The organism is Xanthomonas rydalmerensis (assembly GCF_033170385.1).
GTDB classification, from domain to species: Bacteria; Pseudomonadota; Gammaproteobacteria; order Xanthomonadales; family Xanthomonadaceae; genus Xanthomonas_A; species Xanthomonas_A rydalmerensis.
In genome coordinates, this window is the sequence record NZ_CP126170.1 from 1,785,629 (window position 1) to 2,704,929 (window position 919,301).

Annotated in this window: 776 protein-coding genes, 12 tRNA genes, 1 other RNA gene, 1 pseudogene and 1 riboswitch (2 of these 791 running past the window's edge); of the genes and pseudogenes, 482 read left to right on the forward strand and 308 right to left on the reverse strand. The window is 68.3% G+C overall.

The features are described from left to right. Positions 1-466, reverse strand: partial view of an AraC family transcriptional regulator gene (locus QN245_RS07360; protein ID WP_425612920.1) — the 5' portion only. Its footprint begins 419 nt before the window's first position; only the first 466 of its 885 coding nucleotides appear in the window; its start codon is at positions 464-466; its stop codon lies beyond the left edge, outside the window. Positions 467-607: 141 nt separating this feature from the next. Here QN245_RS07360 and QN245_RS07365 point away from each other — a divergent pair, with 141 nt between their 5' ends. The 5 genes from QN245_RS07365 (at position 608) to QN245_RS07385 (ending at position 7,084) form a co-directional block, all read left to right on the forward strand. Then, positions 608-1,057 carry a MarR family winged helix-turn-helix transcriptional regulator gene (locus QN245_RS07365; protein WP_160965704.1) on the forward strand — a complete coding sequence of 150 codons (450 nt, stop codon included), beginning with the start codon at positions 608-610 and terminating at the stop codon, positions 1,055-1,057. 10 nt (positions 1,058-1,067) lie between these two features. Beyond that, on the forward strand, positions 1,068-2,555 hold the full coding sequence (locus QN245_RS07370; protein WP_317844959.1) for an efflux transporter outer membrane subunit: 1,488 nt from the start codon (positions 1,068-1,070) through the stop codon (positions 2,553-2,555). 10 nt (positions 2,556-2,565) lie between these two features. Next, positions 2,566-3,747: an HlyD/EmrA/EmrK family protein gene (locus QN245_RS07375; protein ID WP_160965708.1), complete on the forward strand. Its 1,182-nt coding sequence runs from the start codon at positions 2,566-2,568 to the stop codon at positions 3,745-3,747. Positions 3,748-3,755: 8 nt separating this feature from the next. Continuing rightward, a complete protein-coding gene (locus QN245_RS07380; RefSeq protein WP_160965710.1) occupies positions 3,756-5,333 on the forward strand; it encodes a DHA2 family efflux MFS transporter permease subunit in 1,578 nt (525 codons plus the stop codon). Positions 5,334-5,551: 218 nt separating this feature from the next. Continuing rightward, complete coding sequence (locus QN245_RS07385) at positions 5,552-7,084, forward strand: GDSL-type esterase/lipase family protein (RefSeq protein ID WP_317844960.1); 1,533 nt, start codon at positions 5,552-5,554, stop codon at positions 7,082-7,084. 181 nt (positions 7,085-7,265) lie between these two features. On the opposite strand, the gene QN245_RS07390 is transcribed toward QN245_RS07385, so the two are convergent. Further along, positions 7,266-7,613, reverse strand: coding sequence for a helix-turn-helix domain-containing protein (locus tag QN245_RS07390; protein ID WP_160965714.1), 348 nt, complete (start codon positions 7,611-7,613; stop codon positions 7,266-7,268). Positions 7,614-7,864: 251 nt separating this feature from the next. On the opposite strand from QN245_RS07390, the gene QN245_RS07395 reads away from it, so the two are divergent. After that, positions 7,865-8,062, forward strand: a complete 198-nt coding sequence (locus QN245_RS07395; RefSeq protein WP_048491806.1) for a hypothetical protein — start codon at positions 7,865-7,867, stop codon at positions 8,060-8,062. Between the two features lie 74 nt (positions 8,063-8,136). Here the strand turns inward: QN245_RS07395 and QN245_RS07400 are convergent. Beyond that, positions 8,137-8,221 (reverse strand) — tRNA-Leu (locus QN245_RS07400). Positions 8,222-8,316: 95 nt separating this feature from the next. After that, positions 8,317-8,772 carry a VirK family protein gene (locus tag QN245_RS07405; protein WP_160965716.1) on the reverse strand — a complete coding sequence of 152 codons (456 nt, stop codon included), beginning with the start codon at positions 8,770-8,772 and terminating at the stop codon, positions 8,317-8,319. Between the two features lie 353 nt (positions 8,773-9,125). Here QN245_RS07405 and QN245_RS07410 point away from each other — a divergent pair. The 5 genes from QN245_RS07410 (at position 9,126) to QN245_RS07430 (ending at position 16,988) form a co-directional block, all read left to right on the forward strand. After that, positions 9,126-9,210 (forward strand) — tRNA-Leu (locus QN245_RS07410). 140 nt (positions 9,211-9,350) lie between these two features. Beyond that, positions 9,351-11,777, forward strand: a complete 2,427-nt coding sequence (gene rnr, locus QN245_RS07415; RefSeq protein ID WP_317844961.1) for a ribonuclease R — start codon at positions 9,351-9,353, stop codon at positions 11,775-11,777. A gap of 66 nt (positions 11,778-11,843) precedes the next feature. Continuing rightward, positions 11,844-12,314, forward strand: coding sequence for a GFA family protein (locus QN245_RS07420; protein WP_317844962.1), 471 nt, complete (start codon positions 11,844-11,846; stop codon positions 12,312-12,314). 316 nt (positions 12,315-12,630) lie between these two features. Beyond that, entirely contained in the window at positions 12,631-13,377 is a 747-nt protein-coding gene (gene rlmB / locus QN245_RS07425) for a 23S rRNA (guanosine(2251)-2'-O)-methyltransferase RlmB (RefSeq protein ID WP_184447488.1), read from the forward strand. Positions 13,378-13,970: 593 nt separating this feature from the next. Continuing rightward, positions 13,971-16,988, forward strand: a complete 3,018-nt coding sequence (locus QN245_RS07430) for a ligand-binding sensor domain-containing diguanylate cyclase (RefSeq protein WP_425612921.1) — start codon at positions 13,971-13,973, stop codon at positions 16,986-16,988. A 67-nt stretch (positions 16,989-17,055) separates the two neighbouring features. Here the strand turns inward: QN245_RS07430 and QN245_RS07435 are convergent, their stop codons facing one another. The 7 genes from QN245_RS07435 to QN245_RS07465 all read right to left on the reverse strand — a co-directional run bounded on the left by QN245_RS07435 (position 17,056) and on the right by QN245_RS07465 (position 22,345). After that, entirely contained in the window at positions 17,056-17,484 is a 429-nt protein-coding gene (locus QN245_RS07435; RefSeq protein WP_317844963.1) for a hypothetical protein, read from the reverse strand. A 158-nt stretch (positions 17,485-17,642) separates the two neighbouring features. Then, a complete protein-coding gene (locus QN245_RS07440) occupies positions 17,643-17,948 on the reverse strand; it encodes a low molecular weight protein tyrosine phosphatase family protein (protein ID WP_184447490.1) in 306 nt (101 codons plus the stop codon). Positions 17,949-18,056: 108 nt separating this feature from the next. Next, positions 18,057-18,710, reverse strand: coding sequence for a ribonuclease T (gene rnt / locus QN245_RS07445; RefSeq protein ID WP_160965730.1), 654 nt, complete (start codon positions 18,708-18,710; stop codon positions 18,057-18,059). Positions 18,711-18,751: 41 nt separating this feature from the next. Further along, entirely contained in the window at positions 18,752-19,498 is a 747-nt protein-coding gene (locus tag QN245_RS07450) for an HvfC family RiPP maturation protein (protein WP_184447491.1), read from the reverse strand. Beyond that, a complete protein-coding gene (locus QN245_RS07455) occupies positions 19,495-20,340 on the reverse strand; it encodes an HvfB family MNIO-type RiPP peptide maturase (RefSeq protein ID WP_160965734.1) in 846 nt (281 codons plus the stop codon). Before QN245_RS07455 ends, QN245_RS07450 begins: the two co-directional genes overlap by 4 nt. After that, positions 20,327-20,722: an HvfA family oxazolone/thioamide-modified RiPP metallophore gene (locus QN245_RS07460; RefSeq protein WP_160965736.1), complete on the reverse strand. Its 396-nt coding sequence runs from the start codon at positions 20,720-20,722 to the stop codon at positions 20,327-20,329. The genes QN245_RS07455 and QN245_RS07460 overlap by 14 nt, the downstream gene beginning before the upstream one ends. A 153-nt stretch (positions 20,723-20,875) precedes the next feature. Then, the gene (locus tag QN245_RS07465) at positions 20,876-22,345 is read right to left on the reverse strand and encodes an efflux transporter outer membrane subunit (RefSeq protein ID WP_317844964.1); all 1,470 of its coding nucleotides are present in this window, start codon (positions 22,343-22,345) and stop codon (positions 20,876-20,878) included. Between the two features lie 86 nt (positions 22,346-22,431). On the opposite strand from QN245_RS07465, the gene QN245_RS07470 reads away from it, so the two are divergent. From QN245_RS07470 to QN245_RS07485, 4 genes are all read left to right on the forward strand, one after another. Then, positions 22,432-23,049 (forward strand): TetR/AcrR family transcriptional regulator, encoded by a 618-nt coding sequence (locus QN245_RS07470; protein WP_317844965.1) that lies wholly within the window; start codon positions 22,432-22,434, stop codon positions 23,047-23,049. 77 nt (positions 23,050-23,126) lie between these two features. Then, positions 23,127-24,236, forward strand: coding sequence for an efflux RND transporter periplasmic adaptor subunit (locus QN245_RS07475; RefSeq protein ID WP_317844966.1), 1,110 nt, complete (start codon positions 23,127-23,129; stop codon positions 24,234-24,236). After that, complete coding sequence (locus tag QN245_RS07480; RefSeq protein WP_317844967.1) at positions 24,233-27,304, forward strand: efflux RND transporter permease subunit; 3,072 nt, start codon at positions 24,233-24,235, stop codon at positions 27,302-27,304. Before QN245_RS07475 ends, QN245_RS07480 begins: the two co-directional genes overlap by 4 nt. Before the next feature lie 35 nt (positions 27,305-27,339). Next, positions 27,340-28,146, forward strand: coding sequence for an oxidoreductase (locus QN245_RS07485; RefSeq protein WP_317844968.1), 807 nt, complete (start codon positions 27,340-27,342; stop codon positions 28,144-28,146). A gap of 261 nt (positions 28,147-28,407) precedes the next feature. On the opposite strand, the gene phoU is transcribed toward QN245_RS07485, so the two are convergent. From phoU to pstS (QN245_RS07515), 6 genes are all read right to left on the reverse strand, one after another. Continuing rightward, the gene (gene phoU, locus QN245_RS07490; RefSeq protein WP_160945842.1) at positions 28,408-29,118 is read right to left on the reverse strand and encodes a phosphate signaling complex protein PhoU; all 711 of its coding nucleotides are present in this window, start codon (positions 29,116-29,118) and stop codon (positions 28,408-28,410) included. 130 nt (positions 29,119-29,248) lie between these two features. Then, on the reverse strand, positions 29,249-30,076 hold the full coding sequence (gene pstB / locus QN245_RS07495) for a phosphate ABC transporter ATP-binding protein PstB (protein ID WP_160965748.1): 828 nt from the start codon (positions 30,074-30,076) through the stop codon (positions 29,249-29,251). 19 nt (positions 30,077-30,095) lie between these two features. Next, on the reverse strand, positions 30,096-30,962 hold the full coding sequence (gene pstA / locus QN245_RS07500; protein ID WP_160965750.1) for a phosphate ABC transporter permease PstA: 867 nt from the start codon (positions 30,960-30,962) through the stop codon (positions 30,096-30,098). 1 nt (position 30,963) lies between these two features. Further along, the gene (gene pstC, locus QN245_RS07505) at positions 30,964-31,938 is read right to left on the reverse strand and encodes a phosphate ABC transporter permease subunit PstC (protein WP_167087804.1); all 975 of its coding nucleotides are present in this window, start codon (positions 31,936-31,938) and stop codon (positions 30,964-30,966) included. 238 nt (positions 31,939-32,176) lie between these two features. Next, positions 32,177-33,274, reverse strand: a complete 1,098-nt coding sequence (gene pstS / locus QN245_RS07510) for a phosphate ABC transporter substrate-binding protein PstS (RefSeq protein ID WP_184447499.1) — start codon at positions 33,272-33,274, stop codon at positions 32,177-32,179. A gap of 282 nt (positions 33,275-33,556) precedes the next feature. After that, positions 33,557-34,570: a phosphate ABC transporter substrate-binding protein PstS gene (pstS, locus tag QN245_RS07515; RefSeq protein ID WP_184447500.1), complete on the reverse strand. Its 1,014-nt coding sequence runs from the start codon at positions 34,568-34,570 to the stop codon at positions 33,557-33,559. Between the two features lie 258 nt (positions 34,571-34,828). Between pstS (QN245_RS07515) and QN245_RS07520 the strand changes: the two genes are divergently transcribed. The 4 genes from QN245_RS07520 (at position 34,829) to QN245_RS07535 (ending at position 38,969) form a co-directional block, all read left to right on the forward strand. Next, positions 34,829-36,079 carry a porin gene (locus QN245_RS07520; protein WP_160965758.1) on the forward strand — a complete coding sequence of 417 codons (1,251 nt, stop codon included), beginning with the start codon at positions 34,829-34,831 and terminating at the stop codon, positions 36,077-36,079. A gap of 195 nt (positions 36,080-36,274) precedes the next feature. Continuing rightward, positions 36,275-36,592, forward strand: coding sequence for a hypothetical protein (locus tag QN245_RS07525; RefSeq protein ID WP_184447501.1), 318 nt, complete (start codon positions 36,275-36,277; stop codon positions 36,590-36,592). Between the two features lie 102 nt (positions 36,593-36,694). Beyond that, positions 36,695-37,384 (forward strand): carbonic anhydrase, encoded by a 690-nt coding sequence (locus QN245_RS07530; RefSeq protein ID WP_184447502.1) that lies wholly within the window; start codon positions 36,695-36,697, stop codon positions 37,382-37,384. Between the two features lie 10 nt (positions 37,385-37,394). Further along, positions 37,395-38,969, forward strand: a complete 1,575-nt coding sequence (locus QN245_RS07535; RefSeq protein WP_425612922.1) for a SulP family inorganic anion transporter — start codon at positions 37,395-37,397, stop codon at positions 38,967-38,969. A gap of 389 nt (positions 38,970-39,358) precedes the next feature. On the opposite strand, the gene nth is transcribed toward QN245_RS07535, so the two are convergent. The 3 genes from nth to QN245_RS07550 are packed head-to-tail and all read right to left on the reverse strand — an operon-like array spanning position 39,359 to position 41,225. Next, positions 39,359-40,036: an endonuclease III gene (gene nth / locus QN245_RS07540; protein ID WP_160965763.1), complete on the reverse strand. Its 678-nt coding sequence runs from the start codon at positions 40,034-40,036 to the stop codon at positions 39,359-39,361. Continuing rightward, a complete protein-coding gene (locus QN245_RS07545) occupies positions 40,033-40,431 on the reverse strand; it encodes a hypothetical protein (protein WP_317844969.1) in 399 nt (132 codons plus the stop codon). Before QN245_RS07545 ends, nth begins: the two co-directional genes overlap by 4 nt. Before the next feature lie 11 nt (positions 40,432-40,442). After that, a complete protein-coding gene (locus QN245_RS07550; RefSeq protein WP_317844970.1) occupies positions 40,443-41,225 on the reverse strand; it encodes an enoyl-CoA hydratase/isomerase family protein in 783 nt (260 codons plus the stop codon). Positions 41,226-41,385: 160 nt separating this feature from the next. Between QN245_RS07550 and QN245_RS07555 the strand changes: the two genes are divergently transcribed. The 4 genes from QN245_RS07555 (at position 41,386) to QN245_RS07570 (ending at position 44,872) form a co-directional block, all read left to right on the forward strand. Beyond that, a complete protein-coding gene (locus QN245_RS07555; protein WP_160965769.1) occupies positions 41,386-42,087 on the forward strand; it encodes an FKBP-type peptidyl-prolyl cis-trans isomerase N-terminal domain-containing protein in 702 nt (233 codons plus the stop codon). A 113-nt stretch (positions 42,088-42,200) separates the two neighbouring features. Further along, positions 42,201-43,001: an NUDIX hydrolase gene (locus QN245_RS07560; protein ID WP_160965771.1), complete on the forward strand. Its 801-nt coding sequence runs from the start codon at positions 42,201-42,203 to the stop codon at positions 42,999-43,001. Further along, entirely contained in the window at positions 42,998-43,879 is an 882-nt protein-coding gene (locus tag QN245_RS07565; protein WP_317844971.1) for a sulfurtransferase, read from the forward strand. Before QN245_RS07560 ends, QN245_RS07565 begins: the two co-directional genes overlap by 4 nt. An 87-nt stretch (positions 43,880-43,966) precedes the next feature. Next, entirely contained in the window at positions 43,967-44,872 is a 906-nt protein-coding gene (locus QN245_RS07570) for a DUF1684 domain-containing protein (RefSeq protein WP_425612948.1), read from the forward strand. A gap of 83 nt (positions 44,873-44,955) precedes the next feature. Here the strand turns inward: QN245_RS07570 and QN245_RS07575 are convergent, their stop codons facing one another. Continuing rightward, positions 44,956-45,546: an N-acetylmuramoyl-L-alanine amidase gene (locus QN245_RS07575; RefSeq protein ID WP_317844973.1), complete on the reverse strand. Its 591-nt coding sequence runs from the start codon at positions 45,544-45,546 to the stop codon at positions 44,956-44,958. A gap of 22 nt (positions 45,547-45,568) precedes the next feature. Here QN245_RS07575 and QN245_RS07580 point away from each other — a divergent pair, with 22 nt between their 5' ends. The 4 genes from QN245_RS07580 (at position 45,569) to QN245_RS07595 (ending at position 48,886) form a co-directional block, all read left to right on the forward strand. Beyond that, positions 45,569-46,060 carry an MOSC domain-containing protein gene (locus QN245_RS07580; RefSeq protein WP_184447508.1) on the forward strand — a complete coding sequence of 164 codons (492 nt, stop codon included), beginning with the start codon at positions 45,569-45,571 and terminating at the stop codon, positions 46,058-46,060. Then, complete coding sequence (locus QN245_RS07585) at positions 46,057-46,584, forward strand: alpha/beta fold hydrolase (protein ID WP_160965781.1); 528 nt, start codon at positions 46,057-46,059, stop codon at positions 46,582-46,584. The genes QN245_RS07580 and QN245_RS07585 overlap by 4 nt, the downstream gene beginning before the upstream one ends. Then, positions 46,581-47,102: a GNAT family N-acetyltransferase gene (locus tag QN245_RS07590; RefSeq protein ID WP_317844974.1), complete on the forward strand. Its 522-nt coding sequence runs from the start codon at positions 46,581-46,583 to the stop codon at positions 47,100-47,102. The genes QN245_RS07585 and QN245_RS07590 overlap by 4 nt, the downstream gene beginning before the upstream one ends. Positions 47,103-47,272: 170 nt before the next feature. Continuing rightward, positions 47,273-48,886 (forward strand): ABC-F family ATP-binding cassette domain-containing protein, encoded by a 1,614-nt coding sequence (locus QN245_RS07595; RefSeq protein WP_160965785.1) that lies wholly within the window; start codon positions 47,273-47,275, stop codon positions 48,884-48,886. A 191-nt stretch (positions 48,887-49,077) separates the two neighbouring features. Here QN245_RS07595 and QN245_RS07600 read toward each other — a convergent pair whose 3' ends face one another. Continuing rightward, a complete protein-coding gene (locus QN245_RS07600) occupies positions 49,078-49,908 on the reverse strand; it encodes an oxidoreductase (RefSeq protein ID WP_184447510.1) in 831 nt (276 codons plus the stop codon). 89 nt (positions 49,909-49,997) lie between these two features. On the opposite strand from QN245_RS07600, the gene QN245_RS07605 reads away from it, so the two are divergent. Continuing rightward, positions 49,998-50,927 (forward strand): AraC family transcriptional regulator, encoded by a 930-nt coding sequence (locus QN245_RS07605; RefSeq protein ID WP_317844975.1) that lies wholly within the window; start codon positions 49,998-50,000, stop codon positions 50,925-50,927. Positions 50,928-51,256: 329 nt separating this feature from the next. Continuing rightward, positions 51,257-53,431: a bifunctional 23S rRNA (guanine(2069)-N(7))-methyltransferase RlmK/23S rRNA (guanine(2445)-N(2))-methyltransferase RlmL gene (rlmKL, locus tag QN245_RS07610; RefSeq protein ID WP_317844976.1), complete on the forward strand. Its 2,175-nt coding sequence runs from the start codon at positions 51,257-51,259 to the stop codon at positions 53,429-53,431. Between the two features lie 223 nt (positions 53,432-53,654). Here rlmKL and QN245_RS07615 read toward each other — a convergent pair whose 3' ends face one another. The 7 genes from QN245_RS07615 to aptA all read right to left on the reverse strand — a co-directional run bounded on the left by QN245_RS07615 (position 53,655) and on the right by aptA (position 64,614). Further along, complete coding sequence (locus QN245_RS07615; protein WP_317844977.1) at positions 53,655-54,698, reverse strand: response regulator; 1,044 nt, start codon at positions 54,696-54,698, stop codon at positions 53,655-53,657. Positions 54,699-54,720: 22 nt separating this feature from the next. Beyond that, positions 54,721-58,797, reverse strand: coding sequence for a CHASE domain-containing hybrid sensor histidine kinase/response regulator (locus QN245_RS07620; protein WP_317844978.1), 4,077 nt, complete (start codon positions 58,795-58,797; stop codon positions 54,721-54,723). 298 nt (positions 58,798-59,095) lie between these two features. Then, the gene (locus tag QN245_RS07625; RefSeq protein ID WP_425612923.1) at positions 59,096-60,397 is read right to left on the reverse strand and encodes a DUF445 domain-containing protein; all 1,302 of its coding nucleotides are present in this window, start codon (positions 60,395-60,397) and stop codon (positions 59,096-59,098) included. 91 nt (positions 60,398-60,488) lie between these two features. Further along, on the reverse strand, positions 60,489-61,334 hold the full coding sequence (locus tag QN245_RS07630; protein WP_184447515.1) for a ParB N-terminal domain-containing protein: 846 nt from the start codon (positions 61,332-61,334) through the stop codon (positions 60,489-60,491). A 156-nt stretch (positions 61,335-61,490) separates the two neighbouring features. Further along, entirely contained in the window at positions 61,491-61,805 is a 315-nt protein-coding gene (locus QN245_RS07635; RefSeq protein WP_160965799.1) for an EthD family reductase, read from the reverse strand. 240 nt (positions 61,806-62,045) lie between these two features. Continuing rightward, positions 62,046-63,158: an alanine dehydrogenase gene (ald, locus tag QN245_RS07640; RefSeq protein ID WP_184646428.1), complete on the reverse strand. Its 1,113-nt coding sequence runs from the start codon at positions 63,156-63,158 to the stop codon at positions 62,046-62,048. A gap of 67 nt (positions 63,159-63,225) precedes the next feature. After that, positions 63,226-64,614 (reverse strand): omega-aminotransferase AptA, encoded by a 1,389-nt coding sequence (gene aptA / locus QN245_RS07645; RefSeq protein ID WP_425612924.1) that lies wholly within the window; start codon positions 64,612-64,614, stop codon positions 63,226-63,228. A gap of 188 nt (positions 64,615-64,802) precedes the next feature. On the opposite strand from aptA, the gene QN245_RS07650 reads away from it, so the two are divergent. Next, positions 64,803-65,351, forward strand: coding sequence for a cupin domain-containing protein (locus QN245_RS07650; RefSeq protein WP_317844979.1), 549 nt, complete (start codon positions 64,803-64,805; stop codon positions 65,349-65,351). 70 nt (positions 65,352-65,421) lie between these two features. Then, on the forward strand, positions 65,422-66,924 hold the full coding sequence (locus QN245_RS07655) for an aldehyde dehydrogenase (protein ID WP_160965805.1): 1,503 nt from the start codon (positions 65,422-65,424) through the stop codon (positions 66,922-66,924). Between the two features lie 180 nt (positions 66,925-67,104). On the opposite strand, the gene QN245_RS07660 is transcribed toward QN245_RS07655, so the two are convergent. Then, positions 67,105-67,602: a DUF1203 domain-containing protein gene (locus QN245_RS07660; protein WP_160965807.1), complete on the reverse strand. Its 498-nt coding sequence runs from the start codon at positions 67,600-67,602 to the stop codon at positions 67,105-67,107. Positions 67,603-67,840: 238 nt separating this feature from the next. After that, a complete protein-coding gene (locus QN245_RS07665; protein WP_160965809.1) occupies positions 67,841-68,431 on the reverse strand; it encodes a hypothetical protein in 591 nt (196 codons plus the stop codon). A gap of 301 nt (positions 68,432-68,732) precedes the next feature. Between QN245_RS07665 and QN245_RS07670 the strand changes: the two genes are divergently transcribed. From QN245_RS07670 to QN245_RS07695, 6 genes are all read left to right on the forward strand, one after another. Continuing rightward, positions 68,733-70,415: an OFA family MFS transporter gene (locus tag QN245_RS07670; RefSeq protein ID WP_317844980.1), complete on the forward strand. Its 1,683-nt coding sequence runs from the start codon at positions 68,733-68,735 to the stop codon at positions 70,413-70,415. Positions 70,416-70,424: 9 nt separating this feature from the next. Then, positions 70,425-71,270 (forward strand): formate dehydrogenase accessory sulfurtransferase FdhD, encoded by an 846-nt coding sequence (fdhD, locus tag QN245_RS07675; RefSeq protein ID WP_425612949.1) that lies wholly within the window; start codon positions 70,425-70,427, stop codon positions 71,268-71,270. Next, complete coding sequence (locus tag QN245_RS07680) at positions 71,267-73,615, forward strand: FdhF/YdeP family oxidoreductase (RefSeq protein WP_317844982.1); 2,349 nt, start codon at positions 71,267-71,269, stop codon at positions 73,613-73,615. The genes fdhD and QN245_RS07680 overlap by 4 nt, the downstream gene beginning before the upstream one ends. Continuing rightward, positions 73,605-73,853, forward strand: coding sequence for a hypothetical protein (locus QN245_RS07685; RefSeq protein ID WP_184447524.1), 249 nt, complete (start codon positions 73,605-73,607; stop codon positions 73,851-73,853). Before QN245_RS07680 ends, QN245_RS07685 begins: the two co-directional genes overlap by 11 nt. Positions 73,854-74,523: 670 nt before the next feature. Then, positions 74,524-78,156, forward strand: coding sequence for a beta strand repeat-containing protein (locus QN245_RS07690; RefSeq protein ID WP_317844983.1), 3,633 nt, complete (start codon positions 74,524-74,526; stop codon positions 78,154-78,156). A gap of 370 nt (positions 78,157-78,526) precedes the next feature. After that, the gene (locus tag QN245_RS07695) at positions 78,527-79,807 is read left to right on the forward strand and encodes an MFS transporter (RefSeq protein WP_317844984.1); all 1,281 of its coding nucleotides are present in this window, start codon (positions 78,527-78,529) and stop codon (positions 79,805-79,807) included. Here QN245_RS07695 and QN245_RS07700 read toward each other — a convergent pair. From QN245_RS07700 to QN245_RS07710, 3 genes are all read right to left on the reverse strand, one after another. Next, entirely contained in the window at positions 79,788-81,125 is a 1,338-nt protein-coding gene (locus tag QN245_RS07700; RefSeq protein WP_317844985.1) for a diguanylate cyclase, read from the reverse strand. The two genes, QN245_RS07695 and QN245_RS07700, sit on opposite strands and share 20 nt — an antisense overlap. 89 nt (positions 81,126-81,214) lie before the next feature. After that, complete coding sequence (locus QN245_RS07705; protein ID WP_317844986.1) at positions 81,215-82,489, reverse strand: NAD(P)/FAD-dependent oxidoreductase; 1,275 nt, start codon at positions 82,487-82,489, stop codon at positions 81,215-81,217. 145 nt (positions 82,490-82,634) lie between these two features. Then, a complete protein-coding gene (locus QN245_RS07710; protein ID WP_317844987.1) occupies positions 82,635-84,014 on the reverse strand; it encodes a glutamine synthetase family protein in 1,380 nt (459 codons plus the stop codon). 266 nt (positions 84,015-84,280) lie between these two features. Between QN245_RS07710 and QN245_RS07715 the strand changes: the two genes are divergently transcribed. From QN245_RS07715 to QN245_RS07770, 12 genes are all read left to right on the forward strand, one after another. Next, the gene (locus tag QN245_RS07715; protein ID WP_160965827.1) at positions 84,281-85,036 is read left to right on the forward strand and encodes a gamma-glutamyl-gamma-aminobutyrate hydrolase family protein; all 756 of its coding nucleotides are present in this window, start codon (positions 84,281-84,283) and stop codon (positions 85,034-85,036) included. 5 nt (positions 85,037-85,041) lie between these two features. Then, entirely contained in the window at positions 85,042-86,424 is a 1,383-nt protein-coding gene (locus QN245_RS07720; RefSeq protein WP_160965829.1) for a glutamine synthetase family protein, read from the forward strand. Between the two features lie 918 nt (positions 86,425-87,342). Then, positions 87,343-88,707 carry an aspartate aminotransferase family protein gene (locus QN245_RS07725; protein WP_160965831.1) on the forward strand — a complete coding sequence of 455 codons (1,365 nt, stop codon included), beginning with the start codon at positions 87,343-87,345 and terminating at the stop codon, positions 88,705-88,707. A gap of 91 nt (positions 88,708-88,798) precedes the next feature. Next, the gene (locus QN245_RS07730; RefSeq protein WP_184447530.1) at positions 88,799-89,920 is read left to right on the forward strand and encodes a polyamine ABC transporter substrate-binding protein; all 1,122 of its coding nucleotides are present in this window, start codon (positions 88,799-88,801) and stop codon (positions 89,918-89,920) included. A 421-nt stretch (positions 89,921-90,341) separates the two neighbouring features. Continuing rightward, positions 90,342-91,313 carry an IS110 family RNA-guided transposase gene (locus QN245_RS07735; protein ID WP_317843720.1) on the forward strand — a complete coding sequence of 324 codons (972 nt, stop codon included), beginning with the start codon at positions 90,342-90,344 and terminating at the stop codon, positions 91,311-91,313. 400 nt (positions 91,314-91,713) lie between these two features. After that, positions 91,714-92,967: an HlyD family secretion protein gene (locus tag QN245_RS07740; RefSeq protein ID WP_317844988.1), complete on the forward strand. Its 1,254-nt coding sequence runs from the start codon at positions 91,714-91,716 to the stop codon at positions 92,965-92,967. Continuing rightward, entirely contained in the window at positions 92,964-94,541 is a 1,578-nt protein-coding gene (locus QN245_RS07745; protein WP_317844989.1) for an MDR family MFS transporter, read from the forward strand. The genes QN245_RS07740 and QN245_RS07745 overlap by 4 nt, the downstream gene beginning before the upstream one ends. A gap of 7 nt (positions 94,542-94,548) precedes the next feature. Then, positions 94,549-96,057, forward strand: a complete 1,509-nt coding sequence (locus tag QN245_RS07750; RefSeq protein WP_160965839.1) for an efflux transporter outer membrane subunit — start codon at positions 94,549-94,551, stop codon at positions 96,055-96,057. Positions 96,058-96,193: 136 nt separating this feature from the next. Then, complete coding sequence (locus tag QN245_RS07755; RefSeq protein ID WP_017912269.1) at positions 96,194-97,336, forward strand: ABC transporter ATP-binding protein; 1,143 nt, start codon at positions 96,194-96,196, stop codon at positions 97,334-97,336. Between the two features lie 83 nt (positions 97,337-97,419). Beyond that, on the forward strand, positions 97,420-98,295 hold the full coding sequence (locus tag QN245_RS07760) for an ABC transporter permease subunit (RefSeq protein ID WP_425612950.1): 876 nt from the start codon (positions 97,420-97,422) through the stop codon (positions 98,293-98,295). Beyond that, positions 98,292-99,143: an ABC transporter permease subunit gene (locus QN245_RS07765; protein ID WP_160965843.1), complete on the forward strand. Its 852-nt coding sequence runs from the start codon at positions 98,292-98,294 to the stop codon at positions 99,141-99,143. The genes QN245_RS07760 and QN245_RS07765 overlap by 4 nt, the downstream gene beginning before the upstream one ends. Before the next feature lie 191 nt (positions 99,144-99,334). Next, on the forward strand, positions 99,335-100,699 hold the full coding sequence (locus QN245_RS07770; RefSeq protein WP_317844991.1) for an NAD-dependent succinate-semialdehyde dehydrogenase: 1,365 nt from the start codon (positions 99,335-99,337) through the stop codon (positions 100,697-100,699). 143 nt (positions 100,700-100,842) lie between these two features. Here the strand turns inward: QN245_RS07770 and QN245_RS07775 are convergent, their stop codons facing one another. From QN245_RS07775 to QN245_RS07815, 9 genes are all read right to left on the reverse strand, one after another. After that, entirely contained in the window at positions 100,843-101,838 is a 996-nt protein-coding gene (locus QN245_RS07775) for a magnesium and cobalt transport protein CorA (protein WP_160965899.1), read from the reverse strand. Positions 101,839-101,888: 50 nt separating this feature from the next. Next, complete coding sequence (locus QN245_RS07780) at positions 101,889-103,136, reverse strand: lipoprotein N-acyltransferase Lnb domain-containing protein (RefSeq protein WP_317845328.1); 1,248 nt, start codon at positions 103,134-103,136, stop codon at positions 101,889-101,891. A gap of 44 nt (positions 103,137-103,180) precedes the next feature. Then, positions 103,181-104,062, reverse strand: coding sequence for a CorC family transporter (locus QN245_RS07785; RefSeq protein WP_160965847.1), 882 nt, complete (start codon positions 104,060-104,062; stop codon positions 103,181-103,183). A 111-nt stretch (positions 104,063-104,173) separates the two neighbouring features. Beyond that, positions 104,174-104,788: a hypothetical protein gene (locus tag QN245_RS07790; protein WP_317844992.1), complete on the reverse strand. Its 615-nt coding sequence runs from the start codon at positions 104,786-104,788 to the stop codon at positions 104,174-104,176. A 169-nt stretch (positions 104,789-104,957) separates the two neighbouring features. Then, positions 104,958-105,443, reverse strand: a complete 486-nt coding sequence (gene ybeY, locus QN245_RS07795) for an rRNA maturation RNase YbeY (protein ID WP_017908182.1) — start codon at positions 105,441-105,443, stop codon at positions 104,958-104,960. Between the two features lie 182 nt (positions 105,444-105,625). Next, entirely contained in the window at positions 105,626-106,192 is a 567-nt protein-coding gene (locus tag QN245_RS07800) for a hypothetical protein (RefSeq protein ID WP_317844993.1), read from the reverse strand. Further along, the gene (locus tag QN245_RS07805) at positions 106,189-107,175 is read right to left on the reverse strand and encodes a PhoH family protein (RefSeq protein ID WP_184646462.1); all 987 of its coding nucleotides are present in this window, start codon (positions 107,173-107,175) and stop codon (positions 106,189-106,191) included. Before QN245_RS07805 ends, QN245_RS07800 begins: the two co-directional genes overlap by 4 nt. Positions 107,176-107,540: 365 nt before the next feature. Continuing rightward, positions 107,541-107,972 (reverse strand): ACT domain-containing protein, encoded by a 432-nt coding sequence (locus QN245_RS07810; protein WP_317844994.1) that lies wholly within the window; start codon positions 107,970-107,972, stop codon positions 107,541-107,543. Continuing rightward, positions 107,969-108,466: an OsmC family protein gene (locus QN245_RS07815; protein ID WP_317844995.1), complete on the reverse strand. Its 498-nt coding sequence runs from the start codon at positions 108,464-108,466 to the stop codon at positions 107,969-107,971. The genes QN245_RS07810 and QN245_RS07815 overlap by 4 nt, the downstream gene beginning before the upstream one ends. Before the next feature lie 71 nt (positions 108,467-108,537). Here QN245_RS07815 and QN245_RS07820 point away from each other — a divergent pair, with 71 nt between their 5' ends. Next, the gene (locus QN245_RS07820) at positions 108,538-109,203 is read left to right on the forward strand and encodes an ArsR/SmtB family transcription factor (protein ID WP_317844996.1); all 666 of its coding nucleotides are present in this window, start codon (positions 108,538-108,540) and stop codon (positions 109,201-109,203) included. Between the two features lie 17 nt (positions 109,204-109,220). On the opposite strand, the gene miaB is transcribed toward QN245_RS07820, so the two are convergent. The 3 genes from miaB to QN245_RS07835 form a co-directional block, all read right to left on the reverse strand. Next, complete coding sequence (gene miaB, locus QN245_RS07825) at positions 109,221-110,687, reverse strand: tRNA (N6-isopentenyl adenosine(37)-C2)-methylthiotransferase MiaB (protein ID WP_317844997.1); 1,467 nt, start codon at positions 110,685-110,687, stop codon at positions 109,221-109,223. 154 nt (positions 110,688-110,841) lie between these two features. Continuing rightward, the gene (locus QN245_RS07830) at positions 110,842-111,879 is read right to left on the reverse strand and encodes a DUF4344 domain-containing metallopeptidase (protein ID WP_317844998.1); all 1,038 of its coding nucleotides are present in this window, start codon (positions 111,877-111,879) and stop codon (positions 110,842-110,844) included. A 108-nt stretch (positions 111,880-111,987) separates the two neighbouring features. Further along, complete coding sequence (locus QN245_RS07835) at positions 111,988-112,602, reverse strand: glutathione S-transferase family protein (protein ID WP_317844999.1); 615 nt, start codon at positions 112,600-112,602, stop codon at positions 111,988-111,990. A gap of 76 nt (positions 112,603-112,678) precedes the next feature. Here QN245_RS07835 and QN245_RS07840 point away from each other — a divergent pair, with 76 nt between their 5' ends. From QN245_RS07840 to QN245_RS07870, 7 genes are all read left to right on the forward strand, one after another. Then, complete coding sequence (locus QN245_RS07840; protein WP_317845000.1) at positions 112,679-113,653, forward strand: helix-turn-helix transcriptional regulator; 975 nt, start codon at positions 112,679-112,681, stop codon at positions 113,651-113,653. 99 nt (positions 113,654-113,752) lie between these two features. Beyond that, entirely contained in the window at positions 113,753-114,709 is a 957-nt protein-coding gene (locus QN245_RS07845) for a lytic transglycosylase domain-containing protein (protein WP_317845001.1), read from the forward strand. Between the two features lie 146 nt (positions 114,710-114,855). Continuing rightward, complete coding sequence (gene petA, locus QN245_RS07850; RefSeq protein WP_160965873.1) at positions 114,856-115,485, forward strand: ubiquinol-cytochrome c reductase iron-sulfur subunit; 630 nt, start codon at positions 114,856-114,858, stop codon at positions 115,483-115,485. 3 nt (positions 115,486-115,488) lie between these two features. Next, complete coding sequence (locus QN245_RS07855; protein WP_317845002.1) at positions 115,489-116,751, forward strand: cytochrome b; 1,263 nt, start codon at positions 115,489-115,491, stop codon at positions 116,749-116,751. Next, entirely contained in the window at positions 116,744-117,490 is a 747-nt protein-coding gene (locus tag QN245_RS07860) for a cytochrome c1 (protein ID WP_317845003.1), read from the forward strand. Before QN245_RS07855 ends, QN245_RS07860 begins: the two co-directional genes overlap by 8 nt. A 170-nt stretch (positions 117,491-117,660) precedes the next feature. Next, positions 117,661-118,296 carry a glutathione S-transferase N-terminal domain-containing protein gene (locus QN245_RS07865; protein ID WP_010342124.1) on the forward strand — a complete coding sequence of 212 codons (636 nt, stop codon included), beginning with the start codon at positions 117,661-117,663 and terminating at the stop codon, positions 118,294-118,296. A 73-nt stretch (positions 118,297-118,369) separates the two neighbouring features. Beyond that, complete coding sequence (locus tag QN245_RS07870) at positions 118,370-118,801, forward strand: ClpXP protease specificity-enhancing factor (protein WP_017908205.1); 432 nt, start codon at positions 118,370-118,372, stop codon at positions 118,799-118,801. Between the two features lie 317 nt (positions 118,802-119,118). Here QN245_RS07870 and QN245_RS07875 read toward each other — a convergent pair whose 3' ends face one another. From QN245_RS07875 to QN245_RS07890, 4 genes are all read right to left on the reverse strand, one after another. Beyond that, complete coding sequence (locus QN245_RS07875) at positions 119,119-119,463, reverse strand: DUF3301 domain-containing protein (protein WP_184447549.1); 345 nt, start codon at positions 119,461-119,463, stop codon at positions 119,119-119,121. A gap of 272 nt (positions 119,464-119,735) precedes the next feature. Beyond that, positions 119,736-120,881, reverse strand: a complete 1,146-nt coding sequence (locus QN245_RS07880) for a DUF2272 domain-containing protein (protein ID WP_317845004.1) — start codon at positions 120,879-120,881, stop codon at positions 119,736-119,738. A gap of 304 nt (positions 120,882-121,185) precedes the next feature. Then, the gene (nadC, locus tag QN245_RS07885) at positions 121,186-122,064 is read right to left on the reverse strand and encodes a carboxylating nicotinate-nucleotide diphosphorylase (protein WP_317845005.1); all 879 of its coding nucleotides are present in this window, start codon (positions 122,062-122,064) and stop codon (positions 121,186-121,188) included. Further along, positions 122,061-122,330, reverse strand: coding sequence for a Trm112 family protein (locus QN245_RS07890; protein WP_010342118.1), 270 nt, complete (start codon positions 122,328-122,330; stop codon positions 122,061-122,063). The genes nadC and QN245_RS07890 overlap by 4 nt, the downstream gene beginning before the upstream one ends. 58 nt (positions 122,331-122,388) lie before the next feature. Here QN245_RS07890 and purE point away from each other — a divergent pair, with 58 nt between their 5' ends. Together purE and QN245_RS07900 are read left to right on the forward strand one after the other, a co-directional pair. Further along, on the forward strand, positions 122,389-122,892 hold the full coding sequence (gene purE / locus QN245_RS07895) for a 5-(carboxyamino)imidazole ribonucleotide mutase (protein ID WP_160957090.1): 504 nt from the start codon (positions 122,389-122,391) through the stop codon (positions 122,890-122,892). After that, a complete protein-coding gene (locus QN245_RS07900) occupies positions 122,889-124,037 on the forward strand; it encodes a 5-(carboxyamino)imidazole ribonucleotide synthase (RefSeq protein WP_184447552.1) in 1,149 nt (382 codons plus the stop codon). Before purE ends, QN245_RS07900 begins: the two co-directional genes overlap by 4 nt. A gap of 94 nt (positions 124,038-124,131) precedes the next feature. Here the strand turns inward: QN245_RS07900 and QN245_RS07905 are convergent, their stop codons facing one another. Beyond that, positions 124,132-124,710: a superoxide dismutase gene (locus tag QN245_RS07905; protein WP_184447553.1), complete on the reverse strand. Its 579-nt coding sequence runs from the start codon at positions 124,708-124,710 to the stop codon at positions 124,132-124,134. Between the two features lie 125 nt (positions 124,711-124,835). Between QN245_RS07905 and grxD the strand changes: the two genes are divergently transcribed. From grxD to ppnN, 5 genes are all read left to right on the forward strand, one after another. Next, positions 124,836-125,156 carry a Grx4 family monothiol glutaredoxin gene (gene grxD / locus QN245_RS07910; RefSeq protein ID WP_048489897.1) on the forward strand — a complete coding sequence of 107 codons (321 nt, stop codon included), beginning with the start codon at positions 124,836-124,838 and terminating at the stop codon, positions 125,154-125,156. Next, positions 125,153-125,893 (forward strand): SDR family NAD(P)-dependent oxidoreductase, encoded by a 741-nt coding sequence (locus QN245_RS07915; RefSeq protein ID WP_184447554.1) that lies wholly within the window; start codon positions 125,153-125,155, stop codon positions 125,891-125,893. Before grxD ends, QN245_RS07915 begins: the two co-directional genes overlap by 4 nt. Next, positions 125,890-126,489, forward strand: a complete 600-nt coding sequence (locus QN245_RS07920) for a MarC family protein (protein ID WP_160967296.1) — start codon at positions 125,890-125,892, stop codon at positions 126,487-126,489. The genes QN245_RS07915 and QN245_RS07920 overlap by 4 nt, the downstream gene beginning before the upstream one ends. Positions 126,490-126,885: 396 nt before the next feature. After that, positions 126,886-130,107, forward strand: coding sequence for a TonB-dependent receptor (locus QN245_RS07925; protein WP_160967298.1), 3,222 nt, complete (start codon positions 126,886-126,888; stop codon positions 130,105-130,107). A 113-nt stretch (positions 130,108-130,220) separates the two neighbouring features. Then, positions 130,221-131,609, forward strand: a complete 1,389-nt coding sequence (gene ppnN / locus QN245_RS07930) for a nucleotide 5'-monophosphate nucleosidase PpnN (RefSeq protein ID WP_184447555.1) — start codon at positions 130,221-130,223, stop codon at positions 131,607-131,609. Here ppnN and QN245_RS07935 read toward each other — a convergent pair. Continuing rightward, positions 131,599-132,636: a sensor histidine kinase gene (locus tag QN245_RS07935; protein WP_160967300.1), complete on the reverse strand. Its 1,038-nt coding sequence runs from the start codon at positions 132,634-132,636 to the stop codon at positions 131,599-131,601. The genes ppnN and QN245_RS07935 overlap by 11 nt on opposite strands. Positions 132,637-132,863: 227 nt before the next feature. Between QN245_RS07935 and QN245_RS07940 the strand changes: the two genes are divergently transcribed. The 7 genes and pseudogenes from QN245_RS07940 (at position 132,864) to QN245_RS07970 (ending at position 139,753) form a co-directional block, all read left to right on the forward strand. Beyond that, on the forward strand, positions 132,864-133,358 hold the full coding sequence (locus QN245_RS07940; protein WP_255421638.1) for a GspH/FimT family pseudopilin: 495 nt from the start codon (positions 132,864-132,866) through the stop codon (positions 133,356-133,358). Between the two features lie 25 nt (positions 133,359-133,383). Then, positions 133,384-133,860: a type IV pilus modification protein PilV gene (gene pilV / locus QN245_RS07945; RefSeq protein WP_160967302.1), complete on the forward strand. Its 477-nt coding sequence runs from the start codon at positions 133,384-133,386 to the stop codon at positions 133,858-133,860. Then, positions 133,857-134,825 (forward strand): PilW family protein, encoded by a 969-nt coding sequence (locus QN245_RS07950; RefSeq protein WP_317845006.1) that lies wholly within the window; start codon positions 133,857-133,859, stop codon positions 134,823-134,825. The genes pilV and QN245_RS07950 overlap by 4 nt, the downstream gene beginning before the upstream one ends. Continuing rightward, entirely contained in the window at positions 134,822-135,400 is a 579-nt protein-coding gene (locus tag QN245_RS07955) for a pilus assembly PilX family protein (RefSeq protein ID WP_317845007.1), read from the forward strand. The genes QN245_RS07950 and QN245_RS07955 overlap by 4 nt, the downstream gene beginning before the upstream one ends. Positions 135,401-135,411: 11 nt before the next feature. Then, a pseudogene (locus QN245_RS07960) lies at positions 135,412-139,165 on the forward strand (pilus assembly protein). Beyond that, the gene (locus tag QN245_RS07965) at positions 139,165-139,587 is read left to right on the forward strand and encodes a type IV pilin protein (RefSeq protein WP_160967305.1); all 423 of its coding nucleotides are present in this window, start codon (positions 139,165-139,167) and stop codon (positions 139,585-139,587) included. The pseudogene QN245_RS07960 and the gene QN245_RS07965 overlap by 1 nt, the downstream one beginning before the upstream one ends. An 89-nt stretch (positions 139,588-139,676) precedes the next feature. Continuing rightward, positions 139,677-139,753 (forward strand) — tRNA-Asn (locus QN245_RS07970). Between the two features lie 44 nt (positions 139,754-139,797). Here the strand turns inward: QN245_RS07970 and QN245_RS07975 are convergent. Then, positions 139,798-140,334, reverse strand: a complete 537-nt coding sequence (locus QN245_RS07975) for a GspH/FimT family pseudopilin (RefSeq protein ID WP_317845009.1) — start codon at positions 140,332-140,334, stop codon at positions 139,798-139,800. Between the two features lie 147 nt (positions 140,335-140,481). On the opposite strand from QN245_RS07975, the gene uvrB reads away from it, so the two are divergent. The 4 genes from uvrB (at position 140,482) to QN245_RS07995 (ending at position 145,183) form a co-directional block, all read left to right on the forward strand. After that, positions 140,482-142,512: an excinuclease ABC subunit UvrB gene (gene uvrB / locus QN245_RS07980; RefSeq protein WP_160967307.1), complete on the forward strand. Its 2,031-nt coding sequence runs from the start codon at positions 140,482-140,484 to the stop codon at positions 142,510-142,512. Positions 142,513-142,607: 95 nt separating this feature from the next. Next, a tRNA-Val gene (locus QN245_RS07985) sits at positions 142,608-142,682 on the forward strand. 365 nt (positions 142,683-143,047) lie between these two features. Further along, entirely contained in the window at positions 143,048-143,257 is a 210-nt protein-coding gene (locus QN245_RS07990) for a hypothetical protein (protein ID WP_425612925.1), read from the forward strand. Positions 143,258-143,548: 291 nt separating this feature from the next. Further along, complete coding sequence (locus QN245_RS07995; protein WP_425612926.1) at positions 143,549-145,183, forward strand: type IV secretory system conjugative DNA transfer family protein; 1,635 nt, start codon at positions 143,549-143,551, stop codon at positions 145,181-145,183. A 186-nt stretch (positions 145,184-145,369) separates the two neighbouring features. Here QN245_RS07995 and QN245_RS08000 read toward each other — a convergent pair whose 3' ends face one another. After that, positions 145,370-145,507, reverse strand: coding sequence for a hypothetical protein (locus tag QN245_RS08000; RefSeq protein ID WP_160967310.1), 138 nt, complete (start codon positions 145,505-145,507; stop codon positions 145,370-145,372). 77 nt (positions 145,508-145,584) lie between these two features. Between QN245_RS08000 and QN245_RS08005 the strand changes: the two genes are divergently transcribed. The 13 genes from QN245_RS08005 (at position 145,585) to QN245_RS08065 (ending at position 158,881) form a co-directional block, all read left to right on the forward strand. Beyond that, positions 145,585-146,007: a hypothetical protein gene (locus QN245_RS08005; RefSeq protein ID WP_017916128.1), complete on the forward strand. Its 423-nt coding sequence runs from the start codon at positions 145,585-145,587 to the stop codon at positions 146,005-146,007. Between the two features lie 61 nt (positions 146,008-146,068). Further along, positions 146,069-147,082 carry a VirB8 family type IV secretion system protein gene (locus tag QN245_RS08010; protein WP_184447560.1) on the forward strand — a complete coding sequence of 338 codons (1,014 nt, stop codon included), beginning with the start codon at positions 146,069-146,071 and terminating at the stop codon, positions 147,080-147,082. Then, positions 147,079-147,840, forward strand: coding sequence for a TrbG/VirB9 family P-type conjugative transfer protein (locus QN245_RS08015; RefSeq protein ID WP_043084564.1), 762 nt, complete (start codon positions 147,079-147,081; stop codon positions 147,838-147,840). The genes QN245_RS08010 and QN245_RS08015 overlap by 4 nt, the downstream gene beginning before the upstream one ends. Then, positions 147,837-149,015: a TraB/TrbI/VirB10 family type IV secretion system protein gene (locus QN245_RS08020; protein ID WP_184447561.1), complete on the forward strand. Its 1,179-nt coding sequence runs from the start codon at positions 147,837-147,839 to the stop codon at positions 149,013-149,015. The genes QN245_RS08015 and QN245_RS08020 overlap by 4 nt, the downstream gene beginning before the upstream one ends. A gap of 19 nt (positions 149,016-149,034) precedes the next feature. Continuing rightward, the gene (gene virB11, locus QN245_RS08025) at positions 149,035-150,078 is read left to right on the forward strand and encodes a P-type DNA transfer ATPase VirB11 (RefSeq protein ID WP_317845010.1); all 1,044 of its coding nucleotides are present in this window, start codon (positions 149,035-149,037) and stop codon (positions 150,076-150,078) included. 134 nt (positions 150,079-150,212) lie between these two features. After that, positions 150,213-151,097: a lytic transglycosylase domain-containing protein gene (locus tag QN245_RS08030; RefSeq protein ID WP_425612927.1), complete on the forward strand. Its 885-nt coding sequence runs from the start codon at positions 150,213-150,215 to the stop codon at positions 151,095-151,097. A gap of 73 nt (positions 151,098-151,170) precedes the next feature. Further along, a complete protein-coding gene (locus QN245_RS08035; RefSeq protein ID WP_184447564.1) occupies positions 151,171-151,566 on the forward strand; it encodes a TrbC/VirB2 family protein in 396 nt (131 codons plus the stop codon). Next, positions 151,559-151,870, forward strand: coding sequence for a VirB3 family type IV secretion system protein (locus QN245_RS08040; protein WP_184447565.1), 312 nt, complete (start codon positions 151,559-151,561; stop codon positions 151,868-151,870). Before QN245_RS08035 ends, QN245_RS08040 begins: the two co-directional genes overlap by 8 nt. A 168-nt stretch (positions 151,871-152,038) precedes the next feature. Further along, positions 152,039-154,510 carry a VirB4 family type IV secretion/conjugal transfer ATPase gene (locus QN245_RS08045; protein ID WP_184447566.1) on the forward strand — a complete coding sequence of 824 codons (2,472 nt, stop codon included), beginning with the start codon at positions 152,039-152,041 and terminating at the stop codon, positions 154,508-154,510. A 69-nt stretch (positions 154,511-154,579) separates the two neighbouring features. Further along, positions 154,580-155,356 (forward strand): hypothetical protein, encoded by a 777-nt coding sequence (locus QN245_RS08050; RefSeq protein WP_255421598.1) that lies wholly within the window; start codon positions 154,580-154,582, stop codon positions 155,354-155,356. 78 nt (positions 155,357-155,434) lie between these two features. Further along, positions 155,435-156,544 carry a TrbL/VirB6 family protein gene (locus QN245_RS08055; protein WP_317845011.1) on the forward strand — a complete coding sequence of 370 codons (1,110 nt, stop codon included), beginning with the start codon at positions 155,435-155,437 and terminating at the stop codon, positions 156,542-156,544. 60 nt (positions 156,545-156,604) lie between these two features. Next, positions 156,605-157,039 carry a DUF4189 domain-containing protein gene (locus QN245_RS08060; RefSeq protein WP_317845329.1) on the forward strand — a complete coding sequence of 145 codons (435 nt, stop codon included), beginning with the start codon at positions 156,605-156,607 and terminating at the stop codon, positions 157,037-157,039. 231 nt (positions 157,040-157,270) lie between these two features. Continuing rightward, a complete protein-coding gene (locus QN245_RS08065; protein WP_317845012.1) occupies positions 157,271-158,881 on the forward strand; it encodes an alpha-glucosidase in 1,611 nt (536 codons plus the stop codon). A 987-nt stretch (positions 158,882-159,868) separates the two neighbouring features. Here the strand turns inward: QN245_RS08065 and QN245_RS08070 are convergent. Together QN245_RS08070 and QN245_RS08075 are read right to left on the reverse strand one after the other, a co-directional pair. After that, positions 159,869-162,619: a TonB-dependent receptor gene (locus QN245_RS08070; RefSeq protein ID WP_317845013.1), complete on the reverse strand. Its 2,751-nt coding sequence runs from the start codon at positions 162,617-162,619 to the stop codon at positions 159,869-159,871. A 499-nt stretch (positions 162,620-163,118) separates the two neighbouring features. Next, complete coding sequence (locus tag QN245_RS08075; protein ID WP_317845014.1) at positions 163,119-165,227, reverse strand: glycoside hydrolase family 97 protein; 2,109 nt, start codon at positions 165,225-165,227, stop codon at positions 163,119-163,121. 240 nt (positions 165,228-165,467) lie between these two features. Here QN245_RS08075 and QN245_RS08080 point away from each other — a divergent pair, with 240 nt between their 5' ends. Genes QN245_RS08080 through QN245_RS08090 form a run of 3 tightly spaced genes read left to right on the forward strand, consistent with a single transcriptional unit; the run spans position 165,468 to position 170,832 of the window. Beyond that, positions 165,468-167,669 carry a glucosidase family protein gene (locus QN245_RS08080; RefSeq protein WP_317845015.1) on the forward strand — a complete coding sequence of 734 codons (2,202 nt, stop codon included), beginning with the start codon at positions 165,468-165,470 and terminating at the stop codon, positions 167,667-167,669. Next, the gene (locus QN245_RS08085) at positions 167,666-169,150 is read left to right on the forward strand and encodes an MFS transporter (RefSeq protein WP_317845016.1); all 1,485 of its coding nucleotides are present in this window, start codon (positions 167,666-167,668) and stop codon (positions 169,148-169,150) included. Before QN245_RS08080 ends, QN245_RS08085 begins: the two co-directional genes overlap by 4 nt. Positions 169,151-169,158: 8 nt before the next feature. Continuing rightward, positions 169,159-170,832: an alpha-amylase family glycosyl hydrolase gene (locus QN245_RS08090; protein WP_184448076.1), complete on the forward strand. Its 1,674-nt coding sequence runs from the start codon at positions 169,159-169,161 to the stop codon at positions 170,830-170,832. Between the two features lie 95 nt (positions 170,833-170,927). Here QN245_RS08090 and QN245_RS08095 read toward each other — a convergent pair whose 3' ends face one another. Together QN245_RS08095 and QN245_RS08100 are read right to left on the reverse strand one after the other, a co-directional pair. Then, entirely contained in the window at positions 170,928-173,504 is a 2,577-nt protein-coding gene (locus QN245_RS08095; RefSeq protein WP_317845017.1) for a hypothetical protein, read from the reverse strand. A 617-nt stretch (positions 173,505-174,121) separates the two neighbouring features. Beyond that, entirely contained in the window at positions 174,122-175,189 is a 1,068-nt protein-coding gene (locus QN245_RS08100) for a LacI family DNA-binding transcriptional regulator (RefSeq protein ID WP_317845018.1), read from the reverse strand. Positions 175,190-175,517: 328 nt separating this feature from the next. On the opposite strand from QN245_RS08100, the gene thrS reads away from it, so the two are divergent. The 22 genes from thrS (at position 175,518) to QN245_RS08210 (ending at position 198,743) form a co-directional block, all read left to right on the forward strand. Further along, a complete protein-coding gene (thrS, locus tag QN245_RS08105) occupies positions 175,518-177,422 on the forward strand; it encodes a threonine--tRNA ligase (RefSeq protein WP_017911219.1) in 1,905 nt (634 codons plus the stop codon). Positions 177,423-177,470: 48 nt separating this feature from the next. Continuing rightward, complete coding sequence (infC, locus tag QN245_RS08110) at positions 177,471-178,010, forward strand: translation initiation factor IF-3 (protein WP_081613216.1); 540 nt, start codon at positions 177,471-177,473, stop codon at positions 178,008-178,010. A gap of 375 nt (positions 178,011-178,385) precedes the next feature. Continuing rightward, positions 178,386-178,583, forward strand: a complete 198-nt coding sequence (rpmI, locus tag QN245_RS08115; RefSeq protein WP_010342861.1) for a 50S ribosomal protein L35 — start codon at positions 178,386-178,388, stop codon at positions 178,581-178,583. A gap of 10 nt (positions 178,584-178,593) precedes the next feature. Then, a complete protein-coding gene (gene rplT / locus QN245_RS08120) occupies positions 178,594-178,953 on the forward strand; it encodes a 50S ribosomal protein L20 (RefSeq protein WP_010342859.1) in 360 nt (119 codons plus the stop codon). 202 nt (positions 178,954-179,155) lie between these two features. Beyond that, complete coding sequence (pheS, locus tag QN245_RS08125) at positions 179,156-180,151, forward strand: phenylalanine--tRNA ligase subunit alpha (RefSeq protein ID WP_160967335.1); 996 nt, start codon at positions 179,156-179,158, stop codon at positions 180,149-180,151. 119 nt (positions 180,152-180,270) lie between these two features. Next, positions 180,271-182,649 (forward strand): phenylalanine--tRNA ligase subunit beta, encoded by a 2,379-nt coding sequence (gene pheT / locus QN245_RS08130; RefSeq protein WP_317845019.1) that lies wholly within the window; start codon positions 180,271-180,273, stop codon positions 182,647-182,649. Positions 182,650-182,672: 23 nt separating this feature from the next. Then, positions 182,673-182,972 (forward strand): integration host factor subunit alpha, encoded by a 300-nt coding sequence (locus QN245_RS08135; RefSeq protein WP_003466661.1) that lies wholly within the window; start codon positions 182,673-182,675, stop codon positions 182,970-182,972. Further along, a complete protein-coding gene (locus tag QN245_RS08140; RefSeq protein WP_009597860.1) occupies positions 182,953-183,309 on the forward strand; it encodes a MerR family transcriptional regulator in 357 nt (118 codons plus the stop codon). Before QN245_RS08135 ends, QN245_RS08140 begins: the two co-directional genes overlap by 20 nt. A gap of 104 nt (positions 183,310-183,413) precedes the next feature. Further along, a tRNA-Pro gene (locus QN245_RS08145) sits at positions 183,414-183,490 on the forward strand. A 581-nt stretch (positions 183,491-184,071) separates the two neighbouring features. Continuing rightward, positions 184,072-184,764 (forward strand): polysaccharide biosynthesis/export family protein, encoded by a 693-nt coding sequence (locus QN245_RS08150; RefSeq protein ID WP_048489932.1) that lies wholly within the window; start codon positions 184,072-184,074, stop codon positions 184,762-184,764. Continuing rightward, complete coding sequence (locus QN245_RS08155; protein ID WP_317845330.1) at positions 184,746-186,197, forward strand: GumC family protein; 1,452 nt, start codon at positions 184,746-184,748, stop codon at positions 186,195-186,197. Before QN245_RS08150 ends, QN245_RS08155 begins: the two co-directional genes overlap by 19 nt. A gap of 309 nt (positions 186,198-186,506) precedes the next feature. Further along, the gene (locus QN245_RS08160; RefSeq protein ID WP_160967341.1) at positions 186,507-187,967 is read left to right on the forward strand and encodes an undecaprenyl-phosphate glucose phosphotransferase; all 1,461 of its coding nucleotides are present in this window, start codon (positions 186,507-186,509) and stop codon (positions 187,965-187,967) included. 178 nt (positions 187,968-188,145) lie between these two features. Next, entirely contained in the window at positions 188,146-189,423 is a 1,278-nt protein-coding gene (locus tag QN245_RS08165) for a polysaccharide biosynthesis protein GumE (RefSeq protein ID WP_184646516.1), read from the forward strand. Then, positions 189,420-190,517 (forward strand): acyltransferase family protein, encoded by a 1,098-nt coding sequence (locus tag QN245_RS08170; RefSeq protein WP_317845020.1) that lies wholly within the window; start codon positions 189,420-189,422, stop codon positions 190,515-190,517. The genes QN245_RS08165 and QN245_RS08170 overlap by 4 nt, the downstream gene beginning before the upstream one ends. A 43-nt stretch (positions 190,518-190,560) precedes the next feature. Beyond that, a complete protein-coding gene (locus tag QN245_RS08175; protein ID WP_317845021.1) occupies positions 190,561-191,694 on the forward strand; it encodes a glycosyltransferase family 4 protein in 1,134 nt (377 codons plus the stop codon). Continuing rightward, on the forward strand, positions 191,691-192,740 hold the full coding sequence (locus QN245_RS08180; protein WP_184646521.1) for a glycosyltransferase: 1,050 nt from the start codon (positions 191,691-191,693) through the stop codon (positions 192,738-192,740). The genes QN245_RS08175 and QN245_RS08180 overlap by 4 nt, the downstream gene beginning before the upstream one ends. After that, positions 192,737-194,239 carry a lipopolysaccharide biosynthesis protein gene (locus QN245_RS08185; protein ID WP_184646522.1) on the forward strand — a complete coding sequence of 501 codons (1,503 nt, stop codon included), beginning with the start codon at positions 192,737-192,739 and terminating at the stop codon, positions 194,237-194,239. Before QN245_RS08180 ends, QN245_RS08185 begins: the two co-directional genes overlap by 4 nt. Positions 194,240-194,291: 52 nt before the next feature. Continuing rightward, the gene (locus QN245_RS08190) at positions 194,292-195,479 is read left to right on the forward strand and encodes a glycosyltransferase (RefSeq protein WP_160967352.1); all 1,188 of its coding nucleotides are present in this window, start codon (positions 194,292-194,294) and stop codon (positions 195,477-195,479) included. 52 nt (positions 195,480-195,531) lie between these two features. After that, on the forward strand, positions 195,532-196,323 hold the full coding sequence (locus tag QN245_RS08195; RefSeq protein ID WP_160967354.1) for a polysaccharide pyruvyl transferase family protein: 792 nt from the start codon (positions 195,532-195,534) through the stop codon (positions 196,321-196,323). Further along, on the forward strand, positions 196,310-197,098 hold the full coding sequence (locus QN245_RS08200; protein ID WP_160967356.1) for a WecB/TagA/CpsF family glycosyltransferase: 789 nt from the start codon (positions 196,310-196,312) through the stop codon (positions 197,096-197,098). The genes QN245_RS08195 and QN245_RS08200 overlap by 14 nt, the downstream gene beginning before the upstream one ends. Positions 197,099-197,172: 74 nt before the next feature. After that, positions 197,173-197,643, forward strand: coding sequence for a cupin domain-containing protein (locus QN245_RS08205; RefSeq protein WP_160967358.1), 471 nt, complete (start codon positions 197,173-197,175; stop codon positions 197,641-197,643). Positions 197,644-197,720: 77 nt separating this feature from the next. After that, positions 197,721-198,743 (forward strand): TraB/GumN family protein, encoded by a 1,023-nt coding sequence (locus QN245_RS08210; RefSeq protein ID WP_317845022.1) that lies wholly within the window; start codon positions 197,721-197,723, stop codon positions 198,741-198,743. 132 nt (positions 198,744-198,875) lie between these two features. On the opposite strand, the gene dxs is transcribed toward QN245_RS08210, so the two are convergent. From dxs to QN245_RS08250, 8 genes are all read right to left on the reverse strand, one after another. Then, positions 198,876-200,789: a 1-deoxy-D-xylulose-5-phosphate synthase gene (dxs, locus tag QN245_RS08215; protein WP_317845023.1), complete on the reverse strand. Its 1,914-nt coding sequence runs from the start codon at positions 200,787-200,789 to the stop codon at positions 198,876-198,878. Between the two features lie 144 nt (positions 200,790-200,933). Then, positions 200,934-201,593, reverse strand: coding sequence for an HNH endonuclease (locus tag QN245_RS08220; RefSeq protein ID WP_202394680.1), 660 nt, complete (start codon positions 201,591-201,593; stop codon positions 200,934-200,936). Between the two features lie 114 nt (positions 201,594-201,707). Next, positions 201,708-203,492: an acyl-CoA dehydrogenase C-terminal domain-containing protein gene (locus QN245_RS08225; protein ID WP_317845024.1), complete on the reverse strand. Its 1,785-nt coding sequence runs from the start codon at positions 203,490-203,492 to the stop codon at positions 201,708-201,710. A 104-nt stretch (positions 203,493-203,596) separates the two neighbouring features. Continuing rightward, entirely contained in the window at positions 203,597-204,244 is a 648-nt protein-coding gene (locus QN245_RS08230; protein WP_167087785.1) for a response regulator, read from the reverse strand. An 88-nt stretch (positions 204,245-204,332) separates the two neighbouring features. Continuing rightward, positions 204,333-205,052, reverse strand: a complete 720-nt coding sequence (locus QN245_RS08235; protein ID WP_317845025.1) for a sensor histidine kinase — start codon at positions 205,050-205,052, stop codon at positions 204,333-204,335. Beyond that, a complete protein-coding gene (locus tag QN245_RS08240) occupies positions 205,049-208,285 on the reverse strand; it encodes a protein kinase domain-containing protein (protein ID WP_317845026.1) in 3,237 nt (1,078 codons plus the stop codon). The genes QN245_RS08235 and QN245_RS08240 overlap by 4 nt, the downstream gene beginning before the upstream one ends. Further along, positions 208,282-209,127, reverse strand: a complete 846-nt coding sequence (locus tag QN245_RS08245) for an FHA domain-containing protein (RefSeq protein WP_317845027.1) — start codon at positions 209,125-209,127, stop codon at positions 208,282-208,284. The genes QN245_RS08240 and QN245_RS08245 overlap by 4 nt, the downstream gene beginning before the upstream one ends. A 46-nt stretch (positions 209,128-209,173) precedes the next feature. Then, on the reverse strand, positions 209,174-210,010 hold the full coding sequence (locus tag QN245_RS08250; RefSeq protein ID WP_317845028.1) for a DUF6689 family protein: 837 nt from the start codon (positions 210,008-210,010) through the stop codon (positions 209,174-209,176). Between the two features lie 232 nt (positions 210,011-210,242). Here QN245_RS08250 and QN245_RS08255 point away from each other — a divergent pair, with 232 nt between their 5' ends. Next, entirely contained in the window at positions 210,243-211,646 is a 1,404-nt protein-coding gene (locus tag QN245_RS08255) for a S8 family serine peptidase (RefSeq protein ID WP_184447594.1), read from the forward strand. Between the two features lie 474 nt (positions 211,647-212,120). Here QN245_RS08255 and QN245_RS08260 read toward each other — a convergent pair whose 3' ends face one another. From QN245_RS08260 to QN245_RS08280, 5 genes are all read right to left on the reverse strand, one after another. Further along, the gene (locus QN245_RS08260; RefSeq protein WP_184646546.1) at positions 212,121-213,119 is read right to left on the reverse strand and encodes an HlyD family secretion protein; all 999 of its coding nucleotides are present in this window, start codon (positions 213,117-213,119) and stop codon (positions 212,121-212,123) included. A gap of 8 nt (positions 213,120-213,127) precedes the next feature. After that, a complete protein-coding gene (locus tag QN245_RS08265) occupies positions 213,128-213,334 on the reverse strand; it encodes a DUF1656 domain-containing protein (protein WP_017916033.1) in 207 nt (68 codons plus the stop codon). Then, positions 213,318-215,492, reverse strand: a complete 2,175-nt coding sequence (locus tag QN245_RS08270) for an FUSC family protein (RefSeq protein ID WP_317845029.1) — start codon at positions 215,490-215,492, stop codon at positions 213,318-213,320. The genes QN245_RS08265 and QN245_RS08270 overlap by 17 nt, the downstream gene beginning before the upstream one ends. After that, positions 215,489-215,986 (reverse strand): MarR family winged helix-turn-helix transcriptional regulator, encoded by a 498-nt coding sequence (locus QN245_RS08275; RefSeq protein WP_160967384.1) that lies wholly within the window; start codon positions 215,984-215,986, stop codon positions 215,489-215,491. Before QN245_RS08275 ends, QN245_RS08270 begins: the two co-directional genes overlap by 4 nt. 306 nt (positions 215,987-216,292) lie before the next feature. Continuing rightward, complete coding sequence (locus QN245_RS08280) at positions 216,293-216,769, reverse strand: LEA/WHy family protein (protein ID WP_184447597.1); 477 nt, start codon at positions 216,767-216,769, stop codon at positions 216,293-216,295. An 842-nt stretch (positions 216,770-217,611) separates the two neighbouring features. Here QN245_RS08280 and QN245_RS08285 point away from each other — a divergent pair. The 3 genes from QN245_RS08285 (at position 217,612) to QN245_RS08295 (ending at position 218,941) form a co-directional block, all read left to right on the forward strand. Then, positions 217,612-217,687, forward strand: a tRNA-Phe gene (locus tag QN245_RS08285). A gap of 333 nt (positions 217,688-218,020) precedes the next feature. Then, complete coding sequence (locus QN245_RS08290; RefSeq protein WP_160967387.1) at positions 218,021-218,299, forward strand: hypothetical protein; 279 nt, start codon at positions 218,021-218,023, stop codon at positions 218,297-218,299. A gap of 96 nt (positions 218,300-218,395) precedes the next feature. Continuing rightward, positions 218,396-218,941 (forward strand): lipocalin family protein, encoded by a 546-nt coding sequence (locus tag QN245_RS08295; protein ID WP_184447658.1) that lies wholly within the window; start codon positions 218,396-218,398, stop codon positions 218,939-218,941. 242 nt (positions 218,942-219,183) lie between these two features. Here QN245_RS08295 and QN245_RS08300 read toward each other — a convergent pair whose 3' ends face one another. Genes QN245_RS08300 through queG form a run of 3 tightly spaced genes read right to left on the reverse strand, consistent with a single transcriptional unit; the run spans position 219,184 to position 222,093 of the window. Beyond that, a complete protein-coding gene (locus tag QN245_RS08300; protein WP_184646554.1) occupies positions 219,184-219,570 on the reverse strand; it encodes a hypothetical protein in 387 nt (128 codons plus the stop codon). Between the two features lie 28 nt (positions 219,571-219,598). Continuing rightward, positions 219,599-220,939, reverse strand: a complete 1,341-nt coding sequence (gene xseA, locus QN245_RS08305; RefSeq protein WP_317845030.1) for an exodeoxyribonuclease VII large subunit — start codon at positions 220,937-220,939, stop codon at positions 219,599-219,601. A gap of 26 nt (positions 220,940-220,965) precedes the next feature. Further along, positions 220,966-222,093, reverse strand: a complete 1,128-nt coding sequence (gene queG / locus QN245_RS08310; RefSeq protein WP_317845031.1) for a tRNA epoxyqueuosine(34) reductase QueG — start codon at positions 222,091-222,093, stop codon at positions 220,966-220,968. A 23-nt stretch (positions 222,094-222,116) separates the two neighbouring features. Between queG and QN245_RS08315 the strand changes: the two genes are divergently transcribed. The 6 genes from QN245_RS08315 to QN245_RS08340 all read left to right on the forward strand — a co-directional run bounded on the left by QN245_RS08315 (position 222,117) and on the right by QN245_RS08340 (position 229,676). Further along, entirely contained in the window at positions 222,117-223,604 is a 1,488-nt protein-coding gene (locus QN245_RS08315; RefSeq protein WP_317845032.1) for an NAD(P)H-hydrate dehydratase, read from the forward strand. After that, complete coding sequence (tsaE, locus tag QN245_RS08320) at positions 223,601-224,083, forward strand: tRNA (adenosine(37)-N6)-threonylcarbamoyltransferase complex ATPase subunit type 1 TsaE (RefSeq protein WP_317845033.1); 483 nt, start codon at positions 223,601-223,603, stop codon at positions 224,081-224,083. The genes QN245_RS08315 and tsaE overlap by 4 nt, the downstream gene beginning before the upstream one ends. Positions 224,084-224,163: 80 nt before the next feature. Beyond that, positions 224,164-225,741: an N-acetylmuramoyl-L-alanine amidase gene (locus QN245_RS08325; RefSeq protein ID WP_317845034.1), complete on the forward strand. Its 1,578-nt coding sequence runs from the start codon at positions 224,164-224,166 to the stop codon at positions 225,739-225,741. A 134-nt stretch (positions 225,742-225,875) separates the two neighbouring features. Next, a complete protein-coding gene (mutL, locus tag QN245_RS08330) occupies positions 225,876-227,753 on the forward strand; it encodes a DNA mismatch repair endonuclease MutL (protein WP_160967403.1) in 1,878 nt (625 codons plus the stop codon). Next, complete coding sequence (locus QN245_RS08335; RefSeq protein WP_317845331.1) at positions 227,753-228,682, forward strand: DUF1684 domain-containing protein; 930 nt, start codon at positions 227,753-227,755, stop codon at positions 228,680-228,682. Before mutL ends, QN245_RS08335 begins: the two co-directional genes overlap by 1 nt. A 13-nt stretch (positions 228,683-228,695) precedes the next feature. Next, positions 228,696-229,676: a TraB/GumN family protein gene (locus tag QN245_RS08340; RefSeq protein ID WP_317845035.1), complete on the forward strand. Its 981-nt coding sequence runs from the start codon at positions 228,696-228,698 to the stop codon at positions 229,674-229,676. A 441-nt stretch (positions 229,677-230,117) separates the two neighbouring features. On the opposite strand, the gene phaR is transcribed toward QN245_RS08340, so the two are convergent. The 3 genes from phaR to gluQRS all read right to left on the reverse strand — a co-directional run bounded on the left by phaR (position 230,118) and on the right by gluQRS (position 232,572). Further along, positions 230,118-230,636, reverse strand: coding sequence for a polyhydroxyalkanoate synthesis repressor PhaR (phaR, locus tag QN245_RS08345; RefSeq protein ID WP_184447667.1), 519 nt, complete (start codon positions 230,634-230,636; stop codon positions 230,118-230,120). A 207-nt stretch (positions 230,637-230,843) separates the two neighbouring features. After that, positions 230,844-231,584: a beta-ketoacyl-ACP reductase gene (gene phbB, locus QN245_RS08350; protein WP_160967408.1), complete on the reverse strand. Its 741-nt coding sequence runs from the start codon at positions 231,582-231,584 to the stop codon at positions 230,844-230,846. A gap of 67 nt (positions 231,585-231,651) precedes the next feature. Further along, positions 231,652-232,572: a tRNA glutamyl-Q(34) synthetase GluQRS gene (gene gluQRS, locus QN245_RS08355; RefSeq protein WP_317845036.1), complete on the reverse strand. Its 921-nt coding sequence runs from the start codon at positions 232,570-232,572 to the stop codon at positions 231,652-231,654. A gap of 103 nt (positions 232,573-232,675) precedes the next feature. Between gluQRS and htpX the strand changes: the two genes are divergently transcribed. Beyond that, complete coding sequence (gene htpX, locus QN245_RS08360) at positions 232,676-233,560, forward strand: protease HtpX (RefSeq protein WP_317845037.1); 885 nt, start codon at positions 232,676-232,678, stop codon at positions 233,558-233,560. Positions 233,561-233,648: 88 nt separating this feature from the next. Here htpX and QN245_RS08365 read toward each other — a convergent pair whose 3' ends face one another. From QN245_RS08365 to QN245_RS08375, 3 genes are all read right to left on the reverse strand, one after another. Beyond that, entirely contained in the window at positions 233,649-235,721 is a 2,073-nt protein-coding gene (locus QN245_RS08365) for a GGDEF/EAL domain-containing response regulator (protein WP_160967413.1), read from the reverse strand. A 249-nt stretch (positions 235,722-235,970) separates the two neighbouring features. Further along, positions 235,971-237,167, reverse strand: coding sequence for a BaiN/RdsA family NAD(P)/FAD-dependent oxidoreductase (locus tag QN245_RS08370; protein WP_317845038.1), 1,197 nt, complete (start codon positions 237,165-237,167; stop codon positions 235,971-235,973). Next, complete coding sequence (locus QN245_RS08375) at positions 237,164-237,709, reverse strand: YaeQ family protein (protein WP_160971085.1); 546 nt, start codon at positions 237,707-237,709, stop codon at positions 237,164-237,166. The genes QN245_RS08370 and QN245_RS08375 overlap by 4 nt, the downstream gene beginning before the upstream one ends. A 484-nt stretch (positions 237,710-238,193) precedes the next feature. On the opposite strand from QN245_RS08375, the gene QN245_RS08380 reads away from it, so the two are divergent. Beyond that, the gene (locus QN245_RS08380; protein WP_184646570.1) at positions 238,194-238,403 is read left to right on the forward strand and encodes a cold-shock protein; all 210 of its coding nucleotides are present in this window, start codon (positions 238,194-238,196) and stop codon (positions 238,401-238,403) included. Between the two features lie 203 nt (positions 238,404-238,606). Beyond that, complete coding sequence (locus QN245_RS08385; RefSeq protein WP_184646572.1) at positions 238,607-239,299, forward strand: glutathione S-transferase family protein; 693 nt, start codon at positions 238,607-238,609, stop codon at positions 239,297-239,299. 33 nt (positions 239,300-239,332) lie between these two features. Here QN245_RS08385 and QN245_RS08390 read toward each other — a convergent pair whose 3' ends face one another. Further along, positions 239,333-240,226, reverse strand: a complete 894-nt coding sequence (locus tag QN245_RS08390) for an alpha/beta hydrolase (RefSeq protein WP_317845039.1) — start codon at positions 240,224-240,226, stop codon at positions 239,333-239,335. 275 nt (positions 240,227-240,501) lie between these two features. On the opposite strand from QN245_RS08390, the gene QN245_RS08395 reads away from it, so the two are divergent. The 4 genes from QN245_RS08395 (at position 240,502) to QN245_RS08410 (ending at position 247,205) form a co-directional block, all read left to right on the forward strand. Next, positions 240,502-242,073 carry a protein adenylyltransferase SelO gene (locus QN245_RS08395; protein ID WP_317845040.1) on the forward strand — a complete coding sequence of 524 codons (1,572 nt, stop codon included), beginning with the start codon at positions 240,502-240,504 and terminating at the stop codon, positions 242,071-242,073. Positions 242,074-242,328: 255 nt separating this feature from the next. Next, positions 242,329-243,486, forward strand: coding sequence for an efflux RND transporter periplasmic adaptor subunit (locus QN245_RS08400; RefSeq protein ID WP_317845041.1), 1,158 nt, complete (start codon positions 242,329-242,331; stop codon positions 243,484-243,486). A gap of 5 nt (positions 243,487-243,491) precedes the next feature. Then, positions 243,492-246,617 carry an efflux RND transporter permease subunit gene (locus QN245_RS08405; RefSeq protein ID WP_160970733.1) on the forward strand — a complete coding sequence of 1,042 codons (3,126 nt, stop codon included), beginning with the start codon at positions 243,492-243,494 and terminating at the stop codon, positions 246,615-246,617. Between the two features lie 48 nt (positions 246,618-246,665). After that, positions 246,666-247,205 (forward strand): adenine phosphoribosyltransferase, encoded by a 540-nt coding sequence (locus QN245_RS08410; protein WP_160970731.1) that lies wholly within the window; start codon positions 246,666-246,668, stop codon positions 247,203-247,205. Between the two features lie 57 nt (positions 247,206-247,262). On the opposite strand, the gene QN245_RS08415 is transcribed toward QN245_RS08410, so the two are convergent. The 3 genes from QN245_RS08415 to QN245_RS08425 form a co-directional block, all read right to left on the reverse strand. Further along, a complete protein-coding gene (locus QN245_RS08415) occupies positions 247,263-247,772 on the reverse strand; it encodes a DUF6985 domain-containing protein (RefSeq protein WP_317845042.1) in 510 nt (169 codons plus the stop codon). A gap of 14 nt (positions 247,773-247,786) precedes the next feature. Then, the gene (gene dbpA / locus QN245_RS08420) at positions 247,787-249,163 is read right to left on the reverse strand and encodes an ATP-dependent RNA helicase DbpA (protein ID WP_317845043.1); all 1,377 of its coding nucleotides are present in this window, start codon (positions 249,161-249,163) and stop codon (positions 247,787-247,789) included. A 235-nt stretch (positions 249,164-249,398) separates the two neighbouring features. Next, on the reverse strand, positions 249,399-250,088 hold the full coding sequence (locus QN245_RS08425; protein ID WP_317845044.1) for an alpha/beta fold hydrolase: 690 nt from the start codon (positions 250,086-250,088) through the stop codon (positions 249,399-249,401). Between the two features lie 433 nt (positions 250,089-250,521). On the opposite strand from QN245_RS08425, the gene QN245_RS08430 reads away from it, so the two are divergent. Beyond that, positions 250,522-252,411: an ATP-binding cassette domain-containing protein gene (locus QN245_RS08430; protein WP_160970725.1), complete on the forward strand. Its 1,890-nt coding sequence runs from the start codon at positions 250,522-250,524 to the stop codon at positions 252,409-252,411. Positions 252,412-252,505: 94 nt separating this feature from the next. On the opposite strand, the gene QN245_RS08435 is transcribed toward QN245_RS08430, so the two are convergent. Both QN245_RS08435 and QN245_RS08440 read right to left on the reverse strand, forming a co-directional pair. Next, on the reverse strand, positions 252,506-252,967 hold the full coding sequence (locus QN245_RS08435) for a barstar family protein (RefSeq protein ID WP_160970724.1): 462 nt from the start codon (positions 252,965-252,967) through the stop codon (positions 252,506-252,508). Beyond that, the gene (locus tag QN245_RS08440) at positions 252,964-253,431 is read right to left on the reverse strand and encodes a guanyl-specific ribonuclease (protein WP_184447675.1); all 468 of its coding nucleotides are present in this window, start codon (positions 253,429-253,431) and stop codon (positions 252,964-252,966) included. The genes QN245_RS08435 and QN245_RS08440 overlap by 4 nt, the downstream gene beginning before the upstream one ends. A 295-nt stretch (positions 253,432-253,726) precedes the next feature. On the opposite strand from QN245_RS08440, the gene QN245_RS08445 reads away from it, so the two are divergent. Next, positions 253,727-254,338: a superoxide dismutase gene (locus QN245_RS08445; RefSeq protein ID WP_317845045.1), complete on the forward strand. Its 612-nt coding sequence runs from the start codon at positions 253,727-253,729 to the stop codon at positions 254,336-254,338. A 434-nt stretch (positions 254,339-254,772) separates the two neighbouring features. On the opposite strand, the gene QN245_RS08450 is transcribed toward QN245_RS08445, so the two are convergent. The 3 genes from QN245_RS08450 to QN245_RS08460 form a co-directional block, all read right to left on the reverse strand. After that, positions 254,773-255,660 carry an endonuclease/exonuclease/phosphatase family protein gene (locus QN245_RS08450; RefSeq protein WP_317845046.1) on the reverse strand — a complete coding sequence of 296 codons (888 nt, stop codon included), beginning with the start codon at positions 255,658-255,660 and terminating at the stop codon, positions 254,773-254,775. A 148-nt stretch (positions 255,661-255,808) separates the two neighbouring features. Further along, positions 255,809-258,058, reverse strand: coding sequence for a beta-glucosidase family protein (locus QN245_RS08455; protein WP_317845047.1), 2,250 nt, complete (start codon positions 258,056-258,058; stop codon positions 255,809-255,811). Between the two features lie 76 nt (positions 258,059-258,134). Further along, positions 258,135-259,907 carry a M14 family metallopeptidase gene (locus QN245_RS08460; RefSeq protein ID WP_317845048.1) on the reverse strand — a complete coding sequence of 591 codons (1,773 nt, stop codon included), beginning with the start codon at positions 259,905-259,907 and terminating at the stop codon, positions 258,135-258,137. 424 nt (positions 259,908-260,331) lie between these two features. Between QN245_RS08460 and QN245_RS08465 the strand changes: the two genes are divergently transcribed. Then, entirely contained in the window at positions 260,332-261,888 is a 1,557-nt protein-coding gene (locus tag QN245_RS08465) for a POT-type proton-dependent oligopeptide transporter (RefSeq protein ID WP_167087777.1), read from the forward strand. A gap of 8 nt (positions 261,889-261,896) precedes the next feature. Next, positions 261,897-262,532: a rhomboid family intramembrane serine protease gene (locus tag QN245_RS08470; RefSeq protein WP_160970718.1), complete on the forward strand. Its 636-nt coding sequence runs from the start codon at positions 261,897-261,899 to the stop codon at positions 262,530-262,532. A 148-nt stretch (positions 262,533-262,680) separates the two neighbouring features. On the opposite strand, the gene QN245_RS08475 is transcribed toward QN245_RS08470, so the two are convergent. Continuing rightward, positions 262,681-262,887: a hypothetical protein gene (locus QN245_RS08475; RefSeq protein WP_160970717.1), complete on the reverse strand. Its 207-nt coding sequence runs from the start codon at positions 262,885-262,887 to the stop codon at positions 262,681-262,683. A 215-nt stretch (positions 262,888-263,102) separates the two neighbouring features. Between QN245_RS08475 and QN245_RS08480 the strand changes: the two genes are divergently transcribed. The 3 genes from QN245_RS08480 to QN245_RS08490 all read left to right on the forward strand — a co-directional run bounded on the left by QN245_RS08480 (position 263,103) and on the right by QN245_RS08490 (position 264,980). After that, positions 263,103-263,387 carry a GNAT family N-acetyltransferase gene (locus QN245_RS08480; RefSeq protein WP_317845049.1) on the forward strand — a complete coding sequence of 95 codons (285 nt, stop codon included), beginning with the start codon at positions 263,103-263,105 and terminating at the stop codon, positions 263,385-263,387. Between the two features lie 103 nt (positions 263,388-263,490). After that, entirely contained in the window at positions 263,491-264,324 is an 834-nt protein-coding gene (locus QN245_RS08485) for a DUF3298 and DUF4163 domain-containing protein (RefSeq protein ID WP_317845332.1), read from the forward strand. Between the two features lie 137 nt (positions 264,325-264,461). Then, on the forward strand, positions 264,462-264,980 hold the full coding sequence (locus QN245_RS08490) for a MarR family winged helix-turn-helix transcriptional regulator (RefSeq protein WP_160970714.1): 519 nt from the start codon (positions 264,462-264,464) through the stop codon (positions 264,978-264,980). Positions 264,981-265,007: 27 nt separating this feature from the next. On the opposite strand, the gene QN245_RS08495 is transcribed toward QN245_RS08490, so the two are convergent. Continuing rightward, the gene (locus QN245_RS08495; protein WP_317845050.1) at positions 265,008-265,790 is read right to left on the reverse strand and encodes a hypothetical protein; all 783 of its coding nucleotides are present in this window, start codon (positions 265,788-265,790) and stop codon (positions 265,008-265,010) included. Continuing rightward, complete coding sequence (locus QN245_RS08500; RefSeq protein ID WP_160970710.1) at positions 265,787-266,320, reverse strand: RNA polymerase sigma factor; 534 nt, start codon at positions 266,318-266,320, stop codon at positions 265,787-265,789. The genes QN245_RS08495 and QN245_RS08500 overlap by 4 nt, the downstream gene beginning before the upstream one ends. Before the next feature lie 83 nt (positions 266,321-266,403). Between QN245_RS08500 and QN245_RS08505 the strand changes: the two genes are divergently transcribed. Beyond that, positions 266,404-267,705 (forward strand): S8 family serine peptidase, encoded by a 1,302-nt coding sequence (locus tag QN245_RS08505; protein ID WP_317845051.1) that lies wholly within the window; start codon positions 266,404-266,406, stop codon positions 267,703-267,705. Positions 267,706-267,809: 104 nt separating this feature from the next. After that, the gene (locus tag QN245_RS08510; protein ID WP_317845052.1) at positions 267,810-268,595 is read left to right on the forward strand and encodes a hypothetical protein; all 786 of its coding nucleotides are present in this window, start codon (positions 267,810-267,812) and stop codon (positions 268,593-268,595) included. A 180-nt stretch (positions 268,596-268,775) separates the two neighbouring features. On the opposite strand, the gene QN245_RS08515 is transcribed toward QN245_RS08510, so the two are convergent. Further along, positions 268,776-270,962, reverse strand: coding sequence for a M3 family metallopeptidase (locus QN245_RS08515; RefSeq protein WP_317845053.1), 2,187 nt, complete (start codon positions 270,960-270,962; stop codon positions 268,776-268,778). Between the two features lie 332 nt (positions 270,963-271,294). On the opposite strand from QN245_RS08515, the gene QN245_RS08520 reads away from it, so the two are divergent. Continuing rightward, positions 271,295-271,786, forward strand: a complete 492-nt coding sequence (locus QN245_RS08520; protein WP_317845054.1) for a glutathione peroxidase — start codon at positions 271,295-271,297, stop codon at positions 271,784-271,786. A 197-nt stretch (positions 271,787-271,983) separates the two neighbouring features. Here the strand turns inward: QN245_RS08520 and QN245_RS08525 are convergent, their stop codons facing one another. The 3 genes from QN245_RS08525 to QN245_RS08535 form a co-directional block, all read right to left on the reverse strand. Then, positions 271,984-272,763 (reverse strand): ferredoxin--NADP reductase, encoded by a 780-nt coding sequence (locus tag QN245_RS08525; RefSeq protein ID WP_317845055.1) that lies wholly within the window; start codon positions 272,761-272,763, stop codon positions 271,984-271,986. Between the two features lie 103 nt (positions 272,764-272,866). Beyond that, positions 272,867-273,265, reverse strand: a complete 399-nt coding sequence (locus tag QN245_RS08530) for a hypothetical protein (RefSeq protein WP_184447686.1) — start codon at positions 273,263-273,265, stop codon at positions 272,867-272,869. A gap of 25 nt (positions 273,266-273,290) precedes the next feature. Further along, a complete protein-coding gene (locus tag QN245_RS08535) occupies positions 273,291-275,174 on the reverse strand; it encodes an ABC transporter ATP-binding protein (RefSeq protein WP_317845056.1) in 1,884 nt (627 codons plus the stop codon). 149 nt (positions 275,175-275,323) lie between these two features. On the opposite strand from QN245_RS08535, the gene QN245_RS08540 reads away from it, so the two are divergent. After that, entirely contained in the window at positions 275,324-275,584 is a 261-nt protein-coding gene (locus QN245_RS08540; RefSeq protein WP_160969458.1) for a hypothetical protein, read from the forward strand. Between the two features lie 412 nt (positions 275,585-275,996). Here QN245_RS08540 and QN245_RS08545 read toward each other — a convergent pair whose 3' ends face one another. The 3 genes from QN245_RS08545 to QN245_RS08555 form a co-directional block, all read right to left on the reverse strand. Further along, positions 275,997-276,899, reverse strand: coding sequence for a dimethylarginine dimethylaminohydrolase family protein (locus QN245_RS08545; RefSeq protein ID WP_317845057.1), 903 nt, complete (start codon positions 276,897-276,899; stop codon positions 275,997-275,999). A gap of 304 nt (positions 276,900-277,203) precedes the next feature. Further along, positions 277,204-277,644: a carboxymuconolactone decarboxylase family protein gene (locus tag QN245_RS08550; RefSeq protein ID WP_317845058.1), complete on the reverse strand. Its 441-nt coding sequence runs from the start codon at positions 277,642-277,644 to the stop codon at positions 277,204-277,206. Between the two features lie 84 nt (positions 277,645-277,728). Beyond that, on the reverse strand, positions 277,729-278,601 hold the full coding sequence (locus QN245_RS08555; protein WP_317845059.1) for an RNA polymerase sigma-70 factor: 873 nt from the start codon (positions 278,599-278,601) through the stop codon (positions 277,729-277,731). Positions 278,602-278,702: 101 nt separating this feature from the next. Between QN245_RS08555 and QN245_RS08560 the strand changes: the two genes are divergently transcribed. The 4 genes from QN245_RS08560 (at position 278,703) to QN245_RS08575 (ending at position 283,799) form a co-directional block, all read left to right on the forward strand. Further along, positions 278,703-280,223 carry a fumarate hydratase gene (locus QN245_RS08560; protein ID WP_267111461.1) on the forward strand — a complete coding sequence of 507 codons (1,521 nt, stop codon included), beginning with the start codon at positions 278,703-278,705 and terminating at the stop codon, positions 280,221-280,223. 110 nt (positions 280,224-280,333) lie between these two features. Beyond that, positions 280,334-280,969: a glutathione S-transferase family protein gene (locus QN245_RS08565; protein WP_317845060.1), complete on the forward strand. Its 636-nt coding sequence runs from the start codon at positions 280,334-280,336 to the stop codon at positions 280,967-280,969. 336 nt (positions 280,970-281,305) lie between these two features. Continuing rightward, positions 281,306-281,710 (forward strand): DUF2946 family protein, encoded by a 405-nt coding sequence (locus QN245_RS08570; RefSeq protein WP_317845061.1) that lies wholly within the window; start codon positions 281,306-281,308, stop codon positions 281,708-281,710. Between the two features lie 34 nt (positions 281,711-281,744). Further along, positions 281,745-283,799, forward strand: coding sequence for a TonB-dependent copper receptor (locus QN245_RS08575; RefSeq protein ID WP_317845062.1), 2,055 nt, complete (start codon positions 281,745-281,747; stop codon positions 283,797-283,799). A 258-nt stretch (positions 283,800-284,057) separates the two neighbouring features. On the opposite strand, the gene QN245_RS08580 is transcribed toward QN245_RS08575, so the two are convergent. Both QN245_RS08580 and QN245_RS08585 read right to left on the reverse strand, forming a co-directional pair. Next, positions 284,058-285,209, reverse strand: a complete 1,152-nt coding sequence (locus QN245_RS08580) for a phospholipase A (RefSeq protein WP_160969448.1) — start codon at positions 285,207-285,209, stop codon at positions 284,058-284,060. A 142-nt stretch (positions 285,210-285,351) separates the two neighbouring features. Continuing rightward, the gene (locus tag QN245_RS08585) at positions 285,352-285,837 is read right to left on the reverse strand and encodes a DUF456 domain-containing protein (RefSeq protein WP_160969447.1); all 486 of its coding nucleotides are present in this window, start codon (positions 285,835-285,837) and stop codon (positions 285,352-285,354) included. A gap of 238 nt (positions 285,838-286,075) precedes the next feature. On the opposite strand from QN245_RS08585, the gene QN245_RS08590 reads away from it, so the two are divergent. After that, the gene (locus QN245_RS08590; RefSeq protein WP_184447695.1) at positions 286,076-286,294 is read left to right on the forward strand and encodes a cold-shock protein; all 219 of its coding nucleotides are present in this window, start codon (positions 286,076-286,078) and stop codon (positions 286,292-286,294) included. Between the two features lie 75 nt (positions 286,295-286,369). On the opposite strand, the gene QN245_RS08595 is transcribed toward QN245_RS08590, so the two are convergent. Then, positions 286,370-286,852 (reverse strand): glycine zipper 2TM domain-containing protein, encoded by a 483-nt coding sequence (locus QN245_RS08595; RefSeq protein WP_184646621.1) that lies wholly within the window; start codon positions 286,850-286,852, stop codon positions 286,370-286,372. A 343-nt stretch (positions 286,853-287,195) separates the two neighbouring features. Next, positions 287,196-287,624, reverse strand: a complete 429-nt coding sequence (locus QN245_RS08600; RefSeq protein ID WP_317845063.1) for a hypothetical protein — start codon at positions 287,622-287,624, stop codon at positions 287,196-287,198. Positions 287,625-287,771: 147 nt separating this feature from the next. Between QN245_RS08600 and QN245_RS08605 the strand changes: the two genes are divergently transcribed. Then, entirely contained in the window at positions 287,772-288,584 is an 813-nt protein-coding gene (locus QN245_RS08605; protein WP_160969441.1) for a tRNA threonylcarbamoyladenosine dehydratase, read from the forward strand. A gap of 6 nt (positions 288,585-288,590) precedes the next feature. On the opposite strand, the gene QN245_RS08610 is transcribed toward QN245_RS08605, so the two are convergent. The 3 genes from QN245_RS08610 to QN245_RS08620 form a co-directional block, all read right to left on the reverse strand. Then, positions 288,591-289,997 (reverse strand): putative bifunctional diguanylate cyclase/phosphodiesterase, encoded by a 1,407-nt coding sequence (locus tag QN245_RS08610; protein WP_184447698.1) that lies wholly within the window; start codon positions 289,995-289,997, stop codon positions 288,591-288,593. Between the two features lie 471 nt (positions 289,998-290,468). After that, positions 290,469-291,263: a TatD family hydrolase gene (locus QN245_RS08615; protein WP_317845064.1), complete on the reverse strand. Its 795-nt coding sequence runs from the start codon at positions 291,261-291,263 to the stop codon at positions 290,469-290,471. 5 nt (positions 291,264-291,268) lie between these two features. Beyond that, complete coding sequence (locus QN245_RS08620; RefSeq protein ID WP_317845065.1) at positions 291,269-291,505, reverse strand: DUF6116 family protein; 237 nt, start codon at positions 291,503-291,505, stop codon at positions 291,269-291,271. 173 nt (positions 291,506-291,678) lie between these two features. On the opposite strand from QN245_RS08620, the gene QN245_RS08625 reads away from it, so the two are divergent. The 6 genes from QN245_RS08625 to QN245_RS08650 all read left to right on the forward strand — a co-directional run bounded on the left by QN245_RS08625 (position 291,679) and on the right by QN245_RS08650 (position 297,412). Further along, complete coding sequence (locus QN245_RS08625) at positions 291,679-292,494, forward strand: glycine zipper 2TM domain-containing protein (protein ID WP_160969435.1); 816 nt, start codon at positions 291,679-291,681, stop codon at positions 292,492-292,494. A 112-nt stretch (positions 292,495-292,606) separates the two neighbouring features. After that, positions 292,607-293,770: an acyl-CoA dehydrogenase family protein gene (locus tag QN245_RS08630; protein ID WP_425612928.1), complete on the forward strand. Its 1,164-nt coding sequence runs from the start codon at positions 292,607-292,609 to the stop codon at positions 293,768-293,770. Between the two features lie 48 nt (positions 293,771-293,818). Next, positions 293,819-294,358 carry a GNAT family N-acetyltransferase gene (locus QN245_RS08635; protein ID WP_184646632.1) on the forward strand — a complete coding sequence of 180 codons (540 nt, stop codon included), beginning with the start codon at positions 293,819-293,821 and terminating at the stop codon, positions 294,356-294,358. A 101-nt stretch (positions 294,359-294,459) separates the two neighbouring features. Next, positions 294,460-295,137: a glutathione S-transferase family protein gene (locus QN245_RS08640; protein ID WP_317845067.1), complete on the forward strand. Its 678-nt coding sequence runs from the start codon at positions 294,460-294,462 to the stop codon at positions 295,135-295,137. A gap of 52 nt (positions 295,138-295,189) precedes the next feature. Next, entirely contained in the window at positions 295,190-295,744 is a 555-nt protein-coding gene (locus tag QN245_RS08645) for an NADPH-dependent FMN reductase (RefSeq protein WP_317845068.1), read from the forward strand. A 249-nt stretch (positions 295,745-295,993) separates the two neighbouring features. Then, the gene (locus tag QN245_RS08650) at positions 295,994-297,412 is read left to right on the forward strand and encodes a replicative DNA helicase (protein WP_048491354.1); all 1,419 of its coding nucleotides are present in this window, start codon (positions 295,994-295,996) and stop codon (positions 297,410-297,412) included. Between the two features lie 81 nt (positions 297,413-297,493). Here the strand turns inward: QN245_RS08650 and QN245_RS08655 are convergent, their stop codons facing one another. Further along, a complete protein-coding gene (locus QN245_RS08655) occupies positions 297,494-297,988 on the reverse strand; it encodes a hypothetical protein (protein ID WP_167087769.1) in 495 nt (164 codons plus the stop codon). A gap of 513 nt (positions 297,989-298,501) precedes the next feature. Between QN245_RS08655 and QN245_RS08660 the strand changes: the two genes are divergently transcribed. The 3 genes from QN245_RS08660 to QN245_RS08670 all read left to right on the forward strand — a co-directional run bounded on the left by QN245_RS08660 (position 298,502) and on the right by QN245_RS08670 (position 302,278). Continuing rightward, positions 298,502-299,923 (forward strand): cryptochrome/photolyase family protein, encoded by a 1,422-nt coding sequence (locus tag QN245_RS08660; RefSeq protein WP_317845069.1) that lies wholly within the window; start codon positions 298,502-298,504, stop codon positions 299,921-299,923. Positions 299,924-300,023: 100 nt separating this feature from the next. Then, a complete protein-coding gene (locus tag QN245_RS08665; protein ID WP_317845070.1) occupies positions 300,024-301,478 on the forward strand; it encodes a WS/DGAT/MGAT family O-acyltransferase in 1,455 nt (484 codons plus the stop codon). Between the two features lie 95 nt (positions 301,479-301,573). Beyond that, the gene (locus QN245_RS08670; RefSeq protein ID WP_160969419.1) at positions 301,574-302,278 is read left to right on the forward strand and encodes a YiaD family glycine zipper/OmpA-like lipoprotein; all 705 of its coding nucleotides are present in this window, start codon (positions 301,574-301,576) and stop codon (positions 302,276-302,278) included. Positions 302,279-302,368: 90 nt separating this feature from the next. On the opposite strand, the gene QN245_RS08675 is transcribed toward QN245_RS08670, so the two are convergent. Then, the gene (locus QN245_RS08675; RefSeq protein ID WP_160969417.1) at positions 302,369-303,466 is read right to left on the reverse strand and encodes a LysR family transcriptional regulator; all 1,098 of its coding nucleotides are present in this window, start codon (positions 303,464-303,466) and stop codon (positions 302,369-302,371) included. Positions 303,467-303,592: 126 nt separating this feature from the next. Between QN245_RS08675 and QN245_RS08680 the strand changes: the two genes are divergently transcribed. The 6 genes from QN245_RS08680 to QN245_RS08705 all read left to right on the forward strand — a co-directional run bounded on the left by QN245_RS08680 (position 303,593) and on the right by QN245_RS08705 (position 311,325). After that, positions 303,593-303,817 (forward strand): hypothetical protein, encoded by a 225-nt coding sequence (locus QN245_RS08680; protein ID WP_317845071.1) that lies wholly within the window; start codon positions 303,593-303,595, stop codon positions 303,815-303,817. Then, a complete protein-coding gene (locus tag QN245_RS08685; RefSeq protein WP_317845072.1) occupies positions 303,814-304,587 on the forward strand; it encodes an SDR family NAD(P)-dependent oxidoreductase in 774 nt (257 codons plus the stop codon). The genes QN245_RS08680 and QN245_RS08685 overlap by 4 nt, the downstream gene beginning before the upstream one ends. Beyond that, positions 304,584-305,789, forward strand: a complete 1,206-nt coding sequence (locus QN245_RS08690) for an efflux RND transporter periplasmic adaptor subunit (protein ID WP_160969413.1) — start codon at positions 304,584-304,586, stop codon at positions 305,787-305,789. Before QN245_RS08685 ends, QN245_RS08690 begins: the two co-directional genes overlap by 4 nt. 140 nt (positions 305,790-305,929) lie before the next feature. Then, the gene (locus QN245_RS08695; RefSeq protein WP_160969411.1) at positions 305,930-309,100 is read left to right on the forward strand and encodes an efflux RND transporter permease subunit; all 3,171 of its coding nucleotides are present in this window, start codon (positions 305,930-305,932) and stop codon (positions 309,098-309,100) included. A gap of 36 nt (positions 309,101-309,136) precedes the next feature. Then, positions 309,137-309,871: an SDR family oxidoreductase gene (locus tag QN245_RS08700; protein WP_317845073.1), complete on the forward strand. Its 735-nt coding sequence runs from the start codon at positions 309,137-309,139 to the stop codon at positions 309,869-309,871. Continuing rightward, a complete protein-coding gene (locus QN245_RS08705) occupies positions 309,865-311,325 on the forward strand; it encodes an efflux transporter outer membrane subunit (protein WP_317845074.1) in 1,461 nt (486 codons plus the stop codon). The genes QN245_RS08700 and QN245_RS08705 overlap by 7 nt, the downstream gene beginning before the upstream one ends. 279 nt (positions 311,326-311,604) lie before the next feature. Here the strand turns inward: QN245_RS08705 and QN245_RS08710 are convergent, their stop codons facing one another. The 5 genes from QN245_RS08710 to QN245_RS08730 all read right to left on the reverse strand — a co-directional run bounded on the left by QN245_RS08710 (position 311,605) and on the right by QN245_RS08730 (position 317,387). Further along, positions 311,605-312,597, reverse strand: a complete 993-nt coding sequence (locus QN245_RS08710; RefSeq protein ID WP_160969405.1) for a GGDEF domain-containing protein — start codon at positions 312,595-312,597, stop codon at positions 311,605-311,607. 499 nt (positions 312,598-313,096) lie between these two features. Then, positions 313,097-313,270 carry a hypothetical protein gene (locus QN245_RS08715; protein WP_167087764.1) on the reverse strand — a complete coding sequence of 58 codons (174 nt, stop codon included), beginning with the start codon at positions 313,268-313,270 and terminating at the stop codon, positions 313,097-313,099. Between the two features lie 543 nt (positions 313,271-313,813). Then, complete coding sequence (locus QN245_RS08720; RefSeq protein WP_317845333.1) at positions 313,814-314,197, reverse strand: VOC family protein; 384 nt, start codon at positions 314,195-314,197, stop codon at positions 313,814-313,816. A gap of 446 nt (positions 314,198-314,643) precedes the next feature. After that, a complete protein-coding gene (locus tag QN245_RS08725) occupies positions 314,644-315,537 on the reverse strand; it encodes an SDR family oxidoreductase (protein ID WP_317845075.1) in 894 nt (297 codons plus the stop codon). Beyond that, complete coding sequence (locus QN245_RS08730) at positions 315,534-317,387, reverse strand: glycoside hydrolase family 15 protein (RefSeq protein ID WP_317845076.1); 1,854 nt, start codon at positions 317,385-317,387, stop codon at positions 315,534-315,536. Before QN245_RS08730 ends, QN245_RS08725 begins: the two co-directional genes overlap by 4 nt. Before the next feature lie 219 nt (positions 317,388-317,606). On the opposite strand from QN245_RS08730, the gene QN245_RS08735 reads away from it, so the two are divergent. Genes QN245_RS08735 through QN245_RS08745 form a run of 3 tightly spaced genes read left to right on the forward strand, consistent with a single transcriptional unit; the run spans position 317,607 to position 321,325 of the window. Next, on the forward strand, positions 317,607-318,965 hold the full coding sequence (locus QN245_RS08735) for an alpha/beta hydrolase (RefSeq protein WP_317845077.1): 1,359 nt from the start codon (positions 317,607-317,609) through the stop codon (positions 318,963-318,965). Beyond that, positions 318,962-320,485, forward strand: coding sequence for a GMC family oxidoreductase (locus QN245_RS08740; RefSeq protein ID WP_317845078.1), 1,524 nt, complete (start codon positions 318,962-318,964; stop codon positions 320,483-320,485). The genes QN245_RS08735 and QN245_RS08740 overlap by 4 nt, the downstream gene beginning before the upstream one ends. A gap of 36 nt (positions 320,486-320,521) precedes the next feature. Continuing rightward, a complete protein-coding gene (locus QN245_RS08745; protein WP_317845079.1) occupies positions 320,522-321,325 on the forward strand; it encodes an SDR family NAD(P)-dependent oxidoreductase in 804 nt (267 codons plus the stop codon). 213 nt (positions 321,326-321,538) lie between these two features. On the opposite strand, the gene QN245_RS08750 is transcribed toward QN245_RS08745, so the two are convergent. Further along, a complete protein-coding gene (locus QN245_RS08750; protein ID WP_221236219.1) occupies positions 321,539-322,048 on the reverse strand; it encodes an SHOCT domain-containing protein in 510 nt (169 codons plus the stop codon). Between the two features lie 229 nt (positions 322,049-322,277). Next, positions 322,278-322,629: a transfer-messenger RNA gene (ssrA, locus tag QN245_RS08755) on the reverse strand. Positions 322,630-323,190: 561 nt separating this feature from the next. On the opposite strand from ssrA, the gene QN245_RS08760 reads away from it, so the two are divergent. Then, on the forward strand, positions 323,191-325,440 hold the full coding sequence (locus tag QN245_RS08760; RefSeq protein ID WP_317845334.1) for a S8 family peptidase: 2,250 nt from the start codon (positions 323,191-323,193) through the stop codon (positions 325,438-325,440). Positions 325,441-325,728: 288 nt separating this feature from the next. Here QN245_RS08760 and smpB read toward each other — a convergent pair whose 3' ends face one another. Continuing rightward, on the reverse strand, positions 325,729-326,232 hold the full coding sequence (gene smpB, locus QN245_RS08765) for an SsrA-binding protein SmpB (protein ID WP_160970445.1): 504 nt from the start codon (positions 326,230-326,232) through the stop codon (positions 325,729-325,731). Between the two features lie 59 nt (positions 326,233-326,291). On the opposite strand from smpB, the gene QN245_RS08770 reads away from it, so the two are divergent. Further along, a complete protein-coding gene (locus tag QN245_RS08770; protein WP_160970447.1) occupies positions 326,292-326,723 on the forward strand; it encodes a type II toxin-antitoxin system RatA family toxin in 432 nt (143 codons plus the stop codon). A gap of 5 nt (positions 326,724-326,728) precedes the next feature. After that, a complete protein-coding gene (locus tag QN245_RS08775; protein WP_184447716.1) occupies positions 326,729-326,983 on the forward strand; it encodes an RnfH family protein in 255 nt (84 codons plus the stop codon). Between the two features lie 27 nt (positions 326,984-327,010). Here the strand turns inward: QN245_RS08775 and QN245_RS08780 are convergent, their stop codons facing one another. Continuing rightward, positions 327,011-327,409 (reverse strand): outer membrane protein assembly factor BamE, encoded by a 399-nt coding sequence (locus QN245_RS08780; RefSeq protein ID WP_160970451.1) that lies wholly within the window; start codon positions 327,407-327,409, stop codon positions 327,011-327,013. A gap of 103 nt (positions 327,410-327,512) precedes the next feature. Between QN245_RS08780 and fur the strand changes: the two genes are divergently transcribed. Then, on the forward strand, positions 327,513-327,935 hold the full coding sequence (fur, locus tag QN245_RS08785; RefSeq protein ID WP_160970453.1) for a ferric iron uptake transcriptional regulator: 423 nt from the start codon (positions 327,513-327,515) through the stop codon (positions 327,933-327,935). 565 nt (positions 327,936-328,500) lie between these two features. Here the strand turns inward: fur and recN are convergent. Further along, positions 328,501-330,162 (reverse strand): DNA repair protein RecN, encoded by a 1,662-nt coding sequence (gene recN / locus QN245_RS08790; protein ID WP_317845080.1) that lies wholly within the window; start codon positions 330,160-330,162, stop codon positions 328,501-328,503. A gap of 111 nt (positions 330,163-330,273) precedes the next feature. Here recN and hrcA point away from each other — a divergent pair, with 111 nt between their 5' ends. The 7 genes from hrcA to QN245_RS08825 all read left to right on the forward strand — a co-directional run bounded on the left by hrcA (position 330,274) and on the right by QN245_RS08825 (position 339,035). Next, complete coding sequence (gene hrcA, locus QN245_RS08795; RefSeq protein WP_317845081.1) at positions 330,274-331,332, forward strand: heat-inducible transcriptional repressor HrcA; 1,059 nt, start codon at positions 330,274-330,276, stop codon at positions 331,330-331,332. 166 nt (positions 331,333-331,498) lie between these two features. Further along, positions 331,499-332,020, forward strand: a complete 522-nt coding sequence (grpE, locus tag QN245_RS08800) for a nucleotide exchange factor GrpE (RefSeq protein ID WP_160970459.1) — start codon at positions 331,499-331,501, stop codon at positions 332,018-332,020. A gap of 144 nt (positions 332,021-332,164) precedes the next feature. Continuing rightward, entirely contained in the window at positions 332,165-334,090 is a 1,926-nt protein-coding gene (dnaK, locus tag QN245_RS08805) for a molecular chaperone DnaK (RefSeq protein ID WP_160956964.1), read from the forward strand. 160 nt (positions 334,091-334,250) lie between these two features. Next, on the forward strand, positions 334,251-335,384 hold the full coding sequence (dnaJ, locus tag QN245_RS08810; RefSeq protein ID WP_184447719.1) for a molecular chaperone DnaJ: 1,134 nt from the start codon (positions 334,251-334,253) through the stop codon (positions 335,382-335,384). Positions 335,385-335,796: 412 nt separating this feature from the next. Beyond that, complete coding sequence (locus tag QN245_RS08815) at positions 335,797-336,768, forward strand: IS110 family RNA-guided transposase (protein ID WP_317845082.1); 972 nt, start codon at positions 335,797-335,799, stop codon at positions 336,766-336,768. A 237-nt stretch (positions 336,769-337,005) separates the two neighbouring features. Continuing rightward, a complete protein-coding gene (pdxY, locus tag QN245_RS08820; protein WP_184447720.1) occupies positions 337,006-337,926 on the forward strand; it encodes a pyridoxal kinase in 921 nt (306 codons plus the stop codon). Then, a complete protein-coding gene (locus tag QN245_RS08825) occupies positions 337,923-339,035 on the forward strand; it encodes a prephenate dehydrogenase (protein ID WP_160970465.1) in 1,113 nt (370 codons plus the stop codon). Before pdxY ends, QN245_RS08825 begins: the two co-directional genes overlap by 4 nt. Before the next feature lie 335 nt (positions 339,036-339,370). On the opposite strand, the gene QN245_RS08830 is transcribed toward QN245_RS08825, so the two are convergent. The 5 genes from QN245_RS08830 to QN245_RS08850 form a co-directional block, all read right to left on the reverse strand. After that, positions 339,371-339,583 carry a hypothetical protein gene (locus tag QN245_RS08830; protein ID WP_010344257.1) on the reverse strand — a complete coding sequence of 71 codons (213 nt, stop codon included), beginning with the start codon at positions 339,581-339,583 and terminating at the stop codon, positions 339,371-339,373. Positions 339,584-339,701: 118 nt separating this feature from the next. After that, a complete protein-coding gene (locus QN245_RS08835) occupies positions 339,702-341,468 on the reverse strand; it encodes an ABC transporter transmembrane domain-containing protein (RefSeq protein ID WP_160970467.1) in 1,767 nt (588 codons plus the stop codon). Further along, a complete protein-coding gene (locus QN245_RS08840) occupies positions 341,465-342,058 on the reverse strand; it encodes an IMPACT family protein (RefSeq protein ID WP_053069767.1) in 594 nt (197 codons plus the stop codon). Before QN245_RS08840 ends, QN245_RS08835 begins: the two co-directional genes overlap by 4 nt. Positions 342,059-342,118: 60 nt before the next feature. Then, positions 342,119-343,276 carry a hypothetical protein gene (locus QN245_RS08845; protein ID WP_317845083.1) on the reverse strand — a complete coding sequence of 386 codons (1,158 nt, stop codon included), beginning with the start codon at positions 343,274-343,276 and terminating at the stop codon, positions 342,119-342,121. After that, positions 343,273-343,827 carry an RNA polymerase sigma factor gene (locus QN245_RS08850; RefSeq protein ID WP_048491386.1) on the reverse strand — a complete coding sequence of 185 codons (555 nt, stop codon included), beginning with the start codon at positions 343,825-343,827 and terminating at the stop codon, positions 343,273-343,275. Before QN245_RS08850 ends, QN245_RS08845 begins: the two co-directional genes overlap by 4 nt. 216 nt (positions 343,828-344,043) lie before the next feature. Between QN245_RS08850 and QN245_RS08855 the strand changes: the two genes are divergently transcribed. Further along, positions 344,044-346,929 carry a bifunctional diguanylate cyclase/phosphodiesterase gene (locus QN245_RS08855; protein ID WP_317845084.1) on the forward strand — a complete coding sequence of 962 codons (2,886 nt, stop codon included), beginning with the start codon at positions 344,044-344,046 and terminating at the stop codon, positions 346,927-346,929. Positions 346,930-347,582: 653 nt separating this feature from the next. Here QN245_RS08855 and QN245_RS08860 read toward each other — a convergent pair. From QN245_RS08860 to QN245_RS08900, 9 genes are all read right to left on the reverse strand, one after another. After that, positions 347,583-348,176, reverse strand: a complete 594-nt coding sequence (locus QN245_RS08860) for an LOG family protein (RefSeq protein ID WP_184447725.1) — start codon at positions 348,174-348,176, stop codon at positions 347,583-347,585. Between the two features lie 217 nt (positions 348,177-348,393). Further along, a complete protein-coding gene (gene lpdA / locus QN245_RS08865) occupies positions 348,394-349,851 on the reverse strand; it encodes a dihydrolipoyl dehydrogenase (protein ID WP_184646674.1) in 1,458 nt (485 codons plus the stop codon). A 111-nt stretch (positions 349,852-349,962) separates the two neighbouring features. Next, positions 349,963-351,177, reverse strand: a complete 1,215-nt coding sequence (sucB, locus tag QN245_RS08870; protein WP_184646676.1) for a dihydrolipoyllysine-residue succinyltransferase — start codon at positions 351,175-351,177, stop codon at positions 349,963-349,965. Positions 351,178-351,222: 45 nt separating this feature from the next. Then, entirely contained in the window at positions 351,223-354,048 is a 2,826-nt protein-coding gene (locus QN245_RS08875; protein WP_160970481.1) for a 2-oxoglutarate dehydrogenase E1 component, read from the reverse strand. Positions 354,049-354,230: 182 nt separating this feature from the next. Then, positions 354,231-355,130: a GNAT family N-acetyltransferase gene (locus QN245_RS08880; RefSeq protein ID WP_317845085.1), complete on the reverse strand. Its 900-nt coding sequence runs from the start codon at positions 355,128-355,130 to the stop codon at positions 354,231-354,233. A gap of 7 nt (positions 355,131-355,137) precedes the next feature. After that, positions 355,138-356,379: a ribosomal protein uL16 3-hydroxylase gene (locus QN245_RS08885; protein WP_317845086.1), complete on the reverse strand. Its 1,242-nt coding sequence runs from the start codon at positions 356,377-356,379 to the stop codon at positions 355,138-355,140. 285 nt (positions 356,380-356,664) lie between these two features. Continuing rightward, positions 356,665-357,270 (reverse strand): DUF3060 domain-containing protein, encoded by a 606-nt coding sequence (locus QN245_RS08890; RefSeq protein WP_317845087.1) that lies wholly within the window; start codon positions 357,268-357,270, stop codon positions 356,665-356,667. A 122-nt stretch (positions 357,271-357,392) separates the two neighbouring features. Further along, on the reverse strand, positions 357,393-358,760 hold the full coding sequence (purB, locus tag QN245_RS08895) for an adenylosuccinate lyase (RefSeq protein WP_317845088.1): 1,368 nt from the start codon (positions 358,758-358,760) through the stop codon (positions 357,393-357,395). 37 nt (positions 358,761-358,797) lie between these two features. Continuing rightward, complete coding sequence (locus QN245_RS08900; protein ID WP_317845089.1) at positions 358,798-360,117, reverse strand: hemolysin family protein; 1,320 nt, start codon at positions 360,115-360,117, stop codon at positions 358,798-358,800. A 398-nt stretch (positions 360,118-360,515) separates the two neighbouring features. On the opposite strand from QN245_RS08900, the gene QN245_RS08905 reads away from it, so the two are divergent. Both QN245_RS08905 and QN245_RS08910 read left to right on the forward strand, forming a co-directional pair. Continuing rightward, on the forward strand, positions 360,516-361,526 hold the full coding sequence (locus QN245_RS08905) for a YiiG family protein (RefSeq protein ID WP_317845090.1): 1,011 nt from the start codon (positions 360,516-360,518) through the stop codon (positions 361,524-361,526). 379 nt (positions 361,527-361,905) lie between these two features. Beyond that, positions 361,906-363,339, forward strand: a complete 1,434-nt coding sequence (locus QN245_RS08910; RefSeq protein ID WP_184646688.1) for a class II fumarate hydratase — start codon at positions 361,906-361,908, stop codon at positions 363,337-363,339. 264 nt (positions 363,340-363,603) lie between these two features. Here the strand turns inward: QN245_RS08910 and QN245_RS08915 are convergent, their stop codons facing one another. Both QN245_RS08915 and QN245_RS08920 read right to left on the reverse strand, forming a co-directional pair. Next, positions 363,604-364,044 carry a hypothetical protein gene (locus tag QN245_RS08915; protein ID WP_317845091.1) on the reverse strand — a complete coding sequence of 147 codons (441 nt, stop codon included), beginning with the start codon at positions 364,042-364,044 and terminating at the stop codon, positions 363,604-363,606. A 79-nt stretch (positions 364,045-364,123) separates the two neighbouring features. Next, on the reverse strand, positions 364,124-365,491 hold the full coding sequence (locus QN245_RS08920) for an aminotransferase-like domain-containing protein (protein ID WP_317845092.1): 1,368 nt from the start codon (positions 365,489-365,491) through the stop codon (positions 364,124-364,126). Positions 365,492-365,652: 161 nt separating this feature from the next. Here QN245_RS08920 and QN245_RS08925 point away from each other — a divergent pair, with 161 nt between their 5' ends. Then, complete coding sequence (locus QN245_RS08925) at positions 365,653-366,516, forward strand: DMT family transporter (protein ID WP_184646692.1); 864 nt, start codon at positions 365,653-365,655, stop codon at positions 366,514-366,516. 99 nt (positions 366,517-366,615) lie between these two features. On the opposite strand, the gene QN245_RS08930 is transcribed toward QN245_RS08925, so the two are convergent. From QN245_RS08930 to QN245_RS08955, 6 genes are read right to left on the reverse strand one after another with little or no spacing between them, the layout of a single operon-like run. Further along, complete coding sequence (locus QN245_RS08930) at positions 366,616-367,170, reverse strand: DUF2884 family protein (protein ID WP_160967941.1); 555 nt, start codon at positions 367,168-367,170, stop codon at positions 366,616-366,618. Positions 367,171-367,212: 42 nt separating this feature from the next. Then, positions 367,213-368,037 carry a GIN domain-containing protein gene (locus tag QN245_RS08935; protein ID WP_167087758.1) on the reverse strand — a complete coding sequence of 275 codons (825 nt, stop codon included), beginning with the start codon at positions 368,035-368,037 and terminating at the stop codon, positions 367,213-367,215. A gap of 43 nt (positions 368,038-368,080) precedes the next feature. Further along, positions 368,081-369,073, reverse strand: a complete 993-nt coding sequence (locus QN245_RS08940; protein ID WP_167087756.1) for an ABC transporter permease — start codon at positions 369,071-369,073, stop codon at positions 368,081-368,083. After that, complete coding sequence (locus QN245_RS08945; protein ID WP_184447738.1) at positions 369,070-369,951, reverse strand: ABC transporter ATP-binding protein; 882 nt, start codon at positions 369,949-369,951, stop codon at positions 369,070-369,072. Before QN245_RS08945 ends, QN245_RS08940 begins: the two co-directional genes overlap by 4 nt. Then, positions 369,948-370,310 (reverse strand): GntR family transcriptional regulator, encoded by a 363-nt coding sequence (locus QN245_RS08950; RefSeq protein WP_160963726.1) that lies wholly within the window; start codon positions 370,308-370,310, stop codon positions 369,948-369,950. Before QN245_RS08950 ends, QN245_RS08945 begins: the two co-directional genes overlap by 4 nt. Before the next feature lie 2 nt (positions 370,311-370,312). Further along, entirely contained in the window at positions 370,313-370,555 is a 243-nt protein-coding gene (locus tag QN245_RS08955; RefSeq protein ID WP_160967933.1) for a hypothetical protein, read from the reverse strand. Between the two features lie 128 nt (positions 370,556-370,683). Here QN245_RS08955 and QN245_RS08960 point away from each other — a divergent pair, with 128 nt between their 5' ends. From QN245_RS08960 to QN245_RS08990, 7 genes are all read left to right on the forward strand, one after another. Beyond that, positions 370,684-371,250 carry a glutathione peroxidase gene (locus QN245_RS08960; protein WP_048492503.1) on the forward strand — a complete coding sequence of 189 codons (567 nt, stop codon included), beginning with the start codon at positions 370,684-370,686 and terminating at the stop codon, positions 371,248-371,250. Positions 371,251-371,350: 100 nt separating this feature from the next. Next, positions 371,351-372,301 carry an FKBP-type peptidyl-prolyl cis-trans isomerase gene (locus QN245_RS08965; protein WP_160967931.1) on the forward strand — a complete coding sequence of 317 codons (951 nt, stop codon included), beginning with the start codon at positions 371,351-371,353 and terminating at the stop codon, positions 372,299-372,301. Positions 372,302-372,316: 15 nt separating this feature from the next. Continuing rightward, positions 372,317-373,663 (forward strand): UDP-glucose dehydrogenase family protein, encoded by a 1,347-nt coding sequence (locus tag QN245_RS08970; protein ID WP_317845093.1) that lies wholly within the window; start codon positions 372,317-372,319, stop codon positions 373,661-373,663. Next, entirely contained in the window at positions 373,653-373,889 is a 237-nt protein-coding gene (locus QN245_RS08975) for a SlyX family protein (protein WP_017908102.1), read from the forward strand. Before QN245_RS08970 ends, QN245_RS08975 begins: the two co-directional genes overlap by 11 nt. A gap of 27 nt (positions 373,890-373,916) precedes the next feature. Next, complete coding sequence (locus tag QN245_RS08980; RefSeq protein WP_317845094.1) at positions 373,917-374,627, forward strand: DUF2058 domain-containing protein; 711 nt, start codon at positions 373,917-373,919, stop codon at positions 374,625-374,627. A gap of 17 nt (positions 374,628-374,644) precedes the next feature. Further along, a complete protein-coding gene (locus QN245_RS08985; protein ID WP_317845095.1) occupies positions 374,645-376,774 on the forward strand; it encodes an acyltransferase family protein in 2,130 nt (709 codons plus the stop codon). 145 nt (positions 376,775-376,919) lie between these two features. Further along, a complete protein-coding gene (locus QN245_RS08990; protein WP_184448086.1) occupies positions 376,920-377,672 on the forward strand; it encodes a transporter in 753 nt (250 codons plus the stop codon). 543 nt (positions 377,673-378,215) lie between these two features. Here QN245_RS08990 and QN245_RS08995 read toward each other — a convergent pair. From QN245_RS08995 to QN245_RS09010, 4 genes are all read right to left on the reverse strand, one after another. Next, positions 378,216-379,127 carry an NAD-dependent epimerase/dehydratase family protein gene (locus QN245_RS08995; RefSeq protein ID WP_317845096.1) on the reverse strand — a complete coding sequence of 304 codons (912 nt, stop codon included), beginning with the start codon at positions 379,125-379,127 and terminating at the stop codon, positions 378,216-378,218. Between the two features lie 77 nt (positions 379,128-379,204). Beyond that, positions 379,205-381,967: a methionine synthase gene (metH, locus tag QN245_RS09000; RefSeq protein ID WP_317845097.1), complete on the reverse strand. Its 2,763-nt coding sequence runs from the start codon at positions 381,965-381,967 to the stop codon at positions 379,205-379,207. Between the two features lie 103 nt (positions 381,968-382,070). Further along, complete coding sequence (locus tag QN245_RS09005) at positions 382,071-383,213, reverse strand: homocysteine S-methyltransferase family protein (protein WP_317845098.1); 1,143 nt, start codon at positions 383,211-383,213, stop codon at positions 382,071-382,073. Then, positions 383,210-384,199, reverse strand: coding sequence for an ArsR/SmtB family transcription factor (locus QN245_RS09010; protein ID WP_184447746.1), 990 nt, complete (start codon positions 384,197-384,199; stop codon positions 383,210-383,212). The genes QN245_RS09005 and QN245_RS09010 overlap by 4 nt, the downstream gene beginning before the upstream one ends. 126 nt (positions 384,200-384,325) lie before the next feature. Here QN245_RS09010 and QN245_RS09015 point away from each other — a divergent pair, with 126 nt between their 5' ends. Continuing rightward, on the forward strand, positions 384,326-385,474 hold the full coding sequence (locus tag QN245_RS09015) for an acyl-CoA dehydrogenase family protein (RefSeq protein WP_160967917.1): 1,149 nt from the start codon (positions 384,326-384,328) through the stop codon (positions 385,472-385,474). Between the two features lie 464 nt (positions 385,475-385,938). Here QN245_RS09015 and QN245_RS09020 read toward each other — a convergent pair whose 3' ends face one another. The 3 genes from QN245_RS09020 to QN245_RS09030 are packed head-to-tail and all read right to left on the reverse strand — an operon-like array spanning position 385,939 to position 391,058. Continuing rightward, positions 385,939-389,112: a multidrug efflux RND transporter permease subunit gene (locus QN245_RS09020; protein WP_184447748.1), complete on the reverse strand. Its 3,174-nt coding sequence runs from the start codon at positions 389,110-389,112 to the stop codon at positions 385,939-385,941. 12 nt (positions 389,113-389,124) lie between these two features. Continuing rightward, positions 389,125-390,408, reverse strand: a complete 1,284-nt coding sequence (locus QN245_RS09025) for an efflux RND transporter periplasmic adaptor subunit (protein WP_317845099.1) — start codon at positions 390,406-390,408, stop codon at positions 389,125-389,127. Continuing rightward, positions 390,405-391,058, reverse strand: a complete 654-nt coding sequence (locus QN245_RS09030; RefSeq protein WP_317845100.1) for a TetR/AcrR family transcriptional regulator — start codon at positions 391,056-391,058, stop codon at positions 390,405-390,407. The genes QN245_RS09025 and QN245_RS09030 overlap by 4 nt, the downstream gene beginning before the upstream one ends. A gap of 241 nt (positions 391,059-391,299) precedes the next feature. Here QN245_RS09030 and QN245_RS09035 point away from each other — a divergent pair, with 241 nt between their 5' ends. From QN245_RS09035 to QN245_RS09055, 5 genes are all read left to right on the forward strand, one after another. Then, positions 391,300-396,432 (forward strand): NAD-glutamate dehydrogenase, encoded by a 5,133-nt coding sequence (locus QN245_RS09035; RefSeq protein ID WP_317845101.1) that lies wholly within the window; start codon positions 391,300-391,302, stop codon positions 396,430-396,432. 370 nt (positions 396,433-396,802) lie between these two features. Continuing rightward, entirely contained in the window at positions 396,803-397,573 is a 771-nt protein-coding gene (locus QN245_RS09040; protein ID WP_184646711.1) for an NAD kinase, read from the forward strand. Positions 397,574-397,706: 133 nt separating this feature from the next. Then, positions 397,707-398,672 (forward strand): 5'-nucleotidase, encoded by a 966-nt coding sequence (locus QN245_RS09045; protein ID WP_184646713.1) that lies wholly within the window; start codon positions 397,707-397,709, stop codon positions 398,670-398,672. Continuing rightward, positions 398,669-399,481: a fused MFS/spermidine synthase gene (locus tag QN245_RS09050; RefSeq protein WP_317845102.1), complete on the forward strand. Its 813-nt coding sequence runs from the start codon at positions 398,669-398,671 to the stop codon at positions 399,479-399,481. The genes QN245_RS09045 and QN245_RS09050 overlap by 4 nt, the downstream gene beginning before the upstream one ends. Positions 399,482-399,960: 479 nt before the next feature. After that, positions 399,961-400,893, forward strand: coding sequence for a YncE family protein (locus QN245_RS09055; RefSeq protein ID WP_317845103.1), 933 nt, complete (start codon positions 399,961-399,963; stop codon positions 400,891-400,893). A gap of 397 nt (positions 400,894-401,290) precedes the next feature. On the opposite strand, the gene QN245_RS09060 is transcribed toward QN245_RS09055, so the two are convergent. From QN245_RS09060 to can, 8 genes are all read right to left on the reverse strand, one after another. Further along, the gene (locus QN245_RS09060; protein WP_160967901.1) at positions 401,291-401,827 is read right to left on the reverse strand and encodes a DUF2939 domain-containing protein; all 537 of its coding nucleotides are present in this window, start codon (positions 401,825-401,827) and stop codon (positions 401,291-401,293) included. Positions 401,828-401,937: 110 nt separating this feature from the next. Beyond that, positions 401,938-402,624 (reverse strand): DUF2461 domain-containing protein, encoded by a 687-nt coding sequence (locus QN245_RS09065; RefSeq protein ID WP_017914978.1) that lies wholly within the window; start codon positions 402,622-402,624, stop codon positions 401,938-401,940. Beyond that, positions 402,621-404,060, reverse strand: coding sequence for an exodeoxyribonuclease I (sbcB, locus tag QN245_RS09070; protein ID WP_317845104.1), 1,440 nt, complete (start codon positions 404,058-404,060; stop codon positions 402,621-402,623). Before sbcB ends, QN245_RS09065 begins: the two co-directional genes overlap by 4 nt. 148 nt (positions 404,061-404,208) lie before the next feature. Further along, the gene (locus QN245_RS09075; RefSeq protein WP_317845105.1) at positions 404,209-405,573 is read right to left on the reverse strand and encodes an FAD-dependent oxidoreductase; all 1,365 of its coding nucleotides are present in this window, start codon (positions 405,571-405,573) and stop codon (positions 404,209-404,211) included. A gap of 46 nt (positions 405,574-405,619) precedes the next feature. Continuing rightward, complete coding sequence (kynU, locus tag QN245_RS09080) at positions 405,620-406,891, reverse strand: kynureninase (RefSeq protein ID WP_184648101.1); 1,272 nt, start codon at positions 406,889-406,891, stop codon at positions 405,620-405,622. Between the two features lie 123 nt (positions 406,892-407,014). Continuing rightward, on the reverse strand, positions 407,015-409,156 hold the full coding sequence (locus QN245_RS09085) for an FUSC family protein (RefSeq protein WP_317845106.1): 2,142 nt from the start codon (positions 409,154-409,156) through the stop codon (positions 407,015-407,017). Between the two features lie 31 nt (positions 409,157-409,187). After that, entirely contained in the window at positions 409,188-409,712 is a 525-nt protein-coding gene (locus QN245_RS09090) for a 3-hydroxyanthranilate 3,4-dioxygenase (RefSeq protein ID WP_317845107.1), read from the reverse strand. A gap of 39 nt (positions 409,713-409,751) precedes the next feature. Next, entirely contained in the window at positions 409,752-410,414 is a 663-nt protein-coding gene (gene can / locus QN245_RS09095; protein ID WP_160967890.1) for a carbonate dehydratase, read from the reverse strand. 180 nt (positions 410,415-410,594) lie between these two features. Between can and QN245_RS09100 the strand changes: the two genes are divergently transcribed. From QN245_RS09100 to QN245_RS09140, 9 genes are all read left to right on the forward strand, one after another. Beyond that, a complete protein-coding gene (locus QN245_RS09100; RefSeq protein ID WP_184447762.1) occupies positions 410,595-411,134 on the forward strand; it encodes a glycoside hydrolase family 108 protein in 540 nt (179 codons plus the stop codon). 70 nt (positions 411,135-411,204) lie between these two features. After that, a complete protein-coding gene (locus tag QN245_RS09105; RefSeq protein WP_173003349.1) occupies positions 411,205-411,783 on the forward strand; it encodes a DUF2589 domain-containing protein in 579 nt (192 codons plus the stop codon). A 12-nt stretch (positions 411,784-411,795) separates the two neighbouring features. Continuing rightward, complete coding sequence (locus QN245_RS09110) at positions 411,796-412,428, forward strand: DUF2589 domain-containing protein (RefSeq protein WP_184447763.1); 633 nt, start codon at positions 411,796-411,798, stop codon at positions 412,426-412,428. Positions 412,429-412,474: 46 nt separating this feature from the next. Next, positions 412,475-412,735, forward strand: a complete 261-nt coding sequence (locus QN245_RS09115; RefSeq protein WP_048492013.1) for a hypothetical protein — start codon at positions 412,475-412,477, stop codon at positions 412,733-412,735. Beyond that, on the forward strand, positions 412,735-413,193 hold the full coding sequence (locus QN245_RS09120) for a hypothetical protein (protein WP_184447764.1): 459 nt from the start codon (positions 412,735-412,737) through the stop codon (positions 413,191-413,193). The genes QN245_RS09115 and QN245_RS09120 overlap by 1 nt, the downstream gene beginning before the upstream one ends. Continuing rightward, the gene (locus tag QN245_RS09125) at positions 413,186-413,374 is read left to right on the forward strand and encodes a hypothetical protein (protein ID WP_160967882.1); all 189 of its coding nucleotides are present in this window, start codon (positions 413,186-413,188) and stop codon (positions 413,372-413,374) included. Before QN245_RS09120 ends, QN245_RS09125 begins: the two co-directional genes overlap by 8 nt. Before the next feature lie 42 nt (positions 413,375-413,416). Continuing rightward, positions 413,417-414,199 (forward strand): hypothetical protein, encoded by a 783-nt coding sequence (locus QN245_RS09130; RefSeq protein WP_317845108.1) that lies wholly within the window; start codon positions 413,417-413,419, stop codon positions 414,197-414,199. A 171-nt stretch (positions 414,200-414,370) separates the two neighbouring features. Next, complete coding sequence (locus tag QN245_RS09135; RefSeq protein WP_425612951.1) at positions 414,371-415,294, forward strand: hypothetical protein; 924 nt, start codon at positions 414,371-414,373, stop codon at positions 415,292-415,294. A gap of 322 nt (positions 415,295-415,616) precedes the next feature. Beyond that, the gene (locus QN245_RS09140; RefSeq protein ID WP_160967876.1) at positions 415,617-416,327 is read left to right on the forward strand and encodes a response regulator; all 711 of its coding nucleotides are present in this window, start codon (positions 415,617-415,619) and stop codon (positions 416,325-416,327) included. A gap of 160 nt (positions 416,328-416,487) precedes the next feature. Here the strand turns inward: QN245_RS09140 and QN245_RS09145 are convergent, their stop codons facing one another. From QN245_RS09145 to asnS, 4 genes are read right to left on the reverse strand one after another with little or no spacing between them, the layout of a single operon-like run. Further along, positions 416,488-417,108: an FMN-binding negative transcriptional regulator gene (locus QN245_RS09145; RefSeq protein ID WP_317845109.1), complete on the reverse strand. Its 621-nt coding sequence runs from the start codon at positions 417,106-417,108 to the stop codon at positions 416,488-416,490. A gap of 7 nt (positions 417,109-417,115) precedes the next feature. After that, on the reverse strand, positions 417,116-417,430 hold the full coding sequence (locus QN245_RS09150) for a hypothetical protein (RefSeq protein WP_317845110.1): 315 nt from the start codon (positions 417,428-417,430) through the stop codon (positions 417,116-417,118). Next, positions 417,427-417,732, reverse strand: a complete 306-nt coding sequence (locus QN245_RS09155; protein WP_317845111.1) for a hypothetical protein — start codon at positions 417,730-417,732, stop codon at positions 417,427-417,429. Before QN245_RS09155 ends, QN245_RS09150 begins: the two co-directional genes overlap by 4 nt. Before the next feature lie 22 nt (positions 417,733-417,754). Beyond that, entirely contained in the window at positions 417,755-419,149 is a 1,395-nt protein-coding gene (gene asnS, locus QN245_RS09160) for an asparagine--tRNA ligase (protein WP_184648087.1), read from the reverse strand. A gap of 137 nt (positions 419,150-419,286) precedes the next feature. Here asnS and QN245_RS09165 point away from each other — a divergent pair, with 137 nt between their 5' ends. The 7 genes from QN245_RS09165 (at position 419,287) to zipA (ending at position 426,571) form a co-directional block, all read left to right on the forward strand. Next, positions 419,287-419,634 carry a HesB/IscA family protein gene (locus QN245_RS09165; RefSeq protein ID WP_160967868.1) on the forward strand — a complete coding sequence of 116 codons (348 nt, stop codon included), beginning with the start codon at positions 419,287-419,289 and terminating at the stop codon, positions 419,632-419,634. A 65-nt stretch (positions 419,635-419,699) separates the two neighbouring features. Then, positions 419,700-420,245 (forward strand): CbrC family protein, encoded by a 546-nt coding sequence (locus QN245_RS09170; RefSeq protein ID WP_317845112.1) that lies wholly within the window; start codon positions 419,700-419,702, stop codon positions 420,243-420,245. 320 nt (positions 420,246-420,565) lie between these two features. Beyond that, positions 420,566-421,000: a 30S ribosomal protein S6 gene (rpsF, locus tag QN245_RS09175; RefSeq protein WP_160960247.1), complete on the forward strand. Its 435-nt coding sequence runs from the start codon at positions 420,566-420,568 to the stop codon at positions 420,998-421,000. A gap of 11 nt (positions 421,001-421,011) precedes the next feature. Then, entirely contained in the window at positions 421,012-421,242 is a 231-nt protein-coding gene (gene rpsR / locus QN245_RS09180) for a 30S ribosomal protein S18 (RefSeq protein WP_002804494.1), read from the forward strand. 194 nt (positions 421,243-421,436) lie between these two features. Further along, a complete protein-coding gene (gene rplI, locus QN245_RS09185) occupies positions 421,437-421,886 on the forward strand; it encodes a 50S ribosomal protein L9 (protein WP_010342531.1) in 450 nt (149 codons plus the stop codon). A gap of 329 nt (positions 421,887-422,215) precedes the next feature. Continuing rightward, the gene (gene smc, locus QN245_RS09190) at positions 422,216-425,719 is read left to right on the forward strand and encodes a chromosome segregation protein SMC (RefSeq protein WP_317845113.1); all 3,504 of its coding nucleotides are present in this window, start codon (positions 422,216-422,218) and stop codon (positions 425,717-425,719) included. A 114-nt stretch (positions 425,720-425,833) separates the two neighbouring features. Further along, the gene (gene zipA / locus QN245_RS09195; protein WP_317845114.1) at positions 425,834-426,571 is read left to right on the forward strand and encodes a cell division protein ZipA; all 738 of its coding nucleotides are present in this window, start codon (positions 425,834-425,836) and stop codon (positions 426,569-426,571) included. Positions 426,572-426,879: 308 nt separating this feature from the next. On the opposite strand, the gene QN245_RS09200 is transcribed toward zipA, so the two are convergent. Continuing rightward, positions 426,880-428,010 (reverse strand): pyridoxal phosphate-dependent aminotransferase, encoded by a 1,131-nt coding sequence (locus QN245_RS09200; RefSeq protein WP_317845115.1) that lies wholly within the window; start codon positions 428,008-428,010, stop codon positions 426,880-426,882. Between the two features lie 683 nt (positions 428,011-428,693). Here QN245_RS09200 and ligA point away from each other — a divergent pair. The 7 genes from ligA (at position 428,694) to QN245_RS09235 (ending at position 440,431) form a co-directional block, all read left to right on the forward strand. Further along, the gene (gene ligA, locus QN245_RS09205; RefSeq protein ID WP_317845116.1) at positions 428,694-431,210 is read left to right on the forward strand and encodes an NAD-dependent DNA ligase LigA; all 2,517 of its coding nucleotides are present in this window, start codon (positions 428,694-428,696) and stop codon (positions 431,208-431,210) included. Beyond that, entirely contained in the window at positions 431,207-431,692 is a 486-nt protein-coding gene (locus QN245_RS09210; RefSeq protein ID WP_317845117.1) for a GNAT family N-acetyltransferase, read from the forward strand. Before ligA ends, QN245_RS09210 begins: the two co-directional genes overlap by 4 nt. Further along, complete coding sequence (gene epmA, locus QN245_RS09215) at positions 431,692-432,642, forward strand: EF-P lysine aminoacylase EpmA (RefSeq protein ID WP_317845118.1); 951 nt, start codon at positions 431,692-431,694, stop codon at positions 432,640-432,642. The genes QN245_RS09210 and epmA overlap by 1 nt, the downstream gene beginning before the upstream one ends. 136 nt (positions 432,643-432,778) lie before the next feature. After that, positions 432,779-433,486, forward strand: a complete 708-nt coding sequence (locus QN245_RS09220; protein WP_167087747.1) for a DUF3011 domain-containing protein — start codon at positions 432,779-432,781, stop codon at positions 433,484-433,486. A gap of 66 nt (positions 433,487-433,552) precedes the next feature. After that, complete coding sequence (mtnA, locus tag QN245_RS09225; protein ID WP_317845119.1) at positions 433,553-434,617, forward strand: S-methyl-5-thioribose-1-phosphate isomerase; 1,065 nt, start codon at positions 433,553-433,555, stop codon at positions 434,615-434,617. Positions 434,618-434,828: 211 nt separating this feature from the next. Then, on the forward strand, positions 434,829-437,645 hold the full coding sequence (gene gyrA, locus QN245_RS09230) for a DNA gyrase subunit A (protein WP_317845120.1): 2,817 nt from the start codon (positions 434,829-434,831) through the stop codon (positions 437,643-437,645). A 356-nt stretch (positions 437,646-438,001) separates the two neighbouring features. Continuing rightward, positions 438,002-440,431, forward strand: coding sequence for a membrane-bound PQQ-dependent dehydrogenase, glucose/quinate/shikimate family (locus tag QN245_RS09235; protein WP_317845121.1), 2,430 nt, complete (start codon positions 438,002-438,004; stop codon positions 440,429-440,431). A gap of 323 nt (positions 440,432-440,754) precedes the next feature. Here QN245_RS09235 and QN245_RS09240 read toward each other — a convergent pair whose 3' ends face one another. Continuing rightward, positions 440,755-441,609, reverse strand: coding sequence for a tetratricopeptide repeat protein (locus QN245_RS09240; RefSeq protein ID WP_317845122.1), 855 nt, complete (start codon positions 441,607-441,609; stop codon positions 440,755-440,757). A 158-nt stretch (positions 441,610-441,767) separates the two neighbouring features. On the opposite strand from QN245_RS09240, the gene QN245_RS09245 reads away from it, so the two are divergent. The 3 genes from QN245_RS09245 to QN245_RS09255 all read left to right on the forward strand — a co-directional run bounded on the left by QN245_RS09245 (position 441,768) and on the right by QN245_RS09255 (position 443,686). Beyond that, positions 441,768-442,184 carry a hypothetical protein gene (locus QN245_RS09245; protein WP_184447779.1) on the forward strand — a complete coding sequence of 139 codons (417 nt, stop codon included), beginning with the start codon at positions 441,768-441,770 and terminating at the stop codon, positions 442,182-442,184. 161 nt (positions 442,185-442,345) lie between these two features. Next, on the forward strand, positions 442,346-443,044 hold the full coding sequence (locus QN245_RS09250; protein WP_184447780.1) for an SGNH/GDSL hydrolase family protein: 699 nt from the start codon (positions 442,346-442,348) through the stop codon (positions 443,042-443,044). Between the two features lie 162 nt (positions 443,045-443,206). Then, positions 443,207-443,686, forward strand: a complete 480-nt coding sequence (locus QN245_RS09255) for a GNAT family N-acetyltransferase (RefSeq protein ID WP_317845123.1) — start codon at positions 443,207-443,209, stop codon at positions 443,684-443,686. Positions 443,687-443,745: 59 nt separating this feature from the next. On the opposite strand, the gene QN245_RS09260 is transcribed toward QN245_RS09255, so the two are convergent. The 8 genes from QN245_RS09260 to hutI form a co-directional block, all read right to left on the reverse strand. Further along, positions 443,746-444,372 carry a TetR/AcrR family transcriptional regulator gene (locus tag QN245_RS09260; RefSeq protein ID WP_160967842.1) on the reverse strand — a complete coding sequence of 209 codons (627 nt, stop codon included), beginning with the start codon at positions 444,370-444,372 and terminating at the stop codon, positions 443,746-443,748. Further along, positions 444,372-444,629 carry an acyl-CoA-binding protein gene (locus QN245_RS09265; protein ID WP_010342548.1) on the reverse strand — a complete coding sequence of 86 codons (258 nt, stop codon included), beginning with the start codon at positions 444,627-444,629 and terminating at the stop codon, positions 444,372-444,374. Before QN245_RS09265 ends, QN245_RS09260 begins: the two co-directional genes overlap by 1 nt. A 105-nt stretch (positions 444,630-444,734) precedes the next feature. After that, positions 444,735-445,556 (reverse strand): hypothetical protein, encoded by an 822-nt coding sequence (locus QN245_RS09270; RefSeq protein ID WP_317845124.1) that lies wholly within the window; start codon positions 445,554-445,556, stop codon positions 444,735-444,737. A 145-nt stretch (positions 445,557-445,701) separates the two neighbouring features. Beyond that, positions 445,702-447,138 (reverse strand): serine hydrolase domain-containing protein, encoded by a 1,437-nt coding sequence (locus QN245_RS09275; protein WP_317845125.1) that lies wholly within the window; start codon positions 447,136-447,138, stop codon positions 445,702-445,704. Between the two features lie 189 nt (positions 447,139-447,327). Continuing rightward, on the reverse strand, positions 447,328-448,995 hold the full coding sequence (gene hutU / locus QN245_RS09280) for a urocanate hydratase (RefSeq protein WP_317845126.1): 1,668 nt from the start codon (positions 448,993-448,995) through the stop codon (positions 447,328-447,330). A 50-nt stretch (positions 448,996-449,045) separates the two neighbouring features. After that, positions 449,046-449,909, reverse strand: a complete 864-nt coding sequence (hutG, locus tag QN245_RS09285; RefSeq protein ID WP_317845127.1) for an N-formylglutamate deformylase — start codon at positions 449,907-449,909, stop codon at positions 449,046-449,048. A 107-nt stretch (positions 449,910-450,016) separates the two neighbouring features. Beyond that, positions 450,017-451,555, reverse strand: a complete 1,539-nt coding sequence (gene hutH / locus QN245_RS09290; protein WP_317845128.1) for a histidine ammonia-lyase — start codon at positions 451,553-451,555, stop codon at positions 450,017-450,019. Continuing rightward, on the reverse strand, positions 451,552-452,754 hold the full coding sequence (gene hutI, locus QN245_RS09295) for an imidazolonepropionase (protein ID WP_317845335.1): 1,203 nt from the start codon (positions 452,752-452,754) through the stop codon (positions 451,552-451,554). The genes hutH and hutI overlap by 4 nt, the downstream gene beginning before the upstream one ends. Positions 452,755-452,817: 63 nt before the next feature. On the opposite strand from hutI, the gene QN245_RS09300 reads away from it, so the two are divergent. From QN245_RS09300 to QN245_RS09310, 3 genes are all read left to right on the forward strand, one after another. Then, a complete protein-coding gene (locus tag QN245_RS09300) occupies positions 452,818-454,215 on the forward strand; it encodes a formimidoylglutamate deiminase (RefSeq protein ID WP_317845129.1) in 1,398 nt (465 codons plus the stop codon). Between the two features lie 49 nt (positions 454,216-454,264). Next, complete coding sequence (hutC, locus tag QN245_RS09305; RefSeq protein WP_317845130.1) at positions 454,265-454,996, forward strand: histidine utilization transcriptional repressor HutC; 732 nt, start codon at positions 454,265-454,267, stop codon at positions 454,994-454,996. Positions 454,997-455,172: 176 nt separating this feature from the next. After that, positions 455,173-457,161 (forward strand): SDR family oxidoreductase, encoded by a 1,989-nt coding sequence (locus QN245_RS09310; RefSeq protein WP_317845131.1) that lies wholly within the window; start codon positions 455,173-455,175, stop codon positions 457,159-457,161. A 298-nt stretch (positions 457,162-457,459) separates the two neighbouring features. On the opposite strand, the gene QN245_RS09315 is transcribed toward QN245_RS09310, so the two are convergent. The 3 genes from QN245_RS09315 to QN245_RS09325 form a co-directional block, all read right to left on the reverse strand. Then, positions 457,460-458,461 (reverse strand): restriction endonuclease, encoded by a 1,002-nt coding sequence (locus tag QN245_RS09315; protein WP_317845132.1) that lies wholly within the window; start codon positions 458,459-458,461, stop codon positions 457,460-457,462. Between the two features lie 199 nt (positions 458,462-458,660). Beyond that, positions 458,661-459,311 (reverse strand): phasin family protein, encoded by a 651-nt coding sequence (locus QN245_RS09320; protein ID WP_160970980.1) that lies wholly within the window; start codon positions 459,309-459,311, stop codon positions 458,661-458,663. Positions 459,312-459,438: 127 nt separating this feature from the next. Then, positions 459,439-460,704: a patatin-like phospholipase family protein gene (locus tag QN245_RS09325; protein ID WP_184648006.1), complete on the reverse strand. Its 1,266-nt coding sequence runs from the start codon at positions 460,702-460,704 to the stop codon at positions 459,439-459,441. An 87-nt stretch (positions 460,705-460,791) separates the two neighbouring features. On the opposite strand from QN245_RS09325, the gene QN245_RS09330 reads away from it, so the two are divergent. After that, complete coding sequence (locus QN245_RS09330) at positions 460,792-461,511, forward strand: DUF8198 family protein (protein WP_317845133.1); 720 nt, start codon at positions 460,792-460,794, stop codon at positions 461,509-461,511. Between the two features lie 202 nt (positions 461,512-461,713). On the opposite strand, the gene QN245_RS09335 is transcribed toward QN245_RS09330, so the two are convergent. Next, positions 461,714-461,989 (reverse strand): polyhydroxyalkanoic acid system family protein, encoded by a 276-nt coding sequence (locus QN245_RS09335; protein ID WP_184648002.1) that lies wholly within the window; start codon positions 461,987-461,989, stop codon positions 461,714-461,716. A gap of 116 nt (positions 461,990-462,105) precedes the next feature. On the opposite strand from QN245_RS09335, the gene QN245_RS09340 reads away from it, so the two are divergent. Further along, the gene (locus QN245_RS09340) at positions 462,106-462,906 is read left to right on the forward strand and encodes an FHA domain-containing protein (protein WP_160970985.1); all 801 of its coding nucleotides are present in this window, start codon (positions 462,106-462,108) and stop codon (positions 462,904-462,906) included. Here QN245_RS09340 and msrQ read toward each other — a convergent pair. After that, the gene (gene msrQ, locus QN245_RS09345; protein WP_184648000.1) at positions 462,875-463,504 is read right to left on the reverse strand and encodes a protein-methionine-sulfoxide reductase heme-binding subunit MsrQ; all 630 of its coding nucleotides are present in this window, start codon (positions 463,502-463,504) and stop codon (positions 462,875-462,877) included. The two genes, QN245_RS09340 and msrQ, sit on opposite strands and share 32 nt — an antisense overlap. 105 nt (positions 463,505-463,609) lie before the next feature. Next, complete coding sequence (gene msrP / locus QN245_RS09350; protein ID WP_317845134.1) at positions 463,610-464,578, reverse strand: protein-methionine-sulfoxide reductase catalytic subunit MsrP; 969 nt, start codon at positions 464,576-464,578, stop codon at positions 463,610-463,612. Positions 464,579-464,732: 154 nt separating this feature from the next. On the opposite strand from msrP, the gene serC reads away from it, so the two are divergent. The 3 genes from serC (at position 464,733) to aroA (ending at position 468,925) form a co-directional block, all read left to right on the forward strand. After that, positions 464,733-465,818, forward strand: coding sequence for a 3-phosphoserine/phosphohydroxythreonine transaminase (gene serC, locus QN245_RS09355; RefSeq protein ID WP_184647996.1), 1,086 nt, complete (start codon positions 464,733-464,735; stop codon positions 465,816-465,818). Positions 465,819-465,896: 78 nt separating this feature from the next. Then, entirely contained in the window at positions 465,897-467,045 is a 1,149-nt protein-coding gene (gene pheA / locus QN245_RS09360; protein ID WP_160970989.1) for a prephenate dehydratase, read from the forward strand. Positions 467,046-467,608: 563 nt separating this feature from the next. Further along, positions 467,609-468,925, forward strand: coding sequence for a 3-phosphoshikimate 1-carboxyvinyltransferase (gene aroA, locus QN245_RS09365; protein ID WP_317845135.1), 1,317 nt, complete (start codon positions 467,609-467,611; stop codon positions 468,923-468,925). Between the two features lie 208 nt (positions 468,926-469,133). On the opposite strand, the gene QN245_RS09370 is transcribed toward aroA, so the two are convergent. From QN245_RS09370 to QN245_RS09385, 4 genes are all read right to left on the reverse strand, one after another. Next, positions 469,134-471,941 carry a S9 family peptidase gene (locus QN245_RS09370; protein ID WP_317845136.1) on the reverse strand — a complete coding sequence of 936 codons (2,808 nt, stop codon included), beginning with the start codon at positions 471,939-471,941 and terminating at the stop codon, positions 469,134-469,136. Position 471,942: 1 nt separating this feature from the next. Continuing rightward, positions 471,943-472,275: a thioredoxin gene (gene trxA, locus QN245_RS09375; RefSeq protein WP_160970992.1), complete on the reverse strand. Its 333-nt coding sequence runs from the start codon at positions 472,273-472,275 to the stop codon at positions 471,943-471,945. 46 nt (positions 472,276-472,321) lie between these two features. Next, positions 472,322-474,091, reverse strand: coding sequence for an ABC transporter ATP-binding protein/permease (locus QN245_RS09380; RefSeq protein ID WP_317845137.1), 1,770 nt, complete (start codon positions 474,089-474,091; stop codon positions 472,322-472,324). Positions 474,092-474,176: 85 nt separating this feature from the next. Then, on the reverse strand, positions 474,177-476,573 hold the full coding sequence (locus QN245_RS09385) for a TonB-dependent siderophore receptor (protein WP_317845138.1): 2,397 nt from the start codon (positions 476,571-476,573) through the stop codon (positions 474,177-474,179). 451 nt (positions 476,574-477,024) lie between these two features. Between QN245_RS09385 and QN245_RS09390 the strand changes: the two genes are divergently transcribed. Continuing rightward, positions 477,025-478,479, forward strand: a complete 1,455-nt coding sequence (locus QN245_RS09390) for an aminotransferase-like domain-containing protein (protein WP_317845139.1) — start codon at positions 477,025-477,027, stop codon at positions 478,477-478,479. Between the two features lie 415 nt (positions 478,480-478,894). Here QN245_RS09390 and QN245_RS09395 read toward each other — a convergent pair whose 3' ends face one another. Next, a complete protein-coding gene (locus QN245_RS09395) occupies positions 478,895-479,149 on the reverse strand; it encodes a hypothetical protein (protein WP_317845140.1) in 255 nt (84 codons plus the stop codon). 105 nt (positions 479,150-479,254) lie between these two features. Continuing rightward, entirely contained in the window at positions 479,255-479,917 is a 663-nt protein-coding gene (locus QN245_RS09400) for an energy transducer TonB (protein WP_317845141.1), read from the reverse strand. 131 nt (positions 479,918-480,048) lie between these two features. On the opposite strand from QN245_RS09400, the gene serS reads away from it, so the two are divergent. From serS to QN245_RS09415, 3 genes are all read left to right on the forward strand, one after another. Continuing rightward, positions 480,049-481,329, forward strand: a complete 1,281-nt coding sequence (gene serS, locus QN245_RS09405; protein ID WP_317845142.1) for a serine--tRNA ligase — start codon at positions 480,049-480,051, stop codon at positions 481,327-481,329. 384 nt (positions 481,330-481,713) lie between these two features. Then, on the forward strand, positions 481,714-482,703 hold the full coding sequence (locus QN245_RS09410; RefSeq protein ID WP_184447803.1) for a LysR family transcriptional regulator: 990 nt from the start codon (positions 481,714-481,716) through the stop codon (positions 482,701-482,703). A gap of 212 nt (positions 482,704-482,915) precedes the next feature. After that, positions 482,916-483,005 (forward strand) — tRNA-Ser (locus QN245_RS09415). 111 nt (positions 483,006-483,116) lie between these two features. Here the strand turns inward: QN245_RS09415 and QN245_RS09420 are convergent. Further along, entirely contained in the window at positions 483,117-484,037 is a 921-nt protein-coding gene (locus QN245_RS09420; RefSeq protein ID WP_184447838.1) for an AraC family transcriptional regulator, read from the reverse strand. Between the two features lie 114 nt (positions 484,038-484,151). Here QN245_RS09420 and QN245_RS09425 point away from each other — a divergent pair, with 114 nt between their 5' ends. The 5 genes from QN245_RS09425 (at position 484,152) to QN245_RS09445 (ending at position 488,266) form a co-directional block, all read left to right on the forward strand. Further along, positions 484,152-484,865, forward strand: coding sequence for a DUF2306 domain-containing protein (locus QN245_RS09425; RefSeq protein ID WP_317845143.1), 714 nt, complete (start codon positions 484,152-484,154; stop codon positions 484,863-484,865). Positions 484,866-485,256: 391 nt separating this feature from the next. Beyond that, the gene (locus QN245_RS09430) at positions 485,257-485,820 is read left to right on the forward strand and encodes a hypothetical protein (RefSeq protein ID WP_317845144.1); all 564 of its coding nucleotides are present in this window, start codon (positions 485,257-485,259) and stop codon (positions 485,818-485,820) included. Continuing rightward, the gene (locus QN245_RS09435; RefSeq protein ID WP_317845145.1) at positions 485,817-486,392 is read left to right on the forward strand and encodes a hypothetical protein; all 576 of its coding nucleotides are present in this window, start codon (positions 485,817-485,819) and stop codon (positions 486,390-486,392) included. The genes QN245_RS09430 and QN245_RS09435 overlap by 4 nt, the downstream gene beginning before the upstream one ends. Next, entirely contained in the window at positions 486,379-486,972 is a 594-nt protein-coding gene (locus QN245_RS09440; protein ID WP_317845146.1) for a hypothetical protein, read from the forward strand. Before QN245_RS09435 ends, QN245_RS09440 begins: the two co-directional genes overlap by 14 nt. Continuing rightward, the gene (locus tag QN245_RS09445) at positions 486,965-488,266 is read left to right on the forward strand and encodes a hypothetical protein (RefSeq protein WP_317845147.1); all 1,302 of its coding nucleotides are present in this window, start codon (positions 486,965-486,967) and stop codon (positions 488,264-488,266) included. The genes QN245_RS09440 and QN245_RS09445 overlap by 8 nt, the downstream gene beginning before the upstream one ends. A 394-nt stretch (positions 488,267-488,660) precedes the next feature. Here QN245_RS09445 and QN245_RS09450 read toward each other — a convergent pair whose 3' ends face one another. Beyond that, positions 488,661-489,239 (reverse strand): DUF3617 domain-containing protein, encoded by a 579-nt coding sequence (locus QN245_RS09450; protein ID WP_202394984.1) that lies wholly within the window; start codon positions 489,237-489,239, stop codon positions 488,661-488,663. Positions 489,240-489,566: 327 nt separating this feature from the next. On the opposite strand from QN245_RS09450, the gene QN245_RS09455 reads away from it, so the two are divergent. Further along, entirely contained in the window at positions 489,567-490,754 is a 1,188-nt protein-coding gene (locus tag QN245_RS09455; RefSeq protein WP_317845148.1) for a DUF2252 family protein, read from the forward strand. A 48-nt stretch (positions 490,755-490,802) separates the two neighbouring features. On the opposite strand, the gene QN245_RS09460 is transcribed toward QN245_RS09455, so the two are convergent. Further along, positions 490,803-491,261 carry a GNAT family N-acetyltransferase gene (locus QN245_RS09460; protein WP_425612929.1) on the reverse strand — a complete coding sequence of 153 codons (459 nt, stop codon included), beginning with the start codon at positions 491,259-491,261 and terminating at the stop codon, positions 490,803-490,805. 468 nt (positions 491,262-491,729) lie between these two features. Between QN245_RS09460 and QN245_RS09465 the strand changes: the two genes are divergently transcribed. Further along, positions 491,730-492,377, forward strand: a complete 648-nt coding sequence (locus tag QN245_RS09465; RefSeq protein WP_160947835.1) for a response regulator — start codon at positions 491,730-491,732, stop codon at positions 492,375-492,377. Between the two features lie 661 nt (positions 492,378-493,038). On the opposite strand, the gene QN245_RS09470 is transcribed toward QN245_RS09465, so the two are convergent. Next, positions 493,039-496,557, reverse strand: coding sequence for an Rne/Rng family ribonuclease (locus QN245_RS09470; protein ID WP_317845149.1), 3,519 nt, complete (start codon positions 496,555-496,557; stop codon positions 493,039-493,041). A gap of 394 nt (positions 496,558-496,951) precedes the next feature. Here QN245_RS09470 and QN245_RS09475 point away from each other — a divergent pair, with 394 nt between their 5' ends. Further along, positions 496,952-497,941, forward strand: coding sequence for an RluA family pseudouridine synthase (locus QN245_RS09475; RefSeq protein ID WP_048490262.1), 990 nt, complete (start codon positions 496,952-496,954; stop codon positions 497,939-497,941). Positions 497,942-497,986: 45 nt separating this feature from the next. On the opposite strand, the gene QN245_RS09480 is transcribed toward QN245_RS09475, so the two are convergent. From QN245_RS09480 to QN245_RS09495, 4 genes are all read right to left on the reverse strand, one after another. After that, on the reverse strand, positions 497,987-499,804 hold the full coding sequence (locus QN245_RS09480) for a DUF3300 domain-containing protein (RefSeq protein WP_184447845.1): 1,818 nt from the start codon (positions 499,802-499,804) through the stop codon (positions 497,987-497,989). A 126-nt stretch (positions 499,805-499,930) separates the two neighbouring features. Continuing rightward, positions 499,931-500,752, reverse strand: a complete 822-nt coding sequence (zupT, locus tag QN245_RS09485) for a zinc transporter ZupT (protein ID WP_184447846.1) — start codon at positions 500,750-500,752, stop codon at positions 499,931-499,933. A gap of 85 nt (positions 500,753-500,837) precedes the next feature. Beyond that, on the reverse strand, positions 500,838-501,275 hold the full coding sequence (locus QN245_RS09490; RefSeq protein ID WP_184447847.1) for an energy transducer TonB: 438 nt from the start codon (positions 501,273-501,275) through the stop codon (positions 500,838-500,840). A gap of 5 nt (positions 501,276-501,280) precedes the next feature. Beyond that, the gene (locus QN245_RS09495) at positions 501,281-501,622 is read right to left on the reverse strand and encodes a 4a-hydroxytetrahydrobiopterin dehydratase (protein ID WP_184447848.1); all 342 of its coding nucleotides are present in this window, start codon (positions 501,620-501,622) and stop codon (positions 501,281-501,283) included. Between the two features lie 85 nt (positions 501,623-501,707). On the opposite strand from QN245_RS09495, the gene QN245_RS09500 reads away from it, so the two are divergent. Then, positions 501,708-502,304, forward strand: a complete 597-nt coding sequence (locus QN245_RS09500) for an NfuA family Fe-S biogenesis protein (protein WP_184447849.1) — start codon at positions 501,708-501,710, stop codon at positions 502,302-502,304. Between the two features lie 13 nt (positions 502,305-502,317). Continuing rightward, entirely contained in the window at positions 502,318-504,036 is a 1,719-nt protein-coding gene (locus QN245_RS09505; protein WP_184447850.1) for a transmembrane repetitive protein, read from the forward strand. Between the two features lie 242 nt (positions 504,037-504,278). Here QN245_RS09505 and QN245_RS09510 read toward each other — a convergent pair whose 3' ends face one another. Beyond that, a complete protein-coding gene (locus QN245_RS09510; protein WP_019800789.1) occupies positions 504,279-504,740 on the reverse strand; it encodes a c-type cytochrome in 462 nt (153 codons plus the stop codon). A 7-nt stretch (positions 504,741-504,747) separates the two neighbouring features. Next, entirely contained in the window at positions 504,748-505,131 is a 384-nt protein-coding gene (locus tag QN245_RS09515; protein WP_026143839.1) for a c-type cytochrome, read from the reverse strand. A 194-nt stretch (positions 505,132-505,325) separates the two neighbouring features. Here QN245_RS09515 and QN245_RS09520 point away from each other — a divergent pair, with 194 nt between their 5' ends. Genes QN245_RS09520 through QN245_RS09530 form a run of 3 tightly spaced genes read left to right on the forward strand, consistent with a single transcriptional unit; the run spans position 505,326 to position 513,024 of the window. Then, positions 505,326-506,444, forward strand: a complete 1,119-nt coding sequence (locus QN245_RS09520; RefSeq protein ID WP_184447851.1) for an efflux RND transporter periplasmic adaptor subunit — start codon at positions 505,326-505,328, stop codon at positions 506,442-506,444. Further along, a complete protein-coding gene (locus QN245_RS09525; RefSeq protein WP_184447852.1) occupies positions 506,444-509,950 on the forward strand; it encodes an efflux RND transporter permease subunit in 3,507 nt (1,168 codons plus the stop codon). The genes QN245_RS09520 and QN245_RS09525 overlap by 1 nt, the downstream gene beginning before the upstream one ends. Beyond that, positions 509,947-513,024, forward strand: a complete 3,078-nt coding sequence (locus tag QN245_RS09530; protein ID WP_184447853.1) for an efflux RND transporter permease subunit — start codon at positions 509,947-509,949, stop codon at positions 513,022-513,024. Before QN245_RS09525 ends, QN245_RS09530 begins: the two co-directional genes overlap by 4 nt. A gap of 107 nt (positions 513,025-513,131) precedes the next feature. Here the strand turns inward: QN245_RS09530 and QN245_RS09535 are convergent, their stop codons facing one another. From QN245_RS09535 to ykgO, 5 genes are all read right to left on the reverse strand, one after another. Continuing rightward, positions 513,132-514,424, reverse strand: coding sequence for a TraB/GumN family protein (locus QN245_RS09535; RefSeq protein ID WP_425612930.1), 1,293 nt, complete (start codon positions 514,422-514,424; stop codon positions 513,132-513,134). A 144-nt stretch (positions 514,425-514,568) separates the two neighbouring features. Further along, positions 514,569-515,453, reverse strand: a complete 885-nt coding sequence (locus tag QN245_RS09540; protein ID WP_160969924.1) for a carbon-nitrogen hydrolase — start codon at positions 515,451-515,453, stop codon at positions 514,569-514,571. Positions 515,454-515,599: 146 nt separating this feature from the next. Beyond that, entirely contained in the window at positions 515,600-516,637 is a 1,038-nt protein-coding gene (locus QN245_RS09545; protein ID WP_184447855.1) for an agmatine deiminase family protein, read from the reverse strand. 169 nt (positions 516,638-516,806) lie between these two features. Continuing rightward, positions 516,807-517,136: a hypothetical protein gene (locus QN245_RS09550; protein ID WP_184447856.1), complete on the reverse strand. Its 330-nt coding sequence runs from the start codon at positions 517,134-517,136 to the stop codon at positions 516,807-516,809. Positions 517,137-517,263: 127 nt separating this feature from the next. Next, the gene (ykgO, locus tag QN245_RS09555; protein WP_010342887.1) at positions 517,264-517,389 is read right to left on the reverse strand and encodes a type B 50S ribosomal protein L36; all 126 of its coding nucleotides are present in this window, start codon (positions 517,387-517,389) and stop codon (positions 517,264-517,266) included. Positions 517,390-517,561: 172 nt separating this feature from the next. On the opposite strand from ykgO, the gene cmk reads away from it, so the two are divergent. From cmk to galU, 8 genes are all read left to right on the forward strand, one after another. Then, positions 517,562-518,233, forward strand: coding sequence for a (d)CMP kinase (gene cmk, locus QN245_RS09560; protein WP_017913728.1), 672 nt, complete (start codon positions 517,562-517,564; stop codon positions 518,231-518,233). A 232-nt stretch (positions 518,234-518,465) separates the two neighbouring features. Then, positions 518,466-520,145, forward strand: a complete 1,680-nt coding sequence (gene rpsA / locus QN245_RS09565; RefSeq protein WP_010342889.1) for a 30S ribosomal protein S1 — start codon at positions 518,466-518,468, stop codon at positions 520,143-520,145. A 79-nt stretch (positions 520,146-520,224) separates the two neighbouring features. Continuing rightward, positions 520,225-520,530: an integration host factor subunit beta gene (locus tag QN245_RS09570; protein ID WP_010342890.1), complete on the forward strand. Its 306-nt coding sequence runs from the start codon at positions 520,225-520,227 to the stop codon at positions 520,528-520,530. 73 nt (positions 520,531-520,603) lie between these two features. After that, positions 520,604-520,900 (forward strand): LapA family protein, encoded by a 297-nt coding sequence (locus QN245_RS09575; RefSeq protein WP_317845150.1) that lies wholly within the window; start codon positions 520,604-520,606, stop codon positions 520,898-520,900. A 6-nt stretch (positions 520,901-520,906) separates the two neighbouring features. Further along, positions 520,907-522,085 carry a lipopolysaccharide assembly protein LapB gene (gene lapB, locus QN245_RS09580; RefSeq protein ID WP_160947820.1) on the forward strand — a complete coding sequence of 393 codons (1,179 nt, stop codon included), beginning with the start codon at positions 520,907-520,909 and terminating at the stop codon, positions 522,083-522,085. Beyond that, entirely contained in the window at positions 522,085-523,074 is a 990-nt protein-coding gene (locus QN245_RS09585) for an MraY family glycosyltransferase (protein WP_317845151.1), read from the forward strand. Before lapB ends, QN245_RS09585 begins: the two co-directional genes overlap by 1 nt. Continuing rightward, a complete protein-coding gene (locus QN245_RS09590; protein ID WP_160969914.1) occupies positions 523,074-524,984 on the forward strand; it encodes a polysaccharide biosynthesis protein in 1,911 nt (636 codons plus the stop codon). Before QN245_RS09585 ends, QN245_RS09590 begins: the two co-directional genes overlap by 1 nt. Then, positions 524,984-525,865 (forward strand): UTP--glucose-1-phosphate uridylyltransferase GalU, encoded by an 882-nt coding sequence (galU, locus tag QN245_RS09595; protein WP_160960088.1) that lies wholly within the window; start codon positions 524,984-524,986, stop codon positions 525,863-525,865. Before QN245_RS09590 ends, galU begins: the two co-directional genes overlap by 1 nt. Positions 525,866-526,216: 351 nt before the next feature. Here galU and QN245_RS09600 read toward each other — a convergent pair whose 3' ends face one another. From QN245_RS09600 to QN245_RS09610, 3 genes are all read right to left on the reverse strand, one after another. Beyond that, positions 526,217-527,422 carry an acetyl-CoA C-acyltransferase gene (locus tag QN245_RS09600; RefSeq protein ID WP_017913732.1) on the reverse strand — a complete coding sequence of 402 codons (1,206 nt, stop codon included), beginning with the start codon at positions 527,420-527,422 and terminating at the stop codon, positions 526,217-526,219. A gap of 165 nt (positions 527,423-527,587) precedes the next feature. Beyond that, a complete protein-coding gene (locus QN245_RS09605) occupies positions 527,588-529,960 on the reverse strand; it encodes a 3-hydroxyacyl-CoA dehydrogenase/enoyl-CoA hydratase family protein (RefSeq protein WP_184647513.1) in 2,373 nt (790 codons plus the stop codon). A gap of 34 nt (positions 529,961-529,994) precedes the next feature. After that, on the reverse strand, positions 529,995-530,627 hold the full coding sequence (locus QN245_RS09610) for a TetR/AcrR family transcriptional regulator (RefSeq protein ID WP_184447861.1): 633 nt from the start codon (positions 530,625-530,627) through the stop codon (positions 529,995-529,997). Between the two features lie 214 nt (positions 530,628-530,841). Between QN245_RS09610 and ndk the strand changes: the two genes are divergently transcribed. From ndk to QN245_RS09665, 11 genes are all read left to right on the forward strand, one after another. Beyond that, complete coding sequence (gene ndk / locus QN245_RS09615; protein ID WP_002812972.1) at positions 530,842-531,267, forward strand: nucleoside-diphosphate kinase; 426 nt, start codon at positions 530,842-530,844, stop codon at positions 531,265-531,267. Between the two features lie 11 nt (positions 531,268-531,278). Further along, on the forward strand, positions 531,279-532,484 hold the full coding sequence (gene rlmN, locus QN245_RS09620; protein ID WP_010342900.1) for a dual-specificity RNA methyltransferase RlmN: 1,206 nt from the start codon (positions 531,279-531,281) through the stop codon (positions 532,482-532,484). Between the two features lie 13 nt (positions 532,485-532,497). After that, the gene (gene pilW / locus QN245_RS09625; protein WP_317845337.1) at positions 532,498-533,289 is read left to right on the forward strand and encodes a type IV pilus biogenesis/stability protein PilW; all 792 of its coding nucleotides are present in this window, start codon (positions 532,498-532,500) and stop codon (positions 533,287-533,289) included. Next, complete coding sequence (locus QN245_RS09630) at positions 533,286-534,158, forward strand: helix-turn-helix domain-containing protein (RefSeq protein ID WP_317845152.1); 873 nt, start codon at positions 533,286-533,288, stop codon at positions 534,156-534,158. The genes pilW and QN245_RS09630 overlap by 4 nt, the downstream gene beginning before the upstream one ends. 64 nt (positions 534,159-534,222) lie before the next feature. Beyond that, entirely contained in the window at positions 534,223-534,861 is a 639-nt protein-coding gene (locus QN245_RS09635) for a YfgM family protein (protein WP_317845338.1), read from the forward strand. After that, complete coding sequence (bamB, locus tag QN245_RS09640) at positions 534,861-536,216, forward strand: outer membrane protein assembly factor BamB (RefSeq protein WP_160969904.1); 1,356 nt, start codon at positions 534,861-534,863, stop codon at positions 536,214-536,216. The genes QN245_RS09635 and bamB overlap by 1 nt, the downstream gene beginning before the upstream one ends. A gap of 18 nt (positions 536,217-536,234) precedes the next feature. After that, positions 536,235-537,632, forward strand: coding sequence for a ribosome biogenesis GTPase Der (gene der / locus QN245_RS09645; RefSeq protein WP_160969902.1), 1,398 nt, complete (start codon positions 536,235-536,237; stop codon positions 537,630-537,632). 6 nt (positions 537,633-537,638) lie between these two features. After that, positions 537,639-538,244 carry a molybdenum cofactor guanylyltransferase gene (mobA, locus tag QN245_RS09650; RefSeq protein WP_317845153.1) on the forward strand — a complete coding sequence of 202 codons (606 nt, stop codon included), beginning with the start codon at positions 537,639-537,641 and terminating at the stop codon, positions 538,242-538,244. Beyond that, positions 538,241-539,458 carry a molybdopterin molybdotransferase MoeA gene (locus QN245_RS09655; RefSeq protein WP_317845154.1) on the forward strand — a complete coding sequence of 406 codons (1,218 nt, stop codon included), beginning with the start codon at positions 538,241-538,243 and terminating at the stop codon, positions 539,456-539,458. The genes mobA and QN245_RS09655 overlap by 4 nt, the downstream gene beginning before the upstream one ends. A gap of 51 nt (positions 539,459-539,509) precedes the next feature. After that, the gene (moeB, locus tag QN245_RS09660) at positions 539,510-540,646 is read left to right on the forward strand and encodes a molybdopterin-synthase adenylyltransferase MoeB (RefSeq protein WP_317845155.1); all 1,137 of its coding nucleotides are present in this window, start codon (positions 539,510-539,512) and stop codon (positions 540,644-540,646) included. 1,022 nt (positions 540,647-541,668) lie between these two features. Continuing rightward, the gene (locus QN245_RS09665) at positions 541,669-543,516 is read left to right on the forward strand and encodes a monovalent cation:proton antiporter-2 (CPA2) family protein (protein ID WP_317845156.1); all 1,848 of its coding nucleotides are present in this window, start codon (positions 541,669-541,671) and stop codon (positions 543,514-543,516) included. Positions 543,517-543,924: 408 nt separating this feature from the next. Here QN245_RS09665 and QN245_RS09670 read toward each other — a convergent pair whose 3' ends face one another. Continuing rightward, positions 543,925-544,698, reverse strand: coding sequence for an alpha/beta hydrolase (locus QN245_RS09670; protein ID WP_317845157.1), 774 nt, complete (start codon positions 544,696-544,698; stop codon positions 543,925-543,927). A gap of 2 nt (positions 544,699-544,700) precedes the next feature. Then, a complete protein-coding gene (locus QN245_RS09675) occupies positions 544,701-544,997 on the reverse strand; it encodes a DUF1244 domain-containing protein (RefSeq protein WP_017913743.1) in 297 nt (98 codons plus the stop codon). A gap of 51 nt (positions 544,998-545,048) precedes the next feature. Here QN245_RS09675 and folD point away from each other — a divergent pair, with 51 nt between their 5' ends. The 3 genes from folD to guaA all read left to right on the forward strand — a co-directional run bounded on the left by folD (position 545,049) and on the right by guaA (position 549,369). Then, positions 545,049-545,960, forward strand: coding sequence for a bifunctional methylenetetrahydrofolate dehydrogenase/methenyltetrahydrofolate cyclohydrolase FolD (gene folD, locus QN245_RS09680; protein WP_167087728.1), 912 nt, complete (start codon positions 545,049-545,051; stop codon positions 545,958-545,960). Positions 545,961-546,218: 258 nt separating this feature from the next. Beyond that, positions 546,219-547,676: an IMP dehydrogenase gene (guaB, locus tag QN245_RS09685; protein WP_160963519.1), complete on the forward strand. Its 1,458-nt coding sequence runs from the start codon at positions 546,219-546,221 to the stop codon at positions 547,674-547,676. Positions 547,677-547,803: 127 nt separating this feature from the next. Then, the gene (guaA, locus tag QN245_RS09690; protein WP_184447869.1) at positions 547,804-549,369 is read left to right on the forward strand and encodes a glutamine-hydrolyzing GMP synthase; all 1,566 of its coding nucleotides are present in this window, start codon (positions 547,804-547,806) and stop codon (positions 549,367-549,369) included. An 81-nt stretch (positions 549,370-549,450) separates the two neighbouring features. Here guaA and QN245_RS09695 read toward each other — a convergent pair whose 3' ends face one another. Beyond that, a complete protein-coding gene (locus QN245_RS09695) occupies positions 549,451-549,684 on the reverse strand; it encodes a hypothetical protein (RefSeq protein ID WP_317845158.1) in 234 nt (77 codons plus the stop codon). Between QN245_RS09695 and QN245_RS09700 the strand changes: the two genes are divergently transcribed. The 4 genes from QN245_RS09700 (at position 549,671) to QN245_RS09715 (ending at position 555,056) form a co-directional block, all read left to right on the forward strand. Next, a complete protein-coding gene (locus QN245_RS09700) occupies positions 549,671-550,927 on the forward strand; it encodes a tyrosine-type recombinase/integrase (RefSeq protein WP_267083367.1) in 1,257 nt (418 codons plus the stop codon). The genes QN245_RS09695 and QN245_RS09700 overlap by 14 nt on opposite strands. 58 nt (positions 550,928-550,985) lie before the next feature. Then, positions 550,986-551,261, forward strand: coding sequence for a hypothetical protein (locus tag QN245_RS09705; RefSeq protein ID WP_317845159.1), 276 nt, complete (start codon positions 550,986-550,988; stop codon positions 551,259-551,261). Between the two features lie 4 nt (positions 551,262-551,265). Further along, a complete protein-coding gene (locus tag QN245_RS09710) occupies positions 551,266-551,790 on the forward strand; it encodes a helix-turn-helix transcriptional regulator (RefSeq protein ID WP_317845160.1) in 525 nt (174 codons plus the stop codon). A gap of 74 nt (positions 551,791-551,864) precedes the next feature. Continuing rightward, a complete protein-coding gene (locus QN245_RS09715) occupies positions 551,865-555,056 on the forward strand; it encodes a tetratricopeptide repeat protein (protein WP_317845161.1) in 3,192 nt (1,063 codons plus the stop codon). Between the two features lie 46 nt (positions 555,057-555,102). On the opposite strand, the gene QN245_RS09720 is transcribed toward QN245_RS09715, so the two are convergent. The 3 genes from QN245_RS09720 to QN245_RS09730 all read right to left on the reverse strand — a co-directional run bounded on the left by QN245_RS09720 (position 555,103) and on the right by QN245_RS09730 (position 559,783). Further along, positions 555,103-555,510 (reverse strand): helix-turn-helix transcriptional regulator, encoded by a 408-nt coding sequence (locus QN245_RS09720; RefSeq protein ID WP_152246768.1) that lies wholly within the window; start codon positions 555,508-555,510, stop codon positions 555,103-555,105. Between the two features lie 108 nt (positions 555,511-555,618). Next, the gene (locus QN245_RS09725) at positions 555,619-559,023 is read right to left on the reverse strand and encodes a DEAD/DEAH box helicase (protein WP_152246766.1); all 3,405 of its coding nucleotides are present in this window, start codon (positions 559,021-559,023) and stop codon (positions 555,619-555,621) included. Continuing rightward, positions 559,010-559,783 carry a Hachiman antiphage defense system protein HamA gene (locus tag QN245_RS09730; protein WP_317845162.1) on the reverse strand — a complete coding sequence of 258 codons (774 nt, stop codon included), beginning with the start codon at positions 559,781-559,783 and terminating at the stop codon, positions 559,010-559,012. Before QN245_RS09730 ends, QN245_RS09725 begins: the two co-directional genes overlap by 14 nt. A 194-nt stretch (positions 559,784-559,977) precedes the next feature. On the opposite strand from QN245_RS09730, the gene QN245_RS21510 reads away from it, so the two are divergent. Further along, positions 559,978-560,079 carry a DUF2958 domain-containing protein gene (locus QN245_RS21510; RefSeq protein WP_425612952.1) on the forward strand — a complete coding sequence of 34 codons (102 nt, stop codon included), beginning with the start codon at positions 559,978-559,980 and terminating at the stop codon, positions 560,077-560,079. Between the two features lie 126 nt (positions 560,080-560,205). On the opposite strand, the gene QN245_RS09740 is transcribed toward QN245_RS21510, so the two are convergent. Next, complete coding sequence (locus QN245_RS09740) at positions 560,206-561,132, reverse strand: hypothetical protein (protein ID WP_317845163.1); 927 nt, start codon at positions 561,130-561,132, stop codon at positions 560,206-560,208. A gap of 567 nt (positions 561,133-561,699) precedes the next feature. On the opposite strand from QN245_RS09740, the gene QN245_RS09745 reads away from it, so the two are divergent. The 3 genes from QN245_RS09745 to QN245_RS09755 all read left to right on the forward strand — a co-directional run bounded on the left by QN245_RS09745 (position 561,700) and on the right by QN245_RS09755 (position 563,890). Then, a complete protein-coding gene (locus QN245_RS09745) occupies positions 561,700-562,095 on the forward strand; it encodes an ATPase (RefSeq protein WP_317845164.1) in 396 nt (131 codons plus the stop codon). A gap of 337 nt (positions 562,096-562,432) precedes the next feature. Then, positions 562,433-562,942 carry a RadC family protein gene (gene radC / locus QN245_RS09750; protein WP_317845339.1) on the forward strand — a complete coding sequence of 170 codons (510 nt, stop codon included), beginning with the start codon at positions 562,433-562,435 and terminating at the stop codon, positions 562,940-562,942. A gap of 132 nt (positions 562,943-563,074) precedes the next feature. Beyond that, the gene (locus QN245_RS09755) at positions 563,075-563,890 is read left to right on the forward strand and encodes an alpha/beta hydrolase (RefSeq protein ID WP_317845165.1); all 816 of its coding nucleotides are present in this window, start codon (positions 563,075-563,077) and stop codon (positions 563,888-563,890) included. A 205-nt stretch (positions 563,891-564,095) separates the two neighbouring features. On the opposite strand, the gene QN245_RS09760 is transcribed toward QN245_RS09755, so the two are convergent. Beyond that, on the reverse strand, positions 564,096-564,890 hold the full coding sequence (locus QN245_RS09760) for a hypothetical protein (protein WP_317845166.1): 795 nt from the start codon (positions 564,888-564,890) through the stop codon (positions 564,096-564,098). Positions 564,891-565,586: 696 nt separating this feature from the next. Here QN245_RS09760 and QN245_RS09765 point away from each other — a divergent pair. The 11 genes from QN245_RS09765 (at position 565,587) to QN245_RS09815 (ending at position 577,337) form a co-directional block, all read left to right on the forward strand. Next, the gene (locus tag QN245_RS09765; protein ID WP_317845167.1) at positions 565,587-566,414 is read left to right on the forward strand and encodes a DUF932 domain-containing protein; all 828 of its coding nucleotides are present in this window, start codon (positions 565,587-565,589) and stop codon (positions 566,412-566,414) included. A gap of 71 nt (positions 566,415-566,485) precedes the next feature. Continuing rightward, a complete protein-coding gene (locus QN245_RS09770; RefSeq protein WP_317845168.1) occupies positions 566,486-568,552 on the forward strand; it encodes a ParB/RepB/Spo0J family partition protein in 2,067 nt (688 codons plus the stop codon). 59 nt (positions 568,553-568,611) lie between these two features. Beyond that, positions 568,612-568,827: a hypothetical protein gene (locus QN245_RS09775; RefSeq protein WP_317845169.1), complete on the forward strand. Its 216-nt coding sequence runs from the start codon at positions 568,612-568,614 to the stop codon at positions 568,825-568,827. 810 nt (positions 568,828-569,637) lie between these two features. Next, a complete protein-coding gene (locus QN245_RS09780; protein ID WP_317845170.1) occupies positions 569,638-569,952 on the forward strand; it encodes a DUF736 domain-containing protein in 315 nt (104 codons plus the stop codon). A gap of 463 nt (positions 569,953-570,415) precedes the next feature. Next, positions 570,416-570,721 (forward strand): helix-turn-helix domain-containing protein, encoded by a 306-nt coding sequence (locus QN245_RS09785; RefSeq protein ID WP_428987065.1) that lies wholly within the window; start codon positions 570,416-570,418, stop codon positions 570,719-570,721. An 89-nt stretch (positions 570,722-570,810) separates the two neighbouring features. Continuing rightward, positions 570,811-571,584, forward strand: a complete 774-nt coding sequence (locus tag QN245_RS09790) for a replication initiator protein A (protein ID WP_317845341.1) — start codon at positions 570,811-570,813, stop codon at positions 571,582-571,584. Positions 571,585-571,822: 238 nt separating this feature from the next. Beyond that, a complete protein-coding gene (parA, locus tag QN245_RS09795; RefSeq protein WP_317845171.1) occupies positions 571,823-572,461 on the forward strand; it encodes a ParA family partition ATPase in 639 nt (212 codons plus the stop codon). After that, positions 572,458-572,730, forward strand: a complete 273-nt coding sequence (locus QN245_RS09800) for a chromosome partitioning protein ParB (RefSeq protein ID WP_317845172.1) — start codon at positions 572,458-572,460, stop codon at positions 572,728-572,730. Before parA ends, QN245_RS09800 begins: the two co-directional genes overlap by 4 nt. Then, positions 572,727-573,350, forward strand: a complete 624-nt coding sequence (locus tag QN245_RS09805; protein WP_317845173.1) for a S26 family signal peptidase — start codon at positions 572,727-572,729, stop codon at positions 573,348-573,350. The genes QN245_RS09800 and QN245_RS09805 overlap by 4 nt, the downstream gene beginning before the upstream one ends. Positions 573,351-573,786: 436 nt before the next feature. Further along, a complete protein-coding gene (locus QN245_RS09810) occupies positions 573,787-575,781 on the forward strand; it encodes a relaxase/mobilization nuclease domain-containing protein (RefSeq protein ID WP_317845174.1) in 1,995 nt (664 codons plus the stop codon). Positions 575,782-576,404: 623 nt separating this feature from the next. Beyond that, positions 576,405-577,337: a LysR substrate-binding domain-containing protein gene (locus QN245_RS09815; protein WP_317845175.1), complete on the forward strand. Its 933-nt coding sequence runs from the start codon at positions 576,405-576,407 to the stop codon at positions 577,335-577,337. On the opposite strand, the gene QN245_RS09820 is transcribed toward QN245_RS09815, so the two are convergent. The 8 genes from QN245_RS09820 to QN245_RS09855 form a co-directional block, all read right to left on the reverse strand. Next, positions 577,315-578,055, reverse strand: coding sequence for an AP2/ERF family transcription factor (locus QN245_RS09820; protein WP_317845176.1), 741 nt, complete (start codon positions 578,053-578,055; stop codon positions 577,315-577,317). The genes QN245_RS09815 and QN245_RS09820 overlap by 23 nt on opposite strands. Positions 578,056-578,200: 145 nt before the next feature. Then, on the reverse strand, positions 578,201-578,755 hold the full coding sequence (locus QN245_RS09825; protein WP_317845177.1) for a hypothetical protein: 555 nt from the start codon (positions 578,753-578,755) through the stop codon (positions 578,201-578,203). Between the two features lie 28 nt (positions 578,756-578,783). Continuing rightward, positions 578,784-579,236 (reverse strand): tetratricopeptide repeat protein, encoded by a 453-nt coding sequence (locus tag QN245_RS09830; protein ID WP_317845178.1) that lies wholly within the window; start codon positions 579,234-579,236, stop codon positions 578,784-578,786. Next, positions 579,223-579,672, reverse strand: a complete 450-nt coding sequence (locus QN245_RS09835; protein ID WP_317845179.1) for a tetratricopeptide repeat protein — start codon at positions 579,670-579,672, stop codon at positions 579,223-579,225. The genes QN245_RS09830 and QN245_RS09835 overlap by 14 nt, the downstream gene beginning before the upstream one ends. A gap of 31 nt (positions 579,673-579,703) precedes the next feature. Continuing rightward, on the reverse strand, positions 579,704-580,135 hold the full coding sequence (locus QN245_RS09840) for a tetratricopeptide repeat protein (protein WP_317845180.1): 432 nt from the start codon (positions 580,133-580,135) through the stop codon (positions 579,704-579,706). Positions 580,136-580,147: 12 nt separating this feature from the next. Next, positions 580,148-581,761, reverse strand: a complete 1,614-nt coding sequence (locus tag QN245_RS09845) for a PAAR-like domain-containing protein (RefSeq protein ID WP_317845181.1) — start codon at positions 581,759-581,761, stop codon at positions 580,148-580,150. Continuing rightward, the gene (locus QN245_RS09850) at positions 581,754-582,872 is read right to left on the reverse strand and encodes a DUF2169 family type VI secretion system accessory protein (protein WP_317845182.1); all 1,119 of its coding nucleotides are present in this window, start codon (positions 582,870-582,872) and stop codon (positions 581,754-581,756) included. The genes QN245_RS09845 and QN245_RS09850 overlap by 8 nt, the downstream gene beginning before the upstream one ends. Positions 582,873-582,888: 16 nt before the next feature. Then, a complete protein-coding gene (locus QN245_RS09855; RefSeq protein WP_317845183.1) occupies positions 582,889-585,240 on the reverse strand; it encodes a type VI secretion system Vgr family protein in 2,352 nt (783 codons plus the stop codon). Positions 585,241-585,357: 117 nt separating this feature from the next. Here QN245_RS09855 and QN245_RS09860 point away from each other — a divergent pair, with 117 nt between their 5' ends. The 18 genes from QN245_RS09860 to QN245_RS09945 all read left to right on the forward strand — a co-directional run bounded on the left by QN245_RS09860 (position 585,358) and on the right by QN245_RS09945 (position 602,744). After that, positions 585,358-586,368 (forward strand): LysR family transcriptional regulator, encoded by a 1,011-nt coding sequence (locus QN245_RS09860; protein WP_317845184.1) that lies wholly within the window; start codon positions 585,358-585,360, stop codon positions 586,366-586,368. Between the two features lie 157 nt (positions 586,369-586,525). Continuing rightward, a complete protein-coding gene (locus QN245_RS09865) occupies positions 586,526-587,419 on the forward strand; it encodes an NAD(P)-dependent oxidoreductase (protein WP_317845185.1) in 894 nt (297 codons plus the stop codon). A 45-nt stretch (positions 587,420-587,464) separates the two neighbouring features. Next, positions 587,465-588,412 carry a Bug family tripartite tricarboxylate transporter substrate binding protein gene (locus QN245_RS09870; RefSeq protein WP_317845186.1) on the forward strand — a complete coding sequence of 316 codons (948 nt, stop codon included), beginning with the start codon at positions 587,465-587,467 and terminating at the stop codon, positions 588,410-588,412. 196 nt (positions 588,413-588,608) lie between these two features. Further along, a complete protein-coding gene (locus tag QN245_RS09875; protein ID WP_317845187.1) occupies positions 588,609-589,547 on the forward strand; it encodes a hypothetical protein in 939 nt (312 codons plus the stop codon). A 259-nt stretch (positions 589,548-589,806) separates the two neighbouring features. Then, positions 589,807-590,040: an EexN family lipoprotein gene (locus tag QN245_RS09880; RefSeq protein ID WP_317845188.1), complete on the forward strand. Its 234-nt coding sequence runs from the start codon at positions 589,807-589,809 to the stop codon at positions 590,038-590,040. Between the two features lie 228 nt (positions 590,041-590,268). Beyond that, complete coding sequence (locus QN245_RS09885) at positions 590,269-592,266, forward strand: conjugal transfer protein TraG (RefSeq protein ID WP_317845189.1); 1,998 nt, start codon at positions 590,269-590,271, stop codon at positions 592,264-592,266. Continuing rightward, entirely contained in the window at positions 592,263-592,727 is a 465-nt protein-coding gene (locus tag QN245_RS09890) for a CopG family transcriptional regulator (RefSeq protein WP_317845190.1), read from the forward strand. The genes QN245_RS09885 and QN245_RS09890 overlap by 4 nt, the downstream gene beginning before the upstream one ends. A gap of 50 nt (positions 592,728-592,777) precedes the next feature. Next, positions 592,778-593,752, forward strand: a complete 975-nt coding sequence (gene trbB / locus QN245_RS09895) for a P-type conjugative transfer ATPase TrbB (RefSeq protein WP_425612953.1) — start codon at positions 592,778-592,780, stop codon at positions 593,750-593,752. Continuing rightward, positions 593,749-594,132, forward strand: coding sequence for a TrbC/VirB2 family type IV secretion system protein (locus QN245_RS09900; protein WP_317845191.1), 384 nt, complete (start codon positions 593,749-593,751; stop codon positions 594,130-594,132). The genes trbB and QN245_RS09900 overlap by 4 nt, the downstream gene beginning before the upstream one ends. Then, a complete protein-coding gene (locus QN245_RS09905) occupies positions 594,129-594,425 on the forward strand; it encodes a VirB3 family type IV secretion system protein (RefSeq protein WP_317845192.1) in 297 nt (98 codons plus the stop codon). Before QN245_RS09900 ends, QN245_RS09905 begins: the two co-directional genes overlap by 4 nt. A gap of 8 nt (positions 594,426-594,433) precedes the next feature. After that, a complete protein-coding gene (gene trbE / locus QN245_RS09910; protein WP_317845343.1) occupies positions 594,434-596,893 on the forward strand; it encodes a conjugal transfer protein TrbE in 2,460 nt (819 codons plus the stop codon). Between the two features lie 12 nt (positions 596,894-596,905). Continuing rightward, entirely contained in the window at positions 596,906-597,661 is a 756-nt protein-coding gene (gene trbJ / locus QN245_RS09915) for a P-type conjugative transfer protein TrbJ (RefSeq protein WP_317845193.1), read from the forward strand. Positions 597,662-597,675: 14 nt separating this feature from the next. After that, positions 597,676-597,981 (forward strand): EexN family lipoprotein, encoded by a 306-nt coding sequence (locus QN245_RS09920; RefSeq protein WP_317845194.1) that lies wholly within the window; start codon positions 597,676-597,678, stop codon positions 597,979-597,981. Then, positions 597,974-599,368, forward strand: coding sequence for a P-type conjugative transfer protein TrbL (trbL, locus tag QN245_RS09925; RefSeq protein WP_317845195.1), 1,395 nt, complete (start codon positions 597,974-597,976; stop codon positions 599,366-599,368). Before QN245_RS09920 ends, trbL begins: the two co-directional genes overlap by 8 nt. A gap of 26 nt (positions 599,369-599,394) precedes the next feature. After that, positions 599,395-600,099 (forward strand): conjugal transfer protein TrbF, encoded by a 705-nt coding sequence (gene trbF / locus QN245_RS09930; protein WP_317845344.1) that lies wholly within the window; start codon positions 599,395-599,397, stop codon positions 600,097-600,099. Next, on the forward strand, positions 600,096-601,124 hold the full coding sequence (trbG, locus tag QN245_RS09935) for a P-type conjugative transfer protein TrbG (RefSeq protein ID WP_317845196.1): 1,029 nt from the start codon (positions 600,096-600,098) through the stop codon (positions 601,122-601,124). Before trbF ends, trbG begins: the two co-directional genes overlap by 4 nt. A 1-nt stretch (position 601,125) precedes the next feature. After that, positions 601,126-602,448, forward strand: a complete 1,323-nt coding sequence (locus QN245_RS09940; RefSeq protein WP_317845197.1) for a TraB/TrbI/VirB10 family type IV secretion system protein — start codon at positions 601,126-601,128, stop codon at positions 602,446-602,448. Positions 602,449-602,585: 137 nt separating this feature from the next. After that, complete coding sequence (locus QN245_RS09945) at positions 602,586-602,744, forward strand: DUF2274 domain-containing protein (protein WP_425612954.1); 159 nt, start codon at positions 602,586-602,588, stop codon at positions 602,742-602,744. 100 nt (positions 602,745-602,844) lie between these two features. Here QN245_RS09945 and QN245_RS09950 read toward each other — a convergent pair whose 3' ends face one another. Further along, on the reverse strand, positions 602,845-604,122 hold the full coding sequence (locus QN245_RS09950; protein WP_317845198.1) for a S1 family peptidase: 1,278 nt from the start codon (positions 604,120-604,122) through the stop codon (positions 602,845-602,847). A 298-nt stretch (positions 604,123-604,420) separates the two neighbouring features. Then, complete coding sequence (locus QN245_RS09955) at positions 604,421-605,038, reverse strand: hypothetical protein (protein ID WP_317845199.1); 618 nt, start codon at positions 605,036-605,038, stop codon at positions 604,421-604,423. 409 nt (positions 605,039-605,447) lie between these two features. Between QN245_RS09955 and QN245_RS09960 the strand changes: the two genes are divergently transcribed. From QN245_RS09960 to QN245_RS09970, 3 genes are all read left to right on the forward strand, one after another. Continuing rightward, positions 605,448-609,611, forward strand: a complete 4,164-nt coding sequence (locus tag QN245_RS09960; RefSeq protein ID WP_317845200.1) for an RHS repeat-associated core domain-containing protein — start codon at positions 605,448-605,450, stop codon at positions 609,609-609,611. A gap of 8 nt (positions 609,612-609,619) precedes the next feature. After that, entirely contained in the window at positions 609,620-609,916 is a 297-nt protein-coding gene (locus QN245_RS09965) for a hypothetical protein (protein ID WP_317845201.1), read from the forward strand. 229 nt (positions 609,917-610,145) lie between these two features. After that, a complete protein-coding gene (locus QN245_RS09970) occupies positions 610,146-610,469 on the forward strand; it encodes a hypothetical protein (protein WP_317845202.1) in 324 nt (107 codons plus the stop codon). Positions 610,470-610,623: 154 nt separating this feature from the next. On the opposite strand, the gene QN245_RS09975 is transcribed toward QN245_RS09970, so the two are convergent. Further along, positions 610,624-610,953, reverse strand: a complete 330-nt coding sequence (locus QN245_RS09975; RefSeq protein WP_317845203.1) for a hypothetical protein — start codon at positions 610,951-610,953, stop codon at positions 610,624-610,626. A gap of 283 nt (positions 610,954-611,236) precedes the next feature. Here QN245_RS09975 and QN245_RS09980 point away from each other — a divergent pair, with 283 nt between their 5' ends. Further along, positions 611,237-611,668 carry a hypothetical protein gene (locus tag QN245_RS09980; RefSeq protein WP_317845204.1) on the forward strand — a complete coding sequence of 144 codons (432 nt, stop codon included), beginning with the start codon at positions 611,237-611,239 and terminating at the stop codon, positions 611,666-611,668. On the opposite strand, the gene QN245_RS09985 is transcribed toward QN245_RS09980, so the two are convergent. Next, the gene (locus QN245_RS09985) at positions 611,652-613,163 is read right to left on the reverse strand and encodes an MASE1 domain-containing protein (protein WP_317845205.1); all 1,512 of its coding nucleotides are present in this window, start codon (positions 613,161-613,163) and stop codon (positions 611,652-611,654) included. The genes QN245_RS09980 and QN245_RS09985 overlap by 17 nt on opposite strands. Before the next feature lie 382 nt (positions 613,164-613,545). Between QN245_RS09985 and QN245_RS09990 the strand changes: the two genes are divergently transcribed. The 7 genes from QN245_RS09990 to QN245_RS10020 all read left to right on the forward strand — a co-directional run bounded on the left by QN245_RS09990 (position 613,546) and on the right by QN245_RS10020 (position 622,438). Next, on the forward strand, positions 613,546-614,541 hold the full coding sequence (locus QN245_RS09990; protein WP_271451581.1) for a restriction endonuclease: 996 nt from the start codon (positions 613,546-613,548) through the stop codon (positions 614,539-614,541). Then, on the forward strand, positions 614,538-615,626 hold the full coding sequence (locus QN245_RS09995; RefSeq protein WP_317845206.1) for an ABC-three component system protein: 1,089 nt from the start codon (positions 614,538-614,540) through the stop codon (positions 615,624-615,626). The genes QN245_RS09990 and QN245_RS09995 overlap by 4 nt, the downstream gene beginning before the upstream one ends. Then, positions 615,623-616,117, forward strand: coding sequence for an ABC-three component system middle component 2 (locus QN245_RS10000; RefSeq protein WP_317845207.1), 495 nt, complete (start codon positions 615,623-615,625; stop codon positions 616,115-616,117). Before QN245_RS09995 ends, QN245_RS10000 begins: the two co-directional genes overlap by 4 nt. Beyond that, positions 616,114-617,994: an AAA family ATPase gene (locus tag QN245_RS10005; protein WP_317845208.1), complete on the forward strand. Its 1,881-nt coding sequence runs from the start codon at positions 616,114-616,116 to the stop codon at positions 617,992-617,994. The genes QN245_RS10000 and QN245_RS10005 overlap by 4 nt, the downstream gene beginning before the upstream one ends. 225 nt (positions 617,995-618,219) lie before the next feature. Then, positions 618,220-619,839 (forward strand): VPA1262 family N-terminal domain-containing protein, encoded by a 1,620-nt coding sequence (locus QN245_RS10010; protein WP_317845209.1) that lies wholly within the window; start codon positions 618,220-618,222, stop codon positions 619,837-619,839. A 155-nt stretch (positions 619,840-619,994) separates the two neighbouring features. Further along, entirely contained in the window at positions 619,995-620,462 is a 468-nt protein-coding gene (locus tag QN245_RS10015) for a hypothetical protein (RefSeq protein ID WP_317845210.1), read from the forward strand. Positions 620,463-620,464: 2 nt separating this feature from the next. Next, the gene (locus QN245_RS10020; RefSeq protein WP_317845211.1) at positions 620,465-622,438 is read left to right on the forward strand and encodes a hypothetical protein; all 1,974 of its coding nucleotides are present in this window, start codon (positions 620,465-620,467) and stop codon (positions 622,436-622,438) included. A 912-nt stretch (positions 622,439-623,350) separates the two neighbouring features. Here QN245_RS10020 and QN245_RS10025 read toward each other — a convergent pair. Beyond that, complete coding sequence (locus QN245_RS10025; RefSeq protein WP_184647531.1) at positions 623,351-623,785, reverse strand: winged helix-turn-helix transcriptional regulator; 435 nt, start codon at positions 623,783-623,785, stop codon at positions 623,351-623,353. 109 nt (positions 623,786-623,894) lie between these two features. Here QN245_RS10025 and QN245_RS10030 point away from each other — a divergent pair, with 109 nt between their 5' ends. Genes QN245_RS10030 through QN245_RS10040 form a run of 3 tightly spaced genes read left to right on the forward strand, consistent with a single transcriptional unit; the run spans position 623,895 to position 625,825 of the window. Next, positions 623,895-624,512, forward strand: a complete 618-nt coding sequence (locus tag QN245_RS10030) for an FMN-dependent NADH-azoreductase (protein ID WP_317845212.1) — start codon at positions 623,895-623,897, stop codon at positions 624,510-624,512. Positions 624,513-624,516: 4 nt separating this feature from the next. Further along, entirely contained in the window at positions 624,517-625,170 is a 654-nt protein-coding gene (locus QN245_RS10035; protein WP_317845213.1) for an NAD(P)-dependent oxidoreductase, read from the forward strand. Between the two features lie 16 nt (positions 625,171-625,186). Then, positions 625,187-625,825, forward strand: coding sequence for a DsbA family oxidoreductase (locus tag QN245_RS10040; RefSeq protein WP_317845214.1), 639 nt, complete (start codon positions 625,187-625,189; stop codon positions 625,823-625,825). A 106-nt stretch (positions 625,826-625,931) separates the two neighbouring features. On the opposite strand, the gene QN245_RS10045 is transcribed toward QN245_RS10040, so the two are convergent. Then, entirely contained in the window at positions 625,932-626,762 is an 831-nt protein-coding gene (locus QN245_RS10045) for an MBL fold metallo-hydrolase (RefSeq protein WP_317845215.1), read from the reverse strand. A gap of 55 nt (positions 626,763-626,817) precedes the next feature. Next, entirely contained in the window at positions 626,818-627,462 is a 645-nt protein-coding gene (locus QN245_RS10050; RefSeq protein WP_317845216.1) for a DsbA family protein, read from the reverse strand. A gap of 100 nt (positions 627,463-627,562) precedes the next feature. On the opposite strand from QN245_RS10050, the gene QN245_RS10055 reads away from it, so the two are divergent. Then, the gene (locus tag QN245_RS10055) at positions 627,563-628,468 is read left to right on the forward strand and encodes a LysR family transcriptional regulator (protein WP_160970752.1); all 906 of its coding nucleotides are present in this window, start codon (positions 627,563-627,565) and stop codon (positions 628,466-628,468) included. A 249-nt stretch (positions 628,469-628,717) separates the two neighbouring features. Here QN245_RS10055 and QN245_RS10060 read toward each other — a convergent pair whose 3' ends face one another. Together QN245_RS10060 and QN245_RS10065 are read right to left on the reverse strand one after the other, a co-directional pair. Next, positions 628,718-631,153 carry a YbcC family protein gene (locus tag QN245_RS10060; protein ID WP_317845217.1) on the reverse strand — a complete coding sequence of 812 codons (2,436 nt, stop codon included), beginning with the start codon at positions 631,151-631,153 and terminating at the stop codon, positions 628,718-628,720. A 23-nt stretch (positions 631,154-631,176) separates the two neighbouring features. Beyond that, positions 631,177-632,748, reverse strand: a complete 1,572-nt coding sequence (locus QN245_RS10065) for a proton-conducting transporter transmembrane domain-containing protein (RefSeq protein ID WP_317845218.1) — start codon at positions 632,746-632,748, stop codon at positions 631,177-631,179. 107 nt (positions 632,749-632,855) lie between these two features. Here QN245_RS10065 and QN245_RS10070 point away from each other — a divergent pair, with 107 nt between their 5' ends. Beyond that, positions 632,856-633,746 carry a LysR family transcriptional regulator gene (locus QN245_RS10070; RefSeq protein ID WP_160970758.1) on the forward strand — a complete coding sequence of 297 codons (891 nt, stop codon included), beginning with the start codon at positions 632,856-632,858 and terminating at the stop codon, positions 633,744-633,746. 281 nt (positions 633,747-634,027) lie between these two features. Here QN245_RS10070 and QN245_RS10075 read toward each other — a convergent pair whose 3' ends face one another. Next, complete coding sequence (locus tag QN245_RS10075; RefSeq protein ID WP_317845219.1) at positions 634,028-634,804, reverse strand: class I SAM-dependent methyltransferase; 777 nt, start codon at positions 634,802-634,804, stop codon at positions 634,028-634,030. 114 nt (positions 634,805-634,918) lie between these two features. On the opposite strand from QN245_RS10075, the gene QN245_RS10080 reads away from it, so the two are divergent. Then, on the forward strand, positions 634,919-635,806 hold the full coding sequence (locus QN245_RS10080) for a LysR family transcriptional regulator (RefSeq protein ID WP_317845220.1): 888 nt from the start codon (positions 634,919-634,921) through the stop codon (positions 635,804-635,806). Positions 635,807-636,060: 254 nt separating this feature from the next. After that, positions 636,061-636,480, forward strand: a complete 420-nt coding sequence (locus QN245_RS10085; protein ID WP_317845346.1) for a hypothetical protein — start codon at positions 636,061-636,063, stop codon at positions 636,478-636,480. Here QN245_RS10085 and QN245_RS10090 read toward each other — a convergent pair. Then, the gene (locus QN245_RS10090; protein WP_317845221.1) at positions 636,402-637,979 is read right to left on the reverse strand and encodes an MASE1 domain-containing protein; all 1,578 of its coding nucleotides are present in this window, start codon (positions 637,977-637,979) and stop codon (positions 636,402-636,404) included. The two genes, QN245_RS10085 and QN245_RS10090, sit on opposite strands and share 79 nt — an antisense overlap. A 542-nt stretch (positions 637,980-638,521) precedes the next feature. Between QN245_RS10090 and QN245_RS10095 the strand changes: the two genes are divergently transcribed. Next, positions 638,522-640,036, forward strand: coding sequence for an ATPase domain-containing protein (locus QN245_RS10095; protein ID WP_160970764.1), 1,515 nt, complete (start codon positions 638,522-638,524; stop codon positions 640,034-640,036). Next, positions 640,033-641,742: an ATP-binding protein gene (locus tag QN245_RS10100; RefSeq protein ID WP_160970766.1), complete on the forward strand. Its 1,710-nt coding sequence runs from the start codon at positions 640,033-640,035 to the stop codon at positions 641,740-641,742. Before QN245_RS10095 ends, QN245_RS10100 begins: the two co-directional genes overlap by 4 nt. 56 nt (positions 641,743-641,798) lie before the next feature. Here the strand turns inward: QN245_RS10100 and QN245_RS10105 are convergent, their stop codons facing one another. After that, positions 641,799-643,070 (reverse strand): Nramp family divalent metal transporter, encoded by a 1,272-nt coding sequence (locus QN245_RS10105; protein ID WP_317845347.1) that lies wholly within the window; start codon positions 643,068-643,070, stop codon positions 641,799-641,801. 228 nt (positions 643,071-643,298) lie between these two features. Here QN245_RS10105 and mntR point away from each other — a divergent pair, with 228 nt between their 5' ends. The 3 genes from mntR (at position 643,299) to orn (ending at position 644,933) form a co-directional block, all read left to right on the forward strand. Further along, positions 643,299-643,763 carry a manganese-binding transcriptional regulator MntR gene (gene mntR / locus QN245_RS10110; RefSeq protein ID WP_160967965.1) on the forward strand — a complete coding sequence of 155 codons (465 nt, stop codon included), beginning with the start codon at positions 643,299-643,301 and terminating at the stop codon, positions 643,761-643,763. Further along, positions 643,760-644,260 (forward strand): tRNA adenosine(34) deaminase TadA, encoded by a 501-nt coding sequence (tadA, locus tag QN245_RS10115; RefSeq protein WP_317845222.1) that lies wholly within the window; start codon positions 643,760-643,762, stop codon positions 644,258-644,260. The genes mntR and tadA overlap by 4 nt, the downstream gene beginning before the upstream one ends. 100 nt (positions 644,261-644,360) lie before the next feature. Beyond that, positions 644,361-644,933 (forward strand): oligoribonuclease, encoded by a 573-nt coding sequence (gene orn / locus QN245_RS10120; protein ID WP_160967969.1) that lies wholly within the window; start codon positions 644,361-644,363, stop codon positions 644,931-644,933. A gap of 96 nt (positions 644,934-645,029) precedes the next feature. On the opposite strand, the gene QN245_RS10125 is transcribed toward orn, so the two are convergent. Together QN245_RS10125 and ppsA are read right to left on the reverse strand one after the other, a co-directional pair. Next, on the reverse strand, positions 645,030-645,980 hold the full coding sequence (locus tag QN245_RS10125) for a mechanosensitive ion channel family protein (protein ID WP_317845348.1): 951 nt from the start codon (positions 645,978-645,980) through the stop codon (positions 645,030-645,032). A gap of 5 nt (positions 645,981-645,985) precedes the next feature. Next, positions 645,986-648,361 (reverse strand): phosphoenolpyruvate synthase, encoded by a 2,376-nt coding sequence (ppsA, locus tag QN245_RS10130; RefSeq protein WP_160967973.1) that lies wholly within the window; start codon positions 648,359-648,361, stop codon positions 645,986-645,988. A gap of 145 nt (positions 648,362-648,506) precedes the next feature. Here ppsA and ppsR point away from each other — a divergent pair, with 145 nt between their 5' ends. From ppsR to QN245_RS10145, 3 genes are all read left to right on the forward strand, one after another. Further along, positions 648,507-649,328, forward strand: coding sequence for a posphoenolpyruvate synthetase regulatory kinase/phosphorylase PpsR (gene ppsR / locus QN245_RS10135; protein WP_184447884.1), 822 nt, complete (start codon positions 648,507-648,509; stop codon positions 649,326-649,328). Positions 649,329-649,453: 125 nt separating this feature from the next. Then, a complete protein-coding gene (locus tag QN245_RS10140) occupies positions 649,454-649,951 on the forward strand; it encodes a DUF1249 domain-containing protein (RefSeq protein ID WP_160967977.1) in 498 nt (165 codons plus the stop codon). 77 nt (positions 649,952-650,028) lie between these two features. Next, entirely contained in the window at positions 650,029-650,517 is a 489-nt protein-coding gene (locus QN245_RS10145; protein WP_317845223.1) for an NUDIX hydrolase, read from the forward strand. Between the two features lie 772 nt (positions 650,518-651,289). On the opposite strand, the gene QN245_RS10150 is transcribed toward QN245_RS10145, so the two are convergent. After that, on the reverse strand, positions 651,290-652,048 hold the full coding sequence (locus QN245_RS10150) for a 3-hydroxybutyrate dehydrogenase (protein WP_317845224.1): 759 nt from the start codon (positions 652,046-652,048) through the stop codon (positions 651,290-651,292). A gap of 142 nt (positions 652,049-652,190) precedes the next feature. On the opposite strand from QN245_RS10150, the gene QN245_RS10155 reads away from it, so the two are divergent. The 5 genes from QN245_RS10155 (at position 652,191) to QN245_RS10175 (ending at position 655,778) form a co-directional block, all read left to right on the forward strand. Further along, a complete protein-coding gene (locus QN245_RS10155) occupies positions 652,191-652,805 on the forward strand; it encodes a CDP-alcohol phosphatidyltransferase family protein (RefSeq protein ID WP_160968077.1) in 615 nt (204 codons plus the stop codon). A 45-nt stretch (positions 652,806-652,850) separates the two neighbouring features. Beyond that, positions 652,851-653,972: a class III poly(R)-hydroxyalkanoic acid synthase subunit PhaE gene (gene phaE, locus QN245_RS10160; RefSeq protein ID WP_317845225.1), complete on the forward strand. Its 1,122-nt coding sequence runs from the start codon at positions 652,851-652,853 to the stop codon at positions 653,970-653,972. Further along, positions 653,969-655,045 carry a class III poly(R)-hydroxyalkanoic acid synthase subunit PhaC gene (locus QN245_RS10165; RefSeq protein WP_317845226.1) on the forward strand — a complete coding sequence of 359 codons (1,077 nt, stop codon included), beginning with the start codon at positions 653,969-653,971 and terminating at the stop codon, positions 655,043-655,045. The genes phaE and QN245_RS10165 overlap by 4 nt, the downstream gene beginning before the upstream one ends. Before the next feature lie 80 nt (positions 655,046-655,125). Further along, entirely contained in the window at positions 655,126-655,326 is a 201-nt protein-coding gene (locus QN245_RS10170; protein WP_026144177.1) for a PspC domain-containing protein, read from the forward strand. Then, on the forward strand, positions 655,323-655,778 hold the full coding sequence (locus QN245_RS10175) for a hypothetical protein (RefSeq protein ID WP_184647680.1): 456 nt from the start codon (positions 655,323-655,325) through the stop codon (positions 655,776-655,778). Before QN245_RS10170 ends, QN245_RS10175 begins: the two co-directional genes overlap by 4 nt. Positions 655,779-655,928: 150 nt before the next feature. Here the strand turns inward: QN245_RS10175 and QN245_RS10180 are convergent, their stop codons facing one another. Further along, on the reverse strand, positions 655,929-657,140 hold the full coding sequence (locus tag QN245_RS10180; protein ID WP_317845227.1) for an NAD(P)/FAD-dependent oxidoreductase: 1,212 nt from the start codon (positions 657,138-657,140) through the stop codon (positions 655,929-655,931). A gap of 177 nt (positions 657,141-657,317) precedes the next feature. Here QN245_RS10180 and QN245_RS10185 point away from each other — a divergent pair, with 177 nt between their 5' ends. From QN245_RS10185 to QN245_RS10195, 3 genes are all read left to right on the forward strand, one after another. Next, positions 657,318-657,533 carry a hypothetical protein gene (locus tag QN245_RS10185; RefSeq protein ID WP_010342968.1) on the forward strand — a complete coding sequence of 72 codons (216 nt, stop codon included), beginning with the start codon at positions 657,318-657,320 and terminating at the stop codon, positions 657,531-657,533. Between the two features lie 144 nt (positions 657,534-657,677). Further along, positions 657,678-659,243: a hybrid sensor histidine kinase/response regulator gene (locus QN245_RS10190; protein ID WP_237475364.1), complete on the forward strand. Its 1,566-nt coding sequence runs from the start codon at positions 657,678-657,680 to the stop codon at positions 659,241-659,243. A gap of 95 nt (positions 659,244-659,338) precedes the next feature. Further along, the gene (locus QN245_RS10195) at positions 659,339-661,705 is read left to right on the forward strand and encodes a Tex family protein (RefSeq protein WP_317845228.1); all 2,367 of its coding nucleotides are present in this window, start codon (positions 659,339-659,341) and stop codon (positions 661,703-661,705) included. Positions 661,706-661,798: 93 nt separating this feature from the next. Here QN245_RS10195 and QN245_RS10200 read toward each other — a convergent pair whose 3' ends face one another. From QN245_RS10200 to QN245_RS10210, 3 genes are all read right to left on the reverse strand, one after another. Next, positions 661,799-665,599: a PAS domain-containing protein gene (locus QN245_RS10200; protein WP_317845229.1), complete on the reverse strand. Its 3,801-nt coding sequence runs from the start codon at positions 665,597-665,599 to the stop codon at positions 661,799-661,801. Positions 665,600-665,758: 159 nt separating this feature from the next. Next, a complete protein-coding gene (locus tag QN245_RS10205) occupies positions 665,759-666,139 on the reverse strand; it encodes a response regulator (RefSeq protein ID WP_160967995.1) in 381 nt (126 codons plus the stop codon). 162 nt (positions 666,140-666,301) lie between these two features. Next, a tRNA-Leu gene (locus QN245_RS10210) sits at positions 666,302-666,388 on the reverse strand. Between the two features lie 441 nt (positions 666,389-666,829). Between QN245_RS10210 and QN245_RS10215 the strand changes: the two genes are divergently transcribed. From QN245_RS10215 to QN245_RS10230, 4 genes are all read left to right on the forward strand, one after another. Then, a tRNA-Ala gene (locus tag QN245_RS10215) sits at positions 666,830-666,905 on the forward strand. A 46-nt stretch (positions 666,906-666,951) separates the two neighbouring features. Next, positions 666,952-667,027, forward strand: a tRNA-Glu gene (locus QN245_RS10220). A 113-nt stretch (positions 667,028-667,140) separates the two neighbouring features. After that, positions 667,141-667,216: transfer RNA gene (locus QN245_RS10225), tRNA-Ala, on the forward strand. Positions 667,217-667,260: 44 nt separating this feature from the next. Further along, positions 667,261-667,336, forward strand: a tRNA-Glu gene (locus QN245_RS10230). A 387-nt stretch (positions 667,337-667,723) separates the two neighbouring features. Here the strand turns inward: QN245_RS10230 and QN245_RS10235 are convergent. The 5 genes from QN245_RS10235 to QN245_RS10255 are packed head-to-tail and all read right to left on the reverse strand — an operon-like array spanning position 667,724 to position 676,134. Next, positions 667,724-669,589 carry an esterase/lipase family protein gene (locus QN245_RS10235; RefSeq protein ID WP_425612931.1) on the reverse strand — a complete coding sequence of 622 codons (1,866 nt, stop codon included), beginning with the start codon at positions 669,587-669,589 and terminating at the stop codon, positions 667,724-667,726. Further along, complete coding sequence (locus QN245_RS10240) at positions 669,586-672,654, reverse strand: efflux RND transporter permease subunit (protein ID WP_317845231.1); 3,069 nt, start codon at positions 672,652-672,654, stop codon at positions 669,586-669,588. Before QN245_RS10240 ends, QN245_RS10235 begins: the two co-directional genes overlap by 4 nt. Then, positions 672,651-673,769, reverse strand: coding sequence for an efflux RND transporter periplasmic adaptor subunit (locus QN245_RS10245; protein ID WP_317845232.1), 1,119 nt, complete (start codon positions 673,767-673,769; stop codon positions 672,651-672,653). The genes QN245_RS10240 and QN245_RS10245 overlap by 4 nt, the downstream gene beginning before the upstream one ends. A 23-nt stretch (positions 673,770-673,792) precedes the next feature. After that, entirely contained in the window at positions 673,793-674,611 is an 819-nt protein-coding gene (locus QN245_RS10250; protein WP_317845233.1) for a MipA/OmpV family protein, read from the reverse strand. Between the two features lie 26 nt (positions 674,612-674,637). After that, on the reverse strand, positions 674,638-676,134 hold the full coding sequence (locus tag QN245_RS10255; RefSeq protein WP_425612932.1) for an efflux transporter outer membrane subunit: 1,497 nt from the start codon (positions 676,132-676,134) through the stop codon (positions 674,638-674,640). A gap of 73 nt (positions 676,135-676,207) precedes the next feature. On the opposite strand from QN245_RS10255, the gene QN245_RS10260 reads away from it, so the two are divergent. Genes QN245_RS10260 through QN245_RS10270 form a run of 3 tightly spaced genes read left to right on the forward strand, consistent with a single transcriptional unit; the run spans position 676,208 to position 678,416 of the window. Continuing rightward, positions 676,208-676,897, forward strand: a complete 690-nt coding sequence (locus QN245_RS10260) for a response regulator (protein WP_160968007.1) — start codon at positions 676,208-676,210, stop codon at positions 676,895-676,897. After that, positions 676,894-678,144: a sensor histidine kinase gene (locus QN245_RS10265; protein ID WP_317845235.1), complete on the forward strand. Its 1,251-nt coding sequence runs from the start codon at positions 676,894-676,896 to the stop codon at positions 678,142-678,144. Before QN245_RS10260 ends, QN245_RS10265 begins: the two co-directional genes overlap by 4 nt. 56 nt (positions 678,145-678,200) lie before the next feature. Then, positions 678,201-678,416 carry a hypothetical protein gene (locus tag QN245_RS10270; protein ID WP_160968009.1) on the forward strand — a complete coding sequence of 72 codons (216 nt, stop codon included), beginning with the start codon at positions 678,201-678,203 and terminating at the stop codon, positions 678,414-678,416. Positions 678,417-678,876: 460 nt separating this feature from the next. Here the strand turns inward: QN245_RS10270 and QN245_RS10275 are convergent, their stop codons facing one another. Then, entirely contained in the window at positions 678,877-680,031 is a 1,155-nt protein-coding gene (locus QN245_RS10275) for an epoxide hydrolase family protein (protein ID WP_317845236.1), read from the reverse strand. A gap of 312 nt (positions 680,032-680,343) precedes the next feature. Between QN245_RS10275 and QN245_RS10280 the strand changes: the two genes are divergently transcribed. Further along, positions 680,344-680,985 carry a TetR/AcrR family transcriptional regulator gene (locus QN245_RS10280; RefSeq protein ID WP_317845349.1) on the forward strand — a complete coding sequence of 214 codons (642 nt, stop codon included), beginning with the start codon at positions 680,344-680,346 and terminating at the stop codon, positions 680,983-680,985. A gap of 150 nt (positions 680,986-681,135) precedes the next feature. On the opposite strand, the gene QN245_RS10285 is transcribed toward QN245_RS10280, so the two are convergent. Further along, on the reverse strand, positions 681,136-682,353 hold the full coding sequence (locus QN245_RS10285; protein WP_317845237.1) for an FAD-dependent monooxygenase: 1,218 nt from the start codon (positions 682,351-682,353) through the stop codon (positions 681,136-681,138). 137 nt (positions 682,354-682,490) lie between these two features. On the opposite strand from QN245_RS10285, the gene QN245_RS10290 reads away from it, so the two are divergent. Further along, positions 682,491-683,402 (forward strand): LysR family transcriptional regulator, encoded by a 912-nt coding sequence (locus QN245_RS10290; protein WP_317845238.1) that lies wholly within the window; start codon positions 682,491-682,493, stop codon positions 683,400-683,402. A 148-nt stretch (positions 683,403-683,550) separates the two neighbouring features. Here QN245_RS10290 and QN245_RS10295 read toward each other — a convergent pair whose 3' ends face one another. The 7 genes from QN245_RS10295 to QN245_RS10325 form a co-directional block, all read right to left on the reverse strand. Continuing rightward, on the reverse strand, positions 683,551-683,985 hold the full coding sequence (locus QN245_RS10295; protein WP_184447917.1) for a hypothetical protein: 435 nt from the start codon (positions 683,983-683,985) through the stop codon (positions 683,551-683,553). A gap of 162 nt (positions 683,986-684,147) precedes the next feature. Next, positions 684,148-684,936, reverse strand: coding sequence for a hypothetical protein (locus tag QN245_RS10300; RefSeq protein ID WP_317845239.1), 789 nt, complete (start codon positions 684,934-684,936; stop codon positions 684,148-684,150). Positions 684,937-684,966: 30 nt separating this feature from the next. Further along, positions 684,967-685,617 carry a DUF3299 domain-containing protein gene (locus QN245_RS10305; protein WP_317845240.1) on the reverse strand — a complete coding sequence of 217 codons (651 nt, stop codon included), beginning with the start codon at positions 685,615-685,617 and terminating at the stop codon, positions 684,967-684,969. Further along, positions 685,604-686,200: a DUF3299 domain-containing protein gene (locus tag QN245_RS10310; RefSeq protein WP_317845241.1), complete on the reverse strand. Its 597-nt coding sequence runs from the start codon at positions 686,198-686,200 to the stop codon at positions 685,604-685,606. The genes QN245_RS10305 and QN245_RS10310 overlap by 14 nt, the downstream gene beginning before the upstream one ends. Positions 686,201-686,202: 2 nt before the next feature. After that, entirely contained in the window at positions 686,203-687,462 is a 1,260-nt protein-coding gene (locus QN245_RS10315) for an ABC transporter permease (RefSeq protein ID WP_317845242.1), read from the reverse strand. Beyond that, positions 687,459-688,172 carry an ABC transporter ATP-binding protein gene (locus tag QN245_RS10320; RefSeq protein ID WP_317845243.1) on the reverse strand — a complete coding sequence of 238 codons (714 nt, stop codon included), beginning with the start codon at positions 688,170-688,172 and terminating at the stop codon, positions 687,459-687,461. Before QN245_RS10320 ends, QN245_RS10315 begins: the two co-directional genes overlap by 4 nt. Next, positions 688,169-688,678 (reverse strand): ZrgA family zinc uptake protein, encoded by a 510-nt coding sequence (locus tag QN245_RS10325; protein ID WP_317845244.1) that lies wholly within the window; start codon positions 688,676-688,678, stop codon positions 688,169-688,171. The genes QN245_RS10320 and QN245_RS10325 overlap by 4 nt, the downstream gene beginning before the upstream one ends. A 188-nt stretch (positions 688,679-688,866) precedes the next feature. Here QN245_RS10325 and QN245_RS10330 point away from each other — a divergent pair, with 188 nt between their 5' ends. The 3 genes from QN245_RS10330 (at position 688,867) to QN245_RS10340 (ending at position 691,309) form a co-directional block, all read left to right on the forward strand. Continuing rightward, positions 688,867-689,097, forward strand: a complete 231-nt coding sequence (locus QN245_RS10330) for a hypothetical protein (RefSeq protein ID WP_317845245.1) — start codon at positions 688,867-688,869, stop codon at positions 689,095-689,097. Between the two features lie 382 nt (positions 689,098-689,479). Then, positions 689,480-690,760, forward strand: a complete 1,281-nt coding sequence (locus QN245_RS10335; protein ID WP_317845246.1) for a phospholipase D-like domain-containing protein — start codon at positions 689,480-689,482, stop codon at positions 690,758-690,760. Positions 690,761-691,027: 267 nt separating this feature from the next. Continuing rightward, entirely contained in the window at positions 691,028-691,309 is a 282-nt protein-coding gene (locus tag QN245_RS10340) for a hypothetical protein (protein WP_184447922.1), read from the forward strand. Between the two features lie 102 nt (positions 691,310-691,411). Here the strand turns inward: QN245_RS10340 and QN245_RS10345 are convergent, their stop codons facing one another. From QN245_RS10345 to QN245_RS10355, 3 genes are all read right to left on the reverse strand, one after another. Further along, positions 691,412-691,852 (reverse strand): hypothetical protein, encoded by a 441-nt coding sequence (locus QN245_RS10345; RefSeq protein ID WP_317845247.1) that lies wholly within the window; start codon positions 691,850-691,852, stop codon positions 691,412-691,414. A gap of 142 nt (positions 691,853-691,994) precedes the next feature. Further along, entirely contained in the window at positions 691,995-693,722 is a 1,728-nt protein-coding gene (locus tag QN245_RS10350; protein WP_317845248.1) for an ABC transporter ATP-binding protein, read from the reverse strand. A 99-nt stretch (positions 693,723-693,821) separates the two neighbouring features. After that, entirely contained in the window at positions 693,822-694,883 is a 1,062-nt protein-coding gene (locus tag QN245_RS10355) for a phosphoenolpyruvate carboxykinase (ATP) (RefSeq protein WP_317845249.1), read from the reverse strand. Positions 694,884-695,068: 185 nt separating this feature from the next. Here QN245_RS10355 and QN245_RS10360 point away from each other — a divergent pair, with 185 nt between their 5' ends. Continuing rightward, positions 695,069-696,577 (forward strand): B12-binding domain-containing radical SAM protein, encoded by a 1,509-nt coding sequence (locus tag QN245_RS10360; protein WP_160968043.1) that lies wholly within the window; start codon positions 695,069-695,071, stop codon positions 696,575-696,577. Next, complete coding sequence (locus QN245_RS10365; protein ID WP_317845250.1) at positions 696,574-697,857, forward strand: nucleotidyltransferase family protein; 1,284 nt, start codon at positions 696,574-696,576, stop codon at positions 697,855-697,857. Before QN245_RS10360 ends, QN245_RS10365 begins: the two co-directional genes overlap by 4 nt. Positions 697,858-698,011: 154 nt before the next feature. On the opposite strand, the gene QN245_RS10370 is transcribed toward QN245_RS10365, so the two are convergent. The 15 genes from QN245_RS10370 to QN245_RS10440 all read right to left on the reverse strand — a co-directional run bounded on the left by QN245_RS10370 (position 698,012) and on the right by QN245_RS10440 (position 713,019). Continuing rightward, positions 698,012-699,148 (reverse strand): glycosyltransferase family 4 protein, encoded by a 1,137-nt coding sequence (locus tag QN245_RS10370; RefSeq protein WP_317845251.1) that lies wholly within the window; start codon positions 699,146-699,148, stop codon positions 698,012-698,014. Then, complete coding sequence (locus QN245_RS10375; protein WP_160968049.1) at positions 699,145-700,293, reverse strand: glycosyltransferase family 4 protein; 1,149 nt, start codon at positions 700,291-700,293, stop codon at positions 699,145-699,147. Before QN245_RS10375 ends, QN245_RS10370 begins: the two co-directional genes overlap by 4 nt. A 2-nt stretch (positions 700,294-700,295) precedes the next feature. Further along, complete coding sequence (locus tag QN245_RS10380) at positions 700,296-701,834, reverse strand: B12-binding domain-containing radical SAM protein (protein ID WP_317845252.1); 1,539 nt, start codon at positions 701,832-701,834, stop codon at positions 700,296-700,298. Beyond that, complete coding sequence (locus tag QN245_RS10385; RefSeq protein ID WP_184647618.1) at positions 701,831-702,526, reverse strand: class I SAM-dependent methyltransferase; 696 nt, start codon at positions 702,524-702,526, stop codon at positions 701,831-701,833. Before QN245_RS10385 ends, QN245_RS10380 begins: the two co-directional genes overlap by 4 nt. Further along, complete coding sequence (locus QN245_RS10390) at positions 702,523-703,755, reverse strand: amidohydrolase family protein (protein WP_317845253.1); 1,233 nt, start codon at positions 703,753-703,755, stop codon at positions 702,523-702,525. The genes QN245_RS10385 and QN245_RS10390 overlap by 4 nt, the downstream gene beginning before the upstream one ends. A gap of 2 nt (positions 703,756-703,757) precedes the next feature. Further along, a complete protein-coding gene (locus QN245_RS10395) occupies positions 703,758-704,606 on the reverse strand; it encodes a class I SAM-dependent methyltransferase (RefSeq protein ID WP_317845254.1) in 849 nt (282 codons plus the stop codon). Positions 704,607-704,714: 108 nt separating this feature from the next. Next, the gene (locus QN245_RS10400) at positions 704,715-705,554 is read right to left on the reverse strand and encodes a Wzz/FepE/Etk N-terminal domain-containing protein (RefSeq protein ID WP_317845255.1); all 840 of its coding nucleotides are present in this window, start codon (positions 705,552-705,554) and stop codon (positions 704,715-704,717) included. 11 nt (positions 705,555-705,565) lie between these two features. Beyond that, on the reverse strand, positions 705,566-706,732 hold the full coding sequence (locus tag QN245_RS10405) for a hypothetical protein (protein WP_317845256.1): 1,167 nt from the start codon (positions 706,730-706,732) through the stop codon (positions 705,566-705,568). Next, positions 706,729-707,670 carry a glycosyltransferase family 2 protein gene (locus QN245_RS10410; RefSeq protein WP_160968063.1) on the reverse strand — a complete coding sequence of 314 codons (942 nt, stop codon included), beginning with the start codon at positions 707,668-707,670 and terminating at the stop codon, positions 706,729-706,731. The genes QN245_RS10405 and QN245_RS10410 overlap by 4 nt, the downstream gene beginning before the upstream one ends. Continuing rightward, on the reverse strand, positions 707,670-708,923 hold the full coding sequence (locus QN245_RS10415) for an O-antigen translocase (RefSeq protein WP_317845257.1): 1,254 nt from the start codon (positions 708,921-708,923) through the stop codon (positions 707,670-707,672). Before QN245_RS10415 ends, QN245_RS10410 begins: the two co-directional genes overlap by 1 nt. Beyond that, positions 708,920-710,050, reverse strand: a complete 1,131-nt coding sequence (locus QN245_RS10420; RefSeq protein ID WP_317845258.1) for a DegT/DnrJ/EryC1/StrS family aminotransferase — start codon at positions 710,048-710,050, stop codon at positions 708,920-708,922. The genes QN245_RS10415 and QN245_RS10420 overlap by 4 nt, the downstream gene beginning before the upstream one ends. Further along, a complete protein-coding gene (locus QN245_RS10425; protein ID WP_184447936.1) occupies positions 710,047-710,982 on the reverse strand; it encodes a GNAT family N-acetyltransferase in 936 nt (311 codons plus the stop codon). Before QN245_RS10425 ends, QN245_RS10420 begins: the two co-directional genes overlap by 4 nt. Next, positions 710,969-711,928, reverse strand: a complete 960-nt coding sequence (locus tag QN245_RS10430) for a glycoside hydrolase family protein (RefSeq protein ID WP_317845259.1) — start codon at positions 711,926-711,928, stop codon at positions 710,969-710,971. The genes QN245_RS10425 and QN245_RS10430 overlap by 14 nt, the downstream gene beginning before the upstream one ends. Before the next feature lie 5 nt (positions 711,929-711,933). Then, complete coding sequence (locus QN245_RS10435; protein ID WP_317845260.1) at positions 711,934-712,599, reverse strand: acetyltransferase; 666 nt, start codon at positions 712,597-712,599, stop codon at positions 711,934-711,936. Between the two features lie 3 nt (positions 712,600-712,602). Then, a complete protein-coding gene (locus tag QN245_RS10440; RefSeq protein ID WP_160968075.1) occupies positions 712,603-713,019 on the reverse strand; it encodes a sugar 3,4-ketoisomerase in 417 nt (138 codons plus the stop codon). Positions 713,020-713,297: 278 nt separating this feature from the next. On the opposite strand from QN245_RS10440, the gene QN245_RS10445 reads away from it, so the two are divergent. From QN245_RS10445 to QN245_RS10510, 14 genes are all read left to right on the forward strand, one after another. Beyond that, positions 713,298-713,810: a cytochrome b gene (locus QN245_RS10445; RefSeq protein WP_317845350.1), complete on the forward strand. Its 513-nt coding sequence runs from the start codon at positions 713,298-713,300 to the stop codon at positions 713,808-713,810. 67 nt (positions 713,811-713,877) lie between these two features. Then, a complete protein-coding gene (locus tag QN245_RS10450) occupies positions 713,878-715,242 on the forward strand; it encodes a cytochrome C (RefSeq protein ID WP_317845261.1) in 1,365 nt (454 codons plus the stop codon). A 23-nt stretch (positions 715,243-715,265) separates the two neighbouring features. Next, entirely contained in the window at positions 715,266-715,661 is a 396-nt protein-coding gene (locus QN245_RS10455) for a c-type cytochrome (protein WP_184447940.1), read from the forward strand. 249 nt (positions 715,662-715,910) lie between these two features. After that, positions 715,911-716,585 (forward strand): hypothetical protein, encoded by a 675-nt coding sequence (locus QN245_RS10460; RefSeq protein ID WP_317845262.1) that lies wholly within the window; start codon positions 715,911-715,913, stop codon positions 716,583-716,585. A gap of 63 nt (positions 716,586-716,648) precedes the next feature. Then, complete coding sequence (locus QN245_RS10465) at positions 716,649-717,230, forward strand: RNA polymerase sigma factor (protein ID WP_017913785.1); 582 nt, start codon at positions 716,649-716,651, stop codon at positions 717,228-717,230. Continuing rightward, complete coding sequence (locus tag QN245_RS10470; protein WP_317845263.1) at positions 717,230-717,871, forward strand: zf-HC2 domain-containing protein; 642 nt, start codon at positions 717,230-717,232, stop codon at positions 717,869-717,871. Before QN245_RS10465 ends, QN245_RS10470 begins: the two co-directional genes overlap by 1 nt. Next, entirely contained in the window at positions 717,868-719,193 is a 1,326-nt protein-coding gene (locus QN245_RS10475) for a S8 family serine peptidase (RefSeq protein WP_317845264.1), read from the forward strand. The genes QN245_RS10470 and QN245_RS10475 overlap by 4 nt, the downstream gene beginning before the upstream one ends. 10 nt (positions 719,194-719,203) lie before the next feature. After that, the gene (locus QN245_RS10480; protein WP_317845265.1) at positions 719,204-720,010 is read left to right on the forward strand and encodes a heme ABC transporter permease; all 807 of its coding nucleotides are present in this window, start codon (positions 719,204-719,206) and stop codon (positions 720,008-720,010) included. Beyond that, a complete protein-coding gene (ccmD, locus tag QN245_RS10485; protein ID WP_317845266.1) occupies positions 720,007-720,219 on the forward strand; it encodes a heme exporter protein CcmD in 213 nt (70 codons plus the stop codon). The genes QN245_RS10480 and ccmD overlap by 4 nt, the downstream gene beginning before the upstream one ends. Continuing rightward, a complete protein-coding gene (gene ccmE, locus QN245_RS10490) occupies positions 720,203-720,682 on the forward strand; it encodes a cytochrome c maturation protein CcmE (RefSeq protein WP_317845267.1) in 480 nt (159 codons plus the stop codon). Before ccmD ends, ccmE begins: the two co-directional genes overlap by 17 nt. A gap of 37 nt (positions 720,683-720,719) precedes the next feature. Further along, complete coding sequence (locus QN245_RS10495) at positions 720,720-722,690, forward strand: heme lyase CcmF/NrfE family subunit (RefSeq protein WP_317845268.1); 1,971 nt, start codon at positions 720,720-720,722, stop codon at positions 722,688-722,690. Further along, on the forward strand, positions 722,687-723,229 hold the full coding sequence (locus QN245_RS10500) for a DsbE family thiol:disulfide interchange protein (protein ID WP_184447945.1): 543 nt from the start codon (positions 722,687-722,689) through the stop codon (positions 723,227-723,229). Before QN245_RS10495 ends, QN245_RS10500 begins: the two co-directional genes overlap by 4 nt. Further along, positions 723,226-723,702, forward strand: coding sequence for a cytochrome c-type biogenesis protein (locus QN245_RS10505; RefSeq protein ID WP_317845269.1), 477 nt, complete (start codon positions 723,226-723,228; stop codon positions 723,700-723,702). Before QN245_RS10500 ends, QN245_RS10505 begins: the two co-directional genes overlap by 4 nt. Then, a complete protein-coding gene (locus QN245_RS10510) occupies positions 723,699-724,349 on the forward strand; it encodes a tetratricopeptide repeat protein (RefSeq protein ID WP_317845270.1) in 651 nt (216 codons plus the stop codon). The genes QN245_RS10505 and QN245_RS10510 overlap by 4 nt, the downstream gene beginning before the upstream one ends. A gap of 55 nt (positions 724,350-724,404) precedes the next feature. On the opposite strand, the gene QN245_RS10515 is transcribed toward QN245_RS10510, so the two are convergent. Beyond that, a complete protein-coding gene (locus tag QN245_RS10515) occupies positions 724,405-724,860 on the reverse strand; it encodes a hypothetical protein (protein ID WP_317845271.1) in 456 nt (151 codons plus the stop codon). 460 nt (positions 724,861-725,320) lie between these two features. Between QN245_RS10515 and QN245_RS10520 the strand changes: the two genes are divergently transcribed. The 3 genes from QN245_RS10520 to QN245_RS10530 are packed head-to-tail and all read left to right on the forward strand — an operon-like array spanning position 725,321 to position 727,601. Further along, positions 725,321-725,659: a DUF3649 domain-containing protein gene (locus QN245_RS10520; protein WP_317845272.1), complete on the forward strand. Its 339-nt coding sequence runs from the start codon at positions 725,321-725,323 to the stop codon at positions 725,657-725,659. Continuing rightward, positions 725,656-727,272 carry a PepSY-associated TM helix domain-containing protein gene (locus QN245_RS10525; protein ID WP_317845273.1) on the forward strand — a complete coding sequence of 539 codons (1,617 nt, stop codon included), beginning with the start codon at positions 725,656-725,658 and terminating at the stop codon, positions 727,270-727,272. The genes QN245_RS10520 and QN245_RS10525 overlap by 4 nt, the downstream gene beginning before the upstream one ends. Continuing rightward, complete coding sequence (locus QN245_RS10530) at positions 727,269-727,601, forward strand: DUF3325 domain-containing protein (protein WP_184647656.1); 333 nt, start codon at positions 727,269-727,271, stop codon at positions 727,599-727,601. The genes QN245_RS10525 and QN245_RS10530 overlap by 4 nt, the downstream gene beginning before the upstream one ends. A gap of 14 nt (positions 727,602-727,615) precedes the next feature. Here the strand turns inward: QN245_RS10530 and crcB are convergent, their stop codons facing one another. Together crcB and QN245_RS10540 are read right to left on the reverse strand one after the other, a co-directional pair. After that, positions 727,616-728,035 carry a fluoride efflux transporter CrcB gene (gene crcB, locus QN245_RS10535; protein WP_160967452.1) on the reverse strand — a complete coding sequence of 140 codons (420 nt, stop codon included), beginning with the start codon at positions 728,033-728,035 and terminating at the stop codon, positions 727,616-727,618. Between the two features lie 110 nt (positions 728,036-728,145). Beyond that, a riboswitch (Fluoride riboswitch) is annotated at positions 728,146-728,215 on the reverse strand. 1 nt (position 728,216) lies between these two features. Then, on the reverse strand, positions 728,217-729,590 hold the full coding sequence (locus tag QN245_RS10540; protein ID WP_317845274.1) for a replication-associated recombination protein A: 1,374 nt from the start codon (positions 729,588-729,590) through the stop codon (positions 728,217-728,219). 139 nt (positions 729,591-729,729) lie between these two features. On the opposite strand from QN245_RS10540, the gene dmeF reads away from it, so the two are divergent. Further along, entirely contained in the window at positions 729,730-730,815 is a 1,086-nt protein-coding gene (gene dmeF / locus QN245_RS10545; RefSeq protein ID WP_317845275.1) for a CDF family Co(II)/Ni(II) efflux transporter DmeF, read from the forward strand. A 46-nt stretch (positions 730,816-730,861) separates the two neighbouring features. On the opposite strand, the gene lolA is transcribed toward dmeF, so the two are convergent. The 3 genes from lolA to QN245_RS10560 all read right to left on the reverse strand — a co-directional run bounded on the left by lolA (position 730,862) and on the right by QN245_RS10560 (position 735,932). Beyond that, a complete protein-coding gene (gene lolA / locus QN245_RS10550) occupies positions 730,862-731,488 on the reverse strand; it encodes an outer membrane lipoprotein periplasmic chaperone LolA (RefSeq protein WP_160967457.1) in 627 nt (208 codons plus the stop codon). An 86-nt stretch (positions 731,489-731,574) separates the two neighbouring features. Continuing rightward, the gene (locus QN245_RS10555; protein WP_425612933.1) at positions 731,575-733,575 is read right to left on the reverse strand and encodes a DUF3857 domain-containing transglutaminase family protein; all 2,001 of its coding nucleotides are present in this window, start codon (positions 733,573-733,575) and stop codon (positions 731,575-731,577) included. Then, positions 733,575-735,932 (reverse strand): DNA translocase FtsK, encoded by a 2,358-nt coding sequence (locus QN245_RS10560; RefSeq protein WP_160967459.1) that lies wholly within the window; start codon positions 735,930-735,932, stop codon positions 733,575-733,577. Before QN245_RS10560 ends, QN245_RS10555 begins: the two co-directional genes overlap by 1 nt. Before the next feature lie 288 nt (positions 735,933-736,220). Here QN245_RS10560 and trxB point away from each other — a divergent pair, with 288 nt between their 5' ends. The 4 genes from trxB (at position 736,221) to infA (ending at position 739,499) form a co-directional block, all read left to right on the forward strand. Further along, positions 736,221-737,189 carry a thioredoxin-disulfide reductase gene (trxB, locus tag QN245_RS10565; protein ID WP_317843137.1) on the forward strand — a complete coding sequence of 323 codons (969 nt, stop codon included), beginning with the start codon at positions 736,221-736,223 and terminating at the stop codon, positions 737,187-737,189. Between the two features lie 114 nt (positions 737,190-737,303). After that, entirely contained in the window at positions 737,304-738,428 is a 1,125-nt protein-coding gene (locus tag QN245_RS10570) for a GNAT family N-acetyltransferase (RefSeq protein ID WP_317843138.1), read from the forward strand. A 22-nt stretch (positions 738,429-738,450) separates the two neighbouring features. Further along, positions 738,451-739,188, forward strand: a complete 738-nt coding sequence (aat, locus tag QN245_RS10575) for a leucyl/phenylalanyl-tRNA--protein transferase (protein ID WP_317843139.1) — start codon at positions 738,451-738,453, stop codon at positions 739,186-739,188. A gap of 92 nt (positions 739,189-739,280) precedes the next feature. Then, positions 739,281-739,499, forward strand: a complete 219-nt coding sequence (gene infA / locus QN245_RS10580) for a translation initiation factor IF-1 (RefSeq protein ID WP_004425677.1) — start codon at positions 739,281-739,283, stop codon at positions 739,497-739,499. A 125-nt stretch (positions 739,500-739,624) separates the two neighbouring features. Here the strand turns inward: infA and clpA are convergent, their stop codons facing one another. Both clpA and clpS read right to left on the reverse strand, forming a co-directional pair. Continuing rightward, complete coding sequence (gene clpA / locus QN245_RS10585) at positions 739,625-741,907, reverse strand: ATP-dependent Clp protease ATP-binding subunit ClpA (RefSeq protein ID WP_317843140.1); 2,283 nt, start codon at positions 741,905-741,907, stop codon at positions 739,625-739,627. A 123-nt stretch (positions 741,908-742,030) separates the two neighbouring features. Then, positions 742,031-742,351, reverse strand: coding sequence for an ATP-dependent Clp protease adapter ClpS (gene clpS / locus QN245_RS10590; RefSeq protein WP_019796528.1), 321 nt, complete (start codon positions 742,349-742,351; stop codon positions 742,031-742,033). Positions 742,352-742,427: 76 nt separating this feature from the next. Here clpS and QN245_RS10595 point away from each other — a divergent pair, with 76 nt between their 5' ends. The 6 genes from QN245_RS10595 to QN245_RS10620 all read left to right on the forward strand — a co-directional run bounded on the left by QN245_RS10595 (position 742,428) and on the right by QN245_RS10620 (position 746,924). Next, positions 742,428-742,931, forward strand: coding sequence for a hypothetical protein (locus QN245_RS10595; RefSeq protein ID WP_184447957.1), 504 nt, complete (start codon positions 742,428-742,430; stop codon positions 742,929-742,931). After that, positions 742,931-743,389, forward strand: a complete 459-nt coding sequence (locus QN245_RS10600; RefSeq protein ID WP_317843141.1) for an NUDIX hydrolase — start codon at positions 742,931-742,933, stop codon at positions 743,387-743,389. The genes QN245_RS10595 and QN245_RS10600 overlap by 1 nt, the downstream gene beginning before the upstream one ends. Further along, a complete protein-coding gene (gene mnmA, locus QN245_RS10605; protein ID WP_317843142.1) occupies positions 743,386-744,528 on the forward strand; it encodes a tRNA 2-thiouridine(34) synthase MnmA in 1,143 nt (380 codons plus the stop codon). The genes QN245_RS10600 and mnmA overlap by 4 nt, the downstream gene beginning before the upstream one ends. After that, the gene (gene hflD / locus QN245_RS10610; RefSeq protein ID WP_317843143.1) at positions 744,525-745,139 is read left to right on the forward strand and encodes a high frequency lysogenization protein HflD; all 615 of its coding nucleotides are present in this window, start codon (positions 744,525-744,527) and stop codon (positions 745,137-745,139) included. The genes mnmA and hflD overlap by 4 nt, the downstream gene beginning before the upstream one ends. Positions 745,140-745,302: 163 nt before the next feature. After that, positions 745,303-746,493 carry a methyl-accepting chemotaxis protein gene (locus QN245_RS10615; RefSeq protein ID WP_160960851.1) on the forward strand — a complete coding sequence of 397 codons (1,191 nt, stop codon included), beginning with the start codon at positions 745,303-745,305 and terminating at the stop codon, positions 746,491-746,493. A 131-nt stretch (positions 746,494-746,624) separates the two neighbouring features. Beyond that, positions 746,625-746,924, forward strand: coding sequence for a hypothetical protein (locus QN245_RS10620; protein ID WP_317843144.1), 300 nt, complete (start codon positions 746,625-746,627; stop codon positions 746,922-746,924). Positions 746,925-747,650: 726 nt separating this feature from the next. On the opposite strand, the gene QN245_RS10625 is transcribed toward QN245_RS10620, so the two are convergent. The 3 genes from QN245_RS10625 to QN245_RS10635 form a co-directional block, all read right to left on the reverse strand. Beyond that, positions 747,651-748,970 carry an ABC transporter ATP-binding protein gene (locus QN245_RS10625; protein WP_184447960.1) on the reverse strand — a complete coding sequence of 440 codons (1,320 nt, stop codon included), beginning with the start codon at positions 748,968-748,970 and terminating at the stop codon, positions 747,651-747,653. Between the two features lie 16 nt (positions 748,971-748,986). Further along, positions 748,987-750,744: an ABC transporter permease gene (locus QN245_RS10630; protein ID WP_317843145.1), complete on the reverse strand. Its 1,758-nt coding sequence runs from the start codon at positions 750,742-750,744 to the stop codon at positions 748,987-748,989. Between the two features lie 523 nt (positions 750,745-751,267). Next, the gene (locus tag QN245_RS10635; RefSeq protein WP_160967481.1) at positions 751,268-754,057 is read right to left on the reverse strand and encodes a sensor domain-containing protein; all 2,790 of its coding nucleotides are present in this window, start codon (positions 754,055-754,057) and stop codon (positions 751,268-751,270) included. Between the two features lie 163 nt (positions 754,058-754,220). On the opposite strand from QN245_RS10635, the gene QN245_RS10640 reads away from it, so the two are divergent. Continuing rightward, entirely contained in the window at positions 754,221-756,323 is a 2,103-nt protein-coding gene (locus QN245_RS10640; protein WP_255421628.1) for a PAS domain-containing sensor histidine kinase, read from the forward strand. A gap of 4 nt (positions 756,324-756,327) precedes the next feature. Further along, on the forward strand, positions 756,328-758,052 hold the full coding sequence (locus QN245_RS10645; RefSeq protein ID WP_160960862.1) for an EAL domain-containing protein: 1,725 nt from the start codon (positions 756,328-756,330) through the stop codon (positions 758,050-758,052). A gap of 141 nt (positions 758,053-758,193) precedes the next feature. Here QN245_RS10645 and QN245_RS10650 read toward each other — a convergent pair whose 3' ends face one another. The 4 genes from QN245_RS10650 to flgA all read right to left on the reverse strand — a co-directional run bounded on the left by QN245_RS10650 (position 758,194) and on the right by flgA (position 760,865). Beyond that, positions 758,194-759,411, reverse strand: coding sequence for an ATP-binding protein (locus QN245_RS10650; RefSeq protein WP_160967483.1), 1,218 nt, complete (start codon positions 759,409-759,411; stop codon positions 758,194-758,196). A gap of 84 nt (positions 759,412-759,495) precedes the next feature. Continuing rightward, positions 759,496-759,834: a flagellar protein FlgN gene (locus tag QN245_RS10655; RefSeq protein ID WP_167087820.1), complete on the reverse strand. Its 339-nt coding sequence runs from the start codon at positions 759,832-759,834 to the stop codon at positions 759,496-759,498. A gap of 2 nt (positions 759,835-759,836) precedes the next feature. Beyond that, positions 759,837-760,154 (reverse strand): flagellar biosynthesis anti-sigma factor FlgM, encoded by a 318-nt coding sequence (flgM, locus tag QN245_RS10660; RefSeq protein WP_160967582.1) that lies wholly within the window; start codon positions 760,152-760,154, stop codon positions 759,837-759,839. A 66-nt stretch (positions 760,155-760,220) separates the two neighbouring features. Then, positions 760,221-760,865, reverse strand: coding sequence for a flagellar basal body P-ring formation chaperone FlgA (gene flgA, locus QN245_RS10665; RefSeq protein WP_317845351.1), 645 nt, complete (start codon positions 760,863-760,865; stop codon positions 760,221-760,223). A gap of 113 nt (positions 760,866-760,978) precedes the next feature. Here flgA and QN245_RS10670 point away from each other — a divergent pair, with 113 nt between their 5' ends. The 63 genes from QN245_RS10670 to QN245_RS10980 all read left to right on the forward strand — a co-directional run bounded on the left by QN245_RS10670 (position 760,979) and on the right by QN245_RS10980 (position 827,448). Further along, a complete protein-coding gene (locus tag QN245_RS10670) occupies positions 760,979-761,926 on the forward strand; it encodes a chemotaxis protein (RefSeq protein WP_160967489.1) in 948 nt (315 codons plus the stop codon). Between the two features lie 159 nt (positions 761,927-762,085). Then, positions 762,086-762,484: a flagellar basal body rod protein FlgB gene (flgB, locus tag QN245_RS10675; RefSeq protein WP_160967491.1), complete on the forward strand. Its 399-nt coding sequence runs from the start codon at positions 762,086-762,088 to the stop codon at positions 762,482-762,484. 2 nt (positions 762,485-762,486) lie between these two features. After that, positions 762,487-762,894 (forward strand): flagellar basal body rod protein FlgC, encoded by a 408-nt coding sequence (gene flgC / locus QN245_RS10680; protein ID WP_160967493.1) that lies wholly within the window; start codon positions 762,487-762,489, stop codon positions 762,892-762,894. A gap of 41 nt (positions 762,895-762,935) precedes the next feature. Then, positions 762,936-763,613: a flagellar hook capping FlgD N-terminal domain-containing protein gene (locus QN245_RS10685; protein WP_317843146.1), complete on the forward strand. Its 678-nt coding sequence runs from the start codon at positions 762,936-762,938 to the stop codon at positions 763,611-763,613. 30 nt (positions 763,614-763,643) lie between these two features. After that, positions 763,644-764,867, forward strand: coding sequence for a flagellar hook protein FlgE (gene flgE, locus QN245_RS10690; RefSeq protein WP_160967497.1), 1,224 nt, complete (start codon positions 763,644-763,646; stop codon positions 764,865-764,867). A gap of 148 nt (positions 764,868-765,015) precedes the next feature. Further along, positions 765,016-765,771, forward strand: coding sequence for a flagellar basal body rod protein FlgF (locus QN245_RS10695; RefSeq protein WP_160967499.1), 756 nt, complete (start codon positions 765,016-765,018; stop codon positions 765,769-765,771). Positions 765,772-765,873: 102 nt separating this feature from the next. Then, positions 765,874-766,659 carry a flagellar basal-body rod protein FlgG gene (gene flgG, locus QN245_RS10700; RefSeq protein ID WP_160967501.1) on the forward strand — a complete coding sequence of 262 codons (786 nt, stop codon included), beginning with the start codon at positions 765,874-765,876 and terminating at the stop codon, positions 766,657-766,659. 23 nt (positions 766,660-766,682) lie between these two features. Further along, positions 766,683-767,384, forward strand: a complete 702-nt coding sequence (gene flgH / locus QN245_RS10705; RefSeq protein WP_160947189.1) for a flagellar basal body L-ring protein FlgH — start codon at positions 766,683-766,685, stop codon at positions 767,382-767,384. An 8-nt stretch (positions 767,385-767,392) separates the two neighbouring features. Next, positions 767,393-768,511 (forward strand): flagellar basal body P-ring protein FlgI, encoded by a 1,119-nt coding sequence (locus QN245_RS10710; protein WP_160967505.1) that lies wholly within the window; start codon positions 767,393-767,395, stop codon positions 768,509-768,511. 1 nt (position 768,512) lies between these two features. Beyond that, positions 768,513-769,721 carry a flagellar assembly peptidoglycan hydrolase FlgJ gene (gene flgJ / locus QN245_RS10715; protein WP_160967507.1) on the forward strand — a complete coding sequence of 403 codons (1,209 nt, stop codon included), beginning with the start codon at positions 768,513-768,515 and terminating at the stop codon, positions 769,719-769,721. An 11-nt stretch (positions 769,722-769,732) separates the two neighbouring features. Next, positions 769,733-771,607 carry a flagellar hook-associated protein FlgK gene (gene flgK, locus QN245_RS10720; RefSeq protein ID WP_317843147.1) on the forward strand — a complete coding sequence of 625 codons (1,875 nt, stop codon included), beginning with the start codon at positions 769,733-769,735 and terminating at the stop codon, positions 771,605-771,607. Beyond that, the gene (flgL, locus tag QN245_RS10725) at positions 771,604-772,809 is read left to right on the forward strand and encodes a flagellar hook-associated protein FlgL (protein WP_317843148.1); all 1,206 of its coding nucleotides are present in this window, start codon (positions 771,604-771,606) and stop codon (positions 772,807-772,809) included. The genes flgK and flgL overlap by 4 nt, the downstream gene beginning before the upstream one ends. A gap of 336 nt (positions 772,810-773,145) precedes the next feature. Continuing rightward, a complete protein-coding gene (locus QN245_RS10730) occupies positions 773,146-774,333 on the forward strand; it encodes a flagellin (protein ID WP_160967513.1) in 1,188 nt (395 codons plus the stop codon). A gap of 717 nt (positions 774,334-775,050) precedes the next feature. After that, on the forward strand, positions 775,051-776,238 hold the full coding sequence (locus QN245_RS10735; RefSeq protein ID WP_160967514.1) for a flagellin: 1,188 nt from the start codon (positions 775,051-775,053) through the stop codon (positions 776,236-776,238). A 196-nt stretch (positions 776,239-776,434) separates the two neighbouring features. Continuing rightward, positions 776,435-777,760: a flagellar filament capping protein FliD gene (gene fliD, locus QN245_RS10740; protein WP_425612955.1), complete on the forward strand. Its 1,326-nt coding sequence runs from the start codon at positions 776,435-776,437 to the stop codon at positions 777,758-777,760. A gap of 149 nt (positions 777,761-777,909) precedes the next feature. Continuing rightward, complete coding sequence (gene fliS, locus QN245_RS10745) at positions 777,910-778,329, forward strand: flagellar export chaperone FliS (RefSeq protein WP_010341674.1); 420 nt, start codon at positions 777,910-777,912, stop codon at positions 778,327-778,329. Further along, a complete protein-coding gene (locus QN245_RS10750; protein WP_160967518.1) occupies positions 778,326-778,625 on the forward strand; it encodes a hypothetical protein in 300 nt (99 codons plus the stop codon). The genes fliS and QN245_RS10750 overlap by 4 nt, the downstream gene beginning before the upstream one ends. Then, entirely contained in the window at positions 778,622-779,200 is a 579-nt protein-coding gene (locus tag QN245_RS10755) for a PilZ domain-containing protein (RefSeq protein WP_160967520.1), read from the forward strand. The genes QN245_RS10750 and QN245_RS10755 overlap by 4 nt, the downstream gene beginning before the upstream one ends. Before the next feature lie 90 nt (positions 779,201-779,290). Continuing rightward, positions 779,291-779,923 carry a response regulator gene (locus QN245_RS10760; RefSeq protein ID WP_160967522.1) on the forward strand — a complete coding sequence of 211 codons (633 nt, stop codon included), beginning with the start codon at positions 779,291-779,293 and terminating at the stop codon, positions 779,921-779,923. Between the two features lie 268 nt (positions 779,924-780,191). Further along, complete coding sequence (rpoN, locus tag QN245_RS10765; protein WP_184447965.1) at positions 780,192-781,595, forward strand: RNA polymerase factor sigma-54; 1,404 nt, start codon at positions 780,192-780,194, stop codon at positions 781,593-781,595. 15 nt (positions 781,596-781,610) lie between these two features. Next, positions 781,611-781,994, forward strand: coding sequence for a response regulator (locus tag QN245_RS10770; RefSeq protein ID WP_048489825.1), 384 nt, complete (start codon positions 781,611-781,613; stop codon positions 781,992-781,994). Beyond that, a complete protein-coding gene (locus QN245_RS10775; protein ID WP_160967526.1) occupies positions 781,991-783,478 on the forward strand; it encodes a sigma-54 dependent transcriptional regulator in 1,488 nt (495 codons plus the stop codon). The genes QN245_RS10770 and QN245_RS10775 overlap by 4 nt, the downstream gene beginning before the upstream one ends. Before the next feature lie 291 nt (positions 783,479-783,769). Further along, positions 783,770-784,948 carry a DegT/DnrJ/EryC1/StrS family aminotransferase gene (locus QN245_RS10780; protein ID WP_184447966.1) on the forward strand — a complete coding sequence of 393 codons (1,179 nt, stop codon included), beginning with the start codon at positions 783,770-783,772 and terminating at the stop codon, positions 784,946-784,948. After that, on the forward strand, positions 784,945-785,169 hold the full coding sequence (locus tag QN245_RS10785) for an acyl carrier protein (RefSeq protein WP_019801391.1): 225 nt from the start codon (positions 784,945-784,947) through the stop codon (positions 785,167-785,169). The genes QN245_RS10780 and QN245_RS10785 overlap by 4 nt, the downstream gene beginning before the upstream one ends. A 1-nt stretch (position 785,170) precedes the next feature. Beyond that, positions 785,171-786,211 (forward strand): ketoacyl-ACP synthase III, encoded by a 1,041-nt coding sequence (locus QN245_RS10790; protein WP_160967530.1) that lies wholly within the window; start codon positions 785,171-785,173, stop codon positions 786,209-786,211. 2 nt (positions 786,212-786,213) lie between these two features. Beyond that, on the forward strand, positions 786,214-786,975 hold the full coding sequence (locus QN245_RS10795) for an SDR family NAD(P)-dependent oxidoreductase (protein ID WP_317843150.1): 762 nt from the start codon (positions 786,214-786,216) through the stop codon (positions 786,973-786,975). A 14-nt stretch (positions 786,976-786,989) separates the two neighbouring features. Continuing rightward, positions 786,990-787,751: an SDR family NAD(P)-dependent oxidoreductase gene (locus QN245_RS10800; protein WP_317843151.1), complete on the forward strand. Its 762-nt coding sequence runs from the start codon at positions 786,990-786,992 to the stop codon at positions 787,749-787,751. Then, positions 787,748-788,395 carry an acetyltransferase gene (locus QN245_RS10805; RefSeq protein ID WP_317843152.1) on the forward strand — a complete coding sequence of 216 codons (648 nt, stop codon included), beginning with the start codon at positions 787,748-787,750 and terminating at the stop codon, positions 788,393-788,395. The genes QN245_RS10800 and QN245_RS10805 overlap by 4 nt, the downstream gene beginning before the upstream one ends. Before the next feature lie 25 nt (positions 788,396-788,420). Then, a complete protein-coding gene (locus tag QN245_RS10810) occupies positions 788,421-789,560 on the forward strand; it encodes an aromatic ring-hydroxylating oxygenase subunit alpha (protein WP_317843153.1) in 1,140 nt (379 codons plus the stop codon). After that, entirely contained in the window at positions 789,557-790,174 is a 618-nt protein-coding gene (locus tag QN245_RS10815; RefSeq protein ID WP_317843154.1) for an LbetaH domain-containing protein, read from the forward strand. Before QN245_RS10810 ends, QN245_RS10815 begins: the two co-directional genes overlap by 4 nt. A 282-nt stretch (positions 790,175-790,456) precedes the next feature. Further along, positions 790,457-791,590, forward strand: coding sequence for an FkbM family methyltransferase (locus tag QN245_RS10820; protein ID WP_317843155.1), 1,134 nt, complete (start codon positions 790,457-790,459; stop codon positions 791,588-791,590). A 204-nt stretch (positions 791,591-791,794) separates the two neighbouring features. Then, complete coding sequence (locus QN245_RS10825; RefSeq protein WP_317845352.1) at positions 791,795-795,316, forward strand: glycosyltransferase; 3,522 nt, start codon at positions 791,795-791,797, stop codon at positions 795,314-795,316. Between the two features lie 254 nt (positions 795,317-795,570). Beyond that, on the forward strand, positions 795,571-795,933 hold the full coding sequence (gene fliE, locus QN245_RS10830) for a flagellar hook-basal body complex protein FliE (RefSeq protein WP_019797186.1): 363 nt from the start codon (positions 795,571-795,573) through the stop codon (positions 795,931-795,933). 12 nt (positions 795,934-795,945) lie between these two features. Then, complete coding sequence (gene fliF / locus QN245_RS10835) at positions 795,946-797,667, forward strand: flagellar basal-body MS-ring/collar protein FliF (protein WP_184447973.1); 1,722 nt, start codon at positions 795,946-795,948, stop codon at positions 797,665-797,667. A gap of 10 nt (positions 797,668-797,677) precedes the next feature. After that, complete coding sequence (gene fliG / locus QN245_RS10840; RefSeq protein ID WP_160958722.1) at positions 797,678-798,667, forward strand: flagellar motor switch protein FliG; 990 nt, start codon at positions 797,678-797,680, stop codon at positions 798,665-798,667. After that, the gene (locus QN245_RS10845; protein WP_184447974.1) at positions 798,664-799,287 is read left to right on the forward strand and encodes a FliH/SctL family protein; all 624 of its coding nucleotides are present in this window, start codon (positions 798,664-798,666) and stop codon (positions 799,285-799,287) included. The genes fliG and QN245_RS10845 overlap by 4 nt, the downstream gene beginning before the upstream one ends. After that, on the forward strand, positions 799,284-800,660 hold the full coding sequence (locus QN245_RS10850) for a FliI/YscN family ATPase (RefSeq protein WP_160967549.1): 1,377 nt from the start codon (positions 799,284-799,286) through the stop codon (positions 800,658-800,660). Before QN245_RS10845 ends, QN245_RS10850 begins: the two co-directional genes overlap by 4 nt. A gap of 3 nt (positions 800,661-800,663) precedes the next feature. Beyond that, positions 800,664-801,125, forward strand: a complete 462-nt coding sequence (gene fliJ, locus QN245_RS10855; RefSeq protein WP_167087715.1) for a flagellar export protein FliJ — start codon at positions 800,664-800,666, stop codon at positions 801,123-801,125. After that, positions 801,122-802,447: a flagellar hook-length control protein FliK gene (locus QN245_RS10860; protein ID WP_317843156.1), complete on the forward strand. Its 1,326-nt coding sequence runs from the start codon at positions 801,122-801,124 to the stop codon at positions 802,445-802,447. The genes fliJ and QN245_RS10860 overlap by 4 nt, the downstream gene beginning before the upstream one ends. A gap of 248 nt (positions 802,448-802,695) precedes the next feature. Further along, positions 802,696-803,214, forward strand: a complete 519-nt coding sequence (locus QN245_RS10865) for a flagellar basal body-associated FliL family protein (protein ID WP_160967555.1) — start codon at positions 802,696-802,698, stop codon at positions 803,212-803,214. Positions 803,215-803,226: 12 nt separating this feature from the next. Further along, positions 803,227-804,234 (forward strand): flagellar motor switch protein FliM, encoded by a 1,008-nt coding sequence (fliM, locus tag QN245_RS10870; protein WP_160967557.1) that lies wholly within the window; start codon positions 803,227-803,229, stop codon positions 804,232-804,234. Next, complete coding sequence (gene fliN / locus QN245_RS10875) at positions 804,231-804,569, forward strand: flagellar motor switch protein FliN (protein ID WP_160967559.1); 339 nt, start codon at positions 804,231-804,233, stop codon at positions 804,567-804,569. Before fliM ends, fliN begins: the two co-directional genes overlap by 4 nt. Then, on the forward strand, positions 804,566-804,982 hold the full coding sequence (gene fliO / locus QN245_RS10880; RefSeq protein ID WP_184447976.1) for a flagellar biosynthetic protein FliO: 417 nt from the start codon (positions 804,566-804,568) through the stop codon (positions 804,980-804,982). Before fliN ends, fliO begins: the two co-directional genes overlap by 4 nt. Before the next feature lie 2 nt (positions 804,983-804,984). Further along, positions 804,985-805,815: a flagellar type III secretion system pore protein FliP gene (fliP, locus tag QN245_RS10885; protein ID WP_160967586.1), complete on the forward strand. Its 831-nt coding sequence runs from the start codon at positions 804,985-804,987 to the stop codon at positions 805,813-805,815. 4 nt (positions 805,816-805,819) lie between these two features. Continuing rightward, positions 805,820-806,089, forward strand: a complete 270-nt coding sequence (locus QN245_RS10890) for a flagellar biosynthetic protein FliQ (RefSeq protein ID WP_010343869.1) — start codon at positions 805,820-805,822, stop codon at positions 806,087-806,089. Positions 806,090-806,119: 30 nt separating this feature from the next. Next, complete coding sequence (locus tag QN245_RS10895) at positions 806,120-806,920, forward strand: hypothetical protein (protein ID WP_317843157.1); 801 nt, start codon at positions 806,120-806,122, stop codon at positions 806,918-806,920. A gap of 22 nt (positions 806,921-806,942) precedes the next feature. Next, positions 806,943-807,734, forward strand: coding sequence for a flagellar biosynthetic protein FliR (gene fliR, locus QN245_RS10900; protein WP_317843158.1), 792 nt, complete (start codon positions 806,943-806,945; stop codon positions 807,732-807,734). Between the two features lie 235 nt (positions 807,735-807,969). Next, the gene (locus tag QN245_RS10905) at positions 807,970-810,870 is read left to right on the forward strand and encodes a diguanylate cyclase (protein ID WP_317843159.1); all 2,901 of its coding nucleotides are present in this window, start codon (positions 807,970-807,972) and stop codon (positions 810,868-810,870) included. 102 nt (positions 810,871-810,972) lie between these two features. Continuing rightward, entirely contained in the window at positions 810,973-812,103 is a 1,131-nt protein-coding gene (gene flhB / locus QN245_RS10910; RefSeq protein WP_184447979.1) for a flagellar biosynthesis protein FlhB, read from the forward strand. A 17-nt stretch (positions 812,104-812,120) separates the two neighbouring features. Continuing rightward, a complete protein-coding gene (flhA, locus tag QN245_RS10915; protein WP_184448123.1) occupies positions 812,121-814,181 on the forward strand; it encodes a flagellar biosynthesis protein FlhA in 2,061 nt (686 codons plus the stop codon). 176 nt (positions 814,182-814,357) lie between these two features. Next, complete coding sequence (gene flhF / locus QN245_RS10920; RefSeq protein WP_317843160.1) at positions 814,358-815,989, forward strand: flagellar biosynthesis GTPase FlhF; 1,632 nt, start codon at positions 814,358-814,360, stop codon at positions 815,987-815,989. After that, the gene (locus QN245_RS10925; protein ID WP_317843161.1) at positions 815,976-816,860 is read left to right on the forward strand and encodes a MinD/ParA family ATP-binding protein; all 885 of its coding nucleotides are present in this window, start codon (positions 815,976-815,978) and stop codon (positions 816,858-816,860) included. Before flhF ends, QN245_RS10925 begins: the two co-directional genes overlap by 14 nt. After that, complete coding sequence (locus QN245_RS10930; protein ID WP_160967573.1) at positions 816,857-817,606, forward strand: RNA polymerase sigma factor FliA; 750 nt, start codon at positions 816,857-816,859, stop codon at positions 817,604-817,606. Before QN245_RS10925 ends, QN245_RS10930 begins: the two co-directional genes overlap by 4 nt. Before the next feature lie 19 nt (positions 817,607-817,625). After that, positions 817,626-818,018 carry a chemotaxis response regulator CheY gene (gene cheY, locus QN245_RS10935; protein WP_010341542.1) on the forward strand — a complete coding sequence of 131 codons (393 nt, stop codon included), beginning with the start codon at positions 817,626-817,628 and terminating at the stop codon, positions 818,016-818,018. Further along, positions 818,019-818,627 carry a protein phosphatase CheZ gene (locus QN245_RS10940; protein WP_160967575.1) on the forward strand — a complete coding sequence of 203 codons (609 nt, stop codon included), beginning with the start codon at positions 818,019-818,021 and terminating at the stop codon, positions 818,625-818,627. A 4-nt stretch (positions 818,628-818,631) separates the two neighbouring features. Then, a complete protein-coding gene (locus QN245_RS10945; RefSeq protein WP_184447981.1) occupies positions 818,632-820,383 on the forward strand; it encodes a chemotaxis protein CheA in 1,752 nt (583 codons plus the stop codon). 418 nt (positions 820,384-820,801) lie between these two features. Beyond that, a complete protein-coding gene (locus tag QN245_RS10950; RefSeq protein ID WP_160958704.1) occupies positions 820,802-821,542 on the forward strand; it encodes a flagellar motor protein in 741 nt (246 codons plus the stop codon). A 7-nt stretch (positions 821,543-821,549) separates the two neighbouring features. Beyond that, positions 821,550-822,497 carry a flagellar motor protein MotD gene (motD, locus tag QN245_RS10955; RefSeq protein ID WP_160967812.1) on the forward strand — a complete coding sequence of 316 codons (948 nt, stop codon included), beginning with the start codon at positions 821,550-821,552 and terminating at the stop codon, positions 822,495-822,497. Continuing rightward, on the forward strand, positions 822,497-823,279 hold the full coding sequence (locus QN245_RS10960) for a ParA family protein (protein WP_167087706.1): 783 nt from the start codon (positions 822,497-822,499) through the stop codon (positions 823,277-823,279). Before motD ends, QN245_RS10960 begins: the two co-directional genes overlap by 1 nt. Beyond that, on the forward strand, positions 823,276-824,634 hold the full coding sequence (locus tag QN245_RS10965) for a chemotaxis protein CheW (protein WP_317843162.1): 1,359 nt from the start codon (positions 823,276-823,278) through the stop codon (positions 824,632-824,634). Before QN245_RS10960 ends, QN245_RS10965 begins: the two co-directional genes overlap by 4 nt. A 108-nt stretch (positions 824,635-824,742) precedes the next feature. Further along, positions 824,743-825,051: an STAS domain-containing protein gene (locus tag QN245_RS10970; RefSeq protein WP_160967807.1), complete on the forward strand. Its 309-nt coding sequence runs from the start codon at positions 824,743-824,745 to the stop codon at positions 825,049-825,051. Then, entirely contained in the window at positions 825,048-825,413 is a 366-nt protein-coding gene (locus QN245_RS10975; RefSeq protein ID WP_010341778.1) for a response regulator, read from the forward strand. The genes QN245_RS10970 and QN245_RS10975 overlap by 4 nt, the downstream gene beginning before the upstream one ends. Before the next feature lie 31 nt (positions 825,414-825,444). Continuing rightward, entirely contained in the window at positions 825,445-827,448 is a 2,004-nt protein-coding gene (locus QN245_RS10980; protein WP_160967805.1) for a chemotaxis protein CheA, read from the forward strand. Positions 827,449-827,526: 78 nt separating this feature from the next. Here the strand turns inward: QN245_RS10980 and QN245_RS10985 are convergent, their stop codons facing one another. Beyond that, positions 827,527-827,964 (reverse strand): hypothetical protein, encoded by a 438-nt coding sequence (locus tag QN245_RS10985; protein WP_317843163.1) that lies wholly within the window; start codon positions 827,962-827,964, stop codon positions 827,527-827,529. Positions 827,965-827,993: 29 nt separating this feature from the next. Between QN245_RS10985 and QN245_RS10990 the strand changes: the two genes are divergently transcribed. The 22 genes from QN245_RS10990 (at position 827,994) to QN245_RS11095 (ending at position 868,363) form a co-directional block, all read left to right on the forward strand. Continuing rightward, the gene (locus QN245_RS10990) at positions 827,994-828,545 is read left to right on the forward strand and encodes a hypothetical protein (protein ID WP_160967801.1); all 552 of its coding nucleotides are present in this window, start codon (positions 827,994-827,996) and stop codon (positions 828,543-828,545) included. A 57-nt stretch (positions 828,546-828,602) separates the two neighbouring features. Next, the gene (locus tag QN245_RS10995; RefSeq protein WP_184447986.1) at positions 828,603-830,855 is read left to right on the forward strand and encodes a methyl-accepting chemotaxis protein; all 2,253 of its coding nucleotides are present in this window, start codon (positions 828,603-828,605) and stop codon (positions 830,853-830,855) included. A 133-nt stretch (positions 830,856-830,988) separates the two neighbouring features. Further along, positions 830,989-833,262, forward strand: coding sequence for a methyl-accepting chemotaxis protein (locus tag QN245_RS11000; RefSeq protein WP_317843164.1), 2,274 nt, complete (start codon positions 830,989-830,991; stop codon positions 833,260-833,262). Positions 833,263-833,720: 458 nt separating this feature from the next. Further along, positions 833,721-835,973, forward strand: a complete 2,253-nt coding sequence (locus tag QN245_RS11005) for a methyl-accepting chemotaxis protein (RefSeq protein ID WP_317843165.1) — start codon at positions 833,721-833,723, stop codon at positions 835,971-835,973. A 350-nt stretch (positions 835,974-836,323) separates the two neighbouring features. Then, the gene (locus QN245_RS11010; RefSeq protein ID WP_317843166.1) at positions 836,324-838,972 is read left to right on the forward strand and encodes a methyl-accepting chemotaxis protein; all 2,649 of its coding nucleotides are present in this window, start codon (positions 836,324-836,326) and stop codon (positions 838,970-838,972) included. 236 nt (positions 838,973-839,208) lie between these two features. Further along, positions 839,209-839,970 carry a transporter gene (locus QN245_RS11015; RefSeq protein WP_184447990.1) on the forward strand — a complete coding sequence of 254 codons (762 nt, stop codon included), beginning with the start codon at positions 839,209-839,211 and terminating at the stop codon, positions 839,968-839,970. Positions 839,971-839,983: 13 nt separating this feature from the next. Next, a complete protein-coding gene (locus QN245_RS11020) occupies positions 839,984-842,359 on the forward strand; it encodes a methyl-accepting chemotaxis protein (RefSeq protein WP_317843167.1) in 2,376 nt (791 codons plus the stop codon). Positions 842,360-842,597: 238 nt separating this feature from the next. Then, positions 842,598-844,847, forward strand: a complete 2,250-nt coding sequence (locus QN245_RS11025; protein WP_317843168.1) for a methyl-accepting chemotaxis protein — start codon at positions 842,598-842,600, stop codon at positions 844,845-844,847. A 330-nt stretch (positions 844,848-845,177) separates the two neighbouring features. Further along, positions 845,178-847,436, forward strand: coding sequence for a methyl-accepting chemotaxis protein (locus tag QN245_RS11030; protein ID WP_160967787.1), 2,259 nt, complete (start codon positions 845,178-845,180; stop codon positions 847,434-847,436). A gap of 679 nt (positions 847,437-848,115) precedes the next feature. Further along, the gene (locus tag QN245_RS11035; protein ID WP_317843169.1) at positions 848,116-850,611 is read left to right on the forward strand and encodes a methyl-accepting chemotaxis protein; all 2,496 of its coding nucleotides are present in this window, start codon (positions 848,116-848,118) and stop codon (positions 850,609-850,611) included. 284 nt (positions 850,612-850,895) lie between these two features. After that, the gene (locus tag QN245_RS11040) at positions 850,896-851,399 is read left to right on the forward strand and encodes a hypothetical protein (protein WP_317843170.1); all 504 of its coding nucleotides are present in this window, start codon (positions 850,896-850,898) and stop codon (positions 851,397-851,399) included. Continuing rightward, complete coding sequence (locus tag QN245_RS11045) at positions 851,396-853,603, forward strand: methyl-accepting chemotaxis protein (RefSeq protein WP_317843171.1); 2,208 nt, start codon at positions 851,396-851,398, stop codon at positions 853,601-853,603. Before QN245_RS11040 ends, QN245_RS11045 begins: the two co-directional genes overlap by 4 nt. Before the next feature lie 60 nt (positions 853,604-853,663). Beyond that, on the forward strand, positions 853,664-854,446 hold the full coding sequence (locus tag QN245_RS11050; RefSeq protein ID WP_184448125.1) for a flagellar brake protein: 783 nt from the start codon (positions 853,664-853,666) through the stop codon (positions 854,444-854,446). Between the two features lie 121 nt (positions 854,447-854,567). Beyond that, a complete protein-coding gene (locus QN245_RS11055) occupies positions 854,568-855,062 on the forward strand; it encodes a chemotaxis protein CheW (protein ID WP_019796102.1) in 495 nt (164 codons plus the stop codon). A gap of 175 nt (positions 855,063-855,237) precedes the next feature. Next, the gene (locus QN245_RS11060) at positions 855,238-855,618 is read left to right on the forward strand and encodes a hypothetical protein (RefSeq protein ID WP_026143867.1); all 381 of its coding nucleotides are present in this window, start codon (positions 855,238-855,240) and stop codon (positions 855,616-855,618) included. 100 nt (positions 855,619-855,718) lie between these two features. Further along, positions 855,719-858,103, forward strand: a complete 2,385-nt coding sequence (locus QN245_RS11065; RefSeq protein WP_317843172.1) for a methyl-accepting chemotaxis protein — start codon at positions 855,719-855,721, stop codon at positions 858,101-858,103. A gap of 166 nt (positions 858,104-858,269) precedes the next feature. Beyond that, entirely contained in the window at positions 858,270-860,495 is a 2,226-nt protein-coding gene (locus QN245_RS11070; protein WP_317843173.1) for a methyl-accepting chemotaxis protein, read from the forward strand. A 389-nt stretch (positions 860,496-860,884) separates the two neighbouring features. Then, positions 860,885-863,128, forward strand: a complete 2,244-nt coding sequence (locus QN245_RS11075) for a methyl-accepting chemotaxis protein (protein WP_317843174.1) — start codon at positions 860,885-860,887, stop codon at positions 863,126-863,128. Positions 863,129-863,225: 97 nt separating this feature from the next. Beyond that, positions 863,226-864,092 (forward strand): CheR family methyltransferase, encoded by an 867-nt coding sequence (locus QN245_RS11080; RefSeq protein ID WP_160967778.1) that lies wholly within the window; start codon positions 863,226-863,228, stop codon positions 864,090-864,092. Beyond that, positions 864,089-864,691 (forward strand): chemoreceptor glutamine deamidase CheD, encoded by a 603-nt coding sequence (cheD, locus tag QN245_RS11085; protein ID WP_160958665.1) that lies wholly within the window; start codon positions 864,089-864,091, stop codon positions 864,689-864,691. Before QN245_RS11080 ends, cheD begins: the two co-directional genes overlap by 4 nt. After that, the gene (locus QN245_RS11090; protein ID WP_184447997.1) at positions 864,688-865,761 is read left to right on the forward strand and encodes a protein-glutamate methylesterase/protein-glutamine glutaminase; all 1,074 of its coding nucleotides are present in this window, start codon (positions 864,688-864,690) and stop codon (positions 865,759-865,761) included. The genes cheD and QN245_RS11090 overlap by 4 nt, the downstream gene beginning before the upstream one ends. A gap of 4 nt (positions 865,762-865,765) precedes the next feature. After that, complete coding sequence (locus QN245_RS11095; protein WP_317843175.1) at positions 865,766-868,363, forward strand: sensor domain-containing protein; 2,598 nt, start codon at positions 865,766-865,768, stop codon at positions 868,361-868,363. 135 nt (positions 868,364-868,498) lie between these two features. Here the strand turns inward: QN245_RS11095 and acnB are convergent, their stop codons facing one another. From acnB to QN245_RS11110, 3 genes are read right to left on the reverse strand one after another with little or no spacing between them, the layout of a single operon-like run. Further along, positions 868,499-871,090, reverse strand: a complete 2,592-nt coding sequence (gene acnB / locus QN245_RS11100) for a bifunctional aconitate hydratase 2/2-methylisocitrate dehydratase (protein WP_317843176.1) — start codon at positions 871,088-871,090, stop codon at positions 868,499-868,501. A gap of 52 nt (positions 871,091-871,142) precedes the next feature. After that, positions 871,143-871,550 carry a type II toxin-antitoxin system VapC family toxin gene (locus QN245_RS11105; RefSeq protein WP_019798091.1) on the reverse strand — a complete coding sequence of 136 codons (408 nt, stop codon included), beginning with the start codon at positions 871,548-871,550 and terminating at the stop codon, positions 871,143-871,145. Beyond that, positions 871,547-871,810: an AbrB/MazE/SpoVT family DNA-binding domain-containing protein gene (locus QN245_RS11110; RefSeq protein ID WP_010343322.1), complete on the reverse strand. Its 264-nt coding sequence runs from the start codon at positions 871,808-871,810 to the stop codon at positions 871,547-871,549. The genes QN245_RS11105 and QN245_RS11110 overlap by 4 nt, the downstream gene beginning before the upstream one ends. A 149-nt stretch (positions 871,811-871,959) precedes the next feature. Between QN245_RS11110 and acnA the strand changes: the two genes are divergently transcribed. The 3 genes from acnA to QN245_RS11125 all read left to right on the forward strand — a co-directional run bounded on the left by acnA (position 871,960) and on the right by QN245_RS11125 (position 877,956). Next, on the forward strand, positions 871,960-874,719 hold the full coding sequence (acnA, locus tag QN245_RS11115; protein WP_317843177.1) for an aconitate hydratase AcnA: 2,760 nt from the start codon (positions 871,960-871,962) through the stop codon (positions 874,717-874,719). Positions 874,720-875,251: 532 nt separating this feature from the next. Beyond that, on the forward strand, positions 875,252-876,937 hold the full coding sequence (gene rpfB / locus QN245_RS11120) for a fatty acyl-CoA ligase RpfB (protein WP_317843178.1): 1,686 nt from the start codon (positions 875,252-875,254) through the stop codon (positions 876,935-876,937). A 149-nt stretch (positions 876,938-877,086) separates the two neighbouring features. Beyond that, positions 877,087-877,956, forward strand: coding sequence for a crotonase/enoyl-CoA hydratase family protein (locus tag QN245_RS11125; RefSeq protein WP_317843179.1), 870 nt, complete (start codon positions 877,087-877,089; stop codon positions 877,954-877,956). 59 nt (positions 877,957-878,015) lie between these two features. On the opposite strand, the gene QN245_RS11130 is transcribed toward QN245_RS11125, so the two are convergent. From QN245_RS11130 to QN245_RS11210, 17 genes are all read right to left on the reverse strand, one after another. Then, positions 878,016-880,196: an ATP-binding protein gene (locus tag QN245_RS11130; RefSeq protein WP_317843180.1), complete on the reverse strand. Its 2,181-nt coding sequence runs from the start codon at positions 880,194-880,196 to the stop codon at positions 878,016-878,018. 1 nt (position 880,197) lies between these two features. After that, on the reverse strand, positions 880,198-881,334 hold the full coding sequence (gene rpfG, locus QN245_RS11135) for a cyclic di-GMP phosphodiesterase response regulator RpfG (protein ID WP_043086876.1): 1,137 nt from the start codon (positions 881,332-881,334) through the stop codon (positions 880,198-880,200). 140 nt (positions 881,335-881,474) lie between these two features. Then, the gene (lysS, locus tag QN245_RS11140; RefSeq protein ID WP_160967763.1) at positions 881,475-882,992 is read right to left on the reverse strand and encodes a lysine--tRNA ligase; all 1,518 of its coding nucleotides are present in this window, start codon (positions 882,990-882,992) and stop codon (positions 881,475-881,477) included. Positions 882,993-883,086: 94 nt separating this feature from the next. Then, positions 883,087-884,212, reverse strand: a protein-coding gene (prfB, locus tag QN245_RS11145) for a peptide chain release factor 2 (RefSeq protein WP_160967761.1) whose coding sequence is annotated in 2 segments (ribosomal slippage) — positions 883,087-884,136 and positions 884,138-884,212 — 1,125 coding nt in all. Because the reading frame shifts where the segments join, the coding sequence is not laid out codon by codon here. A 69-nt stretch (positions 884,213-884,281) separates the two neighbouring features. After that, positions 884,282-885,178 carry a LytTR family DNA-binding domain-containing protein gene (locus tag QN245_RS11150; protein WP_317843181.1) on the reverse strand — a complete coding sequence of 299 codons (897 nt, stop codon included), beginning with the start codon at positions 885,176-885,178 and terminating at the stop codon, positions 884,282-884,284. 561 nt (positions 885,179-885,739) lie between these two features. Beyond that, on the reverse strand, positions 885,740-887,473 hold the full coding sequence (gene recJ, locus QN245_RS11155) for a single-stranded-DNA-specific exonuclease RecJ (RefSeq protein WP_317843182.1): 1,734 nt from the start codon (positions 887,471-887,473) through the stop codon (positions 885,740-885,742). Continuing rightward, positions 887,470-888,390, reverse strand: a complete 921-nt coding sequence (locus QN245_RS11160; RefSeq protein ID WP_317843183.1) for a phosphoglycerate mutase — start codon at positions 888,388-888,390, stop codon at positions 887,470-887,472. Before QN245_RS11160 ends, recJ begins: the two co-directional genes overlap by 4 nt. Positions 888,391-888,394: 4 nt before the next feature. Next, positions 888,395-888,859: a transcription elongation factor GreA gene (greA, locus tag QN245_RS11165; RefSeq protein WP_026143501.1), complete on the reverse strand. Its 465-nt coding sequence runs from the start codon at positions 888,857-888,859 to the stop codon at positions 888,395-888,397. 8 nt (positions 888,860-888,867) lie between these two features. Continuing rightward, entirely contained in the window at positions 888,868-892,110 is a 3,243-nt protein-coding gene (gene carB / locus QN245_RS11170; RefSeq protein ID WP_317843184.1) for a carbamoyl-phosphate synthase large subunit, read from the reverse strand. 8 nt (positions 892,111-892,118) lie between these two features. Continuing rightward, positions 892,119-892,562, reverse strand: a complete 444-nt coding sequence (locus QN245_RS11175; RefSeq protein WP_317843185.1) for a DUF6973 domain-containing protein — start codon at positions 892,560-892,562, stop codon at positions 892,119-892,121. After that, a complete protein-coding gene (gene carA / locus QN245_RS11180; RefSeq protein WP_317843186.1) occupies positions 892,562-893,686 on the reverse strand; it encodes a glutamine-hydrolyzing carbamoyl-phosphate synthase small subunit in 1,125 nt (374 codons plus the stop codon). The genes QN245_RS11175 and carA overlap by 1 nt, the downstream gene beginning before the upstream one ends. Before the next feature lie 162 nt (positions 893,687-893,848). Beyond that, complete coding sequence (gene dapB, locus QN245_RS11185) at positions 893,849-894,565, reverse strand: 4-hydroxy-tetrahydrodipicolinate reductase (protein WP_317843187.1); 717 nt, start codon at positions 894,563-894,565, stop codon at positions 893,849-893,851. A 287-nt stretch (positions 894,566-894,852) separates the two neighbouring features. Further along, positions 894,853-895,566 carry an MOSC domain-containing protein gene (locus tag QN245_RS11190; protein WP_317843188.1) on the reverse strand — a complete coding sequence of 238 codons (714 nt, stop codon included), beginning with the start codon at positions 895,564-895,566 and terminating at the stop codon, positions 894,853-894,855. Positions 895,567-895,586: 20 nt separating this feature from the next. Next, positions 895,587-896,795 (reverse strand): aminotransferase-like domain-containing protein, encoded by a 1,209-nt coding sequence (locus tag QN245_RS11195; RefSeq protein ID WP_317843189.1) that lies wholly within the window; start codon positions 896,793-896,795, stop codon positions 895,587-895,589. Between the two features lie 73 nt (positions 896,796-896,868). Further along, positions 896,869-897,123, reverse strand: a complete 255-nt coding sequence (locus tag QN245_RS11200; protein WP_317843190.1) for a DUF6587 family protein — start codon at positions 897,121-897,123, stop codon at positions 896,869-896,871. A 1-nt stretch (position 897,124) separates the two neighbouring features. Beyond that, a complete protein-coding gene (gene feoB / locus QN245_RS11205; RefSeq protein WP_317843191.1) occupies positions 897,125-898,984 on the reverse strand; it encodes a ferrous iron transporter B in 1,860 nt (619 codons plus the stop codon). After that, complete coding sequence (locus QN245_RS11210) at positions 898,981-899,232, reverse strand: FeoA family protein (protein WP_184448016.1); 252 nt, start codon at positions 899,230-899,232, stop codon at positions 898,981-898,983. The genes feoB and QN245_RS11210 overlap by 4 nt, the downstream gene beginning before the upstream one ends. A gap of 124 nt (positions 899,233-899,356) precedes the next feature. On the opposite strand from QN245_RS11210, the gene QN245_RS11215 reads away from it, so the two are divergent. From QN245_RS11215 to QN245_RS11240, 6 genes are all read left to right on the forward strand, one after another. Then, positions 899,357-900,145 (forward strand): enoyl-CoA hydratase-related protein, encoded by a 789-nt coding sequence (locus QN245_RS11215; RefSeq protein WP_317843192.1) that lies wholly within the window; start codon positions 899,357-899,359, stop codon positions 900,143-900,145. Continuing rightward, complete coding sequence (locus tag QN245_RS11220; RefSeq protein ID WP_317843193.1) at positions 900,142-900,546, forward strand: VOC family protein; 405 nt, start codon at positions 900,142-900,144, stop codon at positions 900,544-900,546. Before QN245_RS11215 ends, QN245_RS11220 begins: the two co-directional genes overlap by 4 nt. A gap of 144 nt (positions 900,547-900,690) precedes the next feature. Further along, positions 900,691-901,587 (forward strand): hydroxymethylglutaryl-CoA lyase, encoded by an 897-nt coding sequence (locus tag QN245_RS11225; RefSeq protein WP_317843194.1) that lies wholly within the window; start codon positions 900,691-900,693, stop codon positions 901,585-901,587. Between the two features lie 112 nt (positions 901,588-901,699). Then, the gene (locus QN245_RS11230; RefSeq protein WP_317843195.1) at positions 901,700-902,470 is read left to right on the forward strand and encodes an SDR family oxidoreductase; all 771 of its coding nucleotides are present in this window, start codon (positions 901,700-901,702) and stop codon (positions 902,468-902,470) included. A gap of 109 nt (positions 902,471-902,579) precedes the next feature. After that, on the forward strand, positions 902,580-903,146 hold the full coding sequence (yeiP, locus tag QN245_RS11235) for an elongation factor P-like protein YeiP (RefSeq protein ID WP_317843196.1): 567 nt from the start codon (positions 902,580-902,582) through the stop codon (positions 903,144-903,146). Positions 903,147-903,150: 4 nt separating this feature from the next. After that, positions 903,151-903,582: a hypothetical protein gene (locus QN245_RS11240; RefSeq protein WP_317843197.1), complete on the forward strand. Its 432-nt coding sequence runs from the start codon at positions 903,151-903,153 to the stop codon at positions 903,580-903,582. 442 nt (positions 903,583-904,024) lie between these two features. Here the strand turns inward: QN245_RS11240 and QN245_RS11245 are convergent, their stop codons facing one another. The 3 genes from QN245_RS11245 to QN245_RS11255 form a co-directional block, all read right to left on the reverse strand. Continuing rightward, positions 904,025-905,947, reverse strand: coding sequence for an Lnb N-terminal periplasmic domain-containing protein (locus QN245_RS11245; protein ID WP_486684761.1), 1,923 nt, complete (start codon positions 905,945-905,947; stop codon positions 904,025-904,027). Then, positions 905,944-906,261 (reverse strand): DUF2388 domain-containing protein, encoded by a 318-nt coding sequence (locus QN245_RS11250; RefSeq protein WP_160971071.1) that lies wholly within the window; start codon positions 906,259-906,261, stop codon positions 905,944-905,946. The genes QN245_RS11245 and QN245_RS11250 overlap by 4 nt, the downstream gene beginning before the upstream one ends. 116 nt (positions 906,262-906,377) lie before the next feature. Then, positions 906,378-907,766 carry an FAD-binding oxidoreductase gene (locus tag QN245_RS11255; protein WP_317843198.1) on the reverse strand — a complete coding sequence of 463 codons (1,389 nt, stop codon included), beginning with the start codon at positions 907,764-907,766 and terminating at the stop codon, positions 906,378-906,380. Positions 907,767-908,026: 260 nt separating this feature from the next. Here QN245_RS11255 and serA point away from each other — a divergent pair, with 260 nt between their 5' ends. Continuing rightward, positions 908,027-909,268 carry a phosphoglycerate dehydrogenase gene (gene serA, locus QN245_RS11260; protein WP_167087637.1) on the forward strand — a complete coding sequence of 414 codons (1,242 nt, stop codon included), beginning with the start codon at positions 908,027-908,029 and terminating at the stop codon, positions 909,266-909,268. Between the two features lie 371 nt (positions 909,269-909,639). Here serA and QN245_RS11265 read toward each other — a convergent pair whose 3' ends face one another. After that, complete coding sequence (locus QN245_RS11265; RefSeq protein WP_317843199.1) at positions 909,640-910,221, reverse strand: NUDIX hydrolase; 582 nt, start codon at positions 910,219-910,221, stop codon at positions 909,640-909,642. Positions 910,222-910,390: 169 nt separating this feature from the next. On the opposite strand from QN245_RS11265, the gene QN245_RS11270 reads away from it, so the two are divergent. The 6 genes from QN245_RS11270 (at position 910,391) to QN245_RS11295 (ending at position 916,771) form a co-directional block, all read left to right on the forward strand. Continuing rightward, complete coding sequence (locus QN245_RS11270; protein WP_317843200.1) at positions 910,391-911,863, forward strand: amino acid permease; 1,473 nt, start codon at positions 910,391-910,393, stop codon at positions 911,861-911,863. 83 nt (positions 911,864-911,946) lie between these two features. Continuing rightward, positions 911,947-913,383: an amino acid permease gene (locus QN245_RS11275; protein WP_317843201.1), complete on the forward strand. Its 1,437-nt coding sequence runs from the start codon at positions 911,947-911,949 to the stop codon at positions 913,381-913,383. Positions 913,384-913,654: 271 nt separating this feature from the next. Beyond that, positions 913,655-914,296: a methylthioribulose 1-phosphate dehydratase gene (locus QN245_RS11280; protein WP_317843202.1), complete on the forward strand. Its 642-nt coding sequence runs from the start codon at positions 913,655-913,657 to the stop codon at positions 914,294-914,296. Between the two features lie 94 nt (positions 914,297-914,390). After that, positions 914,391-914,957, forward strand: coding sequence for a 1,2-dihydroxy-3-keto-5-methylthiopentene dioxygenase (locus tag QN245_RS11285; protein ID WP_317843203.1), 567 nt, complete (start codon positions 914,391-914,393; stop codon positions 914,955-914,957). A gap of 3 nt (positions 914,958-914,960) precedes the next feature. After that, entirely contained in the window at positions 914,961-915,659 is a 699-nt protein-coding gene (mtnC, locus tag QN245_RS11290; RefSeq protein ID WP_317843204.1) for an acireductone synthase, read from the forward strand. A gap of 8 nt (positions 915,660-915,667) precedes the next feature. After that, positions 915,668-916,771 (forward strand): C13 family peptidase, encoded by a 1,104-nt coding sequence (locus QN245_RS11295; protein WP_317843205.1) that lies wholly within the window; start codon positions 915,668-915,670, stop codon positions 916,769-916,771. A gap of 562 nt (positions 916,772-917,333) precedes the next feature. On the opposite strand, the gene QN245_RS11300 is transcribed toward QN245_RS11295, so the two are convergent. After that, positions 917,334-918,926: a calcineurin-like phosphoesterase C-terminal domain-containing protein gene (locus QN245_RS11300; protein WP_184647155.1), complete on the reverse strand. Its 1,593-nt coding sequence runs from the start codon at positions 918,924-918,926 to the stop codon at positions 917,334-917,336. Between the two features lie 68 nt (positions 918,927-918,994). After that, positions 918,995-919,301: the 3' portion of a bifunctional phosphoribosyl-AMP cyclohydrolase/phosphoribosyl-ATP diphosphatase HisIE gene (gene hisIE, locus QN245_RS11305; RefSeq protein ID WP_184647157.1), read on the reverse strand. It continues 317 nt past the right edge of the window; the window shows 307 of its 624 coding nt (coding positions 318-624); its start codon lies beyond the right edge, outside the window; it ends in the stop codon at positions 918,995-918,997.

Genomic DNA, 919,301 nt, shown 5'->3' on the forward strand with positions numbered 1-919,301 from the left:
GGCGCTGCTGCTCGGCTTCCAGTTCCAGCGGCACGCCCCACTGGGTCATCCGCCGCAGCAGCTCCCGGAACAGGCCGTTCATGCCGATCACGCAGGTCCGCGGCGGCAGGTCGGCGCAGACGTCGGGGCGGATCAGCACCAGGTAGCTGCGCACCCGCCCGGACACCTGCACGGTGTGCAGTTCCTGCGGCGGCATCCAACCGGCGCAGCCCGGCGGCAACGACCACTGGCCGTGCGCGGTGCGGGTGCCCAGCACGCCGTCCTCCACGTAGATCAGCTGCCCGCGCACGTGGCGATGCCAGTCCACCTCGCGCCGCAGCGACACCGGCGAATGCGCCATGAACGCCAGCGCGGGCGGGCCATCGGCTCGTTCGAACCACTCCATGGCGCGCGGGTCCAGGGCGCTGTCGGAGCCGGCAGTAGCGGGGGTGGGGGTGGAGTGGGATGGCTCGATTTCGATATCCATTGTCCGGATTGTAATACCGAGCCATGGCCGTGCGCCGCTACAGTGCGTTCGCCGTCAGCGTTCCTCCGCTGCAACGCAGCATCTACTTTCCTTAGGGATATTTTCTTGACATATATTTCTAAATGAAAATAATAGGCGCCCATGAACTGCGCTCCCTCCCTGCCTGGCCCGCCGTCGTTCGGCCTGCTGCTGCGCCAGGTGCGTGACGGCCTGATGCGCCGTCTCGACCAGGCCATGGCCGGGCTGGAGCCGGACCTGGGCTTCAGCCACTACATCGGCATGAAAGCCCTGGCCCACATGGCGCCGTGCACCGCCAACGAACTGGCCCAGGCCATCGACCAGAACCCCAGCGCGGTGACGCGCCTGCTGGACAAGCTGGAAGACCTGGGCTGGGTACGCCGCGAGGCGCACGCGCAGGACCGCCGCGCGCTGCGGCTGGTGCTCACCGACGAAGGCCAGGCGTTGTGGCAGCAGCTCAAGCGCCGCGGCGACGACGCCATCGCCGACGCCTTGCGCGATCTGTCCGCCGAAGAGCGCGAGCACCTGTTTTCGTTGTTGGCCCGCGTCCGCGATTCCCTCAATTCGCCCTGAACCCGCCCACATGACTCTGTCTCCTTCTCTCTCCCGCCTGCGCCCGTTCGCGGTCGCGGCCCTCACCCTGGCACTGGCCGCCTGCGCCAGCAGCCGCGGCCTGGAACCGCAGGGGCGCCGGCTCGATGCCGATCGCCAACTGCACATCGGCAAGACCCTGGCCGCCGACGCCCTGGCGCCGGCGCCGTGGCCGCAGCAGGACTGGTGGAAGGCGCTGGGCGACCCGCAGCTCGACGCCCTGATCGCCGAGGCCCTGCAGGGCACGCCCAGCCTGGACGCGGCCGATGCGCGGCTGCGCCTGGCGCAGGCGCAGGCCGGCGCCGCCGATGCCGACCGCGGTGCCAAGCTGTCGCTGTCGGCCGGCTACACCGGCCTGCAACTGCCCAAGGGCCTGGCCGGCGACGAGATCGGCGGCAAGTACCTCCACAACGAACAGGCGCTGCTGGATTTCAGCTATGGCTTCGACCTGTGGGGCGGCAAGCGCGCGGCCTGGGAAGCGGCGGTGGACCAGGCGCATGCGGCCGAGGTCGACGCGCAGGCCGCGCGCCTGGACCTGTCGGCCGGCGTCGCCCGCGCCTACGCACAGCTGGGGTATGCCTGGCATCTGTACGACCTGGCCGGCGCCGAACTGGCGCGCTCGGAGAACAGCCTGAAGCTGGTGCGGCAGCGCCGCGATGCCGGTATCGACAACAACCTGCAACTGCGCCAGGCCGAAGCGCGGGTGCCGGCGGCGCGGCAGCAGCAGGCGGCGGCGCAGCAGCAGATCGACGAAGCGCGCACCGCGCTGGCCGCCTTGCTCGGCCGCGGCCCGGACCGCGGGCTGCAGATCGAGCGGCCGCGCCTGCTCGATCCGCAGGCCGCGCGGGTGCCCTCGGTGCTGCCCAGCGACCTGCTCGGCCGCCGGCCCGACGTGGTCGCCGCGCGCTGGCGGGTGGAAGCCGCCTCGCAGGGCATCCATGCAGCCAAGGCGCAGTTCTATCCCAGCATCAATCTGACCCTGCTGGGCGGCGTCGCCGCCACCAACCCGGGCGACCTGTTCAAGAGTTCGTCGGTGCTGGGCCTGCTCAGCCCGGGCGTGAGCCTGCCGCTGTTCGACAGCGGGCGGCTGCGCAGCCAGTTGGCCGAGCGCGATGCGCAGTACGACCTGGCGGTGGCCAACTACAACCAGACGTTGGTGGCGGCGTTGCGCGAGGTGGCCGATCAGGTCAACGCGGCGCGTTCGCTGGCCGAGCAGGTGCAGCAGCAGACGCAGGCGCTGGAGACCGCGCAGGCCGCCTTCGACCTGTCGCAGCAGCGCTACCGCGCCGGCATCGGCAACTACCTGGACGTGCTCAGCGCGCAGCAGCAGTTGCTGGACGCGCAGCAGCGCCTGGCCTCGCTGCAATCCAACCAGATCCTGGTCTCGGTGCGCCTGAATCAGGCGCTGGGCGGCGGCTACGACGCCACCTCCGCCGCCGACGCGCCGAGCTCTTCTTCTTCCGCACCTTCGCATTCCTGAGATCGCTGCAATGAATCAGACAACGACCCCCGCTTCCCCCGCTCCCGCCACCAGCCGGCGCGGCAAGCTGCTGCGCGGCCTGGCCGTGGTAGTGGTGCTGGTGCTGATCGCGCTGGCGATCTGGTACTTCCTGGTCGGCCGCTGGCACGAGGACACCGACGACGCCTACGTGCAGGGCAACCTGGTGCAGATCACCCCGATGGTGGCCGGCACCGTGGTGCGCATCGACGCCGACGACGGCATGCGCGTGGAGCGCGGCCAGCCGCTGGTCAAGCTCGACCCGGCCGACACCGAGGTCGCGCTGCAGCAGGCCGAGGCCAATCTGGCGCGCACCGTGCGCCAGGTGCGCGGTCTGTACCGCTCGGTCGAGGGCGCCCAGGCCGAACTGTCCGCGCAGCAGGTGACCCTGCAGCGTGCCCGCGCCGACGTGGCTCGCCGCGCCAGCCTGGTCGCCACCGGTGCGATCTCCGCCGAAGAGCTGGCGCATGCCCGCGATCAGCTGGCCGCTGCCGAGGCCGCGGTCAGCGGGTCGCGCGAGAGCCTGGCGCGCAACCGCGCGCTGATCGACGAAAACGGCGTGGCCGACCAGCCCGACGTGCAGGGTGCCGCCGCGCAGGTGCGCCAGGCCTTCCTCAACAACGCCCGCAGCGCCATCGTCGCGCCGGTGTCCGGCTATGTGGCGCGGCGCTCGGTGCAGGTCGGCCAGCGCGTGCAGCCCGGCACCGCGCTGATGGCGGTGGTGCCGCTGAACCAGGTGTGGGTGGACGCCAACTTCAAGGAAACCCAGCTCAAGCACATGCGCCTGGGCCAGCCGGTGGAGCTGGAGTCGGATCTGTATGGCGGCGCGGTGAGCTACCGCGGCACCGTGCAGAGCCTGGGCATCGGCACCGGCAGCGCGTTCTCGCTGCTGCCGGCGCAGAACGCCAGCGGCAACTGGATCAAGATCGTGCAGCGCGTGCCGGTGCGCATCGCCATCGACGCCAAGCAGTTGGAGCAGCACCCGCTGCGCATCGGCCTGTCGATGAAGGTCAACGTCAACCTGCATGATCAGAACGGCTCGGTGCTGCCGAGCAAGCCGGCCAGCGGCGTGCTGCTGGATACCGACGTCTATGCCCAGCAACTGCAGCAGGCCGATGCGGCCGTGAAGCAGATCATCCACGCCAACCTGCCCGACGCCGCCAAGGCGAACTGAGCCCGGCCATGTCCAACCAAGCAGCCGCTCCCGCCGCGCCCGGGGTTCCGGGCGCACCGGCCGCCGCGTTTCGTCCGCCCAGTGTGGCGTTGTGCACGGTGGGCCTGGCGATGGCCTCGTTCATGCAGGTGCTCGACACCACCATCGCCAACGTCTCGCTGCCCACCATCGCCGGCAACCTCGGCGCCAGTTCGCAGCAGGCGACCTGGGTCATCACCTCGTTCGCGGTCAGCAACGCCATCGCGCTGCCGCTGACCGGCTTCCTCAGCCGCCGCTTCGGCGAGACCAAGCTGTTCGTGTGGGCCACGCTGGCCTTCACCGCGGCCTCGCTGCTGTGCGGCCTGGCCCAGAGCATGGGCATGCTGGTGGTGTCGCGCGCGCTGCAGGGCTTCGTCTGCGGCCCGATGTACCCGATCACCCAGAGCCTGCTGGTGTCGATCTACCCGCGCGAGAAACGCGGCCAGGCGCTGGCCTTGCTGGCGATGATCACCGTGGTCGCGCCCATCGCCGGGCCGATCCTCGGCGGCTGGATCACCGACAACTACAGCTGGGAATGGATCTTCCTGATCAACGTACCGCTGGGCATCATCGCCGCGACCGTGGTCGGCTCGCAGTTGCGCGATCGCCCCGAGCCGACCGAACGCCCGCGCATGGACTACGTCGGCCTGATCACCCTGATCATCGGCGTCGGCTGCCTGCAGGTGGTGCTGGACTTGGGCAACGACGAAGACTGGTTCAATTCGACCAAGATCATCGTGCTGGCCGCGATCTCGGCGGTGGCGCTGGCGGTGTTCCTGATCTGGGAACTGACCGACAAGGATCCGATCGTCGACCTGCGCCTGTTCCGCCACCGCAACTTCCGCGCCGGCACCATGGCGCTGATCGTGGCCTACGCCGCGTTCTTCAGCGTGTCGCTGCTGATCCCGCAGTGGCTGCAGCGCGACATGGGCTATACCGCGATCTGGGCCGGCCTGGCCACCGCGCCGATCGGCATCCTGCCGGTGATCATGACCCCGTTCGTCGGCAAGTACGCCTCGCGCTTCGACCTGCGGATGCTGGCCAGCATCGCCTTCATCTTCATGGCCGCCACCAGCTTCATGCGCTCGGACTTCAACCTGCAGGTGGATTTCCCGCACGTGGCCGGGGTGCAGTTGCTGATGGGCGTGGGCGTGGCGCTGTTCTTCATGCCGGTGCTGCAGATCCTGCTGTCGGACCTGGACGGGCGCGAGATCGCCGCCGGTTCCGGCCTGGCCACGTTCCTGCGTACGTTGGGCGGCAGCTTCGCCGCCTCGCTGACCACCTACCTGTGGGCCAAGCGCACGCAGCTGCACCATGCGCACCTGACCGAGCACATCTCCACCTACACGCCGGGCATGCAGGAACAGGTGCAGATGATGGGCAACGGCAGCCTGCAGAGCGGCGCGGCCTTTCTCAACAACACCATCAACCACCAGGCCTCGCAGATGGGCTTCAACGACATCTTCTACCTGCTGGGCTGGACCTTCCTCGGGATCATCTTCTTCCTGTGGCTGGCCAAGCCGCCGTTCGGCGGCGGCGGTGGCGCGGCGGCGGCCGGCGGCCACTGAGTCCGGAGTTCGGCCGGCGCGGGCTGCAGACAGTCCGCGCCGGTGATGCGATCGCGTCGCGTGCGTCCCATTGCACGCTGGCGTAGCGCCCGGCATGCCGTGCCAACGCTGCCGGCACGGCATGCGTGCCCGGCGTCGCGCTCCTGCGCGGGGCACTTGCCGCTGCTGCGGCCCGCACACCAGAATGCGGCTCTTCGCAGGCTTCGGCAGCCCCGCACATGCAGCGCTTTCTCCGCGCCCTCGGCGCCCGCTTCGCCGTATCGCTCCCGCGTGCGGCCGTCCTCTCGCTGCTCTGTCTCGCTGCGCACCCGGGCAGCGTCCAGGCCGCGCCGCCGCCCGTGCCCTCGTCGGTTCCGGTGACCCCGGCCGATCGCCTGCAGGAAGCCTGGTGGGCCGAGCGCCACCAGCAGGTGCTGGCGCAGGTGCGCGCGCATCCGGATGCACCGCTGCTGCTGATCGGCGATTCGATCACCCAGAACTACGAGAAGGCGCAGGCGCCGGACCAGGACTTCCAGTCGACCTGGCAGACCTTCTACGGCAGCCGTGGCGCACTCAACCTCGGCTTCAGCGGCGACGCCACCGAACACGTGCTGTGGCGACTGCAGCACGGCGAAGTCGACGGCCTGCGGCCCAAGGTCGCGGTTCTGCTGATCGGCACCAACAACACCGGCCGCGACGGGCACAGCGCCGCGGACACGGTGCGCGGCATCGATGCGGTGGTGGCCACGCTGGAGCAGCGCCTGCCACGCACGCGCATCCTGTTGCTGGGCCTGCTGCCCAGCGCGCTGTCGGCGCAGAAGAGCGCGCGCGATGCCGAGGTCAACCGCGCGCTGGCGGTGCGCTACGGCGACCATCCGCGCGTGGCCTATCTGGACATCGGCACGGTGTTCCAGCGCGCCGACGGCACGCTGGAGCAGGGCCTGTTCTACGATCCGCGGCAGCGTCCGGGGAGCGGTGCGCTGCACCCGGACACGCGCGGGCAGCGGCGCATGGCCGAAGCCATCGAGCCGACCCTGGCACGGCTGCTCGACGAAGCGCCGCGGGTGCCGCTGGACGCGATGACCGACGTCGATACCGCGCGCATCCCGGTGCCCTGGCTGGAGCAGGATTCCTACGACTGGTACGGCCGCCACCATGCCGCGCTGGACGCGGCGCGACCGCTGCGGCCGCAGGTGGTGATGCTCGGCGATTCGATCACCCATTTCTGGGCTGGCGCGCCGCAGGCGATCCGGGTGAACGGGCCGCAGGCCTGGCAGCGCACCTTCGGCGATGCGCGGGTGCTGAATCTGGGCTTCGGCTGGGACCGCACCCAGAACGTGCTGTGGCGGCTGCGCCAGGGTGAGGTCGACGGTCTGGCGCCGCGCTGGGTGGTGATCAACCTCGGCACCAACAATCTCGCCGGCACCGAACATGCGCGCACCAATACGCCGCAGGAGACCGCCGACGGCGTGGCGGCGGTGGTCGCCGACATCCGGCGGCGCCTGCCGCGCAGCCGGATCGTGCTGATGGGGATCTTCCCGCGCGGCTTCGCCGCCGATGCGCCGCAGCGTGCGCCGATCCTGGAGACCAACCGCCTGCTGGCCGCGCGCTTTGGTCGCGACCCGCAGGTGCGCTGGCTCGACATCGGCGCGCGCTTCCTGCAGCCGGACGGCACGCTGCCGGCGGCGCTGATGCCTGACGGCACCCATCCCAGCGAAGCGGGCTACGCGATCTGGGGCGAGGCGCTGCGCAAGCTCGGCGTCGGTGGCTGAGGGAGCTTCGAGCAACGCGCTTTGCCGCGGCTCAGCGGGACGTGGCGTTGTCCTCGTAGGAGCGGCTTCAGCCGCGACGAGGCGTTACCGATAACGCCCTGTCGCGGCTGAAGCCGCTCCTACGAATGGCATTCCTTGGTTACTGGCGATGCCCGAAAGCCGCAACCGCCGCCAGCGCGACTCAACCGCTGTTGGGCTTGAGCAGTTGCAGCACGGCTTCGCGGTGGCCCGGCGGCGCGTTGCGATAGCGTGCCAATAGCGCACGCTCCTGCGCATCCTGGGCCAGCAAGGGATAGTCGGAGGGCAGGTCCTGCACGCGCTTGCCCGGGCCCACGCCGCACACCAGTTCGTCGAGCGAGCGATTCAACACGTTGCGCAGCGTCGGCAGCAGGCGAAAGCTCGGCGTTTCGCGGTCGTTCTCCCAGGCCGACACCGACGACTTGGTCACGTCCAGCGCGAAGCCCAACTGTTCCTGGGTGAGCCCAGCGGCTTTTCTGGCTTCGCGCAAACGGTCGCCGAAGCTATTCATCGCGGTGGGCCTCGGGGGACAGCGGGCCTACCAAGATATGGAGCATCCGTCGGCTTGTCGTACAGCCACGCTTGACTCCAATTGTTCGGAGATTCAATACTTGTGCGGTGTGGAATGTACGGACGCGCGAGGATGCGCATGCAGGACATGGACGTTGTGGACACGAGGGTGTCGGCGCCGCGGTGCGCCGCCGCCCCGCGCTTGCCGATCGCGGCACGCCGCGGCGCCTGCCGGTGCGTGGAGGAGGGCGCATGGCCACCTACGAGGTGAGACTCCGGCGCATCGCGCAACTGGAGCCGTCCTTGCAGGTGCTGGTGCATGCCGCCAATGCCTACCTGGCCGCGCGTGCGGCCGAACGCCACAACCCGGGCTACCGTGCCTACAAGGTGGCGGTGTGGGTGAAGGGCGTGCGCGTGGACATCGGTCCGTTGCGTCCGCCGCAGCGCTGAGCGTCGCGGCCTGCGCGCAGCCAACAAAAAACCCGCCGAAGCGGGTTTTGAGATCTTTCTCGACCTGTCGGTCGTGGTGCCCAGGAGAGGACTCGAACCTCCACGGTTTTACCCGCTAGTACCTGAAACTAGTGCGTCTACCAATTCCGCCACCTGGGCAACTCAGAACGAGAATTGTGCGTGTGGAGGCGGATGCTGTCAAGCGTTTTGCGACAGTGGCGTTGCACCGCTGTCGCGTGCGATCGATCGCGACCTCAGTAGCCCACGTTGAAGCGCAGGCCCTGGTTGATCGCGCAGCGATAGCCGAGGGTGCTGCCGGTCTGCTGGTAGCTGGGCAGGGCGAACACGAACATGGTGAAGTCCACGGTGTTGTCCGGATGCACCTGGTAGCGCAGGAACTGCTGGATCGGCTTGCCGTCGCGGCCGACGGTGACGTGGTCGTCGGCGAAGGACAGGGTGCCGTCGGCGGTGACGCGATAGGCGCCGATGCGCAGGCCGCCGCGGGTCTGGCTGGGCGTGGCGCCGCCGGAGGTGGGCGTGCACTGGCTGAGGTCGATCGCCACGGCGACCGAGGCGCCGCTGTCCAGGGCGCGCTGGATCTGGGTGAGCGAGCCGAGCGTGGCATCGTCGGCGCCGGCAGTGGCGGCGGAAGCGCTGCTGGCGCTGGCGAACAGGGCGGCGGCGAGCAGGGAGGCGGACAGGCTGTGCATGGGGGAGGCTCCGGAGCGTGGGGGAGGGCGACGGATTGCCGGATGCAAACTAGCGAGGCGCCGATCCGGGTCAACCGACAAAATCGCGAACTTCCGGCGCCGTCACGGCGCATCTTCGAAGCCGGTCGGTTTGTGACCGCGTTGTGGCGGAATCGGCATTGCGCATGCGGTTTTCCGCCGAATTCGCGGGACGCCGAAGCGTGCGCACGTGCACAGCTGCGCAGCAGCCGGTGTTTGCGTGGCGCCGCCGCATCCAGCGGTCGGATCGCGTCATCGATGCCATCGATCGCGACCCGGTGCGAAATAGGCGTTGACAAGGTCGCGGCGGCACCGCAGAATTCGCGGCCTTCAGCGCCCAGGTGGCGGAATTGGTAGACGCACTAGTTTCAGGTACTAGCGGGTAAAACCGTGGAGGTTCGAGTCCTCTCCTGGGCACCACAGGCAACATCGCGAGAGCGCTGAACTCTCGCACCGACCGGCCCGCTGACGCGGGCTTCGTCGTTTCTGGGGCGTGCATTCGCCGCCGGCGCGCGACCCGGTTCGGGTGGGGGCCACCCGCATGGGAGTACCATGCACGGATGACAACTCGCAAAAGCAAGTCCGGCAAGCCCGGCAAATCCGCGTCCAGCGACGCGCCCACCCCCGATACGCCGAAGAAATCGCGTCTGCCCGCCTGGATGCCCAGCTTCCTGCGCCGCGGCCCCAAGCCGCCGCTGCAACCGCTGCACCCGCCATTGCCACCGCCGGCGGCCGCACCCGATGCCGCCGCCCCGATCCAGGACCCCTATGCCGCACGCGAGGCGGAGCGCTATGCGCAGCCGATCGCCAGTCGCGAGGCGATCCTGCAATTGCTCGAACGCTGCGATGGCCCGCAGACCCTGGACGAACTGGCCGACCAGCTCGGCCTGACCGAGCCGACGCGCAAGGAAGCGCTGAGCAAGCGCCTGGGCGCGATGCTGCGCGAAGCACAACTGGTGCAGAACCGCCGCGGCGGCTACGCGCCGCTGCAGCAGACCAACCTGATCCCCGGCGTGGTGATCGCCAATCCGGACGGCTTCGGCTTCCTGCGTCCTGACGAAGGCGGCGACGATCTGTTCCTGCCGCCGTACGAGATGCGCAAGGTGCTGCATGGCGACCGTGCGCTGGCCAACGTCACCGGCATCGACCGCCGCGGCCGCCGCGAGGGCAGCATCGCGCGCGTGCTCGAGCGCGGCCTGACCCGCCTGATCGGCCGCTTCAGCCTGGAAGCCGGCATCGCCTTCGTGGTGCCGGACGACAAGCGCATCCAGCGCAACGTGCAGATCCCCACCGACGCCGTCGGCGAGGCCCGCGACGGGCAACTGGTGGTGTGCGAACTCACCTCTGCGCCGGACGCGCGGCGCCCGCCGATCGGCAAGATCATCGCGGTGCTTGGCGACAAGCTGACCCCGTCGCTGCTGGTGGAAGCGGCGATCCACGGCCACGAGCTGCCCTACGAATTCCCGCAGGCCGTGCTGGACGAAGCCGCGGCGGTGCCGCTGACGGTGGAGCCGGCCGCGACCAAGGGCCGCGTGGACCTGCGGCAGACGCCGCTGGTGACCATCGACGGTGCCGACGCCAAGGACTTCGACGACGCCGTGTTCTGCGAGCCCAACGCCGACGGTTTCCGCCTGGTGGTGGCGATCGCCGACGTGTCGCATTACGTGCGTCCGGGTACGCCGCTGGATACCGAGGCGGTCAAGCGTGCGACTTCGGTGTACTTCCCGGGCTTCGTGGTGCCGATGCTGCCGGAGACGCTGTCCAACGGTATCTGCTCGCTCAACCCCAAGGTCGACCGCATGTGCTTCGTCTGCGACATGCAGATCGATCGCCAGGGCGAGGTGGCCGGCGCACGCTTCTACGAGGCGGTGATGAACTCGCATGCGCGGCTCACCTACGAGCAGGTGTGGCAGGCGGTGGGCGAGAAAGACGCGCAGGTGCGCAAGGACGTGGCGGCGGTGCTGCCGCAGCTGGAGCGGCTGCATCAGCTGTACCAGATCCTGGCCAAGGCACGTGCGCGCCGCGGCGCGATCGAGTTCGAGACTGCCGAAGTGCGTTTCGTGCTCGACAACACCGGCGAAGTGACCCAGGCCGGCATGCTGGTGCGCAACGACGCGCACAAGCTGATCGAGGAATGCATGATCGCCGCCAACGTGGCCGCGGCGCGCTACTTGCTGGAAACGCACATTCCGGCGCCGTTCCGCGTGCACGAGCGCCCGCCGGAATCCAAGTACGCCGACCTGCTGGAGTTCCTCAAGGAATTCAAGCTGAGCCTGCCGGCGTGGAGCAAGGTGGTGCCGGGCGACTACACCAAGCTGCTGAAGAAGGTACGCGAGCGCCCGGACGCGGCGCTGCTGGAGTCGGTGCTGCTGCGCAGCCAGAGCATGGCGGTGTACTCGCCCGACAACGCCGGCCACTTCGGCCTGGCGCTGGAGGCCTACGCGCACTTCACCTCGCCGATCCGCCGTTATCCGGACCTGCTGGTGCACCGCGCGATCAAGTACGCGCTGACCCGCGGCGCGCCGGACAAGTACCTGTACGCGCCGCGCGAGATGGCGGCATTGGCGCTGCAGTGCTCCGAGCGCGAGCGCCGCGCCGACGAGGCCGAGCGCGAGGTCGACGAGCGCTACCGCGCCGCGTGGATGGAGAAGCACGTCGGCGGGCAGTTCGATGGCGTGGTCAGCGGCGTGACCAGCTTCGGCCTGTTCGTCGAGTTGGACCAGTCCAAGGTCAACGGCCTGATCCACGTGACCCAGTTGCCGCAGGACTATTACCAGTTCGACGCGACCCGCAAGACCCTGACTGGCGAGCGCCGCGGGCGCGAGTTCCGCTTGGGCGACCGCGTGCGCATCGTGGTGCTGAAGGCGAGCATGGAAGAGCGCAAGATCGACTTCCGGCTGGTCGAGGAAGGTTCATCGGCACACGAGGACTTGCCGCCGCCGCCGCCCCGCGGGCAGCCGGCCAAGCGCAAGAAAAAGAAGTACTGACGGCGTGCGTCGCGGCGGTCGTGGCGACCGCCGCTGCACCGCCCCGCGTGCACGGGAGGAGCGGCGATGGAGCAGGAGCAGTACAGCGGCGGGTGCCAGTGCGGCGCGGTACGTTTCCGCGTCCGTGGACAGCTGCACGACGCCTCGATCTGCCACTGCAGGATGTGCCAGAAGGCGTTCGGTGCCTACTACGCGCCGCTGGTCTCCACCCGCGGTGCGGAACTGATCTGGACCCGCGGCGCGCCAAAGCGTTTCGCTTCGTCGAACCTGGTGCAGCGCGGCTTCTGCGCCGATTGCGGCACGCCGCTCACCTACGAAGCGCCGGATGGCACCGCGGTGGCCGCAGGTGCCTTCGATCGGCCGGAGGCCCTGCCGCCGACCATCCAGTTCGGCATCGAAGCGAAGCTGCCGTTCGTGGACGCGCTGCATCGACTGCCGGCGACCCGCACCGAGGGCGATCTGGCGGCCGCGCCGTTCCTGGCCGATGTCGTGTCGCGCCAGCATCCGGACCACGACACCGAGCGCTGGCCGGGCTGAGCCGCTATCGGCGGCGCTGGTGATCCTGCGTTCTAGAACCATCGATCGCGAAAGACGGGAGGGCAGGAGGTTCAGGCCGCCTGCAGTCGGGACTGAAGTCCCTCCCACAAGGCTGCGCCGCGTCCGGCGCTGCGTCGGTAGTCTTGCCGCCGCGATATGCATGCCTGCGGCATTGCGGCATTGCGGGAAGCGGGACATCGCTGGCAAGCCGCTTCTGCCAATCCCCAATCCCCAATCCCCAATCCCGGCCCCCAGGTGTGACGCCAGCGGCCACAACCCCTACCATGCCCGCTTTCCTTTCGCGTAGTCCCGCCTCATGAGCAAGCAGAACCAGTGGATCGTCGGCGTCAACGCCGTGGCCTCGTCGATCGAGAACGACGCGGACAACGTGCGCGAGGTGCTGGTGGAGGCGGGCAGCAAGAACCCGCGCCTGCAGGAGATCGAGGAGAACGCGCGGCGCAAGGGCATCGACGTGCGGCGGGTGAACACCCAGGCGCTGGACGGCGTCGGCGGCTCGGTGCGGCACCAGGGCGTGGCCGCGCGCTACGCCGCGGCGCGCACCTGGGCCGAGAGCGAACTGGAAGGCCTGGTCAGCGCCGCCGAGGGCCGCGCACTGCTGCTGGTGCTGGACGGCGTACAGGACCCGCACAACCTCGGCGCCTGCCTGCGCAGCGCCGCGGCGGCCGGGGTGACCGCGGTGGTGATTCCCAAGGACAAGTCGGCGCCGGTCAACGCCACCGTGCGCAAGACCTCGGCCGGCGCCGCCGACCGCCTGCCGATCGTGGCGGTGACCAACCTGGCGCGCTGCCTGCGCGAGCTGCAGAAGCAGGGCGTGTGGATCTACGGCCTGGCCGGCGAGGCCGAGACCTCGCTGTACGCGCAGGACCTGCGTGGCAATGTGGCACTGGTGTTGGGTGGCGAGTCCGATGGCCTGCGCCGGCTGACCCGCGAGCACTGCGACGGCCTGGTGCGCATCCCGATGCCGGGCGAGATCGAGAGCCTCAACGTCTCGGTCGCCGCGGGCGTGACCCTGTTCGAGGCGGTCCGTCAGCGCATGGGCTGAGCGCGGCGCCGCCGCGGCCAGCCTACGACGCCACTGGCGCTCCCTCATCGGGAGCAAAGCCCCTCTCCCGCCGGGAGAGGGGTTGGAGTGAGGGTACGGGGCGAAGCCCTCGTGTATCAGGCCGACGCAAGGCTTCGCCCGTACCCTCATCCGCCCCCTGCGGGGGCACCTTCTCCCGGCGGGAGAAGGGAGCGCGGGGCGCCAGGAGCCCGAAGCCCCTCTCCCGCCGGGAGAGGGGTTGGGGTGAGGGTACGGGGCGAAGCCCTCGCGTATCAGGCCGACGCAAGGCTTCGCCCGTACCCTCATCCGCCCCTTCGGGGCACCTTCTCCCGGTGGGAGAAGGGGGCGCGCGATCGAGCCTCGTCGGCGCTACCCTCGCGCAAGCCACCGGCTTAACCGCCACGCAATCTTCACGCGTCCTTTTTCCTGTGTCTGCTACCGCCTCCACCCGCAGCGCCGCTTTTTTGCCTACCATGGGCGCTCGTCCCGTGTTCCGCTCCGGTAATGAGTCTGTGTCGCCCCCGTCCTTTTGACTCTGGCACCCCGCGCCAGGGTCCTGTCGCGCCCCGCCTGCGTCGGATCGGGTCGGCACAATGAACGTTGCCAGGGGGAGGGGGAACGCGGCGCTCGCACGCGACCGCGGGTGCGTTTGGGCGCGCGCATGGTCGGTGCTGCTGGTCCTGCTGCTGGCGCTGGGCGTGGCCTGGCGCGCCGTCGCCGCCGACGGCGCGGCGAATGGGGTGCCGCCGCTACGCGACTACGCGATCGATTCCTGGACTTCGCGCAACGGCTTGCCGCACAACTCCCTGCGCGATCTGGCGCAGACCCCGGACGGCCGCCTGTGGTTCGCCACCTGGGAAGGGCTGGTGCGCTACAACGGCCTGGACTTCACCGTCATCGACCGCAGTACCCGCCCGGGCCTGCCCGACAACGGCGTGGGCTCGCTGTATGTGGACCGTGCCGGCGCGCTGTGGCTCAGCGATTCGCGCGGCAATCTCGGCCGCCACGATGCGGCCGGCCACTGGCGCTTCTGGCGGCAGCCGCCGGGCTGGCCGCATGCGCTGATCCACGCCATGACCCAGGACCGCGATGGCCGCATGTGGCTGCTGTTCGAGGGTAACGGTCTGGGCTGCCTGTGGCCGGACGGTCGCTTCGATTACCAACCGGCGCCGCGCGATCTGCCGTTGGCGGCGAGCTTTCCGCAGCTTGCCGCCGACGATCAGGGGCGGCTCTGGATCGGCAGTCTCGACGGCCTGCTGTACCGCGACCCGCAGGGCGTGCTGCGGCGCGCGCCGGCCGCCTTCGGTCTGCCGCCGGGGCTGGCCTGGCCGTATCGCGCGCCGGACGGCTCGCTGTGGCTGGTGGCCGGCGAGAACCTGTACCGGCTGCAGGGCGAGCGCGCGGTGCTGGTGCAGCACCTGCCGGGCTATGGGCATTTCACCTCGATGCTGCGCGACCGCGACGGCGCGATCTGGCTGGGCACCGAGAACCAGGGGTTGCTGCGGATCAGCGCGCATGGCATCGAGCGCATGCTGCCGGGCGACGTGCTGCCCAACGGGCGCATCGTCAGCCTGCTGCAGGATGCCGAGGGCAGCATCTGGATCGGCGCCAACGGCGGCCTGTTCCGCCTGCGCGAGACGCTGTTCGCCGGCTACACGCGCCGCGACGGGCTCAGCGGCGACTACGTGCGCGCGTTGCTGGAGACCCCGGATGGCGCGCTATGGATCGGCAGTGCCGCCGGCCTGGACCGGATGGCGCCGGACGGACGGATCGCCCCGGTCGCGCTGCGCGACGCGCCATCGGTGCTGAGCCTGGCGCGCGGCCTCGACGGCGACCTGTGGATGGGCACCTATGCCGACGGCGTGTACCGCCTGCGCGACGGCCGCGTCGTGCGCCACTACGGAACGCGTGAGGGATTGCCCAACGGGCAGGTGCGTGCGCTCAGCATCGATGCGGCCGGCACGGTCTGGGTCGCCACGCGCAGCGGGGTGATGCGCATCGACGGCGACCGGCTGTCCGCGCCGGACGTGCCCGGCCTGCCGCACGGCCTGATCACGGCCCTGGCCAGCGTCGACGGGGCGCTGTGGATCGGCTCGGTCGAAGGCGTGTCGGTGCTGCGCGACGGCCGGGTGCGGCAGTTGGCGCTGGAGCCGCTGGGCGGCGCGCGCACCGTGTTCGGATTCCAGATGCTGGGCCGCGACATGTGGATCTCCACCGACCGCGGCCTGCACCGCGACCGCGACGGCCAGTTGGCGCGCGTCGGACTGGAGCAGGGCATGCCAGTGGATGCGGTGTTCCAACTGGTCCGCGATCGCCTCGGCAACGTCTGGATCAGCAGCAACCGCGGCGTGCTGCGCACCACGGTGGCGGCGTTGAACGCAGTCGCCGACGGCCGCCAGGCACGATTGCAGGTGAACCGCTACGACGAGATCGACGGCATGTCCAACGCCCAGGGCAACGGCAGTTCCGGGCCGTCGATGATCCTGCGCCACGACGGCACGGTGTGGCTGGTCACTGCCGGTGGCGTCAGCACGGTCGATCCGCGACGCCTTGCCCGCTTCCGCGATCGCGTGCCGCCGCCGGCGGCGATCGAGAGCGTGCTGCTGGATGGTCAGCCCTTTCCCTGGCAGAACAAGACGGAGCTGCCTGGTGCCAAGCGCATCAGCGTGTCCTATGTCGGCCTGAGCTATCTGCTGCCCGAGCGCATCCGCTACCGCACCCGGCTCGACGGCCTGGACAGCGGTTGGATCGACCGCGGCAACCAGCGCAGCGTGGAGTTCATCGGCCTGCCGCCGGGCGACTACACCCTGCATGTGGCCGCGGCGCACCCGGACGGCGCCTGGAGCACCCGCGAGGCCGTGTGGCATTTCAGCGTGGCGCCGCTGTGGTGGCAGCGGCACAGCGTGCAGGCGGCGGCCGTGGTGCTGCTGGTGCTGACGCTGGTGCTGCTGTACCGCTACATGATCGCGCGCTACAAGCGTCGCGCGCTGCGCCTGGAACGGCTGGTGGAGCGGCGCACCAGCGCGCTGCGGCTGCAGACCGAGCGCCTGCTGCAGGCCGATGCCGAGAAGAGCCAGTTGCTGGCGGAACTGCAGCGCCAGGCCACCGCCTTCGAGCGCCTGGCGCACGAGGATGCGCTGACCGGCCTGCCGAACCGGCGTCACTTCGACGAGGTGCTGGTGCACAGCATGCAGCGTGCGCAACGCAGCGGCGCGCCGCTGTGCCTGCTGGTGATGGACATCGACCGCTTCAAGCAGATCAACGACGGCTATTCGCATGCCACCGGCGATGCGGTGTTGCGCGAGGTCGGGCAGCTGCTGCTGAGCGCCTGCCGCGCCTCCGACCTGCCGGCGCGCCTGGGCGGCGAAGAGTTCGCGGTGCTGCTCGGCGACACGCCGCTGGCCGATGCCGAGCGCCTGGCCACGCGCCTGCGCGACCTGTTCCATGCGCGCCTGCAGTGGGCGCCCGAAGCGCCCGCGCTGCGCGTCACCTTCAGCGGTGGCCTGGTCGCGCTACGCCCGGACGAGACGCCGAGCCAGTGGCTGGAACGCGCCGATGGGGCCCTGTACCGCGCCAAGGGCATGGGGCGCGATCGGGTGTGCGTGGGCTGAGCACGCGTCCGGGCATGCGGCTGGGCGCTGTCGTTCTACTTTGTAGCGTGCATCGCAGGCGCGCGGTTCAGCCTGTGGCGTGGTGGTCCAGCATCTCCAGCGCCATCTGCGCTGCCTCGCGGGTGTCTGGCTGTTCCGACCGCAACGACAGGGCCAGCCCCTCGCGCAAGGTCGGATCCGCAAAGGCGGCGGCCAACTGCGTGACCCAGTAGCGGCTACCGTCAGGTAGCGCCGGATCGTCCAGCGCCTCCCGGATCGCGGCGATGGCGTCTGCGCGGTCGCAGGCGAGGAACACGTCCTCGACCAGCGGGTAGACGCCCCAGCCATCGCCGTGGCCGAAGGAGCGCAGGAACAGCGGCAACGCGGCGCGCTCGGGAGCGGTGAGAAACAGCCGTCTCGCCGCGTCGTAGGCGTCGATCAGCTGCTGGGTGAGCTGGTCGTCGTCGGGCATCGGTTGATGCGCGCGCAGGAAGGACAGGGCGTCGGTCGTTTTCACTGGGTGGATCGTTCGCGGGGCACGTCCGCCATGATGCGCCTTGTCTTGTGGAAGCACAGGGTCTTTGTACGCGCACGCATCGCTGATGCCGATGCGCGGACGCGCTGGATGCCGGCGAGCGAGCGCAGGATCAGCGCGCAGGCAGGTGGCGCGATACCTTACGCGGTCAGCAGCTGCACCAGCGCCGGATCCATGTGGGCGAAGTCGTCGGGGATGTCCAGGCAGACGATGCGTGCGCGGCCGAGGTGGCGCTTGAACCGGCGCGACAGTTTGGCGCGGTGCGGCGGTTCCATGACGAAGACGATGTTCGCCCACTCCAGCAATTCCGGGGTGACCGGGGTGTCCGCGTCGTGGTCGACGCCGGCCGAGGCGGTCTCCACGCCGGGCCAGGTGGCGAACACCTGTTCCGCGGTGGGGCTGCGCAGCCGATTGCGGCTGCAGACGAATAGCACGTTGCGGGTCATGCGGCGCACTGCCGGCGTGCGTGCGGCGTTATCACCAGCCGTTCGGGCGCAATGTCGCCGGGCCAACACGACGGCGTCGCGCGTGTGCCGTGCAAGGCGCGCCGCGGCTCATGGCGCTGCGGCGACCGGCGGGGCCGGCCAGGCATTGGCGATCTTGCAGAACAGGCGCGCGGTCTGCTCGGTGTCGTAGACCGCGCTGTGCGCGTCGGCGGCGTTCCAGTCGAAACCGGCGGCCTGCACCGCGCGCGCCAGCACGGTCTGGCCGTAGGCGATTCCGGCCAGGGTGACGGTGTCGAACACGCTGAAAGGGTGGAACGGATTGCGCTTGTGGCCGCAGCGGGCGACCGTGGCATTGAGGAAGTTGAGGTCGAAATGGGCGTTGTGGCCGACCAGGATGGCGCGCTGGCAACCGTACTTCTTCACTGCCGCGCGCACCGGCGCGAACACGTGGTCCAGCGCCTCGCGTTCGGGCTTGGCGAAGCGGAACGGATGGTCCAGGACGATGCCGGTGACCTCCAGCGACTTGGGATCGATCAGGGTGCCGGGCGCCGGCACCACGTGCGCGCTGGCGGTGACGCCGGGATACAGCTGGCCGAAATCGTCCATCTCGATCGGCACCACCGCGATCTCCAGCAGCGCGTGCTTGTTCCAGTCAAAACCGCCGGTTTCCACGTCCACCACCACCGGCAGATAGCCGCGGAAACGCCGCGACATCGGGGTGATGACCAGGGGTTGCGAGGGGCTGTCGACCGAATCGTTCATCCGCCAAGGTTAGCAGAGCGCGGCCGCCGGCCGCCGCGGCGTCATCCCGGCAGGCGCGTGCCGAGCACGCTGCCCTGCGCGCGCAGCCGTTCCAGCAGCGCCGCACCCTCGTGCAGCAGGGCATCTGGTGCCAGGCCGTGGGTGGTGGCCAGGTCGAGCAGCAGCGCTCGTCCGCTGCGCGTGCCGGGCTGCAGCGCCGCCAGCACGGCGTAGGCCAGCGGCGCCAGTTCGGCGAAGCGCACCTGCCCGTCGGCCTCGCGCCGCGCCAGCAGGCAGGTCGGCTGCGCCGGCGCCGCGTCCGGCTGCCAGGCCGGGCCGATGCGCTGCACCGGCCAGCGGTAGCGCAGCAGGCGCAGCCAGGGCGACAGCAGCGGGATGCCGTCGAGCAGGTCGCCGTGCGGATCGTGCGGCGGCAGCGCGGCATCGTCGATCTGCACCTGCAGTTCCACGGTTTCGTAGTGCGCCAGTTCGGCCAGCCACGGACGCTGCGGATCGGGCGCGCGCTGCTCCAGGAACGCCACCAGTTCGCCGCCCAGGCGCGGGAACAGCGGCGTGCGGGCGCGGTGCTCGGCGCAGAACGCGCGTAGCAGTGCCGTCCAGTCGGTGTCGCCGAGGGTGGCGCGCAGCACCGGGAACTGGCCGCCCAGCAAGTGCGCCAGGTTGTCGAAGAACAGGGCGCGGTACACCGCCAGGCGCTGCGGTGGGATGTCGGCCGGCGGCGGGTATCGCTGCGGATCGCGCAAATGCCGGGTCAGGGCGAACTGCTGCGCGTGCAGGGTCTCGCTCATGCGCTGGGCGCCTGCGCCTGCGCGCTGCGGATGCGCTGCACTTCGTCCAGCAGTTCTCCCAGCGGCGGGAACTGGCCGTCGCGCTCGAGCACGGTCGGACGCACGCCGTGCAGGCGATAGGCGGCGGCGAGCAGGGTCCACACCGGATCGGTCACCGGCGCGGCGTGGGTATCGATCTTCAGGCCGCTGGCGGCGTCGTCGCGGTGACCGGCGACGTGGTACGAGGCGATGCGTGCGCTGGGCATGGCGGCGAGAAAGGCCAGCGCGTCGTCGCCGTGGTTGCTGGCGTTGACGTGCACGTTGTTGACGTCCAGCAGCAGGTCGCAGTCGGCCTCGTCCAGCACCGCGGCCACGAAGGCGGCTTCGCTCATCGCCTGGCCGGGCGCGGCGTAGTAGGAGACGTTCTCCACCGCGATGCGCCGGCCAAGCGCGTCCTGCACCTGGGCGATGCGTGCGCCGACATGGCGCACCGCTTCGTCGGTGAACGGCAGCGGCAGCAGTTCGTAGAGTTGGCCGTCGTCGGCGCTGTAGCTGAGGTGTTCGCTGTACAACGCGACCCGGTGCCGGTCGAGGAAGTGCCGGGTCTGCAGCAGCAGGGTGGTGTCCAGCGCGGCCACGCCACCGAGCGACAGCGACAGGCCGTGGCAGCTGAGCGGATGCCGCGCGCTCAGCGTCTGCAGCAGTTCCCCGGGACGGCCGCCGACGCCGATCCAGTTGTCCGGCGCGCATTCGAGGAAATCGAACGCATCGGTTGGTGCTTGCAGCAGTTCCGGCAGCAAGCCGCGACGCAGCCCGAGGCCGGCGCTGGCCGCAGCAAGGGGGCTCGGTTCAGAGGCTGCCACCGCATTTGCCCTCGCCGCACTTGCCTTCGGCCATGGCCTTGTCGTCGTGCTTGGCCTGGGGCGTGGCGGCGCCAGCGGCCGCCTCGGGCTTGGCCGGCGTCGCCGCCGGGGCGTGCGCGCCGCAACTGCCGTCGCCGGCCTTGGCGCCGCAGCCGCCTTCGCTGGCCTTGGCCGGATCGGCGGCCTGCCTGGCCTGCGCCGGTGGCGCGGGCGTTGCCGGCGCGGTCGCCTCGGTGCTTTGCGGCGGGGTGACGGCAGCCTGCGCGCCGAGCGCATAGCCCTGGGCGAGATCGGTCATGGCCAGGGCGGAGGCGGACAGGCCGATGCCGCCGAGCAGGACCGCACCGGCGAGGGCAGGGGACGGGCGGGGCGATCTGGACATGGGCAGGCTCCTGGCGATGGGATGACACCAGCCGCGGCGGCCGGCGCTGGGCCAAGCCTACCCGCTGCGGCTCGCCCGCGGCAAAGCGCATTGCACATGCGGTCGCTGCGCCGCGCACGCTGTCCGTGCTGGCGCGCGCGGCGCAGTCGCGCCTCAGCGTGCTGCAGTCGCTGCAGGTGGGACGGAGGGCACGGGCTGCCAGCCGCCTCCCAGTGCCCTGAACGCCGCCACGGCGGCATGCGCCGCGTCGGCCTGCGCTTGGGCTCTCGCGTCCGATGCCTGCAGCAGCGTCGCGTCGGCCTGCAGCACCTCGATCAGGCTCGCGGTCCCGTGCTGATACGCCGCGAACGAGGATTGCCTGGCACGGGACAGCGCAGCTTCGCCTTGCGTCAACCTCGCGCTCTGTTCGCCGCGGTTGAGCACGGCAGACAAGGCGTTCTCGACGTCCTCGGTCGCGCGCAAAACGGCCTGGCGGTAGGCGGCCAGCGCTTCCGCATCCTGCCCCTTGGCGAGCGCGATCTGCGCGTTGATGCGGCCGAAGTCGAACAGCCGCCAGCGCAGGCCCAACACGGCCGACGCCTGGTTCGCGCCGCCGTCGAACAGATGGCCGGCGGAAATCGCCGTGGCGCTTCCCAGCAGGCCGCTGAGCGAAAACGTGGGGTAGTACGCCGCGATCGCCGCACCGATGCGCGCATTGCTCGCCGCGAGCCGGCGTTCGGCCACGATCAGGTCCGGGCGTCGCTGCAGCAGATCGGCGGGCGAGCCCATGTCGGCGATCCGTGGCGGCGAGGGAATCGGCGCGAGCGCGCTGAGTTCGCCGCGATGCGTTCCCGGCGGAACGGCCAGCATCACATCCAGTGCGTTCATGGCGGCTTCGAGGCCGGTCTGCAGCGCGGGAACGGTCGCTTGCACGCCTGCCAGCGCGCCTTCCGCTTGCCGGAGCTGGTAATCGGCGGCCAGTCCCTTGTCGTACAGGCGCTGCACTTTCGCCACCAGGTCGCGCTGGATCTGTACCTGTCGCTCGGCGATCGCCAGGCGGGTCTGCAAGCCACGGATGGCGATGTAGAGGTCCGCGGTCTGCGCCGCCACGGCCAGCCGCGTTGCCGCGGCACCGGCATGCGTGGCCTGGTAATCGGCCAGCGCCGCCTCGCGGCCGCGGCGCAGGCCGCCGAACAGGTCGATCTCCCAGCTTGCGCCAAGGTTGGCCTCCTCCGCATTGCCCCAGCGATCGAAACCCGGCGTGGCCGCAAGGACCTGACCGAGTGGGGTCTGGACCGATTGATAGGCACGCGCGGCCGAGCCGCTGATCTGCGCCGACGGCAGCAACGTCGCCGTGGTGGCACCCAGCGCGGCGCGTGCCTGGGCAACACGGGCCGCGGCCTGGGCCATGTCGAGGTTCTGGTCGATCGCCAGCCCGACGAAGTGGGTCAGCAAGGGATCGTCGAAGCCCTGCCACCACGTCGCCAGATCGGCAGCCGGCGCGCCATCGCCGCGGTCCGTTGCCGCCTTGCCCAGGTAGCGAGCAGGCATCGGCGCATCGGGTCGGTGATAGTCCGGGCCGACAGCGCAACCTGCCAGCACGCTGGCGCAGAGGAGCGGGGCGAGAGAGCGGCGGGGCAGCATGCGGGGCCTTGGGCTTGGTAGGGCGTGACCATATTATGAAACGGTCACTCGTTGTCAAGCTGGAGCGGCTTACGTAAGCTTCGAAAATGAGCAAAGCACATACGTCTGCGCCGCAACTGCGGGGACCTTCGGACCATGACGTCCGCGATCAGATCGTCGAGGCGGCGACCGACTATTTCGGCCGTTACGGTTACGGCAAGACCACCGTGTCCGAGCTGGCCAAGGCGATCGGGTTTTCCAAGGCCTACATCTACAAGTTCTTCGATTCCAAGCAGGCGATCGGCGAGGTCATCTGCTCCAATCGTCTGAGCGCGATCATGGTGGCGGTCGACGCCGCCGTCGCCGATGTTCCCGCGGCGGCGGAGCGTCTGCGCCGGATGTTCAAGGCGCTGGCGGAAGCCGGCAGCCACCTGTTCTTCCAGGAGCGCAAGCTCTACGACCTCGCCGCCACCTCCGCCAGCGAGTCGTGGCCGGCGGTCGGCGCCTACGAGGCCCATCTGAAGGCGCTGGTGCTGCAGATCGTGCGCGATGGCCGCGACGCGGGGGAATTCGAACGCAAGACCCCGCTGGACGAGGCCGTCAACGCCATCTATCTGGTCATGCGCCCATACGTCAATCCGCTGTTGCTGCAGCACAACCTGGACAACGTCGCGGATGCGACGACGCAGTTGTCCAGCCTGATCCTGCGGAGCCTGGCGCCTTAGTGAGCCTCTATGACTATTGACTAATTTGGTCACAAGTAAAAGAATGGGGGCGCCAGTTCTTCCTCAGAAGGGTTCCCATGCGTCGGCGCCGGTTCGCTTTACCTGTCGTCTGTCTGTTCCCGCTTGTCCTGACCGCATGCGGTAACGATCACTCCGCCGATCCGCGCACCGAGGCGCCGCATGTCCGGGTCGCGGTGGTGCGCGCGGCCGCGGCGTCCTCGCAGTCGTTCTCCGGCGTGGTGGCGGCGCGAATCCAGAGCGACCTGGGGTTCCGCGTGCCCGGCAAGGTGCTGGAACGCCTGGTCGATACCGGACAGAACGTCAGGCGTGGGCAGCCGCTGATGCGCATGGATCCGGTCGATCTCGGCCTGCAGGCACGTGCACAGCAGGAGGCGGTGGCGGCAGCGAAAGCGCGCGCCGGGCAGACGGCCGAGGACGAGGCGCGTTATCGCGACCTGGTCGCCGAGGGCGCCGTTTCCGCCTCCGCCTACGCGCAGATCAAGGCCGCCGCCGACGCGGCACAGGCGCAGCTGAAGGCCGCCGAGGCGCAGGCCGACGTCGCCAGGAACGCGTCCGCTTACGCGCTGCTGCTGGCCGATGCGGATGGCGTGGTGGTCGAGACGCTCGCCGAGCCCGGCCAGGTGGTCAGTGCCGGGCAACCGGTCGTGCGTCTGGCGCGGGCGGGCCAGCGCGAAGCCCTCGTGCATCTGCCCGAGACGTTGCGGCCGACCCTCGGGTCGATCGCGCAGGCGACCCTGTACGGCGGCGACCGGCAGGCGGCAGTACCGGCGACCCTGCGCCAGCTGTCGGATGCATCGGATCCAGCGACGCGGACGTACGAAGCCCGCTACGTGCTCGGCGGAGCGCTCGCCCAGGCGCCGCTCGGGGCCACGGTCACCGTGCACCTCGCCGGCCGCGACGATGCCTCGCAGGCCCTGCAGGTGCCGATCGGCGCGTTGTTCGACGCCGGCAAGGGGCCGGGTGTCTGGGCGATCGAGGGCACGCCGGCAAGGACGGCCTGGCGACCCGTGCAGGTCCTCGGCGTGGCGGACGACACCGTGCAGGTGGCGGGCAAGCTCAGGGCCGGCGATCGGGTGGTGGCGCTGGGCGCGCATCTCCTGCATGCCAGCGAGATCGTCAGGCCGATCGAGCAGGCCACGGCGGTCGCGGTCGGAGCGCGTCCATGAGCGAGGGGCGTTTCAACCTTTCCGCGCTCGCGGTCCGCGAGCGCTCGATCACCCTGTTCCTGATCTTCCTGATTTCCGTGGCGGGGATCGTCGCGTTTCTCCATCTCGGGCGCGCGGAAGACCCGCCGTTCACGATCAAGCAGATGACGGTCGTCACCGCCTGGCCGGGCGCGACCGCGCAGGAGATGCAGGACCAGGTCGCCGAGCCGCTGGAAAAGCGCCTGCAGGAACTGCGCTGGTACGACCGGGCGGAAACCTATACGCGTCCGGGATTGGCGGTCACGATGCTGTCGCTGCTCGACAGAACGCCGCCGTCGCAAGTCCAGGAGCAGTTCTACCAGGCGCGCAAGAAGCTGGGGGACGAGGCCGGGAAGTTGCCGGCCGGGGTCATCGGGCCGATGCTCAACGACGAGTATGCGGACGTGACCTTCGCGTTGTTCGCGCTCAAGGCCAAGGGCGAACCGCAGCGCCTGCTGGTGCGCGATGCCGAGGCGCTGCGCCAGCAGTTGCTGCACGTGCCCGGGGTGAAGAAGGTCAACATCATCGGCGAGCAGCCCGAGCGCATCTTCGTGTCGTTCTCGCACGACCGCCTGGCGACGCTGGGGGTCACGCCGCAGGAGATCTTCGCTGCGCTGAACGGCCAGAACGCGTTGACGCCGGCCGGTTCCATCGAGACCCAGGGGCCGCAGGTGGTGGTTCGCCTCGACGGTGCGCTCGACACGCTGGACAAGATCCGCCGCACGCCCATCGTGGCGCAGGGCCGCACATTGAAGCTGTCGGACGTGGCGACGGTCGAGCGTGGCTACGAAGATCCGGCCACTTTCCTGGTGCGCAACAACGGTGAGCCGGCGCTGTTGCTGGGCGTGGTGATGCGCGACGACTGGAACGGGCTCGATCTGGGCAAGGTGCTGGAAGCGGAGGTCGGCCGCATCAATGCGGCACTGCCGCTGGGCATGCGCCTGGACAAGGTGACCGATCAGGCGGTGAACATCCGCGCGGCGGTCGACGAGTTCATGGTCAAGTTCTTCGTCGCGCTGCTGGTGGTGATGGTGGTGTGCTTCCTCAGCATGGGTTGGCGCGTCGGCGTCGTGGTCGCGGCAGCGGTGCCGCTGACCCTGGCGGCGGTGTTCGTCATCATGGCGGCCACCGGCAAGAACTTCGACCGCATCACGCTCGGCTCGTTGATCCTGGCGCTGGGCCTGCTGGTCGACGATGCCATCATCGCCATCGAAATGATGGTGGTGAAGATGGAGGAGGGCTACAGCCGCATCAAGGCCTCCGCCTACGCCTGGAGCCACACGGCCGCGCCCATGCTGTCCGGCACGCTGGTCACCGCCATCGGCTTCATGCCCAACGGGTTCGCGCGCTCCACCGCGGGCGAATACACCGGCAACATGTTCTGGATCGTCGGCATCGCGCTGATCGTGTCCTGGGTGGTGGCGGTGGCATTCACTCCCTACCTCGGCGTGAAGCTGCTGCCGGAGATCCAGAAGATCGAGGGCGGGCATGCCGCCATCTACGACACCCCTCGCTACAACCGTTTCCGCCAGGTGCTCGGCCGCGTCATTGCCCGCAAGTGGCTGGTAGCCGGCGCGGTGCTTGGAACGTTCGTGCTGGCGGTGGTCGGCATGGGCCTGGTCAAGAAACAGTTCTTCCCGACCTCCGACCGGCCGGAAGTGCTGGTCGAAGTGCAGATGCCGTACGGCACATCCATCGCGCAGACCAGCGCCGCGACGGCGAAGGTCGAAGCGTGGCTGGCGCGACAGAAGGAAGCCAGGGTCGTGACGGCCTACATCGGCCAGGGCGCCCCGCGGTTCTTCCTGGCGATGGCGCCGGAACTGCCCGATCCCTCGTTCGCCAAGGTCGTGGCGCTGGCCGGCGACGACAAGGAACGGGAAGCCCTCAAGGTCAGGCTGCGCCGCGCCGTGGCCGACGGCTTGGTGCCCGAAGCGCGGGTGCGCGTCACCCAGATCGTGTTCGGCCCACCGTCGCCGTTTCCGGTGGCCTATCGGGTGATGGGACCCGACCCGGACACGCTGCGTGCGATCGCGCATCGCGTCGAAGGCGTGATGCGCGCCAGTCCGATGCTGCGCACGGTCAACACCGATTGGGGCACGCGCGTGCCGACCCTGCACTTCACGCTCGATCAGGAGCGCCTGCAGGCGATCGGCCTGACCTCCAATTCGGTCGCCGTGCAACTGCAGTTCCTGCTCAGCGGAGTGCCGTTGACGGAGGTGCGCGAGGATATCCGGTCGGTGCAGGTGGTCGGCCGTGCGGCGGGCGACATCCGCCTGGATCCTGCGAAGATCGGCGGCTTCACCCTGGTCGGTTCGGCAGGGCAACGCATCCCGCTGTCGCAGGTGGGCCAGGTCGAGGTGCGGATGGAGGATCCAATCCTGCGCCGCCGCGACCGCACCCCGGCCATCACCGTGCGTGGCGACATCGCCGACGGGCTGCAACCCCCGGACGTGTCCACCGCGGTCCTGAAACAGTTGCAGCCGATCGTCGCGGCGCTTCCGTCCGGGTATCGGGTCGAACAGGCCGGCTCCATCGAGGAATCGGCCAAGGCCACGACGGCGATGCTGCCGTTGTTCCCGATCATGATTGCGCTGACCCTGCTCATCATCATTCTGCAGGTGCGCTCGATCGCGGCCATGGTCATGGTGTTCGCCACCAGCCCGCTGGGCTTGATCGGCGTGGTGCCGACCTTGCTGCTGTTCCAGCAGCCGTTCGGCATCAACGCGCTGGTCGGGCTGATCGCGCTGTCGGGCATTCTGATGCGCAACACCTTGATCCTGATCGGGCAGATCCATCACAACGAACGCGACGGCTTGAGTCCGTTCGATGCCGTGGTCGAGGCCACCGTGCAGCGCGCGCGGCCGGTGATCCTGACGGCACTGGCGGCGGTGCTGGCCTTCATCCCGCTGACCCATTCCGTGTTCTGGGGGACGCTGGCCTACACCCTGATCGGCGGCACGCTGGCCGGCACGGTGCTGACGCTGGTGTTCCTGCCGGCCATGTACGCCATCTGGTTCAAGATCAAGCCAGCGCCTGTGCAACAGCGCTGACCGTCGCCCTCTATCGCCACAGGAAAGGAACTGCCATGTCGAATTCCACGGTCGTTGTCGTGACCGGCGTTTCATCGGGCATCGGGCGCGCCGCCGCCCTGGCCTTCGCCGAGCGGGGGTGCCGTGTGTTCGGCACCGTCCGCGATGTCGAAAAAGCACAGGCGTTGCCGGGCATTGCGTTGGTGGAAATGGATGTGCGCGACGACGCCTCCGTGCAACGGGCGATCGGCAACGTCGTCGCGCAAGCCGGCACGATCGACGTGCTGGTCAACAGTGCCGGCGTGACCTTGATCGGTGCGCTGGAGGAAACATCGGTGGTCGAGGCCCAGGCCGTGTTCGAGACCAACCTGTTCGGCCTGTTGCGCACGATCCAGGCGGTGCTGCCGCACATGCGCGAGCGGCGGTCCGGCCGGATCGTCAACGTCAGCTCGGTGCTGGGCTTTCTGCCCGCGCCCTACATGGCGGTCTATGCGGCCTCCAAGCATGCGGTGGAGGGGTTGTCCGAAACCCTGGATCACGAAGTTCGCCGCTTCGGCGTCCGTGTGTCCTTGGTCGAGCCGTCCTTCACCAGGACCAACCTGGAGCTCAACAGCCCCCAGGCCGTGGCCAGCATCCCGGCCTACGGCGAGGAACGTGCGACGGTGTCGAAGGCCATCCGGCAAAAGGTGCAGGACGCGCCGGCGCCGGACGGCGTCGTCGACGCGATTCTCGACGCCGCCCTGGGCACATGGAAGATGCGCCACACGCCCCGCGGCGAGGCTGCGCTTCTGGCCAAGCTGCGCCGCTTCCTGCCCGCAGGTCCGCTCGGGAAAGGGCTCAGGCGGACCTTCGGGCTGCGCTGACGCGTCCATCGCGCCTGCAGCAGGCGGCGCGGCTGGCGCAAACGCGGGCCGGCGGCAGACGGCCGCCATTCGCGATGCCGTCGATCGCTGTCACGTCCAGAGGCGAGCCGCCCGCGTGCGTAGCGGCAGGACGGAGGCGCCATGCGCCACGGCCGTGCCATGGCCTCATGCCATGCTGCAATGAAAAAGCTCCGCGACGCGCACGGAGCCGGGGAAAGGCGAGGGCGGCGACCGGCGTGCGGCCGGTCCGCCCGCGACGCTTCAGATGCCGCTGGTGGAACTGGTTTCGTCGCGCTTGTCGCGCGGCGGCAGCGGCTGGTCGCCGTGCACCAGGAACCACACGTTCTCGGCGATGTTGGTGGCGTGGTCGCCGATCCGCTCCAGGTTCTTGGCCATGAACAGCAGGTGCGTGCACGGGGTGATATTGCGCGGATCTTCCATCATGTAGGTCAGCAGCTCGCGGAACAGCGCGGTGTACTGCGCATCGAGCTGCGCGTCGCCCTGGCGCACCAGCAGCGCGGCGTCGGCGTCGTTGTGCTGGTAGGCGGCCAGCGCCGCGCGCACCTGTTCGGCGGCGAGCTTGCCGAGCTGGCGCAGGCCTAGGGTCTGCGGCATCGGCGGCGACATGTTCAGCGCGATCGAGCGCTTGGCGACGTTGGCGGCGTAGTCGCCGATGCGTTCGACGTCGGCGGGAATGCGCAGGCCGGCCAGGATCTCGCGCAGGTCGCGCGCCATCGGCCCGCGCAGCGCCAGGCGCATCACGTCATGGCTGATGGAGTGCTCGAGCGCGTCGATCGCTTCGTCGTTGACGACGATGCGCAGCGCGGCGTTGTCGTCGCGGCGTTCGACCACGTCCAGCGCCGCTTCCAACTGCGCCACCGCGGTTTCGCCCATGCGCACGATCTCGGCGGCGAGGCGATGCTGTTCTTCGTCGTAGCTCTTCACGATGTGCTCGTTGGGCTGAGTGTTCATGTCGTAGGTCCAATAGGTGCGTTGGTGTCGCCGCGGCCATGCCTGGCGCTGCGGTGCTGGCGTCGCCGGACGCCCGCCCGGAGGGCGGCGGGCGCGGCCGCTGCGACGAGGCAGCGGCGGCCGCGGCGGCTCAGCCGAAACGGCCGGTGATGTAGTCTTCGGTCTGCTGCTTGTTCGGCTGCGAGAAGATGATCTCGGTGCGGTCGTGCTCGATCAGGTCGCCCAGGTACATGAAGGCGGTGTAGTCGGACACGCGCGCGGCCTGCTGCATGTTGTGGGTGACGATGACGATGGTGTAGTCGGTCTTCAGTTCTTCCACCAGCTGCTCGATGCGGCTGGTCGAGATCGGGTCCAGCGCCGAGGTCGGCTCGTCGAGCAGCAGCACGTCCGGACGCAGCGCCACCGCGCGGGCGATGCACAGGCGCTGCTGCTGGCCGCCGGACAGGCCCAGCGCGCTCTGCCCGAGCTTGTCCTTGACCTCGTCCCACAACGCACCCTGGCGCAGCGCGTGCTCGACGCGGTTGGCCATGTCCGCCTTGGACAGCTTCTCGTGGTGGCGGATGCCGTAGGCGACGTTCTCGAAGATGGTCATCGGGAACGGCACCGGCTTCTGGAACACCATGCCGACCTTGCTGCGCAGGCGGTTCATCGGGTACTTCGGCGACAGGATGTTCTCGCCGTCCAGCATCACTTCGCCGCGTGCCTCCAGCTTCGGGTACAGCGCATAGATGCGGTTGAAGATGCGCAGCAGGGTGGACTTGCCGCAGCCGGACGGGCCGATCAGCGCGGTGACGCGCTTCTCCGGCACTTCCAGGTTGATGCTCTTCAGCGCGTGGTACTTGTCGTAGTAGAAGTCCAGGCCGCGCGCGGCGATCTTGACCGGCGACGGCGCCAGTGCGGTGTGCCCGTGGGGCATGGCGATGCGATGCATCGGTGCGGCGTTGTGGTGATCGTTCATGGCCGGGTCCATAGGAGGCTCAATCGTTGGATGTCTTGTAGCGCCGCAGAATGCCGCGGGCGCCGAGGCTGACCAGCAGCACGAACACGGTCAGCACCAGGGCGCCCGACCAGGCCAATTGCTGCCAGGTGGGGTAGGGGCTGCCGGCGAAGGAGTTCATCACCACCGGGACGCTCGCCATCGGCTGCATGATGTTGTTGTTCCAGTACTGGTTGCCGAACGCGGTGAACAGCAGCGGCGCGGTCTCGCCGCTGATGCGCGCCAGCGCCAGCAGCACGCCGGTGACGATGCCGGCCGAAGCGCTGCGGTACAGCACCTGGATGGTCACCTTCCATTGCGGAATGCCCAAGGACAGGGCCGCTTCGCGCATCTGCGCCGGCACCAGACGCAGCATCTCGTCGGTGGTGCGCACCACCACCGGCAGCACGATGAAGGCCAGCGACAGCGCACCGGCCATGGCCGAGAAGCGCCCGCCGGTCTGCATCACGTACAGCGTATACACGAACAGGCCGAGCACGATAGACGGCGCCGAGAGCAGGATGTCGTTGACGAAGCGCACCACCTGGCCGGTCTTGCGCGCGTTGCCGTATTCGGCCAGCCAGGTGCCGGCGGCCACGCCCAGCGGGGTGCCGATCAGCAACGCCAGGCCGCACATCACCGCGCTGCCGAAGAACGCGTTGGCCAGGCCGCCTTCTTCGCCCGGCGGCGGGGTCATGCGGGTGAACAGGTCCACGTTGATGCCGGAGATGCCCTTGGCCAGCAGCGTCCACAGGATCCAGCCCAGGAACACCAGCCCGAACAGCGCGGTGAGGCAGGACAGCAGCAGCGCGAACACGTTGATCACGCGGCGGCGGTTGTACAGGCGGTGGGCGACGTCGGCGGCCATCTCAGTTGCCCTCCTTGCGCGACAGTTGCGCCAGCATCAGGCGGGCGATCGCCAGCACGATGAAGGTCACGATGAACAGCACGAAGCCCAGCAGCAGCAGCGCCGAGCGGTAGGTCTCGGTGGCTTCGCCGAAGTCGTTGGCGATCAGCGCGGCGATGGTGGTGCCCGGCTCCAGCAGCGAGGGCGACAGCCGCACCGTGTTGCCGACCACGAACGCCACCGCCATGGTCTCGCCGAGCGCGCGGCCCAGGCCCAGGAAGATGCCGCCGATCACCGCCGAGCGGGTGTAGGGCAGCACGATGTCCCAGCTCACTTCCCACTTGGTCGAGCCTAGCGCGTAGGCCGATTCCTTCAGCCGCGTCGGCACGGTCAGGAACACCTCGCGCATCACCGAGGAGATGAACGGGATCACCATGATCGCCAGCACGAAACCGGCGGTGAGCAGGCCGATGCCCAGCGGCGGCCCCTGGAACATCGGGCCGATCAGCGGCAGCGTGCCGAGGTGGTCGTTGAGCCACGGCGTGCCGTACTCGGTCATCACCGGGACCAGCACGAACAGGCCCCACATGCCGTAGATGATCGACGGGATGCCGGCCAGCAGTTCGATCGCGGTGCCGATCGGGCCGCGCAGCCAGCGTGGCGACACCTCGGTGAGGAAGAAGGCAATGCCGTAGCTCACCGGCACCGCGATCAGCATCGCGATCAGGGCGGTGACCAGGGTGCCGTAGATCGGCGCCAGCGCGCCGTATTTGTTCTCGACCGGATTCCATTCGCTGGAATAGAAGAAGCTCAGGCCCTGCATCTGCAGGGCGTGGCGGCCGCCCCACAGCATCGACAGCGCCGCGCTGGCCAGGGCGACGAGGACGAACACGACGGTGGCGGTGAGGATCCAGCGGAACAGACGGTCGGCACGGGCGTCGCGCAGGTCGCGTCCGCGGGGCGCAGTGATCGCTTCGGGAATGACGGTGGCGTTCATGGGCTCGGTATGTGTCGGAGCGCGCGGCGGCGAGATCCGATCGTGGCCGCGGCGGGGGTGGCCGCGCGCGGTGGGTGGTTGCGTCGCTCCCGCACAGGCGGGAACCCGAAAGTCCGAAGTACGTGATGCCGAGACGGCGACCGGCGCTGCACGATGCAGCGCCGGTGCCGGCGCGCGCGCGACGCCTCACGCGTCGGCGCGCGTGCTTCCACCGGCGAGGGCGGAAGCGCTGTCGCGCTTACTTGAACTCCTTGGCCCAGTACGCCTCGATCTGCTGCACCAGCTCCGGCGGCAGTGGCACGTAGTGCAGGGCGTCGGCCTGCGGCTGGCCCTTCTCGAAGGCCCACTTGAAGAACGCCAGGGTCGCCTTGCTGCGCGCCGGGTCCTTGGCCTGCTTGTGCATCAGCATGAAGTTGGTGGCGGTGATCGGCCACGCCTGCGCGCCCGCGGCGTTGGTGATGACCAGGTTGAAGTCCTTGGCGTTGGCCCAGTCGGCCGACGCGGCGGCCGCGGCGAAGCTCTCGGCATTGGGCTGCACCCAGTTGCCGGCGGCGTTCTGCATCGACGCGTACGGCATCTTGTTCTGCAGCGCGTAGGCCAGTTCGACGTAGCCGATCGAGCCCTTGATCTGCTGCACGTACGAGGCCACGCCTTCGTTGCCCTTGCCGCCGACGCCGCCCGGCCACTGCACCGAGGTGCCTTCGCCGACCTTGCCCTTCCACTCCGGGCTGACCTTGGACAGGTAGTTGGTGAAGTTGAAGCTGGTGCCCGAGCCGTCGGAGCGGTGCACCAGGTTGATCTTGGTGTCGGGCAGGGTCACGCCCGGGTTCAGCGCGGTGAGCGCCGGGTCGTTCCACTTGCTGATCTTGCCCAGGAAGATGTCGGCCAGCACCGGGCCGGTCAGCCGCAGCTTGCCCGCGTCCATGCCGTCCAGGTTGACCACCGGCACCACCCCCCCAATCGCCGAGGGGAACTGGCCAAGGCCGGCCGCGGCCAGTTCGGCGCTGTCCAGCGGCTTGTCGGAGGAGCCGAAATCGACCGTGCCGGCCTTGATCTGGGCGATGCCGCCGCCGGAGCCGATCGACTGGTAGTTGATCTTGTTGCCGGTGGCCGCGTTGTAGTCGGCCGACCACTTGGAGATCAGCGGGTAGATGAAGGAGGCACCGGCGCCGGAGATCTCCGCCGCGGTCTTGGCGCCGGCGGCCGGGGCGGCAGCGGGCGTCCCGCCTGCCGTATCGGCGGCACCCTGCTTGTCGCCGTTGCCGGGCTGGCAGGCGGTGACGGCGAAGGCCAGGGCGAGGGACAGGACGGCAATGCGCGCCGGCTGCAGTTTCATGAGGGTCACTCCGTAGCGAAGAGCACCGGGACATCCGGCGGATGCTCGCTATGAAATGATATTTTTGTTACAGCCAGATGACTTGCGGATTGGTTGCGGACGCCATCACGGGATGCGCCAGGCACGCCGTCCCGCAAGGCCGTGGCAGGGCGGGGGATGCGCGCCAATGGCTGGCGGTTGCGCGTCCGCGTTACCGGACAAAAAAAGACGCGGACCCTGCGGTCCGCGCCTTCGGGGTATCGCCGTGCCGGCGCGCGAGTGCCGGATGGGCGAGACGCCGGCTTACTTCATGTTCTGCGCCCAGTAGGCTTCGATCTGCTTGACCAGCGGCTCCGGCAGCGGCACGTAGTCCAGCGCCTTGGCCTGCGGCTGGCCCTGCTCGAACGACCACTTGAAGAAGTCCAGCGCGGCCTTCGACGACGCCGGCTTCTTGGCCTTCTTGTACATGATGGCCCAGGTGGTGGCGGTGATCGGCCACGCGTCCTGGCCCGGCGCGTTGGTCATGATCAGGTTGAAGTCCTTGGCCGACTTCCAGTCCGCGGTGGCGGCGGCAGCGGAGAAGGTCTTGTCGTCCGGCATCACGAAACGGCCGGCGGCGTTCTTCATGCCGGCGTAGTTGAGCTTGTTCTGCAGCGCGTAGGCGTACTCGACGTAGCCGATGCCGCCGCGGATCTGCTTGACGTAGGCGGCCACGCCTTCGTTGCCCTTGCCGCCGATGCCGGCCGGCCACTGCACGGCGGTGCCTTCACCGACCTTGCTCTTCCACTCCGGGCTGACCTTGGACAGGTAGTTGGTGAAGTTGAAGCTGGTGCCCGAACCGTCGGAGCGGTGCACGATGGTGATCTTCAGGTCGGGCAGGGCCAGGCCCGGGTTCAGCGCGGCGATCGCCGGGTCGTTCCACTTGCTGATCTTGCCGAGGAAGATGTTGGCCAGCACGGTGCCGTCGAGCTTCATCGCGCCCGGGGCCACGCCCGCCACGTTGAACACCGGCACGATGCCGCCGATCACGACCGGAAACTGGCCCAGGCCGAACTTTTCCAGCTCCGCGCCGCTCAGCGGCTTGTCGGAGGCGCCGAAATCGACCGTGGCCGCCTGGATCTGCGCGATGCCGCCGCCGGAGCCGATCGACTGGTAGTTGACGCGGTTGCCGCTTTTCTCGGCATAGGCAGCCGACCACTTCGACAGCACCGGGTAGACGAAGCTGGAGCCTGCGCCGGTGACATCGGTGGCTTGCGCCGCGAGCGAAAACGTAGCGACCGCGGCGGCTGCCAGCAGTCGGAGCTTGAGGGAACGCATCGGGAGAACTCCTGAAATAGGTGGTATCCGGCACCCCTGGCCGGCATCGGCTGCATTCCAAGACTTTTTCATGAACGTCTGAAGAAAATCAGATGTCATTCCGGTGACAGCCTTCCCGGCAAGGGGTGCCTTCGTTCAGACATGAGGTTGACTCAAAACCGTCATGTCTTTGACGGAATCTTTACAAATGGTCGGGCCATCGCACTGGGGCCGCACCGCACCCATACCACCCTGCCACCACCCATCGGAGACATCCTAATGCGTTCCCATCTTCTCGCCACGGCGATCCTCGCCAGCCTCGGCCTCGCGTCGGCGCCGCAGGCGTTCGCGGCGAAGGCCAAGGCCAGCAGCAACCCACCCGCCGTCAGCGCTGCCCAGCTGCAGCAGCTGCAGGCCCAGATCGAAGCGCTGCAGACCCAGGTCCAGCAGCTGCAGGCGCAGTCCGAAGCCCTGCAGGCGCAGTCCGACGCGCAGTCGGAAGTGAATGTCGTGCAGGCCCAGGCGACCGAAACGGCGCAGGCCAGCGCCGCCAAGGTCGACAAGCTCGCCAAGCTGGTCAACGACAACAAGATCGGCGGTCGCATGTTCTTCGACCTGACCAACATCGACCGCACCAGCGGCGGCGCCAAGACCGCCGCCAGCGGCACCGGTCTGGACGTCAAGCGCTTCTACCTGACCGTCGACCACAGCTTCAACGAGATCTGGTCGGCCAACCTGACCACCGACTTCCAGTACAGCTCGGCGCTGTCCAACACCCAGCTGTTCGTCAAGAAGGCCTACGTGCAGGGCAAGTTCGACGACGCCTTCGCGCTGCGCATCGGTGCCGCCGACATGCCGTGGGTGCCGTTCGTCGAGAAGTTCTACGGCTACCGCTACGTCGAGAACACCCTGACCGATCGCCTGAAGTACGCCAACTCCTCCGACTGGGGCCTGCACGCCTTCGGCGACCTGGGCTCGCAGGTCAACTACGCGATGTCGGTGGTCAACGGCGCCGGCTACAAGAACCCGACCCGCGGCAAGGGCATGGACGTGGAAGGCCGCGTGGCCTACATGCCGATGCAGAACCTGGCCATCGCCGTCGGCGCCTACTCGGGCAAGCTGGGCAAGGAAACCGACATCCTCGACGCGCAGCACGACTACACCCGCGCCGACGCGATGGTCGCCTACGCCGATTCCAACTTCCGTCTGGGCGGCGAGTACTTCCAGGCCAAGAACCTCAACAACGTGCTGACCCCGGCCACCGACAAGTCCAGCGGCTGGTCGGTGTGGGGTAGCGTGGCGCTGACCGACGGCGGCATCAACGCCTTCGCCCGCTACGACAAGACCGACCTGAGCAAGACCCTCGACCCGACCCTGGCCGACAAGTACTGGAACGTCGGCGTCGAGTTCCCGGTGCTGAAGAACCTGAAGCTGGCCACCGTGTACAAGTACACGCACCAGGACAACAACTCCAAGAAGACCGACGTGGAAACCAAGGAATTCGGCGTCTGGGGCGACCTGTCGTTCTGATTCGCGGATTCCCGCAGGTTGTACGAAAGGCGGCGCATTGCGCCGCCTTTCTTTTTTGCGGCGTGATCGCCGATGCCTGCACGATGGGCCCGTGCCGGGGTGCCTTTCACGGTTTGCGTCGACCGCCGTGGACGATGCGGTGAATTGTGCGGCGCAGCACTTGTCATCGACGACGCGCCTTCCTACTGTCGAACCATGCTCGCCCGCCTGTCCATGTTGATGTTGACCGCGTTGCTGGCGCTGTCCGCGCTCCGTGCAGGATCGGTCGTGGCGGCGGTGCCGGCGGCGCTGTGTGCGAGCGCCTGCGCCGGCGATGTCGACGCTGACCTCGATGGGGTGCCGCCCGAGCTGGACGCGCCAGCCGCCGATACCGATCCACACGACGCACCGCTTGCGGTCGCGCCGGCGTTGTTTCCGCCGACCCTCCTGATCCGGCCGATCTTGCCGGCGCCATCGGCAGCGCCTGGCCGCAGCTATCGCCGTCCCGCGCTGCGTCCTCCCTCTCCAGCCTGACGCCTGCATCGCCGCTGGCGATGCCGATCCTTCTCTGCTGTTTGCGTCTGCGTCGTGCCAAGTGCGGCACGGCCTCTCTCCCCCTGTGCCTGGAGATCCCCCATGCAACGTCTGCTCGACGGTTTTCGCCATTTCCGCAACGAGGTCTATCCCCGTCAACGCGGGCTGTTCCGGCAACTCGCCGCCGGCCAGACCCCGCACACGCTGTTCATCACCTGCGCCGATTCGCGGGTGATGCCGGAACTGATGTTCGCCGCGCAGCCCGGCGAGCTGTTCGTCTACCGCAACATCGGCAATGTGGTGCCGCCATACTCGCAGCACGTCAGCGGCGTGGTCGCGGCGATCGAGTACGCGGTGGCGGTGCTGCAGGTCGAGCACATCGTGATCTGCGGCCATACCGATTGCGGCGCGATGAAGGCCGTGCTCAATCCCGCATCCCTGCAGGACGTGCCGACCGTGGCGGCCTGGCTCAAGCACACCGACAGCGCGCGCCAGGTCGCCGCGCAGCACGGCCATGCCGCCCATGCCGAGGATGCGCTGCACTGCCTGACCGAGGAGAACGTCGTGTCGCAGCTGGACCACCTGCGCACGCAGCCGGTGGTGGCGGCGCGGCTGGCGCGCGGCGCCCTGCGTATCCACGGCTGGATCTACGACATCGGCCATGGCGAGATCCGCGCCTTCGACGCGGAGCAGGGGCGGTTCCTGCCGCTGCTGCCGGAAGCGGGCCGGCGCCCGCCCGATGCCACGCCGCCGCCGCGGCTGGCCCCGGTCCTGCGCAACGTCGCCGTCTGAGGAGCCGCCTATGCAAACGATGACAGAGCACGCTCCGGCCGGCGCTTCCGCGCTGGCCCGTTACCTGCGCGGCGGCGCCTTCGGTCGCGACCTGCTGGCCTCGGTGGTGGTCTTCCTGGTCGCCTTACCGCTGTGCATGGGCATCGCGATCGCGTCGGGCATGCCGCCGGCCGCCGGCCTGATCACCGGCATCGTCGGCGGCCTGGTGGTCGGGCTGATCGCCGGCTCGCCGTTGCAGGTCAGCGGTCCGGCCGCAGGCTTGGCGGTGCTGGTATTCGAGTTGGTGCGCACGCACGGGGTGGCGGCGCTGGGGCCGGTGATCCTGCTGGCCGGTGCGATCCAGCTGGTGGCCGGGTTGTGCCGCGCCGGCGTGTGGTTCCGCATGACCTCGCCGGCGGTGGTCGCCGGCATGCTCTCGGGCATCGGCATCCTGATCGTCGCCTCGCAATCGCACGTGCTGCTGGATGCGGCGCCGAAGGCGCGCGGCCTGGAGAACTTCGCCGCCTTGCCGGCGGCGCTGTGGCGCGCGCTGGATGCAGGCGTCGGCCGCGTCGCCTTGCTGATCGGTCTGGGCACCATCGCGATCATGCTGGCGTGGGAGCGGCTGCGCCCGCAGCGCTTGCGCTTCGTCCCCGGCGCCTTGTTGGCGGTGGTGGCGATGACCGCGCTGGTGCAAGCGCAGGGGCTGGATGTACGCAAGGTCGACGTGCCGGCTAACCTGCTCTCGGCGATCCGGGTGCCGAGCCTGGACGACATGCTCGGCGTGCTCGATGCCACGCTGCTGCTGTCGGCGCTCACCTTCGCCTTCATCGCCAGCGCCGAGACGCTGTTGTCGGCGGCGGCGGTGGACCGCATGCATCAGGGACCGCGAACCCAGTACGACCGCGAACTGGCCGCGCAGGGCGTGGGCAACATGCTGTGCGGTTTGCTCGGCGCGTTGCCGATGACCGGCGTGATCGTGCGCAGCGCGGCCAACGTGCAGGCCGGCGCGGCCACCCGCGTCTCCACCATGCTGCACGCGGGCTGGTTGCTGGTGTTCGCGCTGCTGCTGCCGTGGCTGCTGCGGATGACGCCGGTGGCGTGCCTGGCCGGCATCCTGGTCTACACCGGGCTGAAGATGGTCAAGCTGGGGCAGGTGCGCGACCTGGCCGCGTACGGCCGCGGCACCGCTGCGATCTACCTGGCGACGACCTTCGCCATCGTCGCCACCGACCTGCTGACCGGCGTGCTGATCGGTTTTGCGTTGTCGCTGCTGCGCCTGGCGCTGCAGCAGTCGCGGCTGACGGTGGGAGTGCATGCGCACGAAGACGCCGGCGGCACGGATGCCGGTACTGGTCCTGGCAAGTTGCGCCTGTCGCTGGAGGGGTCGGCCACCTTCCTGCGCGTGCCGACCATGGCGCGGACCCTGGAGCGGCTGCCGCCGAACACCGAGTTGCATCTGGACGTGGCGCGGCTGCGCCACGTCGACCACGCGTGCCTGGAACTGCTGCGCGACTGGAGCCGCAACGCCGCGGCGCGCGGCTGCGCCCTGGTGGTGGACTGGAAGGAACTGGACCGGCGCGTGGAAGGGCAGCGTGCGGCGTAGTGGATGTCGTGGCCGGCAGTGTTCCGGTTGGCCATTCGAAATGCTGCAGGCGCGCTTTTCAACCGCGACGGACGTAGGTGGATAGTGTTTGCTGCGGACATTGTCGCGGCTGAAGCCGCTCCTACAAGTGCTGCATCCAGCGAGCGTTCCAGGTGGAGTTGTAGGGGCGGTTTCAACCGCGACGAGCGCAGCGATAGGTTCACGGTGTCGGCTGCTGTCGGGGCTGAAGCTCCTCCCACAACATCAGGTTTCGGCTCGCGGAACGCTATTGTAGGAGCGACTTCAGTCGCGACGAGCGCAGCGGCGGACGTCGCGTGGCGTACACGTTGCCGGCGCCGACATTGCCGGGCGCTGCACCGGCCAATGCTCAAGACACTGATGCAGCCCACTCAACCCGGCGTCTTGTCCTTGTACCGGCATAGGTCGCGGATCGCGCACTGCGGGCAGTCGGGCTTGCGTGCCTTGCACACGTAGCGGCCGTGCAGGATCAGCCAGTGATGCGCGTCGTGCAGGAACTGCGCGGGTACGCGTTTGAGCAGGGCATCCTCCACCGCACGCACGTCCTTGCCTGGGGCCAGCCCGGTGCGGTTGGCGACGCGGAAGATGTGCGTATCCACCGCCATCGTCGGTTCGCCGAAGGCGGTGTTGAGCACCACGTTGGCGGTCTTGCGGCCGACCCCGGGCAGCGCTTCCAGCGCGGCGCGCGAATGCGGCACCTCGCCGCCGTGCTGCTCGACCAGGATGCGGCAGGTGGCGATGACGTTCTTGGCCTTGGCGTTGAACAGGCCGATGGTGGAGATGTAGCGCTTCAGCCCGTCCTCGCCCAGCGCCAGGATCGCCGCCGGCGTGTTCGCCACCGGATACAGGCGGCGGGTGGCCTTGTTGACGCCGACATCGGTGGCCTGCGCGGAGAGGATCACCGCGATCAGCAGTTCGAACGGCGTGGTGTACTCGAGCTCGGTGGTCGGGCTGGGGTTGAGTTCGGACAGACGCGAGAACAGTTCGTGGATCTCGTCCTTGCTCAGCAGGCGTCCGCGCCGTGCAGGCGCGCCGGCGGTCGCGCTCATCGGCCGCCTCGCTGCGCGGCCTTGGCCTTGGCGCGGGCCAGGATCGCCGCGGCCGCCGCGGGCAGGGCCGGCGCGCTCGGTGCGGCCGTGGTTGCGGCCGAGGTCGAGGCAACCGGTATGGTTGCCGCACGCCGTGCCTGGCGCGCGTTGGCAAGGCGTTCCAGCCGCGCAGTGCGCGCCCGGTAGCGCGCGCGCGCGGCCCACGCCTCGCGCAGGCGCTGCTGCGCGGCGAGCACCTGCGCGCGCAGATGCGGATGCGCCGGGTCCAAGCCATCGTCGCCGGGGTCGGTGCCGCGGTACTCCATCAGGCCGCCGTCGATCGCGGCATCCAGATCGTCGTCCAGGATCCAGCGCAGCAACTGCAGCGGCGTGGCGGGAGCGGGGGCGTGCGACATCGTGCGCGGGCTCAGCGGTTGCGGAACTGCGGCGGGCGCCGCTCCAGGAAGGCGCGGGTGCCCTCGCGCATGTCCTCGCTGGAGAACAGCAAACCGAACTGTGCGGTCTCGTACTCCAGCCCCTGTTCGATCGCGCTTTCGCCGCCGATCTGGATCGCGTCGAGGATGCCGCGCAACGCCAGCGGTGCGGACTCGGCCAGTTGCTGCGCCAACTGCAGCGTGGTCGCACGCAGGTCGTCGGCCGTCACCACCCGGTTGACCAGGCCCAGCTGCAGCGCGCGCGTCGCGTCGATCGGCGCGCCGAGCAGGCACAGTTCCAGCGCCGCGGCGCGGCCGACCAGCCGCAGCAGGCGCTGCGTGCCGCCGAAGCCGGGAATCAGCCCGAGGTTGATCTCCGGCTGGCCCAGGCGCGCGCCCTCGGCGGCGACGCGCAGGTGGCAGGCCATCGCCAGTTCCAGCCCGCCGCCGAGGGCGAAACCGTTGACCATCGCCAGCACCGGCTTGGGCATGCGCTCGATCCGGCGCATCAGGCGCTGGCCGAGCTGCGAGAAATCGCGGCCCTGCACCGGTGTCAGTTCGTTCATTTCGGCGATGTCGGCGCCGGCCACGAAGGCCTTCTCGCCGGCGCCGGTCAGCACCACCACGCGGATCTGCGGGTCGTCCGCGGCCTCGGCGAAGGCCGTCTCCAGTGCCTGCAAAACCTGGCGATTCAAGGCGTTGAGCTTGTCGGCTCGATTCACGGTGAGGATGCGGATCGCACCCTGGGTATCGGCGAGGACCGGCGTGCCGGACATGTGCATTCCTGGTTGTTAAAAAAAAGTAATGGGAACTCTGGGCGGGCCGCGCCAGTCAGAGCAGCGTCGTCGGTAGCGGTTACGCGCCGCGGCGGCTATCCTAACGCGTCATCTCAGGCGGCACGGGCCGCCCTGTGCCACCACCCTGGAGAATTGTTTGATGAAGTTGCGTTCTATTGCGGTCGCTGTCGCGGCCCTCGCCCTGAGCGGCAATGCGTTCGCCCAGGACACCTCGTCCGAGAAGGGCAAGCTGAGCTATTACTTCGGCTACGACTACGGCAACAACCTTGCCGAACTCACCGGCCGCGGCGAGCAGCTCGATATCAATGCGGTGGTGAAGGGCTTGCAGGACGCCTACGCCAAGAAGCAGCCGGCGGTCAGCGCCGACCAGCTGAAGCCGGCGGTGGAAGCGTTCCAGAAGCGCGAGCAGGCCCGCGCCCAGCAGGCCAAGGCCGACTACGAGAAGGCCGCTGCCGAGAACAAGACCAAGAGCGACCAGTTCATGGCCCAGAACAAGGCCAAGGCTGGCGTGCAGACGCTGCCCAGCGGTGTGCAGTACCGCGTGATCGAGGCCGGCAAGGGCGCCAAGCCGACCCAGGCCAGCACGGTGCAGCTGGAAGTGGCTGGTCCGTATCCGTTCGGCCAGCGTCCGGCGCAGGCGCGTCCGGCGCAGCAGATTCCGTCGATCAAGGTCAGCGAAGTCGAGATGCAGGCCATGCGCGACACGCTGCTGCAGATGCCGGCCGGCTCCAAGTGGGAAGTGACCCTGCCGCCGGACAAGGCCTACGGTGCCGACCCGCGTACGCCGTTCCCGCCGAACGTGGCGGTGCAGTTCGAGATCAAGCTGGTCAGCGTCAAGTAAGCACGCTGTTTCAGTGCACGACGATTGCGCCGGCAGCGATGCCGGCGCAATTTTTTTTGGCAGGCAACGACGGCGCCGACGAATCGCGCTAGGCTGGCAAGGTGTCGAATCCGATGGATCCCGTTCCGCATGCCCCGCTCACGCCTTGCATCGGTATCTGCCGTCTCGATGCGCAGGGCTATTGCGTGGGCTGCCTGCGCAGCGGCGACGAAATCGCAGGCTGGCGCGGCATGAGCGACGCCGAACGCCGCCGCTACATGGACGAGGTGCTGCCGGGCCGCGGCTGGTCGCCGTCGCCGGCGCAGCGTCTGGCCGAACGCGCGCATCTGCTGCGCGCGCTGCACCCATTGCAGCAGCCGCCAGCGGGGCCGGGCTGGAACCACCACGAATTGCAGGACCTGCTGCCGGACGGCGCGCCGGTGGAAGCGGCGGTGCTGGCCGGCCTGGTGCCGCGCGCCGATGGCACCCATGTGCTGTTGACCCGGCGCACCGACAGCCTGCGTCACCACGGCGGCCAGGTCAGTTTCCCCGGCGGCCGCATCGAGGCGAGCGACGCCGATGCGGTGGCCGCGGCGCTGCGCGAGAGCGAGGAAGAGATCGCGCTGGCGGCGACGCAGGCCGAGCCGTTGGGTTACCTGGATCCGTTCGTCACCATCAGCGGCTTCCGGGTGATGCCGGTGGTCGCGGCGATCGATCCGCGCTTCGTGCCGCAGCCGCATCCGGGCGAGGTGGCGGAGGTGTTCGAAGTGCCGCTGGCCTACCTGATGGCGCCGGACAACCTGCGCAGCATCGAGACCGATTACCGCGGACGCCCGCGGGTCGTGCTGGAGTACGGCTGGCCCGGCCAGCGGATCTGGGGCGCGACCGCGGCGATCCTGCTCAACCTGCGCCGCCGATTGGAGCAAACCGCATGACCGCAACGTCCCCCGCATGGCACACCCTGGTCGAGGCGCCGACGCTGGCGGCGGCGCTGGACGATCCCGATCTGCGCCTGGTCGACGCGCGCTTCGCGCCAGCCGCGCTGCTCGATCCGAGCGCCGCCGCGGCGGCACGTGCGGCGTACGCGCAGTCGCACCTGCCCGGCGCGGTCTACGCCGATCTCAACGCCGATCTGTCCGATCTTGGCCGTCCCGGCCTGGGCCGGCACCCGCTGCCGGACGCCGCCGCGTTCGCGCGCACCCTGGGTCAATGGGGTATCGGCCCGCAGCACCAGGTGGTGGTGTACGACGCCGGCGACGGCAGCATGGCTGCCGCCCGCTTGTGGTGGATGTTGGGACTGCTCGGCCATCGCCGTGTCGCGGTGCTCGACGGCGGCCTGGCCGAATGGCGCCGGCTGGGCCTGCCGGAAACCGACGCGGTCACCGCGCCGTCGCCGCTGCCGCCGTATCCGCAGGCCTTCGATGCGGCGCGCATCGTCTCTGCCGAGGAGGTCGCTGCACGCTTGCACGAGGCGCCGGGCTGGTTGTTCGATGCGCGCCCCGGCGAACGCTTCCGCGGCGAGGTAGAGCCGATCGACCCGCTGCCCGGGCACGTGCCGGGCGCGCTCAACCGGCCGCTGGCGCAGAACCTGCGCGACGGTCGCCTGCGCCCGGCGCAGGAACTGCGCGCGGAGTTGCAGCCGCTGCTGCAGGGCCGCGATCCGCGCGAGGTGGTGCTGATGTGCGGCTCGGGCGTCACCGCCTGCCATCTGCTGTTGGCGCTGGAACACGCCGGCCTGCACGGCGCGCGCGTCTATGCCGGCTCCTGGAGCGGCTGGATCGCCGATCCGGCGCGGCCGCGCGCCATCGGCTAGGGCCGGCGTCGGCGCATACGGAACGCATGCACGATGACACGCGACCGGGGCGGCACCATGCGTTGGCGTGAGGCCTGCGGGCTGGCGATGCTGTTGGGCCTGGCCGCCTGCGGCGACCGACGCGCGGCGGACGATGGCGCCGATGCCTCGCCGCGCGCGCAATCGGCCACGCACTATCGCGAATCTGTGCAGCGAGGCCGCGCGCAGCGCCTGGCGACGCTGCGCGCACCGTCGGGCTGGTTGAGTTTCACCGGCTCCGGCCGCCTGCATAGCGGCCTGCACCGGGTCGGCAGCGCACCCGACAACGACGTGCAGTTGCCGGCCGGTCCGGCGCATCTGGGCGTGCTGCAGGTGGATCTGCAGGACGGCGTGCATTTCCAGCCCGCGGCGGACGCGACGGTGCAGGTGAACGGCCAGCCGTTCGCTGGTGGCCGCCTGGAGACCGACGCGGCGCACGACACCCAGACCCGCTTGATGCTGGGTGCGCAGGAGTTCTACGTGGTGCGCACCGGCAACCTGTTCGGCTGGCGCTTCCGCGATCCGCAAGCGCCGGCGCGCGAACGCTTCCCCGGCATCGACTACTTCCCGATCGATCCGCAGTGGCGGGTGGTGGCCGACTGGCATCCGGTGCCGGCGCCGCAGGCGATGGTGCTGCTCACCTCGATCGGAACGCCGCAGCCGCTGGCGTTGGTCGGCAGCGCAGAATTCGTTCTGCAGGGGCGGCGCTACCGCCTGCAGGTGCTGCGCGACGGCGCCAGCCAGCGCCTGTTCCTGCCGTTCTCCGATCGCACCAGCGGCCGCGAGAGCTATGGCGGCGCTCGTTATCTGTTCGTGCCGACGCCGCAGGGCGACCGCATCGTGCTGGACTTCAATCTGGCGCAGAACCCGCCATGCGCGTTCACCTCGCACGTGGTGTGTCCGCTGGCGCCGGTCGGCAATCGCCTGGACGTGGCGGTGACCGCCGGCGAGAAGAACTACGTCGGCGCGCGCTGAGCGCGCGTGGAAAATCGCGTAGGAGCGGCTTCAGCCGCGACCGGACCGTTCCCGGTGAAGTCCGGTCGCGGCTGAAGCCGCTCCTACGCTGGGGCGCGATCAACGGGTGGCGCATACGGCGCCAGCGCCACCGCCTCCAGCACCTGCGGCCACGGGAAGCGGGGTCCCGGATCGAGCTTGCGCTGTACCTGCCGCGTCGGATCGTCGCTGGCCGGTTCCAGGCTGCGGTCCAGTGCTTCGTGTCCGGCGATGTGGCGCAGTTTCGGCAGTTCAGTACGCAACTGCTGCAACAGCCGGATCAGCGCCTGGATCTGCGCCGGAGCGTAGTCCTCGGTCATCGCCTGGTGGCGCGAATCCAGCCACAGCGGATAGCGCCCGCGGTTGACCAGTTCGATGCCCAGCGACTGTTGGTTGTAGCCGCGCACGTGGTGTGCGATCCGCTGCAGCGGCACGTAGCGGTGCACGCTGCCGTCGCGATCGATGTAGAAATGGCCGCTGTTGCCGGTGCCCGATGGATACAGCACGCGTTCGCCGTACAGGCGCGCGCTGGCCAGGTCCGGCAGTTCGGTGCAGTGGATCACCGCCAGCGTGATGCTGTCCGGCGCACGCTCCTCCAGCAGTCCGACGTAGGGCAGGGGCGCATCGTGGATCGGCAACGGCGAGGTGGGCGGCATGCGCGGATGCTAGCATTCGCCGATGACCCTGAATTCCGAAAGCCCGCTGGCGACCCTGCTGGCCACACTGCCGCGCGCCGGACGCGTGGAATGGATCGGCCTGCGCCCGGCGCGCGACGTGCCGATGCACGAAGTCGACGCCGCTGCGGCGCAGACCGAGGGCGGCCTGCACGGCGACCGCTACGCCGGCCGCAACGGCAAGCGCGGCGTGACCCTGATCCAGGCCGAACACCTGCCGGCGATCGCCGCGCTGGCCGGCCATGCGACAGTGGCGCCGGCCACCCTGCGACGCAACGTGGTGGTCTCCGGCATTCCGCTGATCGCCCTGAAGGGGCGCCGTTTCCGGATCGGCGAGGTCGAGCTGGAAGGCATCGCGCCGTGCGATCCGTGCTCGCGCATGGAGCAGGCGCTGGGGCCGGGCGGCTATAACGCCATGCGCGGCCACGGCGGACTGTGCGCGCGTATCGTGCACGGCGGCACGCTGCGGCTGGGCGATGCGGTGGTGGCGCTGTGAGCCGCGGCCACTGCATCCTCTCGCACGGCTTCGAGAGCGGGCCGGACGCGATCAAGGTGACCGCATTGGCCGAGGTGGCCGAACGCCTGGGCTGGAGCCACTCGCGCCCGGACTACACCGACCTGGACGCGCGCCGCGACATCAGCCCGCTCGGCGACGTGCCGACGCGGCTGCAGCGCCTGCTGGAACTGGCGCAGGCCGCGGCGCAGCGCGGACCGGTCGTTCTGGCCGGTTCCAGTCTCGGCGCCTACATCGCCGCGCAGGTGTCGCTGCACGTGCCGGTGCGCGGCCTGTTCCTGATGGTGCCGCCGACGCGGATGGGCCACATGCCGGCGCTGGATGCGGCAGCGGTGCCGATCTCGGTGGTGCACGCCTGGCGCGACGAACTGATTCCCGCCGGCGAGGTGATCGCCTGGGCGCAGGCGCGCGCCGCGCGGCTGCTGCTGGTCGACGACACGCACCGCCTGGGCGAGCACGTGGCGACCTCGGCGCAGGCCTTCGCCGAACTGCTGGAGCGCCTGTGAGCGCACCCGATGCGCTGCTGCTGCGCGCCGAGCGGCCGGCCGACGCGGCGGCGATCGAGGCGCTGACCCTGGTCGCCTTCTTCCGCGTCGCAGACAGCCGCCACGACGAGCAGGCCATCATCGAACGGCTGCGCGCGGACGGCGCGCTGACCCTGTCGCTGGTGATCGAGCACGACGGTTACGTCGTCGGCCACGTCGCGGTGTCGCCAGTGAGCCTGTCCGACGGCAGCCGCGGCTGGTACGGCCTGGGGCCGCTGTCGGTGGGACCAGGCCACCAACGTCAGGGCCTGGGCACGCGGCTGGTGCGCGAGGCGCTGGCGCAGTTGCAGGCGCTGGGCGCGGCAGGCTGCGTGGTGCTGGGCGACCCGGCGTACTACGCACGTTTCGGTTTCAGCCCGGAACCCGGGCTGACCCTGCCGGGTGCGCCGCTGGATGCCTTCCAGGCGCTGGCCTTCGGCGAGCGCCTGCCGCCGATGGCCGAGGTGGCCTACCACCCGGCATTTCTGTCCGCTGCCTGAGCCAGCGCGGCGCGCCGTGGCCCTTCGGGCGCGCGGTGCGCTAGCATCGTCCCGCGTCCCACCCATCGAGGAACTCCGCCGATGCGCCATTGATGCCGCCGTCTTCGCGACGGCCTTCGTCCTTCCTGCCGATCTCTCGGCGGGCACGACCGGCATCCATGGAGGTTCCCATGACGCATCCGCTGCTTGCGCTGGACAGCGCGACCCATGTTCTGCCCGACGGCAGGATCCTGTTTTCCGATCTGCACTTTGCGCTCGATGCGCGGCGCACCGGCCTGGTCGGCCGCAACGGCGTCGGCAAGAGCGTGTTCGCGCGCCTGCTCGCCGGCGAACTGACCCCCAGCGCCGGACGCTGCGTGCGCCACGGCCGCCTGCATTACGTGCCGCAGCAGATTGCGCCGGCGCCGCACGCCACCGTCGCCGACCTGGCCGGCGTGGGCGCTGCGTTGCGGGCGCTGGCACGGATCGAGGCCGGCAGCGCCGACGTGGCGGATTTCGACGCGCTCGGCGAGCGTTGGGACATCGCCCAGCGCCTGCAGGCGCAGCTGCACGCGCACGACCTGGGCGCGCTGGAGCCGCAACGCTTGGCCAGCACGCTCAGCGGCGGCGAGACGATGCGGGTGGCGCTGATCGGCGCCTGGCTGGCCGATGCCGATGCGCTGATCCTGGACGAGCCGACGCTGCACCTGGACGCGGCGCAGCGCCAGCGCCTGCGCGAGGCGCTGCAGCGCTGGCCGGGCGGCCTGCTGGTGATCAGCCACGATGCGTTGCTGCTGCAGGACATGCAGCGCACGCTGGAACTGTCGCCTGGCGGGCTGCGCGACTACGGCGGCGACTACGCGTTCTACCTGCAGTGCCGGGCGCGCGAGCGCGACGCCGCGCAGGCCGAACTGGCGCAGCACAAGCTGCAGCACGCGCGCGACAGCGTCGCCTGGCAGGCGCAGCACGATCGACAGCAGCGCCGCAGCGCACGTGGCCGGCAGCAGGCCGGCACGGCCAACCAGGCGCCGATCCTGCTCGGCCGGCAGAAGCAGCGCAGCCAGGACAGCGCCGGCAAGCGCGTGCGCGACCACCAGGCCACGCAGGCGCGCAGCCTGGCGCGGATCGCCGAGGCCGCGCGTCAGGTGCAGCCCGATGCGCCGGTGGCGCTGTTCGCGCCGCCGCCGGCCGATGCGGCCAGCCGCCGCCTGGTCGAGCTGCAGGCGCTGCGACTGCCGTTCGCGCCGGCGACACGGCAGCCGCTGGACCTGGTGGTGCAGGGCAGGGCACGGATCGGCGTGGTGGGAGCGAACGGCAGCGGCAAGTCGACCCTGCTGCGCGCGCTGGCCGGGCAGGTGGCGGCGCTGTCCGGCAGTTGCCGGGTGCGCGCCGCCAGCGCCTATCTGGACCAGTCGTTGATGCTGCTGGACCCGGCCGCCACCGCGCTGGCACAGGTGCAGGCCGCGGCACCCGGCATCGCGCTCGCCGAGCTGCGCACGCGGCTGGCCCTGCTCGGCCTGGACGCGCAGCGCATCGGCGTGGCCTGCGGCCAGCTCAGCGGCGGCGAACGGCTGAAGACCGCGCTGGCGTGCGCCTTCTACCGCACGCCGCCGGCCGAGTTGTTGTTGCTGGACGAGCCGGACAACCACCTGGACCGCGAGGCTCGCGACGCGCTGCGCGCCGTGCTGTTGCAGTATCCCGGCGCGCTGCTGGTGGTGTCGCACGATGCGGACTTCCTGGACACGCTGCGCCTGCAACAGCGCCTGCAGGCCGATTCCGAGGCGTGGCGGCTGACGCCGTGGTGAGTGGATGCGGCGGCGTCGCCGCGCTGGCGGCGTACTCGTGTCGTCCGGCGGCCTGGCGGTTGTGCGGCGTGCGGGAACGGGGGTGGACGGCCAATGCGCCCGCGCGTCGTGGCTCCCTGCAGCGCTGCTGCCTGCACCGTGGGGCGATGGTGGCGAGGTTGCGCCTCGCCAGGCGCTCCGTCGGTGCTCGCTCAGGCATCGGTGGCACGGCTCACTGCCTCCCATGCGGCGATATCCGCCTTCAGGCGGTCGAGCTTGTCGCGCACCAGGGCCAGCGCGTCGCTACCCAGCAGCAGGTGCGCGGGCGGCGCAGGCGCGTCGATCAGCGCCAGCATGGCCTGCGCGGCCTTGGCCGGGTCGCCGAGCTGGCGGCCGCTCTTGGCCTGGCGGGCGTCGCGGATCGGATCGAACAGCGCATCGTAGTCGGCGATGCTGCGCGGCGTCCTGACCATCGAGCGGCCCGCCCAGTCGGTGCGGAACGACCCCGGCGCCACCGCCGTCACGTGGATGCCCAGCGCGGCGACCTCCTGTCCCAATGCCTCGGAAATGCCCTCCAGCGCGAACTTGCTGCCGCAGTAGTAGGCGATGCCGGGCATGGTGATGAAGCCCCCCATCGAGGTGATGTTGACGATGTGCCCGCGGCGCCGCTGGCGCATGGAGGGCAGCACCGCCTGCATCATCGCCACGGCGCCGACCACGTTGACCTCGAGTTGGCGACGCAGGGCGTCCAGCGGCGACTCCTCCAGGATTCCCTCGTGGCCGTAGCCGGCATTGTTGACCAGCACGTCCAGCGGCCCGACCGTGGCTTCGATCTCGGCGACGATGCCGGGAATGGCGTCGACGTCGGTGACGTCCAGCACACGGGCGAGCGCCGCCGCGCCCAGCGCCTCGACCTCCTGCCGCGCCTGCGCGCTGCGCACGGTGCCGACGACGCGATGTCCGGCCGCCAGCGCCGCCTGGGCCAGCGCGCGGCCGAAGCCGCTGCTGGCGCCGGTGATGAGCAAGGTTTTCTGCGGCGCCATGGCACGCTCCTGAGGGGATGAGCGGCGAATGATGCGATGATCGACGCGCCGGTCCGATGCCGCGATCTCTGCAATTCTTGCCTGTTTCTATGACTGCCGTCGCCAGTACCGTGGAATTGCTGCGTGCCCTGGCGCCGCAGGAGGGCTACAACCTGACCGCATTGCCGGATGTGCGGGTGCTGCGTTCGGACCGGCCGTTGACCGACACGCCGGTGCTGTACGACCCGGGCATCGTCATCGTCTGCCAGGGCGCCAAGCGCGGCCATTTCGGCGAATCGGTGTTCGTCTACGACGAGCAGCACTATCTGTCCGTCGCCGTCCCGGTGCCCTTCACCATGCAGTCCGACGGCAGCGCGGAGCGGCCGTTGCTGGCGCTGTACCTGCATCTGGATTTCCCGCTTGCGGCGGGGCTGCTGGTCGAGCTCGACCAGATCGGTCCGGTGCCGGAGGCGCAGGCGCCGGCGAGCATGGTGTCCAGTCCGATGGACGACACCTTGCGGCAGATCGTGCAGCGCCTGCTGCAGGTGCTGAGCCGTCCGCTGGACGCGGCGATCCTCGGCCGCGCCCTCGTGCGCGAGCTGTACTTCCGCGTGCTGACGGGCCCGCAAGGCCACGGGCTGCGCGCGGCGCTGGCGCAACAGGGCCACTTCGGCCGCATCGGTCGCGCCCTGCGGCGCATCCACCGTGACCACGCCCAACGGCTCGACGTCGCGCAGCTGGCGCGCGAGGCCGGGATGAGTACGCCCTCGTTCCATGCGCATTTCAAGGCGGTGACCCAGGTCGCGCCGATGCAGTATCTGAAATCGATCCGCCTGCACCAGGCACGCCTGCTGATGGCACGCGAGGGCATGACCGCCGCGGCCGCCGGCCACGCGGTGGGCTATGAGAGCGCATCGCAGTTCACCCGCGAGTTCAAACGTCTGTTCGGCCGGCCGCCGATGGCGGAGGCACGGCGCCTGCGCGCCGATTTCGCGGTACCGCCGGCCATGCCCGGCGCAGGATTCGTCGCCTCGCATTGAGCGATGCGGCGCGCGCCAAGGCTGCAGTGTCCGTGGCGCCGCCGGCACACCTGCCACGGCGCGGGTCGGTCGCGGCGTGAGCGGCAACGGGCGACGTCGCTGTACCAGGCGCGCGAGGCCCGTGACGGTCGCGGCGCGCATGACGCCAGGGCGTTGCGCGCCTGGCAGGGGCGCACAGGCCCTGTGGTATTCTGCGCGCCGTTGCGGTGCGGCGCGTTCGCGTGCTCACCCCCGATCCGCGGCCGCGGCAACGCCGGATCCGGCGCTGCGATGCGCCACGCGCGCGGTGTCCGCCGTGCCTCCCTCCCGTCTGTCCTGGTCCGCCTTCCGTGAAATTCTTCGTCTCCTGTGCCAAGGGCCTGGAATACCTGCTCGTCGATGAGCTGCTCGCGCTCGGCGCGGCGCAGGCCACCGCCACCGTCGCCGGGGTCAATGCCGAAGGCACCCTGCAGGACGCGCAGCGCGCGGTGCTGTGGTCGCGCCTGGCCAGCCGCGTGCTGTGGCCGCTGCAGTCCTTCGATTGCCCCGACGAGGCGGCGTTGTACGCCGGCGTGGCCGCGCTGCCGTGGCGCAACCATCTGGCGCCGCAGCACACCCTGGCGGTGGACGCGCATGTGTCCGGCACCGGCATCACCCACGCGCGCTTCGCGGCGCAGCGGGTCAAGGATGCGGTGGTGGACACGCTGCGCGGCGAGGGCCTGGAGCGGCCGTCGGTGGACGTGGAGCACCCGGACCTGCGCCTGAACCTGTCGCTGCGCAAGGGCCGCGCCACGCTGTCGGTGGACCTGGGCGGCGGCTCGCTGCATCGGCGCGGCTGGCGCCAGGCGCAGAACGAGGCGCCGCTGAAGGAGAACCTGGCCGCGGCGGTGCTGCTGCGCGGGCAGTGGCCGGCGCTGTACGCGCAGGGCGGTGGCCTGCTGGATCCGATGTGCGGCAGCGGTACGCTGCTGATCGAAGGCGCGCTGATGGCCGCCGATGTCGCACCGGGCCTGCTGCGTGGCGAACTGGCGGCGCAGCAGCGCGGCGACGCCGATGCGGACGCCGCGCCGAGCCGCTGGCTGGGGTTCGATGTGGCGGCCTGGCGCGGGTTGTTGGCCGAGGCGCGGCAGCGCGCCCAGGTGGGTCGTGCCGCGTTGCGGCCGGTGCTGTACGGCAGCGACATCGATCCGCATGCGCTGCGCGCGGCGCGCGAGAACGCGCTGGCGGCCGGCGTGGTCGAGGCGATCGCCTTCGCCGTGCACGACGTCGTCGCGTTGCCTGCGCCGGCGCAGGCACTGGGTACGGTGGTGTGCAACCCGCCCTACGACGAGCGCCTGGCCGCCGACGCGGCGCTGTACCGGCGCCTGGGCGATGCGCTCAAGCGCGCGGTGCCGCAGTGGCGCGCCAGCCTGCTGTGCGGCAGCGACGAACTGGCCTATGCCACCGGCCTGCGCGCGGCCAAGAAGTACCAGATGTTCAACGGCGCGCTGGAATGCCCGCTGATCGTCTGCGACCCGATCGCGATCGCGCCGCGGGCCGGTGCTAGCGAAGAACCGCGTGCGCTCAGCGATGGTGCGCAGATGGTCGCCAACCGCCTGCGCAAGAACCTGCGCAAGTTCAAGACCTGGCGCACGCGCGAGCGGATCAGTTGCTACCGCGCCTACGATGCCGACCTGCCCGAGTACGCGGCGGCGATCGACGTGTACCAGGAGGACGGCGGCCAGGCGCGCACTTTCCTGCACGTGCAGGAGTACGCGGCGCCGGACAGCATTCCCGATGTGGACGTGCGCCGCCGCCGTAACGAACTGCTGGCGGCCGTGCGCGAGGTGTTCGCGGTGCCGGCCGAACAGGTGGCGCTGAAGACCCGCGAGCGCGGCAAGGGCGGCAGCAAGTACGGCCGCTTCGAACAGCGCGGCGAGTTCCTGGTGGTGCGCGAGCACGACGCGCTGCTGCGGGTGAACCTGTTCGACTACCTGGATACCGGACTGTTCCTCGACCACCGTCCGCTGCGCGGGGTGATGGCGCAGCAGGCGCGCGGCAAGCGCTTCCTCAACCTGTTCTGCTACACCGGCGTGGCCAGCGTGCAGGCGGCGGTAGCCGGCGCCGATTCCACCACCAGCGTGGATCTGTCCGGCACCTACCTGCAGTGGTGCGCAGACAACCTGGCGTTCAACGGCAAGGGCGGCGCCCAGCACCGGTTGGTGCAGGCCGACGCGCTGAGCTGGCTGGAAGCGGAGAAGAACCGCTACGACGTGATCTTCTGCGACCCGCCGACCTTCTCCAACTCCGCGCGCGCCGAGGATTTCGACATCCAGCGCGAGCATGTGCGGCTGTTGCGCGCGGCGGTGGCGCGGCTGATGCCCGAAGGCGTGCTGTACTTCTCCAACAATTTCCGCCGCTTCAAGCTGGACGAGAACGCGCTGGCCGAGTTCGCGGTGTGCGAGGAGATCAGCGCGCAGACCATCGACGCCGATTTCGAGCGCAACCCGCGCATCCACCGCGCCTGGCGCTTGCAGCGGCGCTGAGCGCGCGGCGCCGCGTCTGTTTTTGTGGGAGCGGCTTCAGCGCGATGGCGTTACCGGTAACGCCCGTCGCGGAGCGTAGTGCGCTGTTCCTTCTCCATCCGGGAGAAGGTGCCCCGAAGGGGCGGATGAGGGTACGGGCGAAGCCTCGTGTCCTCCATCTCTGCGAGTCGCTTCGCGCCGTACCCTCACCCCAACCCCTCTCCCGGGGGGAGAGGGGCTTATATCAGCTGCCGTGGTGCCGCAGCGTGGCCTGCGCCTTGCCGCGTTGCGGCAGGTCTTCCTCCGCCTCGCGCTCGCTCCAGTAGTGCTGGATCTGCAGGATCTGCGGCAGGATCGCCTCGAACAACTGCACCAGGCGCGGCTCGAACTGGCTGCCTGCCTTTTCGCGGAACAGCTCCATCGCCTGTTCCAGCGGCCACGCGTCCTTGTACGGGCGCGGCGAGGTGAGGGCATCGAACACGTCGGCCAGCGCCACGATGCGTGCCGATTCGGGAATCTGCGTGCCGGAGACGCCGGCCGGGTAGCCGCCGCCGTCCCAGTGCTCGTGGTGGTACAGCGAGACCTCGGCGGCGAGGCGGAACAGCGGCGCGCTGCTGCGGCTGAGGATGTCGTAGCCGATCCGCGGGTGCCGCTTCATCACCTGCCACTCGGCGGCGTCCAGCGGACCGGGCTTCTTCAGCACCGCATCGGGAATGCCGATCTTGCCGGTGTCGTGCATCGGCGCGGCCTGTTCCAGCAGATCGGCGTCCTCGCGCGTCCAGCCGGCGGCCAGCGCCAGCGCACGGGCGTAGGCGGCCATGCGCCAGATGTGGGTGCCGGTGTCCGAGTCGCTGTAGTGGCCGGCCATGCCCAGCATCTCGATCGCGTCGCGGTGGCTGTCAGCCAGAATGGTGGCGCTGACCAGCGACAGGTGGGTGCGCACCCGCGCGCGCAGGATGCTCGGCGAGTAGGGCTTGGTGATGTAGTCCACGCCACCGGCGTCGAACCCGATGCTCTCGTCGGTGGCCTTGTCCTTGCCGGTGACGAAGATGATCGGGATCGCCGCGCTGCGCGCATCTTCCTTGAGGGTGCGGGCGAGGGTGTAGCCGTCGACGTCGGGCAGGTCGACGTCCAGCAGGATCAGCGCCGGGCGGTGCTTGGCCACCCCGCGCAGGGCTTCGGCACCGTTCTTGGCGAACACCAGCGCGTAGTCCTCGCGCAGAAGCTGCCGGATCAGCGCCAGGTTGCTGGGTTCGTCGTCGACACACAGGATGCACGGTTGGGTCATGGTGATCTCTCGTTACGCGCGCTCAGTCGTGTGCATTGGCCAGCCATCGCCTGATTCTGGCCTCGGCCTCGCGGAAGGAAAAATTCTCCAGCAACTGCTGCAGCTCGGCGGCCTGCGCCGCCGGCAGGACGGGCGCCAGTTGCCGCAGCGTGTGGTCGATGCGGTCCGGATCGTCGCTGTCCAGCGCCTGCAACACCTGGTACCAGGACGCCTGCAGCGTCGCCGGGTCCACCTTTGCGTCGGATGCTGGCGCAGGTGCCGTCGCGACCGGGATGGTATCGGCGAAGCGCAGCACTTCTGCAGCGGTGTCGGCCATCGCTGCGGCCAACGCGGCGATCTCCGCCTCGGCCTGCGTCGGCGCCGTGCCCAACCGCTCTTCGAGTGCGGCGCTGGCGACGCTCAACGCAGGCAACGCCAGCGATCCGGCCGAACCGCGCAACTTGTGTACCAGCGAGAGGGCGTCGGCCGGCCGCTGCGCCTCCAGCAGGGTGCGCACGCTCGCCGCCGGATCGGGATACTCCTGCAACAGCTTCAGCAGATAGCGCCGATACGGATCGCGCTCGCCCCACAGCCGCTGCGCCTGGACGGTATCGAGCAATGCCGGCTCGCTGGCCGGCCATTCGTCCGCCGGCAGCGCGGACGGTGGCGGCGCAAGCGGCAGTAGCGGCAGCGGGGTCAGGTTCGGCGGCAGGAACCGGCGGATGATCGCGATCAGTTCGTCGACCTGGAACGGTTTGGCGATGAAGCCGTTCATGCCGCTGGACAGCGCCATCTCTTGTTGCTGGCGGTAGGCGCCGGCGGTGAGGGCGATCACCGGCACGGCGGCCAGGGCCGGATCGGCGCGCAGTTGCCGGGTGGCTTCGTAGCCGTCCATGGTCGGCATCTGCACGTCCATCAGCACCACGTGGAAGCGGCCGGGATCGCGGCGTAGCCGCTGCAACGCCTGTGCGCCGTCCTGCGCCAGATCGACCAGTGCGCCTTCGCCTTCGAGGATGCGCTGCGCGACCTCGCGGTTGATGTCGCTGTCGTCGACCACCAGCAAGCGCGCCCCGGCCAGGCGCACGATGCCGTCGCCGGTCTGCGGCGCGGGCATCTCGCCGTTGCGGCGCGCCAGCAGCATGGCGATGGTGCGCTGCAGGGCCGAGGCGGTGACCGGCTTGGTCATCACCGCATCCACGTCGGCGACGCCAGGCTGCTGCTCCTGGATCATGCGCCGCTCGTAGGCGGTGACCATGACGATGATCGGCTGCCGGTCCGGCGCCGATTGCGCGCGGATGCGCTGGGCCACGCTCAGCCCGTCCAGGTCCGGCATGCGCCAGTCCAGCAGGATCACGTCGAACTCGGCGCGTTCCGGCGCGGCGGCGGCCAGTGCGGCGGTGCCGCTGGACACCGCTTCCACCTGCCAGCCGAAGCCGTTGGCGATGTCGGTCAGGCTGCGTCGTACCAGGTCGTGGTCGTCGGCGATCAGCACCCGCCGCGCCTGCGCCGGTTCGGCATCGGCGGCCGGCGCCGGCGTCACCGCGAACGGAATGACGAAGTAGAAATCGCTGCCCTGGCCGGGTGCGCTCTGGACTTCCAGTTGCCCGCCCATCAGCTCCACCAGGCGCCGGCTGATGGTCAGGCCCAGGCCGCTGCCGCCGTAGCGGCGGCTGGTGGAGGTATCGGCCTGCAGGAACGGCGAGAAGATCAGGCTCTGCTTCTCGCGCGGGATGCCGATACCGGTGTCGCGCACCGAGAACAGTAGCTTGAGCTTGCCGGGTTCGGCACCGGGGAAGGCGCGGACCGACAACGCCACCTCGCCCTGTTCGGTGAACTTGATGGCGTTGCCCACCAGGTTGATCAGCACCTGGTTCAGGCGCAGCGCATCGCCGCGCAGCCAGCGGCAGCCCGGCGGCAGTGGCTCGACGATCATCTCCACCGGCTTGGCGCTGGTCGCCGAGGTCATCAGTGCGGCGATGTTCTCCAGCAACTCGTTGAGATCGAACGGCGCCGATTCCAGGTCGATGCGCCCGGACTCGATCTTGGAGAAGTCGAGGATGTCGTTGATGATCTCCAGCAGGTTGCGCGCGGACAGCTCGATCTTCTGGATCATGTCCTGCGCCGCCTGCGACAGGGCGCTGTGCCGCAATAGGTACAGCATGCCCAGGATCGCGTTCATCGGCGTGCGGATTTCGTGGCTCATGTTGGCCAGGAAGTCGCTCTTGGACTGGTTGGCGCTCTCGGCCGCGTCGATGGCCAGCCGCAACTCGCGCTCGCGGCGTTTCTGCTCGGTGAGATCGACCGCGATGCCGAGGTAGCCGATCACCCGGTCGTCGTCGTCGCGCAGCGTGCTCAGGGTGAGCAGCACCGGGAAGGCATGGCCGTCCTTGCTCAGGTAAGTCCACTCGCGGGTATCGCTGCGTCCCAGCGTGGACAGCGCCGCCACCGATTCGAACGAGGGCTGCACCGGCATGCCCGATTGCGCCGCCATGCGCTCGGCGCGCGCGCTCAGTTGTTCCGCGTCCAGGAACAGGCCGGTGGCCTTGCGCCCGATCATTTCGTGCGCGGCGTAGCCGAGCAGGGTTTCGGCGGCAGGGTTGAACAAGGTGATGACGCCGTCCGGGTCGGTGGCGACGATCGCGTAGCCGGCGTTGGTCAGGATCGCGCGCTGCAGCGCCGAATAGGTGACCAGTTCGGTGGTGCGTTCGGCCACCTGTTGCTCCAGCGTGGCGTTCAGCTCCAGCACCCTTGCCTGCGCGCGCACTTGCTCGGTGACGTCGTGCAGCAGGTGCGAATGCCCGATGATGTCGCCACCGGTCCCGACGATCGGCGAAACGCTGGCCAGCACGCTGACCGTGTGACCGTCGCGATGACGCAGTTCGCGCACTCCGTCCCCGCTGTCGGCCGGATCGCGGATCCGCGCGCCGAGCAACTGCTGCAGCGGCTGGCCGATGGCCTGCTCCGGGGTGTAGCCGAAGATGCGCGTCGCCGCAGGGTTCCAGTGGGTTATCTGGCCCTGCAGGTCTTCGGCAACGATCGCCTCGCTGGTGCCGGCGACCAGGGCTGCCAGTTGGCTCTGCTCGCTCAAGATCAGGTCGCGGCGGCGCCGGCTGGTCAAGAAGACATAGAGCAGGGAGGCGAGCAGGAGCGCGATGCCCGCGGTCAGCACGCCTGCCAGCAGCGGCGAGGGCTGGTCGAGCGAGCGCACGAAGCCGGGCGTGGCCTGTGCGCCGAGTCGCCACTGCCGCCCATAGACCTGCACGCTGCGCTCGGCGGCGGGGGCGTCGGCCGCGGGCGCAGGGGCGGCATCACGATAGAACGGCTGTGTCGGCGTCTGGCTGTCGGCCAGGCTCAGGCGCACGGCGTTGCTGTGATCGTCGGAGGAGGCCAGCACCTCGGCGATGCTCAATGGCGCGTAGGCCCAGCCGGTGGTGGCCTGCCAGCGTTGTTCCGGGGTCTGCAGCGGCAGGCCTTCGCGGTACAGCGGCAACAGCAGCAGGAAGCCGCCCTTGCCCTTGCCCGGCGTCTGCACCAGTTGCACCGGCGCGGTGATCGTGGGAACGCCCGAGCGCGCGGCGGCGATCGCTGCCGCGCGCCGCCTCGGCTCCGACGCGATGTCGAAGCCCTCCGCGGCGTTGTTGGACCGCGTCGGCTGGATGTAGACGATGACGAAGCGGTCGCCGGTGTGCGGAGCCAGTTCGCCGATCCGCAGCGACGGCGCGCCGTCGGCATGCACCTGCTGCAGGAATGCGGCCTCGTCGGCACGCGCCACCCGTTGCACGTAGCCGAAACCGCGCACGCCGGGAAACTCCCGCAGGTAGTCGCGCGAAGCGCTGTAGCGGGCGAAGCGATCGCGCGAGATGCGCTCGCCGCCGGCCGCGATCACCGCGCCGCGCGCGCCGCGCAGGCCATGCTCGTACACGTCCAGGCGTTGCCGCAGATCGCTGGTCACATGCGTGACCAGTTGCTGGAACCGCGCCTGCGCCTGGGCGCGGTTGCGTTGTTGCACGCCGTGCGCGATCAGCAGCGCGGCAAGCAACCCGATGGCCAGCACGGCCAGGGCGGCGAGCCGCGCCGGTCGCGCAGGACCGGCGACGGGTGTCCAGCGTTTTTTCGACATGCTCCCCTTCCTTTGGCGAACGCGCATTCGGCACGCGCATCGGCTTTCCCCCGACCGATTGCGGAATGGCGTTCACAGTGGTGGCGAACGTTCCGCGGGCCGTGCCCCAACGCTAGCGCGGGTGCTGCGGTCACGCCAGCCCTGGCGACGAAAGAGCCTCGGCGTGTCTACACCTTGCTGCGTGGATGGCACGGTGTGTCGCGGGCGAGCGGTCCGCGGCACGCTGTGTCTGCCTCGCATCGCGTGTCGGCGCGTGGTCGACCGCGCAAGCGTGGCATTGCATCCTCGCCATCCACGCTCAGCCAAGCAATGTGACGGCAGCGTGCAGCGCCAGGCCGATCAGCCCGCCGACCAGGGTGCCGTTGAAGCGGATGTACTGCAGGTCGCGGCCCACGCTCAGTTCCAGTTGCTCGACCAGGTGGCGTTCGTCCCAACCCTTCACGGTCTGTGCGATGTGCTCGGTGACGCCGCTGCGCAGGCGCTGGGTCAGCCGCTCGGCGCCGCCGAGCAGATGCTGGTTGAGCGCTTCGCGCAGGGCCGGATCCTGCGCCAGCGACTGGCCGAGCGCACCGAGGGCGCGCTGCAGGTGCTGCACCAGCGCGCCATCCTGACGCGACAGGTCCTCGCGCAGCGCGCTGTGGATCTGGTCCCACAGACCCTGCACGTACTCCTGCACGCCGGGGTGTTCGATCAGCCGCTGCTTCATCGCCTGCACCTTGGCGGCGGTGGCCGGGTCGCCACGCAGTTGCTGCACATAGCCGCCCAGCCAGCGCTCGTAGTCCTGGCGCAGCGGATGCTGCGGCTGCGACAGCACGTCCTGCAGTTCCTCCAGCAGCGCGTGCGCCAGGCGCTCGGCGAGGGTGTCGGCGATGCCCTCGACCGGCTTCACCCATTCCACGGTGCCCACCAGCTTGGGCCACTCGCGACGCGCGTACTTGACGATCATCGCCGACACCCGCTGCTTGACCGCGGCATCGTCCAGGTGCCGGCCGAGCCGGGTCAGCGCTTCGTCCAGCAGCGCCTGGTGGCGGCCATCGGCGGTCAGCAGGCCGAGCAGCTCGCCGGCGGTGGCGGCCGCATCCCAGTCGCGCAGTCGCGCCACCACGAAGCCATGGATGCGGCGCCGCACCGCGGCCTCGTCCAGCAGGTCCAACGCCTGCAGCGCCCAGCCGCGGGCGAGATCGGCCAGCCGTGCCGACTGCGCCGGTTCGGCCAGCCACTGGCCCAGCCGCGCCGCGGGATCGAAGGCGTTGAGCTTGGCCAGCAGCGCGCCCGGTTCCAGGAACTGGTCGCGCACGAACACCGCCAGGCTGTCGGCGATGCGCGCCTTGCTGTGCGGGATGATCGCGGTGTGCGGAATCGGCAGGCCCAGCGGATGCCGGAACAGCGCCACCACCGCGAACCAGTCGGCCAGCGCGCCGACCGTGGCCGCTTCGCAGAACGCGCCGACCCAGGCCCACACGCCGTGCAGGCCCATGGCATGGCTGAGCAGGAAGCCGCCGAGCATCGCCAGCAGCAACAGCGCGGCCAGCAGTTTCATCCGCCGCAGCTGCGCGCGGCGCGGATCGGGGGGCAGGGTGAGGTTGGGAGACGCGCTCATGCGGGCGAGTCTACGCAGTGCGCGGTGAGCGCGGCTGCATGGCCGCGACAACCCCGGCGGTAGACCGGGGCGCCGACGGCCTGCGTGTGGATCAGTCCGGCAACTGCGCGCGCAGCGCCGCCACTTCCTCGCGCAGCGCCTGGTTCTCGGCTTCGAGATCGGCCACGCGCTGGCGCAGCGCCAGCGTCGCGTCGCCATCGGCATCCGCTGCCGGGACGGGGGCCGTGTCATCGGACGTGGCCGGCGGCGCCTGCTTCGGCTTGCGCTTGGACTCGCGGGCGCGCTTGGCGGCCTGCTTCAGTTCGTCCTTGCCGGCCATGGCCGCGGCGCGCTGCTCCTCCTCGGGCAGGCTGGCCACCGCCGCGGCGGCATTGATCGAGATCGCGCCGGACTTGACCGCTTCCACCACCTCGGCGGCGGCCTGCTTCTGGATCTTCTCGATCTGCACCACCTGGCTGTTGCTGAGCCGCGCCACGCGCGCCAGCTCGGCGCGGCTCAGCGGCGCCGGCGCGTCGGCCCAAGGCGGCGTGTCGGCATCGTTCGCGGCGTCAGTGGTGACATCCTGGTCGGCGGCGTCGGCAGCCGGTGTGTCCGCGGCGGCCGCAGCGGCGCGTCGCTCGGCGAGGATCTCGCGCTTGCGCAGCGCCAGCACGCCGCGCTGGAAATCGGAGACGCTGCGCCGGCCCAGGTGCTGGTCGATCATCCACAGGTGCACGTCCTGCAGCGACTGGAAGCGGGTGTTCTGCACGGTCTGGAACGGCAGGCCGTGCTTCTGGCAGATGCCGTAGCGGTTGTGTCCGTCGACCAGGATGTCGCCCCACAGCACCAGCGCATCGCGGCAGCCCTCGGCCAGCAGGCTGCGTTCCAGGGCGGCGTACTCGTCGGCGGTCAGCGGATCGATGTAGGCCTTGAGGTCTTCTTTGACAACGATGTTCATCAACGGGGCGGCACGGTGTGGCAGTGGGGGCGGCATTGTAGAGGGCCGGGATTGGGGATTGGCGGATTCGGGATTCGCAAATGCGCGAATCTGCGTGCTGTTGCCAATCCCCAACCCCCAATCCCCAATGCCCAATCTCGGCTCGCGCCGCGAGCCTCACCCCACCACCACCTCGCTGATCTGCATCACCGGCGTCAGGTCGGTGTAGTTGGCGATGTCGGCCAGGATCTCCTCCGCGTGCGGGCCGAAGCCGGCCTGGAACGCCTCCACCGAATCGCTGAAGATATGGCACATGCCGACATAGGTCGGATCGCTGCCGGGGGTGCCGCCGGACAGGCCCTTGTCGACCGTGTAGCCGCGGCAGGCCGCGCCCATGCGCGCCTGCACCAGCGGCATGTGCGTGTCGCGGTAGTAGGCATGGTCGAAGCGGGCGCCTGGCGTGTACGGGTACATCACGCTGACCTTGATCATGGAGCGTCTCCTGTGGCGGCGGTAGCCCCCGGCCGGATGCCGGGGTGGCGCAAGGCTACACCCGGCTCCGGCTGCATGTGTTGCGATGCGGCGGGCGTTGGGCCGGGAATGGGGAATGGCGAATGGCAACAGCAAGAGCAAGAGCAAGCGATGCGGCTGACTGATTGCCAAATGCGCGCGCTGCGGTGCTTTTTCGATTCCCTATTTCTGATTCTCCATTCCCGGCCTCACAGGCAACCGTCAGCCCAGCGCGTCCAGCGGCCGCACGAAGTCCTGGCCCAGCGCCTGCGCCACCGCACGGTGGGTGAGTTTGCCGGCGTGCACGTTGAGGCCGTTGCGCAGGTCCTGGTCGTCGCGCAGCGCCTGCAGGCCGTGTTCGGCCAGCAGCAGCACGAACGGCAGGGTGGCGTTGGTCAGGGCGAAGGTGGAGGTGCGGGCCACGCCGCCGGGCATGTTGGCCACGCAGTAATGGACGATGCCGTCGACCTCGTAGGTCGGCTGCTGATGCGTGGTCGCGTGGCTGGTCTCGAAGCAGCCGCCCTGGTCGATGGCCACGTCCACCAGCACCGAGCCGGGCCGCAGCAGCGCCAATTGTTCGCGCGACACCAACTTGGGCGCGGCCGCGCCGGGGATCAGCACCGCGCCGATCACCAGGTCGGTGTGCGGCAGGCACTGCTCGATCGCATCGCGGGTGGAGTACAGCGTGGTCAGCTGCTGGCCGTAGAGTTCGTCCAGGTACTTGAGCCGCTCCAGCGAGCGATCCAGCACGGTCACGCGCGCGTGCAGGCCCATCGCCATGCGTGCGGCGTTGATGCCGACTACGCCGCCCCCGATCACCAGCACCTGCGCCGGCGCGACCCCGGGCACGCCGCCGAGCAGCACGCCGGAGCCGCCCTGCGCCTTCTCCAGCGCATGCGCGCCGGCCTGGATCGCCATGCGCCCGGCGACCTCGCTCATCGGCGCCAGCAACGGCAGGCCGCCGTGGCCGTCGGTGACGGTCTCGTAGGCGATGGCGGTGCAGCCGGAGCGCTGCAGTGCCGCGGCCTGCTGCGGATCCGGCGCCAAGTGCAGATAGGTGAACAGCAATTGCCCGGGGCGCAGCAGCGCGCATTCCTCGGGCTGCGGTTCCTTGACCTTGACGATCATCTCGGCCTGCGCGAACACGCTGGCCGCATCCTCGGCGATGCGCGCGCCGGCGCGTTCGTAGTCGGCATCGGTCAGGCCGATGGCCTGGCCGCCGCCGCGCTGCACCAGCACCTGATGGCCGTGCAGCACCAGCTCGCGGACCCCGGACGGGGTCAGCCCGATCCGGTACTCGTGGTTCTTGATCTCTTTCGGAACGCCGACCAGCATGAGCGGTTCTCCAGGCAGACGCGGCGCGTGGGGAGCGCAGGCGGTGGGTTGGTGGGTGAGGGTGGGGTCAGGGCGTGCTGCGGATCATGTCCGCCAGCACCGCGAACATGCGCTCGATGTGGGTAGGCTCGACGATCAGCGGCGGCGACAGTGCGATGGTGTCGCCGGTGACGCGGATCAGCAGGTCGCCCTCGTGGAAGCAGCGCTCGAAGATCTCGTAGGCGCGCGCCCCGGGCGCGCCCTTGCGCGGCGCCAGTTCGATCGCGCCGATCAGGCCGAAGTTGCGGATGTCGATGACGTGCGGCAGATCGCGCAGCGCGTGGATCGCTTCCTCCCACACCGGGCCCAGTTCGATCGCCTTGTCGAACAGTTGCTCCTCGGCATAGGTGTCCAGCGTCGCCAGCGCCGCGGCGCAGGCCAGCGGATGGCCGGAGTAGGTGTAGCCGTGGAACAGGTCGATGGCGTTGGCCGGGCCGTGCGCGAACGCTTCGTGGATGGCGTGGGACACGAACACCGCGCCCATCGGCACGCAGCCGTTGGTCAGCCCCTTGGCGGTGGTGATCATGTCCGGGGTCACCCCGAAGCGCTGCGCTGCGAAGGCGTGGCCGACGCGGCCGTAGCCGGTGATGACCTCGTCGAAGATCAGCACGATGCCGTGCTTGTCGCACAGTTCGCGGATGCGTTGCAGGTAGCCGTGCGGCGGCAGCACCACGCCGGCCGAGCCGGAGATCGGCTCGATGATCACCGCGGCGATGGTGGATGCATCGTGCAGCGTCACCAGCCGCTCCAGGTCCTCGGCCAGTTCCGCGCCATGCGTCGGCAGACCGCGCGAGAATGCGTTGCGCTCCAGATCGAGCGTGTGTCGCAGATGGTCCACGCCGGGCAGCAGCGGACCGAACGCCTTGCGATTGTTCGGCAGGCCACCCACCGAGATGCCGCCGAAGCCGACCCCGTGGTAGCCCTTCTCGCGGCCGATGAAGCGGGTGCGCTGGCCCTCGCCACGGGCGCGGTGGTAGGCCAGTGCGATCTTCAGCGCGGTGTCCACCGACTCGGAGCCGGAGTTGGTGTAGAACACGTGGTCCAGGCCCGGTGGCGACAGTTCCACCAGTCGTTCGGCGAGCACGAACGGCAACGGCGAACCCATCTGGAAGGTGGGGGCGAAATCCAGCGTGGCGACCTGCCGCGCCACCGCCTCGACGATGCGCGGCCGCGCGTGACCGGCGTTGCAGCACCACAGCCCGGCGGTGCCGTCGAGGATCTGGCGCCCGTCCACGCTGCGGTAGTGCATGCCCTCGGCCGAGGCCAGCAGCCGCGGCCGTGCCTTGAACTGGCGGTTGGCGGTGAACGGCATCCAGAACGCCTCCAGCGTGTCCGGCTCGCGGGTGGCCTGCGCGGCGTAGTGGTCGGACAGCGCCTGGGGCGAGAGGGGCGGCTGAGGGCGCATCGCAGGCTCCACGCGAGGGATGTTGAAAAAACTTTACACCATGCCGGCGCGCCCGGTGTGACTCGGCGTGTCGCCGTTCGCGCGATTGCTGCAGGCGTTTCCCGGTTGCGCCGCAACACGGGCGCGGCGCGCGAAATTGACCGCCTGGGACGGCTGTGTAAAGTATCCGGCAACACCGCCACTGGCGATTCCCATTCGCGATGGATATCGGCGCCCGCCTGCACCGGGTTCGCACCGCCCACGGCCTGAGCCAGCGCGAGCTGGCCAAGCGGGTGGGCGTGACCAACAGCACCATCTCGTTGATCGAGCAGAACAAGGTCAGCCCGTCGGTCAGTTCGCTGAAGAAGGTGCTGGACGGCATCCCGATCTCGCTGGCCGAATTCTTCACCCTGGACCTGGACGCCGGCGCGGCCGATGCACCGTTCTACCGCGCCGACGAATTGCCCGACGTCGGCAGCGACGGCATCCACTACTACCTGGTCGGCCGGCATCGCCCGCAGCGGCAGATGTGCATCCTGCGCGAGGTGATGCCGCCCGGCAGCGACACCGGCAGTGCGATGCTGGTGCACGACGGCGAAGAGGGCGGGGTGGTGGTGGTCGGCGAAGTGGAGATCACCGTCGGCAGCCAGGTGCGGGTGCTGCGCGCCGGCGAAGGCTACTATTTCGAGAGCCGGGTGCCGCACCGGTTCCGCAACGTCGGCAGCGAGACCGCGGTGCTGGTCAGCGCCAATACGCCGGCCACGTTCTGAGCCGCATGCGCACCGCGCCGCCGCTGGCCGTCGCGTTCTTCCGATCCTTCCTTCGCAGCAGGAGTTCCCGATGACCGCACCCCGCACCCGCGACGCCTGGCAGGCGATGGCCGACACGCTGCGTCCGCGGACCCAGGCCTTCATCGACGGCCGCTATGTGGATGCCGCCAGCGGCAAGACCTTCGACTGCATCAGCCCGATCGATGGCCGCCTGCTCGGCCGCGTCGCCGAGGGCGAGGCCGAGGACATCGACCGCGCGGTCGCCGCGGCACGGCGCAGCTTCGAGGCCGGGCACTGGTCGCAGGCCAAGCCGGCGCAGCGCAAGAAGACCCTGCTGGCGCTGGCCCAGTTGGTCGAACGCCACGCCGACGAACTGGCCTTGCTGGAGTCGCTGGACATGGGCAAGCCGGTGCGCGATGCGCGCCGGGTCGACCTGGCGGCGACGGTGCGCTGCCTGTCCTGGACCGCCGAGGCGGTGGACAAGCTGTACGGCGAAGTGGCGCCGACCGGGCAGGACGAACTGGGCTTGATCACCCGCGAGCCGCTGGGCGTGGTCGGCGCGATCGTGCCGTGGAATTTCCCGTTGCTGATGGCGGCGTGGAAGATCGCGCCGGCGCTGGCCGCGGGCAACTCGGTGGTGCTCAAACCGTCGGAAAAATCGCCGTTGAGCGCGCTGCGCCTGGCCGAGCTGGTGGCCGAAGCCGGCATACCCGACGGCGTGTTCAACGTGGTGCCGGGCTTCGGCAAGGGCGCTGGCGAGCCGCTGGCGCTGCACATGGACGTGGACGGGCTGGTGTTCACCGGCTCCACCGCGGTCGGTCGGCGCCTGCTGCAGTGCGCCGGGCTGTCGAACATGAAGCGCGCCTACATGGAATGCGGCGGCAAGAGCCCGAACCTGGTGTTCGCCGATGCGCCGGACCTGGAGCAGGCGGCGCAGGCGGCGGCCGCGGCGATCTTCTACAACCAGGGCGAAGTCTGCACCGCGGCCTCGCGTCTGCTGGTGGAGCGCTCGATCAAGGACAACTTCGTCGAGCGCGTGGTCGCCGCCGGCCGCGCGCTGCAGCCGCGGCATCCGTTCGACGACGACGCGGCCATGGGCGCGTTGGTGGACGAGACCCAGACCCACCGCGTGCTCGACTACATCGCCCGCGGCAACGCCGAAGGCGCGCGCCTGCTGCTCGGTGGCAAGCGCGTGGAGGTGGTGCCCGGCGGCTGCTACGTGGAGCCGACCATCTTCGACGAAGTCGGCCACGAACACACCATCGCCCGCGAGGAGATCTTCGGCCCGGTGCTGTCGGTGATCGCCTTCGACGACGAGGCGCACGCCCTGCGCATGGCCAACGACAGCGACTACGGCCTGGCGGCGGGCGTGTGGACCCGCGACATCGGCCGCGCGCACCGCGTGGCGCGCAAGCTGCGCGCCGGCAGCGTGTGGGTGAACTACTGGGACGGCGGCGACATGACCGCCCCGTTCGGCGGCTACAAGCAATCGGGCAACGGCCGCGACAAGTCGCTGCATGCCTTCGACAAGTACACGGAGATGAAGGCGACCTGGATCAATCTGGGTGGTTAGCGGAGATTGGGGAGTCGGGATTGGGGATTGGTCAAAAGCGCAGCTGCGGGCGCGGATGTCGTAGGAGCGGCTTCAGCCGCGACAGGCGTTTCTGGTAACGCCATCGCGGCTGAAGCCGCTCCTACAACGACGGCGGTGTTCCCGAAACGACAGCGGTGCTCCAGGTCGCAGTACAGCCAATCATCCCCAATCCCGACTCCCCAATCCCGGCTCCCGCTCCACCCGGCACGCAAAACAGCCTTGCCGCGCATGATGCAGGTGCAGGTAGCGCACCTGCGGGTCGGCGAAGGCGCAGGCGATCGCGGTGGCGATGCGTTCGCCCGGTTGCACGTCGGCGGTGATCAGCATGTCGCGGGCATCGTAGCCGCGCAGCGAGATCAGGCGGCGGACGATGGCATCGGGCACCTCGCCCGGCGCCGGTGCGGCGGTGACGACATGGCGGCGCACGTAGATCGGGCCGGCGGCGCGGTACGGCGTCTGCGCGGGTTGATGCAGATAGTGCAGCAACAGCAGTTCCTCGCCGGGCCGTGCGTCCTCCAGGCTGATCCTGCAGGGATAACCCAGCGCGCTGTCGGCGTGGAGCCGTTGCGCGTGGCGCTCCTGCAGTTGGGCGTCGTCGAGGTCGAACAGGGCGGCGAACGGCGCGGCCGGCAGGCCGACACAACGGAAGCTGGACATGGGCGCTCCAGGAGCGGATTGGAGCGCGCAGCGTGCCGGTCACCGCGACGGCGTGCTGGCCGCATTCGGACGCGGCATTCGTGCGGCGCCGGGACCGGCGCGTGACACAGCATCGGGGCAAGCCGCATGCACGGAGGGCGATGACGCGCCACCGTGGCGGTGCGTCGCCGCTTCGGTACTTGGACAGGCCGCGCGTGTCGATAACGACGGCGCGGCCTGCCGATGGCGCGTTCCCGCCTCAGCGCGGGACGTAGTCGGCGAAGCCGACCGGATGCTTCGGATCGGCCGACTGCACCTTGTCGCCGTCCTTGACCAGCGCCTCGGCGTCGGGCGTGGGATTGGGGTTCATTTCCCAGCGCTGCTGGATGCGCTTGTGGAACAGCCACTGCTTGCGCTGCGGGTCGTAGCGGAAGGTGATGAAGTCGGTCCAGTGCTGGCCGCAGGACACCCCGTTCTGCACGGTGAAGTAGCGGCCCTTGGCGGCGAACGGATCCTCGTCGGGATCGAACGGATCGCACTGGCCGCCCTGGTCGCGCTTGAGGATCACATGGTCGTTGCGCGCCGCCAGCCGGTAGTGGCCGTCTGCCAGTTGCACGAAGATCAGCAGCGGTCGTGCCGGGGCCGGATCGCGCTGCGCTTCGCCGCGCTGCTGCAACGCGACCAGGTAGTCGGCACGGCCGTCGCCATCGAGATCGGCCTGCAACTGCGCCAGCGGCTGGTAGCCGGACGGCACCTGACGCAGCACATCGGTGGGCAGTGCGGCGGCGTGGGCGAGGTGGCTGGCGAGCAGCAGGCTGGCGGCGAGGCCGAAGCGGTAGGGAAGGGGCATGGGACGATTTCGCAGGCAAGGGGGCGCAAGCCTAACCGACCGGGCAGGCTCCGGCGGAATCGCGCATTGGCCGGCGTCGCGTGCGCTGGCGGATCGGCGGGGGCCGCGCCCGGCGGTCGTGCGCCGCACAAGGATTGGCGAGCCGCACACTTCCGGCCGATGGCGCGGCACCACTGCGCGTTTTGTACTACGCTCGGCGCGTGCGGTCGCGCGTCGGCGGGCCGTTCGCAGGCGGCATCGTGCAGAGGCCGCCGGCACGTCATCCGCACCCAGGGCGCCGACGCATCCGAGGGGACACCAGATGAACGACTTGCACCGCGTTGCCGGTTCCGCGCCGACCGATCGTGCCGGCCTGCTCTCGAAGGAACGCATCGTTGCCGGGCCGGGCTTCAACCGCTGGCTGGTGCCGCCTGCGGCATTGGCGATCCACCTGTGCATCGGCATGGCCTATGGCTTCAGCGTGTTCTGGCTGCCGCTGTCCAAGGCGCTGGGCATCACTGAGGCGGTGGCCTGCCCGGCCGACATGGGCTTCCTGGCGCGCATCGTCTCGGCCAGCTGCGACTGGAAGATCAGCGAACTGCAGTGGATGTACACGCTGTTCTTCGTGTTGCTGGGTTGCTCGGCGGCGCTGTGGGGCGGCTGGCTGGAACGCGCCGGCCCGCGCAAGGCCGGCGTGGTCGCGGCGCTGTGCTGGTGTGGCGGGCTGGTGATCTCGGCGCTGGGCATCCACCTGCACCAGATCTGGCTGCTGTGGCTGGGCTCGGGCGTGATCGGCGGCATCGGCCTGGGGCTGGGCTACATCTCGCCGGTGTCCACGCTGATCAAATGGTTCCCGGACCGTCGCGGCATGGCCACCGGCATGGCGATCATGGGCTTCGGCGGCGGCGCGATGATCGGCAGCCCGCTGGCCGACGCGCTGATGCGGCATTTCGCCGGCCCCGGCTCGGTGGGGGTGAAGGAAACCTTCCTGGTCATGGCTGGCCTGTACTTCGTGTTCATGATGGCCGGCGCGTTCGGTTACCGGGTGCCCCCCAGCGGCTGGACCCCGGCCGGCTGGAGCGCGCCGACCGCCAGCGCCAACGCCATGATCACCGCGAACCACGTGCACGTGCGCAAGGTCTGGGGCATCCCGCAGTTCTGGCTGCTGTGGGGCGTGCTGTGCCTGAACGTGTCGGCCGGCATCGGCGTGATCGGCATGGCCTCGCCGATGCTGCAGGAGGTGTTCGGCGGCCGCCTGATCGGCGTGAACGCCGGCTTCGCCAGCCTCGATCCCACGCAACTGGCGGCCATTGCCGCCATCGCCGCCGGCTTCACCGGCCTGCTCAGCCTGTTCAACATCGGCGGGCGCTTCTTCTGGGCCAGCATGTCCGACAAGCTCGGCCGCAAGCACACCTACTCGCTGTTCTTCGTGCTCGGCATCGCCCTGTACGCGGCGGCGCCGTGGGCCGGCAAGCTCGGCGGCACTGCGCTGTTCGTGGGCATCTTCTGCGTGATCGTGTCGATGTACGGCGGCGGCTTCGCCACCATCCCCGCGTACCTGGCCGACCTGTTCGGCACGCAGATGGTCGGCGCCATCCACGGCCGCCTGCTGACCGCCTGGGCCACCGCCGGCATCCTCGGCCCGGTGGTGGTCGGCTACATGCGTGAGTACCAGTTGGGCATGGGCGTGCCGCCCTCACAGGTGTACAACACCACCATGTACATCCTGGCGGGGATGCTGGTGCTGGGCCTGATCTGCAACCTGCTGGTACGGCCGGTGGCGGCCAGGCACTTCATGACCCCGGAGGAGCTGGCCGCGGAGAAGCTGCTGGCCCACGAGCGGGTCGGCCGCAGCGGGCAGGCGTCGCCGGATGCGGCGCAGCTGGCGGTGGTCGGCCGCGGCGGCAATCCGCTGCTGCTGGCGCTGGCCTGGCTGGCGGTCGGGCTGCCGATGCTGTGGGGCATCTGGGTCACCCTGCAGAAAGCGTTCGTGCTGTTCCACTGAATCCGGAGAATCGCGATGTATTCGGGTGCGTCATCCAGGCCAGGTGCGGTCGCGCGCGGCGTGCACCGCCATCGCGACGGGCGCACGACCATCGCCCAGGACCTGGTGGCGGCCGAGGTGCCGGTGGCGTTCGCCTACAACGACACGCCGTTCGTGGTGATGATGGCCACGCCGGAAGACCTGGAGGATTTCGCGCTGGGCTTCTCGCTCAGCGAGGGCATCGTCGAGACGCCGGCGCAGTTGCGCATCGAGGCGGTGGAGACCTATCTGGAGGGCGTGTCGCTGCGCCTGCGGATCCCGCCGGCGCAGGCCGCGGCGTTGCAGGCGCGGCGCCGCAACCTTGATGGGCGCAGCGGCTGCGGGGTGTGCGGCAGCGAGTCGCTGGAGGCGGTGCTGCGCACGCCGCGGCCGGTGCCGGCCGGCGCGCCCATCGTGGCCGCGGCGCTGGCCCGCGCCTTGCGTGCCTTGCGTGCGCGGCAGACCCTCAACGCGCTGACCGGCGCCACCCATGCCGCCGCCTGGGCCGATGCGCAGGGCGACCTGCAACTGATCCGCGAAGACGTCGGCCGCCATAACGCGCTGGACAAGCTGATCGGCGCCTTGGTCGGCGCCGGTCTCGATCCCGGCGCCGGCTTTGCCGTGGTGACCAGCCGCGCCAGCTACGAGATGGCGCTGAAGGCCACCCAGGCCGGCATCCCGCTGCTGGCCGCCATTTCCGCACCCACCGCGCTGGCCGTCGCGCTCGCCGACAGCGCCGGCCTGACCCTGATCGGCTTCGCCCGCGATCACGATTACGTCGTCTACAGCCATCCGCAGCGCCTAGCGCAGACCGAACCCGCCGGAGAGCCCGCATGAGCAAGAAGACCATCCAGCCGTACACGCAACCGGCCGGCGGTTGGGGCGCGCTGCGCGCCGTGGCCAAGCACCTGATGGAGCAGGACGTGGCGGTGCAGGGGGCCAAGACCCTGCTGCACGCCAACCAGCCCGACGGCTTCGACTGTCCCGGCTGCGCCTGGCCCGACCGCGACCACACCTCCACGTTCGAGTTCTGCGAGAACGGCGCCAAGGCGGTGGCCGCCGAATCCACCGCACGCCGCGCCACGCCGGAGCTGTTCGCCCAGCACAGCGTCGCGCAACTGGCGCGCTACAGCGACTACTGGCTGGAAGGGCAGGGCCGGCTGACCCAGCCGCTGCGCTACGACGCCGACACCGATCACTACGTGCCGATCGACTGGGATGCGGCGTTCGCGCTGATCGCCCAGCACCTCAATGGCTTGGCCTCGCCGGACGAGGCGATCTTCTACACCTCCGGCCGCACCAGCAACGAAGCCGCGTTCCTGTACCAGCTGTTCGTGCGCGAGTTCGGCACCAACAACTTCCCGGACTGCTCCAACATGTGCCACGAGCCGTCCGGCACTGCGCTCAAGGCGCAGATCGGGGTCGGCAAGGGCACCGTCTCGCTGCAGGATTTCGAACTGGCCGATGCGATCTTCATCTTCGGCCAGAACCCGGGCACCAACCATCCGCGCATGCTCGGCGAACTGCGCCAGGCGGCCAAGCGTGGCGCGGCGATCGTCTCGTTCAACCCGTTGCGCGAACGCGGCCTGGAGAAATTCGCCGATCCGCAGGACAAGCTGGAGATGCTGCACAACGGCTCCACGCGCATCTCCTCGGACTATTTCCAGCTGAAGATCGGCGGCGACCTGGCCGCGGTCAAGGGCATCATCAAGCATGTGCTGGAGCGCGATGCCGAGGCGGCCAGTGGCGGCCAGCCGCGGCTGCTGGACATGGAGTTCATCGACCGCCACACCGCCGGCTTCGAGGCCTTCGCCGCCGAGGTCGCGGCCGAGCCGTGGGACACCATCGTCGAGGAATCCGGGCTGAGCGAGCCCGCACTGCGCAAGGCCGGCGAGATCTACCTCAAGGCCGAGCGGCTGATCGCCTGCTGGGGCATGGGCATCACCCAGCACAAGCATTCGGTGGCGACCATCCAGATGATCGCCAACCTGCTGCTGCTGCGCGGCCACCTCGGCCGCCCCGGCGCCGGCCTGTGCCCGGTACGTGGCCACAGCAATGTGCAGGGCGACCGCACCATGATGATCTACGAGCAGCCGCCACAGGCGTTCCTGGACCGGCTGCAGAAGGTGTTCGGCTTCGCCCCGCCGCGCGCGCCCGGCTACGACACGGTCGGTGCGATCGAGGCGATGGCCGACGGCCGCGCCAAGGTGTTCTTCGCCATGGGCGGCAATTTCGCCACCGCCACGCCCGATACCGATGCCACCCATCGCGCGCTGCGCCGTTGCCAATTGACCGTTCACGTCACCACCAAGCTCAACCGCAGCCACCTGGTGCACGGGCGCGACGCGCTGATCCTGCCGTGCCTGGGCCGCACCGAGATCGACATCCAGGAGGGCGGACCGCAGCACGTCAGCGTCGAGGATTCGATGAGCATGGTGCACCTGTCCGGCGGCATCAATCCGCCGGCCTCGCCGCAGTTGCTGTCCGAGCCGGCGATCGTGGCGGGCCTCGCCGAGGCCACGCTCGGTGCGCGCAGCACGATACGCTGGCGCTGGCTGGTGGCCGACTACGATCGCATCCGCGACCTGATCGCGCAGATGTTCGACGACTTCGCCGACTTCAACGCGCGGGTGCGGGTGCCGGGCGGCTTTCGCCTGTCCAATGGCGCGCGCGATCGCGTGTGGGACACGCCCGAGGGCCGCGCGGTGTTCAAGCCGCATGCGGTGCCCACCGACAACCCGATCCACCGCGCACGCCGGGAGCATCCGGGCGAGTTGGTGTTCACCCTGGCCACCACGCGCTCGCACGACCAGTACAACACCACCATCTACGGCCTGGACGACCGCTACCGCGGCGTGTTCGGCGAGCGCCGGGTGCTGTTCATCAACGCCGCCGACATCGCCGACCTGGGCATGCAGGCGGGCGACTGGGTGGACCTGCACAGCCTGTGCGAGGACGGCGTGCCGCGCCAGGCCAAGCGCTTCATGCTGGTCGAGTACAACATCCCGCGCGGCTGCCTGGCCGCCTACTACCCGGAGACCAATGCGCTGGTGCCCTTGTCCAGCTTCGCCGACGAGGCGCGCACGCCCACCTCCAAGTCGATTCCGGTGGTGGTCACCGCACATCTGGCCGACGCCGCCGCGGCCGCCCCACGCGACATCGGTGTGGCGCTTGTCCGCTGATCCGCTGCTGACCGCGCGCCTGCTGCCCTTGCTGGCCGAGGCGCCGGAGGGCATGGCCCTGGCCCGGGTGTGCAAGCGGCTGGACGTGCGCATGAGCGTGTTGTTGCGCACCCTGGCCTGGCTGGGCGATGCCGAACTCGCCGGGCAGGCGGGGCCGGGCTGGGTGCGGGTGGAACGGGCGGGCGAGCGCGAGCTAGCGGTGCTGACTGCCGCAGGTCGCGCACAACTGCCGCATTGAGCACGAAGCGGCAGCTACTTCAGATACCTCCCAATACCTGCACGCTGCGACGTCGGCTTCGCCGCGGGCGTGCTGCAGTCCGCTCCCGACCGGGTGGCCGGCTTTGGATATCGACATTGGTACGTGTGCACTGCCGGCATATCTGCAGCGGGCGGTCATCGCACCATCTGGAAAAGCGCGTTGCGCTTGCGCGCCTCCAGCTCCGTCGCTCCGGCAACGAGTAGGTCGCCCTTTTTGTGTTAACGGAAGCACGCGGAAATTGATAATCAATTCTCGTCGCGTGGAAATATAATTTTAATACTTTCCCGTGGTAAGTGATCCAGTCGCGATTTAGTGCGTTTGGCGCGCGGAAGTCTTTCCCTGTCTCAATCCGTGAGAATTCCGGATCCGACGCTGCAGGTTGTTTCCACGAAGTGGGCCGGCGCAGCCGATCGAACATGCGGCCAGGCCAAGATCCGGATTCTGCCAGGCGGCGGCGTGGCTTTGCGGTTACGACGCACGCCCATTTCGTGGAAATGCGGCAGGTACCTCGCCAGGCGTCTCTGGCGGTGGCCATGCCCATTGACCGTCGCAGCCGGAGTGGATGCGATGCAGCAGCGTTTTCCGTTGCAGGTCGCGGATTCGTCCTGGGAAAACATCCTGTTTTTCATGCCCATAAGAGGATGATGCGATGATCACTGGAAAGATTTTGGCGTTGCGCACATGTGCCAATAATATGGCCGATCACTGTGGCTTGATCTGGCCGATATCGGGTTATGTGGAATGCAAATACTGGAAACCGTCCAGATTGCACGAGAACGGCCTGACGGGCCTGTTGTGGGGAAGAGGGGACTGGGCACATCTGAGTGCGCATGCCGATGCCCACTGGGTCGTCTGTGAAGTCGACGCCGGCGACGCGCTGCAGTTGCCAGAGGAGGGGATGATCAAGTTCCCGCGTGCGGCCGTGCTGCTTGTCGGGAATCGGAACGAGGCGCTGGACTATATTGCGCACAACATCCAGTTCTATGAGATGGCAAGTCAGGCAGCGGTGTCCGCCGAATCGCCGGACGTGCCGAGCCCAGGGGTGGCGCTGTCTGCACGGGCGACCCAGGCAACCCAGGGAACCCAGCCCAACTGGCCCACCCCGCCGCCCTTTGCAACACCGGTCGCCCCGGTTGCGGCGGTCATCGCGGCGAATCCTGGTGCATCGCGCCACGACGCCGTCGCAAGGAAGACCGAAACAGGTGTCTATGGCAGTACGCTCACCGGCTCCGACCAAAGCCGGCTGATCGCTGGCTACGGCAGTACCGAAACCGCCGGCGACCACAGCGATCTGATCGCCGGCTATGGCAGCACCGGAACCGCGGGATCCGACAGTTCCATCCTTGCCGGATACGGCAGCACCCAGACCGCCGCCGTCAGGAGCACGCTCATTGCGGGCTATGGCAGTACCCAGACGGCGCAGGAAGGCAGCCGCCTGACGTCCGGTTATGGCAGTACCGCGACCACGGGTGCCGACAGCGCCGTGATCTCCGGCTACGGCAGTACGCAGACCTCGGGTAGCGACAGTTCGCTGACGGCCGGTTACGGCAGCACGCAGACTGCACAGCAAGGCAGCGACATTACCGCCGGCTATGGCAGCACCGGCACTGCTGGCGCGGACAGCACGTTGATCGCCGGCTACGGCAGCACTCAGACCGCCGGTAGCGACAGCTCGCTGACGGCCGGTTACGGCAGCACGCAGACCGCGCGGCAGGGCAGCGACGTCACTGCCGGCTATGGCAGCACGGGCACCGCTGGCGCGGACAGCACGTTGATCGCCGGCTACGGCAGCACCCAAACTGCTGGCAGCGACAGCTCGCTGACGGCCGGTTACGGCAGCACGCAGACGGCGCAGCAAGACAGTTCGCTCACCACCGGCTACGGCAGCACCTCCACGGCGGGTCACGACAGCACGCTGATCGCGGGCTACGGCAGCACGCAGACCGCAGGCGGCGACAGTTCGCTGACGGCCGGTTACGGCAGCACCCAGACCGCGCGCCAGGGCAGTGACGTCACCGCTGGCTACGGCAGTACCGGCACCGCAGGCGCCGACAGTTCGTTGATTGCCGGCTATGGCAGCACGCAGACCGCAGGCAGCGACAGCTCGCTGACGGCCGGTTATGGCAGCACCCAGACCGCGCGGCAGGGTAGCGACGTGACCGCGGGCTATGGAAGTACCGGCACCGCAGGTGCCGACAGTTCGCTGATCGCGGGCTATGGCAGCACGCAGACCGCCGGCAGCGACAGCTCGTTGACGGCCGGTTACGGCAGCACCCAGACCGCTCGGCAGGGTAGCGACGTGACCGCCGGCTACGGCAGCACCGGCACCGCGGGCGCCGACAGTTCGTTGATTGCCGGCTATGGCAGCACGCAGACCGCAGGCAGCGACAGTTCGCTGACGGCCGGTTACGGCAGCACGCAAACGGCGCGGCAGGGCAGCGACGTGACCGCCGGCTACGGCAGCACCGGCACCGCGGGCGCGGACAGCGCGCTGATCGCCGGCTATGGCAGCACGCAGACCGCCGGCAGCGACAGTTCGCTGACGGCGGGTTACGGCAGCACGCAAACGGCGCGGCATGGCAGCGACGTGACCGCCGGCTATGGAAGTACTGGCACCGCTGGCGCGGACAGCACGCTGATCGCCGGCTATGGCAGCACGCAGACCGCCGGCAGCGACAGTTCGCTGACGGCGGGTTACGGCAGCACCCAGACCGCTCGGCAGGGCAGCGACGTGACCGCCGGCTATGGCAGTACTGGCACCGCGGGTGCGGATAGCACGCTCATTGCCGGCTATGGCAGCACGCAGACCGCAGGCAGCGACAGCTCGCTGACGGCCGGTTATGGCAGCACGCAGACAGCGCGGCAGGGCAGCGACGTCACCGCCGGCTACGGCAGTACCGGCACTGCAGGTGCGGACAGCACGCTGATCGCCGGCTATGGCAGCACGCAGACCGCCGGCAGCGACAGCTCGTTGACGGCCGGTTACGGCAGCACGCAAACGGCGCGGCATGGCAGCGATATCACTGCCGGCTATGGAAGTACCGGCACTGCCGGCGCCGACAGTTCGCTGATCGCCGGCTACGGCAGCACCCAGACCGCGGGCTACAACAGTAGCCTGACCACGGGCTACGGCAGCACCCAGACCGCTCGGGAGAGCAGTTCCCTCACCGCCGGCTACGGCAGCACCTCGACGGCGGGCTACGACAGCACGTTGACCGCGGGCTATGGCAGCACGCAAACCGCCGGCTACAACAGTACGCTGACCGCGGGCTATGGCAGCAACTCGACCGCCGGCCACGACAGTTCGTTGATTGCCGGTTATGGCAGTACCCAAACTGCCGGCTATGAGAGCACGTTGACCGCGGGATACGGCAGTTCGCTGACCGCGCAGCAGAATAGTTCGCTGACCGCCGGCTACGGGAGTACCGAGATCGCCGGCTACGCTAGCACGCTGATCGCCGGCTACGGCAGTTCCCAGACCGCCGGGTACGAGAGCACCCTGACCGCCGGCTACGGCAGTACCCAGATGGCCGAACACAGCAGTTCGCTGACGGCGGGCTACGGCAGCACCGGCATCGCCGGGCAGGACAGCTCGCTGATCGCCGGCTACGGCAGCAGCCTGACCAGTGGCGTGCGCAGCTTCCTGACGGCGGGCTACGGCAGCAACTTGATCGCCAGCTACGGTAGCTCGCTGATCGCCGGCCATGACTGTATCCAGATCGCCGGCCACAAGAGCATGCTGATCGCAGGCAAAGGCAGCTCTCAGACGGCGGGGTCTCGCAGCACCCTGATTGCCGGTGCCGAAAGCGTGCAGACCGCTGGCGACCGCAGCAAGCTGATCGCCGGTGCCGACAGTACCCAAACCGCCGGCGATCGCAGCAAATTGTTGGCCGGACGCAACAGCCATCTCACCGCCGGCGACAGGAGCAAGCTCACCGCCGGGGACGACAGCACGCTGATGGCCGGCGACCGCAGCAAGCTGACTGCTGGCAAGAACAGCGTCTTGACCGCCGGCGCTCGCAGCAGGCTCATCGGCAGTCTGGGTTCGACGCTGACCGGCGGGGAGAATTCGACGCTCATTTTCCGCTGCTGGGACGGCGAGCGCTACACCAACCTCGTGGTCACGACCGGCGAGCAAGGCGTGGAAGCCGATATGCCGTATCAGGTCGACGAGCAAGGCAACCTCGTCGGAAGGGCCGATGCCGCCGAGGTGCTGGAGCTGGTGCCGTGCGTGCCCTCGGACCGTGATCCAGATGCCTTAAAGGACGCGCGCGACGCCTGAGGTGCGAGGTGACGGCGCAGGTCGTGGTCGCAACGGGACTCTGGATGCGTTCGAAGCCGCCCGGTTGCGTGCGTAGTTCGATTGCCTAGTTTTCCGGCCGCTCCCGGATGTGCTCGTGCGAGGCGCGCACGGGCACATCCGTGGTCGATCGTCGCGGTGTGGTGGGTGTCGTGCGACACGCTTTTGCGTTGTGCCCTTCGCCGGTTGCAACCGTTGCGGCCGTCGTCCGCTTCCGGACAGCTGATGTCACTTGCGGCATGGTGCACGAGGGATTCCAGGCGGCGGCAGCGCGGCACGGAACGGCTGCGCCACGCTGCGAAAGGGAGGGCGATCTGCCAGAATCGGCCGGTTGCCCGTCGATACCGCCTCCATGACCGCTGCCGCGTCCGCCGTTCCGCCCGTAAACTCGCCGCGTCGCGTGCTGCTGGCCAGCCTGGTCGGCACCACCATCGAGTTCTTCGACTTCTACATCTACGCCACCGCTGCGGTGTTGGTGTTCCCCAAGCTGTTCTTCCCCAAGGGCGACGCCGATGCGGCGCAGCTGCAGTCGCTGGCGACCTTTGCGGTGGCCTTCATCGCGCGGCCGTTGGGATCGGCGCTGTTCGGTCATTTCGGCGACCGCATCGGCCGCAAGGCCACCCTGGTGGCGGCGCTGCTGACCATGGGCCTGTCCACCGTGCTGATCGGCCTGTTGCCCGGCTACGACCGGATCGGCCTGTGGGCGCCGGCCTTGCTGGTGCTGTGTCGCTTCGGCCAGGGTCTGGGCCTGGGCGGGGAGTGGGGCGGGGCGGTGCTGCTGGCCACCGAGAACGCGCCGCCGGGCAAGCGCGCCTGGTACGGGATGTTCCCGCAGCTGGGCGCGCCGCTGGGCTTCCTGCTGTGTTCGGGCATCTTCCTGCTGCTGGGCGCGGTGCTGGATGATGCGCAGTTCCTGCGCTGGGGCTGGCGCATCCCGTTCGTCGCCAGCGCCCTGTTGGTGATCACCGGGCTGTGGGTGCGCCTGCGCATCCACGAGACCCCGGACTTCCAGCGCGCGCTGGACCGCAACGAGCGCGTGCGCCTGCCGATGCAGACGGTGCTGTCGCAGCACGCGGGCGCGACGGTGCTGGGCACGTTCGCGGTGCTGGCGACCTTCGTGCTGTTCTACCTGATGACGGTGTTCGCGCTGGGCTACGGCACCACCACGCTGCACTACAGCCGCGAGCAGTTCCTGCTGCTGCAGATGGTCGGCATCCTGTTCTTCGCCGCCGGCATCCCGTTGTCGGCGTGGTACGGCGACCGCCGCGGCACGCGTCCGGCGATGCTCGTGGCCAGCGTGGCCATCATCGCGTTCGGGCTGCTGTTCGCGCCGCTGTTCCAGGCCGGGCAGCCCTGGCAGGTGCTGGCCTTCCTGGCGCTCGGGTTCTTCTTCATGGGCCTGACCTATGGCCCCTGCGGCACCCTGCTGGCCGAACTGTATCCGGTGCCGGTGCGCTACACCGGCGCCTCGCTGGCGTTCAACCTTGCCGGCATCGTCGGCGCGGCGCCGGCGCCGTATGTCGCGGTGTGGCTGGCCACGCACTACGGCCTGCCGTGGGTGGGCTACTACCTCAGCGCGGCGGCGCTGCTGACCGTGCTGGCACTGCTGGCGATCAGGCGGCCGCGTCGCTGAGCGCCGGCTCCGCCGGCGGCGCGTGTTCGACCCGGTTGCGGCCGCCGGCCTTGGCCAGGTACAGGTACTTGTCGGCCTCGGTCAGCAGGGGATGCAGGGTCTGGCGTTGTGCGCCGCTGCTGCTGACGCCGATGCTGATGGTGAGGCGCAGGATCTGCGCGCCCAGCGGGATCTTGAGGTCGGCGATGCGCGCGCGCAGGGTTTCGAAGTAGTCGGCCGCCGCGGTGGCGTCCAGGCCCGGCACCAGCATGCAGAATTCCTCGCCGCCGAAGCGCGCCACCATGTCCTGCGGGCGCGCGTGCGCGGCCAGGGCTGCGGCGACCCCGCGTAGCGCTTCGTCGCCGGCCTCGTGGCCGAACGTGTCGTTGATGTGCTTGAAGTGGTCGATGTCGAGCATCGCCACGGCGACCGGCTCCTGCCGCGCCAGCCACTTCGCCAGCACGCGCTGGCTCTGTTCGAGGAAATGCCGGCGGTTGGGCAGGCTGGTGAGGAAGTCGCGCGTCGCCAGGTCCTGCAGGGTCCCGATCAGTTCCAGCTGGTCCACGTTCTGCGAGACCCGGCAGAAGAATTCCTCGCGCGAAAAGGGCTTGCGCAGGAAGTCGTTGGCGCCGTTCTTGAGGAAGCGCGGCACCAGCGACGGGTCGTTGTTGCCGGACAGGCCGATCACCGCCAGCATGTCGCGTGCGCGCAACGCACGCAGCCTGCGGGTGAATTCCACGCCTTCCATGCCCGGCATCTCCTGGTCCACCACCGCCAGACGGATCGACGGGTTGGCCTCGATCGCGCGCAGCCCGGCGGCGCCGTCGGCGGCCTCGACCACGCGGTAGCCGTACATCGACAGCAAGCAGGCGGCATAGGCGCGCGCCGACGGCGAGTCGTCCACCACCAGCGCGGTGATGGACCGGTTGCGCGCCAGCCGCTGCACCAGCCAGGCCAGGTAGTCGATGCTGTCCGGTGCGTTCTTCAGCACGAAGTCGATGATCTGCTGGGTCAGGATGCGCTTGCGCAGGCTTTCGTCGTAGACGCCGCTGACCACCACCGTCGGCAGTCCGCGTGCGACGAAGAAATCCACCACCGTGTCGCGGTCGCCGTCGGCCAGCACCAGTCCGGTCAGCGCCAGGAACCAGGGGCCGCCGTCATCCAGGGCGGCGGCAGCCTCGGCCAGGGTGGAGACCACGACCACCGGCAGTTCGACCCGTTGCTCGATCGCCGCGCGCAGCAGGTCGGTGAAGGTGCGCGAGTTTTCCACCAGCAGGATGCGCTGCTGTGCAGGGCTGCCGTCGGGGGCGATCGGGGAGATCGGCAGCGGGTGCGACATGCGTGCCTCGCGGGCGGCAATCCAGGGGTGGAACCCCGGTTAGCGGCCGCGCGCGCGCGAACTTGAGGGCGGCGCAGTCGCGCCGGCGGTCACCACAGCGCGTCGCGCAGCTTGTACCAGGACATCGCCGCCACCAGCAGCGGCGTGCGCAGCAGGCGGCCGCCAGGGAAGGGGGCGTGCGGGATCCGCGCGAACACGTCCAGCCGCTGCGCCTGCCCGGCGATCGCCGCGGCGATGACCGCGCCGGCTAGGCCGGTGGCGGCCACGCCATGGCCTGAGAATCCCTGGGCGAAGTACACGTTCGGGGTCAGCCGGCCCCAGTGCGGGGCGCGGTTGCGGGTGATGTCGACGTAGCCACCCCAGACCGACGCCATCTCGACCTGGCGCAATTGCGGGAACACCCGCCGCATGCGCCGGGTCATCACCCCGCGCAGGCCCGGCGGCGGCAGCGACGAATAGCTGGCACGGCCGCCGAACAGCAGCCGATGGTCGCGGCTGAGGCGGAAGTAGTCCAGCGCCCAGTTGACGTCGGCCACCGCCATGTCGTTGCCGATCAGCTCGCGCGCCAGCGCCTCGCCCAGCGGCGCGCTGGCGCCGATGTAGGTGCCCACCGGCATGATCCGTGATTCCAGTTCCGGGGCGATGCCGCGCAGCCAGGCGTTGCCGGCGAGGATGGCGAATTCGCCTTCGACCTCGCCGTGCGCGCTGCGCAGGATCGGTCGCGCCCCGCGCACCAGTTGCGTGACCGGGGTCTGCTCGTAGATGCGTACGCCGGCGGCCAGCGCCGCCCGCGCCAGGCCGCGCGCGTACTCCAGCGGATGCAGGTGGCCGCTGGCCGCGTCGTACATCGCTCCCAGGTAGCGCGGGCTGCGCAGCTGCGACTGCAACTGCGCGCGGTCCCACCATTGCAGCGGATAGCCGTAGCGCTGCGCCATCTCGATGATGCCGGCGCGCAGCGCGCGCTCCTGGCGCGGCTTGATCGCCACGTGCGCGTGGCCGTCCCGCCAGTCGCAGGCGATGCCGTGGCGGGCGATGCGGGTGCGCAGCAGCTGCATGCCGTCGCGGGAGAAATCGAACAGCCGCCGCGCATCGTCCTGGCCGACCAGGGCTTCCAGGGTGTGCTGCTCGCAGCCGTAGCCGACGATGGCCTGCCCGCCGTTGCGCCCGGACGCGCCCCAGCCGACCCGCTGCGCCTCCAGCACCGCCACCCGATACCCGGCCTCGGCCAGGGCCAGCGCCGCACTCAGCCCGGTGTAGCCCGCGCCAAGGATGCACACGTCGGCGCGCACCTGCCCGCGCAGCGGTTCCTGCGCCGGGAACGGCGCGGCGCTTTGGGTATACCAGTTGCGGGAGTGGGAGGGCATGCGAATGGGGATTCGGGATTGGGAATTAGAGATTGGGAATTAGAGATTGGGAGTCGCGCTGCTGGGAACTGGGTTCATCGGACCAGAAGAGGGCCGTCGTGCTGCCGTTACGAATCCCCAATCCCGAATGCCCAATCCCCGCACCTCACACCGTCCGCAGATACCAGCGATAGTCCACATCGCTGACCTGCGCCTGGAAATCCAGCAGCTCGCGGCGCTTCTGCTGGCCGTAGATATGCCGGAAGCGTGTGCCGAAATGGGTGGCGGCGAAGTCGCTGCCCAGGAAGCGGGCGATTGCGCCGCGCCAGTCCGGTTCGCGTGCGGCGTGTTGCGCGTAGGCGTTGCCCTGGGTCGGCGGGCCCGGATCGAGGCCCTGCGCCAGGCCGTGTTCGATGCCGGCCAGCACCGCCGCGGCGACCAGGTAGGGATTGGCGTCGGCGCCGGCGATGCGGTGTTCGATGCGGGTGTTGGCCGGGTCGCTGTGCGGCACCCGCATCGCCACGGTGCGGTTGTTGAAGCCCCAACTGTCGTTGAGCGGAACGAAGGCATTGGCGACGAAACGCCGGTAGCTGTTGGCGTGCGGCGCGAACAGCAGCAGGCAGTCCTCGGCGCTGCGCTGCAAACCGCCGATGGCATGGCGCAGCGGCGCGGCCGGCGCCTGCGGGGTGCAGGCGAACACGTTGTGGCCGGCGTCGTCGAGCAGGCTCACGTGCACATGCAGGCCGCTACCGGACTGCGCGGCGAACGGTTTGGCCATGAAGCTGGCGAGCAGCCCCTGCTGCTGCGCGATCGCCTTGATCGCGCGCTTGAGCAGCACCGCATCGTCGCAGGCGGCCAGCGCATCGGCGCGATGCTTGAGGTTGATCTCGAACTGGCCGGGCGCGTACTCGGCCACCGCGGTGTCGGCCGGAATGCCCTGCGCGCGGCAGGCCTGCGCGACCGCATCGGTGAAGCCGCGCTGGTCGTCCAGTTCCTGCATGTAATAGACCTGGGTGCTGTCGTTGCGCAGCCCGCTGTGGGCGTGCAGCGGCGGCTGCGGGCGGCCGTGCGCGTCGGCGTGCGGGTCGAACAGGTAGAACTCCAGTTCCACCGCGATCACCGGGGTCAGCCCGCGCGCCTGCAGGCGCGCCAGCACCTGCGCCAGCACCTGGCGCGGGGCGAAGTCGAGCGCGCCGCCGGCGCCGTCCTGCATCGCCAGCAGCAGTTGCGCCGAGGGCACCGGCGCCCACGGCACCGGTCGCAGGCTGCCCGGTACCGGGAAGCACAGCCGGTCCTCGTCGCCGATGTCGTAGCCCAGCCCGGTTTCCTCGACGGTGTTGCCGGTGATATCGGTGGCGATCAGCGACATCGGCAGGCACACGCCGTCGCGGTAGACCTTGTCCAGCGCGTCGCGGGCGATGCGCTTGCCGCGCAGCAGGCCGTTGCAGTCCGGCAGCAACAGGTCGATCTGCTCGCAGCCGGCGATGCGCTGCAGGGTCTGGGCGTCGTCCGGGGGCAGCAGCGGGGCATCGTGCATGCGGGTCATCGCGGCGGACTGCGGGAGTGCTTCGAGCTTAGCAGAGCGCCATGGCGTCAAGAATACTCAACAGGTGCCCGGCGCGATGTGCCGGCGTTCGATCAAGCGGTTGCGCGGCGGTTGCGCGGTTTTGCCGAGTTGCAGGCGCAATGCACGCATTGCACAGGTCCGGCAATCGCTGCGTGCGCGCGCTCTGTGTTGCGTTCCGCAGTGCGTCGTGTTGTAAAAATAAAACGCCCGCGGTAAGTTGCGGCGACGCCGCACGAGTTCTTCGCATGGCCGTATCGCCCCTGGTCGGCGTGCCGACCGACCGCAAGCTCATCGGCCACCATCCGTTCCTGGCGGCAGGCGAAAAGTATCTGCGCGCCGCCGTCGATGGAGCCGGGGTGACCCCGGTGTTGCTGCCGTCGCTGCAGCCGCCGGTGGACGCCCGCGCCTGGCTGACGCGCCTCGACGGCCTGCTGCTGACCGGCGCGGTCAGCAACATCGAGCCGCATCACTACAGCGACGAGCCGAGCTGGCTCGGCAACATTCACGACCCGGCGCGCGACGCCAACACCCTGGACCTGATTCCGCAGGCGATTTCGCTGGGCCTGCCGATCCTGGCGATCTGCCGCGGCTTCCAGGAAGTCAACGTCGCCCTCGGCGGCACGCTGCATCAGAAGGTGCATGCGCAGCCGGGGTTGTCCGATCACCGCGAGGATCCGCAGGCGTCGCTGGAGGCCCAGTACGCGCCGGCGCACGAGGTGACGCTGAGCCACGGCGGCTGGCTGGAGGAGATCGCCGGCCGCGACCGGGTGCGGGTCAACTCGCTGCACGGGCAGGGCGTGGCCCGGCTCGGCGGCGACCTGATCGTCGAGGCGCTGGCGCCGGACGGGCTGATCGAGGCCTTTCGCGGCATCGGCCCCGGCTTCCTGCTGGGCGTGCAATGGCATCCGGAGTGGCGGGTGCTGGACGACGCGTTCTATCTCGGCATCTTCCAATCCTTCGGCGACGCCTGTCGCCACTATGCGGCCACCCGCAGGCACTGATTCCCATGGCCAGTCGACCCCGATCGCGCAAGCACACCCCGGAACAGCAGGAAAGCTCGCTGCGGCGCTGGCTCAAGGAACGCCACATCACCGAGGTCGAGTGCCTGGTGCCGGACATCACCGGCAACGCCCGCGGCAAGATCATTCCCGCCGCCAAGTTCTCGCACGACTACGGCACGCGCCTGCCCGAGGGCATCTTCGCCACCACCGTCACCGGCGACTACCCGGACGACTACTACGACCTGACCTCGCCCTCGGATTCGGACATGCAACTGCGCCCGGACCCGGACACGGTGCGGATGGTGCCGTGGGCCGCCGACCCCACCGCGCAGGTGATCCACGATTGCTACACCAAGGAAGGCCAGCCGCACGAACTGGCGCCGCGCAACGTGCTGCGCGGGGTGCTGGCGGCGTATGCGGCGATCGGCTACAAGCCGGTGGTGGCGCCGGAGCTGGAGTTCTTCCTGGTGCAGAAGAACACCGACCCGGACTTCCCGTTGCTGCCGCCGGCCGGTCGCTCGGGCCGTCCGGAGACGGCGCGGCAGTCGTACTCGATCGACGCGGTCAACGAGTTCGACCCGATCCTGGACCTGATGTACGACTATTGCGACGCGATGGAACTGGACGTGGACACGCTGATCCACGAATCCGGCGCGGCGCAGCTGGAGGTCAACTTCACCCACGACGACGCGTTGTCGCGCGCCGACCAGGTGTTCCTGTTCAAGCGCACCATGCGCGAGGCGGCGCTGCGCCACGGCGTCTACGCGACCTTCCTGGCCAAGCCGATGGAGAACGAGCCGGGCAGCGCGATGCACATCCATCAGAGCCTGGTGGACAAGCACGGCAAGAACGTCTTCAGCGGCCGCCGCGCCGGCGAGTACAGCCGCACCTTTGCGCATTACTTGGCCGGCCTGCAGAAGTACGTGCCGATGGCAATGGCGGTGCTGGCGCCGAACGTCAATTCCTACCGCCGGCTGATGTTCGGCGAGGTGTCGCCGAGCAACGTGCTGTGGGGCTTCGACAACCGCACCTGCGGCCTGCGCGTGCCGATCGACACGATCGAGAACATGCGCGTGGAGAGCCGCTTCGCCGGTTCCGACGCCAACCCGTACTTGGCGATGGCGGCGACGCTGGCCTGTGGCCTGCTGGGCATCCGCGAGAAGCTGGAGCCGACCGCGCCGATCAGCGGCAACGGCAAGGAGTTGGGCTATCAGTTGCCGCGCTCGCTGGGCGAGGCGCTGGACGAGTTGGAGCGGTGTGCGCCGTTGCAGGAGTTGCTGGGGCCGCGCTTCGTGCGGGCGTACATTTCGGTCAAGCGCAAGGAGTACGAGACGTTCTTCCGGGTGATCAGTTCGTGGGAGCGGGAGTTTTTGTTGTTGAACGTGTGAGCTGCTTGCGGACGCTCTGGTTGGGCTGCTTCAGGCTTGTTCGTACTCATCGTCGGTGCTTCGGCTTCGGCTTCGGCTCGGCTTCGGCTTACGCTTCCGCTGTTGCTTCGGCTGTTGTCTTTGGCTTTTGATTTACCGGGTTCCCTTCCGAAGCGGCGAACCAGACGGGAAAAACCCGAAGGGCGGCGCACAGGGACGTGCGCCGTCCGCGGCAGGGGCAGGATGCCCCTTCCGCGGATCCCGTCTGGTTCGCGGACCCGGAGCGCGCAGCGCGGAGGGCGCGTAGGCAGGGCGCGCTTTCTTTTGGTTACCTTTTCTTTGCGCGAGCAAAGAAAAGTAACTCGCCCGCAAGGGCGAAAGCCTTTGCTGTTGCTTCAGGCTTGAGTGTCGGATGAGAAAGACTGTAGGAGCGGCTTTAGCCGCGACCAACGTAATTGGTCATACCTGTCGCGGCTGAAGCCGCTCCTACAATCCAGCGGCGCCGCCGCATCAGCTAGAGCAAGAGCAAAGCTTTCGCCTGGCGGCGAGTCACTTTTCTTTGCTTGTGCAAAGAAAAGTAACCAAAAGAAGCGCTTTACCACAGCCGAAGGCTGGTCAAGCACACCCTGCCTCGCGCCCTCCGCGCTAACGCGCTCCGGGTCCGCGTCCACCCCGGGGATTCGCGGAAGGGGCATCCTGCCCCTGCCGCGAACGGCGCACGTCCCTGTGCGCCGCCCCTTCGGGGTTTTTCCCCGGGCCGGCCGCCGCTTCGGAAGGGAACCCGGTAAGGCAAGGGCAACAGCGAGAGCAACGGCAACAACAAGAGCGCCAGCAACAGCAAGAGCAACGGCAACAACAAGTGCACCAACAACAGCAACAGCAACAGCAACAGCAAAGCTTGGTCGCGGCGGCGGCCTTGGCACCGACATTGGAGTGGACATGGACCGGATCGACACGCGTGCGCTGCAGGACCTGGATGCCGCGCACCACCTGCACCCGTTCAACGACAACGCCGCCCTGGCGCAGAAAGGCACCCGCATCCTCACCCGCGGCGACGGCGCCTACGTCTGGGATGCCGACGGCAATCAATTGCTCGACGCCTTCGCCGGCCTGTGGTGCGTCAACGTCGGCTACGGGCGGAAGGAACTCGGTCAGGCCGCCGCGCGGCAGATGGAGCAGCTGGCGTACTACAACAGCTTCTTCCAGTGCACCACCGAACCCACCATCCGCCTGGCCGCCAAGCTCGCCGAGCTGGCACCGGGCGACCTCGACCATGCCTTCTTCACCAACTCCGGCTCCGAGGCCAACGACACCATCCTGCGCCTGGTGCGGCACTTCTGGGCAGTGCAGGACCAGCCGCAGAAAACCATCTTCATCGGCCGCCACGACGGCTACCACGGCACCACCATGGCCGGCGCCAGCCTCGGCGGGATGAAGGGCATGCATCGCCAGGGGGGCCTGCCGATCCCGGATATCCACCACATCGATCCGCCCTACGGGTTCGGCGACGGCGGCGACATGGATCCGGACGAGTACGGGCTGCTGGCCGCGCGGCGGCTGGAAGACAAGATCCTGGAACTGGGGCCGGAGCGGGTGGCCGCGTTCATCGGCGAACCGATCATGGGCGCGATCGGCGTGTACATCCCGCCGCGCAGCTATTGGCCGGAGATCGAGCGCATCTGCCGCCGCTACGACGTGCTGCTGGTCGCTGACGAGGTGATCTGCGGCTTCGGCCGGACCGGCGAATGGTTCGGGTCGCAGCACTTCGGCTTCCAGCCGGACGTGATGACCATCGCCAAGGGCATCACCTCCGGCTACATCCCGCTCGGCGCGGCGATGTTCGGCACGCGCGTGGCCACGGTGCTGAAGGAGCAGGGCGGCGAGTTGGCGCACGGCTGCACCTATTCCGGCCACCCGGTGTGCGCGGCGGTGGCGCTGGAGAACCTGCGCCTGCTGCAGGACGAGGGCATCGTCGCACGCGCGCGCAGCGAGATCGCGCCGTACCTGGCGCAGCGCTGGGCCGAGCTGGGCGAGCATCGGCTGGTCGGCGAGGCGCGCATCGTCGGCATGATCGGTGCGCTGGAACTGGTGCCGGACAAGCCACGCCGGCACTACTTCCCCGAGCGCGGCAAGGTCGGCGCGCTGTGCCGCGACAAAGCGCTGCGCCGCGGCCTGATCCTGCGCGCCACCAACGACGCGATGCTGCTGTCGCCGCCGTTGATCCTCAGCCGCGCCCAGGTCGACGAACTGTTCGACAAGGCCTGGCTTGCGCTGGAGGATACGGCGCAGGCCCTGGGCAAATAGCCCGGCGCTGGGTAGTCTGGAACGTCGACCCCGGATCCGGCTCGCCTCGCCGATCCTCCCCCTCTTGCCCATGGACCTGCGGAGACCTGCCATGACCTTGCGACTGCTCACTCTTTCCCTGGCCACGGCGCTGCTCGCCGGCTGCGGCGGCTCCGGCAGCGATGCGGACAAGGCGGGGCAGGGCGAGGCGAAGGTGCTCAACGTGTACAACTACTCGGACTACATCGCCGAGAACACGATTCCCGACTTCGAAAAGCAGACCGGCATCAAGGTCACCTACGACGTCTTCGACAGCGACGAGATGGTGGAGACCAAGCTGCTGGCCGGCGGCAGCGGCTACGACGTGGTGGTGCCGACGCTGAACTTCTTCGGCCGGCAGATCCAGGCCGGCGTGTTCCTGCCGCTGGACAAGAGTAAGATCCCCAACCTGGGCAATCTCGACCCGCAGATCATGCAGCGCATCGCGCAGCAGGATCCGGGCAACAAGTACGGCGTGCCGTACATGGTCGGCACCACCGGCATCGGCTACAACGTGGACAAGGTCAAGGCCGCGTTCGGCAGCACCGACATCGCCAACAGCTGGGACCTGGTGTTCAAGCCCGAGAACCTGTCCAAGCTCAAGGACTGCGGCGTGACCCTGCTGGACACGCCCTCGGACCTGATCCCGATCGCGCTGCACTACCTGGGCGAGGATCCGCACAGCACCGATCCCGCCAAGATCGAGCAGGCCGCGGCGCTGATCAAGCGCATCCGCCCGTACGTGCAGAACTTCCACTCCTCGCAGTACGTGACCTCGCTGGCCAACGGCAGCACCTGCCTGGCGGTGGGCTGGTCCGGCGACATCATCCAGGCGCGCGACCGCGCCGAAGAAGCCAAGAACGGCGTGCACGTGGCCTATTCGATCCCCAAGGAAGGCGCACCGCAATGGTTCGACATGCTGGCCATCCCCAAGGACGCCAAGCATCCGGAGAACGCCTACGCGTTCATCAACTACCTGCTGACGCCGAAGGTGGCCGCGGCCAACACCGACTTCATCCATTACGCCAACCCGGTGCCGCAGGCGACCCCGCTGGTGGACGCGGCGATCCGCAACGACCCCACCATCTATCCGCCGCCGGACGTGGCCGCGAAGATGTTCACCTATTCGATCAACCCGCCCGAGGTGGACAAGCTGTACACCCGCCTGTGGACGGAGATCAAGACCGGCCGCTGAGCCGCTGGCGTTCGCGGTCCGGGTAACGCTTTGCGGTTTGACCCGGACAGCTATCGCACTGCGCTTGCCCAAGCGACCAGGGTGAGGGTAAGAGGCTGTTGTGGGAGGGACATCAGTCCCGACGCCATGCCGCCCGGGACATCTGGCGTCTTCGCTCGTCGCGGCTGAAGCCGCTCCTTGTATCTGGACCTGGCGCCCCTAAACAGGCGTCATGTCTTCCGACTGATCATCGGAGGAGGTGTGGGAAGTCCAGTCGCTCCTGAAGCTTAGAGCTTGCATCGTAGATCGGCTCCCCTCTCCACATGCTGGCCCTTGGGTGTCCGAACGGTATCCAGAGTCCGCCCCCGGCGTGAACTCGCATCGACAAGGCAGGACCGGGCACAGCGCCGATCATGACCCTGACACGATGGAGGAATCGCGTATGTCTCCCGTCATCGGCATCGACGTCGCCAAGCGCAGTTTCGATGTGGCCAGCGAGCTGACCAATGGCAAGCACCGTACCAAGGCCAAGTTGTCCAACGATGCCAAGGGCTTCCAGGCCCTGCAGGCATGGCTGCAGACCCATGCGCAGCCCGATAGCTGGATCGCCATGGAGGCCACTGGCACCTACCACCAGGCACTGGCCGAGTTCCTCCACGCACGAGGCTATCGGGTGTGCGTGCTCAACCCGGCGCAGACGGCCGCGTATGCACGCAGCCAGCTCAGCCGGGTCAAGACCGATCGCAGCGATGCCAAGCTGATCGCCAGCTATGCCCTGCGTCACCGCGAGCAGTTACGCCGTTGGCACCCTGATCCGCCGGCGCTCAAGCAACTCAAGGCACTGGTGCGCCGGCGCCAGGACTTGCAACAGATGCTGCAGATGGAGCGCAACCGGCTGGACGTCGCTCCGGCCCAGGTGAAGGACTCGATCCAGGTCCATCTGGCCGATCTGCAACATCACATCGCCCAGATCGAGCAGGCCATCGATGACCATATCGACCAGGATCCGACCTTGCGGGGGCAGCGCGAGTTACTGGTGAGCATCCAGGGCATCGCCGACACCAGTGCGGCCTTGATGCTGGCCGAGCTTGGCGATGTGAGGCGCTTTGCCGATGCCTCGGCGGTGACCGCCTTCGCCGGCCTGAATCCGTGCCTGCAGGAGTCGGGCGACCGCAAAGGCCATGTCTGCATCTCGCGCACCGGCTCGCCCCGCCTGCGCGCGGGCCTGTTCATGCCGGCCCTGGTGGCCATGACCCACAACCCGGTCATCCGGGCGCTGAAACAGCGGCTAAGCGAACGCGGCAAAGCCGGCAAGCAGATCGTGTGCGCCGCTATGCGCAAGCTCCTGCACCTCGCCTATGGCGTCCTCAAATCGGGCACCGCGTTCGACCCGAAAAGGAGCCTTGCCTGCTAGGGGGTAAGACGGTATCTACAAGGTTTGCTGGCGCACGCAGGTACCGCGCCGGCGGGCTCTCCCGGTTGAGATCGGACAGGCAGGAACCGCTCCCGTAGAAGCGGCTTCAGTCGCGACGGGCCTTCCCGATAGCGCCTCGTCGCGCGGCTGAAGGGCGCCCCGAAGCATCGGTCCCCCATCGGGATGAGAGACCGGGACATCGCTCCCTCGACGCGAGCGACCGGGTCTGGCGCTGACCAAGCGTCCGCAATCGCGTAGACGCCGCAGGGCCATCGCCACGCGATGCTCACATACTCTGTACTCGCCGGTACAAATAATGCGCCGGCCGGCGTACGCTACCGTTTGGTGGTGTCGCCGTCCCGACCCGGCGACGTTCTTCCTCTCCCCAGGAATCAGCGACTTGAGCAACCACGACCCAGACTCCTCGCAGGCGCCGCGGCAGGCCGCCGCGCACGACGCCCACGCCGACCAGGGCCAGGCCGGCAAGCGCCGGGACGACGCGGGCGGCGACGACGCCGGCAAGGCCGACACTCCGTCGCCGCTCAAGAACCCGAAGGTCAAATGGACCCTGCTGCTGATCGGCCTGGTGGTGGTGATCGGCCTGGTGGTGTGGCTGATCTACTACCTCACCACCGGCCGCTACCTGCAGGAGACCAACAACGCCTATCTGCAGGCCGACACGGTTGCGGTGGCGCCGCGGGTCAACGGCTACGTGACCGCGGTGTACGTGCGCGACAACCAGACCGTCGCCGCCGGGCAGCCGCTGCTGGAGATCGACCCGCGCACCTACCGCGCCACCCTGGAGCAGGCGCAGGCCGCCATTGCGGTACGCCAGGCGAACATCGCCGCCGCCGAGGCCGGGCTGCAGGCGCAGCGCGCCAGCTTGCTGCAGGCACGCACCCAGGTGACCGCGGCCGCGGCCAGCCTGCGCTTCGCCCAGGGTGAGGCCAAGCGCTTCGGGCCGTTGGCCGCCTCCGGTGCCGACACTCACGAACACTACGAAAGCATCCTGCACGACCGCGACCGTGCGCAGGCGCAGTTCGATGCGGCCAAGGCCCAGGTGGTCGCCGCCGAGAGCCAGGTGCAGGGCACCAGTGCCCAGCTCGACCAGGCGCGCGCCGCGCTGGTGCAGGCGCAGGCCGATGCCGACCAGGCGCAGGTGGCGGTGGAGGACACCCGCCTGACCGCGCGCATCGCCGGGCGCATCGGCGACAAGACCGTGCAGGTCGGCCAGTTCGTCGCCGCCGGCACCCGGCTGATGAGCGTGGTGCCGGTGGAGGCGCTGTACCTGAGCGCCAATTTCAAGGAAACCCAGGTCGGGCTGATGCGGCCCGGGCAGCCGGCGCGGATCGAGGTCGATGCGCTGTCGGGCGTGGAACTGGACGGCGTGGTCGAGAGCATCGCGCCGGGCACCGGCTCGCAGTTCGCGCTGCTGCCGCCGGAGAACGCCACCGGCAACTTCACCAAGGTGGTGCAGCGGGTACCGGTGCGGATCCGGCTCAAGGCCGGCGCGGAAGCGCGCAAGGTGCTGGTGCCGGGCATGTCGGTCACCGTGACCGTCGATACGCGCGGCGCCAAGGACGCCAAGGAGCGCGTGAAGCAGGAAGACGCGCAGGGCCAGGATGCGGTCGCCCCGCGCGGGCGCAACCCGTGAGCGAAGCGGCCGCGGCGGCTGGCGCGCAGGCGCCGCGCAAGGCCGACAGCGGCGCCTGGCTGGCGGTCGCGGCCGGCACCATCGGTTCGTTCATGGCGACGCTGGACATCTCCATCGTCAACGCCGCGCTGCCGACCATCCAGGGCGAGGTCGGCGCCAGCGGCACCGAGGGGACCTGGATCTCGACCTCCTACCTGGTCGCCGAGATCGTGATGATCCCGCTGACCGGCTGGTTCGTGCGCACCCTGGGGCTGCGCAATTTCCTGCTGATCTGCGCGCTGCTGTTCACCTTCTTCTCGGTGGTGTGCGGGCTGTCCAACAGCCTGACCATGATGATCCTCGGCCGCGTCGGCCAGGGCTTCGCCGGCGGCGCTTTGATCCCCACCGCGCTGACCATCGTCGCCACGCGCCTGCCGCCAGCGCAGCAGACCCTGGGCACGGCGCTGTTCGGCATGACCGTGATCCTGGGTCCGGTGATCGGGCCGCTGCTGGGCGGCTGGCTCACCGAGAACGTCAGCTGGCATTACGCGTTCTTCCTCAACGTGCCGGTCTGCGCTGGCCTGGTGGCGCTGCTGCTGCTCGGCCTGCCGCACGAGCGCATGTACCTGCGCGGGCTGCTGGATGCCGACTGGCTCGGCATCTTCGGCCTGGCCGCGGGGCTGGGCGCGTTGACCGTGGTGCTGGAAGAAGGCCAGCGCGAGCGCTGGTTCGAATCCACCGAGATCGTGCTGCTGAGCGTGGTCTCGCTGGTCGGCTTCATCGCCCTGGTGGCCTCGCAGTTTTTCAGCCGGCAGCCGGTGATCCGCCTGTCGATCCTGCTGCAGCGCAGTTTCGGCGCGGTGTTCGTGATGGTGATGGCAGTGGGCATGATCCTGTTCGGGGTCATGTACATGATCCCGCAGTTCCTGGCGGTGATCTCCGGCTACAACACCGAGCAGTCCGGCTACGTGGTGCTGCTGTCGGGCATTCCCACGGTGTTGCTGATGCCGATGATGCCCAAGTTGCTGACCACGGTGGACGTGCGCGTGCTGGTGCTCGGCGGGCTGACCTGCTTCGCTACGGCCTGTTTCGTCAACATGCACCTGACCGCCGAGTCGGTCGGCATGCACTTCGTCGCCGGGCAGCTGTTGCAGGGCTGCGGGCTGGCGCTGGCGATGATGTCGCTGAACCAGGCGGCGATCTCCTCAGTGCCGCCGGACCTGGCAGGCGACGCCTCGGGCCTGTTCAATGCCGCGCGCAACATGGGTGGCTCGATCGGCCTGGCGCTGATCTCCACCTTCCAGGAGCGGCGCATGGTGTTCCATACGCAGATGCTCGGCAGCGGCACCACCGCCAACTCTCCATTGGCGCAGGACTACCTGCACGGCATCAGCGCGCAACTGCAATCGGTCTCCGGTGCTGGTGCGGCGATGCAGTCGCTGGCGCAACTGGCGCGGCTGGTGCAGCAGCAGGCGCTGGTGATGACCTACAACGACCTGTTCTGGATCTTCGGGGTGATCGTGGTCTGCACGATCCCGCTGGCGTTCCTGCTCAAGCCGCTGCCCAAGGGCGGCGCTCCGCTCGCGATGCATTGAGGATTCCATGGCCCAGCGTTTCTCCCGCGTTCTTGTCGCCGCCGCGCTGCCGTCGCTGCTGTCGGCCTGCATGCTCGGCCCGGACTATGTGAAGCCGCCGCCGGTGGCCGAGGCGGCGCTGGCACAGCCTCGGCTGCATCGCGCCGATGCCACGGCCGCCGCCGCCGGGGTGGTGCCGGCACCGCCGCCGCAGCGTTGGTGGGAAACCCTGCACGACCCGCAGTTGAACACGCTGGTCGAGCAGGCCCTGCAGCACAGCCCGAACCTGCGGGTGGCACAGGCGCGCCTGCGCGCCTCGCGCGCGCTGGTGGACCAGCGCCACGCCGAGCAGTTGCCCAGCGTCGGCGCCAACGCGGCCTATCTCAACGCGCACGCGCCGGATGCGCTGACCGACCGCCTGGGCAGCATCGCCGCCGGCACCGGCCAGCCGGTGGAGATCGATCCGCGCGCACAGCTCTACAGCGTCGGCATCGATGCCAGTTGGGAACTGGATTTCTTCGGCCGCCGCCGTCGCGCCAGCGAGGGCGCACTGGCCGATGCCCAGGCCGACGAGGCCGACCTCGCCGATACCCAGGTGCAGATCGCCGCCGAAGTGGGGCAGGCCTACCTGGGCTACCGCAGCACCCGTGCGCGCATGGCCGTGGCCCAGCGTAATCTGGAGGCCGCCCGGCGGACCCTGCAACTGACCCGCCAGCGCCGCGAGCGCGGCGCCGATGCCGACCTGCAGGTGGAACGCGCGCAGGCCCAACTGCAGCAGCAGGAAGCGGTGCTGCCGGACCTGCAGGCCCAGGCGCAGGTGGCGCTGGACCAACTGGCGCTGATGATCGGCCGCGAGCCCGGGGCGCTCGACGCCGAACTGGCCGCCGACCGCCCGTTGCCGACGCTGCCGGCCAGCGTGCCGGTGGACGATGCCGGTGCGCTGATCCGGCGGCGCCCGGACGTGCGCCGTGCCGAGCGCCAGCTGGCCGCCTCGTCGGCGAAGATCGGCGAAGCGCTGACCGCGTATTTCCCGCAGGTCACGTTGCTGGGCAACATCGGCATGGCCGCGACCTCGCCGGGCGATCTCGGCCGCGACGCGGTCAACAGCGTGGTGGCGCCGTTCCTGCGCTGGTCGATCTTCGACTTCGGCGGCACCCGCGCCAAGGTCGAGCAGGCCCGTGCCGGCAATGCCGCGCGGCTGGCCGCCTACGAGGGCACGGTGCTGGCCGCGCTGCAGGATGCCAACGGCGCGCTGGCGCGGTTCGGCGCCGCGCGCCAGCAGGCGCTGGCGGCGGACAAGGCCGCGGCCTCGGCGGATCGTTCCGCCGCGTTGCTGCAGCAGCGCTATGCCGCCGGCGCCTCGTCGCTGATCGATGCGCTGGACGTGCAGCGCCAGCAAGCCTCCGCGCAGGACAGCGCGCTGCAGGCGCACACCCAGGTGCTGCTGCGCTACGTCGCGTTGCAGAAGAGTCTGGGCCTGGGTTGGGCGGCACCGGAGGCTCCGTCGTCCGCGCCAGCGCCAGCCACGGCGCGCTGAGCGCGCGCTGCTTTTACGAATCCCCAATCCCGACTCCCGAATCCCGCGCCGTCACAGCTACACTGCGGTTCACCGCGCCGCGGTCGCCACTGCATCGGCGCTCCGCACGACGGCGTGTTTCACGGGGAAATCACCAATGGCGTTGAGCGAAGCGAGAACCGACCATCTGCCGGCGCCGCCGCCGGCCAAGGGGGCCGGTTATGTGTCCATCGCCGGCCTGCGCAAGGAGTTCGACGGGTTCGTCGCGCTGGACGACATCGATCTGGACATCGGCCAGGGCGAGATCTTCGCGCTGCTCGGCGGCTCCGGCAGCGGCAAGTCGACGCTGCTGCGCTGCCTGGGCGGGTTCGAGCAGCCCAGCCGCGGCCGCATCGTGCTCGACGGCCAGCCGCTGGATGGGCTGCCGCCGTACCAGCGGCCGCTCAACATGATGTTCCAGTCCTATGCGCTGTTCCCGCACATGAGCGTGGAGCAGAACATCGCCTTCGGGCTGAAGCAGGACGGGTTGTCGCGCAGCGCCATCGCCAGCCGCGTCGGCGAGATGCTGGAGCTGGTGCGGCTGGGCACGCTCGGCAAGCGCAAGCCGCACCAGCTCTCCGGCGGCCAGCAGCAGCGCGTGGCGCTGGCGCGCTCGTTGGCCAAGCGGCCGAAATTGCTGCTGCTGGACGAACCGATGGGCGCGCTGGACAAGAAGCTGCGCTCGCAGATGCAACTGGAGCTGGTGTCCATCATCGAGACCTCGGGGGTGACCTGCGTGATGGTCACCCACGACCAGGAGGAGGCGATGACCATGGCCACGCGCATCGCGCTGATGGAGCAGGGGCGCATCCGTCAGGTCGGTACGCCGGGCGACATCTACGAATCGCCGAACAGCCGTTTCGTTGCCGAGTTCATCGGCTCGGTGAACATGTTCGAGGGCCGCATCGGCGAAGACCACCCCGACCACGTGACCGTGCTCTGCCCGCAGTTCCCGGTGCCCATCTACATCAGCCACGGCATCACCGGCGTGGAAGGGCAGGAGGTGGCGTTCGCGGTGCGTCCGGAAAAGGTCTGGATCACCAAGGGCGAACCCGAGCAGACCTACAACAAGGCGCGCGGCACCATCGAGGACATCGCCTATTTCGGTAGCCACTCGATCTTCCACGTGCGCCTGCCCAGCGGTATCCGCGTGCAATCCAACTTCGCCAACCAGAAGCGCTGGGACAGCGAAGGCATGACCTGGGGCGACACGGTGTGGGTGTCGTGGGACGACAACGACGGCGTGGTGCTGACCGCATGAGCGCGCCCGTCGTGCCGGTGCCGCCCGACTCGACACTGCGGCTGCGCCTGCAGCAGCGCTTGCGCCTGCGCTCCCTGCCGGTGATGCGCTGGCTGGTGATCGCCGCGCCGTACCTGTGGCTGCTGCTGTTCTTCGCGATCCCGTTCCTGATCGTGCTGCGCATTTCCTTCGCCGAACAGGCGATCCGCAGCCCGCCGTACAGCGAGCTGCTGCAGGTCCGCGACGGCGTGCTGACGCTGAAGCTGACCCTGCAGAACTACCTGGCGCTGCTGCGCGACCACCAATACATCGAGGCCTACTGGGGCTCGATCAAGATCGCCGGCATCTCCACCGTGCTGACCCTGCTGATCGGCTACCCGATGGCCTACGCGATCGCACGGCTGTCGCCGTCGGCGCGCAACATCGCGATGATGCTGGTGGTGCTGCCGTCGTGGACCTCGTTCCTGATCCGCGTCTATGCCTGGATCGGCATCCTCGACAGCAACGGCGTGCTCAACCGGGCGTTGCTGGCGCTGGGCCTGATCGATGCGCCGCTGCACATCCTGTACACCCCGGTCGCGGCCTACATCGGCATCGTCTACTGCTACCTGCCGTTCATGGTGCTGCCGCTGTACGCGACCCTGGTCAAGCTCGACCAGCGCCTGCTCGAGGCCGCCTACGATCTCGGCGCGCCGCCGTGGAAGGCATTCCTGACCGTGACCCTGCCGTTGTCGCGGCCGGGCATCGTCGCCGGCTGCATGCTGGTGATGATCCCGGCGGTGGGCGAGTTCGTGATCCCGGAGATGCTCGGCGGTCCGGACACGCTGATGATCGGCCGGGTGCTGTGGGGCGAGTTCTTCAACAACCGCGACTGGCCGACCGCCTCGGCGGTGGCGATCGCGATGCTGGCGTTGCTGATGGTGCCGATCCTGATCTTCAACCGCTACCAGCAGCGCCAGCTCGAAGGCGGGCAGGCATGAGCGGCGCGCGCGGCGGCATGGGCACGGTGCTGCGCTGGACGGTGCTGGGCGCCGGCTTCGCCTTCCTGTACCTGCCGATCCTGCTGTTGATGGTGTATTCGTTCAACGCCTCCAAGCTGGCGACGGTGTGGGCCGGCTTCTCCACCAAGTGGTACGGCGAGTTGCTGCGCGACCGGCAGATCCTGCAGGCGGCGTGGATCAGCCTGAAGGTGGCGTTCTGGACCGCCACCGCGTCGATGGTGCTCGGCACGCTGGCGGCGATGGCGATGACCCGCTTCCGCCGCTTTCCCAGCAAGAGCCTGTTCGGCGCGCTGGTGACCGCGCCGCTGGTGATGCCCGAGGTGATCATCGGCCTGTCGATCATGATGATGCTGGTGTCGATGGGCGGCGTGCTCGGCATCCCGCCCAAGGGGGTGATGGCGATCTGGGCCGCGCACGTCACCTTCACCCTGTCCTTCGTCACCGTGGTGGTGTCCTCGCGCCTGCAGGAGCTGGACCGCTCGCTGGAAGAGGCGGCGATGGACCTCGGCGCCAACCGGCTCAAGGTGTTCTTCCTGATCACCGTGCCGATCATCGCGCCGGCGCTGGTGTCGGGTTGGCTGCTGGCGTTCACCCTGTCGCTGGACGACGTGGTGATCGCCAACTTCGTCGCCGGCCCGGATTCGACCACGCTGCCGATGACCGTGTTCTCCTCGGTGCGCATGGGCTTGAAGCCCAAGATCAACGCGCTGGCCACGCTGATGGTGCTGGCGGTGTCGATCGCCGCCGTCGTCGGCTGGTGGTTGATGGCGCGCAACGAGAAGCGGCGTCAGCGCGATATCCAGCTGGCTCAGCAGCAAGCCGGCTAAGGTGTTGCGTTGCTCCGCGTAGGAGCGGCTTCAGCCGCGACTGGGCATTGCCGGTAACGGCCCCGTCGCGGCTAAAGCCGCTCCTACGGGCCTTGCGGAACACTGTGAGCCATCGCACTCGGCATGATCGCCACGCCGCCGCAACTTCCGCCGCGCTAGGCTGACCGGACATTTTCCGAGGAGTCCGCGCGATGCCTTACGACACCGTCAACCCGGCCAACGGCCAGGTCGAATACAGTCTCGAGCTGATGGATGCCGCTGCCGTCGAGCAGCGCCTGGCCGCCGCGGCGCAGGCGTTCCCGGGCTGGGCGGCGACGCCGCTGGAGCAGCGCGGCGCGCTGGTGCGCAAGGTCGGTGCGCAGTTGCGCGACCAGCGCGACGCGATCCAGCGGGTGATGACCGCGGAAATGGGCAAGCTGCGCAAGGAAGCCCTGGCCGAACTCGACAAGTGCGCCGCGGCCTGCGACTACTACGCCGAGCACGCGGCCGAGTACCTGCGCGAGCAGGCGGTGGCCACCGATGCGCAGCGCAGCTATGTGCGCTACGAACCGCTGGGCTGCGTGCTGGCGGTGATGCCGTGGAACTTCCCGATCTGGCAGGTGTTCCGCTTCCTGGCGCCGGCGCTGATGGCCGGCAACGTCGCCCTGCTCAAGCACGCCAGCAACGTGCCGCGCTGCGCCGACGCGATCGCCAAGGTGCTGGCCGACGCCGGCCTGCCGACCGGCGTGTTCGACGTGCTGCACATCGACAACGACCAGGCCGCCGAGGTGCTGCGCGATGCACGGGTGGCCGCGGTCACCCTGACCGGCAGCGAGCGCGCCGGCCGCTCCATCGCCGCCAACGCCGGTGGGCAGCTGAAGAAGTGCGTGATGGAACTGGGCGGCAGCGACGCCTTCGTGGTGCTGGACGACGCCGATCTAGACGCTACCGTGGCCGCGGCGGTGAAGTCGCGCTTCGACAACGCCGGGCAGACCTGCATCGCCGCCAAGCGCTTCGTGGTGGTGGAGGCGATCGCCGACGAATTCGTGCGTCGCTTCGTGGCCGCCGCCGCCGAGCGTCGCCTCGGCGATCCGCAGGACGAGGCGACCACGCTGGCGCCGATGGCGCGCCAGGACCTGCGCGACGAACTGCACAAGCAGGTGCAGGCCAGCATCGCCAAGGGGGCCAAGCCGCTGCTCGGTTGCGAGCCCGAGCGCGGCAGTCACGCAGGCTATCCGGCGTCGATCCTCGACCACGTGGCGCCGGGCATGCCGGCCTACGACGAAGAACTGTTCGGCCCGGTCGCGGCGATCCTGCGCGTGGCCGACGAAGCCGAAGCCGCACGCGTGGCCAACGACACCACGTTCGGCCTCGGCGGCAGCGTGTGGACCGGCGACCGCGCCCGCGGCGAACGCGTGGCCTGTCAACTCGAGTGCGGCGCCGCCTTCGTCAACGCCATCGTCAAGAGCGACGTACGCCTCCCGTTCGGCGGCATCAAGCGCTCCGGCTTCGGCCGCGAACTGGCCGAGCATGGCATCCACGAGTTCATGAACATCAAGACGGTGTATGTGGCTTGAGGGTGGGGATTCGGGAGTGGGGATTGGGGATTCGCAACAGCGGATCCCCTCTGCTGATGCAGCCCGTGCAACCCAGGCTTTAAACCATCAGGCGCAGCGCACCGCTTCAACGAATCCCCAATCCCGACTCCCCAATCCCGGCCTCACAGCCACCTTGCCCGCTTGAACGCCACATACAGCGCCACGCACACCGCGGCGACGCCGCCGACCATCAGCGGGTAGGCCCAGGGCCATTCCAGTTCCGGCATCTGCTTGAAGTTCATGCCGTACCAGCTGGTGATCAGGGTCGGGGCGGCGAGCAGGGCGGCCCAGGCGCCGAGGCGCTTGACCGTCTCGCCCTGGGCCAGGGTGACCAGCGACAGGTTCACGCTCAGCGCGGTGCCCAGCATCTCGCGCAGGGTGTCGATGGCGTCGTTGGTGCGCACCGCATGGTCGAGCACGTCGCGCACGTACAGCCTTACTTCCTCGGCGATCAGCGGGCCGGGGTGGCGCTTGAGGTGCGCCAGCACGTCCTGCAGCGGCGCCACGCCCAGGCGCATCTGGTTGAGTTCGCGCTTGAGTTCGTACAGGCGGATCGCGGTGTCGCGCCGATAGGCCTCGGCGAAGATGTCCGTCTCCAGGCGTTCCAGGCTCTGCCGGAAGTCGTCGAGGATCGGCTGGTAGTTGTCGACGATGTAGTCCAGCACCGCGTACAGCGCATACGACGGCCCCAGTTTCATCAGCGAGGCCTCGCGTTCCAGCCGCTCGCGCACCGGCGCGTAGGGCAGCGAGGCGCCATGGCGCACGGTCAGCAGGAAGCGCTCGCCGAGGAAGGCGTGGGTCTCGCCGTAGACGATGCGCGCGTCGATCACCTGCGCGGTGTGCACCGCCAGGAACAGCGAATTGCCGAAGGCCTCGACCTTGGGCCGCTGGTGCGCCTTGCGGGTGTCCTCGATCGCCAGTTCGTGCAGCTGGAACTCTTCCTTGAGCTGCTGCAACACGGCGTCGCCGGGCTCGTACATGCCGACCCATACGAAGCCGTCGTCATGCCCGGCCAGCACATCGCTGATCTGCTCCAGGGCGATGTCGTGGCGGCGGCCGTGGCCGTCGTAGTGCACGCAGTTGATGACGCAGGCGGGATTGGCGGTGGCGGAGGCCATGGCGGGATCGGGTTCGGCGGAGACGCGCGTGGCGAGGTGGCGCGACGGTATCAGGGCTGCGGGCGAGGGCGGGTGAGCGCCCAGGCCAGCGCCGCGTGCACCGGCAGCAGCAGTGCGATCCACTGCAGGTTGAACTGCGGCTGCAGCATCGACAGCCAGTGGATCAGCAGCGCGGCGCCGGCCAGCACCACCACCAGCCACAGCAGCACGTCGAACCAGCGCCCGGGGCGGCGCCCGCGCAGCAGCGCCACGCCGCCGACCAGCAGCGGCAGGCACAGCGGATCCAGCAGCAGCAGGTTGCGGTTGCCCCAGGCGGCGCGATGCTCGCTGAAGCCCCACAGGTACAGCAGGACCGCACCGCCCAGCGCGCACAGCAGCCAGAACGGCAGCGCCAGCGCGGCCAGCCAGCGTGGGCGGCGGCCCAGCGCCAGCACACCGGCCGCCGCGGCCAGCCCGACCAGCAGCCACGGCCACCAGTGCCGCAGCTGTTCCGGCGGTTCCGGCGGCAGCCGTTGCGGCAGCAACTGCTGGCGCGCCTGCACCAGCGGGCGGCCGGCGCTGTTGTGAACCTCGTTCAGGCTCTCGGCCAGGCGCATCGGCACGAAGGCTTCTTCCCAGCGCGACAGCGGCTTGTCGGCGTACGGGCCCAGGCCCAGGTCGAAGCCGAGCCACATCCACGGCGCCGGCGAGGCCAGGCGCACCGATTCGCTGCGGTAGGTGTTGCCGCGCGAGCGGCCCGACAGTTGCGCATGCAGCGCCCCGCCCATGGCCCGGTCCAGCGCGTCGCGGACCATCGTGGCGCAGTTGGCGGTGTAGTAGTCGTAGCGGTAGCGGGCATTCTCCGGACGTGCGCGCCAGGCCAGCGCCTGCTCGAGCGCGCGTGCCTGCGCCGGCGCCAGGTCCAGCCACTGGATGTCCACGCCGCGTCCGGCCTCGCGGTACTGCTGCAGATCCTCCTGCAGCGGCAGCGCGACCAGGTAGTAGCGCATGTCGCCGGCGGCGAAGCGGCCGACGAAGCCCGGTTCGCTGGGGTCGAAGAACCCGAAGTTGTACGAGGTGGCCTGGCCCGTGCGCGGATCCAGCACCACGATGGCGTCGTGGCCGAAGCGCTCGAAGAACACTTCGCCGGGCTGCATCGTGGCCACGCCGATGCGCGGCGCCGGGTCGCTGGCATCGGCCGCGGCGGGCGCAGCCGCAACGGGCGCCGCGGGCGTCGGTGCGGCCAGCGGCGGCGGTGACGCCGGATCCGCGGACGTGGTCTGCGCGAAGGCCAGCCCGGCCCACAGGGCCAGCAGCATTCCCAGCCAGCAGGCCGCGCGTCTGCGCGGCACGGCGTGCGTGCTCAAGCGCCGTCCTGCGCAGGCGGCGGCAGGATGGTCACGTGGAAGGCCTGCACCCGGCGCGCGTCGGCCCGCGCCACACGGAATGCGAACCGCCCCAGGGTCAGTTCCTCGCCGGTCTCGGGCAGGTGGCCGATCGCCTCGGTGACCAGCCCGCCGACGGTGTCGTAGTCGTCGTCCGGGAAGTCGGCGCCGAAGCGTTCGTTGAAATCCTCGATCGGGGTCAGCGCATCCACCACGTACTGGCCGTCGGCCTGCGCGGCGATCAGCGACGCCTCGTCCTCGGCGTCGTCGTGCTCGTCGTCGATGTCGCCGACGATCTGCTCCAGCACGTCCTCGATGGTCACCAGCCCGGCCACGCCGCCGTACTCGTCGACCACGATCGCCATGTGGTTGCGCGAGAGCCGGAACTCCTTGAGCAGCACGTTGAGCTTCTTCGACTCGGGAATCAGCACCGCCGGGCGCAGCAGTTCGCGCACCGTGCCCGGACCGTCATCGGCGACCACGCCGCGCAGCAGGTCCTTGGCCAGCAGGATGCCGAGGATGTCGTCCTTGTTCTCGCCGTGCACCGGGAAGCGCGAATGGCCGGATTCGACCACCTGCTTCATCAGGTCGAGGAAACGCGCCTCCACCGGCAGCGAGACCATCTGCGCGCGCGAGATCATCACATCGCCGACGGTGAGTTCGGAGACCGACAGCGCGCCCTCCATCATGCGCAGCGTGTCGGCGGCGATCAGGCCATCGTGCTGCGCGTCGCGCAGCACCTCGACCAGATCGTCGCGGGTGTGCGGATCGCCGGAGAACACCGAGGTCAGGCGTTCCAGCCAGCCGCGACGTTTTTCGTGGGATTCGGGGGAGGAGCTACTCGGTCCGTCTTCTGACATGTTCTGTGGGTAGGCGCCCGGTCGAACGGGCGGTAACCCCAAGTCTAGCAGGGCGGTCGCGACAGCATCGCGACGCCGGCGGCGGGCCATCGGCGGCGCGCCGGCCCGGGTTCAGCCGCCGGGGGGCGGAGTATGCAGCGCGTCGGGTGCCGGTGCCGCGCCCGGTTCCTCGGGCAGGTCCAGGCTGTAGCTGCAGCCGGCCAGGGTCTTGCCGGGGTGCGATTTCACCGTGGACACGCTGAGGATGATCGACTCGATCATCGGCTCGCCGGTCTTGGGGTCGTGGACGTCGCGGCTGAGCACCTCGCGGCCGAACATGGCCTTCTCCGGGGTGTCCACCGCCGCTTCCAGGTTCAGGCGCTTGGCCAGCGGCCGCGGGTCGGGCAGGTCCAGGATCGCCATCACGCTGGAGCCGGAGAAGGCGATGCGCTCGCTGCTGTAGCCGAACACCTGGATCGGCCGGGTCAGCGCGTACTCGGTCATGAACAGGTTGGACTGCGGCAGCGGTCGCCAGCCGTGCGCCACCGCCTTCAGCGGATCGGCCAGCAGCGGCGCCAGCGCACTGAAGTCGGCCACGTGCTGGCGGCATTCCAGCAGCGCCGGCAGGTCGATGGCCGGATCGGCGGCCGTGGTGGCGGCAGGCGCTGCCGCCGGCGGCAAGGCAGGCGCGGCGACCGCTGGAGCGGCGCAGGCGAGCGCGAGCAGGACGAGCGAGGGACGGATCAACGCACGGAACCTCGAAGGAAAACGGGGCGGCGATCGCCGCGCGGCCACGTTACCGCCGGCGCCTGCGCTTGACCAGCGTGGGAGAGGTGGGCGACACACCGAGCCCCTCTCCCCCCGGGAGAGGGGTTGGGGTGAGGGTCGGTCGCGGCAGAGAGCGCGGGATATCGGATCAACGCTCGCCGGCGTAGGGGTCGGACACGCCGAGGTCGGCGAGGATCTCGCGCTCCAGTTGCTCCATCGCCTCGGCTTCCTTGTCGTCCTCGTGGTCCCAGCCGAGCAGGTGCAGCACGCCGTGCACGGTCAGGTGCGCGTAATGCGCGTTCAGCGGCTTGTCCTGTTCGGCGGCTTCGCGCGCCACCACCGGTGCGCAGATCACCAGATCGCCGAGCAGCGGCAGCTTGACGCCCTTCGGCAGCCCCTCCGGCAGTTCCGCCGGGAAGCTGAGCACATTGGTGGCGTAGTCCTTGCCGCGGTAGTGCTGGTTGAGGGCGCGGCCTTCGCGGTCGTCGACCAGGCGGATCGCCAGATCGGCCTCGCGGATGCGGCCCTTCAGCGCCGCGGCGACCCATTTGCGAAAGCTCGGCGCCGCCGGCAGCCCGGCACGGGGCAGGGCGTAGCTGACGCCGACATCGAGGCGGACGGGACCTTTGGTCATGGCGGAACGGCCGGGTGCAGCGGTGGGGGCCACAGTATCGCGCTAACGCGCGCTCAGGGCGACGCCCCGTCGCCTGCTTCGTAGGCGATCTCGATCACTGTCGTGTGGTCGATGCCGGCGTCCGCTGCGCAGTTCCGGTCATGCACGCCTTGTCCTGGAGCGGCAGACGCGCCACTACAGACTCAGGTGACGCATTCGACCAGGAACAGCACGGGCTTTTTTTCGGCGTCTATGCGGTACGCCACGCTGCCCATCGGGCCTTGCTGGCATTGCGGATTGTCGTGCCGGATCTCCACCGTGGCGGCGAAGCGCCCCGAAGCAGAGAGCCATACGGCGGCCTGGCCGCGTTCGAGCAGGCGGCCGACCAGGTAGAGGCTGTCCGCTGGCACCTTGGCGTAGGCCAGCGCGTTGCAGCCGAAGCGATCGCGTGTCACGCCGGCGGTTTCGGCCGCATCGAGCAGCGCTTGCGCGCGGGTGCCGGCGATCCAGGCCAGGCGTTGCGCTTCGTCGCCGCGCGGTGCGGTCGGCGAGGTACGGGAAATTGCCGCAGCGCGCTCGAGGACGTCGCGCGGCAGGCCGATGCTGGCCGCGTCCTGCACGATCGACAGGCAGGGCGGGGTCAGCGATTGCGCCAGGGCGATGCGCTGCGGTGCCGGGTTCTGCGCGCGCGGCGGGTCCGACGAATGGCCGCTGGCGCCACCGGCCACGCCGAGCAGCGCTGCCAGCAGGCCGGGCCAGGGCCGGATCATGCGGCGGGTCCGGTGGCGCGGTCGACGACGTCGCGCTTCTCGTAGGCGTTGACGATGCGCGCCACCAGCGGATGCCGGACCACGTCGCGTGCCTCGAAGAAGGTGAAGCTGACCCCGTCCACCTCGTGCAGCACCTCGATGGCGTCGCGCAGGCCGGACTTGACGTGCTTGGGCAGGTCGATCTGGGTCAGGTCGCCGGTGACCACCGCGGTGCTGCCGAAGCCGAGCCGGGTCAGGAACATCTTCATCTGCTCGATGGTGGTGTTCTGCGCCTCGTCCAGGATCACGTAGGCGTCGTTGAGGGTGCGTCCGCGCATGTACGCCAGCGGCGCGATCTCGATGACGTTCTTTTCCAGCAGCTTGACCACCTTCTCCACGCCCAGCATCTCGTACAGCGCGTCGTACAGCGGGCGCAGGTAGGGATCGACCTTCTGGCTGAGGTCGCCGGGCAAAAAGCCCAGCTTCTCGCCGGCCTCCACCGCCGGGCGCACCAGGATCAGGCGCTGCACCCGCGATTCGTTCAGCGCTTCCACCGCGCTGGCCACGGCCAGGAAGGTCTTGCCGGTGCCGGCCGGGCCGATGCCGAAGTTGATGTCGTGGGTGGCGATCTGGTGCAGGTACTTGGCCTGGTTGGCGCCGCGGCCGCGCACGGTGCCGCGCCTGACCTTGATCGCCACTTCTTGCGGCTGGTATGCGCGCTGCGCCACCTGGTCGACGTTGGACTGATTGAGCCGCAGGTGGATTTCCTGGTCGTCGAAGGTGACGTGGTCGGCCTCGACATACAGCGCCTGCAGCAGCCGCTCGGCCGCCGCCACCGCCTGCTCCGGTCCGGTCACCCGGTACACGTTGCCGCGGTTGGAGATCTCCACGCCCAGGCGCAGTTCGATCTGCCGCAGGTGCGCGTCGAACGGGCCGGCCAGGTTGGCCAGGCGCTCGGTGTCGGCGGGATCCAGGGTGAAGTCGCGTTGCGCAGGGGTGGTCATGGCGGGCGCACACCGCCAGCGGCGGTGTCGAAGAAACGAGGGGCGCAAAGGGTAGCGCGCAGCGCGTAGCCGGGCCAGTGAAGGACGCGGGCGGCGGCCCCGTGGTGCGCAGGCCGCCGCGGTGGAGGTGCGCCGGGCGGATCGGCGCGCGCAGGCGCGGCGCCACCGCCGCGATCCTCGCGCCGCGGCGATGGCAACGTTGTCCACAATGGATGTGGATCGATTGTCCAAAAGCCTGTGGACAACCGCGCGAATACCTCGCTGCGCAAGGCCCCGGCCTGTGCTGGCGAAAAAATCGCACCGATCCGCCCGGCAACGCCTGCATGACGGCGGCGCTGGTCCCGCGGAATCGGTTGCGGCGCGTCTTATCGACGATCGCCAGCGTCGGTGTCGCCTTCGCAGCGCGCCTCGCGGGCCTGCATCCATGCGTCCGCAATCGCGCATGCACCGGCGGGGTCGTCCACGACCAGGATCAGTTGCCCGTGGTGGTCGCTGTACTGCACGGTGATGTTGATGCCGGCGGCGCCGAGCATGCCGGTCAGCAGGCCGAGCTGCCCCGGCGTTTCCTGGTCCAGGCGCAGGCTCACCACCGGGTGTTCGGCGGCCACGTGGAAACCGTGCGCGCGCAGGGTCTCGCTTGCCGGTGCGGCGGCGTCGAACAGGAAGTGCGCGACCGCGCGTCCGTCCACGCGCCACACGCCACCGCCTTCGATGCTGATGCCGGCCGCGCCGAGTGCCTGGGCCATGGCGGACAGGGCGCCGGGGCGGTCTTCGAGGCGGATTTCGACGTCCTTCATCGGCCTGCCTCCGGCGAACTGTCCAGGCACACGATCGTCGCTTCGCAACGCACCGGCATGGCGCAGCTGTTGGCGACGAAGCACTGCGCGTGGGCCTGCGCGTGCAAGGCCTGCGCGCGGCGCGCATCGCCGTCCGCCGCGATGGTCACCCGTGGCGCCAGTGCCACCTCGCGAAAGCGTCCGCCCTGGCCTGGGCGAAGCGCCAGCCAGCCCTGGGCCTGGTCCTCGTAGGCGAGCACCCGGATGCCGGCGTGCGCGCACAGGGCCAGGTAGGTGAGCATGTGGCAGGCGGCGAGCGCGCCCACCAGCAGATCCTCGGGGTTGTGCAGCGTCGGGTCGCCGCGGAAGCGCGGGTCGGCGCTGCCGGCCAGCGCCGCTTTGCCGGGAACCTGCAGCGTGTAGTCGCGACCGTAGCCGCTGTAGTCGACGGTGCCGTTGCCGCGGTTGCCGGTCCAGTGCAACTGCGATGCGTAGTGGTGGAGCGTGTCGGTCATGCGCCTGCCTCGTGTGGAGAGCGGGCACGGTAGGCGCCGGCGCGGCGCCATGCTTCGTCTAGAATCGAAGCATGAGCGAAGACACCCTGCTTGCGCGCGCCGCCTTCCTGCTCGGTGATGCGGCGCGTAGCCGCATGCTGGCGGCGTTGATGAGCGGGCAGGCGCGCACCGCCAGCGAACTGGCGCTGGACGGTGAGGTCGCGCCATCGACCGCCAGCCGGCATCTGGCGCAACTGGTCGATGCCGGCTTGATCGAGGTGGCGCAACAGGGTCGGCACCGCTATTTCCGCTTGGCCGGCGCGCAGGTCGCGGCGGCGGTCGAGGCGATGATGGGGCTGGCGCCGCCAACGATGACGCGGCGGGTCGGCCCAGCGGATCCCGCCTTGCGCCGGGCGCGGGTGTGCTACGACCACCTCGCCGGCGAACTGGCGATCGCCTGGCGCCAGCAGATGGAAGCGCGCGGGCACCTGCTGTGCAGCGACGGCATGGCCCTGAGCGCGTCCGGCGCGGACTGGTGCGCGGCGATCGGCATCGACGTCGTGGTGCTGCGTGCGTCGCGCCGGCCGTTGTGTCGGCCGTGCCTGGACTGGAGCGAGCGCCGCGACCACGTCGCCGGTGCGCTGGGCAGCGCCGTGCTCAAGTACCTCTTCGACACCGGCCTGGCCCGGCGCGTGCCGGATTCGCGGGTGGTGCAGATCGGCGCGCGCGGCGAGGCGTTCCTCAGCGCGCTCGACTAGGGCGTGCCCGCCGCCGCTCAGGCCGCGGCGTCGTCCTCGGCCAGATGCAGGCGGCCGCGCAGCGAATTGCTCAGCGCTTCGGTGATCGTCACCTCGACGAACTGGCCGACCAGGCGCGGGTGGCCGGGGAAGTTCACCGAGCGCATGTTCTCGGTCTTGCCGGTCAGCTCGGCCGGGTTCTTCTTCGACGGCCCTTCCACCAGCACGGTCTGCACGCTGCCGACCATGTTTTGCGAGATCTGCTGCGCATGCGCATTGATGTGCGCCTGCAGCCGCGCCAGCCGCGCATGTTTGACCGCCTCGGGGGTGTCGTCTTCCAGGTCGGCGGCGGGCGTGCCCGGGCGCCGCGAGTAGATGAAGGAGAAGCTCTGGTCGAAGCCCACGTCCTCGATCAACTTCATGGTCTTCTCGAAGTCGGCGTCGGTCTCGCCGGGGAAGCCGACGATGAAGTCCGAGCTGATCGAGATGTCCGGGCGCACCGCGCGCAGCTTGCGGATCTTCTGCTTGAACTCCAGCGCGGTGTAGCCGCGCTTCATCGCGCTGAGGATGCGGTCGCTGCCGGCCTGCACCGGCAGGTGCAGGTAGTTGGCCAGCTGCGGCACGTCGCGGTAGGCCTCCACCAGCGAGTCGCTGAACTCCAGCGGATGCGAGGTGGTGAAGCGGATGCGGCCGATGCCCTCGATCTGCGCGATGCTGCGGATCAGCAGGCCCAGGTCGGCGACCTGCGCTTCCTCGCCGGCCTCGGCGTCGGCGTAGGGACCGCGGTAGGCGTTGACGTTCTGGCCGAGCAGGTTGATCTCGCGCACGCCCTGCGCCGCCAGTTGCGCCACTTCCACCAGCACGTCCTCGAACGGCCGGCTGATCTCCTCGCCGCGGGTGTAGGGCACCACGCAGAACGAGCAGTACTTGGAGCAGCCTTCCATGATCGACACGAAGGCCGACGGGCCTTCGGCGCGCGGCTCCGGCAGGCGGTCGAACTTCTCGACTTCGGGGAAGCTGATGTCCACCTGCGACTTGCCCGATGCGCGCCGCGCGCGGATCAGTTCCGGCAGCCGGTGCAGGGTCTGCGGGCCGAACACCAGGTCCACGTAGGGCGCGCGCTTGACGATGGCCTCGCCTTCCTGCGACGCCACGCAGCCGCCGACGCCGATGATCACCGGCTTGCCGCCGGCCTTCAGCGCCTTCCAGCGACCGAGCTGGCTGAACACCTTCTCCTGCGCCTTCTCGCGGATCGAGCAGGTGTTGACCAGGACCACGTCCGCTTCTTCCGGGTTGTCGGTCAGCTCCAGGCCCTCGGACGCGGCGAGCACGTCGGCCATCTTGGCCGAGTCGTACTCGTTCATCTGGCAACCGTGGGTCTTGATGTACAGCTTGCCGCGCACCACGGTCGGTGGTGCCGGCCGTGCGCTCGGCAGCGGCAGCAGGGCGGGGACGTCCGCGGCGGCGGTCGCGGTCGGCGAAACAGGGGCGGGCGTCCCGGGCATGGCGCTTATTCCAGACGGGTTGCGGGCGGGCAGCCGGCGACGGCTGCGGTGAGCCACATAGTGTATCGGGAACCGCGCCAGGACGTTGCGCGGTGGCCAGTCCGGCACGGAAGGCGCAGACGGCCGGCGTTGTCGCCGGCCGCCCGGGTGCGGCTCAGCGCACGTAGGGGGATTCGGCGTTCTCTTCCTGCTTGCGCTTGGCTTCGTCGTAGCGCCGCTGCGCCTCTTCGCCGCTCATCCGGTACTTGGGTGCGAGATGCGGCAGCAGCAACTTGGCCCAGGCGGTAGTGATGCGTTCGCTTTCGGTCTGGCAGCGCAGGGCACGGTCCTCGGGCAGCATGCCGCTGGTGACCAGGCGCAGGTATTTGGCCGGGTCGTGCCCGTACAGCATGCACATCAGGTTGTAGAAGCGTTGCTGACCGAGCGAATGCTCGTCGGCGAAGTCGGCCGCGCCGTACTGTTCCTTGGTGTTCAGCATGAAGAACAGACCGGCCAGGCGCAGGTTCTCAGCCAGAATGCTCGGCGACTCGTTGGGGGCCATGAACATCAGCATGAGCGATGAGGCCAACTGATCGGCAGCATCCTCTTCACGGCCGGTGCTGGGCAGCTTCAGCATGTCGATCAGCGCGTGGCCGAATTCGTGCAGCATGATGAAGCGTGCGTTGGCGAGCAGGAAGCGTGCGCTGAAGTTTTGATCCTGGTTCTGTTCGCCGAGGCCGGCGCCGACCTTGACCAGCATGTCCACCATTTCATAGCACATCACCAATTCGTGCTTGGCGGGCGAGTAAAAGGCATTGATCTGGCCGCATTCGGCCGCGATCAGATGCAGCGGCCCCGGCAGCATCAGCATCCCGTCCATCGCGTTGATCTCGGGCAGGCGATGCAGGATGTCGATGTCGACGGCGAAGTCGTGCGCCTCCTTCAGGTCGGGATTCTTCGGCGCGACATACTCGTAGGTGAACTTGACCCCTTCCGCGGCCACTGCATCCGCGGCCGGCGCCGGCGGAGCCCCGGCGGCCTTGTCGGCCTCGGCGGCCTCGGCCTGCTTGGGGTCGGCTGGCTTGGCCGCGGTTGCCGCCACCGGCGCTGCCGCCGTCGGGGCGGCCTGTTGCGCCTTCCAGGTGCTGTATCCCCAGGCGCCGCTGACCGCCAGCAACGCGAACAGCAGAATTGCGATCAAGATCTTTTGCATGGCGATGTCTTCCTTGGCGTCGATGGCGAGTCCGTGCGCGGAGCACACGCAACGCGAATGGTACGGTGCAGACTCTCTGCAGGAAAGCTGCGGCGTCGCTGGCAGGGCTCAGGCGGCGGCGTCCACCGCCAGCGCGCGCTGTACCGCCGGCCGCGCCGCCATGCGTTCCGCGTAGGCGCGGGTCGGCGCCGGCGGATCGAGCAGGCCGAACCCCAGCATCCAGCCCAGTGCGCTGCCCCACAGCACGTCGGCGGCGCTGCAGCGGTCGCCGAGCAGGTAGTCGCCGCGCGCCAGTTGCGCGTCCACCACCGCCAGTACGGTGTCGCAGTCGGCATACGGCGACATCGCCCGCGGCGGCGGGGCGCGCTTGAGCACGCGATCGACCAGTGCCGGTTCGAAGCAGGCGCCGTAGAACGCCAGCCAGCGCAGGTAGGGGCCGCGCAGCGGGTCGCCGATCGGCGGCGCCAAGCCGGCCTCGGGATACAGGTCGGCCAGGTAGGGGTAGATCGCGCCCTGTTCGGTGACCACCGCGCCGGCATGCACGATGGCCGGCACCTTGCCCATCGGGTTGATCGCCAGGTACTCCGGCGCCAGTTGCCCCTGCCGATCGAAGTCGATGCGCTCGATGGCGTAGTCGGCGCCCAGCTCCTCGAGCAGGATCAGCACGCCGCGCGAGCGTGAATGCGGGTTGTGGAACAGGGTGACGTGGCGGTCGGCGGTCATGGGCGGCTCCTGGGTGGTCGGTGCGGGCAGCCTAGACCCCATTGCGGACAGCTTCTGTCCGCAATAGCGTGCATGGATGTCATCGCCCGCCGCCCGCCTGTTGCGCCTCATCGCCCTGCTGCAGACCCGCCGGCTGTGGTCCGGCGCCGAGCTGGCGGCGCGGCTGGGGGTGGACCGGCGCAGCCTGCGCCGCGACGTGGAGCGGCTGCGCGCGCTGGGCTATGCGGTGGAGGCGGCGGCCGGCGTCGGCGGCGGCTACCGGCTCGCGGCGGGCGCGCAGATGCTGCCGTTGCTGTTCGAGGAGGACGAAGCGGTGGCGGTCGCGGTGGCGCTGCGCGCCGCCTGCGCCAGCATGGCCGGCCTCGAGGACACCGCGGTGCGGGTGCTGGCCAAGCTCGAACCGCTGCTGCCGGCGAGGGTGCGGCAGCGCGCCAAGGCCCTGCAGGGAGCGACCCTGGCGCTGGGCCAGGACCCCCTGCGGCCGGACACGCGGGTGCTGATCGGTGTCGCCAGCGCCTGCCGCGATCGGCGCCTGCTCGGCTTCGCCTACCGCGACCACGGCGGCCGCGCCAGCCAGCGCCTGGTGGAGCCGTTGCGCCTGGTCAATGCCGGCCGCCGCTGGTACCTGCTGGCCTGGGACCGCGACCGTGCCGACTGGCGTACCTTCCGCGCCGAGCGCATCGTGCCGCCCTTGCAGCTCGGCGCGGCGGTGGCGTTGCGCCTGCCGCCGCAGGAACCGGCCGCCATGGTCGATGCGGCGATCCGCTACAGCCCGCAGGCGCTGGGCTTCGCCCTCAGCGTACGGCTGCGTGGCAGCGCCGCCGAGTTGGGCGCGCGCATTCCGCTGTGGTGCGGCACCCTGCAGGACGAGGCCGACGGCCACTGTCGGCTGTCGCTGCTGGCCGACGCGATACCGTGGCTGGCAGCGCAGTTGCTGACCCTCGGCGTGCCGTTCGCCGGGCTGGAGGCTACGCCCGAGGTGCGTGCGGCGCTGCGTGAGGCGCTGAACGCGTTGCTGGAGCAGGTGCCGGAGTCGGTTCCGGTGGGATAGGTGCTACGGCCAGGGAGGGCACACTGACCGCTCGGCCGCGTCGCGGCCTCGAGCGGCCTGGACTTGGCAAGCGCCAGGGAAGTTGGGACACTCGCCGCCATGAAGGGGAAGCTGTGGCTCCTGGGGCTGGGACTCGCCACGTTGACGGCTGCGCCGGCCAGCGCCGGCACCCTGTACAAGTGCACCGGCGGCGACGGCGTGCCCAGCTACGGCAGCAAGCGCGTGTCCGGCGCCAACTGCAGCGTGATCGGCCGCTACACCCCTGACCGCCGCGCCGCGCGTACCGCCCCGGCGCCAGCGCCGGCCAGGGCCAGCACCGAGCGGCCGCCCAGCCGCGGCGTCATCGCCAACGCCGGCACCGTGGCGCCGGCCACCCTGATCAGCGCGCCGGTCACGGCCCCCACATCTGTCACTGCCAATGCCATGCCCAATCGCGTGGCGCCGGTGCCGCCCAGCAGCAGCGGTACGCCACGGCGCCTGGTCAGTGGCCAGCTGTACTCGTACATGAAGGACGGCGTGCGCCACTACACCAGTGCGCGCCCGACCCAGGTCGCCAATCTCGGCGCGGTGCGCACGATCCGCTACAGCTTCATGGAGACCTGCTACGCCTGCGCCAACCCGGGGGTGAACTTCGGTGCGGTGCGGCTGAACACCACCGCCTACCAGAGCGAGATCGCCGCCGCCGCGCGCGAATATGGGGTCGACGAGGCGGTGGTGCGCGCCATCATCCATGCCGAGTCCGCCTACAACCCGATGGCGCTCAGTCGTGCCGGCGCGCAGGGGCTGATGCAGTTGATGCCGCCCACCGCACGCCGCTTCGGCGTCAGCGATTCGTATGATGCAGCGCAAAATATTCGCGGCGGCGTGCAGTACCTAGCGTGGCTGCTGAAGCGCTTCAACGGCAACCTCAGCCTGGCCGCGGCCGGCTACAACGCCGGCGAGGGTGCCGTAGACAAACACGGCGGCGTGCCGCCGTACAGCGAGACCCAACGCTACGTGCAACGGGTGGGCGTGCTCGCCGAGCGCTACCGCGGCGTGCTGGCGACCGCGCATTGAGTCGTCGCCGCGGCCCGGCAGGAGGCGTTGCGCGTCCATTGTCGGCGCGTTAAGGGTTCCGCTACACTGCAGTGGATTCAGTGCGGCTCGACCCCCACCGAGCTGCTGGCAGCCTCACGCTACCCAATCACAGATCGGAGTGCCGGATGGCCAACGATGGGGTCAACGATTCTGTAAACGTAGGACGCCGCCGCTTTCTCACCGCCACCACGTCCGTCGTGGGCGCGGTCGGTGCGGGGTTCGTCGCGGTTCCTTTCATCAAGTCCTGGAATCCGAGCGCAAAGGCCAAGTTGGCCGGCGCGCCGGTCACCGCCGACATCAGCGCCCTGCAGGAAGGCCAGCGCCTGATCCTGGAGTGGCGCGGCCAGCCGATCTGGATCGTCAAGCGCTCCAAGGCGATGCTCGACGCGTTGCCGTCGCTGGACGGCCGGCTCAAGGATCCGGAGTCCACCAACAAGGACCAGCAGCCGGACTACGTGCTGAAGAATCCGGAGTACCGCTCGATCAAGCCCGACGTCTCGGTGCTGGTCGGCCTGTGCACCCATCTGGGCTGCTCGCCGGAAATGGTCGCCGAGATTCGCCCCGAACCCTACGACGCCGATTGGAAGGGCGGTTACTTCTGCCCTTGCCACAAGTCGCGCTTCGACATGTCCGGCCGCGTGTTCCAGGGCGTGCCGGCGCCGATCAACCTGCTGGTGCCGCCGCACCATTATCAGGACGACAACACCCTGGTGATCGGCGTCGACCCGGCCGGGTCCGCGAAGGGAGGGGCGTAAGTCATGGCCGACAACATCCTCACCCGCACCGCGGGCAACGTGTTCGACTGGGTCAACGAGCGCGCCCCTGGGCTGATGCCGTTCTACCGCAAGCACGTCACCGAGTACTACGCGCCGAAGAACTTCAACCTTTGGTACTACTTCGGCTCGTTGGCGATGGTGGTGCTGGTCAACCAGATCGTCACCGGCATCTTCCTGACGATGCACTACAAGACCAGCGCGGCCGAGGCGTTCAACTCGGTCGAGTACATCATGCGCGACGTCGAGTGGGGCTGGCTGATCCGCTACATGCACTCCACCGGCGCCTCGCTGTTCTTCATCGTGGTGTACCTGCACATGTTCCGCGGGCTGATGTACGGCAGCTACAAGAAGCCGCGCGAGCTGGTGTGGATCCTGGGCATGCTGATCTACCTGGTGCTGATGGCCGAAGCCTTCATGGGCTACGTGCTGCCCTGGGGGCAGATGTCGTTCTGGGGCGCGAAGGTGATCATCTCGCTGTTCGGTGCCATCCCGGTGATCGGCAACGGCCTGACCGAGTGGATCATGGGCGATTACCTGCCGTCCGACGCCACCCTCAACCGCTTCTTCGCCCTGCATGTGATCGCCCTGCCGCTGGTGCTGCTGCTGCTGGTGGTGCTGCACCTGGGCGCGCTGCACGAGGTCGGCTCCAACAATCCCGAAGGCGTGGAGATCAAGAAAGGGCCCAAGGGCAATCGCTGGAGCCCGAACAAGCCGGCCGACGGCATCCCGTTCCATCCGTACTACACGGTCAAGGATCTGGTCGGCGTCGGCTTCCTGCTGATGATCGGTGCCTTCATCATCTTCTTCGTGCCCGGCTTCGGCGGCCTGTTCCTGGAGCACGACAACTTCACCGAGGCCAACCGCCTGGTGACACCGGAGCACATCAAGCCGGTCTGGTACTACACCCCTTACTACGCGATGTTGCGGGTGGTGCCGAACAAGCTCGGTGGCGTGCTGGTGATGTTCTCGGCGATCGCGATCCTGTTCCTGGTGCCCTGGCTGGACCGCGCCAAGGTCAAGTCGATCCGCTACCGCGGCTGGATCTCGCGGGTGATGCTGGGAATCCTGGTGGTGTGCTTCGTCTGGCTCGGCGTGATCGGTTCCGGCCCCGGTACCGAGATCATCGAGACCTATATCGGCCGCGTGCTGACCGTGCTGTATTTCGCCTTCTTCCTGACGATGCCGATATGGACCTCGCTGGATCGAACCAAGCCGGTGCCGGAGCGGGTGAGCAGCCATGACTAAGCGCCTGATCGCTGTGCTCGCCGGCGTCGCCTCGGCGCTGCTGCTGTCCGCCTCGGCCATGGCCGCCGAGGGCGCCGCCACCCTGCAGGCCGGCAACGACCTGGGCGACCGCGCCTCGCTGCAGCGTGGCGCCAAGCTGTTCATGAACTACTGTTCCGGCTGCCACTCGCTGAAGTACCTGCGCTACCAGCGCATGGCCGAGGATCTGGGCCTGAGCGAGGACGAGGTGATGCACAACCTCAACTTCACCGGCGCCAAGATCGGCGAACACATCGAGACGGCGATGCCGCACGATGCGGCGACCAAGTGGTTCGGCAAGGCGCCGCCGGACCTGAGCCTGATCGCCCGCGTGCGCGGCACCGACTGGGTCTACACCTACCTCAAGTCGTTCTATCTCGACCAGTCGCGGCCGCTGGGCTGGAACAACAAGCTGTTCGCCAATGCCTCCATGCCCAATCCCTTGTGGGATCTGCAGGGTCTGCAGCAGCCGGTCTACGGCAAGGCCGAGCAGCCGGGCGTGGACAAGCCGGTGGAGCGGCTGCAGCTGGCGACACCGGGCAAGCAGAGCCCGGTCGAGTTCGACCAGACGGTGCGCGACATCAGCAATTTCCTCGAATACGCCGGCGAGCCGGCGGCGTTGAAGCGGCAGAGCCTGGGCGTGTGGGTGGTGCTGTTCCTGGCGCTGCTGACCTTCCTGGCCTATCTGCTGAAGAAGGAATACTGGAAGGACGTGCATTGAGCGGCGGCCGTCTCGGCCGCATCCCGGCTGCACCGTTGCTGAGCCGATCCCCTGTTCATCCTATTGGCTTTTGTGAGCGAGGGTTGCACACTCAGGGGCCGTGACGACCGTCCGCAATGTGCGGGCGGCGTCGATGCGGCCGGCGGATTCCGGCCGTCGGAGAGCCTTGAATGGCGGCGAGTTTGCGCATGCGAAATACCTTGACGTTGTTTTCCTCCACGGATGATGTCCTGTGCCACCGCGTCCGCCTGGTGCTCGCGGCCAAGGGCGTGACCTACGATTTCGTGGCGGTGGATCCGCAGAATCCGCCGGAAGACCTGATCGACCTGAATCCCTACCACTCGGTGCCGACCCTGGTGGAGCGCGAGCTGGTGCTGTACGCCGCCTCGGTGGTCAGCGAGTACCTGGACGAGCGCTATCCGCATCCGCCGCTGATGCCGGTGGACCCGCTTTCGCGCGCGCGCCTGCGCCTGGCGATGCTGCGCATCGAGCACGACTGGGTGCCGCAGGTGCAGGCGATCCAGCTCGGCAACAAGGCCCAGGCCGAAGCCGGGCGCAAGCGCCTGAAGGAACTGCTGACCGCGTCGGTGCCGCTGTTCAAGGCCAGCAAGTTCTTCCTCAATCCGGAGATGAGCCTGGCCGATTGCGCGATGGCGCCGATCATCTGGCGCCTGCAGGCGCTGGACATCCCGCTGCCGAAGGACGGCAAGGCGATCGAGGATTACGGCAATCGCATCTTCCGCAATCCGGGATTCATCCGCAGCCTGACCGACCAGGAAAAGAAACTGCGCGACCTGCCGGCATGATGCTGTCCGCCGCGCCGTCCCCGCTGACTTCCGAGCTGTACCGGCGTTGCGTGCCGGCACGTAGAATGGGCGCATGAGCGACGACACTTCCCGCATGACCAGCCATCGCCCGTACCTGCTGCGGGCGCTGGTGGAATGGATCAACGACAACGGCATGACCCCGCACATCCTGGTGGATGCGGGACTGCCCGGCGTCCAGGTGCCGCCGAGCGCGGTCAAGGACGGGCGGGTGGTACTGAACATCGCCGAGCGCGCGGTGGTGCGGTTGCAGATCGACAACGACGGGGTCAGCTTCACCGCCCGCTTCGGGGGCGTCAGCTACCCGGTGCAGGTGCCGATGTCCGCGGTGCTGGCGGTCTATGCGCGCGAAACCGGGCAGGGCATGGCGCTGCCGGACGACATCCACGGCGCCAGCGAACCGCCGGGCGACGACACTCCGCCACCGCCGCGGCCGGGCGGTTCCGACGACGCCGGCAAGCGTCCGCGTCTGCGCGTGGTCAAGTAAGCAGTGGATGTGCGGCCCCGGTGGCCGCGCGCTGGCCCCGCGAGCTGGTGTTTTTCAGTGTGCGAGCATCGCACGCACCGCGTTCCGTCGTAGGAGCGGCTTCAGCCGCGACGGGCGTTACTGGTAAAGCCGATCGCGGCTGAAGCCGCTCCTACAACAGGCGGGGCGAATCCCTGCGAATGCCCGCTGGACGCGCCGGTGTCGAGGATCGAGGACGGTCGCCGTCCATTCCAGGTGGCACGCGAAGCGGTGTTGACCCACCTTTGCTGCCGCCCAAGAGGCCGCACGCCATCGGTGCGCAGTCGTGATAACTCGGCTCAGTCGCGCTGCGCGCGCGCTTCCTGCAGGCTGCTCACGCTGGCCACCGACGGCCCGCTGAAGGCGATCAGCTGGTCGCCGAGCAGCACCAGACGCCCGCTGTGGCGGTCGGTGCCGTCGTAGGAATAGTCGAAACGGAAGCTGCGCTCGAAGCCGAGCCAGCCGTTGGGCAGACGCCGCAGGCGCAGGCCGGTGCCGTGCACGCTCTGGTCCAGCCACTGCACGTCGGCGGCCTTGCAGGCATTGCGGCCGAGGATTTCGGCGCGTTCGGCGGCGGCGCGCGCGGCGTTCCAGAACGCGAACACCGCGGCGCCGGCGATCATCAGCAGGATCAGGCTGGGCATGGCGCCACTGTAGCGAGGCGGCGGTAGGCGGGCAATCTTGGGGCGGGGATTGGGGATTGGGGATTGGGGATTGGCGGGCCTGTCCGCGGCTGACGGGGCGATGCTGCGCGTTCGCGTACCTTCAGGTGCCTGCGGGTAGTGCCGAGTTAGAGGCCTAGTCGTCACCATCACCCTGAGCGCCCGCCGCTTGCGCAATGCCTCGATTGCCCAAGGGATACGCTCGCTGGTTGGTTTTTTAGAGATGCCCCCGCGTCGCAATGGACGAACACGTTTCAGCCTTGCGGCTGTGGCTGTGGCTGTGGCTGCGGTTCGGTCTTGGGCGCTTCTTTGTTGGAGGGTACGCCGGGTTGTGGCGGAGCGGGCACCGCGGCGGGTGCGGGCGGAGTCGGCGTGGTCGGGGCGTTATGCGGTGCTGGCGGCACGGCAAGCGGGCCGGGTGCCCCGCTCGCTGGCGTCGCGGTCGGCGTCGCGATCGGTGCGGACGCTGGCATGGTGGGCGCGGTCGGTAGCAGCATCTGCGCCTGGGGTTGCAGCTTCAGCAGGGCCGACCAGTCCTGGCGGTTGAAGTCGCACAGTTCCTCGTGGCCGGGCGTGCATTCGAGCGCGGCGCCTTCGTCGTTCTGGTCCTGCGCCAGCGGCGCATCCAGTTGTAGGCGCCCGCTGCGATCCAGCTTGAGCTTGCGCATGGTTACCGCGTTGAACACGTTGCCGCCGATCAGATACAGGGTCTGGTCGCCGCCGACATTGGCCGCGACCACGATGTCGCAATGCGATTCCCACGGCAGCGGGCGGCCGCGCGCCAGCGCCTCGCGCAGGCCGGCAGCGCCGACCGGCTGCCGGCGGCCGCGCAGGAAACACAGCAGGTCGCCGGGCGCGGGTTTTTCCTGCTGCGGGTCGGCAAGGCGATAGGGCAGGCCGTCGGCGCCGGCCTGGTAAGCGGCGCGGATGTAGTCGATATGGCGGATCGAGGTGTGGAAGCCGGCCACGCCAGCGCGCACCATCACGTAGGACACGAAGGCCGCCGACCACGGGTTGTCGACGATGAAGGCGCGGCAGTCGTTCTCGCGGTAGCGCGACCCGTCCAGCTGCTGGCAGCTCTCGGCGCCGTCGAAGCGGCCCATCGCGCCCAGCGTGCCGCTGTCGCGCCAGTACGTGGCGACGCGCTGCCAGGCTTCGATGCCATCGTCGGCAAGGTCGGCGCGCTCTGCCTCGGTGACGCGCAGGCCGGCCAGGCGGCCGTCGCGATCGATGAACGGGCGCCACCACAGCCGGTGTTCGTTGCAGGCGGTGCGCACGATCGCCACTGCCGCCGGAGTCAGGCCGAAGCGCGGCGGCAGATCGCAGACTTCCGCGGCCGCGGCGCGGCCGGCGGGAAACAGGGCGGCGACACACAGCAGCGCGAACCAGGGGCGGAACATCGGCGAACTCGGCGGGGAGGGGAAAGCGTGCAGCGTCGCAGAGCGGCGTTGGCGAGGCCGTGAAGTGTAGGGCGTGTCGTGCGATGTAGGCAGGTCGCACCGTGCTGGCTGACGCGTTCGCTGGCGATCAGGCGCTTTGCAGCTTGCCCTGGCGCGTGGCGTGACTCATCCAGCGAGGGCTGAAGCGATCAATCTCGGGACCGAGGCATGCGTGCAGACATGCACGCTTGAGAGAATGTGTCCGCGTTCGCCGCGGGCGAGGCTTTCGCCACAGCGGTCGCCTCGCCACGTGCAGGTCTTGCCGCTACCGCGGGGGCGGGCCGAGTTTCAGCGATAGATCCACCGCCTGCACGTGTTTGGTCAGGGCGCCGATGGAGATGCAGTCGACGCCGTCGGCGGCGATCGCGCGCACCGCGTCCAGGTCCACGCCGCCGGAGACTTCCAGCGGGATCGCGCGGTGGAACGGTGCGGCTGCGGCGATCGCCACCGCGTCGCGGCGCTGCTCCGCGGTGAAGTCGTCGATCAGGATGCGGTCGCAGCCGGCCTCTAGCGCCTCGCGCAGTTGCTCCAGGGTTTCCACCTCGACCACCAGCGGCAGTGTCGGCCACTGCGCGCGCGCGGCGGCCACCGCGGCGGGCAGCGAGCCGGCGGCGTGGATGTGGTTTTCCTTGAGCATCACCGTGTCGTACAGGCCGATGCGATGGTTGCTGCCGCCGCCGCAACGCACCGCGTACTTCTGCGCCAGGCGCAGGCCGGGCAGGGTCTTGCGCGTATCCAGGATGCGCGCGCCGGTGCCGGCGACTGCAGCCACGTAGGCGGCGGTGGCGGTAGCGGTGGCCGAGAGGGTCTGCAGGAAGTTCAACGAGGCGCGCTCGGCGCTGACCAGGGCGCGACTGCGCCCGTGCAGCAGGGCGAGCACGGTGCCGGCGGCCACGCGCTGGCCTTCGGCCACCTGCCAGTCGATCCGTACCTGCGGATCCAGCGCCTGGTGGCAGGCGTCGAACCAGGGGCGGCCGGCGATCACCGCGTCCTGCTTGCACAGCAGGTAGGCGCTATCTGCGCGGTCGGGCAGCAGCGCGGCGGTGACGTCGCCGCTGCCGAGGTCCTCGGCCAGTGCGCGCGCCACGTCGGCGGCGATCAGCTCCGCTGCAGGCGCCTGCGGCGGCGCCGGGTCGCGGCTCATTTGGCCGGGAAGTCGGCGAGTTGGGCGGTGCCGATGGCTTCCTCGGCCAGCAGCACCGGAATGCCGTCGTCGACGCGGAACACCTGCTTGCGGTCGCGGGTGATCAGGGCTTCGCGCAGCGGTTGCGCCTGCGCACTGCCATCGGCGCGCTGCACGCCGCCGGCGGCGATGGCGCGATTCAACGCCTCCAGGCCGCGCGCCTCCAGCAGCGCCAGCGGTTGGCGGGTGTCGGGCGAGCAGAGCAGGTCGAGCAGTTTGCGGTCCATCCGGTCTTCGTCTTGCGTGGAAGACGGCTAGAATACGTCTTTAAGGCAGGGGACGGCCATGACCTCCAAGCAAACCGCGCCGCTCGTCGGCATCGTGATGGGTTCCCGCTCCGATTGGGAGACCATGCAGCATGCGGCGCAGAAACTCGATGCGCTGGGTGTGCCCTATGAAGTGAAGGTGGTGTCGGCGCACCGCACCCCGGACGTGCTGTTCGCCTATGCCGAGCAAGCGGCCGCGCGCGGCCTGCGCGCGATCGTGGCCGGTGCCGGCGGCGCCGCGCACCTGCCGGGCATGCTGGCGGCCAAGACCGCGGTGCCGGTGCTGGGCGTGCCGGTGCAGTCCAAGGCGCTCAACGGCATGGACTCGCTGCTGTCGATCGTGCAGATGCCGGCCGGCATCCCGGTAGCCACGTTCGCGATCGGCGTCGCCGGCGCGGCCAACGCTGCGCTGTTCGCCGCGGCGATGCTGGCTCACGACCACGCCGAGATCGGCGCCGCGCTGGGCGAGTTCCGCCAGCGACAGACCGACGAGGTGATGGCCAAGGACGATCCGCGCCAATGACCACCGTCGGCATTCTGGGGGCGGGGCAGTTGGCGCGCATGCTGGCGGTGGCCGGCGTGCCGCTGGGCCTGCGCTTCGCGCTGCTGGATCCGGCGGCCGATGCCTGCGCCGGGCAGGTGGCGCCGCTGCGGGTCGGCGACTATGCCGACCAGGCCGCGTTGGCGGCGTTCGCGGACGCGGTCGACGTGGCGACCTTCGATTTCGAGAACGTGCCGGCGGACAGCGCCGCGGCCCTGGCCGGACAGGTGCCGGTGTTCCCGAGCCCGGATGCGCTGGCGGTGGCGCAGGACCGCCTGGCCGAGAAGACCCTGTTCCGCGAGCTCGGCATTCCGGTGCCGGCATTCGCCGCGATCGACACCCGCGCCGATCTGGACGCGGCGCTGGCGCAGGTCGGTACGCCGTGCATCCTCAAGACCCGCCGGCTCGGTTACGACGGCAAGGGCCAGTTCCGCATCGCCTCCGCCGCCGACGCCGATGCGGCCTGGGCGGCGCTGGGCGCGCAGGCGGCCAGCGTGGGCCTGATCGCCGAGGCGTTCGTGCCGTTCCAGCGCGAGGTCAGCGTGGTGGCGGTGCGCAGCCGCGACGGCGAATTCCGCACCTGGCCGCTCACCGAGAACTGGCATGTGCACGGTGTGCTCTCGGCCAGCCTGGCCCCGGCGCAGGCCGATGCCGCGCTGGAGCAGGCGGCGGTGGCGCATGCGCGTGCCCTGGCCGAGCGCCTGCAGTACGTGGGCGTGTTCGCGCTGGAACTGTTCTGCCGCGACGGCGAGCTGCTGGCCAACGAGATGGCCCCGCGCGTGCACAACTCCGGCCACTGGACCATCGAAGGCGCGGAAACCTCGCAGTTCGAGAACCACTTGCGCGCGGTGCTGGGGCTGCCGCTCGGTTCCACGCGCATGCGCGGCCACGCCTGCATGCTCAACTGGATCGGCACGATGCCCGATGCCGCAGCGGTGCTTGCGCAGCCCGGCGGACACTGGCACGACTACGGCAAGGAACCGCGCGATGGCCGCAAGGTCGGGCACGCCACCTTGCGCGAGGACACGCCCGAGGCGCTGGCCCACGCACTGCAGGCGGTAGGCGAGCAGCTGCAGCGCCAAGCCCAAGTCGCCCCGGTGATCGCCGCCCTGCGCGGCCAGCGCTGAATCAGGCGCCAGGTCCAGGCCTCGCCTGGGCCAGCAATCGGCGGCCACGGCCGCCGCTCCTGCGACTCCCCAATCCCGACTCCCCACTCCCGGCTCAACGCAAATTGGACGCCGCGAACTCCCAGTTCACCAGCTTCCAGAACGCCTGCAGATAGCGTGCGCGGTCGCCAGGGTAGTCGGTGTAGTAGGCGTGTTCCCAGACATCGCAGGCCAGCAGCGGTGTGTCGTCGCCGGTCAGCGGGGTGCCGGCGTTGGCCGTGCTGACGACCGCCAGACTGGCGTCCGGACGCTGCACCAGCCAGACCCAGCCGGAGCCGAACACGGCCAGTGCCATGCGCTCGAACTCGGCCTTGAACCGGGCCACGTCGCCGAAGCTCTTGGCCAGGCGTTCACCGAGCGCACCGCCGGGTTCGCCGCCGCCGCGCGGGCGCAGGCCGCGCCAGTAGAACTCGTGGTTCCAGACTTCGGCCGCCTCCTGGAACAGCCGGCCCTGCGCGCGCCGCAGCAGGTCCGGCAGCGCCAGCTCGGCCAGGTCGCTGCCGGCCAGTCGCGCATTGAGCCGCTCCACCAGGGCGCGCTGATGCTGGCCGTGGTGCTGTTCCACCGCGGCAGCGGACAGGTGCGGGGCCAGCGCCGCAGCGGCGTAGGGCAGGGGAGCGAGTTCGATGGGCATGGATCCTCTGGCGGTTTCGGGCGCGCGTCGCGGTACTGCCGCGCGCAGGGCTTACACTATGCGGCTACGCGAGAGTCTAGCCGACCGCCAAGGTCGTTCTTTCGCCCCAGCAGGAGAGAACCCGCATGCAGGTGATGGAGCGCATCCAGGCCGACGTCGAACGCCATCCCATCGTGTTGTTCATGAAGGGCACGCCGCAGTACCCGATGTGCGGCTTTTCCAGCCGCGCGTTGCAGGCGCTGCTGGCCGCAGGTGCCGACCGCCTGCACACCGTCAACGTGCTCGACGAGCCGGAGATCCGGGCCAACCTGCCGCGCTACTCGAACTGGCCGACGTACCCGCAGTTGTTCATCCACGGCGAGCTGATCGGCGGCTGCGACATCACCATGGAACTGTTCGAGTCCGGCGAACTGCAGCGCATCGTGACCGAGGCCTACCAGTCGTGAGCGCGCCTGCGTCGCCGCAGGCCGGCGCGCTGGCGCAGCGGGTGATCCTGGTCAGCGGTGCCGCCGGCGGGCTCGGCAGCGCCGCGGCGCTGGCCTGCGCCCAGGCAGGGGCCACGGTGGTCCTGCTGGGGCACAAGCCGGCGCGCTTGAACCGGGTCTACGACGCGATCGCCGCGGTCGGCGCCGCGCCGCTGCTGTATCCGCTGGACATGCTCGGCGCCACTCCCCCGGACTACGCCACCTTGGCCGAGCGCCTGCAGGGCGAACTCGGCCGCCTGGACGGGCTGCTGCACTGCGCCGCCGACTTCGCCGGGCTGACTCCGTTCGAGCATGCCGATCCGGCCCAGTTCGCGCGCGCCCTCCACGTCAACCTGACCGCCGCGGCCTGGCTGACCCAGGCTTGCCTGCCGTTGCTGCGGCAGGCCGAGGATGCCGCGATCGTGTTCGCGGTGGACGATCCGGAGCGGGTCGGCCAGGCCTACTGGGGTGGCTACGGCGCGGCCCAGCATGGCCGCCGCGGCCTGTTGGCGAGCCTGCACGGTGAACTGGCCGCCTCGCGCGTGCGCGTGGCCGGCCTGCAGCCGGGGCCGATGCGCACCGCCTTGCGCGCCCGCGCCTATACCCATCAAGAAGACCTCGATGCGGTCGACCCGGCGCGCTACGCCGGCGCCTGCGTCGAGCTGTTGTCGCCCGCCGGCGCCGCGCACCGCGGCGCGATCTGGAATCCCCTGGCATGACCATTCTGTCGGCAGCGCTGCTGCTGTTCCTGATCCTCGACCCGCTGGGCAATATCCCGGTGTTCCTCAGCGTGCTCAAGCCGCTGCCGGCGCGGCGCCAGCGCGTCGTGCTGGCACGCGAACTGCTGATCGCGCTGGGCGTGCTGATGGGCTTCCTGTGGGGCGGCAAATACGCGCTGGAAGTGATGCATCTGCGCCAGGAGTCGGTGGCCATCGCCGGCGGCATCGTGCTGTTCCTGATCGGCATCCGCATGATCTTCCCGCGCCCGGAAGGGCTGATGGGCGAGATCCCCGACGGCGAGCCCTTCATCGTGCCGCTGGCCATCCCGCTGGTGGCCGGTCCCTCCGGCATGGCCGCGGTGATGCTGATGGGCAGCAACGAGCCGACCCGGCTGGGCGAGTGGAGCCTGGCGCTGATCCTGGCCTGGCTGGGGACCTCGGCGCTGCTGTTCTCCGGCACGCTGCTGTACAAGCTGCTCGGCATGCGCGTGCTGACCGCGGTCGAGCGGCTGATGGGCATGCTGCTGGTGGCGATCTCGGTGCAGATGTTCCTGGACGGGCTCAGCGCCTATCTGAAGCTGCCGGTCGCCGGCTGAGGCCGCCCGCGGCCGAGCGGTGAGCGCCGTGGGGACGGCGCGGTCCCGGCAAATGTTTCGCCGCATCACGCTGCGCCGCTCGCCGGCCAGCGTGTGAGGTCATGGGAGGGCATCCGGTCGATCGCCGCCACATCCCGGCCGTGATCCTGTCTCCTCCTTGTCGCCAAAAGCGGCCAGGACTGGGATCCAGGTCCTGTGATGTCCGCTTGTGCCGGATTGTCACGATTTGGCAACAAATTGGCCCTATGGTGTTAAACTCATGTTAACCCTTGCGGGGAATCGGCAAGGGTGACCAGCCCCCATTCCGCGGCCGTGCGCCCTTACTCGCACGGCACTGCCATGCGCATTTCGTCAAACTCCATCGAGGCTATTGCAATGATTCAACCCCGTCTGCGGATGTCCAAGCTCACTCTGGGCCTCGTTGCGGCGCTGGCCGCTGCGCCGGTGTTCGCCCAGAGCACCTCCGCCGGTGTCGGCGGTGTGGTGACCCATGGTGGCCAGCCGGTCGCTGGCGCCGAGGTGACCATCACCCACGTCGAGTCGGGTACGGTCAGCCGCGCCACCACCGATGCCGCCGGTCGCTACAACGCGCGCGGCCTGCGCGTCGGCGGTCCGTACAGCATCACCATCACCAAGTCGGGCGACGGCACCAAGACCGAAGACGGCGTGTACCTGAGCGTCAACCAGAACGCCACCATCAACGCCGACCTGACCGGCGACATGGCCGCGCCGACCACGCTGGAGACGGTCAATGCCGTCGCCATCGCCGGCGGCTCGGAAGTGTTCAGCGCCACCAAGATGGGCTCGGGCACCAACGTCGGCCGCGAGCAGATCGAAGCGCTGCCGTCGATCAACGGCAACATCCAGGACTACATGCGCCTGGATCCGCGCGTGGCCTTCGTCGATCGCGCCTCGGGCACGATCAGCGCCGGCGGCCTGAACCCGCGCTACAACTCGATCAACATCGACGGCGTCTCGGCCAGCGACACCTTCGGCCTGGAAGGCAACAACATGACCACCCGGCGCCAGCCGGTGTCGATGGAGGCCATCGAAGCCATCGACGTCAACCTGTCCAACTACGACGTCAGCATCGCCAGCGCCGCCGGCGCCACCGTCAACGCGGTGACCAAGTCCGGTACCAACGAGTTCCACGGTTCGGTGTACGGCAGCTATCGCGACGGCGACTGGTTCGGCGACAACCCGGACGGCAGCAAGTTCAACGGCTTCACCAAGGAAAAGACCTACGGCGCGACCTTCGGCGGCCCGATCGTCAAGGACAAGCTGTTCTTCTTCGCCAACTACGAGAAGTTCCAGCAGGACGCGCCGGGCCTCGACCTGGGCAGCACCGCGCTGGGCAAGGCCAACGCAAAGTACGGCATGGCCGACGTGACCCGCGCCCAGCAGATCGCCCAGAACTACGGCTTCGACGCCGGTACCCTGGACAGCGACGGCAACACCGACCTGAAGGAATACGCGCTCAAGCTCGACTGGAACATCAGCGACAACCACCGCGCCAGCTTCCGCTACAGCAAGCTCGACCAGAGCAAGCTGCGCATCAACGGCGCCGGCAGCTCCAGCCAGGCCTCGCTGAGCTCGTACTGGTACCAGCACGAGAAGTCGGTCGAGAGCTACGTCGGCCAGCTGTTCAGCGACTGGTCCGAGAACTTCTCCACCGAGTTCAAGGTGTCCTACCGCGACTACTCCGCGATCCGCGTGGTGCCGACCAACGCGCCGAGCATCGCCGTGTACTTCGACGGTTCGGTCGCCAACCCGACCGGCGACGTGCTGTACCTGGGCACCGAGACCAACTCGCAGGGCAACATCCTCACCACCAAGACCTGGAACTACTACGGTGCGGGCACGCTGACCCTGGACAACCACAACCTGAAGTTCGGCGTCGACTACAGCACCAACGACATCTACAACCTGTACGGCCGCAACACCTGGGGCGTGTACACCTTCTTCGGCCTGGACAACTTCGCCAGCGGCCGCTGGAGCTCGTACCAGCTCAACCAGGAGCGTAGCCCGGGTTCGATCGCGGCCGACTACAAGAACAGCAACCTCGGCCTGTTCGTGCAAGACACCTGGTACGTCAACAACAACCTGACCCTGACCCTGGGCCTGCGCGGCGATCGTGCGAAGGTGAGCCCGGATCCGACCTACAACGCGGCGGCGCAGGCCTACTTCGGCTACGACAACAGCAAGGTCTTCAACGGCGACTTCCTGATCCAGCCGCGCGTCGGCTTCAACTACACCTTCGACACCGACCGTCCGACCCAGTTGCGCGGTGGCGTGGGCCTGTTCCAGGGCGATGCGCCGCAGGTGTGGATCGGCAACAGCTACTCCAACACCGGCTTCAACTACAACGCCTACAGCTATACCGCCTACAACCCGGCGCTGCCGTTCAGCCCGAACAAGGACACCCAGCCGGTACCGAACGCCCCGGGTTCGGCGACCCAGGGCGTGAGCTTCGTCGGCAATGACTTCAAGCTGCCGTCGCTGTACAAGGCCAACCTGGCCCTGGATCACGAACTGCCGTGGTACGGCATCGTGGCCTCGGCCGAGCTGCTGGTGACCAAGGTCAAGGACGGCCTGTACTACAAGAGCCTGAACATCGGTCGCGTCAATGGCCAGGGCCAGGATCCGAGTGCGGCCTACTATGGTCCGGACGGCCGTGCGCTGTACTGGAACCCGGCCCGTACCGGCCGTCCGTGGGCGACCGGCGACAACCGCTACAACCGCAACCAGGCGTATAGCGACGTCTACCTGATCGACAACACCGACAAGGGCAAGACCCAGCAGTTCACCGTGTCGCTGTCCAAGCCGTTCAGCGAAGGCGGCGACTGGTCCTGGACCCTGGGCTACACCTACACCCACGCCACCGAAGTCGGCTCGCTGACCAGCTCCACCGCCAGCTCGGGCTGGGGCTACCAGTACGCCTTCAACGCCAACTCGGAAACCGAGAACACCTCGCGCTACGAGATCAAGGACCGCATCTCCGGTTCGCTGGACTGGAAGCACATGTTCTTCGGCGACTACGAGACCCGCGTGGGCCTGGTCTACGAAGGCCGCAGCGGCCGTCCGTACAGCTACGTGTTCAACGGCGACGCCAACGGCGACGGTCGTTCGACCAACGACCTGTTCTACGTGCCGAAGGGCCCGGGCGATGTGCTGTTCGGCACGCTGAGCAGCACCGGTGCGTTCACCGCCAACCCGGCGCTGCAGCAGCAGTTCTTCGACTGGCTGGCCAAGAACCCGCAGCTGGCCAAGTACGCCGGCAGCTACGCCCCGGCCAACGGCTTCCGTTCCGGCTGGATCAACACCTTCGACGTGCGCATCACCCAGCAGCTGCCCGGCTTCTTCAAGGGTCACAAGTCCGAGGTCTGGCTGGACATCCAGAACGTGGGCAACCTGCTGAACAAGAAGTGGGGCCGGATCTACGACTACGGCTTCTACGCCGACGCCCGCGTCGCCAACCTGCAGGGCATCTATCAGGGCAAGTACGTGTACAACACCCTGTACACCGACCAGCCGACGGCCGCCAACGCCGACGCCGATGGTTTCAACACCGGCGTGTCGCAGTGGTCGCTGCAGTTGGGCTTCCGCTATCAGTTCTGATCGCGGCGCAGGCTAGCTGAAGCGTTGGGAACGGCCGGGGCGACCCGGCCGTTTTCTTTTTGTGGGGGCTGACGTTAAAGTCGCCGGCTGACGACACCGACAAGACATCCGATATGACGACCAGCAATACGGCCGCGCGCGCGCTGCCGGTAGTGGATGCGCGGATCTACCCGCGCGGCGGCCTGGACATCCTCTCGCGCGTGGAAGTGGCGCGCCTGCGCGATGCCTCCAGCGGCGGCCTGCACGAACTGCTGCGGCGCTGCGCGTTGGCGGTGCTGACCAGCGGCAGCGCGTCCGACGACCCGCGCGCGGCGCGCGACCTGTATCCCGACTTCGACATCCAGGTGGTGCAGCGCGACCGCGGTGTGCGCATCGATCTGCTCAACGCGCCGGCGATGGCCTTCGTCGACGGCGAGATCATCAACGGCGTGGCCGAGCTGCTGTTCGCCGTGGTCCGCGACCTGGCCTACATGGCCATCGAGCTCGGCCCGGAATCGACCACCGATCTGCAGTCCAGCGAAGGCATCACCAACGCGGTGTTCGGCCAGTTGCGCAACGCGCGCATCCTGCAGCCGAACGATCCCAAGCTGGTGGTGTGCTGGGGCGGCCATTCGATCTCGCGCGACGAGTACCTGTACACCAAGCAGGTCGGCTACGAGCTGGGGTTGCGCGGGTTGGACATCTGCACCGGCTGCGGCCCGGGTGCGATGAAGGGGCCGATGAAGGGCGCCACCATCGCCCACGCCAAGCAGCGCAAGCACGACAACCGCTACATCGGCGTGACCGAGCCGGGCATCATCGCCGCCGAGTCGCCGAACCCGATCGTCAACCACCTGGTGATCATGCCGGACATCGAGAAGCGCCTGGAGGCCTTCGTCCGCATCGGTCACGGCATCATCGTGTTCCCCGGTGGCGTCGGTACCGCCGAAGAGATTCTGTACCTGCTCGGTATCCTGCTGCGCGAGGAGAACCGCGACCTGCCGTTCCCGCTGATCCTCACCGGCCCGACCATCGCCGCGCCGTATTTCGAGCAGATCGATCGCTTCCTGCGCCTGACCCTGGGCGAAGTGGCGACCTCGCGCTACGAGATCGTGGTCGGCGATCCGGTGGCGGTGGCGCGCAAGATGGCCGCCGGCATCCAGCAGGTGCGCACGCACCGCAAGGAGCAGAGGGACGCGTTCTACTTCAACTGGTCGGTGGACATCCCGCTGGAATATCAGCGTCCGTTCGAGCCGACTCACGAGGCGATGGCCGCGCTGGATCTGCACCATGGCCGTCCGCCGCACGCATTGGCCGCTGACCTGCGTCGCGCCTTCTCCGGCATCGTCGCCGGCAACGTCAAGGAAGACGGCATGCGCCGCATCGAGCAGCATGGCCCGTTCGAGATCCATGGCGATGCGGACATGATGCAGGCGCTGGACGAACTGCTGCGCGCCTTCGTCGAACAGCGTCGCATGAAGATCTCCGGCGAGTACCGGCCCTGCTACCGGGTCATGGCCTGAGCCCGATCCGGATCGTCGCGACGAACCAGGCGCCATCGCTGGCGGTGTGCAGCGAGGCGCCTTCCATGCTTTCCAGGCGCGTGCGCAGGGCCGACAGGCCGACGCGGTGACCGCGACCGATGTGCGGCGACAGGCCGCCTGCAGGCACTGCGTTGCGCACCCGGATCTCCAGGGCGCCGTCGCGTTCGCCGATGGCGATGCCGATCTCGCCGCCCTCGGCAGTGCATTCGATGCCGTGATGCACGGCGTTCTCCAGCAGCGGTTGCAACGACAGCCGCGGAATCCGCACCGGTACCGACATCTCGGGTAAATCCCACTGCACGCGCAGGCGCGGCCCGAAGCGGATCGCCTCGATGTCCAGGTAACGCCTGGCCAGGTCGATCTCGTCCTGCAGGTCGACCAGGTCCGGCGCCGCCAGCGCGGCGCGAAACAGGTCCGACAGGTCCATCAGCAGCTGTTCCACCTGCTGCGGTTGCCGGTGCACCAGCATCACCGCGGTGTTGAGCGTGTTGAACAGGAAGTGCGGCTGCACGCGCGCGGTCAGCGCGTCGATCTCGGCCTGCTTGGCGCGTTCGACCAGTTGCTTGATGCGCACATGGTTGTGCAGCGCGGCCATGCCGAGCAGGCCAATCAGCAGGGCGATGCCGGACAACTGCAGCGACAATGCCAGCCATGCGCGGCTGGAGAGCTGCCAGTAGTCGCCGAAGGCATACAGGATCACCCCGCTGATCAGCCAGGTCAGTGCCTGCATCAGGCCCAACGTGGCCACGGTGATGGACAGGAAGCCGCCTCCGGCCAGCGCCCGGCGCAACAGCAGCAGGCTGGCCAGGGTCAGCAGCGCGACCCACTGGATGCCCAGCGATGCCAGCCCGAAGTAGACCCAGCGGCTTCCGGCCATGCCCGCACCCGGGACCGGGGTCAGGGCCAGGATGGCGGCGATGCATTCGCCGGCCATCACGATCCAGATCAGGGTCGAGGGTTGCTTGAGGACCTGCAGCTGGTCGTTGGAATAGGCGGAGGCGGGCATCGGGGCGGAAGGCGGTGGGGCAGGGCCGAGGTGCATCATGCCGGCTGACGCCGCGCCGCGCACGGTCCGTCCACTCCCCCATATCCGCCATCCGTCGGCAACGGCTGGCGCGTGGGCGGTCCGGCCGCTAGCGTGGCCGGCGGGAGAATCTGGGGAAGACTATGGCGGTTCCTTGCGAGCGTGGCCTTGCCGAGCGGACGCAACGTGGCTTCACGCTGGTGGAGCTGATGGTCACCGTGGCGGTGCTGGCCATCATCATGGCGCTGGCAGTGCCCAGCTTCACCGGCCTGATCCGCAGCAACCGCCTGACCAGCGCCGCCAACGAGCTGATCGCCGCGGTGCAGTTGACGCGCTCGGAAGCGGTGCGCCTGAACGGTGGTGTCAGCCTCTGCCGTAGCGACGACGGTGCCACCTGCGCCAGCGGCGGCAACTGGACCCGTTACCTGACCGTGGCCCGCGACGGCACCGTGCTGCGCAGCACGACCCTGCGCACCGGCCTGGTCGTCACCAGTAGCACCCTGGATGCCCTCGGCGACAAGCTGACCTTCGGTGCCGACGGCATTGCGCGCAACAGCAGCGGTACGCCAGTGACAGGCGGCATCGTGGTCTGCATGGCGGTTACCAACCCTTCCAACAATGTCCGGAGCGTCAAGCTGATGGGCGGCAGCCGCGCCCAGGTCACATCGACATCCGACGGCGGCAGCTGTACCACCACCGGCTGAGCCGGTTCCGGCAAGCGGAGACACCATGAAGCGGTTCCAGAGCGGCAGACACATGGCAGGCGTCACCCTCATCGAGGTGATGATCTCGGTGTTGATCCTGGGAGTGGGGATGCTGGGCGTGGCGGCGATGCAGACCACGGCGCTGCGCAACAACCAGAGCGCGCTGCAGCGCAGCCAGATCGTCATGCAGACCTACACGATCCTCGATGCGATGCGCGCCAACCGCAGCGCGGCGATGCTCGGGGCCTACAACACCGGCAGCATGCTGTGCACGGCGCCGGCGGCGGGCGATCTGGTGGCGACCGACAAGTCGGTCTGGCTCAACGGCTTGAAGGATGCGATTGGCGGCGACAAGACGACGACCTGCGGTTCCATCGCCTGCAACGACGGCAATTGCACGATCACCGTGCAATGGGACGACAGCCGCGGAATGAACTCCAGTGCTAACGGCAACATCAGCGGCAGCGCGACCCAGACCCTGAGCACGACGGCCCAACTGTGAACATACGTATCGCGCTTACGCCGCCGCGGCGCCAATCCGGCTTCAACCTGATCGAGCTGATGATTTCGATGCTGCTCGGCCTGCTGGTGGTCGGTGCGGCGATCGGCATCTTCCTGTCCAACCGCCAGACCTATGCGGCGACCGAGGGCCTGAGCCGGATCCAGGAGTCGGCGCGGACCGGCTTCGAGATGATGGCCCAGGACATCCGCGAGGCCGGCGGCAATCCCTGCGATTCCGGATTGCCGGTGGCGAACGTGCTGAACAATCCGACGGCGAGCTGGTGGACGAACTGGTCGCTGCCGCTGACCGGCTACGAGAACAGCAACCCGTCCAACCTCACCGTCACGTCGGGTACCGACGCGATCCAGATCCTCTCCGCCGGTACCGGCGGTGCGACCGTGACGGCGCACAACCCCGCGAACCAGACGCTGACGCTCAACGCGGCAGCGCCGGATCTGCACAGCAACGCGATCATGCTGCTGTGCGACCGTCAGCAACTGGCTGTGCTGCAGGTGAACAGCGTTTCCGGCACCACCGCCAATTACTCCAGTGGTGGGCTCAACGCCTGCACGCGGCTCGGGCGCCTGCCGGGCGTGTGTGTCGCTGGTTCGAACAATTACCAATACGAGATCAACTCCATCCTGACCGAAGTGCGGGCCGTACGCTGGTATGTGGCCGCCAGTAGCGGCGGGGCGGGGGGGACGTCCCTGTATCAGGAAGTAATCGCGCCAGGCGGCACGAGTCAGAAGAACGAAATCGCCGATGGCGTCACCGGCCTGCAGTTCAATTATCTGTCGATCGGTCAGGCCGCATATCAGCCTGCCAACGTGGTCACCAACTGGGCCAATGTGATCGCGGTGAAGATCGACATGACCGTCAGCGCCAATACGGCAGCCGGTACAAACCAGCAGCCGGCGACACGGACCTTCAGCACGATCGTGAGCATCAGGAACCGGAACCCGTGAACACGTCGCCATCGCCCCGCCGGCAGGCCGGCATTTCGCTCATCGTCGTCCTGCTGCTGTTGCTGGTGATGACGCTGCTGGGACTCGCCGTCCTGCGCGGCACGCTGCTGCAGGAGCGCATGTCTTCCAACATGTACGACCGCAGCCTGGGATTCCAGGCCGCCGAAAGCGCCTTGCGCGATGCGGAGAAGGTCATTCAGACCGCCGCTGCGGCCGGCAATACCGTCGGCTTCAACTGCTCGTCAGGCACCACCGTATGTCCGGCCGTGCCCAGTAACACGTATACCGGCAATGCCTCCAGCGGCTGTGCGCTGGGCACCCAGGAGTGCTGGGTGAACGGCACGGTGGCGCCGAAGGGCCAGGCAGTGCCGGCCCAGTACTACATCCAGTATCTGGGCCAGCGCACCAGCGAGGATCAGTTGGGCCTGGGGTCGAGCATCAACCAGAACCAGTATGGCGGTACCGGCGGCACGTCGCTTGAAAAATACTATCGGGTGATCGCGCGTAGCGGCGATCCGTCCGCGTCCAATGGCCGCGCCATTGTCGTGCTGCAGACCAACGTCACCGTCAAGTAATGGAGCCCTCTATGACCAGTCGAGCGAAGAAGACGACATACCGGGACTGGCTCCTTGCCGTGGTGGCAGGCCTGTTCATCGGTACCGTGGGTGGGGCAGGTGCGGATGTGGATGTCTCGCAGTCGCCGCTGTATGTCGGTAGCGATGTGCCGGGCAATCTGGCCTTTGTGCCGTCGGTGGAATTTCCGACGGTCATCAGCAAGGCGAATCTGTCCGATACTTATTCGGTGACGAGCAGGTTCGTCGGCTATTTCGACTCCGAGAAGTGCTACAGATACCACTACAGCGACACCGAGAGCGACCGCTACTTCTACCCGGTCAGCCTGCTCGGTAACAATCCGAGCAGCTATGCCTGTACCGGTGCGGGCGTCTGGGCGGGCAACTTCCTCAACTGGGCCGCGACCCAGACCATCGATCCGTTCCGCTCGGCGCTGACCGGCGGCTATCGTTCGCGCGACACGGCGAGCGAGACGTTGCTGGAAAAGGCGGTCGCCGATCGCCCAGCGACCAGCAATTTTCCGCGTCGTTCGATCAGCAACAATGCCACGCTGATCGCGGGGGGGGGCGGGTGCGCAGTGGCAGAATTTCAATATGCGCATCGACGGGCTGGGCAACCAGATGTTCTTTGCCAACGGAAGCCTGGTCGATCCCTCCTCGAATCAGCAAATCGCCTACGATCCGAGCAAGCATGCCCTGAATGGCAGCTTTCTCAAGCCGGACGGTTCTCCGTGTAACACGCTTTTCAACATAGGCTGTGTGCGCGACACCACCTTGACCTTTCAGGTCTCGGTGCGGGTCAAAGTGTGCGATGCCAGCTTGGGCGCGGGGTACCTTGAAGACAACTGCGTTGCCTATCCGAGCGGCTATTACAAGCCTGAGGGCTTGATCCAGCAGTATGCCAAGCGGATCCGTTACAGCGTCTTCGGCTACAAGAACACGGATGATCCTTCCGTGGACAGCGGTGTCTTGCGTGCCAACCAGAAATTCGTAGGCCCCTATACCTACAATCCCGACCAGGGAACGCTCGCGAATACGGCGCGAGAGTGGGATCCGCAGACGGGTGTCATCTACCAGAATCCCGATGCCTCCGACGCCGCAGCGACAACGTCGGCAATCGGCGGAACAGACCCCCGGTATCAGGTCGTCAACAGCGGCGTCATCAATTATCTGAACAAGTTCGGTCAACTCAATACCGGCAAGAACGTCAAGTCGTACGACGATGTCAGTGAGCTCTATTACGCCGCAATCCGCTATTTCAAGCACCAGGGCAATATCGCGGCCTACTCTTCGTTGAGTGGGAACGCGCAGCAGCGATACCAGCAAACCGATGGTTTCCCGGTCATCACCCAATGGAACGATCCGATTTCTTATCGCTGCCAGATCAATGTGATCTTGGGAATCGGCGACACCAATACGCATTTGGACAAGAATCTGCCAGGCAACACCACCAACTTGAGTGGCGAGCCGGCCACGCCGCCGGAAGTGACCCGCGATACCTCGGTCAGCGTCATCGACCGCATGACGCAGATCTGGCGCAAGGAAGGCAAGTCTGCCTCCGACGCCGCCTCCAGCGCGGTCACGCCGCAGTTCAATAGCGACAAGAACTCCGCCTACATCGCGGCGCTCGCCTACGACGCGCATACCAAGGATCTGCGCCCGGACAACGCCAGCGACGGTCTGGCCGGCAAACAGACCCTGTCCACACACTGGGTCGACGTGGTGGAGTATGGCGATTACAAGTCGCCGAACACTAACCAATATTGGCTGACCACGAAGTACGGCGGTTTCCGTGTGCCGGAAGGCTACGATCCGGAGACCAATATCAGCGCCTTGGCGGACTCCACCTGGTGGGACGGCAGCTCCTACGTCAATGGCAATACCAATTACAAGAAGCCGGACAATTACTACCTCGCCGCCGACGCGGAAAAGATGGTGGCCAGCCTGCGCCAGGCGTTCGAGCGCATCCTGGAGGAGATGAAGGGGTCCGCGGCGTCCCTCGCCAGTAACACGACCAAGCTGGAGGCTGGGGCGCGGACGTACCAGTCGGTGTTCTACAGCGGTACCTGGCGTGGTGATGTGGTGGCGTACGACGTCAACCAGACCACCGGCGCGCTGACGCAGGCGTGGAGCGCGAGCGCGCAGTTCCCGGCATGGGATACCCGGACAATCAAGTTCGTCAACTCGAACGGGAATCTGGACAACTTCGCCTATGGCAAGCTCTCCGGAACGCCGTTGTCGTCCGCAACGCAGAACCAGATTAACTATCTGCGTGGCGATCGCTCGCAGGAGAAGGCCAACGGTGGCGTCTTGCGTACCCGTACGGGCATCCTGGGCGACATCGTCAATTCGCAGCCGGTCTATGTGGGAGCGCCCAATCCGCGTCTTTACACGACGGCGACGTTCAACGGCGCCAGCACGTATGCCTCCTTCGCCGCGGCCAAGTCCACACGCGCGCCGATGATCTATGTCGGTGCCAATGACGGCATGCTGCATGGGTTCGATGCCAGCACCGGCGCGGAGAAGTTCGCCTTCGTGCCGAAAGCGGCGATGACAGGACTGCTCGACTACACCGATCCGAACTACCAGCACCGGTATTACGTGGATGGCGAACTCACCGTGTCGGACGTCTACTCCGGGAGCGGCTGGCGCTCGGTGCTGATCGGCACTATGGGGCGTGGCGGCAAGGGTATGTTCGCGCTGGATGTCACTGACCCCAACAACATCACGCTGCTGTGGGACAAGACCTCCACCACCACCGACCTCGTCGGGCTGGGGAACAATCTCGGCAAGCCGATCATCGGGCAGCTCGCCAACGGGCAGTGGTACGCGATGCTCGGCAATGGCCCCAACAGCAGCGGCGATTCAGCGGATCTCATCTTGGTGAACGCCATCACTGGCGCGTCGAGCCGCATCCAGACGGGGGCGAGTGGCAACAATGGCCTGTCCGCTGTATTGGCCTGGTCGTCCAACAACGATTTCATCGTCGATCGCCTGTATGCCGGGGATCTCAACGGGAATGTCTGGCGATTCAACATGACCGGCACGAGCGGTACCGCGAGCAGGCTGTTCTCCGCCAGCTATGGGGCGAAGGCGCAGCCGATCACCGCGGCGCCCACGGCGGCGAAGGACCCGGCGACGGGCTTGACCTGGGTGTTCTTCGGCACCGGCAAGTATCTTTCCAGCGGCGATATCGGCAACAAGGACGTCCAGTCCTGGTACGGCCTGATCGACCGCGGCAGCACCATTCCTTCCAATCGCACCACCCTGAACAAGGTCAACATCCTGCAGGAAGGCACCGTCAACGGCTTTGCCGTGCGCGTGATCGAGGACAAGCCCAGCGCCGGACAGGACGGCTGGTACATGGACTTGCTGTCGCCTCCCGGCACGCCGCAGGGCGAGCGCATGGTGGTGTCCAACTTCTTCCAGGGCACTGCGCTGATCGGCACCACGCGTATTCCGGATTCGGGCGATGTGTGCAGCCCCAGCGGCAAGGGTTTCGTGATGGCGATCAACCCCTTCACCGGCGGCCGTCTGTCGCAATCCTTCTTCGACCTGGATGGCAGTGGCGGATCCAGCACCGGCGATACACTCAATGGCACCCCCGTCTCCGGCATCGGCCTGAACAGCAGTCCCAATAGTCCGATCTTCATCGGCAACCAGATGCAGATCGCGTTGGACAACGCGAGTACGACCACGCTCGGTACCAATAGCAGCGCGCTCAGCATGAAGCGCGTGTCCTGGCGCGAACTCCTGAGGAACAATTGATGCGATCACTCACTTTCACGGCCCGTCGTCAGCGCGGTTTCACCCTGATCGAACTGATGATCGTGGTCGCGATCGTAGGCGTTCTGGCGGCGATCGCCTTCGCCAGCTATCAATCCTACGTCATCAAATCGCGTCGCTCGGCCGCGTCCGTCTGTCTGCAGCAGGGCGTGCAGCTCATCGAGCGGTACTACACGACCAACATGTCGTACGCCAATGTGCCGCTGCCGACGTGCCCGAGCGATGCGGTGCAGTTCTATGATCTGTCGTTCAGCGTTGCGCCCACTGCGAATGCATTCAAGCTGACGGCGACGCCTCGCGCGGACAGCCCTCAGGCAAAGGACACCCAGTGCGGCGCGCTCAGCATCGACCAGAAGGGGACGCGGACGACGTCCACCGGCGCTGGCGAGGGCACCTGCTGGTGATGCTGGGCGGATAGGGCGCAGCTGCAACCAGCGAGGCGCGCGGTCACCCCTTGCGGTCGGCATGAGGCCTCTATACAATGCGCCTCCCCGCCCGAATAGCTCAGCCGGTTAGAGCACTTGACTGTTAATCAGGGGGTCGTTGGTTCGAGTCCAACTTCGGGCGCCAAATCCGCAAAGGCCGCGAGCAATCGCGGCCTTTGCTTTTGCGTGTCAGTCCGGCGTCCGGCAGGGCATCGGTTCCGTCGTTTTCCGGGTGCGGATGCGTCCGGTGTTGTTCACTACCACCGCGGCGCGTAGCTGCCCCCGCTCGCAGATGCTGACGGTCAGGTTGCTGCCGGCGCTGCGGCCATCGGGCAGGAAGCGGATCGAGGGCCGGCCGCGGTTGGAGCGCAGGACCAGGGTGCCGGTGCCTGGTGCGCTGCCTTCGCTGAGGATGCTGTCCGGCGCGATGGGCTGGCCTTGCCGTTCCGGGTCGCGGAACACCAGCCAGCCCTGGCTCCAGTCGCTGTCGCTGCGGCAACTGCCGTCTCCGTTGGACGGGCAGGCGCTGACCGGGACGCCTGAGCTGATGGCGCTGCTGCGCGCCAGGGCGAGGTGTGCGCTCAGTTGGTGCGTGGCGGCCGTCAAGCGCTGGTTTGCCAGCATTTCCCGGAATGCTGGCAGGCCGATGCCGGCGACCAGGCAGATCACCACCATCACGATCATCGCCTCGAGCAATGTGTAGCCTTTGACCGCAGCGTTGCGCATGTCCGTCGTCTCCCGGTGCGAGGTCGCCAGTCTCGCGGCGGGGCGGCAGGGCTTGAATGAGGGGGTTGTGCGTTCCCATGTAGGAAATCTCCCCGGCGCGGGGTCGGCCGACGCTGTCGCCCGCGCTTTCCACCTTGAGGCTTGCGCATGTCCGACCGTTTCCAACTCGTATCGCCGTATTCGCCGGCCGGCGACCAGCCGCAGGCGATCGAGAAGCTGGTGGCCGGCTTCGAGGCCGGCCTGGCCAAGCAGACCCTGCTTGGCGTGACCGGGTCGGGCAAGACCTACACCATCGCCAACGTGGTCCAGGCGATCCAGAAGCCGACCCTGGTCATGGCGCCGAACAAGACCCTGGCGGCGCAGCTGTACGGCGAGTTCAAGGCGTTCTTCCCCAACAACGCGGTCGAGTACTTCGTCAGCTACTACGACTACTACCAGCCCGAGGCCTACGTGCCGTCTTCGGACACCTTCATCGAGAAGGACAGTTCGATCAACGAGCACATCGAGCAGATGCGCCTGGCCGCGACCAAGACCCTGCTGTCGCGGCGCGATGCGCTGGTGGTGGCCACGGTCTCGGCGATCTATGGCCTGGGCGCGCCGGAGGACTACCTGTCGCTGCGGCTGATCCTGTCGATCGGCGAGCACGTCGAGCAGCGCCAGTTGATCCGCCACCTGACCGATCTGCAGTACACCCGCAACGAGTACGAGCTGCACCGCGGCAGCTTCCGCGTGCGCGGCGAGGTCATCGACGTGTTCCCGGCCGAATCCGACAGCGAAGCCTTGCGCATCGAGCTGTTCGACGGCGACGTGGAGCAGCTGACCCTGTTCGATCCGCTGACCGGCGAGACCCTGCGCAAGCTGCAGCGCTACACGATCTACCCGAAGACCCACTACGCCACCACCCGCGAGCGCACCCTCAGTGCGGTGGATACGATCAAGCTGGAGCTGAAGGACCGGCTCGAGCAGCTGTACGCGCAGAACAAGCTGGTCGAGGCGCAGCGGCTGGCGCAGCGCACCCAGTTCGACCTGGAAATGATGGCCGAAGTCGGCTTCTGCAACGGCATCGAGAACTACTCGCGGCATCTCACCGGCAAGGCGCCGGGCGAGCCGCCGCCGACCCTGTTCGACTACCTCCCGGCCGACGCGTTGCTGGTGGTGGACGAGTCGCACGTCACCGTGCCGCAGATCGGCGCGATGTACAAAGGCGACCGCTCGCGCAAGGAAACCCTGGTGGAGTTCGGTTTCCGCCTGCCGTCCGCGCTGGACAACCGGCCGCTGCGCTTCGAGGAATGGGAGGCGCGCTCGCCGCGCAGCATCTACGTGTCGGCCACGCCCGGTCCGTACGAGTTGCGCGAGTCGGCCGGCGAGATCACCGAACTGGTGGTGCGCCCAACCGGCCTGATCGATCCTGAGGTGGAGATCCGGCCAGTCGGGACCCAGGTCGACGACCTGCTGTCGGAGATCAACCTGCGCGTGGCCGATGGCGACCGCGTGCTGGTCACCACGCTGACCAAGCGGATGGCTGAGAACCTCACCGAGTACCTGGGCGAGCACGGTGTGAAGGTGCGCTACCTGCACTCGGACATCGATACGGTCGAGCGCGTGGAAATCATCCGCGACCTGCGCCTTGGCAAGTTCGACGTGCTGGTCGGCATCAACCTGCTGCGCGAGGGGCTGGACATGCCCGAGGTCTCGCTGGTCGCGATCCTCGATGCCGACAAGGAAGGCTTCCTGCGCTCCACTGGCTCGCTGATCCAGACCATCGGCCGCGCCGCGCGCAACCTGCGCGGCAAGGCCATCCTGTATGCGGACAAGATGACGCGCTCGATGCAGGCCGCGATCGACGAGACCGGGCGCCGCCGCGAGAAGCAGGTGGAGTACAACCTGGAACATGGGATCACCCCGAAGTCGGTGGCGCGTCCGATCGTGGACATCCTGGAGGGCGCACGCGAAGACGCGTCCGAGGCCAAGTCGGGCAAGGGCAAAGGCAAGGGCAAGGCGCGCCGGATTGCGGAAGAGCCGGCCGATTACCGGACGCTGGCGCCAGCGGAGATCGCCGCCCGGCTCAAGGCGCTGGAGCAGGAGATGTACCAGCACGCACGCGATCTGGAGTTCGAGGACGCGGCGCGGGTGCGCGACCAGATCAAGAAGCTGCGCGATGCCAGCCTGGTCGGCTAGGTGGGCCGCAGTGGCCGATATGGGGGCGGGTATTGTTCTTGTCCGCCAGGTGGGCTAAGATTCGCGCCCCTGCAGCGGTGCGCCGCGGCAGAGAAGGGCGGTTAGCTCAGCGGTAGAGCACTACCTTGACATGGTAGGGGTCACAGGTTCGAACCCTGTACCGCCCACCACTTGAAACCCAAGCAGCACTGCGGTTTCAGTGGATACTTCATCACCTTGCACATCCATAATTGACCCCACACTGACCCCAGTGTCACGCAGTCGGGCAATTCGTGCGCGAGGTGTCCCGTAAGGGCAGGTCACAGGTTCGAACCCTGTATCGCCACCACGACGCGAAGAAGCGGACGTGGACACGATGAAGCCGGCGAAAGCCGGCTTTTTTGTGCCTGCACTGCGGCCGCCGGGTAGCGCCCGCGGGGTAGCGCTGGTCGCATGGCCACGCTTGCTTTAGCATCCAAGCGAACGATCAGGCGAGGAGGCCAGGCGCATGGTGGAATACCATCATACGGTGCAAGTCAAAGGACGCTACCAACTCGTGGCGTTGACCCGGGAGCCGGAGTACAGCCCGGCCAACGTGGTGGGCTATGCGGTTACCACCGACGGCGGCGCGCGCGTGGATCCGCACGACATGTCCTGGGACGAGGCGCGGGTCTTCCTGGATACCCTGGTCGAGCGCGATCGGGACGCGGTCAGCGCGGAAAAGAAGCCGTCGCGGAACAAGCCGAGCACGCGGCAGCGTCGCTGAGGCGCGGTGTGCGCGTCGAGGTAGGGGCGCAGCGCGCTGGACGCTCGGGCAGGATGTGCCAACGCCATGGGCGTGGCCATGGCGCCATCGGGGGCATGGCAGTTGCGGTGGGGACGCCTGTCCGGCTGTGCGCCGTTGCCCGCAGGCGCCGCATCCGCATCCATCTCGCCGCACAGACTGCCTACGCAGGTCGTCTCAAAGTGCGTAACTCGCTCTAGAATATTCGCCAGGATGGATCAGGGAGGATAGGGCTTGTCGAATCGTAAACTCGTTGCGGCGGCGCTCGTCGTCGTGCTCACGGCCGTCTGCGGCTATTTCCTGTCCGGCTACCTGGTCCTGCTGCTGCTGAAGCTGGACACGCGGATGTTCGGGCTCGGCACCTACTACCAGTACGTCCACGCCATCGGCTTGCCGGAGGTGGCTCCCTACGTCGGCAAGATCAAATGGGCGGGCTACCTCGGTTTCGGCTTGCCCGGCCTGCTGGCCCTGCTGATCCTGGTGCTGATGTTCAAGCCGCCCAAGCGCAGCCTGCATGGCGACGCGCGCTTCGCCGGCGCCGCCGACCTGTCCAAGCATGGGCTGTTCAAGACCAGCGGCGACGGCATCGTGGTCGGCAAGTTCCGCGGCAAGCTGGTGCGCCTCAGCGGTCAGCAGTTCGTGATTCTGGCCGCCCCGACCCGCTCGGGCAAGGGCGTCGGCGTGGTCATTCCGAACCTGCTCGAGTACCAGGAATCGGTGGTGGTGCTGGACATCAAGCAGGAGAACTTCGATCTGACCAGCGGCTGGCGCGCCAGCCAGGGCCAGGAGGTGTTCCTGTTCAATCCCTTTGCCGAGGACCGCCGCACCCATCGCTGGAATCCGCTCAGCTATGTCTCCGACGATCCGGCGTTCCGCGTCTCGGACCTGATGAGCATCGCCGCCATGCTGTACCCGGACGGCTCCGACGATCAGAAGTTCTGGGTCAGCCAGGCGCGCAACGCGTTCATGGCGTTCTCGCTGTACCTGTTCGAGAACTGGGACGACGAGCGCAATATCGGCTTTCCCGGCGGTCTCGGCACGCCGACGCTGGGCGCGATCTACCGCCTGTCTTCCGGCGACGGCACCGACCTGAAGAAGTATCTGAAGTCGCTGTCGGAGCGGCGCTTCCTCAGCGGCAATGCCAAGTCGGCGTTCTCCAATATGCTGTCGCAGGCGGACGAGACCTTCGCCTCGATCATGGGCACGCTGAAGGAGCCGCTCAATGCCTGGATCAACCCGGTGCTGGATGCGGCCACCAGCGACAACGACTTCCTGCTGACCGACCTGCGCAAGAAGAAGATGACCATCTACATCGGCATCCAGCCCAACAAGCTGGCCGAAAGTCGCCTGATCATCAACCTGTTCTTCAGCCAGATCATCAACCTCAACACCAAGGAGCTGCCCAAGAGCAATCCTGAGTTGAAGTACCAGTGCCTGCTGTTGATGGACGAGTTCACCGCGATCGGCAAAGTCGACATCATCGCCTCGGCAGTGTCATATATGGCCGGTTACAATGTTCGCCTTCTGCCGATCATCCAGAGCATGGCGCAGCTCGATGCCACCTATGGCAAAGACGTCTCGCGGACCATCATCACGAATCATGCACTGCAGATTCTTTACGCTCCGCGCGAGCAGCAGGACGCCAACGACTACTCCGAGATGCTCGGCTACACCACCTTCCGTAAGAAGAACGTCACGCGCGGCAAGGACGTGACCCGGAGCGTGTCGGAGGAGAAGCGGGCGCTGATGCTGCCGCAGGAGTTGAAGGCGATGGGGAACGATCAGGAAGTGTTCTTGTACGAGGGCATTCCACATCCGGTGAAGTGCGACAAGATCAAGTATTACAAGGACCGCCACTTCACCGCACGGCTGCTTCCGAAAGTCGATATCCCGACGCTCTCGATCTGAAAGTGTGACAAGAAACACCTATTTTTTGGGCATATTTATCAGTTGAACGTTTTTTTGCCAAATGCTTGACGTGAGCATGCCCCTGCGGCACATTCTCGCGAGTATGGCGGCGCGTTGGTAACAGAAACAGGAACAGGGGCGTGGGCCGAACAGGCGCACGTAAGGGGTGACATGGAAGGTTTGCTGTCAAATTCCGTTTTCTTCGGCGCTGGTCGCGCGGCCTCGGGAGTCCTCCGTTGCCCGCAGCAGGTCTGTGCCCGCGCCGTTCCCGGCGCCTTCCTTCTCGCGATGCGCGCGTGGCGTCGTCGCGTCGAACTTCGCCATCCAGTAGCGGGCCGCCTGTGCGCCGTCCGCTCTCAATACGTTTCCGCAATTCAGAGGCTCGCGTGAAAAGAACGCATATGTTTCGGCTCATCGCTACGTTGAGTGCCGTCGCGCTGTTGAGCGCCTGCGCAACCAGGCCGGCACCCGACTTCCGCGGCAAGTGGAAGCCGGTCAATCGTTTCTCCGAGTCGACCATGGAGATCCCGCTGTACTCGTCGTACGTGTACCAGGCGATCCCGATGGACGGCACGCTGAAGACGATGCTCGAGCGCTGGGCCAAGGACTCGAACATGCAGCTGTCCTACGGCATCCAGTCCGATTACACGCTGTACGCACCGGTCGCCAAGATCAACACCACCAGCATCCAGCAGGCGGTCGCCGAACTGAGCGTGGTCTATGCGCAGGAAGGGCTGAGCGTGACCGCCGCGGGCAATCGCATCCTGGTGCAGCCGTCGTCGTCGCTGAGCGGTGCGCCGGCGGCCAGCGGCAGCGCGAAGTGACCTCACCGCGGGCATACGCGCTGTACGCCCGCAGCCACATTACGAAACCTGGTGAAGTCTGATGTTCGGTAAAAAGCCGGTCGAAAGCGAAAACGTCAACAAAGCGGTAGCGAAGGCGGTCAACTACGAAATCAGCATTGCTGATCTGGCGCGCCGCAGCGAGCGCCGTGCGTGGTGGGTCGCGTTTGGCGCCATCATCATGTGCCTGCTGCTCGGCGGCGGGTATTACTACATGCTGCCGTTGAAGGAGAAAGTGCCGTACCTGGTGATGGCGGATGCGTACACCGGCAATTCCACGATCTCGGTCCTGCGCAACAGCGGCGATGTGCAGAGCGTCACCAGCAGCGAAGCACTGGCCAGGAGCAATGTGGCGCGCTTCATCACTGCACGTGAGTCCTACGACTCGGAGATGATGGGGCTCAACGACTGGAATACGGTGTTCTCGATGGCGCCGCGGAATACCGCGGTGGGCGCCGAGTACTTCAATCTGCATGCGCCCAACAATCCGTCGGCGCCGTACTACACCTACGGCAAGGCACGCTCGATTCGGGTCAAGATTCTGAGCATCTCGCTGCTCGGTGGCAGCGGCAAGCCCTATACCGGTGCGAATGTGCGCTTCCAGCGCAGCATCTACGACAAGAAGACCGGGCAGTCCACGCTTCTGGACAACAAGTTCGCCATCATGGGCTTCCGTTACAACAGCAACCTGGCCATGGAAGACGAACTGCGGGTGCAGAATCCGCTGGGGTTCCAGGTGACCGATTACCGTGTCGACAACGACTACTCGGCCATGCCGGTGCCTCCGTCGTCCGCCGTGCAGACGCCTGCCGCCGGCGCGGTTCAGCAGCCGGCGGCTGCTCAGCAGATGCCGGGAGCGGCGGGACAAGTGCCTGTGCAGCAGATGCCGGGCCAGCCGATGGCACCGGGCGCTGGCGGCACGATGCCGGTTCCGCAACAGGAGCCGATGGCCAACCCGACCAGCGCACCTGTCTACCCCGGGGCGCAGCCCGCTACTGCGCCTCCTGCACCCAACGTTGCACCTCAGCACAATGGTAATGGAGCGAACGTTCGATGAGTTTCCTGACGAAAACCGGTGCGGCGCATATTGCGTTGCTGGCTCTGGGCCTGTTCGCGCCGATCGCGTCGGCCCAGGTGGTCCAGCAGTACGAGTACGAGCCTGACAAGATCTATCAGGTACGTACCGGCTTGGGCATCACCACCCAGATCGAACTGAGTCCGAACGAGAAGATCCTCGATTACAGCACCGGTTTCACCAGTGGCTGGGAGCTCAGCCGTCGCGAGAACGTCTTCTATCTGAAGCCGAAGAACGTCGACGTCGACACCAACATGATGATCCGCACCGCCACCCATTCCTACATCCTGGAATTGAAGGTGGTGGCGACGGACTGGCAGCGGCTGGAGCAGGCCAAGCAGGCCGGCGTGCAGTACAAGGTGACCTTCACCTATCCGAAGGACACCAGCTTTGCCGCCGCGAGCGACGAAGTGAAGGATGAGTCGCAGCTCGACACCCGTTTGACCAAGGATCGTCATTACTACTTCGACTACGACTACTCCACGCGTTCCAAGCAAATGTGGATCGTGCCGAGCAGCGTCTACGACGATGGCAAGTTCACCTACATCAAAATGGATCTGACGCGTTTCCCCACTGGCAACTTCCCGGCCGTGTTCGGTCGCGAGAAGGAAAGCGATGAGGATTTCCTGGTCAACACCACAGTCGAGGGCAACACCCTGATTGTCCACGGGACCTATCCCTTCCTGGTCATCCGCCACGGCAAGAATGTTGTCGGCTTGCGTAGGAACAAGCAAAAGTGAACTCGAATCTACCCCCGTCTGACGAAAATTACGGCCGCGACAACGGTCAGCCGCGTTCCCCGCATGCGGACGATGCGCCGCGCGAGAATCCTTATTTCGCTCGCCAGCAGCAGACTGCCGATCCGGATCTGGACGCCAATGAGCCGGTGTTGCGGTCCAGCGACCTGAAGAAGCTCAATCGCAAGGCGCTGGTGTTCCTGGCCGGTATCGCTGCGCTGCTGATCCTGGCGATCTTCTGGCTGGTGAGCGGCAGCAGCACGCCCGAACCCGCGCCGAAGCCGCGCCAGGAGGCGGTGGTGGCGCCTGCGTTGCCGCAGACCGCCGCGCCGCCGCCGGTGCAGCCGGCCGAGCCGGTGCAACTGGCCGAGCAGCCGAACCTGCCGCCGTTGCCGCCGATGCCCACCGATCCCGACGCGCAGATGCAGTCGGCGCCGCGACAGGAGCGTGGGCCGTCCTTGCTGGAGCGGCGCATGGCCGGCCTGCAACAGGACGCCGGCGGCCAGGGCCTTGGTGGCATGCTACCGGGCCAGGAGCAGGGCGGCGCGCCGATCCAGCAGGAGCAGGAAACCTCCGCCAAGCCGATCGCCAACCCGGACGGTCTGCTGGTGCGTGGCACCTATATCCGCTGTGTGCTGGAGACCCGGATCATCACCGACTTCCCGGGCTTCACTTCCTGCATCATCACCGAGCCGGTCTACTCCATCAACGGCCGCCGTCTGCTGCTGCCGAAGGGATCGAAGATCCTCGGCCAGTACGGTTCCGCGGAACCGACCGGCCCGCGCATGCAGGTGGTCTGGGATCGCATCACCACCCCGACCGGCATCGATGTGACGCTAGTCGGTCCTGGCGTCGACAATCTCGGCAGTTCCGGCCATCCGGGTCAGTACAGTGCACACTGGGCGAGCCGGATTTCGTCCGCGCTGATGATCAGCATGCTCAGCGACGCCTTCAAGTGGGCGGCGGCCGAGCACGGCCCGAAGACCACGACCACCGGCATCAACTCCGGCGTGGTCACCGAGCAGCCGTTCGAGAGCAACACGGCGCAGTCCATCCAGCGTCTGGCCGACCAGGCACTGGATCGCCGGCGCCCCGCCACCGTGACCATCAACCAGGGCACCATCGTGAACGTCTACGTGGCCAAGGACGTCGACTTCACGGCCGTGTTGCCGCGTTGACCGAGAACGAGACAGCGACGTGACCTTCGACGACTCTCCGACCGCGCAGATCTCCACGGATTTCCTGGATTACCAGTACTCGGTGCTGGGCATCCTGGATTACCTGAACTCGCCGGAAGTGACGGAAATCTGCATCAACCGTCCCGGCGAGCTGTACCTGGAGACGCTGCGCGGCTGGCAGCGGATGGACATTCCGTCGCTGACCTTCGACCGCGCGCGGCAGTTCTGCACGGCGGTGGTCAACGAGAGCAATACCGGTCAACGCATCACCGACGCCGATCCGGTGGTGTCGTTGACCTTTCCCACCGGGCAGCGCGCGCAGTTCGTGATTCCGCCGGCTTGCGACGCCGGCAAGGTGTCGATCACCATCCGGCTGCCGTCCAAGCACACCAAGACGCTGGAGCAGTACAAGGAAGACGGCTTCTTCCAGGAGATCCTGGAGGTGCAGTCGGGGCTCAGCGAGCAGGATCGCGAACTGCTCGAGCTGCGTCGGCAGCGCGATTACGCCGAATTCTTCAAGAAGGCGGTGCTGTTCAAGAAGAACGTCGTCGTCGCCGGCGCCACCGGCAGCGGCAAGACCACCTTCATGAAGTCGCTGGTCAATCACATCCCGCACGAAGAGCGGCTGGTGACGATCGAAGATGCGCGCGAGCTCTTCATCAGTCAGCCCAATTCCGTGCATTTGCTCTATTCGAAAGGTGGACAAAGCACGAGCAACGTCACCGCGAAGAGCTGCATGGAAGCATGCCTGCGCATGAAGCCCGACCGCATCATCCTGGCCGAGTTGCGCGGCGACGAGTCGTTCTACTTCATCCGCAACTGCGCCTCCGGTCATCCGGGTTCCATCACCAGTTGCCATGCTGGCAGCATCGGGCAGACCTGGGACCAGCTGGCGTTGATGGTCAAGGCGTCGTCCGAGGGCTCGGGCCTGGAGTTCGCCGTCATCAAACGGTTGCTGATGATGACCATCGACATCGTTGTCCATATCAAATCGCATGCGGGCCGGCGCTATATCACCGGTATCGATTTCGATCCGGAGCGCATGCATTCGGGTGGAGGGTGAATATGTTCATTGAAGTGATAAGGCGAAACCACGCCGATTGACTTTGAATTTTTCTTCCAACACGATTGATTTGCGACATCTGCGGCGTTCCGGACGAGTTGCCGGGAAGTCGATGCATAAGGAGTAACCACGGCATGTTGCCAGGCATGGAACTACTGAGCTGTCCCGAAATGGCAGTTCCGGCTGAAGTCATGCAGCACGTTGTGCGCGTGGAGTCGTCGCACAATCCGTTCGCGATCGGTGTGGTCGGCGGACGCCTGGTGCGCCAGCCGCAGAACCTGCCCGAAGCCGTCGCCACCGCGCGGATGCTGGAAGAGAAGGGCTACAATTTTTCCCTCGGCCTGGGGCAGGTCAATCGCTACAACCTGATCAAGTACGGTCTGGATAGCTACGAAAAGGCGTTCAAGACCTGTCCGAATCTGCAGGCCGCGTCCAAGATCCTGGCCGAGTGCTACAGTCGCTCCGGTGGCAACTGGGGCAAGTCGTTCAGTTGCTACTACTCCGGCAACTTCGAGACCGGATATCGGCACGGCTACGTGCAGAAGGTCTATGCGTCGATCAACCAGGGCAGGGCGCTCGCCGTGTCCACCGCAGGCGCGATCCCGGTCATCCCGGCAGGGAACGTGCGCCGCGTGGTCACCGACTCGGCGAAGGCGGCCGCGGTGCGCGAAGTCGATTCAATCGTGTCGCGGCGTATCGACGCCGCGGCGGGTCAGCTCGCCAGCGGCCTCGCTGCGCAAAGCCAGTTGTCGGTGCGTCCCCAGGCTGCCGTTGCGGCGCCGGCGCAGCAGGCAGCCGGCGCAGTGGCGGCATCGCCTTCACAGCCGACCGCGGCAGACTCCGATCTCTATGTGATACGACCTACAGGCGCCGGCAAAGGAGTGGCGGTTCCTGCAGGTGGCGGAGCGCCCCCAGCTCCGCACGTTGCCGCACACGCGCCCCAGGCCGTGGCGGGAGCGGCCGTTCCTGGCACAAGTACGCCGCCGCCGACGTCTGGCGACGGGGCCTTCGTATTCTAGCCAGATGCAGTAGCGCGGCCATGCAAGTGGCTTTTTGATCACCCCCTGTTTTCCAGTCAAGGAGATACTCACGATGTTCAAGAACAATCAACTGAAGTCGAACGCCAAGGTCGTCGGTACGGCGGCGCTGCAGGCGGCGGTGTTCACCGTGGCCCTGCTCGCGTCCAGCTTCGCAATGGCGCAGGACTATGCCGGTGCGGACCAGAAGGTGTGCGGCTTCCTCGGCAAGACCAACAACATCCTGAACATGGCGTCGGTCGTCGTGGTGACCATCGCGGTTGTCTTCGCCGGCTACCAGATCGCGTTCGCGCACAAGCGCGTTGCGGAAGTGGCGCCCGTGCTGCTCGGCGGCGTGTTGATCGGCGCGGCCGGTCAGTTGGCCAAGATGCTGATCGGCGACACCGGTCAGAGCGAGTGCAAGGCCACTGCGGCCATTCAGATGATCCAGCACGTACTGCACTATGCATAAGAACGTACTTTTCCGGGGCTGCACCCGGCCTGCGATGTTTTTCGGGGTGCCGTACATCCCGTTCTTCATCGGCGCGGGCGGCGGCTTCCTGATGGGTATCTATTTCAACATGTGGCTGCTGGCGCTCATTCCGGTCATCGTCTTCGTCATGCAGCAGATGACCAAGCGGGACGAGATGATCTTCCGCATGCTCGGGTTGCGCTGGATGATGAGGATGCGCGTGCGCAACCTGCAGCGCTATTCCGGCATGTGGGTGTTCTCGCCGAATGAGTACAGGAAAGACGTGCCGGGCGCCAAGCGCTAGCTTGGAACCGGGCACCGGGTCTCGACCCCATGCACGACACCTCTGTCGTGCATGGGGTTGTTCGGTTTTTCGTGTCGGCGCGCGTTGCAGGTGCGAGCGCAGTCGGCGGTTCCCGGGGCATACGCGCCGGGCCTTGGCAAGACGAAACGGATTCTGAGTTATTCCCTTATGTTCATCCCGGATACTTCAATCAGCGAGTTCATCTCCATCTCCACGCATGTGGCGCCGTCCGTGCTGAAGACGACGGGAGGAGATTTCATGCTGATCTGGCACTTGGGCGGGCTTCCGTTCGTGGGCCGCGAAGAGTGGGAGATCGAACACCGGCACAACACCTTCAATCGCATGTTGCAGACGCTGCGCGCGCCGGATTTCGCCAACGTGGCGTTCTGGGTGCACGACGTGCGTCGCCGCCGCCGCATCAAGAACGCCGGCAAGTTCAAGCAGGCGTTCAACCAGGAGCTGTCGGACCAATACTACGGCACCTTGTCCTCGCAGAAGATCATGCAGAACGAGCTGTACATGACCATGATCTATCGCCCTGTGGTCACGGGTAAGCGTCTCATGGACAAGTCGTCGAACATTGCGCAGTTGCAGTCCGAGCAGGACCAGGCGATCGCCAAGGTGCTCGAGCTTGCCGGCAACGTCGAAGCCGTGCTGAAGGACTACTCGCCCTACCGGCTGAGCATGTATGAGGCCAGCAATGGTGTGGTGTTTTCCGAGGCCCTGGAGTTCTTCGGCTATCTGATCAACCGCATCGACGAGCCGGTGCCGGTGCTGCAGGCGCCGGTACCCGCCTATCTGCCGGTCAGCAAGCACATGTTCGCCAACAAGACCGGCGACTTCGTGATCAAGACTCCGGAGGGCGTCAATCATTTCGGTGCCATTCTGAACATCAAGGAATACACCGACGCGACCTATCCCGGCATTCTCAATGGCTTGAAGTATCTCGACTTCGAGTACGTGGTGACCCACTCCTTCAGTCCGATGGGCCGGCACGACGCGCTGAAGGTGCTCGATCGCACCAAGGGCATGATGGTGTCCTCGGGCGACAAGGCCGTCAGCCAGATCCACGAACTCGACCTGGCGATGGATCAACTCTCGTCGGGCAATTTCGTCTTGGGCGAGTATCACTTCACCATCGCGGTCTACGCCGAGACGCAGGAAAAGCTCGCGCAGCAGGTGGCCACCACGCGCGCCGAGCTGTCCAACGCCGGTTTCGTCTCGACCAAGGAGGATCTTGCGGTCGCGTCCTCCTTCTATGCCCAGCTGCCAGGCAACTGGCGCTACCGCACGCGCATCGCCAGTGTCAGCTCGCTGAACTTCCTCGGCCTGTCGCCGCTGCACAACTTCGCCCAGGGCAAGCGCGAGAACAATCCGTGGGGCGAGTGCGTCACCACGTTGCAGACCACCAACGGCCAGCCGTACTACTTCAATTTCCACGCCACGCATCCGGCGGAGAACTCGCTGGGCGAGAAGGCCATCGCCAATACCATGGTGATCGGCAAGTCGGGTACCGGTAAAACCGCGTTGATCAACTTCCTGCTCAGCCAGGTGCAGAAGTTCGATCCGATCCCGACCATCTTCTTCTTCGACAAGGATCGCGGTGCCGAGATCTTCGTGCGCGCCTGCGGCGGCAATTATCTGGCGCTGGAGAACGGCAAGCCCACCGGCTTCAACCCGTTCCAGTGCGAGCGCACCGAGGCGAACGTGCAGTTCCTGGCCGACCTGATCAAGGTCCTGGCCGGCAAGCTCGAGTACACCTCGCGCGAGGAGGAAGACATCTTCCGCGGCGTGGAAGGCATGCTGGATACGCCGATGCATCTGCGCAGCATGACCAACTTCCGCAAAAGCCTGCCCAACATGGGCGACGACGGCCTCTACGCGCGCATGCGCAAGTGGACCGCCGGCAACTCGCACGGCTGGGTGTTCGACAACCCGGTCGATACGATCGATCTGGAAAAGGCCAGCATCATCGGCTTCGATTACACCGACGTCATCGACAACCCGGAAGTGCGCGTTCCGGTCATCAACTACCTGCTGCATCGGCTGGAGGCCCTGATCGACGGCCGGCCGTTGATCTATGTGATGGACGAGTTCTGGAAGATTCTTGACGGCAAGGGCGGCCTGAAGGAATTCGCCAAGAACAAGCAGAAGACCATCCGTAAGCAGAATGGCCTGGGCATCTTCGCCACCCAGAGCCCGGAGGATGCGCTCGCCAGCGATATCTCCGCGGCGCTGGTCGAACAGACCGCAACCATGATCCTGCTGCCCAATCCCAACGCCAGCAAGGAAGACTACATGGACGGCCTCAAGCTCACCGACGCCGAGTACCAGGTCGTGGTCAGCCTGGACGAGCGCTCGCGCTGCTTCCTGGTCAAGCAGGGGCATGGGTCATCGGTGTGCCAGCTCAATCTGCGCGGCATGGACGATGCGCTGTCGGTCATTTCGGCGTCGACCGACAATATCGAAATCATGCACCAGGTGCTGGAGCGCAAGGCCAAGGAGCACGGTGTCGCGCCGGACGACCTGACGCCCGAACAATGGTTGAGCGAATTCTATGCACGGCGCAAGGGGTCCGGGAAATCGGGCCCAGCGAGGTCGGTGTCTTCGGATAATCGCGGGGCAGCGGCGGTCACCTGACTGCTTCGCCCAGGTTACGCATGGGAATGTTTCTACAAGATCTGTGTTGAGGTGTTTATGGACAAGACGATGAAATTCTCCAATCGCGTTCGTGTCGTTGGTGTAGTTGCGCTGCTCATGCTGTTGCCGGCAACTGCTTTTGCGCAGTGGAAAGTGATCGACAATAAACAGATTGACGAGAACAAAACCAATACAAAGACGCTGGATGAGAAGCTGGACAAGATCCGCGGGGACAACGAGGTCGGCAAGGCCGAAAAGGAAAAGTCCAGCGGCGACGAGGTCGAGAAGCCGAAGGAGAAGCTGGTCAAGGTCGACGACAATTACGGCGTCTCCGACTGCGCGGCCAAGACCTCGGGAACGCCCGTGTCGCAGGAACAGCAGCAGACTTGCGAATTGATCCAGCGCACGCGCAATTCGCAGTTCAACTACATGGTGGCAATGTACGACATCACCGAGAAGCGATTGCAGCGCCTGCGCGACCTGGAACAGCAGCGTGCGAAGATCGACACGAACCAGATCGGCTTGCTGGAAGACAACACGAACAAGCTGATCGCGCTGCGGGCGCTGATGGACATCGATCGCCAGCAGACCGAAGCGGCGATGTTCGCCTACGAGAAGCGCTTGTCTTACCTGACCCAGGTGCAGTCCGCCGGTGCCTGGGCCGCAATGAACGGCAAGAAGCCGCCGTCGGCCACGACGACGGGCGGCGGCGGTTTGTTCGAAGGGTTCTCGGGGTTGAGCGATTTCGCAAGCAAGCTGGTCGGTGGCGCGGTGATGGGCGGAGCCTTGCAACTCGCCAAGTCAAAGCGGCCTGATGGCCTCAAGCAATTGAGCATCGAAGATTAACCACGCTGCCCGATTCATTGAACGGAATCGATCAGCAAAAAGCAGCTCAGCGATGAGCGTCTGCGTTACGGAGCGGTCATGGGATTTCTCGATAGTTTCAGCAACTACGCGTTTTTTACGCTCATCAACAACTTTCTGCGCGATGAGATCGACTATTTCCAATGGTCGCTGCTGATCCGCATGTCATGGTGGGTCACCGTGACCGCGATGAGCGCGTTGACGCTGTGGATCCTGTTGAAGGGCTATCGAGTCGCGACAGGGCAGTCGCGCGAATCTGCCATGGAACTGGTGGTGACCTCGCTGCGCGCCGCGCTGATCATCGGCGTGGCGATGAGCATGGTGTCCGCTGCCAGGCCGGGAGCGACGAACGGTGACGCGGCGATGGACGGACTCTACTGGAGGCTGACCGACGGGCTCAGCAGTGCGATCGTGAAGACGGTGACCGGCAGCTCCGAGAGTCCGTACGCCGCGATCGATAAGAATCTCGCGCTGATGCAGGTGGCCATGACCAGCATCGATCAGATCAATACCGCCGGCGACGCCGAGCGGGAAAAGGAGAAGGATCGCGCGCGGCTTTTCACGGGTCTAGGCATGGCCGGGCCTGGCGTTGTCGGTGGCTCCCTGTTGCTGCTGAACAAGCTGGCCATGGCGCTGTTCATCGGCTTTGGGCCCTTGTTCATCCTGTGCCTGCTATTTGATGTCACCAAGTCCCTGTTCCAGAAGTGGCTGATGTACGGAATCGGTACGGTCTTCTCGCTGGCGGTCCTGAGCTTCACCGTTGGTCTTGCGACGAAGGTCATTGCGGCAGTAGGTGCGGGTTTTCTCGCCACGTGGGCGGCGTCCAACGGAACAGGCGAAGGCGTGAGCAGCATGGCGTTACAACAGGGAGGAATCGGCTTGGTCTTAAGCACGCTGATCATCACGGCACCGCCGATGGCGGCTGCGTTCTTCCAGGGCACGCTGGGCCAGTTCTCGCCGTACTCGGGACTTGGTGCGGTCGGCAAGGATCCGGCGTCTGGCCAGCCTTATGCGCCGCAGTCGCCTGGTCGTGATTCTTCCTATCGAGGCGGTGACTTCAATGCGCCCAGTTCTGTTACGCAAAATCATGCGTTGAGGCAGCCTAGCTTCTCCTCTGATGCCAGTGGCCAGACGGGGACTGGCAGATATAGACCTCAGGACATCGGTTAATCAAGTTTGGAGGTTGCTGTGAAAGCCATCCTATTTCTATCTTGCTTGTTACTCAGCCCGATGGCATTTGCGCAAACGGCTTGTCCATCCGGCGTGGCGCCTGGTAGCGCTCAGTGTGGCCCAAGTTCTGGGGGGGCTGACGCTCCTGCGCGTCCAACCGGAGAGTGGATTAAAACGTGGGGGGCGATCGCGACTGCGTCAAGCGGAGACATCGGAAGCAGTACCGGTAGATTTTCCGAAGAGGATGCTGAGGCTGGCGCGCTGAAAAGATGTGCTGATCTCGGCAATTCGGATTGCAAGGTTGCCTTCACTTATAAGAACCAATGCGTAGCCGTCGTCCAAGGCCCCGACGGCTCCGGGGTGGGGAAAATAGTAAGTGGTATCAGTGTTGAAGCAGCTACGAAAGAAGCATTACGTCGGTGTAAGGAGGCTTCCGGCTCTGAATGTGTCGTTAGAGGCACGGATTGCTCAGATGCGAAATTTAAAAAATATTGATATGCAGTAAACTTCGATTGTTTTTGGTTTTCTTGAATTCTAGATTGTTGCTTGTGTGCGGAATTTAAGGCGCTAGCAGCTCACTAGGGCCGCCGGCACATATGCATTCTCATGTGCGCTTGGCGTGAATACGTATGCATCCACGTCTGAACATGAAGCATCAACGCTACTCTAGCGCAGCGTTTCGCGTGCCCGTCGCACGCGCGATCTCTGCCCGAAGGGGGGCGTTGCATGTCTCAGGCTCCATGGTGGCGCGGTGCCGTCATCTATCAGATCTACCCGCGTAGCTTCCTCGACGCCAACGGCGACGGTATCGGCGACCTGCCGGGCATCGTGCGCAAGCTGGATTACATCGCGGCATTGGGCGTGGATGCGATCTGGATCTCGCCGTTCTTCAAATCGCCGATGGCCGATTTCGGCTACGACATCGCCGATTACCGCGAGGTCGATCCGCTGTTCGGCACGATGGCCGACTTCGATGCACTGCTGGCCAAGGCGCATGCGCTGGGCCTGAAGGTGATGATCGACCAGGTGCTCAGCCATACCTCGGTGGAGCACGACTGGTTCAAGGAGAGCCGGCAGAGCCGCGACAATCCAAAGGCCGATTGGTACGTGTGGGCCGATGCGCGCGAGGATGGGACGCCGCCGAACAACTGGCTGTCGATCTTCGGTGGTGTGGCGTGGCAGTGGGAGCCGCGCCGCGGTCAGTACTATCTGCACAACTTCCTGGCCTCGCAGCCCGACCTGAACTTCCACAATCCGCAGGTGCAGCAGGCGACGCTGGACAACGTGGAGTTCTGGCTGGCGCGCGGCGTGGACGGCTTCCGGCTGGATGCGATCAATTTCTGCTTCCACGATCCGCAGCTGCGCGACAATCCGCCCAAGCCGCCGGAAAAGCGGGTCGGCCGCGGCTTCAGCCCGGACAATCCCTACGCCTTCCAATACCACTACTACAACAACACGCAGGCGGAGAATCTCCCGTTCCTGCAGAAGCTGCGCAGTCTGCTCGACCGCTATCCGGAGACAGTGAGTCTGGGCGAGATCTCGTCGGAAGATTCGCTGGCGACCACGGCCGAGTACACCCGGGCCGGTCACCTGCACATGGGCTACAGCTTCGAACTGCTGACCGACGATTTCAGTGCCGCCTACATCCGCGAGACGGTGTCGCGCCTGGAAGCGGCAATGACCGAAGGCTGGCCGTGTTGGGCGATTTCCAATCACGACGTGCAACGTGCGGTGACGCGTTGGGGGCAGGGCACCGAGACTCCGGCCTTCGCGCGCCTGCTGATCGCGATGCTGTGCTCGCTGCGTGGCTCGGTCTGCGTCTACCAGGGCGAAGAGTTGGGCCTGGGCGAGGCGGAGGTGCCGTTCGAGGCGTTGCAGGATCCCTATGGCATCGCGTTCTGGCCGAACTTCAAGGGCCGCGATGGATGCCGGACGCCCCTGCCGTGGGATGACGGCGAGCAGGCCGGCTTCAGCACCGGGACGCCCTGGTTGCCGATCGCGCCAGCGCATCGCGCACAGTCGGTTGCGGCCCAGGAGGCCGATCCACAGTCGGTCCTGCGTGCGATCCGCGAGTTCCTGGCATGGCGCAAGCACCATTCGGCGCTGCGCGAGGGCGACATCGTGTTTCACGAGACGGCTGAGCCCGTGCTGATGTTCGAGCGTCGCCACGCCGCGCAAACCCTGCTGCTGGCGTTCAATCTGTCTGCAGAAGCCGTCGACGTGGCGGTGCCGCAGGGCGCCTGGGAGGTGCTGGAAGTACCGGGCGTGGCGCCTGGCGCGGTCGGCGAGCGTCTGCGTTTGCCCGGCTATGCGATGGTGTGTCTGCAGGGCGCGTGAGCGCGGGTCGGTAGTTGCTGGCTAGGGAGGTGCCGCATCGCCGGTGATCGGCTGCGGCACTGCAAACGATGTTTATCTGCGAAGAGACAGTCCGGTGTGTGCATCGCGTCGCGGATAGGGCCTCATGCGTGCCGAGGCAGCCTTGGCGCTCGATTGAACGACACTGGTCGATTCGGAATTCCAGTGTCTGTAGGCATGTTGCGGTGATCGCGCCGTTTTCGCAGCCGGTGCGTGCGGTCGTCAGCGCTCGCGTCGTCGCCGAGCCGACAATGGCGCGGTCCTGGCGCACCAAGGTCAGCGCAGAGGCTTGCCTTGGTGTTCCACACGACAGACCGCCGCCCTCCCGATCCCGCCGGCTACGCGGCTACGAATCCGCCGTCATCGCTGCGTTGGTGGAGTCGCGGCAAGATCGCCACGTCTGCGTGCCCAGCTTTGTGACCTGAAACGCGGATTTTTCCGGCGCCGACACCAGCTCTTGGTTTGCGGTCTCCCGGCTGAGACCCGTCGTTGACGATGGGGTGCTGACCTGGATCAGTTGCCGCAGCATCGAGTCGGCGAGGATGCATCGTCTGTGGTGTGGTCAGCCGGTCGGTTCGGAATTCAGCATTGAATGTCCATGCATGACGCTTGCTCGCATGCTGGAGGATTGGCCTATGCTTTCCCGAGATACAGCGTTTCCAGCGACGCGAGCCATTTCGTGCTCTCGCGCCTTTCTGTTGGGGACCTCGTTGACGAGGCGAGATTTCTATCAGTTACCGCACGATTGCCTAGTATGGGTCTTCTCGCAGGCGAGAAGGTCGGTGTCCCTCCGCTAACCGCTCGGCTTGATCACGATCGACAAAAACGCTGCCGCCCCGCGCGATCCTGATCTCATCGTGTTGCCTCCCGGCACTCCGCAGCATTCGACACAAACACAAGCCATAGTCGTCCAACGAAAACGCCCGCCGGGTGCGCCGGCGGGCGTCGTCTGCAGCCTTTACGCGGGACTCAGAACTTGTAGTTCACGCCCAGCATGTAGGTGCGTCCCCATTCAACGTATTCCAGCGGGCGATCCTTGGTGCCGGCATACGTGCGGTAGGGCGAGTTGGTCAGGTTGCTGGCCTGCAACAGCAGGCTCAGCCCGGCCAGGGTGCTGCCGTCGGCGAAGGTATAGCTGACTTGCGCGTCGGTGACGTTCTCGCCGACAACGTAGCGCAGCGTGCGGTTGCCGTTGAAGTTGCCGATCTCGCCGATGAAGTCCGAGCGGCGCCGCTGGCTGACACGCGCCTCGAAGCCGTTGTGCTCGTAATACGCGGTGAGGTTGTAGACGCGCTTGGACAGGCCCGGCAGGTCGATCGGCGCCGAGCCAACGCTGGAGGCGCTCTCGGGATCGACGATCTTGATATCGCTGTCGTTGAAGGTGGCGCTGGCTTGCACGCCGAAGCCGCGCAGGCTGTCGCTGAGCATGTCCAGCGGCAGCGAGGCGGTCAGCTCCAGGCCGCGCAAGGTGCCGCCCTTGCCGTTCTGCGGCGAGGAGAAGGTGCCGGTGGTCTGCACCGGTACGGTCATCCCCGGCGGGGGCACATAGCTGGCGAGCAGGGCGGAAAAGTCGTAATCGTCGCGCGACTGCGTGTAGATGTAGCTCTTCAGGTCCTTGTAGAACACCGCGGCGGCCACATAGGCCTTCTCGCCGAAGTACTTCTCGTACGACAGGTCCAGCGCGTTGGCACGCCACGGATCGAGCAGGGGATTGCCGCCGCTGCCGCCGGGCTTGCCGGTGGACGTATCCACGCCGAAGTCCAGGCCGGCGCGCATCTGGTCCACGCGCGGCCGCGCCACCTGCTTGGCCGCGGCGAAGCGCAGGGTCTGCTGGTGCGGGAACAGGAAGGCCAGGTTGAGGCTCGGCAGCCAGTCGTTGTAGGTCTTGCCGGCATCGATCGGCAGCACGTTCTGGCCGGCGGGACGGGATTGGTCGAAGTAGCTGGACTGCGAGCTCTGGTCGGCGTGCTGCAACTGCACGCCGATGTTGCCGCGCACGCCGACCTCGCCGATGTCGGTGTTGATGTTGGCGCGCAGCCAGGCCGTGGTGATCTTCTCCTGCACGGTCCAGGACTTGGGGATCAGATAGTCCAGGTTGGTGACCGGGTTGAAGCTCATGTAGCGCGAGACCGCCGCCGGGACGTTCCAGGCCGGGATGGTGCCGATGCCGGCGAAGCCAAGGTTGACCGGGTCGTACTGCAGGTCGCTGGCGATGTTGGTGTTGCCCTGCGCGCCGAGCAGGATGTTGCCTTCGGCCTGGGTCTTCTGCTTGCGCCGGTCGGCGTAGTTGACGCCCACGTCGATGTCGGAGAACCAGGTCAGCGCCTGCGGTGCCGGTAGTGTCGCCGCCAGGCGGCCACCCTTCAGGCGGTCCTCGACCTCCGGGACCTTGCCGTAGCCGGAGCCGTAGATGGTGTTGGTCAGGAACAGGCTGTTCGGGTCGGAGTAGTCGCGGCCGGGCGTGATCTGCGAGAAGCCATTGGGCTTGACCACGAGGCCGACGGTGTCCAACTGCGGCATCGGCACCAGCTGCAGGTTGTTTTCCAGGTTCAGCTCTTTACGCGTCGCCTTGGAGTAGTTGAGGTCGGCCATCAGGCGCACGCTGCCGAGGTTGAACTCGTTGTTCCAGCCGAACGCGTCGATCTTGTCCTTGCGCTTGTTGTACATGCCGCGCACCAGCGGATACACGCCGCTGGCGGTGCCGCCGGTGAAGCTGCCGCTGGCGTCGACCTGCGGATTGCTGATCAGCAGGCCGGGCGTATAGCCGCCATTGAAGTTGCTGAGATTGACCTCGAACTGATTGGCGGTGTCGATCTGCTCGGCTTCGGTATGGAACGCGTCGAAGGTGCTGGTCCAACTGCTGGACGGACGGAACTGCACGGTCGCCATCACGCCGTCGCGCTTGTTGTTGCCGGTGCGGCGCAGCGCCTTGATGCCGTCGGAGAAGTAGGTGCCCGGGGCCAAGCCGGGACGGCTGCCGCTGTCGGTGTTCTGCGTCGTCCACGGCTCATACAGGCCGACCTGGTTCTCCTGGATCGGCATGTCGCTGTGGGCATAGCCGATCGACACGCCCAGGGTGTTGTCCAGGAACTGGTCGATGTAGCTGGCGCTGAAGCGATTGCCGAAGGCGTCGACGTCGGCGGCCTTGCCGAGCGAGCTCTTCTGCAGGCGGCCGCTGATCGCGATCACCCGGTCCGGGAAGCTCAGCGGGCGCACGGTCTGCATGTCGATGGTGCCGGACAGGCCCTGGCCGACCAGGCCGGCATCGGGCGTCTTGTACACGGTCACGCCGTTGACCAGTTCCGAGGGGTACTGGTCGAACTCGACGCTGCGGTTGTCGCCGGTGCTGACCACTTCGCGGCCGTTGAGCAGGGTGGTGGCGAAGTCGGGTGACAGGCCACGCACGCTGATCACCTGGGCACGGCCGGCGACGCGCTGTGCGGCCAGGCCGGGCAGGCGGCCGAGCGACTCGGCGATGCTCACGTCCGGCAGCTTGCCGATGTCCTCGGCCGAGATCGCCTCGACGATGGACGTCGAGTCCTGCTTGATCGCGATGGCGTTCTCGATGCCGCGGCGGATGCCGGTCACCTGGACCTTGTCCAGTTCGGTCACCGGATTGTTGGGCGTGGCGGCGGTGGTATCGGACTGTGCGGCGGCCAGCATCGGCGTCATCGCGACGGCCAGCGCCAGCGTCAGCGCGTTGCGCTTGTGGTTCAACATTTTCCCCTCCCAGGCAATGTTGTCTTGCGAATGTCTGAACCGGCGAGGCGGCCGGATGTGCGTGTCGCGCAGCCGCAGGGCGGTGTCGCGATTGCGCTGTATGGTAGACACGCGGCTTCGTCGCGAACGTCCGCTGCATACGTATTCACTGGCCTGCATCGCATTGGAAGCGCTTTCAGGATCGCGATGTCGTGCGCTTGGCGCTAAGCCGGTGCCGTTGGGTACGTGCATTGCGCTCTGCAGCCGATGTCGACTGTCGTGGATGCTCGGGTGCCGTGAGGCAGGGGATGTAGCGGTTGCGTGAACGCGTGGACCTATCCGGCCATGCAGCTGATAGCACGGCAGATCCTGGCCAACGCCGCGTGCAGCGGCGCTGTCCTTTCGTGCGCACTTGCGCGACGCCTGGCGCACGAGGAAGGGGCCAGGCAAGAGGGCCAAGCAAAGAGCGCAGTCGCCGCCGATGTACCGCTGGCGGCACTGCATCCGCCAAGATGACCCGCTAGCGCTGCGCAGCCGCGCCGGCAGATGCAGGCGCCGGATCCAGCGGGACGAAACGGATCGCCTGGCCGCCGCCGGGCGCCAGCTTCAGCTGCAACTGGTCGCGGCTGGTGACCTCGCGCTGTTCGCGGACGAAGTCGAAGGGATTGTGCTGGTAGTCGGCGGCATCGCCGTCGCGGTAGATCTCGGCGCGGTAGCGCACGCCCGGTTCGAGAAAGCCCAGCGCGATCGGCAGCACGCGACCGTGTTCGTCGGTGATGCTGCCGAGGAACCAGTCGCGGCTGTGGCGGTCCTTGCGCACGATGGTCACGTAATCGCCGATCTCGCCGTCGAGCACGCGACTGTCGTCCCAGTCCACTGCCACGTCCTCGATGAAGCGGAAGGCGTCGCGGTGCTGCAGGTAGTGTTCGGGCAGGTCGGCCGCCATCTGGATCGGGCTGTACAGGGTCACATACAGTGCCAGCTGCCGTGCCAGCGTGCTCGGAATCGCGCGTCCGCCGCGGCCCTTCAGGCTGAGGATGCCGGGCGTGTAGTCCATCGGCCCGGCCAGCATGCGCGTGAACACCAGATCGACCTCGTGCTCCGGTGGATTCGGCGGCTCGCCCCAGGCGTTGTACTCCATGCCACGTGCGCCTTCGCGCGAGAGCCAGTTCGGGTAGGTGCGGCGCAGGCCGGTGTCCTTGATCGGCTCGTGGGCATTGACCGACAGATGGCGCTTGGCCGCCTCCTGCACCACCTTGAGATGGTGGCGGGCCATGAACTGGCCATCGTGCCATTCGCGCCACAGCGGGCCGCCGGCCGGATTGCGCCGGTCCACCTGGCCATCGTCGCAGACGTAGCCGGTCTTGAAGGTGTCCACGCCCAACCGGGCGTACAGGTTCAGCGCCGCATCGAGCTGGTCTTCGTAGTGCTCCACCGCGCAACCGGTCTCGTGGTGGCCGATCAGGTGCACGCCCTTCTTCGCCGCGTAGGCGCTGAGCGCGGCGATGTCGAAGTCCGCGGTGGCGCGGGTGAAGTCGAAGTCGTATCCATTGCCGACCCAGTTGCCGTCCCAACCGGGGTTCCAGCCTTCGACCAGCACGCCACGGAAGCCGTGCGCCGCGGCGAAGTCGATGTAGCGGCGGGTATTGGCGGTGGTGGCGGCATGCTTGGGGCCGCGCGCCCAGGTTTCCTGGTTCAAGTGCATCGACCACCACACGCCGATGTACTTGGCCGGGTGCACCCAGCTCACGTCGCCCAGTGCGTTGGGTTCGTTGAGGTTGAGGATCAGGTTGGAATCGACCAGGCCGCCGGCGGTGTCGCTGATCTGCAGCGTGCGCCACGGCGTGTCGAAGGGCAGGCGTCGGCGGACCTTCCAGCCCTCCGCCGACGGCGAGAGTTGCGCATGCAGGCGCTGGCCTTCGCCGCGGCGCAGCCACATGCCGGCGTAGTCGACTAGGGCCGCCTCGTGGATGGCCAGGTGCAGGCCGTCCTGGCTGCGCAGGGTGAACGGCGTGTGCGCCAGCGGCACTTCGCGCAGCGGCGTGCGCCTGTACAGGTATTCGTAGTGAATGGGAGCGCCGGCGGGAATCCACCAGGCCGTCGCGTCGGGGACGATATCGAACTCGGTGAGCTCCTCGTCGATCACCGCCTCCTGCATCCCCGCCTGCTGCGGAAAGCTGTAGCGGAAGCCGAGCCCGTCGTCGTAGACGCGGAACACCACCGCGAAGCGGCGCTGGCGGCCGCCGCGCTCGCCCAGGTCCACGCGCAGCTCGTTGTAGTGATTGCGTACGTAGCGGCGCTCGCCCCAGGGCTGTTCCCAGGTTTCGTCGACGCTGCGGCTGCGCTGGTCCAGCAACGCCAGGTCGCGATCCAGGCTGCCATCGCGCAACTGGAAGCCGAGCCGCGATTCGCCGATCACCGGCTCGCCCAGGCGCTGCACGCGATAGCTGGGGCGGCCGTCGTCCAGTTGCACGGACACGCGCAGGATCTTGTCCGGCGAATCGATGCTGGCCACGGTCTGCGGTGCGGCCTGCAGTCCAGGGGCGATGCACAGCAGCAGCGTCGCCAGCCACGATGGCAGGCGCTGCGTCGGGCGCAGGCGCAATGAGGCGTGAAGCGGCAGCGGCATATCCCCTCCCAAGGCGACCGTGGCACCGCAACGACTATAGCGAGGCGGTTCCTTGCAGCCGGAGGCCGTGGCGATGAATACGTATGCAACTACACGCGCCGCGGTGCTGCCCGTCTACCATGTCCGCAGCGCCCCGCGATGCGGAGGCGGCGACCGCAGCGCCGGCATGCCGGCCTGCGCTTCCACCATGCAGGCAAAGAGGGAGGGAGGTCGATCGGTGCGAGCCGGTCTGCCGCTTCGATGCTGAAGATGATCTGCTTGGCCGCCACCTTGGGTGCTGCGGCGTCGGCGTCTGCTGGACAGACGTCATTGCAATGGCGCGGTCAGACCGCGCAGGCCGAGGCCACCGCCGACGGCGGCTTCGTGCTGCACGCGGCGCAGGGCACGCGCACGCTGTCGTTGCAGCCGCTGCGCAGCGAGACCGACAGCCTGTTGTTCGATGCGCTGTTCGCGTTGGCGCAGCAGGAACTGCGCGACGACCAGGTCCAGGCGATCCGTGACCCGGCGTTCGATCACGGCAAACCGTTGCCGTGCGATTGCTACCAGACCGGCGAGCGCTGGCCCTACGTGTGGACCCGCGATGTCAGCTATGCCGCCGACCTGGCCCTGGCGCGGCTGGATCCCGAGCGCACGCGGCGCTCGCTGCACTTCAAGCTGTCGCCGATGCGCGGCGCCGATGTGCTGCCGGGGCTGTTCGTGGCGCAGGACACCGGCTCCGGCGGCAGCTGGCCGGTGAGCAGCGACCGCGTGGTGTGGTTTCTGGCCGCGCGTCACTTGCTGGACGAACCGGGTTTCGCCGCCGACACCCGTGCCGCGCTCACCGCCACGCTGGCGCAGGACCGCGCGTTCGCGTTCGACCCGCACATCGGCCTGTACCGCGGCGAGACCTCGTTCCTGGACTGGCGCGAGCAGACCTATCCGGCCTGGACCCGCGAGGACGTCGGCTTCATCGCCAGCTCCTTCGCGCTGTCGACCAACGTGCTGCACTATCAGGCGCTGCGTCTGGGCGAGCGCCTGGCCCGGGAGCAGGACGACACGCAGGCGGCCGCGCGCTATGCCGGCTGGGCCGATGCGCTGCGCCAGGCGATCGCGCAGCGCTTCTGGCGCGAGGACCGCGGCACCTACGTCAGCTACATCGGCACTGCCGAGCATCCGGTGCGCTACGAAAGCTACGATCTGCTGGGCCTGTCGCTGGCGGTGCTGGCCGACGTGCTGCCGGCCGAGCGCGCACGCCAGGCACTGGCCCGCTATCCCGCGGTGGAGGCGGGCAGCCCGGTGGTGTGGCCGCAGCAGCGCGAGGTGCCGATCTACCACAATCGGGCGATCTGGCCGTTCGTCAGCGCCTATGCGCTGCGCGCGGCGCGGCATACCGACGACAGCGCGCGCATCGATCTGGAAGTGCGCTCGCTGCTGCGCGGCGCCGCGCTCGCCGGCTCGAACATGGAGAACTACGAATTCCTGAGCCAGGCCGCGCATGTCGACGACGGTCCACTCAGCGGCCCGGTGGTCAATTCGCCGCGGCAGCTGTGGTCGGTGGCGGGCTACCTGGCGATGGTGATCGAGGGCGTGTTCGGCCTCGAGGACGATGGTCGCGTGCTGCCCAAGCTGCCGACCAGCCTGGTGCCGCTGCTGTTCGGCGAGCGTCAGGAGATCGCATTGCAGCTAAAGGACCGACGCATCGTGCTGCGGAGGCCGCGGCAGCTGCAAGGCGACCTGCTGGTCGCCGGCGAGACCCGCACCCAGGACGGTGTGACCACCGTCGACCTGGTCGCGCGCCGCAGCGGCAGCGCGCCATTGCAAATGCTCACGGCCGCGGACGCCTTCGCGCCGCTGGCGCCGTCGGCACCGCAGGTGCGGCGCGAGGCGCAGGGCTGGCGTGTGCAGGCGGCCGCGGACACGGTGCTGTACGTCGATGGGCAGGCGCGACCCGGCAGCGCCGACGGCGTGCTTTTGCCGCTGGCCGAGCGCGTGCAATGCCTGAGCCTGACCCGGCAGAGCGCGCGTTGGGAGTCGTTGCATAGCCCTACCGTCTGCGTCGGCGACGTGGCGCGCGTGGAGGGCGCCGATGACTGGGTCTGGACGGTGCCGCACGATGGCGCGTACCGGCTGAGCCTGCGCTACGTCAATGCGCATGGCCCGATCAACACCGGTGTCACCGCGGCTGTCAAGCGCCTGCAGGTGCAGTGCGGAGCGGCGTCGCCGCAATCGCAGCCGCTGGTGATGCCGCACAGCGTCGGCGAGCAGACCTCCACGGCGGCGGTGTTCGCGCTGCAGGCCGGGCAACGCTGCGTCGCGCGCTTGCTGCCGGCGCAGAACATGAGCGCGCTGCAGCACTTCGCGCGCTACACCGGCGGCCAGGGCGGCGCCGATGGCGTGGTCAATGCCGCCGATGTCGCCGCGCTGCTGATCGCGCCGGCCGGCCCGATCGAGGAGCGCCCATGAGCGCCGTGTCACGCGCCAAGCCGGCGCTGTCGTTCTGGCAGATCTGGAACATGTGCTTCGGTTTCCTGGGCATCCAGTTCGGCTTCGCGTTGCAGAACGCCAATGCCAGCCGCATCTTCCAGACCCTGGGCGCGGACATGGAGCAGGTGCCGGGGCTGTGGATCGCTGCGCCGCTGACCGGCCTGATCGTGCAGCCCATCGTCGGCTACCTGTCCGATCGCACCTGGAACCGTTTCGGGCGGCGCCGGCCGTATTTCATGGTCGGTGCGCTGCTCACCACGCTGGCGTTGCTGGTGATGCCGAACTCGCCAGCGCTGTGGGTGGCGGCCGGGACGCTGTGGGTGCTGGACGCCTCGATCAACATCTCGATGGAGCCGTTCCGCGCCTTCGTCGGCGACCAGTTGCCGGCGCGCCAGCGCGCCAGCGGCTACGCCATGCAGAGCTTCTTCATCGGCGTCGGTGCGGTGGTGGCGAGCATGCTGCCGTGGTTGCTGGCGCACTGGGGGGTGAGCAACACCGCGGGCCCCGGCGAGGTGCCGGCGACGGTGCGCTACGCGTTCTATCTCGGCGGCGCGGTGCTGTTCCTGTCGATCGGCTGGACCGTACTGCGCACCCGCGAATATCCGCCCGAGGATCTGCACGGTTTCGACGACGCCACGCCGGCCGCCACGGCGACGCAGCCGCGCTACGCCGATGTCGCCGCGACGCTGTGGTGCGCCGCGGGCATCGCCGGGGCGGCGGCGATCGCCTTCAGTGGCGGCGACCGCATGCTGTACGTGCTGGCCGGGCTGTGCCTCGGCTACGGCGTGCTGCAGGGCGTGGCGCCGCGCCTGCGCCGCGGGCACATGCTGGCCGCGATCGTCTGCGACCTGCAGACCATGCCGCAGGCGATGCGGCGCCTGGCCTGGGTGCAGTTCTTCTCGTGGTTCGCGCTGTTCGCGATGTGGATCTACACCACCGCCGCGGTCACCCAGACCCACTACGGCACCCACGATGCGACCTCGGCCGCGTACAACGAGGGGGCAAACTGGGTCGGTGTGCTGTTCGCCGCCTACAACGGCTTCGCCGCCCTGGCGGCGATCGCGATCCCGCTGCTGGTGCGTGCCTGCGGGCTGCGCGTGAGCCACCTGCTCAACCTGTGCCTGGGCGCGGCCGGCCTGCTGTCGTTCCTGTGGATCCGCGACCCGCAGTGGCTGCTGCTGTCGATGGTCGGGGTCGGCTTCGCCTGGGCCTCGATCCTGTCGCTGCCGTATGCGCTGCTGTCGGACAGCGTGCCGGCGGCGAAGATGGGCGTGTACATGGGCATCTTCAATTTCTTCATCGTGATCCCGCAGTTGGTCGCGGTCAGCGTGCTGGGCTTCGTGCTCACGCACTGGCTCGATGGCCGGCCGCTGTACGCGTTGGCGATCGGCGGCGGCAGCCTGCTGGTGGCGGCGCTGTGCGTGCTGTGGGTGCCGTCGGATTCGGGAGCGAACGCATGATCGATCGGATGTCGTTGTTGGCGCTGGCCCTGCTGGGTGCCTGCGCTGGGTCGGCGCAGGCGCAGGCGCCGGCGCAGGAGGAGTTCTACGGCACGCTGGAGCCGTTCGCCAGCGAGGCGGTGTACTTCGTGGTCACCGACCGCTTCGTCAACGGCGACCCGGGCAACGATCATCGCGACCAGGGCGGCGCGCACCGCACCTTCGACATCCCGATCCCGGCGCCGCCGGGCGAGAGCGACAACATCGGCTACCTCGGCGGCGACTTCAAGGGCGTGGTCGACAACGCCGGCTACATCCGCGACCTGGGCTTCGGCGCGGTGTGGATCACCCCCATCGTCGACAACCCGGACGAGGCCTTCACCGGCGGCAAGCCGATCACCTGGGGCAGCTCGCTGAGCGACCGCGGCAAGACCGGCTACCACGGCTACTGGGGTGTGAACTTCTACAAGCTCGACGAGCATCTGCCGAGCCCGGGGCTGGATTTCGCCGGCTTTACCCAGGCCATGCACGCGCAGCAACTGAAGGTGGTGCTGGACATCGTCGGCAATCACGGCTCGCCGGCCTGGACCATGCCCAAGCGGCAGCCGATGTTCGGCCAGGTGTTCGACCGCGACGGCAAACTCATCGCCGACCACCAGAACCTGCCGCCGTCCAAGCTGGACCCGGCGCACAACCCGCTGCACGCGTTCTACAACACCGGCGGCAACCTGGCGCAGTTGTCCGATTTCAACGAGCGCAATCCGGCGGTGATGGAGTATCTGGTCGGCGCTTACTCGCAGTGGCTGGGGCAGGGCGCCGACGCGTTCCGCATCGACACGATCGGCTGGATGCCGGACAGCTTCTGGCACGAGTTCGTGCGCCGCATCCGCGCGCAGCGCCCGGGCATGTTCATGTTCGGCGAGGACTTCGACTACAACGCGCACAAGATCGCCGGCCACACCTGGGCCAGTAATGCGGGCGTCAGCGTGCTGGATTTCCCGCTCAAGCAGGCGCTGGCGGCGACGTTCGGCCACGCCCAGCGCGGCTACGAAACGCTGCAGCCGGCGCTGTATCTGGAGCGTGGCCCGTACGCCAATCCGTACGAGTTGATGACCTTTTACGACAACCACGACATGGCGCGGCTGGATGCCAGCGACGCCGGCTTCATCGACGCGCACAACTGGCTGTTCACCGCGCGCGGCATCCCGGTGATCTACTACGGCTCGGAGACCGGCTTCATGCGCGGCCGCGCCGAGCACGCCGGCAACCGCAACTACTTCGGTCAGGCGCGGGTGAACGCCGCGCCATCCAGCCCGATCTTCGCGCCGTTGCGACGCATCGCCACGCTGCGCCAGCGCAGCCCCGCGCTGCAGCGCGGCCTGCAGCTCAACCTGCAGTTATCCGGCGACGAGGCGGTGTTCTACCGGGTGTTCCAGCACGCGGGCAGCACCCAGACCGCACTGGTGCTGCTGAACAAGAGCGACGCGCCACGCACGCTGGAGGTGCGCCGCTACCTGCAGCCCGGCACCTGGCACGACGGCTTCGACGGCAGCGCCAGCGAGGTGACCGATGCGCTGCGCGCCGAGGTGCCGGCGCATGGCGTGCGCGTGTTCCTGTCCGATGCGCCGATCGTGCGCCCGGACCTGCGCGCGCGGCTGCGCTGGCTGATGGCGGCCAAGGACGGCGTGGAGCCGGGACAATGATTGCCGGTTTTTGTGCGGTTCCTTGACCCGTCTTGAATCGCTTGATGCCTTTCCCTTGGAAGATGGCTGTTCCGCGAATGCGATCCGTCAGTGCTTCAGGGCTCGATGTGTTGTGGTTGCACGGTAGTCCCCGTCGAGCCTGAAACCAGCTCCTGCGAGGCTTCGGACGGACTCGCAGGCGTGTAGTTGCACGTGCTTGGAACGCTTCCTGCGCTGTTGGTCATCGTGACGACCGAGAACGGAGCCGAAGCGTTGGATTGGTTGAAAGAGACGAGATCCACGCCAGGAACGAAATCGCCGGGAGCGTTCAATACCCAGAGATTGGAACTTGTCGGATGCTGGCGGAAACAGTGAGCGACGGTATCGCCGTGCACGACCAGCATCGGCTTGCCGATCGATCCTGCCACCGACGCCAGATTGGCGCAAATTCCCTTGTAGGGTTGCCGCCCCGTGCTGTCGGTCAGGCCGCAGGTCCAATCGACGATAGTGCCTCCGCTGCTGTTGACGTTCGTGTACGGATCGACATGGAAGGTCACCACCAGGGCGTTGAGGCCTGGATTGGACGCCATGGCTGCGCCAGCGTTGGTGATCGCGGTCAAGGTCTCCGCTTCGCGCGTCGATGCTTCTGCATTGCGAGCGGCGGCATTGGTTGCCGTGCTCGGTACGTACCCGTTGTAGGATCCGACGATGTTCAGGCCAAGGTAGAGCACGCCGTTGGAGACCCAGGTCTGGGCCAAGGCAGGCTGACCGACATTCAGGCCGTCGGTGGCGTAGCGCGGCGCGTCGAGGGACACGTTGCCGGCGAAGATGCTCCGGACCTTCGCAAACTCCTTCAACGGATCAAGCCGGGACCTTGGGGTGCGCTCCGTGTTGCAGTCGGTCCAGTCGTTGTCGCCAGGCATGAACACGAGCTGCTGATTGACGCCCCACCACGATTGCACGGTCGCGGAACGGAAGGAATCGCTGCAGGAGTCGTAGGGATTGGTTCCCGTCCCATCATACGGGCGCCCGGCGTCCCCCACGTGCAGAATGAATGGCACGTTGGCGCTGCTGCTCAATCCGGGCAGGATTGTCGAGCTGAGCAGCGTCGCGTCGGAGTCGCTGTAGGGCATGTCGCCGTAGACGGCGAACAGGACCCCGCGCACCGTGTCGGCGACATTGGTGCCGATCGCGCCGATCGGGCCGGTTGCCGACATGCCGGTGGTCGATTGCGTGGCCCACGTGGGCTTCGTTCCGTCCACCGAAACCAAAGCCTTGGCGCCGGCCGTCACGTCGTTGAACAGGAGATAGAGGTTGCCGTGATAGAACACCGGTGCGATTAAATCGGCCGTCGAATATTCGCTCCAATAGAAGCCATCGAACGGAACGTTCGCCGGATCGTCGGACACCATGAATGCGACATTGCCTGTGGTCTTGGCGTACGTGACGAACAGCTTGCCAAAGGCGGCAGTCATGCCCACCGGCTGGCTCTTGGCCGAATACTGGCAGACGTTAGTGACCCGCTGGGTTGACTGTAACGAGGCGACGCATACCTTGTTCGACTTTACATAACCGGCATACAGCACGCCGTCCAATACAGCGACCCCCGGGCTGGCGTCAAGGGTAATGGCGTCATACGATGTCACATTGAAAGTGGCACCGTCAGTCGAGCTCGCCACCATGAGACGGCGCGGGCCGGTAGTGGATGAGTAAGCCACATAGAGCGTGCCGTTGTTGACCGCCACTGCCGGCGTATCACCGATACTGACTTGCGACAGGCAATTGGGGGTGGCGTACGTCAGCCCCCGATTGGTGGATTGCGCCAGGCATAGCTGGTTGGACGACGCTGCGTACAGCGCATAGACAACGCCTTGGAAGTTGGTAACGACCGGTGCCGTTCCAGTTGCCGGGCTGAGTCCGCCGAGGCTGCGGACCGTTGGCGTCGTCCCGCGTTCGCTCAACGTCGCAACGGCCACACCTGAACCACTTGAGGTCTGGTAGAGCATCTGCAGCGTTGCCGGCCCTCGGCACAGGATCGAGTGAAGGCGGCCGGTCGTGGGGCTGAAACTTGCTCCGACGATGCTCTCGCCATCGATGCATTGCCCCTTGTATTTCCCGGGATCCCAGTCGCCCCAGGTGGCGCTGCCCATCGAACTGTTGTTGTCCATCTGCCGCACCGTGGTGATACCCGAGGTATCGGTGCCGGTCGCGCCTTGGACGCAGGCAATGCCGTGGGCGACGCGGGGGCTGGCCGTGCTCTGGCTGATCCCGACGCCGTACTGATCGAGGCCGCATTCGACCTTGGTGTAGCCCGGAGCCCAATCGCCATGACGCGCATAGCCGCGCTTGTCCGGGCCGCTCTTTGTGGTGACGTAGGCCCTGAGCGAACTGACGGATCCCGGTTGAGAGTAGGGCGCGCACAACGCAAGGTTGCCGTTGCCGGTGTCGGTAAATTCGCTCACCCCCAGCAAGGCTTCGGTAACGCCGCAAGTGGCCTTGTAGTAGCCGTAATCCCAGTCTTGAGTGATCCCGCGATTGCTGGAGGTGTTTAGGTAGGTGATGGTCGGAGGCGTATCGGCTTGAGCGACAGCCCCTTGCAACGCGACTGCGGTGGCGAACGAGACGCGGCACAGGGCATATCCCAATGCGCGCATGCGCGATCCGCTCTTGAAGAGCCTGGTGGCAAAAGTCATTTTCATTCCCCCTGAAATGGAATTGCACATCCGAGCGGAGCATCCGAGCAGATGGACTGTATAGCGCGGACCGGCGGGCCTGCCGTAGACAGCGGGGCGGCACAGTCGATGGCGATGGCCGAGGTGTTGACGAGCGGCGACAACAGGCCGTGCACGGATGAGTTCCGTACCGGGGCGGTGAAGCAGATGATCGCGTGCGGCTTCGGCGTTGTGGACGTCGCCTTTCGCATCGGTGCCCCCCACACACGCTGTACGGCTGGGTGCAGGCAGCGAAGAAAGGCGGCGGCCGGCGCCTGCGCCGAGCGACTCGGCCGAGATCCGTCGGCTCCAGGCCTAGCTGCAGCGGGTGACCGAGGAGCACGACATCCTGCAGTCCCGTCTCTGGCGCGACGGGTTCGACGGCAGTGCTCTCTAGGTCGCCGATGTCCTTCGCGCCGAGGTGCCGGAGCACGGCGTGTGCGTGTTCCTGTCCGATGCGCCGATCGTGCGCCCGGACCTGCGCGCGCGGCTGCGCTGGCTGATGGCGGCCAAGGGCGGGGTCGCGCCGACGCCGTGAACGCAGCGTCGCTGATCGACGTCAGCGCGCCACCCGCCCGCGCGTCAGCGCCCAGCAGGGCTCAGTTGCGCAGCAGCGAGGAACCGCGCAGCGCCAGCGTCACCGGCAGGGTGCGGCTGCTCACCGGCTGCCCGGCGATCTGCGCCAGCAAGGTGTCCACCAGCACCGCACCGGCCAGCTTGGTGTCCTGCTGCACCGTCGACAGCGCCGGATCGACGCTGGCGGCGACAGGAATGTCGTCGAAGCCGGCCAGGGCCACGTCCTCGGGCACGCGCAGGCCGTGCTCGCGCAAGGCTTTCAGCGCGCCGATCGCGATCAGGTCGCTGGCGGCGAACAGCGCATCGAAGCGCTCGCCGCGCCCCAGCAGGGCCAGGGCGGCGGCGTAGCCGGATTGCTCGGTAGTGATCGCATCGACCTGCAGTGCCGGCGTGGCCTCGGCGCCGGCCGCGTGCAGCGCCTGCAGATGGCCGCGGTAGCGCTCCAGGAACTCGGGGTAATGGTTGGAGGCGTCGCCGAGGAAGGCGACCCGGCGGCGGCCCTGCGCCAGCAGGTGCGCGGTGATGTCGTGCCCGCCCTGGAAGTTGTCGCTGCCGATCGACACCCCGGGTTGCCCGGGCAGCACCGCGCCCCAGCGCACGAAATGGGTGCCCTGGTCGACCAGATGCTGCAGCCGTTGCTGCGCCTGCAGGTAGTCGCCGTAGCCGAGCAGGATCAGCCCGTCGGCCTTCTGGCTGTCGCCGTAGTCGGCCCGCCAGTTGTCCGACAACTGCTGGAACGACACCAGCAGGTCGTAGCCATGGCGGGCGCAGGCGCGGGTGATCGAGCCCAGCATCGAGTGGAAGAACGGGTTGATCAGCGAGTCGTCGGTGGTCGGATCTTCGAAGAACAGCAGCGCCAGGGTGCCGGCATTGCGCAGGCGCAGGCTGGAGGCGTGCTTGTCGACCTTGTAGTTCAGCTCGCGCGCGATCGCCAGGATCTTGCGCCGGGTCTGCTCGTTGACCGCCGGGCTGCCGCGCAGTGCGCGCGAGACCGTGGGTTGCGATACGCCTGCCAGGTAGGCGATGTCCAGCGATGTGGCCTTGCCTTTGATGATGGCGCGTCCGTTGCGGAGAAAACGTGGTCGAAGCATGCCATGGCGCCTGCTGCAGCTCTTGCTGCGCTGCAGCGAGAAGGGTGGTGGCGTCCTTTCTTCGCGGGCCTCAGGCGGTTGCCAAAAGGTATCGTTTTGAAAAAGAGTGGTTTACCATCGTCCCAATCACCTGATCTGGACCTGGGTGGCCCGCGGCGACGCCGGCCGAGCGTGCGACATGAGCACTACCACCGCCCTCGCTTGAGTTCCCGCCCAAGGCTGTCCGAGCAGGCGCCCTTGTGGCGCCTTCTTTCTGTCCCGCGCCCTGCCTCGACTGCCACCACGGTGGCGTGGACGCCGTCCCCCGTTTCCCTTTTCGCCGACTCCCATGATCACGATTACGCTCCCCGACGGCAGCCGCCGCGAATTCGAACATCCCGTCAGCCCCATGGACGTGGCCCAGTCCATCGGCCCCGGCCTGGCCAAGGCCACCATCGCCGGTCAGGTCGACGGCCGCCTGGTCGACGCCTGCGACCTCATCGACCATGACGCCAGCCTGCGCCTGATTACCGCCAAGGACGCCGAGGGCGTGGAGATCATCCGCCACTCCTGCGCGCACCTGGTCGGTCACGCGGTCAAGCAGCTGTATCCCGAGGTCAAGATGGTGATCGGCCCGGTCATCGCCGAGGGCTTCTACTACGACATCTATAGCGAGCGCCCGTTCACCCCCGAGGACATGGCGGCGATCGAGAAGCGCATGCAGGAACTGATCGCGCAGGACTACGATGTGATCAAGAAGGTCACTCCGCGCGCCGAGGTGATCGAGCTGTTCAAGCAGCGCGGCGAGGACTACAAGCTGCGCCTGATCGAGGACATGCCCGACGACGTCACCGCGATGGGCCTGTACTACCACCAGGAATACGTGGACATGTGCCGCGGCCCGCACGTGCCGAACACGCGCTTCCTCAAAGCCTTCAAGCTGACCCGCATCTCCGGCGCCTACTGGCGCGGCGACGCCAAGAACGAGCAGCTGCAGCGCATCTACGGCACCGCCTGGGCCGACAAGAAGCAACTCGAGGCCTACATCCTGCGCATGGAGGAAGCCGACAAGCGCGACCACCGCAAGATCGGCAAGCAGCAGGACCTGTTCCACCTGCAGGAAGAGGGCCCGGGCCTGGTGTTCTGGCACCCGAAGGGCTGGTCGATCTGGCAGGTGGTCGAGCAGTACATGCGCAAGGTCTACCGCGACAGCGGCTACGGCGAGGTGCGTTGCCCGCAGATCCTGGACGTGTCGCTGTGGCAGAAGTCCGGCCACTGGGACAACTACCAGGACAACATGTTCTTCACCGAATCGGAGAAGCGCACCTACGCGGTCAAGCCGATGAACTGTCCGGGCCACGTGCAGGTGTTCAACCAGGGCCTGCACAGCTACCGCGACCTGCCGATCCGCTACGGCGAGTTCGGCGCCTGCCATCGCAACGAGCCGTCCGGCGCGCTGCACGGCATCCTGCGCGTGCGCGGTTTCACCCAGGACGACGGCCACATCTTCTGCACCGAGCAGCAGATCGAGGCCGAGGTCACCGCCTTCCACCAGCAGGCGCTGAAGGTGTACGGCGACTTCGGCTTCGACGACATCCAGATCAAGATCGCCTTGCGCCCGGAAAAGCGCCTCGGCGACGACGCCACCTGGGACAAGGCCGAGGCCGCGCTGCGCGCCGCGCTCGGCGCCTGCGGGGTGGAGTGGCAGGAACTGCCGGGCGAGGGCGCCTTCTACGGCCCGAAGATCGAGTACCACCTGAAGGACGCGATCGGCCGCACCTGGCAGCTCGGCACCATGCAGGTGGATTTCATGATGCCCGGCCGCCTCGGCGCCGAGTACGTGGACGAGCACAGCCAGAAGAAGCATCCGGTCATGCTGCACCGGGCCATCGTCGGCTCGATGGAGCGGTTCATCGGCATCCTGATCGAGCACCATGCCGGCATGTTCCCGGCCTGGCTGGCGCCGGTGCAGGCCGTGGTCATGAACATCACCGACGCGCAGGCAGACTATGTAGACAACGTGCGGAAACTCCTTGCAAATCAAGGCTTCCGCATCGAGGCCGATTTGCGGAACGAAAAAATCGGTTATAAGATTCGCGAACACACGCTGCAGCGGGTGCCGTACCTGTTGGTCGCAGGTGACCGCGAGACGGAAAACGGCGCGATTGCGGTCCGTACGCGATCGGGGGAGGATCTGGGCACCATGTCGGTCGCCGCCTTCGCCGAACGGCTGCGCGCCGAGCAGTTGGCGTGACACCACCCTGGCGCGGACGGAGCCTCCGTCCGCACCAGTCCGATTCCCCTGGGAGATTGCAACATCAGTACCCCTGACAACAAACAGAACCGCAAGAACCAAGAGATCCGCGTGCCGCGCGTGCGCGTGATCGGCGCGGACGGCGAGATGGTCGGCGTGTTGACCCGCGACGAAGCGCTGGCGCTGGCCGAAGAGGACGGACTCGACCTGGTCGAGATCCAGCCGCAGGCCGATCCGCCGGTCTGCAAGATCATGGACTTCGGCAAGTTCAAGTTCGAGCAGCAGAAAAAGGCCAACGAAGCCAAGAAGAAGACCAAGCAGGTCGAGATCAAGGAAATCAAGTTCCGTCCGGTCACGGACGAAGGCGATTACCAGATCAAGCTGCGCAACATGCGCCGCTTCATCGAGGAAGGCGACAAGGTCAAGGTCAACATCCGCTTCCGCGGTCGCGAGATGAGCCATCAGGAGCTCGGCCGCGAAATGGCCGCGCGGATCGAGGCCGATCTGGGCGAAGACATCGTCATCGAATCGCGTCCGCGCCTGGAAGGCCGGCAGATGGTGATGATGATCGCGCCGAAGAAGCGCTGACGCAGGCCAGGATCGCGCGCCCCGCCCAACGCGGGCGCGCGACCAACCGGGCGCCCACGGCGCCCACTGGCATCGTAATCCCGGCGTTTTTGCCCCGACGCAGGCTGCGTGGTTGCGTCGTGCGCGCCGTTTCCGATGCTCCATTCCCGGAATCCCGGCGTGCCAGTGCGCGCCACCCAAACTGCATGATTTGCAAGGCATTCCAAGCCCTGGCATAATGCGCGGCCCAGTTCATCGGGTTTGCCGCTCGCGCGGCAATAGGACCCGCCCGGATCCTCAGTGGATCAAGGGCTTACAAGCAGGTAAGGGCACGGACGGAAAGTGTGGCGCAGCCACCGCCCTGACCAGTGACAAAACACCATCAAGGACATTGCAATGCCCAAGATCAAGACCAACCGGGCGGCGGCCAAGCGTTTCCGCAAGACCGCCTCCGGCAAGTACAAGGCCGGCCACGCCAACCGTAGCCACATCCTCACCAAGAAAGCGACCAAGCGGAAGCGCAACCTGCGGCAGACGAACCACGTCCGTGCCGAGGACGCAGGCCGTCTTGACCGTATGCTTCCCTACCTCTGAGGACTGAACCATGGCTCGAGTCAAGCGTGGCGTCCAGGCGCGCCGCCGTCACAAGAAAGTTCTGAACCTCGCCAAGGGCTATTACAACGCCCGTCGCAAGGTCTTCCGCGTCGCCAAGCAGGCGGTGATCAAGGCGCAGCAGTACGCCTACATCGGCCGCAAGCAGAAGAAGCGCAATTTCCGTTCGCTGTGGATCACCCGCATCAATGCGGCGGCCCGCATCAACGGCATGAGCTACAGCCGTTTCATGAACGGCCTGCTCAAGGCTGGCATCACCCTCGACCGCAAGGTGCTGGCGGACATCGCCGTGCACGACGCGCAGGGCTTTGCCGCCCTGGCGGAGAAGGCGAAGGGCGCGCTGGCGGCATAAGTGCGAGTCCCCGCAGAAACCCGCACGTCCATGTGCGGGTGTTCGGCGGGAGCAATCGCAGTCATGCAGGGGAAGGGCGCAAGTCCTTCCCCTTTTGCGTTTTTGGGCGTCCCGGCGACGGGGCGCCTGCCGGGTAGGGAGGTTCCGCATCGGCGGGACACGGTGACCACGGGTTCGGCCGGAGCAGTGAGGCGCGAGTGCAATGAGTGAGATCGATTCCCTGAGCGGGCAGGCGCTGGCGGACATCGCCGCGGCGCAGAGTCCGGAGGCGCTGGAGCAACTGCGGGTCGCGCTGCTCGGCAAGAGCGGCAGCATCACCGCCCAGCTCAAGCAGCTCGGCGCGCTGGCGCCGGAGCAGCGCAAGCTGGCCGGCGAGGCGATCAATCGCGCGCGCGACACGGTATCCGCCGCGCTGGCCGAGCGCCGCGCGCTGCTGGAAACCGCGGCCCTGGACGCACGCCTGGCCGCCGAGCGCATCGACGTGACCCTGCCGGGCCGGCGCGGCGAACGCGGCGGGCTGCATCCGGTCACCCGCACCCTGGAGCGCATCACCGAGATCTTCGCGCGGCTGGGCTACGAACTGTCCGACGGCCCCGAGATCGAGGACGACTGGCACAACTTCGAGGCGCTGAACTTCCCGCCGCACCACCCGGCGCGGGCGATGCACGACACCTTCTATTTCGGCGATGGCCGCCTGCTGCGCACCCATACCTCGGGCGTGCAGGTGCGCTACATGGGTGAGCATGCGCCGCCGCTGCGCATGATCGCCGCCGGCAAGGTCTACCGCAGCGACAGCGACCAGACCCATTCGCCGATGTTCCACCAGGTCGAAGGCCTGCTGGTCGACGAGCACGCGACCTTCGCCGACCTTAAGGGCACCCTGGCCGAGTTCGTGCGCGCGTTCTTCGAGCGCGATTTCCAGATGCGCTTCCGTCCCAGCTACTTCCCCTTCGTCGAACCCGGCGCCGAGGTCGACATCGCCTGGCAGCAGCCCGACGGCAGCACCCGCTGGCTGGAGGTGCTCGGCTGCGGCATGGTGCACCCGAACGTGCTGCGCAACGTCGGCATCGACCCGGAGCGCTACACCGGCTTCGCCTTCGGCATGGGCGTGGAGCGCTTCGCGATGCTGCGCTACGGCGTCAACGACCTGCGCGCCTTCTTCGAGAACGACGTGCGGTTCCTGCGGCAGTTCGCTTGAGGGCGGGGATTCGGGATTCGGGAGTGGGGATTCGCGAAAGCGGGTCCACGCGGCTTCCGGATCTCGCTTGACCCGCTCTTACGAATCCCCACTCCCGAATCCCCAATCCCGGCTCCCCAATGAAATTCAGCGAAAACTGGCTGCGTAGCCACGTTCCGACCCAGGCCACGCGCGAGCAGCTTGTGGCCACCCTGACCGCGATCGGCCTGGAGGTCGAGGAGGTCGTGTCGCTCGGCGACGGCCTGCAGCAGGTGGTGGTGGCGCGGATCGTCGAGGCCGCGCCGCATCCCGAAGCCGACCGGCTGCAGGTGTGCCGGGTCGATGCCGGGCAGGGCGAGCTGCTGCAGATCGTCTGCGGCGCGCCCAATGCGCGCGCCGGACTGGTTGCGCCGTTGGCGCTGGTCGGCGCCCAGGTCGGCGGCATCGCGATCAAGCCTGCCAAGCTGCGCGGGGTCGAATCCAACGGCATGCTCTGCTCGGCCAAGGAACTATGCCTGGACAGCGACGCGTCGGGCCTGTTCGAACTGCCCGACGATGCGCCGATCGGCCAGGCGCTGACCGAGTATCTGGGCCTGCCCGACGCCAGCATCGAGATCAAGCTCACCCCCAACCGTGCCGACTGCTTCGGCGTGCGCGGCATCGCCTACGACGTGGCCGCGGCCTGCGGCAGCGACGTGCTGCCGCTGGTGGTGGCGCCGGCCGCGGTGAGCAGCGAGCGCACGCTGCCGGTCGCGCTGGCGGCGGGCGCCGACGCGCCGCGTTACTGCGGCCGCGTGGTCGAGGACCTGGATGCGGCGGCGAAGACGCCGCTGTGGATGGCCGAGCGCCTGCGCCGCAGCGGCGTGCGTCCGGTCTCGCTGCTGGTGGACATCACCCAGTACGTGATGCTGGAACTGGGCCAGCCGATGCATGCGTTCGACCTGGACACGTTGCAGGGCCCGGTCGGTGTGCGTCACGCGCGCGCCGGCGAGACCCTGACCTTGCTCGATGGCCGCGAGGCCGCGCTGGATCCGGGGTTCCTGCTGGTCACCGATGCCGATCGGCCGGTGGCGCTGGCTGGGTTGATGGGCGGCCAGGCCACCCGTGTCACCGAGACCACCCGGCACGTGTTCCTGGAGGCCGCGCATTTCGCCCCGGCGGCGATCATGGGCCGCGGCCGCAAGCTCGGCCTGCACACCGATGCCGGTCACCGTTTCGAGCGCGGCGTGGACCCGGCATTGCCGCGGCAGGCGCTGGAGTTGGCCACGCGGTTGGTGCTGGAACTGGCCGGCGGACGTGCCGGCCCGGTGGTCGAGGCCGAGTTGCCGGAGTTCCTGCCGACGCCAGCGCCGATCGCGCTGCGCCGCGCGCGCATCCTGCGCGTGCTCGGCATCGAGATCGCCGATGCCGACGTGGAGCGCATCCTGCGCGCGCTGGGCATGGACGTGGCCGCTTCGGCCGATGGCTGGCAGGTCACCGCGCCGAGCCGTCGCTTCGACATCGCGCTGGAAGAGGACCTGATCGAGGAACTGGCGCGCATCCACGGCTACGACCGCCTGCCGACCACCTTGCCCGGCGGCGCCACCCGCATCGCCATGGATAGCGAGATCCAACTGGACGAGCGCAGCGTGCGCCGCCAGTTGCTGGCGCGCGATCTGCTCGAAACCATCAACTACGCCTTCGTCGATGCCGTGCTGCTGGATCAGTGGGGCCTGCACGACGGGCGCGTGGCCCTGGCCAATCCGCTCAGCGCCGAGCTGGCGGTGATGCGCCCGTCGCTGTTGCCGGGGCTGGTCGCCGCGCTGGGCCGCAACGTCGCGCGCCAGGCCGGGCGCGTGCGCCTGTTCGAGCTGGGCAAGGTGTTCGCCGCGACGGCGGAGGCCGGCACGGCGCCGACCGAGACCCAGCGCGTGGCGGCGGCCGTGTGCGGCGATGCCGACGCCCTGCAGTGGGGCCTGCCGGCACGCAAGGTGGATTTCCACGACCTCAAGGGCGACCTGGACGCATTGGCCGCGGCCTCCGGCGCGCGCCTGGACTACCGTGCGTCGACGCCCCCGTTCGCGCACCCGACCCGTTCGGCCGACGTCTATCGCGACGAGACCCGGATCGGCTGGATCGGCCAGTTACACCCGCGGCTGCTGCAGGCGATGCAGATCGACGTGGACGTGCTGGCGTTCGAGCTGGACCTGGCGCCGCTGGCCGCGCGCGCCCTGCCGCGCGCCGCCGAGCTGTCGCGGTTCCCGTCGGTGCGTCGCGATCTGGCCTTCGTGGTGCCGGACGCGGTGAGCTGGGCGGCGCTGGCGCGCAGCGTGCGTGCGGCGGTGGGGCCCTTGCTGCGCGAGGTGGTGCTGTTCGACCGCTACGTCGGCGCGGGGGTCGAGGCTGGTTGCAAGAGTCTCGCTATGGGCTTGATTTTGCAGGACAACACGCGCACTCTGACAGACCGCGACGTGGAGGCGGTGGTCGCCGATGCCGTGGCCGCGCTGGCGCGCGAACACGACGCGCGGATGCGTGGTTGAGACGTACAGGGGATAGCAGGGCAATGGCGTTGACCAAAGCGGAAATGGCCGAGCGGTTGTTCGACGAAGTCGGGCTGAACAAGCGCGAGGCCAAGGAATTCGTCGATGCGTTCTTCGACGTGCTGCGCGATGCGCTCGAGCAGGGGCGGCAGGTGAAGTTGTCCGGTTTCGGCAACTTCGACCTGCGCCGCAAGAACCAACGGCCCGGCCGCAATCCCAAGACCGGCGAAGAGATCCCGATTTCGGCGCGGACGGTGGTGACCTTCCGTCCTGGACAGAAGCTCAAGGAGCGAGTGGAGGCTTATGCTGGACCCGGGCAGTAACCGCGAACTTCCGCCGATTCCGGCCAAGCGCTACTTCACCATCGGTGAGGTCAGCGAGCTGTGCGACGTCAAGCCGCACGTGCTGCGCTACTGGGAAACCGAATTCCCCAGCCTGGAACCGGTCAAGCGGCGCGGCAACCGACGCTACTACCAGCGCCACGACGTGCTGATGGTGCGGCAGATCCGCAGCCTGCTGTACGAACAGGGCTACACCATCGGCGGTGCGCGGCTGCGCCTGGAAGGCGAGGGTGCCCGCCAGGAATCGGCGCTGAGCAACCAGATCATCAAGCAGGTGCGGCAGGAGCTGGAAGAAGTCCTGCAGTTGCTGCGGCGGTGAGGTGGCGCGGCGCTCGCTGACGCTAGGAATGGCCGCCGCAAACCCGCTATAATCGCCAACTCGCCGCAAGGCGGGTCCGCCATGACGGCGGAGACGCAACACACCGGGGTATAGCGCAGCCTGGTAGCGCACTAGTCTGGGGGACTAGTGGTCGTCGGTTCGAATCCGGCTACCCCGACCATCTTTCGAAGGCCCATGTCCATGACATGGGCCTTTTTGTTTTGGTCGCGAGGAAGGCTGGGGCTGGCTGGAGAGCTGATCGGGATGCGGCGTTTGGACGCCCGGCGCGCATGCCGGTTGCGTGTCGGGGTCGCCACACGTGGCGATCTGTAACGCCGCGAGGGGCGGCGAGCACGTCGCCGTAGACAAAAAGCGCCGGAGTGCGCCGTTCCAGCGCCGCGCCGTCGCCCAGCCGGAACGGAAAGCCCCGTCAGAACTGGGAGCAATGCAGCGTCAATGCATTGACATTGGTCACGTTAACACCGCGTCGATGGAACGTTCACGGGCCCTTGCCAGGCTGAATCGCCGGACATGTAGTTGAACCTTGCTGTTACTGCGTCAAAAAAATGTCGGGTAACGCCTTGGTGACGGCAGATGCCTGTGCCATAGTGCGTTGCAACACGAAGCTTCGCTGTTGGCCAGGGCCGTTCGTCCCAGGCAGGAATTGACACCGTGATCATTCTCCGGCCGGGAGGGAACCCTGGCCGGCTGGACGAGTGCGGCGCTTCGAAAACCATTCGACAGAGGGCATCAGCATCGCGCATGGGTAAACTCTCCGTGACCTTCCATTGGGCGCTGGCCCTTTTCTGCCTGGCGCTGCTGTCGGCATGCAACAGCGGGCCGGCGATGCGTTCGGACCTGCCGCCGGGCGATCCGCTTGCCGCGTCCATGGGCAAGCCGGAATACCTGCTCGGCCCGGGCGACCTGCTCACGGTCAAGGTGTTCCAGGTCGACGATCTGGAGCGCCAGGTGCGGGTCGACAACGAGGGCCGCATCTCGCTGCCGCTGATCGGCGACGTCAAGGCCGCCGGCTCCAGCGTCAATGCGCTGCAGAAGGAGATCGCCGACCGCTACCGCAACGGTTATCTGCAGAACCCGCAGGTGTCGGTGCTGGTGGACGAGTTCACCGGCAACCGGGTCACGGTCACCGGTGCGGTCAGCGAGCCGGGCATCTATCCCATCCAGGGCTCCGCGCTGACCCTGCAGCAGGCGCTGTCGCTGGGCAAGGGCGTCAGCGACGTGGCCAGCCGCGGCAACGTGGTGGTGTTCCGTACCGTCGGCGGGCAGAAGATGCTGGCCCGTTTCGATCTGCGCGATATCCAGAAGGGCGCGGCACCGGATCCGGCGATCTACGGCGGCGACATCGTGGTGGTGTACCGCTCCGATGCGCTGGTGTTGCTGCGTACCGTGGTGCAACTGACCCCGTTCGTGATGGTCTGGAGGGCCTACCGATGAGCGCCTCCACCTTGCCTCCCGCCTCCGCGTCGCGTCCGCGCCCGGTGGCCGCGCCGCTGAGCCCGGCCGACATCGGCCTGCTGGATTACTGGAATGCGCTGTACCGCCAGCGTTGGCTGATCGTCGGCATCACCGCGGCGGTGGTGCTGCTGGCGCTGCTGGTGATGTTGCTGATGACGCCCAAGTACCGTGCCACCAGCGTGCTGCAGATCGAGCGCGAATCGCTCAACGTCGCCAACGTCGCCAACCTGATGCCGGTGGAATCGCCGCAGGACCGCGACTTCTACCAGACCCAGTACGAACTGCTCGGCAGCCGTTCGCTGGCGCGGCAGGTGATCCGCGAGGCCAAGCTGACCCAGGCGCCGGCGTTCAAGCCGCTGGTCGACGAAGCCCTGGAGAAGCTGCAGGACAACGGCGACGGGCGTGCGCCGACGCCGCAGGCGCGGGCCGCCGCGGCCGAGAATGCGCTGGTTGGACCAGTGCTGGATGCCTTGACCATCGAGCCGGTCCGCGACTCACGCCTGGTGCGGATCAATTTCGATTCGCCCGATCGCGTGCTGGCCACGCGCGTGGCCAACACCTACGCCAAGATGTTCATCGCCTCGACCCAGGAACGCCGGCTGCAGGCGTCCTCGTTCGCGGCGCGCTACCTGTCCGAGCGCCTGGCGCAACTGCGCGACAAGGTCGAGGAGTCGGAGAAGAACGCGGTCGACTATTCCAGCCAGGAACAGATCGTGTCGATGGGCGAGGACAAGCCGTCGCTGCCGACGCAGAACATGAGCGAGCTGAATGTGCGCCTGGCCGCGGCGCAGGACGCGCGGATCAAGGCCGAGGCGGCTTGGCGCCAGGCCGGCATCGGCGACGGCATGGGCCTGCCGCAGGTGGTCAGCAACCCGTTGATCCAGAGCCTGCGTACCGAACAGGCCAAGCTGACCGCCGACTACCAGCAGAAGCTGGCCACGTTCCAGCCCGGCTATCCGGAAATGCAGCGCCTGCAGAACCAGATCGCCGAGACCAAGCGGCAGATCGCCGACGAGATCGCCAACATCCGCGGTGCGCTGAAGAACGACTACGAAGCGGCGCGGCAGCAGGAGACGCTGCTCGCCGACCGCATCGCCGCACTGAAGAACGACGAACTTGACCTGCAGACCCGCAGCATCCGCTACACCATGCTGCGCCGCGAGGCCGACACCAACCGCCAGCTCTACGACGCGCTGCTGCAGCGCTACAAGGAGATCGGCGTGGTCGGCAACGTGGGCACCAACAACATTTCCATCGTCGACCGCGCCGATGTGCCGGGCAAGCCGAGTTCGCCGAAGAAGCTGCTCGGCCTGGCGCTGGCCTTCGTGTTCGGTCTGTTCCTGGCGTTGGCGGTGGCGCTGGTGCGCTACTTCATCCGCGAGGCCGAAGCCGCGGCGGCGGCTTCGGCGTGATGTCGCAGCGCGATGGCGCGCCGCACCGCGCATGGCGCGAGCGCGTGCCGCAACGCACACATCGGCATCGGTTCGACGCACAGTCTTCAGTGAGGTGATACGTGGTTCAGCTAGGCAATGAGGTGCTCCATTATTTTCCAGCGCGGTTGTACGAAGACGTTCTTCTGTTGAAGTAGTCACGGGCTGCCGTGGACCTGGGGTCGGCGAGGGAGGCGCCGCAGCGGTCCATAGGCAGGCGAAATCGAGGCCCGGCGGCGTCGCATGTTCCCCCGCATGCCGATCGACCGGGTTTGGATAGGAATCCCGATCATGCTTTTGGCAGACCTGAGTAGCGCCACCTATACGACCTCCTCGCCGCGCATGCTGTCCAAGTACGCGGCCGCGGCAGACATCCTGCTGCGCGTCTCCGACCTGACCGTCATGGTCGGCGGCGCCTTGCTGACCCATCGGTTGCTGTTCGGCACCTGGATGCCGGAACCGGCGTACCGGGTGGCGATCGGCACCACCCTGCTGTACGCAGTGATCTGCTTCGCGCTGTTCCCGCTGTACCGCAGTTGGCGCGGGCGCGGCCTGCTGCGCGAAATGATGGTGTTGAGCCTGGCCTGCGGTGGCGTGTTCGCGCTGTTCGCGGTGCACGCCTTCGTCGTGCAGTTCGGCCAGCAGGTCTCGCGGCTGTGGATCGGCACCTGGTTCGTCACCAGCCTGGCGACGCTGCTGCTCTCGCGCACGGTGGTGCGCGGCGTGCTCAACCGGCTGCGCTCCGAAGGTGTGGACGTGCAGCGGGTGGTGGTGGTCGGCCTGCGCCATCCGGTGGTGAAGATCCACAACTACCTGAGCCGCAATCCCTGGGTCGGCATGCAGGTGATGGGCTACTTCAGCAGCGACTACGACCTGTCGGTGGCCGACCATCCGCAGAAGCTGCAGTGCCTGGGCGAAGGCACCGCGGACGCGCTGATCGACTACCTCGACGACCACCAGGTCGAGCAGGTGTGGATCTCGCTGCCGCTGGGCGAACGCGACCACATCAAACAACTGCTGCAGCGCATGGACCGCTATCCGATCCAGGTCCGGCTGATCCCCGACCTGTTCGACTTCGGCATGCTCAACCAGTCCGGCGACCAGATCGGCAACGTGCCGGTGATCAACCTGCGCCAGGGCGGCGTGGACCGCAACACCTACTTCGTGGTCGCCAAGGCGCTGCAGGACAAGCTGGTGGCCCTGGCCGCGCTGGCCGTGTTGTGGCCACTGATGCTGGCGATCGCGGTGGGCGTGAAGCTGAGCTCGCCGGGCCCGGTGTTCTTCCGCCAGCGCCGCCACGGCCTGGGCGGGCGCGAGTTCTACATGTACAAGTTCCGCTCCATGCGCGTGCAGCAGGAGCCCAGCGAGGTGGTGGTGCAGGCCACGCGCGGCGACAGCCGGGTGACCCGCTTCGGTGCGTTCCTGCGCCGGACCAGCCTGGACGAGCTGCCGCAACTGTTCAACGTCCTGGGCGGCAGCATGTCGGTGGTGGGGCCGCGTCCGCATGCCGCGCAGCACAACACCCACTACGAAAAGCTGATCCACCACTACATGCAGCGGCACTACGTGAAGCCGGGCATCACCGGCTGGGCGCAGGTCAACGGCTTCCGCGGCGAGACGCCGGAGCTGCGCACGATGAAGAAGCGCATCCAGTACGACCTCGACTACATCCGCCGTTGGTCGTTGTGGCTGGACACGCGGATCATCGTGCTGACCGCGTTCAAGGTGCTCGGGCAGAAGACCGCCTACTGATGCGCCCGATGCGTCTTCTTCCCGCCGACCGTGAGCAGCGCCGGCGTCGCCGCCGCGTCGCTGTCGTTTCTGTCCCGCTTGCGCCGAATGACGTCGCGCGCGGCACCCGTGTGCCGCGCCTGGCGGCGGCGCGCTGCCGCGTTGGCGCGCGATGCATCGCCACCGCAGGGAGCTGCGCATGCTGAGCGCATCGGACATGCCGCTGCGCGAGCAGCGCCGCAACCTGCTGATCGAGCTGGTGTTGCTGTTCGCCATCGGCTACAACTTCGTGCTGGCGGTGATCAACGCCAAGGTGTTCCGGGTCAGCCCGGCGATGACCTATGCGGTGGAACTGGCGGTCTATGCCGCCTGCTTCCTGCTCGGCCTGCGCGCGCTGGATCGCAAGCGCCTGGCGATGGTGTTCACCGGCATCGCCCTGTTGGCGCTGCTGATGCTGGTGCGCCTGTTCCTGGCGTGGTCGCTGGATCCGAAATTCTTCCGCGATGCGCTGATCCCGTTCGCCTTCCTGCTGCTCGGCGCCGCCTATACCGGCTCGCTGCCGCGCATGTTCGTGCGCATGGCGCTGCTGGTGTCGCTGGTGGCGGTGTTCGAACTGGCGCTGCCCAAGGTCTACGGCGACGTGGTCAATCCCAAGAGCTATTTCGTCAATGCACGCGGCGCCAGCGCGTCGAGCTTCTGGAACCAGGACAGCAACCTGTTCGTCAGCGCGACGCGACCGGGTGCGCGCAACTTCCTGCCGTCGTCGAACCTGCCGCGCGCCTCCTCGGTGTTCATCGAGCCGGTGACGATGGGCAACTTCATCATCTTCTTCACCGCCATCCTGCTGACCTTCTGGCGCTGGATGCGGCCGTTCGCGGTCGTCGCCTCGGTGGCGATGATCGGCTTCCTGATCGTGGCCTCGGACGGACGCCTGGCCGCCGGCACCTGCGTGATGATGGCGCTGCTGAGTCCGTTGCTGCTGCGCATGGATCAGCGCCTGGGCTTCCTGATCTTCTTCGCGGTGATGGGCGGTGCATGGCTGCTGGTGTGGGCCTCGGGCATCCAGAGCTATGAGGACACCACGCTGGGGCGGGTGTTCTTCACCGTCGATTCGATCCGCAGGATGAGCGCCGATGCGTGGATGGGGCTGGACGTGGACCAGCCGTACCGCTACTTCGACAGCGGCATCGCCTACTTCATCTCCTCGCAGTCGGTGCTGCTGGTGCTGGCGTTCCTGCTGGCCTATTCGTTCGCGATGCTGATGCGCACCATCGAAGGGCAGTTGTTCAAGAACCTGCTGATCTTCGCGTTCTCGCTGAGTCTGCTGGTCTCCAACGGCTACTTCTCGATCAAGACCGCGGCGCTGTGGTGGTTCGTGTGCGGCTGCCTGTGGCAGATGGCGCCGCAGTTGCGCGATGCGTCCGCGGTGCCGCCGCGGCCGGCACCGGTCCCGCGGATTCCGGCGGTGCCGGCATGAGCGCGCCCGCCACGGCCGTCTCCGCGTCGGTGCCGGCGCAGGCGCGCAGCGCACGCGCGAGCGTGCCGCGCGACATGCGCATCGACGCGGCCAAGGCGATTGCGATCCTGCTGGTGGTGTTCGGCCATGCCAAGGGCATTCCGCACGCCTACGTGATCCTGGCCTACAGCTTCCACGTGCCGATGTTCTTCCTGTTGTCGGGCTGGGTCGGTGAGGCCTTCGGCAATCGCCCACTGACCCTGGCCACGGTCGGCAAGCTGGCGCGCAGCCTGTTGCTGCCGTATGTGGCGTTCTTCTTTGTCGCCTACGCGTACTGGACGCTGACCCGGCATATCGGCAGCAAGGCGCAGCTGTGGGGCGACCGGCCGTGGTGGGAGCCGCTGCTGGGCCTGGTCAGCGGCATCGGCCCCAAGCTCTACGTGATGCCGGCGCTGTGGTTCCTGCCGGCGCTGTTCGTGACCACGCTGGCGTATCTGGCGCTGCGGCGGACGCTGTCGGTGCAGGCCCTGGCCGGGCTGTCGCTGCCGCTGGCCTGGGGCTGGGCCTGCTGGTTCCCAGGGCAGGACATGCGCCTGCCGTTCTCCCTGGACGTGCTGCCGGTGGCGCTGTGTTTCTTCGCGATCGGCGCGCTCGCCGCGACGCGCGCGCACTGGTGGCCGGCACGGCCGGCCGGCAATGCGCTGGCGGCGGTGCTGCTGGGCGCGGCCTGGTTCGCGATCGCCTGGTACAACGGCCGCGTGGACGTGAACCTGCTCAAGTTCGGCGATTCGCCGCTGGGCTTCCTCGCCGCCAGCCTGCTCGGCAGCGCCATGGCCTTGTGCGTGGCCGGCCTGGTGCAGCGCTGGGCCTGGCTGCAGTGGATCGGACGCAATACCTTGCTGATCCTGTGCACGCACACCTTGTTGTTCTCGGTGATGGCCGGCGTCGCCGCTCGCACCGGCCTGGTTCGCGGCGATGCCTGGGGACCGGCCTGGGCGGTGTCGGTGAGCGTGCTGGCGGTGCTGGCCAGCGTGCCGATCCGCGTGGTGCTGGTGCGGGTCGCGCCGTGGATGATCGGCGTGCGGCGCAGCGCGGTCGCAGGAGCGACGGCATGACGGCGGCGCTGCGAACCGCGTACAGGCGCGACGGAGGCCGGGCATGAAGGTGGTGCATGTGGTGCGCCAGTTCCATCCCTCGGTGGGCGGCATGGAGGAGGTGGTGATGAACATCGCGCGCCGCCATCTGCAGCAGGGACGCGACCAGGTCGAGGTGGTGAGCCTGGACCGGGTGTTCACCGATCCGCAGCAGCGCCTGGCGCCGCGCGATAGTCATCAGGGCGTGCCGATCGTGCGCCTGCCATACCGCGGCTCCTCGCGCTACCCGCTGGCGCCGTCGGTGCTGGCGGCGGTGCGCGGCGCGGATCTGCTGCACGTGCATGGCATCGATTTCTTCTACGACTTCCTGGCCCTGACCCGGCCGCTGCACCGTGTGCCGATGATCGTTTCCACCCATGGCGGTTTCTTCCATACCACCTACGCCTCGCGCCTGAAGATGCTCTGGTTCAAGACCCTCACCCGCGCCTCGGCGCTCGCCTATGCGCGGGTGGTGGCGACCAGCGAGAACGACGGCCAACTGTTCTCGCAGGTGGTCGCGCCGCGGCGGCTGCGGGTGATCGAGAACGGCGTGGACGTGGACAAGTTCGCCGGGCAGGGCAGCGCCGCGCCTGGTCGCACGCTGATCTACTTCGGGCGCTGGTCGGTCAACAAGGGCCTGTTGGAGACCCTGGACCTGGTGCGTGCGCTGGCCGCACAGGACCCAGCCTGGCAGTTGATCGTGGCCGGGCGCGAATACGACTTCAGCGTGGCCGACCTGCAGCAGGCCATCGCCGAGCGCGGCCTGCAGCAGCGGGTGCGCCTGCAGGTGGCGCCGACCCAGGCGCAGTTGGCGCAGTTGCTCGGCAGCGCGCAGTACTTCGTGTGCCTGTCGCGGCACGAGGGCTTTGGCCTGGCAGCGGTGGAGGCGATGAGTGCCGGGCTGTTGCCGATCCTCAGCGACATCCCGCCGTTCGCGCGTCTGCAACGCGAGTCGGGGCAGGGCGTGCTGGTCGACCCCGCCGATGTGCAGGCCGCCGCGGCCACGGTGCGTGCCTTTGCCAGCGGCGCCGATGCGGCCTTCGCCGCGCAGCGCGAAGCGGCGATGGCCTATGCGCATCGCTACGACTGGGACCGCGTGGTCGGCGCCTATCTGGACGAGTACCGCCTGGCGCTGGGCGGAGCGGAGGGCGGCCGATGAGCGGCGAGAGTCAGCGCCACGGCGCGTCGCAGCAGGCTGCGCCGGCGGTGACCGTGCTGCTGTCCACCGAACGCCCGACCGCGACCACCAATCCCTACCTGACCCAGCTCTACGCGGCGCTGCCGCCGCAGGTGCAACTGCGTTTCTTCTCGATGCGTGCGGCACTGCTGTCGCGCTACGACGTGCTGCACCTGCACTGGCCGGAGTACCTGCTGCGGCATCGCACCGCGCTCGGCACGCTGGCCAAGCAGGTCTGCGTGGCCCTGTTGCTGTTGCGCCTGCGCATGGCCGGGGTGCCGATTGTGCGCACCCTGCACAACGTCGCGCCGCACGAGGACAAGGGCTGGCGCGAACGCCTGCTGCTGCGCTGGATCGACCGCCAGACCGCACGCTGGATCCGCATCAACGCGACCACGCCCACGCGCGCGCCGGCCACCGACACCATCCTGCACGGCCACTACCGCGACTGGTACGCGCCGCTGCCGCAACCGCCGCGGGTCCCCGGGCGTCTGCTGCATTTCGGGCTGTTGCGCCCGTACAAGGGCGTGGAAACGCTGATCGCCACGCTGCGTGCGCTGCCCGATCCACAACTCAGCCTGCGCATCGCCGGCAATCCGATCGACGCACAGATCCGCGACGTGGTCGAGCGCGCCTGCGCCGAGGATCCGCGGATCAGCGCACGCCTGCAGTACGTGGAAGACGCGGTGCTGGCGCAGGAAATCGGCGAAGCCGAACTGGTGGTGCTGCCGTACCGGCAGATGCACAACTCCGGCACCCTGCTGCTGGCACTGTCGCTGGCGCGCCCGGTGCTGGCGCCGTGGAGCGAGGCCAATGCCGCCATCGCCGAGGAGGTCGGTGCGCAGTGGGTGCAGCTGTACCAGGGCGAGCTGGACGCGACGCAGCTGGCGCAGGCCCTGGCGCAGGCGCAGCAGCTGCCGGCCGAGGCCGTGCCGGACCTGTCGCGGCGCGACTGGAACGGGATCGGTCTGCAGCACTACCGCAGTTATCTGCAGGCGTTGACCGCGCGCCGCGGGGAGCACGCATGAGCGGCACCGAGACCCCACGGCCGGCGGCGCCGCAACCCGGGCTGGGCGCGCGCGCGGCCGGCGGTGCGGCGGTGACCATGGCCGGGCAGCTGGCCAAGATGGTGGTGCAGTTCGGCGGCATCATTCTGTTGGCGCGGCTGCTGACGCCCTACGACTACGGCCTGATGGCGATGGTGACGGCGATCGTCGGCATGGCCGAGATCCTGCGCGATTTCGGCCTGTCCTCGGCGGCGATCCAGGCCAAGCACGTCAGCCGCGAGCAGCGCGACAACCTGTTCTGGATCAACAGCGGCATCGGCCTGGTGCTGGCGATCGTGGTGTTCCTGTCCTCGGCGTGGATCGCGCACTTCTACCGCGAGCCGGCCTTGCTCGGCATTTCCCAGGCGTTGGCGGTGACCTTCCTGCTCAATGGCATGACCACGCAGTACCGCGCGCACCTGAGCCGTGCGCTGCGCTTCGGCCAGGTCTCGCTGAGCGATGTCGGCGCGCAGGTGCTGGGCCTGCTGGCCGGCGTCGGCGTGGCGCTGGCCGGCTACGGCTACTGGGCGCTGGTCTGGCAGCAGGTGGTGCAGGCGCTGGTCAACCTGCTGATCGCCGGCGCCTGCGCGCGCTGGCTGCCGCGCGGCTATCGGCGCGACGCGCCGATGCGCACCTTCCTGAGCTTCGGCTGGAACCTGATGGCGGCGCAGTTGCTCGGCTATGCCAGCCGCAACGTCGGCCAGGTGATCATCGGCCACCGCATCGGCGCCGAGGCACTGGGCCTGTACAACCGCGCGTTCCAGCTGCTGATGATGCCGCTGAACCAGATCAACGCGCCGGCCACCTCGGTGGCGCTGCCGGTGCTGTCGCAGCTGCAGGACGATCCGCCGCGCTTCGGCAACTTCCTGCTGCGCGGGCAGACGGTGATGGTGCACCTGATCGTGGCGCTGTTTTCCTTCGCCTGTGCGCTGGCGATGCCGCTGATCGTGCTGGTGCTGGGCGAACAGTGGCGGCCGGCGGTGCCGCTGTTCCAGGTGCTGACCCTCGGCGGCATCTTCCAGACCGCCTCCTACGCCACTTACTGGGTGTTCCTGGCGCTGGGCCTGATGCGCCAACAGCTGGTGTACTCGGTGGTGGGGCGGGTGATGCTGATCGCCTGCATCTTCGCCGGCTCGCTGTGGGGCGTGATGGGTGTGACCGTGGGCTACACGCTGGGCTTGCTGGTGATGTGGCCGCTGTCGGTGATCTGGATCGCGCGGATCGCGCCGCAGATCCCGGCCTGGGAACTGTTCAACAACGCCTTGCGCGCGGTGCTTGGTTACGGCGTGTGCGGCGTCGCCGCCTACTTCGCCGCGCAGCAGTGGGGCGGCGCGTCGTTGTGGCTGCAACTCATCGTGGGCGCGGCGGCCATGGCGATCGCGTGCCTGCTGGTGTTCGCGCTGTGGCCGGCGTTCCGCCGCGACGTGCTGGCGATCCTGCAGATGCGCACGCTGCTGCGCCAGGCGCGGAGCACGCGATGAGCGCAGGCCTGCCGCCTCTTTCTTTTCCTTCCTCCCGCCTAGGAGCGAGCGCATGAGCGATTCTTCCGCAGCGGCGCTGCCCGCGTCGGCGCCGAGCGCAGCCGCCACCGGCCGCCCGCCGTGCTACCTGGTGCTGTCGGCGCACGACTACCGCACGCCGCGCCGCGCCAACATCCACTTCATCGCCGATGAGCTGGCCAAGCGCGGCACCACGCGCTTCTTCTCGCTGCGCTACAGCCTGCTGTCGCGGCTCAAGGGCGACCTGCGCCTGCCGCTGGACGCCAGCGCCAACCAGGTGGTTCGCCACAACGGCGTGGACTGCTACCTGTGGCGCGCGCCGCTGCATCCGTTCAACACCCGGCGGCGCTGGCTGCGGCCGCTGGAAGACCTGATGTTCAAGCTGTACGCGGCGCGCGCGCCGGCCACGCTGCTGCGCTGGATGCGCGAGGCCGACGTGATCGTGTTCGAGAGCGGCATCGCAGTGGCCTTCATCGCGCTGGCGGCGCGGATCAACCCGACCGCACGCAAGGTGTACCGCGCCTCCGACGGCTTGAGCACGATCAACGTCGCCGACTACATCGAGCGCGAGTTCGACCGCATGGCGCCGAGCCTGGACGTGATCGCCCTGGTGTCGCCGGCGATGGCCGAGGAGGTCGCCAGCCGCCACAACGTGTACCACGTCGGCCACGGCGTGGACCACGACCTGCACACGCTCGGCGACCCGTCGCCGTACGGCGAGGGCATCCATGCGGTGGCGGTGGGCTCGATGCTGTTCGACCCGGCGTTCTTCGTGGCCGCCAGCCGCGCCTTCCCGCAGGTCACCTTCCACGTCATCGGCTCGGGCATGGACCGCGCGCCCGGCTATGGCGACAACGTGGTGGTGTACGGCGAAATGAAGCATGCCGAGACCATTCGCTACATCAAGCACGCGCGCTTCGGCATCGCGCCTTACGCCTCCGAGCAGGTCCCGGCGTATCTGGCCGACAGTTCGATGAAGCTGCTGCAGTACGACTTTTTCGGCCTGCCGGCGGTGTGCCCGCATGCCGTCGTCGGCCGCTATCCGTCGCGCTTCGGCTACACCCCGGGCGACGAGGCATCCATCGTCGCCGCGATCGGGCAGGCGCTGCAGGCGCCGCACGTGCGCCATCGCCAGTGCCTGAGCTGGTCCGACACCACCGACCGGGTGCTGGATCCGGCCGCCTATCCGGAGACACGTCTGTTCGCCGACGGCGCGGTCTGAGCATACGCCGTCGGCGTGTTCGCCGTATCCCCCGCGCAACCAAGGAGGACCGATGTCCGCATTGCAAAAATGGATCGATTACGAAGAGCGCCGGGCGCTGTTCTGGTGGAAGCCGAAGAACGGCGAGATCAACGTCGGCGATCACCTGTCCAAGATCATCGTCTCCAACGTGCTCGGCCAGCGCGACCGCACCTTGCTGGACAAGCGCGACAAGCGCCAGCGGCTGATCGCGATCGGCTCGGTGCTGCATTTCGCCCGCGACGGCGACACCGTGTGGGGCAGCGGCGTCAACGGCAAGATCCCTGCCGACCGCCACAGCTTCCGTCAGCTCGACGTGCGCGCCGTGCGCGGACCCAAGACCCGCGCATTCCTGCGCGAGCGCGGCCTGCAGGTGCCGGAGGTGTATGGCGACCCGGGCTTGCTGATGCCGCTGTTCTTCCCGCGCGAGGCGTTGGCACCGGCGCCGGCACGGCGGCCGTTCCTGGTGGTACCGCACTTCAACGAACCGCTGGACAAGTACGTCGGCTACAAGGATCACCTGGTGTTGCCGAACCGCCAGCCGGCCGCGTTCGTGCGGCAACTGCTCGGCGCCGATCTGGTCGTGTCCAGTTCCTTGCACGGGCTGATCCTGGCCGAAGCCTATGGCGTGCCCTCGGTATACCTGGACTGGGGCAACGGCGAGGACCGTTTCAAGTACGACGACTACTACGCGGGCACCGGCCGCAGTCGCTGGCACGCCGGACACACGGTGGAGGAATGCGTGGCGCTGGGCGGCAATACCGTGTTCGACCTGGCGGCGGTGCAGCGCGGCCTGCTGGAGAGTTTTCCGCATGACCTCTGGTGAGCGCGCGACGGGCGAGGTGCTCGCGCTGGGCGGCTATCCGATCCTGCGCAGCACCGAAGCCGATTTCGTCGCCACCCTGCTGCAGGCGCTGGCACGCGGCGAGCGCCGCCAGGTGTTTTTCGCCAATACCAACTTCGTGGTGCAGTGCCAGGCCCTGCGCGAGCGTCTGGCCGCGCCGGGCGTGTGCATCGTCAACGACGGCATCGGCATGGACCTGGGCGCGCTGCTGGTGCACGGCCGCCGCTTCGCCGGCAACCTCAACGGCACCGACCTGATTCCGGCGCTGTGCCGGAAGAGCGCGCGTCCGCTGCGCTTCTTCCTGCTCGGCGGCCGTCCCGGCGTGGCCGAGGCCGCGGCGCAGACCTTGCGGCAGACGCTGGGACAGCAGGTGGTCGGTACCTGCGACGGCTACGCCGAGTTCGCCGCGGCCGGCAAAGACCTCGCCGCGCGCATCAACGCCAGCGGCGCCGACGTGCTGCTGGTGGCCTTCGGCAATCCGCTGCAGGAGCGCTGGCTGCTGCAGCAGGCCGGCCGGCTGCAGGTGCCGTTGGCGTTCGGCGTGGGCGCGCTGCTGGACTTCCTGTCCGGTACCGCCCGGCGTGCGCCGGCCTGGGTGCGCCGGCTGCGCCTGGAATGGATCTACCGCCTGCTGCGCGAACCGCGGCGCCTGCTCAAGCGCTACAGCTGGGATCTGCTGGTGTTCTTCGCGCTGTGCCTGCGCCGTGGCCGGCGGCTGGCAGCAGCGCCCGCCCGCGACTCGCTGCCGCAGGCATGAACGGGCGCGCATCGGCCGCGCAGATCGCAGCGCCTGACATGCGCGGGGCCGCGCGGCAGGATTAGACTGGAGGCATGTCCAGTGCCGCCGCCTTCCGAATCGCCGCCCTGGTGCGCGACCTGTCGCTGCTGCCGCACCCGGAAGGCGGGCGCTATGCGCGCGTGCATACCTCGGCGGTAATGGTGCAGCACGCGCAGACGCTGCGCCCGGCCTGTACCGCGATCCGCTTCCTGCTGGAGCAGGGCGAGGTCAGCCGCTGGCACCGCATCGATGCCGACGAGACCTGGCAGTGGGAAGAGGGCGGGGCGCTGGAGCTGTTCGGCTTCGACCCGCACCACGGCTTGCAGCGCTACCGCCTGGATGCCAGCGAGCGCGGCGGCATGCCCTCGGTGGTGATTGCGGCCGGCACCTGGCAGGCGGCGCGTCCGCTGGCCGACTATTGCCTGGTGCGCTGCGTGGTGGCGCCGGGCTTTCTCTGGGAGCGCTTCGAATTGCTGGAAGACAGCGACCCGCTGGCCGCGCATCTGCCCAGACTGGACGGGTAGTCATGCCTCCGCGGCTGGGGTGGAGCAGGGCACGCGGACTGCACGCGACGACCAGACAAGAACGCGTTGCGCGCCGGTTGCGGGCGCTGCTGTGCCTGGTGGCCGCGCTGCTGGTGCCGGTCGGTGTGCCCGCGGCGCAGGCGCAGACTGCGGCATCGGCACCGTCGTCAGCGCCAACCAGTCCACCGGTGGTCGACCTGGACGCGGTGCTGGTGAGCGGGCGCCAGCCCGGACCCGGACTGTGGCAGGTCCGCCGCGGCGACCACGTGCTGTGGATCCTCGGCACGGTCTCGCCCCTGCCCAGGCGCATGCAGTGGGAATCGGGCGAGGTGGAGCGGGTGATCGCCCAATCGCAACAGGTGATCGGGGCACCGACCCTCACCCTGGACTCTGGCCTGGGCATGTTCCGCAGCCTGTTGCTGCTGCCGTCCTTGCTCAAGGCGCGGCGCAACCCCGACGACCGCACCCTGCAACAGGTGCTGCCGCCCGACCTCTATGCACGCTGGCTGCCGTTGAAGGCGCGTTACCTGGGCCGCGACAACGGCGTGGAACGCTGGCGTCCAGTGTTTGCCGCGCAGGAACTGTACGAGGCGGCGATGCGCACATCCGGCCTGAGCCTGGGCAGCGTCGTGCAACCGGTGATCGAGCGTGCGGCCAAGCGCGCCAAGGTGCCGATCGTGCCGGTGGTCGTGGAGGTCCAGGTGCCCGACGCCAAGCGCGCGCTGCAGGAATTCCGGGCAACGACCTTGAACGACAGCACCTGCTTCGCGCGCACCCTGCAGGTCATCGATCGCGACCTGGCGACGATGCGCCAGCGCGCCAACGCCTGGTCCGAAGGCGATCTGGAGACGCTGACCACGTTGCCCGCCAACGATCAGTACCGGGTCTGCCTCGATGCGGTCGGCGAAGCGGCGATCGCGCGCAAGCTGGGCCTGGGCGATGTGCGCAAGCGGGCCCAGGCGGCCTGGTTGCAGGCGGCCGAGCGGGCGCTGACGCAGAACCGCTCCAGTTTCGCGGCGTTGCCGATGCAGACCCTGCAGGACCCTGGCGGGCCGCTGGACCGGCTGCGTGCCCGCGGTGACGAGGTGATCGCGCCTTAGGGCGTGCGCTGGGGGCCGTGTCCCACGCGGAGCGGCCTCTGTGCGCGTCCGGAATGTAGATGCACGCGCGGTGGCGCAAGCCATCAGGCACGGCACGCGCTGAGGCCGTGCCGTACCCGCCGACCGCGGCGGTCAGCCCGCCGCAGTGCGCGGTGCGCTGGCGCTGGTGGCCAGTTGCGGCCAGCGCTTCAGCACTGCGGCGCGGATGCCGGCGGCGTCGATGCCGGCTTCGGCCAGCAGTTGCTCGCGGCTGGCGTGGTGCTGGAACGCGTCGGGCAGGCCCAGGTGCAGCACCGGGCGCAGCACGCCTTCGGCGTTGAACAGCTCGGCCACGCCGGAGCCGGCGCCGCCGGCCACCACGTTGTCCTCGATGGTCACGAAGCCCTCGTGGCTCTGCGCAAGTTCCAGCAGCAAGGCGCGGTCCAGCGGCTTGACGAAGCGCATGTTGACCACGCTCAGGCCGAGTTCGCGGCCGACCTGTTCGGCCGCCGCCAGGGTCGCGCCGAACGCCAGCAGCGCCACCGTGTGGCCCTGCGCGCGCACTTGCGCCTTACCGATCGGCAAGGGTTCCAGCGTGGTTCCGGGGGCGATCCCGGGGCCGGTGCCGCGCGGGTAGCGCACCGCGGCCGGGCCGGCATGGCGCAGGCCGGTGCTGAGCAGTTGCCGGCACTCGGCTTCGTCGGCCGGCGCCATCACCACCAGGTGCGGCACGCAGCGCAGGAAACTCAGGTCCAGGTTGCCGGCATGGGTGGCGCCGTCCGGGCCGACCACGCCGCCGCGGTCGATCGCGAACAGCACGTCGAGCTGCTGCACCGCCACGTCGTGCACCAGTTGGTCGTAGCCGCGCTGCAGGAAGGTGGAGTAGATCGCCACGACGGGCTTGGCGCCGTGCACGGCCATGCCCGCGGCCAGGGTCACCGCGTGCTGCTCGGCGATGGCCACGTCGAAGTAGCGCTGCGGGTACTCCTTGCTGAAGCGCACCAGGCCCGAGCCTTCGCGCATCGCCGGGGTGATCGCCAGCAGCGCCGGCTCGGCCGCGGCCATGTCGCAGATCCAGTCGCCGAACACGTCGGTGTAGGTCGGGGCCTTGGCGCCCGGCTTGGCCACCAGGCCCTTGCTGGGATCGAACGGGCCGACTGCGTGATAGCCGATCTGGTCGCCCTCGGCCAGTTCGTAGCCCTTGCCCTTGGTGGTGATGACGTGCAGCAGCTGCGGACCCTTGAGGGTCTTGAGCGTCTTCAGCGCGCCGAGCAGCGCCGGCAGGTCGTGGCCGTCGATCGGGCCGGTGTAGTGGAAGCCCATTTCCTCGAACAGCGTGGACGGCACGAACATGCCCTTCCAGTGCTCTTCCCAGCGCCGCACGAAGCGCGCGGTGGGGTTGCTCTTCTTGTCGCCGAGGATCTTCTTGCCGCCCTCGCGGATGGCGTTGAGGGTCTTGCTGCCGCTCATCCGCCCCAGCATCTTGGTGACCCCGCCGACCGCCTCGGAGATCGACATGCGGTTGTCGTTGAGGATCACCAGCAGGTTCGGTTCCGGGTCCATGCCGCCGGCGTGGTTCAGCGCCTCATAGGCCATGCCGGCGGTCATCGCGCCGTCGCCGATCACCGCCACCACCTTGCGCTCGTCGCCCATGCGCTGCAGCGCCACCGCCATGCCTAGCGCAGCCGAGATCGAGGTGGAGGAATGGCCGACACCGAAGGTGTCGTACTCGCTTTCCTCGCGCTTGGGGAACGGCGCCACGCCGTCGGCCTGCTTGACCGTGTGGATGCGGTCGCGGCGCCCGGTGAGGATCTTGTGCGGATAGGTCTGGTGGCCGACATCCCACACCAGTTGGTCGACCGGCGTGTCGTACAGGTAATGCAGGGCGACGGTGAGTTCGATCACGCCCAGCCCGGCGCCGAAATGGCCGCCGCTCTTGCCGACGCACTCGATCAGAAAGGCACGCAGTTCCTCGGCGATGGCCGGCAGCTCCGATTCATCGAAGCGGCGCAGTTCGGCGGGGACCTGGATGCGCGAGAGGCGCGGATAGCGGGTGGAGTCGATCATCGGGATGGAGGTTCAGCGGACCTGTCATTTTCCTCTCCATTCCGGGCACACGCAATCAACCCGTTCAGTCGCGGGCGCGCGCATGGCCTGTTTCGGCACGGGTGCGGCAATCCGTCGCAGCCCCATGAGGGCGATGTGATGCGGCTAGCGCGACAGCTTCGAGCGCTTCGGCAACTGCGCCTTCAGGAACGACATCTGGTCGGCCAGGATGTTGCGGTTGGACAGGATCAGGTGCTCGATCCAGCTCGGCCGGTATGGCACCGCCAGCAGCGGCATCGACGCCTGCTGCGGGGTGCGGTTGCCCTTGCGCGAATTGCAGTGGAAGCACGCGGTGACCACGTTCTCCCAGATGTCGCGGCCGCCCTTGGACACCGGCAGCACGTGATCGCGGGTCAGCTGCGGGCGGCTGAACTGCTGGCCGCAGTACAGGCACAGCTGCGCATCGCGGGCGAACAGCGCGGTATTGGTCAGGGTCGGGGTGGGGTCGAGCGCACGCGCATGCGCGTGGCCGCGCGCGGCGATGATCGGGTGCAACTCCAGCACGCTGCGCTCGCCACTGGCGCGGCTGATGCCGCCATGGATGTGCAGGCACGGCTCGCCGAGGGTCCAGGCGACCGCGCCGCGCGCGTACAGGCAGGCGGCGTCCTGCCAGTTGATCCAGTCCAGCACGCGGCCGTGCGCGTCCAGCGACAGCAGCCGGACCGAAGGCAGGTGGGAAGGGGACGCCGCAGGCGACGGGACCGCGACCGAAGTGCCGCAGGCCCCGGTATCGATCAGACCAAGCGTTGTTGTGTCTGTCTCCATCGGGAAAACAGCTTATACCCGATTGGTGACGGTTTGTGTATCGGCCCGCGGCGGGCCGTGCCGCCCCGGCACGGCGTGCCTGCCGGGGCGGGGTTTGGACTCGGACGCGCGGTCTCAGAACTGTGCGTCGGCCAGCGCCATCAGCGGCTCGGCGCCGCTGTCGATGGCCGCGGCGTGGGTCAGCGTGCGCGGCAGCAGGCGGGCGTAGTAGAAGCGGGCGGTCTCGCGCTTGGACTGCTTGAACGCCTCGCCGTGCGCCGAGGCCTCGGCCGCGGCGACGCTGCGCGCCCACCAGTAGGCCAGCACCACGTAGCCGGAATAGAACACGTAGTCGTAGCTGGCCGCGCCCAGTTCCTCGGGGTTGCCGGCGGCGCGCTGCAGGATGCGCTTGGTCAGCGCCGCCCACTCGGCGGCCTTCTCGCGCAGCGGCGTGACGAATTCGGCCACCGCCGGGTTGTCGGCGTGCTCGGTCAGGAAGGCCTCGATCTGCGCCAGGAACAGCTTCAGTCCCGCGCCCTGGCTGGACGCGGTCTTGCGGCCGATCAGGTCCAGCGCCTGGATGCCGGTGGTGCCTTCGTAGAGGGTGGTGATGCGTGCGTCGCGGGCCAACTGCTCCATGCCGTGTTCGTGGATGTAGCCGTGGCCGCCGAAGCACTGCAGCGCGTGGTAGGTGTTCTCCACCGCCCACTCGGTCTGGCAGGCCTTGGAGATCGGGGTGAGGAAGCTGACCAGCACGTCGGCCTGCTCGCGTTCGGCCGGATCCTGCGCGCTGTGCGCGATGTCGATCAGGGTCGCGGCGTGCAGCGCCAGCAGGCGGCTGCCTTCGGTCAGCGCCTTCACCGTCAGCAGCATGCGCCGCACGTCCGGATGCACCAGGATCGGGTCGGCCGGCTTCTCCGGCAGCTTGGCGCCGCTCAACGAACGCGACTGCAGGCGCTCGCGGGCGTAGTGCAGCGCGTTCTGGTAGGCGCGCTCGGACAGGCCGATGCCCTGCAGACCGACGCCGAGGCGCGCGGTGTTCATCATGGTGAACATGGCCTGCAGGCCCTTGTGCGGCTGCCCGACCAGATAGCCCTGGGCGCCGTCGAAGTTCATCACGCAGGTGGCCGAGCCGTGGATGCCCATCTTGTGCTCCAGCGAGCCGCAGCGCAGCGCGTTGCGCTCGCCGACGCTGCCGTCGCGGGCGACCTTGAACTTCGGCACCACCAGCAGCGAGATGCCCTTGGCGCCGGCCGGCGCGTCCGGCAGCCGCGCCAGCACCAGGTGCACGATGTTGTCGGTGAAGTCGTGCTCGCCGGCGGTGATGAAGATCTTGGTGCCGCTGACCGACCAACTGCCGTCGGCGTTGGGTTCGGCGCGGGTCTTGAGCAGGCCCAGGTCGGTGCCGCAGTGCGGCTCGGTCAGGCACATGGTGCCGGTCCAGCGGCCGTCCACCAGCGGCTTCAGGAACACCTCCTGCTGCCAGGCCTCGCCGTGCTGCTTGAGAGCCTCGACCGCGCCGTGCGACAGCAGCGGGAAGTTGCCCCAGGCCAGGTTGGCGGCGTTGACCATTTCGTTGAGCGGCACGCCCAGGGTGTGCGGCAGGCCCTGGCCGCCGAACTCGGCGGCGGCGGTCAGCCCGGTCCAGCCGCCCTCGGCGAACTGCCGGTAGGCCTCGCGGAAGCCGGGCGCGGTGGTCACCGCGCCGGTGGCCTTGTCCAGGGTGCAGCCGTGCTCGTCGCCGACCCGGTTCAGCGGCGCCAGCACGGTGCCGGTGAAGCGCGCCGCTTCCTCCAGCACCGCATCGATCAGTTCGGCATTGGCCTCGGCATGGCCGAGGCGGGCGAACAGCGCCTCCACCTGCAGCACGTCGTGCAGCGCGAAGCGGAGATCGGTCAACGGGGCTTGATAGGTGCTCATGCGATCGCTCGTGACGAGGGCCGCGGTGCGGCCGAGGTCCCCAGGATACTATGGCGTATGGAGTAAGCGTAGCCGGCTCCGAACGAACCGCCGCGCGGCGCCGTTCAGTCGAGCAGGCCGTGGCGGACCGCGTAGCGCACCAGTTCGGCGGTATTGCGCATGCCCAGCTTGTTGAGCACGCGGAAGCGGTGGTTCTCGGCGGTCTTGACGCTGATCTGCAGCACCCGCGCGATCTCCTTGGTGGTGCGGCCTTCCACGATCAGGTGGAACACCTCGCGTTCGCGTGCGGTCAGGCTGCGGTAGGGATCGGGCGGCAGCGCTTGCGGCTGCTGCATCTGTGTCACCAGCGCCTGCGCGGCCTGCGGCGAGAAGTGGCCGCGGCCGGCGTGCAGGTTGCGCACCGCGGCGATCAGGTCGGCGCTGGCGCTGTCCTTGAGCAGGTAGCCGGAGGCGCCGGCGCGCACGGCGTGCAGCACGTATTCGTGTTCCTCATGCATGGTCAGCACCAGGATCCGCGCCAGCGGCACGGTCTCGCACAATCGTCGGACCACGTCGATGCCGTTGAGCCGCGGCATCGAGATGTCCACGATCGCCACGTCCGGGCTGGTCGCCTCGGCCTTGGCCAGCGCCTCGATGCCGTCGGCAGCCTGCGCCACCACCTGGATGCCGTCGATCGCGTCGAGCACGGCGACCAGGCTTTCGCGCACCAGGGTGTGGTCGTCGGCGATGAGGACCCGGATCGGCGCGCTCATGCCGGTCCGCTCCAATCGCGCTGACAGGCGGGATCTCGCGGCGTGTGCAGCGCCGCGCGGGTGTCGGGGCGGGGCAGGGCGATCACGTTCAATCGGCCTCCAGCGGCACCCGGATCTGCACGCAGCAGCCCTCGCCTGGGGACGACTGCAGGCGCAGGCTGCCGCCGCTCAGGCGCAGGCGTTCGCGCAAGCCGCTCAGGCCGCTGCCGCCGGCGGTCAGCGCCTGCTGCGGGTCGCAGCCGCGGCCGTCGTCCAGCACCTGCAGATGCGCCCAGCCCTCGCGCGCGACCAGTCGCAGCAGCACCGACTGCGCCCCGGCGTGCTTGAGCGCATTGGTCAGTGCCTCCTGTGCGCTGCGGAACAGCAGGGTCTGCAGCGCTTCGTCCAGCGCCGGCAGCGGGCCGATCTCGACCGTGACCGGGGTGGCACCGGCGGCGGACTGGCTGCGGCCCAGCCAGCCCAAGGCCGCCTCCAGCCCCAGGTCGTCGAGAATCGGTGGGCGCAGCAAGCGCGACATCTGCCGGGTGTCTTCCAGCGCCTGCGTGCACAGATGGATGGCCTCCTCCAGCGGCGCGCGCAGCGCAGCGTCGGCTGTGCCGAGCGCCGCACCCAACTGCGCCAGCCGGTGCTTGAGCACGGTGAGGTTCTGGCCGACGCCGTCGTGCAGTTCGCGCGCCAGGCGCCGGCGCTCGTCCTCCTGGACCTTGACCACGGCGCGGCCGAGCCGGCGGAACTCGCGCTCGTTGGCTTCCAGGCGCTGCAGCAGCAGGCGGTAGCGTTCGGCGGCGGTGGCAGTGGCGTCGCTCATGGCGTGCTCCGTGCGCTTGCGACATCGGCACCGCTGGCGGCCTGCGCCGCGGCGCGGCGGGCGCGTTGCGCGGCGGCGTGGTCGCCGAGCGCGTCCAGGCGCTGCGCGGCCTGCGTGTGCAGGGCGGCGGCGAACAGCGGGCTGCCGCGCAGCAGCAGGGTCTGCGCCTGCGCGTAGCGCGCCGCGACCTGGTCGGCAGCGCCGTAGCGCAGCGCCTGCTGCAGATAGCGCAGGCGCAGCCCGGCGTTGCCCAGGCGTGCGACATCGGCCGCCAGCGCGGCCAGGGTGGGTTCGTCGTGCGCCGCCTGCACCCGCACCTGCAGTTGCAGCAGGCGGGTGCCGCTGGCGCGCGCCAGTGCCTCGGCCTGGCGCAGCGCAGCGGCGGCCGCGGCGTCGTCGCCGTCGCGTTCGGCCAGTTGCGCCTGCAGCAGCGCCGCACCGGCGCGCTGTTCGCTGGACACCGAGGCGGCGGCCTGGCGCTGCACCTGCTGCAGCGCCAGCCGCGCCTGCGCCGGGTCGTCCAGCGCCAGCCACAGTTGCGCGCGCAGCAGGGCGATGTCGGTCTGGCCGCGCTGGTCGCGGCTCTGCTGGAACAGCCGCTGCGCCTGGTCCAGTTCGGTCAGCGCCACGTCGCGCTGGCCCTGCCAGAACGCCAGTTCGGCCAGGTTGCGCCGGCTCACCGCCACCTCCTCGAGCATCTGGTGGCGCTCGGCCTCGCGCAGCGCCTGGGTCAGCAGGGTCTGCGCCTGCGCCCACTGGCCGCGCGCGGTGGCCAGCAGGCCGAGGTTCTGCGCGGTGCGCACCCGGCCGGTGGCGTCGTTGAGATCGGCATAGGCGCGCGCGGCCTGTTCCCAGAACGCCTGCGCGCTGTCCAGGTCGCCCAACTGGAAATGCGCGAAGCCGATGTTGTTGAGCGTCTCGGCCACGCCGTGCGCATCGCCGAGCGCGCGCCAGGCGGTCAGCGCGCCGCGGAACGCCTGCAGCGCCTGCGGGTAGTCGCCGCGCTCTTCGGCCAGCAGACCGAGTTCGTTGGCGGCGGCGGCCTGGCCGTCGCGGTCGCCCAGTTCGACGTACAGCGCCTGCGCCTGGCGCAGCTGCTGTTCGGCCTCGGCGAAGGCACCGCCGATGCTGAGCGTGCCGGCCAGGTTGCGCAGGCTGGTGGCGACGCCACGGCGATTGCCGACCTGGCGACGCAGCTCCACGGCGCGCAGGTACTGCGCCTGCGCCTGCTGGGCCAGGCCGAGCCGACCGTAGCCCACGCCCAGTGCGTTCACCGTTTCCGCCTCGCCATAGAGGTCGCGTCCGCGGCGGAACAACAACTGTGCGCGCAGCAGGTCGTCGTCCACCGCGGTGGCGGCGTTGCCGCTGAGGATCGCCAGCTTGCCCAGCGCCAGCCATAGCCGCGGATCGTCGGGATCGCGCTGCGACAACGCGCGCAGACGATCGCGCGCCGCGTCCAGATGGCCGGCCTGCGCCTGGACCCGCGCGAACTGCAGTTGCACCACGCTGTCGTCGGGCCTGGCCGTGGCCAGCGCCTGCCAGGTGCGGTCGGCGGCGGCGAGATCGTCTTCCGCTTCCAGGCGCAGCGCCTCCAGCATCGCCAGGGTGCGCGGCCGCGCCGGCGCCGTGGGCGCGCGCGCGCTCAAGGCTTCGCGCGCTTTCTGTTCTTCGCCGATGGCCTGCGCCGCGACCACCTCGGCCAGGCGCAACGGCGCGGACTGCGGCGCCTGCGCGCTGGCCTCGGCGAACTGCTGCAGCGCCTGTGCGCTGTCGTCGCGTTGCTGCGCCGCCAGGCCGCGCGCATATGCCTGCAGCGCGGCGGGCGCCGGCAGGTCGTCGGGCAGGGTGGTGCCCTCGGCGAGCAGCGTCCTGGACGCGACCGGCAACCACGCCGCGTAGGCCGCGGCCGGATCGGCGGCGACCGGTCCGTCGAGGCGTTGCGCCGCGCCGCTGGCCGGATGCAGCAGCGCCTGCAGGCGCCAGCCGGCACCCTGGCGTTGCAGGCTCGGCTGCAGCACGCGTTGCGCGGAGGCGAGCCGGCGCAGCGCCGCCACGTCCAGCGGCGCCTGGCCGGTGGGGTCGTACTGGCGCAGCGCCTGCCGGGTGCGCGCGTCGTCGACCACGGTCAGCGTTTCGCCGAGGCTGCCGCGCAGCCACGCACCGAGCGCCAGGCGCTGTTCGGCGTTGCCCGGGTCCCCGGCCAGCGGCAAGACCAGCAGGCGCGGCAGCGGTTGCACGGCGACCACCGGCGGCGGGGCGCTGGCGCTTTGCGCCTGCCATTGCCAGGCGCCGGCACCGAGCAGGGCGGCGCCGGCCAGGGTCGCGGCCAAGCCAATGGCGAGGCGGCGCCAGCGCCGGCGATCGCGCGGCAGTTGCCGGCGCTCGATCGCCACGATGACTTCGCCAGCGTGCTGCAAGCGGTCGCGCGGCTGCGGGCGCAGCAGCCGCTGCAGCAGCCGCACCAGCCAGCCCGGCACGTCCGCGCGCAGCCGGTCCACCCGCGGCGGCTCGCGCAGCATGCGTTGGGCCAGGGTCTCGGACAGGGTGCCGCCGGCGAACGGCACCTGCCCGGCGAGCATTTCGTACAGGATCAGGCCCAAGGCGTAGAGGTCGCTGCGCGGGTCGAGCGCGTCGCCGCGCGCCTGTTCGGGCGACAGGTAGGCGGGCGTGCCGATGACGTTGCCCAGGGTCGCGCCCAGACCGCTGCTGGCCATCGAGCAGGCCACGCCGAAGTCGCTGATCAGCGCATCGCCGCCGCGTTGCAGCAGGATGTTGGCCGGCTTGAGGTCGCGGTGCACGACGCCGCGCGCATGCGCCGCCTGCAGGCCGCGGGCGATGTCGCCGGCGATGCGCAACGCGGTGTCGACGTCCAGCCGTTCCTCGCGCTGCAGCCGCGCTTCCAGCGACTCGCCCTCCACGTAGTCCATGCTGATCAGCCAGCGCCCGGCGTGTTCGGCCAGGTCGTGGATCCGCACCACGTGCGGACTGGATACCAGCCGCGCCAGCAGCAGTTCCTGGCGGAAGCGGGCGAAGGCCTGCGGCCGCTGCGCCAGTTCCGGGCGCAGCAGCTTGACCGCGACGTCGATGCCCAGCGCCTGGTCGTGGGCCAGGTACACCAGACCCATGCCGCCGATGCCGAGCAGGCGCTCGATGCGGAAGCGGCCGGCCAGCACGTCCCCCGGCGTCAGGCTTTCCTGCGCGTACAGGCCGGTGGCGGTGGCGGCGTCGCTCATGCCGGCTCCGGCTCCGCGCCGGTCTCGCGCAGCGCCTGGCGCGCGGCGATCCAGAGCGCGGCGCGCTCGCAGAAGGCTTCGAGCAATTGCATGTCCAGCGCACCGATGGCACTTCCGGCGCGGCGGCTGTCGGCGTAGATCGCGCCGAGCACGCGCGCGCCGTCGCGCAGCGGCAGGCACAGCACCGTGCGCAGGCCGGCGGCGCAGACCGAGGCGCGCTCGGCCAGCCACGGCACGCCGCCGACGTCGTGGGCCACGGTGGCCTGGCCGTGGCGCAGGGCGCGTTGCAGGGCACCCTCGCTGCCGGCGAGCCCGCGCTGCAGCGGCAGCGGCCCGGTGCCGTGGCTGGCCGCGATGCGCTGGCCGTGCGCCTCGGCCAGGACCAGCAGGCCGCGTTCGGCCTGGGACAGTTCGACTACCGCGTCCAGGCTGGCGCCGAGCAGATCGTCGAGTCCGCCGATCTGGGCGAGCCCCTGGGTGAGCGCGGTGGCGCGATCGCAGCGGGCGCGCTGGCGGCGTTCGGCCAGTTCCGCATCGGCCGGGCTGAGCGGGGCGAACTCGGCGTAGATGTCGCCAAAGCGCAGCCAGGTCGCGGTCTCCAGCGCGATCGGCGCGGCCACGCGCACGCCATCGCGGAAGCTGCCGTTCTTGCTGCCCAGGTCGTGCAACTGCCAGTGGCCGTCGGCCTGCGGCTGCAGCCGGGCGTGCCAGCGCGACACCGAGGGATGTTCCAGTGCCAGCGCGTTGTCCGCCGCGCGGCCGATCGCCAGCGTCTGCCCGGCGGCGAGCAGCAGCGTCGGCGCCGGCGCGTCGGGCAGGTAGGCGGTCAGGCGCGCGGGCATCGCGGGGTGTCCTCGATCGCGGTGCGGGTGACCGGTCCAGCAGTGCTCAAGGCGCGTAGAGACGTTGGTAGTCGATGGAGAAGCGCAGCGTCGCCGCGCCGGCCAGCAGTTCGCCGGCGGGGTTGCCTTCGCTCATGCCGGCATTCCAGGTCTGCGCGATGCCGTGGCCGGCGCGCGCCGACACCTGCTCGCGGAACCCGTCCAGCGCCACCGTGGCGGTGGTGTAGTCGGCATTGGCCAGAGCGCTCTGCACGCTGCTCAGCATGGCTGCCAGCGGCGCCGCCTCGCTGGCCGGCAGCTGCGCCACCAAGGCCTGCAGGCGGCCCAGCTTGGCGGACACCACGGTGGCGGTCGGGCGCAGGTCGTGGATCACGATGAACTGTGAGAAGCCGCCGGTGGTGCCGCGGGCACGGACGCTGCCGGGCGCGATGTCGTCGGTGATGTCGCGGAAATCGCCGCCTTCCGGGGCCTTGAACAGACGCAGGTTGCTGTCGGCGGTGTAGGCCAGCGCGTGCGTGTGCAGTTCCACATGCACGAGCCGCCGGAACGCCAGGCCGCCGCTCGGCGGCGGCGTCACCGTGACCAGCAGCGGCAACTGCGATGGCACCTGGCTGGCTTGCGTGCTGGGCAGTCGCGGCAGCAGCGCCGCGACCTGGGCCGGGGTCAGCAGTTGCGCGCTCAGGCCCAGGCTGCCTGGGTTGAGGTCGCTGGCGTCGTCGAATTCCAGCGTCAGCTCCGCCAGCGGATACGGCCCGGCGCCGATCGTCGCCGTCGCCACGTTGCCGCTCACGTCGACCTGCACCGGCAGCGGTTGTGCGGCGAGCCCGCTGGACGCCGCCATGGCGCAGAACAGCAGGCAAACCCTTGCGAACATCATGTGCATCTGAAACCCCCTGTTGCATGTGCCGGCACCGCGCACCGCACCCCGCGTTTCGCCCGACGACGCGGCGAGGCAGCGGCCTACGATCCGATCATACCCATCCGTACGGGCGATGCACGCGGCCCTGGGTGTTTTCACCCACGTCCGCTAGGGGCGATCCCGGATAGGCGTCGCTGCGCCGCCGCGTCAGGCTGCAGTCACCCGCCCGTCCCGGGCCACCAACCGGAGATCCCAGATGCCCATCCGTCGTCCCGCACTCGCCATCGGCATTTGCGCCGTTCTCGCCAGCGGTATCTTCGCTGGTGGCAAGGCCGAAGCCGCCGCGCATCTGGACAGCCTGCTGGAGTCCAAGCTGGCCAGCACGCCGCTGACCGACGAGCTGCAGATCGTCATCACCTACAAGCAGTCCAAGCCGGTCTCGGCGGCGCAGCTGACCGTGTTGCACGACCTGGGCATCACCCGCGGCGTCAGCATGCAGACCCTGCCGATCGCCGGTGCGCTGGCCACGCCCGAAGAGATCCTGGCGCTGGCCGAGCGCGACGACGTCGCCTCGATCTACTACAACGCGCCGCTGCGCTACTTCAACCAGGACGCGCGCCAGGCCACCGGGGTCGACCGCGCGCAGAGCAATCCGGGCGACTTCGGCCGCACCGTGCCGTACACCGGCCGCGGTGTCGGCGTGCTGATCAACGACTCGGGCATCGACGCCACCCACCGCGACCTGGCCTATGGCGACCGTGTGGTGCAGAACGTGCTGGCCAACACCAACCTGCACAATCTGAATTCGATGCTGCCGGTCACCTACCTGGAAGGCGTGCCGAACACCGACGCCGGCTCCGGCCACGGCACCCACTGCGCCGGCACGGTCGGCGGCAATGGCGCGCAGTCCGGCGGCAAGTACCGCGGCGTGGCGACCGGCGCCAGCCTGGTCGGCTACGGCTCCAGTGGCGTGCTGCTGATCCTGGACGCGGTCGGCGGCCTGGACTACGCGGCGGCGCACCAGAACAGCTTCAAGGATCCGATCCGCGTCGTCAGCAACTCCTGGGGCACGTCCGGCAAGTTCGATCCGGCCGATCCGGTCAACGTCGCCACCTACGAGCTGTACAAGCGCGGCATCGTCAGCGTGTTCGCCGCCGGCAACGACGGCCCGAAGGAGGACACCCACAATCCGTACGCGCAGGCGCCGTGGGTGATCTCGGTCGCCGCCGGCAACGTCGACGGTACGCTGGCCGACTTCTCCTCGCGCGGCAAGGCCGGCGAGCGCGATACCTTCACCACCGCCGATGGCAAGAGCTGGACCCACATCAACGAACCCAGCATCACCGCGCCGGGCGTGGACATCATCTCCACCCGCGCCTCCACCGGCTTGTTGCCGCCGCTGGCCGCGCAGACGGACGCCAAGCTGATCGCGCCGGCGCAGCTGCCGTTCTACACCACCATGAGCGGCACCTCGATGGCCACCCCGCATGTGGCCGGTGTGGTGGCGCTGGTGCTGGAGGCCAATCCGAACCTGACCCCGGACCAGGTCAAGGACCTGATCGAGCGCACCGCCACGCCGATGGCGGGACGTGCTTCCTGGGAAGTGGGCGCCGGCTATCTCAACGCCTACTCGGCGTTGCGCGAAGCCAGCAAGAAGTGACCGTCTCGGGCGGACGCCCAACGTCCGCCCGAGACACCGCAAGCGCAGTCGACCGCCGTGTCGACGCTTGCGATGCAGTCAGGACCTCCTCGCGGTTGCCTTCGATCACGCTGTCGCCGTTCGGCAGCGTGGTCGGCAGCCTCCGCGATCCCCCGTGCTGGGGCGTGCGGGGTTCCACCGCTCCCCGGAATGGCGTCCGGGAATCGGAAGGGCCCCGCACGTCCCGCATTCTTTTTTGCAGCATGGCGTGGACTGCGTCGGACCGGCGCGCCGCTGCCGGATGCTGTTGTTGCCGCATGTCGATCCCCGCTGCCTGGGACGCGTCCTGTTTCCGCTGCGGTCGTGGCGTTCATTGGATCGAGTGGCGTGTCCTACCGCGCGAGGGACGTTACCGGCAACGCCCGTTGCGGCTGAAGTCGCTGCCAGGCGTCACGTAAGCCTTGCCCGATTACCAGAAGCTCCGCGGGCGCCGCATCAGTCCTGCCGCGGATGCACGCTCACCGTCGCGGTCATGCCGGCCGCGAGCAGGGTGCCCTGCGGCACGCTGGCTGGATCGATGCGGATGCGCACCGGCACGCGCTGTGCCAGGCGGATCCAGTTGAAGGTGGGGCTGACGTCGGCCAGCAGCGAGGTACCGGTCGGGTTGTCGCTGTCGGCGATGCCGCGGGCGATGCCCTCGACCTGGCCGTGCAGCAACAGGCCGCCGCTCATCAACCGGATGTCGGCACGGTCGCCGACATGCACGCGCGGCAGCTTGGTTTCCTCGAAGTAGCCGTAGACCCACATCGCATCGTCGCGCACCAGCGCCAGACGGGCGCCACCGGCCTGGGCGTAATCGCCCACGCGCACCTCCAGATTGGTGATGTAGCCGTCGGCGGTGGCACGGACCTGGGTGCGCTGCAGATCCAGCTCGGCCAGATCGAGCGCGGCCTGCGCTTGTTCCACCGATGCCACCGCCTGCGCCTGCGCCGCGGTGGCCTGGCCGCGCAGCGCCGCGCTGCGATGCACGTCGGCCTGGGCCGAACGCGCGGTGGCTTCGGCGTCCGAGCGCGCCTCGGCGGAGATCACCGCGGCGGCGCGTGCGCGCCGTTCGGCCTGGGCGCGGCGCATCTGGAACTCCGCCTCGCTGGCCGCCTGAGTGGCGGCCGCCGCCGACAGGCTGGCGCCGGCCGCACGCGCCTGCGCCTGCGCGACCGCGAGGTTGGCGCGGGCCTTTTCCAGGGCCAGCTCATAGCGCTTGCGGTCCACGCTGAACAACAGGTCGCCACGCTTGACGTGCTGGTTGTCGCGCACCGCCACCGCATCCACCAGGCCGGAGACGTCGGGTGCGATGCGTACGACTTCTGCGCGCACGCGGCCGTCGCGGGTCCAGGGCGAGAGCATGTAGTGGCGCCACAGCGCATGCGCCAGCAGGGCGGCGACCAGCACCACGATGGCGGTCAGGGCGAAACGGATCAGGGCAGGGGTCTTCATGGCGGGACTCACGGCAAAAGGAGCAGGCCGAGCGCGGCGAACGCGCCGACGTAGATGGCCAGACGGAACAGGGAGGGATGCCAGGCGTAGCGGTACAGGCCGGCGCGACCGGCGACCGCGTCCAGCGCCCAGGCCACCAGCAGCAGGGCCAGGCCCAGCACCAGCAGACCGGGCACGTACACTCCGGCGATCGAGAGTTCAGCGGGCAGCAGCATCGTCGGCTCCTGGCGTGGCGGTGGTCGGCGCCGGCGTGTCGGCCAGCGCGGCGAGAACGGAATCGGCGTCGAGCAGCGCGCCGCGCAGCAGCAACAGATGTTCGCGGGTGGCCTTCCAGCGCAGCGGGACCGCGCCTTCCACCTGGCTGGCGGTCAGCGCGGCCTCCACCCGCTGCAGCGCCTGGCGGTGCCGCTGCGGGCCGGGGTCGAGATACAGATCCGCCAATGCCTGCACCGCGGCATCCACCTCGGCGGCCAGCGCCGGCGGCAGCGTGCCTTCGGCCGCGTCACGGCGCAGCTCGACCAGGGTGCGTCCGGTTTCGTGCACCGACAGCGCCCAGCCCAGCAGGTCGCGCAGTTCGTCGCTGCCGGGCGGGGTGTGCGCGACGATCTGCTGGAACAGGTCGCGGTTGACGCTCTCCAGGCGCAGCGCCAGCCCCGACAGCGGCGCACGCGCAGCCAGCGTGGTCTGCCGCCGCAACCGCTCGAGCAGGCGCCGGCGCTGCCAGCGCGTGCCGATCACCGGCGGCACGAACACGAAGGTCGCGCTCACCGCCAGCGTCCCCAGCAGCAAGGGCACCACACTGTTGAAGGTGGCCGCAGCGTTGAAGCTGGGCGTGGGCTGGACCGCCAGGATCGACACGAAGGCGAGGTTGGCGCCGGTGGCGAAGCCGTACAACGCCGGTTTCGAGGCCAGGTACAGGGTCACCAGCAGGAACGGCAAGGTGCCTGCGATGAACAGACCGTAGCCGTCCATCTGCGGCAGCACCAGAAGCTGGCAGATCACGCCCAGCGCGATGCCGAACACGAAGCCGTTGAACAGCGAGCGCGCGGCAGCCGGGGCATTGGCGCTGGACGACAGGATCGCGCTCAGCGCCACCGCCTGGAACACCGCGGTGGCACCGCTGATCCAGCCGGCCTGGATCCACAGCCAGCACATCGTCGCCACCAATAGCGCGCTGCGCAGCGCAGTCAGTGCGGCGGCGGCGTAGTCGTTGCCGCGCAGGAACACCGCGGTGTCGCCGCCGCCGTCCTGCGGCGTGCGCCACTGCTGCGGCGCGACCAGGGTCGCTTCGGTGGCGACGTAGTCGTGCAGGTCGGCGAAGAAGCGCCGCAGCAGAGACACGCCGGTGTCGAACGCCTCGTGCTGCGGGACGGCCAGCGGCGCACGCGCCTCGGCCGCACGCGTCGCCAGCGCATCGCGGCATGCGGCCAGCTTGCGCGCCGTGGCGGCCGCACCCTCGCGCCCGCCACGGTCGCTGAGCGCGGCCTTGAGCGGCCGGTACAGGCCGATCAGCGCCTCGGCCACGTCCGCGCCGCCGCTGCGCAGCAGCCGGTTGATGTAGTGGTGTAGCGCCTGGAAGCTGGTCGACACCGCCATGAAGCGCTGGTTGAGCAGGCGCAGGCGGCCGCTGCGGGCCCGCGCCTCCGGATCCTCGAACACCACCGAACTGCGCAGGTCCTCGATGGTCACCGCGTCGCGCACGAAGCGCAGGTGCGCCTGCTCCATCGCCTCGCGCGGCAGCTGCCCACCAGTGGCGTCGCGGACGAAGTCCAGGAAGCCGTCGGAGGCGCGGCGCACGGTGTCGCGCAGGGTCTGGCGCAACCGGCTGGGGAACACCGCGTCGCTGACGATGCCGGTCACCAGCAGGCCCAGCACCACTTCGGTGACCCGCGCCACCACCAGGTTGAACACGTTCTGCGGCTGGTTCACCGCCGGCAGCGCGATCAGCGCCACCGTGTAACCGGACAGCACGAAGGCATAGGCCTTGAAGTTGCGGTACAGCAGCGCGCCGCCGGTGCAGGCGCCGATCCACAGCGACAGCACCAGCACGAACAGCACCGGCTCCTGCGGGAACAGCGCCACCATCGTCAGCGCCGCGACGCTGCCGATCAGCGTGCCCAGTATCCGGTAGAAGCCCTTGGCGAAGACCATGCCGGTCTGCCGGTGCATCACCACCACCACGGTGATCATCGCGGTCATCGGCGAGGCCAGGTCCAGGCGCAGCGCGATCCAGCCGGCCAGATAGATCGACAGCAGCGTGCGCAGCACGAACAGCCAGGCATCGCCTTCGCCGCGCAGCGCGTCGGCCAGGACGGTGCGCAGGCCCGGCGCGGGCTCGGCTGCAGCGGCGACGTTGGACTGCGGCGCGCTCATGCGGCGTCCTCGACCCCGCGCAGCAGGGTCTTCAGCAGCGCCTGCAACTGCGCCAGCGCCGCTGGATCCAGATGCCGCACATAGGTGTCGAGCTGGGCGCACAGGTCGGGGATCAGCGCTTCGATCAGGCGCTCGCCGGCCTCGGTCAGGCGCAGCAGCAGCATGCGCCGGTCCTGGGCGCTGGGCATGCGCTGGATCAGGCCCTTGTCAACCAGTTGGGTCGTCAGGCGGGTGATGTTGGCCGACTTTTCGCCGGCCGCGTCGCCGAGCTGGGACGGGTTCAAGGTCCCGTCCGGGCTGGCGTCGATCATCATCAGCACGTTGTATTCGGCATAGCTCAGCCCGTAGGGCCGCAACACCTCGTTGCTCTGGTCCAGGCTCAGCTTGTGCAGCAGCTTGATCAGCCGCAGCACCAGCGCGGCTTCTCGGGGGAAGTGCGGATGCTTGCGGGCGGTCACATCCAGGCGCTGCTCGGTGGCGGCGAAGCGGCTCATGCTTGGCTCGACATTTCGTACATGTGTAAATAATACATTTGTGTATTAATTTTACAGTAATGCTGGCTGAACGCGGCAGGTGGCAGCGGGTCGAACGCCTTGGTAGACGGTCATGTAGAGAGGCGAGCGCACGCGCGGCCATGCGCCAAGGCGCCGCGGGTTACCGTCAGCATCGCGAAGAGCGGGTTGAGGAAGCGCCTGAGTCCGGTGAAGCGCAGGTCGACGCGCAGACGCGTCCTGCGCCCGGAGTCCGGGACGTTGCGTTCGAGAAAGCGGAGCGGGTGGCGCGTCAGCGCCGTCGCATGGTCAGCGCAGCACGCCGTCCAGGCCAGGCGCCGGCGAGAGCATGTTGCGGGTGTCGATGTCGAAGCTGCGCTGCTTCTTGTCTTCCGGCGTCGCGGCGATGCTGCCCTTCAGCGTGTACTCCAGGCTGCGGCGGCCGGCGAGGGCGTCGGCGACGGCGATGCGCGCGCTCGAGCTGGGCTTCAGCGCGACGCTCACCACGTCCGCCGTTTCCGGGCCGATCGAGATCCCAGGCGCAGCCTGCAGGCTGCCGGCGGCTTCGCCCCCCACGCCCAGATCCAGGCGCAAGGTGTCGTAGCGCATCGGGATGCTGCTGTAGTTCTGCAGGCGCAGTTCCACCTTCCAACTGCCGTCCATGTTGACCGTCAGCTGCTGCACGCTGGCGGCCGGGTCGGACACACGCCGCACGATGCCGTCGCTGCAGGCGCCGAGCAATGCGGTGCACAACACGAGCAAGCCGAGGCGGAGCGGGTGACGCATGGGCGGATCCCAGGGTAGGTAGACCGGCGAAGACTACACCACACCCCTGTCTAACGTTGTGGCGCGGTGCTGGCGGATCCCGCTACGCGGCGTCGACGCCTGGCGCCGCGGGAGGGCGGTTGGCGCGCTATGGCTGGCGATATCCAATGGGCGTTTTCGCGACCAAATGGATGAAGACACATCACCCATGGCCATCCTCATGTCGCGCTCTCGCCAAAGGCATCAGGCCGTGGCGATGTGCCGGCGCGTGCCGGCGCCGATTGGCTGATCTAGGGACGTGCGAGCGTGCCGGTTCGTCACCTCTCGTTCCTTGTCTCAAGCACCGGTGCGGCGGGTGCAGCGCAGCAGCGGCTGGAGCTGGAGGTGGAGCGGCTGGCCTGCAGCGCGTCTAGCCGTGTCTGCTGAGGCTGGATCCGGTGTGCCTGTTGCCGCGCCAACGCGGTCGGTGCGCTCGGCTCAGCGTGGCCGGCGCGGTTCGGCTTTCGTCAGGCGTTTCGTCAGGCGGCCAGCATCAGCCGTCGCTGTTCCAGTCATCCAATAGGTCCCGGTGAGCCAGTTGGCCTGTATGTGGCTGAATTTGTTCAGGGCGTGGTGCGGTCCCCATTGCTGTTCGATTTTCGGGCAGTGTCCACGGCAATCCGGCCGGCGGCCATCTCCAGGCGTCCCTGCCGTGCGCCGGCCGGATGCCGAGGACGCGTCCAGCATCGCGCCATCCCCGGGTCGGACGCCGTCGGCGCACCCCGCAGCGATCGGTAGGAAAATTCTGCAACATTGCGCTTGCCCAATTCCGATCGCCTCGCTATGATGCGCGTCCTCGCACCGGTCCTGCCGCGTTGCGCAGTGGCCGAGTAGCTCAGTTGGTAGAGCAGGGGATTGAAAATCCCCGTGTCGGCGGTTCGATTCCGTCCTCGGCCACCACTCTTTCAGGGCTTGCAGCAATGCAAGCCCTTTTCTTTTGCCGCAAGGTTTTGCGGCGTTTGTCCGGCTTTTGCGGCTTGTTGTTGTTCCGGTGGTCCCGGTAGCCGGAGTTGCCGCGGCGTCGCCATCCGGACTCTGTGCCGCATCCGTGCGCTATGCAGACTTCCGCATGCGCCCGCGGCTTTTGACGGCTGCCTACACCGAGCGCATGTGAAGAAGGCGTGTCCAATTCTGTAGACAAATACGCCCCTTTCACGGTTTTCCGGGATATTTCGCTCAATCAATGGCGCCGCCTGTCGTAATCATAGGCATGGGCAATCAGGGGACCTGCCAATGACCAGCGGATTCGGACGGATATGTGGCGGCGTCGTGCTGCTGTGGGCCATGGCGGGCACCGCGATGGCGGCCCCCGCCGACCAGGCGGAGCACGCGGGCGAGCAGGGCGGTCCCGGTGCCGATGCGCCTTACATCGAGCAGGTCGGCTCCGAGTGCGTGATGGTCAACACCTATCTGCAGCGACGCGACGGGGTGGTCGAGCGCGTGGTGCTGCGCGAGCCGGTGCAATGCGCCAGCCAGCCGGACCAGCGCTCCATGGCCGACCTGAGCAACTGACCGGCCGTGCCATGATTGCCGGCGTTCCGCGCCGCGCTTTACATCGCTGCGCAGCTCCTGCATAAGCTGCTGCTTCCCGTCCATCGGAACCTGCGCATGCGCTTCTCGCCGATCGCGCTGCTGTTGCTGGCGTGCCTGTTGTGCCTCGCACCGCCGCTGCGCGCCGCGCAGCCGGTGACCTCGGTCGCCGAGTTCGATCTCGGTCGTTATGCCGGGCAGTGGCACGAGATCGCGCACCTGCCGGTCTCCTTCCAGAAGAAGTGCGTCGGCGACGTCACCGCAGCCTACGTGTTGCGCGACGATGGCCAGATCGGCGTGCGCAACGCCTGTCGCACTGCCAGCGGCGACAGGCTGGCGGCCGAAGGCGTGGCAAGGCGGGTGGAGGGGCATCCCGGGCGGTTGCAGGTGCGCTTTGCGCCGGACTGGCTGGGCTGGGTACCGTTCGTGTGGGCCGACTACTGGGTGATCGCGCTGGATCCGGATTATCAGTGGGCGTTGATCGGCGAACCTGGGCGCAAGTACCTGTGGGTGCTGTCGCGCTCGCCGCGCATGTCGCGCACGGTGTTCGAAGGGATCAAGGCCAAGGCGCTGGCGATGGGGTATGACCTCGATCCGCTGCTGGTGGTCGCGCCGCTGGATTGACGGTGCTGGCGCCGGTCGCCTCGCCACGCGGCCTCATGTGCCGAATGTCTCGTGTGTCGTCTCGGTAGGTGTTGTGCGCCGCGGGCTTGGCAAACGGGCCGGCATGCCTGCGCGCTTCGCCTTGCCGCGATGCGATGACATGCGCCAGCGACGAACTGCCGCTTGTGTCTCACGCGCAGCGCGTGTCGGACGGTTGCATTCGCGTGGCGAGGAGCCGCACTGCGCGCATCGCGTGATCCGCGCTAGCTGGGAAACGCCGTCAGCGCCGCGTCCAGCAGCGCCGCGCTGTCGCCGTCGCGCAGGGTCTGCAGTGCGCTGCGACCGTCGGCGAGGCGTACCTCCCGCAGCCATTGCGACAGCGTCGCCAGGTCGCTGCCGCAGCCGTTCCAGGCCACGCAGATGGTTTCGCCGACATTGTGCAGGTCGGCGTGGTTCAGGTGCTCCAGGGTTCCGTCGTGCGCAAGCCAGGCGAGCGCGCGTTGCGCATCCTCCGGCGCGCCATAGGCGGCGCCGTCGATCAGCGACAGCAGGTCATTGCTGTCGGCGCGGCGCGCGGCCCGGCGCCGTTCGGCGCGGCGCATGCCCTGCAGGATCGCCTTGATCCTTTCTTCGTGGAGGTTGCCGGTCATGGGCGGCAAGGGCGATGGGGCGAAGGGATCACTCCGTGCGCTCGGCACGCAGGTGCAATTCGCCGTCGGCCAGGCGTGCGCGCAGGCGATCGCCGGGCGCGACCTGGGCCGCCGAGCGCACCACGCTGCCGTCGTCGGCGCGGCTCAGGATGCTGTAGCCGCGCGCCACCGTGGCCAGCGGGCTGACCGTCTCCAGTGCACGGGCCAACGCCCGCAGGCGCTGCGCATCGGCCTGCAGCTGCCGCGCCATCGCCGCCTGCGGGCGCCGGCCCAGCGCAAGCAGGCGCACGCGCAGCATCGCCAGCCGCCGCTGCGGTTGGGAGGCGCGCAGCACTGCGGCGGCATGGCGCAACTGCGCATGGCGGCGTTCCTGCTGTTGCCGCCAGACTGTCTTCAGCCGTCGTCCGAGCTCGTGCTGGCGGCGCTGCAGCAATTGCAGGCGCGCTTGCGGACTCTGCGCCTGCAGGCGCAGCAGGGCGCGGTCGGCGCGTTGCTGCGCTTGCCGCAGCCGGTGCTGCTGCCAGCGCAGCAGCGCGGCATGCTGGGCACGCAGGCGCGCACTAAGATCGCGCTGGTCGGGGGCCAGCAATTCGGCGGCGACCGACGGCGTCGGCGCACGCAGGTCGGCGGCGAAATCGGCCAGGGTCACGTCGGTTTCGTGGCCGACCGCCGACACCACCGGGGTGATGGCCGCGGCGATGGTGCGTGCCAGGTGTTCGTCGTTGAACGCCCACAGGTCCTCCAGCGAACCGCCGCCGCGGGTCAGCAGGATCGCGTCGTAGCGGCCGCTGGCGTCGGCCTGGCGCAGCAATGCGGCGATCTGCGCCGCTGCGCTGTCGCCCTGGACCAGGCTCGGCAGAATGTCCACCTGCAGCAGCGGCATGCGCCGGCCGAGCACGCTCAGCACGTCGCGCACTGCGGCGCCGCTGGGCGAGGTGATGACCGCCAGGCGGCGCATGAACCCGGGCAGGGCGCGCTTGCGCTCGCTGGCGAACAGGCCCTCGGCGGCGAGCCGGGCCTTGAGGTCCTCGAACGCGCGGCGCAATGCGCCTTCGCCGGCCTCCTCCAGGTGGTCCAGCACCAACTGGTAGTCGCCGCGCGCTTCGTACAGGGTCAGGCGCCCGCGCGCGAGCACGCGCAGGCCTTCGCGTGGCACGAACCGCAGCCACTGGCTCTTGGGCTTGAACATGGCGCAACGCACCTGTGCGCGCGCGTCCTTCAGGGTGAAGTACAGATGGCCGGACGAGGGACGGGTGACGTTGCCCAGTTCGCCTTCCACCCAGGCCACTGAGAACGTGCTCTCCAGCAGGTCGCGGGCCAGCGTGTTGAGCTGGCTGGGGCTGAGGATCTGGTCGGCGCGATCGGGCATGCGGGCAGTGCAGGGCGTACGGGCGCCTATCCTCGCACGTTCGCTTTCGGCATCGGCGCTGCCGGCGCTGCCGCCACACGGGTCGGCGCCTGCGCATGCTGCGCCAGCGCCCATTGCACGTGCTCGCGCACCAGCGGCGAGGGATGCTGCGCGCGCGCGCCGAGCGCGGCCAGCACCTGCGGCGTGGTCGGGGCGTTGCCCAGCGCCACCGCCAGATTGCGCAGCCAGCGTTCGTGGCCGCTGCGGCGGATCGCGCTGCCTTCGGTGCGGCGCAGGAATTCGTCTTCCTCCCAGGCGAATAACTGCGCCAGCGTGGCCTTGTCCAGATCGTTGCGGGCGCGGAAGTCCGGCTCGTCGCTGCGCTTGGCGAACTTGTTCCAGGGGCAGATCAGCTGGCAGTCGTCGCAGCCGAAGATACGGTTGCCGATCGCTGGACGCAGGTCTTCGGGGATTGCGCCGTCGTGCTCGATGGTCAGGTAGGCGATGCAGCGGCGGGCATCGAGCCGATACGGCGCGACGATCGCCTGGGTCGGGCAGACGTCGATGCAGCGCGTGCAGGTGCCGCAGTGCGCGGTGGCCGGCGGATCGATCGGCAGCGGCAGATCGACGTAGATCTCGCCGAGGAAGAACCAGGAGCCGCCGTTGCGGTCGATCAGGCAGGTGTGCTTGCCGATCCAGCCGAGGCCGGCGTCGCGCGCCAGGGCGCGTTCGAGCACCGGTGCCGAATCGACGAACACGCGGTGGCCGAACGGGCCGATCTCGTCCTGGATGCGCTCGGCCAGCTTCTGCAGGCGGTTGCGCATCAGCTTGTGATAATCGCGGCCCAGCGCATAGCGCGCGACGTAGGCGCGCTCGCCGTCGCGCAGCGTGTCCCAGGCCGAATCGTCGTCGTTTCGGCCGTAGTCCAGGCCCACCGAGATTACCCGCAGCGTGCCGGGAATGAGTTCGGCCGGGCGCGCGCGCTTGTCGCCGTGCTGGGCCATCCAGTGCATCGTGCCGTACAGGCCCTGCGCCAGCCAGTCGCGCAGATGCGCCTCGTCCTGCTGCAGTTCGATCCCGGCGATGCCGCAGCGCTGGAAGCCGAACGTGCGCGCCAACGCGCGGATGCGCGCGGCCGCAGCGTGGGGGTCGGCGATGTCGAGGCGGGCGGACATCGCGCAAGTATAGAATCCCGTGCATGTACGACTGCTTCGATCTCTACGCCACCGAGGCCGCACGCCGCATCGATGCGCAGGCCACCGCGCTGCTCGGCGGCGACGGCTACACGCTGATGCAGCGCGCCGGCCAGGCCGCCTGGCAGACGCTGCTGCAGCGCTGGCCACAGGCGCAGCGCATCCTGGTGGCCTGCGGTAGCGGCAACAACGGCGGCGATGGTTACGTGCTGGCCCGGCTGGCGCATCGCGCCGGGCGCCAGGTGCGCGTGCTGCAGTTGCCCGGGCGCGGTCCGCAATCGCCGCTGGCGCAGCGCGCCTGCACCGACTACATCGGCGTCGGCGGACGCATCGAGGAGTTCGACGCAGCGCTGGCGCCGGCCGATGTGGTGGTCGATGCGCTGCTCGGCATCGGCCTCAATCGCGCACCGGACGCCGAACTGGCCGCGCTGCTCGGCGCGCTGGGCGGGCTCGGCGCGCCGGTGCTGGCGCTGGACGTGCCCAGCGGCGTGGACGCCGAGTCCGGCAGCGTGCCCGGTGCGGTGTTGCCGGCGACGCTGACGCTGCAGTTCATCGTGGCCCACGCCGGCTTGCATACCGGCGCGGCCTTGAACCATGTCGGCGAGCGGGCGCTGGCGACGCTGGAGGTGCCACCGGCCGCGTTCGCCGGCTGCGCGCCGCGCGCGCAGGCCTGGGCCGTTGGCGCCTTGCGCAGCCGTCTGGCGCCGCGTCGGCAGGACAGCCACAAGGGCGATTCCGGCCATGTGCTGTGCGTCGGCGGCAACCTCGGCAGCGGTGGGGCGGTGATGCTCAGCGCCGAATCGGCGCTGCGCAGTGGGGCCGGCCTGGTCAGCGTGGCGACCCGCGGCGTGCACGTGGCGCCGTTGCTGGCGCGCTGTCCGGAGGCGATGGTGCATGCGGTCGACGAGGCGGCGTCGTTGGCGCCGTTGCTGGGCAAGGCCAGCGTGGTCGCACTCGGCCCCGGGCTGGGCCAGGACGCCTGGGCGCAGGCGCTGTGGCAGGCGGTGCTGGCCGACGAGGACTGCGCACTGGTGGTGGATGCCGACGCATTGAATCTGCTGGCGCAGGCGCCACGTGCCGTGCCGCAGGCGGTGCTGACCCCGCATCCGGGCGAGGCCGGGCGCCTGCTCGGTATCGCCACCGCCGAGGTGCAACGCGATCGCTTCGCCGCTGCCGCGGCGTTGGCCGAGCGCTATCAGGCCGCGGTGGTGCTGAAAGGCGCCGGCAGCCTGGTTGCCGCGCCCGGGCAAACGCCACGGGTGATCGCCGCCGGCAATCCGGGCATGGCGGTCGGCGGCATGGGCGATCTGTTGACCGGGGTGATCGCGGCGCTGCGCGCGCAAGGCCTGCCGGCATTCGAAGCGGCCAGCGTCGGCGCCCTGCTGCATGCCGGCGCCGGCGACCATGCCGCTGCCGCGGGCCAGCGCGGGCTGCTGCCCACCGACCTGTTGCCGGCGTTGCGGCGCCTGTCCAATCCGGAATCCGAACCATGAGCATCACCTTGTTCCTGCCCGACAGCGAGGCCACCGAACGCCTCGGCCGCGCGCTGGCCGCGACCCGCCCGGCGCAGGCCTCCGTGCATCTGCACGGGGATTTGGGCGCCGGCAAATCGACCCTGGCGCGGGCGCTGCTGCGCGCGCTCGGCGTGCAGGGGGCGATCCGCAGCCCCACCTACACCCTGGTGGAGCGCTACCCGTTGGCCGACGGCGAGGCCTGGCACCTGGATCTGTACCGCATCGGCGCGGCCGGCGAACTGGATTTCCTGGGGCTGGACGAGGGCGGGGCCACGCTGTGGCTGGTGGAATGGCCCGAGCGCGGTGGGGACGTGCTGGCGCCGGCCGACCTGGACGTGCGCCTGGCGGTGCGCGATCACGGGCGCAGCGTCGCCCTGCAGGCGCGTACCGATGCGGGCGCCGCGTGGCTGGCGCGGGTGGCCGAGGAGGCCGACTTGCAAGGACTTTTTGCCGGCTGACGCTAGAAAGTGAAGGCAGGTTATGGATTATTAAGGGAAAACCGCTTGCCTTTGGCTCCCAGCGATGTTTGAATCGCGTTATGCGCCCGGGGACCCGTCTTTTCACCAGTCTTGCCGCTGCCGCAGGCTGGTGCCTGGCGGTGCAGACGGCGTTTGCCGGGCAGGTACAGTCGGTCTCGCTCGACAACGGTGCCACCGGCACCCGCGCCGAGATCCGCCTGCAGGGCAGTGGCGGCTTCAGCACGCTGTCGCTGGCCAATCCGAATCGCCTCGTGGTCGATCTTCCCGATTCCTCCGCCGCCAAGGGCCTGAAGCTGCCGGCCGGCGGCGGCGTGGTCAGCGCGGTGCGCACCGGACACCCGGTGCCGGGCACCTTGCGCATCGTGTTCGACCTGAGCAGCTCGGTGGTGGCGTTCAAGCCGCAGATGCAGACCATCGGCGGCAGTTCGGTGCTGGTGATCGAGTGGCCGGGCGAGGCGCCGTCGGGTCGTGCGGTGGCTGGCGACGCGCCGGCAGCCGCGACCCCGGTACCGCAGGCCGCGCCGCCCGTTCCGGCGCCGAAGCCCGCAGTGGATGCGCGCGCCGAAGCGGCACGCGCGACTGCGGCGCTGACCTCGTCGGTGGTGCAGCGTGCCAATCAGCCCGCACCGACGCCGGTCCCGCCGCCCGTGGCGCCCGCGCCCGCACCGACCGTCGTCGCCTCTGCGCCGAGCGTTGCTGCGGCGGTGCCCGGCCGTCCCGTGCCCGGCGTGGTGCCGGCGCCCGCGACGGTCGCGCCGCCGGCGAACGATCCTTCCGAGCGTGACGACGCGGACGACGACGCAGCGGTTGCCGCTGCCGCCGAAGCACGGCCGGTGATGCCGAGCGCGGCATCGCGGGTGAAGATGGCGCCGGGCATGCGCCCGCTGATCGTGGCGATCGATCCCGGCCATGGCGGCCAGGATCCAGGCGCGAGCGGCCCGAGCGGCAAGCACGAGAAGGACGTGACCCTGGCGATCGGACGCGAACTGGCGCGTCAGATCAACGCCACGCCGGGCATGAAGGCCTACATGACCCGCACCACCGACGTGTTCATTCCCTTGCCGATGCGCGCGCAGAAGGCGCGCGCGGCCAAGGCCGACATCTTCATCTCGATCCACGCCGACGCCGCGGAAAACCGCAGCGCGACCGGTTCCTCGGTGTACGTGCTGTCGACCAAGGGCGCGTCCTCGCAGCGCGCGCGCTGGCTGGCGGACAAGGAAAACGCCGCCGACCTGATCGGCGGCGTGCGCCTGCAGAAGACCGACAGCACCCTGGCCAACGTGTTGCTGGACCTGGCCCAGAGCGGGCACATGAAGGCCTCCGAAGACGCGGCCGGCCATGTGCTGGGCGGGCTGAAGCGGATCGGCAACAACCACAAGCCCGAGATCGAGCGCGCCAACTTCGCGGTGCTGCGCACCTCGGACATGCCGGCGATGCTGGTCGAGACCGCCTTCATCTCCAACCCGGACGAAGAGCGCCGGCTGACCGATCCGGCCTACCAGCGCCGCATCGCCGGCGCGGTGCTCGACGGCGTCAGCACCTTCTTCACCCGGCAGCCGCCGCCGGGCACGCTGTTCGCCGCGCGTGCGCAGGCCGAGGCGGAAGCGGCCAGCACCGTGGCCGGCGGCAGCCGCTGAGGCGCTATCATTAACGGCTGATCCTCGATGACGGCGTCCGCGCCGCGAGCCGTGCCGATGTTCTTTTCCTGCTGTCGTTTTCGTCCTGTCGCCAACACCGGTGCGCGCCTGCGCGTGCATGGAGCGACGGCGGCATGAGCATTCGTCAGTTGCCCGAGATCCTGATCAACCAGATCGCCGCTGGCGAAGTGGTCGAGCGTCCGGCCTCGGTGGTCAAGGAATTGGTGGAGAACGCGCTGGACGCCGGCGCGCACCGCGTCGACATCGATCTGGAAGAAGGCGGCGTGCGCCTGATCCGCATCCGCGACGATGGTGGCGGCATTGCGCCCGAGGAACTGCCGCTGGCGATATCGCGACATGCCACCAGCAAGATCGCCTCGCTGGACGACCTGGAATCGGTGGGCACGCTCGGCTTCCGCGGCGAAGCGCTGCCGTCGATCGCTTCGGTTAGCCGCTTCACCCTGGCTTCGCGCCGTGCCGGCGACGAACACGGCGCGGCCCTGCAGGTCGAGGGCGGCAAGGTCGGCGAGGTGCAGCCGCGCGCGCTGCCGCCGGGTACCCTGGTCGAGGTCCGCGAGCTGTTCTACAACGTGCCGGCGCGGCGCAAGTTCCTGCGCGCCGAGCGCACCGAACTGGGCCACATCGAGGAGTGGCTGCGTTCGCTGGCGCTGGCGCGCCCGGACGTGGAACTGCGCGTGTCGCACAACGGCAAGCCGTCGCGGCGCTACAAGCCCGGCGATCTGTACTCGGATGCGCGCCTGGGCGAGACCCTGGGCGAGGACTTCGCGCGGCAGGCGCTGCGCGTGGACCACAGCGGCGCCGGCCTGCGTCTGCACGGCTGGATTGCGCAGCCGCATTACTCGCGCGCCAGTGCCGACCAGCAATACCTCTACGTCAACGGCCGCTCGGTGCGCGATCGCAGCGTCGCCCACGCGGTGAAGATGGCCTACGGCGATGTGCTGTTCCATGGCCGCCAGCCGGCCTATGTGCTGTTCCTGGAGCTGGAGCCGTCGCGGGTCGACGTCAACGTGCATCCGGCCAAGCACGAGGTGCGCTTCCGCGATGCGCGGCTGATCCACGATTTCGTTTACCGCACGTTGCAGGACGCGCTGGCGCAGACCCGTGCCGGCAGCCTGCCCGGCGCGATCGGTGCCGAAACGGCGCCGGCGCCTGCCGCGGGCGCTGCGGCCTGGGCACCCGCAGGCGCGCCGAACGGCGGCAGTGGGGCGGGCGGTGGCGGACAGGGCTACGGCTACGGTGCGCAGTGGCGCCCGGCACAATCGCCGCTGGGCTTGCGCGTGGAGGAGGCGCCAGCGGCGTATGCGGCGCTGTACGCGCCTGCCGCAGAGGCGGGAAGTGCCACCGGCCTGCCGCGGCAGACCCAGGACCCGGCCGGCGGCCTGCCACCGACGTCCGCCGACAGTGGCGTGCCACCGCTCGGCTACGCCATTGCGCAGTTGCACGGCATCTACATCCTGGCCGAGAACGCCGACGGCCTGATCGTGGTGGACATGCACGCCGCGCACGAACGCATCGGCTACGAGCGCCTGAAGACCGCGCACGACGGCATCGGCCTGCACGCGCAGCCGCTGCTGGTGCCGATCACCCTGGCGGTCGGCGAACGCGATGCCGACACCGCCGAGCGCGAGGCGGAGACGCTGGCCGCGCTCGGTTTCGAGATCACCCGCAGCGGCCCGCAATCGCTGCACGTGCGCAGCATCCCGGCCTTGCTGGCGCAGGCCGAGCCGGAGGCCTTGCTGCGCGACGTGCTCACCGACCTGCGCGAACACGGCCACAGCGGCCGCGTCGCCGGCGCGCGCGACGCGCTGCTGTCGACCATGGCCTGCCACGGCGCGGTGCGCGCCAACCGGCGCCTCACCGTGCCGGAAATGAACGCCTTGCTGCGCGACATGGAAGCCACCGAGCGCTCCGGACAGTGCAATCATGGGCGTCCGACCTGGGCGCGGTTCACCCTGGGCGAGATCGATCGTTGGTTCTTGCGGGGGCGATGATGCGCAAGCGGGTGTGGACGACGGCGTTGCTGGCGGCGATCGTCGCCTTGGGGGGCTGCGGCAAACAGGCGCCGGCACCGGCCGCGCCGAAGGCGATGGACGCGCGCTTCGTGGCCGACGAACAGGCCTGGCGTGCGCAGCGCCAGCGCGAGCTGCAGGCGCCGGATGGCTGGACCAGCCTGGTCGGCCTGCACTGGCTGGAATTGAAAGAGCACTACATCGGCAGCGGCGCGGACAGCGGCATCCGCCTGGCGGTGGGGCCGGCTCGGATGGCGCTGGTGTCGCAGGTGCAGCGCGAGGTCTACCTGACCCCCGAGCGTGGCGCCGCGCTCAGCGTCGCCGGTACGCCGGTGCAGGGGCGCATCCGCCTGTACAGCGACCATGACCCGCAGCCGACGGTGATCGACTTCGACGACGGCAAGGGCAAGCTCAGCCTGATCGAACGCGGCGGCCGCTATGCGCTGCGGGTCAAGCACGCCGACGCGCCGACCCGGCGCAGTTTCACCGGCGTGGCGTCCTGGCCGCTGGCCGAATCCTGGCGCGTGCACGGGCGCTTCGTGCCCAATCCGCCGGGCACGACCCTGCCCATCGTCGACATCATCGGCGTCACCACGCCATCGCCCAATCCCGGCGCGCTGGAGTTCGAGCGCGGCGGCAAGCGCTTCCGCCTGCAGGCGATCGGCGAGCCGGACGGGAAACTGTTCGTGGTGTTCGCCGACCGCACCAGCGGCCACGGCAGCTACCCGGCCGGACGCTTCCTGGACGTGGACGCACCGGCGGCCGACGGCAGCGTGGTGCTGGATTTCAACCGCGCCTACGATCCGCCGTGCGCGTTCACCCCGTTCGCCACCTGTCCGCTGCCGCCGCCGGAGAACCGCCTCGACCTGGCGGTGGATGCCGGCGAGAAGACCTACGCCGCCACCCATTGAACCGAGGATGCCGATGACCCCGTTCCCGCGCCTGTTGCGCCGCCTGCTGCTGGGCCTGTCGCTGTGCCTGGCGCTACCGGCCTTGGCCCGCACGCCGCCGCCGGTGGCGGCGACGCCCGTCGCACCGGTCGCCGCTGCGCCCGCCGTGGCGCCGCCCACGCCGCTGTTGTGGAAGGTCAGCGGCCCGCGCGGCACGCTGTACCTGCTGGGCTCGTTCCACATGCTCAAGGCCGACGACTACCCGCTGGCGCGCGAGGTCGATGCGGCCTATGCGGCGTCGCCGCGGCTGCTGTTCGAACTGTCGCCGAAGGACGTGGACGCGCCGCAACTGGGTGCGCAGATGCTGCAGGCGGCGCAGCGCCATGACGGCAAGCGCCTGCAGGACGACCTGGACCCGGCCACCTGGGAGCGGCTGCGCCGCTATGCCGCCGGCCACGGCCTGCCGCTGGCGCAGATGAGCGGCTTCGAGCCGTGGTTCGTCGGCCTCAGCATCAGCATCGCCGACATGAAGGCGCAGGGCCTGCAGGCCGATGCAGGGCTGGACCGCCACTTCATGACCCTGGCCCTGCAGGACGGCAAGACCGCCGAGGGCCTGGAGACCGCGCAGGCGCAGATCGACCTGCTCGACGGCATGGACCCGGTGGAGCAGAAGCAGATGCTGACCGAGGCGCTGGACGATGCCGAGCAGGGCGCGGCGCAGACCCTGCGCCTGCACGACGCCTGGCGCCGCGGCGACGAGCGCCAGCTGTGGCAGGAGATCGGCGCGCAGATGAAACGCGACTACCCGCGGCTGTACCAGCGCATCGACGTGGAGCGCAACCAGGCCTGGCTGCCGCGGCTGGAGCAACGCCTGAAGGATGGCGGCGGCGACACCATGGTGGTGGTCGGCGCGCTGCACCTGCTGGGGCCGGACGGCGTGGTCGATGGCCTGCGCGCGCGCGGCTACAAGGTCGAGCGGATCTGCGCGAGCTGCAAGCCGGCGCGGTCGCGCTGAAGCAAGTCTGCGAGGCTTCGCCCGACCCTCATCCGCCCCTTCGGGGCACCTTCTCCCGGTGGGAGAAGGGAGAGAGGCTAAAGCCCCTCTCCCGTCGGGAGAGGGGTTGGGGTGAGGGTAGGGCGCGAAGCGCCGCGCTGAAGCAAGTCTGCGCGGCTTCGCCCGACCCTCATCCGCCCCTTCGGGCACCTTCTCCCGGTGGGAGAAGGGAGAGAAGCTAAAACCCCTCTCCCGTCGGGAGAGGGGTTGGGGTGAGGGCGGGGCGCGAAGCGCTGCGCTGAAGCAAGTCTGCGAGGCTTCGCCCGACCCTCATCCGCCCCTTCGGGGCACCTTCTCCCGGTGGGAGAAGGGAGAGGCTAAAGCCCCTCTCCCGCCGGGAGAGGGGTTGGGGTGAGGGTAGGGCGCGCAGCGCCCCGCCGAAGCTCGCCCCGCGCGCAGGGCTCAGCGCGGACGCGACTTCGGCGCAGCGCCGGCCGGCGGCTCGCCGGGCTTGCCGGTGCCCGTGCCGGCGGCGGGGCGGCCGAAGCCGGCGCCGAGGTTGCGCTGGAACTCCTGCCACAGCTCCAGGTTGCGCTCGGTGAGCTGGTTCATCATGGTCCACGGGGTCTGACCCAGCAGATTGCCCATCTGCTGGCGGAACTGCTGCTGCTGGTCGAGAAACACCTGCATGCTGCGCTCCAGGTAGTTGCCCATGAAGCCCTGCAGCGAGTCGCCATAGAAGCGGATGATCTGGCTGAGCAACTGCGTGGACAGCATCGGCTCGCCGTCCTGTTCCTGGTCGGCGATGATCTGCAGCAGGACCGCGCGGCTGAGGTCTTCGCCGGTCTTGGCGTCGCGGACTTCGAATTCCTCGCCGTCGATGATCAGCTGGCGAACGTCTTCGATGGTGATGTAACTGGAGATCTCGGTGTCGTAGAGGCGGCGATTGGGATACTTCTTGATGATGCGAATCTCAGCCATGAAGCGATCGCTCTGTGACGGTAGGCGCGCAGCATGGCGCAGCGCAGCAGGGCTTGCAACCGCCGTTACTCCCTGAACACGCGGGTGCAGCATAGAAATCATGCTGCGCAGCATTCGCGGAGCGGCCAAGGGCCGCCACGCTGCGCTTCGCGCCGGTTGGGGTAGCGTTACCTCGCGCGAAAGCCGCCGACTGAGCGATTCAGTCGATCACCAACCCATGTGGTGGCCGCCGTTGATGTCCAGGTTGGAACCGGTGATCCATGCGGCTTCCTCGGCGACCAGGAACGCCACGGCGTAGGCGATCTCCTCCGGCTTGCCGAGACGCCCGGTGGGGATCTCGGCGGCGATCTTGGCGCGCACTTCCTCCGGCACCGCCATCACCATGTCGGTGGCGACGTAGCCGGGCGAGACCGTGTTGACGGTGATGCCGTAGCTGGCGTTTTCGCGTGCCAGCGAAATGGTGAAGCCGTGCATGCCGGCCTTGGCGGCGGCGTAGTTGGCCTGGCCGTACTGGCCCTTGAGGCCGTTGATCGAGCTGATCTGGATGACCCGGCCCCAGCGCTGCTGGCGCATGCCCTCGATCACCGGTCGGGTGACGTTGAACACCGAGTTGAGGTTGGTGTTGATGACTTCGTGCCATTGCTCGGCGGTCATCTTGTGGAAGGTGGTGTCGCGGGTGATGCCGGCGTTGTTGACCAGGATCTCGACCGGGCCGAGCTGGCGTTCGACCTCATGCACCAGGGCCTGCGCGTGCTCGGGCGAGGCGACGTCGCCGGGGACGATGGCGACGTCATGGCCGCGCTCGCGCATGCGCTGCTGCCAGGCCAGGGCCTTGGCCTGGTCGCGGTAGTTGCTGGCCACGCGGTGGCCCTGCGCGGCCAACCGCTCGCAGATCGCGGTTCCGATGCCGCCGGTGCCGCCGGTGACCAGCGCAACGCGTGATGTCATGGATGTCGCTCCGGATAGAGAGGGAAAGGGAAGAGCGGCCGTGCTGCGGCCGAAGGTGCGATTCTAGTCAGCCTTGATGTCGCTGGGGATGTCGCTGCTGACCGGCGGCATCGTCCACGCTCCGGTCCTGCGCCGGCAGTCCGGCCGGATCGAAGGCCCGCAGCGCCGCGGCCAGCAGCGCCGGCACCGAACCGGCGCCTGCCAATGCCGCGGGCGGCTGGCCCAGCGTGGCCCAGGCCAGGCGCAGCGCCGGCAGCGGGTCGGCATCGTCGAGCGGCAGCGCCGCGTGCGACTTGGACAGCTTGCGGCCGTCGGCGTCGAGCAGCAGCGGCAGGTGCAGGTAGCGCGGCGTCGGCAGGCCCAGCGCACGCTGCAGCAGGATCTGCCGCGGCGTGGACTCCAGCAGGTCGGCGCCGCGCACCACGTCGGTGATGCCTTGTGCGGCATCGTCGACCACCACCGCCAACTGGTAGGCCCAGCAGCCGTCGGCACGCAGCAGCACCACATCGCCGACCTCGGCATGGACGTCCTGGCTCAGCCGGCCGCGCACGCCGTCGTCGAAGGCGACCACGCTGGCCACGCCGGGCGGCACGCGCAGGCGGATGGCCGGCTGCGCGCGCGGCGCGGTGGCGACGCAGGCATGGTGCACGCCACCTTGCGCCGCCAGCGCGCTACGGCTGCAACTGCAGGGAAAGGCGAGGCCTGCCTGCAGCAGCCGCTGCAGCGCGTCGCGGTAGACCGGGTCGCGCTCGCTCTGCCGCAGCACCAGTCCGTCGGCCTCCAGGCCGCAGGCGCGCAGGCTGGCCAGTTGCCGCTCGGCGGCGCCGGGCACGCTGCGCGGGCGGTCCACGTCCTCGATGCGCAGCAGCCATTGGCCGCCGGCGTGGCGGGCAAGCAGCCAGCTGCCGAAGGCGGCAAGCAGCGAACCCAGGTGCAGCGGGCCGGTGGGCGAGGGCGCGAAGCGGCCGCGATAGGGAGGCGGGGACATGGGCAAGCTGAATCCTCGGTCAGGTACGCGCTTGAATTCAAGCGGCCGACACCGCAGATTCGAGCCAATCCTTCCATTTAATCTATGCGGAGCCCACGCTCACATGTTCAATCGTATCGCCCTGTTCCTCATCACCAACCTGGCGGTGCTGGTGCTGGCCGGCATTGTCATGTCCGTGTTCGGGGTCAATCCCAACCAGATGGGCGGCCTGCTGGTGATGGCCGCGATCTTCGGCTTCGGCGGCTCGCTGGTGTCGCTGCTGCTGTCCAAGTTCATGGCCAAGCGCGCCACCGGTGCGCAGGTGATCACCGAGCCGCGCAACCACACCGAGCGCTGGTTGCTGCAGACCGTGCAGCGCCAGGCGCAGGCGGCCGGCATCGGCATGCCCGAAGTGGCCGTGTACGACGGCCCCGAGATCAACGCCTTCGCCACCGGCGCCAACCGCAACAACGCATTGGTCGCGGTCTCCACCGGCCTGCTGCAGAACATGACCGAGGACGAGGCCGAGGCGGTGCTGGGCCATGAGATCAGCCACATCGCCAACGGCGACATGGTGACCATGGCGCTGCTGCAGGGCGTGCTCAACACCTTCGTGATCGTGCTGGCGCGCGTGGTCGGCGGCGTGATCGACAGCTACCTGTCGGGCAACCGCGACGGCCGCCGCGGCCTGGCCTACTTCGCGATCGTGATGGTGCTGGAACTGGTGTTCGGCCTGTTCGCGACGATGATCGCGATGTGGTTCTCGCGCTACCGCGAGTTCCGTGCCGACGCCGGCGGCGCCCGCCTGGCCGGCCGCGCCAAGATGATCGCGGCGCTGCAGCGACTGGAACTCAACCATGGGCAGAGCACCTTGCCGTCGCAGGTGCAGGCGTTCGGCATCGCCGGCGGCCTGGGCCAGGGTCTACGCAAGTTGTTCATGAGCCACCCGCCGCTGTCCGAGCGCATCGCCACCCTGCGCGCCTCGCACGTCAACGCGACAGTGAGCTGAGCCACCGCGGGATCGACACGCCGACCGGCGAAGCGCAGGCTTCGCCGGTCGGCGCTTTTGCGAATCCCCAATCCCGAATCTCCGCCCCTCAGGCAAAATCGAACGTCATCCCCGGCGTGGCCAGGCCCACGAACTCGCCCTGCACGTAGTCGACGCCGGCGCTGAACAACAGGCTCATCGAGGTCGCGTCCGAGACGAACTCGGCGATGGTGCGGATGCTCGCCGACTGCGCGCGTGCGGTGATCTCGCGGATCTTGTCCTGGTGTTCGCGGGTCTGCGTCAGGTCCTGGGTGAAGCCGCGGTCCAGCTTCAGGAACGAGGGCTGGAAGTGCGCCAGCAGCTGGAACGAGTCCAGGCCGGAGCCGAACTGTTCCAGCCCGACCTTGCAGCCCAGGGTGGTGGCGTCGGCCAGGAACTGCTGCGCGTTGCGCAGGTGGGTGAACACCTTGGCCTCCGGCGTCTGCAGCCACAGGCGATCGCCGGGCACGCCGTGCGCGGCCAGTTCGCGCCGGATCAGATCGACCATCTGCGTGTCGGCGAAGGCCTCCGGGCTGACCTTGACCAGCAGGCTGGTGGCGTGGCCGGCGCGCTGGCGTTCGCCGATCACCGCGATCGCGCGGGCGACCACCCAGCGGTCGATCTCGGCGGTCAGGCCGTGCTCGGCGGCGATGCCGAGGAAGGTCGACGGGCCGATCAGCTCGTCGTTGCGCTCCAGGCGCAGGTAAGCCTCGTACAGTTCGTGCGGCTCGCCCTGCAGGTTCAGCACCGGCTGGTAGTGCAGCAGGAAGCCGTCGCCCGCCAGGGCCTCGCGCAGGTGCTGGACCCAGCGCTGCACGCGCTCCTCCTCGAGGCGGTCGGCCGCGCCGGGGTCGAAGATCTTGCAGGCATTGCCGCCGAGTTCGACGGTCGCCTGCACGTTCTCGCTGGCGCGCGCCAGGACCTGGCCGACGCTGGCGATCTTCTCGCCGATCTGCACGCCGCCGATGCTGACGGTGACCGTGGCCGAGCGCTCGCCGACGCTGAACACGTGGCTGGCGTAGGCCTGCAGCAGGCGTTCGGCCAGCGCCGCGGTGCGCGCGTAGTCGCCTTCCAGCAGCAGCGCGAAGTTGTGCTCGCCGAAGCGCGCGGCCTGTACGTCGCCGTCGATGGCGGCGGCCAGGTGCTGGGCCAGCGCCGCGACCAGCGCGTCGGCCGAATCCAGGCCGATGTCGGCCAGTAGCCGCGCGTAGTGGTCCGGCTCGACCAGCAGGAAGCCGTACTGGCCCTCGCCGCGGCCGACCTGGGCCACCGCGGTTTCCAGCGCCAGCATGAAGGTCGGGCGGTTGAGCAGGCCGGTGACCTGGTCGCGCTGGCGCAGGTCCTCGACCTCGCGCGCCAGTTCCGGGTCGAACTCTTCGCGGCGGCGGAACACCACCTGCACGCAGGCTTCGCCCTCGTAGCTGGCGGTGGCGAACTCCATCGTCGCCGGAAAGCTGTCGCCTTCCAGGGTGCGTGCGTCCACCTGATACTGCGCCGGCGGCGGCTCGCCCTTGCTTAGCGACTTCAGCAGTTGCTTGAAGCCTTCCACGTGTTGCGGGGCGACCATGTCCAGCAGCGACACGCCTTCGACGTCGTCGAACGACGCGAACCCGAACATCTCCAGGTAGGCGTCGTTGGCGCGGATGTGCATGCCTTCGTGGATGTAGGCGATCGGGTCGCGCGAGGAGGCGATCAGCGCATCGCAGCGGCGTTCGGTCTCGCGCATCTGCGCCTCGATCCGGCGCAGCCCGCGTCGTGCCTGCAGGTCGGCCCAGGTGGTGCGGACCACCGCGAGCAGATGTTCGGGGCGCTGCCGCAGCGCGATCGCGCGCGCGCCGCCGGCCACGGCCTCCAGCCATTCCTGTTCGTCGATGCGTTCGGCCAGTACGATGACCGGGATGTCCTTGCCGCTGGCCGCGACCCGCTGCAGTACCTGCGGCAGGGGGATCGACTGGGCCTGCGCGCTGAGCACCAGGTCGATCGGCTGCGCGGCCAGCGTCGCCGACAACTCCTCGGCGTGCTGCGGCCGCGACGGGCGCACGGCGATGCCGCTGTTGCGCAGGCTGCTGACGATCGCCTCGGCGTCTTCGCCGCTGTCGTCGACGATCATCAGGCGGAGGGTGATGTCTTTGCCTGTGTGCATGAAGCCTCCCGGAGACGGGGTTTAATACACGATGGCCGCTGCGGCGTCCATGAATGAGGGGCGGGGATTCGAGATTCGGGAGTGGGGATTCGAGGTGAAGCGGAGATTTGGGATTCGGGATTGGGGATTCGTCAAGACAAACTCCGCCCGGGTTGGGTTGGTCGGCCTGGGCTGGCTCGCGTATCTACAGCCGTGATGAGCCCGCCTTGGCGAATCCCCAATCCCCAATCCCCAATCCCGGCGGCAGGGTCACGCCGCCAAGCCAGCCGCATGGCCCGAGGCCCAGGCCCACTGGAAGTTGTAGCCGCCCAGCCAGCCGGTGACGTCGAGTACTTCGCCGACGAAGTACAGGCCGGGCACGCGCCGCGATTCCATGGTCGAGGACGACACCTGGTCGGTGTCCACGCCGCCCAGGGTGACTTCGGCGGTGCGGTAGCCTTCGGTGCCGCTGGCCACCAGCGGCCAGGCGCCGAGTAGCTCGGCGGCCGCGCGCAACTGCGGTTCGTCCAGCTGGCGCACCGGCTTGTCCGGCAGCCAGACCTCGCACAGGCGTTGCGCGAACCGGCGCGGCAGCGCCTCGCCCAGCACCGTGCGCAGCTCGGCGGCACCGCGCAGGCGTTTCTGGTCGCGCAGCCAGGTCGCCGCGTCCTGCCCCGGCAGCAGGTCCAGGCGCAGGTCGTCGCCCGGCTGCCAGTACGAGGAGATCTGCAGGATCGCCGGGCCGCTGACACCGCGGTGGGTGATCAGCATGAAGTTGCGGAAGCGCGCGCCGTTGCAACTGGCCTCCACCGGCAAGGCGAGGCCGGACAGGTCGTGCAGGCGTTCCTGGTGCTTGCCGCTCAGGGTCAGCGGGACCAGCCCGGCACGGGTCGGCAGCACCGCGTGGCCGAACTGCCGCGCCAGTTCGTAGCCGAAGCCGCTGGCGCCGAGGCTGGGAATCGACAGGCCGCCGGTGGCCACCACCAGCGACGTCGCATGCACCGGGCCATCGTCGGTGTCCAGGCGGAAGCCCTCGCTGCCGCGTTCCACCGCGCGCACGCTGCAACCGGTGCGCACCGTTACCCCGGCCGCGGCGCACTCGTCCACCAGCATGCGCACGATCTGCTTGGAGGAGACGTCGCAGAACAGCTGCCCCAGTTCCTTCTCGTGGTAGGCGATGGCGTGGCGTTCGACCAGGTCGATGAAGTCGGCGGGGCGGTAGCGGGCCAGCGCCGACTTGCAGAAGTGCGGATTGGCGGACAGGAAGTTGCCCGGCCCGGTGCCGGTATTGGTGAAGTTGCAGCGGCCGCCGCCGGACATCAGGATCTTCTTGCCGACCTTGTTGGCATGGTCGATCACCCGCACCCGGCGTCCGCGCTGGCCGGCGACGATCGCGCACATCAGCCCGGCGGCGCCGGCACCGATCACCACGACGTCGGTCTGGATGGGGGCGTTCCCGGCGCTCATGCCGCGGCTTTGCGCACCGAGGGAGTGAAGGCGAAGCTGCCGCTGTCGCCCAGCCACTGCACTTCGCCGTCCTGGATCATCACGTCGAACCGCATGCTGCGCTGGATCAGCTCGGCCGCCGCGGCGACGGCGTCGGCCGGCAGGTCGATCACCTGCACCTGCTTGAGCTTGGCCAGGGCGGAGGCATTCTTGTCCCACCAGATGTCCGCGGCGCGGCCGCCGTAGTTGGCCACCACCACCGAGCGCGCCCGGCCGCAGGCCTTGCGCACCCGCGACTCGTCGGGCTGGCCGACCTCGATCCATTGCTCGATCGCGCCGGTGTAGTCCATCCGCCACAGGTCGGGCTCGTCGTCGCTGCTCAGGCCCTTGCCGAACAGCAGGCGCTCCTCGGCGAACAGGGCGAAGGTCAGCAGGCGCGCCATCAGCCGCTGGTCGGTCTCGGACGGGTGTTGCGCCAGGGTCAGGGAATGGGCGGCGTAGTAGCCGCGGTCCATGTCGGAAATCTGCAGCTCCGCCTTGCGGAGGGTGGCGGTGAGGGCCATGCGGCTACCGGGATCGAGGGCGCAATAGGATACGGTGTGCGGCGGCGCCGGGCCCGGAACGTGCGTGGGACATGGGGATCGGTGCCGGCCGCCTTGGCTGGGGCGGGCGAGGGGCCGCAGGCTGATGTGGACGCATGCGCCATGGCCTCGGGCTCGGTCGCCGTTGCCAGGTACGCGGGCGGATTTGCGCAATTTCCACGGGCCGGCAGGGGGTTCGGCCGCGCTGGCGCTAACTTTAGGGTTGGGTTCAGCTTCCTTGTGGTGGATCCCGGTTTGTCTACACAAACATGTCGCTTTTTGAGCGCTACCCGCGTATGGTGACCCCACTGTGTTTGCTAGAGTCACCGTGAATCGTGGCTTGGTGCAGTAGATCTCGCGATCCACTTCATCGTTCCGCTCGCTTTACTAACGCCTGCAACTCAGTCTCGGCCTCGATTTCCGATGGCTGCGATTTCTTCAATTCAATGTTTCAGGAGTTAGCAAAATGACTGACCGTCAGAACGGCACCGTGAAGTGGTTCAACGATGCCAAGGGCTTCGGCTTCATCACCCCGGAAAGCGGCCCGGACCTGTTCGTGCATTTCCGCGCGATCCAGGGCACCGGCTTCAAGTCGCTGCAGGAAGGCCAGAAGGTGACCTTCGTCGCCGTGCAGGGCCAGAAGGGTATGCAGGCTGACCAGGTGCAGGCCGTCTAAGGACGCCCGCCACCGCAAGGTTGCCAGACGCCGGAAGCGCAAGCTTCCGGCGTTTTTGTTTGGGCGATCGTTTTTCGGGCATCGCGCGCGCTGCGGCGGCGGCGCTGCGGCCGGGTCGCCAGGCGCAGCGACGGGCCCTGCATGCGCGGCTTCACACCCGCATCCGGCTACCATGGCGGCCCCCGAGCTCCGGAGCCGTCGCCATGATCACCGTGCATCACCTCAACCAGTCCAGGTCGCAGCGCGTGTTGTGGTTGCTGGAGGAACTGGCGCTGCCGTACCAGGTGATCAAGTACCAGCGTGATCCCAAGACCATGCTGGCGCCGCCGGAACTGCGCGCGATCCATCCGCTGGGCAAGTCGCCGGTGCTGGTGGACGACGGTCACGTCCTGGCCGAGTCCGGGGCGATCCTCGACTATCTGGTGGACCGCTACGACACCGGCAGCACGCTGTCGCCGGCGCCGCAGCCGCTGGATTCGCCCGAGCGCCTGCGCTACCGCTACTGGATGCACTACGCCGAGGGCTCGGCGATGCCGCCGCTGCTGATGAGCCTGGTGTTCGGGCGGATCCGCTCGGCGAAGATGCCGTTCTTCGCGCGGCCGATCGCCAAGGCCATCGTCGACAAGGCGATGCAGGGCTTCGTCGGGCCGCAGGTGCGCCTTCACCTGGACTGGATGGAGCGCGAGCTGGCCGAGACTGGCTGGTTCGCCGGCGACCGCTTTACCGCGGCGGACGTGCAGATGAGCTTCCCGGTGCAGGCCGCGGCCGCGCGCATCGGCCTGCAGACGCATCCGAACCTGGCCGGGTTCGTGCAGCGGATCGAGCAGCGCCCGGCCTATCTGCGCGCGCTGCAGCAGGGCGGCCCGTTCGAGCTGCTCGGTAGCGCGGACGGCTGAACCCGGTTCGCGCCGCTCGCGGTGCCGGCCGGATCAGGGGCCGGCGGGACGCGCCGGGCAGGCGCGCACGAAGGCGATGCTGTCGGCCATGACCGGCAGCGCCGGGTCGTCCTTGCGCAGCGCCAGCACCAGACGCATGTGGCCGACGCCGGGATAGGTCTTCAATTCGGCCGGCACCCCGACGCGCTGCAGCGCGGCCTGCAGCGACTGGCTGTTGTGCGGTTCCACCACCGTGTCGGCGTCGCCGTGCAGCAGCAGCGCCGGCGGCTCGTCGCCGTCGACGAAGTTCACCGGCTGCGAGCGCCGCTGCTGTGCCGGGTCCTGGCCGAACATGCCGATCAGGTCCGGGTCGGTCAGCGGCAGGAAGTCGTAGGGGCCGGCCAGTCCGACCAGGCCGCACAACTGCCGCGGCGACAGGCCCTGCGCCTGCAGCCAGTGGCCGTCGGTGGTCAGCAGCGCGGCGATGTGCGCGCCGGCGGAGTGGCCCATCAGCACCAGCCGTTGCGGGTCGCCGCCATACTCGGCGGCATGGCGCTGGCTCCAGGCCACGGCGGTGGCGGCGTCGCGCATGAACCCATCCAGGGTCACCTGCGGATACTTGCGGTAGTCCGGCACGATCGCGACCACGCCGTGCCGCGCCAGCGCTTCGCCGGCCCAGCGGTAGTTCTGGCGGTTGCCGGTCTTCCAGGTGCCGCCGTGGAAGAACACCACCACCGGCGCGTGTTGCACCCCGGCCGGGCGGTACACGTCCAGCGCCAGGCCGTGCGCCGCGTCGTAGACGATCCCGCGCTGCTCGCTGAGGCCATGGCGCGAGGAACCGGCGTTGAGGCCGCCGAAGAACAGGCTGCTGCAGGCAGAGACCAGCAGCGAGGACAGGGCGATCAGGGCGTTGCGGGGCCAGCGGGGCGGAGACGGACGGTCGGACATGGGCGATCCCGGAGAGGAGCGCGGAGCATGCCGGATGCCCATGTCGGTGGCGAGTGGAGGTGGGGCGGGGATTGGGGATTCGGGAGTGGGGATTGGCAAGAGCGTGGGCTTGCGGTGCCTGCGTCGGCGCCGTGGAGCTTTTGCGGCGCCGTACCCTCACCCCAACCCCTCTCCCGGCGGGAGAGGGGCTTTGCAGGCCCGCGCGGCGACAGGCCTGCACCGTGTGCTCACCTCGCGGCCTTTCCAATCCAGGTTGTGCCTTCTACGCTGTGCTCATGACTTCCTTGCGTTTCGACAATCGCTTCGTCGCCGAACTGCCTGGCGATCCGGAAACCGGTCCGCGGCGCCGCGAGGTGCTGGGGGCGCTGTGGTCGCCGGTCGAGCCGACCCCGGTGGTGGCGCCTCAGCTGCTGGCGTATTCGCCGGAGGTGGCGACCTTGCTCGGGCTGTCCGAGCAGGAGGTGCGGTCGCCGGAGTTCGCCGCGGTGTTCGCCGGCAACGCGCGCTATCCGGGCATGCAGCCCTATGCGGCGAACTACGGCGGCCACCAGTTCGGGCATTGGGCCGGGCAACTCGGCGACGGCCGCGCGATCTCCCTGGGCGAGGCCCTGGGCGTGGACGGGCGGCGCTGGGAACTGCAGCTCAAGGGTGCCGGGCCCACACCGTATTCGCGTGGCGCCGATGGCCGCGCGGTGCTGCGCTCCTCGATCCGCGAGTTCCTGTGCAGCGAGGCCATGCATCACCTGGGCGTGCCGACCACCCGCGCGCTGAGCCTGGTCGGCACCGGCGAGACGGTGGTGCGCGACATGTTCTACGACGGCCATCCGCGCGCCGAACCGGGCGCGGTGGTGTGCCGGGTGGCGCCGTCGTTCGTGCGCTTCGGCAGTTTCGAATTGCCGGCCGCACGCGGCGACACCGCCTTGCTGCGGCGCCTGGCCGACCTGGTGATCGCGCGCGACTTCCCGCACCTGCAGGGTGCCGCTGGCGCGCGCGACGCGGCCTGGTTCGCCGAGATCTGCGCGCGCACCGCGCGCATGGTCGCGCACTGGATGCGCGTCGGCTTCGTGCACGGGGTGATGAACACCGACAACATGTCGATCCTGGGGCTGACCATCGACTATGGCCCCTATGGCTGGGTCGACGACTACGACCCGGACTGGACACCCAACACCACCGATGCGCAGGGCCGTCGCTACCGCTTCGGCACCCAGCCGCAGGTCGCGTACTGGAACCTGGGGCGGCTGGCGCAGGCGCTGGCACCGCTGTTCGACGACGTCGCGCCGCTGCACGACGGCCTGGAGCGGTTCCGCGCCGAGTATGCGCAGGCCGAGCGCGACAACATCGCCGCCAAGCTCGGCCTGGCGACCTGCGCCGACGACGATGTGGCGCTGATGCGCGATGGGCTGGACCTGCTGCAGCAGGGCGAGGTCGACATGACCCTGTGGTTCCGCGGGCTGAGTGCGTTGCCGCTGCAGCCGTGGACGCCGGCGCAGGCCCTGGCGGCGCAGGCCGAGGCCTTCTACGACCCGGCCCGGCTGGCGACGCAGGCGCCGGCGTTCGAGGCCTGGCTGGCGCGCTACGCGCAGCGCCTGCAGCAGGATCCGTTGCCCGCCGCCGCCCGCGTCGCACGGATGCGTGCGGCCAATCCGCGCTACGTGCTGCGCAACTACCTGGCGCAGCAGGCGATCGACCGCGCCGAGCAGGGCGACACCGGCGGCATCGACGAACTGCTGGAGGTGATGCGCCATCCCTACGACGAACAGCCCGGGCGCGAGGCCTTCGCGGCGAAGCGGCCGGACTGGGCGCGGAGCCGGGCCGGCTGTTCGATGCTGTCCTGCAGTTCCTGAGCAGGGCCGGCGCGTGCGCTCAGGCTGTCGGTCCGGGCGCTGATGGCGCGGTCCGGCGCGCGATTCGGGCGAGGCGTGAGGTTTTCCAGCGTGCGGGGCTCGTAACCGCGCCCCCGTCGCCCGCCGGCGTACGCCCGGCCCGCGCCTGATGCCCGCCTTGCGCCGTGACGGCGAAGGGGTGAGGGCACCTTCATCAGCGCCTTCTTGTCTTTGATAAATTAGACGCTCCCCTTCGTCGTCCCCAGGATCAAGCGCATGCCCGCGCCTCTCGTCCAGCGCCGCCGCGCGCTGCCGTTGCTGCTGACCGTCGTCGTGCTCGCGTTCGCCGGCTGCAAGGGCGGGGGCAGCGCCCAGACACCGGCGCCGAAAACGGTGGAGGTGCTGACCCTGCAGCCGCAAAGCGTGCCGCTGAGCGTTGAACTGGCCGGGCGCACGGTGGCCTCGGAAGAATCGGAGGTGCGGCCGCAGGTCAGCGGCATCCTGCGCCAGCGCCTGTTCGAAGAGGGCGCCACGGTGCGGGCCGGGCAGCCGTTGTTCCAGATCGAGCCGACCCTGTACCAGGCCGCGGCCAACCAGGCACAGGCCAATCTGGCCACCGCCGAGGCCACGCTCGCCGCCGCCACGCTGCGCGCCGAGCGCTACCGCACGCTGGGCAAGACCCGGCTGGCCGCGCAGCAGGACGTGGACGATGCGCAGGCTGCCTACAAGCAGGCGCTGGCCAGCCGCGACGCGCAACGCGCGGCGCTGGACACCGCACGCACGCAACTGCGCTTCGCCACGGTCGTGGCGCCGATCGGCGGGCGCATCGGCCGCGCGCGGGTGACCCCGGGCGCACTGGTCACCGCCAACCAGACCGACGCCATCGCCAAGATCCAGCAGCTGGATCCGATGAACGTGGACATCACCCAGTCCGGCAACCAGTTCCTGGCGCTGCGCCGGGCGATCGCCGCCGGTGGCGTGCAGCCGGCCAGCACGCAGGTGCGGCTGACCCTGTCCGACGGCACCGCGTACCCGTTGCCGGGCACGCTGGAGTTCGCCGACCTCGACGTGGAGGAAACCACCGGTGCGGTGACCCTGCGCGCGCGTTTCCCCAATCCGGATGCGCAACTGCTGCCGGGCATGTACGTGCGCGCGCTGGTGGGGCAAGGCGTGCGCCAGCAGGCGCTGCTGGTGCCGCAGGCAGCGGTGGACCGCACCCCGCGTGGCGAAGCCGTCGCCTGGGTGGTGGGTGCCGACAACGTGGTGCGCCAACGCGAGTTCACCACGCTGCGCGCGGTGGGCGATCGCTGGCTGGTCGGCGATGGCCTGAAGCCCGGCGAACGGGTGGTGGTGGCGGGCCGGCAAGGCCTCAGCGACGGTGCCAAGGTGACGGTGAAGGCCGCCGCCGCCGCGCCTGCCGCCGGCCAGGGCTGAGCCGCATGCTGCCGCGTTTCTTCATCCACCGCCCGATCTTCGCCTGGGTCCTGGCCATCTGCATCATGGCCGCTGGCGCCATCGCCGTGTTCACCCTGCCGATCGAGCAGTACCCGGACATCGCGCCGCCCTCGGTCAATGTCACCGCCACCTACAACGGCGCCTCGGCGCAGACCGTGGAGGACAGCGTCACCCAGGTGATCGAACAGCAGATCAAGGGCATCGACCACCTGCTGTACTTCTCCTCGACCAGTTCTTCGTCCGGACAGGCACGGATCAGCATCACCTTCGACCAGGCGGCCAATCCCGACATCGCCCAGGTGCAGGTGCAGAACGCGGTCAACCAGGCGCTCAACCGGCTGCCGCAGGAAGTGCAGCAGCAGGGCGTGACCGTGGCCAAGTCGCAGGGCGACAGCCTGATGGCGGTGGCGATCTACGACCGCACCGACCGCATGGACAACGTCGACATCTCCGACTACCTGGTCAGCACCCTGCAGGACCCGATCAGCCGCATCAACGGCGTTGGCGAGATCAACGTGTTCGGCGCGCAGTACGCGATGCGGGTGTGGCTGGACCCGCACAAGCTCAACGCCTACCAACTCATGCCCGGCGACGTGCGCAGCGCGATCCTGGCGCAGAACACCCAGGTGACCGCCGGCGAGCTCGGCGCGCTGCCCACCGGCGCCGAGCAGGAACTCAACGCCACGGTCACCGCGCAGTCGCGGCTGCAAACGCCCGAGCAGTTCCGGCAGATCATCCTGGCCACGCGCGCGGACGGCTCCAGCGTGCGCCTGGGCGATGTGGCGCGGGTGGAGATCGGCGCGGAGAACTACCAGAACAACGCCACGCTCAATGGCCACCCGGCGTCCGGCTTCTCGGTGACGCTGTCCGCCGGCGCCAATGCGATCGCCACCTCCGACGCGATCCACGCCACCATCGAACGGCTCAAGCCGACCTTCCCGCCGGGCCTGGACGTGGCCTATCCGCGCGACAGCACGCCGTTCGTGCGCATCTCCATCGAGAACGTGGTGCACACCCTGGCCGAGGCCATCGTGCTGGTGGTGGTGGTGATGTTCCTGTTCCTGCAGAACGCCCGCGCCACGCTGATCCCGGCGATCACCGTGCCGGTGGTGCTGCTGGGCACCTTCGGCATCCTCGCCGCGGCCGGCTTCACCATCAACACGCTGACCCTGTTCGCGATGGTGCTGGCGATCGGCCTGCTGGTGGACGACGCCATCGTGGTGGTGGAGAACGTCGAGCGGATCATGCACGAGGAACACCTGCCGCCGCGCGAGGCCACCGAGCGCTCGATGGGCGAGATCACCGGCGCGCTGATCGGCATCACCGTGGTGCTGGGCGCGGTGTTCCTGCCGATGGCGTTCTTCGGCGGCTCCACCGGCATCATCTACCGGCAGTTCTCGATCACCATCGCCTCGGCGATGGCGCTGTCGGCGCTGGTCGCGCTGACCCTGACCCCGGCGCTGTGCGCGACCCTGCTCAAGCCGGTGGAGCAGGAGCGCAAGCTCGGCCGCTTCTTCCAATGGTTCAACCGCAGCGTCGAGCGCGGCCAGCAGGCCTACCAGCGCCGCCTCGGCAGCGTGCTGCAGCGGCCGCGGCGCTGGATGGCGCTGTATGCGCTGGTGGTGCTGGCGATGGTCGTGCTGTACATGCGCATGCCCACCGGCTTCCTGCCGGTGGAGGACCAGGGCCAGGTGCAGATCCAGTTCACCACCCCGGAAGGCACGCCGCTGGCCAAGACCCAGGCCCTGGGCAAGCGCATCAGCGACTACTTCATGACCCACGAGAAGGCCAATCTCACCGCGATCTTCATGGTGGTGGGGCGCAACAACGCCGGCACCGGGCAGAACGCCGGCCAGGCCTTCGTGGCGCTCAGACCCTGGGGCGAGCGCAACCGCGACAACACCGCGCAGGCCATCATCGACCGCGCCAACGCGCATTTCCGCGGCGTCGGCGACGCCAAGATCAGTGTGCTGTCGCCGCCGGCGGTGCGCGGCCTGGGCCAATCCAGCGGCTTCGAACTGTGGATCCGCGACAGCGACGGCGCCGGCCGCGCAGCGCTGCTGAAGGCGCAGCAGCAGGTGCTCAAGGCCGCCGGCGACGATCCGCAGCTGACCGCGGTGCGGCTCAACGGCCTGGGCGACAAGGCGCAGCTGCAGGTGGACATCGACCATGCCCAGGCCAGCGCGCTGGGCCTGGCGCAGAGCGACATCAATACGACCCTGGCCACTGCGTGGGGCGGCAGCTACGTCAACGACTTCATCGACCGCGGCCGGGTCAAGCGCGTGTACGTGCAGGGCGACGCGCCGTACCGCGCGCTGCCGGAGGACATCGCGCAGTGGTACGTGCGCGGCAGCGGCGGGCAGATGGCGCCGTTCGCCAGTTTCGCCAGCACCCACTGGACCCGCGGCCCGCAGCTGCAGCAGCGCTTCAATGGCCTGCCGGCGTCGCAGATCCAGGGCGGCGCGGCGGCCGGCAGCAGTTCCGGCGAGGCGATGCAGCGCATGCAGGCGCTGGTGGCCAAGCAGGAGGGCTTCGATCTGCAGTGGAGCGGGCTGTCCTATCAGGAGCAGTTGTCCAGCAACCAGACGCTGTGGCTGTACACCGCCTCGATCCTGTTCATTTTCCTGTGCCTGGCGGCGCTGTACGAGAGCTGGTCGATCCCGGTGGCGGTGTTGCTGGTGATTCCGCTGGGCGTGGTCGGCACGGTGCTGGCGACCACGCTGGCCGGCTTCGTCAACGACATCTATTTCCAGGTCGGCCTGCTGACCACGATCGGCCTGTCGGCGAAGAACGCGATCCTGATCGTCGAATTCGCCGAGGCGCGACAGCGTGCCGGGCGGCCGTTGCTGGAGGCGACGCTGGAAGGCGCGCGGCTGCGCCTGCGGCCGATCGTGATGACCTCGCTGGCGTTCGTGGCCGGCGTGCTGCCGCTGGCGCTGTCCACCGGCGCCGGCGCCTCCAGCCGCCGCGAGATCGGCGTGTGCGTGATCGGCGGCATGGTCACCGGCACCGTGCTGGCGGTGTTGCTGGTGCCGTTGTTCTTCGTGCTGGTGCGGCGCGCGCTGCGGCGCAGCCCGGCGGATGCGGCAACGGCAGCGCACAGCGGGTAGGATGTCGCGCCCCCCATCGATCGTCCCGGCCTGCCGGGACGCGTGACCATGACCGACGCCGTTGCCGATTCCCCGACCTGGGCCACTTTGATTCGCGATGTGCCGGACTTTCCCAAGCCCGGCATCCTGTTCAAGGACATCACCCCGCTGCTAGCCGACGGGCCTGATTTCGCCTCCGCCCTGGATGCGTTGGCCCAGCCCTGGCGCGGCACTCCGCTGGACGCGGTGCTGGGCATCGAGGCCCGCGGCTTCATCCTCGGCGCGCCGCTGGCGCACGAACTGCGCACCGGTTTCGTGCCGGTGCGCAAGCCCGGCAAGCTGCCGGCACAGACCCTGGCCCAGGACTACGGCCTGGAGTACGGCCGCGACCGCATCGAGATCCATGCCGATGCGCTACGGCCGGGCATGCGCGTGCTGCTGGTCGACGACGTGCTGGCCACCGGCGGCACGCTGCTGGCGGCCCTGGCCCTGGCGCAGCGGATGGGCGCCGAGGTGGTGGCGGCGACGGTGCTGGTGGAACTCGGCGAACTCGGTGCGCGGGCGCGCTGGCCCGCGGACATTCCGCTCACCGCGCCGTTGCGCTACTGAGGCAGATGCCGCGCACGGGCGCGGCCTAGATCGGGCGCGTCTGCGGCGGCAACCGGCTCAATGGGGGTAGATCACGTCCTCCAGCGCCGAGTCGGCATACGCGTCGGCGTGGCTCAGGTGGCCATCGAACGGACCGATCTTGCAGATCCGGCCGGCGTCGGTGAATACCAGTTGCAGCCCGTGTTCGGCTTCCCAGTCGCAGTTGCACTCCAGGCTGATGCGCAGGCGGCCGTCGCGATAGCGGCTGACGTAGGCCTCGCCGCCGAACTGCACGTGTCGCCACACTTGCGACGGGTCGTCGATGCGCGGGCAGGGTGTGCCGTATTGCTGGTGCAGGGCATGCATGCGCCGGTAATAGGCGAACACATGCGGCGTCGCCGCGTCGAGCACGGCCTGGTCGATGCGCAGGAATGCGGCGACGGCGGCGGCGAAGTCGGCCGGCGCCGGATCCTCCGCGTAGTCCTCGAACACGAAGCTGCACGCGTCCTGCATCCACGGCACCGATACCGCTGCGCTCCAGGCGGTGCCGTCTTCGTCCTGCTCCAGCGACGCGAGGACGGTCTGCAATTCCGTCGATGCGTTCATAGCTTGGCGACGCGGAACCGGCGGCCCTTGATCTTGCCGGCCTGCAGCTGCGCCAGCGCCTTGCCGGCATGGGCACGGGCAATGGCGACGTAGGAGCGGGTGGCGTAGATCGCGATCTTGCCGATCGCCGCGCCGGACAGCCCGGCATCGCCGGTCAGCGCGCCGAGGATGTCGCCGGGACGCAGCTTGTCGGTCTTGCCGCCGTCGATGCGCAGGGTGACCATCGCCGCCTGCGGCAACTGCGCCGGCCGCGCGGTGGCCAGCGGTGCGCGCGACCAGCGCAGCGGCTGGCCCTGTTCGGTTTCCAGCGCCTGCGCGCGCGCGGTCTCGCGCGGCGCCACCAGGCTCAGGGCCAGGCCATGCTTGCCGGCGCGCGCGGTGCGGCCGATGCGGTGGCGGTAGGTCTCGCTGTCGGTCGGCAGTTCGTAGTTGATCACCGCCGCCAGGTCTTCCACGTCCAGCCCGCGCGCGGCCACGTCGCTGGCCACCAGCACGTTGCAGCTGCGGTTGACGAAGCGCACCAGCACCTCGTCGCGGTCGCGCTGCTCCATGTCGCCATGCAGCGCGAGTGCGGAGAAGCCGAACTGCTGCAGCGACCCGGCGACTTCGTCGACCTCCTTGCGGGTGTTGCAGAACACCACGCTGGACTCGGGAGTGAAGCGCAGCAGCAGGCCGGCCACCGCCTTCTGCCGGTAGGTGGGGTCGATCTCGAAGAACTGCTGGTCGATTTCCGGCGCGCTGTCGGCGCCTTCGATGGTGATTTCCGCCGGTTCCTTAAGCAGGTCGCGCGCCAATGCGCGGATTTCCTCCGGGAAGGTGGCCGAGAACAGCAGGCTCTGCCGGTGCTTGTCGCACCGGCTGGCGATTTCGCGGATCGGCTCCTCGAAACCCATGTCGAGCATGCGGTCGGCCTCGTCCAGCACCAGCGTGCGCACCCCGCCCAGGTGCAGCGCCCGCTTGCGCGCCAGCTCTTGGATGCGGCCGGGCGTGCCGACCACCACCTGCGGGTCGTGCGCCTCCAGCGAGGCCAACTGCGGGCCCAGCGGCATGCCGCCGGTCAGCACCACCAGCTTCATGTTGGGGATGCCGGTGGCCAGCTTGCGCAGCTGCTTGCCGACCTGGTCGGCCAGTTCGCGGGTCGGGCACAGCACCAGCGCCTGCGCGCGGCTCAGCGCCGGATCCAGCTTGTGCAGCAGGCCCAGGCCGAACGCCGCGGTCTTGCCGCTGCCGGTGGGCGCCTGCACGATGACGTCCTGGCCGGCCAGGATCGGCGGCAGGCTCTGCGCCTGCACCGGGGTCATGCTCGTGTAACCGAGCGCATCGATGCCGGGCGCGAGCGCGGGAGAAAGGGAGAGAGAGGCGAAATCGTTCATGCGGCATTTTAGCCGGTTGACGGCGGGGATTCGGGAGTGGGGATTGGTGAGGGGGGGATTCGGGATTCGGGATTCGGGAGTGGGTGGGCCGGCGTGCCCTGAGCGTCGCGTGGTGCGCGTCGTGCGTCGTCGTGACGGCTTCAGCTGCGGCGGGCTTGCCTCTGGAGCACTGGTAGGTTTCGTTCGGAACAGATGAGAACGGCCGCTGCAGCGGATTCGGGACGTGAATGCCTGCTCAGGTCAGTGCCGCGAACCAGTCGGCGATGGCGCATGCGCTGGCGGCCGGGGCGGTCTGCAGCAACAAGTGCGGGCCAGGCAGCTCGATGCAGCGGGCGCCGGGAATGCCGACGAGGATCGTGTTGCCCGCTGCGCGATGCATCAGCCGATCGTGGCGGGCGCGCAGGTACAGGGTCGGCACGGCGACGTCGGCGAGGCGGGCGCTGACGTCCACGCGCAGGGCGCTCGCCGCGCGGTCGCGCAGCACCGCCGGGGCGATCCCGCGCAAGGTGCGTGTCAGTTGCGTCTCCAGCGCCGGCGTCGCCCAGCGCCCGAGCAGCCACCAGCGCAATGCGGCCGTGGGCAGGCGATGCGCCGGTGCGAAGCGTGTCAGCGACGCGAACGGCGCCAGTGCCGGGACCGGATTGCGCGCGAAGGTGGTGGACAGGACCAGGCCGGCCAACCCGGCCGGGCGTTGCGCCGCGAGCGACAGGGCGATAGGACCGGAGAACGACTCGCCGAGCAGAACGAAGCGCTGCTGTGGCAGCGACTGCCGTGCCAGTTGCTCCAGTTCCGCGTACGACGCTGGTCGGTCGCTTGGGTATGCCACCACTGTGACCTGCGCAAAGTAACGCCGGGCTTCGGCGACGAAGGCGGGCAGCAGTGCGCTGGTGCCGTCCAGACCAGGCAGGATGACGAGCGCGGTCATGATCGGGGCGGGATTCGGTGGGTGGCCACGGCGTGGAGGCGATGATAGGAGGGCACGGCGGATAAACGGCGGCGTCCAGGCGCGAGGTGGACGCAGTCTAGCGGTGCGACGCGTCCTTCTACGCCGTTTTCGGCGCCAGACCGAGGGCGGCCCCGTTGTGCAGGAAGACGCGATCGTCGGTCTCGGCGATCCTGGCCTCTGCGCCGGCCCTCGGCCGCGGATCTGCCGGCCCGTCGTCCAGGTGCAGCAAGAGCCGACGCAAGTGGGGTTCGGAGGGTGGAGGGCGAGTGGCAGGCGTCGTCGGGGGTGCCGGCACCGAACTGCGCCTCGAGTCGTTCCACGGCGATGCGCATGGTGCGGCAGCGTTGGCCGCAGCACAGGTCCGGCGCGGCGTTCGGGTTCGGCGAGGGGCGCATCCACGTACAATGGCGCAATGCCTCTTATCACTCTGCAGAACCTCGACTACAGCGTCGGCGGCCCCTTGTTGCTGGAAAAGACCGACCTGTCGATCGAGCCGGGCGAGCGGATCGCCCTGATCGGCCGCAACGGCGCCGGCAAATCCACCTTGATGAAACTGATCGCCGGCGAGCTCAAGCCCGACGACGGCGAAGTTCGCGTGCAGCAGGGCGTGCGCATCGCCCGGCTCGAGCAGGAGGTGCCGCATGGCGCCGCCGGCAGCGTGTTCGACGTGGTCGCCGACGGCCTGGGCGAGCTTGGCCATTGGCTGGCCGAGTTCCATCGGCTCAGCCATGCCGCCGAGTTCGACGGCGATGCGCTGGGCGCGGTGCAGTCCAAGATCGATGGCGCCAATGGCTGGGCGCTGGACCAACGGGTCAACGAGACTCTGACCCGCCTGGAGCTGGACGGCGATGCCGAGTTCGCGCGGCTGTCCGGCGGCATGAAGCGCCGGGTGCTGCTGGCGCGGGCGCTGGTGTCGGCGCCGGACCTGCTGTTGCTGGACGAACCGACCAACCACCTCGACATCGAGGCCATCGACTGGCTGGAAGGCTTCCTCAAGGGCTGGAACGGCAGCGTCGTGTTCGTGACCCACGACCGGCGTTTCCTGCGTGCCCTGGCCACCCGCATCGTCGAGATCGACCGCGGCCAGGTCAGCAGCTGGCCGGGCGACTGGGCCAACTACGAGCGCCGCCGCGAGGAGCGGCTCAACGCGCAGGCGCAGGAAAACGCGCGCTTCGACAAGCTGCTGGCGCAGGAAGAAGTGTGGATCCGCCAGGGCATCAAGGCGCGGCGTACCCGCGACGAGGGCCGGGTACGGCGGCTGGAAGCGATGCGTCGCGAGCGCACCCAGCGCCGCGAACTCGGCGGCAACGTGCGCATGGAAGCGGCGCAGGGCGAGTCCTCCGGCAAGAAGGTGATCGAGGCCAAGGACCTGAGCTTCGCCTTCGGCGCGCGCAGCATGGTGCGCGATTTTTCCACCACCATCCTGCGCGGCGACCGCATCGGCCTGATCGGCCCCAACGGCAGCGGCAAAACCACGCTGCTGAAGCTGTTGCTGGGCGAACTGACCCCGGACCAGGGCGAAGTGCGCGCCGGCACCAATCTGCAGGTGGCGTACTTCGACCAGTACCGCGCCACCCTGCGCGAGGACTGGAGCGCGATCGAGAACGTGGCCGAGGGCCGCGACTTCATCGAGGTCAACGGCAAGCGCAAGCACGTGCATGCCTACCTGCAGGATTTCCTGTTCACCCCGGAGCGCGCGCGTGCGCCGATCACCCGTCTGTCCGGCGGCGAGCGCAACCGCCTGCTGCTGGCGCGGCTGTTCGCGCAGCCGTCCAACCTGCTGGTGATGGACGAACCGACCAACGACCTGGACGTGGAAACCCTGGAGCTGCTGGAAGAACTGCTCGGCGACTACAGCGGCACCTTGTTGCTGGTCAGCCACGACCGCGATTTCATCGACAACGTGGTGACCTCGACCATGGTCATGGAAGGCGATGGCCGCATCGGCGAGTACGTCGGTGGCTACAGCGACTGGGTGCGCCAGCGCCCGGCGGCCCCGGCCAGTGCCATGGCAGTCGCCAAGGCCTCGGCCACCGCGGCGGCGACCACGCCGGTGGCGGCCGCCGCGGCGCCCGCGCCGGCCAAGCGCAAGCTCAGCTACAAGGACGCGCGCGAACTGGAGCAGTTGCCGGCGCGGATCGAAGCGCTGGAACAGCAGGTCGCGGCACTGACCGAGGCGATGACGGACGCGGCGTTCTATCAGCGCGACGCGGCGGCGGTGAATGCGCACACGCAGGCCTTGAGCCAGGCGCAGGCGGACCTGGATGCGGCGTATGCGCGCTGGAGCGAGTTGGACGCCTGAAAAGCCGGGGCCCGGGACCGGGGACCCGGGGCACGAAAAAACAAGGGCAGATCAAGGAGCGCAATTATTCCCGTCGCACGCGCAGGGAACATTGCTACGCCGGATCGCGCTCTTCCGGGTCCCCGGTCCCGGGTCCCGGGTCCCGGCTTCCGCCCACGAACGCGACGAAGCTGACGCCGTCCTGGGCCCACTCGCGGGCGACGTCGTCGAGGATCTCCAGCAGCACGTCGAAGGCCGGCTGCGCCACCGCCTGCAACTGCCCGGCATCCTCCAGCAGCAGCGCATAACCGCGGGGGGAGGGCAGCCAGGACAGGTCGCGCAGGCCATCGGTGAGCGCGTCCCAGTTGCGGCCGAAGCCGGGTGGGAAGTCCAATTGCGCGGCCAACCGCATCAGCAGCATGGCCTTGCCGGTGCAACCGTCCAGGTCGATCCGGCACAGCCGCAGGCCGGCGTCGCGGGCCAGGGCGGCGACGCTGTCCAGGTCGCGGTTGGCGACGCGATACACGCCGGAGGCAGCCGGCTCGGCCAGGTTCAGCGCGAACGGGAAGCCGCTCATGGCGTCGGCCCCGCACCGCCGACCTGGAAGCTGCGGAAACTGTCGTAGTGGTCGTCGCTGTAATACCAGACCTGCGGCGGCGTGCCGCCGGTGACGATGCGGCGCGCGCCGCGATGCGACAGGCCGGGGGTATCGACGGTGTACTCGCGGTAATAGCCGCGCGGTTGCGCCGGCAACCGGTTCTCGCGGTTGCCGAACACGCTGCCATCCTGGCGATGCGGGAACGGGCCGCCACGCAGGATCAGCGCCACCGTGGCGTGCGCTTCGGGCGGCAGAAACGCCGGCAGTTCCGGCGATGCCGCGTCGGCGGGCGTGGAGTTGCCGGGTGCGGTGTATGGGGTCTTTGCGGCGGCGTCGAGCGAGGGCGCGAATTGCGGGTGCGGCGGATGCTGCAGCCCGCGGATGCCCCACAGCCCGCCGACCAGCAACACGATGGCGGCGATCAACAGCACGGGCTTGCGCATGGACTCTCCTGCAGGAACGGCAGCGGCGCGCGGCATGGCGCCATCGCGCACAGTATGGGCCGGCCTGCCTGTTCCCGCTCTAAACGCCGCCGGTCACGCCTGTGACGCGTGCGATTCACATCCGACTAACCGGGGCGTGGGGCATGGTAGGCGCCGATTCGTAAGGCCGGCCGGCACCGCCGCCGCGGGATGGGACGATGTTTCCCCAGCCGCGCCCTTGGTAAGGTCGCCGACCGTCCCTACCATTGCTCACGCAACGCTCGTCCTTTCGACGGCGAAAGTCCAGGAGAACCGCATGGCCTACACCCTCCCCAAGTTGCCCTACGCCTACGACGCGCTGGAACCGCACATCGATGCGCAGACGATGGAGATCCATCACACCAAGCATCACCAGACCTACATCAACAACGTCAACGCCGCGCTGGAAGGCACCGAGTACGCCGATCTGCCGATCGAGGCGCTGGCGTCCAAGCTGAAGTCGCTGCCGGAGAACCTGCAGGGTCCGGTGCGCAACAACGGCGGCGGCCATGCCAACCACTCGCTGTTCTGGACGGTGATGGCGCCCAATGCCGGCGGCACCCCGAGCGGCGACGTGGGCAAGGCGATCGACAGCGAACTGGGCGGCTTCGACAAGTTCAAGGAAGCCTTCACCAAGGCCGCGCTGACCCGCTTCGGCAGCGGCTGGGCCTGGCTGAGCGTCACCCCCGACAAGAAGCTGGTGGTCGAGAGCACCGCCAACCAGGACAGCCCGCTGTTCGAGGGCAACACCCCGATCCTGGGCCTGGACGTGTGGGAACACGCCTACTACCTGAAGTACCAGAACCGCCGTCCGGACTACATCGGCGCGTTCTTCAACGTGGTCGACTGGAAGGAAGTGGAGCGCCGCTACCACGCCGCGATCGGCTGATCGCGCGCCAGCATCGCGACATGAAGAAGGCCGGGTTCGCCCGGCCTTTTTTGTGTGTGTCAGACAGAAGCGCTGTAGTGCGAGCGGGGCGTGGCAGCGAGGTGCGGAGAGGCAGGTTGGCACGTGCCTTCGCGCGCGTGAGCAGCGTGCTTCGGCAGCGATGGCGGTCTGTGCCGCATCGGCCACCGCTTGCGCCGCTGCGTCGCCAGGGCACCTCGAACAACCTAGGGACGCACCTGTAGGAGCGGCTTCAGCCGCGATGGGCGTTACCGGGAATGCCCGTCGCGGCTGAAGCCGCTCCTACAACAGATGCGGTGATGCGTGACGAAGGCAGGGCATCAGCGGTGCACGATCGTTGCGTGCAATGGCACACCGCCGGTCCATCCCCACGCGCCGTATCGCACGGCGTGCGACCTCGCCCAGCTGGCCGTCCGCTACGGCGCCGGTTGCAGCGATGTCGGCATCGGGTCCAGCGGCTGCAGTGTCATCAGCAGGCCACGCGTGCCGGCTGCGGGCAGGTTCGGCGCCGGCGCGAACAGGCGTGCGCCGCGCAGCGGGCGGAAGTGGCCGCGTTCGAAGAACACGTGGTCGGCCGCCGCCGTCGTGGCGGGTGCCCGCACGTCGATCCGGTTGCGTGGCGACTCGCCGCGCACGCTGCCGTCCTCGAAGCGCACCGCCAGCGGCGCCAGTTCGGGCGCGCGCGCTGCGGCGAAGAAGCCGCCCGCCAGCAGCGAAGGCACGCCCTCGGCGGTGGCATCGATCCATGCCATCAGATCCTCGGCCTGTTCGCGGCGGCTGGCGCTGCCGTCGCGCGCGGCGTGCAGTCGAGTGAAGTACAGGTTCACCGGCTGCCCGTGCAGGTCCACCCGCACCAGGCCGGCCACGCTGTAGTCCTCCAGCGGATGCAGCAAGGTCTCGGCTTCCTCCAGCACCGGCAGGCGGGTCAGCAGCGCGTTGCCGCGGCGTTGCGGTCGGCTCGGCGGATCGGGGCTGATGAAGTGGCAGTGGTAGCCCAGGCGCGCGGCCAGCCATTGCGCCTGGTTCGGCATCTCCGGCGTCTGCAGCACTTCCTGCAGGGCGATGGCGTCGGGGTGCAGCCGCTGCAGGGCCACCACGATGCGCTCGCGGCGTGCGGGCCAGTCGTCGCCCTCCTGCGCCTGGCGTGGATCGACGGCGAGCGTGAGGGTGACCACGGTAAGGGGGCTGTCCGGCGCTGCCTGGACCGTCGGCACCGCGTCGGTCATGGCCTGCGCCTGTGCCAATGCCGCCACGGCCAGCAACAGCCAGCCGGTGCGATGCCATCGGAAGACGCGGGGATTCATGTGGCGATGCTACGGCGCAGGGTCTCAGGGTTGCGTATACAGCCGGCGGCGCTGCGGCGTCCGCCACACAATCGATGCCGCGCAGCTGACAATCGCGAACATCGCCCCGCCTCCGGCGCGCGGAGGCGGGGGGACGCGGCGCGAAAGCTCAGTGCTGCAGCACGCCGTCCTTCAGGTGCAGCGGCGCGCGCGCTTCCACCTGCGTCGCCGAACGGCCCAGCAGCAGCTCGTAGTCGCCGGCGGCGATGTGCCAGTGGCGCTTCTTCGGATCGAAGTCGGCCAGGGTCTTGGGCTCGGCGACGATGCTGACGTGGCGGCTCTCGCCCGGCTTGAGCATCACCTTGTCCCAGCCGACCAGGCGGATCGGGGTGTGGTGGCCCTGCGGCAGGCGCAGGTACAGCTGCGGCACGTCGGCGCCTTCGCGATCGCCGGTGTTGCGCACATCGAAACTGGCGACGACGTGGCTACCGTTGGCCTGCACCTTGAAGTTCGAGTAAGCGAACGTGGTGTAGGACAGGCCATAGCCGAACGGATACACCGGCTCCAGGCCGCGCGCGGCGAACCAGCGGTAGCCGACGTTGGCGCCTTCGATGTTGTAGTCGACGTTGCTCCCCGGCGGTTGCGCCGGCTTGAAGCCCAGGCCGGGAATCGACGGCCGCGGCAGTTGCGACACGTCGCGCAGCCAGGTCACCGGCAGGCGGCCGGACGGATTGACCTCGCCCAGCAGCAGCCGCGCCAGACCTTCACCGCCGCGGATGCCCGGGTACCAGGCCTCCAGCACCGCCGGCACCTGCTGCAGCCACGGCATCGCCACCGGGCCGTTGGTCTCCAGCACCACCGCCGTCTTCGGGTTGGCCTTGACCACTGCCGCGATCAGTGCGTCCTGCTTGTCGGGCAGGGCGATGTCCGGCAGGTCCACCGATTCGGCCGACCATTGCGTGGCGAACACGATCGCCACCTCGGCCTCGCGCGCCAGCTTGGCCGCGGCCGCGGGGTCGTCGCCGCTGGCGTAGTCGATCTGCGCATCCGGCAGCGCCTTGCGCAGCGCCTGCAGCGGCGAGGACGGATGGAACATCACCGGTCCCGGCCAGGTGGTCGGGGCGATCCCCGGCACCGCGTTGCCGCCGTTGACGGTGACCCCGACCATCGAGGAACCGCCGCCGCCGATCACACCCTTGTCGGCATGCCCGCCGATCACCGCGATGCGGCGCAGGTTGCGCGACAGCGGCAGCAGCTTGCCCTCGTTGCGCAACAGCACCGTGCCTTCCTCGACCACGCGCTGCGCGGCCAGGCCGCCGGCGGCATCGTCGATCGGCTGGTGCTGCGGCGGGTTGTCGAAACTGCCGGTGGCGATGAAGGCGCGCAGGATGCGCTTGACCATGTCGTCCAGGCGCGCCTGCGGCACGGTGCCGGCGGCCACCGCCATGCGCAGCGGCTGGTCGAAGTACACCGCCTTGTCGAACACTTCGCCGGCCGACTGCTGGTCCAGGCCGGCCAACGCCGCCTTGGAGCCGCTGTGCACGCCGCCCCAGTCGGACATCACGTAGCCGGGGAACTTCCACTCCTGCTTCAGCACCTGGTTGAGCAGGTAGTCGTGCTCGCAGCCGTACACGCCGTTGATGCGGTTGTACGAACACATCACCGAGCCGGGCTGGCCGATCTTCAGCGCCAGCTCGAAGGCCAGCAGGTCCGATTCGTGCATGGCCTGTTCGCCGATGTCGGCGCTGTGGGTGTTGCGCCCGGTCTCCAGGTCGTTCATCGCGAAGTGCTTCATGGTCGAGACCACGTGCTGGCTCTGCACGCCGCGGATCGATTCGCCGACCAGCACGCCGGCCAGCAGCGGATCCTCGCCGGCGTACTCGAAGTTGCGGCCGTTGCGCGGGTCGCGCTGCAGGTTGACGCTGCCGGCCAGCAGCACGTTGAAGCCCTGCTGCCAGGCCTCGCGGCCCATGGTGGCGCCGCCGGCGAAGGCCAGCGCGCGGTTCCAGGTGGCGGCGGTGGCGGGGCCGGAGGGCATCGCGGTGGCGTGGTCGCCGGGGCGGATGTTGCCGGGGTTGGTCACGCCGACGCCGGCATCGGCCAGCTGCTGCGCGGGGATGCCCAGGCGCTCGACCGCCGGCACGTAGCCGGCCGAGCCGATCGCGCCGGGTGGCCGCGGGCCGCCGTCCTTGCCCAGCCCGAAGTAGCTGTGCAGCATCTGGAACTTCTCGTCCGGCGTCATCGCCTGCACCAGCAGCGCGGCGCGCCGGTCCGGCGACAGGCTGCGGTCGTTCCAGGGACGCTGCGCAGCAGCGGCGTTCGGCGTGGACGCCGTGCCCACGGCCGTCGCCGGCGGCGCGGCGGAGGCGGGCGCGGTCAGCGCGAGGGTCAGGCAAAGGGATCCTGTAAACGTTTTCATATCGGGGCGAACAGCCTCACTAGCAGATAAAGGGAAGGCGCATCGGGGGGAGTTGGGGGGAGGGCGGAACCGCGCGTCAGGACGGTGCTTCGTCGCTGCGCATGACCGGGTACAGGCGGTAGCGCTCGTCCCAGGAGTTGTGGCGGCGGTAGAAGAACTCCAGCCGCGCTTGCGGGTCCTTGGCGAAGGCCGCGTCGTGTTCGAGCTTGTCCTCGAACTCGGCCTTGAGCGCCGGGTCGCTGGCCAGCATCTGCCGCGCCACGTCCTCGGCGACGTAGTCCTCCATGTATTCGGCGCGCTCGAACGCGCTGTTGAACTCGCCCCATTGCAGCAGCGAGTCCGGCGCCTGCGGTTCCAGCAGCGCTATCAGCAGCCGCGCCTTGGGCTGGGCGATCGGCACGAACAGCGCGCCGGCGCAGACGGCGCGGGTCTCGGGTTTCCAGGCGCCGGTGACGCTGAGCCGCTGGTGGCCTTCGGACGAGCGCGCGGCGAAGCTGGCGTCGTCGGCGCGGAAGGTCTGCACCGGCAGGGTGGCGTCGTGGTCCAGCGTGCGGAAGGCAATGCCGTGCTGGCGCAGCTTGGCACCGACCAGGGCGGCCTGCGCCGCCGGCACCAGGTAGCCGGCGCGCGGCGCGGCGACTTCGACGCTGGGCACGATCTGGTCGCGCAGCGGCACGCGCCATATCTGCGGGGTGCGCTCGTCGTAGCGGGTCATCAGCGCGCCGGAGACCGGCGAGGGCGTGCGCGTATAGGCGTAGCCGCGGAAGTCCACCAGGTGCGAGGCGTCGGTGGTGCGGTAGTCCAGCGCCACGGTCTTCCCTTCCAGGGCTTGCGCGCGCACGTCGGCGGCCAGTGCGTCGGCGCGCCACTGCGCACCGTGCCGCGCCACCTGCTGCAGTACCGAGACGATGGTGTTGCGGGTGATGCGCACGCGTTCGGGGTAGCGCTTCCACGAATGCGTCTCCACCAGCATGCCGAAGCGGTTGCGCAACTGGAAATAGCCATGCGAAAAGCGCGGTGTCGGCACGCCGTCCTCGAAGCCGGAGGTCGGGTCGTCGTTGACCACGAACGAGGGGTAGTAGGGCAGCGGCAGCGAGCCCTGCCGCTTCAGGTCGGCGAGCACGCCGTCGCGCAGGCGCAGGCCGTCGCCACGCAGCGCGGTGTCGCCGGCGTGCAGCGGTTCCACCTGAATCGACACGTCGTGCTCGAACTGCGCGCCGTCGGTGACGTGCAGGTCCACGTACAGCAGCGGATCCCATTGCTCGACCAGGCGCAGCATCGCCTGCATCTCCGGCGCATCGGCCTTGACGTAGTCGCGGTTGAGGTTGAGGTTCTGCGCGGTGGTGCGCCAGCCCATCTGCTCCGGGCCGCGCTGGTTGGGCCGGTTCCAGGCGCCGAAGCGCTCGTGTCCGTCGACGTTGAACACCGGCACGAACAGCCACACCTGCTTGTCCAGCGCGCCGCGCGCGGCCTGGCCGTCGAGCAGCTGGCGCAGCGCGAGGAAGCCGGCGTCCTTGCCGTCGATCTCGCCGGCATGGATGCCGCCCTGGATCAGCACCACCGGCAGCTTGCGCGCCTGTGCGGCGGCGGGATCGAATGCGCCGGAGGTGGACACCGCCAACGCCTTCATCGGCCGGCCTTCCGGCGTGGTGCCGAAGTCGAAGCAGCGCACCGCGTGCGGATAGCGCTGCGCGAACGCATCGCACAGCGCGATGGTTTCGGCGTAGCGGCCGGTGCGCGCGAACCCGCTGCGCTCGGCCTCGGTGGACAGGCCCGCCTCGCTGGCCAGCGATGGCATGCTGCACAGCAGCATCGGCAACAGCAGGGTGGCCAGCCAGGCTCGGATCATCTCGGCACCGTGTCGGAACAGACCCCCATGATGCGGGCAGCGCGCCGATTGCGAAAGCACCCTGGGGCGTGTCACCCATTCCCGAGCATGCCGCGCCGCGATTGCACGTGCCTGTGGCAAGGAAGAGCGAGGAAATGGACGTGCGTCCACGCCCGAGCGATGACGCGGCCACGGGCGCGCGCAAGCGCGGCCCTTCGGGTTGGGCCTGGCAGGCGCGCGGCCGGCGCCGCGCGGCTTGACCTGACGGCCAGTCAGGCGCTGCGCCACGCAACGCCGGCAGCGCGCCTGCCAGACCCAACGCGGCATACTCGGGAATGGGTGACACGCCCTGGCGGTTCGATTCGCCGGAACGTTGGGGTAACCTTCTGAAAATTTTGCCTGGACGAGGGCCCGTGAGCAGCCAAGCCACCACGAGACACGCCGCATGAGCGCGGCGCAAGAGCGCGCCACCGCGCGCATGCCGCGGCAGATTCCGTACATCATCGGCAACGAGGCCTGCGAGCGCTTCAGCTTCTACGGGATGCGCAACATCCTGGTGCAGTTCCTGATCACCTCGCTGCTGCTGCAGGAAGTGACCGCGCCCGGCCGCGAGGCCGAGGCCAAGCACATCATGCACAGCTTCATGATCGGCGTGTACTTCTTCCCGCTGCTCGGCGGCTGGCTGGCCGATCGCTTCTTCGGCAAGTACAGCACCATCCTCTGGTTCAGCCTGATCTACTGCGTGGGACACCTGTGCCTGGCGCTGTTCGAAGGCCATCGCAACGGCTTCTTCCTCGGCCTGGGCCTGATCGCGCTGGGCGCGGGCGGGATCAAGCCGCTGGTGGCCTCGTTCATGGGCGACCAGTTCGACCAGGGCAACAAGCACCTGGCCAAGGTGGTGTTCGACGCCTTCTACTGGATCATCAACTTCGGCTCGCTGTTCGCCTCGCTGCTGATCCCGCTGGCGCTGAAGAACCTGGGCCCGGCGTGGGCGTTCGGCATCCCCGGCATCCTGATGCTGGTGGCGACCCTGGTGTTCTGGGCCGGGCGCCACCGCTACGTGCGCGTGCCGCTGCCGCCCAAGGATCCGCACGGTTTCGCCCAGGTGGTGCGCACCGCGCTGCTGCGGCAAGCGCCGGGGCAGGGGCGTCCCGGACTGGCCCTGGCAGGCGTGGCGGTGCTGCTGGCGCTGGGCACCTTCGCGCTGGTGCCGACGCTGGGCCTGGTGATCTGCCTGTGCCTGGCGCTGGTGCTGCTGCTGGCCGGCATTGGCGGCGGCACCTGGTGGCAACTGGAGCGCGCCCGCGCGGTGCATCCGGACGCCGCGGTGGACGGTGTGCGCGCAGTGCTGCGGGTGCTGGTGGTGTTCGCGCTGGTCACCCCGTTCTTTTCGTTGTTCGACCAGAAGGCCTCGACCTGGGTGCTGCAGGGCCAGCAGATGCAGATGCCGGCGTGGTTCAGCGCCTCGCAGATGCAGGCGCTGAATCCGGCGCTGGTGATGCTGCTGATCCCGTTCAACAACCTGGTGCTGTACCCGCTGCTGCGCCGGCGCGGTTACGAGCCGACCGCACTGCGGCGGATGACCGCCGGCATCGCCTTCAGCGGCCTGGCCTGGATCGTGGTCGGCAGCCTGCAGGTGATGATGGATGGCGGCGACGCCTTGTCCATCGCCTGGCAGATCCTGCCGTATGCGCTGCTGACCTTCGGCGAAGTGCTGGTCTCGGCGACCGGCCTGGAGTTCGCCTACAGCCAGGCGCCGCAGTCGATGAAGGGCGTGGTGATGAGTTTCTGGAACCTCACCACCACCGTCGGCAACCTGTGGGTGCTGCTGTCCAACGCGGCGGTGCGCAATGACCGCGTCACCGCGCACATCGGCAGCACCGGGCTCAGCGAGACCGCGTTCCTGATGTTCTTCTTCGCCGCCTTCGCGTTCGTCGCCGCACTGCTGTTCGGGCTGTACGCGCGCCGCTACCGCATGGTCGACCACTACCGCCCCGCCTGAGACCCCGCATGCCCTCCGTCACCCCCGTCAACCTGATCCTGATCGTCCTTACCGTGCTGGTGTCGTGGGCGGCGTTCAACAACCGCCGGCTGCTCGACCGGCTGATCCTGTGGCCGCCGGCGGTCGATCGCCACAAGCAGTACGACCGGCTGGTGACCTACGGCTTCATCCACGCCGATTTCCCGCACCTGCTGTTCAACATGGTCACGCTGTACTTCTTCGGCGGCCCGATCGAGGTGCTGATGGAGCGGCTGACCGGCAACATGCTGGTGTATCCGCTGTTCTACCTGTCCGCGCTGGTGGTCTCGATCCTGCCGAGCTACCTGAAGAACCAGAAGAACCCCAACTACATGAGCCTGGGCGCGTCCGGTGCGGTGTCGGCGGTACTGTTCGCCTTCATCCTGATGGCGCCGTGGACCGGGATCTTCTTCTTCTTCATCCCGATTCCGATCCCCGCCATCCTGTATGCCGTGTTCTACGTCGGCTACAGCATCTGGATGGACCGCCGCGGTGGCGACAACGTCAACCACAGCGCGCACCTGGCCGGCGCGGCGTTCGGCGTCATGTTCCTGCTGATCATGGAACCGTCGGTGCTGCAGCATTTCCTCGGTGAGCTGGCGAACCCGCGCTTCGGGCGGGGGTGATACGCGGCGCGGCGGTGCCTGCACGGCGGTGCGCGATCGGCACCTTTCGGATGCGGTGCATCAGGTGGACGCAGGGCGTCAGTGCGCCCGTGGACCACCGTATCGCGGACAGGCTGGCTGCGGCGGCGCGTGCGGCCGCCGTCGCCGCTCAGCGGGTCTGCTGGCCGCGCAGCTGCACCTTGGCGCTGCCGATAGCCGCGTTCTCGTAGGTGACCTTGAGGCGCTGGTAGACCTCGTCGTCGAGCTGCTGGAACTCGCCGCCATGATGGTCGCCGCTGACCGACAGTTGGAACAGCCCTTCCAGCAGGGAGGCGTTGTGGTCGCCCTGGTTGTATTTGTTCTCGTTCTCGCTCATGCGCGTGGCTCCCTGTTGGATCGCTGCGTGATGGGAGGTGCAACTCCCATGCCAGGTTTTCGTCCTGTCCTGGCGGTATCGGCCGCGCGCGGCACGACTTGAGCGGCGTCCGGGTGACGCGCCGCGTCGGCGGCGTGACGCGGTGAGGCACGTGTTTCACATGGCCGCGGCGAGCCGCAGCGGACACTGCGCGCTCCGCGACACAGCCAGCCCTCATGTCCGAACCCACCGTCCCGATCGCGCACGATCCGCAGCAGCGGCGCTTCACCCTGGAGGTCGACGGCCACCGCGCCGAACTCGACTACGTGCTGGAGCAGGGGCGCATGGTCATCACCCACACCGGGGTGCCGACGCCCATCGGCGGGCGCGGCCTGGCGGCGCAGCTGGTCACCGCCGCGCTGGACCACGCGCAGGCGCAAGGCTGGAAGGTGGTGCCGGCGTGTTCGTACGCGGCGGTGTTCATCCAGCGGCATCCGCAGTACGCCGCGCTGCTCGCCTGAGCGCGCAGCATCGCAACGGCGCGATAATGCGCGCCAATCCACAGATATCGCAGGAACAGGGGCAGTCGACGTGAGCAGGGCAGAGACGATGGGCAACGGGCGGATGGCATGGACGGCACTGGCGGTCGCGGCGGCGCTGGCACTGGCCGGCTGCAAACGCGAGGAACCGACCGCCGCACCGGCACCCGCCGCGGCACCGGCACAAAGCGAGGCTGCCGCGCCCGCGGCGCCGGAGCCGGCGCAGGCCACGCCACCGGAACTGAAGGACATCGTCGAACACAGCCCAAGCTATGTGGTCGGGATCACCTTCCCGCCGTCGATCAACCGTTATCCGGGATTGGCCGACGCGGCCAACCGCTATGCGCAGAGCGCGCGCAGCGAGCTGATGGAAGCGATCGACGGCCTCGGCAACGATCGCCCGCGCGCGCCCTACGAACTGTCGCTGCAGTTCGAGATGCTGCTGGAGCGCCCGGACCTGGTCGCACTGAGTGCCGACGGCAGCCGCTATACCGGCGGTGCCCACGGCGAACCGCTGGTGGCGCGCTGGGTGTGGCTGCCGCAGCAGCAGCGCATGCTCACCGCCGAGACGCTGATTCCGGATGCGACGCACTGGAAGCAGGTGGCCGACTATGTCGCCGCGCAGCTGCGCCAGGCGGTGCAGACACGGGTCAATGCCGAGCAGGTGCCGCCGGAGGATCAGGACGAGCAGGTGCGTAGCGCCAGCAAGATGATCGCCGAGGGCACCGAGCCGCAGCCCGGCAATTTCAGCCAGTTCCAGCCGCTGGTCGACGCAGCGGGCAAGATCACCGCCTTGCGCTTCGTGTTCCCGCCGTACCAGGTGGGGCCGTATGCCGATGGCACGCAGACCGTGGACGTGCCGGCCAGCGTGCTGCGCGAGCTGGTGGCGCCGGAGTACGCGCCGCTGTTCGCCGCCTGAGAGGTCGCCACCGCGCCGGCGCACGACGGCGCGTGGCGCATGGCGTGCACAGCGCGCCAGAACGCAACGCATGCCCTCGTCGTGGCGGGGCGCAATGGGTAGCATTGACCGCTTCCCCCACTTGCAATCGATTTCTCATGGGCAGTTTTGATCAGACCGAGCGGCGCGTGGCGCACACCTGCGCGCGCTATCCGGCCTTTCCGCGCGAGCCTGCCGTCCTGGTCCGGCTGGTCAAGCATCTGTACAAGCGCGTGCATGCCAATGCCAGCGGGATGCTCAAGGAATACGGCATCAGTCCGCCGGAATACGAGATCCTGATGATGCTGTACGGCACGCCCGAGCAGCGCATCACGCCCACCGAGGTGGCCGAGGCCGCCAGCGAGAAGCCGGCCAACATCACCCGTCTCACCGACAGCCTGTGCAGCAAGGGACTGCTGTCGCGCACCGCCAGTCCCGACGATAGGCGCAAGGTTGCATTGACCCTGCAGCCGGACGGCATCGCCCTGATCGAGCGGCTGCTGCCGGACGTCTGCGCGTTCCTGGACACGGAGACGGCGGCGCTGGATGCCGGCGAGCAGCAGCAGTTGGAGATGCTGCTGAAGAAGATGCTGGCCGGCATCGATGGCCTCGACGCCGCAGCCGAGCCGATGACCTAGGCCGCGCTGCCTGCGGGGCAGGGCCGCCTAGCGCCAGCCGCGCGCCCGCGCGCGCTGTTCGGCGTCGGCATCCAGCGCCTCGCCGACGATGCGCGCATCCACCGCTTGCAGCACCGCGGCCGGCATCGGGCTGGCCGCCATGCGCATGCCGCTGCCATCGTGACTTTCGCTGGCGGGCACCAGCAACTCCACCCGCCATGCGCCATCGCGCTGGCAGGCCAGGCCGGCGCTGGCGCTCGGCAGGGCGAAGGTGCGGCAGTAATGGCCGTCGCGATCGCGGAAGCTCAGGCCGATGCGAACGCCGCCCTGGGGTTGGCCGGACAGCTGCTGCGCCAGTGCCTGCGCCAGCACGCCCTCGGCGACGCCCCCCTGTGTTGCGGCGACGGTCGGGCGCGGCGCAGCGCCCTGCGGCAATTGCCGCTGCGCGATCCACAGCCCCAGCAGCAGCGCCGCCGCCAACGCCGCCGGCAGCGCCCAGCGGCGGCGTGCACGCGGCCGCAGTGGCGTCGGCCGGCTCGCATGCGCCGTCGCCTGGACGGGCGGGGGAGATGACGCAGCGACAGCAGCGTCCTGGTCGGGCGCTTCGGCCGGTCGCGCGCGCGCGGCGGCGAGCAGGCGCTCTGGCACCTCCTCGTCCAGCACCGGCGCGAAGCCGGCAAGCAACCGCGCCTGCAGGCTGCGCAGCCGCTGCAGGGCCTGCGCCAGTTGCGGGTCGGTGCGTAGCGCCGCTTCCACCTGGGCGGCCTGCGCCGCATCCAGTTCGCCGTCGGCGTAGGCCTGCAGGGTGAGTGCATCGATCGTGCTGTTCATGCGGTCGCCTCCAGTGACGCTTGCAGGGCTTCGCGACCGCGCGCGAGCCGGCTGGTGAGTGTGCCGAGCGGAATCTCCAGCACCGCCGCGGCGTCCTTGTAGGACAGGCCTTCGATCAGCACCAGCGCGATCGCCAGGCGTTGTTCCTCGGGCAGGCCGGCCATCGCCGCCTGCACCGCCATCCAGTCCTGCTGCCGCTCCAGCGGCGTGTCGCCGACGTGTTCGCCCTCGGCGGCATCGACGAACACCTGTCGCCGTCGCCGCTGCGCCCGTACCTCGTCGATCCAGGCGTGGCGAATGATGCCGTACAGCCAGTACTGCAGCGGCGTCTCCGGCCGCCATTGTTCGGCGCGGCGCAGTGCGCGTTCGATCGCGATCTGCAGCAGGTCGTCGGCATCCTCGCGATGGCCGGCGACGGCACGCGCGAAGCGCCGCAGTTGCGGCAGCAGGGTACAGATGCCGTCGCCGACGGCGGCCGTGGGATCGGCGTGCATGTGGGGGATACGTTCGGCGGAGGCGTTTTCTTCCATGGGCGCGGCGCGGCGTTCACGGCATGTCGGAATGGCTGGATTAGTGTGGCACGCCAACAGGGGCGGGCGACGGAGCGGGGGGCATGGCGACGGGCAGGCGAATGCGCTGGATGGCGGCGGCCTTGCTGGCGGTGGCGACACCGGCATTGGCGCAGCTGGCGCTGCCATCGGCGGGCGGGCTGGTGCAGGACGTCACCCAGGGCGTGCACAGCGGCATGGATCGGTTGGGACAGTCGATGCAGGACGCGCGTGGCGATCTCGAACGGCTGCGCCTGAAACGCCTGCAGGCGCTGCTGCGCAGCGATCCGCGTGGGTTGGAGCGCGACGAGGGCGGCGCCGTGGTGATGCGCGGGCAGGTGGTGGCGCTGGAGCCGGACCCAGCCGCGTTGCAGGCGGCGCAGGCGGCCGGCTTCGCCGTGTTGGAGCAGCGCAGCTTCGGCGAATTCGGCCTACGCTTGGTGGTGCTGCAGGTGCCGTCGGGCCTGTCCACGCGCCGCGCGTTGCAGCAATTACGCGAGCGCGATCCGCAGGGTCAGTACGACTACAACCACGTCTACAGCGGATCGGCCGCGACGCCACCAGCACCAGCACCTGCCAGCGCGCCCGCGGCACCGGCAGCCGCAAGCGCTGCGGCGGGCGGATTCGTGGTCGGCCTGATCGATAGCGGCGTGGACGCGTCGCATCCGGCGCTGGCCGGCGTGCAGGTGCAGACCTGGGGCTGCGGCGGGCAGGTGCGCGCGCAGCCGCACGGCACGGCGGTCGCCTCGCTGCTGGCCGGCCGCGCGGTGGCGCACGGGCCGTTCGCGCGCACGCTGTATGCGGCCGATATCTACTGCGGGCAGGCCGACGGCGGCACCGTGGTGGAGTTGGTCGGCGCGTTGGCGTGGATGGCGCAGCAGCAGATGCCGGTGATCAATATCAGCCTGATCGGCGGCCCCAACCGCGCCTTGCAGCTCGCCGTGCAGCGCATGCTCGCGCGCGGCCATGTGCTGGTCGCAGCGGTGGGCAACGACGGCCCGGCGGCACCGCCGCTGTATCCGGCCGCTTATCCCGGAGTGATTGGCGTCACCGCGGTGGATGCGCGTGCGCGGGTGTTGCCGGAGGCCGGGCGAGGACCGCAGGTGGCCTTCGCCGCGATCGGCGAATTGATCGCCGCGGCGCCGCAGGGCCGTTGGCAGACGCAGCGCGGCACGTCGTTCGCCGCGCCGCTGGTAGCGCGGCTGGCGGCGCAGGCGTTGCCGCAGCCGGATCCACAGGCGGCCGCGCAGGTGCGTACACAGTTGCAGGCGCAGGCGCGCGATCTCGGTGCGCTTGGCGCCGATCCGGTATACGGCGCCGGGCTGCTCGGCGCGGACCTGCCGCTGCAGCGCGCGCCGGGCGGCTGAACGCATTCTGTCTGCGCCCATCCCGGCCGGGATGTTCTGCGCCGTTCGACACGTAGGACCAGATGAGAGCCGCAGATGGCCTGCGGCGTCATGAGGAGAACGCGATGAACGGCAAGACTCTGTTGGCGAGCGCGGTGCTGGTGGCGACGGTGGCGCTGACCCCGGGCGTGGCCGGCGCGCAGGTGCTGGGCGGTGCGGGCAGCGTGGGCGGCGCCGTCAACGGCACGCTGGGCGGCCTGGGGGGCGGCAGCCTCGGCGGCAACGGAATGGGGGCAGGCCGCCTGGACGCCGGGGTTCCGCTGGATCGGGCGCGCAGCGGCATCGAGCAACAGTCGCAGCGTACGCGGATGGCGGCACAGCGGGCGGCGGCGCGTGGCACGGCCACGGCGGACAGCGCCGCGCAGAGCGTGGGCATCGCGGTGAACGAGGGCCGGACGCTGGCCGGCAACGCTGCCGCCAGCGGCAATGCGGCGGCACGGAATACGGCCGGTAGCGCGATGGGCCAGGCCAATGCTGCGCTCGGCGCGGCGAGCAGCGCGGTCAATCCCGCTGCGACGTTGTCCACGGCTGGCAATGCCGCTGGTGCAGTCGATGGCATGGCCGGTCACGGTGCGGGCGCGGCGAATGCGGCCGGCAATGGCGGTAGCAACGGTGCCGCCAGCGGTGCTGGTCTGCCCACGGTGCCGGCGTTGTCCGGCAGCGGCAATGCCACTGGCGCGGCCAGCGGCAGCGCGTCTCATGGCGCAGGCACGCGTGGCGGGTCGGTGTCGGGCCAGGCGGGTGCGGGCGGCCAGGGCGGTGCGCAGGCCGGCACCGGTCAGGCGCAGGGACAGGCCGGCGGCGCGGCCTCGTTGGGCGTTAGCGTCGATGCCTCCGGCAACGGCCAGTAGCCGCTTGCGGACTGCACGCGGCGCACTGCGTGTCTCCGCTGAAATAGCAGGCTGAAAAACACGACGCCCGGCTGAGCCGGGCGTCGTGCGTGTTGCGTCATGCGGTTGATCGCGGTGTCTTCCGCCGCGAGGTCGTCGCGAGGTGGCGGCACGGCCGCGTGGTCCATGCCGCGATGCGCCTCAGCGTGCGCTCGGCGTCGCCGCCGGCGTGGCGTTGAGGCCGCGCTTCTCCAGCAAGGGTTCGATCTGCGGTGCGTGCCCGGCGAAGTCCTGGAACAACTGCATCGCATCGACGCTGCCGCCGCGCGAGAGCAGTGTCTTGCGGAAGCGGTCGCCGTTGGCGCGGCTCAGCCCGCCGTGCTGCTTGAACCACTGCTGGGTGTTGGCATCCAGCACCTCGGACCAGATGTAGGCGTAGTAGCCGGCCGCGTAGCCGCCCATGATGTGGCTGAAATACGGCGTGCGGTACCGCGGCGGCACCGGCGCATAGGCGATGCCGTCGGCGGCCAGCGCCTTGGCCTCGAAATCCATCACGCCCGATGCCGGGGGCACCTGGCCAGCGCTGAGCTGGTGCCAGCGCTGGTCCAGCATCGCCGCACCCAGGTACTCGGTGGTGGCGAAGCCCTGGTTGAACTTGGCGGTGGCCACCACCTTGTCCAGCAGCACCTGCGGCATCGGCGCGCCGCTCTGGTAGTGCTTGGCGTAGTGCTTGAGGATGGCCGGATCGTCGGCCCACATCTCGTTGACCTGCGAGGGAAACTCGACGAAGTCGCGCGGCACGCTGGTGCCGGAGAAGTACGGGTACTTCACGTTCGAGAACATGCCGTGCAGCGCATGGCCGAACTCGTGGAACGCGGTGGTGACTTCGTCCCAGGTCAGCAGGGTCGGCTGGCCGGCCGGCGGCTTGGGGATGTTGAGGTGGTTGGCGACCACCGGCTTGTCGCCGGTCAGCGCCGACTGCGACACGTAGGAGCTCATCCAGGCACCGCCACGCTTGGACTCGCGTGCGTACATGTCGGCGATGAAGATCGCCAACTGGCTGCCGTCGGCGTCGAACACGTCGTAGACCAGCACGTCGTCGCGGTAGGTGGGCAGGTCGGTGCGCTGCTTGAAGGTCAGCCCGTACTCCTGGTTGGCGGCGTAGAACACGCCATTTTCCAGCACGTTCTTCAGTTCGAAGTAGGGCTTGAGCTGGGCCTCGTCGAAGTCGTACTTGGCCTGGCGCACCTTCTCGGTGTAGTAGGCCCAGTCCCAGGCTTCGAGCTTGAAGCTGGGCTTGCCGGCGGCCTTCTGCTCCTGGTCGATCATCGCCTGCAGGTCGGCGGCCTCGCGCTTGGCGTTGGCCACCGCGGCCGGGGCCAGCTTGCCGAGCATGGCGTTGACCGCTTCGGGGGTCTTGGCGGTCTGGGTTTCCAGCGAGTAGGCGGCGTGGTTCGGGTACCCGAGCAGCTTGGCGCGGTCGGCGCGCAGGGTCATGATCCGCGACACCAGCGCGGTGTTGTCGTAGGGGCCGCCGTGGCTGCCGCGCGACACCGAGGCTTCGTAGATCTTCTGCCGCAGCGCGCGGTCCTTGAGCTGGGCCAGCGGCGGCTGGCCGGTGGTGTTGAGCAGGGCGATCACGTACTTGCCGTCGAGCTTGCGCGCCTTGGCCGCTTCGGCGGCCGCGGCGATCTGCGCATCGGACAGGCCGTCGAGCTGCTTGACGTCGTCCACCACGACCGCGGCGGCGTTCACTTCGGCCAGCACGTTCTGGCTGAACTTGGTGCCCAGTTCGGCCAGCTCGGCGTTCATCGCCTTGAGCTTGGTCTTGTCGGCGTCGTTGAGCTTGGCGCCGTCGCGGACGAAGTCGCTGTGGTACTTCTCGATCAGGCGCACGCCCTCCGCGTCCAGGCCGAGCTGGTTGCGGGTGTCGTACAGGGTCTGGATGCGCGCGAACAGCTTGGGGTTGAGCGCGATCGCGTCGCGGTGCGCGGCCAGCTTGCCGGCGTACTCGGCCTGCAACTGCTTGCGGGTGTCGTTGGTGTCGGCACCGACCAGGTTGAAGAACACGGTGGTGGCGCGGTCCAGGACTTGCCCGCTCTTCTCCATCGCCACGATGGTGTTGTCGAAGGTCGGCTTGGCCTGTTGGTCGGCGATGGCCTGGATTTCCTTCAACTGCTGCGCCATGCCGGCGTCGAACGCGGGGGCGAAATCGCTGTCCTTGATCTTGTCGAACTGCGGGTAGTGCAGCGGCAGCGGGCTTTCGGCGAAGAACGGGTTGGCCTGCGTGGCCGCCGTGGCGGCGGTGGGCGTGGTGGCCGGAGCGGCGTAGGCAGGCATGGCGAGTCCGAGCGTGGCGGCGAGGGCAAGGGCGAGGCGAGAGGTCATCAAGCGGTATCCGCAATCATGGTGATCGGGCAGGCTACCCCAGGCAAGCAGGCGTGGCCCGTGACGAAAGCCATGGGAGCGCTGCAGCATCGACGCTTGTTTCTCAGGGCTTTGCGGCATTTGGCGTGAACCTTGATGCAGTGCGCTCTCATGCGCGGCTGCGCCGTGAAGGCGGTTGCATGGGTGGTGCGCCGGCAGTGTGTTGCCTTGTCCGCGCGAGCGCCTGCGATGCTGGCTTATGCGTGGGGTCCGGCCTGCTGGCGACGCGTGCGGGCACCGCGTAGCATCGCGTCGAACCAGCGCCGCAGCGGCGCGCCGCAGCACGAGGAATCATGGACACGCCGACCACCGCCTACGCCTTCACCGCGACCACGCTGGACGGGCAGGCGCAGCCGCTCGCCGAGTACACCGGCAAGGTGCTGCTGATCGTCAATGTCGCCTCCAAGTGCGGCTTCACGCCGCAGTACGCCGGGCTGCAGGCGCTGTGGCAGCGCTATCGCGAGCGCGGACTGGTGGTGCTGGGCTTTCCCTGCGACCAGTTCGGCCATCAGGAACCGGGCGATGCCGCGGAGATCCGCCAGTTCTGTTCGCTCAGCTACGACGTCGATTTCCCGATGTTCGCCAAGGTGCAGGTCAACGGCGACGGCGCGCATCCGCTGTGGCGCTGGCTCAAGCAGCAGAAATCCGGGCTGCTCGGCATCGCCGCGATCAAGTGGAATTTCAGCAAGTTCCTGATCGGCCGCGACGGCCAGGTGCTGGCGCGCTATGCGCCGACCGACAAGCCGGAAGCGCTGGCGGCCGATATCGAGCGGGCGCTGGGCTGACGATTCGACCGCAAACGCCCGGCGTGGTCCCGAATGCCGGGGTGGTTGCCTTGCCCACACACGATTTCGCCACTATTGCGCTTTGACCTGCCGCCATGTCGCTTATGCCGGTAGGAGCGGCTTCAGCCGCGATGCGCTTTACCGGTAAAGCCTGTCGCGGCTAAAGCCGCTCCTACGACGGGAGACGCGCAGCGCCGTTACTTCTCGACGAACGCGCGCTCGAACACGTAGTGGCCCGGCGAGCCGATGCGCGGCGAGGCGATGAAGCCGCGGGCGTCCAGGGTGTGGCGCAGGTCGGCCAGCATCTGCGGGCTGCCGCAGATCATCGCGCGGTCGTGTTCCGGGTTCAGCGGCGGCAGGCCGAGGGTGCGCTGCATCTCGCCGCTCTCGAGCAACTCGGTGAGGCGGCCACGGTTGCGGAAGTCCTCGCGGGTCACCGCCGGGTAGTACAGCAGCTTCTCGCGGATGGTCTCGCCGAGGAACTCGTGCTGCGGCAGTTCCTTCTCGAAGTAGTCGCGGTAGGCCAGATCCTTCTCGAAGCGCACGCCGTGGGTGAGGATCACCTTGTCGAAGCGCTCGTAGGTTTCCGGGTCCTTGATCACCGACAGCCACGGCGCCAGGCCGGTGCCGGTGCCCAGCAGGTACAAATGGCGGCCGGGGTGCAGGTCGCTGATCAGCAGGGTGCCGGTGGGCTTCTTGCCGACCAGCACCGAATCGCCCGGCTTGATGTGCTGCAGGCGCGAGGTCAGCGGGCCGTCCGGCACCTTGATGCTGAAGAACTCCAGTTGCTCTTCCCAGTTGGCGCTGGCGATGGAGTAGGCGCGCAGCAGCGGCCGCGTCTCCGTCTCCAGGCCGATCATCACGAACTGGCCGTTGTCGAAGCGGAAGCCGTCGTTGCGGGTGGTGGTGAAGCTGAAGTAGTCCTCGGTCCAGTGGCGGACATCGAGCACCGTTTCGGGGCCAAAAGCGGAAGACATGCCGTTGATCGTGATGGGGAAGGAACGGCGGCCATTCTACCCCATGCCGGCTCAAATGAGATCAAATCTCATTTGAGGCCCGGTACCGATCACGCGATCCGGCTCACTTCTCGAACGAGACCTCGTAGGAAAGGTATAGCGGCGCCTGCGGCGGTGCCAGCAGCGGGCGCTGGCGTAGGAAACGTTCCAGGCACAGGGCCAGCGGGGTGGTGCCGTTGCGCCAGCTGGCGCCGACGCTGCCGTCGGCCTGCACCTGCACCACCACGGTGAACGGCGAGGTGTCCGGACGCGGCGTGGCGCAACTTGCCACGCCCTCGTCCAGCGCCGCGCGCTGCAGGGTCTGCAGGCGTTCCTGCATGGCTGCCGGCAGGCGGGCCTCGTCGCGGTCGGCCAGGGCCTTGGCCGCGGCGTAGTCGGAAGGCGCCGGCGTGTCCGCGGCGGGAGCGGCGAGTGCCGGGACGGCGAGGGCGACGGCGAACAGGCAGGACAGGGTGCGGAGCATGGCGGTGTCGGAAGGGGCGGACAGGCTAACGATACCCAGCGGCCTGCAGTTCGAACAGTTCCGCGTAGCGGCCGCCCTGCGCCATCAGTTCGTCGTGGGTGCCGCTGGCCTCGATCCGGCCATCGGCCAGGACCAGGATGCGGTCGGCCATGCGCACGCTGGAGAAGCGGTGCGAGATCAGTACCGCGGTGCGGTTGTCGGACAGCTCCTTGAAGCGCTGGAACACCTCGAACTCGCTGCGCGCATCCAGTGCGGCGGTCGGCTCGTCGAGGATCATCACCTGCGCGTCGCGCATGTAGGCGCGGGCGATGGCGATCTTCTGCCACTGCCCGCCCGACAGGTCCACGCCGGTCTTGAAGCGGCGCCCGATCACCTGCGCGTAGCCCTGCGGCAGGCCGTCGATCAGCTCGGCGGCCATGGCCCGCTGCGCGGCGGCGCGGATCCGCGCCGCGTCGTCCAGTGCCTCGACCTGGCCGACGCCGATGTTCTCGCCGGCGCTGAAGTGGTAGCGCACGAAATCCTGGAAGATCACCCCCAGGTTGGCGCGCAGGTCGTCCAGGTCGTAGTCGCGCAGGTCGCGCCCGTCGAGCAGGATGCGGCCCTCGTCCGGGTCGTACAGCCGCGCCAGCAGCTTGACCAGGGTGGTCTTGCCGGCGCCGTTCTCGCCGACCAGGGCCAGCACCTCGCCGGCGCGCAGCGCGAAATCCAGGTGCCGCACCGCCCACTGCTCGGCGTCCGGGTAGCGAAAGCCGACGTTCTCGAACACGAAGCCCTGCACGATCGGCCGCGGTACCGGCACCGCGCCCGGACGGCTGCGGATCTCCGGGACGATGCGGAAGAACGAATACAGGTCGTCCAGGTACAGCGCCTGCCCGGCCACCTGCGAAAAGCCGATCAGCAGCCCTTCCAGCAACTGCCGCAGGCGCAGAAAGCTGCCGGCCAGGAAGGTCAGGTCGCCGATGCTGAAATCGCCGCGCACGGTGCGCCAGGCGATGTAGCCATAGGCGCCGTAGTAGCCCAGCGTGCCCAGCGCCGCCAGCACGGTGCCCCACAGCATGCGCTTGCGCGCCAGCGCGCGGTTGGCCTGGAAATAGCGGTCGGCCAGGGCCCGGTAGCGGGTGATCAGGAAGTTGTGCAGGTTGAAGATCTTCACTTCCTTGGCGGTCTCGACGCTGGCGCCGAGCTGGCGCAGGTAGTCGAGTTGGCGGCGTTCGGCCGTCCACTGGAAGTTGAGCGAGTAGCCCAGCGCGTTGAAGTGCGCCTCGCCGATGAAGGCCGGCACCAGCGCCACCGCCAGCAGGGCGATGAGCCACGGCGCGTACACCAGCAGGCCGACCGCGAAGCTGGCCACGGTGATCGCATCCTGCACCTGGCCGAACAACTGGCTCATCAGGTTCATGCGGCCCATGGTCTGGCGCCGCGCGCGGTCCAGCCGGTCCTGTTGTTCCGGGTCCTCGAAATCCTCCAGGTCCAACTGGGCAGCGTGCTCCATCAACTGCACGCTGGTGGTGTTGTTGAACAGCTCCGACAGCAGCGTGTCGGCATAGCTGACCAACCGCCCGAGCAGGTCCGAGGCGATCGCCAGCGCCAGTTCCAGGCCCAGCAGTTCCAGCAGCCGGTTCAGGCGGCCGCTGGCCAGGGCCTGGCCCAGCGAGTCGAACCCGGGCGATTGCCCGACCAGGTGGATGGCCTCGTCGATGATCAGCTTGCCCACGTACAGCGAGGCCACCGGCAGCAGCGCCCGGATCACGCGCAGGCCGATGCTGCTGAGGGTCAGCCAGCGGCTGGTCTGCCAGATCTGGCGCAGGAACGGCGGCAGGTTGCGCATCGCGTCGAAGCGCTCGCGCAGGCTCGGGCCGGTGGCGGGCGCGGTGCGGGCGCCGCCATGGGAAGGGGAGGTGGATGCCATCGGCGCATTGTGCCGGGGGCGGGCGTGCGCGGGGAGTGTGGACTGAGCCGGGGCGGAGGCTGCACCGGCGCTGACGCCGGTGGCTGGCGCGCGATGTCTGAAGACGAGGAGTGGCTTAGCATCGTGGATGTCCAGCCAAGGCCGTTGCCATGTCCGATCCTGCCGCGCCTGCATTTGCCCGCCTGCGTGCGCACATGCCGTCGTGGCGCGAACTGCTGGGCTGCACGATTTTCGCCTTGGTGGCCACCGCGCTGCTGCTGTGGGGCAACGCCGCCGTGTTGGTGTTGACGCTGTCGTATGTGGCTTTCGCGATCGGCTACAGCCTGTTTCGCTTGTTCGGCGGGCGCGGCGGCATCGATCTCGAACAGTTGTGGCGCGATGTGCTCGATGCGGTACTCGGTCTGTGCTGATGCGGTGTTGGTGGAAGCAGGTCTGTCCGGCGCGACGGCCGGGTCATGCGTCGGCCCGTACCCTCACCCCAACCCCTCTCCCGGTGGGAGAGGGGCTAGCGCTTCCCTTCTCCCTGCGGGAGAAGGTGCCCCGAAGGGGCGGATGAGGGTACGGGCGAAGCCTCGAAATGCTTGCTGCCGCCAGGCGCTCCGTGGCGGCCGTACCCTCACCCCAACCCCTCTCCCGGTGGGAGAGGGGCTAGCGCTTCCCTTCTCCCTGCGGGAGACGGTGCCCCGCAGGGGCGGATGAGGGTACGGGCGAAGCTTCGAATACTTGCTGCCGCCAGGAGTTCCATGGCGGTCGTACCCTCACCCCAATCCCTCTCCCGGTGGGAGAGGGGCTGATTCTGCGTCTCACGGGAGCATCTTTGGCTTATTCGTCCAGCCGCAGCGTCAGGCATTTGGCGGCGCCGCCGGCCTTGAGGAATTCGTCCAGCGGGGTCTGCACCACGCGGTAGCCGATCGCGGCCAGCGCGGCGCATAGCGTGGGCGAGGCGCGGTTGAGCAGCAGGGTGTCGTCCAGGTCCACCGCGTTGCAGGCGAAGGCGAGGGCGTCGGCCTCGCCGACGGCGATGCGCCGCGAGGCCGGGATGTGCTGGGCGATCGCCTGCTGCGCGTCGGCATCGAACGCGGCCGGGTAGTACAGCAGGTAGCCGTCGCGCAGCGGGCAGAAGCAGGTGTCCAGGTGATAGAAGCGCGCGTCGACCAGGCGCAGCGGCACGACTTCGATGTCCAGCAGGTCGGTCAGTTCGTGCGCGGCGGCCAGGTCGCTGCGGTGGCCGTGGCCCATCCACAGCCGGCGTGCGCCGCGGTCCAGCAGTGCGTCGCCGGCGCCTTCGAAATACACCTGCTCCGGCAGTTCGCGGATGCGCAGCCCGGCCTGGCGACACCAGGCGGTGAACAAGGCTTCCTCGCCACGGCGTTCGGCGTGGCGGAAGCGGCTGGGCACGAAGCGGTCGCCAAGCACCAGGCCGGCGTTGGCGCTGAACACCATGTCCGGCAGCCCCGGGGCGGCGGCGATGCAGTCGACGCGCGCTCCTGCCGCCTCGGCGGCGGCCACCAGCGCGTTCCACTGCGCCTGCGCCCGCTCGCGGCTGGCGGCGTGGACGTTGCCTTCCATCCAGGGGTTGATCACGTAGTCCACCGCGAAGTGCTGCGGCGCGCACATCAGCAGGCGGTGGCCATGGCCGGCGGCGCTGCGGAACTGCGGCTCGGGGGAGGCGAGGGCCATGTCGGTCTCGTCGGCCAGGCCGCCAGCAAGGACGTTCTCGATCATGCGCGCACTCCGCGTCGGGGATGCGCGCCACGCTAGCGACGCCGTGTTGCGAGGACATGTCGGTGGACTGGTGGCGGGATTGGGGATTCGGGATTCGGGATTGGGGATTCGTGCAAGCAGAACCGCGCGCGCTGCGGGCCTGCTGGCGTTAGCGTGCGTGGTCGTGGTCCAGCGGCGAGCAACCGGGAGTTTTGAAACGCCACGCATCCTTGCCGACTACGCGATCCTGCCCCCGATTCCCGATTCCCGATTCCCCAATCCCCAATCCCCAATCCCCAATCCCCAATCCCGGCGCGCAGCGCCTTTACGGCAGCGCCGGCTGCAGACCCACGCCCAGCCGGTTCCAGGCGTTGATCACCGCCACGGCCATGGTCAGGGCGCTGATCCCGGCCGGATCGAACTGCGCCACCAGCGCGTCGTAGACGGCCTGCGGCGGCGCGCCGGCGGGCAGCGTGGTCAGCGTTTCGGCCCAGTCCAGCGCGGCGCGCTCGCGTGCGTCGAAGAAGCGACTGTCGCGCCAGGCGGCGAGGGTATCGAGCTTGCGTGGCTCGGTGCCGGCCTTGCGCAGGGCGGTGGCATGCATGTCGATGCAGTAGGCGCAGCCGTTGAGCTGGGAGACGCGCAGGAACACCAGTTCGGCGAGGGCGCTGCCAAGCACGCCATCGTGCACGTGCTGGCTGGCGGTCAGCAGGGCACGGAACGCTTCGGGTTCGTGGCGGGTGTAGTCGATGCGGTGGAAGTGCATGGTGGGTCGCTCATGGCGGACACCGTGGCCGCCTTCCCCTCCAGGACGCGGCTGCGCGCGCCGATGTGACAGCGCCGCCGCAGGTCAGTCGCGGCCGGCTGCAGGCGGCGCCGGCAGCTTGTCCGGGTTCATCAGGGTCAGCACCTCGGCGATGCGCTCGCCGTCGATGACCAGCAGCGTCGCCGAATGCAGCCGCGGCCCCAGGAAGCGCAGGATCGCCGGTTCGCCGTTGACCGTGCCGATCCGCGTCTGCAGGCCCAGGTCGCGCCGCGCCAGCGCCCAGTACAGCCGGCCGATGCGCTCGGCGCCGTGCAAAGGGCGCAGGCTGGCGGTGACCTTGCCGCCGCCGTCGGAGCGCAACTGGGCGTCGGCATGCAGCAAGGCGGCGATGGCGGCGCGGTCGCCGCGCTGCGAGGCGTGCAGGAAGCGCTCCAGCAACTGGCGGTGGCGCTCGGGGGTGACCGCGAAGCGCGCCTGGCCCTGGCCGAGCCGCTCGCGCGCCCGGTGCACCAGTTGCCGGCAGCCGGCCTCGCTGCGTTCCAGGGCGCGGCCGATCTGCGCGTAGTCGTAGTCGAACGCCTCCTTCAGCAGGAACGCCGCGCGCTCGTGCGGACCGAGCCGCTCCAACAATGCCAGGAACGCCACCGACACCTGCTCGGCGCGGTCATGGCGCTCGGCCGGGTCGGCGTCGTCGGCGATCTCCAGCGGCTCGGGCAGCCACGGGCCGACGTAGTGGACGCGGGCGCTGCGCGCCGCGCGCAGGCGGTCCAGGCCGAGCCGGGTGGTGGCGGTCACCAGCCAGGCTTCGGGGTCGCGGATCGCGCCACGGTCGCTGGCCTGCCAGCGCAGCCAGGCGTCCTGCACGGTGTCCTCGGCGTCGGCGCGGCTGCCGAGCAGGCGGTAGGCCAGGCCGAACAGCCTGGCGCGGTGGGATTCGAAGGTCGGATCGTGGGTCATGACGACCAGGACGGAACAGGGCGTGCCGGCGTGACACCGGGCGGGGCCGCCACTTTGCCCTAAAATGGGCGGGTTTCCCCCCGCCAGCCGCAGAGCCAGCCGTGACCTCGATCAAGCAGGAAGACCTCATCCAGTCCGTCGCCGACGCGCTGCAGTACATCAGCTACTACCACCCGGTCGACTACATCAAGAATCTCTCCGCGGCCTACGAGCGCGAGCAGTCGCCGGCGGCCAAGGACGCCATCGCGCAGATCCTGATCAACTCGCGGATGTGCGCCGAGGGCCACCGGCCGATCTGCCAGGACACCGGCATCGTCACCGTGTTCCTCGAGATCGGCATGAACGTGCGCTGGGACGACGCCACCATGGGCGTGGAGGACATGGTCAACGAGGGCGTGCGCCGCGCCTACAACCATCCGGACAACAAGCTGCGCGCCTCGGTGCTGGCCGACCCGGCCGGCAAGCGCCAAAACACCAAGGACAACACCCCGGCGGTGGTCAACGTGAAGGTTGTCCCCGGCGACACCGTCGACGTCATCGTCGCGGCCAAGGGCGGCGGCTCGGAGGCCAAGAGCAAGTTCGCCATGCTCAACCCGTCCGATTCCATCGTCGACTGGGTGCTCAAGACCGTGCCGACCATGGGCGCTGGCTGGTGCCCGCCGGGCATGCTCGGCATCGGCATCGGCGGCACCGCCGAGAAGGCGATGCTGCTGGCCAAGGAAGCGCTGATGGAGCCGATCGACATCGTCGATCTGCAGGCCCGCGGCGCGTCCAACCGTGCCGAGGAGCTGCGCCTGGAGTTGTATGAGAAGGTCAACGCGCTGGGCATCGGCGCGCAGGGCCTGGGCGGCCTGACCACGGTGCTGGACATCAAGGTCAAGGACTACCCGACCCACGCCGCCAACCTGCCGGTGGCGCTGATCCCCAACTGCGCTGCCACCCGCCATGCGCATTTCACCCTGGACGGCAGCGGCGCGGTGATGCTGGATCCGCCGTCTCTGGAAGACTGGCCCAAGCTGACCTACAACCCGACCAACGCGCGCCGGGTGAACCTGGACACCATCACTCGCGAGGAAGTGGCCAGCTTCAAGCCGGGCGAGACGATCCTGCTCAACGGCAAGCTGCTGACCGGCCGCGACGCCGCGCACAAGCGCATGATCGACATGCTCAACCGCGGCGAGACGCTGCCGGTGGACTTCACCAACCGCTTCATCTACTACGTCGGCCCGGTCGATCCGGTGCGCGACGAAGTGGTCGGCCCGGCCGGCCCCACCACCGCCACGCGCATGGACAAGTTCACCCGGCAGATGCTGGAGCAGACCGGCCTGCTGGGCATGGTCGGCAAGTCCGAGCGCGGCGATGCGGCGATCGCCGCGATCCGCGACAACAAGGCGGTGTACCTGATGGCGGTCGGCGGCTCGGCCTACCTGGTGTCCAAGGCGATCAAGGCCAGCAAGGTGCTGGCCTTCGAAGACCTGGGCATGGAGGCGATCTACGAGTTCGAGGTCAAGGACATGCCGGTGACCGTGGCGGTCGACTCGAGCGGCGAGTCGGTGCACAAGACCGGCCCGCGCGAGTGGCAGGCGCGTATCGGCAAGATCCCGGTGGTGGTCGAGGCCTGATCGGCCGCACCGCGGAACGCCGGCGAGGACGCCGGCGTTCCGCGTGGCGCTGGCGGTGCGCCGGCGTCGCGGCAATAATCGGCGCTGGTTCCGCCTCCGGGGAAAGCGTCGTGTCCATCGTGCTTTACGGCTCGCCCAGTACCGCCTCGTTCGTCGTGCACTGGTTGCTGATCGAACTGCAGGTCGATTTCGAACTGCGCATGCTCGATTTCGAGCGCCAGGAGCAGAAACGCCCCGAGTACCTGGCGATCAATCCGCAGGGGCGGGTACCGACCCTGTTGCTGGACGGGCAGGTGCTGACCGAGTCGGTCGCCATCGCCATGCACCTGGCCGACCTCTATCCGCACGCCGGCCTGGCGCCGCCCCCCGGCACCCCCGAGCGCGCGGCCTACTATCGCTGGATGCTGTTCGGCGCCTATACCCTGATGCCGGCCTACCGCGACTGGTTCTATCCCGACGAACCGGCCGGCGCCGACAACGCCGAGCGCGTGCGCGCCAGCGCCCGCGCATTCCTGGAAAAAGCCTGGGACGAGGTGGCCACGCACCTGGAGCAGGGCGGCCCCTACCTGCTGGGCGAGCACTGCAGCGCCGCCGACTTCGTGCTGGTCATGCTGATGCGCTGGTCGCGCAACATGCCACGGCCCACCGACAGCTGGCCGGCGCTGAAGGCCATGGCCGAGCGGATGAAGGCGCGCCCGGCGTTCCACGAGACCTATCGGCGGGAAGGCATTACCGACTGGATGTGAGCAGGGTGCGGGTGCGCTGATCGGAAGCGACGGCGGCTGCATTGCCTGGCGTCGGCTATCGGGTTTTTCCGGCAGTTTTCTGCGGCAACGAAACAGCACTCGCGGAAGCTGCGCAAGCGGTTTCGTCTTGCGCTCTATATTGGAGTCGAACCAACGACTGGAGTCGAACCAACGACGCGCGGATCAACAGGCACTGCGCTGACCGCTCGCGTGGTTTGCCGTCCCCATCCTGCGTCACGTTGTCGCACCCGGCACCGCGGTCGGCTCGCTGTCGGTGCTGCCGCCTAGAATGACGCGGTGTCCGCCCTCCGTGCTCCCGCCCGACTGCGCCGCCTGATGCGTTGGCCTGCCTTGCTGGCCGCGCTGTTGCTGGTGGTCGCGCCGGTGGCCAGCCGGTTGCTGGAGGCCGCAAGCCTGCCGGTGCCGATGTGCACCTCGGCCGGATTGCAGGCCGCCGCGGACGTGCTGCCGCAGCACGCTGCCGTCCACGCCGGTCATGACGACGCGTCGGGCGCGCAGCGCGACCATGGCCCGGCGCATGCCGCCTGCGACTACTGCGTGCTCGCCGCGCGGCTGCTGCCGTGGCTGGCGATCGTCCTGCTGCTGGCCGCGTCGCTGCCGGCGCCGAGGGCCACCACGCTGCTGCGCCATCGTGTCCATGCCGCCGTGCGCTGGCGCGCGCACGGCGCACGCGGGCCGCCAGTTGTTCTCCAGAACGCTCTCCTGTTTCCGGTGCGCTAGGCGCGCCGGCGCCGTTCTTTTCTGGAGTTCCCTCATGCCTCAGTTCCTGCCGTCGCCCGCGCGGGCGGCGTTGTCGTGCTGCATCCTCGCGAGCCTGTTTCCCGCCGCCGGCCACGCCGAGACGCCCGATGCCACCACCCTCGACCGGATGCAGGTGACCGCCACCGCGCCGGTCGCGCCGCTGACCTGGACGGTCGATCCGAAACTGCCGCGGCAGCCGGTGCCGGCCAGCGATGGCGCCGACTATCTGAAGACCGTGCCGGGCTTCGCCGCGATCCGCAACGGTGGCACCAACGGCGATCCGGTGCTGCGCGGCATGTTCGGCTCGCGGCTCAACGTGCTCAGCAACGACGGCACCCTGGTCGGGGCCTGCCCGGCGCGGATGGACAACGCCTTGTCCTACATCGCCCCGGAAACCTTCGACCGGCTCACCATCGTCAAGGGCCCGCAGACCGTGCGCTGGGGACCCGGCGCCTCCGCCGGCACCGTGCGTTTCGAGCGCGACACGCCGCATTACGCGGCGCCGACGCTGGAAGGCGAGGCCAGCGCGCTGGTCGGCTCCTGGAACCGCAACGACCAGACCCTCGACCTGCGCGGCGGCAACCGCAGCGGCTACGCCCGCGTGGACGCCAACCGCTCCGAGTCCGGCGACTACCGCGATGGCGATGACGCGGTGGTGCCGTCGCGCTGGCGCAAGTGGAATGCCGATGCCGCGGTCGGCTGGACCCCGGATCCGGACACCGTGCTGGAACTCTCCGCCGGCACCGGTGACGGTCTGGCCCGCTACGCGGGGCGCAGCATGGACGGCGTCCAGTTCCGCCGCCGAAGCTATGCCGCGCGCTTCGAGCGCACCGATCTGCCCGGCGCCTGGGAAGCGCTGCGCGGCAATGCCTATGTCAACGACGCCGACCACGTCATGGACAACTACACGCTGCGCCGGCCCAACCCGCAGTCGGCGATGCCGATGCCGATGGCCTCCAACGTGGACCGGCGCACCAGCGGCGGGCGCGTGGAATCGGAGTGGCGCTGGGAGCAGATCGTGGTCCAGGCCGGCGTCGATACCCAGCAAAGCCGCCACCGCGACCGCAGCGCCAGCGGCGAGGGCGTGTACCGGAGCCTGCCGTGGCGCACCGACGCGCGGTTCGACAACCTCGGCGCCTTTACCGAAGCCACCTTCGGTGCCGGCACGGCGCAGCGCTGGATCGCCGGCCTGCGCCTAGACCGCGCGCAGGTCGAGGACACCCGCCGCAGCGTCGGCATGATGGGCATGCCCAATCCCACCGCCGGGCAGACGCGCAGCGAAGACCTGGGCAGCGGCTTCCTGCGCGTGGAACGCAACCTCTCGGCCGACACCGTCTGGTATGCCGGCTTCGGCCGCAGCGCGCGCATGCCCGACTACTGGGAACTGTTCTCGGCCGACATGGGCCCGATGGGCACGGCCAATGCGTTCGCCGGGCTGCGCCCCGAGCGCACCACCCAGCTCGACCTCGGCCTGCAGTACCGCGGCGCGTCCGTGCAGAGCTGGGTCTCCGCCTATGCCGGGCGGGTGCAGGACTTCATCCTGTTCACCTACGCCGACGGCGGCATGATGGGCACTACCACCCGTGTCGACAACGTCGATGCGCGCATTGCCGGCGCCGAGGCGGGAGTGGACTGGCAGCCGCGGCAGGGTCTGACCCTCGGCGGCACGCTGGCCTATGCCTGGGGCGAGAACCGCAGCGACGGCACGCCGTTGCCGCAGATGCCGCCGCTGGAATCGCGGCTACGGCTGGAGTGGGAAGGGCAGCGCTGGTCGGCTGGGGCGCTGCTGCGCGCGGTCGCGCGGCAGGGACGGGTGGCGCTGGACCAGGGCAACGTGGTCGGCCGCGACCTCGGCCGCAGTGCCGGCTTCGCCACGCTGGGGCTGAGCGGTGGCTACCGGGTGAGCGCGGCGTTGCGGCTGAGCGCCGGCATCGACAACGTGTTCGACCGGCGCTACAGCGAACATCTCAACCTCGCCGGCAGCGCCGACTTCGGCTTTCCGGCCGATCCGGTGCGCATTGCCGAACCGGGCCGCAACCTGTGGTTGAAGGGCAACTACCGGTTCTGAGCGATCGGCGATCGGCGATCGGTGGGCGCGGTCGCATGGCGACTGCGCCGCCATCGGGGTAGGGCGCTGATGTGCGCCCAGGCACAACGCATGCAGCTCTCATCGAGGCGGCGCCGCATACGAAAAACTTCAACGCTGCCTGCGTCCGTCGTGACTGCAGCAATCCAGACGTCCGCGGGTCGCGCGCGGAATGCGCGACCAGCACACGCGACGCCCGCCAGTCGGGCGCCGCGCGTGCCGCTCAGGCGTGGCGTTGGCTCAGAACCATTCCAGCAGCGAGATACCGACGCCGACGTAGGTGGCGCGGTGGTTGTAGTCGATCATGCTCTCGCCGTAGCCGTCGAACACCTGCACATGGCCGCGCAGCAGGTTGCTGATCGGGAAGCCCCAGTCCAGCTGCACCGCGCCGTGCGAACGGTCGCCGCCGCGCAGCGAGTGCCGCGCCATCAGCGCCACTTCGTGGCCGTTGCGGTTGTAGATCAGGGTCGCGTCGCCACGGCCCATGTAGTCCTCGATGTCCGGGTTGTTGTCCTGCTTGCGGCTCTCCGGGATGCGGTACCAGGGGCGCAGCACCAGCGCCCAGTTGTCGCGGTCCAGGCCGATGTTGAGCATCGCCCGGTTCCAACTGCGTGACAGCGGATCGCTGCGGCCGTTGGACTGGTGGGTCAGCTGGATGCCGGTCATCCGTCCCTTCCAGCCGAACAGGCTGTAGTTGTTGCGGAACACCAGCATCAGTTCCGGCTCGTAGTTGGTCTCGCGGAACGGGCGCGACTGCTCCGAGTTGTAGACCTGCCAGCGCGAGCTCTGGGTGTAGGCACCCCACAGGTCGCCGTTGTCACCGAAGATGTTCTCCACGATCTTGGTCTTGAAGCTCAGCTGGAACTTCGCCTCCACGCTGTCCAGCGGTTCGGCGGTGGTCACCGTGTTGACCGGGTTCGGCGAGGACGGCAGCTCGTTCTTCTTGCTGGTCCAGAACGCCGGCAGCAGGTATACCGGCTTGTAGGCGCGCAGCTGGAAGGTGCCCAGCTTGGAGTCCTTGGCCAGTTCCCAGCGGCTATCCAGCAGCGAACCCTTGCCGGCATTGGCGATGGTGCTGTCGTAGCGGTCCTGCTTGAAGATCGCGGCGGCGCGCTGGCGGGTGCGCTCGGCGACGCCGGCATCCTCCGGCACGCTGGCGTCCAGTTGCTGCTTCTGGCGTTCGCTGGCGACCTGCGCGGCGGCATCGGCCGCCTGCGGGTCGGCGGTCCGGCGCGACAGCGCCTGGTCGTAGCAGGCCAGGCGGGCGGCGTCGCTGGAGATGGCCACGCAGGCTTCCGGCGAGGCGGGAGTGGGCAGGACTTCCTGCGCATGTGCAAGCGGCACGGCCGCGATCGACAGCAGTAACAGGGGGCGGACCTGGCGGTGGGACATGCGGTTCTCGCTGCAACGGGCGGCGCGGGCGGGTGGTGCGCTGCCGGGGTGAATGGCCGGCAGCGAAAATACAGGAAGTGACGACAACAGGGTCATCACGCGTTCATGCTGTCGCCGCGACGCCGTCTTCAGGCCGGCGTCTTCAGAGCAGCCAGGCCACCGCGAACACCGCGAGCATCGCCAGCGCCAGGCCGAGTTTGGCGGCGGTGCCCAGCACGATCCCCAGCCAGGTGCCGACGCCGACCCGGGTCGCCTGGCGCAGTTCGCGGCCGTGCCAGTACTCCCCGGCCAGGGCGCCGACGAAGGGGCCGACGAACAGCCCGATCGGCATGAAGAACATGCCGGCGATCCCGCCCAGCACCGATCCCCACAGCGCCTTGCGACTGGCGCCGACGCGCTGCGCGCCGAACGCAGTGGCCAGCAGGTCGACCAGCAGCGACAGCGCGGTGAGCACGCCCAGCACGGTCAGCGTCGGCCAGCCGAGGCGTTGGAAGCCATCGGCCCAGGCCGCCAGCAGCATCCCGGCGAACATCAGCGGCGTGCCGGGCAGGGCCGGCAGCAGCACCCCCGCCAGCCCGACCAGCACCAGCAGCCCGGCGCACAGGTAATAGATGAACGCAGGGTCCACGTGGCTCACCGCGGGGGAGATTTGGGGGTTGACAGATGGGGTCTTTTTGCTGATTGCATTTTCATTTTGACCGGGGTAAGTTGCAGCCGCTGCGTTTGCAAAGGTCACCGTGAATCGTGGCCTGATGCGGTAGATCCATCGATCCGCTACATCGTTATACCTCGCTTCCTCCTTGCAACCAGCCGCCGCCCCCACGGCGTACCCACCCCTGAGACGAGTTCCAAGGAGTAAGTCCATCATGAACGGCACTGGCAATCGCGAAAACGGCACCGTGAAGTGGTTCAACGATGCCAAGGGTTTCGGTTTCATCAGCCGCGAAAACGGCGAGGACGTGTTCGTGCACTTCCGGGCCATCCAGACCCAGGGCTTCAAGAGCCTGAAGGAAGGCCAGAAGGTCAGCTTCACCGTGGTGCAGGGCCAGAAGGGCCTGCAGGCCGACGCGGTGCAGCCCATCTGAGGATTGCCGCGCGATGTGGCGCGCAGCAAAAAGGCCCGCATTGCGGGCCTTTTTGCGTTTTCAGGGGATATCGGATCAGCGCGGCACGACGCGCCCGTTGACCACGCGCACGTAGGTGTTCTCGCGCACCCCGGCCAGGTCGCGCTGGTTGACCACGATCACCCGGCCATCGTCCATCTGCACGTGCACGTCGTAGGTGTCGCTGGTGACGTTCTTCTGGATCTCGTTGCCGGCGAGCGCGCCGGCTGCCGCGCCGGCCACGGCGGACACGTTCTGGTTGCCCTTGCTGCCGCCGGTGTGGTCGGAAATCTCGTGGCCGGCGACCGCGCCGACGATGCCGCCCAGAATCGCGCCGGTCGCCGATGGCGCCGTGCGCCCGGACGCCACGGTGTCGATGCGGGTGACGATGCCGCAGTCGGCGCAGCGCGTCTGGGTGTAACCACCGCGCGCCGGCTGGCTGTAGCCGCCGCCGTACCCGCCGCCATAGCCGGGGGACGTGGCGCAGCCTGCCAGCGCCAGGGTCGCCACGGCAGCGGTGGCCATCAATTGGATCTTCATGGGTGCTCTCCTCAAACAGTGATGGAGCGCGGCGGCAGCGCCGCGTTCGCACGCATCCTGTCCACCCCTGCGTGAATGCAACGCCAACCCTGGCGGGTGCCGTTCAGCCTCGCGGCGGCTGGCGTCAGCGCCAATTCATCCACACGCACGGGTGTGGATCAGCACAAAAACCGGCCCGCAGGCACCGAGAGGGGTAACGGCGGGACAGCCTGAGCATCTGCCGGCGGATGATGGGAACAGCACGATGCCACGTCGCCAGCAAGGCACACCGGGTTTTATCGACACGGGCCACGCCACTTCGGCGAAACCCGCATGACCGGTCGGTGCCGATCCCGCCGGAGCCTCAGCGGAAATCGCGATGGCAGGCGTCGCAGCGTTCGTCGATCTGCTGGCGTGCCTGCGCCAGCGCGGCGCAGTCGGCCGGCGGTTGTGCCAGCGCCGCGTCCACGCCGGTGCGTAGCGCATCGGCGTGCTCGCGAAAGCGGCTGTCGTCGGCCAGGTCGGGGAATGCCGTGTCCAGCTCGTCGCCGAGCAGGCGCAACGTGCGCAGCCGCGCCTGCGGCCCCGCGCCGCTGCATTGTCGATGCGCGGTGTCGCGTTCGAGCAGCGCCAGTTGCTTGCCCATGACCTGCATCAGGCTGCGCGGGAACGGATCCTGCCGCGCCTGCACCGCACGCAGTGCCATCACCGTCAGCACCAGGCCGAGCAGCAGCCCGGCCAGCAACACGAACAGATAGCGGGACGCGGAGGCGGGCGGAGGCGGCTTGGCCATGGCGGCATGCGCGGCGGGAAAGGAATCCCGATGGTACGCCTGCCGTCGCCTGCGCAGCCCAGCGGCGCAATCCCGAATCCCGAATCCCCAATCCCCAATCCCCAATCCCCAATCCCGGCCCCACCGGCAATCCCCTAAAATGGGCGCATGAACGAACAATGGCGCGAGCGCTTCGCCGGCATCGACCGGCTCTACGGGCAAGGCACGATCGAGCGGCTGGCGCACTGCCGGGTGGCGGTGGTGGGCATGGGCGGGGTCGGCTCGTGGGTCGTCGAGGCCTTGGCGCGCTCGGCGGTCGGGCATCTGACCCTGATCGACGCCGACGACATCTGTGTGTCCAACACCAACCGGCAGCTGCCGGCGCTGGCCGGGCAGTACGGACGCAACAAGGCGGTGGCGATGGCCGAGCGCTGCGTAGCGATCAATCCGCAGATCGAGGCGCTCGCGGTCGAAGCGTTCCTGACGCCGACCAACATCGCCGAACTGCTCGATGCCGGCTTCGACCTGGTGATCGACGCCTGCGACAGCTTCCGGGTCAAGGTCGAGACCATCGCCTGGTGCCGGCGGCGCAAGCTGCCGCTGCTGACGGTGGGCTCGGCCGGCGGACGCACCGATCCGACCCTGGTGCGGATCCGCGACGTGTCGCGCACCGAGCACGACGCGATGCTGGCGCTGATCCGCAAGAAGCTGCGCAGCGAATTCAACTTCCCCAAGAACCCGCAGCGCTACTTCGGCGTGCCGGCGGTGTACTCGCTGGAGAACGTGCGCTATCCGCAGGCCGACGGCAGCGTCTGCGGACTGCGCCCAGTGTTGGGTCCGGATGCCGCCTTGAACCTGGACTGCGGCGCCGGGCTGGGCGCCGCCACGCACATCACCGGGGCCTTCGCCTTCGCCGCGGTCGGCAAGGCGCTGGAGATGCTGTTGAAGCGCGCCGCGGCGCGCGAGGCGGCGGCCGCCTGACGCCTGCTAGGTCGGCGCCGTCGCGCCGGTCGCCAGGTTGCGCTCGGTGGCCGCCTGCAGGACGGCCAGCCGTTCCAGGTCCTGCGCCGGCTGCGGCCGGCCGAACAGGAAGCCCTGGAAGTGCCGGCAGCCCATCGCCGAGAGCATCTCGCACTGCTGCGCCTCCTCGATGCCTTCGGCGAGCGCGACCATGCCCATCACCTCGGAGATCTCCACGATCTTGGCCAGCAGGCGCCGCGAGGACTCGTCGGCCTTGGCGTCGTTGACGAACTGCCGGTCGATCTTGAGTTTGGTGACCGGCAAGGTCCGGAGCATCGCCAGCGACGAGAAGCCGGTGCCGAAGTCATCCAGCGCCCAGCCGATGCCGAATGCCTTGAGTTCGTGCATCTTGGTGCGCACTCCGGCGGTGTCCACGTACAGCGCCGACTCGGTCAGTTCGAATTCCAGCGATGCCGGCGCCACGCCCTCGCTGCTGATCACCTGCTTCACCGAGGCCACGAAGTTGGGATCGAGCAACTGCACCGGGCTGACGTTCACCGCCACCACCAGCGCATGCAGGTCCGGCTCCTGCGACCAGCGCCGCAGCGTGCGGCAGACCTGACGCAGCACTTCCAGCCCCACTTCGCGGATCAACTGGCTCTCTTCGGCCAGCGGGATGAACTTGTCCGGGGTCAGCAACCTGCCGCTGGGATGGCGCCAGCGCACCAGCGCCTCGGCGCCGAGCATGCGGCCGTTCGCGTTGACCTGCGGCTGGTACAGCACCTCGATCTCGCCGTTGCCGACCGCACGCGACAGTTCCCGCTCCAGCGAAATGCGCGCGTTCACGTCGTTGCGGTAGATGTGCAGGATCGCCGCCAGCAGGCCGGCGGCGCAGGCAAGGTTGGAGATCGCGCCGAGCCGGCGCATCCCCAGCGGCGGCGAGGACGCCGGCGCCAGCCAGTCCAGTTCGCCCGAGCCGAACGCGACGAAGGCGCCCAGGCAGGCCATCGGGAACACCAGTGCGCGGTAGCGGCGGCTGCGGTCGAACACGAACAGCGCGCCGGCCGCCAACGGCAGGAAGAAGGTGTGCACCGAGCGCGGCACCGTGCCGATCGGCGCGTCGATGATCGAGATCACCAGTACCACGACGAAGATGCCGTGCGCCACCAGCGACAGCGAGGCCTCGTCGCAATGGCGGCGACGGCCGAGCGCGAGCAGCCCGACCGCAGTCAGTCCGACGAAGGCGAATGCCAGTTCTGGCCGCCCGTAGTACAGGTAGCACACGGTCCAGAAGGTGCCGAGTGTGGTGCACGAGACCCCGGCCAGGGTCAGGGTGCTGCGCATCTTGCGGCTGCGATTGCTGTCGCGGAACTTCAGAGAGACCCAGCTTTCGCCGTTGGAGGCGTGTTTTTCCGAATTCGCGACGCTTTTCATCGTCGCAGCGCCCGCCTATGCGCCGTCGTTGCTCGCACCGGAACGTCGGCGAAGCACGCGATCGCACACGTGCGCGGCGCGCTGTGGAGAAGCGGGTAGGGGATGCGGCTTGCCGGTTGTTTCACGCCAGGAGGATCCGATCTGCCAGAACGCGTGCCATCGAGCCGGCCGCCGAGCCTTTGCTGAGAGCGAACGGGTTCACACTCCGGTGCCTGGCGGACAAAAGATCCGCTCGCCGTTTCAGCGCGGTGCACAGTAGCAGAAGCAAGCGTGCCGAAACGCTATCGAAAGGCGACGTTCCGGCTGCTCAGTTCACAGTTTCGTGCGAAAGGTGCGCGGCAAGCGGATTTTCAGTGCGCTGGTGCGTCATGCGAGGGCGTTGGCCGCTCCGCGCGGTCCGCGATGGTGGTGGTTGCGGACGGCGGCGACACCGTGGCAAGGGCCGTCGACTGTCTGCGAGACAGTCCTGCGTCAGGCCGGATCGGTCGCGCCAGCGAGCGTGTCGGGCAAGCCGAACAGGCGTCGTGCATTGGCCGTGGTCTGTGCGGCGATGGAGGCGGCAGGTGCGTCGCGCAACTCGGCGATGGTGTCCAGCACCGTGCGCAGCCGCGCCGGTTCGTTGCGCTGGCCGCGGATCGACGCATCGGGCTGGTCCGGCGCATCGGTTTCCAGTAGCACCTGTTGCAACGGCACCACGGCCGCCAGCCGGCGCAGGCGCTGCGCGCGTTCGTAGGTGACCGGCCCGCCGAGGCCGATCAGGAAATCCAGCGATTGCAACTGCGCGGCCTGTTCGGCGCTGCCGGCGAAACTGTGCACCACGCCACGCAGGCGCCCGACCTGGCGGATCGCCAGGATCACCGCGTCCACCGCGCGCCTGGCGTGCACGATCACCGGCAGGTCGAACGCGCGCGCCAGCTGCAGTTGGCCGACGAAGTAACGCTGCTGCTCGGCTTCGTCCAATCCTTCGACGAAGAAGTCCAGGCCGCACTCGCCGATGGCGCAGGGACGCTCGCGTTCGATCCACTCGCCGAGCAACGGCAGGTGCTCGGGACGATGCTGGTCCAGAAACAGCGGATGCATGCCATACGCGGGATACAGGCCGGGGGCGGCCGCGCAGACCGCGCGCAGCTTGGGCCAGGACGCCGCGGTCACCGCCGGCACCACCTGCGCCCGCACGCCCGCCGCCTGCGCGCGTGCGATCACCGCGGCGCGGTCCGGGTCGAACTCCTCCGCATCCAGGTGGCAGTGGCTGTCGATCAGTTGCATGGCGCTCAGCGGCGCACGCGCTGCGCGGTGGAGGTCAGCGGTTCGGTGGCCGGCACCGGCGTGCGGGTCTTCCAGTTGGCCAGCAGCAGGGTGCCCAGGCCGAACACGATCTCGTCGATGAAGGGCACCGGATCGGGCAGCAGCACGCTCAGTACGAACAGGCCGGCGGTGATCTTGAACAGCGTCGGGTAGCGCAATTTGCCCGCCCAGCGCAGCAGCGGATAGACGATGGGATTGGGCATGGCACGTTCTCCGGGGCAGCGGTGGAAACGCTAACAGCCTCGATATGGCGACGTTCCGGCGGTGTTACCAGCCGCGGCGCCGGCGTATTGCTGAATAGGGAGCGGATTGGTTCAGCTTCCGCATGGTAATCACAGCACCGTAGACAACGCGGTCAGCCCGCAGGAGAGCACATATGAAAAGCACTACGACAACCGTTCTGGTCGCGGCTGGCGCCTTGCTGGTCGGCGGCGTGGCCACTGCGGCCTTCATGAACAATCGCGACAAACCCGTGGACGTCGCCAACAGCGACGTGCGCCCAGCCCTGGACAATACGCGCGGCGACAGCGCGCTGGACAACAGCGTCGGCGGCAAGCTGGAGTACGCCGACGTGGTGCGGGTCGACCCGATCACCCAGAAGCAGCAGCGCTACGCCGAGGTGATCGGCACCGAGCCGCTGCGCGAGACCTCCACCACCACGACGCCGCGCCAGGTGTGCAACGACGTGGTGGTGCAGGAGCGCTTGCCCGAGCGCGACGGCAACGTCGGCGGCACCGTGGTCGGCGCGCTGGTCGGCGGCCTGCTCGGCAACCAGGTCGGCCACGGCAATGGCCGCAAGGCCGCCACCGCGGCCGGCGCGGTGGCCGGCGGCTTCATCGGCAACCGCATCGACCAGAATCACGTCGGCGGCCGCGTGGTCGACCGCACCGAGCGCCAGTGCCACACAGAGAACAGCACGGCGCAGTCCTCGACCATCACCGGCTACAACGTGACCTACCGCAACGACGACGGCACCACCGGCACCATGCGCATGGACAGCAAGCCGGGCAACCGCATCGCCATGGGTTCGCAGGACGTGGTCAAGGGCTACGACGTGACCTACCGCTACGACGGCCAGGAAAAGACCGTGCGCATGGACGACCGCCCGAACAGCGACCGCCTGCCGGTGCTGGACGGCCGCCTGGTCACCCAGACCGCCTCGGCCGGCGACACCGCCGTCAGCCAGCGCTGAGTCGCAGTTTGGATGCACCCCCGAAGGCCGGCGCTTGCGCCGGCCTTCGTCTATCTGGAGGCGGTGGCGCGGGCGGGGCCGATACAATGCGGTTTTCGCCGTGGACACCGCCATGCCCCTGCCTTGCGACGATCTGTTCGACGTAGCCGCGCTGCTCAGCGAGGAGGAGCGTGCGATCCAGCAGGCGGTGGCGCGCTTCGTCGATGCCAAGGTGCTGCCGGTGATCGGCGATGCGTTCGACCAGGCGCGGTTCCCGCGCGAACTGGTGCCGGAACTGGCGGAGCTGGGACTGCTCGGCGCCAGCCTGCCGGTCGGGCAGGGCGGCGGCGGCCTCAACGCGGTCTGCTACGGCCTGATCTGCCAGGAACTGGAGCGCGGCGACAGCGGCCTGCGCAGCTTCGTCAGCGTGCAATCCTCGCTGTGCATGTATCCGATCCACGCCTACGGCAGCGAGGCGCAACGCCAGCGCTGGCTGCCGGCGATGGCCGCCGGCACCGCGATCGGCTGCTTCGGCCTGACCGAGTCCCAGGGCGGCTCCGACCCGGCGGCGATGCAGACCCGCGCGGTGCGCGACGGCGACGGCTGGCGCCTGAGCGGCAGCAAGATGTGGATCACCAACGGCAGCATCGCCGACGTGGCGATCGTGTGGGCGCAGACCGAGGACGGCATCCAGGGCTTCCTGGTCGAGGCCGGCACGCCGGGCTTCGGCACCCAGGACATCGCGCACAAGATGAGCCTGCGCGCCTCGGTGACCTCGGCGCTGTTCTTCGATGAGGTGCGCCTGCCCGACAGCCAGCGCCTGCCTGGGGTGCGCGGGCTGAAAGGACCGCTGGGCTGCCTGACCCAGGCCCGCTACGGCATCAGCTGGGGCGCGATCGGCGCGGCCATCGCCTGCCTGCGCGAGGCGCTGGCCTACGCCGGCGAGCGCATGCTGTTCGGGCGGCCGCTGGCGGCGACCCAGAGCGCGCAGATCAAGCTCGCCGACATGGCGCGGCGCATCGCCACCGCGCAGTTGCTGGCGCTGCAACTGGGCCGGCTCAAGGATGCCGGCACGCTGCAGCCGGCGCAGGTGTCGCTGGCCAAGTGGAACAACGTGCGCATGGCCCTGGACATCGCCCGCGAGTGCCGCGACCTGCTCGGCGGCGCCGGCATCACCACCGACTACGGCGCGATCCGGCATGCCCTGAACCTGGAATCGGTGATCACCTACGAGGGCACCGAGACCGTGCACCAACTGGTGGTCGGCCGCGAACTGACCGGCATCAATGCGTTTTGAACCCATGGCCCGCGCGCGGCGCGGGCCCGTTTTGCAGGAGAACCGACGATGAGTGTCTTCGATGTGCGCGTGGAAACCGAGCGCCTGTTGCTGCGTCCGCCGACCGCCGAGGATTTCGCGGCGTTCTGCGCATTTTCCGCCGATGCGCAGACCATGCATCACCTCGGCGGCGTGCAGGCGCCGTCGGTCGTCTGGCGCGGCCTGGCGACGATGGTCGGCAGCTGGCAGTTGCAGGGCTTTGCGATGTTCTCGGTGATCGAGAAGCGCAGCGGGCAGTGGATCGGCCGGGTCGGTCCCTGGCAGCCGCACGGCTGGCCGGGCACGGAGGTCGGTTGGGGCATCGCGCGTGCGTACTGGGGCCATGGCTATGCGCCGGAGGCGGCCGCGGCGTCGATCGACTGGGCGTTCGCGCAGTTGGGCTGGAGCGAGGTGATCCATGTGATCGCACCGGACAACGCCAACTCCAAGGCGGTGGCGAGCAAGCTCGGTTCGCAGTATCTGCGTCCCGGGCAATTGCCGGAGCCGCTGCCGCAGGAGCCGATCGAGGTTTGGGGCCAGTCGCGCGCGCAATGGCAGGCGCGGCGCTGACCCGCGGCCGCGGCGGAGCGTCGTCCGGGGGCCGAGGCCCCGCTCTTGCGAATCCCCATTCCCGACTCCCCAATCCCGATCCCGCAAGCAAGGAGCGGCACATGGCATCCGAACGTTTCCCCCTGACCGTGTACGGCATGGCGCTGTCCGGCAATTGCTACAAGGTGCGGCTGTTGCTGGAACAGCTCGGCTGCGCCTACCGTTGGGTGGAGATCGACAGCGCCAACGGCCAGACCCGCACCCCGGCGTTCCTGGCGAAGAATCCCAACGGCAAGGTGCCGCTGCTGGAGCGCGAGGACGGGCGCGTGCTGGCCGAATCCAATGCCATCCTGTGCTGGCTGGCCGAGGGCACCGCGTATCTGCCCGCCGATTCCTGGCAGCGCGCGCAGGCGCTGAGCTGGCTGTTCTTCGAGCAGTACAGCCATGAACCCTACGTGGCGGTGGCGCGCTTCGTCTGCGGCTGGACGCCGCCCGACTCGCCGCGCCGCGCGGAGTTGCCGCGCCTGCGCGAGGGCGCGATGCGGGCGCTGGCGGTGATGGAGCAGCATCTGCAGACGCAGGCCTGGTTCACCGGCCCGGCCTACGGCATCGCCGACATCGCGCTGTTCGCCTACACCCACTGCGCCGGCGATGCCGGGATCGCGCTGGCGCACTATCCGGCGCTGTGCGACTGGCTGCAGCGGGTGCGCGCGACGCCGGGTTTCGTGGCGCTGCCGGAGTTGCCGGACGACGTGCGCGCGCGTCTGGCGCTGAGCGGAACGCAGGCGGCGTTCACCTGACTGCCGCGCGCTGGCGGCTAGCCTGCAGGTCCATTCGGTCAGGAGCAACGCCATGAGCCAGTACCGCATCGCCGTCTTCGTCGGCAGCCTGCGCAAGGAATCGTTCAACCGGCGCCTGGCGCACGCGCTGGAGCAACTTGCCGGCGACCGTGCCAGTTTCGAGTACGTCGAGATCGGCGACCTGCCGCTGTACAACCAGGACCACGACCACGACTACCCGGCGCAGGGCCGGCGCCTGAAGACGCAGGTCAGCAACGCCGACGCGGTGCTGTTCGTGACACCGGAATACAACCGCTCCATCCCCGGCGTGCTCAAGAACGCCATCGACCTGGGCTCGCGTCCGTATGGCGAGAGCGCCTTCGCCGGCAAGCCGGCGGCGGTGTGCGGGACCTCGCCGGGGGCGATCGGCACGGCCATGGCGCAGCAGCACCTGCGCAACGTGCTGGCCTATCTGGACATGCCGGTGTTGGGCCAGCCGGAGATCTTTCTGCAGTTCAAGGAAGGCCTGATCGCCGAGGACGGCACGATCGACGACGAGCGCACGCGCAAATTCCTCGCCGGCTTCGTCGACAAATTCGTCGCCTGGATCGACGAACTGCAGGCCTGAGCGCTGCCGCGGCATGTGCCGTCGGTGGCGCACGGGCAGGGCGGGGCGAGCCTTGTGCGGCGGGGCATCGGCGAGGTTCTCAACCGCTTGTCCCCAGACTTGTCCCCAGCCCTGGCGCGCGGCGGCGACGCTCGCGGCGCCACCCTGGGGACACGCCCTAGCCGCAGCCGGGCGCGGCGACTAAAATCGGCGCCCGGGCCGCGGTGAGGCCGCGCCCGGCGCCCGCGCCCCACAGAGAAGACCCAGCCTATGTCCGCCCGTCCCGGCTACCGCGGCGATCGCAAGAGCGAACGCAGCGAACGCAGCGAGCCGCGTCTCGACCAGTTGCGCGTGCCGCCGCACTCGACCGAGGCCGAACAGGCCGTGCTCGGCGGCCTGATGCTGGCGCCGGATGCCTATGACCGGGTCAACGATCAGCTCACCGACAACGATTTCTATCGGCGCGATCACCAACTGATCTATCGCGCGATCCGCGAGCTGGCCGAGAAGGGACGCCCGTTCGACGCGGTGACCCTGGGTGAATGGTTCGAATCGCAAGGCAAGCTGGAGATGGTTGGCGACGGCGCCTACCTGATCGAACTGGCCAGCACCACGCCCTCGGCGGCCAACATCGTCGCCTATGCGGAAATCGTCCGCGACAAGGCGGTGCTGCGGCAGTTGATCGAGGTCGGCACCACCATCGTCAACGACGGCTTCCAGCCGGAAGGGCGCGAGAGTTCGGAACTGCTGGCGTCGGCGGAAAAGGCCGTGTTCCAGATCGCCGAGGCCGGCGCGCGCGGACGCAGCGACTTCGTGGCGATGCCCGGCGCGTTGAAGGACGCGTTCGAGGAACTGCGCAACCGCTTCGAGAACGGCGGCAACATCACCGGCCTGCCGACCGGCTACAACGACTTCGACGCGATGACCGCCGGCCTGCAGCCGACCGACCTGATCATCCTCGCCGCACGTCCGGCGATGGGCAAGACCACCTTCGCGCTGAACATCGCCGAGTACGCGGCGATCAAGTCGAAGAAGGCGGTGGCGGTGTTCTCGATGGAAATGTCCGCCTCGCAGCTGGCGATGCGCCTGATTTCCTCCAACGGCCGCATCAATGCGCAGCGCCTGCGTACCGGCCAGCTCGAGGACGAGGACTGGGCACGGGTCACCGGCGCGATCAAGATGCTCAAGGAGACCAAGATCTTCATCGACGACACGCCGGGCGTGTCGCCGGAAGTGCTGCGTTCCAAAGCGCGTCGGCTCAAGCGCGAGCACGACCTGGGCCTGATCGTGATCGACTACCTGCAGCTGATGTCGGTGCCGGGCAACAGCGAGAACCGCGCGACTGAGATTTCGGAGATCTCGCGTTCGCTCAAGGGCCTGGCCAAGGAGCTGGGGGTGCCGGTGATCGCGCTGTCGCAGCTCAACCGCTCGCTGGAAACGCGCACCGACAAGCGCCCGGTGATGGCCGACCTGCGCGAATCGGGCGCGATCGAGCAGGACGCGGACATGATCGTGTTCATCTACCGCGACGACTACTACAACAAGGAAAATTCGCCGGACAAGGGCCTGGCCGAAATCATCATCGGCAAGCACCGCGGCGGCCCGACCGGGTCGTGCAAGCTCAAGTTCTTCGGCGAATACACCCGCTTCGACAATCTCGCCCACGATTCGGTGGGTGCGTTCGAGTAAGCCCGCGCGCCGCACGCACTCCACCTGACAGCGCGGCGCCCGCAACGTTCCGGGCGCCGGCTCGGTGGCGTGACGCGACGATCAGTAGGGAATCTCGATCTCGGCGTTGCTGGTGGCGTCGTAGGTGTTGGCGCCGTACTCGGCGTGGTGGGTGCAGACCACGGTGATCTTGCGGTAGATCCCGTAGACGAAGTTGGACGTGAAGTGCACGTCCACCAGTGCACCGTTGCCTTCCTCGTCGTAATCGGTGGTGTAGCCGTTGCCGAACGGGTCGTAGGCGTTGCAGCGCACGTTGATGTAGCGGGCGTCGACGCGATCGTTGTTGGCGTTGGCGAAGCGCGAGTAGGCGCGGATCTTCAGGCGCTTGCCGCCGGCGGGGCGGTTGTCGGACTCGTAGCCCTGGTTCTGGATCACGCCCTGCAGCGTGTAGACCGGCGTGCTGCCGCCGCCGCTGCCCGGCGGTTGGTAGCCGCAGGAGCCCGGGCCTTCCTCGATCTCGGTACTGCAGGCCATCGCCAGCGGGGCGGCGAGGCTCAGTGCCAGGGTGAGGGCGGCTTTTGCGATGCGCTTGTCCATGGGTGTTGCTCTCCTGAGGTCATTGCGGATGTCGGCGATGGGCATGGCCGTGCTGCGCCGTTCGCTGCCCGCAGCGCGTCCGCGGCCCTGGCGATGCAGGGCCGGGCGCGCGGGCGGTTCGGGGCGCACGCAACCGCGCTCACCGGTCGTGGTGGCCGTGAGGTCGCAGAGGCGATGGCGGATGTTCCCCGTGCGCGCGAAATGGCCGTGGCCATGTCGTGCGCGGTGCAGCGAAAGCACGGATGACGTCCTTCCCCGAACGTCATCCGACAGTAGCGGTCGCGGCGCCGCTTCGACATGACGGCGCCCGCCTCGGCGTTATAGCAGGGCAGGCGAGGCGCACGAGCGCGGCGTGTGGCGATGTCTACGAAATCCTGTCAGTGCGCACTCGCCGGGCCAGCACCGGCACCGCCACCGGCAGCGTCCAAGCGCGTGTGGTTCGCGTCGCGGCATGCTCACCTGGCCGCTGCACGCGATTCGTATCATGGCGCGTCCTTCGCTGCGTCCCCTCGCATGAGCTACGCCATCGTCTGGTTCCGGCGCGATCTGCGCCTGCACGATCAACCCGCCTTGCAGGCTGCGCTGGATGCCGGGCACACGCCGGTGCCGGTGTATCTTCACAGCCCGGAGGACGAGGGTGCCTGGGCCGCAGGCGCGGCCTCGCGTCGCTGGCTGCAGCGCTCGCTGGCGGCACTGGACGCGCAACTGCGCGAATGCGGTTCGCGCCTGATCCTGCGCCAGGGCCCGGCCGAAACCGCATTGCGCCAGGTGATCGCTGAGTGCGGCGCCGTAGCGGTGTACTGGAACCGCCGCTACGAGCCGGCCACGCAGCCGCGCGATGCGCGGCTCAAGCGCGAATTGCGCGAGCAGGGCCTGGAGGTGCACAGCCACAACAGCGCGTTGCTGTTCGAACCCTGGCAACTGGCGACGCAGCAGGGCGGCCCGTACAAGGTGTTCACCCCGTTCTGGCGCAGCGCCTTGAGCCATTGGCAGGTGCCGGCACTGCAGCCTGCGCCGAAGACGTTGCCGCCGCTGCCCGCGGAGCTGGAGAGTCTGCCGCTTGAGCGGCTCGGCCTGGCGCCGGCACTGGACTGGGATCGCGGCTTCTGGGAAGTCTGGCAGCCGGGCGAGGCGGGCGCGCACGAGGCGCTGGACGTGTTCGTCGATGGCGCGCTGCGCGACTACCTCGCCGGCCGCGACCGCCCCGACCAGGTCGGTACCTCGCGGTTGTCGCCGCATCTGCATTTCGGCGAGATCGCGCCGTGGCGCATCGTTGCGACGCTGGAACAGCAGCGCCGCGCCGCCACCGCCGCGGCGATCGACGGCTACATCCGCCAGCTCGGCTGGCGCGACTTCGCCCATCATTTGCTGCACCACTTTCCCGAGACGCCCGAGCGCAATCTCAATCCGCGCTTCGATCGCTTCCGCTGGGCGAAGCCGGATGCGGCGAAACTGCACGCGTGGCAGCGCGGACGCACCGGCGTGCCGATCGTCGATGCCGGCCTGCGCGAGTTGTGGCACACCGGCTGGATGCACAACCGCGTGCGCATGATCGTCGCCAGCTACCTGTGCAAGCACCTGCGCGTGCATTGGTCCGAGGGCGCGCGCTGGTTCTGGGACACCCTGGTCGATGCCGACCTGGCCAACAACACCCTGGGCTGGCAGTGGGTGGCCGGCACCGGCGCCGATGCCGCGCCGTATTTCCGGGTGTTCAATCCGGTGACGCAGGCGCAGAAGTTCGATCCGAAGGGCGAGTACATCGCGCGCTGGGTGCCGGAGCTGGCGGCGCTGCCGTTGGCCGACCGCTTCGCGCCCTGGCAGGCGCCGCAGCGGCTGGCGCACGCTGCGCCGCAGTATCCGCGGCAGCCGATCGTGGACCTGGCGGCCGGCCGCGATGCGGCATTGGCCGCCTACCGCGAGACCGCCGCCGGCTGAAGTGCTGCGTTGCACTGGCGGAGCGCACGTGCAGCGCGAGGCGCGCGATTGACGCCCTTCGCCGGCGCATGATTCACTCCGGGCTCGGACAGGAGCCCGCATGGCCACCAGCTCAGCTCGCCGCAAGCCGCAGCGCGAACCGATGTCGCGCGTGGACACCGCCTGGTTGCGGATGGACCGGCCGACCAACCCGATGATGATCACCGGCGTGCTGATGTTCGACGAGCCGCTGACCTTGCCTGCGCTCAAGCAACTGGTGCGCAAGCGCTTCCTGGCCTTCCCGCGGTTCCTGCAGAAGCCGGTGGAAACCGCCACCGGCGCCTACTGGCAGCGCGACGACGATTTCGACCTGGACTGGCACGTGCGCCTGTCGGCCTTGCCCGGGCGCGGCCAGAAGAAGGCACTGGAGCGCTTCGCCGGGCAGATGGCGTCCACGCCCTTGGACAAGACCAAGCCGCTGTGGCAGTTCCACCTGATCGAACGCTACGAAGGCGGCTCGGCGCTGGTGGCGCGCATCCACCACAGCTATGCCGATGGCATCGCCCTGGTGCAGGTGCTGCTGTCGCTGACCGATACCCAGCGCATCCCGGAGCCGTCGGCGCAGCTCGAGCGCGCCTGGCTCAAGGACGACGGCAAGGAAGTGGTGCGTCGCGTCGGCGCGGTCGACCGCTATCTCAAGCTCGGCGGGCGCATGCTCGACAAGGGCCGGGCCATGGCGCAGGACCCGAACCTGCCGCAGATGCTGGCCCGCGAAGGCGGACTGATCGGCCGCGAGCTGGTCAATGCCTTGCTGCTGGCCGACGATCCGCCGACGCTGCTGCGCGGGCGCCTGGGCGTCAGCAAGCGCGTGGCCTGGGCCGAGCCGCTGGACCTGGACGAGGTCAAGGCGGTCGGCCGCGCCTGCGACTGCACGGTCAACGACGTGCTGATGGCGACCATGGCCGGCGCCCTGCGCGATTACATGCTCGAACGCGGCGAACGCCTGGACGGGGTGACCCTGCGCGCCACCGTGCCGGTCAACCTGCGGCCGCTGGAGCACGCACGCAAGCTCGGCAACCACTTCGGCCTGGTGTTCCTGGACCTGCCGGTGGGCGAGGCCAATCCGGTGCGGCGCCTGCAGTGCGTGGCCGCGTCGATGCAGCAGCTCAAGCAGTCGCGCCAGGCGATGGTGGTGTTCGGCCTGCTGGCGGCGGTGGGCATGGCGCCGGCGGCGCTGCAGTCGGCGGCGCTGGACCTGTTCAGCCGCAAGGCCACCACCGTGGCGACCAACGTGCCGGGCCCGCAGCAGCCGCTGTACCTGGCCGGCAGCCGCGTGCGCGAGATGATGTTCTGGGTGCCGCAGACCGGTTCGATCGGCGTCGGCGTATCGATCATGAGCTACAACCACCGCGTGCATTTCGGCCTGATCGGCGATGCGCGGCTGATTCCCGATCCGGACGCGGTGATGCGCCGGGTCGGTGCCGAATTCGAGAAGCTGCTGTATCTGGCGCTGATGGGCGATTGGGAGCAACCGCTGCGCGCGGCCGACGCCGAAGCCCTGCTGCCGTCTTCCTGAACCGGGCGCATCGCGCGCCGGGCTGCGTTCATCCGCGCCTCGCGTACCGCTGTTTATCCTGCGGCCACGTCAAACCAGGTTCGGGAGAGAACACGATGAAAACGACCGCCCTTCGCGGCATGTCTGTGGCCCTGGCCAGTGCGCTGGTGCTGTCCGCCTGCGCCACCGGCGGCTCCTACGTGCAGCGCGACCAGTACGGCAATCCCACCGAGCAGCAGAACCGCACCGGCCGCGGCGCGCTGATCGGCACCGCGGTCGGCGTCGCCGCCGGCCTGCTCAGCGGCAGCAGCGCCACCGAGCGCCGCCAGCACGCGATGATCGGCGCCGGCATCGGCGCGCTCAGCGGCGCGGCGATCGGCAACTACCAGGATCGGCAGGAGCGCGCGCTGCGCGAGCGCACCGCCAACACCGGCATCGACGTGCGCCGCGACGGCGACAACATTACCCTCAACCTGCCCGACGGCATCACCTTCGACTTCAACCAGTCCACGCTCAAGCCGCAGTTCTATTCGGCGCTCAACGGCGTGGCCCAGACCCTGGGCGAATACAACCAGACCATGATCGAAGTGGTCGGGCATACCGACAGCATCGGCAGCGATGCGGTCAACCAGCGCCTGTCCGAACAGCGCGCGTCCTCGGTCGCCGCCTATCTGACCGCGCAGGGCGTGCAGCCCGAGCGTATCCAGACGCTGGGCGCCGGCAAGAAGTATCCGATCGCCGACAACAGCACCGAGGCCGGCCGCGCGCAGAACCGCCGCGTGGAAATCCGCGTGGTCCCGCTGCGCTCCTCCGCCGGCTGACCGATCCGGCGACGGCAACAACGAACGGGCCGCATTGCGGCCCGTTCGCGTTTCTGCGCTGCTGCTGTGACGCGTCGCGCGCGGCGCGGCTCAGACCAGCGCCGCGTCCTCTTCGTCCTCGGCTTCCGTCTCCAGTGCCGCGTCCGTCGGCACCGGTGCGGCGGCCACGCGCGGCAGGCTGGGCAGCGACTGCGTGTTCATCGCCACGCCGCTGCACAGGGTGAACTCGGCGCCGTCCTCGGCCTGCTGCGTGGCCAGCTTGGCCGGGCACTGCGCCATCATGTAGCTGACGTCGAAGTTGAGCTTGTCGACCAGGAAGTCGACGAAGGCGCGCACCTTCGGCGAGAGCATGCGCCCGCCCGGGAACACCGCGTTGAAGTCCAGGTCCGGCCCGACCCAGCCGCCGAGCACGCGCCGCGCCTTGCCGGCCTCGATCAACGGCTTGATCGTCGCATCGCTGGCCAGCACCAGGCCTTCGCCGCAGACCAGCCCGCCGATCAGCGCGGCCGAATCGTTGGCCAGCAGGATCGGCTGGACCAGGAACTCGCCGCTCTGCTTGCCGTTGCGCAGCGGCCAGCACAGTCGGTTGCCACCGCCGCGGCCGGTGCTCAGCGCCAGCGTGCGGTGGTGCTGCAGGTCGTCCGGATGCAGCGGTTCGCCATGGCGTTCGATGTAGTAGGGGCTGGCGAAGACCTGGGTGCGGAAGGTGGCGAGCTTGCGCGCGACCATGGTCGAATCCGGCAGCGTGCCCATGTGCAGGGCCACGTCCACGCCTTCGGCGATCGGGTCGACCTTGTCGCTGGTCATGATCATTTCCAGCCGCACTTCCGGGTGCTGGCGGTGGAACTCGCCCAGGATCGGCGCCACCCAGGAGATGCCGGCCGAGTAGGGCACGCTGAAACGCAGCCAGCCGCGCGGGCCGGCCTGCAGTTGGCCCACCGCGCTCTCGGCTTCCTCCAGTTCGCGGGCGATGCGCTGGCAATGCTCGTGGTAGACCGCGCCGGCCTCGGTCAGCCCGAGCCGGCGCGTGGTCCGGTGCAGCAGGCGCGCGCCCAGCCGCGCCTCCAGGTCCTGCACCTTGCGGCTGACGGTGGTCTTGGGCAGGCCGAGGGCATTGGCCGCGGCGATGAAGCTGCCTTGCTCGACCACCTTGACGAAGATCAGGGTGTCGTTCAGATCGTGGCTCATGACGGTTCCTTGAGGTGGAGACGATTGGACCGGTAGCGGGACGATTATTCCCCTTAATTCGGACTAATCAAGTGCGGCTTTGGCGCCTAATTTGTCCGCATTCGCCATCACCGACGGTCTTTGCCCATGTCGATGCGCACCCTGTTCCAGTTTTTCGCCTGCCCCGATCGCCAGCCGCGGCGCCGTTCCGCGCCGGCGGCGCCGGCGCAATCCCTTTACCCGAAAGCGTTTCGCGAGTTCACCCCGCCACCGCGGCGGCAGGGCGGCAGCAGTCTGCGCCTGGGTACGTCCGGCACCGACCGTCTGGGTCGAATCGCGATTGTCCCGTCCGCGGGAGGAAAAGTCCCGTGAGCGGGATGTTGGCCCCCGAGGTCCTGGTCCTCGGCGGCAGCGGCACGGTCGGCCAGGGTGTGGTACGGGCGCTGCTGGAGGCGGGCAGCCCGGTGCTGGCAGTGGCGCGCGACCGCGCCCGCCTGGCCGAACTGCGCGATCGCCACCGCGACGAACCCGGTCTGGACGTGCTGTGCGGCTCGGTCGGCACCGATGCCGCCGCCGCGGCCTTGGTGGCCGAGATCGCACAGCGGCCGCGGCCGCTGGCCGCGGTGGTCGCCGCCCTGGGCAGTCCGCTGCGGCCGGGGCGTCTGCTGGAGCGGCCGCTGGGTGCGCTGCGCCGGCGCCTGGATGCCGACCTGCTGCCGCATCTGGCTGCGGCCCGGCATCTGCTGCCGTTGCTGGCGCAGCACGAGCGCGGCGCCCGCTATGTACTGCTGGGCAGCCCCTGCGCGCTGCGCGCCTGGTCCGGGCATGGCGACAGTTCGGTGGCGGCGGCGGCGATCCGCATGCTCGCCCAGGTGCTGCACGAGGAAGCCAAGCCGCTGGGCGTGCACGTGCACCTGCTGTCGCTGTCCGAGCCGGTGTGCCGCAGCGACGACGCCATCGGCGAGTGCCCGGACTGGTTCACCACCCTCGGCGTTGGCCGCGCCGTGGTTCACCTGCTCGCCGATCCGCAGCGACCGGACCGCGCCCTGGTCGAGATCGACCGCCGCCACGTCGCCCGTCCACGCAGCGCCCTGCTCAACGCCTTGCCGTTTTCCTTCTCCACCCACGAGGTCTCTCCATGAATCCGATTCCGATGCCGTCGCGCCTGCTGCCTGGCGCCTTGCGCCCGCTGGCGGTGGCGCTGCTGGTCGCCACGCTCGCCGCCTGTGGCGGCAAGGCCAACGAACAGGGCGCGCCGCCGCCGCCGAGCGTGGGCGTGGCGCCCGCACTGCAGAAGCAGATCAGTCAGTGGGACGAGTTCAGCGGCCGCGTCGAGGCGGTCGAGCACGTCGACCTGCGCCCGCGCGTGTCCGGCTACATCGACAAGGTCAACTACGTCGAAGGGCAGGAGGTGAAGAAGGGCGACGTGCTGTTCACCATCGATGCGCGCAGCTACCGTGCCGAACTGGCCCGCGCCGAGGCCGACCTGGCGCGCGCACGCACCCAGGCCAAGCTCAGCGCCAGCGAGGCCGCGCGTGCCAAGACCCTGTCCGAACAGCAGGCCATCTCCACCGAGAGCTGGGAACAGAAGCGCGCCGCCGCCGAGCAGGCGCAGGCCGACGTGCTGGCCGCGCAGGCGGCGGTGGACACCGCGCGTTTGAACCTGGAATGGACCCAGGTACGTGCGCCGATCGCCGGCCGCGCCGGCCGCGCCATGGTCACCGCCGGCAACCTGGTCAGCGCCGGCGACAGCGCCAGCGTGCTGACCACGCTGGTGTCGCTGGACAAGGTGCACGTGTACTTCGACGCCGACGAAGGCACCTTCCTGCGCTATGCGCAGATGGCGCGCGACGGCCAGCGTCCGAGCGAACGCGACGGCAGCCTGCCGGTGCAGGTCGGCCTGGTCGGCGAGGACGGCTATCCGCACGCCGGCAAGGTCGATTTCCTCGACAACCAGTTGGTACGCAGCACCGGCACCATCCACGTGCGCGCGTTGCTGGACAACGCCGATCGCCGCTTCACTCCCGGCCTGTTCGCGCGGGTGCGGCTGCTCGGCAGCGGCCGCTTCGATGCGGTGCTGATCGACGACCGCGCGGTGCTCACCGACCAGGACCGCAAGTACGTGTACGTGGTCGACAAGGACGGCAAGGCGCAGCGGCGCGACGTGCAGCTCGGCCGCAGCGCCGAGGGCCTGCGCATCGTGACCAAGGGGCTGGCCGCCGGCGACAAGGTCATCGTCGACGGCGTGCAGAAGGTGTTCATGCCCGGCATGCCGGTGCAGGCCAAGCCGATCGCGCAGACCACGTCGCCGGCCGCACCGCGCCAGGCCGTCGCCCTCGACTGAGTCGCGGGCGCCGACGCAGCACCGGCCGGGTCGTTACGTATCGGCCCCGCCCGCCGGGCCTGTGATGGCCCGGCACCGCCACCGGCATGCCTGCGTCCGCGCCCAGTCCCCCGTTTCACCCGTTTCCAGGACCACCACCCATGGACTTTTCCAGATTCTTCATCGACCGGCCGATCTTCGCCGCCGTGCTGTCGATCGTCATCTTCGCCGCGGGCCTGATCGCCATCCCGCTGCTGCCCATCGGCGAATACCCGGACGTGGTGCCGCCCTCGGTGGTGGTACGCACGGTGTATCCGGGCGCCAACCCCAAGGTCATCGCCGAGACCGTCGCCACGCCGCTGGAGGAAGCGATCAACGGCGTGGAGAACATGATGTACATCAAGTCGGTCGCCGGCTCCGACGGCGTGCTGCAGATGACCGTGACCTTCCGCCCGGGCACCGATCCGGACGATGCCGCGGTCAAGGTGCAGAACCGCGTGGCGCAGGCGCAGGCGCGCCTGCCCGAGGACGTGCGCCGGCAGGGGGTGACCACGCAGAAGCAGTCGCCCACCTTCCTGATGGTGGTGCACCTGACCTCGCCCAAGGGCAAGTACGACACGCTGTACCTGCGCAACTACGCACGCCTGCACGTCAAGGATGCGCTGGCGCGGATCCAGGGCGTGGGCGATGCGCAGGTGTTCGGCGGTGGCGACTATGCGATGCGCGCCTGGCTGGACCCGGAGCGGGTGGCCGCGCGCGGGCTCACCGCCAGCGACGTGGTCGCGGCGATGCGCGAGCAGAACGTGCAGGTCTCGGCCGGCCAGCTCGGCGCCGAGCCGATGCCGGAGAGCAAGTTCCTGACCCTGATCAACGCACAGGGCCGCCTGCGCACCGAACAGGAGTTCGGCGACATCGTGCTCAAGGTCGGTGCGGACGGCCAGACCGTGCGCCTGTCCGACGTCGCGCGCCTGCAGCTGGGCGCCGGCGACTACACCTTGCGCGCGCAGCTGGACGGCAAGAACGCGGTCGGCATCGGCATCTTCCAGGCGCCGGGCGCCAATGCGCTGCAGATCCGCGACCAGGTCATCGCCAAGATGGACGAGCTGACCAAGCAGTTCCCCGACGACGTGAAGTACGAGGCGGTGTACGACACCACCATCTTCGTGCGCGACTCGATCAGCGCGGTGGTGCACACCCTGCTGGAGGCGGTGCTGCTGGTGGTGCTGGTGGTGATCCTGTTCCTGCAGACCTGGCGCGCCTCGATCATTCCGCTGATCGCGGTGCCGGTGTCGGTGGTCGGCACCTTTGCCGCGCTGTACCTGCTGGGCTTCTCGATCAACACGCTGACCCTGTTCGGGCTGGTGCTGGCGATCGGCATCGTGGTCGACGATGCGATCGTGGTGGTGGAGAACGTGGAGCGCAACATCGAGGAGGGGCTGACCCCGCTGGCGGCGGCGCACCAGGCCATGCGCGAGGTGTCCGGGCCGATCATCGCGATCGCGCTGGTGCTGTGCGCGGTGTTCGTGCCGATGGCGTTCCTGTCCGGGGTGACCGGGCAGTTCTACAAGCAGTTCGCGGTGACCATCGCCATCTCCACGGTGATCTCGGCGATCAACTCGCTGACCCTGTCGCCGGCGCTGGCCGCGCGCCTGCTGCAAGCCCATGACGCGCCCAAGGACCGCCTGTCGCGCGGCATGGAGCGGCTGTTCGGCGGCTGGCTGTTCCGCCCCTTCAACCGTTTCTTCAACCGCAGCTCCGACCGCTACCAGGGCGCGGTGTCGCGCATCCTCGGCCGCCGCGGCGCGGTGTTCGCGGTGTACGTGGCGCTGCTGCTGGTCACGGGGCTGATGTTCAAGGCGGTGCCGGGCGGCTTCATCCCGACCCAGGACAAGATGTACCTGATCGCCGGCGTCAAGCTGCCGGAAGGCGCCTCGATCGAGCGCACCGACGCGATGCTGCGCAAGGTCGCCACCATCGCCATGCAGACCGATGGCGTGGCCCATGCGATCTCGTTCCCCGGCCTCAACGCGCTGCAGTTCACCAATACGCCCAACACCGGCGTGGTGTTCCTGCCGCTGAAGCCGTTCGCCGAGCGCCACCGCAGCGCGCTGGAGATCAATGCCGAGATCAACCAGCGCATCTCGCAGCTGGGCGAGGGCATGTCGTTCGCCTTCATGCCGCCGCCGATCCTCGGCCTGGGCAACGGCAACGGCTACCAGCTGTTCATCGAGGACCGCGCCAACCTCGGCTACGGCGCGCTGCAGAACGCGGTCAGCGCCATGCAGGGCGCGGTGGCGCAGACCCCGGGCATGAGCTTCCCGATCGGCACCTACCAGGCCAACGTGCCGCAGCTCGATGCCGAGGTCGACCGGGTCAAGGCCAAGGCCCAGGGCGTGGCCCTGACCGATCTGTTCGACACCTTGCAGACCTACCTGGGCTCGACCTACGTCAACGACTTCAACCAGTTCGGCCGCACCTGGCAGGTGATCGCCCAGGCCGATGCGCCGTTCCGCGAGAGCGTGGAGGACATCGCCCGGCTGCGCACCCGCAATGCCCAGGGCGAGATGGTGCCGATCGGCTCGATGGTGACGATCAAGCAGACCTACGGCCCGGATCCGGTGCTGCGCTACAACGGCTATCCGGCCGCCGACCTGGCCGGCGAAGCGGATGCGCGATCGCTGTCCTCGGCCGAGGCGATGGCCAAGATCACCCAGATCGCCAAGCAGGTGCTGCCCAACGGCATGGAGATCGAGTGGACCGACCTGAGCTACCAGCAGGCCACCCAGGGCAATGCGGCGCTGGTGGTGTTTCCACTGGCGGTGCTGCTGGCGTTCCTGGTGCTGGCCGCGCTGTACGAGAGCTGGACGCTGCCGCTGGCGGTGATCCTGATCGTACCGATGACGCTGCTGTCGGCGCTGTTCGGGGTGTGGCTGAGCGGCGGCGACAACAACGTGTTCGTGCAGGTCGGTCTGGTGGTGCTGATGGGCCTGGCGTGCAAGAACGCGATCCTGATCGTCGAGTTCGCCCGCGAACTGGAACTGCAGGGCAAGGGCATCGTCGAGTCGGCGCTGCAGGCCTGCCGCCTGCGCCTGCGTCCGATCGTGATGACCTCCATCGCCTTCATCGCCGGCACGGTGCCGCTGGTGTTCTCGCATGGTGCGGGTGCGGAAGTGCGCTCTGCCACCGGCATCACCGTGTTCGCCGGCATGCTGGGCGTGACCCTGTTCGGTCTGTTCCTCACCCCCGTGTTCTATGTCGCCCTGCGCAAGCTGGCCGGGCGGCCGCTGGTCTCGCATGCGCCGGCCCACGCCGACGCGCCGGCGCACGGCTGATTCCTACCTTTCCTTACCCTACTCAGGAGTTTCGCAATGAACGCAGCACACAAGATCGCCCTGGTCACCGGCGCCACCCGCGGCATCGGCCTGCACACCGTGCGGCAACTGGCCGAAGCCGGCGTGCACACCCTGCTGGCCGGGCGCGACGCCACCCGCGCCAGCGCCGCGGCCCTGGAACTGCAGGGCGAAGGCCTGCCGGTCGAACCGCTGACCCTGGACGTCACCGACGCCGCCAGCATCGCCGCCGCGGTGGAGACGGTGCGCGCACGCTATGGGCGGCTGGACATCCTGGTCAACAACGCCGGCATCCTGCGCGACGACCTGCGCCTGAGCGTGTCGCAGCAGCCCCTGGAGACCTGGCGCGAGACCTTCGACACCAACCTGTTCGGCCTGATCGCGGTCACCCAGGCGTTCCTGCCGCTGCTGCGCGAAGCGCCGGCCGCGCGCATCGTCAACGTTTCCAGCGTGCTCGGCTCGCTCGCGCTGCACAGCCAGCCGGGCTCGCCGATCTACGACTTCAAGGTGCCGGCCTACAACGTCTCCAAGAGCGCCGTGAATGCCTGGACCATCCAGTTGGCCTACGAACTGCGCGAGACCCCGATCAAGGTCAACACCATCCACCCCGGCTACGTGAAGACCGACATGAACTCGGGCGAGGGCGAGCTGGAAGTGGCCGACGGCGCGCGCAGCAGCGTGATGATGGCGCTGCTCGACGCCGACGGCCCGACCGGCAGCTACACCCATGTCGGACAGGTGCTGCCATGGTGATCCGTCCCGTATTGGGCGCGCTGGCGCTGGCGCTGCTCAGCGCCTGCGCCAGCGTCGGCCCCAATTACCGCGCACCGGCGCAGCCGCCGGTGACGCTGCAGGGCGCGGCGTCGCCGGTGTTCGCGACCGACTCGCCGGTTGCGTCCTGGTGGGCGCAGTTCGACGATCCGGTGCTGGAACAACTGGTGCACGACGGCCTGGTCGCCAACCTGGACCTGCGCATCGCCCTGGCGCGCGTGCACGAGGCGCGCGCGGTCTTCGCTGAGCAGCGCCTGGACCAGGCGCCGCACGTCACCGCCGGCGGCGACTACACCCGTGGCAAGGCGCCGGACGCGGACGCCGGCGGCGCGCGCGTGCTGACCGAGAGCTACCGGCTCGGCTTCGATGCCGGCTGGGAGCTGGACCTGTTCGGGCGCCAGCGCCGTGCCAGCGAAGCGGCACGCGCGAACCTGGAGGCCGAACAGGCCGGCTTGGCCGATGCCCAGGTCACCGTGGCCGCGGAGGTGGCACGCAACTACTTCGCCCTGCGTGGTGCGCAGAAGCGCATCGCACTGGCGCGCACCACGCTGGACAACCTGCGCGATACCCAGCGCCTGACCGAGACCCGTTGGCGGCTGGGCGCGGGCAGCGAACTGGACGTGCAGAGCAGCCGCGCACGGCTGAAGGCGATCGAGGCCGATATTCCGCTGCTGGAAGTCGACGCCGCGCAGGCGAGGCACCGGCTGGCGGTGCTGCTGGGCAAGCCGCCGGGCACGCTCGACGCACTGCTGGCGCCGCAGTCGACCCCGGCCTATGCGCGGGCCTTGCCGTTGGGCGACACCACGCAGTTGCTGCGCCGGCGTCCCGATGTGCGCATCGCCGAACGCAACCTGGCGGCGGCGACCGCGCGGGTCGGCGTGGCCACCGCCGACCTGTTCCCGCGGATCAGCCTGTCCGGCTTCGTCGGCTTCCTGTCCGGCGACGCCGGCGCCTTGTTGCACGGTCGCAGCAAGGCCTGGTCGCTGACCCCGTCGATCCAGTGGGCGGCGTTCGACTTAGGCAGCGTGCGGGCACGCCTGCGCGCGAGCGAGGCGCAGGCCGATGGCGCCGCCGCCGACTACGAGAAGGCCGTGCTCGGTGCGCTGGAAGACACCGAGAACGCCTTGACCGCCTATGCGCATGAACAGGCGCGGCTGGCGATCGTGGCCGAACAGACGCAGGCGGCGCAGCGTGCAGCGGCGCTGGCGCAGATCCGTTACCGCGAAGGCTCGGAGGATTTCCTGACCCTGCTCGATGCGCAGCGCACGCAATTGACCGCCGAGGCCACCCTGGCCGACGCCGAAGCGGCGGTGAACATCGGCGTGGTGCGGGTGTACAAGGCGCTCGGCGGCTGGGGCCAGGATGCGGGCACGGACGCGGGCAGCAAGGATGTCGCAACCACGGCCGTGGCGGCATCTGCGGTGCGGTCGCGCTGAGCAGGGCGCCGCAAGCCGCGGTGCGGGCCGACCGCCCGTACCGCCGCGCCCGTCGCCTGGCGGGGCAGCCTTGGTTACCCGCGTTCGCCACCATCAAGCCGCATGCAGGGCTGCGGCGTCAGCCGCGACGGGCGTTGCCGAGGAAACTCGTCGCGGCTGAGCGGCTCCCACAGGATGCTTCTTGCCTTATTCAGAGCCGCCCTGGTGACGGCTGCCGAACCGAAGGCCAGTCGGGCGACGCGGCGGATCGCGTCGCGTCTGCCGGCGGCTGCCGGCCGCTCAGTCCTGCGCCACGTCCTCGGCGATCACGTAGCGGTCGCGTCCGCTGTTCTTGGCCTGGTACAGCGCGGTGTCGGCGCGCGAAAACCAGTCGTGCCACTGCACCTCGTCGCAGAGCATCGCCGCGCCCAGCGACACGGTGATCGTGCCGTTGGGACCGCGCAGCGCCGTGCGCGCGGCATCGTGCAGACGCCTTGCGAAAGCGGACAGTTCGGTTGCGGACTGCAGTCGCGCCACCACCACGAACTCCTCGCCGCCGAACCGGAACACCTCGTCCGGCGCGCGCACCTGCGCGCGCAGCAGCGCGGCCAGCTCCGTCAGCACCCGATCGCCCTCGGCATGGCCATAGAGGTCGTTGACCTCCTTGAAGTGATCGATGTCGAGCACGATCAGCCCATGCCGGCGGGTCGCCCGGCGCGGATCGGCTACCCGTTGCGACAGGCTGCGCTCGAGCATGCGCCGGTTCGGCAGGCCGGTGAGCGAGTCGTGCGACGCCAGTTGCTCCAGTTGCACGCGATCGCCTTCCACGCGCAACGCCAGCATGTAGCCCAGCCCGGTGATCAGCAAAGACACCGCCAGCAGCGAGAAGAAATGCTCGGCGCCCAGCGTGCTCGGCGTGACCACAAGCAGCACCGCGATCAGGGTGGCGTTGCAGGCCAAGGCGACATGGCGCGTCACCACGAAGAAGTTGCTCATCATCACCAGGTACAGCCACGGCACCGCGGCATGGCGCAGTGCATGGCAGGCCAGGGCGCTGCCGAGCAGCCAGCTCAGCGACAGCAAGGGATCCATGCGGCCGTCGCCGCGGTGCAGCGCCAGCCAGGTCGCCAGCGTGGCCAGGCCGGCCAGCGCCGCGCCGGCCAGTGCGGTCCACGGCGCACCGATCGCCATCTGGTAGATGGCGAACAGCAGCAGCACGCCTGCCGTGGACGGGCCGAGCGCCTTGATGATGCCGAGCCGGAAGTGCCGGCGCAGGGTCAAGCCCGCGCTCACGGACAAGAACTCCGGAACGGCACACGGTCATTGCGGACGAGCTGGCGAGGGCGGGCGACGAACATGGCGACGGCAGGATGGCGAAGAGGCGTTCCGGTGTCATCTGCAATTTCCATGCCTGGAACTCTTTTGTGGTCGATATCCCGAAGCTGACCGAGCGCACCGGGATTGCCGGCACGTAGGGCGCCACGACGCCGTCGCATTGGCGCAGGGATCGGAGTCGCACCTTTCTCCCTGCGCCACGCGCCGGAGGTTGCATGCGGCGAGTCGGGCAGAGCCGATGCGAGGACGCTCGCGCCTGACCCTTCTCCGGGGGGGGAAAGTGGGGCGCAGCGCCGGATGAGGGGACGGGTGAAGCAGGGCGCCAGCCAAACAAGCCCAAGCCGTACGGTGGCCGCGTGGGACGACGCTGCGCGCAGCGCCGACCTGACGGGCTATGTCTGCGCCGCTAACGTCACCGGCGTGATGGGATGAGCAGATGCGCCGGCCAGAGGTACGGCTACGCTTCGCTGCCGTCGATGACCTTCAGCCCCTTCTGGCTCAGTGCCAGATCGCCGTCCTCGCCCTGAGCCGCATAGTTCTCGCGCACCGCCCAAGTGGCGTCTGCTTCGCTGACCGGCTTGGTGGCGTGGATGTCCTGCAGGATGCGCAGTTGTTCCTGGGTCAATGGCATGGCGGAGGTCCGAGTCGTGGAGGGTATCCCCACCGTACAGACCAGCGGTGACGGGTATGTCGGCGCCTCGTCGCGATGTCCAGATCGCCCAACGTCCGTGTCACGCGATCATGGCAACGTCGAGATCGACAAGCACCGCCTCATCGCACGGCCACGACGCCGCCGACATCATTTCGCAACGCGTCGAGGACGCCGGCGTAACGGTCGTCCACGCATGATGCGCATACCAGCTGTGCGGCCGGGGCGATGCCTGGGGCTGCTTCAAGGATGCAGGCATCCGCGGCTGGACCACATTCTTCGCGCATCGGCAGGTCTCCGCCTGCCGGTGCGTTCGCGTGTCCGTGTAGTGCTTTGGCAGTGCACGACACGTTGCCGCCCTGCACGCCGCTACGTTGTCATCGCAGATCGGCTGCCCGCGGCGGCACCGGCCAAGCCCGCTGCCGCTGACCCGTTGTCGCTGACTTTTGCGACAGTACCTCGGAGCCAACCGTCTGCGAGTCGATCTGCGCGGAGCGATCGGCCCGAATTCACGACGCTGCGGATCTAGGTCGCCAGTGGATTGAGGACGGCCTCGATGCGGTGCCCATCCGGGTCGACGACGAACGCGGCGTAGTAGGCGTCCCCATAGTCGGGGCGCAGGCCGGGCGCGCCATTGTCGCGACCGCCGGCCTGCAGTGCGGCGCGGTGGAATGCGTCCACCTGCAACTGCGTTGCCGCCGCGAACGCCAGATGGAAGCCGGGCCCTGGCGCCGTGGCGGCTTCGTGCAGTTTCAGGCAGAACAGATCGTCGGCGCCCTCGGTGATGCCATACCCGATCGCGGTCTCGTCTTCGAACACGCGGAGGTAGCCCAACGGCCGCAGCACGGCATCGTAGAACGCGCCTGCCACGGCAAGATCGCGGACGCCAAACGAGACATGATGGAGCATCCGGCTACCTGCAAGAAGAATGGCGACTGTCGGCACGCCGGCGGGGTGCGATGGCACGCAGCGCACCGGAGAGCAACGGGTTCGCTGCTGGCCGGTCCGCCCGGCGCCGTTCGGCAGGCGGCGGTTGGAATGGACGGCAGCTGTCCAGATGCATGGACGATTTTTCCCAAGCGCCTGGACGCCGATTATGAGCTTCGCCCGGCAGTATTGCCGATTGTGTCGCATGCCCCCGGGGAGCGCTCGCTGCGGAGTGCAGGGAGCGCAGCAGCATGGAGTGCGTCAAGACGTCGACATGCAGCGTCATTGCGTGGAGCATTGCAGAGGCACACGCACCGTTGACGTCGCCCGCCCGCAGCGACACAAATGAGACATGAAGTGGCGGCCATGCAAGCAAATGCGCGCCTCGGCGCGCACCTGCCTGGATCGTGCACCTGTCCCGCTACGCGTCAGGCAACGCCTGCGCCACCCGTCGCGCCGAACACTTCGCCGGTCAGGTAGCTGCCTTCCTGGCTGGCAAGCAGCACATACAGCGGCGCGATTTCCACCGGCTGGCCCGGACGCTTGAAGTGCGTCTTCGAACCGAACTGGGTGACCGCGTCCATCGGTTGACCGCCGGAGGACTGCAGCGCGGTCCAGAACGGGCCCGGGGCCACCACGTTCGCCCTCACGCCCTTGTCGCTCAACTGCGCCGCCAGCGCCTTGGTGTAGGCGACGATGCCGGCCTTGGTGGTCGCGTAGTCGAGCAGGATCGCTGAGGGATCGTAGGCCTGGATGGACGCGGTGGTGATCACCGCGGCGCCCGGCGGGAGGTGGGGGACCGCGGCGCGGCAGATCCAGTGCATCGCGTAGAGATTGGTCTTCAGCGTCTTGTCGAAATCCTCGTCGCTGACGTCCCCAATTTCTTCCCGATACTGCTGCCGGCCCGCGTTGATCACCAGGATGTCCAGGCCGCCCAGGCCGGCCACGGCTTTCTCGACGAGCTCCGCGCACCATTGCCGATCGGTGATGTCGCCGGGCAGACTGATCGCCTTGCGTCCTTCGGCCTCGATGAGGGCGATCACCTCCTGTGCGTCCGACGTTTCCTCGTCCAGGAAGGAGATCGCCACATCGGCGCCTTCGCGCGCGAACGCGATGGCCGCGGCGCGGCCGATGCCGCTGTCGCCGCCGGTGACCAGGGCGCGGCGGCCGGTCAGCTTGCCCGCGCCGCGATAGCTCGTCTCGCCGTGGTCGGGAACCGGGTCCATGTCCGAGGCCTTCCCCGGAACCGGCTGCGGCTGCCGCGGAAACGGCGGCTTGGGATATTGTTCGCGCGGGTCCTGCATCTTCAGTCGATCGTTCATCGTGTCTTCCTCTTCTTGGCGTGTGGACGGAGTTTTACCGGGTTAGTTGTCGTGTTCTCGATGGTCGACATCGCCATGATCTGGGCGAGATGGCTCAGTCCTTGCGGAAAGTTCCCCAGGAAAGCGCCACTGTGCGGATCGACCATCTCGCTCAACAGGCCGTTGCAGCGATCGAGCGCGGCATTGAGTTGGGCCAGCCGTTTCCTGGCCTTGGCTTTCTGTCCCAGGCGGGCATAGGCTTCGGCGATCCAGTAGGAGCAGGCGACGAAGCAACCTTCTTCCTGCGGCATGCCGGAGTAGCGGTAATGGAACGCGCCGGCCCCCAGCGCGCGGTCGATCGCGTCGAGCGTGGCCAACAAGCGATCCTTGCCGTCGAAACGGAAGCGCGCGGCCAACGCCACCGACGCATCCAGCTTGTCGCTGCCCGGATACATCACGAACGCCTGCTGCGCGTCCGACCAGCAGTGGACTTCGATCCAGGTCTTGATCCTGTCGCGCTCCCGTTCCCAGCGATCGCGACACGTGGTCGGCAGTTGGCCCTGGTCGGCCAATTCCACGGCTCTGGCCAGCGCCTGCCAGCAACTCACCTTGGACATGGTGTAGTGCTGCAACTCGGGCAATTCCCAGATCCCCGAGTCGGCCTTGCGCCAGTGATCGGCGCATTGGTCGGCAAGGCGCGACAGCAGTTCGGCGCTGGACGCGTCCAAGATGTTGCCGCGACTCACGAAGCAATAGGCGGTCTCGAAGATGTCGCCGTAGATGCCGTGCTGGTGTTGCCCGCCGGCGAGATTGCCCTTCACCACCGGCACCGTGTTGCGGTAGCCGGCGGCCTCCAGTTCGGTGACGTCGGGAACCAAGCCGCCGTCCAGGGTGAACACGACTTTCGGGCCGTGCTTTCGCAGTTGCCGGATCAGCCAGGTGAACGCCGCCTTCGATTCCGCTTCCAGGCCCGCGGCCAGAAACGCCTGGATGGTGTAGCCGGCATCGCGAACCCAGGCGTAGCGATAGTCGAAGTTCTTGTCGCCGCCGATCCGTTCCGGCAGCGACGTCGTCGCGGCCGCGGCGATGGCACCCGAGGGCGAGTACAGCAGCAACTTGAGCGCAAGCGCGCTGCGCACGAAAAAGTCCCGGCCGTCGCGGGGGAAGGTCACGTTCTTCGCCCACGCTCGCCATTCCTTGTCGGTCAGATCGATGCGGCTGTCGATTTCCTCGATGGTGGGAGCGACCAGCGGCTCGTCTTCGCCGACGACCAGGGCGATCGTCGCGCGTTGCCCCTTCGCCACGGTGATGTCGCCGCGCGCGCCGTGGTCCGACCACGCGCACCTCAGCCTGTCGTCATGGATCATGACGCCGAGCAGGCGGTCGACATGGAACACCGTGTGCGGGCCGATCGCCGCGCAGTAGGGGCTGGCGTTCTGCGCCCGCAAGCTGAACTTCAACTCCAGGCGGAAGCGCATTTTCCCGCGCTGGCACTCGATCCGCCGTGCAAGTTCGCACCACGGCAGGCGCCCCGCATGCCCGCTGTTGAGCGACTCGGTCAGCGTGGCCTGTCCGGATGCGGTGGTGAACGTGGTGACCAGGACATTGCTGTCTTGCCGATAGTGTCGCTCGGTGCTGAACGGCTGGTCCGGGGCGAGGACGAAGTAGCCGCCTTCCTCGGCGTCCACCAGCCGGTCGAACAGTGGCGCACTGTCCATGTTGGGGGCGCACCACCAATCGATGGAGCCGTCCGCGCCGGTCAGCGCGACCGAACGTCCTTCTCCAAGCGCGCCGTACTGCTCGATGGGCAACACGCCATCGGTGCGGTCGGCGCTGTCGGTCGCGCGGCGTCGCCGGGCTGTGCTGGGCACGCGCTCAGTCCCTGCGCCGACACGCGCAGTGACAGCGCTGGCGCGTCGTCGATTCCAGGCTGACGTGTCGATGGAACATGGAGAAGGCGCGAAGGGGAGGGCAGCCCGACGGTAGAGGCCTGTGTGCCGACACGCGGTGAAGACGGCATGCGCTTGCTGGCCTGCACGTGGCGTGGACGAGTGCTGGTCCATCGTGCGTGACCGTCATCGAGGTGCGCCATGGGTAAGCCGGTCCTGTACTTCCTGCACGCCCTCGGCTCGAGCGGTCGTGAGTGGTCTTCGGTGATCGAGATTCTGCAAACGCGCTTCGACTGCATCGCATTGGATATTCCCGGCTTCGGCAATGCGCCGGCGTTGCAACGCTCCGATGTGGAGGCGCTGGTCGATTGGTTCGCAGGCGAGGTTGCGCGGGATGCGCCCCACTGCTGGTATGTCGTGGGCCACAGCATGGGCGGGAAGATCGCCACCCTGGCCGCCGCACGCGCACGCGACGGCATGGCAGGCCTCGCGGGCCTGGCCGGGGTCGTCCTGGTGGCCGCATCGCCGCCCGCGCCCGAGCCGATGGACGAATCCCGGCGACAGACCATGTTGTCCTGGTTCGACGCCGCTGGTCCCACACGGCAACAGGCCGAGCAGTTCATCGACGACAATTGCGCGGCGCCATTGCCGACACCGCCGCGCAATGGTGCCGTCGACGATGTCCTGCGCAGCACCGCGCGCGCATGGAACGCCTGGCTCACGCATGGCAGTCGCGAGGATTGCGCCGCGCAAGCCGGCTGCATCGCGGTGCCCGCCCTGGTCGTGGCCGGTAGCGAGGATGGCGATCTCGACGAGGCGGCGCAACGCCGCTGGAACCTGCCGCATTATCGCGACGCCCACCTCACCGTGGTGGCGCAAGCGGCGCACTTGATTCCCTACGAGCGACCGCAGGCGCTCGCGGACTTGATCGCCGCGCATGTCGACGGCACCGCGGCACGCCGTCTGCCCGACGACTTCGTGGCGTTGCTCAACGCGGAGCGTGTCGCGCCACAGATCAGGAAAACGCTGCTGCATCGCCACGCCGGGCCATCCAGTGCGGAAGCAGGGGTGTTGAGCGAGCGGCAGTCGACCACACTGGCCGCGGTGGTCCAGCGCGTCCTCGACGGTGCGGGCGACGCCAAGGACATCGCGCGCCGCATCGACGTCGATCTCGCGAACGCGGTGGGAGACGGGTGGCGGTTCGCCGACCTTCCGCCCGATCGTCTCGCCTGGCCGCTGGGGCTCGATGCGCTGGACGCGCTGACGGGCGGGTTCGCCGCCTTGCAGGCACAGGAGCAGGATCGCTGGCTGCACGCCATCGCCCTGCGCGACGCGGGCGATTGTGCCGATTGTGGATGGAGCGCGGCGCAGCTTGCCTCCTGGTTCGAAGACGTGCGCGCCGAAACGGTGCGGATCTGGACTAGCCTTCCGGTCACCATGGTGGCGTTGGGCTACGACGGCTTCGCCGTGGGCGGATTGGGCGCGGGCAGCCCTGGCTATCAGGAGACGGCCGCCGACCGGCGCGAGGCCTGGCAGCTGCGGCCCAAGGCGCAACCATGAGCGGCGCATCGCCTGCCGCGGTGGATGCCGTGGTGGTCGGCAGCGGCGCCGGCGGCGGTCCGCTCGCCGCGCGATTGGCCCAGGCCGGCGTCTCGGTGGTGGTGCTGGAGGCCGGCGCCGCATTTGGTCCGGACGCGCACCGCGCGGACGAGCTGGCGACGGATATCTACTGGATGGAAGAGCGCCTCAGCGGCGGGCGGACGCCGACGGCGTTCGGCCCGAACAATTCCGGCGCCGGGCTGGGCGGATCGACGCTGCACTGGGGTGCGTTCTGTCCGCGCCCGGACCCGCGCGACCTGCAACTGCGGACGCAGACCGGCCAGGGCGAAGACTGGCCGATCCCGCACCGGGAACTGCAGTCCTACATCGAGCGCGTCGAACGCTTCATCGGCGTGTCCGGGCCGGCCGTCTATCCGTGGGATGGCGAGCGCTGCTATGCCTTTCCGCCCGCCCAGCGCAACGCCCCGGCCGAGGCGATGGAGCGCGGCTGCCGTGCCCTCGGCCTCACCGCCGCCGATGCACCGGCGGCGCTGGTCACCCGTACGCACCAACAGCCGCACTGGGGCACGCGGGTCGCCTGCAACAATTGCGGTGCCTGCCATCAGGGCTGCAGCAACGGCGCCAAGGTCAGCGTCGACACGACCTGGTTGCCGCTGGCACGGGCGCATGGCGCCGATCTGCGCACCGATTGCCGCGTGGTCGGGATCGAGCGCGACGGCCGTGGTGCGGTCAGCGGCGTGGTCTACCGGCAGGGCGAACGTGAGCTGCGCCAGCGTTGCGCGGCCTTGTTCCTGTGCGCAGGCGGCGTGGAAACCCCGCGCTTGCTGCTGAACCTGGGACTGGCCAACTCCAGCGGCCAGGTCGGGCGCAATTTCATGGCGCATGTCGCTACCCAGGTCTGGGGCACGTTCGACATGGACATGCGCATGAACCGCGGCTACCCGTCGTCGCTGATGAGCGAGGACATGCTGCGCCCCGCGCATGCCGGCTTCGCCGGGGGCTATCTGATCCAGAGCCTGGGCGTGCAGCCGGTGACGCTCGCCAACACGCTGGCGCGCGGCGCCGGACGCTGGGGCGCCGCGCTGGCGCGGACCATGACGCGCTACAACCGCCTGGCCGGCATCGGCATCAATGGCGAATGCCTGCCGCAGGACGCCAATCGCCTGACGCTCGCCGACGAGCGCGACGCCTTCGGCCTGCGCAAGGCGCGGGTCGACTTCAGCTATGGTCCCAACGAACAGGCGCTCGATGCCCACGCCAGGCGCACGCTGCAGGCGATCTGGGAGGCGGCCGGCGCCGAGGACATCTTCGCCGCCGCGCGCTCGGCGCACACGCTCGGCACCTGCCGGATGGGCCGCGATCCCGCGCAGGCCGTGGTCGATCCGGATGGCCGTTCGTTCGACATCGACAATCTCTACGTCTGCGACAACTCGGTGTTCCCCAGTGCGCTGGCGGCCAATCCGGGCTTGACCCAGATGGCGCTCGGCCTGCGCACGGCGGAGCGGTTTCTCGCGCACTAGGCGCTTGCTTCCCCTTTATCCAACGAGGAAATCGACATGGACCTTGGAATCAACCAGCGCATCGCCCTGATCAGCGGCGCCGACTCGGGCATGGGCAAGGAAACCGCGCGGCAGCTATTGCAGGCCGGCGTCCGCGTGGCCATCACCGACCGTGCCGACGGCACGCTCGATGAGGCCCTATCCGAACTGTCGAGCCTGGGCGAGGTGATCGCCGTGGCAGGCGATGTGACGCGCGCAAACGAGGTGGCGGACATCTGGGCGCAGGTCCGGGCGCAGTTGGGCGACCCGGATATCTACGTCAACGCGGCCGGCGTCACCGGCGCGACCGGCGACTTCCTGGACGTGAGCGATGCGGGGTGGCTCGAAACGCTGGACATCAACCTGATGGGCGCGGTGCGGATGTGTCGCGAAGCGATTCCCGCGATGCGCCGAAACGGCTGGGGGCGCATCGTCCTGTTCGCGTCCGAGGACGCCGTGCAGCCTTACGTGGACGAGCTGGCCTATTGCGCTTCGAAGGCCGGGATCCTGAGCCTCGCCAAGGGCCTGTCCAAGGCCTATGGCGGCGACAAGGTGCTGGTCAATACGGTGTCGCCCGCGTTCATCCATACCCCGATGACCGACGCGATGATGCACAAGCGCGCGAAGGAGAAGGGGGTGACCTTCGATGAAGCGGTGTCCTCGTTCCTGGACGAGGAACGCCCCGGCATGGTCCTCAAGCGGCGCGGTCGGCCGGAAGAGGTGGCGGCGGCGGTCGCGTTCCTCTGCTCCGAGCGTGCCAGCTTCATCAATGGTGCCGGCATCCGGGTCGATTCGGGGTCTGTGCAGACCATCGCGGGCTGAGTCGGAACTGACATCGGGACGGCGGCGATGCTCCTGTGCGTTGCGCAGGAGCCGATGGTCGACGCTAAAGGTGTTTTCGGCTGCTGCTCCAAATGCTGTCGGTTCCCACGCCAGCAAGCGTGATGGGGTACGGCGCGTTTGGTTCTCTGGCAACGTGACGGTCGTCAGGGCCGTTTACGAAGAACAACTGCGTGAGTGCTGCTTTCGACGCGGCTAGCGCGACAACAGCTTGGCTTTCTGCGCCTGGAACTCGGCATCGGTGAGCAGACCTTTCTTCCGTAGGTCGTCGAGCTTCAGCAGTTCGGTGTATAGATCAAGCTGCGCGCCGAATGCGTGCGGAGCGTCGCCGGTTGCGGCCGGCGATTTCGCGCTCGCATTTATCTCGATTTGCATGTCGGCTCGCGGCTGCAACCCGACGGTCTCATCGGAACCTTGCGGAACTAGACGGAACTGATACTCGACGTACGGCCACTGGCCAGGTCCGCTCGCGTCCACCGCTTCCATTGCCACCGGTACCGCCTGCATGTTCTTGGCGGAGGCGAACGCGTTAGCGGCGAGAAGCGCTTTGCGCTTGGTCGTCGCAGCGCTCGCGAAGATGCCGGCGTGGTTCTTGACCGTCACCATCCACACGCCGGGTGACACCTGCGCAAACTCTGGTTCACCGGCCTGCGCGGTGCCGGCCAGTGCCATCCATAGCATGGACACGAAAAGAATGCGTTTCATGGTTCTTCCTCAGCGAGTGGCCGCGGCACCTGGTAACGCTGCTGGGCCGTTGGCGTCCCCGCTCATCATGGCATGCGACCGCGTGACCGACCGAGCCAAGGTTGGCGAACGCGGCGCTTTGCGCAGGGTCCATCCCGCGTGTCGCCGGCCAGCATCAGGCACAAAAAAAGCCGGAAACCTCGATGCGATCGGGATTCCAGCTTTGTTTGCACGTCCATGGACGTTTGGATGGTGGAGGTGGGCGGAATCGAACCGCCGTCCGAAGGCACTCCATCCCCGGCACTACATGCTTAGCTCATCGTTGGATCTCGCCCCGGAACAGCACGATGTGCGAAGCGCATCCCGGGACCAGCCTGCTTGATTTAGCCAATGGCTGACAGGCAGCCACCACCGGCGATTCCGTGATAATGACCCTACGTCGCGAGCACGGACACAAGCGATTTCGGGGCTAGGCCTTAAGCGGCCAGTGCGTAGTTGTCGTCGTTGGCAACTATAAGTTTGCGGCTGGATTTACGAGGAAAGCTGCCCCCTCGGCATGCGCCAAGCGATTTTGCAACCCCCGTCGAAACCAGTGCACCCCCGGGGACAACGTCAAACGCTGACCTGCACAGTGTAGGGATCGGGGAGGCCAGTCACAAGTCTTGAGACAGGCCACGCTTAAGCTGGCTTCACTCCGGTGCTGCCCCTGCGGCGCCGCGGTTCCCCCAGCATGGAGCAGCGCTATGGCAAGCAGACAGCCGCGTGGCCGCAGCAGCGGGCGCGCGCGGAAAGCACCGGTCACGTCCTCCGCGTCCACGCCCGGCAAGGCGCCGGTCAAGGCATCGGCAAAATCCGCCGCCAAGCCGACAGCAACGCCGCGCAAGACGACAGCGGGCAGTGCCCGTGCTGCCAAGGCGGCGAAGACGCCGGCACCGGCAGCCACATCGACGAAGGCAACTGCATCGGCACGTGCCGATGCACTGCGCAGGTCCAACGTCACGACTCCCGGCGCGAGCGGACGCGCTACCGCGACATCCGCCGCCACGGCACCGGCCGGCACCGCACCGCGGCCCAAGGCCACGGGCGAAGGCTCGCTGGCGCAAGGGCGCGCACGTACGGTCGTCTACATCCATGGCATCGGCAACAAGCCGCCGGCCGAGGTGTTGCGCTGCCAGTGGGACCGCGCCCTGTTCGGCCGCGCGATGGGCGAGCGCACGCGCATGGCCTACTGGGTCAATCGCGAGCGCTATCCGTCGCCGGAACCGGGCGATTGTCAGGATCAGGACCGCGGCCCGGTGTTGAACCAGGCCGAGCAGCGCGTGCTCAGCGCGCTCGGCGTGGTGCCGCAATTGGCCGATCTGCGCCAGCTCGCCGACACGTTGGCCGCCAGCGACGCCGAGCGCGCAAGGCTGCAGCAACTGCTGGACGAGGTGGAGACGGCCGCGCCGGCACCGGCTGCGGCGGCCGCCGAGGTGCATGCGCAGGGCGTGATCGACGTGGTCAACCGCGCGCTGCTCAAGCTGATCTCCGCGGCGCTGCTGCAGGACGTGCACGACTTCTTCTTCGTGCCGGCGCGGCACACGCAGATGCGCGAGAGCCTGCTGCAGCGCATCCGCGCCGGCGGCGGCCCGTTCGTGGTGATCGCGCACAGCCAGGGCTCGCTGATCGCCTACGACGTGCTGCGCGAGTTGCAGCCGCAGGACTGCGAGGTCTCCCTGCTGCTCACGCTCGGCTCGCCACTAGGGCTGCCGGTGGTGCGCAGCATGTTCAAGGAGTGGACCGGTACGCCGAAGCTGCCGTTTCCGCCCTGCGTGGCGCGCTGGGTCAACGTCGCCGAGCGGCGCGACCCGGTGGCGCTGGACGACGATCTGAGCGACGACATCGCCGATGCCGGCGGGCGCTTCCAGAACATCGCCGGGTCGAAGATCAACCCGGATTGGCAGCACAACCCGCATTCGGCCGCCGGCTACCTGTCCATCCCCGACGTGCGGGCCGAGGTGCGGCGCGCGGTGGGCGTGGGCTTCGATCAGCCGATCGCGCATCCGGTACTGATAAAGGACCTGTCCGACCAGTTGGAGGCGCGCGCGCCGGACTATCGTCACGAGGTGCTGATCGAACTTGAGAAGCTGTCCGATGCCGGCGATCCGGCGCAGCGCAAGCATGACCTGATCGCCGCATTGCGTACGCTCGCCCAGGCGTCCACCGGCCTGCACGACGAGGCGCTGGATGCGCAGATCGAACTGGAGGACACCATGCAGCGCTACGTGTCGGCGCGGCTGACCCGGTTCGAGATCGAAAGCCTGCGCGAGCGCTATCGCGACCTCAACCTCAAGCGCCTGTGGCGCGATGCCGGCAAGCGCGCGCTGATCTACCAGTCGCGCAGCACGATCCAGGTGGACGCGGCGCAGGTGGCCTATCGCGCGCTCGGCGCCGGCATCGGCTGGGCGGTGCTGGACAGCGGCATCGCCGCGGCGCATCCGCACTTCCACAGCGCCGGTCAGCCGTCGACCGTGCTTGCCCAGTGGGACTGCACCCAGCGCGGGCGCCCGCGTGCGTTGCGTCCGGGCGAGGCCGGCTTCGACACGCTCGACGGCAACGGTCACGGCACGCACGTGGCCGGCATCATCGCCGGGCAATGCGCCGCGCCGTTGCCGGGCGTGCCGACCTCAGCGCCGCTGCAGTTCGCCGGCATGGCGCCGCTGGCGCGGCTGTACGGGCTGAAGGTGCTGGACGACGACGGCAATGGCCGCGATTCCTGGATCATCAAGGGCGTGCAGCAGGTGGCCGAGCTCAACGAGCGTGCCGGGGGACTGGTGGTGCACGGGGTCAACCTGAGCCTGGGCGGCTACTTCGACGCCGAGAGCTACGGCTGCGGCTTCACCCCGCTGTGCAACGAATTGCGCCGTCTCTGGCGGCAGGGCGTGGTGGTGGTGATCGCGGCCGGCAACGATGGCCTGGCCTGGCTGATGCAGGGCGATGGCGAGGCCTATCCGCTGAACCTGGACCTGAGCATCGGCGACCCGGCCAACCTGGAGGAATCGCTGGCGGTGGGCTCGGTGCACAAGAGCAGCCCGCACAGCTACGGCATTTCGTATTTTTCGTCGCGCGGCCCCACGGCCGATGGCCGCTACAAGCCCGACCTGGTCGCGCCGGGCGAAAAGATCCTGTCGGCGCACCATGGTTATGTGGTCGAGGATCCAGGCACCTGGATGGTGGAAATGAGTGGCACCAGCATGGCCGCGGCGCATGTCTCGGGGCTGATCGCCGCGTTCCTGTCGGTGCGCCGCGAGTTCATCGGCACCCCGGACCGGGTCAAGCAACTGACGCTGGCGCAGTGCCTGGACCTGCAGCGCGATCGCTACATGCAGGGCGCCGGCCTGCCCAGCTTGATGCGGATGCTTGGCGGGACGTGAGTGGGGGGCGGGGATTGGGGATTGGGGATTCGGGAATGGGGATTCGCAACGACGGCTCCCCGGTTGCTTGCCCGTCTGCGGGTGTCGGCTTTAGCCGCCAGACGCTGAGATTGGAGTTAGAAGGTTCGGGATTTGGAATTCGCAACGGCGATTCCCTGTGCAGCGCGGCCTGCCGTGTGGGAGCGGCTTCAGCCGCGGCGCGATGCGGCTGGGGTTGGTGATTCGGGATTGGCGGGCAGGGCGCCCGCCGTTGCGAATCCCCAATCCCCAATCCCCAATCCCGGCCCCTCAGGCATTCTTGTTGTGCCGGCGCATGATCCGCTGCTTGTCGCGAGCCCAGTCGCGGTCCTTGGCCGCGTTGCGCTTGTCGTGGTCCTGCTTGCCCTTGGCCAGCGCGATCTCGAGCTTGATCTTGTTCTTGCTCCAGTACATCGCGGTGGGTACGAGGGTGTAGCCGTCGCGTTCGACACGGCCGATCAGCTTGTCGATCTCGTTCCGGTGCAGCAGCAGCTTGCGCGTGCGCCGGTCGTCGGCGACCACGTGGGTGGAGGCCTGGATCAACGGGGTGATCTGCGCGCCGAACAGGAACAGCTCGCCCTGGCGCACGAACGCATAGCTCTCGCCGATGTTGGCGCGGCCTGCGCGGATCGACTTCACCTCCCAGCCTTGCAGGGCCAGGCCCGCCTCGTAGCGGTCCTCCAGGTGGTACTCGTGGCGCGCGCGCTTGTTCAGGGCGATGGTCTTGTTGGCCGCCGCGCCGTTTGCTTTATCCTTGACGGGTTTCTTGCTCATCTTGCTATTGTCTCCGATTCGGGGCCTCCCGAACGTCTTGGTCCCACTTCCCGTCCCGAATGCCTATCATCCGCCGCAGCGCTCTGGTCGAACACGCCGCAACGCGCATGTTCGATCTGGTCAACGACGTCGCCGCCTATCCGCGCCGGTTCGCCTGGTGCGACGCGGCCCATATTCTCGAGCAGAGCGACCGCTTCCTGGTGGCGCGGCTGGACCTGGGGCTGGGCTCGTTCCGCACCTGGTTCACCACCGAAAACAGCCTTGAGCGCCCGGATCGCATCGATATGCAGCTGCGCGACGGTCCGTTCAAGCGCCTGCAGGGGCAGTGGACCTTCCAGGGCTTCAACGAGCACGCCAGCAAGGTCAGCCTGATGCTCGACTTCGAGCCCGCCTCGCGCCTGCTGGGGCCCGCGCTGGCGCTGGGTTTCCAGAGCCTGGCCGACCGCATGGTCAACGACTTCGTGCGCGTGGCCGACCGGGAACAGGCCTAGCCGCCATGCAGGTCGAGGTGGTGCTGGCCTGGCCGGAGCGCTTCGTGTCGCAGCGGCTGGAGCTGCCGGAGGGCGCGACGGTGGCCGATGCGCTGGCCGCTGCCGCGATGCCCGAGGCGACGCCGGGCATGCCGTGCGCGGTCTATGGCGAAGTCGCCGCACCGACGCGGCTGCTGCAGGACGGCGACCGGGTGGAACTGCTCAGGCCGTTGCTGATCGACCCCAAGGACGCCAGGCGGCGCCGCGCCAAGCCGCGCTGAGCGGCGGGGCGCGACGCGGCCGCCGGGTCATTCGCCGCGGCGCTGCTTCTTCTTGTCCTTGGCCAGGTTGCGGCCGAACTGGCGCACGCTGTTCTTGGCCAGCTCTTCGTCCTGATCCGGGAAGTAGTCGCCTTCCCAGCGGGTGACCATGTCGTTGTCGAAGAACACGACGAAGTTCTTGATCTCGGTATGGCCCACGCGATCGACACGCTCGGTGGAGGTGTAGTCCCAGCGCTGCGCGTGGAACGGATCCGGGATCGAGGGGCTGCCCAGCAGCGCGCTGACTTGCTGCTTGCTTTGTCCGACCTTGAGCTGGTCCACGGCCGACGGCTTGATCAGGTTGCCCTGGTAGATGGGCTGCTTGTAAATGATGCCGCAGCCAGCGGTGGACAGGGCAACAGCGGCGACCAGCAGGAGATTGCGCATCGGGGACAGGGCTGAATGAAATCGTGTCGATGATACACTCCCAGGGACCGCCGCGACCCATTCCCAGGCAGCTGGCGATAAACCAGCTATGAACGGAGACGCCATGGAATCCCACGATCTGCGCAAAGTCGGCCTGAAGGTCACGCATCCGCGGATGCGCATCCTCGAGCTGCTGGAGCAGAAATCGGCGCGGCACCACATGACCGCCGAGGAGATCTATCGGCAGTTGCTGGACCACGGCGACGAGATCGGCCTGGCCACGGTGTACCGGGTGCTGACCCAGTTCGAGGCGGCCGGCTTGGTGCTCAAGCACAACTTCGAGGGCGGCCAGGCGGTGTACGAACTGGACCGCGGTGGCCACCACGACCACATGGTGGACGTGGATACCGGCAAGATCATCGAGTTCGAAAGCGCGGAAATCGAGGAATTGCAGCGCAAGATCGCCGCCGATCACGGCTACGAGCTGGAAGAGCATTCTCTGGTGCTGTACGTGCGCAGCAAGCGGCCGAGCGGCAGGAAGGGGTAAGTGTTGGCGCCGGTGAAGTCGGCCGGTGTTGTCCTTTCCTGTGCTGGCGATGCGCGAGGCTTCGCCGACGTACCCTCACCCCAACCCCTCTCCCGGTGGGAGAGGGGCTAGCGCCTGTTCCCTTCTCCCACCGGGAGACACTGCCCCGAAGGGACGGATGAGGGTCCGGGTGTAGCCGCGTGGATCACGTCGGCGGGTCGCTCCGCGCCGGACCTTCACCCCAACGCTCTCCCGGCGGGAGAGGGGCTAGCGGCTGTTCCCTTCTCCCACCGGGAGAAGGTGCCCCGAAGGGGCGGATGAGGGTCCGGGTGTAGCCGCGTGGATCACGTCGGCGGGTCGCTCCGCCCCTAACCCTCACCAACCCCTCTCCCGGCGGGAGAGGGGCTTCAGCTTCCTGTGCTTAACTTCCGTCGCGGCTGGTGCGGGCCAGGGCGCCGGCCCTTGCGAATTCGCACAGGTGCCTAACGCCAGAGCTTAGCCAACCTGTGATCGGGCGTCGGCCGCCTGTATCGAGCAGGGCGGTACGCGCAAGGGTCGGCGCACCCTGGACCCGGCGACCGGCCAGTCAGCCCGCGCTGAGCAGCAGCCGCTTGGCGGCCGCGCGAGCTTCCTTGCTGACCTCGACACCGCCCAGCATCCGTGCCAGTTCTTCTTCGCGCTGGCGCGGCGCCAGCAGTTCCACCGAGCTCTGGGTCATGCCTTCGACCGGTGCCTTGCTGACCCGGTAGTGGGCGTGGCCTTGCGCGGCGACCTGCGGCAGGTGGGTCACGCACAGCACCTGGCGCTGCTCGCCGAGCGCGCGCAGCTTCTTGCCGACGATGTCGGCGACGGCGCCGCCGATGCCCGAGTCCACTTCGTCGAAAACCATGGTCGGGACGGCGTCCAGGCCCAGCGCGGCGACCTCGATCGCCAGCGAGATGCGCGACAGTTCGCCGCCGGAGGCGACCTTGCGCAGGGCGCGCGGCGGCTGCCCGGCATTGGCGGCGACCAGGAACTCGACCCGCTCGGCGCCGGCCGGGTCCGGCCGTTCGGTGTCGTGCGGTTCGAGCTGGATCAGGAAGCGGCCGCCGCCCATGCCCAGTTCACCGATCAGGGCGGTGGTGTCGTGCGACAGCGCCTGTGCGCTGCGGTCGCGGGTGGCGGTCAGGGCGGCCGCGGCGTCGCGCCAGGCCTGGGTGGCCTGGGCGATCTCGGCATCGAGCACGTCCAGCCGCTCGCCGGCGCCACGCAGGCTCTCCACTTCGGCGAGCAGGGCGTCGCGGTGGTCGGCCAGCGCGTCCACGCCGATCCGGTGCTTGCGCGCCAGGTCGTGCAGGCGGCCGAGCTTGCGTTCCATTTCATCGAACTGCGCCGGGTCGGCGTCCAGGTCGTCGCGGACCCGGTCGATCAGCGCCAGCGCCTCCTCCAACTGGATGCCGGCGCTGTCGATCAGCGCCTGCACTTCGGCCAGGCGCGGGTCGTACTCGCCGACCTTGCCGAGTTCGTGGCGGGTCTGCTGCAACAGGTCCAGCACGGCCGGCGCCTCGTCGCCGTTGAGCCGCTGCGCCGCCCCCTCGCAGGCGCCGATCAGCGCGGCGGCGTGGGCCTGGCGACGGTGGTTGGCATCCAGGGCGGCGATCGCCGCCGGGTCCAGGTCCTCGCGCTGCAGTTCGGCCAGCTGGTGCTGCAGGAAACCGATGCGGTCGCTGACATCGCCCTGCGCCAGCAAGGTCTCGCGCTCGCTGAGCAGGCCCTGCCAGCGGGCGGCGGCGGCGCGCACCGCGGCGCGCTCGGCGTCGTTGCGGGCGTAGGCGTCGAGCAGGCCGAGCTGGCTGCCGCGCGAGAGCAGGGCCTGGTGTTCGTGCTGGCCATGGATCTCGACCAGGTGGCCAGCCAGCTCCGCCAGTTGCGACAGGGTCACTGGACGCCCGTTGATCCAGGCGCGGGAGCCGCCATCGGCGCGGATCACCCGGCGCAGTTGGCAGTGCTCCTCGTCGTCGAGTTCGTTCTCGCGCAGCCAGGCGCGAGCGGGGGCGGGGGCGACGAACTCGGCCGACAACTCGGCGCGGTCGGCGCCGTGGCGGACCACGCCGCTGTCGGCGCGCAGCCCGGACAGGAAGCCGAGCGCGTCCACCATCAGCGACTTGCCGGCGCCGGTTTCGCCGGACACCACGGTCATGCCTGGGCCGAATTCCAGTTCGGTGCCGCGTACGACGGCGAAATCCTTGATCGAGAGATGTCTGAGCATGGGGTCTGCTTCCGGGGCCGCGCAACGCTAGCATGCGCGGGTAGGTGGGCCAATGACTTGCCAAGCCGGCGTGCAGCCATTATCTAAGGGCCAGTCTCACGGGTTGATTCCATGCGCGCTTCCCCGGTCCATTCCAGCCTCGATCCGCGTGCCCGGCAGCTGCTGCGGACGCTGATCTCGCGCTATATCCGCGACGGCGAGCCGGTCGGCTCGCAGACCCTGGCCCGGCACGCCGGCCTGGACGTGAGTCCGGCGACGATCCGCAACATCCTCGCCGACCTGGAGGACGCCGGCCTGCTCAGCTCGCCGCACACCTCGGCCGGGCGCGTGCCCACCGCCACCGGCTACCGGGTGTTCGTCGACAGCCTGGTGCAGATGCGCCCGCCGGCCGAAGGCGAGGTGGCGCGGCTGCGCGCGGAGATGGCCAATGCCGCCGGCACCCAGGCGCTGCTGGGCAGTGCCTCGGAACTGCTGTCGGCGATGACCCACTTCGTCGGCGTGGTGAGTGCGCCCAAGCGCGAGCAGTTCGCCTTCCGGCACATCGACTTTGTGCCGCTGGACGCGCGGCGGGTGCTGGCGATCCTGGTGTTCGCCGACAACGAGGTGCAGAACCGGGTCATCGAGCCGCGCAAGGCCTACGAGCCGGCCGAGCTGGAGCAGGTGGCCAATTATCTGAACCACCATTTCGCCGGGCGCGCGCTGGCCGACATCCGCGCCAGCCTGCTGCGCGACCTGCGCCATGCGCGCGACGAGATGGAGCAGTTGCTGGCGCACAGCGTCGAGCTGGCCGAGCAGGCGCTGGCGCCGGCCGGCGACGACATGGTGCTGGCTGGGCAGACCAAGCTGATGGGCGTGCAGGACCTGTCGGACCTGGAGCGGCTGCGCGAACTGTTCGAGGTCTTCGCCAGCAAGCGCGAGATCCTGCAGCTGCTCGAACGCACCATCCGCGCACCCGGCGTGCGCATCTTCATCGGCGAGGAGACCGGCATGGTGCCGCTGGAGAGCGTGTCGCTGGTGACCGCCCCGTACATGGCCGGCGGCCAGGTGCTGGGCGTGCTCGGCGTGATCGGCCCCAAGCGCATGGACTACGACCGGGTCATCCCCCTGGTCCAGACCGCCGCCGACGTCCTCGGCGCCCGCCTGGACCCGTCCCCGCCCGGCGACCGCTGAGCCAGCGCTGGCAAAAGCGCCGCCGCTCATCCGTCAGCAGGCCATCCAGCCGCGCTCGGGCGAATCCCCAATCCCGAATCCCCACTCCCGGCCTCACTTGAATCCGCCGGCACCGCCCACATAGGTGGTCCGGTAAGGCGGGACGCACCCCGCCAGGGACCCGGACATGACGCAAGAACACCCCGAATTCGATTCCGAACACCTGACCGAGGCGCAGCAGCCCTCGACCGATCCGCTGCAGGCGGAAGTGGAGACGCTGCGCAGTGAGCTGGCCCTGGTCAAGGCCGACGTCCTGCGCGAGCGGGCCGACCTGGAGAACCAGCGCAAGCGCATCGCCCGCGACGTGGAGCAGGCGCGCAAGTTCGCCAACGAGCGCCTGCTCGGCGACCTGTTGCCGGTGTTCGACAGTCTGGATGCGGGCCTGACCGCCGCCGGCAGCGAGCCCAGCCCGCTGCGCGACGGCCTGGAGCTGACCTACAAGCAGCTGCTCAAGGTCGCCGCCGACAACGGCCTGACCCTGCTCGACCCGACCGGCGAGCCGTTCAACCCGGAGCATCACCAGGCGATCAGCCAGGCCGAGGCCGAGGGCGTCGCCCCGGGCCACGTGATCCAGGTGTTCCAGAAGGGCTACCTGCTCAACGACCGCCTGCTGCGGCCCGCCCTGGTGGTGGTGGCCAAGCACGACTGAGTTCGCGGCCGCCCGCGCCTGAACCCGGTGCGGCGGCAGTGGAACGCTAATTTGCGGCGATGGCTTGAATGACTGGCGGCCATCCCTATATCCGAACCAGATCCCGGCACTGGCCGGCTACACGACCTTTCAGGAGTCATTGCAATGGGCAAGATCATCGGCATCGACCTGGGCACGACCAACTCGTGCGTGGCGATCATGGACGGCGGCAAGGCCCGCGTCATCGAGAATTCCGAGGGTGACCGCACCACGCCTTCGATCGTCGCCTACACCAAGGACGGCGAAGTGTTGGTGGGCGCCTCGGCCAAGCGCCAGGCCGTCACCAACCCCAAGAACACCTTCTATGCAGTCAAGCGCCTGATCGGCCGCAAGTTCACCGACGCCGAGGTGCAGAAGGACATCGGCCTGGTCCCGTACGGCATCGTCCAGCACGACAACGGCGACGCCTGGGTGGCCACCGCCGACGGCCGCAAGCTGGCCTCGCAGGAAATCTCCGCGCAGGTGCTGGAGAAGATGAAGAAGACCGCCGAGGCGTTCCTGGGCGAGACCGTCACCGAGGCGGTCATCACCGTGCCGGCGTACTTCAACGACAGCCAGCGCCAGGCGACCAAGGACGCCGGCCGCATCGCCGGCCTGGACGTCAAGCGCATCATCAACGAGCCGACCGCCGCGGCGCTGGCCTACGGCCTGGACAAGGGCCAGGGCGGCGACCGCAAGATCGCGGTGTACGACCTGGGCGGCGGCACCTTCGACGTGTCGATCATCGAGATCGCCAACGTCGACGGCGAGAAGCAGTTCGAAGTGCTGGCCACCAACGGCGACACCTTCCTGGGCGGCGAAGACTTCGACAAACGCGTCATCGACTACCTGGTGGAAGAGTTCAACAAGGATCAGGGCATCGACCTGCGCAAGGATCCGCTGGCGCTGCAGCGCCTGAAGGACGCCGCCGAGCGCGCCAAGATCGAGCTGTCGTCCTCGCAGCAGACCGAAGTCAACCTGCCGTACGTCACCGCCGACGCGTCGGGCCCGAAGCACCTCAACATCAAGCTGACCCGGGCCAAGCTCGAGGCGCTGGTGGAGGACCTGGTCAAGCGCACCATCGACCCGTGCCGCACCGCGCTGAACGACGCCGGCCTGCGCGCCAGCGACATCACCGAGGTGATCCTGGTCGGTGGGCAGACCCGCATGCCGAAGGTGCAGCAGGCGGTGGCCGAGTTCTTCGGCAAGGAGCCGCGCAAGGACGTCAACCCCGACGAGGCCGTGGCGCTGGGCGCCGCGATCCAGGGCGGCGTGCTGGCCGGCGACGTCAAGGACGTGCTGCTGCTCGACGTGACCCCGCTGAGCCTGGGCATCGAGACCCTGGGCGGCGTGTTCACCAAGATCATCGAGAAGAACACCACCATCCCGACCAAGGCCTCGCAGGTGTTCTCCACCGCCGAGGACAACCAGTCGGCGGTGACCGTGCACGTGCTGCAGGGCGAGCGCGAACAGGCCCGCTACAACAAGTCGCTGGCCAAGTTCGACCTGTCCGGCATCGAGCCGGCGCCGCGCGGCCTGCCGCAGGTGGAGGTGTCCTTCGACATCGACGCCAACGGCATCCTGCACGTGTCGGCCAAGGACAAGAAGACCAACAAGGAACAGAAGGTCGAGATCAAGGCCGGTTCCGGTCTGTCGGACGACGAGATCCAGCGGATGGTCGCCGACGCGGAAGCCAACCGCGAGGAAGACAAGAAGTTCCACGAGCTGGTGCAGGCGCGCAACCAGGCCGACGGCCTGATCCACGCCACCCGCAGCGCGATCACCGAGCACGGCAGCAAGGTCGGCGGCGACGTGATCGGCAAGGTCGAGTCGGCGCTGGCGGACCTGGAAACCGCGATGAAGGGCGACGACAAGGGCCAGATCGAGGCCAAGACCAAGGCGCTGGAAGAGGCCGGTCAGTCGCTGTACGCGGCCGCGGCGGCGGGCGAGCAGCAGCCGGGCGGCAACGCCGGCGGCGCGCATGCGTCCTCGGCCCAGTCCGACGACGTGGTCGACGCCGAGTTCACCGAGGTCAAGGACGACAAGAAGTAAGGCCGGGATCGGGGATTGGGGATTGGGGATGCGCAAGGCGTCGCCTTGCGGTCTCCGCTCCCGTTCCCTGTCCATGCAGTGCTTGCAGAAGCGGAAGAGCCGAGGCTCTCCGCTTTTGCGTTGAACGAATCCCGACTCCCGAATCTCGAATCCCCGCCCCATGAGCAAACGCGACTATTACGAAGTGCTGGGTGTGGCCCGCACCGCCAGCGACGACGAGCTGAAGAAGGCCTATCGCCGTTGCGCGATGAAGTTCCACCCGGACCGCAATCCCGGCGACCACGCCGCCGAGGCCGCGTTCAAGGAATGCAAGGAAGCCTATGAGGTGCTGTCCGATGGCAACCGCCGGCGCATGTACGACGCGCACGGCCACGCCGCGTTCGAGCACGGCATGGGCGGGATGGGCGGCGGCCCTGGCGGCCCGGACATGGGCGACATCTTCGGCGACATCTTCGGCAACATCTTCGGTGGCGCCGGTGGTGGTGGCGGGCGTGCGCCGCGGCGTGGCGCCGACATCGGCTACGTGCTGGAGCTGGACCTGGAAGAAGCGGTGGCCGGCATCGAGCGCCGCATCGAGATTCCGACCCTGAGCGAATGCGAGCACTGCCACGGCAGCGGCTCGGAGGACGGCAAGGTCGAGACCTGCGTGACCTGCCACGGGCGCGGCCAGGTCCGCATCCAGCGCGGCATCTTCGCCATGCAGCAGACCTGCCCGCATTGTGCCGGCCGCGGCCAGACCGTGCAGAACCCGTGCGGCGTGTGCCATGGCGCAGGGCGCGTGGAAGAGACCAAGGTGCTGTCGGTGAAGATCCCCGCCGGCGTCGACAACGGCGACCGCATCCGCCTGTCGGGCGAGGGCGAAGCCGGCCCGGCCGGCACTCCGCCAGGCGATCTGTACGTGGAAGTGCGGGTGCGTGAGCATCCGATCTTCCAGCGCGACGGCGACGATCTGCACTGCGAAGTGCCGATCCGCATCTCGCAGGCGGCCCTGGGCGACACCGTGCGCGTGGCCACCCTCGGCGGCGAGGCGGAGATCCGCATTCCGGCCGAGACCCAGACCGGCAAGCTGTTCCGCCTGCGCGGCAAGGGCGTGCGTTCGGTGCGCAGCCGCAGCGAAGGCGACCTGTACTGCCGGGTGGTGGTGGAGACGCCGGTCAACCTCACCGCCGACCAGCGCAAGCTGCTGGAGCAGTTCGAGGCCACCTTCACCGGCGAGGATGCGCGCAAGCATTCGCCCAAGTCGGCGACCTTCATCGATGGGGTGAAGGGGTTCTGGGATCGGATGACGTCGTAAGGCTGGGATTCGGGATTGGTGATTCGGGATTCGGGATGGCCAGCCTGCGGCTATTGAAAGCCGGGGTCTTGGATGTTCCCGGTGTTGTTCCGCGTCGCAGTGTTTTTTTGTGGAAGGGGCTTCAGCCCCGATGCGTTATCGCCAAAGCGTCGCGGCTGAAGCTGCTCCTTGTATCTGGACCTGTCGCCCCTAAACAGGCGTCATGTCTTCCGACTGATCATCGGAGGAGGTGTGGGAAGTCCAGTCGCTCCTGAAGCTTCGAGCTTGCATCGTAGATCGGCTCCCCTCTCCACATGCTGGCCCTTGGGTGTCCGAACGGTATCCAGAGTCCGCCCCCGGCGTGAACTCGCATCGACAAGGCAGGACCGGGCACAGCGCCGATCATGACCCTGACACGATGGAGGAATCGCGTATGTCTCCCGTCATCGGCATCGACGTCGCCAAACGCAGTTTCGATGTGGCCAGCGAGCTGACCAATGGCAAGCACCGTACCAAGGCCAAGTTGTCCAACGATGCCAAGGGCTTCCAGGCCCTGCAGGCATGGCTGCAGACGCATGCGCAGCCCGATAGCTGGATCGCCATGGAGGCCACTGGCACCTACCACCAGGCACTGGCCGAGTTCCTCCACGCACGAGGCTATCGGGTGTGCGTGCTCAACCCGGCGCAGACGGCCGCGTACGCACGCAGCCAGCTCAGCCGGGTCAAGACCGATCGCAGCGATGCCAAGCTGATCGCCAGCTATGCCCTGCGTCACCGCGAGCAGTTACGCCGTTGGCACCCTGATCCGCCGGCGCTCAAGCAGCTCAAGGCACTGGTGCGCCGGCGCCAGGACTTGCAACAGATGCTGCAGATGGAGCGCAACCGGCTGGACGTCGCTCCGGCCCAGGTGAAGGACTCGATCCAGGTCCATCTGGCCGATCTGCAACATCACATCGCCCAGATCGAGCAGGCCATCGATGACCATATCGACCAGGATCCGACCTTGCGGGGGCAGCGCGAGTTACTGGTGAGCATCCAGGGCATCGCCGACACCAGTGCGGCCTTGATGCTGGCCGAGCTTGGCGATGTGAGGCGCTTTGCCGATGCCTCGGCGGTGACCGCCTTCGCCGGCCTGAATCCGTGCCTGCAGGAGTCGGGCGACCGCAAAGGCCATGTCTGCATCTCGCGCACCGGCTCGCCCCACCTGCGCGCGGGCCTGTTCATGCCGGCCCTGGTGGCCATGACCCACAACCCGGTCATCCGGGCGCTGAAACAGCGGCTAAGCGAACGCGGCAAAGCCGGCAAGCAGATCGTGTGCGCCGCCATGCGCAAGCTCCTGCACCTCGCCTATGGCGTCCTCAAATCGGGCACCGCGTTCGACCCGAAAAGGGGCCTTGCCTGCTAGGGGGTAAGACGGTATCTACGCTGGAATGTTCTGCTCGCTGAGCAGAGCGGAAATGGAAACTTTAGATTCCGGATGCGTGGGCTTTTTCCCGCATCCTGGCCCCCGTTGTAGAAGCGGCTTCAGCCGCGACGCTTTCTCGTCGGAGCGTCGCAGCTGAGGCCGTTGTTGCTGAAAGCCTCGCAACGCCACGGATGCGCGCGCCGCTGGGCGTCATTGCGCCGGCGCTACACTACGGCGATGAACACTCCCGCCGACAGTTCCGCCGCCAGTCATCTCATCCATGGTCGCCGCCAGCGACCCGACGGGCCGGTGCCGGTCGACGTCATTTCCGTGCAGTCGCAACTCGTCTACGGCCACGCCGGCAACAGCGCGGCAGTGCCGCCGTTGCGCGCGCTGGGCCTGCGCGTGGCGGAGATTCCGACCACGCTGCTGAGCAATGCGCCGTTCTACGCGACCTTGCGCGGCAAGGTGCTGCCGTCGGACTGGTTCGCCGACCTGCTGCTCGGCGCCAGCGAACGCGGCCTGCCGCAACGCGCGCGCATGCTGGTGTCCGGCTACTTCGGCAGCGTCGGCAATGGCGCCGCCTTCGCCGACTGGCTCGACGCCACGCTGCCGCAGTGCCCGACGCTGCGCTACTGCCTGGACCCGGTGATCGGCGATACGCATACCGGTCCCTACGTGGAACCGGGACTGGAAGCGATCTTCGCCGAGCGCCTGTTGCCGCGTGCGTGGCTGGTGACGCCGAATGCATTCGAACTCGGCCGCCTGACCGGCATGCCGGCGCTGGCCCAGGACGAGGCGATCGCCGCGGCGCGCGTGTTGCTGGCGCGCGGCCCGCAGTGGGTGCTCGCCCACAGCGTCGGCGGCGATGCCGGGCAACTGGTGACGCTGGCGGTGAGCCGCGAGGCGGTCTATCGCTGGTGCTCGCCGCTGCTGCCGGTGGACGTGGCCGGCACCGGCGATGTGCTGATGGCGCTGCTGGTGGCGTTCCTGCTGCGCGGCGACAGTTTCGAAGCGGCGATCGGCCGCGCCATCGCCGGCGTGCATGCGGCGCTGGAGGCGACCCTGGCCGCGGATGTGGAAGAACTGGACGTGCTGGCAGCGGCGCCGGCCGCGCTGGCGACGCCGCTGCGCTTCGTCGCCGAGCGCCTGGCGTGAGTCTGCGCCCGGTCGTCGGCATCGTCGGCAGTGCCGGCGCCTATGGCCGCTGGCTAAGCCGCTTCTTCCGCGAGCGCATGCAGTTGGAGGTGATCGGCCACGACCCGGCAGACCCGCAGTCGCTGGCGCCGGAGGCGCTGCTGCAACAGGCGCAGGTGCTGATCTTCTCCGCCCCGATCCGGCACACGCCGGCGCTGATCGGCGAGTACGTGCAGCGCGCCGGCGGCCGCGAACGCGGCCAGCTGTGGCTGGACGTCACCTCGGTCAAGGCCGCGCCGGTGGCGGCGATGCTGGCCTCGCAGGCGGAAGTGGCCGGGCTGCATCCGATGACGGCGCCGCCGAAGTCGCCCACGCTCAAGGGCCGCGTGCTGGTCGTCTGCGAGGCGCGGGTGGCGCAGTGGCAGCCCTGGCTGCAGCGCATGTGCACGGCGCTGGAAGGCGAGTGCGTGCGCACCACGCCCGAGCACCACGACCGGGTGATGGCGCTGGTGCAGGCGATGGTCCATGCCACGCACCTGGCCCAGGCCGGCGTGCTGCGCGAGCATGCGCCAGCGTTGGGGCCGTTGCAGGCCTTGCTGCCATACCGCTCGGCCTCGTTCGAACTGGACACCGCGATCATCGCGCGCATCCTGGCCCTGAATCCTGCCATCTACGAAGACATTCAGTTCGGCAATCCGCATGTCGGTAGCGTGCTCGATGGACTGATCGCGCAGCTGTCGCGGCTGCGCGACCAGGTCGGCCGCGGCGACGATGCGGCACGTGCGCAGTTCCGCGCGGAGTTCCTCGACGCCAACCGCCAGGCGCTGGGTGAGGCGGCGATCGCCCAGGGCAACTACAGCTACGAGCGGGTGGGATACCTGCTGGCCGATCTGACCGAGCAGATGACGCTCAGCGTGTATCTGCCCGAGGACCGCGCCGGCTCGCTGCGCGCGCTGTTGCACGTGTTCGAACGCCATGGCGTCAACCTGGCCTCGATCCATTCTTCGCGCACGCAGGCGGGCGAACTGCATTTCCGGCTCGGCTTCGATCCGGGCAGCGACGCTGCGGCAGTGCGTGCCGCTGCGGCGGAAATCGATGCCAGCGGGATTGGGCGGGTGCTGGTGGGTTGAGTTGCGCGGTGATTGTCGATTGCGCGATTTCTCGGGTTCATGGTCGCGGCTGAAGCCGCTCCTACAAGGACCCAACGACCTCTACGCTGCCGTAGGAGCGGCTTCAGCCGCGACCGTGCAGCCTGAACCACGTGGGATCACCCGACGGACGACCCCACCCCGAAATCCATCCACAGCGCATGTGGATGGTCACGGCGCAAACGTGTGGATAACTGTCGGCGCGCCTTGCGTAGCGGGCCTGTCAAGTCACCTGGCGAAAAAATGACCAGCGCATCGCCAGCGCCCCGAACGCCAGAGGCGATGACGGGGCGCGACCACAGCGCGAGGCCGTAACGCTAGACTGCAGTCAAGGTCAGTTCGCCGCCGGTGGTGACGAACTGCTGGCCGCGGCGGATCAGCTTGCGGCCATCGGCCAATTCGTAGCGCAGTCCGCTGTCGGCGTGCGGGTCGTGCTGCGCCTGCTGCTGGCGCGGCGCATCGTCCTGGAACTCAGTGATCAGATAGGCCTCGCCGTCGGGACCGAGGGCAGGCAATTGGCGAAAGGACATCGGGAGCCTCCTGTCGAACGCTGCATCGAATGCGGGACGCTGCAGCGGTGGCCGCGACACGCGCGGACCGCAGCAGACGCGGCTCGACCGTAGTCCCGCCGCCGTTAGCGCGGCGTGCTCAGTCGATGAACTGCAGGCGAGCGAGTTCCGCGTATAGCCCGTCCTGCGCCAGCAGCTCGGCGTGGGTGCCCTGGGCGACGATGCGGCCGTGATCCATCACCACGATGCGGTCGGCCTTGAGCACGGTGGCCAGGCGGTGCGCGATCACCAGGGTGGTGCGTCCGGCCATCAGCCGCTCCAGCGCATGCTGCACGGCATTTTCGCTCTGCGCGTCCAGGGCGCTGGTGGCTTCGTCCAGCAGCAGGATCGGCGCGTCCTTGAGCAGGGCGCGGGCGATGGCGATGCGCTGCTGCTGGCCGCCGGACAGGCGTGCGCCGCGCTCGCCCAGTTCGCTGGCGTAGCCGTCGGGCAACTGTCGCAGGAACGCATCGGCTTCGGCCGCGCGCGCCGCGGCCTCGACCTCGGCCTCGCTGGCCTCGAGCCGGCCGTAGCGGATGTTGTCGGCGGCGCTGGCGGCGAACAGGGTCGGGTGCTGCGGCACCAGCCCGATCGCCTCGCGCAGCTGCGATGGATCCAATGTGCGCAGGTCGCGGCCGTCCACCTGCACGCTGCCCGATTGCGGATCGTGGAAGCGCATCAGCAGCGCCAGCACCGTGCTCTTGCCGGCGCCGGAGGGGCCGACCAGCGCCACGCTCTCGCCGGGTCGCACGTGCAGATCGAAGCCGTCCAGCGCCGGGTGGTCTGGGCGCTGCGGATAGCGGAAGCTGACGTTGTCGAAGCGCACCTCGCCGCGCAGCGGCTGCGGCAGCGCAAGCGGCTGCGCCGGCGCGACGATTTCGGGGCGTTCCTGAAACAGTTCGGCGATGCGGCCCATGCCGCCGGCCGCGCGCTGCAGGTCGTTCCAGACTTCGGCCAGCGAGGCGACCGAGCCGCCGCCGAACATGGCGTACAGCACGAACTGGCCGAGCGCGCCGGCGCTGAGTTCGCCGGCGGCCACTTCGTGCGCGCCCGACCACAGCACCAGCACGATGGCGCCGAAGATCAGCACGATCGCGGCGGCGGTGATCACTGCCTGCGCGCCGACCCGGCGCCGCGCCACCGCCACGGTCTGCGCCAGCGCCTCGCCGAAGCGGCCGCGTTCGTACCTTTCGCGCGCATACGCCTGCACCGTGCGCACCGCGCCCAGGGTCTCGGCGGCCAGGGTGTTGGCGTCGGCGACGCGGTCCTGGCTGGCGCGCGAGATCTTCTGCAGCCGCCGCGCGCCGAGCACGATCGGCAGGACCGCCAGCGGGATGCCGAGCAGGGTATAGGCGGCCAGATGCGGGCTGGTGACGCACAGCATCACCACGCTGCCGATCGCCGTGACCGTGCTGCGCAACGCCACCGACATGGTGCTGCCGATCACCCCGCGCAGCAGTTCGCTGTCGGCGGACAGGCGCGAGACCAGTTCGCCGCTGCGGTTGCGGTCGTGGAAGCCGGCATGCAGGCCGATCAGATGCGTGTACAGGCGTTCGCGCAGATCGGCGACCACCTTCTCGCCGAGCAGCGACACGAAGTAGAAGCGCGTGGCGGTGGCCACCGCCAGCACCAGCGCGACCGCGAACAGCAGGGCGAAGGATTGATTGATGCGGCTGCTGTCGCTGAAGCCGTGGTCGATCATCTGTCGCACCGCCACCGGCAGGCTCAGCGTGGCGCTGGAGGAGATCGCCAGCGCCACCAGCCAGGCGACGAGCAGGCCGCGCCGACGACGCACGAACGGCCACAGGGTGCGCAGGCTGCCGAGTCTGCGCAGCGACTTGGCCTGGTCGGCCGACGGGGTGTTCATGCGGGGGCGGGTTCCGAACAGCGGACACGATTGCGAGTGGCGTCGCGCAGGCGGGTTTTCAAGGCGTCCACGCGATCGCTGGGCAGGCGCAGGCGCAGTTCGGCGCCGCCGGCATCGAAGCGTTCATCGAGTTTCTCCGCGGCGCAGGCGCTGAGCGCGGCATGCACCGCGCCCAGGTCGTCGAAGCCGCAGTGTAGGGTGAGCAGGCTCAAGGCCAGCAGCGGTTGCCGCGGCGCCAGCCGCAGGCATTCTGCGGCGCTGCCGCCGTAGGCGCGGACCAGGCCGCCGGCGCCGAGCTTGATGCCGCCGTACCAGCGTGTGACCACCACCACCACGCGGTCGAAGCCCTGACCGTCGATCGCCGCCAGGATCGGGCGGCCGGCGGTGCCGGCGGGCTCGCCGTCGTCGCTGGAGCGGTACTCGTCGCCATGGCGGTAGGCCCAGCAATTGTGGGTGGCGTCGGCCACCGTCACCTGTTGCAGGAACGCCAGGGCCGCACCGGCGTCGGCGATCGGTGCGGCGTGGGCCAGGAAGCGGCTGTGCTTGATCTCCACGCTGTGGCTGACGGGGTGCGGGAGCGTATCGGGCATCGGCGGCATTGTAGACGAGACGCGACGCCGGCCTGCTGCGCAAGCGCCGCACCACGCCGCTCAGTCGTGCAACAGCGTGCGCAGGTCGGCGGGCACCGCGCGCTGCGGGTGTGTGCGCTGGAAGCGCAGCAGGCTGGCACGGGCGGCGTCCAGTTCGCCGCTGTCGCGGCGCTCGCGGATCCGCTGCAGCCAGCGGCGTGGCGACAGCTGCGCGTCTGCCTCCACTGCCACCTCCACTGTGGCTGCGGCGGGCAGGGGCTGCGGCAACGCGGCAGCGGGCGCAGCAGGCGACGTCGATGGGCGCAGCGAGAGGGCATCTGACGATTCGGCCGCACTGGCCTGCGGGCGCGCGGAGTTCGCCAGCTTGGCCTGGCGGGCGTTGTCGCTGGGTGCGCTGCGGGCCAAGCTGTCCTGCGCCATTGTCGCGCGCGCCGGTGCGCGCAAGGTCTTCGCGGCAGGGACGGCTTGCTGTTCGGTAGCCGGTTCCGGAGACGACTCGCTGCTGTCGGCTGCGATTGCCGGCGGCGGTGGGGCCGGGGCCGGCGGCGCCGCGGGCGTCACCACGGCCGCTGGTGCGGGAGGCGTCATGCTCTGCGCGGGCGTCGGCTTGTGCGCCTGCGCCTGCGGTGCACGCTCCGGCAGTGGTGCGGCAGGTGCCTCCGTGGCCATACGCACCGAGGCCGCAGGGGCGGGCGCTGCTGTCTCGGAGGCCGCCGGCGCGTCGGTGGCCGGCGCCTGCTGCTCTGAGGAAGGTGCCGGCGATGCGACGGGCGCAGGCCTGGCGTCGGTGGCGGGAGCGGCTGCCGGGGCAGGCGCAGGCACCGCTGCCGGTGCGGGTGCCGGCACGGAGGACGCAGGCGGGCGCCCGCGCCAGGCGATGCCCGCCACCAGCACCAGCGAGGCAGCCAGGCCGAGCCAGGTCGGCCAGCGCGAGCGCGCTGCGGCGCGCGGCGCGGGGGGCGGCGCTGTGGGGAGAGAGGTCGTTGCCGGCGCTGGTGCCGGTATCGGCGTGGGCGTCGCCGCGGCGGTCTGCGCCCGAGCCCTTTCCGCAGCGCTGCTGGGATATTCCGCGATCTCGTTGGCACCCGGCGCGACCGCCGCGCGCGCGGCGGCCAGGATCGCCGCATCCAGCGCCGGCGGCGGCAGCGCCTGCCGGCCCAGGCGCAAGTGTTCGGCGAGCGCGCGCTCTTCCGGGGTCAGCGGTTCGTCGGCACTCATCCGCCCAACCTCGCGCGCAGTTTGTCCATCGCATAACGCAGCCGCGACTTGACCGTCTCGCGGCCGACACCGGTGATCTGCCCGATCTCGTCCAGGCTCAATTCCTGCTCCAGGCGCAGCAGCAGCACGTCGCGTTGCTCCTCGGGAAGCGCATCCAGGGCCAGTTGCAGTTGGCGCCGTTGTTCGAAGGCCGACAATTGCCGCTCCGGGGTGTCGGGGTCCTGCACGCGGGCCGTGCGCAGGTCGGCGTCGGCCGGTGCCGGCGGACGATGCCTAGCCGCGCGCCAATGGTCGCCGAGCCGATTGTGGGCGATGCGCAGCAGCCAAGTGGTGAACGCGGCCTGCGGCTGCCAGTCCAGGCGTGCGGCGATCACCCGCTGCCACACGTCCTGGAACAGTTCTTCGGCCAGCGCACGGTCGCGCAGCTGCCGCAGCAGGTATTGGTACAGGCGGCCGCGGTGACGCAGGTACAAGGTCTCGAACGCACGCGCGTCGCCGGCCGCGTAGGCCAGCATCAGGGCTTCGTCGCTCGCTTCGACCGGGGCGTCCACGGCGGCAAGCCTAAGCGTTCCCCGGGCCGGCGCATAGTCGGGAGGCGGGAGCCGCAACGCGGGCGGCGATGGCGGAAGTTCGGGCAACATCTGTAGACAAACGCCCATCTCGCCACTTCGGGGTCGAGCGGGCGTCGATCGGCGCATGCAACGGGTATGCTGATGTGAAGGGCGAGCGTGGAGCAGTTCCGGGGGGCCCTGCAGGAGTTGTCGTCGATGCTGTTCAATTCGTCCACCACCGTCCGTGAAGACCCCTCTGGCGGCCATGCTCCCGCCCGCACGGCGCAGGCCTTGTGCGGCCTGCTGCCGCCGGGCAGCGCCGTGGCGATCGGCTGCGGCGACGGCGTGGTCGGCCGCCTGCACGGGGCCAGCGCGGATGCGCCGGGGTGGTTGCAGGCGCTGGTCGCGGAGGCGCTGGCCGATACCGCGCCGCTGCCGTCGACGGTGCCGGCCGTGCTGCACGTGCATCGCACCGCCGAGGGCGCCTGCGTGGCCATCGGCGCGGAACTGGCGCACCCCCTGGATGAGGCGCAACGCACGGCCTGGTGCGATGCCGCGGTCGCCTTCGGCCTGAATCTGCTCGACACCGAGCGCATGCGCGCGCGCATCGAGGGCCTGGAAAAATCCAAGCAGCTGCAGCAGGCGCTGTACGAGATCGCCGACCTGGCCGGCGCCGATCTGGAGATGAGCCAGATGCTGCAGCGCGTGCACGCCGTGCTGGAATCGCTGATGTATGCGGAGAACTGCTACATCGTCGAGTACGACGAAGACCAGCAGAGCATGCGCTTCCTGTACTTCTCCGACCGCCACGACGACTTCGTCGCCGATCCGGAGCAGACCTACTTCCTGCGCGACATGCCGTACAGCCTCACCTTCGCCCTGCTGCGCCACGGCCGCGCGGTGCGCGGGCCGTCGGAACAGGTGCGCGAACGCCTGCAGTTGGGCGACAACATCGGCCACGGTCCGGAGAGCCGCGACTGGCTCGGCGTGCCGATGCTGCGCGAAGGCCGCGTGTGCGGCGCCATCGTGGTGCAGAACTACGACTACGCGTTGCGCTACACCGATGCCGACCGCGCGCTGCTGGCCTACGTGGCGCAGCACGTGCAGACCGCAATGGACCGGCGCCACGCGCAGGTGCAGCTGGAGCGGCGGGTGGACCTGCGCACACAGGAACTGCAGCGGGCCAACTGCGACCTGCAGGACGAGATCCAGGAGCGCAAGCGCGCCGAGATGTTGCAGTTGGCGCTGTTCCGCATCGCCGAGCTGGCGATCCGGTCGGAGAGCCTGCAGCAGTTCTACACCGAGGTGCATGCCATCATCGGTGGGCTGATCGACGCACGCAATCTGTACATCGCCCTGCTGTCCGACGACGACACCATGCTGGAGTTCGTGTATTCGGTGGACGAGTTCACCCCGTACCGGCCGCAACGGCGCCGCGGCCGCGGCCTGACCGAATACGTTATGCGGGTGCGGCGCCCGCAACTGCTCGAACTGTCCGACATCGATGCCTTGCTGGCGCAGGGCGAGGTGCAGGAATACGGCCAGCGTCCCTACAGCTGGCTGGGCGCGCCGCTGTTCGACGAGGGCGAGGTGATCGGCGCGATCGTGGTGCAGAGCTACGTCGCCAAGGTGCGCTTCACCGAGCACGACCAGCGCCTGCTGACCTTCGTCGCGCACAACGTCGGCAGCGGCCTGGCGCGGCAGCGCGCGCAGGAGCGGTTGCGGCTGGCGCATGCGGAGCTGGAGCAGCGCGTGGACGAGCGCACCCGCGAACTGGCCGAGGTCAACGAGCAGTTGCTGGCGCAGATCGCCGAACGCTGGCGCGCCGAGCAGCGCCTGACCCATCAGGCGCTGCACGATGCGCTGACCGGCTTGCCGAACCGCTCGCATCTGCTGGACCGGCTCAGCGAGGCGATCTCGCGTGCCCGCGGCGGCGGCAGGACCTTTGCCGTGCTGTTCCTGGACCTGGACCGGTTCAAGCTGGTCAACGACAGCATCGGCCACGCTGCCGGCGACGAGATGCTGGTGCAGGTGGCCAAGCGCATCGTGTCCACGATCCGCGGCCAGGACGTGGTGGCGCGCCTGGGCGGCGACGAGTTCGCGGTGCTGACGCCCTGCGAGCACGGCCTGGATGGTGCGCGCGAGCTGGCGCGACGCCTGCTGCACGTGCTCGGCCAACCGATGTGGGTGGCCGGCCGCGAACTGTTTCCGTCCGGCAGCCTGGGCATCGCCGCCTGGCATCCGCGCTACCACAACGGCGAGGAGATGCTGCGCGATGCGGACGCGGCCATGTACCGGGCCAAGGCGCAGAGCCAGGACCGCTGCGTGGTGTTCGACGAGGCCATGCGCGAGGCGGCGCTGCGCAGCCTCGACCTGGAGGCGGACCTGCGTCGTGCGATCAACAACCGCGACTTCGAGCCGTTCTACCAGCCGATCGTGCGCCTGCACGATGGCGAGGTGATCGGCCACGAAGCCCTGTTGCGCTGGCGTCACGAGAGCCGCGGGCTGCTGGTGCCGAGCCAGTTCATCGACCTGGGCGAGGAGAGCGGCCTGATCGAGCAGGTGGACTGGCTGCTGTACGCGCAGGTGATCCGGCGCCTGGCGCAGAGCGAGGGCGGCTACGTTTCGGTCAACGTCTCGCCGCGGCACTTCCGCTCGCCGGATTTCACCGAGCGGCTGTTCGGGCTGATCGACACCGCCGGCGCCGATCCGCGTCGCCTGCGCGTGGAAATCACCGAGGTGGCGCTGCTCGACGACGCGCCACGCACCCTGACCATCCTGCAGGCCTTGCGCGAGCGCGGCGTGCTGGCGCAGCTGGACGACTTCGGTACCGGCTTCTCGGCGCTGTCGTACCTGCACCGCTTCCCGATCTCGGTGCTGAAGATCGACCAGAGCTTCGTCGCCGGCCTGCAGGACGAGGGGAGCACCGGCAGCCACGCACTGGTGCGCGGCATTCTCGCCCTGGCCAGCACGCTGGGCATCGAGACGGTGGGCGAGGGCATCGAGACCGAACAACAACTGGCGACCCTGCGCGAACTGGGCTGCGATTATGGGCAGGGCTATCTGCTCGGGCGCCCGGCCGCCGCGCCGCAACAGCTCTGAGGCGATCGCATGCGGAGCGCGTCGCCATGCGCGTGGTGTTCGCTGTCGGCACGCGCGCATTGGCCGCAGCTCGCTGTATTGCGGCGCGTTTGTTCGATTCGCGCCTCCGTCATCCCGGACGCTGGAGTGAACGACGGTTTCGCCATCGCCGCTTGTCGCGTAGGAGCGGCTTCAGCCGCGACGGGCGTTCCCGGTAAAGCCCGGTCGCGGCTGAAGCCGCTCCTACAGGGCGCTTCCTGTCGTCATGTGAGGTGCCTTAAGCGCGACACCGAGGGCCCTGCGCTCGCCGCCGACACGCTGCCTTGGGTTTCAATGCAACGCGTTGCGGTGCTTTTCGTCGAGCCGCGCCGCGCCACGGGAGTAGTGTGAGGCGCCGGAATCTATAACGCGTCGCCACGCGCCAGTCGCTAACCGCTGATCCGATGCTCTCAACGCAGCGCGTTCCGGCGCTTTTCGTCGATCCGCGCCGCAGGAGCAGCGAGGCGCCGGAATCCATCACGCGTCGCCACGCGCCAAGTGCTTAACCGCTGATCGGCTGCTCTTAGCGCAGCGCTTTCCGGCGTTTTTCGTCGATCCGCGCCGCAGGAGCAGTGAGACGCCAGAATCCGTCACGCGTCGCCACGCGCCAAGTGCTTACCGCTGATTGGCTGCTCTTAGCGCAGCGCGTTGCGGCGCTTTTCGTCAATCCATTTCGACGCCTGCGCAGGCGTGTACTCCCGCATCCAGCCCAGCATCGTCTCGATGTCGCTGCCGTACCACAGGTCGGCGCGCTGGTCCGGGTGCAGGAAGCGCTCCTCGACCATGCGATCGATCATGCCGATCAGCGGCGCGTAGAACCCTTCCACGTCGAGGAAGGCACAGGGCTTGTTGCCGATGCCGAGCTGGCGCCAGGTCAGCATCTCGAAGATCTCTTCCATGGTGCCGAAGCCGCCGGGCAGGGCGACGAAGGCGTCGGACAGATCGAACATGCGCGACTTGCGTTCGTGCATCGAGCCGACGATCTCCAGCTCGGTGAGGCCGCGGTGCGCCACTTCCCAGTCGGCCAGTTGCTTGGGAATCACGCCGGTGACCTCGCCGCCGGCGGCGAGCACCGCATTGGCCACGGTGCCCATCAGGCCGACATTGCCGCCGCCATAGACCAGGCGCAGCCCCTGCTCGGCGATGCGCGTGCCCAGCGCGGTGGCGCGTTCGACGTAGGCGGGCTTGTTGCCGGCATTGGAGCCGCAGTAGACGCAGATGCTTTTCATGGGATTGGAGAGTCGGGATTGGGGATTCGTAAAAGCGGTGGGTTTGTCGGGGCGCTGATGCTGCCGGAGCGGGCGCGGGTCATCGCTTGATCGCTTCACGCGTGAGGCGATCCGCAAAGCACAACGCCGGGCATGTGCCCGGCGTTGCGCGGCTGCCGGGCGGGGCAGGAGAGGGGCGCTGTTGCGAATCCCCACTCCCAAATCCCCAATCCCAGCCTCAATTGGCCTTATGGATCGCCCGCTTGCTCACCGCCATGGCCGCGTCGTGGATCGCTTCGGACAGGGTGGGGTGGGCGTGGCAGATGCGCGCCAGGTCGTCGGCCGAGCCGTTGAACTCCATGGTCAGCACGCCTTCGTGGACCAGTTCGGAGACGCCGACGCCGACCAGGTGCATGCCCAGGACGCGGTCGGTCTCGGCGTGGGCGATGACCTTGACGAAGCCCGCCGGCTCGCCCATCGCCACCGCACGGCCGATCGCCGCGAACGGGAAGCTGCCGGCCTTGTACGGCACGCCCTCGGCCTTGAGCTGCTGCTCGGTCTTGCCGACCCAGGCGATTTCCGGCTCGGTGTAGATGACCCACGGAATGGTGTCGAAGTTGACGTGGCCGGGCAGGCCGGCGATCAGTTCGGCGACCGCGATGCCTTCCTCGAAGCCCTTATGCGCCAGCATCGGCCCGCGCACGCAGTCGCCGATCGCCCACACGCCGTCGACGCCGGTGTGGCAGTGCGCATCGACCTCGATCTGGCCACGCTCGTTGACCTTGACGCCGGTGCCGTCGGCCAGCAGACCCTTGGTGGCGGCGCGGCGGCCCACGGCTACCAGCAGTTTGTCCACGGTCAGGGTCTTCTCGCCTTCGCCATCGGCGTAGGTGACGACCACTTCCTGCTTCTTGCCCTTGCCGGTGATCTCGGTCTTGGAGACCTTGGCGCCGAGCTTGATGTCCAGGCCCTGCTTCTTGAATTCCTTCAGCGCGGTCTTGGCCACTTCGGCATCGGCCAGGGCCAGGAAGTCCGGCAGCGCCTCGAGGATGGTGACCTCGGCGCCCAGGCGCTTCCACACGCTGCCCAGTTCCAGGCCGATCACGCCAGCGCCGATCACGGCCAGGCGCTTGGGCACCTCGGTGAAGTCCAGCGCGCCGACGTTGTCGACGATGGTCTCGCCGTCGAACTTGGCGAACGGCAGTTCGATCGAATCCGAACCGGCGGCCAGGATCACGTTGGTGCCCTTCAGCTCGACTTCGCTACCGTCGTGCTGCTTGACCTTGACCACGTTGCCCGGCTGCCCCGCGTTTGCTTGGAGCTCGCCGAAGCCGTAGTACGGGGTGATCTTGTTCGCCTTGAACAGCATCGCGATGCCGCCGGTGAACTGCTTGACGATCTTGTCCTTGCGGCCGACCATCGCCGCGACGTCGATCTTGGCATCCTTGAAGCTGATGCCGTGCTCGCCGAACAGGTGGCCCATGTTCCAGAACTGGCGCGAGGAATCCAGCAGCGCCTTGGACGGGATGCAGCCCACGCGCAGGCAGGTACCGCCCAGCGCCGGCTTGCCATCCTTGCCCAGCGCCGCGTCGATGCACGCGGTCTTCAGGCCCAGCTGGGCGGCACGGATGGCCGCGTGATAGCCGGCAGGACCGGCACCGATGACGACGACGTCGAATTGTTCTTGTTCGCTCATTCTTCGCTCACGAGATTAGGAATTGGGGATTGGGGATTCGCAAGAGCGGGCACCGGGGAACGGGAGCGCTTGCGCCAATCCCGAATCCCCAATCCCCAATCCCGGCTTTCATCACAGACCGAACAGCATCCGGCCCGGGTTTTCCAGCTGGTTCTTGATGTCGACCAGGAACTGCACCGAGTCCTTGCCGTCGATGATGCGGTGGTCGTAGGACAGCGCCAGGTACATCATCGGCGCGATCACGACCTGGCCGTTCTCGGCGATCGGACGCTCCTTGATCGCGTGCATGCCCAGGATCGCGCTCTGCGGCGGGTTGATGATCGGGGTCGACAGCAGCGAGCCGAAGGTGCCGCCGTTGGTCACGGTGAAGGTGCCGCCCTGCAGTTCTTCCAGGCTCAGCTTGCCGTCGCGCGCCTTCTTGGCGTAGTCGGCGATGCCCTGTTCGATGTCGGCGAAGGACTGCCGCTCGACGTTGCGCAGCACCGGCGTGACCAGGCCCTTGTCGGTGGACACGGCGATGGAGATGTCGCTGTAGCCGTGATAGATGATGTCGTCGCCGTCGATCGAGGCGTTGACCAGCGGGAAGCGCTGCAGCGCGTTGGCCGCGGCCTTGACGAAGAAGCTCATGAAGCCGAGCTTGATGCCGTGGGCCTTCTGGAACTCGTCCTGCAGTTCCTTGCGCGCGGCCGAGACCTTGGCCAGGTTGACCTCGTTGAAGGTGGTCAGCATCGCGGTCGAGTTCTTCGACTGCATCAGGCGTTCGGCGATGCGCTTGCGCACGCGGGTCATCGGCACGCGCTCTTCCGGACGTGCGCCGCTGGCCTTGCCGGCACCGCCGTTCTTGGCGTAGTTGAGGATGTCTTCCTTGGTCACCGCGCCGCGGCGGCCGGTGCCTTCGACCTGCGACGGATCCACGCCCTCGGTGATGGCGCTGAAACGCGCGCCCGGCGGCAGGCTGGAGACGTCGCCAGCGGCCTTCGGCGCGTCGGCCTTGGCGGCCTTCGGCGCTTCCGCGGCCGCCGCCTTGGGCGCCTCGGCCTTCGGCGCCTCGGCGACCTTGGCTTCGGCCGGAGCCGCAGCGGCGGTGGCGCCTTCCTCGATGATCGCCAGCAACTGCGAACTGGTCACGGTGGCGCCGGCTTCGAACTTGATCTCCTTCAGCACGCCATCGACGGGCGAGGGCACTTCCAGCACGACCTTGTCGGTCTCCAGATCCACCAGGTTCTCGTCGCGCTTGACCGCGTCGCCGGCCTTCTTGTGCCAGCTGGCGATGGTGGCGTCGGATACGGATTCGGGCAGTACCGGAACTTTGACTTCGGTGGCCATTGCAGGGGGCGTCCTAGTGGTGTCTTTTTTGAATGTGAAAGGAGGTTATTCAGCGACTTGGTCGTTGAACGGATTCAATAGCGCATCGGCGACCAGCTTCAGCTGCTCTTCCACGTGCTCGGCGAAATGGCCGGCGGCGGGAGACGGCGAACGGGCACGGCCGGCGTAGTGCAGGCTCTGTCCGTCGGCCAGGCAGGCCTGCAGGTGGTGCTTGATCTGGTACCAGGCGCCCTGGTTCTGCGGCTCTTCCTGGCACCAGACCAGGTCGGTGGCATTGCCGTAGCGCTTCAGTTCGGCCGACAGCAGCTCGCGCGGGAACGGGTACAGCTGCTCCACGCGCAGGATGGCGACGTCGTCCTGGCCGCGCTTGGTCTGGTCCTCGAGCAGGTCGTAGTAGACCTTGCCCGAGCAGGCGACCACGCGCTTGACCTTCTTCGGGTCGGCCTTGGCGTCCGGGATCAGGTGCTGGAACTCGCCGTCGGCCAGTTCTTCCAGGGTCGACACCGCCAGCTTGTGGCGCAGCAGCGACTTGGGCGTCATCACCACCAGCGGCTTGCGCGTGGACATGCGCATCTGCCGGCGGATCATGTGGAACGCCTGCGCCGGGGTGGTCGGCACGCAGACCAGCATGTTCTCCAGCGCGCACAGCTGCAGGAAGCGCTCCAGACGCGCGGAGCTGTGCTCCGGGCCCTGGCCTTCGTAGCCGTGCGGCAGGAACAGGGCCAGACCGGTGATGCGGCCCCACTTGGCTTCGCCGGCGGCGATGAACTGGTCGATCACCACCTGCGCGCCGTTGGCGAAGTCGCCGAACTGCGCTTCCCAGATGCACAGCGCATTGGGATCGGTGGTGGAGTAGCCGTACTCGAAGCCCATCACCGCTTCCTCGCTGAGCAGCGAGTCGATCACGGTGGCGTCTTCCGGGTTCTCCACCAGCTGGCGCAGCGGCAGGTAGTAGCTGTCGGTCTTCTGGTCGTGCAGGATCGCGTGGCGGTGGAAGAACGTGCCGCGGCCCGCGTCCTGGCCGACCAGGCGCAGCTTGTGGCCTTCGCCGAGCAGGGTGGCGTAGGCCAGGTTCTCGGCGAAGCCCCAGTCGCCCGGCAGTTCGCCGGCGGCCATCTTCACCCGGTCTTCGTAGATCTTGGCCACGCGCGGGTGCAGCTCGACGCCGCCCGGGATGGTGGTGATGAGCTTGGCCAGCTGGTCCAGGGTCTTGCGCTTGACCGTGGTGTCGACCTTGTCCGTCAGCTTGCCCGACAGGTACTTGGACCAATCGATGGCGAATTCGTCCGGCTTGCGGGTCGCCAGCTCGGTGGTGTATTCGCCCGAGTCGAGCTTGTTGCGGTAGCTGTCGACCAGCGCCTGGGCCTCGCCGGCTTGCAGCACGCCCTCGCTTTCCAGCTGGGCGGCGTACAGCTCGCGGGTGGTCTTGTGCTTGCGGATGGTCTGGTACATCACCGGCTGGGTGGCCGCCGGCTCGTCGGCCTCGTTGTGGCCCCAGCGGCGGTAGCAGACCAGGTCGATGACCACGTCCTTGTTGAACTGCTGGCGGAAGTCGTAGGCCAGGTTGGCCACGAACGCCACCGCGTCCGGATCGTCGCCGTTCACATGGAACACCGGCGCGCCGATCATCTTCGCCACGTCGGTGCAGTACAGCGTGGAGCGGGCGTCGTCACGGGCGCTGGTGGTGAAGCCGATCTGGTTGTTGACCACGATGTGCACGGTGCCGCCGACCGCGAAGCCGCGCGCCTGCGACATTTGGAACAGCTCCATGACCACGCCCTGGCCGGCGAACGCGGCATCGCCGTGGATGATCACCGGCAGCACCGACTTGCGCGCGGCGTCGCCGTAGCGCTCCTGGCGCGAACGCACGCTGCCGACCACGACCGGATCGACGATTTCAAGGTGCGAGGGGTTGAACGCCAGCGCCAGGTGCACCGACTTGCCGTCGGCCACCGCCACGTCGGCGGAGAAGCCCATGTGGTACTTCACGTCGCCGGTGTGGGCGCGGTCGTCGTGGGCGTGCTCGAACTTGCCTTCGAACTCGTCGAACAGCTTGCGCGGGTTCTTGCCCAGGGTGTTGACCAGCACGTTGAGGCGGCCGCGGTGGGCCATGCCGACCACGATGTCCTTGACCGCGTCGTTGCCGGCGCGCTGCACCAGCACGTCCATCATCGGGATCAGCGAGTCGCCGCCTTCCAGCGAGAAGCGCTTCTGGCCGACGTACTTGGTGTGCAGGTAGCGCTCCAGGCCCTCGGCGGCGGTGATCCGCTCCAGGGTGCGACGGCGGCTGGCGGCGTCGCCGGCGATGTTGCCGCCCGCGTTCTCCAGGCGCTGGTAGATCCACTGGCGCTGTTCGAACTCGGAGATGTGCATGAACTCGCTGCCGATCGACCCGGTGTAGGTCGCCTTCAGCCGCGACAGCAGATCGCGCAGTTTCATCCGCGGCTGGCCGCCGAGGCCGCCGGTGCTGAACTCGCTGCCCAGATCGCTTTCCGACAGGCTGTGGAACGGCAGGCCCAGGTCCGGCGGGTTCACCGGCGGGGTCAGGCCCAGCGGATCCAGGCGCGCGCCGAGGTGGCCGCGCGAACGGTAGGCGGTGATCAGGCGGCCGACATGGCGCTCGCGCTCGTCGCCGCTCGGGCCGGTGCCGCTGTTGGCGGCCTGGCGCGCGGCGCTGGCGATGTGGGCGATGACCGCAGAGTGGGGGACGTCACCAGCATCGCGGCCCTGGAAGCCGTCGAAGTAGGTTTTCCACTTGGGATCGATGCTGTCGGGAGAGACCAGATACTGTTCGTACAGGTCTTCGATATAGGCGGCATTGCCGCCGGCGAGTTGCGATGACTGCGCAAACTGCTTGAGTAGATTGTCCACGATGGTGGGGTCGGGTCGCTTTGTTGGAGTGGCTTGCGGTAGGAACCGGCGGACGCGTGGGCCGCGCGGGCGTAATCAAGCGCAAAAATTATACCCCCATGAACCAGCCGGGGTGTGCATTCGGCGTGGTCAAAGGCCGATCCCGGTTCATCCGCGGCGCGCGTGGCGGCGCCGGTCCGGTCTCACCAACCCAGGGCGCGCAGTTCGCTGCAGGGGCGCGCACGCTCCCAGACCCGTTCGAAGGCGGTGCGCAACTGCCGCGCGCGGCCACCGCCGAGCAGGTCGGTCTCGCCGTCGTAACGGTGACCGAGACCACGGAAGTAGTAGCCGCCGCCCTCGTTCACCAGAGAGGCGCTGGCGTCGCTGCGGTCCACCGGATCGCTGACCTCGCGGAACTGGAACACGCTGGGCAAGCGCTGTGCCAGGGCCAGCAGGGGCGCGCCGGCGCGCTGCGGCGCGGCCGCGTCGTGCAGCAGTATCCACACTTGCTTGGCGTGCGCGGCGACCGCGAAGCGCCGCACCTGCTCCAGCACCCGGGCATCGTCGAACAGACCCGGATCCAGCGCGCGGCTATGGATCAGCACCTGGCGGCGGGCCTGCGCCAGCACCGCGATGCTGGCGGCGATCGCCATCGCCGCGTCCTCCACCGCCACGGCGCCGTCGAAGCGCCGGCGCAGCGGCACGGCCTCCGCGGCGGCGGCCATGCCGCCCGGCGGCGGCAGGAAGCCGTGGCGGGCGCAGAACGCCAGGGCGGCAGCGGGCGCATGCAGCTCCAGTTGCGGCCAGCGCCGGCGTTGCGCTTCCTCGATCAGGCCGCGCAGCAGCGCGCTGCCGACGCCGCGCCCGCGCCAGTCCGGCCGCACGGTCAGGGCGGCGATCCGCCGATCCGCGCCGAGCCGGGCCGCGCCCACCGCCTGTCCGTCGTCGCTGCGCGCGACCAGGTGGTCGCCCAGCGTGTCCAGCGCCGCCGCGGCGGCGTCGGCCGGGTCCGCGGCGGTGCCGGCCGCGGCACGCAGCGCGCGCAGTTCGGCGCCGTCGTGGACGGGATCCAGCGCAGCGATGCGGAAACCGGGGCCGGGCATGGTCGGATCAGACCGGGTCGGCGTCCGCGTCGGTCGCGTCCTCGGCCTCCAGCGGCTGGTAGAAGCCGCCTTCGATCAGCTCCAGCAGGGCCTGCTTGCCGGCCGCCGACAGCGCCGCGTAGTCCGTGCCGTCGATGTGCTCGGCCGAGGCCAGGCGCTTGGCGTCCTTGACCGGCAGCGCGAACTCCTGGCCGCTGCAGAACAGCATGGCGCCGCGGCTGGTCCGCCGCCAGGCCGGCCGCGCCCAGGGATGCCGCTGCAGGACCAGGCCCTGTTCCAGCGCGGTGGCGATCTCCTCCGCCGGGGGCAGGCCGGCCGGCGGCAGGATCTCGCCGGCGGCGCGGTAGGTGGTGATGAAGCGGCCGAACCAGGCACCGAGCTTGTCCGGGTCGTTCATGCGCAGCGCGTTCAGCGCCTCGACCACGCGGCCCATCGCCGCCGCGTCGATCTCGTAGGGGTCGGCCGGCGCCTGCAGGTCTTCGTCGTGGTAGCGCAGCGCCTCGTCGGCGCCGTCGATCAGGGTGTCCAGGTAATCGGCGATCAGCTCGGCCGAGGACGGCGCGCGCATGCCCACCGAGAAGGTCAGGCAAGCGTCCTCGGCGACGCCGTGGTGCGGCACCAGCGGCGGCAGGTACAGCATGTCGCCCGGCCCCAGCACCCAGTCGTGGGTCGGGTCGAACTGGCGCAGCAGCTTCAGCTCCACGTCGTCGCGGAAGTCGGTCGGCGGCGCCGGCCGGCCCAGCGCGACGCTGGCGTCGATCTGCCAGCGGCGATGGCCGTGGGCCTGCAGCAGGAACACGTCGTAGTGGTCCACGTGCGCGCCGACCGAGCCGCCGCGCGCGGCGAAGCTGACCATCACGTCGTCCACCCGCCAGCGCGGCAGGAAGCGGAACTGCTCGAGCAGGGCGCGGATGTCCGGGTCCCACTTGTCCACGTCCTGCACCAGCAGGGTCCAGTCGTGGTCGGGCATGCCGGGAAACTCCTGCTCCTGGAACGGGCCGCTGCGCACGCGCCAGCGATCGTTGGCGCGGTCGTGCTCGATCAGCCGCGACAGCGCCGCCTCCTCACAGGCCAGGCCGGCCAGGTCGCCCGGCTCGATCGGCGAGACGAAGCCGGGGAAGGCATTGCGGATCAGCAGCGGGCGCTTGTGCCAGTAGTCGCGCAGGAAGGTCGCGGCGGGCATGCCCAGCGGTTGCCCGGGGCGGGCGTGGAGTTCGAAGGCGGGAGCGGCGGTCTTGCGGGCAGCCATGGGCGATGGGTCCTTGCAACGCGGAAGGTAAAGGGCGGCGCGCAGCGGCGCCGGCCGACCCGGCCATTGTCCGCCGGTTTGGCGCGTGGGGCCATCGCGCTGGCCTTCGTGTACGCCGCTGCGCACGGATAAGGGACCGTTGGCCGCCCTGGCCGTGTGCCGCGACCGCGCGTCGCAGGTGACCACGTGCGCGCGGCCCATGGGCGGCGCTAGGTGCAACGGGGCTTGGGAGTCGCGGCGGCGCCCCGTTGGGCGCAGGCAGCGGGTAGCGCAGCGCCGGGCGCGCTACTGGCTGAGGATGCGGTTGTCGCGGCCGCCGTCGTCGACCTGAGCAGTGCCGCTGCGCTGGACGATGGCGTTGTCGTTGCCCTGCAGGACGATGGTGTCGATCTCGCTGGCCTGCAGCTGGTTCTGGTCGCCGGACACTTCGAGGGTGGCGATGCGCGCCATCTGCAGCCGGCCATGGCGGCCGAACAGCGCGACCTGCCCGGCGTCGCCGCGCATCGCCACCTGGGCGTTGTCGCCGAGGACGCGCAGGGTGTCGGCCCGCTCGATCTGCAGATTGCCGTTACGGCCGAACAGGCTGACCGTGGCGCAGTGGCCGTGCAGCACCAGGGTGGCGTCGCGGCCGACGATGTTCAGGTCGCGTCCGTCGCAATCGATGTCGCCGCTGGCCGAGGCGGCCATGCGGATCGGCGCCTCGGCGTCGCGCTCGTCGCCGTCGGCGATGTCGCCGGCCGACGGTGCCGCCGCGATCGGCGGCGGCGCGGCCTGCATGACCACGGTGCGCGTGGCGGCGGTGTGCGCGCCATCGCCGGCCGGCGGGCGCGGCGCCTGGGCGCAGCCGACCAGGGCCAGCAGCGGCAGCACAAACAACGGGTTGCGTTTCATCGTGGGGCTCTGCTGTGAGCCACCAGCATGCCGCTGGCCGATTAACCCAGGATGGACGGGCCGCGGCTAGGGCGTGTCATCAACCCGAAGGGGCGCGATTGCGCGGGGATTGGTGACACGCCCTAGATGCCGCGCGCCAGCCGCTCGGCCAGGCCGACGTAGCCGCCCGGGGTCAGGTCGCGCAGGCGCTGCTTGGCGTCCTCGGGCAGCTCCAGGGTCTCGACGAAGGCGCGCATCGAGGCGGCGGTGATGCCCTGGCCGCGGGTCAGCGCCTTGAGCTGCTCGTAGGGGTTGGGCAGGCCGTGGCGGCGCATCACCGTCTGCACGGCTTCGGCCAGCACTTCCCAGGCGGCATCCAGGTCGGCATCCAGGCGCTCCGGGTTCACGGTCAGCTTGCCCAGGCCCTTGGCCAGCGAGTCCAGTGCCACCTGGGTGTGGCCGAAGGCGGTGCCGAGCGCGCGCAGCACGGTGGAGTCGGTGAGGTCGCGCTGCCAGCGGCTGATCGGCAGCTTGGCCGAGAAGTGCTCGAACAGGGCGTTGGCGATGCCGAAGTTGCCTTCGGCGTTCTCGAAGTCGATCGGGTTGACCTTGTGCGGCATGGTCGAGGAGCCGACTTCGCCTTCCTTGAGCTTCTGCTTGAAGTAGCCCAGCGAGATGTAGCCCCAGATGTCGCGCGCCAGGTCGATCAGCACGGTGTTGGCGCGGCGGGTGGCGTCGCCCAGTTCGGCGACGTTGTCGTGCGGCTCGATCTGGGTGGTGTAGGGGTTGAACACCAGGCCCAGGCTTTCCACGAAGCGCTGGGCGAAGCCCGGCCAGTCGACGTCGGGGTAACTGGCGACGTGGGCGTTGTAGTTGCCCACTGCGCCGTTGATCTTGCCGGTGAGCTCAACCGCGGCGATCTGCCGACGTTGGCGCTCGAGGCGCGCGACGACGTTGGCGATCTCCTTGCCCAGGGTGGTGGGCGAGGCGGTCTGGCCGTGGGTGCGCGACAGCATCGGCTGCGCGGCCTGCGCATGCGCGAGGCCGCGGAGCGTGGCGATCACCGCGTCCAGGGTCGGCAGCAGCACCTCGCGCCGGGCCTGCTCCAGCATCAGTCCGTAGCTGAGGTTGTTGATGTCCTCGCTGGTGCAGGCGAAATGCACGAACTCCAGGGCCGGGCCGAGTTCGGCGTCGTCCTTGAGCTGCTCCTTGATGAAGTACTCCACCGCCTTGACGTCGTGGTTGGTGGTGCGCTCGATCTGCTTGACCCGCGCCGCGTGTTCCACGCCGAAGCCGTCGGCCAGCGCGCGCAGGCGCTGCGCCGCCGCCGGCGAGAACGCGGCCAGCTCGCCGATGCCCGACTCGGCACCCAGCGCCAGCAGCCATTCGATCTCCACCTTCACCCGTGCCCTGATCAGGCCGTATTCGGAGAAGATCGGCCGCATGGCGTCGACCTTGCCGGCATAGCGGCCATCGAGCGGGGACAGGGCGAGCAGGGCGGAATCGGACATGGCGGGGGCGTGGGGTGGTGTCGGCGGGGGCGCCATTCTACGTCGGCACGGCCTCGGCCGGCGCCAGGCGCACGGTCACCGCCTGGATGCGATGCCCGGCCATGCGCTTGACCGTGAACAGGTGCCCGTCGATCTGCAGTTGCTCGCCTTCCTCGGGCAGGCGCTGCAACTGGTGCACGATCAGTCCGCCGACCGAGTTGAGGTGCTCCGGCGCGCGCAGGTCGCGGCCGAGCAGGCGCTCGAGGCGGAAGATCGAGGTCGAGCCAGCGACCAGCACGCTGCCGTCGGCGCCGCGGGTCGGTGCGTCCTTGACCACGTGCGGGTGTTCGTCCTCGATGTCGCCGACCACCACTTCCAGCAGGTCTTCCAGGGTGAAGTAGCCGAGGATGCGGCCGTGCTCGTCCACGCACAGCGCCATGTGCGTGGCGCCGGTACGGAAGCGCTCCAGTACCAGCGGCACCGGCGTCTCCAGCGCGATCAGGTTGGCCGGGCGCAGCAGCGGGCGCAGGTCGTCGCTGCGGCGGCCGCCGGCGATCTCCACCAGCAGGTCCTTCATGTGCAGGATGCCGAGCACCTGCTCGCCGTCGCGGTCGAACCACGGGTAGCGGCTGTAGCGGCTCTCGGCGAACTCGGCCATCACCGCGTCCAGCGCCATGCCCTCGCGGAACCCGCGCAGATGGTCGCGTGCGCGCATCAGATCGCCGGCCACCAGTTCCGGCAGTTCCAGCGCGTGGCTCATCAGGGTCAGTTCGTGATCGGGCGCGCCGCCGGCGGGTTGCTGGCGGCCGACGATCAGCTTCAGTTCCTCGCGCGAGTAGCGGTGCGAGGCATGCTCGACCTCGCCCCAGCCCATCGCCTTCAACAGCGTGTTGGCACTGGTGTTGAGCAGCCAGATCGCCGGATACATCGCCCAGTAGAACAGGTACAGCGGCGCGGCGGTCCACAGCGACATGCGCTCCGGGCGGCGGATCGCCATCGACTTGGGGGCCAGTTCGCCGAGCACGATGTGCAGGAACGAGATGACGCTGAAGGCGATGATGAAGGCGCTAAGGCGTGCCGCCTCCTCGCTGAGCCCCAGCAGGTCGAACAGCGGCTGCAGCAGGTGCGCGAAGGCCGGTTCGCCGACCCAGCCCAGGCCCAGCGAGGACAGGGTGATGCCGAGCTGGCAGGCCGACAGGTAGGCGTCGAGGTGGCCGTGCACATTGAGCAGCAGGCGGCCGCGCCAGCCGTGGTGCTCGGCCAGCCCCACGGCCTGGGTGTGGCGCAGCTTGACCAGGGCGAACTCGGCGGCGACAAAGAAACCGTTGAGCAGCACCAGCAGCATCGCCAGCGCCAGCAGCAGGAGATTGCCGATCATGTGCGTTCCCCGGCGCGCGCCGCTGGCGCGTCATGGCGCCGGGCGGAAGGGGTGGAAACGGCGGGGTGCGTGGCCCGGCGCAGCGTGCGCCGGCATCTACAGTCTGAATCGTCGCCCATGGCGGCGTGCGCGTTCCATCGGTGATACGTCGCCGCAGTCTAGCCGATGCGTTGCGTCGTTGCCGCCGGCGCGCGCCGTCTCGCGTATTCCGTCACATGCCAGCGCTGCAACATGCGCCGTGGATCAGCGCGCGGAGTCGCTGTTGCGAATCCCCAATCCCGAATCGCCGGCCTTTCAGCAGCCGAATGGCTGATCATCCCGGCCTCCAACCATCACGCCACCACAATCTTTTCGTTTGCTAAACTTTCTGTAACCGTTTTCAACATCAACATTCCCCCATGAAATCTTCTTTGCGTCTGGCGGCGCTGGCCGCCGCTGTGTCCGTTTTCCTGACCGCCTGCGGCGGCAAGCCCTCGGCCACGCCGACTGCGTCCGATGCCGGTGCTGGTGCCGATGCCAGCCACGCATCCTCCGACGCTGCCGCCAGCGACGCGGACCAGGCGCTGACCAGCAAGCTCAATGCCTACATCGAATGCTTCAACAAGGTCGATGGCCGCATCCACGAAGGTGCGCAGCAGTACATACGCTGGATGGCCGACCCCAAGGCCGGCCCCACCGGCAAGGAAACCAGCGTGTACGGGCCCGCCCCGATCGACGAGTACGCGATGAAGCTGTGCGACGCGCCGATGACCCAGGCGATCGCGGCCAAGCCGGCGTTGCCGGCGCTGGATGCGGCAGCGAAGCGCTATCTGGCCGCCTTGAAGACGTTGCAGCCGCTGGCCAACCAGGCCCGCGACTACTACGACCGCGAGGACTACCAGGACGACCAGTTCGCCAAGGGCAAGCAGATGCATGCGCCGCTGATGGCCGCGCTGTCCGAATTCCACGAGGCCAGCGAGGCCTTCAGCCACGAACTGGAGGCGCAGAACGACGCCGCCCAGCGCGAGCAGTTGAAGGCGATGGAAAAGGCCGAGGGCCGCACCCGCGACTTCTATCGGCTGTCGATGATGCTCGAGGCCAAGGACATCGTCGGCCTGATGCAGGACGACGATTTCGACACCGCCAAGGCCACGGCGTTGGTGGCGGGCTTCAACAGCCTGTCCGACGAGGCGCATGCCAAGGTCGCCAACCAGGAGCCGGGCAAGTCCGACTGGAGCGGTTTCGAGACCGCCGCGGAGAACTTCCGCAAGGAATCCAAGGCGCGCATCAAGCGGGTGGCGGAAAAGATCCCGTACAGCGCATTCGAGCAGCGCTCGCTGGACAACCCGATCGTCGCGCCGGAAGGCTCGCCGGCACGCTTGATGAAGAGCTACAACGACCTGGTGTTCCAGAGCAACCGCCAGCGCTGAGCGCGCGGGCCGGCGGCGCAAGGCCGCCGGTCCCGCCGGTGCCGTCGCCAGGGCGGCCCCGGCATGCCGGAGTCCCGTCCTTCGCCGACGGTGCGCACGGTTCGCGCCGTCCGCATCACGACAGCGCGCTCGCGGAACGTGCCTGCGTCGCGCCGTTGCCAGGCTCCGCAAAGTCGATCCTGGACCACATCCGCCTATGGCGGGCTGCCGCGCTTCTCGCGCCTCCAGACATTCCTAACATCCGCCGGCGCACACTGGCTGACGCCGGGCGCTGCGCCACGGATAATGCGCGCGCCAGCCGCAGTCCCGCCAGCCTGCCTCCCCGGACGTCCGACGACGGCGCCGATGGATTCCTTTTTGCAGATGCGGAGATTGCGCAATGAGTGACAAATTCAGGGTCGAACACGACAGCATGGGCGAACTGCAGGTGCCCGCCGATGCCTTGTGGGGGGCGCAGACCCAGCGTGCGGTACAGAACTTTCCGGTGTCCGGGCAGCCGATGCCGCGCGGCTTCATCCGCGCGCTGGGCCTGATCAAGGCCGCCGCGGCCGGCGTCAACGCCGACCTGGACTTGTTGCCAAAGGCCGTCGCCAAGGCGATCCAGGCCGCGGCGCTGGAGGTGGCCGACGGCCGCCACGACGCGCACTTCCCGATCGACATCTACCAGACCGGATCGGGCACTTCGTCGAACATGAACGCCAACGAGGTCATTGCCACGCTGGCCAACCGCGCCGCCAAGGGCGAGGGCAAGCACGGCAGCAAGGCACTGCCGACGGTGCATCCCAACGACCACGTCAACCTCGGCCAGAGTTCCAACGACGTGGTACCGACCGCGATCCGCGTCGCCGCGCTGCTGGCCGCGCGCGAGCACCTGCTGCCGTCGCTCAAGCACCTGCGCAAGACGATCGACAAGCGCGCCAAGCAGCTGCAGGGCGTGGTCAAGACCGGGCGCACCCACCTGATGGACGCGATGCCGCTGACCTTCGGCCAGGAGTTCGGCGCCTGGTCGGCGCAACTGGTGTCGGCGCAGGCGCGCATCGACGACAGCCTCAAGCGCCTGCGCCGGCTGCCGCTGGGCGGCACCGCGATCGGCACCGGCATCAACGCCGATCCGCGCTTCGGCGGCAAGGTCGCCAAGGCGTTGTCGGCGCTGACCGACTTCACCTTCGAGAGCGCCGAGAACAAATTCGAGGGCCTGGCCGCGCAGGACGACGCGGTGGAACTGTCCGGGCAACTCAATGCGCTGGCGGTGGCGCTGATCAAGATCGCCAACGACCTTCGCTGGATGAACGCCGGGCCGCTGGCCGGCCTCGGCGAGATCGAACTGCCGGCGTTGCAGCCGGGCAGTTCGATCATGCCGGGCAAGGTCAATCCGGTGATTCCCGAGGCCACGGTGATGGCCTGCGCGCAGGTCATCGGCCACCACACCGCGATCACCGTGGCCGGGCAGACCGGCAATTTCCAGTTGAACGTGACCCTGCCGCTGATCGCGGCCAACCTGCTGGAGTCGATCCAGTTGCTGGGCAACGTATCGGTGCTGCTGGCCGATTCGGCGATCGCCGGGCTCAAGGTGCGCGAGGAGCGCGTGCGCGAGGCGCTGGACCGCAACCCGATCCTGGTCACCGCGCTGAACCCGATCATCGGCTACGAGAAGGCCGCGGCGATCGCCAAGCGCGCCTACAAGGAGAACCGTCCCGTGCTGGAGGTGGCCAAGGAGGACAGCGGCCTCGGCGAGGACGAACTGCGCCGGCTGCTGGACCCCGCCGCATTGACCGAAGGCGGCATCCACGCCGGCGCTGGCGGCGGCGGCTGAGGCGCGCTGACGCTACAAGCAGGAAGGCCTGGCACGGCGTTATGGTCGTGCCAGGTGCAGTGGACGCTCGCACGGTGAAAGCAGTCGGGACTGAAGTCCCTCCCACATCGCGCCCGGACACCGCTCCGCCAACCCTCGTAGGAGCGGCTTCAGCCGCGATGGGCTTTACCGTGAAGGCCAATCGCGGCTAAAGCCGCTCCTACAGGGGCGCCTCCAATTCTTCTTGAGGCTCCCTCGTCCCGGGATTGCCGGCGCCGGCAGCCCTCAGCGGCGCTCGGCCTGCAGGTTGCCGAAGCTGTCGCGGTACGGCTGCAGTGATGGAATGTCGCGCAGCACGGCCGCCTGCGCGGCGGTGATTTCCGGGGTCGGCGCGAAGCCGACCGAGCGCATGTTCGGATCCGGTGCCGCCGTCTCCAGGGTGCGCTGGCGCTGCATCTGCAGGTGCATGAACAACTGCTGCAGTTCGGTGCGCTGCGCGGGCGGCAACGGCAGCTCGATGTCGTCGATGCGCAGGCTGCCATCGGGGCCGATGGTGGCATTGGCGGCCGGGGCGCGGCGCAGCATTACGTTCATGCTGTCCACCGCCACCCGCGGCTTGCTGCGCTCGGCGCGCGAGGAGGTGCTCTCGCCGCCGCGTCCGCCGCAGGCGGCGAGCAGCAGGCACAACGACAGCAGCGAGAACCAGGCGAACAGCGTCTTCTTCATGGAGGCGGTGCAGTGGGGGAGTGCGGGCATTCTAGAACGTGCGGCGGCTTCGGTCGTGGCGAGGCGTGCCGGACGCGCGCTAGCGGCGCGGGTTCGGAGCGGACTGCATGGCGCGCGCGAGCACGCCGAACATCCGTTCGTCGGTGGATTGCGCGACGTTGAAGCGGAGAAAATCGCCCGCGCTCAGCGACTGGCTGAAGGCATTGCCCGGCGCCAGTACCACGCCCTCCTGCAGGCAGGCGCGCGCGATCGCCGAGGCCTCCATGCCCGCGGGCAGCCTGCACCAAAGGAACAGGCCGGCCTGCGGGATCAGCCAGGGCCGGATGCCGAGGTCCTGCAACCGCGCCACGGTCCTGGCCATCTGCTCCGCCAGGCGCCGCCGCAAGTTCTCCAGATGCCGGCGGTAGCCGCTGTCGGTCAGGGCGATCAGCACGGCGTCGGCCGCCAGCCGGCCGCCCCCGAAGCTGGTGGCGATCTTCAGGTCGGCGAGGCTTTCGATCCAGTCGCCACGCGCGGCGATGTAGCCGCAGCGCAGCGATGCCGAGACCGTCTTGGAAAAGCTGCCGACCTGGATCACCCGCGCCAGGCCGTCGAAGGCCGCCAGCCGCGGGGCGGGACTGGTCTCGAAGTCGGCGAAGATGTCGTCCTCGACGATCACCAGGTCCGAGCCCTCGGCCAGGAGCAGCAGCCGGTGCGCCGTCGCCGCGGAAAGGGTCGCGCCGGTGGGGTTGTGGATCCCCGAATTGGTGATGTACAGCCGCGGCGCGTGCGCTTTCAGCGCCGCTTCGAAGTGCGCCACGTCCGGTCCGTGCGGCGTATAGGGCACGCCCACGACCTGCACGCGATGCGCCTTGAGCAAGGCATGGAAATTGAAATAGCAGGGGTCGTCGACCAGCACCGTGTCGCCGGGCGAGAGCAGGAAGCGACCGATCAGGTCGATCGCATGCGTGCCCGATTCGGCGAGCAGGATCTGTTCGGGCGGGGCCTGCACGCCGTTGCCCGCCAACCTTCGCGACAGGAACTGGCGCAAGCCGGGGTGGCCCAGGGGCGTGGCGTACTCGGTCAGTTCCAGCGTGTCGGCGCGCGCCAGCGTGCGCAGCGCGCGGCGCATGCCCGCGGCGTACAGCCACGTCGGCGGCAGCCAGCCGCAGCCGGGCTTGAGCACGCGCGCATCCGCTTCCAGCGACTGCCGCGACACCCATAGCGGATCGATCTGCCTGTCGAGCTTCGGGCCGAGTTGCGCCAACGCCAGCGGGGCCACCGGCCCGGCCACATAGAAGCCCGACCCCGGTCGCGCCACGATCGCGCCTTCGGCTGCCAGCCGCTCGTAGGCTTCCACCACCGTCGACACCGACACGCGCAGCGCGCGCGCCTGCGTGCGTACGGAGGGCAGGCGCGCTCCCGGCAGGCTGGTGCGGTTGGCGATGCGGGCGCGGATATCGGTCATCACCGCATCGATGCGCGTGCCGGCTGCTACGGGTCTGTCCACTGTCGTCGGCTGTATTGGGTCTTGAGGCATAACAGTACTGCGAAACCGTATTGGATCGTACCTGGCCGGATCGGTCCCGCGTGGCGTCTACTGCAACGGCGATGCCGAAGGAGACGCGCATGGAAAAAACCACCGGTGGCTGGATCAATGGATGTATCGGCGTGATGATTTTTGCGGGGTCGTTGCCCGCGACCCGCGTCGCGGTCGCCGATTTCTCCCCCGTGTTCCTGACCTGCGCCCGCGCCAGCATTGCCGCCGCGCTCGGGCTGGCGCTCCTGCTCGGGTTTCGGCAACCGCGTCCGCGCCGCGCCGAGCTGCCCGCCTTGGCGATGACGGCGCTGGGGGTCGTGGTCGGGTTTCCGCTGCTGACCGCGCTGGCGCTGCAGCACGTCACTTCGGCGCATTCCATCGTGTTCGTGGGCCTGCTGCCGTTGTGCACGGCCGTCTTCGCCGTGTTGCGGGCCGGCGAACGCCCGCGTCCGCCGTTCTGGGTGTTCTCGCTGGCCGGTGCCTGCAGCGTCGTCGGCTATGCGGCGATCGGCGGGATCGACGCCTCATTACAGGGCGACCTGCTGATGCTGGCCGCGGTGGTGCTGTGCGGGCTGGGCTACGCGGAGGGCGCGCGCCTGTCGCGCACGCTGGGCGGATGGCAGGTCATCTGTTGGGCGCTGGTGCTGTCGCTGCCGCTGATGGTGTCCCTGGCCCTGCTGACGCAGCCCGCGTCGTTCGGCGCTGTGCATATGCCTGCATGGCTCGGCCTGGGTTATGTCTCGTTGTTCAGCATGTTGATCGGCTTCGTGTTCTGGTACCGCGGCCTGGCGCAAGGCGGCATCGCGGCGGTCGGGCAACTGCAGTTGTTCCAGCCCTTCATCGGCTTGGGCCTGGCCGCGCTGCTGCTCCACGAAACGGTGAGCTGGACGATGCTGGCGGTGACCCTGGTCGCCATGGTCTGCGTGGCGGGCGCGAAACGATACGCCCGCTGAGACCACGACCCGCCCGGCAGGCGTTGGGCGACTGCCGGGCGGAGCGCGGACACAGCGGGCGGTCGTGGACGATCGTCGCGGCAGCGCGGCTGCCGCCGGTTACGCGGCCGAGTGCCTGCAGTCGTTGACGTCGCTGTCGTCGAGGGTGGAGTAGGGACGGAACGCCGGCACCTTCTGCATCAGCGCATCCTGCGCGGCGCGCAGCGCGGCCACCTGATCGCAGATCTTCAGCGCCGCCTGCTTGATCTTGTCGGCCTGCGCTTCGACATGCTCGCCGATGTGCTCGGTGTTGCCGCTGAGCACGCCACTGATGGCATCGCCGGCCGCTTTCACGCCGAGCGCGGCGCCGGCCTTGCCGACTTCCACGCCCTGCTTGCCCACCGCTTCGATCTGGCCGCGGTAGGCCAGCAACAGGCGCTGCTGCTCGGCATCCAGGGCCACCGGCTTGCCGTCGATCAACAACTTGCCGTCGCGGGTGATGGTGGCCGGGGGCTGGCCATCGGCCTTCAGGGTGAGGTCGCCGTTGAGGAAGGTCAGGCTTTGCGCGCCGCCGTGATCGACCACGACGCGGTCGTTCGACGAGCGCTCGCAGGCGCTGAGCGAGAGCAGGACGGCCAGGGCGACGCCGGCCAGGGGCAGGGAACGGTACTGCATGGGCGTGTCCTCGTGCGGAAGGGAGAAAAGCGGAGTGGAGGATCAGCGCGGCTTGGGCAGGTTGACGCTGCCGCGCACGCCACGGTGGGTGACGTCGCCGCTGCCGACCTTCTGCACGCTCAGGTTGCCGCCGACGTTGCCCACGTCCAGGTCGCCGGAGCCCACGGTCTGCACCGCGACGCTGCCGCCGACATCGCGCAGTTGCACGTCGCCGGAACCGAGGCTGTCGACCTGCACGCTGCCGCGCACGCCGTGCACGGTCAGGTCGCCGGAGCCGACCGTGCCGACCTTGACGTCGCCGCCGACCTGGTCGGCCTTGACGTCGCCCGAGCCCAGCGTCGGCAGCGCCACGCTGCCGACATTGCGCAGTTCGATGTCGCCGGAGCCGACCGTGGCGCTGACCGCGCCGCGGATGCCCTGCGCATGCAGGTCGCCGGACCCGATCTTGGCGTCGAGCGAGGCCACGCCGCTGATCTCGGCATCGCCCGAGCCCAGTTGCAGTTGCACCGGCAGGTTGGCCGGAATGCTGCCGGCCACGTTGAGGTAGGCGTAACGGTTGCCGACGCTGATGCCGTGGATCTTGCCCTCGTGCTTCAGCGTCACCACCAGGGTGTCGCCGTCGTGGCGCTGGCGCAGGGTCAGCTCCTTGAGCATGTCCGCGTCGGAAGCGCAGGCGCGGCCGCGCAAGGTGGAGTCGCCGGCGCTGGCGCCGCTGAGCTTGAGGTCGTTCTGCTGCACGTCCAGCAGGACCGTCTTGACGCCGGCCAGGTCCAGCTTCAGTTCGCGCGGTTCGGAATACTTGCAGTCGTCGGCCATGGCGACGGCCGGCAGCGACAGCAGCGCACACAGGATGAGGGTCTTGCGCATCGGAACACTCCTTGCGGAAAAGGGTAGGGAGACGGAAGCGCGATCAGGCTTCGTCGCGCCAGCGGCGCACGTAGATCGCGGCGACGATGAAGGCCACGCCGACGGCGGCGCCGATCCACATGTCGGGGTCGCGGAACAGCACCCAGCTGTCGCCGAGATGGATCGCATTGACCAGATCCTGCGGACCGCTGATGTGGGTCTCGGCCACCTGCTCGTTCAGCACCGGACCCCAGCTGCCCGGCAGCACGCTGAGCAGGCCGCGGTAGACCACGGTGTACCAGATCAGGTTGTGGTTGACGTTCAGCATCGGAAGGATGCCCATCATGCTGGCGGTCACGCAGCCCAGGATCGGGATCAGCACCGCCCACAGGAACGGCTTGCTGCGCGCCCAGGCCGAGCACAGCATCAGCCAGCCGATCGCCGGCAGCGACCACATCACCTGCACCGGCAGTGCGGCCAGGACCATGCCGATGATGCGCAGCGGGTGCGATTCGGTGAAGACCGCGGTGCTCTGCGGGATGCCGTTGACCGACAGGGTCAGGGCGGTGACCACCCACAGCGCCAGGCCGATCAGCAGGCCGATGCCGATCGCCAGCAGCGGCGCCAGCAGCAGCGCCCAGGCGGCCTTGGACAGCACGGTGCCGGTATCCGACAGCGGCAGCGACTTCCAGAACAGCACGCTGCGGTCGCGGCGGTCGTCGTACAGCGCGCCCAGCGCGTAGAAGAACACCACGAAGCCGACCACGATGCAGGCCAGGATCACGCCGGCGAGCATGGTGCCGTCGCCGACCGCGCCGATGATCTGGTGTGCGTTCTGCGCCTGGCCGTCCCACTGCACGTCGTTCAGCCGCGAGCCGCCGCCGTGGTTGCGGCCGGCGATGCTGCCGATGATCGACAGCACCGTGTACAGCGCGGCGACGATGCCGCCGGTGATGACCGGGGCCCACAGGAAACCGCCGCGGTGTTCCCAGAACTCGCGCTTGAGCAGCCACGTGAACGTGGACACGGGAGAGATCGATTTGGCGGGAGCGTTCATGCGTAGGTGCCCTTCATGATGGCGACGAACAGGTCGGCCAGGCCGGGGGTGCGGGTTTCGCCGAGCGCGGCCAGCTGCGCCTGCGGCACGCCGTCGTACAGGAACACCGACTTGCCGAACGGCAGGCCGCGTTCGTCGATCGGCTGCAGCGCGCGCGCCGCCTCGATGCGCTCGGCCGGCACCAGCAGTTCGGTGTAGCGGGTGGCCATGTGCTCCATGTCGGCGCTGAGCACGATGCGGCCGTCGCGGATGAACAGCACGTCGGTGAGGATGTGCTCGATCTCCTCCACCTGGTGGGTGGTGATGATGATGGTCTTCTGCTCGTCGAAGTAGTCTTCCAGCAAGCGCTGGTAGAACTCCTTGCGGTACAGGATGTCCAGGCCCAGGGTCGGCTCGTCCAGCACCAGCAGGCGCGCGTCGATCGCCATCACCAGGGCCAGGTGCAGCTGCACGATCATGCCCTTGGACATCTCGCGCACCCGCAGCTTGGGCGAGAGCTTGGTGTTGGCCAGGAAGCGCTCGCACTTGGCGCGATCGAAGCGCGGATGCACGCCGGCGACGAAGTCGATCGCCTCGCTCACCCGCATCCAGCGCGGCAGCACCGCCACGTCGGCGATGAAGCACACCTCGTTCATCAGCGCATCGCGCTGCTTGCGCGGGTCCATGCCCAGCACGCGCAGCTCGCCGTCCACCGCGGTCAGGCCCAACACCGCCTTCAGTGCGGTGGTCTTGCCGGCACCGTTGGGGCCGATCAGGCCGACGATGCGGCCGGGCGCGATGGTGAAGGACGCGTCGGCCAGCGCCGGCTTGTGGTTGTAGGTCTTGCGCAACCCCTGCGCATAGACGACGGATTCGGATGCGGCGACAGCGGCAGTCATGGTGTTTTCCCCGGTGGCAACAAGTCTTGCAGTGTCAGGCCCAGGCGCTGGATGCGTTCCAGCACCAGAGGCCACTCTTCGTTGAGGAAGCGATCGCGCTCGCTGCCGCGCAGCTTCTGCGCTGCTTCCTCGGTCATGAACATGCCCAGCCCGCGGCGCTTCTCGACCAGGGCCTCGTCGGCCAGTTCCTGGTAGGCGCGCGAGACGGTGATCGGATTGAGCTGGTATTCGGCGGCCACCTGGCGCACCGAGGGCAGGGCGTCGCCGGGCTTGAGGATGCCGTCGAGCATCATCGCGATGACCCGCTCCTTCAGTTGACGATAGATCGGAGCGCCGTCGCTCCATTGAATGTCGCTCATGGTCAGCTCCGTGGGCGCAGGGTGCGCGCGAAGGAGAAATAAGGCACGGACAGCGAGGCCCGCAGTCGCCGCACCGCCGGGACGGTAGAGGGTGCGGCGCCGGCGGCGCTGTCGTCGTGCGGCGTGCTGGCGCCATAATCCAGCGGCCGTCCCTGGTGGCGTTGGGCGCCGATCCAGCTCGCGCAGAGCAGGGTGCCGACGATGACCAGGGCCGGAAGACTGCGCTGGAGGTGTTTGAGATTCATCGTGGGACCTGCTCTGGGTGAGTGGTGTTGTATTTAACTATAACACCGTTACACAGCATGTCAACACGCTGCAGACCCAACTTCCGACCTGGTCGTGCGCGACTTCCTTTTCTTCCCAACGGTGCCCCATGAAACTTTCCAAGCGTCTGTTTTTCCTTGCGATCCTGGCCGCTGCCGGCACCGTCGGCAGTGCCTGGGCGGGCTCCCTGCTGGACCGGGACTACCGTCCGCTGGCCGGCAAGGACAAGGTGAACCTGAACAAGACCTACGGCGGCAAGGTGCTGCTGGTGGTCAACACCGCCAGCAAGTGCGGCTATACCCCGCAGTACGACGGCCTGGAGAAGCTGCAGCAGCAGTACGCGGCACAGGGCTTCAGCGTGCTCGGCTTCCCGTCCAACGACTTCAAGGGCCAGGAGCCCGGATCGGAGAAGCAGATCCAGGAATTCTGCACGCTCACCTACGGGGTCAAGTTCCCGATGTTCGAGAAGGTGCATGTGATCGGCGACGATGCGACGCCGCTGTACAAGCAATTGACCCAGGCCACCGGCGTGGCGCCGGGCTGGAATTTCCACAAGTATCTGATCGCGCGGGACGGGCGCGTGGTCGCGCAATTTCCGAGCAAGGTCACGCCGGACGATCCGGCCTTGCGCAGTGCCATCGAACGCGAACTGAAAGCGCAGCCGGCGTCGCACTGAAAGCGGGTCAACATCTCGGCCGCACATGCGACAATGCCGGCCTCTGTCTGCGCCATCGCGGCGCGTCCAGTTCACAGTTCACTTCCAGGGAAAGTAGCGAATGAAGATGGGAATGCGCGGCGCCGTGGCGTCGCTGGTGGTGGGGATGATGCTGGCCGCCGGCCAAGCGTCCGCGCAGGCGCCGGCTGCCGGCAACGCGGCGGCGACGCTGGGCAGCGAGAAGCAGAAGGTCAGCTACGCGATCGGCATGGATGTGGCGCGTTCGTTCGAGCCCATCGCCCAGGACATCGACGTGAACGCACTGCAGCGCGCGATCGAGAACGCCTTCAAGGGTGGCAAGCCGCTGCTGTCCGACGAGCAGACCCAGGCCACCGATACCGCGCTGCGCACGCAGTTGGCCGCGCGTAACGGTCAGCCGGTGCCGGGCATGGCGCCGGGCGCGCAGCCGCCGCCGGTGTCCAAGGAAAACGTCGGCCTGATGCTGGGCGACCGTGCGGTCGGCCCGTCGCTGGCGCGGATCCAGAACGACATCGACCTGCCGACGCTGATGGGCGCGGTGCGCACCGTGTTCGCCAAGGGCCAGACCGCGATGACCCAGGAGCAGGCGATGGCCACGCTGCAGGCGTTCGGCGCGTCCAAGCAGGCCGCCGTGGCGACCAAGAACAAGCAGGAGGGCAACGCCTTCCTGGCGCAGAACAAGAACCAGAAGGGCGTGATCACCACGCCGTCGGGCCTGCAGTACATGGTGCTGCGCGAAGGCAGCGGCGCGCGGCCCACGCCCACCAGCAAGGTGCGGGTGAACTACGAAGGCAAGCTGCTCGACGGCACCGTTTTCGACAGCTCCTACAAGAACGGCCAGCCGGCCGAGTTCGCGCTGAACCAGGTCGTGCCGGGCTGGAGCGAGGGCGTGGCGCTGATGCCGGTGGGCTCCAAGTACCGCTTCTGGATTCCGTCCAACCTGGGCTACGGCCCGCAGGGAACGCCGGGCGGCCCGATCGGCCCGGATGCGATGCTGACCTTCGACGTGGAACTTTTGAACATCCTTCAATAACCGAAAGGAGATTACATGCGCGTAGCGATATTCGGCACCGGCTATGTCGGGCTCGTCACCGGAACCTGTCTGGCCGAAGTCGGCCACCATGTGGTGTGCGTAGACATCGACCAGGCCAAGGTGGATGGGCTCAACAAGGGCGTGGTCCCGATTTACGAGCCTGGCCTCTCGCCGATGGTCAAGGCCAATCACGCCGCACGGAGGCTGTTCTTCACCACCGATGCGGCCAGCGCCATCGCGCATGGGGATATCGTGTTCATCGCCGTCGGTACGCCGCCGGACGAGGACGGTAGCGCAGATCTGCAGTACGTCCTGGCGGTGGCCCGCACCATCGGCCAGCACATCCAGGGGCCGACCGTCGTGGTCAACAAGTCGACGGTGCCGGTCGGTACCGCCGACAAGGTGCACGCGGCGATCGCCGCCGAGCTGGAAGCGCGCGGCGAGGCGATCGAGTTCGACGTGGTCTCCAACCCGGAGTTCCTGAAGGAAGGCGACGCGGTCGCCGACTGCATGCGGCCGGACCGCATCGTCATCGGCAGCAGCAAGCCCGGCTCGGCCGCGCGCCTGCGTCGCCTGTACGCGCCGTTCAACCGCAACCACGACCGCATCGTGGAAATGGACGTGCGTTCGGCCGAACTGACCAAGTACGCGGCCAACGCGATGCTGGCGACCAAGATCAGTTTCATGAACGAGATCGCCAACATCGCCGAGCGCGTCGGTGCCGACGTGGAGAAGGTGCGCCAGGGCATCGGCTCGGATCCGCGCATCGGCTGGCACTTCATCTACCCGGGTGCCGGCTACGGTGGCTCGTGCTTCCCCAAGGACGTGCAGGCACTGGCGCGCACCGCGCAGCAGTATGGCCACGCGCCGAGGCTGCTGGATGCGGTGGAAGCGGTCAACGAGGCGCAGAAGGGCCACCTGTACGAACTGATCCAGCGCCACTACGGCGCGGCGCAACCGCTCAAGGGCAAGACCTTCGCGGTGTGGGGCCTGGCGTTCAAGCCCAACACCGACGACATGCGCGCGGCCTCCAGCCGCCGCCTGCTGGCGCAACTGTGGGAAGCGGGCGCGACGGTCCGCGCCTACGATCCAGAGGCGACCGACGAAGCCAAGCGCATTTTCGGCGAGCGCGCCGACCTGCACTTCTGCAGCGATGCCTTCGAAGCGCTGGAAGGCGCCGATGCGCTGGCGGTGGTCACCGAGTGGAAGCAGTTCCGCAGCCCGGACTTCACCCGCATGAAGGAACTGATCGGCGATGCGGTGGTGTTCGACGGCCGCAATCTCTACGATCCGCAGGAAATCGAGAGCTTCGGCCTGGCGTATTACGGCATCGGCCGGGGACGTTCGATCCATGCAGCATGATTTTTCCACCCAGGATCGGTTGCTGGAGAACCGCCTGATCGAGCTGGAAACGCGCCTCTCCTTCCAGGAGCAGGCGCTGTCGGAAATGAGCGATGCCCTGGCCGAAGCGCGTATCGAAAGCCAGCGCAACGCCGAGTTGCTGCGTCACCTGCTCGAAGATCTGGGCAAGGTGCGCAGCACGCTCTACGCCGATCCGGCCGACGAACCGCCGCCGCCGCATTACTGATCCCCCGAACCGATCGATTCCGACCCGATGAGCGATACCCTCCGCGAGCAGTTGCTGGGCCTGGGCTTCAAGCCCGCGCCGAAACCCGAACGCAAAGCCCCGCCTGCTTCCGCGCCGCGGCCGCAGGGACGGCCGGGCCAGCGCCCGGCACCGGCCGGGGCGCGCGGCGAGCGCGCTCCCGGCGGCGCGCCCAACGCCGGCAAGCCCGGCGGCGGGCGCGGCCGTCCGCACGGGAACGGCCCTGGGAAGGGCCAGGGCCATGGCAAACCGCATGGGGCGGGCGGCCAAGCGGCGCGGCCGCCGCGCAGCCGCGAGGACATCGACCTGGCCAAGGCCTACGCGATCCGCGCCCAGCGCGAGAAGGACGAGCGGATCGAGGCCGAGCGGCAGAAGCAGGAAGAGGCGCGGCTGCGCCGCGAGGCGCGGGCCAAGCTCGACGAACTGCTCAAGGGCCAGGCGCTCAACCACGCCGAGGCCGACATCGCCCGCCATTTCCCCTATGGCGGCAAGATCAAGCGCATCTACGTCACCGCCGACCAGCTCAAGGCGCTCAACGCCGGCGAGCTGGGCGTGCTGCAGCAGAACGGCCGCTACCTGCTGGTGACCGCGGCCCTGCTGGACCAGGCCGAAGCGATCTTCCCGGCGGCGGTGGCGCTGCGGGTCGACCCGAACGCGACCGCGGAAGAAGACCCCTACGCCGATCCCAAGTACCAGATCCCCGACGATCTGGTCTGGTAAGCGTGGCGCTGCCAGGGATGGGCACGCGGGCCGCCGGGCGCGGCCACACGCCGCCGCACGCGCAGACCGGTGGCGGCTATCTGCCGTACGTGGATGGGCTGCGCGCGATCGCGGTGCTGGCGGTGATTGCCTACCACCTCGATCCGGCGTGGCTGCCGGGCGGGTTCACCGGCGTGGACATGTTCTTCGTGATCTCCGGCTTCGTGGTCAGCGCGTCGCTGCAGCGCCTGCCGGCGGCCGGACAGCTGGGCGTGTTCGCGCAGTTCTACGCGCGGCGCATGCGCCGCATCGCGCCAGCGCTGGTGGCGTGCCTGCTGCTCACCGGCCTGGCCAGCGGCCTGTTCATTCCCGAGTCCTGGCTCAGCGAGACCAGCGCCAAGACCGGACGCATGGCCTTTGTCGGCCTCAGCAACTGGGTGCTGGCCGCGACCGGCAACGATTATTTCTCGCCCAAGGCCGAATTCAATCCGTACACGCATACCTGGTCGCTGGGCGTGGAGGAGCAGTTCTATCTGCTGTTCCCGCTGCTGTTCCTGGCCTGGAACCGCGGCGGCCGCGGCCGGATAGCGTCGACGCTACTGGTGGCGTTGGCCTCGGCCGCGTCGCTGGCGTTCGCCTGGCGGCATAGCCGCGACGCAGGCGATGCGGCGGCCGCGTTCTACCTGACCACCGCGCGGTTCTGGCAACTCGGCAGTGGCGTGCTGCTGTACCAGGTATTGACGCTGCGCGGACGCTTCGAGGCCGGCACGCAGGTGCCGCCACCGGGCGCGTTGAGCTGGCGTTCGCCGCTGTTGGCGGTGGCGCTGGCGGCGATCGCGGTCGGCCTGTGGCGCGCGCGTCCCGGCCATTCGCCGTGGCCGGACGGGCTGTGGCCGGTGCTGGGCACGCTTGGCCTGCTGGCGCTGCTGCATGGCGGCCCGGCCGGCTGGACCCGCCGCGCGCTGGCACACCGCGTGCCGGTGGCGATCGGCCGCGTGTCGTACTCGCTGTATCTGTGGCATTGGCCGGTGTTCGTGCTGTTCCGCTGGACCGTCGGCCTGGACTCGGTGTCGACCAAGGCGGTGGCGTTGCTGCTGGTGGCGGTGCTGGCGCTGGCCTCGTACCGCTGGGTGGAGCTGCCCTGGCGGCATGGCCGCATCGGCCACGCGCGTACGCCGGCGCGGACCATCGTCGCCGGGTTGGCGCTGGTGTTGCTCGCCGCCGGCACCCATGCGCTGCTGCAGGACACCCAGCGCTATTACGGGCTGAGCACGGTCAGCCGGCATCCGCTGGACTGGTACGCCTATGCCAAGGGCCTGCGCCGGGAATTCCCGCAATGCACGCTGCAGACCCGCCAGGTGCCGGTGCAGGTGGGCAGCGCCAAGCTGTTCGAGCGCGGCGCGTGCACGCGGCACAACCGTGATGGCGGCCAGTTGTTCGTCGCCGGCGATTCGCATGCGCTGGCCTACAACGAATTGCTGCGGCGTTTCGCGCTGCAGAGCGGGGTGCCGGTGCGCCTGTACGGCGTCGGCGGTTGCCCGATCGTCGGATTGCAGGCCTGGCAGGCCAGCAATCCCGGCTGCCAGGCCTACGAGCGCAGCACCCTGGCCGACGTCGCCGCGCACGCGCGCGGCGGCGATGTGCTGTTCCTGCCCGCCCTGCGCGTGCTGCGCCTGGCCGACCAGGATCGCCTGTTCGACGAGACGGCGGTGATGGCCGAGCAGGAGGGCGCCGCGGCGCAGGCGGCACGCAGCGCTGGCGAAGCGGCCGCGGTGGCGCTGTTGCAGCCGCTGGCGCAGCGCGGCGTGCGCATCGTCTTCGAAGCGCCCAAGCCGGTGCTGCGCGCGCCGCCGTATCGCTGCTCGGACTGGTTCAACCGCGGCAATCCGATCTGCGCGCATGGCATCCCGATTCCGCGCGCGACCATGCAGCGCTACCGGGCGCCGGTGCTGCAGAGCCTGCAGCGCATCGCCGCGCAGCTGCCGCATGCCTCGGTGTGGGATCCGCTGCCGCTGCTGTGCGATGCGCAGCAATGCACCGGATTCCGCGAAGGCCGCCCGTTGTTCTTCGATGCCGATCACCTCAGCGGCTATGGCAACCGGGTGTTGCTGCCGGGCTTCACCGCGCACTTCACTGCGATCCAGGCAAACTCGCCGCCGGCGCCTTGAGGCGCAGCCCTCCGCCTCCCGCATCGCAAGGAGTTCGCGCATGCCTGTTCTACGTTTGGTCGCGCCGCAGCTATCGCCGCCGGTGCCGTCGTCCATCGCCACCCGCCATTGCCGCCGGCCGCCATTGCGCCGTGGTGGCGATGCAATGCTGCGCGGGGCGCTGCTGCTGGCCGCCACTGCCGGCAGCGCCGGCGTGGCCTGCGCCGAGGATGCGCCGGCGTTCGATCGGCCCGGCATCGGTTTCGCACCGACCACGCTGCAGCGTGGCCAGGCGGCCTGGGAGCAGGCGTTCTTCGACGGCAGCTACGACCGTGACGGCGATGTGCGCAGCACCGAATACGTCGCCAACAGCCGGCTGCGGATCGGCCTGAGCGCGCGCACCGAGCTGCAGTTGGCGATCGATAGCCAGGTCTGGCAACGCGTGCGCGGCGGCGGCCAGGACCGGCGCGGGCACAGCGGCGGCGACGCCAGCATCGGCCTGAAGCAGGCGCTGCCCAGCGCCCGCGACGGCTTCAGCTGGTCGCTGCTCGGCAGCGCCAGCCTGCCGGTCGGGCGCGCACCGTACGGCGATGCCGGCCATCGCTACGACCTGGGCGTGAGCGCTGGCTGGGACCTGCCGGAGGGGCGCAGCCTGGCGCTGTACGGCAACGTCAGCGACAGCGAGGACGGCTCCGGCTGGAGCGTCTCGCCGAGCTATACCTTCTATGCCGGCGACACGCTGAGCGCCTACGTCGAGGCCGGCATCGGCGGCGGCGAGGACGAGATGCGCGCGCTCGGCAGCGGCGTCACCTGGCTGTTCGCCAAGCGCGTGCAACTGGATGTGTCGGTCCTGCGCGGTCTGTCGTCGCAGACCCCGGACTGGCAGGGCGGCCTCGGCATTTCCGTGTTGCTGCGCTGAGCCCGAAGCCCCTCTCCCGTCGGGAGAGGGATTGGGGTGAGGGTCGGCGCGAAGCGGCTCGTGGTGTTTGGGTTGACGTGGCTGTGCCCGTACCCTCATCCGCCCCTTCGGGGCACCTTCTCCCGAGGGGAGAAGGGAACAGCGGCAGTACGCGTGCCCCTCTCCCGTCGGGAGAGGGGGTGGGGTGAGGATCGGCGCGACGCGTCTCGTGGTGTTTGGGGTGACGCGGCTATGCCCGTACCCTCATCCGCCCCTTCGGGGCACCTTCTCCCGAGGGGAGAAGGGAACAGCGGCAGTACATGTGCCCCTCTCCCGTCGGGAGAGGGGTTGGGGTGAGGGTCGGCGCAAAGCGGCTCGTGGTGTTTGGGTTGACGTGGCTGTGCCCGTACTCTCATCCGCCCCTTCGGGGCACCTTCTCCCGAGGGGAGAAGGGAACAGCGGCAGTACGTGTGCCCCTCTCCCCTTGGGAGTGGGGTGAGGGTCGGCGCGAAGCGGCTCGTGGAGCCGGAGTGCGCGAGATTCTTGCCGCTACCGCCCGCATGCTTACTCGCGCGCGGCCTCGCCATCGCCGGGCGGCAGGACCTCCGGGACGTGCTGGTCGTACTGCGCCAGCACCTCCTCGAAACCGTAGCGCGGTCGCCAATCCAGCGCCTGCATCGCGTGCTGTGCCGAGTAGACGCGGTCGATCCGTTTCGGCAATGCCCAGCCACGTTGCGCGAACGCCGCCACCAGGGCAGGGGTGCGTCGTCGCAGGACGGTCGCTGCCGCGCTATGCAGGTCGGCGCAATCCTCGCGCAGGAACGGCGTGTCCCCGGAAATCACGAACATCGCGGCCGCCGGCCCGGCATGCCGCAATGCCGCGGCATGGGCCTCGGCGACGTCGCGCGCGTCGATGCCACGATGCAGGCGGAACGCGGCCATCACGTTGACCGGCTCCGGGAAGCAGCGCGACATGCGCAGGATGCGCACGCTCGGCCCGCCTTGGTCGGCCGCTTCGCGCAGCACCGCCTCGGCCTCCAGCTTGGTGTGGTGGTAGATGGTCTGCGGCTGCGGTGTCAGCGTTTCGTCGACCCAGCCGGCGCTGCCATCGGGCGTGGCGGCGCTGCCGTACAACGCGGTGGTGCTGGTGAACACGATGCGGCGCACGCCGGCTGCAGCCGCGGCATCCAGGACGCGGCGCGTACCGTCGACATTGACCTGGCGAAAGCGCGCCGCCGGTACATGCGTGACGTGCGGGGCATGCAGCGCGGCGGTGTGGATCACCGCGTCGGCGCCCTGCATTGCGCGCGCCAGCAGCGCGGCGTCGTCGAGGTCGCCGACCCAGTCGGCGGTGGAGCAGGGCGTGCGGTCGAAGCCACTGACGCGGTGCTCGCGCGCGAGCCGGATGTGGATCGCGCGGCCGACCCGGCCGGCGCTGCCGGTGACCAGGATCTTCAGCGGGGATGAGGTGGGCATCGGCATGGGCGGTGGGCGGGAAGGGCGTGCGTGATGGCGAAGCAGGCGATGCGGGGCGCACCTGCGACGGCCCGGGCTTACTCCGGATCGTAGTCCAGGTTCGAGGCCAGCCAACGCTCGGCCTGCTGCAGCGAGACGCCCTTGCGCTTTGCGTAGTCGGCGAGCTGGTCCTTGCCGAGCCGGCCGACCACGAAGTATTGGCTCTGCGGGTGGCTGAAGTAGTAGCCGGACACCGCGGCGGTCGGCAGCATCGCGAAGCTCTCGGTCAGCGACATGCTGGCGTTGCGCCCGGCGTCGAGCAGCGCGAACAGGGTCTGCTTCTCGCTGTGGTCGGGGCAAGCCGGATAGCCGGGCGCGGGGCGGATGCCGCGGTAGCGCTCGGCGATCAGCGCCTCGTTGTCCAGCGCCTCGTCGCCGACGTAGCCCCAGAATTCGGTGCGCACGCGCTGGTGCAGGCGCTCGGCCAGCGCCTCGGCCAGGCGATCGGCCAGGGCCTTGAGCAGGATCGCGTTGTAGTCGTCGTGCGCCGCCTCGAAGCGCGCCACGTGCGGCTCGATGCCGATGCCGGCGGTGACCGCGAACGCACCGATCCAGTCCTGCTTGCCGCTGTCGCGCGGGGCGATGAAGTCGGCCAGGCAGAAGTCCGGGCGCTCGGCGGGTTTGTCGACCTGTTGGCGCAAGAAGTGCAGGGAATGGGGAATGGAGAATCGGGAATGGCCGAGCGGAGCAGTCGCGTCCGACGATTCCCCATTCTCGTCTCCCGATTCCCGGTCCGTCAGGACCACAACGTCATCGCCCACCGACTGCGCCGGCCATAGCCCGAACACGGCCTTGGCGGTCAGCCATTTCTCTTCGACGATCCGCTGCAGCATCGCCCGCGCGTCCTGGTACAGCTCGCTGGCCTGCTGGCCGACGATCTCGTCGGTGAGGATCGCCGGGAACTTGCCGGCCAGTTCCCAGGCCTGGAAGAACGGGGTCCAGTCGATGAGCGGGACCAGGTCGTCCAGCGGGTAGTCGTCGAACACATGCAGGCCGGGCTGGCGCGGCGCCGGCGGGGTGTAGGTGTCCCAGCCGCCGTCGAAGCGCTGCCCGCGCGCGTGCGCGAGCGAGACCAGGCGCTTGGCGTCGCCGCGGTTCTTGTGGCGCTGGCGGATCTCGGCGTAGTCGGCGTCGTTGGCGGCGACGAAGGCCGCGCGCAGTTCGCGCGAGATCAGCGACTGCGCCACGCCGACCGCACGCGAGGCGTCCTTGACCCACACCGTCGGCGCCGCATAGTGCGGGTCGATCTTCAGCGCGGTGTGCGCGCGCGAGGTGGTGGCGCCGCCGATCAGCAGCGGCATCGAAAAGCCCTGGCGCTGCATCTCGCGGGCGACGTGGGTCATCTCTTCCAGCGACGGGGTGATCAGCCCGGATAGGCCGATGATGTCGGCGTTCTCGGCGCGGGCGCGGTCGAGGATGGTCTGGGTCGGCACCATCACCCCCAGGTCGATCACGTCGAAGTTGTTGCAGGCCAGGACCACGCCGACGATGTTCTTGCCGATGTCGTGCACGTCGCCCTTGACCGTGGCCATGATGATCTTGCCGTTGGACTTGCCGGTGTCGCCGCTGCGCAGCTTCTCCGCCTCGATGTACGGCAGCAGATAGGCCACCGCCTTCTTCATCACCCGCGCCGATTTCACCACCTGCGGCAGGAACATCTTGCCGGCGCCGAACAGGTCGCCGACCACGTTCATGCCGTCCATCAGCGGGCCTTCGATCACGTCCAGCGGGCGCGTGGACTGTTGCCGCGCCTCTTCGGTATCCACCTCGACGAACTCGTCGATGCCATGCACCAGCGCATGGCTCAATCGCTCGCGCACCGTCTTCTCGCGCCACGCCAGCTTCTCGCGATTCCCGATTCCCGATTCCCGATTCCCGGCTTTCTTGTAGCGCTCGGCGATCTCCAGCAGGCGTTCGGTGGCATCGCGGCGGCGGTTGAGGATCACGTCCTCCACGCGCTCGCGTAGTTCCGGGTCCAGTTCGTCGTAGATCGGCATGCCGCCGGCGTTGACGATGCCCATGTCCATGCCGGCGGCGATGGCGTGGTACAGGAACACCGAATGGATCGCCTGGCGCACGGTCTCGTTGCCGCGGAACGAGAACGACACGTTGGACACGCCGCCGGAGACGTGGCAGTGCGGCAGGGTGCGCTTGATCTCGCGGGTCGCCTCGATGAAGTCGACCGCGTAGTTGTCGTGTTCCTCGATGCCGGTGGCCACGGCGAAGATGTTCGGATCGAAGATGATGTCTTCCGGCGGGAACCCGACCTGCTCGGTGAGGATGCGGTAGGCGCGGGTGCAGATCTCCACCTTGCGCGCGCAGGTGTCGGCCTGGCCGACCTCGTCGAAGGCCATCACCACCGCCGCGGCGCCGTAGCGCAGCACCTTGCGCGCGTGTTCGACGAACGGCGCCTCGCCTTCCTTGAGCGAGATCGAGTTGACCACGCTCTTGCCCTGCAGGCACTTCAGCCCGGCCTCGATCACGCTCCACTTGGAGGAGTCGACCATCACCGGGATGCGCGCGATGTCCGGCTCGGACATGATCAGGTTGAGAAAGCGCACCATCGCCTTCTCCGAGTCGATCAGGCCCTCGTCCATGTTGACGTCGAGGATCTGCGCGCCGTTGGCGACCTGCTGGCGCGCCACTTCCACCGCTTCCTCGTAGCGCTCCTCCTTGATCAGCTTGCGGAACTGCGCGCTGCCGGTGACGTTGGTGCGTTCGCCGACGTTGACGAACAGCAGGTCCGGGGTCAGCAGCAACGGCTCCAGGCCGGACAGGCGGGTGTAGCGGGCGGAGGACATGGTCAGCGTTCCGGAAACAGGGAGGTGCAGGCGTGCGCGCAGGCGGCACCGTGCCCGCGCAGGAGTGCGCGGGCGGGGACGGCGGGCATGCGCGCGGCGGACATCAGGCGGCCTGCGCCGTGGTCGCCAGCGGCACGCGCGGCGGCAGTCCGCGCACCGCCTCGGCGATGGCGCGGATGTGCGCCGGGGTGGTGCCGCAGCAGCCGCCGACCAGGTTCAGCAGCCCGGACTCGGCGAACTCGCGCAGCGTCGCCGCCATTTCCTCGGGCGTCTCGTCGTATTCGCCGAAGGCGTTGGGCAGGCCGGCGTTGGGATGCGCGCTGACGTAGCCGTCGGCGATCCGCGCCAGGGTCTCCACGTGCGGGCGCAGGTCCTTGGCGCCGAGCGCGCAGTTCAGCCCCACCGACAGTGGCCGCCCGTGCGCGACCGAGGCATAGAACGCTTCGGCGGTCTGCCCGGACAGGGTGCGGCCGGAGGCATCGGTGATGGTGCCGGAGATCATCACCGGCAGGCGCCCGCCGCGCGCGTCGAACACCTCTTCGATCGCATACAGCGCAGCCTTGGCGTTGAGCGTGTCGAAGATGGTCTCGACCATCAGCGTGTCGGCGCCGCCGTCGATCAGGCCGTCGATCGCGTCGCGGTAGGTGGCGCGCAATTCGTCGAAGCTGGTGTTGCGGAAGCCGGGATCGTTGACGTCCGGGCTGATCGAGGCGGTGCGGCTGGTCGGGCCGAGCACGCCGATCACGAACCGCGGCTTGTCCGGCGTCAGTTGCTCGACCGCGTCGCAGCAGGCGCGTGCGACCTGCGTGCCGGCCTTGTTGAGTTCGTAGACCAGGTGTTCCAGGTGGTAGTCGGCCTGGCTGATCGCGGTGGCGTTGAAGGTGTTGGTCTCCAGCAGGTCGGCGCCGGCGTCGAGGTAGGCGCGGTGGATCTCGGCGATCACCTCCGGGCGGGTCAGCAACAGCAGGTCGTTGTTGCCCTTCAGGTCGTGGCCCTGCGGCGCGTGGTCGCAACCGGGGCCGTGCACGTGCCCGGCCTGCGCGTCGTAGCCCTCGGCGAAGCGCTCGCCGCGGTAGTCGGCCTCCTGCAGCCCGTGACGCTGGATCATCGTGCCCATCGCCCCATCGATGATCAGGATGCGCTCGGACAAGGCCTGCAGCAGTTTCTGCGTGCGCTCCGGGTTTAGCCAGGGCAGGCCCGGGATTGGGGATTGGCGATTGGGGATTGGTGGAAAAGCGCCGGTCATGCTTCAGCTCCTGCTTTGGCTTTTGCCTTATCCAATCCCGAATCCCCACTCCCGAATCCCGGCTTCCCAGCAATCAACGAAATCACTTCGAAGTGCGGCGGGCGCTTCTCGCGGGTCACGGTTTCCAGGCTGGAGACCTCGAGCCCGGCCTTGCCGACGAACTTGCGCAGTTCCTTGGCGGCGAAGCCGAGGTTGACGTGGCCGTAGGCCTGCACCGCGGCCTTGTGTTCGTGGCGCGCCAGGCTGCACAGCAGCAGGCGGCCGCCCGGGCGCAGCACCCGCGCCGATTCGCACACCGCCTGTGCCGGCTTGGTGGCGTAGGTCAGCGCGTGCATCATCACCACCAGGTCGAAGCTGGCATCGGCGAAGGGCAGGGCGTGCATGTCGCCCTCGCGCACTTCCACATTGCCGAGCCGGCGCAGGCGCTCGCTGGCCGCGGCCACCACTCGCGCGCTGGTGTCGATGCAGACGTAGCGGCGCGCGTGCGGCGCCACCAGTTCGGCCAGCACGCCGTCGCCGGAGGCGATGTCGAGCACGTCGCCGGTCTCCAGCAACGGCAGGGCGGTGCGCGCCAGCGCTTCCCAGGTGCGGCCGGGGGAATAGTGGCGTTCCATGTCGCCGGCCACCGAGTCGGCCCAGTTCTGGTCGGCGGCGCGGTTGGCCAGCACCGCCGCCACGCGCTCGGCGTCCTGGCGCAGCAGCGGATCGTCGCTGCCGGTGCTCAGCGCCAGCCACAGCGCGCGCTGGGCCGGGTCCAGCAGGGTCTCGTCGAAGCGATAATAGGCCGACACGCCGGCGCGGCGGTCGCGCACCAGTCCGGCCTCCTTGAGCTTGGCCAGGTGGGTCGAGACCCGCGGCTGTGCCAGGCGGGTGATGGCCGACAGCTCGGCCACGGTCAGCTCCTCCTGCTCCAGCAGCGCCAGCAGGCGCACGCGGGTGGCGTCGGCGAAGACCTTCAGCCGGGACGACCAGTCCTCCAGATCCATAAATATCTTCCTATCGCGATATAGAGATATTTTGGTACGCGCGGCGGTTGCGGTCAAGTTGCACACGCCGGCGTATGGTCTGCACGGCTACAATGTCCGGACCAATATGCCCGGGAGGGGTTCGACGTGGATTTCAGCTTTACCGAAGAGCAATTGATGATCCAGGACGTGGCGCGGCGCATCGCCCAGGAGCGGATCGCTCCCAGTGCCGAGCACCACGACCGTACCGGCGAATTCCCGTTGGAGAACATCCGCCTGCTGGGCGAGAACGGGCTGATGGGCATCGAGGTGCCGGACGAGTACGGCGGCGCCGGCATGGACCCGATCGCCTATGTGCTGGCCATGGTCGAGATCGCCGCTGGCGATGCGGCGCATTCGACCATCATGTCGGTCAATAACTCGCTGTTCTGCGCCGGCATCCTCAAGAACGGCAACGAGGAACAGAAGCAGAAGTACGTGCGTGCCATCGCCGAGGGCCGCGAGATCGGCGCCTTTGCGTTGACCGAGCCGCAGTCCGGCTCCGACGCCACCGCGATGCGGTGCCGCGCGGTGCGCCAGGACGACGGCAGCTTCCTCATCAATGGCAAGAAGAGCTGGATCACCTCCGGCCCGGTCGCCAAGTACATCGTGCTGTTCGCGATGAGCGAGCCAGACAAGGGCGCGCGGGGCATCACCGCCTTCGTGGTCGACACCGACAAGCCCGGCTTCCATCGCGGCAAGACCGAGCCCAAGCTGGGCATCCGCGCCTCGGCCACCTGCGAGATCGAGTTCCAGGACTACGTGGCCAGCGCCGACGAGGTGCTGGGCACGCCGGGCGAAGGCTTCAAGATCGCGATGAGCGTGCTCGACGCCGGCCGCATCGGCATCGCCTCGCAGGCGATCGGCTTGGCCCGCGCCGCTTACGAGGCCACGCTGGAGTACGTGAAGGAGCGCAAGGCGTTCGGCTCGCCGATCGGCGCGTTCCAGATGACCCAGGCCAAGATCGCCGACATGAAGTGCAAGCTGGACGCGGCGCTACTGCTGACCTTGCGCGCGGCCTGGCTGAAGGGGCAGGGTCAGCGCTTCACCACCGAGGCCTCGGTAGCCAAGCTCACCGCCTCCGAGGCGGCGATGTGGATCACCCACCAGGCGGTGCAGATCCACGGCGGCATGGGCTACTCCAAGGAGATGCCGCTGGAGCGCTACTTCCGCGATGCGAAGATCACCGAGATCTACGAGGGCACCAGTGAGATCCAGCGCTTGGTGATCGCCCGCAACGAGACCGGGCTGCGGTGAGGCCGGGATTTGGGAGTCGGGATTGGGGATTGGCCGGTTCCCGAATCGGTTGAAGATCTAGGGGAAAGCGGCCGCAGGGCCGCTTTTTCTTTGGGTGGGAAAAGAAATGAGCGGGTTCTGCTGCAGCGCGTCGGGACTGAAATCCCTAAGGTCGGGATTGGGGAGTCGGGACTTGGGATTGGCCGGTTCCCGGATCGGTTGAGGGTTCAGTAGATGCGGCCGCTTGGTTGCCTTTGTGTGGAAAAGGAATGAGTGGCGTCTGGCTGCAAGGCGTCGGGACTGAAGTCCCTCCCACAAGGAACCCTCAACATTGCGTCGGGTTCTGGGCCGCGCTTCCCGACCAGGTTCCCAGACAATAAAAAAGCGGCCTTGCGGCCGCTTTTTGTTTGTTTCTGCAGGGAGGATCAGGACCGAGCGGGATCCGACTGACGAATCCCAACTCCCGAATCCCCAATCCCAGCGCTTCAGCGATCCGGCTGATGCCGCGCCAGACCCTGCTCCTGCATCTGCGTGAACTCCTTCGACGGCTCGTCCAGCTTGTCGCCGAGCATGCGCCGCACCATCACGAAGAACAGCGGGATGAACAGCACGCCCAGCACGGTGGCGAACAGCATGCCGCCGATCACGCCGGTACCGATGGCGTGGCGGGCGTTGGCGCCTGCGCCGGTGGAGATCGCCATCGGCAGCACGCCGAGGATGAACGCGAACGAGGTCATCAGGATCGGGCGGAAGCGCAGGTGCGCCGCCTCGGCCGCGGCCTCGCGCAGGGTCTTGCCCATCGCCCGCTGCTCCACCGCGAACTCGACGATCAGGATCGCGTTCTTGGCGGCCAGGCCGATCACCGTGATCAGGCCGATCTTGAAGTAGATGTCGTTGGGCAGGCCGCGCAGCAGCGAGAACGCCACCGCGCCGAGCACGCCGATCGGCACCACCAGCAGCACCGACACCGGGATCGACCAGCTTTCGTACAGCGCCGCCAGGCACAGGAACACCACCACGATCGACAGCACCAGCAGCAGCGTGGCGGTGTTGCCGGCGATGATTTCCTGGTACGACATGCCGCTCCAGTCGAAGCCGAAGCCCGGCGGCAGGTCGTTGTTGACGATGTCCTCCATCGCGCTCATCGCCTGGCCGGAACTGCCGCCCGGCGCCGGGTTGCCGACGATGTTGATCGCCGAGTAGCCGTTGTAGCGGCTCAGCGACGGCGAGCTGTAGATCCAGTCCGAGCTCACCACCGTGCTCAACGGGATCATCTGCGGCAGGCCGCTGCTGTCGGTGGCGGTGTTGCTGGGCACGTAGAAGTTGCGCAGCGACTCCGGACCGGTGCGGAACGGCGCATCCGCCTGCATGTTGACGCGCTTGATGCGGCCCTCGTAGAAGAAGTCGTTGACGTACACCGGCGCCAGCATCAGCTGGATCGACTGGTAGATGTCGCTGACCGACAGGCCCATCGACTGCGCCTGCACGCGGTCCACCTTCAACTGCAGCTGCGGCGCGTTCTCCAGGCCGTTCGGGCGGACCCCGGCCAGGGTGTCCTGGCGCTGCGCGGCCTTGCCGAGCACGATGTTGCGCGCCTGCAGCAGGGCTTCCTCGCCCTGGCCGCTGCGGTCCTGCAGCCACATGTCGAAGCCGCCGAACTGGCCCAGGCCGTTCACCGTGGGCAGGTTGACCACGAAGATCTGCGCGTCCTTGATCCCGTAGAACATCCCGTTCAACTGCTGGATCAGGTCGCCGGCGGCGATGTCGCGCTCGTCCCAGGGCTTGAGCCGGATGAAGCCCATGCCCACGTTCTCGCCGCGGCCTAGGAAGCTGAAGCCGGCCACCTGCAGCATGCCTTCGACCGCCTTCTGCTGCTGCAGCACGCCGCGCATCTGCGCGAACACCTCGTTGGTGCGGGTCTTGGTCGCGCCCGGCGGCAACTGCACGATCGCCAGCGCGAAGCCCTGGTCCTCTTCCGGCAGGAAGCTGCCTGGCATGCGCGTGTACAGGAACCCGCACAGCACCAGCAGCAGGGCGAACACCGCCATCCAGCGCGGCGCGCGGCGGATGGTGTTGCCGACCGCGCCGACGTAGCGGTGCGAGAGCTTGTCGTAGTACTTGTTGAAGGTGCGGTAGACCCAGTTCGGGTTGTCGTTGTGGGTGGGCTTGAGGAACGCCGCGCACAGCGCCGGGGTGAAGCTCAGCGCCAGGAACGCCGAGAACGCCATCGACATGGCGATGGTGATCGCGAACTGCTTGTAGATCGCGCCGGCGGCGCCGGGCTGCATCGACGAGGGGATGAACACCGCCGCCAGTACCACGGTGATCGCCACCACCGCGCCGGTGATCTGGGTCATGGCCTTGTGCGTGGCCGCCTTCGGCGCCAGGTGCTCCTCGGACATGATGCGTTCGACGTTCTCGATCACCACGATCGCGTCGTCGACCACGATGCCGATCGCCAGCACCATCGCGAACAGGGTCAGCTGGTTGATGGTGAAGCCGATCGCCCACATGCCCAGGAAGGTGCCCAGCAACGCCACCGGGATGACCAGGGTGGGGATGATGGTGGCGCGGAAGTTCTGCAGGAACACCAGCATCACCAGGAACACCAGCACGATCGCCTCGGCCAGGGTCTTGACCACTTCCTCGATCGAGATCTTGACGAAGGTGGTGCTCTCGTACGGCGTGAACCAGGTGACGCCCTGCGGGAAGCTGGGCTGCAGCTCGTCCATCTTGGCCTTGACCGCCGCGGACACGTTCAGCGCATTGGCGCCCGGCAGCAGCTGGATCGCGAAGGCGCCGGTCGGCTTGCCGTTGTACTGGGTGTCGAAGCCGAAGTTGGTCGGGCCGAACGCGACCCGGGCCACGTCCTTCAGCCGCACCACGGTGCCGTTGCCGTCGGCGCGCAGGATGATGTTCTCGAACTGCTCGGGCGAGGTGAAGCGGCCCTCGGCGCTGACCGTGGCGGTGAACGACTGGCCCTGCGGCGCCGGATCCGAGCCCAGCGAACCGGCAGCGAACTGCACGTTCTGGGCGCGGATCGCGGTGTACACGTCGTTGGCGGACATGTGGTAACCCTGCAGCTTCTCAGGGTTGAGCCAGATGTCCATGGCGTACTCGGCACCGAACTGCTGGGTGCTGCCGACGCCGGGCACGCGCGAGATCTGCTCCAGCACGCGCGAACCGACGATGTCGTTGAGCGCGTCGCGGTCGATCGACGGGTTGTCCGAACGCAGCGCGATCACGCTGAGGAAGCCGGCGTTGGCCTTGGCCACCACCACGCCCTGTGCGGTCACTTCCGAGGGCAGGCGCGGCGTGGCCAGCGACACCTTGTTCTGCACCTGCACCTGGGCGATGTCCGCGTCGGTGCCGGTCTCGAAGGTCAGGGTGATGGTGGCGGTGCCGCTGGAGGACGACGACGAGCTGAAGTACAGCAGGTGGTCGATGCCGGTCAGCTGCTGCTCGATCACCTGGGTGACCGAGCGTTCGGTGGTGCTGGCGCTGGCGCCGGGATAGGTGGCGGTGACGGTGACCTGGGGCGGGGCGATCGAGGGATACGACTCGACGCCGAGATTGAGGATGGCGATCACGCCGCTGAGCGAGATCAGGATCGCCACCACCCAGGCGAAGACCGGGTGTTCGATGAAGAACTTAGGCATGGGGGGAGTCCGTTACTGCTTCGGCTGGTCGGAATGCGAGGCGGCGTCCGGCGTGTCGCCGTGCGCTGCGCCCTGCGCCGGGGCGGCGCCCTTGGCCGGCGCCGCGGCGCCTTGCGCGCCCTGGCCGGGAGCCGCGCCGGCACCCGGGCCCTGGCCCTGGGCGGCGGCGTTCGGATCCCACGGCTTGGCCACGGCCGGTGCGCCTTCCTTGACCTTGGGCAGGCCGCTGACCACGACCTGGTCGCCGCTCTGCAGGCCTCCGCTGACGATCCACTTGTCGCCCTGCTGGCCGACCGTGGTCAGATCCTTGCGTACCACCTTGCTGTCCTTGCCGACGACCATGGCATAGGCGCCCTTGGCGTCGCGCAGCACCGCGGCCTGCGGGATCAGGTACACGTCCTTGCGCTGGCCCAGGTTGGCCGAGAAGCTGACGAAGGCGCCGGGCAGCAGCACCCGGTCCGGATTCGGCAGCAGGGCGCGCAGCGTCACCGAGCCGGTGCTCGGGTCGACCGCGGCGCCGGAGAAGTCCAGGGTGCCGGCATGCGCGTAGCTGCTGCCGTCGCCGAGCTTGATCTGCACGGTCGACTTGTCCTCGGCGTTGAGGGCGACGTTGCCCTGGGTCTGCGCCTGGCGCAGCTGCGCCAGTTCGTCGGAACTCATCGAGAAGTTGACGTACAGCGGGTCCAACTGGTCGATCGTGGTCAGCAGGGTGCTGTCGCCCTGGCCGACCAGCGCACCCTCGGTGACCTGCTGCTTGCCGGCGCGGCCGGCGATCGGCGCGGTGACGGTGGCATAGCCGAGGTTGATGCGCGCGGTTTCGACCGCCGCACGGGCCTGCTGCACCGACGCGGCGGAGCTGCGCTCGGTGGCCTCGGCGTTGTCCAGGTCGGACTTGGACACGTAGGCCTGCGGCGCCAGGCTGCGCGCGCGGGCGGCGGCGGCCTTGGCGTTGGCGTAGGTGGCTTCGGCGGCGGCCAGCTGGCCCTGCGCCGAGGCCAGGGTCGCACGCAGCGGCGCCGGGTCGATCTGGAACAGCGGCTGGCCGTCCTTGACGTCGGTGCCTTCGGTGTACAGACGCTTTTCCAGCACGCCGGGCACGCGGGCGCGCACATCGGCGCTGCGGAATGCGGACAGGCGGCCGACCAGCTCGCGTTCGAGCGGCACGGTCTGCGGCTGCGCCTGCAACACGCCCACTTCCGGCGGCGGCATGGCCTGCTGCTGATCCTGTTTCTTGCAGGACGCCAGCACCACCACGACGGCGCAGGCCAGGGCGAGAGAACGCAACGGGGAGGTCATCGGGTGGTACTCCGGTCTGGTTTTGTAGAAGGAAGGGAAGGGGCGGCGGCGAACGCGCGCAAAAAGCCGTCCACGGCGAACTCGGCCCAGGCGCGCTGCGCGGCGGCGTCGCCGCGATGCGCGCTGTGGAAGCGCTGACGCTCGAAATCCATGCCGACGATCATGCTCAACAGCAGCTCGGCCATGAAGTGCGGATCGTCATGCCGGAGCTGGCCGCGGGCGATGGCACCGCGCAGGCGCTCGCTCAGGCGCTGCATCAGCGCGCCGGCGCTGTCGCGGAACATGGCGCGGGCTTCTTCGGGGAAATGCCGCGACTCGGCGGCGATCAGCTGGCAACTCTGCAGCACGCGCGGTTCCGACAACTGTTCCAGGTATTCGCAGGCGAAGCGCAGCAGGCCGCCGCGCAGGTCATCCTGTACCGGCTCCAGGTGCGCGGTGGCCAGGTCCAGGTGGTCCTGCAGCGCCCGCCGCAGCAAGGCCTGCTTGCTGCGGTAGCGGCTGTACAGGGTCTGCTTGGAGCAGCCGGCGCGTGCCGCCACCGCGTCCATGCTCAGGCCCATGCCTTCCTCGGCCAGCAATTCGCGCACGGCGACGTACACGCGCTGGTCGCGCGCCTGGCGCTGTGCGGCGGAGGCGAGGGGGATGCTCATTGATTGTGGACTATACCGTCCAGTTTAGAATTAGAACAGCCTTGACACCGGGGCGTTCTTGCTGACAGCAGCATGGCCGACAAAGCATGGTGACCGCCGCGTGACGAAGATGTTGTAGACACTTTGCGCGATCTGGCGCGTGGTCTCTGGCGCACCGTCGGTTTGCGATGCAGCAAGGTAGTTGAACGAGGCACCGGTACAATTCCGGCTTTCCCATCGAGCATCGTTGCTGCTCTCCGTCATGAAACCCAAACACGCCGCTTCCCGTTCCACCTCTTCGGCCGCTGCCAGCACCTCCGCGACCGCGTCCGCCGCCAAGTCGGCCAAGGCACCTGCGAAGTCGCCTGCCAAGGCCAAGACCCCGGCCAAGCCGGCTGTCCCGCGCAAGGCCGCGCCGCCGGCCAAGCCGGCCGTGACCGTTCCGGCCACCGCCAAGGTGATCGACGCCGCGCCGGTCGCCAGCGGTTTCAGCCTGGCGCCGGTGTTCGCGGCGCTGCGCAAGCGCTACCCGGCCGCACGCCAGGAGCAGGCGCAGACCTTCGCCGAGGAGTTCTACAAGCGCATGGAGGAGGACGAGTTCCCCCACCACAGCGCGCAGGAGTGGGCGGCATTGGCCGCGTCGATGCTGGAATTCGCGCGCAAGCGCAAGCCGGGCACGGTCAACGTGCGGGTGTTCAACCCGAACCTGAAGGACGACGGCTGGGAGTCGTCGCACACCGTGCTGCAGATCGTCAACGACGACATGCCGTTCCTGGTCGATTCGGTGAGCATGGCGCTGGCGGAACTGGGCATCGGCGTGCACGTGCTGGGCCACCCGGTGCTGCGCATGCAGCGCGACAAGGGCGGCACGCTGGAGAGCGTGGGCGAGGGCAAGGCGGAATCGCTGATGGCGCTGGAGATCGACCGCCAGCCGCCGGAGGACATGGCCAAGGTGGAAGCGGCGATCCGGCGCATCCTCGGCGAGGTGCGCAACATCGTGCGCGACTGGGGCAGCATGCGCGAGAAGATGCTGGCGTTGGCCGACGACCTGACCACGCGGCGCCTGCCGGTGGACGACAAGGGCCGGCGCGAGGCGCAGGAGTTCCTGCGCTGGGCCGCGGCCGACCACTTCACCTTCTTCGGCTACCGCGAGTACCGCGTGGAGAAGCAGAGCGGCGAAGACGTGCTGGCGCCGCTGGAAGACAGCGGCCTGGGCCTGCTGCGCGGGCAGGACAAGTCGCCGGCGCGGCCGGTGCGCACGCTGGCCGCACACGGCCTCAGCGAGTCCGGTACCAAGGAAGCGCTGATCCTGACCAAGACCAATGCGCGCTCGCGGGTGCACCGCAGCGGCTACATGGACTACATCGGCGTGCTGGAGTTCGACGCCAAGGGCCGCATCATCGCCGAGCAGCGCTTCCTCGGCCTGTTCACCTCCAGCGCCTACAACCGCCGCCCGTGGGAGATCCCGCTGGTGCGCGAGCGCTTCGACTCGGTCATGCGCAAGTCCGAGCTGACCCCGAGCAGCCACAGCGGCAAGGCGTTGCGCCACATCCTGGAGACGCTGCCGCGCGAGGAGCTGTTCCAGTCCAACGAGGAAGAGCTGTACCGCACGGCGATGGGCATCCTCGGCCTGCAGGAGCGGGTGCGCAGCCGCCTGTTCCTGCGCCGCGACAAGTACGGCCGCTTCATTTCCGCGCTGGTGTACATCCCGCGCGAGCGCTTCAACACCGACGTGCGCCTGCGCATCGAGGCGTTGCTGAAGGACGCGCTGCACGGCGAATACATCGATTCCAGCGTGGTGCTGGGCGAATCGCCGCTGGCGCAGCTGCACCTGATCGTGCGGCCGAAGCCGGGCGAGGCGCTGGAGTTCGACACCAGCGAGCTGGAGTCGCGTCTGGCGCACCTGCTGCGCAACTGGCACGACGACCTGCGCGAAGCGCTGGTGGCCAGCTGCGGCGAGCGCGATGGCCTGCGCCTGGCCGCCGGCTACGGCCGCGCGCTACCGGCCGGCTACATCGAGGAGTCGACCGCGCAGATCGCCGCGCGCGACGTGGAGCGCCTGGCCGCGTTGCGTGGTCCGGAAGACCTGCACCTGAGCCTGCAGGCGTTGCGCCGCGACGGCGCCGACAGCCTGCGCCTGAAGCTGTACCGCCAGCACGACGACCTGCCGCTGTCCGACGTGCTGCCGATGATGGAGAACCTGGGTCTGCGGGTGATCTCCGAGCGCCCGTACCGGCTGGTGGTCGACGGCACCGCGCTGTCGATCCAGGATTTCGAGGTCGAGCCGCTGGCCGGCAGCATCGACGTGGAAGCCGCCGACGCGCCGCTGTGCGAGGCGTTCGTGCGGATCTGGCGCGGCGATGCCGAGAACGACGGCTTCAACCGCCTGATCGTCGGCGCCAGCCTGAGCTGGCGCCAGGTCGCGGTGCTGCGCGGCTACTGCAAGTACCTGCTGCAGACCGGCGTGCCGTTCTCGCAGGCGTACGTGGAAGAGACCTGCAACCGCTATCCGCTGCTGGCACGTCTGCTGGTGGAACTGTTCGAGGCGCGCTTCGATCCGGCCACCGGCAACGAGAGCAAGGCGCAGATCGCCGAGGGCCAGGCCGCGCTGTCCGCGCAGCTGCGCCTGCTGGCCAACGGCGACGATGCCGCGCTGAAGGCGCTGCAGCCGGTGATCGACGCGCGCAGCGGCAGCCGCACCGCGCAGCTGGAGGCGGTCTCGGCCGCGCTGCTGAAGCTGTTCGACCAGGTGGCGAGCCTGGACGAGGACCGCATCCTGCGCAGCTTCAAGGGCGTGATCGAGGCGACCCTGCGCACCAGCCACTACCAGCGCGCCGCCGACGGCGGGCTGGGCCACTGCATCAGCTTCAAGCTGGATTCGGCCAAGGTACCGGACCTGCCCAAGCCGCGTCCGTACCGCGAAATCTTCGTGTACGGCCCGCGCGTGGAAGGCGTGCACCTGCGCTTCGGCGCGGTGGCGCGCGGCGGCCTGCGCTGGTCCGACCGGCGCGAGGACTTCCGCACCGAGGTGCTTGGCCTGGTCAAGGCGCAGATGGTCAAGAACACGGTGATCGTGCCGGTCGGCGCCAAGGGCGGCTTCTTCTGCAAGCGCCCGCCGGTCGGTGGTGACCGCGATGCGGTGCTGGCCGAAGGCATCGCCTGCTACAAGCTGTTCATCCAGGGCCTGCTGGACATCACCGACAACATCGTCGGCGGCAAGATCGTGCCGCCGCCGCAGGTGGTGCGCCACGACCAGGACGACCCGTACCTGGTGGTCGCCGCCGACAAGGGCACGGCCACCTTCTCCGACATCGCCAATGGTCTGGCGCTGGACCACGGCTTCTGGCTGGGCGATGCGTTCGCCTCCGGCGGCTCGGTCGGCTACGACCACAAGGGCATGGGCATCACCGCGCGCGGCGCCTGGGAGTCGGTCAAGCGCCACTTCCGTGCGCTGGGCCGCGACTGCCAGAGCGAGGACTTCACCTGCGTGGGCATCGGCGACATGTCCGGTGACGTGTTCGGCAACGGCATGCTGTTGTCGCGCCACATCCGCCTGCTCGCCGCGTTCGACCACCGCCACATCTTCCTCGACCCGAACCCTGACGCGGCGACGTCCTTCGCCGAGCGCGAGCGCCTGTTCAAGCTGCCGCGCTCCAGCTGGGCCGACTACGACGCCAAGCTGATCAGCGCCGGCGGCGGCATCTACCCGCGCACGCTCAAGTCGATCGAGATCAGTGCGCCGGTGCGCGAGGCGCTGGGCCTGGAGCCGGGCGTCAAGCAGCTCTCGCCGAACGACCTGATGAACGCCATCCTCAAGGCGCCGGTGGACCTGTTCTGGAACGGCGGCATCGGCACCTACGTCAAGGCCGCCAGCGAGACCCATGGCGACGTCGGCGACCGCGCCAACAACGGCCTGCGCGTCAACGGTGGCGAACTGCGTTGCAAGGTCGTGGGCGAGGGCGGCAATCTCGGCCTGACCCAGCTCGGCCGCATCGAGGCCGCGCAGGTCGGCGTGCTGCTCAACACCGACTTCATCGACAACTCGGCTGGCGTGGATACGTCCGACCACGAGGTCAACATCAAGATCCTGCTCAACGACGTGGTGCAGGCCAAGAAGCTGACCCTGGACGCGCGCAACAAGCTGCTGGCGTCGATGACCGACGAAGTCGCCGAGTTGGTGCTGTGGGACAACATCCGCCAGAACCAGGCGCTGAGCCTGATGGAGCGGATGAGCGTCACCCGCCTGGGTTCCAAGCAGCACTTCATCCGCACTCTGGAAGCGCAGGGCCTGCTCGACCGGCAGATCGAATACCTGCCCTCGGACGCGGAGATCTCCGCGCGCAAGGCGCGTGGCCAGGGCCTGACCCGGCCGGAACTGGCGGTGCTGCTGTCCTATTCCAAGCTGGTGGCGTTCCAGCAATTGCTCGAATCGGACATTCCCGAGGACCCGTACCTGTCCAAGGAACTGCAGCGCTACTTCCCGCAGCCGCTGCAGAAGAAGTACGCCGACGCGATGGAGCGGCACCGCCTCAAGCGCGAGATCATCGCCACCGCGGTCACCAACACCACCATCAATCGCATGGGCGCCACCTTCCTGATGCGCATGCAGGAAGACACCGGCCGCAGCATCGCCGAGGTCGCCAAGGCCTACACCATCAGCCGCGAGACGCTGGATGCGCGTGCGTTGTGGACGCAGATCGATGCGCTGGACGGCAAGGTGCCCGAGTCGGTGCAGATCGACGCGCTGGAGGTGATCTGGACGCTGCAGCGCGCCTTCGTGCGCTGGCTGCTGTTCCGTCCGGGCCCGATGCCGGGCATCACCGCGGCGGTGGAGCGCTACTACGAGCCGTTCAACGACATCCGCGTCGCCTCCGGCGTGCTGCCCGATTCGCAGCGTCCGCGCTACGAAGCGCTGGTGCAGGAGTGGCAGGACAAGGGCCTGCCGCCGGCGCTCGCCCAACAGCTGTCGGAACTGCGCTTCCTGGAGCCGGCGTTCGACATCATCGAGATGGCGCGCACCCGCAAGCTCAAGCCGGTGGAGGTGTCGAAGGTGCACTTCCGCCTGGGCGAGGCGCTGCAGCTGCCGTGGCTGTTCGAGCAGATCGACGCGCTGGAGGTCAACGGCCGCTGGCATGCGGTGGCCCGCGGCGTGCTGCGCGACGAGTTGGCCAAGCACCACGGCGTGCTGGCCGGCCAGGCGCTGAGCCTGCCGGGTGGCACCGCCGAGGCCAAGGTGCAGCATTGGCTGCAGCGCGACGACAGCAGCCTGCGCTTCACCCTGAGCATGCTGCAGGAACTGGCCGCGCAGAAGACGCTGGACTACCCGACGGTGTCGGTGGCGGTACAGCGGCTCGGCCAGCTGGCGGCGCACGGGGTGACGGCACACGGGGTGTAGCCCCGTGGTCAGGCCCGCTGCGCGGGCCTGACCCAACCGTTTGCGCCGCAAACGGTTGGCGCCGCACGGCGGCCTTGCCTATCCCCCGCGGCTTCGCCGCGCCCCCCTTAACAGAAGGGGGGCTCTCCTCCATTGCCGAGATTGGGAAGTCGGGATTGGGGATTCGCCAAGCGGATCCCCATCGCTCGACGCGACCGCCCGCTTCTACCAATCCCGAATCCCGAATCCCGAATCCCGGCCTTTATCGGTGTTTGCCGCGTTCGCAGCCCGGCCTCCGATGCGACAGCCCGCTTCTGCGAATCCCCAATCCCGATTCCCGAATCCCGGCTTTCATGACCGGGCAGGTATGATCGGCGCCATGAATGCGCCCATGCCGTCCTCGCCCCGCATCTGCTTCCTCGCCAGCGTCACGCCGGAATCCCAGCGTGCGCGCGAACAACTGGTCACGCGCTACGGCGATTGCGAGCCCGCCGACGCCGATGTGCTGTGCGCGCTCGGCGGCGACGGCTTCATGCTGCAGACCCTGCATCGCCACGGAAGCCTGGGCAAGCCGGTGTTCGGCATGAAGCTGGGCACGGTCGGCTTCCTGATGAACCAGTTTCGCGACGACGATCTGGTCGCGCGTTTGGCCCTGGCCGAGCCGGCCAAGCTACGGCCGCTGGAAATGCTGGCGCAGACCGAATCCGGCGCCACCACCGGCTCGCTGGCCTACAACGAGGTCTCGTTGCTGCGGCAGACCCGCCAGGCCGCGCACGTGAGCATCGATCTCAATGGCCAGACCCGGGTCGATGAACTGATCTGCGACGGCGTGCTGGTGTCCACCCCGGCCGGCAGTACCGCCTACAACTCTTCCGCGCACGGACCGATCCTGCCGTTGGGCTCGCACACCCTGGCGCTGACCCCGATCGCGCCGTACCGGCCGCGGCGCTGGCGCGGCGCGATCCTCAAGGCCGACATCGAGGTGCGCTTCCGCGTATTGGACCCGTACAAGCGCCCGGTCAGCGTCACCGCCGACTCGCACGAGACCCGCGACGTGGTCGAAGTCACCATCCGCGAATCCCGCGACCGCCTGGTCACTTTGCTGTTCGACCCGGAACACAATCTGGAGGAGCGGATCCTGAGCGAGCAATTCATGGTGTAGGGGCGGGGATTCGGGAGTCGGGATTGGGGATTCGCAACAGCGCATCCGCTTTGCTTCCGGTCTCCAGTCCACGTTCCGACTCCTTTGCCCGCTTTTGCCAATCCCCAATCCCCACTGCCGAATCCCTGCTCTCATGTCCGACAACTCCCCCCGTCTGCTCACCGTCGCGGTCACCTCGCGCGCCCTGTTCGATCTGGAAGAGGGCCATGCCCTGTTCGAGCGGGACGGCGTGGAGGCGTACAGCGCGTACCAGCGCGAGCGCGAGGACGATGTGCTGGCGCCTGGGGTCGCGTTCCCGGTGGTGCGCAAGCTGCTGGCGCTGAACCAGGGCACGCCGCCGGAGACGCCGCCGGTGGAGGTGATCCTGCTGTCGCGCAATTCCGCCGACACCGGGCTGCGCATCTTTAATTCGATCCAGCACTACGGCCTGGGCATCGTCCGCGCCACCTTCACCTCTGGCGAGGCGACCTGGCCCTACGTCAAGCCGTTCGGTACCGACCTGTTCCTCTCGGCCAACCCGGAGTCGGTGCGCCGCGCGCTCAGCCACGGCATCGCCGCGGCGACCATCCTGCCCAAGCCGCCCGGCGAGCACGCGCAGGAGGCGGCCGCGGCGGCAGGCGCGATCGATGCCGATCGTCTGTCCACGCAGTTGCGCATCGCCTTCGACGGCGATGCGGTGATCTTCGGCGACGAGGGCGAGCGTTTCTCGCGCGAGCAGGGCGTGGAGGCGTTCGGCCGCTACGAGCGCGAGAACGCGCGCCAGCCGCTGACCGGCGGCCCGTTCCGCAATTTCCTGTCGGCGCTGCACGCGCTGCAGTCAGCGTTCCCGGCCGGCGAGGCCTCGCCGATCCGCACCGCGCTGGTCACCGCGCGCTCGGCGCCCGCGCACGAGCGGGTGATCCGCACCCTGCGCGAATGGGGGGTGCGCCTGGACGAGGCGCTGTTCCTCGGCGGCCGTCACAAGGGGCCGTTCCTGCAGGCCTTCGGCGCGGACATCTTCTTCGACGATTCGCAGCACAACATCGACAGCGCCGCCCGCGAGCGTGTCGCCGCCGGGCATGTGCCGCACGGGGTCGCCAACGACATCGCCAAGTCGTGAGCGCGGCGCCCGGCGGCGGCCGCTGGGCTGCGCTGCGCCGCCTGCTGCGGCCAGCCGTGGACGCGCGCGCCGATCTGCGTCCCGGACGACCCTACGTGCGCCATGGCTGGCGCTATACCAGCCTGCAGTTCAAGGGCGAGGTGACGCAGAGCCGCATGTACACCTGGTGGCCGGACGTGCTGCAGGTGGGCTACACCCGCAGCATGCTGGCCGCGCTGCTGTTGCGTCCGGACCCGCAGCGGATCGGCATCGTCGGCCTTGGCGGCGGCTCGCAGGCCAAGTTCTGCTACCGGCACTTGCCGCAGGCGCGGATCGAGGCGATCGAGGCCGATGCCGACGTGCTGGCCTTGCGCGCCGCCTTCCGCATTCCGGACGACGACGCGCGCTTCGAGGCGGTGCACGGCGACGGCGCGCGGCTGCTGCCGCAGCGGCGCGACCGCTACGACCTGCTGCTGCTCGACGCTTACGATGCCGACGGCATCCCGGCGGCGCTGCTCAGCCGCGGCTTCTACGAGGACTGCCATGCGGCGCTGGCGCCGGGCGGGGTGCTGGCGGTGAACCTGTACGACACCGACACCCGCCGCCACCTGGCGCATCTGCGCGCGCTATTCGGCGGCCGCGTGCTGCGCCTGGACGAGCCGAGCATGGACAACCACGTGGTGTTCGCCTGGACCGGCGCGCTGCCGGCGCTGGAGGCGCACGCGGCGCTGGCGCGCCTGCCGTGGTCGGCGCGCTGGCAATTGCGCACGCCGTTTCATCGCTTGCAGCAAGCGATGGCGGGCAGGACCGGGGCCGGCGCTCAGCGCTAGGCAGGATCTGGCTTCGCAGGGGCACTGTGTCCTTCGAGTTGCGATGTGCAGGCGCGATGCTCTGCGCGCCTTCACCAGTGGCCTTTCTGGCGGCCACCGGCTGCTCACCCGAAGCGCGGACTGGCGCGTGCCGGTACGGGTCGGAGCGCGCACTGGCACGATGCGCACGGCGGTGCGCAGTCGCTGCAGCGTGAATGGTGGTTGCGGGGTGCGCGAGGTGAGCATCTCCGATGTGGCGCTCGCGAGGACATCCTTGCCTGGCGCCTGCAGCGCCCGGTCCGCGGCACCTGTCTGGACGCTGCCCGCCATCGCTGGCAAACACGTCCCGCTCAGCTGCGATTTGCGAAAATCCTGCCGTCTTTGATGGAAGAGTTCTCGCATCGATGCGTCCGCGACAAGGTTCAGCTGCGTCCCTGCCTGCGCACACGAGCGCACATCCCCAGGCTGCCACGATTCTGTGGCGGACCACGGTTCCCGGCGTGGCCGCCCATCGACTCTGGGTGGATGACCAGGCCGGGCATGTGCTGGTCGCGGATGGATGGGGCGTCAGCTTCGGTGCGCTGCGGGTTCGCGCGCTGGCCATGGCGACGGGGGCCGAACTTGCGTCGGTCGCCCTCGGCAACCAGGCACGGGCGTTCGCCAGAGACGCCGAGGGCAGCGTGCTGGTGGCCACCGATACCAAGCTGTTCCGGCTCGATGCCGGCACGCTGCGCGTAGTGGAGAAATGGACCTCGCGCATTCCGCGTTACACCGATCGCCTGCTGCCGCTGGGCGGCCACGTGCATGCGGCGAATGCGCGCTCCGCACAACTCAGCGCCATCGCGCTGCCGGATGGCAGCGTACGGCGCAGGGCGCTGGCGGACGAATTGCAGCTGCACGCGACGCCCGACGCGAAGCTCCTGGCGGTGGCGGCCGAGGGCAGCCTCTGGCTGGCGGAGCCGGGCCTGCCGCAGCCGCCCAAGCGCAACGCGCAGACGCCGCCGACCTGCCAATCGGCGATGGATGGACAGGGCCGTCTCTGGCTCTCGCTCGGACCCGGCCGGATCGTCGAGGGCAATCGGGTGTTCTGGGCAGCGCCGACCGCGACCGCCGGCTTTATGGACCCGCCATACACGTCGGTGACGGAGATCGACCTCGGCATGGACTTCTGGAACATCGCGGTCACCCGGGATGGCAGCATGCTCTCGGTGGCCGCAACGACGGCGACAACCGACGAGTCGCCGCGCCATGTGCAGACCAGCGTTGCCTCCTTTCGTACCGACGATGGCGGCCGGCACCGGTGGGTGCAGGCGCCGCCGGAGTTCGAGATCGTATCGATGTGCCCTGACGCAGGATGCGCGTTCGCCACCCGCAACCTGTGGCGCAGTGCCGGCGATCCGGAACTGTCCGAGTTGATCTGCCTGCAGCTGTAGCGCTTCCGCGCGCGCCGAGTCGTGTGGGCGGGGACCTCAGCGAGCCTCTTGCAAACGCGCTTGTCGGTGGCTCAGCGGACCACCTCGTCGCGCTTGTAGGAGCGGTTTCAGCCGCGACGGGCGTTACTGATGCCCTGCGTCGCCGCTGATTCATGAGAAGTGATGCTGCGGCTGATGGTCCAACGCTGCGTCGCGTCACGTTAAGTGAGCGGATCGAGATCGCTAGAGTGCCTAGTGTGGGAGGGACTTCAGTCCCGACTGCAGGCTGCCCGATGAAACATTGGCGCTTCGCCCGTCGCGACTGAAGTCGCTCCTACAAGAGCAACGCGCATGCGTGGCGGCTCGAGGTGGCCTCAAGTCTCCGGCCGCGCCCATTTGCCGCCAACCGCCGCATCGCCTACAACGGCAGCAGGATATTGCTGAGCTTCCACTGCAGGCCGTCGCGCGTGAATACGAAGGGTACCGCGGTGCCGTCGGCGGTGTGCACGGTGGCAACGAAGCGCGTGGTCGATTCGAAGCGGTGCTCGGCCTGGCGCAGCGGTTGCGGCGGGCGCGGCGCGGCGTAGGTGTCGCCGCCGACGGTGTCGCCGCTGGCGCGTTTCCACAATGCATCGCCCTGCATCAGCGCACCGATGCCGGCCGGGGTGACCATCGCGTCCACGCTCATCCCGCCGAGGCCACCGGCCAGCGACAGCAGCGCGCCACCGAACAGGCTGGACTGCAGGTCCGGCCCGGCGCGGCGCACCAGCGCATCGTCCACCTGCGCCTTGAGGTTGACCCGCAGGGTGGGGAAGTCGACGTAGCGTTCCAACGCGGCGGCATCGCGCTCGCGCAGTGCCTGGTCGATACCGCGGATGGCCAGGTACGGCCCGGCGGCGACATAGCCGCCGAGGGCGAGCAGGGCGAGGAACAGCAAGGCCAGCCATTTCTTCATCGTGTGCCTCGTTGCGCGTGTGGGCGTTATGCAGGAGCGGCTTCCGCCGCGACGCGTGACCAGTAATGCCTGTCGCGGCTGAAGCCGCTCCTGCAGCGAGCGTTGCCTCCCTAGAATTCCAGATCCAGCGCCGCGCACAGATAGTCCACGAATGGACCCAGCGTCTGCAGGTCGGCGGCGATTTGCGTACGCAGCCGCGGGCCTGTCATGGTCGCGTCGTCGAGCTGGCGCCAGAACACCCAGTTCTTGTGCTTGAGGTCGTCGATGCATTCGAAGTCGGCCGGGAAACCGCGCGGTGGCCGCACCAGCATCTCGCTTTCCTCGAAGTCGAAGCGGCGGCGCAGCGCTGGCGCATGCGCGGCGGCCTTCCAGCTGCCGGGATTGTCGAAGATGAACTGGCGCACCTTGCGCTGCGTGTCCGGCTCCGGATGCCACAGCCCGGCGCCGACGAAGCTCTCGCCCGGCTGCAGGTGGATGTAGAAGGAGGGCGCCGGCACCTGCTTGCGCCGCTCATGGAACAGGCGCGCGCCCTGCCAGGTCTTGTACGGCGACTTGTCGTGGGAGAAGCGCGCGTCGCGATGGATGCGGAACAGCGAACCGCCGACACCGCGCGGATCGGCGCGGAAGTGCTCGCTGACCTGGGCCAGGTCCGGCTGCAGGTCGGTGATCAGGCGCAGAAACGGCTGGCGCACGTGTTCTTCGTACTTGTGCCGGTTGTCGTTGAACCAGGCCTTGTCGTTGTGCCGCGCCAGGGCACGCAGGAACTTGAAGCTGGCGTCGCTGAAATAGCTGGTCATAGGCTGCGTTGCAGGTCGTGGCCCCAGGCGGCCAACTGGTCGAGCAGGGCTTGCTTGGTAGCATCCTGCGGGTGAGCCAGGCGTAAACCGGCCAGCTCCGCGTAGAAGCCGTCGAAGCTCAGTTCGGACAGGCCGCTGTCCTGCTGCAGGCGCTGCCGCCGGTAGTCGTCCCAGCGCGCCTGCTCGACGATGGACAGGCTTTCCGGCCAGTTGCGCGCGCGGTAGCGGAACAGCAGTTCGGGCAGGCGCGGATCGCGGAACTGGCCTTCCAGTGCGGCCAGCTGCGCCGGCGGGGTGGCGCGGACCTGTGCCATTGCGCGCTTGTCGCCATCGGGGAGGAAGCCGTCGTACAGCGAGGCATCGACATCGGCCGGCACCGCGGCGCGCTCGTTGGCGAACACGCGCCGCACCTTCTCCGCCAGCGCCGGGCCGGCCTCGCGCAGGCGCGCGGCCTTGGCCAGGAGGTGCGCCGGGTCCAGTCGCAGCCGGGCGAAATCCGCCTCGCGCAGGTGCGCCCAGGCGACCAGTGCCGGCGCCTTGTTCAGATGCACTTCCTTGAGCGGGATGCGCTGTTCGCCTTCGGGCAGATCGGCCTGCGGCGTGTACAGGCGGTCGGCGATCTGTTCCGGCGAATAGCGCAGCAGCGGCTCGATGTCGCCTTCCAGGTCGAACACCAGCACGCGGCCGTCGATGCGCGGATGCCGCGCCAGCGGCAGCACCGGCGCCGCACACAGGCGCGCGGCCGGATAGCGCATCGACACGTGCAGCACCGGCTGCATCGCCACCGCGTCGAGCAGGCCGCCGCAGAAGCGCTTGTCGCGCAGCTTCAGCGCGTACTCCCACAGCCGCGGCTGGCTGCGGCGGAAGTGCCGGGCCATGCCGATGGTGGCGTACACGTCGGACAGCGCCTCGTGCGCATCGCCGTCGCGCACGCCATTGGCCAGTGCCAGTTGCTCCAGCTTGAACGAGGTGGCGCCGTCCTCGCGCTGCGGCCAGACGATGCCCTCCGGGCGCAGCGCGTGCATCAGCCGCAGCATGTCCAGCAGGTCCCAGCGCGAGTTGCCGTTGCGCCACTCGCGTTCGTAGGGATCGTGGAAATTGCGGAACAGGCCGTGGCGCACGAACTCGTCGTCGAAGCGCAGCGAGTTGTAGCCCAGCGTGCAGGTCTGCGGCCGTGCCATCTGCTCGGCGATGCGCGCGAACGCCTCGGCTTCGCTGACGCCCTCGCGCGATGCCTGCTGCGGGGTGATGCCGGTGATCAGGGTGGCGACCGGCGAGGGCAGCAGGTCGTCGGCCGGCTTGACGAAGAAACTGATCGGCTCCTCGATCACGTTGAGTTCGGCATCGGTGCGCACCGCGGCGAACTGCGCGATGCGCGTGCGCCGTGGATCGGCGCCGAAGGTTTCCAGGTCGTAGAAGAGGAAGCTGTCTGGCATGAAGAGTCGAATGGTCCGGGCAAGGCAGGCGAGGCGCGGAGCGCGGCAGTGCTTGTGTAGGAGCGGCTTCAGCCGCGACGGGCGTTACCGGGAATGTCCGCCGCGGCGCTCCTAGGGAAGATAGGACATCCGGATAGGGTACGCCGGTTCAATGCGCCCCCTCCAGCGGTGCCAGCCGCGCGTGCACGATGCGCTCCAGCCGGTTCCAGTCGATCCGCGACAGATCGCTGTGGCCCTGCGTGGCCTGGACCAGGATGTCGCGCTGCACCTCGCTGCGTTCCAGCGCCTGCGCGTACGGCGTGCGCAGGAAGGTGACCATGGTGTAGTGCGGCACGAAGCGGGTGGGATGCCGTGCCTGCAGGGCCTGGCCGAGTTCGCGCTGCAGCAGGAAACCCGCGTCGCCGACGCGGTCGCGCATTTCCACGTAGTTCTCCAGCGCCATCTGCTGAATCGCGCCGGCGTTGGGCTTGCGCTCGGCCTCGAAGGCGGCGTAGGCGCGCGCCAGGTCCGGCTCGCGCTGCAGGTGCGCGGCCAGCGCCGCGCAATCCTCGAACGCGCAGTTCATGCCTTGCCCGTGGAACGGCACCATCGCGTGCGCGGCGTCGCCCAGCAGCACCGCGCGGCCGTCCAGGTGCCAGCGCTCCAGGCGCAGCGTGCCGAGCAGGCCCGGCGGATGCTGTTCCCAGTGCTCGGCCAGTTGCGGCATCAGCGGCAGTGCGTCGGCGAAATCGCGCGCGAACAGCGTCAGCGCCTCCTCGCCGCTGCGCACGGTGGCGAAGCTCGGCTCGCCCTTGTTGGGCAGGAACAGGGTGACGGTGAAGGTGCCTTCATCGTTGGGCAGGGCGATGCACATGTAATGCCCGCGCGGCCAGATGTGCAGCGCGTTGGGTTCGATGCGGAAGCCGCCGCTGGCGCTGGGCGGGATTTCCAGTTCCTTGTACGAGTGATCGAGGAACTCGATGTGCTCGGCCATCGGCGCCTTGCGCTGCATCGCCGCGCGCAGCGCCGAGCCGGCGCCGTCGGCGCCGATCATGCTGTCGAAGCGGATGTCGTGCGGCTGGTCGTCGCGGTCGTCGATGAAGCGTGCGTAGCCGGCGTCGAAATCCACCGTGTGCAGGCGCCGGTAGAAGTGGATGCGCGCGCCGGCCTGTTCGGCCAGTTGCAGCAGGGTGATGTTGAGATCGTTGCGGTGCACCGACCAGATCACCTCGCTGTCGTCGCGGCCGTAGCGCTGCAATTGCTGCTGGCCGTCGGCGAAATGCACCATGCGCCCGCGCATCATCACCGCCTTGGCCATCACCGCGGCATCGGCGCCGGCCTGGCGCAGCACGTGCAGGCCGCGTTCGGCCAGGGCCAGGTTGATCGAGCGGCCGCGCTCGTAATCGTGCACGCGCGGGTCGCCGCGGCGTTCGTAGACGGTGACCTGCCAGCCCTGGCGCGAGAGCAGGATGGCGAGCAGGGAGCCGGCCAGGCCGGCGCCGATCAGGGTGATGCTGCGGGGGGATGCGTTCAATGCGGTGTCCGGAAAGCGCGGCAGGCCGCCGCGCGAAAAAGGCGGCTCAGACGCCGGCCCAGGTTTCCACTTCCTCGACGAAGCGGTAGACGTCGCGGTAGCGGTTGTACAACGGCACCGGGCTGATCCGGATCACGTCCGGTTCGCGCCAGTCGCCGAGCACGCCGACCGATTGCAGGTACTCGAACAGGGCACGGCCGCGCTCGCGGCCGCCGGCCACGCGCAGCGACAGCTGGCAGCCGCGCTGTGCCGGGTCGGACGGGGTGATGATCTGCAGGGTGTCGGCCAGGCGGGCGCGGATCAGCGTCTCCAGGTAGCCGGTGAGCTGCTGCGACTTCTGCCGCAGCGCGTCCAGCCCGGCGCGCTCGAACAGGTCCAGCGAGGCGCGCAGCGGCGCCATGCTCAGGATCGGCGGATTGCTCAGCTGCCAGCCGTCGGCGCCGGGCGCGGCGACGAACTCGGGCGCCATGCGGAAGCGGGTGCGCTTGTCGTGGCCCCACCAGCCGGCGAAGCGCGGGGTGTCGCCGTGGCCGTGGCGCTCGTGCACGAAGGCGCCGGCGACCGCGCCGGGGCCGGCGTTGAGGTATTTGTAGTGGCACCACACCGCGAAGTCCGGGGCGGCATCGTGCAGGTGCAGCGGCACATTGCCGATGGCATGGGCCAGGTCGAAACCGACCGCGGCGCCGGCCGCACGCGCCAGCTGCGCCACCGCAGCCAGGTCGAACGCCTGGCCGGTGCGGTACTGCACGCCCGGCCACAGCACCAGCGCCAGGCGCGGGCCATGCTCGCCGATGGCGCGCTCGATCGCCGCCAGCGACACGGTGCCGTCGGCGCCGTCGGGCTGCACTTCGATCAGGTCGGTGGCCGGGTCGAAGCCGTGGAAGCGGATCTGCGAGGCGACCGCGTGCTGGTCGGAGGGGAACGCGCCGGCCTCGATCAGGATCGCCGGGCGCTCGCGGGTGGGCCGGTAGAAGCTGACCATGAGCAGGTGCAGGTTCACTGTCAGCGTGTTCATCGCCACCACTTCATGCGGATGCGCGCCGACCAGCCGTGCCAGCGGCGCAGCCAGCAGTTCGTGGTAGGTCATCCACTGGGTGTCGCCGTTGAAATGGCCTTCCACCGCCAGCGACGACCACTTGTCCAGCACCTCCTGCACCGCGGCGCGCGCGCCGCGCGGCTGCAGGCCCAGCGAGTTGCCGACGAAATAGGCCTGGTCGGCGCCCTGGTGCTGCGGGAACAGGAACTCCTGGCGCAGGGCCCGCAGCGGATCGGCGGCGTCGAGGGCGATGGCGTGCTGGCGGGACAGGATCTCGTTCATCGGCTTGGGTTCCTGGAAGCAGGGCGAGAGTCTAGAGGGTGTGGGACGACGTGAGGTAGCTAACCGGCGGCGTGGCGCTTGGGGCGCTGCGGACGTTGCTGGCGCCGTTGGTACGACGCACCTTCACCCGCTGCGCTGCGCGCCCACCGGCGGCGGATCCTTCGATGCCGCCGCGGCCGGCAGCAGCGCACCGCGAACCAGGTGGGTGAGAGTGCCGATGCTGTCGGCGACGCGGTCGCTGGTGTCGGCCAGCGCGGCCAGCGCGCCGCCGTCGCTGCCGTCCTGCTGCGCAGCCAGCGCCTCGGCCAGGCGCCGCTCGTCCGTGCGCAGGCTGGCCTGCGGCGGCGCCGTGCCGGTGCGCAGGCTCTCGGCCAGTTCGGTCAGTGCGGCGTGCGCCTGCTGCCGGAACTGCGGCAGTTCCGGCAGCGGCGGCAACGGCGGCGCATCGCGCAGCACCGCCTCCAGCGCCAACGAGGCGCGGATCAGCCGGTTGCCGTTGGCCAGCACCGATTCGGCCAGGGTCAGTTCGCGCAGGTTGCGTTTGCGCCGTGGCTCGCCGCGCAGGCGTTCGATCGAGGCCTGGGCATTGGTGCGGGCGGTGCGCGAGGCCGCGCGGGTGTCCGGCAGCGCCTGCAGGCGCCCCTCCAGCACCGCGTCGAGATGGTCGCGGTAGGCGAGCAGCAACTGCGCCAGGATGGCGCGGATGTGCTTGCGTTCCCAGGTCGGCCACAGCGCGTAGGCCGCCAGCGCCAGCGCGCTGCCGAGCACGGTGGCCTGGATGCGCTCGCCGATCGCCTCGCCCGGCGCCATGCCTTCGAACGACAGCAACAGCACCAGCATGCCGGTCAGGCAGGCCACGCCGAGCCCGTAGTTGACCTGGGTGAGCAGGCGGAAGCCCAGGCAGAACACCGTCAGCAACAGCAGCCGCACCACCGCCCCGTCCATCACGAAATGCGCCAGCACGGTGGCCAGCAGCAGCCCGGCGAAGGTGCCGGCCACGCGCAGCGCGCCGAAGCTGAGGGTGCCGCCGAAATCCGGCTTGAGCACGATCGCGGTGGTCATCGGGATCCAGTAGCCGTGCGGGATCGCCTGCCAGCGGGCGAACAGCACCGCCAGGGCCAGGCATACCCCACAGCGCAGCGCGTGGCGGAACGCCACCGACGACAGGTTCAGGTTCGCCCGCAATGTCTGCAGCGGCGCCAGCGGGCGCAGCGCCGGCGGCAGCCGCGCTTCGGCCAGTTCGGCCTGGATCTCGCCGCGGCTGCTGGCCCAGCGGCCATTGCGCACCAGCGCGCGCAGCTGGCCGCCCAGGCCTTGCGCGCGGGCCACGGCGATGCGCAGCAGGCGCCGTTCGCGGGTGTCCTCGGCCTGCGCCTGCACCTGCGCCAGGGCCTCGACCAGATCGTCGAAGCCGGTCATCGAGTCGTTGGCGGCGTCGGGGTCTTCGGCGCTGTCCAGCGCATGCGCCAGCTGGTCCAGCACCACCGCGCTGCGTTCGAGCACGCGTTCGATCGGCAGCCGCGCGGGCGACGCTGTGTCCAGGCGCCCGTGCAGATCGGCCAGGGTCAGCAGCTCCAGCCGCGCGCGTTCGCACAACTCGGCGATGACCCGGAACGCCTGCACTGCACGCCCGCGCGAACGGTGTTCGCCGTGCAGCATCACCATCGCCTCGAGCACCGCTTCGGTGGCCGGCGGCGCCGCGGTCGCGCTCGGCCGCTGGCGGGCGAGGCCGGCCAGTTGCCGCATCAGGTCGGCCAGGGCGAAGCGCTCCGGGCGGTAGCGCTGCAGCGGCCAGGCCGCCAGCGCCATCAGCATCTGCAGCACGCCGCCGGCGAAGATCAGCGCGGCCACGCCCACGCTCTGCGCAGGCGGCAGTCCTACGTCGGCGCTGACCACCAGCAGGATCATGCTGGTCAGCCCGACCCGCGCCGCCACCGGACCCAGCGCCACCAGCAGGCCGCCGCCCAGGCCGAGCAGCAGCGCGCACAGCGCCAGTGCGACCGTGTGCGCGCCGATCAGCATGCCCAGCAACGCGGCCACGCCCGCCGCCAGCGCGGCCATCAGCATGCGCTGCATCCGCGCCCGGTACGGGCCGGGCTGGTCGGAGAACATGGTGTTGAGCGCGCCGGTGGACACCGCCAGGCCCAGTTCGGCATGGCCGGCGGCCACGCCCAGCGCCAGCGGCGCGACCACCGCGGCGGTGTTGCGCAGGGCCACGCGCACCGGCACGTCGCGCGGCTTGAGCGCGATCAGGCCGCGCAGCATCGCGATGGGGAACGGCGCGGGCGCAGGGCGGTCACGGCGCGGCGGCAGCGGCCGGCAGCGGATGCACGTGGCCGCAGGCGGCGCAGGTGCGCAGCGATTCGGACGCGTAGAAGCGCGCGAACACCGGCGGGAAGTCGGTCTCGATGTTCTGCAGCGGGAAGTAGGCTTCGTACAGCAGGTGGTTGCAGCGCTCGCAGTACCAGAGCAGGCCGTCCTGTTCGTGCGGCAGGCGTCGCCGCTCGATCACCAGGCCCACCGACTCCGGTCCGCGTTGCGGGGAGTGCGGCACCTTCGGCGGCAGCAGGAAGGTCTCGCCGGCGCGGATCGAGATCTCGCGCACCGCGCCGTCCTCCTGGATCTTCAGCACCATCTCGCCTTCGAGCTGGTAGAACCACTCCGGGCCTTCGTCGTAGTGGTAGTCGCTGCGCGCGTTCGGCCCGCCGACCACCATCACGATGAAGTCGCCGGCATGCATGCACTTGTTGCCGACCGGCGGCTTCAGCAGGTGCCGGTGGGCGTCGATCCAGGCGTGCAGGTTCAACGGGGCAGGGAGCATGGGGATCCTCGCGGGCGATGACGGAACGGCGCGCGCCGCTCAGCGGTCCTCGCGGTCCTGGCTGATGCGCGCCAGGGCGGCATCGTAGCGCGGCACCAGGTCGTCGATGCGACCGAGTTCCATGCCCAGGTCGTGCACGCGGCCGTCGCGCAGGCTGTAGACCCAGCCGTGTACGGTCAGTTCCTGGCCGCGCGCCCAGGCGTCGAGCACGATCGAGGTGCGGCTGACGTTGACCACCTGCTCGAGCACGTTGAGTTCGCACAGCCGCGCGTGCTGCACGTTGAGCGCGCCGGCCTGCTGCAGGCAGTGCTCGTGCTTCTCGGCCACGTCGGTGACGTGGCGGATCCAGTTGTCGACCAGGCCCAGCCGCGCGCGGGTCAGGCCGGCATGCACGCCGCCGCAACCGTAGTGGCCGACCACCAGGATGTGCCGCACCTTCAGCACCTCGACCGCGAACTGGATCACCGACAGGCAGTTGAGGTCGGTATGCACCACCACGTTGGCGATGTTGCGGTGGACGAACACCTCGCCCGGCGCCATGTCGATGATCTGGTTCGCCGGCACCCGCGAGTCGGAACAGCCGATCCACAGGTACTCCGGGGTCTGCTGCTTGGACAGGCGGCTGAAGAACTCCGGATCCTCGCGGTTGATGCGTTCGGACCAGGAGCGGTTGTTGTCCAGGAGTTGCGCGATTTTGCTCATAGCGTCGCATTATTCCAGAAGCCTGGGTCCGGCGCGCAGCTGGCGCATACGCCGACGCGCATGAGGGCCGCGGCGCCTCAGTGCGCAGGCGTCGCCGGATCGGGCTTTTGCCGATCCCGTTGGCGCGGCCCGCTGCGCAGACTTCCTCCACGCCCACACCGGGCATCAGCGGAGGATCCCATGGCCGACTTCAACGCATTCTTTCCGACCCTGCTCAAGCACGAGGGCGGCTTCGTCAACGATCCGGTGGACCCGGGCGGCGCCACCAACAAGGGCATCACCCTGGCGACCTTCCGCGTGTACGCCAAGAGCCTGCTGCAACTGGAACCGACCCTGGACAACCTGCGCGCACTCACCGACGCGCAGGCCGGGGTGATCTACAAGACCTGCTACTGGAATGCGGTGCACGGTGACGAGATCGCGCTGCAGCCGCTGGCCAACATCCTGTTCGACTTCCAGGTCAATGCCGGCAACAACGCCATCAAGCTGCTGCAGCGCGTGCTCAATGCGCAGACTCCGACGCTGAAGCTGCCGGAGGACGGCAAGTTGGGCCCGGCCACCCTGGCGGCGCTGCTGGCGGCCGACCAGCGCGATCTGTACGCACGCTACAAGCAGGGCCGGCGCGACTACTACCAACGGCTGGTCGCGGCCAGGCCGCCGCTGGCCAAGTTTCTCAAGGGCTGGCTGGCGCGCACCGATTCCTTCCCCGACCTGAGCTGAGCGCGCACACGGCGTACGACGCCGATCCGCCGCCGTCGCCGACGGCAGCCTTCTTTCCCCAGGAGCGACCATGGCTGGACCGACCGCATTGAACGACCTGATCGAAGCGCTGGCCGGCGCCGTGATCGAGGCGCAGGACCGCATCGAGCAGCACCAGATGGCCAACCTCGGCGACTACTTCGACGAGTTCCACCGGCCCAAGAGCGTGATCATCCGCCTGCCGTCGCAGCACCCGCAGGCCGCCGAAGGCGACGAGGACTACTACCGCGCGCCGCTGCTGCCGCTGGTCTCGACCAACGTGCTGCGGATCAAGGACGTGGAGATCAGCTTCGATGCGCAGCTCGGCGACCTCGGCGGCCTGCAATCCGCCGACGGCTTCTTCGCGCCGGAGTCGCCCGGCCCGCGCGGTGCCTGGCAGGCCAAGCGCACCGCCACCCGTTCCAGCGTGCGCGTGGATACCAGCGCCAGCGCGCGGAGCCAGCGCCAGAGTGCCGTCCACGTCGTGTTGCGCGTGGAGGGGACCGAACCGACTGACGGAGCGGCCAGATTGCTCAACCATCTGGCGCAGACGCAGGGCGTGTTCAAGACGGTCATGGCCGACAAGCCGGACGTCGCGGGCACGGACGATGTAACCAATCCCACCAACTAAGGAGTCACTGCAATGGCTGACGAACTCGTCAATATGTCAAGTCAATTCAAGGGTCTGCCGATGGGCGACCTGATCGGCGGCCCGCTGGATGCGGCCTGCGACGCGCAGGTCAAACTGGCCCGCGCCACCGCCGATTTCATCCGCGTCATCGGCTTCTTGCCGCCGGACACCCCCGACCCGAAGAATCCGCAGGCGACCGGCGCCACCCGTACCGCCAGCTTCCGCTTCAAGCGGCCGGTCGACGACCCGGACAAGGCCGGTGGCATCGCCGAGGAGGACGTCGAACTGGAAGTGCCGCTGCTGGCCATCGTCAACGTGCCCAGCCTGAGCATCCAGACCGTGGACATCACCTTCGACATGGAAGTGAAGTCGTCCTTTTCCTCCAAGGAAAAGACCGATGCCTCGGCGTCGCTGTCGGCGGACGTGGAATACGGCTTCGGCCTGTTCAAGGCCAAGGTGCACATCCAGGGCTCGGTCTCCACCAGCAAGGAGAACACGCGCAGCTCGGACAACTCGGCCAAGTACCACGTCTCGGTGCATGCCGCGGACAAGGGGCCGCCGGAAGGCCTGGCGCGGGTGCTGGACATCCTGCAGACCTCGGTGGCGCCGCGCAAGATCGGCAAGCCGATCGCGGTCAACCCGTAATCCCATAGCGGTCCGTTGAACCATCTCGTCGGGGGACTCGTCAACGATGTTCGACCTTACTGAAGTCAAGTTCGTCAAGCGGGTCGTGGTCGGTAGCGACAACCCGACGCAGATGCAATCGCCCGAGCAGATCGAGGCGGCGCGGGCCTTGCTCAACCGCTGCCTGAGCGATTCGCCGAAGGGCGCGATCATCGGCACCGAGAAGAATTTCGCCGTGCTGCAGATCGGCGAGCACCAGGTGGTGATGCAGTGGCTGTGCTACCACGTGGGCTTTCCGCGCAAGCCCGGCTGGTTGAAGGACGACTGATGGCCAGGCTGCGCTGCGAGTTCGACCTGTTCCTGCAGGGGCTGTCGGCGGCCTTGCTGGATGCGCAGCGGCGTTGCCGCGCGCGTCACGCACAGGCATTGCGCGCCTGCTTCGGCGCAGGCGAGACGCTGCAGGTGGAAACGGACGCGGCCGAGCCGCCGTCGCTGCAGATCCCGTTGTGGGAACTGCGCGCCTGGCAGTTGCCGCAGATCGGCGAGTTGGCCCTGGCCTTCGACGTCGAACTGGACGTGGTGGACGTGCCGGACGAGGCGCCGCGTCTGCTGCTGCAGGTGCAGCCGCGCCGGCCGCGCCGGCCCGGCCACCGCTTGCAGGTCCTGTTCCGCGGCACCCACACCCCGGTCGGCGAGGTGCTGTTCGACGGTCAGCGGCTGAAGCTGTGGCACCTGTCCGACGCGCCCGCCCCGCACGATCCCGCCCAGGAGAGCGCACATGCGTAGACACGGCTTCATCCTGTCCCGGCACGACACCGACCTGTGGTGCCGAGAACTGCACATCGACCTGCGCTCGCTGGCCCGCGCGCAGCGGCTGCGCCGGCGTCGACGCCGGGCGCTGTGGCTGCTTGCCGTACTGTTTCTCGTGGCGGCCGTCCTGGCGCTGATCCGGTTCGGTCTGTCCTGACCGCACCCTTCGTTTTTCCTTCATATCCAACAGGAGAGTCGCATGCGTATCCGTTCGCGTGGTGTTGCGCGTTTCCCGCTCTGGCTGGGGCTGTGCCTGGCCCTGCCGTCCGCCGTCGTTGCCGCGCCGCAGGCGTCTGCGCCTGCCGCGCCGGTCGCAGCGGCCAGTGCCGAGGCGCTGCCGCCCGGCGAATGGAACGGCACCCTGGCGACGGACGCGCAGCGGCTGGCCTCGGTGCGCCTGGTCCAGCGGGACGGCAAGGCCCGGTTGATGTTCGGCTCGCCGCTGAACTGCGCGCTGCTGGTCAAGCCGCAAGCGGACGGCAGCTTCGCGCTGGAGTCGATCAATGGCGGTGCCTACTGCGACAAGCTGATGGGCAAGCCGCTGCGCGTGCAACGCAGCGGCGACGACCTGCGGCTCAATGTCGGCGGCACGGACCTGCCGGTCGTGCTGCATACCGATCCGGGCCAGCCCAGCCCGCTGCAGGGCGCATGGCGCGGGTTGATTCGTCCCGATTACGGTAATGGGGCAGTTACCGTGCAGCTGAGCGTCGCCGCGACGCCGCAGGCGCCGGGCAACGCCACGGTACAGTTGCGCTACGGCGCGCCGCGCGAGTGCAGGGTGCAGGGACGCTACCTCGACACGCGCGAGGGAGCAGCGCTGTACGCGCTGGACATGAACGATCAGGGCACCTGCGCGCGCCTGGGCGACGGCCAGCTGACGCTGCGCGCGAGGCCGGACGGCAAGCTCGAACTGCAGACCGTGGACCGCGCCGGGACGCGCCGGGAAAACGCATTGCTGGAGCGTGCGCCCGCCAACCCGTAATCCGCCGCACGCAGGCGCCGGCCACCGCTTCCGTCCAGGAGTGTTGCGATGAACGTCTGGATCAAGACGCTGGCCGGCGCCCTGTGGCGTCGGCTGCGCGCGGCACGCAACGCCGTGCCGCGCCTGCCGCCGCCGGGCATCCTGCCGCAGTTGCGTGCGGAGTGCGAAGCGATGGCCCGCTACGCGCTGGAGCATGGCATGGCGGTGCCGCCGGAGCTGATTGCGCGGCTGTCCATGCTGTTATGCGCCGCTTCGTCGGACGGCGAGGCGGGCGACATCGAGCAGCGCGCGCACGAACTGGCGGTGACCCATCGGCGGTTGGCGCAACTGATCCGCCCGGCGACCCCGCAGGCGGTATTCCTGCTCGACGCCGAGCGGCGCCGTCCGCACTGGGCGACCTTGCTCGGTCCGCTGCCGCTGGTGCGCGCGCTGACCGCCACCTCGCTGTTGTTCCTGTTCGCGGTGGTGGCATCGGCGCTGTCCAGCAAGGTCAGCGCTGACAACGTGCGCCTGGGGTTCCTGGATTCCTCGGGCAGCGTGCTGCTGTGGAACGCGCTGTTCCTGCTGTTCTGCGCCGGCCTGGGCGCCTCGTTCTCCTCGCTGTTCCAGGTGCACCGCTACGTCGCCGACGCCAGCTACGACCCCAAGTACGACGCCTCCTACGGCGCACGCATGATCCTGGGCCTGATCGCCGGCCTGATCCTGGTCGAGGTGCTGCCGCCGGACCTGTTCGAAAGCGGTGGCATGCGCAGCTTCGGCAAGCCGACCCTGGCGATGCTCGGCGGCTTTTCCGCCACCGCGGTGTATCGCCTGCTGCAGCGCCTGGTCGACGCCATGGAAACGCTCGTGCGCGGCGACACCTCCGCGCAGGCGCAGGCGTCGCTGGAAGTGCAGCGCGCCAGCAACGACACCGAGCGCATGCGCTGGCAGGGCGAGCTGGCCGCGCAGTTGATGGCCTTGCAGCAGTCGATCGAGGCCGGCACGCCGCCGGCCGCGATCCAGCAGCGGCTCGCCGAGTTCGCCCGCGCCATGCTGCAGGTGGAGGCCGCCCGGTTGCCACCACCACCACCGCCGCCAACCGCTGCTGCGGAATGAGCATGCCGGCGTATCGCCGGCGTCCCACCATCGTTCGTCGGCGCAGGACTTCGTTCTGCGTCACAGCGTGTGCGCCCTAGCACGGGATTCTGTCTACAAACCGAGACTAATGCGGCAATCCGCACAAGTTCAGCCGTCGCCGCCATCCATATCAGCCTGAAGCCGATGGCCGCCATGGCCCAGCGTGACAAGCTGAGGACGTAACGCAAGCGCAGGTTCCGCGCTGTCGCATCGGTTGAAAAAAGGGGCGCGTCGCACTGCAGCGGACGCGGGTTGCCGCGCGGTCGCGCGTTGGGAGTTCCATTACCAACACAGGTAGAGAATGAACACACGTATCGTGATTGCCGCCGAACGCAGCATCGTGCTGGAGGGCATGGTGGCCCTGTTGGACAATACGCCGGACATCGACGTGGTCGGCCACGCGGTCGACGGACTGGAGTGCGTGCAACTGGTGACCCGGCAGCAGCCGGACGTCGTGCTGATGGATGTGATGCTGCCGGGACTCAACGGCATCGAGGCCACCCGTCGGCTGCTGCAGCGCAGCCCGCGCAGCAAGGCCATCTGCATTGCCGCCTCCGATGCCGCAGTCAACGTACGCGCGGCCATCGACGCCGGCGCCAAGGGCTACCTGGCGCGCAACAGCACCTTCCACGAATTGCTGCGCGCGATCCAGCAGGTCGGCAACGATCAGCTGTACATCAGCCCGCAGCTGTCGCAGTCGCTGGTCAGCGAGTATCGCTGCCCGCCCGGTGACGCGGTTTCCGCCTATACGCTGCTGACCTCGCGCGAACGCGAGATCGTGCAGTTGCTGTCCGAGGGATTGTCGACCAAGGAGATCGCCGCACGCCTGCACATCAGCGTCAAGACCATCGGCACCCATCGCGAACACATCATGCTCAAGCTGGGCATGCAGAGCATCGCGCAATTGACCCGGTACGCGATCCGCGAAGGCCTGTCGCCGCTGGACGGCGGCCGCGCCAGCGCGCACCGCGCCGATCGCGACCGGCAAGGGCCGGCCAGCCGTTGCGGCTGAGTAGCGCGCGCGTCAGGACGGTGCGGCCGCCAGGCGGCGCGCCCGGCGCTCGCGATCTTCATGCATCACGCATGCATTGCGGTCGCTGCTGCGCGCCATCGGCCCGGCCTGACCGCTCTGCGTTCGGTCGTGTTCGCCACGCTGGATCGCGGCCGCGCGTTCAGTCCTGGCGTCGCGCGCTCATCAGTGCCGCAATGCCTTGCGCGCCGGCGTCGGCCTGGGCCTGCAACGCCTCGCGCACCGCGGCCTGGTTCGCCGGCGGATGGTTCTGGCTGAGCTTGAACTTCAGCTCGACCCGCTCGACCTCCAGGCGGAAGCCGATGATGCCGCGCAACTGGAGCCGGTGCGCGTCGATGTCCGGTTCGTAGCGCCAGTCGCTACCCAACGCGCGCTCGTGGCGTTCGCTCAGCCGCGCCACCACGTCGGCCAGCATCGCCTCGTCGTCGCTGGGCTGCAGGTGACCATGCAGGTGCGCCGTGGCGTAGTTCCAGGTCGGCACCCGCGCCATCGCGTCCTTGTCCGGATACCAGCCCGGCGAGACGTAGGCATGCGGGCCGTGCACGATCATCAAGGCCGGCCCGGCGTGCCGGGCCTGCGGGTTGGCCCGCGACCAATGGCCTTCGACCAGGATGCGCGCGCCGTCGCGCCGGTACAGCACCGGCAACGGTGTGGCGCAGGGCAGGCCGTCGGCGACGGTGACCAGGGTGGCGAACGGGTGGTGCGCGATCAGCGCGTCCAGCGCGCCCAGGTCGTGTTCGGCGAAGGCGGGCGGAACGTGCATCGCCAGGTCAGGCGCGCGCGCCCAGGCTCTGGGTCATGCGTCCGCGAAGGCCGGCGTCGTCGTCGGCCTGCGGCGGCGACACCTCGCCCAACGAGAAGCCGCGCGCCCGCGCATCGTCTTCGTCGAGACCATCGAAAGCGACGAACTCGGCGTCGAACAGCGCCGCGCGGGCGGTGTCCTCGCTGTCGTAGCTGAGCGTATTGCCGTCGCTGTCCAGCACCTCGGCGGTACCGGCGTCGCGCACGCGCAGGCGCGCCCACACCAGCAGGCGGCCGAGACTGGCCAGGTACCACTGATCGTGGGAGGGAGAATCTGAAGTCATGGAATCACCAGGGAAAGCAGCCAGAGCAGGGCGGCCATGCCCAGGCCGAGGAAGATGGTCATCAGCGACAGCCAGGCCGGCGTCGCCAGCCCGGAGAGCCCGCGGTCGCCCAGCGGGCGGTAGCGCCGCGTCAGCAGCCAGCCGAGCGCGACCGGCTTGAGGAAGGCGCCCGGCCCGAACGCCGCCACCAGCGGCGGATGGCGGTCGCGGATGTGCACCAGGGTCAGCGGCCAGAAGATCAGGAACGCGCTGGCCCCGGCGATCGCCACGCCGACGAAGCACAGCGCGAAGAACAGGATCATGGCGCGCGCTCCCCTGGCCGGCTCAGAACTCGGCGCTGCCCGGCGCGCGCGGGTAGGGGATGGCGTCGCGGATGTTGCTCAGCCCGCATACGTACACCACCAGGCGCTCGAAGCCCAGGCCGAAGCCGGCGTGCGGCACCGTGCCGTAGCGGCGGAAGTCGCGGTACCAGCCGTAGTGCTGCGGATCCAGGCCGAACTGCTGCATGCGCGCGTCGAGCACGTCCAGGCGTTCCTCGCGCTGGCTGCCGCCGATGATCTCGCCGATGCCGGGGGCCAGCACGTCCATCGCCGCCACGGTCTTGCCGTCGTCGTTCAGGCGCATGTAGAAGGCCTTGATGTGCTCGGGGTAGTTGGTCACCACCACCGGGCGCCCGACGTGCTGCTCGGTCAGCCAGCGCTCGTGTTCGGTCTGCAGGTCCAGGCCCCATTCCACCGGGAACTCGAACTTCTGCCCGGACTTCTGCAGCAGGCCGATCGCGTCGCCGTACTCGATGCGCTCGAACGGCGAGTTGATGAAGGTCTCCAGCTTGCTGATCGCGGTCTTGTCGACGCGCTCGGCGATGAACGCCAGGTCGTCGGCACGCTCTTCCAGCACCGCACGGAACAGGTACTTCAGGAAGTCCTCGGCGACCCGCGCGTCCTCGGCCAGGTCGGCGAAGGCGATCTCCGGCTCGATCATCCAGAACTCGGCCAGGTGGCGGGTGGTGTGGCTGTTCTCGGCGCGGAAGGTGGGGCCGAAGGTGTAGACCTTGCTCAGCGCCAGGCAGTAGGCCTCGACGTTGAGCTGGCCGGATACGGTCAGGAAGGTCTCCTTGCCGAAGAAGTCGCGGCCGAAGTCGACCTGGCCCTGCGCGTCGCGCGGCAGGTTGGCCATGTCCAGCGTGGAAACGCGGAACATCTGCCCGGCGCCTTCGGCGTCGGAGGTGGTGATGATCGGCGTGCTGATCCAGTTGTAGCCGTTGAGGTGGAAGTAGCGGTGCACCGCCTGCGCCAGGCAGTTGCGGATGCGCGTCACCGCGCCGAACAGGTTGGTGCGCGGGCGCAGGTGCGCGACCTCGCGCAGGAACTCCGGCGACATCGGCTTGGGCTGGATCGGGTAGGTCAGCGGGTCCTCGACCCAGCCGACCACTTCGACGGAACTGGCCTGGATCTCGAACGACTGGCCCTTGCCCTGCGACTTCACCAGCACGCCCTTGGCGATCAGCGAGCAGCTGCCGGTGAGCCGCTTGACCTCGTCGAAGTTGGGCAGCGCGTCGGTCGCCACCACCTGGATCGGGGCGAAGCAGGAGCCGTCGCTCACATTGATGAAAGCCAGTCCGGCAGATCCGCGCAGCGTGCGCACCCATCCCCGCACCGTGACTTCGCCGCCTTCCGGGATCTTCCCGGCCAGCGCATGTGCAACGCTCACCACCGTCATGACTTGAATCCTCGCCGCAGCGACTCGATATGGAAGGGGCAAGTGTACTGGCTGGAGCGCAGCGCTTGCGAGGCGTGGCGGCGATCGGCCGCCGTCCTCCCTATAATGTCCGCTCGCAGTTGTCCGGAGTCGTCGCCATGGCCGTCCATCTCACCCCCGTCGCCCATGCCCGCGTGCAGCGCTTCGTCGCACAGACGCCTGGCGCCCTGGGATTGCGCTTCGGCGTCGAGCGCACCGGCTGTTCCGGCTGGGGCCATGTCACCGACCTGGCGCGCGAGGCGCGTCCGGACGACGCGGTGTTCGAGCAGGACGGCGTGCGCATCTACGTCGATGCCACCAGCCTGCCGCTGGTGGACGGCACCGAGATCGACTTCGGCAAGCAGGGCCTTGGCGAGACCTTCGTGTTCCGCAACCCGAATGCCACCGCCGAATGCGGCTGCGGCGAGAGCTTCACCACCGACGCCGCGCACGCCGACGCGCCCTGAGCGTCGCCGCGCCGGCCAAGCGGCCTCCTCCGCGGAGGACGTAGGGCAGGGCGGTATCGGTTCGCATGCAACTGCCTCAGTTCCTCCATCATCCCAACGCCTACGCGCTGTGCTTCGCGCAGGAAGACGGCGTCTGCGATTGCTGCGGCGAAACCCGTGCCTGGCGCTACCAGGGGCCGTTCTACTGTGCCGGCGACGCCCCGCAGTTCCTGTGTCCCTGGTGCATCGCCGACGGTCGCGCCGCGGCTCGCTTCGAGGGCGAGTTCAACGACTGGGCGGAGATCGAGGGCGTCTCGCCCGACCCGGACGACGCGCCGCCGGCCATCGATGCCGCGCTGCTGCAGGCGATCTGCACCCGCACGCCGGGGTATTCGGCCTGGCAGCAGCCGGTGTGGCTGAGCCATTGCGACCAGCCCTGCGCCTTCCTTGGCTACGCCGGGGGCGATGACCTCGCGCCGATCCTGGACGAGGTCATGCCCGACATCGTCGAGGTCACCCCGCGCGATGCGGACTGGCTGCTGGCGCGGCTGTCCCGCGATGGCACGCTGGTCGGCTGCCTGTTCCGTTGCCTGCAGTGCGGCCAGCATCGCCTGCATGTCGATACGGGGTGAGTTCGAAGGCCGGGACCCGGGGCCCGGGACCGGGGACCCGGAAGAGCGGTCTGGATCTCTTCTTCGTGCAGGTGGGTTGAGACATCTCGCCACGAGAGGCCGGGCGGCCTTGCTTTCCGGGTCCCGGGTCCCGGGCCCCGGGTCCCGGCTTCGTTAAGCCAGGACATTCATTCCGCCTCCGTTTCGACAGCTTGTCCGTGGCGGCACTTCTACGCCATAATGTGCGGCTTCCTGCCTTCCCGGCGGGAGTCCTTGCCCCACCGCCGTCACCATCGCGGGGGGCTGTCCGGCCGCAAGGCCACATCCGAAAGGTAAACACCATGAGTCGTCATTACGAAATCGTGTTCCTGGTCCACCCGGATCAGAGCGAGCAGGTCCCGGCCATGATCGAGCGCTACAAGTCGCTGGTCGAGAACGGCAAGGGCACCATCCACCGTCTGGAAGACTGGGGCCGCCGCCAGCTGGCGTACCCGATCCAGAACCTGGTGAAGGCCCACTACGTCATGCTGAACATCGAAGTGGACCAGGCCGTGCTGAGCGAGCTGGTCGAGAGCTTCCGCTTCAACGACGCGGTGCTGCGCCACCTGGTGATCAAGCGCGACGGTCCGGACACCGAGCAGTCGCTGATCATGAAGAGCAAGGACGAGAAGGCCGACAAGCCCGAGCGCGGTGAGCGCCGTCGTCGCGACGACGAAGAGGGCGATGCGCCCGCCGCCGCCACCGAAACCGACGGCGACGCCGCCGAAGCCGCCTAAGGAGCACGCTCATGTCCAAGTTCTTCCGTCGTCGCAAGTTCTGCAAGTTCACCGCCGAAGGCGTCAAAGAGATCGACTACAAGGATCTCAACACCCTGCGCCAGTACCTCACCGAGAACGGCAAGATCGTGCCGAGCCGCGTGACCGGCACCAAGTCCAAGTACCAGCGTCAGCTGGCCACGGCGGTCAAGCGCGCGCGTTTCCTGGCGCTGATCCCGTACACGGACAACCACGACGTTTGATTCCGGGTTTCCCGGAACGCAACACGGCCCGCACCTCCCAGTGCGGGCATTCAACCGAAGTCTGGCGATCGAAGAGTGCGGTGCCGATCGGGTGCAAATCCCGATTCCCGAATCCCCAATCCCGGCTTCTCCTATTCGGACAGCACCCGTTGCGGCGGCCGCGTGCCGACGCTAACGAATAACGGAGCAAGACCATGCAACTGATTCTTCTGCAGAAAGTGACCAACCTGGGCGGCCTCGGCGACAAGGTCGACGTCAAGCCGGGCTACGGCCGCAACTACCTGGTGCCGCAGGGCAAGGCCGTGCCGGCCACCGCCGCCAACATCGCCGAGTTCGAAGCCAAGCGCGCCGAGTACGAAGCCAAGGCCAAGTCGATCCACGACGACGCCGAAGCCCGTGCCGCCAAGCTGGAAGGCGCCAGCGTGACCGTCAAGGCCAACGCGTCCACCGAAGGCAAGCTGTACGGCTCGGTCGGCCCGCGCGACATCGCCGAAGCCTTCACCGCCGCCGGCATGCCGCTGGAGAAGGGCGAAGTGGTGCTGGGCGAAGGCGCGTTCCGCAACATCGGCGAGTACGAGGTGCTGGTGCGCCTGCACGCCGACGTGGAAACCACGGTCAAGGTCGTGGTCGAAGCCGACGCCTGATCGCGTCGTCATCGCTGTACCGACACGGGCACCGCAAGGTGCCCGTGTCGTTTGTGCCGACCTGCGCCGCCGTCGGCGGGTCGTGTGGCCCTGGCTGGCACGGCTGGCGGGGACCGGTCGCCTGCATGTGCGATCGCCGTCGCATCGGCGCCACCCGGCGCAGGCCGCCCCGGTGCCGCGCAGGGGCCGCTATACTCAGCGACTCGTGTCCGATGTCGACCCGGTGGTGTAGCCGCATCAATGGGTTGGAAGCAGGACCTCACCTGGATCTTCATTAGCGGCAGCGCAGCTCGGAATGCCGGCGGCGCCTGCCATGGATTGCCCGCACCATGCGCCTGTCGACCATCAAGCTGTCCGGCTTCAAGTCCTTCGTCGATCCGACCACGCTGCACCTGCCGACCAACATGACCGGCATCGTCGGTCCGAACGGCTGCGGCAAGTCGAACATCATCGACGCGGTGCGCTGGGTGATGGGCGAAAGTTCGGCCAGCCGCCTGCGCGGCGATTCGCTGACCGACGTGATCTTCTCCGGTTCCTCGGCGCGCAAGCCGGTGTCGCAGGCCACGGTCGAGCTGATCTTCGACAACTCCGACCACACCATCTCCGGCGAGTACGCCTCCTTCAACGAGATCTCGGTCAAGCGCCAGGTCAGCCGCGACGGCAGCAGCAGCTACTACCTCAACGGCACCAAGTGCCGGCGCCGCGACATCACCGACCTGTTCCTGGGCACGGGCCTGGGCCCGCGCAGCTACTCGATCATCGAGCAGGGCATGATCAGCCAGATCATCGAGGCGCGCCCGGAGGACCTGCGCGTGTACCTGGAGGAGGCGGCCGGCATCTCCAAGTACAAGGAGCGGCGCAAGGAGACCGAGACCCGCATCCGCCACACCCGCGAGAACCTGGAGCGGCTGGGCGACCTGCGCGAGGAGATCGGCAAGCAGCTCGAGCACCTCAAGCGCCAGGCGCGCCAGGCCGAGCAGTACCAGGCGCTGCAGGAAGAACGGCGGATCAAGGACGCGCAGTGGAAGGCGCTGGAATACCGCGGCCTGGACGGGCGCCTGCAGGGCCTGCGCGAGGCGCTGGGCCAGGAAGAGACACGCCTGCAGCAACTGATCGCCGAGCAGCGCGATGCCGAGGCGCGCATCGAGACCGGCCGCGTGCGCCGCGAGGAAGCCGCCGAGGCGCTGAGCACCGCGCAGGCCGAGGTCTACAGGGTCGGCAGCACCCTGGCCCGGATCGAACAGCAGATCCAGCACCAGCGCGATCTGTCGCAGCGCCTGCACAAGGCGCGCGACGAGGCGCAACTGGCGCTGGCCGAGCTCGGCCAGCACATCGGCACCGACGAGGCCAAGCTGGCGCTGTTGCGCGAATCGGTGGACGTGGCCGGCCCGCAGCTGGAGCAACTGCAGGAAGACAACGAATACAAGCAGGAAGCGCTGCGCGAGGCCGAGGCACGCCTGGCCGACTGGCAGCAGCGCTGGGAATCGCATCAGCGCAACACCGCCGAAGCCTCGCGCGCCGGCGAGGTGGAGCGCACCCGCGTCGATTACCTGGACCGGCAGTCGCTGGAGGCCGAGCGCCGCCGCGAGGCGCTGCTGGCCGAGCGCGCCGGGCTGGACCTGGACGCGCTGGCCGAGGCGTTCGCGCAGCTGGAACTGCAGCACGAGACCCAGCGCGCCGCGCTGGATGGCCTGAACGAGCAGGTCGAGGCGCGCAAGCAGGCCGTGGCGGCGCTGCAGGACCAGCAGCGCACCGCCCAGGCCGAGCTGGCCGACGTGCGCAAGCAGGCGCAGTCCGCGCGCGGCCGGCTGTCGTCGCTGGAAACCCTGCAGCAGGCCGCGCTCGGCCAAGAGCAGGGCGCGGCGGTGGCCTGGCTGCAGGCGCGCGGGCTGGATTCGGTGGCGCGCGTCGGCGAGCGGCTCAGCGTGGAGAGCGGCTGGGAGAATGCGGTCGAAGGCGCGCTCGGGCAGTTGATCGAAGGCGTGCTGGTGGAGGCGCCGGAAACCCTGGTCGACGCCCTGGGCGAACTCGGCGAAGGCCGCATCGCCCTGGTCAGCGGCGCCGAGGCGGCCGAGACCTTCGCGCCGACCTCGCTCGCGGCCAAGGTGCAAGGTCCGATCGCGATCCGCCGGCTGCTGGCGCGGCTGCATGCCGCCGAGGATTTGAGCGCGGCGCGGGCGTTGCTGCCGCAGCTGGGCGTGGGCGATTCCATCGTCACCCGCGACGGCGCGCGCCTGGGTCAGGGCTGGCTGCGGGTGTCGCGCTCCGGCGCGGCCAAGCAGGGCGCGCTGCTGCGCGAGCGCGAGATCCAGAGCCTGCGTGGCCAGATCGAGACGCTGCAGGAGCGCGAGGCCGACCTCGAACACCGCCTGGGCGAGCTGCGCGCGCAACTGCTGGCCGGCGAGCAGCAGCGCGAGGACGCGCAGCGCCAGTTGTACCAGGCGCACCGCAGCGCCTCCGAACTGGCCGGACAGTTGCAGAGCCAGCAAGGCAAGGTCGACGCCGCGCGCACCCGCATCGAGCGTATCGAGCTGGAGGTCGCGCAGCTGCTGGAAACCCTGGACAGCAGCCGCGAGCAGGCGCGCGAGGCGCGCTCCAAGCTGGAGGACGCGGTCACCAGCATGGGCGACCTGGAGTCGGTGCGGCATGCGCTGGAAAGCGAGCGCCGTCAGCTCACCGAGGCGCGCGACCTGGCCCGCGACGCCGCGCGGCGGGTGCGCGAGGCCTCGCACGCGCTGGCCCTGACCCTGGAGTCGCAGCGCACCCAGATCGCTTCGCTGAGCCAGGCGCTGGAGCGCATGGGCAACCAGCGCGGGCAGCTGGACGCGCGTCTGGGCGAACTCAGCGCGCAGTTGAACGAGGGCGATTCGCCGGTGCTGGCCCTGGAGGCCGAGCACCAGGCCGCGCTGAGCGAGCGCGTGCGCACCGATCGCGCGCTCGGCGAGGCGCGCGCGCTGCTCGACGGCATCGACAACGAACTGCGCGCGCTGGAGCAGACCCGCCAGCAGCGCGACGAACAGGCGCTGGCGCAGCGCGAGCGCATCGCCCAGCGCCGGCTCGACCAGCAGGCGCTGGTGCTCAGCGCCGAGCAGCTGTCGGCGGCGGTGGTCAAGGCCGGCTTCGTGCTGGAGGACGTCATCAATGGCCTGCCCGAGCAGGCCGACCCGGCCGAGTGGGAGCAGGCGGTGCAGCAGATCGATGGACGCATGCGCCGGCTGGAACCGGTCAACCTGGCGGCGATCAGCGAGTACGGCGAGGCCGCGCAGCGCGCCGAGTACCTGGAAGCGCAGGACGTCGACCTGAACACCGCGCTGGAAACCCTGGAGGACGCCATCCGCAAGATCGATCGCGAGACCCGCGGCCGCTTCAAGGACACCTTCGACCGGGTCAATTCCGGCGTGCAGGCGCTGTATCCGCGTCTGTTCGGCGGCGGCCATGCCTACCTCGAGCTGACCGGCGAGGACCTGCTGGACACCGGCGTGGCGATCATGGCGCGGCCCCCGGGCAAGCGCGTGTCCAGCATCTCGCTGCTGTCCGGCGGCGAGAAGGCGATGACCGCGGTGGCGCTGGTGTTCGCGATCTTCCAGCTCAACCCGGCGCCGTTCTGTCTGCTCGACGAGGTGGACGCGCCGCTGGACGAAGCCAACGTCGGCCGCCTGGCGGCGATGGTCAAGGAAATGAGCGAGAAGGTGCAGTTCCTGTTCGTCAGCCACAACAAGGCGACGATGGAGGCGGCGCATCAGCTCAGCGGCGTCACCATGCGCGAACCCGGCGTCAGCCGCCTGGTCAGCGTGGACCTCGAGGAGGCCGCGCGTTTGGCGGGCGCGGCCTGACGTGCCATGCTAAAGGACGTGATGCGCGCCGAGGCGTTGTCCCTGTACTGGCAGACGTCGTGCGCACCAAGCAGTTGTTTTCTCCCTGTGTACCCTTGCCGGAGTAACCCCTGAATGTCCGACATGGCAATGCTACGCATCGGCATCCTTGCCGCCGGCTTGCTGTTGATTGCGGCGATCTTCCTGTTCGGCCGCCCGAAGAAACCGAGCCAGGGCCGGCGCGTGGAGTCGGCCGATCCGGCCGCGCCGCGCCGCGAACCCTCGCTGGGCGACGCCGCCCCGGCTGTCGGCGATGACGCGCTGACCGCGAATGGTGGGGATGGCGAAGCCCGCCAGCCCGACCTGGGCCTGCCCGCGGCGGAGTCGCCCGGCGCCGACCTCGGCAAGCGGCCGAGCCAGGATTTCGACAAGATCGTCTCGCTGTACGTCGCCGCCCGCGCCGGGCAGGTGTTGCGCGGCGAGGACATCGTGGTGGCCGCGGAGAAGACCGGCCTGACCTTCGGCCACATGAACGTGTTCCACCGCCTGGTGGAAGGGCATCCCGAGCGCGGCCCGATCTTCAGCATGGCCAGCATCATGAAGCCGGGCAGCTTCGACATGGCGCACATCCGCGAGATGGAGACCCCGGCGATCGCCTTCTTCCTGACCCTGCCGGCGCCGCTGACCGCGCTCGACGCCTGGGAGAAGATGCTGCCGACCGTGCAGCGCATGGGCGAGTTGCTCGATGGCGTGGTCCTGGACGACAGCCGCAACGCCCTGGGCCGCCAGCGCATCGCCCACATCCGCGACGACCTGCGCGCCTACGACCGCCAGCACCAGGCGCCGCCGTTGACGAAAGCCCCGCGCTGGTGAGCGCCGCGCCGTTGGCGCGGCGCAGGGATTGGGGAGTTGGGATTGGGGATTCGCTTAAGGGCTGGGATTGGGGAGTTGGGATTGGGGGTTCGCAAAGCGGGTCCCGAGTGCTGATCGCCCGGCGCGCTCTTCCCTTCTCCCTTCGGGAGAAGGTGCCCCGAAGGGGCGGATGAGGGTACGGCCGCCGCCGACGCCAGAAACACGTGGTCTTGGCTCTCGCTAATCTCCAATCCCCATTCCCGCAGCCCGAATCCCGAATCCCAGCCTTTAAGCGAATCCCCAATCCCGAATCCCCAATCCCAGGCGCGCTATTTGCGCGCCTTAACAAACGCCTCCCGAAACCGCAGCATCTCCGCTTCGCTGCCCACGGTGACGCGCACCAGCTTCGGCCAGATCGGCCAGCTGCGGCCGACGATCACGCCTTGCCTGGCCATCGCCGCGGCGAAGGCGGCGCCGTCGCGCTTGACGTCGACCATGAAGCAGTTGGCCTGCGACGGCAGGCACTTGTAGCCCTTGCTCTGCAGCCAGGCGATGGTCTCGTTGCGGATGCGCGCGTTCTCGGCGCGGCGGGTCGGCACCAGTTGCAGGTCCTGCAGGCTGGCGATGCCAGCGGCCAGGGCGGGCACCGAGACCGGATTCTGGCCGAACGCGGCCAGCTTGGTCTGCAGCCCTGGCGCGGCGACCGCCAGGCCCAGGCGCAGCCCGGCCATGCCATACAGCTTGGAAAAGGTGCGCAGCACCAGCAGGTCCTGGCGCTGGCCGATCAGATCGATCACCGACGGCTCTTCGCTGTAGTGCAGGTAGGCCTCGTCGACCAGCAGCACGCTGGAGGCGGGCTTGTTGGCCAGCAGCCATTCGATGTCGGCGCGCTTGGTGATCGAACCGGTCGGGTTGTTGGGATTGCACAGATAGATCAGGCCGGCGTTCGGATCGGCGCTGGCCATGGCCTTGACGTCGTGCGCACCGTCGGCGCGCAGCGGCACCCGCCGCACCGGTGCGCCATGCGCGGCGGCGACATCGGCCACCGCTTCGAACGTTGGATCGGCCACCACCACACCGGCGCGCGATGAAGTGAAGGCGCGCGCGGCGCGGGCCAGCGGCTCGCTGGAGCCGGGATAGACGGCCACGTGGTCGGCCGGCAGGCGCTGCTCGCCGACGAAGGCGGCGATCAGTGCGTCCGACAGCTCGAACAGGTAGCGGCCGCTACGCGGCAGGATCGCCTGCGCCGCCGCCAGCGCCGCAGGCGCAGGACCCAGCGGGCATTCGTTGAAGTTCAGGTACACGGTGCCGGCCGCCGGTGCCACACCAGGTGTCGCGGCTGCGGCGGCGGCTGCCTTGCGCCGTGCCGCCTCCGCGACGGGCGCCAGACCAACGGCGCCGAGCGCCAGGCCGGAGGTGGCCAGAGACAGGAAGGAACGGCGCGAGACCGGTAGCGACACGTGGCTCTCCAGAGCGGGCGGGGGAGGTCACGTTAACGAGGTGTTAATGGCGGGGCAAGGGAGCGAGGGGCGGGGATTCGGGATTTGGGATGGCTTGAGGTCGGGATTGGGAATTGGGGATTGGCAAAAGCGGGGCACTAACGCTGATCGGCAGCGCGTTTCCTTCTCCCGTCGGGAGAAGGTGCCCCGAAGGGGCGGATGAGGGTCCGGGCGAAGCCTCGCGTTGCCAGATCGGTGCGGGCGCTGCGCGCTCCGTACCCTCACCCCAACCCCTCTCCCGGGGAGAGAGGGGCTTTGGCCTCTCCCTTCTCCCGTCGGGAGAAGGTGCCCCAAGGGACGGATGAGGGTCCGGGCGAAGCCTCGCGTTGCCAGATCGGTGCGGGCGCTGCGCGCTCCGTACCCTCACCCCAACCCCTCTCCCGGGGGGGGGGGGGGGAGGGGCTTTGGCCTCTCCCTTCTCCCGTCGGGAGAAGGTGCCCCGCAGGGGCGGATGAGGGTGCGGGCGAAGCCTCGCGTTGCCAGATCGGCGCGGGTACTGCGTTGCTTCGTACCCTCAGCCCAACCCCTTCCGGAAAGAGAGGGGCTCATCTACGTCGGCTTTTGCGAATCCCCAATCCCCAATCCCCAATCCCAGCCTTCAAGCTACTATCGCCCCCTCTCCGTTACCCGCATTTCCGCTGCGCATGACCGCAACTCCCGATCCCCAGCAGCGTGCCGCCGAGTTGCGCCAGCGCATCGACGACGCCAACCACCGCTACTACGTGCTCGACGACGCCGCGATCCCCGATGCCGAGTACGACGCGCTGATGCGCGAGCTGGAAGCGCTGGAAGCCGCGCACCCTGAGCTGGCCAGCGCGGACTCGCCGACACGCAAGGTCGGTGCGCGGCCGGACGGTGGCTTCCCGGAGGTGCGCCACGCGATCCCGATGCTGTCGTTGGCCAATGCCTTCGAAACCCCGGGCGTGGCCGAGGACGCCGACGACCGCACGCGCTTCGCCGAAGTCGCCGATTTCGAGCGCCGCATCGAGCGCGAACTGGAACTGGCCGCGCCGGTGTTCTCGGTCGAGCCGAAGCTCGACGGCCTGGCGATCAGCCTGCGCTACGAGGATGGCGTGTTCGTGCAGGGTGCCACCCGCGGCGACGGCAGCACCGGCGAGGACGTCACCGCCAACCTGCGCCAGGTGCGCTCGGTACCGCTGAAGTTGCGCGACCTCGGCACGCCGCCGCCAGCGGTGCTGGAGGTGCGCGGCGAGATCTACATGCCGCGCGCCGCGTTCGCCGCGTGGAATGCGCAGGCGCTGGAGCGCAACGAGAAGCTGTTGGCCAATCCGCGCAATGGCGCGGCGGGGTCGCTGCGTCAGCTCGATCCGGCGGTCACCCGACGCCGGCCGCTGGCGTTCTTCGCCTACTCGGTGGGCGAGGTGCGTGGCCTGGAGCTGCCCGAAACCCATTCGCAGACGCTGCAACTGCTGCGCGACTACGGCTTCCCGGTGGCGCCGGAGGCGGACACCGCCACCGGCTTCGATGGCCTGATCGCCTATTTCCGCCGCATCGGCGCCGCCCGCGACAGCCTGCCGTACGACATCGACGGCGTGGTCTACAAGCTCGACGACTACGACCAGCAACAGGCGATGGGCTTCGTCTCGCGCGCACCGCGCTGGGCGCTGGCGCACAAGTTCCCGGCGCAGGAACAATCCACCGTGCTGCGCGCGATCGAGGTGCAGATCGGCCGCACCGGCGCGGTCACCCCGGTGGCGCGGCTGGAGCCGGTGCAGGTCGCCGGCGTCACCGTCACCAATGCCACCTTGCACAACGCCGACCAGATCGCGCGGCTGGACGTGCGCGAGGGCGATACGGTGATCGTGCGCCGTGCCGGCGACGTGATCCCGGAAGTGGTGCGGGTGATCGAGGAGCGGCGTCCGCCCGGCACCGTGCCGTGGACGATGCCGGCAGCGTGCCCGGTGTGCGGCTCGGAACTGGTCAAGGAAGAGGACGCGGTGGCCTGGCGCTGCAGCGGCGGCTTGGCCTGCGCCGCGCAGCGCAAGGAAGCCTTGCGGCACTTCGCCTCGCGCCGCGCGCTGGACATCGAAGGCCTGGGCGAGCGCCAGGCCGACGCGCTGGTCGAGTTCGGCTTCGTGCAGTCGCTGGCCGATCTGTACGCGCTGAGCGTGGAGGACCTGGTGCGGATGAAGGCCGCGCTGGACGCGGCCACCGCCGCCGATCTGCTGCAGGCGCTGGAGGACAGCAAGGGCGCACTGGCGCTGGACGCGGCCGGCCGCGCGGCGCTGGAGGACGAGGCCACACCGTGGCGACGCGCCGACTTCCTGCGCACGCACCTGGCGGTGGATCTGAGCGGCAAGCTGGCGACGAAATGGGCCGAGAACCTAGTGGCCGGCATCGACGCCAGCCGCACCACGACCCTGCCGCGCTTCCTGTTCGCGCTGGGCATTCCGCACCTGGGCGAGACCACGGCCAAGGCGCTGGCCTACTGGCTGGGCTCGCTGGCGTTCGTGCGCAGCACCCCGGCGGTGCTGCTGCAGGCGCTGCCGGACATCGGCGGCGAGGTGGCGCGCTCGATCGCGACGTTCTTCGAGCAGCCCGGCAACGCCGCGGTGGTCGATGCCTTGATCGCGGCCGGCATCGGCTTCTCCGACGAGGGCAAGCCGCCGGCGGAACTGCGCGAGCGCCTGGACCTGGCGCACCTGCTCGGCACGCTGCCGGTGGACAAGCTCGGCGGCAAGAGCGCGCAGCGGCTGGCCGCCACCTACGGCACCCTGGATGCCCTGTTGCGCGCCAACGAAAGCGGCTGGACCGGGGCCGGCCTGTCCACGGCCGGCGCCGCCAACCTGGCCGCGTACCTGGCCGACCCGGCGCAGAAGCAGGCCTTGCTGGAGGCCGAGGCGGCGATGCAGCGCCTGCTCGACGCCGCACCGGCACAGACGCAACGCCGCGCCGGCCCACTGGACGGGCAGACCGTGGTGCTGACCGGCACGTTGACCGCGCTGACCCGCGACGAGGCCAAGGCGCAACTGGAGGCGCTGGGCGCCAAGGTCGCCGGCAGCGTGTCGAAGAAGACCGCGTTCGTGGTCGCCGGCGAGGCCGCCGGCTCCAAGCTCGACAAGGCGCAGGAACTGGGTGTGGCGGTGTGGGACGAGGCGCAGCTGCTGGCGTTCCTGCAATCGCCGGGGCAGGGCGCATGAGTGCGCTCGGCACGGCGCAGGAGGAACTGCGCTGGCGCACCGCCGGCGTGGCCGACCAGCCGGCCTTGCTGGCGATGCTGCAGGCGTTCTACGCCGAGGACGGCATCGCCTTCGATACAGAGCGGGTGACGCGCGGCCTGCAGGCGCTGCTCACGCAGCCGGCGCTGGGCGAGGCGCTGCTGTGGCTGGCGCCGGACGGCACGGTGGTCGGCTATGCGTTGATCACCGCTTGTTTCAGCGTCGAACTGGGCGGGCGCTATCTGCTGCTCGACGAGTTGTACCTGGGCCCGGCCGCGCGCGGCCGTGGCTGGGGCCGGCGCGCGGTGGCGCTGGTCGAGGCGCGCGCCCGCGCGCTGGGCGCGGACGTGCTGCGGATGGAGGTCAACCACCACAACGCCGCCGCCAAGCGCCTGTACCTGGGCCTGGGCTACCGCGACGACGCGCGCGACCAACTGAGCCGCCGGCTCGACGCGGCGCACTGATGGACCTGCTGTCCGCGCTGCAGTTGCGCGCCCGGCTCAATGCCGCCATCCGCGGCTTCTTCGCCGCGCGCGGCGTGCTGGAAGTGGAGACGCCGATGCTGTCGGCGGCCGGCAACACCGAGCCGAACATCGACAGCTTCCAGACCCGCTTCAGCGGCCACGTCGATGCCGGTCCGGCGTTGCGCTGGCTGCGCACCTCGCCCGAGTACCCGCTGAAGCGGCTGCTCGCCGCCGGCATCGGCGACTGCTACGAACTGGGGCGGGTGTTCCGCAACGGCGAGGCCGGCGGCCGCCACAATCCCGAGTTCACCATGCTCGAGTGGTACCGGGTGGGCTGGGATCACCGGCAGCTGATCGACGAAACCGTGGAGCTGGTGCGCACGGCGCTGGCCCTGGTCGGGCGCAGCGCCACGCTGCAGGTGCTCAGCTACCGCGACCTGTTCCTGCAGGGGCTGGAGCTGGATCCGTTCACTGCGCCCCTGGAGGCGCTGCAGCAGCCATTGCGCGATATCCGCATCGACGCCGACGGCCTTGGCCGCGACGACTGGCTGGACCTGCTGATGACCCACCGCCTGCAGCCGGCGTTCCCGGCCGATCGCCTCACCGTGGTTCACGACTGGCCGGCCAGCCAGTGCGCGCTGGCGCGCATCCGCGACGGCGATCCGCCGGTGGCCGAGCGCTTCGAGCTGTACCTGGGCGGCTACGAGCTGGCCAACGGTTACCACGAGCTCAACGATGCCGGCGAGCAGCGCCGCCGCTTCCTGCGCGACCATGCGCTGCGCCAGGCGCGCGGTGCGGTGCTGCCGCCGCTGGACGAACGCCTGCTGCAGGCGCTGCCGGCGTTGCCCGATTGCGCGGGCGTGGCGGTCGGCGTGGACCGGTTGCTGATGGCGATGCGCGGCACCGCGCAGATCGGCGACGTGCTCGCCTACGATTTCGCGCATGCCTGAACCGGTCTTCATGAACGGCTTCGATACGTTGTTGCGCTGTCCACATCGATGATGGTTTGATCGGGCACGGCATGCGCTCACGGCGCGCCAGCAGGTCTTCGTTGTTCAGGTTCTAGGCATAGGGGCAGAGCCAAGCATGAAGTGGGCGTACGGGCTCGGTGGCTGGTGTTGGCTGGGATTGGCGGCAAGCGTGTGGCCGATGCCGTCGCCGGCGCAGAACGCCGATGCGTACGACGCCGCGGTGGTGCGCTGCGAATCGCGCGACATGACCTGGGTGCATTGCCCGATGCCCACCGAGCAGGGCGTGCAACTGGTGCGACAACTGTCCGACAACGACTGCATCCGCGGCAGCGAGTGGGGCTCCGACGCCACCGGCGTGTGGGTGACCCTGGGGTGCCGCGCCGAATTCCGTCCAAATCCGGGGGAGACGCCGCGCAGCGCCATGCGCCGCGTGTTGCGTTGCGAGTCCGACGGGCGCCTGGAGAGCTGCCCGGTGATGCTGCGTGGGGCGCCGGTGCGCCTGATGCGGCAGCTGTCGTCGGTGCCGTGTCGCGAGGAGCGCAGCTGGGGCGTGCGCCGCAACGAGATCTGGGTCGCGCGCGGCTGTCGCGGCGAGTTCGAGATCGGCGCCGCCGACGGCTCCGGCTTCCCCGCCGGTCCGCGGCCGGTGCTGTGCGAATCCAAGGGCAAGGCGCGGCGCCGCTGCGGGGTCAGCGTGCAGGACCGTGTCGAACTGCGTCGGCAACTGTCCGGCGCCGCCTGCGTGCAGGACGACAGCTGGGGCTGGGACCGCGACGGCATCTGGGTCGACAAGGGCTGCCGCGCCGAGTTCAGCGTCAATTGATCGCGCTGGCGCTGCGGCGCCGCGCTCGGTCCTCAATCCGCAATCGCCGGCGTTTACAATGGCGCGATGAACGCCGCCCTCGATATCGATTACGCCCGCTACGACCATATCCGCCCGATCCTGTGGACCGGCGATGCGCTGGAACTGCTGGACCAGCGCAAGCTGCCGTTCGCGGTGGAACACGTGCGCTGCAGTGACAGCGACCAAGTGGCCGCGGCGATCCACGCCCTGGCCGTGCGCGGCGCGCCCGCGATCGGCATCGCCGCCGGCTGGGGCACGGTGCTGGCGGCGCGCGAGGTGCAGGCCGAGAACGGTGCCGAGGCGCTGCTGAAACTGGAGCCAGCCCTGCAGCGGCTCAATGCCGCGCGGCCGACCGCGGTCAACCTGGCCTGGGCGCTGGCGCGCATGCGCAGCGTGCTGGGCGCAGCCGGCAGCGACTGGCGCTTGGTGCTGGAGCGCGAAGCGCAGGCGATCGCCGAAGAGGATCTGGCCGCCAACCGGCACATGGGCGCGCTCGGCGCCGGCCTGATCGCCGCCGGCAGCGGCGTGCTGACCCACTGCAACACCGGTTCGCTGGCCACTGCCGGCTTCGGCACCGCACTGGGCGTGATCCGCGCCGGCGTCGCCCAGCAACGCATCGCCAAGGTGTTCGCCGGCGAGACCCGGCCGTGGCTGCAGGGAGCGCGGCTGACCGTGTGGGAACTGCAGCAGGACGGCATCGACGCGACCCTGATCGCCGATTCGGCGGCTTCGCACCTGATGAAGACCGGAGCGGTGCAGTGGGTGATCGTCGGCGCCGACCGCATCTGCGCCAACGGCGACACCGCCAACAAGATCGGCACCTACCAACTGGCGATCGCCGCGCGCCACCACGGCGTCAAGTTCATGGTGGTGGCGCCGTCGTCCACCGTGGACATGGACACCGCCGAAGGCGCGCAGATCGAGATCGAGCAGCGCGACCCGGGCGAACTGTTCGGCGTCGGCGGCACCCGCACCGTGGCCGACGGCATCGCCGCCTGGAACCCGGTGTTCGACGTGACACCGGCCGCGCTGATCGATGCCATCGTCACCGAGCGCGGGGTGATCGAGCAGCCGGACCCGGCGCGCATGCGCGCGGCCTTCGGCGGCTGACGTCGGGAGCAGCGCCACAGCGCCCGGCAAACGCGGCCGATGGCGCGCAAGTGCTTGTTCGGGCCGGCAAAAACCGGGCAATCGGGCGCCCGTCATGCTAGAATCCGGCGGTTCGATCGACCGCCGTGCGCCCTAGGCGTGCGGCCGCGGCGGGCCTGCCTGTCGCGGGCCGGCGTCGTGGTCGATCCGCCACCAGACTTACGGAACCCGAATGGCAGAATCCGCCAAGGAAATCATCCAGGTCAACCTGGAAGACGAGATGCGCAAGAGCTACCTCGATTACGCCATGAGCGTGATCGTGGGGCGTGCCCTCCCGGATGCGCGCGACGGCCTCAAGCCGGTGCATCGCCGCGTGTTGTTCGCGATGAACGAGTTGGGCGCGCACAGCAACAAGCCCTACTACAAGTCGGCGCGTATCGTCGGCGACGTCATCGGTAAGTACCACCCGCACGGCGATCAGTCGGTGTACGACACCCTGGTGCGCATGGCGCAGCCGTTCTCGCTGCGCTACCTGATGGTGGACGGGCAGGGTAACTTCGGTTCGGTCGACGGCGACTCCGCCGCGGCGATGCGTTACACCGAGGCGCGCATGTCGCGGCTCGCGCACGAGATGATGGCCGACATCGACAAGGAAACCGTCGATTTCCAGCCCAACTACGACGAGAAGGAACAGGAGCCGTCGGTGATGCCGACGCGCTTCCCGAGCCTGCTGGTCAACGGCTCGGCCGGCATCGCGGTGGGCATGGCCACCAACATCCCGCCGCACAACCTGACCGAGTCGATCAATGCCTGCCTGGCACTGATCGACAATCCGCAGATCGACGTCGACGGGTTGATGGAGCACATCCCCGGCCCGGATTTCCCGACCGCCGGCATCATCAATGGCACCACCGGCATCGTCGCCGGCTACCGCACCGGCCGCGGCCGTGTGCGCATGCGTGCCAAGGCCGAGATCGAGATCCAGGACAACGGCCGCGAAGCGATCGTGGTCACCGAGATCCCGTACCAGGTCAACAAGGCGCGGCTGATCGAGAAGATCGCCGAGCTGGTCAAGGAAAAGAAGCTCGAAGGCATCAGCGAGCTGCGCGACGAGTCCGACAAGGACGGCATGCGCATCTACATCGAGGTCAAGCGCGGCGAAGCCGCCGACGTGGTGCTGAACAACCTGTACCAGCAGACCCAGATGGAGTCGGTGTTCGGCATCAACATGGTGGCGCTGGTCGACGGCCGCCCGCAGTTGATGAACCTCAAGCAGATGCTGGAGGCGTTCGTCCGCCACCGCCGCGAAGTGGTCACCCGCCGCACCATCTTCGAACTGCGCAAGGCGCGCGCCCGCGCGCACATCCTGGAAGGCCTGACCGTCGCGCTCGCCAACATCGACGAGATGATCGAGCTGATCAAGACCTCGGCGAACCCGAACGAAGCGCGCGAGCGCATGCTGGCCAAGACCTGGCAACCGGGCCTGGTCGGCGCGCTGCTCGGCGCGGCCGGCGCCGAGGCCTCGCGTCCGGAAGACCTGCCCAGCGGTGTCGGCCTGGTCAACGGCGGCTACCAGCTGACCGAGGTGCAGGCCACGCAGATCCTGGAAATGCGCCTGCACCGCCTGACCGGCCTGGAGCAGGAGCGCCTGACCGAGGAATACAAGCAACTGCTGGAGGCGATCGCGGGGCTGATCCGCATCCTGGAAAACCCGGACGTGCTGTTGCAGGTGATCCGCGAAGAGCTGGTCAACATCCGCGAGGAATACGGCGATGCGCGCCGTACCGAGATCCGCCACAGCGAGGAAGATCTGGACATCCTCGACCTGATCGCGCCGGAGGACGTGGTGGTGACCCTGTCGCATGCCGGCTACGCCAAGCGCCAGCCGGTCAGCGCCTACCGCGCGCAGCGTCGCGGCGGCCGCGGCCGCAGCGCGGCGGCGACCAAGGAAGAGGATTTCATCGACCAGCTGTGGCTGGTCAACACCCATGACACGCTGCTGACCTTCACCAGCAGCGGCAAGGTGTTCTGGCTGCCGGTGCACCAGTTGCCCGAAGCCGGACCGAACGCGCGCGGCCGTCCGATCGTCAACTGGATTCCGCTGGAGAACGGCGAGCGCGTGCAGGCGGTGTTGCCGGTGCGCGAGTACGCCGAAGGCCGCTACGTGTTCTTCGCCACCCGCAACGGCATGGTCAAGAAGACCCCACTGAGCGAGTTCGCGTTCCAGCGCAAGATCGGCAAGATCGCGATCAACCTGGACGAGGGCGACGCGCTGGTCGGCGTGGCGCTCACCGACGGCGAGCGCGACGTGCTGCTGTTCGCCTCCAACGGCAAGACCGTGCGTTTCTCCGAGCGGCCCAAGGACGACGAGGCCGATGATGCGGTCATCGACGAGGCCGGTGCCGACGAGGTCGCTGCGGCCGACGACGAGGCGGCGGGCGAGGAGGGCGACGAGACCCGTGGCGCGCGGCGCAAGAGCCGCGGCGGGGTCAAGCCGACCGGGCGCAGCAGCCGCGGCGTGCGCGGCATCCGCCTGGCCAAGAGCGAGTACGTGGTCAGCCTGATCGTGGCCGAGCCGGCCGTGGGCCAGGACGAGGATGCCGAGGATGTCGACGCCGCGGCGGACACCGAGGTCGATGCCGAGGCGCGCAATGGCGACGAGGCCGATGCCTACATCCTCACCGCGACCGAGAACGGCTACGGCAAGCGCACCCCGCTGGTCGAGTATCCGCGCAAGGGCCGTGGCACCCAGGGCGTGATCGGCATCCAGACCAGCGAGCGCAACGGCAAGCTGGTCGGCGCGGTGCTGCTGAGCACCCGCGACGAAGTGCTGTTGATCTCCGACGGCGGCACGCTGGTGCGGACCCGCGCCTCGGAAATTTCCCGCGTCGGCCGCAACACCCAGGGCGTGACCCTGATCCGCCTGTCCAAGGGCGAGAAGCTGCAGGCTGTCGAACGCCTGGATGGCTCGCTGGTCGAGGAAGACGTGCTGCCGGGCGAGGACGGCGTCGCCGAAGGCGCTGGCGAGGCGGCACCGCCGCAGGAGTGATCCGCGCCTGAGCGAACGACGACGCCGGCCTCGTGCCGGCGTCGTCGTTTTGGGGGTCGGTCAGCCAGATGCGGGCGAAGTGCTGCGAGTCCATGCAAGCGACGCCATGACCGCCGCCTGTGCGTCCGTTACGACACCGAATGCGCCCATGCCGGCAGGCAGTGGTCGCCTTCGACGGCACATGCCGCGTGACGCCCAGGTCGTCGCGGGGTCACGAAGACCGCAACGTTGCGTGTCAGTGTGTGTCGTCGAGAAACGCATCACGTTCACTGGCTGCTTGGGATAAGGATGCGCGGCGCACATGCGCCGCTGCCACGGCGGATGTTCCGCGTGGCCGTGTCCTGCAAGGAGTGGCAATGAATGCATTCGAACAAACGCAGCGTCGTGGCGGCTGGCCGCTGCGCCTGCTCGGCGGTGCCTGCGCGCTGATCGGCGTGGTGCTGGCGGCCGGTGGCGCCTGGCTGCTGGCGCTGGGCGGTTCCTGGTACTACCTGGTCGCCGGCGTCGGCCTGGCGATCTCCGGCATGCAGCTGTGGCGCGCGCGGCGCAATGGCGCGCTGTGGTTTGCCGCGACCTTCGTGCTGTCGCTGCTGTGGGCGGCATGGGAGTCGGGCGCCGATTACTGGCGCTGGGTGCCGCGCATGGGCCTGATGGTATTCCTGGCGTTGCTGCTGGCGCTGCTGCTGCCGCGGCTGGACCGGCCGTTCTCGCGCGCGCTGTCGCGCACGCTCGCCGCGGTGCTGGCGCTGGTGTTCGTCGGCGCGTTCGCGCTGGCGTTCCTGCCGTACGGGGTGACCGAGGCCGATGGCGCATTGGCGCATGCGGCCGGCATGGCCGCGGCGCTCAGGACCCCGCGTGCCGGCGTACAGCCGGCCGATGCGCCCGCCGATGCCGACTGGGCCGCCTACGGCCGCGACAACGCCGGCAGCCGCTATACGCCACTGCACCAGATCACGCCCGGCAACGTGGCGCAGTTGCGCACCGCCTGGACCTTCCGCACCGGCGACCTGCCGGACAAGCGCTGGGGCGCGGAGACCACGCCGCTGAAGATCGGCGACAGCCTGTACCTGTGCAGCGCACGCAACCAGCTGATCGCGCTGGATGCGCGCAGCGGCCGCGAACGCTGGCGCTACGATCCCAAGGTGGCCGACAAGGCGATCCCGTACACCGCCGCCTGCCGCGGCGTCAGCTACTACGCGGTGCCCGACGCCGAGGCCTCGACATCGACCGCGTGCCGCCATCGCATCATCGAAGGCACCCTGGACGGGCGCCTGATCGCCGTCGATGCCGCCGACGGCAAGCCGTGCGAGGACTTCGGCCAGCATGGCCAGGTCGACATCACCGTCGGCATGGGCTCCACGCCGCCCGGCTATGTCTCGATCAATTCGCCGCCGACCATCGTGCGCGGCGTGGTCGTCACCGGCCACCAGGTGCTGGACGGACAGAAGCGCTACGAACCCTCCGGCGTGATCCAGGGTTTCGACGCGGTGACCGGCGCGCTGCGCTGGGCCTGGGACATGACCCATCCGGACTGGACCGGTGCGCCACCGCCGGGGCAGACCTGGACCCGCGGCACCCCGAACATGTGGACCAGCGCCGCCGGCGACGAACAGCTCGGCTACGTGTACCTGCCGATGGGCAACTCCTCGGCCGACTACTGGAGCAGTTCGCGGACCCCGCAAGAGGATCGCTACGCGACCTCGCTGGTCGCGCTGGACGTCACCACCGGCAAGCCGGTGTGGAATTTCCAGACCACCCACATCGACGTGTGGGACTACGACCTGGGCTCGCAACCGACCCTGCTGGATTTCCCGCACGACGGCACGACCGTGCCGGCGGTGCTGCTGCCGAGCAAGCAGGGCGAGCTGTACGTGCTCGACCGGCGCACCGGCAAACCGCTGGTCGGAGTCGAGGAACGTCCGGTCCCGGGCGGCGGCGTAGAGCCGCAGCGCCGCGCCAAGACCCAGCCGTTCTCGCTGTACCACTCGCTGCGCAAGCGCGACCTGACCGAGCGCGACATGTGGGGCATGACCCCGATCGATCAGCTGGTGTGCCGCATCCAGTTCCGCAGCGCCAGCTACAAGGGCATCTACACGCCGCCCGAGGCTGATCGTCATTCGATCGAGTACCCAGGCTACAACGGCGGCTCGGACTGGGGCAGCGTGGCGGTGGATCCGCAGCGCGGGGTGATCGTCGCCAACTACAACGACATGCCCAACTACAACCGCCTGGTACCGCGGGCCAAGGCCGACAAGCTGGGCTGGGCGCCGCGCGACCAGGTGCGCGGCGACAGCGGCGGCGCGGAGGGCGCAGGCGATCCGCAGGCGGGCACGCCGTATGCGATCAACGTCAACGCCGGCTGGCGCCTGCCGTTCACCGGGCTGCTGTGCAAGCAGCCGCCCTACGGTGGCATCCGCGCGATCGACCTGGCCAGCGGCAAGACCCTGTGGGACCGTCCGTTCGGCAGTGCGCGGGGCAACGGCCCGTTCGGCATCCACTCCGGCTTGCCGATCGAGATCGGCACGCCCAACAACGGCGGTGCCGTGGTCAGCGCCAGCGGCCTGATCTTCATCGCCGCGGCCACCGACGACATGATCCGCGCGATCGACCTGGCCAGCGGCAAGACCCTGTGGCAGGCCAAGCTGCCGGCCGGCGGCCAGGCCACGCCGATGGTGTACGCGGTCGACGGCCGCGAGTACCTGGTCATCGTCGCCGCCGGCCACCACTTCATGGAGACCAAGCGTGGCGACTACGTGATCGCCTACGCGCTGCCGGCAGCGCCGTGATGATCGCCACCGCTGCGAGGTCGCGATGCGGCTTCGCAGCGGAGGGACGTGGCGGACGCGGGGCGGGCGTATTCGGACGCCCAGCATGCCGCGCAGCGAGCAGCGTTGCGTCGCGATTCGTCCGCGCGAGGCATGTGCGATTCGCAACCTGCAGGTAGGAGCGGCTTCAGCCGCGACAGGTTCTCCTAGGAAAGCCTGTCGCGGCTGAAGCCGCTCCTACGAGACACGACCGTGCCGGCGACGCATCGCGATCGCAGAGGTAGGCGTGGCAACTGACGTGTTTGCCCACGCCCATGTCACGCCTGCCAAGCGCAGGGCGGCGCTTACTCCAACTGGTCGCGCGCAAACGCCGCATCCAGCGCTTCCATCGCATCGCGCGGCTTGAGTTTGGCCGCCTTCTCGAACGCCGCGGCCGCGGCGTCCTCGCGCTTGTCGCCGTACAGCAACAGCAGCACGTTGGCGTGTTCGACGTGGGCGATCGGTGCGTCCGGCACCAGCTCCAGCGCCTGCTGGATGTGCTGTTCGGCGGTGGCGGCCTTGGCTCCGTAGGTCAGGCCGCCGATCATCGCCCCGACCTTGCCGATGATCTCGGCGTGGTACAGGGCCAGCGCCATGTGCGCCTCGGCATGCTTGGGTTCCAGTTCCAGCGCCGCTTCCAGCGACGCGCGCACCTTGCTGGCGATGCCCTGCTTGAGCGCCTTGACGATGCTCAGTCCCTGGCTGTACCGGCCCAGCGCGAAGGCGTGGCGGTAGTGGCTGTTGGCTTCGTCCGGCAGCGCGGCGATCGCCGCTTCGGCCAGCGTCGCGGCCTGTTGCAACCGCTGCAATTGCTCTTTTTCGTCGTCGACCAGATAGCCGGCGTGGATGCCGATCGCCTTGACCGCGACCGAGGCGCCGAACACGCCCAACGCCTTGCCCGCCTCGTAGGCCTGCTGGAACTGCCCGTGGTGGAAGGCCCGCCAGGCCTCGATCAGCGCCGCCGACAGCGACTGCGCGTCGCGGCCCTTGCCGGCCTTGCCGGCCGCGTCCAGCAGCGCCTGCGCGCGCGCCGGGTCCGGGTAGGGTTCGCAGTCGCCGGCGTGCAGCTTGGGCCAGGCCTTCTTCAACGCATCGCCGGCGTAGGCGTAGGCCTTGGCGTCGTACGGAAACGGCGCCCACGCGCCCGATGTTGCTGCCATGCGAATCTCCCTGTCTGCGCCGGCCACGGCGTCCGCGCCGAGCATGGCGCTGCGGCGGGCGCGTGGCAAGGGCGGTGGCGGATAGTGTGTTTGCTCAAGCCGCCGGCGCCAGCATGGCGCACATCGGGGCCACTGCCGGCCCAGTTGGAGATCGTGCGATGGCGACCAAGAAGCGTTCCACCTCCGCGCTGCGGCCGGACCGGCTGAACCCGCGGCACCTGTGGCTGGCCGGGCTGGGCGTGGTCGCGCTGACCCGCAAGCGCGCGCTGGCCGCCGCGGCCGATGCCGCGCAGGGCGCGGCGACCCTGAAGGCGCTGGCCACGCAACTGGCCGACGAGGCCGAGAGCAGCGTGCGCGAGGGCGCCGCCGCGTTGCGCGGCCAGGTGCAGCCGTTGAGCGCCGAGGTCGAGGCGCGCCTGCAGCCGGTGCTGGTCAAGCTGGGGTTGCAGGCCGCGCCGCACGCTACCTCGCGCAAACGTGCGGCCGCGCCCAAACCCGCCAAGCCTGCCGCCAAAAAGCGCGTGGCCGCGCGGCGGTCGCGAAGCGCCAGCAAGCGCAGCGCAGGGGCGCGATAGCCCGAGCACGGGCGTCGCCGGAATGGTGTCAGCGTGACTGCCGCCGTGTTGCAGCGGCATACGCGGCGCTTTGCATGGGGATCTTGCCTTAGGCCGTTGCATGCGATTCGGGGGATCGGTTGCACGCTCGCCAAAACAGTTCTCATTGATCACAATAAGGAATGAAAACGATTCTGTTGCTGAGCTGCCTGGTGGCCGCTCCTTTCGTCGCCCATGCCGCCACCTCGGCGGATAGCGGGACGTGTCTTGGCGCCGTCAAGCACGAACTCAGACTGGCCTGGCCGCAGAATCACACGATCAATATCGTGACCTTCGGGCACAGCGTGCCAGCTGGATACTTCGTCGTCCCGGCGGTGCACAGCAAGGATGCGTATCCGCAACGTATCGCCGATGCGTTGGAGCAGCTTTACCCAACGGCGGTCATCAACGTGATCACCTCGGCGGTGGGGGGCGAGAATTCCAGTCAGGGGCTAAGCCGGTTCGTCGCAGAGGGCCTGGGACATCTGCCGAGAGTGATCACGATCGATTATGGGCTCAACGATCGCAATTTGACTGTCGCGCAGTCGCGCTCCAACCTCGCCGCGATGATCCGTGAGGCACGTGCGGCGAATGCATGCGTGGTGCTGATGACGCCGAGTATTGATCTGAAGGGCGATCCGCCGGCGGCCAAGTCGACCTTGCTCGAACAGGTCGACATGATCCGCAAGCTCGCGAAGACAGAAGGTGTCTCGTTGGTCGATTCCTACGCGGCCTTTGCGGCCTACCAGGGGAATCGGCAAGACCTGATGGCGCAGTCGAATCATCCGAATGCAAAGGGGCATCAGCTCATCGCCGATAAGGTGGTCGAGCTGTTGAAGTAGTTTTCGTCGAGCCGGCGCTGCAACCGCAACGCTGCAGGAGACCTGCGCTCAGTTGCGCTGGGCGTCCATCAGCATGACTCGGTGTGCGCGTCCGGATGCGCGCAGGGCCGGCTGCGCTCGGGCATACTCGCCGGCCACGACCCGATCCGAGACGCCCACAGCATGCAGATCCGGCCAGCAACGCTCGACGATGCCGAGGCGATGGTCGCCGTGCAGAACGCGATCTTCGCGGCCGGGCTGCGCAAGGCGCCGACCGACCCGGCGACGGTGCGCGCGACCTACCTGCAGCATCCCGATCGCCTGCAGTGCGTACTGGCCGAAGACGCCGAGGGACGCGTCCTCGGTTTCCAGTCGCTGCGGATCGCGCGGCCCGGCAATGCCTACGACGTCGCCGAGGGCTGGGGCATCATCGGCACCCACGTCGATCCGCGTGGCGCCCGCCGCGGCGTCGGCAGTGCGCTGTTCCGCGCCACCTGCGCGGCGGCGCGTGGCGCCGGGCTGACCCGCATCGACGCCAGCATCGCTGCCGACAACGCGCTCGGCCAGGCGTACTACGAGGCCATCGGCTTTCGCACCTATCGCACGCCGCCGGGTTTGGTGTACAAGGTCTACCAGCTCGACGGCGACATCGCTAACGGCTGATCGTCGTCGCGCCCCCGCGCCCCCGCGCCCCCGCGCGCTGAGGCGCTGGGCGGGGTGCCTCAATCCAGATAGGCGTCCATCAGCGCGGCCAGGTGCGCGCGTTCGGCCTCGCGCAGGAACGGCGCGATCAGCCGCATCACCTGCACGATGCCGTGGCGGATCGCCACTTGCTCGTCCTTTTCGCCGCGTGCGGCCGCGTAGTTGAGCCAGAACGTGGCCACCACCAGCGCGTTGGTGGCCACGCCCGCCAGTTCCTGGGCGCTGGCGCGCATCGCCCCGGTCTGCGCCAACCCCTGGAACACCGCCTGCACGCTGGCGTCGGCGCGGCGCAGGATGCGCGCGAAGCGCAGGCGCAGGCGCCGGCTGCGGCTGAGGATCTCGACCAGATCGCGGTACAGGAAGCGGTAGTCCCAGATGCACTCGAACACCAGGTGCAACTGCAGCCAGATGTCCTCCAGCCCGGGCAGGCGCGCACTCGGCAGCGCCAGCGCCGCGTCCATGCGCTCCTCATAGCGCGCGAACAGGTGCTCGATGATGTCGTCCTTGTTGCGGAAGTGGTAGTACAGGTTGCCGGGGCTGATCTCCAGCTCGTCGGCGATGTGGTTGGTGGTGACGTGCGGCTCGCCCTGCGCGTTGAACATCGCAAGGGCGGTCTCGAGGATGCGCCGCCGGGTGTCGCGGGCCATCAGGCCAGCAGCTTCTTCACCAGGTCCACGTACTTCTTCTGCGCGTCGGCCTGCGGCATGCCCTTGAGCTTGGCCCAGGCCTCGTACTTGGCGGTGCCGACGAAGTCGAAGAAGCCGGGCTTGGCGCCGCTCACGTCGCCCTCCGAGCCTTGCTTGTACAGCGCGTAGAGCCGCAACAGGGTGTCGTTGTCGGGACGCTCCGCGCGTTGCTTGATGTCCTGGACCGCTTTCTCGAAGGCTGCCTTGCTGTCCGCCATGATCCCGCTCCGCCCTGACCGGCAGGCATCACAGCACGGGCGACCGGCCGGGTCAACGCGGTCCGTGGCCGTCCGCGCCTGCGGCGGCCGGCGCGGACGCTGGGGTCACAGCATCGACAATGCGTCGAGCTGCCGGGTGTCGGCGATGCGTTCGTGCGCGTGCGCGGCCTGTTCGTGCGCCGCCTGTGCCTGCCGCGCCAGCGAGGCCTTGGCCGCGATCGAGCGGATCGCATCGGTCACTTCGGCCAGCGGCACCTGGCTGCCGAGCCGCTGGAAGGTGTCGCGACTGTTGTAGCCGGAGCCGTCGCGCAGGTACTGCTCGTACATGGTCAGCAGTTCGGTGCAGGCCGCGGTCAGGGTTTCCATGTTGTTGCGGGCCAGGGCGTGGCCGACCTGGTCGAGGTTGTGCAGGCAGTCGGACAGCCAGTGCAGGTCGTAGCGCGCGCTGGCCGGCTCCGGCCCGTTGTGGCCGCGGCTGTAGGCGCTGTAGCGGCGGATGCTGCGCGCCACGCGGGCGACGTGGGCAAGCAGGGTGCCGACCTCGTCGGCGATGTCGATTTGCGCCAGGGCGATGGTCGACGGCGGCGCAGCCGGCACCGGCGCTGGCGCCGCCTTCGGCGCTGCCGTGGCAGGTGCGGCAGTGGCGGACGCGGCCGCCGTGGGCGCCGCCGCCGCGGGCGCCGCCTCGTATTCGAGGGTCGCGCGCAGGCGCTCGTGGTCCTGGCGCAATGTTTCCAGTTCCTGCGCGCTGGCGGCGGCCTGCGCCTTCAGCTGGCTCAGCGCCGCCTGATACCGCGCGATGGCCTCCTTCGCAGTCGCGTCGCGTCGATAGGCATGCCCCAGACGCTGGAACAAGCCATGCGCGAACGCTGTGGCAACGGCAGCCCACAGCGCCACGGCAGGAGTGAGGTAGATCAGGATGCCCATGCAGGCTCCTTGAAACGATGCATCCCTTGTCGGCGTGTTTCCGCCGAACTTGAGGGTCTATCGTTCGAGGGGTGACGCAGTTCCGGTTTGAGGTGACAGCCACCGTCCGACGCCCCGGACAGGTAGCGCGTGGGCTGTCGCGACGCTAGGGAGCGGGCTTGGACAGCGCCTTCGACTTGGCGTACAGCGCCTTGGCGATCTCCGCATCGCCCAGTGCTGCGTGACATTCGGCCAGGCTGTCCCAGACGTTGGCCGAGTCCGGAAACAGCACGGTGTTGAGGGTGAATACCTTCAGCGCCCTGGCAGCGCCGAGGCTCTCGCGGATGGCGTAGCCGCTGGCGTTGATCGCGCGCTCCTGTTCGCTGGCAGGGACGCCGTTGCCGTCGTGCAGCCACGCGCGCATGGCATCCGTCGCGCCGGCGCCATCGTCCAGCGCATAGGCGATCAAGCGCTCGGAGAGCAGCGCATGCGGGAATTCCTTCGGGGCGGCCTGCGCCATCGTGCTGTCCACCAGCGTGCTGGACCAGACATTGCGGGCGCTGCCGTTGGTGAAATACACGAAGATCCAGTAGCCATTGCGCAGGCTGCCTTTGTAGGCCAGCCGCGCCCGCACGCGGGTGCCGCCATCGTGGCCGACCTGGGTGTAGCCATCGCTGCGGGTGGTATCCCAACCGGTGGAGAAGAAATTGCTGCCGCCGCCGGCCAGCGTCTGCGGCTGCCACAGTCGTTCCAGCGTCGCCGTCGGCACCAGCCTGCCGGTGGCCAGTGCCTGCAGGAAGCTGTTCATGTCGCCGACGCTGGTCTGCAGATCGGCGTGGCCCCAGCCGTAGTTCGGCCAGGGGTCTTCATCGGCCGGCTGCAGCGCGCCGTCCTTGCCGAGATACGGCACCGCCGCGCGATCCGGCGGGACGCTGGCCCGGCCCCACGACGTACTGCGCATCTGTAGCGGCCGCAGGATGCGTTCGCGCGCGATGGCGGGGTAGGGCTTGCGGTAGTGCGCTTCCAGCAGGGCGGTCAGCACCAGGTAGTTGGCCTGGGTGTACTGCACCCGGCTGCCGGTGGCGAACTGCATCGGTGCCGCGCCGGCCACCTTCAGTGCGGCGGCAAGGTCGGGTGCCACGCCGGGGTAGCCCTTGCTCACCCAGCGGTTGTCCACGCGGTCGTAGTACTCGGCGATGCCGGAACTGTGATTGAGGAAATCGCGGACGTGGATCGTCTGCCACGCGGCCGGCAGCTGCGGAACGTAGCGGCTGGCTGGGGCATCCAGATCCACCTTGCCCTGATCCACCAACTGCATCACCAGCGTACTGGTCAACAGCTTGGCCATCGACTGCGCGGTGAAGATGGAATCGACGGTGGCCGGCGCGTGGCTGGCCGGATCGCGTTCGCCACTGGCGCCCTGGTAGAGCACCCGACCGTTGTGCGCGACCAGCACCGCCTGGCCGGCAATACCATAGCGTTCGCGGTTGACCTGCAGTTGCGCGTCCAGTCGCGCGGCAAGGGTGTCCGCGCTATCCCGAGCCGAGGCAGGCATGCTGCCGAGCAAGGTGCAGAGCAGCGTGGCAGCAAGGGCGCGAACCATCGCGGTGATCCATCAGTGGCGATGGCGCATCATGGGTGCCCTGGAAAACAGGGTCAAGCGTCGCGAGGCGCGCCTTGCTCGACTGCGGATCGCAGGCATGCACCTTTGCCTATCGGGCCGGGCGCACCTTGGCGCGACAGAATGCAGGCGGATGCCGGCCAGTGGCCAGCACCCCTCGTCGGCACCCGATCAACCCAGAATACCCGGCAGATCCAGTTCCTTCTCCTTCGCGCAGTCCATCGCGATCGGGTAGCCCGCATCGGCATGCCGCATCACCCCCGTGGCCGGGTCGTTCCACAACACCCGGGCGATGCGCCTGGCCGCGGCCTCGGTGCCGTCGCAGACGATGACCATGCCGGCGTGCTGCGAGAAGCCCATGCCGACGCCGCCGCCGTGGTGCAGCGACACCCAGGTGGCGCCGCTGGCGGTGTTGAGCAGGGCGTTGAGCAGCGGCCAGTCGGAGACCGCGTCCGAGCCGTCGGCCATGGCTTCGGTCTCGCGGTTCGGCGAGGCGACGCTGCCGCTGTCCAGATGGTCGCGGCCGATCACCACCGGCGCCTTCAGTTCGCCCTTGGCGACCATCTCGTTGAACGCCAGTCCCAGGCGGTCGCGGTCGCCCAGGCCGACCCAGCAGATGCGCGCCGGCAGGCCCTGGAACTTGATCTTCTCGGCGGCCATGTCCAGCCAGCGGTGCAGGTGCGGGTTGTCCGGGATCAGTTCCTTGACCTTGGCGTCGGTCCTGGCGATGTCCTCCGGGTCGCCGCTCAGCGCGGCCCAGCGGAACGGGCCGACGCCGCGGCAGAACAGAGGGCGGATGTAGGCGGGGACGAAGCCGGGGAAATCGAATGCATCGGTGACGCCTTCTTCCAGCGCCATCTGCCGCAGATTGTTGCCGTAGTCCACGGTCGGCACACCCAGCGCGTGGAAGGCGAGCATGGCGCGGATGTGGTTGGCCATCGAGTCGCGCGCGGCGGCCTCCACTTCCTTGGGCGCGCTCGCGCGCTTTTCGTCCCACTGCTCGACGCTCCAGCCCTGCGGCAGGTAGCCGTTGACCGGGTCGTGCGCGGAGGTCTGATCCGTCAGCAGGTCCGGCTTGACGCCACGGACCAGCAGTTCATCCAGCACGTCGGCGACATTGCCGAGCAGGCCGACCGACAGCGGCTTCTTTGCCGTGCACGATTCGCCGATCAGGCGCAGCGCCTCGTCCAGATTATCGGTCCAGGTGTCCAGGTAGCCGGTGCGCAGGCGCATCTCGATGCTGCTCTTGCGGCACTCCACCGCCAGGCACGAGGCGCCGGCCATCACCGCGGCCAGCGGCTGCGCGCCGCCCATGCCGCCGAGGCCGCCGGTGAACAGCCACTTCCCGGACAGGTCGCCGCCGTAGTGCTGCCGGCCCATTTCCACGAAGGTTTCGTAGGTGCCCTGGACGATGCCCTGCGCGCCGATGTAGATCCAGCTGCCGGCGGTCATCTGGCCGTACATGGCCAGGCCCTTTTTATCCAGCTCGTTGAAGTGGTCCCAGTTGGCCCAGCGCGGCACCAGGTTGGAGTTGGCGATCAGCACCCGCGGCGCGTCGGCATGGGTGCGGAACACGCCGACCGGCTTGCCCGACTGCACCAGCAGGGTCTGGTCGTCGTCCAGGCGCTTGAGCGTTTCCACGATCGCGTCGAAGGATTCCCAGTCGCGCGCCGCGCGGCCGATGCCGCCGTACACCACCAGTTCCTGCGGGCGCTCGGCCACGTCCGGGTGCAGGTTGTTCATCAGCATGCGCAGCGGCGCTTCGGTCAGCCAGCTCTTGGCGGTGAGCGTGCTGCCGGTGGGGGCGTGGATGCGGCGGGTGGCGTCGAGGCGGGTCATGCGGGAATCCTCAGGTGGATGCGCGGAAGGCGGAACGCGGTGCGCGCGCGTCAGTTGGCGACGCGGCCGGATGCGGCGGGGCTGCGGGCGAAGGCGAGGCAGGCCTGCAGCACCTGCTGCAGCACCGCGCGCAGCGGCGCGGCGTGGTCGGGTTGCCAGGGTGACGGCCAGGTGCTGGGGTCGACCGTGTCCGGCTCGTGCATGTAGCCGCGGCAGGCCAGTTCCATCTGGATCGCGTGCACGCCGTCGGCCGGCGCGCCGTGGTGGCGGGTGCTCCAGCCACCCTTGAAGCGGCCGTTGCGCACATGGCTGAAGCCGCTATCGGCGCAGACGCGCTCCACCGCATCGGTCAGCTCCGCCGCGCAACTGCTATCCACCGCACCGGAGGCGCCGGCACTGCCGATGTTGAACTGCGGCAGCTCGCCGTCGAACAGGTGCGGAATGCGCGAGCGGATCGAATGCGCGTCGTACACCACGATCGCCGGGTGCCGGGCGCGCAGGCGCGCGATCTCCGCATCCAGCGCGGCGTGGTAGGGCGCGAACCAGCGCGTGCGGCGCGCGTCGATCTCGGTCGCATCCGGCTCGGCGCCGGGCCGGTACAGCGGTTGCGCGTCGAAGGTGGTCAGCGGGCACAGCCCGGTGGTGTTCTGGCCGGGATACAGCGACACCCCGGCCGGGTCGCGGTTGACGTCGATCACCGAGCGCGAGATCGCGGTGCGCACGGTGGTCGCGCCGAGTGTCTTGGCGAAGTCGTACAGCAGGTGCACCCACCAGTCGGCATCGCGCTGCGCCAGCCATGGCGAGACGAAACGCTCGGCCAGCGCCTCCGGCAACTCGGTGCCGGTATGCGGGAAGCTGACGATCAGCGGCGCATCGCCGCGGTGCACGGTGAGCCAGTCGGGCAGGGATGTCATACGGCCTCGCGGGTTGTGCTGTTCTGTAGGAGCGGCTTTAGCCGCGACAGGGCATTGCCGGGAAAGCCCGGTCGCGGCTAAAGCCGCTCCTACAAGGGGTCGTCGGATTAGACGCTGACCTCGGGCAACGGCATCCCCACCGCCGCGGCCAGCGCGCCGTCGCGCACCAGCGCGGTGGCGGCCAGCATGTCCGGGTGGAAATAGCGGTCGTCCTGCAGCGCCGGCACGCGGGCGCGCAGCAGCGCGCGTGCCGCTTCCAGGGCGGCGCTGGAGCGCAGCGGCGCGTGGAAGTCGCAGCCCTGCGCGGCCGCCAGCAATTCGATACCGACCACGTTGGCCGCGTTCTCGGCCATCGCCAGCAGGCGCCGCGCGCCGTGCGCGGCCATCGACACGTGGTCTTCCTGGTTGGCCGAGGTCGGGATCGAGTCGACGCTGGCCGGATAGGCGCGCTGCTTGTTCTCCGAGACCAGCGCCGCGGCGGTCACCTGCGGGATCATGAAGCCGGAGTTGAGGCCGGGCTTGGGCGTCAGGAACGCCGGCAGCCCGGACAGCGCCGGGTCCACCAGCATGGCGACGCGGCGCTCGCTGATCGAGCCGATCTCGCACACCGCCAGCGCCAGCATGTCGGCGGCGAAGGCCACCGGCTCAGCGTGGAAGTTGCCACCGGACAGCGCCTCGCCGGTATCGCTGAACACCAGCGGGTTGTCGGAGACGCCGTTGGCCTCGGTGGCCAGGGTGGTGGCGGCCTGGCGCATCACGTCCAGCGCCGCGCCCATCACCTGCGGTTGGCAGCGCAGGCAGTACGGGTCCTGCACGCGCACGTCGTTGTCGCGGTGCGAATCGCGGATCGCCGAGTCGTGCATCAATTCACGCAGCGCGGCGGCGGTGGCGATCTGCCCGGGCTGGCCGCGCAGCGCATGGATGCGCGGATCGAACGGGGTGTCCGAGCCTTTCGCGGCCTCGGTGGACAGCGCGCCGGCGACCAGCGCGGCATGGAACACGCGCTCGATCTCGAACAGCCCCGCCAGCGCATAGGCGGTGGAGAACTGGGTGCCGTTGAGCAGTGCCAGGCCCTCCTTGGCGCCGAGCGTCAGCGGCTGCAGCCCGGCCTGGGCCAGCGCCTGCGCCGCCGGCAGGCGCGCGTCGCCGACGAAGGCCTCGCCGACGCCGAGCATCACCGTGGCCAGGTGCGCCAGCGGCGCCAGGTCGCCGGAGGCGCCGACCGAGCCCTGGCACGGCACCACCGGGATCACCTCGTGGTGCAGCAGCGCCTCCAGCAGCGCCAGCGTCTGCGGCTGCACGCCGGAGGCGCCCTGGGCCAGGCTGGCCAGCTTCAGCGCCATCATCAGCCGCACCACCGGCACCGGCATCGGCGCGCCGACCCCGGCCGCGTGCGACAGCACGATGTTGCGCTGCAGGGCCTGCAGGTCCTCGCGCTCGATGCGCACGCTGGCCAGCTTGCCGAAACCGGTGTTGATGCCGTACACCGGCGCGCCGGTGGCGACGATCGCCTCCACGGTGCGCGCGCTGCGCAGCACTGCGTCGGCGCAGGCCGGGTCCAGGCGTACGCTGGCGCCGCGGTACACGGCGCGCCACTGCGCCAGGCTCACCGCGCCGGGGCGCAGCAGGATCTCGTCGTCGCTCATTGTCCTCTCCATATACGCGCATGCAGTGGGTTGAAGCCCATGCGATAGACCAATTCGGCCGGTTCGGCGATGTCCCAGATCGCCAGGTCGCAGGCCAGCCCGGCGCGCAGCCGGCCGACCTGGTCCTGGCGCCCGAGCGCGCGCGCCGCCTCGCGGGTGAAGCCGGCGATGCACTCGGCTACGGTCAGCCGGAACAGCGTCGCCGCCAGGTTCATCGCCAGCAGCGGACTGGTCAGCGGCGAGGTGCCGGGGTTGCAGTCGGTGGCCAGCGCGCGCGGCACGCCCGCGGCGCGCAGCGCGGCGATCGGCGGCAGCTGGGTGTCGCGGGTGAAATAGAACGCGCCCGGCAGCAGCACCGCGACAGTGCCGGCGGCAGCCATCGCGGCGACGCCTGCGTCGTCCAGGTATTCGACATGGTCGGCCGAGCGCGCGCCGTAGCGTGCGGCCAGCGCCGCGCCGCCCTGGTTGGACAGTTGCTCGGCATGGATCTTCAGCGCCAGGCCGTGGCGCTGCGCGGCCTGGAAGACCTGCTCGGTCTGCGCCGGGGTGAACGCCAGATGCTCGCAGAACACGTCCACCGCCTCGGCCAGGCCCTGCGCGGCGACGGCCGGTATCATGCTGTCGCAGACCTCGTCGATGTAGGCCTGCGCCTCGGCCCCGGGCGGCACGGCGTGCGCGCCGAGGAAGGTCGGCGACACTGCCACGGGGCGGAGTTCGCCCAGGCGCCGCGCCACGCGCAGCAGGCGCAGTTCGTCCTCCAGGGTCAGGCCGTAGCCGGACTTGATCTCCACCGTGGTCACGCCTTCGGCCAGCAGCGCGTCGAGCCGCGGCAGGCTGGCGGCGAGCAGGGCGTCCTCGTCGGCGGCACGGGTGGCGCGCACCGTGGAGACGATGCCGCCGCCGGCGCGGGCGATGTCGGCGTAGCTGGCGCCGAGCAATCGCTGCTCGAACTCGCCGGCGCGGTTGCCGGCATAGACCAGATGGGTGTGGCAGTCGATCAGGCCGGGGCCGATCCAGCGCCCGCCGCAATCGATGCTGCGTTGTGCCGACAGCGGGCCGGGCAATTGCGCGGCGGCGCCGGCGTAGACGATGCGCCCGTCGCGGCAGGCCACCACGCCGTCGTGGACCAGCCCCACTCCGCCGTCCTCGGCGTCCAGCGTCATCAGGTGCGCGTTGTGCCAGAGCGTGTCGCAGGGCATGGTCACGGGCGGGCTCGTCGTTTATTTTGTATATACAATATTGCGGTCGATGGAGGGTGTCCAGTGCAGACCCAGGCGCAACAGCAGGCCAGTGGCAATGCGGGATCGGGCGAATTCTGGTGCGCGCACGCGCTGCTGCCGCAGGGCTGGGCGCGCGACGTGCGCATTGGCGTGCGCGGTGGTCGCATCGCCACGGTGGAGCGCGGCGTGCCCGCGGCCACGGGCGATCGGCGCCTGGACATCGTGGTGCCCGGGCTGGGCAATCTGCACAGCCACGCCTTCCAGCGTGGCATGGCTGGGCTCACCGAGATCGGCGGGCGCAGCGGCGACAGCTTCTGGAGCTGGCGCGAACTGATGTACCGCTTCCTGCAGCGGCTGAGCCCCGACGATCTGCAGGCCATCGCCGAGCAGGCCTACGTGGAGATGCTCGAGGCCGGCTTCACCAGGGTCGGCGAGTTCCATTACGTGCATCACGCCGCCGACGGCCGGCCCTATGCCGACCGTGCCGAGATGGCGCAGCGCCTGGCCGCGGCGGCGCAGACCAGCGGCATCGGCCTGACCCTGCTGCCGGTGTTCTACGCGCATGCCGACTTCGGCGGCGCCGCGCCGAACCCGGCGCAGCAGCGCCTGCTGCACGACGTCGACGGTTTCGCCGCGCTGCTGGACGGCAGCCGCCGTGCCCTGCAGGGGCTGGACGACGCGGTGCTGGGCCTGGCCCCGCACAGCCTGCGCGCGGTCACCCCAGACGAACTGGCGACCCTGCTGCCGCTGTGCGATGGCCCGGTGCACATCCATATCGCCGAACAGACCCGCGAGGTCGACGCCTGCCTGGCCTGGAGCGGGCAACGGCCGGTGCAATGGCTGCTGGCGCACGCGCCGGTGGATGCGCGCTGGTGCCTGGTCCACGCCACCCATGTCGACGCCGCCGAAGTGCAGGGCATCGCCGCCAGCGGCGCCGTGGTCGGACTGTGCCCGATCACCGAGGCCAACCTCGGCGACGGCCTGTTTCCGATGCCGGCGTTCCTGCGCGCCGGCGGCCGCTTCGGCGTCGGCTCCGATTCCAACGTGCTGATCGATGCGGCCGAGGAACTGCGCCTGCTCGAATACGGTCAGCGCCTGAGCCTGCGCGGGCGCAACGTACTGACCGGCGACACCGCGCTGTCCAGTGGTCGCCTGCTGTTCCAGTCCGCGGCGCAGGGCGCGGCGCAGGCGCTCGGCGTGGCCCAGGGCCTGTGCGAGGGCGCGCCGGCCGATCTGGTCGAACTGGACGCCGCGCATCCGGCCTTGCAGGCGCGCCATGGCGATGCCTGGCTGGACAGCTGGCTGTTCGCCGCGCGCGGCGGCGCGGTGCGTTCGGTCTGGCGCCACGGCCGCGCGCTGGTACGCGAAGGCCGCCACCTGCAGCGCGAGGGCGTGGCCGCCCGCTATGCGCGCGCGCTGACCCGGCTGCTGGACGCATGAGCCGCGGCACCCGCGCGCTGTGTGCTGTCTGCCGCGGCACGGACCGCCGATGACGCCGGCTGCACCGATCCTGCCGCTCAGCCAGCGCATCCGCCGCGACATCGAGGCGCATATCCGCAGCGGTGAGTGGCCGCCCGGCCATCGCATTCCGTTCGAACACGAGTTGATGGCGCAGTACGGCTGCTCGCGGATGACCGTCAACAAGGTGCTGGCGCTGCTCGCCGACGCCGGCATGATCGAACGCCGGCGCCGCGCCGGTTCGTTCGTGGCGCGGCCGCATCCGCACATGGAGCAGGTCGCGCTGGAGATCCCGGACATCCCGGTCGAGGTCGCCGCGCGTGGTCATGCCTACCGCTTCGAATTGCTGGAGCGGCAGCAGCGCGCACCGCGCGCGGCGCTGCCACAGGAAGCCGAGGTCGCCGCCGGGGGCAGCCTGCTGGCGCTGCAGTGCCTGCACTACGCCGATGGTCGTCCGTTCGCGTTGGAGGAACGGGTGATCAATCCGGTGGCGGTGCCCGAGGCCTTGCAGATGGACTTCGCGGTCACCGTGCCCGGCAGTTGGCTGCTGCAGCATGTGCCGTGGACGCGCGCCGAACACCGCATCAGCGCGGTCGGCGCCAGTGCCGCGCAGGCGGCGCGCCTGCAGGTGCCGGCCGGCACGGCCTGCCTGTTGATCGACCGCCGCACCTGGCGCGGCGAGCAGGCGGTGACCTTCGTGCGCCAGGTGTTCCTCGGCGACACCTACGACCTGGTCGCGCGGTTTTCGCCCGGCGCGCGCTGAAGCCGGCGCACTGCACACGAGCGTCGCCACATAGGCGCACTGCGATGCTGTGATGCAGCACGGCGCGCACGCACTCACCATACTCCAGCGTGCGTTTGTCCTGTCCGCCGCACTCTGGCAAGTTAGCGCCGGGGCTGGGCGAGGGGCCGTGGCCGCGGAACGAGGGATGGTTCGGCATGACGTATTTCGTGACAGGCGCCACCGGTTTCATCGGCCGCTATCTGATGGCCAACCTGATGCGGCGCAAGGGCACCGTGCATGTCCTGCTGCGCAAGGAGTCGCAGCGCAAGTTCGATACGCTGGTCCGCGAGCAGGGGTGGGATCCCAAGCGCCTGGTGGTACTGCACGGCGACGTCGGCGCCGACTGCTGCGGGCTGGACGCGGCGCAGCGCAAGGCGCTGCACGGCAAGGTCAAGCATTTCTTCCACCTGGCCGCGCTGTACGACCTCACCGCCAAGGCCGAGGAACAGCGCGTCGCCAACCTCGACGGCACCCGCAACGCGCTGGAACTGGCCGCGCAAATTGGCGCCGGCATCTTCCACCACACCAGTTCGATCGCGGTGGCCGGGCTGTACCCGGGCATCTTCCGCGAGGACATGTTCGAGGAAGCCGAGGGGCTGGACGATCCCTACCTGCGCACCAAGCACGATGCCGAGGCGCTGGTGCGCGCCGAGACCCGGATCAAGTGGCGCATTTACCGCCCGGCGATGGTGGTCGGCGATTCGCGCACCGGCGCCATCGACAAGATCGACGGACCGTACTACTTCTTTCCGCTGATCAAGAAGCTGCGCCAACTGCTGCCGCCGTGGGCGCCGATGCTGGGCATCGAGGGCGGGCGGATCAACCTGGTGCCGGTGGACTTCGTCGCCGACGCGATGGACCACATCGCGCACAAGTCCAAGCTCGACGGCCATACCTTCCACCTCACCGACCCCGAGCCGCTGCGCGTGGGCGAGGTGCTCAACGTGTTCTGCCGCGCCGGCCACGCGCCGGAGATGACCTTGCGGGTGGACGCGCGCATGTTCGCGTTCGTGCCCTCGAGCATCCGCGCCGCGGTCGGCAGCCTGCCGCCGATCCGCCGCTTCACCGGCATGCTGCTGCGCGATTTCCGCATCCCGCGCGAGGTGCTGAAGTTCATCACCTATCCCACGCGCTTCGACAGCCGCGAGACCGAGCGCGCGCTGAAGGGCAGCGGCATCGCCGTGCCGCGGCTGGAAGACTACGCCTGGCGCCTGTGGGACCACTGGGAGCGGCACCTGGACCCGGATCTGTTCGTCGACCGCTCGCTCAAGGGCAAGGTCCGCGGCAAGGTGGTGCTGATCACCGGCGGCTCCTCGGGCATCGGCCTGGCTACCGCGCAGCGGGTGGCCGAGGCCGGCGCCATCACCGTCATCGTGGCCCGCGGCGAGCAGGAACTGCATGCCGCGCGCGATGCGATGAACGCCAAGGGCGGCAAGGTCTTCGCCTATACCGCCGACCTGTCCGACCTGTCCGACTGCGACCGCCTGCTCAAGACCGTGCTGGAGGCGCACGGCCATGTCGATGTGCTGATCAACAACGCCGGCCGCTCGATCCGCCGCTCGATCGAACTGAGCTACGACCGCTTCCACGATTTCGAGCGGACCATGCAACTGAACTACTTCGGCAGCCTGCGTCTGATCATGGGCGTGCTGCCGGGCATGACCGCGCGGCGCAAGGGCCACATCATCAACGTCAGCTCGATCGGCGTGCTGGCCAACTCGCCGCGCTTCTCCGCCTACGTCGCCTCCAAGGCCGCGCTGGACGCCTGGAGCCGCTGCGCGCAGGGCGAGCTGTCGGGCAAGGGCATCAGCTTCACCACGGTCAACATGCCGCTGGTGAAGACGCCGATGATCGCCCCGACCAAGATGTACGACAGCGTGCCGACCCTGAGCGTGGACGAGGCCGCCGACCTGATGGTCAAGGCGATCATCGAACGCCCCAGCCGCGTGGCCACGCGCCTGGGCATCTTCGCCGCCCTGGTCAACGCGGTGGCGCCGAAGGCCTACGAGGTGGTGATGAACACCGCCTTCGAACTATTCCCCGACTCGGCCGCGGCCAAGGGCGACCGCAAGGCGCTACGCGAGGCCAAGCCCAGCCAGGAGCAGATCGCGTTTGCTGCGCTGATGCGGGGCGTCCATTGGTAGTGGGGCGGGGATTGGGGAGTTGGGATTGGGGATTCGCAAAAGCGGGTTCCCGATATCGGATCCGCGTTCGCGTGGGCTGAGGTCTCGTTGTCGTTCCGCTGGGACGCAGCGGGGCGTGCAGCGGCCAGCGCAGGCGCTGCCTCAGAACTAGGCGACCTAGGGCAAATGGCAATGACCGCGCCGACGCGGCGTCTGCGTGATTGAGCCCTGATTGGAATGCAGGACTTCGCAACAGCCCACCCGTCGCAGCGCCGCCGCCTTTACCAATCCCCAATCCCGATTCCCCAATCCCGGCTCATCAGAACGTCCTACATTGCCGCCAGCGCACCGGCTCGGCGTGGCCGGGGCGCGGGTTGAGTTGGATGCGGACGGTGCGCAGGCTCGGGTAGCGCTCCACTTCGCGGCAGATGCGCGGCCACACCTGGGCGTCGTCGCCGCTGCGGTCGACCACCAGGGTCATCTGCGTCTGCCAGATGCCGCGGATCACGCCCGGGGTGCCGGCCAGGGTCTTGGAAAGCGCCTGGCGGTGGCGCTGTTCGGTGGCGGGGTCGGGTTCGGCCAGGTTGCCGGTGTCGTCGAGTGCTGGTTGCGGCGCGGCGAGGGCGCTGTTCGTTGGCGCGGCGGTGGCCTGCGTGGGGGCTGCCGGTGCGGCGGGCGCCGGCGGTGGCACAGGTGCGGCCACGGAAGCTGGCGGCTCCGCGGGTTGCTGCAGGGCCAGGGCACCGACGCCGGTCACCACGCCCAGCGCGAGCGAGGCCAGGCCGGCGATGGCGATGTGGCGCTGCGCGCGGCGGCGGCTGGCGCCGATCACGCCGTCTTCCAGTTCGCTGGGCAGGTAGGGCTTGAGCATCGGCCAGATGCGCCGGCCGTCGAGGATTTCCACCGCCTGTTTCTCGGCCGCGGCGATGCCGTCGCGCTGCACCTTGCCCTCGGTGATCAGGATGCCGCCCTGCGCGCCCATCAGCCGCGCTGCCGCACCCAGTTCGTTGACCGCGGCCGAGCCGATCCGGTAAGCCCGTCCGTGCTTGCACGACAGCAGCCAACGCGCGTCGCCGCGGGTCATCACGAAGTCGCTTTGCGGTTCCTGGCTGGCGTGCTCGTCGACGGCGGCGTCCTGCAGGTCGCGCTGCTCGCGCATCGCGCGCCGCACCATGTAGGAGAAATCGCGCCAGTGCAGCCCGGCCAGCGCGTGCAGCCCGGCCATGGTCTCGTTTTCGCGGCGCCGCACCAGCCACAGGTAGAGGCTGGCCGCCAGCCATGCCGCGACCGCCAAGATCGCTGCCGCTATCCAGGAAAACATGCTTGCACCCGCACACGCGCCGTAAAGAAGTCAGTGTATCGCCAGCGTGTCACGGCGCCGGCAAGGCGACAGCGGTGGAGGCGGACAGAAAAGACCCGCCAGTCCGAAGCCGAGAGGGGAGGGGAGCAAACGGTCTTCTGATGGACTGGCGGGTCCGTTTCGATTGTCTGGAAAAACGTGCTGCTTTGCAACAATCCGGTTACTCGGCCGGGGTCGGCGCCACATTGCGCTTGCGGCTGGCGCGCTTGGGCGCGGTGGCGCTCTTGGCGGGCGCGACCTTGGCGACCACCGGGCCGGCGCGTCGACGTGCCGGTGCCGCGCGCTTGGCGGCGCCGGGCTGCGCCGCGGCGGTCTTCTTGGTGGCCTTCTTCGCTGCCGGCGCCTTGCCCGATGCCTGCGGCGCACGGCCGCCGCGCAGATGACGCAGCTCGCCGTTGAGCGCATCCACGCGGTCGATCAGCGCGCCCAGGTCCTCGCGGCTGGGCACTTCCAGGCGGCGCAGGGCGCGCTGCACGCGATCCTCGAACACCTTCTCCAGGCGGTCCCAGGTGTCGGCGGCGCGCTCGCGGGCCTGGCCGACCCGGTTCTCCACCGCATCGCGCACCGCGTCGACGCCGCCACCGGCCAGCTTGCGCGTGCTCTGCTCCAGGTTCAGCCCTTCCTTCACCAGGGTCTCGAACAGCTTGCCGCCTTCGGCCTGGGCGCGGCCGAACGCGCCGACGCCGGCCAGCCAGACCTGCTGCGCCGATTCGCCCAGGCGCTTGGACAGCTTCTCCGCCTGCGCCTGCAGGGTGTCGTCGGCAGGGGCGGTGCTGCGCTTCTTGCGGGCGGATTTCTTCAGAGTGGCCATGACGGTGCGGTTCCTTCGGCGAATGAGTGGCGGAGGTCGAGACTCGGGAGGTTGACTAGAGTAATCACACCAGCGTGCGCGTGGGGTGCGCGGAACGCGATGCCGACGTCGGCAGGCGCGGCGTTGGCTACGCCCCCGGCGAACGGCGGGTACCGCGCGTGGCACGCCGGTTGGCGATGACCTGGTCGACGTCGTCCAGCGCCCGGCGCAGCCGCGCGGTGGTCTCGGTCATGCGCCGCGGCTGCACGTCCACGCCATCGAGGAAGGTGCGCTTGCGGTCGTTGAGGATCGGATGGCGCAGCGCGATGCCGTGCGCGGCCAGCAGCGGCTCCAGCGTCTGCGCATTGCGGCGCAGGTCGGAGAGGGTGTTGCGGTAGGCGAGCTGGCACACGCGGTGGCGCGCGGCATAGCTGAATAGATTGGTGAAGAACAGTTCGCCGTTGTCGGCGTTGGGCTCGAACACCAACTGGTCCACCTGCGGGTACTGCCGCGCGTACTTCTCCAGCCCCACCTGCATCCGCGATTGCAGCAGGGTGCGGAAGGTCTGCGACAGCACCGCCGGCAGGCCGCCGGCGAGCAGCCGCGCGCGGTCGACGTGGCCGTTGCGGCGCGGCGCGTGGGTGGCGTCGTAGGGCACCAGCGGGTTGATCCCGATCATCAGGTCGATGCCGCGCTCCAGCAGGGTGGAGGCATGCATGGTGCGGCGCAGCGCGCCGTCCACGTAATGGCGGCCGTCGATCTGCACCGGCGGGTACAGCCCCGGCAATGCCGCGCTGGCCTGGATCGCCAACGAGATCGGCACGTGGTCCATGCCCGGCTCGCCGAAGCGCACTGTGCCGCCGCTGTCCAGATCCACCGCGACAACGAACAGGTTGGCGTCGAGGTCGCGGAAATCGTTGCTGCGGCCGCGACGGCTGAACACGTCCTGCAGGAAGCGCTCGACCCCGGCATTGTCGAACAGGCCGCTGGGCACCAGCCCGCCGAAGCGGGTGATCAGGTCCGACCAGCGGGTCTTGCGCGGCTCGGTGAGCAGGTCGTGCCACCAGCCGTAGGCGAGCCCTGGCAGGGTCGCGGCCCTGCGCAGGTATTCGTAGACGTTGGGCCGCAGGAAATCTTCCGGGCGGAACCGCGCATCGTCGCTGTTGCCGGTGACGAAGATCCGGCAGATCTCGGCGCTGCTGATCCGGTTGGCCAGACCGGCGGTCAGGAACGCACCGGAGCTGACGCCCACGTAGCAATCCAGTCGGGTCAGGTCCAGTCCGTCCAGCGCTTCGTCCAGGGCGCGCAGCGCGCCGAGGCCGTACATGCCGCCGATCGGGCCGCCGCCGGCGATGGCCAGGCCGATGCGGCCGTTGGAGTGGGGACGGGGCGAGGCGCTGTGGAGGGAAAGCATGCGCGGTCCGCTGGAGGCAGTGGCGCGAGTGTAGCCGAGCACGGTGACGCTTGCGGTCGTGCCGGGCTGCGACCATCATCGGCGCCCATGGCGCGCAGCACTCCCGTCCTGGAACGACTCGGCCGCCGTCTGGCGTGGCACCAGGCGCTGCACGATCCCGCGCGCGAACCGCGCAACACGCTGCGCTGGCTGCAGGAGCTGCGGCGTTGGCAGTCGCAGCGGCTGGAGCACAGCTTCGAGCATTTCCTGGAGGATCCGCAGCGCCGTCCGGCGGCGATGTTCTTCCTCACCGACGTCTATGGCGACCGCGACTTCAGCCGCCGCGACGCCGACATCGTCAAGGTGTTGCCGATGATGCAGCGGCTGATGCCGGCGTCGCTGCTGGACACGGTCGCCGACGGCATCGAACTGGGCGCGCTGACCCACGCCCTGGATCTGCGCATGGCCGAGGCGCTGCAGTCCCTGGCGCCGCGGCGCAAGCGCCTGGACGAAGCGTTGTATGCCGAGGCCTATCGGCAGGCCGGACTGCCGCGGCTGCGCCAGCGCCAGATCGATCTGATCGCCCGCGTCGGCCTGGGTCTGGCCAAGGCGGTGCATACGCCGGGCGTGCGCATGCTGCTGCGCTTCGCCCGCGGCCCGGCCAAGGCGGCGGGGCTGTCGGAACTGCAGGGGTTTCTGGAACGCGGCTTCGACGCGTTTTCCACCCTGGGCGATGCCGAGGGGTTCATCGGCGATATCGAGAGCACCGAGCGTGCTGTCTCGCGGCGGTTGTTCGCGGGCGATCCGGATCCGTTTGCGTTGGAGTGACTGCGGCCGGTCGGACCCTCACCCCAACCCCTCTCCCGGCGGGAGAGGGGCTTTAGCCGTTCCTTCTCCCACCGGGAGAAGGTGGCCCGCAGGGCCGGATGAGGGTACGTGCGCAGCCTCGCATTGCCAGAGTAGTGCAGGCGCTTCGCGCGCCGGACCCTCACCCCAACCCCTCTCCCGGGGGGAGAGGGGCTCGATCCACTTAGCCCAGCTTCTCCGACAGCACGCGACGGATCTCGCTTTCCACCGTGCCCTTCATCGCCGAGAGCAGGAAGCCCAGTTCGGCGGTGACGTGCACCTGCTTGGGCAGCAGTTCGATGCGTCCGTCCACGCCCGAGCGCGAGAACAACAAGGAATCGCCATCCCAGTGCGATTCCAGGTCGAAGCGCTCGGCCAGTTTCTTGGCGGCGGTCTCGATGGCCTTGCGGGCCTGCGCGGGGGTCTTGCTGTGGTCGTGGCGGATGTCGATGCTGGACATGCTGGCTCCTGTGCGGGCGGGCGCCCGCGTGAACGATCAGGCATTGTGCGTATGCGCGGTGCATTGTCCAGCACGCGCGCTTCTGCGCGCGCAGGCAACCTGCTAGGCTGCCCGCCGTGCACGATCTGCAAGTCCATTTCAGCAACCGCCAACATCCCGACCGGCCCCTGCGCGCGGGCGTGCATCGCATCGTGCGCCTGGCCTCCGGCCAGGTCAGCGTGGTCGACGACACTCAGGGCGCACTGCTGCTGGCGCAGTTCTGCCTGGACCGGCGCGGCCTGTGGCTGCAGGTCGCCAACGGCAGCCGCGGCATCCACGTCAACGGCCGCCCGGTGCGGCGCATGGCCCTGCTGCGCGCCGGCGACGCGGTCTACGCCGACGGCGTGGAAATGGTGGTGCAGGGCAAGTGCGAGCCGTTGCAGCGCCTGCCCGAGGTCAGCGAGGCCGAGCACGACGATCCGCGCCTGGTGCTGCGCGGCGTCGGCGGTCCGCACCACGGCCGCAGTTTTACCGTGGACCGGGTACGCAGCATCGGCCGCCTGCGCGAGTGCGACATCCGCATCGACGATCCGGCCTGCGCCGAGCAGCACGCGCGCCTGGAGCGGCACGGCGAGCGGGTGCTGCTGCGCGGCTTCGGCGATGCGCAGACCCAGGTCAATGGCGTCACCGTGCGCAGCTGCTGGCTGCAGCCTGGCGATCAGGTGGTGTTCGATGCCCAGCACCGGTTCGTGCTGGAAGTCCCGCAGGTGGTCGGCGCCGAGCCGCTGCGCGACGACCCGGCATTGGCGGCATTGGCGCTGACGCCGGCGGCGGTGGCGCCGCGCCCGGCCACCGCGCGGCGCTGGCCGTGGTTGTTGCTCAGCGCCTTGCTGCTGGCCGCCGCACTCAGCGGCCTGCTGTGGTTCGGCGCGCGCTGAGCGCCCGCCAGCCGCGCCAGCCCAGCAGTACCGCCAGGATCGCCGCGTACAGCAGCGGTTCGCGGATATCGGACTTCACCAGCCACCAGAAGTGCAGCACGGCGAGCACGCCGATCGCATAGATCGCCTTGTGCAGCTTGCCCCAGTTGCGCTTGAGCCGGCGCATCCAGCCCTGGGTGGAGGTGATGGCCAGCGGCACCAGCAGCAACCAGGCGAGGAAGCCGACGGTGATATACGGGCGTTTGACGATCTCCTCGAAGATCTGCGTCCAGTAACCGCGCAGGTCCAGCCCCAGGTAGGCCGCCAGATGCACGGTCGCGTAGAAGAACGCATACAGCCCGAGCATGCGCCGGAAGCGCAGCAGCACCGATTGCCCGGTCAACTGCCGCAGCGGCGTGATCGCCAGGGTCAGCAGCACCAGTCGCAGCGCCCACAGCCCGGTGCGGTGCTCGACCTCGGCCACCGGATCGGCGCCGAGCGCGTCGCTGCCGGCCTGCCATACCTGCCAGAACTGCCAGCCCAGGTACACCATCGGCGCCAGCGCCAACGCATGCACCACCGCCTTGGCGGCGATCAACGAAGCGGAGGTCTTAGCCATGCAGTCTCAAACCAATGCGCACCAACGATGCCAGGGAGGACGAGCAAACCCGCCGCGCGCAGCGACCGCTCCACGAATCCCCACTCCCGAATCCCCAATCCCGGCTCAATACCATTTCTTCAGATCCATCCCCGCATACAGCGACGCCACCTGGTCGGCATAGCCGTTGAACGGGCGGGTGGGGATGCGCTCGGCGAACAGCTTGCTGGCCTTGCCGGCGATGCGGCGTTCGGTCTTCTGGCTCCAGCGCGGGTGGTCCACCGCCGGATTGACGTTGGAGAAGAAGCCGTACTCGGACGGCTGCAGTTCGTGCCAGGCGGTTTCCGGCATGCGCTCGACGAAGCGGATCTCGACGATCGACTTGATGCTCTTGAAGCCGTACTTCCACGGCACCACCAGCCGCAGCGGCGCGCCGTTCTGCTGCGGCAGCGGCTTGCCGTACAGGCCGGTGGCGAGCAGGGTCAGCGGATGCATGGCCTCGTCGATGCGCAGGCCTTCCTTGTACGGCCAGTCGATCGAGCTGTAGCGGATGCCGGGCATCTGCTGCGGATCGGCCAGGGTGGTGAAGGCGACGTACTTGGCCTTGGAGGTCGGCGCGAAGCGCTTCAGTACATCGCCCAGCGGCACGCCCAGCCACGGGATTACCATCGACCAGCCTTCCACGCAGCGCAGGCGGTAGATGCGCTCCTCGGGCGTGTGGCCCTTGAGCAGGTCGTCCAGGGACAGCGTGCCGGGCTTCTCGCATTCGCCGGACACCTTCACCGACCACGGCGAGGTGCGCAGGGTCTTGGCCGCCTTCGACGGATCGGTCTTGTCGGTGCCGAACTCGTAGAAGTTGTTGTAGCTGGTCACGTCCTCGTAGCGGGTCAGCTCCTCGTTGGTACGGAACCCGCTGCGCGCCTGCTCCGGGGTCACCACGGTCTTCGGCGGGGCCGGCGGCTCGGCATCGGCGCAACCGACCAGGCCGGCCATCGGGGTCATCGCCAGGATCTGCAGCAGGCGCCGCCGGTCGCGGTAGACCGCCTCGTCGGTGATCTCGCAGCTGGGGACGGTGAGGGCATCGCGCAACGACATGGCGGACTCCTGGAGCGAAGGGGGCGAGCAGTGGCGGGGACTTCAACACAGACTACGCATGCGCAGGGCGAATGGATGCAAATGCAACCTAAATTGCCCGGGCCGCAAGCTGTTGCGCTGCGGCATACTAGGGGTCCTGTCCGATAGGTGCCCCATGACGCGCGCGTTCAATTTCAGTGCCGGCCCCGCTGCCTTGCCGGAATCGGTCCTGCGCCAGGCGCAGGCGGAGATGTTGGAGTGGAACGGCGTCGGTGCCTCGATCGTGGAGCTGAGCCACCGCGGCGCCGAGTTCATGGAGGTGGCGGCGCAGGCCGACGCCGACCTGCGCCGGCTGATCGGCATTCCCGACGACTACGCCGTGCTGTTCCTGGCCGGTGGCGCCACCACCCAGCAGGCGCTGCTGGCGCTGAACTTCACCGCGCCCGGGCAGACCGTGGACTACGTGGTGACTGGACACTGGGGCAAGACCGCGATCAAGCAGGTCGGGCCCTACGTCGACGTGCACGTGGCCGCCAGCAGCGAGGCCGACGGCTTCCGCGACATCCCGCCGCGTGCCGCCTGGCAGTTGCGCGACGATGCGGCCTACGTGCACATCACCGCCAACGAGACCATCCACGGCGTGGAGTTCCGCGACACGCCGGATGTCGGCGCTGTGCCGCTGTTCGCCGATTTCAGCTCCAGCATCGCCTCCGAGCCGATCGACGTGTCCAAGTACGCGCTGATCTACGCCGGCGCGCAGAAGAATCTCGGCCCGGTCGGCGTCACCGTGGTCATCATCCGCCGCGACCTGCTCGAACGCGCCGGCCAGCCGCGCGCGGACATCTTCGACTACCGCTCGCACGTGGCGCGCGACTCCATGCTCAACACGCCGCCGACCTGGAACTGGTACCTGGCCGGGCTGGTGTTCAAGTGGATGCTGGCCGAGGGCGGGGTGCAGGCGTTCGCCGAGCGCAACCAGGCCAAGTCGGCGCTGGTGTATTCGGCGATCGACGCCTCCGGCGGTTTCTACCGCAACGAGGTCGCGGCGGCGGTGCGTTCGCGGATGAACATCCCGTTCTTCCTGCCGGACGAGACCCTCACCGCGCGCTTCGTCGCCGAATCCAAGGCGGCCGGTCTGCTGGCGTTGAAGGGGCACAAGGCGGTCGGCGGCATCCGTGCGTCGCTGTACAACGCCATGCCCCTGGCCGGCGCGCAGGCGCTGGTGGCGTTCATGCGCGACTTCCAGCAGCGCCACGGCTGAGTCGCCGATTTTTGTAGGAGCGGCTTCAGCCGCGACCGGATCGCTCGGCGATCCGGACCACCGAGGAACCCCTGATCCATGGCCGCAAAGCCGAAGCAATCCCCCGCCGCCGACCCGAAATCGTCCAAGTCGGCCAAGCCCGCCGCCACGCCGGCCCTGGCCGACGTCCGCGCCAAGATCGACGAGATCGACCGCACCATCCAGGCGTTGATCGCCGAGCGCGCGCAGTTCGCGCACCAGGTCGGCAAGGCCAAGGGCAAGCTCGCCGCGGCGGTGGACTATTACCGCCCCGAGCGCGAGGCGCAGGTGCTGCGCATGGTGGTGGACCGCAACCAGGGCCCGCTCAGCGACGAAGTGCTGGTGCACGTGTTCCGCGAGATCATGTCCGCGTGCCTGGCGCAGCAGGAACCGCTGAAGATCGGCTACCTGGGGCCAGAAGGCACCTTCAGCCAGCAGGCGGTGCTCAAGCACTTCGGCCGCTCCGCGGTGGGCCTGCCGATGGCCACCATCGAGGAAGTGTTTCAGGAAGTGGAAAGCGGCAATGCCGACTTCGGCGTGGTGCCGGTGGAGAACTCGGGGCAGGGCACGATCCAGGTCACCCTGGACATGTTCCTGACCTCCAACCTGAAGATCTGCGGCGAGACCGAGCTGCGCGTGCACCAGTTCCTGCTCTCGCGCAGCGGGCGGCTGGACGCGATCGAGCGGATCTACGCGCATCCGCAGTCGTTCGCGCAGACCGCCGGCTGGCTGCGCGCGAACCTGCCGAAGGTGGAGAAGATTCCGGTCTCCAGCAACGCCGAGGGCGCGCGCCGCGCGCGCAACGCCGACGATGCGGCGGCAATCGGCGGGGAGAGCGCGGCGCATGTGTATGCGCTGAAGAAGGTGATCATGAAGTCGATCGAGGATGACGCGGACAACACCACGCGCTTCCTGGTGATCGGGCGGCAGATCTTCCCGCCGTCGGGGCACGATCGTACGTCGGTGCTGGTGTTCATCCACGACAAGCCGGGTGCGCTGTTCGATGTGCTCAGTCCGTTCGCGCGGCATGGGATCAGCATGAATCGGATCGAGTCGCGGCCGTCGCATCAGGCGAAGTGGGAGTACGGGTTCTTCATCGATCTGGCGGGGCATGTGGAGGATGAGGCGATGAAGTCGGCGTTGGCGGAGTTGAAGGCGCATTCGGCGCAGATCAAGGTGTTGGGGTCGTATCCGGTGGCGGTGCCTTGAGGTGGTTGCGCTGTTGCTTCGGCTCTGATCGCGGCAGGGCGCTTTGATGACGAAAAGAGGTGCGCCTGTGTAGGAGCGGCTTCAGCCGCGACCAGGCGTTCTTCGGGATGATTTCTTCTTCAAAGGCAACAGCAAAGGCAACAGCAACAGCTTTCGCGCTTTGCGCGAGTCACTTTTCTTTGCTTGTGCAAAGAAGCGCTTTACAGCAGCCGGAGGCTGATCAAAGTAACCAAAAGAAAGCACACCCCTAACGGGCTGCCCCGCGCTTCGCGCGGGGTCCGCGGCCACGGCGGGACATCGGAAGGCACATCCATGTGCCTTCCGAAAACGACGCGCATCCTGCGCGTCGCCCCTCACGGGGTTTTACCCGCCGTGTCCGCCAGCCCTCACGGGGGCCCAACAGCAAAAGCAGAGAAGCAACAGCAACAACAGCAACAACAGCAACAGCAGCAACAGCAGCAACAGCAGCAACAGCAACAGCAACAGCCGTAGTAACAGCGGTGGCGGTGATTGTCTTGGGCTGCGGTGGTGTGGACCTTCGGGTGGTTGGACTTTCAGGAACGATGATGAGCAACGAGCAAGGCTGGATCGCAACGCGTGGCACTGCGCTGCAGGGCACGCTGACGGTGCCGGGGGACAAGTCGGTGTCGCACCGGGCGGTGATGTTCGCGGCGTTGGCCGATGGCACGTCGCGGATCGAGGGGTTCCTCGAGGGCGAGGACACGCGTTCGACCGCGGCGATCTTTGCGCGGCTCGGGGTGCGGATCGAGACGCCGTCGCCGTCGCAGCGCGTCGTACTTGGGGTGGGCGTGGATGGGCTGCAGGCGCCGCAGGGCGAGCTGGATTGCGGCAACGCCGGCACCGGCATGCGCCTGCTCGCCGGGCTGCTCGCGGCGCAGCCGTTCGATAGCGTGCTGGTCGGCGATGCATCGCTGTCCAAGCGGCCGATGCGCCGGGTCACCGAGCCGCTGGCGCTGATGGGCGCGCGCATCGACACCGAGGCCAACGGGGTGCCGCCGCTGCGCATCCATGGCGGCCAGCCGCTGCGCGGCATCGAGTTCGTCTCGCCGGTGGCCAGTGCCCAGGTCAAGTCGGCGGTGCTGCTGGCCGGGCTGTACGCCGAGGGCGTCACCTCGGTGCAGGAACCGCATCCCACCCGCGACTACACCGAGCGCATGCTGTCCGCGTTCGGCGTGGAGATCGACTTCGCGCCGGGCCAGGCGCGCCTGCGCGGCGGCCAGCGCCTGCGCGCCACCGACATCGCGGTGCCGGCGGACTTCTCCTCGGCGGCGTTCTTCATCGTCGCCGCCAGCGTCATCCCCGGCTCGGACATCATCCTGAAGGCGGTCGGACTCAATCCGCGCCGGACCGGTCTGCTGGCCGCGCTGCGGCTGATGGGAGCGGACATCGTCGAGCACAACCACAGCGAGCACGGCGGCGAGCCGGTCGCCGACCTGCGCGTGCGCTACGCGCCGCTGCGCGGTGCGACGATTCCCGAGACCGTCGTACCGGACATGATCGACGAATTCCCCGCGCTGTTCGTGGCCGCGGCCGCGGCGCAGGGACAGACCGTGGTCAGCGGTGCGGCGGAGCTGCGGGTCAAGGAATCGGACCGCCTGGCGGCGATGGCGACCGGGTTGCGCCGCCTGGGCATCGTCGTCGACGAAACCGCGGACGGCGCCACCATCCACGGCGGCACCCTGGGCGCCGGCATCATCGAAAGCCACGGCGACCATCGCATCGCCATGGCCTTCGCCATCGCCGGACAGTTGGCGCAGGGCGAGGTGCGGATCGAGGACGTGGCGAACGTGGCGACGTCGTTCCCCGGCTTCGACGCACTGGCGCGCGGCGCCGGATTCGGATTGCGCGCTGCCGGTTGAGGACTGACTGCGGCCTGCCGAGCGCAGGCCGCAGTGCACGCCTCGATCATCGATCGCCAGGTGCGCGATCCATCTGGCGGAGCGTCCGTGCCGAGCGCGTCACCGGCCTTGGCGGGCGTGATCGGGGCAAGGCGCTGGAGCCTCGCGTGCGCGATCCCGGCCACCCGCCGCGACGCAGGGCGCGGCGAGGTGGCGAAGACCGCGCCGATTACGCGACCTGGCGTGCGGAGTGCTGTGCCAGCAGCAGCGAATGGCCCGGATAGTCCGCTTCCGACCAGGCTTCCGCGCGTCCTCCCAGGTGGCGGCTCAGGAAGTCCTCGCACAGCGCGTTGAACGACATGCGGTTGGCCTCCCGCACGAAGCCATGGCCCTCGTCCGTGTAGAGCGCGTAGGTCACCGCGATGCCGCTCTGCCGCAGCGCGGCCACCATCTGCTCGGATTCGGCCTGCTTCACGCGCGGGTCGTTGGCGCCCTGGGCGATGAGCAGCGGCGTGCGGATCTGCGCGGCGCGGTGCAGCGGCGAGCGCGCACGCAACTGCGCACGGCCTGCGTCGGTGCCCGGGTCGCCCAGCGCACGGTGCTGGCGCACGCGGTCCGCTTCCCAGTAGGCGGGAATGGAGGCCAGCAGCGTCTCCAGGTTGGAGGGCCCCACCACGTCGATGCCGCAGGCATAGCGCGTCGGATCCCGCGTGAGCGCCGACAGCACGGCGTAGCCGCCATAGCTGGCGCCGAAGATGGCCAAGCGCTGCGGATCGGCGATCCCACGCTGCAGCGCCCAGGCCATGGCGTCGTCCAGGTCTTCGTCCATCTTGCGGCCCCATTCGCCGTCTGCCGCGTTGACGAAGCGCTTGCCGAATCCGGTCGAGCCGCGGAAGTTGACGCTCAGTACCGCGTAGCCGCGGTTGGCCAGCCACTGGTGCATGGGGTTGAAGCCGAAGGCGTCGCGCGACCACGGGCCGCCGTGCACCAACAGCACCAGCGGCAGCGGATTGGCGGCGCGCAGATCGCCCGCGTCGGCCTCCACGGGCACGGTGAGGTAGGACACCAGCGGCAGCCCGTCGCGCGCGGGGATGACCACCGGCTGCATCCGTGCCAGCGGCGCCCAGGTCAGCCGGGGCCGCAGGTCCATCAGGTGCTGCAACGTGCGCGCCTGGCGGTCGTACAGCCACGTCGACGAGGGGCGCGTGTCCGACGACAGGGCGACGATCCAGCGCTGGTCGTCCTCGGTGCGTGCGGTCATGCGCCATTCGCCGTTGCCGGCGGCATCGTCGAGGGTTTCGATGTCGCGCAATAGAGCTTCGTCCAGCATGTGCAGCTTGAAGCGCTCGTAGGTGACCCCGTAGGCCAGGGGGCGGTGGCTGGCGGCATCGGTGAGCATGCCGCCGATGTCCGCGCGCGGGTCCTCGGCCAGCACGCTGACGGTGCCGCTGTCCCAATCGATCGCGACCAGCGCGGCGGTGTCGCGCCCGCGGCTGTCGTAGGCATACAGGGTGTGGCCCTGCTCGTCGAAGTGCGAGGGCCCCGAGCTGCGCGCGTCTTCGGCGGAGAACACCTGCCAGGGCTGCCAGTGTCCGGCGGCATCGCGCCGGAGCCATTCGCTGCCGCCATCGCGGGTGTTGCGTACGGCCAGCTTGCGCTCGTAGCGCGCATCCAGCACGAAGCCGGCGAAGCCCGGGTTCTCTTCCAGGCACTGCAGCTCACCGCTGCGCAGATTCAGTAAATGCACGTCGAAGAAACGCGCGTCGCGCGCGTTCGACACGATCGCGATCTCGTCGCGCCGCTGTCGGCTGATGCTCTGCACGCCGGTGCGCACGCCCGGCGCGGCGGGCGTGAGGGCGCGCAGGGTGCCGTCGGCGAGATCGGCGCCGAACAGTTGGAAGTTCTCGTCGCCGTCGCGGTCCTGCGAGAACAGCAGCATGCCGGGGACGTAGGTCCAGTCGAAGGCCTGGATGCCCCGCCGCGCGTCGTGGGTGATCTGCCGCGCCTCTTGCGGGCTGGCGCTGGGCGCCGCCCAGATGTTCATCACGCCATCGCCGTCGGCCAGCCAGGCCAGCCACTGGCCGTCCGGGCTGATGCTCATGGCCGCCCGCGCCGGGTTGGCGAACAGGTGCTTGCGCGGGATGAGCGCGGCGGGCGCGGAGCCGTCGGCGGCATGCAGGATGTTCTGCAGCGCCAGCGCTGCCTGGCGCCATTGCTTGGCGTACTGGTTCCTCTGGTACCTGTAGAAGGCCCTCAGCCGCTTGGCTTTCTCGGGATGCTTCTGCTCCAGTAGAAGGAAGACATTGGTGTATTCGGTGTCCCCCGGCTCGCGGCTGGCCTTATCTTCCTCATGCAGGGCTCCCAGCACCTGCGTCATGTCGTCGTCGTCCGCCTTGCTCCAGGAGTAGGCGGCCATGCCCGCCGCGATCCGTGCGCTCATCCAGCCGCGCAGCGTGTCGGACACGGCACTGCGGGACTGCATCGGGTCCCAGGCGGCGGCTTCGATGCACGATCCCACGGCCGCGGCGACCGACCCGGGCTCCTGGACATTGGTCTGCTCGACCGCAGCGCGGCGGGCTTTGCGCCAGCGGGCGCCGTCGACGTCCTGGCCCTCCAGGCGTGCAGCATGCAGCGCGGCAACGCCTTCCAGCGCCTCGGCCAGGCCTGCGGCCGCTTCCAGGCCGTGCAGACCGTGGGTCTTGCCCTTCAACAGCTCCAGCAGGGTACGGCTGCCCACCGTATCCATCGGCATGCCGGGCGGAATGCCCTGCAGCAGGTGGATGCCCCATGCCACGCCGAGGGTCGAATTGCCGGCGACCATGGAGTCGATTGCCAGGGCGAGCCACTTCGGCAGGCCGAAGTCCGCCTCCCAGCGGTCGAGGTCGTCGCTCTGCAGCAGGCTGCCGACGACGCTGCCGACCTCGCCGTTCCAGTAAAGAGGCCGGTGCTCCCAGCGGCCCGCGTGTTCCAGGCCGTACAGCTGGTCGATCACTTGCTGACGCAGCTGCGGGTCGCCGTGGTATGCGTGCATGCTCATGTCAGGCCTCCAGGCATTCGTCGATGACCTGGGCGATCCGCGTCTTGGAGACCAGGCCCACCAGGCGGGCCTTTTCCTTGCCGTCCATGAACAGGATCATGGTGGGCAGGCCGCGCACCTGGAACTGCTGCGCAGTGTCCTTGTTCTCGTCCGCGTTGATCTTGCAGATGCGGGCTTCGCCCGCGTATTCCTCGGCGATGTCGTCCACGATGGGCAGCAACTGCTTGCAGGGAGCGCACCATTCGGCCCAGAAGTCCACCAGGACCGGGCCGGAGGATTGGAGGACCTGTTCTGCGAAGGTCGCGTCGGTGAGTGAGATGAGCTTGGAGGGCATGGTTCGGCCTCTGTCAGTGGTCGGAAAGGGGGGGGAGTAGGGGGATTCAGGCGGGTACCGGAGGGGGACTGAAGCCGTGGCCGTCGCCATCGTGCGTGTGGCCGTCCTCGCCTCCGCCTTGGCTGCGTTGCGGCGTCATGTCCAGCACGTGGTCGTGATAGGCGGCCAGCGATTCGCGGTGCGCCACGCTGATCAGGGTGCTGTCCGGCAGCGCGTGCACCAGCGCCTGGTAGAGCGCGCGCTCGGTGTCGGGGTCCAGCGCGCTGGTCGCCTCGTCCAGGAACAGGTAGTCGGGCCGGTGCAGCAGCGCACGGCAGATCGCCAGCCGTTGCTGTTCGCCGCCGGAGAGCGTCTGCTGCCAGCGGTCGCTGTCGTGCAGCCGTCCGGCCAGCGTCGACAAGCGGACCTCATGCAACACGTCCTGCACGCGCCCGTCGTCGAAGTCCTCGGGTTGCCCGGGATAGCACAGCGCCGCCTTGAGCGTGCCCTGCGGGATGTAGCTGCGCTGGGGCAGGAACATCAGCCGGCCATCCCGGGGCTTGTCGATCTCGCCCTCGCCGTAGGGCCAGATGCCGGCCACGGCGCGCAGCAGCGTGCTCTTGCCGGCACCGGAGGCGCCGCGCAGCAGCCAGCGTTCGCCACGGCGCATCCGCAGCGCGGGAATGGTGGTTAGCGGCGCGCCATCGGGCCTGTGCAGGGCCAGGCCGTGCGTGGCGATGGCGGACTCGGGCGTCTGCGAGACGTGGATGCCCGCAGGCTGTGCGTGGACATCCTGCAAGGCGCCCAGCAGGTCGCGCAGTCGGTTGCCGAGTGCCCACCACTCGGTGAAGGTGACGTAGGCCTGGCTGAAGAAGGCCAGGCTGCTGCTGACGGCGCTGAAAGCGCCGCCCACGCGCGTCACGTCGCCCATCGTGATGGCGCCGGAGAGGTAGCGCGGCATCGCCGCCGCCGTCGGCAGGAGATGGGAGGAGAAGGTGTTGCTGTAGGTTTCGCGCGCCAGCATCAGTTTGGCGTTGCGCGCGATGATGTCCCGCCAGTTGGCGCGCACCTGTTCGAATGCGTCGTCCAGGCGCTTGTGCTCCTGCGCGCCGCCATCGTAGAAGGCGATCTGCTCGGCGTTCTCGCGCAACTGCATGCCGCGGTAGCGGAAGTTGGCCTCGACGGTCTGGCGGAGATTGAACAGATGGATCAGCGGCCGCCCGGTGAGGTGCGACACCAGCAGCATGCCGGCCGAGTATGCATACACCAGATAGACCATGTACCCCGGAATCGCAAAATCGATGCCCCACAGCGTGAAGTGCAGCGTGCCGGACAGGTTCCACAGGACGACGGTGAAGGAGATGGCCGACACCAGCACATGGATCGGATCCAGGAACAGCTGCAGCGTCAGTTCGATGAAGCGCGCCACGTCCTGCGAGATGCGCTGGTCCGCGTTGTCCAGGCGCCCGTCGCGCTCGATGGCGTAGTACGCGCGCCGGCGGGTCCACGCGCGCAGCAGCCAGCGGGTCATGGCGGTACGCCATTCGTATTGCTGCAGTTGCGTGATCGCGAACAGGAGCACCATCGCCAGCAGCATGGTGAGCATGCCGGCGATCCAGGACAGTCCCAGGCTGTGCCAGATGTCGTCCCATTGCCGCTTCACCAGCGCATCCACCACCTGGCCCTGGAGCTGGTTGCTCCAGACCGCCAGATAGATGCTGGTGAACATCAGCGTCAGCCTGATCGCCAGCAGGATCCAGCCGCGCCAGCTTTCCCGCGACGTCCAATAGGGCAGGATCAGCTCGCGCAAAGGGGGGCGGTGGTAGGGGGCGTTCATGGGCGTCGGAAACCTGGGATGGGCGCAAGCGCAAGCCTTGGGTTGCATGGCGCGCGGATGCCCCGCGCGCCATGCGGCCGGATCCTCAGAGCTTGCGCTCGTAGGTCAGCGTGTAGGTACGCTTGTCGTAGATGGGCACGTATATGTTGGTCGTGGAGTAGCCGTAGAGCGTGCGGTTGGCCAGGTTCTTCGCACCAAACCGCAGCGACCACTTTGGCCGGGTATAGGCGATGCCGGCATCGATGCGGGCGCCGCCCGGCGAGCGCGGGTCGGTTTCCCTGACTCCCAGAATGGACTCGCTCCAGCCGCTGATACCGAAGGCCAGGCTCAGGTCGCGCAGCCGTTCGGACTGGAAGTCGTAGGTGCTCCAGAGGCTCGCCTGGTTGCGCGGCTGCCCGCCCGGGCGCAGGGTCGGGTCGAACAGGCTTTCCACCTTCACGTAGGAGTAGTTGAAGATGAGGTTGAGCCCGGGCATGAGTGTTCCCGACGCTTCCAGTTCCGCGCCGCGGGAGCGTTGGCCGTCGATCAGGTCGTTGCAGTTGCGCGGGCGGTTGCGCTGCAGCAGGTTGAGCTGATCGATCTGGAAGACGGAGGCCGTCCAGGAAAAGGTGTTGTCCGCGTTGCTGCTCTTGACGCCCAGTTCCTTGCTTTTCGACTGGGTGGGCGGGGTCGACGTCGAATCGGTGCCGCAGACCACCAGATCCGAAAACAGCGGCGAAAAGCCTTCGGCATAGCTGGCGTAGAGGGAGGTGTTCGAACTCAGGTTGTAGATCAGGCCGGCATTGACGGTGTTCTTGCTGAGCGACTGCTTGTTCGACACCAACACCGCACCAGGCGCGGGCGGCACCGGATACACGATGATCGTTCCCTGGCCGATGTCGATGCTCGAATGACGCAGGCCTGCCACCAGGGTCCACTTGTCCCATCTCACGGTGTCCTGCAGGTACAGGCCGCGCTGGCTTTGCGCTTGGGCGGCGCCGAAGGCGCGGTTGCCATCGTTGCTTTGGAGCACGGGGAACAGGGGCTGCGTGGGCGCGTCGAACCGATTGGTCACGCGAGGGCCAGAGTACTGGGTGTAATCATTGTCGAAGTGACTGTGGTTGACGCCCGCCACCAGGCGCTGCTCCAGCGGACCGGTGTTGAACGTGTAGCTCAGGTAATGGTCGCCGCTGGTGGTGGTCTGGTTCGTGCGGTTGACGGTACCGCTGTAGCTCAGCAACAGGGGGACCGTGCTGACCGGAAACTGCGCCGTCCACAACGACAGATCCAGGTCGGTGCTGGTGCGCTGCATGCGGCTGGTGAACTGCAGCGCGTCGGTGAAGGAATGCTGCAGGGTGTAGAACGCCGAGCGCGTATCGGTATCGACGCCATCGTCGCGGTTGCCGGGCCGTGTAGGGGGCGGAGGTTCGATGGAGCCGCGGAGCGCCACGGTGTACCGGTCCGGCGGCACGTGGGACCGGTCGGCCGAGACGCCGGCGATGAAATCGGTGTCCGCGTTCTTCCAGCGGATTTCGCCCAATCCGTAGTCCTGCGTCCGTCCGTCATAGCCCCCGGCGCTGCCGCTGGCGCGCGTCGACGAAGCGATCACGCGGTAGCTGAGCTCCTTGCTGTCGTTGAGGGCGCCGGCCAGGTCGACGGTGCCGGTGCGTTCGGCGTGGCTGCCGTAGCTGAGCGTCACGTCGCGGATGGGGTCGGTCGTCGGCTTCTTGGTGACGATGTTCAGGGTGCCCCCCAGGGCGTTGGCGCCGGCGAGCAGTGCCTGCGGTCCTTTCAGCACCTCGACGCGTTCCACGCCGGCGATGTTGGTCTTGACGGAGTTGGGATCGCTCAAGCCATTGGACAGTGTGCTGCTGGCCGTGCCGAAGCCGCGGATGTTGAACGCGCTGGCGCCCTGCGCGCCGGGGCGCACGATCACGCCGGCCACGTTCCGCAGCGCGTCCTCCACTGTGGCCGTCTGCTGGGTCTCGAACACCTTGGCCGTCAGCACCGTGACCGACTGCGGCACGTCGCGCAGGTCGGCGTCGCCGCGTGTCGCGGTGGAGGAACGTGAGGCGCGGAAGCCGGTTTCGGCTTCGTCGCGCTTGGCGGTGACCACGACCGAATCCAGTTGCTGCACGAACACGCGGATCGAGCCGTCGGGGGCCGATGCCATGGTCAGGCCAGTGCCAGAGACCGCGGCCTGCACCGCCCCCTGCGCGGTCGTCTGGGAGGAGATGGCAGGGGCACGGATGTCCTGCACGTCCGACGCCTGGAATTGGATGCGCGTTCCGCCGATCCGCTCGATCGCCTGCAGGGTGGCCGACAGCGGGCCGGCCGGGATGGAAAAGTTCAGGATTTCCGGAGCGGCCTGCTTGGTTGGCGCCGCCGGGCTGTCCTGCGGCTGGGCATGCGCGGCGCCCGACAGCGCGAGCGTGAGGGCGGCGTAGAGCGCGGTCGAACGGAACAATGCCGGGCGGAGCGTCAGAGACTGGATGGGAAACACGGCGGAATCCTCTGCGGTGGCGTGGTATGCGGAATCACGATCGACGGACGCGATTCATGGTCCATGGGTGCAATTCAGCTGTTCCATACACTTTTCATGCGATCTACCTCGGGCGATCCCCTGCCGTGCGTGGCCTGCTGGAAAGCGCTTCAGCCCGAGCATGCTACGTTAAAAGTGTTTGGTACAGTTGAAATTCACGTCGTGTCACACGCGTGTAGGGTATGGGATGTAGCAGTCCGGCCGCCTGCGCCGCATTGCACCGCGCTGGGGCGCGTTAAGGGCTTGGAGGCGTGAGGGACGGCAGGTCTGCGCCCCGGGGTGGTGCGGCCTGCGCACCGCTGCGGCGCAACATGACGCCGCGCAACTGTCTGCATCAATTCGTCGTATGCGCCGGCCAGTGCTGCCGACGGACTATCATCCTGGGCTCTTCGCTTCCCCATTGCTCCCGCCCATGCCAGCCTCTCCTCCCCCGAAGACCGGCGCCAAACGCACGCGGAAGGCGGCCCCGCCCGCTACCCGCGCCAGTGGTCCGCTCATCGACCGGATCTTCGACGACGTCAGGAGCCGGATCGAGCAGCAGTCGCTGGAGATCGGCGAGCGCCTGCCGTCGGTCCGGGCGATGGCCGCCAGCATGGCCATCAGCAACGAGACCGTGCTGCGTGCCTACGACAAGCTCACGGCGGCGGGTTATCTGGAAGCGCGCCGCGGATCGGGTTTCTACGTATCGCCCCGCGCCCGTCAGGCAGGTGCGCTGGCGCAGCCGGATCAATGGAGCGGGCCATCGACGGGGGTCAACTGGGGCCACCTGCTGCATGCGGAAGGACCGCATGACGGCTCGGCGCTCGGTACGCTGCCCGCCGAATGGGGTGGGAGCGACCTGCTATCCGAGGCCCTGCGGGCCGTGGCGGCGCGGCCGCGCAAGAGTCTGTTCGATTATTCCGACGTCCGGGGTTGGCTGCCCTTGCGGGAGGCGCTGGGTGCCAGGTTACGCATGGCCGGGATCGCTGCCGCCGCCGATCAGATCGTGACCACGGCCGGCGCCGCCGATGCCCTGGACCTGATCGTCTCGATGTACCTCCACCCGACCCAGTACGTGTTGGTGGAGGAGCCGGGGCCGTTCATCCATACGCAGCGGCTCCTGGCCAGCGGCCTCTGGCTCCTGCACGTGCCCCGCCTGGACGACGGCCCCGATCTGGAGCAGTTCGTGCAACTGTGCGAGAAGTATCGGCCCAAGGCGTTCTTCTGCAGTTCGGTGCTCCAGAATCCGACCTGCACCAGCATGTCGCCGCGCAAGGCCCATCAGTTGCTCAAGCTCGCCGAGCAGCACGATGTGTGGATCGTGGACGACGACTCCCATGGCGACCTGCTCCCGCGCGGCCAGCAGGGATCGGTCACGCGCCTGGCGGCCCTCGACCACTTCGAGCGCGTCATCCACATCGGCAGCTTCTCGAAGACCCTGGCGCCGGGCCTGCGGTCGGGGTTCCTGGCGGCCAGCGGCCAGCGCCTGGAGCACATGCTGTTGAAGCGATCGGTCTGCTCCATCCATTCCTCGCTGCTCACCGACCAGATCGTGCACCACGTACTCACCGAGGGCGGCTACGAGCCGCACTGCGAGAAGCTGCGCAGGAAGCTGGCCGCCAGCGGCAAGGCGCTGCTGGCCAAGGTCCGGGCCCGCGGTTGGCAGGCCAGGGACACCGGGGCGGGCATGTACCTGTGGACGTCGTTCGGCGAAGACGTCGATGCCCGGGCGGTCGCGGACGTGCTGCGCGCGGACGGCATGATGCTTGCCACCGAAAACGTGTTCAAGAGCGATGGCGCCTACCGGCACGTGCGCCTCAACGTCGCGCGTACCGACGACGCGATGCTCGATCGGATCGCCGCCGCCGTCGCCAGGGTCGTCGGATAGCCGCGGCCGGACGCGGTGTTCTGATGGCAGGCGTGCGGACGCCTGGCGGTCTGTCTTGCCCGATCGGGCAGGTCCTGCCAACCGGTGGCGATGGACCCACGGCAATGCGCCGCTGGATACGAACGCGCGGCGGCATCACCCATCAAACTGGACGCGGGCACTCGCGGGAGCCACCGTGACCATCGCATCGCATGCCTCGGCCATCGCCAGACATCCATCCGGTGCGAGACAGGGTGCGGATCGAGGATGTGGCGAGCGTGGCGACGTCGTTTCCGGGCTTTGACGCACTGGGGCGCGGCGCTGGACTCGGGGGTGCGCGCGCAAGCGGCTGTGTTACAGCGGCCGCGTGCAGGCTTGGCGAGTGTTTTCCACTTGGATGCTTGAGACCGGATTTTGAATCCGGTGTCGGAAGACTTCAGTGCACCGGCGGCTGCGACCGCGGCGGATCGTTGGCCGGCGTCATGGGCGTGGCGCGGGGGCTTCTGCCATCGTCGTCGCGATCCACCGCCAGCCACCAACCGGCCACCGCCAGGGCCAGTGCGATCACGATCATCCAGGCCCAGGGCGACCCATGATCGGCCCGCGCATGCGGTTCCCGGCGTGCAGACGACGGGCGGGCGGGGCGCTTCCAGGCGTCCAGCGGCTGTGTCGGCTTGTACGGGGTGGGCATGGCGGCAACTCCGGTGCCGTAGGTCGGGTCCAGTGTCGCCCAGGACCCGCCTCAGGGGTGTCACCCCCATGTGAACGCCGCCCGCGCGTCCGGGCGGCGATTCAGTTACGGCCCCGGCTTGAAGTCGAACGGGATCTCGATGCTGGCGGGTACCGCACGGCCGTTCTGCTGCGCCGGGCGGAACTTCCAGCGGCGCACGGTTTCCATCGCCGCGCGGTCCAGGTCGCGCGAGCCGCTGCGGCGGAGCAGGGCCACGCCGGCGGGCGCGCCGCTGGCATCCACATCGACCCGCACCACCACGGTGCCGGCATCGCCACGGCGCAGCGCGGCTGGGGGGTAGCGCGGTGGCGGGGTCTGTCCCTCCAATGGCACCGGGCGGTCGCCTGGCGCCAGCGCGACCGCGGCTCCGTTGCTGCCGGCAGCCGCGTCGGCGCCCGCGGCCGGAACCGGCGCGGCGGTGGTCGGCGGCGGGGTCGGGGCGGTCTCCACCAGCTTGGGCGTCTCATCGGCCGGCACCGGCTTGGCCTGCGGCATGCTGCTGGCGGCGCTGCCGGCCGGCAGCGGCTCGGGCAGCGGCTTCACCTGCTCGGTCTCCTGCTGCACCTGCGCCGGCTGCGGCTTGTAGAAATCGTTGTCCTTGCGTCCGACCAGCCATACCACCAGGAACAGCAACAGGCCGACGGCGAAGGCGATGCCGACGATCGCGAGCAGGCGCCGCGGCAGATGCAGCACGATGCCGGACTTGGAAGACGAGGGCGACGTGGACATGGGACTCACCGTAGGGAACCGCTCGATTCTGGCATAGCCGCGGTGAATCGCGCGCCGCCGCGGGAGCAAGTCGGCAAAACCGCGACGGACAGGCGATAATCCCGGGTTCGTTCCCCTGGCACCCCGCGCCCATGCTCGATCCCGCTCTGCTTCGCCAACAGCCCGCCGACCTCGCCGAGCGCCTGCGCACCAGCCGCGGCTATGCGCTGGACGTGGCCGTCCTGGAGGCCCTGGAGGCCGACCGCAAGCGCATCCAGGTGCGGACCCAGGAGCTGCAGAGCCTGCGCAACAGCCGTTCCAAGGCGATCGGACAGGCCAAGGCCAAGGGCGAGGACGTGAGCGCGCTGATGGCCGAAGTGGCCGGTTTCGGCGACGAGCTGAAGGCCTCCGAGCAGCGCCTGGACGAGATCCGTGCGCAACTGGAGACGCTGGCGCTGGAGATTCCCAACCTGCCGCAGGCCGACGTACCCGCCGGCAAGGACGAGGCCGACAACGTCGAACTGCAGCGCTGGGGCACGCCGCGCAGCTTCGATTTCGAGGTCAAGGACCATGTCGAACTCGGCGCGCGCCATGGCTGGCTGGACGGCGAGTCGGCGGCCAAGCTGTCGGGCGCGCGCTTCACCGTGCTGCGTGGGCCGATCGCGCGCCTGCACCGCGCCCTGGCGCAGTTCATGCTGGACCTGCACACCGGCCCGCACGCCTATCAGGAAACCAACGTGCCGGTGATCGTCAACGCCGACAGCCTGTACGGTACCGGCCAGTTGCCGAAGTTCGAGGAAGACATGTTCGCCACCGCGCTGGGCGAACAGAAGCGCTACCTGATCTCCACCTCGGAGATCTCGCTGACCAACCTGGTGCGCGACGAGATCGTCGAGGCCGAGCGCCTGCCGCTGCGCATGACCGCGCACTCGCTGTGCTTCCGCTCCGAGGCCGGCAGCGGCGGCCGCGACACCCGCGGCATGATCCGCCAGCACCAGTTCGAGAAGGTGGAACTGGTCAGCGTGTGCCGCCCGGAGGACAGCGCCGCCGAACACGAGCGCATGACCCGCTGCGCCGAAGTGGTGCTGGAGACGCTCGGCCTGCCGTACCGCAAGATGCTGCTGTGCACCGGCGACATGGGCTTCTCCGCCAGCAAGACCTACGACCTGGAAGTCTGGCTGCCGTCGCAGCAGACCTATCGCGAGATTTCTTCCTGCTCCAACTGCGGCGACTTCCAGGCGCGTCGCATGCAGGCGCGCTGGCGCAACCCGGCGACCGGCAAGCCCGAACTGCTGCACACGCTCAACGGCTCGGGCACCGCGGTCGGCCGCGCCATGATCGCGGTGATGGAGAACTATCAGAACGCCGACGGCTCGATCACCGTGCCCGACGCGCTGCGCCCGTACATGGGTGGGGCCGAGCGGATCGGTTGATCGACCGGGCCCGGGGCATCCACCTCGGGCGCGCCTCGCGTCGCCGTTGCTGCGGCGACGCCCTCCTGTCCGTCACTGTGCTCACGCAAATTGTCCTGATGCGGGCAATGCCCCGCCTTGCGCCACAAGTGGGTCTTCGACCCGGACGGGGCAGGGCGTTTGCATGCATTGCCCACTGCCGCACCCGCCGCAAACGGCGTTCCGCGTGCGCCGAACTCCCGTCCCCGTCACTTCGCGCTAGCCCGGCCGGGGTTACCCTGCGTGCGTTCACATCCGTGCCTGAGCCACCGCGCGAGCGCGACCGGCGTCCCTGCAGCGCGAATCGTTGTAGGAGTAGAATGAACCGGATCCGATTGTCCCCATCGTTCTAAATATCGAAAGAACATGCACGACCTCAACGATCTGTACTACTTCGCCATGGTGGTCGACCACGGCGGCTTCGCCGCCGCCGAGCGCGCCCTGGGCATCCCCAAGTCGCGCCTGAGCCGCCGCATCAGCCAGTTGGAGAGCGACCTGGGCGTGCGCCTGCTGCAACGCTCCACGCGCCGCTTCGCCGTCACCGACCTGGGCATGAGCGTGCACCGCCACGCCCAGACCATGCTGGCCGAGGCGCAGGCCGCGCGCGAAGTGGTCGACCGGCTCAGCGCCGAGCCGCGCGGACTGGTGCGGGTCAGCGTGCCGGTGTCGCTGGCGCAGATGCAGCTGCCCAAGTTGCTGCCGATGTTCCTGGACCAGTACCCCAAGGTGCGGCTGCAGTTGAACATCAGCAACCGCCGCGTCGACATCATCAACGAAGGCTACGACGTCGCCCTGCGCGTGCGCTCGCGCCTGGACGACGACGGCAGCCTGGTGATGCGCAGCTTCGGCCAGGTGCAGGAACTGCTGGTCGCCAGCCCCAAGTACCTTGACCGCGCCGGCCGCCCCAAGGACCCCGAGGAACTGGCCTCGCACGTCACCCTCAGCATCAGCGAGGACGAAGCCCGGCAGCGCTGGGAACTGCATGGCCCGGCCGGCGAAGTGCGCCGCGTCGACCTGCAGCCGCGCGTGGCCGGCTTCGACTTCCCGCTGCTGCAGTCCATGGTCAAGGATGGCTTCGGCATCACCCTGTTGCCTGAGACCGTCTGCGCCGAAGCTGTGCGCAACGGCGAACTGGAAGTGGTGCTGCCGGAATGGTCGCTGCCGCAGGGCATCTGCCACGCCGTGTTCGCCTCGCGCCGCGGCCTGCTGCCGGCGGTGCGCGTGTTCATCGACTTCCTCGCCGAACACCTGCCGCGCCAGATCGAGGCCTCGCGCCTGGACTGCGGCGGCGACTGCCCCGAACGCACCAAGGCCCGGCACTCGACCCTGGGCGCCATGGCGGTCGAGGCGGGTTGATCAAGACGCCGGCCGAGTACGTCGGTCGAGCAAAACCGCCGCGGGCGTGCGAAAATGCGCGCCCGTGCCGGTGGTTCTGGGTTCGGGTGCATCGGGTGTCGTCAGCGGCACCGATCGCTTCAGGCGGGGCAGGCACTACAACGTCGCGCTGCTGCGGCGTTGGGCTTCAAGCGGCTGCGACGTTCTTCCGCAGCACCGCCGCGTTCGCAAACGGAGAGATGGCCGAGCGGTTTAAGGCACCGGTCTTGAAAACCGGCGAAGGGTCAAACCTTCCGTGGGTTCGAATCCCACTCTCTCCGCCACGCTGGCGGGCAAGGCGTGATGGCATATGTGGAGCCCGAGGGCGGGCCGCCTGCGTTGATCTAGCGGGGCGGGACCTCTGTAGCGTTTACGTCCTGGAGGCATCAATAAAGTCACGGCGTGGCCGGCACCGATTGCGCGCGATACTGGCTGGGCGACGCATCGAAGCTGCGCTTGAATGCAACCGTGAACGCGCTTTCAGACGAATAACCGACGGAAATGCCGATCGCGCCGACGGACAGCGTGGAGGTCAGCAGGCGATGAGACGCCAGGGCCATGCGCCACCGGGTCAGATAATCCATCGGCGTCTCGCCGGTGACGCGCTCGAAATGGGCGGCGAAGCTGGAGCGCGACATGCGTGCGGCAGCAGCCAATTCTGCGACCGTCCACCGATGGCTGACGTTTGCGTGCATGGCCGTCAGGGCACGATTGAGCGCGGGCACGCCGAGCGCGGCCAGCCACCCCACCTGCTGCTGGCCTGTCTCCAGATGTGCGCGCAAGGCCTCGATCAAGAGCGCCTGCGCAAGGTGTCCAGCAAGCAGATCGCTGCCTGGCCGAGGTTCGCGCAGTTCGACGATGAGGCGTCGTACGCTGGCTTGAAGCGCCGCCTTGTGGTCTTGGGACCGAATGTGGACCACCGGCGGTACGGCTGAAAGGATGGCCGCAGCATGTTGGCCACGCAACGAAAAGAAACCTCCGATGCCTCGACACACCCCACCGCCGTTGATTTCAGCAACGTGGCCCGGCGGCACCTGTGTCAGGAATGCGATGGCGTCTTGCCACGTCACGGGGGTGCCGGCATACAGCTGCATGGCGGCTCCTCCTTCCACAAGAATCACATCCCCCGGTTCCAGGGCAATCGAAGAGCCGGCGTCCTGCATCGCGAGCCTGCATTCCCCCGAATCGATGGCAAAACAGCGGATACCCTCGGCTGGTGGAAAACGCAGTCCCCAATCGCTTCCTGCGTCCAATCCGCGAAATCCATACGAGTTGAGCTGCACGAGGCCGAGGATGTCGGAAAGCGGGTCGGTCATGTCTGGACGATAGCGACAGATGTTTCGACGATCTAGCATGGGCTCGGCTGCGCGGCAACGGTAGTGTTGCACCTGAAGGACGTGGCAGACACGCCGCGGCTTGAAGTCCGGCCGATGGCCGCATTTGTCTCCCCGGGAAGCAGCATGATGAATTCGACGTATCGGTCGCAGGCAGGCGCGACAGCGAAATCCAGGCGGTCGAGCTACGCATGGGGAGTGCTCGCTGTGTTGAGCGGCGCGGTAGCCCTGGTGTCTTATCGCTATCTGTTCGACCGAGGTCCCGTGCCGCCTGGGGTCGCAGCCAACCGGCACGTGCATCCGTGGTTGATCGTGCACGCGACCAGCGCCGCGACGGCGCTGCTCTGTGGGCCCTTCCAGTTCGTTCGCCGTCTTCGTCTGCGTCACCCAGGGTGGCATCGGGCGACCGGACGCGTTTATGTCGCGGGCTGCATGGTCGGAGGCATCTCCGCCCTGTTTCTCGCCGCCGGGATATCCACCGGGCCTGTCGCTGGCGCGGGGTTTGGTGCGCTTGGCATCGCTTGGATGGCGACAACGGCCATCGCGTTACGCAAGGTCCTGACAGGTCGTCTGGCTGAGCATCGGCAATGGATGATGCGCTCTTTCGCCTTGACCCTGTCTGCGGTGACGCTGCGTCTTTACCTGCCTTTCTCGACGTTTATCTTGGGCATCGAATTTGTCTTGGCCTATCGGGCGATTGCCTGGTTATGCTGGCTACCGAATCTTCTGGTGGCCGAGTGGCTGATTAAAGCTCCCCGGCCGGTCCTCGGGCGAGACGACGTCAGTTCCGATTTCAAGCGCTCAACATAGGCATCTGATGCGAGAGGGATCGGTCAATCGGCGTCGCGCAAGCCAATGGTACGTTTCCCCCTTGACGCATTGACGGGCGCGGGTCATGACGTAGTCAGAAGGCGGCGCGGCGGAAACGGCCGATACCGTGGTTAAGAGCCTCGGCGTTAATCGTAAGGTTGACGTGTTTTTGCAGGTGTATGTTGTTGCGCGATAAGCGCCCCCGTCCTTCTCCTCGTCATTCGCAAGTAGGGCCTGCAAGCAGGATCTACGGTTCGGCCGGAATGCCATGTTTTCTTCATTCAGTTCCAGGTTGCATGGCGTCGCAACCCGGTGATACCGTCCGGCCGAGCTTCCAAAAGGACTCCCCGGGTTGGCGAGCAAAGCGTCTCTAGGACAGTGGCGGACACGGATGCTGGCCGGGATCGGTGGCATTGCCGCGATCGTGGTGGGATGGGGCATCGGTTTGTTCGAGGCCAAGGAGGTGCCGGTGCCGCCCGCGCTGCAGGCCGGGAAGGATGTTGCCGCCGGCGAGTGGTCGCTGCGCTTCGACCACGTGGAGACCAGTGACCGGCTGCCGAATGGCGAGGTGGTGTCGCGCGACGGTCGCAAGGCGATCGTGCTGTATCTGCAGGCGACCAATCGCACCACGCAGACCAGCGGCTCGGTGGTGCAGGCGGTGGCGTTGAAGACGCCGCCGCGCGGGGCCGATGCGCGGCCGACGGCGTATCTGTTGCGCGATCGCACGGCGACCACCGAATTGCAGCCGGGCCTGCCGGAGCAGGTCGCCTTGGTCTGGACCTATCCGGCGAAGGAGCACTCGGCCGCGCGTGTGCGCTTCGACGTCACCGCCAGGACCTTCAAGGCCTTCGACAATCTCTATGCGCAGCCGCTGTGGACCGATTCGCATCCGGTCGGGGTCGTGGAGTTGCCGGTTGGTGTGTCGCGTGCCGGCGCACAGGCGGGTGAACCGTGAAGCGGCTGACCGCTATCGCGATCCTGCTGCTGGGCTTCGTGCTGCTTGCAGGCATGCGCTGGACGATGCCGCGCTACGAGCGCATCACCGGCCCGATTCCGGTATCCGGAGCGCCTGGCAGTTGGGTGCAGACCGACAATCTGGCCGTGAACGCCGGGACGCCGCAGCTCGCGCGCGCGATCCGTTTCAAGGCGGCGGGCGCGGTGCAGCAACGCGACACCGGCGGCGTGTGGCTGGTGGTGCCGGTGCGGTCGAAGGTCGTGCGTGCCACGGCGCGCGTGTACGGCCGGGTCTGGGCGACGCCCGACGGCCGTCGTTACCGCGCCAGTGGCCGCGCGGAGATGGGCGATGCTGTGCTGTCGTCGATCAAGGCGCTGCAGCCCGGGCTGGAACGCAAGGATGTGCTGGTCTTCGAGTTGCCGTCTGCGCTTGCCAGGGCAGGCGGCACGCTGGTGCTGTCGGAAGACCGCGACCCGCAACTGACGGCCGAGGCGCAGGTGCGCTATCCGCCAATCCCCGCCGGGTCTCCGGTGGACGTGCTCGATCTGGATGCGCTGCATGCACGCCTCTGACCGCGACGTGGCCCCCGCCGTTTCCGAACGCCGCATGCGCTGGCTCGCGCTGGCGGCGCTGGTGTTGCTGGTGCCGTGCACGATGGTCGCGACCGGCTGGCGCGACGTGCGGGAGCTGCTGCATGCGCGCGAATGGCAACCGGTCGATGTGGCGATGGCGCAGACCGTGGACTACGACGGTGCCGCCGTTCGGCTCGCGTCGGTCGACGTGCTGCCGTTCGAGGCGGGCCTGCCCGCCGATCGCACGTTCGTGCGCACGCGGCTGACGCTGGTGCCGGGTGCCTCCGGTGCGCAGTGGAGCGATTGCACGCTCAAGCTGGTCGACGGCAGCGGCCATTCCTGGTCCGCGATCGACACCGTGCCGGACCTGTTGCAGCGTGCCCTGGCCAAGCCGGGCGAACCGCCCGGCGTCGCCTGCGATGGGCTGGCCGTGTCTACGGCCAAGCCGGGCGTGCCGTTGGCGGTCGACGGCTACTACTTGGTGCCGCGTGCGGCGGCCGCGCAACTGCAACTCACCGTGAGCACGCGCGGCGGTCGCCCGCACTATCTGCGTTTCGCGCGGGAGCACGCCCATGACTGAGTTGGCGCTGCGCGGTGGGCCGCTGGGGCTGATCGGCGACACGCTGCGGCTGTGGGTCCGCTACCTGCCGCAATTGCTCGCCGTGGCGCTGGCCGGCGTGTTGCTCAACGAACTGCTGCTGCAGGCCGCGGTGTGGATCGGCTACCAGAACCGGCTGGCCGGTCTGCTGTCGCTGACGCTGGTGGTGCTGGTCAAGCTGGTGATCTTCGTGCTGCTGTTCGAAACGCTGCGCCCGGCGTTGCCGGGGATCGCAAGTGCGGCGGCCGAACAGGCCGATGCGACGGCCGCAGAGGAAGAGGGCAGGGCACGCTGGCGTCGCCTGTCGGCGATCGTTTCGCAGGCGCTGGTGCCGTTCTTCGCCTACTACGCCGCCTGGGGTTTCCTCGGTGAGACGATTCGTGCCTACGGGCGCGAAGGGTTGGGTCAGTTCAACCCGTTCGACCCGACCTACCGCGGTTCATTGTTCGAGGTGTCGGGCGGCTGGTGGCTGGTGGCGTCGGTGGCGCTGCTGTGGCTGATCCGGCGCGGCGCGAAACAACAGAAGCAGCGCAGCCCGCATCCGGCGTGGAATGTGCTGATCGTGCTGTGCGAGGCAGGCTGGACCTTCGTCGGCATGTACGTGCTCACCGAATGGAAGGGCGGGGTGTTCCGCTGGCTGGCGCATCTGCGCATCGCCGATCTCGGCCAGCAGCTGTGGCAAGGCATCAGCCATCCGATCGGCGTCGCGCATGCCGCGCTGCCGGGCGCGGTGGAGCAGGCGCCGCCGGGCGTGGCGGACACCCTGGTGGTGATCTTCTTCTCGGCCTTGTTGCCGGTGGTCTGGCTGGCGCTGGCCGCGCTGATCTACCGCTACGACGTGCACAACGCCGCATTGAATGCGCCCGCCAAGTGGTCGAGCAAGGTCGACGGCACGCTGGGGCTGTGGCGGAAACTGCCGACCTGGTTGCGCGACTTCATCGGCCATTTCTGGGCGGGCACCGTCTCGCGCTATCGCGCCGCGGCCAACAGCGTGCAACTGGCCGGTGCCACCGGGTTGTCCGCGCTTGTCACCTTGATCGTGCTCTATCGCGCCCTGGACTGGGCCTCGGCCTGGGCCTGGATGGGCCTGACCCGCCTGATCGGCCCGCATCCGCAGGTGGTGTGGCAGGCGATCGCCAATCAGCTGTCGGTGGTGCTGGGTACGCCCAGCGATCCCGGCGACGGGATCGTGCCGCAGACGCTGAAGATCTGCCTGCTCGCGGCGACGCTCGAGCGTGCCTTCCGTGCCGGTCGAAGCTGGCGGGCGTTGAAGTAGCCCGGAGTGTTGCGCGCCGTTGCGCAGCGGCGCGGATCTGGCGCATGTCTGGCTTCGGCGCGAATGACGGTGCGTTAGTCGGTTCATCCCAGTAGCGTCGATGCACGGTCAGGTCGGCATCGGAAGCTGGCGGCGCGTGGCTGGCACTCGCCACCGCGTGTGGCGTGGGAGACAGCATGTGGGACCAGGCTTTACTGCGCTCACGTGTCCCGTGACCGGAGCGGACGGCGGCAACGTAGGACAATGAACGCTCAGGCGGCCAGGGCCTCGCACTCGAGCGAGCGTTGTACCGTAGCCAGTAAAAAGCGCCGCGATGGCGAACCATCGCGGCGCTGCAACACAAGGCAGAAACTCAGAGCGGGTGCCTCGGAACGCCCCGAGGGAACAGGCTGGCTCAGCCGGCAGCCGGCGCCTTGGTATCGCCCGCCTTGATGTCGCCCGGCTGGCATTCGCCCAGGCGCTTGCCGTCGAGCTTCATGTGCGTCTTCATCGACATACCTCCCGGCAGGCCGGTGATCGTGGAATGCGATTCGGAGGCCATCTCGGTGGCACTGAAGGTCCCGGTGCTGGTGCCCGCGACCTTGATGTCGCCCATCGTGCAGTGCATCTTCGCGTCGATCTTGCCGTCCTTCATGCTGAAGCTGTCGTACACGCAGTTCTTCTGCATCGGCGAGGCGCTGCCGAAGAGGCTGGCGGGATCGTTGATCTGCTCGGCGGTGAGGCACACCTTGGCGGTGCTCGGCGGCACCTTCGGCATCTGCGGCATGTTGCCGGAGCCGCCGCTGGTCTCGCTGCTCACCTGCTCGATCCGCATCTCCCACTGGCCGGGCTGCAGCTTGGCCGCCTGCACCTTGGCCACGTCGGCGACCGAGGCGTTGGACATGGCGACGTTGTCGCCGTTCTTGTCGCCGCCCTTGCTACAGGCGGCGAGCAGCACACACACAGCAACCGTTGCCGGCATGGTCAGACGCATGAACTTCTCCCTAAGTTATGTGAGGTGCGCGGAGCATAGCCGGGGGCGTGATTAAGATCACGTCGACGTCGGAGACCGCCCTGACCATGCAGCAGGCGTCGCGAGGGTGAGGGGCTATCGCTGAGGGCGCGCTCAGTGGCCTGGAAGACAGCCGGACATATCGCGCAGTCGTTCAAGCCGCCCGCATCCGGGTTCAGGCCGTACGATCCCGGCCACCGCCGAGCGCATGCCGATGTGTCCGACGTGCACGGCCCATTCCATGCGGCTCTGCTAGCGTCTGCGCCGCCGCACGTGTCCCCACGCCATCCGCTTCAGGTCCCACCTTCGATGCCCAGTCTCGCCGAACGCCCTGTCATCCTCGAACGCAAGCGCACCTTGAAGATGGCGCGCTCCGCACACGCCTACGTGCGCGGCAATACCGCCCGATTCTACGAATGGCTGGCAGCGTCGCCGGCGGCGCGGCGTGTGCCGATGGGGCCGGCGATCTGGATCTGCGGCGACTGCCACCTCGGCAACCTGGGGCCGGTCGCCGATGGCGAGGGGCGCGTCGAGATCCAGATCCGCGATCTCGACCAGGGCGTGATCGGCAATCCCGCGCACGACCTCATCCGCCTGGGCCTGTCGCTGGCCACCGCGGCACGCGGTTCGGACCTGCCCGGCGTCACCACCGCGCGGATGATGGAGGCGATGATCGACGGTTATTGCGCGGCCATCGAGGATCCGACGCGCGATCACCCCGGTGCCGAACCTGAGACCGTGCGCAGCATCCGGCGCGAGGCCTTCGGCCGGCGCTGGCGCCACCTGGCCAAGGAGCGTCTGCAGGCGGTGGAGCCGCACATTCCGCTGGGCGAGAAGTTCTGGGCGTTGGCACCGGAAGAACGCGAGGCACTGGAGCGGCTGTTCGCCGATCCGGCGGTGGCGCGGATGGTGCTGTCGCTGAAGGGAAAGCCCAAGGACCGCGAGGTGCGTCTGGTCGATGCGGCGTACTGGATGAAGGGCTGCAGTTCGCTGGGCCTGTTGCGCTATGCGGCGATCGTCGCCTTGAAGACCGGCAAGGGCCACTGGTCCTACGCGTTGGTCGATCTGAAGGAGGCGATCGCACCGATCGCGCCGGCAGCGCCCGATGCACGGATGCCGGCGGATAACGCCGAGCGCGTGACCGCCGCGGCGCGCGCGCTGTCGCCGTACCTGGGCAGCAGGATGTTGCCGGTGCATCTGCTGGGCCGCTCGCTGTTCATTCGCGAACTCTCGCCGCGCGACCTGAAGCTGGAGGTTGACCAGTTCAATCACGTCGAGGCGATGCGCTCGGCGCGCTATCTCGCCTTCGTCGTCGGCAAGGCGCATGCGCGGCAGATGAAGCCCAAAATGCGCGCCGCGTGGCTGCACCTGCTGGACGCCGACCGGCGCAAGGCGATCGACACGCCGTCGTGGCTGTGGGAGAGCGTGGTCGCGCTCGCCGGGCTTCACGAGGCCGGCTATCTCGAACATTGCCGCCGCTACGCACTGGCCGCATGACGGCAGTTTCGTGAGGTGCGGCCGACTGGCGTCGCGTCGCGATCCGCTTCAGTCGCGCGCGTTGTCCAGGTTCAACGCCATGTCCCAACGATCCAGGCCCGGGCCGTAGCCGTTCGCGACCACGCGGTCGACGCTGAAGCCGAAGCGCGCGTAGAACGCCTGGGTGTGCTGGCTGGTGTCCAGTTCGATCCGCGCCACGCCGGTGCTGCGCCGGCAGGCGTCGAGCCGGGCCTCGGTCAGCGCGCGGCCCAGGCCCTGGCGGTGCAGGCGGCGCTCGACCATCCCCCAGCCGAAGCTGGCGACACGGCCATCTGCACTCAGCGCGTGGCCGCCGCAGGCCACGATCGTGCCCGCGCGGACGATGACCAGATAATGCCAGGCACCGGTGTCGTGCTGCAGGAAGTGCTCGAAGGCGGCGCGTTCGCTGCGATCGAAGAACTGCGGGACGTTGCTGTCGAACAGCGCCATGCAGGCGGCTTGGTCCTGCGCGGCATACGGACGGATCATGTTCACCCGGTCAGTGTGCCGCAGGCGGTCGGTCAAGTCGTGGTTGTGTCGAGTGCGCGCGCCCTGCATCGGCCATTCCCGAAGTGCATGTCGGAAAATTTCGCCGGGCCTGTCCGGGATCCGCAGCGCGGTGGTGTCCGGAAGCGGAAAGGGTGAGGGTCAGATAATTCTGACGTGAGATCAGGATTGTCCTGATAACGCTTTCCCCGCCGCGGCAGCATACTGGCCTCGGCCTGACGCAGGGACCGTCGCGCGCCTTACGAGGAAAGCGCTGGCAGGTCACTCGACCCTGCGTGCCGAGCCTTGAGTAAGCTCGGCAGGGTTTTGATGACGACAACATGACGTTTCGCGAGGTGCAGATGAGCACACCGTGAAGCGTCTTCGTTTGTCTACAAATTCGTATTGCCCTGAATAATTCACGCAGATAGTCTGGATGGTGCGGTATCCGCTGCGTTGGGGTTATACGAGATGGCCATCAGGGTTTTTCTGGTCGATGATCACGCTCTTGTCCGCACGGGCATGAAGCTGATCCTGTCGAATCAAACGGATATCGAAATCGTCGGCGAAGCCGACAGCGGCGAAACCGCGCTCCCGCAGATCCGGCAGTTGAAGCCGGACATCGTCCTGTGCGATCTGCACATGCCCGGCGTCAGCGGGCTGGAAGTCACCGAGCGCATCGTCAAGGGCGACCACGGCACCAAGGTCATCATCGTCTCGGTGCTGGAAGACGGCCCGCTGCCCAAGCGCCTGCTGGAAGCCGGTGCGTCCGGCTACGTCGGCAAGGCCGGCGACGCGCAGGAATTGCTGCGCGCGGTCCGCGACGTGGCGATGGGCAAGCGCTACCTCGGCGCCAACATCGCGCAGAACCTGGCGCTGGCCAATCTGGAAGGCGGCGGTTCGCCGTTCGATGCGCTGTCGCCGCGCGAACTGGAAGTGGCCTTGCTGCTGACCCGCGGCCTGCGCCAGGAAGACATCGCCAAGCGCCTGAGCCTCAGCGCCAAGACCGTCAACACGCACAAGGCGCGGTTGTTCGAGAAGGTCGGCATCCAGGACAACATCGCCCTGGCGCGCCTGGCCACGCAATACGGCTTGCTGGATCCGACGCATCCGCTGTAATCGGCGGCGCCTGTCGAAGTGACACGAGAGCGGCCTTCGGGCCGCTCTTGCGTTGTGCGGGCGCGAAGGAAGATCCGTTCGCGGTGTCGATCGACTGCAATCGCCGTCGGCCTCGCGCACGCCGCACACAGCCTCGCGACAGTAGCGGTCGCAATGGCTGAGTGCCTTCGCGTGGCAGCGCTCGACGCAGGTGTGGCGGCGAAGCAGCACGGCACTCTGTGCGGGCGCAGCGCCCATCACGGCAATCTTTGGCGAAGCGCGCGTGCGTGCTCCCAAGGAAGCGCGCGCGCATGTGTGTCGTGTCTGCAGGACACCTCCAGTCGCCTGCTTTCGCCACGGGCTATGTACGCCGCGCACCGCGTGTTCTTGTAGGAGTTGCTTCAGCCGCGACAGGCGACCGGTAATGCTCTGTCGCGGCTAATCCCGCAAAGGGGAAGAGCCGCACCTACGAGGTGATCGAGTGTCGTTGCTGCCGCAAAAGCGTGTTTTGGAGGTGACGTGAAGCTGCTGCTTCGGCGGTGCAGCGCAACTGGATCGCGCTGACTATTCGCGCATGCGGGCATATCGCCTTGAGCCGCTGCGCTGTTTGCGCTGCAGCGCGCCCATAAAAAAAAGCGGCCCGAAGGCCGCTTCTTTCATGCTGCAACGGGAAAAGCGTGGATCAGCTGCGATCCTTGTGCTCGTCGCCGTCCGCCTTGTCCGCGGCATGCGGCGCATGCGCTGCGGATTGCGCGGCAGTGGCGGCGCGTTCCTTCTTCGCCGCCTCGTCTGCAGACACGACCTGCGCCTGGGCAGCCGGGGCGGCAACGGACGTTGCGGTGTCGTCGCTTGCCGGCGTGGCCGATACGCTCTCGGTCGACGCTGCGGCCGCTGCTGCACCACCGTACGGAGCCTGCGCCGGTGCATCGGCGAAGGCGTCGAGCAGAGTGGTCTGCACCGGGACGTAAGCCGGCTTGGCCGGGGCAGCCTCTTCGGCACGCGGCTCCACGGAAGCGGTGGGCGCGGCGGTGACGGCCGGCGCTGCGCTCGGCGGAACGACGGCAGCTTCCGCCGGCGCGGTGACGCCCGCCGGATCCTCGACCGTGGTCGTGGTATCCGCGGCGTCCGGCTCCGCGACCGGCGCCTTGGCGGCGGTGGCGGTCGGTTGCTCGACGGCAGTGGTGACTGCCTGCGGTTGCTGCGTGGTCGGGGCGACGGCAGGCGTGGCGCGTTCGGCCGGTGCCGCGGCGCGGTCGGTGGTCACAGTCTCCTGTGCGACCGGCGTGGTCTCGGCGACCGGCGCCGGTGCTGCCGGTGCCGCCACCACCGTGTTGGCATGGGCGACGGCCGCATCGCTGACGCCCTGAGCCGCAGCGGCTGGCGCGGGCGATGCGATCACGGTGTCGGCAGGCGCGGACGGCTGCATCGGTGCGGTGGCTGGCGCAGGCACGGGGTCGACGGTGATCGGCGCGGGGGCCTGGGCTGCGTCGCTGGCCGGTGCCGCTGCACTGACGGCAGCCGGACGCTCACGGCGCTCGCGCTTTTCCTGCGGCTCGCGCTTTTCCTGCACGGGCGGCTTGGGTGCGGGTGCGTCGGTGGCACCGTCGTCGTCGAAGTCGAACTCCGGCTGGCTGCGGCTCGGCGCCGGCGCGCTTTCGCCGTCGCTGTCGCCGGCATCCAGATCGGCATCATCCAGCCCGGCGGTATCGCCGGCGGCACCGGCTTCGCCATTGCCACGACGACGACGACGTCCACCGCGACGGCCGCGACGACGGCGGCCACCGGCGTCGCCGGTGCCGTCCTCGCCCTCGGCGCCTTCGCCGGCGGGCACAGCCTGCGCGGTTTCCGCGGCGCTTTCGCGTTCATCGATGCCGGCTGCTGCGGCGGCAGGCGCCTGTTGCACCGGTGCGGCGGCGGCTTCGACAACCACTGCCGGCTCCTGGGACGCGGCGCTCGCGCCACCGGCGACCGCAGCGGCGGCCAGGGTGGTGGCGTCCTGCATCGGCGTCACGGGTGCGGTGGCGACGGGCGCGGCCTGCTGCTTGGCCACGGCCTCGTCGGCGCGCGGCTGACGCGGCGGCTTGTCGCCCTGCACGGCGGCCTGTGCCGGATCCTGCTGCGGCTTCGGCTGGCGCGGCGGGTTCTGCGGCTGCTGTTGCTTCGGCGGCTTGGGCGTTTGCGGCTGCTGTTGCGGCTTGGCCTGCTGCGCGGCCTGCTCGTTGCGCGGTGCCTTGGGCTGCTGGTTCTGCTGCGCGGCCGGCGCAGTGGCGCCATTGCCGTTGCCGTTGCGGCGTTCGTCGCGGCGCGCATTGCCGCCGTTGCCGTTGCCGCGGGCGGCATTGCCGCCCTGGCCGCCGTTGCGGCGCGCGTTGCGGTCGTTGCGATCGCCACGGTCGTTGCGGTTACGGTTGCCGTCCTGCGGGCGTTGGCGCTGTGCCGGCTCGGCGGCGGCCGGGGCGGCGGCCGGGTTGTCGCCGGCGCCGAAGATGCGCTTCAGCCAGCCGACCACGCCGGTGGCCGGCGGTGCGACCGGGGTCGGCGCGACGACCGGCGCCGGTGCCGGCGCGGCCACCGGTTCCTCGGCCGGTTCGCGCACCGGGGCCGGCTGCGAGTGCTTCACATTGGTCACCGCAGGCGCCGGAATGTTCAACTGCGCCTTGGTCAGCGCATGCACCGGCAGCTTGCGCGGGGTGCCGCGCTGGTAGCTGGGCTTGGTGCTTTCCTCGCCCAGTTCGTTCTCGCGCAGGCGGGTCACTTCGTAGTGCGGGGTGTGCATCTGCTCGTCGGCGACGATGACGATCGGCGCGTCGTGGCGCTTCTCGATCTCGCTGAGCGCGCGGCGCTTCTCGTTGAGCAGGTAGTTGGCGATCTCCACCGGGGCCTGCACCAGCACCTGTCCGGTGTTCTCCTTCATCGCGTGCTCTTCGGCGACGCGGATGATCGACAGCGACAGCGACTCGACGCTGCGCATGCGGCCGTGGCCATCGCAGCGCGGGCAGACGATCTGGCTGGACTCGCCCAGCGACGGACGCAGGCGCTGGCGGCTCATCTCCAGCAGGCCGAAGCGCGAGATACGGCCGATCTGCACCCGCGCGCGGTCGTACTTGAGCGCGTTCTGCAGGCGGTTCTCGACCTCGCGCTGGTGCTTGTTGGAGGCCATGTCGATGAAGTCGATCACCACCAGGCCGCCGAGGTCGCGCAGGCGCAACTGGCGCGCGACCTCTTCGGCCGCCTCCAGGTTGGTCTGGAACGCGGTGTCCTCGATGTCGCTGCCCTTGGTGGCGCGCGAGGAGTTGACGTCCACCGCGGTCAGCGCCTCGGTCTGGTCGACCACGATCGAGCCGCCGGACGGCAGGCGCACACTGCGCTCGTAGGCGGCCTCGATCTGCGACTCGATCTGGAAGCGATTGAACAGCGGGATGTCGTCGGTGTAGTGCTTGAGCTTGCGCAGGCTCTGCGGCATCACCTGCTGCATGAACTCCTGGGCGTCGCCGTACATCTCGGCGGTGTCGACCAGGATCTCGCCGATGTCGGCGCGCAGGTAGTCGCGCAGGGCGCGGATGATCAGCCGCGATTCCTGGTAGATCAGGAACGGCGCCGGCTTGGCCAGGGCGGCCTCGGCGATCGACTTCCACACCTGCAGCAGGTAGTCCAGGTCCCACTGCAGTTCTTCGGCATCGCGGCCGACGCCGGCGGTGCGGATGATCACGCCCATGTCGTCGGGGATGTTCAGCTTGTCCAGCGCTTCCTTCAGCGCGGCGCGGTCTTCGCCCTCGATCCGGCGCGAGACGCCGCCGGCGGTGGGCGAGTTCGGCATCAGCACCATGTAGCGGCCGGCCAGGGAGATGAACGTGGTCAGGGCAGCGCCCTTGTTGCCGCGCTCTTCCTTGTCCACCTGGACCACGACTTCCTGGCCCTCGCGCAGCAGTTCGCGGATCGTCGCCTTGTTGTGGTCGACGCCGGCCTGGAAGTAATCGCGGGAGATTTCCTTCAGCGGCAGGAAGCCGTGACGCTCGCCGCCGTATTCGACGAAGGCCGCTTCCAGCGAGGGCTCGAGCCGGGTGATGCGGCCCTTGTAGATGTTGGACTTCTTCTGTTCCTTGGACGGCTGCTCGATGTCGATGTCGTACAGGGTCTGGCCGTCCACGATGGCCACACGCAGTTCTTCTGCCTGCGTGGCGTTGATCAGCATTCGCTTCATTGTTGCGTTCCTCGCGCTGCTACCGCGCGGAACGCCATGGGGTTTCGCTTCTGGTCACGCTTCGTCGCCCATCGCGCAGGCGCGGGGTGGGCGTCTTGGGTTTCCAGCGCTACGACACCACGGCGAGCCGCGGGAGCGCTTCTTGCTTTTAGGTGGTTCAGGACCGGCGGCGACTCCAGCCAGGCTGGGCGCCGCACGGGGCATGTTCAGCGCGGACGCTTGCGGCATCCGGCGATGGCCGGGTAGGCCGGTGAGCCGCTAACATGGCCGCCCCGGGGGCGGTGGTCGCGCACTGTGCCGGAATCGTCGTAAGCCGGGCTTCTGGCCCTCAACTAACTTCCAACGAAATCAAACCCTTATCTCGCCCCCCGAGTGTAACAGAATAAACTGCCTGATGACTTCCCCCCCGATCCCTCCAAAGCCGCGCGATGTCGCGACCAGCGCGGTGCGCATTCTCAAGGTCCCGGAAGACAGGGCCGGACAGCGCGTAGACAATTTCCTGCTCGGCCAGCTCAAGGGCGCGCCGCGCAGCCTGATCTACAAGCTGATGCGCAGCGGCCAGGTCCGGGTCAACGGCGGCCGCACCAAGGCCGAGCGCAAGCTCGAGGCCGGCGACGAAGTGCGCATCCCGCCGGTGCGGCTGGCCGAGGAGGGCGAGAAGAGCGCGCCGCCGGATGCGTTCATGGCCCGGCTGGAGGCGGCCATCGTCTACGAGGACGCGCGGCTGCTGGCGCTGAACAAGCCGTCGGGCGTCGCCAGCCACGGCGGCAGCGGGATCAGTTTCGGCGCCATCGAGACGCTGCGTGCGCTGCGTCCCAATCAGTCGCTGGAACTGGTGCACCGGCTCGACCGCGACACCTCCGGGCTGCTGATCGTGGCCAAGAAGCGCTCGGCGCTGACCGAGCTGCAGGCGCTGATGCGCGAGGACGACCGGGTCCAGGGGCGGGGCATCAGCAAGCGCTACCTGACCCTGCTGGTCGGACGCATGCCCGACGGCACCATGAGCGTGGACGCGCCGCTGCACATCGGCCTGCGCCAGGGCGGCGAGCGCCACGTGCAGGTGAACGCGGCGGGCAAGCCGTCGCTGAGCCATTTCCGGGTGCTGGAACGGCGCGGCGGGCATTCCTATTGCGAGGTGCGGATCGAGACCGGCCGCACCCACCAGATCCGCGTGCATGCGCAGCACCTGGGACATCCGGTCGCCGGCGACGACAAGTACGGCGATCCGGCGGTCAACAAGCGCCTGCGCGAGCAGATTGGGCTCAAACGCCTGTTCCTGCATGCCGCCTCGCTGGAGTTCAGCCTGGACGACGGCAAGACGCCTTATCTATTGAATGCGCCACTGGCCGACGAACTGGCCGAGGCGCTGAACCGCCTCGGCTGAGGCAGGCGCGCCGGGAGCGGCATCGCTGCCGCTCCCGGGTTGGGCTCAGCTTTCGTGATGGTCGTGGTCGTGGCGCCCGTCGTGGTGGGCGGGGGTCGGGCGCTGTGCCGGGTGCGACTCGGCTGGACGCGGCGCCGGCATGCGCGGCGGTGGCGAGAACCGGGCGACGCGCTGCTCCTGGCGTGGTTCCGGCATCGGTGCGCGCATCGCCTCGCGCGGCATCTCCGGCGCCCGCGCTTCGCGTTCGGGCGCCGGCGCATGCCAGGCCTGGGCGCGCGGGGCGTCGGCCGGCATCGCCTGGCGCGGCGGCTGCGTGCGTGCCATCTCGCGGGCGAAGCCGGAGGGCTGCATGCCCGGGTCGCCGTGCCGCGACGGTTCGGCGACGCGCGCTTCCGGCATGCCGCCACGATTGGCGACGGCCTCGTGCGGCACCGGCGTGGGCGTCAGCGCCTGCGGCACCGGGCGGCCATGGAACTGCGGGACCGGCATCGACGGAGCCGCGCGCGGTGCGTTCGGCTGGGCCATCGCCACGGTATGTGGCGGTGCCGCAGCGCGCTGGGCGAAGCCGGGCAGCAGCCGCGGATCGCGCGCGGCGGCCATGGCCGCTGGCGTGCCCGGGCTCGGCAGGCGCTGCACCGGCGGCGGCATCGCCGCGACCGGGCGGCCGGCCTGCAGCATCTGGTGGGTGAAGTGCGGCATGCTCTGCGGCATCGCGCCCGGCTGGGCGCGGGTCGGCCCGAACGCCGCGGCCGGCATGCGTGCGCCCATCGCCGCGGCGGTCATTGCGGCACCTGGAGCATGCGTGGCGGCGAAGGCCTGCTGACCGCCCGGCCCACCCATCGGTGCGGCCGGCGGCGGCGCGCCGCGGTAGTCGTTGTGCACGTAGCTGCGGTTGTCGTAGTGGTTGTTGATGATGGTGGTGCGCGGCGCGTACACGCTGTTGCGGTAGACCACGTAGTTCGGCGCCGATGGCGGCGCGTTCCAGTTCACCCCCCAGTTGTTCCAGCCCCAGCTGTGCCACGGCGGTGCCGGTTCCAGCCAGCCGAACACGCTGTGGTGGTGATGTTCGAGCGCGTCGCCGACCAGCACGCCGACGCCGAAGGAGATGATGCCGGCGGTGACCAGGTCGCCGGTGTCGTAGTAGGGGCGCGGCGGGCGGTAGCGGTACTCGCGGTAGACGTTGACCGGTGCGCCGTAGACCACGTCGGGGTCGTAGCGCGGCACGTAGACCACGTCCGGCTGCGCCGGCTCGATCACGATGGTGCGGGTCGGCGGTGGTACCGCGTCGGCATAGGCCGGCGCCGGTTCGACCACCGTGCGCTGCACCACCTGCACGCGCTGTTGCGGGGTGCTGCGCAGGTGGCCCTGCGCCTGCGCACGCTGGCGCATCACCTGCACCGCGTCCAGCACCTGGTTGGGGTCGTGGGCGTAGGCATCGCCCAGCGAGCGGGTCCAGTCGCCGTTGCCGGCCAGTTGGTCGACCACGTCGGGGAAGGCGGTCAGCGCCTTGACGCTGGGGTCCCAAGGCTGCGCCGCGGCCGCCTGCAGGCGGTCGGTGGCGGACAGGGTGCGGTTGTTGCGCAGCCAGTCCTGCGCGGATACCACCTGATCCGGATACACCGAGGCGGCGAGGGTCTGCGCCAGCAGCTTGTCCGGGAACAGCGCGATCGGCGCCACCAGTTGATACAGCTGGTCGGCGGTGGGCGGTACGTAGGGGGCGGGCGCGGGGGCCGCGGCGGGGGCGGGCGCATCGGCCTGGGTCGCGGGGGATGGCGTTTCTTGTCGCTGACAGGCGCCCAGCGCCACCACGCTCAGCGCGGTGAACAGGGCCAGCCTGGCCGGGGGTAGGGGACGGAACTCCATGCGACACCTCATCGAGCGGGGCGAAGGTGGCCGCAGCATGCGCCGCCTTGGGTGTCTGCGACCTTTCTGCGCAGCGTCGCCGCGCGGGCCAGCGAGCGCGCGTTCAGGCGGCGCCCACGGGCACGCTCAGACCGGCGCGGACAGGCGGAACAGCACCAGGCTGAGCGCCAGCGTGGCCATGCCCGCGACCAGGCCGTACACCGTCTCGTGCCCCTGCGCGTAGCGCTTGGCCGCCGGCAGCAATTCGTCCAGGGCCAGGAACACCATCACCCCGGCGATCAGCCCGAACACCGCGCCGAACACCGCATCGGACAGGAAGCGCGCCAGCGCGACGTAGCCGATCAGCGCGCCGATCGGCTCGGCCAGGCCGGACAGCAGGCTGGCGCCGAAGGCATAGGACTTGCGCCCGGTGGCGTAATGCACCGGCACCGCGATGGCGATGCCCTCGGGGATGTTGTGCACGGCGATGGCGAAGGCCAGCGGCATGCCGACCGCCGGGCTTTCCAGCGTCGCGAAGAAGGTGGCCAGGCCCTCGGGGAAGTTGTGCGCGGTGATCGCCACCGCGGTGAGCAGGCCGACACGCTTGACGTAGGCACGGTTGTCGTCGCGGAACAGTGGATCGCGGCTGTTGAGGCTTTCGTGCGGATTGGGTACCAGCCGGTCGATGGTCACGATCAGCACCATGCCGGCCAGGAACGCCAGGGTGGCGTAGGCTTGGCCCAGGCGCGGATCGAAGGCCTCGCTGAAGGCGGCGATCGACTTGCCGAGGATCTCGGTCAGCGACACGTACACCATCGCGCCGGCGGAGAATGCCAGGCCGAAGGCGAGCAGGCGCGGATTGGGCCCCTTGCTGAACAACACCAGCACGCTGCCCAGGCCGGTGGCCAAGCCGGCGGCGAGGGTCACGCCGAGCGCGACCAGGACATTGTGCAGCGGGATATCCAGCATGCGCCGGCGGCTCCTAGGAAGAGGCGTCGATCAAACCCGGCGCGGTGCGGGTGTCGCGTGAAGGCGCGCCGCGCGCGCCCATGGTTCAGCCAGCCTTGTGCGCCTGGGCGTCCAGCGCGAAGCAACGGTCCGGGCGCGGCTGCGGCGGATTGAAATTGACCGGCACCTGGATGGTCCACGGCACCGCCTGGCCGTTGCGGGTGGCGGGCTTGAAGGTCCAGCCGCGCACGGCCTCCTGCGCCGAGGCGTCCAGCTTGGCCTGGCCGCTGCCGGCAACCACGTCCACCTCGGTCGGCTTGCCCTGCACGCCGACCACCACCTTCAGCACCACCTTGCCGCCAACACCGGCGCAGGCCACGTCGATCGGATAGTCCGGCGGCGGCGTCTTCACCGCGGCGACCTCGGTCGGCGGCTGCGCCACGGTGTGTTGCTGCGATTGCTGGGATTGGCCGCAGGCGCTGAGCAGCACGGCGCTCAGGCAGGCCAGGGGGAGCAGACGGCGGGCGGTAGCGGTGGCGGTCATCGGGTTCATTCCGGAAGAGCGGACGCCTTGGCGGCGCAGATGAAGTCGTTCTCGCTGAGGCCACCGACATCGTGGGTGGAATAGCGCACCACCACGCGGTCGTAGTGCACGCCCAGGTCGGGGTGGTGGTCCTCGCGGTGCGCGATCCAGGCCAGCGCGTTGACGAAGGCCAGGGTGCGGTAATAGTCGGGGAAGCGGAAGGTGCGGCTGATCGCGGTGCCGTTCTCCACCACGTCCCAGCCGGGCACCTGCGGCAGCAGTTCGGCCAGGCGCGCCTGGGTCAGTTTGTATTCGCCGCCCTTGCAGGGCGAGCAATGGGCCTGGACGAGCGGGATCAGGTCGTTCATGGTGGTCTCTGCGGTGGAACGGACAGGGCCGGTCAACATACCGCCCGCGACGAGCGCAGGGCGTGGAAGGGTCTAGAATACCCGCATGATCCAGATCTCAGACAACGCACAGGCCCATTTCCGCAAGTTGCTCGAACGCGAGGCCGTGCCCGGCATGGGCGTACGCCTGAGCGCGGTCGATGCCGGCACCCCGCGCGCCGATGCGCGGCTGGAGTTCGCCGAGCCGGCGGACCTGGCCGGCGACGAATGGGCGATCGATTGCGCCGGCTTCACCCTGTACGTGGCAGCCGACAGCGTCGGCTGGCTCGACGGCGCGGAAATCGACTACGTCACCCAGGGCACCGGCCAGCAACTCACCATCAAGGCGCCGAAGATCAAGGGCGAAGCCCCGGGCGAGGCGGCCTCGCTGGTGGAACGGGTGCGCTGGGTGGTGGAAAACGAGGTCAATCCGCAGCTGGCCCAGCATGGCGGCCGCGTGGCGGTGCAGGAAGTGTCCGCCGATGGCGTGGTGCTGCTGCGCTTCGGCGGCGGCTGCCACGGCTGCGGCATGGCCGACGTGACCTTGAAGCAGGGCATCGAGAAGACCCTGATGGGCCGCGTGCCGGGCGTGACCGCGGTGCGCGACGCCACCGACCACGACACCGGCAGCGCCCCCTACATTCCGCGCGATTCGGCCGCCTGACTTTCCACTGCCGGTGACGCGCGCCACCGACATCCTCGATGCGCTGTTGGCGCGCACGCCGCGCAAGCTGCTGCGCGATCGCCGCACCGGCCTGCCGTACGCGTGGGCGCACTGGATCGCGGCGCAACCGGTCGTGCCTCGGCCGTTTGCAGCCCCCGAGCTGATCGCGGCGATGCCGCCGGCCTCGCCGCCTGCGACCCTGCGCCTGCCGGCCTTGCCGCTGTGGCAGGCGTTCCGCCGCCTGTGGTGGCAGCACTGGGATCCGGCGCCCTACGACCAGCGCTGGTGGCGGCGCCTGGCCGTCCTGCTGAGCTTGTTGCTGCACCTGCTGTTCGCGGTGTTTTTGCTGTGGGTGGCGTTCGTGCGCTGGCTGCCGCCGCGCGCCGACGCGGACGCCGCCGGGCGCGTACAGGTGGAATTCGTCGGCCGCGGCACGCCCGCCGAACGCGGTGGCGGTGCGCCGGCCGAGGCGGCCGCCGCTGCAACGGCGGCGGCGCCGACCCCGCGTGCGCAGCACGCCGCGACCGCGCGCTCGCGCCCGACGCCGCCGGCTGCTGCAGCGCCCGCACCGGCCGCGGCGCCGACTCCGGTTCCCGCTCCAGCTCCCGTTCCGCCGGTGCCCACGCAGACCACGGCCAGTGCGCCGCCACCGCCGGCGGAGCAGCCGCTGCAGGTGACCGAGACCCCGACGCCCACCCGCGACTTCGTGCTGCCGCCACCGCCGAGCGTGCGCGTGCCGGTGCCGACACCGCGCGCGGTGGTGCCGCCGGACGTGCAGGTGCCGGTACGCGAGGTCGAGGTGGTCACCGACGTGCCGACCGTGGCCCAGCTGCGCCCGCGCGACATCGCGGTGCCGCGCCCAGTCGCACCGCAGGTGCAGGTGCGCGAACGCGAGGTGCCGGCACCGCTGCCGCAGGTGCAGGTTCCGGCGCCGCAGCTGCGCACGCCCGAGCCCACGCCGGTGCCGCGCAGCGCCGAGGTACCGCAGGTGCGTCAGATCGAAGTGCCAACGCCGAGCACCGCTACCGCGAGCGCGCCCATGCCAGCACCGGCGACCGCTCCGGACGCAGCGCCGGCCAGCGCGCCGACAGCGCAGCAGGCGCCGGTCGCAGCAGCCGGTGCCGCCGCCAGTGCGCCCGCCAAGCCGACCGCGCCCGCGGCCGGCACCGCGCCGCCCGGGAGCCAGGCCGCGGCCCCGGGAAGCGGCCCGGCCCCGGTCGCTCGCGATGGTGGCTGGGCCACGCCGCAGCGTGGCGACGACTGGGGCGCGGCTGCGCGCAACCGCTCCGGCGATGCCGGTGCCGGCGCCAGCAAGGGCGGCGGCTTGTTCAATGCCGACGGCAGCGTGCGCCTGGCCGATGGCCGCGGCAACGACCAGACCCCTGCGCGCAGCGCGCCCGGGTCCGAGACCGACAGCTGGACCCGCGAGCGCATCGAAAAGGCCGGGGAGTGGCTCAAGCGTCCGCCGTACGACTACACGCCGACCTCGTTCGACAAGTACTGGCTGCCGAACGCGACCCTGCTGGAGGAGTGGGTGCGGCGCGGCATCAAGTCGGTGAAGATCCCGATTCCGGGCACCACCAGCAGCATTTCCTGCGTGATCTCGATCCTGCAGGTGGGTGGTGGCTGCGGCATCACCGATCCCAATCTCAACGAGCAGCCGGCCGGCGCGCGGCCGCCACCGAACGTGCCGTTCAAGCGCGAACTGCAAGAGGACAACGGCAGCCGCTGAGCGCGGCGATGACTGGATCGGGACGGGTTCGTTGTCGCTGTGCGATGCGGGATGCGCCGGGACGGCGTGCGCCATGCCTGGCTGCACACCGGTCATGCCGATCGCGATGGGGAGTCGGCCTATGCCGAGCGAGACGTCGACATCGGCGCGTAGAACACCGCATCCACCACGCTGCTGATGTCCGGGATCGCCCGAGCGTCCGGCACGTCATGCGACGTGCGGGATGCCTGGCGATGGTCGGCTCAGTTCACGCCGTGCAGGTCGCGCAACTGGCTGCTGCGCGAGCCGAAGTAGGCGGCCAGGTCGGCGATGTCCTGGTCGCTCAGCTGCGCCGCCTGCGGGCTCATCAGCGGATGCGTGCGGGTGCCGCCGCGATAGGCCTGCAGTGCGTGCGCGAGATAGTCGCCGTACTGGCCGCCCAGCTTGGGGTAGGTCGGGTCGATCGGCGCGTTGCCGTCGGCGCCATGGCAGTCGATGCAGCTCTGCCCGGTGGCCTTGCCTTTGGCGTGGGCCAGCTTGTCGCCGGCCTCGATGCGCCCGCCGGGCAGGCCGGCGGAGGAGCCGGAACCGTGCTCGCCGCTGGCGTGGCCGGGATCGCCGGCGGATTTGCTGGTGGATTCCACCTGCGATTGCGAACAGGCCCCCAGGCACAGGGCGGCAAGCAGGACGAGGGCGGGACGCAAGGCGTGCGCGGCGTTCGGCATGGGAGGCCTACTTGAGGGTGGACAGGAAAGCGGCGATGTCGGCGATCTCCTGGTCGGAGAAGCTTTCCGCCTGGGCCTGCATGGTCGGATGCTTGCGCTTGCCGAGCCGGTATTCGGTCAGCGCCTGGGTCAGGTACTGCGCCGACTGCCCGCCGATCTTGGGGATGCGGTAGCTGGGGTAGGCGTTCTTGTAGCCGGTGACGCCGTGGCAGCCCTGACAGGTGTAGGTGAGCACCCGACCATTGGCGGCATTGCCCTGCACGGGCGCGGGTGCCGCGGCTGCGGCTGCGGGAGCGGCGGGCGCCGGCGCGGTCTGCGCCATGGCCGGGGCGGCCCCAACGGAAACGAGTACGGCCAGAGCAAAACAAGCGGCTAGCGGCTGCGTGCGCATGGTTTCGTGGTCCGGAGGACGGATTGGGGTTCCGGCGTGGGGGAACACGGAACGGCCCGAGTATAGCCTCACCTTTCGCGGCTCCGAAACTGGCCGTGGCGAGGGACCCGTGACCTTTGGGGCATTCGGCATGGTGTCGATTGGTGATCTACTTATCTACAACACCATTCACGCCATCCACCGGGGATACGACGATGACGCGACCGCTCACGCGCCGCACTGCCAGTTGCGCTGCCGCGCTGTTGGTCACCACCACGCTGCTGCTCAGCGCCTGCAAACCGGCCGCCGAAGCCAAGGCCAAGGCCGCCGACAGCGAGAAGGCGCCGGAGGCGGTGCCGGTGGAGGTGGCCGTGGCCAGCCGCCGCGCGGTGGCGGCCAGCTACAGCGGCACTGCGGCGCTGGAAGCCCGCGCCGAATCGCAGGTGGTGGCCAAGACCTCCGGCGTGGCCCTGGCGGTGCTGGCCGAGGAGGGCCAGCAGGTGCGCGCCGGGCAGCCGCTGGTGCGGCTGGACCCGGACCGTGCGCGGCTGGCGCTGGCGCAGAGCGAGGCGCAGTTGCGCAAGCTGGAGAACAACTACCGGCGCTCGCAGCAGTTGGTGGGCCAGCAACTGGTCAGCGCCGCCGACGTCGACCAGATCAAGTACGACCTGGCTAACGTGCGCGCACAACACCAGTTGGCGTCGCTGGAACTTTCATACGCGACGGTGACGGCGCCGATCTCCGGGGTGATCGCCTCGCGCTCGATCAAGACCGGCAACTTCGTGCAGATCAACACGCCGATCTTCCGCATCGTCGACGATTCGCGCCTGGAGGCCACGCTCAACGTGCCCGAGCGCGAACTGGCCACGCTCAAGACCGGGCAGCCGGTGACCCTGCTGGCCGATGCGCTGCCGGGCAAGCAGTTCCGCGGCCGGGTCGACCGCATCGCGCCGGTGGTGGATGCCGGCAGCGGTACCTTCCGCGTGGTCTGCGCCTTCGACGAGGGCGCGCAGGCGCTGCAGCCGGGCATGTTCGGGCGCATCCGCATCGATTACGACCAGCGCGCCGATGCGCTAGTGGTGCCGCGGCTGGCGTTGCTCGACGATGGTGAGCCGGCGGTGTTCCGCGTGGTCGCCGGCAAGGTCGCGCGGGTGCCGGTGATGCTGGGCTATGCCGAAGGGCCGTGGGTGGAGATCCGCCAGGGCCTGCAGCCCGGCGACCAGGTGGTCACCGCCGGCAAGGTCGCGCTGCGCGACGGCAGCCGCGTGCAGGTGATCGCGCCGCAGCGCGAGGTCGCCGACGCCGCGCCGGCCACCGCCGCCGGAGCGCGCTGATGCACGGCGCCGATCCCGACGCGCACGCGCCGCCTGCGCCCGCCGCTGCGCACGGCGGCGGCCTGGTGGAATTCGCCACCCGCCGCCGCGTGACCATCGCGATGATCACCCTGACCATGCTGCTGTTCGGCGCGATCGCGCTGCACGGGCTCAAGGTGAACCTGCTGCCGGACCTGAGCTATCCGACCCTGACCGTGCGCACCGAATACGCCGGCGCCGCGCCGTCGGAGATCGAGACGCTGGTGACCGAGCCGGTGGAGGAAGCGGTCGGCGTGGTCAAGAACCTGCGCAAGCTCAAGTCGGTGTCGCGCACCGGGCAGAGCGACGTGGTGCTGGAGTTCGCCTGGGGCACCAACATGGACCAGGCCAGCCTGGAGGTGCGCGACAAGATGGAGGCGCTGTCGCTGCCGCTGGAGGCCAAGGCGCCGGTGCTGCTGCGCTTCAATCCGTCCACCCAGCCGATCATGCGCCTGGTGCTGTCGAGCAAGACCGCCGCGCACAGCGACGCCGAGGCGGTGCGCGCGCTGACCCAGTTGCGCCGCTACGCCGACGAGGATCTGAAGAAGAAGCTGGAGCCGGTGGCGGGCGTGGCCGCGGTCAAGGTCGGCGGCGGCCTGGAGGACGAGATCCAGGTGGATATCGACCAGCAGCGGCTGGCGCAGCTCAACATGCCGATCGACACGGTGATCGCGCGGCTCAAGGACGAGAACGTCAATCTCTCCGGCGGGCGCCTGGAGCAGGGCACGCAGCGCTACCTGGTGCGCACGGTCAATCAGTTCGCCGACCTGGACGAGATCCGCAACCTGTTGCTCACCACCCAGGGCGCCGGCGGCAACGCGGCGGACGCGGCCTTGCAGCAGATGTATGCGATCGCCGCCTCCACCGGTTCGGAAGCCGCGATCGCGGCCGCGTCGGCAGCGCAGAGCGCGACGTCCAGCACGACCACCATAGTCGCCGGCGGCATGCCGATCCGGCTCAAGGACGTGGCGCAGGTGCGGCAGGGCTACAAGGAGCGCGAGGCGATCATCCGCCTGGGCGGCAAGGAAGCGGTGGAACTGGCCATCTACAAGGAAGGCGACGCCAACACCGTGTCCACCGCCGCGGCGCTGCGCAAGCGCCTGGAACAGCTGCAGGCGCAGATCCCGGCCGACGCCGAGTTGACCACGTTGGAAGACCAGTCGCGCTTCATCGAGCACGCCATCGGCGACGTAAAGAAGGATGCGGTGATCGGCGGCCTGCTGGCGATCCTGATCATCTTCCTGTTCCTGCGCGACGGCTGGAGCACGTTCGTGATCGGCCTGTCGCTGCCGGTGTCGATCGTGACCACGTTCTTCTTCATGGGCCAGCTCGGGCTGAGCCTCAACGTGATGTCGTTGGGCGGGCTGGCGCTGGCCACCGGCCTGGTGGTGGACGACTCGATCGTGGTGCTGGAAAGCATCGCCAAGGCGCGCGAGCGCGGCCTGAGCGTGCTCGATGCGGCGATCGTCGGCACCCGCGAGGTCGGCATGGCGGTGGTCGCCTCGACCCTGACCACGATCGCGGTGTTCCTGCCGCTGGTGTTCGTGGAAGGCGTGGCCGGGCAACTGTTCCGCGACCAGGCGCTGACCGTGGCGATCGCCATTGCGATCTCGCTGGTGGTGTCCATGACCCTGATCCCGATGCTCAGTTCGCTGAAGGGCCGCCCGCCGCTGGCGTTCCCGGTGGAGCCGGCGGCGCCGCGCTGGCAGCCGCAGCGCGGCTGGCTGAAGCCGCTGGCCTGGAGCCGCCGCGGTGCCGGTGCGGCGGTGCGCGGCGTGTGCTTCGGCGTGGCCTGGTCGTGCGTGCGGCTGTGGCGCGGCGCGATGGCGGTGGTCGCGCCGGTGATGCGCAAGGCCAGCGACCTGGCGATGGCGCCGTACGCGCTGGCCGAGCGCGGCTACCTGCGGCTGTTGCCGGGCGCGCTGGCGCGTCCGGGTTGGGTGCTGGGGCTGGCGGCGCTGGCCTTCGCCGCGACGCTGGCGGTGGCGCCGCTGCTGGGCGCCGACCTGATCCCGCAGCTGGCGCAGGACCGCTTCGAGATGACCGTGAAACTGCCGGCCGGTACGCCGTTGCGGCAGACCGACGCGCTGGTGCGCGAACTGCAGGAGGTCCACGGCAAGGATGCGGGCGTGCAGGCGCTGTACGGGGTCAGCGGCAGCGGCACCCGGCTCGACGCAAGCCCCACCGAGAGCGGCGAGAACATCGGCAAGCTGACCATCGCCATGGCCGGCGGCGGCAGTGCGCAGTTCGAGGCGCAGCAGAGCGAGCGCATGCGCGCGACGATGCGTAACCACCCGGGCGTGCAGGTCGGTTTCAGCCGGCCCGAGCTGTTCAGTTTCTCCACGCCGCTGGAGATCGAACTGCGCGGCCAGGATCTGCAGACCATCCAGCACGCCGGGCAGAAACTGGCGGCGCTGCTGCGCGGCAACGGCCATTTCGCCGACGTCAAATCCACGGTGGAGGAGGGCTTCCCGGAGATCCAGATCCGCTTCGACCAGGAGCGCGCCGGCGCGCTGGGCCTGACCACGCGGCAGATCGCCGACGTGGTGGTGAAGAAGGTGCGCGGCGACGTCGCCACCCGCTACAGCTTCCGCGACCGCAAGATCGACGTGCTGGTGCGCGCGCAGCAGAGCGACCGCTCCAGCGTCGACAGCATCCGCCGGCTGATCGTCAATCCGGGCAGCAGCCGGCCGGTGACCCTGGACGCGGTCGCCGACGTCGTCGCCACCACCGGGCCCAGCGAAATCCACCGCGCCGACCAGATCCGCGTGGCGATCGTCTCGGCCAACCTGCGCGACATCGACCTGGGCGGCGCGGTACGCGAAGTCGGCGCGATGGTGGCGCGCGATCCGCTCGGCGCCGGCGTCGGCATGCACATCGGCGGGCAGGGCGAGGAACTGGCGCAATCGGCGCGCTCGCTGCTGTTCGCGTTCGGCCTGGCGGTGTTCCTGGTGTACCTGGTGATGGCCTCGCAGTTCGAGTCGCTGCTGCATCCGTTCGTCATCCTGTTCACCATCCCGCTGGCGCTGGTCGGCGCGGTGCTGGCGCTGCTGCTGACCGGCAAGCCGGTGTCGGTGGTGGTGTTCATCGGCTTGATCCTGCTGGTGGGCCTGGTGACCAAGAACGCGATCATCCTGATCGACAAGGTCAACCAGTTGCGCGAGGAGGGCGTGGCCAAGCGCGCCGCGCTGATCGAAGGGGCGCGCTCGCGACTGCGGCCGATCGTGATGACCACGCTGTGCACATTGTTCGGCTTCCTGCCGCTGGCGATCGCCAGTGGCGAGGGCGCCGAGGTGCGCGCGCCGATGGCGATCACCGTGATCGGCGGGCTGCTGGTGTCGACGCTGTTGACCCTGCTGGTGATCCCGGTGGTCTACGACCGCCTGGATCGCCGCGCCGACGCGTACTACGCCGAGCGCGGACGGCGCGCGCGGCAGCGCGAGCACGGCGAGCAGCGCTTGCAGGACGGTGAGGGCGCACCGGCATGAGCGTCGCCGAGTTCAGCATCCGCCGTCCGGTCACCACCATCATGTGCTTCGTGTCGTTGGTGGTGGTCGGGCTGATCGCGGCCTTCCGCCTGCCGCTGGAGGCCTTGCCGGACATCTCCGCGCCGTTCCTGTTCGTGCAGCTGCCGTACACCGGCTCGACCCCGGACGAGGTCGAGCGCAACCTGGTGCGGCCGACCGAGGAAGCGCTGGCGACGATGACCGGGATCAAGCGCATGCGCTCGACCGCCACCGCCGACGGCGCCAACATTTTCATCGAGTTCTCCGACTGGGACCGCGACATCGCCATCGCCGCTTCCGACGCGCGCGAGCGCATCGACGCGATCCGCGCCGATCTGCCGGCGGACCTGCGGCGCTACAACGTGTTCAAGTGGTCCAGCAGCGACCAGCCGGTGCTCAAGGTGCGCCTGGCCGGCGCGGCCGACCTGACCGGCGCCTACGACATGCTCGATCGCGAGTTCAAGCGCCGCCTGGAACGCATTCCCGGCGTGGCCAAGGTGTCGGTGTCCGGCGCGCCGCCGAACGAGGTCGAGATCGCCATCGCCCCGGACCGGCTCAGCGCGCACAACCTCAGCCTCAACCAGCTCAGCGAGCGCCTGGGCAAGCTCAACTTCTCGCTGTCGGCCGGGCAGATCGACGACAACGGCCAGCGCCTGCGGGTGCAGCCGATCGGCGAACTGCGCGACCTGCAGGAACTGCGCGATCTGGTCATCGACAGCAAGGGCCTGCGCCTGGGCGACATCGCCGAGGTGCGGCTCAAGCCGACCCGGATGAGCTACGGCCGGCGCCTGGACGGACGCCCGGCGGTGGGCCTGGACGTGTTCAAGGAGCGCAGCGCCAACCTAGTCGAGGTCTCGCGCGCGGTGTTGGCCGAGGTCGAGCAGATCCGCAAGCAGCCGGCGCTGAGCGACGTGCAGATCAAGGTCATCGACAACCAGGGCAAGGCGGTGACCTCGTCGCTGGCGGAACTGGCCGAAGCCGGCGCGGTGGGCCTGCTGCTGTCGGTGACGGTGCTGTTCTTCTTCCTGCGCCACTGGCCGTCGACGCTGATGGTGACCCTGGCGATCCCGATCTGCTTCGCCATCACCCTGGGCTTCATGTACTTCGCCGGGGTCACCCTCAACATCCTGACCATGATGGGCCTGCTGCTGGCCGTCGGCATGCTGGTGGACAACGCCGTGGTGGTGGTGGAGAGCATCTACCAGGAGCGCGAGCGCATGCCCGACCAGCCGCAGCGCGCCTCCATCGTCGGCACCCGCAACGTTGCCATCGCGCTGTCGGCCGGCACCCTGTGCCACTGCATCGTGTTCGTACCGAACCTGTTCGGCGAGACCAACAACATCAGCATCTTCATGTCGCAGATCGCCATCACCATCTCGGTGTCGCTGCTGGCGTCGTGGCTGGTGGCGGTGAGCCTGATCCCGATGCTGTCGGCGCGCATGCGCACCCCGGCGCTGGTGCATTCCCCGCACGGACTGATCCCGCGCCTGCAGCGCCGCTACGCGCGGGTGCTGGCCTGGTCGCTGGCGCACCGCGGCTGGAGCGTGAGCGCGATCGTGCTGATCAGCGCGCTGAGCGTGATCCCGATGATGCAGACCAAGAAGGACATGTTCGGCGGCGACGGCGGCGAGCAGGTCTTCATCGGCTACCAATGGAAGGGCGCCTACACGCGCGAACAGATGGCCGAGGAAGTGACCCGGCTCGAACGCTTCATCGATGCGCGCCGCGCGCAATACCACGTGACCCAGGTGTATTCCTGGTTCAGCGAGGAGGAGGGCAGCAGCACCACGCTGACCGTGGACCTGAAGCAGGTCCGCGACCTGCCGGCGCTGATGGAACGCATCCGCAAGGAACTGCCGCGCTCGGCGCGGGTGGATTTCCACGTCGGCAACAGCAACGGCGGCGATGGCGGCAACGGCGGCGGGCAGACCGTGCAGGTGCAACTGGTCGGCGATTCCACCGAGGCGCTGCGCGCGCTGGCCGACGACGTGGTGCCGGTGCTGGCGCGGCGCAAGGAACTGCGCGACGTGCGCGTGGACAGCGGCGACCGCAGCACCGAACTGGCCGTGCGGGTGGACCGCGAGCGTGCCGCCGCGTTCGGCTTCAGCGCCGAGCAGGTTGCCAGCTTCGTCGGCCTGGCGCTGCGTGGCGCCTCCTTGCGCGAGTTCCGCCACGGCGACAACGAGGTGCCGGTGTGGGTGCGCTTCGCCGGCGCCGAGCAAACCTCGCCGGAGGATCTGGACAGCTTCAACGTGCGCACCCAGGACGGGCGCAGCGTGCCGCTGCTGAGCCTGGTCGAGACGCAACCGCGCGCGGCCGCGACCCAGATCGCCCGCACCAACCGCCAGACCACGCTGACCATCACCGCCAATCTCGGCGCCAAGGTCACCGCGCCGGAAGCAAAGCAGGCGATCGAGGACACGCTCAAGGCGGTCAGCTTCCCGGTCGGCTACCGCTACAGCTTCGACGGTGCGGACGGTCAGGACGACGACCAGGCCAGCCAGCAGATGCTGTTCAACTTGCTGATCGCGCTGCTGATGATCTACGTGGTGATGGCCGCGGTGTTCGAATCGCTGCTGTTCCCGGCGGCGATCATGAGCGGCGTGCTGTTCTCGGTGTTCGGCGTGTTCTGGCTGTTCTGGATCACCGGCACCAGCTTCGGGATCATGGCCTTCATCGGCATCCTGGTGCTGATGGGCGTGGTGGTGAACAACGGCATCGTGATGATCGAGCACATCAACAATCTGCGCCGGCGCGGCCTCGGCCGCACCGAGGCGCTGATCGAAGGCTCGCGCGAGCGCCTGCGGCCGATCATGATGACCATGGGCACGGCGATCCTGGCGATGGTGCCGATCTCGCTGACCACCACGCAGATGTTCGGCGACGGTCCGGCCTACTACCCGATGGCCCGCGCCATCGCTGGCGGCCTGGCGTTCTCGACCGTGGTCAGCCTGCTGTTTCTGCCGACCATCTACGCGATGCTCGACGATCTCAGCAATGGCGCGGCGGGCTTGGTGCAGCGCGCGCGTGGTGTCGCCGCACCGCAAGCCGCATGAGCTTTTCGTAGGAGCTTTTCGTAGGAGCGGCTTCAGCCGCGACAGGCGTCCCAGGGAAGGCCCGTCGCGTCTGAAGCCGCTCCTACGAGGTCAATGCTTCGGCTGGTTTAACCCGCCAGCTTGCCGAAGATGCGGAAGCCGGCCAGCCACACGCCGAGCATGCTGCCCAGGTTGGTCAGCAGGAAGGTCAGCACCACGCGCGAGACGCGGTTGCGATACCAACCGCGCAGGTTCTGCGCATCGTCGCGCAGCGCCAGGAAGTCGCCATAGGCCGGCTTGCGCATGTGCACTTCGACCAGGGCGCTGAACGCACCGGCCGGCACGCCGGGGCGGAACGGCTTCAGCGGCGCGGCGATGGCGCCGGCGATCACGCTCAGCGGATGGCCGCCGGCCAGGATGCAACCCAGCCCGGCCAGACCGCCGGTGAACAACACCCACTGCAGCAACAGGTCGGTGCCCAGGGCGAAGCCGCCATGCCAGTAGCCCCAGGCCACGCCGCCCAGCACCAGCGCGGTCAGGGTCAGGGTGATCCACGGCACCTTCTTCTTGGTTTGCACCTCTTCCAGCGCCTTGCGCAGCGTCGCGGGATCGTCCTGGTCGCCCTGCAGGTGCCGCGCCAGGCCGGCCAGGTGGCCCGCACCGACCACCGCCAGTACCTCGCGCACGCCGGCACCGGTGGAGCCGTCCAGTGGCTCGGCGTTGCCGGCCAGCGGCAGCGCGCGCTGTTGCGCCTGTTCCTCGCGCAGACGCGTGGCCATGTAGCGGTCGCGCTCGGCGATGATGGTGTCGTACAGCGCCGGGCTTTCGCTGGCGAAGTCGCCGAAGCTGGCCTCGAGCATGTCGCCCTGCTTGAGCTTCTCGATCTCCGCCTCGCCGACCTCGTCGGAGGCGAACAGGCCGCCGAGCAGGCCGCTGGCCAGCTTCAGCTTGCCGAAGAAGCCGAGCCGGCTGGAGGCGCGCTTGAAGGTCAGGCCGACTTCGCGATCGACCAGGTACACCGGCAACTGCCGTTCGCGCGCCAGCAGCACCGCGCGCTTGAGCTCGGCGCCGGGCTCGATGCCCAGTTGCTCGGCCAGGCGCCGCTGGTAGGCGGCCAGCGCCAGGTTGGCGGCGAACAGGGCCACGCGGCCTTTGCGGATCACCTGCACCAGGTCCAGCTTGGTCAGTGCGTCCGGATCGGTCAGTGCCTGCAGGCGCTGCGGGTCCAGTTCCACCGCCACCGCGTCGAAACGGCCGCTGCCGATCGCCCGTTCCACGGCGGCGACGCTGGCCAGGGACACGTGCGCGGTGCCGAGCAGGGTGTAGCGGATGCCGTCGCGTTCGACGATGCGGTACGGCTGGCCGTCGAACAGCGCGTCGTCGCCGTCGGCCTGGGAAAGTTCGTTCATTCCATCACTCATCGGAGGGCGCCTCGGCAGCGCCGGGGCTCAGCAGGCAGGGGGGTGAGGGCATTGGCCGCGACCGGCATGGGCGCCTGCGGCCGGGGCGCGCTGCGCCGCAGGGAGCGGCGCCGCACAGGCGAAGACCCGGCACGGCGCTGCGGGTCAGTCGATGTAGCGCTTCAGCAGGTCGCCGTAGGCATCGATGCGGCGGTCGCGCAGGAACGGCCAGATTCGCCGAACGTGCTCGCTGCGCTGCAGGTCCACGTCGCAGACCAGCACGGTCGGCTCGCCACCGGCCTCGGCGATGAACTCGCCCTGCGGGCCGAGCACGTGGCTGTTGCCCCAGAACTGGATGCCCGACGCGCCCAGCGGCGAGGGCTCGTGGCCGACCCGGTTGCAGCTCAGTACCGGCACGCCATTGGCCACCGCATGGCCGCGATGGCTGAGGATCCAGGCATCGCGCTGGCGTTCCTGTTCGGCCTGTTCGTCGTTGGGATCCCAGCCGATCGCAGTCGGATACAGCAGCAGTTCGGCGCCGGCCAGCGCCATCAGTCGCGCCGCTTCCGGGTACCACTGGTCCCAGCACACCAGCACGCCGAGGCGGCCGACCGAGGTCTGGATCGGGGTGAAGCCCAGATCGCCCGGGGTGAAGTAGAACTTCTCGTAGAAGCCCGGATCGTCGGGGATGTGCATCTTGCGGTACTTGCCCAGCAGGCTGCCGTCCTTTTCGAACACCACCGCCGTGTTGTGGTACAGCCCGGCGGCGCGGCGCTCGAACAGCGAGCCGACCAGAACCACACCGTGGCGCTTGGCCAGGGCGCCCAGGCGCTCGGTGCTGGGGCCGGGAATCGGCTCGGCCAGGTCGAATTCGTCCACCGACTCGTGCTGGCAGAAGTACGCGCCGTTGTGCAGTTCCTGCAGCAGCACCAACTGCGCGCCCTGCGCGGCGGCCTCGGCCACACGCGATTCGATCGCTGCCAGGTTCGCCGCGGCGTCGCCGTGGTTGCGCTCCTGGATCAGCGCGACGGAAAGAGTGGTTCGGGTCATTGCGGAATCAAGGTTCGCGGTAAACCGGCATGGTAGCGCGGATGGCCGCGCGGCAGGTTCCAGGGAGATGAATCCCGCGCTGCGCGTGGCGGCGGCGCGGGTGGTGTGGTCGGCGCTGCGCCGGCGTGCGGCGCAGGCGCGGCGGCTCAGTCCGCCAGCAATCCGGCCGGCAGCTGCATGGTGATGCAGTGCAGGCTGCCGTTCTGCCAGATCAGCGCGCGGCAGGGGATCGGCACGATCTCGTGCTGCGGGAAGGCCTGCGCCATTACCGCCTGCGCCTGCGCATCGGACGCGTCGCCGTAGGCCGGCATCAGCACCGCACCGTTGACGATCAGGAAATTGGCATAGGACGCGGCCAGGCGCCGGCCATCGTCGATCACCGGTTGCGCCCACGGCAGCGGAAACAACCGATAAGGCACGCCGTCGGCGGTACGCAATGCGGCCAGTTCGGCGCCCATCGCCTGCAGCTCGGCGTAGTGCGAATCGCCGGCGTCGTCGCAGGCCTGGTAAACGATCGCGTCGGGGCTGGCGAAGCGGGCGAGGGTGTCGATGTGCGCGTCGGTGTCGTCGCCTTCCAGATAGCCGTGATCCAGCCACAGCACGCGCTGCTGCGCCAGCCAGTCGGCCAGGTCGTGGCTGAGCGATTCGCGGCTGCGCTGCGGATGCCGCTCGTGCAGGCACTGCCAGGTGGTCAGCAGGGTGCCGGCACCGTCGCAGTCGATGGCGCCGCCTTCCAGGGCGAAATCGATGCGGCGCACGTCGCTGTCGGCGAACAGGCCTTGCTCGGCCAGCACGCCCACCAACTGGTCGTCGCGGCTGGCCTGGAACTTGCCGCCCCAGCCGGTGAAGCGGAAATCCAGCAACTGGAAGCCGCCGCCGGCGCGCGCCAGGGTGATCGGGCCGGAATCGCGCAGCCAGGTGTCGTCGTACTCGGCCTCGACGAAGCGCACCCGCTGCATGTCCACACGCGCCGAGCGCAGCCGCGCCTCGGCATAGATCTGCAGGTCGGCGTCGGCCACGCAGATCAGCACCCGCTGGAAGCGCACGATCGCCGCGACCAGGGCGATGTAGGTCTCCTCGACCTCGGCCAGGCGCTCGGCCCAGTCGGTGCCGGCATGCGGCCAGGCGATAAGGATGGCGGACTGCGGTTCCCATTCTGCGGGAAGGCGAAGGCGATCAGTCATTGCGACCAGTACTCAGGTTGTGCCTGGCGTCGCGCCAGGGTGTGTGTCGTTCATATCCCTGCACTGGCGGGCGCAGGTGCGTTGCGCAGGACCACGGGACGGGACGGTCGCCAGCGGCAGCGCCGGGGTGTTCGGCCAGGCGCACGCGCAACCGGGCGCAGGACCGACGTCAGCGGATCGCCGGCTTCGGTCCGATCTCGTTGGCGTCGGCCTTGTTGGCGACCACGTCCACCACCTTCTGCTTCTCGAAGTAGACGGTAAAGGCCGGATAGACCCAGCGGTTGATGGTCGGCCATTGCCGCTTCTGGCCGCCACGCGGCTCCAGCTTCTGCTGCGGGGCGCCGTAGCGCGCCTGCACCTGGGCCATGCTCAGGCCGCGGGTCGGCAGCGCCGCCGCGGGTTCTTCCTTGACCCGCTCGACCAGCAGGGTCTCGGCGTGGGCGCCGCCGGCCAGGCCCAACACGGCCAGCAGCGGCAGGACGGACAGACGATGCTTCATCACGTGTACTCCCCAGAGGACGAGCGTCGATTACAGCAAACTTCGGCAACAAAAAACCGCCCGAAGGCGGCTTTCGTCGACGACCGGCCACCGCTGCGCGCAGCGCGGCAGGGTAGGCCGGGTCGGATCAGCGCTGGCGCGCCTTGAAACGGGGGTTGGACTTGCAGATCACGAAGACCTTACCGCGGCGGCGGACCACCTTGCAGTCGCGGTGACGGGCCTTCGCCGACTTCAGGGAGGACAGGACTTTCATGGCACACCTCGGCGTAAACTTGTGGATTCGAAGGAGGGCGGCACGGCCGAAACCATGGCGCGGGATCAGTAAGCCGGCGATTGTAGCCTGGTTTTCTTCATGGTTTCAACTGCTTGCGCCAGTCGGGCTGGCGTCGGCGCTACAATGCGCCGCCCCCCGTCCGAGGAACCGCATGAACGAGCCCGCTCCCGTCCTGACCATCGATGGCCCGTCCGGGGCCGGCAAAGGCACCGTCAGCCGCATCGTCGCCGCCCGCCTGGGCTGGCATTACCTGGATTCGGGGGCGCTGTACCGGGCGGTCGGGGTCGCGGCCAGCTGGGCCAATCTGGACATTTCCGACGCCGCCGCCCTGGTGCGCTGCACCTTCGACACCCGGGTGGATTTCGACGAGGTCGCCGGCGGCGGCCTGCGGGTCCGGATCAACGGCGCCGATGCCACCGACGAACTGCGCCTGGAGACCACCGGCGCGGTGGCCTCGGCGATTGCCGCCATTCCCGAGGTGCGCGCGGCGCTGAAGCAGCGCCAGCGCGCCTTCCGCACCCCGCCGGGGCTGGTCGCCGACGGCCGCGACATGGGCACGGTGATTTTCCCGGACGCCCCGTACAAGGTGTTCCTGACCGCCAGCGCCGAGGAGCGCGCCCAGCGCCGGCATAAGCAGTTGAAGGAAAAAGGGGTTTCCGTTATATTCGACGACCTGCTGCGCGAGATCATGGCCCGCGACGCACGCGATGCCCAACGCGCGGTGGCCCCGCTGAGGCCGGCAGACGATGCCGTCCTCCTCGATACCACCGGCATGGACATCGACCAGGTGGTGGGCCGCGTCCTGCAGTTGTTGCCAGTCTGAGAGCAGTGCGCAGGGCAGGGCAGCAGAGTGGTGGTGGCATGCATGCCACCGGTTTCTCGCAACACGCTACATCCAGGTTCCACCGATAGTGTCAAAGGCTCCGCTGCGCAATCCCGCGCTGCGGTTTTTCCATTCCACACCCGGCCGCTGTTCGGGCCGACTAACAGGTGGGCAGTCGCTGTTTTTCCAGAAGAAAAACGCCCTGTCCGTGTGTCCACTAGAGTAATTTCAAATGACCGAATCTTTTGCCGAACTGTTCGAAGCCAGCCAAGCCAATCTGGCCAAGCTGAAGCCCGGCGCCATCGTCACCGGTACCGTCGTGGAAGTCCGCGGCGACGTGGTGGTGATCAACGCCGGCCTGAAGTCCGAAGGCATCGTGCCGATCGAGCAGTTCCGTAACGACGCTGGCGAGATCGACGTCGCCGAAGGCGACCTGGTCAAGGTCGCGCTCGACTCGCTCGAGAACGGCTTCGGCGAGACCGTGCTGTCGCGCGAGAAGGCCAAGCGCGCCATGGTGTGGGACGAGCTGGAAGAAGCGTTGGAAAAGAACGAGACCATCACCGGCCGCATCAGCGGCAAGGTCAAGGGTGGTTTCACCGTGGACATCAAGGATGTCCGCGCGTTCCTGCCCGGTTCGCTGGTGGATGTGCGCCCGGTGCGCGACCCGGCCTACCTGGAAGGCAAGGAACTGGAGTTCAAGCTGATCAAGCTGGACCGCAAGCGCAACAACGTGGTGGTCTCGCGTCGTGCGGTGGTCGAGAGCGAGCACTCGGAAGAGCGCGAGCAGCTGATGGACAAGCTGCAGGAAGGCGCGATCCTGAAGGGTGTGGTCAAGAACCTGACCGACTACGGCGCGTTCGTGGACCTGGGCGGCATCGACGGCCTGCTGCACATCACCGACATGGCCTGGAAGCGCGTGCGCCATCCGTCCGAAGTGGTCAACGTCGGCGACGAGTTGGACGTGCGCGTGCTGAAGTTCGATCGCGAGCGTAACCGCGTCAGCCTCGGCCTGAAGCAGCTGGGCGAGGATCCGTGGGACAACATCGCCCGTCGTTACCCGGCCAACAGCCGCGTGTTCGGCAAGGTCTCCAACGTCACCGATTACGGCGCGTTCGTCGAGATCGAGCCGGGCGTGGAAGGCCTGGTGCACGTGTCCGAGATGGACTGGACCAACAAGAACGTCAACCCGTCCAAGGTCGTGCAGGTCGGCGACGAAGTCGAAGTGATGGTGCTGGACGTGGACGAGGAGCGTCGCCGCATCTCGCTGGGCATGAAGCAGGTCGCCGCCAATCCGTGGGAGACCTTCGCCGCCACCCACAAGAAGAACGACAAGGTGTCCGGCCAGATCAAGTCGATCACCGACTTCGGCATCTTCATCGGGCTGGACGGCGGCATCGACGGCCTGGTGCACCTGTCCGACATCAGCTGGAACACCACCGGCGAAGACATCGTGCGCAACTTCAAGAAGGGCGACACGCTGGAAGCCGTGGTGCTGGCGGTGGACCCGGAGCGTGAGCGCATCAGCCTGGGCGTCAAGCAGTTGGAGCAGGATCCGTTCGGCCAGTACATGGCCGCCAACCCGAAGGGCTCGAAGGTCGAGGGCGTGGTGCGTGAAGTGGACGCCAAGGGCGCCACCATCGACCTGGCCGACGGCATCGAAGGCTACGTCGCCGCGCGCGACATCGCCAACGAGCGCGTCGACGACGCCAGCCAGCACCTGAAGGTCGGCGACAAGATCGAAGCCAAGTTCGTGGGCATGGACCGCAAGGGCCGCACCCTGCAGCTGTCGATCAAGGCCAAGGACGATGCCGAAATGCGCGAAGTGCTGGAGGAATACCAGTCCGCGTCGGGCGGCACCACCCAGTTGGGCGCGCTGCTGCGTGCACAGCTGAACGGCAACAAGTCCGAGTAATCCGCCACACGCAGCGTTACTGGCACGGCTCGGTGTTCCCGGGCCGTGCCAGGTTGCGACCCCACTGCACGAATCCGCAATGACAAAATCCGAGCTGATCGAAATCCTGGCGCGCAAGCAGGCGCATCTGAAGTCGGACGACGTCGATCTGGCGGTGAAGTCGTTGTTGGAAATGATGGGCGGCGCCCTGTCCGGCGGTGATCGCATCGAGATCCGCGGCTTCGGCAGCTTTTCCCTGCATTACCGGCCGCCGCGCCTGGGACGCAATCCCAAGACCGGCGAGTCCGTCGCGCTTCCCGGCAAGCACGTGCCGCATTTCAAGCCCGGCAAGGAGCTGCGCGAGCGCGTGAGCGGCGTCGTTCCGGTCGAATCCGACACGCCCTGAGTCCGGCTTCCGGCGTTTGCCGGAATCCACGCCTGTTCGGCTAATCTAGTGTCTCCCGACGCTGGAGTTGCTCATGAAGATTGCACGACTGCTGATCCTGCTGGTGTTGCTGTTGGCCGGCCTGGTCATCGGGTCGCTCAATTCGCAGCCGATCCAGATCAACTTCGTGTTCTCCAGCATCGCCACCACCTCCGGCATCGCCATCATCGTCTCGCTGTTCGCCGGCGTGCTGATCGGCGCTTCGCTGGTCCTGGCGACCCTGGTGATCCCCCTGTATGCCAAGCTGCGTCGCGCCAACAAGGCCGCGAACGCCGCGACCCCGGCCGTCGCGCCGGTTTCTTCCCATGCCCAGCCCTTGGACGGACGCTGATCTTCGATGGACTTTCTGACCGAGTGGTTCTGGTTCTTCCTGTTCCTGCCGCTGGCAGCGCTGAGTGGCTGGGTGATCGGCCGCCGTGGCGGCCAGCGCCATGGCGATACCCAGGTCAGCCGGCTCTCCAGTACCTATTTCCGCGGCCTCAACTATCTGCTCAACGAGCAGCCGGACAAGGCGATCGAGCTGTTTCTGCACATCGCCGAACTGGACAAGGAAACCTTCGAGACCCAGGTCGCGCTGGGCCACCTGTTCCGCCGCCGCGGTGAGGTCGATCGCGCCATCCGCCTGCACCAGGGCCTGGTCCAGCGCGGCGACCTGAGCGACGCGCAGCGCGTGCAGGCCTTGCTGGCGCTGGGCGAGGACTACATGAAGTCGGGGCTGCTGGATCGCGCCGAAACCGTGTTCACCGAACTGGCGCAGATCGACCAGCGCGCGCCGCAGGCGCTCAAGCACCTGATCGGCATCTACCAGGCCGAACGCGACTGGGAAAAGGCCATCGACAACGCCACCCGCTACGAAGAGGTGACCGGCGAGCCGATGGGCAAGCTGATCGCCCAGTTCGAATGCGAGTTGGCCGACCGCTATCGCGCGTCGGGCAAGAACGACCTGGCGCGGGCGGCGATCGCGCGTGCCTACCAGGCCGATGCCAAGTCGGTGCGCGCCGGCATCCTGGAAGGACGCATCGACGTCGACGATGGCAACGACGAGGCCGCCATCCGCGCCTTCGAGCGCGCCGCCCGCCACGACCCGGACTACCTGCCGGAGATCATGCCTGCGCTGATGGACTGCTACCGGCGCGGCAACGATCTCAGCGGCGCGCGTGCGTTCCTGTCGGAGATGACCGAGCACTATCGCGGCATCGCCCCGGTGTTGGCGCTGACCCGTCTGATGGAGTCGCAGGAAGGTATTTCCGCCGCGCGCTCCTATCTCGGCCGGCAGCTCAAGGACCGCCCGTCGGTGCGCGGCGAGTCCGCGCTGATCGACCTGACCCTGGCCGAGGGCGCCGACTCCACCGCGACCCTGCAGGACCTCAAGCACATCACCGACCAGTTGCTGGTGCGCAATCCCAGCTACCGCTGCACCCGTTGCGGCTTCGGTGCGCGTACCCACCACTGGCAATGCCCCAGTTGCAAGGAGTGGGGCACGGTCAAGCCGCTGCTCAACTACGCGGTGGTGTAATGCCCATCGCAGGAGCCGCGCTGCTCTTGGCGCTCGGGGCATTCAGCGCGGCCGGCACCTGGCTGTCGCGCCGCTACGCACTCAAGCGCAAGCTGATGGACGCGCCCGGCGAGCGGCGCAGCCATACCGTAGCGACGCCGCGCGGTGGCGGCGTGGCGATCGTGGCGGCAGTCCTGCTCGCCTGCGGCTGGGCGGCGCTGCAATGGCCGCAGCACGGTGACGGCATCGCCACCTTCGCGGCCGGCCTGCTGCTGGTCGCCGGCATCGGCTGGTGGGACGACCACCGGCCGCTGTCGGCGGCGCTGCGATTGCTGGTGCATGCGGTGGCGGCGACCCTGCTCGCTGCACTTGTCTACAGTGCGAGCCAACCGTTGTGGGTGGTCGCGCTGGTGTGGTTTGCAACGGTTTCGCTGATCAATATCTGGAATTTCATGGATGGCATCAATGGCCTGGCCTGCAGCCAGGCGATGATCGCGGCCATGGGATTCGCCTGGTTGCTGCCGGCGCCGCTGCGGTGGCCATGCTGGGTGCTGCTGGTCGCCTGTGCGGGGTTTCTGCCGTTCAACTATCCCCGGGCGCGCATTTTCCTCGGAGATGTCGGCAGTGGCGCACTCGGTTACCTGATCGCCGCACTGTTCGCCTGGTGTCTGGTGGCCGGTGAGCAGGCACCATGGCTGCCGGCATTGCCGCTGTCGGCCTTCGCCATCGACGCAGGCTTCACGCTCGCCTCGCGCATGCTCGCGGGCGAACGTTGGTGGCAACCGCACGCGCAACATTTTTATCAGCGTTGGGTACACACCGGCAGTAGCCATACTGTCGTCACGCTCGCCTACGGTCTGTTCAGCATCGTCGCGATTACAATCGCGCGGCTGGGCAGGCCCCTGGATGCGGGCGTCCAGGCCGGTCTGACGATCGCCTGGTTCTGTTCGGCAGGTGTGCTTTGGCTGGCTTTGCGCAACCGGATGCGCCGAACTCTCACGGATCACTGATGCTTTCCACGCGCGACCGATTCACCGAGCTGTTTCCCAAGGCCTCCGTGGTCGTCCACGATCTGGCCATTGTCTGGGTCTGCTGGCAACTGCTGCATGCTGCCCGCTACACCATGCTGCCTGGCGAGCATCCGTTGCCGCTGTGGAACCTCAACACCGCCATCGTGCTGGTGGCGCAGGGGCTGGTGTTCTGGAAGGTCGGCCTGTATCGCGGCCTGTGGCGCTTCGCCAGCGTTCCCGACCTGCTCAATATCTTCAAGGCCAGCTTCTATGGCCTGGTGGCGATCGTGCTGGGGCTGGCCTACAGCCGCTTCGATGCGATCCCGCTGTCGGTGCTGATGGTGTATCCGTTTGCGTTGTCGGCGCTGCTCGGCGCGCCGCGCCTGCTGTACCGCGCCTGGAAGGATTATCAGATCGCCCATTCGGACGACACCGCGCGGCGCGTGCTGATCGTTGGCGCTGGCCGTGCCGCCGAGGCACTGGTGCGCGACCTGCGCCGCTCCGGTGCCTACCAGCCCGTGGGTTTCGTCGACGACGCCGGCCACCTGCACGGCGCCAAGCTGCAAGGCCTGCCGATCCTGGGCCGCATCGACGAAGCCGGCGCGATCGCCAAGGAAACCGCGGCCAAGCTGCTGGTCATCGCGATCCCCTCACTGGACGCGGCCGGCATGCAGCGGGTGGTGGCGATCTGCGAGAGCACCGGCCTGCCGTTCCGCACTGTGCCGAGGCTGGTCGACGTCCTTGAGGGCCACTACCTGCCGGGCGAACTGAAGGAGGTCGCGATCGAGGACCTGCTCGGGCGCAAGCCGGTGACACCGGACTGGAAGCTGATCAAGGGCTGGCTGTCCGGGCGCACGGTGCTGGTCACCGGCGCCGGCGGTTCGATCGGTTCGGAACTGTGCCGGCAGTGCGCGCGTCACGGCGCGCGCAAGATCGTGCTGCTGGAGATCAACGAACTGGCGCTGATCACCATCCATGCCGACCTGCACCGCACCTTCCCAGATCTGGAGATCGACTGCGTGCTGGGCGATTGCGGCGATCCGGCGGTGATCCGCCACGCCATGAAGGTGGCCGAGCCGGACGCGGTGTTCCATGCCGCCGCCTACAAGCAGGTGCCGCTGCTGGAGCGGCAGTGTCGCGAGGCGGTGCGCAACAACGTGCTGGCCACCGAGAACGTGGCGCGTGCCTGTGTCGCGGCGAAGGTCTCGACCTTCGTGTTCATTTCCACCGACAAGGCGGTCAACCCAGTCAACCTGCTCGGCGCGTCCAAGCGCTACGCGGAAATGGTGTGCCAGTCGCTGGACGATCAGGCGGTCAGCACGCGCTTCGTGACTGTGCGCTTCGGCAACGTGCTGGATTCGGCCGGCAGCGTGGTGCCGCTGTTCCGCGAGCAGATCCGCCAGGGCGGTCCGGTGACGGTCACCGATCCGCAGGTGACGCGCTACTTCATGACCATCCCCGAAGCCAGCCAGTTGATCGTGCAGGCGGCCGCGTCGGCGTCGCATGGCGCCATCTACACGCTGGACATGGGCGAGCCGGTACCGATCCGCCTGCTCGCCGAGCAGATGATCCGCCTGGCGGGCAAGCAGCCCGGGCGCGACATCGCCATCGTCTACACCGGCCTGCGTCCGGGCGAGAAGCTGCACGAGACCTTGTTCTACGCCGACGAAAACTATCGGCCGACGTCGCATCCGAAGATCCTGGAGGCCGGCGTGCGCAGCTTCTCGCGCGAGGACGTGCTGCGTGGCGTGCAGCAGTTGCGCGCGGCGGTGGCCGACTACGACAGCGAGACCATCGAGAAGGTGCTGCGCATGACCATGCCGGAGTTCGCTCCTCTGCGTCAGCAAGGCGATCACGACGGCTCCGCTACCATCGTTCCATTCCCCGCACGCGAGGCCAGAAGGCTCTGATGAGCAAGAGAATCCGCAAGGCAGTATTCCCGGTGGCAGGTTTGGGTACCCGCTTCCTTCCCGCCACCAAGACCGTTCCCAAGGAAATGCTGCCGATCATCGATCGGCCGTTGATCCAGTACGCCGTGGACGAGGCGATCGAAGCCGGTTGCGACACCCTGATCTTCGTCACCAACCGCTACAAACACGCGGTCGCGGATTATTTCGACAAGGCCTACGAGTTGGAGCAGAAGCTGGAGCGTGCCGGCAAGCACGAGCAGCTGGAAATGATCCGCCACGTGCTGCCCGAGGGCGTGCGCGCGATCTTCGTGACCCAGGCCGAAGCGCTGGGCCTGGGCCATGCGGTGCTGTGCGCCAAGTCGGTGATCGGCGACGAGCCGTTCGCGGTGTTGCTGCCGGACGACCTGATCTGGAACCGTGGCGACGGCGCGCTGAAGCAGATGGCCGATCTCAACGAGCGCAGCGGCGCCAGCGTGATCGCGGTGGAAGACGTGCCGCACGAGAACACCGCCAGCTACGGCATCGTGGCTACCGAGGCGTTCGACGGCCGCAAGGGCCGTATCGCGCAGATCGTCGAGAAGCCCAAGCCGGAAGACGCGCCGAGCGATCTGGCAGTGGTGGGGCGGTATGTGCTCAGCTCGAAGATCTTCGAACTGCTGGAAAGCACCGGCACCGGTGCCGGCGGCGAGATCCAGCTGACCGACGCCATCGCCGCGCTGCTGAAGAGCGAAGAAGTCGACGCCTATCGTTTCGAGGGCACCCGCTTCGACTGCGGTACCCACCTGGGCCTGGTCGAGGCGACGATCCGTTTCGCGCTGGAGAACAAGAAGCTGGCCAAGCCGGCGCGCGAGAAGCTCACCCAGATGCTCGCCGAGGAGTGAGGCTGGCGCCGCGCGCCGCTGCAGGGCGGCGCGCCGGCTGAGTGCTGATCCGAACGTCAAGCCGCTGATTCGATCCAGGTGGGTTGAATCGGATGACAAACAGAAAAGGCAGCCGCGAGGCTGCCTTTTCTGTTTGTACGTTGTTCGTACAGCAACGCTTGATGCCGGACCCTCACCCCCAACCCCTCTCCCGGTGGGAGAGGGGCTAGGTCCTGCTCCTTCTCCCTCCGGGAGAAGGTGGCCCGCAGGGCCGGATGAGGGTAGGGCGCACCCGCATGGTCTATTTCACACGTGCTTGGCCCCCCAACCCCTCTCCCGGTGGGAGAGGGGCTAAGAGCCCAGGTGGTGCGCTTACAGCGCCTCGATGATCCCCGCGGCGCCCATGCCGGTGCCGATGCACATGGTGACCATGCCGTACTTCTGCTTGTGCCGGCGCAGGCCGTGCACCAGGGTGGCGGTGCGGATCGCGCCGGTGGCCCCGAGCGGATGGCCCAGGGCGATGGCGCCGCCCAGCGGGTTGACCTTGGACGGATCCAGGCCGCTGTCGCGGATCACCGCCAGCGACTGCGCGGCGAAGGCTTCGTTAAGCTCGATCCAGTCCAGCTGGTCCTTGCTCAGGCCGGCCTGCTTGAGCGCCTTCGGAATCGCCTCGATCGGGCCGATGCCCATCACTTCCGGGCGCACGCCGGCGACGGAGAAGCTGACGAAGCGGGCCAGCGGGGTCAGCCCGTAGTCCTTGATCGCCTGCTCGGAGGCCAGTAGCACCGCACCGGCGCCATCGCTCATCTGCGAGGAATTGCCGGCGGTGACGCTGCCGCCGAACTGGCCGTTGCGAAACACCGGGCGCAGCTTGGCCAGGCCTTCGATCGAGCTGTCGGGGCGCGGGCCTTCGTCGGTGTCGACCAGCTTCTTGCGCAGGGCGATGACGTTGCCGGCCAGGTCGGGCTGGTGCGAGAGGATCTCGTAGGGACTGATCTCGTCGCGGAACTCGCCGGCGGCGATCGCGGCGATGGCCTTCTGGTGCGAGGCGAGGGCGAACGCATCCTGGTCCTCGCGCGACACCTTCCACTCCTCGGCCACCTTCTCGGCGGTGATGCCCATGCCGTAGGCGATGGCCACGTGGTCGTCGGCGAACACGCTCGGCGACAGCGCGACCTTGTTGCCCATCATCGGCACCATCGACATCGATTCGGTGCCGCCGGCCAGCATCAGGTCGGCGTTGCCCAGGCGGATCTGGTCGGCGGCCAGCGCCACCGCCTGGATGCCCGAGGAGCAGAAGCGGTTGATGGTCTGCCCGGCCACCGAGTTCGGCAGCCCGGCCAGCAGCACGCCGATGCGCGCCACGTTCATGCCTTGCTCGCCCTCGGGCATCGCGCAGCCGATGATCGCGTCGTCGATGCGCGAGGTGTCGATGCCCGGCGCCTGCGCCACCACCGCGCGCAGCACGTGCGCCAGCATGTCGTCGGGACGGGTGTTGCGGAACATGCCCTTGGGCGCCTTGCCGACCGGGGTGCGGGTGGCGGCGACGATGTAGGCTTCCTGGATCTGTTTGCTCATTTGGCTTTCTCCGAAAGCCGGGATTTGGGATTCGGGATTGGGGATTCGTCAGAGCGGATCCCGGCGTCGAATGCGTTTTTCCCGGCTGATAAATGGTGGGAGGCGAGGGTGGTATCAGGAATTGGGAATCCGCCGTAACGAATCCCCAATCCCGACTCCCGAATCTCAGTTCCTCAACGGCTTACCCGTCTTGAGCATGTGCCCGATGCGCGCCTGGGTCTTCTCCTGCTGGGCCAGTTCGACGAAGTGCTTGCGCTCGAGCTTGAGCAGCCATTCCTCGTCCACCAGTGCGCCGCGGTCGACTTCGCCGCCGCACAGCACGGTGGCGATGCGGGTGGCGATCTCGTAGTCGTACTCGCTGATGAAGCGGCCTTCCAGCATGTTGACCAGCAGCATCTTGAAGGTGGCGATGCCGACGTCGCCGGCGACCTGGATGCGTCGCGCCGGCAGCGGCGGGCGGTAGCCGCCCTCGGCCAGGGCACGCGCCTCGGCCTTGGCGATGTACAGCGACTCGTAGCTGTTGAACACCACCTTGTCGGTGCCGCGCAGCAGGCCCAGTTCCTTGGCGTTGACCGCCGAGGTCGAGACCTTGGCCATGGCCACGGTTTCGAAGGTCTTCTTTAGTTCGGCGAACACGTCGCCGCCCGGACCCGCGGCCTGCGCCGCGCGCACCGCGATCTCCTTGAGGCCGCCGCCGGCCGGCAGCAGGCCCACGCCGGCCTCGACCAGGCCGATGTAGCTCTCCAGCGCGGCCACGGTCTTGGCGCTGTGCATCTGGAACTCGCAGCCGCCGCCCAGCGCCAGCCCACGCACCGCTGCGACCACGGGGACCAGCGAGTACTTGATGCGCTGGCTGGTGGCCTGGAAGTTGGCGACCATCGCCTCGAACGCGTCGACCTTGCCGGCCTGCAGCAGGCCCAGCGCGCCGGCCAGGTCGGCACCGGCGGAGAAGGGCTCCTTGTGCTGCCACAGCACCAGGCCCTTGAAGTCCTTCTCGGCGCGGCCCACCGCTTCCTGCAGGCCGTCCAGCACCTGGTCGGAGACGGTGTTCATCTTGGTCTTGAAGCTGACCACGGCGATGTCGTCGCCGTCGTGCCACATGCGCAGGCCGTCGTTCTCGAACACGGTCTCGCCCTGTGCGAACTTCTCGCCCAGCAGCGGATCGGGGAAGCGCTGGCGCTTGTACACCGGCAGCGCCGAGCGCGGCAGCTTGGCGTCGCGCGCCGGGCTGTACGAGCCTTCGGCGGCATGCACGCCGTCGCGGCCGTCGAACACCCAGTTCGGCAGCGGCGCGCTGCTCATGCTCTTGCCGGCGGCGATGTCGTCGGCGATCCACTGCGCGACCTGCTTCCAGCCGGCGGCCTGCCAGGTCTCGAACGGACCCAGCGCCCAGCCGTAGCCCCAGCGGATCGCCAGGTCCACGTCGCGTGCGGTCTCGGCGATGTCGGCCAGGTGGTAGGCGCTGTAGTGGAACAGATCGCGGAAGGTCGCCCACAGGAACTGCGCCTGCGGATGCTGGCTCTCGCGCAGCTTGGCGAACTTCTCGGCCGGGTTCTTGATCTTCAGGATCTCGACCACGTCCGGCGCGGCGGCGCGGTCGGCCGGGCGGTAGTCCTGCTTCTGCAGGTCCAGCACCACGATGTCCTTGCCGACCTTGCGGAAGATGCCGGCGCCGGTCTTCTGGCCCAGCGCGCCCTTGCCGATCAGCGCTTCCAGCCACTTCGGCGCCTTGAAAAAGGCATGCCATGGGTCGTTGGGCAGGGTGTCGCCCATGGTCTTGATGACGTGCGCCATGGTGTCCAGGCCGACCACGTCGGAGGTGCGGTAGGTCGCCGACTTCGGACGGCCGACCAGCGGGCCGGTGAGGCCGTCGACCTCGTCGAAGCCCAGGCCGAACTGCTCGGTGTGGTGGATGGTGGACAGGATCGAAAACACGCCGATGCGGTTGCCGATGAAGTTCGGGGTGTCCTTGGCGTAGACCACGCCCTTGCCCAGGGTGGTGACCAGGAAGCTTTCCAGGCCTTCCAGCACCGCCGGTTCGGTGTGCTTGGCCGGGATCAGCTCGGCCAGGTGCATGTAGCGCGGCGGGTTGAAGAAGTGCACGCCGCAGAAGCGGTGGCGCAGCTGCTCCGGCAGCACGTCGGACAGGGCGTTGATGCCCAGGCCGGAGGTGTTGGAGGCCAGCACCGCATGGTCGGCCACGAACGGCGCGATCTTCTTGTACAGGTCCTGTTTCCAGTCCATGCGTTCGGCGATGGCTTCGATGATCAGGTCGCAGCCGCGCAGCTGCTCCAGGCCGGAGTCGTAGTTGGCCGGGGTGATGGCCTCGGCCAGGGCAGGGCTGGCCAGCGGCGCCGGGCTGAGCTTGGTCAGGTTGGCGATCGCCTTGAGCACCACGCCATCGGCGGGGCCTTCCTTGGCGGGGAGGTCGAACAGCACGGTGTCGACGCCGGCGTTGGTCAGGTGCGCAGCGATCTGCGCACCCATCACGCCCGCGCCCAGGACGGCGGCACGGCGGACGAGCAGGGGATTGGACATAGCGATCAGCCTCTGTGGGTCAACGTTTGCGGGATCAGGGAGCCGAGTGGGCGAGAAAGCCGGCTTCGGCGAAACGGATGAGTTCGCGGGCGGCGTGGGCGCGGTGGGCACCCTCGCTGACGCCGGCGGGGCGCTTGATCAGGCCGAAGTCGGCCATGGCGTAGGTCAGGGCGCCGGCCAGGAAATCCAGGCGCCAGTACAGTTCCTGCTTGCTCAGCCCGGGCACGCAGGCGGCGATGGCCTTGCCGAACTCGCGCAGCACGTGGCCGTAGTGGTCGGACAGGAACTGGCGCAGGCTGTCGTTGTTCTCGGCGTAGGCGCGGGCGATCACCCGCACGAAGGCGCCGCCGCTCTGCCGATCCTGGGCCATCGCCAGGGCCGGCTCGACGAAGGCCGCCAGCACGGGGCCGAGCTGGCCGGGATGCTGCCGCTGCGCGGCCTCCAGCTGCGCCATGCGCGCGGCGGTCATTTCGTCCATGCGCCGCCGGAACACCTCGTTGACCAGGTTTTCCTTGGACCCGAAGTGGTAGTTCACCGCGGCGATATTGACGTCGGCCTGGCTGGTGACCTGGCGCAGCGAGGTGCCGGAAAAGCCGTGCTGCGCGAACAGTTCCTCGGCCGCGCTGAGGATGCGGTCCTTGGTCGAAAAGTGCGCTTGCTTTGCCATGCGGCCGCCAGAATCAATCAAACGATTGTTTGAGTCTAGGCCTGGGCGGCAGGCGCGTCATGCTGCTTTGCAGCACGATTCAGGCTGGCCGTGCAAAGCCGGCGCCGATTGGATAGAATTGTCCATCGCAATTCTGGCTAAGCCCGCGTTTTGACGCGGGTTTTTTTCATGTTAACCTCGGGCCTTCAGTGGCCCGCCCAACGGAGAACTTCCCATGGCGCTGGAGCGCACCCTGTCCATCATCAAGCCCGACGCCGTCGCCAAGAACGTCATCGGCGAAATCTACTCGCGCTTCGAGAAGGCCGGCCTGAAGGTCGTGGCCGCCAAGTACAAGCAGCTGTCGCGCCGCGAGGCCGAGGGCTTCTACGCCGTGCACCGCGAGCGCCCGTTCTTCAACGCGCTGGTCGAGTTCATGATCTCCGGCCCGGTGATGATCCAGGCGCTGGAAGGCGAGAACGCCGTGGCCGCGCACCGCGACCTGCTGGGCGCCACCAATCCGAAGGACGCCGCGCCGGGCACCATCCGCGCCGACTTCGCCGATTCGATCGACGCCAACGCCGCGCACGGCTCGGATTCGGTCGAGAACGCCGCCAACGAAGTGGCGTATTTCTTCGCCGCCACCGAAGTGGTTTCGCGCTAAGCGAGGTCGTCGTGAACGAGGTCGTCCATCCTCCCTTGGCCATCGCCGATCCCGTGCGGACCGGCGCGGCGGCCAAGCAGAATCTGCTCGACCTCGATCGCGAGGGGCTGGAGCGTTTCTTCGCCGAGACCCTCGGCGAAGCGCGCTACCGTGCCCACCAGGTGATGAAGTGGATCCATCACCGCTACGTCACCGACTTCGACCAGATGACCGACCTCGGCAAGGCGCTGCGCGCCAAGCTGCAGCAGCATGCCGAGGTCGTCGTCCCCAACATCGTGTTCGACAAGCCCTCCGCCGATGGCACCCACAAGTGGTTGCTGGCGATGGGCGTGGACGGCAAGAACGCGATCGAGACCGTGTACATCCCCGACAAGACCCGCGGCACGCTGTGCGTGTCCTCGCAGGTCGGCTGCGGCCTCAACTGCACGTTCTGCTCCACCGCCACCCAGGGCTTCAACCGCAACCTGTCCACCGCCGAGATCATCGGCCAGGTATGGGTGGCGGCGCGGCACCTGGGCAACGTGCCGCACCAGATGCGCCGTCTCACCAACGTGGTGATGATGGGCATGGGCGAGCCGCTGATGAATTTCGACAACGTCGTGCGCGCGATGAGCGTGATGCGCGACGACCTGGGCTATGGCCTGGCCAACAAGCGCGTGACCCTGTCCACCTCGGGCCTGGTGCCGCAGATCGACCGGCTGTCCAGCGAAAGCGACGTGTCGCTGGCGGTGTCGCTGCACGCGCCCAACGACGCGCTGCGCGAGACCCTGGTCCCGCTCAACAAGAAGTACCCGATCGCCGAGCTGATGGCGGCCTGCGCGCGCTATCTGCGCGCCAACAAGCGCCGCGAGTCGGTGACCTTCGAGTACACCCTGATGAAGGGGATCAACGACCAGCCGGAGCATGCGCGGCAATTGGCGCGGCTGATGCGCCAGTTCGACAACGCGGTGCAGGCGTCGAACGCCGGCAAGGTCAACCTGATTCCGTTCAATCCGTTCCCGGGCACGCGCTACGAGCGCTCCGGCGAGACCGAGATCCGCGCGTTCCAGAAGATCCTGCTGGACGCGCAGGTGCTGACCATGGTGCGGCGCACGCGCGGCGACGACATCGATGCGGCCTGCGGGCAGCTCAAGGGGCAGGTCATGGACCGCACCCGCCGCCAGGCCGAGTTCAAGCGCGAATTGCAGACGCGGGCGGATCGGGATGCGGCGGCTTAGCCAAGGGCATTCCATCGCGGTGGTGGCGATTGCAGTGCTGGCCTTGCCGGGCTGCAACTGGATCGCCGCCAAGACCGGCACGGTGCGCACCGCCGAGCAGGTGCAGCCGAATTACTCGTTCCGCGACAACCGTGCGGTGAAGTCGCGCGTGGCCTTGCAGGAGCAACTCGGCCTGGCCGCCAACGGGCTGGCCTTCAACGACCTGGACGCGGCGCAGACGCACGCGCGCAAGGCGCTGGCGCTGGATCCCAACTCGGTGGACGCGCTGACCGTGCTGGCGGTGGTCGCCGATCGCCGTGGCGATGCCACGACCGCCGGCGGGTACTACCGCAAGGCCGCCGAACTGGCGCCGACCGACGGTGCGACCTTGAACAACTACGGCGCCTGGCTGTGCGCGAACGGTTCGCCGGCCGAATCGCTGGCCTGGTTCGACCGCGCGCTTGCGCTCCAGGACTACGCCACCCCGGCCTCGGCACTGGCCAACGCCGGCGGCTGCGCGCTGCAGGTCGGCCAGCGCGAGCGCGGCGAACGCGATCTGCGCAAGGCGCTGGACCTGGATCCGGACAACGCGTTCGCACTGGAGGCGATGGCGCGCAACCAGGTCGCGCAAGGGCGCTTTTTCGAGGCGCGCGCCTTCTCCGAGCGGCGTCTGGCGGCTGCGCCTGCCACCGCTTCCGTGTTACAACTTGCTATTCAGATTGAGCAAAGGCTGGGCGACAAGGCTGCCGCCGGCCGTTACCAACAGCGGTTGCGCAAGGAGTTTCCCGACGCCGCGACCACGACACCCGGGGCTAGTGCATTGTGATCAGTGATTCCAATCCGAACGCTTTCGATGGCGCCAAAGGCTGCGGGCAACAGCTCCGCGAAGCGCGCGAAGCGGCGGGCCTGAGCATCGACGACGTCGGCAGCCGACTGCGCATGCCGGTGCATGTGGTGCAGGCACTCGAGTCGGAGCAGTGGCAGCGCCTCGGCGCGCCGGTGTTCGTGCGCGGGCAGCTGCGCAGCTATGCGCGCCTGCTCGGTGTCGATCTTGAGCCGCTGCTGCAGACCGCGCAGATCGCGCCGGTGCAGCCGGTCGAATTGATCAGCCACACGCATACGCCGCCGCTGCGGCGCATGCTCGAGAGCGCCACGCGGCGCATGGTGTACGTGGTGATCACCGCCGGACTGGCGGTGCCGGTCTGGTACGCCACCCGCAGCCACTTCGCCGAGGACAATGGCCCCAGCACCGCGTCGCTGGACGTGGTGCCGGGCGCGCCGGGCAATACCGCGGCCGCGCCGGCGGCGCCGGCCAATGGCGCTGCGTCGACGGTGCCGGCCGCGCCGGTGGCCGCACGGCCGGCGCCGAGCGCTGCGCCGTACATCGCCTCGCTGACGCCGATGCCGCGCCCGGCGGCGGAGCCGGAAAAGAACAGCCTGAGCCTGTCGTTCCAGGGCGACAGCTGGGTGCAGATCCTCGCGCCCGACGGCACGCCGGTGGAGAAGGCGCTGCTGAGGGCGGGCGAGACCCGCACCTATGCGCCGGGCCAGGTCGGGCGCGTGGTGCTGGGCAATGCCTCCGCGGTCCAGGTTCAGCATGCCGGGAGTACGGTGGATCTGACCCCGTTCAGGCGCGCGAACGTGGCGCGCTTTGCGGTATCCTCTGACGGTTCCGTGGTGCCCGCCTCCGAGTGACGGCGGCGCGGTTCCTCATCTTCAACATTTCATGTCCCGTCGCAGCGGCGGGGCGAGAGTACGCATGGCGATTGACGACCTGCTCGACGAGCACGAACAAAGCGAACGCGTCCGCACTTGGCTCAGGAAGAACGGCGCCGGCCTGATCGGCGGCATCGTCCTGGGCCTCGGCGCGATCATCGGCTGGCAGTGGTGGACCAAGCAGCGCTCCAGCGATCTGGCCCAGGCCAATGCCCGCTACGAAGCGGTGCTCAAGAGCATCCAGGCCAATCAGCTGGACAAGGCCGCCAAGGACATGGCCGAGCTGCAGCAGGGGTCGACCAACATCTACGCCGAACTGGCCGCGCTGCGCCTGGCCAAGGCGCAGGTCGATGCCGGCAAGTCCGATGCCGCGTTGACCACGCTGCGCGGGCTCAAGACCGACGGCGAAATGAAGGTGATGGTCGACCATCGCGTGGCGCGGCTGCTGATTTCCGGCGGCAAGCCGCAGGACGCGCTGCCGCTGGTGGCTTCGGCCACCGATGCGCAGGGCCTGGAAATTCGCGGCGATGCGCTGATCGCGCAGGGCAAGCGCGACGCGGCGCGTGACGCGTACGCCAAAGCGCTGACCAGCCTGGACGTGGCCTCGCCGCAGCGGCGCGTGGTCGAAACGAAATTGATGGATGCGGGCGGCAGCGTGCCGAATGCCGCGGAGCCGATCTGATGAAGGTAGTCATGTTCAAGCGTGTCGCCACCGTGGCCCTGCTGGGTCTGGCGTTGTCGGGCTGCACCACGGTCAAGGGCTGGTTCGCCGGCAAGGATGCGGCTGCCAAGAAGGCCGCCGAGCCGGCCGAACTGGTGAAGTTCACCCCGTCGGTGAAGGTGGTGAAGCTGTGGTCCACCGACGCCGGCAAGGGCGAGCGCCGCATCGGCGTGCGCCAGCACCCGGTGGTGGCCGACGGCAAGGTGTATGCGGCCGCGACCTCCGGCACGGTCTACGCGCTGGATCTGCAGACCGGCAAGACCATCTGGGAATACGACGCCAAGCAGGCGCGCAAGCAGAAGCTGGCGCAGGTCGAGGACCAGCCGAAGAGCCAGGTCGAGAGCGAGTCCGGCAAGAACCTGACCAAGGATGAGCGCGCCGCGTACAAGCAGCGCCTGCGCAACGAGAAGCAGCAGGCCAAGGAGCGCAAGCGGCTTGAGAAGAAGCGTCCGCTGCCGCGCTTCGCCGGCGGCCCGGGCGTGGGCGATGGCCTGGTGGTCGTCGGTGCGCTGGATGGCGAGGTGATCGCACTCGATGCCGCTACCGGCACCGAGAAGTGGCGCGCCAAGGTGCCCAACGAAGTGATCGCCGCGCCGGTGATCGCGCAGAACACGGTGTTCGTGCGCAGCAACGACGGCCGCACCACGGCTTTCGATGCCGCCACCGGCCAGCAGCGCTGGTTCAACGCGCAGGAACTGCCGAGCCTGACCGTGCGCGGCAACGCGCCGGTGGTGGCGGGTCCGGGCGTGCTGTTCATCGGCAACGACGACGGCACCCTGGCCGCGCTGGCGATGCAGGACGGCCGCGTGCTGTGGGAGCAGACCATCGGTGCGCCGGAAGGCCGCACCGAGCTGGAGCGCATGGCCGACGTCGACGGCGCCCCGGTGCTCGACGGCACCACGCTGTTCGCGACCAGCTTCAAGAACCAGACCGTAGCACTGGAAGGTCCGAGCGGCCGTCCGCTATGGAGCCGCGATCATGGCGGCGCCGGCGGCGTCGGCGTGAGCTCCGGCAACGTGGTGGTGGCCGACAACGCCGGCACCGTGTGGGCGCTGGACAAGGCCTCCGGATCGGCGATGTGGTCGCAGCCGGCGCTGGCGCGCCGTTCGCTGACCGGTGTGGCGATCCAGGGCGACTACGCCGTGGTCGGTGACTACAAGGGCTATCTGCACTGGCTCCGGCTCGACAACGGCGAGTTCGCCGCGCGCGAGCGGGTCGGGCGCCAGCCGCTGGTGGCGCAGCCGGTGGTCGCGGACGGAATTCTGCTGATGCAGAACACGAAAGGCGACCTGACCGCGTTCCGGTTGGGTCAATAACAAGAGAAGGATGTCGCGATGCTGCCGCTGGTCGCCCTGGTTGGACGGCCGAATGTCGGCAAGTCCACGCTGTTCAACGCGCTGACGCGCAGCCGTGACGCGCTGGTCCACGACCAGCCCGGCGTCACCCGCGATCGCCACTACGGGGTCTGCCGGCTGCAGCCGGAAACCCCGTTCGTGATCGTCGATACCGGCGGTATCTCCGGCGAAGAGGAAGGCCTGGCCGGTGCCACCGCCGAGCAGGCGCGCGCCGCGGCCGGCGAGGCCGACCTGATCCTGTTCGTGGTCGACGGCCGCGAGGGCTCGTCCTCGCTCGACGACGAGATCCTGGCCTGGCTGCGCAAGCTGGCGCGGCCGACCCTGCTGCTGATCAACAAGATCGACGGAACCGACGAGGACCAGGTGCGCGCCGAGTTCGCGCGCTACGGTCTCGGCGACGCCATCGCGGTTTCCGCCGCACACCGCCATGGCATCGACGACCTGCTCGAGGAAGTCCTGGAGCGGTTGCCGGAAGAGGGCGCCGGCGAAACCCTGGACACCGATCCGGCGCGCATGCGCATCGCCTTCGTCGGTCGCCCGAACGTCGGCAAGTCGACCCTGGTCAATCGCCTGCTGGGCGAGGAGCGCATGATCGCTTCCGAGGTTCCGGGCACCACCCGCGACTCGATCGCGGTGGACCTGGAACGCGACGGCCGCCTGTACCGGCTGATCGACACCGCCGGCCTGCGTCGCCGCGGCCGCGTCGAGGAGGCGGTGGAGAAGTTCAGCGCGTTCAAGACGCTGCAGGCGATCGAGCAGTGCCAGGTGGCGGTGCTGATGCTCGATGCCGGCGAAGGCGTGACCGACCAGGACGCGACCGTGCTCGGCGCGATCCTCGATGCCGGCCGTGCCCTGGTGGTGGCGATCAACAAGTGGGACGGCCAGAGCGACTACCAGCGCGCGCAGGCCGAAGATCTGCTGTCGCGCAAGCTCGGCTTCGTGGCCTGGGCCGAGGCGGTGCGCATCTCCGCCAAGCATGGCTCGGGCATGCGCGAGCTGTTCCAGGCGATCCATCGCGCACACGCCTCGGCGGTGCGCGAGTTCAGCACCAGCGAGGTGAACCAGGCGCTGGAAATCGCCTACGAAAGCAATCCGCCGCCGAGCATCCGCGGACACGTCTCCAAGCTGCGCTACGTGCATCCGGGCGGCAGCAATCCGCCGACCTTCATCGTCCACGGCACACGCCTGAAGGTGCTGCCGGAATCGTACAAGCGCTACCTGGAAAACTTCTTCCGCAAGCGCTTCAAGCTGGTCGGCACGCCGGTGCGCTTCATGTTCCGCGAAGGTGCCAACCCGTACGAAGGCAAGAAGAACGTGCTGACCGAGCGCCAGATCGCCAAGAAGCGGCGCCTGATGAAGCACGTCCGCGGCAAGTAGCGCACGATGGACCCGCAGCGCGCGATCACCCTCGGCATTCTCGCCGGTGGCCGCGCGCAGCGCCTGGGCGGACACGACAAGGCCTGGCTGCAACGCGGCGGGCAGGCGCAGGTGGAGTGGCTGGTACAGACGCTGGCGCCGCGGGTGTCTGCGGTGCTGGTCAGCGCCAACCGCAGCTTGCCGCGCTACGCCGCCATTGGATTGAAGGCCGTGCCGGACCGCGTCGCGGCGCCGGCCGGGGCGGAGCGTTCGCTGGGGCCGATCGCCGGGCTGGATGCACTCGCCGCCGCCTGCGCCACGCCCTGGTTGCTGACTGTGCCGGTCGACCTGTGCGTGTTGCCGCCGGATCTGCCCGCAAAGCTGGCCGCAGCCGCTGAGGAGTGCGACGGTGCCTGGGTCGAGGATGCCGACGGCGCGCAGCCGCTGGTGGCGCTGTACCGGTTATCCGCGCTGCGTCCGGCGCTGGAGGAGGCGCTGGCGGCCGCCCGCTACGCGCCGCGGGCTTTGCAGCAGCGCCTGCGGATGGGGCCGGTGGCGCTGCCGGAGATCGTGCTGGGCAACCTGAACACGCCGCAGGACCTGGCCGCAGCGGGTATCCTGCCGCCACCATGACCGACTATCCCTCCCGGATCGCCTACACCGACGCGTTGGCGATCGTCGCTGCCGCTGCGCGTGCCCGTCCCGTCAACAGCGAGCGCCTGGCGGCGTCGCGCGCCGATGGCCGCATCCTGCTGGAACCGCTGGATGCGCCGATCGACCTGCCGCCGTTCGCCAACAGCGCGATGGACGGTTTCGCGCTGCGCCATGCCGACCTGGCCCCTGGGGCGCCGACCGACTTGCACCTGGCCGGCGAGCAGTTCGCCGGCGCCGATCGGCAGCAGGCGCTCGCGCCCGGCGAATGCCTGCGCATCACCACCGGCGCGCCGCTGCCGGCCGGGGCGGATACGGTGGTGATCAAGGAGAACGTGCACGAGCACGATGGCGTGGTGCAGGTCCCGGCCGAGATCGCCGCCGGCGCGCACGTGCGGGCGCGCGGCGAGGACGTGCGTGCCGGCGAGCGCGTGCTCGAGGCCGGCATGCTGCTGACGCCCTCGCGCATCGGCCTGGCGGCGGCCTTGGGCATGGACCAGCTGACGGTGGCGGCGCGGCCGACCGTGGCGGTATTCGCCACCGGCGACGAACTGGTCGAGCCGGGCATGCCGTTGCAGCCGGGGCAGATCTACAACAGCAACCGCGACATGCTCATGGCGCAGCTGCGCCTGCTCGGCCTGGCGCCGACCGCCTGGCCGACTCTGCCGGACGATCCGCAGCGCATCCAGGCCATGCTCGCCGATGCGGCCTCGGCATTCGACGTGGTGCTGACCTGCGGCGGCGTCTCCGCCGGCGAGAAGGACTACCTGCCGCGGCTGCTGGCCGAGTACGGCCGCATCCTGTTCTGGAAGGTGCGCATGCGTCCGGGCATGCCGCTGTTGTTCGGCGAGTGGGATCGCGCCCTGTTCCTGGGCCTGCCGGGTAATCCGGTGTCGGTGCTGGCGACCTTCCTGGCGATCGGGCGACCGTTGCTGGATGCATTGCAGCGTCGCAGCGAGCCGCACCGGACCTGGCGCGCAAGGCTGGCGGCCGGCTGGGACAAGCGCCACGACCGGCTGGAGTTCCTGCGCGGACGCATGCGCTGCGATGCGCGCGGCCAACTGTGGGCGGAGCCGAATCCCGCGGACGGCTCGCATCGCCTGCGCGGCGCCGCCGACAGCGACGTGCTGCTGCGGCTGGAGGAGGGCGCGCGCCAGTTCCAGGCCGGCGACGTGGTCGAGGTGGTGCCGTACTGAACTGCGCCGCGCATGGCGGACGCGCGCCCGGTTTGCGCCGATAATGCGCGCATGGGCATTCGAGAACTGACCCCCGCACAGGCGCAGGCGCGGCAGGCGCAGGGCGCGCACTTGATCGACATCCGCGAGGAGCACGAGCGCGCCACCGGCATGGCCAGCGGTGCGCAGGGCGTGGCCCGCGCGCAGTTGCAGGCCGACCCGTCCGCCTATCTCGGCGCCAAGACCGAGGTGCTGCTGATCTGCCAGAGCGGCAAGCGCTCGCACGACACCGCGGTGTTCCTGGAGCAGGCCGGCTACACGCAGGTCGCCTCGGTACTGGGCGGCACGACGCGCTGGCAGCGCGAGGGCTTGCCGCTGCAGCGGCCGGCGCTGGCGCCGGAACAGGAAGACTTCTTCGACCGTTATTCGCGGCATCTGCGCCTGCCCGAAGTCGGGGTCGAGGGCCAGCGCCGGCTGCAGGCCGCGCGCGTGCTGCTGGTCGGCGCCGGCGGCCTGGGCTCGCCGGCTGGCTTCTACCTGGCCGCGGCCGGGGTGGGGCAGTTGCGCATCGCCGATGACGATGTGGTCGAGCGCAGCAACCTGCAGCGGCAGATCCTGCACGGTGACGCGCGGATCGGCCAGGCCAAGGTGGACTCGGCCGCGGCGAGCCTGGGCGCGCTGAACCCGGGCGTGCGGGTGGAGGCGCTGCGCGAGCGGGTCACCGCGGACAACGTCGAGCGGCTGCTGCAGGACGTGGACGTCGTGCTGGACGGTTCGGACAATTTCCCTGCGCGTTACCTGCTCAACGATGCCTGCGTGAAGCTGGGCAAGCCGCTGGTGTACGGCGCGGTGCAGCGTTTCGAGGGCCAGGTCAGCGTGTTCGACGCCGGCCGCCGGCGCGGGCAGGCGCCGTGCTACCGCTGCCTGTTCCCGGAGCCGCCGCCGCCGGAATTCGCGCCGAACTGCGCCGACGCCGGCGTCCTCGGGGTGCTGCCTGGCATCGTCGGCCTGCTGCAGGCCAACGAGGTCTTGAAGCTGTTGCTCAACATCGGTGAGCCGCTGCGCGGCCGCCTGCTGCACTTCGACGCGCTGGCGATGCGCTTCCGCGAAACCCGCCTATCTGCCGATCCGCAGTGTCCGCTGTGTGCGCCGGAGCGGCCGTTTCCTGGCTATATCGACTATGCGCAGTTCTGTGGTGCTGAGGGTTAGCTGCCACTAGGTGTCGCTGTTCGCGGCGGCGGACGTACCCTCATCCGCCCCTTCGGGGCACCTTCTCCCGGTGGGGGAAGGGAAGCGGGTCTAGGTGGCTGAAGCAGTGCCGTGCACGCTTTAAGCCCCTCTCCCCCCGGGAGAGGGGTTGGGGTGAGGGTACGGCGCGAAGCGCACTCGTGGTGCCAGCCTGCAGTAGGTGTCGCTGTGCGCGGCGGCACCCGCACTCTCATCCGCCCCTTCGGGGCACCTTCTCCCGGTGGGAGAAGGGGAGGCGCGGTTTCGATGGCTGAAGCAGTGCCGTGCACGCTTTAAGCCCCTCTCCCTCCGGGAGAGGGGTTGGGGTGAGGGTACGGCGCGAAGCGCACTCGTGGTGCCAGCCTGCAGTAGGTGTCGCTGTGCGCGGCGGCACCCGCACCCTCATCCGCCCCTTAGGGACACCTTCTCCCGGTGGGAGAAGGGAGGCGCGGTCTCGATGGCTGAAGCGGCGTCGCGACGCTTAAGCCCCTCTCCCTCCGGGAGAGGGGTTGGGGTGAGGGTAGGGCGCGCAGCGCCTCGCGATGCCAAGCCACACTAGCGTCGCTGTGCGCGACGGCACCCGCACCCTCATCCGCCCCTGCGGGGCACCTTCTCCCGGTGGGAGAAGGGAAGCGAGGTCTCGATGGCTGAAGCAGCGCTGTGCATGCTCAAGCCCCTCTCCCCACGGGAGAGGGGTTGGGGGTGAGGGTACGGCGCGAAGCGCACTCGTGGTGCCAGCCTGCAGTAGGTGTCGCTGTGCGCGGCGGCACCCGCACCCTCATCCGCCCCTTAGGGACACCTTCTCCCGGTGGGAGAAGGGAAACAGGTTCCTGGTGGGAAAAGGAAGGTGTGCTCTGCGCGTTGATCGCACGATCGACATTGGCCGGCAATCGACCGCCTGCATGTCTCAGGCGACGCGTGGTGCGCGCAGCACGCAGTGCGCCGCGTCTCATGTCGCATCCCGCTCCATAGGGATGCTCCGGCGGTGTGCGTAGAATCAGCGCATGACAAGTCCAGCCGACAGCAGCGAATTGATCAAGGTGGTGGCGCTGCTCGGCGCGGCCGTGGTGGCGGTTCCCGTGTTCCGCCGGCTTGGCCTGGGCTCGGTGCTCGGCTATCTTGCTGCCGGTCTTGCGATCGGGCCGTTCGGCCTGGGCTGGTTTTCCGATCCGCAGGCGATCCTGCACGTCGCCGAACTGGGCGTGGTCATGTTCCTGTTCGTGATCGGCCTGGAAATGCGGCCCTCGCACCTGTGGAGCCTGCGCAAGCAGATCTTCGGTCTGGGCACTGCGCAGATCATCGTCTGCGCCAGCGTGCTGACCGGCGTCGGCCTGGCCTTCGGCTTCCCGCTGCCGGTGGCCTTCATCGCCGCCTCCGGCTTCGTGCTGACCTCCACCGCGGTGGTGATGCAGCTGCTCGGCGAGCGCGGCGACATCGCCTTGCCGGCCGGGCAGAAGATCGTCGCGATCCTGCTGTTCGAGGACCTGTTGATCGTGCCACTGCTGGCCGTGGTGGCGTGGATGGCGCCGGTGCCGGCGGATGCGTCGGCACCGTCGCGCTGGATCGGCATCGGTGTCGGCGCCGCGGCGATCGTCGGCCTGCTGGCGGCCGGGCGCTGGCTGCTGAACCCGCTGTTCCGGCTGCTGGCCGCGGCCAAGGCGCGCGAGGTGATGACCGCGGCGGCCTTGCTGGTGGTGCTGGGCGCCGCGCTGCTGATGCAACTCGGCGGGCTGTCGATGGCGATGGGCGCGTTCCTGGCCGGCGTACTGCTGTCCGAATCGACCTTCCGCCACCAGATCGAAGCCGACATCGAACCGTTCCGCGGCATCCTGCTGGGGCTGTTCTTCCTCGGTGTCGGCATGGCGCTGAACCTGGCGGTGGTGGCCGCCAACTGGACGCTGATCCTCAGCGGCGTGCTCGCCTTCATGGCCGCCAAGGCCGCGTGCATCTACCTGGTCGCGCGGCTCACCGGCAGCGGCCACGCGCAGGCGCTGGATCGTGGCGTGCTGATGGCGCAGGGCGGCGAGTTCGCCTTCGTGCTGTTTGCCGCCGCCAGCGGCGCCGGCGTCATCGATGCGCAGATCAACGCCAACCTGACCGCCATCGTGGTGCTGTCGATGGCGCTGACCCCGTTGTTCGTGCTGCTGTACCGGCGCTGGGCGCCGGTGGAAGTGCCCTCCATGGAAGGCGTGGACGCGGCCGACGGCCTCACCGGCAGCGTGTTGATCATCGGTTTCGGCCGCTTCGGCCAGGTCGCCAGCCAGTCGCTGCTGGCACGCGACGTGGACGTGACCATCATCGACAACGACATCGAGATGATCCAGAGCGCGGCCAAGTTCGGCTTCAAGATCTACTACGGCGACGGCACGCGCCTGGACGTGCTGCACGCGTCCGGCGCGCACAGGGCCCGCGCCATCGCGGTGTGCGTCGACAACCGCGAGGCGGCCAACCGCATCGTCGAGCTGGCCACGCATGAGTTTCCGCACGCCAAGCTGCTGGTGCGCTCCTACGACCGCGAGCATGCGCTGGAATTGATCGCCGCCGGCGTCGACTATCACATTCGCGAGACCTTCGAATCGGCGGTCGAGTTCGGCCAGGCCGCGCTGGTCGAACTGGGTATGGACGAGAGCGAGGCGCGCTCCATCGCCCGCGAGATCCGCCGCCGCGATGCCGAGCGACTGGAACTGGAGGTCGCCGCCGGCGACGTGCGTGCCGGCAGAGGCCTGATGTACGGCAACATCACCCCGGTGGTGCCGACGCCCACCCCGTTCACGCCGCCGCGGCGCGAGAGCCGCACGCTGAATCCGGAAGGCGTGCCGGTGGAGGCCGGCGAGCAGCGTCGCGGCGATTAGCCACGGCAACATTATGTGCAGTGCCCGTGTGGGAAAGACTTCGGTCGCGACGACGCATTACCGGGAACGCCCCGTCGCGACTGAAGGACACTTCCAATTACCTCAGAAAGCGTCCGGTAGGAGCGGCTTCAGCCGCGACGGGGCGTTCCCGGTGCAGCCGGTCGCGGCTGAAGCCGCTCCTACCGTGCAACCTGCATCAGGCTCGATGGTGCCGGATGCAGGCTATCGGAGGTGTCTTGAAGCCGCTCCCACAGGGGCTTGCGGCGAGCCCGCCGGGTGCACTGTGGGAGGGACTTCAGTCCCGACGCATTGGACCATCGGAAAGCACGCACCACTTTGCGTGTCGCGGCTGCATGACAGTTGACTCCCGCAATGACCTGCGCAGTACGCCGTTCGGGCGACGCCGCTTCAGCGCAAGAACGCCTGCAACGCCTGCACATAGCCAGGATCGTCGCTGATGTCGTTATGGTCGGCCTGCGCGAAGGCGACCACGGTCGGGCGCTGCGGCAGGGCATTGAGCAGCGCATCGGTGCTGGCCGGCGGCACCACCTGGTCGTGGCCGGCACGCAGCACCAGCAGCGGGCCACGATAGCCGCGCAAGGCGGTGGCCGAGTCGTAGCGATCGCGCAGCAGCCAGCGCACCGGGACCCACGGATAGTGCGCCTGTGCCGCCGAGACCAGGCTGTCGAATGGCGTCACCAGCACCAGCCGCGACACCGCGCGGCGCGCCGCCAGCTGGCTGGCTACGCCGCTGCCCAGGCTGCGCCCCAGCACCGCGATCTGCGCCTGCGGCTGCGCGGCGCGCACATGGTCGCACAGCGCCACGGCGTCGCCGACCAGTGCGGTCTCGCTGGGTGTGCCATCGCTGGCGCCGTAGCCGCGATACGCGAGCAGGTAGAGGCTGTGGCCGGGCAGGGCGGCCTGCAACTGCGCGCGTGCCGAACGCAGGTCCTCGGCATTGCCGCCGAAGTACAGCAGCACCTTGTCGCGGCCGGGAGTGACCTGCCAGCCGCGCACCTGTACGTCCGCACCGCGTCGCAGCGCGAAGTCGGTCTGCGCCGGCGCCACCCGCGTGCCCTGCGGGAAATACAGCAGGTCGCGCTGGCCCCGGTAGAGCAGGGCGCAGACGCTCAGATAGGCGATGGCGAGGACGGCGAGGGCAATGGCGGCGTAGCGCAGCATCACTAGCCGTGCTTGCGCTGCGCCTCGGCGAAGGCGGCCAGTTGCTCCGGTGTGGCCTCGGCCTGGTGCTGCGCCTTCCAGTCGGCGAACGGCATGCCGTAGACGCGCTCGCGCGCCTGCTCCTTGCTCAAGTCTTCGCCTTCGGCGGCCGCCGCCTCGCGGTACCAGTCGGCCAGGCAGTTGCGGCAGAACCCGGCCAGGATCATCAGGTCGATGTTCTGCACGTCGGGACGGTCCTGATTGAGGTGCTGCAGCAGGCGGCGGAAGGCGGCGGCCTCGATGCGGGTGGTGTCGGTCATGGCGGAATCGGGGACAATGGACATCCCCCGACTCTACACCCGCCCGCCCCGATGACCGATTCCGCGCCCGTCTCCTCCGTCCCGGCCCGCATCCTCGACGGGCGCCGCATCGCCGAAGACCTGCTCGACGAGCTCAAGGCACGGGTCGACGCGCGACTGGCGGCCGGGCAGCCGCGGCCCGGGCTGGCGGTGGTGCTGGTGGGCGGCGACCCGGCGTCCGCGGTGTACGTGCGCAACAAGCGCCGTGCGGCCGAGAAGGTCGGCATCGAGGCGTTCGACTACGACCTGCCGGCCGGTACCAGCGAAGCCGAACTGCTGGCGCTGATCGACCGGCTCAATGCCGACCCCAAGATCCACGGCATCCTGGTGCAATTGCCGCTGCCGGGCATTCCCGATGCCAGCCGGCTGATCCACCGCATCGATCCGCGCAAGGATGTGGACGGCTTCCATCCGGAGAACGTCGGCCACCTGGCGCTACGCGAATTCGGCCTGCGCCCGTGCACGCCGCGCGGCATCGTCACCCTGCTGGCGCATACCGATCAGCCGGTGCGCGGGCGCAACGCCACCATCGTCGGCGTCAGCAACCACGTCGGCCGGCCGATGGCGCTGGAACTGCTGATCGCCGGCTGCACGGTCAGCTGCTGCCACAAGTTCACCCCGCCGGAGGTGCTGCAGGCGCGGGTGCGCGACGCCGACATCCTGGTGGTGGCGGTGGGGCGGCCGGGGCTGGTCCCGGGCGAGTGGGTCAAGCCCGGCGCGGTGGTGATCGACGTCGGCATCAATCGCCTGGACGACGGCCGTCTGGTCGGCGACGTCGGCTTCGACGCGGCGGCGCAGCGCGCCAGCTGGATCACCCCGGTGCCGGGCGGGGTCGGGCCGATGACCGTGGCCACGCTGATGCAGAACACGATCGAGGCCGCTGAGGCGGCGGGGATTGGGGATTCGGGATTGGGGATTCGTTGAAGGCAGTGCGCGGGATTGGGGAGTGGGGATTCGGGATTCGGGATTCGGGATTCGGGATTCGTTAAGTCGACAGCAAAAGCGCATGCACGGCCTGTCCGGGGCGCATCGTTGCCGGTGGACCATCGAAATCGGCCGTTTGACAGCCAGGCAAACGGCGCGGCCGCGCGAGGCGCCGCGTTAGCGAATCCCCAATCCCGACTCCCCAATCCCCGCCCCAATGCGTTAAAATGCCGCGCTTCCCCACACTCGGGTCCGCCGATGCTCCGCATCCAGGCTGAAGCTCTCACCTACGACGACGTTTCGCTCGTCCCCGCCCATTCGACCGTCCTGCCCAAGGACGTCAGCCTGGAAACCCGGCTGACCCGCGACCTGCGCCTGAAACTGCCGATCCTCTCGGCCGCGATGGACACGGTCACCGAGCACCGCCTGGCGGTGGCCATGGCCCAGCTCGGCGGCATCGGCATCATCCACAAGAACCTGACCCCGGCGCAGCAGGCCGCCGAAGTGGCCAAGGTCAAGAAGTTCGAGGCCGGCGTCATCACCGAGCCGTTCACGGTCGGTCCGGAGACCACCATCGGCGAGGTGCTCAAACTCACCCGCGCCCGCAACATCTCCGGCGTGCCGGTGGTGGACGGCAGCGAGCTGGTCGGCATCGTCACCAGCCGCGACATGCGCTTCGAGAAGAAGCTCGACGATCCGGTCCGCCACATCATGACCAAGAAGGATCGCCTGGTCACCGTGCGCGAAGGCGCCAGCGACGAGGAAGTGCTGCAGCTGCTGCACCGCCACCGCATCGAGAAGATCCTGGTGGTCAACGACGGCTTCGAGCTGCGCGGCCTGATCACGGTCAAGGACATCCAGAAGAAGACCGACAACCCCAACGCCGCCAAGGACGCCGCCACGCGGCTGCTGGTCGGCGCCGCGGTGGGCGTCGGCGGCGATACCGAACAGCGCATCGAACTGCTGGCCGCGGCCGGCGTGGACGTGGTCATCGTCGACACCGCACACGGCCATTCGCAGGGCGTGATCGAGCGTGTGGCCTGGGTCAAGAAGACCTACCCGCAGCTGCAGGTGATCGGCGGCAACATCGTCACCGGCGACGCCGCGCTGGCGCTGATGGATGCCGGCGCCGATGCGGTCAAGGTCGGCGTGGGCCCCGGCTCGATCTGCACCACGCGCGTGGTTGCCGGCGTCGGCGTGCCGCAGATCACCGCGATCGACATGGTCGCCGAGGCGCTGCAGGACCGCATCCCGCTGATCGCCGACGGCGGCATCCGCTATTCCGGCGACATCGGCAAGGCGCTGGTCGCCGGCGCCTCCACGGTGATGGTCGGTGGCCTGTTCGCCGGCACCGAGGAAGCCCCGGGCGAAGTCGAACTGTTCCAGGGCCGCAGCTACAAGAGCTACCGCGGCATGGGCAGCCTGGGCGCGATGGAGAAGGGCAGCAAGGACCGTTACTTCCAGGACGCCTCCGACGCCGACAAGCTGGTGCCGGAAGGCATCGAAGGCCGCGTGCCGTACCGCGGCCCGCTCAGCGGCATCATCCACCAACTGATCGGCGGCCTGCGCGCGACCATGGGCTACGTGGGCTGCGCCACCATCGAGGACATGCGCACCAAGCCGAAGTTCGTCACCATCACCGGTGCCGGCCAGCGCGAGAGCCACGTCCACGACGTGCAGATCACCAAGGAACCGCCGAACTACCGCATGGGCTGATGCCCATGCGCGGGATTGGGGATTCGCGATTGGGGATTCGTCGCCCGCCGCGTCTCCACCGGCCGTGCGCAGCGCGGCCCCCCGCTGTTGCGAATCCCAACTCCCGAATCCCGAATCCCGGCCCCAGATGACCAACATCCACAGCGACAAGATCCTCATCCTCGATTTCGGTGCGCAGTACACGCAGTTGATCGCGCGGCGCATCCGCGAACTCGGCGTGTATTGCGAGATCTGGGCGTGGGACCACGATCCGGCCGAGATTGCCGGCTTCGGCGCCAAGGGCATCATCCTCTCCGGCGGCCCGGAATCGACCACGCTGCCGGGCGCGCCGGCCGCGCCGCAGGAAGTGTTCGACAGCGGCCTGCCGATCTTCGGCATCTGCTACGGCATGCAGACCCTGGCCGCGCAGCTCGGCGGCGCCACCGAAGCAGCGGACCAGCGCGAGTTCGGCCACGCCGAAGTCGAGGTGGTCGCTGCCGATGCGCTGTTCTCCGGGCTGACCGATCACGCAGGCGCGTCGCGTTTGAATGTGTGGATGAGCCATGGCGACCACGTGTCGCAGGTGCCGCCGGGCTTCACCATCACCGCCGTCACCGACCGCATCCCGGTCGCGGCCATGGCCAACGAGGCCAAGCGCTGGTACGGCGTGCAGTTCCATCCGGAAGTCACCCACACCCTGCAGGGCCAGACCTTGCTGCGCCGCTTCGTGGTCGACGTGTGCGGCTGCGCCACGCTGTGGACCGCGGCCAACATCATCGACGACCAGATCGCCCGCGTGCGCGCCCAGGTCGGCGACGACGAGGTGATTCTGGGCCTGTCCGGCGGCGTGGATTCGTCGGTGGTCGCCGCGCTGCTGCACAAGGCGATCGGCGACAAGCTGACCTGCGTGTTCGTCGACACCGGCCTGCTGCGCTGGCAGGAAGGCGACCAGGTGATGGCGATGTTCGCCGAGCACATGGGCGTCAAGGTGATCCGGGTCAATGCAGCGGACCGCTACTTCACCGCGCTGGCCGGCGTCAGCGATCCGGAAGCCAAGCGCAAGATCATCGGCAACCTGTTCGTGGAGATCTTCGACGAAGAGTCGAACAAGCTCCGCAACGCCAAGTGGCTGGCGCAGGGCACCATCTATCCGGACGTGATCGAGTCGGCCGGCAGCAAGACCGGCAAGGCCCACGTCATCAAGAGCCACCACAACGTCGGTGGCCTGCCCGAGCACATGAAGCTGGGCCTGGTCGAGCCGCTGCGCGAACTGTTCAAGGACGAAGTGCGGCGCCTGGGCGTCGAACTCGGCCTGCCGCGCAGCATGGTCTACCGCCACCCGTTCCCCGGTCCCGGCCTGGGCGTGCGCATCCTCGGCGAAGTGAAGCGCGAGTACGCCGAACTGCTGGCCAAGGCCGATGCGATCTTCATCGACGAACTGCGCAAGGCCGACCTGTACGACAAGACCAGCCAGGCCTTCGCCGTGTTCCTGCCGGTGAAATCGGTCGGCGTGGTCGGCGACGCCCGCGCCTACGAGTGGGTGATCGCCCTGCGCGCGGTCGAGACCATCGACTTCATGACCGCGCACTGGGCGCACCTGCCGTACGACTTCCTCGGCACCGTGAGCAACCGCATCATCAACGAGCTGCGTGGTGTTTCGCGGGTGGTGTACGACATTTCGGGCAAGCCGCCGGCGACGATCGAGTGGGAGTGAAATCAGGTCCTTCGGGGACTATCGCCAGCTATCGAAAAATCGCCGCAACGTGTTGATCTGAAAGGAAATAGGTCGCGGCTTCTATCGGTGGCTATCGCTGGCCAGCACGACAGGTTGGCGGTAGCGCTGGCGGTACGAAACGGAGGTCGGATCAAGACCCTCCCGTTTACTATTGAGGCCAAAACGGTCTTTGACGGTAAAAACCTCTTGAGGAAAGCTTATTTCATGCGGCTTTCCGAGCATCAGCGGGTCTCCAAGTCCCTGACGGTAAAAGCCGTCACGAACAGGAGTGAAAACCTCGATGCTGACCGACACTGCACTGCGCAATCTCAAGCCTAAGTCCAAGATCTATAAGGCTTTTGATCGAGATGGAATGTACGTGACGGTATCGCCTACCGGTACCGTCACCTTCCGCTACGACTATCGTCTTCATGGGCGCCGGGAGACGCTCACCATCGGACGCTACGGGCCTGCCGGCCTATCGTTGGCGATGGCCCGCGAAAAGCTCATTGATGCCAAGAAGACCATCGCCCAGGGCAAGTCGCCCGCGATGGAGAAGCAGCGCGAGAAGCGCCGGCTGACCGCCGTGAAGTGCTTTGGGGACGTGGCGGCGAAATGGTTGGATGAGGCGCGGATGGCCGACAGCACGCGCGCGATGCGTAAGCATGTCGTCCAACGTGACATCCTGCCGGTCTTCCAGAAGCGGCTGCTCAACGAAATCACCCCTGACGACCTGCGCGCTCTCTGCCAGAAGGTGAAGGCCCGCGGTGCTCCTGCCACGGCAGTACACATCCGCGACATCGTGAAGCAGGTCTATGCCTTCGCGATCCTGCATGGAGAGAAGGTGGACAACCCGGCCGAGGGTGTGGCCGCGTCGTCGATCGCCACCTTCGTTGCCAAGGACCGCGCTCTGTCGCCGCTGGAGATCCGGTTGATGGCGCGGCAGATGGAGTCGGTGGCGACCTATCCGACGATCCGGCTCGCGCTGCGCATGATCCTGCTCACGCTGGTGCGCAAGAGCGAGCTGATCGAGGCTACCTGGGACGAGGTGGATTTCGAGAACGCGACCTGGACGATCCCGAAGCAGCGGATGAAGGGGCGCAATCCGCACGTCGTGTACCTGTCGCGCCAGGCGCTGGACATCTTCGTGGCGCTGCACACCTGCGCGGCGGGGTCACGTTTCGTGCTGCCGTCGCGCTATGACGCCGACCGCTGCATGTCGCATGCGACCTTGAACCGGGTCACGCAGATCGTGGCCCAGCGCGCCAAGGAAGCGGGATTGCCGCTGGAACCGTTCACGGTTCACGATCTGCGCCGCACCGGCTCGACCCTGCTCAACGAGGTGGGCTTCAACCGGGACTGGATCGAGAAGTGCCTGGCGCACGAGGACGGGCGCTCGTCCCGCGGCGTCTACAACAAGGCGGAGTACGCCGAGCAACGCCGGCACATGCTGCAGGAGTGGGCCAACATGGTCGATGCGTGGATCGAGGGCGAAACCTACGTTCCGAAATTGCTGCCCGAGAACATGGCGGTGCCGATGCTGAGCGCGGTAGCATGACCATGCATTGGTTGTCACTTGACAACTTCGGTTGTCGTCTCCACACTGGAGGCCGCTGATGGTTCGCCCCTCCCATCCGAAGAAAGAAGTCGAGGAGGCGCTTCGGCATGTCGAAGGGCAGGGCTGGCGCGTCGAAGTCGGCGGAAGCCATGCGTGGGGGCGGATCTATTGCCCCTACAACGACCAGGAATGCCGTTGTGGCGAGTTCTGCATCACCAGCGTGTGGAGCACGCCGAAGAGCCCTGGCAACCATGCACGCGCCTTGCGGCGCGTCGTGGACAACTGCACCACGCACCGCCGCCAGCAGGGGGCTGGCGAGGGCGCCCAGGAGTAGAGCGATGGAATACACCTTCACCCTGAAGTACCAACTGGCCGACGAGGACCGCGATACCGATGCGCTGGTCGAGCGTTTGGGTGAGGCCGGCTGCGACGATGCCCTGGTCGGCATCGGGCAGCCGGGGCGGCTCGCGCTGGAGTTCACCCGCGAGGCGGACAGTGCGGACGCTGCTGTGCGCAGCGCGTTGGCGGACGTGCGGAGCGCCGTGCCATCGGCCAGGCTGATCGAGGTCGCACCGGATCTGGTCGGGCTGACCGATGTGGCCGACATCGTGGGCGTGTCGCGGCAGAACATGCGCAAGCTGATGCTAGCCCATCCGGGCAGCTTCCCCGCGCCGGTGCATGAGGGCAGCGCGTCGATCTGGCACTTGGCGGATGTACTGGCCTGGCTGCAGGCGAAGGGTAGCTACGCGCTGGCCATGGACGTTCTGGAGGTGGCGTGCGTTGCCTTGCAGGTCAACGTGGCCAAGGAGGGGCGGCGGTTATCGCGCTCAACTTCTGAGGAGCTGGAAGCTCTCGTTGGATGAGGGGCTGTGAATTGATCTTTCCCTGCTCGTCGAATAGGTACGATGATGCCAATAGTTTTCTAGGAAGGCGATGAATGACTGAGGGAGTGCAAAAAAAGAAAGTATCACCATCGGAGTTCATGCGCCAACTGCGTCCTGCGCTCTACTCAGATACGAGTGATCGCACGACCTACCTGCTTGACGCAACGACGCTTGAGTACAGCCTCGACACCATTACCGCACGCAACCAGACTCACGACTTTGAGCTCTTTTGCCGCAAGCTGTGTGAGCGCACGATTTGCCCAAACCTTAAACCTGCCACCGGACCCGAAGGGGGCGGGGACAGCAAGGCTGATACCGAAACCATTCCTGTTGCGGACGAGATCGCAACTCTTACGTATGTGGGCGAACCGAATTCCGGTAAGGAACGTTGGGCGTTCGCCTTCAGCGCTAAGAAGACGTGGGCAGAGAAAGCTCGCAACGACGTGGCAGGCATTGCGGAGACGCAGCGTGGCTATCAGAAGGTCTATTGCGTTACCGCACAGTTCGCCCGTGCGAAGGACCGCGCTCGGGTCGAGGACGAACTCACCAAGAAATATGGCCTGACCGTAACCATTCTTGATCGGAGCTGGATCGTTGAGCAGGTCGTTGGTGGTGATCGCAGGGACCTCGCTTTTAACTACCTCGGTGTTGGACAAGAGATTGCCGACGCGCGCCGACTGGGGCCGACCGACTATTCTCGTTCCCGGCAACTCGAAGATGTCGAGAAGTTGATTGGCAACCCAGAGGCATTTTCCGGAATGGAAATGCAGCGCGTGACGGAGGCTTTGGTTGCGGCCAAGCTTTCGCGCAATTTGGAGCGTCCACGAACAGAAACGGATGGGCGGTTTGCACGCGCAATTCGATTGGCCGAACGAGATGGTACTTCCCGTCAGACGCTTGAAGCGCACTACGAATGGATCTGGACCGCCTTCTGGTGGTTTGACGATGTCGCGCACTTGAACGCCAGCTATGACGCTTTCGAGAAGCTCGTGATCGACACGGATCACGCCAAGAACCTTGAGCTTCTGTGTAACTTGGCTCAACTGCTGTTCAACTCGGTCATTCATCAGCATTTGACTTCCGGTGAGGCCAAGCTGGAGGAGCGCATCGCTCGACTGAGCGACAGATTAAAGGCGATGGTGGCGGACCATGATCGTCCAAACAATTCTTTGGAGGCGCGAACCTCACTACTCGTTATCGAAGTCAATCAGGCGGCGCTCAAGAAAGATCCTCAACGACTCAGTTCACTTTGGCCGCAGTTTTCTGAGGTGATCGAGCAAGCAAATGGTCTGGGCGAGTTTGCTGCCGAGCGCTTGACTAAAATGATTGAGGTGTTTGGCAACGTCGCGGGAAAGGATCAGGGATATACCCGCCTTGTCGACGACGTTGCGGCGTTCGTGTCGGAGCGCACTGGCGAAGCTCAGGGAGCACTCGTACTCCTCAGGCGCGCTCAGCAGCTCGATTTCGAAGACAACTTCGAAATGATCAGGTTGCTGGGCAAGGCCGCGCGGCAGCTCACCAAGAAAGAGTATGCCGACGCGCTGATCGAGACTATGCAACTTCTCACGCTGGCTTATCGCAGTGCCGGACTGCTATGGGCCGCGCGAGCAAGCTGCATTTTTGCAGTGGCTTCGATATTCATCGAGGCTGAAGAGAATAGCGATCTTCCGGCCTCAATCGTGCCAACTGTCATGATGCTTGCTTGGATCGCTGTCGAACTGCGGCATTTGCCAGATTGTCTTGAAGCCGTTCGACTGGTTCGAGGCTGTGCTGCAGGGCTTCCGCTCGACGACGCCTCCAATGAGCGTATCGCGAAGCGCCTTATGGAGTTCGATCTCATTCTTGGTAGCCAGTTGCTGAATTTCACATCAGCAGAGCTTGAGCAAGTTGTTCAACTACCCGACGTTCTTGATCGGCTTGGCTTGCACCAGAGTCGAAATTCGCTGCTCTACGCGCTCGGCTATGAGCCAGTGCTCCGCGATGAGGGTTCTATACCGAAGGAGGAAACGCCAGAGAGTATTGCAGAGTTCTTCACATTGCTCGCTAGTCAACCAGTATCAGACAACTTGCATGGGCCAGTCGTCTTCAATGAGTCAGATTCGCACTCTTATGTGTCGAGAGTGCAGGGCATGCGGATTGTGGTTCACTACCAGATGTCGGAGACCTCGATCCTTGTGGCCGAGTCGGTCGTTGGAGTCATTGAGGCGCTTTTTGCGACAGCTCCTGAGATTGGCGCTGCAGCGCACACTGAAAACTTCCGTATCTCGATTCAAGAGGGTGCTGACGTGCTCGCACCTGACTTCGTGGTTGACGAGGAAGGAATGGCCGCGACTGTTAATTGGCCTGTTGGCTTGGCGCCGGCTACATATGGACGACAAGATGAGGTTCAGAGGGCATTGATTGGTTTGGCTGCGACGATCTTCGCAGCCACCTGCTTCGTGAAGGATTTGCAGCAGACCGTCGAACGCTTCTTTACGAACGAAGCTGTACTCGATCGGGTGTCGATGATTGTTGTAGCTGGGAACAGCCGCCAGCGCATCTTTAAGAAGGCTGTATCGAAGCTCGGTGATTGGGCACAGTTGGCGACGACGTCATTCCCGTTGGTGCAATCGCGCCCGTGTATCCGTCGCCGCGCGCTGGGTGCTGCTGTAGAGAATGACGATGCTGCGGCAATCGATACGAGCAGCCCCTCTTGGCCGAAAAATCACCGCGACCTTGGTGTCCGATCAGTCATCGATTTGCATCTTTGGAATCGCGCAGGGTGGACTGGCGCGGCATTTGCCGATTGGGGGGCGGCTTATCCGCCCGCGATGGCCCTGATGTTTACGGATGAGGATGCTGCTAGGAAGATCTTTCAGCGCTGGCGCGAACGTTTTGGGGAGATCGACAAGGATGGAGATATCTACATTGCGATCGTTCGTGGCATCTCTGCTGAGAATCCCGCTCACTATCGCGTACTCATCACCTCGCGGCTACCCTCCGAGGATAAACGTTCTGGCAACCGGTCATTAATGGTGGCGTCTCGAATTCAAACAATGCACGCGGAATCCGATGCCAACCTTGTGCGCTTTCTCGACGCGTATGGGCGATCGCAAGCTTACTTGCTTGTGCCTGCGATATTGCGGAGCGGGAGTTCACCGCAGTTCCTGCTGGAGCTTGCCATCCTGAAGCGGAAATTGAGCGTAAAGAATGCGTCAGAGGTGGGGGAGCATGAGATAGAAATGATGGCGCTTGGACCCGAGTAGTGCCGTGATCGCTACGGTGATTGAAACGTAGTGCCAAGCTGCATGTTTAGATGGTGGCATCTGGTTCAGTTGTGAACCTGTGAATGGGGCGTGTCTTGCGCTGTCTGACATCCGGCCCCTTTGTGACGTTTGTGGAGTTGGATCGCGAGGCTTGTTTGCGCATCTCGATCCAAGCTTCCACTTCAGCCAGATCCCATACGACGCACCTTGGTGTCAGGTTGAAGCGGCGCGGGAACTCACCGCGTCGCTCCATTTCGTAAATCGTTGTTTCAGCCAAAGGGACAATCTGACGCAGTTCGTGGCGGCGGATGGTGCGCCGGAAAGGAAGCGGACTGCGCTTGGGGAACTGTGGCAGCGCCTCATAGGCTTCCGTCCCAGGCAAGGGGAGAGATTGGCCAAGGGCGGCGTCGAGAACATTGGATACCTGCGATAGGGTTTTCACCTCGAACTCCATGAATACTCTGTATGGAGACATGGTGAATTTCAGTACCTATCGGCACAACCTGTTGTGGCGTAGGTGGGCATAGAACGTTTACGCCTTCGTGCTCATCCGGTTACACAGTTACACATCGTGTCCCGTCCAGCGCGCTTCGCCTCGCCCAATACGGCGGATGCTGACACTCGTTCCATCCGGTAGCGGCTCGACTTCAAGCAGGCTCGGTGCTTCGGCCTGAAGCTTCTGTCTGATCGTCGTGAGCTGCACAAAGTCAGGCGTTGCAACAGACACTTGACCACTTTGCGGATCAATCTCCACCCGCATGGGGAATGCGGAGCGCGAGGGCCATTGCATCGTCCACTCTTGGGATGTCCATTTTCCATCTACGCTTGAAAGAACGTCGCGCCGGAACTGCTGCCAGATTGACTTTGTTTCGAGCGTAGGCCAATTGGGGACATCATCGAAAGCTTCCACTGCCGCTGAACGCAGCCAGGTCTTCATCTCTGCGCGAGTGGTGAAGTCAGGCGCCATTTGCTCAACTACCGCCTTGGCCGCGACGCGAGAGGGCAAGCCCGCTCGGACAAGCATAGCCATCGCATTGGATGGAAGCCCAGCTTCCAGGCATGCGGCGGCGGCACCTTCAATAAGCATCTCTGATTCGCCACCATTGATGCGTCGATTCATTCGGACGGCTTCGATCGCCCATACCAGGCGATAGACGAAGGCATCGTCCACCACGCGCATTCCCTCTTGGCCGATGACAGCCACGTCCTCACCTCGAATCCAGGCGCTGAGAAGATCTTTCCAGTTTGCAGGCAGTGGATCATCTGGAACAAAGGGCCGGATCGCAAGAAGCTTGTCTCCCATTCCACTGAGTGCGGCAGTCAAGACTTCCACATTGCCAAGGAGGGCGGCAGCATCGCCAAGGTCAACAAGCTCCGTCAGTTCTGTAGCTATTGCATCGATGGCGAGCCCAGATTCCAGGCCCACACCCATCGCAAACTGTCCCTTGCGCTGCTCGATCGTTGTCTTGTTCCAGATGAGCTGTGCTCTACTGACGAGAATCCAGAGCTGCTTTTGCTTTTCGAGGACATCAAGTCGAGCAATTTGCCTTGACCAAAGTGAGCCAACAAGGGCCTCATCAAGCAGCCGTGGAAGATCCGCGCTCTCTGCATCAAGCGCTTCGATCAGGCCGAGGACAGTTGCGTCCAACCGCTCGATAAGGCTTTCTATCGAGTCCGACTCTTGATCGCCCTCTACGGCGTCGGGGAACCAAGCACCCTGTGTGTTTGACAGGTAGTCCATGGCATCCTCCCGCGCAAATACTCCCGAAGTAGAGAGACGCCTGATCACCTCGTTGACGACGACGATGATGCCACTCGAAAGCGAGCGGGCCTTGGCCGACGTGACCAGCTCTCGCCACCTCTGATGACGCCAGTCTTCCGGTTGATGCATCACGTGGATCACCAGTCCTTCAAGATCCACAAACGCGCGGCCGGCGCGTCCTGCGACGTTGGCAAACTCTTCTCCCGTGATCAGCGTGCCCGCCCTGTACAGGTTGGGGATCAGGAGCACCGCAGCATTGAGGTTCAAGCCTTGGGCCAACGTCGGTGAGGCCACAGTAACGCGCAGAACGCCTGCGGCAAGCAGTGCCTCTACTTCACGCAAGAAGGGGCCTGGGAGGCGCCCATGATGAATGGCGACGCCGATGGCCAGGCAACGGACTGCTGGGTGCTCGGCTCCCAGCCATTCCCGACCCACGGCCATAGCACGCTCGACTTCCTGGGCGTTGGCAAGCAGTGACGGAAGAAAGCCTCGTCGTTGCAACTCCAGAGCGGTTTCTGCAAATCCCTCAACATGATCACGTTGGGTGCAAAAGACGAGCGCTCGTTTTCCTTGCTCGGAGAATTTCCACGCTGCCGCCAGCGTCAACTCTTTGTTGTCTCTGGGGAACGGTGTCCGACGGGGGCGAATAGGAGGAACTTGCGGCACAAAATGGCGAATGAATGGCCCATCGTGCTCAAGGTCGAAGCTCAGACGTGCGGAATTGCCAATCCAGGACAACGTGCCAAATCGCTGGCGCGTAGGTCGCCAATCTGACTGAATCGGGTCGCCTGGGGCATCACTGCGAATCCATGCAGTCAGGTCATCGAGTTGATCCCCTGCCGGCAGGATCGCTGAAAGACAAACGATTCGTCGGTCGTCATGGTCAGGGCGCCGCAGCAATCGCTGCACCAGATTCTCATAGCGGATCTCGCGCTCGCTCGGGCCGATTAGATGCCCTTCGTCGAGGACGATCAATCCAACGTCGTCAATGATGTTAGGATCATTTCGCAGCGCAAAGTCCAGTTTTTCTGGCGTGGCGATAACGATGCTCTGTTCCCGAAGAGCATCCTCATCTGTTCCAGCTACGCCGCTGCTTCCATAAAGCGATGAGACAGAGAACCCAAGAGGCGTGAATGTCTTGCGAAATGAACGCTCGGTTTGGGCCGACAGTGCACGCAGTGGCGTCACGATCAAGACCCGATGTCCACAAGCCAGTGCCATCAATGCCGCGATCTCTGCTATTCGCGTCTTGCCCGCACTAGTAGGAAGCGCGACCACCAAGTCGTCGGATACGTCGGCCGCTCGTTGCGCTGCCAGCAACTGAGAAGGCCACAGTTCCACCTCTGATGAGCGTCGGCTATACAACTCGGAAACAAACAGCTTCCTGAGCTGGGCATAGTCTCCTGAACCGGGCGGGCCTTGGATGGGCAAGACCTTGTGTAGGCTGCTTGACCAAAGGTCATCGATGAGGTTTGCGGTGATCCGGAGAATCCACCAAAGTGAAACTGCACTGGCTGCCTTCGTCAGCGAAGTTGCTCGCCTTAGCAGGTTGCGCGCTTCCACAACGAGGGAGTCATGGCCGGTTTGCAGGCCAAACTCGAAGAACACCAGCGCCCTGAACATCGTTGATGTCGCCACGCGGGAGACTACGTCGTCGGGGTCAAGTTCCCCTTCGGCCGCTGCTCGGCTGATGGCTTCATCGCCGTTGACGGGGTCGTGTAGCCACGCCCTTGCACGCTGTCCAAGTCCTTTCAGATCGCGCACGATCAGCAGTGCAAGTGCATCCTCGGCTGGCGAGCGGTTCTGGTCAGCTTGCGCTTGTGTCAGAAGAGAGAACGCCAGTGCGGAGTAGTTTGCCAAGTGATAGGCAGCAGCCCCGACCGTTCGATAGAAGCCTCGGAATGTGTCTTCCTGCGGGCCGTTCTGGACGAGTGCCTCGAAAGCACCACCCGCATGCACAAAGCCACGCCGCCAAGTCTCCTGATCGCCCCCAAGCTCCCGCAATGCCAGTGATGCTCGCAGTACGGAAAAGCCATAGTCAGCGAGGTCCGCGTCGATTCCTTCACTGAAAGCGGGGGCATCCGGTGGCAAATGTCCGTCATGACGAATCAGCGCTCGCGCCTGACCACGGGCCTGCAGGCGACCTCGATATCCGTCTTGGGTGGTTTCGCGCAGGAAGCCGGTTAGTTCTTCAATCGTTTCCAAGTGCCAGCGCCCTTTCGTAGCAGGCCCGGATAAAGGCCTGGTGATCCTCTATGCGCAGGTGTGCAGATAAGTGAGGGCGGTTTCCGCCCGCCGCTGCCAGATCATCAAGCTGCGCCTGAGGGGTCGCGTTGCCTGACATGGTGAACAGCATGTGGCTGGTCCTCGCGGGGGGCGCTGCTCTGCTGGCGACTTCGTTGCGAATCTTCCGGCCGACGTCCCGGCGCTCACCGCCGCCTTCCATAAGGCGATCCGCGACGAACAGCAAAGATGTGGCAGTGGGGCGACCGTCATCCCGAGATAGCGCCTCGCGGGCCTCTGAGATGGTGGCTTTGGCAAGGCTGGCGCGACTTTTCGACTCGCCTTTCAGAAAATGCAGATTGGCTTGGTCATCGAGCCTCAGTCCAACGAAGTCATCGCCACGCAGCGCCATTTCCCGACCGTCCTTGTAACGCAACCGACGGACCGGAACCTTGAAATCAAGGTGTTCTTCGACCAACTCGGTTGCGAGTATTTCGCCGAGTTCTCCCGAACGCGCTCGGGCTGAGCGTGGCATGCGCTCGGACAAAATAGCAGCTGCACCTGGATACCCCAGCTCGCGCACGTCATCGGCTATTTGGTCCAGGTTGTCGTACTGAGATCGGATGCGGGTGGTGAGAATCGCTTCAATAGCGGCTCTTCCCCCTTCACGCTCGGCTAATCGCCATAGCTGCTTGCTGGCGTCTTCCTCGACTTCTTTGTCGCACCAAGGTTGATACAGCACGTCCCCTCCCTGATTTACTTGCTACGTTTTGCTACATTGTGCCGGAGACTTCCTGTTCATACACCCAGAACAAGACGGACTTCGATTCCGCACCCGTGCTCAAGCTGTTTACGCCCGACGCCGGTGCGACCTAGTTGCTCAGTGCGATCGACCGGGAGAAGCATGACCACGCCTTTCGCTTGTGCGACCAGGGCTTGGGTTTTCCCGAGCTGGGCTGGGTCAGCCTGCAGGAGTTGTCCACGGTACGTGGTCGGCTGAGGTTGCCGATTGAGCGTGATCGGGCCGAGAGCTGCTGAACGCCCATGTGCGCGATGCGCGGCACGCCGGCCGGATCGTCGCTTGAGCTTGAACGGGGTGTCGAGAGAGGCCCCGTTCCTTGTGCAGCGCGTTACGGCGCCGAATCAGCTTTCTTCAATGAACCTTCAACGAGGCCAGTCGTCGCTGCGCACGTTCTCGAAGAAGTCGGGGCCGACCTCGATGCGCAGCGAAGCGTGGCGCTGCAGGATCTTCCGTGCCACTTCGGGTGAGGCGTAGTCCGTGAAATCGAGGATGTAGCTGTAGACCATCTCGCCGCTGTGGCCATCCTGCGGTTCGGCGTCCACATCAACGAGGTTGCCCACTTCGTGCGGGTCCAGGCCCAACAGATCGGCATAGGCCTGGAACATGCTGCGCACGGGCGGCCCGTCTTCGTGGTCATTGCCGCCCCAGTCCATATCGAGATCTGCGTTGGTCACTTGGCAGTCCACCGACCCAAAGCAGTGGCGGCCCAAACGCTGCACGCTCAGGGTGCCTTCCACATTGACGATGTGGCCCGCGTAGGGGCGCTCGGTGTCGATGCCAAGGCCGACGTGTCCGTCGAGGTCGATATCCAGCGCACCGCCGATCGGGACTTTCTCGAACTCGACCTCGAAATCGAAATAGACCTCATCGACGCCATCGTAGTTGGCGTTCGCCATTTCGCTGTTCACGTCGTTATCGTCGATGACCACCTTGTCAACGTGCTGGCGCAGGTAGTCCTCGAAGGCGGCGTAAGAAGCATGGATGCGTGTGTGGGGCGCTCGTTCTCGAAAGGCTGTTTGGATCAGTTCATGCAAGCGATCCGGAGGCGGGGCCGCCCCCAGTTCACTGGCGCGTTGATGGAGCAGATCTTCGTCCAGCACGACGTGGTGAACGATGGTCAGGCTACTGGCTTCTTGCGCGGAGGCTTGTGCCGCCTGGTAGGCGGCAAACGTTTTGTAGCCCAGTGCAGCGGCCACTAGTTGCTGCGCATGACCAAGCGGCACAGGCACGGCAGCAGCGGCGCTGTTCTTGCGAATGGAATGGGCGAGGTCGGAAATGCCGAGGGACATACGATTCTCCTGTTTCAGCGGGGACCAATCGAGCGCTTACTTGGTCCACGCCCAGGCGATATCGCATGGTGAGTGGCACAAAGGGAGAAATCAGAAAGTCTGGTCTTGATTGAGCCGCTCGAAGCTCAGGCGGACGAGGCCTTGCCGCCATTTTGCGCAAAATCAGTCCAAGCGCAAGCCCCCATCCGGCGGGATCGGGGCGCCCTAAGGGCGTCCCCGGCCATGTGATGGCCGGGCCACGCTGTCGTGCTGCGCATCGAGCCCCGCTGTGCGCGGGTCTCGCGCCTGGCGGGCATCCATCGTTCCCTCGCTGCGCTCGGCTGACGCCTCCGGCCCGGCCCTGTGGGCCGCGCCTGCGCGCTCCGCTTGCCGGTCCTGGCTTCGTTTGGGGCTGGGGTGGGCGGAGTTGCCGTTCCCTCGAACGTACCACGGCGTTCTCGCCGTCAAGGGCTGCGCGTGCCTGTGGGCACGCTTGCGGCCTGTGGCCGTCTCCGACCCCTGACAGCTTGCGCTGCGCCGTGATGGCGGCGGTGCCGGGCAATTTCGCCCGAGCAACTGGAGATCGCCATGAACGAGAAATCGCACGTTTCGCTGGAACAACACGTCTGCCTGGTCTGCGGCAGCGCGTTCGAGACCGGCTCCGTCCTGCTGGATAGGGGCCTGCGCGCCAGCATGGAGCGCCACACGAGGACGGGCTGGGGGCTGTGTCCCGAGCACCGGAAGTTCGCCGACGATGGCTTCGTCGCGTTGATCGAGTGTGATCCTGAGCGCAGTGCGTTGGCGACCAATGCAGAGCGCCTGAAGCCGGAGCATGCATACCGGACGGGGCACGTGGCGCATCTGCGGCGAGAGGTGTTCGCGAAGCTGTTCGATGTGCCCTTGGAGTCCTGCCAGGACTGCGTGTTCGTGGAGGTCGGGCTGATCGATCAGCTGGAGTCGCTGCTGAAGCGCGAGGCCACCTGATTGCAGTCACGGGCGCCGCCTGCCGTGAGGCGGGCGGCGCCTTTTTGTTTGCGGTCGATCTTGCGCCGCTGCTTCCCATTGCGTTCGCTACATCTTCAGCCCGGCGAGGTTCGCCGGGCCTGCGCGCTTCGCTTGCGGATCCTGGCTTCGTTTGGGGGAGGGGTGCGGAGTTGCCGATCCCTTCACCGTACCACGGCGTTCTCGCCGTCAAGGGCTGCGCGTGCCTGTGGGCACGCTGGCGGCCTGCGGCCGTCTGCGACCCCTGACGGCTTGCGCTGCGCCGTGATGGCGACGGTGCCGGGCAATTCCGCCCGAGCAACCGGAGCTGATCATGACCATGTCGAACCTGTCCATTCTCGATGTCGATGCCTCGCTGCACGTGCGCGACGGCCGGGGGCGCTACCGTCCCGCATCCGTTGACCAGATCCTGGCGGCTGCGCGGCGCGTGGCTGACCTGAAGGTGCAGCGGGGCGCGGAGTTCACCTCGCCTGTTTCGGTGAAGAAGTACCTCTGCGCGAAGTTGGCGGGCCTTGAGTGCGAGGTGTTCGCCGTTCTGTTCTTGGATACGAAGCACCGTCTGATCGAATACGTGGAGATGTTCCGGGGGACCATCGACTCTGCGGCGGTGCATCCGCGGGAGGTGGTCAAGGAGGCGCTGCGCTTGAACGCGGCCGCCGTGATCCTGGCGCACAACCATCCCAGCGGGAACCCGACGCCGAGCGAAACGGACAGGCAGATCACCGAGCGCCTGCGCAGCGCTCTGGGCCTGGTAGACGTGCGAACCCTGGATCACTTCATCATCGCGGGGTCGCGCGCGGTGTCGATGGCGATGCGTGGTTGGAGGTGAACTTCGGGGGGCTTCGGCCCCCTTTTCTTTGGGTGCGGCTGTCGCCGCACCCATTTGCGTCGCCGAGACCGTGGGCCTGCGCTCAGGTGCGGGGACAAGGACATGCTCAGGCCAAGCTGGAACAATGGAGCCATGGTGAAGCCCGGGAATGCGGCGAAGGAACGATGGCATGGTGCGCGCGGCGAGCGCGCACCGCTCGCCATCCTCTATCTCCATGGGTTTTCGGCAAGCCCTGGCGAGGCTGGGGATCTGCCGGAGCAGATGGCCCAGGCGCTCGGGGCCAATCTGTACATGCCCTTGTGGCCCGGCCATGGCGAGGATGCGCCGAAAGCGATGCGCGGGCTGACTGCCGATGCGCTGGAGGCCTCGGCGTGGGCCGCGCTGGACCATGCCTGCGCGATGGGGGAGGCCGTTGCGATCGTGGGATGCTCGCTCGGTGCCACGCTGGGCCTGCGGCTGGCCGCCGCGCGGCCTGGCGACGTCGCTGCCGTCGTGGCCTGGTCGCCTGGTGTGCAGCCGGCGGACCCGGCGCTGCTGGACCGGATCTGCGCGATGAGCGAAGCGTGGACGAGCGATCAGGAGCGGTCATCGGCCGTCCGCGCCTATTGGTCCGATGCCATCCACCCCGACGGGTTCCAGGCGCTGCGCGAGACATTCCGCCGATGCGCCGCCGAGCCGCCGTGGCCGCAAGTGACGTGTCCTGTGTTCCTGGGGTACTACCGCGGCCCCGATGGGCGCGAGGACCCTGTGTCGTCCGTGCCGGCCATGCTGGCCATGTTCGATGCGCTGGGCAGCCGGGCGGAGCAGAAGCGGGCGCAGGCCTTCGTCGCAGGTGCCCATGCCATCGGTTCGCCGCACAAGACGCGACTCGCTGGGGCGGTGGCTGCGGCGTCCGTGGATTTTCTGCGGGAGATGCTTGCTGGGGCGAATCCTCGCCGGAGTACCTAACCTGCGCGGCGCATGCCGCCCAGGTTGGCGCTGTGGCATTGCCGGCGTGGCGCTGCTCAGGCGCTCGCGGGAGGAGCTGCCAATGGCGCCCGCGTCCGGCATGGTCAGATTCCCACGGGATCGCGTGCGGCGGTATCGGGAAGTTGCCCTGTGCCGTGTCGGGATTTTCCTGGGGGAGGTGCGCCGATGGTTCGCACGTCTAACGCTAGGCTGGCACCTGCTCCTTTGCCGGGGGCACCGTTGGACACATGTCCTTGCTAACAGCCTGGGGCGGCTGGATTTGATTGGGCACTGATGCCTGACTCTCGGACGGCATGGGCTCGGCGTGGGCAATAGCGTGCTCAAGCAGTTCGATGACCTGCGCACGCCGCTCGCCGGTTGCGCCCACGAAGAACGCGAGGAACTGGAAGGCCCCGACCAAGGATGCGACTTGCCAGATCCACGGCAAGGATGCGTTCTCCAGCAGTTTGCTGATACCCACGATGATCGCGAGCAGTCCTGGAAAAAGCCCCAGTTTCCTGATGTCGCCAGATAGCAGCATTGCTCTGCCGTCGACTCTGCTCCAGCGATGTCGGTACTGCAGCAGCGCGTACTCCAGCATGGGCTTGGGAAAGGCCTTCAGTTCCTGAAGGTACGGTGCGTCGTGGAGCATGTCGGTCTGGAACTGCTTGAAGATCGTGCCCCATGGGTTGCGCTTTTCTTCGAGGAACATTCGCCCCATGTCATAGAAGAACATCGCGAAGAACCCGACTGCGGGAATCACCGGCAGCAGCACCCAGGCATATGAAAGTTGCACAGGCAGAATCCCGGGATAGCGTCGATCAACCGCGATGGCAACTATGGCCAGTACTGTGTTGACCACAACGGCAATGATGAACCCGAGTTCTGTCCGCTTTTTAGCCTTGCTGCCTTTGGGAACGTGACGAGGCCGGTCATCCGGGCGGGTCATACGTTCAAGGAGTTGGGATAGCTGGTTGAGCGATTCTTCAGGGAAAGCCATGGCCTGGGATGAAGTTGAGGCGGCGTGCGAAGTCTAGACAGCGTTATGCCGATGGAGGATTGCCAGCATCCGTGTTTCTAGATGCGGTGCCACTTTTGGATCATCGCTTCTATGAACGGGTTCGATGCCATCACCCCCTAAGTGCTGCGTATCGCTGAGACAAACTTCCTTTATGTCTGGTGTGTGGCATGGGCGTCCCCGGCCCTCTGGGAGATGGCCGGTCGCGCTGTCGTGCTGCGCATCGAGCCCCGCTGCGCGGGTCTCGCCCCTGACGGGCTTCCATCGTTCCCTCGCTCCGCTCGGCTAACGCCTCCGGCCCGGCTTCCAGCTTCGGGCCTGCGCACTTCGCTTGCCGTGCGGTTCGGCGCAGCGGGGTGGTCGCCGCCGTGTCCAGCCGTCTTGCCTGACTTCATCACCTTGTCCGCGACTGTAGCCCGCGTCCGTGCGCCGTCAAGGCGCGCAGGGCCGTGTCCTCGGCTGCGCCTGCGGGCCGCGCCACCCCTGCGCTTTTCTCCTTGACGGCCCCCGCCCGCGCGCTCCTGACCGTCGCGGGCGATGAACTCAGGAAAGACGGTGGCAACAGGGCCAACCGGGTTCCTCGTGCCAACCGCACAGAACAGCCGGAAGGCTGGGCTCCGAATCTAGGAATCCGGTGTGCGGTGTTTCTTCAACAGCCTTTTCGTCAGGAGAAAGACCATGCAACTCGCATCCCGTTTCGCATCCCGTTCCCCGTCGCTGCGCAGCGATTGCCCGCTGTCCGATGACCAGATCCGCAGGGTGGCGCCGTCCATCTTCGCCGAGGCCCCGCACGAAAGCCGCTCCGAGCGGTACAGCTACATCCCCACCGCCGCCGTGCTGACCGAACTGCGCAAGGAAGGCTTCCAGCCCTTCGCGGTGACGCAGACCCGCGTGCGGGATGAGGGCAAGCGCGAGCACACCAAGCACATGATCCGCCTGCGCCACGCCAGCCAGATCAATGGTGCGGAGGCCAACGAAATCATCCTGCTGAACTCGCACGACGGCACCAGCAGCTACCAGATGCTGGCCGGCATGTTCCGCTTCGTCTGCCACAACGGATTGGTGTGCGGGGACACGGTGGCGGACGTGCGCGTGCCGCACAAGGGCGACGTGGCCGGGTCCGTCATCGAAGGCGCCTTCGAGGTGCTGAGCGGCTTCGAGCGGGTGCGGCAATCCCGCGACTTGATGCGCAGCGTCACGCTGGACGAGGGCGAGGCCGAGGTGTTCGCCCGCGCCGCGCTGGCGCTCAAGTACGACGACCCGAACAAGCCCGCGCCCGTGACCGAATCGCAGGTGCTGATGCCGCGCCGCTTCGATGACCGCCGGCCCGACCTGTGGACCACGTTCAACCGGGTGCAGGAAAACATCACCAAGGGCGGGCTGTCCGGACGCAGCGCCAACGGACGCCGCCAGCAGACCCGGCCCGTGCAGGGCATCGACTCCGACGTGCGCCTGAATCGCGCGCTCTGGCTGCTGGCCGATGGCCTGCGCCAACTAAAAGCTTGACCTGTTTCCCCCGTGCCTGGAGGGGAACGGTCCCCTCCATACCGCGTTTTTTACTGGATTGGAGATATCCCATGAACGCCATTACCCACAACGAAATCCGCGCCGTCGATGCCGTCGCTGTTCCGCTGGAAGCCGCCGACCCGACCAAGAACCTGATACTGGTGCCGCTGTCGCGGCTGGTGCTGCGCCCGAAGGGCCGCAACGTGCGCAAGACCCCGCGCATGTCCATCCCCGAGCTGGCGGCAAGCATCCAGCGCGTGGGGCTGCTGCAAAACCTGATCGTGATCGCCTCCGCCGATGGGGAGCATTACGAGGTGGTCGCTGGTGGCCGCAGATTGGCCGCGTTGAAGCTGCTGGCGAAGAAGCGCCGCATCAGCAAGGAATGGGAGGTGCCTTGCCTGCTGGTGGCCGACGGCACGGCCCGCACGGCGAGCCTCACGGAGAACGTGCAGCGCGAGGCCATGCACCCCGCCGACCAGTGTGAGGCCTTCGCGGCGCTGGTGGCCGAGGGCCGGCCCATCGAAGACATTGCTGCCGACTTTTCCGTGACGCCGCTGGTGGTGCAGCGCCGCTTGAAGCTGGCGAACGTCTCGCCGCGCCTGATGGCCGACTACCGCGCGGATGCCGTGAGCCTGGAGCAGTTGATGGCCCTTGCCATCACCGATGACCACGCCGCACAGGAAGCCGCGTTCTACGATGCGCCGACGTGGCAGCGCCAGCCCGCCATGCTGCGCGAGCGTCTTACTGAACGAGAAATCGACGCCTACCGGAATCCGCTGGCGCGCTTCGTCGGATTGTCTGCCTACGAGGCTGCGGGCGGCGGTGTGCGCCGTGACCTGTTCGCCGAAGCTGATACGGGCGTGTACCTGAGCGATGCCGCGCTGCTCCAACGGTTGGCCCACGAGAAGCTGGCGGGCATCGCCGCCGAAGTGAAGGCCGAGGGATGGGCCTGGGTGGAAGCCGTGCCGACCGTGACCCATGCCGACTTGCACGCCTTCCAGCGCGCGCCGCGAGAGCACCGCACCCCGACCAAGCGCGAAGCCCAGCGCATCGAGAAGCTCCAGGACAGGATGTTGGAAATCGAAGGCGCCATCGAGGCCGCGATGGACGCCGACGACGAGGAAACTGCAGAAGCCTTGCAGGAGGAAAGCGAACACATGCGCCGCCAACGGCAGGTGCTGGAGGACAGCTTGCTATGCTACGCCCCGAACGTGCTTGCCGTGGCGGGCGCCGTGGTCACCATCGATCGCAACGGTGAGGCGGCCGTGCATCGCGGGCTGATGCGCGATGCCGAGGCCAAGGCACTGCGGACGCTGGAGCGGCTACGGCAAGGCTTTGCCGATGGCGATGCGAGCAACGACGACGACGGCGAGGAAGGCCAGGGCGCAACCCAAGTCGCTCCCGTGTCCGACCGGCTGGCGCAGCGCCTGAGCGCGCACCGCACGGCGGCACTGCAAATCGAGGTGGCCCGGCATCCGCATGTGGCCCTGGCCGCCCTGGTGCATGGCATGGTGCAGTCCATCTTGCAGGACGGTCACTTCCGCCGCGATCTTCCGTTGGGCGTGACCGCCACCGCGCAAGACCGGCTGGAGCGCGTGGCCTCCGGCCTGCCCGAGTCGCCAGCGGCCGAGGCGCTGCGCGACCTAAAGTGCGGCTGGGCCGCGAAGCTGCCCGAGGACGGCGCCGAACTGTTCGCCGCATTGCTGGCGATGGAGCAGGACGAATTGGTCAGGCTGCTGGCGGTATGCGTCGGCTCCACCGTGGACGTGGTGACATTGCGCGCTGCACCTCGCCAGCCCGGCGCGGCGCTGGCGCAGGCGGTGGAGCTGGACATGGCTGCATGGTGGCGGCCCACCGCGGAGGGCTATTTCCGGCACATCTCCAAGGCCGCGATCCTGCACATCGTGGCGGAGTTCGCACCGGGACACGTCACCCGGTTGGCCAAGCTGAAAAAGGCTGACGTTGCCAGCGAAGCCGAGCGGCTGGCCGAGGGCACGGGGTGGATGCCGCCGATCTTCCGTTCCGAAGAACTGTCGCATAGCCAGGAGGACGTGCAGGCCGAAGACTCGGCGCAAGACGCTGCTGAAGACACCGGAGGCGGCGAGATCGAGGCGACCACCAAAGCGATGGCCGCTTGATCAGAAACCGGAACAGCGCCCCGGTCCCGGCCGGGGTGTTTCGTTGAAGGAGCAGCCCCATGTCTCGCAACATCGACCGCCGCCGGCGCATGTTGGCGATCTACGCACCGGGCAACGTCAGCGCTCGCCGCTGGCATGGCGCCGGCGACGTACGCGCCTGCCGCCCGCCCTCGGGCTGGTCGGCCCGGGCGAACCTGACCGATACGTACCCCACCACTGGCCGTGTTCTGCCGCGCGCAGAGTGGTGGATCATCGAAACGAAGCAACAGCCGTAATCGGTACCGCGCCCAGCCCGTTCCGGCCTGGGCGTGGGGAAAAATCCGGGCGCGGCAGTGGCCGCGCCCGGTGTTGAATGCAGCTTTCGCGCAGCCTGTGCGGCTGCGAATCCAGTGGACGAGGCCGTGCTTCAATGCAAATACCTTCGCGCCCGTGGCGCTGCGCTTGCCTTCAATGCGTGGCGTCTGGCAATGCCAGCCGCGCGATGCGCGATTGCCATGCCATGCCATGCGCTGCCGTGTGCTGGTGTGCAAGGCGGATGCCACGCGAAGGCCTGCTGCGCGACCAGAACAGCTCGTGCTTGCCACCTTCGACGGCGGCGGTTCCATACCGGGAAGCGATGAAGAACGGTTCACATGCGCGCGTCCCGCTGCCGGCCGGCTTCGCTGGTCTTCTTCCTTTAGCTGCCATGCGCTGCGCCGCTGTACGCGGCTGGGCACGTGCTCGTTGCCGGCCTTGTCGCTGGGGCGGACATGTCGATGCCGGAGGGGAGGCATGCCGGTGCAGCCGTCGTTTGGAGGCACCGAGTCCGCCATGCCACCTTCCGGGGAGGGCCGACCAGTACGTCCTTGTTTGTCGTGAATCCTGGCGAGGGCACGGCTGCGCCTTGGGCTTCATGCCCGCAACCTTCCAGCGAAAACAATTTCCCCGCCGCTGCGCGGCTTCCTCGCGCGGCAAATTCTTTTCGCTTCCAGGTTCTCCACTGCGTTGCGACCGCTGAGCGGTGCGGTCAGCCCATCCCCCGCCGGGCGGATCACAACAAGGACGCACTGGCGCGACCTTGGGTCACCCCGAAAGGAGAAATCACCATGGCAAACATCGGCACCTTCACCACCCAGAACGACGGCTACACCGGCACGCTGCGTACCCTCACGCTCAACGCGAAGGCCCGGCTGGTCACCAACGACAAGGCCGATAACGAAAAGGCCCCTGACTTCCGCCTCCAGGTCTCCGGACACGACATCGGAGCGGCATGGAAGAAGACCAGCGAAGCCGGCCGGGACTACCTGTCCGTGACCCTGGATGATCCTTCGTTCCCAGCGCCGATCTACGCCCGCCTGGTCGAAGGCGAGGACGGCAAGCACGAGCTGTTCTGGTCGCGCAGCAAGCCCCAGGCGTCCTGACGGCCGCCACCGAGCCCCGCCCATCGGCGGGGCCGGACTGCCCCGGTCGCGAGACCGGGGCAAGGCGCAGAGCCGCAGAAGCGGAGAAGCGGAGAAGCGGAGAAGCGGAGAAGCGGAGAAGCGCATCCCCACGGAAGCACAAATCCGTAAATCCGCATCTGCGCGATCGTTCGTTCGATGCTATCCGTACAAGCGCATGCGTGCTTGTGCACGCATGCACGAAGCCGCTTCCGAGAAGATGCACGAAAGCACGCACGCGTGCGTCTGTGACGCGGCCAAGGCGCCCGCATGCGCATTGCCACGATCTCGGTCTCGCCGCAGACGGCGCGCGTCTCAATCGCGTTCCAGACGCGGAGCGGCGCGATTCGGATCGAAACGGACATGCGCTGCGGTGCCGTCCTCCAGAGACTGCCCACACCCGACCTGCTTTGGCGGTCGGGGCTGTGAATCGATGGAGAACACCATGATGCGACCCAATCCCGTGCGGCCCCCGGCCGCCCCCGGCGCTGCGCCGCAGGCTGCTGCCGCTGCCGCCGCGAACCCACCGCGCTACCTCACCAACGAAGAAGCCGCAGCGCACCTGCGGCTGTCTCCGCGCACGCTCGAAAAGCTGCGCGTGATCGGTGGCGGCCCCAAGTTTCGGAAGTTCGGTCGGCGCGTGATGTACGCGGTGACCGACCTCGATGCCTGGGCGGATGCGCGCAGCTTCGAGGCCACGTCCGATCCCGAGTACGCCGAGCACCACTCGGCGGACAGCCGTGCGCGGTGACCGGCGCCGCACGGCGGGCCGCCGCGCCGTGCGAGTCGGAATCGCGGGAGCGGGAACAGCTGGACCTGTTCCGTGCCTTGCCTGGCGACATGGCGCCGCGCGACAGCCAGGACCTGATGGCCTATCCGTTCTTCTCGCTTGCGAAGTCGCGGCGCACGGCGCCGATCGACTTCCAGGCCGGGAACGTGAAGATTCGCGTGGAGGGCACCCACGAGCACGGCATCGCCACGATCTGGGATGCGGACGTCCTGATCTGGGCGGCCTCGCAGATCGTGCAGGCGCGCGATGCCGGCCTGCGGCCGTCGCGCCTGATGCAGGCCACGCCCTACGAGATCCTGCGCTTCATCGGGCGGGGGACGTCGCTGCGCGACTACCAGCGGCTCAAGGCGGCGCTGGACCGGCTGCAGTCCACCACGGTGGCCACGTCCATCCGCGAGACGACAGGGCGCCGGCTGCACCGCTTCTCCTGGATCAACGAGTGGAAGGAGCTGGCCGACACCCGTGGCGCGCCGCAGGGCATCGAACTGATCCTGCCCGACTGGTTCTTCTCGGGGGTGATGGACTCGGCGCTGGTGCTCACCATCGACCCGGGGTACTTCCGGCTGACCGGTGGCATCGAGCGCTGGTTATACCGCCTGGTGCGCAAGCACGGCGGGCGGCAGCCCGGAGGCTGGCAGTTCGACTTCCAGCACCTGTATCGCAAATCGGGAAGCGTGGCGCGCTACTACGACTTCGCGGCGGACTTGCGCGCATTGGTCGCCCGGCAGGCGTTGCCGGGGTATCGGCTGAGCATCCTGCCTGCCGAGGGCACGCAGTCGCCCTTGCTGTCGTTCCGGCCCGTGCTGCCGACGGCACGGGGATAACCGCGGTAATTCCTGTGGACGGCCTCGTGCTATCAGGCAACAGGGGCATCGTGCTATCGGGCAACGAATCCTCGTGCTATCAGGCAACAAAATCCGCCGGAAAGCCACGGCTGATGAGGCTTTCGGCTCCCCGTAACGTACCTAACCTTGTTTCTAACATTGGTGGTAGAAGCGCCGCGATTCGGTGGATAACCGTCAGCCGGCACGCGCTCGCCTCCTCGATGGGGAGGCGAGCGCCATGATCTTCGCGTTGCTCAACCAGAAGGGCGGCGTCGGCAAAACCACGCTCGCCACCCACATCGCGGGCGAGCTGGCGATACGCGGCGGGCACGTCATCCTGCTGGACGCCGACCCGCAGGGATCGGCATTGGACTGGACGCAACGGCGCGCCCAGCAGGGGCTGCCGCGGCTGTTCAGCGCCGTGGGCCTGGCACGCGAGACGCTGCACCAGGAGGCGCCGGAGCTGGCGCGCCGCGCGGATCACATCGTGATCGACGGGCCGCCGCGCATCGCCGCGCTGGCGCGCTCGGCGCTGTTGGCCGCTGACCGCGCATTGATCCCCGTACAGCCCAGCCCGTATGACCTGTGGGCTTCGGCTGAGATGGTGGCGCTGGTCCGCGAGGCGCAGGTGTTCCGGCCTGCGCTGCGCGCGGCGTTCGCCGTGAACCGGCGCGTGAGCACCACCGTCATCGGGCGGGAGGCGCGTAGCGCGCTCGCGGAGCAGCCATTGCCCGCGCTGCGCGCCGAGGTGCGCCAGCGCATAGTCTTCGCCGACAGCGCGGCCGCCGGCCGGCTCGTCCGCGAGACGGCGCCGGGCAGTTCCGCTGCGCGCGAAGTCGCCGCACTGGTGGACGAACTGTTGCGGTGGACCACATGACCGCGAAGCCGACAACTCGCGCCAAGCGCGTCGGCATCGGCGCGCGTCCGCCCGCGAATCCGCATGCCGAGGCATGGATTCGCCAGGGCGACGCCGATGCGCTCGCCAAGGGCGACCTCTACACCGCGCGCCTGACGCTCGACATCACGCCCGCCATGCGCGCACGCATCAAGGTCTCCGCGTTCACGCAGGGCGTGACCGTGGCGGAGCTGTTGCGCGGCCTGCTGGAGCGCGAGTTCCCCGACAACTCCATGGAGACGCGACCATGAACGCATCCGAATTCCCAAAAAAAGCATTCGCGGCTTGCGCCGCACGCCATGCGCCGCTGCAAGCCGCACCGCGCTCGCGACGGAGCCCCCGCGCCGTGCTCGCGGCACTGTCGGTCGCAGGCCTTGCTGCGCTCGCCTGGGCCTCGTTCGCGCATCCCGATCCGCGGCTCATCTACAACCCGTCCGACAGCGTGCCGGTCGGCTGGTACCACGTCGATCCGGTGGCCTCCGCAACATCCCAGTCGCCTGCCCGCGTGCGGGTGGGCAGCACGGTGCTGGTCCACTTGCCGGACAGCGTCGCCGCGCTCGCGTCGCAGCGTGGTTACCTCCCGGCGAACATCCCGCTACTCAAGCGCGTTGGCGCCGTGGCGCCCCAGCATGTCTGCATCGTGGCGGGGCACGTCCTGATCGACGGCGTGTCGGTGGCGCGCACGTTGACGTCGGATCGCATGGGTCGGCCGCTGCTTTCCTGGCCGGAGTGCCGCCAGCTCGCACAGGGTGAACTGTTCCTCCTCAGCGTGACCAATCCGGCGTCGTTCGACAGCCGCTACTTCGGCCCGGTCAACGCACTCGCCGTGGTCGGCATCGCGCGCCCGATCCGGCTGGAGGTGCGTCCATGACGAACGCCACATCGCTGCCTAGCGCAATGCACGTTGCCGTGCCATTCGGTGTGTCGTGCCGCTTGTCACGTTCGTGTCGTCGCGCGTGCACCGAGGGCGCTTTCGCGCTGTTCCGTGCGGTGCTGCCGAGGCGACCGCCCGACGTGCTCGAACCTGGCCGGCCCTGGATCACCGCCGTGGCTGCCGGCGCGCTGGCTGCTTGCGCAGCAGCGCCACCGGATCGCCATCGCTCGGGCACCCGGGGAGAGGCACAGGCGGAAGGCAAGACAAAAGGACGCGGCACCGGGCCGCGTCGAAAGCCAGTCTGCACGTGGGGTTGGCGCGGCACGCAGCGGCTTCGCCGCCGTGCCGCGAGGGGTGCTGGAGCTGCGCCGCTCCAGGGATGTCCGCGTGCCTCTTGCGTCCTGACGCGCTGCAACTTGCCTGGGATAGAGCCATGACCCGAAGCCGCGACGACGACTTCCGGGTGCGCCCAGGCGCCCCGAGGAACAGAGGCAAGGGGCAGGGCAAGAGCTTCGTCGCGGAGGTGCTGAAACACGCTGGCAAGGCCAGCGGCGGCAAGCCGGCGATGCGTCGTCCCACGACTGGCAGCAGCAGCGCGCGCACCGGCCAGCGGCCCGGCTCACGCCTCGGCCGCGGCCATACGGCGGCGCGCTTCGCGGGCGCGAACCTAACGCCCATGTCGCGGCGGGTGACCATCAAGACCTTGCTGGTCAACCAGCGTCAGGCCAGCTCCCGGTCGCTCGCCAAGCACCTGCGTTACATCGAGCGTGACGGCGTGGGCCGTGGGGGCGAGCCCGGGCGGGCCTACGGGCCGCAGACAGACACCGCGGACCTGGACGCCTTCAAGCAGCGCTGCGCTGACGATCGGCACCATTTCCGCTTCATCCTCTCGCCCGAGGATGCGGCGGAACTGGAAGACCTGCGAACCTACACGCGGCACCTCATGGGCCGCATGGAGGCCGACCTGGGCACGGGACTCGATTGGGTCGCGGTTGACCACTGGAACACCGACAACCCCCACACGCACATCGTCGTGCGGGGCAAGGACGACACCGGCAAGGACCTCGTCATCGCCGGCGACTACATCGCGCATGGTTTCCGGCACCGGGCCGCGGAGTTGGCGACGGAATGGCTCGGGCCGCGCACCGAGCTGGAGATCCAGCAGACCCTGGGGCGCGAGGTGGAACAGGAGCGCTGGACCAGTCTGGATCGCACCCTGCAGCGCGAGTCGGGGGAGGGTGGCCAGGTGCAGATCGAACGCTTCAGCCGGCCGGATCTGCACCGCCAGCGCCTGCTGCTGATCGGCCGGCTGCAGCGACTGCAGCGGCTGGGGTTGGCAGACGAGGTGCAGCCTGGGACGTGGACCATCCATGCCGACGCGGAGAAGACCTTGCGCACCCTGGGCGAACGGGGCGACATCATCCGCACCATGCAGCGGGCCATGTCTGGCGCCTCGCGCGAACTGGCGATATTCGAGCCGGGTGGAGATGGCCGCACCATCCTCGGCCGTGTTGCCGCGAAGGGGCTCGCGGACGAGCTGCACGACTGCGGCTATCTGGTGGTCGATGGCACCGACGGCAAGGCGCACTACGTCACGTTGAACCGGCGCGATGAACTGGCGAACTACCCCCTGGGCGCAGTGGTGGAAGTGCGCGGTACCACAGAGATGCGCACGGCCGACCGGAACATCGTCGCGCTGGCTACCGATGGCCTGTATCGCGCAGACCATCACCTGGCAGTCGAGCAGGGTCGCGCCGCGCCGGGCCGCGATCCGAGGGAGGTTGTCGCAGCGCATGTGCGCCGTCTGGAAGCACTGCGCCGGGCCGGCATCGTGGAGCGCCTGGCAGAAGGGCTTTGGAAGGTGCCGGACGACCTGGCCGAGCGTGGCCGCCAGCACAATGCGCAGAGGCTGGGTGGCGTCGCCGTGGAGCTGAAATCGCACCTGCCCATCGAGCGCCAGATCCGCGTCATCGGAGCGACCTGGCTGGACCAGCAATTGATCGGTGGTGGCGCGGGAGTAGGGGACCTGGGCTTTGGTGCGGACGCCAAGCTGGCCATGCGGCAGCGCGCCGACTTCCTGCTGGAGCAGGGGCTTGCGGAGCAACGTGGGCAACGTATCCTCCTGGCCCGCAATCTGCTGGGTACGCTGCGCGGCCGGGAGCTCGCGCAAGCCGCGAAGGACATCGCCGCAGATAATGGCCTGGTGCATCGGCCGGTGCCTGACGGACAGCGCGTGGCAGGCGTCTACCGGCGCTCCATCATGCTCGCCAGTGGGCGCTACGCGATGCTGGACGATGGCATCGGCTTCAGCCTGGTTCCATGGCGGCCCGTCATCGAGCCGCGGCTGGGGAAGCAGCTTTCCGCGACGGTGCGCGGTGGGTCCGTGACGTGGGACGTAGGGCGGCAGCGCGGGCCGTCGATCGGGTGAAAACAAAGCCGCCAAGCCTGGCGCTGCTATTAACCATCGACGTACCTATGTGTTGGGCTGCTGTGCGGCCCCCGCGCGCTCAGGACTTCATTTGCCTCGTGCGCGGTTTATTGACCCCATAAAGTGAGATGCGCAGAAACAAATTCCATTCCGCAGTAGGGAAGCGGTGCGACGACCGTCCCACTACGATCGGCCCCCGTCTCAGGGGCACGCGCTGCAACAGGTGGGACCTGTTTTTGGCGTTGCAGCGGGCAGGCACTGGCCCAACTTTTCCGGAGGTCCTTTCCGATGGCGGCGAGCACGCGGCACTGATCTCGCGCCGAAAAGCATCGGATTGCGAGGACCACGCTGACGAAAACGTTTGCGCCTGAAATTTTCAGAACGGTAGTAGCGATCAGGCGATTCCTGGGGCCGCCCGGCGACTGACCAGATCGCGAAGTTGAACGGAAGCCAAGTGCCTGAGAGATAGCGCTATCAAAACTCGATGCGCCGCACATTCGCGCGGTAGGGATACATGAACGATAGATCGTCTACACCGGGAGGCCATATGCAATGAGGTAGCTGATGAGGGAATAAGCAGGAGACAAGACCCGATGGATTGGAGTTCAACAAGGAAAAACAATATGGAACTACGCCATCTTCGGTGCTTCCAAGTGGTAGCCGAAGAACTTCACTTTTCGCGTGCGGCTGAGCGCTTGCACATTGAGCAATCACCGCTTTCCCGCACCATCAAGGAATTGGAGGCGGACCTGGGAACACCTTTGTTCGTGCGGACCACCCGCAGCACGCGATTGACGCGTGCCGGCATGCTTTTCAAGGAGCGCGTACCGCGGATTTTTGCCGCGCTCCACCAGGCCTGCGATGGCGCCAAGGCCGTGGCCAGCGGGTTCAATGGCCAACTGCGCATCGCACTTTCGGACGGCATCACGCCTTCCGGGCTCCCCACGCTACTCGCCCGATGCCGTGAAGAAGAGCCGGAGACCGACATCAAGCTGTACGAGGTCACGCTGTCCGAGCAGATCGCTGGACTTCGGGACGACCTGTACGACATCGGGTTCGCCCAGTCTGGCGACGTTGGCGATGGCCTCATTGCCGAGGCGGTCTGGGCCGAGGAGCTGGCCGTGGCTGTGCCATCGCGACACCCGCTTCTGGCGCACAAGCATCTGGCGCTCGAAGAGGTGATCCGCTATCCACTGGTGCTATGCGACCCCAAGGCATACGAAGGCCAGGCAATGCAGGTGGAGCGCATCCTTCAGCGAACGGGTATGGAGCCGCTGGTAGCGGAGCGCGTCGCCTCGTTAGATTTGATGATCGCCATGGTGTCTGCGGGATTGGCGCTGGGGCTGGCAGGTGCGTCCTACATCGCGCCCAGCCGCGCTGGCGTGGTGATGCGTCCGTTTGCGGCCCCAGTCCCCATGCTCACCACCTATCTGTTGCGCCCCGACAAGGCGCCGTCGGAAGCGCTGGCCCGGTTCATTGCCCGCGCCCAGGCGGTCGGCTCCATGGATGGTTTCGTTGGATGCGGCCCTAGCGTCAGATTCCAAGCTGCGGTTTAGCCGAATCAGCACCAGCGCGAGGCCGCTGAGCGCGCCTGCGCGCTGGCTCTGGAGGCTGCGCCAGCCAAGCGCCGCGCTGCTCAAACGCACGGCGCCTGGCATCGTCTTCCCCATATTCGGTCACGGAGAACTGCTTGCGTCGGGTACCTCCAGTGGCCAGCGCACATTCCGCCACCCAGTAGTCGCGGCAGACATGCACACCGCTGCGCAGTCTCCAATTGAGCTGAGTGCGATAGACCCGCTTGTCTGGTGAAGGTTGATGCTTGCTTTCACCAGCCTGCGTCTTCTCACGCTTGGGCATGGCGGGTTCGACAACGGCGCTTGGCGCCGGGCCAGGCGGCACAGCATCTGGATGATGCACGAACCAGCCGTCGAGCAACTTGAGCAGCTCCAGCCGTGCTTCTATTGCCTTTTGGCGGGCCGTCTCTTCGCCGTACTTGCCCACCGCGAAGGTGCGCCTGCGCGTCGTGCCATCCGGCAGAGATACCATCGCGCACCACCGTACAAAGCCTTTTTTTTCCTCGCGGCGCGACACGCCCGGGACACCGGAAGTGTTGTTGCTGCGGAGGATCGTTCCGAACTCGCTCCGGCTCATCGCGGGAATCGTCTTCAGGACCTCGTCGCGATAGGCGATCGCCGCAGCTTTCGCTTTCTCCGGGTCGCCATAGGTGGCAACGCGGAACTCCTGGTGGAAACGCTCGCCTCGGCGGGCGATCATCACCGACCACCTCAGGAGCCTTCCGCTTTCGTACCTTGGGGTCAGCCCGTAGATCTTTTCGGGTCTCTCTGGTCCTGAAGAACTTGGCACTCCTGCACAAGTGGGCGTGGCGATTGGACGTGTATGCATTGCGTCCAGGGTGCAATCAGGCCGCGATGGCGGCCTTGGTTGGCTTGAACTCGGGAAGCCAGGATGCCCCCACCCATTCTCCGGTGCGCACCAGGTTCATGGTTTGCAGTGTCTTGCCCGGGCCACCGAAAGCGCACTGCACTGCCCAGGTCTGACCGTCGAATCCAGGCACCAGGAAGCAAGCCATCTCCGGCAATGCGAGTAACGCGTCATCGCCATCCTCTGCCAGCAGTGCCACGACATCCCGCGAGGTAGCCGTCGCCACGTCGAGTCCCTTGGGCCAATCACCTTTCCACGGCGCGGCTGGCCGGGACAAGGGAGTATGAAAGGTCAGGGCGTGCAGACCCCACAGCTGCTCATGGTCGGGTAGGGTAGGGTCCATGCACTGCAACATGAGATCCAGCCCTAGGCAATCCACGCTGACGGGATACGGGTCGGCATCACGGCCTCGACGAAGATCCCTGACTGGCGGCTGCAACGACATCAACGCCTTCTGCAGCGGTTCCTGGCGACTGTAGCGGCCAATATTGCGCAACAGCATGTCGGGTAGAGGATCGAATCGGATGGGCATACAGCAACTCCCGTAAAGATCAGGCCGATCAGCGATTCGAGCGCAGAAATGCCAGGTACTTTGGATCCTCATCCGAAAACAACTCATCGCCCTCCTGCATATGGGCTTGCGCCAGCATCTGCTTGGCTTGCGTCGTCTCCCCCAGTTCGAGGGCCGACTGGCCCACCCGTAGCAACAGGTAAGGGTTGCCCTGACCGCCTGGTCCACTCATGGCGTCGAGAAACGAGATGCGCGCCATCCTGAAATCGGAGAGGTTGAAATACGCCTCGCCCAGCGAGCCGTTCAACCAAGTCCATGCCTCCCACTCATGCTGTGGTTCGGGCAACAGGTCGAGGGCCTGCTGCAGCGGCTCGATGGCAGCCGAAGGCCTGTCGCTCTCCAATGCGTCGTTGGCCTTTTCCGACAGCGCGGTCACCTTCTCGTAGATCTCGTCGGGCAACTCGGGGCCGGTATCGTCCTCAACATCATCACTCGCCATCATTTACTCGCTTTTTGACTTGGTCCAGTGCAAACTTCAAGTATTTCGGGTCCTCACTGGCATAACCTCTTCTTCCACCCATCTCATATGCCTTGATAAGATTTTGCGCTGCCAACTCGTGCCTGCCGGATTCGTAATATATCTTTCCAAGCAGAAGGTAAGGTTTGGGGTCGCCCGGAAGAGGGTCGCATTTGAACAACTCTTTCACCCAATTCTCGGCAGCGGAAAAATCTTTCCTCTCGATATAAAAGCCAGCAATCGTCTTTATCACGCTCTCAGACGAGTCCCAGGAATGCTTGGGTTCCGGAAATGCATCCCAACTCTCCATAAGTTGGGCTTCCGCCAAAGCGTAATCCCCTGAAGCCTTGGCGTCCCTGTATACCTTCCCGTTTTGGACCAATTTATCCAACACCTCGGAAGGAAGGCTTTTAACGTCCATTGCAATCCACCATCACAAATGACCTGAATGCCTAGCGCTTTTGTCGTGACAGCGCAAATTGAAGATATTTAGGATCTTCGCCCACATATCCTCGTCGACCACCCATTTCGTACGCCTTCAAAAACTCCTGCGCAGCCATGTCCTTGCGTCCGGACTCGAAATACACCTTTCCACGAATGATATGTGGCTTAGGATCATTCGGCAGCAAGTTACACCGAAAAAGCTCATCCACCCAGCTTTCGGCACTTGAGTAGTTTTTCTGCTCCATGTAGAAGCCGATGATGTCTTTTATCAGACTCTTCGAAGAACTCCAGAGGTGCTTCGGCTGTGGGTAGATATCCCACATGGCGAGGAGCATCTTTTCTGCCTGGGGGTAGTCGTTTGCTTTAATCGACTGCTGGTAGGCCTTACCGAGTTCAACTTCTTTCTCACCAATATCGACTGGCAAATCCTGTGCTGACACTTTGATTTCCTTCTACTTCAAGGGAGGCAGATACGTCTCTCCTAAACTGGCACCCGATGACCTGTTCAAGGAAAAATGATCCAATACATAATTATCCGGATTATTCATAAACGCTCTAACCTCTGGGGATCTTGCTCCGAACTTCCGGCCTTCCTCATTCCAATACGATACAGCATCCCGTGGGTAATGGGCCATATCTGCCTCGTCAATCTTATACCACTCTCCATCCGAGGCCTTGAATTCTTGCTCTCCCGTACGGGGATTGTTTCTTATCTTACCCTCGCTCTCCATCCTTTCAATCACCTTCTTGCCGGTGGCCGATTTCTTACCTGGCGTCTTGCCTAGGAACAGTTCACGTAGGCTGCGGGCTTTGATCTTTACGCCATTCGCCTTCCGGGTTGAAAATTCTTTGACCGACTTACCCTTCTTCGTGAGGACCCTGTATTCCTCCACGGGCACTCCTGCCGCTTCAGCCGCCTCCGCCGCCTTGGACGCTTCACCCGGTTTGGCGACAGTCCCCAGCTCGTCGCCCACCTTGGCGCCAGCTCCAGCGCCTTCAGCTGCTTTCCCACCGGCTCCAGCGCCCTCAGCCGCTTTCCCACCGGCAGACAAGCCTTCGCCAGCCTTGCTGCCTGCACTGACTGCATCCGCCGCCTTCACACCAGCGCTTGCGGCTTCTACTGCTTTCGCACCCTGTGCCAGCTTGGCCACATCGCCGACGACCAGCACCAGGCTTCCTATCTCCAAGCCGGCCCGCGTTACCGCCTCGACGTAGTTGCCCTTTTCCCAGGCGTCCGTCACCGGCTTGGTCAATTCATGGCCCGCGGCCTTAGCGGCCTGCTTGAGCGTTTCCAGGCAGACATTGCCCAACCGAATCTGCTCTGCGAGGATCTGCGCATCCAGATTGCTATGAAGCGCTCCTGCGATGTTGCCCTTCTTGCCGACTGTGTAGAGAAGCTGCCCCAGCCCAAGGCCGATGTCCTTGACGAAGCCCAGCGCTCCTCGCGCCACCTGCCCGCCATAGTGACCCGCCGTGGACCACCCGCCCTCGTTTTTCATGTCGATCGAGGCGATGGTCTCGTCCGCTGATTTGCTCCAATCGCCAAATCGGATGTATTCATCCAATTGGTCCGGATTCATGAAGCTCAGCTTCTCTTTGAGTTGCTGCAGCCTTTCCAGCTCCGGTGAGGTCTTCGGTGGGTCGTTGCAGGGCAGTTTGCCGTTCTTCACCACTCCGGCTGGCGCACTCTGCTCTGTGATGAGTTTGCCGACGGTGTTGGGCCCACCCGGCCCGACGTTCATCTGTACTATCGTGTCGTGGCGCGCACAGATCAGTCCGTTGACTTTCACGCTTGTGTTGTCGCCGATCAGCCGTACGTGCCCAGGCTGCTGCGACGTCTGGGACACGACGCCCATACCCGCGTTTGCATCTGTGCCGCGGACCCAGTCGGTCAATCGATACACTGGCATGCCACGCGCGTACACGTTCGGGGAATACTTCAATTTGTTCGACAGGCTCCTGAAACTGTCGAACGGGACGGCAGTGCCGCCGACCTTGCATACATCCGGTGTCGTGCAGACCGCGATCCACTTCGCGGTCGCTTCGGCGATGTGTTTTCTAGCCATGACCCACCTCCGTCGAAGCCCGCTGGCGGTGGATATGGACAGGCTGCTCGGCGCCACGCTGCGCCGGCCCGGAGGGAATGCCAGCCAACATGACCTTGCGCAGCCCCCATTCCTTGGGCACTGCGCGGCGCCACACCATTTGCAGCGACAGCCTGTCGAGATCGATGGTCACCGTGTCCAGCCGTAGCGGAAGGGGCTGTGTCAGCCCGTCCTCGTCAGTGAGCAAGCTCAGGATGTCGATACCCGGAAGCTGGGTGTCGATACGGCCGGTGGGGTCGCAGCCGATCAACGTGACGGGTTCATTCCCTTTCAGCCAGCCGTTCGCGATCAGGTCGGGCTGCGCGGATTGGTAGAACGCGAAATCGAAGTCCGGCGGCAGGTATGGGAAGTGCTCCGCTCGCCAAGCGTCGTCATAGGTGCCGGCATGGCGGGCGCGCTGCGGGTTCCAGCGGGGCAGGGGGCCAAAGCAGACGGGCGCAAGCCGCTCACGGATGTCGCGCAGCGGCTTTTGTACGTCCTCGATCTGCGGGGCAAGGTAGAACTGGGCGCGATCTAGTTCGGCATCGCCCACATAGCCCCTGCCCACCGGATTGGGCTGGTAGGCATCGAAGGCCTGGGCGTCGTGGATGTCGTCGGTGGCCGGCCCGCAGTAGCGCGCTCGGCGTACCGCGCCGCCGTACGCCGCCCCCGCGTGCAGGGGCACGGCGGTCGTTGGCTCGGGCTTGGTCAGGTGCCAGCCGCGCAGCGGCGTCCAGTGCCACGCACGCAGCCCGGTGACCTGCGCGGTCTTGGTGAGCGGGCCGACACGCACGCCGATGGGCCAGTGCGTCGCGGGCTTGCCGTCCAGGGGGCGGGCGTGGCCGAGCACGTGCACGTCCGTGCGCTGCTTGCCGACGACGAGGTGGGTTTCTTCCAGGAACGGCGTGCTCTCGGGCGCGCCGACGTAGCGGTCCACGCACTGGATGGGCATTTGCTCATCCATGGCCAGCACGGGCTGTCCGTGGGCGAGGGTGAAGCTGCCCGCCACGATGACGACATCGAAGAAGCGGCCTTTGGTGGTCGCTTTCTCGATGACCATGTGCGGGAACGGGCTGTGGTTTTCGACGTCCATGCCAGTCCAGGGCGAATCAGTTCAGGTGGATGTCTTCGCCCTGGATCACCACGTTGTCGCCATCGGCCGTGATCTGGATGAGCTTGCCGTTGACGCTGACCGTGCCGTCGTCCTTCATCTCCAGCACGGACTTGCCCACCTTGAGGGTGATGCTGGTTTCGTCCATGACCAGGCTGGAGCCGCCTTTTCCTTCAGAGCCACCGGAGGGTGCTGTGATGTTCTTGGAGACTGCACCGGCCGCCGCGCTTCCACCGCCCCCACCCACGGTGAGCGCGTACTTCTTGCCCGCCGTGTGGGTGTGCTCCATCCCGATGGTGTCGCTGCGGTTCATGCCCACGTTGGTCATCATCGTGATGCCCACGTTGAGGTTGTAGGCCACGCCGACGTTGGCCATCTTGAAGACACCCGTGGTCTGGATGCAGCCCACGCCGATGGTTTCGGTCTTCAGCAGGCCCACCGTGGTGGTCCAATTTTTCGAGATGGAATCGGTCTCGCTGCGGCCTACGGTTTTGCTGCGGTTCTTGCCGATGCGGATGTCTTCGTTGATACCCACCATCTCGTCGCGGTTGTCGCCGATCGAGATCGTCTCGTTGTGGTCCACCCGCTCCTTGCGGTTGGAGTGGATGGTGATGGTCTCGTCGCCATCGACTTCCTCGGTGCGCCAGCCGTGCACCGTGATCTTCTCGTTCCGATCCACCGTTTCGGTCCGGTCCCGGTGGATCACGTTCGTCTCGTCCCGGTCGATCGTCTTGCGCCGGTCCTGGCCCACCCACTTGTCCTCGTCGTTCTCGACCTCGGTGAGCTGGTCCTTCTGCGCATGCAGCCACAGCTGCTCCGCGCCCTTCTTGTCCTCGAAGCGGATCGCGTTCGCGTCGCCCGCGCCGTTCTTCATCCCGTCGCCGAACGCCCCGCCCTTGCTGGACTTCGTCTTGATGCCCGACTGCGTCGCATTGCCCGGCAAGGCCCACGGCGGCATGTTCGCGGCGTTGTAGACGCTGCCTACGACCAGGGGATAGTCGGGATCACCGTTGAGGAAATCGACCAACACTTCGTGCCCGATGCGCGGGATCGAGATCGCCCCGAACCCCGAGCCCGCCCAGCTCGTGGCCACCCGCATCCAGCAGCTCGAGTTCTCGTCCATCGCCCCCAGCCGGTCCCAGTGGAACTGCACCTTGATGCGGCCGTATTCGTCGGTCCAGATCTCCTCGCCCGCCGGGCCCACCACGACGGCGGTCTGCGGACCGGTGGTCCGTGGTTTGGGTGTTTTTCTTGCGGGGGTGTAGGGCAGGCTCGTGGGCTGGGCCGTGAGGCTGAACTTCTGGAAGGAGCCGTGCTCCTCGTTGTGCTTGAGCGTCTCGCCCGGCCTGGCGCTGTTGGCTGACGATGTGCGCGGGTTCTCGTGCAGGTGGTAGGTGACCCCGGTGATGAGGTATTGCCGGTTCTGGTCGCCGCGCGGGTAGTTCTCCAGCGTGAAGGTGTAGCCCGGCGCCAGGCTTCGGTGGCGCGATTCGCCCTTGACGGCGCTGTGGCCCGTCAGGCCCTCCTGCAGGCGCACGCGCGCGTATTGCTCGCCGTCGCCGTGCTGCACGTAGCCGCCCGGCCATTCGTAGATCTCGTACGCATCGTGCGCATGGCCCGGGGGCTGCTGGCGCATGTTGGAGAGGTCCGACCTCGGCTTCTTGAAGTCGTAGTCGTCGTTGTAGTACCGCCCGGGCTTGATCTCCTCGCCCAGGGTCCAGGCGTGGATGTTCTCGCGGTCGGCCGTGGCCGACTTCTCGGGCGGGTAGAACGGGATCACCGCCGCGCCCGGCAGGGGCTCGTGCCCGGCCACGATGTCGTCGGCGATCACCAGGGTGTGCTGGCCGCTCGCGTGCTGGAAGTAGTAATACGCGCCCTCGTGCTCCAGCAGCCGCGAGACGAAGTCGAAGTCGCTCTCGCCGTACTGCACGCAGTAGTCCCAGGCGCGGTAGGCACGCGTGAGCTTGAGCTGCAGCGGGTAGCCGTAGCAGCCCAGCACCTCCTGGACGATCTGCGGGACGGTCTTGAACTGGAAGATGCGGAAGTCCTGCCGCCGCGTGGCCACCCAGAGCCAGGGCTGCAGGCGCAGGTGGTAGGAATAGAGCCGATGGTCCTGCCCCTGCATGCCGAAGCGCGTGACCAGGCCGTCCAGGTACCGCTTGCCGCCGCCTTCGGTCTCGATCTCCACCGTCGCCGTCTTGCCGAGCAGCGCCTTGGGATCGATGTCGCGCCCCTCCGAGAGCAGGTCGATGTCGAAGGAGAAAAGCTGGCTCAGCTCCTCGCTGCCCCGCAGCTGCCGGAACTGCAACTGCTCTCCCAGGGGCGTCTGGATGGTGACGCGGCGTGTCATTTTGCATGGGTGAGCGCCATCCAGGCGCGTCACGATGAGTCGGAACGGCCGCGATCTTAGATCGGGCTGGGCTGAGTTGTATGTGCTACGACAAATCTGTTTTGTTTCTGATCGTTAATGGTTATGTACGTCATTAAATTTTTATTGATCTGGACGGGCCATATGGGGCCATCGTGGGCGCTCTACTCAACTCTGCGAGAACCCACCATGCAGTTTCGCTTGCGTCAGATGGAACTCTTCAGGGCAGTGATGCTTGCCGGATCGATAAAAGGGGCGGCAAAGCTGCTTTCCATGTCCCAGCCGGCCGTGAGCCGAGGAATTGCGCACACGGAGCAGTGCCTCGGATACTCCCTGTTCGAGCGTGTCGGAGGCCGGCTATGCCCGACCGAGGAGGCAAACGCCCTGATCGCGGAGGTGGAGTCGTGCTACCTCCACGCACTCCAGGTCAACGACCTGGCCGCTAGTCTTCGCAACGGGTCTGCGGGTACGTTGACCCTTTGTTCGAGTCCCTGCTTATCCCGTGGGGTGGTCGCCCGCGCGGTTGCTCGATTCCTGGCCCGCTACCCGAAGGTGCATGTGCAACTGCGGACATGCACGCTCGGGGAAATGCCACGCGTGCTTCTGAGCAACCAAGCGGACTTGGCTATCGCAGTAGTCCCATTGGAGCATGTGAACCTGGAAGCCGAGGTGGTGACCTCAGGGCGCATGGTTTGCGTGATGCCCGTGGACCATCCGTTCGCATCGAAAGAGCGGATCAGCTTGCTGGACCTCGCCAACGTCCTGGTAATCGCTCCGCATCCGAGCATCGCGGGTGGCCAGTTGATCGAGGCCGCGCTCAAAAAGATTGGGGCGTCGCTGAACTCACGCTTCGATGTCTGGCAGATGGACGTCGCATGCGCGCTCGCCGCATCCGGGGTTGGCGTGGCTTTGGTCGATGAATTCACGGTGCAGGCGCACCATGACGATCGTCTTAGGGCCGTGCCGATCGCCGAGGACATCTTGCTGACCCCGGCGGTGTTGCGCTCCTCGCTTGGCGTCGCAAGACCCTATGTCTCCCCATTCATCGCCGCCTTCAAAGAACAGGCGGCTCAAGAGCGGATGGACTTCGCATCGCCCATGGCGAATTGAAATGGCTTTTTATGGTCAACATAAATAATTGTGGAAATGCGCAGGAGGCGGCCGATCAATTAACCAATATGCATACTGCACCGGATATTTAGCAATCGTCACATTCCACCTGCCGGCATAGCATTTCGGCCGTTCAGTGCATTACCGGGAGGGGATGATGCGTATTGGGTTGATCGGGGCCGGAAATATCGGCCGGCATTTCGTCAGGCGTTGGGTTGGGGCAGGCCATGCGGTCGTCGTGATCGACTGCAACGCTGCAGCGGTATCCGCGGCGCTGGAATATGGCGCGGTCGCAGCGGGCGGATTGGATGAGATGCTGGCTGACGTCAGCGTGGTCTGCATGAGCTTGCCAACACCCGACAGCGTGCTGTCGGTCGTTCGGGAATTGGCGGGGCGCTCACGGCAACGTAGACCGAATGTGCTTGTCGATCTGTCCACGATAGGGCCAGAGGCCACCCGTGAGGCGAAGGCATTGATGGACGAGGCAGGCGTGCGTTTCCTGAGCGCTCCCGTCAGCGGAGGGCTGACAGCTGCTGTGCGCGGTGAGCTGACCATCATGGCTGCTGGCTCGCTGGATGCATACGGAAGCGCATTGCTCGCCTTGGAAGCCATCGGAAAGCACGTCTTCTACCTCGGCGCTGACGTGGCCAGCGGGCAAACCCTCCGGGTACTCAACAGCCTGCTCTATGCGACGACGATGCTCGCAAGTTTCGAGGTGATGGCTTGCGGCGCCGCTGCCGGGATTGAACCGTACATGGTCCTGGACGTCATCAATCGATCGAGCGGCAGGTCGTTCGCCACGCAGGAGCGGCGCGCCAGCGGGCTGCTGGACCGGAGCTTTCCGCCGCGCTTCAGCAGCGGTCTTCTCCGCAACGACATGCATATGGGGCTCCAGGCCGCCGAGGCGCTTGGCGTGCCGATGGACGTGTGCCGCACGGCGTTGCGCCTGCTCGACGTGGTGATCGCGGATGGACTCAACGAGGCGGGCAACGCCACGGCCATTCAATCCGTGGACCGGGTGGCTGAGGTCAATTTCAGCAGCGCGCCGTGAGCGCCGATCTGCGAGCTGTACATAACAATCAACCGAATAGAAACCATGAAGAAACGCATCGTCGCATTCCTCATTGCCGTAGCGCCGCTGGTTGTTGCCGCGTTTCCGGACAGGCCGATCCGGCTCGTGGTCCCGATGTCCGCTGGCAGCATCACGGATGTCGTGGCGCGAACACTGGCCGACGCGATGGCGGTCCGCCTGAAGCAGCCGATCGTCGTGGACAACCAGGCCGGCGGCGGCAACCTCGTAGGCACCATGGCAGCGGTTCGTGCTGCACCGGATGGCTACACATTGCTCATGGTAGGCGTCACCAATGGAGCCAGTAATTTGGCGGTCATGAAGTCGCTGCCGTACGATCCCCGAAAGGACTTCACGCCGATTTCCTTGATCGGCGAGTCCCCCTTCCTGCTGGTCTCCAGCAAATCGCTGCCTGTCCGGTCTGCGCAGGAACTTGCCGCCTATGGCAAAGCCCATGCTGGCAAGCTTTCCTATGGGTATGGGGCGGGGAGCACCCAGTTGATGGCCGCTCGCTTCGTGTCGGCGATGGGCTTCACCGCCACCGCGGTGGGCTACAAGGGAACGCCGCAGGCCATGGCGGATTTGATAGGCGGCAACACGGACTTTGTCGTTGCCGATCTCGTCAACGGCATGCAGGCGGTGCGTTCTGGGCGCGTGACCGCGCTGGGTGTCACTTCCGCACGGCGCACGCCGCTGGCGCCGGATATCCCGACACTTGCGGAGCAAGGCCTCCGGGACTACGACCTGACCGCGTGGATTGGTGTGGCGGCTCCTGCGAACACCTCACCCCAGATCGTCGCTCTGCTCAACGCCACGCTGCGCGAGGTGCTTGCCGATCCAGCCATCAAGCAGCGCTTCGATACCGTGGGCTTGGCCGTGTCGCCGTCTTCGCCCGAGGAGTTCGGTAGGCTGATCCGCGAGGACATCGAGAAGTGGGGCGAAATCGCCAGAACTACCGGCATCGCACCCCAATGAGGCCGCCCGCGTGAGCAACTGAGCGGCCCACACGCTGCTGCATCGCTTCGGATCGTGGCCAGGCCTGACTACGTGCCCGGGCCAGCGGCCCAGCATTCCACTTCCATCAATTGCATGCCCGCGAGGGCAGGGGCGGACTCGCGCCCCGAGAGACCGGGTACCCGCATGCGTGGCACCCGGGAGGAGAGACACGACCATGCATTCCCATTCCAACGTACATGACGCGCTGGGCGCGGCCTTGGCGCCGCTTGCCAAGCCCGGCAGCTTCAAGGACCCGGTGGCGCGCGGGCATGTGCTGCACCTGGCGCGAGCGCTGGCGGCGGTGCGCTGCGCATTGGACGGCAGCGCGCATGCGGTCGCCATCGCGCGCTTACGAGCCCTTGGCGTCACCGCGGCGCAGCTTGCCAGGGTTGCGGATCGGTTGCCCCGCGGCCCGCTGCACGGACTGGTGACGAACAAGGTCCGTGCCTCGGCAACTTGGGCGGGCGGCATGCTGGAGTACGGCTGGCATGGATTGGCCCCCACATCCCAAGTGGCGTGGGGGCTGGGCTTCGACTCCGCGAATTTCAGCGAGGCCGCGGAAAACCCCACCTTGCACTGGATCGCAAACGGCACCGTTCCGCTGTACCTGACGCAGTCGTGGCAGGTGCTGGGCGGGGCGATCGATGCCGCATTGTTGCGTGGGCTGGGCGATCTGGCGCGCTGCGTGTGCGATCAACCCGATGTGCGTTGCGCCGTCTTTGCCGGCAGCTATCGGGATGTCGTCCACCAGTTGGAGTGCATGGCCGAGACCTTGCTTGCTATCGACCTGCGGATGCAGGAATGCGCCTGGATGCTGGCACAGCTGTCAGAGCGGTTGGATCCGCTGGCGCGCCGTGTGCTGTCCGCACTGGACGCGCGGTACAGCACCGCGGGAGGCCTGCCGGTGGAGTACATCTACGCGGAGTTCGACCAGGTCCAGCAGCACAATCTGAAGTCGTGGTGCGCTGCGCAGTTTCGGCTGCTTCAGGTGCGGCTGCTGAATGACGCCGGCGGGCTGACGGCCGAGGGCAGCGCTGCTGTAGTGGACGCAAGGCGGCTGCTGCTGAGCGGTACGTCGAGTCTGGCGATTCGCGACGAGGCCTGCGCTGCCTGACGGCGCGGTCTATTCGCTGGGCAACAAAGCACGCGGCAACGCGTTGCATTGGCGCGGATCCCTTGCGCGCACTTTCAAATTGACCCCTGTCTCAAACTGAAAATCCGCCATTCTTGGAGCGCGCGAACCCGTGTGCACATCGAGACGGCCCGACGTTACGATGTGCGCGCTTTGGCTGCCCCTATGCGGCTGCGAAGCGTTGCACCAACAGGAAGTCTCTGGCGCTGCGGCGCCAGCACCAATTCGTGGAGAACACTTGATGCACAAGACACCCGTTGCAATCCCCTTGCTTGTCATGCTGCTGGCCGGCTGCAGCCCGTCTCAACCCGCCGAGACGGTCGATTCGCTGGTGGCCAATCCTGAGCGCTTGAAGGAAATCCGCCGCCAGTGCCGCGAAGAGCGCGAGAAGGTCTCGGACGCGCTGTGCGAGAAGGCGGCACATGCCTTCAATCGCCGCTTCCTCGGAGATCGGCCGGAGCAGAAGTCGCCATAGCGCCGGGATGTATGGCGCGCGAAGCACGGCGCTTCGCACTTGAATCCCACTACGCCGCAGTGCTCCCGGGCCTGCGGCTTTTTCATGGCTTTCGCCGCTGCTGGAAGTTTGATTTTTTGCGCATGAATCCTCGCCAGAACAGTCTTTGACGGTCCCTGGACCTCACACCGATCCTCGCCATCCGGCACGCGCTCGTGCCGGGGTGTGCAAGGAGAAGTGGAGGCAGGAATGCAGGGTCAAGGGGTGCTGTTCGGGCAGGTCGCCGTGGTCCTCGGCATGGTGGTTGCCGGGGTCTGGGGCGCGACGCAATGGACTGCCGCGGCCCTGGGTTATCAGGTACGCCTGGGCTCGCCCTGGTTCGACCTCTACGGCACGCCGGTGTATCACCCTTGGCGTCTGTTCGAGTGGTGGTTCTTCTACGATGCCTACGCCTCGCGCATTTTCGATGTCGGAGGCGCGATCGCCGGTGGCAGTGGCTTGCTGGCCGTGGTGGTCGCCATCGCGATGTCGGTCTGGCGCTCCCGCCAGTCGCGCCTGGTCACGACGTATGGATCGGCACGCTGGGCGAATGTGGAGGACATTCGCAAAGCCGGCCTCACGCAGCCGGCCGGCGTGTTCCTCGGCCAGCATGACCGCCAGTACCTGCGCCACGAAGGACCGGAACACGTCCTGACCTTTGCTCCTACGCGCAGCGGCAAGGGTGTCGGCATGGTCGTGCCCACGCTCCTGTCCTGGCCGGCGTCCGCCGTCATCCACGACATCAAGGGCGAGAACTGGCAGATCACCGCGGGCTGGCGCAGCCGTTTCAGCCACTGTCTTCTGTTCAATCCGACGGATGCGAGGTCGGCGGCCTACAACCCGCTGCTAGAGGTGCGTCGCGGCGCCCATGAAGTGCGCGACGTGCAGAACATCGCGGACATCCTGGTCGATCCGGAAGGTGCGCTGGAGCGCCGCAATCACTGGGAGAAGACCAGCCATGCGCTGCTGGTCGGCGCCATCCTGCACGTGCTCTATGCGGGCGAGGACAAGACGCTGCGCGGCGTCGCCAACTTCCTGTCCGACCCGGCCAGCCCGTTCGAGCTGACGCTGCACCGGATGATGACCACGCCGCACCTCGGCGATGGCCCGCATTCTGTCGTCGCTTCCGCGGCACGCGAAGTGCTCAACAAGTCGGACAACGAGCGTTCCGGCGTGCTGAGCACGGCCATGTCGTTCCTTGGCCTGTACCGCGACCCGACCGTGGCCGAAGTGACGTCGCGCTGCGACTGGCGCATTGCCGATCTCATCTCCGCTGAACACCCGGTGTCGCTGTATCTGGTTGTGCCGCCGTCGGACATCTCGCGCACGAAGCCGCTCATCCGGCTGATCCTCAACCAGATCGGGCGGCGGCTGACGGAATCGCTGGACGGTTCCGATGGCATCGAGCGCCGGCACCAGCTACTGCTGATGCTCGACGAGTTCCCGGCGCTGGGGCGCCTGGACTTCTTCGAGACGGCGTTGGCCTTCATGGCCGGCTACGGCATCCGCAGCTTCCTCATCGCGCAGTCGCTGAACCAGATCGACAAGGCGTACGGGCAGAACCACTCGATCCTGGACAACTGCCATGTGCGGGTGACGTTCGCGACGAACGACGAGCGCACGGCCAAGCGCATCTCCGAAACCCTGGGCACTGCCACCGAGCTGCGCGCGCAGCGCAACTACGCAGGCCATCGGCTTGCGCCCTGGCTCGGTCACCTGATGGTGTCCCGCCAGGAAACCGCACGGCCGCTGCTCACGCCTGGCGAGGTGATGCAGCTTCCGCCCGACGAGGCGGTGGTCATGGTCGGCAGCAGTCCGCCCATCAAGGCGAAGAAGCTGCGCTATTACGCGGACGCCAACTTCCGGCGGCGTGTGCTGCCGCCGCCGGAGCTGGCCGTGGGCCGCTATGCCGATGCGCCGCCAGGCCGCCCGGACGACTGGAGCGAACTGGTGATTCCACTAACGCCCGCGGCACCCGCCCCCGATTCCGCGCACGGCTTGGCGTGCGCGGATGACGGTGGCCCGCGCCGGCAGCCCGAGCTCGCTGAAACGGTCGCCTACGCCGCTGAGCTGGACGTGGTCGCGAACGACCTCTCTCTGCTCGACGACGAAGACCCGCCGCTGCCGCTCCCCGGCCAGCTCGATCCGGCCATGCAACGCACGGCCCGGCTTGCCTCACTCGACCCCGACGACGGAATCGACCTATGACCCAGCACCGCCTCAATCTCTTCATCCAACCCGAGCATGCCAAGCGCCTCGATGAGCTGGCGGCCAAGAAGGGCGTATCCAAGTCCTCCATCGTCGCGGCGGCGCTGGCGTCCTGGCTGTCAACGGATGCGGGCGAGCAGCGCGAAGCCGCCATTGCTAAGCGCCTGGACCGTCTGTCACGGCAGTTGGAGCGCCTGGAGCGCGACCAGGCCATCCTGATCGAGACGTTGGCGCTGTACGTGCGCTACTTCCTGACCGTCAGCACGCCGCTCCCCGAGGCCCACCAGGAGGCGGCGCGGGCGCAGGGCAGGGCGCGCTTCGAGCAGTTCGTGGAGCAACTGGCCCGCCACCTGCTGCGTGGCCGCAGCCTGGTGCGGGACGTCGTGGGGGAAATGCAGCCCGACGCCGCACGCATGGAGGACGCGGTGGCAGCCGCCGAGGTGAAGGAGCGCGCGTCGTGATGCCCGCGGCTGGTACTTCGACGGCAAGCACGCTCGATCGCCGCGTGCGCATGCTGCGCACCGCCATGGGGCCGGTGATCGGTGCCGCCCTGGCCGATGCCGACGTGGTGGAGGTGATGCTCAACCCCGACCGCTCCCTCTGGGTGGACAGGCTGTCCCGCGGCCGCGTGCCGTTGGGGTTCGAACTGTCCGAGGCCGATGGGGAACGCATCATCCGCCTCGTGGCAACGCACGTCGGCGCGGAGGTGCATCGCGACCGGCCGCTGCTGAGCGCCGAGCTGCCGGAGACAGGAGAGCGTTTCGAGGGCGTGTTGCCGCCAGCATCGCCGGCACCGGTTTTCGCGCTGCGCAAGCACGCCGCGCACGTCATCGGCCTGGAGCGCTATGTGGCCGATGGCATCCTGGGCGCGGAGCAGGCGGAGTTCCTGCGCCATGCCGTGCGCGACCGGCAGAACATCCTGATCGCCGGCGGCACCAGCACCGGCAAGACCACGCTGGCCAACGCGCTACTGGCGGAAGTCGCCGCCACGGGCGACCGGGTGCTGGTGCTCGAAGACACCGTGGAACTGCAGTGCCTGGCACGCGACCACGTGGCGTTGCGCACGCGGGCTGGCGTGGTCTCGATGACGGACCTGGTGCGCTCCGCGATGCGCCTGCGGCCTGATCGCGTGGTGGTCGGCGAGGTGCGCGGCGGCGAAGCGCTGGACCTCGTCAAGGTGTGGGGCACCGGGCATCCGGGTGGCATCGCCACCATCCATGCAGGCTCCGCGCAGGGAGCGCTGCTGCGCCTGGAACAACTCATCCTTGAAGTGGCGTTGAACGCCCCACGCGCCCTGATCGCAGAGGCGGTGAACGTCGTCATCCACATCTCCGGACGCGGCCGCAAGCGCCGCGTCGACAGCATTGCCCAGGTCGTCGGCTTCGATGGCTCGGGCTACCACCTGGCGGACGCCCTGGAAGCCCCGTTTCCGGAGCTTCCGCCGGAATCCTCCCCGTCCACTGAACCATCTGGAGAACTGCCATGACGCAGGCGCATCTTCCTGCTTCCCGTAATTCCGTCCATCCGCATTTCCGGTCCGAGCGACCGGACCACCTCGCCGTGCCAGCAGTGCGTGGCCTGGCGCTCGCGGTCCTGCTGCTGGGGCTGGCGGGCGCAGCCCAGGCCGCAGGCTCATCGATGCCGTGGGAAGGTCCGCTGCAATCCATCCTGGAATCCATCCAGGGCCCGGTGGCGCGCATCGTCGCCGTCATCATCATCATTTCCACAGGCCTGGCGCTCGCGTTCGGCGATACCTCGGGCGGGTTCCGCAAGCTGATCCAGATCGTCTTCGGCCTGTCCATCGCGTTCGCCGCGTCGTCGTTCTTCCTGTCCTTCTTCAGCTTCTCCGGGGGGGCCGTCGTATGACGGCGGCCCAAGACGCAGCGCCGGGCACGGAGCAGGACACCTTGCCGGGCTTCGAGGTGCCGCTGCACCGCTCCCTGACCGATCCGATCTTGATGGGCGGCGCGCCGCGCGCCGTCGCGATTGCGAATGGAACGCTGGCCGCCGCGGTGGGCATGGGGCTGCAGTTGTGGCTTCCCGGGTTGCTGCTGTGGATCGCCGGCCATTCCCTGGCGGTGTGGGGCGCGAAGCTGGACCGGCAGTTCATGCAGGTCTTCGCGCGCCACATCAAGCACCCGCCGCTGCTAGACGTGTAGGGGGCGGCATGCTGAACCTTGCCGAATACCGCAAGCGGCCGGCGATGCTGGCCGACTGGCTGCCATGGGCGGGGCTGGTGGCGCCGGGTGTCGTGTTGAACAAGGATGGCGCATTCCAACGGACCGCTCGGTTTCGCGGACCCGACCTGGACAGTGCGACGCAGGGCGAGTTGATCGCCACGTCAGCGCGCGCGAACAACGCGCTGCGCCGTTTTGGATCTGGCTGGGCGCTGTTCATCGAGGCCGATCGCCGGCCAGCGGCGGACTATCCCCGCTCCGACTTTCCGGAGCCTTTGTCGTGGCTGGTGGACGAGGAGCGCCGCGCCGCGTTCGAGGAATCGGGCAGCCACTTCGAAAGCAGCTATCACCTGACGCTCGTCTATCTGCCTGCGGAAGAGTCGCGCGCGCGAGCGGCCAGGCTGCTCTACGAGAACCACACCAGCGATGGTGTGGACTGGCGCGAGCGGCTGCAGGCCTTCGTGGCAGAGACCGATCGCGTCTTCGATTTGCTCGATGGGGTGATGCCCGAGATCGCGTGGCTGGACGATGCGGGCACGCTGGCTTATCTGCATTCCACCGTCTCGACCCGGCGCCATCCGGTGGCGGTGCCGGAGGTGCCGTTCCATCTGGATGCGCTACTCGCCGATTCCCGGCTGGTCGGCGGCCTGGCGCCGATGCTGGGCGACCGGCACCTGCGCGTGGTGTCCGTGCGCGGCTTCCCGTCGACCACCTGGCCCGGCGTGCTGGACGACCTCAACCGGCTCGGGTTCGCCTACCGCTGGTCCACGCGCTATCTCTGCATGGACAAGGCCGAGGCCGAGAAGGAGTTGCGACGGCTGCGCCGGCAATGGTTCAGCAAGCGCAAGAGCGTCGTCGCACTGCTGCGCGAAACGATCTTCCAGGAGCAGACGCCGCTGGTCGATACGGATGCCAGCAACAAGGCGGCGGACGCCGACGCGGCCATGCAGGAGCTGGGAAGCGATCACGTGTCCTACGGCTACTTCACCGCCACGGTGACGGTAATGGATGCCGATCCGGATGTGGCCGACGAGAAGCAGCGCATGGTGGAACGCGCCATCCAGGCGCGGGGCTTCGTCACGATCCCAGAAACGCTCAATGCCGTGGATGCGTGGCTGTCGTCCATCCCGGGTAATGCCTACGCCAACGTGCGCCAGCCGATCGTGTCCACGTTGAATCTGGCGCACATGATGCCGGTATCGGCGGTCTGGGCGGGACCGGAGCGCAATGCCCATCTCGACGCGCCGCCGCTGATTGTCACGCGCACCGATGGCGCCACGCCGTTCCGGCTGGTGACGCACAACGGCGACGTCGGGCACACGCTGGTCGCCGGCCCGACCGGCATGGGCAAGTCGGTGTTGCTCGCCACCTTGGCGATGCAGTTCCGCCGCTATCGCGGCTCGCGCGTCTTGGCCTTCGACATGGGTCGCTCGCTGCGCGCCACGGTGCTCGGGCTGGGCGGCGAGCACTACGAACTCGGAGCGGATGCCGCGGACCGTCCGGGCGGCGGCATCGCCTTCCAGCCGCTGGCACGCATCGACCAGGAGGGCTATCGCGCCTGGGCGGCCGAGTGGGTCGAGGGCCGGCTGCTGCACGAGGGAGCGACTGTAGGCCCTGACGAGAAGGCCGCGATCTGGTCTGCACTGGGCAGTCTGGCCGGTGCCCCGGTGGAGCAGCGCACGATGACGGGCCTTTCGGTGCTGCTGCAGTCCAACGCGCTGCGCCAGGCCATCGCGCCCTACGTGCTAGGCGGCGCGCATGGCCACCTGCTGGATGCCGACCGCGACCGTCTGTGCACTGCGGACGTGCAGTGCTTCGAGATGGAGGAGCTGATGCACAGCCCCGCGGCGGTGCAGGCGGTGCTGCGCTACCTTTTCGCACGCTTCGAAGAGCGCTTCGACGGCGCGCCGACGCTGCTGATCCTGGACGAGGCATGGCTGTTCCTCGACGAGCCGGCCTTCGCCGCGCGCATCCGCCAGTGGCTCAAGACGCTGCGCAAGAAGAACGTCAGCGTCGTGTTCGCCACGCAGTCGCTGGCCGACATCCAGGATTCGAGCATCGCGCCCGCGATCATCGAAAGCTGCGCCAGCCGCATCTTCCTGCCCAACCCGCAGGCCACCGAGCCGCAGATCCGCGGCATCTACCAGGGCTTCGGCCTCAACGCGCGGCAGATCGAGATCGTCGCCAACGCGACTCCCAAGCGCGACTACTACTACCAGTCGCGCCTGGGCAACCGGCTGTTCGACCTCGACCTGGGGCCGGTCGCGCTGGCCTTCGCGGGCGCGTCCACGCCCCAGGACCAACGCGACATCGACCGGATCCTCGCCGGGCACGGCACGCCCGGCTTCGCGGGCGCCTGGCTGCGCCATCGCCGCCTCGATTGGGCGGCCAACCTGCTGCGCGAGTACCCGGGCACCGCACCTGGCACTGCCCACGCCACCACCCACTGATAGGAGACATCCATGAAGAGCTACACGCCCAAGATCGCGGCCCTGACGGCCGCCTGCATTTTCGCCCTCGGCGTTGCTCAGCCCGCGCACGCCTTGTTCGGCGCCGGCGACATCGTGCTGGACCCGACCAATCTGGTACAGAACACGCTCACCGCGGTCCGCACGCTGGAGCAGATCAACAACCAGATCCGGCAACTGCAGAACGAGGCCCAGATGCTGATGAACCAGGCGCGCAATCTCGCGAAGCTGGACTTCAACGTCGTCAACCGCCTGCGCTCCACGCTCGCCACCACCGAGCGCCTGATCGCCGAGGCCCAGGGCCTGGCCTACGACGTGCAGAACATGGACCGCGAGTTCGCGCGGCTGTACCCGCAGCAATACGCCGCCACGGTGAGCGGCGACCAGATGTACCGCGATGCACGCGAGCACTGGAAGAACACCCTGGACGGCCTGCACACCGCCATGCGCATGCAGGCGCAGGTCTCGCAGAACCTGCGGGAGGACGAAAGCACCCTGGCCGACCTGGTCAGCCAGAGCCAGTCGGCCACGGGCGCGCTGCAGGCCATGCAGGCGACCAACCAGCTGCTGGCCCTGCAGGCGAAGCAGTCCATCCAGGCGCAGCAACTGCAGATCACGCAGGACCGCGCGGCATCGCTGGAGCTGGCGCGGCAGTCCGCCGCGGCGGAGCGCGGGCGCGAGATCACGCGCCGCTTCCTCGGCAGCGGTACGGCGTACACCCCGCAGCCGGTGGACTTCTACAGCCGCTGATGGGAGGCCGCGCAATGTCACGCATACCTGTGCTCTCCGCGCTGTGCCTGCTCGGCGCTGCGCTCTCGGGCTGCGGCATGCCGCAACTACCTTCGGTGGACGCGCTGGCCAGCGACCCCGAATTGCTCGACACCTTGCGGACGCGCTGCATGCACGGCTCGCCGGGGCGCCCGAACGACGAGTTGTGCGAGCGTGTAGCGCGCGCCGACCTCCAGCGGCTGCTGTCCGGCCGCAGTGATGCGGGCGAGTACCGCACGCTGGCGGAGATCCCGCCGTTGCCTGCCACTTTTGAACCACCGACGTGGCCGTGCCATGAATGACGTCACGATCATCGACCGCTTCCTCGACACCTTCTCGCGCTACATCGATTCGGGCTTCGGCCTGCTGCAGGGCGAGGTGGCGTATCTCACTGCCACGCTGGTCGCGATCGACATGACGCTCGCCGGCCTGTACTGGGCGCTGGGGCATGCCTCCGGCCAGGGCGAGGACGTGATGGCCAGGCTGATCCGCAAGGTGCTCTATGTGGGGGCGTTCGCCTACATGCTGGGCAACTTCAACCAGCTGGCGGGGATCGTGTTCCGCTCTTTCGCCGGCCTGGGCCTTACGGCCAGCGGGACGGACATGGGCATGGAGAACTTCCTGCAGCCGGGCAGGCTGGCGAAGGTCGGCATCGATGCGGCGGCGCCCATCCTGGAGCAGGTCAGCGAGATGGCCGGATTCCCGGATGTCTTCATCAACATCACGCCCGTGGTCGTGATGTTCCTGGCCTGGCTCACCGTCATCCTGTGCTTCTTCGTGCTGGCGGTGCAGCTGTTCGTCACGCTGGTGGAGTTCAAGCTTACGACGCTCGCCGGTTTCGTGCTGGTGCCGTTCGCGCTGTGGAACAAGACCGCGTTCCTCGCCGAAAAAGTCCTTGGCAACGTCGTGTCTTCCGGCGTCAAGGTACTGGTGCTGGCGGTGATCGTGGGCATCGGCACGGGTCTGTTCGCCGAGTTCCAGGTGCATCCCGACGAGCCCTCGATCGACCACGCGCTGGTCATCATGCTCGCCTCGCTCACGCTGCTGGCACTGGGCATCTTCGGCCCGGGCATCGCTACCGGGCTGGTGTCCGGCGCGCCGCAGCTGGGAGCGGGTGCGATGGCCGGTGCGGCGGTGGGCGCGGCCGGGACCGCCGTCGCTATCGGCGCTGCAGCGACCGGCGTGGGCAGTGCCGTTGCGGCCGGAGCGCGCATGGCGCCGGTCGCGGCCCGCGCACTCGATCGCGGGGCGAGCGCAGCGGCCTCCGCGGCCGGCCGCGCGTCTTCCGCCTTCCGTGCTGGCTCCGCAGCAGCTGGCGGTGGTCCGGAGGGCGTAGCCGCCGGCCTCGGGCAAGTGGCGAGGGCGGGCATGCGCGCGGCAGGCAACAAAGCCGCGGCTGGATTCCGGGCCTTCGAGCAACGGATGGCCGCGGCCTTCGACGCCGGCGCCAGCGGTGGCGCCGCTGGCACGGGCAAGCCGGCCGGTGAAGCGGCCGGTGGCGATTCGCGCGCAGAGCCTGCCGCTGGCGCCGCAGCGCGCGGCGCCGATTCGGCGCAGCCCGCATGGGCGAAGCGGCTGCATCGCCGCCAGCGACTTGGCCATGCGGCAGGCACGGCCGCCAACGCCCTGCGCGGTGGGGACGGCGGCGGCTCCTCGCAGGGTCCGAGCCTGCGCGACCCCGACGAATGACACACCTGACCATCAAGGAGAACCCCATGCGATTCAAACGACCGCGGGTGCGCTATGGCGACACACCGCAGCCCGCCACTCCCTATCAGGCCGCGGCCCAGGCGTGGGACGAGCGCATCGGCTCGGCCCGCGTGCAGGCGAAGAACTGGCGGCTGATGGCCTTTGGCTGCCTATCGCTGGCCCTGCTGATGGCCGGTGGCCTGGTCTGGCGTTCCGCGCAATCGATCGTCACCCCCTACGTGGTGGAGGTGGACCGTTCCGGGCAGGTGCGCGCGGTCGGCGAGGCAGCCTCCACCTACCGCCCGGACGATGCGCAGATCGCCTACCACCTCGCGCAGTTCATCACCCGCGTGCGCTCGCTGTCCGTCGATCCGGTCGTCGTGCGCCAGAACTGGCTCGACGCCTACGGCTACACCACGGACAAGGGCGCCGGCTTGCTCAACGACTTCGCGCGCTCCAACGATCCGTTCGCGCGTGTGGGCAAGGAGTCGGTGACCGTGCAGATCACCAGCGTGGTCCGCGCCAGCGATTCGTCCTTCAACGTGCGCTGGATCGAACAGCGCTTCGCGAACGGCGCGCTGGCCGGCACCGAACGCTGGACCGCGGTCGTCTCCATCGTCCTGCAACCCCCGCGCACCGAGCAGCGGCTGCGTAAGAACCCGCTGGGCATCTACGTCAACGGCCTCTCGTGGAGCCGTGAACTCGATGCACCTGAAGGAGCCAAGCCATGAGTTCATTTTTCCGTGTTTCCGCTTCCATGTTGGCCGCAGTGATCGCTTCGGCGGTCGCGTTGGGCGGCTGTGCATCGCAGGGTCGGCCCGCGCCGCGCATCCCGCTCGACGAGCCGGTGAAGGCACAGCCGCTGCTCGAGCCGCCCAAGCCGGTCGAAGTGGTGGAGGTGCCCAAAGTGCTGCCCATGCCGGCGCAGATGAAGCCACTGCCGGCCGCCGTGGAACCCAAGCCCGCGCCGGAGCCGGCGGACGAGTCGGTGCGGGTCTCCCGCGCCAACGCAGAGGCGCGCGTCGCGCCAACGCGCGACGGCTACGTCAACGCGATCCAGGTGTGGCCGTACACCGATGGTGCCCTGTACCAGGTGTACACGGCCGCGGGGCGCGTCACCGACATCGCGCTGCAGGCCGGTGAGGAACTGGTCACAGTGGCCGCGGGCGACACGGTGCGCTGGATCGTGGGGGACACCACCAGCGGCAGTGGCGCCGATCAGCGGGTGAGCATTTTGGTCAAGCCGATCCGCGCGGGCCTGCACACCAATCTCGTCATCAAGACCAGCCGCCGCACCTACCTGCTGGAGCTGACCTCTACCGAACAGGCATGGATGGCGTCCGTTTCCTGGGACTATCCGAAGGACCGCATGCTGGCGCTGCAGCGCCAGGTCCAGGCTGCGCAGGCGGCTGCGCCGGTCGATGCCGGCCTCTCGCTGGAACAGATCCGGTTCCGCTACGCGATCACTGGTGGCAATCCGCCATGGAAGCCGTTGCGTGCATTCGACGACGGCCAGAAGGTGTACATCCAGTTCCCACCCGGCATCGCGCAGGGCGAGTTGCCGCCGCTGTTCGTCATCGGCCCTGAAGGTGACGCGCAACTGGTGAACTACCGCTTCCGGTCGCCGTACTACGTCGTCGATCGCCTGTTCGGCGCGGCCGAACTGCGCCTGGGCGGTGGCAAGAGTGCTGACGGCAAAGCGGGCGAGGGCGAGGTGGTGCGCATCGAACGCACGGACGGATCGCGGAGGGACTGACATGGTTCAGGACGACCTGCCCAACAGCGGCGCCGCGCAGCGGCCTGCCAAAGTGGCGCCGGAGACCGTCGCGCTGCGCGCTCAGCCGCGCGCCGTGACCCGGCTCAACCGCCGCACGCTCGCGGTCCTGATCGGCGGCCTCTCCGCCGCCGTGCTCGGGGCGCTGATGTGGTCGCTGCAGCCGCAGCGGCGCGCAGCCACCGAACAGCCCGAGCTCTACAACGTTGATCGCATCGCCAAATCCGAAGGGCTGGACGCGCTCCCGAAGGACTACTCGCAACTGCCACCGGCTGCTCCCAAGGTGCCTGAGTTGGGGCCGCCGCTGCCCGGCGACCTGGGGCCGGCCATCCTCAAATCGCAGCAGCAACCCGCGGTGGCGACCTACTCGCCGCCCGGGCAGGACGCCGCTGCGGCTGAGCGCGATGCCCTGCGCAAGGAGGCCGAAGCTGCCGCGGGATCGTCGGTGTTCTTCCGCACCGGCAACAACCGTCCGGGGACGGCCGCGGCCCCCGCGGCGCCATCAGCCGTAAGTGCTTCGGCGCCACCCGCATCCGCGCTCGCGGCCTTCGACCCGCTCGCCGCAGGGCCGGCTTCGATAGCGCCGCAGGCCAACGATCCAGCCACCGTGCAGAACCGGCAAGACCAGAAAGAGGCTTTCCTGAAATCCGGAACGCCGGATACCCGCAATTCCGGAAAACTGCAGATGCCTGCGTCGCCGTACCAGGTCATGGCCGGATCGGTGATCCCCGCGGCCCTGGTCACTGGCATCCGCTCGGACCTGCCGGGCGACGTCATCGGCACCGTGACCGAACCCGTGTACGACACCGCCACGGGCCGGCACCTGCTCATCCCGCAGGGCTCGCGCATCTTCGGCCGCTACAACAGCCAGGTCAGTTTCGGGCAGAGCCGCCTGCAGGTGGTCTGGCATCGGATCATCCTGCCCGACACGTCCTCGCTCACGCTCGACAACCTCGTGGGCACGGATCCGGCCGGCTACGCGGGCCTGGAGGATGGTGTGGACCGGCATTGGGACCGTCTGCTGGCCGGCGCGGCGCTCACCACGCTCTTGGGCGTGGGAGCCGAACTGGCCGCGCCGGAGAGCCGCCAGGACGGCAACCGCATCGTCATCGCCGGCCGGGACGGACTGCAGGACTCCGTGAACCAGGTGGGGCAGGAGCTGACGCGCCGGAACCTCAACGTTCAGTCCGCCTTGACAGCCCGCCCCGGACTGCCGGTGCGCATCGTCGTCAACCGGGACCTGGTGCTGCGGCCGTACCAGCCAATCTTTTTCGCCAATGGCAAACCACAGGGAGCATCGCAATGACCCAGGGCAACGACAGCACTCCGGCCAACGACAGCGGTAAGAGCGAAGGGCGCGGCAATGGCAGCAGCGCCGCGCGTGCGCTGCAGAGCCGCCGCAAGCTGCGGCTGGGACCGCTGCCGAGGACCGACAGCACCAAGATGACCTTCGCTTGCCCAGCGAGGCTCAAGGCCGACCTTGACCGCTATGCCGCGCTGCATGGGCAGACCTATGGGGAGACCGTCGATGCGGCTGCGCTGATCCCCTACATGCTGGAAGCGTTCATGGCGGGGGATCGGGGGTTTCGGAAAGAGCCATGAGCCGGTCAGCCGGTCACGACAGCGACTGAAAAGAAAGCCGCCCGAGATGGGCGGCTTTCTCGTTCCAAGTTCTACGCCGGGAGGCCGCAAAACAGAAGGGTCAATCCGTTCTGATCTTGACGTTGGGAAACTTCGTAAGATAAGGCTTCAGAGGTTGTACCAGCGAATAGGGGCGTTGCGCGCCACCGAAAACGGATCCGCAGGTGTCGCCGGAGTTTTCTGCCGCAGCGCCGACATAAATTCCCAAGGCATTGTATTGCTCTGTTACTACTGGACCTCCAGAGTCTCCGGGTGCGCCGCAAAAATCAACGGCCGTGTAGTACCTCGTTTCTGTGCCGACCGTGGTGAGCCAACTTGTACTTACTACTTTTCCACACCGCCATCCACTCGTTCCGCCGTACGTGCAGACTTTCTCTCCTTCCTTCATATCGACAGGGTCTTTCACTTTGACCACAGAGCTCTGGATAGTCGCAAGCATCGTGCCGCTTTCTTTATGCACGAAGTTCGTATTTCCGAAGAGGATAGCATCCATCTTATCCGGCCATCCGTTAGCTAGAAATTCACCGATCTGGTCGCCTACTATCACACCCGTCGGGCTTCCCCCGAGATTGAAGTAAACGTTCTTCCACTTCCTCATTTCGTAGCAGTGTGCTGCTGTAATTGATGCTGGATATATATTATCGACAACGACGTTGAAGCCGGTTGTACAGGCGAGGGCCTGTGTGCTCGGCGGGCCCTCGCCCACTGCAATTCTAGTGCCTCCATGAACGGTTCCCATGAAGGTTATCGAGCCGGTTTGTTGCTCAAACTCCAGCATGCTTAGATCGAAACCCTCATGCCAGAGAAGTGATTTCACTTTCTCAAGGTTCTCGGCTCTGGCCCGAATTATCAGAGAATTCCTCTTCTGGCTCAGCGCCGCCGTATATATGAGAGGCTCTTCTTTGCCGGTCGCTTCTTTTTGGGCATACTCCATGATTGCTTGCTGGACCAACGTTAATTCGGAAATGCTGTACTTAACGCGGGCGAGTGCAACCCCCGGCATGGAAAGAATTTCTTTCTTTTGACTTGTTCCGCTGTTCCCCGCATCGCCAATCACTTGACGTACGGTTCCATCATCGAGATATTCTACCCAAGTTCCAGCATAGCTCGCACCCAGAATGGCCTGGGCTTTTTCTTTCGACTGGGTGGCGGATGCCAAAATTTTTGCGTTTGCTTCGTTGGCGTACTTTTCAGAACCTGCTGCTTTCATTGCCTCTTCTTGACTGAGGAATATGCTGCCTGGATTATTTACTGGGTGATCGTTGACTTGTGCGGAGCATCCGAAGGTGACTAATAATCCTGCTGCTACTGCCGCTGCAAGTCCAGATTTTAGATGCATTCCCGATTTCCTTATTTTAGAATCAATAAATGTGCATATTCAATGCACATGAATCATTCTGAACTTAAGGATTTCTTCGGGTTGGGACTATGATCCCATTAGCAAAATAAAGGTGAAATTCCTGATTTCAGATGGGGGAAATTTGCATGTTGTTCGTTCAGTGCCGCGGGCACAAGATGTGTGCGATTAAGCGATGATCATCTTCGGTGCTAGCTATCTAAGTCGCCGGGATGTAACGTCACCATCAGTTTGTGGGTTGATCTGTTATCGCGGCAGATGTTGCCTGGTCGCGGTAGTGCTATGGAACTTTTTTAGGCTGCAAATATGAAAAGTCAAAGGGGTACTCTTGTGCTTGGAAAGTCAGTGCGCCGAGGTCAAATCCTCGCTGTTGAAGCAGTGCTTTCACCTTTTCGATATTTTCGCTTTTGGTTCGTATCTCCAGACTGTTTTTCTTCTGGAAAAGCATCGCCGTGTAGACGATCGGTTCAATGCCTTCCGCCATCGGCCGGAAGAACTCCATGATGTCTGCTTGCATAGTCCTTAAGGACGCATAGCTGTATTTCATCGGGACAAGATAGGCCCCCGGCAGTGCCATGAGCTGGCTCCTGCGGGTCGCGTCGATGTTCCCCGCAACCCCGATGCCCAGTCGCACGGAATTGTCATCACGCTCCTCGACCCAGAAACCGCCATAGTTCGGCCCGAGGATGCGCTGTGCCTGGTCGTCCACCTTGCTGCTGGATGCGAGCAGTTGTTTGTTCTCTTCAGTCTGTTGTCTGGTAAGTCCTGGGGACGCTTCGGCTTCATGGCTGTCAGCTTCGGAGCCGCCAGAGCATGCGGTCAGGCAAGCGGCCAAAGCCAGAGTCGAGATAGGGTGTTGGTGCAAGTGATGCCTTTGGAATGGGTGCGTCGGGCTCAAGCCACGGCACGTTGGTGAAATTTAGCCATGAATGGCGGCCTCTGCCGACGCTATTGTTTGTGTGCGCCGCCTAGTGAGGGGGATGGGGTCTATATCGCCGATCCTAGTTTCAAGGTGGCCCCTACCGCGGGAGGGATCGGGTAACCCATTGTGCTTGCGCCAGCTCCGGTGCCCGCAAATATTTGAGCGACCGAGCGCGATCTACGGACGCACCGAACTGAGATGCCATTGTCACGTCATTGCCAGATGCAGCCGGCACCGCGGACCCGTCGTTCTTCTTAACACTTCGCGGTGGGAATGTGGCTAGAGTCGGCGGCGCTCGCTGGCCGCTCATGCGGCAGTGACCGACGCCGGAAGGATGCCGCGTTGCCGCATTCGACCGCCCGCAGGACGAACGGGAGACGACAGGATGAGTCGATTTGCATGGATTTGGGGGATGCTCTGCTGCGTGGCGCTCGTGCCGGCCAGGGCTGAGGTGCCATCGGAGTGCGCGGCGTTGTATCAGGATGCCGGCGCGGTTCCAGGTACACAGAATTGCCGGAACGATGCCGGCAATGCCGACTTCGGTCTCGGCACCTACTACTGCAACAATCCCGACATCATCGCCGAGTACTGCGGCGGCGCGGCGACGAAGCCCTGGGACGTAGGGAAGAACAACCAATGCAGTGTGACCACCGGGTCCATCCAGGTGGGCAATCCGATCAACGCGGCGCTCGGTATCAAGCTCCAGACCGAGATCGATGTGCGCGATGCTTCTGGTCACCTGTCGCTGCAGCGCCACTACAGCAGCGTAGCCATCGATGCCAATCCGGGAAGCGTCTTGGGGCCGCGCTGGAGGCACAGCTTCCAGATTGCGCTGACGTCCGCTGACGAGGGCAGCACGCCGGTGCGCCGTCTCAACCTGCCCAGCGGCGACAGCTATCGCTTCGTCAACCAGGGGCAGGACGTGTGGCAACCCGACGCGGACGTGCAGGAACGCCTGCTGCCGGTGATGCAAGGCGGGGCGCAGACCGGCTGGGACGTCGTGGGGGCCGACGAAACCCGCTATCGCTTCGATATGAATGGGAAGCTGGTGCGCATCGCTTACCTCGATGGCGACATCCTGACTCTCCGCTACACCAGCGGCGGCGCGCTACAGGACGTCACCGACGTACGTGGCCGCCGGCTGCAGTTCACTTATTCGAATGGACGATTGGCCTCAGTCAAGCGGCCGGATGGGCGGCAGGTGAAGTACGCCTATGTCCAGCAGAACCTGAGTAAAGTCCAGTACCAGACCACGGATGCCACGACGCCGGCGTTCTCCACCCTGAGCTACGTCTATGGCGACAGCACCGATCCGCTGCTGCTGACCGGCATCGTGGATGAATCCGGCCAGGCCTATGCAAACTGGGAGTACGACAGTCAGGGCCGCGCCGTGGCAAGTCGCCACGGCGGTGCGGACAGCGACATCGACCATGTGGCGATCAGCTTCGGTTCCCAGCAATCGCAGGTGACCGACGCGCTGGGCAATGTCGTCGCCTATTCGTACGAGTTCGCCCTGGGCCGTGCCAAGCAGACGGCGGTGGACCAGCTGTGCAGCCAATGCGGAGCTTCGCAGGTCAGCCAGCGCAGCTACGACGCCAACGGATACCCGGATCTACTCACCGACTTCAAGGGTGTCACGACCGATGATGACTACGACAGCCGCGGCCTGCTGACCCAGCGGATCAGCGCGGCCAATGATACGGACGGGCAGAAACGTACGGAGCAGACCGACTGGCATGCCGATTTCAGGATGCCATCCGAGCGCCGCATCTACGATGCGTCGAATGCATTGGTGTCGAGGTGGAGCTGGACCTACAACACGCGCGGTCAGGCGCTGACGGCTTCGCGTACCGACCCCACCACTGGTACGACCCGTACCTCTACGACGACGTACTGCGAGCAAGCCGACGTCGATGCACGCCGCTGCCCATTGGTGGGCCTGGTGACTTCGGTGGATGGTCCGCGCAGTGATGTTGCCGACAAGGTGACGTACGCTTACTACGCCACCGATGACAGCACTTGCGCCACGTCCCCGAGCACCTGCCCGCACCGCAAGGGCGACCTGTGGAAGGTGACCAATGCGGTCGGCCAGATCACCGAGTACCTGGCCTACGACGGCGCCGGCCACGTGCTGTCGGTGAAGAACGCCAACGGCGTTGTCACCGACTACACGTATCACCCGCGCGGCTGGCTGACCGCCAGCAAGGTGCGTGGGGCCGACGACAGCAGCGAGAGCGATGACCGCATCACCACCATCGACTATTGGCCGACCGGCCTGGTCAAGCAGGTGACCCAGCCCGATGGCGCGTTTACCCGCTTCACCTACGACGCCGCGCACCGGCTGACCGATATCGCCGACAACGCCGGCAACACCATCCACTACACCCTGGACAATGCTGGTAATCGTTCCAAGGAAGACACCAAGGACGCATCGGGTGCGCTCAAGCGCACGCTTTCGCGCGTGTACAACCAGCTCGGCCAACTGGCGACACAAGCCACCGCGCAGGGCGATCCGACCGACTTCGGCTACGACCCCAACGGCAACACCAAGACTGTCACCGACGCGCTCGGTCACGTGGTCCAGAACGATTACGACCCGCTCAACCGCCTGGCGAGCACGCTGGAAGATGTGGGGGGAATCGCCGCCGAGACCAAATTCGGCTACGACGCATTGGACAACGTGACCAAGGTGACCGATCCCAAAGGCCTGAACACGACCTACGCCTACAACGGCTTGGGCGACCTGACCAAGCTCACCAGCCCGGACACCGGCAGCACGACCTACACCTACGACAGTGCCGGCAACCGCGCTACGCAAACCGATGCCCGCAACGTCAAGGCCACCTACACCTATGACGCGCAGAACCGGCTGACCAAGGTGGTGTATCCGACCACCAGCCTCAACGTCGGCTACACCTACGACGTCAGCCAGAGCACCTGTGCCAGCGGCGAGACCTACGGCGTCGGCCGCCTGACCCGGATGCAGGACGGCAGCGGCAGCACCGACTACTGCTATGACCGCTTCGGCGATCTGGTGCGCAAGGTGCAGACCACCAACGGCAAGGTGTTCGTGGTCCGCTACGCCTACACCAAGGCCGGGCAACTGAGCCGGCTGACCTACCCGGATGGCGCGGTGGTGGACTACGTGCGCAACGCCCAGGGCCAGACGACTGAGGTTGGGGTGACCCCACCTGGCGGCACGCGCCAGGTGCTGCTGAGCCAGGCCACCTACTATCCGTTCGGTCCGGTCGCCGGCTGGACCTACGGCAACGGCCGTCCGATGCAGCGTGTGCTGGACCAGGACTACCGCCCGTTGGCGGTCAACGACACCCGCAGCGATGGCCTGGCGGTGGGCTTCGCCTTCGACCCGGTCGGCAATCTCAGCGCACTGACCGCGCCGGGCAACACCGCGCAGGTGGTCAAACTGGACTACGACCCGCTGGGCCGGCTGACTGCATTCAAGGATGGCCCGACCGACACGGTGATCGATGGTTATACCTACGACGCCACCGGCAACCGCCTCAGCGCCAAGGTCAACACCACCACTCAGACCTATAGCTATCCGGCCACCAGCCACCGCCTGAGCAGCGTCGCCGGTACTGCACGCAGCTATGACGCGGCCGGCAACACCACCGCGATCGGCGGCACGGCCGTTCAATACGTGTACGGAGCCCATGGCCGGATGACGCAGGTCAAGCGCAGCGGCACGGTGGTGGCGAACTATGCGTACAACGGCCGTGGCGAGCAGGTGCGGCGGGTGGGCAGTACCAACACCTACACGCTGTATGACGAGAACGGCCAATGGCTGGGCGACTACGATGCCAATGGTGCAGTCGTGCAGCAGGCGATCTGGCTGGATGACCTGCCGGTGGGCGTGCTGGCCAAGACCACGCTGCGCTACGTGCAGCCGGATCACCTGGGCACGCCGCGCGCAGTGATCGACCCGGTGCGCGACGTGGCGATCTGGCGCTGGGACCTGAAGGGTGAGGCCTTCGGCACCACCGCGCCGGATCAGGATCCGGACAATGACGGTACCGCTTTCGTGTTCGACATGCGTTTCCCGGGGCAGCGCTATGACGCGCTGAGTGGGCTCAACCAGAACTACTTCCGCGACTATGAGCCGAGTAAGGGACGGTATGTGCAGAGTGATCCGATCGGATTGAGCGGCGGCATTGCCTCTTACGCGTACGTGTCGAGTAGTCCACTTTCCACTCCTGATCCGAGTGGGCTCGCTCCTATGATTTTGCCGCGTCTCAATCCGGTATTGCCCAGGCTGATTCCAAGAACTGCGCCGCTTCCTGTGGATCCGGTAATGCCGGTTCCCTCGGAGTCTTTGCCCTACAGTGAGAGCAGGGGGCTACCCCGCACAGATAAGTGCAGTGCAGCGGAAATGGATATCTGCAGAGCGCGCTGTCCTACGCGAGTTGAGGGCTGCTATGTTTCCATTGATTGGAAAATCAAGGGAATCAGAGGTGGCAATCCCATAAAATCATCGCAGCGAAAGGTCAACTGCAATTGCGCGGATGAAGAATTCTTCGCTTGCCAATAGGTGGATCAATGAAGAAGGTTGACGAAATTTATTACAGGGTCACATACCTTGATCCGAAGATGCGCTTCCCAGAGATAAGAGCTTATGTGTTCCTCGGAGTGAATCTTTCTGACGAAGATGTGGATGGTGATACCTGGTATTTTCAAGACGTCTATAGCTATTACGAATCTGGCTCAGCATTGACGGCGACGGAACCGGGCACTCCTGTGGAATGCCTCACTACGGAGCAGTTGAAAGGGGACATGTTTGATGTCGATCAACTCCGTGCTTCATTGATAGAGGTCAAAGCTAGGTACGGATGGTGAAATGGCCCACGTGTGGCGTTAGCTGCTGCTGGCGTCACCAGCCTTTTGGCAAGGCTGCGTCGGCGAAAAAGTAACGGGTGTCGCGCGATATTCGCCTTCGCATCCAGCCATAACCTCTCCAGTCAATCGTCTACTCGTGTAGACGAGCATGAGTCCAGCATTCTTGCTGGCCCAGCTGCTACGCAGTAACTTATTTCTATCGCCAGTGCGGCATCTTCCAGGACGGACCATGAGCCTCAAACTACGGCTGCTTCTGAGTGCCACGATCCTGGGCTCGGCCGCTGCCTCCGCAGCCGAGCCAGTGCCGACAGATGCGCACGCCATCGAGGGCCTGGGCGAACGTCTCCCTGCCGGTGCGAAGAACGTCAGCCTCTCTCCCAAGTTCAAGGTCTACACCTTCGAGCAGCAGGGCGTGAAGTACGTGCAGATCAATTCTTTGCAGGACGAAGTGCTGACCGTCCTGGTCGTGACGCCTGGCGCGCAGCAACAGTTGCCCATCGGTTCGGCTACCGGAACGCCTGTGGTCTTCGTGGATCCCCAAAAGCTGCCCTAACCGTCATGCATGCTTGTGCGGAGAGTCTGCAAGAATTGGCTCCGACAACTCAGCGGGCCGAGGGTGCGCTTTCTACGACATGCGCCGCAACTAGGTAATTGCCGCATAGCGGTCACACGCAAGTGGGTCCCAACGTCCAACTCGCCGGCCGCGCTCAATCGCGCATCTTCCGGGCAAGCTGTTTTTCCGCGCGGCTGGGAGGCGGCTCCGGAGCCCTTCGCCGCGCGCCGGTCTCGATTTCCCGCAATAGGCGCTCAGCGTGCGCGTGAACCCATCGCTCCACGGAGCGCATGGCCGATTCCTGCGACCGAAAGTACGCGTAAGGGTGGCTGGTAACCCGCTGGTCGTGGCGGTTGACGTTCGCTATCCAGCGACCGTCCGGGAACACGGTGCGGCTCACGTTCGCGACGACGGTATGGTGGCATTTCAGCCAGGTCTTGCCCCACTGGTCTGTTTCCCACGAGAAGTGCTCAGGTAGTGCCATGGCGCCATGCTATTCGAAGGCGTCTCATTGGCTGAGACACCCGGCCATCCAGGCGCCATGGAGAATTGAAGAAAGCCGTTGGCATTGGTGGAATGCCCGAACCAGCCTTGAGGCATGTCGCTTCGTCATGCAGGGGGCGAAACCGATTTGCGCCGGCAGGCAAGGCAGGGTGGCGCTTTGTGCTCAGCCTCGCAATTGTCGCTCGTTCCCCTTGCCAGGCCGCGTACCTTGGACCTGCCTGAAATGCAGGCGAAAGCTCCCCTGATGGGGACAAGGACGAGTCATGGAGATGAAGAAGACGAGCGTGCTGGCCCGTGTCGCGCTGGCCAGCGTTTTGCTGGTTGGTGCCCAAGTGGCGCAAGCCTGCTGCCCGGATGGTGGGCATGGAGCGCCTGCAGCGGCGGCGGGCCTGGGCGAGGCGCTGCCGAAGGCCAAGAACCTCGCGCTGGACCCGGCTTGGCGCATCTATGAGTTCCAGCGCGATGGCGTAACGTACCTGCAGATCAATGACGTGGCGGGCACGGTGCGCGCCGCCGTGGGCAGGGTCAACGACACGCTGTGGGTACTGCCGATGGGGGCGGACGTGGCGCGCGTGACCTTGCCGGTGAAGGGGGCCAGCGCCACGGGCACGGTGGTGTACCAGACCTCCGGCTTCGTCGTGCGCGTGGTGCCTGGCAGCGGTGGCAACGCCTGGCAGATCAGCGCCGCAGATTGATTCCTTCGCCGACCGATTCGGACACCAGAAAGCTCAGGCTGTAGGCATGGCGGCGCCGGCAGGTGCCGCCATGCACTTTGAGCCGCGCGGCCAGTTCCCAATCTGCCTCTCGCGCTACCGGGCGCTGGCGATCGAGCGGTGACACGTCAGCGACCACGCAGACCGCGATTCCCTGCCGGCTTCCCGCGCGCCACACCCTGGCCTTGAGGAGGTGCCGCTTGGCCGGTGGCAGTGTCTCGACCACGTTGAGCACACAGCGGTAGGCCACCAGCTGCAGTCCGAGCGAGAGCCGCATGGGATCTCCACGCAGATGGCACCGGAACTCGGTGTCGCACAGGTTGCTCAGGGCCACGGAGCGGAATGTCTCGAACAGGCCATGCGTCTCGATGCCCAGTGGATACAGCGCCGTGACGTACTCATCCAGCAGCCGTGCCTGGATGACCCCGCTGCGCGTCATCTCCATGGCTGCCGCGTGCTGCCCTCGGGAGCGGAGGTGGGACACGATGTCCTTGCGCAGCTTGTTGATGTGGACGGTGAGGTCGCTGTACTCCACCACGCGGCGTCGCAGGGTGCGTTCCGCCTGCAGATAGCTGGCTTGCGCGAACTGCAGGGCCTCCTGCCGTTCGTGCCGAAATCGGCCCGCGCGCTCGAACGCGATCGACAGGCGAGACCCAAACACGAACAGGCCCGTGGCTGCCGCGGCGAGCGCGATCTGCACCCGAAATGCTTCCGCGTGATAGGCCGCCAGCGTCATCGCATCCGGCAGCATGATGCCGATGGCGACATTCGCGAGCACGACGCCCGCCGCGGCACCCCGCCAGCCGTGCAGCAGCGTCAGCACGATCGCTGGAATGACCATCATCCCCATCAGCATCTGGCGGGATAGGTGGTCATGCGTTGTGCCGGCGACCAAGAACAAGGCCACGACGGCCCCGCAGCCGAGAAGCACATCCCTCGGCAATCGTGGTCGAGCGATCCCGGGCTCTTTTCGGCGCAGCCATAGCAGCGACGGCAGGACGAACATCAGCATGCCCAGGTAGTCGCCAAGCCAGTATCGCGCCAACGCCTCCATGGGGGTGAGCGCCGTGTAGCCCTTCAGGGTGACGTTCATGGCCACATTGCAGAGCGTGCTCCACAGCGCAAATGCCAGGGACAGAGGAAGCAGCAGGTACTCCTGGTCCAGCAGCCGCGGCAGGTGGCGGCGCCCGGCATGCACCGCCAGGGCGACGCACGGCATCAGGAGGAACGGACTCGCATAGGCCCATAGCGGGCTGGCGCCGCGCTCCACCATTGGGACACGGATCGTTAGCAGCGCGGCGGCATCGCCGGCCAGCAGGTAGGGCCAAAAACGGTAAGGCATGAACAGCAGGGTCGCTGCGCGCAGCCCTGCAGGCAGGTACCACTGGTCCATGGAGTAGCGCCACGCCAGCAGAAAGGAGGCGCAGTAGGCCGCGCTCAGCAGAGCGCCTTTGGCGATGTCTCTCCGCGCGGCCATCCCGACCATCCGTGGCGTGTCAGGGCTACTGTACAAGCTGGTTCTATAGTCGGCGTAGACAGCTGGGAAGATCCTTGGATGGCTTGCGCCTGGCGCCGGAGTTCGTAAAGTGCCTTCCTTTTCTGTATCAGAAAAAGCTCTTCTCGGGTGACGGTAAACGCGGACTGGCACGTGCCACCTGCTTAAGTAAACACGATTAATGTACGATTGACGTGCATCATCAACTACTCTCGCCGAGGCTGACTAATCAGCGGGAGCGAATCGAGCCGTTCGCGAACACAAGGCCCACGAGCAGCTAAAGAATGCGCAGGAAAGGACTTATGACAGGGGGAGATAAAACCTTTTCTCAAGGTGGTAAGTTTGTTTGTAAGGGGGGCGTCGCGTGACCGGCGCTTCTACAGACATCACGTTCCACTATCCACCAGAGCTGTTCAATCTCCTGGTGGATGTTGTCCCATTGCTCAACCGATCGAAACAGGATGTGCTTGTTTTCTTTCGTGGCGCGGGTGTGCCTGACGCCATGATTGCGGACATGGCTGCTCACTTGAGGAGTACCCCTAAGGACGTCAATAAGTACCAAATTGTGCGCACTGTGCTTGAGCGCCTCAATGCGAAGGGGGAAGCCGCGCTTCGCGAGCGGCGTGAAGTGCTGAGGCGCGTTGTGGATTTTGCGAGCTTTGATTCGTGCTGGCCCGATGACCAGCTCAAGGCTAAGGGCCTTGTCGCCAGCATCCGCGAAGTCGTCAACCAAAAGGATGCTTTCACGCGCATGAACAATGCCCGTGAGGAGGAGCGGCAAGCGCGCCTGGCAGAGACACAGCGGATCGCAGCACAGAAGCGCTCGCGCATCTCCAAGATCGATAGCGCCAAGCAGGCTTTGTATGCACTGTTTGGTACTTCGGCGACGGCACAGGAACGCGGCAAGATGTTGGAAACAGCCCTCAACAATCTCTTCCAGGCCTATGGCGTTCTCATTCACAAAGCCTTCCACTTGGTCGGTGATACCGGGGAGGGGATCGTTGAGCAGATCGACGGGGTGATAGAGCTTGGCGGGATGCTGTACTTCGTAGAGATGAAGTGGTACCGCAATCCGGTCGGCAAACCAGAAATTTCAGAGCATCTCGTACGCCTCATGTCACGCGCCGAAGTTCGAGGCATCTTCATCTCCACCAGCGATTACACGGAACCCGCAGTGCACACGGTGCGCGAGTTCCTGCAGCAGAAGGTCTTGGTTCTTTCGACGCTCCAAGAAATCGTGCGTTTGCTTGAGCACCAAGATGACCTCGCAGATTTCTTCACGAAGAAGGTCCAGGCAGCGCAGATACACAAGAACCCGTACTTCCGTCCTTATGACAGTCAAGGACAAGGTGCGTCATGACGGCGAGTTGGAAGGACATCAACAAGCCGTCGAGCCCCCATACCGCGGTCACCGCGGCGCAGGTGGCGAACGGTCCCGTCATTCCGCCACAGCAAAGACTATTGACCTACTCGCCAGACGAGTGGGAAGGCTTCGTTGAAGAGTGGGCCTACTACTGTCTTCCGGCGAAGTACAAGCATGTCCAGCGCTTCTCGGGTGCTGGTGACATGGGGATAGACATCGCCGGATTTGCCGACGAAAAGCGCTTCAAGGGTGTATGGGATAACTACCAGTGCAAGCACTACGACCATGCTCTTAGGCCCGGCGATGTCTGGGTTGAGTTCGGCAAGGTCATCTGGTTCTCGTACAGCGGTGAGTACGTCGCACCCCGTCATTACTACTTTGTTTCCCCGCGAGGTGCGGGCACGTCCCTCAGTCGCTTGTTGGCGAACGCTGCGAAGCTGCGCGAAGAGTTGATTGCCAACTGGGACAAGCACGTAAAAGACGAGATCACCACTAAACAAGCGGTGCCACTCGATGCAGCGCTCCGCGCCTATGTGGATGCCTTCGACTTCTCGATCTTCGACGCTAAAACCGCGCTTCAACTCGTTGACGATCACCGCGGCACGCCGGTTCACGCGGCGCGCTTCGGCGGTGGGCTGCGAACGCGGCCTGCTTCTAAAAAGCCTCCCCAAGAACTCGCCGCCACCGAAAGTCGCTACGTGACACAGTTGCTCGGGGCATACGGCGAGCACACGGGGGCGGTCGTGACTGATCCCTCGGCGCTGTCCGTGCCGAAGCTTAAGGAACATTTCCGCCGTCAGCGCGAAGCGTTCTATGAGGCAGAGTCACTGCGCGTCTTTGCGCGCGATAGTGTGCCGCCTGGCACCTTTGAATCCTTGCTCGATGACATCCACGGCGGCGTTATCGATACGCATGACGCGAACCATGCCGACGGCTACGAAAAGGTCTGCGCCGTCACCAAGGCGGCCCGCGACATGCAAATCACGGCGAACGCCCTGATCACCTGCACGAACCCCAAAGATAGAGATGGAATCTGCCATCAGCTCGTGAATGAGGATCGCCTACGGTGGACACAGTCATGAGCCTGGAATCCAAACCGATCACGTTCAATGGCCCGCTGGAGGCCGGTATCCGCGCGGTATCGATTCTGGGGGCAGCGTATCCGCAGACCTACGACCTCCAGAGGCTTGTTGCCCTTGACTACCTTCTTATCCATACAGGCGACATCAATGGACCTGAAAGCTTGCATCCGCCGACACCGACGCCCTCGGCTGAGTTGCTCGTGCGCCGCAAACTGATCGAGCAATCGCTGCTGCTGATGATGACCCGCGATCTCGTGAAGCGTGAAGTCACGGCTGACGGCATTAAGTACGGCGCCGGAGAGAACGCCGTGACGTTTCTATCGTCCGTGTCTTCCAGCTATTTGGTGGCTCTCAAGGAGCGCGCCACTTGGCTTGTCGAAGCCATCGGCGATCTCACGGACGAACAATTCAAGGGTGTCATGCGTCGCTTCTTTGACAAATGGGTTGAGGAGTTTCAGCAGGTTGAGCGGAGCCTGGGAGGCGAGGTATGACGGAAGAAACCCCCGGTTTCCGCTTGCGCTTCCTTGGCTTTTTTGGTCCGCAGAACCAACCATCAACCGTCACCTTCGGTCCCGGACTGAACGTCATCTACGGCGCTTCGAATACCGGGAAGTCATTCATTGTCGAAGCTATCGACTTCATGCTTGGTGGTAAGCCTCCCTTACGCGATATCCCGGAACGCGTTGGCTACGACCTCATTCTTCTGGGCATTGAGACGCTTGACGGTAAGTCTTTCACGCTCTGGCGCAGCATGGATGGTGGAAGCTTTCGACTCTACGAAGACTTGTATGAGGAACCGCCCGCGACTGACATTCCCTACAAGCAACTTGACGAGAAGCACAGCGAGAGGAACGATGCGAACCTGTCTTCTTTCTTGCTTGGCCTATGTGGTCTTGGCGGCAAGCGTGTCCGCAGGAATTCGCGGAACGAGACCAATAGCCTGAGTTTTCGCAACATTGCACGTCTGATGATCGTCAACGAGACGGAGATCACGCAACAAAGCTCTCCGCTCTTTGACGGCAATCCCACAGCCAACACGCCGAACCTCGCAACTTTCAAATTGCTTCTGACCGGAACAGACGACTCAGCATTGGTCGCCAGCAATAAGAGCGAACCAGAAGAGTTATCGCGTGAAGCGCAACTGCACCTTCTTGATCAACTCCTTGACGACTACCGTGATCGACTCAAGGAGTTGACCAAGAGCCCGAAGGAACTGGAAGAGCAACTGGAAAAGATCGACACTTCGCTCCGCCAGCAGGCAGCCCAAGTGAACACCACCGAAGCCGACTTTCAAGAGGCCGCCGGGAAGCGACGCGAACTGCGTAAGAGGCTTGAAGAGAGCCGCGAGCGACGCGCTGAAGTCGGAGCGATGCTTACGCGGTTTAGCCTGCTCGACAAGCACTACGCATCCGATATCGAACGCCTACGAGCTATCGAGGAAGGCGGAACGTTGTTCAACGTCCTTGGTTCCGGGAATTGTCCTCTCTGCGGGGCGGCTCCCGCCCGTCACAGCGCCAGTGCTGAATGCAACGGGGACATTGAATCGGTGGTTCAGGCGGCGCGGAAGGAGATCGCCAAGATTGACGTCTTGCGTGCTGAACTCGCCGCAACCGTCCGAAGCCTTGAGCGCGAAGGTGCAAACTTTGACCGTAGGATGCCCGCCGTTGTGCGGGAACTTGAGTCAATCTCGGAAGCAGTCGAAGAGCTGATTGCGCCCAGGCTATCGACCCTTCGGAAATCCTATTCTGACTTCGCCGACAAGCGGGCTGAAGTGCGCGAGGCGTTGGCGCTATACGCCACCGTGCAAGACATGGAACGCCGCCGCGCTGCTCTTGAGAAGGGTGCCGATGACGACAAAACTGGAGCGCTGGCGAACGCAGACATCCCCACCACCGTCACGCACAGCTTTGCCAAGACTGTTGAAGGCATCTTAAAAGGTTGGCATTTCCCAGAATCAGGGGATGTTTACTTCGATTCCAAAACTCGCGACCTTGTCATTGCCGGAAAGTCGCGCAGCGCGTTTGGCAAGGGTCTTCGTGCCATCACACACGCAGCTTTTACTCTCGGGCTGCTGGCTTTTTGCCGAGCGCGGCAGACGCCGCACACCGGATTCGTTGTCCTCGATTCTCCCTTGCTTGCGTATCGAGAGCCAGATGGAACGGAAGATGACCTGACTGGCACTGACCTTCAGGAACAGTTCTACGCTTACCTTGAAGCAGTACAGGCTGACACACAAGTCATCGTGGTCGAGAACACCGATCCGCCTGATGCAGTCAGGAAGCGCGAGCAGTCGCTGATGTTCGGTAAGAACCCGCATCATGGTCGATACGGGTTGTTCCCTTTTTTGGCAAACCCTGACTCTGCTTAAGGCTCGTGTGGACCCAGTCCATCAAGCACGACTCACCTGCCAAGAAGACAAATCGCCGCTAGCAAATTCAATTCGGGAGATGGGTTAGATTTGAGGGGACGTGCTACCAACCTGTAGCGACGCGCCCAAGAATCGTTTTGCCCGCGGTTGTTCCCGCGCTCAAAACTAGATCAGAATCAGCAGGGGAGGGGTGCCCGGCTGGGCCGCCGCGAAAAAGGACAAGGAATGAAATCGCAGGAGCAGGGCGTGATCGCTGCCGAAGAGCATCAGGGGTGGGCCGTCATTCGGCTGGTCACCATCGGAAATAAGGACGAGATCGGCAGGCTGCTCTTTGCTACCGTCACGGAACTGGCGTCAGACAGACCGGCCCCCGCGGCCATGCGAGGCGTCAATCGTTTCGAAATGAAGAAAGGTGGCGAGAAGCTCAACTTCCGCAGGACCGTTCTCGCGAAGCACGACGCCATCAGGTGGTACCGGTCCCTGGAGGAGGGCACGGTCGCGACGCCGGTCCCTACCCGACCCGAGGACCGCGAGAAGTACGACGGGTTGTCGATGCGCGTTACCAGGCTTGATGACAGCCAACCCTGGCCAAAACTCGGGCTGCCTATCCGGGAAGAGTTCTTCGGGCCCGAAGCCGAGGCTAGCAGCAATCCCGCCCCGTTCCTCGGCAGCGTCCCATCTCGCCTGCACCGGCGTTTCGGCGACCGCGCGGGCTTCGAGTCTTTCCTTGCTAATGGCGACGCACAGGCGTTCGTCGCCAAGCGCATGCACGTGGACCTGGATGAGTACCCGGAGTACCTCGGCAGCGCAGTCTACATCGCACCGGACCCGGTGATCCGGCAGATAGACAGCTTCATGGTGCCGCCCGGGGACGGTTACGGCGAGCGGATCGTCCATCGCTTCGTGCCCCATGCCGGACAGCGCCTGGATGGCGTACGCATCACCGCCTTCGACAAGGAAGCCCGTCTGCTGACGCACTTCGAGACCATTCCCGTGCCCGCCGATGGCATCGTGGAACTGGACAAGGGCACCTGCATGGGGCAGTACGGGTTCGTGGTGACCCATGAACGGCACGGGGTCCTGGCCTACCAGCCTTTAGTCTCTTTTATCCGTCAGCTACACCTGAATATCCACGCGAAGAGCGCCTCCCGGCGCCTCGTCAGAGTGCCGCTGGGGGACGCCGAGAATGCGCCGGTCATTGAGTACCCCGCGGCGCCGGAATCAAGCCTTGCGTCGACGTCCGTGTTTGGAGAGCCCGTGGCACCTAGCACGAACGAGCGCGTCGAAAGAGAGGCCAGGATGCGCGAACGGCGCGCGGAAGCCAGGCGCCTCGGGCAGCGATGGTTTCCGGAAGGCTCGCGCGCCGAGGCCGCTGGCTTCGTCCAGGGACTGCTTCGCGGCGCGCGTTCTAGGGTGGTCATCGCCGATCCCTACCTGTCGACGTTGCAGTTGGGCCAGTTCCTCTACGCGGTGCACGGGAGCACGGTCGGCGTCACGCTCTTGACGACCAAGCTCGCCTTCACCCCCAATCCTTCGCGCACGCGATCGAGCATGCTCCAGGCATTCAAGGACAGCCTCAAGGATCTGCAGAAGCATCAGAAGCTGACGCCGAGGGTCCATGTCATTCCTGCCTCCAGCCTGCACGATCGCTTCCTGGTTGTGGACGACGAGGTGTGGCTGATCGGCAATTCGCTGAACGCACTGGGCGAAAAGGCCTCTATGGTCGTCAGGCTTCCCTATCCCGACGAAGTCATCGAGCGGTTGCAAGGATTGATCACGGGGACGCCCGACCTCGATGCCTACATTGGCCAGGTTGCTAACGCGACAGGCGGGTCGGAGGAATGAGAAAACCAGCGTCTGGCCCTGCTCTGGCCGTCAAGCCGCCGCGCGTTCCCCTCAAGAGCGAAATACTGTGGGGATGCGAAAGTGGGGGCAGCCCGCGATTTCCCCTAGACATGGGGACGATCCATAATCGCAGGAATGCCCCTGAGCCGATGCCTATGCTGGCCTTCACCAGCGCGGTCAGCGCTTCAGTCGAGCGCATCTGGATCGTGGACGAGTATTTTCTGGTGCCGCCCGACCGAGCGGGGGCGGACAGCCGGATCAGGAAGGTTTTGGAATGGCTGCCTCCTCACATCACCGCCAGCGATATCAGGATCCTCACCAAGGACCACAAACAAATCAACGACGAGATGCTGCTGCTATTCGAACGCAAGCAAAACGACATCAATGCCAAGCGCCGCCCCGGGCAAACGCGCTGCCGCATCGAGGTATGCACGCGACTGACGGCGCGTTTCGATCACGTCCATGATCGCTTCGCCATCATCGACGACGAACTCTGGCATTTCGGGGCGACAGTCGGTGGCTTTCATCCCCGCGTCAATGCCGCCAGTAGGGGGTGGGACGCGGAGGCGTCGGGCGCCATCGACTTCTTCACTCTGGCGTGGGACATGTGCAAGGAACGATGACGATGCAATGGATCAATGAGCGCAGCGACGATTCCAGCGAAGGCGAGGACTTGCGGTTCAAGACGCGCAGGGACTTCCTGCGTTCGCTGGCGCAAGCCGATCGGGAAACGCTCGACGCGATCGATGTGCTGGCGGCGACGCTCACGACGGATGACGAAACACCGACGATCGACATGCTCGTGGCGCTTGCTGCTCCAAGCGCAAGGCCTGCCTTTGACACGAACATGGTCGTGACAATGGCGTGTGCCGTGGCGCTTGCGCACTGCCCCGACCTGACGACCTGGCAGACGGTGAGGTCAATCGCGAACCACTCTTGGGAGATCGAACATTGGCTGCACGAGGCCATGGCCGCCCAGACCGCGCGAGATGTCAACGCCAAGGAACGCTACGTCGCCCTGCTGACGCAGCTGTTCCAGGCGCTGGAAAGCGGAGCATGCAAGTCGGCTTCGACGCGCCGCAACGAGTCTCGCGAAGGCGCGAGGGCGCACTGGGAACACGCCGAGTACAAGCTCGATGAGATCTGGTGGGGGCTTCGCGGGGCCGACTTCATGAATTTCGAGGAGGAGGTACGGGTCCTGGGTCTCCTCGCCGAACTCGCGCCAGCCGAGTTCCAGGCGCTGATCGCCAGATCTCGGGATCCCTTCCTCGTGGACGCAGCCCTGCTTGGAGCCGGCGTCGGTGCCTTGAGTCCTCGCTTCGCCCAATGGGAGACGTGCGTCGAGGCGGCACCACCTGCCTTCGTGCCGGATGGTCGCTGGACGAGCTCGGTGCTGCTGCCCCTGCTGCTGATGCATGGGCAGCGCCAACTGGTCGCGGCAAGCAGTCAGTTCCCGCGGTTCGATGCCAATGTATCTGAGGTCCCGGCGCTTACCGCGCAGGTGGTGGAACTGGCCGAAGCCGTAGTGGATGTGATTGCCCGGCGAACTGACGCGCTCGCGGCACTCGCGCGATGGAGTACGTGGCTGATGCGCCAGGTGCTGGTCTCCAAAGACGACGAATTCGAAGATATCCGAGCGCCTGGGTTTGTCAACAAGACATTGCTGGGGGCCATCGGCAGGGCGATGCAGGGCAAGGAGGCGATCTCGCGCGCGCCAGACGACGCGGCGCCATGGGAGGCGTGGTGCTATCGCTGCGTCCAGTCGTGTTTTGCTCAGGACAGACAAGCGCCGGTCCCCGATGTCGAGGCATTCGCCAGCCAATGGCGGCTCTCCCCTGAAGACTGGCATGAGCGGAAGGGACGCCAGTTGTTGGCAATGGCGGAACTGCACATCATGCGGGCCGACGTGCCCAGCCTCTCCTCGCGGTTGCTGGCGGTGCCCTTCGCTGCCAGGGACACCTTCGCGGAGGACTGGCGGGCGCTGTGGGACGAAGCTTTTTATCTCCGCGAGGTGGTCGAATTCGGATCTGCCGCCGCGGAATCGCGTGCCGGCTCCGACAAATCCGACGCGAGCCGCCTGCTCCTGCTCCTGGCGAGCATGGCCTTGGCATGCCTGGACCAGGTTGCCGACCGCCTCGGAGCGTCCAGCGATCCGATGGTAGACGGCACGGAGCGCTTGCATGGGGCACTGTCCGCGGCGGTGATGGACCTGCTACACATCGACGACACGATCTACCGCGAGCAGTGGCTGGTCTTGCTGCAGCACGTGGCGTTGCGCAGGGCATACTGGGACGGCCGCTACGGCCCCAAATCCGGTCTTGCGCTCTTCAGTGAAACATCGTCACCGGCGATCCCGGACTACCTGGTGCGATTGCAGGCAAATCCCGGCGATCTCGTGGCCTTTCTGTATTCATGCGAGCGCAACGACCTCAACCTGGCCGCGCTAAGGGAGGACTTGCGAAGCGCCGGCATCGACTTGGGCGCGCATGTAGCCACCCTCAAACGCCTGAATGGGCTGCGAGACAGGGCCTATCCCATGAATCCTGCTGCCATCCGCGCACTCGCCCCGCTCATGGATGGCAATGAAGCGCTGCTCTAACGCAGCCTTGCATAGGCCCGCATACCGCGAGGGTGCGTCATCAATCGAGCAAGATGGCTGAGGGTCATCCGGTAGGTCGCGCCAAGGGTGAGGCGGCTCGCCAGTCGGCCCTAAGCGTGCATCTCGCGGTGCAGGCCGTCGCAATGGAACTAACTCAGGAGGACGCCGTCCAGGTCGATCTGGCGCAGGGGCTCGCTGCCGATGTGTCGCGAGTCGTCGCCATTGTTGGTGGCTGTAGTTCCCTCTGCAGCCAGTGCCAGGCGCTGGTCGAGGTACGCATGTCTGCGCTATCCTAAGAGGTGATTGACTATGGGCTTCCATCGCCGTCGCGCCCTGAAGTTCCTCCTTTTTCCGCACTAGCAAAGCTCTTGTCGGGTGACGGTAAACGCGACGGCAGTGGCCTACGTTGATCATCGCAAAATCCTTTAACTACGCGGACTTGCGAGTGCTGTTGATGATCGAGTGGGAATGATCCCCGGTCCTTCGGGGCCGATCACCAGCGGTCGGTTGCGGTTGCGGCAGCACCATCGCGGATAGCGCTCGCCGGCCACGCCGGTGTCGCTTGCTGTTCGCGCGTGGTGCTCGCCGCGGTCGAGCCACGCATCGGCCTTTCTCTGTGTTTGCGCGACGCTACGCAGCATCCGACTTGACGTTGGTTAGGCGCGTGTCGCGACACTCCCGCCAGGCGTCATGTTCTGCGGACCGCTGACACGTTGACGGCGACGGCACGATCCGCCGGCAGGTGAGGGAATGGGGGCTCGCACGCCGCTGGGCGAAGCGAAGCGCGTCCCCGCCGTGCGGTTCGGCACGCGCCAGCTGCTCGCCCGAGTTGACTGCCACGCGCGCTCCTTATCTGCGCACGGCGACGCCAGCGACGCCGCGGCAGTGCGCAAGCCAGCAGCCTGGACTCGCCTATCGGCGCTGGTACACAACCCCCTGCACCAAGACCTGATCCGGCTCCGGCTGCTCGTCGAAACGCTGATGCGCCTCGGCGATGGCGGCTTGGTTGTCGTTCGCCCACTGGACTAGTTCCATGACCGGCTTCAACAGCGTTGTTCCCAGGTCGGTCAGTTCGTAATCGACGCGCGGCGGGATCGTCGGATACAGCGTGCGCGTGATCAGTCCGTCGCGTTCCAGTCCGCGCAAGGTCAGCGTCAGCATGCGCTGGGAAATGCCGTCGATGCCACGCTTCAATGCGTTGAAGCGCTGCGGGCCGTTTTGCAGCATGGCGACGATGTAGAGACTCCACTTGTCGCCGATGCGATCCAGGATTTGACGGGTCGCCAGACAGCCGCCCGCGTCGGGTGCAGGCAACTCGACAGGGCGCGTGATGTGACCAGGTGACATGCATGTGCCTTCTTGTGGGGCAGCGGCAGGGACCATACCATCCTTTGTATAAATTGGTAAGTAAAAGCCAATTTATTACTTAGTTCTTATTTTATACTTAGGAGCCGTCATGCGCCACACGCTACTTGTCACCTCCAGTCCGCGGGGGGCGGACAGCCTTTCCACGCGCTTCGCCACCGACATCGCTCAGGGCATCCAGGCCCGCACCGGCGGTGCGCTGACGGTGCGCGACCTCGCCGCGACTCCGCCGCCGCACATCACCGCGGCCTATATCCAGGGCCGGATCACGCCACCGGAGCAGCGCACACCGGAACAGGTCGATGCGGTGAACATCGCCCAGGAACTCGTCGACGAGTTGACGCGCGCCGATGTGATCGTGCTCGGCTCGGGCATGGTGAACTTCGGCCCGCCCTCGCAACTCAAGGCGTGGTTCGATCACGTCACCTGGCCCGGCGTCACCTTCCGCTATGGCGAGGCGGGGCCGCAAGGACTGCTGACCGGCAAGAAGGTCTATCTCGTCGCGGCCACGGGCGGCGTGTTCTCCGAGGGCGCCTGGGCGCCATTCGATTTTCAGACCAACTATCTGCTGCACCTGCTCGGCTTCATCGGCCTGACCGATGTCGACGTGGTGCGCGTCGAAGGCACGGTGCTCGGCCCGGATGCGGTGAACGCCGCCATCGACAAGGCTGCAACGGCCATCACTGCCTTGCTGGCGAAGGCGGCGTGAGCGCATGACCGGCAAAAAGACCATCGCCTTGTTCGGTGCAACCGGGCCGACCGGGCGGCAGCTCATCGAGGACGCCTTGAAGCGTGGCTATCGGCTGTCGGTCTACACGCGCGACGCCGCGAAGCTCGCCGCGTTCGCGGGAAAGGTCGACATCGTGGTCGGCGATCTGCAGGACCGCAACGCCATTGCACAATGCGTCCGAGGGGCCGACGCGGTCATCAGCGCGCTTGGCCCCAACGGTTTCAAGGTGCAGGGCGACAAGCCGGTCATGCACGGCCTGGCCAACATCATCGCCGCCATGCAGCAGGCTGGCGTGCGTCGCCTCATCCAGATTTCCACTGCCGCCTATCGCGACCCCAAGGATGGGTTTGATCTTGGCTCGCGCGCGAACGCGCTGATGTTCAAGGTGATTGCCCGCAAGGCGTACGACGACATCAAGGCTACGGGCGAACTGATCGCCAACTCGGATTTGGACTGGACACTGGTGCGGATTCCATTCCTTCAGGATGGCCCTGCGAACGGAAAGGTCGATGTGGGTTGGTATGGAACAACCAAGCTCAGTTCGAAACTTTCCCGCGGAAATCTGGCGGATTTTCTGGTGAGGCAGATCACTGACAAGCAGTTCGTGCGGGCCGCGCCTGGCATCGCCAATGGTTGAAGAAGGGAGATCTGGCATGTTGAAAATCGACCTCTATACCGAGATCAGTTGCCCTTGGTGCTTCGTCGGCCATCACCGTCTCGACAAAGTGCTGGCGGAGCGTTTCCCCGACCTGGCCGTGGACATCCGGCAGCATCCGGTCCTGCTGTTGCCGGATGCGCCGGTGGGCGGCCTCTACATTCCCGACTTGCTGCGCTCGCGCTACGGCATCACCGATCCGAAGGCCGCCTTCGCGCGTCCCGAGGGAGAAGCACGCGCGTCGGGTTTCGACCTGGATCTCGGTCGCCAACTCTGGACCTATCCGACCCAGGCCGCGCATGCGCTGATCCTCGCCGCCGCCGGGCGCGACACCCAGCATCGGCTCGCCGTCGCCATCACCGATGCCTACTTCATCGCAGCGAAGAACATCGCCGATGCGGAGGTGCTGGCCGACATCGCAGCCGGCCATGGTTTCGACCGCGACCAGGCGCGTGCCATTGCACTCGATCCTGCGCAGCACCGCCGCGTCGAGGCGGAAGCGGCCAGGTCGGTGGATGCCGGTGTCCGTTCGGTTCCTCACTTTGTCTTTGGGGAACGTATTGCGATCAATGGCGGTCGCAGCGAGGACGAGATCGCTGCGGCGATACGCGCGGCGTCCGGCGCGGTTCCTCTTTGACGCGTTCGGCCTCCGTCCATTCGATGTCGGGCGACGGCACTGCCAACAGGTGCTTGCCGTTCTCCTCGGAGGACCCTTCATAGGTCCTCCGGATCAGTCGGTCATCTCAGCCCCAGGGCATTTCGCCGGTGGCGACCTTGGCGCCGATCTCGAGGGCGACGCCCATGCCGAGATTCGGGAAGCGCGCTTCCATCGCTGCCTTGAGCGATGCGGCGTCCTTGGCCGTCGCAAGCGCCTCCTCGAAGGCCAGCAGATAGGCCTTGGTGTGGGCGATGGCCGACAGGTCGGTCGCCGCGTCGGGCGTCAGATGGCCAGGCACGACGATCGCGGGCGCGCGCGCGGCGATCGCATCGAGATTGGCGACCCAGACAGCACGCTGCGCCTTCGTCTGCGTATCGGCGGTCCAGACATGCACGCCGGAGAAGATCAGGACGCCGCCGAACACGGCGTGCAGCGAGGGCACCCAGAGATAGCGGCGATTGCCCAGGCCCTGGGCCGCGACGATCTCCACCGTCTCGCCATCGACCGACAGCGAGGCGCCGTCGAACGCCTCGGGCAGGACGATGTCGTCGAGCGTCTGCGGACCGTTCTCCTTGAGCTGCGGCCCCCACACGGCGAGCTTCTTTTCGACGTTGGCCTGGATGGCGGCGAGCGTGTCGGAAGCGGCGACGACCTTGGCCTGCGGGAAGGCCTCGCGCACCGGCTTGAGGCTGAAGTAGTAGTCCGGGTCCGACTGGCTGACGTAGATCGTCGTCAGCGTCTTGCCGGTGGCCTTGATCGCCTCGGCCAGCGCCTTGCCGTCGGGATAGGTGAAACCGCCGTCGATCAGCAGCGCTTCGGTTGCACCGGTCAACAGCACCGGCGCGCGGAAGAAGCCGTTCTGGCCGGCGGGAAAATGGGTCCAGGTCAATGTGGACGTCTGGCGGTCGTTGGTCATGGCAGGTCTCCTTGGGTGCGAGCGTGCAGTCAGCGGGAATGAAGGGTTGGAGAGCTCAGGCGGCGCGCAGATGCGCGGCCAGGGCGTCGCGGTTGCCGAACAGCACGTCGCTCGGCAACAGCCGGCTGCCGTGCGCGTCGTCGACGACGAGCGTGGGAACGCCCTGTGCACCGAAACGCGCCATCTCGCCGCGTGCGGCATCGATACGCGCGCGATAGGCACCGAGCATGTCGGCATCGGGCGATACGACGCGCTGGGCGGCATCGGCAAACCCTGCGCCGGACAGTACCTCCGCCACGACCACGCGATCGGAGGTGTTGCGGCCGTCGACATAGCGGGCACGTTGCAGGGTCTTCAGCGCCTCGCGTTCGCGCTCCGGCGCGGTCATGCCAACGGCGATCACGCCGAGCGTCGCGGGGGCCGAATCGAACAGCGTGCCGGTCGCGCCGAGTACCTGGTTGCGGTAGGCCTCGGAAAACGCTTGCCCGGTGAGGCGGGCGATGCGCTGGTCGTTCTGCCAGGCGTAGGCGGCGAAGGACGCCTCCATCGGCCGCGCATTCTCGCCGGCGAACAAGCCGGTGGGGGCGAGCCGCACGGTGACGCCCGGGACCTGCGCAAGCTGGTCCAGGGCCGGGATGGCGCCGTAGCACCACCCACAAAGAGGATCGAAGAGGTAAGTGAGGCGCATGGTGGGATCCACTTGAGGAGGTGCGGCCACCATAGCGAAGCGAGATTGACGGATAAATCATGTGTAATGCTACAGTCTGTAAGTCATTGGCTTACAGTGCGGCGAGGTCGGCGTGGAAGCCGTCAATCTCAACAGGCTTGCCTATTTCGCAGCCGTGGTGGACACGGGTTCGTTCACGCGCGCGGCCGAACGGTTGGGTATCACCAAGACCGTGGTCAGCCAGCAGGTCGCCAAGCTCGAGGCAGAGTTGAAGACGGCGCTGCTGATGCGCACGACCCGTCGGGTCGAGCCGACCGAAGCCGGACGGTTGCTGCATGCGCGCAGCGTGAGCGTGCTGCGCCAGGTCGAAGACGCCATCGGCGAGGTCACCCGCTCCAACACCGAGCCGAGCGGTGTGCTGCGGGTGGCCGCACCGAACGATTACGGGACCTCCAGGATTGCGCCACTCGCTGCCGCCTTCACCCGGCTGCACCCGGCGTGCCAGGTCGAGTTGATCCTAGCCGACTCGCGCATCGATCCCGTCGCCAGCCAGATCGATCTGTCCATCCGGGTGGGCTGGCTCGACGATTCCAGCCTGCATGCACGGCGCATCGGCGGTTTCCGGCAGTGCCTGGTCGCCACCCCGGAACTGGCCAGGACCTTGGCGGTCGCAGGCCCCGACGACCTCGCGCAGGTTCCGTTCGTCGCCAACAGCGCGCTGCGCGAGCCGCTGACCTGGCACTTCGTCAAAGACGATTTCGAGCGGCGCACGGTCCACATGCGCCAGGCCCTGTCGACCAATGCGACGCCGGCCGTGCTCGCGGCGACGCTGGCCGGTGGCGGGGTGTCGGTCTTGCCGGATTTCCTGGTGGCAGACGCCCTGGCAGCCGGAACGCTGGTCGCTGTGCTGCCGGACTGGTCGTTGCCGGCCGGCGGCATCCACGTGGTCTACCCGACGGCGCGCTTTCGCCCATCCAAGGTCACCGCATTTGTCGAGATGCTCGTTGCTGGTGTCGGCAACCGTGCGGCATCACGCTGATCTGGGCGCGTAACCGCGATCGCCAGCGGATCCGGCGAACGCATGCACGATCGGGGTTCGAAGGCTGCGACGTCGTTGTCATGGACCATTGCGGTGCTGCCCCGCGCCGATCACGGGGAGTGATCGGTGCCATCGCAGCAGTTGCAGGGGCGCTGCCATGCGCAATGCCGTAAATGTCCGCCTGCTTGGGGAACCGACGCCTGCCCTCTCGCCTGCGTTCGGAAGGGCGCAGTGAGCGAAAACACTGGGTCACGCCAGGGCCGGCACGGGATCGCGCTCGGAAGACGCATCGCCAGCGCACATCTCCCAGCGCAGCTCGCCGGTGTAGCGCGACGCCATCCGCCCGTGGTCGTCCAGCGCGAGCAGATGCAGCCACCGATTGTCGAACAGCGCGCGAACCTGCGGGTGACGTTCGAGGATGTTGGTAATCGCGTCTGTCGGTGCCTCGATCAGCACCGAAAGCCGTAGCGGTTCGTGGATCAGCCGCTCGCCGTCGTGCACCGACTGCCATGGCAGTCCGCCGCGCAGCAGGCCGCCATTGCCCTCGACCACGCCGATGCCGCCGGTGACGTTGTGCAGCAGCTTGTTGCCCGCGCCGAAAACCTCGGGCGCGACGGTCGAGCCGTAGTACTGCAGGCTGATCCAGCTGGCGACCACGACCGGAGCGGTCAGGATCAACTCCAGCACGCCGAAGCCCTCGTCGCGTCGCCAGTCGTAGTCGTGGAGGAAGGCGCGTCCTGCCAGGTCGCGCCCGGCGGTGCGCGCGCGCGGCGCGGCGATGAAGGCCTGGCAGCCGGCCAGCGCCCATTCGGGACGTAGCTCGGCCCAGTCGCGGGCGCGATGCGCGATGTCCTGGCTGCGCTGCGCGCGCGGCAGGCGCAGCGCTCGCTCGCCACGCGCCAGTGCGCCGGCGGCGTGCAGCCAACGTGCCGCCTGATCGACATCGGCGGCATGCGCGGACGAAGGATGGTCGGCGCTGTAGAGCATGACCGCATCGGTCGTGGTGTCGTGCAGTGCGCCCACGAACAACGTGTCTGTGGGAATCGCGATGCCGCGTTCGGTGAGGCCGGCGCGTACCTCGGGATCGTTGAGCAGCGTGGCGAGCAGCCGCGCGTTCACTTCGCCCGAGTAGCCGCCGCAGGCGCCGCAGTGCAGGGCGCTGGCATGGGGGTTGTTGACCACGTTTGCCCCATGGCCGGCGATCACGACGAGCCGGGCGAAGTCGGTGGTGAGCGACATCGCCTTGAGGATCCGCATGGCCATGGTCAGCCGCGTATCGAGGTCGAGTGCGTCGGTCGGGCGCGGCGCGGGATCGTTCGGCGCTGAGTGCCGCGTCAGTCCCAATCCATCACGCAGCAGCTTGGCGACGTAGATCGGGCCGGTGGCCTCGACGAAGGCGAAGGAAGAAATGGCGGCGAGCTTGAAGCGACCCCAGGCACGCTTCGCACGGGCCGTGATCCGTGCGGCGAGGTCGGATTCGGCCAGCGACGACGTCGCGTCTCCCGAGCAGGTCTGCAACCCCGGCGTCAGCAGCACCGGAAGGCGCGCCTCGACCACGTCCGAAGCGAACCGACGATGGCCGATGCCCAGCCCGAAGAATCCGGCGAAGCCGAGCGTCTGGATGCCGGAATCGAGGCTTTCCAAGGCGCGGCGGAACACTTCCGAGCGCACGTCGATGCAGAAGGCCATCTGCAATTTCATCCGGGCGGGCGCGGCAGGAGTTGAAGCAGGTACTGCTAGCACGCTGTCGAGCCGCCGCTGCGCCGCCCGTTCGGCCGCTTCCTGCAGGATGCTGTCGACAACATCGTCCGGCGTCGCTGCCACCGGCATGGCGTAGGCGGCGATGGCGGATCGCCACTGCGGCGCGATCTGCGAACCGAACTTGCCCAACAGCGCCGCTTCCCAGCTGATGCGGATGGCGAGCAGGTCGGTGACGCACGCATCGGTGCCACCGTTCAACTCCGCTTGCCACAGCCGATACCGGGCGACCTGGCTCCAGCCGCCCAGCGTGGTCAGCAGGCGGTGGAAATAGCCGTCCAGCGCGTCCGGCGCGAGGCCGAGGCGGGCGACCCCTTCGACGATCGCCTCTTCGGCATTCGCTGGTGCGTCCGCCACCTGCTGCGCGAATCGGGTGAGCCCGGCGATTTCCGGCGTCAGATCATGCGTCGCGACCTGACGCCATGCGCTGTAGGCGCCGCCGGACTGCCCGGCGACCCACAGGGCCTGACCCTGGTCGAAATAGGCGGCGGCCCAGTGCCCGATGCGTTCGTCGACGATGCCCGGCCAGTCGATCGACGAGGCGTCGCGCGCCAGATCGGCGATCGTCGGGATCGCCTGCGGGGCAGAGCGGCCGGCGTCGATGGCGTGCTTGAGCGCGGACAAGCTCGGCGGGCGCAGCCCGGCCGGCGCGTTGTGCCAGGCCGCCTGCAGATCCTCCTCGGCGATCTCGCCGGACTGAAGCCGCTCCGCATACCAGGTGCGCGGCATGGTCAGGGCGATGCCGGCGGCATTGCGCAGGCGCGCTGCCGCGGTCGCCAGCGGTTCGCCGGCCTGGCCGAGGAAGGGATTGACCGCCACGCTCGAGGCGAGCGGCCACAGCGGGGGAATGGCGCATGCCGCACGCTCGGCGGCGGCGATGATCGCAGCGTGGGACAGGGGCGGTACGTTGGTCGCGGTCATCAGCATGGGGGTGTCCTGGCGGGTAGAGGTCACGACGTCTTGCGAACAGACCAGCCGCCGAGCAGGCGGTCGAGCGTGGCGTTGGCGTACAGGCCGTTGGAAAGATGTACGCGCAGTCCGGCGGCGGCCGGGTGCGAAGCCCACAGCGGGAACAGCGCCTGCGCCACGGCCACCAAGCCGAAGCTCAGCACCGCCAGCGCCATCAGCGTCCACTCCAGCCGGCCCGGCGCCGGCGTCGCCGGCAGCACGCCGGTGGTCAGCCATTCGGCGACCGTCTGCAGGGCGAAGTAGCCGATTGCCGCGGCGCTGGCGTACAGCACCGTCCTGCGGGTGAGCGGACGCGGCGCGGCATCGGCCAGGCCCTGGGCCAGCAGATAGGCCACGCCGAAGATCAGGATAGCGCCCAATGCCAGCGCCTGCGGCGACTTCTGCTCGAAGCCGAAGGCGAACCCGAAGGCGGCGCCGATCCCGACATAGATCGCCAGGGCGATCAGGAAGGCGCGGCCGACCGCCGCGCCGTCGGGTACCGCAGCGGGCCCGGGTCGGCGAATCGAGGCCACCTGCTCGACGGCACCGCCGGAGGCCAGGAAGGCATGCGCCTTGTAGAGCGAGTGCGCGACGATGTGCAGCAGCGCGAGCGGGAACAGCGCCAGCCCGCACTGCAGGATCATGAAGCCCATCTGCGCGACCGTGGACCAGGCCAGCGAGGTCTTGACCGCCGGCTGGGTCAGCATCACCAGCGCGCCGAACAGGGCGGTGAACCCGCCCAGCATGGCCAGCACGGCGAGCACGCCAGGGGCTGCGAGCATCAGGTCGGCGAAGCGGATCAGCAGGAAGCCGCCACCGTTGACCACGCCGGCATGCAGCAGCGCCGACACCGGCGTGGGCGCCTCCATCATCTCGGTGAGCCAGCCGTGGGTCGGGAACTGCGCCGATTTCAGTACCGCGGCGAGCGCGAGTAGCGCGGCGGCGGCCGTCAGCAGCCAGTCGTGCCGGCCGCCGCGGGCCAGTGCGTTGATCGTGGCGATGTCGGTGGTGCCCAGGCTCTTCCAGACAAGCAGGGCCGCGCAGATCAGGGCGATGGCGCCGATGCTGGAGAACAGGCGCTTCTTGCGCGCAGCGCGCTGTGCCGCCACGCGATCGGGATAGAACAGCAGCAGGCGATTGAGCGCGATGCTGGTCGCGATCCAGGCGACGACGATCTGGACCAGGTTGCCTGCCTGCACCAGCAGCAGTACCGCCGCGAGCGCCAGGCACAGCCAGCCGGTGAAATAGCCCTGGCGCGTCTCGCCATCGAGATAGGTGCGGGTGTAGCGCACCACGATCCAGCCGACGAAGGCGACCAGCAGCAGCATCGTGGTGCTCACCGCATCCAGCCGTGCCGACAGGCCGAGGCCTCCCCAGCCGATCAGCTCACTGTCGCCGGCGCCACGAACGATCAGCAGCGTCAGCGAGGCGAGCGCGACGAGCAGCGCGCCGAGCGCGGCGCCTTCGGCGAAGGCGGGCAGCAGGCGTGGACGTCGGCCGCTGCGAACGAAGCCGAACATCGCGGCGGCCAGCAGCAAGAACGGTGCAGAGAGCGGCAGCAGATAGAGCGACAAGGCAATTCCCTCGGATCGAGCGCAGTGGCGGGCGGCGCCACGATAGCGATCGTCGGGATGGAACAAAAATTCATTGTTTTCGCGATATCGTTCGTTATTATCGAACGATGGCCGCCCTGAACTACAACCACCTGCGCTACTTCTGGGCTGTGGCCCACGACGGCAATCTCACTCGTACTGCCGAGCGGCTCAACCTCACCCAGTCGGCTTTGTCGGTGCAGATCCGCAAGCTCGAGGAGCGCCTCGGCCATGCGCTGTTCGAACGGCGCGGGCGGCAGCTGCACCTGACCGAAGCCGGACAGATCGTGCTCGACCACGCCGATGCGATCTTCGCGACCGGCGACGAACTGCTGGGCACGCTGCGGCAGACCGGCGCTGCCCGGCAGGCGCTGCGGGTCGGCTCGCTGGCCACGCTGTCGCGCAACTTCCAGTTGGAGTTCCTGCGGCCGCTGCTCGGCCGGCCCGACATCGACCTGATCCTGCGTTCGGGCAGTGCCGGCGAATTGCTGCGGGCACTGGAGGCGCTCAACCTCGACGTGGTCCTGCTCAATCAGGCGCCGCCGGGCGACGCGCTGACCCCGTTCGTCACCCATCGGCTCGCCGAGCGCCCGGTCAGCCTGGTGGGCACGCCGGATCGGTTGGGTCACGCCGCCAGCATCGCCGACCGCCTGCGCCACCACCCCATCATCCTGCCGACGGTGGACAACAGCGTGCGCGCGGGCTTCGACGCCTTGGCCGATCGCCTGGGCGTGCGACCGCAGATCGTGGCGGAAGTGGAGGACATGGCGATGATGCGCTTGCTGGCGCGCGAGGACATCGGCCTGGCCGTGCTCCCGCCGATCGTGGTCAAGGACGAGATCGCCGCGGGCGTGCTGGTGGAAGGCGACCAATTGCCGGACATCGTGGAGACCTTCCACGCCGTGACCATGTCGCGGCGCTTCCCGAATCCGCTGGTGCGGCTGCTGCTGCAGCCGACGGCCGCATTTGGAAGCCTGTAGTGCCACCGTGGCAGCCGTCGGACCGGCGTGTGAATCGCTTCATGGGGATTCGGCAGCACGAACTAGAACGGTTCCCACACCGCCTTTGCCAAATCAACGACGAGGCGGCCCTGCATGGGTTCGCTCTCGACGTGGAGGCTTGGCGCCGGCGCCATGCCGAGACCCGCTAGCGGCTTCGATCGTCGCGGCGCCGATGGCTGTCTCGCCACGTAGCGCCGATCTCCTTCGCTACTGATGACACGATCCCGCGCGCGCTATGCGCGGTGGCCCATGCACGCGCATCAGGCGGGTCGTGCAACCCAGAGGGTCCAGCGGTCTTGCTCGACGATTTCCTCATCCGCGGGCAATCGGCTACGGAGGTCGTCGATCAGGGACTGCAGTTCGTCATCGCTCAGTTCGTGCAGGATCGAGCGACCCGAGCGCGCCGCCAGGTCCAGGGCCAGCGATTCGACGCCATCGTAGCGTTTGCGTGTTTCCCACAGCGAACGCTCGGCGATGTCGGTGAAGCCGGCAGCTTGCATTGCCGCCGCGACGGTCGCGTGCGTAGGCCGACGGCCGGCCTCGACGGCACGAAGCCGCGGAAAGCAGTCGAAGAAGTAGCCGCGCAGGTGTGTGCTGGATCCAGGCAGGTCGACGTCCTCGGGTGTGCGGTCCTGCACGAGCAGGCGTCCTCCGGGTGCCAGGAGGCGGCGAGCCTCGGCAAAGCACGCCACGTAGTCCGGCAGGTGGTGAATCAATGCGCGCTGGAACACCACATCGCAGCTTGCCGTGGGAAGCCCCGTCGCGGCGGCGGAGCCTTGCACGAAGCAGACGTCGTCCACGCCCGCGCCTCGCTCGCGGCTTGCCGCCACCATCTCCGCGGAGAAATCCACGCCCGTTACGTGGGCGGCACCCAGCGCATGCCAGGCCAGCGAGTAAAGGCCGCCCCCGCAGCCAACGTCGGCAATCCGCTTGCCCACGGGTTCGACAAGGACCTGCATGGCGTCCATCCAGCCTGGATCGACGTCCCTGCCGGAGTAGGTGTATCGGTTCTGGCGTGCGTGGAAATCGATGGGCATCGGCGGTGGTCCATAAAAGGGATTCACGAAGGACCGCGATGCTAGGGATGGATAATCGGAATGTAAAATATCTGCTTGCTACCATGAGCAGATATTTTGAATATCATTAACGCCATGGAATTGCGCCATCTCCGTTATTTCGTCGCCGTGGCAGCTGCGCAGAGCGTCACCAAGGCGGCGGCGCATCTGGGCATTCAGCAGCCGCCACTCAGCCAGCAGATCCGCGATCTGGAGCGCGAACTGGGTGTCGAACTGTTCCAGCGGACGCCGCGCAGCGTGCGCCTCAACGATGCAGGACGCGTGTTCCTGGCGGATGCGCAGGCCATTCTGGCCGCGGCCGATGACGCCGTCGTTCGCGTGCGGCGTGCGGCGCAGGGGCAACTGGGTCGCCTGGTGATGGGCTACACCAGTTCGGCTGCATTGCATCCGCTGGTGCCGCGGATCCTGCGAGCGTTCCGCGAAGGCTATCCGCAGGTCGCGCTGGATGTGCGTGAGCATGCTACCGACGGCTTGTTTCGTGCGGTGCGGGCCGAAGAGATGGACGCGGCGTTCGTACGCGCCCCCGCCGAGCGCTTTGCGCCGCTGCACGCCATCACCCTTGCTGAAGAAGCCGTGGTGGTCGCACTTCCGCGTGGGCACCGGTTGAGTGCGGCAACCGATGCGTTGGCGCTGGAAGAATTGGCGACGGAGGAGTTCGTGCTGTATCGCAGTCCGGACGGGCCAGGCATCCTGGACGTGCTGTCCGCTGCCTGCCACCGGGCCGGTTTCGCGCCGCGGGCTGTGGCCACCGTGCCGCGTCTGCTGTCCGCCGCCGCCATGGTGGCAGCTGGGCAGGGCGTCGCGATCATGCCGATGGCGCTGCAGTCGCTGCATCGCGAGAGCGTGGTGTACCGGACGCTGGATCCGGCATCCGCGTTCACCATTCCGTTGACCTTGATCTGGCGCGACGCGCCCTCCGGCTCGCCGTTGGCCCATTTCGTGGCGTTGGCGAAGGACGATTGAGCCGGCGCGGCGGGTACCCAGCGCCGCTGTGTGTCTGTAGTCGCTTGCCCGGGGACTGCGTACAGAATGGTGAGCAGCAGGCCGATCTCCTACGCGCCGGCGACGGAACGGTTCAGCGATCGGACTCCCCAAAGGCGAGCGGCCCTGCACGGCCTTGCTGATGGTGTTTGTCGACCGCTTCCGGGCCAGGACCACGTACCTTGATCCAGCCTGAGATGCAGGCGGAATTCCCCGCGTGGGAAAGGATCGATGGAATGGAAACGAAGGCGAAAGGCTTGGCAATCGTGGCGGCAGCGGCGCTGGCGCTGTCCTTTCAGGCGCAGGCGCAGACGTGTTGCCCCTCCGGCGGGCACGGGGTCGTCGGCAAGGGGCTGGGAGAGAGCGTGCCCCAGGCGCTGAATCTCGCCACGGATTCGGCCTGGCGCATCTACGAGTTTTCGCGCGACGGCGTGAACTACCTGCAGATCAACGACGCCAACGGCGTGGTCCGCGCTGCGGTCGGCCGCATCGGCAAGACGCTGTGGGTGCTGCCGATGGGCAGCGACGTAGCGCGCGTCACGGTGACGGCAGCGCCAGTGGTGCCGGGCCGTGTGGTCTATCGGACCGCGGAGGTGGTGGTGCGGCTGCGCGCGGATGGGCGCGGCGATGCGTGGGAGGTCACGTCGGTAGAGTGAAGGCTGGCGGCAGCGCTTTCCGACACCAGGAAGCTGAAACTCAACGCATGGCGGCGCCGGCAGGTGCCGCCATGCGCTTGCAGGCGGACCGCCAGTTCCCGGTCCGGCGCCTCCGGGCGACGCCGCATTGCACTCAGCATGGCGGCGTCGGCGGTGATGCGGATGGCGATGCCCTGCCGCCCCCTGGCACGCCAGACCCGCGCCTGCAGCAGGTGGGTGTGGGCGACGGGCAGGGTCTCGATGGCGTCGAGGATGCAGCGATAGGCCACCAGTTGCAGGCCCAGCGACAGGCGCCGCGGATCGCCATGCAGGCGGCAGCGGAACTCGGTCGCGCACAGGTTGGCGAAGGTCGGCGAGTGCAGGGTGGGGTACAGGCCATGCGTCTCGATGCCGAGCGGGTAGAGCGCGGTGACGTACTCGTCCAGCAGTTGTGCCTGGATCACGCCGGTGCGGGTCATCTGCATGGCGGCGGCGTAGTGTCCGCGCGCACGCAGATCCTCCACCACGTCGCGGCGCAGCTTGTTGATCTGTGTGCTGAGATCGGTGTAGTCGACCACCCGCCGGCGCAGCGTGCGTTCGGCGGACAGGTAACCGGCCTGCGCGAAGGCCAGCGCCTGCTCGCGCAGGCGTCCGTCGTCGCGCATGTGCCGATAGGCCGCGGAGATGCGCGACCCGAACGCGAACATCACCGTGGCCGTGGCGGCGAGCAGGATCTGCACCACGAACGCGTCGGCGTCGTGGATCCCGGGTGCCACGACCTTGGGCATGGACAGCGCCACCGCAACGTTCGCCAGGACCACGCCGAGCGCCGCGCCCCGCCAACCATGGCGCAGCGTCAGCACGATCGCCGGGACCACCAGCAACACCATCAGCAACTGCCGCAGCAGGGCATCGTCCACGCCGGCGATCGACGCCGACAGCACGACGACCACGGCGATCGACGCCAACCCTTCGCGCAACAGCGAGGCATGCATCTGCGTGGGTTCGTCGCGGCGCAACCACAGCAACGCCGGCAGCACGAACATCAAGGTGCCCAGGTAATCGCCGAGCCAGTAGCGCAGCAGGACATCGAGCGGCGCCGGCCCCGCCGGGCCGCCCAAGGCGGTGTTGATGGCGATGTTGCAGAGCGTGCTCCACAGCGCGGTCGCCAGCGCCAGTGGCAGCAGCCAGTGATCCTTGCGCGCCAGATCCGGTACTCGCTGACGCACCAGGACCGGCAACAGCGACACGGCCGGCATCAGCAGGAACGGACTCAGGTAAGCCCAGGCGGCACTCGCGCCCCAGGCCTCGCTCATGGGAATGCGCAGCGTCAGCAGCGCGGCGGCATCGCCGGCCAGCAACCACGGCCAGCGTCGCGCGGGCAGGAACAGCAGGCTGGCGACGCGCACGCCTGCCGGCAGATACCACTGATCCACGGAGCAGCGCCACGCCAGCAGGAAGGCGATGCAGTAGGTCGCGCTCAGTAGAACGCCTTTGGCGAAATCTCTTGCCGCGGCCATCCCCGCCATCCCTGGTATGTCGCGGCTACTGTATAAGCCGGATCGGCGTCGAGGGTAGACAGTTGCTGGCGTAGGCGACAGTGTGAGACGCGTCGCACCTCATCGGTGCCGCAGGCGAGTGCGTGGTCTTTCTTTCGCCTCGGATTTGCGAGCCTGCACCAGCGGCACCGTCACTTGCAGCATTCCAGATGTTTTGTCGGTATGGCCTGCTTGCCGCCCATGCGTGCGGTAGCACGTCTTTGACCGGTTCGGCGCCAAGCCATGCGAGCGAAGCCGGCGTCGATGTGCGGCCATGTGCTACCCGACGGATGACAGCGATGCGGCGCGGACGTCCGCCCATCGCCTTTGCCTACACAGAAAAATCACTTTGCCGAACGTAGCGTGGTTCGTGGCGAAGAAGTGCAAGGGAGACGGCGTGCTCGACGCGCGTGCACGTCGCGGCATGCGGTGGTCGCGACCTCCGGCCGGGTTGCACTTGGTCACCACGCACCCCGAGCACACGACGCGTTGACCATAGTGCAAACAGCACAGAAAGGACGACCATGACGCCCCATCGGCGGACCGATCACGTGAATGGCGATGAATTGCCGCGTATTTCCACCGGTAGCGCGGGCCTGGACGACATCCTCGGCGGCGGCGTCGACGCCAACCGCCTGTATCTGTACGAAGGACGTCCGGGCACCGGCAAGACCACCATCGCCCTGCAGTTCCTGCTGGAGGGCGTTCGGCAGGGCGAGCGCGTGCTGTACATCACGCTCTCGGAGACCCAGCGCGAACTGCATCTGGTCGCCACGCGCCACGGCTGGAGCATGGAGCAGGTCGACGTGTTCGAGCTGGTGCCGCCGGAAACCGCACTGGACCCGGAGCGCGAACTCACCGTGTTCCATCCGGCGGAGATGGAACTCACCGAGACCACCAAGCTGATCTTCCAGAAGGTCGAACAGCTCAATCCCAGCCGCGTGGTGCTGGACAGCCTGTCGGAACTGCGCCTGCTGGCGCAAAGTCCACTGCGCTATCGTCGCCAGGTGCTGGCGCTGAAGCATTTCTTCGCCAGCCGCCAATGCACGGTGATCCTGCTCGACGACCTGTCCTCGCAGGAAAACGACCTGCAGCTGCATTCCATCACCCATGGCGTGGTGCTGCTGGAACAGTTGGCGATCGACTACGGCGCCGAACGCCGGCGCCTGCGCGTGGTGAAGATGCGCGGCATCCAGTTCCGCGGCGGCTACCACGATTTCAGCATCCAACGCGGCGGCCTGGAAATCTATCCGCGGCTGGTCGCGGCTGACTACAAGCATCACCACATCGACGCATTCACCTCCAGCGGCAATGCCGAACTGGACCGGCTGCTCGGTGGCGGGCTGGAACGCGGCACCAATGCCTTGCTGCTCGGCGCTGCCGGCGTGGGCAAGTCCTCGCTGGCGCTGACCTATGCCATCGCCGCTGCCGAACGCGGCGAACACAGTGTGTTCTTCGCCTTCGACGAAGGCCGCGGCACGGTCGAGGCGCGCGCTCGCACCCTGGGACTGCCGCTGGAGAAGCACTTGGCGAGCGGGCTGATCCGCTTCCAGCAGATCGACCCGGCCGAGATGTCGCCCGGGCAGTTTGCCGCCAGCGTGCGCAGCAGCGTCGAGGTCGACGGCGCCCGGGTGATCGTCATCGACAGCCTCAACGGCTATCTCAATGCGATGCCGGACGAGCGCTTCCTGATCCTGCAGATGCACGAACTGCTCAGCTATCTGGGCCAGCACGGCGTGCTGACCATCCTGGTGCTGGCGCAGCATGGCTTGGTCGGCCCGATGGAGACCCCGCTGGACCTGAGCTATCTCAGCGATTCGGTGCTGATGCTGCGGTATTTCGAAGTGGGCGGCACCGTGCGCCGCGCGTTGTCGGTCGTCAAGAAGCGCAGCGGCAACCACGAGAACACCATTCGCGAGTTCCGGCTCAGCAGCAAGGGCATCGACGTGGGGCCGCCGCTCAAGGAATTCAGCGGCATCTTTTCCGGCACGCCGCGCTATGGCGGGGGAGACCTGCCGCTGCTGGACCCGCTTGCATGAGCAGCAGCGACGCACCCGAAAAACGCGTCCTGGTGTACACGCCGATCGGGCGCGACGGCCCGGCGTCGGTGGAACTGCTGCGTCGCGGCGGGGTGGTGGCGTGCCACTGTTTAGACCTGGGCATGCTGGTGCGCGAGCTGCACGTCGGCGCGGCGGCGGTGTTCCTGGCCGAGGAGGGACTGTTCGGCGCGGACACCTCGGCGCTGTTCGCCTGGGCCGACGCGCAGCCGGCCTGGTCGGACCTGCCGTTCGTGGTGCTGACCAGCCACCAGGAGCAGCCGTTCGTGGTCGCATGGCGGCGCAAGCTGGTGGGTGCGCTGCGCAACGTGGCGCTGCTCGAACGCCCGGTGCAAACGATCACCTTCACCAGCACCATCAAGGCCGCATTGCGCGCACGGGCGCGGCAATACGAGGTGCGCACGCTGCTGCAGGCGCAGGCGTCGGCCGCCGCGCAGCTGGAGGCGCAGGTGGTGGCGCGCACGCGCGAGCTGGAGGAGGCCAATCGGCTGTTGCGCCGGCAGATGGACGAACGCGCGCGGGTCGAGGAGACCCTGCGCCAGGCGCAGAAGATCGAGGCGCTGGGCCAGTTGACCGGCGGCGTCGCGCACGATTTCAACAACCTGCTGATGGTGATCTCCGGTGGCCTGGCGATGCTCGACAGTCAGAGCGATCCGGCGATCCGCAAACGCTTGATGGACGGCATGCAGAAGGCCGCACAGCGCGGCGCCGGGCTGACCCGGCAACTGCTGGCGTTCTCGCGCCGGCAGGAACTCAAGCCCGAGCCGATCGACCTGTCGCGGCAGATCGGCGGCATGCGCGAGTTGCTGGACCGCAGTCTGCGTGGCGACGTGCACGTGGATTTCGATCTGGCCGACGACCTGTGGCCGGTCGAAGTGGACCCAGGTGAACTGGAACTGGTGGTGCTGAACCTGGCCGTGAACGCGCGCGATGCAATGCCCAACGGCGGCACCATCGTGGTACGGGCGCGCAACCTGCCTGGCGCCGTCGCCACCGACCCGGATTTCATCCGCCTGTCGATCATCGACGACGGCAGCGGCATGGCGCCGGAGGTGAAGGCGCGGGTGTTCGAGCCGTTCTACACCACCAAGGACATCGGCAAGGGCTCCGGCCTGGGCCTGGCCCAGGTGCATGGTTTCGTGCAGCAGTCGGGCGGTTCCATCCACATCGACAGCGAGCCGGGGCGCGGCACGGCGATCCATCTGCTGTTGCCGCGCTCGCACCGTGCGCCAGTGCAAGAAGATCGGCACCTGGTGGACCTCCAGGTCGTTCGAGATGAGCCCGGCCAGGCCGGCTGCGTGCTGCTGGTGGAGGACGACGACGAAGTCGCCGCGCTGGTCGGGGAGATGTTGCGCCAACTCGGCTACGAGGTCGTCCGCGCGGCCAGTGCGGGCGCGGCGCTGGGTGCGCTGGCCAACGGCCGCGTGGTGGACATCGTGTTCTCCGACATCATGATGCCCGGCGGCATGAACGGCCTGGAGCTGGTGCAGGAAATCCGCATGCGGCGTGGCGCGCTGCCGGTCCTGCTCACCAGCGGCTATGCCGAAGCGGCGAAGTCCGCGGCAGAGGCGCAAGGGGTGCAGATCCTGTCCAAACCCTACCGGCTGGACGAACTGGCCAACGCGCTGCAGCAAGTGCGGGCCAATGCCGGCATGGCCGGCAGATCGGACACCGCTTCGCTGTGTTAACGATCGACGCCGGGGCCTGAAAGACCAGGGCCCGGAAGCGCACCGCAACCGCGCCGTCAGTGCAGCAGCGTGTCGATGAGCAGCTTCAGGTTCAGCACCACGATCAGCGCAGCGATCCCCCAGGCCAGCCAGGCCAGCCCGCGGCGCACGACCAGCGGACCCATCCGAGGCTTGTCGGTGACGAAGCGCACCAGCGGGATCACCGCGAACGGCAACTGCATCGACAGCACCACCTGGCTCAGCACCAGCAGCTTGGCGGTGCCCTGTTCGCCGTACAGCGAGGTCACCGCCACCACCGGCACGATCGCCAGGCCGCGGGTCAGCAGGCGCCGCGCCCATGGCGGCAGGCGCAGGTGCAGGAAGCCTTCCATCACGATCTGCCCGGCCAGGGTGGCGGTGACGGTGGAATTGATGCCGGAGGCCAGCAGCGCCACCGCGAACAGGGTCGAGGCCAGGCCGACGCCGAGCATCGGCGCCAGCAGTTCGTGGGCCTGTTCGATTTCCTGCACGTCGGTGCGGCCGTGCGCATGGAATACCGCGGCGGCCAGGATCAGGATCGCGGCGTTGACGAACAGCGCCAGGCTCAGCGCGATGGTGCTGTCGGCCAGCGCCCAGCGCAGCGCCGAGCGGCGGCCCTGATCGGTGCGCTCGTAGGCGCGGGTCTGCACGATCGAGGAATGCAGGTACAGGTTGTGCGGCATCACCGTCGCGCCGATGATGCCGATCGCCAGGTACAGCGCGGCCGGGTCGGTGACCACCTGCGTGCGCGGGATGAAGCCGGTCAGCACCTCGCGCAGCGGCGGCGCGGCCAGCACGATCTGCACCAGGAAGCAGGCGAAGATCACCATCAGCAGGGCGATCACGAACGCTTCCAGCGCGCGAAAGCCGCGGCGCATCAGGAACAGCACCAGCAGCGCGTCGATCGAGGTGATGATCGCGCCGGCGGTGAGCGGGATGCCGAACAGCAGCTTCAACGCGATCGCGGTGCCGATCACCTCGGCCAGGTCGCAGGCGACGATGGCCGCCTCGCAGGCCAGCCACAGCAGGAAGTTCACCGGCTTGGAATAGTGCGCGCGGCAGGCCTGGGCCAGATCCAGGCCGGTGGCGATGCCCAGGCGCGCGGCCAGCCCCTGCAGCACGATCGCCATCAGGTTGGAGAGCAGGATCACCGACAGCAGCAGATAGCCGAAGTGCGAGCCGCCGGCGATGTCGGTCGCCCAGTTGCCCGGATCCATGTAGCCGACCGAGACCATGTAGCCGGGCCCGAGGAAGGCCAGGAAGCGGCGCCAGCCAAGGCCGTTGCGTGGCACGGCGACGCTGGCATGCATGGCGCCCAGGCTGGGGCGCGCTTCGCCACGGCTTGCGTGCTCGGCAGCGGAACTCGGCAGGGGCAGGGGGGCGGCCATGGCGACGACGGGGTGGGGCGGGGTGCAAACGAGTATATAGCAGGTGCTATATGGATTAGCATTGGCAATTCAAATCGCTGCGATAGCCCGGATTTCGGCCAGAATAGGCAGGTGGTCGGCAGGGCGCCGGCACCGGACAAGGGCGTTGCAATGCAGAAAAGCGGGAAGTCGATGGCGCCGCCGGCGGTGCTGCTCGACGCCGAAGTGCAGGTCGAAAGCTTCCGCCAGGTGCGCGAGGCGCACCGCCTGGAGCTGATCGAGGACTACGTGGAGCTGATTTCCGACCTCCTCGCCGATGGCGGCGAAGCGCGGCAGGTGGATATCGCCGCGCGCCTGGGCGTGGCCCAGCCGACCGTGGCCAAGATGCTCAAGCGCCTGGTCAAGGGCGGCTGGGTGGTGCAGCGCCCCTACCGTGGCGTGTTCCTCACCCCTGAGGGCGAGGCGCTGGCCGCGGCCAGCCGGCAGCGCCACCAGACCGTGGAGCAGTTCCTGCTGGCCTTGGGCATCGACGCCGACACCGCGCGCCGCGATGCCGAGGGCATCGAGCATCACGTCAGCGAAGCGACGCTAGCGGTGTTCGCCGAATTCGTGCGCAAGCACGGCGCGTCGCGATGACTGTCGGCGACGACGCGCAACTGGCGCGCGACGCGCACTGGATGCGGCACGCGCTGGCCCTGGCCGAGCGCGCCGAGCGCGAGTTCGACGAGATCCCGGTCGGCGCGGTCCTGGTCTCGGCCGAGGATGAGGTGTTGGGCGAGGGCTGGAACCTCAACATCGCCGAACACGATCCCAGCGCGCATGCCGAGATCGTCGCGCTGCGGCAGGCCGGCCGCCGGCTCGGCAACCATCGCCTGGTCGGCAGCCGCCTGTACGTGACTCTGGAACCGTGCGCGATGTGCGCGATGGCGGTGGTGCATGCGCGGGTGGCGGAGCTGGTCTACGCCGCCACCGATCCCAAGACCGGGGCCTGCGGCAGCGTGTTCGACCTGATCGCCGACCCGCGCCACAACCATCGCGTGCAGGTCCGCGGCGGGGTGCTGGCGACGGCGGCCAGCACGCGCCTGACCAACTATTTCCGCGCCAAGCGCGGCAAGCCGCCGCTCGGCGCGTGAGTGCCACGCCCCTGCCGGCGACCCAGGCCACGCGGTATCATTGAAGGCTGATACGACACTTCCGCGCCGGCCTCGCCGCCGCGAACGACAGGACGGTGATATGGCGCAAGCGCACGTGGCGAACGATCGGCTGATCTGGATCGATCTGGAAATGACCGGCTTGGATACCGATCGCGATTCGATCATCGAAATCGCCACGGTGGTGACCGACGCGCAGCTCAACGTGCTGGCCGAAGGCCCGGAGTTCGCCATCGCCCATCCGCTGCAGACGCTGGAGGCGATGGACGAGTGGAACCGCAACCAGCACCGCCATTCCGGTCTGTGGCAGCGCGTGCTCGACAGCCAGGTCACGCTGGCGCAGGCCGAGGCCGAGACCATGGCGTTCCTGACCCAGTGGTGCAAGCCCGGCACCTCGCCGATGTGCGGCAACTCGATCTGCCAGGACCGGCGTTTCCTGCACCGGCAGATGCCGCGGCTGGAGCGGTTCTTCCACTACCGCAATCTTGACGTGTCGACGTTGAAGGAACTGGCGCGGCGCTGGGCGCCGGCGGTGTCGGCCGGCCTGACCAAGACCTCCTCGCATACCGCGCTCAGCGACGTGCACGATTCCATCGACGAACTGCGCTACTACCGTCCCTTCATGGGCAGGCTGGGCGGGCAGGGCGAGGGCTGATCCGCGAGCCTTGCGCGTCGGGGCGCATGCGGAACACCGCCCGACGCTCGTCGGGCGGATGCAGTGGTGCAGGAATACAGAAGGTGAAGCCGACGCTCAGCGCGCCAGCGGCGGCCCCGGCTTGGTCTCGCCGTCGTCGGTGACGCCTTTGGTCAACAATTCCGCGATCGGGCGGCCGTCGGCATCGTGGTGGTACACGTGCAGGTCGCGCTGCGGATACGGAATGCTCAGCCCGTTCTCCAGCAGCTGGTTGCGGATCTGCTCCAGCGTGCTGCTCTTGGCCGCGCCGAAATCGCTGTTCTTGGCATAGCCGAATAACATCAGGTCCACCGTGCTCTCGCCCAGGTTGGTGACCTGCACGAACGGGGCGGGCGTCTTCAGGATGTTCGGATTCTCCTGCGCGATCTGCAGCAACAACTCCTGCGCCTTCTTCAGGTCGTCGCCGTAGCCGACGCCGACGGTGATCTCCAGGCGCCGGTTGGGCAGGGTGCTGTAGTTGACGATCGGCGCGGTGGTGATGGTGCTGTTGGGCAGGGTCACCATGCGCTCGTCGAAGGTGCGGATGCGGGTCTGGAAGATACGGATCTCGTCGACCACGCCTTCCTGCCCAGCCACCACCACGTGGTCGCCATCGCGCATCGGCCGCAGCACGATCAGCATCACCCCGGAGGCGATATTGGACAGCGAGTCCTTCAGCGCCAGGCCCACTGCCAGGCCGGCGGCGCCGAGCACGGCGAACAGCGAGGTCGGCGGTACGCCGATCTTCTGCAGCGCGGTGACCAGCACCAGCACCAGCATCAACGCATAGGCGACGTTGCGCAGGAAGTTGCTGAGCGTGGTTTCCACCCGCGCCCGCAGCAGCGCTCTGCGCAGCCATTCGCTCAGGCGTTTGGCGATCCACATCCCGACCATCAGGATCAGGATCGCCACGCCCCAGTTGAGCGCGTACTGAGCCCAGTCCAGCGTCCGCCAGTCGAACGGGCGCGCCGCCCGCGCCGCAGGCGCAGCGGTCGTGGCCGCCGTCAGTGCCGTCAGCCACGACTGCATCGGCATCACCCCTGGCTCTTGAGCTTGGCCAGGCGCAGCCAGGTGTCGACCACGGTGTCTGGATTCAGCGACACCGACTCGATGCCTTCCTGCATCAGCCACTCGGCCAGGTCCGGGTGATCCGACGGGCCCTGGCCGCAGATGCCCACGTACTTGCCCTTGGCGCGCGCGGCCTTGATCGCCATCGACAGCATCTTCTTGACCGCCGGATTGCGCTCGTCGAACAGGTGCGCCACGATCGAGGAGTCGCGGTCCAGGCCCAGGGTGAGCTGGGTGAGATCGTTGGAGCCGATCGAGAAGCCGTCGAAGATCTCCAGGAATTCCTCGGCCAGCAGCGCGTTCGACGGCACCTCGCACATCATGATGATCTTCAGGCCGTTCTCGCCCTGGCGCAGACCGTTGCTGGCCAACACCTCGACGACCTTGCGGCCTTCCTCGAGGGTGCGCACGAACGGAATCATGACCCACATGTTGTCCAGGCCCATCTCGTTGCGGACCTTGAGCACGGCCTTGCATTCCAGCGCGAACGCCGCAGCGAAGCTCGGGTCGACGTAGCGGCTGGCACCGCGGAAGCCGATCATCGGGTTCTCTTCGTGCGGTTCGTAGTTGCTGCCGCCGATCAGGTTGGCGTACTCGTTGGACTTGAAGTCCGACAGGCGCACGATCACCGGGTGCGGCGCCACCGACGCGGTCAGCGTGGCGATGCCTTCGGCGAGGCGGTTGACGTAGAAGCTCACCGGGTCGGCGTAACCGGCGATCTTCGCGTCGATCTTCTTCTTGGTCGCCGCATCCTGCTTGGCGTATTCCAGCAGCGCATTGGGATGGATGCCGATGTGCGCGGCGATGATCATTTCCAGGCGCGCCAGGCCGATGCCGGCATTGGGCAGCTGGCCGAAATCGAACGCGCGCTCCGGGTTGGCCACGTTCATCATGATCTTCAGCGGCGCCGGCGGCATGTTGCCCAGGTCCGTGGTGGTGCGCTCGAACGGCAGGCGCTCGCCATAGATGTAGCCGGTGTCGCCTTCGGCGCAGCTGACCGTCACTTCCTTGCCGTCCTCGACCAGCTCCATCGCGTTGCCGGTACCGACCACCGCCGGCACGCCCAGCTCGCGGGCGATGATCGCCGCGTGGCAGGTGCGGCCGCCGCGGTTGGTGACGATCGCCGAGGCGCGCTTCATCACCGGCTCCCAATCGGGATCGGTCATGTCCGCGACCAGCACGTCGCCGGGCTGCACCCGGTTCATGTCGTCCAAGCTGCGTACCACGCGGGCGACGCCGGCGCCGATCTTCTGGCCGATGGCACGGCCTTCGGCGATCACCTCGCCGCGCTGCTGCAGCGCGAAGCGTTCGATCTGAGTGGCGTGGCCGCGCGACTTCACCGTTTCCGGGCGCGCCTGCACGATGAACAGCTTGCCGCTGACGCCGTCCTTCGCCCACTCGATGTCCATCGGCCGCTGGTAGTGCTGCTCGATCACCAGCGCCTGCTTGGCCAGTTCCTGCACATCCTCGTCGTTGATCGAGAAGGTGTTGCGCAGTTCGGCCGGGGTGTCCTCGATGCGCACGCGCTCGCCGGGCACGTCCGAATACACCATGCGGATCAGCTTGCTGCCCAGCGAACGGCGCAGGATCGCCGGCTTGCCGGCCTTGAGGGTGGGCTTGTAGACGTAGAACTCGTCGGGATTGACCGCGCCCTGCACGACCATCTCGCCGAGGCCGAAGCTCGAGGTAACGAACACCACGTCACGGAAACCGGATTCGGTGTCCAGGGTGAACAGCACGCCGGAGGAGCCGACGCCGGAGCGCACCATCAACTGCACGCCGGCCGAAAGGAACACGTCCTCGTGCTTGAAGCCGTGGTGCACGCGGTAGGCGATGGCGCGATCGTTGTAGAGGCTGGCGAAGACTTCCTTGACCTTGTGCACGACATCGTCGGCGCCGGTCACGTTGAGGAAGGTCTCCTGCTGGCCGGCGAAGCTGGCGTCGGGCAGGTCTTCGGCGGTCGCCGAGGAGCGCACCGCCACGGCCACGTCGCCGCCGCCGTTCTCGCTGCATAGCTGCGCATAGGCCTCGCGGATCGCCTGGTCCAGTTCCGGCTGCAGCGGCGCGTCGATCACCCAGCCGCGGATTTCCTTGCCGGCGGCGGTCAGTGCGCCCACGTCTTCCACGTCCAGCGTAGCCAGCTTGTCGAAGATGCGCTGGTACAGATCGTTGTGGGCGACGAAGGCCTTGAACGCTTCGGCAGTGGTGGCGAAGCCGCCCGGCACGGACACGCCGAGGCCCGCCAGGTTGCCGATCATTTCGCCGAGGGAGGAATTCTTGCCACCAACGCGAGCCAGGTCGGCCAGGCGCAGCTCATGCAACCACAGGATGTTCTCGTTCAAGCGCGATGCTCCGTTAGGCCATCGCCCGAGGCGGGCTGAATGGCCGCGTCCGTTAGGGAAGAAGCCGATATGATGCAGTGCGCACCCGAGCCGGCACAAGCGAAGCGGGCGCATCCGTTGGGTTTCAGCCAGGAGAATGCAGGCAATGTCGACGATCAGACCGGTGTTCTACGTGTCCGATGGAACCGGTATCACCGCTGAAACCATTGGGCATAGCCTGCTCACCCAGTTCAGCGGTTTCAGCTTCGTCACCGACCGCATGTCGTTCGTCGACGATCCGGAAAAAGCCCGTGACGCGGCGCAGCGCATCCATGCCGCGGGCGAGCGCTATCAGGTTCGGCCGATCGTGGTCAACTCCTGCGTCGATCCGCAACTGAGCATGTTGCTGGCCGAGAGCGGGGCGCTGATGCTCGACGTGTTCGCGCCCTTCATCGAGCCGCTGGAGCGCGAATTGAACGCGCCGCGGCACTCGCGGGTGGGGCAGGCGCACGGTCTGGTCGATTTCGAGACCTACCACCGCCGCATCAACGCGATGAACTTCGCACTCGCGCACGACGACGGCATCGCGCTCACCTACGACGAGGCCGACGTGATCCTGGTGGCGGTCTCGCGCGCGGGCAAGACGCCGACCTGCATCTACCTGGCACTGCATTACGGCGTGCGCGCGGCCAACTATCCGTTGACCGACGAGGATCTGGAGAGCGATCGGTTGCCGCCGCGGTTGCGCGCCTACCGCAACAAGCTGTTCGGGCTGACCATCGATCCGGAACGGTTGCAGCAGATTCGCCAGGAGCGGCGGCCGAATTCGCGCTACTCCAGTGCGGAGACCTGCCGGCGCGAAGTGGCGGCCGCCGAAACCATGTTCCGCATGGAGCGGATTCCGACCCTGAGCACCACGCATACCTCGATCGAGGAGATTTCCAGCAAGGTGCTGACGACGCTGGGACTGCAGCGCGAGATGTTCTGAGCGGGCCGGGCCGCTCCTGGCGGCAATGGAATTTCCGCACGTCGCCGCATGGATTTCCACGGTAGGCCGCCGGCGCCGATCCGTCAATGCTGCCGCCGGCGCGATCCAGCGTGTAGGATCGGTCCATGCAGCACGCCATGACCCGCAGCGAACGCATCCCCCGGCTCAGCCGTTTCGGCTGGCTGATGGGGCTGTACGCCGAAAACTATCTGCACCTGAACCGCCTGTTCGTGCCGGCCGACCTCGAGGCCGGCAGCTACGTGTCCAGCATCGGCGACGGCCTGGACCTGCGCCTGGATGTGATCGAGCGGCACCGCTACACCGTCGAACTGCGCCTGACCTACGACCTGTGCGATCCGCTGACCGGGGAGCCGGACCCATCGGCCTACGTGCGCCTGTACCTGGACGCGCGCCAGGCTGAGACGACGCATTGCTACGTCGGCCGCCGCTGGCAGGACGTGATGGGGCTGTACCCGCCGCCGGCGGAGCTGATCAGCCACCGCATGCGCATGAACACCTTCCTCGGCAAATGGCTGGAGTACCTGGCCGAGCGCGGCCACGGCGTGGCCACGCTGCGACCGGCGCCGCCCCTGCCGCGCGACGCCGCGACGCCGGCCGTTTAAACGTCTAGCCTCAGGCTAGACCAGGCGACAGCGCGGATACGGCATACTGCGCGCCCGTCGCCCTCCGCCGTCACCGCATGCCTTACACCCCCATCGTCGCCACCTTGGGCTACGTGCTCTCGCCCGACCGTACCCAGGTGCTGCTGGTCCACCGCAATGCCCGGCCCGGCGACCATCACCTGGGCAAGTACAACGGTCTTGGCGGCAAGGTGGAGGCGGACGAGGACGTGCTGGCCTGCATGCGCCGCGAGATCCTGGAAGAGGCCGGCATCACCTGCGAGGCGCTGCAATTGCGCGGCACCATCAGCTGGCCGGGGTTCGGCAAGCACGGCGAGGACTGGCTGGGTTTCGTGTTCCTGATCGAGGCTTACACGGGCGAGCCGTTCGCCGAGAACGCGGAGGGCACGTTGGCCTGGGTGCCGATCGCGCAGATGGACACGCTGCCGCTGTGGGAGGGCGACCGTCACTTCCTGCCGCTGGTGTTCGACGGCGACCCGCGCCCGTTCCACGGGGTCATGCCGTACCGCGACGGGCGCATGCAGTCCTGGCGCTATTCGCGGGTCTGACACGCTCGCGCTGCCATAAAGCCCCTCTCCCTTCGGGAGAGGGGTTGGGGGTGAGGGTACGACGCGAAAGCGTCTCGCGGAGTTTGGGTGCACGAGGCTTCGCCCGCACCCTCATCCGCCCCTTCGGGGCACCTTCTCCCAATGAGAGAAGGGAACAGCCTAAGCCCCTCTCCCACCGGGAGAGGGGTTGGGGGTGAGGGTACGACGCGAAAGCATCTCGCGGAGTTTGGGTGCACGAGGCTTCGCCCGCACCCTCATCCGCCCCTGCGGGGCACCTTCTCCCAATGAGAGAAGGGAACAGCCTAAGCCCCTCTCCCGCCGGGAGAGGGGTTGGGGTGAGGGTACGGCGCGAAAGCGTCTCGCGGAGTTTGGGTGCACGAGGCTTCGCCCGCACCCTCATCCGCCCCTGCGGGGCACCTTCTCCCGAGGGGAGAAGGAAGAGCGCTAGCGCCTCTCCCGTCGTCCGGCGCACCGCTCGGTCGCCCCCGCGTGACGCCGCGTCGGGCTTGTCCACAGCGGCTGTGGATCGATCCTGCACAAGCCTGTGGGCAAGCGTGGCAAGTCACTGAAATGGCTGCCCGATTTTGCCGGGTGGTGAAAATTTCAGCAGTCCCGGTCGCGCTTCTCCACAGCCGGTGTGGATGAAATCGCACGAACGCTGTGGATAAGATCCGGGTGGCGTTGTGCCGCAACGGCCGTTGCCGCGCTGGCGAAAAATTCGCCAGTGTCGATCGCGCGATCCAGCAGCCGGACCTGCGTGCTTGCCGCAGCGCTATTGCGCGGTCCAGCCGCCGTCGATGGCGATGGTCTGCGCGGTGATGTTGCGCGCCGCTGGCGAGGCCAGGAACGCCACGCAGCCGGCCAGTTCGTCGTAGGCGATGAACACGCCCTTGGGCATCGGCTTGAGCATCACCTGGGCGATCACGTCAGCTTCGGAAATGCCGCGGGTGCGCGCCTGGTCGGCGATCTGCTTGTCCACCAGCGGCGTTTTCACATAGCTGGGGCAGAGCGTGTTGATGGTGATGTCGGTATCGGCGGTTTCCAGCGCGATCACCTTGGAGAAGCCGACCAGGCCGTGCTTGGCGGCGACGTAGGCGCTCTTGTACGGGCTGGCGACCAGCGAGTGGATGCTGCCGATGTTGACGATGCGGCCGAAGCCGCGCTCGCGCATGCCCGGCAGCACCGCCTGGGTCAGCCGCGCCACGCCGGTCAGCATCACCTCCACCAGCAGGCTCCACCTGTCCATCGGGAACTCCTGCAATGGCGCCACGTGCTGCAGCCCGGCGTTGTTGACCAGCACGTCCACCGGCCGGCTGACGGCGGCCAGCGCCGCCGCGATGCTGTCTGCGCTGGCCACGTCCAGCGCCACCGCCTCGGCCGAGCCGCCGGCCTGGCGCAACTGCGCGGCGACCGCGTCGGCGGCAGCCAGGTCGAGGTCGCTGACGACGATGTGGCGGCCGCCCGCGGCCAGTTCGTGGGCGATGCCGGCGCCGATGCCGCTGGCGGCGCCGGTGATCAGGACGGTCTGCATGGGGAGTGCCTGCGCGGAAGTGGGGAGCGCCCAGCGTAGCAGCGCGCGGCGACGCCCGGCAGCGGCCGCTCGCCAGTGCGGCGGCGCCACGCTACCCTGTGCCGTCGCTCGCCGCTCACGCCGGATCCGCCACGTTATGCCGATGAAACGCCACTTCTCCATGCTGCGCGAGTTCCAGCTGGCCGACTGGTTCACCCTGGCCAATGCCTTCTGCGGCACCGGCGCGGTGTTCGCGGCGATGCGCTTCCTGCAGGACGGACGCCGCAGCGATCTGCTGTTCGGCATGGCGCTGATCCCGCTGGCGTTCGTGTTCGACGCGCTGGACGGCCGGGTGGCGCGCTGGCGCAAGTCGTCCTCGACCCTGGGCCGCGAGCTGGACTCGCTGGCCGACGTGATCTCCTTCGGCGTGGCCCCGGCCGCGCTCGCCTATGCCTGCGGCATGCAGGGCGGCTGGGACTGGCTGGTGCTGAGTTTCTTCGTCTGCTGCGGGGTCAGCCGCCTGGCGCGCTATAACGTCACCGCCGAGCAGATCGCCGGCGACGGCGACAAGGTGCCGTACTTCGAGGGCACGCCGATCCCGAGCAGTCTGGGCTTGGTCATCGTGCTGGCGGTCGCCGCGCACCTTGGCCATATCGGCGATGCCTTGTGGTGGGGCGAATGGCGACTGGGGCCGTGGCTGCTGCACCCGCTGTCGCTGCTGTTCGCCTTGTCCGGCTCGCTGATGATCAGCAAGACGCTGCGCATTCCCAAGCCCTGATCGCAGCGGGTTGCTATCATCGCGGGCTAGTTCGGGAGAGTGGCGATGAAGGCTAGCGGCGGCGGTGGCGCCGGCGATTTCGAGGCGATGACGCGGCAGTACTGGGAGGCCTGGAGTGCCGCGTTGCGCCAGGGCGCACCGGCCCCTTCGTCGGCCGCGGCTGGCGACGGCACCGGTTCCTGGCGCGAGGCGATCGCGGCCTGGAGCCAGTGGCTGCCGCGCGGCAGCGCGCCGCAGGCCGAGGACGCGGTGGCGCAGTTCCAGCAACATGCCGGCGACTGGCTCGGCGCGATGCAGCAGGTGGCCGCGCAGTTCGCCGGCCGCGACGCCAGCAGCGCCGACGTCGCCGACGCCTGGAAGCGCCAGGTGCAGGGCCAGCGCGAGCAGTTGCTGCAGTGGTTGCTGGGTGCGGTGCGCGGCACCGGTCAGGGTGGCATCGATCCGTGGTTGCAGCAGGCGGCGCAGTGGCTGCAAGGGCTGCAGCGCGACAGCGGTCCGTGGCTGCAGATGCCCGGGTTCGGCCCGGCGCGCAACCATCAGGCACGCTGGCGGGCGCTGGCCAAGGCGCAGCAGGACTACCAGGCGCAGTTGCAGGCCTATCTGGGGCTGCTGCAGGGCGCCATCGACCGCGCCTTCGGCCTGTTCGAGGAGAAGCTGCGCGGCCACGAGGACCCGGGCCGGCAACTGACCAATGCGCGGGCGATGTTCGACCTGTGGATCGATGCGGCCGAGGAGGCCTATGCGGCGGCCGCGCTGTCGCCGGAGTTCCGCCAGGTCTACGCAGACGTCGCCAACGCGCAGATGCGCCTGCGCGCCCTGCTGCAGCGCGAGACCGAGCAGGTCTGCGAGCAGGTTGGCCTGCCCACACGCACCGAACTGGATGCCGCGCATCGGCGTATCGCCGACCTGGAACGGCGGCTGCGGCGGATCGAGCGCGCAGAAGGGCAGGGTGCGCCTGCCGCGCCTGCACCTGCTGCTGCGCCCCCTCCTTCTGCGCCGCGGAAAAGCGCCAGGAAGACCGCCGCCAAGCCCGCCGCTGCGAAGGCGGCAGCAGGCGCACCCGAATCCAAATCCAGATCCAACGCCGCCAAGCCAGCGAAGGCCGCGCCCGCCACCACGTCGCGGCGGGCGGGACCCAAGCCCGCTGGGCGTCGGAGTCGCGCATGAAGGGACCGCTGAGTTTCAGCAGCGACGATCTGCTCCAGGAAACCCTGGAGCTGCAACGCAAGCTGCTCGAAGGCCTGCGCGTGCTGCCGGGCCTGGACACGGTGGACTACGGCGCCACCGCGCGCCAGGAAGTGTGGCGCGACGGCAAGGTGGTGCTGTACCGCTTCGTCGGCGAGCGCCCGCCCACCGCCAAGGTGCCGCTGCTGATCGTCTATGCCCTGGTCAACCGCCCCTACATGGTCGATCTGCAGGCCGACCGCTCGCTGGTGCAGGGCCTGCTGGCGCTGGGCGAGGACGTCTACGTGCTGGACTGGGGCTACCCGGATCGGTCCGAGCGTTACCTGACGCTGGAGGATTACCTGCTGCGCTACATCGACGGCGCAGTGGACCATCTGCGCGCGGCCGCTGACGGTGCGCCGGTCAACATGCTCGGCATCTGCCAGGGCGGTACGTTCTCGCTGTGCTACGCGGCGCTGCAGCCGGAGAAGGTGCGCAACCTGGTCACCATGGTCACGCCGGTGGATTTCCATACCCCGGACAACATGCTGTCCAACTGGGCGCGCCAGGTCGACGTCGACCTGTTCGTGGACACGCTGGGCAACGTGCCGGCGGACCTGATGAACGTCAGCTACCTGATGCTCAAGCCGTTCCGGCTGAATCTGCAGAAGTACGTCGGTCTGCTCGACATCCTCGACGATCCGCGGGCGCTGGAAGATTTCCTGCGCATGGAGAAATGGATCTTCGATTCGCCCGATCTGGCCGGCGAGGCCTTCCGCGAGTTCGTCAAGCAGTTCTACCAGGACAATGCGCTGATGCACGGGCGCGCGCGCATCGGTGCGCACACGGTGGACCTGGGCCGGGTCACCATGCCGGTGCTCAACGTCTATGCCGAGCAGGACCACCTGGTGCCGCCGGACGCCTCGCGGGCGCTGCGCGGCGTGGTCGGCAGCCGCGACTACGCCGAGCTGAGTTTCCGCGGCGGCCATATCGGCATCTACGTCTCCGGCCGTGCCCAGCGCGAGGTGCCGGCGGCGCTGCACCGGTGGCTGGCCGAACGCGATGGCGGGCACTGAGCGCTGATCGCCGCGTTCCGTCACGCGGTGCCCGCCCGGCGCGGGTAGAGTGGGTCGCCGCCGTTGCTGGAGCCGCTGCCATGTCGCAACCCCGTTCGCTGTCGCGCTCCTTGAACGACCGCATGATCGCGGGCGTGATGGGCGGCATCGCGCACCGCTTCGGCTGGAATGCGACCCTGCTGCGGGTGCTGTACGTGGTCGGCTCGATCGTCTCGGCCGCCTTCCCCGGCATCCTGGTCTACCTGATCCTGTGGCTGCTGATTCCCAACGAAGCCGACTGAAGCGGCCGCTGCCGCCGGCCTGGCGCCGTGCCGGCATCGCCGTTGGTGTGCTGTGGACCTTGCCCAATACCTTGCTCGGTGTGCTTGCTGGGGGCATCGCGCTGGCCTTCGGTGCGCGCCTGCGCTTCAGCCGCCGCGAGCTGGCGCTGGTGTTCGAACGGATGCCGTTGCGGCCGCGCGGGGCGATGACCCTGGGCAACGTGATCCTGCTCAGCGCCGACGATCTGGACGTGGCCTGCGCCACCTACGAACACGCCGCCGGTCGTTGCCGGCATCCCGCGGTACGGCTCGGCGACCACGAACGTGCGCACGTGCTGCAGTACATGCTGCTGGGACCGTTGTTCCTGCCGGTGTACCTGGCGTGCGGCGGTGTCAGCGTGCGCAATCCATTGGAACGCGCCGCGGATCGCTATGCGCTGCAAGGCCGCGGCTGGTGGCCGGGCACTGGTTGAGTGCGTGGCGCCAGCAAACCGCTGCGTTCGCCATGCACGACGTTATCGCGTAGGAGCGGCTTCAGCCGCGACAGGGGGCGTTCCCGGGAAAGCCCGTCGCGGCTGAAGCCGCTCCTACGGAGGTACCAGTGGCGCTTGTAGCGGCTCGGGTCAGTCGAGCCGGGAGAAGCCGAACAGCTGTTTGAGCGGATGCGCATGCCGCTCGATCTGCGCGCGCAGCAGGCCGGCGCCGATCATGCTGTAGGTGATGCCGTTGCCGCCGTAGGCCATCGCAAACTGTACGCGCGGGCCGTGCTGCGGGTGCGGGCCGAAGAACGGCAGGCCGTCCTCGGTCTCGGCGAAGGTGCCGGCCCAGGCGAAGGTCGGCTGCAGCTCCAGCCCCGGCATCACCTTGGCGATCTTGCGCGACAGCGTGCGCGCCTTGCTGTCGACGCGCGCGTCGCGGCGCGCCGGCACATCCACGCTGTCGTCCTCACCGCCGGCAACGATGCGGCCATTGCCGGTGCTGCGCAGGTACAGATACGGTCGCGCGCTTTCCCAGACCATGGTGTCGCGCAGCGGGCCGAGCAGGGACGGTTCCAGCGGGTCGCTGACGAAGGCGTAGCTGCTGCGGTTGCGCGCCACACGCTGGTCAAGCCATTGCTGGTTGGCGTAGCCGGCGGCCATCACCACGTGGCCGGCGCGCACCTGCGCACCCTGGTCGGTCTGCAGGGTCACGCCGCGGCCATTGACCTGGATCCGTGCGATGCGGGTGCGGTCGTAGACGCCAACCCCGCGCCGGAAGGCGCGGCCGAGCAGGCGATAAGTGAGGCGGTACGGATCCACTCGCGCGGCCTGGTGACTGAGGATCGCGCCGTGCGCCTGGATGCCGTAGTCGGCGTCCAGGGTCTGTGCGTCCAGCCATGCCACGTCCAGGCCGTGCCGCGCACGCACCTCCAGCTCTTCCTGCAGCACCCGCACGTGCCGGCGCTTGCTGGCGTAGTACAGGCTGTCGTTCCAGCCGAAGTCGACATCGCGCAGCGGCCGCACCAGGTCGCGCAATTGCTCCAACGCCTGCGCGCAGGCGCCATAGGCGAGGGCGCCGGCCGGTTCGCCATAGCGCTTGGCCAGGTCGATCAGGTGGGTGTCGATCTCGTATTGCAGCAGCGCGGTGCTGGCCGCGGTGCTGCCCCAGCCGATGTCGCGCTGTTCCAGGACGGTCACCGTGTGTCCGTGCGCGCTCAGTTCCTCGGCGATCAGGGCACCGGTGATGCCGCCGCCGACGATGGCGACATCGCAGCGCACGTCGTCGCGCAATTGCGGAAAACTCTGCATGAGGCCGTTGCGCACCGACCAGAAGGGATAACCGCTCTTGAGATCCATGGCGCCCCGACGCAGAAAGGATGTGCGACTTACGCGCAGGCCCGGTTAAGCCCGCGTGAGGCGGGGCGGACGTCATTTTCGGGCAAACAGCCGCGATTAACCTCGGTGCAGAAGTCCCTCACATGGCGCTGTGTATGGTGCGCGCCAGTTCCACGAATTCCCTGTAGAGGAAGCGTCATGTCGGTCGTTCTGTACATCGGTGGCAGCAAGGACGGAGAGAAGGGCGTGATGCCCTACGGTTTCCGCAAGTCCATGAAGGAAACCGAGGCAGGCCCGGAAATCTACGTCGAGCGCGTGCTGGCGTTGAGCGACCGGCAGGTGCGGATCATGGCGCTGGAGTCGCTGCAGGACGATATCGTGGTAGAACGCCTGCACAGGTATTATTCGCGTTGACGCCGGCGTGCGAACCCCGGTGTGGCCGCCCGTCTAGCCGGGCCAGCGACGGTTCGCATCGACCTGCCATCGACCATGCCCGCACCAGAAATCAGCAACTGCCCGGCGCCGCACACCACCGTCGACCCTGACGCTCCCACCGACATGTCCAACCAGCGCAGCGATATCTTCTTCGCTGCCGTGCAGACCACGCGCATGCCCATGATCGTCACCGATCCGCGGCAGCCGGACAACCCGATCATCTTCGTCAATCGCGCGTTCCTGGAGATGACCGGGTATGGCAGCGATGAGCTGATCGGCAACAACTGCCGTTTCCTGCAGGGACCGGACACCGACCGGGAAACGGTGCGCAGCATCCGCGATGCGATCACCTCGAGCGACGAAGTGGCGGTGGAGATCCTCAACTACCGCAAGGACGGTTCAAGCTTCTGGAACGCGCTGTACATCTCTCCGGTCTACGACGACCGCGGCGAGCTGGTGTACTTCTTCGGTTCGCAGCTGGACGTCAGCCGTCGCCGCGACGCCGAGGATGCGCTGCGCCAGGCGCAGAAGATGGAAGCGCTGGGTCAGCTCACCGGCGGTATCGCCCACGACTTCAACAACCTGCTGCAGGTCATGTCCGGGTACCTGGAACTGATCGAGCATGCGGTCGAGAGCGATCCGCTGAATCCGCTGCTGCTGCGCAAGAGCGTGGACCGCGCGCGCGATGCCGCCGGCCAGGCCGCGCGCCTGACCCAGCAGTTGTTGGCGTTCGCGCGCAAGCAGAAACTGGAAGGGCGCGTGCTCAACCTCAATACCCTGGTGGCCGGGATGAGCGATGTGGCCGAGCGGACGCTGGGCGACGGCATCGCGTTTTCGCTGGAACTGGCGCCGGACCTGCGCAACTGCCGGATCGACCCGACCCAGGCCGAGGTGGCGCTGCTGAACATCCTGATCAATGCCCGCGATGCCATGGCCGAACAGGCATCGCCGCGCCTGGTGATCCAGACCCGCAACGTCTCGGTGCGCGCCGACGAACCCACCACCTACGACAACCTGCTGCCCGGCCATTATGTATGCGTGTCGATCACCGACAACGGCAGCGGCATGCCGCCGGAGGTGCTGACGCGGGTGCTGGATCCGTTCTTCACCACCAAGGAAGAAGGCAAGGGCACCGGCCTGGGCCTGTCGATGGTGTACGGCTTCGCCAAGCAGTCCGGCGGCGCGGTGCGCCTGTATTCGGAGGATGGCCACGGCACCACCGTGCGCCTGTACTTCCCGATCGACGACAACGTCGAGAACATGGCGCCGCGCGATTCGCGCACGCGCCGTCCGTTCGACCGCCAGGGCGACGAGACCATCCTGATCGTCGAGGACCGGCCGGACATCGCCGAGCTGGCGCGGCTGTTCCTGGAGGACCAGGGCTATGCCACGCATGTCGTCTACAACGCCCGCGAGGCGCTGGAACTGCTCGACACCGGCGTGCACGTGGACCTGCTGTATTCGGACCTGATCATGCCGGGCGGCCTCAACGGCGTGATGCTGGCGCGCGAGGCGCGGCGGCGCCGGCCCAAGATCAAGGTGCTGCTGACCACCGGCTATGCGGAGTCCTCGATCGAGCGCACCGATGCCGGCGGCAACGAGTTCGAGGTGCTGGCCAAGCCGTATAACCGCCAGGAGCTCACCCGCAAGGTGCGCATGGTGTTGGACGGTCCCAACGGCGTGAGCTGACCGACAGGTCGGCGCGCGCCTGTCAACGGGGTTTCCCGGCGGCGCGCGCACTGCGAAAATGCGGGTTTTCCGCAAGGCGGCTTCGGCCGGACGCAATGCACGACACTCAGCTCGCCCAGCAGATCGCCAACACCATCGCCGCCGAGATCGGCGCGCAGCCGGCGCAGGCCCGCGCCGCCATCGCCCTGCTCGACGAGGGCGCCAGCGTCCCGTTCATCGCGCGCTACCGCAAGGAAGTGACCGGCGGGCTGGACGACACCCAGTTGCGCAACCTGGAAGTGCGCCTGACCTATCTGCGCGAACTGGAAGAGCGCCGTGCCGCGGTGCTGGCCAGCATCGCCGAGCAGGGCAAGCTCAGCGACGAGTTGCGCGCGGAGATCGTCGCCGCCGATACCAAGTCGCGGCTGGAAGATCTGTACCTGCCATACAAGCCCAAGCGCCGCACGCGCGCGCAGATCGCCCGCGAGGCCGGGCTGGAGCCGCTGGCCGACGGCCTGCTGGCCGATCCGACGCTGGTGCCGGAGACCTTCGCCGCCGGCTTCGTCGATGCCGACAAGGGCGTGGCCGACGTCAAGGCCGCGCTGGAAGGCGCGCGCGCGATCCTGATGGAGCGTTGGGGCGAGGACGCCGCGCTGGTCGGCGAACTGCGCAGCTGGCTGGGCGAGGTCGGGGTCATCCGCGCGCGCGTGGCCGAGGGCAAGGAGCAGGAAGGCGCCAAGTACCGCGATTACTTCGATCACGCCGAAGCGCTGGCCAAGATTCCTTCGCACCGGCTGCTGGCGCTGTTCCGCGCGCGCCGCGAGGAGATCGTGTACCTGGAACTGGATCCGGGCAGCGAGGCCGAGGCCGGCCACCAGTACGCCGAAGGCCGCGTCGCGTTGCGTGCCGGCATCGCCAACCAGGGCCGCTCCGGCGACCGCTGGCTGCTGGATGCCTGTCGCATGACCTGGCGCGCCAAGCTGCACATGCACCTGCTGCTGGACCTGTTCAACCAGGCGCGCGAAAAGGCCGAGGCCGAGGCGATCGCGGTGTTCGGCGACAACCTGCAGGACCTGATGCTGGCGGCGCCGGCCGGGCCGCGCGTGACCCTGGGCCTGGACCCGGGCATCCGCACCGGCTGCAAGATCGCCGTGGTCGACGCTACCGGCAAGCTGCTGGCCACCGACACCATCTACCCGCACGAGCCGCGCCGGCAGTGGGACCAGTCGCTGCACACGCTGCGGCAGCTGTGCACGCAGCACGGCGTGGAACTGATCGCGATCGGCAACGGCACCGCCAGCCGCGAGACCGACAAGCTGGCCGCGGATCTGATCAAGCAGAACCCGCAGCTGAAGCTGGAGAAGATCGTGGTCAGCGAGGCCGGCGCCTCGGTGTACTCGGCCTCCGAGTTCGCCGCCAAGGAATTCCCGCAGCTCGACGTGTCGCTGCGCGGCGCGGTGTCGATCGCGCGGCGCCTGCAGGATCCGCTGGCGGAACTGGTCAAGATCGAGCCCAAGGCGATCGGCGTGGGCCAGTATCAGCACGACGTCGACCAGTACCGCCTGGCGCGGGCGCTGGATGCGCGCGTGGAGGATTGCGTGAACGCGGTCGGTGTGTACGTCAATACCGCTTCGGCGGCGCTGCTCTCGCGGGTGTCCGGGCTGTCGTCGAGCGTGGCCGAGAACATCGTGCGCCACCGCGACGACAACGGCCCGTTCAAGCGCCGCAAGGACCTGCTCAAGGTGCCGCGGCTGGGCGACAAGACCTTCGAACAATGCGCCGGCTTCCTGCGCATCGCCGATGGCGAGGAGCCGCTGGACGCCTCGGCGGTGCATCCGGAAGCCTACCCGGTGGTGGAGCGCATCGTCGGCGCCACCGGCAAGCCGATCAAGGCGCTGATCGGCGACGGCGGCTTCCTGCGCGGCCTCAGGCCGGACCAGTTCACCGACGAGAAGTTCGGCCTGCCGACCGTGCGCGACATCCTCAAGGAACTGGAAAAGCCGGGCCGCGATCCGCGCCCGGAGTTCAAGGCCGCGCGTTTCGCCGACGGCGTGGAGGACATCAAGGACCTCAAGCCGGGCATGGTGCTGGAAGGCGTGGTCAGCAACGTCGCCGCCTTCGGCGCGTTCGTCGACATCGGCGTGCACCAGGACGGTCTGGTGCACATCTCCGCGCTCTCGGACAGCTACGTCAAGGATCCGCGCGACGTGGTCAAGGCCGGCGACATCGTCAAGGTCAAGGTGCTGGAGGTGGACGTGGCGCGCAAGCGCATCGCGCTGACCCGGCGCCTGGACGACACGCCGGCACCGGCGCGTCCCGCCGACCGCGACAGCGGTGCGCGGAATGCCGGCGGCCCACCGCGGCGCGAGCGCGACGGGCGCGGCAACCCGGGCGGCGGCAACGCCAAGCCGCGTCCGGCTACGGCGGCGGCGCCGGTCAACAGCGCGCTCGCCGACGCGTTCGCCCGCGCCAAGCGCGGCTGACGTTCCAGAAGAGGAGGAGCGCCGGCGCGCCTGCGCCGGCCGTTGCAGTCGCGATCGCCCGCTGCGGTCGCGCAATGCGCCGAACCGGCCTGATCAGGCCGGTTCGGCGTGCGGGCTCTGGTCCGGCGCGAGCGTGGCCGGTGGTGGCGCCACCAGCGACGCGGCCAGCCCAAGCAGCTTGACCGGATCCACTGGCTTGCCCAGGTGCGCATCGAAGCCGGCCTCCAGAGCCAGCGCACGATCCTCGCTGCGCACGTAGGCGGTCAGGGCAATGGCCGGGATGCGGCTGGCCGCACCGGCGCCGCGGCTGCGGACGCTGCGGATCAGGCTGTGGCCGTCGCGGCGCGGCATGCCGACGTCGCTGACCAGCAGCGCATACGGCCGCTCGCGCAGCAGCGCCTCGGCATCGTCGGCGCAGACCGCGGTCTCGACCACGGCGCCGGCCTCCTGCAGGAAGCGCTGGGTGACGCCGCGCGAATCCATGTCGTCGTCCACCACCAGCACGCGCACGCCGTCCAGGCGAATGCCGCCGCGGCGCAGCGCGCCGCCGGACAGCGCCGCGTCGTCGCGGCGGATCGGGTCCAGGCTCTGCAGGTCGTTGCGCGGCAGCAGCAGGGTGAAGGTCGCGCCGAGGCCGACGCCATCGCTGCTGACCGACAACTGTCCCTGGTGCAGTTCGGCCAGTTGCTTGGCGATCGCCAGGCCCAGGCCGAGACCGCCGGCGCTGCGCGTGCTGCTCGCATCGGCCTGGCGGAAGCGGTCGAACACATGCGGCAGGAACGCCGGGTCGATGCCGATGCCGGTATCGCTGACGGCGATGCGCACATGGGTGCTGGTGCTGTCCAGGGTCACCGTGACCGTGCCGGCGCTGGGGGTGAACTTGATCGCATTGCCGATCAGATTGGTCAGCACCTGCTGCAGCCGCACCGGATCGCCCAGATAGGGCAGGGCGGTGGCCTCGTCGGCGACCAGCACGATGTCGACGCCCTTGTTCTGCGCGCCGGGGCGGGCCGCATCGATGGTCTCGCCGAGCAGTCCGCGCAGGTCCAGGTCGTTGGGCTCCAGGTGCACCTTGCCGGACAGAATCGCACTCATGTCCAGCAGGTCGTCGATGATCTGCGCCTGCGAATGGGCGCTGCGTTCGATCACCTCCAGACCCTTGCCCAGATCCTTCTCGCGTACCGCCTCGTCCTGCATCAGCCGCGACCAGCCCAGGATCGCGTTGAGCGGCGTGCGCAGTTCGTGGCTGAGCGTGGCCAGGAATTCGTCCTTCATGCGGCTGGCGCGCTCGGCCTCGCTGCGCGCGCTCTGCTCTGCGGCGAGCAGCTGCTGCAGGCGCAGGTCGGTACCGCGGCGCTCGATGATGATGCCGGCCAGGTGCGAGGCCGAGCGCGCCAGGTCCTGTTCGTGCGGGTTGGGGTAGTGCACGAACGGGTGGTACAGCGCGACCACGCCCAGCACTTCGCCGTCGCTGGCCAGGATCGGCGTCGAGCAGCAGGCGATGATGTCCGCTTCCATGGCCACGGCCAGATAGTCCTGCCAATGCGGATTGACCCGCACGTCGCTGCACAGCACTTGCCGGCGCAGGTAGGCGGCGCGTCCGCAGCAACCGGTGTTGGGGCCGATCGGCAAGCGTTGCACGGCCTTGCGGAAGCCTTGCGGCATGCTTGGCGCGGCCCCCTCCAGCAGGCACTGGCGGTGCTCGTCGACCAGCATGATGGTGCAGCGCAGGCCGACATCGCTCTGCGACTCGATGCCGCGCGCGATCGCCTCCAGCACGGCGTTCAGGGGCTTGCCGGTGGTGATCATCTCCAGCGCCGCACGCTCGGCGGCGGTGGCGTTCTCGATGCGCTTGCGCTCGGCGATGTCCAGCAGCGAGCCGATGAAGCCGAGGAACTGGCCAGACGAGCTGAAGCGCGGTGTGGCGGTGTCCACGCACCAGCGGTATTCCCCGTCGTGGCGGCGCAGGCGGTACTCCACGGTGTAGGCGCGACGATCCGCGCAGGCGCGCGCCAGGGTACGGCCCACCGTGGCCAGGTCGTCGGCATGGATCATTTCCTGCCAGCCGCTGCCCAGCGCTTCCTGCTCGCTCTGCCCGGTGAACAGATACCATTGGCGGCTGATGTATTCGCAGTCGCCATCGGCATTGGACATCCAGATCATGACCGGCGCGTTGTCGCACAGCTGACGGAAGCGCAGTTCGCTTTCCTGCAGGCGTTGCTCGACCAGGCGGCGGTCGTGGATGTCGGTGTTGGTGCCGATCCAGCGCACGATGCGGCCGCTGTCGTCGCGGATCGGCAGGGCGCGGCCGAGGTGCCAGCGGTACTCGCCATCGTGGCGACGCAGCGGATACTCGATCTCGTACGGTTTGCCGCTGCGCAGCGCCTCCGGCCACACCTCCATCACCCGCGCCAGACCTTCCTCGGTGTGCACCTTGCGCCAGCTGTCGTAGCCGGCCTCGCCAACCGGCAGCCCGGTGTACTCGTACCAGCGCCGGTTGAAGTAGTCGACATGCCCATCCGACGTGGAGGTGAACACGATCTGCGGCATCGCATCGGCCAGCTCGCTCAGGCGTGCGGCACTGCTGGCCAGTTCACTTTGCGCGCTCGCGCGCTCCATCGACTCCCAGCAGCGCGCTGCGACCAGCCGCACCAACTCGATCTCGGCCGAGGTCCACACCCGCGGATGGGTCTGGTGCACGCCGATCGCCGCGACCAGGCGGCCGGCCTTGTGCAGCGGCGCGGTGAGCACCGCGCGCATGCCCAGCCGGCGGTAGTTGGGATCGTCCAGGCGCATCGGCGGCTGGTGGGTCTCGGTATCCTGTACCACCCATGGGCGGCTTTCGCGCATGCACTCCAGCAGATCGCTGCCGAAGTCGCTGAAGCGCGAGCGCCCGGTCAGGTGCGAGGCGCCGTCGACATAGTCGGCGCGCACGTCGAACACGTCCTCATCGGCCTCGACGATCGCGTAGGCGCAGCGGTTGGCGCCCAGGTGCTGGCCGAGCAGGGCGGCACCGGTCTCGCAGATGGCTTCGGTGCTGTGCAGGTTCTGCAGGGTGTCCTCGAGCATCAGCAGGAAGCTGTCGTGCGCCTGCGCGCGCGCCTGCTCGGTGCGGTCGATGCCGTGCACCAGGATCCCGCTGACCCGGCCCTCGGTGTCGTGCATCGGCTGGTACACGCATTCCAGCGTGGTTTCCGAGGTCGCTTCGTGCGGGCTGCGGCACAGGTGGAAGGTCATCGACTCGTCGATGAACGCCTCGCCGCTGGTGCGGACGTTGTCGAGTAGGCCGATGACGCCCTGCTGCTGGATTTCGGGAATGGCCTCGGTCAGTGGCCGGCCGACCACGTCGCGTGGTCCGATCAATTGCTGGTAGCGCCGGTTGACGGTCTCGATCACGTAGTCCGGGCCGCGCAGGATCGCCAGCGCCGCCGGCGACTGCTCGAACGCGTCGGCCATCTGCGCGCGTTGCGCGTCCAGCGCCCTCAGCAGCGTGTCGCGTTCGCGGGCCAGGGTGATCCGTGCGGTGTCCTCGGTGCACACGCACAGCACGCCGGCGATGCGGCCCTCGTCGTCGAACAGCGGGCTGTAGGAGAAGGTGAAGTACACCTGCTCGCTGTAGCCGTTGCGCATCATCTTCAGCGGGATATGTTCGTTCCAGGTCGATTCGCCGCTGGCCATCACCTGGTCTGCCTGCGCCCGGACCTCCGGCCACACGTCCGGCCACACCTCTTCCATCGGCCGGGCGAAGCCCTGCGGATGCCGCAGCCCGAGGATCGGCACGTAGGCGTCGTTGTAGAGGTTGAACTGGCGCTCGCCCCAGCGCACCGCCATCGGGAACCGCGAGTTCAGGCAGATCGACAGCGCGGTGAGCAGGCTCCGCGGCCACTGCTCCATCGGGCCCAGTTCGTGCTCATGCCAATCGATGGCGCGCAGCAAGGCGCCCGTGGCGCTGCCGGCGGGAAACCGGACAGGAGGCGGCGAACAGTCCTGGGCGTTGATGGCTGAGTCCCTCGAATCGTCCCCGCCAGGCGGCGGGCTTACTGCCGAGGATTCTCAGGGGCCTGCGGTCGTCTTGGCGTGAGCGTCCTGCAATGCCTTGATCAGCTGCTCGGACAGGTAGGGCTTGGTGAGCACCACGCCGGCGGTAAAGGCGGGAGGCAGGGCGTCGGCCGCCACCCCGGTGGCGAGCACGAAGGGGGTGCCGCGTTCGCTCAGCGCCCGCGCCACCGGCTCGCTGGTCTCGCCGGCCGAGAGGCGGAAGTCCAGCACGGCCCGGTCCGGGCGTTCGCTGTCGAGCAGGGCAAGGGCCTGCTGCACGGAGGCGGCGACGCCAACCACCTCGGCACCGGCCTGGGCAAGCTGCAGCTCGAGCAGCGTGGCGTTCATCTCGTCGTTCTCGACCACCAGGATACGCAGGCCCCGCAATGCCGACATCGCTTGCTCGTTAAGGTTTGGGAACGGAAAGTATAACGGGACCGTCACGGCCGCCGCCTAGACAAACGACGACAGGAAAATGAAGCGTTTACCTGTGATCGCCGTCAATGCGCTGTGGTGATCGCGCAAAAAACAAACGGCAGCCGAAGCTGCCGTCAGTCCTGGTGCCGAAGGTGGGACTCGAACCCACACGCTTTTAAGGGCGGCGGATTTTGAGTCCGCTGCGTCTACCGATTCCGCCACTTCGGCGCGGCCGCGGAGTATAGCCGACTGTTCGCCCGCGCCGCTAGCGATCCGTTCTTGCTGTTGTCGGGGCCGGGCAGGTGAGGACATAGCGGAGGCTGTGGTGGTGTGAGCCGCTCTCTGCACCTGCGGTGCGTCCTATATGTGTGGTGCGCCGTTGCAACCCCCTTGCCGCGCGCTTGCCACGCACGCCCTTTGCGTTGTGCCGATATCGGCAATCGCGGGCGACCGGTGGCGACGCGGGCGCAGCGCGATTCTGCGCTACGCACCGCGCCAGACGCAGCTCGCAGCAATGGCTTGGCGTGAGCCGTGCGCCCTGCGCAAAGCAGGGGCGCGAGTCGATTCCAGAGGGCGTGGCGATGGCCTTTGCGATGTCGCGAACGTTCCGCAAAAAAACGCTTGCGTGTGCCGATCACGATCGTTAATATTCCGCTCCTCGCAGCACGTGGGGCCATAGCTCAGCTGGGAGAGCGCTTGCATGGCATGCAAGAGGTCGCCGGTTCGATCCCGGCTGGCTCCACCAACTTTTCGGACATAGGCCGTCCGCAAAGGCGACACCGTTACACAGCGTCCCCATCGTCTAGAGGCCTAGGACATCACCCTTTCACGGTGGCGACCGGGGTTCGAATCCCCGTGGGGACGCCATTTTCGCAGGAATTCCTCGCGCGCATCCGGGTTCGGCTCTGCCGAACATGTTGAGTGCGGGGTTTGTACATCGGAAGAAAGTCGGGTATGATTCCGCTTCTGCCAGTACACGTGGGGCCATAGCTCAGCTGGGAGAGCGCTTGCATGGCATGCAAGAGGTCGCCGGTTCGATCCCGGCTGGCTCCACCAACTTTTCGGACATAGGCCGTCCGCAAAGCAACATCGTTATCCGCGTCCCCATCGTCTAGAGGCCTAGGACATCACCCTTTCACGGTGGCGACCGGGGTTCGAATCCCCGTGGGGACGCCATTTTTTGAAAACACCCGGCAATGCCGGGTGTTTTTTTATGGGTGTTGTGGGCATGGGTGGTGAACGGAAGAGCGCCGCAGGGCGTGTGCTTTAAGCGGTGGATCGCTTGCATCTTCGAACAATGGCTTTCTTCTGAGTGCCTGCTTGCATCCATGGTGTGCGTGGCTGCGCCCGTACCCTCACCCCAACCCCTCTCCCGAGGGGAGAGGGGCTTTGCTTCTCCCTTCTCCCTTCGGGAGAAGGTGCCCCGCAGGGGCGGATGAGGGTACGGCCGCGCATAGCACTCCAGCCGTCAGCACATACGCCATTTGCATTGCGACCGCGCATCGCTGCTCTCCGTACTCTCACCCCAACCGCTCCCCCGAGGGGAGAGGGGCTGACGCCCGCTCAGTGCAGCAGCCGGCGGATCTGCAGGATCGCCTGCGGCGTGCGTTGCACGCTGTGCCCGGAGACGATCACCGTTTCCGAGGCGGCGCCGGGCAGGTGGGCACTCCAGTAAGGCACGATGCCGTCGCTGGACTGCGCCAGCGGCACGCGCGGATCCTCCTGCCCGATGATGGAGTGGTAGGTCACCTGCGGAGAGATCGGCAACTGCGCCGCGGCGAGGATGAAGGGATCGCGGTCGCTGAGGCTGTCGATGCTGTTGGGTAGTGCGCCGAGCCTGTCCTTGCCGGCGATATCCTTGAACTGATCGAGGACGCGCCGGGGCAGGCCGATCACGGCGCGCGCCAGTTCGCCGACGGTGCCGGCGGCCTCGGGCGTGCCGCGCTGCGGCGTGGCCAGGAAGATCGCTTCCGACACTTCCGGCATCGGCGCGAAATGCAGCATCGGTCCGAGCCTGTCCTGCAGTGCCTGACGTGCCTGCGGATCCAGCTTCGTTTCGTCGAACAAGGTTCGCCACAGGCGCTCGCCGCCGCTGGAAGACACCATCAAGCGCGCCAGCACGCCGCCCATGCTGTGTCCGATCAGCACCATGTCGTGTGCGGACACGCTGCGGCGTTGCGGATCGAGCTGATCCAGTGTCTGCTGCAGCGCCATGCGAACTTGCAGGTGGGTGTAGGGGATCGGCAGGTTGGTCGGGTAGTACACCAGCCAGATCTGGTAGCGCGCGCGGACCTGCGGATCGCCGAGCAGGTCGTTGGCCAGGTTCACCCAGGCCTCCGGGCTGCTGGCCAGTCCGTGCAGCAGCACCAGCACGCGCCGGTTCGGATCGTAGGGCTGGGTCAGGAACACATGCGGCCGGTCGATGCCGTGCCCCAGGCCGAGCAGGGTGCGCAGCGATTGCGCGGCGAAGCCGGCGCGCGCCATCCACACGCCATAGCCGGCGCTGAAGTTGGCCGCCAGCGGCACGTCGACACCGCCCATTGCCACCCGCTCGCTGACCGAGGGGTCGTGGACCTCCACATGTGCGGTGTGGCTGGCCAGCACCTCCTTGAGGCTGCGGCCGTCGAAGCGCAGTAGCACCGTGAGGTTGGGCGTGGGCATGTCGCTGTAGGCGGGCGCGGCATCGGCGTCGCGCGTGGCGTCCGCCGGCTGCGGCAGGACCGCGACCATTTCCGCGCCGAAGCCGTCGCGCCGATACACGCTGCGCAATCCGTCGAAGCGCAAGTCGCTGGCCACGAGCATCGCCTCGGGCATCGGCATGTCCTGTGGGCTGCCCACGCTGGCATCCAGCGTTACCGTCCAGTCGGGCAGGGCGGCGATGGGCGCGTCGGCGTCGTGGGTGGCGGGCGGATGCTGTCGGTAGCGTGCGAACAACGCGGTCACAGCCTGCTGCACGGCGTAGTTGTAGTAGTCGCGCACCTGGGTCTGGCGTTCCTCGAAGGCGCGTTCGCTGGGCGTGCGTCCGCTGAAGAACAGGTAGACGTAGGCGTAGCGCGCGGTCTGCAGCCAGGCCGCCAGCGTGGCATCGCTGTCCGGTTGTTGTCTTGCGGCACGCTGCGCGGCCAGGAGCGACAGTTCCGCTGCCGTTGCCAGGACGCGTTCCTGGTCCATGTCGGCATTGCCGAGCAACTGGTCGATGCAGGGCGGCACCTTTGCCGTGCAGCTTGCCACGTCGAGCCCGGCGACGTTCAGCGTCTGCAGGGCAGCGTCGCTGGGGCGCGCGGCGCTCAGCGCGTCGCCGCGCTTGGCCTGGATGTAGCGCGCCGCATCCACGCGCTGCACGGTGACGCTGGCGCAACCGCCGGCGCACAGCGCCAATCCCAGCACCACGCAAGTCGAGATCACGCGGTGCCAGCGCTGCCGCCTCATGCCGCGGCCTTCGCCGGCATGCCGGCACGGCGTGCGAACAGCAGGTCGTACAGCACCGGGATCACGCCCAGGGTCACCAGCGTGCCCAAGGCCAGGCCGCCGATCATGGTAATGGCCATGCCGGTCCACAGCGGGCCGGCGAACAGCATCAGCGGGATCAGGCCGACGATGCAGGTCAGCTTGGTCATCACGATCGGGCGCAGGCGCTTGACCGCCGCGGCGATCACCGCCTCGTGCCGGGGCAGGCCATCGGCCAGTTCGGCTTCGATCCGCTCCAGCAGCAGCACCGCGTTGTTGACGATGATGCCGGCTAGCGCGAGCAGGCCGAAGGTGGCCATGAAACCGAACGGATAGCCGGTGACCAGCAGGGCGAGGGTGGCGCCGATCAGCACGAACGGAATACTGGCGACCACGATGAACAGCTTGCGGAACGAATTGAACTGCCACACGAACAGCAGCAGGATCGCGCCCAGCGCATGCGGCATGTACTGCAGCAGCGCCTGGTTGGCTTCGGCGGCGTCCTCCAGTTCGCCGCCCATCTCGATGCGGTAACCCGGCGGCAGGCGCAGTGCCGCGACCTTGTCGGCCAGTGCGTCCACCACCTGGTCAGTGGTCAGGTCCGGGTTGCGGCCGGTGATGGTGATGGCGCGGCTCAGGTTGCGGCGCTGGATCGTCGAGGGTTCCGAGCTCAGCTGGATGTCGGCGATCGCCGCCAGCGGCAGCGGCGCGGCGCCGGAGGACGGGTAGATCGGCGTGTTGCCGGGATTGCCGCCGCGCGCATCCTGGGCGCCGTCGCCGCGCAGCACGATCGGCACGTTAGTGCCATCGTCGTGGATCACCGAGGCGTCCACGCCGCCGTAGCGCAGCTGCAGTGCCTGGGCGATGTCCTCGCTGGCGACGCCGGCGCGGCGCGCCTTGGCCTGGTCCACCTGCACCACATAGCCCGGAATACGGCTGTCCCAGTCGTCGCTGACGTCGAGCGTGCCGGGCAGGGCGCGCAAGGCGTCGGCGATGCCCCCGGCGAGGCGGCGCAGTTGCGCCTCGTCCGGGCCGATCACCCGGTAGATCGCCACGCCGGATTCGGTCGAGCCCAGCGAAAAGCGCTTGGGCTCGGCGCGCACCGCCGGGTAGGCCTGGCGCAGGTGGGTGCGCACCTTGGCGATCAGCGCGTCGATGTCGCTGCCCGGCCGCACGCTGACGGTGAAGTAGGCGATGTTGGCCGCCGGCAGCGGCGGGTTCAGCCCGAGCACGATGCGCGGGCCGCCGTCGGCGACGTAGCCGATGCTGTCGACGATCTGCGGGTTCTGCCGGCGGTCGGCCAGCCACTGGCTGATCGACTGCACGGTGCGCAGGGTCTCGCGCGCATCGCTGCCCGGTTGCAGGGTTACCGGCATCTGGAACTGCAGGCGGTCGGACTTGGGCAGGAAGCTGTACGGCACCGAGACCAGCACCGTCACCGCCAGCGCAAGGAGCGCCAGCATGCTGCCCAGGAACAGCGCCTTGTGCGTCAGCAGCGCCTCGATCGCGCGCCGGTACAGGCGATACGGTTTGGACATATAGGTATCGCCGTGGCCGGGCGCGGCATGCGCGCGGGCGAAGTACATGCACAGCAGCGGGGTGATGGTGATGCTGAGCAGCCACGAGCCGAGCAGGGTCACCGCCAGCACGATCGCCAGCGAGCGCATGTATTCGTTGGTGCTGGTCTGGCCGAAGAAGAACGGCGAGAACGCCAGCACGATCACCAGCGAGGAGGTCAGCAGCGGGATCGCCAGGCTGCGGCCGGCGGCCTCGCAGGCGGCGCGGCGTTCCTCGCCGGCGGCAAGGCGCCGCTCGATGTCCTCGGCGATGACGATGCCGTTGTCCACCAGCAGGCCCAGCGCCAGGATGATCGCGGCGATGGACACGGTCTGCAGTTCCACGTTCAGCGCCCGCATCGCGATCAGCGCGCCGAGGATGGTCAGCGGCACGATCGCGCCGACGATCAGGCCGGTGCGCCAGCCGAGGAACAGCATCACCACCGCCATCACGATGACGATGGTCTCGCCCATGACGTGGTGCATCTTGCCCATCTCGCGCTCGACCACGTCGGCCTGGAAGGTGACCACGTGCTGCGCGAAGCCCACCGGCAGCGCCTTGGCGGTCTCGCCCAGGGTGCGTCGCAGCGCCTTGCCGACCTCGGCGACGTTGTTGCCCGGGGCCATCGACACCGCCACCACCACCGCCGGCTGGCCCTGGTAGATGGCGCCGGCCTCCGGCGGATCCACCGGCATCAGCTCGATCCGCGCCAGTTGCGACAGCGGAATCTGCCGCGGGCCGTCGGCGCCCTGCGTGGCGATCGGGGTATTGCGCAAGTCGTCCAGGTCGCGCACTTCGCCGGAGGTGGTCACGGTCATCGCCATGCCCGACGCGGCGACCAGGCCGCCACCGGCGACCACGTTCTGCGCGCGCAGTTGCTGCGCGACCGTGGCCGGGGTGAGACCAGCCTCGCCCAGTTTGGTGCGGTCGAAGGCGACATAGACGCGCTCGTCCTGCAGACCGTGGAAGGTGACCCGCTCGACGCCCGGCACGGTGTACAGTTGCGCGCGCATCTGCCGCAGCGGCCCGAGCATCTCGGCGGTGTTGAAGCCGGGTGCGGTGACCGCGATCGAGGCGATGGCGACGCGGCCGAAGTCGTCGTCCACCAGCGGCCCCTGTGTGCCCGCGGGCAGCTCGGCGCCGGCTTCGGCGGCCTTACTGCGCACACGCTGCCACAGTGCCGGCAGGTCCTTGACGCTGTCCTGCGCGGTGACCTGCACGATGGCGCTGCCGGGATGGATGGTGGTGACGATCTTCTTCAGACCGCTGACCTCGCGCAGCCGTTCTTCCAGCGGGCGCGCGAGCAGGTTTTCCACGCGTTCGCTGGGCATGCCGGGGAACCCGACTTGCACGATCGCATCGCGCACGGTCACGCTGGGTTCTTCCTGCGACGGAAAGCCGAGGAAGGTGACGATGCCGCCGATCAGGATCAGGGCGGCGCTGAACAGCGCCAGGCGGCTCGATTGCAGGGTGGCGCGGGTCAGGTTCATGGCGAGGTGGTGCCGAGGCGGGTGGTGGGACGGAACGGCACGACGTGCTGGCCGTCGTGGAGGAAGGCGGCGCCGGCGGCGACGATGCGTTCGCCCGCGGCAAGGCCGCGCAGGATCTGCACGCGGCCGCCATCGGCGTGCCCTGCGACGACCTGGCGGCGGCGTACGCTGCCGTTGTCCTGGCGGTACACGAACACCATGGTCTGGCCATCGGCCATGCTCGGGATCAGCGCGCTCAACGGCACGCTCGGCGCCTGATTGGCGGCGCTGTCGGGCAGGGCCAGCAGCAGCGATTCGCCGCTGCGCGGCTGCGTGGCATCGGTGCCTGTGCTGTCGAACAGCGCCTGCACGGTGGCGCCGCCGTCCACGCGTTCGGACACGCTGCGCAGGCGCAGCGGCAATCCCTGCTGCGGCGCGCTGCTGCGGTAGGCGAGGACGCGCTGGCCGGGTTGCAGCGCTGCCGCGCGATCGGCCGGCAGCGTCGCCAGCACCTGCGCGCGATCCGCGCCGTCCAGTTGCAGCACCGGCTGGCCGGCGCTGACCAAGGTGTCGGGCTGCTGCAGCCGCGCCACCACACTGCCGTCGAACGGCGCGCGCAGTTCCGACTGGCGCACCGCGCGGCGCGCCAGCGCCAGGTCCGACTGTGCGCTGCGGACCCGCGCCTGCGCCGCGGCGAAGGCGCTCTTGGCGGCGGTCAGGGTCGCGGCGGAGGCGGCGCCGTCGTCGAACATGGCCTGCTGCTGTGCGAGCTGGGTCTGTTGCTGCTGCAGGTCGGCCGCGGCGATGCCGACGCCGGCCTCGGCCTGCTGCAGGCGCAGGCGGTTCGGCTCCGGATCCAGGCGCGCGAGCACCTGGCCGGCGTGCACGCGGTCGCCCACGTCCACGGCGATGGTGGCGATGCGGCCGCCGCCTTCGAAGCCGAGATCGGCGTGTTGTTGCTGGCGCACCTGGGCGAGGTAGCGGGTGCTGTCATGCGCGGCGTCGCTGCCGACGGTTTCCAGCTTGACCGCGCGCGGCGCATCGGCGGGCGGCGCGGCCTCGCGGTCGCAGCCGGACAGCGTCAGCGCAGCCAGCGGCAGGCACAGCATGAGAAGCAGGGTGGGGCGCAGGGTCATGGTCGGCGGTGTCCCGGAAGCGATCAGAAGGTGTAGGTGACGGTGGCGCCGCCGCCGGCAGCGGCGCGGCGACGCACCACCGGGCTGCCATCGGCGGCGCCGACGTAGCGGGTGGCGTTGAGCAGCAGCGAGGCGGTCCAGTGCGGCGACAGCGTGTGGTCCCATTCGGCACCGACCGTGTAGGCGTACACGCCGGCATCGGCGCGGTGCGGTTGGAAGCCACTGGTCACGCTTTGCGCATCGGTGACGCCGAAGTACGCCTGGTTGAAGCGGCGGTCGCCGACGTGCGCGTCCAGGTCCAGGGTGACGTTGTCGGCCGCGGCCTGCAGCAGGGTGAAGCGTGCCCCGGCGCGATAGCGGTTGCGGCGCGCGCCGTCCTTCAGCGCGAACTCGGCTTCGGCGTCCAGCGCCAGGTACGGGGTCAGCTGCTGCATGACCAAGCTGCGCGCGGTGATCGCGCCGGGCACGTCGCCCATGCCGTCCAGGCTCCTGGAGCCGGGGCGCCAGCTGCTGTTGCGCTGCAGGCGGCCCAGGTCGTAGCCGAACGACTGGCTGGCGGAGAAGCCGTGCGCATTCTGGAACTGCACGCCGGCGCCGCGCACCGTGTCCGCGAACAGGATGCCGCGCTGCACAGAGACCACCGGCACCGCCTGCACGCGATCGTCGGCAGAACCGGCATAACGCGGGGTCAGCATGGCGCCGCCGCCCACGCTCAGTTGGGTGCGGTCGCCGAACAGGCCGGCGCTGGATGCCGGATCGGAATCTGCGGCGTGCGCGGCCGGTGGCAGCGCCAGCAAGGCCATGGTCAACGTGGGCGAAAGAACGGACAGGACATGTTTCATCGGGGCAACCTCGTGCGGGGGGAAGGTCAGGGCGCGTGCGGCAACGGCACGCCGTAGAACGCGCGGAACAGCGCGATGCGATCGAGCAGCAGATCCTGGCGCGCCTGCAGGTGCGCCAGTTCGGCCTGTGCGGCCTGGATATCGCCTGCCAGGAGCTCGGGGCGGTCCTGCAGGCCCTGCGCCACGCGTTGCTGCAGGCGCGCCACGCGCTGGCGTTCGCGTTCCAGGTTGGTGCGTTCGCCGTGCTCGCGCTGCTGCAGCGCCGGCAACGCATCCAGCGCATCGGCCACCTCGCGGAACGCCGCTTCCACGGTCTTCTCGTAGTCGACCACCGCGCCGTCCTTGCGCAGCTGCGCGAGATCCAGGTTGGCGCGGTTGCGGCCGCCATCGAACAGCGGCAGCAGCAGTTGCGGCATGAAGCTCCAGGTGCGGCTGCCGGGCATGAACAGGCCGTTCAATGCCTCGCTGGCGGTGCCCAGCGAGGTGCTCAGGCGGATCGACGGAAAGAACGCGGCGCGCGCGGCGCCGATGTCGGCATTGCGCGCGCGCAGCTCGGCCTCGGCCTGGCGGACATCCGGGCGCTGCAACAGCAACTGCGAGTCGAGGTCGCGCCAGGCGTGGCCGTCGTCCTGCTCGGCGCGGGGCAGCAGATCCTGCAGGGTGCCGGCACCGTCGGGCGCGGTGTAGCCGGCGAGCAGTTGCAGGGCGCGGCGGGCGGCGGCGTGGTCGCTGCTAGCTTGCTGCGCGCGGGCCTGGGCCTGGTCGTCGTCGTGGCGTTGACGGTCCAGCGCATCGCGGGAAATCAGTCCGACCGCCTGCTGGCGCATGGCGATCGCCAGCAGTGCGGCGCTGCGTTCTGCGATGGTCTGCGCCTGCTGCTGGCTCTGCAGGGCGGCGCGTTCCAGCGTGTAGGCGCGCAGGACCTCGGCGATCAGCGCACCGCGTGCCGCCTGTCGACCATCCTCAGAGGCCAGGTAACGCTGCTGCGCGGCCGCCGACAGCGAGGCCAGCTTGCCAAACAGATCCAGTTCGAAGCCGTCCACGCCGACCGCGACAGTGCTCAGCTTCTGCCCGTAGCGCGCCTGCGTGGCCGCGTCGTCGTAGCTGCGGCGCGTGCCCTGGGCATCGAGGCCGAGCTGCGGCAGCTGCTGCGCGCGTTCGATGCGGTACTGCGCGCGCGCCTGCTGCACGGTCAGCACGGCATTGCGGAAGTCCGGGTCGTGGGCCAGCGCCTGCGCCAACAGCGGGGTCAGGTCGTGCTGTGGCGAGAACGCCTGCACGAACTGCTGTTCCTGCTCGGTGAGCGCATTGTCGCTACGGTTCGGGGCGGCAGCCTCGGTCGCAGTGGTCGCGCCCAGCGTGGGCGGCAGGGCCGCTTGCGGGCGCTGGTAGACCGGCGCCAGGGAGCAGCCACCCAGGACAAGCGCGAGCAGGCCGAGCAGGGCGCCGGTGCGGCGCGGGCGGAGCAGCGGGGACGGTAGAATCATGGCGGCGGTCGGGTGATCGAACTCGACTGCCAGCATGGGCGGGCATGTTCAAGCCGCCTTCTAGGAATCTTCAAGATTCCATCAAGACGCGAAATACAGGCACCAGGCAATGCACGCGAAGAAGATCCTGCTGGTCGAAGACGATGCCGACAGCGCCAGCATCCTCGAGGCCTACCTGCGCCGCGACGGCTTCGAGGTCACCATCGCCGAGGACGGGCAGAAGGCGGTGGCCGTGCATGCGCAGTGGAAGCCGGACCTGGTGCTGCTGGACGTGATGCTGCCGCGGCTCAGCGGCACCGAGGTGCTGTCCACGATCCGCCGCAGCAGCGACACGCCGGTGATCATGGTCACCGCGATGGGCGACGAGCCGGAGAAGCTCGGCGCGCTGCGCTACGGTGCCGACGACTACGTGGTCAAGCCGTACAGCCCCAAGGAAGTGGTGGCGCGGGTGTATGCGGTGCTGCGCCGCGCCGGGCCGGCGCGCGCCAGCGAGGAGCCGCTGCGCCACGAGCGGCTCACCGTGGACACGGCGGCGGTGCGCGCCACCGTGCGCAATGCCGATGGCCACGAGGTGGCGCTGGAACTGACCCCGACCGAGTTCAACATCCTGGCGACGCTGATGAAGACGCCGTTCAAGGCCTTCACCCGCAGCGAACTGCTGGAGATCTGCCTGCCCGACAGCGATGCGCTGGAGCGGGTGGTGGATGCGCACGTGCACAACCTGCGCAAGAAGCTGGAACACGAACAGGTCACCGGCCTGCTGGTGACGGTGCGCGCGATCGGCTACCGCTTCCGATGAACTGGGCCTGGTTCCGCCGCAGGCGCCACGTGCCGCTGTGGCAGTGGGTAGGCCTGCGCATGAGCGCGCTGGCGGTGCTGACCATCATCGCGATCGCGCTGGGCATGCTGCTGCGTTTCGCGATCTGGGATGCCTCCACGCTGAGCCGCCTGCCGCCGCAGGCGCGGCGGGAGATGCTGCAACTGCGCGAGGATCCGCACAGCAACGCGCGGCGCCTGTGGGAGTTGTTCGAGACCTACTACGACGTGGCCGATTTCCTGCCCGGGCTGGCCAGCCGCGACTGGCTGCTGCTGGCGGGCATGATCCTGGCGTCGATCCCGGTGATCGTGGTCTGCGGCCTGCTCGCCTCGCGGCCGCTGTCGCGGCAGTTCTCCAACGTGGCCGAGGCGGCGCGGCGGATCAGCGACGGCGATTTCGCCGCGCGTGCGCGGGTGGTACCCGGTGCACCGGACGAACTGGCCGGGCTGGCCATCGACTTCAACGGCATGAGCGCGCAGCTGCAGCAGTACGAACGCGAGCTGCGCGAGTCCAGCGCGATGCTGGCGCATGAACTGCGCACGCCGCTGAATGCGGCGATGGGCCGGGTGCAGGGCATGCTCGACCAGGTGTTCCCGAGCAGCGAAGAGCAGCTGCGCATGGTCCAGCGCCAACTGGAGCAGATCAATCGCCTGGTCGGCGACCTGCACCTGCTGTCGATGGCCCGCGCCAACCAGCTGATGCTGGAGCCGCAGCGCTTCGCGCTCGGCGCGCTGGTCCGCGAACGCCTGACCTGGGCCGCGCAGCCGCTGCAGGAGGCCGGCATGCAGGTGCAGGTGCGCATTCCCGAACAGTTGTACATCAGCGCCGACCGCGATCGCCTGGGCCAGGTACTGTTGGTGCTGATCGACAATGCGCTGCGCTACGCCGCGGCCGGTGGCGAACTGGCCCTGGAGGCGCAGGCCGATGCCGACGGTGTGATGATCCGCGTCGCCGACCGCGGTCCCGGTGTCGACGAGGAAGCGCTGGCGCGGATGGGCGACCGTTTCTGGCGTGCCGACGACTCGCGCGCACGCCATTCCGGCGGCAGCGGCCTCGGCCTGTCGATCGCCGCGGCCATCTGCCATGCGCACGGCGGCGCGCTGGAATTCACCAATCGCGAGGGCGGCGGGTTGTGCGCGCGGGTGCGTTTGCCGCCTGGTTTTCCAGGTGACGCCGGCCCGGGTGGAGGCAACGCGCCTGCGCCAAATCCGCGCAAACGGCAGGTTTGAGATCGGCGCTGCGGTAAAGTCACTGTACGAATAATGCGTTCAGGACTAGCTTCCACATGAGTACCGCATTGGACACCAACCGCCAGCGCCAAGCCATCCCAACAGGCAAGACTGCCGAAGAATGGCGAGCCATCGAGAACGCCGCCATCCAGGAGCTGCGGCGCCGGGCCGATGAGGCACATGCGACTGTGGTTGCGTTGCTGGATCGGCACAGCAGGGATTTCAGTGCGAAGCAGATGGCGCAGATACAGCGCCGGATGGGGAGGCGCTGAGGGGCTGACGCGAGGAGCACTGCCGCAGTTCGATTTTACATAAGATACATTATGCGAAATTACATGTTCGCCTGACACGGGCGCGCCTGTATTGGATCCGGCTAGAAACGCGTCAGCAGCTTCTCCGGTTCGTGTCCTTTGCTTGGACCGTACCCTACCTACCTGTTCGCTCTCAATTGATGAGCCTCTTTGGTCTCCTAGCACGCCCGATCTACCTTCGCATGTGCCCGATCTTCCCTGGCGCGCCCACGTTGGGTAAAAGCGCTGCTCGTCACGCTGCGCGCAATGAGAAGCCTGAGAAGTGGCGCTCGGAGCAGTTTGCGCTCGCAGCACAACCGCAACCGCGCTTAGCGGCAGGATTCCGGTAACGTCTCCAACAATCCGGTCACCGTCGGCATCTATGGTGACGCGATCGCCATGGCGATCTCCAACGCTCTGGATCCATCCAATCCGCCAACCATCATCGAAGCGACCGAAAGGTCTCTCGCACGTGATCAGCAAAAGCGGACGGATTTTCCATTGCAGCGAAATGCCCGCCCCGCTCCGCTTCTCCAAAGAAACGTAAATCCTCAAAGCGTCGCTTTGCCCATTGCCGGGAAATACGCACCTGTTCTCCTGGAAGCATGCTGATGCCCGTTGGCGTCCGCATCGCGTGCGAAGGCATCGCTGTCCCTATTTCATGCGCGGCTTCCCAATAAAACCGCGCGGAGCTTGGGCCTGCATTGGGGAGCCAGTACAACATGATGTCGTCGATGAGATGGTCCAATGTGACCACTTTTTCGGGTTCGCCGTTGCTTTGGGAGACGTCCTGAAAGAGCGCATAGATCCAGGCAGCCAAGCCGGTCGGAGAATCAGCCAAGCCGAAACTCACAGATTGCGGCCGCGTGCTTTGAAGCCGCATGTAGCCGGAAAATTCCGTGTAGTAGCGCTTGGCGTCATCGAGCATCCTCTGCTCAGCAGGCGTGGCGTTGGCGATCTCCTCTGCGCTCGGGTCGAACATCACCATGTTCAGATGGATGCCGACCAAGCCTGGCGGCTGCATAAATCCAAGTGCTGTCGTGATCGCACTGCCCCAGTCGCCACCCTGGGCACCCCACCGCTTGCCGTAGCCCAGCCGCTGCATCAACTGGACCCATGCCATCGCCGTTCGCCCTACTCCCCATCCGGTGGTGACGGGTTTCCCGGAGAAACCAAAGCCAGGCAACGACGGAATCACCAAATGAAAGGCGTCCGACGCTTTACCGCCATTGGCTACCGGGTCACTCAGTGCGCCGATGACCTCACGAAACTCAAGAATGGATCCCGGCCATCCATGCGTCAACAGCAATGGAAGCGCATCCGGTTCCGGGGAGCGCACATGAAGGAAATGGATATCCAATCCGTCAATGGTAGTGCGACTGCTGTTCCAGCCATTCAGAAGCTTCTCCGTTACGCGCCAGTCGTAGCCAGTCTGCCAGCGGTCGACCAGACGTCGAATGCGCTCGACTTGTGGGCCCTGGCTCTGGTCGCTCACCGTTTCCGCGCTGGGCCAGCGGGTTTGCCCCAGACGTTGCTGGAGGTCATCGAGTTCTGACTGTGAGACGTGGATCTGAAACGGTGCAATGGCGTCCGTCATTTTAGGCTCCCGATGCATACGTTCTGGTTAGGGTCCGACGATCGGTCTGCCAAGTTCGCACGCAGTAGCGATCGTTATCCAGCTAGGTCAAGGCGCCGGCGACGACAACCCGCGAATTCAGACCGGCGTTCGACACATCGTTCTCGCTTGACTCTTTTTGCGCCGAAACCCGCGGATGGCCAGTGCAATAGAAGAGACAAGCGCCCTGTCACATCGGCTGCGATGCAACGTGCAGCTCAGAGCTCGTGCAGAGAACAACTGAACGATATCGTTCAGTTGTTGAAAGCGCAAGCGCCGTGTAACTTTTCGCCGATGAAAGCTGCGAAGCAGAAATCCAAAGGCGGGAGGCCGTCGCTAGATAAGGCGGGCGATGTCGAGCGGCGCCTACTCGACGCGGCATTGCAACTTTTTCTGGAACGCGGCTTCGAGCACACCTCGTGTGAAGAAATTGCGCGATTGGCGGGCGCAGGAAAGGCAAGTCTTTATGCCCGCTATGCCAACAAAGACGCCATCTTCGAGGCGGTGATTCGCCGTGATGTCGAGACGCAGCCCGCGCCCGCCCCTGCCAGCGTCCCGATGGATCTGGAGGGGCGGCTAAGGCTCGCAGGTCAAGGAATACTCGCGCACGCCTTGCAACCCGAGACAGTGGCCATGATGCGTTTGGTCGTCGGCACGTCCATCCGAGCGCCGGCGCTTGCCGCTGAGGTCAACCGGATCGGTTGGGAGGGCGGGCTGCAGCGCGTCCGCGTGGCGATTCTCGATGGCCCGGATCAACCTGCCGACCCGTCCACCTTGGCACGCAACTTCGTCGACCTGGTCTTCGCCCCGCATCAACTTCGAGCGCTGCTGGGGGAAGACCCCGGCAACTTGGTCGACACTGCATCAGACCGCGTCGAGTGGGCACTTGGGCTTCTCAGAACTGCGGGTCAGCTAAAGACTGAGCGCCCTCGTTGACATGCCTTCCGGCTTAGCCCGCACTTTTTTCTCCCACGAAGAGTGGACGAACACCTGGGACACCACCCCTGCCTACGAGAGGCGATAAACTGCTGATCGTTGGCTCGGGCGGCCAGAAATACCATGCTACGCCCGGATCAAAATCGTCTGTCATAGACGATACAGACTGCCAGCACCGTTGGCCGGCGCCCGGTCAATGCAGTCGGCCATCGGCAACCCTTGCGACCATCCTGCCGCCATAGCGTGCGCGTCACGCAACGGATCGGACGCCTTGGCGCGCTCATTGCGAAGACGGCAGGTTTCGGTGTCTTGGGCGAAAAGGCCGCGCGCGAACAGTCTGCCCTGCTCTGCCAGCTTTGTGGTCTTGGGTCCGCGGATCGCGGTAAAGCGCGTTAATGCTTGAGCCAGCGCACCGTCTGCCTCTTCGAGGCACCGCGCCAGATGCCAGGCGTCTTCCAAGGCCTGACAGGCGCCCTGGCCCGAGGTCGGCAGCGGCGCGTGCGCCGCATCTCCGACGAGCAGCACATTTGCTCGGCTCCATGTGTGCAGCGGCTCGACGTCATGGACGGCGATCAGTTGGATGGTGTGCGCCGGCGTGGCCTCGATGAGGCGGGCGACAGGTTCGGGCCATCCTGCAAACAGATCCATCACCTCCTTGCGCAAATCCGCTGCTGGCGTCGCCTCGGGCAATGGCCGCGCCTGCGCGGCGGCCCAGTACACCAGATCTGTCCGGATCGGGACGCAACCGAAACGATCGCCAGACCCCCAGTAGTCCTGAATTGCGAGGTCGCTCACCAACGCGCCACTTCCCTGTGCAACGCCGATCCAGTTCACAAAGCCCTGGTAAATGGGCGTGTTGTCCCCTGCGACGAACCTGCGCGCCACCGAGTTCATGCGCCCATCCGCGCCGATAAGCAGGTCCGGGCGGATACGCTTCCCGTTCTCGAACCGCGCCACGGCCTTGTCGCCGGCATCCAGATCAATGGCTACCGCGCGATGCCCGAACTCCACCTGGATACCAGCGCGTGCCACGTGGTCCAGCAGCACCGCCTGCAAGTCCCGACGCAGGATCGTATGGGTCGGGTAGCCCATGAGTCGGTCCAGCAGCGTGATGTCCAGGCCTCCCAGCGAGTTACCTGCTGCGTCCTTGCGCTGCACTGACAACGGCCGGCCGCCCGCTGCCGCGACATCCTCCAATAACCCCAACTCTTGCAGCACAAAGCCAGCGTTGGGCCAAAGCGTCACGCCAGCACCCATGGTGGCCGGCCCGTTCCGACGTTCATAGACGTGGACCATGTGCCCCTGCTTGTGCAACGCGAGGGCCACGCTCAAGCCTGCGATGCCGCCACCCAGTATTCCGATCTCCATGCCGATGCATCCCGATTCGATTGGTCCAGGCGTGCCGTTGCAGGGCAGCCGTTGGACGGGAGTGCATCTCGGTCTCCACCAGTTACGCAAACTAGCATGCAAAAATGGCGGGCTTTCATACCTCAGGTGGGATAACGGTGCGCAGCAAGCTCGACCTGAATGCAGTTCGTGTCTACGTGGCCGTCGTCGACGAGCAGAGCTTTTCCGGCGCGAGTCGCCTGCTGGCCCTGCCGTCGTCGAACGTCAGCCGTCACGTCGCGGCACTGGAGCGCAGGCTCGGCGTTCGCTTGCTTGAACGCAGCACGCGCCACCTGCGCATGACGGAGGCCGGGAGGCTGGTTTACGAGCGCGCCAAACCGGTCCTCGACGCCTTGCTGTCCACGGAGGAGGAGCTCGGCACAGTACAGGGCGATTTGAAGGGGCCTCTCAGGATGTGCATGCCCAACGAAGCGCCCAGACTGCTCGCGCCTATCCTTGCCGAATTCTGCAGTCTTCATCCTGGCATTGAGTTGGAATGCGACACGCGCCTGACCGGCCTGGAAGTGCTGCGGGAAGACATGGACCTCTCCATCGTCTTCCATCGCGGACGTCAGGATGACAGTGCGTTCATTACCCGCGAACTGGCGACACTGCCCAGCATCGTGGTCGCGTCCCCCGCGCTGTTGGCCCGAACCGGAACGCCGCGCTACGTGCGCGAACTCAAGTCCTTGCCTTGCATCACCACCGTGAGCGCACTGAAGGGCCAGCCCTGGCAGTTTCTCGATCCTGCGGGCGAGATCGTGAAGGTGCCTGTGCGCAGCCGCTACCGCGTTAATAGCGGAGAGCTTGCTGTGGCCGGCGCGCGCCAGGGACTTGGCTTCGCGATCGTTGCAGCCCACCCGTGCCAGGACGATCTTGCCGCGGGCCGGTTGCAAGAAGTGCAACTGGATCTAAGCCCCGCACCGCTGCAATTGCTTGGCGCCTACAGTCACCGTCATTCGGTCACTGCTCGGGTTCGGGCGTTACTGGAGTTCATCCAGGTGCGGTTGCAAGGGTTCGGGGGCAAGTGAACGTAAGGCCCAACGCAACGACGTGGCATAGGAAACATTCCTAATCGCCGTTACTGATCCAACCCGTGTCCGGAAAGGAATAGCAGCCCCCTAATGCGGCACTAAGTCACGTCGCGAAATAGCGTCGATTGGGATGAAACGATACCTATCAACCACTGGCTTTGTACGAATACGTTGATGGTTCAAGCTTAAACAAAACCCCAGCAAGATCCATTTTTATTGAAAGACGCTCCTTGCCGAGACTTTCGCGCATGTCATCACAGAGGGTGCGGAAGGCAAGTATCTCTTGCTCTTGCTCCAACGTTCCGCCTTGCAACCAGAATTTTTGTAAGCTTTGGGCCACAGGAAGATCGGCCGTCAACAAAATTCGCGCCTTGGCGTCGTTGAGGTGAGCCAATTCTTCGACTTCATCCTTGATGCGTCCTGCGCGACGCGCGGTGAATAGAAGTGAAGTCGACTTTAGGAAGTCTACGTAGGCAGCCATCCTCATCGCTGCTAGTTCATCTTGGCGTGCGCGCTTTGCGGCAAATATGTGACCTAATGCGACGCCCAAAAGCGCTGAAACGCCGGAAAGCGCTGCCACTAGAAACGCTGAACCTTGCATAGGCGAGTCACCCTGAATTTAGCCGCGTCGCGAAGCGGCGCCAGTTGAACGATTGTTAGCCATAGCACACGCTACCGCAGTTAGCCCTTTCGCTGCAGCACTGCCGCGATTCCACCAGCCGCTGCAACTGAGCAACAGCCTTCAGCGACAGGATTCCGGCAACTTCTCCAGCAAGCCAGCCACCACCGGCGTCAGCCGGTTCGCGACCTCGGGCGGAATCGCGTCACCAGCCCCCTGCCCGGCTTCGCTACGGGCCTGCTCGCAAGCCTTGACGATCCGCGGGCGCATGCCGGACCAGAGCGCCCTGCACTGCCAACCGTCCCGACCCAACGGCAGCACCGCGTAGGCGATCGACTGGCATTCCTGCGCCGCGCGGTCGCCCAGCGGCTGACCGGCGTATTCGTGCGGCACGGTGTCCAGCGTCGGTTGGTAGTAGCTGTCGGGGAACGCTGCTGCGTAGCGTTCTGGGTCCAGTTGCAGCGGGATGCCGGTCGCCATCAGGTCGAGCGTGCGGCCGCACGGTGCCGCGGCGGCGATGCGCTGGATCGCCTGGTAGATCGGATGGTCCAGGTCGGGTTCGCGCGCCGTTACCTCGGACGTTGCGGCCAGCACCGGCAGGCGCGCGCGGTTGGCCATCTTCGCCAGTTCGCCGGCATGGGCAGGTGCGCAGCGTTCGCGGATGCTGGCCACGATCAGGAATGTGGCATCGCGCGCGAATGCGGCGTCGCTTTGCAGCAGTGTGGTGATGCGCTTGTCGGCTGCATCTTCGGACAATGGCGCGACATGGAATGCGGGCACAGTTGGCGGATGGGCCTCCGTGGTCGCAGCAGCACGTGGTGTCGGTACCCCATGCCCGTGACTGCGCAACGCGAACAGTACGCCTCCGGCAACGACGACCGCACAGGCGGTGATCGCGATCGCCAAAAGCATGGGCGACTTCAGGCGCACCGAGCCGCGCATTCAGCCCTGCACCGGAGTGATCGTGGCGTCCTCTGCCTCGTAGGTGGCATTGGCGATATCCGCCTTGAAGTCGGCCAGATGCAGCCGCCCCTGCAGGTGGAACGGGTCCCACAACTCGGGCACGTCGATCGGGGTGCGTAGCACCACGTGCAGGATCTGGTTCGGTGGCGGCGGTGGTACGTGGATGCAGGCGCCATAGAACGGAACGAACAGCAGTTCGCTGACCTTGCCCTCGTCGTCGCTTTCCAGCGGCACCACGTAGCCGTCCAGGGCGAAGCGTTTGCCTTCCAGCCCCTTCACCACTTGCGAGGAACCGAACTGCGCGGCGCGTTGGGTGCCGGAATGGTCGATCGGCATGCCGTTGACCACGGACGGGCCATCGTCGACCGGCGCCGCCTGATCCATCACCGCGGCGTCGCCGCGCCAGGCCGCGCTGATCCGCGGCGGTGGGCGCTGGTAGATGTCGTTGGCCGGCGCCAGTTGTTCCCAGCGTTCCACTGTGTCCGGGACGGCGTCGGCGGCTGCGGTCGCGTGCGTCGCTACCGGTGATGGTGTCGGCGTGGCGTCCGGCTGCTTCCCGCCGTCACCGTGACAGGCCGCCAGCAGGCATAGCACCGCAACCAGCGGGAAATGGCGATCAGCCCTTTTCATAGGGATGCAGGCTGGCCTGCTCCATCGTGTAGGCGGTGCCGGCGAGTTCGCCGTGGAGGGTTTCGGCGCGCAGTTGGCCGGTCAGGTAGAACGGGCTGTACATGTCCGGCGGGTCGATCGGGGTGTCCAGGCGCACATGCACGATCTGGTTCGGCGGCGGTGGCGGCACGTGGATGCAGGCGCCGTAGTACGGCACGAACAGGAACTCGCGCACGCGGCCGGCATCGTCGCTGTCCAGCGGCACCACATAGCCCGGCAGGCGCACTTTGCGCGCCAGCACGGCGGCCACGGTGTTGTAGGTGCCGGTCTGCGGCATCGCACGCTTGCCGGTGTGGTTGACCGGCGCCTCATCGCTGTTTTCCAGCGCCTTCAGCTCGGCCGGTGGCAGCATCGCGCTCCAGTCCAGCTCGCGATAGCCGTCGGCGTCGGGCTCGCCCAGCGGCGGGTTGATCGCTGCATCGCTAGCCGGCATTGGCTGCGTCGCCGCTGTTGCCTGCGCTTTTTTCGGAGCGGCGGGTTGCGGCTGCCGGCCGCAGCCGCACAGCACCGCGATCGCCAGTATGGAAAGGATCCAGCGCGTCATGCTCACAGCTCCGGCGACAGGCCATCGGCCAGGGTGCGGCGATAGGCCAGCAGGGCCGGCACGATGCCGGCGAGCACGCCGGCCAGCAGCACGCAGCCGAGCCAGCCCCACTCCGCGGCGCTAGGCGCGATGCGGTTGAGCGCCAGTCCGAAATGATCGAGCACCCAGCCACGCGCCAGCCAGCTGGCTGCGGTCACCACCAACAGCGCCAGCGTGCACGACACCACGGTGACCAGCCCGGCCTCGAACAACAGCAGCCAGGCGATGTCGCGCGGCCGTGCGCCGACCGCGCGCAGGATCGCCATCTCGCGCCGGCGCTCCTGCAGCGTGGCCACCAGCAACGCGACCATCGACACCAGGCCGAGCAGCACTACCAGCGAGGCGATCATGCGCAAGGCACCTTCGGCGGTGCCCAGCGTGCCCCAGAGCTGCTGCAGGGTGACGCCCGGCATGATCGCCAGCATCGCTTCTTCCGGGTACTCGTTGATCCGCCGCTGCACCGAGAAGGTGGCGATGCGGGTCTTCAGGCCGAGCATGAAGGCGGTGATGGTGGCCGGGGTCAGGTCCATCGCCCGCGCCTGCGCCGCGCTGACGTGCTGGCCCGGCAGGCGCACGCCGGAATGCCAGTCGATATGGATCGCTTCGATCGCCTGCAGCGACACCAGCACGCTGGAGTCCACCGGCGTGCCGGTGCGGCGCAGGATGCCGACGATCCGGAACGGCTTGTCGGCATGGGTGGCCAGGCTGATGCGTCCGGTGCCGTGGGTCAGCACGATCTCGTCGCCCAGGTGGCGGCCGAGCGCGGCGGCGACGTCGGCGCCGATCACCGCATCGTAGAGGTCGTCGAATGCCCTGCCCTGCGCGAACGCCAGGGGATGCTTGGCGCCGTAGTGATAGTGCTCGAAGAATCCGGTGCTGGTGCCGACCACGCGGTAGCCGCGGTAGGAATCGCCCAGCGACAGCGGTACCGCCCATTTCACCTCGGGCATCGCGCTCAGGTCCTGGTAGCTCTTCCAGGAGACGTTATTGGTGGCGTCGCCGATATGGAACACCGAGTACAGCAACAGGTTGACCGGGCCCGAGCGCGCGCCGACGATCAGGTCGGTGCCCGACACTGTGCTGGCGAAACCCTCGTGTGCCTGCGTGCGGATCCGCTCCACGCCCAGCAGCAGCGTCACGCTCAGGGTGATCACCAGCACGGTCAACGCCACGCCCAGGCGCCGGCTGCGCAGGCTGGCCAGGGCAAGCTTCAATAGGGTCATTGCGCGCCTCCGGTGCTGGCGCGGTTGAGCGTGGCCAGGTCGGCCTGAGCGTCGAACAGCGGTGCGATCGACGGATCATGGCTGACCACGATCGAACTGGTGCCGCCTTGCCGGCACTCGGCGAACAGCAGTTGCAGGAAGGCCTGCGCCGCCAACGGGTCGAGCGCGGAGGTGGGCTCGTCGGCGAGCAGCAACGGTGGCCGCGCGATCAACGCGCGCGCCGCGGCCACGCGTTGCTGCTGGCCGACGCTGAGGCGGGCGGCCGGGCGCGACCACAGCGCCGCCACGTCCAGACCCAGCGCGACCATCAGCCGCTCGATCTCCGTGTCCAGCGCCGGTGTGCCTGGTGCCAGCCGGCCGCGGCGCGCGGAGAACTGCAGGCCCAGGGCGATGTTGTCGCGGGTGCTGAGGAACGGCAGCAAGTTGAACTGCTGGAACACCACGCCGCAGTGGTCGGCGCGGAAACGGTCGCGTGCGGCCTTGCGCAACGCCGCCAGGTCCTGCCCGGCGACGCGCACGCAGCCGGCGGTAGGCTGCAGCACGCCGGCAATCAACGCCAGCAAGGTGCTCTTGCCCGATCCGCTGGCGCCGCGCAGCAACAGCTGTTGCCCACGCGGCAGCGCGAACGATGCGATGTCCAGCACCGGGGCGGCGCCACCGGGATAGCCGAAGCGCGCCTCGGTCAGTTCGACGACGGGCTGCTGGTTCATTCCGGCAATTTCACCCGGGTTTGCCCGGGCACGACCTCGGTGCGGCCCTGCCCGGCCGCGGTGGCGACATCTACCACCGCCGTGTGCAGCCCCGGGAAACGCTGTGGCAGCAACACCTGCAGGTGATCGAGTCGCGTCGGCTGGGCGCAGTTGAATGCGTAGTGGGCATGGAATTCTGCATGGCTGTGGCCAGGCTCGTCCGGATCGGCCATCGCCACGTCGTAGCCCTCGGTGGTGACCTGCGCACTGCGCAGCGAACAGGCCGCCGCGACCGGGAACTGCAACCAGCCCGCACCGCGCAGGGTGGCGACCGCAGCTTCCAGCCGCTGGCGCTCGCCGGCATCGCGCGCCGGGTGTTCGAAATCGAGGATGCCGATGCCCGGCGCGCTGAGCTGCACGTCGACGGCCGTGCCATCCACGGCCACTTCCAGGTTGGCCTGGCCGTGCACATGCGGGCCGTGGTGGCGGATCGCAGCGGCGGCGGGCGAACTGGCGAAGAGGAGCAACAGGATCAGGGGAATGCCAGGTCGCATAAGGTGCGCATCGGTTGAGTTACACTATAACATTAGTGAACAATCGATCGCGAGCGCAAGCCTGCCGTTGCCGTCAGTCAGCCGCGGTTCGCATCCGGCCACCATCGACGTGCGTCGCACGGGGGCTGTGCCGCGGTGGGTGCCGAACTTCAGGGATCTTCATGTCTTCTTCCATCATTCCCGATAGCTACACCGCGTGGCGCCACTGCATCGAGGTCGACTGCGGCCTGCGATTGGAGCCTGCCTATATCGCGCAACGTATCGCTGCGCTCAACGACCCCACTGACCATCACACCCAGCAGTTCGTGCGCTGCTGGGGCGAGCCGCATCGCCAGCAGGTGCTGCGGTGGTTTGCGCAGGCGCAGGCTGCATTCGCCGATGGTCGCGTTTGAACCCTCTCGCATGGCGCGACGCGGTCGCGGGTGCCGTTGGACCGAGATGCGTTTCTTCTGCAACCGCTGCTCGGCCGGGCGTGTCGGTCGCGGCGTAGCCCTGCATGGCAACGTCCTGATCCAATGCGGGCAGTGAGTCGTCAAGCGATGGAGGTCGGCCCCGACCGGCGCGCGCATCGGCGGCGCGCTCTACCCTGACCCGCTGACCCGCTGACGCGCCTGGACAGGGCCGCGCCAAGCTATCCGGAACCCATCGGCACCGGGGCATCTCACTGACACGTGCGTTGCAGCAACGGGCTGCCAAGCTACGACGGCTGCCGGTAGCATGCACGCGCATCGCCACCCGGCGTCCACTTCCCAAGCTCCCGCAAGGACACCCAACGTGCCTCTCGCTTCCATCGCCAGCGCGCATCGCGCACGCCGTTTCCTGTCCGCCGCCATGGTCTGCCTGCTGCTGTCGGCAGCCACCGGTGCCGAGGCCCGGCCGCAGCCCTCGCAGTTCCAGATCGTCGAGAGCGTGCCCGAGGCCAGCGTCTACGGCGAACCCGGGGTGCCGCGCACCCAGCAGACCTGGCTGGCGATGATCAACGGGGCCAAACAGCGTATCGACATCGCCGCGTTCTACATCTCCGAGAAGCCCGGTACCGGACTGACGCCGGTACTGGACGCGCTGGCCGCCCGCGCCCGGGCCGGGGTGGCGGTGCACCTGCTGGTCGACCACACCTTCCTGGCCAAGAACCCGGACAGCGTCGCCTGGCTGGGCAAGGTGCCGGGTATCACCGTGCGGGTGCTGCCGGTCGATACGCTGACCGGCGGCGTGCTGCACGCCAAGTACATGATCGTCGACGATGCCAGCGTGTTCGTCGGCAGCCAGAACTGGGACTGGCGGGCGCTGGAGCAGATCCACGAGATCGGGGCGCGCATCGACGATGCACGCTTCGCCAGGACCTTCGCCGCCAGCTTCGACTACAGCTGGCGCCTGGCCGACGAGGGCGATCTGGCCAAGGCGCAGGCGCGTGGCGTGCTGCCGCCGGACTTCGTTCCGGTCACCGCCACCGATCCGGTGCTGCTGGAAGCCGGCAGCGACGCGCCGCTGATCGCCTACCCCGCCTTCAGCCCGCCGGCGCTGCAGCCGGCGTGGGTCAGCGCCGAGGAGCCGGCGTTGGTCGAGATGATCCGCGCCAGCCAGCATGCGCTGCGCATCCAGGTGATGACGCTCTCGGCGATCCGCAGCTTCGGCCCCAAGGGCTGGTGGGCGCCGGTCGACAGCGCCATCCGCGATGCCGCCGCGCGCAGCGTGCAGGTGCACATCATCGTCGCCGACTGGGCGCTGCGCGAACCGATGCAGGCGTATCTGAAGAGCCTGGCCGCGCTGCCGAACATCACGGTGAAGTTCAGCCGTCTGCCGCCGGCGCCGCAGGGCTTCATTCCCTACGCGCGGGTCGAGCACGCCAAGTACGCGGTGGCCGACGACCGCAGCAGCGTGATCGGCACCGGCAACTGGGAATGGAGCTACTTCAACACCGCGGTGGATGCTTCGGTGTTCGTCAAGGGCAAGGGCCCGGCCGAAACGCTGACGCGGATCTTCGACCGTGACTGGAACGGTCCCTACGTGACGACGCTGCAGCCCGGCCAGAACTACGAGGCGCCGCGTACCGAGTAGCCTCCGCTGTCGCGCTGGCGGCATGCCCTTTCAGGGTTGGGCACCCCCGGCCACGCGTATCGGCTACAGGGCGCAACCGAGACCGAAATGCACGATCGCTGCGAGGGTGGTGCTGCAACGTCGTGCCGCAGCCATCCCCACGAAGCCTTAACCACCGCGGCCTATGCTAGCCCCGCGCTGGAAGACGGCCGCTGTGCCAGGCATTGCCGCATGCGTGGCGACAAACGCCTCCGGCTGCGTAAGGATACCCAACAACAAGGAGACGCCATGAAGAAGCTGTACGCACTCGTGTTCGCAGGAAGCTTGCTGGGCCTCGCCTCGCCGGCCTTCGCCGAGGTCGCCAATCTCACCAACAGCGCGGACGGTGCCAACCGCGAAGCCGGCATCGCCGCGGTCAAGAAGAAGTTGCAGGAGGCCTGCACGTCGCGCAAGGGCACGCCGGATCCCAACTCGTTCGAGGTGGTGTTCGAAAAGACCAGCCAGAATCCGGACGTCCCCAAGCCGTACTACGTGGATGGAAAGATGAAGTGCGACATCCCGCAGGGGTGAGTTGGACGTCAGGTGGACTTACACCACCTGAGTTTGAATGCGAACGAGGCCTCGCTTGCGGGGTCCTCGTTTTTTGTGAGTGTGCCGAGCACGCACGCTCCGTCAGCTGCCAATGAAAATCGACGGCAGTTCCACCGATGGTCTGCAACGCAAGTAATTGCGATCACGGTCCAGGGCCTGCTCCCAGCCGTTGCCCACTTTGCGGATCACGCGCCCCTCCGAGCAGGAAACACCGGCGGCACGGGCTTCGGCAGTGCCCAGTGCAGGAATATCGAGCTGGATCCGGGATGCCCTCGGTCGGCCGAAGGTATGGGCCAGGTTCTCCTGCATGGAGAAGTCCACGTGTTCGCAATAGGCATGCGTCCAGGGCCGCGGATCGTTTGCCAGCAGCTTGCGGCAATCCAGGCGTGGAATCGGGGCGACGTTGCGCTGCGGGTTCACACGCTCGATGCCCCGCCCGATCGCGGAACGCGTTTGCGCGGATGCGGTCACCGAGACGGCGATAAGGAGCAGCCCTGCAGCTACCCGTTGAATGACGTCCATGCTCTCCCCCTGTGCGCAGAGCTTAGCGACGCCCAGCCCATGGCGCTTAGACAAAACCGCGCGCAGCACGCTTAGACCGGCGCATCGGGCTGGCGGCTGGAAACGACAGCGCCCCGGTTCGCCAGCGCACCGCCGCGGTCGCTCAGGACGCGCGATCGGCCAACAGCAGCGGGGCCACAGTCCCGCGTTGCACCATCACGCACTGGTCGGCGATCGCCGTCAGGCCGAGCCGATGCGACACCACCACAAGAGCGGTCTGCGGCAAGCGGCGCCGCAGCGTCCTCAGGACCTGTTGTTCGGCGATGGCGTCGAGAGCGCTGGTGGCTTCGTCGAGCAAGGCCACGCGCGGTTGCCGCAGCAGCACCTGGGCCAGCAGCAGCCGCTGCAGTTCACCCCCCGACAGGCGCGCGCCGGCGCCGTGCGCGGCGGTGTCCAGGCCGGCGCCGCCCTGCAGACGTGCGGCCAGGCCGACGTCGCGCAGGGCCTCCCACATCGCCGCCTCGCTCGCGCTCGGCGCCGCCCAGGCCAGGCAGTGCCGCACGGTGTGCTGCCAGGGCCGCACGCCCTGGGCGACGTAGGCCAAGGGCTGTAGCGCGGCACGATAGCCGGCGAAGTCGAGCGCGCGGCCGTCGCAGTGGGCGACGAACTGCGGGGGCGCGACCATGCCGGCCAGCGCATCCATCAGGCTGCTCTTGCCGACCCCGGACGGGCCACTGATCAGGGTCAGCGTGCCCGGCGCCAGGACCAGATCGGTCAAGGCGACGGCGGCCAGCGGCGGTGCCAGGCCGATGCGTTCGATCTGGATGGCCGCTGGCGCCGCCGTTTCGGTCGCTGTACTAGGCTGCGCTACCACCGTGGTTGACGGCCCCGGCGCCGGTGCTGGCGTGCCAAGCGCTACATAGCGCTGCCATAGCTCCAGCGCCGGTGCCGCCGAGCGCAGTTGCTGCACGCTCTGCCGGGTCGAAACCAGGTACGGCAGCAGCCGCCCCAGCAGCAGGCCGACGGTGATCAGCGCACCGCGATCGATACCGTGCCACATCCCGGCCAGCAGCATGATCGCGGCGACGGCCGCCACCGCCGCCAGTTCCAGCCATAGGCGGCCGGACGCGACCAGCGCCTGCTGCCGCGCGTAGCCATGGGCGAGCCGACCGGCGATCGCCTCGTAGGCTTCCTGCTCGCGTGCCTCGCGCGCGAACGAACGCACGTGGCGCAGGCGCCGCGGAAAATCCTCGCTGAGCCAGAACAGCCGGGTCATGTCGGCAACGTACTGGCGGCTGACCCGGGCCTGTTCGTGGGCGGCGATGCGGAAGGCGAGCAGGCCCAGCGCCAGCAGTGGCGGCAGTGCCAGCACCAGCATGGGCGAGACCAGGAATGCCGCGGCCAGGCTCACCGCCGCGGTGATCGCCGCCACCAGCAGCTGCAGTAGCGCGCTGAAGCCCTGCACCACGATCTCGACGTTGTAGGTGAGCAGGTTGGCGATTTCCGCCGAGCTGGCATCGGCCAGGGCCGGCAGCGGCGCCTGCAGCAGCCGCGCATGCACCTGCCGGCGCAGGTCCAGCGCGTGACGGCTGGCCAGGTCCGCGGCCAGTCGCGTCGCCCACCAGCGCAGCAGGGCGAAGCCGCTGCTGGCGGCGACGAACAGCAGGGTCTGCGCGAGGAAGCCGCTCGGCAATGGCAAGGCGTGCCCGGCCAGGGTCAGTACATGGCTGGGTTGCACCAGCGGCACCAACGCGACCGCGGCGAGCGCGCCGGCCAGCGCGCCGAGCAGCGACAGCAGCACGTACCAGGCGATGCGAAGCCGCTCGCCGCGACCGAGTACGGCAATGAAGGCACGCAGCAGGTGCGAGGCTGGATCCGGTCGCGTGCTCATCGTCGGGTGTCTGCGCCGTGGACCATGAACACCTTGCCTAGCCGACACTCCGGGACGCCGGCGATGCGCATCGCCGGCACCATCACCATGTGCGAGGACTCAGCCCAGCAGCGTCTGCAGCGCATCGACCGAGGCCTCCGGATGGGTGCCGCGCTGCAGTTCGTAGACGCCCAGCCGCTGCAGCTGACGGGCGAACAACGGCCATTGCGGCTGGCCCGCGGCATAGGGCTGGTCCGCGGCCAGGCGCGCCGCCACGTCCGCGTCGGGCAGCGGCTGCAGCAGGCGCTGCGGATCGGCCGCCACGGTGGCCGAGACGAACACGGCCGCGGCCAGCCGCAATGGCGCCTGTGCCAGGCGCCAGTCGCCCTGGCGGATGTCGACCTCGTGCTTGAGCGCACCGCTGCGGCGGCGGATCATCGGCGCCGCCGCGATCCAGGCGTGGGTCTGCGGGTCGAGCAGGCGCAGCAATTCCGGCCGCAGGTGCAGGAAGTTGCCGATGCCGGTGGCGAGCAGGTACTGCGGCGCGACGAACAGGGCATCCTCGGCGAGGAACTCCAGCCCGCGCAACAGGCTGTGCAGGGCCAGGGTCGACTTGCCGGCGCCGCTGCCGCCGAGCAGCAGCACGCCGCGGCCATCGTGGCCGACGCAGGCGCCGTGCAGCGGCACCAGGCGCATGCCGCGCGCGGCGAGGACGAACACGGCGAACTCGATCAGTTCGTAACGCACGTGGTAGGCGTGCGCGAGCATGTCCTCGGACACCACCACCAGCGCCCTGCCCTGCTCGGGCACCAGCACCACGTAGTTGTGCGCATCGATCACCCCGCTCAACACGCCGGCACCGGAATGGGTCTGCACCGGCGGCGGTTCCAACGCCAGCGCGTAGGGCGCCTCGCCGCGGTTCACCAGGGTCAGCTCGATACGGAACGCAGCGCTCTCCGGCAGGCGATGCGCCGGCACCGCGCCGAATGCGGCCTCCACCAAGGCCAGCAGGGCCGGACTGTTGCTTTCGAAGTGGAAGCGGCCGCCGAGCAGTTGCTTGCTGAGCGTGTGCGGTCGCCGCAACCGGGTGTGGAACGGATCGCAGGCGCCGCTCGCGGCGACGACAGGCGCGGCGTGGTCGCTTGTCTCCACGTCCAGAACACGCACGGTCGATCGCTGCATCGGAGAAGAGTCGCTTGAGTGGATGCAGCGTGGGTGCGCTGGTCGCGGCCAAAGGTTGCGCCGGCGCCGCCCACGCAGCGCGCAACCAAACGACGCAGCCCCGGCACCTACCGCCACGGCCACCTGCGCGCGGCCATCGCTGCATGCGCCTTCTCCCCCACGGCGCCGAACGAGACCTTTCGCCGATGCTCAAGATCCAGGTCAGCCACTCCTACTTCCTGCGCTACGACCCCAAGCAATGGGAGCGTGGCAAGCCGTATCCGCCGCTGGCCACGCTGCAGGTGGCGGCACTGCTGCGCCAGCACGGACACCAACTGACGCTGTTCGACGCGATGCTCGCCGAGGGTGTGGAAGACTACGACCACGCCGTTCGCACGCAGCGGCCCGACCTGGTGGTGTTCTACGAGGACAACTTCAACTTCCTCACCAAGATGTGCCTGAGCCGGATGCGCGAGGCCGCGTGCCGGATGATCGCCGAGGCGCGCGCCGGCGGCAGTCGGGTGATCGTCGCCGGCTCCGACGCGTCGGATCACCCGGAGGCATTCCTCGCCGCCGGTGCCGACGCGGTGTTGATCGGCGAAGGCATCGCGGCGTTGCTGGAACTGGTGGCGCGCCTGCAGGCGGAACCGGACATCGACCCGGCGCGCTGGGTGGCCGGCATCGCCGAGGTGGCCAGCGCGGTGTTGCCGCAACTCAAGCGCGCGCAGATCGGTGCGCGGCCTCCGGATCCGCGGCTGTCGGTGACGGCGGCCTGGGACCTGCTGGACATCGCCCGCTACCGTGCGTTCTGGCAGCAGCGGCACGGCCATTTCAGCCTGAACATGGCTGCGTCGCGCGGCTGCCCGTTCCGCTGCAACTGGTGCGCCAAGCCGATCTGGGGCAATCACTACAAACGCCGCGAGGCGCAGGACGTGGCCGCGGAGATGACCCAGCTCAAGCGCAGCTTCGCGCCCGACCATGTGTGGATGGCCGACGACATCTTCGGCTTCCACGTCGACTGGGTGGAGGACTTCGCCGACGCGTTGGCTGCCGCCGACGGCGCGGTGCCCTTCACCATCCAGACCCGTGCCGACCTGTGCAGCGAGCGCATGACCGCCGCGCTGGCGCGGGCCGGTTGCCGCGAGGCCTGGATCGGCGCGGAGAGCGGCAGCCAGCGCATCCTCGACAAGATGACCAAGGGCACCGACGTGGACGGCGTGATCGCCGCGCGCCAGCGCCTCGGCGCGCAGGGCATCCGCGTCGGCTTCTTCCTGCAATTGGGCTACCTGGACGAGCAACTGGACGACATCCTCGCCACCCGCCGACTGGTGGCGCAGGCGCGGCCGGACGACATCGGCGTCAGCGTGTCCTATCCCCTGCCCGGCACCGTGTTCTACCAGCAGGTCAAGGACCAGCTCGGGCGCAAGACGCATTGGCAGGACAGCGACGACCTGGCGATGATGTTCCGCGGCGCCTACGACTCGGCGTTCTACCGCCAGGTGCGCGACCTGCTGCACCGGCAGGTGGACCTGCAATGCCGTGAGGATGCGCGCCCGGCGCCGACGCATGCGCAGGACTGGGTGGCGCTGGACGCCGACTGGGCGGCGTTGATCGCGCGCGAGGCGCAGCATCGGACCGAGGCGCCACCAGCGCCGACGGCCAAGGCGGTCGCCGCCGGTGGCAGCCGCCGCATCCCGCTGGTGCAGCGCTCATGAGCGACGTGGCGACGCCATCGAATCCGGCCGTGGCGGCCGACCCGCCGGCGGCGGTCCCCACGGCGACGCCGGCACACCTGCCGCTGCGGCGCATCGGTCGTGGCCTGCGCCTGGCCACCGAAACCTTGGCGCACGAGCTGGCGCGCCCGGGTGCGCCGATGCCGGCCTGGAGCGGCCTGCACTGGCAACTGGCCGCGGCGGCGGCGGTCGCGCACGGCGTGGCGACGCTGCTGAGCCAGCGCTCGCAGTGGCCCGACCAGCCGTGGCGCGCGTTCCTGGACGGGCAACGCGAGCACGTGGCGCATCGCTACCAGCGCATCGCCGCACTGTTGCAGCGGATCGATGCCCTGGCGCAGACCGCCGGCCTGGCGATCGTGCCGCTGAAAGGCGCGGCGCTGCATGCGCAAGGCCTGTATCGCCCGGGCGACCGCCCGATGGCCGACATCGACCTGCTGGTGCGCCCAGAGGACGCCGAGCGTGCCGCGGCGCTGCTCGGTGCACTGGGCTACGTGGCCGAGTTCGTGCAATGGAAGCACCAGACCTTCCGCCCGGCACAGGCGCAGGCCGTGCCGGCGCTGGGCGAGCACCGCGACACCCCGATCAACATCGAACTGCACGTGCGCATCCAGGAGCGCCTGCCGCTGCGCACGGTCGACCTCGGCGAACGGATCCTGCCGCGCGACGGCAAGCCTGGCTTGAATCCCTACCCCAGCAACGGCGCGCTGATGAGCCACCTGCTGCTGCATGCGGCCGGCGGGCTGTGCAGCCGCAGCCTGCGGCTGATGCACCTGCACGACCTGGCCCTGCTCGCCCCGCGCATGCGCGCCAGCGACTGGCAGGTGCTGACCGGCGCCGATGCCTGGTGGGCATGGTCGCCCTTGCGGCTGATGTTGCGTTACTACCGCGCGGCGATCCCGTCGGCGGTGCTCAAGCAACTGCGCGCGCAATGCCCGCCGCTGCTGCGGCTGCGCACGCGCGGGCTGGACCTGACCGCGGCGTCGTGCTCGCAACTGTGGCTACCGGCACTGCCGGGCATCGAGTGGGCGCGTTCGGGCCGCGAGGTGCTGGGCTATCTGCGCCAGCGCCTGCAGCCCTCTGCGGAAAGCCGGCAGGAACGCGCCGAGATGATCCGCACCCAACTGTGGTTGCAGGGCCAGGACTGGGTACGACTGCCGCAGCGTCGCCGCGTGCTGCAGCGGCTGCTGCGTCCGGTGCCGCGGATGGACACGCTGTACGTGGTGCGGACCGCACTGCAGGGCTATGCGCCTTCGTCGGATTGACGCACGCCCTCATCGAGCGCGCAGTAAAAGACCGTCGTAGGAGCGGCTTCAGCCGCGACAGCCATTGTGGCGGCGCATGTCGCGGCTGAAGCCGCTCCTACCACAAAGCGTGATTCCGTCTTGAAGGCGAAGCGCCGGAATGCCGCGCTGCGCGTCAACCATGCTGCGCGGCGCGCCGGCCATCGGCGTTGCGCGGTGCGCATAGGCGCTGATACAGCGCAGTGAAGCCGCGCACGCTGCAATCGGCATCCTCGCGCACGGCCCGGCATTGCGCCGCCCAGGCCAGACGCAGGCGCAGTTCGTCGTCGCTGAGCACCTGGCGCAGCGCATCGGCCAGGCCGGCCCAGTCGCCCACCGGCACCGCCAGCGCCGCCGAGGGCGCCCACTCCTGCAGATGCCCGACCGCAGTGCCCACCGTCGGCACGCCCGCCACCGCCGCTTCCAGCAATACCAACGGCCCGGCCTCGTGCAGCGACGACAGCACCAGCAGATCCGCCGCCTCCACCAGCGGCCGCAGTTCGCGCTGGGTCTTGAAGCCGAGGAAGCGCACGTGCTCGCTCAGCCCCAGCGCGGCGACCAGGCGCTGCATCGCGCCGCCGAGGGTGTCCACGCCAACCAGGTCGACGCGGAAGTCGACCCCGGCGCGGACCAGCGCGGCGAGTGCGCGCAGCAGGGTCGTCTGGTCCTTGACCGGATTGAGGCTGGCCACGTGCAGCAGGCGCGCCGGCCCCTCCCCGCGCGCACGCGGCGGGCGCGGCGGCCAGGCGCGCAGGTCCACGCCCAGCGGCACGCGTTCGGCGGCGATGCCCAACGCCCGCAGGCTGTCGAGGATGGGCGCGCTGGCGGCGGTCACCGCGCTCGCCAGGCGCAACACCAGCGCCTCGCGCAGCCGACCCTGCCATTTGCGCCGGCCGCCGTAGCCGATGGCATGCAGCGCGACCAGTTCGCCGCCGGCGATGTGGACGAGGCTCGGCCGCCGCAGCCAGCGCGCTGCCGCCACCGCGATCAGGCTGCAGTGGCCGGAGAACAGCGACTGCACCGCGTCGAACGGTGCGCGACGGTGTTCGGCGCGGATCGCGGCGATCGCGCGCCAGCGCGTGCGCACCGCGCCGATGTTGTGGATGCGCGCGCCCAGCAGGTCCCATTGCGCCGGCAGCGGCTCCTGGTGCAGCACGAAGACGTGCAAGTCGTGCATGCGTGCCAGGCGTTCGATCAGGCTCAGGAAGGCCGGAATCACCCGGTACTCGCCGCTGCGGTCGACGCCGCCCGGCACCACCAGGGCCAGCTTCATGCCGCGCTCCGCGGCGTGGCGCCGAGCAGCTGCGCATAGGCGCGCGCCCAGCGCCGGCCTACCGCCGCGAACGACAGCTGCGCATCGAAATGCGCGCGCACCATCGCCCGCGACGGCCCGTCGCGCGAGGCCTGCAGCAGCGTGGCCGTCAGGCGCTCGGCGTCGCCGCAGGGCCACAGCGCGCCGACCCGGCCGCCATCGCTGAGCGCACGGAACGCGGGGATGTCGGTCAGCACCGGCACCGCGCCGCAGGCATAGGCCTCCAGCGCGGCGTAGCCGCAACTCTCGGCCAGGCTGCCGGATACGAACAGGTCGGCCGCACGCATCAGGGTCTGGATCTGCGCGTGCGCCACCCGGCCCAGCAGGTGCACGCGGCCGGCCAGCCGCGGATCGGCCTGGATGCGCTGCTGCACCACCGGCAGCAGCGGCGCATCGCCGAACGCGCAGAACAGTTGCAGCTCGGGCAACTGCACGCTGGCGCGCGCCACGCCTTCGAGGACGGTGAGCGGATCCTTGCCCTCGCTCAGATGGCCGACCCACAGCACACAGGGCGCGCCGTGCAGTCCGCTGTCGCGGCGCGCCTGGTCGCGCTCGCCGGGAGTGAAGCGGCAACTGGATTCGGGAATGGCGAACAGCCGCGTGGATCCGGCGAACAGCCCGGCACCCACGAAGCCGCGCGCCAGGCCCAGCGAGGTGAAGGCGATGCCGGCGGCGGCCGCATACCAGCGTCGCCACTGCGGCCGCCGCCACCAGCGCGGCGGACGGTTGGCGTGGTCCTGCAGGAGGATCGGCAGCGACGGCCGCCAGCGCGCCAGCGTCGCCGCCTCGCGCGCGAACTGCAGGCCGTGCACGTGCACCACGTCGGCATCGAGCTCGGCCAGCAACGCGGCGATGCGCCGCAGGTGGCGCCGGCGTCCGGCGTCGGCGCGACGCACGAAGTGATAGTCGACGCCGTTGCGCCGCAGCTGTGCATCGACCGCAGCGGCCTGGATCACCGAGACGCGGGTGCCGGCGCTGGCCACGGCCTCGGCGATGTCGGCCAGCGATGGCCACAGCGCGAAGGCCTGCTCCGGCGTCACTCCGTCCGGCAGCGGCACGAAGTTGAGCTGCACGGCGTGTACGGCGCGGGGGACGTTGTCGGCCATGCTCAGATCCCGGACGCCTGCGGCCGGTGCAGGCGCACCAGCCGGTTGGCCAGGTTCAGCTCCCACGGCCGGTCGTAGCGCCGGTAGCGGTAGCGCCACGCGGCCAGGGCGCTGAGACCACGCTTGGCCCAGCCCGGCGAACGCGGGTCCTGCGCGGTGGGATAGCGGCAGCCGAGCACGGTGACGAAATCGCGGATGCGCTGGCGCAGCGCATCGGTGAGCCAGGGCGCATCGGCGTGGCAGGCGTAGTCCACCCACTGCGGCTGCGCCCACTCCTCCGGCGTGCGCGGGAACTGCACCGGCACGCCGTCGCGGTCGAGCAAGGGCATGCCGGCGCGGCGGCCGCGATCCTTCTCGTGGCGGCTGCTTTCCGGCAACGGGGTGTACACGTAGACGATGATTTCCGACTGCGGGTTGATCCGCTTCAGCTCGCGGATGAACTCGAAGGTCTGCTCGGTCTCGCGCTCGCTGTCCTGCGGCGGCGCGACCATGAACGACAATTCCGGGATCACCCCATTGCGCCGGCACAGCTCGGCCACTTCCAGGGTCTGGTCCGGGCGCGTGCCCTTGCGGATCTCCTTGAGCATCGCCCCGCTCGGCGACTCGGCACCGATGTAGGCCATGCGCAGGCGGCTCTTGCGCACCAGTTTCCAGGTGCTCTCGGACAGGTTGAGCAACGCGTCGGCGCGCGCGTAGCACCACCACGGCATTTCCAGCTTCGCCATCACCTCCAGTAGCGGGATCATGTCGGCTTCGCGGTCGAAGAAGTTGTGGTCGAAGAACTGGATCGAGTCGGCGCCCAGGCCGTACTTCAGATAGCCCAGCTCGCGCTCCAGGCGTGCCGCGGTCGGCAAGGCGGTGGCGCCGCCGAACATCGCCGCCACCCCGCAGAACGTGCAGCGGAAGCGGCAGCCCAGCGCGGCCTGGTGCGAGGCGGTGCGCTGGCCGAGGAAGGTGCGGCCGAGATAGCGACGCGGCTCGCCGAGTTTTTCGTAGGGCAGCGACGGCAGTGCATCGCCGCGCTGGAAGGCGCGGTTGCGGTTGTGCACCACGGCGCCGTCATGTTTCCAGGACAGCCCGTCGACCTGCGCCAGCGTCGGCCCCTCGCCTCGCAAGGCGGCCAGCAGTTCCGGCAAGGTGTCCTCGCCCTGCGCGCGGATCGCGTAGTCCACGTACGGCGCGGCCAGCGCGGTGTCCGGGTACAGCGTGGGGAAATAGCCGCCCCAGACGATCGGCAGCGCCGGGAAGCGCGCGCGGATGGCCTGCGACAGCGCGATCGACGGCGCCAGCTGCGGCCCGCCCATCACGCTGATGCCGACCGCATCGAAGTGCTGCTCCTGCAGCGCCTGCAGGCTGCGGTCGATGAAGTCGCGGTCGACGTTGCCGTCGATGATGCGGCTGTCGCCGTGGCGGTCCAGCGCCGCCGCCAGGTTCAGCAGCGACAGCGGAAAGCGGGCGCTGGACGGCTTGGTGATGGTGGGATTGACCAGCAGCGTGTTGGGTGTGGAGGACACACGGGGCGAACGCAGGACGGGGGTCACGGCAGGCGCCGCAGGCGCAGCACCAGGGCCACCGGCACCTGCAATGCAGCGGGATCGAAATGGGCGCCGGCGGGAATGTCCGCCGGGTCGAGCATCGGTTCGCTGACCGCGTCGATGGCCAGCCCCAGCGCGGCGCAGGCGGCGTGCCAGTGGCTGTACAGGTGCTGGGTGTGGCGCACCGCGTAGCGCTGACCGCCGGCCTTGAAGTCGCGGCGCCAGCCCAGCGCCGGGCCGATCGGGTGCACGTCGCTGCACAGCACCCAGCCGCCGGGCCGGGTGACGCGGCGCAGTTCCGCCAGCGCGGGCGGCAACTGCGGCAGGTGCCCCAGCGCCAGCGCGCAGAGGCTCAGGTCCACGCTGGCATCGGCGAGCGGCAAGGCCTCGAGGCTGCCTTCTTGCAAGGTGCAGCGGCCGGCGTCGGCATCAGCCAGTTCCTGCGCGGCGCGCGCCAGCATCTGCGGCGACAGGTCCACGCCGGTGACGTGCTCTGCGCCACGCTGCAGGGCATGCAGCAGGTAGCGGCCGCTGCCACAGCCGGCATCGAGCACGTGCTGGCCGCGCAACGATTGCGGCAGCAAGGCCAGCATGGCGCGCTGCTCGGCCTGCATCACCGGGTTATGCGCCTGCGCCGGGTAGCTGTCCGCCCACAGGGCGTAGGCGGCGAGCGGATCGAGGGTCGGGACTGCGCTCATGCGTGGCATACCTGCACCATGTCCGCCTTGCGCGAACGCGGCGGCGCAACTTGAAATTCCAGGCCCGGCTCCAGCGCCAGCAACTCAGGATCGGCCAGCTCCGCGGCCAGCAGTTTGGGCACGCCGTCCAGCGTCACCGGCACCGTGTCCACGCCGACGGCGGCGAACCACGGCGCGAAATCGGGATCGGCGATCCGCGGCCGCCCGTCGCGCACCACCGCGCGCAGTGCACTGCGCGACAGCCCGACCAGGCTCTGCGCCGGTGCGCCGCCGCGATCGGCGACGATCAGCAGATCGGCGTGTGCGCCCGGCGCCAGATGCCCGCGCTCCGGCAAACGCAGGATGTCGGCCGCGGCGGTCGTGGCCAGACGCAGCGCCTGGGTCGCGTCCAGGCCGTGGGCAGCGGCCAGGCGCAGGTCCTCGAGCAGGTCGCGGCCGCCGCTGACCCGCGCATCGCTGCCCAGCGCCAGGCGCCCGGCGGCGCTCAGGCGTCGTGGGTCCAGGGTGCGTCCGAGCAGGGTCAGGTTGCTGCTCGGGCACCACACCACCGCTGCGCCGCAGGCGAGCACGCGCGCGACATCGTGCGTGCCCAGGCCGACGCCGTGGATCAGCACCGTGTTGTGGGCCAGATGGCCGCGCCGCTCCAACTCGGCGAGTTCGCCAGCGGCCACCGCGTCGGTGCCTTCGGCCAGGTGGATCATCCATGGCCAGCCGGCAGCCGACGCCGCGGCGAAGCTTTGCGCCAGCGGCGGGCCGTAGTCGGGGCCATGCAAGGTGTAGCTCCAGCCGAAATCGTGCAGCAGCGCCACCGGGAAGTCGGCCGCGTCCAGCGCGGCATGCCAGGGGTCGTGGTGGGCCACGCAGGTCACCCCGGCCAGCAGGTTCTTCAGCCCGCCATGGCGCAGCCGCAGCGGCTTGGGCAAGGCCAGCGCGGCGGCCACCGCCGGGGTGCGGAAATGCGCGGCGAAGGCGTCGATCCAGGCGTAGCTGTTGGCGAACGGCGCGGCCTGGGGCAGCGGCGGCACCGCATTGACGTGCAGATGCTCGTGGGCGTTGATCAAGCCCGGCAGCAGCAGGTGCCCCGGCAAGGCGATGTGCAGCGCCGCCGGCTTGGCCGACGCGGCGACGCGACCGGCGCATAGCGCCAGCGGCGCGTGCACTGCCCCGCCGGCATGCGCGACACGCGCACCGTCCAGGCAGACGTCGACGGGAGCGGCAGGCGCGGCCATGCTCAGCGCTTGCGCATCACGATCAGGAAGTGGTCGCCCATGTCGCGCAGCAGCGGCCAGCCGCCGATGCGGTCGTCGAGGCGGCCCAGCGCTTCGCCCAAACGCGGGTGGCGCTGGTAGTGGTCGACCAGGTACGGCGGCGGCAGGCACAGGCTGAGCGCGCGGTACGACTCCAACTCGAAATGCGGCGCGAACGCGCGGTAGAACTCGCGTGGGAAGTAGTACCAGGTCCAGATCGTGTGCCCGTTCATGCCGACCGCGGTGGCGCCGCGGGCGGCGCGGACGGCGGCACGGCGCAGGCGCCCGCGCAGCAGGTAGTGGCCCAGTTCCCACGGACACAGCCGGCCGATCACCGAGAACACCAGCCGGCCATCGCGGCGCAGCAGCCGTGCGCAGTGACCGGCGACCTCCGGCAGATCCGGCGCGCAGTTGAGCGGGCCGAAGTTGGAGTACATGCCATCGAACTCGCCATCGAGCAGATCCAGCTGCTGGATGCCGACGTGGGCCGCGCTGAGCCGGCCGTGCAGGCTCGGGTCCTGCGCGCGGGCACGGGTGCGCTCGACCATCTGCGGCGACCAGTCGGTGGCCAGCACGCGGTAGCCGCGCTGGGCGAAGGCGTGCGCATCCAGGCCGGTGCCGCAGCCCAGGTCGACCAGGCGCGAACCGACCGGCAACTGCGTCGCCACCGTGTCCCACAAGGTGGTGCGCATGCGCTGGATCAGCGCGTTGTTGCCGCGTGGGCCATCGTAGTCGACGGCCACGCTGTCGAAGGCGCGCTGCGTGTCCAGCAGCCGCACCGGGTCCAGAGTGGTCGTATGCGCCGTCGCGCCCGCCTTGCCGTTCGCTGTCACCTGCACCTCTCCACTCCCCTGCCCTCGTCGGAATCCGCGCGTATCGAGCGCGCGGTACTGCAGGTAGGTGCGGCAGCAGCGCCGTTTGGTTGAATCGGCGAGGTGCCGTTATGCGACAGCCGCAGTCGGCCGCGTCTGGCGGCGACGCAGCGCATTGCGCACCACCGCGGCCAGCACGCCGCCGCCGAGCCCGGCCAGCAGCGCCGCGGCCAGCACCAGCACCGGGTTGGGGAACGCGGCGCGTGGCGGCACATAGGTCTCCCAGGGCGCCGAGGTGTCGTAGGTGTAGCGCGCGCCGAGCCGGCCGAGCAGCTCCTCGCGTTCGGCCTTGAGGCCGCGCAGCGTGGTGGTCTTCTCCGACAGCAGCATGTTGCCGAGCAATTGCTGTTCGACGCTGCCGCGGTCTTCGCGCTGCTGCTGCAGCAGGCGGTCGCGCTCGGCCTGGGTGGCGGCGATGTCCGCGGCCAGCGCCTGCAGCCGTGCATTGGCCTGCTGCAGCGGGCCGGCCTGGATGCCCCGGTGCAGCGCCTGCAACTGCGCGATGGTGGCCGTCGCCAGCTGCCGTGCCTGCTGCGGCGATTGGGCGCGCAGGGTCAGCTGGATCAGGTTGGCGTACGGGTCCGGATCCAGCTTGAGGCTGTCGCGGTACAGCGCGGCCTGGCGGCTGTCCAACGCCACGCCGGCGCCGCGCAGCACCTGTTCCTGGAACTGCCGGGTCTTGATCCGGTCGATCACCCGCTGGAACGGTTCCAGCTTGGGGTCGCGCCCGGACGGGGTCGGGCCGAACTCGCCGACCTGCACCCAGGCGGTGGCCTGCCACTGGCGGGTCGCGCCATGCAGGAACAGCGCCGCCAGCGCCAATGCCAGCAACAGCGGCAGCAGGCACCAGCGCCATTCCCGCCGCAGGATCCGCCACAGGTCGATCAGGTAGATTTCGTCTTGGGGCATGGCGGTGTCGGTCATGGCAGCGGGGATCTCGGGGGAGCGGAAGGCAGGGCCGCCGCCGGTGCGGCGTCGCGGCGGTTCGGCAGCAAGGCGCTGCAGGCGTGCAACAGCAGGCACAGCGCGACGAAGCCGGCATTGGTCCAGGTGAAGGCCTGCGGCGCGAACGGCGACATCACGCAGGCGTAGGCGATGCGCAGGAACACCAGCAGGTTGAACAGCGCCACGCCGCGACCGAGCAGGCGCACGCTCCACAGCAACGCCGCGTACAGCGCCAGCATCGCCGCCAGCGCCGCGCCGGGGCCGCCGGCCAGCAGGAACGGCAGGAACTCGGTGCCGACATTGATGTTCGGGGCATCCAGCGGGATGCCGGTGCCGGCGGTGGCGATGGAACCGCTCAGCGGCACCAGCTGGTTGACCAGGAAGCTGGCGTTCTCGTAGCCCTTGCTGAGCAGCGCGCCGAAGTTGTACGGGCCGGCACCGATGTACAGCAGCAGCCACTTGATGCCCTGCGGCGCGGCCCGGTACAGCGCGCCGAACGGCAGCGCCACCGAATCCAGCGAGCCCGAACGCAGCGTGCCCAGCAGCGAGAACGCGGCGGCACCCGCGCACAGCAGCGCCAGTACCCGTTTCCACGGCAGCGGCCGCGCCGGGTCGCGACGCAGCAAGACCAACAGGCCCACACTGAACACTGCCGCGAACAGACGGTTGCGGTCGATCACCAGCACCGGGAAGGCGAAGCCGGCCAGCAGCAGCGCGTTGCGCACGCTGCGCTCGCGCACGCACAGCAGGCCGATCGGCGGCAGGATCCAGCACATGTTCGACACATGTCGAACATGCGATTGTAGCGGGCTGAGGTCGGCGTAGGCGGAGGGGTTGTGCAGCAAGGGAATCGGGAACAGCAACAGGTCCAGCAGGCAGAACAGCCCCACCGCGGCGGCCAGGCCGAGCGCGACGAAAGCCTCGCGCGTGCCCGCATACTCGCGCGCCCGGAACGCCGCCAGCGGCGGCAGGCGGATGCCAAGCAATGCGTCCAGCCCCAGCGTCGCCAGCGCCACGGCGGCCAGCAGCGCGATGCCGGCGAGATAGCCCGGCGGCAGGTCGAAACTGAGTAGGGTCAGCGCACAGCTCAGCAGCAGCGGCAGGCCGAAATAGGCCGACGGCAGGCGCAGCAGGCGGCTCATGTGCGCTCGATCAGGGCTGGCTGGCCGCCCTGGCGCAACCGCGCCAACAGCGACAGCCACGCATGTGCCAACAGGTGCCCGCCCAGCGCCAGCGGGCTGCGCCGCAGGAACGCGATCTTGGCGGCGATGTAGTGCGCCTGCGCATGCAGCAGGGTGCGGCAGGCGGGATCGAACAACCGCGCGCGGCGCAATGCCACCTGCCGCGATTCGGCCAGGTTGGCCAGGCGGCTGGGCAAGTGCCGGGTGCGGCTGGCGTTGTGGTCGTGCACGCGGTAGGCGCAGACGGCGACGTCCAGGAAGCCGAGGGCGTCGCGCGCGACCAGGCGCAGGAAGAAGTCCCAGTCCTCGATACGCAGGCCCTCGTCCCACTCCGCGCCCGGCTGCAGCGCGCTGCGCCGGACCAGCGCCACCGCCCCGCTCACCGCCCAGTGGCGGATCACCGCGCGGCGGATGCCGGCCTCGCTCAGGTACAGGCGTTTGTCCACGCCGTGCAGGTCGCGCATGCTGCTCTGGTGCAGCGTGCGGCCCTGGGTGTCGACCACGATGGCGTCGCCGATCACCGCAGCCTTGTGCGGATGCGCGCCCAGGTACGCCACCTGCACGCCCAGCCCGCCGGGCAGCAGGTAATCGTCGCTGGCCCCCAGGCGCAGAAACTCGCCGCGGGCCATCGCCACCAGGTGGTTGAGCGTGGCGGCGATGCCGAGGTTCTCGCGCGGCCAGAAGCGCACGTGCAAGGTGTCGCCGTGCTGGGCAATCCACTCGGCGATGCACTCGGCGGTGCCGTCGCTGGAGCCGTCGTCGACGATCACCAGTTCCTTGTTCGGGTACGGATCCTCCAGCACGCTGTCCAGGCAGCGCTGCACGAAGCGCGCGTGGTTGTAGGCCGGGATCAACACCGACACCAGCGGCAGCGTCGGCGGCGTGTGCGGTGCGTCCATCAGCCCAGTCCTCGCAGGTAGCGGCGCACCACCAGCACGTTGAACGCCAGGTACAGCGCGTAGTTGCAGGCGAACGCATAGGCCGCGCCGATCAGGCCCATGTGCGCGGTGAACAGCACCACCAGGCCCAGGTAGCTGGCGGCGAAAAAGCATTCGGAGAGCACGAACAGCCGCGTCATCGCCTTGGCCAGCATCAGGTAGGACAGCACGAAGGAGGCGATCTTGAGCACGTCGCCGAGCAGCTGCGGCGCATACAGCGGCAACGCGGCGGCAAAATGGGCCGAGAACAGCAGCCGGGTGATCCAGTCGCGGCACAGGTACACCGTAGCCGCGGCCAGGATCACCGCCGGCAGCACGTAGCGGTAGGCGCCACGCAGTTCCTGCAGCAGCGCGGTGCGCGTGTGCAGCGCCGCCAGCTTGGGCAGGTAGTGGACGTTGATGGCGGTGGTGAAGAACAGCAGGTAGGCATCGGAGACACGGCTCACCGCCTGCCAATAGCCGACCTGCTGCCAGCCGAGCTGGCCGGCCAGATGATCGCGCACGCCGATGTTGACCAGCAGCGGCAGCAGCGCCGAGGCCAGGGTCATCGCGGAGAAGGCGGCCAGCCGCCGCACCATCGCCGGGTCGAAGCGGATGCGCAGCATCTCGCGGCGGAAGTACGGGCTGCGCCGCAGCGCCGGTACCCCGGCGCACAGCCAGGCGACCTGCCCCAGCACCAGGCCCAACAGCGCCCCATACAGGCCCATGCCGTGCGCCAGCGCCGCCACCAGCAGCACGCTCAGCACCGCGCCGGCGACCTGGATCAAGGCCAGCCGGCGCACGTCCATGAAGCCATTGACCACCGCCAGGATGTAGTTGGCCAGCGCAATCCCGAGCTGCGCCACCGCCAGCACGCAGATCAGCGGCTGGTACTGCGCGTCGCCGAGCAGGCGCTCGGCGATCAGGCGACTGCACAGCAGTGCGGCCACGCCCATCGCGCACGCTGCGACGCAGGCATAGCCCAAGGCGCTTCCCAGCAGCCGGGTCAGCGACTGCGCATCGTCGCGGTACTCGGCCACGTACTTGACCACGCCGGCACCGATGCCGCCCCCGGCCACGACCGCCAGCAGCGACATCAGGCTGGTGAACTGGCCGAGCCGGGCGACCCCGGACGGCCCGGCGTACACCGCCACCAGCTTGAGCACCAGCAACGCGGACAGCAGCTTGGCCGCGGTGGCCACGCCGCTGTACACGCCGCTGCGCAGCACGTTCATGCCGCCACGCCACCGAAACGCCGGCAGGCGTCGATCACCTGCGCGACCGCCGCGTCGTCCAGGGTCGGGCCGATCGGCAGACTGAGCACCTCGGCAGCCAACCGCTCGCACAGCGGCAACTGCAGCGTCGCCAGTTCCGGATAGGCCGGCTGCCGATGCGGCGGCGTCGGGTAATGCACCAGGCACTGCACGCCCTGGGCCTGCAGATGCTGTTGCAGCGCATCGCGCTGTGCGCAGCGCACCACGAACAGGTGCCAGGCGTGCGCCGCCGGGTCGGCCACCTGCGGCACTGCGATCCGCGGATGCGCGATGCCATCGAGGTATCGCTGGGCGATCGCGCGGCGCGCGGCGATGTCGGCATCCAGATGGCGCAGCTTGACCCGCAACAGCGCCGCCTGCAGTTCGTCCAGGCGCGAGTTCACGCCCTGCACCAGATGCCGGTACTTGATGTCCGAGCCGTAGTTGCGCAGCACGCGTAGCTGCGTCGCCAGCGCGTCGTCGTCGGTGGTCACCGCGCCGCCGTCGCCGAGCGCGCCCAGGTTCTTGCCGGGGAAGAAACTGAAACCGGCGGCATCGCCGAAGCTACCGGCAGGGCGGCCGTCGCGGCGTGCGCCATGCGCCTGCGCCGCGTCCTCGAGCAGGAGTAGGCCATGCTGCTCGGCAATGCTGCGCAACGCGGCCATCTCCGCAAGTTGCCCATACAGGTGCACCGCCAGGATCGCCTTGGTGCGCGGGCCGATCGCCCGTTCCACCTGCGCCGGATCCAAGTTGAAGCTGGCCGCGTCCGGCTCCAGCGGCACCGGTCGCAGCCGGTTCTCGCTGATCGCCAGGAAGCTGGCGATGAAGGTATTGCCCGGCACCAGCACCTCGTCGCCTTCGCGCAGCCGGCCGAGTGCGCGGTAGCCGCGCAGGATCAGGGTCAGCGCGTCCATGCCGTTGCCGACGCCGATGGCATGGGCGGTGCCGCAGTAGGCGGCGAACTCGCGCTCGAACGCGTCCAGTTCCTCGCCGAGCACGTACCACCCGGAATCGATCACCCTCGCCGCGGCGGCCTTGAGCTCGTCGGCATAGCGCGCATTGCTGGCGCGCAGGTCGAGGAACGGCACGCTGCCCGCTGGCAGGTTCATTGCAATTCCCAATGGTAGAAATCGTGGACCACGGCGCGTGCGCCGAAGCGCTCCTTCTGCTCGACCAGGCCGGCATTGAGCACCTGGCCCTGCTGCTCGGTGGAAATGCCCAGGCTGAGGAACTCGCGCTGCGCGTAGACCTGCTCGATCAGTTCGGCCAGCAGCAGGCTCAGCGCATCGGCGCGGCGGCCCTGCTCCGAGCAGGCCAGGTATTGGGTATGGACGACGTGGCCGAAGTCGTACACCAGCGTGCCGGCCAGCAGGTCGGCACCGTCGCGCACTTCGTAGGGCACGATCTGCGCCGGAAAGCGCGCGCACAGCAGGCGCAGTTCGTCCAGGCTGTGGGTCGGGCGCGCGCCGTGGCGTTGCAGTACCTCGCCCAGCAGCGTATGCAGCGGCGCCGGATCGTCTGCCCGTTGCACGCGCAGCCCGGCGCGGCGTGCCTTGGCGACCGAGCGCTTGCGTGCGGCGGCGAAGCGCGGCGGTTCGCGTAAGGGCACCGCCGAGGACAGGTCGCGGCGCTGCAGGCGCGCGCCGAGCCGGTGCAGCGCGTACAGGTCCTCTTCCGCCGGACTGCGATGAAACAGATGCGGCACCGCCTTGTACAGCAGCGTGCGCACGCCGGTGTCGCGATAATGCGCGGCGATGCGCTCGAACGCCTCCAGCGTCGCCGTCGCACGCAGCGCGTGGGTCGACACCAAGCCGGCATAGCTGAGGCCGGCATGGCTGGTCACCGCGTCGCCATCGCGGTTGGCCGGAAACACCGCCACCGGCGCGCCGGCGTCCTCGACCAACAACGAAGCATCGACGAAGCGTGCAGCGTGATAGTCCATGTAGCCACGCCGGTGCAGCAGATTGCCGTTGCGCGAGGCGTCCACCACGGCATCCCATGCCGGCGCGTCGGTCGCGGTATACGCCCTAACCGACAGCATCGCCGTCCTCCCACACCATGCCGGCGGGCAAGTCCGCCTCGGCCACGCCGAACCCGTCGCGGCCCATGTCGTTGCCGTTGTAGAACAGCAGCAGGCGCTCGCCGTGGCGGATCAGCGCCGGATAGCACAGCGTGTGTGCGTCCCAGCCCTGCGCCGACAGCGGCAGGCCCAACGCCGCGTCGCAGCGCTGCCAGTGGCGGCCGTCGTCGCTGACCGCCATGCCGGGCAGATAGGCGCCGTCGCGACTGCCATGGGTGAAATACATCAGATAGCGGCCATCGTGCCGGTACACCCGCGGGCGGCCGATACGGTACTCGTCGCCCTGCGGCTGCAGGCAGACCGTGTCCTGACGCGAGATCGCCTGCAGGTCGTCGGTCTCCACGCAACGGATGTGGTAGCGCGGGTACGGCGTGCCGCCGATCCATTCCCAGTCGTCCCCCACTGCGTACCACAGCTGCCAGCGGCGATTCTCGTAACGCGCCGAATGCACCGCGGCGATGGTGCTGCGGCCCGGCGCGCGGTCCAGCAGCGGCGTGTCCTGGCGGCGCTGGAACGTGTCGCCGCCATCGGTGGAGACCGCCAGGCCGGTAAAGGCCAGGAACTTGGCCCGCGCCACCTGCTGGAAGCCGACATAGAACATGTACAGGCCGTCCGGCCCATGCACCACGTCGCCGAGGATCATGCCGTTGTCGTCGAAGCAGCCGGCGCGACCGATGTCCAGCACCGGTGCGGCGCTGATGCCGAGCACCTGGGTAGGATCGTCGGCGCGCACGTCCACGTAGCCGATGCGGCTGACCCCGGCATCGTCGCGGAAGCCAGCGTAGATCCGCAGTCGCTCGGCATCCAGCCGCAGCGGGGTCGGCGTCAGCGCCGAATGCCGCATCCAGCCGCCGACGCCGTCGCGCGCGGTGTCGAACACCAATCCGCGTTTGTGCCAGGCGAACATGCGCCTCACAGGTCCACGTCGAAGCTGGACTTGCCGGCCACCGCCCGAGCCGGCGCACCGACGTAGACGCGTCCGGGTTCGGTGTCGCGGGTCAGCAGCGCACCGGCGCCGATGACGTTGTCGGCGGCGACCTTGACCCGGTCGCTGAGCGTGGCGTTGACCCCGATGAAGCTGCTCGCGCCGATCTCGCAGTAGCCGGAAATCACCGCGTGCGAGGCCACGAATACGTGGTCGTGGATCGTCGTGCGGTGGCCGACGTGGTTGCCGCTCCACAGGATGCAGTTGGCACCGATGCGGGTGAACGGCTGCAGCACGTTGTGCTCGAACACGAAGCAGTGCTCGCCCAGTTCCACGTTGCGCCAGACGAAGGCGTGCGAGCTGACGTAGCTGGCCATGCGGTAGCCGCGGCGCTTGGCGTCCAGATAGAACCGCGTGCGTAGCCGGTTGAGTCCGCTGGCGGGGATCGCCACGAACGCCTCCACCTGCGACGGCGGATATCGCTGTTCGAGCTCCTCGTAGGCCACCACCGGCAGGCCGGCCAGGGTCGGCGCGGACAGGTAGTCGCGCTCCACGCTGAAGGCCAGCACCTCGTAGTCGCTGTCGTGGGTGAAGTATTCGCAGGCGATCTGCGCCAGTTCGCCGGCGCCGACGATGACCAGGGGACGCGCCATGAGCTACGCCTCCTGCCGGCGCATGCCCGCCGCTTCGCGCAGGAACTCGTCGTAGTCGAAGATGTAGTCGGTGGGGTCGTAGGCCTGGTCGGCGAGCACCATCAGCACGCAGTCCGCGCTGAAGTCGTAGAGATCGCGCCAGACCATGCTGCCGAGCAGCAGGCCCTGCCGCGGATCGTCCAGCACCACCTGCGTCGGACCGCTGCCGTCGTCGAGCAGGAACGACACCGAACCGTGCAACGCCACCGCCAGCTGGTTGAGATGGCGGTGCGCATGCTGGCCGCGGTGCACGCCGTTGCGGGTGGCGAACAGGTAGTACACGCGGCGGATGTCGAAAGGCACGTCGCGCTGTTGCTCCAGCGCCACGAGCTGGCCGCGCGCGTCGCCGTGCGTCCGCAACTGGATTCGTTCGATTGCCATCAGAGTGCCCGACCGGGCTCCACATCGGAGTGTCCAGGCTGAGTGCCGCGGGTCCGCGGAAAGGTTGCGCAACGCCGACGCGCACCGCGACGCAACCTTTCGCCGCAGCGCCGGCACCCATCGACGACCACCGCTGCAGCGATGCCCCGCCGGCATCACGCCGCGCCCCTGCCTCGTCGCCCCCAAGGACACCGCGTACCGCCATGACCTCACCCACGCCGGCCGCTCCGAAACCGCCCGTTTCCCCTCCTGCCGCGTCGGCGGCATTGCCGCGGCCGATGGTGTGGCTGCACTGGCTCACCGTGCTGTGCCTGGTGCTGGCGGCGGGGCTGATCCTGCTGCGCGAAGAGGTCGACGGCCGCATGTGGCGGCAGTGGCTGCTGGAAGGCCACCGCCACTTCGGCCTGTTCGTGCTGGGCCTGTTCTGCCTGCGCGTCGCGCTGCGGATGCGCCTGGGCAAGCGCCACGACCCGGAGGCCGGCTCGGCGCTGATGCGTTTGCTGGCCGGCGCCACCCACGTGGTGATGTACGCGCTGCTGCTGACCCTGCCGGTGCTGGGCTGGGCGCTGAGTCAATCGATGGGCAAGCCGGTGCATCTGTTCGGCGCGACCCTGCCCGAGCTGGTCGCGCCCGATCCCGATCTCGCCGACAGCTTGGGCGCCTGGCACGTGGACGCGGCCTGGCTGCTGCTCGGCCTGATCCTGCTGCACATCGGCGCGGCGCTGTGGCACCACCTCGTGCGCCGCGACGCCGTGCTGCAACGCATGGTGCCGTTCCTGCGCCGCCGCTGAGCCGCGTCTCCCGTCACCTCGTTTCCGTCCGTCGCCGCACCCACCCGCCCGCCAAAGGACCTTCCGCATGCACCAGGCCCCGTCGTCCCCCTCCACCTCCTCCCGCAGCGACAGGACGCGCGGCACCGAGCAGGCGCTGCTGTGGTCGGCGCTGGGCTCGCTGCTGCTGGTGCTGAGCCCACGCGCCGCCGCGGTGCCGGCGTTCGCGCGGCAGACCGGCTCGTCCTGCGCCGACTGCCACATCGGCGCCTACGGCCCGGCACTGACCCCGTACGGCATGCGCTTCAAGCTCGGCGGCTACACCGACAGCGACGGCAACGGCACCAAGATCCCGGCCTCCGCGCAGCTCACCGCCAACCGCAGCGTGCCGGCGCGCGGCGAGAGCCGCACCCGCTTCAGCGAGGCCGACCTGTACCTGGCCGGGCGCATCACCGACAACGTCGGCGGCTACGTCAAGGTCGCCACCACCAACAACGGCAAGAACGACTACACCACGCGCCTGGACAACGTCGACCTGCGCGCAGTGGTCAAGAGCTTCCAGCTCGGCGGCAGGGACACCCTGCTCGGCGTCAGCGTCAACAACAATCCCGGCAGCCAGGACCCGATCGGCATGCTGCCCAACGCCTCCGGGCTGGGCCCGGCCTCGGCCTATTCCAGTTCGACCACCCTGCTCAACCAATCCTCGCTGTCCAACCGGGTGATCGGCACCAGCGTCTACGGCCTGTACGACCGCAACTGGTACGGCGAAGTCGGCACCTACACCGCCCTGCCGGTCTCGACCCAGGACGACCTCGGCTACGCCATCGGCGGCGATCCCGGCAAGCTCAGCGACACCGGCTACCTGCGCCTGAGCTACATGAAGGACCTCAAGCGCCAGTTCTTCTCCGCCGGCGTGGTCGCACTGACCACGCGCCGGCAGTTGCCGCGCAGCACCGGCCCGCGCGACGACTTCACCGATCTGGGCTACGACCTCAACTACCAGTTCCTTGGCACCCGCGAGCACATCCTCAAGCTCGGCTACCTCAACATCTACGAGCGCCGCCGCTACGGCAGCGCGCTGATCGACCCGACCGACCCGGCCCTGGCCGGCCCGCGCCGGGCCAGCGTGCGCGACCAGTCGATCAGCCTCAACTACACCTACAAGCAGAGCTACAGCCTGCTGCTGGCGCACTTCATCAACACCGGCTCGGACGATCCGTTCCGCTACCGCCCGTACGGCGCGCCGGACACCACCAGCAACCTGATCAGCGCCTCGTGGGCGCCGTTCGGCAAGGACGACAGCTATTCGTCTATCTCCAACCTGCGCCTGTCCGCGACCTGGTTCCGTTTCAGCAAGTTCAACGGCAGCACCGGCAACGTGTTCGGCGCTACCCCGGTCACTCGCCCGCGCGACCTCAACCAGTTCGCGCTGAGCCTGAGCCTGGCCTTTTGATCCCCCGCACGGAGCTTCCCCCCATGAAACGCACCAATGCCCTCCCCCTGTGCACCCTGCTGGCCGGCCTGCTGCCGCTGGCCGCCGCGGTGGCGCCGTCCGCGCATGCCGCCGGCGGCGCGCCCGGCGCCGGCGTGTTCGCCAGCGAATGCGCCGAATGCCACAGCGCCGCACCGGCCAAGAACAAGAAGGGCCCGACCCTGTTCGGCGTGGTCGGGCGCCGCGCCGGCAGCGTGCCGGACTACGCCTATTCCGACGCGATGAAGCAGAGCCAGTGGACCTGGAGCGACGACAAGCTGCGCAGCTACCTGTCGCAACCGGCATCCAAGGCCCTGCCCGGCGGCAAGATGAAGTACGACGGACTGGACGATCCAAAGCAGTTGCAGGACCTGATCGCCTACCTGCACAGCCTGCATTGAACTCGCTGCCCGATCGGGTCATATTCGGCGCCCCACGGGCCGGCCGTCGCGTCGCGCCCGTGCCCGATTCCTGACCTGCGAGCACCGAGCCACCGTGCGTGTTTTCCCTGCCGTCCGCGGCGCTTCGTCGCTGCTGCCCGCCGCTACCCAGCGCTGCGGGGCGGGCCGCGCATGCTGAACGCGCACGCGGTCCCGCCGAGCGCCGCATCCCGGCGGTCAGTGCATCCAGGCGTCGGCGCGGCCCTGGCCGTGGGCCTTGCGCTCGCCGCCCTGCACGCGCCGGCGGCAATGGCCGGCGACGTCGGCGGTGCCGCCGGGATCAGCTCGCAACTGGTCGATCGCGGCATCGCCGTGACCCGCAGCACCCCGACCCTGCAGGGCGCGCTGTTCTGGCTGCCGGCGCCGGGCTGGTCGCTGAGCGGCTCGGCCAGCGTGGCACTGGACGCGCCGGGCAAGGTGTTGATGGGCAGCGCCGGCCTGTCGCGCGGCTGGACCCTGTCCGACAACTGGCAACTGCAGGCCGAAGCGCTGCTGTACCGCTACCCCGGCCGGCGTGTCGACCGTCCGTTCAACCGCGACGAGCTCAGCCTGGGCTGGAGCTACCGCGACCGCCTGAGCCTGTCGCTGGCCGCGTTCCGCCTGCCCGACAGCGGCCTGCGCCAGCGCTGGTACGGCGCGCTCGACCTCACCGCGCACCAGCCGCTCCACGGCGCGCTGTCGCTGTCGGCCGGGGTCGGCGTCAGCCAGGCGCCGCCGGCCCTGTACGGACTGGAGTACGTGGCGCACTATCGCTACGGCCACGCCGGGCTGATCTGGAACGCCGGGCGCTGGAGCGTGGAGGTGGACCGCATGTTCAACGACACCCACGGCGGCGCGAACCACGGGATCTGGCCCTGGGTGGCCAGCGTCTCCCGCAGCTTCTGATCCGAGCGCAACCTTTCCGTGCCGCCCCGGCACATACCGGTGCCCGTTGCCACACCTGCCCCCATGAACGACACCGACCTGCTCGGCGATGCCACCGACCGCATGCTGCTCCGGCGCATGGCGGCCAGCGACCGCGAGGCGCTGACCCGCCTGTACCGCGCCTACCACGGCCGCCTGTGCCGGTTCCTGTCGCGGCTGACCCGGCGCCCGGACATCATCGAGGAAGCGATCAACGACTGCTTCTGGATCGTCTGGCAGAAGGCGGGCGACTTTCGCGGCGATTCGCAGGTTTCGACCTGGATCATGGGCATCGCCTACCGCTGCGGGCTCAAGGCGATCCGCCACCACAGCGACGACGCCATCGACGATGGCGTGGCCGCCGAGGACCACGCCGCGGCGGCGGACCCGGACGAGGACCGCGAGCTGCGCGACTGGCTGGGCAAGGGCCTGGAACGCCTGTCGGCCGACCAGCGGCTGGTGGTGGAACTGGTCTACGGCCTCGGCCACAAGCTGGAAGAGGTCGCCGCGATCATGCAGTGCCCGGTGGGCACCATCAAGGCCCGGCTGTTCCATGCCCGGGTCAAGCTTCGCAACGTGTTGCCGGGATTGGCCGGCGACGCGTCCACGCTGACGGAGAGCGCGTGATGAAAACGGGCTTCAATGAGCCAGGCAACGAATGCGCGCATGCCTGGGAACTGATGCCGTGGGTGCTGCAGGACAGCGCCACGGAAGACGAGAACGAATGGCTGGTCGCGCACCTGGCCAAGTGCCAGCACTGCAGCGCCGAGTTCGCCCAGCAGAGCCGCCTGCGCATGGCGATGACCCTGCCCAGCGACGTGCCGGTGGACGCCGAGGCCGGGCTGCAGCGCCTGCTGCAGCGCCTGGACGCGCCGGTCCCCAAGCCGCAGCCGCAGCGCAGCCGCACCAGCTGGACCACGCGGGCGCTGGTTGCCGCCGCCCTGCTGCAGGCCGTGGGCCTGGGCGTGCTGGGCGTGCGCCTGTCCGCCGAGCATGAGCGCAGCACCGCCTACCGCACCCTCAGCGACGCCACGCAGCCGCTGGCGGCCGACGCGATCCGGGTGGTGCCGGACGCACGCATGACCCTGGCCGACTGGGATGCGCTGTTGCGCAAGCTGCAGCTGCGGGTGATCGGCGGCCCCAACGCCGCCGGCGCCTACACCGTGGTGCCGATCCAGGCCGGGTCGGCGGCGCAGCCGCAGCGCAGCGTGCAGCAGTTGCGCGCCACCGCCGGCATCCGCCTGGCGGAGCCGATCGCCGCGCCATGAAGCTGCATCTCGCCAGCCTGCTGTTCGCCTGCCTGGGCCTTGGCGCCTGTGCCCACGCCGCGCCGGCGGCCGTCGCCGATCCTGCGCCCGCGGCCAAGGCGCCCAGCCTGGATCCGTCGCCGGCGCTGGACAGCCAGCGCCAGATCGTCCTCGCCGTGGCCAACCCGATGGCCGCGCCGAGCCGCCACGCCGGCTCCAATCTGCTCGGCTACGCCTCGGCCCGCTACTACGGCGCCGGCACCCAGGCGGTCGCCACCCTGGACGCGCTGAACAAGCGCTACGGCCTGCGCCAGGTCGCCGGCTGGCCGATCAAGGCGCTGGGGCTGTACTGCGTGGTGCTGGAGCCGGCGCCGGGCAGCGACCGCGCGGCGCTGCTGGCGCAATTGGCCAAGGATGACCGCGTGGCGCTGTCGCAGCCGCTGCAGGACTTCGGCACGTATTCGGCCGATAGCCAGGCCGCGGCGGCGGCGCCGGCGCAGCCGCTGCGCTACAACGACCCCTACGTGGACATGCAGCGCGGCTTCGCCGCCACCAATGCAGCCACCGCGCAGACGCTGAGCCAGGGCCAGGGCGTGGACGTGGCGATCGTCGACACCGGCGTGGACACGTCGCATCCGGACCTGCGCGGACGCCTGCGCAACACCCGCGACCTGGTCGCCGCCGATCCGGGCGCGTTCAACCGCGACCACCACGGCACCGAGGTCGCCGGCATCATCGCCGCCGGCAGCAACAACCACCTGGGCATCGTCGGCATCGCGCCGAAGGCGATGCTCGACGTGTACAAGGCCTGCTGGTATCCGCAGCGCCCCGGCGCCGGCGCCGGCTGCAACTCCTTCACCCTGGCCAAGGCGCTGGCGGCGATCGGCGACACCCGCACCCGCATCATCAATCTCAGCCTGGGCGGCCCGGCCGACCCGCTGCTGCGCAAGCTCATGGAACAGTTGCTGCGCGACGGCCGCATCGTGGTCGCGGCGATGCCGCCCAACGGCCGCATGGACGGGTTTCCCGATGGCATTCCCGGGGTGATCGTGGTGCGCAGCAGCGCCGCCACGCCGGCACCGGCGGGCGTGCTCAGCGCGCCGGGCGAGGACATCCTCACCACCCAGCCAAACGGTGGCTACGACTTCACCTCCGGCTCGTCGATGGCCACCGCCCACGTCAGCGGCGTGGTCGCGCTGCTGCTGGCGCTGGCGCCGCAACTGGACGCGCGCAGCGTGCACGACCTGCTGCTGCGCACCAGCCGCACGCGCGACGGCCTGCTGCAGGTGGACGCCGCCGCCGCCGTACAGGCGTTGCCGCGTAGCGCTCCCCTCGCCCGCTGAGGTCACCCCCATGCGTTCCTGGATCCCGCTCTGGTTGCACCGGCTCGGCGCGCCGCCGACCTTCTACCGCGTGGCCGGCGCGGTGCGTCCCTGGAGCCTGGCTGCGGCCATGCTGTTCGGCGCCGTGGCCTGCTACGGCGGGCTGGTGCTGGCGCCGCCGGATTACCAGCAGCACGACGCCTACCGCATCCTCTTCGTGCACGTGCCGTGCGCGTGGATGAGCCTGTTCGTGTACGCGGCGATGGGCGTGGCCGGCCTGGTCGCGCTGGTGTGGCGGGTGAAGCTGGCGGAAATCGCCTGCATGGCCTCGGCACCGATCGGCGCCGCCTTCACCTTCGTCACCCTGTGCACCGGCTCGCTGTGGGGCCGGCCGATGTGGGGCACATGGTGGACCTGGGACGCCCGGCTCACCTCGGAACTGGTGCTGTTGTTCCTGTACCTGGGCGTGATCGGCCTGCAACGCGCCATCGACGACCCGCGCCAGGGCGCGCGCGCCGCCGCGCTGCTGGCGCTGGTCGGGCTGATCAACCTGCCGATCGTGCATTACTCGGTGGTCTGGTGGAACACGCTGCACCAGGGCTCCACGGTATGCGTGCTCGGCCCGTCGAAGATGCCGCTGTCGATGCTGTGGCCGCTGCTGACCGGCGTGGTCGCCAGCAAGTGCTACTACATCGCCAGCCTGTGCGGGCGCATGCGCAGCGATCTGCTGTCACTGGAGCGCGGCAAGGCCTGGGTGCGTGCGATTGCGCTGCAGGCCGCGCCGGTGTCGACGTCGCCGGCGGACACCGCGCCGCGGCCCGCGGAGCACGCGGCATGAGCGGGTTCTGGGCGATGGGCGGCTATGCCGTCTATGTGTGGAGCGCGTACGCGCTGGCGCTGGTGGTGCTGCTCCTGGACAGCCTGCTGCCGCGCCGCCGCCAGCGCCGGCTGCTCGCCGAGATCCGTGCGCAAGTGGCCCGCGAACAGGTCCGCCGTGCCCGCGGCAACGCGGCCACCAACGGAGCGCACGATGCATCCCACCCGTAAGCGCCGCCTGCTGCTGGTGCTGCTGTTGCTCGGCGCCGCGGCGCTGGCCACCGGCCTGTTCGTGCTGGCCCTGCAGCACAACATCAGCTACCTGTTCACGCCGAGCCAGGTGCAGGCCGGCGCGGCCAAGGATTACCGGGTGTTCCGGCTCGGCGGCATGGTCAAGGCCGGCTCGATCACGCGCAGCGCCGATTCGCTGCAGGTGCGGTTCACGGTGATCGACAAGGCTGGCGCCACCGCCGTCGCCTACACCGGCATCCTGCCGGACCTGTTCCGCGACAACCAGGCGGTGATCGCCACCGGCTCGATGCAGGGTGCGCGCTTCGTCGCCACCGAAGTGCTGGCCAAGCACGACGAGACCTACATGCCGCAGGAATTGAAGGACGCGATGGCGCAGGCGCATGCCGATCGCGCCCACGTCGGCAACACCTCGGCGGCTGCTGCGGCGACCGCACGACCATGAGTCCGATCGCGTCCCACCGCGCCGGAGTAGCCGCACCATGAGCGCCGAACTCGGCCAATGCGCCCTGATCCTGGCCTTGCTGCTGGCCCTGGTGCAGGCCGTGCTGCCGCTGCTCGGCGCCTGGCGCGGCCAGCGCGCCTGGATGGCGGTGGCGCGGCCGGCCGCCTACGCCCAGGCCGGTTTCGCCTGGCTGGCCTTCGGCCTGCTCGCTTACGTGTTGCTGCAGCTGGATTTCTCGGTGCGCTACGTCGCCGCCAACGCCAACCTGGCGCAGCCCTGGTACTACCGGCTGGCCGCGGTGTGGGGCGCGCACGAGGGCTCGCTGCTGTTGTGGATCGCCATCCTCAACCTGTGGACGGTGGCGCTGGCGCGCAGCAGCCGGCACCTGCCGGAAGCCTTCGCCGCGCGCGTGCTCGGGGTGCTCGGGCTGATCTCCAGCGGCTTCCTGGCCTTCGTCCTGTTCACCTCCAATCCGTTCGCTCGGCTGTCGCCGATGCCGCGCGACGGCAGCGAACTCAACCCGGTACTGCAGGACCCGGGCATGGTGTTCCACCCGCCGGTGCTGTACACCGGCTACGTCGGCTTTTCGGTGGCCTTTGCCTTCGCCATCGCCGCCCTGCTCGGCGGCGAACAGCAGCAGGCCTGGGTGCGCTGGGCGCGGCCGTGGACCAATGTCGCCTGGGGCTTCCTCAGCGCCGGTATCGTCGCCGGCAGCTGGTGGGCCTACGCCGAGCTGGGCTGGGGCGGCTGGTGGTTCTGGGATCCGGTGGAGAACGCCAGCTTCATGCCGTGGCTGGTCGGCGCCGCGCTGATCCACACCCAGGCGGTCACCGAGAAACGCGGCGCGCTCGGCGCCTGGACCCTGCTGCTGTCGATCCTGGCGTTCTCGCTGTCGTTGCTGGGCACCTTCCTGGTGCGCTCCGGCGTGCTGACCTCGGTGCACGCCTTCGCCGCCGACCCGCGCCGCGGCCTGTACATCCTCGGCTTCCTGGTGCTGGTGGTCGGCGGCTCGCTGCTGCTGTACGCGCTGCGCGCGCCGCGCCTGGCCGCGGGCAAGCCGTTCGCCGCGCTGTCGCGGGAGACCGCGATCCTGATCGGCAACCTGATGCTCAGCGTGGCCGCGGCGATGGTGCTGCTGGGCACACTGTTCCCGCTGCTCGGCGATGCGCTGCGGCTGGGCAAGATCTCGGTCGGGCCGCCCTACTTCGGCCTGCTGTTCCCGCTGCTGATGCTGCCGGTGGTGCTGCTGCTGCCGTTCGGTCCCTACCTGCGTTGGGGCCGTACCGACCCCGGCGCACTGCGCGCGGTGGCCGCGCGCGCCGGTCTGGCGGCACTGGGCTGCGCACTGCTGGCGTGGTTGCTGAGCGCGGGTACGCTGCGCGCGGTGGCCGGCGTCGCGGCCGCGGCCTGGGTCGGCGTCGGCACCGCGTTGTATGCGCTCACCCGCTGGCGCAGCGCACCCCGCGGCCGCCGCTTCCCCGCCGAACTGGCCGGCATGCTGCTGGCGCATGCCGGCGTCGCGGTGTTCGTGGCCGGCGTGCTGCTGTCGGAAAGCCTGTCGGTGGAACGCGACGTGCGCCTGGATCCCGGCCAGAGCGCCCAGGTCGGCGCGCATGCCTTCCGCTTCGATGGCGTACGCCTGGTCGACGGCCCCAACTGGAAGGCCGAGCAAGGCACGGTGAGCGTGCTGCGCGACGGCGCCGTGGTGGCGGTGCTGCATCCGCAGAAGCGCCTGTACAGCAGCGACCGGATCCAGACCGAGGCGGCGATCGATGCCGGCGTGCTGCGCGATCTGTACGTCGCGCTGGGCGAACCGGTCGACGACCAGCACATCGAATACGGCTGGACCCTGCGCCTGTACGACAAGCCCTTCATCCGCTGGATCTGGGCCGGCGGTCTGCTGATGATGCTCGGCGGCTTCGTCAGCGCCGGCGCGCGCCGCCTGCGCGCGCAACCGGTCGCGGACAGCGCCGCCACGCCGGCCGCGCTCGCCGGAGCCGCGCCATGAGCCGGCTGCTGCCGCTGGCTGGCTTCCTGCTGCTGGCCGCGTTGTTCGGGTTCGGCCTGTGGTGGAGCCGCAGCCACGATCCGCGCGAGGTGCCCTCGCCGCTGATCGGTAAGCCGGTGCCGGCGTTCGCGTTGCCGCGCCTGGACCGGCCGGAGCTGCGCAGCGGCAGCCAGGAACTGCGCGGTCGCCCGTATCTGCTCAACGTGTTCGGCAGCTGGTGCATGGCCTGCAGCGAGGAGCACCCGCTGCTGATGGCGAAGGCCCGGCAACTGGGGGTGACCCTGGTCGGTTACGCCTACCGCGACGATCCGCACGATACCGCCGCCTGGCTGGCGCGGCGCGGCAATCCGTATGCGCTGGTACTGGTGGACGCCGATGGCCAGCGTGCGATCGATCTGGGCGTATACGGCGCACCGGAAACCTTCCTGATCGATGCCGACGGCGTGGTCCGCTACAAGCACGTCGGCGTGCTGACGGCGCAGGTGCTGGCCGATGAGCTGCGCCCGGCGATCGCGTCGCTCGACGAGGCGCGGCGATGAGCGCGACCGTCGCACGGACGTGCCGACGCACGCCATGGTGGCGATTGCTGGTGCTGCTGTGGCTGCTGGGCGGTGCAGTGCCGGCGCTTGCCCAGGCGGTAGACCCGTTGCCGTTCAAGGACCGCGCGCAGGAACAGCGCTTCCAGCAACTGACCGCGCAGTTGCGCTGCCTGGTCTGCCAGAACGAGAACCTGGCCGATTCCGACGCCACCCTGGCGCGCGACCTGCGCCACCAGGTGTTCGCGCAACTGCAGGCCGGGCGCAGCGATGCGCAGATCAAGCAGTACATGGTCGATCGCTACTCGGCCTTCGTCCTTTACGACCCGCCGCTGGCGCCGGGCACCTGGCTGCTGTGGTTCGGGCCGGCACTGTTGCTTCTGGGCGGTGCCGCGATGGTGCTGGCGACGCTGCGGCAACGCCGCCGCGCCATCGGCGCCGCGACGGCGGACGCGGATGCGGAGGACGCCTGGTGACGCCCGGCTTCCTGCTCGCCGCCGCGGCGATGCTGGGCATCGCCCTGTTCGCGGTGCTGCGTCCACTACTGGTCCAGCATTCCGGCGCATCTGCGCAACGCGGCGTCGCGTTGCTGCTGGCGCTGAGCCTGCCGCTGCTCGGTGCAAGCCTGTACTGGCGCATCGGCACGCCGACGGCCCTGGCCGGCGTCCCGCTGCAACCGCTGCCGCCGGTCGCGCCGGACCAGACCGCGCAACGGCTGCAAGGTTGGCTGCAGCAGGCCTGGGACGCGCAACAGGCGCAGCGCCCGCACGAAGCGCAGCAGGCCTTTGCGCAGGCCCTGTGGATCGCCCCGGCCAATGTCGAGGCCCTGCTCGGCTGGGCCGAGACAGACATGGCGCAACACGCCGATCTCACCGTCGGCAGCGCCGCACGCGCCATGCTCGACCGCGTGCTGGCGCAGCAACCGGACAACCAGCGCGCCCTATGGATGCGCGGCATCGCCGCCTTCCAGCAGCAGCGCTATGCCGATGCGGCCAACGACTGGCGCCACCTGCTGAGCCTGTTGCCCGCCGGCTCGCCGTTGCGCAACGCGGTGACGCAGAAGATCGCCGCCGCCGAAGCGATGCTCGCCGCACCAGCCGCGGCGACCACCACGCCGCGCTGATGCCACTACGCCGAACGCGGCTGCCGAATCTGCGCTTAATTAAGTACCTTCGGAATCAAGTGCCTTCGGAGCCGCAGGCTTTTTTCGTGTACTTGTAATCAACCAGCACCCATCCGCCTCCGTTGGAGTTGGAAACGAATTTGTAGCTCCACGACTGGGAGACGCCGCCAGTGCAGTTCGATACGGAATATGTGTCTCCGGGCTGCCCGGGCGGTAGCGGCGTTGGCGGCGCATCTCCTGGCGCCTGCGGACGCACGCGACCGTCAGTGGTCCGGGTGTACGTAACAGTGACGTCGCGGAGCTTGTCGACTTCCCCAATCAGATGCCCGTTGACGTACTGGGCATGCTGTTGAAGCCAGGCCACGACGGCCTGCTTTTCGGGAGATTGGTCGGTGTAGGTCGTCGTGGTCGTAACAATGACGGGCGACGAGGTGGCGGCGCCAGCAAAGAGTGGCGCGGCGAGAAGATGGACCGCAAACACTACTCTCCACAGGTTCTTGGCGACGTTCATGACCTGATCTTCCCTGGCGGACGGATGCTTCTCAAGGACGCTATTCGCTTTCTCTGATCAGCCGCAAGAGTTGACGCGACGTGTCTACCAAACAACCCATCAGAAGCGGCCCTGCAGATGGCCGAGCAATGAACGTGCGTGCGCGCGATCAGAATAGGCCACGGGATCATGACTGGCACGCCGCCGGCCGCCTGGAAATCAGCTGGTCGAGAAGAAAGCGAATGCAGCGCTGCGTGGGGAAAAGCCTGTTTCACCATTCCCTATGCCACCGCTCGGCGGCCTCAAGTCGCTTCTGTAGGACTCCGCTTATCACTCACACCCTGCGGACACAACAGCGCCAGCCAGGCCAGGGATTTGCGTCGGAAATAGGAATGCGTATCATTAACCGACCCGCAGCCCTCGCTGCCATCCGCTCCGCCTAGCCCTGTCGCCAAGCCGGTGCCTCTCCCGACGGGCCTCCATGCACCCTGTTCCACCAGCGTCGCCGCGCCTCTCCACCCCGCCCACCGCCGCCTCGCGTGGGCTGCCGCCCTGGCTGGGCGTGCTGGCGCGCACCCTGGCCGCGATCGTCGGCGGCTATGCGCTGGCCGCGGCCACGGCGGTGCTGTTGCCGCTGCTGTGGCCGTCGGTGCGTGCGCAAGCGGTGTTGAGCGGCATGATGCTGGGCATCCTGGTCTGCGCCTGCACCGTGCTGTGGGCATTCGCCGCGCGCAGCGCCGGACGTGCCTGGCTGGGCATCGCCGCGCTGCTGGCGCCGATGGCGCTGGCCATCGCCTGGCTGCAGCAGCACGCGCCATGAAGCAGGGATTCCGCCAATCGATGGCCTGGCTGCACACCTGGAGCGGCCTGCTGGTGTCCTGGGTGCTGCTGCTGATCTTCATGGCCGGCACCGCCAGCTATTTCCGCAACGAAATCAGCCGCTGGATGCGTCCGGAACTGCCGAGCGCGCAGCCGAGCACCGACGTGGTCGCCGCACGTGCGGTGGCGCTGCTGCAGCGCGAGGCGCCGCAGTCGCCGCAATGGTTCGTGTCGCTGGCCAACCAGCGCGCGCCGTTCACCGATCTGTTCTGGCGCAATCCACCGCCGGCCGACGGTGCCCGCCAGAGCCGCAAGGAGATGTTCGGCAGCGCCCTGCTCGACCCGGTCAGCGGCGAGGCCAGCCAGACCCGCGACACCCGCGGCGGCGACTTCTTCTACCGCCTGCACTTCGACCTGCACTACCTGCCGGCGCTGTGGGCGCGCTACATCGTCGGCTTCTGCGCGATGTTCATGCTGGTGGCGATCATCAGCGGCGTGATCACCCACAAGAAGATCTTCAAGGACTTCTTCACCTTCCGCCCGGCCAAGGGCCAGCGCTCGTGGCTGGACTTCCACAATGCCAGCGCGGTGCTCGCCCTGCCCTACCACGCGATGATCACCTACACCGGGCTGGTCACGCTGATGCTGATGTACCTGCCCTGGGGCATCAAGACCGCCTATCCCGATGCCGAGCAGGCGTTCTACGCCGAGGCCTTCCAGGAGCCGCAGAACCTGCGCGAGGCCAGCGGCACGCCCGGGCACATGCTGCCGATCGCGCAGCTGCTGGACGTGGCGCGCCGCGAATGGGGTGCGCAGGCGCCGATCGCCGGCTTCACCGTGTACAACGCCGGCGACGCCGCCGCGGCCATCCAGATCCGCCAGGGCGACGGCCAGCGGCTGGGCTACACCACGCCCTCGCTGCTGCTGGACGCGGCCAGCGGGCAGATCCTCGGCCGCAGCGGCGAACTCGGCGCCGCTGCGGAGACCCGCAGCACCCTGTACGGCCTGCACCTGGCGCACTTCGCCGGGCCCTGGCTGCGCTGGCTGTTCTTCGGCTGCGGCCTGCTCGGCTGCCTGATGGTGGCCAGCGGCGCGATCCTGTGGGCGGTCAAGGAGCGGCCCAAGCACGCCAAGGCCGGCCGCATCGGCCTGGGCCTGCGCCTGGTCGACGCGCTCAACATCGGCACCGTGGCCGGGCTGCCCATCGCCTTCGCCGCCTATTTCTGGGGCAACCGGCTGCTGCCGCTGCACCTGGAATCCCGCCCGGAAAGCGAAGCGACGGTGTTCTTCCTGGCCTGGGCCGCGGCCCTGATCGCCGCGCAGGTGTGGCCGAAGCGCCCGATGTGGGCCTGGCAACTGTATGCGGGCGCGGCGCTGTTCGGCTTGCTGCCGCTGCTCAACGCCGTCACCACCGATGCGCACCTGGGCGTGAGCCTGCTGGCCGGCGACTGGGCGCTGGCCGGGTTCGACCTGGTCTGCCTGTTCCTCGGTATCGCCCTGGCGCTGGCCGCGCGGCGCATGCAGCGTTGGCAACCGCCGCTGTCGGCGGCCGAACGCCGCGCCCGCGAACGCGGCGGACCCGGCAAGCCGGTGCTGGCCACGGAGGGCGCATGACCGTGCTCGGTCTGTGCCTGGCCTTCTCCGGCTTCGTCGCGCTGTGCCTGGGCATGGAGAAGCACCAGCTCGAGCTGTACGGCGCACGCCGCGCCACGCCGCCGCGCCTGCGGCGACTGCAGGCCGCCGGCTGGTTGCTGCTGAGCGCGGCATTCGCCAGCTGCGTTGCAGCGCGCGGCTGGGACATCGGCCCGGTGCTGTGGGTGGGCTCGCTCAGCGCCAGCGCGGCGCTGCTGACCCTGGGCCTGCTGCCGTACCGGCCGCGGCTGATCGTGCCGCTGGCGTTGCTGGCGCCGCCGCTGGGCGTGGGCGCCGCCCTGCTGGGCTAGAGACCCACGTTCGCTCAGCGGCCGGCAGTCGCCGTCGGCGGCCGTAGTTCCGCGGCGGTGCGCGCGCCGGCGAACACCAGCACCAGCCCCGCCGCCAGGGTGATCGCCAGGTACAGCGGCACCATGCCGAGGCGGCCGTTGCGCACGAACACCATGCTTTCCATCATCAGCGAGGAGAACGTGGTCAGCCCGCCGACCAGGCCCACGATCAGCAGCGCCCGCCAGTACGGCGCGCTGGCGCCGCGGCCTTCGATCCACACCAGCAGGAAGCCGCCGACGAAGGCGCCGGCCAGGTTCACCGCCAGCGTGCCCCACGGGAAGCCGGCGCCGTAGCGCTGCAGCAGCGCACTGCCCACCGCGAAGCGCAGCCCGGAGCCGACCGCGCCGCCGGCCATCGCCAGCAGTAGTTGTTGCCACCACAGGGTCAGGTTCATGCGCGCCTCCGCGAGACGAACGCCGGAGCGGCAGCAGAAATACGAGAAGGAACGGGCATCGGATTCTCCACAAGGACGATGCCGGGGCGCGAGCCTGCCACCCCGGCGGGGGTTGGGCAGGCATCATCAGCGCGCAGTGCTGCGGGCGGTTCGAGGAGGAATGCCATCTCCTGTGCGCCGATTATGAAGCCGATCGACCGGCCTTGTCAGCCCGCGCCTGCTCGCGCGCGGCGCGCAGGCGGTCGAGCTTGTCCTTGAGCTTGATCTCCAGGCCGCGCTCCACCGGGCGGTAGTACACGCGCTCGCCCATCGCATCGGGAAAGCCGGTCTGGTCCAGGGCGATGCCGCCTTCGGCGTCGTGGTCGTACTGGTAGTCGGCGCCGTAGCCCAGGGTCTTCATCAGCTTGGTCGGCGCATTGCGCAGGTGCAGCGGCACCTCCTGGGTGCCGGTCTCGCGCACTTCGGCCTTGGCCTGGTTGAACGCGGCATAGCCGGCGTTGGACTTGGCGGTGCTGGCCAGGTACAGCACCAGTTGCGCGAAGGCCAGTTCGCCTTCGGGGCTGCCCAGGCGCTCGTAGATGTCCCAGGCTTCCAGCGCCATCGACTGCGCGCGCGGGTCAGCCAGGCCGATGTCCTCGATCGCCATGCGGGTCAGCCGCCGCGCCAGGTAGGACGGGTCGCAGCCGCCATCGAGCATGCGCGTGAGCCAGTACAGCGCCGCGTCCGGATTGGAACTGCGCACCGACTTGTGCAGCGCCGAGATCTGGTCGTAGAACTGCTCGCCGCCCTTGTCGAAGCGGCGCGTGCGGTCGGCCAGCACCTGCTGCAGGGTCTGCGCGGTGATCTCGCCGCCCTCGTCCTGGGCCAGTTCGGCGGCGATCTCCAGCAGGGTCAGCGCGCGCCGCACGTCGCCATCGGCGGCGCCGGCGATCTCCAGCAGCGCCGCATCGGAGACCTGCAACTGCTCGGCGCCGAGCCCGCGCTCGGGATCGTGCAACGCCCGCTGCAGCGCCTCGGCGATGTCCTGTGGCGACACCGGCTCCAGCACGTGCACGCGGCAGCGCGACAGCAGCGCCGAATTCAGTTCGAACGAGGGATTTTCGGTGGTGGCGCCGACGAACAGGATGGTGCCGCGCTCGATGTGCGGCAGGAACGCATCCTGCTGCGCCTTGTTGAAGCGGTGCACCTCGTCGACGAACAGCACGGTGCGGCGGCCGTCGGCGAAGCGTTGCGCGGCCTCGGCCAGCACCAGGCGCACTTCCGGCAGGCCGGACAGCACCGCCGAGATCGCCTTGAACTCGGCTTCGGCGTACTGCGCCAACAGCAGCGCCAGCGTGGTCTTGCCGCAGCCGGGCGGCCCCCACAGGATCATCGAGTGCACGCGGCCGGACGCGACCGCGCGGCGCAGCGCACTGGTGGGTGCCAGCAGGCGCTTCTGCCCGACCATCTCGTCGAGCGTGCGCGGGCGCATGCGCTCGGCCAGCGGGCGCATGGCCTCGCGGTCGACGCTCAGCAGGTCGGGCGTATCGGAAGCGAAGGGTCTGCGTTTGGCCATGCGCCCATTCTATCGCCGCGGCCCGTGCACGCCGTGCGGCCTGCATGCGCCCTGCCCGCGGCCCGCTCGCTGCAAGCCCGCGCGGCACCGACGCCAGCGCTAGAATCGCGGCGCCTCCCCTGCCCGGCCGCCCCCCGCCATGAGCCACCACGACACCCTGGACGCGTTCACCCATCAGCACGACTTCCTCGGCACGCGCCACGAGCGCAACGCGCGCCGCACCTGGGCGGTGGTAGCGCTGACCGCCGCGATGATGATCGTGGAGATCGTCGCCGGCTGGTGGACCGGCTCGATGGCGCTGCTGGCCGACGGCCTGCACATGGCCACCCACGCCGGCGCGCTGTCGCTGGCCGGCTTCGCCTACTGGTTCGCGCGGCGGCACCGGCACAACCCGCGCTTCACCTTCGGCACCGGCAAGGTCGGCGACCTGGCCGGCTTCTCGAGCGCGCTGATCCTGGCGCTGATCGCCCTGGGCATCGGCGTGGAGTCGGCACTGCGCCTGGCGCAGCCGGTGCACATCGCCTATGACAAAGCGCTGTGGATCGCGGCGCTGGGCCTGCTGGTGAACCTGCTCAGTGCCTGGATGTTGGGTGCCGACCACCACCACGATCACGGGCATGGCCACGGCCACGCACACGCCCACGCCGCGCATCGGCATGACGACCATGCGCACGCGCACCACGATGGGCATGACCACGATCATGCCCATGGTCACGACCATCCCCACCCTCACGATCACCACGGGCATGCGCACGCCCACGCCGCGCCCGCACAGGCCGTCGGCCACGACCGGCACGCCCACGCCGACCACAATCTGCGCTCGGCCTACATGCATGTGCTGGCCGACGCGCTGACCTCGGTGATGGCGATCGTTGCCCTGCTGCTGGCCAAGTACCTGGGCTGGACCTGGACCGATGCGCTGATGGGCATCGTCGGCGCCATCGTCATCGCACGTTGGTCGCTGGCGCTGCTGCGCGACACCGGTGCGGTGCTGCTCGACGCCTCGGCGCCGACGGCGCTGCAGGCGCAGATCCGCGACCGCCTGCAGCAGGACGACGAGCGCATCGCCGACCTGCACGTGTGGCGGGTCGGCCCCGGCCAGCACGCGGCGATCGTGTCGCTGGTGACGCACCGGCCGCGGCCGGCGGCGTTCTACCACGCGCGCCTGCAGGGCGTGGCCACGCTGGGCCATGTCAGCATCGAAGTGCAGACCTGCCCCAACTGAGCGAAAAGCCCGCCGCGCACCGACCCGGCGCGCGGCGGCCGTCGGCTCAGCGGTCGCCGACCACGTCCACGTCCTTGTCCGGGACGTAGCGGAAGGTGCCGCTGGCGAAGGCCGGATTGCGCTTCCAGTCGCTGAAGCTGATGTCGGTGCGCTGGCCGACCGGGTCGACCACTTCCATGCGCGCCAGGCCGTTGCGGTCGAAGCCGAGCTTGGCCATCTGGAAGCTGGCCTCGGTGTCCACCTTCGGCGTCATCGTCAGCCACTGCAGTCCGTCGCGGGCCACCGCTTCCTCGCTGACGTCGTACTGGCGGTCGAGCCGGCCCGGATCGATCAGCGCGGTCAGCGGGCTGTTCTGTTCCTCGCTGCCCTGCGCGCGCACCGTGGCCTGCTTCAGGTCCGGGTCGTACACCCAGACCTTGCTGCCATCGGCGACGATCAACTGGGTGTAGGGCTTGCGGTACTCCCAGCGGAACAGGCGCGGCGCCGACAGCGCGACGCGGCCGCTGGAGCTTTCCTTCAGCGTGCCCTTGCCGTCGTAGACCTTCTGCGCGAACTGGCCGTCCAGGCCCTTCAGCCCGCGGGTAAAGGCGGTGAGGTCCTCGCGGGCGCCGGCGAAGGCGGAGCCGGCCAGCAGCGCGGTGGCGAGGACGGTGTAGCGGAGTGTGCGAAGCATGCGGATGGATTTCCGGATGGAGTGTGGGAAGTGTGACGCGACGCGCCTGAATAGGCGATCAGAGGGCGCGGCCGGCCGCGCCAGGGCTACGGCCCCGTCTGCATCCGGCTCAGGTCGCCGTACAGGATCTGCCCGCGGAAGCCGCGACGCACCTGCTGGTACAACTCGCGGAACGCAGCGTAATCCTGCGGCTGGCACAGCGCCGCCGGGCCATGGATCGCACGCCGGTGCAGCGTATGCGTGGCAGTCACGGTCTGCCCGTCGCGCACCCAGGTGGCGGCGTACTCGCCGGCGGCGTTGCGGAAATGGGTGTCGGCCGGGATCGCGATGATCGGCACGCTGTCCGGGAAGGTTAGCCGGTAGGTCTCGCTGCGGGCGTTGTCGTTGCAGTAGAACGGGGTCAGATTGCGCTCGGCCGAAGCCGTGCTGTAGACCCCGCGCACCGAGTCGGCGCCGGGCATCAGCGGCAGGCTCATGCCGCCGACCACGCCGAAGTCGACGTAGTCGTGGGCGCGGAAGCGGTAGGCGTAACCGAAGGGCCGGGTCAGATCCTGCGGCGTGCCCTGCAGCAGCAGCTCGCCGCTGCCGTCGAAGCCGGAGGCGGCGACGATCGACTCCTCGATGCGGGTGCGGTTCTGCGCGTTGAGCTGCACGAACATCGTGCGCAGGCCGACCTCGCCGACGTCGCCGCTGTCCAGGCGGGTGATGCCGCTCAGGCTGCCATCGGCGGCGAAGCGGTAGTCGGTCTCGACCAGGTAGCGATTGACCTTGGCATCGTCCGGCGGCGTGCGCGCCACGGTGCCGTCGGCGGTGTGCAGCACCGGCGCGCCCAGGTCGCCGGCCGGCAACTGGCCGAAGCGCGCGTACGGGCTGGTCGAATCCACGTACAGCTTGAACTCGGGCAGATAGGTGATGGCATGGTTGAAGCGGCCCAGCACCGGCACCTCGGGCAGGGTCGGCCCGCCCTGCGCGCCGATCAGCACCGGCGTGCTGGCGATGCCCTTGGCCGCCAGCAGCGCCTCCAGCACCACGGTGTGGTCCTTGCAGTCGCCGTAGTGGTTGTCGAGGATGCTGTCGGCGCTGTTCGGCTGCAGCCCGCCATTGCCCAGGTACACCGCCACGTAGCGGATGTTGCGCGCCACCCAGTCGTACAGTGCCGCGGCCTGCGCGCGGCGGTCGCTGATGCCGGCGGTGATCTGCTCGGCGCGTGCGCGCACCTTCGGGGTGACCTGCGCGGCGGCGGCGCTGCTGTGCTGGTAGGCCTGGGCCATCTGTGCCCAGCGGCGGAAACTGCTGGCCATGATGATCGGGCTGAATTCCCAGGTCGCCGCCGTCCAGTTCTGGCTCTTCATGGGCTCGCGGCGGCTGTAGCGCCATTCCCAGCGCGCCTGCTCGCCGTCGATCTGCGGCGTGTTGCTGCCCTGCACGCCGCGCGTGTACAGGTGCATCTGCAGCCGCCGCGGCGCCACCAGCGTCACCGTGGCGTCGTCGTACTGGGAGAACACGCTGAAGGTTTCCCACAGGCTGAAATAGCCGGGGAAGTACGGCACGTTCTGGGTGCGGCGCACCCGGTACACCAGGCGCGCGCCGGGCATCAGGTTGGGGAACACCACCACCTTGACCTTGCGGTCGGCGTACATCGCCGCCGCCGCGCTGGAATAGCTCTCCTGGGTGTAGATCTTGTCGGCCGGCACGTCGTGGCGCAGCCCGTCCGGGGTCAGGGTGTAGGCAGCCAGCACCTCCAGGGTCTCCAGCTTCTCGCTGTAGCCCAGCCGCACCTGGCTGAACTGGTCGACGCCGGCCTTGGTCTTGAGCAGCAGTTCGTACTCGTCGGTCTCGACGCTGGTGGCGTCTTCGCGCACCTCGTAGTCGGCGCGGTAGCGCACGTAGCTGTAGTTGTTGCTGACCACCGGTGCGGCCGCCGCGCCCGCCGCCTGATCGGCATCAGGATGTGCGGCCGGCGCCGGTTGCGCGGCGGTGGCGCCGGCCAGCGCCAGCAGCGCCGCTCCGAACAGCCAGCGCGCGGCGCGCAGCGGCGCCAGTCCACTCAGGCGCAGGCCATGGCCGGCGAAGGGCGCGGCGTGCATCACTTCGGTGGCGGCGGCGCCAGCACGCTGCGGTCGCCGTTGTGTTCGGGCGGGCTGACCACGCCGGCGGCTTCCATCGCCTCGATCAGCCGCGCGGCGCGGTTGTAGCCGATCTTCAGCCGCCGCTGCACGCCGGAGATGGAGGCACGGCGGGTCTCGGTGACGATGCGCAGGGCCTCGTCGTACAGCGGGTCGGACTCGTCGCCGCCACCGCCGCCGGCTTCGGGCAGGCCGGTGGCGCCGATCACGGTGCCGTCGCCCATGGTCTGCACCTCGTCGAGCACGCCCTCGATGTAGTCGGCCGGGCCGCTGGCCTTGAGATGCTCGACCACCCGGTGCACTTCCTCGTCGCTGACGAAGGCGCCGTGCACGCGATCCGGCATCGCCGTGCCCGGCGGCAGGTACAGCATGTCGCCGTGGCCGAGCAGGGTCTCGGCGCCGGACTGGTCGAGGATGGTGCGCGAGTCGATCTTGGAGCTGACCTGGAAGGCGATGCGGGTCGGGATGTTGGCCTTGATCAGGCCGGTGATCACGTCCACCGAGGGCCGCTGGGTGGCCAGGATCAGGTGGATGCCGGCAGCGCGGGCCTTCTGCGCCAGCCGCGCGATCAGCTCTTCGACCTTCTTGCCGACGATCATCATCATGTCGGCGAATTCGTCGATGAAGATGACGATGAACGGCAGCGTGTCCAGCGGCCGCGGCGCCTCGGCCAGGTCCGGGTTGGGCTTGAACAGCGGGTCCATCAACGGCTGCCCGGCGTCCTGCGCGTCCTTGACCTTCTTGTTGAAGCCGGCCAGGTTGCGCACACCGACCGCGCTCATCAGCTTGTAACGGCGCTCCATCTCCGCCACGCACCAGCGCAGGCCGTTGGCGGCCTCCTTCATGTCGGTGACCACCGGCGCCAGCAGGTGCGGGATGCCCTGGTAGACGCTCAGTTCGAGCATCTTCGGGTCGATCATCAGCATCCGCAGGTCCTTGGCCGAGGCCTTGTACAGCAGGCTCAGCACCATCGCGTTGACCGCCACCGACTTGCCCGAGCCGGTGGTACCGGCGACCAGCAAATGCGGCATGCGCGCCAGGTCGGCCACGGTCGGGCGGCCGGCGATGTCCTTGCCCAGCGCCAGGGTCAGCGGGCTGGTCGACTTGTCGTATTCCTTGGAGCGCAGCAGCTCGCTGAGATAGATCATCTCGCGGCTGACGTTGGGGATCTCCAGGCCGATCACCGACTTGCCCGGGATCACGTCGACCACGCGCACCGACTTCACCGACAGGCCGCGGGCGATGTCCTTGTCCAGCGAACTGATCTGGCTGACCTTGATGCCCGGCGCCGGCTCGATCTCGAAGCGGGTGATCACCGGGCCGGGATAGGCGCCGACCACCTGCGCCTCGATGCGGAAGTCCTTGAGCTTGAACTCGATCTGCCGCGACAGGGTTTCCAGGGTCTCCTCGGAATAGCCCTTGGCCTGTGGCTTGGGGTCGTCCAGCAAGGCCAGCGGCGGCACCCCGGACGGGTCGCTGCCGGTGCCGTGGAATAGCGGGATCTGCTGCTCGCGCTTGGCGCGCTCGCTCTTCTCCACCACCGGCGCCGGCGGCGGCTCGATCTTGACCGGCTCGCGCTTGGCGCGCTGCACGGCATCGACCTTGCGCACTTCCTCGCGTTCCTCGCGCATGGCGCGGGTCTGCTGCCATTCGTTGGCCTGCTGGCTGCCGCGGCGGGCCAGCGCCGGCAGCGTCATCACCGCCTTGCCGATGCGCTCCATTACCGCGAACCAGGACAGCCCGGTGGCCAGGGTCACCGACACCAGCAGCAGCACCAGCACGAACAGGTTGGCGCCGAGCGCGCCGAACCCGGCGCCGAGCGAGTTGCCAACCAGCTTGCCGAGGATGCCGCCGGCCCCGGCCACGTCGCCGGCGAACAGGCGCAGGTGCAGCAGCCCGGTGGCGGCGATCAGGAAACCGACGATGCCGACCAGGCGCAGCGCCGGCCCCAGGTCGGCCTCGCCATCGCCATCGCTGTCCATGCCGAACAGCGCGATCCAGGAGATCGCGCCGATCACCACCGGCAGCAGGAAGGCCACGTAGCCGAACAGTTGCAGCAGCACGTCGGCGATCCAGGCGCCGAACTTGCCGCCCATGTTGTGCACCGGTGCGACCACGCTGCCGGTATGCGACCAGCCCGGATCGGTCGCCGAGTACGTGGCCAGGCTGGCCAGCAGGTACAGCAGCAACGGCGCGATCGCGATCAGCGCCAGATCGCGCCACAGCTTCTGCCGGCGAGGGTTGGGCGCGGCGCCCTGCTTGCGTGCCGCCGCATTGGCGCCCTGGGATTTGCCGCGTTCCGGAACCTGCTTCGCCACGCTATGACCAGACCTTAGAAATGCATCGTTAGTGATTGATAATAAACGACTCGCCCTTGCATTTCAGCAGTCGGTACCTGAATCGTCCGGTCTTTGCGCAGGCCGACGCTGGCAATGCCCGATCGAGGCGGGCAACGACGTGCGGCGCACGCTGTCTGTCGCGGCGGGCCGCAGCGTTTCCGCCACGCGGCTTGATTCGTTCCAGGCCGGCCGCCACTCTATGTGACTTCGCCGGAACCCGCGCAATGCCGCGCTTCGGCCGCCATTTCACCCTGTTCGCGAGTATACATGAGCCCCTCTGCCGCCAATTCCGCCAAGCATTCCCGCCTGCTGATCCTGGGTTCCGGCCCGGCCGGCTGGACCGCCGCGGTCTACGCCGCGCGCGCCAATCTCAAGCCGATGGTGATCACCGGCCTGCAGCAGGGCGGCCAGCTGATGACCACCACCGAGGTCGACAACTGGCCGGGCGACCCGCACGGCCTGATGGGCCCGGACCTGATGGCGCGGATGCAGGCGCATGCCGAGCGCTTCGAGACCGAGGTGATCTTCGACCACATCCATACCGCCGACCTGGCGCAGCGCCCGTTCCGGCTCAGCGGCGACAGCGGCGACTACACCTGCGACGCGTTGATCATCGCCACCGGCGCCACCGCCAAGTACCTGGGCATCCCCTCGGAAGAGGCGTTCAAGGGCCGCGGCGTGTCGGCCTGCGCCACCTGCGACGGCTTCTTCTACAAGGACCAGGACGTGGTCGTGGTCGGCGGCGGCAACACCGCCGTGGAAGAGGCGCTGTACCTGTCCAACATCGCCCGCAAGGTCTATCTGGTGCACCGCCGCGACACCCTGCGCGCGGAAAAGATCATGCAGGACAAGCTGTTCGCCAAGGTCGCCGCCGGCAAGATCGAGACCGTCTGGCACCACCAGGTGGACGAAGTGCTGGGCAACGAGGCCGGCGTCACTGGCGTGCGGGTCAAGTCGGTGCAGGACGGCAGCACCCGCGACCTGGAGGCGCACGGCTTCTTCGTCGCCATCGGCCATCACCCGAACACCCAACTTTTCGATGGCCAGTTGGCCATGCACAACGGCTACCTGGAGATCCGCTCCGGCCTCGGCGGCGCCGCCACCGAGACCTCGGTCCCGGGCGTGTTCGCCGCCGGTGACGTCGCCGACCAGCACTACCGCCAGGCGATCACCTCGGCCGGCTTCGGCTGCATGGCCGCGCTGGACGCCGAGCGGTATCTGGACAAGGGTGCCTGAGTCCGCGCAGGCCCTGAGCTGCCGGCGTCCGGCCGGCAGCGGCCGGGCGCCCGCGCGGGCGGCAGGTGGCACGGGCGGCCGCTGCGCCGCCCTCTACCGCAAGTCGTTACGGCGATGAGCCGGATCCGCTGGCTGCGCCAGCTCGACGCGGTCGCCGCTGCCGACTGGGACGCCCTGCACGACGGCCGCAATCCGTTCGTCGCCCACGCGTTCCTGGCCGGCCTGGAGCAGCACGGCTGCCTGCGCCCGGACTGGGGCTGGAGCCCGCTGCATCTCACCGTCTGGGACGGCGATGCGCTGGTCGCCGCGGCGCCCGGGTACGTCAAAAGCAACTCGCACGGCGAATTCGTGTTCGATCATGCCTGGGCGCATGCCTACGCGCGCTATGGCCAGGACTACTTCCCCAAGTGGCTGTGCGCGGTGCCGTACTCGCCGGTGACCGGGCCGCGGCTGCTGGCGCGCGATCAGGCGGCGCAACAGGAACTGCTCGCGGCCATGCAGGCGCTGACCGAGAGCACCAACCTGTCCTCGGCCCACGTCAATTTCCACCGCGCCGAGGAGGACGCCGCGTTCGGCGCCGACTGGCTGGAGCGCAACGACGTGCAGTACCAGTGGCACAACGACGCCGGCTGGACCGGGTTCGACGATTACCTGGGCGCGATGGACCACAAGCACCGCAAGAACATCCGCCAGGAGCGGGCCAAGGTGCAGCGCGCCGGCATCGACTTTCGGGTGCTGCACGGCGACGAGGCCAGCGCTGCCGACCTGCAGGCGATGTATGGGTTCTATCTGCGCACCTTCGACGACTACGGCAATTCGCCGGCGCTGACCCTGGAATTCTTCTCACATCTTGCGCGAACGATGCCGCACAACCTGTTGATCTTCCTCGCCATGCATGAAGGCGCGCCGGTAGCCGGCGCGTTCTGCCTGCGCGGCGGCGACACCTTGTACGGCCGTTATTGGGGCGGCGACGCCCTGCCCGGCCTGCACTTCGAGACCTGCTACTACCAGGGCATCGAATACTGCCTGCGCGAGGGTCTGACCCGCTTCGAACCGGGCGCGCAGGGCCAGCACAAGATCGCCCGCGGCTTCCTGCCGCGGCTGGTACGCAGCCGTCACTGGATCGCCGACCCGGGCTTCCGTGTGCCACTGGCCGAGTGGTGCGCCCAGGAACGCGCCGAGGTGCGCCAGCACGCGGCGGCGCTGCAGCGCCACTCGCCGTTCCGCCACGACGCCTGAGGCATCGGCTACGCTGCCGGCGATGCGTCGTCTCCCTGCCCTGCTCGCGGCCGATCCCGCCGCCCCGTTCCCGCCGCCGTCCAGCGCCCTGCGCGAGCCGGACGGCTTGCTCGCGGTCGGCGGCGACCTGTCGCCGACGCGCCTGCTCGCGGCCTATGCGCAGGGCATCTTCCCCTGGTATTCCGACGGCGAGCCGATCCTGTGGTGGAGCCCGGACCCGCGCACCGTGTTCCGCAGCGATGGCGTGCGCCTGTCCTCGCGCTTCCGCCGCAGCCTGCGCCACTGCCCGTGGACGGTGCGCGCCGACACCGCCTTCGCGCAGGTCATCGATGCCTGCGCACAGATCCCGCGCCCTGGGCAGGACGGCACCTGGATCACCGCACCGATGCGCGACGCCTATCTGACCCTGCACCAGGCCGGCCACGCGCATTCGGTGGAAGTGTTCGACGGCAGCGAACTGGTCGGCGGCATCTACGGAGTGGCACGCGGACGCATGTTCTTCGGCGAGAGCATGTTCAGTGCGCGCAGCGGCGGCTCCAAGGTCGCGCTGGCGGCGCTGGCGCGGCGCCTGCACGGCTGGGGCTGGCCGCTGATCGACGCGCAGGTGGAGAACGATCACCTGCTGAGCCTGGGCGCCGAGCGCTGGCCGCGCGCGCGCTTCCTGGAGACCATCGCGCCGCTGGCGGCGGCGCCGGCCCAGAACGGGCCCTGGACGTCGCGATTCGGGTCGCTGGCGGCGCTGGAACTGGCCCGGGATTGAGCGGGATTAACGCAAACTTTGCATGGCGCGGCGCAGGCGAGTAAAATCCTCGCTCTTCAGGCCTTTGGCCGCTCCGAATCGCACAGGATTACATGTCGAAAGACGACTCCATCGAATTCGAAGGCACCGTCAGCGAGACGTTGCCCAATACCACGTTCCGGGTCAAGCTGGAAAACGGACACGAAATCATCGCTCACATCTCCGGCCGCATGCGCAAGAACTACATCCGCATCCTGACCGGCGACCGGGTGAAGGTCGAAATGACCCCGTACGACCTGACCAAGGGTCGCATCACCTACCGCATGAAGTAATCCGCCGCGGGCGGACATGAAGAAGGCGGCCAGTGGCCGCCTTTCGCGTCTGCAACGGTGGATCGACGGTGACTTCGCCAGGCGGCTGCAGCCTCTGCAGCCGCCTTTCGTCGTGCCTGTCGGCCTCAGTCCACCGTCGCCGGCAGCAGGCGCTCGGGCTCGGCCTGGGTCTCCACCACCAGCTCGCCGTCGCGCACGTCGATGGTGACGCGGCCGCCGTTGACCAGCTTGCCGAACAGCAGCTCGTCGGCCAGCGGGCGCTTGACCTTGTCCTGGATCACCCGCGCCATCGGCCGCGCGCCCATCAGCGGGTCGAAGCCGTGCTGGGCCAGCCAGTCGCGTGCGGTCGGGGTCGCCGACAGCGACACGTGCTTCTCCTGCAGCAGCATCTCCAGCTCGATCACGAACTTGTCGACCACGCGCAGGATGTGGCTGAAGGCCAGCGGCTGGAACTGCACCACCGCATCCAGGCGGTTGCGGAACTCCGGGGTGAAGCTGCGACGGATGATCTCCATCGCATCGGTGGAGTGGTCCTGCTGGGTGAAGCCGATCGAGCGCCGCGAGGCCTGGGTGGCGCCGGCATTGGTGGTCATCACCAGGATCACGTTCTTGAAGTTGGCCTCGCGTCCGTTGGTGTCGGTGAGCACGCCGCGGTCCATGACCTGCAGCAGGATGTTGAAGATATCCGGGTGCGCCTTCTCCACCTCGTCCAGCAGCAACACGCAGTGCGGGGTCTTGACGATCTTCTCGGTCAACAGGCCGCCCTGGTCGAAGCCGACGTAGCCCGGAGGCGCGCCGATCAGGCGGCTGATCGAATGCGGCTCCATGTACTCGGACATGTCGAAACGCACCAGCTCGATGCCCAACTGCAGCGCCAACTGCTTGGTGACCTCGGTCTTGCCCACGCCAGTGGGACCGGCGAACAGGAAGTTGCCGATCGGCTTTTCCGGATTGGCCAGGCCCGAGCGCGCCAGCTTGATCGACGAGGACAGCGTCTCGATCGCCGGATCCTGGCCGAAGATCACCATCTTCAGGTTGCGCTCCAGGTGCTGCAGCACGTCCTTGTCGGTGGCGCTGACCTGCTTGGCCGGGATCCGCGCCATCTTGGCGACGATGGTCTCGATCTCCTCGATGTCGATCAGTTCCTTGCGCTGGCCTTCCGGCAGCAGCCGCTGGCGCGCGCCGGCCTCGTCGATCACGTCGATCGCCTTGTCCGGCAGCAGTCGGTCGCCGATGTGCTTGACCGACAGGTCCACCGCCGCTTGCAGCGCGTCGTCGGCATAGGTCACGCCGTGGTGCGCCTCGTACTTGGGCTTGAGGCCCTGCAGGATCTCGAAGGTTTCGCCCACGGTCGGCTCGACGATGTCGATCTTCTGGAAGCGCCGCGCCAGGGCGCGGTCCTTCTCGAAGATGCCGCGGTATTCCTGGAACGTGGTCGAGCCGATGCAGCGCAGCTCGCCCGAGGACAGCGCCGGCTTGATCAGGTTGGACGCGTCCATGGTGCCGCCGGAGGCGGAGCCGGCACCGATGATGGTGTGGATCTCGTCGATGAACAGCACCGCGTTGGGCACCTTCTTCAGCGAGGTCAGCACGCCCTTCAGGCGCTTCTCGAAGTCGCCCCGGTACTTGGTGCCGGCGACCAGCGCGCCCAGGTCGAGCGAGAAGATCACCGCATCGGCCAGCACCGCGGGCACGCTGCCTTCGACGATGCGCTTGGCCAGGCCTTCGGCGATGGCGGTCTTGCCGACGCCGGCCTCGCCCACGTACAGCGGATTGTTCTTGCGGCGGCGGCACAACACCTGGATGGTGCGCTCGATCTCGTCGGCGCGGCCCACCAGCGGGTCGATGCGGCCGTTGCGGGCCTGCTCGTTCAGATTGGTGGCGTACTCGGCCAGGGCATCGCCCTTCGGCTCGCCCTCGCCCGCCTCACCCTTGGGCTCGCCGTCGGCTGGCGCGGCGTGCTCGCCGTCCTCGCCCATCTTGGCGATGCCGTGGGACAGGTAGTTGACGATGTCCAGGCGGGTGATGTCCTGCTGGTTCAGGAAGTACACCGCATGCGAGTCCTTCTCGCCGAAGATCGCCACCAGCACGTTGGCGCCGCTGACCTCCTTCTTGCCCGAGGACTGCACGTGGTAGACCGCCCGCTGCAGCACCCGCTGGAAGCCCAGGGTGGGCTGGGTGTCGCGGCCGTCATCCTCGGCCAGGCGCGCCACGGAGGCCTCGATGGCCTGTTCGAGGTCGCTGCGCAGCCGCTCGACGTCGGCGCCGCAGGCCTTGAGCACGGCCTGGGCGGAGGGGTTGTCGAGCAGCGCCAACAGCAGGTGCTCCACCGTCATGAACTCATGACGGGCTTCCCGGGCACGCTTGTAGCACTGGCCGATGGTCTGCTCGAGATCTTTGCTGAACATGGTGTACTCCGACGTCTGTTGCCAACAATATGTGGCTTGAGTTGCGAATTTCCACAACCCTATCGGATCAGTGTGTTCACACCGCGTTAGTCCGGGCAAACCGGTGACCGACGCCTCCCACTATCAGGCTTTTTCCATCGTGCACAACAGGGGGTGCTGGTTCATCCGCGAGAACTCGTTCACCTGAGCCACCTTGGATTCAGCCACCTCGCGGGTATAGACCCCGCATACCCCGCGGCCGCGGGTATGGACGTGCAGCATCACCTGGGTCGCGCGCTCCAGGTCCAGGGAGAAGAACTGCTGCAGCACCGTCACCACGAAGTCCATCGGGGTGTAGTCGTCGTTCAGCAGCAGCACCTGATACATCGGCGGGCGGGCGATTTCCGGCTTGCCGGTCTCCACCATGACGCCATGATCGTGCTCGGGGGAATTCTTGCGGGGCATCCGCCCATTATATACGGGGGCCGCCGGCCCGGATTGGACGATCGCCGGCCCTGCCCGCACAATTCCCCTCCTTTCGATGGCGCTTCGCATGCATTCGACGATGTTCCCCAAGGTTCCGCTGCTCGCCGCGCTGCTCGCCGTGGCCCTGCCGGCCGCCGCCGAGCCGCCGGACGCGGCGCTGGGCAAGCGCCTGCAGGCGCTGGGCTACGACGTGCAGGCCGACGAGGACGGCGATTACCAGGTGCTGTTCGGCCTGCGCGACAACGGCCGCGAGCGCAAGCAGCTCACCTACGTGCGCTCGCCGGTAGAGACCTTCGGCAGCTACCGCATCCGCGAGGTGTGGTCGCCGGCCTACCAGGCCCAGGGCGACAGCCTGCCCGCCAAGGTCGCCAACCGGCTGCTGGAGGATGCGCAGTCGGACATCCTCGGCGGCTGGGTGCGCCAGGGCGGCACCGCGGTGTTCGTGGTCAAGATCCCCGCCGATGCCGACGACACGGCGCTGCGCGAGGCGCTGGAGGCGGCCGCCCGCGGCGCCGACGCGATGGACGCCGAACTCAACGGCGGCAAGGATCTGTTCTGATGACGGCGGCCGCAGAACCCTGGCAGCCGGATGTGACCGTGGCCACGGTGGTGGTGCGCGACGGGCGCCTGCTGCAGGTCGAGGAAGCCATCGCCGGTGCGCTGGTGCTGAACCAGCCGGCCGGCCACCTGGAGCCGGACGAGAGCCTGATCGAGGCCGCGGTGCGCGAGACGCTGGAGGAAACCGGCTGGCAGGTGCAGCCGACCGCGTTCATCGGCGCCTACCAGTGGAAGGCCGACAACGGCCGCCACTACCTGCGCTTCGCCTTCGCCGCCGACCCGGTCGCGCACGACCCGCAGCGGCCGCTGGACACCGGCATCGTGCGCGCGCTGTGGATGACCCCGGCCGAGCTGGAGGCCGCCGCGCCGCGCTGGCGCAGCCCGCTGGTGTGGCAGGTGGTGGCCGATTTCCTGGCCGGGCGCCACTACCCGCTGGACCTGTTGCGGCAGGTGGCATGAGCGGCGCAACGGTCATGGTCGGGGTCTCCGGCGGCGTGGATTCGTCGGTGGCGGCCTGGCAACTGGTCCAGCAGGGTGCGGCGGTGTCGGGGCTGTTCATGCAGAACTGGGCCGACGACGGGAGCGGCGACTGCCGCGCCGACGACGACCGCCGCGATGCGGTGGCGGTCTGCGGGCGGCTGGGCATCCCGTTCCATTTCCGCGATTTTTCGCAGGAGTACTGGCAAGGCGTGTTCGCACACTTCCTGGCCGAATACGCCGCCGGGCGCACCCCAAACCCGGACGTGCTGTGCAACCGCGAGGTCAAGTTCAAGCATTTCCTGGACGCGGCGCGCGAACTCGGCGCCGAACGCATCGCCACCGGCCACTATGCGCGGGTGGACAGCGTCGGCGGCCGCTGGCGGCTGCTGCGTGGGCTGGACCGCAACAAGGACCAGAGCTACTTCCTGCATCAGCTGGGCCAGGCGCAACTGGCGGCGACCCTGTTCCCGGTCGGCGAACTGCCCAAGGAACAGGTGCGCCGCATCGCCCGCGAGGCCGGCCTGCCGACCCATGCCAAGAAGGACTCCACCGGCATATGCTTCATCGGCGAACGCGATTTCCGCGAATTCCTGGGGCGTTACCTGCCGGCCCGGCGCGGCGAGATCCGCGATCCGCACGAGCAGGTCGTGGCCGAGCATCCGGGGGTGTTCTACTTCACCCTGGGCCAGCGCGAGGGCCTGAACATCGGCGGGGTGCGCGGGCGCGCCGCGGCGCCGTGGTACGTGGTCGGCAAGGACGTCGCCCGGAACGTGCTGTACGTCGACCAGGACCGCGACAGCCCCTACCTGATGGCCAACCGGCTGCAGTCCGAGACCGCGCACTGGATCGCCGGCGCGCCGCCGGCACGACGCTTCGACTGCACCGCCCAGACCCGCTACCGCCAGGCCGACGAGCCCTGCACGGTCGAGGTCGGCGACGACGGCACCCTGTCGGTGCGCTTCGCGCGCCCGCAGCGCGCCGTCACCCCCGGGCAGTCGCTGGTGCTGTACCAGGGCGAGGAATGCCTGGGCGGCGCCGTGATCGCCACTACCGATGCCCCGCTGGAGCGCCGCCTGGCGCAGCAGGCACCCGCCGCACACGAGGACACGATTCCATGACCGATTCCATGGACGCGCGCATGCTGGCGCTGGCGGGCATGGCCCAGGCCCTGCAGCAGGTGCGGCGCATCGCCGAGACCGGCCAGTCGGAGGCGTCGCTGGTGCGCACCCTGCTCGACAGCGTGTTCCGCATCGACGCGCCCAGCCCCGAGGCGGTGTACGGCCGCCGCGCCGACCTGGCGCCAGGCCTGCGCCTGCTGCACAACTACTTCCGCAACCAGGGCCAGGACGAGGTGCTGCCGCGGCTGGCGCTGGCGGTGATCCAGCTGGAGCGGCGCTTCGCCGGCGATGCCGAGACCGACGCCAAGGTCGACGCCGGCCTGGCCCGGATCGCGCCGCTGCTGGAGCGCCATGGCGACAGCACCCACCCGGAGGTGATCGCGGCGATGGGCCAGCTCTACGCCGACACCATCAGCCACCTGCGCCCCCGGGTGATGGTGCAGGGCAATCCGCACTACCTGGGCCAGGCCGGGGTGGTGGCCGAGATCCGCGCGCTGCTGCTGGCGGCGGTGCGCGCGGCGGTGCTGTGGCGGCAGATGGGCGGCAGCCTGTGGGACTTCCTGCTGGCCAAGCGGCGCATGCGCGACACCGTGGACCGCGCGCTGGGCTGAGCCCGCGAGGGCACCGGCGCGGGGCCATGCAGCGCGCCCCGCTCGGCCGTTCTGCGACGCCGATCGTATGAATGTCGGCAGGTTTCGATGATCCGCTCACGGCGTTGCTAAAGACCCGGGGGGGACGGCCGATACAGCAATCGTGAATCTGCCGAGAACGTCCATGTACTCACGCCTCCTGATCCGTCTGGCCGCCCCGCTCGCCCTGACGCTGCTGTTCCCCATCGCCGCCGGTTTCGACTGGCCGGCCCCGGTCCGTTGGGCCATCCTCACCACCATGACGCTGAGCTGGCTCGGCTTCGCCGGCTGGACCGCGTACAGCCAGACCCGGCGCTCGCCGGAGCAGGCCAAGGTCATGCGCGAGCAGGACCACCTGCTGAACGAACTGCGCAGCTTCGTCGGCAACGAGATCGAGGGCTCCCGCTCCGAGATCGAACGTGCCCGCGAACTGATCCGCCAAGCCGTCAGCGGCCTGGGCGGCAGCTTCGAGGCAATGAACCGCAAGTCGCGGCAGCAGAGCGTGGCGCTGGCCCGCATCGTCGACCGCGCCGGCGAAGACGGCGGTGCCGGTGTGGACGTGGCCCGCTTCGCCCAGCATGCCAGCCAGCGCATGGAGCAACTGGTGGAGGCACTGGAGCAGGTCAGCGGCCAGAGCAGCACCACGGTGCACTACATCGACGACATGTCCCAGCATCTGGACGGCATCTTCGCCCTGCTGGAGGACGTCAAGTCGATCGCCGACCAGACCAACCTGCTGGCGCTGAACGCGGCGATCGAAGCGGCGCGTGCCGGCGAGGCGGGCCGCGGCTTCGCGGTGGTGGCCGACGAGGTGCGCAACCTGTCCGAGCGCTCGACCACCTTCAACGAGCAGATCCGCAAGCTGGCGCACAGCTCCAAGGACGCCATCGCCAAGGTCCGCGAGACGGTCTCGAACATGGCCTCGCGCGACATGGACCGCTCCCGCGAGGCGCGGGCCGAGGCCGCGGCGATGCTGGACAACGTGGCCGCGATCAACCACTCGCTGGGCGACGGCATGCGCGAGATCTCCGAGTGCGGCCGCGCCATCGACAGCAGCGTCGCCGAAGCGGTGCGCGCCCTGCAGTTCGAGGACATCGCGACCCAGGCCCTGGGCGGCGTGCACACCCACCTGGACCGCCTGACCGCGATCAACCGCGAGGCCGTGGCGCTGCAGGAACTGCTGCACCGCAATGGCGGGGTGTTCGACCACGAACTGATCGACGCTCTGCAGCGGGTCGGCAACCGCCTGCGCGACATGCGCACCGAGTGGGAGCGCCCGCCGCACAAGCCGGTGGCGCAGCAGAGCATGGGCGCCGGCACTGTCGAGCTGTTCTAAAGCCCGCCTTGTCGTCCTCCGCGCCATGAACCGACGAGTCCCCGGCCCCTGCCGGGGCTTGTCGTCTCTGCCCTTCCCGTCCGGCCCCGTCGATGTCGATGCCTCTCCAGTCCCTGTCCCGAGTTGCGGCCATGTCCTGCGATGAACGCAGCAGCGCACACGCGTCCTCGTCCGAGCCGGTGGCCGATCCTGGCCCGCGGCCGGTGACCGCGCCGCGCCAGCCCGGCCACGCACTGCGGCGGCTGGAGACCCTGGCCCAGGCCGAACTGCGGCAGTTGCTGATCGCGCACGCACCGACGCAGCAGGACGCGCGCATCGCCGACCCGGTCTGGGCCGGCCTGGCCTGGGACATGGGCCTGAACGGCAGCGCGGTCGCCGCCGCCGGCACCCCGGCGCCGCCGGTGCACTTCCCGCTCTACGACGGCGACTGAGTCGATCGCGGCGGTTGCGTTTGCGGGCGGCGAGCGGAGCCTGTGCGTGGCATGCGCTCGGAGCACTGCCAAGATGATTCACCCAACCTCATCGCGTTGGATCTCGCTTGGCGCGTGAGGCCGAGCCGATCGTCCGCACTCCGCATCTGTAGGAGTGGCTTCAGCCGCGACAAGGCGGTATCGGTAATGCTCGTCGCGGCTGAAGCCACTCCTACAAGGCGATGTCTGGTCTCGCTAGACCACGGCAAGACGCAGCGATGCGCAATGCCGTTTGGTCGCGGCAAGCGAGCGACACGTGCCCGGCCGGCCACCTGCAGTCGGGACTGAAGTTCCTCCCACACCTACTCCGATCAGATCGCGACATCGTCGTTCCAGAAGCGGATTCGGCGGCGAGCTGCGACATCGACCGACATCGCATCCAGCGTCGTGGGTAAAGCTTCCAACGCAATTCAGCGCCGGAGCGCGGGAACGCTCCTGTGGGAGCGACTTCAGTCGCGACGCGTGACGCCCTCCGGTAGCGTTGATGCGCTTGCAGTCGGAATTCAAATCCCTGCCACAACGGCCGCGATCAGATCGCGGCATCGTTGATGCAAGCGCGAATTCGGCGATAGAGATGCGACATCGACCGGCATCGCATCCGGGCCAGTGCCTGAAGCCGCTTCCGCACTGTCGGGCGTCGGGTCGCGGCGGAAGCCGCTCTACGCGACGCCGTACACCGCTGGCGGATCAGCTCGGATTCTCCAGCGAGAACAGGTCCGCCTGCTTGTCGTAGGCGAAATACTCGGCGTAGCGCGCCCAGCTGGTGACCGCCTGCACCGTCTCCGCCGCATAGGCCTCGGACATGTGGTCTTCCAGCTCGTCGCGGAAGCGGCGCGCCGGCGCGTGATGTGCGGGGCGTTCGTCGAGCACGCGGCGGATGTGCGCGGCCAACGGCACGTAGGTGGCCAGGTGCTGGGCGAACAGCTGCTTGCGCGCATCGGTGCCCAGCTCGGCGAAGCGCTGCCCGGCCGGCGTCAGCTGCAGGTCGCCCTGTTCGAACACGGCGAAGCGCAGCAGTTGCAGGGTCTCGGCGATCGGGAACAGTTCGTCCACTTCCAGTTGCAGGCCGGCGGCCAGCGGCGGCAGGTCGGCCCGGCCGTGGTACGGCTCGGCCGCCACCGCCTCGATCAGGCCGGCCATCAGGTTGCTCGAGACCCGCGGCAACACCATGGCGATGCCGCTGCCCGGGAACACGCCTTCGCGGGTCTGTGGCCGCTGCGGGCTGGCGGTCATGCGCGCGTAGATGTCGTCGACCAGGGCGCGGAACGCCGGTGCCAGGCGATTGCGCGGCTGCGGCAGGGTCACCTCGATCTCGCCGATCACCCGCCCCGGGTTGGCGCCGAAGATCACGATGCGGTCGCACATCAACACCGCCTCTTCGATGTTGTGGGTGACCATCAGGATCGATTCGATCGGCATGCGCCCTTCCGACCACAGATCCAGCAGGTCGGTACGCAGGGTCTCGGCGGTCAGCACGTCCAGCGCCGAGAACGGTTCGTCCATCAGCAGCAGCTTCGGCCGCACCACCAGCGCCCGCGCCAGGCCCACGCGCTGGCGCATGCCGCCGGACAGTTCCTTCGGATAGGCGCCCTCGTAGCCGTCCAGGCCGATCAGGTCGATCGCCGCCAGGGCGCGCCGGCGGCGCTCGTCGGCGGCCACGCCGCGCGCCTCCAGGCCGACTTCCACGTTCTGCAGCACGGTCAGCCACGGGAACAGGGCGAAGCTCTGGAACACCATGGCGATGTCGTCGGCAACCTGGCCGGGCGCGGCGTCGCGGAAGGCGATGCTGCCGGCGCTGGGCTGCAGCAGCCCGGCGATGGCGCGCAACAGGGTCGACTTGCCCGAGCCGGAACGGCCGAGCAGGCCCACGATCTGCCCCGAGTGCAGGGTCAGGTCGACATCCTCCAGTACCACCAGCGGCGTCGCCCCGCCCTTGTCGTAGGTCTTGCGCACGCCCTGCACGCGGACCAGCGGGGCGCGCTCGGGCACGCTTGCGGAATAGCTCATGGTCGGTCTCCAGGAATCAGTCGAAACGCAGGCGGCGTTCGGCGAAGGCGTACAGGCGTCGCCAGACCGCGCGGTTGAAGAGGGTCACGAACAGCGACATCACCGCCACCCCGAGCAGCACCCGCGGGCCGTCGCCGGCGGCGGTGGCGCGGGCGATGTAGGCGCCGAGGCCGTAAGCCTGCACCTGGGTGTGGCCCCAGCTGGCCAGCTCGGCCACGATGCTGGCGTTCCAGGAACCGCCCGACGCGGTGAGCGCACCGGTGATGTAGTACGGAAAGATGCCGGGCAGGATCACCCGCCGCCACCAGGTCCACGAGCGCAGGTGGTAGATGGTCGCGGCCTCGCGCAGATCGGTGGGGAACGCGCTGGCGCCGGCGATCACGTTGAACAGGATGTACCACTGGGTGCCGAGGATCATCAGCGGCGACAGCCAGATGTTGGGGTCGGCGCCGGTGCTGACGATGGCCAGCACCGCGAACGGGAACAACACGTTGGCCGGGAACGCGGCCAGGAACTGCGCCAGCGGCTGCACCCGCTGCGCCACCTTCGGACGCAGCCCGATCCACACCCCGATCGGCACCCACACCACGCTGGCCAGGGCGATCAGCACCACCACCCGCAGCAACGTCGCCAGGCCGCCGCCGAAGGCCTCGGACAGGTCGTGCAGGCCCAGATGGCGACGGCCATAGTCGTAGGCGAACCAGGCCGCGGCCGCACCGGCGACGGCCAGCGCCGCGCTCCACAGTCGATCGCCCCAGACCCCGCTGCGGCCGGATGCGCGCGGTGCCGCCACGGGCTGCGGCTGGCGCCGCGGCGTCCAGCGCACCAGCATGGCGCGCTGCCAGATCCAGGCCAGCGGTGCGACCAGGCGCTTGGCCAGGCGCGTGCGCCGCAGCAGGTCGTACAGCCACGACTGCGGCTTGTCCTGCGAGGCGGTGAGTTCGGCGCGGAACTTGTCCGACCAGGCCACGATCGGGCGGAACAGCAACTGGTCGTACAGCGCGATCAGCACGGCCATCGCCACCACCGCCCAGCCGACCGCGGCGAAGTTGCGCTGGCCGATCGCCAGCGCCAGGTACGAGCCGATGCCGGGCAGTTCCAGGGTGTGGTCGCCGACGCTGATCGCCTCGGAGGCGACCACGAAGAACCAGCCGCCGGACATCGACATCATCATGTTCCAGATCAGCGAGGGCGTGGCGTACGGCGCCTCCAGCCGCCAGAAACGCTGCCAGGCGCTGAGCCCGAAGCCACGCGACACCTCGTCCAGGTCGCGCGGCACGTTGCGCAGCGACTGGTAGAACGAGAACGCCATGTTCCAGGCCTGGCTGGTGAAGATGGCGAAGATCGAGGCCAGCTCGGCGCCGATCTGGCGGCCGGGGAACAGGCCGAGGAAGAAGGTCACGGTGAAGGTGAGGAAGCCCAGCACCGGCACCGACTGCAGGATGTCCAGCGCCGGCACGATCACCCGCTCGGCGCGCCGGCTCTTGGCGGCCAGAGTCGCCACCACGAAGGTGAACACCAGCGAGGCGGCCATCGCCGCGAACATGCGCAAGGTGGTGCGCAGGCCGTATTCGGGCAGCTGCCACAGATCCAGCGACACCGCGGCGGTGCCTGCCGGCGGCAGCGGCGCGCGCATGTCGGACGCGCCGTGCAGCAGCAGCGCGCCCAGGCCCAGCAGCAGCGCGAACACCGCCAGATCGTGCAGGTTGGGCAGCACGCCGGGGCGTGCGGCGAGCTGTCCGGGCGCGGAGCGGTCGCGAGCGAATGGCAGCATGGGAAGATCCGGCAGGAGCGGCAGCGGACGCCGCAAGGAAAAAGGACGCTGGCGCGGGTCGCGAAGCGGACCGCCCAGTGTGACCGGGGAAGATGTACGCCGTGCGTCAGCCGCTGCCGGCCGCGTGGGCATGCACCGGCTGGATGGCACACGCACGCCGTCGCCGCGCCACGCAACCGCGCAGCGACGAACGAATCAGGGACGAGGGCGATGACAGGCGCATGGGCGGCTCCGACGACGGGAAACGCCAGGGGCTACGCTCGGAGTCCTCGCGGATCGGGCTTGCGCACTATCGGAATCAAGGCCAGCGCCGCGAGGGGCTGGCGAACGATCCCGTCCTGAGCGGACGGGACCCATCTGGGACGACCCAGACCGTGGCGGTCCTGTCAGCTCTGTCGCTGCAGCGTCGGTCTAGGATGACTGTCCAAGGAAGGTGGCCTCTGGCCGGGAAACGATGGGCGCGCGCAGTATAGCCAGCTGCTGCGGCGCCGCAAGTCCGCGCGGCGCAGGCGGCGCCCCGCATTCACTGCGCAGCCAGCACCAGCCGCGGATGCGTCGCCGGCGCCACCTGCTGGCGCGCGCGCAACCAGGCCGCCAGTTCGCGCGGCGGCAGCGGCCGCGAGTGCAGATAGCCCTGGATCTCGTCGCAGCCCTGCTCGCGCAGCAGCGCCTCTTCCTGCACGGTTTCCACGCCCTCGGCCACCACCTGCATGCCCAGCGCGTGGCCGAGCTGCACGATCGCCTGGGTGACCTTGGCAGTGCCAGTGTCGTGCAGCATGTCCTGCACGAAGCTGCGGTCGATCTTCAGGCGCTGCACCGGGAAGCGGTTGAGGTAATGCAGGTTGGAGAAGCCGGTACCGAAATCGTCCACCGCCAGCAGCACGCCTTCCTGTTCGAACAGTTCGAAGCAGCGGCGCAGCGATTCGCTGTCGCGGATCAGCGCCGACTCGGTCAGCTCCAGCTCCAGCCGCTTCGGCGACCAGCCGTTGCGCTGGCACAGCTCGATCACCCGCTCGGCGAAGCCGCGGTCGCGCAACTGCATCGCCGAGACGTTCACCGAGACGCGGTCGAAGCTCAGCCCCGCCGCATCCCAGGCCGCGGCCTGGCGGCAGGCCTCGCCGATCACCCAGTCGCCCAGGCGTACGATCTCGCCGCACTCCTCGGCGATCGGAATGAACTCGGCCGGATTGCAGTGGCCATGGCCGGGGCGATGCCAGCGCAGCAGCGCTTCGACCGCCGGGGCCCGCTCGCCCGCCGCATGCACCAGCGGCTGGTACACCAGCGAGAACTCCTCGCGGTCCAGCGCGCCGTGCAGGGCGTGCTCGATCTCCAGGCGCCGCTGCGCACGCAGCAGCACGTCCTGGCTGTAGTAGTGGCAGGTGTTGCGTCCGGACTCCTTGGCCGCGTACATCGCCGCATCGGCCGCGCGCAGCAGGCCGTCGAAGTCCTGGCGCCCCTCCTCCATCAGCGCGATGCCGATGCTGGCGCCGATCTTGATCACGTTCTCGCCGCTGTGCAGCGGTTCGGCCAGCGCCGCGATCAGCTTGCGCGCCACGTGCCCGGCGTCGCCGGGCTCGGCCAGGTCGCGCAGCACCACCACGAATTCGTCGCCGCTGAAGCGGCCGAACAGGTCGCTGGTGCGCAGTTGCTGATGCATGCGGGTGGCCGCCAGCTTCAGCAGTGCGTCGCCGGTGGCGTGGCCGAAGGAATCGTTGATGCTCTTGAAGCCGTCCAGGTCGACGAACAGCATCGCCAGCGTGGTGCCGCGCTCCACCGAATCGTGCATCGCCTTCTCGGCCTGTTCGCGCAGCAGCTGCCGGTTCGGCAGGCCGGTGAGCAGGTCGTAGTGGGCCAGCAGCTCGATGCGCTCGCTGGCCTCGCGTTCACGGGTGATGTCGCGGAACAGCACCACGAAGCGCGGCGGCAGACCGTCGCGCTCGTCCAGTTCGATCAGCACCTGCACCCAGATGCGCTGCCCGGACGGGCGGTGGAAGCACAGGTCCAGTTGCTCCGGCAGGCCGCCCTCGGCGATGCGCGCCAGTGCCGACTCGAACGCATCGCGCGAGTCCTGGGTGTACAGGGCCAACGCGTGATCCAGATCGATGGCCTCCTTGCGCAGGCCATGGATGCGATAGCACTCCTCGGTCCACTGCATGCGCCGGGTGCCGACCTCGATCTCGCAGCCGCCGATCTTGCCCAGCGCCGAGACCCGGTTGAGCAGTTCGGTGCGCCAGCGGATCAGCGCGTCGGTCTGGCGCTGCTCGGTGATGTTCTGCACCTGGCCCAGCACGCGCTGGACGCGGCCGTCGGCCTCCACCTGCGGCTGCGCCCACACCCGCAGGTGCAGCGGCGACTCGCTGCCGCGCAACAGCTCCACCTCGAAATTGGCCGGTTTGGCCTCGCGCGCCATGCGCCGCCAGATCGAGATCAGCTGCGCCATCGAATCGCGGCTGAGCAGGCGCAGCCAGCCGCGGCTGCTCGGCGTCTGCTGTTCGTCCAGGCCGGTGACGCGCAGGAACTCGCGCGAGCACCACACCCGGTCATTCAGCGGATCCCAGGACCAGCTGCCCATGCGGGTCATGCGCTGCGCCTCGCGCAGCAGGGTCTGCTGGTCGCGCAGGCGCTGCTCGAGCAGCTTCTGCTCGTGGATGTCGGTGTGCGTGCCGATCATGCGCAGCGGGCTGCCGTCGGCGGTGCGCGCGACGATCCGGCCGCGGTCCAGGATCCAGTGCCACTGCCCGTCCTGCCGGCGCAGGCGGAACTCGCACATGTAGGTTTCGGTGCTGCCCTCGAAATGCGCGCGGATCGCCTGGCGCAGGCGCTCCTGGTCGTCGCTGTGGACCAGCGGCAGCAGCGCGTTCAGGCCATCGGCCGGGGCATCGCCGCCGTAGCCGAGCATGCGTTTCCAGCGTTCGGAGCGGAAAATGGTGTCGCTGGGGATGTCCCAGTCCCACAGGCCGTGCTCGGCGCTGTCCAGGGCGATTTCCCAACGGGTGGCGCCGTCGCTGCCGACCGGTTCGGGCACGCTGAGGGTGTAGGCCAGCAGGCCGCCGCTGTCGTCGCGGACCGCACGCAGCCAGCCGTCCAGGCGCCGCCCGGCGGTGCCGGGCAAGGCGCAGGCCAGCATGGTCTCGCCGCCAAGCAGGCGCTCGCGGGCCGCACGCAGCAGCTCGGCGTACGCCTCCACGGTGCGCGGCAACTCCAGTGCCTGCGCTGCCCGGTTCGCCGCCAGCGGCCTGCCATCGGCGTCCAGCAGGACGAGCGCCGAGGTGAGCGGGTGCTGCAGCAAGCTTGCGATGACGCCTTGATCCACGCCGAGATACTCCGTTTCGCCGCCCTGAAGGCCAGCGGTCGAAGGTGATAACGGCATCCGCTGGCATTAATTGAGCGCCGACACTGCCCGGCGATGGGCCGCGGCGGCCGTCAGCGGCTAAGATGTCCGCCGGACACGGATCACCGCAGCAGGCTGCCGGGGCATGCAACCACAACGCGACAGTGCCTTGCCCACCCAGGCGACCTCCGGCATGCGCTTGGCGCAACGCCTGGACCGCGGCATCTGGCGCGTGGTGTTGCTGTACGTGCTGCTGGGGCTGGCGCTGTCGATCGGCAGCGACCTGGTTCTGGTGCACTTCGTAGACGATCGCGGCACGTTGGTCGCTCTTCAGCTGGTCAACGACGCCCTGTTCCTGGCGCTGACCGCGGTTGCCCTCTATTACCTGCTGCGCCCGCTGGTGCGCGCCGCGGTGCAGGCGCACACCCGGCTGGCGCTGTCGGAGGCCGGCTACCGGCAGATGTTCCACGCCAATCCCAGCCCGATGCTGGTCTACGACCTGGAAGGCCTGCGCATCCTCGACGTGAACCCGGCGGCGGTCGCCTTCTTCGGCTGGTCGCACGACGAGTTCGTCGGCTTGGAGCTGGCCCGGCTGTGGCCGCCCAGTGCCAGCGCCCGCCTGGCCGAGGTGATCGAGACGATCCGGCAGACGCCGTCCAAAACCTGCGTGGTGGCCGAGCCGCTGCGCCTGCGCGACGGCAGCCAGTGCATGGCCGAGGCGCGCAGCACCAGCCTGGACTACCACGGCCGGCAGGCGCGGCTGGTGGTGATCAGCGACCGCAGCGCCGAGTACGACGCGCAGCGCCGCCGCGACCAGGCCCTGCAGCATCTGCAGGAGGCGCAGTCGATCGCGCGGTTGGGCTCGTGGCAACTGGACCGGGCCAGCGGCCTGGGCAGCTATTCCGAGCAGGTCTACCGCATGCTCGGCCGGCGCGTGCCGGAACAGCCGCGCCAGCACCGCCTGGAAGAGCTGCTGGTGCCGCCCGACGTGCCGTCGCAGGCGCGTATCCAGCGGGTGATCGAGGACCTGTGCGGCAGCGCGCCGTTGCAACTGGACATGCTGCTGCCGGTGCTGGCCGCCGACGGCCAGGCGCGCATGCTGCACCTGCGCGCCGAATCGTCCAGCGACGACGAGGGCAGCGCCTGCGTGCACGGCACCCTGCAGGACGTGACCGAGCACGAGCGCTCGCGGCGCCTGCTGCACGAGCGCGAGGAGCAGTTCCGGGAACTGGTGCGGGTGCTGCCGGACGGGGTGGCGATCCTGCACCAGGAACACGTGCTGTACGCCAACGCCGCCTGTGCCGGACAGTTCGGCTTCGAGGGCGAGAACCTGCTCGGCGAGCCGCTGCAGGGCCTGGTCGACAGCGCCGATCTGCCGCTCGTGCGGCAGCGGATGGGCGCGGCCGGCGCCAAGGGCGAACGCGGTGCCACCGCGCGCATGTGCCGCCGCGACGGCTCGCTGTTCCACGCCGGGCTGTCGTTCGGCAACGTCCGCTACAGCGGCCGCGACTGCAAGCTGTTGATCGTGCGCGACCTCAGCGAACCGGAGCGCATGCGCGATGCGCTGGCGCAGAGCAACCGCGAGCTGCAGGCGATGGCGCGGCGCCTGTTCTCGCTGCAGGAAGACGAGCGCCGCGCGATCTCGCGCGACCTGCACGACGACATCGGCCAGGCGATCACCGCGATGAAGCTGTCCGCGCACGCCGCATTGGACGAGACCGACGCCGAGCGCCGGCGCGAGGACCTGAGCGAGATCGTGAACCTGGCCGACAGCAGCATCACCAAGCTGCGCAACCTCTCCACCCTGCTGCGGCCGCCGCAACTGGACGCGCTGGGCCTGGAAGCGGCGCTGCGCTGGCAGGCCGGCATGCTGTTCCGCGCCTCGCCGGTGCGCCTGCACCTGGACATCGCCGCCCTGCCCGAGCGCCCCAGCGGCGAGGTCGAACAGGCCTGTTTCCGCATCGCCCAGGAAAGCCTGACCAACGTGCTGCGCCACGCCAGCGCCGGCGAAGTGCGGATGACCCTCGGCGACGAGGAACGCCAGCGCCTGCGCCTGGAAGTGGTCGACGATGGCGACGGTTTCGATCCGGCCGGCCCGCGCGGCCTGGGCCTGATCGTGATGCGCGAGCGCGCGCAGAGCGCCGGCGGTACCCTGCAGATCGACACCGCGCCCGGCGCTGGAACCCGGGTCTCGCTGTGCCTGCCCTACACCACCGCGGCAGCGCCGTCGCCCCCGCCTGGAACCTGAGCCGATGTGGAATCCCGCCAGCGCCGTACCCGTGGACGACGAACTGCCGTCGCGCCTGGGTGCGGGCCATCCCGCCCTGACCGGCATGATCGCCGAGGCCTTGGCCGGTGGGCCGGGGGTGATGCTGCTGCACATCGACATCGACCACTTCGCCTCGATCAACGAGAACATGAGCCCGGAGGTCGGCGACCAGGCGCTGGCGCTGCTGGCGCACCGGCTGCAGGCGCACTTGCGCGGCCGCGGCCTGCTGTGGCGCCACGGCAGCGACGAACTGGTGATGGCGGTGCCGCGCACCGCCGACGTGCCCCCACCGGAAGCCTTCGCCGAGGAGATCCGGCAGCAGATCGAGCTGCCGCTGTCGGTGCTGCCGTACACCCTGTTCATGACCGGCAAGATCGGCGTGAGCCTGTGCCCGGAGCATTCCACGCGCCTGTCGACCCTGCTCGACTTCGCCGAGGACGCGGTCTACCAGGCCGCGCGCGAAGGCGGCAACCTGGTGCGCCTGTATGCCGCCGACGGCCCGCCCAGCGCGCACAGCGAGAGCATCATCTCGCGGCAGATCGTCGACGCCATTCCCAACGGCGAGCTGCGCCTGCGCTACCAACCGATGGTCAGCGCCCGCGACGGACGCGTGGTCGGCATGGAATCGCTGCTGCGCTGGCAGTCGCCGACCCTGGGCATCCTAGTGCCGGAGCGCTTCATGCGCACCGCCGAGCGCCTGGGCGTGATCGTGCAGATCGGCACCTGGGTGATGGAGGGCGCATTGCGCCAGGCGCGGCTATGGCGCGACCAGGGCTTCGACGACTTCACCATCGCGGTCAACGTCTCCACCCTGCAGCTGCTGCGCCCGACCTTCTTCAACGAAGTGATGTCGGCGCTGCAGGCGGCCGGGGTGCCGCCGCAGATGATGGTGCTGGAGATCAACGAAAGCGCGCTGACCAACAACGTCAACTTCGTCCACGAGACCCTGGCCAACCTGTGCCGCGAAGGCATCAGCCTGAGCCTGGACAACTTCGGCACCGGCGACTCCAGCCTCAGCGCGCTGGTGCGCTACCCGGTGGACAAGCTGAAGATCGACCGCAGCTTCATCAAGAGCGCACCGGCCGGCAACCGCGAGGCGGCGATCGCCCGCGCGATCATCGCCATGGGCCACCAGCTGGGCATGGTGGTGATCGCCAACGGCGTCGAATCGCAGGCGCAGCTGGGTTTCCTGCGCCGCAACGACTGCGACATCTTCCAGGGCTACCTGTTCGGCGAACCGATGTCCGCCGAAGCCGCGGGTATGGCGCTGCGCCGGCGCTACCTGCGCCCGGAATCGTTCACCGAAACCCGCCCGGACCGCACCCTGCTACTGCTCGACGATGAGGAGAACGTGCTGCGCTCGCTTGTACGGCTGTTCCGCCGCGATGGCTACCGCATCCTCGCCGCCGGCAACGTCCGCGACGCCTTCGACCTGCTCGCCACCAACGACGTGCAAGTGATCCTGTCCGACCAGCGCATGTCCGACATGAGCGGCACCGAGTTCCTGGGCCGGGTGAAGATGCTCTACCCGGACACCATCCGCCTGGTCCTGTCCGGCTACACCGACCTGGCCACCGTCACCGACGCGATCAACCGTGGCGCGATCTACCGCTTCCTGACCAAGCCGTGGAACGACGACGAACTGCGCGAACACATCCGCCAGGCCTTCCGCACGCACGACGAACAGCGGCGGGATGCGGGGCCCTGAGGGGCGGGGATTGGGCATTGGGGATTGGGGATTCGTAAAAGCGCGGTGTCGGCATTTCATTGACACGCGCGGATGGGAACAGCAAACGCAAAAGCGCTTTTGCCAATCCCGAATCCCCACTCCCGAATCCCAGCCTCTCAGCTACTTCGGCTGCCGCACCGGAATCACGATCCGGAACGTCGAGCCGTCGCCCACGGTGCTGCTGACATCGATGCGGCCGTGGTGCTTGTTGATGATGCCGTAGGAGATCGACAGGCCCAGGCCGGTGCCGCTGCCGACCGGCTTGGTGGTGAAGAACGGGTCGAAGATGCGCTGCAGCAGGTCCGCCGGAATGCCGGCGCCGGAGTCCTTGAACTCGATCCACACCTCTTCGCCGTCCTGGCCGGTGCTGACCACGATGGTGCCGCGCTCGCCGATCGCCTGGCCGGCATTGAGCAGCAGGTTCATGTACACCTGGTTGAGCTCGGACGGCAGGCACTCCACCAGCGGCAGGTTGCCGTAGTGGCGCTCCAGGGTGACCTTGTACTTGAGCTCGTTCCAGATGATGTTGATGGTGGATTCCAGACCCGAGTGCAGGTCCACCAGCTTCCACGACTCCTCGCGGCCGGAATAGGAGAAGTCCTTGAGGTCGCGGACGATGCGGGTGACCCGCTCGATGCCTTCGCGCGACTCGGCCATCAGCTGCGGCAGGTCGCGGCTGATGAAGTCGATGTCGAAGCGGTTGCGGATGTCGTCGATCTCCGGGATCAGCGCCTTCGGATCGGGCGCGCGCAGGGCGCGCTCGTAGGCCTCGATCAGGGTGAACAGGCTGCGCAGATACTCCTGCAGGCTGCCCAGATTGGAGTGGACATAGCCGATCGGATTGTTGATCTCGTGGGCGACGCCGGCGGCGAGCTGGCCGATCGAGGCCATCTTCTCCGACTGCAGCAGCTTTTCCTGAGCGCCGTTGAGGCGCAGGTAGGCCTGGCGCAGCTCGGCATGGCGCTGCTGCAGTTCCTGTTCGTAGTCCTGCTGGCCTTCGATGCCCTGGATCAGCATCAGGTAATGGCCGCCGTCCGCATCGGCATGGAAGTACAGATGCGCCAGCACCACGTGGTGTTCGGTCGGCAGGCTCCCGCTCCAACGGCCGCTGCTGCGCGCCTGCGACAGCGCATCGCTCGGCAGCCACTGCGCCAGGTGCGCAGCCAGGCCGGCGTCGGTGCCGGAAAGATGGCGGCGCGCGGCGCTGTTGGCCAGCAGCAGTTGCCCGTCGGCACGGAACAGCACCACGCCTTCGTACAACAGTTCGCTCAGCGCGAGCAGGTGCTCGCGCGAGGGCAGGACAAGCGGTTGGTTGGGATTGATTTCGGCGAAATTCACGACAGGCCGCGGGCGATCGATGGATGCCCAATATACGCCGTTGGCGCCGGCGGATGCGCGACCCGCGTTGGGACGCGCTGCGGCTTACGCGACTGCCAGGGGACGCTGGGAGAGCGGCGTGCTGGACTGGCCGTTGGCGTCGTAGGACGACGCGCTCTCGCTGCGGCCGAGGTGGCGCAATGCCCAGTTGACCTCGCGTCGTCGCCGCGACAGCAGCGCGCCGTTGGCGCGGTTGGCGTCGGCCAGCTCGCGCAGGCGCAACTCGGCCTCGGCGCCGGCGGGCACATCGGCCTCCAGTGCGCGCAGTGCCGCCAGCTTGGCGCTGGTCGCCTGCATGAGGCCTTCCACGTTGTGATCCAACAAGGCCTGGCGCTCGCCGGCGAGCGCGTCGCTGAGCTGCTGCAGGAGGTTGGTCACGGACATGTTCATGCGCCGAGTTGCCGATCCATATCGATCATGCGGCTGGCGATCGCGTCGGGGTTGATCTTGTAGCTGCCGTTCTGCAGCGCACTGCGCACCGCATCGACGCGGCTGCTGTCCACCGCCGGAGCGGCCGACAGTTGGCGTTGTAGGGTCTGCAGGCCGGAGGCCTCGCCGGTCAGGCGCAGGCTATCGGTTGCAGCGGCCGCACCGACCGCACGGTCCTTGCCTTCCTCGGACGCGCCGGAGGCGGCCTTGGTCGAGACGGACGACGTGCGAAGGGTGGCCGGGCTCGGCAAATTCCCTTCAATTTTCTGGGTCATGACGGACATCCTGTTACGGGTTCGGTGTAGGTAACGGCACAGCGTCGGAGAACTTTAGCCGGATTCTTAGCGCGTCACTAAAACGTCGCCATTTTGTGACACAGTTCCCTGAACGATACGCCGGGACGACAGGTTTTCGACGGTCACCCGCTCGTTTTCGCCCGCATCGCCCAATGCGCGCCCGGCCATCCGCACTTCCAGACCGCCGCTGCGTGCCACGAGCGCCACATTGTCGCCGCGCCGGACCAGCCGCGGCGCGACCAGGTCGGTGGTGGACAACAAGGTGCCGGCCGGCAGGGTGCGCCGCGCCACCTGGCCGATCGCCATCTCCGGCTCGGTCATCGCGGCGCCGACGATGCGCGCCGCGTCGCGCTTCTCGGGAACGATATCGGCCGCGCCGATGGTTTCTCCAGCGGACAGGCCGCGCGCAAGCACCAGCACGTGCTGCATGCGCCGCACCTTGACCGGCACGAACAGCCGCCAGCCGGTCTCGCGCGGGCAGCTCACCTCAACGGTCGTGGTGCCGGTCGGCTGGGCCTGCAACGGCACCGGGCACAGCGGCACCCGCACCGACGGGTCCAGGGTCGCCTCGGCGTCGGCGTCGGCCCCGGCCAGGGACAGCGCCGCGGCACGGATCGAGTCCACCGACTGGAAGTCCGCGGCCCAGGCCGGCGTCGCCGCCAGCAGGACCAGCAATAGGATCGGGCGCATGGCCGTCTCTGTGGGAAAGGTCGCCGACACCATGCAAAGGCCGTGCCGCAAACCGCACGCCCGATCCGCACCGCGCCCTCAAGTTCCGCCGCGCAGGCGCCGATATGAACGCCATGAGTCATGACCTTCTCAACCGAATCGACCAGCGCACCCGCTTGGCGGGCCACAACCGGCTTGCCCTGCTGCTGTTCCGGCTGGGCGGTCGTCAGCTTTTTGGCGTGAACGTCTTCAAGGTGCAGGAAGTGCTGCGCCGGCCGGAGTTGTTCCAGGTGCCCGGGCTGCCACTGCAATTCTCCGGCGTCGCCGACGTGCGCGGGCGCTCGGTACCGGTGCTCGACCTGGGCCTGGCCATCGGCCACCCGGAGCGCGAGCCGAACGCGGATACCGCGCCAGCCTATCTGGTGGTGACCGAGTTCAATCGGTCGGTCCAGGGCTTCCTGGTCAGCGGCGTGGAGCGCATCGTCAACATCGCGGTGGAGGACATCCATCCGCCGCCGGAACTGGGCGCCGAATCCAGCTACCTGACCGCGGTGACCCGCTTCCAGGGCGAGCTGATCCAGGTGATCGACGTGGAGAGCGTGCTGGCCGACATCGCCCAGACCCGGGTCGAGGCCAACCTTGATCCTTCGCTGGCCCTCACCGGCCCGCAGTTGCAGGTACTGGTGGTGGACGACTCGCGGGTGGCGCGGCAGCAGATCCGCAGCGTGCTGGACCAGCTCGGGGTCGCTGCGACCCTGCTCTCGGACGGTCGCCAGGCCCTGGACCATCTCTTGCAGATCCATGCGGCCGGCGAGAACCCGGCCGAGCGCTACGCCATGGTGATCTCGGACATCGAGATGCCGGCGATGGACGGCTATACGCTGACGACGGAAATCCGCCGCCATCCAGGCCTGGCCGGCCTGTACGTGCTGTTGCACACCTCGCTGTCGGGCGTGTTCAACAACGCGATGGTCGAGCGCGTGGGCGCCAACGCCTTCGTGGCCAAGTACAGTCCCAACGAGTTGGCCGAGTACGTGCTCACCCGGCTGCGGGTCGTCGCCGCGGCCGCGCAGGCGGCCTGACCCGGGCGCCGCGCCCCGCCGCGCGGCCTGCCTGACGGCATATTAAAGACAGCGGACGCTTCCGGCGTCCCGCGGCCGAACCCTGATCGCACGGGCCCGGCGCCCGACTTTGGCACGCGCCTTGCCTGTGGTTTCGGCAACGAACCGCGGGATCGTGCCATGTCCAATCCGATCACAGCCTACTTCGGCGTCCATGGCGACGCCCTGCCGCTGCGCGAGCAGCGCATGAAGCTGATCGCTAGCAACCTCAGCAACGTCGACACGCCCGGGTACAAGGCCCAGGACCTGGATTTCGACGCGGCGATGCGTGCCGCACAGGGACAGCGCGAGGGCACCCAGCTCGCGGTCGACGACAGCCGCCACATCGCCGTCGGCGGCGACGGCCTGAACCCGTTCCAGGTCACCCGCTTCGCCAGCCAGCCCAGCCTGGACGGCAACACCGTCGATCCGGATGCCGAACGCGCCGCCTACGGCCGGGCCGCGCTGGAGTACCGCGCCTCGCTGAGCTTCATTGAATCCAAGGTGCGCAACATGCTCACCGCGATCACGGGCCAATAAGCATGAGCAACCTGCCGATCTTCGACGTCGCCGGCTCCGCGCTCAAGGCGCAGTCGGTGCGCATGAGCACCATCGCCAGCAACCTGTCCAACGCCGATTCGGTGGCCGGTTCGGCGGAGGCGGCCTACAAGCCGATCGAGCCGATCTTCCAGGCGGTGCGCAATCCGCACGACAGCAGCCTGACCTCGGTCAACGTCAAGGAAATCGCCCAGACCAACGCGCCGCCGATCAAGCGCTACGAACCCGGCCATCCGCTCGCCGATTCCGAGGGCTACATCTATTCGCCCGATGTGGACCCGGTCTCGCAGATGGTCAACCTGATCTCCGCCTCGCGCAATTACCAGGCCGGCGTGGAGGTTCTCAACACTGCCAAGGAACTGGCGCTGGCCACTCTGACCATGGGCCGCTGAGCCGCCCTCCTTCCGCCGTCTCACGTTCCAGGACCGCCTCCATGACCAGCGTCACCAGTTCCACCGACACCACCTATTCCAATCTTGGCCTGAGCGCCTCGAGCAATACCAGCACCACCAGCGGCAAGGCGCTGCAGCAGGCCGACTTCCTGAAGCTGATGACCGAACAGCTGCAGCACCAGGATCCGCTCAAGCCGATGGACAACAGCCAGATGGTCGCGCAGATGGCGCAGCTGTCCACCGTGCAGGGCATCGGCGACCTCAACAAGACCGTGACCGCGCTGTCCTCGTCGATGAGCACCGACCAGGTATTGCGCGGCGCCAACCTGATCGGCCACAAGGTGCTGGTGCCGTCGGCCTCGCTGCCGCTGGGCGCCGAAGGCAGCACCGGCGGCCTGGTGGCGGCCAAGGACGCAGGCGTGGTCGACGTCACCGTCAGCGATGCCAACGGCCAGCCGATCAAGAAGATCAGCCTGACCGCCGACAAGGCCGGCCAGCTCGATTTCGCCTGGGACGGCACCGACGCCAGCGGCAAGCGCATGCCGGCCGGCAGCTACAGCATCACTGCTGGGCAGACCGACGCCAAGGGCAACCAGCTCTCCCTGTCCACCTACGTCCAGGCGCCGGTCGAGAGCGCCATCATCGGATCGGACGGCATCTATCTCGACCTGACCGGGCTCGGCACCACGCCGCTGACCAACGTTCTCCGCGTCAGCTAACGCCACGCCGACCATCCACAGGAGTCCACCATGGGTTTCAATACATCGCTGTCAGGCCTCAGGGCGGCCAATACCGACCTCAACGTCACCGCCAACAACATCGCCAACGCCAACACCACCGGCTTCAAGGGCTCGCGCGCCGAGTTCGCCGACCAGTTCACGCTCAACGGCTACGGCCTGGCGCGCAACGCGGTGGGTTCGGGCGTGCGCGTCAGCAACGTCGCCCAGCAGTTCTCGCAGGGCACCATCGATCCGACCGGGCGCAGCCTGGACCTGGCCATCTCCGGTTCCGGCTTCTTCACCCTGTCCAACAACGGTGCCCGCGTGTACTCGCGTGCCGGCAACTTCCAGACCGACGCCAACGGCTACGTGGTCAATCCGCAGGGCGGCCGCCTGCAGGTGTTCCCGCCGGCCAGCAACGGCAACGGCTTCGCCGCCGGCACCCTGACCGACCTGCAGCTGCTGACCACCGACAGCCCGCCCAAGCAGACCAGTACGGTCAACCTGACCTTCACCCTGCCCGGCAACACCCAGCCGCCGACGGTGGCCACGTTCGATCCGAACGACGCCAACAGCTACAACAACTCCAGCGGCGGCACCACGGTGTACGACTCGCTGGGCGTGGCCCACGTGCAGACCTCGTACTTCGTCAAGACCTCCACGCCCAACCAGTGGACCGTCTACAACTACGTGGACGGCGTCGCCGCCGGCGGTGCCAGCACGCTGCAGTTCTCCAACAGCGGCGCGCTGGTCAGCCCGCCTGACGGCAAGATCGCGCTGGGCACCTTCACCCCCAGCACCGGTGCCGGCACCCTGTCGCTGAACCTGAATGTGTTCGGGTCGACCCAGTACGGCGAGGCCTTCGCCCTGCGCGGTTCGACCCAGGACGGCTACGCCAGCGGCAAGCTCAACTCGATCAGCATCGACGAGAAAGGCATCGTCTACGCGCGCTACTCCAACAACGCCGACAAGGCGCTGGGCCAGATCGCGGTGACCAACTTCGTCAATCCGCAGGGCCTGAGTTCGCTCGGCGACAACGCCTGGGCGGAAAGCTCGGCCTCGGGCCTGGCCCGGACCGGCTCACCGGCGACCTCGGACTTCGGCAGCGTGCAGTCCGGCGCGCTGGAATCCTCGACCGTCGACCTGACCGAGCAGCTGGTCAACATGATCGTGGCCCAGCGCAACTTCCAGGCCAACTCGCAGGTGATCTCGACCCAGGATCAGGTCACGCAGACGATCATCAATATGCGTTAAGGCCGGGATTGGTGATTCGGGATTGGTGATTCGTCACCGCTGGCGTCCCGTCGACCGGGCGCCAGCTTGAGCCACCACTTCCGATCGTCTGCGGTACTTCCGCTTCTTCGAATCCCGAATCCCTTCTCCCGAATCACGGCCCACACCCATGGACAAAGCCCTCTACGTCGCCATGACCGGCGCCCGCGCCTCGCTGCAGGCGCAGGCCACCGTGTCGCACAACCTGGCCAATGTCGAGACCTCCGGGTTCAAGGCGGCGTTGGCCAACACCGAGGCGTATCGGATTCCTGGCGCCGGTTATCCGTCGCGTATCGATGCGCTGCACATCGACCAGGGCTTCAACCGCGACGTCGGCGCCCAGCACACGACCGGTAATCCGCTGGATGTGTCGCTGGATGCCGATCGCTGGCTGGCGGTGCAGTCGTCCGACGGCAAGGAGGCGTACACGCGCGGCGGCGAATTGGCGCTGACCCCGAACGGCCAGCTGGTCACCGCCAGCGGCCATGCGGTGCTCGACGACCAGGGCAACCCGGTCTCGATTCCGCCGCACCAGTCGCTGGAAATCGGCAACGACGGCACGGTGTCGATCGTGCCGCTGGGCGAAGCCCCCACCGCGATGAGCACCATCGCCACGCTGAAGGTGGTACAGGCGCCGCCGGACCAGCTCAGCCGCCGTCCCGACGGCCTGATGCGCAACGTCAGCGACGATCCGGCCAAGGCCTTCGCGCCGGCCACCGGCAACTCGCTGCGCACCGGCATGCTCGAAGGCAGCAACGTCGATGCCGCCGGCGCGCTGGTGCAGATGATCCAGTTGCAGCGCCAGTTCGAAATGCAGGTCAAGGTCATCAAGAACGGCGACGAGAACGCGCAGTCGGCCAACACCCTGCTGCGTCTGAACGGCTAAGGCACGCCGCGGCGCCTCAGGTGCCGGTTTGGCACGGCACGTGCATCACTCCCTGCGCCCCCGGCGCGTCGTGCCGGGGCCACCATCAGAGGAACTCGGGTCATGAATCAGGCTTTGTGGGTCGCCAAGACCGGACTGGATGCGCAGCAGACGCGCATGTCGGTCGTGTCCAACAACCTGGCCAACACCAACACCACCGGTTTCAAGCGCGACCGCGCCAACTTCGAGGACCTGCTGTACCAGCAGGTGCGGCAGCCCGGCGGCGCCAGTTCCTCGCAGACGCAGTTGCCCTCGGGCCTGCAGATCGGTACCGGCGTGCGCGTGGTCGCCACCGCCAAGGATTTCGAGCAGGGCAGCCAGCAGCAGACCGGCCGCGCCCTGGACGTGATGGTCAACGGCCGCGGCTTCTTCGAAGTGCAGATGCCGGACGGCACCACGGCCTACACCCGCGACGGCAGCTTCCAGATCGATGCGCAGGGCCAATTGGTCACCAACAGCGGCTACGCAATCCAGCCGGGTATCCAGATCCCGGAAGGCGCGCAGTCGGTGACCATCGGCAACGACGGCACGGTCAGCGTGCAGGTCGCCGGCACCGCCGCCGCGCTGCAGGTCGGCTCGCTGACCCTGACCGACTTCATCAATCCCTCGGGCCTGCAGGCCAAGGGCCAGAACCTGTACGTGGAAACCGCCGCCTCCGGCCCGGCCACGAACGGCACGCCCGGCCTCAACGGCCTCGGCAACATCGCGCAGGGTGCGCTGGAAGGCAGCAACGTCAACGTGGTGGAAGAGCTGGTGAGCATGATCGAAACCCAGCGCGCCTACGAAATGAACGCCAAGGCCATCTCCACCACCGACTCCATGCTCGGCTATCTGAACAACAACGTCTGATCCCCTCGCCTCCGGAATCCGCCATGTCGCGCCTGTCCTCTCTCTCCTTCTCCGCCGCGCTGCTGCTGCCGGTCCTGCTTGGCGGTTGCGCCGGTCTGGGCGTGGCCGCCGGCGACGTGCGTCCGTACGCGCCGATGGCGCCGATCACGCCGGTGATGGCGCCGCAGGCGCAGCCCACGGCCGGCGCGATCTACGCCGCCGGCCCCGGCCTGCAGCTGTATTCGGACCGTCGCGCCCGCGACGTCGGCGACCTGCTGACCATCACCCTGGTCGAAAGCACCAACGCCAGCAGCACCGCCAACACCAGCATCAGCAAGAAGGATGCGGTGACCATGGCCACGCCGACCCTGCTCGGCGCGCCGCTCACCGTCAACGGCACCAACATCCTCAACAACTCCACCAGCGGCGACCGCAGCTTCGCCGGCAAGGGCAACACCGCACAGAGCAACACCATGCAGGGCAGCATCACCGTGACCGTGATGCAGCGCCTGCCCAACGGCAACCTGGTGATCCAGGGCCAGAAGAACCTGCGGCTGAACCAGGGCGACGAACTGGTGCAGGTGCAGGGCGTGGTCCGCGCCGCCGACATCGCCCCGGACAACACCATTCCCTCCAGCAAGGTGGCCGAAGCGCGCATCGCCTACGGCGGCCGCGGCGCGGTCGCGCAGTCCAACGCAATGGGCTGGCTGAGCCGCTTCTTCAACTCGCGCATCTCGCCGTACTGAGGCCCGCCATGAATCTCCTGTCCCTGCCCTGTCGCCTGCTCGCCGCCGTCGCCCTGTGCGCGGGCCTGGCCGCGCCGGCCGCGGCCGAACGCATCAAGGACCTGGCCCAGGTCGGCGGCGTGCGCAACAACGCGCTGGTCGGCTACGGTCTGGTGGTCGGCCTGGACGGCAGCGGCGACCGCACCAGCCAGGCGCCCTTCACCGTGCAGAGCCTGAAGAACATGCTCGGCGAACTGGGCGTCAACGTGCCGTCGAACGTCAACCCGCAGTTGAAGAACGTGGCCGCGGTGGCGATCAGCGCGCAGCTGCCGGCATTCGCCAAGCCGGGCCAGACCATCGACATCACCGTCTCCTCGATCGGCAATGCCATCTCGCTGCGCGGCGGTACCTTGCTGATGGCGCCGCTGAAGGGCGCCGACGGTCAGGTCTACGCGGTCGCGCAGGGCAACCTGGTGGTCGGCGGTTTCGGCGCGCAGGGCAAGGACGGTTCGCGGATCTCGGTGAACGTGCCCAGCGTCGGCCTGATTCCCAACGGCGCGACGGTGGAACGTGCGCTGCCGGACGTGTTCGGCAACACCGGCGAGATCACCCTGAACCTGCATCAGCCCGATTTCACCACCGTCTCGCGCATGGTCTCCGCGCTGGAAAGCACCTTCGGCCCGGGCAGCGCGCACGCGGTGGACGGCTCCACCGTGGCGGTGCGTTCGCCCACCGACCAGAGCGCGCGGATCGGTCTGCTGGCACGCATCGAGAACGTCGAGCTGTCGCCGGGCGCGGCGGCGGCCAAGGTGGTGGTCAATGCCCGCACCGGCACGGTGGTGATCGGTTCGCAGGTGCGGGTCAGTCCGGCGGCGATCTCGCACGGCTCGCTGACGGTGACCATCAGCGAAGGCACCCAGGTCAGTCAGCCCAATGCCCTGAGCGGCGGCCAGACCGTGGCCACGCCCAAGTCCACCATCACCGCCACCAACGAAGGCAGCCGCATGTTCAAGTTCGAGGGCGGCACCTCGCTGGATCAGATCGTCCGGGCGGTCAACGAGGTCGGCGCCGCACCTGGCGACCTGATCGCGATTCTGGAAGCGCTCAAGCAGGCTGGTGCCCTGAGCGCGGAGCTGGAGGTGATCTGACATGCGTATCTCGGCCGCTCCCTTCGACCTGCACGCCTCTACCCAAAACGATCCGGCCAAGATCGAGAAGGTCTCGCGCCAGCTCGAAGGGCAGTTCGCCAACATGCTGGTCAAGAGCATGCGCGACGCAAGCTTCGGCAACTCGCTGTTCCCGGGCGAGAACCAGACCTTCCGCGACATGTACGACCAACAACTGGCCAAGGGCCTGACCGACGGCAAGGGGCTGGGCCTGGCCGCGATGATCTCCAAGCAGTTGGGCGGCGGGCAGTCGGCCGCGGCCACGCCCACCAATACCTCGCTGGACGCGGCCAAGGCGGCCAAGGCCTATTCGCTGGTGTCCGGCCAGTCCGGCAACGGCCCGATGCCGCTGCAGGGCGACGCCGCGCTTGCCGCCGGTGCCACGGCCGGCGCCGGCGTTGGCCCGTGGAGCGGCGCCGAGGCGACCGCCTCGCCGCAGCAGCAGGTGCTGGACATGATTGCCGGCCGCGAGAGCAGCGCGATGCACCAGGCCATCGGCAGCAGCCCGGCCGACGGCAGCGCCGGGATGTCCTGGGCCGGCGCCGACGACCGCTGGTCGAACGTGCAGGCCACCGCCGACAGCGGCAACGCCATCGATCCCAGCGCCGCCGCCGCGGCCAATGCCGCCGCGGCCAGCCTCGGCGAGCGCACCCCGGAAGGCTTCGTCGCCAAGATCTGGAACCATGCGCAGAAGGCCGCGCAGGAACTGGGCGTGGACGCGCGCGCCCTGGTCGCGCAGGCCGCGCTGGAAACCGGCTGGGGCCGCCGCGGCATTTCCCGCGGCGACGGTGCCAGTTCCAACAACCTGTTCGGGATCAAGGCCACCGGCTGGAACGGCGACCGCGTGACCACCGGCACCCACGAGTACGTGGACGGGGTCAAGCAGTCGCAGACCGCCGATTTCCGTGCCTATTCCTCGCCGGCGGAGAGCTTCGCCGACTACGTGCGCCTGCTGAAGACCAATCCGCGCTATCAGCAGGCGCTGAAGGCCGGTACCGACATCCGCGGCTTCGCCCAGGGCCTGCAGCGCGCCGGCTACGCCACCGATCCGGCCTATGCGGCCAAGATCGCCGCCATCGCCGGCGGCCCGACCATCGGTCGCGCGGTCGCCGCGATCGGCAGCGCCGCCGCCGGCGGCATCGAGCGCGTGCTGGCCAGCACCGTCGATTCGTCCGGCCTTGTGCGCCGCTGAGGTAGCCGCCCATGTCCATTCTCTCCACCGGTACCGGCGCCCTGCTCGCCTTCCAGCGGGCGCTGTCCACGGTCAGCCACAACGTCGCCAACATCAATACCGACGGCTACAGCCGGCAGCGGACGACGTTCGCGACCACGGTCCCCAGCCAGTACGGCAGCGAGTTCATCGGCAACGGCACCCAGATCACCGACGTCTCCCGCGTCGCCGACCAGCTGGCGATCTCTCGGCTGTTCGACAGCACCGGCGAAGTGGCCCGGCTGAAGCAGCTGTCCAGCCTGTCCAGCCGCGTGGACGGGCTGTTCTCGGACAAGGCGACCAGCATCGCCGGGCAGTGGTCGAACTTCTTCGATGCCACCAGCGGCCTGTCCTCCAATGCCTCGGCCAGCGCCAACCGGCAGAACCTGCTGGACGCCGGCAATTCGCTGGTGACCCGCTTCAAGCAGCTCAACGGCCAGCTCGATTCGCTCGGCAGCGAGGTCAACAACGGCCTGCTGGCCGGCACCGCCGAGGCCAACCGCCTCGCCACCGAGATCGCCAAGCTCAACGGCCAGATCGGCTCCAACGCCAATGCCGCCGCGCCGGACCTACTCGATCGCCGCGACCAGATGATCAGCCAGCTCATCGGCTACACCGGCGGCAGCGTCATCCAGCAGGACGGCGGGATGATGAACGTCTACACCTCCGGCGGCCAAGCGATGGTGGTCGGCACCAATGCGTCGACGCTGGTCACCAGTCCCGACCCCTACCAGCCGGAAAAGCTGCAGATCGCGCTGAAGACGCCGGGCGGCTCGACGCCGCTTACCAGCAAGGCGCTGGGGGGGCAGCTCGGCGGTTTCCTGGAGTTCCGCAGCAACGTCCTGGATCCGACCAAGGCCGAACTTGGGCGTATCGCCACCGGCGTGGCCAGCAGCTACAACCAGCAGCACCATGCCGGCATGGATCTGTACGGGCAGCTGGGCGGCGATTTCTTCAACCTGCCGGCGCCGAGCGTGGACGGCAACAGCGCCAACACTGGCACCGCGGCGTTCACCGCCAACGTCAGCGACCTGAGCAAGCTCGACGGGCAGAACCTGCTGCTGACCTACAACGGCACCGCCTGGAGCGCCAGCCGCAGCGACACCGGCGCCAGCGTCCCGATGAGCGGTTCGGGCACCAGTGCCGATCCGATCGTGGTCAACGGCGTGTCCCTGCAGGTGTCCGGCACCGCCGCCAGCGGCGACAAGTTCCTGCTGCAACCCACGGCCAACGCCATCAGCAAACTGTCCGTGGCCATCACCGACCCCTCGCGCATCGCCGCGGCGACGCCGATCCAGGCCAGCGCCACGCTGAGCAACCTGGGCACCGGCAAGGTCAGTGGGGTCACCGCAACCGACGCCAGCAACGCCAACCTGCTGACGCCGGCAAGCATCGCCTTCATCGATTCCACGCACTACTCGATCAACGGCGGCGCACCGCAGACCTACACGGCCGGTCAGACCATCAACGCCAATGGCTGGAGCCTGACCATGGACGGCATGCCGTCGGCCGGCGACAGCTTCGCGGTGGGCCCGACCGGCGTCGGCTCGAGCAACAACGGCAACGCCCTGCTGCTGTCCAATCTCGACGACTCCAAGGCCTTCAACGGCGGCACCATCACCCTCAACGGCGCGGTGGCCGGCCTGACCACCACGGTCGGCTCGGCGGCGCGCCAGGCCAAGTACGCCGCCGACGCGCAGGACGTGATCCAGAGCAGCGCCCAGGATGCGCGCGACTCGCTATCCGGCGTCAACCTCGACGAGGAAGCGGCGGACATGCTGCGGCTGCAGCAGGCCTATCAGGCGGCCTCGCGCCTGATCTCCACCGCCGACACCCTGTTCCAGTCCATCCTGAGCGCGGTCCGATGAGCAATCGCATCTCCAGCGGCATGATCTTCAATCAGTCGCTCAACACCATGCTCGGCAAGCAGGCGACGATCTCGCACCTGCAGCAGCAGCTCTCCACCGGCCAGCGCATCGTCAGCGCGGCCGACGACCCGGTCGCCGCGGGCACCGCGGTCAGCCTGGATCGCACGGTGGCCGCGCTGGCCCGCTTCGGCGACAACGCCAACAACGTGCAGAACCGGCTCAACCTGCAGGAGAACTCGCTGTCGCAGGCCGGGGACCTGATGGCCCGGGTCAAGGATCTGACGGTGGAAGCCAATAGTTCGGCGCTGACCACCCCCGACCGCAAGGCCATCGCCGCGGAACTGAAGACCCTGCACGACAGCCTGCTCAGCCTGTCCAACAGCACCGACGGCTCCGGCCGCTACCTGTTCGGCGGCACGGCCGACGACGCCGCACCCTTCGCCGTGGTCTCCGGCAACGTGGTCTACAGCGGCAACCAGACCCAGCGCAGCGTGGAGGTGGCCCCGGATACCAAGGTCTCCGACACCCTGCCCGGCAGCGAGATCTTCATGCGCGTACCGACCGGCGACGGCACCGTGGACGCGCACGCGGCCGCCGCCAACACCGGCACCGGCCTGTTGCTGGACTTCAGCCGCGACGGCTCGAGCGCGACCGCCTGGAACGGCGACAGCTACAACGTCGTGTTCACCGCCGCCACCACCTACGAGGTGCGCGACAGCAGCGGCACCGTGGTCAACACCGGGACCTATGCCGCCGGCGAGAGCATCGGCCTGCCCGGCCTGAAGATGCGCGTGGACGGCGCACCCGCCGCCGGCGACAGCTTCCAGATCGGGCCGTCGACCACGAAGGACGTGTTCTCCACGATCAGCAACCTGGTCGACCTGCTCAACACCGATCCCATCACCCCCACCGCCAAGGCCGCGCTGCAGAACGGCCTGCAATCGTCGATGCGCGACATCACCCAGGCCTCGTCGAAGATGATCGACGCGCGCGCCGCCGGCGGCGCCCAACTGGCGGCGATCGATAACGCCACCGACCTGCGCGCCGCCAACGACGTGACCCTGAAGACCACCCTGTCTTCGCTGCGCGACCTCGACTACGCGCAAGCGATTTCCCAATACCAGCTGGAACAGTCGGCGCTGAAAGCGGCACAGACCATCTTTACCCAGATGCAGAAGATGTCGCTGTTCGACCGGCTCTGATCGTCAAGCGATAAACCGGATATACCGAAAGGCCCGGAGCGCGGCGACGCCTCCGGGCCTTTCGCTTTATACAAAAGACCGCCATCGCCGACGGCGCGGTAGACAAGGCGAAAGAAGCCCTAAAGTTTGCCGGAGCGCGGTCGAATCAGGCTCTTCGCCGTGGCCCGGGTCTTTTGCGCATTGTCGGAACGGCAAATTTTCTGCAGTAAACCGCTAAAGGTTGCGCACCTGTCGCCGTTACTTATATCACCAGCCGCACTGGCCAATTGATGGCCCCCTGCGGAGACTCCAGGCACCAACCGGTCGCCGGACAAATCGCTAAGAGGAGATATCAAAATGGCACAGGTCATCAATACCAACGTAATGTCGCTGAACGCTCAGCGCAACCTCAACACCACCAGCACCAGCCTGGCGACGACGATCCAGCGCCTGTCTTCCGGCCTGCGCATCAACAGCGCCAAGGACGACGCGGCCGGCCTGGCGATCTCCGAGCGCTTCACCACCCAGATCCGCGGTCTGGACGTGGCCTCGCGCAACGCCAACGACGGCATCTCGCTGGCGCAGACCGCCGAAGGCGCGATGGTCGAAATCGGCAACAACCTGCAGCGTATCCGCGAACTGTCGGTGCAGTCGGCCAATGCCACCAACTCCAGCACCGACCGTGGTGCGCTGAACTCGGAAGTCAAGCAGCTGACTGCGGAAATCGACCGTGTCTCCAAGCAGACCAACTTCAACGGCACCAAGCTGCTGGACGGTTCGTTCTCCGGCGCGCTGTTCCAGGTCGGCGCCGACGCCGGCCAGACCATCGGCATCAACACCATCGTCAACGCCAGCGCCGCCTCGCTGGGCAAGGCCGGCTTCGCCGCCACCCAGACCGGTTCGGCCGCCCTGGCCTCCGGCACCGCGACCGCCAGCGGCAGCTTCTCCGGCATGGTCGTCAACGGCGTCACCATCGCCTCGGTCTCGGTGGCCGCCGGCGATGCCGGTGCCGACGTGGCCAAGAAGATCGCCTCGGCGATCAACGACCAGCTGGCGCAGACCGGCGTGTACGCCTCGATCGACCCGACCAGCAGCGCGCTGAAGCTGGAATCGGTCAAGGGCGGCCAGGACTTCTCGTTCACCGCCGGCTCGGCCACCGGTGCCACCGGCATCACCTTCAGCAACGCCGGCATCGCCGCCAGCGCCACTGCCACCGCCGGTACCACCAACTACCTGCAGGACCTGGATATCTCCACCTTCCAGGGCGCGCAGAAGGCGCTGAGCATCGTCGACAACGCGCTGACCGCGGTGAACTCCTCGCGTGCCGACATGGGTGCGATCCAGAACCGCTTCACCTCCACCATCGCCAACCTGAGCTCCACCTCGGAGAACCTGTCGGCCTCGCGCAGCCGCATCCGCGATACCGACTACGCCAAGGAAACCGCCGAGTTGACCCGCACGCAGATCCTGCAGCAGGCCGGCACCGCGATGCTGGCCCAGGCCAAGCAGGCGCCGCAGAGCGTGCTGAGCCTGCTCCAGGGCTAAGCGCGACACGCCGCAGCGTGACACCGGGCCCCTCCGCAAGGAGGGGCCTTTTTTTATTCGGTTCCGACGCGGCGGGAGTGCATGTCGGACAACACGGCGTCACCGCCGTTACTCGATGCTGCGTTGAACCCGCATGTGCCGCACCCGCGGTTGGCGTGCCCGACCTACGGCCCACTGGCTGGAGCGGCTGGACGGTCTCGGCCGGCATTGCCAGGCCATGCGGCCGTTGGACGATGGCGTGGGCAAGGCGGTACGCAGGGCCCCCGGTGCACGCTGCCATTGCCATTGGGGCGACCGAAGATGGCCAGCGCCATCGACTTCCTAACGCGCAGGAACCCGGTCTCGGACCGGCGGACTGGAGTGCGGACAGGGGTCAGGCGTTAGCGGTGGACGCGGCCGCATGTTGGCGAGGTCATCCAGCATCTTCTATGGCGCCCGCGATGGCATCGACGTCTTCCGCATCGATCCACGCCGCCGTGTCCCGGACTTGCATGCTGGACCTAAAGTTTGCCAAAGCGCGGCCGAAACAAGCTCTTCGCCGCGTTTTGGGTGGCTTGCAAATCATCGCGCCGCCATATTTTTGCGCAGCAAATCACTAAAGGTTGCGGGCTTGCCGCCGTTACTTGTATCAGCAGCGGCACTGGCCAATTGATGGCCCCCTGCGGAGACTCCAGGCAACAAAAGTTGCCGGACAAATCGCTTACAGGAGATATCAACGTGGCACAGGTCATCAATACCAACGTAATGTCGCTGAACGCTCAGCGCAACCTCAACACCACCAGCGCCAGCCTGGCGACGACGATCCAGCGTCTGTCCTCGGGCCTGCGCATCAACAGCGCCAAGGACGATGCGGCCGGCCTGGCGATCTCGGAGCGCTTCACCACCCAGATCCGTGGCCTGGATGTGGCCTCGCGCAACGCCAACGACGGCATCTCGCTGGCGCAGACCGCCGAAGGCGCGATGGTCGAAATCGGCAACAACCTGCAGCGTATCCGCGAACTGTCGGTACAGTCGGCCAACGCCACCAACTCCACCACCGACCGTGGTGCGCTGAACTCGGAAGTCAAGCAGCTGACCGCGGAAATCGACCGCGTCTCCAAGCAGACCAACTTCAACGGCACCAAGCTGCTGGACGGTTCGTTCTCCGGCGCGCTGTTCCAGGTCGGCGCCGACGCCGGCCAGACCATCGGCATCAACAGCATCGTCAACGCCAGCGCCTCGGCCCTGGGCAAGGCCGGCTTCGCCGCCACGCAGACCGGCTCGGCCGCCCTGGCCTCCGGCACCGCGACCGCCAGCGGCAGCTTCTCCGGCATGGTCGTCAACGGCGTCACCATCGCCTCGGTCTCGGTGGCCGCCGGCGATGCCGGTGCCGACGTGGCCAAGAAGATCGCCTCGGCGATCAACGACCAGCTGGCGCAGACCGGCGTGTACGCCTCGATCGACCCGACCAGCAGCGCGCTGAAGCTGGAATCGGTCAAGGGCGGCCAGGACTTCTCGTTCACCGCCGGCTCGGCCACCGGTGCCACCGGCATCACCTTCAGCAACGCCGGCATCGCCGCCAGCGCCACTGCCACCGCCGGTACCACCAACTACCTGCAGGACCTGGATATCTCCACCTTCCAGGGCGCGCAGAAGGCGCTGAGCATCGTCGACAACGCGCTGACCGCGGTGAACTCCTCGCGTGCCGACATGGGTGCGATCCAGAACCGCTTCACCTCCACCATCGCCAACCTGAGCTCCACCTCGGAGAACCTGTCGGCCTCGCGCAGCCGCATCCGCGATACCGACTACGCCAAGGAAACCGCCGAGCTGACCCGCACGCAGATCCTGCAGCAGGCCGGCACCGCGATGCTGGCCCAGGCCAAGCAGGCGCCGCAGAGCGTGCTGAGCCTGCTCCAGGGCTAAGCGCGACACGCCGCAACTTGACACCGGGCCCCTCCGCAAGGAGGGGCCTTTTTTTTGACGCTGACACTGCGGCACAGGATTTGCATCGCAACGGAGAACCGCCGCGACGCGCGGGCGGCGCTCAAGAAGCGCCCCCGCACGCCGATACTCCCCTCAGCCGCTGGCGCGCCGCGCGCCGGCCACCTCAAGGAACGCGATCATGTCCACCACGGGAATCGGCTCAGGCCTGGACATTCCGACCTTCGTCGCCAAGCTGGTATCGAAGGAACGCCAACCGCAGGAAGACCGGATCAACCGCGACGGCACCGCCTCCACCGCGCAGCTGTCGTCGTTGAGCACGATCAAGAGCGCGCTGTCCAACCTGCAGACGGCGATGAGTACCGTCTCCGACAGCGCCGACAAGGGCGCCTTCAAGGCGAACATCGACGACGGTGCGGGCTATACCGCCACGGTCACCTCGAGCGCCAGCGCCGGCAGGTACGGCATCGAGGTCGTGAAGCTGGCGCAGTCGCAGAAGCTGACCTCGTCGGCCTACGCCAGCGGCGGCGTCGTCGGTGGCGGCACCCTGACGATCGCTTACGGCAGCACCACGCTCAACGTCAACGTCGATGCAGGCAGCAAGCTCAGCGACGTGGCCGCCTTCATCAACAAGGCCGCCAACGGCGCCGGCGTGACCGCCAGCGTGGTCACCGCTGACGATGGCGACCACCTGGTGCTCAACGCGGTCAACTCCGGCACCAAGGGCGCGCTGACCATCACCACCTCCGGCGGCGACGGCGGCCTGGCCAAGCTCACCTACCCGCCTGGCAGCAGTGGCGGCCTGACCCAGACCATCGCTGCGGACGACGCGGTGGTGAAGGTGGACGGCTTCCAGCGTACGTCCAGCAGCAACACCATCGCCGACATCGTCCCCGGGGTCGCCATCAATCTGACCAAGGCGGTTGCAGGCACCACCTACAATCTGAACATCACCAGCGACACCAGCCCGCTGAAAGCGAACCTGACCGCGCTGGTCAGCGCCTACAACTCGGCCAACAGCGTCCTGAAGTCCTCCAGCGCCTACGACGCCACCAACAAGAAGGCCTCGCCGATGACCGGCGATGCGATGGTGCGCGGCCTGCAGCAGTCGCTGCGGCGGCTGGTCAGCGACAACGTCAGCGGGTTGATGGCGCTGGGCGTCACCATCGACAAGGACGGGGTGATGAGCATGGACAGCAGCAAGTTCGATACCGCCGTGGCCGCCGATCCCTCGGCGGCCAAGACCATGCTCGGCAGCGCCGGCAACTTCGGCGCCGGGATGAGCACGCTGCTGAAGAGCAACCTGGACACCACCAACGGTACGCTGACCCAGCGGACCGACGCGCTCAACAAGCACATTTCCGACCTGACCGACCAGCTCAACGATCTGGACGCGCGCATGCAGACGCTGACCGACCAGTACACCGCGCGCTTCACGGCGATGGAAACGCTGGTGACGCAGATGCAGGGCGTGAGCGATAGCCTCACCAAGCAGTTCAGCTGACGCGCACACGGCCGCCGCTCAAGTCCAAGTGCGTCGTGGCCGATATGAAGAGTATCGACAGTCATTGCGGATTGGCCGCAACCACCGCCCCGGCACCCTTGCCGGAGAGCACGGCGGCCCGCGCTGCCAATCCACCGAGGGAGTTTTCCATGTACGGTTCCAGCCGCCAGTACGCTGAGCAATATCGCAAGATGGGCATTTCCACCAGCGTCACGGATGCCGACCCGCACAAGTTGGTCGCCATGCTGTTCGCCGGTGCCTGCCAGCGCATCCGCCAGGCCCAGGCCTGCCTTGCGCAGGGCGACCAGGCGCGCAAGGGCAAGGCGATCGGCGAAGCCTGCGCCATCGTCGGCCATCTCAATGGCTCGCTCGACCATGAGGCCGGCGGCGAGATCGCCGGCAATCTGTCGGCGCTCTACGACTACGTCATGCACCGGCTGACCGAAGCCAACCTGCACAACGACGACGCCGCGCTGACCGAAGCGCTGGAACTGCTCAGCGAGATCGACGCGGCCTGGGCCGCCATCCCCGCGCAGCAGCGCGAACTGGCCACGGCGAACGCATCGTGAGTATCCAACTCGCCGACCTGCACAACGACCTGCACGAGTTGCGCGAGGTCCTGCGTGGCGACGACTACGCACTGGCCCAGGCCATGATCGCCGATCACGAGCGGCGCCTGCAGGCCTATCTGCAGCAGGACGATGCCGACCGCTCGCGCGAGGCGTTGAAGCCGTTGCTCGCCCTGCAGCAGGCGGTGACCGCGCAGATGCGCATGGAGCGCGACCATGCTGCGGCCTGGCTGCGCACCAGCCGCCAGTCCACTCACGCCGCGCGGCTGTATTCGCAGGCCGGACTGCTGGGATGAACACCGGCTCGGACGGCGCCGCGCACCACCCGGCCGACGCCGAACTGTTTCACGACACCCTCAGCTGCGAACTGGCGCTGCCGGCGGATTTCCGCCTGGGCAACGGCGCCGGCCGGCTCGCCGCCGGCGAGGCGCTGTTGCGTAGCCTGGCGCAGATCGAGGATCTGCGTGGCGAGGACGGCAGCGACGATCGCAGCGAGGCCACCGCGCAGACCCAGCGGATGGAGGCCAAGCTCGACCTGATGCTTGTCCTGCTGGGCCGGCTGGCCCGCCAGCATGAAGACGCCCTGCCGCTGCGGCCGCTGTGCTGGTCGCGGCGCGGCGTGCGACTTGAGCTCGGTGCGCGCTCCGGCGCCGCCGCCGGCGCCGCCGGCCTGCTGCGCCTGCAACCCTCGGACTGGCTGCCGGACCACCTGGAATTGCCGGTGCGGGTGCTGGCCGAGGCCACCACCGCCGGCGTCGTGCAACTTTGGCTACGGTTCGAGACACAGCCACCGGGCCTGGAAGAGGCCCTGGAACGCCACCTGTTCCGGCTGCACCGCCGGCAAATCGCCGACAGCCGCCGGGCGCGCTGAGCCGGCACCTCGGTCCGCCAGCGTGGCGCCGAGGTTGGCGGCGGCGAGCGGCTCGGCTAAGGTGCCGATCTGAATAGAAGGACCTGCACCGTGCGAGTCATCATCGTCGACGATCACACCCTGGTACGCGCCGGCCTGAGCCGGCTGCTGCAGACGTTTGCGGACGTCGACGTGGTCGCCGAGGCCAGCAACGCGCAGCAAGCCGTGGACCTGGCCACCCTGCACCGCCCCGACCTGGTGCTGATGGACCTGTCCCTGCCCGGGCGCAGCGGCCTGGACGCACTCACCGACGTGCTGCACAGCTCGCCCAAGACCCGGGTGGTGATGATGTCGATGCACGACGACCCGGTGCACGTGCGCGATGCGCTGGACCGCGGCGCCACCGGCTTCGTGGTCAAGGATGCCGCCCCGCTGGAGCTGGAACTGGCACTGCGCGCGGCCAGCGCCAACCAGGTGTTCCTGAGCCCGCAGATCTCATCCAAGATGATCGCGCCGATGCTCGGCCGCGAGCGCCCGGTGGGCGTCGCCGCCCTGTCGCCGCGGCAGCGCGAGATCCTGCGTCAGATCGGCCGCGGCCAGAGCAACAAGGAAATCGCCTCGGATCTGGGCATCAGCGTCAAGACGGTGGAGACCCACCGCGCGCGCATGATGGAATCGCTGGGCTGTCGGCGCGCCAACGATCTGGTCCTGCTGGCCGCGCGCCATCAGAGCGAACTGAGCTGAACTGGGGACGACATCCCGACACGGAACATTGGCATGGCGTTTGCCTTAACCGGTCAGCAGGCTGCGACGATCCAGCCGAGGCCCGCCAGATAAGGCATTACGCCGTCGACTGTCCGGCGCCCAGGACCCGAATGTCGGGAAATTCCTGACACCCTGTCGGGAATTTTACTACCCTACTCAGGAACCCCCCGATTCTGTTACCGTCGGGCGACAAGCAGTATGCGTTCCACGGGCGCCAGAGGGTTGGCGCCAAACCGAGGAAGTCCGCATGAAGCCGACCGTTTCCGCCCAACTGGGCCAGCAACTGCATCTGACCCCGCAACTGCTGCAGTCGATCCGACTGCTGCAGCTCGACGGCATGCAACTGGAACTGGAAATCCGCCGCGCGCTGGAGACCAATCCGCTGCTCGAACTGGAAGAGTCAGAGGGCGTGATCGAGCCGGTGGTCAAGCACGAGGATGCGGGGCTGGAAACCGCAGCGTTCGACGAACTGCCCGAATCCTCGATGTGGGACATCCCGGCCGCCGGCTGGAACGACGGCGAAGACGATCGCATGCAACGCATCGCCGCCGGCGAGTCCAGCGACCCGCACCTGCGCGTGCTGCAGCGGCTGGCCCTGGAACTGCCGGCGCTGGAACTGGAAGCGGCCGCGTTCTGGCTGGAACACTGCGACGATGCCGGCTACCTGGACGGCGCGCTCGAGACCCTGCAGCAGCTGGCCAGCGCACGCCTGGGCCTGACCGTGGCGCAGGCCGAAGCGGTGCGCCAGCGCCTGCTGCACGGCGATCCGGCCGGCCTGTGCGCCTGCGACCTGCGCGAGTGCCTGCAGGCGCAGCTGAGCGACCTGCCCGGCCGCGTGCCCGGCCGCCACCTGGCCGCGCGCATTCTCGAAGGCGACCTCAACCTGCTCGCCAGCCACGACTACGCCCTGCTCGGGCGCCAGCTCGATGCCGAGACCGACGACGTGCGCGAGGCGGTGCGGCTGATCCTGTCGCTGCAGCCGCGGCCCGGCGACAGCCTGCAGCCGCAGGACGCCGGCCATGTGCTCCCGGACGTGGTCGCCTGGCATGCCGACGGCACCTGGCGGGTGGCGCTGAACCCGGCCACCACCCACCGCGTCACCGTCAACCCGATGCACGAACGCGCCCTGGCCGAGGCCGGCGACGCCGCGCAGCCGCTGCGCGAGATGCTGCAGGAGGCGCGCTGGCTGACCCGCGGCCTGTCGATGCGCTACGAGACCCTGTTGCGCACCACCCGCGCCATCGTCGAGCGCCAGTCGGCGTTCCTGGTCAAGGGCGAGGAAGCGATGGCGCCGCTGACCCTGAAGGAAGTGGCCGAGGCGATCGGCATGCACGAATCGACCATCTCGCGCATCACCACCGGCAAGTACCTGCAGACTCCGCGCGGCACCTTCGAGCTGAAGCATTTCTTCGCCGTGCGCCTGGAAGGCGCCGCGGTCTCCGGGCAGGCGGTGCGCGCCATGGTCCGGCGCCTGATCGAATCCGAGCCGGCTGGGCGGCCGCTGGCCGACGAGGCCATCGCCGGGCTGCTGTCGCGACAGGGCGTAAACGTGGCAAGGCGCACTGTCGCCAAGTATCGTGAACAATTGGACATCGCTCCCGCACGCGAACGCCGCCGCGGCAGCAAACCGCTGCTGGCCCGTGTGGGCTAAGGAAAAACGACGCATATGAACAAATTGTCCGTGCTTCTGGTCGACGACCACGAAGGTTTCATCAACGCCGCCATGCGCCACTTCCGCAAGCTCGAGTGGATGGAAGTGATCGGCAGCGCCGCCAATGGCCTGGAAGCCATCGAGCGGTCCGAGTCGTTGCGCCCGCAGGTGGTGTTGATGGACCTGGCCATGCCCGAGATGGGCGGCCTGCAGGCCACGCGCCTGATCAAGACCCAGGACCAGGCGCCGTACATCGTGATCGCCAGCCATTTCGACGACGCCGAGCACCGCGAACACGCCATGCGCGCCGGCGCCGACAACTTCGTCAGCAAGCTGTCCTACATCCAGGAAGTGATGCCGATCCTGGAGGGACTTCGCACCGAGGGAGTGCCGGCATGAGCGAATCGCGGATCCTGGTGATCGATGACGATGCGGTGCGCGCCGAGCGGACCGTCAGCCTGCTCGAATTCATGGACCTCAACCCGCGCTGGGTCACCGACGTGGCCGACGTCCAGCCCGGCCGTCACCGGCAGACCGAATGGATGGCGATCCTGGTCGGCGGGCTCGACGACCAGGAGCAGGCCGATGCCTTCTTCGGCTGGGTGGCGCGCAGTTCGCTGCCGCCGCCGGTGCTGCTGCTCAACGGCGACGCGCAGGCCTTCGCCCAGCGCCATGGCCTGCACGAGGCCAACGTGTGGCAACTGGAAGCCCCGCTGCGCCACGCGCAACTGGAAACCTTGCTGCGCCGCGCCAGCCTCAAGCGGCTGGACGCCGAACACCAGGCCGGTGCCGCGCAGGACAACGGCCCGACCGGCACCAGCGCGGCGGTGACCCGCCTGCGCCGGCTGATCGATCAGGTTGCCGCGTTCGACACCACCGTGCTGGTGCTGGGCGAATCCGGCACCGGCAAGGAAGTGGTGGCGCGCGCGATCCATCAGCAATCGCCGCGCCGCGACGGCCCGTTCGTGGCGATCAACTGCGGCGCGATCCCGCCGGACCTGCTCGAAAGCGAACTGTTCGGCCATGAGAAAGGCTCGTTCACCGGCGCGCTGAGCGCACGCAAGGGCCGCTTCGAGATGGCCGAGGGCGGCACGCTGCTGCTCGACGAAATCGGCGACATGAGCCTGCCGATGCAGGTCAAGCTGCTGCGCGTGCTGCAGGAGCGCAGCTTCGAGCGGGTCGGCGGCAACGTTACCATCCGCTGCAACGTGCGGGTGATCGCGGCGACCCACCGCAACCTCGAAGAGCGCATCGCCGGCAACCAGTTCCGCGAGGACCTGTTCTACCGGCTCAACGTGTTCCCGATCGAGATGCCGGCGCTGCGCGAACGCAGCGACGACCTGCCGGCGCTGGTGCACACCATCGCCGCGCAACTGGCGCGGACCGGGCGCGGTGAAGTGCGCTTCTCCGAGGAGGCCTTGCAGGCGCTGCGCAGCTACGAGTGGCCGGGCAACGTGCGCGAGCTGACCAACCTGGTCGAACGCCTGGCGGTGCTGCATCCGGGCGGACTGGTGCGGGTGCAGGACCTGCCGGCACGCTACCGTGGCGACTTCGCCTCGTCCATCGACGTGTCGGCACCACCGGCGCCCGTCGTCGCCGATCCGCGGCGGGTCCCGAACGTGGTGGACCTGCACGCCGGCGGCAAGCCGGGCGGCGCGGATGCCGATACGCCGGCTGCGGCCGCGGCGACACTGCCGGAAAGCGGCCTGGACCTGCGCGGGCACATGGCCAACATCGAACTGGCGCTGATCAACGAGGCGTTGGAGCGCACCCAGGGCGTGGTCGCACATGCGGCGCAGCTGCTGGGCCTGCGGCGCACCACCTTGGTCGAGAAGCTGCGCAAGTACGGCATCGACCGCGACCAGACCGAACTGGCCAGTTGAGCCGGCGCACGGCGCCGGGTGCGGCCGCACCCGGCGCGCCCGCCGCCAGCGCGGCGCACTCCCTTCCCCTTTCATCGTTTCCCCGCGGCGGCACGACCGGCGCAACGTGGGCGTCGACGTGCGCATCGCGCGGTCACGGCTAGCCACGCGGCGCTTTGCCTTGCCATCGCCGCATCCCGGTCGGCATGACGGGAGTAGACAGCCTCTTTGGCATGTGGCTTGCTTCACGTTTCACAGCACCGGGCGGCGCGTTCCGCACCGGGGACTTTCACCCGTCGCCAGGCAGGTCCCATGTCCATCCCCGTCACCAGTCCGCTGCTGCCGCCCCTGGAGGCGTTCGTCCCGTACCTGGAGCAGATCTGGCGCAGCCGCATCCTGACCAACGGCGGCGACATGCACCGTGCGCTGGAGAAGGCGCTGGCCGAGTACCTGGGGGTGAACCACCTGGCGCTGCTGACCAACGGCACCCTGGCGCTGCTGACCGCGCTGCAGGCGCTGCGCATCACCGGCGAGGTCATCACCACGCCGTACTCGTTCGTCGCCACCGCGCATTCGCTGCTGTGGCGCGGCATCAAGCCGGTGTTCGTGGACATCGATCCGCTGAGCATGAACCTGGATCCGCTCAAGATTGAAGCGGCGATCACCCCGCACACCACCGCGATCATGCCGGTGCACTGCTACGGCACCCCCTGCGACACCGCGGCGATCGAGCGCATCGCCGACACCTACAACCTCAAGGTCATCTACGACGCCGCGCACGCGTTCGGGGTCAAGGACGAGGGCGGCTCGATCCTGCGCCACGGCGACCTCAGCGTGCTCAGCTTCCACGCCACCAAGGTGTTCAACACCTTCGAGGGCGGCGCCATCGTCTGCCCGGACGCCAAGACCTACCAGCGCATCAGCCGCCTGAAGAACTTCGGCTTCGTCGACGAGACCACGGTGGTGGCGACCGGCATCAACGGCAAGATGAGCGAGATCAACGCCGCGTTCGGGCTGCTGCAACTCCAGCACATCGATGACGCGCTGGCGCAGCGTGGGGCGATCGACGCGCAGTACCGGCAACGCCTGGCGCAGGTGCCGGGGATCCGTTGCCTGGCGCCGCGGTCGCCGGGGCTGTCCAATTACGCCTCGTTCCCGATCCTGGTCGAGGACGCCTTCCCGCTGGCGCGCGATGAACTGCACCGGCTGCTGCGCAGCCACGACATCCTGGTGCGCCGCTACTTCTACCCGCTGATCAGCGATTTCCCGATGTACCGCGGCCTGCCCTCGTCCGCCCCGGCCGGCCTGCCGGTGGCCCGGCAGATGGCCGACCGCGTGCTGTGCCTGCCGATCTTCCCTGGACTGGCGGCCGACCAGGTGGACGCCATCGTCGACCTGATCGCCGCTGCCGGCGGCGTCATGTCCGGGTCCGATTCCTCCAGCACCCTCGCTCCTCCCTCCTTCGCCCAACCCGTGGAACCAGCAACATGAGCCAAGAGACGTTTATCGAGAATTTCCTGTCGGCCACGGATTTCCAGAATCCGGTCGAGGTGACCATGGACACGGTGCTGCGCGAACTGCCCGAGTGGGATTCGCTGGCCGCGCTGGGCGTGATCGTGATGTTCGACATGGAGTACGGCAAGACCATCACCGGCGAGCACCTGGCCGCCGTGGTCACCCTGGGCGACCTCTACAAGCTGACCGGGGCGTAACATGCCGACCTCCACGCTGCGCAACGTACGCTTTGCCGGCATGGCGACCTGCGTGCCCAGGCGCGTCGTCTCCAACCTCACCGATTGCCGGCCGCAGATCCGCTCCGAGCGCGAGCGGCTGGTGCGCAATATCGGCATCCATACCCGGCGCATGGCCGCGGACTGGCAGTGCTTTTCCGACCTGGCCTTCGACGCGGCGCAGGTGCTGCTGGAACGCCTGCAATGGCAGCGCGAGGAGGTCGATGCATTGATCGTGGTCACCCAGTCGCCGGACTACCCGATCCCGGCGACCGCGATCATCCTGCAGGACCGCCTCGGGCTGTCGCACGCCACGGTGGCCTTCGACGTCAACCTGGGCTGCTCGGCCTACCCGTTCGGCATCAACCTGCTCGGCTCGATGATCGCCGCTGGCGGCGTCAAGAAGGGCCTGCTGCTGGTGGGCGACCGCAGCGCCACCTTCGACGACCCGATCTTCTCCGATTCCGGCACCGCCACCGCGCTGGAATTCAGCGCCGACGCCGCGCCGATGCACTTCGACCTCAACAGCGACGGCAGCGGCTACCGCGCGATCATCCTGCCGGTCGGCGGCCACCGCGAACCGGTCGGGGTGCAGCACCTGATCCCCTACCGCGCCGACGAGAACGACCACTGGCACCGCGGCGTGGACCTGCAACTGGACGGTGTGGCGGTGCTGAGCTTCTCCACCCAGCGGGTGCCGCCGGCGGTGCAGAAGCTGCTCGACTACAGCGGCGTGTCCAAGGACGAGATCGACTACTTCGTGTTCCACCAGGCCAACCGGATGATCAACGAGACCATCCGCAAGAAGCTCGGCCTGCCGCCGGAAAAGGTGCCCTCCACCCTGCACGATTTCGGCAACACCAGCGGCGCCTCGCTACCGGTCACCATGACCGCGCGGATCAACAAGCAACTGGAAGAAGGCCGCAAGCGCGTGCTGCTGTGCGGCTTCGGTATCGGCCTGTCCTGGGGCACCTGCCTGGTCGACATCGACGGCGCGGTGTTCCCCGACCTGATCGAGTCCTGACGATGGCGTTCTCTGCAACGACCGATGCCTTCGGGCTGCAGGGCAAGACCATCCTGGTGACCGGTGCCTCCTCGGGCATTGGTGCGGCCGTGGCCGCGCTGTGCGCGCGCCTGGGCGCGACGCTGGTGCTCAACGGGCGCGATGCGGAACGCTTGCAGGCGGTCGCCGAAACGCTCTCTGGCGAAGGCCACCGCAGCGTCATCGGCGACCTTACCGAAGAAGCAACCCGCACGGCCCTACTCGAGGCGGCCGAGCGCTACCACGGCCTGGCCTCGTGCGCCGGCATCGCCGCGCTGGTGCCGTTCCGGATGGCCGCCGAGAAGCACCTGCAGCAGATGCTGTCGGTGAACTACCTGGCACCGGTCATCCTCACCCAGCAGTTGCTGGCCAAGCGCCGGCTGCACGAGGGCGCCTCGCTGGTCTACGTCTCGGCGCTGACCGCGCGTGCCGCGCCGCAGGCCAGCGCCGGCTACGCCGGGTCCAAGGCGGCACTGGAGGCCGCGGTGCGCTCCTTCGCGCTGGAACAGGCCCGGCACCGTATCCGCGCCAATTGCATCGCCCCCGGCTACGTCGACACGCCGATGCTGAGTAGGCTGGGCAGCACCGCGGACATGGACGACAAGATCGCCCTGACCCCGCTGGGCCGCATCGACCCGGCCGATGTCGCCAATGGCGCCGCCTACCTGCTGTCCGACGCCAGCCGCTGGATCACTCGCAGCACCCTGACCATCGACGGTGGGCTCTCCCTGCCGATCCGCCTATGAGCCTGGAGACCCCCATGTCCGTTGCGGAAACGCCGGCCGCTCTGTCGCAAACGTTGTACGGCGTGCATGGCAAGACGATTCTGGTGACCGGCGCCTCCAAGGGCATCGGCGAGGCGGTGGCCAAGGCCTGTGCCGGCGCCGGTGCGCGCCTGCTCGTCGCCGGCCGCGACCTGCCGCGGCTGCAGGCCTTGCTCGACGCCTTGCCGGGCGACGGCCATCGTCTGTTCGCCGGCGACCTGTCCGATGCCGCCACCGTGCAACGCCTGGCCACCGAAAGCGGGCCACTGGACGGCGTGGTGCACAGCGCAGGCATCCGCGGCCTGTCGCCGATGAAACTGGTCAGCGAGCGTTTCCTCACCGAGGTGATGACGATCAACTACGTCGCGCCGACGATGCTGACCCGCCACCTGCTCGCGCGCCAGGCGCTGCGCCCCGGCGGCTCCATCGTCTTCCTCGCTTCGATCGCCGCGCTGACCGGCACCGTCGGCGTCGGGCCTTACGCCGGCTCCAAGGCAGCGCTGATCGGCATGCTGCGGCCGCTGGCGCTGGAACTGGCGAGGCGCCAGATCCGCGCCAACGCGCTGTGCCCGGGCCTGGTCGAGACCACCCTGATCAACGAAGACAAGGCCTGGTTCGAGGAGAGCCGCAAGCGCTACCCGCTGGGCATCGGCGACCCCGAGGACGTGGCCATGGCCTGCCTGTACTTCCTCTCCGACGCCAGCAGTAAAGTCACCGGCCAGGCCTTCAGCATGGACGGCGGCGTGGAGTTCGCATGAGCGATGCGCCCCCGCAACACGTGCTGATCGTCGGGGCCGGCGGCTTCGGTCGCGGCATCGCGGCGATGGCGTACAACGACGATCCGGGTTACGGCCAGGCCTGGGACATCAAGGGCTTCCTGGACAGCCGCAGCGCATTGGCGTCCGGCCTGCGCTGGCCGCTGCTGGGCGACCCGGACACCTACCAGCCGGTGCCCGGCGACCTGTTCGTCTGCGCGCTCGGCGACCCGGCCGCACGCCGCCGCTACAGCCAGCCACTGCTGGCGCGCGGCGCCGACTTCATGGTGCTGCGTCCACGCCTGCGCGAGGCCTCGGAGACGCTGATCGGGCGTGGCAGCCTGTTCGAGGTCGGCGTGTCGATCGGTGCCGACAGCCGCATCGGCGAGTTCGTCACCATCCTCGCCACCACCATCGTCGGCCACGACGTGGTGATCGGCGACTACGTGCAGATCGGCAACTTCGTGTTCGTCGGCGGCGGCGCGCGCATCGGCCATGACGTGGTCATCCATCCGCACGCCACCGTGCTGCCCGGCGTCGCGATCGGCGACGGCGCGGTGATCGGCGCCGGCAGCGTGGTGGTCAAGGACGTGCCGCCCAACGTCACCGTCGCCGGGAACCCGGCGCGTACCATCTTCAGCCGTTGACCCCGCACCCAGGACGCCGTTCCGCATGACCCGCCACGCCCTCGACGCCGAGCACTACATCAGCCCGCACAGCCTGCGCCTGGAACAGCAGAGGCTGTTCGGCAAATTGTGGATCTTCGTCGGCTTCGCCTCCATGGTACGCGAGCGCAACCAGTTCTTCGCGCGCCAGGTGGCCGGGGTGCCGGTGCTGGTGCAGCGCACTGAGGCCGGCATCCGCGCTTTCCTCAACCAGTGTCCGCACCGGCAGTCGGCGATCCAGACCGAAGCGCACGGCAAGCGGCCGCTGGTGTGCCCATACCACGCGTGGTCGTTCGGCGCCGAAGGCGAGTTGCGTGGGCTGCCCAACTCCGGCCTGTACCAGTTTACGGCCGAGGAGAAGGCCAACATCTGCCTGACAAAGCTGCATCTGCAGCAGGTGGGCGAGCTGCTATTCGTGAACATGGCCGAGCAGCCGCTGCCGCTGGAGCAGCAGTTTGCGCCAGCGTTCCTGGAGGATCTGCGCGCGGCGGCATCGCACGTGGATTCGCAGTTGATCTACAGCTGCCACCGCGTGCGCTACAACTGGAAGCTCAACATGGAGAACGTGAAGGATTACAACCATATTCCGTTCATCCATCCCAAGACCTTCAACCCGCTGATGACGGCAGCGCCCAAGCCCTCGGCGCATGTCGAGCGGTCCGTCGAGGTACCCTCGGCGGTGGAACAACTGCTGCAAGGCGGCGAGCCCGTTCCACTGGACGCGCTGAGCTTCCCGGCCAAGGCCGAGATCGCGGTGCAGGATCACTGGTACCGACCGCTTTGCGAGCGCTACGGTGAGGACTCGGCGTTCTACAACTGGTTCCTGTATCCGAACGTGAACTTCTACAGCGTGCGTGGCGACTCCTTCGTACTGCAGCAGTACGATCCGGTCTCGCCGCACGAGACCGACTACCACCTGTGGGTGGCGACCGCCCGGCGCCGAAGCGAGCGGACCGATTTCACCGCCCTGCTGAGTACGCTGATGCGCATCGAGCACCAGGTGATCGCCGAGGACACGGCCGTGCTGGAACGCCTGCAGGCCGGCTTCGGTCCGCACTCGCGTGCCTTCATGCACGGCGACTACGAGACCGAGCTGGTGCGCCAGCACCTGTGGTACCGCGCCAACGTGCTGGAGCAACCGGCATGAAGACGCTGGTGCTGATCGGCCAGGGCCACGCGCTGGAGCAGGCACAACGTACCGCGCAAGCCTGCGGCCTGGCGTACGTGGGCATCGCCCTGGAATCGCCGGACCGCTACAACTTCGACCTGGGCGCCCTGCACGCCAGCCATCCGCCGGCCGCGACCGACGTGTTCGTCGCCATGGACGAACGCGCGGTCAACCAGTCGCGGCACAAGCTGCTGGCCGACGTGCGCCTGGCCGGCTATGGCAGCATCGATCTTGTGTGGCCGCAATCGCACATCGATGACGGCGTGCGCCTGCTCGGCAACGTGCATGTCGGCCCCGGTTGCAACCTGGCCGCTGGCAGCAGCATCGGCGCCGGCGGCTGGCTGGACCGCCAAGTGATCGTCGAACACGACGTGCGCGTCGGTGCCTGCGTCACCCTGCATGCCGGCGTGCACCTCGGCCGCGGCACGCAGATCGGTCAGGGCAGCACGCTGGGCGGCGGCAGCATGACCCGCAGCGGCGCGAAGATCGGCCGACACTGCGAATGGCTGCTGCCCGGCACCGTGCCGGACGTGCTGGCCGACCGCTGTTTCTACGACGCCCTGATGCCTGGCGGCGCCCGCATCCTGCGTTGATCCCAACGCCGCGCAGCACGCGACGACACGTATCACGATCCGATTCATGCCGCATCGCACCAACGGTGTGGCAGCACTTCGCTAGTCCGATTCAGCACGGCTCAAACCCAAACGCCTCTGCACAAGCTGGGATGCATGCACGGGTGTAAGCATCCCCCGCTCCGCTAGGATCGGGCATCTGCTGTGTTCGCGGCGCGACCCGATCGCGCTATAAAGCGACGCGCAGCCAAGCCTATTTTCCAACACCCGTGCCCGCAGGGCGCGCTCCTTTCGAGTGAATCCATGACCGACCCTCTGGCCGCGCTTCAGCGCGAAGCGGACCTGATTGATGCTTGCAAGCGCGCCGGCGGCGCAATCTTCCTGGCGCCCAGTTCCAGTCTCGGCGGGCTCTACGCGGCCCGCGCCGCCGCTCTGTTGGTCGAGCGCGTCCCCGGCATCCGCGTCGTTGCGCTGGACGATGTGTTTTACGAACGCCGCATCACCGATGCGGGCTTCGACGACGTGCGTCCGACAGCGACCTTCTTGCGCGATCCGGATCTGGCCGGGTTACCCACGATCAACTGTGCGTACATGCCAACCGCGTGGCTGCACTTCGATCAACTGCAGCGGCTGGGCAGCGGTCGCCGCGTCGATCTGCCGCAGTTGATGTACGCGCTGGATATTCCACTGGTGTATCAGAGCGGACAGGTGACACGGGAACAGACGCTTGCGCACGCCGCGCAGTTCGATGCCGTGCGTGGCCGCTTCGCCGACGCATTGAGCATGCGTACCCTGGACGCGCTACTGCAGATGCGCATGGACGGCGACAGGCGGCCGCTGCTGGATGTCCTGTGCCCGATGGAGCAGGAGTATTACTCGGTGTATTCGGCGCTGGAGCATCCGCTGCGGATCGGCGCAGACGAACACTATGTGGACATTGGCGCCTATCGCGGCGACACGGTCAAGAAGTTCCGCGCGGCATCGCGCCACCGCTATGCCACCATCCATGCCTTCGAGCCGGATCCGGAGAACTTCGCCGCCCTGCAGCAAGGGCTGGCAGACGATGACGGCCGCACGACGCTGTACAACGCCGCAGTCGCCGACGTAGCCAGCACCCTGGCGTTCGATGCCCAAGGCACCATGGGCAGCCGACTCGATGGCAGTGGCTCAGCACGCGTGGACTGCGTGCGACTGGACGACCTGATCGAGCACGTCAGCGTCTTGAAGATGGATGTGGAAGGCGCCGAAGCCAAGGTGCTGCGGGGCGGCGCGGCGCTGATCGGGCGCTGCCGGCCGCGCATGGCCATCACCTGCTACCACCATGCGCTCGACCTGCTAGACATCGTCGCCGAACTCGACCGCATCATGCCGGGTGCCAAACTACGACTGCGCCACTACGCCATGTACTACTTCGACAGCGTGCTCTACGTGGAGTGAGGCGCAGCCGCGCCTGCTGCGCCACCTTCTTCTTCGCCTCCAGACCCAACTTCGCTCCTAAAGCGCCGCCTGCTCGCAGGCGACGGCACGGTCAGGACCGGCATGCTTGTTGCATCTGAGATGGATCGGGCGCAGCGTGCGCTCCGCTCCCATTCCCGACACGGTCCATCGTTCATGCCTCACCCGTCCCTGGTCAGCGTAGTCATGCCGGCCTACAAGCTCCGTTACTTCGAGCAGGCGCTCGACAGCGTGCTGGCCCAGACCTATCCGGCGCTGGAACTGGTCATCTGCGACGACAACCCCACCGAGGCGATCGCCGAGGTGGTGGAACGCCGTGCGGCCGGTGCCCCGTTCCCGATCCGCTACCAACGCAATCCGGAGCGCTACGGCGAACTCGGCAGCACCGCGAGGGGAATCGCCTTAGCCCAGGGCGAGTACGTGAAGTTCCTGCACGACGACGACGTGTTGGCGCCGGATTGCGTGGCCGCGCTGGTCGCGGCGATGCAGTCCGCGCCCGACGTCCTGCTGGCGTCCTCGCGCCGGCAGCGGATCGACAGCCACGGCGCGCCGCTGGAGGACATCCCCGCCACTGCCTTTCCGTTCGCGGGCGACGTGCTGCTGGACGGGCCGGAGCTGCTGTCGTTCCTGGCCGACCACACCATCAACTTCGTCGGCGAGCCCAGCTGCGTGCTGTGCCGGCGCAGCGACCTGCTGGAGATCGGCGACGAGTTGATGACGCTGGCCGGCAAGGTGATCAACTGGGTTGGCGACCTGGCGCTGTACGCCAAGCTGCTGCATCGCGGCCATCTGGCACTGCTGGCGCGGCCGCTGACCCGCTTCCGGGTGTCGGAGGAGCAATACAGCCAGGTCGGCCGCGACCAGCCCGGCATCGGCGATCAGGGCCATGCCAACTTCCGCCAGGGCGTGCGCGCGATGGGCTGGTACCGCGGCGATGGCGACGTTCGCCAGGTCACGGTGACGCCGCTGGCCGGTGGTCCGAGTACGCCGGTGGACCTGCTACAGGCGATCCAGGACGCCTACGCGCGCGTCTGCGTGCAAAGCGCCCTGCGCGACTGGCAGGCGCGGCGGACGGTGACGCCGGCGCAACGCGACCTGCTCGACGCGCGCCTGGTCGCCCTGGGCGGCGCGCCGCGGCTGGCCGTCCTGGGCGGCGCGCCGCGGCTGGCCATCCTGGTCGACGCACGCGGCGCCGACCACGCCGCACTGGCGGCGACCCTGGACAGCCTGTTGCTGGAGGGCAAGGCGTTCGCACAGGTGCAGGCGCTGGTGCTGGGCGATGCGCCCGTCGCAGCGTGGCCGGATCCGCGGGTCCGGAGCCTGCCGCCGCTGCCGGCCGAGGCCGATGCGGCGGCGCTGTCCGCCGCGCTGGATGCATCACCGGCCAGCGACTGGTGCCTGCGCGTGGCCGCGGGCAGCCGTTTCTATGCCGGCGGGCTGCTGCGGTTGCTGCTGGAACTGGCGCAACAGCCGCAGTGCAACGCGCTGTACGCGGACGAATGGCTGGCGGTGGATGCGGACACCCTGGCGCCGCTGCTGCGGCCGGACCCGGACCTGGACCTGCTGCTGGGCAATCCGCTGGCAATGGCCGGCCACTGGGTGTTCCGCCGCGCCGCGGTGCAGGCGCTGGGCGGCTTCGACCCGGCCTACGACGGCGCCAGCGAATTCGAGCTGATCCTGCGCCTGTTCCTGCGCGACGGCGGCGACGGCATCGTGCACCTGCCCGAGCCGCTGCTGGTCGCTGCGCCGGCCAGCGCCGAGGCCGGCGGCCCGGCGCGCCAGCGCGCGATCGCCGCGCATCTGCAGGCCCGCGGCTATCCACAGGCCGCGGTCGAACCGCTGGCGGGCGGCCTGTTCCGTATCGACTACGGCCACCCCGCGCAGCCGCCGGTCTCGATCGTGCTGCTGGCACAGGACAACCTGCCGGCGCTGCAGCGCGCGGTGGTCAGCCTGCTCGAACAGACCGCCTACCCCGCCTACGAACTGCTGCTGGTGGACAACGCCAGCCAGGCGCCGGAGATCACCGCGTGGATGCAGGCGGTGGCTGAGCTGGGCAACGGCCGCATCCGCGTGTTCGCGCTGGAACAGCGGGTCTCGCAGGCCGAGGCGCATAACCTCGCCGCCACCCAGGCGCAGGGCGAGTACCTGTTGTTCCTGGACGCCGACAGCGCCGCGGTACAGGACGGCTGGCTGCATGCGCTGATGAACCACGCGCAGCGGCCCGAAGTCGGCATCGTCGGCGCCAAGGGTGTGTCCTCCGACGGCCGGATCACCCATGCCGGTGTGCTGCCGGGCGTGCTTGCCGGCGCCGGCCACGCCTTTGCCGGCGAAGCGATGGCACAGCCCGGCTACATGGGCCGGCTGCAGGTGGCGCATCGCTACAGCGCGGTGTCGGCGCATTGCCTGCTGGTGCGGCGGGCGCTGTTCGAACACCTGTCCGGATTCGACGCGGCCGGCTTCGCCGAGGGCGGCGCCGACGTGGACCTGTGCTTGCGCGCCGCGGCGGCGGGCGCCTGGACGGTGTGGACGCCACAGGCGCTGCTGTTGCAGCCGGCCCCGGCCACGCGCAGCGAGGCGGCCGACGAGGCCCTGCTGCAGCGCTGGCTGCCGGCGCTGGCGCACGATCCGGCCTATTCGCCCAGCCTGGGCCTGGAGCAGCCCGGCGGCTTCCAGTTGGGCGAATCCGAGTTCTCCTGGCAGCCGCTGTCGTGGAAGCCGCTGCCGCGGATCCTCGCCCATCCGGGCGACACCTTCGGCAGTGGTCAGTACCGGGTCATCCAGCCGTTGCAGGCGCTGGCCGCGGCGGCGCAGATCGACGGCCTGTACTACGCGCGCCTGCTCGACCCGGTGGAACTGCAGCGCATCGGCGCCGACGCGGTAGTGCTGCAGCGCCGCGTCGGCGATGCGGAACTGGTGCGGATGGAGCGCATGCGCCGTTTCTGCGGTGCCTTCATGGTCTACGAACTGGACGACTACCTGCCCAATCTGCCGCTGAAGAGCGCGCATCGCGAGCAGATGCCCAAGGACGTACTGCGTTCGCTGCGGCGTGCCGCCACGCTGGTAGACCGCGTCACCGTCTCCACGCCGGACCTGGCCGAGGCGCTGGCCGGCCTGCACGGCGACATCCGCGTGGTCCGCAACCGGCTGGAGCCGCAGCTGTGGGGCGCGCTGGCGACGCCGGCGGCGTCCGACTCGGCCAAGCCGCGGGTCGGCTGGGCCGGCGGACTCAGCCACACCGGCGACCTGGAACTGATCGCCGACGTGGTGCAGGCGCTGGCCGGCGAGGTCCATTGGGTGTTCATGGGGATGTGCCCGGAGCGGCTGCGCCGGCACGTGCACGAGGTGCACGCGGGTGTGGACTTCGCCCGCTATCCGCAGGCGCTGGCCGCGCTGGGCCTGGACCTGGCGCTGGCGCCGCTGGAAGACAACCTGTTCAACCGCTGCAAGAGCAACCTGCGCCTGCTCGAGTACGGCGCCTGCGGCTATCCGGTGGTGGCCAGCGACCTGCCGCCCTACCGCGACGGCGGGCTGCCGGTGACCCTGGTCAAGAACCGCTTCCGCGACTGGGTCAATGCGATCCGCGCACACCTGGCCGATGCCGACGCCCGGGCCGCGGCCGGCGCTGCCCTGCGCGCGGCGGTGCAGCGCGACTGGCTGCTGCAAGGCGCCAATCTGCAGGAGTGGCGGGCGGCCTGGCTGCCGGACTGAGTCGCCCCCCAGCCCACCTTGAGGTCGGCGCGCAGCGCCCGCGTCCGAACGTGACGACGCGCACAGCGTCAACCCGCCGACACGTCGCCTGCGCCCACCCGCGCCGGCGACGCGGCAGGCGCCGGGAACCCGTCACCTGCCGCCGGTGTCCCCCGCCCGTGCCCGCTTGGAGGCCGCGCGGCACGTGAACGCCGTTTCGGCACACCGCTTGCATTGCATACGGGCAAGCCGTCTCCCGGCAGGGACTTCACCGTATGAGCGACTCCATCAGCTCCATCCTTTCGCAGATCCGCAGCTATCAGGGCCAGGTCGGCCAGGCAGCGCAGACGCGGGTGGGCGATGTCGGCCGCAGCAATGCGATCGAAGGCCTGACCGGCAACCAGGGCGTGCAGGGCCCGAGCTTCACCGAGACCCTGCGTAACGCGATCGGCGGCGTGAACGAGGCCCAGCAGAAGTCCGGCGACCTCGCCAAGGCCTTCGAACTGGGCGACCCCAGCGCGGATCTGGCCAAGGTGATGCTGGCCGCACAACAGTCCCAGGTGGCGTTTCGCGCTACCGTGGAAGTCCGCAACCGACTCGTCCAGGCGTATCAGGACGTGATGAACATGCCGCTGTAAGGGTAGAAGACGATGGCGCTTGCGATCAGCAAAGACACTTTCAGCAGCGAAAAGGCGGGCGCCTGGTTCGACCGCCTGCAGAGCCTGCAGCTCACCCGCCGCATCGGCCTGATGGCGATGATCGCGGTGGCGGTGGCGGCCGGCCTGTTCGTGTTCTTCTGGTCGCAGAAGCCGGCCTACACCCCGCTGTACACCGGCCTGGACGAGAAAGGCACGGCCGAGGCCACCGACCTGCTGCGCACCGCGCAGATCCCGTTCAAGCTCGACCAGGCCACCGGCGCGATCACCGTGCCGGAGGACAAGCTGTACGACGCGCGGCTGAAGCTGGCCGGCTCCGGCCTGACCGACAACGGCAACATGGGTTTCGAGGTGATGGAGAAGGATCCCGGCTTCGGGGTCAGCCAGTTCGTGGAGAACGCGCGCTACCAGCACGCCCTGGAAACCGAACTGGCCCGCACCATCTCCAGCCTGCGCCCGGTGCGCGAGGCGCGGGTGCACCTGGCCATTCCCAAGCCGAGCGCGTTCACCCGCCAGCGCGAGGCCGCCAGCGCCTCGGTGGTGCTGGAACTGCGTGGCGGCACCACCCTGGAACGCAACCAGGTCGATGCGATCGTCAACATGGTCGCCTCCAGCATCCCCGACCTGGCACCGGATCGCGTCACCGTGGTCGACCAGAGCGGGCGCATGCTGACCATCGCCGACCCCAACAGCGACGCCGCGCTCAACGCCGCCCAGTTCGATCAGGTGCGCCGCCAGGAAAGCGCCTACAACCAGCGCATCCGCGAACTGCTGGAGCCGATGACCGGCCCGGGCCGGGTCAACCCGGAAGTGAACGTGGACATGGACTTCTCGGTGGTCGAGGAAGCGCGCGAGCTGTACAACGGCGACCCGCCGAAGCTGCGCAGCGAGCAGGTCAGCGACAGCAGCACCCAGACCGGCGGCCCGCAGGGCGCGCCGGGCGCGACCAGCAACTCGCCGGGCAGCGCGCCGGGCCAGCCGGGCGCCACTGGCGCTCCGCCTGCACCGGGCACGGCCGGCACCCAACAAGCCGCCGCCGCGACGCCGACCGAGAGCTCCAAGAGCGCCACCCGCAACTACGAACTGGACCGTACCCTGCAGCACACCCGGCAGCCGGCCGGGCGCATCAAGCGCGTCTCGGTGGCGGTGCTGGTGGACCACGTGATGCGTCCCGGCGCCAAGGGCAAGATGACCGAGCAGGCGCTCAGCGCCGCCGAGCTGACCCGCATCGAAGGCCTGGTCAAGCAGGCGGTGGGCTTCAACGCCGAACGTGGCGACACCGTCTCGGTGATGAACGCACCGTTCGTGCGCACGGCGCCGGAAGCGGAAGACAAGCCCGGTTGGTGGGAAGATCCGCGGGTGATGAACGGCCTGCGCCTGGTGCTGGGTGCGGCGGTGGTGCTGGCGCTGCTGTTCGGCGTGCTGCGCCCGGCGCTGCGCCAGATCGCCGGTCCCGCGCCGGCCGCGGCGGTCGGCCACGACCGCGACGGCAACGAACCGCGCGATGCCAAGCTGTCGATGCTCGACGACGACAACCCGCTGCTGCCGTCGCTGGGCGAGGACACCGCCAGCCTCAGCGGCGGCAGCGGCGGCAACCCCGCCATCGCCCTGCCCGACGCCTACGAGGAACGGTTGCGCCAGGCCCGCGAAGCGGTCAAACAAGATTCCAAGCGCGTGGCGCAGGTCGTGAAGGGATGGGTCGCCAGTGAAGCCTGATGCGAATGCAATGAACGGGACCCAGCGCGCCGCCGTGCTGCTGCTGTCGCTCGGCGAGGCCGACGCGGCCGAGGTGCTCAAGCACATGGACCCCAAGGAGGTGCAGAAGATCGGCATCGCCATGGCGACGCTGAGCGGCATCTCGCGCGACCAGGTCGACAAGGTCATGGAAGAGTTCAACGCCGAGCTGGGCAGCAAGACCTCGCTGGGCGTGGGCGCCGACGACTACATCCGCAACGTGCTGGTGCAGGCGCTGGGCGCCGACAAGGCCGGCAGCCTGATCGACCGCATCCTGCTGGGCCGCAACACCACCGGCCTGGACACGCTGAAGTGGATGGATCCGCGCGCGATCGCCGACCTGGTGCGCAACGAGCATCCGCAGATCATCGCTATCGTGATGGCGCACCTGGACAACGACCAGGCCGCCGAGGCGCTGAAGCTGCTGCCCGAGCGCACCCGCGCCGACGTGCTGATGCGCATCGCCACCCTCGACGGCATCCCGCCGCACGCGCTCAACGAACTCAACGAGATCATGGAGCGGCAGTTCTCCGGCAACCAGAACCTGAAGTCCTCGAACGTGGGCGGGGTCAAGGTCGCGGCGAACATCCTCAACTTCCTGGACAGCGGCGCCGACCAGGGTGTGCTGGCGGCGATCAGCAAGATCGACGCCGACCTGGGCAGCCGCATCCAGGACCTGATGTTCGTGTTCGACAACCTGGTGGAGCTGGACGACCGCGGGCTGCAGACCATGCTGCGCGAGGTCAGCGGCGACCGCCTCGGCCTGGCCCTGCGCGGCGCCGACATCAAGGTGCGCGACAAGATCACCAAGAACATGTCCCAGCGCGCCGCCGAGATCCTGCTCGAAGACATGGAAGCGCGCGGCCCGGTGCGCCTGGCCGACGTGGAGGCCGCGCAGAAGGAGATCCTGGCGATCGTGCGGCGTCTGGCCGATGAGGGCGTGATCAGCCTCGGCGGCGGTGGTGCGGAGGCCATGGTATGAACGGCAACGTGGTGCGCTGGCTGGCGCCGGAACTCGATGCCCCGCCGTTGTCGGCGGCGCAGCCGTACGAAGACGTGCTGCCGGACGAGCCGGTGCTGCGCCCGCCGAGCCTGGAGGAGATCCAGGCGATCGAGGCCGCGGCCCAGCACGAAGGCTTCGAACGCGGCCACGCCGAGGGCCTGGCCCAGGGCCAGGCCGAGATCCGCCGGCTGACCGCGCAGATCGACGGCATCCTGGACAACTTCTCGCGGCCGCTGGCGCGGCTGGAGAACGAAGTGGTCGGCGCACTCGGCGAACTGGCCGTGCGCATCGCCGGCAGCCTGGTCGGCCGCGCCTACCAGGCCGACCCGGTGCTGCTGTCGGAACTGGTGGCCGAGGCGCTGGACGCGGTCGGCGGCGCGCGCCGCGACGTCGAGGTGCGCCTGCACCCGGACGACATCGCCGCGCTGACCCCGTTGCTGACGATGATGGACCAGGGCATCCGGCTGGTGCCGGACCTGAGCCTGAGCCGTGGCGACCTGCGCGTGCACGCCGAATCGGTGCGCATCGACGGCACCCTCGAAGCGCGCCTGCGCGCGGCCCTGGAGACGGTGATGCGCAAGTCCGGAGCCGGCCTGTGAGCGCGCTGTCGGGCACCCACCCCGCCGACTGGCTGGATGCGCGCAACCTGCGCCTGGCCGGCCGTCTCGGCAGGCTCGACCTGGACGCGGCCGCCGGCCGCGGCCTGATCCGCGAGGGCATCCTGCGCCGCGCGGTCGGCCTGACCCTGGAAGCGGTCGGCTGCGAGGCGCCGATGGGCGCCACCTGCAGGGTCGAGGTCGACGGCGGCTGGGTCGATGCCGAAGTGGTCGGCTTCTCCGGCGACCGCACCTCGCTGATGCCCAGCGCCGAAACCCACGGCCTGCTGCCCAACGCGCGGGTGGTGCCGCTGCACCGCCGCGGCGGCGTGGAAGTGGGCGAAGGCCTGCTCGGCCGCGTCATCGACTCGGACGGCGTGCCGCTGGACGGCAAGGGCCCGATCCGCGCCGAAGGCTCGGTGGGCATGGCCGGCGTGTCGATCAACCCGTTGGCGCGCGAACCGATCACCACCCCGCTGGACGTGGGCGTGCGCGCGATCAACGCGCTGCTGCCGATCGGCCGCGGCCAGCGCGTGGGGCTGTTCGCCGGCTCCGGCGTCGGCAAGTCCACCCTGCTGGGCATGATGACCCGCTACACCGCCGCCGACGTGATCGTGGTCGGGCTGATCGGCGAACGCGGCCGCGAAGTGCGCGATTTCGTCGAGACCACCCTGGGCGAGGAAGGCCTGCGCCGCGCCGTGGTCGTCGCCGCCCCGGCCGACCGCCCGCCGCTGGCGCGCCTGCACGGCGCCTACCGCGCCACCGCCATCGCCGAGTGGTTCCGCGACCAGGGCCTAAACGTGCTGCTGCTGATGGACTCGCTGACCCGCTTCGCCCAGGCCCAGCGCGAGATCGGCCTGTCGGTGGGCGAGCCGCCGACCACCCGCGGCTATCCGCCGTCGGTGTTCGCCAAGCTGCCGGCCCTGGTCGAGCGCGCCGGCAACGGCGCCAAGGGCCGCGGCTCGATCACCGCCTTCTACACCGTGCTGACCGAAGGCGACGACCCGCAGGACCCGATCGCCGATGCCGCCCGCGCCATCCTCGACGGCCACATCCTGCTGTCGCGGCGCGTCGCCGACAGCGGCCTGTACCCGGCCATCGACGTCGAGTCCTCGGTCAGCCGCGTGGTCCAGGACATCGCCGACGAGCCGTGGCGCCTGCGCATCCGCTCGCTGAAGCGGTTGGTGTCGGCCTACTCGGCCAACCGCGACCTGATCACCATCGGCGCCTACCAGCGCGGCAACGACCCGGCGGTGGACGAAGCGCTGGAGCGCTGGCCGGAGATCATGGAATTCCTCGGACAGGACGTCGCCAAAGCCGCAGATCTGCCCCACAGCCAGGCCGCCCTGAAACGGCTGGTCGACCGCGAGAACTAAGCCATGATGCAATCGCAACGTCTCGATCCCCTGCTCCGCCGGGCTCAGCAGCACGAAGACGAGGTCGCCCGCGATCTCGCCGAGCGCCAGCGCGCCCTGGCCACCCACGAGTCGCGGCTGGAAGAACTGCGCCGCTACGCCGACGAGTACGCCAACAGCCAGATGGCGGCGACCAGTCTGGCGCAGTTGGCCAACCGCCGCGCCTTCCTGGACCGGCTGGAGAGCGCGGTGCAGCAGCAGTGCCAGACCGTGGACCGCAATCGCGAGAAGGTCGAGATGGAGCGCAGCCGGCTGCTGCTGGCCAGTCGCGACAAGCAGGTGCTGGAACAGCTCGCGGCCAGCTACCGCGCGCAGGAACGCAAGGTCGACGACCGCCGCAGCCAGCGCGAGATGGACGACCTCGGCGCGCGCCGCGCGCGCCTGGCGGCCACCGCCGACGAACACGAGAACGGAGACGGACGATGAACAACGCGCTTTCCGCGCTGGGCGGCAGCGGCCGCGCCAGCCAGATCGGCGGCGGCAACGACACCCCGGGCCTGGACCGCAGCGGCGGCAAGGACAAGGACTTCGCCAAGCTGCTCGGCGGCAGCAGCGGCGGCTCGGCGCGCACCACCGCGCCCAAGCCCGCCGCCCGCGAGACGGCCAAGCCGGCGCAACCGGCCGACAAGGACCAGGCGGACAAGCGCCCGGCGGCCGCCGACGACACCGCCAGCGATCCCGCGCGCACCGCGCAGGCCGGCGACAAGGTCGCCCAGGACACCGAGAAGAGCAGCACCGAGACCAAGGTCTCGGGCAAGGACAAGGGCAAGGCCGAGGACAAGCGCGACGACGCCAAGCCCGACGAGGCCGCCTGGCCGCCGGCCGGGCTGGCCGGGATCGGCCTGGGCCTGTTGCCGGCGATCGGCGCGGCGGTGCTGCCGGCCGCCTCGGCGACCCCGCTGGGCGCGGCGGCCGGGCTGGCCGTCGGCGTCGCCGGCGCCGTGGCCAGCGGCGCGGCCGCCCTGCTCGGCGGCGGCGACGCGCTGCCGCAGACCGCGGCGGGCGCCACCGATCCGAATGCGGCCACCGCCGGCACCGCCAGCGCGACGGCCAGCACCACCGCCCCGGCCTCGGCCGCCGGCGGCTTCGGCGCGATGCTGTTGGCGCAGGGCGGATCGGCCGACAAGGCCGGTGGCGCCGAGACCGCGGCCCCGCTGGCGGCACTGGCGGCCATCGCCGCCGCGGCCAGCGGCAAGACCGGCGAAGGCGGCGACGCGGTGCCCGCCGCCGATCCCAGCGCGATCGCGCCGACCGCGGCGGCCACGCCGCTGCACGCCACCACGCGGCTGGCCGATGCGCAGCCGTTCAGCGGCTCGCCCACGCCGACCCCGAACCTGCACGGCAACCAGTTCGACGAGGAGCTGGGCGCGCGCATCAGCTGGCTGGCCGACCAGAAGATCGGCCACGCCCACATCAAGCTGAATCCGGCCGAACTGGGCCCGGTCGAGGTGCGCCTGCACATGACCGGCGACCAGGTCAACGCCAGCTTCAGCAGCAACCAGGCCGACGTGCGCCAGGCCCTGGAGAACAGCCTGCCACGCCTGCGCGAGATGCTCGGCCAGCATGGCTTCCAGCTCGGCCAGGCCGACGTCGGCCAGCAGCAGCCGCAGCAACAGCAGGCCAATGCGCAGAGCACTCCGCAGGGCGGCAGCCGCAGCGGCGGCGAGCTTGCCGACGACCTGTCCGGCAGCGTCGGGATTCCGGCGATGGTGCTGCGCCAGCGCGGGCTGCTCGACGCCTACGCCTGATCCGGGCGGCACTGCCGCCAGCCGGATCGGGGTAAGGCCTTTTGTGGGAAGGGGTTCAGCCCCGACGCTTTCCTCCGAAAAGCGTCGTGGCTGAACCCCTTCCCACTCCGGATCCCTTCTCCCACAACGGTCTCGGCCCACGCCTGCGCGGCACGCGGCGGCACCGTCAAACACCCGGCGCGCCCGGCGCCCGGTTTCGGCACGGCGATTGCATCCTCAGGGGCAGACCCCCTTCAGGACGCCGCACTGTGTCAGCCCCCGACAAATCCAAGAAAGACGCCAAGGACGCCCCGGAAGGCGGCAAGTCGAAGAAAAAGCTGCTGATCATCGTCATCGCGGCGGTGCTGGTGCTGGGCGGCGGCGGTGCCGGCGCGTTCTTCTTCCTGAAGAAGCCCGAGGGCGGCCACGCCAAGGCCGAGGAGAAGACTGCCGAGGTTCCCAAGCCCGCGCAGTACTTCGCGATGGACCCGGCGTTCGTGGTCAACCTCAACGGCGGCGCCGAAGACGGCCCGCACTACCTGCAGCTGGAAGTGCAGCTGATGACCCGCGATCCGGAAGAGCTGAAGCTGATCACCGAGAACGCCCCGGCGATCCGCGCGCATCTGCTGATGCTGTTCTCGCAGGTGCAGGCAACGGACATCGCCAACATCGACGGGCGCAAGAAGCTGCAGGCCGCGGCGCTGGCCGATGCGCAGAAGCTGATGACCGCCGAGACCGGCAAGAAGTGCGTGGAAGAACTGCTGTTCACCAGCTTCGTCACCCAGTAAGGCGATGCCGCGATGACCGACCTGCTTTCCCAAGACGAGATCGATGCCCTGTTGCATGGCGTCGATGCCGGCGTGGTGGATACCGAGCCGGCGGCGGCCGAGCCGGGTGAAGCGCGCAACTACGACTTCTCCAGCCAGGACCGGATCATCCGGGGGCGCATGCCGACCCTGGAGATGGTCAACGAGCGCTTCGCACGCCTGTGGCGGATCGGCCTGTTCAACCTGATCCGGCGCTCGGCCGACCTGTCGGTGCGCGGCATCGACCTGATCAAGTTCAACGACTACATGCACTCGCTGTACGTGCCGAGCAACCTGAACCTGATCAAGTTCAAGCCGTTGCGCGGCACCGGCCTGATCGTGTTCGAGCCGACCCTGGTGTTCACCGTGGTCGACAACTTCTTCGGCGGCGACGGCCGCTACCCCACCCGCATCGAAGGCCGCGAATTCACCCCGACCGAGATGCGGGTGATCCAGCTGATGCTCAAGCAGACCTTCGCCGACCTGGCCGAAGCCTGGGCGCCGGTGATGGAGGTGGACTTCGAGTACATCAATTCCGAGGTCAACCCGCACTTCGCCAACATCGTCACCCCGCGCGAGTACGTGGTGGTCAGCCGCTTCCACGTGGAGCTGGAAGGCGGCGGCGGCGAGATCCACGTGACCCTGCCGTACTCGATGCTGGAGCCGATCCGCGAACTGCTCGACGCCGGCATCCAGAGCGACCGCGTCGACCGCGACGAAAGCTGGAACATCATGCTGCGCGAGCAGCTGTTCGGCTCGGAGGTCACCATTTCCAGCGTGCTGGCGCAGAAGCAGATGAGCCTGCGCGAGCTGACCCGGTTGAAGATCGGCGACGTGCTCCCGATCGACCTGCCCAAGCAGGTGCCGCTGTGCGTGGAGAACATCCCGGTGTTCACCGGCGAGTTCGGCATCTCGCGCGGCCAGAACGCGGTGAAGATCACCGCCACCCATCCCCCCGGCGCGCTGCGCCGTCGTCCCGCTCTCCAGGAAGACCTGCCATGACCCAGACCGATCCCACCCAGCCGGCGCCGGCCCAGTTCGACAGCCTGCAGCCGGATGCCACGGCCGAGTCCAACGACCTGAACCTGGACGTGATCCTGGATGTGCCGGTGACGCTGTCGCTGGAAGTGGGCCGCAGCCGCATTCCGATCCGCAACCTGCTGCAGCTCAACCAGGGTTCGGTGGTGGAACTGGAGCGCGGCGCCGGCGAGCCGCTGGACGTGTACGTCAACGGCACCCTGATCGCGCACGGCGAAGTGGTGACCATCAACGACCGTTTCGGCGTGCGCCTGACCGACGTGGTCAGCCCCAGCGAGCGCATCCGGAGACTGCGGTGAGCTTGCTGCTCGCCATCGCCACGCAGACCGCAAAGCACGGTGCGGGCGTCGGCAACGCGGCGCCGTCGGCGCCCAGCCTGCTCGGTGCGGTGTTCGCGCTGCTGCTGGTGCTGGGCCTGATCCTGGCCATGGCCTGGGTGCTCAAGCGCCTGCCCGGCAGCGGCTTCCGCCCGGCCCAGGGCCTGCGCGTGGTCGCCAGCCTGGCGGTCGGCGCCAAGGAGCGGGTGGTGGTGGTCGAGGTCAATGGCGAACAGCTGTTGCTCGGCGTGTCGCCCGGCGGGGTACGCACCTTGCATCAGTTGCCCGAGCCGCTGCCGCAGGCCCCCGCGCCGACCCTGCCTTCGCTCAAGCAGTTCAAGCAGCTTCCCGATTTCGCTCAGCTTCTGGCGCAGAAGCTGCGCAAGGACAAATGACCATGCCGTTTTTCTGGAACCGCAACGCTCGCCGCCTGCGCCTGCTGCTGATCCTGCTGGCCCTGAGCCTGCTGCCCGCGTTCGCCTGGGCGCAGGCCAATCCGGCGCCGGCCACCACGCCGACCGCGCAGAACCCGCAGAACGCCGCGCCCACCCTGCCCTCGCTACCGGAGGTCAACGTCGGCAAGATCGGCGCGCAGCCGGTGAGCCTGCCGCTGCAGACCCTGCTGCTGATGACGGCCATCACCTTGCTGCCGTCGCTGCTGCTGGTGCTGACCGCCTTCACCCGCATCACCATCGTGCTCGGCCTGCTGCGGCAGGCGCTGGGCACCGGGCAGACGCCGTCCAACCAGGTGCTGATGGGCCTGGCGCTGTTCCTGACCGCGCTGGTGATGATGCCGGTCTGGGAAAAGGCCTGGGGCCAGGGCATGAGCCCGTATCTCAACGGCCAGATCGACTTCCAGACCGCGTGGACGCTGACCACGCAGCCGCTGCGCGCCTTCATGCTGGCGCAGGTGCGCGAGACCGACCTGATGACCTTCGCCGGCATGGCCGGCAACGGCACCTACAGCGGCCCGGACGCGGTGCCGTTCCAGGTGCTGGTGGCCTCGTTCGTCACCAGCGAGCTGAAGACGGCGTTCGAGATCGGTTTCCTGATCTTCATTCCGTTCGTGATCATCGATCTGGTGGTGGCCAGCGTGCTGATGTCGATGGGCATGATGATGATGTCGCCGATGCTGATCTCGGCGCCGTTCAAGATCCTGCTGTTCGTGCTGGTCGATGGCTGGGTGCTGACGGTCGGCACGCTGGCCGCCAGTTTCAACGGGGTCTGAGGCGATGAGTCCGGAACTGGCGTTGACCGAGTTGCGTGGCGGGCTGATCACGGTGTTGTGGGTGGCGGGGCCGTTGTTGCTGGCGATGTTGGCGGTTGGTGTGGTGATCGGTGTGTTCCAGGCGGCGACGCAGCTCAATGAGCCGACGATCGCGTTCATCGCGAAGGTGGTGGCGTTGACGGCGATGTTGTTCGCGACGGGGAGTATGTTGCTGGCGCATCTGGTGGAGTACACGACGATGCTGTTCCAGCGTATTCCGCATTTGATTGGGTAGCTGGGATGGCTGCGTCTGACGCTGCGCTTCTTGCTGCTGCATCGCTTTTGGCTGGGAACCGGCAAGAGCTTTCGCCTTGTGGCGAGCCTTCTGAACAGCAAGAGCTTTCGCCTTGCGGCGAGCCTTCTGAACAGCAAGAGCTTTCGCCTTGCGGCGAGCCTTCTGAACAGCAAGAGCTTTCGCCTTGCGGCGAGCCTTCTGAACAGCAAGAGCTTTCGCCTTGCGGCGAGCCTTCTGAACAGCAAGAGCTTTCGCCTTGCGGCGAGCCTTCTGAACAGCAAGAGCTTTCGCCTTGCGGCGAGCCTTCTGAACAGCAAGAGCTTTCGCCTTGCGGCGAGTCACTTTTCTTTGCTTGTGCAAAGAAAAGTAACCAAAAGAAAGCACACCCCGCCTTCGCGCCCGCTACGCGGGTCCGCTCCGCTGACGGGATTTTCGGACGGGGCTTGTCTGCTTCGCAGCCAAGTCCGGGGCAGTCGCCTCGCGGCGCCAGCCCGCCCGCCGGGGCGAAGCAGTGCTTCGCCTTTTCCCGGCGAGCCCTGCCCCGGCCGAAAACGGCGCACATCCCTGTGCGCCGCCCCCCTGCGGGGGGTTTTGCCCGCCAGCTCCGCCGCTGCGGAGGGGACCCGGTGGATCAAGAGCGAAACAACAGCAAAAACGACGGCAACCGCAAAAGCGACCGCTACGGCTACGGCTACGGCTACGGCTATAGCCGCTTTGGCTTTGGCTCCATTGTCGGTCGTGCTGTGCCCCTGGTTGTTTGGGGGTTCGCCGGTCTGTCTTCGGCTGCAAGGCGCCCGCGTCTCGCAGTTAGTGCTGGCCGTTCCTTCGTGATGTCTGCCGGGGCCTCGGGCTGATGGATGCCGCCACGCAAATGGTCGTCGATGGGTCGCGGGCGTTCGCGATGATCGGGGCCGTGCTTTGGACGATGCTGCGGATCGGGGCGATGTTCACGGTGATGCCGTTGGTCGGCACCAAGGCGGTGCCGGGACGGGTGCGGGTGATCCTGTCGGGGACGTTGGCCATCGCGCTGGCGCCGATCCTGCCGCCGGTGCCGGACTGGGATGGGTTCAATGCCGCAGTGGTGCTGAGCGTGGCCCGGGAGCTGGCGGTGGGGGCCAGTATGGGGTTCATGCTGCGGATGATCTTCGAGGCCGGGGCGATGGCCGGCGAACTGGTCTCGCAGAGCACTGGCCTCGGTTTTGCGCAGATGGCCGACCCGTTGCGCGGGGTCAACTCGCCGGTGATCGGCCAGTGGTTCTACCTGGTCTTCGGGCTGATGTTCTTCACCACCAACGGGCATCTGGCGGTGGTGTCGCTGCTGGTGGACAGCTACAAGGCGCTGCCGATCGGCACCGCCCTTCCCGACGCCCAGGCGATGGCGTCGGTGGCACCGAACTTCTTCATGAGCATCATGCGCGGTGCTGTGACCCTGGCGCTGCCGGTGATGGTGGCGATGATGGCGGTGAACCTGGCCTTCGGCGCGTTGGCCAAGGCCGCGCCCTCGCTGAACCCGATCCAGCTCGGCCTGCCGGTGGCAGTGGTGCTCGGTCTGGCGCTGCTGGCAGTACTGGTCGGCGAGATGGGGCCGCCGGTGCAGCGTCTGTTCGACGCCGCCTTCGACGCGGCGCGCGCGATCACCGCCTAGCCGGCACTCAAGCTGCGCCGTACTGCGGCCGATACCGGCAGAAGGCCATTGGTGTGACGCCTGGATGAGCGATGGCGCTGCCGCCCGTCCTTACACTGCCGGTCGCCGCCGCCCGCCCTTTCTTTTGCCGATACCGCCCCCGCCATGCCCCATTGCTCGTCCGCGTTCGCTCGTGTCTGCCCTCGCCGTCTCGCACGGCGGCACAGCGGCGGCTGAGCGCCGCATGCGCAGGGTCATGGATCGATGCCTGCGATGGCTGCTGCTGTCGGCACTGGGCTGCGCCGGAGCCGCGCAGGCCCAGGTCATCCCGTTGCGGCACTACGCGCAGGACCAGGGTCTGCTCGGCCTCGCCGGCACCTGCCTGCTGCAGCGCCGCGACGGCAGCCTGCTGGTCTGCAGCGAGAGCGGCCTGTACGCCTTCGACGGCAACCAGTTCCAGCAGGTGCCGCTGCAGGGCCGCGGCGGCCACTACATCTCCGATGCCGTCGAGGACGCCCAGCGACGGCTGTGGATGGCCACCTACGATGCGATCTACGTCGACGACGGCACGCCGGCGGGCTGGATGCCGCTGGAGCATGACCGCCTGCCGTCGCACCACCAACTGAATCGCCCGCGCCTGGCCGCGCCGGGCTGGGGCACGGTGGTCCTGGACGGGCGCCGCCTGCTGCGCGCCGCGCGCAAGGCCGATGGCATCGGCTGGGAACTGCACCCGCTGTTCGACGCGGCGACGCTGGCGCGGCAACCGGACTTGGCCGAGGTCCACGACCTGTTCGTCGCCGATGGCGTGCTGTGGCTGGGCTGCGGCAAGGCCTTGTGCCGGGTCGATGCCGACGGCCACGCGACCCGCTACGACCAAGCCCAGGGCTTGCAGCGCGAGGTCTGGCGCAGCGCGGTGCGTGACCGCGCCGGCACCCTGTGGGTGCTCGGCGAGCGCCAGGTGATGCGGCTGCCCGCCGGCGCCTCGCGCTTCCAGGAACAGACGCCGCCTGGACTGGACGGACCGGGCCTGCTGACGCGGCGCACGCAGATCCTGCTCGACCCGCAGGGCCGCGTGCTGGTGCGCACCGACAGAGGCCTGGCGCGCTGGGAGCACGGCCGCTGGCACAGCTTCGACCGCCGCAATGGCCTGCCCGAGGGCAATATCGTCGCCATGCGCTTCGACCAGGCCGGCGACCTGTGGCTGAGCATGGACGGCGAAGGCGTCTTGCGCTGGACCGGCTATGGCTGGATCGAGAACTGGGACGTGTCGCAGGGCATCAGCCGCGCACCGACCTGGAGCATCCAGCGCACCCAGCAGGGCGATCTGCTGGCCGGCAACGAGGGCGGCATCGATCGGCTGCGCGAAGACGGGCGCTTCCAGCGCTGGGCCAGCGCCAACGGCACACAGATGATCGGGCTGCAGCGTGCCGCCGACGGCACCCTGTGGAGCATCGGCTCGGTAGGCGTGCTGCGCCACTACGACGCGCAGGGTCGATTGCTGCGCGTCTATCCGCCGCTGCGCAGCAGCGGCCGACAGCGACTGGTGATCGCCAAGCAACTGCTCGTGGATGCGACCGGCCGGGTCTGGATCCTCAGCGACGACGGCGTGTACCTGCTTGCGCAGGCGAATGCAGACGCGGAGCCGCAACGGCTGTCGACGCTGCCCGGCGGCGAGTATTCGGATATCCAGCAGCGGCAGGACGGCAGCGTGCTGGTGACCGGCGTCGCCGGGCTGTTCCGCCTGCGCGGCGACACCTGGACCCCGATCCGGTTGGTCGTGGACGGCAGGCCATCGCAGGCGGTGCTCAGCAAGCTGCTGGTCCAGGACGACGGCCAGGCCTGGGCCAGCCTGTACGGTCCCGGCGCCTGGCACGGCCGGCTCGACGGCGACACCCTGCGTTTGCAGCCTGCCGATGCGCAATTGCGCGACCTGCAGATCTACACCCTTCGCGGCACCCGCAATGGCTGGATCTGGATCTGCCACAACCAGGGCGTGGACGTGTTCAACGGTCGCGCCTGGTCGCGGCTGACCCAGGCGCAGGGCCTGCTCTGGAACGATATTTCCGAATCGGCCTTCCTGGAGGACGGCGACGGCTCGGTGTGGATCGGCAGCAGCCGCGGCGTCACCCACCTGCAGGATCCGACGCGGCTGTTCCCGGCGCAGGCGCCGCGGCTGGCGCTCAAGGAGTTCAGTCGCAGCGGCGTGGCCATCGCCGCGGGCGCACGCCTGCCCTGGAGCGAGGATCCGTTGCACATCGCGGTCGGCTCGCCGGACCTGTACGACGAGCGCAACCGCATCAGCTTCCGCTATCGCTTCGAGGGCGCACACACCCGCTGGCTGCATACGCCCAACTTCGAGTTCGAGCAACCGCCGCTGGCGCCGGGCCGCTACGTGCTGGAAATCCAGTTGCTGGACGCCTACCGGCGTAGCGCCTCGGCACCGCTGCGGGTGGGGTTCTCGGTGGCCCCGGTGTGGTGGCGCAGCCAGCCGATGCTGGCGCTGTACCTGCTGCTCGGCGGCGGCCTGATGGTGGCGGTACTGCATTGGCGCGAGCGCCGCCTGCACCAGCGCCAGCGCGAACTGGCCGACCTGGTGGCGCGACGCACCGAGGAACTGGAACACGACAAGCGCGAACTGGAGATCGCCCGCGCCGCGCTGGCGGTGAAAGCCTCGCACGACGCCCTCACCGGCCTGCTCAACCGCGCCGGCATCCTCGAGGCGCTGGCCGCGCAGATGCGCCGCAGCGAGGCCGAACAGACCGCGCTGGCGGTGGCGATGATCGACCTGGACCATTTCAAGCGGATCAACGACGAGCACGGCCATCTGGTCGGCGATGCGGTGCTGATCGAGGTGGCGCGGCGCCTGGGCGCCAATCTGCGCGACGCCGACCTGGTCGGCCGCTACGGCGGCGAGGAACTGCTGGCGATGCTGCCCGGCTTGCCGCCGAGCTGCGGCGAGCGGCTGCAGGCCCTGCGCGCCACCATCGCCGGGCAACCGCTGCGCATCGGCGAGCGGCAGTTGGCGATCACCGCCTCGATCGGCGTGGCCTGGTACCGGCCCGGCGAATCCCTGCAGCAGTTGCTGGCGCGTGCCGATGCGGCGCTGTACCAGGCCAAGCGCCTGGGCCGCGACCGGGTGGAACTGCAGCCCGCCTGACCGCGGCCGGAAGGCCCCGCCGCGGCAGTCTCGGAGAGTCGGGCCAGGACCGGCACGGTCCTTGCAGTGCGCAGGGTCGATCCTGGCCGAGCGCATCCCCCGATGTCCGAGAGCGAAGAAGGCGCAGAGCGCACAGAACAGCCAACAGACAAACGCCTGCGCGAAGCCCGCGAACAGGGCAACATCCCGCATTCGCGCGAGCTGGCGACGGCGGCGGTGTTCAGCGCCGGGGTCTTCGCGCTGATGGGCCTGTCCACCTCGCTGACCGCCGGCGTCGTGTCCTGGCTGAAGCAGGCGCTGCGCCCGGACCTGTCGATGCGCGCCCATCCGGAGGCGATGTTCGGCCATTTCGGCGAACTGCTGCTGAACCTGCTCTGGGTGGTGTTGCCGCTGGTCGGCATCTGCCTTGCCGCCAGTTTCGCCGCGCCGGTGCTGATGGGCACCCTGCGCTTCTCCGGCCAAGCGCTGATCCCCAAGTTCGACCGGCTCAACCCGATGGCCGGGCTGAGCCGCATGTACGGCGCCGAGACCATCGCCGAACTGCTGAAATCGATCCTGCGCATGGCCTTCGTCGGCGGCGCCGCGATGCTGTGCCTGTGGGGCAGCGTCGATTTCCTGCGCGGGCTGCTGCTGCAGCCGCTGGAACAGGCCGTCGGCCACGGCCTGGGCTTCACCCTGCGGCTGCTGTTGTACACCGCCGGCGCGCTGGCGCTGCTGGCCGCGATCGACGCGCCCTATCAGAAGTGGAATTACATCCGCAAATTGAAGATGACCCGCGAGGAAGTGCGCCGGGAAATGAAGGAAAGCGACGGCAGCCCCGAGGTCAAGGGCCGCATCCGCCAGATGCAGATGCAGATGTCGCAGCGGCGGATGATGGAAGCCATCCCCAAGGCCGACGTGGTGGTGGTCAACCCCACCCACTATGCGGTGGCGCTGAAGTACGAGAGCGGGCGCATGCGCGCCCCCACCGTGGTGGCCAAGGGCGTGGACGAAATCGCCTTCCGCATCCGCGAGGTCGGCGAGCAGCATCGGGTGGCGGTGATCTCGGCGCCGCCTTTGGCACGCGCCTTGTATAGGGAAGGCGAACTCGGCAAGGAAATTCCCGTGAGACTGTATTCCGCGGTGGCGCAGGTCCTCTCGTACGTCTACCAGTTGCGCGCCTGGCGCACTGGGCCGATGCCGCCGTTGCCGCCGTTGGAAGTGGATGAATTCGCCCCGGGGAGCCAGCCATGAGTCAGCCCGCCGCGCAGATGAATACGCGCAAAGTCATGGACATGATCAAGCACGGGCTCGGCGCCCCGGTGATCGTGTTGCTGATGCTGGCGATGGTGGTGGTGCCGCTGGCCGCCCCGGTGCTGGACGCCCTGTTCACCTTCAACATCGCCATCTCGCTGATGGTGCTGCTGGCGGTGGTGTACGTAAAGCGGCCGCTGGAGTTCAGCATCTTCCCGATCGTGCTGCTGATGACCACGATGCTGCGCCTGGCGCTGAACGTGGCCTCCACCCGCGTGATCCTGATCAACGGCCAGGACGGCCACGGCGCCGCCGGCAAGGTGATCGAGGCCTTCGGCGAATTCGTGATCGGCGGCAACTATGCGGTCGGCATCGTGGTGTTCGCGATCCTGACCATCATCAACTTCGTGGTCATCACCAAGGGCGCCGGGCGCGTGTCGGAAGTGACCGCGCGCTTCATCCTCGACGCCATGCCCGGCAAGCAGATGGCGATCGACGCCGACCTCAACGCCGGCCTGCTGACCCGCGAGGAAGCCAAGGCCCGCCGCGAGGAAGTGCGCGAGGAAGCGGACTTCTACGGCTCGATGGACGGCGCCAGCAAGTTCATCCGCGGCGACGCCATCGCCGGCATCCTGATCCTGTTCATCAACCTGATCGGCGGCATGGCGGTCGGCGTGCTGCAGCATGGCATGCCGGTGGGACAGGCCGCCTCCACCTACACCCTGCTGTCGATCGGCGACGGCCTGGTCGCGCAGTTGCCGGCGCTGCTGGTGTCCTCGGCGGTGGCGATGCTGGTCACCCGCGCCTCGCGCTCGCAGGACATGGGCGCGTCGATGATGGGCCAGGTGTTCGGCCAGCATAAGGCGCTGGCGGTGGCCGCGGCGATCATGGGCCTGGTCGGCCTGATCCCGGGCATGCCCAACGTCGCTTTCTTGACGCTGGCGCTGATCCTGGGCCTGCTGGCCTGGAAGATGTGGAAGCGCAGCCTGCAGCCGACCCCGGCCGCCGCCGAGGCGGCGCCGCAGGCGGCGGCCGCGGCCCAGGCCAATGCCGAACTGGGCTGGGACGAACTGCGTCCGATCGACCCGCTGGGCCTGGAGGTCGGCTACCGGCTGATCCCGCTGGTGGACAAGGCCCAGGGCGGCGAGCTGATGGCACGCATCAAGGGCGTACGCCGCAAGCTGACCCAGGACATCGGCTTCCTGGTGCCGCCGGTACACATCCGCGACAACCTGGAACTGCCCGCCAACGCCTACCGCCTGCTGGTGCACGGGGTGCCGGTGGCCACCGCCGACATCCACCCGGACCGCGAACTGGCGCTGGACCCGGGCGGCGCGCTCGGCAAGATCGACGGCATCGCCGGCAAGGATCCGGCGTTCGGCCTGGATGCGACCTGGATCCAGCCGCACCTGCGCGCCCAGGCCGAGACCATGGGCTACACCGTGGTCGACCCGGCCACGGTGATCGCCACGCACCTTTCGCACCTGATCCGCGAACATGCCCCGGAACTGCTCGGCCACGAGGAAGTGCAGCAACTGCTGGCGACCCTGGCCAAGAGCGCGCCCAAGCTGGTCGAGGACCTCACCCCCAAGGCGCTGCCGCTGTCGGTGGTGGTGCGGGTGCTGCAGAACCTGCTGATCGAGAAGATCCCGGTGCGGCAGCTGCGCAAGATCGTCGAGGCCCTGGTCGAGCACGCGCCGCAGAGTCAGGAACCCGGCGCGCTCACCGCCGCCGTACGCAACGCCCTGGGCCGGTTCATCGTCCAGGAGATCGCCGGCATGGCCCCGGAACTGCCGGTGTTCACCCTGGCCCCGCAATTGGAACGTGTCTTGCAGGACTCTACCCAGGGCAACGGCGCGGCGCTGGAACCCGGACTGGCCGAACGCTTGCACCAAAGTCTGGCGGACTGCGTGAGCAAGCAGGAGGCGCGCAACGAACCGGCAGTGGTGCTGGTGCCGGCGCAGGTCCGCGCCGCCCTCGCCCGCCTGGTCCGCCACAGCGTCCCCGCGCTGTCGGTCCTGTCCTACAGCGAAGTGCCGGAGGACAAGCGGCTGAAGTTGGTCGGCACGATCAGCTGATTGGCGGGGATTGGTGATTTGGGATTCGGGAGTCGCAACAGCGGGCCCGGCACGCGGAGAGAGACAGCAATGACACGAACGAACACAACCAGAGCAAGGCGACCGGATAGCAGCCATGCCATGGCGGCCTCCGCAACCAATCCCCACTCCCCAATCCCGAATCCCGGCACTCACCCATGAAGATCAAACGCTTTGTCGCCCCCGACATGCGCACCGCCTTCCGGATGGTGCGCGACGAGCACGGGCCGGATGCGGTGATCCTGTCCAACCGGCGTACCGACGAGGGCATCGAGATCGTCGCCGCCAGCAATTACGACGAGGCCCTGGTGCAGCGGGCGCTGGATTCGGTGCGCCCGGACGAGGCGCCACGCGCCGCCGCGGCGCAGGCACCGGCCGCTGCCGCGCCGCGCGCCGCCCGCAGCGATAAGGCCGCGGCCAGCCCGGCGATGGCGATGATGGCCGCGATCAGCGAGCGCCGTGGTGGCGCCGCGGCGACCGCCCCGGCCGCTGCCGCAGCCCGGCCGCTGACCCAGCCGGCGGCGCTGGCCGCCTCGGCCATGCCTGCTGCGGCCGCCCCGGCTGCCGCAGCGCGCCCGGCCGCAGCGGCCAAGGCCCCGGCACCGGCCACGGGCCGCGCCGACTTCAGCATCCCCGAGGACGTGTTCCGCAACGCCCCGATCAGCGTGCCCATGCCCAGCCCGTTCGCCGCCGCCCCGGCGCCGGCCGCCGAGGCCATGCCGGCCTGGCGCGACGACGTCGCCGCGGTGGCGCTGACCCCGGTGGCGAGCCCGGCCCCGGCCGTGCCTGCGCCGAGCGCGGCCAAGCCGGACGCGCCGGCCACTGCCGGAATCCCGGCGGCCGCGACGCTGGCGGCGGTGCCGACCTTCCCGGCCCCGCAGAACGACGAACAATTGACGCAGCTGCGCGACGAACTGGCGCTGATGCGGCAGATGATCGAGCGCGAGATGAACCGCCTCACCGACGAACGCCTGCGCGGCTCGCCGGTCCGCGCCCAGGCCCTGGAATTGATGGACGACTATGGCTTCGACAGCGGCATCACCCGCGACGTGGTCATGCAGATCCCCGCCGACCTGGAGCTGCACCGCGGCCGCGGGCTGATGCTGGGCCTGCTGTCCAAGCGCCTGCCGATCGCCCCGCTGGACCCGATCGAGGAAGGCGGCGTGATCGCCCTGATCGGCCCCACCGGTGCCGGCAAGACCACCACCATCGCCAAGCTGGCCTCGCGCTTCCTGGAGCGCCATGCCGCCCGCGACGTGGCCCTGGTGACCACCGACACGGTCCGCGTCGGCGGCCGCGAGCAGCTGCACAGCTACGGCCGCCAACTCGGCATCGCCGTGCACGAGGCCGACAGCGACGCCGCGCTGCAGCAGCTGCTGGAGCGCCTGGCCGACTACAAGCTGGTGCTGATCGACACCGCCGGCATGGGCCAGCGCGACCGCGCCCTGGCCGCCCAGCTGCACTGGCTGCGCGCCTCGCGTGTGGTCCGATCCTTGCTGGTACTGCCTGCCAATGCCCATTTCTCCGACCTGGACGAGGTGGTGCGCCGGTTCGCCGGCGCCGACCCACAGGGGGTCATCATGACCAAGTTGGACGAGACCGGGCGGTTCGGCAGTGCCTTGTCGGTGGTCGTGGACCACCGCCTCCCCATCACCTGGGTGACCGATGGACAGCGCGTGCCGGACGACCTGCACCGCGCCAACGCCGCCAGCCTGGTATTGCGCCTTGAAGATTTGCGGCGCGCTGCCGATAAGCCCTGTACTCCGGAGCAGACCCATGCCGTCGCGTGACTACGTCAATCTGACCAATGCCTTCCCCCTGTCGGCGACGCGTAGCGAACCGCTGGGTCCGGTGCGCACCATCGCCGTGACCGGCGGCAAGGGCGGCGTGGGCAAGACCAACATCTCGGTCAACCTGTCCATGGCGCTGGCCGACATGGGCAAGCGCACCCTGCTGCTGGACGCCGACCTCGGCCTGGCCAACGTCGACGTGCTGCTGGGGCTGACGCCCAAGTTCACCGTGGCCGACCTGGTCGCCGGGCGCTGCACCCTGGAAGAGGTGCTGATCGACATGCCCAACGGGCTGATGGTGGTGCCCGCCGCCTCCGGCCGCCGTTACATGGCCGAGCTGCCGCCGGCCCAGCACGTGGGCCTGGTCAACGTGTTCTCCGAGCTGCAGCGCGAGCTGGACGTGATGATCGTCGACACCGCCGCCGGCATCACCGACAGCGTGCTGACCTTCTGCCAGGCCGCGCAGGACGCGGTGGTGGTGGTCTGCGACGAGCCGGCCTCGATCACCGACGCCTACGCCCTGATCAAGGTCCTCTCGCGCGAGCGCGGCGTGGACCGGGTGCAGATCGTCGCCAACATGGTGCGCGACCTCAACGAAGGCCGCCTGCTGTACGACAAACTGAGCCGGGTCTGCGAGAAGTTCCTCGGCGACGTGTCGCTGAACTACCTGGGCTGCGTGCCGCAGGACGACTGGCTGCGCCTGTCGGTGCAGCGCCAGCAGCCGGTGGTCAAGGCCTACCCGTCCAGCCCGTCGGCGCAGGCGATCGCCGAGATCGCCCGGCGCACCGCGCGCTGGCAGGCGCCGACCGCCCCACGCGGCAACGTCGAGTTCTTCGTCGAACGCATCATCCAGCGCGGGGTGGCCGCATGAACGCCGCCGCCCACTACCGCGCCGTCCAGCGCAACAGCGCCAACGACTACATCGCCCAGCACTCGGACCTGGTCCGGCGCATCGCCCATCACCTGGCGGCGCGACTGCCGGCCAGCGTCGAGATCGACGACCTGATCCAGGCCGGCATGATCGGCCTGATCGAGGCTTCGCGCAGCTACGACGCCGAACAGGGCGCCTCGTTCGAGACCTACGCCTCGATCCGCATCCGCGGCTCGATGATCGACGAGATCCGCCGCGGCGACTGGGTGCCGCGCTCGGTGCACCGCCGCGCCCGCGACGCCGCCTCGGCGATCCGCAAGATCGAACAGAGCACCGGCCGCGCCGCCGCCGCCAACGAAGTGGCCGCGGCGATGGACATGCCGCTTCCCGAATACCTGCGTTTGATGGAAGATGCCGCCCGCGGCCAGGTGCTGAGCCTGGAGTCGCGCATCGAGGACCATGGCGAGCTGGATACCATCGCCAAGGGCGGACCCAATCCGCAGCAGATGCTCGAGCGCAGCGAATTCGGCCGCGAGCTGGGCAAGGCCATCGCGCAGTTGCCCGAACGCGAGCAGTTGGTGCTGTCGCTGTACTACGAGCAGGAATTGAACCTCAAGGAAATCGGCGCGGTACTCGGGGTCAGCGAGTCGCGCGTGTGTCAGATCCATGGCCAGGCCACGGTACGGTTGCGCGGACGCCTGAAGGCGTTCGGTGTCGCCGATGCCGGTCTGGAAGACGAAGAATAGGAACCCTTAGGAGTCAGTGGTGAACAAGAACATGCGGATTTTGATCGTGGACGATTTCTCGACGATGCGGCGCATCGTCAAGAATCTGCTCGGCGATCTGGGCTTCACCAACACCGCCGAGGCCGAAGACGGCAACAGCGCCCTGGCCGCGCTGCGCTCGGCACCGTTCGAGTTCGTGGTCACCGACTGGAACATGCCCGGCATGACCGGCATCGATCTGCTGCGCAACATCCGCGCCGACGACAAGCTCAAGCACCTGCCGGTGCTGATGGTCACCGCCGAGGCCAAGCGCGAGCAGATCATCGAGGCCGCGCAGTGCGGCGTGAACGGCTACATCATCAAGCCGTTCACCGCGCAGACGCTGCAGGAGAAGCTCGGCAAGATCTTCGAACGCCTGGGAGCGACCGCCTAAATGGAAGCCACCGCCGAACGTACCGCCCTGATCGAACGCCTGCAAGGCGCGCTGGACGCGCTGGAGAACGGCGACGAGGCCGGCTGGCGCAGGGAGATCGACACCCTCGCCGCCTGGCGCACGCGGCCGATGATGCAGGGCCTGAGCCGGCTCGCGCGCGATCTGGGTCAGGCGCTCGGCGAACTGCCGGTGGTGCCCAGCGAGGCCGGCGAGCTGGACGACGCCTGCTCGCGTCTGGACCACGTGGTGGAGATGACCGAACAGGCCAGCCACCGCACCCTGGACCTGGCCGAGGAATGCCGCGCGCTGGCCAACCAGCTCGCCGCCGGCGGCCTCAGCGGCGACCAGGGCGAGATCCTCGACAAGATCCGCCACAACCTCACCGAAATGGCCCTGGCGCAGAGCTTCCAGGACCTGACCGGGCAGATCATCCGCCGCGTCGCCGGTATCGTGCGCCGCGTGCACGAAGGCTTCGGCGCGCTGGGTCTGCCGCCGAAGGAAGAACGCAAACCCGACGGCAGCCTGGCCGGCCCGGCCCTGCCCGGTCTGGACCGCCACGGCGTGTCGCAGAACGACGCCGACGACCTGCTGTCCGGACTGGGACTGTAATGCCATGAGCGCCGTACCCGACGACATCGCTGCCGACTTCATCATCGAGGCCCAGGAGATCCTGGACCGGCTCGGCGAGCAGTTGGTGTCGCTGGAGCAGGCGCCCGAGGACAGCGGCCAGCTCAACGCCGTGTTCCGCGGCTTCCACACGCTCAAGGGCGGCGCCGGCTTCCTGGCGATCAACGCCATGGTCGAGCTGTGCCACGCCGCGGAGGAAACCCTGGGCATGGCCCGCGCCGGCCAGGCCACCCTGCAGGCGCGGCACTTCGACGCCGCGCAGCAGTCGCTGGACTACCTGCAGTCGATGCTCGACGCCTTCGGCAGCGGCCAGGAGCCGCCGCGTGCGCCAGCGGAACTGATCGCGCAGTTCGACGCGCACGGCGATGCCGCCCCGGCACCGGCCCCGGCCAAGAGCGCCGCGCCGGCGCCCGCCCCCGCAGCGGCCACCGCCGCGGCCGCGGGGGATCTGATCAGCGACGACGAATTCGAAGCGCTGCTGGACCAGTTGCACGGCGATGCGCCGCCGACGGCCACGCCGCAGGCGCTGCAGCCGGCGCCGCGCGCGCCCAGCGCCGCGCCCAAGGCCGCGGCCGCCCCGGCCAAGGCCGCCGAACCCGAACACACCGTGCGTGTGGACACCAAGCGCCTGGACGCGATCGTCAACCTGATCGGCGAACTGGTGCTCTCGCGCAACCGACTCAAGACCCTGCGCGTGCGCCTGCGCGACGAGGAACTGGACCGCGCGGTCAGCAGCCTGGACATCGCCACCGCGCGCCTGCAGTCGGCGGTCATGCGCACGCGCATGCAGCCGGTCGGCAAGGTGTTCTCGCGCTTCCCCAAGGTCGCGCGCGACGTCGCCCGCTCCCTCAACAAGGAAGTGGAACTGGAACTGATCGGCGCCGATACCGAACTGGACCGCAACCTGGTCGAGGCGCTGGCCGATCCGCTGGTGCACCTGGTGCGCAACGCCATCGACCACGGCATCGAGGCGCCGGCGCTGCGCGAGGCCACCGGCAAGCCGCGCGGCGGCCACGTGCGCCTGTCGGCGCAGCAGGAAGGCGACTACGTCAGCATCGAGGTGCAGGACGACGGCGCCGGCATCGACCCGGAACGGCTACGCGCCAAGGCCCGCGAGAAGGGCCTGATCGACCCCGAGGCCGCAGCCCGCCTGACCACCGAGGAATGCCTGCACCTGGTGTTCCTGCCCGGCTTCTCGACCAAGGCCGAAGTCACCGATATCTCCGGCCGCGGCGTCGGCATGGACGTGGTGCAGTCGCGCATCCGCGAACTCAGCGGACAGATCCAGATCCAGTCGGAACTGGGTCGCGGCAGCCGCTTCCTGATCCGCGTGCCGCTGACCCTGGCGATCCTGCCGACCCTGCTGGTGCAGGCCGGCGACACCGTCTACGCACTGCCGCTGGCGCGCGTGGTGGAAGTGCTGCACGCCCCGCGCCGCTCGCTGGGCTGGTTCGACGGCCGCGCCGTGCTCGACCGGCAGTCGCATACCCTGCCACTGGTGGACCTGCGCCAGTGGCTCAACATCGACGCCCCGCAACTGCCGCTGCTGACCGTGGTGGTGCTGCAGGCCGGCGAATCGCGCATGGGCCTGGTCGTGGACCAGGTCCGCGGCCGCGAGGAAGTGGTGATCAAGCCGCTGCCGCGCTCCCTGCGCGGCCTGCCTGGCTACGCCGGCGCCACCCTCATCGGCGACGGCCGCCTGGCGCTGATCCTGGATGTGGATGGCTTGAAGGCCTGAGGGGCCGGGATTGGGGAATGGGGATTGGGGAGTCGTAAGAGCGGCTTCCCTGGCGCTTCTCTGCTTCTTGTAGGAGCGGCTTCAGCCGCGACGCGGTGAGGCTGGGACTCGGGAATCGGGATTGGGGAATCGCAAAAGCGGCTCGCCGCCGCATCGGTTCCCTTGTAGGAGCGGCTTCAGCCGCGACGCCGTGAAGCCGGGATCGGAGCTTGGCGATCGCACGCGCGGCGCACTACTCCCTACCGACACGATCCGAACGATCGTGCATAGGCACGCGCCAAGGTCAGCGCGTCGCGGCTGAAGCCGCTCCTACGACACACCGACCAACCCGCCGCGCTCGCGCGCTTGCGACTCCCCAATCCCGAATCCCGAATCCCCAACCCATCAAGTCCCCCGCCCCCTGGCCGATACCTCCTGCATGGACAAGCTCAGTCTCATTGGCCTGCTGTTGGCGATTCTGTCGCTGATCGGCGGCAGCATCCTCAAGGGCGCCGGCATTTCGGCGCTGTGGTCGCCGGCTGCGTTCGTGATCGTGATCGTCGGCACCGTCGCCGCGATCCTGGTGCACACCCCGCCTTCCGTGTTCCGGCGTGCGTTCCAGATCGCCAAGTGGCTGCTGTGGCCGCCGCCGAGCGATCGCCAGGCGCTGCTCAAGCAGATCGTGGAATGGAGCAACATCGCCCGCCGCCAGGGCCTGCTCGGCCTCGAGAACCAGGTGCCGCAGCAGCAGGATCCGTTCGTGCGCAAGGGCCTGCAGATGCTGGTGGACGGCGTGGAGCCGGAAGCCATCCGGCACATGCTGGAGATCGACCTGGAAGGCCAGGAACACTGCGACCTGGCCGCGGCCAAGGTGTTCGAGGGCATGGGCATCTACGCGCCGACCCTGGGCATCATCGGCGCGGTGCTGGGCCTGATCGCGGTGATGAAGAACCTGGCCGACCCGAGCAAGCTCGGCCACGGCATCGCCGCCGCGTTCACCGCCACCATCTACGGCATCGCCTCGGCCAACCTGCTGTTCCTGCCCATGGCCGCCAAGCTCAAGAGCGTGATCAAGCACAGTTGCGGCGAGCGCGAAATGATCATCGAAGGGTTGATCGCCATCGCCCAGGGCGAGAACCCGCGCAACATCGAATCGAAACTGGCCGGATTCTTGCATTGAGTTGCCAATGGCCCGCAAGCACTCCCACGACGAGCACGCCAACCACGAGGCATGGGCCATCCCCTATGCCGACCTGATGACGTTGCTGCTCGCCTTCTTCGTGGTGATGTACGCGCTGTCCACGATCAACGAAGCCAAGTACCGGGTGATGGCCGACGCGATGAGCGCCGCGTTCGGCGGTACCCCCAAGACCCTGCGCCCGGTGCAGGTCGGCGACCAGGCCTTGCAGGGCCAGGGCGGCGAGCGCCCGACCCCGATCAAGTCCAGCCCGGCGCTGACCCTGCCCGATCCCAACCGCCTGCCCTCCGGCAATGCGCAGCGCGGCGACGACCTGCGCGACGCGCAGCAGTTGCGCCGCGCGCAACGCCAGCTCGACAGCATCGCCGACCGTCTCGGCGCCGCGCTGGCGCCGCTGATCCAGAAGAAGCTGATCACCGTGCGCCGCGCCGGGCTGTGGATCGAAGTGGAGATCAACAGCGACATCCTGTTCGGCTCTGGCTCGGCCGCGCTGGACCAGAGCGCGCGCGCCACCCTGGCGGAACTGGCGCAGGTGCTGGCCGGCGTGCCCAACGGGGTGCGCGTGGAGGGCTACACCGACAACACCCCGATCGCCACCTTGCAGTTCCCGTCGAACTGGGAACTGTCGGCGGCGCGCGCGGCCAGCGTGGTCCACCTGTTCGCCGACCAGGGCCTGCAGCCCTCGCGGCTGTCGATGATCGGCTACGGCCAGTTCCGCCCGCGCGCCAGCAACGACACGCCGGCCGGCCGCAACGCCAACCGCCGCGTGGTGCTGGTGATCCTGGCCGATTCCGGCGACAGCAGCGATCCGACGCCGTCGGCCCCCGACCGTTTGAGCGCCGGCGCCGCGCCGGCCACTTCGACCCCCCCCGCCGCGGCGGCCGCCGGCAATGCCGGCGGTTCCCGCGCAGTACCTGCCATTGAAGGAGTCAACTGATGCGCATCTGGGCGATCGCCAACCAGAAAGGTGGCGTGGGCAAGACCACCACCACGCTGGCCATGGGCCGTGGGCTGGCCATGCTCGGGCACCGCGTGCTGATGCTCGATCTCGATCCGCACGCCTCGCTGACCCGGGCCTTCGACGTGCCGCAGGAACCGCAGCCGCCGGGCGTGCTGGACCTGTTCGGGACCCCGCCGGGCGAACTGGCCGCGCTGGCCCGCGACACCGCGGTCGAGCGGCTGAGCTTCGTCTGCGGGCAGACCGCGCTGGCCACGCTGGAACGGCGTAGCGCCAACCAGCCCGGTTTGGGCCTGGCGCTGCAGCAGGCCATGGCCCGCCACGCCGGCCAGCACGACTACATCCTGCTCGACTGCCCACCGACCCTGGGCCTGCTGATGATCAATGCGCTGGCCGCGGCCGACCGCGTGATCATCCCGACCCAGGCCGAGCCGCTGGCCCTGCACGGCCTAGCCAGCATGGTCCGCACCGTGGACATGGTCGAACGCTCGCGGCGCCGGCCGCTGCCCGCCTCGATCCTGCCGACCCTGTTCGACAAGCGCACCCGCGCCGGCAACGAGACCCTGCGACAGATGCAGGACAGCTACGGCGAACGGGTGTGGGAAGACGCGATCCCGGTCGACACCAAGATCTGCAACGTCAAGGCGCTGACCGTGGCCGGCGCGGCGGGCGACTACCCCGGCCGCGGTCTGGCCGCCTACCGCCGCGCGCTGGAATGGCTGCTGGCCAGCGACGCGACGCCGATGGAGCAAGCCGCATGAGCACCCCCGGCATCATCGACGATTACCTGGAAGGCCTGCTCCACGACGTGATCGCCGAGGAGCAGAAGGCACCGCCAGCGAACCCCACGCCGGTCGCCGACGTGGACGCGGACGCCGAGATCCCGGCACCCGCCACCGCCGGTCCGACGCCCGAACAGATCGCCGCCGCGGTCCTGGCCGAAGCCGACTCCGATCCGGCCCTGGCCGGCATCATGTCGCAGCAGGCGCTCGCGCCCGCGCCGGCCGGCCCGACACCCGAACAGATCGCCGCCGCGGTCCTGGCCGAAGCCGACTCCGATCCGGCCCTGGCCGGCATCATGTCGCAGCAAGCACTCACGCCCGCGCCGGCCGGCCCAACGCCCGACGAGATCGCCGCCGCGGTCCTGGCCGAAGCCGATTCCGATCCGGCCCTGGCCGGCATCATGTCCCAGCAGGCACTCGCGCCCGCGCCGGCCGGTCCGACGCCCGAAGAGATCGCCGCCGCGGTCCTGGCCGAAGCCGATTCCGATCCGGCCCTGGCCGGCATCATGTCCCAGCAGGCACTCGCACCCGCGCCGGCCGGTCCGACGCCCGAACAGATCGCTGCCGCGGTCCTGGCCGAAGCCGATTCCGATCCGGCCCTGGCCGGCATCATGTCGCAGCAGGCACCCGTTGCCGCGCTCACGCCGGCCGAGCAGGCCGAGCGCCAGGCCGACCTGGACGTGGTCGCGGCGATGGAGCGGCAACGCGCCACAACGCCGCGCAATCTCGCCGCCGAAGACGATGCCGCCGCCGCGCGTGCGGTCCAGCGCCCGCCGATGGCGGTGCCGCCGGAACGGCGCGCAGAAGCCAGCCGCGCACAGGCGGCCGGAGCGAAGCTGCCGCCGAATCTGCAGGCCTTCATGGCGCCGAGCGTGCCGCACGGCTCGGCCATCGCCCCCGAGCGCTTGGCCGAGCGCAGCACCCGCTGGCTGCGCCTGCGCTGCGGCGAGCAGGCCTACGCACTGGAACTGCTGAAGGTGCAGGAAGTGGTGCTGCCGGTGCCGCTGCTGGCGCTGCGTGGCACGCCACCGGCGATGCTGGGCATCATGAACCTGCGCGGCCAGGTGGTGCCGGTGATCGACCTGGGCCTGCACCTGGGCGCGGCGCCGATCGAGATGGACATGCTGACCCGGGTGGTGGTGCTGGAAGAGAACGGCGAGACCCTGGGCCTGCGCGTGTCCGCGGTGGAAGACGTGGCCAGCCTGCGCGACCAGCAGATCGAACCGCCGGACAACGCCCGCATCTGCCGCATTTCCAACCATCTGTTCCGCGGCGTGGCGCGTCTGGCGCAACAGCCGATGATCCTGCTCGACGCCGAGCAACTGCTGCACTGAGCGATGCGGCGGGCGGCAACTGGGAACGGTGCCGCACTTTCCAACCGCCGCTAAAGCTTTTCAGGCCACGGCCGTTATCTGCCATAGAACCATTGGTGCGGAGTAATGATGAGCACAGTCCCTCTTGGCGAGGATCTCGGCATCGAGACCAGCGCCGACCTGAAACAACGCCTGACCGCGTTCCTTGCGGCGGACGACGTGCTGCGTCTGGACGCCGGCGAAGTGCGCCGCATCCATACCGCGTCCGTCCAGGTGCTGTGCGCATTCGTCGACGCCCGTCGCAAGGATGGCAAGCGCACCGAATTCGAGGCCTGCAACGCCACCTTTCGCGACGCGGCACGCCTGCTAGGGGTCAGCGAATCGCTGGGCCTTCCTGCAACCCCTGACAATCTGAAATCTGTGGAGAACGCGGCATGAGCGCACGTATCTTGGTAGTGGACGATTCGGCGTCGATGCGCCAGATGGTCTCCTTCGCCCTCACCTCGGCCGGCTTTGCCGTCGAAGAAGCAGAAGACGGCGCGGTCGCGCTGGGCCGCGCCAAGGGCCAGCGCTTCAACGCGGTGGTCACCGACGTCAACATGCCGAACATGGACGGCATCACCCTGATCCGCGAACTGCGGCAGCTGCCGGACTACAAGTTCACCCCGATGCTGATGCTGACCACCGAGTCGGCGGCGGAGAAGAAGTCCGAGGGCAAGGCCGCCGGTGCCACCGGCTGGCTGGTCAAGCCGTTCAATCCCGAACAGCTGATCGCCACCGTCCAGAAAGTCCTGGGCTGATCCCTCTCCTCCTTTTCCGGATTCCCGCCCCATGAGCATGGACCTGCAACGTTTCCACGCCACCTTCTTCGAGGAAAGCCGCGAAGGGCTGGATGCGATGGAAGCCGGATTGCTGTCGTTGGAAGAAGGCAATCGCGACCCCGAGACCATCAACTCGGTGTTCCGCGCCGCGCACTCGATCAAGGGCGGCGCCGCCACCTTCGGCTTCGAAGCGATGGCCGGCCTCACCCATGTGCTGGAGACGCTGCTCGACGAGCTGCGCGCCGGCAAGCGCGACGTCGAGGCGCATGCGATCGATGCCATCCTCGGCTCGGTGGACGTGCTGCGCGCCCTGCTGCGCGAAGCCGAACACGGCGTCCCGGCCGATCCGGCCGCGGTCAAGGCCGTGCACGAGCGCCTGCAGCACGCGTTGAACGGCGGCCCCGCCGCGCCAGCCGCCGCCACTCCGGCGGCGAACCAGCCGGCTGAGCCGGAAGCCTGGCAGATCGGCTTCACCCCCGCGCCGTCGCTGTTCATGAGCGGCAACGATCCGCTGCGCATCATCCGCGAACTCGAACACCTCGGCCCGCTGCAGGTCGCCTGCCGCAGCACGCGCATGCCCGGCTTCTCCGAACTCGATCCGCTCGAGGCCTACCTGGCCTGGGATCTGGGCCTGGTCGGCAAGATTCCGCGCAGCGCGATCGAAGACACCTTCGCCTGGGTCATCGACGACTGCGAACTGGAGATCCGCCCGGTGCCGCCGCCGAGCCTGGCCACCGCGCCGGCACCGGTGCTGACCGCGCCGCCGACCGCCGCCACCGCGGCGCCGGCCGCCGCCGTGGCCGCGAATGCGCCGGCCGGCAACGCCGCCGCCGCGCACGAAGCGGAAAGCTCGATCCGCGTCAGCGTCGACAAGGTCGATGCGCTGATCAACCTGGTCGGCGAACTGGTCATCACCCAGGCCATGCTCAAGCAGGTCTCCACCGGCCTGGACCAGGCCGTGGCCGAACGCCTGTTCGCCGGCCTGGACCTGCTGGAACGCAATACCCGCGACCTGCAAGAGGCTGTGATCGGCGTGCGCATGCTGCCGGTGGACGCGGTGTTCCGCCGCTTCCCGCGCCTGGTCCGCGACCTCTCCACCCGCCTGGGCAAGCAGGTGCGCCTGCGCACGATCGGCGAGGGCACCGAGTTGGACAAGGGCCTGATCGAGAAGATCGCCGATCCGCTGGTGCACCTGGTGCGTAACTCGATCGACCACGGCCTGGAACTGCCGGAGGCGCGCCGCGCCGCCGGCAAGGACGAGACCGGCACCATCACCCTGGCCGCGTCGCACCAGGGCGGCCACATCGTCATCGAAGTCAGCGACGACGGCGCCGGCCTCAACCGCAACCGCATCCTGGCCAAGGCCGCCGAACGCGGCATCGCCGTGCCGGACAACCCGAGCGATGCGCAGGTCTGGGACCTGATCTTCGCCCCGGGCTTCTCCACCGCCGATGCGGTCACCGACCTGTCCGGCCGTGGCGTCGGCATGGACGTGGTCCGCCGCAACATCCAGGGCCTGGGCGGCGAAGTGCAGTTGGAGAGCGAATCCGGCCGCGGCACCCGCGTGCTGATCCGCCTGCCGCTGACCCTGGCGATCCTCGACGGCATGACCGTGGCGGTCGCCGGCGAGACCCTGATCCTGCCGCTGGCCTACGTCATCGAAGCGCTGCAGCCGAAGGCCGACGACATCCGCACCATGGCCGGCGAAGGCCGGGTGCTGCGGGTCCGCGGCGAATACCTGCCGATCCTCTCGCTCAGCGACTCCTACGGCTTCGGCCGCATCGAGCAGAGCGAAGAACCGCTGGTGGTGGTGGTGGAGGCCGACGGGCAGAAGCTGGCGCTGGAAGTGGACGAGTTGATCGGCCAGCAGCAGGTGGTGGTCAAGAACATCGAGAACAACTACCGGCGCATCAGCGGCATCTCCGGCGCGACCATCCTCGGCGACGGCCGCGTCGCCCTGATCGTGGACATCGGCGGCCTGGTCCGCTCGCTGCGGGTACAGCAGGCGGCCTGACCGCCCCACCCTCCCGCGTCACGCCACAGACGAGCCCCGGCAGCGATGCCGGGGCTTTTGCGTTGTGGGCGCTGCGGATCACGGATCGCCTCGACGCCCACCTGCCGAGGCGCTCGTCGCGCCGCCCGTGCATCGCTCCAGCACAGTGATCGACGTCCGCATCAGCGTCAGGCCCACCGCCGTCGCGCGTTCCATGGAGGAACAGGCCACGCAATTGCAGGACGCAGTGGCGGTGTTCAAGTTGGACGCACTGCCCGAAATCGCATCGATCGCCATCGCGCCGGCAACCCGCCCTGCCCCACGCAGCGTGCGCTCCGCGTAGTCGCGCACGTCATGACCGGCACCGGGCACGGCGCGGTCCGTTGCGCTTGCCCGGGCTGGCAGGCGTTCCGAGTGCTCACCGAGCGGCCGTGCATGCATCGCACGGCCGCTCGACGCGCATGCGGCCGATGCGCATGACACTTGCGCCAGCTTCCTCAATGCCGAGTACGGCAAGGCGCCGGATGCTTCAAACAAGCAGCGTCGGCGTTACCGGCAGTGCCAGGATGAACACGCCGTCCTACGGCGCCTGCGACGCTAAAGAATCCTGTGCTCCCGTCGATACCAGGTTGAGCGCACGCTTTTTGTCTACATCGGTGCGTGCCGGCATGGCCTGGGGAGGTCGGCCGGCGCTTCAGGGGGGATCGATCGGTGCACATTGCCGGTCGCTGAAGTCGAACGAACGGGGAAAGGACGCCGCCCTGACGGCTGATCTTTTTGCGCATGCCCTTGGCACGCGCGCGGACTCGACTTGCATTTTTTTGCCAGACGTTTCGTCAGGTTGCATCACACCCCGGATTCCCGGCGCATCGCAAGACGCGTCGTTTCTTCCTTCGTACACGGGGCCCACCATGCATGCGCTCTCGCGACAGCAAGACGCATCCACCGAGACGACCCATGGACGCCATCGGCGATTCCAGGTGCAGATCGGGCATGGCAACGCCATGGCCACCGTCGCGATTGCGGCGCTTTCGCACGACCTGCCTGCGCGTCGTCAGTCATCACGCCATGTGACTGCCGCCGCCTCCAGCGCAGGCCGTCCGCGTCTGCCCGAGTAAACCGCCGACGCCGCATCCCTATGCGCCGACCTGCCTTTCTGCCCCTTGGAGATTGAAATGACCCGTTTTCTGCAACGCTACAACGTCGGTGTCCGCCTATCGGCGGCCTTCGGCCTGCTGATTCTTCTTTCGGTGGTCCTGGTGATCATCGGGCTGTCCGGCATGGCCGAGGCGCGCAAGCACCTGGACATGATCGTGCTGGACCGCATGGCGAAGATCGAATTCAGCAACCAGATGCTCGACGCCAATTCCTCCGTGCTGGTGGCGCTGAGCACCTACACCACCTCCAGCAACCCCGCGATGCGCCAAGCGGCGCTGGACACCTTCAACCGCCAGCGCGAACGTTACGCCACAGCCCGCGCGAAGATCGACACGCTGTCCAGCACCGCCGCAGGCCGCGCCATCCGCGCCGACATGGACGCCAAGCGTGCCGCCGCGAAGAAGATCAACGACGCCATCGTCGCGCTGGGCGAGAAGGGCGAGAACGCCCAGGCGGTGGAGATGCTGAACCAGCAAGCACTGCCGGCGACGTTGGCGTGGCAGAGCAAGATCCGCGAGTTCTCCGATCGGCAGAAGTCGCAGGCCGCCGCCGGCTACCAGGCTGCGCTGGATTCGATGCACCGTGGCCGCATGCTGTTGATCGGCGGCACCGTGCTGGCGCTGGTGCTCAGCGTCTTGCTGGCGCTGACCATCACCCGCAGCCTGACCACACCGCTGCGCCTGGCCACGCGTACCGCCGAGGCCATCGCCAATGGCCACATGGACAATGCCGTGCGCACCGAGGCGCGCGACGAAACCGGCCGCCTGTTGAACGCCATGGGGCGCATGCAGCAGCAGTTGCAGGCGGTGCTCGCCGCGCAGGCGGAGATGGCGCAGCGCCACGACGCCGGCCAGATCAGCTACCGCATGGACGAAAGCACCTTCCCCGGCGACTACGGACGCATGGTCCGCGACAGCAATGCGCAGGCCGCCGCGCACATCGCCGTGACCGAGCGGCTAGCGCAGATCATGGGCCGCTACGCCATCGGCGACCTGTCCGAGGACATGGAGCGACTGCCCGGCGAAAAGGCGCATCTCACCGAGACGATGGACACGGTCAAGCACAACCTGACCGCGATGAATAACGAGATCAAGCACCTGGCCGGCGCGGCCGCGGCCGGTGACTTCAGCATGCGCGGCGACACCGAGCGCTTCCAGTACGACTTCCGCCTGATGGTCGACAGCCTCAATCAGTTGATGGCCACCGCCGACGGCAATCTGCAGGCGCTGTCGTCCCTGCTGCGCTCCATCGCCGCCGGCGACCTGACCGCGCGCATGCACGGCGATTTCCAGGGCGTGTTCGCCACCATGCGCGACGACGCCAACGCCACCACCGAGCAGTTGGCCGCCATCGTCGCGCGCATCCAGACCGCTGCGGTCAGCATCAATGCGGCCGCCAGCGAGATCGCCACCGGCAACGACGACCTGTCGCGACGCACCGAGCAGCAGGCCGCCAGCCTGGAGGAGACCGCCGCGTCGATGGAGGAACTGACCTCCACCGTGAAGCAGAACGCCGAACACGCGCGCCAGGCCAATCAGCTCTCCGCGGGCGCGGCCTCGGTGGCCTCGCAGGGCGGTGCGGTGGTCGGCCAGGTGGTCGACACCATGAGCGGCATCGAGGCCTCCTCGCGCAAGATCGCCGACATCATCTCGGTGATCGATGGCATCGCCTTCCAGACCAACATCCTGGCGCTCAACGCGGCGGTGGAAGCGGCGCGCGCCGGCGATCAGGGCCGCGGTTTCGCCGTCGTCGCCACCGAAGTGCGCACCCTCGCCCAGCGCTCGGCCAACGCCGCCAAGGAGATCAAGACCTTGATCGACGACTCGGTCAGCCGCGTCACCCAGGGCTCGGCGCTGGTCGACCAGGCCGGTCGCACCATGACCGAGATCGTGACCTCGGTACAGCGCGTCACCGACATCATGGGCGAGATCGCCGCCGCCTCGCAGGAGCAGTCCGCCGGCATCGAGCAAGTGAATCAGACCGTGATGCAGATGGACGAGACCACCCAGCAGAACGCCGCGCTGGTGGAGGAAGCCACCGCCGCCGCACGCTCGATGGAAGAACAGGCCGGACACCTGCGCGACTCGGTGGCGGTGTTCAAGCTGGACACGTCCCATCCCATCACGCAAGCCGCCACCGTCGTCCCGGCGCGGACCGCCCGCCCTGCTCCGCGCAGCGCGCCGGTCGCGCCGTCACGCAAGCCGCGACCGGCACCGGTACGTTCCGCCGTGCTCGCCCAGGCCACCGCCAGCGACTGGCAGGAGTTCTGATCGCCACGCGCCATATTCATACGGCCGCTCCCGCGCGGCCGCCGCGATGCCGCAGTTGCTCCATGCGCTGCATGGCATCCCACGCACGCCGCTACAAATCAGTGCGTAGCACCCGCTTTTCGAGGAGATTGATGTGATCGGTTTTTTGCAACGCTACAACGTCGGTGTTCGCCTCTCGGCCGCATTCGGCCTTTTCATCCTGCTTTCCGTTCTGCTGGTACTAGTTGGTCTCTGGGGCATGTCCGATGCACGCAAGCAGATGGACAAGATCGTGCTCGATCGAATGATGAAGATCGAGTTCAGCAACCAGATGCTGGATGCCAACTCATCCGTGCTGATTGCACTCAGCACTTTCACCACCTCTGATGACCCGGCTGTACGGCAGCGGGCGCTGGAGCAGTTCAAATCACAGCGCGAAAACTACGCCAACGCCCGCGCCAAGATCGACACCATGTCGATGGCGGCCGCTGGCAACGCAATACGCAAGCAGATTGATGAAAAACGTGCTATTGCCAAGGACATCAACGACCAAATCGTAGCCTTGGGTACGAACGACGACACCACCACCAAGGCGCTGAAGTTGTTGAACGCGTCAGCGACTCCTGCCACGCTGGCCTGGCAGGACGCGATCCGCACCTTCGCCAACCGCCAGAAAGATCAGGCCGCAAAGGCCTACCAGGCCGCCTTGTCGTCGATGCAAAGCAGCCAAATACTGTTGATCACCGGAGCCTTGCTGACGCTGGCACTGAGCGGCCTGCTGGCGTTCGCCATCACCCGCAGCCTGACCACGCCGCTGCGCCTGGCCACGCGGACCGCCGAGGCGATCGCCAATGGCCGCATGGACAATGCCGTGCGCACGGAGGCCCGCGACGAAACCGGCCGCCTGTTGCACGCCATGGGCCGCATGCAGCAGCAGTTGCAGGCGGTGCTCGCCGCGCAGGCGGAGATGGCGCAGCGCCACGACGCCGGCCAAATCAGCTATCGCATGGACGAAAGCACCTTCCCCGGCGACTACGGGCGCATGGTCCGCGACAGCAACACGCTGGCCGCCGCGCACATCGCCGTGACCGAGCGCCTGGCGCAGATCATGGGCCGCTACGCCATCGGCGACCTGTCCGAGGACATGGACCGCCTGCCGGGCGAAAAGGCGCGGCTGACCGAGACGATGGACACGGTCAAGCACAACCTGACCGCCATGAACAGCGAGATCAAGCACCTGGCCGGCGCCGCGGCGGCCGGCGACTTCAGCGTGCGCGGCGACACCGAGCGCTTCCAGTACGACTTCCGCCTGATGGTCGACAGCCTCAATCAGTTGATGGCCACCGCCGACGGCAATCTGCAGGCGCTGTCGTCCCTGCTGCGCTCCATCGCCGCCGGCGACCTGACCGCGCGCATGCACGGCGATTTCCAGGGCGTATTCGCCACCATGCGCGACGATGCCAACGCCACCACCGAGCAATTGGCGGCGATCGTCGCGCGCATCCAGACCGCCGCGGTCAGCATCAATGCCGCCGCCAGCGAGATCGCCACCGGCAACGACGACCTGTCGCGCCGCACCGAGCAGCAGGCGGCGAGCCTGGAAGAGACCGCCGCCTCGATGGAGGAACTGACCTCCACGGTCAAGCAGAACGCCGAACACGCGCGCCAGGCCAATCAGCTCTCCGCGGGCGCGGCCTCCGTGGCCTCGCAGGGCGGCGCGGTGGTCGGTCAGGTGGTCGACACCATGAGCGGCATCGAGGCCTCTTCGCGCAAGATCGCCGACATCATCTCGGTGATCGACGGCATCGCCTTCCAGACCAACATCCTGGCGCTCAACGCGGCGGTGGAAGCGGCGCGCGCCGGCGATCAGGGCCGCGGTTTCGCCGTCGTCGCCACCGAAGTGCGCACCCTCGCCCAGCGCTCGGCCAACGCCGCCAAGGAGATCAAGACCTTGATCGACGACTCGGTCAGCCGCGTCACCCAGGGCTCGGCGCTGGTCGACCAGGCCGGTCGCACCATGACCGAGATCGTGACCTCGGTGCAGCGCGTCACCGACATCATGGGCGAGATCGCCGCCGCCTCGCAGGAGCAGTCCGCAGGCATCGAGCAAGTGAATCAGACCGTGATGCAGATGGACGAGACCACCCAGCAGAACGCCGCACTGGTGGAAGAAGCCACTGCCGCCGCGCGGTCGATGGAGGATCAGGCTGGGCAGCTGAGCCAGGCCGTGGCCCTGTTCAAGCTCGACCAGCAGGCACCGGCGGCCCTCCGCCGCGTGGACGCTCCGCGGCCGGCGCTCGCCACCGCCAGCGCCAAACGACCGGCCAAGACGCCTGCACCGCAGGCGGTCGCACGCCGGCCGCTGGCCAGTGCCGCGGCCACGGCCACGGCGGCCGTTGCGGGCGGCGGCGATTGGATGGAGTTCTGATCGCGCTTCACCTGCATCCTACGTAGAGGACTACCGAAGCCCGGGAGCGCCAGCTCCCGGGTTTTTTTTGGCCAATCCCACTGCCCGAGTCACCGCAACGGTCAGTGGACCCACCGGAGCGTGATCGCCATCCCCGTCAAAGTGAAGTCAACGTGAAGTCAATCTAAATCCACGCGATTCGGGATTAAAGAACGCAGCACACACGCCGATACGGATGTTGCGCACACAAATTGTCTACAAATTTGAACAAGTTTTGCCGCAACACCGCTAAAGCAAGACAGAGCAGATTGCAGTAAAAGTTCCAATTGCAAATATCTATCGAATTTACAAAAACTATCAATTTCATGTTTTCGATCTACAACCGAAATAGATAGAGCAGCGCCCGACGCCTCCGCGGACATCGACTCAGGCAAGGGGCACGCCATCCCCAACGCTCCACTTCCACCAGGAATACGACGATGACGCTCAAGAATCTCAGTCTTTCCGCCAGGCTCGCGCTCAGCTTTGCCGTCATCGTGCTGATCACGGTGATCATCGGCTCGATCAGCCTGAGCAGCCTGTCCTCGCTCAACAGCGCCGCCGACATGAACGACCACACCTACAAGGTGCTGGCGACCGGCGACATGATGGAAGTCGATGCGCTCAACGTCGAGACCGGCGCGCGCGGCTATCTGCTATCTGGCAACCAGGACCACCTGCAGCCCTACACCGCGGGCCTGGCCAGTTTCGACAAGAACTTCGCCGAGGCCAAGCGCCTGACCGCGGACAATCCGCGCCAGCAGGCCCGGCTGGAGAAGTTGCATGCCGCATTCGACGATCTGGCTGGCGTGGAAAAGCGGATCACCACCTTGCGCGAGCAGTCCGACGATGCGGCGCAAATCGCCACCGAGTTCAAGCAGGCCCGCGACCGCAAGGCGATGCAATCGATCCGCGGCCTGCTCGGCGAGTTCACCAACGAGGAGCGCGGCCTGCTGGCCAAGCGCAGCGCGACTCTGGACACCGTGCGTGCCCAGAACAAGTGGGCCATCCTGCTGGGCAACCTGCTGGTGATCGTGGTCGCGACCGGTATGGCGATCCTGATCCGCCGGCAACTGCTCAAGCGCCTCGGCACCGCGATCGGCGTCGCCGATGCCATCTCCCGCGGCAAGCTCGACAACGCGATCGACCTGCGCAGCAAGGACGAGGCCGGCGCGCTGCTGCTGAGCATGGACAAGATGCAGAGCCAGTTGCAGTCGGTGCTCGCTGCGCAGGCCGAAATGGCCAAGCGCCACGACGCCGGCCAGATCAGCTTCCGCATGGACGAAGGCGCCTTCCCCGGCGACTACGGGCGCATGGTCCACGACAGCAATACGCTGGTGGCTACGCATATCGGAGTCAAGATGCGCCTGATGCAGATCATGGGCCGCTACGCCATCGGCGACCTGTCCGAGGATATGGACCGCCTGCCCGGCGAGAAGGCCGTGCTCACCGAAACCATGGACAAGGTCAAGCTCAACCTGATCGCCATGAACACCGAGATCAAACACCTGGCCGGCGCGGCCGCGGCCGGTGACTTCAGCGTGCGCGGCGACACCGAACGCTTTCAGTACGACTTCCGCCTGATGGTCGACAGCCTCAATCAGCTGATGGCCACCGCCGACGGCAACTTGCAGTCGCTGTCCAACCTGCTGCAGGCCATCGCCGCCGGCGACCTGACCGTGCGCATGCAGGGCGACTTCCAGGGCGTGTTCGCCACCATGCGCGACGACGCCAACGCCACCGCCGAGCAGTTGGCGGCGATCGTCGCGCGTATCCAGACCGCCGCGGTCAGCATCAACGGTGCCGCCAGCGAGATCGCCGCCGGCAACGACGACCTGTCGCGCCGGACCGAGCAGCAGGCCGCCAGCCTGGAAGAAACCGCGGCCTCGATGGAGGAGCTGACCTCCACCGTCAAGCAGAACGCCGAGCACGCCCGCCAGGCCAACCAACTGGCTGCCGGCGCCGCCTCGGTCGCCTCGCAGGGCGGCGACGTGGTCGGCCAGGTGGTGCAGACCATGAGCGGCATCGAAGCCTCCTCGAAGAAGATCGGCGACATCATCAGCGTCATCGACGGCATCGCCTTCCAGACCAATATCCTGGCGCTCAACGCCGCAGTCGAAGCCGCACGTGCCGGCGAACAGGGCCGTGGCTTCGCCGTGGTCGCCAGCGAAGTGCGCACCCTCGCCCAGCGTTCGGCCAACGCCGCCAAGGAGATCAAGGGCCTGATCGACGACTCGGTCGCGCGTGTCACCGAAGGCTCGGCGTTGGTCGACCAGGCCGGCAAGACCATGACCGAGATCGTGACCTCGGTGCAGCGCGTCACCGACATCATGGGCGAGATCTCGGCCGCCTCGCAGGAGCAGTCCGCGGGCATCGAGCAGGTCAACCAGACCGTCACCCAGATGGACGAGACCACCCAGCAGAACGCCGCCCTGGTCGAGGAAGCCACCGCCGCGGCACGTTCGATGGAGGAACAGGCCGGCCAGCTGAGCCAGGCCGTGGCCGTGTTCAAGATCGATGCGAGCAGCAGCCACGCCGGTCACTCGGCGGTCGCCCGCGCGGCGAGCGCGCCGGTCCGCACGGTCGCCCGGCCGGTCGCCAAGCCGGCGGTCAAGCCCGCCGCGCGTACGGCGCGGCCAGCGGCCCGGCCGGTCGCGGTCGCGGCCGGCGACGACAGCTGGCAGGAGTTCTAAGCGGGATTCCCTGCCGCGCGTCTCGCGTCAACGGCCCCGGGAGCGATCCGCTCCCGGGGCTTTTTTATTGCGGCCATGCTTCGCCGCGCCGACACGAAAGTGCGCCGTTCGGGGGCGCCCTCGCCGTTCGCGGGATGCGCCAGGGTCGACCGCGCATCCGGAGCCGGCAGCACCATCCGCACGGAGGCGGACCGCCCGACGCGAGCGACCACAAGCACCGACTACATTTCTGGGACGCTGTGCCGATAACGGCACTATCGCGCATGCTCACTGCCTGGCTTGTCTGAACGCAAGACGCTTTCCGAGGCGATGGCGCGCGATCTCTCCACCCTCCCATCGAGACGACCGCGATGCCCACGACGTCCTCCGCACGCCCGAGCAGTGTCGCCACCCGCCTGATGCTGGGCGTGGCCGCGATCGCCCTGCTGTGCTTCGGCATTACCGCCGCCATCATCTACGCCCGCAGCAGCTCCGCCCTGCTCGCTTCCGCCAAGGTCGGCATGACCGATACCGCGCGCCTGGAATCCGAGCGCATCGGCAATACCATCGGCGCATCCGCCGTCTCCAACCAGGCGCTGGCCAATGCCCTGCTCGCCCAGCGCGGCCAGGACAAGGCGCGCGACCTGTTCAGCGAGAGCCTGCGCCGCGAACTGCAGCAGCACCCCGACTGGACCGGCCTGGGCACGCTGTGGGAACCGCAGGCGCTGGACGGCAAGGACGCGGACTACGCCAACAGCGCCGGCCACGACGCCAGCGGCCGCTACATGGTGTACTGGTCCTGGCAGAATGGGAAACTCGTGCGCGATCCGCTGCACGATTACGAGGTGGCCGGGGCCGGCGACTGGTACCTGAATCCGCGCAAGCTGCTGCGGCCGACCGTCGCCGAACCCTACGACTACGAGATCGCCGGACAGAAGGTACTGATGACCACGGTCAGCACGCCGATCCTGGAAGACGGCAAGTTCCTGGGCGTGGTCACCACCGATTTCGGCCTGGCCGCGCTGCAGCAGCGCGTCGCCAAGCTGCGTCCGCTTGGCGCCGGCCACGTGCGCCTGCTCTCGCCCGGCGGCGCCATCGTCGCCGATCGCGACCCAGCGCTGGTCGGCAAGAAGTTGCAGGATCCGGCCACCCGTGCCTTGCTGGCCGACATCGCCCAGGGCAAGACCGTCAGCCGCGACAGCGTCGATCCGCAGACCGGCGCCACCGACGTGGAAGTGTATGTGCCGCTGCAGATCGGCCAGGCCCAGGAACGCTTCGCGCTGGGCGTGGCGGTGCCGAAGGCGGTGCTGATGGCGCAGGCGCGCAACCTGCTGTGGACCATCGCCGCAGTCGGCCTGTGCGCCGCGCTGCTGCTCAGCGGCGGCCTCTACCTGCTGCTGCGGCGGCTGGTGGTCACGCCCTTGGCCAGCGCAGTGGAGGTGTCCAGCGCGGTCGCCGCCGGGCGACTGGACAGCCGCATCCAGTATGCGCGCAACGACGAACTGGGCCAGTTGCTGGGATCGCTGCAGCGCATGCAGCAGCAGCTGCGCGCGGTGCTCGACGCACAGAAGGAAATGGCCGAGCGCCACGATGCCGGCCAGATCAGCTACCGCATGGACGAGAGCGCCTTCCCCGGCGACTACGGGCGCATGGTTCGCGACAGCAATGCACTGGCCGCCTCGCACATCGCGGTCAAGCTGCGCCTGGCGCAGATCATGGGCCGCTACGCCATCGGCGACCTGTCCGAGGACATGGACCGCCTGCCCGGCGAGAAGGCCGTGCTCACCGAGACGATGGACACGGCCAAGCGCAACCTGACCGCGATGAACAGCGAGATCAAGCACCTGGCCGGCGCCGCCGCGGCCGGCGACTTCAGCGTGCGTGGCGATACCGAACGCTTCCAGTACGACTTCCGCCTGATGGTCGACAGCCTCAACCAGCTGATGGCCACCGCCGACGGCAACCTGCAGGCGCTGTCCACGCTGTTGAAGGCCATCGCCGCTGGCGACCTGACCGCGCGCATGCACGGCGATTTCCAGGGCGTGTTCGCGACCATGCGCGACGACGCCAATGCCACCACCGAGCAACTGGCAGCGATCGTCGCGCGCATCCAGACCGCCGCGGCCAGCATCAACGGCGCCGCGGCCGAGATCGCCGCCGGCAACGACGACCTGTCGCGCCGCACCGAGCAGCAGGCGGCCAGCCTGGAAGAGACGGCCGCCTCGATGGAGGAGCTGACCTCCACCGTCAAGCAGAACGCCGAGCACGCACGCCAGGCCAACCAGCTCGCAACCGGCGCGGCCTCGGTCGCCTCGCAGGGCGGCAGACTGGCCAGCGAGGTCTCGGAGAAGATGCACGGCATCGAGACCTCCTCGAAGAGGATCGCCGACATCATTTCGGTGATAGACGGTATCGCCTTCCAGACCAACATCCTGGCGCTCAACGCCGCGGTGGAAGCGGCGCGCGCCGGCGAACAGGGCCGCGGCTTCGCCGTCGTGGCCAGCGAAGTGCGCACCCTCGCCCAGCGTTCGTCGAACGCGGCGAAGGAGATCAAGACCCTGATCGACGATTCGGTCGAGCGCGTCGCCGAAGGCGTGGCGCTGGTCGATCAGGCCGGCAGCACGATGCAGGAGATCGTCGCCTCGGTGCAGCGCGTCACCGACATCATGGGCGAGATTTCCGCGGCCTCGCAGGAGCAGTCCGCCGGCATCGAGCAGGTCAACCAGACCATCACCCAGATGGACGAGGCCACCCAGCAGAACGCCGCGCTGGTCGAGGAAGCCACCGCCGCGGCGCGCTCGATGGAAGACCAGGCCGGCCAGCTCAATCAGGCCGTGGCCCTGTTCAAGCTCGAGACCAGCACCGGGGTGGCGATCGCTGCGCCGGCGCCCGCGCGCCGCCCTGCGTCGCCCGCGCCGGCCACAGCGGCGGCCACGCCGCGGCGGCCGGCCGCGACGCCGTTGCAGGCGGTCCCGCGCGCGACCGCGTCGACCGACGACGCGCAGTGGCAGGAGTTCTGAGCCGCACCTCGACCCACTCCCGCGAGCGCCTTGCGCGCTTCGCGGTCCGGCCGCCTGGCTCCTGGTCACGGCGGCCGCAGAGCGCTTAGCGCGTCACGCTCGTAAAGAAAGTGTATTCAGGGTCGATATAGAAAGCGGAACTGCCATGCCATGGGCGCCGCGACAGGCGTGCCCCGGCGCCGGCCGCATTGCGCCCGGCCCCACGGTTCCGACCGAACCGCCAATGGGAGCCGCACATGAAGCTACGCGTCATCGCCAGTTGTCTGACCTTGTGCGGCCTCGCCGGCCTGGCGCACGCCGAGGTCGAACCGATCGCCACCGATCGCCCCGACTTCGTCGAATCCAGCCTCACCGTCGGCGACCGGCGCCTGCAGGTGGAAACCAGCGTGGCCTGGGAACGCGATGGCGATGTCGATGGCTACACCACACCGACCCTGTTCCGCTACGGCATCGGCCCGACCTGGGAACTACGCGTGGAGACCGATGGCTGGCAGACGGTCGACGTCCCGGTCGGCGACGATGTCTCCGGCTTTTCCGACATTTCGCTCGGGCTCAAGCATCACCTTGCCAGCGAGATCGGCGGCGCCTCGCTGGCCTGGCTGCTGCACGTGGACCTGCCCAGCGGCGCACGCGACGTGCGCGGCAGCGGCGCCCGCCCCTCGTTCCGCCTGGTGGCCGAATGGGAACTCAGCGACAGCGTTTCGCTGGGGATGATGCCCGGCGTGATCCGCGACGAAGGCGACGGCGGGCATCGCTACACCGCCGGCATCTTCGGCGTGGTGCTGGGCAAGGCCTGGACCGACCGCAGCCGCTCGTTCGTGGAGTTGGCGCTACCGCAGATCGCCCATGCCGACGACGGCGGCACCATCGCCCTGCTCGACGTCGGCTCGGCCTGGCTGCTCAGCCAGGACGTGCAATTGGACGTGGTGTACAGCCGCGGCCTCAACGACCGTTCGCCGGACCACGCGCTCGGCGCGGGCCTGTCCTTCCGTTTCTGATCGGGCCACACCGATGAAAATCATGCATATGCTCGGGATCCTGGTGCTGGTGGCGGTGCTCGCCCTGCTCGCCCTGGGCGGGGTCGGCTACACCGCGCAGCAAGGGCTGCTGCGCTCGGTCGCGGCACAGGTCACCTCCTCGGACGCGCTGCGCAACCACATGCAGGCCGACATGATGCACGACGCCCTGCGGGGCGACGTCACCGCCGCCTTGCTGGCGGCGGCACGGCAGGATGCGGACGGGGTCAAGGCCGCGCGCGCCTCGCTGGGGGAACACGCCGGCGAATTCCGCAAGGCGCTGGACGACAACCAGAAGCTGCCGCTGGACGGCGCCTTACGCGCGCAACTGGATGCCGCCGGGCCTGCACTGCAGCGCTACATCGCCGCCGCCGACAAGGTGGTGACGCTGGCCGAGACCCAGGGCGACAGCAGCGCCGCCTATGCCGATTTCACCGCGCAGTTCGCGCGGCTGGAAACCGAGATGGACACGATCAGCGACCGCATCCTGGCGCTGAACGAGCAGAGTCGCACCGCCGCCGAACAGCAGAGCCAGCGCGCCACCTGGCAGCAGACCGGCGCGGTGCTGCTCGCCGTGTTGTGCCTGGGCGCCGCCGCGGCCTGGATCCTGCGCTCGGTCGCGCAGTTGCTCGGCGGCGAGCCGCGGGTGGCGATGGACGCCGCCCAGCACATCGCCGAAGGCCGCCTGGACCAGCCCATCCCGGTCGCGGCCAAGCACGGCCGCAGCCTGATGGCGGCGCTGGCGCGGATGCAGCGCGAACTGCGCGAGCGCATCGAACGCGAGCGCAGCGTCGCCGCCGAGAACCTGCGCATCCGCACCGCGCTGGACAACGCGTCCACCGGCATGTACATCGCCGATCCCGACCTGACCATCATCTACGCCAATACCGCGCTGCAGACCTTGCTGCAGACCCACGCCGAGGACATCCGCGCCTGCGCGCCGGCATTCGACCGCGCCGCGTCGCTGTTGGGCCAGTCGGTGACGTTGCTGGAAGTCGGCAATGCGCAGGACGCGGAGATCTACCAGCGGCTGGACCGGCAGGGCGCGGCGCAGCGCGAGGTGCGCTATCGCGAGGTCTGCATCGCGCAGGAGATCTCCGCCATCCGCAACGCCGAGGGCGCCCACATGGGCTTCGTCTGCGAATGGCGCGATCGCACCGCCGAGACCCGGGTGGAAGCGGAAGTGGCCGCGGTGGTACGCAGCGCCGCCGCCGGCGACCTGTCGCAGCGCATCGACCGCACCGGCAAGCAGGGCTTCTTCCTGATGCTGGCGCAGCAGCTCAACGGCTTGCTCGACGCCAACGCGATCAGCATCGCCGAGGTCTCGCGGCTGCTCAGCGCGCTGGCCGATGGCGACCTCGGCGCGCGCATGCACGGCGACTTCCACGGCATCTTCGCCACCATGCGCGACGACGCCAACGGCACCGCCGAGCGCCTGGCCGACATCGTCGGCCGCATCCAGCGCGCCGCCGGCGACATCCACAGCGCCGCCACCGAGATCGCCCAGGGCAACAGCGACCTGTCGCAGCGCACCGAGCAGCAGGCCGCCAGCCTGGAAGAAACCGCCGCCTCGATGGAAGAGCTGACCGCCACCGTCAAGCAGAACGCCGAGCATGCGCGCCAGGCCAACCAGCTCGCCGCCGGCGCCGCCGCGGTCGCCTCGCAAGGCGGCGCGGTGGTCGGCCAGGTGGTCGACACCATGAGCGGCATCGAGACGGCTTCGAAGAAGATCGCCGACATCATCTCGGTGATCGACGGCATCGCCTTCCAGACCAACATCCTGGCCCTCAACGCCGCGGTGGAAGCCGCACGTGCCGGCGAACAGGGCCGCGGTTTCGCCGTGGTCGCCAGCGAGGTGCGGGTGCTGGCGCAACGCTCGGCCAGCGCCGCCAAGGAGATCAAGGGCCTGATCGACGACTCGGTCGACCGGGTCGCCACCGGCGCGGAACTGGTGCAGCGCGCAGGCCAGACCATGCAGGAGATCGTGGCCTCGGTGGGCCGGGTGACCGACATCATGAGCGAGATCTCCTCCGCCTCGCAGGAGCAGTCCGCCGGCATCGAGCAGGTCAACCGCACGGTGACGCAGATGGACGAGAGTACCCAGCAGAATGCCGCGCTGGTCGAGGAAGCCACTGCCGCGGCACGGTCGATGGAGGACCAGGCGGCGCAACTGAGCGACGCGGTGGCGGTGTTCCGGCTGGAACAGCAGGCCACGCGCAGCGCGGCCCCCGCGACGGCGTCCGTCGCGGCAGCGGCGCCGGCACAGGCGACGGCGACGGCGACGGCGACCACAGTCAGGCACGCGCCGCAGGCGAATGCCCAGGCGATCGCCGACGCGATCGGCACGCAATGGCAGCCGCTGTCCGCGTAGGGAACTGAATTAGACAGCGTCGGGAATCGTCTTACGACCAACGACGTATCGAGTATTGCGCCGTCACGCCGATATTACATTCGGGTGACGGCGGATCATGTTGTACAGCAAGGCACTGGTTTTTCCTCTCTTCGCTTTCTGACTGCCACGCCCACCACTCCGGTCGCACAGATGCCACCGGAACCCGTAGGGAAAAGGACCTGGACGTCCCAGGGACATCGTCAACGAAGAGGTCGGCATGAATTCCTTTCTGCAACGCTACAACGTGGGACGCCGGCTCGGTGGCGCCTTCGGCCTGCTGATCCTGCTGTCCTGCCTGCTGGTCGCCGCCGGCACGGTCTCCATGTCGCGCGCCCAGACCGAGCTGGATCAGATCGTCAAGAAGAACGTCGAGAAGACCCGCATCAGCAACGACATGCTCGACGCCAACAACAAGATCCTTGGCGCGCTGGGTACCCTGGCGATGGTGACCAGCGACGCACTCAACCAGCAGGCACTGGCCGAGGTCAAGAAGAACCGTCAGCGCTACACCGAATTGCGCGCCGAGCTGGACAAGTTTCCTCCGTCCGCGAAAGGCAAAGTGCTGCGTGCCAAGATCGACGCGGCACGGGCGACAGCACGCGCATTGAACGACCAGGTCATTGCGCTCTCGCTGGCAGATCGCAACGACGAAGCGCAAGCGCTGCTGATCAACCGCTCGCGCCCTGCCACCCTGGCCTGGAACGGCTACATCCGCGAGAACGTGGACCTGCAGAACGAGCAATTGCAGGCCGCCTACGCCAAGGCGACGCAGGCCATCACCAATGGCCGCAATCTGCTGATCGCCGGCGGCATCATGGTACTGCTCGCCAGCAGCCTGCTGGGGTGGACGATCACCCGCAGTCTGACCCAGCCGCTGAACCGTGCCACCCGCGCCGCCGAGGCCATCGCAAGCGGGCGCCTGGACAACGACGTCGCCACCGACATGCGCGACGAACCGGGGCGGTTGCTGAATGCCATGCACGCCATGCAGACGCAATTGCGTAACTTGCTCCAGGCACAGGAAGAGATGGCGCGCCGCCACGAGCTCGGCGAGATCAGCTACCGCATGGACGAGGGCGCGTTCATGGGCGACTACGCACGCATGGTCCACGACGCGAACAAGATGGTCGCCGATCACATCGCGGTGAAAATGCAGACCGTTCACCTGATCGAACGCTACGCGATCGGCGACCTTTCCCAGGACATGCCGCAGCTGCCCGGCGAGAAGGCCACCATCACCACGGCGATGGCTGCAGTGAAGGGCAATTTGATGCGCATGAGTGGCGAGATCAACCAACTCGCTGCCGCGGCCCTGGCCGGCAATTTCGCCGCGCGCGGAGACACGGTGCACTTCCAGTACGATTTCCGCGCCATCGTCGAGAGCCTCAATCAATTGATGGCCACCGCCGACGGCAACCTGCAGGCGTTGTCGCGGATGCTGCAATCCATCGCCGCCGGCGATCTGACCGCACGCATGCATGGCGACTTCCACGGCGTGTTCGCCAGAATGCGCGACGATGCCAATACCACCGCCGAACAGTTGGCCACGATCGTCGGCCGCATCCAGACCGCGGCGGTGAGCATCAATGCCGCCGCCACCGAGATCGCCGCCGGCAACGACGACCTGTCGCGCCGCACCGAGCAGCAGGCCGCCAGTCTGGAAGAGACCGCCGCGTCGATGGAAGAACTGACCTCCACGGTCAAGCAGAACGCCGAACACGCCCGCCAGGCCAACCAGTTGGCGGTGGGTGCGGCCTCGGTGGCTTCGCAAGGCGGTAACGTGGTCGGCCAGGTGGTCGAAACCATGAGCGGTATCCAGGCCTCGTCGAAGAAGATCGCCGACATCATCAGCGTCATCGATGGCATCGCCTTCCAGACCAACATCCTCGCGCTCAACGCAGCGGTGGAAGCCGCCCGTGCCGGCGACCAGGGCCGCGGCTTCGCCGTGGTCGCCACCGAAGTGCGTACCCTGGCGCAGCGCTCGGCCGGCGCCGCCAAGGAAATCAAGGGCCTGATCGACGATTCGGTCACGCGCGTGGCCGAAGGTTCGGTGCTGGTCGACCAGGCCGGCCGGACCATGAGCGAGATCGTTGCCTCGGTGCAGCGCGTCACCGACATCATGGGCGAGATCTCCTCCGCATCGCAGGAGCAATCGTCGGGCATCGAACAGGTCAACCAGACCGTGATGCAGATGGACGAGACCACCCAGCAGAACGCCGCGCTGGTCGAGGAAGCCACCGCCGCGGCACGCGCGATGGAGGAGCAGGCTGGCCAGCTCACCAGCACGGTGGCGTTGTTCAAGCTCGACAACACCGGCGTCGCTGTGGCCGGCGTGCGCGCTGCACCGGCATCGGTACCCATTGTTGCGGCCAAGCCGGCGCATGCCGCCAAGACGACGGCGCGTCCATTGCGGCAGCCAGCCAAGCGCGTCGCCATCGCGGGCGGCGGGGACTGGCAGGAGTTCTGATCGGTTCGGTCGGTCGTCGGGCTGCCAGCCTGACGACCGGCCTCGGCGCCATGCGGTGTAGTTCGACCCGCGCGCCTCAAGGGCAAGATGCAGCCTTTCTCATTACACAGCAGTGGATGTCGGAACAACGTCGGATTTCCCCCATCCCGCCAGGTGCAATGTAGCCGGCAGACAGCTTCCTAACCGACCGCCAACGATTCGGTGAGAATTGCTCAACTTCTCACCGACACGTCGATATTGAGGGTGCGGCAAGGCACCGCCACGACGCGTCGCAACTGCTGATTTGCCAGCGCTTACGACCCGACTCCCCCTCTGTCCCAAAGGTCGGTTATGAACGCACTTCTGCAACGCTACAACGTCGGTCGGCGCCTGGGTGTGGCGTTCGGCATCCTCATCCTGTTGTCCGGCCTGCTGGTCGCCATGGGGCTGTTGACCATGGCCAGGGCGCATCGCGAGCTGGACAGCATCGTCAACAACAACATGGAAAAGGTGCGGCTCTCCAACGAGATGCTCGACGCCAACACCAACGTGCAGATTGGGTTGATGGCCGTCACCATCGTCGATGGCGACGCGGCCAACCAGAAGATGATCAACATGGTGAAGAGCAACCGGGCGCGCTACAAGACCGCGCACGATGCCTTGTCGGCGATGCCGGCCAGCCCGGCCGAGCGCCAAGCCATGGATACGATCGAGGTCTCGCGCGCACGATCGGTGCAGCTGAACAATCAGGTGCTGGCGCTCGGCGAAAAGGACCAGAACGCGCAGGCGCAGGCGCTGTTGCTCGGCGATGCATCGGTGGCGATGGAGAAGCAGCAGGCCGCGATCCGCGCCAATGCCGATCTGCAGCGGCGCCTGAGCAAGGAGGCCTATGCGGTCTCGTCGGCGGCGATGGCGCGCGGGCGCATCGTCCTGATCTCCGGCGGCCTGGCCGTCCTGTTGGTCAGCGGCCTGCTGGGCTGGACCATCACCCGCAGCCTGACTGGACCGCTGAGCCGCGCCACCCGCGCCGCCGAGGCCATCGCCGACGGACGCCTGGACAACGACGTGAGCACCACCGCGCGCGACGAGCCCGGCCGCCTGCTGGTCGCGATGGATCGGATGCAGAACCAGCTGCGGCGCTTCTCCAGCGAAACCGCATTGATGATCGAACTGCATGCGGACAAGGACATGAGCCACCGCATGCCGCAGGACTTCCCCGGCGTGTACGGCGAGCTGAGCAAGGGCATCAACACCATGATGTTCGAGCACCTGGATGCCATCGTCGACGCCATCGGCGTACTCAACGAATACGCCAACGGCGACCTGCGCCGCGACGCCCGTCGCCTGCCCGGCAGCCGCGCGGTGCTGCACGAATCGATGGATGCGGCCAAGGCCAGCCTGCTGGCGATCAACACCGAGATCAAGCGCCTGGCCGCGGCGGCGGCCGCCGGCGACTTCAGCGCCCGCGGCGACGCAGCGCACTTCCAGCACGATTTCCGACTGATGGTGCAGGACCTCAACGCGATGATGGACGTCAGCGATCGCAACCTCGGCAAGCTGTCGGCCTTGTTGCAGTCGATCGCCGCGGGCGACCTCACCGCGCGCATGGACGGCGAGTTCCACGGTGTGTTCGCGCAGATGCGCGACGACGCCAACGCCACCGCCGATCAGCTGACCGGCATCGTCGGCCGCATCCAGACCGCGGCGGTCAGCATCAACGCCGCCGCCACCGAGATCGCTGCCGGCAACGACGACCTGTCGCGCCGCACCGAACAGCAGGCGGCAAGCCTGGAAGAAACCGCCGCGTCGATGGAGGAACTGACCTCCACCGTGAAGCAGAACGCCGAACACGCGCGCCAGGCCAATCAATTGGCCGCGGGTGCCGCCTCGGTGGCCTCGCAAGGCGGCGACGTGGTCGGTCAGGTGGTCGAGACCATGAACGGCATCGAAGCGTCGTCGAAGAAGATTGCCGACATCATCGGCGTGATCGACGGCATCGCCTTCCAGACCAACATCCTGGCGCTCAACGCCGCAGTGGAGGCGGCGCGGGCCGGCGACCAAGGCCGCGGCTTCGCCGTGGTCGCCAGCGAAGTGCGTACCCTCGCCCAGCGCTCGGCCGGTGCCGCCAAGGAAATCAAGACCTTGATCGACGATTCGGTCGGCCGCGTCGCCACCGGTTCGGCCCTGGTCGACCAGGCCGGCAAGACCATGCACGAGATCGTCGCCTCTGTGCAGCGGGTCACCGACATCATGGGCGAGATCTCGGCCGCCTCGCAGGAGCAGTCCGCGGGCATCGAGCAGGTCAACCAGACCGTGACGCAGATGGACGAGACCACCCAGCAGAACGCCGCCCTGGTGGAAGAAGCCACTGCCGCCGCGCGTTCGATGGAAGAGCAGGCCGTGCAACTGAGCGATGCGGTCGCGCTGTTCAAGATCGACAATGTCGCCGCGATGGCAAGGCCTGCGCCTGTCCGCACTGCGCCGGCCGCACGGAGCGCCAAGCCGCCGATCAAGACTGTGGCGAAGGCCGGCGTCGGCCCGCAAGCGCCGACCGCGCGCCGCGCGACCGTGGCCGCGACAAGCAATGGCGATACGTGGCAGGAGTTCTGATCCCACGGCGACCAGTCGCCTGGCACCGCCCCCGCAAGGACGCGCCTGGCAGCCGATCGACACTGCGATCGGCTGCCGTCTCGCAATGTCCCGAGGCTCACGCCGATGCCGCTACGGTCTGCCCGGTTTGACTGCAGCCGTGACGGCCTGAGGCTTCATCCCAGCCTCATCTCGGACGTCACCGACAGTCCCTCACACGGATAAGCGTGCAGCCCGCCACGACTCCGCGGTCGCGGTCATCGGCAATGCAATGCCTCGCTCAAATCCACCCGACCACGCAGGCAGCCGACGCTGCAATCCGGGGCGGCCCCATCGAACAACGCTGACCCGACGCCGCTGCCCGGCCGAGAGGCGCCGACCACCGGGCACGGCACGCGAAAAGACGCACGCATGCTGCATCCGGGCCACGCCCGGCCGCGTATGTCCCGCCTGATGCGTCCCTCTGCCAAGGGTTGCACAGCATGGGCGGCGGCTTAACGCGGTCATGATGACAGGTTCAACATTTGTCTACGACGGCCGCTAAAGATCTGCCCGACCCGGTCGAGCGCCGCCGATTCCATCGCATGCGCGCGCCTGGACAGGCGAAGTTCCGCGGCCATCCGGTTGCACCCCGCATTCCCATGGCGCGGTTCCCTGTGGATCGCCCGCCTTCTTTCGCTCTTCCTCAGAGACCCGCGCAATGACGTCGCATCCCGCGAACCACGCCGCTCCGCTCGCCTCCGAACACCGCTCCCGTTTGCGGGTCTGGCACGACCTTCCCATCGCGCGCAAGCTCAGCCTGATCGGCGCCCTGGCCTTGATCGGGCTGGCCATTCCGCTGCTGCTGTACACGCGCACGCTCAGCGACGGCGTGGAGGTCAGCCGCGCCGAACTGCGCAGCTACGCGCCGCTGCGCGACATGCTGGTCCTGCTCGGGGCGCTGCAGGAAGAACAGGTGGGCGACGCCGCAGACGTGGCGAAAGCGCGCGACACCGCGGACCGGGCGCTGCGCGAACTGCAGCGGACCGTGCCGTCCCTGCCCGGCTTCGACCGCAGCACGGCGGCGCTGGCGCAGCTGCAGCAGACCCTGCGGACCAGGCGCAACGATTTCGCGGCGGTGGCGGACCAGGCCGACGACGCGCTGGATGCCCTGCGCGACGACAGCCAGCTGGTCTATACGCCGTACGTGGAAAGCTACCACCTGGTGGTCAGCAGCCTGATCTACGCCCCGGTCACCAGCGAAACGCTGACCCGGTTGGATGCGATGCACGTCCCCTCCCAGGCCGGCGCCGAGACGCCGATGCTGCACGCGCAGATCGCCGAACTGGCCCGCGATCACGCGCGCCTGCGGCATGAGCTGAAGAAGGCGCTGGGCCTGCTGGAGCAACCGGATCCGGCCTTGTCGCGTGCGGTCGCCGCCGAGGCGGCGGTCGCCGATCGCGCGCTGCCGCAGCTGGCGCAGGCCCTGGACGGCGGCAACGCCGATGCCGATCAACGTTGGGACGCGGCCCTGCATGGCTGGGACGACGCCTTGCACAGCCTCAGCGCCACCGGCTTGCAGGCGCTGCAGCGCCAATCGCAACGGCACCTGGACGCCTCGCTGCAGGCGATGTGGGCCGCCGCTGCCGGGCTCGGCCTGCTGACGCTGCTGATCGCGGCGGTGTGCGTGCATACCCTGATCACCCTGACCCGCAACGTGCGCCGCGCCGCCGGCGTCGCCGCCGACATCGCCGAGGGCCGCCTGGACGCCCGCATCGTGGTGCCCAGCCGCGACGAAAGTGGACGCCTGCTGGCCGACATGCAACGCATGCAGCAACAGCTGCGCGAGGTGCTGGCCGCGCAGACCGAGATGGCCAAGCGCCACGATACCGGCCAGACCAGTTACCGCATGGACGAAAGCACCTTCCCGGGCGACTACGGGCGCATGGTCCGCGACAGCAATGCGCTGGCCGCATCGCACATCGCGGTGACCGAGCGCCTGGCGCAGATCATGGGCCGTTACGCCATCGGCGACCTGTCGGAGGACATGGATCGCCTGCCCGGCGAGAAAGCCCACCTCACCGAGACGATGGACACGGTCAAGCACAACCTGACCGCGATGAACACGGAGATCAAGCACCTGGCCGGCGCGGCCGCCGCTGGCGACTTCAGCGTGCGCGGCGATACCGCGCGCTTCCAGTACGACTTCCGGCTGATGGTCGACAGCCTCAACCAGTTGATGGCCACGTCCGACGGCAACCTGCAGGCGCTGTCGTCCCTGCTGCGCGCCATCGCCGCGGGCGATTTGACCGCGCGCATGCACGGCGATTTCCAGGGCGTGTTCGCGACCATGCGCGACGACGCCAACAGCACCACCGAACAACTGGCGACGATCGTCGCGCGCATCCAGACCGCCGCAATCAGCATCAACGGCGCCGCGGCCGAGATCGCCACCGGCAACGACGACCTGTCGCGCCGCACCGAACAGCAGGCGGCGAGCCTGGAAGAAACTGCGGCCTCGATGGAGGAGCTGACCTCCACGGTCAAGCAGAACGCCGAACGCGCGCGCCAGGCCAACCAGTTGGCCGCCAGCGCGGCCTCGGTGGCCTCGCAAGGCGGCGACGTGGTCGGCCAGGTGGTGCAGACCATGAGCGGCATCGAGGCGTCGTCGAAGAAGATCGGCGACATCATCAGCGTCATCGACGGTATCGCCTTCCAGACCAATATCCTGGCGCTCAACGCCGCGGTCGAAGCCGCGCGGGCCGGCGAACAGGGTCGAGGCTTCGCCGTGGTCGCCAGCGAAGTGCGCACGCTCGCGCAGCGCTCGGCCGGCGCCGCCAAGGAGATCAAGGGCTTGATCGACGATTCGGTCGAGCGCGTCGCCGAGGGTTCGGCCCTGGTCGAACGTGCCGGCAACACGATGCAGGAGATCGTGACCTCGGTGCAGCACGTCACCGACATCATGGGCGAGATCGCCGTCGCCTCGCAGGAACAATCGTCGGGCATCGAACAGGTCAACGGCACCGTCACCCAGATGGACGAGAGCACGCAGCAGAACGCGGCGCTGGTGGAAGAAGCCACCGCCGCGGCACGTTCGATGGAAGATCAGGCCGGGCAGCTGCGCCAGGCGGTGGCGGTGTTCAAGGTGGAAACCGCGTCCTCGGCACGCGCGCCAGCGGTGCTGTCCCCGCACCGGCCGGCACACACGCTCGCCTGAGCCTGCGCGCGCGGGTCACCCTGGAGCCAGCCTGCCGCCTGCCCGGCACCGGCCGGCGGCGCCACGCCTGCCACCGTCGCGACAACTGGAAAGACCGATCGGCTGCGGGCGTCTCCGCGGCCGATCGCGTTTCCAAGCCTGAGACATTCAGCTTCGATACGGACACACCAAAGTGGTATCGTGACCACAGCGTGAAATGGAATGAATACCACCTTAAGGAACGATGGTCGCTGTCGATAACGTGAACAGCCGGTAGATGCCGGCGCCGCCCAGGCCGGTCTTCCATGCAGACACGCCCCACCGATGCCGACCGATCGCGGCACGTTCTGCGATTGCCGGCGGGCCTGTTGCTGCTGGCGGTCTGGAGCGTCTGGGCCGTCGCCCACCTGGCGGCGTCTGCCACGCCGCCCCCGGCCGACAGCGCCGAGGCCATCCGTGCGCGCCTGCTGGCCTTCGCGCCCGCCGCCATCACTGCCGGCCAGGCCGTCGCGTTCCGCCTGCGCGTGGCCGACTGCGCATGCGCCGCGTCCACAACGGCACCACTGCCCGGGATTCGCAGCGTCGACCTGCGCGACCGTGCGGCACCACCGGCCCTGCCCTATGCGCTGATCGTCTTCGATGCGCAGTCCCGCCTGATCTATGCCGGCCCGGCACAACTGGCCGGCTGCGGCAGCTCCATCGCCGCCGCCTCGCTGATCCCCCGGCTACTCGCCACCAGCGGCGTCTCGCCGCTGATCTCGCCCGCCTCGTGCGGATGTCCCATCGACTCCAAGGAATCCCTCGCATGAGCGCGTCGCCTCACCACGGCAATTTCCTCATCGGCAACGAGCGCTACGTCTATCTGCAGAAACTGGCGGCCCAGGCGGACCGCCTGTTCGTGGTGGTGGCGGTGCTGGCCACCCTCGCCAGCCTGGGCGCCGCCTGGCATCAGGGCACGTGGACGTTGTGGCTGACGGTCAGCCTGCCGACGTTGGCGGTCATCGCGCTGCAGGTGAAGCTGTATCCGGGCAGCCTGCTCAGCCGCTGTACCGTGGCGCTGGGCCTGATGGTGCTGGCGGCCGCGCTGATCCAGCAGGCCGGCGGCATGATCGAGGTGCACTTCGGCGTCATCCTGCTGATCGCGCTGTTGCTGTACTACCGCGACTGGCGTCCGATCATGGTCGCCGCCACGGCGATCGCCGTGCATCACGTGTTGTTCTTCTGGCTGCAGCATCGCGGCCTGCCGGTGCGCGTGTTCACCGCCGAGGCCGGAATCGGCATCCTGGCGATCCACGCGTTGTACGTGGCGGTGGAAGCGGCAATCCTGGTACCGATGGCGGTACAGATGCGCCAGCAACTGCTGGATGTGGGCCACGACCCGCACGATCTGGCACAGGCCGCACGCGCCATCGCCCAGCAGCAGCCGCTGCCGGCCGCGATCCGCGCGCTGACCCTGCCGGAAGGCTCCATCGCCCACACCCTGGTCGCCGCCAACGCGCAACTGCTGCACAGCCGCGAGCAGGACAGCGAGGCCCAGCGTGAGACCCAGCGCATCCGCAGCGCGCTGGACGACGTCACCACCAACGTGATGATCGCCGACGCCGAGCGCCGCATCGTCTACGTCAACCGGCCGCTGCTGCAGATGCTCAGCGACGTGCAGGAGGATCTGCGCCGCGATCTGCCGCAGTTCGATGCCAGCGCACTGCTGGGCCAGACCATCGACGTGTTCCACCGCCACCCGGAACATCAGGCGCGCATGCTCGCCGAGCTCAAGGGCACGCACCGTGCGCAGATCCGCGTGGGCGGCCACACCATGCGCCTGATCGTCAATCCGGTCACCGACGCGGCGGGCAACCGCCTGGGCTTCGTGGTGGAATGGGCCGATCGCACCGAGGAGGTGGCGGTGGAAGAAGAGATCGCCGGCATCGTGCGCGGCGCAGTCGCCGGCGACCTCGGCGGGCGCATCCGCCTGGACGGCAAGCACGGCTTCCTGCTGCAGTTGGGCGAACAGATCAACGCCATGCTCGCTGCCAGCGCCTCCGGCCTGGGCCACATCCAGCAGTTGTTGCGCGCGCTGGCCGAGGGCGACCTGTCGCGGCGCATCGACGCCGACCTGCAGGGCGTGTACGCGAACATGAAGGACGACGCCAACGCCACTGCCGAGCAATTGTCGACGATCGTGCGGCAGATCCAGGGCGCCTCCGATGCGATCAACACCGCGGCCGGCGAGATCGCCGCGGGCAACGACGACCTGTCGCGCCGCACCGAACAGCAGGCGGCGAGCCTGGAAGAAACTGCGGCCTCGATGGAGGAGCTGACCTCCACCGTCAAGCAGAACGCCGAGCATGCGCGCCAGGCCAACCAACTGGCGGTCGGCGCGGCGGCGGTGGCCTCGCAGGGCGGCGACGTGGTCGGCCAGGTGGTCACCACCATGAACGGCATCGAGGCGTCCTCGAAGAAGATCGCCGACATCATCGGCGTCATCGACGGCATCGCCTTCCAGACCAACATCCTCGCGCTGAACGCCGCGGTGGAAGCCGCGCGCGCCGGCGACCAGGGCCGCGGCTTCGCCGTCGTGGCCAGCGAGGTGCGCACCCTCGCCCAGCGCTCGTCGAGTGCGGCCAAGGAGATCAAGGACCTGATCGACGAGTCGGTCGGCCGCGTCGCCACAGGCTCGGCGCTGGTCGACCAGGCCGGGCGCACCATGAGCGAGATCGTGACCTCGGTACAGCGGGTCACCGACATCATGCGCGACATCGCCTCGGCCTCGCAGGAACAGTCGGCCGGCATCGAGCAGGTCAACCAGACCGTCACCCAGATGGACGAGGCGACCCAGCAGAACGCCGCCCTGGTCGAGGAAGCCAGCGCCAACGCGCGTTCGATGGAACAGGAGGCGGGCGAACTGGCCCGGGCCGTGGCATCCTTCACCCTGGAGCAGCGCTCGCCGTCGGGCGTCTCCGCCAGCGGCGGCAACGTGCATCCGGTCTACAAAAAAGCCCAGCTCAGCCGATAGCATGCGTGGGGCGTGCCGATGCGGTGCGGCCCCACCCACTTCCCGTACGCACTGTCCACCATGGCCGAAGGCACTCCCAGCGACTCCCCCGTCCCGTCTTCGCCGGAAGAAGAGGTGGAGGACGACCGTTTCCTGCTGGACAAGCCGCGACAGATCCGCCAGTTGCTGCAGTCGCTGATCCAGCAGCGTTCGCAGGTCAGCGCGCACGTGGGCGGCCGCGACCAGGCCTTCTCGACCGCGCTGCTGGCGCTGGACGAGGACGAAGTGCTGCTGGACCTGAGCGTCAACGAAGCCTCCAATCGCGCCGCCGAACAGGCCGAGTACCTGCTGTGCTTCGCCCAACTGGACAAGGTACGGGTGCGTTTCCGCATCGAACATCCCCAGCGCGTCGAACACGACGGCCAGCACGGCTTCCGCGCCCCGCTCCCGGAATCGCTGTACTACCTGCAGCGGCGCGAGCATTTCCGCCTGGAGACCCCCATCACCGACTCGCCGCTGTGCGTGCTGCGCATCGAGGACGACGCCGGCCAGGTCGAACTGAAGCTGCGCGTGGTGGACATCAGCGGCGGCGGCCTGGCGGTGGCGCTGGTGCACGGCCAGCCGATGCCGAAAGTGCAGGAGCGCTACCCGAACTGCGTGCTGCAGTTGCCCGATGCCGACGCCATCCGGCTGACCCTGCAGGTCTGCAACATGTATGTCTCCAAGCTCGCCAACGGCCAGGACACGCTGCGGGTGGGCATGCGCTTCCTGGACCTGCCGCGCGGCGCCGACGCGGCGATCCAGCGCTACGTGTTCCGCATCGAGCGCCAGCGCAGCGCCCGCAAGAGCGGCGTGCTTTCCTGAACGCCGGGCCCGGCCAACCGGCCGAGGTCTAAAGTTCGGCGGCCACGCGCCGATCTAGCATCAGAGTCGCGCTTCCCCAATTCCGCCACCACCGCAATTCCGTGCGCACCAGGAGCACACGATGAACGACAAGACCACCTCCACCTCCGGCGCCACCGGCGGCGAATTCCTCAGCTTCACCCTCGGTGAAGAACACTACGGCGTGGATATCCTCAAGGTGCAGGAAATCCGCGGCTACGACTCGGTGACCCGGGTCCCGGACGCCCCCGAGTACATCAAGGGCGTGATCAACCTGCGCGGCACCATCGTGCCGGTGATCGACCTGCGCCTGAAGCTGCGCCTGAAGGAGGCGCGCTATGACGCCTTCACCGTGATGATCGTGCTCAACGTCGAGAACCGCGTGGTCGGCATCGTCGTGGACAGCGTCTCCGACGTGATCCCGTTGAACGAAGAGCAGATCCGCCCGACCCCCGAGTTCGGCGCCGCGGTCGATACCCGCTTCATCTCCGGCATCGGCACCCAGGACGACAAGATGTTGATCCTGCTGGACATCGAGACCCTGCTGGACAGCGCCGAGTTCGGCCAGCAGCACGCCCACGTCGACGAAGCCGCCTGACGGCGACGGCCGGCCCGGCTGTAGACGAAACCCGCCTCACGGCGGGTTTTTTATTTGAAATGCGAACTGTTTATCACTTGTGAGAATCAAGTTAACCGGTTTCAGGCCGATAGCTGAAAGGTGGCTGGCCATCACACAGCCCTCACTTCAGCCCCCGTCCCCAAGGAGTCGTTCCATGAAACCGAGCTTTCCCATGCTGCTGGTCCTGCTGCTCGCCGCCAGCCCCAGCACCTTCGCCCAGTCCCAGCAGATGATCCCGCCGGAGATGGCCACCCGCTTCGTCGGCAAGGACGGCATGGTCTGCGGCAAGGTCGAGAAGGCCAAGTACGCGCAGAACTCCGAAGGCGAGCCGACCTTCCTGTACATGGGCGGCATGTTCCCGCGCCACACCTTCTCCGCCCGCATCGCCGGCGCCGACCGCAGCAAGTTCGGCTTCGCGCCGGAGACACTGGAAGGCAAGGACGTCTGCGTGATCGGCAAGATCGAGCGCGACAGCTCGCGTGCCGAAATCCAGGTCAGCGCGCCGTCCAGCCTGAAGCTGGCGACCATCAAGTAAGCCTTTGCGCCGCCGCGCTGGACCCGCACAGACGGTCCGGCACGGCGGCGTTTGTCGTTTTTGCCCCTTGTCGCCCCCCTCCGAATTACGGGAACCGCTCATGCAGTGGATAAAAGATCTCAAGGTGATGCCCAAGCTGATGCTGGCATTCGGCGTCGTGCTGGCGCTGATGCTGATCCAGGGCGTGGCCGCCTATCGCGGCCTGAACTCGCTCGACGGCGTGACCAAAGACGTATCGACGCAGGTGGTGCCGAGCGTGCGCACCGGCGGCGAAATGCGCGGCATCCTCGGCGAGTACCGCAATGCCGCCTACCAGAGCCTGATCCGCAGCAGCGATGCACTGAAGAAGGAATCGGCTGCGCGCCAGGCCGCGCTGAAGAAGCAGTTGGATACGATCCTGGCCAAGTATCCCCCCAGGATCGCCAGCCCGCAGGAAAAGGCGCTCTATGACCGCCTGGTCGCCGACTGGAAGAAGGCCAGCGCCTCCTACCAGTCCGTCGACGAAATGCTGCAGCTGGATCTGCACGACGATGCCATCGACACCTTCACCGGCGAGACCCGCACCCTGCACAACAAGGTGATGGATGACGTCATCGCCCTGATCGGCGAGAACGACCGCCAGGCCAAGACCGCGGCCGACGCCGCCAGCGGCACCTATCGCAAGGCCGCCGCCACCCTGCTGGTCTGCCTGCTGATCGGCTTTGGCGCCGCGATCGGCATGGCCTTCCTGTTCGGCCGGATGCTGGCCAACAGCGTGCGCGATGCGGTCAAGGTCGCCAGCGATGTCGCCGGCGGCAAGCTCGACGGACATATCGACGCCAACGGCAAGGACGAAATCGGCGAGCTGATGCAGGCGCTCAAGCGCATGCAGCAGGACCTGCGCGGGCGCATCGAGCGCGACGCCGCGGTCGCCTCCGAGAACCTGCGCATCCGCACCGCGCTGGACAATTCCTCGACCGGCATGTTCATCGTCGACCTGGACTACAACATCGTCTACGCCAACCCGTCGATGCAGGGCCTGGCCGACAAGTACGCCCAGCAGATCCAATCGGTGGCGCCGGCCTTCGATTCGAGCCTGCCGCTGGTGGGCTCGCCGGTCACGGTACTGGAGTACCGCAACCAGCACGACCCCAAGACCCTGTCGGAGCTGGAAAAGAACGGCGTCATGGAGCGCGAGATGGTCTATGCCGACACGCGCATCGCCCAGACCATCACCGCCATCCGCGATGCGCATGGCAACCACATCGGCTTCGTCTGCGAAGCGCGCGACCGCACCCTGGAAGCGCAGGTCGAGCAGGAAGTGGCCAAGATCGTGCGCGAGGCCGCCGCCGGCGACCTCAGCGGGCGCGTCGGCGTGGAAGGCAAGCACGGCTTCTTCCTGCAGCTGGCGCAGCAGCTCAACGGCCTGCTGCAGGCCAACGGCGACAGCATCGGCGAAGTGTCCAAGCTGCTGACCGCGCTGTCGCAGGGCGACCTCACCGCGCGCATGCACGGCGACTTCCAGGGCGTGTTCGCGACCATGCGCGACGATGCCAACGCCACCGCCGAGCAGCTGGCGGCCATCGTCGGCCGCATCCAGCAGTCGGCGAACGCGATCAACGCCGCGGCCGGCGAGATCGCCGCCGGCAATGACGACCTGTCGCGCCGCACCGAGCAGCAGGCCGCCAACCTGGAAGAGACCGCCGCGTCGATGGAGGAACTGACCTCCACCGTGCGCCAGAACGCCGAACATGCGCGTCAGGCCAACCAGCTGGCCGCAGGCGCGGCCTCGGTGGCCTCGCAGGGCGGCGACGTGGTCGGCCGCGTGGTCGAGACCATGAGCGGCATCGAGGCGTCCTCTAAGAAGATCGGCGACATCATCTCGGTGATCGACGGCATCGCCTTCCAGACCAACATCCTGGCGCTCAACGCCGCGGTGGAAGCGGCGCGTGCCGGCGAACAGGGCCGCGGCTTTGCGGTGGTGGCCAGCGAAGTGCGCACCCTCGCCCAGCGCTCGGCCAACGCCGCCAAGGAGATCAAGGGCCTGATCGACGCTTCCGTGGGCCAGGTGACCAACGGCTCGACCCTGGTGCGCCAGGCCGGCCAGACCATGACCGAGATCGTCGCCTCCGTGCAGCGCGTCACCGACATCATGGGCGAGATCGCCGCCGCCTCGCAGGAGCAGTCGGCCGGCATCGAGCAGGTCAACCAGACCGTCACCCAGATGGACGAGACCACCCAGCAGAACGCCGCCCTGGTGGAAGAAGCCACCGCCGCAGCGCGCTCGATGGAAGAACAGGCCGGTCAGCTGACCGAGGCCGTGTCGATCTTCCGCGTCGAGCAGTCGGCCCAGGCCGCGGTGGTGCATGCACCGCAAGCCGTGGCCGCGCCCCGTCCGGCACCGGTGGCGAAGAAGCCTGCGGCTGCCGCCTCCGCCAAGCCGGCGCCGGTGCGCGCCCGCAAGGTCGAACCGGCGCTGGCCGATTCCGACTGGCAGGAGTTCTGAGACCGGCCCGACCTGTCGCTGCATCCCTCTCCCCGGCCTCGCGCCGGGGATTTTTTTGATGGCCGCGTCGGCGCGCGGATTGTCTACGAATCGATCGCGCCGCGCGCTCAATTTCATCGTTCCCGGGGCCGTTAAATCCCTGGGATCCTTTCCAAGGAACAGGTCGATGTCGTCTCGCTCGTTGCTCACCCGCCTCTCGGATCTGCCGCTGCGCCGCAAGTTCCTGTGGCAGACCGTGTTGTTGGGCGCCGGGATCGTCCTGCTGGCGGTGATCGCCGCGCGGATGCAGTACCTGGACATCCGCAACACGCGCGAGCAGGCGCTGAAGAGCCAGATCGAGCTGGCGCTGGGCGTGGTACGCGCCTATGCGGCCGAGGTGGACAAGGGCAGCATGCCGCTGGCGGAGGCGCAGCGCACCGCCCTGCGCACCCTGGAGTCGATGCGCGCCCGCGACGGCGTGGACTACTTCTACGTGCACGACCTGCATCCGACCATGCTGATGCACCCCACCCGCAAGGATCTGATCGGCAAGGACATCGGCCAGGTGCTCAGCGCCGACGGCAAGCCGATCTTCCGCGAGTTCGTCAAGGTGGCCGAGGCCGGCGGCGGCTACGTCGACTACCTGTGGCCCAAGCCCGGCAACGAGACGCCGGTGGAGAAAGTTTCCTACAACGCCCCGTTCGCGCCCTGGCACTGGGTGATCGGCACCGGCGTCTACATGGACGACGTGCAGGCGCAGGCGCTGATCTTCACCGGGGTGATGACCCTGGCCGGCGGCATCCTGGTGCTGCTCGCCTTCGGCATCAACTGGCTGATCGGCAGTTCGGTGCTGCGGCCGGTGTCGCGCAGCCTGGAGGCGATCCGCGCGGTGTCGCGCGGCGACCTCAGCGTGCGCATCGACAACCCCGGCCGCGACGAGACCGGCGAAATGCTGCGCGCCACCGGCGAGATGATCCGGATGCTGGAGCGCTTCTCCAGCGAGACCGCCCGGATGGCCGTGCTGCATGCCGACAAGGACATGTCCCACCGCATGCCGGAGGATTTCCCCGGCGTGTACGGCGAACTGGCCGCCAGCATCAACCGCATGATGTTCGAGCACCTGGACGCCATCGTCGACGCCATCGCCGTGCTCAACGAATACGCCAACGGTGATCTGCGCCGCGACGCGCGCCGCCTGCCCGGCAGCCGCGCGGTGCTGCACGAATCCATGGATGCCGCCAAGGCCAGCCTGCTGGCGATCAATACCGAGATCAAGCGTCTGGCCGCCGCTGCTGCGGCCGGCGACTTCAGCGTGCGCGGCGACGCCGAACGCTTCCAGCACGACTTCCGATTGATGGTGCAGGACCTCAACGCGATGATGGAGGTCAGCGACCGCAACCTGGGCAAGCTCTCGGCGCTGCTGCAGGCGATCGCCGCCGGCGACCTGAGCGCGCGCATGCAGGGCGACTTCCATGGCGTGTTCGCGCGGATGCGCGAGGATGCCAACACCACCGCCGACCAGCTCGCCGATATCGTCGGCCGCATCCAGGCCGCGGCGCGCAGCATCCACGGCGCCACCACCGAACTGGCCGGCGGCAACGAGGACCTGTCGCGCCGCACCGAACAGCAGGCAGCCAACCTGGAAGAGACCGCTGCCTCGATGGAGGAACTGACCTCCACCGTGAAGCAGAACGCCGAGCACGCGCGCCAGGCCAACCAACTGGCGGCTGGGGCGGCGTCGGTGGCCTCGCAGGGCGGCGAGGTGGTCGGCAGAGTGGTCGAGACCATGAGCGGCATCGAGGCGTCGTCGAAGAAGATCGCCGACATCATCAGCGTCATCGACGGCATCGCCTTCCAGACCAACATCCTGGCCTTGAACGCCGCGGTGGAAGCCGCCCGCGCAGGGGAGCAGGGCCGCGGCTTCGCCGTGGTCGCCACCGAAGTGCGGACCCTGGCGCAGCGCTCGGCCAATGCCGCCAAGGAAATCAAGACGCTGATCGACGACTCGGTGGGCCGCGTGAGCGAGGGCTCGGTCCTGGTCGACCAGGCCGGCCGCACCATGCAGGAGATCGTCGCCTCGGTGCAGCGCGTCACCGACATCATGGGCGAAATTTCCGCCGCCTCGCAGGAGCAGTCGATGGGCATCGAGCAGGTCAGCCGCACCGTGGCACAGATGGACCAGGCGATCCAGCAGAACGTCGCCGTGGTCGAGGAGGCCAGCGCCTCGGCGCGGGCGCTGGAAGAGCAAGGCCGCCGGCTCGGCGAGGCCGCAGCGGTGTTCCGCCTGGACGCGGTGTCGGCACATGCGGACGGCGCTGCGGCGCTCACGCCTGCCGCAGCGGCACGGAGCGCGGCGCGATCGGCCCCGCTGCGGCTGGTCCGCACGGCGGCCCCGGCCATCGAGGCCGATTGAGCGGACGTACCGCTGCCATAGAAACGATCAGGCACGGCATGGCGATTTACCCCCTGGCGCGGTTCAAGCAATCGCCGCGCTAGTCGATATCAGGATCACGCCACGTGATCCGCGCATGACATCGCCGGGTCACGACCGCGACCGTTCAGGGAGCACGTGATGCCTTGCTGTCCATCTTCACCGTCGTCCAGTCGCATGCCGCCGCGTCGCGGCGCCGCATGCGCGCAGATCCTGCGCACGGTTCCGCGCCGGCCGTCCCCGCGGCGCCACGCGCGCCTGGCGCGGAGCGGCCTCGACCGGCAGCCTGCCGCCCCGCCCCGCGTCCGCCGGCTGACGCCGCGGCCGCCATCGCTCCGCTTTTCCACCCCGTTACCGCACATGGAATGCCCATGAACGTGCTCTCGCACCTGAAAATCCGCGACAAGCTGATCGGCGCCTTCGTCCTGACCACACTGCTGACGCTGGTGCTGGGCGCGTTCACCTATTCCCGCACCAACCTGTCGATCGCCGAACTCAAGCACATCGAGCACGACTGGGTGCCGGCAACCCAGGCCCTGTCCGAGGTGCGCGCGCAGCTGGGCGAGTTCCGCACCTACGAGCTGGCGCAGCTGTCGCGCGCCGACGATGCCCAGGCCCAGGCCGACTACTTCAAGCGCATGCAGAAGGTGCGCACCGAGGTGGCGAAGAACCAGCAGGTCATCGCGGCGATGATGCGCGACCCCAAGCAGGTCCAGATGTACGCCGGTGTCCAGGAAACGCTGAACGCCTATCTGCAGGCCAACACCGACATGGGCACCGCCTTGCGCGCCGGTGACGTGGCGGCGGCGCAGACGATCTCCGACACCCGGTCGCGTGCGCTGCGGCGGACCCTGTTCGAGCGCATCGTGGCGCTGACCCAGTACAACGTCGCCGAACTGAACCGGGAGATGGATCGCGCCGACAGCCAGATGGCCAATACCAAGACCCTGATCCTGGCGCTGCTCGGGCTGGCCGTGCTGTTCGCCGGCGTCACCGCCTGGCTGATCGCGCGCGGCATCGCGCGCCAGTTGCACGCCGCCAAGCGCCTGTCGCAGGCGGTGGCCCGCGGCGAACTGGAAGGCGCCACCTACCCGCACGGCAAGGACGAGATCGGCGAGCTGATGGACGACATGCTGGTCATGCGCTCGCGCATCCACGCGGTGATCCGCGCGCAGGACGAGATGGCGCAGCAGCACGCGCACGGCACCATCAGCTACCGCATCGACGAGAACGCCTTCCCCGGCGAGTACGGGCAGATGGTCAAGGGCACCAACGAGTTGGTCGCCTCGCACATCGCGGTGAAGATGCGCCTGCTGCAGATCATCCAGCGCTACGCGATCGGCGACCTGTCCGAGGACATGGACCGGCTGCCCGGCGAAAAGGCCGTGCTCACCGAAACCATGGACATGGCCAAGCAGAACCTGACCGCGATGAGCGAGCAGATCAAGCAACTGGCGGAGGCGGCCGCGGCCGGCGCGTTCGGCACGCGCGGCGATGCCGACCGCTTCCAGTTCGGCTTCCGCGCCATGGTGCAGGACCTCAACGCGATGATGGCGGTCAGCGACCGCAACCTGGGCGAGCTGTCGACGCTGCTGCAGTCGATCGCCGCCGGCGACCTCACCGCGCGCATGCACGGCGAGTACCACGGCGTGTTCGCCGCGCTGCGCGACGACGCCAACGCCACCGCCGCGCAACTGGCGGCCATCGTCGGCCGCATCCAGGCCGCCGCCGCCAACATCAATGTCGCCTCGACCGAGATCGCCGCCGGCAACGACGACCTGTCGCGTCGCACCGAACAGCAGGCGGCCAGCCTGGAACGCACCGCCGCGTCGATGGAAGAGCTGACCTCCACCGTCAAGCAGAACGCCGAGAATGCGCGCCAGGCCAACCAGCTCGCCGCCGGCGCCGCCGCAGTCGCCTCGCAGGGTGGCGACGTGGTCGGCCAGGTGGTCACCACCATGAACGGCATCGAGGCCTCCTCGAAGAAGATCGCCGACATCATCGGCGTCATCGATGGCATCGCCTTCCAGACCAATATCCTGGCGCTCAACGCCGCAGTGGAGGCCGCCCGTGCCGGCGACCAGGGCCGCGGTTTCGCCGTGGTCGCCAGCGAAGTGCGCACCCTCGCCCAGCGCTCGGCCAGTGCCGCCAAGGAGATCAAGGGCTTGATCGACGAGTCGGTCGGCCGCGTCGCCGAAGGCTCGGCGCTGGTCGACCAGGCCGGCCGCACCATGAGCGAGATCGTGACCTCGGTGCGGCGCGTCACCGACATCATGGGCGAGATCGCCGCCGCGTCGCAGGAGCAGTCCGCCGGCATCGAGCAGGTCAACCGGACCGTGACGGAGATGGACGAGAGCACCCAGCAGAACGCCGCCCTGGTCGAGGAAGCCACCGCCGCGGCGCGCTCGATGCAGGACCAGGCCGGGCAACTCGGCGCGGCCATCGCCGCGTTCAAGCTGGACACTTACCACGGTGTCGCCGCCAACGCGCCCACGGTGCAAGCCGCGCCCGCCCCGGCCCGCGGCAGACCCCGGCAGGCGACACGGCCGCGCCCCGTCGCCGCAGTCGCCGCGGGCGCTTCCACCGCCAGCGAGGCCCAGTGGCAGGAGTTCTGAACCGATACACCCTTGCTGATGGCCGTCGCTGAACGCCGGCTGTCAATTTCGGCCGGTGCCGGCCGATAACCCGAGTGACCGAGCATCGCTGCACACCATGGCCATCCAGACTCCTGCTTCGCCCTCTTCCGGCTCCGACAATCGCGACTTCGACTTCAGCGATCGCGATTTCAAGCGGGTCTGCGACCTCATCTACCAGAAGGCCGGCATCGCGTTGGCCCCGGCCAAGCGCGACATGGTCTACGGCCGACTGTCGCGACGCCTGCGCGTGCTGGGCCTGCGCTCGTTCCGCGACTACCTGGACTGGCTGGAGCGCGACGGCGGCGACGAGTGGGAGGCGTTCACCAACGCGCTGACCACCAACCTGACTTCGTTCTTCCGCGAGCCGCACCATTTCGAGCGGCTGCGCGAAGAGTTGCAGAAGCACTCCAGCGCCGCGCCGCTGAAGATCTGGTCCTGCGCCGCCTCCACCGGCGAGGAGCCCTACTCGCTGGCGATCACCGCCTGCGAGGCCTTCGGCACGCTGACCCCGCCGGTGCGGATCCTCGCCACCGACGTCGACACCCAGGTGCTGGCCACCGCCTCGCGCGGCGTGTACGCGCTGGAGCGCGTCGCCAGCCTGGACCCCGCCCTCAAGCGCAAGTACTTCCAGCGCGGCAGCGGCGCCAACGAGGGCCAGTGCCGGGTGCTGCCGGCGCTGCGCGACCTGCTCGAGTTCCGCCAGCTCAACCTGCTGGAACCGCGCTACGACGTCGCCGGCCCGTACCTGGCGCTGTTCTGCCGCAATGTGATGATCTATTTCGACAAGCCCACCCAGCGCGGCATCCTGTCGCGGCTGATCCCGCACCTGGACGACGACGGCATGCTCTACACCGGCCATTCGGAGAACTATCTGCATGCGGCCGACCTGATCCAGCCCTGTGGCCGCACGCTGTACCGTCGGGCGCAAAAGGATCGCGCATGAGCCCCGCCGCCATGGCCCTGGACCAGGTGATGCGCTATCACGACACGCGCTTCCAGACGATCGCGGCCAAGCTGTTGCCGACCCAATACCTGGTGGTGGACGACGACACCGCGCTGACCACCATCCTGGGCTCGTGCGTGGCCGCCTGCATCCGCGACCCGTTGCTGAAGATCGGCGGCATGAACCACTTCATGCTGCCCGACGGCCAGAGCGGCGACGGCGCGCCGGCACGCTACGGCAGCTACGCGATGGAAGTGCTGATCAACGACCTGCTCAAGCGCGGCGCCGCCCGCAACCGCCTGGAAGCCAAGGTGTTCGGCGGCGGCAACGTGCTCAAGGGCTTCACCAACAACCCGGTCGGCACGCGCAACGCCGACTTCGTGCTGAACTACCTCAAGGCCGAACAGATCCCGGTGGTGGCCGAGGACCTGCGCGGCATCCATCCGCGCAAGATCTGGTTCTTTCCCGGCACCGGCCGCGTGGTCGTGCAGCGCCTGCCGCACGCGCACGAGGAAGCCGAGATCGCCGCGGCCGAGTCGGCGGTGCGCGCCCGTCTGGCCAAAGCCCCTGTCACCGGCGCCGTGGAGTTGTTCGAATGAGCCTGGAAGCCCCTTGCCGTGTCCTGATCGTCGACGACTCCGCGGTCGTGCGGCAGATCCTCACCGAGATCCTGTCGGGCGCGCCCGGCGTGGAAGTGGTCGGCTCGGCCGCCGACCCGCTGCTGGCGCGCGAGAAGATCAAGCGTCTGAATCCGGACGTGATCACGCTTGACGTGGAAATGCCGCGCATGGACGGCCTGGCGTTCCTGGAAAACCTGATGCGGCTGCGGCCCACGCCGGTGGTGATGATCTCCTCGCTCACCGAGCGCGGCGCCGACACCACGCTGCAGGCGCTGTCGCTGGGCGCGGTCGACTTCGTCTCCAAGCCCAAGCTCGACGTGGCCCGCGGCTTGGAGGGATACGCCGAAGAGATCATCACCAAGGTCAAGAATGCGGCCAAGGCCAAGGTCCGTGCTCTGGACCGGCCGGCCACGCCGAAACCGGCCAGCGCCACCGCCACGCCCGCCGCCGTGTCCTCGCTGAAGTTCCGCACCACCGACCGGCTGATCGCGATCGGTGCGTCCGCCGGCGGCACCGAAGCGCTGCGCGTGGTGCTGGAAGGCATGCCGGCCGATGCCCCGGCAGTGGTGATGACCCAGCATCTGCCCGCGGGCTTCAGCACGGCCTTCGCCGACCGTCTCAACCGGCACTCGGCGATGGCCGTGCGCGAAGCGACCGAAGGCGAAGCGATCCTGCCCGGCCACGCCTACCTGCCGCCCGGCGGCAAGCACCTGCAGGTGATCCGCGACGGCGCGCGCTGGCGCTGCAAGATCGACGACGGCCCGCCGGTCAACCGGCACAAGCCGGCGGTGGACGTGCTGTTCCAGTCGGTGGCGCGCAACGCCGGCGCCAACGCCATCGGTGCGATCCTCACCGGCATGGGCGACGACGGCGCGCGCGGCCTGCTGGAAATGCTGCAGGCCGGCGCCAGCACCCTGGTCCAGGACGAGGCCACCAGCGTGGTCTGGGGCATGCCCGGCACGGCCTTCCGGCTGGGCGCGGCGCAGGAGGTGCTGCCCCTGGACAAGATCGCCGAGCGCCTGATCGCGCTGTCCGTGCAGGCCCGCTGACAGCATGCCGGGCCGCCGCGCCACCACCTCGAGCGTCTCCAGCGACCCCAGTGTGGAAACGGCGCGGGCGGCCGCGGCCTGCTCCGAACTCGATCTGCTGCACTGCCTGCACTACGCCCCGCAAGGGGTGCTGGTGATCGATGCGAAGGCACGCGTGGTCGCCTTCAACCACACCGCCGAAGCGCTGTGGAACCGGCCACGCGCGCAGGTGCTGGGCCATCCGCTCGGCGAGCTGGTCGACGCGGAGAACCGCGCGGACTTCCTCGCCAGTTGCCTGCACCACGACGGCAGCGGCAGCTACGAACTGACGTTGCGCGACCCCGACGGTAGGGCACGCTGGCTGGCGGTGAGCGCGGCACGGGTGCCGGAGAACACCAGCCAGCTGCAGGTGCTGTTCGTGCGCGACATCAGCGCCGAACGCGCCCGCGATGCCAGGATGCGGCTGCTGTCGCTGGCGCTGGACTCCAGCGACAACGCGATCGTCGTCTGCGATCCGGAATTGAACATCCTCTACGTCAACGCCGGCTTCAGCCAGGTGTTCGGCTATGCCGAGAGCGAAGTGCTGGGGCACCTGCCCAGCAACGTGCTGACCGGCCCCGGTACCGACCTGCAGACCGTGCAGCAGACCCGCGAACGCGTACGCGCCGGCTTCGGCCACCAGGCCGACATCCTGGCGTACCGCAAGGACGGCACCCCGCTGTGGGCCACCCTGGTGGCCACCCCCATCGCCGGCGAGAACGGCGACCAACGGCGCTACATCCTCTCGTTCACCGACATCACCCAGAGCAAGATGCACGAGGTGCTGCACAAGAACGTGCTGGAGGCGCTGGTCCGCGAACAGCCGCTGGTCGAGGTCGCCACGCTGATCTGCAATGAGGTCGAGCGCATCGCGCCGGAACTGATGGCCGCGATCGTCAGCGTCGACGGCAGCGGCTGCCTGCAGCCGCTGGCTGCGCCGAGCATGCCGGCGCGGTTCGGCGAGACCATGAGCAACATGCGCGCCGGACCGCGTGCCGGCGCCCTCGGCACCTCGATCTGGCGCGGCAAGCAGGTGCTGGTGCTCGACCCGCGCACCGACCCGCTGTTCGCCGACTACATGGGGCTGGTGCAGTACGTGCAGTTGGGCACCTGCGTGGCTACCCCGATCAAGTCCAGCAGCGGCCGCGTCCTCGGCAGCTTCGCGCTGTGCTACCGGCAGGTGCGCGAGCCGTTGGCCTGGCACCTGCGCCTGATCGAACTCTGCGTGCATCTGTGCGCATTGGCGCTGGAACGCGAGCAGACCAGGGCACGCGTGCACCAGCTCGCCTTCTACGACTCGCTCACCGGCCTGCCCAACCGGGTGATGTTCAGCGCCCGCGCCGAGCAGGCGCTCGCCGCCGCCGAGCACCAGGGCGCGCCGGTGGCGATCCTGTTCGTGGACATCGACCGCTTCAAGCGCGTCAACGAGACCCAGGGCCATGCCGCCGGCGACGGCCTGTTGCGCGACATCGCCCATCGCATCGGCGACACCCTGGGCGTGACCGACCTCATCGGCCGCCAGGCCGGCGACGAATTCGTGCTGATGCTGCCGAACTGCAGCGTCGAACAGGCCGCCGGCGTCGCCGAGCGCCTTTTGCTGGCGCTGGCCGAGCCGCTGGTGGTCGGCCAGGTGACCCTGCACCCCAGCGCCAGCATCGGCGTGGCGATGTTCCCCGAGGACGGCGGCGACATCGAGACCTTGCTGCGCCATGCCGACCTGGCGATGTTCCGGGCCAAGCGCGAGGGCGGCAACAGCGTGTGCTACTTCAGTTCCGACATGAACCGCATGGCGCAGGAACGCGTGGCGATGGAGACCGCGCTGCGCGACGCCCTGCATCGCAACAAGCTGCAACTGCACTACCAGCCGCAGTTGCACAGCCAGGCGCCGCATGCGCTGTACGGCGTGGAAGCGCTGCTGCGCTGGGAACATCCCAACCTCGGCGCGATCTCCCCTGCCCGCTTCGTACCGATGGCCGAAGAATGCGGGCTGATCGACGAGCTCGGACATTGGGTCCTGCGCGAGACCTGCCGGCAGATGGCAGACTGGCGCCAGCGCGGCATCCCGGTGCCGCGCGTGGCGGTGAACCTGTCGGCCAACAATTTCGCCGACCCGCAGCTGCCCGCGCGGGTGGAGGATCTGCTCGCCACCGCCGGCCTGCAACCAGCGGACCTGGCACTGGAGATGACCGAGAGCGTCATGCTCTCCAACCCCGGCGCCGTGCTGGCCAATCTGCGCCAACTGCAGGCCAGCGGCGTGCTGCTGTCGCTGGACGACTTCGGCACCGGCTATTCCAGCCTCAGCCATCTGCATCAATTGCCGGTCAACGAACTGAAGCTGGACATGAGCTTCGTCAGCGACCTGGAGCACTGCCAGACCTCGCGCGCGCTGACCACCTCGGTGCTGCGCATTGGCGAGACCCTCGGCCTGCATACCGTCGCCGAGGGCGTGGAGACCGAGGCGCAGCGCGCGTTCCTGGCGCGGCTGGGCTGCCGCGTGCTGCAGGGCTTCCTGTTCGCCCCGGCGCTCACACCGGCGGCGCTGGAGCACTGGCTGCAGGGGCGTGCGCCCGCACAGCCGACGTAAGCGCACGCGAGCGCGGCAAGACCGCCGCGTCGGGAAACGCCTGCAACCCCAAGAAAAAAGCCCGGCAATGCCGGGCTTCTCGTTTGCGACAGTGCCGCATGGGCGGCACGTCGCGTCGGTGCATCGCCGGGGCGATCAGGCGGCGACCGTGGTGGCCACGTCCTGATAGTCCTGGATCTGATCGAAGTTCATGTAGCGATAGATCTGCTCGCCACTGGTCTTGATCACGCCCACGTCGGCCATGTACTCGTCCTTGGTCGGGATCCGGCCCAGGCGCGAGCAGATCGCCGCCAGTTCCGCCGAGCCCAGGTACACGTTGGTGTTGCGGCCCAGGCGGTTGGGGAAGTTGCGGGTGGAGGTGGAGAACACCGTGGCGCCCTCGCGCGCCTGCGCCTGGTTGCCCATGCACAGCGAGCAGCCCGGCATTTCCATGCGCGCGCCGGCGGCGCCGAAGGTGCCGTAGTGGCCTTCCTTGGTCAGCTCCGAGGCGTCCATCTTGGTCGGCGGCGCGACCCACAGGCGGGTCGGGATGTCGCGCTTGCCTTCCAGCAGCTTGGCCGCGGCACGGAAGTGGCCGATGTTGGTCATGCACGAGCCGATGAACACTTCGTCGATCGCCGCGCCGGCCACGTCGGACAGGGTCTTCACGTCGTCCGGGTCGTTCGGGCAGGCCACGATCGGCTCGTGGATGTCGGCCAGGTCGATCTCGATCACCGCCGCGTATTCGGCATCGGCATCGGGCTCGAGCAGCTGCGGGTCTGCCAGCCATTCCTCCATCTTCTTGATCCGCCGCGCCAGCGAACGCGCGTCGGCATAGCCTTCGGCGATCATCCACTTCAGCAGGGTGATGTTGCTGGTCAGGTACTCGACGATCGGCTCCTTGTTCAGGCGCACCGTGCAACCGGCGGCCGACCGCTCGGCGGAGGCGTCGGACAGTTCGAACGCCTGCTCCACCTTCAGTTCCGGCAGGCCTTCGATCTCGAGGATGCGGCCGGAGAAGATGTTCTTCTTGCCCTGCTTGGCCACGGTCAGCAGGCCCTGCTTGATCGCGTACAGCGGGATCGCGTTGACCAGATCGCGCAGGGTCACGCCCGGCTGCATCTGCCCCTTGAAGCGCACCAGCACGCTCTCGGGCATGTCCAGCGGCATGACGCCGGTGGCGGCGGCGAAGGCGACCAGGCCGGAGCCGGCCGGGAACGAGATGCCGATCGGGAAGCGGGTGTGCGAGTCGCCGCCGGTGCCGACGGTGTCGGGCAGCAGCATGCGGTTGAGCCAGCTGTGGATCACGCCGTCGCCCGGACGCAGCGACACGCCGCCGCGGGTGGAGATGAACTCCGGCAGGGTGTGGTGGGTCTTGACGTCGACCGGCTTCGGGTACGCGGCGGTGTGGCAGAACGACTGCATCACCAGGTCGGCGGAGAAGCCCAGGCAGGCCAGATCCTTCAGCTCGTCGCGGGTCATCGGGCCGGTGGTGTCCTGCGAGCCCACCGAGGTCATCTTCGGCTCACAGTAGGTGCCCGGGCGCATGCCCTGGCCTTCCGGCAGGCCACAGGCGCGGCCGACCATCTTCTGCGCCAGCGAGAAGCCCTTGCCGGTGTCCGGCGGGTCCATCGGCAGGCGGAACAGGTCCGAGGCCGGCAGGCCCAGGAACTCGCGCGCCTTGGCGGTCAGGCCGCGGCCGACGATCAGCGGGATGCGGCCGCCGGCGCGCACTTCGTCGAACAGCACGTCCGACTTCATCGCGAACTCGGCGATCACCTGCCCGTTCTTCAGCGCCTTGCCTTCGTACGGGCGCAGCTCGACCACGTCGCCGTGCTCCATCTGCGACACGTCCAGCTCGATCGGCAGCGCGCCGGCGTCTTCCATGGTGTTGTAGAAGATCGGCGCGATCTTCGAGCCCAGGCACACGCCGCCGAAGCGCTTGTTGGGGATGTACGGGATGTCCTCGCCGGTCCACCACAGCACCGAGTTGGTCGCCGACTTGCGCGAGGAACCGGTGCCGACCACGTCGCCGACGTAGGCGACCAGATGGCCCTTGGCCTTGAGATCGGCGATGGCCTGGATCGGGCCGCGCTTGCCGTCTTCTTCCGGCTCGAACGGGGCGCCGTCGCGCTTGTTCTTGAGCATCGCCAGCGCGTGCAGCGGGATGTCGGGACGGGTGGTGGCGTCCGGCGCCGGCGACAGGTCGTCGGTGTTGGTCTCGCCCGGCACCTTGAACACGGTGATGGTCAGGCTCTGCGGCACTTCCGGCTTGCTGGTGAACCACTCGGCCTCGGCCCAGCTCTGCAGCACCGCCTTGGCGTGCGCGTTGCCGGCCTCGGCCTTCTCCTGCACGTCGTGGAAGGCGTCGAAGATCAGCAGCGTGTGCTTCAGACCTTCGGCGGCGACTGCACCGAGTTCGGCGTTGTCCAGCAGCTCGATCAGCGGATGGATGTTGTAGCCGCCGAGCATGGTGCCCAGCAGTTCGGTGGCGCGGGTGGGCGAGATCAGCGGGGTCTTCTCGCTGCCGAAGGCGACCGCGGCCAGGTACGAGGCCTTGACCTTGGCGGCGTCGTCGACGCCCGCCGGCACGCGATGGCTCAGCAGTTCGACCAGGAACTGCTCCTCGCCGGCCGGCGGATTCTTCAGCAGTTCGATGACCTGCGCGGTCTGCTGCGCGCTCAGCGGCAGCGGCGGGATTCCGAGCGCGGCGCGCTCTGCAACGTGGTGGCGGTAGGCTTCCAACATGCGGGTTCTCCGGAAAAATACGGTGGGAATGTGCGGTAGCGGCGGCGCGGCGTCAGCCGGCAGGCTTGGGGACGATGATCTTCAGGCCCTTGAAGTAATCGCGGAAAAAACGGTCGTCGCGGGTGATCAGGCCATCGCATTGCAGCAGCGCATGCGCACCGATCAGGAAATCGGCCACCACCCGCTCGCGCTTGCCGCCACGGGCGCGGAAGCGGCGCTGCATCTCGCCGGCGCGCAGGGCCGACTTGGCCTCCAGCGCGCTGAAGCGGATGCTCATGTCCTCCAACACCGACAACGCCTCGGCGCCGTCGCGCAGCGCGCTGCACACTTCGGCCAGGACGATGTCGCAGACCACCACCGGACCGGTGCTCAGGCACTGGCGCAGGCAGGCTTCGGCGGCGTCGGCCTGCGGGCCGTCGGCCAGCAGGTCCACCAGCACGGACGAGTCGATGGCGATCATGCGCCGGCGTCGGGCTCGGGTTCGAACGGATCGCCCGGGGCGCGGCCGCGGATGGCGCGCATCGCCTCGTCGGTACTGGCGAAGCCGTCGAGCTTGAAGCGGCCGCGAGCGCGCGAGATGGCATCGTCCACGCTCTTGCGCAGGATGATCCGGCCGCCGTCAAGTTCCACTTTCAGGATGGTGCCCTTGCTCAGGCCCAATGCGTCGCGCACGGCCTTGGGCAAGGTGATCTGACCGCGCTCGGCGACAGTGGCTTCCATGGGGCGGGCTCCACAAGGTATGCACGAATTTTACATACTTGAAGCGTCATACTCAAGCCCACATACAGCGCAGGTCACACCTGCCATACACACTGAATCGGTCAGAATGACCGCAGTCCCTACAGCCGCGATGCCATAGGAGTTCCGTGATGAGCGATTCCTTTTCCACCCGTGCCTCGCTCGAGGTCAACGGCCAACGCTACGCCTACTACAGCCTGCCCAAGCTCGCCGAGCGCTTCGACATCGCCCGCTTGCCCTACTCGCTGAAGATCCTGCTGGAAAACCTGTTGCGCCACGAAGACGGCGGCGTGACCGTGGGCAAGGACCACATCGAGGCAGTGGCGAAGTGGGATCCCAAGGCCGAGCCGGATACCGAGATCGCCTTCATGCCGGCGCGCGTGGTGCTGCAGGACTTCACCGGCGTACCGTGCGTGGTCGACCTGGCCGCAATGCGCGACGCGGTGGTCAAGCTCGGCGGGCGCCCGGAACAGATCAACCCGCTGATTCCCTCGGAACTGGTGATCGACCATTCGGTGCAGGTGGACGTGTTCGGCAAGCCCGACGCGCTGGACCTCAACGGCAAGATCGAATTCCAGCGCAACAAGGAGCGCTACGGCTTCCTGCGCTGGGGCCAGAAGGCCTTCGACAACTTCAAGGTGGTGCCGCCGAACACCGGCATCGTGCACCAGGTCAACCTGGAGCACCTGGCGCGGGTGGTGATGACCGGCGAGCGTGACGGCGAGGCGATCGCCTACCCGGACACCGTGTTCGGCACCGATAGCCACACCACCATGATCAACGGCATCGGCGTGCTCGGCTGGGGCGTGGGCGGCATCGAGGCGGAAGCGGCGATGCTCGGCCAGCCTTCGTCGATGCTGATCCCGCAGGTGGTGGGCTTCAAGCTCACCGGCAAGCTGCCCGAAGGCGCCACCGCCACCGACCTGGTGCTGACGGTGACGCAGATGCTGCGCAAGCACGGCGTGGTCGGCAAGTTCGTCGAGTTCTTCGGCGACGGCCTGCAGCACCTGCCGCTGGCCGACCGCGCCACCATCGGCAACATGGCGCCCGAATACGGCGCGACCTGCGGCATCTTCCCGATCGACGCCGAATCGCTGACCTACCTGCGCCTGTCCGGGCGCAGCGAGGAGCAGATCGCGCTGGTCGAGGCCTACGCCAAGGCGCAGGGCCTGTGGCACGACGCCGACAGCGCGCATGCCGCGTACAGCGCCACCCTGGAACTGGACATGGGCCAGGTCAAGCCGTCGCTGGCCGGTCCCAAGCGCCCGCAGGACCGCGTGCTGCTGGAAGACATGCAGCGCAACTTCCGCGACAGCCTGGTGCCGTTCGCCGACGCGCGCAGCAAGCGCCACAGCGATGCGAAACAGGAAGACCGGCTCAAGAACGAAGGCGGCGGCGGCACCGCGGTCGGCGCCCAGGCGGCGCATGCGCAGGATGCCGAGGCCAGCGGCGCCGGCTGGCAGCTACGCGACGGCGCGGTGGTGATCGCGGCGATCACCTCCTGCACCAACACCTCCAACCCGGCGGTGATGCTCGGCGCCGGCCTGCTCGCGCGCAACGCCGTGGCCAAGGGCCTGAAGGCGCAGCCGTGGGTCAAGACCTCGCTCGGGCCGGGCTCGCTGGTGGTCACCGATTACCTCAAGAAGGCCGGGGTGATGACCGACCTGGAACAGCTCGGCTTCTACGTGGTCGGCTACGGCTGCACCACCTGCATCGGCAACTCCGGCCCGCTGCCGGAGGATGTGTCGGCGGCCATCGCCCAGGACGACCTGGTGGTGGCGTCGGTGCTGTCGGGCAACCGCAACTTCGAAGGCCGTGTGCATCCGGAAGTGAAGATGAACTACCTGGCCTCCCCGCCGCTGGTAGTCGCCTACGCCATCGCCGGCACCACCGACATCGACCTGACCCGCGACCCGCTGGGCACCGGCAGCGACGGCCAGCCGGTGTACCTGCGCGACATCTGGCCGAGCAACAAGGAGATCGGCGACACCATCGCCGCCACGGTCGGCCCGGAGATGTTCAAGCAGAACTACGCCGACGTGTTCAAGGGCGACAGCCGCTGGGCCGCCATCGCCTCGCCCGACGGCGAGCTTTACGCCTGGGACGGCGCCTCCACCTACATCAAGAACCCGCCCTACTTCGACGGCATGACCATGCAGGTCGGCCGCATCGACGACGTGCACGGTGCGCGCGTGCTCGGCCTGTTCGGCGACTCGATCACCACCGACCACATCTCCCCGGCCGGCAACATCAAGAAGGACTCGCCGGCGGGCCGCTTCCTGCAGGAACGCGGCGTGCAGCCGGCCGACTTCAACAGCTACGGCAGCCGCCGCGGCAACGACGACGTCATGGTCCGCGGCACCTTCGCCAATATCCGCATCAAGAACCTGATGTTCGGCGGCGAGGAAGGCGGCAACACCCTGTACCACCCGCCCGGCGGCGGCCAGCCGGAAAAGCTGGCGATCTACGACGCGGCGATGAAGTACAAGGCCGACGGCGTGCCGCTGGTGGTGATCGGCGGCAAGGAATACGGCACCGGCTCCTCGCGCGACTGGGCGGCCAAGGGCACCAATCTGCTCGGGGTCAAGGCCGTGATCGCCGAAAGCTTCGAACGCATCCACCGCTCCAATCTGGTCGGCATGGGCGTGCTGCCACTGCAGTTCCTCGACGGCCAGAACGCGCAGAGCCTGGGCCTGGACGGCTCGGAAGTGTTCGAGATCACCGGCCTGCAGGACGGCGCCAGCAAGCGCGCCAAGGTCGTGGCGACCAAGGCCGACGGCAGCGCGCAGTCCTTCGAGGTGGCGGTGATGCTGCTGACCCCGAAGGAAGTGGAGTACTTCCGCCATGGCGGCCTGCTGCAGTACGTGCTGCGGCAATTGGCTGCGCGCTGACAGCCGCACGGGTTTCCCACACGGAACCCTGGCCCCCGCGCCTAGCGCGGGGGCGATGCTCGGGTACGCGAATTGACACTTGCATGCGCGCGCACTCGAGAGCAAAGGCTTTCGCCTTTCGGCGAGTTACTTTTCTTTGCTTGTGCAAAGAAAAGTAACCAAAAGAAAGCACACCCTGCCTCGCGCCCTACGCGCTGCGCGCTCCGGGTCCGCGTCCAGCCCGGGGATCCGCGGAAGGGGCATCCTGCCCCTGCCGCGGACGGCGCACGTCCCTGTGCGCCGCCCCTTCGGGGTTTTTCCCCGTGCTGGCCGCCGCTTCGGAAGGGAACCGGTAAAAGCAACAGCAACAGCAACAGCAACAACAGATAGCCTTCGGCACTCTTGCCCTACCGGCACAAAAACACGCTCGCCCACAAGGCATCCCCCCGCCCCTGTTCGCCTTTCTCCCCTACGGAACGGTATGCTCCCATTACGGGATTCCGGCGGATACTGTCCGCTGCGCGCCCATCAATACATTTCCTGGAGGGGGAATATGAGTCTGGATCGTCCGTGGTTGCAGAGTTATCCGGCCGGCGTTGGCGCCGACATCGATGTCGATGAATACCGCTCCGTCGCCGCCGTCTTCGAAAGCTCCGTGGCCAAGTTCGGCGACCGCCCCGCCTACTGCAACTTCGGCAAGACCCTGACCTACCGCGAGGCCGGCGAACTGGCCCGGCAATTCGCCGGCTACCTGCTGGGCGAACTGCAGCTCAAGAAGGGCGACCGCGTCGCCCTGATGATGCCCAACTGCCTGCAGTACCCCATCGCCACCTTCGGCGTGCTGCTGGCCGGCATGACCGTGGTCAACGTCAACCCGCTGTACACCCCGCGCGAACTGCGCCACCAGTTGATCGACTCCGGCGCCAGCGCGCTGGTGGTGATCGACAACTTCGGCACCACCGTGCAGGAAGTGCTCGCCGACACGCCGATCAAGCAGGTCATCACCACCGGCCTGGGCGACATGCTCGGCTTCCCCAAGGGGCCGCTGGTCAACTTCGTCCTGAAGTACGTCAAGAAGCTGGTGCCGGACTACGACCTCCCCAACGCGATCCGCTTCCGCGACGCGCTGACCCTCGGCCGCCTGCACACGCTGCCGCCGATCGACATCGCGCCGAACGACATCGCCTTCCTGCAGTACACCGGCGGCACCACCGGCGTGGCCAAGGGCGCGATGCTGACCCACCGCAACCTGGTCGCCAACATGCTGCAGGCAGGCGCCTGGATCTCGGCGACCGGCAAGCTGGAGGAAGGCAAGGAAGTCATCATCACCGCGCTGCCGCTGTACCACATCTTCGCGCTGACCGCGAACGGGCTGGTCTTCATGAAGCTCGGCGGGCTCAATCACCTGATCAGCAATCCGCGCGACATGCCGGGCTTCGTCAAGGAACTGCAGAAGACCCGCTTCACCGCCTTCACCGGCGTCAACACCCTGTTCAACGGCCTGCTCAACACCCCTGGCTTCGACAAGGTGGATTTCTCCTCGCTGAAGTTCACCCTCGGCGGCGGTATGGCGGTGCAACGCGCGGTGGCCGAACGCTGGAAGCAGGTCACCGGCGTCACCCTGGTCGAGGCCTACGGCCTGACCGAGACCTCGCCGGCGGCCTGCATCAACCCGCTGACCCTGACCGAATACAACGGCGCGATCGGCCTGCCGATCCCCTCCACCGACGCCTGCGTCAAGGACGACCAGGGCCAGACCCTCGCCCATGGCGAGGTCGGTGAGCTGTGCATCCGCGGGCCGCAGGTGATGAAGGGTTACTGGCGCCGGCCGGAGGACACCGCCGGCGCCATCGATGCCGACGGCTGGCTGCACACCGGCGACATGGCGCGGATGGATCCGCAGGGCTTCTTCTATATCGTCGACCGCAAGAAAGACATGATCCTGGTGTCCGGCTTCAACGTGTATCCGAACGAGGTCGAGGACGTCATCGCGATGATGCCGGGCGTGCTGGAAGTGGCCGCGGTCGGCGTGCCGGACGAAAAATCCGGCGAAGCGGTCAAGGTGGTCATCGTCAAGAAGGACCCCAACCTGACCGCCGAGGAGGTGAAGGCGCACGCCCGCGCCAACCTCACCGGCTACAAGCACCCGCGCATCGTCGAGTTCCGCAAGGAGCTGCCCAAGACCAACGTCGGCAAGATCCTGCGGCGCGAGTTGCGCGACGCACCGCCGCCGCAATAAGCAGGTCCAGCGGGCGCCCACGCGGCGCCCGTGCAGGCGCTGGCAGGGCGAGTTCCGGCCGCGGCACCCGGGTGTAGCATCCGCCGGGTGGAAACGCACTCGCCCGCTGCGCCACGCCATCTCCGCGGGCGTCTTTCCGAGAGCCCGCCATGAGCACGATCGACACGCTGCCCCGTACCCGCACCTATTCCAGCATCCGCATCGATGCGGACGGCGACGACGATAGCCATTGGTTGTACATGCATGCGAATCCACAGCTCGGCACGCGCCCATGCTTCCATAGCCAGATGCTGGATGACGTACTGGCAGCACTGGAGGCGATGACAACGCGTGCGAATACGCTCAGGAAGGGCGCACTGAAGCATCTGGTTATCGCCTCCGATGCCAATGTCTTCAATCTCGGCGGCGATCTTGCGCTCTTTTCCGACCTCATCCGCCGCAAAGACCGCGAGCAACTGCTCGACTACGCCTATCGCTGCGTGAGCGGCGTCCATCAACTGCAGCGAGGCCTGGCGGGCGACGTGCGCACCATCGCCCTGCTGCAAGGCGATACCCTGGGCGGAGGTCTGGAGATGGCATTGGCCTGCCACACGATCGTCGCAGAAGAAGGCGTCACGATGGGGTTGCCGGAGGCGATTTTCGGACTGATTCCCGGCATGGGCGCTTATTCCTTCCTGTGCAAGCGCGTCGCTCCGCATGTGGCCGAACAGATCATCCTGGGTGCCGACCTGTACAGCAGCGAGCAGATGCACGCGATGGGCATCGTCGATGTACTGGTCCCGCGGAACCAGGGCATCGACCGCGTGAAACAGCTCATCCACCACCAGCGCCGCAGCCCGCAGTCGTACCTGGCGATGAACACGGTGCGCAATCTGGCGCAACCCGTGACCCTGCAGGAACTGCAGGCGATCACCGAAATCTGGGTCGATTCCGCGTTGGCGCTGGACGAGAAATCGCTGCGCACGATGGATCGGCTGGTGCGCGCGCAGACCCGCCGTGCGCGGGATGTTGCAGCCTAGCTGGAAAACGCAGTGGTCAGCGGTCGGCCCGGTATCACGCCCGGGCCTTACCGTCGGCCTCAGCGCAATTCGTTTTCTTCGGAACTTGCGCTGCGGCGCGCACGCGCCTCGAGCACTTCCCTGCCCTCGGTCAGACTGGCGTTGAGTGCCATCAACCGGGAGCGCCATTCGCTGCGCATCTGCCACTCCGCCATCTGCATCAACTCGCCACCAAGGCTGGCCAGCCGGATCAGGCCCAGATTGCTCGCCACGCCCTTGATCGCGTGAGCATGTTCGCGCAGACGTTCCCAATGCTCCGCGTCGCCTGCGATCTGCATGCCACCCAGGCAGCCCTCGGCATCGTTGAGACACTGCGAAATGAACTCGCGTTCGAATCCTTCGCCCATGCCCAGCCCGGCCAATTCATCGAGCACGGAGGAATCCAGCACACCTTCGGACGTGGTGGCGATCAACTGCCTGACCTGAGCCTCGCCAGAGCCGCGCAGGCGCCCCTCCGCGGCAATGTCGGCCAACGTATCTAGCAGACGGCTGGCGACGACCGGCTTGGCCAGGAACGTGTGCGCACCGGCCTGTTCACAACGCTGGATCGCGTCGGGTGTGACGTCCGCGCTGAGCACCACCACGGGGGTGCGCGGGCCGCCAGCCTGCATGATCCGCAGCTGCTTCAGCATGTCCAACCCGCTCATGCCGGGCATGTGCAAATCGACAATGACCCCATCGAACTCGCTCTCCGCCAAGGCGTCCAGCACCGATTCGGCCCCCTCGACGCAGATCGGACGGTGACCCGCCTTCTGCAGCAGGCGCTGTAGCACCATGCGATTGGCGGCATGGTCATCGGCCACCAGAATGCGCATGCTGCGGATGCGCGCACGGTGACGCAGGAAGGGATCCGAAAAGGCAATGACGTTCCCAGGCTGGCCGTTCTCCTCGGGGCGTTCGGCGGAAGCCGCCTCCGCCTGCGGCTCTTCCTCGACCGTGCTTACAGGAATCTCGAACGGCAGATCGAACCAGAACCGGCTTCCGCGCGGCAGGTTCTCCTGATAGCCGATACTGCCGCCCATCGACTCCACCAAGCCTTTGGCGATCGTGGTGCCCAGTCCGGTTCCTTCGTAACGGCGGGCCAATCCCACATCCGCCTGCTCGAACGCATCGAACAGCCGCGATCGCATCGACTCCGGCACACCGATGCCCGTGTCGACGATATCGAAACTCAGCCATGTCCGATCCATGTCGGTGCGCAGCAGCTTGACCCGCACGTCGACTCGACCGAAGTCGGTGAACTTGATCGCGTTCCCGGCCAAATTCAGCAGCACTTGGCGCAGGTGGCCTGCATCGCCGAGGAGATGATTCGGCACTTCAGCGGCGATGTCGACGAAATAGCCGATCGCCTTGGCCCGCGCCTGCGGCTGCAGGATCAAACCGATCTGCTCCACGGTTTCGCGCAGAGAGAAGGCACTGTTGTCGATACGGATCTTTCCGGCCTCGATCGCCGAGATGTCGAGCACTTCCTCGACCAGCGAGAGCAGGCTCTTGGCAGACGCCTGGATGGTGCTGACGCACTCGCGCTGCTCGGCATCGAGCCTGGTCGTCGACAGCACCTCTGTCATGCCGGACAGGCCGTTGAGTGGGGTACGGAATTCGTGGCTCATGTTGGCCAGAAAGCGGCTCTTTGCCTCGTTGGCGCGCTGCGCCTCCTTCGTCGCCTGAGTCAATTGCCGCAACAGCCCTGACAGATAAACCGGCACCGCCAACAGGCCGATGACCAGACCAACGCCCAGTCCAAGATTGTTGCGCCAGTAAGACGTTACCAGCACGGTGGTGCCGAAGCTGGCCACCCCCATGGCCACCGCCAGATAAAGATACCGGTTGCCGTAGCGCAAACCATTGCCAACCGTCACCCACAGGACCACGACGTACATCCAGGCCAGCGGCTCGCCCATGCCGATCATCGCCGCAGCGATCAGGCCGTAGTCGGCGATCATGCCGATGATCCGTCGCGTATCGCAACGTTCAGGCCGCCACAGCAACCAGGCCAGCACGCCCAGCGATAGCACCAGACCGGACGACACCACGGCGACCACGTTCAGGTACTCGCGCATGGGCAAGGTCGCGCGCGGACCCGGCAACAGCACATAGCTCAGGATGATAGAGATCAGGGCGATCCGCACCAGGGCCTGCGCGTGCTCGGTATCCTTGCGCTCCGCGAACCGTTGCCGCACCCACCTGATCGCCGCGATCATGTCAGACCCCTGGTCGCGCCGAGGCGGTGGAGAATTTCTCGCAGATCACCTGCAGTTGCTCGCGACCGCGGAACAGCGCGTCCACGCAGCGCGGGTCGAACAGGCGGCCGCGCTGGGCGTAGAGGTAGGCCAGCGTCGCATCCATGGTCCAGGCTTCCTTGTAAGGGCGCGGCGAGATCAGCGCGTCGAACACGTCGGCGACCGCCACGATCCGCGCTTCCAGCGGAATCGCCTCGCCGACCAGGCCGTCCGGGTAGCCGCTGCCGTCGTAGCGCTCATGGTGGCGCAGGGCGATCAGCGCGCCGACCTGGATGAAGCGGTTCTGGCTGCCGCTGAGCAGTTCGTAGCCGATGCGCGGGTGCATGCGCATCACCGCCATCTCGTCCTCGTTGAGCTTGCCCGGCTTGAGCAGCACCGCATCGGGAATGGCGATCTTGCCCATGTCGTGCAGGCTCGCCGCCATCTCGATGACCCGCACCTCGTCCTCGGACAGGCCCAGTTGCTCGGCGATCAGCCCGGCCACGTGGGCCATGCGCTCCAGGTAGGCGCTGGTGCCGACGTCGCGGTACTCGATGGCCCGCGCCAGCCGCGACAGGGTCTCGCGTTCGCGTTCCTCGACCTCGCGCATGCTGGCCAGCAGGCGCTGCTCCAGCGACATCGCGCGCTGCTTGATGTTCTCGCTCTGCAGCCGCAACTGCAGCAGGTTGTGGCAGCGCGCACGCAGTTCGCGCGGGCGGATCGGCTTGACCAGGAAGTCGATCACCCCCGCCTCCAGGGCGGCCTGGCGGATCGGCTCGTCGCCGACCACGGTGATCAGGATGATCGGGATGTCGCGGTGCTTGGGCAGCCGGCGCAGGCGCCGCGCGAACTCCAGCCCGTCCATGCCCGGCATGCGGTAGTCGAGCAGCAACAGATCGACCTTGCCGGCCTCGCACCAGGCCAGCGCGGCCTGCGAATCGCCGAAATCGCGCACGGTCAGTTCCGGGGCGATGTCCTCGATGACATGCCGCAGCATCGTCCGCGCGGAGGTCTGATCGTCGACGATGACGATGTTCAAACGATTGTCGCTTCCGTCGGCCCAGTGGAGACGGTCCCCGTTCGAGGACGCGCCGGAGAGGCTCATGCTGGCATCATGCATCTGCAATCCTCCGCCCGTCGCATCTGCGCGGGCTGCTGAGACGACAACGGGAACGCGCCGCCGCGCATCACGCCGGCTCGTCCACCTCACTTCCTTTTGCGTGCAACGCCTGGTGCAAGAACCGCGCCAGCGGGGCTAGGTTAAGCCTCCGGACGCATATACGGAAACAGCAGCACGTCACGGATCGAGCTGCTGCCGGTGAGCAACATTACCAGCCGGTCGATGCCGATGCCCAGGCCGCCGGTCGGCGGCAGCCCGACTTCCAGTGCGCGGATGTAGTCGGCATCGAAATGCATCGCCTCGTCGTCTCCGCCTTCCTTCGCCGCCACCTGGGCCTGGAACCGCGCCGCCTGGTCTTCCGGGTCGTTGAGCTCGGAGAAGCCGTTGGCGATTTCCTTGCCGTTGATGAACAGCTCGAAGCGGTCGGTATAGCCCGGCTCGGTGTCGCTGGAGCGGGCCAGCGGCGAGACCTCGACCGGGTGGTCGGTGATGAAGGTGGGCTGGATCAGGGTGTGCTCGACCGTGGCCTCGAAGATCTCCAGCAGCAGTTTGCCCCAGCCGTAGGACGGCTTGGTGCGGATCTTCAACCGCTCGCAATGGCGCAGCAGGGCCTCGCGGTCGGTGCAGTCGGCGGCGCTGATCTCCGGGTTGTGGTGGCGCACCGCCTCGTCCATGCGCCAGCGGCGGAATGCCGGCGCCAGGTCGATGTCGGCCCCGTCCCAGTGCACCTGGGTAGTGCCCAACACCTCGCGGGCGACATCGCGAATGACGTTCTCGGTCAGGTCCATCACCTCGTGGTACGTGGCGTAGGCCTCGTACAGCTCCATCATGGTGAATTCCGGATTGTGCCGGGTGCTGACGCCTTCGTTGCGGAAATTACGGTTGATTTCGTAGACCCGTTCCAGGCCGCCGACCACCAGGCGCTTCAGGTACAGCTCCGGGGCCACCCGCAGGTACAGATCCAGGTCCAGCGCGTTGTGGTGGGTGGTGAACGGCTTGGCCGTGGCGCCGCCGGGGATGTAGTGCATCATCGGCGTCTCCACTTCCAGGAAGCGGCGCGCGTCCAGCCAGGCGCGCATGGCGCGGATGATCTTGGAGCGCTTGACGAACACCTCGCGCGCCTCCGGCGACACGATCAGGTCGACGTAGCGCTGGCGATAGCGCTGCTCCACGTCCGACAGGCCGTGCCACTTGTCCGGCAGCGGCCGCAGGGCCTTGGTCAGCAGCCGCAGGCCGGTGGCCTTGATCGACAGCTCGCCGGTCTTGGTGCGGGTCAGCCCGCCCTCCACACCGATGATGTCGCCGATGTCCCAGCCCTTGAAGGCGTCGTAGGCCTCGCCCAGGGCGTTGGCCTGCAGGAACAGCTGGATGCGCCCGGACTCGTCCTGCAACTGCACGAAGCTGGCCTTGCCCATCACCCGCTTGGCCAGCAGGCGCCCGGCCAGGCGCAGGCTGCGGCCCTGGGCCTCCAGCGCCTCGGCGGTCCAGCGCTCGGTGTCGGCGAACTCGGCCTGCAGATCGCCGGCGAAGTCGCTGCGGCGGAAATCGTTCGGATAGGCCACGCCCTGCGCGCGCAGCGCGGCGAGTTTGGCACGCCGTTCGGCGATGAGGCTGTTCTCGTCGACAGCAAGGGACGGCGCGGGGGTCTGCTCGGTCATGGGATGGGGGATGCGTGAGGAAGGGAAAGAATGCACCAGCCGGCGGGCCGTGTGCCGCCATACGGCCTCCGTCGCCAGGACGGAGGCCGCCGGTTCAGGCGTCGCTGCGTTTGGAGCCGACTTCCAGGCCGGACTTGAGGCTGGCCTCGACGAACTCGTCCAGGTCGCCGTCGAGCACCTTCTGGGTGTCCGAGCGCTCCACGCCGGTGCGCAGGTCCTTGATCCGGCTCTGGTCGAGCACGTAGTTGCGGATCTGGCTGCCCCAGCCGATGTCGGACTTGGTCGCCTCCACCGCATCGCGTTCGGCGTTGCGCTTCTGGATCTCCAGCTCGTACAGCTTGGCGGCCAGCATCTTCATCGCGTTGTCGCGATTCTGGTGCTGGCTGCGCCCGGTCTGGCAGGCCACCACGATGCCGGTGGGCACGTGGGTGATGCGCACCGCCGACTCGGTCTTGTTGACGTGCTGGCCGCCGGCGCCGGAGGACCGGTACACGTCGGTCTTGAGGTCGGCCGGATTGATGTCGATGTCGATGTTGTCGTCCACTTCCGGCGACACGAACACCGAGGTGAAGCTGGTATGGCGGCGGTTGTCCGAGTCGAACGGCGACTTGCGCACCAGCCGGTGCACGCCGGTCTCGGTCTTCAGCCAGCCGTAGGCGAAGTCGCCTTCCACGCGCAGCGTGGCCGACTTGATCCCGGCCACTTCGCCGCCGGAGACTTCCATCAGCTCGGTCTTCCAGCCGCGCGATTCGCACCAGCGCAGGTACATGCGCAGCAGGATCTCGGCCCAGTCCTGGGCCTCGGTGCCGCCAGCGCCGGCCTGGATGTCGACGAAGGCGTTGCTGGCGTCCATCTGCCCGGAGAACATGCGCTGGAATTCCAGCTTCTCCACCTGCGCCTGGAAGCGGTCGACATCGGCCAGCACCGCCTGCGCGGTGGCCTCGTCGTTCTCGCTCTCGGCCAGTTCCAGGAATTCCAGCGATTCGTTCAGGCCATCGAGCACGCTGGCGATGCCGCCGACGGTCTTCTCCAGGCCGGCGCGTTCGCGGCCCAGGCCCTGGGCACGCTCGGGGTCGTTCCAGACATCGGGGCTTTCCAGCTCCCGGGTAACTTCCTCTAGACGCTCCTTCTTGGCGTCGTAGTCAAAGAAACCCCCGTAGCGACAGCACCCGATCGGACAGATCGGCGATGCGGTGGCGAATCGGATTGAGTTCGATCATTGCGGCTTTTTCCGGCAGACAAGAGCGCAATTCTAGCAATTCCGGCCGCCGCGCCACAGCGCCGCCGGCCTACTCGACGGTCGCCGCTTCGCCCTCGCCGGCCGCCACGCGCAGCGCGGCGCGGTAGCGGCGGCTGCACGGCACCTGGCTGCCGTCGCACAGATGCACCCGCGCCTCGCCCGCCTCCAGCGGCTCGATCGAGACCACGCTGGCCAGGTTGACGATGTAGCTGCGGTGGATGCGCACGAACCGCGCCGGGTCCAGCCTTGCCTCGATCGCGGCCATGGTGCTGCGCAGCGGATAGTCGTGGCCGCGCACGCGCAGGTTGACGTAGTTACCCGAGGCCTGCAGCCATTCGATGTCGGCCGCGGCGACCAGGAAGTCGCGGCCCAGCTTGCGCACCAGGAAGCGCTCCGGCCGCTCCAGCGAGCCCATCGGCGGGCCGGCGTCGGGCGCGCCGAGCAGCGCCGCCTCGCCCTGCCAGCGCCGCAGCAGGAACCGGTACATCTCCACGCACAGCGCGATCGAGGCCAGACTGCGCACGTCCTTGAGGTATTCGTAGACCAGCCCCTGCGGCCACGGGCCGAAATCGTAGTGCTGGCCCTGCAGGCGGTAGACCAGGCTGCGCAGGGCGACCATCCCCACCACGTGCAACACCGACAGCGCCACGCTGCCCAGCAGATAACCCGGCAACCGGCGTCGCCACGTGTCCCAGTGCAGCGGGTAGCGTCGGGTCAGCACCACCACCAGCGGCACGATCAGCAGGAACATCAGGTTGCTGGACCACTCCCAGACCACCGGCTCCCACGCGGCGAAGTGCAGCCCGGTGTTGCGGATGTCGATCAGCACCGTGACGCTGTTGGCGGTGGCGTTGATCAGGGTGAGCGCGACCCAGAAGCCGATCTCGAAGCTGCGGCGCCAGGGCTGGAAACGGGAGTAGGCGCTGGCGCCGGACGGATCGGACATCGCCAAAGTGTAGCGCGCCGGCATTGCCGCGCCGGCGCGCCAGGACTAGACCTGCGCACCGCGAACTCGCGAGCGAGCAGCCCCTCTCCCACCGGGAGAGGGGTCGGGGTGAGGGTGCCCCGCACGCGCGGTGCGATGAACTAAACGAGGCTTCGCCCTACCCTCATCCGCCCCTTCGGGGCACCTTCTCCCGGTGGGAGAAGGGAACAGCAAAGCCCCTCTCCCACCGGGAAAGGGGTTGGGGTGAGGATACCCCGCACGCGCGGTGCGATGAACTAAACGAGGCTTCGCCCTACCCTCATCCGCCCCTTCGGGGCACCTTCTCCCGGCGGGAGAAGGGAAGCAAAAGCCTCTCTCCCATCGGGAGAGGGGTTGGGTGAGGGTACCCGCACGCGCGGTGCGATGAAACTAAACGAGGCTTCGCCCTACCCTCATCCGCCCCTTCGGGGCACCTTCTCCCGGTGGGAGAAGGGAACAGCAAAGCCCCTCTCCCGCCGGGAGAGGGGTTGGGGTGAGGGTCGGCACACGCGACGCGATCTGCATCTGCAGACCGCCAGATATTCAGTTCCCCAATGGCAGACAGTGCTCCACCACCAGTTGCACCGCATTGCCGCCGCGATAATCGTCGGCTACCAGGCGATAGGCGATGTGTACGCGGCGGCCAGGTTCGCGGCCGTGCCAGCCGTTGAAATGGATCGCGTTCAGGGGCTCGGCACGGCCGGGGCAGCGCAGGCTCAGCTTGAGGTGGCGCTCCTTCAGCACGCGCCACTGCAGCACCTCGAATTCGCCGTCGAACAGCGGCTCGGGGAAGCCCTGCCCCCATGGCCCGCCCTGGCGCAACGCCTCGGCATGGTGATGGTCGAGTTCGTGCGGGTCCAGCGCACCATCGCTGAGCAGTTCGGCCTGCAGCAGTTCCGCGTCCAGGCTGGCCAGCGCATGCGCGCGGAACACCTGTTCGAACTCGGCCAGCGCGTCCTGGGGCAGGCTCAGGCCCGCGGCCATGGCGTGGCCGCCGAACTTCTCCATCAGACCCGGCCGCTGCGCCTCCACCGCCGCCATCGCGTCACGGATATGGAAACCGGGAATCGAACGCGCCGAGCCGCGCAACTGCGTGCTGCCGGGCTCGGCCGGGGCGAAGGCAATCACTGGCCGGTGCAGGCGGTCCTTCATCTTCGAGGCGACCAGGCCGATCACGCCGGGATGCCACTGCGCATCGAACAGGCACACCGCCACCGGCGGCTGCTCGGGCGCGGCCAGCAGCGCCTGCGCCACCACCGCCTCGGCCTCGTCGGTCATCTGCTGCTGCACGGCGCGGCGTTCGGCGTTGATCTCTTCCAGCGTCGCGGCGATCGCACGCGCCTGCTGCGGGTCCTCGCACAACAGCAGCTCGATGCCCAGGGCCATGTCCTCGAGCCGGCCGGCGGCGTTGAGCCGCGGGGCCAGGGCGAAGCCGATGTCGCTGGCGCTGAGCCGCGCCGGGTCGCGACCGCTGGCTTCGATCAAGGCGCGCAGGCCGAGGCAGCCCTCGCCACGCTGCAGCCGGCGCAGGCCGGCCGAGACCAGTGCACGGTTGTTCGGGTCCAGCGGCACCAGGTCGGCGACGGTGCCGACGGCGACCAGATCCAGCAGCACGCCCAGATCCGGCGGCGCCGCGGCGAACGCGCCGTGCGCGCGCAGGTGCCGGCGCAATGCCAGCAGCACATAGAAGATCACGCCGACGCCGGCCAGCATCTTGCTCGGGAACGCGTCGCCGGCCAGGTTCGGATCGACAATGGCATCGGCCGGCGGCAGCGCCGGACCCGGCAGATGGTGGTCGGTGACCAGTACCTCCCAACCGAGCGCCTTGGCCGCGGCGACGCCGGCATGGCAGGCGATGCCGTGGTCCACGGTGACCAGCAGGTCCGGCTGCAACGGCGCCAGTTCCGCGACCAGCGCCGGCGACAGGCCGTAACCATGGACCATGCGGTTGGGCACCGCGTGCAGCACCTGCGCGGCGCCGAGCAGGCGCAGCCCGCGCACCGCCACCGCGCAGGCGGTGGCGCCGTCGCAATCGAAATCGCCGACCACCAGAATGCGCTTGCCCGCGGCGATCGCCTCGGCCAGCAATGCCACTGCGGCGTCGATGCCGCTCAGCGCATCCGGCGGCAGCAACTGCGCCAGCTTGGGCTGCGCCAGTCCGCTATGGTGCGCGCCGCGCGCGGCGTAGATGCGCCGCAGCAGCGGCAATGTGGCCTCGTGCCACGGGCCAGCCGCGGCCGCCGCGGGCCGCCGCACGATGCGCGCGATCGAACTCATGCGTCCAGGCGCGACAACGGCCGCCGCCACAGGCGCCAGCGTTGCGCGGGGGCGATGCGGAAACAGGTGCCGTCCTCGAAATCCAGCTGCAGTTGCTGCAGCTCGCCATCGCGCAGCGCCTGCAGCAATGGTTGCACCACCTCGCCGACGAACTGTTCGGGCGCGCGCAGCTGGCGCAGGTCGACCAGTGCATCGACCCGTGGTGCCTGCGCATCGACGACGCCGGCGGCCTGGGCCAAGGCACGCAACAGCGGATCGCGACTGCGCACCTGCGCATGCGCGGTGCCGACCGTGGCCGGCAGGCGGCCGCCGCCCCAGAACCACAGCGAATTGATCGCCGGCTGGCCGCGCGCGACGCGCTCGCGGTTCCACGGATGCTGATGCAGCACAATCTGCGCCTCGGTCAGCAGCGCACGCCAGCGGCGCGCGTCCTCGCCCTGCGGCAGATGATCGAACAGGTCCGCCCCGAGCACCTGCGCCGGCGCCGCGAAGACCGGCAGCACGCTGTCGGCCGGCAGGCGCAGATACCAGCGGGTCGGATCGGGCGCGTCCAGGGTCAGCCCGCTCTCGGCGAACAGGCCCTGCACCGCCGGCAGCAGCGCGTCCAGGTCCACCGCGTCGAGCGGCAACATGTCGCCATGCGCCATCAGCCGCGCGCCCTGCATGTCCGGCACCACGTAGGCAGGATCGGCGCGCAGCCACAGGCCATCGCCGGCATCGCCAGCGTCAAGCTGCCGGGTCAGCGCGGCGGCCGGCAGCGATGCTTCCGCCAGCACGAAATGGCGGCGCAACTGTGCCTCGCCGCCCGGCGTGGCCTGCGTGCGGTCGGCACGGCCGAACGCACGCGCCACCTCGCCGGCCAGCACGGCGCCGGCCAGGCGGACCCGCTCCGGCAACAGCAAGGTGGCGACCGCCATGGGATCAGCCGACGTAGGCGACGCTGACGATCTCGTACTCGCGGCGACCGGCCGGGGCATCGATGCTGACGCTGTCGCCTTCCATCTTGCCGATCAGCGCACGCGCCAGCGGCGAGGAGATCGCGATCAGGCCGAGCTTGATGTCCGCTTCCAGGTCGCCGACCAACTGGTAGCGCTTCTCTTCGTCGGTCTCGACGTCGGCCAGCGTCACGGTGGCGCCGAACACCACCTTGCTGCCGACCGCCAGCTTGCTGACGTCGATGACCTCGGCGTGCGACAGCTCGCTCTCCAGCTGCTTGATGCGGCCTTCGATGAAACCCTGCTGCTCGCGCGCGGCGTGATACTCGGCGTTCTCCTTGAGGTCGCCGTGCGCACGCGCCTCGGCGATGGCAGTAATGACCTCGGGACGCTTGACCGACTTCAGGTGATCCAGTTCCTCGCGCAACCGCTGCGCGCCTTGCATGGTGATCGGGGCTCTCACGCTTCCAGCTCCTTGTGCAGTTCCTGCAGCGCCCAGACCGGACCGGTGCCGCGGAATTCCAATGAATGCACCAGCGCACGCGCGCCGGCGACCGTGGTCGAATAGGTGACGCGATGCTGCAGGGCTTCGCGACGGATCGAGAACGAGTCGGAGATCGCCGCCCGGCCCTCGGTGGTGTTGACGATATACACGATTTCGCCATTCTTGATCAGATCGACGATGTGCGGACGGCCTTCGGCCACCTTGTTCACCTGTTCACACTGCAGACCGTGCTGCTGCAGCCAGGCGCAGGTGCCGCGGGTGGCGACCAGGGTGTAGCCGCGCTCGACCAGCGCCTGCGCCACCGGCAGCACGCGCTGCTTGTCCGGATCGCGCACCGACACGAAGGCCTTGCCCAGCGGCGGTGCCTTGATGCCGCCGGCTTCCTGCGCGCGCGCGAACGCCGCGCCGAAGCTGCGGCCCACGCCCATCACCTCACCAGTGGAACGCATCTCCGGGCCGAGGATCGGATCGACGCCCTGGAACTTGGCGAACGGGAAGATCGCCTCCTTCACCGAGTAGTAGTCGGGCACGATCTCCTTCAGCGCGCCCTGCTCGGCCAGGGTCTTGCCGGCCATGCAGCGCGCGGCGATCTTGGCCAGCGGCACACCGATGGCCTTGGACACGAACGGCACGGTGCGCGAGGCGCGCGGGTTCACTTCCAGCAGGTAGACGATGTCGTCGCCAGCATCGTTCACCTGCACCGCGAACTGGGTATTCATCAGCCCGACCACGTTCAGCGCCTTGGCCAGTTCGACCACCTGGCGACGCAGCTCGGCCTGGGTGGCCGGCAACAGCGAGTATGGCGGCAGCGAGCAGGACGAATCGCCCGAATGCACGCCGGCTTCCTCGATGTGCTCCATCACGCCGCCGATCAGCACCTGGCCGTCCTGGTCGGCGATGATGTCCACGTCCACTTCCACCGCGTTGTCGAGGAAGCGGTCCAGCAGCACCGGCGAATCGTTGGAGACCTTGACCGCGTCGCGCACGTAGCGCGCCAGATCGGATTCGCCGTAGACGATTTCCATGGCGCGACCGCCGAGCACGTAGCTCGGGCGCACCACCAGCGGGTAGCCGATCTCGCGCGCCAGCACCAATGCTTCCTCGGCGTTGCGGGCGATGCGGTTCGGCGGCTGCTTCAGGCCGAGCTTGTCGACCAGCTGCTGGAAGCGCTCGCGGTCCTCGGCCAGGTCGATCGAGTCCGGCGAAGTGCCGATCACCGGCACGCCGTTGGCTTCCAGCGCACGCGCCAGCTTCAGCGGGGTCTGCCCGCCGTACTGCACGATCACGCCCTTGGGCTGCTCCAGCTCGACGATCTCCAGCACGTCTTCCAGGGTCAGCGGTTCGAAGTACAGGCGATCGGAGGTGTCGTAGTCGGTGGACACGGTCTCCGGATTGCAGTTGACCATGATGGTCTCGTAACCGTCCTCGCGCAGCGCCAGCGCCGCGTGCACACAGCAGTAATCGAACTCGATGCCCTGGCCGATGCGGTTGGGACCGCCGCCAAGAATCATGATCTTGTCGCGGTTGCTGGGCTTGGCCTCGCACTCGTCCTCGTAGGTCGAATACAGGTAGGCGGTGTCGGTGGCGAATTCCGCCGCGCACGAGTCCACCCGCTTGTACACCGGCCGCACCTTGTGTGCGCGGCGCAACGCGCGCACCGCGGCCTCGTTGGTGCCGCACAGCTCGGCCAGGCGCGCATCGGAGAAGCCGGCGCGCTTGAGCGTGCGCAGGCGTGCCGCGTCCAGCGCGGCGAGGCCGTCGGCGGCCACCTGCACTTCCTGCGCCATCAGGTCTTCGATCTGGTCCAGGAACCAGGGGTCGATGAACGACAGCGCGTGCACCTGCTCCACGCTCATGCCGGCGCGGAAGGCGTCGGCGACGTAGAACAGCCGCTCCGGACCCGGCGCCTTCAGTTCGCGCTTGAGCGCGGCCAGGTCGTCTTCGCTGGTCAGGTTCAGGCCGGTCGGATCGAGCCCGATCTTGCCGGTCTCCAGCCCGCGCAGCGCCTTCTGCAGCGATTCGGAGAAGGTGCGGCCCATCGCCATGACCTCGCCCACCGACTTCATCTGCGTGGTCAGGCGCGCGTCGGCCTGCGGGAACTTCTCGAAGGCGAAGCGCGGGATCTTGGTGACCACGTAGTCGATCGACGGCTCGAACGAGGCCGGGGTCAGGCCGCCGGTGATTTCGTTCTTCAGTTCGTCCAGGGTGTAGCCGACCGCCAGCTTGGCCGCGACCTTGGCGATCGGGAAGCCGGTGGCCTTGGAGGCCAGCGCCGAGGAGCGCGACACGCGCGGGTTCATCTCGATCACCACCACGCGGCCGGTCTGCGCATTGATGCCGAACTGCACGTTGGAGCCGCCGGTGTCCACGCCGATCTTGCGCAGCACGGCGATCGAGGCGTCGCGCAGGCGCTGGTATTCCTTGTCGGTGAGGGTTTGCGCCGGGGCGACGGTGATCGAGTCGCCGGTGTGCACGCCCATCGGGTCCAGGTTCTCGATCGAGCAGACGATGATGCAGTTGTCCGCGGTGTCGCGGACCACTTCCATCTCGAACTCCTTCCAGCCCAGCACCGACTCCTCGACCAGCACTTCGCTGGTCGGCGACAGTTCCAGACCGCGGCCGACGATCTCGATCAGCTCTTCGCGGTTGTAGGCGATGCCGCCGCCGCTGCCGCCGAGGGTGAAGCTGGGGCGGATGATGGTCGGGTAGCCGACCGTGGTCTGGATCTCCAGCGCCTCTTCCAGGGTGTGGGCCACCGCCGCCTTCGGGCACTCCAGGCCGATCTCGCCCATCGCCACGCGGAACAGCTCGCGGTCCTCGGCCATGCGGATGGCCTCGCGCTTGGCACCGATCAGTTCGACGCCGTACTTCTCCAGCACGCCATGGTCGGCCAGGTCCAGCGCACAGTTCAACGCGGTCTGCCCGCCCATGGTCGGCAGCAGCGCATCGGGCTTTTCCTTGGCGATGATCTTCTCGACCGTCTGCCAGTTGATCGGCTCGATGTACACGGCGTCGGCCATGTTCGGGTCGGTCATGATCGTGGCCGGGTTGCTGTTGACCAGCACCACGCGGTAGCCCTCGTCGCGCAGCGCCTTGCACGCCTGCGCGCCGGAGTAGTCGAACTCGCAGGCCTGGCCGATGACGATCGGGCCGGCGCCGATGATGAGGATGGTTTGGAGGTCGGTGCGCTTGGGCATGGGGATTCTCAGTAGAGGCGGTCCTGCCACGCCGCGGGGGCGCGCCAGGTGATCTGATCGGACGAACGCGCATCGATCGCGCCATGGTCGACCGCGGCGCGAACCTCGCGCTGCATCGCGGCCCAACTGCTGGCGGTGGCGCCGATGCGCGCGCCGATCCGGTTGTTGTGGGCGTCCATCGCCCGGCTCGTGGAGCCGCGGCCGTCGCGCTCCATGACCGCCGTGACCCAGTCCACACAGCGTGGCGACAGGGTGTAGGCGACCACGGCGCTGGCCAGGCTGTGGCGGTACGCATCGGCAGGGCCATCGCGCCCGCCCGGCAGGCCGGCGCTGAGCCACTGCGGGTACACCGCGCCCAGCACGAAGGCCGGATACGCGGCCAGCACCAGCAACGCCGTAGCCGGCCACCGCCAGCGGCGGGTCGGCAACGGCATGGCCGGCGCTACGGCCATCAGGCGGCGGCCGCCATCAGCGCGGTGAAGCGATCGAACAGCGGCGCCACGTCGCGCGGGCCCGGCGAGGCTTCCGGGTGACCCTGGAAGCTGAAGGCCGGCGCGTCGGTGAGCGCGATGCCCTGGTTGCTGCCGTCGAACAGCGAGCGATGGGTGACGCGCACGTTGGTCGGCAAGGTCGCCTCGTCCACCGCGAAGCCGTGGTTCTGCGAGGTGATCATCACCCGGCCGCTGTCCAGGTCCTGCACCGGGTGGTTGGCGCCGTGGTGGCCGTGCCCCATCTTCAGGGTCTGCGCGCCGGCGGCCAGCGCCAGCAGTTGGTGGCCCAGGCAGATACCGAAGGTCGGAATCTTGCGCGCCAGCAATTCCTTGATCGCGGCGATCGCGTAGTCGCACGGCGCCGGGTCGCCGGGACCGTTGGACAGGAACACGCCGTGCGGATTCATCGCCAGCACCTCGGCAACCGGCGTCTGCGCCGGCACCACGGTCACTTCGCAGCCGCGCTCGGCGAGCATGCGCAGGATGTTGTGCTTGACCCCGTAGTCGTAGGCGACGACCTTGAACTTGGGTTCGGCCTGCACGAACGCGTTGCTGTCCAGGTCGAGCTGGCCGTCGCGCCAGGGGTAGGCCTTCTCGGTGGAGACCACCTTGGCCAAGTCCATGCCCTTCAGTCCGGGGAACTTGCGCGCCGCTTCCAGCGCGGTGTCCACGTCGACCTCGCCGGCCATCAGCGCGCCGTTCTGCGAGCCCTTCTCGCGCAGGATACGGGTCAGCTTGCGGGTGTCGATGCCGGCAATGGCGACCACGCCGCGCTGGATCAGCCAGTCCGGCAGCGCCACCTGGTTGCGCCAGTTGCTGGGACGGCGCGGCACGTCGCGCACGATCAGGCCGGCCGACCAGACCTGGGCGGCCTCGTCGTCCTGGTCGGTGCAGCCGGTGTTGCCGATATGCGGATACGTCAGCGTGACCAGTTGGCGGGCGTAGGAGGGATCGGTGAGGATCTCCTGGTAGCCGGTCATGGCGGTGTTGAACACCACTTCGCCGACGGACAGGCCGGCAGCGCCTACGGATTCGCCCTCGAACACGGTGCCGTCTTCAAGGACAAGGATTGCGGGTTGAGTCACGGGGTTCGCCTTGGGGAGAGAGGAACCCTGCCCCACCAACTTGCAGGCTGCAAGAAACCGCGAACTCGGCGCTTCTCCGGGTCCGTGGCGATGGGTAACAGGCGAGCGAGAATTGTACCGGCGCGGGACGGTCCGCGCCAGCCGTTTGGGTGAAGCGCCTGTTCAGCCGAGCAGGTCGCGCAGCCGGTAGGGCCCGGGTGCACGCCCCGGCAGGCGCGCGGCGGCATGCAGCGCGCCGCGGGCGAAGATGTCGCGGTTGCTGGCGCGGTGCACCAGTTCCACCCGCTCGCCGAGTCCGGCGAACTGCACCAGATGTTCGCCGACGATATCGCCGGCGCGCAGGCTGGCGTAGCGCGGGGTGGCGCCGCCCTGTTGCGCGGCGTCGCCGAGGGTCAGCGCGGTGCCGGAGGGCGCGTCCTGCTTGTGCACGTGGTGGGATTCGACGATGTCGCAGTCCCAACCCGGCAGCGCCGCGGCGGCACGCTCGACCAGATCGTGCAGTACCGCCACGCCCAGGCTGAAGTTCGATGCCCAGATCAAGGGAATGCGTTCGGCGGCGGCAGTCAGTGCCTGCCGCTGCGTCTCCTCCAGCCCGGTGGTGCCGGACACCAGCGCCGCGCCGCGCGCCGTGCACAAGGCCAGCACCGGGTCGAAGCCCTGCGGCAGGCTGAAATCGATCGCCACGTCGAAGGCCGGCACCCCACCCAACTCGGCCGCGGCGAAGTACGGCACGCCGTCGATCACCCGCTGCGCCGGCGCGCGCCGCACCACCGCGGCCACCACCTGCAGCGCCGGGTCCTGCGCGGCCAGCCGCAACAACGCCTGGCCCATGCGGCCGGACGCACCATGGATCAACACACGCAGTGGAGAAGTCGTCATCGGCACAAGGCTAGCGGTTTGCGGGCGGGTGCGACAGAGGGTGCGTGCATGGGAGACGCAAGCGCGCGACGGGCAGCCAGCGCGCTGCCTCGGAAGTGGCGATGCTTCACTCGTCGCGGCTGAAGCCGCTCCCACAACAGCGTGGCGGCACTGGAAGCGACAGAAAAAGCTGGCGCGCGAGGCGCTTGGCACCTGGCACCACAACGCAATCGCAGCCGATCGCCCCAGCTGTGGGAGGGGCTTCAGCCCCGACGCCGGGAACGCGCCAGCGCAGCAGCAAGCAAGCCCTACTCGGCCGCCTGCCCCAACAAGCGCTTGTCCCAGTCCTCCACCGCATGCTGTGCGAGGCGGCGCTCGAACAAGCTGCGCCAGTTCGGTACCAGCGGCAGCGCCAGCACCTGCTGCAGTTGCGCCGGATCGATCTCGCGCCGGTACAGCAGGCCGATCAACCGTGCCAGCGGCCACTGCGGATACGGGCGCTCCAGCAAGGTCAAACGATCGCCAGCGGCGACCTCGCCGGGCTGCAGCACGCGGTAGTACCAGCCGGTGCGGCCGCTGTCCTGCACACGTCGCGCCAGCGCAGGCACGCCGAACCGGTCGGACAGCTTCCAGCACGGCTGCCGCGACTGCGACACCTCGACCAGGGCCGTGCCCAGGCGCAACCGGTCGCCCAGGCACAGGTCGGCCTCGGTCACCCCGCAGCTGCTGAGGTTCTCGCCGAACGCACCCGGCGCGTCCAGCAAGGCATGCGCGCCCAGTTCCTCGCGCCAGGCCGGGTAATGGTCGCGCGGATAGTGGTGCAAGGCCTTGTCGGGGCCACCATGCACGCGGCGGTCGCCCTGCTCGTCCAGTTCCAGTCCCTCCAGGCCGATGCGCAGGCGCCCGGCCCGCGGCCGCTTGTCGATGGCGCTGCGGCTGCCTGGGCGGGTGAACGCCTGCGCGCGGCCGACCAGCACCGCATCGATGGTCCACGCCGCGACGGCGGAATCGGACGACGTCATCGACGGAGGCGCGCCCGGACTCAGGCCGTCGCGCGCCGATGCGCGGCGACTTCGTCCTGCAACAGCGCGCCGAGGATGCGCACGCCGGTCTCGATGCGCTCGGCCGGCACGGTCACGAACGACAGCCGCAGGGTATTGCGCTGCGGCGCGACCGCGAAGAACGGCGCGCCCGGCACGAAGGCCACGTTGCGCTCGATCGCCTTGCTCAGCAGCGCGCCGCCGTCCATGCCCTCCGGCAGTTCGACCCAGATGAACATGCCGCCAGCCGGGCGGTTCCAGCGCACCTGCGCGGGGAAATACCTGGCCAGGGCGGCGAGCATCTGCTCGCAACGGCTGGCGTACAACGCGCGGATGCCGGGGATGTGCGCATCCAGGAAACCGTCCTGCACCGCCTCGTAGACGATGCGCTGGCTGAACGAGGGCGTGTGCAGGTCCGCTGCCTGCTTGGCCTGTACCAGCTTGGCGTGCACCGCTTCGGGCGCAACCACGTAGCCCAGGCGCAGGCCGGGCGCGAACACCTTGGAGAACGAGCCCATGTAGATGGCGCCGTCCGGGTTCATCGACAGCAGGCTCGGCAGCGTGTCGCCGCTGTAGCACAGCTCGCCGTAGGGATCGTCCTCGACGATCGGCACGCCGGCCTCGGCCGCACGCGCCACCAGTGCCTGCCGCCGGTGCAGCGGCAGGCGCCGCCCGGTCGGATTCTGGAAGTTCGGCAGCACGTACATGAAGCGCGCGCCGGCCAGCTGCGCATCGTCCAGCGCGTCCACCACCACGCCATCGTCGTCCGATTGCATCGCCGCGAACGCAGGCTGGAAAAGCGAGAACGCCTGCAGCGCGCCGAGATAGCTGGGCGTTTCCACCAGCACCTTGCTGCCTTCGTCGATGAACACCTTGCCGAGCAGGTCCAGGCCCTGCTGCGAACCGGTGGTGATCAGCACCTGGCTTGGCCGGATGTGGGCACCGTCGCGGCTCAGCCGCGCCGCCACCCATTCGCGCAGCAGCAGATAGCCCTCGGTCGGGCCGTACTGCAACGCCGCCTGCGGCGCATCGCGCAGTACCTTGGCGCAGGCCTCGCGCATGCGCTCGACCGGGAAGGTATCCGGCGACGGCAGGCCGCCGGCGAAGGAGATCACTTCCGGACGTTCGGTGACCTTGAGGATTTCGCGGATCGCCGAACTGGTCAGCGCCTGCGCACGGCGGGAGAACTGGAATGGGCTGGTCATCGGCATAGGATAGTCGCCGCCATCACGCCGCGCATGTACGGCGCACAAGCGGGCGCCGGCCGGCAACGCGTGGCGCGGCTCAGTGCCGCCGCGGCGGCGTCGGCCCGCAACTGTCGCAACCGCCGCAAGCGCCTGCGCCCGCGGTGGGCGCCGGCGCGATGCTGCGACCGAGGGCCTGCAGCCACGGCGCACGGTTCGGTTTGAGCAGGCGCACGGCGATGGCGCCGCGCAGCTTGCGCGCGGTGCCGGGGAACTGCTTCTTCAGTACCACCCAGGCGCTGACCAGCACCGCCAGCGCGATCACCAGGTACTGCAGCAGCAGCGAGGTACTCATCTCAGCCGGCTCCCAGCGCCACCGCGACCTGGTAGGTGACCAGCGAGGCCAGATACGCCAGCGCGAACAGGTAGAACGCGGCGAAGCTCATCTGCTTCCAGGAATTGGTCTCGCGCTTGATCGTGGCCAGGGTGGAAATGCACATCGGTGCGTAGATGTACCAGACCAGCAGCGACAGCGCGGTGGCCAGCGACCAGCCGTCGTGGATCAGCGGCGACAGCGCCTGCGCGGCGGCATCGTCGTCGGCCGCCGACAGCGCGTACACCGTCGCCAGCGACGACACCGCCACCTCGCGCGCGGCCAGGCCGGGAATCAGCGCGATGCAGATCTGCCAGTTGAAGCCCAGCGGCGAAAACACCGTGGTCATGGCGTGGCCGATGCGACCGGCGAAGCTGTAGTCGATGGCCGGCAAGGTGGCGTCGGCCGGCGGCGCCGGGAACGACAGCAGGAACCACAGCAGGATGGTCAGCGCCAGGATGATGCCGCCGACGCGCTTGAGGAAGATCGCCGCGCGCTCCCACAGGCCCAGCGCCAGGTCGCGCAGGTGCGGCACGCGGTAGGACGGCAGCTCCAGCAGCAGCGGGTGCTCGCCCTTGTCGCGGCGCCACTTCTTCATCGTCCACGACACCACCAGCGCGCTGGCGATGGCGGCGAAGTACAGGCCGAACAGCACCAACCCCTGCTGGTTGAACACGCCCCACACCTGCTTCTGCGGGATGAACGCACCGATCAACAAGGCATACACCGGCAGCCGCGCCGAACAGGTCATCAGCGGCGCGACCAGGATGGTGGCCAGGCGGTCGCGCGGGTCCTGGATGCTGCGGGTGGACATGATCCCGGGCACGGCGCAGGCGAAGCTGGACAGCAGCGGGATGAACGAGCGCCCGGACAGGCCAGCCGCGGCCATCATGCGGTCGAGCAGGAACGCCGCGCGCGGCAGGTAGCCGGATTCCTCCAGCGCCAGGATGAAAGCGAACAGGATCAAGATCTGCGGCAGGAAGATCACCACGCCGCCAAGGCCGGCGATGATGCCGTCCACCAGCAGGCTGTTGAGCGGACCCTCCGGCAGCGTCGCGCCGACCCAGGCGCCCAGCCCCTTGGTGCCGCCTTCGATCAGGTCCATCAACGGCGCGGCCCAGGCGTAGACCGCCTGGAAGATCAGGAACATCACCACCGCAAGGGTCAGCAGCCCGGCCACCGGGTGCAGCAGCCAGCGGTCCAGCGCGTCGTCGATGCGCGAGGTGCGGGTCGGCATCGACACCGCCGAGGCCAGGATCGCGCGCACCTGCTGGTGGTAGTCGCCCTGCCCCTCGCTCGGCGCCACCGCCGGCGGCATTGCCGGCGCCAGCGTGTCCAGCCGCTCGACCAGGGCACGAGCACCGTTGCGGCGCACCGCGACGGTCTCGATCACCGGCACGCCCAGCGCCTGCTCCAGCGCCTGGCGGTCGATCTGGATGCCGCGGCGCTGCGCCGCGTCGACCATGTTCAAGGCCACCACCATCGGCTTGCCCAGCTCGCGCAGTTCCAGCGCGAATCGCAGGTGCAGGCGCAGGTTGGTGGCGTCGACCACGCAGACCAGCACGTCCGGCGCCGGCTCACCCGGGTAGAAGCCGCGGCACAGGTCGCGGGTGATCGCCTCGTCCAGGCTGGCCGGCTGCAGGCTGTAGGCGCCGGGCAGGTCCAGCACCGCGAACTCGCGCCCGGACGGCGCGCGGAAACGGCCTTCCTTGCGCTCGACGGTGACGCCGGCGTAGTTGGCGACCTTCTGCTTGCTGCCGGTCAACTGGTTGAACAGCGCGGTCTTGCCGCAGTTCGGATTGCCGACCAGGGCCAGGCGCAGCGGCGCGGCCACCGCGCTCACGGGCGCACCTCGTCCAGCGCGCTGACCTGCACCCGCGCCGCCTCGCTGCGCCGCAGCGCGAAGCGCGTATAGCCCACCTGCACCAGCAACGGCTCGCCGCCGATCGGCCCGCTGGCCAGCATCTGCACCTGCTCGCCGGCGACGAAACCCAGCTCGCGCAGACGCCGGGCAATGGCATCGTTGGGCTGGCGGTCGTGCACGGATTCCACGAGGGCGCTGCTGCGCAACGGCATGTCGGACAACGTCACAGCACGTTCCGTCGATAAGAATGGTTATCAATTGTAGCATCGCCGCGGCGCGTCATGGCGGCGCCGGCACGGCCGGCTATGATCGCCGTATGGCTGCCGTTTTCCCTGCGTACGAGAGTGTTCGATGAGCGATGCCCTGTTGTTGCAACGATCCGGCAAGGTCCTGACCCTGCAGTTGAACCGACCCGAGGTCCGCAACGCCTTCGACGCCGCGCTGATCGCCCAGCTCAGCGACGCCTTGTTGCAGATCGGCACCGATCCGCAGGTGCAGGTGCTGGTCCTGGCCGGCGCCGGCGCGGCGTTCTCGGCCGGCGCCGACCTGCAATGGATGCGCTCGATGGCCGGCGCCGGCGAACAGGAAAACCTGGACGATGCGCTGGCCCTGGCGCGGCTGATGCGCCTGCTCGACGAACTGCCCAAGCCCACCGTGGTGCGGGTGCAGGGCGCCGCGTTCGGCGGCGCGGTGGGCCTGGTCGCCTGCTGCGACATCGCCGTGGCCGCCACCGATGCGCGTTTCGCGCTCAGCGAAAGCCGGCTGGGCCTACTGCCGGCGGTGATCTCGCCGTACGTGATCGCCGCGATCGGCGCGCGCCAGGCGCGGCGCTGGTTCGCCAGCGCCGAGACCTTCGACGCCGCCACCGCGGCGCAGATCGGCCTGGTCCACCAGGCGGTGGCGCCGGACGCGCTGGACGCGGCGGTGCAGCGCCAGGTCGCCCTGCTCGGCCAGGCCGGTCCGCTGGCCGCCGCTGGCGCCAAGGCCCTGGTGCGGCGGGTCGCCGCCGGCGGCGAGCGCGATGCGCTGGACCAGGCCAACGCGGCATTGATCGCGCGGTTACGGGTCTCGGCCGAGGGCCAGGAAGGACTGAATGCGTTCCTGGAGAAACGCGAACCGGCCTGGAGGGCCAGCCCATGAACCCAATCGACCATCTCGGCCTGCGCTGCAGCGACCTCGACCGCAGCCTGGCTTTCTACCGCGCCGCCCTGGCTGCGCTGGACCTGGACGTGGTGATGCAGGTGAGCGCCGAAGAGAGCGGCGGCCAGCGCCACGTCGGCTTCGGCCGCGACGGCAAGCCCAGCTTCTGGATCGCCGACGGCGGCCGCGACGCCGGCGACAACGGTGTGCACGTGGCCTTCGTCGCCGCCAGCCGCGCACAGGTGGACGCGTTCCATCGCGCCGGCCTGGCCGCCGGCGGCCGCGACCACGGCGCACCGGGCCTGCGCCCGCACTATCACCCCGACTACTACGGCGCGTTCCTGCTGGATCCGGACGGCCACAACATCGAAGCGGTCTGCCACCGCCCGGCGTCGGCCTGATCCGCCCTACGGTGTCACGCTGGCGCCCACGGCGCTGGCCGTGCCTGCCGCCGTTTCCCCATCTGCCCTATCAGGAATCCCCATGACCATCGCCGCTTCTCGTCTCGTGCGCAGTGCGCGGACAACCGCACAGGAATCCCGCGCATGAGCGACCGCGTGCGCATCGTCGAAGTCGGCCCGCGCGACGGCCTGCAGAACGAGAAGGCCTGGGTCGCCACAGAAGACAAGATCGAGCTGATCGCGCGGCTGGGGCGCACCGGCCTGCGCAGCATCGAGGCGACCAGCTTCGTCAGCCCCAAATGGGTCCCGCAACTGGCCGATGCGGCCGAGGTCTACGCCGGCATCGCGCAGGTGCCGGGCGTGGACTATCCGGTGCTGGTGCCGAACCTGCAGGGCTACGAACGCGCCGCCGCGGTCGGCGTCCGCGAGGTGGCGGTGTTCACCGCCGCCTCGGAGGCCTTCAACCGCACCAATACCAATGCCGGCATCGACGAATCGCTGGCGCGTTTCGCGCCGGTGCTGGAGCGCGCGGCCGCGGACGGGGTCAAGGTGCGCGGCTACGTCTCCACCGTGCTCGGCTGCCCCTACCAGGGCGAGGTCCCGCTGGCTGACGTGGTGCGCGTGGCGCAGCGGCTACATGCGATGGGCTGCTACGAGATCTCGCTGGGCGACACCATCGGCGTGGGCACGCCGGGCAAGGCGCGGGCGATGCTGCGCGCGGTCGCCGCGGCGGTACCGATGGCGGCGCTGGCGGTGCATTTCCACGACACCTACGGCCAGGCCCTGGCCAACATCGCCGCCTGCCTGGAAGAAGGCGTGCGCGTGGTCGATGCCGCCGTCTCCGGCGCCGGCGGCTGCCCGTATGCCAAGGGCGCCAGCGGCAACGTGGCCAGCGAGGATGTTGTCTACCTGCTGCACGGCAACGGCGTGGAGACCGGCATCGACCTACCGGCGCTGGCCGCGACCGGACGCTGGCTGGCGCAGAAACTCGGCCGGCCCACCGGCAGCAAGGTCGGCCAGGCGCTGGCCGCCGAGGCCTGAGCCACTGCATGTCCGTACCCCGTGACGGGCCTGCATGCCGCGGCCCGTCGCCGATCTCGCCGCGATGGGGCAGCACCCTCTAAACTGGGCGTTTTCCTGGGAGGGAACATCCATGCAGCTTGCCGATCTCAAAGCGGTGATCACCGGCGGCGTGTCCGGCCTCGGCCTGGCGGTGGCGCAACGCATCGTCGCCGAAGGCGGCAAGGTGGCGCTGTTCGATCTGAACGACGACAAGGGTGCGGCCGCGGTCGCCGCCCTGGGCGCGGACCGGGCCTGCTACTTGCGCACCGACGTCAGCGACGAGGCCCAGGTGGCCGCGCAACTCGGCGCGGCGCGCGACTTCCTCGGCGGACTCAATGCCGCGATCAACTGCGCCGGCATCCTCGGCGCCGGCCGCGTACTCGGCAAGGAGGCGCCAATGCCGCTGGCCACGTTCCAGGGCACGGTGATGGTCAACCTGGTCGGCAGCTTCAACGTCGCCAAGGCCGCCGCCGACCTGATGCAGCACAACGCCCCGGGCGAGGACGGCGAGCGCGGGGCCATCGTCAACACCGCCAGCGTCGCCGCCTACGAAGGCCAGATCGGCCAGGCCGCCTATGCCGCGTCCAAGGGCGGCGTGGTGGCGATGACCCTGCCGATGGCACGCGAACTGGCGCGCTTCGGCATCCGCGTCAACACCATCGCCCCGGGCATCTTCTGGACCCCGATGGTCGACGGCATGCCCGAGGCCGTGCAGCAGTCGCTGGCCGCGTCGATCCCGTATCCTTCGCGTCTCGGCCGCCCGGACGAATTCGCCGACACGGTGATGTTCCTGCTGCGCAACCGCTACCTCAACGGCGAAACCATTCGCCTGGACGGCGCGGTGCGGTTGGCGCCCAAGTAGCCGGGATTGGGGATTCGGCATTGGGGATTCGTAAGCGCTCCCCGTTCCTCGTCCCTGCCCGGCGCTCTCCAATCCCGACTCCCCAATCCCCAATCCCGGCCCCACACCCATGAAAGCCAACGAAATCAAGAAAGGCAACGTCGTCGAGTACAACAACGGCGTGTACCAGATCCGCGACATCGAGCGCAGCTCGCCGCAGGGCCGCGGCGGCAACGTGCGCTTCCGCTTCGTGATGTACAGCGTGCCGGGCGGCAACAAGCTCGATGCCAGCTTCGACGGCGACGACGACCTGCGCGAGGTCGAGCTGATGCGTCGCCAGGCCACCTTCTCCTACAAGGATGGCGAGGCCTTCGTATTCCTCGACGACGAGGACTACACGCCGTACACCCTGGACGCCGATGTGATCGGCACCGATGCCGGCTACATCACCGAGGGCCTCAGCGGCATCTACGTGCAGGTCATCGACGACCAGCCGGTGGCGATCCAGCTGCCGCAGAGCGTGACCCTGGAAGTGATCGAGACCCCGCCGGAACTCAAGGGCGGCACCGCCACCAAGCGGCCCAAGCCGGCCAAGCTCAACACCGGCATCGAGATCATGGTGCCGGAGTACATCGGCAACGGCGAGCGCGTGCTGGTCAACACCACCACCGGCGAATTCGCCGGCCGCGCCGACTGACCCGATGCGCGGGCACCGTGCCAACCACGCCTCCCGCGCAGGGAGCGCCGAGCGCGCGTCACGGCGCGCCTGCCTCGGCCTGCTGCTGGCGCTGCCGGCGCTGGCGCTCGCCGCGCCGGTGACGCCGGCCGCCACAGCTGCGGCCAAGCCCGCGTGCACGATTCCGGACGCGGTCGATCCCGAGCACTACGCCGGTTTCTGCGCGCTGCCCGAGCCGATCCGCGCCTTCGTCGCGCGCCAGGACACCTGCAACCACTTCGCGGGCGAGGAGCCCTACGATGCGGCGCGGCGTCGCGAACTGGAAAAGGCGATGGCCAGGTACTGCGACGGCAATGCACAGACCTGGGCGAAACTGCGCGCGCAGTACCGCCAGGATCCGCCGCGCGACGCCTGGCTGCGCCGCTACGGCGAGGATGCCGATCTCGAACAGCCCTGATGGCGGCTTTCAGGCCGGTAAGGTCGCGCCCTTGCGGGAACGGACCTCAGCCCTGAGAGCAGTCGATATTGACGAGTTTCGCGGCTTCGCTCGTCGCGGCTGAAGCCGCTCCTACAGGTGTTGACCACGCTGTGCGGCACCTGTGGGAATACCTTCGGTCCCGGTAGCTATCCTGGACGAATCGCCTCACCGCTTCGCTCGTCGCGGCTGAAGCCGCTCCTACAAAATGGGCGGAAGGTGCGACGCTTCTGTGGGAGGGACTTCAGTCCCGACGACTGGACCTATCGGCCTCCTTTCATGAAGAAAGGCTGCGCCTGCAACCAGCCGATGCAGCGGACGCACCGTCAGCCACATCGTAGGAGCGGCTTCAGCCGCGACCACGACATCCTCAACCAAACGCGAGATGCCCCTTCGGCCTCCCTGACCAACCTCGCACGCCGCACTACGGCGTCGCACCGCCCTCCTGCAACACCGAAGGCGACCGCAACTGCAGCCCACCACCCTCGCGATTGAGCGTGCGCAGGCGTTCGCCCAGCGTCGCCAGGTTGGTGTCGATCTGGGCCAGGTCCGCCTGCAGCGGCGCCGGCAGCAACCCGCGCAGGCGCGTCTGCAGCGCGGCGCCGTCGTCATGCAACGCCGCGATCCGTGCCTGTCCCTGGACTTGCAGCCAGGCGCGTTCCTGCGCCTGCGGCAGGCCATAGCCCGGCTGCCCCTGCAGCAGGCTCGCCGGTTGGCTCAGCACGCCTTGCTCGGCCAGCACCGCACGTACCGCACTGGCGGCATCACGGGTGTCGGCACTCGCATTGCCCTCGCCCGCCCCGTCAACCGCGGACGTCAACGGCTTGCCCAGATAGCGGCGCTTGAGCGCATCGCGACCGCGCTGTTCGGCGCGGCGACGGGCGGCGTTCTCCAGCAGCAGCAAGGCGGCGCTGGCGCGCAGGTCGCCGCGCTGCAGCCAGGGCGCGCGCTGCGCGGCCGGCAGGTCCAGCCACGCCTCGGCATTGCGCGCCGGCAGCGCCAAGGAACCGCGCGCCACCGCGAACATCTGCGCAAAATGCGCGCTCGCCGCCGGGAAGGAGTAGCCATTGCGCACCGCCACATCGGCGTCGTCGAACACCGACGCATCGGCGATGCCGGAACGCACCAGGCGCCGGCGCAATCCGGTCGGGCTGATCCCGGACAGGTGCGCGGCCGCCAGTCGCGGCACGCCGTCGTGCAGCAAGGCGTAGGTCTCCACCGCGCAGTTGTTGCTGAGAAAGTAGTAGCGGCCGTCGTAGCTCCAGTGCAGTTGCGCAGCGCGCTCCAGCAGCGCCGCGATCTCCTCGCGCGACAGCCGCAGCGGCAGCGACTGCAGGCCGCGCAGCTGCACCTGGGTGTAGTCGTCCACCACCTGCCGCAACGGCAGCACGAACAGCCGTGACGGGTACGAGCCGGTCAGCCCGCGCAGGTTGGAGATCTGCACGTCGTCGACGAAGGCGCGGAACGACAGCACCCGGTGCTCGGCCAGATCCAGCCGGCATGCCGGGCCCAGCGGCCGCCCGGGTGCACAGATCACCAGGCGCAGCATGCTGTGGCCCCAGTGGCTCATCGGCTGCGCATTGCCCTCGGCCAGCAGATAGTCCACCGCGTAGACCCGCGCCGGGTCCACCTGCAGCAAGGCGGCCGCGTCGGCCAGCGGGTCCTGCACGAAGACCTGGCCGGGCGCGCACGCGGCCGACGGCGGCGTCCATGCCAGGCGCGCGGCGAAGTAGCGGGCCAGCGCCGGCCGCCGGCAGGCGTAGTCCGGATCGAGCAGGAAGTGCTCGAGATTCACCGCCACGAACTCGGCCGGCGATTGCAATTCGTAGCGGTCCGGACTGCGCTCGGTGAACCGGTTCTGGCCGCGGCGCAGGCCCAGGCGCATCGGGCTGACCTGCCAGCCGGCCAGATCCAGCAGCCGCGGATCGGACGACAACCGCCCTGCCGCGGAGCGATCGTAGAAATGCGCCAGTTCGTGCAGCAAGGCAGCCAGTGCCGGCCGCCGCGCCGGGTCGGCGGCCGGATCGGTGTCGCCCCCCGTCGCCGCCATCCAGTCGCGCAGCAGGCGCTTGTTCAACAGCAGGCGCTTGGCCTGCGCACGCCCGTGCACCTGCGCCGGCAAATCGTCGCGCCACTGCAGCGGCAGCCCTGCGGGCAGCGCCGCGGCCCAGGCTGCGGGCAACCGCGCCTGCGCGGCCGCCAGCACGGCCTCGCTGGCCCTACGTTCGGCGGGACTCAGTCCGGTCTCGTCGACAGACAGTGGCGCGGCCGCTGCGTGCACCGCACCGGCCAGGGCCAGCAACGCCAGCCACCGCGCGCCTGGGCGCCGTGGCCGGCGCGGGATCACAGCGCCAGGATCGCCTGCGCCAGTTCCAGGTCGCTGGCCTGCTGCGCCTGCGGGTTGGCCTCGCGCAGCACGCGCAGCGCCGCTTCCAGTTGCACGCCGCGGATGCGCCCGGCGCTGGCGACGAAGCCGGCCGCGTCGTCGCGCGCCTGCAGCACCACCTTGTCGTTGTTGGAACTGCTGTCGGAGGACGCCGAGCTGCCGGCCGAGCCGGCCGAGGCCGAACCGGCGGAGCTGCCGGCGAAGCTGGACGCCTGCGCGAACGCGGGCAGGATCAGGGCGAACAGCAGGGCGCAGCGCGCGGTCACTCGGGTCATCGCAATCGTTCCAAACAGGATCATGAAAGGGGGGACGGCCAGCGCCGCGCCGCATAGCCTAGCGGTCCGTCGCGCGCAGCGCCTGAACGGGTCGCGCGGCAGTGGAGCGGCCGGTCTCAAGGATCGAACAGCTTCCCGGGATTGAGCAGCCCGGACGGATCGAACACGCGCTTGACCGCGCGCATCAGCGCGATCTCTTCGGCGCTGCGGGTGCTGTCCAGGTACGGCTTCTTGACCAGGCCGATGCCGTGCTCGGCGGAGATGCTGCCGCCGTGCTCGGCCAGCACCTGCGCCAGCAGCTTGGTGACCTGCTCGCAGGCGGCAATGAAGTCTGCCGGCGCGGTGGCATCGGGCTTGAGCACGTTGATGTGCAGGTTGCCGTCGCCGATGTGGCCGAACCACACCACCTCGAACTGCGGGTAGGCCTCGCCGAGCAGCGCCTGGGTCCGCGCCAGGAACGCCGGCATCGCCGAGATCCGCACCGACACGTCGTTCTTGTACGGGGTGTAGCGCGCCACCGCCTCGGTGATGCCCTCGCGCAGGCGCCACAGCTGCGCGGCCTGCGCCTCGCTCTGGCTGATCACCCCGTCCAGCACCCAGCCCTGCTCCATGCAGGCCTCGAACGCGGCCAGCGCCGCGACCTCCTGCGCCTCGTTGCCGCTGGCGTACTCGGTGACCACGTAGTACGGATACACCGTGTCGAACGGCGCCTGCGCGCCATGCGCCAGCACGTGCTGCAGCGCGCGGTCGGTGAAGAACTCGAAGGCCTCCAGCTGCAGCCGGCTGCGGAACGCGGCGAACACCTGCATCAGCACCTCGAACGAGGGCAGCGCCAGCAGCATCACGTTGCTCGGCGGCGGCGGGTCGGTGAGCCGCAGGGTGGCCTCGACCACGATGCCCAGGGTGCCTTCGGAGCCGATCAGCAACTGGCGGAAATCGTAGCCGCTGGAATTCTTGATCAACCCGCGGTTGAGCTCGAGCAGCTCGCCGCTGCCGGTGACCACCTTCAGCCCCGCGATCCACTCGCGGGTGTTGCCGTAGCGAATCACGCGGATGCCGCCGGCGTTGGTGGCGATGTTGCCGCCGATCGAGCACGACCCGCGCGCGGCGAAGTCCACCGGGTACAGCAGGCCATGCTCGCGCGCGGCGTTGTGCACCGCTTCCAGCGGCATGCCGGCCTGCACGGTGAGGGTGCGGTCGACCGGGTCGAAGGCCAGCGCCTTGTTCATCCGCTCCAGGCTCAGCACCAGTTCGCCGTGCGCGGCCACCGCGCCGCCGGACAGGCCGGTGCGGCCGCCGGACGGCACCACCGCCACCGCATGGTCGTTGGCCCAGCGCAGCACCGCCTGCACCTCTTCCACCGTCGCCGGCAACGCGATCGCCAGCGGCGCCGGGGTCCAGCGCCGGGTCCAGTCGCGGCCGTAGTGCTCCAGGTCGGCGGGATCGGTCTTCAGGCGCAGGCCGGGAACGGCAAGGGCCAGGGCATCCAGGCGCGGGTCGGTCATGGGCGGAGAAGTCGAAGCGTAGATAAGCGTTCAAGCGTGCCAGCGTTGTGCGATGTCGTCCAGTTGGACGAGGACACTGCTGCTCTTGCGAATCCCCAATCCCGACTCTCGAATCCCGCGCCGCGGCTGCGGCGATCGATACACCTGAAACCTTCCACCGGCGTTGCATCCACGGTCCCCCGCCATCCTATTGCGGCGCACCAAAGCACGGAGCCATCTGGCATAGTGACCGGCCCATTGGCCATCGCTATCTAACCGCAATGTCGCCCAAGAAGACCTCGTTTCCGAAGCAGGATATCCGCGTGCTGCTGCTCGAAGGCGTCAGCCAGACCGCCGTCGACGTGTTCCGCGCGGCCGGTTACTCGCAGATCGAGCTGCATGCCAAGTCGCTGCCGGAAGACGAGCTCAAGCAGCGCATCGCCGAAGCGCACATCGTCGGCATCCGCTCGCGCACCCAACTCAGCGCCGAGGTGCTGGCCCATGCCAAGCGCCTGATCGCGGTCGGCTGCTTCTGCATCGGCACCAACCAGGTCGACCTGGACGCCGCCGAACTGGCCGGCATCCCGGTATTCAATGCGCCCTACTCCAACACCCGCAGCGTCGCCGAGCTGGTGATCGCCGAGGCCATCCTGCTGTTGCGCGGCATTCCGCAGAAGAATGCCGAATGCCACCGCGGCGGCTGGTCGAAATCGGCCACCGGCAGCCACGAGACCCGCGGCAAGGTGCTGGGCATCGTCGGCTACGGTCACATCGGCACCCAGGTCGGCGTGCTGGCCGAGTCGCTGGGCATGCAGGTGATCTTCCACGACATCGAGACCAAGCTGTCGCTGGGCAACGCGCGCACCGCCACCGATCTGGACGACCTGCTCGCACGTGCCGACGTGGTCACCCTGCACGTGCCGGAAACCGCGGCCACCCGCAACATGATCGGCGCCACGCAACTGGCGCAGATGAAACCGGGCGCACACCTGATCAACGCCTCGCGCGGCACCGTGATCGACATCGACGCGCTGGACGCGGCGCTGCGCAGCGGCCACATCGGCGGCGCCGCGGTGGACGTGTTCCCGATCGAGCCCAAGGGCAACGGCGATGCATTCGAATCGCCGCTGGCCGCGCACGACAACGTGATCCTGACCCCGCACGTCGGCGGCAGCACGCTGGAGGCGCAGGACAACATCGGCGTGGAAGTGGCGGCCAAGCTGGTGCGCTACAGCGACAACGGCAGCACCCTGTCGGCGGTGAACTTCCCCGAGGTGACCCTGCCCGAGCACGCCGAGAGCCTGCGCCTGCTGCACATCCATCGCAACGTGCCGGGCGTGCTGTCGCAGATCAACGAACTGTTCTCGCGCCACAACGTCAACATCGACGGCCAGTTCCTGCGCACCGACCCCAAGGTCGGCTACGTGGTGATCGACGTTGCCGCCAGCGAGGAACTGGCCGCGGTGCTGAAGGACGAACTGGCGCAGGTGGCGGGGACGTTGCGGACGCGCATTCTTTACTAGCGGGGATTGGGGATTTGGGATTGGGGATTCGTGGGTGCGCTGCGCGCCCGTACCCTCACCCCAACCCCTCTCCCGGAGGGAGAGGGGCTTAGCCATCCGATCGGAGCCGGCTCTTCCTTCTCCCGCCGGGAGAAGGTGCCCCGCAGGGGCGGATGAGGGTCCGGGCGCAGCCTCGTGCAGCTGAAACACCGCGTGCGCTGCGCGCCCCCACCCTCACCCCAACCCCTCTCCCGGGGGGAGAGGGGCCAAGCAATCCAACCGGAGCCGGCACTTCCTTCTCCCACCGGGAGAAGGTGCCCCGAAGGGGCGGATGAGGGTCCGGGCGCAGCCTCATTCAGCTGAAACACGGCGTGCGCTGCGCGCCCCGACCCTCACCCCAACCCCTCTCCCGGGGGGAGAGGGGCTAATGCACTGCGTTGCAGCCATTTGTACGCCATGCGCCGCAGCGACGGATCCAGGTCCGCGTCGTCCCGCAATTCGGCGATCGGGCGCCAGGCCAGGGCCAGCGACTCGGCGCTGACCGCAAAGGCTTCGTCGCCGCCGGCGCGAACCACGTAGCGGGCGTCGTAATGCCAGTGTCCCGGCACCTCGCCGCGGGCGGGAATCCAGTGCCGGTCCAGGTCGAAGATCGCGCCATCCTCCAGTGCCAGGCCAGGCAGCCCGGATTCTTCCTCGGCCTCCTTCAACGCCACCCGCGCCAGATCGCGGTCGCCGTCGGCGTGCCCGCCCAGTTGCAGCCAGCGCTGCAGCTTGCGGTGATGGGTCAGCAGGGTGCGCGTGCCGTCGGCGCTGACCAGCCAGGCCGAGCCGGTGAAATGGCCGTCCAGGCGTGCGCGCACGAACGGATCGGCGGCATCGTCCAGCAAGGCCAGGAACTGCGCGGCGACCTCGGCCTGGTCCGGGCACTGCCGGGCATGGGCCTGCAACTGCTGGCGTAGGGACGACTCCGGCATCGGCATTCTCGCGTTCGGGGGCCGCCATTATCGCCGTCCACGGTGCAGCGCGGCTTGTGGCGGCCGGCCGGCTTTGGCATGGTACGACGCTTGCGTCGCCCACCAAGGGCCCGGCGCTTCACCATTGCCGGGGCCGCTTGCCCCGTACCGCCACCTGGGGATGCACCGAATGCTCAAGTCTCTGCTGAGGGTCAAGCCGATCGAACCTGCCGGTCACGTCGATGCCGGCGAACCGTTCGAAGGCAGTCTGGAGGGCGAAGGCACCCTCAAACGCACCCTCACCGCCAGACACCTGATCCTGCTCGGCATCGGCGCGGTGATCGGCGCCGGCATCTTCGTGCTCACCGGCCAGGCCGCAGCCAATCATGCCGGCCCGGCAGTGATGCTGTCGTTCGTGTTCGCCGGCCTGGCCTGCGCCTTCGCCGGCCTCTGCTACGCCGAGTTCGCGGCGATGCTGCCGGTCTCCGGCAGCGCCTATTCGTATTCCTACGCCACGCTCGGCGAAGGCGTGGCCTGGTTCATCGGCTGGTGCCTGGTGCTGGAGTACCTGTTCGCCGGCTCCAGCGTCGCGGTCGGCTGGTCGGCCTACCTGATCAGCTTCGTCACCGGCACCCTCGGCCTGCCTTTCCCCACGGAACTGGCCAGCGCGCCGCTGACCTGGACCGGCCACGCCTTCGTCGCCTCCGGCAACATCGTCAACCTGCCGGCGGTGCTGATCGTGGCCGCGGTCAGCGCGCTGTGCTACGTCGGCGTCACCCAGTCGGCCTTCGTCAACGCCATCGTGGTGGCGATCAAGGTGCTGGTGATCTGCCTGTTCGTCGGCGTCGGCGTCTTCTACATCAACCCGGACAACTGGCATCCGTTCATCCCGGAAAACACCGGCCCCGGCGAGTTCGGCTGGAGCGGCATCTTCCGCGCCGCTTCCATCGTGTTCTTCTCCTACATCGGCTTCGATGCGGTCTCCACCTCGGCCGGCGAGACCAAGGACCCGCAGAAGAACATGCCGATCGGCATCCTGGTGTCGCTGGCCATCTGCACCGTCATCTACATCATCGTCTGCGCGGTGCTGACCGGCCTGCTGCCCTACACCCAACTGGGCACCGCCAAGCCGGTGGCCACCGCGCTGGAGCACTACCCGCACCTGGCCTGGCTGAAGACCTTCGTCGAGATCGGCGCCATCGCCGGCCTGTCCTCGGTGGTGCTGGTGATGCTGATGGCGCAGCCGCGCATCTTCTACACCATGGCGCGCGATGGCCTGCTGCCGAAGCTGTTCGGCAAGGTCCATCGCCGCTTCCACACTCCGTATGTCGGCACCGTGGTGGTGGGCGTGCTGGCCGCGCTGCTGGCCGGCTTGATCCCGCTGGACGTGCTCGGTGAGCTGGTGTCGATGGGCACCCTGCTGGCCTTCGCCACGGTCTGCGTCGGCGTGATGGTGTTGCGCTTCACCCGTCCCGATCTGCCGCGTCCGTTCCGGGTGCCGCTGTTCTGGGCGGTGTGCCCGCTGGGCGCGCTGTTCTGCGTCGGCCTGTTCTTCCAGGCGTTCCAGGAACACTGGAAGGTGTTCGTCGGCTGGACCCTGGTCGGCCTGTGCATCTACTTCTTCTACGGCATCCGCAACAGCCGCCTGGCCACCAAGGCCTGATCCGCTCCCCCGAAGACCGGCGTCCGCGCCGGTCTTCGCGTTCACCCCTCTCCTCGCACGCCGTGTTCGGCTGGAACCGCTCCATGCTCAAACAACTCTTGGCCACCAAACACCCCCATGCCAGCCACGAGGACGCCGGCGGGCTGGGCCTGCAACGTGCGCTCGGCCCCTGGGGCCTGACCGCGCTGGGCATCGGCGCAGTGATCGGCGGCGGCATCTTCGTCATCACCGGGCAGGCCGCGGCCAACCACGCCGGGCCGGCGATCATGCTCTCGTTCGTGCTGGCCGCGGTGTGCTGCGCGTTCTGCGCGCTGGCCTATGCCGAGTTCGCGGCGATGGTGCCGGTCTCCGGCAGCGCCTACACCTACACCTACGCCACCTTCGGCGAACTGGCGGCCTGGTTCATCGGCTGGATGCTGGTGCTCGAGTACGGCGTGTCGGCCTCGGCGGTGGCAGTCAGCTGGACCGGCTATTTCCTCAGCCTGCTCGACCACTTCAACATCCACCTGCCCGCGGCCCTGGTCAACGCGCCGCTGGACGGCAAGCTGCAGCCCACCGGGGCGATCGCCAACCTGCCCGCCGCCGGCATCGTGCTGCTGCTGACCTGGCTGTGCTACGTCGGCATCCGCAAGTCCTCGGCGATGAACATGGCGATGGTGGTGCTGAAGAGCGGCCTGATCGTGCTCGTCATCGCCGCCGGCTGGAAGTACGTGGACCCGGCCAACTGGCATCCGTTCATCCCCGCCAACGAAGGCCCGGGCAAGTACGGCATGGACGGCGTGCTGCGTGGCGCGGCGATGGTGTTCTTCGCCTACATCGGCTTCGAGGCAGTCTCGGTGGCGGCGCAGGAATCGCACCGGCCGCAGCGCGACCTGCCGATCGGCATGATCCTGTCGCTGGTGATCTGCACCGTGCTGTACATCGCCATGGCCGCGGTGATGACCGGGCTGCTGCCGTACACCCAATTGGGCACCGACGAGCCGGTGGTGACCGCGGTAGCGGCGCATCCGCAGCTGGCCTGGCTGCGCGTGGTGGTCGAGATCGGCGCGCTGATCGGTCTGTCCTCGGTGGTGCTGGTGATGATCATCGGCCAGCCGCGCATCTTCATGATCATCGCCCGCGACGGCCTGCTGCCGCCGGTGTTCACCAAGATCCACCCGACCTACCGCACCCCGCACGTCAACACCGTGATCACCGGCATCGGCATCGCCCTGCTGGCGGCGCTGTTCCCGTTGGACGTGCTGGGCGAACTGACCTCGATGGGCACCCTGATCGCCTTCGCCGCGGTCTGCGCCGGGGTGCTGATCCTGCGCCGCACCCAGCCGGACCTGCCGCGCCCGTTCCGCATCCCGTTCGCCTGGCCGATCTGCATCGCCGGCGTGCTCAGCTGCCTGGCGCTGCTGTCGGCGATGACCGCACACAACTGGATGCTGATGGCCGGCTGGACGGTGATCGGCCTGGCGATCTACTTCGGCTACGGCTACCGCCACAGCCGGCTGCGCCGCACCGGTAAAGGTTGAGCCGTAAAAGCCCCTCTCCCCGCGGGAGAGGGGTTGGGGTGAGGGTACGGGCGCGAAGCGCGCGCGGTGTTCGGCTGCACGAGGCTTCGCTCGCACCCTCATCCGCCCCTTCGGGGCACCTTCCCCCCAAAAGGGGGCCATGGTCCCGAGGGGAGAAGGAAGCGCCGGCTTCGGTTGGATGGCTTAGCCCCTCTCCCCCCGGGAGAGGGGTTGGGGTGAGGGTGCGGCCGCCTGTCATCCCAATCCAGCCATCAAGCCCTAAACTACCCGCATGAACGCACTGCCCTACGATTCCGAGCGCCTGCGCACGCTGGCGCACCTGCTGATCGACAACATCCGCGAGCTCTCGCAGGCCGGCTGGACCCCCGCCACCAGCAGCAACTTCTCGCACCGCCTGGACGATCGCCATGCCGCGATCACCGTCTCCGGCCGCGACAAGGGCCGGCTGGTGGAGGACGACATCATGGTGGTGGATTTCGACGGCCAGGCCGTCGGCCGGCCGCTGCGCCCGTCCGCCGAGACCCTGCTGCACACCCAGCTGTACCGGCGCTTCCAGGAGATCGGCTGCATCCTGCACACGCATTCGCCGGTACAGACCATCGCCTCGCGTCTGTACGCGCCGCAGGGCCATATCCGCCTGGAAGGCTACGAGCTGCTGAAGGCGCTGCACGGCAACCAGACCCACGAGACCGCGGTGGACCTGCCGGTGTTCGCCAACACCCAGGACATGACCGTGCTGGCGGCCCAGGTCGACGCCCTGCTCGACCGCACGCCGTTGTGGGGCTACCTGATCGACGGCCACGGCCTGTACGCCTGGGGCCGCGACATGGCCGAGGCGCGCCGCCACCTGGAAGCCTTCGAATTCCTGCTGCACTGCGAGCTGGAGCTGCGCAAGCTGCGCGCCGCCGGCTGATCCGCCGCGGCGCGACAGCGTTCCAGCGCCGCAACGGCCGCCGGCCGCGCACCTGCTACCCTTTTCGTCCCCCCTGCCGCTTTCGCCCGCCGCCATGAGCCGACTCCGTATCTTCGCCGACACCACTCCCGACGCGCCGCTGTTCGACAGCCGCGAGGGCGACGCGATCGCCGCCGAACTGCGCAAGATCGGCGTCATCTTCGAGCGCTGGCAGGCCAACCAGCCGATCGAGCCCGGTGCCTCGCCGGAAGCGGTGATGGCCGCCTACAAAACCGACATCGACCGCCTGGTCGCCTCCAACGGCTTCAAGACCGTGGACGTGGTCAGCATCGCCCCGGACAACCCGCAGCGCGAGGAGATGCGCAAGAAGTTCCTCGAGGAGCACTTCCACAAGGAAGACGAGGTGCGCTTCTTCGTCGCCGGCTCTGGCCTATTCACCTTGCACGTGGATGGCAAGGTCTACGAGATCGAGTGCGTGCAGAACGACCTGATCGCCGTGCCGGACGGCACCCACCACTGGTTCGACATGGGTCCGGAGCCGCGCTTCGTCGCGATCCGCTTCTTCACCGAGCCGGATGGCTGGGTCGGCCACTTCACCGGCACCGATATCGCCCAGCGCTTCCCGCGCTACGAGGCGAAGCTGCGCGGCGAGGCGCACTGAGCGATGACCGATCCGCGCGTCGTTCTCACCGACATCGAAGGCACCACCAGCAGCATCTCCTTCGTCAAGGACGTGCTGTTCCCCTACGCGCGCCGCGCCCTGCCCGGCTTCGTGCGCGAACACGGCGAGCAGCCGCAGGTGCGGCAGTGGCTGGACGCGGTCGCCACCGAATGCGGCGGCATCTGCACCGATGTGGTGATCGTGGAGACCTTGCAGGGCTGGATCGACCAGGACCGCAAGCACACCGCGCTGAAGGCGCTGCAGGGCATGATCTGGGAGGCCGGCTACCGCGATGCCGACTTCACCGCGCACATCTATCCCGATGCCGCGCCGGCATTGCGCCGCTGGCATGAGCAGGGCCGCGCGCTGTACGTGTACTCGTCCGGCTCGGTGCCGGCGCAGAAGCTGTTCTTCGGCCACAGCGACGCCGGCGACCTGCGCGGGCTGTTCTCCGGCTGGTTCGACACCGAGATCGGCGGCAAGCGCGAGCAGCCCAGCTATGCGCGCATCGCCGAAGCGATCGGCGTGGCGCCGGCGCAGATCGTGTTCCTGTCCGACGTGGTCGCCGAACTGGATGCGGCCCGCGCCGCCGGCCTGGACACGGTGCTGATCGACCGCCGCGACGACTACCCGCAACCGCGCCAGGGCGAGGCCTGCAACGGCCACCGCCGCGCGGAGAGCTTCGCCGACCTGGGCTTCTGAGCCCGCGCATGCGCAGGCCCATCGCTGCCTTGATCGCCGCCCTGGCGGCGTTGCGGCCCCCGCTCGCCGTGCTGAGACGCCGGCTGCTGCCGGCCGCGCTGCTGGCGCTGGCGCTGCCCGCCTGCCATTCCGATGCCGGTGCCATGCCGGGCGGCGCGGCCGACACCGCGCAGGACGACGCGGCGCAGGACCCGTTCGACCAGGCGCAGCTGCGCCAGGCGCTGGGATCGCTGCAGGCGCAGCGCCCCGGCATCCCCGACCTGTACGTGGTCGGCTTCGCCGGCGACGCCAGCGAGGACGTGTTCCGCAACGAAGTGCTGTACCTGCGTCAGCTGTTCGCGCAGCGCTTCGGCGCTGCCGGTCGCATCGCCACCCTGATCAACCACGGCGACAATCTCGGCGCGCACGCCTACGCGCCGCAGGCCTCGTACGACAACCTGGCCGATACCCTGGACCGCGTCGGCAAGCTGATGGACCCGCGTGAGGACGCATTGCTGCTGTTCCTGACCAGCCACGGCACCGACCAGCACGAGCTGTATCTGCAGTTCGGCCCCGGCGAGGATGCCGAGTACGACACCATCACCCCACAGGAACTGCGCCGCCTGCTCGACGACGCCGGCATCCGCAACCGCATCATCGTGATCTCGGCCTGCTACTCCGGCGGCTTCGTGCCGGCGCTGAAGACCGCCGACACCCTGGTGATCACCGCCGCACGCCGCGACCGGCCCTCGTTCGGCTGCGGCAACACCGCCAGCGCCACCTATTTCGGCCGCGCCTGGTTGATCGACGCGCTGGCGCGCACCACCGATGTCGTCGAAAGCTATCGCCTGGCCAGTGCCGAGATCAGCGCACGCGAACAGGCCGAAGGCGAGGCGCCGTCGTATCCGCAACTGTACGTAGGCGCGCGCATCGGCCCATGGCTGCAGCACTGGCGCGCGCAGTTGCCGAACGCGGCGGCACCGCCCTATCCGTATCCGGAACCCGATGCGGACGACGCGGCGGATGCGGCCGATGGCGAGCAGACCCACGCGCATGGCGCAGCGCCCGCGCCCGCCGCGGTGATGCGCGCGCAGGACCCGGCATCGCCGACGAAGCGCACGCCCGCGCGGTGATGCCGCGCAGGGCGTGAGGTCGACTGCATGCGAGGGGCGTGCGCGCACCCTCGTGCTTGCCGGCCATCCTGCTCCCGACCCTGCACGCCCGAACCCGTGCAGCAGGCCGAAAAGATGAGAGTGATTCGCGTTCGATCGCGACGCCTGCGCGATCGCTAGAATCTCTCCCGCAGCAAGCCCGCCCGCGTTTCGCCAGCCAGCTGCGCTCCGATCCAACCGCCCGCCAGCCTTCGCTCGCCAGCCAGGATCCTTCGGTTCGTCTGCCTCCTTCGTGGAGGTTTTTTTGTTTCTGGGGTCGGCGTGGTGCGTGCAGAACGCGAGCACGCGTCTCTTGGCGTTGGCGGTGGATGGCGCGACCGCCTCACCGCGCCTGTCGCGGCTGAAGCCGCTCCCACATGGGTCCGACACTGTGAGGTGTTGATGGACGCACTGTGGGAGGGACTTCAGTCCCGATGCCTGGAACACATGGCTGCCTAAACCCTTGTCGCGGCAGTGACGGTGATCGAGCATGCAGCATCACTGCGCGCTTATCTGCCGACCACCGCCTACCGCCGCCACTTCATCAAGGGCTCGCATCCTGCAAGCGGTAGCTACCGCCGGCTCGCTGCTCGCCGCGCCAGCGGTCGAATGCGCGGACCTCGATGCGGTGCGCACCCACTTTCAGGTCGGTCGGCAAGGCGCCGCGCCACAGATGCTGCGAGGGAGTCGCTTCCGGCGAACGGTCGTAGCCGCGCAGCGCGTCGGCGGCATCGTCGCGCGCGTTCTCGGCGAGCAGTGTCGGGTCGGGCTGTTCGACCCGCTGCATCGGCTTCCAGGCGCCGTCGTCCACGCGGTACTCGACGCGCGTGTCGTCCTCGCCCATGTACACGTTCGCGTACACGCCCCAGGCCGGATAGGCGCCGCGGCGCAACACCTTCGGCGCATGCAGGCCGATCTGCGCGTCGTCGGCGGCACGCGCGGCGTGGTAGGCCAGCGCGTAGCCGCCGTCGCGGCGCACGGTCAGCAGCGCGTAGCCGTTCGGGGTGCCGTCGGCCATCGTCGCGGCGGGGATGCCGTCGGCATCCTTGACCCCGGACCAGAACGCGCCGCAGGCCGCGCCGACGTTGTACTCGTGCAGCGGCTGCGCGCCATGCCAGCCGTCGGCCGCGGTGTAGTACACGTGCCGCTGGGTATGGCTGTGCCCGGTGAGCACCAGCACGTGCGGGAAGTCCTTCAGCAGCGCGAACAGGCGCGCACGATCGGTGTGGCGGAAGGTCTCCTTGCCCGGGACCGCATCGAACAGATGGATATGCATCCCCAGCACCAGCAGTCGATCCTTGGGCACGCTGGCCAAATAGGCCTGCAGGAACGCGAACTGGTCTTCGCGCAGGCCGCCGACATACTTGGGCTGCTGCGTCGGCTGGTAGACCACGTCGTCCAGGAACACGAAGCTGGCCCCGCCCTCTTCCACCGCGTAGGTGTCGGGGCCGTAGACCGCACGCCAGCTCGACAGCGAATCCACATCGTCGCTCGCGTCGAAGTTGAGGTCGTGGTTGCCGGGCACGTGGAACCACGGCACGCCGAGCTTGGCGGTTTCCGCATTCAGCGCCGGATACAGCGACAGGTCGTCGCTGACCACGTCGCCCAGCGTGGTACCGATGCGCGCATGGGTCTTGCCGCGCAGGGGCGCGACGATGTCGCGGGCGTAGTAGCCGACGTCGGTCATCGACGCGGTCTGGGTATCGGCGAACACCAGCACCTCGGTGCTGTCGGCCTTGGGCTGCGCGCGCAATGCGAAGTCCCAGTGGTCGGTGGCGCCGCTGGTCGGGGCGATGCCCGGATACTTGAGCTTGGGCGAGCCAGCCGGTGCGTAATGCCGCCAGTAGTCCGGCAGGCCGTTGCCGGCGCTGGCGAAGTTGTAGTCGTCGGGCTTGATCACGAACACCGTGCGGCCTGGCTCCACCTGCAGTCGGTAGCGGCCCTGCGCGTCGGTGCGGACGATGTGCACGCCGTCGGACACCTGCACGCCGGCGATGCCGACATCGCTCGGGCCGCGGCCCGGGGCGTTGTCGCGTTCCTGATAGACGCTGCCGCTGATCGTCGCGGTCTGCGCCACGGCAGGAGCGGCGGCAGCCAACAGGCAGGCAAGGACGACGGTGCGCAGCATGCGGAACATCCGGGGAAACCGAGGGCCCCCGATTGTAGCCAGCTATGCCGACGCGGCGATGACCGCGCCGGACAGGCTCAGCGGTGCCGCGCTTCCAGCACCGCCACCGCGTCGGCCAGGCCCAGGCCGCGCGCGCGCAACAACACGGTCAGGTGGTAGAGCAGATCGGCGGATTCGCCGAGCAGTTCGTCGTCGCCCTGGGCGACGCCGGCCAGCGCGGTCTCCACGCCCTCCTCGCCCACTTTCTGCGCAATGCGCCGCGTGCCTTTCTCGAACAGCTGCGTGGTGTAGCTGCCCGCCGGCCGTTCGCGCTCGCGCTGGGCGACCAGGCGATCGAGCGCGCCCAGGAACTGGCCCGGCGCCTGCGGGAAGCAGCTGTCGCGG

What these genes read in the sequence shown, in the direction of transcription:
- QN245_RS07770 (WP_317844991.1), top strand. Translation starts at nt 99,335, where the DNA reads ATGCCTTACGACACCGTCAACCCGGCCAACGGCCAGGTCGAATACAGT.
- QN245_RS08905 (WP_317845090.1), top strand. Translation starts at nt 360,516, where the DNA reads ATGAAATCTTCTTTGCGTCTGGCGGCGCTGGCCGCCGCTGTGTCCGTT.
- QN245_RS07370 (WP_317844959.1), top strand. Translation starts at nt 1,068, where the DNA reads ATGACTCTGTCTCCTTCTCTCTCCCGCCTGCGCCCGTTCGCGGTCGCG.
- QN245_RS10860 (WP_317843156.1), top strand. Translation starts at nt 801,122, where the DNA reads ATGAACAACGCGCTTTCCGCGCTGGGCGGCAGCGGCCGCGCCAGCCAG.
- trbB (WP_425612953.1), top strand. Translation starts at nt 592,778, where the DNA reads ATGCTGCGCACCGCCATGGGGCCGGTGATCGGTGCCGCCCTGGCCGAT.
- QN245_RS08845 (WP_317845083.1), bottom strand. Translation starts at nt 343,276, where the DNA reads ATGAGTGCCGACGAACCGCTGACCCCGGAAGAGCGCGCGCTCGCCGAA.
- fliR (WP_317843158.1), top strand. Translation starts at nt 806,943, where the DNA reads ATGGATGCCGCCACGCAAATGGTCGTCGATGGGTCGCGGGCGTTCGCG.
- QN245_RS11130 (WP_317843180.1), bottom strand. Translation starts at nt 880,196, where the DNA reads ATGATCGCGGCGATCAGGTGGGTGCGGCAACGGTTCGCGGAGCGCAAG.
- QN245_RS09210 (WP_317845117.1), top strand. Translation starts at nt 431,207, where the DNA reads ATGAGTGCGCTCGGCACGGCGCAGGAGGAACTGCGCTGGCGCACCGCC.
- QN245_RS07780 (WP_317845328.1), bottom strand. Translation starts at nt 103,136, where the DNA reads ATGCTGCTGGCCCTGTGGGCCGGGCTGGCCTTCGCGCAGACCACGTCC.
- QN245_RS10600 (WP_317843141.1), top strand. Translation starts at nt 742,931, where the DNA reads ATGACGGCGGCCGCAGAACCCTGGCAGCCGGATGTGACCGTGGCCACG.
- QN245_RS08460 (WP_317845048.1), bottom strand. Translation starts at nt 259,907, where the DNA reads ATGATCCGAGCCTGGCTGGCCACCCTGCTGTTGCCGATGCTGCTGTGC.
- QN245_RS10820 (WP_317843155.1), top strand. Translation starts at nt 790,457, where the DNA reads ATGACCGACCCTCTGGCCGCGCTTCAGCGCGAAGCGGACCTGATTGAT.
- QN245_RS10150 (WP_317845224.1), bottom strand. Translation starts at nt 652,048, where the DNA reads ATGCAGACCGTCCTGATCACCGGCGCCGCCAGCGGCATCGGCGCCGGC.
- QN245_RS11240 (WP_317843197.1), top strand. Translation starts at nt 903,151, where the DNA reads ATGCGCGGGCACCGTGCCAACCACGCCTCCCGCGCAGGGAGCGCCGAG.
- QN245_RS10045 (WP_317845215.1), bottom strand. Translation starts at nt 626,762, where the DNA reads ATGACCAACGACCGCCAGACGTCCACATTGACCTGGACCCATTTTCCC.
- QN245_RS09960 (WP_317845200.1), top strand. Translation starts at nt 605,448, where the DNA reads ATGAGTCGATTTGCATGGATTTGGGGGATGCTCTGCTGCGTGGCGCTC.
- QN245_RS08225 (WP_317845024.1), bottom strand. Translation starts at nt 203,492, where the DNA reads ATGAGCACCTATCAAGCCCCGTTGACCGATCTCCGCTTCGCGCTGCAC.
- QN245_RS11030 (WP_160967787.1), top strand. Translation starts at nt 845,178, where the DNA reads ATGAACGCACTTCTGCAACGCTACAACGTCGGTCGGCGCCTGGGTGTG.
- QN245_RS11105 (WP_019798091.1), bottom strand. Translation starts at nt 871,550, where the DNA reads ATGATCGCCATCGACTCGTCCGTGCTGGTGGACCTGCTGGCCGACGGC.
- QN245_RS09370 (WP_317845136.1), bottom strand. Translation starts at nt 471,941, where the DNA reads ATGAGCATGCACGCATACCACGGCGACCCGCAGCTGCGTCAGCAAGTG.
- QN245_RS09705 (WP_317845159.1), top strand. Translation starts at nt 550,986, where the DNA reads ATGGTTCGCCCCTCCCATCCGAAGAAAGAAGTCGAGGAGGCGCTTCGG.
- lolA (WP_160967457.1), bottom strand. Translation starts at nt 731,488, where the DNA reads ATGCTTCGCACACTCCGCTACACCGTCCTCGCCACCGCGCTGCTGGCC.
- QN245_RS09250 (WP_184447780.1), top strand. Translation starts at nt 442,346, where the DNA reads ATGAAAACGATTCTGTTGCTGAGCTGCCTGGTGGCCGCTCCTTTCGTC.
- QN245_RS10925 (WP_317843161.1), top strand. Translation starts at nt 815,976, where the DNA reads ATGCCGTCGCGTGACTACGTCAATCTGACCAATGCCTTCCCCCTGTCG.
- hutH (WP_317845128.1), bottom strand. Translation starts at nt 451,555, where the DNA reads ATGAGCGACGACGAGATCCTGCTGCGCCCCGGCGCGGTGAGCCTGGCG.
- QN245_RS09545 (WP_184447855.1), bottom strand. Translation starts at nt 516,637, where the DNA reads ATGACTGATCGCCTTCGCCTTCCCGCAGAATGGGAACCGCAGTCCGCC.
- petA (WP_160965873.1), top strand. Translation starts at nt 114,856, where the DNA reads ATGGCCAACGATGGGGTCAACGATTCTGTAAACGTAGGACGCCGCCGC.
- QN245_RS10625 (WP_184447960.1), bottom strand. Translation starts at nt 748,970, where the DNA reads ATGAGCTATTCCGCAAGCGTGCCCGAGCGCGCCCCGCTGGTCCGCGTG.
- QN245_RS08630 (WP_425612928.1), top strand. Translation starts at nt 292,607, where the DNA reads ATGCCCCTGCCTTGCGACGATCTGTTCGACGTAGCCGCGCTGCTCAGC.
- QN245_RS07860 (WP_317845003.1), top strand. Translation starts at nt 116,744, where the DNA reads ATGACTAAGCGCCTGATCGCTGTGCTCGCCGGCGTCGCCTCGGCGCTG.
- QN245_RS10845 (WP_184447974.1), top strand. Translation starts at nt 798,664, where the DNA reads ATGAACGGCAACGTGGTGCGCTGGCTGGCGCCGGAACTCGATGCCCCG.
- QN245_RS08030 (WP_425612927.1), top strand. Translation starts at nt 150,213, where the DNA reads ATGTTGCCAGGCATGGAACTACTGAGCTGTCCCGAAATGGCAGTTCCG.
- dnaK (WP_160956964.1), top strand. Translation starts at nt 332,165, where the DNA reads ATGGGCAAGATCATCGGCATCGACCTGGGCACGACCAACTCGTGCGTG.
- QN245_RS08250 (WP_317845028.1), bottom strand. Translation starts at nt 210,010, where the DNA reads ATGCACATGATGTTCGCAAGGGTTTGCCTGCTGTTCTGCGCCATGGCG.
- QN245_RS10540 (WP_317845274.1), bottom strand. Translation starts at nt 729,590, where the DNA reads ATGGCCAAACGCAGACCCTTCGCTTCCGATACGCCCGACCTGCTGAGC.
- QN245_RS11250 (WP_160971071.1), bottom strand. Translation starts at nt 906,261, where the DNA reads ATGACCCGAGTGACCGCGCGCTGCGCCCTGCTGTTCGCCCTGATCCTG.
- xseA (WP_317845030.1), bottom strand. Translation starts at nt 220,939, where the DNA reads ATGCCCGATCGCGCCGACCAGATCCTCAGCCCCAGCCAGCTCAACACG.
- QN245_RS09065 (WP_017914978.1), bottom strand. Translation starts at nt 402,624, where the DNA reads ATGACCAGCTATTTCAGCGACGCCAGCTTCAAGTTCCTGCGTGCCCTG.
- QN245_RS11275 (WP_317843201.1), top strand. Translation starts at nt 911,947, where the DNA reads ATGCTCAAACAACTCTTGGCCACCAAACACCCCCATGCCAGCCACGAG.
- QN245_RS09765 (WP_317845167.1), top strand. Translation starts at nt 565,587, where the DNA reads ATGCAACTCGCATCCCGTTTCGCATCCCGTTCCCCGTCGCTGCGCAGC.
- pstS (WP_184447500.1), bottom strand. Translation starts at nt 34,570, where the DNA reads ATGCGTTCCCTCAAGCTCCGACTGCTGGCAGCCGCCGCGGTCGCTACG.
- QN245_RS08985 (WP_317845095.1), top strand. Translation starts at nt 374,645, where the DNA reads ATGGGCACGCGGGCCGCCGGGCGCGGCCACACGCCGCCGCACGCGCAG.
- rpfG (WP_043086876.1), bottom strand. Translation starts at nt 881,334, where the DNA reads ATGCATGATGCCAGCATGAGCCTCTCCGGCGCGTCCTCGAACGGGGAC.
- QN245_RS07765 (WP_160965843.1), top strand. Translation starts at nt 98,292, where the DNA reads ATGAGCGGCGCGCGCGGCGGCATGGGCACGGTGCTGCGCTGGACGGTG.
- fliJ (WP_167087715.1), top strand. Translation starts at nt 800,664, where the DNA reads ATGATGCAATCGCAACGTCTCGATCCCCTGCTCCGCCGGGCTCAGCAG.
- QN245_RS11300 (WP_184647155.1), bottom strand. Translation starts at nt 918,926, where the DNA reads ATGTTCCGCATGCTGCGCACCGTCGTCCTTGCCTGCCTGTTGGCTGCC.
- pilV (WP_160967302.1), top strand. Translation starts at nt 133,384, where the DNA reads ATGAAGCGGTTCCAGAGCGGCAGACACATGGCAGGCGTCACCCTCATC.
- smc (WP_317845113.1), top strand. Translation starts at nt 422,216, where the DNA reads ATGCGCCTGTCGACCATCAAGCTGTCCGGCTTCAAGTCCTTCGTCGAT.
- QN245_RS10390 (WP_317845253.1), bottom strand. Translation starts at nt 703,755, where the DNA reads ATGGCCGCGCCTGCCGCTCCCGTCGACGTCTGCCTGGACGGTGCGCGT.
- QN245_RS10285 (WP_317845237.1), bottom strand. Translation starts at nt 682,353, where the DNA reads ATGGAGATCGGAATACTGGGTGGCGGCATCGCAGGCTTGAGCGTGGCC.
- QN245_RS09500 (WP_184447849.1), top strand. Translation starts at nt 501,708, where the DNA reads ATGATCCAGATCTCAGACAACGCACAGGCCCATTTCCGCAAGTTGCTC.
- QN245_RS07385 (WP_317844960.1), top strand. Translation starts at nt 5,552, where the DNA reads ATGCAGCGCTTTCTCCGCGCCCTCGGCGCCCGCTTCGCCGTATCGCTC.
- QN245_RS09310 (WP_317845131.1), top strand. Translation starts at nt 455,173, where the DNA reads ATGACGTATTTCGTGACAGGCGCCACCGGTTTCATCGGCCGCTATCTG.
- flhF (WP_317843160.1), top strand. Translation starts at nt 814,358, where the DNA reads ATGAAGATCAAACGCTTTGTCGCCCCCGACATGCGCACCGCCTTCCGG.
- QN245_RS09460 (WP_425612929.1), bottom strand. Translation starts at nt 491,261, where the DNA reads ATGATCCGTCCGTATGCCGCGCAGGACCAAGCCGCCTGCATGGCGCTG.
- QN245_RS08270 (WP_317845029.1), bottom strand. Translation starts at nt 215,492, where the DNA reads ATGAGCGCGCCGCAGTCCAACGTCGCCGCTGCAGCCGAGCCCGCGCCG.
- QN245_RS10620 (WP_317843144.1), top strand. Translation starts at nt 746,625, where the DNA reads ATGTCCTGCGATGAACGCAGCAGCGCACACGCGTCCTCGTCCGAGCCG.
- QN245_RS08035 (WP_184447564.1), top strand. Translation starts at nt 151,171, where the DNA reads ATGTTCAAGAACAATCAACTGAAGTCGAACGCCAAGGTCGTCGGTACG.
- flgH (WP_160947189.1), top strand. Translation starts at nt 766,683, where the DNA reads ATGTCGCGCCTGTCCTCTCTCTCCTTCTCCGCCGCGCTGCTGCTGCCG.
- trbF (WP_317845344.1), top strand. Translation starts at nt 599,395, where the DNA reads ATGCGATTCAAACGACCGCGGGTGCGCTATGGCGACACACCGCAGCCC.
- QN245_RS10015 (WP_317845210.1), top strand. Translation starts at nt 619,995, where the DNA reads ATGCTGGCCTTCACCAGCGCGGTCAGCGCTTCAGTCGAGCGCATCTGG.
- QN245_RS10265 (WP_317845235.1), top strand. Translation starts at nt 676,894, where the DNA reads ATGAACTGGGCCTGGTTCCGCCGCAGGCGCCACGTGCCGCTGTGGCAG.
- pheS (WP_160967335.1), top strand. Translation starts at nt 179,156, where the DNA reads ATGAGTGAGATCGATTCCCTGAGCGGGCAGGCGCTGGCGGACATCGCC.
- QN245_RS09420 (WP_184447838.1), bottom strand. Translation starts at nt 484,037, where the DNA reads ATGACCGACCCGCTTTCCGACATCCTCGGCCTCGTGCAGCTCAACTCG.
- QN245_RS07715 (WP_160965827.1), top strand. Translation starts at nt 84,281, where the DNA reads ATGGCCGTATCGCCCCTGGTCGGCGTGCCGACCGACCGCAAGCTCATC.
- QN245_RS10755 (WP_160967520.1), top strand. Translation starts at nt 778,622, where the DNA reads ATGAACACCGGCTCGGACGGCGCCGCGCACCACCCGGCCGACGCCGAA.
- QN245_RS10030 (WP_317845212.1), top strand. Translation starts at nt 623,895, where the DNA reads ATGCGCCACACGCTACTTGTCACCTCCAGTCCGCGGGGGGCGGACAGC.
- QN245_RS11270 (WP_317843200.1), top strand. Translation starts at nt 910,391, where the DNA reads ATGCTCAAGTCTCTGCTGAGGGTCAAGCCGATCGAACCTGCCGGTCAC.
- QN245_RS10260 (WP_160968007.1), top strand. Translation starts at nt 676,208, where the DNA reads ATGCACGCGAAGAAGATCCTGCTGGTCGAAGACGATGCCGACAGCGCC.
- motD (WP_160967812.1), top strand. Translation starts at nt 821,550, where the DNA reads ATGGCCCGCAAGCACTCCCACGACGAGCACGCCAACCACGAGGCATGG.
- QN245_RS07530 (WP_184447502.1), top strand. Translation starts at nt 36,695, where the DNA reads ATGCAACGTCTGCTCGACGGTTTTCGCCATTTCCGCAACGAGGTCTAT.
- miaB (WP_317844997.1), bottom strand. Translation starts at nt 110,687, where the DNA reads ATGCCCGGGACGCCCGCCCCTGTTTCGCCGACCGCGACCGCCGCCGCG.
- QN245_RS09155 (WP_317845111.1), bottom strand. Translation starts at nt 417,732, where the DNA reads ATGATCCTGTTCTTCGCGCTGTGCTTCGTCGGCGTGGCGATCGCCGGG.
- QN245_RS09235 (WP_317845121.1), top strand. Translation starts at nt 438,002, where the DNA reads ATGAATGCATTCGAACAAACGCAGCGTCGTGGCGGCTGGCCGCTGCGC.
- QN245_RS08770 (WP_160970447.1), top strand. Translation starts at nt 326,292, where the DNA reads ATGCCTATCATCCGCCGCAGCGCTCTGGTCGAACACGCCGCAACGCGC.
- QN245_RS09010 (WP_184447746.1), bottom strand. Translation starts at nt 384,199, where the DNA reads ATGGATCTGGAGGACTGGTCGTCCCGGCTGAAGGTCTTCGCCGACGCC.
- QN245_RS10505 (WP_317845269.1), top strand. Translation starts at nt 723,226, where the DNA reads ATGAGCGCGACCGTCGCACGGACGTGCCGACGCACGCCATGGTGGCGA.
- QN245_RS10965 (WP_317843162.1), top strand. Translation starts at nt 823,276, where the DNA reads ATGAGCACCCCCGGCATCATCGACGATTACCTGGAAGGCCTGCTCCAC.
- lapB (WP_160947820.1), top strand. Translation starts at nt 520,907, where the DNA reads ATGGACTTTCTGACCGAGTGGTTCTGGTTCTTCCTGTTCCTGCCGCTG.
- QN245_RS07900 (WP_184447552.1), top strand. Translation starts at nt 122,889, where the DNA reads ATGACCACCGTCGGCATTCTGGGGGCGGGGCAGTTGGCGCGCATGCTG.
- QN245_RS08335 (WP_317845331.1), top strand. Translation starts at nt 227,753, where the DNA reads ATGCGCAAGCGGGTGTGGACGACGGCGTTGCTGGCGGCGATCGTCGCC.
- QN245_RS09865 (WP_317845185.1), top strand. Translation starts at nt 586,526, where the DNA reads ATGCGTATTGGGTTGATCGGGGCCGGAAATATCGGCCGGCATTTCGTC.
- QN245_RS07700 (WP_317844985.1), bottom strand. Translation starts at nt 81,125, where the DNA reads ATGTCGCACCCGCTGCCGATCTCCCCGATCGCCCCCGACGGCAGCCCT.
- QN245_RS10950 (WP_160958704.1), top strand. Translation starts at nt 820,802, where the DNA reads ATGGACAAGCTCAGTCTCATTGGCCTGCTGTTGGCGATTCTGTCGCTG.
- QN245_RS08485 (WP_317845332.1), top strand. Translation starts at nt 263,491, where the DNA reads ATGGCATGGACGGCACTGGCGGTCGCGGCGGCGCTGGCACTGGCCGGC.
- QN245_RS08830 (WP_010344257.1), bottom strand. Translation starts at nt 339,583, where the DNA reads ATGTCCTTTCGCCAATTGCCTGCCCTCGGTCCCGACGGCGAGGCCTAT.
- QN245_RS10010 (WP_317845209.1), top strand. Translation starts at nt 618,220, where the DNA reads ATGAAATCGCAGGAGCAGGGCGTGATCGCTGCCGAAGAGCATCAGGGG.
- QN245_RS09275 (WP_317845125.1), bottom strand. Translation starts at nt 447,138, where the DNA reads ATGGTTCGCGCCCTTGCTGCCACGCTGCTCTGCACCTTGCTCGGCAGC.
- QN245_RS10200 (WP_317845229.1), bottom strand. Translation starts at nt 665,599, where the DNA reads ATGGAGCAGTGGCCGCGGAGCCTGCTCACCGCGCTGTCGATCTGCCTG.
- QN245_RS08725 (WP_317845075.1), bottom strand. Translation starts at nt 315,537, where the DNA reads ATGAACGATCGACTGAAGATGCAGGACCCGCGCGAACAATATCCCAAG.
- QN245_RS11125 (WP_317843179.1), top strand. Translation starts at nt 877,087, where the DNA reads ATGAGCACGATCGACACGCTGCCCCGTACCCGCACCTATTCCAGCATC.
- QN245_RS11190 (WP_317843188.1), bottom strand. Translation starts at nt 895,566, where the DNA reads ATGACGTCGTCCGATTCCGCCGTCGCGGCGTGGACCATCGATGCGGTG.
- QN245_RS09820 (WP_317845176.1), bottom strand. Translation starts at nt 578,055, where the DNA reads ATGATCGCCCGCCGAGGCGAGCGTTTCCACCAGGAGTTCCGCGTTGCC.
- QN245_RS07975 (WP_317845009.1), bottom strand. Translation starts at nt 140,334, where the DNA reads ATGCGCAACGCTGCGGTCAAAGGCTACACATTGCTCGAGGCGATGATC.
- radC (WP_317845339.1), top strand. Translation starts at nt 562,433, where the DNA reads ATGTCGAACCTGTCCATTCTCGATGTCGATGCCTCGCTGCACGTGCGC.
- QN245_RS07630 (WP_184447515.1), bottom strand. Translation starts at nt 61,334, where the DNA reads ATGAACATCGTTGTCAAAGAAGACCTCAAGGCCTACATCGATCCGCTG.
- QN245_RS09220 (WP_167087747.1), top strand. Translation starts at nt 432,779, where the DNA reads ATGAAGTGGGCGTACGGGCTCGGTGGCTGGTGTTGGCTGGGATTGGCG.
- trbJ (WP_317845193.1), top strand. Translation starts at nt 596,906, where the DNA reads ATGAAGAGCTACACGCCCAAGATCGCGGCCCTGACGGCCGCCTGCATT.
- QN245_RS10425 (WP_184447936.1), bottom strand. Translation starts at nt 710,982, where the DNA reads ATGCTGTCGGTTAGGGCGTATACCGCGACCGACGCGCCGGCATGGGAT.
- QN245_RS09850 (WP_317845182.1), bottom strand. Translation starts at nt 582,872, where the DNA reads ATGGACGTCGAAAACCACAGCCCGTTCCCGCACATGGTCATCGAGAAA.
- QN245_RS07395 (WP_048491806.1), top strand. Translation starts at nt 7,865, where the DNA reads ATGGCCACCTACGAGGTGAGACTCCGGCGCATCGCGCAACTGGAGCCG.
- QN245_RS07635 (WP_160965799.1), bottom strand. Translation starts at nt 61,805, where the DNA reads ATGATCAAGGTCAGCGTGATGTACCCGTACACGCCAGGCGCCCGCTTC.
- QN245_RS10340 (WP_184447922.1), top strand. Translation starts at nt 691,028, where the DNA reads ATGAAGAAGCTGTACGCACTCGTGTTCGCAGGAAGCTTGCTGGGCCTC.
- QN245_RS11010 (WP_317843166.1), top strand. Translation starts at nt 836,324, where the DNA reads ATGCCCACGACGTCCTCCGCACGCCCGAGCAGTGTCGCCACCCGCCTG.
- QN245_RS10495 (WP_317845268.1), top strand. Translation starts at nt 720,720, where the DNA reads ATGAGCGCCGAACTCGGCCAATGCGCCCTGATCCTGGCCTTGCTGCTG.
- QN245_RS10025 (WP_184647531.1), bottom strand. Translation starts at nt 623,785, where the DNA reads ATGTCACCTGGTCACATCACGCGCCCTGTCGAGTTGCCTGCACCCGAC.
- QN245_RS09920 (WP_317845194.1), top strand. Translation starts at nt 597,676, where the DNA reads ATGTCACGCATACCTGTGCTCTCCGCGCTGTGCCTGCTCGGCGCTGCG.
- rpsF (WP_160960247.1), top strand. Translation starts at nt 420,566, where the DNA reads ATGAGTCGTCATTACGAAATCGTGTTCCTGGTCCACCCGGATCAGAGC.
- sbcB (WP_317845104.1), bottom strand. Translation starts at nt 404,060, where the DNA reads ATGCCAGACAGCTTCCTCTTCTACGACCTGGAAACCTTCGGCGCCGAT.
- QN245_RS10195 (WP_317845228.1), top strand. Translation starts at nt 659,339, where the DNA reads ATGCACGACACTCAGCTCGCCCAGCAGATCGCCAACACCATCGCCGCC.
- QN245_RS08580 (WP_160969448.1), bottom strand. Translation starts at nt 285,209, where the DNA reads ATGTCCCACCGCCAGGTCCGCCCCCTGTTACTGCTGTCGATCGCGGCC.
- QN245_RS08195 (WP_160967354.1), top strand. Translation starts at nt 195,532, where the DNA reads ATGTCCGCATTGCAAAAATGGATCGATTACGAAGAGCGCCGGGCGCTG.
- recN (WP_317845080.1), bottom strand. Translation starts at nt 330,162, where the DNA reads ATGCTCAGACATCTCTCGATCAAGGATTTCGCCGTCGTACGCGGCACC.
- QN245_RS09475 (WP_048490262.1), top strand. Translation starts at nt 496,952, where the DNA reads ATGACTTCCCCCCCGATCCCTCCAAAGCCGCGCGATGTCGCGACCAGC.
- QN245_RS10320 (WP_317845243.1), bottom strand. Translation starts at nt 688,172, where the DNA reads ATGAACCAGCAGCCCGTCGTCGAACTGACCGAGGCGCGCTTCGGCTAT.
- QN245_RS09260 (WP_160967842.1), bottom strand. Translation starts at nt 444,372, where the DNA reads ATGGCCCGCGACACCCGGCGGCGCATCCTCGAGACCGCCCTTGCGATG.
- QN245_RS09890 (WP_317845190.1), top strand. Translation starts at nt 592,263, where the DNA reads ATGACCCAGCACCGCCTCAATCTCTTCATCCAACCCGAGCATGCCAAG.
- QN245_RS07555 (WP_160965769.1), top strand. Translation starts at nt 41,386, where the DNA reads ATGAAGTTGCGTTCTATTGCGGTCGCTGTCGCGGCCCTCGCCCTGAGC.
- uvrB (WP_160967307.1), top strand. Translation starts at nt 140,482, where the DNA reads ATGTCCGACCGTTTCCAACTCGTATCGCCGTATTCGCCGGCCGGCGAC.
- QN245_RS09315 (WP_317845132.1), bottom strand. Translation starts at nt 458,461, where the DNA reads ATGTTTTCCTGGATAGCGGCAGCGATCTTGGCGGTCGCGGCATGGCTG.
- QN245_RS09395 (WP_317845140.1), bottom strand. Translation starts at nt 479,149, where the DNA reads ATGCCCACCCCGTACAAGCCGACACAGCCGCTGGACGCCTGGAAGCGC.
- QN245_RS11050 (WP_184448125.1), top strand. Translation starts at nt 853,664, where the DNA reads ATGGCCGAAGGCACTCCCAGCGACTCCCCCGTCCCGTCTTCGCCGGAA.
- QN245_RS08750 (WP_221236219.1), bottom strand. Translation starts at nt 322,048, where the DNA reads ATGAAACGCATTCTTTTCGTGTCCATGCTATGGATGGCACTGGCCGGC.
- QN245_RS09390 (WP_317845139.1), top strand. Translation starts at nt 477,025, where the DNA reads ATGCCAGCCTCTCCTCCCCCGAAGACCGGCGCCAAACGCACGCGGAAG.
- fliG (WP_160958722.1), top strand. Translation starts at nt 797,678, where the DNA reads ATGAACGGGACCCAGCGCGCCGCCGTGCTGCTGCTGTCGCTCGGCGAG.
- QN245_RS09245 (WP_184447779.1), top strand. Translation starts at nt 441,768, where the DNA reads ATGGCGACCAAGAAGCGTTCCACCTCCGCGCTGCGGCCGGACCGGCTG.
- QN245_RS10800 (WP_317843151.1), top strand. Translation starts at nt 786,990, where the DNA reads ATGTCCGTTGCGGAAACGCCGGCCGCTCTGTCGCAAACGTTGTACGGC.
- QN245_RS10465 (WP_017913785.1), top strand. Translation starts at nt 716,649, where the DNA reads ATGAACGACACCGACCTGCTCGGCGATGCCACCGACCGCATGCTGCTC.
- QN245_RS07450 (WP_184447491.1), bottom strand. Translation starts at nt 19,498, where the DNA reads ATGAGCGAGACCCTGCACGCGCAGCAGTTCGCCCTGACCCGGCATTTG.
- QN245_RS09100 (WP_184447762.1), top strand. Translation starts at nt 410,595, where the DNA reads ATGGCCGACTTCAACGCATTCTTTCCGACCCTGCTCAAGCACGAGGGC.
- QN245_RS08945 (WP_184447738.1), bottom strand. Translation starts at nt 369,951, where the DNA reads ATGACTGCCGCTGTCGCCGCATCCGAATCCGTCGTCTATGCGCAGGGG.
- QN245_RS07565 (WP_317844971.1), top strand. Translation starts at nt 42,998, where the DNA reads ATGACCGCAACGTCCCCCGCATGGCACACCCTGGTCGAGGCGCCGACG.
- clpA (WP_317843140.1), bottom strand. Translation starts at nt 741,907, where the DNA reads ATGTTCAGCAAAGATCTCGAGCAGACCATCGGCCAGTGCTACAAGCGT.
- QN245_RS09530 (WP_184447853.1), top strand. Translation starts at nt 509,947, where the DNA reads ATGAGCGTCGCCGAGTTCAGCATCCGCCGTCCGGTCACCACCATCATG.
- QN245_RS09550 (WP_184447856.1), bottom strand. Translation starts at nt 517,136, where the DNA reads ATGAAGCATCGTCTGTCCGTCCTGCCGCTGCTGGCCGTGTTGGGCCTG.
- bamB (WP_160969904.1), top strand. Translation starts at nt 534,861, where the DNA reads ATGAAGGTAGTCATGTTCAAGCGTGTCGCCACCGTGGCCCTGCTGGGT.
- tsaE (WP_317845033.1), top strand. Translation starts at nt 223,601, where the DNA reads ATGAGCATCACCTTGTTCCTGCCCGACAGCGAGGCCACCGAACGCCTC.
- trbE (WP_317845343.1), top strand. Translation starts at nt 594,434, where the DNA reads ATGCTGAACCTTGCCGAATACCGCAAGCGGCCGGCGATGCTGGCCGAC.
- QN245_RS10525 (WP_317845273.1), top strand. Translation starts at nt 725,656, where the DNA reads ATGAAGCAGGGATTCCGCCAATCGATGGCCTGGCTGCACACCTGGAGC.
- htpX (WP_317845037.1), top strand. Translation starts at nt 232,676, where the DNA reads ATGTTCAATCGTATCGCCCTGTTCCTCATCACCAACCTGGCGGTGCTG.
- rnt (WP_160965730.1), bottom strand. Translation starts at nt 18,710, where the DNA reads ATGAACGATTCGGTCGACAGCCCCTCGCAACCCCTGGTCATCACCCCG.
- ppnN (WP_184447555.1), top strand. Translation starts at nt 130,221, where the DNA reads ATGACGACCAGCAATACGGCCGCGCGCGCGCTGCCGGTAGTGGATGCG.
- QN245_RS11220 (WP_317843193.1), top strand. Translation starts at nt 900,142, where the DNA reads ATGAACCCAATCGACCATCTCGGCCTGCGCTGCAGCGACCTCGACCGC.
- QN245_RS08445 (WP_317845045.1), top strand. Translation starts at nt 253,727, where the DNA reads ATGGCCTACACCCTCCCCAAGTTGCCCTACGCCTACGACGCGCTGGAA.
- QN245_RS08235 (WP_317845025.1), bottom strand. Translation starts at nt 205,052, where the DNA reads ATGAGCGACGCCACTGCCACCGCCGCCGAACGCTACCGCCTGCTGCTG.
- flgM (WP_160967582.1), bottom strand. Translation starts at nt 760,154, where the DNA reads ATGACCCAGAAAATTGAAGGGAATTTGCCGAGCCCGGCCACCCTTCGC.
- QN245_RS09130 (WP_317845108.1), top strand. Translation starts at nt 413,417, where the DNA reads ATGCGTATCCGTTCGCGTGGTGTTGCGCGTTTCCCGCTCTGGCTGGGG.
- QN245_RS08260 (WP_184646546.1), bottom strand. Translation starts at nt 213,119, where the DNA reads ATGAAGACCCCTGCCCTGATCCGTTTCGCCCTGACCGCCATCGTGGTG.
- QN245_RS09740 (WP_317845163.1), bottom strand. Translation starts at nt 561,132, where the DNA reads ATGTCCCTCGGCATTTCCGACCTCGCCCATTCCATTCGCAAGAACAGC.
- QN245_RS10080 (WP_317845220.1), top strand. Translation starts at nt 634,919, where the DNA reads ATGGAATTGCGCCATCTCCGTTATTTCGTCGCCGTGGCAGCTGCGCAG.
- QN245_RS09985 (WP_317845205.1), bottom strand. Translation starts at nt 613,163, where the DNA reads ATGGCCGCGCGGAGAGACATCGCCAAAGGCGCTCTGCTGAGCGCGGCC.
- QN245_RS08840 (WP_053069767.1), bottom strand. Translation starts at nt 342,058, where the DNA reads ATGCCCGATACGCTCCCGCACCCCGTCAGCCACAGCGTGGAGATCAAG.
- mutL (WP_160967403.1), top strand. Translation starts at nt 225,876, where the DNA reads ATGAGCATTCGTCAGTTGCCCGAGATCCTGATCAACCAGATCGCCGCT.
- QN245_RS07875 (WP_184447549.1), bottom strand. Translation starts at nt 119,463, where the DNA reads ATGCCCAGCCTGATCCTGCTGATGATCGCCGGCGCCGCGGTGTTCGCG.
- QN245_RS10500 (WP_184447945.1), top strand. Translation starts at nt 722,687, where the DNA reads ATGAGCCGGCTGCTGCCGCTGGCTGGCTTCCTGCTGCTGGCCGCGTTG.
- mntR (WP_160967965.1), top strand. Translation starts at nt 643,299, where the DNA reads ATGCAGAAAAGCGGGAAGTCGATGGCGCCGCCGGCGGTGCTGCTCGAC.
- QN245_RS08745 (WP_317845079.1), top strand. Translation starts at nt 320,522, where the DNA reads ATGGACCTTGGAATCAACCAGCGCATCGCCCTGATCAGCGGCGCCGAC.
- QN245_RS08885 (WP_317845086.1), bottom strand. Translation starts at nt 356,379, where the DNA reads ATGGCTGCCCGCAAGACCGCCGCTCCCGCCTTCGAACTCCACGCCCGC.
- QN245_RS10180 (WP_317845227.1), bottom strand. Translation starts at nt 657,140, where the DNA reads ATGGATCTCAAGAGCGGTTATCCCTTCTGGTCGGTGCGCAACGGCCTC.
- QN245_RS09610 (WP_184447861.1), bottom strand. Translation starts at nt 530,627, where the DNA reads ATGGCAAAGCAAGCGCACTTTTCGACCAAGGACCGCATCCTCAGCGCG.
- dxs (WP_317845023.1), bottom strand. Translation starts at nt 200,789, where the DNA reads ATGATCGACTCCACCCGCTATCCGCGCCTCTCGCGCATCCAGGTCCCC.
- QN245_RS08280 (WP_184447597.1), bottom strand. Translation starts at nt 216,769, where the DNA reads ATGCGTCACCCGCTCCGCCTCGGCTTGCTCGTGTTGTGCACCGCATTG.
- queG (WP_317845031.1), bottom strand. Translation starts at nt 222,093, where the DNA reads ATGTCCGCCCGCCTCGACATCGCCGACCCCCACGCTGCGGCCGCGCGC.
- QN245_RS11200 (WP_317843190.1), bottom strand. Translation starts at nt 897,123, where the DNA reads ATGAGTACCTCGCTGCTGCTGCAGTACCTGGTGATCGCGCTGGCGGTG.
- fliN (WP_160967559.1), top strand. Translation starts at nt 804,231, where the DNA reads ATGACCCAGACCGATCCCACCCAGCCGGCGCCGGCCCAGTTCGACAGC.
- QN245_RS09425 (WP_317845143.1), top strand. Translation starts at nt 484,152, where the DNA reads ATGGCCGCATTTGTCTCCCCGGGAAGCAGCATGATGAATTCGACGTAT.
- QN245_RS08295 (WP_184447658.1), top strand. Translation starts at nt 218,396, where the DNA reads ATGCGCTTCTCGCCGATCGCGCTGCTGTTGCTGGCGTGCCTGTTGTGC.
- QN245_RS10570 (WP_317843138.1), top strand. Translation starts at nt 737,304, where the DNA reads ATGAGCCGGATCCGCTGGCTGCGCCAGCTCGACGCGGTCGCCGCTGCC.
- QN245_RS09715 (WP_317845161.1), top strand. Translation starts at nt 551,865, where the DNA reads ATGACTGAGGGAGTGCAAAAAAAGAAAGTATCACCATCGGAGTTCATG.
- QN245_RS08680 (WP_317845071.1), top strand. Translation starts at nt 303,593, where the DNA reads ATGTCGATGCGCACCCTGTTCCAGTTTTTCGCCTGCCCCGATCGCCAG.
- QN245_RS09965 (WP_317845201.1), top strand. Translation starts at nt 609,620, where the DNA reads ATGAAGAAGGTTGACGAAATTTATTACAGGGTCACATACCTTGATCCG.
- infA (WP_004425677.1), top strand. Translation starts at nt 739,281, where the DNA reads ATGTCGAAAGACGACTCCATCGAATTCGAAGGCACCGTCAGCGAGACG.
- pheT (WP_317845019.1), top strand. Translation starts at nt 180,271, where the DNA reads ATGAAATTCAGCGAAAACTGGCTGCGTAGCCACGTTCCGACCCAGGCC.
- dnaJ (WP_184447719.1), top strand. Translation starts at nt 334,251, where the DNA reads ATGAGCAAACGCGACTATTACGAAGTGCTGGGTGTGGCCCGCACCGCC.
- QN245_RS07940 (WP_255421638.1), top strand. Translation starts at nt 132,864, where the DNA reads ATGGTCACCGTGGCGGTGCTGGCCATCATCATGGCGCTGGCAGTGCCC.
- QN245_RS10070 (WP_160970758.1), top strand. Translation starts at nt 632,856, where the DNA reads ATGGCCGCCCTGAACTACAACCACCTGCGCTACTTCTGGGCTGTGGCC.
- QN245_RS10450 (WP_317845261.1), top strand. Translation starts at nt 713,878, where the DNA reads ATGCACCAGGCCCCGTCGTCCCCCTCCACCTCCTCCCGCAGCGACAGG.
- QN245_RS10970 (WP_160967807.1), top strand. Translation starts at nt 824,743, where the DNA reads ATGAGCACAGTCCCTCTTGGCGAGGATCTCGGCATCGAGACCAGCGCC.
- QN245_RS09815 (WP_317845175.1), top strand. Translation starts at nt 576,405, where the DNA reads ATGGAACTACGCCATCTTCGGTGCTTCCAAGTGGTAGCCGAAGAACTT.
- QN245_RS10940 (WP_160967575.1), top strand. Translation starts at nt 818,019, where the DNA reads ATGGAAGCCACCGCCGAACGTACCGCCCTGATCGAACGCCTGCAAGGC.
- QN245_RS09455 (WP_317845148.1), top strand. Translation starts at nt 489,567, where the DNA reads ATGCCCAGTCTCGCCGAACGCCCTGTCATCCTCGAACGCAAGCGCACC.
- QN245_RS09945 (WP_425612954.1), top strand. Translation starts at nt 602,586, where the DNA reads ATGACCTTCGCTTGCCCAGCGAGGCTCAAGGCCGACCTTGACCGCTAT.
- QN245_RS10385 (WP_184647618.1), bottom strand. Translation starts at nt 702,526, where the DNA reads ATGAGCGCAGTCCCGACCCTCGATCCGCTCGCCGCCTACGCCCTGTGG.
- QN245_RS07470 (WP_317844965.1), top strand. Translation starts at nt 22,432, where the DNA reads ATGAGCAAAGCACATACGTCTGCGCCGCAACTGCGGGGACCTTCGGAC.
- ccmE (WP_317845267.1), top strand. Translation starts at nt 720,203, where the DNA reads ATGCATCCCACCCGTAAGCGCCGCCTGCTGCTGGTGCTGCTGTTGCTC.
- QN245_RS11025 (WP_317843168.1), top strand. Translation starts at nt 842,598, where the DNA reads ATGAATTCCTTTCTGCAACGCTACAACGTGGGACGCCGGCTCGGTGGC.
- rpsR (WP_002804494.1), top strand. Translation starts at nt 421,012, where the DNA reads ATGTCCAAGTTCTTCCGTCGTCGCAAGTTCTGCAAGTTCACCGCCGAA.
- QN245_RS08185 (WP_184646522.1), top strand. Translation starts at nt 192,737, where the DNA reads ATGAGCGGCACCGAGACCCCACGGCCGGCGGCGCCGCAACCCGGGCTG.
- QN245_RS10555 (WP_425612933.1), bottom strand. Translation starts at nt 733,575, where the DNA reads ATGCACGCCGCGCCCTTCGCCGGCCATGGCCTGCGCCTGAGTGGACTG.
- QN245_RS10805 (WP_317843152.1), top strand. Translation starts at nt 787,748, where the DNA reads ATGAGCGATGCGCCCCCGCAACACGTGCTGATCGTCGGGGCCGGCGGC.
- gluQRS (WP_317845036.1), bottom strand. Translation starts at nt 232,572, where the DNA reads ATGTCCCCGCCTCCCTATCGCGGCCGCTTCGCGCCCTCGCCCACCGGC.
- hutI (WP_317845335.1), bottom strand. Translation starts at nt 452,754, where the DNA reads ATGCCCTGCGACACGCTCTGGCACAACGCGCACCTGATGACGCTGGAC.
- QN245_RS09330 (WP_317845133.1), top strand. Translation starts at nt 460,792, where the DNA reads ATGGCGCGCAGCACTCCCGTCCTGGAACGACTCGGCCGCCGTCTGGCG.
- QN245_RS07620 (WP_317844978.1), bottom strand. Translation starts at nt 58,797, where the DNA reads ATGTCGAAAAAACGCTGGACACCCGTCGCCGGTCCTGCGCGACCGGCG.
- QN245_RS10360 (WP_160968043.1), top strand. Translation starts at nt 695,069, where the DNA reads ATGCTCAAGATCCAGGTCAGCCACTCCTACTTCCTGCGCTACGACCCC.
- QN245_RS07390 (WP_160965714.1), bottom strand. Translation starts at nt 7,613, where the DNA reads ATGAATAGCTTCGGCGACCGTTTGCGCGAAGCCAGAAAAGCCGCTGGG.
- QN245_RS09525 (WP_184447852.1), top strand. Translation starts at nt 506,444, where the DNA reads ATGCACGGCGCCGATCCCGACGCGCACGCGCCGCCTGCGCCCGCCGCT.
- QN245_RS10435 (WP_317845260.1), bottom strand. Translation starts at nt 712,599, where the DNA reads ATGGCGCGTCCCCTGGTCATCGTCGGCGCCGGCGAACTGGCGCAGATC.
- QN245_RS07460 (WP_160965736.1), bottom strand. Translation starts at nt 20,722, where the DNA reads ATGTCCAGATCGCCCCGCCCGTCCCCTGCCCTCGCCGGTGCGGTCCTG.
- QN245_RS08450 (WP_317845046.1), bottom strand. Translation starts at nt 255,660, where the DNA reads ATGAATCCCCGCGTCTTCCGATGGCATCGCACCGGCTGGCTGTTGCTG.
- QN245_RS10930 (WP_160967573.1), top strand. Translation starts at nt 816,857, where the DNA reads ATGAACGCCGCCGCCCACTACCGCGCCGTCCAGCGCAACAGCGCCAAC.
- aat (WP_317843139.1), top strand. Translation starts at nt 738,451, where the DNA reads ATGCGTCGTCTCCCTGCCCTGCTCGCGGCCGATCCCGCCGCCCCGTTC.
- sucB (WP_184646676.1), bottom strand. Translation starts at nt 351,177, where the DNA reads ATGGCCACCGAAGTCAAAGTTCCGGTACTGCCCGAATCCGTATCCGAC.
- QN245_RS08835 (WP_160970467.1), bottom strand. Translation starts at nt 341,468, where the DNA reads ATGAACACCCCGTCGGCCGACCAGGCCAAGTCGCTGCGCAGACTCGGC.
- QN245_RS08245 (WP_317845027.1), bottom strand. Translation starts at nt 209,127, where the DNA reads ATGCCCGCGCGCCTGACCGCCTACCTGCCCGACGCGCCGGCGCCGACG.
- QN245_RS09090 (WP_317845107.1), bottom strand. Translation starts at nt 409,712, where the DNA reads ATGCTCCCTGCCCCGTTGAACCTGCACGCCTGGATCGACGCCCACCGG.
- QN245_RS10270 (WP_160968009.1), top strand. Translation starts at nt 678,201, where the DNA reads ATGAGTACCGCATTGGACACCAACCGCCAGCGCCAAGCCATCCCAACA.
- QN245_RS08475 (WP_160970717.1), bottom strand. Translation starts at nt 262,887, where the DNA reads ATGAGCGAGAACGAGAACAAATACAACCAGGGCGACCACAACGCCTCC.
- orn (WP_160967969.1), top strand. Translation starts at nt 644,361, where the DNA reads ATGGCGCAAGCGCACGTGGCGAACGATCGGCTGATCTGGATCGATCTG.
- QN245_RS11160 (WP_317843183.1), bottom strand. Translation starts at nt 888,390, where the DNA reads ATGGCGGTCGCCACCTTGCTGTTGCCGGAGCGGGTCCGCCTGGCCGGC.
- QN245_RS07680 (WP_317844982.1), top strand. Translation starts at nt 71,267, where the DNA reads ATGAGCAAGAAGACCATCCAGCCGTACACGCAACCGGCCGGCGGTTGG.
- QN245_RS09570 (WP_010342890.1), top strand. Translation starts at nt 520,225, where the DNA reads ATGACAAAATCCGAGCTGATCGAAATCCTGGCGCGCAAGCAGGCGCAT.
- QN245_RS08240 (WP_317845026.1), bottom strand. Translation starts at nt 208,285, where the DNA reads ATGAGCGACGCCGCCACCGCCACCGGCCTGTACGCGCAGGAAAGCCTG.
- flgJ (WP_160967507.1), top strand. Translation starts at nt 768,513, where the DNA reads ATGCGTATCTCGGCCGCTCCCTTCGACCTGCACGCCTCTACCCAAAAC.
- QN245_RS10810 (WP_317843153.1), top strand. Translation starts at nt 788,421, where the DNA reads ATGACCCGCCACGCCCTCGACGCCGAGCACTACATCAGCCCGCACAGC.
- can (WP_160967890.1), bottom strand. Translation starts at nt 410,414, where the DNA reads ATGAGCAAAATCGCGCAACTCCTGGACAACAACCGCTCCTGGTCCGAA.
- QN245_RS08695 (WP_160969411.1), top strand. Translation starts at nt 305,930, where the DNA reads ATGGACTTTTCCAGATTCTTCATCGACCGGCCGATCTTCGCCGCCGTG.
- QN245_RS09265 (WP_010342548.1), bottom strand. Translation starts at nt 444,629, where the DNA reads ATGGCGGACAGCAAGGCAGCCTTCGAGAAAGCGGTCCAGGACATCAAG.
- QN245_RS09490 (WP_184447847.1), bottom strand. Translation starts at nt 501,275, where the DNA reads ATGACCGCCACCGCTACCGCCCGCCGTCTGCTCCCCCTGGCCTGCCTG.
- lpdA (WP_184646674.1), bottom strand. Translation starts at nt 349,851, where the DNA reads ATGAGCGAACAAGAACAATTCGACGTCGTCGTCATCGGTGCCGGTCCT.
- QN245_RS09980 (WP_317845204.1), top strand. Translation starts at nt 611,237, where the DNA reads ATGGAGATGAAGAAGACGAGCGTGCTGGCCCGTGTCGCGCTGGCCAGC.
- msrQ (WP_184648000.1), bottom strand. Translation starts at nt 463,504, where the DNA reads ATGGCTAAGACCTCCGCTTCGTTGATCGCCGCCAAGGCGGTGGTGCAT.
- hflD (WP_317843143.1), top strand. Translation starts at nt 744,525, where the DNA reads ATGACCGATTCCATGGACGCGCGCATGCTGGCGCTGGCGGGCATGGCC.
- QN245_RS08385 (WP_184646572.1), top strand. Translation starts at nt 238,607, where the DNA reads ATGATCACCGTGCATCACCTCAACCAGTCCAGGTCGCAGCGCGTGTTG.
- recJ (WP_317843182.1), bottom strand. Translation starts at nt 887,473, where the DNA reads ATGAGTTCGATCGCGCGCATCGTGCGGCGGCCCGCGGCGGCCGCGGCT.
- rpmI (WP_010342861.1), top strand. Translation starts at nt 178,386, where the DNA reads ATGCCCAAGATCAAGACCAACCGGGCGGCGGCCAAGCGTTTCCGCAAG.
- QN245_RS08465 (WP_167087777.1), top strand. Translation starts at nt 260,332, where the DNA reads ATGAGCGCGGCGCAAGAGCGCGCCACCGCGCGCATGCCGCGGCAGATT.
- smpB (WP_160970445.1), bottom strand. Translation starts at nt 326,232, where the DNA reads ATGAGCAAGAAACCCGTCAAGGATAAAGCAAACGGCGCGGCGGCCAAC.
- QN245_RS11230 (WP_317843195.1), top strand. Translation starts at nt 901,700, where the DNA reads ATGCAGCTTGCCGATCTCAAAGCGGTGATCACCGGCGGCGTGTCCGGC.
- QN245_RS08370 (WP_317845038.1), bottom strand. Translation starts at nt 237,167, where the DNA reads ATGAGCGCCGGGAACGCCCCCATCCAGACCGACGTCGTGGTGATCGGT.
- QN245_RS08290 (WP_160967387.1), top strand. Translation starts at nt 218,021, where the DNA reads ATGACCAGCGGATTCGGACGGATATGTGGCGGCGTCGTGCTGCTGTGG.
- QN245_RS07725 (WP_160965831.1), top strand. Translation starts at nt 87,343, where the DNA reads ATGGACCGGATCGACACGCGTGCGCTGCAGGACCTGGATGCCGCGCAC.
- QN245_RS10445 (WP_317845350.1), top strand. Translation starts at nt 713,298, where the DNA reads ATGGTGTGGCTGCACTGGCTCACCGTGCTGTGCCTGGTGCTGGCGGCG.
- mobA (WP_317845153.1), top strand. Translation starts at nt 537,639, where the DNA reads ATGGACCCGCAGCGCGCGATCACCCTCGGCATTCTCGCCGGTGGCCGC.
- cheD (WP_160958665.1), top strand. Translation starts at nt 864,089, where the DNA reads ATGAGCCCCGCCGCCATGGCCCTGGACCAGGTGATGCGCTATCACGAC.
- QN245_RS09900 (WP_317845191.1), top strand. Translation starts at nt 593,749, where the DNA reads ATGACGCAGGCGCATCTTCCTGCTTCCCGTAATTCCGTCCATCCGCAT.
- QN245_RS08010 (WP_184447560.1), top strand. Translation starts at nt 146,069, where the DNA reads ATGTTCGGTAAAAAGCCGGTCGAAAGCGAAAACGTCAACAAAGCGGTA.
- QN245_RS08505 (WP_317845051.1), top strand. Translation starts at nt 266,404, where the DNA reads ATGGCGACGGGCAGGCGAATGCGCTGGATGGCGGCGGCCTTGCTGGCG.
- QN245_RS10355 (WP_317845249.1), bottom strand. Translation starts at nt 694,883, where the DNA reads ATGCAGCGATCGACCGTGCGTGTTCTGGACGTGGAGACAAGCGACCAC.
- QN245_RS08690 (WP_160969413.1), top strand. Translation starts at nt 304,584, where the DNA reads ATGAATCCGATTCCGATGCCGTCGCGCCTGCTGCCTGGCGCCTTGCGC.
- QN245_RS09780 (WP_317845170.1), top strand. Translation starts at nt 569,638, where the DNA reads ATGGCAAACATCGGCACCTTCACCACCCAGAACGACGGCTACACCGGC.
- QN245_RS08405 (WP_160970733.1), top strand. Translation starts at nt 243,492, where the DNA reads ATGCTGCCGCGTTTCTTCATCCACCGCCCGATCTTCGCCTGGGTCCTG.
- QN245_RS11255 (WP_317843198.1), bottom strand. Translation starts at nt 907,766, where the DNA reads ATGACCGACCCGCGCCTGGATGCCCTGGCCCTTGCCGTTCCCGGCCTG.
- QN245_RS10250 (WP_317845233.1), bottom strand. Translation starts at nt 674,611, where the DNA reads ATGAAACATGTCCTGTCCGTTCTTTCGCCCACGTTGACCATGGCCTTG.
- QN245_RS10000 (WP_317845207.1), top strand. Translation starts at nt 615,623, where the DNA reads ATGAGCCTGGAATCCAAACCGATCACGTTCAATGGCCCGCTGGAGGCC.
- kynU (WP_184648101.1), bottom strand. Translation starts at nt 406,891, where the DNA reads ATGAACGAGATCCTGTCCCGCCAGCACGCCATCGCCCTCGACGCCGCC.
- QN245_RS10315 (WP_317845242.1), bottom strand. Translation starts at nt 687,462, where the DNA reads ATGACCCTATTGAAGCTTGCCCTGGCCAGCCTGCGCAGCCGGCGCCTG.
- QN245_RS10595 (WP_184447957.1), top strand. Translation starts at nt 742,428, where the DNA reads ATGGCGCTTCGCATGCATTCGACGATGTTCCCCAAGGTTCCGCTGCTC.
- QN245_RS09760 (WP_317845166.1), bottom strand. Translation starts at nt 564,890, where the DNA reads ATGGCTTTCCCTGAAGAATCGCTCAACCAGCTATCCCAACTCCTTGAA.
- hutU (WP_317845126.1), bottom strand. Translation starts at nt 448,995, where the DNA reads ATGACCCGCCTCGACGCCACCCGCCGCATCCACGCCCCCACCGGCAGC.
- QN245_RS10300 (WP_317845239.1), bottom strand. Translation starts at nt 684,936, where the DNA reads ATGCTTTTGGCGATCGCGATCACCGCCTGTGCGGTCGTCGTTGCCGGA.
- QN245_RS07570 (WP_425612948.1), top strand. Translation starts at nt 43,967, where the DNA reads ATGCTGTTGGGCCTGGCCGCCTGCGGCGACCGACGCGCGGCGGACGAT.
- rpfB (WP_317843178.1), top strand. Translation starts at nt 875,252, where the DNA reads ATGAGTCTGGATCGTCCGTGGTTGCAGAGTTATCCGGCCGGCGTTGGC.
- QN245_RS10480 (WP_317845265.1), top strand. Translation starts at nt 719,204, where the DNA reads ATGCGTTCCTGGATCCCGCTCTGGTTGCACCGGCTCGGCGCGCCGCCG.
- QN245_RS07525 (WP_184447501.1), top strand. Translation starts at nt 36,275, where the DNA reads ATGCTCGCCCGCCTGTCCATGTTGATGTTGACCGCGTTGCTGGCGCTG.
- QN245_RS10255 (WP_425612932.1), bottom strand. Translation starts at nt 676,134, where the DNA reads ATGCTGGCAGTCGAGTTCGATCACCCGACCGCCGCCATGATTCTACCG.
- QN245_RS08200 (WP_160967356.1), top strand. Translation starts at nt 196,310, where the DNA reads ATGACCTCTGGTGAGCGCGCGACGGGCGAGGTGCTCGCGCTGGGCGGC.
- folD (WP_167087728.1), top strand. Translation starts at nt 545,049, where the DNA reads ATGACCGATTCCGCGCCCGTCTCCTCCGTCCCGGCCCGCATCCTCGAC.
- QN245_RS09430 (WP_317845144.1), top strand. Translation starts at nt 485,257, where the DNA reads ATGCTGGCCGGGATCGGTGGCATTGCCGCGATCGTGGTGGGATGGGGC.
- QN245_RS11090 (WP_184447997.1), top strand. Translation starts at nt 864,688, where the DNA reads ATGAGCCTGGAAGCCCCTTGCCGTGTCCTGATCGTCGACGACTCCGCG.
- QN245_RS10420 (WP_317845258.1), bottom strand. Translation starts at nt 710,050, where the DNA reads ATGAACCTGCCAGCGGGCAGCGTGCCGTTCCTCGACCTGCGCGCCAGC.
- QN245_RS10240 (WP_317845231.1), bottom strand. Translation starts at nt 672,654, where the DNA reads ATGAACCTGACCCGCGCCACCCTGCAATCGAGCCGCCTGGCGCTGTTC.
- QN245_RS08935 (WP_167087758.1), bottom strand. Translation starts at nt 368,037, where the DNA reads ATGCGCAAGACCCTCATCCTGTGTGCGCTGCTGTCGCTGCCGGCCGTC.
- QN245_RS08990 (WP_184448086.1), top strand. Translation starts at nt 376,920, where the DNA reads ATGCTGCGCGGGGCGCTGCTGCTGGCCGCCACTGCCGGCAGCGCCGGC.
- QN245_RS08720 (WP_317845333.1), bottom strand. Translation starts at nt 314,197, where the DNA reads ATGCTCCATCATGTCTCGTTTGGCGTCCGCGATCTTGCCGTGGCAGGC.
- QN245_RS08205 (WP_160967358.1), top strand. Translation starts at nt 197,173, where the DNA reads ATGTCCAGTGCCGCCGCCTTCCGAATCGCCGCCCTGGTGCGCGACCTG.
- QN245_RS07835 (WP_317844999.1), bottom strand. Translation starts at nt 112,602, where the DNA reads ATGACCGCCGACCGCCACGTCACCCTGTTCCACAACCCGCATTCACGC.
- QN245_RS10670 (WP_160967489.1), top strand. Translation starts at nt 760,979, where the DNA reads ATGAGTCATGACCTTCTCAACCGAATCGACCAGCGCACCCGCTTGGCG.
- QN245_RS08050 (WP_255421598.1), top strand. Translation starts at nt 154,580, where the DNA reads ATGAAATTCTCCAATCGCGTTCGTGTCGTTGGTGTAGTTGCGCTGCTC.
- QN245_RS11045 (WP_317843171.1), top strand. Translation starts at nt 851,396, where the DNA reads ATGAGCGCGTCGCCTCACCACGGCAATTTCCTCATCGGCAACGAGCGC.
- tadA (WP_317845222.1), top strand. Translation starts at nt 643,760, where the DNA reads ATGACTGTCGGCGACGACGCGCAACTGGCGCGCGACGCGCACTGGATG.
- QN245_RS09995 (WP_317845206.1), top strand. Translation starts at nt 614,538, where the DNA reads ATGACGGCGAGTTGGAAGGACATCAACAAGCCGTCGAGCCCCCATACC.
- QN245_RS08550 (WP_317845058.1), bottom strand. Translation starts at nt 277,644, where the DNA reads ATGCACTTCCACCGCATCGACTACACCCGCCACGAACCCGAAGCGTTC.
- QN245_RS10825 (WP_317845352.1), top strand. Translation starts at nt 791,795, where the DNA reads ATGCCGGCCTACAAGCTCCGTTACTTCGAGCAGGCGCTCGACAGCGTG.
- QN245_RS11055 (WP_019796102.1), top strand. Translation starts at nt 854,568, where the DNA reads ATGAACGACAAGACCACCTCCACCTCCGGCGCCACCGGCGGCGAATTC.
- QN245_RS07805 (WP_184646462.1), bottom strand. Translation starts at nt 107,175, where the DNA reads ATGACCACCCCTGCGCAACGCGACTTCACCCTGGATCCCGCCGACACC.
- aroA (WP_317845135.1), top strand. Translation starts at nt 467,609, where the DNA reads ATGATGAGCAACGAGCAAGGCTGGATCGCAACGCGTGGCACTGCGCTG.
- ald (WP_184646428.1), bottom strand. Translation starts at nt 63,158, where the DNA reads ATGCTGGTCGGCGTTCCGAAAGAGATCAAGAACCACGAGTACCGGATC.
- QN245_RS09060 (WP_160967901.1), bottom strand. Translation starts at nt 401,827, where the DNA reads ATGAAGAAATGGCTGGCCTTGCTGTTCCTCGCCCTGCTCGCCCTCGGC.
- QN245_RS08740 (WP_317845078.1), top strand. Translation starts at nt 318,962, where the DNA reads ATGAGCGGCGCATCGCCTGCCGCGGTGGATGCCGTGGTGGTCGGCAGC.
- QN245_RS10520 (WP_317845272.1), top strand. Translation starts at nt 725,321, where the DNA reads ATGCACCCTGTTCCACCAGCGTCGCCGCGCCTCTCCACCCCGCCCACC.
- QN245_RS07935 (WP_160967300.1), bottom strand. Translation starts at nt 132,636, where the DNA reads ATGCCCGCCTCCGCCTATTCCAACGACCAGCTGCAGGTCCTCAAGCAA.
- QN245_RS09510 (WP_019800789.1), bottom strand. Translation starts at nt 504,740, where the DNA reads ATGCCGAACGCCGCGCACGCCTTGCGTCCCGCCCTCGTCCTGCTTGCC.
- QN245_RS08045 (WP_184447566.1), top strand. Translation starts at nt 152,039, where the DNA reads ATGTTCATCCCGGATACTTCAATCAGCGAGTTCATCTCCATCTCCACG.
- QN245_RS08265 (WP_017916033.1), bottom strand. Translation starts at nt 213,334, where the DNA reads ATGCTGCTGCCCGCTGAACTCTCGATCGCCGGAGTGTACGTGCCCGGT.
- QN245_RS11110 (WP_010343322.1), bottom strand. Translation starts at nt 871,810, where the DNA reads ATGGAAGCCACTGTCGCCGAGCGCGGTCAGATCACCTTGCCCAAGGCC.
- lysS (WP_160967763.1), bottom strand. Translation starts at nt 882,992, where the DNA reads ATGACCGAGCAGACCCCCGCGCCGTCCCTTGCTGTCGACGAGAACAGC.
- QN245_RS10775 (WP_160967526.1), top strand. Translation starts at nt 781,991, where the DNA reads ATGAGCGAATCGCGGATCCTGGTGATCGATGACGATGCGGTGCGCGCC.
- QN245_RS10040 (WP_317845214.1), top strand. Translation starts at nt 625,187, where the DNA reads ATGTTGAAAATCGACCTCTATACCGAGATCAGTTGCCCTTGGTGCTTC.
- flgG (WP_160967501.1), top strand. Translation starts at nt 765,874, where the DNA reads ATGAATCAGGCTTTGTGGGTCGCCAAGACCGGACTGGATGCGCAGCAG.
- galU (WP_160960088.1), top strand. Translation starts at nt 524,984, where the DNA reads ATGAGCAAGAGAATCCGCAAGGCAGTATTCCCGGTGGCAGGTTTGGGT.
- QN245_RS09105 (WP_173003349.1), top strand. Translation starts at nt 411,205, where the DNA reads ATGGCTGGACCGACCGCATTGAACGACCTGATCGAAGCGCTGGCCGGC.
- QN245_RS08620 (WP_317845065.1), bottom strand. Translation starts at nt 291,505, where the DNA reads ATGCCCAATCCCATCGTCTATCCGCTGCTGCGCTGGGCGGGCAAATTG.
- QN245_RS10770 (WP_048489825.1), top strand. Translation starts at nt 781,611, where the DNA reads ATGAACAAATTGTCCGTGCTTCTGGTCGACGACCACGAAGGTTTCATC.
- QN245_RS09480 (WP_184447845.1), bottom strand. Translation starts at nt 499,804, where the DNA reads ATGGAGTTCCGTCCCCTACCCCCGGCCAGGCTGGCCCTGTTCACCGCG.
- QN245_RS10100 (WP_160970766.1), top strand. Translation starts at nt 640,033, where the DNA reads ATGAGCAGCAGCGACGCACCCGAAAAACGCGTCCTGGTGTACACGCCG.
- parA (WP_317845171.1), top strand. Translation starts at nt 571,823, where the DNA reads ATGATCTTCGCGTTGCTCAACCAGAAGGGCGGCGTCGGCAAAACCACG.
- QN245_RS09040 (WP_184646711.1), top strand. Translation starts at nt 396,803, where the DNA reads ATGCCGTCCTCGCCCCGCATCTGCTTCCTCGCCAGCGTCACGCCGGAA.
- QN245_RS07830 (WP_317844998.1), bottom strand. Translation starts at nt 111,879, where the DNA reads ATGCAAAAGATCTTGATCGCAATTCTGCTGTTCGCGTTGCTGGCGGTC.
- QN245_RS09855 (WP_317845183.1), bottom strand. Translation starts at nt 585,240, where the DNA reads ATGACACGCCGCGTCACCATCCAGACGCCCCTGGGAGAGCAGTTGCAG.
- QN245_RS10790 (WP_160967530.1), top strand. Translation starts at nt 785,171, where the DNA reads ATGCCGACCTCCACGCTGCGCAACGTACGCTTTGCCGGCATGGCGACC.
- der (WP_160969902.1), top strand. Translation starts at nt 536,235, where the DNA reads ATGCTGCCGCTGGTCGCCCTGGTTGGACGGCCGAATGTCGGCAAGTCC.
- QN245_RS09810 (WP_317845174.1), top strand. Translation starts at nt 573,787, where the DNA reads ATGACCCGAAGCCGCGACGACGACTTCCGGGTGCGCCCAGGCGCCCCG.
- QN245_RS08570 (WP_317845061.1), top strand. Translation starts at nt 281,306, where the DNA reads ATGCGTTGGCCTGCCTTGCTGGCCGCGCTGTTGCTGGTGGTCGCGCCG.
- pdxY (WP_184447720.1), top strand. Translation starts at nt 337,006, where the DNA reads ATGAACACTCCCGCCGACAGTTCCGCCGCCAGTCATCTCATCCATGGT.
- QN245_RS07905 (WP_184447553.1), bottom strand. Translation starts at nt 124,710, where the DNA reads ATGCCCATCGAACTCGCTCCCCTGCCCTACGCCGCTGCGGCGCTGGCC.
- QN245_RS09440 (WP_317845146.1), top strand. Translation starts at nt 486,379, where the DNA reads ATGCACGCCTCTGACCGCGACGTGGCCCCCGCCGTTTCCGAACGCCGC.
- QN245_RS07430 (WP_425612921.1), top strand. Translation starts at nt 13,971, where the DNA reads ATGAACGTTGCCAGGGGGAGGGGGAACGCGGCGCTCGCACGCGACCGC.
- QN245_RS07710 (WP_317844987.1), bottom strand. Translation starts at nt 84,014, where the DNA reads ATGACCCGCATGCACGATGCCCCGCTGCTGCCCCCGGACGACGCCCAG.
- carB (WP_317843184.1), bottom strand. Translation starts at nt 892,110, where the DNA reads ATGCCCAAGCGCACCGACCTCCAAACCATCCTCATCATCGGCGCCGGC.
- QN245_RS10350 (WP_317845248.1), bottom strand. Translation starts at nt 693,722, where the DNA reads ATGAGCACGCGACCGGATCCAGCCTCGCACCTGCTGCGTGCCTTCATT.
- QN245_RS09445 (WP_317845147.1), top strand. Translation starts at nt 486,965, where the DNA reads ATGACTGAGTTGGCGCTGCGCGGTGGGCCGCTGGGGCTGATCGGCGAC.
- QN245_RS10455 (WP_184447940.1), top strand. Translation starts at nt 715,266, where the DNA reads ATGAAACGCACCAATGCCCTCCCCCTGTGCACCCTGCTGGCCGGCCTG.
- QN245_RS09030 (WP_317845100.1), bottom strand. Translation starts at nt 391,058, where the DNA reads ATGAGCATCCCCCTCGCCTCCGCCGCACAGCGCCAGGCGCGCGACCAG.
- QN245_RS10245 (WP_317845232.1), bottom strand. Translation starts at nt 673,769, where the DNA reads ATGACCCTGCGCCCCACCCTGCTTCTCATGCTGTGCCTGCCGCTGGCT.
- QN245_RS08925 (WP_184646692.1), top strand. Translation starts at nt 365,653, where the DNA reads ATGGAAAAAACCACCGGTGGCTGGATCAATGGATGTATCGGCGTGATG.
- QN245_RS07520 (WP_160965758.1), top strand. Translation starts at nt 34,829, where the DNA reads ATGCGTTCCCATCTTCTCGCCACGGCGATCCTCGCCAGCCTCGGCCTC.
- QN245_RS09025 (WP_317845099.1), bottom strand. Translation starts at nt 390,408, where the DNA reads ATGACCTCCCCGTTGCGTTCTCTCGCCCTGGCCTGCGCCGTCGTGGTG.
- QN245_RS10095 (WP_160970764.1), top strand. Translation starts at nt 638,522, where the DNA reads ATGACGCCCCATCGGCGGACCGATCACGTGAATGGCGATGAATTGCCG.
- QN245_RS08700 (WP_317845073.1), top strand. Translation starts at nt 309,137, where the DNA reads ATGAACGCAGCACACAAGATCGCCCTGGTCACCGGCGCCACCCGCGGC.
- QN245_RS11005 (WP_317843165.1), top strand. Translation starts at nt 833,721, where the DNA reads ATGACGCTCAAGAATCTCAGTCTTTCCGCCAGGCTCGCGCTCAGCTTT.
- QN245_RS10615 (WP_160960851.1), top strand. Translation starts at nt 745,303, where the DNA reads ATGTACTCACGCCTCCTGATCCGTCTGGCCGCCCCGCTCGCCCTGACG.
- QN245_RS07440 (WP_184447490.1), bottom strand. Translation starts at nt 17,948, where the DNA reads ATGACCCGCAACGTGCTATTCGTCTGCAGCCGCAATCGGCTGCGCAGC.
- QN245_RS09590 (WP_160969914.1), top strand. Translation starts at nt 523,074, where the DNA reads ATGCTTTCCACGCGCGACCGATTCACCGAGCTGTTTCCCAAGGCCTCC.
- QN245_RS07890 (WP_010342118.1), bottom strand. Translation starts at nt 122,330, where the DNA reads ATGGACCGCAAACTGCTCGACCTGCTCTGCTCGCCCGACACCCGCCAA.
- QN245_RS08170 (WP_317845020.1), top strand. Translation starts at nt 189,420, where the DNA reads ATGAGCGCGCCCGCCACGGCCGTCTCCGCGTCGGTGCCGGCGCAGGCG.
- QN245_RS08965 (WP_160967931.1), top strand. Translation starts at nt 371,351, where the DNA reads ATGAAGATGGGAATGCGCGGCGCCGTGGCGTCGCTGGTGGTGGGGATG.
- rpoN (WP_184447965.1), top strand. Translation starts at nt 780,192, where the DNA reads ATGAAGCCGACCGTTTCCGCCCAACTGGGCCAGCAACTGCATCTGACC.
- grpE (WP_160970459.1), top strand. Translation starts at nt 331,499, where the DNA reads ATGACGCAAGAACACCCCGAATTCGATTCCGAACACCTGACCGAGGCG.
- pstS (WP_184447499.1), bottom strand. Translation starts at nt 33,274, where the DNA reads ATGAAACTGCAGCCGGCGCGCATTGCCGTCCTGTCCCTCGCCCTGGCC.
- QN245_RS08395 (WP_317845040.1), top strand. Translation starts at nt 240,502, where the DNA reads ATGACTTCCTTGCGTTTCGACAATCGCTTCGTCGCCGAACTGCCTGGC.
- QN245_RS07815 (WP_317844995.1), bottom strand. Translation starts at nt 108,466, where the DNA reads ATGACCGACACGCTCCACCACTACGCATCGCAGTTGCACTGGACCGGC.
- QN245_RS07475 (WP_317844966.1), top strand. Translation starts at nt 23,127, where the DNA reads ATGCGTCGGCGCCGGTTCGCTTTACCTGTCGTCTGTCTGTTCCCGCTT.
- QN245_RS09845 (WP_317845181.1), bottom strand. Translation starts at nt 581,761, where the DNA reads ATGGCTAGAAAACACATCGCCGAAGCGACCGCGAAGTGGATCGCGGTC.
- pheA (WP_160970989.1), top strand. Translation starts at nt 465,897, where the DNA reads ATGGCCGCAAAGCCGAAGCAATCCCCCGCCGCCGACCCGAAATCGTCC.
- QN245_RS09720 (WP_152246768.1), bottom strand. Translation starts at nt 555,510, where the DNA reads ATGGAGTTCGAGGTGAAAACCCTATCGCAGGTATCCAATGTTCTCGAC.
- QN245_RS07750 (WP_160965839.1), top strand. Translation starts at nt 94,549, where the DNA reads ATGGCCCAGCGTTTCTCCCGCGTTCTTGTCGCCGCCGCGCTGCCGTCG.
- QN245_RS08095 (WP_317845017.1), bottom strand. Translation starts at nt 173,504, where the DNA reads ATGACTTTTGCCACCAGGCTCTTCAAGAGCGGATCGCGCATGCGCGCA.
- QN245_RS10645 (WP_160960862.1), top strand. Translation starts at nt 756,328, where the DNA reads ATGTGGAATCCCGCCAGCGCCGTACCCGTGGACGACGAACTGCCGTCG.
- yeiP (WP_317843196.1), top strand. Translation starts at nt 902,580, where the DNA reads ATGAAAGCCAACGAAATCAAGAAAGGCAACGTCGTCGAGTACAACAAC.
- serS (WP_317845142.1), top strand. Translation starts at nt 480,049, where the DNA reads ATGCTCGATCCCGCTCTGCTTCGCCAACAGCCCGCCGACCTCGCCGAG.
- QN245_RS08515 (WP_317845053.1), bottom strand. Translation starts at nt 270,962, where the DNA reads ATGACCTCTCGCCTCGCCCTTGCCCTCGCCGCCACGCTCGGACTCGCC.
- QN245_RS10410 (WP_160968063.1), bottom strand. Translation starts at nt 707,670, where the DNA reads ATGGACGCACCGCACACGCCGCCGACGCTGCCGCTGGTGTCGGTGTTG.
- QN245_RS07365 (WP_160965704.1), top strand. Translation starts at nt 608, where the DNA reads ATGAACTGCGCTCCCTCCCTGCCTGGCCCGCCGTCGTTCGGCCTGCTG.
- phaR (WP_184447667.1), bottom strand. Translation starts at nt 230,636, where the DNA reads ATGGCTGAGATTCGCATCATCAAGAAGTATCCCAATCGCCGCCTCTAC.
- QN245_RS07600 (WP_184447510.1), bottom strand. Translation starts at nt 49,908, where the DNA reads ATGGCGCCGCAGAAAACCTTGCTCATCACCGGCGCCAGCAGCGGCTTC.
- QN245_RS08230 (WP_167087785.1), bottom strand. Translation starts at nt 204,244, where the DNA reads ATGAGCGCGCCGATCCGGGTCCTCATCGCCGACGACCACACCCTGGTG.
- QN245_RS10235 (WP_425612931.1), bottom strand. Translation starts at nt 669,589, where the DNA reads ATGAGGCGGCAGCGCTGGCACCGCGTGATCTCGACTTGCGTGGTGCTG.
- QN245_RS09005 (WP_317845098.1), bottom strand. Translation starts at nt 383,213, where the DNA reads ATGACCGGCGCTTTTCCACCAATCCCCAATCGCCAATCCCCAATCCCG.
- QN245_RS10085 (WP_317845346.1), top strand. Translation starts at nt 636,061, where the DNA reads ATGGAAACGAAGGCGAAAGGCTTGGCAATCGTGGCGGCAGCGGCGCTG.
- thrS (WP_017911219.1), top strand. Translation starts at nt 175,518, where the DNA reads ATGATCACGATTACGCTCCCCGACGGCAGCCGCCGCGAATTCGAACAT.
- QN245_RS10640 (WP_255421628.1), top strand. Translation starts at nt 754,221, where the DNA reads ATGCAACCACAACGCGACAGTGCCTTGCCCACCCAGGCGACCTCCGGC.
- QN245_RS07920 (WP_160967296.1), top strand. Translation starts at nt 125,890, where the DNA reads ATGACCATTCTGTCGGCAGCGCTGCTGCTGTTCCTGATCCTCGACCCG.
- QN245_RS11070 (WP_317843173.1), top strand. Translation starts at nt 858,270, where the DNA reads ATGTCGTCTCGCTCGTTGCTCACCCGCCTCTCGGATCTGCCGCTGCGC.
- QN245_RS10400 (WP_317845255.1), bottom strand. Translation starts at nt 705,554, where the DNA reads ATGCCCCAAGACGAAATCTACCTGATCGACCTGTGGCGGATCCTGCGG.
- QN245_RS10155 (WP_160968077.1), top strand. Translation starts at nt 652,191, where the DNA reads ATGAAACGCCACTTCTCCATGCTGCGCGAGTTCCAGCTGGCCGACTGG.
- QN245_RS07845 (WP_317845001.1), top strand. Translation starts at nt 113,753, where the DNA reads ATGAAGGGGAAGCTGTGGCTCCTGGGGCTGGGACTCGCCACGTTGACG.
- QN245_RS07660 (WP_160965807.1), bottom strand. Translation starts at nt 67,602, where the DNA reads ATGTCCAGCTTCCGTTGTGTCGGCCTGCCGGCCGCGCCGTTCGCCGCC.
- QN245_RS08255 (WP_184447594.1), top strand. Translation starts at nt 210,243, where the DNA reads ATGCCCATCCGTCGTCCCGCACTCGCCATCGGCATTTGCGCCGTTCTC.
- QN245_RS10795 (WP_317843150.1), top strand. Translation starts at nt 786,214, where the DNA reads ATGGCGTTCTCTGCAACGACCGATGCCTTCGGGCTGCAGGGCAAGACC.
- QN245_RS09830 (WP_317845178.1), bottom strand. Translation starts at nt 579,236, where the DNA reads ATGATGGCGAGTGATGATGTTGAGGACGATACCGGCCCCGAGTTGCCC.
- QN245_RS08600 (WP_317845063.1), bottom strand. Translation starts at nt 287,624, where the DNA reads ATGGCCAAGCCGCCTCCGCCCGCCTCCGCGTCCCGCTATCTGTTCGTG.
- QN245_RS10905 (WP_317843159.1), top strand. Translation starts at nt 807,970, where the DNA reads ATGGATCGATGCCTGCGATGGCTGCTGCTGTCGGCACTGGGCTGCGCC.
- QN245_RS10655 (WP_167087820.1), bottom strand. Translation starts at nt 759,834, where the DNA reads ATGTCCGTGACCAACCTCCTGCAGCAGCTCAGCGACGCGCTCGCCGGC.
- QN245_RS10330 (WP_317845245.1), top strand. Translation starts at nt 688,867, where the DNA reads ATGTCTTCTTCCATCATTCCCGATAGCTACACCGCGTGGCGCCACTGC.
- flhB (WP_184447979.1), top strand. Translation starts at nt 810,973, where the DNA reads ATGTCCGAGAGCGAAGAAGGCGCAGAGCGCACAGAACAGCCAACAGAC.
- QN245_RS10995 (WP_184447986.1), top strand. Translation starts at nt 828,603, where the DNA reads ATGACCCGTTTTCTGCAACGCTACAACGTCGGTGTCCGCCTATCGGCG.
- serC (WP_184647996.1), top strand. Translation starts at nt 464,733, where the DNA reads ATGACGCGCGCGTTCAATTTCAGTGCCGGCCCCGCTGCCTTGCCGGAA.
- hutC (WP_317845130.1), top strand. Translation starts at nt 454,265, where the DNA reads ATGACGCCGGCTGCACCGATCCTGCCGCTCAGCCAGCGCATCCGCCGC.
- QN245_RS08735 (WP_317845077.1), top strand. Translation starts at nt 317,607, where the DNA reads ATGGGTAAGCCGGTCCTGTACTTCCTGCACGCCCTCGGCTCGAGCGGT.
- QN245_RS10035 (WP_317845213.1), top strand. Translation starts at nt 624,517, where the DNA reads ATGACCGGCAAAAAGACCATCGCCTTGTTCGGTGCAACCGGGCCGACC.
- QN245_RS08315 (WP_317845032.1), top strand. Translation starts at nt 222,117, where the DNA reads ATGTACGACTGCTTCGATCTCTACGCCACCGAGGCCGCACGCCGCATC.
- QN245_RS08970 (WP_317845093.1), top strand. Translation starts at nt 372,317, where the DNA reads ATGCGCGTAGCGATATTCGGCACCGGCTATGTCGGGCTCGTCACCGGA.
- QN245_RS07840 (WP_317845000.1), top strand. Translation starts at nt 112,679, where the DNA reads ATGTCATCGCCCGCCGCCCGCCTGTTGCGCCTCATCGCCCTGCTGCAG.
- QN245_RS07865 (WP_010342124.1), top strand. Translation starts at nt 117,661, where the DNA reads ATGGCGGCGAGTTTGCGCATGCGAAATACCTTGACGTTGTTTTCCTCC.
- QN245_RS10185 (WP_010342968.1), top strand. Translation starts at nt 657,318, where the DNA reads ATGTCGGTCGTTCTGTACATCGGTGGCAGCAAGGACGGAGAGAAGGGC.
- QN245_RS07615 (WP_317844977.1), bottom strand. Translation starts at nt 54,698, where the DNA reads ATGACCCAACCGTGCATCCTGTGTGTCGACGACGAACCCAGCAACCTG.
- QN245_RS08595 (WP_184646621.1), bottom strand. Translation starts at nt 286,852, where the DNA reads ATGAAGATCCAATTGATGGCCACCGCTGCCGTGGCGACCCTGGCGCTG.
- QN245_RS10365 (WP_317845250.1), top strand. Translation starts at nt 696,574, where the DNA reads ATGAGCGACGTGGCGACGCCATCGAATCCGGCCGTGGCGGCCGACCCG.
- QN245_RS07785 (WP_160965847.1), bottom strand. Translation starts at nt 104,062, where the DNA reads ATGTCAGAAGACGGACCGAGTAGCTCCTCCCCCGAATCCCACGAAAAA.
- QN245_RS09270 (WP_317845124.1), bottom strand. Translation starts at nt 445,556, where the DNA reads ATGGGCATCCTGATCTACCTCACTCCTGCCGTGGCGCTGTGGGCTGCC.
- ppsR (WP_184447884.1), top strand. Translation starts at nt 648,507, where the DNA reads ATGTCGACGATCAGACCGGTGTTCTACGTGTCCGATGGAACCGGTATC.
- QN245_RS10780 (WP_184447966.1), top strand. Translation starts at nt 783,770, where the DNA reads ATGTCCATCCCCGTCACCAGTCCGCTGCTGCCGCCCCTGGAGGCGTTC.
- QN245_RS09110 (WP_184447763.1), top strand. Translation starts at nt 411,796, where the DNA reads ATGGCTGACGAACTCGTCAATATGTCAAGTCAATTCAAGGGTCTGCCG.
- QN245_RS09885 (WP_317845189.1), top strand. Translation starts at nt 590,269, where the DNA reads ATGCAGGGTCAAGGGGTGCTGTTCGGGCAGGTCGCCGTGGTCCTCGGC.
- pstC (WP_167087804.1), bottom strand. Translation starts at nt 31,938, where the DNA reads ATGAACGCCACCGTCATTCCCGAAGCGATCACTGCGCCCCGCGGACGC.
- dapB (WP_317843187.1), bottom strand. Translation starts at nt 894,565, where the DNA reads ATGACGACTTCTCCACTGCGTGTGTTGATCCATGGTGCGTCCGGCCGC.
- QN245_RS07695 (WP_317844984.1), top strand. Translation starts at nt 78,527, where the DNA reads ATGACCGCTGCCGCGTCCGCCGTTCCGCCCGTAAACTCGCCGCGTCGC.
- QN245_RS08070 (WP_317845013.1), bottom strand. Translation starts at nt 162,619, where the DNA reads ATGTTGAACCACAAGCGCAACGCGCTGACGCTGGCGCTGGCCGTCGCG.
- QN245_RS11285 (WP_317843203.1), top strand. Translation starts at nt 914,391, where the DNA reads ATGAGCCGACTCCGTATCTTCGCCGACACCACTCCCGACGCGCCGCTG.
- QN245_RS09335 (WP_184648002.1), bottom strand. Translation starts at nt 461,989, where the DNA reads ATGTCCAGCATCGACATCCGCCACGACCACAGCAAGACCCCCGCGCAG.
- ykgO (WP_010342887.1), bottom strand. Translation starts at nt 517,389, where the DNA reads ATGAAAGTCCTGTCCTCCCTGAAGTCGGCGAAGGCCCGTCACCGCGAC.
- QN245_RS11080 (WP_160967778.1), top strand. Translation starts at nt 863,226, where the DNA reads ATGGCCATCCAGACTCCTGCTTCGCCCTCTTCCGGCTCCGACAATCGC.
- QN245_RS07405 (WP_160965716.1), bottom strand. Translation starts at nt 8,772, where the DNA reads ATGCACAGCCTGTCCGCCTCCCTGCTCGCCGCCGCCCTGTTCGCCAGC.
- QN245_RS09785 (WP_428987065.1), top strand. Translation starts at nt 570,416, where the DNA reads ATGATGCGACCCAATCCCGTGCGGCCCCCGGCCGCCCCCGGCGCTGCG.
- QN245_RS09135 (WP_425612951.1), top strand. Translation starts at nt 414,371, where the DNA reads ATGGCCCGCTACGCGCTGGAGCATGGCATGGCGGTGCCGCCGGAGCTG.
- QN245_RS07535 (WP_425612922.1), top strand. Translation starts at nt 37,395, where the DNA reads ATGCAAACGATGACAGAGCACGCTCCGGCCGGCGCTTCCGCGCTGGCC.
- dmeF (WP_317845275.1), top strand. Translation starts at nt 729,730, where the DNA reads ATGAGCCACCACGACACCCTGGACGCGTTCACCCATCAGCACGACTTC.
- nadC (WP_317845005.1), bottom strand. Translation starts at nt 122,064, where the DNA reads ATGAGCCGCGACCCGGCGCCGCCGCAGGCGCCTGCAGCGGAGCTGATC.
- QN245_RS08955 (WP_160967933.1), bottom strand. Translation starts at nt 370,555, where the DNA reads ATGAATCTCAAACACCTCCAGCGCAGTCTTCCGGCCCTGGTCATCGTC.
- QN245_RS09115 (WP_048492013.1), top strand. Translation starts at nt 412,475, where the DNA reads ATGTTCGACCTTACTGAAGTCAAGTTCGTCAAGCGGGTCGTGGTCGGT.
- QN245_RS08390 (WP_317845039.1), bottom strand. Translation starts at nt 240,226, where the DNA reads ATGTCCGACCGTCCGTCTCCGCCCCGCTGGCCCCGCAACGCCCTGATC.
- QN245_RS09325 (WP_184648006.1), bottom strand. Translation starts at nt 460,704, where the DNA reads ATGCTTTCCCTCCACAGCGCCTCGCCCCGTCCCCACTCCAACGGCCGC.
- QN245_RS08080 (WP_317845015.1), top strand. Translation starts at nt 165,468, where the DNA reads ATGCTGAAGATGATCTGCTTGGCCGCCACCTTGGGTGCTGCGGCGTCG.
- QN245_RS09800 (WP_317845172.1), top strand. Translation starts at nt 572,458, where the DNA reads ATGACCGCGAAGCCGACAACTCGCGCCAAGCGCGTCGGCATCGGCGCG.
- QN245_RS07755 (WP_017912269.1), top strand. Translation starts at nt 96,194, where the DNA reads ATGGCGTTGAGCGAAGCGAGAACCGACCATCTGCCGGCGCCGCCGCCG.
- QN245_RS10345 (WP_317845247.1), bottom strand. Translation starts at nt 691,852, where the DNA reads ATGGACGTCATTCAACGGGTAGCTGCAGGGCTGCTCCTTATCGCCGTC.
- QN245_RS08525 (WP_317845055.1), bottom strand. Translation starts at nt 272,763, where the DNA reads ATGTCTTCCGCTTTTGGCCCCGAAACGGTGCTCGATGTCCGCCACTGG.
- QN245_RS09140 (WP_160967876.1), top strand. Translation starts at nt 415,617, where the DNA reads ATGAACACACGTATCGTGATTGCCGCCGAACGCAGCATCGTGCTGGAG.
- QN245_RS09125 (WP_160967882.1), top strand. Translation starts at nt 413,186, where the DNA reads ATGCGTAGACACGGCTTCATCCTGTCCCGGCACGACACCGACCTGTGG.
- acnB (WP_317843176.1), bottom strand. Translation starts at nt 871,090, where the DNA reads ATGTTGGAAGCCTACCGCCACCACGTTGCAGAGCGCGCCGCGCTCGGA.
- QN245_RS08400 (WP_317845041.1), top strand. Translation starts at nt 242,329, where the DNA reads ATGCCCGCGCCTCTCGTCCAGCGCCGCCGCGCGCTGCCGTTGCTGCTG.
- QN245_RS07760 (WP_425612950.1), top strand. Translation starts at nt 97,420, where the DNA reads ATGCGCTGGCTGGTGATCGCCGCGCCGTACCTGTGGCTGCTGCTGTTC.
- QN245_RS08610 (WP_184447698.1), bottom strand. Translation starts at nt 289,997, where the DNA reads ATGAAAAGCGTCGCGAATTCGGAAAAACACGCCTCCAACGGCGAAAGC.
- QN245_RS08425 (WP_317845044.1), bottom strand. Translation starts at nt 250,088, where the DNA reads ATGACCGCGCTCGTCATCCTGCCTGGTCTGGACGGCACCAGCGCACTG.
- QN245_RS08165 (WP_184646516.1), top strand. Translation starts at nt 188,146, where the DNA reads ATGCTGAGCGCATCGGACATGCCGCTGCGCGAGCAGCGCCGCAACCTG.
- QN245_RS08175 (WP_317845021.1), top strand. Translation starts at nt 190,561, where the DNA reads ATGAAGGTGGTGCATGTGGTGCGCCAGTTCCATCCCTCGGTGGGCGGC.
- QN245_RS09905 (WP_317845192.1), top strand. Translation starts at nt 594,129, where the DNA reads ATGACGGCGGCCCAAGACGCAGCGCCGGGCACGGAGCAGGACACCTTG.
- QN245_RS07880 (WP_317845004.1), bottom strand. Translation starts at nt 120,881, where the DNA reads ATGTTCCGCCCCTGGTTCGCGCTGCTGTGTGTCGCCGCCCTGTTTCCC.
- QN245_RS08715 (WP_167087764.1), bottom strand. Translation starts at nt 313,270, where the DNA reads ATGCCATTGACCCAGGAACAACTGCGCATCCTGCAGGACATCCACGCC.
- QN245_RS07605 (WP_317844975.1), top strand. Translation starts at nt 49,998, where the DNA reads ATGACTGCCGTCGCCAGTACCGTGGAATTGCTGCGTGCCCTGGCGCCG.
- fliP (WP_160967586.1), top strand. Translation starts at nt 804,985, where the DNA reads ATGCCGTTTTTCTGGAACCGCAACGCTCGCCGCCTGCGCCTGCTGCTG.
- QN245_RS09380 (WP_317845137.1), bottom strand. Translation starts at nt 474,091, where the DNA reads ATGAACGCCCCCTACCACCGCCCCCCTTTGCGCGAGCTGATCCTGCCC.
- QN245_RS08860 (WP_184447725.1), bottom strand. Translation starts at nt 348,176, where the DNA reads ATGAAAAGCATCTGCGTCTACTGCGGCTCCAATGCCGGCAACAAGCCC.
- QN245_RS08880 (WP_317845085.1), bottom strand. Translation starts at nt 355,130, where the DNA reads ATGCCCGGCCCCGGTTTCCGCATCGCTGCGCTGGATCCCGTCCACGAC.
- fliF (WP_184447973.1), top strand. Translation starts at nt 795,946, where the DNA reads ATGGCGCTTGCGATCAGCAAAGACACTTTCAGCAGCGAAAAGGCGGGC.
- phaE (WP_317845225.1), top strand. Translation starts at nt 652,851, where the DNA reads ATGAAGGCTAGCGGCGGCGGTGGCGCCGGCGATTTCGAGGCGATGACG.
- QN245_RS08490 (WP_160970714.1), top strand. Translation starts at nt 264,462, where the DNA reads ATGGGCAGTTTTGATCAGACCGAGCGGCGCGTGGCGCACACCTGCGCG.
- QN245_RS10090 (WP_317845221.1), bottom strand. Translation starts at nt 637,979, where the DNA reads ATGGCCGCGGCAAGAGATTTCGCCAAAGGCGTTCTACTGAGCGCGACC.
- QN245_RS07735 (WP_317843720.1), top strand. Translation starts at nt 90,342, where the DNA reads ATGTCTCCCGTCATCGGCATCGACGTCGCCAAGCGCAGTTTCGATGTG.
- QN245_RS09835 (WP_317845179.1), bottom strand. Translation starts at nt 579,672, where the DNA reads ATGGACGTTAAAAGCCTTCCTTCCGAGGTGTTGGATAAATTGGTCCAA.
- ndk (WP_002812972.1), top strand. Translation starts at nt 530,842, where the DNA reads ATGGCGCTGGAGCGCACCCTGTCCATCATCAAGCCCGACGCCGTCGCC.
- QN245_RS08150 (WP_048489932.1), top strand. Translation starts at nt 184,072, where the DNA reads ATGGGTAAACTCTCCGTGACCTTCCATTGGGCGCTGGCCCTTTTCTGC.
- QN245_RS10020 (WP_317845211.1), top strand. Translation starts at nt 620,465, where the DNA reads ATGCAATGGATCAATGAGCGCAGCGACGATTCCAGCGAAGGCGAGGAC.
- QN245_RS09520 (WP_184447851.1), top strand. Translation starts at nt 505,326, where the DNA reads ATGACGCGACCGCTCACGCGCCGCACTGCCAGTTGCGCTGCCGCGCTG.
- QN245_RS08530 (WP_184447686.1), bottom strand. Translation starts at nt 273,265, where the DNA reads ATGCTCCGCACCCTGTCCTGCCTGTTCGCCGTCGCCCTCGCCGTCCCG.
- QN245_RS09020 (WP_184447748.1), bottom strand. Translation starts at nt 389,112, where the DNA reads ATGCCTAAGTTCTTCATCGAACACCCGGTCTTCGCCTGGGTGGTGGCG.
- QN245_RS08410 (WP_160970731.1), top strand. Translation starts at nt 246,666, where the DNA reads ATGACCGACGCCGTTGCCGATTCCCCGACCTGGGCCACTTTGATTCGC.
- QN245_RS08065 (WP_317845012.1), top strand. Translation starts at nt 157,271, where the DNA reads ATGTCTCAGGCTCCATGGTGGCGCGGTGCCGTCATCTATCAGATCTAC.
- QN245_RS07965 (WP_160967305.1), top strand. Translation starts at nt 139,165, where the DNA reads ATGCGATCACTCACTTTCACGGCCCGTCGTCAGCGCGGTTTCACCCTG.
- QN245_RS07545 (WP_317844969.1), bottom strand. Translation starts at nt 40,431, where the DNA reads ATGTCGCACGCCCCCGCTCCCGCCACGCCGCTGCAGTTGCTGCGCTGG.
- QN245_RS09400 (WP_317845141.1), bottom strand. Translation starts at nt 479,917, where the DNA reads ATGTCCACGTCGCCCTCGTCTTCCAAGTCCGGCATCGTGCTGCATCTG.
- QN245_RS08920 (WP_317845092.1), bottom strand. Translation starts at nt 365,491, where the DNA reads ATGACCGATATCCGCGCCCGCATCGCCAACCGCACCAGCCTGCCGGGA.
- zipA (WP_317845114.1), top strand. Translation starts at nt 425,834, where the DNA reads ATGTCCGACATGGCAATGCTACGCATCGGCATCCTTGCCGCCGGCTTG.
- QN245_RS08000 (WP_160967310.1), bottom strand. Translation starts at nt 145,507, where the DNA reads ATGGCGAAGTTCGACGCGACGACGCCACGCGCGCATCGCGAGAAGGAA.
- QN245_RS07480 (WP_317844967.1), top strand. Translation starts at nt 24,233, where the DNA reads ATGAGCGAGGGGCGTTTCAACCTTTCCGCGCTCGCGGTCCGCGAGCGC.
- QN245_RS09635 (WP_317845338.1), top strand. Translation starts at nt 534,223, where the DNA reads ATGGCGATTGACGACCTGCTCGACGAGCACGAACAAAGCGAACGCGTC.
- QN245_RS11035 (WP_317843169.1), top strand. Translation starts at nt 848,116, where the DNA reads ATGACGTCGCATCCCGCGAACCACGCCGCTCCGCTCGCCTCCGAACAC.
- QN245_RS09860 (WP_317845184.1), top strand. Translation starts at nt 585,358, where the DNA reads ATGGTTATGTACGTCATTAAATTTTTATTGATCTGGACGGGCCATATG.
- QN245_RS11095 (WP_317843175.1), top strand. Translation starts at nt 865,766, where the DNA reads ATGCCGGGCCGCCGCGCCACCACCTCGAGCGTCTCCAGCGACCCCAGT.
- QN245_RS08220 (WP_202394680.1), bottom strand. Translation starts at nt 201,593, where the DNA reads ATGGAGACAGACACAACAACGCTTGGTCTGATCGATACCGGGGCCTGC.
- guaA (WP_184447869.1), top strand. Translation starts at nt 547,804, where the DNA reads ATGACCAACATCCACAGCGACAAGATCCTCATCCTCGATTTCGGTGCG.
- QN245_RS11065 (WP_317843172.1), top strand. Translation starts at nt 855,719, where the DNA reads ATGCAGTGGATAAAAGATCTCAAGGTGATGCCCAAGCTGATGCTGGCA.
- QN245_RS08590 (WP_184447695.1), top strand. Translation starts at nt 286,076, where the DNA reads ATGAACGGCACTGGCAATCGCGAAAACGGCACCGTGAAGTGGTTCAAC.
- QN245_RS10470 (WP_317845263.1), top strand. Translation starts at nt 717,230, where the DNA reads ATGAAAACGGGCTTCAATGAGCCAGGCAACGAATGCGCGCATGCCTGG.
- QN245_RS11060 (WP_026143867.1), top strand. Translation starts at nt 855,238, where the DNA reads ATGAAACCGAGCTTTCCCATGCTGCTGGTCCTGCTGCTCGCCGCCAGC.
- QN245_RS09035 (WP_317845101.1), top strand. Translation starts at nt 391,300, where the DNA reads ATGAAACCCAAACACGCCGCTTCCCGTTCCACCTCTTCGGCCGCTGCC.
- QN245_RS09410 (WP_184447803.1), top strand. Translation starts at nt 481,714, where the DNA reads ATGCACGACCTCAACGATCTGTACTACTTCGCCATGGTGGTCGACCAC.
- QN245_RS11225 (WP_317843194.1), top strand. Translation starts at nt 900,691, where the DNA reads ATGAGCGACCGCGTGCGCATCGTCGAAGTCGGCCCGCGCGACGGCCTG.
- QN245_RS08085 (WP_317845016.1), top strand. Translation starts at nt 167,666, where the DNA reads ATGAGCGCCGTGTCACGCGCCAAGCCGGCGCTGTCGTTCTGGCAGATC.
- QN245_RS10785 (WP_019801391.1), top strand. Translation starts at nt 784,945, where the DNA reads ATGAGCCAAGAGACGTTTATCGAGAATTTCCTGTCGGCCACGGATTTC.
- QN245_RS10475 (WP_317845264.1), top strand. Translation starts at nt 717,868, where the DNA reads ATGAAGCTGCATCTCGCCAGCCTGCTGTTCGCCTGCCTGGGCCTTGGC.
- QN245_RS11075 (WP_317843174.1), top strand. Translation starts at nt 860,885, where the DNA reads ATGAACGTGCTCTCGCACCTGAAAATCCGCGACAAGCTGATCGGCGCC.
- flgE (WP_160967497.1), top strand. Translation starts at nt 763,644, where the DNA reads ATGGGTTTCAATACATCGCTGTCAGGCCTCAGGGCGGCCAATACCGAC.
- QN245_RS09745 (WP_317845164.1), top strand. Translation starts at nt 561,700, where the DNA reads ATGAACGAGAAATCGCACGTTTCGCTGGAACAACACGTCTGCCTGGTC.
- QN245_RS08480 (WP_317845049.1), top strand. Translation starts at nt 263,103, where the DNA reads ATGTCCGAACCCACCGTCCCGATCGCGCACGATCCGCAGCAGCGGCGC.
- trxA (WP_160970992.1), bottom strand. Translation starts at nt 472,275, where the DNA reads ATGCCCTCCAAGCTCATCTCACTCACCGACGCGACCTTCGCAGAACAG.
- QN245_RS07650 (WP_317844979.1), top strand. Translation starts at nt 64,803, where the DNA reads ATGGATATCGGCGCCCGCCTGCACCGGGTTCGCACCGCCCACGGCCTG.
- QN245_RS08005 (WP_017916128.1), top strand. Translation starts at nt 145,585, where the DNA reads ATGTTTCGGCTCATCGCTACGTTGAGTGCCGTCGCGCTGTTGAGCGCC.
- QN245_RS10405 (WP_317845256.1), bottom strand. Translation starts at nt 706,732, where the DNA reads ATGAGCCGCCTGCTGCGCCTGCCGTCGGCCTATTTCGGCCTGCCGCTG.
- fliM (WP_160967557.1), top strand. Translation starts at nt 803,227, where the DNA reads ATGACCGACCTGCTTTCCCAAGACGAGATCGATGCCCTGTTGCATGGC.
- QN245_RS08650 (WP_048491354.1), top strand. Translation starts at nt 295,994, where the DNA reads ATGTCCGCCCGTCCCGGCTACCGCGGCGATCGCAAGAGCGAACGCAGC.
- QN245_RS09970 (WP_317845202.1), top strand. Translation starts at nt 610,146, where the DNA reads ATGAGCCTCAAACTACGGCTGCTTCTGAGTGCCACGATCCTGGGCTCG.
- QN245_RS09240 (WP_317845122.1), bottom strand. Translation starts at nt 441,609, where the DNA reads ATGGCAGCAACATCGGGCGCGTGGGCGCCGTTTCCGTACGACGCCAAG.
- QN245_RS10945 (WP_184447981.1), top strand. Translation starts at nt 818,632, where the DNA reads ATGAGCGCCGTACCCGACGACATCGCTGCCGACTTCATCATCGAGGCC.
- QN245_RS08900 (WP_317845089.1), bottom strand. Translation starts at nt 360,117, where the DNA reads ATGATCGGCAATCTCCTGCTGCTGGCGCTGGCGATGCTGCTGGTGCTG.
- QN245_RS10430 (WP_317845259.1), bottom strand. Translation starts at nt 711,928, where the DNA reads ATGTTCGCCTGGCACAAACGCGGATTGGTGTTCGACACCGCGCGCGAC.
- QN245_RS09255 (WP_317845123.1), top strand. Translation starts at nt 443,207, where the DNA reads ATGCAGATCCGGCCAGCAACGCTCGACGATGCCGAGGCGATGGTCGCC.
- flgL (WP_317843148.1), top strand. Translation starts at nt 771,604, where the DNA reads ATGAGCAATCGCATCTCCAGCGGCATGATCTTCAATCAGTCGCTCAAC.
- phoU (WP_160945842.1), bottom strand. Translation starts at nt 29,118, where the DNA reads ATGAACACTCAGCCCAACGAGCACATCGTGAAGAGCTACGACGAAGAA.
- asnS (WP_184648087.1), bottom strand. Translation starts at nt 419,149, where the DNA reads ATGACGGTGGTGAGCGTTGCACATGCGCTGGCCGGGAAGATCCCGGAA.
- QN245_RS09670 (WP_317845157.1), bottom strand. Translation starts at nt 544,698, where the DNA reads ATGCTGCGCTACGCCGCCATTGCCCTCGCCGTCCTCGCCATCGCCTAT.
- QN245_RS08615 (WP_317845064.1), bottom strand. Translation starts at nt 291,263, where the DNA reads ATGCAACTGATCGACAGCCACTGCCACCTGGATGCGGAGGAGTTCGAC.
- QN245_RS10105 (WP_317845347.1), bottom strand. Translation starts at nt 643,070, where the DNA reads ATGCATGCCAGCGTCGCCGTGCCACGCAACGGCCTTGGCTGGCGCCGC.
- rpsA (WP_010342889.1), top strand. Translation starts at nt 518,466, where the DNA reads ATGACCGAATCTTTTGCCGAACTGTTCGAAGCCAGCCAAGCCAATCTG.
- guaB (WP_160963519.1), top strand. Translation starts at nt 546,219, where the DNA reads ATGCTCCGCATCCAGGCTGAAGCTCTCACCTACGACGACGTTTCGCTC.
- QN245_RS08160 (WP_160967341.1), top strand. Translation starts at nt 186,507, where the DNA reads ATGCTTTTGGCAGACCTGAGTAGCGCCACCTATACGACCTCCTCGCCG.
- QN245_RS08060 (WP_317845329.1), top strand. Translation starts at nt 156,605, where the DNA reads ATGGCATTTGCGCAAACGGCTTGTCCATCCGGCGTGGCGCCTGGTAGC.
- QN245_RS10075 (WP_317845219.1), bottom strand. Translation starts at nt 634,804, where the DNA reads ATGCCCATCGATTTCCACGCACGCCAGAACCGATACACCTACTCCGGC.
- QN245_RS08535 (WP_317845056.1), bottom strand. Translation starts at nt 275,174, where the DNA reads ATGGCATCCACCTCCCCTTCCCATGGCGGCGCCCGCACCGCGCCCGCC.
- QN245_RS10980 (WP_160967805.1), top strand. Translation starts at nt 825,445, where the DNA reads ATGAGCATGGACCTGCAACGTTTCCACGCCACCTTCTTCGAGGAAAGC.
- QN245_RS10170 (WP_026144177.1), top strand. Translation starts at nt 655,126, where the DNA reads ATGTCGCAACCCCGTTCGCTGTCGCGCTCCTTGAACGACCGCATGATC.
- pstA (WP_160965750.1), bottom strand. Translation starts at nt 30,962, where the DNA reads ATGGCCGCCGACGTCGCCCACCGCCTGTACAACCGCCGCCGCGTGATC.
- QN245_RS08910 (WP_184646688.1), top strand. Translation starts at nt 361,906, where the DNA reads ATGAGTGACAAATTCAGGGTCGAACACGACAGCATGGGCGAACTGCAG.
- rnr (WP_317844961.1), top strand. Translation starts at nt 9,351, where the DNA reads ATGACAACTCGCAAAAGCAAGTCCGGCAAGCCCGGCAAATCCGCGTCC.
- purE (WP_160957090.1), top strand. Translation starts at nt 122,389, where the DNA reads ATGACCTCCAAGCAAACCGCGCCGCTCGTCGGCATCGTGATGGGTTCC.
- flhA (WP_184448123.1), top strand. Translation starts at nt 812,121, where the DNA reads ATGAATACGCGCAAAGTCATGGACATGATCAAGCACGGGCTCGGCGCC.
- acnA (WP_317843177.1), top strand. Translation starts at nt 871,960, where the DNA reads ATGAGCGATTCCTTTTCCACCCGTGCCTCGCTCGAGGTCAACGGCCAA.
- QN245_RS08075 (WP_317845014.1), bottom strand. Translation starts at nt 165,227, where the DNA reads ATGCCGCTGCCGCTTCACGCCTCATTGCGCCTGCGCCCGACGCAGCGC.
- cmk (WP_017913728.1), top strand. Translation starts at nt 517,562, where the DNA reads ATGAACGAGCCCGCTCCCGTCCTGACCATCGATGGCCCGTCCGGGGCC.
- mnmA (WP_317843142.1), top strand. Translation starts at nt 743,386, where the DNA reads ATGAGCGGCGCAACGGTCATGGTCGGGGTCTCCGGCGGCGTGGATTCG.
- metH (WP_317845097.1), bottom strand. Translation starts at nt 381,967, where the DNA reads ATGTCCTCCGCCCGCTACACCCGCCTGTCCGGCCTGGAGCCGTTGCTG.
- QN245_RS07665 (WP_160965809.1), bottom strand. Translation starts at nt 68,431, where the DNA reads ATGCCCCTTCCCTACCGCTTCGGCCTCGCCGCCAGCCTGCTGCTCGCC.
- QN245_RS08340 (WP_317845035.1), top strand. Translation starts at nt 228,696, where the DNA reads ATGACCCCGTTCCCGCGCCTGTTGCGCCGCCTGCTGCTGGGCCTGTCG.
- QN245_RS08960 (WP_048492503.1), top strand. Translation starts at nt 370,684, where the DNA reads ATGAAACTTTCCAAGCGTCTGTTTTTCCTTGCGATCCTGGCCGCTGCC.
- QN245_RS10005 (WP_317845208.1), top strand. Translation starts at nt 616,114, where the DNA reads ATGACGGAAGAAACCCCCGGTTTCCGCTTGCGCTTCCTTGGCTTTTTT.
- QN245_RS07720 (WP_160965829.1), top strand. Translation starts at nt 85,042, where the DNA reads ATGGCCAGTCGACCCCGATCGCGCAAGCACACCCCGGAACAGCAGGAA.
- QN245_RS09755 (WP_317845165.1), top strand. Translation starts at nt 563,075, where the DNA reads ATGGTGAAGCCCGGGAATGCGGCGAAGGAACGATGGCATGGTGCGCGC.
- QN245_RS09870 (WP_317845186.1), top strand. Translation starts at nt 587,465, where the DNA reads ATGAAGAAACGCATCGTCGCATTCCTCATTGCCGTAGCGCCGCTGGTT.
- mtnC (WP_317843204.1), top strand. Translation starts at nt 914,961, where the DNA reads ATGACCGATCCGCGCGTCGTTCTCACCGACATCGAAGGCACCACCAGC.
- QN245_RS07625 (WP_425612923.1), bottom strand. Translation starts at nt 60,397, where the DNA reads ATGAGCGCGTCTCCCAACCTCACCCTGCCCCCCGATCCGCGCCGCGCG.
- epmA (WP_317845118.1), top strand. Translation starts at nt 431,692, where the DNA reads ATGGACCTGCTGTCCGCGCTGCAGTTGCGCGCCCGGCTCAATGCCGCC.
- QN245_RS10695 (WP_160967499.1), top strand. Translation starts at nt 765,016, where the DNA reads ATGGACAAAGCCCTCTACGTCGCCATGACCGGCGCCCGCGCCTCGCTG.
- phbB (WP_160967408.1), bottom strand. Translation starts at nt 231,584, where the DNA reads ATGACATCACGCGTTGCGCTGGTCACCGGCGGCACCGGCGGCATCGGA.
- QN245_RS10275 (WP_317845236.1), bottom strand. Translation starts at nt 680,031, where the DNA reads ATGACGGACGCCATTGCACCGTTTCAGATCCACGTCTCACAGTCAGAA.
- QN245_RS10990 (WP_160967801.1), top strand. Translation starts at nt 827,994, where the DNA reads ATGAACACGCCGTCCTACGGCGCCTGCGACGCTAAAGAATCCTGTGCT.
- QN245_RS09150 (WP_317845110.1), bottom strand. Translation starts at nt 417,430, where the DNA reads ATGACTTCAGATTCTCCCTCCCACGATCAGTGGTACCTGGCCAGTCTC.
- clpS (WP_019796528.1), bottom strand. Translation starts at nt 742,351, where the DNA reads ATGCCCCGCAAGAATTCCCCCGAGCACGATCATGGCGTCATGGTGGAG.
- grxD (WP_048489897.1), top strand. Translation starts at nt 124,836, where the DNA reads ATGCAGGTGATGGAGCGCATCCAGGCCGACGTCGAACGCCATCCCATC.
- QN245_RS08190 (WP_160967352.1), top strand. Translation starts at nt 194,292, where the DNA reads ATGAGCGATTCTTCCGCAGCGGCGCTGCCCGCGTCGGCGCCGAGCGCA.
- QN245_RS09770 (WP_317845168.1), top strand. Translation starts at nt 566,486, where the DNA reads ATGAACGCCATTACCCACAACGAAATCCGCGCCGTCGATGCCGTCGCT.
- QN245_RS08635 (WP_184646632.1), top strand. Translation starts at nt 293,819, where the DNA reads ATGAGTGTCTTCGATGTGCGCGTGGAAACCGAGCGCCTGTTGCTGCGT.
- QN245_RS08040 (WP_184447565.1), top strand. Translation starts at nt 151,559, where the DNA reads ATGCATAAGAACGTACTTTTCCGGGGCTGCACCCGGCCTGCGATGTTT.
- QN245_RS11295 (WP_317843205.1), top strand. Translation starts at nt 915,668, where the DNA reads ATGCGCAGGCCCATCGCTGCCTTGATCGCCGCCCTGGCGGCGTTGCGG.
- QN245_RS08605 (WP_160969441.1), top strand. Translation starts at nt 287,772, where the DNA reads ATGAACGAACAATGGCGCGAGCGCTTCGCCGGCATCGACCGGCTCTAC.
- hrcA (WP_317845081.1), top strand. Translation starts at nt 330,274, where the DNA reads ATGCGCGCTTCCCCGGTCCATTCCAGCCTCGATCCGCGTGCCCGGCAG.
- ybeY (WP_017908182.1), bottom strand. Translation starts at nt 105,443, where the DNA reads ATGACCAAAGGTCCCGTCCGCCTCGATGTCGGCGTCAGCTACGCCCTG.
- trxB (WP_317843137.1), top strand. Translation starts at nt 736,221, where the DNA reads ATGAGCCCCTCTGCCGCCAATTCCGCCAAGCATTCCCGCCTGCTGATC.
- QN245_RS09710 (WP_317845160.1), top strand. Translation starts at nt 551,266, where the DNA reads ATGGAATACACCTTCACCCTGAAGTACCAACTGGCCGACGAGGACCGC.
- crcB (WP_160967452.1), bottom strand. Translation starts at nt 728,035, where the DNA reads ATGAACCTGACCCTGTGGTGGCAACAACTACTGCTGGCGATGGCCGGC.
- QN245_RS09880 (WP_317845188.1), top strand. Translation starts at nt 589,807, where the DNA reads ATGCACAAGACACCCGTTGCAATCCCCTTGCTTGTCATGCTGCTGGCC.
- flgC (WP_160967493.1), top strand. Translation starts at nt 762,487, where the DNA reads ATGAGCAACCTGCCGATCTTCGACGTCGCCGGCTCCGCGCTCAAGGCG.
- QN245_RS08365 (WP_160967413.1), bottom strand. Translation starts at nt 235,721, where the DNA reads ATGCACACAGGCAAAGACATCACCCTCCGCCTGATGATCGTCGACGAC.
- QN245_RS10975 (WP_010341778.1), top strand. Translation starts at nt 825,048, where the DNA reads ATGAGCGCACGTATCTTGGTAGTGGACGATTCGGCGTCGATGCGCCAG.
- QN245_RS09575 (WP_317845150.1), top strand. Translation starts at nt 520,604, where the DNA reads ATGAAGATTGCACGACTGCTGATCCTGCTGGTGTTGCTGTTGGCCGGC.
- QN245_RS08470 (WP_160970718.1), top strand. Translation starts at nt 261,897, where the DNA reads ATGCCCTCCGTCACCCCCGTCAACCTGATCCTGATCGTCCTTACCGTG.
- QN245_RS08625 (WP_160969435.1), top strand. Translation starts at nt 291,679, where the DNA reads ATGAAAAGCACTACGACAACCGTTCTGGTCGCGGCTGGCGCCTTGCTG.
- QN245_RS08440 (WP_184447675.1), bottom strand. Translation starts at nt 253,431, where the DNA reads ATGCGCAAGCCCGTGCTGTTGATCGCCGCCATCGTGTTGCTGGTCGGC.
- QN245_RS08375 (WP_160971085.1), bottom strand. Translation starts at nt 237,709, where the DNA reads ATGGCCCTCACCGCCACCCTCCGCAAGGCGGAGCTGCAGATTTCCGAC.
- QN245_RS09655 (WP_317845154.1), top strand. Translation starts at nt 538,241, where the DNA reads ATGACCGACTATCCCTCCCGGATCGCCTACACCGACGCGTTGGCGATC.
- QN245_RS07855 (WP_317845002.1), top strand. Translation starts at nt 115,489, where the DNA reads ATGGCCGACAACATCCTCACCCGCACCGCGGGCAACGTGTTCGACTGG.
- QN245_RS10305 (WP_317845240.1), bottom strand. Translation starts at nt 685,617, where the DNA reads ATGAAAAGGGCTGATCGCCATTTCCCGCTGGTTGCGGTGCTATGCCTG.
- QN245_RS09775 (WP_317845169.1), top strand. Translation starts at nt 568,612, where the DNA reads ATGTCTCGCAACATCGACCGCCGCCGGCGCATGTTGGCGATCTACGCA.
- QN245_RS07595 (WP_160965785.1), top strand. Translation starts at nt 47,273, where the DNA reads ATGACGCATCCGCTGCTTGCGCTGGACAGCGCGACCCATGTTCTGCCC.
- msrP (WP_317845134.1), bottom strand. Translation starts at nt 464,578, where the DNA reads ATGTCGTTGCGCGATGCCCTCACCGTCCCCAGCTGCGAGATCACCGAC.
- QN245_RS09045 (WP_184646713.1), top strand. Translation starts at nt 397,707, where the DNA reads ATGTCCGACAACTCCCCCCGTCTGCTCACCGTCGCGGTCACCTCGCGC.
- QN245_RS10815 (WP_317843154.1), top strand. Translation starts at nt 789,557, where the DNA reads ATGAAGACGCTGGTGCTGATCGGCCAGGGCCACGCGCTGGAGCAGGCA.
- purB (WP_317845088.1), bottom strand. Translation starts at nt 358,760, where the DNA reads ATGTCCGATTCCGCCCTGCTCGCCCTGTCCCCGCTCGATGGCCGCTAT.
- rplT (WP_010342859.1), top strand. Translation starts at nt 178,594, where the DNA reads ATGGCTCGAGTCAAGCGTGGCGTCCAGGCGCGCCGCCGTCACAAGAAA.
- QN245_RS09675 (WP_017913743.1), bottom strand. Translation starts at nt 544,997, where the DNA reads ATGACCGACACCACCCGCATCGAGGCCGCCGCCTTCCGCCGCCTGCTG.
- QN245_RS07705 (WP_317844986.1), bottom strand. Translation starts at nt 82,489, where the DNA reads ATGCCCTCCCACTCCCGCAACTGGTATACCCAAAGCGCCGCGCCGTTC.
- QN245_RS08665 (WP_317845070.1), top strand. Translation starts at nt 300,024, where the DNA reads ATGGCCACCAGCTCAGCTCGCCGCAAGCCGCAGCGCGAACCGATGTCG.
- QN245_RS10730 (WP_160967513.1), top strand. Translation starts at nt 773,146, where the DNA reads ATGGCACAGGTCATCAATACCAACGTAATGTCGCTGAACGCTCAGCGC.
- QN245_RS08950 (WP_160963726.1), bottom strand. Translation starts at nt 370,310, where the DNA reads ATGAGCGACATTCAATGGAGCGACGGCGCTCCGATCTATCGTCAACTG.
- QN245_RS09700 (WP_267083367.1), top strand. Translation starts at nt 549,671, where the DNA reads ATGCTGACCGACACTGCACTGCGCAATCTCAAGCCTAAGTCCAAGATC.
- QN245_RS10205 (WP_160967995.1), bottom strand. Translation starts at nt 666,139, where the DNA reads ATGTCGGCATTGCGGGGCCTGCGTATCCTGGTGGTCGAGAACGACGAG.
- nth (WP_160965763.1), bottom strand. Translation starts at nt 40,036, where the DNA reads ATGAGCGCGACCGCCGGCGCGCCTGCACGGCGCGGACGCCTGCTGAGC.
- QN245_RS08055 (WP_317845011.1), top strand. Translation starts at nt 155,435, where the DNA reads ATGGGATTTCTCGATAGTTTCAGCAACTACGCGTTTTTTACGCTCATC.
- QN245_RS10440 (WP_160968075.1), bottom strand. Translation starts at nt 713,019, where the DNA reads ATGGCAATCGAACGAATCCAGTTGCGGACGCACGGCGACGCGCGCGGC.
- QN245_RS09145 (WP_317845109.1), bottom strand. Translation starts at nt 417,108, where the DNA reads ATGCACGTTCCGCCCGCCTTCGCCGAACACGACCTGGGCGCGCTGGAC.
- QN245_RS08655 (WP_167087769.1), bottom strand. Translation starts at nt 297,988, where the DNA reads ATGGACAAGCGCATCGCAAAAGCCGCCCTCACCCTGGCACTGAGCCTC.
- QN245_RS07670 (WP_317844980.1), top strand. Translation starts at nt 68,733, where the DNA reads ATGAACGACTTGCACCGCGTTGCCGGTTCCGCGCCGACCGATCGTGCC.
- mtnA (WP_317845119.1), top strand. Translation starts at nt 433,553, where the DNA reads ATGAACGCCGCCCTCGATATCGATTACGCCCGCTACGACCATATCCGC.
- fliE (WP_019797186.1), top strand. Translation starts at nt 795,571, where the DNA reads ATGAGCGACTCCATCAGCTCCATCCTTTCGCAGATCCGCAGCTATCAG.
- QN245_RS10710 (WP_160967505.1), top strand. Translation starts at nt 767,393, where the DNA reads ATGAATCTCCTGTCCCTGCCCTGTCGCCTGCTCGCCGCCGTCGCCCTG.
- QN245_RS09875 (WP_317845187.1), top strand. Translation starts at nt 588,609, where the DNA reads ATGCATTCCCATTCCAACGTACATGACGCGCTGGGCGCGGCCTTGGCG.
- QN245_RS10190 (WP_237475364.1), top strand. Translation starts at nt 657,678, where the DNA reads ATGTCCAACCAGCGCAGCGATATCTTCTTCGCTGCCGTGCAGACCACG.
- QN245_RS08510 (WP_317845052.1), top strand. Translation starts at nt 267,810, where the DNA reads ATGAACGGCAAGACTCTGTTGGCGAGCGCGGTGCTGGTGGCGACGGTG.
- QN245_RS09790 (WP_317845341.1), top strand. Translation starts at nt 570,811, where the DNA reads ATGGCGCCGCGCGACAGCCAGGACCTGATGGCCTATCCGTTCTTCTCG.
- QN245_RS11215 (WP_317843192.1), top strand. Translation starts at nt 899,357, where the DNA reads ATGAGCGATGCCCTGTTGTTGCAACGATCCGGCAAGGTCCTGACCCTG.
- QN245_RS09585 (WP_317845151.1), top strand. Translation starts at nt 522,085, where the DNA reads ATGCCCATCGCAGGAGCCGCGCTGCTCTTGGCGCTCGGGGCATTCAGC.
- QN245_RS08915 (WP_317845091.1), bottom strand. Translation starts at nt 364,044, where the DNA reads ATGAAGAAGACGCTGTTCGCCTGGTTCTCGCTGCTGTCGTTGTGCCTG.
- QN245_RS08575 (WP_317845062.1), top strand. Translation starts at nt 281,745, where the DNA reads ATGCCTCAGTTCCTGCCGTCGCCCGCGCGGGCGGCGTTGTCGTGCTGC.
- QN245_RS09495 (WP_184447848.1), bottom strand. Translation starts at nt 501,622, where the DNA reads ATGAACGACCTGATCCCGCTCGTCCAGGCCCATTGCTCGCCCTGCAAG.
- QN245_RS08140 (WP_009597860.1), top strand. Translation starts at nt 182,953, where the DNA reads ATGCTGGACCCGGGCAGTAACCGCGAACTTCCGCCGATTCCGGCCAAG.
- QN245_RS07550 (WP_317844970.1), bottom strand. Translation starts at nt 41,225, where the DNA reads ATGTCCGGCACGCCGGTCCTCGCCGATACCCAGGGTGCGATCCGCATC.
- QN245_RS09940 (WP_317845197.1), top strand. Translation starts at nt 601,126, where the DNA reads ATGGTTCAGGACGACCTGCCCAACAGCGGCGCCGCGCAGCGGCCTGCC.
- zupT (WP_184447846.1), bottom strand. Translation starts at nt 500,752, where the DNA reads ATGCTGGATATCCCGCTGCACAATGTCCTGGTCGCGCTCGGCGTGACC.
- QN245_RS09605 (WP_184647513.1), bottom strand. Translation starts at nt 529,960, where the DNA reads ATGTCCAATCCCCTGCTCGTCCGCCGTGCCGCCGTCCTGGGCGCGGGC.
- QN245_RS08670 (WP_160969419.1), top strand. Translation starts at nt 301,574, where the DNA reads ATGAAAACGACCGCCCTTCGCGGCATGTCTGTGGCCCTGGCCAGTGCG.
- QN245_RS10145 (WP_317845223.1), top strand. Translation starts at nt 650,029, where the DNA reads ATGCCTTACACCCCCATCGTCGCCACCTTGGGCTACGTGCTCTCGCCC.
- QN245_RS08495 (WP_317845050.1), bottom strand. Translation starts at nt 265,790, where the DNA reads ATGAACAGCACGATCGATGCACTCACCCTGCAGGCCTACGCCGACGGC.
- QN245_RS09600 (WP_017913732.1), bottom strand. Translation starts at nt 527,422, where the DNA reads ATGAGCAAACAGATCCAGGAAGCCTACATCGTCGCCGCCACCCGCACC.
- QN245_RS08645 (WP_317845068.1), top strand. Translation starts at nt 295,190, where the DNA reads ATGAGCCAGTACCGCATCGCCGTCTTCGTCGGCAGCCTGCGCAAGGAA.
- QN245_RS08455 (WP_317845047.1), bottom strand. Translation starts at nt 258,058, where the DNA reads ATGAAAACGTTTACAGGATCCCTTTGCCTGACCCTCGCGCTGACCGCG.
- QN245_RS10530 (WP_184647656.1), top strand. Translation starts at nt 727,269, where the DNA reads ATGACCGTGCTCGGTCTGTGCCTGGCCTTCTCCGGCTTCGTCGCGCTG.
- QN245_RS08275 (WP_160967384.1), bottom strand. Translation starts at nt 215,986, where the DNA reads ATGAGCCGCTTCGCCGCCACCGAGCAGCGCCTGGATGTGACCGCCCGC.
- ligA (WP_317845116.1), top strand. Translation starts at nt 428,694, where the DNA reads ATGACCGCAACTCCCGATCCCCAGCAGCGTGCCGCCGAGTTGCGCCAG.
- QN245_RS08520 (WP_317845054.1), top strand. Translation starts at nt 271,295, where the DNA reads ATGGACACGCCGACCACCGCCTACGCCTTCACCGCGACCACGCTGGAC.
- QN245_RS08380 (WP_184646570.1), top strand. Translation starts at nt 238,194, where the DNA reads ATGACTGACCGTCAGAACGGCACCGTGAAGTGGTTCAACGATGCCAAG.
- QN245_RS09825 (WP_317845177.1), bottom strand. Translation starts at nt 578,755, where the DNA reads ATGCCCATCCGATTCGATCCTCTACCCGACATGCTGTTGCGCAATATT.
- QN245_RS09470 (WP_317845149.1), bottom strand. Translation starts at nt 496,557, where the DNA reads ATGAAGCGAATGCTGATCAACGCCACGCAGGCAGAAGAACTGCGTGTG.
- QN245_RS11195 (WP_317843189.1), bottom strand. Translation starts at nt 896,795, where the DNA reads ATGCCGATGACCAGCCCATTCCAGTTCTCCCGCCGTGCGCAGGCGCTG.
- fur (WP_160970453.1), top strand. Translation starts at nt 327,513, where the DNA reads ATGGAATCCCACGATCTGCGCAAAGTCGGCCTGAAGGTCACGCATCCG.
- QN245_RS10960 (WP_167087706.1), top strand. Translation starts at nt 822,497, where the DNA reads ATGCGCATCTGGGCGATCGCCAACCAGAAAGGTGGCGTGGGCAAGACC.
- QN245_RS07655 (WP_160965805.1), top strand. Translation starts at nt 65,422, where the DNA reads ATGACCGCACCCCGCACCCGCGACGCCTGGCAGGCGATGGCCGACACG.
- QN245_RS07380 (WP_160965710.1), top strand. Translation starts at nt 3,756, where the DNA reads ATGTCCAACCAAGCAGCCGCTCCCGCCGCGCCCGGGGTTCCGGGCGCA.
- QN245_RS07575 (WP_317844973.1), bottom strand. Translation starts at nt 45,546, where the DNA reads ATGCCGCCCACCTCGCCGTTGCCGATCCACGATGCGCCCCTGCCCTAC.
- QN245_RS10370 (WP_317845251.1), bottom strand. Translation starts at nt 699,148, where the DNA reads ATGAAGCTGGCCCTGGTGGTGCCGGGCGGCGTCGACCGCAGCGGCGAG.
- pstB (WP_160965748.1), bottom strand. Translation starts at nt 30,076, where the DNA reads ATGAACGATCACCACAACGCCGCACCGATGCATCGCATCGCCATGCCC.
- serA (WP_167087637.1), top strand. Translation starts at nt 908,027, where the DNA reads ATGTCGCCCAAGAAGACCTCGTTTCCGAAGCAGGATATCCGCGTGCTG.
- QN245_RS07800 (WP_317844993.1), bottom strand. Translation starts at nt 106,192, where the DNA reads ATGATCCGGCCCTGGCCCGGCCTGCTGGCAGCGCTGCTCGGCGTGGCC.
- QN245_RS08675 (WP_160969417.1), bottom strand. Translation starts at nt 303,466, where the DNA reads ATGAGCCACGATCTGAACGACACCCTGATCTTCGTCAAGGTGGTCGAG.
- trbG (WP_317845196.1), top strand. Translation starts at nt 600,096, where the DNA reads ATGAGTTCATTTTTCCGTGTTTCCGCTTCCATGTTGGCCGCAGTGATC.
- QN245_RS10685 (WP_317843146.1), top strand. Translation starts at nt 762,936, where the DNA reads ATGACCAGCGTCACCAGTTCCACCGACACCACCTATTCCAATCTTGGC.
- rplI (WP_010342531.1), top strand. Translation starts at nt 421,437, where the DNA reads ATGCAACTGATTCTTCTGCAGAAAGTGACCAACCTGGGCGGCCTCGGC.
- QN245_RS08890 (WP_317845087.1), bottom strand. Translation starts at nt 357,270, where the DNA reads ATGAAACGCAACCCGTTGTTTGTGCTGCCGCTGCTGGCCCTGGTCGGC.
- QN245_RS10165 (WP_317845226.1), top strand. Translation starts at nt 653,969, where the DNA reads ATGAAGGGACCGCTGAGTTTCAGCAGCGACGATCTGCTCCAGGAAACC.
- QN245_RS08435 (WP_160970724.1), bottom strand. Translation starts at nt 252,967, where the DNA reads ATGAGCGGCTTCCCGTTCGCGCTGAACCTGGCCGAGCCGGCTGCCTCC.
- QN245_RS09465 (WP_160947835.1), top strand. Translation starts at nt 491,730, where the DNA reads ATGGCCATCAGGGTTTTTCTGGTCGATGATCACGCTCTTGTCCGCACG.
- QN245_RS11040 (WP_317843170.1), top strand. Translation starts at nt 850,896, where the DNA reads ATGCAGACACGCCCCACCGATGCCGACCGATCGCGGCACGTTCTGCGA.
- QN245_RS07775 (WP_160965899.1), bottom strand. Translation starts at nt 101,838, where the DNA reads ATGGCCTCCGCCACCGCCAATCCCGCCTGCGTCATCAACTGCGTGCAC.
- QN245_RS08135 (WP_003466661.1), top strand. Translation starts at nt 182,673, where the DNA reads ATGGCGTTGACCAAAGCGGAAATGGCCGAGCGGTTGTTCGACGAAGTC.
- QN245_RS11265 (WP_317843199.1), bottom strand. Translation starts at nt 910,221, where the DNA reads ATGCCGGAGTCGTCCCTACGCCAGCAGTTGCAGGCCCATGCCCGGCAG.
- QN245_RS07375 (WP_160965708.1), top strand. Translation starts at nt 2,566, where the DNA reads ATGAATCAGACAACGACCCCCGCTTCCCCCGCTCCCGCCACCAGCCGG.
- QN245_RS09805 (WP_317845173.1), top strand. Translation starts at nt 572,727, where the DNA reads ATGAACGCATCCGAATTCCCAAAAAAAGCATTCGCGGCTTGCGCCGCA.
- QN245_RS11020 (WP_317843167.1), top strand. Translation starts at nt 839,984, where the DNA reads ATGAAAATCATGCATATGCTCGGGATCCTGGTGCTGGTGGCGGTGCTC.
- QN245_RS08775 (WP_184447716.1), top strand. Translation starts at nt 326,729, where the DNA reads ATGCAGGTCGAGGTGGTGCTGGCCTGGCCGGAGCGCTTCGTGTCGCAG.
- QN245_RS08500 (WP_160970710.1), bottom strand. Translation starts at nt 266,320, where the DNA reads ATGGAAGAAAACGCCTCCGCCGAACGTATCCCCCACATGCACGCCGAT.
- QN245_RS08975 (WP_017908102.1), top strand. Translation starts at nt 373,653, where the DNA reads ATGCAGCATGATTTTTCCACCCAGGATCGGTTGCTGGAGAACCGCCTG.
- flgK (WP_317843147.1), top strand. Translation starts at nt 769,733, where the DNA reads ATGTCCATTCTCTCCACCGGTACCGGCGCCCTGCTCGCCTTCCAGCGG.
- QN245_RS09665 (WP_317845156.1), top strand. Translation starts at nt 541,669, where the DNA reads ATGACAAGTCCAGCCGACAGCAGCGAATTGATCAAGGTGGTGGCGCTG.
- QN245_RS08705 (WP_317845074.1), top strand. Translation starts at nt 309,865, where the DNA reads ATGGTGATCCGTCCCGTATTGGGCGCGCTGGCGCTGGCGCTGCTCAGC.
- QN245_RS08545 (WP_317845057.1), bottom strand. Translation starts at nt 276,899, where the DNA reads ATGATCGAGAACGTCCTTGCTGGCGGCCTGGCCGACGAGACCGACATG.
- QN245_RS10125 (WP_317845348.1), bottom strand. Translation starts at nt 645,980, where the DNA reads ATGCAGTCGTGGCTGACGGCACTGACGGCGGCCACGACCGCTGCGCCT.
- QN245_RS07485 (WP_317844968.1), top strand. Translation starts at nt 27,340, where the DNA reads ATGTCGAATTCCACGGTCGTTGTCGTGACCGGCGTTTCATCGGGCATC.
- QN245_RS08430 (WP_160970725.1), top strand. Translation starts at nt 250,522, where the DNA reads ATGCCTCTTATCACTCTGCAGAACCTCGACTACAGCGTCGGCGGCCCC.
- QN245_RS10375 (WP_160968049.1), bottom strand. Translation starts at nt 700,293, where the DNA reads ATGGCCGACAACGTCCCCCGCGCCGTACACGCCGTGCAGCTCAACTTC.
- QN245_RS07925 (WP_160967298.1), top strand. Translation starts at nt 126,886, where the DNA reads ATGTCCAAGCTCACTCTGGGCCTCGTTGCGGCGCTGGCCGCTGCGCCG.
- moeB (WP_317845155.1), top strand. Translation starts at nt 539,510, where the DNA reads ATGGGCATTCGAGAACTGACCCCCGCACAGGCGCAGGCGCGGCAGGCG.
- QN245_RS11280 (WP_317843202.1), top strand. Translation starts at nt 913,655, where the DNA reads ATGAACGCACTGCCCTACGATTCCGAGCGCCTGCGCACGCTGGCGCAC.
- QN245_RS10310 (WP_317845241.1), bottom strand. Translation starts at nt 686,200, where the DNA reads ATGACGCGCTGGATCCTTTCCATACTGGCGATCGCGGTGCTGTGCGGC.
- QN245_RS08015 (WP_043084564.1), top strand. Translation starts at nt 147,079, where the DNA reads ATGAGTTTCCTGACGAAAACCGGTGCGGCGCATATTGCGTTGCTGGCT.
- QN245_RS09540 (WP_160969924.1), bottom strand. Translation starts at nt 515,453, where the DNA reads ATGACCCGAACCACTCTTTCCGTCGCGCTGATCCAGGAGCGCAACCAC.
- QN245_RS07465 (WP_317844964.1), bottom strand. Translation starts at nt 22,345, where the DNA reads ATGCTGCCCCGCCGCTCTCTCGCCCCGCTCCTCTGCGCCAGCGTGCTG.
- QN245_RS08855 (WP_317845084.1), top strand. Translation starts at nt 344,044, where the DNA reads ATGCTGTTCAATTCGTCCACCACCGTCCGTGAAGACCCCTCTGGCGGC.
- QN245_RS09085 (WP_317845106.1), bottom strand. Translation starts at nt 409,156, where the DNA reads ATGCTGCGCGGCCTGATCGCGCTCAAGCCGCGCGACGTGCCGGTGCGC.
- QN245_RS10515 (WP_317845271.1), bottom strand. Translation starts at nt 724,860, where the DNA reads ATGAACGTCGCCAAGAACCTGTGGAGAGTAGTGTTTGCGGTCCATCTT.
- QN245_RS09950 (WP_317845198.1), bottom strand. Translation starts at nt 604,122, where the DNA reads ATGCATCTAAAATCTGGACTTGCAGCGGCAGTAGCAGCAGGATTATTA.
- QN245_RS10140 (WP_160967977.1), top strand. Translation starts at nt 649,454, where the DNA reads ATGCAGCACGCCATGACCCGCAGCGAACGCATCCCCCGGCTCAGCCGT.
- QN245_RS09170 (WP_317845112.1), top strand. Translation starts at nt 419,700, where the DNA reads ATGCAACTGCCTCAGTTCCTCCATCATCCCAACGCCTACGCGCTGTGC.
- rlmB (WP_184447488.1), top strand. Translation starts at nt 12,631, where the DNA reads ATGAGCAAGCAGAACCAGTGGATCGTCGGCGTCAACGCCGTGGCCTCG.
- QN245_RS10630 (WP_317843145.1), bottom strand. Translation starts at nt 750,744, where the DNA reads ATGCTGCCATTCGCTCGCGACCGCTCCGCGCCCGGACAGCTCGCCGCA.
- gyrA (WP_317845120.1), top strand. Translation starts at nt 434,829, where the DNA reads ATGGCAGAATCCGCCAAGGAAATCATCCAGGTCAACCTGGAAGACGAG.
- QN245_RS07420 (WP_317844962.1), top strand. Translation starts at nt 11,844, where the DNA reads ATGGAGCAGGAGCAGTACAGCGGCGGGTGCCAGTGCGGCGCGGTACGT.
- QN245_RS08325 (WP_317845034.1), top strand. Translation starts at nt 224,164, where the DNA reads ATGCGCCCGGGGACCCGTCTTTTCACCAGTCTTGCCGCTGCCGCAGGC.
- QN245_RS08940 (WP_167087756.1), bottom strand. Translation starts at nt 369,073, where the DNA reads ATGAACGCTCCCGCCAAATCGATCTCTCCCGTGTCCACGTTCACGTGG.
- QN245_RS10060 (WP_317845217.1), bottom strand. Translation starts at nt 631,153, where the DNA reads ATGCTGATGACCGCGACCAACGTACCGCCCCTGTCCCACGCTGCGATC.
- QN245_RS08640 (WP_317845067.1), top strand. Translation starts at nt 294,460, where the DNA reads ATGGCATCCGAACGTTTCCCCCTGACCGTGTACGGCATGGCGCTGTCC.
- fliS (WP_010341674.1), top strand. Translation starts at nt 777,910, where the DNA reads ATGTACGGTTCCAGCCGCCAGTACGCTGAGCAATATCGCAAGATGGGC.
- QN245_RS07580 (WP_184447508.1), top strand. Translation starts at nt 45,569, where the DNA reads ATGACCCTGAATTCCGAAAGCCCGCTGGCGACCCTGCTGGCCACACTG.
- QN245_RS07820 (WP_317844996.1), top strand. Translation starts at nt 108,538, where the DNA reads ATGAGCGAAGACACCCTGCTTGCGCGCGCCGCCTTCCTGCTCGGTGAT.
- dbpA (WP_317845043.1), bottom strand. Translation starts at nt 249,163, where the DNA reads ATGAACGATTTCGCCTCTCTCTCCCTTTCTCCCGCGCTCGCGCCCGGC.
- flgA (WP_317845351.1), bottom strand. Translation starts at nt 760,865, where the DNA reads ATGCGCCCGATCCTATTGCTGGTCCTGCTGGCGGCGACGCCGGCCTGG.
- QN245_RS07690 (WP_317844983.1), top strand. Translation starts at nt 74,524, where the DNA reads ATGATCACTGGAAAGATTTTGGCGTTGCGCACATGTGCCAATAATATG.
- QN245_RS09120 (WP_184447764.1), top strand. Translation starts at nt 412,735, where the DNA reads ATGGCCAGGCTGCGCTGCGAGTTCGACCTGTTCCTGCAGGGGCTGTCG.
- QN245_RS09320 (WP_160970980.1), bottom strand. Translation starts at nt 459,311, where the DNA reads ATGGCCACTCTGAAGAAATCCGCCCGCAAGAAGCGCAGCACCGCCCCT.
- QN245_RS09450 (WP_202394984.1), bottom strand. Translation starts at nt 489,239, where the DNA reads ATGCGTCTGACCATGCCGGCAACGGTTGCTGTGTGTGTGCTGCTCGCC.
- flgB (WP_160967491.1), top strand. Translation starts at nt 762,086, where the DNA reads ATGTCCAATCCGATCACAGCCTACTTCGGCGTCCATGGCGACGCCCTG.
- QN245_RS08540 (WP_160969458.1), top strand. Translation starts at nt 275,324, where the DNA reads ATGTCCGATCCTGCCGCGCCTGCATTTGCCCGCCTGCGTGCGCACATG.
- QN245_RS08995 (WP_317845096.1), bottom strand. Translation starts at nt 379,127, where the DNA reads ATGCCCACCTCATCCCCGCTGAAGATCCTGGTCACCGGCAGCGCCGGC.
- QN245_RS10415 (WP_317845257.1), bottom strand. Translation starts at nt 708,923, where the DNA reads ATGAACGTGCTGCGCAGCGGCGTGTACAGCGGCGTGGCCACCGCGGCC.
- QN245_RS11150 (WP_317843181.1), bottom strand. Translation starts at nt 885,178, where the DNA reads ATGTCCGATCCGTCCGGCGCCAGCGCCTACTCCCGTTTCCAGCCCTGG.
- ccmD (WP_317845266.1), top strand. Translation starts at nt 720,007, where the DNA reads ATGAGCGGGTTCTGGGCGATGGGCGGCTATGCCGTCTATGTGTGGAGC.
- QN245_RS08555 (WP_317845059.1), bottom strand. Translation starts at nt 278,601, where the DNA reads ATGACCCACGATCCGACCTTCGAATCCCACCGCGCCAGGCTGTTCGGC.
- QN245_RS07560 (WP_160965771.1), top strand. Translation starts at nt 42,201, where the DNA reads ATGGATCCCGTTCCGCATGCCCCGCTCACGCCTTGCATCGGTATCTGC.
- QN245_RS09165 (WP_160967868.1), top strand. Translation starts at nt 419,287, where the DNA reads ATGGCCGTCCATCTCACCCCCGTCGCCCATGCCCGCGTGCAGCGCTTC.
- QN245_RS08780 (WP_160970451.1), bottom strand. Translation starts at nt 327,409, where the DNA reads ATGCGCAATCTCCTGCTGGTCGCCGCTGTTGCCCTGTCCACCGCTGGC.
- QN245_RS08300 (WP_184646554.1), bottom strand. Translation starts at nt 219,570, where the DNA reads ATGACCGGCAACCTCCACGAAGAAAGGATCAAGGCGATCCTGCAGGGC.
- QN245_RS09975 (WP_317845203.1), bottom strand. Translation starts at nt 610,953, where the DNA reads ATGGCACTACCTGAGCACTTCTCGTGGGAAACAGACCAGTGGGGCAAG.
- QN245_RS08930 (WP_160967941.1), bottom strand. Translation starts at nt 367,170, where the DNA reads ATGCAGTACCGTTCCCTGCCCCTGGCCGGCGTCGCCCTGGCCGTCCTG.
- hutG (WP_317845127.1), bottom strand. Translation starts at nt 449,909, where the DNA reads ATGACATCCCTGCCCGACTGGCTCACCGTGCACCGCGGCGATGCGCCG.
- QN245_RS09515 (WP_026143839.1), bottom strand. Translation starts at nt 505,131, where the DNA reads ATGCGCACGCAGCCGCTAGCCGCTTGTTTTGCTCTGGCCGTACTCGTT.
- QN245_RS10280 (WP_317845349.1), top strand. Translation starts at nt 680,344, where the DNA reads ATGAAAGCTGCGAAGCAGAAATCCAAAGGCGGGAGGCCGTCGCTAGAT.
- QN245_RS08815 (WP_317845082.1), top strand. Translation starts at nt 335,797, where the DNA reads ATGTCTCCCGTCATCGGCATCGACGTCGCCAAACGCAGTTTCGATGTG.
- QN245_RS11175 (WP_317843185.1), bottom strand. Translation starts at nt 892,562, where the DNA reads ATGGCCGTAGCGCCGGCCATGCCGTTGCCGACCCGCCGCTGGCGGTGG.
- QN245_RS08660 (WP_317845069.1), top strand. Translation starts at nt 298,502, where the DNA reads ATGAGCTACGCCATCGTCTGGTTCCGGCGCGATCTGCGCCTGCACGAT.
- QN245_RS08980 (WP_317845094.1), top strand. Translation starts at nt 373,917, where the DNA reads ATGAGCGATACCCTCCGCGAGCAGTTGCTGGGCCTGGGCTTCAAGCCC.
- QN245_RS07870 (WP_017908205.1), top strand. Translation starts at nt 118,370, where the DNA reads ATGAGCGACGACACTTCCCGCATGACCAGCCATCGCCCGTACCTGCTG.
- QN245_RS08180 (WP_184646521.1), top strand. Translation starts at nt 191,691, where the DNA reads ATGAGCGGCGAGAGTCAGCGCCACGGCGCGTCGCAGCAGGCTGCGCCG.
- QN245_RS09535 (WP_425612930.1), bottom strand. Translation starts at nt 514,424, where the DNA reads ATGAGTGATGGAATGAACGAACTTTCCCAGGCCGACGGCGACGACGCG.
- QN245_RS08100 (WP_317845018.1), bottom strand. Translation starts at nt 175,189, where the DNA reads ATGCTTCGACCACGTTTTCTCCGCAACGGACGCGCCATCATCAAAGGC.
- QN245_RS08090 (WP_184448076.1), top strand. Translation starts at nt 169,159, where the DNA reads ATGTCGTTGTTGGCGCTGGCCCTGCTGGGTGCCTGCGCTGGGTCGGCG.
- QN245_RS07730 (WP_184447530.1), top strand. Translation starts at nt 88,799, where the DNA reads ATGACCTTGCGACTGCTCACTCTTTCCCTGGCCACGGCGCTGCTCGCC.
- QN245_RS10890 (WP_010343869.1), top strand. Translation starts at nt 805,820, where the DNA reads ATGAGTCCGGAACTGGCGTTGACCGAGTTGCGTGGCGGGCTGATCACG.
- QN245_RS07810 (WP_317844994.1), bottom strand. Translation starts at nt 107,972, where the DNA reads ATGAAGGACGTCGAAATCCGCCTCGAAGACCGCCCCGGCGCCCTGTCC.
- QN245_RS11015 (WP_184447990.1), top strand. Translation starts at nt 839,209, where the DNA reads ATGAAGCTACGCGTCATCGCCAGTTGTCTGACCTTGTGCGGCCTCGCC.
- trbL (WP_317845195.1), top strand. Translation starts at nt 597,974, where the DNA reads ATGAATGACGTCACGATCATCGACCGCTTCCTCGACACCTTCTCGCGC.